Here is a 922,746-nt window from a genome sequence, read left to right as displayed (position 1 = left end):
GGATGAGTTTTTCACACCCACTTTATAATTACCCTGTGCAGAGACAAACACACGATTAGCTGTTACATCGCTGTCGCCTGTTTCATCGTTTTCATCGCGCTTATAAAGGGAGTCTATTTTGAATTGATTACGCCACTTCTCAAAGTCTTGATATAAATTACCTTTGAGCTTAAAACTGGTCGAATTAGCGTTGCCTTTGCTAAGAATAAAGCCAAACTCAGTATCCCCATAAAGCATTTCACCTTTGTGTAACTCATGGATCTCTTCATCCGAAAGCTGTCCATATTCATGAAAATCTTCAAAAGGATCAACAGCCCAGCTTGGGCTACTAATCAATAAGAGAATTAAAAATAAATACTTACGCACAAATACGCTCTCTTGCACACAATTATAAACAAACAAGCAATATGGGCTTATTCACTTTCTTTCCATAAAATATGACAAAACGGCGCGTCTTTATCACGACTAATTAAAATTTTTGCAAATAAGGCATCTTCATTTTCAAATTCTAAACCGACTAACACTTGAATAAAGTGCTCTGGCTCAATTTCAAGTGCCACAAAATCTTGCCATTGGTCATCTGGCTCATCTTCTTCAATAAAGCCAAGATCTTCTCGGTATTGATTAAAGTCTTCAACATCTTTATCGCTCAAGTTATTTGGCGCTAGCTCTAAAAAAATATCATAGGCTTGATGAGTTGCTTCTTCTATCGTGTGTAAACGTGGGCCAGACATGAGTGATTAACCTCTAAGCTTTTAAGTGACATCATAATAACAAAACTAGCATCTATATAGATAAAAAAACGCTTAAATACCTTACTTTTTTATCATCGCTGCACTCATTTCGAAATATTTATATTGTTATTAGCAAGATCAACAATATAAGACTTTGAATTACTCAATTAATTCATTTTTTGTGTAAAAACTTTCTCTCTTTACTTAGTTAACTTAACAACATAAGCTCAAGTAACAGGTCAGAGGAGTGTGTAATGATAAAACTAGAAAAACAACATGGCATTGCTACCGTCACGCTTAGTAGAGCAAAAAAGCAAAACGCATTAAGCTTTCAAATGTTTGTAGATCTAAACAAAGCCATTAAAAACATAAAAAGAGATCGCAGTATTCGTGCTGTAGTAATAAAAGGCGATGGCGAGCATTTTTGTGCAGGCCTTGATATATCAGCTGTCATGGCGGCATCATTGAATATTATAAAATTATTGCTCAAATGGTTACCTGGCAATCAAAACTTAGCGCAAAAAGTAGTATTAGGCTGGCAGTCACTAAGCGTTCCTGTTATTGCACAAATTGATGGCAACTGTTTAGGAGGGGGCTTACAAATAGCACTAGGTGCCGATTACAGGATTGTTCATGTTGATGCCAAGCTTGCCATTATGGAAGCACGCTGGGGGTTGTGCCCCGATATGGGCGCAAATGTAATGATGAGCGGTTTAGTTAAGCGTGACCAAGCACTTTGGCTTGCAAGCCACGCAAACCCAATCACAGCACACCAAGCAAATGAGCTAGGTTTGGTTACTCAGCTTACCGATGATACTCAACAAGCCACGCAAAACATGCTCAATACATTACTCGAGCGCTCACCCGATACGCTTGCTGCTATTAAACGTGTTACACAACTTAGCTATAAACCAAACCAACGAAAAATACTCGCTAAAGAAACCTTCAGCCAAATTCGCTTATTGCTAAACCCAAACACTAAAAAAGCAATTGCTAAAGCAAAAGGAAAAGCGGACATAACCTACGCAAATACAAAGCGCTGGTAGACAATGCATAAAAGAGTTTGATTTGTTAAAGTTAAGCTCTTATCTTTTCTGTGAGCCACTTTGATGAAATATCTGCTCAGTAGCGCTATTATTTTACTATGTTTAGCCTGCGCTAAACTCATTATGCACTTTATTGGTGGAAGCTTTCCTGCACCGTTACTCGCTATGGTTATTTTATTAGTTTTACTCTTATCGGGTATTGTAAAAGAGCAACATGTAAAACCATGCGCCTCCCCTATTTTAAATATTATGCCTATATTTTTCATTCCTGCGGGTGTGGGATTTATTGAACATCTCGGCCTTATAAAATCGCACTGGGCATTTTTAGCATCAGTTGTGTTGCTAGTTCCTATAACTACCTTATTGCTTGTTAGCAGTGTAATTGCGTACTTTAAGGGAAGAGAAAATAATGACTGATTTTACTTTTTCCGCTATTTCAGAGCTACAGCCTACTTTATGGTGGCTAAGTATTCCTTTTATAATTGCATTGTTTTTAGCACTAAGGGCCGTAAACCAAAGTATAAAAAACAGCGTATTAAAATCGCTCACCAACCCCGTATTTTTAAGTATTAGTGTTATCGCTTTATTCCTCGTTAATCTAAATTTGCCTTATACGCAATTTGCCACGCACAGCAAATTGCTAAGCTGGTTATTAGAGCCCGCAATTGTCGCTTTAGCGCTTCCTTTATATCAGCAGTTTACACACGTACGAAAAAATCTATTACTTATAGTCGCAACATGTAGCTTAGGTATTGTTAACGCAACCGTTGTGGCATTTTTGCTAAGCATATTATTTAATGCGCCAGCGCAGCTAAGTGCATCTGTTGCCGCACTCAGTGTCACTACACCTATATCTTTAATCGTCACTGATTCATTGGGTGGAATCAGTTCACTTGCTGCAGCTTTAGTTATTTTTATTGGTTTACTAGGGGCTTTATTTGGTTTTATGCTTTTTAAACTCGTTAATATTTTTAATCACGAATCTCAAGGCGTTGCCATGGGCACAGCTTGTCATGCAATTGGGACTGCCGCTGCTATTGCCGAGCATCCAAAAGTTGGCGCTTACTCATCGGTTGCAATGGCGCTAAGCGCTTTACTAACAGCGATTATAGTACCGCTGTTATATCCATTTTTAGTCAACATTTTGCTATAGTTGGAAAAATACAACATAGCCCTAACATAGAGCGCTTTATGATCAGTTCTGAAATCGAACAGTTTGAAAAATATTACACCATGCTTACTGAGTATATGGTTACCTACAGTATGCAAATTGTCGGTGCTATTTTTATCGTCCTCATTGGTTTGTGGATAGCGCAAAAGCTTGCCAAATTTGTAGCTGCGTTAATGACCCGCCATAATGTTGACATTACGCTCACTAACTTTGTCAGTAGCGTGGTAAAAGTACTGCTAATTGTAATGGTTATAATTATTGCACTTGGCAAAATAGGTATAAGTGTTACTCCCTTTGTAGCAGCTATTGGTGCTGCATCTTTAGGGGCTGGTTTGGCGCTGCAAGGGATGTTATCTAACTATGGTGCTGGGCTTGCAATTATTGCCACACGCCCCTTTGTAGTAGGCGACACAATTGAAGTTAAAAATGTAAGTGGCCAAGTTAAAACCATTGAACTGGGTTACACCATTTTAATCAATGAAGAAAAAGTAGAAATTACTATTCCAAATAAACATATTGTGGGCGAAATACTTCACAACTCGTTTAGTTACTCATTGGTCAAAGGTGAGATAGACATAGCTTATAGTGCATGTTCTGATAGCGCCATTAGTCTAATTGAAGAGGTACTTAAAGCGCACAAACTGGTCGCACAAAACCCATTATCGCAGGTCGGTATTGAACGTTTTGCCGATAGCGGTGTTACAATCAGCTACAGATATTGGGTGCCTACTACTAAAATTATCGAAACCAAACTGGCTATTAACGGCGGTGTTTATAAAGCAATTAACAACGCTAAGATTGAAATTCCATTTCCTCAACGCGTTATTACAATTAATAAAAACGGTTTAGAGAGTTAATTTAGTTTTAAGTGTGAGCCTGCTTAGCCGCAAGCTCACACATTTTAGAACAAACTAAATATCAATTAGTAAACCATCGTCTTGTTTAATTTTTTCAATCACCATATAAGTGTGGTGCGTACCGACTCCCGGTATATCAACTAAATCCCCCAATACTTGTCTATACTCTTCCATGTTAGACACGCGTATTTTTAATAAATAATCATAGCCACCAGCAACCATGTCGCATTCAACCACTTGTTTAATTTTTAAAATATGCTCTCTAAACACTTTAAATACGGCTGTATTTGAGGTAACAAGCGAAACTTGCACATGAGCAACTAAGCTTTGATTTAGCTTAGCTTCACTAAGTTTTGCATAATAGCCTTCTATGTAGCCCTCTTGCTCTAAACGTTTAACACGATCAAGGCATGGGCTAGGGCTCAAGTTAACCTGTTTTGCCAGGTTAACATTAGAAATTCTGCCGTTCTTTTGTAGAACGTCTAGTATGGCTAAATCGATACGATCTAGCATGCGTAATCTATTTGGAATTGTCATAACAGAATTTTATGCGGATAAGTTAAATTTATGCCCTGTAAATTATCGTAAATCGCGAAATTTAACCAGCATATTCTGCGGAATTTTAATTAGAATGCACTCACAATATCACTGATAATTTATTGGTAATTAATTTTACTTTAAATCCTAAACACTCCTGAGGGTTGCTTATGTTATTCAACGGCGATTTAACTACTAACTGTCCTATTAGACAGAAAATTCGTGACTTTTACCGCATAGACGAAAATGCGGTTATCGATCATATTTTACCGCTTGCAGAAGTGGGTGTAAAAGCACGAAGCCGTGCATGGGAAAGAGCCCGCCAGATTGTTTTAAACATTCGTAAAGAGCAAGATGGACAAGGCGGTGTTGACGCACTTTTAAATGAATTCTCACTCTCTAGTGAAGAAGGTGTTGTATTAATGTGTTTGGCCGAAGCGCTGCTTCGCGTACCAGACAAAGCAACTCAAGATGTACTTATTCGCGACAAATTGGCCAAAGGTGATTGGAGCTCTCATTTAGGAAGCAGCGATTCTTTATTTGTAAACGCGTCCTCTTGGGGATTGTTAGTTACCGGTAAAATGGTTAACTACACAGACAAAACGAAAGAACAGCAGTTTGGTATGCTTAAAAAGACCATTGGTCGTTTAGGTGAGCCAGTTATTCGTAAATCTGTAAACTTTGCTATGAAAATTATGGGCAAGCAATTCGTTATGGGCCGTACCATTGACGAGGCAATTGAACGTGCTGCCGATACAGAGCAAAAAGGTTATGTGTATTCTTACGATATGCTAGGCGAAGGCGCGCGCACAATGAAAGATGCGAAGCGTTACTTTGACAGCTACATGAATGCTATACACTCAATTGGTAAAGCGGCTAATGGTCGTGGTCCAATTAAGAGCCCTGGCATTTCAGTTAAGCTTTCTGCTATTCATCCACGCTATGAGTTCACTCATAAAGACCGTGTGATGGAAGAAATAGTCCCTAAGTTAAAAGAACTTGCTCTTGCCGCTAAAAAATACGATATCGGCTTTACCGTTGATGCCGAAGAAGCTGACCGTTTAGATATTTCATTAGATGTAATTGAAGCGGTATTTAGCGATGAAGATCTTGGTGATTGGCAAGGGTTTGGTTTAGCGGTTCAAGCGTACCAGAAACGTGCTATTTTTGTAATTGAATGGCTAACCGAGCTTGCGACCCGCGTTGGTCGTAAAATGATGGTCCGTTTAGTTAAGGGTGCTTATTGGGATACAGAGATTAAAACCACACAACAAGATGGTTTGGATCACTACCCCGTATTTACACGTAAAGCCACAACCGATGTTTCTTACAAAGCATGTGCAATTAAAATGCTTGAAGCGCGCGATGTGCTTTATCCGCAATTTGCTACACATAACGCTTACACTGCCGCGACTATTTTAGAAGTAGCCAAAGGCGACAATACAGGTTTTGAATTTCAACGTTTGCACGGTATGGGTGAGTCACTATTCGACCAAATCGTTAACGAAGAAAAAATTCAGTGCCGCGTATATGCCCCTGTTGGTCAACACGAAGATTTACTTGCTTACCTTGTTCGTCGTTTATTAGAAAATGGCGCTAACTCATCATTTGTAAATGCCATTGTAGATACATCTAAACCTGTTGAATCGCTATTACCAGATCCTGTAGAAACACTACAAGGCTTACGTAACAAGTACAATACGCAAATTAAAATGCCAATTAATTTATACGGTGAAGAACGTGCTAACTCTAAAGGCATGGATTTAACCGACATTAACGTTATTACCCCTTTCAAAGAGAATCTTGAAAGCTGGTTTAATGAGCATTTAATTGAGCAAAGCCAAGTACCTGAAGGCTCATTGGCCGTTAAAAACCCAGCGAATCATAAAGAAATCATCGGCCACGTTAAATTACAAACTGGCGAAGAGATGAAAGTATTACTGGCTAACGCTGAAGCAGCTTTTGAATCATGGTCGCAAACACCAGTAAAAGAACGTGCAAATTTACTGCGTCGCGTTGCTGATATTTTAGAGCGTCATCACGACGAACTTGTTGCTATCTGTATTAAAGAAGCGGGTAAAGTAGCACAAGACGGTATTGATGAAGTGCGTGAAGCGGTTGATTTTTGCCGTTACTACGCGGCGCGCGCTGAGGAGCTATCGCAAGATGAACGCTTTGAAGCCCGTGGCGTTATTTTATGTATCAGCCCGTGGAACTTCCCGCTTGCAATATTCTTAGGCCAAGTTGCTGCTGCCATTGTTACAGGTAACACAGTAATAGCAAAACCTGCTGAGCAAACAAGCTTAATTGCCCTTCGTGCAATTGAACTAATGCTGTCTGTTGGCTTACCTGAACATGTTGTTCAACCGGTTATTGCTCGTGGTTCTGAAGTAGGCAAAACAATTGTTCCTGATGAACGCATTCAAGCAATTATGTTTACCGGCTCTACAGAAACAGGCACATTAATTTCTCAAACACTTGCAGCACGTAACGATATTCAAGTACCGTTAATTGCAGAAACTGGCGGCCAAAACTGTATGATTGTTGACTCAACGGCGCTTCCTGAGCAAGTAGTTGACGATGTGATCAGTTCTGGTTTTCAAAGTGCTGGGCAACGTTGTTCGGCTCTTCGTGTTCTATTTATTCAAGAAGACGTAGCTGATGGCATCATCGATATGCTTAAAGGGGCTCTAGCTGAGTTACACATTGGCGACCCATCGTTACTATCAACTGATGTAGGCCCTGTAATTGATGAAAAAGCACTTAAAAACTTAAACGACCATGTTGAGTACTTAAAAGGTAATGCAACACTGCATTACGAGTGCAAAATTCCTGATAATACATTAAATGGTGCATTCTTTTTTGCGCCTCGTTTATATGAAATTAAGGACTTATCAGTACTTAAACGTGAAGTATTTGGCCCATGTGTTCATATTGTGCGTTTTAAATCGAGCGAACTTGATGATGTGATGGATCAAATTAACAACACAGGTTATGGCTTAACAATGGGTGTACATTCACGTATTGAAGAGCGCTGTGAATACCTTGCTAAAATGTCACGTGCGGGTAATGTTTACATTAACCGCAACATGATTGGTGCTATTGTTGGTGTGCAACCATTTGGTGGCCGTGGTTTATCAGGTACTGGCCCTAAAGCCGGTGGCCCTAACTACCTACAACGTTTAGTAAAAGAAAAGGCATCACCAGATAACGTGCAAATGACAAACCTGACGCCAGATGAGCTTGATTTACACCACTACAGTGGTGCAAATGAACAAGTTAAAAAGCTAATGGCTAACTCAATGCGCGATGAAAAGATTTGGCGTGCAACACCGCTAAATGACCGTGTTTCGGCTGTACGTCAGTTGCTTGCTAAAATCGCGACGGTAGAAATTATCGACGATTTAGCAGACGATTTGGCATTAACACTATCAGAAGCTCGTGCACAGCTTAACCGCCTAGAAAAGCACATGCGTAAATTTACTACCCTGCCTGGGCCAACGGGTGAGTCTAATACACTTCATCTAGAAGCGCGTGGTTGTGTCGTGTGTTATGCAGATAAGAGCACATCATTTAACTTCTGGGCATTGTCTATCATTACCGCTATTGCCGCAGGTAATACGGTAATTACTGTAGCGTCTGAGCTGTTTTATGATGAAGCTGTTGCCTTTAAAGATAAATTTATCTCTACAGGTGTTGCTGAAGGTGTTTTCCAAGTTGCTAAACCTAATCAGTTACAAGCTATCTTGGCTCACCCTCATTTAGCAGGTGCAGTAGTTGCTGCTCGCTCGTCTCGCTTAGGCTACTTTAGCCAGCAGCTAGCACAGCGTAAAGGTGCTATTTTACCAGTAATTAGCTCTGAGTATTACGATACGTTAATCAAACGTCTTATTACTGAAAAAACAATCAGTATTGATACAACAGCATCAGGTGGTAACACATCACTAATGACGCTTGTTGAAGATGATGAGTAATTAGAAAACTAATTTCTTAATAGACACGAGAGGCACCTAATGGTGCCTTTTTACTATGTAAATAGCGTAAAGTTTGTTACTTTATAGTTAATCAAACTATATAAGTTAATAAATTGAAAACCATTCTTATTTCACAATTACTTCCAGGTATGTTTGTACAACATGTTACTAAGCAAACAGGTCGCATTAAAGTTAAAAGCCAAGGCTGGGTTAAAACTCAAGCGGATATTGATAAGCTAAAAAAAGCAGGGATCTTAGAAGTAGAAATAGATCCTGATAAAACCCTTGTCAATACAGTTCCTGAAAAAGAGCTAGAAAGCACTTCTGCAGTAAAAATCAAACGAGACCCTTGGCAAAAAGCACACAGTGCAGAACAAGAAATGGGCAAAGCTAAAAAGCTTTATGACGAAGCTAAAACACTTCAACTCAAAGCATTTAAAGAAATAAAAGCTGGCCGAAAAATAGATATAGCCCCTTTTAGAGAGCTTGCAAGTGGCTTTATGGATTCAGTGTTTAGAAATCAAGATGCGTTAGCGTGCCTTACACAAATGCGTCAAAAAGATGCTTATTTACTTGAGCACTCTATTAATGTTTCTATTTTAATGAGTATTTTTGCTAAGCACTTAGAAATAGATAAAGAGATTATCGAACAATTAACAACAGGTGCTTTGTTACATGATATTGGTAAAATAAAAATACCTGACGAAATTCTCAATAAACCGGGTCGTTTTAGCGACGCTGAATTCGAAATAATGAAAAAACACTCCCTTTTTAGTAAAGAAATTTTAGAAGGGTCTGGCTTAAAAGGAATCGCTGTTGATATTGCTGGTATGCATCATGAGCGTTTGGATGGCAAAGGTTATCCGTTTGGTAAAAAAGGCAATGAAATAAGCCAATATGTGCGCATGGCGTCAATTGTTGATGTTTATGATGCATTAACCGCTGAACGCGTTTATAAAGCTGGCATGGAACCTATTAAAGCATTTAAAATATTAAAAGAAGGCTGCCCCGATAGTTTTGACCCTGTGCTGCTTACTAAATTCATTCAATGCATTGGTATTCACCCGGTTGGGACTTTAGTAAAGTTATCAAGCCAAAAGTCGGACTAGTGACTGAAAGCAACCCTGCATCGCCACTAAAACCGATAGTAAAAACATTTTACAGCGCTAAACACAGCCGTTATACGGAAGTACAAGATATCGATTTAGCCAATAAAAAGACTTTAGATACCCTTGAATCAACTGTTAAACCAAAAGAATATAATATTGATTTAGAACGTTTTTATAAAAATTCAATACTGCCATAGAGTGGTCGCTTATTGCGGCCAATCTTGCAATGCTTTTAAACTAAACTCGTAACCATCAAAATCAAGGACGCTCTGCTCTGGTGTTATTTCTCTAACCGTTAGCGCACCAATACTCTCTCCTTCATGTAGCTCTCGTCCATTTAACTTTATCCAACGTTTATCAGCACTGGATGAATAAATATGCGCTTGGTATTTAATACTAGGCAACATTGATTGCAAACCATCAGGCAGTAGCTCCACAGGCTCAACACGTGATGACGTTTTTGATGCTTGAGTAACTTCATAATCTTGGTTTTTTTCGACATCTTGTATCGCTTGCGCAAATGCATTTTTAAGCGTTGTTGGCACGGCATCAAGTTCAGGATCACTCACTTGTTGAGATTGGTTGCTACCATTAATTGGCTTACCCAGTACTTTATATTTACTCATATCTAGTTGAGCCGATGCGGTATCTTGATTTTGCCCGAATACCGAAGTGTTTTGTGCATTATTTGGATTGTAATTACTTTGTGGGTTAAACGCTGGCTGATTATAATTTTGAACCGGCATTACTTGTTGCATATTTTGCTGATTATAACCTGCTGCGCTCGTGACCTGACTCGATGGCATAGGGATATATTGCCCACTAGGGGTTAATAACATTTGCTGTACACCATTAGGTGTTTGCACATGCACAAGTTGCCCTTCAATCGTTGCAGTATTTGTTGAAGCTACTTTTACAGGATCTACTTTAGCTATTTGCTGCTTTTCAACTTCAGTATCTTCCTCTTTAACGTCTTTGTTAGGCGATGATTTTTTGCTTTCCACCACCTTAATTACAGCGGGTCCCGCTGCGTTTAATAAGGTAGAACTTTGAAACCACTTTCCGGCGGTAAAGCCACCAGCGACAGCAATAAAAGCACCTAAGCTTGTACCAAAAACTAATGCTAATCGTCTATAACGCTTGAGTGCTTGTTGTTGTTTTAACTGCTCTGATTGCAAGTCGTACTGCTCAGCACTCATATCTGATTGCTGCGACTGCTTTAGCGCATCTAATAAATAAGACATAACTTACCTAACTATAAAATAAATGAAAGCCCAATACCTACGGCAAATAAAGTAGCGAAAGCAAAGCTGTATGATACAAATGATGTTCCCTTGTTCGCTTCATTAACTGGCGCTACAAAATCCATTGGTAATGATTCATGTGCTGATTTTTTTATTATATCGCCATCAACTATCAACTGCTGCTTTGCAAATGTGCCCACTAAAGCACGTTCACACACCAAGTTCATTAGGCGCGGCACACCACCCGTTAATTGATGAACTGCTTGCATAGCATCCATCGAAAAAATCCCTTTATCGCACCCTGCAACGTGCAAACGATGCTTTATATAAGCCACGGTTTGGCCTTGCGTAAGCGGCAACAAATGGTAACGAGCTGTTATTCGCTGAGCAAGTTGTCTTAATTCATTGCGCTTTAAAAGCTCTTGGAGTTCAGGTTGGCCCACAAGTACTATTTGTAATAGCTTTTTATGATCGGTTTCTATATTTGTCAGCAAGCGCAATTGCTCAAGCACATTAGGAGCAAGTAACTGTGCCTCATCAATGATAAGTATGGTGTGACCACCCGATTTATTATTAGTCTCTAAATGCTTTTTTATAATATCGGTAAGGCTTTTAAGCGTCGAATTATTAGTATCGTAACTAATATTAAGCTCATCACAAATACTGGCTAATAACTCTAGCTCCGAAAGTGCTGGATTATGGATCATTGCGACTTGGGTATTTTCAGGCAATTGCTCAAGCATACTGCGAGTGATCGTGGTTTTTCCGGTGCCCACTTCGCCCGTTAATAATACAAAGCCGCCATCTTCACCCAATCCATAGGTAAGGTGCGCTAAGGCTTCTTTGTGCCGTTCACTTAAAAACAAGTAATGGGGGTTAGGCGAGATAGAAAAAGGTTTTTCGTTCAGGCCAAAATAGCTTAAATACACCGTGATGTTCCTTCATAATTAAATCACGGCCTATAATGGCAAAAAAAGCCCCTAAGTGACAACACTGTGAGTGCTTTATTATTGAAATAACGTAAATTTATGAAAAACAAAAAAGCGCAGCTGTTTTAAAGTTGCGCTTCATACCTTTAAATTTACACTTTTTTATTTTTCATAGCGCACTAATCGTAAATACACATTACTTGTTTTAGCATGCAAACTATTTAGGCCACTATCAAACTGATAGACCCATGCAGAGCTCATTGTGCTCACACCCGATGTATTTGACCAATAATTTTGAAGCTTAGTGCCAAAAAATACAGTTTCATTAATACTCGGCTCTGTGCAACTGTGCTCTAAAATACTCGCCAATTCTTTAATGTTAGGCATTTGCCAATCATCGTAATCTGCGGTTGTATCATTTTTAGCTCCGCGTAGTGCCTCTTGCCAAGTGAGAGAAGGTGTTGAGCCTTCACAAAGTTGTGTCTCTGTATTGTAAGTCTGCCCATAACTACAGCGTTGCCACATAAGGCCAGTTTCGCTATCAGACACTGTGCCATCTGCATTTATAGTAAATCTATCTGTCGGTGTTGTGGTATCTGCACCGTCGTAGCACGTTTGCGCCGCTGCAATATTAAAGCTCAAACTTATAGTTGTTATTGCATAGAGTAATTTTAATTTCATTATTTTCTCCTAACGACTTCTAACTAAACGTACATAAGCAGTATTTTCTTTTGGATAAGCAAGATCGTTACCATCACTCATATCAATAATATACGCTTGCGATAAACTTGTACCATCAGCTGCTGTTTGTGAGGTCCAGTAACGTAAATGGCTTAATGCACTTTCACTTGGCATATTAGGGAAAAATGCCTCGTCAATTAATACACTTTGACCTTGTTTTCCGTAATCAATTAAGCCTAAAAGCTCTGTGTAACTAGGTAATCGCCAGTTCGTACCGCCACAAAAATCTAAGTCATTTACTTCGTTTATATAGCTTTGTACACCACAACTTGTATTATCAGGGCACGTACTATTAGCTGAACTTGTATCTGTAAAGGTCGTGTTGCCTACATCCCAAAAATAATGATTTTGACCATCACGTAACGAAGTATTTGGTACCGTGCCAGATGCCACACTTTTCACCTCCCAAACCAACCCTGTTACGTTATCGCGAATACAACTAAAACTATTGCTGGTGTCAGACACTTCATCGGCAAATTCATTTAACTTCGTATAATCAAACGCTAAATTACCTTTACCTACTTTATCCAAACGATTTGCAAAGCTGTCGCGGCCAAGTTCTGCATCTTGCGCGGGAAAGTCATCGCTTTCACAATTAATACGCTGGGTATTGTTATAACACTCACCCACACCACTATCATTTATAAGCCCGAGAGCTTTTGGCGATACATCTACAAATAAAGAATCTGTGTCTGTACGTCCTTTTGAGTCAGTTACCGTTACTTCAAAGCTCAATGTGGTCTCGGTGTCTACATCTGAGGCAAAAAATGTCGTTGTACACTGATTACTATTACTTAATGTTTCGGTATTACCGGTAAGTTGTTGCCATATACATTGGTATGTATCTGTTACGGTTTCACTGCTAGTTGCATCAAGTGTTACCTGCTCAAACTCTTCAATATTTTGATCAGCACCCGCATTTGCATCCACTAATTCATTTGTTTTGTTGAGGGTCATTGAATATTGAGTGCTTGCCTCACCGCCTTCATCATCTATAACAGTTAACTGCCAAGATAAATTTACGTTACTTTCAAGCAATGGATGAGAAAAGCTGAGTGTTGACTCATTAAAGCTCGCAATATTTAACTCAGGCCCCGATAGCAATTGCCAAAAATAGCTATCAATTTGGCCATTTTCATCCGGATCGCTTGACTCAAGACCGCTTAAAGTGACCGTGTCTTTGTATACAGAAGGAAGTGTTTCAGGCGATGTTTGTGTAACAGTAACAAGGGGAAGCTGGTTATTAGAACTAACTGAGATGGAAATGTCGTCACTAACGGCGCTAGTGCCGGAGCTTTGATAGCTCACTCTTAAAACTATTTCACTGTCAGTTTTTACATCTGGTGCGGTGAGCGTTTGTTCTGCTCCCTCTAACGGAAAGCCTTCTAAGCTTGGACCGCTTACTTGTTGCCAAGTAAAAGTTCCATCAGCAGGAGAACCCTGTGCTGTAATGGAAAAATCGGTTTTTTCAATAATTTGTAAGTCGTTTCCAGCATTAACAGATGATTCTACATCGGCATCATCGCTGCCACCACCGCCTCCACATGCGCAAAGCAAAGCAATAAGAGGAATTAAAGCAAACGCTTTCATACAAAGCACCTTTTATGTCAAATAGTTACTATAGTGTAATCATAAGCAATAAAGATGCCATTAAAGTGCTACATATAAGTATCTTGATGAATACGTACAAACAACTTAGTACCGATTTTACTGTAATCTACTTTGTATTCACGCCCATCTAAGGCTTGAATGAACAATAGCTGTTTTTCTTCACCAAACACGTCTGGGCTTCCAACATACACTATTTCTAAATAACGATCTTTTGCATCACGTCGATTTTTTGGCAACTCTTCTTTAAAAGGCTCTAGGCCATTTTGTGTTACTTTAATTCGCGGATGAATTTCAGAGTTAACAATCACTAAATCGTGTTTTTTATCTTTATGTATTATGGTATTTCGCCCACTTTTTAAAAAGGATCTGTCTTGACTCATTACTATTCCTACTACCGCACTTGAGTATTTACGTTATTTACTCTGCGTCGCTATAAACTGACTGGGGTTTTGCTTCCACTTATTTAAGTTAGCACTAAACGCCCAAATATCTCTATCTAATACACTGGCAGGTAACAATAAATCATAACCTGTTAACAGCTGAAGGTGCTTTGTTCTATTTGCAAACATAGCTATAAGCCCATTATAGCTTATTCCCCTTTGAGAGATATACTGTGTATCTTCTATTAACCATTCTGATGGGCAATGACCATTTTTGCAATGTTTTTGAACAGCTTGCATAAATAAATGTCGTTGTTCTATTAGCAGTTTCCCTGCAATTCTAGGTGATAAACTTGCTAAAAATTCATCAATATCATTTACTTTGATACCCACAGTATTTAACTCAATGTATTCAACCCCGTCCTCAACCTTAGGTATACCGCTATACCTAAAATTACTTTGAAAAAGGTGCCATGCTCCATACTTATGCTGATATATAAGTTTAGATTCACTTAATATTAAACTATAGAAGGGTTCTTGAGTTTTTAAAAACCCAATAAAAATAGCACCGATACAAGCACTCACTAAAAAAACTTCAACAATACTTATTTTATCTGGACGTAATAAATTAAAACCCATAATAAGCACCAACCCAATGGCACCCACTATTAATATTTCGATGCCATTACGTGCGCCTTGTGCCCTGTATTTTACATGGTTTCTATCGTTTTTATCCATGCTGATAGAACACCATATAAAATATCAACATAATAATAGCCCATAAAATAACTTTGCGGGCAGTTATACAAGCCTTACAGGATGTTTTAAAATTCATATATTTACCACTTTATATGTAACAAAAGGGGGACACTGCATCAGGATCATTAACTTTTACGCTTAACGCACAAATTTATGAGACACATAACCGCCTTTCTCCGGTCTTATTTCGTACAATACTTACAATTAATTTTCAGGTATGAAAACGATGTACTCAAGACAATCAGGCAAAGCTCTTTTTCCATTTATTATTACGCTACTTTTGATATTTAGCGTTTACTTATATTTACCGTCAAGCCATGGTGAACAAGCCGACTTATCTAAAATGTCTACTCAGGTATCTGCGCATACTGTGACATCACAAGAAAACGCGGTAATGATAGAAGCTATTGGTAGTGCACGTGCTAACCAAGCTGTTTATATTAAAAGTGCCCAAAACGATTATGTCACAGATATTTACTTTAAAGACGGTGACTTAGTTAGTAAAGGCCAAAAATTAGTGCAACTACAAAGTAAGCAAGAACAACTTGCAGTTAAAGAGCTTGGCATTAACTTACAAGAAGAGAAACGTCAACTCAACCGCTTAACCGAACTTTCACGATCTCAATCAACTGCAAAGTCATTATTAGAAGAGCAGCTATCTCGCGTTGATGCAACAGAGGCGCAACTAGAAAGCGCTAAAACAAAGTTAAATGAAATGACTATTACCGCGCCATTTTCAGGCCTGTTAGGTAAACGTGAAATATCAGTTGGCGCCTACGTAAACAACGCTACAATAATCACCACACTTGATGATATTAGTATTATTAAAGTTGATTTTAAAGTGCCTGAAAAATATTTAGCACAATTAAATATGGGCATGAAAGTATTAACTCAAAACGACGCGTACCCAGGGCAGACATTTAATGGCAAGGTAACGCATATTAGCTCGCGTATTGATTCGGTGACACGCAGTGTTGAAGTAACAGCAAGCTTTGCGAATAAATCAGGGTTACTTCGCCCTGGCATGTTATTAAATACAGCACTTGAGCTAAGCAGCAACCAAGCTTTAATGGTGCCAGAAAAAGCGGTTATCCCTTTACAAGACAAACACTTTGTTTTTCAAATTCAAGACGGAGTAGCCAATAAAGTTGAAGTACATGTTGCAAGCAGAAATAATGGCTGGGTTGCTATCGACGAAGGTTTAAATGATGGCGAGCAAATTGTTACTGAAGGGCTAATAAAAATTCGCTCTGGAAGTAAAGTAAGCGTAAAGGGGTAATACGTGAAAATTACTGATACTAGCGTTAAACGCCCCGTTTTTGCCATAGTAATTAATTTACTGCTTCTTACTTTTGGGATAGTTGCGTTTACGATGTTACCGCTTCGTGAGTACCCTGATATTGAAACGCCAATAGTAAATATCAGCACTGAATACACAGGTGCTTCTGCCGAAATTATAGAAACCAAAATAACGCAAATAATAGAAAACCGTATTTCGGGTATTGAAGGTATTAAAAGTATTAACTCATCAAGTCGTAATGGGCGTTCAAACATTACCATTGAGTTTGATATTAACCGCGATATAGATGCTGCATCTAACGATGTACGTGAACGTGTAGCACGTGCACTTGATAGCTTGCCCGATCAGGTACGCCCACCAGAAGTGTCTAAATCAAATAGTGATGAAAGCCCAATCGCCTGGTTTGTATTAAACAGCGAAACAATGGACTCGTTACAGCTCTCTGATTACGCGCAGCGTTTCATTGTTGACCGTTTAGCCGTTGTAGATGGTGTATCTAACGTGCGTATTGGTGGTGAGCGCCAATACGCCATGAAAATTTGGTTAAACCGCCAAGCAATGGCTGCACGCGGTATTACCTCAAGCGATATTGAAAATACACTGCGTACAGAAAACGTTGAATTACCCGCCGGCGAAATAGAATCAATAGATCGCGACTTTACCGTGCGTACCGCACGTAGTTATAAAGATCAGCGCGATTTTAAAAACCTTGTTATTAAACGAGGTGAAGAAGGTTATTTAGTGCGTTTAGGTGAAGTTGCCGACGTACAATTAGAAGCTGCCGATGACGAAAGCTTATTTCGTGGTAACGGGCGCAACATGATTGGCCTAGGTATTGTAAAACAAGCTAAAGCAAACACACTTACCGTAGTCGATAACGCGCGCAGTGAGCTTGAAAAAATCAAACGTAACCTACCTGAAGGCACCACAATTCAAGACAGCTACGATTCGTCTGTATTTATTAAAGAATCAATTAGTGAAGTTTACAGCACACTTGCCATCTCTATGGGTTTAGTCGTACTCGTTATATTTTTGTTTTTAGGCAATATACGAGCAACGCTTATCCCTGCGGTCACCGTACCGGTCGCACTTGTTGGTAGCTTTATGTTTTTGTTGGCAATGGGCTACTCAATTAACTTACTCACTTTACTTGCCTTAGTACTGGCCATTGGTTTAGTAGTAGATGATGCCATTGTAATGCTTGAAAACATTCACCGTCGTATTGAACTGGGTGAGCCGCCATTACTAGCTGCATATAGAGGTGCGCGTGAAGTTGGTTTTGCCATTGTCGCAACCACGCTTGTACTAATATCGGTGTTTGTGCCATTGGTGTTTATGGATGGCCGTATAGGGGCATTATTTACTGAGTTTGCAATGGCGGTAAGTGCTGCCGTATTTTTCTCAAGTGTTACAGCGCTGACTCTCGCTCCAGCCTTGTGTTCTAAAGTACTTAAAGTATCAGACAAACCAAATAAATTTAGTCAATGGATGGACCGCCAGTTTACTAAAATTGAAGTAAGTTACCGTAATTCACTCTCCACCAACATAACCCGTAAATGGGGTTTAATGGTGAGCCTATTATTAGCTGGCTTTGTTAGTTACTCGTTGTTTTTACAAGTTCCTTCTGAGCTAACGCCAAAAGAAGATCGTGGCACATTCTTTATCATGATGAGCGGCCCAGAAGGCGCAAGTTACGAAAATAACGCCGCTAATATGGCTAAAATTGAAGAGCGTTTAATGCCTTACTCGCAAGCGGGTGAGCTAAGTCGCGTACTTGTTCGAGTGCCTGGCTGGGGTGGCAGCGGCGGTGTTGCGATTGTTGGTATGGCCGATTGGGATAAGCGCAAACGCTCAACGTGGGAAGTAATGGATGAAATAAGCGGTAAAATGCAAGAAGTTACCGATGTTCGTGCATTTGCCATTATGCGCCGTGGTATTGGTGGTGGTGGTTCATCTCGCCCAATTGAGTTTGTACTGCAAGGTAATGATTACGCTCAGCTTGCCGATTGGCGTGACCGTATAATTAAGCGTGCTGAACAAAACCCAGGTTTAGTAAGAATCGATCATGATTATAAAGAAACCTTCCCGCAGTTTTTAGTCAGCATAGATAAAAACAAGGCCGCTGATTTAGGCGTTTCTGTATCTGATGTAGGCCGTACACTTGAAACAATGCTTGGCCAGCGCCGTGTTACAACCTTTATTGACCGCGGTGAAGAATACGATGTAATTTTAAAAGGGACTAAAGAAGACTTTACTAACCCTACTGACATTTCAAATATATACCTTAAATCACGAAGCGGTGAACTAGTCCCACTTGATAGCCTTATCAGCTTAAAAGAAGAAGCAACCGCATCGCGCTTAAACCGATATAACCGTATGCGCGCAATTACATTAAGTGCCAACTTAGCCGACGGTTATACGCTTGAGCAAGCGCTTAACTTTTTAAACGAAGTAGCCGCGCAAGAAAACGATATAGATGGCGCCGTAGATTACAAAGGCGAGTCGCAGCTTTATTACGAAGGCGCATCAGCGATGACCTACGTATTTATACTTGCACTCACCGTTACCTTTTTAGTACTGGCAGCGCAGTTTGAAAGCTTTATGCATCCGTTCGTCATTATGCTTACCGTACCACTTGGTTTAATGGGCGCTATGTTCGGACTTTGGGCTACAGGACTTACTTTAAATATTTACAGTCAAATAGGTATTGTCATGCTCATAGGGCTAAGTGCTAAAAACGGTATTTTGATTGTAGAATTTACTAACCAACTGCGCGATAAAGGCGTTGAATTTAGTGAAGCTATTTTGCAAGCAGCAACTCAGCGTTTGCGCCCTATTATTATGACCTCGCTGACTACGGTTATGAGTTCGGTACCTTTAGTACTTGCTTCAGGTCCGGGCGCTGAAAGCCGTATGGTGATAGGTGTAGTCGTGTTTACTGGGGTTATTGTATCGACCCTACTAACTCTTTTTGTTGTACCTGCTGCATATTATGCACTTGCACGTAACACTCAATCACCTGAGTTTTTACAGCAAAAATTAGACAAACAAGCTGCTGAAAAACCTTTCGAAGAGATCTAGCCTCTTAATTGCGCCGTAACCTTGTTGTTGCGGCGCATACAATTTATGCTCGCTTTTAAAACCCCATATACATTTTAGGAATACTTATGAGCTCAACAAAGCAAGTAGCAACATTTGGTGGCGGCTGTTTTTGGTGTATAGATGCTGCATTTAGACGTGTAAATGGCGTACTAACCGTAAGCTCTGGCTACACCGGCGGTGAAACAAATAACCCAACATATGATTCTGTATGCTCAGGCACAACCGGTCACGCTGAGGTTGTTAAAATTGAATTTGACGCGACTGTAGTTAGCTTTGAAACACTCTTAGCAATGTTTTTCATACTGCATGATGCAACACAATTGAATCGCCAAGGTAACGATATAGGCACACAATATAGAAGTGTGGTTTACTATCACGATGAAGCTCAACTTAAGCAAACCAACGAAATGATAGCTCAACTGCAAAGCCATGTTGCTGAGCCAATTGTGACAGAAGTCAGCCCTGCCACTACGTATTACCCAGCAGAGCATTATCACCAAGATTACTATAACGAAAATCCACAGCAGGGTTACTGTAGTATTTTAATAGCACCTAAGTTACACAAGTTTGAAACCGTATTTGAAGAGTTCTTAGCTGACTAGCTAATTTTAGTAGTTAAACTTAGCTAAACATTAAAAAGCCCGACATATGTAGGGCTTTTTAATATTAATAAATACCGTTAAAACTGGTAGCTTGCGCCTGCAAAAAAGCGACGCTCTGGCGTGTTGTAGTAATACACTTCACCCGTTGTAAAATCAGCGTTTGAATCAACAGCGTTATACTCTTTATCAAATAAGTTTTCTACACGAAGCGAAACTTCAATATGTTCATTTACTTGATAATTACCCGCCAAGTTCCAAAGTGTATAAGAGCCTAAGCGAGTCACAGCACCTTGTCGGTCGCTACGGTATTGCATGTCTAAGCTTGCATCAAAAGCACCAAACTGTTTTGCAAGTTCCCAGTTAAAAGTACGTTTAGCAACATTACGCAACTCTGCGCCCGTTTCTTCGTCTTCAGCGCTTAAGTAAGCAAAGTTAAGGTTGCTATCAAAACCAAAAAACTGCTGAGATAAGCTAAATTCAACCCCTTCGTAGCGTGCTTCATTTAAGTTGATAGGAAAAAGTTAGAATCTAAAGATATCTTATCTTCAATATCATTTCTAAAAATAGCAACGTCAATACTTGCTATATCAAAATCTACATTTAACCCAATCTCTTGATTTAATGATTTCTCAGGCTCTAAATCAGGATTAGATGAAGGTGGAAAACCAGGGAAAGCCGGAAAGTATAAATCGTTAAATGTAGGTGCTTTAAAACCAGTGCTTTGGCTTATGCGGAACGTGGCGTCTTCAGATAAATGATAACCCGCAGCAGCTGTATATGTTGTTTCGTCGCCAAATTGTTCATCATCGTCTTGGCGAATTGTTAAATTAGCTAACACTTTTTCAGCATTGTAATAAGCCCCAACAAATACTGCTAATACATCACGCTCTTGCATATCATACTGCGTTGAACTGTGCGATACATCATCGTTGTACCAGTTAACACCACCGCTAATATTAAGCTTTTCAGATAATATATATAGACCGTTATAATCAAATTGCACACGTTTCGTTATAAAATCATTTACACCAAATGCTGAGGTATCGTGAGAATCATCTGTTGAAAGCGCTAAATCAATACTATGCGTTTGGTTAGTGTAGTTTTTACTCCAACCTGCAGAAAGCTGATAGTTTTTAAAATCACCTGTTTCTATAGTACTTGTGGCTGGACTAAAGCGACTGTCGTAATCTGCATAGCCTTCACTGTATTGGCCTAATAACTTAAAGTCGCCGTAATGTGCATCGGTGTAGTTTACTTTAAAACCAAGGTTTTTATTTTCATAACCATCTTCATCTGGTGCTACGCCTTGCAGTACATCAAAGTTATCTGTTTTTTCAAAGCCTGCGTTAAATGCTGTTGTTATATCATCTGATTTTACAGAGCCCGCAACTTGATAATTTTGATAAGAGTCAGAACCAAATGTAGCGCTTAGGGATAAGTTATCTGACTCACGCGTAATAATATTAATAACACCAGCGAGTGCATCAGAGCCATAAACAGCCGCGCGAGAGCCTTTAATAATTTCTATGCGTTCAATACTATTTAGAGGGACATTATTTAGTGCTTTTTGACCTAGTGTTGCTGAGCCTGTACGTACACCGTCAATTAAAATCAACGTATCGCCAGAGCCCGTACCACGAAGTGACACACCTGTATTTTGACCAAAACCACCGTTTGGATTAACCTGAAAACCCACTCGCGTGCTTAAAAGTGTAGGTAAATCGCGTACGTTACTTGCTTCTATTTCAGCACGTTCAATAACATTTACACTCGCTAAAACGTCGTTAATTGATTGCTCAAACTTATTAGCTGTAACAGTTATTTTTTCAATTGATTGCTCTGCGCCAGACACAGAAAATGAAAGCGCAGCAGAAATTGCAACGCCTAGAGTTGTTTTGTTTAACATGATGTCCCCTACCTTTGCCCACCGCAAAGATTTAAGTAAGTAAGATTGCATCAAGGCCGGTCTCCGGACTCAGTAAGCATATAAAACATGCAATACTTTACCGTTGCGGGGGCAGTGTTGGGCTTGTAGTCATCATGAAAACGCACCAACTTCCCGATTATCCTGCTAAAAAAATCATTACATGAAGTGGCTAGCAAGCACCTTGAAAATATGCCGCTATTGTGGGTATTTTGTTTATAAATGTCAATGGACGTCTATACAGCTAAAGATATGTTCATCTATGATAAATACGAAAAATAACCTCACAAAAAAAGCCAAACATTGCTGCTTAGCTTTTATTAATACATTTTACACGCTCGTTAGCTAGGTTCTAGCTGGTGTAATTTAGTCGCGAAAGTTTTTAAACTGAAAAGGCTGACCTAGCTCAGCGCTACGCACTACTTGCATAGCCTCTTGAAGATCGTCACGCTTTTTACCAGTAACGCGTACTTCTTCGCCTTGAATAGCGGCTTGAACTTTAACTTTAGAGTCTTTAATGGCCTTAACTACTTTTTTAGCCATGTCTTTTTCGATACCTTGCTTTAAGCCAACGTTACGAAATACATTTTTACCTGCACGAGTAATATCTTGAAGCTCTAAGCTTGATACATCCATACCACGCTTAGAGATTTTGTTTGCCAAAATATCAAACAATTGCATAACTTGAGAATCAGCTTCAGCTTTTAATTTAATTGTTTTGTCATTTAATTCAATAGATGCATCAACACCTCTAAAATCAAAACGGGTCTCTAGCTCACGGTTGGCGTTATCAACCGCATTTTTAGCTTCGTTCATTTCTACTTCAGATACAATATCAAATGAAGGCATTGGTTTCTCCTAACTATTTAATCTTAATTTTATGTGGCAATTATAACGCTAAAATTATAATTCTTTACATTTTTCTGCATCTTGTTCAGGTGCGATACTAAATTAGTTTGATATACTGCGGTCTCTTTTTTAAGCGATTTTAGGATTTGTCGTGACAAGGCGTGTTTACCAAGCAATTTTTTTAATTAGCATTGTGGCTTTTACCCTTTTATTTGCTAAAGAAATAAAAGGTGGCGTTGTAAATTTATTCCCTCATGTTGATAAAGTCGCCCATTTTGGGATTTTTTTTATACTAGCTATAATAATGGATAAAGCGTTTAAACTTCCTTTATATACGCAAATACTTTTATTGGCAGGCTATGGCGCATCTATAGAAATAATGCAAGACGCACTCCCGTATAGGCAGGCATCACTCGGTGATTTTTTTGCTGATTTTGCAGGTGCTGCAAGCTACTTTTTACTTAGAGTAATTTTTACATCTCGAAAAAAGAACCCATATGGCTAATATTTTAATCGTTGGCGATGGTGCTATTGGCTTATTACTTAGCCACTTTTTAAGCGCATCGCATAATGTCAGTGTTTTAACTCGTAAAAGCTCAACAAATACCCGCTTTTATAGTCGAGGTAAGGGTGCATCTAAAAAAATTGACGCTCAATTTATTTCATTAAATCAGCTAAATAAAGCTACTGAATTTGATGTTGTTTTATTTACTGTTAAAGCTTTTCAAGTACTTGATGCGTTTTCACAAATAAAGCCATTTTTACCAATTCATTGCTCTGTTATACTTTCGCATAACGGAATGGGTAATGTTGATGAGGTAAATAGCCAACTAAACACCCATCAAGCACTCTACTTTTTAACGACAAGCATAGCGGGCTTTAAATCAAACCAATATATTGTGCAACACACTGGTGAAGGACAAAGCGTTATTGGTGGCTGTAATGAGCTAGCACTTCAAAATAGTGCGCCAATAACTGATATTTTTAAAGTAATACCCAACCTAACATTTACTAATAACATTCAGCAGCTTCGTTTTGAAAAACTACTCGTAAATATTGCCATTAACCCATTAAGCGCTTTAAGTAATGTAAGAAATGGCGAATTACGTGCACCTATGTACAACACAATAATTTTTAATGCACTCACTGAAGCATGTAATATTGCAAAGGCTCAAGGGCTTAATATTCCATTAATTAAAGCACTCAATACCGCTTATAAAATAATGGAGTTAACCGCAAATAATTACTCCTCAATGCAGCAAGATCTAGCGTATAACAGAGAAACTGAAATCTCAGCTATATGCGGCTATATTAGCCAGCAAGGTAAACTCCACAACATTAAAACACCTTACAACGATGAGTTGTTTGTCAAAATTCAGGCAAAAAAAGCGTGGTATAAACCACGCTTACATAAACTTTTAACTTTACGGGCGATAAACTTTTACAGTTTCGAAGCCCTGTTCGTGCAGCATAAGTGCCTGTAGTTGGCTCATTACGCCTCTGTCACAATATAAATAGTAGTCGGTGTCTTTTGGTAAATCACCAAACTTAGTCGCCAGACGAAAGAACGGTAAATGCACCACTTCAACACCGTCGATTTCTAGCGGTGCAGCTTCTTCTTCTTCTGGTGAGCGAATATCAACTACCACAGAGCCTACAGGTAAATCAGCAACCGATTCCGCTTCTTTAAGTTCTTGTTTGGCTTCAACGTCAATATCACGCACATCCATTATACGTGCGTTGTTTACAACGGTATCAAGTACATCAAAGTCGAACTTTTCTTCTTCACCAAGAATAACGTCTATTTTGGCTTTAACCGTTGGCTTTTTAGAAATAACACCACAGTATTCAGGCATTGTTTCTGCCATTTCAGCCGTACCAATTTGGCGAGCAATATTAATAATTTCTTGCTTATCGTGTTGAATGAGCGGACGTAAAATAAGCGTTTCAGTAACACGGTCAATCACGCTTAAATTCGCTAATGTTTGACTAGATACTTGGCCAATACTTTCACCAGTGACAAGTGCCTGAATGTTTAACTTGTCGGCAACTACACTCCCTGCGCGCATCATCATACGTTTAAGTACAACACCCATTTGGCTGTTTTCAACGTTTTCTAAAATTTCAGCAACAACAGGTTCAAAATCAACCGTTACAAATTTAACTTTATGTGTAGAGCTGTATTTTTTCCATAAGTAGTAACTTGCTTGCTTAACACCAATTTCGTGCGCTGCGCCACCTAGATTAAAGAATAAAAAGTGTGTACGTGCACCTTTACGAATCATTTGATAACTTGCTACGCCAGAGTCAAAACCACCTGACATAAGCGACAACACATCTTCTTGAGTTGGCAGCGGAAAACCAGCCATACCAAAATGCGTTTGCGAAACAATGTAAGCTTTGTCGTCTTTTACTTCTAAACGTATTGTTACTTCTGGACGGCTAAGTTTAACGCTTGCGCCTTCAATATGTTGATTCAATCCACCACCAACATAACGCTCTAAATCAGTTGAGGTAAAGTCATGTTGACCTATACGCTTAGCACGAACACAAAAGGTTTTACCTATAATTGTATGCCCAACTAACGCTATTGTTTTTTGGTAAATATCATCAAGAGTTTCGAATTGAGTTTCGGTTACTTCAATAAATTGAACGATGCCAGGTATGCGTTTAAGGCTTTCGATAAAATCTAAACGAACTTGCGCATCTTCAAGCTTTGTAACAACTGAAATATTATCCCAGTTATTTCTAACTTGTACTTTTTCGTCAACACGGCGCAATACAATTTTAATGTTATTTTCTAACACTTTAGTAAAGCGTTTACGGACTGAACGGCTTTTAATGGCTATTTCAGGATGTAGTTTGACGATAAATTTAAGCATAGTTCACTCTTAGACTGCGGGAATTCGCGCTCCCAGGCATTTGGCGCGCGATTATAGCAAAAAATTCAGCGTCTAGGAAACAGCCAATGATTAGCAATTAGGCAACAGTTTGCGCGTGTTGTGCTAATTCGGTGTATTTTTCGCGTAGCAAGTTCATTTTATCGATACTTTTATCAGTACTATACGCTCTAAACAATGTGAGTACTTTTAAAATACCGTGATATATATCTTGCTCAGCAAGGGTACCGCTTGGCCTACGGGCTTTTATATAAGGCGTCCAAAAGCTAACCGTTAACTTAAGCGTATGGGCTAAATCAATGACATCTTGCTCATCAATTGCAATCATTTCACTGTCGCGAAGCCCCAGTATAATTTTTCGCACTTGTTCTAATAATTCGAGTTGGAAATCAATGTAAGCTTGCTTCAAATCAGCGTCTCTGGCGAGTATATCGCCGAGGTTGTCGTAAAAAATGATAGCGCCACATCAATTCAAACAACGAATCTAAATAAGCTGTTAAGTGGTTAAATGCATCGTCATTTTTGTTGATAGGTTTAAATTGCGTACTTAAATGATCGCGATATAACGCAAAAATATGACGAATAATGTCTTCTTTATTTTTAAAATGGTAGTAAAGATTACCGGGGCTCATTCCTAAATGCGACGCTATATGATTGGTTGATATTGCACGCTCACCTTGCTCGTTAAATAACGAAATACTGGTGTGTATTATTTTATCCTTGGTATTCATACGCTAATACTCTAATTATCTTATGCACTACATTACACTAAAAATAGGCCACGCAGTATAAACAAATATTATCGATTAAAACACACTTACTCCTTAACCATCATTAGGAACTGAGTAAATAATCTATTTGGGCAAAGCTGATTTGTGCCCTAAACACTGTTAAACTAACGCTAAAATAATAAATAGTGAATATTATGAACGTTACTGCAATTTACCCAGGCACTTTTGATCCGCTTACCAATGGGCACACAGACTTGATTCACCGTGCTGCAAAAATGTTTGATACCGTATTAGTTGCTGTTGCCCACAACCCAAGTAAAAAACCCTGCTTTACCCTAGAAGAACGTGTTGAACTTGCTAATACCATTTTGAGTCATTTGGGTAATGTTAAAGTTATCGGATTTTCAGGCTTGCTGGCTGACCTTGCGCGCGATCATAATGCTAATGTGCTTATTCGTGGTATTAGGGCTGTATCTGATTTCGATTATGAATTTCAGCTCGCAAATATGAACCGTCGCCTAAACCCCGATTTAGAAAGTGTATTTTTAACACCCGCAGAGCGAAATTCATTTATTTCATCAACACTCGTTAAAGAAGTAGCACGTCACAATGGTGATGTAAGCGAGTTTGTGGACCCTGTAATTGTCAAAGCGCTAAAAACTAAATTGGGCTGTGGTGCCCAGTAGTAATTTACTGCGTTAGCGCATAACTTGTATGCGCTAATTTAGCTTTGATACATAGGTTGGATCTTAAGAAAACTTGAAGTTGAACTCTGTTAATGATCAAATAGTTACGCCAATAAAAACATGACTAAAAACAGAGTTCACATGCAGATTAACCAAGTTTCAAACCAATTAAAAGCCCTTATCTCAGAAAAACACCTCATTGAGCTTGCAAAAACCTCTGGATTTCAAGTTCGACACCGTTGCCTGTCGATCGTTTCTCTGCTCAAAGCCGTATTTAAAAGCTTATCTTGCCTGCAAGACGCTAACTTGTCAGATATCCATCAAAACTTGCGAACGCAGGCTGATTGCACGATAAGTTATAAACCCTTTCATAATCAAATTCGAAAACCAGCCTTGACTGAGCTTGTCCGTGAGCTCGTTATTCAAGCGATGTCTAAATTGACTGTAAACACGCTGGATAAAACCTTTTTACCCAGCGAGGAATACAGCGAGTGTTATTGCAAGATGGTTCTTCATTTGCTCTACATGATGAATTAGCGCAGGTTTTTGCTGGTCGTTTTACTGCTGTAAGTCCTGCCGCAATTGAGTTGCACGTTACCTATGACCTATTTAATGAACAACCCTGCGAAATAGATATTCGTCCTGATGTTGAAACTGAGCGCGCCTTTTTACCAGGTAGCCACACACTTGAAGATACGTTATTACTTGCTGATGCTGGGTATTTTGACTTAGATTACTTTGAGCAAGTAGCTCAAGATGGCGGATATTTTTTGATCAGAGCAAATAAAAACATTAACCCAATCGTTACATCAGCTTATTGCGCGGGTATAGAACTTAAAGAAAAGAACATTAAAATCAAAACGTTACTCGATAAATTCGCAAGCCAACCACTTGAATTAACAGTACGTTGGAAGAAAAATGGGCCCGAGTACAGGCTTATCTATTTACCGAATGAAAAGCGCCCCGTTTTCCTTGTTACTAATTTAAAAGAGGCACAGTTTAGCTTTGACGAACTACTCGATATATATGCAACTCGTTGGCAAATTGAGTTGTTTTTCAAAGAACTAAAGTCATGGAATAACCTTAAAGGGTTCATCACACGAGATCCTCATATTGCCGAATCATTGGTTTGGCTGAGCATACTGCAAACACTTATCAAGCGTTTTATCTGCCATAGTGCAGCGGGTATGTTTAAGTGTGCGATCTCGACATTTAGAGCGAGTAAGTGCAGTTATCTTTGGTTGGATGATATTCTGGATTGCATAGAACAAACACGGTGCAGCCATAAGATACATCGTGTATTTGAGCTACTAGCGGTAAATTGTAAGCGGCAAAGCATTGAGAAAAACAATGATATTTGCCGTTTTAAGATAGGAAGTCACACGGTCTGTGTTCCTTAAGAACTAAGCTATGAGCTTTGATATAGATGATGTCTTTAATTTTTTAATTAACCAAACCAGCTTCAGTAAGTCTTTATTGATAATTAATATTAGTGCCATCGTAATATCAATAATAGGCATAAGGAAACCATACAGCATCCACAGCCACCAAAAGTCCCAATTGCCATAAAGAGTATTATCAATATACATACCCATAAACAGTGAGGCATTGATACAAAGCCCTACAATAAGATAATAAAATCCGTACGGTATTTTACGTCCTAAAAAAATACGCCACATAAGAATAGCGGCAATTGTTAGTGCATCAAATATAAACAACTTTAAATGTGGAGCTGCAGTAGTTATGTCCATAAATAAACTAGATGTGTACGAAGCCATCATAATAAAGCAAAGGTGAACTCGGCTTTTATCTTGCTTATTAATAGCAATTGATAGAGTGAACAAAAAAGCAAAAACAAAAAGCCATGTAATAAGTATTCCAAAATATTCATTAATTGAATTTAATTGCCAAAATAGACCCTCCATTCTATTCAACCTTTTTATGAATGCTTTTTGTACTGCCAAATAAATAACGTTTTAATGCAACCAAACCTAAAAAGTCTTTATTAATTAGGAGAGCTAAAAGCATTGTTAAATCAGAAATTATTTGCCCGATTACATACAAGGCCCAAAACCACCAGTAGTCTAAATTTCCTAAAACAATACTGTCGTAGTGCATTCCAAAAAAACAAATGCGTTAAAGCTAAGTCCAACTAAAAGATAATAAAAGGCTATAGGGAGGCTTTTACTAAAATAGCTCCGCCATATAATCAGAAAAAATATAGTTACGATATCAAATATGAAAAGGGTCAAATGAGGTGTGTTGCTAAAGGGATCCATAAAAATACTTGAGGTGTAAGATACCACCATAATGAATGCAAGCTGTGTGCAGCTTTTGTCATACTTGTTAATGCTAATAGACAAATTATATAAAAAAGCAATAACAAAAGACCATGTAATAAAAATAATTATATAGTCGTATAAACCAGCCAGCCTCCATAGAAAGTCAGGCATGGCGTGACCTGTTAAATTTTTCAGTTAAAAATTTAGTAAACTTAACTAAACCTAAAAAATCTTTGTTAAAAAAGAGAATAGTTACCATTGTGAGATCGACTAAATTGATAACTATTAAATAGAAATTCCAAAGCCACCAATAATCAACATTATCTAGTACATAAATATCATAGTGCATAAAAAGGTGCAGGATTGAATTTATAGTCAAACCAGTTAGAAGATATATATAGGCAACATCCTTTTTTAGAAATCGCCTTAGAAGTGTAAGAGCTATAATAGTTAAAATATCAAAACATAAAAAATCAAGATGAGTTACCGTACTCATATTTGTAAATATACTAAATGAATATGAAACACTCATAATCAAAGACAAATACACTTTTTCTTTATTAGGCTTATTAATCGAATGAGCAAGGGAGTACAAAAAGGCCATAAGGAATCCCCATTGTACAAATGCACCTATGTAAAAAGAAACTGTTGGGCTAATTAAAAGTTCATTCAATATTTTTCAACTTTTTAAAGTTCAATGCAGCCTCTCTTTTAAAAATGGTATTTTTATTGAATACTAGTGAAAGAATCATTAAAACATCGAACATATTTCCGCCAATAGAATAAACACTCCAATACCACCAAGGCTCATAGTTATATAAAACGTATAGGTCATAATATATTACGAGGGTGAGTACAGCATTTATTGTTAACGAAATTATGATGAAGTGAAAAGCTACAGAACGTTGGAGTACTTTGAAGCACTGTAAAGTTAACAGAGCTAAAATTGTAATGAAATCGTAGAGTGCCCAGCTTAAATATAAATTTTCTAATAAATCTATGTAGCCACTAAAAATATATGAGCAGAGCATAAGCGTAGATAAATAAACGGGAGACTTACTTTCCTTATTTATATTAGTAGCTAAACAGCATAAGAAAGCCATTAAAAAACCCCATTGGGAGAAAGCTCCTACATAACCCATTAAGGCTTCAGTAACGTACATTTTAAACTAGATTAATTTATGGGTATCGTGTGATTTGAAGTAGCTGAGGGTTTTGTTCTTTAACTTATGAAGACCTAGAAAATCTCGATCTACTATTAATGCAACAATCATAATAAAATCAACGATATTAACTGTGAATGTATAAACATCCCAGAAAAACCAGGGTTCATTAGTTTCATTTATAAATATATCACCGTACATCAGCAAACTAAAAATTGAATTTATTATTAGTCCTGAAGTTATATACATCATAGACGGTGACGTTCTCTTTAATAGTTTGTATGCTAAAAACAAAGCAGTAACAGTGGCATAATCATAAAGAGCCCAGTCAAGATAAACGGTGCTTTTAAGTGACAACCAATTAAAAAAATAGTCTGATACAGTATAAGAAACCATCATAATAAAAGAACTGAGTAATAATGTTGTTTCTCTTTTTAGGCCTATCGAGTAAATAAATACGTTAAAAAAGAAGGCCATCAAAAACCCCCACATAGTAAAGGCCGATAGAGAGAAAAAGCCAAAGAACTCAGTTAAAAACATTCATAACCTTTTATTATTTAGGTCTTATAGGAACTATAATTCCACCACGCTGTAAATCAGTACTCGCAGCAGTCATCGCCTCTTGAGAGAAGCTTACTGTATCAGATTGAAGGGTTTTAGGGCTAGCAGTTTGTTCCATTGCAGGCTTTAATTGTTGTGTTTTATTATATGCTTGCATTTGTACTTGGTTATTCGCTGAAATTTGCATGTTATTAATCCTTATAAAATTATAGTTTGCGCAACTTTTATCACGCTATTATATAGGTAAACATGTTACCTGTTTTAATCTAGGTAGCCATTTTTGCCACCCACCTATAATAAAGCAACCTGTATGCCAACTTTATTTGACACTTTAAAAATGCAACAGATCAAACCAGTTTGTTTTAGATATAAAAAAACGCACAGGGATAACCGTACGTTTTTTGTATCCAGGGAGTTTAAGCCACGTATTTACACGGGATCTCCACACTTTTACTTGGCTTTAAAATAAATTCCATAGCAACTTCATCGCAATTTTCTTTACGAAGACAAAGCTCACAATCTTTCATTACTTTTTCTGGCAAACTGTCTTTAGTGCAAAAGGTAAAGCGCTGCTTTTCGAAAAAGTCAGGCACACGCGTTAGTACAATAACTCTATTCAACGCCAGTTTTTTAGCTTTAATTAACAAATGCTCAACGAGTTGCCGCCCCTGCCCAGTAACAACGCTTTGAGGATCAATACCTAAAGAGCGAATTTCAGCAAGACCTGTATCATATATATACAGCGAGGCACAGCCCGATACCTTACCGTTAATTTCAGTGACCGCAAATTCATTTATAGAATGCACCATGTCACTTTTAGCTCTAGGTAGATTTTCGCCAACTGTAGCCCAATGCTGAATGAGCTTAGCTATAGATTCAACGTCATCTAGATTTGCATCACGAACCGTTATTTGCTGTTTTTTTGGCTTCTTTAATTGCACCAGTTACTTGCTCAATCGATGTGCCGCCAAGAGCTTGGCGCGCTTTTATACACGCATCAATTTCTAATACCGGGTATACATCGTCTTCAAAAACATCATTAACTGATTTGTATTGCTCAAGCGAAAGCTCTTCTAGCGTTTTATTTTCGCTAATAGCAAGCTGAACAAGGACGCCTACAATGTGGTGCCCCTCTCTAAAAGGTACGCCTCTTGCGACGAGATAATCAGCAAGCTCTGTTGCATTAGCATGACCGCCTTTAGCAGCAGCAAGTGTACGATCTCCTCTTACCTTAACGCCCTTAATACAAGCTTGTGCCATATGAATACACGCAAGCCATGTTGGCATAGCGTCAAATATACCTTCTTTATCTTCTTGCATGTCTTTGTTGTAAGCAAGAGGGAGTGCTTTTAAGGTCATCATCATCGCACTAAACGCGCCAAATACACGACCCGTTTTACCACGGATAAGTTCTAATGCATCAGGGTTCTTTTTCTGTGGCATAAGCGATGAGCCCGATGTCACGTTATCTGCAAGCTCTATAAAACCAGCTTCACCCGAGTTATAAAATATTAAATCTTCTGACATACGCGATAAATGAATCATCGAAATCGATGCACAGCTTAATAACTCTACAACAAAATCGCGATCAGAGACGCCATCAAGACTATTTTTAGTCGCACCAGTAAAACCCAAACCTTGCGCAAGTGCTTGACGATCAATTGGGTAAGCAGTACCGGCTAATGCACCACTTCCTAGTGGGCAAAAATTCATGCGCGCTTTCGCGTCTTGCAAGCGACTTTCATCACGCTCTAGCATTTCTACGTAAGCCATACACCAGTGGCTAAATAATACTGGCTGTGCTCGCTGTAAATGAGTATAACCGGGCAATATAGTACCAAGTTCACGCTCAGCTAAAGATACAAACTCGCCTTTAAGTTGCTCAATTGCTTTTAAAATATGCTCAGCGGTATCACGGCACCATAATCTAAAGTCTGTTGCGACTTGATCATTACGGCTTCGGCCTGTATGTAATTTTTTAGCTAAATCACCTACTTTTTCGATTAATGCAGCTTCAACATGCGAGTGAATATCCTCTGCGCCCGATGTAGCTACAGCGAGTGGATCAGCTTTTACTTCTTCAAGTAACTCATACAATGCTGCAACGAGTTCTTTGTGCTCATCACTCGATAACACATTAACTTGCTCAAGTGCGCCAGCCCATGCCACAGAGCCGATAATATCTTGCTCTGCTAACTGATAATCGAAGGGAAGAGAGTCGTTAAATTGCTTAAACGCCTCATCTGGACCCGTAGAAAAACGTCCGCCCCATAATGCCATGAAATATCTCCAAACCCTGTATTGCCCCTTTTACAGGGGCGTAATAATTTACTTTTTAGCGAGTGCTGAAATTCTGCTTGAAAGCGAGAATAAACGAATAAAGCCTTCAGCGTGTGATTGGTCATACACATCATCTTCACCAAATGTGGCAAATGCTTCGCTATATAAACTATTTGGCGACTGCTTTTGAACCGCAGTTACTTGACCTTTATATAATTTAAGTACGACTTCACCTGTTGCCACTTTAGAAAGCGCTTCTGCACCGGCTAAAATAGAATCTTTAAGTGGTGTAAACCAGCGGCCGTCATATACTAAATGCGAAAATTCACCACCCAGCACTTCTTTCCATTTACGGCTTGCTTTATCAAGCACTAGCTCGTCAATTGCTTGAAGTGCTGCCATGATAACTGTACCGCCGGGCGTTTCGTAGCAACCGCGTGACTTCATGCCTACCAAACGGTTTTCTACAATATCAACACGACCAACACCATGAGGTGATGCAATATCGTTTAATTTAACTAAACAGTCATATGGTTTAAGTTCTTCGCCATTTACAGCAACCACTTCGCCTTCAACAACTTTTAAAGTTACGAGTTCTGATTTATCTGGTGCTTGCTCTGGAGAATTAGTCCATGTCCATACTTGCTCAGTTGGTTGACACCATGGGTCTTCAAGCTCGCCACCTTCGTGTGAAATATGCCATGCGTTAGCATCACGGCTGTAAATTTTTGTCGCTGATGCTGAGCACGGAATGTCACGCTCCGCCAAGTAATCAAGTAATGACTCACGGCTCGATAAGTCCCACTCACGCCATGGCGCAATTACTTTTAAATCAGGTGCGAGTGCTGCAAAGCATGATTCAAAACGAACTTGGTCATTACCTTTACCAGTACAACCATGAGAAAGTGCATCGGCACCTACTTTACGCGCTATTTCAACTTGCGCTTTAGCTATAATTGGGCGCGCCATAGAGGTACCTAATAAATAAGTGCCTTCATAAATTGAGCCCGTTTTAAGTGTTGGGTAAATGTAATCACTTACCATTTCATCTTTTAAGTCAACTACATAACATTCAGATGCACCAGAGGCAATTGCTTTAGCTTCTACGCCTTCAAGTTCTTCTGCGCCTTGACCTACATCTGCAACAAACGCGATTACTTCACAGCCGTAGTTTTCTTTTAACCATGGCACGATAGCCGACGTATCAAGACCACCTGAATAGGCTAAAACGACTTTTTTAATTGAACTCATAGGTGTTCCTTAACAAAATTTGGATTTAATAATGTAACTAGCAGAGCATTTTGCGCGTGCATACGATTCTCTGCTTGTTGAATAATTTTAGATGCTGGACCATCCATTACCTCTGAGGTAATTTCAAATTCACGGTGCGCCGGTTGGCAGTGTAATACCGTCGTAGCACCGGTTTGATCTAGCAATGCCTGATTTAGCTGATATGGCATATACTTGGCTTTAACTTGCTCAATTGGTGTTGTATTACCCATTGATACCCAAGTATCTGCGTAAACAACATTTGCGCCAACAGCAGCTTCAACGCGATCACTCACCATAACTGATGCACCGTTCATTGCTGCAATCTGCTCTGCTTTTTTAAGTATTTGTGAATCTGGTGAGCACCCTTTTGGTGTTACAGCTACAAAATCTGTACCTAGTGTAGCTGCTAACAACATCAATGAATGAGTTACGTTATTACCTTCACCTAAGTAAGCAACTTTAAGCTCACTTACATCGCCATGTACTTCTTGAAGCGTTAAAAAATCAGCGAGTGCTTGGCACGGGTGGTACAAATCACACAAACTATTAACCACCGGTACCGATGAATATTCACCTAATGTAGTTAACGTACTGTGTTGATTAACACGCGCTACAATCCCGTCAGCCCATGTTGAAATATTAAGAGCGAAATCTTTAATTGATTCGCGTGCACCCATAGCGCCATTTTGCTGATCTAAATAAACCGCGTGACCGCCCAGGCGATTAATACCTATATCAAATGATAAACGCGTACGTAAACTTTGTTTTTCAAATAACGTTACAACCGATTTACCAGCTAATACTTGGCTGTATTTCTCTGGTTTTACTTTAATGTCTTGCGCTAACTTTAATAAATTAAGTGCGCCTTCTTGGTCTAATTCTAAACCGGTTAAAAAATTCTTAAACATAATAAACCTATGGTGTAATTTTAGTTCCGACATGCTTGCCTTCAAGCAAGTCAGTTAAATTTTCTGGCTTTTGCCAGCTGGAAATATACACACCGCGTCGTAAATGTTGGGCAGCGTGAAGGCTGGTCTTAACTTTGACCTCCATCCCGCCCACAATTACTCCTTCATCTATTAAAGTATCAATGTGTTTTGTGTCAAGTTGATGTAAGGGCTGCTTATTTACGTCAAGCACCGCTTCTACATCAGTCATAAAAATAAGTTCTGCGTTTAAATTACTAGCAATAGCCGCTGCAGCTTCATCAGCATTTACGTTATACCAAAGGCCTTGCTCATCAAAACCGATAGAGCTAACGATCGGTAGCCTGCCAATTTTAAGTAAATCGTTAATAATAGAATCATCGTTGCTTGTGCATTTACCTACTAAACAAAGTGCTTTTAACTTTTGAGTAGCAGTAACACCCGCTTCATACAAACTTAACCCAATCGGTTTATGCCCTGCACTAATAGCCTGAGTCATTAATTGTTTATTGGCACAACCTGCTAGTGCACCTACGATGTAAGGCATTTGCTCTGCAGGGCTGATACGCAAACCTTGGTGCTTAGCACTGGCAAAACCAGCTTCTTTTAGCCAAGTATCAACAAGTGCACCGCCACCGTGTACAATTACAAACTGAGCATTTTGTTGCTCATTAAGTACATCAAACAATGCTTTAGCCGCGTTTTCTGTATTAAGTACAGCACCACCTAGTTTAATAACCCACGTTTTTTTACTCATTTAAAACGCTCCTTTTAAGCCCGTGGTATGCTCTAAATTCATTGATAGATTAATACACTGTAAAGCTTGCCCTGCAGCGCCTTTTAATAAATTATCTATTGCTGCAATAACAATTAATTGCGATCCTTGTTGCTGCCAACCAATATCAACATAAGGTTGCTTAGCTACACCTTTTATTGATGGGATTTTATCGCCTAATAAACGAATAAGTGGCTCATCGGCAAGTACCTGATACGCTTGTGTTACTTGCTCACTTGTTACCTCAGGCTTTAACTGCACATAAATAGTTTCTAAAATACCACGAGGAAAATTGCCTAAGTGCGGCGTAAATAAGACTTGGTGACCAAGATGTTGCTCAATTTCAGGACCGTGACGATGATTAAATAAACCATAGGGAGTAAGCGAAACCTCGCAAAAATGCGTGCCAACACTTGCTTTACGTCCAGCACCGGTAACTCCCGATACCGCATTAATAATAATACTCTGTTCGCTTAATAAACCGGCTTGTTGCAAAGGCTTTAATGCATTTAGTGCAGCCGTTGGGTAGCATCCAGCAACAGCGACTAACTGTGCATTGGCAATAGCTTCACCATTCCACTCAGCTAAACCATAAGCAGCTTTATTTAATAGCTCAGGATGTTGGTGCTCAAAACCATAATATGTAACGTAATCATCATTGCTTGCAAGGCGATAGCCACCAGATAAATCAAATACCTTTTTACCCATTGCTAAAAAACGCGGTGCTAAATCAACACTCACTTTATGGTCTGTACATAAGCACACATAGTCAGCACTAGTTTGAATGTCATCAAAAGCTGATTCACCAAGAGGGAGTAATGGTAAGTCGAGCAAGCCTAGATGTTCAGGATATAAATCACTTAGCAATTTATTTTTATCTAAGCTACCTTCTGATACATAACAACCCGCTAAAGTTAAGTTTGGGTGTTTAGCAACTAAACTTGCTAACTCTGCGCCGCTGTAACCGCTTGCGCCAATAATCACTACATTCATTTGTTACTCGTTATCTTAAAATTAGTTGTTACTTGTCTATCTTGTTCGCTTAAACTAGCCTTGGCGCTAATTTAGCCTTTTATTAATGAATTTTGATTATCGTCGCATTGTTTTCATAACGTTACTTTAATATATTTATGCTTAAAAAGTGAATTGATATTCATCATAAATACTTTTATATTGTTATGCAATTAAATTGAATACTTATTTTGGATTTTTTTATGCCTTTGCCATCGTTTATTTCTATGTATCAACAATTGATTGCAGCTCCGTCTATCAGTGCAATTGAAGATAGTCAGTGTATGAGTAATAAAAGCGTAATTGAACTACTTGCGAGGTGGTGCGAAACACTTGGCTTTACATGTGAAATCATTGAATTAGAAGGAGGTAAAGGTCGCTATAATTTATTAGCTAAACGTGGCAAAGGAGATGGTGGATTAATGCTCGCGGGCCACACCGATACTGTCCCGTTTGATGATAGTCGCTGGAATCATAATCCGTTTAAGCTTACCGAACTCGACAATAAATTATATGGGCTCGGTAGCATTGATATGAAAGGTTTTTTTGCGTTTGTATTACAAGCAATTAGTGAACTTGATGAAAAGCAGCAAACCCAGCCTATCTTAATACTCGCCACTGCCGACGAAGAAACCACAATGGCAGGTGCACAGCAAATATGTAAGCACCCAAATTTAAAACCTGCGCGATGTATAATTGGTGAACCTACTGATATGACACCGGTATTTACACATAAAGGACATATGAGTACAGCGATTAGAGTAATTGGACGCTCAGGTCATAGCTCTGATCCCGAACGTGGTCTCAACGCCATAGAAATCATGCATAAAGTGACTTCAAAATTATTGATCTTAAAAGAGCAGTTAAAGCATAAATATTCATTAAGCCACTTTGAAATACCTTACCCAACATTAAATTTTGGTAATATTCATGGCGGCGACAACGCTAACCGAATTTGTGCTTGCTGCAGAAATGCATATAGATATGCGCCCATTACCAGGTTTGAGTGTAAAAGAGTTACAAGCATTAGTACTTGATGCAACGAAAGAGATAAATCAACAATACCCTAATGCGGTCAGCGTAATTGATTTACACGAGCCAATACCGGCCTTTACTGGCAACACCAACAGTGCTTTAGTGATATTAGCTGAAAAAATAGCAGGGCAAAAAGCAATAGCTGTTAATTACTGTACTGAAGCACCTTTTATTCAGCAATTAGGGTGTGAAACAATCGTTATGGGGCCGGGCTCAATAAATCAAGCCCATCAGCCTGATGAGTTTTTAGCAATGGAAAAAATAAAACCGTCACAAAAAATTATCAGTAACATTATTAAAGCCAGCTGTTTTAATATCAATTAACTTAATTAAGTGCCCTATTTTGAGATAAAAAAATCTTATCGATTACAACAGAAAATAATTATTTAGAGCAACTAGATACAAAATTTTTTGCCTAGTTCTAGCGTAATTTCCTTAACGTTAAATAGACCCTATATTTAAGCAGATTGGTATTACTCCTGTGTTCATACAGTTGTAAATAAGAAATTAGCGTTAGGTTTAATCCCTCAAGTTTATTAAGTAACCAAGTAAAAAAAGACGCAATTAAGCGTCTTCTTGTTTTAAATTACACCCTATTAGCTACATATACTTACTGAGGTACTTTTTAAATACAGGATCTGTTTTAGCTAGTTCTTTTTGCTCGGCTAAAATATCTTTTAAAATAGCGCCTGATGTAAGTGGGTTTGCAAGGACCACTCTAAATACAACAGTAGGTTGATTATCGTATTTAGATGGCGTTAGGCGTGTACGTGATACAAACGAGCGACCAGACTCCCGCTGACGCTTTTGCATACTCGCAGTAAAACGATTAAGTGATGCAAAAATGTCTAAACGTGTTGTTACATCAGCATCTTTTATTGCCTGCTTAATCTGTTTAGGTACATAACGATACGTTAGTAAACACAGCTCAGGCTCTGAAATAAGTTCGAAATCTTCATCTGCTTTAATTAAACCAGCAAAATAATGTGCTTTTTTTATACTACGATCGATTAACATCTCGTAGCCTTTGCGACCAATAACACGTAAGCAAGCATGTACTAACATCGCCATACCTGGGCGACTACCTTCAAGCGTGTGGCTACCTAAGTCTTTTGAACCTTTACGTAATATATACTCAGCATGGTGCTCTATTGCATCAGTTGCAGCAGGATCTTTAAATAAAACTAAACCAGCGCCCATGGGTACATACATTTGTTTGTGTGCATCAATGGTAATTGAATCTGCTCGCTCAATTCCTTTTAATAAAGGACGATGCGTGTTTGATAAAAGCGTCGCTCCTCCCCATGCAGCATCTACATGAAAATGGCAGTTAATATCTTGTGCCAAATCGGCCATTTCGTCCAGTGGGTCAATATTACCGGTCTCGGTTGTCCCCGCGACCCCAATAATGGCCATTACTTTAATGCCTTGCGCTTCAAGCTCACGTGCTTTTTCGCGCATCGCTATTACATCGACTTTATTATTTTCGCAGGTTTTAATACCAATTAAGTTATCGCGACCAATGCCGAGTAAATCAACCGATTTACCTAATGAATAATGTCCACGTTCTGATATTAATACCGCTAAACCTTTATAGCCATAATGCAGCATACCGGCAATTAAGCCTTGTGCGCCTATACCTCTAAAATCGCCATCCGGTTTTAATAAACGGTTTCGCGCAATCCAAAGCGCAGTAATATTAGCAACCGTACCACCAGAGCAAAATGCACCTAATGAGGTTTTAGCACTGTGCATCCATTTAGAATAAAATGAGTCTTCTTGCCCATAAGCTAGATGATGCATCATCCCAAGTACTTGACGTTCAAGAGGCGTAAACGCTTTAGATGTTTCTATTTTTACTAGATTTTGATTTAGCCCTACCATCAGTTTTGACAGTGGTAATAAAAAATGCGGCAAAGCAGAGGTCATGTGACCAATAAAGCTAGGCGCAGCTGTATGCACAGAATGCGCAACAAGTTGCTCCATAATGTCTTGGGCATAAGCAGATACAAACGTTGGATCTTCTGGGATCACTGCCGATTGAAAGTCTTTTTCTATTTCATGTAATGGTTTTTCAATTGCCGCAATATTTTCGTTTAAGAAACCTGCTAAATTACTCGAAATTTCAAGCTCGATTTTGCTTAAAGTTGAGTCTGGCGCTTCAGGTACAGTAAATATACGCTTAAGGCTTTCTTTAGAGGCGACGGCACAACGCTTTTGATCCATCTCAATACCTAGTGTGTGTGTAGCTAAAACACGTGTTTGTCTATGAAACACGCCAAACTAAGACGTTATTTTAAGTAACAGTGTTTTTAATTAATTGCGCTAACTTTACTGCAATATAACTAAAATGTCTCGCTTAAAGCCATAAAAGCAGACAAAGACATGACAAAAAAGTGATAATTTAATTAATATTTAAGCCTTGCCAATAAATAAGAATTAATTATTGGGCATTTATATATTTTGCGTATAATAAAAAAATAACAAAAAAGGGACGCACATGCTAAAAGGAAGAGTAAGGGTAAGTTGGTTAATGGCGGGTTTTAGCCTATTTTTAATCAGTTTACTTACCTACGTTTATTATACTTACCAAACAACACGCGCAGATATAATGCACTCTGTTGATACGCGCTTACTTAACGCAGCCACCAGTGTTAAGCATATACTCGGCGATACATACCTAAATAAAGTTAATCAGGGAAAAACGATTAGTTTTTCTGATTATCAAAAAAGAGTAAGCAACTTTCTGACTTTGCCCAAGCACTCAACATTGCTTATGTATACGCGATGGTACTTCAAGATAACAAAGTCTACTTTAGTGCATCGAGTTATACAAAAGAAGACCAAAGCAATGGCAAAGTAACCCAGTTTTTAGATCTTTACCCTGAAGCCACTAAGGCGAACATTAGTACTTTTTATTCGACAGAGCCTGTATTTGAAATATCAGCAGATCAATGGGGACATTTTAAAACTATTTTTATCCCTTATGTTGATAACACTAATGGTAAAACCTACATAACAGGTGCTGATATCACCATTTATGATTTAAACCAAAAACTTAAAGAAAGTGTATCAAAGGCGGCCGCTATGGCGAGCTTCTTTTTTCATCGCTATACTTGTTGCAACTATTTATATTTACTTACTCAAACGATCTTTAGCAACAGACTCCAGTACGGGCTTTGCAAATCATATAGCGCTTGAATACTTCCTAAAGCAAAGTAATGCGCACCATATGCAATTAGCTGTTATTTGGATTAACGAAATTGAAGACATAAATAGCTTTTATGGCACTGAAGTGGGCGATAAAGTAATGAAGAACTTGCTCATGCATTTTAAAAGTCGCTGCTCTGCTCGTTGTCATATTTATCGCTTAGCGACCAATAAACTGGTATTACTTGCACCAAAAGAAATTCCGTACGATGAGTTTAACGACTTAATCGAAACCTACAACTTTAATACCCCACTATTAACCGACCCGTTTATTTATATTACGTTGTGTGCCGGTATAGCCAGCGGTAACAAATCTTTGTTATTAGAAAATGCCCATATTGCGGCACTGCAAGCCAAACAAGGTCGCCATACCGTTGTTAATTACTCAAAAGCACTTCACGATGTAAAAGTGCAATATCAATACAATGTAGAAATGGCTAAAGAGGTTCGTGAAGCATTTGATAACAACCGTATTGTCCCTTACTTTCAACCTATTATTGATATAAACACTAAACGCGTAGTGCAGTATGAATGTTTAGCGCGCATGGTTACAGCAAGTGGTGAAATACTCAAGCCAGAGGCTTTTTTAAATGTAGTTACCCGTTCAAGAATGGATGGCTTGTTAACTCGTACTATATTCTCACAATGTATTAGCCGCTTTAGAAAAACAGATATTTGCTGGAGCTTAAATATAACCGCGCAAGATATGCTTGATCCTAGTTTGAGCGAATTTATAGCCGACGAATTAAAACGTTATCCACACCCGAGTAACATCACCTTAGAATTATTAGAAACACAAGCTATAGCTAATTTTTCAGAGGTAAAAGCATTCATAGGAATGGTTAAAACAAAGGGTGTAAAAGTAATCATTGATGATTTTGGCAGTGGTTATTCAAATATTTCTAACGTACTAAAACTTGAAGTCGATGGTATTAAGCTAGATGGGGCCTTAATAAAACAAATTGTTAACGATAAAGATATCTATTTGTTTATTGAACACATAGCAAGCTTTGCAAACCAACTTGGCTTACAACTCACAGCCGGTTCAGTAGAAAATGCAACCATAGTGACCGCACTGAAAAAAGCGAATGTGACGCTGATGCAAGGTATTTATTTTGCTCCCCCAGCGCCACATGTTAATTCTCAAAGTGATGAAGAACTAATGAGTTAAATTGGTCATTAAATTAATAATGAGTCGGTGGCTTTGCTGGCCACTGGCCCAGTATTTACGCTCAAAAGGCGTAATTGCATCGTCTGACTCATAAAGCGTTACATCGCAAGGGTTGCCTGTTAATTCAAGTGCCCTAGCAAACTCCTTAACGTAAATATCCCAATTGCTGCGCACTTCTAATTGGCCACCTAACTTAACAATAAATGGAAAAATAGCCGCGCCATGCCAGCGTCTACGAATATGCTTAGACTTAGGCCATGGATTTGGATACAACAAGTAATGGTGCGTAGGTTGCCAATTAGCAGCAACCGCTAAACGCCAAAAATCATTTAAATCAGCTTGAACTAAAATATATTGCCCGCTGTCTGTTTGCTTGTACTCAACATCGTGCTTATCTAATCTGTGTGATGACTTATCAATACCAATGACAAGTGCATCAGGATGGCGCTTAGCTAAGTTAGCTGAGCTTTCACCCACGCCACAGCACGAGTCTAAAATAAGCGGGCCATTAAAGGCCTGTACTTTAGCGTTTACTTCATCAAATGCGGCCTGAGTATGCGCTGCAATCGGTTTTTTAAACTCTGCCTCTAAGTGCTTATTTACTATTTCATCAAGCTTTTCGTGAATACCCGCTTGATTAGATACAATACTACGTGAATTTGCATCACTCATTAGTGTCTTAGCCCCACACCTTTTTTAATTAATGTAAGCGCTAATGTAAATAACGCTGTTATAAATACTAAAATAACCCCAAGCGCCACGCTTAAATCGACATCCGACACGCCTAAAAAGCCATAACGAAATGCGTTAACCATGTAAATTATAGGATTGATTTGTGATACATTTTGCCAAAATTCAGGCAATAACGATATAGAATAAAACACCCCTCCTAAGTAGGTTAATGGCGTTAGTATGAAGGTGGGGATAATGCTTATATCGTCAAAGCTATTTGCATAAATTGCATTAATTAAACCACCTAAAGCAAATACAGCCGAGGTTAAAATAACGGTCGCCATAATTACAAAAATATTATGAATTTGAATATCAACAAATAACAACGACACACAGGTAACTATAAAGCCCACCATAATACCGCGCGTCATACCACCGCCCATATAACCAAGCACGATAATGTAGTTAGGCACAGGTGCAACTAAAAGCTCTTCAATGCTTTTTTGAAACTTTGTTGAATAAAAACTAGAGGCTACATTGGAATAGGAATTAGTAATAACCGACATCATTATAAGACCAGGTACAATAAACTCCATATAACTAAAGCCGCCCATATCACCAATACGTGAACCAATTAAGTTACCAAAAATAACAAAATATAAGCTCATCGTAATTGCTGGCGGCACTAAGGTTTGTACCCAGATACGTAAAAAACGAATACACTCTTTAATCCATAAACTCTTTAAGGCTACGCCATATTTAAACATTTATTCGCCCCGCCCTTGCTCTAGTAATCCTACAAATAACTCTTCTAGTCTGTTTGCTTTATTTCGCATACTCAATACTGTATTTCCTTGGGTTGTTAATGCGCTAAATACCGCATTTAAGCCCTGTGATTTAGCGACTTCTACTTCAACAGTATGATCGTCCGTCATCGTAAACTTATAACCTTCAAGCGTGACAGGGTTTGCTGGCATTTTTAAATCTAAAATAAAGGTTTCTTTATCAAGCTTTGCAAGCAGTGCTTTAATGGTGGTGTTTTCAACAATTCGACCAGAATCAATAATCGCTATGTTTTTACACAGTAACTCAGCTTCTTCAAGGTAGTGTGTGGTTAAAATAATAGTAACGCCTTGCTCATTTATTTGGCGTAAAAAATCCCACATTGAACGACGAAGTTCTATGTCTACACCCGCTGTTGGCTCATCAAGTATAAGTAATTTTGGCTCGTGCATAAGGGCGCGTGCAATCATTAATCGACGTTTCATTCCGCCTGAAAGCGTACGAGCTTGCTTGTCTTTTTCTCTAACAACCCCAGCTGCGCTAGGTATTTATCAGCACGTTTATGGGCTTCGCCACGTGGCACACCATAATAACCGGCTTGGTTAACCAGTATTTGGCTAAGCGTTTCAAACTGGCTAAAGTTAAACTCTTGCGGCACTAAGCCTAAATGCGCTTTTGCAGCTTCTAAATCAGTATCAATATCACAGCCAAATACTTCTACTTTGCCTTTTGTTTTATTAACAAGTGACGAAATAACACCAATAGTAGTTGATTTACCAGCTCCATTTGGACCAAGCAAAGCGAAAAAATCGCCCTCTTCAACTTGTAAATCAACGCCTTTAATAGCCTCAACACCATTTTTATAAACCTTGGTAAGGCCTTCTATATTTAAAGCAATATTTTGCTTATTCATTACTTACCCTCACCATAACCCCAACGTTTTGTTAGGTTATGCTCAATATTTAAATGATCTAAAATTCTCGCCACCATAAAATCAACTAAGTCTTCAATACTTTGTGGCTTATGATAAAAACCAGGTGCGGCTGGCATAATTGTTACCCCTAAACGAGATAACTTAAGCATGTTTTCTAAATGAATTTCGTTAAATGGTGTTTCGCGAGGCACTAAAATGAGCTGTCCGCGTTCTTTAATTACCACATCAGCGGCGCGCTCTAATAAATTATCAGACGCCCCCACTGCAATTGCAGAAACCGACCCGGCACTACATGGGCATACTACCATTTTTTTAGGAGCAGCAGAGCCCGAAGCCACAGGGCTAAACCAGTTATCTTTACCGTATACTTTTAGCTGTTCAGGTTTGGCATTAAACAGCGTACTTAACTGCTCAGTGGCTTTATCTTCATTACCAGAGAGCTTGATGTTTGATTCTGTATCAAGCACCACTCGCGCAGCACTTGAGATAAGTACGTAAACTTGAAATTGCTGCTCAAGCAATACTTCAAGTAACCTAAGCCCATAAGGCGCACCTGATGCACCACTAAAAGCGAGCGTAATTTTATCTTTAAATTGCACGTTATTCTCCGCTGTATTTAGCAGCTAAACCATTAACAAGGTGTTGATGAAGGCCATTAAAACCGCCATTGCTCATAATTAAAATGTGTTGATTAGGCTCAATATTTTCAAGCACTGTATCAATAATTGTTTGTGTACTGTTAAAGCACTGCATACCCGCTTTATCTGCTTGTTCTTTTAGCGACCAATTTAGATTCTCTGGTTCAAAAAGTAGTACCTCGTCAGCATCACGCAGTGAATCTAATAATGTATGTTGGTGTACGCCCATTTTCATGGTGTTTGAGCGCGGCTCTAAAATAGCGATAATTTTTTCATAGCCTACTTTTGCGCGCAAGCCCGCAAGCGTTGTTTTAATTGCCGTTGGGTGATGCGCAAAGTCGTCATACACTTTAATATTATTTATATCAGCCTTAAGCTCCATACGCCTTTTAGGGCTAATAAATTCTCCTAACGCATCAATACTATGATCAATGGCTATACCCACATGGCGCGCAGCAGCTATAGCCATTATCGCATTTTTAACATTATGCTCGCCTATTGCTTGCCAGCGAACAACTCCCTGCTTTTCGCCATTAAGTAATACATTAAACTCACTACCATCGGCTTTTATTAGCTCATAATTCCAATCAACACCGAGCGTTTCGCTTTCGCTCCAAAGCCCTTGTGCTATTACGTCATTAAGCGCTACGTCTTGCTTTGGCCAAATTACCTTGCCGCTTTGGGGTAATGTACGCATTAAGTGATGAAATTGTTTTTTTATTGCGTTTAAATCTTCAAAAATATCAGCATGATCAAATTCAAGGTTATTTAAAATAAGCGTACGCGGGAGGTAATGCACAAACTTACTGCGCTTATCAAAAAAAGCTGTGTCGTATTCATCGGCTTCAATAACAAAAAATGGCGTTTCGCCCACTTTCGCTGATATACCAAAGTTTTGTACTATGCCGCCAATTAAAAACCCAGGCTTTAAGCCAGCGTATTCTAATACCCATGCCAACATACTCGCTGTGGTTGTTTTTCCATGGGTCCCTGCTACAGCAAGCACCCATGAGTTTTGCAATAAATTATGTTTAAGCCATTCAGGACCTGAAGTATAAGGCAGACCTTTATCAAGGACATATTCAACACACGGGTTACCACGGCTCATTGCATTACCAATAACCACCATATCAGGCTTTGGATCTAATTGAGATACGTCATAGCCTTGGGTTAATTCAATACCAAGATCTTCAAGTTGCGTACTCATTGGCGGGTAAACGTTTTGATCAGAGCCGGTTACTTTATGACCCAACGATTTAGCTATGGCTGCAATACCACCCATAAACGTGCCACAAATGCCCAAAATATGTATATGCATATACTTTCCTTAAATCGCGTGACCACTTTACAGTAATGTAAAGTTTAATGGCGCTATAATGCCAAAATTAGTGCTGAGTTACCATTGCGAGTAAGCATTTCACTCATGCCAAAAAACAACACTTTAATAACAAAAAAGCCTTCTTAAGTTAGAAGGCTTTTTTGTTCGTCAGTGGTTAACTACATTGTCAAAAATACAATCAAGCCAACACCTAGTAATAAGCGGTATATTACAAACGGCAGCATACCCATTCGCTCTATCACTTTCAAAAACATAAATATACATGCATAAGCTGATAGGAACGATAACCCCACACCTAGTAATAACGTGTTCCAATCTACAACATGATCGCCTAGCGCAAGCTCTACTGTGTAATATAGCCCCATCATAGAAATAATAGGAATTGCCAGTAAAAACGAAAAACGCGCTGCGCTTTGCTTATTCATTCCAAGCATTAAACCAGCAGTCATGGTAATACCTGAGCGAGAAGTTCCCGGGATCATTGCAACAGCTTGTGCAAAACCGATGAGAAGCGCTGTTTTCCAATTAAGTTGGTAAATAGTTTTAATTTGCTTACCTTTTGCATCGGCGTACCAAAGGAGTAAACCAAATACAATGGTCGTTGTGGCAATAACCCATGCACTGCGTAAATACAATTCAACTAAGTCTTTTAGCAGTAAGCCTAAAATAGCCGCTGGAACAGTGCCTAAAATAATCCACCAGCCTAACTTACTATCATCTGTAGTACCTTGTGCGCCAAATGATTTAAACCACCCAGTAAGTATATCGGCCACCTCTTTACGAAAATAAATAACGACCGCAATTAAAGTCCCAACGTGAACAGCGACATCAAATGCAAGTCCCTGATCTTCCCAGCCTAAAACTTGCGATGGTAAAATTAAATGCGCTGAACTCGATATAGGTAGAAACTCAGTAAACCCCTGAATGAGGGCTAAAATAATTATTTCAATAATACTCATGGGTTAGAAAACTCCACCTTCCATAATTTTTGTTGAGGGTTATTATACGCACTCCATAACTGAGCAATTGTTTGTTTAGCTACAGGGTGATAAAAATCAGGAGCAACCTCGCTCAGAGGCTGTAATACAAATGCATTTTTAGTTATTTCGTCACGAGGCAGTTGTGCAGGGCTTTGGCAAATTACATCGTCGTAAAACAGTAAATCTAAATCCAGTGTCCGAGGGCTAAATTTTTTGTCACTGGCAGTACGGCCATTATCACGTTCTATTTGCTTAAGTAGAGCGCATACATCAGCCAATGCCATGCTTGTTGTCGCTGCAACCACTGAGTTATAAAAATTATTACCAGCAAACCCCACCGCTTCACTCTCAAAAACAGACGAGTGAATAATTTTTTTAAAGTGGCTCTCAAGTGCGATTAATGCAGACTGCATGTGATGTACTTTATTTATATTTGACCCAAGGCTGATATAAATCTGCGCCATTTAGTTACTTACCTTAGCGCGTGTAATTTCAACACCTACAGTTTGCGCTTGCGCCACTGCTGCGGGTTTACTTACTTTAATTGTTACTTGTGGAGTATTAAATTCAGTCAAAATAATTTGCGCTAATTGTTCTACTAATGTTTCGAGTAATTCAACTGGTTTTGCAGTGCAGTGCTCAATAACTCGCTCACTTACTTTTGAGTAATCAAGTGCTAAATTAATATCGTCATTCGCAGCTGCGGGTTTAATATCACTCAGCATTTCAATATCAAAATAAAGGCTCTGTTTACTTTCTTTTTCAAAGTCGTACACTCCAATAATAGTGTCGACGTGCAATTGAGATATAAATACCTTGTCCATTGATACTCCAAATAACCAAAACGACTGAACTTGTTATATAAAGCATCAAAAAAATTAATGCTGTATATGCTTTAATCAGTGTTTAAATATGTAAAAAATCCTTCTACAATAACAAAATAGCTAGGTTAGCTAGTAATGAAAGAAGCATAATAATTTTTACGATAAATTTTGCCGCCAATAATAGCCCAAAAGCAATACCAATTGCATTAAATGTGGTTGGTATAACAATAAAAAAGTAAGGAAGCGTGTGTTAGCCATTTTGATATTTGTTTTAGCTTATTTACTCGGGTCAATTTCATCGGCCATATTGGTGTCACGACTATTCACCCTTCCAGATCCTCGAAGCCATGGTTCTAACAACCCAGGCGCAACTAATGTTTATAGATTGGGAGGTGCATTACCTGCTTGCTTAGTGTTAATTTTTGATATTTTAAAAGGGACGATTCCGGTCTGGGGCGCTTATTTTTTAAAGTTTGAGCCATTTGAGTTAGGTTTGATTGCAGTTGCTGCGTGTTTAGGGCATATGTATCCACTGTTTTTTAGTTTCAGAGGCGGTAAAGCAGTCGCTACAGCATTTGGGTCATTATTACCTATTGGTTTATCGCTGGCAGGTTTACTTATTTTTACGTGGTTAGTTATTATTGCAGTTACACGTTATTCATCACTTGCAGCATTAGTTACTGTCTCTTTAGCACCTTTGTATACTTGGCTAATAAAACCACTTTATACATTACCAGTCGCTTTTATTACGATCTTAATTATTTTTCGTCATCGCACTAATATTATTAGATTATTTAGTGGCGATGAACCAAAAGTGGGCACTAAAAAAACACCCACAGATGAAAATTAAAACATTTAATATATCGAGTATCAAATAGCTTCCAAGCTATCTATTGGCCAACGCGGTTTTGTTTTCATATCAAGCGTGGCAAATTGCCCTGCTTTTAAACGCTGCATACCCGCATAAGCAATCATTGCTCCATTGTCGGTACAAAACTCAGTACGAGGATAAAAAACCTCGCCTTTCATGCCCTTCATAACGCGCTCAAGCTGTAAACGAAGCTGTGTATTTGCACTTACTCCGCCTGCAATGACTAAACGTTTAATACCGGTTTGTTTAAGTGCTCGCTTACATTTAATAACAAGCGTATCAATAACTGCAGTTTGAAATGCATGCGCTATATCGGCTTTAGTTTGTTCGTCATCATCATTTTCACGAATAGTGATTGATGCAGCTGTTTTTAAACCACTAAAACTAAAATCAAGGCCTGGCTTATCAGTCATCGGACGAGGAAATACAAAGCGTTTAGCAACACCTTGTTCAGCCATTTTAGCTAAGCGCGGACCACCGGGGTAATCAAGACCAAGCAACTTAGCCGTTTTATCAAAAGCCTCACCTGCAGCATCATCAACCGACTCACCTAGTACTTCGTATTGTCCAATACCTGCTACTTTAACCATCATGGTATGACCGCCAGATACTAATAAAGCAATAAACGGAAACTCAGGGATATTTTCCTCAAGCATAGGGGCAAGTAAATGCCCTTCCATGTGATGAACCGCTACCGCAGGAATATCCCACCCGTATGCTAGAGAGCGGCCAATGGAGGTACCTACAAGTAGTGCGCCAACCAAGCCAGGTCCTGCAGTATAAGCAATACCATCTAAATCTTCGGGGCCACAACCAGCTTGCGCAAAAGCAGCATCTATAAGCGGTAGCGTTTTACGAACATGATCGCGTGATGCAAGCTCCGGCACTACACCGCCATAATCAGCGTGTACTTTTACTTGGCTATATAATTGATGAGCTAACAAGCCTTTTTTATCATCGTATATTGCTATACCCGTTTCATCACACGACGATTCAATGCCTAAAATTCGCACAGTATTTCTCCAGCCTTTTTAAATTATTACTAAACTATTTTTATAACGAAAGACCAATATTTGTTTGGCCATCTTCAAGGGCAAACTTTTTAAGTGCCTTTACGCTATCGGAGGTAATACGCCCCATATTCTCTACAAAATCAATTAGCTCACCCAATACTTCAATCTCGTATTGCATTAATGGATGCTCTCTAACGGCGGTATTATCTGCGATTTCACCTTCAACTGTCATTTGGTATTCAATAAAACGCGCAACGGTCGCTTGCGATATTTTGCTTACACTAATGAACTCTTGCTCGTCTTGCGCCATTAAACCGTGCATTAAGCTAAGTAACGACGTTGCTGCATCAATAGCTGGATACGTACCAAACATATCAAAATCAGCAAGTTCAGGAACATTTGGCTCTATTTTTTCAACTTGTTTCTCGAGATCTATTTTACTTTTAGGTAGTAATATTTTTTCCCAACAAACATTAAGCGAATTTCGTAATAAGGTTTCGTCACCAAACCCTGTTGCTTCGCTAAATAAACCGTAATTTGGCAGCATTCGCTCAATTAAAGCACTCGCTAAAACGGCTTTTTGTAAATAGTTTAGCTCTCTAATACGCTGAAAATTATTTGCTTTAGTCATTCTTTAATGTCTCACATGACCAACAAAAATCAAATGTTGATCCATTATGCTCATTACAGTTAGGGCATACCCAATCTGGAGCGGATTGTTTTACTTGTTGATAGTTTACCAATATTTGTCGCGCATGGCGCTCTTTTATCGCATAAACCTGCACGCTAGCTTGGGTTTGATCAAATGGGATTTCTCCCATTGCGCCTTGCAACATCTCTCCTTTAATTTGGCATTCAATACCACTTGTTTGTATTAAACCTTTAAGAATATTAGCTTCAAGGGTATTTTCGGCATTATAAATTGTTACCCATTGAAAAGAGCCTACTGTTTCGTTTGTATTATTAGTATTTTGCAATTTCCACCTCGTTTATTTTATGTATACAATATCTTGCGTTACGCTGTACAAATTAAAGCTAGTAATACCACTTAAGGATACATTATGACACTCACCACTCCAGGTTTACTTTTTCCTGCAATATCATTGTTATTACTTGCCTACACAAACCGATTTTTAGTATTAGCACAATTAATTCGGGAACTAAATGCACGAGAAGGAGAGTCAATTCGTCCCGTTGTCGTCGCGCAAATAACAAACTTGAGAAAGCGTATTAAGCTAATTAGAACTATGCAAGTATATGGTGTGGCATCATTTTTATTATGCACTTTATCCATGTTTGCACTATTTATTGAATTTAATACAGCGGGCATTATTTTATTTGGTGTTAGCTTAACTTGCTTAAGTTTATCGTTATTAACCTCTTTATTTGAAATCCACATATCATGTGATGCTATTGAAATAGAACTCCAAAGCATAGAAAACAAACCATTAAGCAACCGTGTTAATCGTAACTTTGTTAAATAAAAAGCTGATATGTGTCAATGTTCATTCAACTATTCGTAAATTGTGCTTAATCAATACCCTATTATGTGGCATACTTTTTTCTTAATTTAGAATGTTCGTCTTTACTAGAATATATAAAAAATTGATTACAAAGTCTTTTTTATGATTTACTTATCCCTAAAAAGGATACTAGGTAAGTAATAAATCATGAGTTTTAAGGCTAAAGGATAATACTTTTTAACAATTTACCTCTTTGATAAATATTAAAAGGGGGATATCCTGACCAAAATTTGTCATAAATTTGCAAACGCATTTAGATATTAAATTTTACTATTTTGTTTAGCTAAAAATTAATATAATTGATGTTCGCGGCATCCGCGACTTACTTATAAAAAGGGACTATAAAGTGAGATTTGAACAATTAGAACAATTTGTAGCACTCGGCATACTACGCCATTTCAGACAAGCAGCAGAACAAACCCAAATCAGCACCTCCGCACTTACGCGAAGTATTCAAACACTTGAGGATGAAATGGGATACGAACTAGTTAAACGTTCAACTCGTTCTGTAAAGCTAACTCAGCAAGGTGAGCTATTCCTTGATTACGCAAAAAACACTTTATCTGAGCTAGAGCTTACTAAAAAGCTTATTTTTCAATCCGTAAGTGGAAAAACAGGTGAGAGATTAATTATTGGTTACACCAATAAAGCAAGTAATGTTGTACCTATTTCTTGCGGGCAATTTTTAGCACAGTACCCACATGTAAAAATAGAAATGCAACTGCAAGAAGAACACGAACTGAGCCGAAAGCTTCAACTAGGTGAAATTGATATTAGCGTATATTCACAAGCGATTAATAGTATTGGCAGTGATATACATTTACCAGATCAACTCATTTTATTCGTATCTAAAAATCACCCATTAGCTCAAAAAAATGACATTAGTAAGCACGACCTTGATAGCTACCCGATGTATGGTTGCTTTTCGCAATCAAAACAAGTTCAAACAATGCTAAATGAAGCAATTGACTCTTTAAATAAGTCATCAAGCATTAAAGTGGGTAGTATTGAACAGGTCATAGCTGGTTTAGAAAAGTCAGACCACTTTGCTATTGCTAGCATAGAGCATACGAATGCTGTAGCTGAGCACTCTGAGTTAATTCAGCTAAAAACAAATAAGAGTTTAAGCCACGAACAGTTAGTCGTACAAACAAACAAACAGACAGCTGTTAATGAACATATAGATCAACTGTTATCTCTCATTAAAAAAGCCGCAACGACAATCAACTAACCTCGTTTTGTCTTGAGATAAGTGCGACACAAAGTGATAGCTTTTAACTTCTTTTGAGCTACACTGTCGCACCTTCAAAAAATGACCCACTTGAATGATTAACTTTTCAGCCGACGATACTTATTTAAATGATATCGAAGAGCTTGGCTACACTGTTATACCTAATGCTATAAATGAAGAGCTTATTATTGATTTAATGGCTGACTGTTATCGTATAAATCCTCAATTTAGCCTCGCTGGTATTGGCCGTTTAAATAATTTGCAAATTGACGATACTATCCGCAAAGATAAGACCTTTTGGTTTGATGGTACCTCACAAGCGCAATTAACTTATCAAGCGACTATGGAAAGTATTCGTACAACGCTTAACCGTACTTTTTTCATGGGCTTATTTGACTATGAATGTCACTATGCAAAATATACTGAAGGTGATTTTTATAAAAAACACGTTGATGCTTTTAAAGGCCGCTCAAACAGAGTTTTTACCAGTGTGCTTTACCTAAATACTCCTGCACAAGGTGGTGAACTCGTTGTCTACAAAACCAAAAGCAAAGAAATTGAAATAATAATAAAACCTCAAGCCGGTACATTGGTTTTATTTGAAAGTGAGCGTTTTGTACATGAGGTATTGCCAGCCATAGATAATCGTTATTCAATTGCTGGGTGGTTTAGAAAAAACGCATCTATCAGCGGCATTATTGATCCGCCTCGCTAAAGATGACTCAAACTAAATAGCCATTGGATACGAAAACAATAAACCTATAAAAATAGCTAATCCAACATAGTGATTATTTAAAAATGCTTTAAAACATGCCCCGCGCTCACGTTTGTGGATAAGTGTTTGCTGATAAAACAACAAACCAGCAGCGACACTTAATCCAACTCCAAATGCAGTTGATAGTTCATTAATAAAACCTATAAAAGCTACTATAACTACAAAGGTCATATTAAGGAAAAAAATGATGTGACGATCGTATTCACCAAACAAAATAGCCGTCGATTTAACGCCTATTTTTAAATCATCATCTCTGTCTACCATTGCATACATTGTGTCGTAGGCTACCGTCCAGCAAATATTAGCAATAAATAATAACCAAGCCTGTAAAGGAAGTGCATTTATCGAAGCCATATAAGCCATCGGTATTGCCCAGCCAAATGCTGCCCCGAGTACAACTTGAGGTAACTGTGTGTAGCGCTTCATAAACGGATAACAAAAGGCTAATGCCAACGCACCAAAAGAAAGTAAAATAGTATTAAAACTGAGTATCAACACTAAAATAAATGCTATGACTATTAATAGTAAAAACAAACTAAGTGCTTCACCACTGCTAACCAGCCCCGAAGCCAATGGACGCTGGGCGGTCCGCTTTACTGAGCCATCTATCTCTCTATCAGCAAAATCATTTATTACGCAACCTGCACTTCGCATAACGATAACGCCAAGCGTAAATACAACAAAGTTGACTAAGCTAGGCATTCCATCATTAGCAAGCCATAAAGCCCAATAGGTTGGCCAAAGTAACAATAGTGTTCCAATTGGTTTATCTACACGCATAAGTTGTATGTAATAAGGGAGATGCTGTGACTTTAAGGTTGCTAGCTTCATGAGTAAAGGTACGCTCCAGGTAAAAACACTTCACAGACCAAAAAATTGTAATCTTTAAGCGAAAATACGCTACGTCGGCCTAACAACTTTTGTATTGGTAAGTTTAGTTGTAATGCTAATTGCTGTATCGGGTGCTCTGTATCAAAACGAGCGACTTCTATCTCTTTGCGCACGAGCTCTGGATTTTGAAAAATAACATCGCCTAATGGGCGATCCCCCATATTATGCAGAGGGTTTTTTGGTTGATTTGATAATTGATTATCTGGCAGCCAGCTTTGTGCATATACCATGGGAATATTATCGCACAATAAAAGTACTTCTCGGTTTAATGCCGTTGAGGCTTCGCAGCCAAGCAATGCTTTTTGCTCAAGTGTTAAATCAAAAATTTTTTCACTGAGCACTTTTACGCTAAATACTTGCGCCCTGCTTTTTAATTTAACTGTTAAGGAATGTGGCTCAAAAAGCCACTCACGTTCAGAGGATGATAAATCACTTACTTGTGATGTGCATTGCCAATTGACTAATAACGAAATAGGGAAAGTAATCACGATAACTCTATTAAATAAAATCCAACGCGATAATAACATTGCCAAAGCATTTGAAAAAGTGATCATTCATTATCGTAAATAACGAGGGCGTGTTGACCTTGCAAGATGGAAAATGGTTCGACTTAGGGAGGATTTAATCGCAGCGCGAGATAATAAGCGAAACAATTCGTTCAAAATATCTTTTTTAGTCCATAAGTTAAACCGCCTCCATATGGCACTCCATGCACCAAAGTAAGAAGTCAGATCTCGCCATGGAATATCTGTGCACAGATTATAATGCTTTCAAGCGTTTTTCTATGATCAAACTGATTATAAATTAGACCACTTAAGCACATTACTTTTGATAAGATATCCATGACGCCTGTGAACATTAATCTTGGTATTAAGATTAGGTGTATCGTTTTCTAGCGAGTTCAATTATGCCTTTCTTTCATGCTATTTATTTTCATACCTCAAAGTTCAGCGCGCTCTAGTATAAATAGCTCGACTCAATAGGGTGTATTAACCGAATTTACTGCCAACTCACACGTAAATCTAGTGCTTCCCCTATACTCGAAGAACAAGGACCAAAAACGGCATAGTCGCCAATAATTCTCATAAATTTAGCCTGACGGCTCCTTGGCAGCGTTGATAAATCGAGTATAGTATTAAGGCCATAAGGTTGCCCCTCTTCGACAAATTCATCTACGACAAGCTCATTAACCTCATCGCCATAAATTCCATTATCGTTGAGGTCAATCCAGACTTTCCATGAGGTAGATCGCTCTGTTACTTCAGTATCTCCTTGAATATTAATGATAGTATTGCTGGGATCTATTAGCTCTATAGGCATTTGGGTATAGTCCCATGCTGTTGAACTATAATTAATGTTGTTACCACCAATTAAAACATGAGTGATGTGCTTATCGACGCTAGCTGAGTTTATTGAACAATACTCATCTGTTACCTGAATAAGCCGCTCAAAGGTATCCTGATCATCGGATTGATCAGTTACTGTCAACTTAACTGGGTAGCTTCCAGATTCTGCGAAGATATGCTCGGGGCTTGCTTCTGTTGAAGTTTGGCCGTCTCCAAAATCCCATAACCATTGAACTACTTGACTCGTTGAGCGGCTATCATCGGTAAACTGAGTGCGTAATTTAATTTTCTCTGCATTAAAATAGCTAAGCACGCCTTGGTCAAAAAGTTTTATTTTTACCACCTTAAAAGCTTCAACAACATCTTCTTCAGATAAGCCAGCTATACCTGCTTGCTGTTTAATACATTCAGCAGCTTCAGTTAGTGTGGTCAACGCACTCCAACAGACCTTCGCTGAATTTAAATACACTTTATAGGTAGGCTCTATTCCCCATTGATTTGATAGTAAATAAAATGGGTAGGTGATCATACCAATGCGTAAATAGAAATTATCACCAGCCTCTTCATAATCAAGAAAGCTATCAATTGCACCATTTTCAGTTTTTATCTGATCGAGATGACGAATAAAGCCGCCATTCTCTTGGCCGTGAATCCAATTATCTGAATGTCCCGTAAACTCGTATTTTGCCATTACACCTGAGATATCGCCAAAGGCTTCATGCAAGGTACGAGCATCAGTACTAATTTCATGATCGAATCGATTTAAATCAGATATTCTATTTAAAACTCCATGGCCTACTTCGTGCGCAATGATGTCAAGTGAAGCCATTGAGTAAAATAATGGATACGCATCACCAAAGTTGGCATATGCGCCATCCCAAAAGGCGCTTTGTTCATATTGTTGACCATAGTGGACACGGATTCTAATTTTGTCCTCCAGTGGCGGCTCCCCTAGGTATTTAACAAAGCTATTGTAAACTAGTGTGCCGTAAAACATGGCGTCATTTAGCGTTGAATACGTCCAAACCCCAGTCTCATCAGAAATCATATCTTCGGAATGTGTTGGCTGCGTACCACATAAAAAGGAATAAGGAGGGAAGGCATTCTCATTAATATCGTTAGGGAGTTCGTTACGATTATAACTCTCCCCAACTTCATCCTTAGTATTATTCATATGCGTAATACTAACTAAACCATTATCAAAAATACATAATCCACCTTGATCTTCTGTGCGTTGAATTGAAATTTTCTTGCGACCAACGCCATAATCCCAAGTGTGAACTTTATTTCCACCAGGCCCCGATAATTCAGCATTACCGATGAAATCATGAAAGGGAATAAGGGTACCTTTCGTGGCCTGTCCAATGGTGTTTACCGGCAAAAGAAGTAACGCATTGGTATTTTCAGGTATACTTGTATCCTCTGGAATATTAAGATCGTAAACCGATTTTTTCATAGTTTTTAACCAAGCATCACCCTGTTTATTTCCTTGCTCATCTACCCAATAAGCCCATACAGACTCAACTCTAGCGGGGTCACTATCAATAACTTCAGGCGCGACAATAGTTACGCTGCCAGATAGTTTGCCAATAGAACTATCTTGATCACGAAAAAACGCATGTAATATTTGATTTGTTGGTACTTCAGTAACAGAGTTTAGCGGTTCTTCAATTGGCGGTAGTTTTATCTCAGGAGAGCCAGAGCTGCCGCCCCCACACGAAACGAGGAATAAAGTAATAAATATAGAGGTGAATTGTTTAAATCGAATAAGATTTAATTGGATGAGATTTGTCGGCAATAAAAGTGATTTAAAAAAAGTCATTGGCTATCCTTAGTCGATGGGCATATAAAAAGACATTATAAATCAATGAAATATGAGTTAACTTTAGCTTTTTATCATTAAGTTTACACTCTAGAACAAATACGCTATTTTTTCAATTTATTAGGCTAAATTATAGACTGTAGTGTGTAAGTAACTTGAGGTTTCAATTAGCCTGTTTTTCATCCAAAGTTCAGGTTAAATAACCCCATTAGTTAAAGAGCAATCTAACTAATGTGGCTAGACAACGGGTTAAGACCGTGCAGTATCGCAGATATTCTTCCAAATATTTGTTCAACTAGTCAACGTTCGCTATCGCAGACTCAATACGGCTTTCGCAAAGAGTTGTTCCGGGCAAAATTGCACAATACTCGCCAGCTTGCTCAAGTCCGATACGTTGAGTATTACGTGCAGTAATACGCGCTGCTAGTTGCTCGATTTCAAGCGGCTCTTCAGATACCGCTTTAAACGCACTCAACCTCTCTATCTCGTCATAAACTAAATCTTGATAGCTTCTGAGCCTTGCGGACAGCGCAATATAGCGCTCAGATATTGCAGCTTGACCAGCATAGGCTAAGTCATAATGGCCAGAATCCTCGTAACTTTCGACTTCATACTTTAAAATATTTAAATGTTCGTCTTTAAGATCATCAACATAGTCACCACCATCAAATAAATAGCTAAACAAATTATCGGCATACGTTATACAAGGAGTTAGATTATCGGTTTTACAATGCATAGTGCCATTTTTACTTAGCCCTGCTAGTTCTGGCGTCATACCACCATCGGTGTTCACCTGAATAGTATATACAGCATCTTTGGTAGCTTCTTGAAATACTTTAGTTTTAGTAAAAGTCTTACTAAAAAAAGAAACTTCACTTTGATTTTAGTCTGAAACCATTCGTATTTAGCGCGATCTTTAAAATGGAGTTTGGCTGTTACATAGATACGCGAGCCGAGTTTGATATTGTGGATAAAGCTGTCACCACAGCGGCTTCTTACTTGATTTGGATCTGTATTTAGTAGCCCTTGAATAGCCATTTTAGTCGTTCTATTTTCAAAGTTATAACTTCCTTTTTCATAGGTTAATTCTACTGCCGAGGCGGCAGAATTTCTATTTTTTGTTACTTTCCTGCGCATGGAAAATTTGGCTGAACCTCCAAAAATAACCAAGTTGATACCAGCCTTTACGCTGCCTGTGATGGTATTGATCATGGTATCTGAGTCAAAGTCGCCACGATAAGCCAAATCGCCCATACTACCGCCTTGAAATTGCCACTGACCATCGAGGCATGGTTCAAGCGGTATGCCTAATTTCTGCTCAAACCCGTGTCCAAGCTGTTCTTGTTCGGTATTTAAAGAGTAATAGGTATGTCCATTTGCGTAAAAGCTTAACAGGCCACAGAGCACTATTAATATGGTTATTAAGTGCATACATAAATTCCTGTAAATGGTTTGCAGAGGCAAAGGGCGAGGAAGCAATAACTCAATATTCGATTGTTTATTACTTACCACGTCCCAATTTTACTAATTGAATCTTAGCATTTTTTATTACTCGCTAATTTTCAAAAGCAGCTCCATAGGTTGGAAGGGCTGATTTACATGGTAGCCATGCCATCACACCCGCAGCGGGGTCATTAGCATCAACAAATGATGGTGCCCAACCTAATTGTCTAAACCCAAGCGATACATGGTTTTCTTCAATACCAAAGTTCGCGGTTGCCTCTCGAGCATTTTCGCATTTGAAATATTGGCTCATGTTATCCGCTGGTATATTCAGATCAGCAAGCGTGTAGCTTTGTATGCAGCCGACACCGCTACCACCACAGGTGTTGAGGTAATCATTCCATGCATCTGAACATGCTGCCCCATAAGGGTTATCGCGACAAACCCGGGCATATTGCTCATAAATCCAAGCGTTATTGTAAGCGGCTTCCTGCACGCTTTCTGCTTTTTGACGTTGTACATCAGTCATCCAGCTAGCGTATTGTGCAAGCACACCACGAGCACGGTGCTCATGATTAACCGACTTTTTGAATTGATCTTCAAGCCATAAAGTACGGTAGGTAGTTTCAAAGCGAATATCTTTATTACCGGAGTCTAAGCGACGTAAATCCTGTGAACTGATCTCGTAAGGAGTCGCTTTGTAACGCACAACATTATAATCAGAGAGTGCATTAAACTGATTGCCAAAGTCGTTCTTCGCATAGTTCACCGCTTGCTCAAATAAGGTAAAGCAAGGCTCATAGTTATCAAGTGAACAAGTGATAATATTGTTAGGAATTATACTTAGCAGCTGCTTAGGATCCCCCCTTTTTGCAATGCTCTGACGGTGATACGCACACTTTTCTTAAGATCTTCGTCAATATAATTAAGCTTACCATCGACGCTAATACCAATATTTCCTGCGCCATAGCTAACGCCTAAATAACCGCCAATTTCACTTTTGTGCTGCTCACTTAAGTACTCAATTTTCATGTTAATAAGTAACTGAGCACCGTATTCAATCTCACTAATAAAGGCATCACCAGCCATGCTCATTAGTTTACTTTGATACTCATTTGCTAGCGTATTACCTGAAGGTGTCAATGTATAACCAATATTGGCATCTGTTGGCATAAGAACACGTTTTTTGGGTGTCAACGATGCTTGGAAGGTATAAGTATTCGAAAACTCAGTAGAGGACATTTCCTTGGCTAAATGACCACCCGCTTTAATACGAATAACAGGAAAGCCAACATCTACATCAACATTACCATTTAGCTGACGAAGAACTGCGTCGTAGCTGCCATTATTTATTAATTCAAATTGCACACGAGTATTACCAAGGGTTTCAATGGTTTCACCTGCGACAGTTTGAACATTCAAAAAGCGTTTTTGATCGCTGTTATAGGCTGTACCCAACACAATGTGATCGTTCACCAATCCAGGTATTTCACTTTGGAAGGTATTCACATTGAGTGCTTTTTGCATTAGCTGTGCTTCATTCACAAAATTTGAATCTGCGAATGCGAAAGGTGTAGTGCAGGCAATAAGTGCCGCGATAGTCTGTTTGTATAAGTTCATGTTGCCACCTATTACTTCACGTAAAGGAGGTAATCTTCTACCTCTCCGGAGTCTACTTCTTTACATGCATCATTGCTGCCACCCAAGTAATCCATGGTAACGCGCATTTTCGTCATGCCCTTTTTTGCACCTGTTGGTGGGGTAATTTCGACCTGAGTTGCTTGCTCAGAAACACCAGCAAACAAGGTTTCTTTTGTATCATTGAAATCACCGTCTTGGTTCCAATCAATAAACACATGCCAAGTTTCAGGGTATGCTTCTGCACTACTAAATCCCGGGGTTAATGTTAACTGGTAGCTTTTATCTGCATATATTTTCGCGGTATCGCCAACATAGTTACTGTAAAAGGTGTTGCTGCTGGTGTTATCAATATTGGAAAATTTCACCGATTGGATGAATTCGTAGGTTCGCTCACGAGACTTTGTCGTACAGTAGTTTGGCATTGTAGGGGTGACCATAACAGCACTGATCCGATAGTCAGACGGGATCTGAAAACAAGAGGTAGTTGGTAATTTACCCGCAAACCAGTTCTTAGGATTCGCATTATCTTCGTCACCAAAGGTGAGGTATTTAGCATCTCCCCTAAGGGTATTATTTTCGTATAGCATCACTTTTTTAAGATCCGCTATTTTCTCATCGTTTGGAATGGGGGTTGTGGGGTCGAAAATATTATCAGAGACCTCAACCAATAATCCTGAATAGCACTTTTCCAACCATTGAAAGCGACCTAACGCTTGCTGTGGTGTGAGTACATCTCGAGATTCAAATAAAGTCGTATTCGCTTGTACTGATGGCACTATTATGGCAGCAAACGAGGTAATTAATGTGCTGGTTAGCATGACTTTTAACATAGTCTTATTCCTTATAATTCTAGCCATTTACGGTCATATTGATGAACGCGGCCACGAGTCTGTAGCTCTCTATCACGGCAATAATTGCCTATTGGATTACGCTTACAAAAATCAACGGCGTCCGCCAAAATAAAAGAGTTAAAGAGTGAATTATCGCGAATGGTTTCTAATGCAGTTCGATGTGAGTTATTCAACTCACTGGCGTAGTAATTGAGTACGTTATCCGCACGACGATTATCGAGAATTGCCTGCACCCAATCATCACTCATGTTTTTGAGCGCCAATTTAGTCAAGATGCTTTTAGCTGGGTACACATCATCAGGTACTAATGGAGATAGACTTGGCCCTGAATCGGTGTAACTTTGTGTCAATACTCTACCGACGTTATATTTATCCAAGGTATCAAACTGAGCAACGTAGTTGGTTTTGATGTAATCGATGCTGTTTTTAAAAACATCAAAGCATGGTGTCGGGTTTTCCATCGTACAGTTGACGAGTTGATTTGGGATCACCTTCAAAAGCTCTATCGGGTCGCCACCAAACTGTAATGCTGAAACCGTAATTTTGATATTACGTTTCACGTCTTCGTCTACTTTTTGCAATTTACCACTGACATTGACTTTACCAGCCCAATCTACACCAAGCTGTCCCCCCATTTTACTTTGTCTTCGTCATTTTTATATTGGAACTTGAGGTTGATCATCACTTGAGATCCATATTCAATCGCTGACACGAACTCATTACCAATATTATTGAATTTGTCTCCTGGATTAGCATTGGCCAAATCAAGCGCGGCTTGTGTAGGTTTAAACCCTGTTTGAGGATCTGCAACTAACAGCCGTTTTTTTGGCTTTAAGGAGAGAAATAGTGTGTAAGTACCGGTGTAGTTATCTGCAGTATTTTGTTTTGCGTAGCTTGCGCCAACCCCCACTTTTATTACGGGGACATCAAGGGCCGCTCCTAAGTTACCATCAAGCATACTCGATAGTTGGCTATAACTCATGTCAACACCGACAACAAAATCCATTTCAGTATTACCATAGGTTTCATCTACTTGACCAAGTACACTTTGCAGTGCATAAAAACCTTCTTTTTCACTGTGGTAAGCGGTACCTAGCGTGACTGAATCTAAGTCAGAGTTACTTGCTTGAGTAGCAAAGTTAAAATTGCCTATTTGCTCAGCTGCGGTTGAAAAACTACAGGCAAAAAAACCGCTACCCCCATGGCACGTGCCAATGGAGAATATGTAAATTTCATATTTAATTCCTTACAGAGAAGTATGGCCTTTCGAATAGAAAGGCCTAGTGGCCTGATTAATCCAAACTATTGATATAGTCAGTTTTCCACTTTTCAGGAAGGCGTTGAAGAATCTCTTCTTCTGACATGCGAATATTCTGATCTTTGTAGTTCAATTCGTCTTGAGTAGCCAAATCCCCTACCGCCATGCCGTTTGCAAACATTGCAAAATTACGAGACTCAGCGAATTTCGAATTTTCTGTAGGCGCCAGTTTCAAATTGTAGATTTTGTCTTTGTACTTCTCTTTTGTTACATTAGTAACAAGCACAGAACCTGTTTCCGTAAGAATACGATCACCTATTTGCAGTTCTTTCGCCCAAATAAGACCTTTATTAGAGGTAGAAATTGGGTGGGTTTCAGTTGTTAAGATATCAGAGCCATCAGCGCCTTTTATGCGATACATCTTAATCGCTTCAATTCCTACTGACACATCAATAACTTGCATAGGTTCTTTAACTTGAGTATTCGAAGCTAGTGCACCTAACACCAAATCGCCTTTCGCAATATCTTCAATAGCGCGTTGCTTGCCATCGGCCATAGTGATCATTGTGCCGGTTGCTAAACAACTGTAACCAAGCTTCATCATAGGCAACACTTCACTATAAAAGTTACCAAAACGCGCTGATGTCTCTGACGTTAACGATACTTGGAATGCATTCGCGCCACCACGTCCCTTTTTAAAGTACGGATAACCTTTAACAGCAAATGTCATATACCAGTTTGCTTGGGCGATATTCGAGAAAAGTTTGGCATTGCCAAAACGACCTTCTGAACGCGGGATGTTCCAGCGGATGATCGACTCTTGGTTTGCACTATCAACTTCAAATTCTAAATAGTCAGAAAATTGTTTAACTGCATTTTCGAGTCCTTTGTAGCTTTGCTTTGTCGCGCCACCATAGATACCTTCTTGTAAATAGATATTTGTTGGCTCATCTATACCGTTTGGTAAATCACCTATAGTTGGATAAATATCAGTGATCTCGTGAGGAATGCGTAATTCACCGTTGAATGGGATGTTTACATCCGTAATTTCGTTAGGATCTCCAATTTGATCTGCTGCGTAGTCACAGTCTGCATGACTACGGTTTAGACAGATTTTAATAACAGCATCATTGTTTTTATCGATAGGTGCAGTTGCATTATATTTTGGACGTGTGTCCAATGATGAACTGATCCCAACGTTAAGTGCAGATACTGGAGCGTCGCCCTTTGCAGCTGGTGAAGCTGAGCCATAAAGTGCTTCAAAATGCTCCCATGAGAAGGGGTATTCAGTATACTTCATCGTTGTACTGATGGTGCCATCTTCTTGCTCAAGTTCCACATATGAACTGGCATAAATGGTATCTAAATTTGGGAAGTTTGCCTTCAATGATTTCAGTGAAATAGTCGAAGTTGCAAGCGTGTCTTTGCCATACAACACATTAAATGTAGAGCCCAAAGGAGCAAGCTGATTGCCGTTTGCATCTTCTAATAATAAGTCGATGTAAGTCGCTTTTGTACCGCCAAAACGTGAGCTTTTTGCACGTACAATAATATATGGCTCGTTTGTATCTGATGAAATGGCTAAGTTCATATCCAAGAAGAAATGCGCTTCTTTGATGATATCGACTTCAGCTTCACTAACCGGTGGCACTTCAGACGTTGTCATGTTCATTTTTGCTGATAAATGCTGTCCTTTAGCTACATCTAGCGTTTTATGTAGTTGCGGATAATCACTCTCAATACGATTTGCTTTTATCAATCGTGACTTTGCCAATTGATAGTGCTGTGGATTTGACATATCTAGCTTGCGGATCCCAAATTGATCCGGCTGTGTTACCGCTGTGCCCTTCGTTGCTGCAGGCCCAGACTTCTGTTTTGACGCGGTGGTAACTTGTTGTTCATTAATATAGTTGCTAGCAGCTACCGCGTTACTGATTGCTAAAGCGATTGCAAGCGGCATGAGCACCTTTTTATTTAGTTTTTTCATGTTATTTTCCTTAATTTTTATAGATTTCGACAAGGTAGTCTTCAATTTCTCCGCTCCCCGAGGTTGCGGCACTGCTATAGTCAGAGCAAGGATTAATACTATTTACTCTGCTAAATCCGTAATACTGCAAAATTCTCATACGAGTCGTCGTGATAGGCTGTGACAACTTATTGCTTAAAATGCTAAATTCCCCTTCAACATAACCTTTACCGTAGTCTTGGTTAGTCTGGTCGAAGTCCATTATTAAAAGCTCTGATTTGTCGTTTCTCCAGTCACCATTACCAAATTGGCCATCACTATTTAAATCAATCCAGACATGGTAATTCTCAGCGAATGTTTCACTGCCTGCATAACCGGCTTCAATACGATAGGTATTACTCTGTGTGGCATATAGTTTGATTGGATTATTCGGGTTAACGACGCCAGATTGCTGCGCATTGCTAAACGGACCATCTTGATTGAAAGTCACTTTACTAATGTGTTCATAGTCTGTGAGATCCACCGCCGTGCAATATTCAACAGATTGTGCTGATTTAAGCTCTAGCAGCATATTTTTGGTGCCAGTAGCTCGGCTTCCCCAATCATCCCACAAAGGTTTGTCGTAACTAATAGTTAAGCTAGCGGTATAGGTTCCAGCGACTTGATATGTATGCTCTGTGTCTTGGCCAAAATTACTGTTTTGTGTAAGTGTTGTGCCGTCTCCAAAATCCCAAACTAGAGTAACATCGGGATCCCAAGCTGCATTTTCAGGTTTTTTGGTAGTGTTATTAAAGCTTACCTTAAACGTACCATCTGCTTGTTCGTTTACCGTATAGCTCACTTCAGGAGTAAAATTGCTCTCGCCAATTTTTACCGTTTCACTGGCCGATTGCGTACCATCGACATGTTCAATTGTGAGTGTAATAGTGTACTCACCATCGGCTTGGTAGGTGTGCTGAGTATCTCTAACCGAAGAGTTATCGCCATCACCAAATTGCCACTGTATCGTACTGTTTTGGGGCATAATACTTTGATCTGTATTTACAGAAATAGTGTTACCAGATCTTTGTGGTGTAAATTTTGCTGTGATTGTCGTATCAAACTGAACTTGTTTGTTCCAACTTCCTATCTCTTTGCTGAATCTATCATACGCTTTTAGTTCTACCTCATAGTTTCCAGACTGCGCATATCTATAAACAGGAGATTTTTCGCTACTAGTGGTGCCGTCGCCAAATTTCCACTGCCAACGCTTAACACGCGCATCTACCGTGCTGTTATCAAAACTCATTTGATTAACGCCTTGATTAGCGGTAACTCTCAAATCAGCAGGGTCATTGTTTTCGATTAGTTTAACGGTGTAATCTTCAACTTCACCCCAAGACATATCCCCACACGCTGATTTTACTAAACCAAATGACACCATAGTACGAATGCGGTAAGTTTGGTTTAACTCGCCACTCAATGATATCTCGCCAGTAAATTGCGTCTTAGTGCTTCCATAGAGCACGAGCTCTTCAGTCTTGTGGAATAAACCATCATTGTCTTTGTCTAACCAGACATAAAAGTTCTTTGTTTTGTCTTGAGTATCTGGATGTGGTGCTGCGGTTAGCGTTACATTGAGTGCTTTACCGTCCTCCACGTCGACGATATTATATGAGTAGTCACTGTAATTGCTTGAAGTAGAGTCATTTTTGTAGTTATTTAACGAAACTGACGATAAGTAATACTTACTATGATTAATGCCTTGCGCTAGACAATAGTCGTCAAAAACGTCAATAGGCAACATGAAAGTATCTGATTGACCAGAAGGGTCGATAGCCGTAAGTTCAATGTTGTATTCGCCTGCAATAGCAAAGTTATGTTTAGGCTCAAAGACGCTACTTTGCAAACTGCCATCACCAAAATTCCACTGCCATTGCCAGCCCTCGCTGTTGGCAGCCGTAACTTGCTGACCATCTTTACGGGTCAAATTTTTAAAATCAAAGGCCAAAAATTGGCGGTCATAACCAAGTTCGCTTTCGAGCCCATGGTCAACTTTCAGGCCAATACCTACTTGCGCAAACGCCTTACGTACATGGTTTTGTAATTCAATGATTAGCCATTGGCTACCATCTTGCTTTTTAATCCCATCTTGAGTCAACTGATCACGTACCGTGTGGGTTTGTCGCATTACACAATCTGCGCCAGTAAGATAATTACTATTGCTGGTCCAGCAGTTTTTATTTGCGTTAGCAAACAGGATAAAGGAATATTTTGTATTCCAAGGTGAGGATTCATTATCTAAATCAGTTGTAGTGAGGTAGTAAAAAGCTTTGTTAAATACCCCTGCGCCATGATGAGAAGTTACTGAGTCATCATAGTCATCAACATGATCAATTGAATTTCCATCGAGTGTAGGTGTTTTGAAATAACGCAGTGCATCATCGAGGCGAAATGTTTCGTGATTGCTTTTCCAATCATTGGTTCCCAAGTAAAAGTATTTAGCTGCTTCACCCGCCATATCAGAAAAAGCTTCATTAATAGCACGAGCCTGTCCTGTCAGCATTGACTTTGGCGTATTTGAGCCAAATTCCTCAGTAAAACCATGAGCGATTTCATGCGCAACTACATCTAAGGAAACCATAGGATAGAAGAGGTAGTCACCATCACCAAAATATACCTCGCCGTTTTCGTAAAATGCCTGATCCATGTTAAGACCATAATGGACATTTTGAGTTATCTTTTCATTAAAGTAAGGCTTATGCCCAAGGTAAGCTTCAAACATTAAATTCGCTGTTTGTCCATGATGATGGGCATCATTCAAGGCAGAGCGAGCACCGTGATATTCTTTATAATTGTTACGAGTTGAATCTGAGCAGTTGTAGCTATAAGGATTATTAACTTGCGCTGTGCCGTGATTATAGTTTCTAGTCTCAACGTTTTTTGCATCGAATAAACAGGTGGTTTGCTGATTGTCAGTTTCCATTGCAACAACAAAAGTCTTTGGTGGATAAGAAACATAATCTACTTGCTTATAATCTGGACGTGAAACCTTGTCATTGCCTGATGGGCCGCTTCCTCCCTCATAAACGATCCGCTGTAATACATCGGATTGGCTGATGAGTTCGTTTGTCGTTAAGTCTATAAAAGAGATAATTCTCTGTGGTTTAAAGGGCCCTGACTCGAAATCGGTGAAAAAGGCAATTTTAGCAGCGTGCCGTGCTTTTCCTTGAGTATCTATATAAATGACTTCCTCTGCTGATTTACGTCTATACACTCTGGGGCGTTCATTATTAAACTGAGAAATTATTGAATCTAGAGCTACGCTTAGCTGTTCTTCTGACGCGGGAGTTAGAGTTGATATATCTTTAGCAACATTAACAATGAGATCGCCATAAACTTGTTCAACTACACCACTCTCGTCAGTCAGTACAACAAGGTCTTGATTCCAAATAGGAATATTTTGGTACTTTTGGGTAATTGTATGGCTTTGCTTGGTTTGACTAATTTGGCTTTGGTGAAATGTAAGCGTGTGACCTGAGTATTGCGCTGCAAATACTTTTAGCGCGAGTAGATAGTTTTGATCTGAAGCATTACTAAATATGGATTGTTTTTTTGTAAAGAAGGCGCAATTTTTTGCGTGTCGTTGAATAAAGATACACGTTCTGTTGCATGGCAATGCGTACTTATCGCTAATGCTAAAACGCAAAGAGACTTTAATCCTTTCATATTAACTCCATAAGTATTTGAAGATACCTTTCCACTTAAACGCAATGACTCAATAATTAAAACAGTTGAGCGAATAAGTGCTGTTAAGAGTAAAACCCTAGCCCAGTAACTAATTTAAAACAAGTAAATAACATAAAATAAATAAAAACTTAACATTAAGTTCACAAATAAAATTAGAGATTAATTTCACTTTTTTTGTTCTGTTTATTTAACCTGTTATTATTGTTGAATAAATCTAAATTTTTTTGAGAACTAATAAAGATGTGAAAAGGTCTGTACGATGCGAAGCACAGTCATCATTTTGTAATTTACAGTGAATTTGAAAACGGAAGCGTTAGCTAGCCATTTTTGTATTGGGATCATTGACGCAATATTGAGGAAGTAAAATGAGTAATAAACGTCGTTCTAGATTGGATGATTGTAAAATAATTACTCTGGTAAAAAGACTAGAGCCATTTAATCTTTCAGGATTAAGGTTTACTTAACCCAGACGAAACCCTTCAGGCGGCATATATTTGGCATTTATACTATTTTATCGCCTATTTATGGGGAATAACCACATGCAGCTTTACCTAAAAACCAACATACGGGTTATCTTTGTAATACATAACAACCCATATAAGTAAGCACAGCAAAGGCATACCTTCGTAGCTATTTCTCTATATTGCTTAATTCGATCAAATGCATTGCCAACCAAGTGCCTATATTTTTACGTACACCAGTCAATCTTTTCATTACCGACCAAGCTGTTACACTTACGTGGAATAAAAGGTGTAGCGCTGTTATTACAAACGAACGCTCTCAGTTTTTCACTATCGTAGCCTTTATACCAACCTGCATAAATCTTTGATCAATTTAACGAATTAAATTGCACTATAACGTCGTTAAAAATTTTTTATTTAGAACAACTAGATACAAAAATTTTTGCCTAGTTCTAGCGTAATTTTCTTAACGTTAAATAGACCCCATATATAAGCAGATTGGTATTGCACTGTTTACTGGGAAGTTAGCTTCGAGTGACTCTGCATGGAAGGTATCTGCATATTTACACAGGATAATTCATAGTAAACAGGTAACTCTCTGCTATCTACTGCAAGGTGAATTTTTTGTAGACCCACCTCGACTTTTCCGATTGATTCATTCTCTGCGATTCTTACACCGCAATTATACTGCTGAGCCATAACAATACTGCCATAAATAAAGACCTGATCCATACAAGTATCGCGAAATAATATGCGAAACAATTCGTTCAAAATATCTTTTTTAGACCATAAGCTAAACCGACTCCATATGGCACTCCATGCACTAAAATAAGAAGTCAGATCTCGCCATAGAATACCTGTGCACATATTATATAATTTGCTTTCAAGCGTTTTTCTATGATCAAGCTGATTATAAATTCGACCGCTTAAGCACATTACTTTTGATAAGATATTCCATGACGCCTATAAACATTAATCTTGGTATGAGGATTCGGTGTATCGTTTTTTAGCGAGTTCAATTATGCCTTTCCTTCATGCTATTTATTTTTCATACCGCAAAAATCAACATACCCTAATATAAATAATTGTTTGGCGCTGTTTATTACCTATTATTAAGTATAAACTATTTACAACAGGTTTTAGGAAACGCTTAAAATATGAAAAAAATAGTATACGCAGGTCTTTTTACATTCTTGGTAAGCGTAATAAGCTTTACGGCACGTGCGGAATCAACCGTCGGTTATTTTGGCTTTGAGCCAGATATAATCACTAATTATATAGGTGCATCAAGTAAAAAAATGGGCTATGTGCGTGTCACTGTCGATTTAATGCTTAATGATACTTCAGATATTGCCGTAGTCGAACACCACACACCATTACTGCGTGACGCTTTAGTAGAGATTTTATCTAAAGAGCCAGAAGAAAAAGTAAAATCCCTCACTGGTCGTGAAGAAATACGCGCAAAGTGTGTAGAAAAACTTAAGAGCCTGTTAAAAGAAGAAACAGGACAAGAGATCATCCGTGAAGTCTTGTTCACTAAATATTTATATCATTAGTGTTTAACGTTTTGCGTTAAATATTTTGGCGGTGTAGGCAAAAGCCATACCGCTAACTAACCCACCTAAATGCGCCCAATTAGCCATACCTACAAACAAAACATCTGCAAAGCCAAGTACTAACCAAATCAACATAAAACCAACAATTGCCGTACTGACTAGCGCTGGCTTGTTAGGGTTTAAAAAGCTGTGTATCCAACAAAAACCGAGCAATCCATACACCACGCCGCTTAGCCCACCAAAATTAGGACCAACCATTAAATATTGTGCCCAATTACTAATCAGTGCAGTCACTAAAAACAAACCTATTAAGCTTAGTTTTCCGCATTGCTTTTCGATATTATCACCAAGCGACATCCACCAAATTAAGTTAAACACTATATGCATCGCACTAAAGTGAACAAGTGCGGGAGTTAACCAACTTAAAGGCTGCGTAGGTTTAAACTGCATCATGGTGTAAATGGTCTCAAAACCACCTAGTAAAAAAGCAAAATAAATTATAACGCTTACAATACTTACGGTTTGATTTAACCAGCTGAGCGCTTTAAAACGGGCTATTAGATTAAGTGATTGCCCTTGATATTTAAGCGGCGATTGTGTGCTACCTACATCCCATGAAGCTTGTTGATAGCGTTCATGATTAGGGTTTTGCGTAAATTCAGCCCATAAAGGTTGTATTTGATGAAAATGCTCAGGCGCAACACTAATAATGACATTGCTACCATCTGAGGAGCTTAATTGTCCTTGTAAACCTTGGCTTTTTAAATAATCTATAAAGCCCTGTGCGGCGCGCGGGTTATTTAAACTGCCAAGCTCTATCATCGCTCTACTTTCTCGCTGTAAGCAGCTTCCCAAGCTGTAAAGCCGCCATCCATACTGTAAACGTCCTCAAAACCTTGCTCAACTAAGTAACTCGCAGCGCCTTGTGAGCTCATACCGTGGTAGCAGACAATAATAATTGGCTGATCGAATTCTTTTTCCATCATAAATTGTGCGATATTACCGTTAGAAAGTGCTTCTGAGCCTGGAATGCGACCGGCTTGATACGAATTAGGATCGCGAATATCTGCAATTACTACTTCTTCTTTATCTAAAAGCTCTAACGTTTGCGCTATAGAAATATGTTTAAATGCCATTGAAGTCTCTTTAATTAATAGTATAAAAAAGGCGGCTAGGGCCTGTTTATCTTTCGAGGTTGAATTTGCAGCAGTATGTTTGGTATTTAGGCAAGACAGAGCCTATGTAGTGTGGTTATTCCCCATAAATAGGCGATAACGTAGCACAAATGCCAAACATACGCTGCCCGAAGGGTTCTGCCTAGGGGCAATTTACTCTTTGTTGCTCGGTTTTTACTTAGCCCACTAGGTCACAAACCTCGCGCTGCGATTAAATAGCCCCTAGATTGAACAAATTTTAATCCTGAAAGGTCAACAGGCCCTAGAGCCGCCCTTCTCGTAAAATAAGTTTAAACTAGTCCCAGTTTAAAATCACTTTACCTGACTGACCTGAAATCATCATATCAAAGCCAGCTTGGAAGTCATCCACAGAATATTGATGTGTAATGATTGGGTTTAAATCAAGACCAGATTGAATCAAACTTGCCATTTTATACCACGTTTCGAACATTTCGCGACCGTAAATACCTTTAATCACTAAACCTTTAAAAATAACTTGGTTCCAGTCAACAGCCATATCAGATGCTGGAATACCTAGCATGGCAATTTTACCGCCGTGGTTCATATTATTAAGCATTGAATTAAACGCGCTTGGCACACCTGACATTTCAAGGCCAATATCAAAACCCTCTGTCATACCTAGCTCTTTCATTACATCTTCAAGCTTTTCATTGGCAACGTTTACAGCCCGTGAAGCCCCCATTTTACGAGCTAAATCTAGGCGATATTCGTTTACGTCGGTAATTACAACGTGGCGAGCTCCAACATGTTTTGCAACAGCTGCTGCCATAATACCAATTGGGCCTGCACCAGTGATAAGTACATCTTCGCCAACTAAGTCAAACGATAGTGCGGTATGAACTGCGTTACCAAATGGGTCGAAAATAGAAGCGAGTTCGTCAGAAATATTATCTGGAATTTTAAATGCGTTAAATGCAGGAATAACTAAATATTCGGCAAACGCACCTTCACGGTTTACACCTACACCCGTTGTATTACGGCATAAATGTACACGCCCTGCACGACAATTTCGACAGTGACCACACGTAATATGCCCTTCGCCAGATACGCGGTCGCCAACCTGAAAGCCACGAACTTCTTGACCCATATCAACAACTTCACCAACATATTCATGGCCAACAACCATAGGCGTTGGAATGGTTTTACTTGCCCATTCGTCCCACTTGTAAATATGTACGTCGGTACCACAAATAGCTGTTTTGCGAATTTTAATCAGTAAGTCGTTATGACCTACTTCTGGCTTTGGTGCATCTGTCATCCAAATGCCCGGTTCTGCTTTTAATTTAGATAATGCTTTCATAATCCACACTCAACTATAAAACCGAAGCGAGGCTTCGGTTTAAAATAAAATTAAATAACGCCCATTTCTTTACCAATACGGGTAAATGCATCGATAGCTGTATCGAGTTGCTCAATACTATGTGCCGCTGAAATTTGTGTACGAATACGCGCTTGCCCTTTTGGTACTACAGGGAATGAAAAACCGGTTACGTAAATGCCTTCAGCAAGTAATTTATCAGCCATTAACGAGGCTACTTTGGCATCTCCTAGCATTACAGGGATAATTGCATGATCTTTACCTGCACACGTAAAACCAGCAGCTTCCATTTGCTCACGGAAATATTTAGCATTTGACCAAAGTTTAGCGCGAAGCTCGCCGCCATTTTCAAGCATTTCAAGTACTTTAATTGATGCAGTAACAATTGAAGGCGCTAATGAGTTTGAGAACAAGTATGGGCGTGAACGCTGACGTAACCATTCAACAATTTCTTTTTTACCTGATGTATAACCACCTGATGCACCGCCCAGCGCTTTACCTAATGTACCGGTGATAATATCTACACGGTCTAATACATTACAGTACTCAGGTGTACCCTTACCGTTTTCGCCAACAAAGCCAACTGCGTGAGAGTCATCAACCATCACAAGCGCATCATATTTATCAGCTAAGTCGCACACAGCTTCTAAATTACAAATAACGCCGTCCATAGAAAACACGCCATCGGTAGCAATTAGTTTAGTTTTAGCGCCTGCTTCATCTGCTGCAATAAGTTGTTTCTCAAGATCAGCCATGTCGTTATTTGCATAACGAAAACGCTTAGCTTTACATAAACGTACACCGTCGATAATTGATGCATGATTTAATGAATCAGAAATAATAGCGTCTTCTGCGCCTAAAATAGTTTCAAACAAACCTGTATTTGCGTCAAAACATGAAGAATATAAAATAGTATCCTCTGTTTCTAAAAACGCACTGATTTTTTGCTCTAGTGTTTTATGGATATCTTGAGTGCCACAAATAAAACGTACTGAAGCCACACCAAAACCATGATTATTTAAACCATTTTGCGCCGCTTCAATTAACTCTGGGCTATTAGCTAAACCTAAGTAGTTATTAGCACAAAAGTTGATTACTTTACCTGATGCAACTTCAATTTGAGCTTGCTGCTGGGACTTAATAATACGTTCGCTTTTATACAAACCTTCGGTTTTTACGTCTTCAATTTGCTGTTGTAACTGGCTAAAAAAAGCAGATGCTCTCATCTAGGTTCTCCATCTATTTGAACGGGTAAACAACCGCACTTTCGCGGCTGTTTATTATGCGGGGTATTGTAAAAGTTTAATGGGTAAAATGCACGGTTTGCAGTTCGTCGCAAACGCCCTAAACTGGAAGGAATTCCTGCCAGTTTACAGCTAAGTCTATTTAGTTTATTTATGTGTTTAAAAGTGCAGGTAAACTGCTTATAGAATCGATAATTAAATCAGCTTCTTGCTTAGCGCTTTCGTCAAAGCTTTGCCCTGAACGCACTAAAACGCGTTTAGTGATGCCCGCTTTTTTCGCAGCCTGCATATCACTGAGTTTATCGCCCACCATAATACTGCAAGCAGGGTCGATGTTATGCTCTTGTATGCCTTGTAATAACATACCTGGCGCAGGCTTTCTGCAACTGCACTCTTTCAAATATTCAGAGTGCGCTTTTTTAGGGTGATGCGGGCAAAAATACACATCGGTAACTGCAATGCTGTGGGCACTAAATTGGTCTTTCATCCACTCGGTCAGTGCTAAAAAATCAGCTTCGCTGTAATAACCTCGACCAATTCCAGATTGATTAGTGACGATTATGATTTTATAGCCTGCATCGTAAAATGTTTTACAGGTGCTAAAAACACCGTCAATAAATTCAAATTTATCGCTTTGATACACATAACCATGATCAACATTTACCACGCCATCTCGGTCTAAAAAAAGCGCTTTATTTTTTTGTTGTGCATTCATTACAAAGACTCTTTTTGTACAACATGGTCAAACATCGCTTTTACATCATCAACTGTAATTTGGCTCATTAAATCATCGCCTTTTACGCGTGTACCCCACGGTACTTGCTCAGCCGTTTTACCTGTTTGCTTAAACAAGTTCTGATGATAAACCTCTACCACGTAGTCTTGATATAAATAAGGACCTGTGCGTGCTGGATTTGAATGTGCATATAAACCAATAACCGGCGTACCAACAGTTACTGCCATATGCGCAGGACCCGTATCGGGCGCGAGCACTAAGCTGCCACGCTTTAACACGCACAACAACTCTTTGAGTTTTGTTTTACCGACTAAATTTAAAATAGGCGTGTTACTGTGCTCAATAATGCTATTTGCTAGGTTAATTTCAAGCTCTGTTGGGCCACCCGTCAATACCACCTTAAAGCCTTGCTCGCTTGCATAATCAGCCAATGTGGCATAACGATCAGCGAGCCAATTACGCTGCGCTTTACTAGCTGCAGGCGATATTACTAATAGTTTATTAGTTAGGTATTCTGATGTTAATAACTCATCTGCAACCGCTTGGTCTTGCTCGGTATATGGCATGTCCCAACTCGGTTTATAATCAGCTACACCAATGGCTTTTGCAAAACCTTTAAAGCCTTCAAGCACATGCGCCTGGGCTTGTGGGTCTATTCGTTTATTAATAAATAAGCTGTGCAATTCTTTTGAACGTGCCCAATCGAACCCTATTTTTACTTTTGCAGGAATACAGCGCGCTACAAACCCAGCCCTTAATGCAACTTGCATGTTAAGTAACACATCAAATTTTTGGTTTTTGAAGCGTTGCTTTAAGCTTTTCAGCGCTGCTTTGCCTTGCTTTTTATCAAATACCACCAGCTCAACACCCGGTAAGTCGGCAAGTAGCATGGCTTCTACTTTGCCAATAACCCACGTAATTTTTGCATTAGGGTGTGCTTTTTGAATAGCTTGTACAGCACTCACACCATGACATACGTCACCAATGGCTGAGAGTCTTAATATACAAATAGATGAATAATTAGGAGCTTGAGTCACACATTCCCTTAGGTATTAAATACAAAAGCCGATCTTAAATTATAATCACGCTATTGCAAGCACTTATCCTGCGCTTTAAAACGCGCTAATATAGGCCCATTATTTAGCAATTACACAGAGCTATGTTTAAACAACACGTGCAAGGCAACCACACTGTATTAAGCCACCCTAAATACACAAGCCAAATTACCCTCGATTGGTTTGATGCAAATTATTGGCAACAACAAAATAAAATTGTGGGCGCTAAAAAAGGCAGAGCAACAGCATGGTTTTTTAAACAAGACGAATTAACAGCCGTACTTAGGCATTATTGGCGCGGTGGTTTAGTGGGTAAATTGCTAAGCGATCAATATTTATACCCAGGGCTTGAACAAACCCGTGTGTATAAAGAGTTTAGTTTAATGAGTAAACTTATAGAGCTTGGTTTAAACGTACCCACCCCTGTTGCAGCTAAAGTAACCCACAGCGGATTAATTTACCGTGGTGATATTATTACCGAGGCTGTTAAAGGCGCTAAAAGTGTACTCGATATATTAATTGAACGCCCATTGACCGAAGATGAGTTGGAGCGCATTGCTAAAACAATCGCGCTATTTCATTCAAAAGGCGTTTATCACGCCGATTTAAACATTAATAACATTTTATTTAATGATACTGGTGATGTGTATATTATCGACTTTGATAGAGGTGAAATAAGAGCGCCTAACCCACAGTGGCAACAAAGTAATATGGCACGCCTTGAGCGCTCATTTTTAAAGGAACAAGGTCGAAACAAGCCATTCAATTGGCAAGCGAGTGACTGGCAAACTCTGCACAGCAACTACCTCAAAGCGCTCGCCAATATCAGTTAACCTAATATAAGTTAATTAGCCAATGCTAAATACTGCAGAGCAACCTGCTCTGCCTGTACTTGTTTTAGAATATCTGCGTTTTCTACATTTGGCTTATCTGCTAGCACCTGCTTAACGGCATTGGCTAATGCCTCACTTTGTTGAACGGGTACTAAATATTTACTCAGCTCGCCTGTTAATATCTCGCTTGGTCCAAATGTACAATTAGTGCTAACTACCGGAGTACCCACCGCTAAAGCCTCAATTAATACCGTTGGCAGCCCTTCAAAATCAGAGCTCAAAACCAAAGCTTTGGCATGCTGAATCCAGTTGTACGGGTTTTGTTGAAATCCAGGCACTACTAACTGTTTATCTATGCCATATTCCTGTGCAAGCTTTAACGCTTTTGTAGGTTTATTACTTAAAAGAACTAACTTGTATTTTTTATCAAGCTTTGCAAATGCTGCAAACAATATATCGTGGCGTTTTTGTTTGGCGAGCCTTCCTACATGAATTAAGTAAGGCTCATTTGGGATATTGTTATTTTGCTCATTTGCTTGCTGCCTTATTTTTTCAAAATCGAACGGGTTATAAATAGTCGCGATTGCACTTGGATTAATTAAATCCCCTTGTGTTATTTCTTTTTCAACACCCTTTGATACGCAAATAAGTGATTTACCATTTAAATTTTGTTTACTTTTTTTAAGGTATAAATATGAAAATGGACCTAACTTTTTTTGACGAGCAAGTTCTGCATTAACTGAGTTATGAATAACAAAATGAACATTTTTGATATTACTACGTGCAAGTAAATTATTGCTTCTATCAAGGTTAGAAAGCACTAGATCAATATTGCCAATCTCGCTTTGTTTTTTTCAAACCACGCTTCTAATTGCAAAATACTATTTTTTCGCTGCCAGAATCTATCTACTTTAGATGCTCTATCAGGAAAAAGGCTATCAACTTTAACTATATCAGGAATGTCATACTCAGCGTTGCTCGCAAGAGATAATATAGTGACGTTGTGCTGTAGTTTCGCCATTTTTTCAGCCAAAGTAAGCATTACTTTTTCAGCACCACCACCTACTAGTGAATCAATTACAATAATGATATTCATAAAGAGGATCCATCAAGCATATTTTTCACACCATTAGTAATAACATCATAACTGTGTATATTTTCAAGCTGAGCATATTTACTAGTTGTCTCATTATAAAAAGCCACCCCTATAACTTTCTCTACTTTGGTCACTATTTCATCAATATTAAGATTTGCTTTTAATACAACCCCCGTATTAATGCAGTGGTCTAAACGTGCATTTTGATCCTTAGATATTGCACATGCAACAGCAGGTGTGTGCACGGCAATTGCTTGTAATAAGGTGTCACCACCACTTAGCAATGCAACTTTGGCTTGGCTCATTAATGCTAAAAACTCAGTATTTTGCAAACTTTTGATACAAAGAATGCTATCAGAACTTGGGATCGTTTTACTATAATTTTGGCCAAATACAACAACGCCCCTCAAACCCGTTTGTTTAGCAATTTTAAGCGCAGCTTCAAAGTAAATATCGGCGCAATTTTGACCATTTAGTGTGTGACCGCCAGATCCTGCATTAACTATAAAATAATTTTTTAGTTCTAAACTGTATCGGCTCAACATCTGTTGCTTTTGCTCATTGGATGCAAAAGCAACAAATGGGCCCACATTACGTGGACGCACTAAAGGAAATATATCTAACTTAGCATTTTCAGCCCAAGTTAATGGCTCTATACAATAGTCTGGCTGGACAACCCAATGTACATCAATCAAATTGATTCTATTAAGCTTTAAGCCTTTTGCTCGTTTTTTAGTATGTTGAGAAATAAAGACTACTTTTGCGCCTACCTTTTTAGCCGCTTTCATATGCCCTGCTCGTCCGGCACAATCAAAAATAACAACGTTAGGCTTAAATTTTTCAATGACATCGCACACATAATCCAGCTCTTTGGTCGCTGAATGATCAAGTAGTGTCGTTTCGAATGGGCAGCTTTTTGCATAAGCAGCATGCTTATTTAATATAAAATGAATATCGATAGAAGCGTGAAGTTCATCCTGTAAACTTTGAGCTAACAGCAACGAGCGCATATACTCACCAATGCCTTCTGGTGATGATACTGGAATAAATAAAAGTCGTTTGTTGCTCATTGCATTCTCAATTTCCTATTTAACCCGCAGTATATCAACCACATCGTTATTACGATAGACAGGTTACATTTTTATACATTAAATACCCCCTATTTTGTCTATTATTTGCTGCAATAGACGCCTGAGGTTGATAAACTTAGCCGCAATCTAAATCACAAGGATCTGAACTTTGCGAAACAGAATTTTTCTTCTTTCTTCTCTTTTTTGCGCAATGAGCGTATCGATTAACGCTGAACCATGGGTAAAACCAGATGACTACGGATTAAGAGCTGACATTCAACAATTAGCCGATGCCGGCGTTATTTTAGCTCCTGTAACCACTTACCCACTTATGTGGAAAAGTTTTATAAGCGATGTTGATAGTATGCCGCTTGAGCAATTAACACCAAGCCTACAAGATGCATTGTTACGTGTTAAACATCGATATAAATCCGAAAATAGTAGCTCGCATAGTCTTCAATTATCAGCTTTTGCAGCTACAGATCCAATTGTAGCAACAAGCTTTGGTGCAACAAATACACAAGAAACAGAGCTTTCAGCAGCTTACGCTTATTTAGGCGATAACTTTGCTGCTAAAGTCGCTGTAAATTATAGAAAAGACGGTAAAAAATGTTTAGCCGATGGAAAAACGGCTGACGATATAGTTACTGATCAGCAAGCTTTAACAGATTGTAACGACACTTCACTTGACGATAGTTACTTAGCTTATCGTTTAGGCAATTGGATTTTTAGAGCCGGTGCTGTTGAACAATTTTGGGGACCTGGTGTTGATAACAGCTTAATTATGTCTGGTAATGCGAAACCTTTACCTGCACTAAGTGTAACCAGAGAAAAAAGTACTGCTTTTGAAACACCGTGGCTAAGCTGGATTGGCCAATGGGGCTTTACCGCACAAATGGCTAAACTTGAGTCTACACGTGTAATTCCTGATGCTTTACTTTGGAGCAGTAGATTAAATATACGCCCAATACAACAATTAGAAATTGCCGTTAGCTGGTCTGCGCAATGGGCAGGAGACGGACAACCAGGATCTGCTGGTGACTTTATTGATGTAGTTACAGGACAAACAAGCTGTATTGATGGAAGCGATAGCTGTGATAGTCAGTTAGAATCAAAAATAGGTAATCAATTAGCAGGCATAGATATTCGCTGGTCAGATACACTTTTCAACCAACCTTATGCTGTATATGCCAGTACGATTGGAGAAGATGCCAGTTCACAGTTTAAGCCAGCCGATAGAGCCTACTTATTTGGTGTACAAACAACACAACGAATATACGATCAAAACTTATTAATAAATGTAGAGTACGTAGATACAGGTGTTTCATGTTCAGCTGAATCAATAGTTGAAAATTGCTACTATGAGCATTCAGATTATAAATCGGGTTACCGTTACCACGGTCGCACTATTGGCTCTACTTATGATAACGATGCACAGTCAGTTGTTTTAACCCTATTAGGTCAGTTATCTAATGGAGACGATTGGCAGGTAAAATTGCGCAGTGTTGATTACAATAGCGATAACCGAGATAGTTACCCAAATAATCCTGACTTAGGTAACACCATTACTAAAATAGGGTTTAACTCTAAGCAGCTAGAAATGCGTTACAGAATGCTTTCTATGGGCGGCCGCGTCACTTTAGGTGCTTTTGCATCTAACAACGACGGTGCTGAAAACGATACTTCTGCATTTGCCAAGTACGAATATAACTTTTAATACGTTACTATTAATAAAGTAACGTATTAAATGTAAAAAAGGGATGAAAACAGTGTTTTCATCCCTTTTTTGTATTTGTTAATTAAACTTAAATCAGTAATTATACCAATTGCATTAAATTATTGTTCTATTATAGCGATAAGAAAATAGCTCAATAACAAGGCTAAAATTATGATACATAGTTGTTCTATATAAATAATTTTTAACGTAGTTAGTGAGTTATTTAATACGCTAGAATGCTCATGTTTTTAATAAAATTGGTATTACTGTTTAATTTTACTAATTACTTTTGATGTTGAGCACCCATCTAAAAATTCAAGCACTTCAACTTTTCCGCCATGGCGAAGTACATGTTCAGCACCTGCTATTTGCTCTACGGTGTAGTCGCCACCCTTAACTAAAATATCAGGGCTTATTTGCTCAATTAAGTTAGCGGGAGTGTCGTTTTCATCTAAGCTACCAAACGGAATAACCCAATCAACTGATGAAAGTGCGCTAAGTACCATCGCACGCTCATCTAGTGGGTTAATAGGACGTTCTGCCCCTTTTAAACGCGTAATTGATTCATCATTATTTAATCCAACAACGAGTCTATCGCCTCGTGCTTTAGCTTGCGCTAAATAACGTACATGCCCCGCATGTAAAATATCAAAACAGCCATTAGTGAATACAATGGTTTCGCCGTTTTGTTTTGCAAATTCAATATGCTGAAGTACATCATCAAATGGTGTTTGGTAATGCTCACCCGTAGTATGTAAATACTGACCAAGCTTGCGGCTTAGCTCTTCTGGCGAGACAGTTGCAGCCCCAAACTTACTCACAACGATACCTGCGGCTAAATTAGCAATTTCGACAGCATCTTTAGGTTCCATGCCTGCGCCAAGCATAACCGCGAGTGTAGCTATAACCGTATCACCAGCCCCGGTTACATCGCTTACTTCAAGCTCTTGCGCTGCAAAATCAAACTTTTCATCTGCACTAATAAGCGACATACCTTGCTCAGAACGCGTAAGTAACATAGCTTTAATGCCATTTTTGCTTATTAAATCACGCGCACTTGCTGCTAAAGCCTCTTCTGAATCGGTTTGACCACCCGCTAACTTAAACTCATGTAAGTTAGGTGTAATGTAATCAGCACCTTCATATAAATGTAAATCTGGCGATTTAGGGTCAATTAAAACGGTTTTTCCGGCGCCCTTAGCAAGGCTTACCATCTCTTTAATTAAGCTTAAAGATCCTTTGCTGTAATCAGAGAACACAATAAAGTCGTATTCATCAAGTACAAGCTCTAAGCGATTTAATAAAAGCTGGCTATGCTGCTCGGTAAACGTTTCTTCTAAATCAAGTCGGACTAGTTGTTGATGGCGGCTAATAACACGCATTTTTGAAATAGTTGGTAAATCACATACACTGACTAATTGTGAGCTTATTTTTTCACCTTTTAGGATGGTCTCTAAAATTTGCCCGCTTTCGTCCTCACCAATTAAACCCAATAAACCAACTTTTGCATCTAACCGCGCTATATTTTTTGCAACGTTAGCTGCGCCGCCCGCTTTGTCTTCAAATTTACTTACTTTAACAACCGGTACTGGCGCTTCTGGCGAAATGCGACCAGTATCGCCATACCAATAACGGTCTAGCATTACATCGCCAACAACTAATATTCGTGCCGCTGATAAGTTTTTTAATAACGATAAATCCATTACTGCTGCTCCGCAACAACCATATCCATGGCTTCACATAACCAGTGACCTATAAACATGTGAGCTTCTTGGATACGTGCTGTTTCGTCATTTTTTATAATAATAGGTAACTTAGCAATATCTTTTACTTTACCGCCATCACGCCCAGTTAATGCCACTGTAAAAGCGCCTAGTTTATTTGCAGCTTCTAATGCTAAATTAATATTATTACTAGTACCTGATGTGGTTAAACCAATAACTAAATCTTCTGGCTTACATAGCGCTTGAACTTGGCGCTCAAACACCGTATCAAAGTGATAATCGTTGCTGTGCGCTGTTAAAATAGAGGTGTCAGTCGTCAATGCCATAGAGGCAAGCGGACCACGTTCCAATTTATAACGCACTACAAATTCTGCTGCTAAATGCTGCGCATCGGCTGCACTACCACCGTTACCAAACCAAACAATCTTGCCACCAGCTTGTAATGCACTATGGCATGCCTCTAACAATTGCATAGATTCTTGATGATAAGCTTCCATCGTTTCAAATAATGCCTGATGACGGTTTAATGTTTCAACGTAGCTAGTTGCCACTGAATCGATAATTGACATGAAAAAATTCCTCTTGGAACTGAAATGGCAGGAAAAATTAAATTCATTATTCCATAATTTTATTTAATTGTGTGTATTTTATCGGGTTATAACTGAACCCAGACCATATTTTATAACGAGTATGTTTAGAAAACGGCTATTTCACGGTAAACTAACGCCACTTCCCTTTAAGAAAGATCAGTATGGCACGCATTTTTTACTCATTCGCATTAATTATTATTAGCCCACTGATTGTATTTTATCTCTATATTTTACGAGGTAAAAAAACCAAGGCTATCGTACACACTTTAAAGAGCGCTTTGGGTTTGTCAGTAAGTCTTTATTTACGGTTAAAACTAAACCTTTAGTTTTTCATTGTGCTTCTGTTGGTGAGGTACTTGCCGCAACGCCACTTATTAAAGCTTTGCAAAAAGCGCATCCAAACTTAAATATACTTATAACCTGTAATACTCCAACAGGCAGAGAGCAAATACTTAGCCAGTTTAAAAATACTGTAGCGTGTAGCTATTTACCAATCGATTTTCCGTTTGCGACGGCTCGATTTTTGAAGCGTATAAAGCCACAAGCATTATGTATCTTAGAAACCGAGCTATGGCCAAATTTAATGGCGATAAGCCACAAAAAAACATACCAGTACTTGTCATCAATGCAAGACTCTCTGAAAAGTCGCAGCAGGGCTATCAAAAGGTCGCTAAATTAACGCATATTATTATGCGCTCAATTACGGTACTTGCGAGTCACAATAAAACAGATGCTAAACGCTTTATTGAACTTGGTCTTGAAGCTTCAAAAAGCCATGTAACAGGCTCAATAAAATTTGATATAACACCAAGTGAAGAGCAACTAGCTAAAGTACTCAACCTTAAACAGCTTTATAGTAGTAATGAACGCTTTGTGTGGGTGGCAGGCTCAACACATCCTGTTGAGCATGAGCTGGTACTTTCAGCCCATCAAGAGTTACTAAAAAAACAACCGAACGCATTACTTATAATTGCCCCGCGCCATCCAGAGCAATTTGACAAAGTGGCAGAGCTTTTAACGCAAAGCCCACTTAGCTTTAGCCGTCGTAGCCAAAATAACTATAATAATGAGCAAGTACTTCTTGCTGATACGCTTGGTGAATTACAGTGTTTATATGGCGCTGCAAATGTTAGCTTTATTGGTGGCAGCTTAATTCGCAGAGGTGGGCATAACCCACTGGAATCAGCAGCGTTTTCGGTAGGTGTAATAACAGGTCCACACACATACAATTTTGACCATGTTTATCCCGAGCTAACAAAGCTCAAAGGTGCTGTAGTGGTTGATAGTAACGACAAACTCGCAAAGCAGCTTATAACGTTTAGCCAAAACACAAAAGCGTGCCAAACCTTAGGTATTAAAGCTGCGCAATGCGTAACTAAAAACCAAGGTGCTATACAAAAAACACTTACCATTATTAATCAATATTTAGAGCCAAAACCGTGACCAACATAGCTATAAGCCAAACCCGCGAATGGGTATCATCTGTTATTGTTAAATATAACTTTTGCCCGTTTGCTCGAAAAGAAGTAGAAAATAACTGTATTCATTACATCGTAAGTCCAGCAACGAGTATGGATGATGCTGTAATGGATATGCTTGAGCAATGTGTTGAGCTTGACCGTGAACCAGAGCGCGAAACAACCCTTATCATGTTTGACAACGGCTTTAGTGACTTTGAAGACTTTTTAGACTTGGTCGATTTAGCTAATGCACTTTTAGTCGCGCAAGGCTTTGAAGGTAAGTATCAAATCGCTAGTTTTCATCCTGATTACGTATTTGCTGACAGTGATGAAACCGATGCCGCAAACTACACAAATAGAGCGCCCTTTCCTACATTGCATTTAATCCGCGAAGCAAGTATGAGCGAAGCACTTGATAGTTATAACGAGCCTGAATCTATTCCTGAGCATAATATAAATCTAGCAAGGCGTAAGGGGATTGATTTTTGGCAGCAGTTACTTGAAGGCTGTAAAAAACCGAGCGCTTAAATGCTCGGTTTTATTTTGGTTTGTACAAAACTTTGTGCAAAATAAAGCAATAACAAACGCTTATTTTTTAACCCAGTTACCATTTACTTCAACGTAATGACCACTTTGGGTTTTTTCAATTGTTTTAGCGGCAGCAAGCGCTTCTACTTGTGAAAGTGACAAGTTATTCTTTTTAGCCAACTTTAAGTACTGCGCTTTACGCTTTGCATTTATATCATCAACAACGGCTTTTGCTTCTGCGTTTTGTACAACAAGCCCTAAATAACCAGAGCTATCTTCACCTACTAAACCTTGGTTTTTAGCGTCATCAAGGCTAATAGCCCACGCAGAGAACGACATACATACTGCACTAACTAACGTAATAATGTTTAATTTTTCTTCGTATTCATGTTCTAGCTCCTTAAAATAACTCACTGTCGTCACTAAATAAATTGTCGAGTTCTTTATCTACTTTTACGCGAATTTCGTGATCGACCTTCACATTTAAATTAATAGTAATGGGCTCTTTAGCAGACACCTCAACACGATGCGTGCAGGCACTGAGTGCACTAATAGCACTCAGCGCGAGTAGTACTTTTGTCAATAACGACTGTCTCATTATTAGTTTCCTTTTTGTGAGTATTGTTGCTCAACTTTTTGTGTAATTTCGTCACTTAAACGCAGTGCGCGTAAAAGTGTAAACACGTTTTCTTCGTGGTTATAGTTAAAGTTAACTTGCTGCTGCTCTGCTTTATTATAGCCTTGTAAATTAACCCCTAGTTTTAACCAGCCATCGTTTTTTAGTTCAACACTACTATTTAGCTTTTGAATATCTAGATTTGTTAATAACCCTAACACAGGTTGCAACTCTTGCTGTTGCTGCATCACCGAATCAAACGCGGCATTATTAGTAATTTTTAAATTACCGGTGCCTTGGCTAAATAAGCTACCGTCAATTATTTCAATTTTTCCACTATCAAAATGGACAGGTAAAGACCCCGCCAAGCGCCCCGTTAATACAATGCCCGACTTATCGTCGAGTGTAACGAGTTTACTGGCATCAATGTTTTCAAACTTAACATTAGCAACTTGATTTGGCTTCCCTACTGTGTAGGTATCTAATGAAAACTCGCCACCAAACACACTTCCTTTTACATCATTTATAAGCGCGGTATTGCCACTCACTTGCCATAGCCCTTTAATCTTTTTAACTACGGCACCGGCTCTAAACTCATTTAAATTAAAGGTAGTTGGTTTTACATTAAGCTTGCCTGAATTATATTCCCCACTAAATACACTATTTAAATCATTTGCAAGGTAGTCGTTATACAGTGCACTTGCGTGACTTACATCCATATTGAACGATGCATTTTGCAAGTGTACATCGCCACTAATATAGCCATTAAATTCACCCTCAGTTAGCTGTGCAAGTGGCTCAAATTGATTAATAACAGTATTTAATGGCAGTACATTTTGCTCAGGAATAATCACTTCAAACGGATGAGCTTGCGACGATACATGATGATTTACCACTAACTCAACATCGTTTATAAATGCGTGATGCGTGGCTTTTAGTGCACGGCTTTGCAAGCCCGTAGACTCTACTTTTATATTATTAAGTTTTATGTCGGGGCTATTAACAGCCTTTATATTCGTTTTTGCTGTTAGATCAGCAAATAACTCACCTACGCCTAAATTAGCATTTGCTGTTAATGTGTTACTTATATCTGTGACTTTAAATTCTTTATATTCTGCGCTTTTTAATTGCTGAGTTAACGCTACCTCTGCGTTTAACTGTTTATCCATTTTTGCTATTAAATCACCTTGGTATTGCACTGCACTTATATTAAACGCATCTACACTATTAAGCGTTAATTTAGCATTTATAAGCCCAATTGGTTTTGAGTCTATAAACTCACTTATATTAAAGTGACCACTAAGGCTAAGCCCATCCGCTGTTGCGGGTACAAACTCAGGTAAATTTTCAAGCATAACGGCGTAATCGCCTTTAATCGCAGCGCCAGATAACTGAGCATTAACGTTAATATTATTTATATTTGGTGTATTTATTTGAGCTGATAAAGTTGACTGTAAGTCTTTAAATGGAGATGTAATATTTAGTGTTGTATCTGTTATTAAAATATCAAATTGCTTATCGCCCACGCTTACCAAATTAATTGCAGGTACCCTCAACTCACTAGCCTCTAAGCGAATTGATTGAGGGAGTTTAAGTTGCCAATTTAAAGGAACTTGTTTGCTAATAAAGCCTGCATATTCACTTGGTGGAATTAACTCAGTACAGCTTGGTGTTAAATTAATTTTGTTATTAAGCAAATCGGTATTAAACATTAACGCTTGGCTATTTAAATTAAAACGCGTCGCCAATTTACCAGTGGTTAATACGTTAACTTTGCACTGCTCATACGTGTGAGCAAACTGGGAGCTAATATCGCCATTTAACTCAAGTTCTATACCATCAAAGCTAAATGCTTGCTGAGTATTAAAGTTAAAATCTGCTATTAATGTATTTTTAGTGTTTATAACGTGCTTTAAAAAAGTGTCATTAATTTCAAACTGACCCCTTACTTTATTAGCAGTCAAAATTGCACTTGCGTTTATATCACCTGAGACATTAAATTTATTTAGGTCAGGCTCTAATATGCTTATTTTAAGTGGCTTATTGAGCTCATCACTTTTTACTACAAGCTGTTTAATATTGATTAATGGGCGATTTAAGGGAAGTGCTAAATCGAGATTTTTAGCAAGCTGATTAGCATTATCACTTTTAGGGAGTGGATTAACTGTTAGCACTGCATTTTCAATATCTACACGCTTTGTATTTGCAGTAATACCAGTAAGTTGTAATTGTTGATTTTGATAATTTACACACACTTTATCAGCATGAATATTTAGTTCAGACGTGATTGAAAAATCAAGGCAGTTTAATGTGACACCCGCTTTTTCGAGCTCAGGCGCTATAGCCCACTGTAATAACGGCAAGCGAAATACATAACTAAGCAGCAAGGTACTTAGCAATAAAACGCCAACAATTAAACCAATTCGCTTAAACATACTATCCTTAAATGCTTTGTGCTTTTAGTTATACTAATACTAACCTGCATAAATCTTTGATCAATTTAACGAATTAAATTGCACTATAACGTCGTTAAAAGTTTTTTATTTAGAACAACTAGATATAAAAACTTTTGCCTAGTTCTAGCGTAATTTTCTTAACGTTAAATAGACCCCATATATAAGCAGATTGGTATAATCAAAAAAGGCTGCACAATGCAGCCTTTTTAATTTTACAGTAAGATTATGAATCTAACTTGTATAAACGTAAATATAATTAACCTACGTTTTTACGTGCGTTACGGAACATACGCATCCACGGGCTATCCTCGAGCCACTCATCTGGGTGCCAAGAGTTGGCAACGCTTCTGAATACACGTTCTGGATGCGGCATCATTACAGTGGCGCGACCATCTGTTGACGTAATACCGGTAATACCTTCTGGAGAACCATTAGGGTTAGCTGGGTACTGCGTTGTAGGGTTACCGTAGTTATCTACAAACTTAACCGCTACAGTGCCGCTATCAAGCGCCGCTTTGGTGGCTGCATCGTTTGCAAACTCAGCATGACCTTCACCATGAGAAACCGCTATAGGCATACGCGAGCCAGCCATTCCGTTAAAGAACACAGACGGATTCTCTTGTATTTCTACTAAACTAAAGCGTGCTTCAAAACGCTCTGATTTATTAGTTACAAAGCGCGGCCAATGTTCAGTACCAGGGATCAACTCTTTTAACGTTGATAACATTTGGCAACCGTTACATACACCTAAGCTGAAAGTATCTTCACGGTAGAAAAAGTTTTGGAACTGATCGCGTGCCATGTCGTTAAACAAAATAGACTTAGCCCAACCTTCACCCGCACCAAGTACGTCACCGTATGAGAAACCACCACAGGCCACTAAACCTTTAAATTGCTCTAGTGTTAAACGACCTTCTAAAATGTCGCTCATGTGTACATCAACGGCTGCAAAACCTGCGCGATTAAACGCTGCCGCCATTTCTAAATGAGAGTTAACACCCTGCTCACGTAAAATAGCCATTTGCGGTTTAGCACCGGTTGCAATGTATGGTGCAGCTATATCTTCGTTTAAATCAAAGTTAAGTTTTACGTTTAAGCCTGGATCTTTTGCATCAAACTTAGCATCAAACTCCTGCTTAGCACACTCAGGGTTGTCACGGCGTGCTTGCATTTGATACGTTGTTTCAGCCCAAATAGTACGAAGCTCAGTACGCGTATGATTAAGTACCGTATTTTCGCCACGGTTAAATATAATCGCATCATCACTGTTAAGCGTGCCAATATTGTGACTAATGGCTGCAATACCATGTTGTTCAAACACCGCATTTACTGTATCTAAATCAGCATTCGCAACTTGAATTACGGCACCTAGCTCTTCGTTATAAAGCGCTTCAATGTCAGAACCTGTTAAAGCTGCTAAATCAACCGTTACACCGGTATGACCCGTAAACGCCATTTCAGCTACTGTGGTAAATAAACCACCATCTGAGCGGTCATGATAAGCAAGTAACTTACTATCAGCCACAAGTGCTTGCATTGCGTTATAAAAGCCTTTTAATAACTCAGGGCTATCAACATCAGGGGTTACGTCACCTAATTGCTTATAAACTTGTGCAAGGCTTGATGCGCCCATGCGGTTTTTACCCGCACCTAAATCAACTAATATAAGCGATGTATCGCCTTTATCTGTGCGCAGTTGTGGAGTTACTGTTTTACGTACGTCGTCAACACGACCAAATGCAGTTATAACCAATGAAAGCGGCGACGTTACTGATTTCTCTTGTGAGTCACCTTCATCTTTCCATGTCGTTTTCATCGACATAGAATCTTTACCTACAGGAATAGTTAAACCAAGCGCAGGACAAAGCTCTTCGCCTACGGCTTTAACAGCTTCATATAAACCAGCATCTTCACCTGGGTGACCCGCTGCTGCCATCCAGTTTGCCGATAACTTAATGTTTTCAAGGCTACCAATATTTGCACAAGCAATATTAGTTAACGACTCTGCCACAGCTAAACGAGCAGATGCACCGTAATTAAGTAATGCAGCCGGAGTACGCTCACCGAGTGACATAGCTTCACCGTGGTAAGTATCATACGTTGCCGCAGTTACAGCACAGTTAGCAACAGGTACTTGCCAAGGACCAACCATTTGGTCGCGCGCTACTAAACCCGTAACTGAGCGATCGCCGATTGTTATTAAGAATGTTTTTTCTGCAATGGTTGGTAAACGCATTAAGCGCTGCGCTGCATCTGCTGCATTTATTGATGTGATATCAAGCGCTTTGCCAACAACTTGCTTTGACGTTACATCGCGGTGCATTTTAGGTGCTTTACCTAATAATACGTCCAGCGGCAAATCAACAGGGTTATTTTCAAAGTGGCTGTCTGACACAGTTAAGTGAGGTTCAGCTGTTGCTTCACCAATAACAGCGTACTGGGCACGTTCGCGCTTACAAATTGCTTCAAAGCGGTCAAAGTCCTCTACGCCAACAGCGAGTACATAACGCTCTTGTGATTCATTACACCAAATTTCGTGTGGTGCCATGCCTGGCTCATCGTTAGGGATGCTACGTAATTGGAATTTACCACCACGTCCGCCATCATTAACAAGCTCAGGAAACGCATTAGATAAACCACCGGCACCTACATCATGGATGAATGCAATTGGGTTTTCATCGCCTAGTTGCCAACATTTATCGATAACTTCTTGGCAACGACGTTCCATTTCTGGGTTTTCGCGCTGTACTGAAGCAAAGTCTAAATCTTCGTTTGACTGGCCTGAGGCCATACTTGATGCAGCACCACCGCCTAAACCAATGTTCATTGCAGGCCCGCCTAGCGCAATTAATTTAGCGCCTACAGGAATATCACCTTTTTGAACATGATCAGAGCGAATATTACCTAAACCACCGGCAAGCATAATTGGTTTATGGTAACCACGTACTTCTTCACCGTTATGGCTTGTTACTTTTTCTTCGTAAGTACGGAAGTAGCCTAATAAGTTAGGACGACCAAACTCATTATTAAATGCAGCGCCACCTAGTGGACCTTCTGTCATTATATCAAGTGCGTTTACAATACGACCCGGCTTACCAAAATCGCTTTCCCACGGTTGCTCGTAACCTGGAATACGTAAATTTGATACAGTAAAGCCAACTAACCCTGCTTTTGGCTTAGAGCCACGGCCTGTTGCGCCTTCATCGCGAATCTCACCACCAGAACCTGTAGCAGCACCTGAGAATGGCGCAATAGCTGTTGGGTGGTTATGAGTTTCAACTTTCATTAGTATTTCAATGTCTTCTTGATGATACGCATATTCACCTTGCGCATTTGGGAAGAAGCGACCCGCTTTTGAGCCTTTCATTACTGCCGCGTTATCTTTATACGCCGACAATACATTTTCAGGATTTAGCTCAAACGTATTTTTAATCATTTTAAACAGCGATTTTGGCTGCTCTTTACCATCGATTGTCCAGTCAGCATTAAATATTTTATGGCGACAATGCTCTGAGTTCGCTTGTGCAAACATAAACAATTCGATGTCATTAGGGTTACGGCCTAACTTTGTAAAATTTTCTACTAAGTAGTCTATTTCATCATCAGCAAGCGCAAAGCCTTGCTCAACATTGGCTGTTGCTAGTGCTTCACGTCCACCACCTAAAATATCGACAGACGACATTTGGCGTGGGGCATCACTGCGAAACAGCTGAGCCGCATCTTCAAGTTCATTGTGTGTGGCTTCAGTCATGCGGTCGTGCAATAACGCAGTTACTTGTGCAAGTTGTTCTGCGTTTAAATCACCTTCAACATAATAAGCAATACCGCGTTCAACACGGTGAACCTGCTTTAAACCACAGTTGTGGGCGATGTCGGTAGCTTTAGATGCCCAAGGTGAAATGGTACCTGGGCGAGGTGTAACAAGTACAAGTTTGCCAGCTGGGGTATGCTCCGCAATAGTTGGACCGTAAGTTAATAGTTTTTCAAGCTTGGTTTGCTCAGAGCTACTCAACGGCGATGTTAAATCGGCAAAGTGAGCATACTCGGCGTATACGTTAGTGACTGGAAGTTGCGATTGTTGGCAACGCGCTAAAATTTTATTAACTCTGAACTCTGAAAGTGCTGGTGCACCACGAAGGATCAACATAGGTAATTTCATCCGGGGTTAGGGATTGAACGATATTTTAGGCACGCATTATAGTCCAATTAGCATTCAGATTTAACTCAAAATTACGCTTTTCATAAAATTAACTTTTTAGCTTTATTTATAGCCTCTTTTGGTTAATAAAATAAAAGGTAAAGTGACGTGATGGCTTAGTTTTGCTATAACGGTGGCTGGCGAGTTTAAGGGGCACTCAATGTTCAAAGAAAAACTAATAATAATCATTACTTTAGTTATGCTGTTATGCGCATGTGATATGCAAGAACAGCCAACTCAACTCGCCCAAATAAAAGAGCAAAACAAAATACGTGTGGGTACGCTTGCGAGTGCCAGTAATTATTATCAAGCAGTACAAGGAGAGCAAGGTTTTGAATATGAGTTATCTCAAGCCTTTGCTGATTATTTAGGTGTAGAGCTTGAAATAGTCCCTTTCTTTAACTTATCTGACATGTTTGAACGCCTTGAAAAGGGGATTTAGACTTAATTGCCTCAGGACTTACCTACAATAAAACCCGTGCAGAGCAATATCGCTATGGCCCAACTTATCGCACAATTAGCCAAAAGCTAGTTTATAAACAAGGGCGCGTTCGCCCACGTGATTTTGATGATTTAGATGGTAACTTTACCGTTATAGCTAAAAGTAGCCATTCGCTTACTTTACAAAAAATGAAAAAAAACAATCCTGAACTCACTTGGACCGAAAGCGAAGAGTTTGACGAAGAAGAGTTACTTCAAGCAGTTATTGACGGTGAGATAGATTACACCCTTGCCGATACACATACCTTGTCGCTGTTTCGTCGGTATCACCCTAATTTAAGTATTGGCTTTTCAGTTACCCATAACGACCCAATCGCATGGATACTCAACAAATCTAAAGACGACTCTTTATATGCTCTACTTGTACCTTTTTTTGGTGATATAAAACAAAGTAATCAACTTTACGTACTTGAAGAAAAATACTTTGGGCATGTACGCCAATTTAACTATGTAAATACCCTAGCTTATATAGAAGCGATAAAAGAAACTCTACCAACATACCAACCGTGGTTTGAACAATATGCAGGTAGTCTTGATTGGCGTTTACTAGCAGCGCTTAGTTATCAAGAATCTATGTGGAATCCTCGCGCTAAATCGCCAACAGGCGTTCGCGGTATTATGATGTTAACCCGCAGTACAGCAAAACAAGTGGGTGTTACTAACCGATTAGAGCCAGAGCAAAACATTCGCGGTGGCGGTAAGTATCTAAGTAAGCTTATTAAGCGTATTCCCGACAGAATCCCGCAACCCGATAGAACATGGCTTGCATTAGCGGCCTACAATGTAGGTTGGGGACACGTTAATGACGCACGTATAATTACCGAACAGCAAGGCGCAAGCCCTGATAAATGGGCTGATGTAAAAAAACGCTTACCACTGTTAATTAAAAAGCGCTATTACCGTAAAACCCGCTATGGTTATGCGCGTGGCGATGTAGCGGTTAAATATGTTGATAATATTCGTCGCTATTACGATGCACTTGTTTGGCTAGATGAAAATAATGCTATTACAGAAAAACCTGAATCAATCGTAGAGCTAAGCACTGTAATCGAGCCAAAGCTAAACGTAACAAGTGAGATAAAAATTGAGGCAAGTGAAGCTCAAATACAAAAGCAACTACCTATAATTGAGCCCGAGCTGTCAAGTAAAAAAATAACTAAGATTAATTTAGGTGTTTATTTTTGACCATATCTATAAGCGAAATTTAAGTAAATTAAATATCTGTTTACTTGTCATCAAATGATCACTAATGTGTGTTAATTGTATATCATTAATTTATAAGATATACCTCGTGCCTTTCTCACTCTTGCATTAGGAGAAAACATGCTAAAACGTAGACGCACACAAAGATTAAAACGTAATGTAATTTATTCAACGGCCACACGTCGTCGTGTTATGTTGCGCAAACTGCACAAAAAGATTATCTGGCGTCGCCGAATGTTTGCTATGCAGCAAATGGTAGAGTCAGAAATATCCCCTGCGACTAATTAAAGATTAGTCGCATCACGAGCAGCTTTTTTAGCTGCTTTAATTTGTGCTCTTCTACGTTTAAAAAAATCTGAAATAGTATTGCCACACTGCTGTGCTAAAACACCACCACACACTTCAACTTGATGGTTTAACCTCGGTTCTTGTAATAAGTTCATAATTGAACCAGCAGACCCTGTTTTTTCGTCGGCTGCACCAAATACTAAACGCTTTATTCTGCTATGCACCAACATTCCTGCACACATAGAACAAGGCTCTAATGTTACGTACAGTGTACAATCTATTAAACGATAGTTGTTAAGCACTTTTCCTGCTTCTCGTACTGCGATCATTTCGGCATGGGCAGATGGGTCGTTATCGGTTATTGAACGGTTGTACCCTACTGAAATTAGCTGGTTATCTTTTACTACAATCGCTCCTACAGGGATTTCATCAAGCAACTCTGCCTGCTTTGCATACAAAAGCGCTTGCTCCATCCAGTAGGAATCATCAAATGGCTCGTTCATTCTTTCTACTTAAATAACTTTTTATGCTGTGATTATACCTAGTTAGCACTCTAAAGTGCGTCATTCATTACTTTATTGTAAAAATAAAACAATATTTACCCGTTTGTAATGGCTCACTCGTGCTGATTTACGCTATAATCTCACGCTTTTTTTATTTAGCTCACAACACGGGTAGCAAATGAAATTTCCTGGACGCCGCAGGCATAAACATTATTTTCCAGTGGAAGCCAAAGATCCACTTACCAATCAACTTAACGCAACAGAGCGATTACAACGTAGTTATATTACGGGTATCGATCAGATCGTTGTTGATATAGAGGCAAAAGTTGATCAAGCTTTCCTTGACGAATTTCAACTACGTAGAGGTATGTCGCAAGTTATTGATAGCGACATAACAAACGCCTTATACGATCGTTTAAAATTAAACGATATGGTTGATTTTGAGTTTGCCGGTGGGACCATTGGTAACACTATGCACAACTACTCTGTACTTGCAGATGATCGCTCAGTTTTATTAGGCGTAATGAGCGAAAATATAAAAATAGGTAGCTATGCTTACCGCTTTTTATGTAATACCTCAAGCCGTGTAGATTTAAACTATCTTCAACCAGTAGATGGGCCTATAGGTCGTTGTTTTACATTAATTGATGAAACCGGTGAGCGTACTTTTGCAATAAGTGCGGGCCTAATGAATCACTTACGTCCTGAATCTATCGATAAAAACCTTATTGAAAATTCATCAGCATTAGTGATCAGTGCCTACCTCATGCGTACGCAAGGTAGTGAAACAATGACTGAAGCGACTATGCAAGCGGTAAAATACGCTAATGATGCAGGTGTGCCAGTTGTTCTTACACTCGGAACTAAATTCTTAATTGAACAAGACCCGACCTGGTGGGCAAACTTTGTTGAAAAGCATGTTGATATTCTTGCCATGAACGAAGAAGAAGGGTTAGCTATTACGGGCTTTGAAGACCCACTACTAGCTGCTGATAAAGCACTTGATTGGGTTGACTTAGTCATTTGTACTGCTGGCGAAAAAGGCTTATTTATGGCCGGCTACGTTGACGAAAATTTAAAGCGCGAAACCGAATACCCGTTATTACCAGGTGCAATACCTGATTTTAACCGATATGAATTTTCACGTGCTATGCGCAAAACAGAATGCGATGAGCCTATCAGAGCATATAGCCATACAGCCCCATTTATGGGTGGACCTGACTCAATCAAAAACACCAATGGTGCAGGCGATTGTGCGTTAGCCGCTGTGCTACATGATTTATCAGCGAATGTTTACCATAAACTTAACGTGGCAAACTCTGCTAAGCATCAGCAACAAGCGATTACTTACTCATCATTATCGCAAATTAGTAAATATGCTAACCGAGCTAGCTATGAAGTATTAGTTCAGCACTCTCCACGTTTATCTCGTGGTTTACCAGAACGCGAAGACTGCTTAGAACAAGTTTATTGGGAACAATAGATAACGGTGGGAGCAATTATTGCTCCCTTTCGTTTAGCTAAAAAATAGAAATATCGAGCTTTTTAGATAGTAGTTCCAGCGCCGCAACTCCTGCAACCGAATTACCAAACGAATTAAGCCCCGGAGAATAAACAGCCACAGTAAACTTATTTGGTAACACGGCTAAAATAGTTCCCGATACCCCTGACTTACCAGGCATACCAACTCTGTAACCAAAATCCCCCGCAGCATCATATAAACCACTCGTAAATAAAAGCGAATTTAGCTGCTTGTTTTGACGGCTACTTAAAACACGATGACCTGAACTATTATCAACACCTTTATTTGCTAAAAAATTATAAGCTTTAGCCAATTCAATACAGTTAAGCTCAATAGAACAAAAATTAAAGTAAGCCCACAAAACATCATCAACTTCATTTTCAAAATTACCAAACGACTTCATTAAATGTGCCATAGCAGCATTACGATGCCTAAATTCATACTCAGAATTAGCAACTTTTTTATCAATCACTATCCCTCTATTACCAGCTAACAACCTAAAGGTCTCGAGCATAGAGTGCATTGGTGCAGATAAGCGGCTGTACAACGCATCACACGTTACAATTGCGCCTGCATTTATGAAAGGGTTACGAGGAATCCCTTTTTCAAACTCAAGCTGTGTAAGCGAGTTAAAGGCAGTCCCTGAAGGTTCCTTTCCAACTCGATGCCAAAGCTCATCACCATAACGTTGCAGTGCCATAGTAAGTGTCATAACTTTAGAAACTGATTGAATAGTAAAACGTTGGGAGCAATCCCCCGCACACACAGTCTCACCATCAGCTGTATAAATAGCAATAGAAAATTGCTCAGGATCGACCTCTGCTAGGGCCGGTATATAATCAGCTACTTTTCCTTGTGATAATAAAGGGCGTACTTCATGTGCTATTTCATCAAGCACCTTTTGATAATCAGCTGTAGGCAAACTAGACCTCTATATCATCATTCATAAAAATTGGATTTTAGCACGCGCGAATAGACGCAACTAGTTTTGTTGTTGAATTTAAAGGGGATGTTTTTCTTAATTTTAAAAAGCAAAAAACCCGTCACATTGCTGTAACGGGTTTCTCTTAATTAAATCCTGGTAATGTCCTACTTTCACATAGCAAATGCTACACTATCATCGGCGCTGTTTCGTTTCACTACTGAGTTCGGCATGGAATCAGGTGGGTCCAAAACGCTATTGTCACCAAGAAAATTCTTTTCAATTTTCTTATTTTAATTATTAAGGTTAAAGTCCTTCGACTGAATTTGAAGCCTGGTAATGTCCTACTTTCACATAGCAAATGCTACACTATCATCGGCGCTGTTTCGTTTCACTACTGAGTTCGGCATGGAGTCAGGTGGGTCCAAAACGCTATTGTCACCAAGCAAATTTGGGCGTTAATACGTATTTCTGCGCACTAACTGAATTTGGAAAATATCTGATAATATTTTTTAAGTCTTTCTAAGTAATGTCTACTTTAGCCATATTAACTTCTTCGCTTGCTTCACTATCACATAAAACGCGTTTGGCGTTGTATGGTTAAGCCTCACGGGTAATTAGTACAAGTTAGCTTAATGGCTCACACCACTTCCACATCTTGCCTATCAACGTTGTAGTCTTCAACGGCCCTTCAGAGACTTTAAAAGTCTAGTGAGAACTCATCTCGAGGCCTGCTTCGCGCTTAGATGCTTTCAGCGCTTATCAGTTCCGAACGTAGCTACCGGGCAATGCCATTGGCATGACAACCCGAACACCAGCGGTTCGTTCACTCCGGTCCTCTCGTACTAGGAGCAACCCCTCTCAATTCTCAAACGCCCACGGCAGATAGGGACCGAACTGTCTCACGACGTTCTAAACCCAGCTCGCGTACCACTTTAAATGGCGAACAGCCATACCCTTGGGACCGACTTCAGCCCCAGGATGTGATGAGCCGACATCGAGGTGCCAAACACCGCCGTCGATATGAACTCTTGGGCGGTATCAGCCTGTTATCCCCGGAGTACCTTTTATCCGTTGAGCGATGGCCCTTCCATTCAGAACCACCGGATCACTATGACCTACTTTCGTACCTGCTCGACGTGTCTGTCTCGCAGTTAAGCTGGCTTCTACCATTACACTAACCGTACGATGTCCGACCGTACTTAGCCAACCTTCGTGCTCCTCCGTTACTCTTTAGGAGGAGACCGCCCCAGTCAAACTACCCACCAGGCACTGTCCGTAACCCCGATTCAGGGGCCAACGTTAGAACATCAAAACTACAAGGGTGGTATTTCAAGGTTGACTCCAACAAAACTAGCGTCTCATCTTCAAAGTCTCCCACCTATCCTACACATGTAGGTTCAATGTTCAGTGCCAAGCTGTAGTAAAGGTTCACGGGGTCTTTCCGTCTAGCCGCGGGTACACAGCATCTTCACTGCGATTTCAATTTCACTGAGTCTCGGGTGGAGACAGCGTGGCCATGGTTACACCATTCGTGCAGGTCGGAACTTACCCGACAAGGAATTTCGCTACCTTAGGACCGTTATAGTTACGGCCGCCGTTTACCGGGGCTTCGATCAAGAGCTTCTCCCTAAGGATAACCCCATCAATTAACCTTCCGGCACCGGGCAGGTGTCACACCGTATACGTCATCTTGCGATTTTGCACAGTGCTGTGTTTTTAATAAACAGTCCCAGCCACCTGGTCACTGCGGCTCCCGTCCGCTTAGAGAGCAAGTCTCATCACAGATAGGAGCGTACCTTCTCCCGAAGTTACGGTACGATTTTGCCTAGTTCCTTCACCCGAGTTCTCTCAAGCGCCTTAGTATTCTCTACCTGACCACCTGTGTCGGTTTGGGGTACGATTCCATATAATCTGAAGCTTAGAGGCTTTTCCTGGAAGTATGGCATCAGCAACTTCATCACCGTAGTGACTCGTCTCGTGTCTCAGGTTTAATGTTCGTCCGGATTTACCTAAACAAACGCCCTACTCACTTTCACATAGACTACCAACGCTATGCTTGCTTAGCCTGCTCCGTCCCCCCATCGCAATTATATCGAGTACAGAAATATTAATCTGTTTCCCATCGACTACGCCTTTCGGCCTCGCCTTAGGGGTCGACTTACCCTACCCTGATTAACATGGGATAGGAACCCTTGGTCTTCCGGCGTGGGAGTTTTTCACTCCCATTATCGTTACTCATGTCAGCATTCGCACTTCTGATACGTCCAGCATACCTCCCGGTACACCTTCAACCGCTTACAGAACGCTCCCCTACCACTCAGAATAAATTCTGAATCCGCAGCTTCGGTGCATAGTTTAGCCCCGTTACATCTTCCGCGCAGACCGACTCGACCAGTGAGCTATTACGCTTTCTTTAAAGGATGGCTGCTTCTAAGCCAACCTCCTGGCTGTCTGGGCCTTTCCACATCGTTTCCCACTTAACTATGACTTTGGGACCTTAGCTGGCGGTCTGGGTTGTTTCCCTCTTCACGACGGACGTTAGCACCCGCCGTGTGTCTCCCGGATATTACTTTACGGTATTCGGAGTTTGCAAAGGGTTGGTAAGTCGGGATGACCCCCTAGCCTTAACAGTGCTCTACCCCCGTAAGTATTCGTCCGAGGCTCTACCTAAATAGATTTCGGGGAGAACCAGCTATCTCCCGGTTTGATTAGCCTTTCACTCCTAGCCACAGGTCATCCCCTAACTTTTCAACGTTAGTGGGTTCGGTCCTCCAGTTGATGTTACTCAACCTTCAACCTGCCCATGGCTAGATCACCGGGTTTCGGGTCTATACCTTGCAACTATTCGCCCAGTTAAGACTCGGTTTCCCTACGGCTACCCTATTCGGTTAACCTCGCTACAAAATATAAGTCGCTGACCCATTATACAAAAGGTACGCAGTCACCCAACAAGTGGGCTCCTACTGCTTGTACGTACACGGTTTCAGGTTCTATTTCACTCCCCTCACAGGGGTTCTTTTCGCCTTTCCCTCACGGTACTGGTTCACTATCGGTCAGTTGGGAGTATTTAGCCTTAGATGATGGTCCACCTATATTCAGTCAAAGTTTCACGTGCTCCGACCTACTCGATTTCACTTAAAATGTCTTTTCATGTACGGGACTATCACCCTGTATCGTGGCACTTTCCAGCAGCCTTCCATTAACACATAATAAGCTTAAGGGCTGTTCCGATTTCGCTCGCCGCTACTTTCGGAATCTCGGTTGATTTCTTTTCCTACGGGTACTTAGATGTTTCAGTTCTCCGCGTTCGCCTCGTTAACCTATGTATTCAGTTAACGATACCTGCAAGCAGGTGGGTTTCCCCATTCGGAAATCCTAGTCTCAAGCGCTTTTTACTAGCTTGACTAGGCTTATCGCAAGTTAATACGTCCTTCATCGCCTCCAACTGCCAAGGCATCCACCGTGTACGCTTAGTCACTTAACCATACAACCCAAACGGGTCTTTGTTTTGTGACAGTTTAACTTCGCCAGAAGTCAATATTGAATACTAAAGTAGATACCAATCAATCAACTCATAAGAGTTAACTAAATGGCACTCAATGGTACTGCTACCATTGTTTTTTTACTTTTGAAAACTCTTGATAAATACAATGTATTCATCAGAATTTTATTATCAGCTTTTCCAAATTTTTAAAGAGCATATTAATTAGTTATCCCGAAGGACAAGCACTAATTAACAATCATCTGTGTGGACACTACGAACAAATAAGTTCTAAATCGTATAAGGAGGTGATCCAGCCCCAGGTTCCCCTAGGGCTACCTTGTTACGACTTCACCCCAGTCATGAATCACTCCGTGGTAAACGTCCTCCCGAGGGTTAGACTATCTACTTCTGGAGCAACCCACTCCCATGGTGTGACGGGCGGTGTGTACAAGGCCCGGGAACGTATTCACCGCGTCATTCTGATACGCGATTACTAGCGATTCCGACTTCATGGAGTCGAGTTGCAGACTCCAATCCGGACTACGACGCACTTTAAGTGATTCGCTTACCTTCGCAGGTTCGCAGCACTCTGTATGCGCCATTGTAGCACGTGTGTAGCCCTACACGTAAGGGCCATGATGACTTGACGTCGTCCCCACCTTCCTCCGGTTTATCACCGGCAGTCTCCTTAGAGTTCTCAGCATTACCTGCTAGCAACTAAGGATAGGGGTTGCGCTCGTTGCGGGACTTAACCCAACATCTCACAACACGAGCTGACGACAGCCATGCAGCACCTGTATCAGAGTTCCCGAAGGCACCAAACTATCTCTAGTAAGTTCTCTGTATGTCAAGTGTAGGTAAGGTTCTTCGCGTTGCATCGAATTAAACCACATGCTCCACCGCTTGTGCGGGCCCCCGTCAATTCATTTGAGTTTTAACCTTGCGGCCGTACTCCCCAGGCGGTCTACTTAATGCGTTAGCTTTGAAAAACAGAACCGAGGCTCCGAGCTTCTAGTAGACATCGTTTACGGCGTGGACTACCGGGGTATCTAATCCCGTTTGCTCCCCACGCTTTCGTACATGAGCGTCAGTGTTGACCCAGGTGGCTGCCTTCGCCATCGGTATTCCTTCAGATCTCTACGCATTTCACCGCTACACCTGAAATTCTACCACCCTCTATCACACTCTAGTTTGCCAGTTCGAAATGCAGTTCCCAGGTTGAGCCCGGGGCTTTCACATCTCGCTTAACAAACCGCCTGCGTACGCTTTACGCCCAGTAATTCCGATTAACGCTCGCACCCTCCGTATTACCGCGGCTGCTGGCACGGAGTTAGCCGGTGCTTCTTCTGTCAGTAACGTCACAGCTAGCAGGTATTAACTACTAACCTTTCCTCCTGACTGAAAGTGCTTTACAACCCGAAGGCCTTCTTCACACACGCGGCATGGCTGCATCAGGCTTGCGCCCATTGTGCAATATTCCCCACTGCTGCCTCCCGTAGGAGTCTGGGCCGTGTCTCAGTCCCAGTGTGGCTGATCATCCTCTCAAACCAGCTAGGGATCGTCGCCTTGGTGAGCCATTACCTCACCAACTAGCTAATCCCACTTGGGCCAATCTAAAGGCGAGAGCCGAAGCCCCCTTTGGTCCGTAGACATTATGCGGTATTAGCAGTCGTTTCCAACTGTTGTCCCCCACCTCAAGGCATGTTCCCAAGCATTACTCACCCGTCCGCCGCTCGTCAGCAAAGTAGCAAGCTACTCTCTGTTACCGCTCGACTTGCATGTGTTAGGCCTGCCGCCAGCGTTCAATCTGAGCCATGATCAAACTCTTCAATTAAAAAGTTTTATGTCTTTCGACAGCTCAATGAATTCTGAATTTTTGTTTTTGTTGCCAAAAACGAATTGACTGTGCGTTATTATTTTCACTTTTAAAAAAGTGAAATCAAAACAGCTCAAGGCTGAATCTTTTAATAACATATGGTCACTCAGTTTTCAATTGAGACTCTAATTTGTTTGCCTCGCTAATTACCCATAAAGAATAAGTAGTTTGGCTGTTAGAACTCAATCTGTACGAGTGCCCACACAGATGATTGCTTTATATTGTTAAAGAACGTTTTGAGTCGCTTTAGCGTCTCAAGGGATGCGAATAATACACCCTTTATTTTTCGAGTCAATACTTTGTTTTAAACTTTCTTTTTAGAAGATTTAAAACCGAAGTTTTATTTAACTCTCTAAGTAGTTCCTGCCTCGCTATGCGTTGGCCTTTCCCGTCTCAATGGGGTCGCATTATAGGGAGCGGCGGATTTTACGCAAGCGTTATTTGCATAAAATAGTAATTAAAATTAAGCCCCAAGCAAGCGCACACGATAAACACAAGTTACCCACAAAACCCTGTTGATAACTCTTGTTTTTACATAGCTAAACCATACTAAAGCTATTAATTAAAACCTTAAAAATGCAAAAAGCACCTTATGTAGGTGCTTCTTAAAAGTAATAGTTATTAGAATCTAGTATAAAATACTATATAACTTGCGGCGATACTTAGCTGCGAGTGCGTCGCCATCAGGTAAAGAGGCAATAATGGCTAAAAAGCTTGGTTTTGCTTCGTTGAAGTTCAGATCTTTTTGTAGAACTGTAAACAGTACATCCAATGCTTCTTCTTTTCTGCCTGCTTCATTAAGTAAAATACTGAGCTCTTCTTTTAATTCTAAGTCATTTGGATACTTTTCTACTTGTTGTTGCTTTTCTTTAATCTCTGGTGAATCTTTTGCTTCAAGCGCGGCTTCGCATTTTGCTTTTATATTATTAAAGTAAGCATCTTGCTCTTGTGCATCTATTGTATTTATAAGCGCTTGCGCTTCATCTACCTTGTGAATTTGAATACATATGTCTGCTAGCACTAACTTGATACGTGCATTACCGCTGTCTATTTCATAAGCTTGCTTTGCATAATTAAATGCAGCATTTAAATCTGACTTTAATAACGCTTGCTTTGCTTGTTCTAACAGTAAGTCTTGTTGCGCAGGTAAATGCTTTGCTAGGGCTTCGCGTATTTGTACTTCGCTTTGAACACCTGCAAGTAAATCTACTGGTGCAGAGTCTTTTAATAATACAAGCGTAGGCAGTGTTTGAAGACCAACTTGTTGCGCAAGTTGAGAAGCGAGTGCTTGCTCTGCATCGCAATCTAGGTTTGCTACTACTATATGGCTTGCATATTCAGCCGCTACTTTATCTAAAATCGCAGCTTGTCCAATGCAGTCAGGACTTTGAGGAGAGAAAAAGTTAAGCAACACTAATTTTTGCTGTGATGTTTCACCGAGTACTTGTTGAAGGTTTTGCGCATTAATACTAACTATGTTGCTCATTGAATTGATTGCCATATTCATCTATTTAGGTTTTTATATGGTGGTGAACATAATAATTACAAGTCTTATACCTAAATCACTCGGTATACATATTCAACAATGAGGGAAAACATGAAATTAACTTACCTAAGTGCAGCACTTTTATTAGCAAGTCCATTTGTACAGGCAAATGGACTCGATTTGAATTTAAGCAAAGCCATGCCAGCTATAGAAAAGTTTTACCTCGATTTACACCAATCGCCAGAGCTTTCTTATCACGAACAAAAAACGGGTAATAAAATAGCGGATAAATTAACTCAGCTGGGTTTTAAAGTAACAAGTAATGTAGGTGGCTTTGGTGTTGTCGGCATTTACAAAAACGGAAACGGTCCAACCGTGATGATCCGCACTGACACCGATGGCTTACCTATTATAGAGCAGACAGGAAAGTCCTATGCCTCAAAAGTTAAAGTAATAGACGAGCATGGTGCGAAAGTAGGTGTAATGCACGGTTGTGGCCACGATATTCACATGAGCTCTTTTATTGGTACTGCTGAGCAATTAATAGTACACAAAGATCAATGGAAAGGCACTTTGATGATGGTTGCACAGCCTGCCGAAGAAGTTGGTGGGGGTGCTAAAGCCATGTTAAGCGAAGGACTATTTAGTAAATATGCAAAACCTGATCATATAATTGCTTTACATGTAAGCGCTAGCGTCCCCGCTGGTAAGGTATCAATGAAAAATGAATACACTATGGCAAGTGTAGATTCTGTCGATATTACAATAAAAGGTAAAGGTGGTCATGGTGCTTATCCGCATACAACTATTGACCCAGTGGTTATAGCTGCACGCACTGTACTTGCTCTACAAACAATCACAAGCCGAGAGCTTTCACCGCTTGAGCCTTCTGTTATTACAGTGGGGTCTATTCATGGCGGTTCAAAACATAATGTGATTTCGGATGAAGTAAAACTACAACTCACCCTCAGAAGCTATAACCCAAATGTAAGAAGCGCTCAAATAGCTGCTATCAAACGTATTACAGCTGGGATAGCACAAAGTGCTGGATTGGATGAATCAAACTACCCTGTAGTATATGTACATGAAGATGAATCTATTCCATCTACTTATAATAACCCTGCACAAACAGATATTGTTAGAAACTCTATTGCCAGCGCAATTGGCGATACTAATGTACTTGAAACACAAGCTGTAATGGCGGGTGAAGATTTTGGCCTATACGGACGCACCGATGAAAATATCCCTATTACCCTTTTTTGGCTAGGAGGCGTAAACCAAGCACAATATGCAGATTCGATAAAAACAGGTGAGGTACTCCTTCCCTACACTCTAGTAAATTTGCACCAGATTATAAAATTGCTATTCCTACTGGAATAAAAGCAATGAGTAACGCTGCTGTTGCCTTATTTAATAAGTAACCTGAGTTTAGGTTAAGTAATACCAATTCAACATTAAGCAATATGGTTTAATAAAATGGCTCTGTTGCTAACTAGCAACAGAGCTTTTTTTATAACTCGACTTTTTAAAGGTCGCTTTTCCACCTCGTTTAGCAAAACGTTTTTTAGGTGAGGTTTTTGGTAACTTCGCAAATGCATTGCTATCGCAGCTTGCTGCTAATTGAACAAACCCATTTAGGTCAGCAAGTAAAGGCTGTAAAAATTGCTGATAACTCATTGCCTGCTGTGCAATATCACCTAAGCTCGACTCCCACTTTTGCGGTTAAATCAGGACTCGCTAAACCTTGTGGTAATACGCTAATTAGAGCAAGTCCCGTTTCGGTCGCTCTAATTGACTTACCTTCACGTTTTAAAAGCGCCGCTTGAATAGCAACTCGATTATTCCCGCACGTGTTGCCTCCGTACCTAAACCATCGGTGTCTTTTAATACTTTTTTAATTTGTGGATCTTTAACATAACGACTAATACCGGTCATCGCAGCCAATAATGTAGCATCGGTAAAATAAGTAGGGGGTGATGTATGCTTTTCGACTACTTCGCCTTTATCGCAAAAAAGAGGCATACCTTTTGTTAAAGGAGGTAGCGAGGCTTCATCTTTTAATTCAGATTTACCCATTAACACCTTAAAACCCAAGCTTACATCTTGCTTTGCATTTGCCTTAAAAAGCCCACCAGCAATAATTACCTCAGCTTTAGTTTCGTTATATATATAGTCGGGATAAAACTGAATTAAGTAATGACGGCTTATTAATTGATATACCTTTGCTTCGTCACCGCTCAAACTCGCTGACTTTAACTGCTTAGCCGTAGGCACAATGGCATGATGGGCTGCTACTTTTGAATCGTTAAAACATTTACTACGCTTTTTTACATCAGCCCCGTTTACTAATTCACTGCTTTGCCCCCCATTAGCACTTATTGCCTTAAAAATAGCAGATGCTTCTTGATGGTGATCTTTGGGTAAATAACGATTATCTGAGCGTGGGTAAGTTATTAATTTATGACGTTCGTAAAGTATTTGGCAAATATCCAATACTTTTTGAGCTGGCATTCCAAATGCTTTAGCTGCATCTATTTGCAGAGCAGATAAATTATAAGGCAATGGAGCACTTTGCTTTTTTTGTTTTTGGTCGAGTGAAGTAAGCTCAGCACTTTGCTTTGTAATGCGTGAAGCAACATTTCCTGCAAGAGCTTTGTTAAGTATTCGCCCTTCTTCATCTTGATGTGGCTCACATGCTTTGCTTGGAACCCACTTAGCTATGAATGGTTGATTATCTGGAGTAAACAAATGCGCCAATACATCGTAAAAAGGCTTAGATACAAAATTAGCTATTTCGTTATCTCTATTAACAACAAGACCTAAAATAGGGGTTTGAACCCGCCCTACCGAAAGCACATTACCAAATCCTGCTTTTTGCCCAGCTAATGTATATGCACGCGTTAAATTCATACCAAATAACCAATCCGCACGAGAGCGCGCTAAAGCAGATACACTTAACGGAATAAAATCTCGATTAGAACGCATTGCGCCCAATGATTTCTTTACCGCCGACAAGTTTAAATCACTAATGAGTAAACGTTGCGTACTTTGCTTTTTAGCCTGACTTATTTTAGCTTCTTCTATTACTTGGTCGACCAGAAGCTGGCCTTCGCGGTCTGGATCGCCAGCGTGAATAAGTTGCGAAGCTTGTTTAATTAATTTTTTTAAAACAGTGAGCTGTTTGCGAGTTTTGGTTTTGGCTTTTAACTTCCACTGCTCAGGTATTATAGGTAAGTGATCAAACTGCCACTTTTTAAAGCGCTCATCATAATCATCAGGCTCTGCTTGTTCTAGTAAATGCCCAATACACCACGAGACACAATCACCGTTAGCAACTTCTATATAGCCATCGTGTTTTTTATGTGGTTTTGGTAACGCATCAGCAATAGCGCGTCCAAGTGAAGGTTTTTCTGCAATGTAGAGTTTCATAGCTTGCTCACCACTGTTTATATGAACAGTAGTTTAGCACAGCTATTTTAAAGGAGGGGCTTTTTTATAACCATTACTGGTTATAACTTTATTATTTTTATCACTAAATAAATCAGCGGAAGATAGCACACCACTATGGTGCCCGTATTAATTAAAGGTAAAAGCGTTTTATACATTAGCGTGCTATAAGATAAATCCCAAAGGTGGCGATCAACAACGCGAAAAAGTTGTAAAATTGGCGCTGTGATAACAACCAACTGACCTAACACACATTGCCATAAGTAAACCTTGTCTTTTATCCCAAGATAAGCAATTAAAGCCATCCAAGCAACGTCATTAAATGCCCAGACAAGATATCTATATACATAAATATCTTTATCAAACTCTCTTAAAGAATCGTATATAAGTGCACCAAATAAGAAAAATACACCTGTAACACATACAAATCGTAATGCTAAAAAATCTTTACGCAAATAGAAAATAAAAATAGCTGGGATTAAAAATAAAACCCAGCTAAGTTCAAGAAGTGCAATTACCTTATCAACCCATAAAGGCATTGTTATTCTTTCGTCTTATCATCATCTCCGCCACTACCATTTCCTGGCATATCGCTATACTTATATTTTTTATTCATGGGTACTCCATTACATTTGTTAAGATTTATTATCTTAAGTTAAAAAACTGCTTTGCCAAGCGGTACTACCTAACATCAATAGGTGCTGACTCTTTTGCTTTACCTTGCAAAATAGAAATCTCGACACGACGATTTCTTCGGCGGTCTTCATCTGTATCATTTGGTACAAGTGGTCTTGTTTCAGCTCGCCCAACAACCATCATCCGAGTTTTGTCAAAGCCTTGTACTTTTTGTAATTCACTTGCAACAGCCACAGCACGTTTAGATGATAAATCCCAATTATTAACATACAGTTCATTCGATACCTGAAAATCATCGGTATGCCCTGAAACTGTAATCTCTCCTGGCACATCTTTTAAAAGAACACCGATATCTTGAATTATAGGTTTAAACTTAGGTTGTAAAAATGCACTACCTGAAGGAAAGGAACCGTTTTCTCTAATACGAATAATTATTTGCTGCCCTAAAGACTCAAGCTCTATTGCACCATCAATAATCTGCTTTTCAAGCTGCTGCGCGATTTTTTTAACAAGCTCGTTTGTTTGTTCTTGATCCGCTGCTGAAATAGCCTGCTCTGATGATTTTTCTTGCGAAGTGCTCCGAGACTCACCACCACGTTTATCACCTCGTTGTTCTTGCCTGCCGCCAGCTGAACTTTCATCACCGGCTTGAAATTCAAGCATTTGCTGAGTCATTTCTACTGTTTGTTGTTGAATAGTTTCTATTGGAGTGGGTTCTGGTTTGCCTGGGGTAAACTCCATAGCAATAACAGAGGTACCTTTAGGGATATCTTTTACTTCAATTTTATTCTGCACACCAAAAGCAAACTTCATAGAGCCCGCAATTTGTTTAAACTTAAGTACATCCATTTCTGAAAACGCAAGCAAGAGTACAAAAAAGCACATCAGTAAAGACATTAAGTCGGCAAAGGTTCCCATCCAAGCAGGTAAACCAGGAGGTGGACATTTACACTCTTGCTCAGACATGGTTACTCCTCAGTATCAACTTTACGTTTTGATTCAGCTAAGTAGTTCTTCAAAATACCTTCAATCACTTTTGGATTTTGACCATCTTGGATACCTAAAACTGCATCTAAAATCAAACGTTGATTCATCGCCTCTTCGTCTTTACGAAGTTCCAATTTAACTTGAATAGGGATAGCCACTACGTTTGCTAAAAAGGCACCGTATAAGGTAGTTAATAGTGCAACAGCCATTGAAGGACCAATTGATTTTGGATCGTCCATATTCGATAACATAGCAACTAAACCAATAAGCGTACCAATCATACCCATTGCAGGAGCAATATCGGCCATCGCTTTAAATAAGCCTGCGCCCATTTCATGTCGTGTTGAAGTTAAAGTGATATCTTTTTGTAAGGTCGCTCTAACAACGTCAGCATCGTGACCATCAACTAGCATATCTACACCTTTACGCATAAATTGATTTGGTATTTCAGCTTCCTCAAGCGCCAGAAAACCGCCCTTTCGAGCTGAATCTGCAAGTTCAACCGCTTTTTCAATTAACTCTTCCGGCGATTCAATTTTAAACATAAAAGCTTTAGCGGCAACTTTACCTATCCCAAAAAATTGTCCCATGGTGTAATTAGATAAAACTATAAATATAGAGCCACCAAATACAATTACCACTGAAGGGGTATTGTAAAACATGGCCATTTCACCACTACTACTCATAAACATGGACATGACAATTAAGCCAATTGCGCCAAGGATCCCTATTATGGTTGCTAAATCCACATTACCTCCAGAGGTTTCATGCACTAAGGCCTTATTGTAAAACTTTTATTATTAACTGCTTATCGGCAACATGCTAAATTGCTTGAGTCATATATGAAAATAAACATAAAAAACAATTTCAGGATTATTTTTAAACAAAGTTACAATGTTAATATAACGATTAATCATTTAAATGATATCAGTATGACCGTAATTAAGGCTTTATTAATCCACATAAAGTAACATTTAGCCGTAATAGAAGAAAAAACATATCATTCTTTGACCTAGTTTAGCATTCCCCCTAAAATTGGCTCCTAAATTTATCAAGTAAGCTGAAATAAGATGGCGACTAAAAAACCTGAAAACTTAAGTTTCGAACAAGCACTAGAAGAATTATCAATAATTGTTAGTGATATGGAACAAGGTGATTTATCGCTTGAGCAGTCATTGAAGCAGTTTGAACGCGGTATTGCTCTAGCTAACGCTTCATCTGGTAAACTCAAGCAAGCAGAACAAAAGGTATCTATTTTAATGGGTAATGGCGATAAATCAGTACTTACAAACTTTGATAATGATATGGAATAGCGGTGAGCATTAAAGAACATATTGAGCGTGCTCAAATAGACGTTGCATCAGCACTAAACCTTTATTTTGAACAAGCACTTGATAGTGATAGAGCAATAAAAGAAGCAACTCATTACAGTTTGTTTAATGGTGGAAAAAGGCTGCGCCCATTTTTAGTCTACGCAACAGGCAAAATATTAGGGGCAGACAAAAAAGATTTAGATATATTAGCAGCAGCTATTGAATGCATACACAGTTACTCGCTAATACATGATGACTTACCTGCTATGGATGACGACGATCTGCGTCGTGGTCGACCAACTTGTCATATAGTTTATGGTGAAGCCCAAGCAATTTTAGCCGGCGATGCTCTTCAAACTTTAGCTTTTGAACTAATTGCTAAACATAGTTTTAACTGCTCAGCTCAAACACAGGTAAAAATGATAGCGACACTCGCCCACGCATCAGGCCTTGAAGGAATGGTTTCAGGTCAAGGTTTAGATATTGCAGCCACTGATAAAATAATTACAGTACAAGAACTTGAGCGAATACATAAGCTAAAAACTGGCGCACTTATTAATTGCGCAATTACACTTGGTGCACTGTGCAGCGAAAATGTTGATGAACAAACCTTAGAAAACTTAAGCGTTTTTGGGTATGCTATAGGGCTTGCATTTCAAGTACACGACGACATTTTAGATGTTGAAGGCGATACGGTTACTTTAGGTAAACCACAAGGCTCCGATATTGCCGCGAATAAAGCGACATACCCTGCGTTATTAGGTATGCTAGGCGCTAAAGAAAAGGCACAAAACTTAATACAACAAGCCCATGAAGCGTTGGCAAATATAGATGCAGACACCACACTTCTTGCATCGCTGGCAAATTACCTAATTGAGCGTGACCACTAATTATTACTCATACGTATTGCAATTAACACTGACATTATTACTCAACATTAATTATTCGTAAAAGCTTTGGATTAATTAATGTTAGCGAAGGATATATATAAAACCATGACACTTGATAGTAGCAAGTATCCATTACTTAATTTGGTTGACGAGCCAGCCCAATTGCGTGATTTAGCGCAAGATAAACTCCCTGCATTTAGCAATGAGCTGCGCGATTATTTACTCAACTCAGTATCGCAAAGTAGCGGTCATCTAGCGTCTGGTTTAGGGACGGTTGAACTAACCGTTGCGCTGCATTATGTTTATAACACTCCAGACGATCGCCTAGTTTGGGATGTGGGTCATCAAGCTTATCCACATAAAATCCTTACAGGTCGCCGCGACCAAATGCACACTATTCGCCAAAAAGACGGTTTACACCCTTTTCCTTTTCGCGATGAAAGCCAATACGATACGTTTAGCGTAGGTCATTCAAGCACCTCTATTTCAGCTGCCTTAGGTATGTCTATTGCCGCCCAAAAAGAAGGCAAAGGTCGAAAATCTGTAGCAATTATTGGTGACGGAGCAATAACCGCAGGCATGGCATTTGAAGCGATGAATCATTTAGGTGATGTAAAATCAGACATGCTTATTATTTTAAATGATAACGAAATGTCGATTTCTGAAAATGTTGGCGCCTTAACAAATCACTTTGCCCGAATTTTATCAGGTAGCTTTTACACTAACATTCGTGAAGGTAGCAAAAAGTTACTCTCAGGCGTGCCTCCGGTAAAGCAACTTGCCAGTAAAATGGAAGAGCATATTAAAGGCATGATGATCCCAGGTACCTTCTTTGAAGAATTAGGCCTAAATTACATCGGCCCAATTGATGGTCACGATGTAAACATGCTTGTAGATACATTACGTAATATGCGTAATTTAAAAGGTCCGCAACTTTTACATATAAAAACGCAAAAAGGTAAGGGTTATAAACCAGCTGAAGCCGATCCGATTGGCTATCATGGCGTACCAAAATTTGACCCAAGCACAACTAGCTTACCTAAATCTAAACCTAGTGCAGCTACTTTTTCAAAAGTATTTGGCGATTGGTTATGCGATATGGCAGAGCAAGACAGCAATTTAATGGCGATTACGCCAGCAATGCGCGAAGGCTCAGGTATGGTGCGTTTTTCTAAAGAATTCCCTGACCAGTATTTTGATGTGGCCATTGCAGAGCAGCATGCTGTTACTTTAGCTGCTGGTTTTGCCTGTGAAGGTTTAAAGCCTGTTGTGGCTATTTACTCAAGCTTTTTACAACGTGCATATGACCAATTAATACATGATGTTGCACTGCAAAATTTACCTGTATTATTTGCCATTGACCGGGCAGGCATTGTTGGAGCCGATGGTGAAACTCACCAAGGTGCGTACGATTTAAGCTTTATGCGCTGTATTCCAAATATGGTCATTATGGCACCAAGCGATACTAACGAGTGTCGCCAAATGCTATACACCGGTTATAAAGCAAACTGCCCTGTTGCAGTTCGTTACCCTCGAGGTAGCGCAGGTACTGCAGACATTGAAAGCACTATGCAATTGCTTGAAATAGGCAAAGCAAATACGGTTAAAGAAGGCAGAAAGATTGCCATTTTATCATTCGGTACATTACTTGAAAACGCACAGCTTGCAGCTAACGAATTAGATGCAACGCTTGTTAATATGCGTTTTATTAAACCACTTGATACTGCACTTTTAAATGAGCTTGCTACTAGCCACGATGTAATTGTTACGCTTGAAGATAACGCGATTGCTGGCGGTGCCGGCTCTGCAGTTAACGAATACCTCGCAACGCAAAAAGCTGATATTAATATCCTTAACTTAGGTATTCCTGATGAGTTTATTAAACACGGCACGCAAGATGAAATGCACGATGAAATGGGATTAGGCGAGCAAGGAATACTAACCGCGATTAAAACGTTTATTAATTAACTTCTATACATTTAAATGTAGAGCACATTAAAAAAGGAGCCTAGGCTCCTTTTTTAATGTCAAATATTACCCATCAGCTGATCAGCGCATCCACACTTTAATATCAGCTAGGCCATTACTTTGTAAAATACCTAATTGTTGGTCAACGTTAGAATTTTGCTCAAACTCAAATGCATCAAGCTGATCATCAAACGTAATGTTTGCAACACCATCGCCACCACGCTTTTTAACTTGGTGCAGTGCAATATCAGCTAAGTTAATAGATGTCTCCCAACTGATTACTTGCCCACCTAAAAGTGGTAACGGGTAGAAAGACCAACCAATTGACGCCATAATATTAGTACTTTTTCCATTCGGAAGCTGGAATGAATACTCTGCAACAGCTTGGCACAGCTCCGAAGCATAGCTATCTATTTTATTACATTTAAAATCACGCAGTAGGAGTAAAAATTCATCGCCACTCCAACGCGCTACGTAGTCGGATCCTTGTGTGCGAGAGTTAAGTAATGCTGCCATTTGCTGCAAACAGCTATCACCCGCTATTGGGCCATATGCATCGTTAATTCGACTAAAGTTATCAAAGTTGATTATTAGTAAAACAAGTGACTTACCCTGAGCTTGCAGCGATTGAGAATTACGTTGAAAGTGTTCAATATCTTTAGGCAATTGATCGAACAAAAATCGACGACTACGAAGCCCCGTAAGCTCGTCTGAATGACTTACTAGCTTGAGCTGTGAATTCACTTGATTAAGCTTATCATTAGCTTGACGTAACTCTAATGTACGTTCGGTGATCAATCCCTCGAGTGCTTCTTGCTTTCTGCGCTCTTGTGCTCTAAATACCCAAAAACCAAGTAAAAAAACAAAATGAAGCCACTGGTGATCAACAATCTAAAATAAATAGTTTCATCAAAGCGCTCTGGCACAATAAAGCCGTATTCAGCTTCTTGTGCTTTACTCCAATCTTCACCTTGTCGCTTTGCTTCAAGCTGAAATAAAAACGACCCTGCCGGTAAGTTAGTATAAATAGCTTCTCTACGTGTATTTGCATAACGCCAATCGCTATCTAAGCCACTTAGCTTATACCTAAATTCAATGCTGTTTGGTGCATAATAATCTATAGCCGTGTAGGCAAGCGTTATATCTCGCTCATCAGTTTCTAATGATGGTTTTTGACCTAAGGCTGCAGTTGTTAAATTACGCAATGGTGTGGTAATTGTTTCTACTTTTGGCTTCAATGACAACACGCCAAATAGCTCTACGTTTTTAGGGATCTCTACAATCCCTTGCAAACTAGGATACCAAATTGAACTGCCAATATTAGCAACTGCGTCATGGCCTAACCCACTACAACACTGATTAGCTTTACCATCGAGTTGACGATCAAATGAAGAAATAACTTCCTCTACTTTTAAGCTTTTAATATCTGCTTTGAATTGATCTACAGGCATCCTATAAACGCCTTTCATGGTGCTAACCCAAACATGTTTTAGCTTTTCATCGTATTCGAGGCTAAAAATTGATCCATATGGTAGACCATTAGCCGCATCAAGTTGACGCCATTGCCCTTGGGTACTTCTATAAAAAAGCCCGTCGTTAAGAGAGCCAATTAAAATACCTACACCATCAATATGCAGTACACTTGTTACATAAGCACTTTCTAAAGATGTTTGATCACCAATTTTTTCAATGCCACGCTCGGTAAAGTAATAGGCGCCTTTACTTGTACCTATCACTCCAAAATTAGCTTTATCCAATACGTAAGTAATAAACTTACTACCTAAAAATGCATTATACGCAAACGGCGTTAGTCCCGCATAACCAAGACGATATAACCCCCGTCCAGTGCCAATCCAAAAACCACCTTTGCTTGAACGGCTTATAGCAAATACAGGGTTATCACGTAGCGCGCGCCCTGGAACGGTATAAAGTGTATTATTCTCATAAACAAATAAACCTCTTCCTGTGGCTATATAGAGTCGCTCACCATCAAACTGTAAGTCATGGACTGACGATCGGCTGTATTTACTACTAGGATCAGATTTATAAAGCTTTTACTTAAATCAAAGTAACCAATACCACTTTTGTTAGCGACCCATAATTTACCATCAGGTGCTTGGCTTATTGCCATAACGGCCTCAGTCATCTCAGATACAGCTGAATGTCGTTCAACCCGCCCTTCATGCGCAAGCCATAAGCCTTCACTAAAGCTTGCTAGCCATACATTATTTTTATCATCACGAAAAATATCTGCAAACCAAATACTTTGATCTAGCTGGCTTGGCTCAACCCATTGCCATTCGCCTGACTTATCTCTAAATAATAAACGCCCGTAAGTTGAAACCCATAATCCACCATTGGTATCACTCATAAACTTATAAACAGCTGAATTATTAGCATTGGGTAAAGGAAATGGCCTTAGCTCATCATCTAAATCTAGAAAATATGCACCTAGTTCTGAAGCCAAGTATAAATTGCCGTTCAAAAATGATAAATCATGCACAATAGTTTGCGCTAAACGCTCTGGTAGCGATATTTTTGCAGTGAGCTCTAAACGTAATTTAGAAAAATCGGAGGCGTTTTTAGTAAGGCGTAACAAATGACGGTCATTAACCAGCCAAATACCTTCCGGAGAAAGTGCCATTTGACTAACTGAGCCGACAATTTGGGTGATTACTGTCGCATTGACAATAGGTAGTTGACCGCTAGCGTGAGTTTGCAAGTCAACTTGCCCTCTATCAACATAATACAAACCATTTGCTGCAATCCAGATACTGCCTTTAGAATCTTCTAAAATATCCCTTACAGGGCCTTTAATATTAAATTCTTGTGCTGCAAATGTTGCCGGGTTAATTACAACTAATCCGCTTTTAGTACCTATCCACAACAACCCGTTCGAATCGATTAAAAGTTTATTAATACCATTACTTGGTAAAAAATAACTATTTTGGGTACTATAGTTAGTAAATGTTGTTCCATCAAAACGGCTTAACCCAAACTGAGTACCCAGCCACATATAACCTTGCTGATCTTGCACTACACTTTTGAGTGATTGTGACGGCAAACCGTCTTTTATATTCCATTGCTTAACGACATAATCAGTAATTGAGGCCCAGCTTGGCGTCGCGCACAACATCAGTACACAAACCAGTAAAAATCGCATCATATTGCTGCCACCTAGTTAAACAATTCAAATATAAAAATTAAAAGGGTAGTAAACCCACTTTTATTAACGCTTGCAAACAAATAAGCGAAAAAATACCAGCCAATATATCATCAGCCATAATACCTAAACCGCCATGTACTCGTTTATCTAGCATACGGATTGGGCCGGGTTTTGCTATATCAAAAAAGCGAAATAACAAAAAGCCAACTAATAAACTCTGCCAGCTAAGCGCTGCGCCAATCATGGTAATGTAATAGCCAGCCACTTCATCCCATACAATTGCAGGATGGTCGTGCACGCCTAAATCATCAGCCGTTTTACCACATGCCCATATACCAAATATACTGATCACTACAGCAAACACAATTTGTAACCATAATGGATAGTACATTGTCATAAAAATAAATGGCAGTGCAGCAAAAGTACCAAATGTACCAGGCGCTTTAGGTGCAAGGCCTGTGCCAAACCCTAAACCAAAAAATTGGTGCGGACGCTTTAAATTAAACTTGCGGTTATTATTCAAACCTGCTCCTTTGCAAAATGCTCAAAGCCATGCTGCTCAAAATTAAACTCTTCACCATTGTATAAAAGCTCAATTTGGCCATCACCACTTTTAACTTGGCCAATGCATGTTGCATCTACACCATACTGACGTAGCTTAATTTCTAACATACTTTTATTACTATCAGGAACAGTAAATAACAATTCGTAGTCATCGCCGTAGCTAAGAATAAACGGTAATTGCTGATCAAAATCAAGGCTCGATTTCATCGCATCTGATGTAGGAATACTTTCAACATTAATAACAGCACTTACTTGCGACATATCTAGAATATGGCCTAAATCAGCAATAAGACCGTCAGATACATCAATAGCCGATGATGCAAGTCCGCGTAAAACTTGGCCAGCTGCTACGCGAGGTGTTGGATAATCGAAACGTTTATTAACATATTTTAAATGTTCAGGCTCTATTTTAAAACCTTGCTTGCGCGATTCAATAGCTAAACCTGCATCCCCTAAAGGACCTGTAACATAAATCCAATCCCCCACTTTAGCACCACTTCTGCGCAGAGCTTTCCCCTCAGGTACCGTTCCTTTTGCACAAATAGTAATAGTTAATGGCCCTTGAGTCGTATCGCCACCAATAATTTGTACATTAAAGTATTCTGCAATTTCATGCATGCCTTCAGTAAATTCTTCAATCCACTGCGGATCTATACTTGGCAATGTGAGTGCAACCGAAACCCATGTTGGTTCAGCGCCCATTGCAGCTAAATCACTTAAATTCACAGCGAGTGCTCTATGACCTAATGCACGAGGGGAAATATCATCAAAAAAGTGCACGCCAGCAACAAGAGTGTCTGTTGTAACGGCAAGTTGGCAGTTTTGTGGAACGGTTACTAAAGCGCAATCATCCCCTATACCTAGGTTTACATCACGACGGGTGATACCGCGACCTTTAAAGTAGCGGTTAATTAATTCAAATTCCTTCATACACAAAAAAGCCGACCTATGCCGGCTCTCCTTTTAACGGTTGTTTAACCAATCAATCTGAAATTTAAAATTCAGAGTGAATTGTTATTACTTGCGTAAATGCTTAACAGCTTTATCAAGTACACCGTTTACAAATTTATGGCTATCTTCAGCGCCAAAAATTTTGGCAAGCTCAATACCTTCGTTAATAGCAACTTTATAAGGTACGTCTTCACGGAACTTAAGCTCATAGCTGCTTAAACGTAAAATTGCACGCTCAACCATATCTAAGTCATCAAACGGACGTGTTAAATGTGGTGATACAGCTTCGTCTAGTTGCTTGTAATTTACAGCAACACCCGTCGCTAAATCTTTAAAGTATTCAACATCAATTTTAGTAACGTCTGTTTCGATCAACATTTGTTGTTCGATATCGGCAATTAAATTGCCACTTATTTGCCAAGAATAAACGGCTTGGAGTGCTAAGATACGTGCTTTACGTCTTGCTGCTGGTTTCACAAAAATTCCTTAAACTTAAATTTTATCTAACACATTAACCATTTCAAGCGCGCCTAAAGCAGCTTCGCCGCCTTTATTGCCCATTTTGGTGCCAGCACGCTCAATTGCTTGTTCAATGCTTTCTGTGGTTAATACGCCAAATGCAACCGGGATATCATACTCAAGTGATACTTGCGCAAGACCTTTGTTTGATTCGCCAGCAACTAGGTCAAAGTGTGGTGTACCACCTCTGATCACTACGCCTAATGCGATGATTGCATCATACTCTTTTTTTGCTGCAACGCGTTTAGCCGCTAAAGGTAATTCTACCGCGCCTGGTACATAAATAACGGTAATGTCGTCATCAGATACGCCACCAGTGCGTTTTAACTCATCAACAGCACCTGCAAGGAGGCTGCTACCAATAAAGTCATTAAAACGAGAAATGACAATGGCAAACTTTTTGCCTGGAGCGTACTTATTACCTTCAATAATTTTCATTTGATAACCCTAAAAATAAGTTCAAGCGGTTGCGATTGCGCAAAAATTGCTGCGCATCATACCATAAAAATAAAATAATAGCCTAGTTTAAGCGTGATGCTTATTGTGGCTCAATGTAATCAACAACTTCTAAATGAAAGCCCGAAAGTGCATGGTACTTTTTAGGACGACTCATTAATCGCATTTGTTTAATTCCAAGATCGGCAAGTATTTGCGAGCCTACGCCAACAGTACGAGATGTACCTTTGAATTTACGTGGCGTAACGCTTTCGCCAGCATCAGCTGCCGCGAATGCTTTTACTGTTGCTTCTAATTCTTCAGTGCTTTCTTGCTTACCTAAAATAACTAAAGCACCTTCATTTTTAGCGATATAAGCCATTGCTTCAGAAAGGCCCCAACTACGCTCAGCACTTCTGTCCGAAAGTAGGATATCGTTAAAGGTACTTTGCAAATGTACACGTACATTTGTCGGTTCTTGCTCTTTTATATCGCCTTTAAGCAATACGTAGTGTAATTGGCCGTCAATTGTGTCTTTGTAAGTCACCAAATCAAACTCACCATGCTCTGTTGGTAACTTACATTTTGCAACTTGCTCAATTGTTGTTTCGTTTAAGTTGCGGTATTCGATTAAATCAGCAATGGTGCCAATTTTAATATCGTGCTCTTTCGCAAAGACTTCTAAATCAGGGCGACGCGCCATGGTGCCATCAGCATTAAGTATTTCAACAATAACAGATGATGCTTCAAGCCCAGCCAAACGCGCTAAATCACAGCCAGCTTCAGTGTGTCCTGCGCGAGTTAATACGCCACCAGGTTGTGCCATAATAGGAAAAATATGCCCCGGCTGCACAATATCACTTGGTATTGCACCTTTAGCTATAGCCGCTTGCACTGTGCGCGCTCTATCTGCCGCTGAAATACCAGTTGTAACACCTTTAGATGCTTCTATCGACATTGTAAAGTTAGTCGAAAATGCTGCACCATTGTTTTTAACCATTAACGGTAAATCAAGTTGCTCGCAGCGCTCTTGCGTCATGGTTAAACAAATTAAACCACGGCCATGGGTAGCCATGAAATTAATCGCTTCTGCGCTAATATGCTCAGCAGCTATTATTAAATCGCCTTCATTTTCTCTATCTTCATCATCCATTAAAATAACCATTTTACCGGCTTTAATATCGTCGATGATTTCTTGTGCGCTGTGTAAATTCATAAATTTGCTCGTGTAAGTTATCAGTTTCGTTATTTAATAAAACCCGCTTTAGCGAGTAAGCTCATCGAAATATCAGAGCCCGTTGGTTGCTCTGCACCTTTTATAAGGCGCTCTAAATAACGTGCAATTTGATCGACTTCTAAATTAACTTGAGTGCCTACTTTAAAATGAGCAATTGTGGTTTGCTCACTCGTATGTGGGACAATTGTTAATTTGAATTTATTACCTTCTACAGCGTTTACTGTCAGGCTTATACCATCAATACATACCGAACCTTTGTAAGGAATGTATTTCATTAAATTTTCTTCGGTTGTAAGCCAATACTCTGTTGCTCGAGCGTTTGCTGTAATGCTTGTAATCGTTGCTATGCCATCAACATGGCCAGATACTAAATGACCGCCTAAACGCGAAACAGGTTGCATGGCTTTTTCAAGATTCACCGTTTGCCCTAAAGCATAGTGAGCAAAACCGGTTAAACCAATCGTCTCGTTAGATAAATCAGCACTAAAACCGTCAATATGTTTATCAACTACGGTTAAGCAAACGCCATTGGTTGCAATGCTGTCGCCTAGCTTTACGTCTGTCATATCAAGGTCAGCACTTTGGATACGAATGGCTAAGTCGCCTTGTTTTTTTTGTAATAAAGCAATTTTGCCTGTGGCTTCTATTATCCCAGTAAACATAGCGCTACTCTTTTTATTAAGTGATTTTAATGAGTTTTTAACGCGGTGATACGTAAGTCGTCACCAATGCGCGCACATTCATTAAATGTTAAATCAACGGTGTTTTGCATACTCGTCAATTCAGGAAAATTAACTAAACTTTTTGCATCATGGCCCATTAGTTTAGGCGCTAAATAAAAAACAAACTCGTCAACTAAATTAAGCTCTGTCATTTTACCAGCAAGTGTTGCGCCAGCTTCAAGCCAAACATTATTAAACTGCAGTTGCCCAAGTTTTTCTAAAACGGCTTGTAAATCAACTTTACCGTTACTTTCACTGACTTCAATATGCTTTACAAAATGCGGCCATTGCAATGATTTATCAACCTTAGTCGTAAATATTATTACATCACTTTGGATTTTAAATAAAGCAAGGTTAGGTGTTAAACGGTTTTGTGAGTCAATTATAACACGCACAGGCTGGCGAAGCGGTAAATCAGTAGGCAGTGTGCACGGTAACTCACTTAACCGCACATTAAGTTTAGCATCGTCTACTAGCACAGTATCGGCGCCGGTTAAAATAGCGCAGCTTTGCGCTCGGTATAGCTGTACGTCTTGGCGAGCAGCGGGACTTGTGATCCACTTACTTTGCCCATTTTTAAGCGCTGTTTTACCATCAATACTTGCTGCCATTTTACAGGTCACATAAGGTAAGCCTTGTTCCATACGCTTAAAAAAGCCAACGTTAAGTGCCCGCGCTTGCGATTCGAGTAACCCATAAGCAACGTCAATACCAGCGTCGCTCAATATTTTAAGGCCTTTGCCTGCGACTTGTGGGTTTGTATCAACCATAGCGGCAATTACTTTTACTACGCCCGCCTTTTTTAAGCCTTCAGCGCACGGTGGCGTACGCCCATAATGACTACACGGTTCAAGCGTTACATAAGCCGTTGCACCTTGTGCATTATTACCCGCTATTGCCAGCGCATTTACTTCAGCATGGCCTTGACCTGCTAATTGATGAAAACCCTCACCAATTATTTGATTATTTTTAACTAATACACAGCCAACATTAGGGTTAGGCGTGGTAGTAAACCGGCCTTTTTTGGCAAGCTCTATGGCACGTGCCATATACATTTCGTCATGTTCAGTAAAAGTAGTTTGGCTTTGCATTGTTATACCAATTGCGTTAAATAAGTGTTCTATTATAGCGCTAAGAAAATAGCGTAATAACAAGGCGAAAATTATGACATATAGTTATTCTATATAAATAATTTTTAACGCAGTGAGTGCGCTATTTAATGCGATAGAATGATCATGTTTTTAATAAAATTGGTATTACTCCCTAAACGGGCAATTTCTTCGCCAAATTCGCGTATGTCTTCAAACGAACGATAAACAGAGGCAAATCTTACGTAAGCTACTTTATCGAGCTTTTTGAGGGCTTCCATAATGCATTCACCCACCAAATGGCTTGAAATTTCTCGCTCGCCTGTAGCACGCAACTGCGATTTTATTATATTCACTACTTCGTCTACTTGCTCTGTGCTCACTGGGCGTTTTTCGAGTGCGCGATTTAAGCCATTTAATAATTTATCTTCGTTAAATGGTTCGCGGCTGCCGTCTTGTTTAATAACACGAGGCATAACCAGTTCAGCGCCTTCAAATGTAGTAAAGCGCTCGTGGCAGTCGTTACACTCACGACGCCTGCGAACTTGATGGCCGCCGCCAACAAGGCGTGAGTCAATAACTTTAGTATCTTTTGCGGTACAAAATGGACAATGCATAGCTCAGTACTTCCGTTTTAAAACAAAAAAGACCGCTAAATAGCGGTCTTTTATCTTAGCAAAAAAATAGGGCCTGTTGACCTTTCAGGATTAAATTTGTTCTATCTAGGGGCGATTTAATCGCGGCGCGAGGTTTGTAACCTAGTGGGCTAAGTAAAAACCGAGCAACAAAGAGTAAATCGCCCCTAGGACGAACCCGAGGGCAGTGCATGTTTGGCATTTATGCTGCGTTATCGCCTATTTGTATGGAGTAACCACACTACATAGACTCTGCCTTGCCTAAAAACCAAACATACTACTGCAAATTAAACCTCGAAAGATAAACAGGCCCCTAGGGCGTGTTGACCTTTGTAGATTGAAATTTGTTCAATCTAGGGGCGATTTAATCGCGGCGCGAGGTTTGTAACCTAACGGGTTAAGTAAAAACCGAGTAACAAAGAGTTAATCGCCCCTAGAAAGAACCCAAAGGGCAGCGCATGTTTGGCATTTATGCTGCGTTATCGCCTATTTATGGGGAATACCACACCTCATAGGCTCTGCCTTGCTCAAATACCAAACATACTGCTGCAAATTCAACCACGAAAGGTCAACACGCCCTAGCTGTTGTGCTCTAAATTACTGCTGCTTATGCAATTAAGCGTAAACAGGTAATTTTGCACAAATTGCTTTAACTTTTTCTTTAACTTGCACCTGTACAGATTCATCAGTGATGTTATCTAGTACGTCACAAATCCATCCAGCAAGCTCTTTTGATTCTTCTTCTTTGAAACCACGACGAGTGATTGCAGGAGAACCAATACGCAAACCAGATGTTACAAACGGAGAACGTGGATCGTTTGGCACTGAGTTTTTATTAACTGTGATGTTAGCGTTACCAAGAGCTGCGTCTGCATCTTTACCAGTAATATCTTTATCGATTAAATCGAGTAGGAATAAGTGGTTTTCAGTTTTGTCAGATACGATTTTGTAGCCGCGCTCTTGCATTACAGCAACCATTGCTTTTGCGTTTTTAACAACTTGTGTTTGGTATACTTTAAATTCTGGTTGAAGCGCTTCTTTAAATGCCACTGCTTTTGCTGCAATAACGTGACATAAAGGGCCACCTTGGCCACCAGGGAAAACTGCGCTGTTAAGCTTTTTATAGATTGCTTCGTCGCCACATGCAGAAATAATTAAACCACCACGAGGACCAGCAAGTGTTTTATGCGTAGTTGTAGTTACAACATGTGCATGAGGAACTGGGCTTGGGTAAACCCCTGCCGCAATTAAACCTGCAACGTGAGCCATATCAACAAACAGGTAAGCACCTACTTTGTCAGCAATTTCACGGAATTTAGCCCAATCAACAATACCTGAGTACGCTGAGAAACCACCAATAATCATTTTTGGTTTGTGCTCAAGTGCTAGTGCTTCAACTTGTGCGTAATCAATTTCGCCCGTTGCTTCATCTAGTCCGTATTGGATTGCATTGTAAAGCTTACCAGAGAAGCTTACGTGAGAACCGTGAGTTAAGTGACCACCATGAGCTAAGCTCATACCAAGTACAGTGTCGCCTGCTTCTAATAGCGCTAGAAAAACAGCAGCGTTTGCTTGCGAACCAGCATGTGGCTGTACGTTTGCGTAGTCAGAACCAAATAATTCGTTAGCACGGTCAATTGCTAATTGCTCAACAACATCTACATGCTCACAACCGCCATAATAACGTTTGCCTGGGTAACCTTCTGCGTATTTGTTAGTAAGCTGTGAACCCTGTGCTTCTAGTACACGTGGGCTACAGTAGTTTTCAGATGCAATTAGTTCAATGTGCTCTTCTTGGCGAGCAGTTTCTTTAGTGATTGCGTCAAATAACTCTGGATCAAAATCCGAAATATTCATGCTACGTTCTAACATTGGGGTCTCCTAGGGCAACGTGTATGGTGTTTTTTAGAGGCTTTATTGTACGCTTTAAACGACTCTTTGCCTACGCTCTTAAGTTGAGGATATTTAAACAGGGATTGAAACTATTTCACAGACTTTTTAAGATGATATTTTTTAATAAGTACATAACTATTTTAAATGCATTTCATTTTTCACATTTAATTAGCTAATGAAAGCCTCTCTTTTTTGAATTATAATTTATAAAAAAAGCGGCCATAGCCGCTTCAATTGTTATTTTTTATTATCCTAGTTTTGCAAGAATTTCAGTACGCAAAGCATCGTAATCGGCGTTTATATCGCTTGCTAGACATGGTTTTGCTAATGCATCACTAAGTGGTTTTGGCATATCCAATTCAATATTTAAAATATCCTCTACGCTTTCTTTAAACTTAGCAGGGTGAGCGGTCGCTAAAAAGATACCCGCTGCACCTGGCGTTCGATTTTCAACAAGACCTTGGTAAGCAATCGCAGTGTGAGGCTCTGCAACATAACCCGTTTGTTGAATTTTTTCATCACCGATTGCGTGTCTTGCTCGTTTACGCTAGTTGAATAAAAGTTATCGTAGCTAAACCAGTTATTATCTAACATTGTTTGCACACGCGGCCAGTTGTTTGGCTTACTTACATCCATTGCATTTGAAAGCGACTCAAGTGTTGCGTTTGGCGTCCACGTTTTATCAAGCATAAAGCGCGGCACAGTATCATTTTGGTTGGTTGTTGCACTTAATTTACCTACAGGTAAGCCAATAACCGCACCAATCATTGCAGCACATACATTACCAAAGTTGCCACTTGGCACTGATATATGCGCTTTTGCGCGTTTTTCTTTTGGTAGTTGTGCAATGGCCTCAAAGTAATAACAAACCTGAGCAACTAAACGGCTAATATTAATTGAATTAGCAGAATTAAGCCCAAGTGTTGATTTAACTTCTTCATCTAAAAAGGCATTTTTAACTAACTCTTGGCAATCATCAAAGCTGCCCTCAACTGCATAACAATGAATATTGTTACCTAGCGTAGTAAATAGCTTTTGCTGAGCAAGTGAAATTTTGCCTTTAGGATATAAAATTACTACGTCGATATTTGGTTTATTGTAAAAAGCATGCGCTACAGCTGCACCAGTATCGCCCGATGTTGCGGTTAAAATAGTTACTTTTTCATCTTTATTAAATTGCGCCAAACACTCTGCCATAAAGCGACCACCAAAGTCTTTAAACGCAAGCGTAGGACCATGAAACAACTCTAAGCAGTATGTATTCTCTTCAACTTCCACCAGCTTAACTGGAAAGTTAAATGCATTTTTAACCATTTGTGCCACAGTGTCGCTTGGTAGCTCATCACCAATTAGGTGAGATAATATTTTGCCACTGCGTGTAACAAAGTCCATATCAAGCAATGCATCAACATCGGACAGTGGGGCAAGGGTTTCAGGAAAAAACACACCTTGATTACGACCCAAACCTGTTTTTACGGCTTCAACGAACGACACTTTTTGTGAGCTATCTTTTAAATTATGTAATTGCATGACTACCTATCCTATAAAACTGTTAATTGACGCGTGCCGTCGTTATCTAATTTACAAATGTGACAAAAGCCTTGCTCGTTAATGTAATTTGCCTCTAACCACTGCGCGCATTGCTGTGCAGCTTCAAGTGTTTTACATACACTAAACAAGGTGGGTCCTGCGCCCGAAATACTCACTATTTCAGCGCCCAGCGCTGGCAAGCTTGCTTTGGCTTCACTAAAACCTTTAATAAGCGGTGCGCGGTAAGGTTCTGCTATTTCATCTTTCATTATGCTCAGCGCATCGTCAAAACGGTTAGTTAACAGTAAGCTACTAAATGCCGATAAACGCTGTGCAAACTCAACACTTGCATGCATGCTCAACTCTTTTGGTAAAACCGAGCGCGCTTTTGCAGTGTTGAGTGAAAAACCAGGGAACGCAGCAACGTAGTACCAATTATCATCAACAGGCAGTGCAATCGATTTATCAGGGATTAAATCACCTGTTAATTGCAAACCACCTAAATAACATGGCGTGATGTTGTCGTAATGACGACCGCCGCTTACCACAGCTTCAAAGTCAGCCATAAGCTCAATAAGCTCAACCTGACTCAAGTTAGTTTGTGCAAACTTATCAAGAGCTGCAAAGGTAGCCACTACCGAACATGCACTGGATCCAAGTCCAGATCCAATTGGTAAATTCTTTTTAAGCTCGAGCTTTACGCTTGGCATATTAGGCGCAACATGCGCTCTAAAATGCACTAAACACTGGTACGCTAAGTTTTCATTCGCATCACTTGGTAACTTGTGAGCGTAGTCGCCAGTACAAATAAATTCGTCACTTGGTGCTGCACTTACAACAGCTACATCGCCTAATAAACTACCATCAATTGGCGCAAGCGCTGCGCCAAGTGCATCAAAACCCACTGCAAAATTACCAATAGACGCCGGAGCATATACTTCAATCATAACGAGCTCCTAGCGCGATAGTGTTTTTAAAATATCAGCAAATACACCCGCAGCTGTTACTTCAGAGCCGGCACCATAACCACGAATTACAAACGGACGCGGCTGGTAGTATTGGCTTAAAATAGCAAGTGCATTTTCGCCATCGCGAATTACATTAAGCGCATGTTTTTCATCTACCGCTTCAATACCTACTTTACAGTGACCTTCTTTAATTTTTCCTACATAACGAAGTACCTTACCTTCGCTCGCAGCGCTTTGAATGCGGTCATTAAAATCAGCATCTAGGCTTGGTAGTTTTGCCATAAACTCATCAACGCTATCGCCTTGTGCAAAACCAACTGGTAATACCGATTCAACTTCGATATCGCTCAGCTCTAATTTCATACCTGCTTCGCGTGCAATGATCAGTAACTTACGTGCTACATCGGTACCCGATAAATCATCACGAGGGTCTGGCTCTGTAAAGCCGCTTTCTTTGGCTTTAATGGTTGCCTCAGAAAGTGATAAACCATCTTGAAGTGCGCCAAACATATACGAAAGTGAACCTGATAAAATACCGCTAAACTCTAACAATTCATCACCAGCACCAAATAACGATTGTAAGTTATCGATTACTGGTAAGCCTGCACCAACGTTTGTTTCGTATAAGAATTTCCGATTATTCTTTTGCGTAGCAGCTATTAAGTCTTGGTAATACGTGTATGAGCTTGTTGTCGCTTTTTTATTAGCAGCAACTACATGAAAGCCTGCATTTAAAAAGTCTACATACTGCGCAGCAAGTGCATCTGAAGATGTACAATCTACTAATACCGGATTCACTAAGTGGTTTTGCTTAACAAATTGCTCTACTACCTTTAAATCAAATGCTTGCTCAGATGAGGCCAATTTTTGCTGCCAATCACTAAAAGCAATGCCTTCGTTATCAAGGTGTAATTGACGAGAGTTAGCAACACCGTACAAGTTGAGTTTAATATTACGCTTTTCAAGCCAAGCTTGTTGACGTTCAAGCTGATTAATAAGCTCTAGCCCTACTAAGCCACAACCTAGTAAAAACACATCAATTGACGGCACATGCGTGAAAAAGTTTTCATGGCATATTTTTACGGCGTCATTACATAACTCACCATCAATTACCGCAGAAATAGCACTTTCTGTAGAATCCTGTGCAATTGCCACAATATTTACTTGCGCTTGTGCAAGCGATGCAAAAAACTTAGCTGCTAAACCACGGTGTGCGCGCATGTTATCGCCCACTAAAGTAACAATGGCTAAATTGCGCTGCACTTGTACAGGCTCAATAAGCCCTGCTTGTAATTCAAGCTCAAATGCAGTTTGTAGCGCATCGAGTGCAAGTGCTAGGTCTGTTTCGTGCACACAAAAACTAATGCTAAATTCACATGATGATTGCGTGATCAATACAATTGATACATTATCGTGAGCAAGCGCGTTAAATACCTTAGACGCCATCCCTACTTTACCTTTCATGCCTGGGCCTGAAACAGTTAACATTGCAAGGTCTTGTAAGCTCGAAAGCGCTTTTACGGGCTCATCAGATGAATAATCATTACCAATTAATGAGCCTTGTGCGTCTGGGTTATGCGTATTTTTAATTTCACATGGCACGCCTGCTTTAGCACACGGTAAAATTGTTTTAGGGTGAAGTACTTTTGCACCAAAGTAAGAAAGCTCCATCGCTTCTTTATAAGATAAAAAATCTACTTTAGTGGCTTTTTTAATATAACGAGGATCAGCGCTATATACGCCATCAACGTCAGTCCAAATTTGGCAAATCTCAGCTTCTAAACATGCCGCAGCAATAGCTGCTGAGTAATCTGAACCATTACGGCCAAGCGTTGTAAGCTCACCTTTATCATTACTCGCCGTAAAACCAGGCATGATATAAATAGTGGCAGGGTTTTCTTTAAGCACAGCTTGAAAGCGAGCTTTACTTGCCACTAAATCCGCTTCTGCATCAATGTAGCCACCCGTTGAAGCTATACAGCTTGTTGCTTCTAAGTATCTTGCATCTTGCGAGTCCAATAAAGCCTGCATTAAAGAAACACTAACGCGCTCTCCAAAGCTAATTACAAATGCGCGAACTTGATCGGGGCAACATTGTATAAGCGACACGCCATCTAATTTATTTTTAAGTTCCCTTAGGTCTGGCCAGCTTGTAACTACTACGCCACTCTTTTCAACGTCAGCTTTTAAGCCTTCACAACGACTCGCTAATGTTTGCCATTGCTGCGAAAAATCTAAGCCTTGCTCTGCCTCATTTGCTAACGCAACTAATGAATCGGTCATTCCACCTGGAGCAGAAAGCACCAATAACATTTCATCTTTTAGCTGTGCTTTAACTAATTGAGCTACCTGCTGAAGGCAAGTAAAGTCGGCAAGCGACGAGCCTCCAAATTTTAAAACGCGCATTGTTTATGTTCCTCATCCCATAAAACGAAAAAAGGCCTGTGTTCTAAGTGAACACAGGCCTTTAAATTTGTTGCACCGACCTATGCCACTATCCAGTAAGAATGGTGGTTGTAATAATAATGGTCAGTACGCGATTAATTATTTTCATAAGTTAAGACTGCCTTAACAAAGGCTATGCTGTCAACCCCAAATTAAAAGATAAAACAGCCTTTTTGAACATAAAAAAACCTAATGAATGCCAAATTTATGCAAAATATTATTCATGCGGGTTTTATCTATTGGTTTATTTATAAAGTCGATAGCGCCTAATTGAGTAACTCGTAACTTCATTTTGTCTTGAATATCTGCCGATATGACGAGCACAAAACACTCTATTTTATTAGCTTTGATATACTCAAGCACTTGAACTCCATCAACTTCAGGCATAGTTAAATCCAAACATAACAAATCAAAATTATGAGTATTTAATAGCTCAATAGCTTGTGCGCCATTTATTGCTTGCTGAATATCTGCATCAAGACATTGCTGCAAACATCGAATAACTTGCTTACGAGCCACGGTTGAGTCATCACATACTAAAATAGAAAAATTCATAATATTTACTACTGTATTAAGCATAATTAAATTTGTTAAAAAACAGCTATCCATAGCAACTTTATTTTATCTTATCACGGTCTCTTTATAAGCAAACAAAGTAATGGTAATTATTTACTCTTAAATTTTCACCCTACGATAAACTATAGTACTAGGCGTATTGATCTTACATAACTAAACGTGCTCATTTTTGTAGCTAATCAGGTACAAAGTTTGTAACCTAACCGCTTAGTAAAAATGTCGGGCTCTGGTTATGCATTCCTTGCTTAAAATCAAACATGCCGAAGTAAAATAAAGCTAAAGACTCAATGTAATCAGAAAATAAATTTTGATTACATTAACAGAAATCATTATTTAACTAAGGGGGAAAGTTAAATATCTGAGATACACTTCCGACTTTTAACACTTTTTAATAAGTAAAAATTAATTTTTATTTATTTTTACGCCTTTATTGACTAGCTTTTATATAAACCGCAGTTATTTAACTCAACCCAAGGAACCATAAATCACTTATGTTACAACAAAGCCTTTCTAAAAAGTTGCTGACCAGTGTGCTATCGGTCTATTTTTTGCTTACCTTTGTGGTCACTTGCGGACAAGTTATTGCCGAATATGTAAACACTAAGGACTATATAAGAGACGAGCTAACTACTTTACAAAAAACCTTTAGCCGAAGCCTAACCCGCGCTATTTGGGAGCTGAATATAAAGCAAACCATAACAACTGCAGAAGGTCTGTTAGCTATTCCTATGATTGAAGGTATTATTGTCCGTGATGATAGTGGTGAAGTAATTTCGCAACTCGGCCGTTCTCTCGATATACATAAACTTTACAGCCAACAGCTAGTACAAGAAGAAGTCATGTTAGAGGACTCTAAGTCTGGTTTGTTTGGTTATACTTTTCCGCTTATTTTTGAGTTTTCAGGCAGAGCAACGCAAGTTGGCGATGTGACGTTATTTTCTAGTCGTGAAGTCGTTTTTAGTCGAATCATGGTTTCAATCTACTTTTTGATTGGTAACGCAATGATTAAAACTACTTTTTTAATCATTCTATTTCTAATGGCATTTAGAAAGTTACTCACAGACCCTTTATCTCAGCTAACAGATCAATTAGAAAACCTCGAACTAGACGAACTTGAAGGGCAACATATCGAAATCGAAACGGAGGAACATAATGAACTCAACGTTATGGAACAATCGTTTAATAAATTAATAGATAAAGTAGTCCAATACCGTCTAGAGCTCGAGCAAGCACAAAAAGAACTCATTATTAGTAATGAGAAGCTAGATCAACATAACATTCAATTAGAACAAGATGTAGCACGTAAAACATCAAATTTAAGCCAAGCAATGATGGATCTACAGCAGCAAAAATATGAATTAGAAAAACAAAAAATTGTACTTACTGAGGAAGTTGATCTTCGTAGAAGTACAGAGCAAGAGCTGCTAACAAAACAAACTGAACTAGAACGCTATGTTGAAGAATTAAGTCTTGCACAAGAGCGCTTACTTGGCACTGAAAAAATGGCTGCATTAGGGGGACTCGTTGCTGGGATAACTCATGATATAAATACCCCTATAGGAATTGGGGTGACTGCAATTTCGTTTTTACAAGAACGCTTAAATCAGCTTGAAGCCGCCTATAAAGAAAAAACGCTTTCGCCGAAAGCCCTTGAAGAGTTCATTAATGACGCAAAGCAAAGTACGAGTTTGCTTACAACTAACCTTGATAGAGCCTCAGAACTAATTGCAAGTTTTAAACAAATAGCCGTAGATCAGGCAAGTGATGCAGTAAGAACGATCAATTTTAAAGACTACGTGAACGAGGTGATCCGTTCACTTCATCCCAAGCTCAAAAAAACATCTCATAAACTTCAGCTAGAATGTCCTGATGACTTAGTTTTAAATTTACCTGCGGGGGCAATAAGCCAAATTTTCACTAACCTAATAATGAACTCGCTAATTCATGGTTTTGAAAATATAAACAACGGCATTATAGATATAAAAATAGCCAGCGACGAAACATTTTTAACTATTGATTATAAAGATAATGGGAGCGGTGTTACAGAGCAACAACTTAAAAAGCTGTTTGACCCTTTTTTCACAACAAAACGAGATCAAGGCGGTAGTGGGCTTGGTACACATATAATGTTCAATTTAGTAAAACAAACTTTAAGTGGTTCAATTGAAGCGATTAGCGAACCAGGTGAGGGTTTGCACTACCATATACAATTCCCTAAAAACATGCCTAAACCCCTGCCTATTTTTAATCAGAATTAAATTGGCAGGAATAAAATCAAGCATTTCGAGATAGTGATTTTATTGTTATGATTGTGCAAATTTTTCAAATGGATCAGTACCCCTATGTGGTTTAGTAACCTTATATGTTATCGCTTTAAACAAGACGTTTCATACACGCAAGAAGATTTCGACAAAGCATTAGAGCAAGATTTATTTCGTCCATGTACAGGCCAGGAGCTTTCTACATTTGGTTGGACAAAAGCATTTGGAAAGCACGGTGAAACACTATCGCATTTTTCTCAAAAAAGTATTTTAGTCTGCGCTAAACGTGAAGAAAAGGTACTACCAGCATCAGTTATTAATGAACTTGTCGCTGAAAAAATTGACTTAATTGAAGCTGAAGAAAACCGTCCAGTTAAGAAAAAAGAAAAAGACGAATTAAAAGAAAACATTCTTCATGCTCTTCTACCTCAAGCATTTAAAAAATCGAGCTTACAATTTGCGTTTATTGACCAAGAAAATGGCTGGGTAGTTGTTAATAGTGGCAGCTTTAATAAAGCCGAAGAGCTACTTGCATTGCTTCGTAAGTCACTTGGTACGTTACCAGTAGTACCTGCATTTGCAAACTACGACTTGGATGTATTTTTAACTGATTGGTTAACTAACTTTAGTACACCAGAAGGCTTTGCTATAGGCTCAGACGCTGAGCTTGAAGAAGCAGATGACAGCGGAGCACAGGTAAAGCTTAAAGGTCATGACTTGTCGTGTGACGAAGTTAAATCACATCTTGAAAGTGGCAAACGCGTAACCAAACTTGCTCTAGATTGGCAAGAACGCGTTAAGTTCATGCTACAAAATGATGGCTCTATTAAGCGCTTAAGTTACTCCGAAACATTAAAAGAAGAAAATGCGGATATCCCAAAAGAAGATATGGCTGTAAAACTAGATGCTGACTTTATTTTGTCATCAGAAGAGATTAAGCAACTTCTTGAAGAACTTACTCTTGGCTTAGGTGATTCTGACGATTTAGCTAAACCTGAACTCTAACTTAGAACTCTTTAATATTCTAAGAGCAAAGGCAAACTTTCGTATTAATAGCTAATTGCCAGAAATAAATACGCCGTTCATTTAAAATGAACGGCGTATTTATTTTATCTTTTTATACCAATCTGCTTATATATGGGGTCTATTTAACGTTAAGTAAATTACGCTAGAACTAGGCAAAAATTTTTGTATCTAGTTGTTCTAAATAAAAAATTTTCACGACGTTATAGTGCAATTTAATTCGTTAAATTGATCAAAGATTTATGCAGGTTGGTATTACTTATGAATCTTACTTTTCTAGCAAAATATCATGTATTTTTGCAAGGTCAGATTTACCTGCAATAATTTCATCTGGTGTTAAACCCGATAGTTCATGCGGAAACACCAACCACTCTTCAGACTCATGAATATAGTAATCTGGCACTGTATCTACTTTTGAGTTTTTTGGTTTGTAATATGGGCATGCGATACGAATATCACGTGGCAAGTTTAAACGCATAAGCTCTGAAAGTTTTTCTTTTAATGCAACAATACTACGACCAGAATCAAATACATCATCAACAATTAATAATGAATCGCCTGCATTCGCGTTTTCAACTATGTAATGTAAACCATGTACTTTAATTTCTTTCGATTGTTTACCAATACCGTAATAAGACGAAGTACGTACTGCAATGTGGTCAGTCTCAATGCCTTTGTAATCGTAATATTCTTGAACAGCAATACCGATCGGTGCACCACCTCGCCAAATACCAATAATAAAATCAGGACGAAAGCCATCTTGGTATACTTGTGCCGCTACGCGGAACGAATCTTCAAGCAGTTGTTGAGCTGTGATGTAGCACTTATCTGACATAATTAGAAACCCCAGTGGTGGATATAACGCTTGAGCGCAGCTTAGAGTTAAGCATAAATTAAACTCAAACAGGTATTGGCGACGGATTTTACCGCAAATGAAATAAAATTGCTTGCTTCACGTACAAAAAAATAGGCACCAAGTGGTGCCTATTCATTCAAAGTATAAAAAGCATAAATTTAGTAAATACTATGCTTTTGCTAGTAAAGTTCGCGCAACTGTACGCATACCTTGAGTAGTTGCACCCGCTGCCCACTGGCTTGTGCTGCCCATGTTAAACGCAGCGGCTAAATCTATGTGTACCCAACCTTTGCCGTCGTTTGGCACAAAGCGTGATAAGAAGCCAGCCGCATTTGATGCACCGCCGTAACCGCCACCCTTTTGTGCACGGCTATTTGCCGTATCAGCATAAGGAGACGGGCAGTTTTGTTGATGCCATTTTTCAAGAGGCAGTGGCCAAGCAGCTTCCATTTCTTGAGATGCAAAACTTTCAACTTCGCGTGCAAGTTCTTTATCAAGTGCAAATAAAGCATTGTACTCTTGGCCAACAGCAACAAGCGCTGCACCGGTTAATGTTGCTGCATCAATGATAAGTGGAGCGCCAGTCTCTCCTGCTGCCATTAAGCCATCAGCAAGTACTAAGCGACCTTCAGCATCAGTGTTTACAATTTCAACTGTCGTGCCATTTTTATAAGTAAGAATGTCACCTAATTTGTATGCATGGCCCGAAATTAAGTTCTCAGCACAACATAAAAACAGTTTAATGCGCTTTTCAATACCACGGTTAATAGCCAATGCTAAACCTGCGGTTACAGTTGCAGCGCCGCCCATGTCGCACTTCATACCAAGCATACCTTCGCTTGATTTAATTGAGTAACCACCTGAGTCAAACGTAATACCTTTACCTACAAGCGCAGCACTTACTGGTGCATTTTCATCGCCTGTTGGGTTGTAATCAAGCTCAAGCAATACTGGTGGGCGTTCACTGCCACGACCAACAGCATGGATACCAATCCATTGTTGCTCTAGTAAGGCATCACCTTTAATAATTTGGTAACTTACATGCTCAGGCGCTAATGATTGAATAAACTCAGCCGCTTTTTCTGCAAGGCTTTCAGGATAAATGTCATCGGCAGTGCCGTTAACCATTTCACGAGCCCAAATTGCTGACGTTTTTAAGTGAGCAAGTTCTTTAATATCTGATTGTGCGTTATCAACAAACTCAACACCGTTTAACGATTTTGGTGTTACAAAACCTTGATAAAAAGCCCACTGACTTTCTGTACACCAGGTATCGCCTGCTAGTTCAACGTTTTTAACGCCTTGGCTTGCAATAGTACGGCCTGCTTTTTGAACATTTTTTAATGTGTCTTGCTCAGATAAATGAACAGTTGCACCGCGCTCGTTAAAAGACAATGACGCATTATCGCCCCAATGACTCGCTGCTGCTTGTTCGCTTAGTTGAACAACAAATTTTTCACTCATGTTAGAATACCCTTGCACTTAAATGTGCCACCGAGTTTACTATAGAGCGCTTAAGTTCCCAACAGCTTGAGATAAATAACATAAACCACACTGCTGTGCAGTATTTACGCTTTGGAATTTATCATGAAGTACACGCCAACTCTGCAACCTGCCACCTTATTAAAGCGCTACAAACGTTTTTTAGCCGACCTACAATTAAGTGATGGCAGCGAATTTACCGCTCATTGTGCTAATACAGGTAAAATGACCGGATGCGCAGAGCCGGGTTTTACTGCTTTTTATTCAACGAGCGATAACGCAAAACGAAAATACCCACATTCATTAGAGCTGATGCAAAATAATTTATCGCAGCTTATTTGTGTAAATACAGCGGTGGCCAATAAAGTAGTAGAAGAAGCAATAAACAATAATGTGATAAGCGAGCTACTCGACTACAGTCAATTGCAAAGCGAAGTAAAGTACGGCAGTGAAAATAGCCGCATAGACTTTTTACTCACAGACGAAAATAAACCTGATTGCTACGTAGAAGTTAAATCAGTCACATTACTAAGCCAAGATGCACCACAAAGTGGGCAAGGCTACTTCCCAGATGCGCAAACACTGCGCGGACAAAAACATATTCGCGAACTAATAGAAATGATCGAACAAGGTCACCGAGCAGTATTACTGTTTGCTGTTTTGCATGAAGGAATAAATACAGTAAGTGCAGCTGCGCATATTGATGAAAAGTACGCCATGCTATTAAGCCAAGCAATTGTGGCGGGGGTTGAAGTATTAGCATACAAAGCAAAGATTTCAGCAAATGAGGTTTTGCTTCATAAAAAAATAGCATTTGTAAAATAATGTATAAATACAAACAATTAAACTAGTCTTACTGTTGAAATGACAAAGACTCGAAAATAGTCCTTGTTAAATTGTACAAATCAGCTTGTTTTTAAAACTTTTGCCCACATAACTAGGCAAGTTTTAAAGAGCGAATACATGAATTAATAAAAGTGTAAATAGACTATTAATACACTTTTTGATCAGTGAACATGGTTGAAGCTAATTCGATTAATTAAAAATAAATTTACCTAGGGTATAAGATTCTGTTATTTATACCGCCGGCTAATGCTGAGGCATTAAATTAAGGATTTAGGAGAGAGTTATGCCAGACCAAAAGAAACATGGTTTATTGGCTCAAGCCGGTTTAGAACCATACCAAGAAAAACCAGGTGAAGAGTACATGAATGATGCACAACGTGCACATTTTAGAGCGATTTTAGAAGCTTGGCGTAATGATTTACGCAATGAAGTCGACCGTACTAAATCGCACATGCAAGACGAAGCTGCTAACTTTCCTGACCCAGTTGACCGCGCTGCACAAGAAGAAGAGTTCTCTTTAGAACTTCGTACTCGTGACCGCGAACGTAAATTAATCAAAAAAATTGAAAAAACAATTAACCTGATTAAAGAAGATGATTTTGGCTTTTGTGAGTCTTGTGGCATCGAAATTGGCATACGCCGCTTAGAAGCGCGTCCTACTGCCGATTTATGCGTAGACTGTAAAACACTTGCAGAAATCAAAGAAAAACAATCTGGACGCGGCTAATTAACCTCTATTAATTAGTTATGTCTCCTACAGCCGTTACTGCGCCAGTGCGTAAATATCGCGGTCGTTTTGCACCGTCTCCTTCTGGGCCATTACATTTTGGCTCACTTGTGGCGGCTGTGGGTAGTTACCTTGATGCAAAAGCAAACAAAGGTAAATGGTTAGTCCGTATCGAAGATATAGACACTACGCGCGTTGTAAAAAATGCCGACTCCGATATTCTAAATACCTTACACGCTTACGCCCTTTACTGGGACGAACCGGTTGTTTATCAAACACAGCGCTTGCCTTTATATCAAGATATTACCCACTCACTTTTAAAACAAAAGCTTATTTATGGTTGCACCTGTACTCGCAAACAAATAAAAACCATTGGTGGTATTTATCAGGGGCATTGCAAAGTACTTGATCACAGCACTGAATCCGGTGCACTTCGCTTAGTTCAACAACATCCAACGACTCAATTTAGTGACTTAATCCAAGGTGATATAACGGTAAATAGTCACCTTGCCCATGAAGATTACTTAATTAAACGTAGCGATGGTTTATTTGCTTATCAGCTTGTAGTGGTTGTTGATGATATTGATCAAGGGATTAATCGAATTGTAAGAGGTGCAGATTTAATTGAACCTACTGCTCGGCAAATTAGTTTGTTTAAACAACTCAACAGCCCTGTACCTGAATTTGCTCATTTACCTTTAGCGGTTGCCAAACCTGGCTTTAAACTGTCTAAACAAAATTATGCACCCGCAATTAGTAAAAACAATCCAAAACCTGCATTAATCAGTGCATTTGAGTTTTTAGGACTACCTGTAATTGCTGATCTAATCGATTTAAATATTGAACAATTAGTCGCTTGGGGAGTTAAAAACTTTAGCTTAAAACAGGTGCCACACGTTCCCGAAATACAGATTTCTCAGCATCCGACGAGTCAAGCCATCCAATTTACTCAACTAAGTAAATAAAAATCGCTAAAAACGGCTTAATTTCAACACATCAACTTAATTTTTAAACCCTGCTGGTATATGATAGCCGCCTAAATATATGCTATTTACGTTAAACAGCTTGTACTGGGTTATAACTTCCCTATTTGCTGTAATTTTTGATTGCGATGACAAGTCAATCAACACCTTCTAGGAGACAGACTATTATTTCCAAGCTTTTTCAATTTTGCCGACAAATAATCGGCCCGAATACCAGTGCAAAAAGCGCTTCGGTAAGCAGTGAACCTATTGTTGTCACTCGTGGTGAGCATGGTATTTCGCGCAAACAATTTAGCCCAAATGCAATCAAAGTACTGTACCGTTTAAAAGATGGTGGTTACGACGCCTACCTAGTTGGTGGTTGCATTCGCGATATATTGTTGGGCCAACAACCAAAAGATTTTGATGTAGTAACCAATGCAACGCCAGATCAAGTAAAGAAACTTTTAGAAACTGTCGCTTAATTGGTCGTCGCTTTCGCTTAGCACATATCGTATTTGGTCGTGAAATTATAGAAGTCGCAACGATGCGCGGACATCACGAAGCGCCAGAAGATAAAAACCAAATAAGCCAATCGAGCGATCAAGGTCAATTACTACGTGATAACGTATTTGGCAGTATTGAAGAAGATGCAGAGCGCCGCGACTTTTCAATCAATGCACTTTATTACTCAATCAATGATTTTAGTATTCATGATTACGCAAACGGCTTAGCTGCAATTAAAGCTAAACAAATTGAGCTCATTGGTGACCCAGAAACTCGCTACCGTGAAGACCCTGTTCGTATGTTACGTGCAGTGCGTTTTGCCACTAAACTTGATATGAGCATCGCACCGAAAAGCGAAAAACCAATTACAGAACTAGCAAGTTTGCTTGATAACATTCCGCCAGCTCGCTTGTTTGAAGAAGTACTTAAACTGTTTTTAAACGGTAAAGCTGAAGCTAACTTTTTAATGCTGCGTAAATACGGTTTATTTAAATCGCTATTTCCAGACCTTGATAGCATTTTAAATAAAAAGCCTGGTGGGCTAGAGCACACACTTGTTCAGCAAATGTTTCAAAATACCGATGAACGTATAAATGCCGATAAAAAAGTAACACCTGCATTTATTTTTGCAGCGCTACTTTGGTTTCCATTATTAGCACGAACTAAAGAAATTCAAGAACAAGAGCAACTCGTTGAATACGATGCATTTGCTCAAGCAATGAATAAAGTATTGAGCGATAGCGCTCAGCACATTGCAGTTCCAAAACGCTTTACACTAGGTGCTCGCGACATTTGGCATATTCAGCACCGTTTAGATAAACGAGCAGGGCAACGCGCTTACAGACTAACGCAGCAACCTCGCTTTAAAGCCGCTTATGACTTTTTGTTATTACGTGTTGATGCAGGTGAAACACAGCACACAGAATTAGCACAATGGTGGACACAGTATCTAGGCCAAGACATTAACGGCCAAAAAGAGATGGTTAAGAACCTAGGTCATCCTGGTGGTCCTAAACCACGAAAGCGCACACGCCGTCGTGCACCTAAAAAGCCTGCTGAGTAATACACATGCATTGTGTTTATTTGGGTTTAGGTGCAAATCTAAACTCACCAAAAGAGCAGCTTGATAACGCCGTTATTGCGCTTAAAAAGCTGCCTCACTGTGAATTTATGAGCGTATCGCATTATTACGCCAGCAAACCTATGGGCCCACAAGATCAACCCGACTACATAAATGCCGTTGCATGTATTAAAACAAGCCTTGAGCCAGAGCAATTACTTGATTTAACACAAAGTATAGAGCTTGAGCACGGTCGAGTTAGAAAAGCAGAGCGTTGGGGGCCACGCACTCTTGATATAGACACCCTATTATTTGATGATCAAATCATAAATACACAGCGCTTAACAGTGCCTCATTATGGTTTGAATAATCGCGAGTTTGTAGTGTATCCACTATTAGAGCTTGCACCTGAACTTATTTTACCTAGCGGCGTTGCATTAAAAACCATTGCAAAAAATTTACCGCTCAACGACTTACAACAATTACCTCTGTAATTAACCTAGGCTCAGCCTGCGAGGAATATTATGTCTAAAATAACTGTTTCTACTTTAAATAAAATGAAAGCAGAGAATAACAAAATTACTGCGTTAACGGCATACGACGCCAGTTTTGCAAAGTTATTTCATGATAACGGCGTTGAAGTTATTTTAGTGGGCGACTCTTTGGGCATGGTACTTCAAGGTGGCGATGACACGCTTGGCGTAACCAATCAAGATATCGCATACCATACACGTTGTGTACGCGCTGGTAGTCGTGAATTATTTGTAATTGCCGACCTGCCTTTCATGACCTATTCAAGCGTAAGTGATACCTGTAAAAATGCAGCTGAGCTTATGCGCGCTGGCGCAAACATGATTAAGCTTGAAGGCGGAGAATGGCTTTACGAGAGTATTAAAACGCTTACTCAACAAGGTATTCCAGTTTGCGGGCATTTAGGCCTTACACCGCAGTCAGTGCATGTATTTGGTGGTTTTAAAATACAAGGTCGCGAAGAAGACAAAGCACAAAAAATGATTGATGACGCAAAAGCACTAGAAGCTGCTGGCGCACAATTATTAGTACTTGAATGTATTCCTAGTGCATTGGCAAAACGCATTACAGACGCTCTAAGTATCCCAACTATTGGTATTGGTGCTGGTAGCCTAACTGACGGCCAAATACTGGTAATGCACGATCTAGTCGGTATTTCAGCTGGGTATATTCCTAAATTTTCTAAAACTTTTTGCTCGAAACAGGCAATATGCCTGCAGCCGTTCAAAAATATTGTACAGACGTTAAAAGCGGTGCATTTCCTTGCGCTGAACACGAGTTTAAATAATGCAGTCAATCACTGAAATAAAATCATTACGCAGCCAAATTAAAGCATGGCGACAAGCAGGTCTTAGCGTGGCATTAGTACCAACCATGGGAAACTTACACCGAGGGCATTTTTCGCTAGTCGAAAAAGCAAAAACACTGGCCGACAAAGTGGTTGTGAGCATTTTCGTAAACCCTATGCAGTTTGGTGCTAACGAAGATTTAGATAACTACCCTCGTACACTTAACGAAGACAAACAAGGTCTTGCTGAGCTTGAAACCGATATTGTATTTACTCCAAGCGTAGAAACAATCTATCCTAACGGACTTGGTGCACAAAGCTTTGTCGATGTGCCTGACATTTCATTAGGCTATTGCGGTGGTTCACGCCCAGGGCATTTTAGAGGCGTTGCAACAATCGTTACTAAGTTATTTAATCTAGTACAACCTGATTATGCCTGCTTTGGTGAAAAAGATTTTCAACAGCTGCAAGTCATTAAAACCATGGCACGCGACTTATCAATTCCGGTTGAAGTGATTGGTGTCCCTACAATGCGAGAAGTTTCTGGCCTTGCTATGAGTTCACGTAATGGTTATTTATCTGAAGAGCAAAAAACGACTGCAACCGTATTATTTAAAACGCTTAATACATGCGCAGAACAGCTAAAAAGTGGCGAGAAAGACTTCGTAAAACTTGAAAGCTTAGCTAAACAGAGCTTAGAGCAAGCTGGTCTAAAGCCAGACTATTTTGAGATAGCTCAACGAGATACATTAAAAACTGCTACACTCAAAGACACCAAGTTTGTTATTTTAGCTGCTGCCTATTTTGGTAATGTTAGATTAATCGACAATATTCAGGTCGAAATTTAATATTATTGCGACTCCATTTTTAAGGATTAAACATGCACAATTTAATAAAAACAAGCGTAGTTGCCCTTACTTTTGCATTTTTAGCTGGTTGTCAAAACCAAATACAAAGCCCTGAACTTAACCAGTGTGCTCAACAAAACTATCAATGTGAAACTACCTGTGAACAGCAGTCAAGTGGCGAAGGCTTAAAGCAACAAGTATGCTCTGGCAAATGTGTTGAAAGCTACAATCAGTGTAAAGTACAAGCCGAAAAATTAGGTGGTATATAAGCGTTTAAAATACTTGGAGCTGTTTATCTTTCAGGCCCTTAATTTTAGGCACAAAAAAACCGCTCAATGAGCGGTTTTTTTATTGCTTATAGTTTATTAATTTAAACCTAGCTTTTTAAGCTCTACTTCTACGAGCTTTGCCGAAAGTGGTACATAACCATCTTTTTCTACAATTTGTTGACCATCTTGCGAAAGCACCATTTTTAAAAATTGTGCTTCGATAGGCGCTAATGGTTTATTTGGGTGTTTATTCACGTAAACGTATAAGAAACGAGATAGCGGGTATTTACCTTGAGCAACGTTATCAAGAGTCGCATCAACAAAATTACTGCCTTTTTTAGCCAATGGAACAGTACGTACACCCGACGTTTTGTAACCAATGCCTGAGTAACCAATTGCATTCAATGATGATGAAATTGACTGTACTACCGATGCAGAGCCTGGTTGTTCATTTACGTTGTTACGAAAGTCACCTTTACACAATGCTTTCTTTTTAAAGTAACCGTAAGTACCTGATACCGAGTTACGTCCGTAAAGTTGAATATCTCTTGCTGCCCAGCTACCAGTTAGGCCAACTTCACTCCAGCGGTTAACTTGCTCTGGTGCACCACATTTACGAGTCGATGAAAAAATAGCATCTACTTGGTCAATGCGAAGACCTTCAATTGGGTTATCTTTATGAACATAAACCGCTAGCGCATCAATAGCAACGCGCACTTCTGTTGGTTTATAACCGTAACGTTTTTCGAACGCTTCGATTTCTTTTGATTTCATTTTTCGGCTCATTGGGCCTAAGTTAGCTGTACCTTCAGTCAATGCAGGTGGTGCAGTAGAAGAACCTGCGGCCTGAATTTGGATATTTACATTTGGGTAAATACGTTTGTACTCTTCAGCCCAAAACGTCATCATGTTGGCTAAAGTATCAGAACCTACCGATGAAAAGTTGCCTGAAACACCACTAATTTTTTGATATTCAGGAATGTTTTTATCTAGTGCAACTGCTTGCGCAGATACGAAAGTTGTAACAGCCACACCCATTGCGGCAACTAAATTTTTAAATTTCATGTCGGGTTCCCCGGTTTGTTCGTCTCATTTACTAACTGTTGCCCACTCTAAAGTGAGTAGATGACAGTTAGATTGCTATTAAGTGACACTTTTATGACTTTGCTTTTTATACCAATTCGCTTAATTCGTTGTTCTACTTTGAGATAAGAAAGTTGTGTTGATAACAAGGCAAAAAATTCATTATTTAGTTGTTATATATAAGAAATTTTTAACGCAGCTAGCACCAGGTTTAATCCCTCAAATTGATTAAGTATTATTGCGAATTAGTATTAGGGCATGTTGTTCTTTATGGATTGAAATTTGTTCAATCTAGGGGCGATTAAATCGCGGCGCGAGGTTTGTAACCTAGTGAGCTAAGTAAAAACCGAGCAACTAAGCGTTAATCCTCCCTAGAAAGAACCCTTTGGGCAGCGCATGTTTGGTATTTATGCTGCGTTATCGCCTATTTATGGGGAATAACCACACTACATAGGCTCTGGCTTGCCTAAAAACCAAACATACTACTGCAAACTCAACCACTAAATATCAGCACGCCCTAGTATAATTACTTAGCCAACGGAACTATCTTATCGATCGAAAAATCAAAAGAAAAACATGAACCTTTGCCTATTTCACTGCGAATATTTAATTTGCTATCGTGGCGCGTTAGTACATGTTTTGTGATCGCAAGGCCTAAACCCGATCCCCCTGTTGTTCTGCTTCGTGCTTTATCTACCCGATAGAAGCGCTCCGTCAAACGATTAATATGCTCTGGCGCAATACCATCACCGTTATCGGTAACACTAAAACAAGCACGATCACCTTTATGCTGCCAGCATACCTGTACTTTGCCGCCAGCTTTGGTGTAATGAATAGCGTTAAAAACGAGATTAGAAAACGCGCTACGTAGTTCATCCTCAGAGCCTTTAATATCTAAAGTCGCATCAATATCAAAAACAAGTTCATGACCTTTATCCTGATTAATTGATTGTGCTTCGGTTTGAATGTAACCAAGCAACTTCGGAACATTAATTGCTTTATCGTTATCTTGACGCCTAGCACCTTCTATTCGCGAAAGTGATAATAACTGGCTAACCAAGCTATCCATGCGCTTACATTGCTCAAGCATCGTTTTTTGTGCCTTGCCCCACATTGCTGGCGGCGGCATCATATCGCCATCCATCATTTCAAGATAGCCAGATACCACTGTAAGCGGCGTACGTAGTTCATGTGATACATTGGCTACAAAGTCTTTTCGCATTTGTTCAAGCTGCTTTAAACGTGTTACATCACGCACAACGACCATTAGCTGTGTACTTGCATATGGCATAACCCTAAATTCAAGTACTTGCTCAACCGCATGCCCATTATCAAGCTCAAGGGCATCATCAAATTCACCTTTGTGCATGTATTTAGCAAACTTAGGTTCGCGAATTAAGTTATCAAGGCGCTGACCGTGATCAGTTGGCCACTGCAGGCCAAGCACCTTAAGTGCTAGTTGATTACACCACACAATACTTAAATCATTTTGCAGTACCACAACAGCATCAGGTACAGCTTCTGCCCCATCGCGAAAGCGACGAATTAAATCAGCAAGCTCATTACGCTTTTTACGATTGCGGTGCTGTAGATGATAAATGCCTTCGAATACTTGTTCCCACGCACCTTCGCCCTCGGGTGGATTAAAGCTGCGTTGATTAAGTAGCCAATCGCTCAAGCGATAAAGCTGATGATAGTGCCAAATAAGGAGGGAAAAAGATCCTAAAAATAAAAGCAAAAATGGCGCGCCAACCAGCACACCAATTAATAGTAAAGGTAAAAAATAGATAAACAGACGTTTTACTAACGCCTGCTTATTAACAACTCGATACATACACTCACTTTACCTTAGAGTAGTAATACACACGCACGTTATACCAACTGGCTTATAAATGGGGTCTATTTAACGATAAGGAAATTGCGCTATAACTAAGCAAGAATTTTATTTCTAGTTGTGTTCTAAATAAAATTTTTAACAACGTTATAGAGTTATTTAACTCGTTAAATTGTTCAAATATTTATGCAATTTGGTACTACAGCTTACTTGAAAAACGATACCCAGCACCACGTACAGTTTGCACTAAACGGTCATGTCCAAGTGGGCCAATTGCTTTACGCAGGCGACGAATATGCACATCAACCGTGCGATCTTCGACGTAAACGTTAGTTCCCCATACATGATCAAGCAGTTGTTCACGGCTATAAACACGCTCTGGGTGGGTCATAAAAAAGTGTAGCAATCTAAATTCGGTTGGCCCCATATCAAGCTCGTTACCTTCAGAGGTAACACGGTGAGAAATTGGATCTAAGCGCAGGCCATGTACTTCAATAGCTTCCTCTAATGAGGTTGGCGATACACGGCGAATAACTGCTTTAATACGCGCCATAAGCTCTTTAGGGGAAAACGGCTTAGTGACGTAATCGTCAGCCCCTACTTCAAGACCGCGTACTTTGTCTTCTTCTTCGCCACGGGCTGTAAGCATAATAATTGGGATTTGGCGGGTATGTTCATTTTGCTTAAACTTTTTCGCAATTTGAATACCACTGCCACCTGGCAACATCCAATCAAGTAAAACCATGTCTGGATAAGGTTCAACCATAGCTGCAATTGCAGAGTCATAATCTTCTGCTTCAATTGCTTGAAATCCATTTTGCTCTAAAACAAAAACCAGCATCTCCCTGATAGGAGCTTCGTCATCTACGACTAGTACTTTACGTGACATTCCAATTTATCTCTTACGCTATCGAATTAGTTTTCATTATTATGACTAAGTATGACATTTTTATGAAAGTGTAACGTGTAAATTAAAATGGTGGTAAAAAAATACAAATTAGTGACAAATAACCTCATTAACGTCATATTTTTAAAACCTTTTTAATATTTAACGCAATAAAAAGAGGTTTACGATAAATTTATGTAATAGCTAACTTTTTGAAATTATCTTTTTTGTATCGCTATTTAAACCACTAAACAATATTAAACTAGCTGGGATCATTGTTTTACTAACCAAGACATTTTTACAGATCGATCGTTTAAAAGTAGCTTTAAAGCCATTTTAAAATCAGCAAACCCGCCTGTGCAACCATCAATACGTTTAAAAATAGATCTAAATTTTACTAAGCCTTAAATAAAGGATCAGATTTTTACCAAGCCGATCTACCCTCAGATCAGAGTTGTACTTAGTCAAAGCTATAAGTTGTTGATTGTTTATACAAATAAATAACGATCAGATTATTTCAAAGCCTAAAATAGCGTCAAAGTGTACTTTTCTTAGTAAAATAATGATCCAAAAATAGCTGTGTTAGTAAATGCGTGATCCCAAAGTACGGTGTTGGTAATACAGTGATCTGATCAATAAACCGTAATCTGCAATATAAAAAGGGCTAATACCAACCTGCATAAATCTTTGATCAATTTAACGAATTAAATTGCACTATAACGTCGTTAAAAATTTTTTATTTAGAACAACTAGATACAAAAATTTTTGCCTAGTTCTAGCGTAATTTTCTTAACGTTAAATAGACCCCATATATAAGCAGATTGGTATAACATTAAAAAAGCCAGTAACAAAGTTACTGGCTTAGTAATAAAGCTAATCTATTATCTAATTTTAGGGTCTAGCTCACCGCTTAAATATTTAAGGTGCATTTCATCAAGTGAAATTGGCTTAATTTTACTCGCCTGACCAGAGGTGCCAAACGAGTTATAGCGTGCAACACAAATCTCTGTCATTGCTTTAGTTGCTTCAGCTAAGTATTTACGAGGATCAAAGTTAGATGGGTTTAACGCCATATGACGGCGAATTGCACCGGTAGAAGCTAAACGTAAATCAGTATCAATATTTACCTTACGAACACCAAACTTAATACCTTCGACAATTTGCTCAACAGGCACACCATAAGTTTCTGGAATTTCGCCACCATACTGATTAATAATTTCTAACCACTCTTGTGGAACCGAAGATGAACCATGCATCACTAAGTGCGTGTTAGGAATACGTGCATGAATCGCTTTAATGCGGTCAATCGCTAAAATGTCATCTGTTGGTGGGCGCGTAAATTTATAGGCACCGTGCGAAGTACCACATGCAATTGCAAGTGCGTCAACGTGTGTTTTATTTACAAAGTCAGCCGCTTCTTCAGGATCTGTTAGCATTTGCTCAGTGGTTAATATGCCTTCTGCGCCAACGCCATCTTCTTCGCCAGCTTCACCTGTTTCAAGTGAACCAAGTACACCTAGCTCGCCTTCAACCGATACGCCACAGGCATGCGCCATAGCAACAGTTTCGCGCGTTACTTCTACATTGTATTCGTAGCTTGAAGGGGTTTTACCGTCGCTCATTAGCGAGCCATCCATCATTACTGATGAAAAACCAAGCTGAATTGAACGCTGACATACACCTGGCGATGTGCCGTGATCTTGGTGCATAACAACGGGGATATGTGGCCATTCTTCAACGGCTGCTAAAATCATATGACGAATAAATGGAGCACCAGCATAAGCACGTGCGCCCGCTGATCCTTGCACGATTACTGGGCTGTTTGTTTTGTCAGCCGCTTCCATTATTGCGCGCATTTGCTCTTGGTTATTAACGTTAAAAGCAGGTACGCCGTAACCATGCTCTGCTGCATGATCTAAAAGTTGTCGCATACTGATTAAAGCCATTGGGTATTCTCCAATTTATCGACAGTAGTTCCCTACCATCTAGTTTGAACGGATTTGTTAGTTTGGCGTTATAACAACGCCACGAAAAACCACTGCTTTGCAGTAAAATTCCGTCTAAATTAACTATTAAATTAGGGTGAGAGGTATTTAATAATTAATTGTCGGTGAGGGCTATTACCCCTCACCTTACGCGACTAAAATTATTTAGCGCGCGACTCTAGCATTTCAACTGCTGGCAGTTTTTTGCCCTCTAAAAACTCTAAGAACGCACCACCACCAGTAGAAATATAAGAAACTTTATCGGCAATGCCGTATTTATCAATGGCGGCTAAGGTATCACCGCCACCCGCAATTGAAAACGCATTTGAGTTAGCAATTGCTTGTGCAATAGCACGAGTGCCATTACCAAACTGGTCAAACTCAAACACGCCTACTGGACCATTCCATACAACAGTGCCTGCATTTGCAATAATTTTTGCAAGCTTGCTCGCTGTATCAGGGCCAATATCAAAAATCATATCGTCGCTTGTTACTTCGCTTACATCTTTAAGCGTAGCTACAGCAGATTCAGAAAACTCATTACCAACAACTACGTCAGTCGGTACCGGAATTTCACCATTATTAGCAATCGCTGCTGCACATAAACGGTTCGCTTCATCCATTAAATCAGGTTCGCAAAGCGATTTACCAACTGGGCTACCTGATGCCGCAATGAAGGTATTTGCAATACCACCACCGGTAACTAACTGATCAACAATTTTAGAAAGTGAATCTAAAACGGTTAATTTAGTTGAAACTTTAGAACCACCAACAATCGCCACTAATGGACGAGCTGGGTTATCAAGTGCCTTGCCTAATGCTTCAAGTTCAGCCGATAACAGCGGACCTGCACATGCAACATCGGCAAATAAGCCAACGCCATGGGTAGATGCTTGTGCACGGTGAGCCGTACCAAATGCATCCATTACATATACATCACACAGTGCTGCTAGTTGCTTAGATAGCGCTTCGTCGTTTTTCTTCTCGCCTTTGTTAAAGCGCACGTTTTCAAAAACAACCACTTCGTTATCAGCAATATCAACACCATTTAGGTAATCTTTTTCTAAACGCACAGTTTGCTCAAGGGCATCGTTTAAGTAATCAGCTACAGGTGCAAGCGAAAACGCTTCATCGTATTCCCCTTCCGTAGGACGGCCAAGGTGTGACATAACCATTACTTTAGCGCCTTTCTCAAGGGCTAGTTTAATAGTAGGTAGTGCTGCACGAATACGCGCATCTGACGTCACTTTACCTGCTTTAACTGGTACATTTAAATCTTCACGAATTAATACGCGTTTGCCGTTTAAATCTAAATCTACCATTTTTATGACCGACATGAACATCTCCTTAGTTAACGATACTGAACCTGAAAAATACGTTTAAAATTATTATATTAATAAATTACTTATTCACTGCCATCATAGCACGCGCTGTGTCGAGCATACGATTAGCAAAACCCCATTCATTATCACACCATACTAATAACTTTATCAGTCGTTTGTGACTAACACGTGTTTGTGTGCCATCAATAATACAAGAATGTGGGTCGTGATTAAAATCAATCGATACAAGCGGCTCTTCGGTATAACTTAAAATACCTTCTAAGCGATCTTTTGCTTGTGCTTTAAGTGCATTATTTACTGCGTTCAAATCTACATCGGTATTAACCGTTACACTTAAATCCATTGCCGTTACATTTATAGTCGGAACTCGTACGGCAATGGCCTCAAAACGACCTTTAAACTTAGGTAAAATACGGTCTATACCACGGGCAAGCTTTGTATCAACTGGAATAATTGATTGGCTTGCAGCGCGAGTACGGCGTAAATCATGATGATAACCATCAATCACTTGTTGATCGTTCATCGACGCATGAATCGTTGTAATAGCGCCCGACTCAATACCAAATGCATCATCTAATACTTTAATAACCGGCACAACACAGTTAGTTGTACACGAGCCGTTAGACACAATTGTATGTTCGCTTTTAAGCTCATCGTCGTTAATACCATACACAATAGTGGCATCAACATCGTTGTCGGCCGGATGTGAAAACAACACCTTTTTAGCACCTGCTGTAATATGTAACTGCGCATGTTCGCGCGAGTGATAAACACCTGTACATTCAAGTACAACGTCTACATCGAGCGTTTGCCAAGGTAATTCAATTGGGTTTTCTTCACAAAAAAGTGCAATGGTATCGCCTGCAACACTAATGGTGTCTTCACCAAGTTTTACAGGAAAAGAAAAACGACCGTGGGATGTGTCGTATTTTAATAAATGAGCAATAGCTTCAGGATCAGCAAGTTCGTTAATCGCAACAATTTTTATATCGTCGCTCAAACCAGACTCATATAACGCGCGGACAATATTTCGACCAATACGACCAAAACCATTAATTGCAAGTTTGATTGCCATGAAATATAAAATCCACTCTTTTAGCGTGCAGATAAAGGCAATATGCCTTTTAGATGGCTGTATTGTAATCGACCTTGCATCTGATTATAAGAGGGAAGCATTAGAAACTTTAAATTAAGGTTAAAGAGCTTAAACATTGCAAGCTCTTCAAGGGTTCTGACTTTTTAAATTAAGTTTTTTAAAGCGTTAATTATATCTTCTGGCTCAGAACGAGTACGATAATCAACATCAACATAACGCCAAGTCACTTTACCTTGTTTATCTAAAACAAAGGTGGCAGGATCGGTAAAACACTACTATTGCCATTGTTAACCGACTCTAAATCTAGGCCTCGGTCTACTCGCATATGCTCTAGTAAAAATGTGGGTACTTGCCATGCTACGCCGTAGCTTGCTGCTACATCTGCACTTTGATCGCTCAGCACTAAAAAATCCATGTTGCTTATATCGCTTTCGCTCATTGAGCCATCGGGTACTTGCGGGCTAATAGCCACCAATTGTGCGCCTAATGCGTGAATTTCAGGTAAACGTGCTTGAAGCGCTTTGAGCTGTAAATTGCAGTACGGACACCAACTTCCACGATAAAAAGTAACAACCACAGGCCCTTTAGCAAGTAACTCGGTTAACTGCACCGATTGACCATACTGATTTGGTAACTCAAAACTTGGTGCGCTTTGGTTTAAATCAAGTGCATTAGCACCTTGTTGAAACGCTTTTGCTTGTGCAATCGTTTCATCTACACCTTTCATAAAATCAGGATTACCTTTACGCCCTGCTGCTATTTTTGCCTCAGTTTGTGCTTTTAACGTGTTATTTTTATCGCTCATAATATAGCTACTTTTAAATTAATCAAAAACTTAAAGCCAGCTTACATTATGAAAATGTATTTGAAATGAAAATATTAATCAATCAGTTATTTCTAAATCAAATACCACGTTTATTGATGATTTAAATGTAATAGTTTCTTGCAGGTATCTACCTTGCTCAAATGGATTTCTAGTAACTTTAGAACCGCTCACAACTATTCGCTCAAAATCATCTACGCCATAACCATAACTTGAACGGTTAGAATTTGAATTAATACTGTAAATTTTTCCAAGCTCTGCGCCAAATGCTTTGGCAAGCTTACCCCTTTAACTATAGCGTTATCTATTGCGCCTTGTATTGCTTCAGCTTCTAACTGCGCGGCTTTTGAAGACATAAGCTCAATATTCGTCAGTTCATTAATTTTTACACTTAGTGCAAAATCGATAAAATCATTCAACTTTTCAATATTTCTTAATGTTACTTTAAGTGTTCTTGTTGCCACAAATCCTGCATTAATCATTGTGCCACTCTCAACATTAAACTTGTCGTCATCATTGTAAGTTAACAGGCTTGTAGCAGAAACATCCGTCTCCTTAACACCGTACTTGCTTAATCCTTTGAGTAACAAATTTACTCGATCATCAACATCACGTTTAGCATCAAGTGATTTGTCTTTAAAGCTTATGACTTCAAAAGAAATCTTAGCCATATCGGGCTTTGCTAATACCTCAGCAGTACCCTGCACTGCAATATGGCGATTAGCAGGTAAGCTTGAATTAGCAAAAGTGATGAGTGGGAATAATGTTAGAAAAATAGTGAGAATGAGTTTCATATTCGTTCCTTGAAGTAGTTAGTTAGATAATGATTACGCAACTGTACCTATAGTCATACGTATAACAATAAAAGTAAACTGTCCTTTATTGTAGGCGGGAGTTTATCTCGCGCGGCATAAAGCCCCACCTACAGCCAACCTACGCCAACTCGCCTACTTTTAACTCTTTGCCACGGCTTATTTGATGGCACTGGGCTAGCAGTAACTCGGCGGTCGCTTGTGCATCGGTTAACGCATGATGGCAATGATAGCTTGGTAACTCATAACGTGTGCGGCATGCATTAAGAGTTAAATCATCTTGTTTTATTTCAGTTGACTGGTTGAGTAAGCGCTTTTTCTCGATGTAAAGGGTGTCGAGTATCAGTTTAGGCCGCGTTGTTATATTGGCATTTTTTAAGGCTATTTTTAAAAAGCCCCAATCGAGCATGGCATTATGAAACACTAAAATACAATCACCAAAGTGGCTGCTTAGTTGCGTTAATATACTGCACAAGCTCTGTCCTTTTGTTATAGCATCGTCATTTATACCGTGATAAACAGGGCTTTGTTCGAGGCTTATAACGTCTTTATTGATAATATGCTGCGACTCACTCATTTTTATACATTGATTATCTATTACCACCCACGCTACCGATACAATTTCGTGCTGTTTTGCATCAAGGCCAGTGAGCTCTAAATCAATCACTAAGTAACGCTGTTGCAAGGCATTTTTGCCTAGTAATTTACGGCGCTTTAAGTACCGAGTGAGCAGCTTTTTTACCATGTTAGTAATCCATCATTATAAACTGCCGCGAGCAAACTTAAACGCAGCAGCTTGCTGCGCTTGTTTAACAAGGTAAAACGCTTCTTTTAGTTGATGGCGCTCTAGTGAGTTTAATTTATTAGGATTAATACAATTACTTGGTAAACCTTCTTCGTTTATCTGCGTACTAAGTCGAAGTTGCGTTAAAAACCGCCAGCAATCTTTTAGGTTGTATATATCTTCTTTGCTAAGCAATTTATGTTTGAGCAGTGCCTCTAGTCGCTCTTGGGTATTAGCTCGCTTAATACCCGCTTTTAAAGCGTATAACCGCACTATGTCATTTATAATTACGACACCGCGTTTTTTTAAATCTATGTATTTATTATTTTCATCGGTTTTTTCGGTTTTAAATTTATTAAATAAACCAATTGGCACGCTGTTACTACTTATGTCGGTTGCCATTGCAGCATAGAATAAGTCGTTACGCGATATACGAATTAGCTGCTCGCAAAAAGCGGTGTATAAAGCGTTTGAACCTTCAATAAAGCGCAGGTCAAAAAATATTTTACAATTAAGCATCGCATCTGGTGTGGGGCTTTTTATCCATTTAAAAAAGCGCTCGCTCCAGTCGTTTACGCTCATTCGGCACTCATCGCTGCTTGCCATAATATTACCTGGGCAACGCCTAATGCCGCATTCAACTAAGTTCTCACATACAAATTTCCCCATGCTTTTAAAGTAAGCTTGCTGATCAGTGCTTAAGTCGTTAGGGAGTAATAAGCCGTTATCTTGATCTGAGTGCAGAGTTTGCTCTTCGCGTGCTTGCGAGCCAAAGCAAATAAAACTAAAGCTGGTTGGCGCTGCGCCATGCTCTTCTTGAAATAAGTGAATAAGTCGCGATGTAAGCGCATCGGTTAATCCACTTAGTAATTTACCAATTAGCGATATGTCGTCAATGTTGTACGAAAAACCACGCAATAACTCGGGGATTTCTTTTGCATAGCGTTTTAAGTCAGTAATAGTGTGCGCTTTATAAATGCGCCCAATAAGCTGCACGGGGTCACTTTTTTGTTGGCGTAATAAGTCGGTGCTGGTTATCATTCCTATCGGTTTATGGTTTTCATCAAGAACCGGTAAGTGATGAATATTATGCTTAAGCATTAAATGCAGCGCTGAAAACACTCGATTATTTTCAAATATAAACTTGGGCTTAGCGGTCATAATGCTACTTACTGCATCTTGGGGGTTTACCTCGTCGGCGAGTACGCGGTTACGTAAATCACGATCGGTAACCACGCCAACTAAATGTGCATGCTGCGTTATCATTATTGACGATACACCATGCTGTTTCATTTTTTTAGCGCTTTGCCTAATGCTTGCATCAGGCGCAAGCGTAATCGCTGTGCGTGCCATCAACTCTGATATTTTACGCTCAGACCAGCTATCGTTTTTACTTTTATAATGCGATGACAACAACCGGTTAGCGTGAGCGCGTACAAAGTATTGCTCAAACGATTTATATTCTCTGCGTAAAAAATCAAAATGCGTTTGAGAGAGCATATACACTATGCCCTCTTTTTGTACCGCTAAACGGTTTTGAATCGCTTCCCCGTTAGTAACGACGGGAAGCCAAAGTAATCACCTTGTGCTAAACGCGTAACAACGTCGCCTTTAGCATCAACTAAATCATACAAACCAGAGCGAATTAAAAATAGTTTAGGGTTTTCACTTTGCAACCACTGAGTTTGATTTTCGCGGGTGAGGTAAATAATGTCGAGGTGATTTACAAAATACTCGTATGCACTGCTATCAAGTAGGCTAAATGGTGCTTGCATGCAAACATATTGGGCTATTTCTTGTTGTTCTACGCTCATCGTTGTGCTCATTAAAAAGTATACACAACACCAATGTACTCATTTTTTATACAAATAAAAAGCCCGACTTAAGTCGGGCTTTTTACGCTTTATTTTAAGTAACCTTAGTGATCGTGCGCTTCTGCCGATCCTTTAGGATTACGAATACCTTCTACCATTTCTTGAATTTCAACAGGTGTTGGTTGAGTAAATTTAAGAACAATTGCAGCAACTGCAAAGTTAATAATCATACCAATTAAGCCAATACCTTCAGGCGAAATACCTAAGAACCAATTTTCAGGGCTGTTTAGCTCTGGACTAACAAACTTGAAGAAGATGATATACGCAGCGGTAAAGCCTATACCCGTTACCATACCGGCAACAGCCCCTTCGCGGTTCATTGTTTTAGAGAATATACCCATAATAATTGCAGGGAAGAAACTCGCAGCCGCTAAGCCAAAGGCAAATGCCACAACCGATGCCACAAATCCAGGCGGGTTAATACCAAAGTACGCGGAGATAACAATAGCAACCATGGCTGCCAACCTCGCTGCAAGTAGCTCTTGCTTGTCGGTAATATCGGGCTTGAGGGTTCGCTTGAGTAAATCGTGCGAAACGGAGGTCGAAATAACCAGTAGTAAACCTGCTGTTGTAGATAATGCGGCGGCAATACCACCTGCTGCTACAAGTGCAATAACCCATGCTGGTAAGTTAGCAATTTCTGGATTTGCTAATACCATAATGTCGCGATCTACATTAACTTCGTTAGCACTGTTCGGATCGGTAATTTTACCCGCCGTGTAGAACATTTTGCCATCGCCATTTTTATCATCAAACGTAATTAATCCCGTACGTTCCCAATTTTTAATCCATGCAGGTGCTTCTGCGTAAGCTGTACCGCTACCGTCTTTACCATTAATGGTATCAACCATGTTTACTCGAGCAAAAGCTGCAACCGCAGGTGCTGTAGTATAAACAATCGCGATGAACACAAGAGTCCATGCGGCAGAAATACGCGTGTCTTTTACGCGAGGTACAGTGAAAAAGCGTACAATTACATGTGGTAAACCAGCAGTACCTACCATTAACGCACCAGTAATAGCGAACACGTCAATCATGCTCTTAGAGCCTTCGGTATATTGCGCAAAACCAAGTTCAGCGCTTAAGCCGTCTAGTTTATCAAGTACGTACACGCCGTCGCTGCCAATTAATGTGGCACCAAAACCGGTTTGTGGGAAAAAGTGACCCGTCATCATCATTGAGATGAAAATGGCTGGTACAAGGTAGGCAAATACAAGTACACAATATTGCGCTACCTGTGTATAGGTAATGCCTTTCATGCCGCCAAGTACCGCATAAAAGAATACAATCACCATACCGATGTAAACACCAGTTTCAATTTCTACTTCTAAAAAGCGTGAAAATACGACGCCTACGCCGCGCATTTGCCCTGCAATATAAGTAAAGCAAATGAATATGGCACATACAATTGCCACTAAACGTGCGGTGCGTGAATAGTAACGGTCGCCAATAAAGTCAGGTACAGTAAACTTGCCGAATTTACGTAAGTAAGGCGCTAAACACATAGCTAATAGTACATAACCACCTGTCCACCCCATTAAGTAAACGCTGCCATCGTAACCTGCAAACGAAATAATACCCGCCATTGAAATAAACGACGCGGCGCTCATCCAATCAGCTGCTGTTGCCATACCATTAGCAAGAGGAGGTACGCCGCCGCCCGCGACATAAAATTCTTTAGTTGAACCCGCTCGGGCCCAAATTGCTATGCCGATATAAAGCGCAAAGCTTAAACCAACAATTAAAAACGTGAGTGTTTGAACATCCATTGCTTAGCTCCTATTCGTCTACGCCATATTTTTTATCTAACGTATTCATTTTGAAAACGTACACAAAAATCAAAGCAACAAAGGTATAAATCGCGCCTTGCTGGGCGAACCAGAAGCCAAGTTTAAACCCAAAAAACGTACTTCATTAAGTACATCTACCAATAATATGCCAAAGCCAAAAGACACAATAAACCACACTGCTAATAGTTTAAATAACAGTGAAATATTTTCTGCCCAATAAGCTTTTGCTTGTTCTTCATCTTTAAAAGCCATTTTTATTTTCCCCTTTAAGCACCGCAATATCGCGATGAGTGGTTTTTTATCTTCACTTACCAATTTAGCAATGCTGTCTCAAGATTGAATTGCGACCATAGTCGTAACAGCTTGTTAACGTTTACGTAAACTGTATAAAAACAACTAAACCTAAATGGCTCTTTTTGTTACTTTTCAGCCTGTTAAGGTTTTTAAGTTGAGTTTTAGGGTTATAAAGAAGCTAAGTACTAAATTAATGCGACATTAGTCTAATGCTATAAGTTATTTTATTTTTATCTTTAATATTCAAAAAGATAAAAACAAAACTAAAATTATGATTTAAATTCAACCCTCACACTTAACCTGAGTTCTGGTATTGTGTTAATCCCTCATAGGGTTGGGGGGCTATTTTAAATAATAAGGTTTAATAACAACATGACTGCCGTACTCATTATTGTTGCTTTAGGATATATAGGTGTGCTGTTTTGGCTGGCTAACTGGGGTGATAAAACGACGCCTTTAGCAAAACGCATTAGCCACCACCCTTTTGTTTACTCATTTTCATTAGGTATTTATTGTACTTCATGGACCTACTATGGGTCAGTAGGAACTGCGGCGACTAGTAGCTGGAGCTACTTACCTATTTTGCTTGGTCCTGCATTGTTGTTTTTTTCGGACAAGGCTTTTTACGTAAATTAGTATTGGTGAGTAAAAAACAAAACATAACCACTATTGCCGATTTCATCTCTGCTCGTTACGGTAAGCGCCAAACTACTGCAATTATGGTAACAGTTATCGCGTTACTGGCGACTATTCCTTATATCGCACTACAACTAAAAGCACTCAGTACCAGCTTTTTACTTTTGCAAAACAGTAATAAAATATCCGGCGATATGCTCGCGCTTTCTGCCACATTAATTATGGCTTTATTTGCTATATTTTTTGGTACGCGCAAAGTCGATGTAACCGAATATCGCTCAGGCTTAATGCTTGCTGTTGCCTTTGAATCAATGATTAAACTTATTGCACTTATGGCTGTGGCAGGACTTGCCATATTCACACTATTTAATTTGCCCGAATCAACCTCAAGTAAAATCACCGAATCAATTTGGGATCACTGGAGCGATTTTAACTTTTTCAGTTTTAACTTTATTGGTCAGTCGTTAATGGCTGCAGCTGCCATTATATGCTTACCACGCCAATTTCATGTCACCGTTGTAGACAACCAAAATAAACGTCATTTATTTACTGCTCGCTGGGCTTTTCCTCTGTATTTGTTATTGACTGCTGCGATGATTTTACCCATTGCAACTGCCGCTATCCATCCTGAAATTGGCAGTGGTTATTCCCCCGACAGCTTTGTACTTGCCCTACCGTTAATTAACGACAATGCATTTTTAACCACTTTTGTATTTATAGGCGGGTTGTCTGCCGCCACCGCAATGATAGTGGTCGCAACACTTACATTAAGTACTATGATCTCAAATGATGTTGTATTGCCATTAATATTACGCCGTAAATTTAAACGTAACTTAATTACCACCAGCTACAAATCGCAAATTTTATTGGTAAGACGTTTTACCATTGCCGGTATTCTAATCTTGGCTTATTTTTATCAACAATGGTTTGGCCACAGCAGTGCATTGGCGAGTATGGGGCTAGTGGCATTTTCACTCGTTACGCAATTATTGCCCGCTATTGTTGGCGGTTTATACTGGCGAAAAGGTCATGCTTACGGTGTTTATGCTGGTTTAATAGCTGGCATTATTTGTTGGGTGCTATTTTTAATGCTACCTATTTTAGATGCAGGCAACACCTTAAATAGTGAATTACAGCAAACACTCATAACACGCGGGACGCTCATTGCCTTATTTGCCAATATTGGTTGTTATATTAGCTTTTCATTAGGCGCAGAAGAGCGTCTAATCGATAAAATTCAAGCAGCTGCATTTGTTAACCCAAAAGATCAGTCTATTTTATCAAGACGACTAAACAAAGATGTAAAAGCGACCGTTTACGATTTTAAAATATTACTACAAACCTTTTTAGGTATTCAGCGCAGCCAACAAGTATTAGCGCATTATGCACTTGCTCATCATTTAAGCGACAACAACGCACATCCTGATTCTGACTTTATAGCCTATTGCGAACGCGCGTTAACCGGTGTACTTGGTGCATCATCTGCGCAAGCATTAATACACACTGTTTCATCAGGCAAACGTATGGCGTTTGAGGAAGTTGTAAACTTTTTTGACGAAACTACGCAAGCGCTGCAATTTAATCAAAACCTATTGTTTACTTCGCTTGAAAATTTAAGTCACGGTATTTCGGTTGTTGATAAAGATTTAAAACTCGTTGCATGGAATAAACGTTACGGCGAAATGTTTGGCTACCCAGAAGGTTTTTTAGAAGTAGGTCAACCCATAGAGGACATTATAAGGTACAACGCTAACCGTGGTGAATGTGGCCCTGGCGAAATACAACGCCAAGTAGAAAAACGTGTGCAGCATTTAAAATACGGCAGCTCGCATCACTTTATTCGTCATCGTCGTAATGGACAAGTGTACGAGATGATTGGTAATCCACTGCCCGATGGCGGATTTGTTACCAGCTTCTCGGATATTACTAAACACATAAGTACACAAAATGCGCTTGAAGAAGTAAACATGGATCTTGAAAACCGCATAGAAGCGCGAACTCAAGAAGTGCAAACTATTAATAAAGACTTACAAGCTCAAATAGATAGCCGCGTACAAACCGAGCAAGCACTTACTTTAGCCAAACGAGAAGCAGAGCAAGCCAACGACAGTAAAACGCGCTTTTTAGCACTGGCGAGCCACGACATTTTACAACCGTTAAACGCAGCACGTTTATACCTTGCTGCCATTGACGAAAAACAGCTCGATAGCACTAACCAAAACAGCTTTGAAAAACTAGGCGACAGTCTTGATTCAACCGTGCATTTAATGTCGGCATTGCTTGAAATAGCTAAGCTAGAACAAGGCGCTATGACCCCTACCCCTCGCCACTTTTATATTGAAGATATTTTAGCGCCCCTACAAAGTGAATACGCTATTTTATCGAGTGATAAAGGCCTTAAGCTTAGTGTGCGTTCAAACCAGCAAGTTGTGCACAGTGATATAACCTATCTGCGCCGAATTATTCAAAATTTGGTCTCTAATGCAGTTAAATACACCGATAATGGCCGTGTATTAATTGCCTGTAGAAACCGTAAACACAATTTACGAATAGAAGTATGGGATACAGGCCCAGGTATTAGCGAAGTAGAGCAAGCTAAAATATTTAACGACTTTTACCGTGTTGAGTCGGGCGATAACAAAGGCGTAGGCTTAGGCCTAGGTGTGGTAAAACGTATGGCTGACTTACTAAGTTTGCCGCTTGATGTGCATTCAGAGCCAAATAAAGGTAGCCGTTTTAGTATTGAAGTGCCCTACGGCGATGTGCAATTTGTACAGCAAAAACCGACAGCAAGTAACTTAATAGAAAACCGTGCAGCAATTAATATTGTTGCCGTGGACGACGATCCAGAAAACCTAGCTGCAATGGCAAGCTTACTTAAAAAGTGGCAAGCTAATTACACGCTATTTGATAACGTAGATAAAGTACTCGCGCACGCAAAACAAAATAGCGCCCCCGATGTTATTTTAATGGATTATCAATTAGGTAGTGACTGCGATGGCATAACGCTAATTAAAACCCTGCGTGAAATATGGCAAAGCCAAGTACCTGCTATTTTAATTACCGCAGTGCGCGACACCGAGCTTAAGCAAGAAACAAAAGCCGCTAATATTCATTATTTAAGTAAACCAATTAAACCGGGCAAACTAAAGGCACTGCTTAATCACAGTACATAGTGATCTAGTTAAAAGTATTCTAGTAAAAAGTGTTCTAGTTAAAAGCTATAAAGTAATAGCGTAAAACAAAAAGCCCATTATCTTCACTGGGCTTTGCTTTATAAAGTGCTCATAAAGTTAAATCGGATTTGCACGGCTTCTAAGCTTTTGAAACAACCAACTTAACCCCACTAACGAAAGCCCTAATCCAATAAACGAAAGCGCTTTAAGCAACCCCTCCAAATTAGCCATATCAATTAAAAATACTTTAACAATAACGGCACCTAGTAAGCCTAGGCCTATTTTTTGTATTAATAATTGATTATTAAGATGACCAAAAATAACAGTACCCGCACCCAATACTAACCAAATAACAGAGTAGCTATAAAGCTCGGCATTGCTTGCGCCTTTTGATAAGTATATGTAAGGACCTTGCCAGTATTGGCGAATAAAGCTATTTATTGCCAATAATATAAACCCACCCGCAACGGCCAATATAAATGGCGTCGCTTTAGCATTTATTGGTTTTACAAGCTTGGCCAGCCAAAGCGTTAATCCTGCAGGTACTAACCACAATAGTAATAACCAGTTAAATATTGGCAGCTCACCTATGTAAAGTGATTCAAATAATGGGTTATCGTCAAGTAGTGTTTTAATAGCAAAAAGCCCTGCCAACCCTGCAAGTGCAAAGCCCGCCACTTGGTATAACTTAGCTAACGTACCGGCAAGTTTTGCTCTGTGTAAATACACGCACCCTAATGCCAGCCAATTACAGGTAAGGAGTATTTGTTCGTAAAAGTTAAGGGAATCAAATTGCGGATAATGCCCTACTAGCTGATAACTTGTTTCGGTGGTAATAAAAAGCGCTAAACAATGAAGCGCCGCACCTTCCAGCCATATTTTAAGTTTTGAGGAATCAAAGCACTTAGCTGCGGCAAAAAATAACGCGATACATAACGGATAAACCACAATACTCCAATGCAAACCAAATACCGTTAGCGTATCGTAGCTTGGCGTCCAAGGCGCAAGCGTTAAGCGCAGTAATAACGCAGCAACTAATGCTTTAATAGGCCAATGCGGCATAGGCACGCTATAGCGCTTAATAAGTACACTTATAAGTAATACTTGTACAGCAAGTGCAATGGTTAGGCCGCTGTCACTTAGTAGCATGGTAATTGCTAACGTAATATTGGCATTAGCGCCTACCCAATAAGTAAAACTCTGAAATAGCGTTGTATTATGCTGCGCGAGCTTTATTAAAATAGCGGCCACTATAAACAATACAACGGCCCAAAGTGGATATGCTGTACTTAACGCAGAGTTAGGAATAAGCGTATATAAAGCCGCTATCATTACAAATACACTAAATGCCCCCGTTATATGAAACGCTAAACGCTTAGATTGCTTTTTACCGTAATAAAGCCCGTAAACTGTAAGTAACAACCCGAGTAATAAACCCAAACCGTATTCATTTTTGAATATAAAGAGTGCGTCATCAAATAGGTTTGGCGACAAATGCGTGCGCTCAGCACTTATAACTAATAGCGTTGAAATAACTAACACTACGCCCTGCCAAATATCCCAGCGGCTATTTTTAAGGACTAAAAATAGCACCAAACCAATACTTAACACGCCGACTGTTTGCCACTGCATATCAAAGTGACTTATCAACATGGTAAATATTAAGGGCGCTATAAAAGCGAGTAATAAGAGATGATCTGGGAGCACTTTAATTAAGCGCTTTAAACTGTGCGGGCGATGTTCAATAACATTCAGTTTTAGACCTAAGCGTGGTATAGCAATTAGCCCTATAATACTAAGTAAAGCAAACGTCCCCATTAACCAAACGGTATTAATTTTAAGTAATGTAAAACCAACTAAATACCAGCCAATGTGCCCTGCCCATAATAAATACCACAACCAAGCTCGCTGTACTTTATGTGCAACTAACGCAGCCGACAAACTTACAAAACCAACATACATAAATAATGCAAACAAGTTACCACTGCCTGTACTAACCCATATTGGTACACTATAGGCGCCAATAATACCTAATACAGCCAATAATGGGCCTAGCCTAAGCGCCATTGCACTTGCACTAATTGCAATAACTGCCAGTGCAAAAAATGCCACGGTAGGGCTAAGCATAGCGTAGCTACTGTAAGCTAAAAGCGTTAAAGCAAAACAGGTAATAAACCCGCCGCTGGCAAGCGCTGCGGGAATGTAATTATTAAAGCCTTCAAATACAATGCGTTTATGGTGTAAATAAGCCGCAGCTGCAATTAAGCTAAGCCCAAATAAGCCACCTAAACTCAGCCTCATTACAGGCGATAGTAATCCCGCTTCTAGGCTGTATTTAGCTAAAAATATGCCACCAAACGCAAGCGCTATTGCGCCAATCCAGGTCATCCAATTCTCTTCAAACCCTGTACGTAGTTTATTAAGTAATAATTCGATAGGAGATGGTGTTTTGCGTTTTGTTTTAGCTGTGCTGTTAATACTGGATTTAACCGCTATTTGGGGTTCAGTGGCTAGATTTGTGCATATGGGTTCTGGTTTATATACTTTGGCTGAAGCAATCACAGGCTGGTTATGTGCAATATTTGCATCGACACATTGAGTTTGTTTTTGCACTACGGCATTTGATTGTAACTCATTCACTTTTGCTTTTAAAAAAGCAATATCTTGCTTCAAACTCTTTAATTGTATAAGCGCAATTAATCCACAAATAGCGCCCCCACAACTACCAATATAAGTATTACTGCTAAACCGATTAAATCATCCATGGCACACTCTGTAGTTATTCATTTACAGCGGCTATAGTACCTATTTTTTATATTATCTACATTAATAATGTGTTTTACACTATTAATTAACCAGAACTCGGGTTAAGAGATTTATTAACGTATTGAATCATGGTGATATTTAAATTTATTTCTCTAGGCAGAGGTTTTCAGTGAGAACAAGGCGAATTTACGCGTCAATAGCGGCCCATTGCAAGTAAATTCAACGCAGTTAGCGCTAAAAATAGCTGCTCATGATAGATTTATTATCCAGAGTTCAGCTTAATTAGCATCAATAAATAATACAAAAGCCAAGCACAGCTTGGCTTTTGTTGTATTAAGCTTTTATATTATTGTGTGCGTTTTTTAAACCTAAATTGCCCCTCATCTATCAACCCACCACTTAAGTTTCGCGGCGTTGTATAAAAACTAACTTTAAGTTGATCTTGTTGATTATCAATATTTATGTGACTAAAGCCCCAAACAAAGCTCTTTGACCACACTAAATCATACTCCGGATATTTTTGGGCTTGAAACTGTGCAAATGGGGAATGTTTGCCACGCATTTTTGAAGCTGCACCAGATATTATAAGCGGTAATTTGCCATGACTACTGCCGCTATCAAACTCAGAGCAATCATCAGTTAACAGTTCTAAATCATGTTCATGACCCGCAATATAGCCATCAGCATATTTACATAGTGTTGGCATTAGTAAACGCCGTAACACATGTCCTTCTGTGTATTTTGTACCACCAATTGACCATAAAATATGATGCCCATACACTAACTTCCACTTAGCCGTTGAGTTAGCAATTTCTTTTTTAACCATGCTAGTTGCTTAATATCTTCGCCATTTTTCGGTCCTTCGTGCTTATCATGAACTTCAAGCTTGGCTGCACCACTTTTAATTGCTTGTTGTTCATTACCTTCACTGCCATCAGGGTTAAGCGGCACTTTATAGTATGTTTGCCCCGCCAACAGCATATTTGTATCTAAAACGAAAAATTCTACGTCGTTACCTGGCGTCCCTTTTTTATAACTGTAGTACCCTTGTTCACCCATAAAAAAATTAGGCTGTTGCGCCATCCACTCAGTTTGTAATGCCACCCCTTTTCGAGAGCTGCGCCAGTCATGGTTACCTAAAGCAGAATATACAATCAAAGATGGATCAGCATCGAACAATGGTTTCAAAGGGGCATAAATTAAATCATGTAAACGTTTTTGATCATCTTTACCATCATTAGCATCTGCGCCATCGGGGTAAACATTATCGCCTAATTGAATAGCAAACTGACACTCTTTGCTTTCACATAATGTAGCCATAGCTAGGCCAACCGCTTGTGCACCACCTTGTTCGGTTGCTATATCTGTCCCCGGATACACATAAATAGGAGCATGATCAAACTCTTTACGTGGTCGATAATCTTCAAGCCAATCTTGTAATTCTTTGGCTATAAATTCAGTTTTGTTTTTGGGGTTTTTAATCTGTTTCTTTTTGGGGTAGTCAACGTGATAGCCGCCATCCCCAAAAGCGATAAAATTTATATTTTTACTAGGTGTTTTTTCAGCCTGCGCACTGCACGCACTAAGTAACATACAACAAGCAAATGCAAGTGGTGAAAGAAGTAATTTGTTCATCATTTTATATTCCACAAAAAGGCCTACTTATATCAAGTAGGCCTTTTTCGTTGTGTAAATTAAAGAGAGTTAATAGTAAACCCTAGCTCATAAGTACGACCGTATGATTCATATTGGTAGTTGTATTTACGCTCACCATGATAAAGATACAAAGGCTCATCGGTTAAGTTTTTCGCATTAAAGTAAACATTAACAGAATCATTTATAAAGTACTTACCGCTGAAATCTAATTGCGTGTGACTATCTTCATATACATTCATGTCAGCATCTTCAAATTGGAAGCTTTCACTCTTATAAGATGCGCTCAAACGAGTGCTAATTACATTGTTTTCATAACCAACAATAAAGTTACCTATTTTATCTGCTTGATTTGGTAAGTCATCGTCAGCATTAATAAATGTGCCATTTGCACTAATTAAAAAACCAGAATCAAACGTTTTACTCCAGTTAAGTTCAAGCCCTGTTAGTGATGCAGAGCCACCATTAACCATTTGCACAACTTCTTGGTAACCATTCCATTGGCCGTTATCTTGTACTTCTTGCTGAACAATATAGTTGTCGATATCTTTGTAGAACAGCCCCGCTGAAAGTACCCCAATACTACCTGGGTAGTATTCAATAGAGGCATCGAGATTCATTGATTCATAAGGGTCTAAATCGGGGTTCCCCACTTCAGCTTTACGCTCAACGGAAATTACGCCGTCATCTTCACTGCTTTCAGATTCAATTAACTGAAACGCCGCAGAATCTTTAAATGAAGGACGTGCAATTGTATTTGTATAGGCAAAACGAGAGACTAATTTATCACTGTGCTCATAGCGCATATTTAAACTAGGTAAAAAATGATCATAATCTTTTGTGGCTTTCCAAGGTGTACTTGTAACTACTTCCGTATCGTTTACATCGTCAGTTAATAGCGCGACCTGATTACCTTCAGTATCAAATTGAGTTCCTTCATAACGAAGGCCTGCGACAATTTGTAACTTATCAATATCTAACGTTACCATTGCATAAGCTGCAACAATATCTTCATTACTGGTATAACTTGCACCATCGGACTCAACTTGTGAGTCGTTTTCGTTCAGTTCAAATGCACCACGATTATTATTCACAAATTGACGGATAGCTGAACGATTTAGACCAGGACCAAATTCTCCTAAATCATAGTCGGGGGCAGACGCAGCGAAGTCACTCGCGAGTGCTCCTTGTAAGTCATCCTTATAAATCCAAACATTTACATCGTTACGTTTTTCACGGCTTTGATATTTAGCGCCAAACTTGAATTCACCATTGTTATTATTCCAAACAAAATCACGACTGAAATCAACCTTAAAGGTCATTGCTTCATCTTCACTAAGATTGTCGTTAGCCTCGACTTTATCTAAAACAAAATTGCTCATGTCGTTAGCATTAGATGATTGAGATAAGCTTGGTATTTCACTTTGTGCAATATAACCCAAATCAAGCCCTTCACCCGCAAAGCTTACATCTAAGCGATCTGGCTCTTTTTCGTCTGACTTTGAGTAACCGACGCTGTATTCAACAAACCAATTGTTTAATTGATGCTCGCCACCTGCGACCAATGACAAAATGCTTTGTTCTTCATAACGATCTTTCGTATCTCGGTCCATTTCAGCGTCAGAAAAAGAAGCGCTGTTATTATCATGTGTATTAACTTGGCCATCGCTAAACTTAAACTCTTTACGCTGGCGGTATTCATCATCCGAGAAATCACTGTAAAGTGTGCGTAAATAGTATCGATTTGCTACACCACTGTGTAAATCAAAGTTAAGCGCAGCACCTAAACGCTCACGTGTAATTTGATATTGGCGTTGCTCAATCTCTTCTGCTCCAAAAATTTTTATATCTTCACCCGTAGCGTCATCTTCAACTTTAAATTCGCTCCAGCCACCATCAGTTTCAACATTACGAGAACCAAAGTCACGTTTAAACCATGAAATAGCAGTCGCTACCCCTAAATCCAAACCGTTACTGAGTTCATAAACATCTGTAAAACTTGCCGAAAATTTAGGGCTAGTGTCCGACTCAAGTTCATTATATGAACCTTGTGCGGTGAAGCTATAACTCTGCCCAGATTTATCAAAAGCACTTAAACTTTTAACTTCAATTGAGCCACCAATCGCACTTGCATCCATGTCGGGTGTGACCGTTTTACTTACTTCTAAACTTTGAATTAATTCACTTGGAATAACATCCATTGCCACACTGCGAACCCCTGCCTCGGGAGAAGGTACATTAAGGCCATTCACGGTCACATTATTTAAATTAGGATCGATACCACGAATACCAACAAAACGTCCTTCACCTTGGTCTCGCGCTATAAAAACCCCGGCAGGCGCTGTAAAGCTTCCGCTGCATTTTGATCTGGGAGCTGACCAATTGAATCAGCACTTACCACTGACTTTAGGTTACTGGCATTTTTTTGTCTGTTAATCGCGCCAGCTTGCCCTGCACTTTGACCATAAACAATAATATTATCAATCGCATCCTCTTGCTCACCTATTATTATTTGTTGCGTGAACACGTTTTCATCAACAATTTTTATTTTTTCTCTACCGAGGATGCACCAATATAATCAACCATTAAGGTGTAATCCCCTGCTGGTAGATTATTAAATGAGAAAGTACCATCACGCCCGCTGACTGTTTTTAGGTTTAGTTCTTTTACAGTAATTTTTGCACCACCAAAGTAAACACTTTGACTTGAATCGGTAATGCGTCCTTTAACGGCGCCATCAGCTAAAACTGGGGTTGTATATAAAATGCCACAACATGCTAATGCGAGACTCGACTTAATAAAAGGTGATGATTTAAAAGGGTTCATAATGTTTCTCTTAATTGCTGCTTATGATTAATAGGCCATACTGGCTCGGCACGGACATCCTAATTACAGAAGATGAATTAAATATGTCAGTGTTTTTTATCTCCTATTTAAACCATGTGTTTATGTTGTTTTTTTACAAAAAAACGACAACGTGAGCTAATTTGACTCCCCTTAATTTACCTATAATTACGGTTTGATAATAAAAACTACAAACAAAATAGAGCTAAAATAATAAACGATTAAATATGTTGAGCTGTTCAGACTCTAACTTAACTAAGACATCTGTTTACGACCAAAATACAACCTGTCTCAATCAACAAACAAACCTGTTATTTTTAATCAAAAAAAGCCCCAAGTAAAAAATACTCAGGGCATGTAATACCAATCTGCTTATATATGGGGTCTATTTAACGTTAAGAAAATTACGCTAGAACTAGGAAAAAATTTTTGTATCTAATTGTTCTAAATAAAAAATTTTTAACGACGTTATAGTGCAATTTAATTCGTTAAATTGATCAAAGATTTATGCAAGTTGGTATAACTATTTTTAAAACTAACTATTCAACACTATCGGTGATCGTACGTTCTAAGGTCATTTTATAACCTGAACTCGTTGTTGTATCGTGCTCTAAGATAAGTATGTAGTTTCCTTCTTGCGTAAAGTCCATATCGCTTTGTTGGATAAGCACGATTTGCTGCCCGTTATCCTCAAATACTGCATAAACAGTATAAATCTCGTTGTCTACGACTTGCTCTTCTTGATCGTATTTATCAAGCCCATCAACAACATTACTTGTGTCTTCTACTGTTTCACCGTTAAGTGTAAAGTACACGTCAACTTCAGAGACTGATTGACCTGCATAATTTTCAATTAAATTTACAACTGATACCGTATGACTATAACTGCTAGGCGTAAGGTTTTCTTCTACGCTCATCATACGAGGACCATTTTCTTCGTCGTTATAAAAAATCCCCACTGCACTTTGTTCACGCTCTAACGTCATTAAAAAGTTATCAGCAAGCTTGGTGCCTTCTTCGTCATACATAGCAACACTGTAGCTGTTAGGCGATAATTCAACATAGTTAGTATAAGTATCGTTGGCTACTGTATCTGTTGTTAACTCTGTAGTACCACGAGTAATTGAGAAGCTAACAGGTGAATAGCTATCCATTGTATTAATGAATCGTAATTGGCCTTGTGCATCTTGATGATTTAGCTCCGTGACATAGTTATTATCAGTCACTATATCAAGCGTAATACCGTTTTTTTCGGTTGCATAGCTTGGACGGATCATAGCAACGTAGCTTGCTTCGTCGTAGTAATAAACTGAAGGTGATTCAAAAATAACATCCGAACTACCTGCCGCTGTCACATAAATTGTATAATACCCTTCTTCAAGTGTTTGTAGATCGGGCTCAGTCAAATACTGCGCAGAGGCAAATAATGTTGCGCTTTCAAATACACCATCATCCGTAGCTATATAAATATCATAGTTATTATTTTCATTCGTGGTATTAAAAAAACCTAAGTTAAATTCATCAGTGTCACTAGAGATAGGCACGCTAAGCTCTGTGAATATAGGCTCAGCAAAATCGCCACTCATCACAATTAATTGCGTTTTATCACCTTTAATCGACACTTCTTGTTCACTAATGGTTATGTAACTGTCGTTGGCATCAAGGTACTCAAAACTTACATCATAAGTGTCAGTACTGTAGTTGTGACGAGTAGTTACATCAGCAAAGTCAGTACCTGAACGCTCTGTTTCATCAATAAATAGTCGAGTGTATGGGCTGTTATAAGAGCCATTATATAATTGAATATAACCGGTATCACTTGAGCTATCATCGGAGCCACAACCGGCTAAGATAGAGATTAAACTAAGTGATAAAGCAGCTTTAAACAGGGAGTTGGTCATTAGAGTTATTCCTTATTATTAAAATCCCTTTTATGACTCGAATACCCTATTTTAATTTCATAATTTACAAAGCATTACTCGCACTGACACTTCCTGACGTAAACGTTAAAAAGTGTATGAAAGTGTCTTTAATATTGATAATAGATTACAAAAGGAAAAGTTTGAGGGACAACCACAGCAAATTCTTAGCGTTTTAACGTCTGAGTTTACAGGTTGAAAAGATCAGCTCACTACATACCTATTACGGCCAGTTTCTTTTGCTTTATACAAAGCAAGATCAGCTCGCTTCATTACCTCATCAAACAACTCTCGTTCAATGCGTTGTGCAATACCTATGCTTACAGTTATAAAGCGGTCGTTTTTCACATTAATTGTATGGGCGAGTTCTAAAATAGTTTGGGAAAAATCAGTCACATCATTAATATTACTTGGGGGAAATAACCGGCAAACTCTTCACCACCAATTCGAGCAAAAACACTCGTGTCATCAAATAAAGCATTCACTTTATAGGCAAACTCTTTAAGTATTTTGTCTCCCATATCGTGACCGAAGTCATCATTTATAGATTTAAAATGATCTATATCAATTATTAAAAGAGTGTATGCGGGTGTCGTCACATTTTTCACATATCGATAAAAACAACGCCGGTTATGCACATTAGTCAAATCATCCATAATGAGCTCTTTAGCTAGCCGATTATGCATTTTTTGCATAAATAACATAGTTTTAAACAAGCCAAAAGCGGTTATTGTCATGCCTATAGTTCGGCATAAATCTTCAACATACAAACTTACCCAGTAAGGTGGTATAACTACCTCATCAAGCACATCCGCCGTAATACCGACAATCCATAATAACAATCCAGTGCTTACGTAAAAATATGCTTTTTTAGCTAACTTTGAGCACTGTACAACCCAAAAAATAGCAACAATGACTATTAAATTAATAACATCCGTCGTAAAACCATAAATATTATTTTTAAAATCTAAAAAAGGGAAATTCATTAAAGAATAAGCAGAAAACACCAGAATATAGGAAAGAAGTATAAACATTAAAAAGCTTATTCAGCTTAGTGAGATGGACAAAGCGACTTAACTTTATACTGACTATTTCGGGATTCATTATCGTCCAATTTTACGTTAGGCTATATGAGCAACACGTAAAATTATAACACACGTTCAAAATTCAGATACAAAACCACTGCGTTAAATGAGTGTACTTACCCCCCATGTCCCTAGTATTAAAACACTTAAACCAATCATAGCCTTAGTTTTATGTTTACTAATTATCCATTCAGCTTGATTACCCGCGTAATACACAATAATAGCCAAACTAAAATAACGAATAGAACGTGCAATAGCACTGGCTAACAAAAATAACCAAATTGAATATTTAGTTGCACCAGCAGCAAGCATCGCTATTTGAAAAGGGATTGGTACAATACCAAGCGTTATAACAAACCAAAAACCTTGTTCTTGCATTTGTTGCTGAACATTTTTAAATTGCTCAGGTGTTGAAAACGTATTAATGATCCAATCACCAACGGCGTCAAATAGGTAATAACCCAAAGCATAGCCAAACAGAGCTCCCACAACACATCCCAAAGTAGCCATAAATGCAATAAGCCAAAGTTTTTCACGTCGAGCTTGCATTAATGGCACTAAAACAGCCTCAAGTGGAATAGGGACTATAGTCGACTCTAAAAAAGACGCAACGGTAATACCACTTAACATATGCTTAGAATCTATAAATTGACGTGTTTTTTGTTTAAGCTTTTTTTGAATAGCCATTATAATTCCCTTCTATAATTTAAACTCTCGACAATATAAAGCAGAGGACTTTATTTCTATTTATCAGACACTTAAAAAACAAATATAAAGTCTATTTCACCTAAAAAATCACTACTGTAAATTTAACCTACAGAGATAAACCCACCAAAATCGAATGCTAATAAAGTTAAATTAACCTGAGATCTGGTTAAGATATTTACCAACGTATTGAATTATAGTGATATGTAAATTTATATTCTCTAGCCAGAGATTTTCAGTGAAAACAAGACGAACTTACGCGTCAATAGCTGCTTGAGATAGATTTATTATCCACAGTTCAGGTTAAATTAACCTCCCTACAATCCAAGTAACAATATAACTAACTTGCGAAGTATCATCGCATATTCAGCTTAATACAGGATGAAAATACATATTTATGAGCAAGTCGCTATTTACTACATATGTTTCGCCTTATAAGCAATAAACGTTACAAGCTAAGTCCAAGGTTTTTACTGAAAACATATTCATGTAAAAAACACACCAATTAAATGAAAATGATATTGCGAATTATTCGTATTTATATATAATATGGCGAAATTATTCCCGCTCAACTGTATTATTTGTTTACTTAATTAGGAATTTATTATGCGTTTAAAAAAACTATTAACAGGTGTGATGCTACTCACAGTCTGTGCAACAAGTTATGCCCACACTCCTTATTTAGCGCCCTACTCTTTTGATGAATCAAGTCAAGATAACGTTACTTTAGACGCTGCTTTTGCAGAGAATTTTTTTGTTCCTGAGCTTGCGTTTAATAACAGTATTTTTACTGTAATTACTCCTAATGGTGAAACCATAAATCCTGATAATGTTGTTAAATTGCATTTACGTATGGTTGTAGAGCATCAGCTAAAAGAAGAAGGTACTTATCGCTTTAGCACAGGTAAACGCTTAGGCCGTGTGTTTAAAATGTATGAAATAAACGGTGAAAGAAAATCGCTAGAAAACCCAATGGATGCAATCCCTGAGGGAGGAAAGTTACTCGCCTTTTTCCAATCACTCACCTTAGCTGAAAGTTATGTAACCAAAGGTGCCCCAAGTGAAACAGCCCTAAAACCTTACGGTCAAGGCTTAGAGTTTGTTGCTAAAAGCCACCCTAATGAACTTTTTGTTGGTGAACGTTTATCAATGGTTAGCGTGTTTAATGGAAAACCACTGGCTGACTTAACTGTTGATGTTTTTCAGGCGAACGATCAATTTAGCAATGATAAACCTTCCATCTCATTAAAAAGTAACGATAAAGGCGAGTTTAGCTTTATGCCACAAAAACAAGGCGTATACCTTTTACGTGCACGTTATAAAAGTGATGCACCTAAAGGCTCTCTGGCTCCTCAAATCAGTAATACCTACACCCTTGTTGTTGAAGCGACAGAATAAACGAGAAATAAAATGAACAAAATAATAACGATTACTTTTACTACTGTTTTAGCACTACTAAGTACAGTCACAAATGCAGCATCGCATAGCAAGTCGATTTACATAAACCAATACGATACCAACAATGACGGCAATGTGCACTTAGCTGAATTTGACAATGCCCGACAGAATAACTTTAACAGTACTGACGAAAATAAGGATGGCGCAGTAAGCGAAAACGAATATGTTTTTGAATACCAAGACCGTATGGATAAACAACTTACCCTTGATAGGTTAGTGCAAGTTAAACAAACCACAGTACGCTTCAAAGCACTCGATAAAAATGAAAATGCTAAAATGGAATGGCAAGAATACCAAGCATCTGGTGTACGGAGTTTTACAAAATATGATGTAAATAAAGACGGCACAATTAACGACCTAGATCCTGAGCCAAAAGAAAAACAGAAAAGAAAACGGTTGAAAAAACTGAGCAGCAATTAGCACAAGAAAAACAAAACAAATTAAACAGAGCAAAACGCCTACTTCGTATGCCAACAACGCACGATCGAAAAGGTTTTTTATTAAATACGACCTAAATCAAGATAACATTATTACCCAAAAAGAATTTAACCAACGCCGCCGACAAGACTTTGATCGTGCCGACGAAGATGCTAATAATTGGCTAACAGAGCAAGAGTATATTTTTGAATATGAAAACCGTTTAGATAAAAAGATAGCCAGTACACGCAAAGCTGCATTAAAACAAACACACATTCGTTTTAATGTTTTAGATAAAGATGAAGATGGTGCAATGACCTTTGCTGAATACCAGCTGTCAGGGCATCGTAGTTTTACACGTTGGGATACTGACAAAGACGGTATCGTCAACAACCTAGATCCAGCGCCTAAAAAAAATGAATATGTGAGCAACAATAAAACGGCAAAATCATCAAACACTAATTACTGAATATTAAACGCCTCCCTGCCAATAAATTTACAGGCAGGGAGAACAATATTGAATTAAGGAATGTTGATAAATCATGTTAAAAAAATATTCGGTGCTGCTTTATTACTTATTTTTAACACACAGCCAGCTCTTGCTATGGTAAATGCCCATTACGATAATGTATTAGGTACATCAATGGATATAAGCATTGCAGGTGTACCTCAACTGCAAGCCGAAAAAGCGATAGGTAGTACATTAAATGAAATAACACGCTTAGAAGGGATTCTTTCAACGTGGCAAAAAGAGAGTCAGATTAGCTTGCTCAACAAGTTAGGAAGTAAACAAAACCTTCCTAGTGAATTAATTGAAATTGTTGAATTATGTGAAAAATGGCATGCCGCTTCGCATAAAAAATTCAGTTGCAAAATGGGCAAATTAAAAGAGCTTTGGTTAGCCGCTGAACGCACTGATAGCGTACCAGATAGGATTGCCGTACGTTATAAAGCTCGCGACATCCAACGCTCAACCATTAACATTGATGCTGTAAAAAGCAGTGTAATATTAGATGAAAAAATAGCACTTGATCCTGCGGGGTTAGCAAAAGGGTTTATTATTGACTTAGCTTATGCGCATTTGCATTCGTTATTGCCTGATGCAACGGGATTAAAATTAGATATTGGCGGTGATGCATATTATTGGGGAAAACCAAATAATAATGCTAAATGGCATGTTGCAATAGCCGATCCGACAAATCTAAACGATGCTCAATCAGCAGCGCCATATTATGTGAATTTATCAAATATGGCCATTGCATCAAGTAGTCACCATAATCGCTTTAGACAGATTCAAAGAAGAAAATTTAGTCATATTTTAGATCCACAAGATGGCTGGCCAATGGACTATGCGCCATCTGCAACGGTTATAGCTAAAGACGCCGTCACTGCAGATGCCATCGCAACGGCATTAAGCACTCAATCAATATCACAAGGAATAGATTGGGTTAATCAACTAGAAAATGTTGAAGCATTAATAGTATCGCCTCAAGGTTTAAAAGTGGCATCAGCTGGATGGCATACTTTTGTAGGCTCTGAAACTGAAGCCATTGATGAGCTTTCTGCTAACTCACTGCAAATAGAATATCAAATACCTAATTTACAAGTAGCTAAATATGAAAAACCTTATGTTGCTATTTGGATAAGCGATCGCCAAAACCGTAGTGTTTATAATTTACTATTACTGGGTGAAAGTAATCGATGGGCTAAAGAAAACAGTCGTTGGTGGCGACGTGTCGGTCGTAAAAATCCAGATTTATTAGATGGTATAGCTCGTCCAACTCGCCGACCAGGAGAATATAAAGTTCTTTGGAGTGGCCTAAATAACAATGGTGAATTTGATAGAAAAGCTAAATACTATCTAAATATAGAAGCGGCAAGAGAAGGTGGAGGCCACAACTATAAACGGATTGAATTTGAGTTTAGCCCTCATACTGAATCAGCCTCACTACCTAAAAAATTAGTCATTCCTGCTAAAGGTGAACTGGGAATTGTAAGCATAACTTATAAAACAACAAATAATAATCGCCTCTAACGCTTACTCATTTAAAGGTATTATTAAAAAATAAATGTGTAAATCGCAATCATTTGCCTTTGCATTTAAATTAACATTAAATTAGGGATCATCATGAAATATAAAAAATCCATTTTAACCAGTGCAATAACCATTGCACTTAGTGGGCAAGCTTTCGGACAGACCATACAAACACTAGAAAAAACGGTTGTTAAATCTCAAAGCATTGAGCGTGATGCGGTAGTAGAAGTACTTAGTAGTGAAGAATTAGCACTTCGCCAAGTTGATAACTTTGAAGATTTAGTAAAATTAGTACCTGGTGTATCTGTATCAAAAGGTGATGATCGCTGGGGTGCAAGTGGCTTTAATATTAGAGGATTAGATGAAGACCGAGTTGCTATTAATGTTGATGGCGTGCCACAGGGCGAAACACTAAAGTACGAAAGCGGACAAGCTTACGGATATTTTAAAGGTTCACGTAATGGTGTCGATATTGAAGCACTAAAAACAGTTGAAATTGTTAAAGGTGCTGATGCTATTTTATCGGGTAACGGTTCGCTTGCTGGTGCCGTTAATATGACAACGAAAGATCCAGACGATTTTCTTTCTTATCAAGGCGATGACTCAGGTTTTGCCATAAAAGCAGGCTACAGTGGTGAAAATAGCGAAACAATGACCTCACTCACTGCGGCTAATAGAACTGGTGCTCTAGAATCACTCATTATTTATACCTATCGCGATGGTAATGAATTTGAAAACTATGATATGAATGGCGCTGATATAGAAGGCTCTGCCAGAGAAATTCCTGACCCTCAAGATACTAAGTTAAATAGTGTACTAGCTAAGCTTATTTATGAAATTAGTCCTGACAATGAAATTGGATTTGTTGGTACTTATTATAAAACAAAAGTAATTACTGATACGCAATCATTTAATGGGGGTTGGTATTCAAACCGAGTAGGCAACGATATAAGTAAGACAACCCGAGTTGGTGTTTTTCATAAATACGAGGGTGAAACAGCTCTTTTTGATAAAGTAACCACTGCATTAAATAAACAAAGTATCGACTTTGCGGCTAATACGAGCCAACACGCTAGATTTGGTTTTGGTGGTGGAATAACTACCGATGAAGACCGTGTTGATACACGTGCTTTTAATCAAGACCTATTCCAAGTAACAGTTGATCTAGAGAAGTCATTTAAGTTTGCGCAACAAAAACATAAATTAGTTTATGGTGCTGAAATATTAAATAAAGACTATGAAAACTCACAAGTACGAAAGTCTAACAGCATTTTAAACGACAAGGGTTGGGTAGAATCAAGCAGCCAAGCTTTGATCCCAAAATCAGAAGCCGACATTTATACTTTATACGCCTTAGATACGTTTAATCTTGGAAAAACGACTCAGGCGCGTCTTGGCGCACGATATGACCACTATACATATAATGCTAAAGCAGATGAAAACTATTCAGATGAATCAGGAACATTAGGAGAAATTTCGTTCTCTATGGCAACATGGACAGCTGGCATTGAACAAGCACTCAATGATTCATTTAGTATTGAAATGGGTGTATCAACTGGCTTCAGAGCACCTACCATTGAAGATATGTACACAACAAGTGGCACTCTCGATGATTGGAATGAAGTTCCCAATGCCGATCTAAAAGCGGAATACAGCACTAACTATGACGTTGCATTAGTTGGTGAGTTTTCTAAAGGTAGTTTTCGTTTAGGTACTTTTTTCAGTAAGTATAAAGACTTTATTGATAGCGAAAAACGCCAAGGCATAAATACTAATACGGGTGAAACAGACCCTGATGGATTTTTTGTCAACTTTAATTCAGATACCGTTGAAATTAAAGGTATTGAGTTCTCGGCCGACCTTAACCTAAGCCGCACATTTGATTTAACACCCGGTTTAAAAACGCGTGTACAAGCGGCTTATACAAGTGGTGAAAATAGCGAAGATACGCCTATCTACTCTATTCAGCCGTTTAATTTAACGTGGGGAATAAGCTACGACCAGCCTGAAGGTAATTGGGGCGTTCACACATATGCTTCTTACACTGCAGGTAAAGAAGATAAAGACTCCTTTACAATCGATGAAAATGGCGAAAAAACATACCCTCTTTATTCTAGTAATGCAGCAACAATTATTGACCTAACTGGGTATTACAATATTACTGAGTCTTTACGCTTGGTTGCAGGCGTATACAACGTAACAGATAAAGAATATTACCGTTGGGATAGTGTCCGCTTTGTTGACCAAGGTGATATGAGACCTGGGATCGGAGTGACTGATAACGGCATTAAACGCTACAGCGAAGCAGGCCGTAATTTAGGTGTAAATGTAAGTTATAAATTTTAAAGGTACACAAAATAATTAATATTTAGGCCGAGTTATGACTATAACTCGGCTTTTTTCCTTCTAGCCAAGATAAATAGTGCTTAAACAAAAAGCACGTTAGAAATAGCAGACAAATTAACTTACAATTAAAAGTAGTGAGTATTTTAATTGTAAGTAGTTATTAAATTTATGCAAAGTGCGCGTTTTATTCCCTTTAGAAAGCAAGATATTGTTGATATGTGTAGCGAAGAGCTTAGAAGCAGTACACAAAAAACATCGTTTAAACAATTTTGCGATTTACTAGCCAACCTTATTCATTACGATTACCACGCAACACTTGAATCACTTAAAAATAACTACGCCCCGTTTGATCCTAATAGTGACACGCGATCATTAGCGCCAGTATCGGCGGATCAAAAAGCGCAGTGCCAACGAGATTTTGCTAAAGATTTTGCTAAGGTGCTTAATGCCGCTAATTTTGAAGTGATAACCAATGAAGACTTACAAGATGCATTAAATGAAGAGTCATTATTTAAGGTGCGCCTTGAAGTTGAATTTGACGACTTTGAAGAAGTGGTATTTTATCGCCGTGGCGAGTCGCAACTCACTGAAACCATTACCAGCTTTTGGGGCCTTCGTAAAAAACAGCTGCACTTTACTAATTACGATCGAGTTGCGGTGTTTATTCGCTTTAAAGACAGCGCTTATTTTGCAGCTAAAAATAAAACGCCAATGGGATTTGAGCCAAGTTCAACCATAGTAAAGTTGTTTCAAAATGTGCCAAAGGCCGATCTCGAAATGCTATTTCCTAATAGCGAAGTACGCATGCGCCCTATTGATAAAGCAATTATTGGCTCATCGGCTTTAGTTGGCGGTGCAGTGGTACTTATAACTAAACTTGGCGCATCAATCGTATTATTGCTTGCTCTTTTTGCTTTTTGGGGTGGTTTTAGAAGTGAAGCTGTAGAAATGACCCAACAACACTTTATTACCTTTGCTATTGGCATGGGAGTATTTGGCAGCTTTATTTTTAAAGAATGGAGTAAGTTTAAAAACCGTAAAATTAAATTTATGAAAGCGCTTAGCGATAACCTCTACTTTAAAAACCTCGATAACAACGCGGGTGTTTTTCACACGCTTATTGACGCCGCCGAAGAAGAAGACATAAAAGAAGCCCTGCTTGCGTATACCTTTTTACTCAAATCAGAAAGCGGCTTAACCGCCCAAACGCTTGATGAACAAATAGAGCATTGGTTTAAAAGCAAATACCAGTGCGATCTTGATTTTGAAATTAGCGACGCACTTGAAAAGCTGGTACGTATGCGTTTGGTAACGTGCACTAGTGATGTGTATAGCGCAATCAATTTAGAACACGCAAAAGCGATATTAGATGAGCGTTGGGATAATCTGTTTCAATATAATTAATGTAGTATTTTTGCTAAATAATACCCAAATAAAAAAGCAGCTGTAAGTACAGCTGCTTTTTTTATTACATTATCAATAGCTAGTATTTAAGCTAATTCAGCTTCTGCTTTTTTAGTAAATTTAGAATGTACTAACTTATAAAGCGCGGGCAAAATTAACAGTGTTAGTAACGTTGATGAAATAATCCCGCCAACCACTACCGTTGCAAGTGGCCTTTGCACCTCAGAACCCGTTCCCGTGTTAAGTGCCATAGGTATAAAGCCTAAACTTGCCACCAGCGCCGTCATCAGTACTGGGCGCAGGCGTTGTAATGCACCGCTGTGAATTGCTTCAAACAAACTTAAGCCGTCGCTTCGTAACTGCTTAATAAACGACAGCATAACTACACCGTTTAATACCGCGACACCACTTAGGGCAATAAACCCCACACCCGCTGATATTGAAAGCGGCATATCGCGCAGCAATAACGCAAGCACACCCCCCGTTAATGCCAGTGGCACACCACTAAATATAATCAATGAGTCGCGAAGCGATCCAAAGGCGCTATACAGTAAACCAAATATAAGCAGTAAAGTAACAGGCACAACCAACGATAATCGCTTACTTGCCGATTGTAACTGCTCAAACGTGCCGCCGTACTCAAGCCAATAGCCGCTTGGTAAGTTAAGTGATGCGTTCATGCTTGCTTGCGCATCACTTACAAAGCTGGCTAAATCGCGCCCTGTCACATTAGCTGTTACTACCACATTGCGCTTGCCGCTTTCGCGGTTTATTTGGTTAGGCCCTTTTTCGATGCTGATTGTCGCGACTTCGCCAAGCGGTACAAATGCAAGTTCTGGGTTACTATCTTTAGGTAAAGCAACTGGCAAACGAGCAAGTGCTGATACATCGTTCGACCAACGTTTATCAAGGCGCACTAATAACGAAAAGCGTTTATCACCCTCGTAAATTAGCCCAGTTTGCACGCCACCAACAGCGGCGGCAAGTGTTTGCTGAATATCGTTTACGCTTAAACCTAATAACGCCATGTGGTCACGCATTGGTGTTACCGAAAGTGTTGGCAATCCTTCCATTTGATCCAAACGTACATCGCTAGCGCCTGCAATATTGCGCATTAGCTCTGTGGCTTTTTCGCCAAACTCTTTAAGTACGCTTAAGTCGTCACCATAAATACGCAGTGCCACATCGGCGCGCACACCAGCAATTAACTCGTTAAAGCGCATTTCTATTGGTTGTGTAAATTCGTAATTGTTACCAGGTACATCGTTAACACGGCTACGAATTTGTTGCACCAATTCTGCTTTGGTGAGTGCTGGATTAGGCCACTCTTCTTGCGGTTTCAGTATTAAAAAAGTATCGGCAACATTGGGCGGCATAGGATCGCTTGCTACATCAGCAGTACCAATTTTTGAAAATACGTTGGCAACCTCAGGCTGATCTAATATGGCTTGCTCAAGCTCTTTTTGCATTTGCACAGATTGCTCAATACCAGTGCCAGTAATGCGCAGAGCGTGCATAGCAATATCGCCCTCATCAAGTTGCGGTAAAAATTCTGCGCCCATGTTTTTAACTTTAAAACCAAGCACCAATACTAATACAGTAGCAATACCCACCATAAGCCACGGTAATTTAAGCGATATACCAAGTAATGGTTTATACACTTTTTTAACGCCGCGCATGACTGCGTTTTCGGTTTCATCAACCTTACCGCGAACAAATACAGCAATAGCAGCGGGCACAAAGGTAACGCCAAATATAAGCGCGCCAATTAACGCCGCAACGACAGTAAACGCCATTGGTTGAAACATTTTGCCTTCAACGCCGCTTAGTGCAAATAAAGGTAAGTAAACCAGCATAATAATAACAATGCCAAATACAGCCGGTGTAAATACTTCTTTGGTGGCTGCGGTCACTACATTTAAACGCTCGTTTAAAGTAAGTAACCTGCCATGTTTGTGCTGAGCTACGCCGAGTTGGCGCAGGCAGTTTTCTACTACAATTACAGCGCCATCAACAATTAAGCCAAAGTCGATTGCACCTAGGCTCATTAGATTACCCGATACGCGATTACCCACCATACCTGTAACGGCAAACAACATACTCAACGGAATAACCATTGCCGTAATAAGCGCGCCCGTTACATTACCCAGCAGTAATAGCAAAATTACTATCACTAAAACGGCACCTTCAAATAAGTTGGTTTGCACGGTTGCTATGGTTTTATCAACAAGAGTTGTACGGTCGTAAACCGCTTCAACAATAACGCCAGCGGGTAAGCTTTTTTGCACATCAACTAACTTATCAGCCATCGCTTTTGCCACTACGCGGCTGTTTTCGCCAATTAGCATCATGGCGGTGCCGAGCACGGTTTCCTCGCCGTTATAAGTGGCCGCGCCAGTTCTAAGCTCTTTGCCTAAAAGCACGTTAGCCACATCTTTAATGCGTACAGGTGCATCGTCGCGCTTAGCTATAACGGTATTGGCTATGTCATCAATGGTTTTTAACTGCCCTGGTGAGCGTACTAAATATTGCCCATCAAAACGCTCAATATAGCCTGCGCCTCGGTTACTGTTATTAACCTCAAGTGCACTAATTACATCGCTAATAGTAAGCTTATAGGCAATGAGTTTTTCGGGCACTGGCGCTACTTGATATTGACGCTCAAAACCACCTTGGCTGTTTATTTCGGTTACGCCTTTTACTTTTAAAAGCTGCGGACGAATAACCCAATCTTGCAAAGTACGTAAGTCTTCGGCGTTGTAGGCAGTGCCATCTTCTTTTAACGCATTAGGCGCGGCGTGCACACTATAAGTAAATATTTCGCCTAAACCACTGGCAATAGGACCCAAGTTTGGCTCTACGTTATTAGGTAAGTCGGATCGAATACTTTGAATGCGCTCACCAATTTGCTGACGCGCCCAATAAATATCGGTGCCTTCATCAAAAATAACCGTTACTTGCGAAAGCCCATAACGCGAAAGCGAACGGGTGTAATCAAGCTTAGGTATGCCCGCCATGGCGGTTTCTACCAAATAAGTAATGCGTTGCTCTACCTCTAATGGCGTAAAACCCTGTGCTTTGGTATTAATTTGCACTTGTACGTTAGTTATATCGGGTACTGCGTCTACCGCTAAATTTTGAATGTTGTATACACCAAATCCAGCAAATAAAAATGTAAGCGCAAGCACCAGCATGCGGCGTTTAACCGCAAAAGAAACTATCCAATTAATCATGGTGCCTCCTAGTGAGCGTGGCTTGCGCCGCTTTTTAAAATATCAGCTTTAATGACATAACTATTGTCTGTTACGTATTCGCTACCTGCGTTTAAGCCTGTAAGTACTTCTACCCACTCGCTATTTTTTGCACCTAAGGTAACGGGGCGCACTTCAAATACATTATTTTTACGAACAAACACACTGGGTTGACCGTTAAATTCTTGAATTGCTTGTGGCTTTACACGCACGCTGGCATTTATTTTAGCCACACTTACATCGCTATTTATATGCATGCCTGGGCGCCAATGCCCGTCTGGGTTATTAAGCTCTATACGGGCACGCGCTATGTGCCCGCCTGTCATCATTGGGGCTATAAAAAACACTTTGCCTTGCGTATTTAAATGGTGATGCAAGTCGTACACTTTAGCGCTTTGACCAATGGCGAGTTTTTCAATGTTTTCAGGAAAAGCCGATAACTCAACCCATACTATATCGAGGTTAACTACCTGCATAAGCGCGCTGGTACTTGCAAGCTCACCACGCTTTAAATATTGCTCGGTTACAACGCCGCTAATTGGGCTTTTAATGGCGTAATTTTGCAGTGTTTCGCGGTTAGTTACGTTGGCAAGTACGTCGCCTTTTTTAACGCTTTGACCAATGCTTACAAAAATATCACTGATCAATCCGATATACGGCGCCATTACTTCTACCGTGCCGTGCTGCGTTGGCGCAATAACACCAAAAAGCGTATCGGTAATATCAACGTCACCACTTTGCGCCACCTCAGTTTTAATACCTGCGCGCTCAATAGCTCGCTCTGTTAGCGTGGTACGGCCTTCGTGTTGGTCGTATTCATAGCTAACACTCTCGCCTTTATAATTAGCAGTAACGGCAAGTGCAAACGAATGTGGTTCGTTAATTGATTGCGTGCTTACAAGGTAGTCGCCTTCAGCTGTAAACTGTATGTTTTGCGGCGCTTCAACTAAGCGTTTTAAACTCATTGTTATATTTAAGTCGCTCATATTAATCGGCTTGTTTTTCTTATAGCCGTATATGCGCAGCTCAACATTACCTGCAAATTCTTGCAGTTTAAGTTCAAGAGTTAGCTTAGGGTCAGTTAATAAAAAACCGCCGTGCGGGCCTTGCTTTTGCTCGTGTTGCTCTGTTTCTTTATGACCTGACTCGCCATGCTCAGCAGAGGCAAATACATCTGTGCTTACAAAGCTGCTGGCAAACGAAAGTGATACTAGTAATGCGATTATATTTTTATTCATGATTGATGAGTCTCAATTAAAGATTGGCCTGTTAAACGCTCAAGAGTAAGTAGCACTTGGTACAGCTCTGCGTGAGTGGTAATAAGTGTGCGTTTAGAATCAAAAAGTGCTTGTTGAGCATCAAGTAATTGCAACACCGAAATTTGTCCGCGTTGATAACTTTTTAAGCTTTGCTCAATCAATGTTTGTGCCTGAGGAATAATTTGATCAGATAATAGCTTTGCCTGATTAGCTCGACCTTGATAATAAGCGTACAAGGTACGCACTTGCTGGCGTAGCTGGATGCGCAATTGCCCTTGCTGCTCATTTAAAAGCATGAGCTGACTATTTGCAGCTGCAATATTTCCGCTATTTGAATTACTTAATTGCAGTGGCATAGAAAACGAAAACACGAATGAGCTGGAGTCGCTTTGCTGGTTATAGCGCACGCCTCCCCTATATTAATATCGGTTTGTCCGTTTGCTTTTTGCAGTGCTAAGTTAGCTGTTTGCTGTAGATATTGCTGCTGTAATAATGCAAATTCAGGAGCTTGGTTAACCGCATCTAAAAGTGCTTGTGCTGATTTAAGCGCAGTAATTGCATTAATATTACCAGCAAAAGTATCGTAGGATTGCTCCTCACTCCATAGCTCGTTAAGCGATAAACTTGCTCGCTCAAATTCACTGTTAAGCACCGCTTTATCAAGCTCTACTTGGCTAAGTGCATAGCGCATACGCGTTACATCAGCTTGCGACGCTGCCCCCGCATTAGCTCTTTGCTCAATCGCTTTAAGTGCTTGGGTTACTACCTGTTTACGCTCGTTATTTAAACTTAATAATGTTTGAAATTTAAGCCCTTGGTAGTATCGCTCAGCAGTGGTTGCTAATAAGGCTAAACGGGTATTTTGATACTGTATTGCTTGGGCTTTAATATTGGCGGTTGCATTATTAATACGGCTTTGGCGTTTATCGCCTAGCTCTATTAGTTGGCTAAGCCCGAGCGTTATTTCAGCGCCTTGAATACCACGCGCATCGTTAGTGCCCAGTAAATTTTCGGCTTCAACATTTAATACAGGATTAGGCGAAAGTGCAGCTTGAGATTTAAGCGCACTCAATATTTTTTGATGATAAGGGTAGCGTTTTAATACCGGATTTTGTTGTTCGGTATTACTCAGCGCCTGCTTAAGGGTTAATGTTTTAACATTCGCCAAAGTACTAAAAGCAGGTAGCGCGCACATTAGCGCCACCAGCATAATTGGTTTTTTATTCATATAGCGTGTCCGTTTTTTAACAAATAGAGTTAACTTGAGCACGGTATTGGTATTAAAAAATCAAACCAAACGTGTATCAAGTAACCTAAATATGCATATAACAGAACCTAAACAACGCATAAGCGCAGGCCGTATATACAAAGTATTTAAAATTAAAAACTAGCTATAAAAATTAGGTGGCGGTACGTCTGGCGGGTAATTTAACCCGTTATAGCACGCAGGCGAAGTTGCTTTACTTTGCTCTGGGCTTATTGAATGGCTAGAGGTGCTGTTGTAGCCACAATGGCAATGTTGGTGGGCATGAATTTCGGTAGTTGATGTTTTATCGCTTTGGTTATCATCGGCTGTAGAGCCGTCTTGCGATAATGAACTGGTTACATGATCAACGTCTTCTTGCAAATGATACGCAGCGCCATCACAGCTAATAAAGCTGTGTACAAGCACTAATAATATCACTATTAAAAAACGGTTTGAGCGCATTACCTACCTAAAACTCTAAAATGCAATTTAAGAAATCGCACAATACCTTAAATTTATTCAAATGTAGAGAGCCGCTAACGTTATTTTCTAAATTCGCTTGGCGACACACCTACCGACTTCTTAAAACGTTTGGAAAAATTAAAAATATTAGAATACCCCACATAACTTGCCACATGCGAAATTGGCCAAGCCGTGTTTAACAATAAGTTTTTAGCCCGTTCAATTCGTAAATAAATAAGTTGTTGTATTGGGCTTTTACCAAATTGCGCTTGGCATAAACGATGCAAATGCGGCGGTGAGTAATGCACATGTTCGCACATTGCCTCTATTGTCCAATCAAACTGCAAGCGCTTGTCTACCTCTTCAAACAAACTAATTAAACGGTTATGCGCCGCACCCTGAGAGTTATTTTGCAGCGTAGCATTTAAGTAATGACTTAAAATAGGCGTTACGCTTTCGCGTAAATTAGCATTGGGCTCGCTGTATAAAAGCTCCATAGCAAGGTGTAACGGTTCAAGTTTTTGCTCGGTTAATACCAATGCTTGCGCTAAGTTTAAATGCTGCCAACGTTTAGTATTTGCAAGGTTTAACCAAATAACATCCCAATGTTCAGCATCAATTTTCACTTCAAAGCTTTGCTTTGCTGGTAGCACAATAAGTGTATTAGCATTAAGTGTGTACTGCTCATTTTGTGTTGTTAATTTACCCTGCCCTGCAAGCGTATAAAAAAGTGTATGTTCTAGCGGTGCTGAGCGTGCTACGCAATAACGACCCGATAGGTTTGAGCAACCCGCAAGTACTATTTCAAGGTTTGGCATTTGCGCGAGCGTTTGTGAATCAATAAAGCGTTCTATACAGCGCGGACCAATATCGAGTATGTCTTTAATGTTATAGCGCATAATTACAATGATAGTTTTGGATAAATAAAGGAGAGCTTTAAGCATAACCCCTGCGATTATTTTTAGCTATATTTAGCGCATTATAATTGCCCGCTTATGCAATAGGATAAACATGACCTCTTTACAGCACATAATTAATCGCCGCGATTGGGAAAACCCAATTTCAGTACAAGTTAATCAAGTAAAAGCGCACAGCCCACTCAATGGATTTAAAAGCGTTGACCATGCCCGTACTAACACGCAATCGCAAAAACAAAGTTTAAACGGTCAGTGGGACTTTAAATTATTTGATAAACCCGAAGCAGTTGATGAATCGTTGCTAAGTGAAACACTAAATAGCAACTGGCAAAGTATTACAGTGCCTTCTAACTGGCAATTACACGGCTTTGATAAACCTATTTACTGTAATGTTAAGTACCCATTTGCAGTTAACCCGCCTTTTGTACCAAGCGACAACCCTACAGGCTGTTACCGCATTGAATTTAATATAAGCGAAAGTAAGCTAACTCAGCGTAATCATATTATTTTTGAAGGCGTTAACTCGGCGTTTCACCTATGGTGTAACGGACAATGGGTGGGTTATTCACAAGATAGCCGTTTACCGAGCGAGTTTGATTTAAGCGAACTATTAGTTGCAGGCACTAACCGTATTGCCGTTATGGTTATTCGTTGGAGCGATGGCAGTTATTTAGAAGATCAGGACATGTGGTGGCTAAGCGGTATTTTTCGCGATGTTAACTTACTTACAAAACCACAAAACCAAATACGTGATGTGTTTATAACCCCCGATTTAGACGCTTGCTATCGCGATGCAACGCTACATATAAAAACGGCGATTAATGCGCCAAATAACTATCAAATAGCAGTGCAAGTTTTTGATGGCGAACAGGCGCTATGTGAGCCGCAAATTCAAAGTACTAACAATAAACGTGTTGATGAAAAAGGTGGCTGGAGCGATGTAGTATTTCAAACAATTGATATACAAAGCCCTAAAAAATGGACCGCCGAAACCCCATACTTATACCGCTGCGTTGTGAGTCTGCTTGATGATCAAGGCAATACCGTCGACATTGAAGCTTATAACATTGGCTTTAGAAAAGTAGAAATGCTTAACGGGCAGCTTTGCTTAAACGGCAAACCGCTGCTTATTCGCGGTGTTAACCGCCACGAACACCACCCAGAAAACGGCCATACAGTTACTACCGCCGATATGATTGAAGATATTAAGCTGATGAAGCAAAATAACTTTAACGCCGTGCGTACTGCTCACTACCCTAATCATCCCCATTTTTATGAGCTATGTGACGAGCTAGGTTTATACGCAGTTGATGAAGCAAACATAGAAACCCATGGCATGTTTCCTATGGGCAGGCTTGCAAGCGACCCGCAGTGGGCTGGTGCATTTATGTCGCGTTATACACAAATGGTTGAACGCGATAAAAACCACGCCTCAATTATTATTTGGTCATTGGGTAACGAATGCGGACACGGCGCAAATCATGATGCGATGTACGGCTGGTCAAAAAGCTTTGACCCTTCTCGCCCAGTGCAATACGAAGGCGGCGGCGCAAACACAACGGCTACCGACATTATTTGCCCAATGTACGCCCGTGTAGATACCGATATTAAAGACGATGCGGTACCTAAATACTCTATTAAAAAGTGGCTAAGCCTACCAGGTGAGACTCGCCCGCTTATTTTATGTGAATACGCCCATGCAATGGGTAACAGCCTAGGTAGCTTTGACGATTACTGGCAAGCATTTAGAGAATACCCACGCCTACAAGGCGGCTTTATTTGGGATTGGGTAGACCAAGGTTTATCTAAAACAGACGAAAACGGCAAGCATTATTGGGCTTACGGCGGCGACTTTGGTGATGAGCTAAATGACCGTCAATTTTGTATTAACGGCTTATTATTTCCAGACCGCACGCCGCACCCTAGCCTGTTTGAGGCTAAATACAGCCAGCAACATTTACAATTTACGCTGCGTGAGCAAAATCAAAACCAATACATTATTGATGTATTTAGCGATTATGTATTTAGACACACCGATAACGAAAAGCTCGTTTGGCAATTAATGCAAAATGGCGAATGTGTTGAACAAGGCGAGCAAATTATTAATATTGCTCCGCAAAGTTCGCACTCTCTAACGATTAAAACTAAAACAAAGTTTGAGCAAGGTGCGCAATATCACCTTAATTTAGATGTAGCACTTATTAACGATTGTAGCTTTGCAAGTGCAGAACATATATTAAACACCGAGCAGTTTAAGCTTATAAATAGTAATAATTTAAACAGTAAATCATTTGCATCAACTACAGAGCAAAGCGCTATAAGTGTTAGCGAAACCGACTCTCAACTAAGTATTGAAAACGATAAATTTAAACTTATTTTTAGCAAGCAATCAGGGCTTATAGAGCAGTGGTTACAAAACGATACTCAGGTTATTAGTAGCCCACTGGTTGATAACTTTTATCGTGCCCCACTTGATAACGACATTGGTGTAAGCGAAGTAGACAACCTAGACCCCAATGCATGGGAGGCTCGTTGGTTACGTGCAGGTATAGGGCAATGGCAGCGCACATGTAGCTCAATTCACGCAGTGCAATCAAGCGTTGATGTACGTATTACTTGTGTATTTAATTACGAGTTTAATGGCGTGCTACAGGCTCAAACACAGTGGCTATATACACTAAATGATACCGGCAATATTAGCTTAAATATTGACGTGCACTTAAACGATACTCTGCCACCAATGCCGCGTATAGGGCTAAGTACAACGCTTAACAAGCAAAGCGATACAAAAATAAACTGGCTAGGTTTAGGGCCTTTTGAAAACTACCCAGATCGCAAAGCCGCAGTACGTTTAGGTTATTACAGCTTGAGCTTAAATGAGCTACATACACCGTATATATTCCCAACTGATAATGGCCTGCGTAGCGATTGCCAATTGCTGAGTATTAATAACTTAACCGTGATTGGCGCGTTTTTGTTTGCAGCCAGCGAGTATTCGCAAAGTACGCTAACGCAGGCAAAACACACTAACGAACTAATTGCTGATGATTGCGTACATGTACACATTGATCATCAACATATGGGTGTAGGTGGCGATGATTCATGGAGCCCAAGTACTCATAAAGAGTATTTACTTGAGCAAAAGCAGTACAGTTATTCTTTAACTTTTTCAGCTAAATAATTTAAACAAAAATAGCGGCCAAATTGGCCGCTATTTTTTAATTTAAAAACTCTATTTATTAGCTAGTTTTTTAACTAATACGTTATCAAGCGAAAAACTTCCCGCTCCCTGAATTGCTAAAACCACAGTTACAACAAGTAACGTTAATGCATATTCATAACCATTGTTTGCCATAAATAAGCCATTACTAATATGTACGCTAAAAATAGCAATCAGCATAGTAAGGCCAGCAACTACAGCAGCAGGGCGCGTTAACAAACCAATTGCTAATGCAATGCCACCAAAAAACTCAGCGCTACCTGCCATCATTGCTAACCAATAGCCAGGCTCTAAACCAATACTCGCCATCCACTGCCCAGTGCCTTCAAGCCCGTAACCGCCAAACCAAGCAAATAGCTTTTGTGCACCATGCGCCGCTAAAATAAGGCCAACTGGCACTCGTAAAATTAATGCTGCTACGCCTGCTTTTGAGCTAAGTAATGTGTTTAGTAATTTCATGAGTTTTAGTCCTGTTTGAATTTATTTAATCGTTAGGTTTCTCCTAACCGTTGAACACAGCTTACTATCATCATTAAAAAACATTAATATGGAATTTATTGGTTAATTAGCAACTCAGTGTTTATAATAATCCATAAAAAAACCGCCAACCTAAAGGTGACGGTTTTTTATTAACATATTACTTAGTATATTTAAGTAAGCGCTTAGCTTTGAAAATTAAGCGACTGCTTGCTCTAAAATTTCGCGGCTTTCTTTAAGCGTAATAGCTTGGTTTTCACCAAGTGCTAGCATGCCGTGCGCTTCAAGTTTGCCAATAATATTGTCAATAGCTGCAGCTTTATCATCGCCATGCTCAGTAAGCTGGGTCGCTACGTCGAGGCTGTGGTAAAACGCTTCAATCGCTAGAATTGTTTTCTCAGCCAGGTCGTCAGATTGCTCAAGACCAAACACATTTTTACCCATTTGCTCAAGCTTTGCTTTTTTAACTGCAAATTGGTTGCGCAGTAAAGAAGGCTGAACAATAGCAAGTGAACGTGCATGATCAACGCCGTAAGCGGCTGTAAGCTCGTGACCAATCATGTGCGTAGCCCAATCTTGCGATACGCCAGAACCAATTAGACCGTTAAGTGCTTGGTTAGCAGACCACATAAGGTTTGCGCGCCATGCGTCGTCTTGGTTTTCAAAGTTATCGCCCAGTGTTTTAAGCGCTTTTAATAGTGCTTCTGCGTAGCCATCTTGTACAAGTGCGCCTGCTGGGAATGTTAAGTATTGCTCACAGGTATGAACCCATGCGTCTACTAAACCATTTACAAGTTGGCGCTGTGGTAATGTTTTCATTACATCAGGGTCCATAATTGCAAACTTAGGTTGTACCGCAGGAGACATAAACGGAAGTTTTTGTTTAGTCGCAGCTTTGCTCACAACAGAACCTTGGTTAGACTCAGAACCTGTAGCAGGAAGAGTAAGTACTGCCCCAATAGGTAATGCGCTAGTTACTTTATGTTTACCAGTAGGAATATCCCAACCTTCGCCATCATAAACTGCAGATGCTGCGATGTATTTAACGCCGTCGATTACTGAGCCGCCGCCTACACCTAGTACAAAGTCGATACCTTGTTCTTTACAAATCTTTACTGCCTGGTCTAGTACTTCAATTGTTGGGTTAGCGCCAACGCCCGAAAACTCTACCCAATCAAAGCCTTCAAGTGCTGCAGCAACTTGGTCGTACACGCCGTTCTTTTTAATTGAACCGCCGCCGTACACTACAAGTACTTTTTGATCCTTTGCGATCAAATCAGTTAGTGAGGCAATTTGTTCTTGACCGAACTGGATAAGTGTTGGATTTACGTAGCTAAATTTCATTATTTTGCTCCTAGGTGACGGTTAATTGCTGAGTACTTTACTTAGTTACCTAATAAAGTATCGATGCGTGCATATTAATGGCAAAACAAACATAAAAAAAGCCCAATAACTCGCAAAAGCTTGCCTAAAACTATCAACGTTGTTATTTTACGCAAAATACACTCAATTAAAGATGCCTTTTATGCCCACCATAGCCAATATGTTGCAACAATACGCCGAGCATAATCAATTACTCAGCTTTGAAGGCACCATGGAAACTATTATTCCAGGCGTGTATTTTCATCGAGCAACTAAAAGCTCGCCGCGTCAGCCGCTTATATATAACTCAGGTATTATTATTGTTGGACAGGGTCATAAAATAATTCACTTTCCTGAACATCAAATAAGATACGGTGCAGGGGACTACTTAGTCCTTGGCGTACCGGTGCCATTAGAATGTGAAGCATTTACCGATAACGATTTACCCGTTATGGGCATTGCCATAGATATAAACCCTGCAATGCTACACAAACTCGTTAATCAAATAATGCAGCATAAGCCTCTTTCAGCGTCATCGTCGTCAGCACAAATTGGCGCAGTGCAGTCGGCAACTCTAGATACAGCAATGGAGCTCATTACCCATCGGCTATTGACTGTTTTAAATAACCCACTTGAGGCAGAAATATTTGGCGAAGATATAGTAAAAGAATTGGTATATCGCGTACTCTGCGGCCCTCAAGGCAACACTTTAATAGGCCTTGCGATGCATGATGGGCATTATGCTCGCATAGCACGTACGCTCTCCACTATGCACAGTAGTTATGCAAACCAAATAACTGTTGAAGGTTTGGCGGAAGATGTAAACATGAGTGTATCGTCGTTTCATCGCGCCTTTAAGCAAATTACCTTTGAATCCCCTCTACAGTACTTAAAAAAAGTACGCTTGGCTAAAGCAAAAGAACTCATTACTGCCAGCGGCAGTAAAGCCAATGAAGCCGCGTTAAGAGTAGGTTATACCAGTCCATCGCAGTTTAGCCGTGAGTTTAAACGCCTCTTTAATAAAACACCTAGCGAAGTATTAACTCAGCTACATAGCTAGCCCACAAAAAAGCCACTATAAAAAGTGGCTTTAAATAGCACGAGTGAAAAACTATACTTTTTTAAATAAAACCTCTGGGTTAACCATGGTTTTCATTTCAAGTACATTGCCATTTGGATCTTCAATAAAAAATGTTTCTTGCTCAAACTCATCACCAATAAAGCGACGGTAAGGTTTATCAAGATACTCTATACCCGCACTTTGTATTCGTACTTTTAACGCGTTAAAGTCGGTTTCTGATAAATGAATACCAAAATGCGGTACAGCTACAGCGCCCATATCTACGTCGTGGCGCACTGTAGGAAGACGCTCAACACTTTGATGCAATGTTAACTCGTTACCCCAAAAGTCGATATCAACCCAGCGACCCTCTTCACTATTACCGGTTTTACAGCCAAGTACGTCACAATAAAATGCTTTAGTGACTTTTAAATCGCCAGCTGGAATAGCTAAATGCAAACAGTTAGACATAAATTACCCTTGGTTAACTCTTTTAATATACTAAATTACCCGCATTATACATAAATCTTAATTTATAGAACATTAACAGCCATATAATTAAGCATATTTAATACTTTTAAAATGATTAATAAACAACCTTATTAAAGTTAGTGAATACTTATGCAATTATATTTGCAGGCAGTGCTTTAAAACCAAAAAGGGTTACTTTAAAATGCGTGGACTATGATTAAATTCTTATCTTTAAAATTCATCACTTTTTTTATGGGTTTTATATCCTGCTTTGTGATGCATACAACATTTAATGTTCCATTAGTGATTTCGGCCGCATTAACTGGGCTCATTGGCTCGTTTATACCGTTTCCTAAAAACGTTAAAAATCACCCTTATGCTGCTATTTATGCCGGTAGTTTTGCTGGCATGTGCTCGACTAATTTAATTACTAGTTATTGGGAGATTGTAATTATCTCGCTTATAGGTGCTAGTTTGTATGTGCTTACTATGAACTTATTTACTGGTTTTGGCGGCAAGTTAGGTGGTGTTGCTTTTGCAAGTGTTGCAATATTTGTATTAGCTAAAGGGATTGTATTATGAGCCTTGAATATCCGTTAATTGCGCTGCTAGGGGCATTTTTAACGTTTTTTTTAGCAAAACATAATCGCTTTGATGCCATAAGAGCATCAGCTGCGCTTTCAATTGTTGCCTATCTACTTCTTAGCGTGCTTAACTTAAACCCTGAGCTTTACAGCATTGTGTTTTTTGGCGGCACATTTATAGGCATGAGCGCCCCACATCGCTTTGGTATATATACTGTAACTAACTCAGCCATTATTTTTTCAATACTCTTTGAGTATTTAGTTCCAAGGCTCGATGGCTATGGCGGCGCACTTGGCATTAGCGCGTTTTTGTCTGTATGTATTTGCCATACTTTTATTCTACTAGGCGCACCAAGAAGTAAAAAATAGTTAGGGTTTACGAGAGCATGTGGGGTAACCAAATAAAACGTTTAGCTTTGCTTTAATACCTTTTACTCTATAGATGCTTTTTATCAAATAGTTCCATTGGTGAAATGTTATTTTAAATGGGTTGTTAGTCTTTAACTGTCCTACGATGCCATATTTACAGGTTTTATTTGGGTCTTCCTCAACAAAGGTGCCAAATAATTTATCCCAAATAATTAATACACCCGCAAAATTTTTATCCAGGTAGCCTGCATTAATTGCATGATGCACTCTGTGATGAGAAGGTGTATTAAACACCTTTTCAAACCAACCAAGCTTATTCACTATTTGTGTATGCACAAAAAACTGATACGCCAAGTTGAGCGCCACAACAGTTAGGACTGTCATTGGGTCAAACCCGATCAACATCATAGGTAACCAAAATATCCACATGCCCACCAAGGGATACATTAAGCTTTGCCTAAACGCGGTAGTAAAATTCATTTTAGTGGAACTATGGTGTACGACATGCGCCGCCCATAACCAATGAATATGATGTGATGCTTTATGAAACCAATAGTACAAAAAGTCTTGCAGTAAAAAAGCACATAAAATAGAAAATACAGAAAGCTCTATATCAAACAAGCGGTATCCGTAAAGCCAATAAAAAAACGGCATGAGTATAATTAATGAAAGCGCATCTGCTCCTTGATGCATTAAAGCCAAAACCGTATTAGCTAGGCTGTATTTTATACTGTAATAACGCCTAAACGCTATAAATTCAAATACTACAAAGGTTAAAAATACAGGGCTTAAGGCAAGTAAAATAATTTCAACACTCATGTTGTGCACTCCTTAAAATAGCGCTCTAATTTTGTAAGTGCGTTTTTAATATCTTTTTTAATGAAAAATTTAAGTATAAAACTGGGCATCCACCAAGGTGAAATACACTGTATAGAATAAGTAAGCTCAGTAGAGATAAATGCCTGCTTTTCGATAACAGTTAAATAAATATCACCTTGATGAGCAGCCACAGGCTTATTGCCCACAATTTGATAGCAAATGTGATTATCGCTAGCACTTATAACTTGCTCAGTAAAAGTATACCCTGATGTTCTAACTTGCCTCACGGCTCCTTTTCCGCCGCTTATCTGCCCGCAATTTTGCGGTTTCAATAATAAAAATTGAGCGTTAAAAAACCTATTTAAACGTTCATGATCAAGCAACACATTAATTATTTCAGTGGGAGGAGCCGCAAGGTTTTGTTTTAAATTTATTAATATCACTGCTATAACCTTAAAAATTATTCACCTAGGGCCCGTTTATCTTTCTAAGTTAAATTTGCAGCCGTATGCTTGGTTTTTAGGCAAGGCTGCGCCCATGTTGTGTGGTTACTTCCCATAAATAGACGATAACGCAGTATAAATACCAAACATGATCTCCCTTTGAGTTCGTCCTAGGGGCGGTAGCAGGATACGGAACTTTGCTCAGCTTTTAGGATGTAAGCCAGATCGGTAACACATGAGTAGGTACTTAGCCTTTTAGGTTACAAACCTCGCGCTGCGATTAAATTGCCCCTAAATAGAACAAACTTTAATCCCCAAAGGTCAATAGGTCCTAGCATAATAAAATTTTACATGGCAGACTTGCTCATACACGACCATTTTTTAGCTTTAGACGACAAATGTACTCACTTGCTGATCATTACTTTTCAAGTACTCTTGATTACTTACAAAGCCAAGGTATAGCCAATGAAGTGGCTTTGAAGGCCATCAAATTTACTGAGTACAGTGATAATAAAGCACGACAATTCGCACCTCGTATTACCTTAACAAGTTACAACGCATTACTTGAATATTCACAAAAAACACTTAACGATCCCCTGTTCGGCTTTAAGCTTGGGCAGCATATTCGCACAGCAAATTTTGGAATTTTAGGTTACTTAATAGAATCAAGCGATAGTTTAGCCAGTGCTATACAGGTACTTTTAAATTATGACAGTTTGGTCGCTGACATAGGTAAATCACAATTTGAGCAGCTCGGCGATATTGCAATTATTCGCTGGCTACCGCATCCAAGTTGTAACGAACAGGTTATTTTGCGTAATATGACTGCTTGGGTATGTGTAATACGTCAATTACTTAACTCCAAACTATCTCCTAGTTCAATATGTTTTACGCATCACTACTCAAAAGAACATTTAAATACATTGGCTACGTGGTTTAATTGCCCTGTAAGCATAAACGCTAAGTACAATGAAATTTCATTCCCGAGTAGTTATTTAACCCTGCCATTTAAAACCGATAACGCAGCAGTTCACTTAGCACTTAGGCAAATATCAGAGCAGCAGCTTTCTAACTTTAAAAGCCAGCAACATGTAAGCGAAAAAATTAACCATATGCTTATGGCAAAAACCGACTTGCAAGAGTGCGACTTAATACGTACTGCAAATGCGCTAAATATCACGCCAAGGACTCTTCAACGGCATTTAAAGCTAGAGCAAACATCCTTTGCAATATTACTCGAACAAGAGCGTAAAAGACGTATTCCCTTATTAATAGGAACACAATCCTTAGCCAATTTAGCTTTATCACTCGGCTTTAAAGATCAGAGTTCGTTTAATCGGGCATTTAAACGCTGGTACTCATATAGCCCTATTAAATATTTTAAAATGCAAATAGGTAAATAAACCTCCAATATAAAATTTACTTATTTCATATATTTGAGTATATATTTCAGACAAGAGTCTTTAAACTCAAGACATTGTAGTTAAAAAGATTATTGCTATGTATTTGCGTATTGTAGTTAATGCCCTTGTATTTATGTTTTGTAGTACGGTAAACGCAACTAGTCCACTTACCTTTATTGCCGAAGATTTACACCCTTATCATTTTCAAAACGAAAACGGTGAAGCAGACGGAGCCTCGGTAGATATAGCTAAAGCAGTATTAAGAGAAGCTAAGCTAAACGCGAAGTTTGAAATAATGCCTATGGCGCGTGCTTCCCATGAATTAAAAACCAACCCTAATACTATTATGCTCTCTTTTTAAAAACCCCTGTTAGGCAAAATCAATTTAAATGGTTAGGTGCGATATACTTTACAGATGCGTACTTAGTTAGTTTAAAAGATCATAAAGATAATATTAGCCATTTAAATCACGCCAAATTTTACAAAGTAGCAACCATTCGCGGTTATACGAGCGCCAAATATTTAAAAGATATGGGTTTCGAAGAAGACAAAAATTTAATCTTAGTTAGTTATTATCAGCAGCTATGGCAAATGCTCTACAAAAAACGTATCGATTTTGTTGTAGTGAATACACTTACTTTAAATAATGAATTAAAAATGTCCGGGCTTGATCCTAGCTTAATAGCTAAACGAGTTCATTTAACTGATTTTCCTTCAACCCTCTATCTTGCTACTAATAACCAGTTTGATGAACAAACAGCCATCGCAATATCAAAAGGGCTAAAAACGCTAAAGGTAAATGGCAAGTACCAAGCTATTTTAAAAAAATGGCAACTCCCCTCCCACCTACCATAAATTAAATGTAATAAAGCTGCCCTATACTCCTCACAAAGCTTGCTAACTCTCACTTTGCCATGGCTATTATTAAGACTAAAAAAGGTATTAAACTCAGCTACCAAGATGAAGGCGATAAAACAGCACCAGCTATTATTTTAATTATGGGGCTTGGGGCGCAAATGATAGTTTGGCCAGACTCGCTCTATTATGGTTTAGTAAAAAAAGGCTTTAGAGCGATTAGATTTGATAACCGTGATGTCGGGTTATCTAGCCATTTAGATGATTACAAAAATCCTAGTTTATTTAAAACATGGTTAAGTAAGTACTTACCTATACGCTCGAATATTCCTTACCTGCTTGATGATATGGCTGATGATGTACTCGCCTTAATGGCTGCACTTAAAATAAAAAAACGCATTTAGTTGGCGCATCAATGGGTGGGATGATTGCCCAAATTATTGCAGCAAAACATAAAAAGAAAGTACTTAGCTTAACCACAATAATGTCGAGTAGCTCTACTTTTAAGCCAACAATAAAAAGTTTAAAGGTATTTTTAAAAGTATCTAAACTGCAACCAAAAACACTAACGCGCAGTGCCGCTATAAACTACAACATTCAGTTAAACCAACTTATTGGTAGCCCAGCTTACCCACAAAGTGAAGAATTATTAAAAGAGCATGCAATTAAAATAATTGACCGCTCATATAATCAAAATGGCTATAAACGCCAACTAATAGCCATAGCAGCCAGTAAAAACAGAGCCCAGTTAATAAAAAAATAAAAGCGCCTACGTTAATTATTCATGGTAATGCCGATATAGTTTTTCCATCTATTGAAGGTGAAAAAACGGCTAAACTCATTAAAAAATCGAAGTTAAAAATTATAGATGGTATGGGTCATAACTTTGTACCAGAGCTTACGCCTAAAATGACAAAGTGGATTGCTAAGCATATAAAAAAGTCTCAACGAAAGTATTTAGAAAAATTACGCAATAAAAAACACCAACTGGTTAACCAAAATGAATTTTCAAAATAAGATTTAATTATAAAAAACACAAAATTGGTAAGTTTTAATTTTTAAATTGATATGTTAGATTGAAGTTAAGCGATGTCTTTACCGCACAATTTTTACTTCATCACACAGAGACAATAATGATAAAAAATACATCCACATTTAAACTTACGGCTTTAGCCGTTATCACACCTCTACTTTTTACGGCTTGTTCAAGTACCCAAAGCACTAATCAGCAAAGCGATGCGCCGGTACCTGCAACAAAGTTTGATTTATCACACTGGAAAATAAATGTACCAGTTGATTTAAACAACGACGGTAAAATTGATGAAATAGATGTAGAAGAAATTCAGACTTACGCACACCCTGATTTTTTCTATCTTGATGATAAAGGCTACATGGTATTTACCTCGCCTAATAAAGCGCTTACAAGTGCTAACTCTACTAATACTCGTAGTGAACTTAGACAAATGATCCGTGGATCAAATACTAAAATTAAAACTAAACACTCTAAAAACAACTTTGCTTTAGCTGTACATCCGTTATCTGACCGATTTGGTTCTGTTGGTGGAAAAATGGAAGCAACGTTAAAGGTAGATCATGTTGCGCTACGTGCAACTGATCCTGATAAAAAAGCAGCTTACTCGGTTGTTGTAGGACAAATTCACGCAGGTAAAGATCAGGCACTTATTGATACCAAGCTTGGTTATGGCTGGGGCAATGAGCCACTTAAAATATATTACAAAAAATGGCCAGGGCACAAAACAGGCTCAGTTTTTTGGAACTACGAACGTAACTTAGCTAAAACAAATCCTGACCGTACAGACATTACTTACCCAGTTTGGGGTAATACATGGGAAAACCCTAACGAGCCTGGCAGTGCCGGTATTGCGCTAGGTGAAGAATTTAGCTACACAGTAAATGTGTATAAAAATGTTATGCACCTTACATTTAGCGCACAAGGCAAAGAAGACGTTAACTACTCTATTAACTTAGGTAATAACGTAGATGCTTATGGCAAAGTGGACGAAAAAGATCACCCACATGGCTACGCCGCAGATTGGCATTACTTTAAAGCCGGTGCTTATAACCAATGTAGTACTAAAAGCGCGAAAGGTATTTGGTACCCAGGTTGTTTAGGTACTGGCGATTGGACTACAGATAAACAAAATGGTGATTACGCTCAAGTAAGCTTTAGTAAACTAGCGTTAAGCCCAGCGACACCGCCAACAAAATAACTTATTAGCTTAGGCAGTCTCAGATAAGTAATTTTTTAGTGATGTAAACAGTGGCGTTGGTAGATTATTAATATCGCACCAGCGCCACTTTAAACATTTATTAGGCTCTTTAAGCTCAGGCTCTCCGCCTTCAAAATCAGCTTTTACATACAGCGTAATATAGTGTTTGTTCTCTGCTGTAAAAATATCATTGGTAAAATCAAGCTTAGTAATTTTACTTACCTTTAAACCTGTTTCTTCAAACACTTCTCGTATTGCACATTGCTCAACACTTTCACCAAACTCTAAATGCCCACCAGGTGTTGCCCATGTATTAGCACCATGCGCGCCAATGCGTTCACCTAGTAAAATTGTGTTTTGATGCTTTATGATAACCGCAACCCCTACTCTTACTACGTTACTCATATCGTGTTTTCTCTTATTTTTACTGCCTGCCATGCTGAACCACACGCTTTGTATTGTCAATTTTGTATTTTTAAAACCAGTGTGTTGATTAACTTTCAACCGACCAAGGTCGAATAGCTTGCTTGCTAAAAAAAGCCTACATTTTGTAAGGTCTCTCACACACAAATTTAGCTTTAGGAGCCTTACATGTCAGGCGAATATAAACAGCAATATAATGGCTTTAAACAAAACCCAGCCCAATTTTGGCTCGAACAAAGTAAAAATATTCCATGGTATAAAACCCCCACAACAGCATACACACAAGACGACGACGGGCTTTATCATTGGTTTAGCGACGGGCAATTAAACACCAGTTTTTTAGCGCTAGACCAACATGTTATTGCCGGATTTGGTAAGCAAACTGCACTGATTTACGACTCTCCAGTCACTAACACAAAGCAAACTTATAACTACTCACAACTACAACAAGAAGTTGCTAAATTTGCAGGCGTAATGCAATCGTTAGGTGTTACAAAAGGCGATCGCGTTGTTATTTATATGCCCATGATCCCACAAGCTGTTATTGGTATGTTGGCGTGCGCTCGCCTTGGTGCTATTCATTCTGTGGTATTTGGTGGGTTTGCTGCACATGAATTAGCTGTACGCATTGACGATGCCAAGCCCAAACTTATACTTAGCGCCTCATGCGGTGTTGAAATAAACAGCATTATTGAATACAAACCACTTATTGATAACGCAATAGACTTAGCTACGCACAAAGTAGAACACTGCGTTATTTATCAGCGCCCACAAGTAACCGCCACTCTTAAGCCTGAACGAGACATAGATTGGACTCAGGCAATGCAAACTGCTGCAAGCGCAGATCCGGTGCCTGTAAATGGAGATGATCCACTTTATATTTTATATACCTCAGGCACGACAGGCACACCCAAAGGCGTAGTGCGCGAAAATGGCGGTCACGCAGTGGCAATGCAATACAGCATGGCAACCGTTTATGGTATGAAGCCCGGCGACGTATTTTGGGCAGCGTCTGACATTGGCTGGGTAGTTGGGCACTCTTATATAGTTTACGCGCCGCTAATGTATCGCTGCGCAACTGTATTATATGAAGGTAAACCCGTTAAAACACCCGACGCCAGTGCATTTTGGCGCGTGGTTGAAGAATATAAAGTAAATGCATTATTTAGTGCCCCCACCGCATTTAGAGCAATCAAAAAAGAAGATCCAAATGCTGATGGTTTTAATCAATACGATACCTCTAGCTTAAAACGTTTGTTTTTAGCAGGCGAGCGATTAGACCCTCCCACTTACGAGTGGCTTAAAGAAAAAACCAAACTGCCAGTGCTCGATCATTGGTGGCAAACAGAAACCGGCTGGGCTATTGCTTGTAACCCTGTAGGGCTTGAGTACTTAACAACAAAACCGGGCAGCTCTACCGTGCCTACTCCAGGTTTTGACGTGCGAATATTAGATATGGATGGCAATGAATGCGCAGCTAACGAGCAAGGCGCCGTGGTAATCAAACTGCCACTACCACCGGGTTGCCTACCAACAATTTGGCAAGATACCCCGCGTTTTAAAGCAAGCTACCTAAATGAATACGAAGGTTATTATTTATCTGGCGATGGCGGCTATATTGATGAAGACGGCTACCTATTTATTATGGGCAGAACCGACGACGTTATAAATGTAGCAGGGCATAGGCTTTCTACCGGCGAAATGGAAGAGATAGTAGCCGCGCACCCTGCTGTTGCTGAATGCGCTGTTTTTGGTGTAAACGATCCTCTAAAAGGGCAGCTTCCTATGGGAATGATCGTGCTTAAAAATGATTTTATGGGCTCAAGTACCGATGTAGAGCAAGAACTTATACAAACCGTAAGAAACCAAATAGGCGCCATAGCGTGCCTTAAAACCATTATTAGCGTAGAGCGATTACCCAAAACACGCTCAGGTAAAATACTGCGTAAAAATTTACGCCAACTAATTGATGGCGACAAACTGCAAATTCCTTCAACCATAGACGATGCAGGTATTTTTGAAGAAATAAACCAACAAATTTCACTACGTTGATCCAACAAGCTTTCATAAAGCCATTTTTAAAAATGGCTTTTTTTTGTATAAAAATAAGATAATTACAAATATTTAAAGTAAAGTATTAATAGCAACTATAATAAAAATATACCCATAACATTTTAGGAACTATGAATGTTTGTTTTAAGTAAAAAGTATCTATCTGCTAAAAATGATAATGAAACACTTTCCAAAAAAATTGAAGAGTTAATCACTCAGAACGAACAGCTAACACAAAAGAATAACTCTTTAGAGCAACAAATAAGCCTCACAAAAGGCGAACCTGAAAGTCAATTTACCGAAAGCTTACTCGCAAGCTCAATAGACTGTATTAATCAAATTGAAGGTGTACGCCAAACAGTACTCGAGTCTTACTCAACCATCGAACAAGAAAGCCAAGTTAGCTACAAAATAAACGATCTTTTAAACAACTCAAACAACTCGTTAAATCATATTGTTAGTGAAATGAGTTTAATGACCCAGAGAATGGGCAGCATGAGCGAAAATATTTCGGGCCTTTCAAACTTAGCAGGTAATATTAATACGTTTGTTTCTACTATTACTAAAATATCTGATCAAACAAATTTATTAGCATTAAATGCAGCTATTGAAGCAGCCCGAGCAGGCGAAGCTGGTAGAGGCTTTAGCGTTGTAGCTGATGAAGTACGAGTGCTGGCAACTAACACCAATAAATCAGCTCAAGAAGTTGCAGATCTTGTTAAAGAAATAATAGAAAAAACAGACGAAACCGTTAATTCAGCCGACGATATACAAAAAAACAATGCACAGCTTTCAACTAATTTTGAATCACTAAATAGCGACTACGCATCCATTATTAATTTTTGCACAAACATGAAAAACACCATATCGCAGGCTTCTATTCGCTCATTTATTCAAACCGTTAAGTTAGATCATATTGTATGGAAAGGTGAAGTTTATGCGGTTGCCAATGGCAAAAGTAATAAATCGATAGACGATTTTACCAATCACACTATGTGCCGTTTAGGTAAGTGGTATAAGTCTGATGACTCTAGTGAATATAAATCGTTAAATGCATTCAAACAAATAGATAAGCCTCACAGCGAAGTACACAAAAACGGCGTACAAGCTTTGCAATTAATTGAGCAAGGGAAAAAAGCAGAAGCTATTAAACACATACACTTAATGGAATCTGCCAGTGAGCAAGTAATACAATTACTCGATCAGCTAGTTAGTTAAAACCGTTAGTGGGATAAGTTAGCCTTAGCCCACAACCTTTCCTATAAAAAATTGAAATATTTTACTTATTTGCACTTTCTTACTTAACTAACCTATATAAATGTTAAACAGGAATGTGTATGCCTCGCTTGCTACAAAAACTATTAACCACAACCTTATTATTTATAGGCTTTGCCACACAAGCCTATGAAATAGAAGACTTGGGGGACGGCTTACACCGCTTTATAGACGACAGACACCGCTCAGTATTTTTAATCACTTCTGAGGGCGCGATTGTTACCGACCCACTTAATAAAAAAGCCGCCACCTGGTTAAACGAGCAAATTAAAACTCGCTATAACGTGCCTGTAAAATATGTAATTTATAGCCATAATCACAGCGATCATATTTACGGCGCCGAGGTATTCAAAAGCCCGCACACCACGTTTATAGCGCATAAACTCGCTGCGCAAGATATTAAAAATACACAAATGAAAACGGTAGCGCCCAGCCTTATTTTTGATGACGAGCTACTACTTACCCTTGGTGAGTCAACAGTAAAACTTAACTATCATGGTCCAAACGATGGTCGCGGTTCGGTTAGTATATTATTCGAAAAGCAAAAAACGTTGTTTGTAGTTGATTGGATTGTTATTGGCAGAATGCCGTGGCAAAAGCTGTGGAGTTACGATATCCAAGGCATGATTAACTCAACTCAAGCAGTACTCAAATACGACTTTGATACTTTTGTAGGCGGACATGCCGACATTGGCAACAAAGCTGACGTAACACGTTACTTAAGTTATATAGAGCAACTTTACAGCCAAGTAACCGCAGGCGCACTTGCAGGGCAAAGCCTTGATGAAATAAAGAAAAATATAAAGTTAGATCAATTTAGTGACTTTAAACAGTTTGATGCATGGTTACCACTTAACATAGAAGGCGTGTACGAGCGTTTAATGGAAGAGTCAGGCATGGGCTGGCGCAGCGATCTATAAGCTTTAGTCTAATAATCATTGGTATTGCCGTATTTAACGCAATACCAATGTATTCATTAATTAAATAAGGTTATTACTGATCAAACCTTTTTAATCTATCCCAATCACTTTAATCAGTAACCTACATATAAACCGAGTAAGTAGTACTCCAAAAGCTCGCTAACGTTGCCAACATTTACTGCGCCTAGTTCATTTACACAAACCCACGCTTTAGGGATAACCATGCTTTATAGGCTGGGTATATTTAGGTATTTAAAATTGATCAGGCTACCAAGCATTCATAGGGATTTTTAAAGGTACTTGGCTACCATCTTCATTCTCTAAAAGTAATTGTAAAATCTCTCCAGACTCCTTGCGCATTAATTCTTTTGCTTCACTGGCAGGGCAGCCTGGAATTTTACAATTTTCTATAGAAATTATTTTTTGCCCTGCAACAATCCCTGCTTTTTCAGCGGGTGAATTAGGTTCTACTTTTTGAATAATAAATGACGTTACCGTCGGGCTAAAAAAACCATCAGTTCCAACGTTCCCTAAAACTCCAAGTTTAACCTTCTCTGCAGCCAAGGCATTGAAAGAAGTAATTGAGATTAAAATAATTATGAATTTGAACATATGAATTAACACTCCATGTAAGTCTAACGTTAATATTTTTTACTATTTATAGTTTTAACAAATTACTTAACACATTGCTACCACTAAGTTTTTTATATTCTCAGCGTTACATTAAATATTTTAGATATAAAAAAACTCAAGGATTAAAAAAGCGTATTAACTAAAATCGACCACCACTTCATAACGCCCAGGCATATCGTTTACTTCGTATACCCAACCGTGTCGTTTTATTATTTTTTCGCTTAACTCCAGCCCTAAACCGTAGCCAATATTGGCAGGCTTGTTTTTATTATTAGTAGCGTGCCGTATTAGTTTGTACGCTGTATTTACTATAGAGATCTCGCTGCGCAATATACCATTACCTTGATAGCTTGACTGGCTGCTTCATGCAGCAAGCGTACAACTAAGCGCAAGTAACAAACTGGTTGAGTGCTTTTTAAAATAAACCATTAATTATGCTTAATTCATACCATTACGAGCAGTTTATTAGGGCGAGAGTTAAAGATGGGTTAAATGGGCACACTTTATGAGAGTAAATACAAAAATTATTGTTACGCCATATTTAGCTATTTCTAGATTTTCCCTAAATACCATCTCAACAGGTGTTTTTAAGATTGTAACTACGTTACTGCGTTTTTATGACTCCTTACTACATCACTTCTACTTTATACCTCCCATATTTATGTTTGAGTACGTCCTCAGCCTCAGAAAAACATACAACACAGGTATTTTCTACTCTTAAGCGTAGCTTCTCTGCCCCCTTTGTGAGCACCTCTTTTTAATTTCAAAAAATATAAACTATAGCCATTATTTATCGTCGGATATAAAAACGCCCATGTTAGTTAAACTATGGGCATTGCTTGAAATACATTTTAAGCGTGGGGTTACAAACCAAACACAACCTTTTCACTTTTCAGCATTCGGCTGCTTAAAAAACTAAACACGCTAAATAATATTAATGTAATCAAGGTAGAAAGTACTAATTGTGGTACTGGCAATGGGTTACCTTTGATAAACTCAATAAGTGCATATTGCTGAGCTGCAATAGGAACCCACTGTATAATATCGGTGGCAATGTCATAGGTAGTTATCATACTTAGCGACATAGGAATAAATAACACCATAGTTACATATGACTGTGCCTCTTTGAACGACTTTGCCATAAACGAAACAAATACCTGCAAGCTTGCCGACATTAATGCAATAGGTAAGCATACTGCAAAACAAAATAGCATAAATGCTGGGGTAATAGTGATACTAAAGCCGAGCTGTTGCCAAGGTACTAAGCCGTATGTAATTTTAGATACAATTAAAATGATTACGAGTCCTAGCATCGAAAAGCTGGCAATAGCGGCCGATTTAGCAAGTACAATTTGTAAGCTACTCAACGGATGGCTTAATAATAACGACAGCGAATTACGTTCGCGTTCACCGGCGCTAGTATCTATAGCTAGGTTCATCGCAGCGTAAAATACCGTTAAAATTATAGACAACGTAGCAATGCCTAAAAACATACCGCCTTTAGAGTCAGGAGTCGCCTCATCATGCGTCTCTACCGCTAAGGTACGCATAATGCTTGGATCAATGCCACGCGATATTAAACGTAAACTAGCCACTTCAGCGTTATAACTTGCAAGAGCTTTTTCAATACGATTTATATGCTTACCAAGTTTATCATTTGATTTATCAGCAATTAATGTAACTGTTGCAGGGCGACCTTCACGCATATTTTTTTGATAGTCATCACTAATATTTAATGTAATAGACTTGAGTAGTTCGTCATTTTTATCGTTTGTACTCTGTATTTCATTGGCATTTAAATGCGCAACTAAACTAGGGGCTTGCTCCGCATTTACTATGGTGATTTTGAGCCCTTCGGGCGATGTAAGCTGTTGCAGTAATACACTTAATAGTAAACACATTGCAATGGGAGTACCTATTGCGTAATACAAGCCCGCCATCACTGAACGTTTATCTCGGCTGGCATCAATGATTTCTTTTTTATAGAGTACTTTTAATAAATTAATCATGCTGCTATTCCTTCATCGCTACCAATTAGCTCAATAAATGCTTCTTCTAGCGTGGCTTTTCCTGCTTTTTCACACAGTTCATCTACCGAACCTTGCGCTATTACTTGGCCGTTAGCCATGATCACTACGTGGTCACATAATGCGGCAACTTCTTGCATCACATGCGATGAAAAAAGCACGCAATGTCCTTGTTCCTTTAGCTGTATAAGTAGATCTCTTAAAATACGTGTGCTCATTACATCTAAGCCGCGTGTAGGTTCATCTAAAATAACGTTAGACGGATTATGTACCACAGCCTGTGCTAAAGCGGTTTTCATGCGTTGGCCTTGTGAAAAACCTTGGCAGCGGCGATCCGCAATATCGTCCATATTTAATTTTTTTATTACCTCACTGGTTGCTGCTTTCGCTTTTACAGACGAAAGCCCGCTTAATTGTGCAAAAAAGGTAATATATTCTCTGGGTGTTAATCGCTCATACAGGCCACACGGATCAGGAAATAATCCTAAATTTTTCTTAGCTTCCATAGGATTTTTTGCTACATCTATGCCGTCTATTTCGGTTTCACCGCTGTCGGCTTTTAATAACCCGAACACGGTACGTAAACAGGTTGTTTTGCCTGCACCATTAGGTCCAAGCAAACCTGTAATTTGGCCATTTTTCGCATCAAAGCTTAGGCCGTTAAGGGCGTTAACATCGCCAATTTTTTTAGTTAGATTAGTTACCTTAATCATACCTTTACTCCATACTTTGAATTGTTGAACTGGCTGCGCCATTTATATTCATAAAAAACTTTTTATCGTTATTGTTATTGATACATTTTGTATCTATATCTTGCATATTTTGTTGATTAATAAACTGAGCAATTATTTTGGGCGCGCATGTTTGTGAGCCAATACCATGAGTTGCCGAAGGTGACACCAAATGAGTGGCATTTTTCATATTTACCATTGCCAACTCAGCCCAACTTGCAGGGGTTGCAGGGTCTCGCCCACCAGAAAGTAATAGAGTAGGCACTTCAGTGTTCACGGGCTTATAAAAGCTCTTATTTACTGGGGTTACATCCCAAATTGGGCACATTACATCAAACCCTTCAATCATCATTTTTCCCATGTAGCTTTTATTATATTTTGAACGCTTTTGCTCATTAAGCTGCGGCCAATCTTCACCACATACAATGGCATTGTGCATGCCCATTGCGAGCTGTTCAGTTATATCAACGCCCGACATCAATCCAACCCATGGCGAAAAATTACCATTAGCGGCTTGGCTAATTGCCAAAGGCAAAATTGCTCGCATTGAGTGGCTATAAAGTGCCATACGTATTGCGCCAAAAAACTTAGTTTTAGTCACCACTAGCGTTATGTTTTTGTATGTACGCGGGTGTTTCACTGTTGTTTCAATTGGCTGGCTATCTAACTGCGTCATTAAGGTATTAAATTGATTTTTTAACTGTGGATACTGTGAATTACAAAGCGTATTACTTTCACAACGTGCAAATAAAGCCGCTAACGAATCATCAATAGCTGCGCCTATTGCAGCCAAGCTTTGCTGCATAGGTACAACCCCATCCAATGTACTCGTTAATACTGAATTTGGAAATTGGCGGGTATATTCTTGCGCAATACGTGTACCATACGATACCCCGTACAAATGCAGCCCTTTATAACCTAAAGCTTTACGCACAGCTTCAAAGTCTTTTGCAGCAACAGGTGTTGAAAAGTGACTTAAATCAATATTCAGCTGCGCTTTACATTTTTGTGTTTCTTGAGCGCCCAGTAATGCGAGATCAGTCATTGAATCGTTAAATGCAAACTGTGTTTGCAGGTCATTACTTTCACATTGCAACTTATTTGAGTAGCCAGTGCCGCGTTGATCAACCAATAAAATATCACGCGTTTCGCGGACAAATCGTAAATTACGATTAAAAATAGCAGCTAGCTCTATTGCGCCCTGCCCTGGGCCACCAGCAAAAGCAAGCGCTGCTTCATCAGGGTGGCTAGGTTTAATAGCAGGAATAATCGCAAAGTTAATGTCGATTTCGCCATCAGCGCTGCTATCTGAGAGAGGGCGCTTAATACTGCCACACATTAATCTATCGGCTAACCCTTCCATATAACATGGGGTTAAAGCTGTATGTATTTGATCATTACTTTGAGCAAATACACTACTGCCACTTCCCGCTAATATTGATAAAAGCGTTAGCTTAGTTAGTTTTTTACGTAAATTAAACATGGTTTCCATTACTTTTCCCTTGTTGCTTTTTACACTCAATATGATAACTTTAACTACAGTGTATCGGTGTATTAATGTATTAATACAGTAGAGAAAGAATAATGTTAGAATTTATTAATGTCAACCCTAATAGTGGCGATCCAATTTATAAACAATTGCATGAACAAATTGTGCGGTTGATTGTGGGCGGGCAATTATCGATAGGCGAGCAATTACCTTCAGTAAGAAAAATAGCTGAGCACTTTTCGGTTAACCCTATGACTGTGTCGCGTGCGATCAGTCAATTGGTTGAACAAGGTTGGTTAGAACGAAGGCGTGGGCAACCAACCTGTGTTGCGCAAAAATCACAGCAGCAAACACAACAACAAGATACGCTATTATTTAATGGTGCCGATCAACTTATTCAGCAAGCCAAACAACTCGATGTATCGCAAGCTGTTTTAATAGAATTAATTAAAAAGCGATGGAAATAACCCCTATGGAACAACCACTCCTTAGCTACAAAAATGTATATAAAACAATTAACTCAAAAAATATTCTTAAAAATATTAATTTAGATGTGTATTCAGGTATGGTAATTGGCTTACTCGGTAAAAATGGCGCAGGTAAAACGACTTTACTACGCTGTGCACTTGGATTAGTAACTCCCGATATGGGTGATATTAGTGTTTTTTCAGAGCCAAGTTTACAAATTAATGCTGAAAACAAAGCTAAAATTGGCTATGTTGCTCAACAGTCATTTGGTTATGAGGGGTTTAAAATAGCCGATGCATTGGCACTACATCGTAGTTTTTACCCTAACTGGGATACCGAGCTTGAAACCAAATGGCTAGGTCGGTTTGAACTTTCAAGCACCGCTGCAATTAGCAACTTATCAATAGGTCAAAGACAAACACTTGCGTTAATTATGGCAATGGCATATCGCCCTAAATTACTTATTTTAGATGAACCAGTTGCAAGCCTAGACCCTATTGCCAGACGCGAGTTTATGAGCGATTTGTTCGATCTCGCACTCGATTCCGGTTCGGGGATTTTGTTTTCATCACATATCACTTCCGACATAGAGCGCGTTGCAAGCCATATTGCCCTTATAAAAGAAGGTGAACTGCTGTTATTTGATGAACAAGATGAGATTCGCGAAACTATCCGAAAAGTTAATTTTACCGATAACACCATTAACTTAACTGCTTACACTGTATTAGCTCAAAACAAAAATTCGGCCATTATTTATGGTTATAACAACGAAACAATTGATGGCGCATTGAGTATTAATCCGCTTTCTTTAGAGCAACTGTTTGTGGAGCTACATGCATGAGTTCGCCACAAAGCCGTAAGTGGTACCAAGGTTGGAGCGGTTTATGGTTAAAAGAAGCCGGTCCCGCTAGTTATTTTGTGCCATCAATATTCGCGACTATTTTTTCCCCTCTATTTATTGGTAGTGAACCTGTTATTCTTAATCTGCTCGCAATGTTTGCGATTATTTGCATGTACGCATCACTTGCTTTACAAAGTATTCGCTTACAAGCCACAGAGTGGCAGGCGCTAGTTGTTGATTATTGCCAACATGTAACGCAACAAGGCAAAGTGTTTATTGCAATAATAAATGGTTTCATGCTGATTAATGCAGCTATTGAGCAGAGTATTCATCTTTTATCTACTATCTTTGTAGCGAATACACTTGGTTTAGGGCTATGGCTTTTATGTAGAGTGAGCAGTCATTTATTTACCCTTGGATGTTACATAATATTCACCACAGGCATTATAAGTTGTGTGTTATTAGAAAAAACACCTATTTTTTTAATCCCTATAGCTATTGTTACTTACTTAGTCCTATTAGTATTTAGAGATAAATTTGGCCAACCATATCACTTTAGCAGTCATGCCTTTGCTAATTATCGTCATGGTGTGCAATCGGGGTGGTCGCCTGTTCCTGTTGGTTTTTTATCAAGTTACTCTAAGTATTTAAATAAACAGCTCTTTCCTTTGAGTTATTTTGTAGGGCCTTCACTATCTCAATTTACTATTTTGCTAGTAGGATTGAGTGCCAGCGCAATAATCATTAACTTTTTTTACGATATATCTAAGCACTCAATGTTTAGTTTAACAAATGTCTTGCTTGCGCTATTCACGCTTTGCCAATGGAGTCGATCACAAAGGACGCAGTCATGGGAATTGCTTTACACTCTCCCTATTTACAATAGCACTGCACAAGCAAAAAGCGCTTTTATCCAAAGTGCATTAAAATTTACAATTTACGTAGGAATATTTTGTTTTATTGTTACTTTGCCATTAATTGGACAACAACAATGGCAGTTTGTATATGCAGCTAATTTTTCACTTACAGCATGCGCAGCTTTTTTAGCTAGTTTTATAATTGGTAACATTGTTAAAAACACCAGTATTATGGGTATACTTTTATGTTTTTCATATGGCGGCCACATGGCTTTAAGTACTTACATCATTCAAAGCGATAACGGCTTTACAGACCTTGTTTTGGTAAGCTTATATGTATGTTCATTAGCATTATTAAATCGTTTCTCTGCAAAATATTTATAGCTTGAATTAAATAGGAATAAACCAAGTAATGATAAAATTAGTGCTTATTTACATATCGTTATTATGCTGTAGCTTTTCAACAAGCGCGCTGGTGCTCGTTAAAAAAACACCCTGTATTACAGTGGCCAAATTACTGAGGTTCAAAATAATAAAGCTTCTGAACTTTTAAAAAGCAATTCCTCGATAAACGCATTAACGATTACCAGCGGTGGCGGTAACATCGATTTTGGTATGGATTTAGCTGACTTGATCGCCGCTCATAAACTTAGCGTGAGCATAAAAGACTTTTGCTTTTCATCTTGTGCTAACTACATACTACTCGTAGGGCAACCGACAACCATTGAGAAAAATGCAATAGTTGGCTGGCATGGCGATGCCGCCTCTGCAAAATGGCTCGACAGTGATATAGACACTATGGTCAAAAATTTAGATGAACCAAAAAAAGTAAAAAATGGCAAGTACTCCGTGCGCATTATGATCAGGTTATAGCCAAAGCAAGTAAGCGAGAACGAGCAATGTATAAACGCTTTAATGTAAATCATGACCTACTTACTGTTGGTCTTGAGCCAAGTTTACGCAAAGCAGCAATAAAAAAACATGCGCGAGGCTGGACATACTCACCCAAGGCACTTGCGTCTTTAGGTGTTAAAAATATAATTTTTAATCAGTGGCAACCTCGTTCCGTTAAGCACTTCCCTTTATTAATAATAAAAGACGTTAATTAAAGCTTAATCTATTGTTTGCTAAGGAATAACCATTCAGCCTTAGCAAACTACCATTCTATTTTTTAGTTTATTTAAACCCCTTAAACTTTATTTCATCCAAAAAATCACCTTAATTTATCATATAAATTACTTTTTCCGTATAAAATACAATTGATATGCGTTATCATTTGCAACATCATTAACCTTTACTGTTCAATAATCATGAATAAGCTAATTCAACTCACACCTATATTATGCACTTTAATTTTAACTGGTTGCGGTGGTGGCTCTAGTAATAAAGCACCTTTATTTAATGAGCCAAACCTAAGCTTCACTTTAAACGAAGACACCTCTTTTACTGCTCAAGTAACAGCCACCGACGATGACGTCCTAAGCTATACACTTGCTAACGCGCCAAGTAATGGCATCATAGCAGTAGAGGCTAACGGTGAGTTTACTTACACACCATTTAGTAATTATTTTGGTGAAGATACGGCAACCATAAGTGCAAACGATGGCAGTTTAACGGCAAATGTAGTAATACGCTTTGCTATTGAAAATGTTAATGATGCTCCTCAACTTCTCGCCACTAACGTGTTTGTTACTTCTTCAACCACCACCGAAGGGGTTATAACCACACAGGACTTAGATGGCGACACCGTAACTATTAGCCTAATTACCCCACCAAGCAATGGCGTAATGAGCATAAATAGCACCACAGGTGAATTTACCTATAAGGCACAAACTCTAAGCAGCATTGATGAACAATTTGAAATTAGCTACACAGATGGCTTAATTAGCGAGCCATTAACGGCTATTATTTCGCTAAGCCCTTCTTATGTAACTAACGAAGATAAACTTAATTATTACTACAGCTCTAGCTTATCTCACTTAAAACAAGCAGATGAGTTAAGCGTAAATATTGCTGATGAACTTTCTCGATATGACGTATACGCAACACAAGCTGCTGCCTATGCGCGTGCAGGTTTTTTAGATACTGCTAGCGACTATTTAGCGCTTATAAACGAGCAAACCGCACGTTCTTCAGCATTAAAAGAGGTAGCGCAAGCACTTGATGAAATAGGCCAAACAGAAAAAGCAAACGATTACCGCGACCAAGCAGTAGCAGCCTACAACCAATACTTAGCTGATAAAGGCTTTGATAACATTGCCTCATCAGACGCATCAGCGCTTTATTCTTTAGTAAAAAGCTATTTAGCTGCGGATCAAGTTTCGCAAGCAAGTAATTTGTTAAATACTATTTCGTTATACGCTGAACAAGTACGTGAAGAAGAATACACATCGAGCTATGGCTTTTTTAAATGGTGTACGCTTATCAATAGATGACGCTCTAGAAAGCTATGCGCAAAGCCTAGATGAAAGCGATTTAACTCAAGCTAAATTACTTGCAAACAACTACGCGCAACTTGCGGTAAAAGCGGGTTACAGACTAGTACGTAGCGGCGAATACAAAGGCCAACCATACGAGCAATACAAAACGTTGCACGGGGCATGGGCTGCGCAATACCTTTATAGAGCTGGCGAGTTTGAGGCCGCAAAAGATTACACTAACCAAGTACTTGCTATGTATGGCTCAACGGGTTTTGATAGTAACTATAACTATAGTACGTCGGCTTATAGCGCCGCTACATTAGATAACTACACCTACCCTATTCAATTTTTAGCAGGCTTAATTGAAGGCTTATACCAAAGCGACGAAAACCCAGCAATAATGCTATCAGACAGCGAAACCGATATAAACAACGCGCAAGAACAAGTGTACGGCTTTAATATAGCTAACCGCCTACTTGCCGGTGAAGATATAAACAGTGCCGCAGCACAAGCTCGCAGCTTTTTTACTGAAAACGGCGATTACAGCGAATTTTTAGAGCGCTAACCTCACTTGATAACGTCCCTGGCACAGGCCTAATTTTAAGTGAAGCCGGCAGAAACGACTTAGCACAGCAAGTATTTACCTATGCTGGCGACTTTTTAGTCTCTGATGAATACATTAGCAAAGAGTTATCAACCACAGTTTTAACGGGTTACAAGGGCTGTAAATCGTTAGTTGATTTAACAGCGCGAGTTGGTGGCGATGCAGCAAGTGCAGCGAATAAATGTTTAACTATGCTTAATACGCTCAATGCAGGCGATGTACGTACGCTAAGTAATAGCTCATCAATTACAGCTCATAATCAAGTAATGGTATCGCTTATTAAAGGCGGCTTATCGGAGCAAGTAGCTGGTGTACACAATCAACTACTTAGCTACATTGCACTAGGAGATACCGAAGACAGGTTTGAAGCCCGCCTAGAAACATTAGGTTATTTAGTTAATGCCAACCAAACATCACTGGCAAGCACCACCTTAAATGATGCCATTGCCGAAATAACGCCTGCGTTAAATGAGTTAACAAGCGATCAGCTAGAAACTATATTAGCCGCTGTTAAAGCTGAAGTCATTGGTTTAGAAGCGGCTACAGGCGGGGAATTTGAACGTTACTCTATGCTTTCAAGCATGGGCACAAACGCGGCCAATATAAGTGATTTTTCAGCAAATTATAGTAATGCAAAAAATCAAGCAAGCACGCTTTTAAATACGCTTGAGCCTCTTATTTTGGGTTTTGCCAATACAATTATTGCCGACAACATGGAAGATTTAGTTAACAGCTTTACGTTAATTAACGATATTACCAAAGCACAAAGCCTAATAACTAATGGCGTTAATGGCGAGGCTGATCAGCTTGAGCTTTACATAGGCATGACCAACTTAGTTGCTTCACGCGATGACTTTAGAGGCATAGCTATTGCGAGCGTAGACACCGACCACGACGGCTTACCTAACTTCTTTTTACCTAATAGCAGTGATGAAGACATAGCCTTAGCTGGATTAATAGCCGACCAAGACGCTGATAATGATGGCGTAATTGATAGCGAAGACACAACCCCACTAGGTATTTAACAAAGAGCCGAAATATATGCAGACACCGACTACCCTCGCGTGTCTGCTTTTGCTTTCTCAGGGTGTATACGCCGCAGAACAGCAACAGCAGACAGAGTCAAAACCACAGCCATGTAACGAACTTAAAAATGAGCAAAAAGAGCGCTGTGAAGCACTTGAGCACATTGAAGTAAAAGGCCAGTACATAGGCATAGAAGTACCCGAAGTTATTGGACGTTCTTACTTAAATCGTGACTTTATAAACGCCACACCTAAAGGCAACGGCGATATAAATGAACTAATTGCCCTGCTCCCTGGCGTACAGCTAAGCAACGAGGCCTACTCTATTGGTAGCCTCGCAGAAATTAGCGCACCAGAAATTTCTATATCAGGTGCGCAACCTTGGCAAACGGGGTTTTCGTTAGATGGATTGAACTACAATAACCGCATAGACCCTGGCAGTTCATCTCGGTTGAGCTCATCGTCAAACGATGTGTCGGGCGGCGTACAAAGCATGAATGTAAACTCAGATGTAGTTGAATCAATCACAGTGTACGACCATAACATTCCGGCAGAGTTTGGTGGTTTTTCGGGTGGTATTGTTGATAGTAAAACTAAAAGTGTATTTACGAACGACAGCTATAGTTTTGGCGTACGTGGCAATCAAAGCAGCTGGGGGAGTTATCACTTTATAGAAGCCGAGCAAGACAGCTCTCAGCAAAGTGTTGACCAAAGCACACTTGAAGAACCTAAATACGAAAAAATAAGCTACAACTTACGTGCTAATAAACAAATTAATGAGCGCCATGGCTTAATGATGAGCGTTAATTACTTAACTAGCGATATTAGTGATTTGTCGTTAGGAGAAGTCAAAACGCAAAGCCGTAAAAACATTAATGCCATTGTAAAATATGGTTACCGTAATGGCTGGATAGACGCATTAGATTTAATTTTAATGTATTCACCTTACGAAGTAGATGACTTTATAACCGACGCCAAAGACAGTGACTTTCATTTAGAAGGTGGTGCAATTGGCGCCGTGGCGGCACTAACTGAACACTTTGATTTAGCAACGTGGCACAGTAATCTTAATTTTAGTATGAGCGACAGCAGCCGAGAAGGCCCTGCTCACTTTTATAACTGGCTACAAGCAAAAGGAAAAGATTGGGGGCAATACGCCGACCAAGGCGATGCGCAAACACGTTACTCTCGCCAAGGGGGTTATGGCGCGCTCGATAACACCCAATATACCACCAGCTGGAAAAATACCCTCGACTTTAAGACGTTTGAATTTGCTGGCACAGAGCACCGTATTAAAGCCGGTATTGAGCTTATTCGCCAAGAAGTAGAACGCGAACGTATACAAAATAGCTACGGCTATGACTCGCCAATTATATGGTCTAGCGCTAGCACGCCACTTAATTGCAGTGGCTATACACTTGACTGCCAAGCACTTGAAACAACTATATCGATTGACGAACTTGCAGCGCAGTTAGGCGGAGAAATTGATTTTAATAATAAAGATCACAATAAAGCGTACAGTAATAATGTAACAGCCACCGCGCAGTATTTTAATGGCCGTTTAGTAACTCCTGCAGAGTATATAAATGCAACCTTAAATCGAGCCTCATTTTATGCAACAGATAGCATTACATTAGGGCAATTAAATCTAAACTTAGGTATGCGCTACGAATATGATGACTTTTTAGCTAATCATAATATCGCACCGCGTATATCGCTTGGTTACGATGTATTTAACGACAACCGCACTATTATTAGCGCAGGCGTTAACCGCTATTACGACTCAGCTATTATTGGTTATAAAGTTAAAGAACAGCAGCGTTTTTCATACCGAGAGTACCGTCCTATCGAAAATGGCTACCTTCAAGGTTGGCTGCCATCTAACTACACGGGCGCATTTAAATACCGCTTTGATGATGTAAATACCCCCTACGATGACGAGCTAGCATTAGGCATAGCCCACTCCTTTGAGAAAGCAGGAAATATATCGCTTAAGTATGTAAAGCGTAAAAAGCATCAGCAGTTTTCTCAAGTTACCGACGAGGAAGCAGGCAGCGATGGTTATAAATATATTTATATGACTAACGAAGGTGATGGCAGCTCAGAGCGCTACTCAATATCGTGGAGCGCGCAGTTTGGTAGCCACTCATTATGGGCTAACGCCTCATACGCTGAAAACAAAATTTCAAACGACGAATACAGTGCTAGCGCTGAAAATACCCCGCTTGACGAACTTGTTTATTATGTAAATGCAAGTGGCAGCGGCAAACTTGTAACGCTTGGGCAGCTTGCTCAAATACGTACCAACTTTGGTACCCCTGTTACAGGCGCACTTGGCTGGAATGTTGATTGGAGCGACTCATTTAGTACAGGCTTAAACGTTACCTATAGTGGCAGCTACACCAGCGCTGTAAGCACCGGCGCAAGTCAAAGCATTGGGCTTGAAAAAAGCTGTGCAAGTTGCCCCGTAGAATCAAGTTTAGTTGATGAATACGAAGAGCGAGAAATGCGCGCCAGAACCATGCTAGGGCTAAGTTTACGCTATAGCCATAACCTAACAAAAACTCAATCTATTGACATTAGAGCGGATATTTCTAACTTATTAAATGCCCGTACTTACACAGTAAACGAAGGTGCATCAGGCATTGAGCCTGGGCGTATGTTTTGGCTTGGAGTAACTTATAAATATGATTAAGCAACTTTGTGTAATTACATTATTACTCTCCTTTAGTATGCACGCTCAACAATACAGCAACAAAGAGTTACGTGGTTTTTATAGTAAGAGCCAAGTAAACTGGCCTGCCATTCAAACCAGTGATGAGCGTATAGTTGAGCCTCTTTCGTTATTGCCAATAGCTACTCCATTGCCAGAGCACGTTGCACTTGGTAATAAGCTTTTTCATGATCCACAGCTTTCGCGCGATAAAACCGTAAGCTGCGCGAGTTGTCATGAACGAGATAAGGGGTTTCATGATGGTCGTGCCACTGCTATAGGCATAAATGATCAAGTAGGCACTCGCAATACCCCTGCTATTTTTGGTATAGATCAGTGGCAAAGCTTTTTTGGGATGGTCGCGCTAAAACAGCTGAGCAACAAGCACTTATGCCTATTAGCAATCCAATTGAAATGGACTTAGATCCACAAGAAGCCTTAATACGGGTCAATAAAGATAAAAGCTATACGGCATTTAATAAAAGTGCCTTTAATTCAGACACGCTTTCTATGGCACAAATGGCAGAAGCCCTCGTTGCATTTGAGCGAACACTCATTGCACCTAATACTCGCTTTAAATCATTTATTAATGAGGTTCAGAGTAATCCAAAAAAAGCGCTTAGACGTTTATCAGATAATGAATTAAACGGATTACATTTATTTAGAACTAAAGCGAAGTGTATGACTTGCCATAATGGCGCGCTATTAAGTGACAACCAATTTCATGGCACTGGCCTTCATTACTACGGCCGTAGTTTTGAAGATAAAGGCCGGTTTAATTTTACAAATAATCCAAGTGATATAGGGTTATTTAGAACCCCTTCTCTACTTGGTTTAACTGAAACATTTCCATGGATGCACAATGGACTTTTTGATGATCTACTAGGCATAGTAAATATGTATAACCATGGTGGAGTAAGACCTAAGCCTAGGAAAAACCAATTAAACGATCCACACTTTCCTAAGACGACGAAACTGTTAAAACCATTAAAACTCACCAAGCAAGAGCGTTTAGATCTTGTTGCATTTTTACGGATTTTATAAGTTTTGTAATTGCTCTATCAACCATTTATGAATTGGGCTGTTATTAGTACGTGGATGCCATGCTGCTATCACTTTAAAAGTAGGTGGAAGTGCCTCAACTTCTAGCAGTCTAACTTTACTATTTGGTAATAATCTTGAAGGGTAAAACGCGAGCATATCAGTAGTATGTAAAATGTCGGGCACCGCTGAAAAACTCGGTACCGACATAACAATATTACGTTTTAGCCCTTGGCTTTCAAACCATTGATCGTGCGATCCGCGTAAATTAGCGCGTGAAGGCGACACCACCAGCTGCGGGTGCGCTGCAATTTCCGGCAGTGTTAAGGGCTCATCTTCAAACTCATTTTTACAGCCTGTAATACACAAGTGCTGCTCTTCTAGTAAAGTGACATACGCTAAGTTGTCAGGTATGAACTCTGGAAAGCTTATCAGTAAATCAAGCTCGCCTGCCGTTATAAGTTGATTAACGTTGTCAGACGCAAAGTCGCGCACTATCAGCTTTAAACCTGGCGCTTCACGGCGGGTAATATTAAATAATTGCGGCAATAAAGCCTGCGTGGCGTAGTCGGTTGCGCTTATGGTAAACACACCTTTATAAGTTTGCGGGCTAAACTGCTCAGGCTCTAGTAACGACTCTAATTGCTTTAAAATATGGTTAACAGGCGCCTTTAGCCCTTGCGCTTTAGGAGTAGCAACCATGTTATTGCCTTGGCGAATAAACAAACGATCGTCAAATAAATCTCGTAGCTTTCGTAGTTGCTCACTAATGGCTTGTTGCGTTAACCCCATTTTTTTGGCTACTTGTGAAAGATTTTGCAGTTCTAATAAGCTACTGAGTACTCTTAACTGCTTTATATCAAGCCGACTAATACCATTCATAATTGTATGCTGTACAAAAAAGTGTTGTTTCAAATTGTATCTTTAAATCTCTATGCTGCCAATGTCGCTTAACCACTATTTAAGCCTTTGTTTGCTTTATAAGAGAATTTAAAATGAAATCAGAATTAATTAACACCGCCCCTTTATTCTCATCAATTGAGCTTGGCCCTTTTACACTTAAAAACCGTATTGTGATGCCTCCTCTTACTCGCTCTCGCAGCACTCAGCCTGGCAATATCCCTAATGAATTAATGGCTGAGTATTACTCGCAGCGCGCATCGGCTGGTTTTATGGTTGCTGAAGGCACACAAATAGAACCTCGTGGACAAGGTTACGCTTGGACCCCAGGTATTCACTCGCAAGCACAAATTGAAGGCTGGAAAAAAGTAACACATGCAGTACACGCTAAAGGCGGCGTTATTTTTGCTCAGCTTTGGCATGTAGGGCGCGTATCGCACACCACACTACAACCAAATTCAGGTAAACCGGTTGGCCCTTCAGATATTATTGCTGACAATGTAAAAGTATTTATTGAAACCGCACCTGGTGAAGGAGTGTTGGCTGACCCAAGTGAGCCCCGCGCACTAACTACAACTGAAGTTGGTGAACTGGTAAACATGTACGCTCAAGCTGCACGCAATGCTTTAGAAGCAGGCTTTGATGGTGTGGAGCTTCATTGTGCTAACGGGTATTTAGTTAATCAGTTTATTTCTGAGCATACAAATAACCGTGATGATCAATACGGTGGGACACTTACTAATCGCCTGCGATTTTTAAAAGAAATAGTTGAAGCGGTAAGTGACGTTGTAGGCGCAAACCGTTTAGGTGTACGCTTTGCTCCTTTATTTGAAAGCACAGACGAAACACGAGTGTATTTAGGACTTGTTGAATCAAACCCTCACCATACTTATATACAAGCCGTTAAAGTGCTTGAGCAAGCTGGTATTGCTTACTTATCGATTGCAGAGGCTGATTGGGATAACGCTCCCGATTTACCACTAGAGTTTTATAAAGCAGTACGAGCTGAATTTTCAGGTCGCATTATTTATGCTGGTAAATACACAGTAGAAAAAGCGGTGCGTATTTTAGGTGAAGGTTACGGTGACTTATTTGCATTTGGTCGCCCATTTATAGCTAACCCTGATTTACCAGAGCGTATAGCGAATAATTGGACGTTTAACGAAGCCGATGCAGCCACTATGTATGGCGGTACTGAAGTGGGTTATAGCGATTATCCTTTTTATCAAAAGTAATTAAGCTGTACTCTGGACAATAAATCTATCTCTAGCAGCTATTTTCAGCGCTAGAGAAAGTAAATTTAAATATCACCATGATTCAATAAGTTAGTAAATATCTAAACCAAAGTTCAGGTTAGTTAATAAACAAAGCCAAGGAAGGCTTAATTACTAATTTTATATCCATTTTTTATGACACGACTAATCGTTTGGGGTGCATTAAAACGTTCCTAAAATCGTCAAAAACTAGGTATTATGTCAAGAACCGTCAGTAAAATGTAAAAAGCTGTAAGCATAGCTCTGTTTACTGTTGTATGTCAGTTAACATTCAGTTTGAGACGCTAGTATTGAACCCAGTTATGTAAAAACATAAACGAGGCAACACTATGAAACTTACTTTTTTACTACCTGCCCTGCTCGCCATTGGCGCAGTATCAGGCTCTGCGCTTGGAGCACAAAACGAGCGAGAGAATGATAAAAGCTTTAAACGTGATCACGACAAACGTGTTGAATATAAACGCGTTGAACGCCGCCATGAAAAAAAGCAGCGTATTGAGCATAAAAAAGAAAAACGAGAAGACCGTAAGCAAGAAAAACGTAGACTCGCTAAGTACAAGCAGGAAAAGCGTGAACAACACCGCTACAACCAGAGAAAATATAACTACTTAACAAACCATCATAATTCAGTCGCTTACAGACAAAACCGATTTATAAACCATTTACCACGCAATAGCGCATCAATCAGATTTAATGGTATTTCGTTTACGTTTAACGACGGCCTTTATTACCGTAAAGCTAAAAGAGGCTACCATGTTGTTAAACCACCTAGAGGCCTGCGTATAAATACGCTACCAAGAAATTACAGGCATTTTAAACACCATAATACGACTTACTACACTTATCAAAATGTATACTACATGGCGGATAATGATGGTTATACGGTTGTTGATGAGCCATCAACTCGCCTTAATCAGGCAATAAAAGTGGGTAATGTAAAGGACTATCGCTTGGGTCAAACATACGACTCACTGCCTATGGCTGCACAGGCCGTAATAATTAACTCACAGCAGTATTTTAAATACGGCGATATTTATTTTTTACCGCAAATAAGTGACGATGAAATAAAATACCTCGCTATAAAGCTGGGATGAATTAATTTATGTATATTGCTATTTAAACATTAAACCTACCACTCTCTCATTGAGCTCAATGAGAGAGTGGTAATAGCCCGTATACGCTAAATGGCTCTGATCAATAAAAGCAACAACGTCATTTTCGCCATTATTTTATAGTGTTAAAAAATACATTTTTATTGTTCTAACTTTAAACGTTGATGCCATTGAGCAATACTTTCGCTTGGGTATTGATCAAACTGCAGATCACCGTTTTTTATAGGCGCATCAACCCAATGGGCTTTACTGCCTAACATTAAATGAGTGCGCTCTGGCGGTATGGGTAACTCACTATCAATTGCACCAGCAAATGGGTGAACTTGATCTGGCCAACGCGCGTCGTACAGCCATAAATTAGCACTACAATGTTTGCAAAAATGACGCTCAGCGGGGCTGATTTTATTGTCTATTTTAGCGTGATAAATCGTTATATGCTCCGCACCTGTCACTTTTAATGTTTTATATTCTGCACTTAAATTAATAACAAAGCCCCCGCTTCCTGCAGTTTTTCTGCATATAGAGCAATAACATAAATTGTAAGGATAAGGGTGTTTTGAGTTGACCGTAAATACCACTTTGCCACAGTGGCAAGCGCCATTTAACTTCATAATAAATCCAATTTTATTGTTGGCTTGAACTAATACTTTAACGAGGTAAGCATAAAAAACCACAACAATTACACGCTGTGGTTTTTAAATTAATGAGCTTACTAACGTTTCCAAAATCTTAAATTACGCAATGTACTTATAAATTTATCGGCAGAGTCTACCTTTAAATCTATCCAACCATCATCTACTTTTCCATCAAGGCCTGCCGCTTTAAATAAAGGCTTGGCCTCATTTGTAAAGCCTATAAATTTCATATGTGCGTACGCATCACTTACAAAGTCTTTAGCTTCTGCTATAGCAGCTAGTTTTTCAGCTCCTTCTTCAGTGGTGAGTACAAGTACCGCATCGTATAAAACCGATGGACCACCATTAATAACCTGATCAGCTTTAAAGTACTTACCTTTACTGCATTTAGCACCGCCAACTTGTGGGGCAATAATTTCAAAGTTTGCACCTTCACTTTTAAGTTTATTGGTAACCGATTCAAAAATTTCTGCATTAAAGCCATCACTTACTAAAATACCTAATTTACGGCCTTTGAAGGTGCTGGGCGCATTTTTCAAAATACTTAACGCATCAGATACAGGTAAGTCTTTACGTGTTGGCATAGCAGCTTCAGCTGGGGCTGGCATTTCTTGCAAACCAAGTCCTTCGGCAACTTTGTTCGCGAGGGTTTCGTCAATATTCAATAAATGCGATACCAAACGCTCTCGTATTGGTAAATGCTCAACTTTAGAAAGCTCAAACACAAATGCTGATTGAATATGTGCTTGCTCTACCTCTGTTTGACTTAAATAAAATTGACGAGCTTGACTGTAATGATCGCTGAATGTTTCTGAGCGATAACGCAGTTTATCACCGTCGCTTACTTCAGGTTCCTTTGAGCTTTTAAAGCCGTGTACTGGGCATTCACGAGGGTTATTTTCGCCTGCGCTCCATGAGTTTGGCTCGTAGTTAACACGTCCTTTTGGATTTTGCATCGCCATGTGCCCATCTTGCTGAAAATGCCTCATTGGGCACTTAGGCGCATTAACCGGAATATGCGTAAAGTTAGGACCACCTAAACGCTTAGTTTGAGTATCTAAGTATGAAAAGTTACGACCTTGCAGTAGCGGGTCGGGTGTAAAATCGAGCCCTGGTACAATGTTTTGTGTACAAAATGCAACTTGCTCTGTTTCTGCAAAAAAGTTATCGACTACGCGATTAAGCACCATCCGCCCAACTATTCTAACGGGCACTTGTTCCTCTGGTATTAGTTTAGTGGCATCGAATACGTCAAATTCAAACTCATCAGCAAATTGCTGATCAAACACCTGCACCCCTAACTCCCATTCAGGAAAGTCACCGTTACCAATTGATTCCCACATGTCGCGACGGTGAAAATCAGGGTCTGCGCCATTTAGTTTAAGCGCCTCGTTCCACACAACTGACTGCATACCGCCTTTTGGTTTCCAATGAAACTTAACGTATTTTTCATCTCCTTTGGCATTAATAAACTTAAATGTATGAACGCCAAAACCTTCCATAAATCGCAATGAACGCGGAATAGCCCTATCAGACATCGCCCACATAACCATGTGCATTGACTCAGGCGACAAGCTTACAAAATCCCAAAAGTTATCGTGTGCGGTTTGCGCTTGAGGAAAACCTCGGTCGGGCTCTGCTTTAGCTGAATGAACTAAGTCTGGGAATTTCATCGCATCTTGAATAAAAAACACCGGTATATTGTTACCGACTAAATCCCAATTACCTTCTTGAGTATAAAATTTAACGGCAAAACCACGTACATCGCGTGCTAAATCCGGAGAGCCCTTGTTACCTGCAACCGTAGAAAAGCGCGTAAACACAGGGGTTTTTTCACCTTTGCGTTTAAAAATATCAGCACAGGTTAAATCTTCAAGCGTGTCGTAAGTTTCAAAGTACCCATGTGCCCCGTAACCACGAGCATGTACTACTCGCTCAGGAATACGCTCGTGGTCAAAATGAAAAAGCTTTTCGCGCAGTACCTGATCTTCCATTAAGCCAGGACCGCGTTTGCCTGCTTTTAACGAGTTTTGATCGTCGCTCACAGGGCAGCCTTGCGCTGTGGTCATTGTTGGGTAGCCATCAGATGCACTTTGGCGCAGCTCGCCGCCATTTCCTTTCTTACCTGCGTATTTAAATGATTCAGCCATGTCTAATCCTTCATTACAATTTAAGTGATTGGGGTCGTTTTTTAAAGTTTGCTTAACAGCAAAAACAACTGAGCTAAATGCAAAATAAAGACCAAACAGTAAGAGCAATAAAAGCGCGGGATACAGAGTGAAAATGATGCTTTAAGTGGTATTAAAAATAGAAAAACTTACAGAGCCCTGTAAGTTTTTCAAGATCAAAAAAAGGGCACTTTAAAGTGCCCTTGCGTTTAAATCGTTATAAATTTAGTTAATCTTTACTTTCGTTAACTAAAATTACTTTACGATGAGGGAAAGGTATTTCGATGTTGTTTTCATCTAGTGCTTTTTTAATTAACTCTGGCACAGTGTAAAGAATATCGAAGTAATGCTCACCCTTACAAAAAGGTCTTACTAAAAAGTCTACTGAACTGTTGTTAAGTGTTTCTACTTCAACAAAAGGCGCTGGATCTTTTAGTATGTGTGGGTGCGCTGCAAGTACGGCATCTATAACTTTACGTACAGCCGTTGTATCTTCACCGTATGCAACACCAAAATGCATATCAACACCACGAATTGGATGATGTGAATGGTTAATAATTTGCGCGCCCCAAATTTGACTATTTGGAATAATAACCTGTTGGTTATCGAACGTTTGTAAAATAGTAGTAAACATATCTACTTCTGTTACTTTACCAAAACGCCCTGCCGCCTCAATAAAATCATTCACTTTATAAGGTCTAAAAACAAGTAACATAACGCCTGCTGCAAGGTTCGACATTGCACCTTGTAACGCCAAGCCTATAGCAAGTCCTGCAGCACCGAGTAAAGCAATAATAGAGGCTGTTTGTACACCAAAGCGATTTAACACAGCAATAATAACGAACGCTAATATGATGTAGCGAGCCATGCTGCCTAAAAAGCGAAAAAGCGTATCATCAAGATGAGTATATTTATGGCATAAGCCAATAATTAAATTGCGTACCTTGCCTGCTAACCATAAGCCTACAAGTAAAATTGCAATTGCCAGTAATATGTTGGTTGCCCACGTAACTGCAGCGGGTAAATATTGATTAACATCTATTTGATTTATTATATCTTCCATTTCATTTCCTGTTTATAAAATCATTAAATTACTGTATCCCATACCAAGCACAGCACTTTAACAAAAAATTAACGAACATACGAATATAGGAGTAAGTTAAAGCAGATTGAAAAATATAGATTCAATAGATATACACAACCAAAGTAAGCCTTTAATGCATAATCTCACTAGCTTTCCCCTCACCGTTATTTTAAGTAAGTAACATAATATTCTTAACTGATTAAATTCTCGACCAATCTATAACTCTGGTTAGGGTTCGATCAAGTGCCTTTATTTTAAATTATTACTGGCACTCACCTATAAATTTACCGATAATCTCACCTAAGCGCATATATTGGCGACACAACGCAATTGGATGAAATTAAAACAAAGGATTATTATGAAAAAGTACTCAATTTTACTTACAGCGGCAGCTCTTACTGTACTTGCTGGTTGTTCAACATCTGTCGCAGTAAGAGACTTCGAACAAAACCCTATTCCGCAAACATCAACAATTACCAACAGTGAAGCTGACGTAGCAAAAGGTATTCTAAAAGCATGTATTCAGCTTGGTTGGAAGTGCACACCTATGAGTGAAGGTAAAATAAAAGGTGTGCTGGATATTCGCACACACCAATTAACAGTCGATATTACATATGATAAAACGGCATACTCAATCAACTATAAAAACTCTATTAACTTAAACTACAATGGCAAAAAAATTCACCGCCAGTATGTTAATTGGGTATCAAACCTTATACGCCATATAGATGCTGAAATGATTTAGTAACGTGTAACCTGCTTAACAAATTATAAAAAGCACTAACTATGAATAATAAAAGTGGAGAAGCTACCTATAGCTTCTCCATTTTTTAGTTAAGATTTAAAAAGTAATTATTACGTCAAAAACATTACTAATTTTCAACCAACTACAAGTTCAAATAATCACCAAACCTAATGCTATTAATAAAGGTTCTCCCCCGCATTTTCACTCTTTAATGAATGAGTAATTTTTTACTCATTTTCCTTCGTAAAAACATATTTTATATCTTGCTATAACGCAGTTTCGCTCATATAGTCAGCAAATTATTACACCTTATTTTGAACACCTTTGTTTATGAAATCTTCTGCTCCTGCTAGCGTTTTTGGTACCTTATTAGGTTATGCACCAGGTAATGTTGCTGTTTACTCATCTGATTATGATACGGCTGATGAAAGCATTTATCCTAATCGTAGCGCCTATCGTAGTTACCTAGACGGTATTTACATGGGCTATAAATGGCAATGCGTTGAGTTTGCCCGTAGATGGATGTACCTCAACCATGGTTATATTTTTGATGACATAGCCATGGCTTACAATATTTTTGAGCTGCGTTCAGTGCGCGATGTAAATAGCCAAAATAGACTGCCACTAAACGCGTTTAAAAATGGTGCTAAACATCACCCTCAAGTAGGTAGTTTACTTATATGGGAAGAAGGCGGCGAGTTTGAAGAAACAGGCCATGTCGCTGTCATTGTTGAAGTGCATGAAGATAAAATACGTCTTGCTGAGCAAAATGTAGGGTATCAAATATGGCCAACAAATCAAAACTGGTGCCGAGAACTAAAAGCAAAAGTAACTAAAGATGGCGACTATTGGATTGAGTGCTCTTACAGCGACGCCACTATTTTAGGCTGGATGACACAAACTGATGAAACAGAATATGCTGAGCCAACGTCTGAGCTAAACACTGATTTATTTATTATAGAAGCCTATAAAGCAGTAGATACAGGCCAAGCAAACAAGTCATGGTTAAATATTGCGAATGACGATGAAGCTGCCTACGTAGAAATGATGCAAGGTCATAAACTTACATCCGTAGATGAGGATCAGCATAATTACTTTGCAATATCTCAAACGGCGCAGCAAAGCATTGAGCATGCAACAAATGAGCTGCATGGCTTATTTATGCATGCAACCGATTATGTACTGCAGCACCCTGAGTTATTAAAAAAGTTTAATTTACCCGATGTTGTGCTTAATAAAATTCGCCAATCGTGGGATAACCGCTTAAACCAATTAATTACCAGCCGGTTTGACTTTGCCTTAACAGCAGCAGGTTTAAAAGTTTACGAATACAATTGCGATTCGGCATCGTGTTATATGGAAAGCGGCAAAGTTCAGGGCAAGTGGGCAAAACACTTTGGTGTTAAAGCAGGTGTAGATGCAGGTCAAAACTTATTTAAAGACCTCGTAAAAGCATGGCGTAAAAGTGAAGTGAAAGGTCTTGTTCATATTTTACAAGACGATGAACCAGAAGAACATTACCACGCATTATTTATGAAAGAAGCTATTGAAGCCGCGGGCTTTGAGTGTAAGTTAGTAATTGGCTTAAGCACACTTCGCTGGAATGAGTCAGGCAACATAGTAGATGCTGATGGCGCACAACTTAGTTACGTATGGAAAACCTGGTCGTGGGAAACCGCACTTGATCAAATTCGTGAAGAATGCGAAGCCGACCAATCACTAACTGATAACTTTGAACCACAATTTCAAGCTGGTGAAACGCCACGCTTAGTCGATGTACTACTGCGTAAAAACGTGATGGTATTTGAACCACTGTGGACATTAATCCCAAGTAATAAGGCCATTTTACCAATACTTTGGAGCTTGTTCCCTAATCATAAGTATTTACTTAATACCGCGTTTGGGCTTAACGACGAGTTATTACAAACCGGTTATGTAGTTAAACCAATAGTAGGACGCTGTGGCGCTAATATTCAACTTGTTGATGAACAGCAGCAAGTTATAGAAAAAACAATGGGGCACTTTGCCGAGCAAGACCAAATATACCAACAACTATTTGCACTGCCCAAAGTAGATGACTACTTTGTACAAATATGTAGTTTTACAGCCGCCGGAAAATACTCTGGTGGTGGCGTACGTGTTGATAAAAGCATGATCATAAACGGCCATAGCGATTGTATGGCGCTGCGTATTAAATAATAAACAATACTAAGCCCGCAATTTGCTGCGGGCTTAAGTTTGTGTAGCCCTTCCCTCTTTTAAGTTTTATAGCTATCTCAAGCGAGTTACTCCTGATAGAGTAAATTTATTAAACACCACAAATTAAGGTATTTCATGGCGAATCAATTTAATGTACTCGGCACACGCTTAAAACTATGTTGCGGTAATGGTGGCTACACACGTGAAGGGTTTTGTTATGTACCAGAATCAGATCTTGGCAATCACAGTGTGTGTGCAATTATGACTGATGAGTTTTTACAATTTTCAAAATCACAAGGTAACGATTTAATAACCCCGAACCCTCTTTACGATTTCGAAGGTTTAAAAGCCGGTGATAAATGGTGCTTGTGTGCAGTAAGATGGCTTCATGCTATTTCAGCAAACGCTGCGCCACCGGTGGCACTTGAAGCCACAAATAAAAAATCATTAGAAATAGTGCCGCTCGATGTTTTGAAAGCGCACGAATATATAGCCAACGTTTAAATACACCTAAGAGTAACTAAATCGAAGTCTGCATATTTTACAAATATATGCAGGCTTTTCAAAAATCCAATCTCCTCTTCAGCCTTAAAAACCTTAAATTAAAATATAACCATTTGTTTTTAAATTACTTTTCAAACAAATCAACTTACGGCATAGCAGTTGCTTTATTAAGCTTAAGTCACGCTCATCACGCAACATATATATGAGCAACACATTAGTTAAGTAGGAGAAATTATGAGTAACAATAACGAATCAAACAAAACAACTAAATTTACCGCGCCAGGTATGAGTGACGAATCAGCTCAAAAAACAATAGCTACCCTCGATAACCGCATGGTTGCATTGATAGACTTACAACTAACTTTAAAACATATTCATTGGAATGTAGTCGGACCTAACTTTATTGGCGTACACGAAATGATAGACCCACAGGTAGACATTGTGCGCGAAATGACAGACACCATCGCTGAGCGAATTGCGACTCTTGGTGGAGTACCAGTGGGCACTCCAAAATCAATTGTAGATCGCCGAACATGGAGCGAATACTCAATTGGTAAAGGGCTAGTGACCGAGCATTTAGCTGCACTTGATAAAGTATATAACGGCGTTAATGCCGATCACCGCAAAGCAATTGAGACTCTTTCTGAATTAGATCCTGTGTCTGAAGATATGGTAACCAGCCAACTGGCTGATCTAGAACAATTTCAGTGGTTTATTCGAGCCCACTTAGAATCATCTACAGGCGAACTAAAAAGCTAATATATTTAAGCTAAGAAAGCCCAGCATTTATATGCTGGGCTTTTTTTGCGTAAAAATCACTCTATTTATAATTACATATAGACGTGTATCAGTAAGCTCTAATACAAAATCCATATAAAAACAATAGAAAATTGGTATTACCAAAAAAATAACCAAAATAAAATTGAATGATTTTATACTCCTCATTATTTCGCAAGTTTATAAGCCGTACTCAACCTTTAATGAACACCTAATTATTTTAACATCACTTAAAAAACAAACTAAATACATATAAAAGTGCCGCTAAAAGTTCAAAAAAACGCTAAAAATGATATTAAATAGTACAAAAAATATAAAAAATGCCCCTGGTAAACATACTTTAATAAAACTCACTCAAAATATAAAAAACAAAAGTAAACCATAAGCCGTTAAATTTATTAAATATAAAAAAATAAATGAACACTTTGTAATACATTTTGTGAATTTTTGGTAAACAAAGGTTGTAATAAAAGCTGAATTGGACTAATTTCAACCATACCACCTGTATGACACGGTGCAGGGAAAAGTAGTTAAATTGGTTAACCAAACCAAGTAACAACACACACAATGACGTTAAGTCGTACCCAAACGGGAGAGATACATGAAACTCAATCAAATTACTTCAACATTAACTAATAAACATAAAAGAAGTAGCTCTACAACAATCAGTGCCGCAGCCCTTTTATTAATGGCTTCTTCTAATATTGCAGCGCAAGAGGCTCCAACTGCTTCAGAAACCGCATCTGATGATATTGAAGTTATTGAAGTAAAAGGCATGCTAGGTAGCATGAAAGCTGCGGCAATGCTTAAACGTACTGATGGGCGTATTGTTGATGCTATTGTTGCTGAAGATATAGGTAAATTACCAGACAATAACATTGCAGAAGCACTGCAACGTATTACTGGCGTATCTATTAATACCGACTTTGGTGTGGGTGACAGTGTTTCTATTCGTGGCTTACCTCAAAACCGTGTTGAATTAAATGGCCGCTCTACGATTGGTGACTCTCGTGACGGTATTAGCTTGCAAGATTACCCATCAAGCTTCTTAAAAACAGTAGAAGTAGTTAAATCGCCTACTGCCGATATGATTGAAGGTGCATTAGGCGGAACAGTGAGTTTAAAGACAGTTCGCCCACTAGAGCTGGATAAGCTAACCGGCGCAATCTCTCTTGATGGCGAATACGCTGATAAAACAGAGAATATTGCACCTATTTTTAGCGGCTCAATTGGTAACAATTGGGACTTTGACGAAATGGGTACTTTTGGTGCCATTGCTATGTTTTCATATCAAGATCGTGAAATTCGTCAAGATGAAACATCTAGCCGAGTTAAACCTCAAGATATCGAAATTAATGGTCAAGAAGGTAATACACCTAGTGGTAATGCCATTGTTAGAGATGAGCACAGTGTTGAACAATACGTAGAAAAACGTGAACGTACTGCTGTAAATTTATCTCTTCAGTGGGCACCAACATCTGGTAACGGCATGGTGTACCTTGATTTAAGCGGTACTAAGCGCTCTGGCGAGCAAGCTGGTAATTCTATTTTAGGTGTCGTTGGCTCATTATCAACAGATGCAAACACAACTCAAGGTGCTAACGGCGTAAACAACTACACGCTAACAAACGAATTTGGTATCCCAAAAACATACAGTGACTTTCGTGAAACCGACTCGTTTTCAAATGCACTTGGTGCAGAGTGGAACCTTACTGACAGCATAAAAATCTCTGGTGAAATTGCGGTAGCATCATCAGAAAGCGTAAGGCCTGATTCTGAATTTACACTTCGTCCAATCGAAAAGTCGACCTTTGAAGCTAGCGGTGGGGTTGATTTAGTAAATCATTTATATGATGGTGCATTTTCGCAAAACGGTAATAAATTACCAAGCATCATTCATTCAGATCCAAATGCATTTACCGACCCACAAAACTTAGCATTACGTACTTTTAAAAGTGAAGATAAAAGAACAAACAATGATGAAACAGCGGTTCGTTTTGATATTGAAATGTTCGAACCTCTCAGCAGCTTAAGTTGGGTATCTAAAGTAAAAGCAGGTGTACGTGTTACTAACCGTGATTACGAATACGAACAATACAAAGTAGAAATTAAAGACATTTATAAAAATGCATTTAATGACTCAGATGGTTCATTAGCTACTTTATGGGTTGATGATTTCAATTCTGCATTTCCTGATAGCTTTACTACCGTTAGCCACGACAACTCTTTTGACCAACTAGGACACTCGGGGCAAAATGACCTACTAACTTTTTTAAGCTATAACGGTTTATCCAACCCAGCAAATACTTATGCTCAACTTCAACAATTGCTTGTAGGCACTAACCTAGCTTCAACGGGCAGCCTTTCAGACAACCAAAAGTTTCAAGATAGCGCATACCGCAATGTGGTTGAAGATACAGCCGCAGTGTATGTATCTGCATATTTAGATTTTGATGATATCACCGCTATTGTAGGTGGTCGTTATGTAACTACAGATCTTGAATCAAGCGTGTTCCTCAATGGCGAAAAAGTAACTGGCGAAAACGACTACAGCGATTTTTTACCAAGCTTAAACGTTACTTATAACTACTCAGATGAAACACTATTTCGTTTTGCTGCAGCAAAAGTTATGCGCCGCGCTGACTTTAGCGAGCTAAGCCCTGCGTTTGACGTTAACAACGACATTACGGGTGCAACGCAAGGCTCTATTGATTTAGAACCATACCGTGCAACACAATACGACTTATCTGTAGAGCATTACTTTGATGAAGGAAACGTACTATCTTTCGCAGTATTTTATAAAGATGTTGAATCTTTCTTAAGCAACGAAAGTAGTTGTGTCGCTTCATCAAGCACTACTGCTGGTCAAAACGTGACTCAGTGGAACCAAGTATGTCAACTTGATGCAGCGGGTGTATCTCAAGACAATTTAGTTTACTCTGATGCAACTGACTTTCCAGTAGATGCTGACGGCTTTAACCATGTTGCAGGCTTACGCGACGCAGGACTAACGGGTATCGATACTGTTAAAAATGTAAATGGTGAAAACGGTTCAGTTCAAGGTTTTGAAGTGGGCTACCAGCAGTTCTTTACAAGCCTACCAGGTGCATTTTCTGGCTTAGGCATCAATGCAAACTACACATATGCAGATAGTGAGCAACCAAATGGCAATCCGTTATTAGATATCTCTAAAAACACTTACAACTTACAAGTATTTTGGGAGTACGAAGGGTTCTCTACTCGTATCGCTTATAACTATCGTGACAGTTTCTTAGATACTGAAAACGAAAAACGTGTAGAAAATATTAACTCCAATGGCAGCATTTCTGAAGATGGCACTGTTTATGGTAATAACTACCGTGACGATAGAGGTCAGTTAGACTTCTCTGCAAGTTGGGACATTAACGAAAACATTACGCTTGTTGGTAATGCAACGAACTTAACAGGTGAACCTTCAATCTATCTATCTGAACTAGGTGGTGCTTGGAAGTACACTGAAGCGGATCGTCGTTACAGCTTTGGTATTCGCGCAAAATTTTAATATCCCCCTAAAGTTTAGCCTGCTCCTTATTTTTATGAGCAGGCACTTTTTAAAACTATAAAATGGCGCGCGTGTTATCACAACGCAAGCGTCATTTTTTATATCTGTAATTTAACTGTTTTTCAGCATAACAATCCCACATTAATTATCAGCTCGTGTTTTAAAGTAATTTAAAATCATTATTAATTTAAATCATCCCCATTTATTAAAATAACCCCGTGCCCGCTATACTTATTTGAATATTAAATTTACTATCAAAACGTTGTAACTATTAGCAGGAAAACTAAAGTGCTGTCGCGTTTATATAATTTTATGCCCGGTTTAAATACATTGCTGCACTATGAGCGACAATGGTTTGCTGATGATGTAAGGGCGGCGCTATCGGTAGCTGCAGTGGCTTTACCTGTTGCCATTGCTTACGCACAACTAACCGGTGTTAACGCCGCCGTCGGGTTATATTCTTGCATACTGCCAATGATGCTATATGCACTTTTTGGTACTTCAAAACAATTAATAGTCGGCCCTGATGCCGCAACCTGCGCTGTTATTGCCGCTGTAGTAACACCTCTTGCTGCAGGTGACAGCTTTAAGCATTGGCAACTTGTTGTCACCATGACCGCTATGACCGGCTTTTGGTGCTTTATAGCTAGTAAGTTTAAGTTAGGTGTATTAGCTGACTTTTTATCTAAACCTATTTTAATGGGCTTACTAAACGGCGTAGCCATCACTATTATTGTTGGTCAATTTTCTAAAGTATTTGGTTTTACTTTTGATGAGCGCTACTTACTTGAACGCCTCGGTGGTGTGCCCACATACCTAGCGCAAACACACGTTCCAACCTTATTAATGGCTTTGTTTACACTGGCGGTCTATTTTGCCATGAAACGGATAAAGCCCACGTGGCCTGCATCTATGTTTGCTATTGCTTTCGGTGCGCTTTTGGTATGGATTTTTGATTTAAAACAGCTTGATATAAAAACTATTGGCACAGTAACTGGCGGGCTTCCCGTTTTTAATACCCCTGTTTTTGATTTAGGGATTATTCGTGAGCTGGTGGTACCCGCACTTAACTTAGCCATAGTGAGCTTTGTTAGTATGATGCTAACTGCCCGCAGCTTTGCAGCTAAAAATGGCTACGACATAGACGCCGATAAAGAATTTAGAGCACTAGGTATTGCCAATATAGCGTCAGCTCTTTCGCAAGGTTTTGCAGTCAGTGGCGCCGACTCACGCACCGCTGTTAACGATGCAACGGGTGGTAAAACGCAGTTAGTATCAATAATAGCAGCGGCCATTATTGCGCTCATAGCTGTATTTTTAACAGCCCCACTTGAATTTATTCCAAGCGCAGCGCTAGGTATTGTACTTATTATTGCCTCTGTTCATTTACTCGATTTAAAAGCGGTTTGGCAATTAAAGCGAAAAGATAAACAGGCATTTTATCTAGCCTCGACCACCTTACTTGCGGTGTTATTTATTGGTGTTATCCCTGGCATCACGCTTGCTGTATTACTGGGACTATTTCAGTTTATCCGCACAGTAATGCGTCCAACTGACAATATACTAGGCGTAGATATAAACGGAGTTGTAAGAAGTTTAGATGCAACAGATAAAGCAAAAGCAGTCCAAGGCGTGTTTATTTATCGTTTTAATTCCCCTCTAACTTACTTTAATGCCAGCTACTTTAAACGCAGATTACTAGAGCAATACGCAAGACAAAAAGACGACACTCAATGCGTAATAATTGATGCTGTCCCCTGCTTTACTCACTTAGATTTAAGTGTAATGGCCATGCTTGCCGACTTAGACATTATATTTAAAAAGCGTGATATAAGGCTTGAATTAGCAGGTAGAAAACGCCAACTGCTTTCATGGTTTGAAATTGCAGGAATGACATCAGGTAAAGAAGGTATATACATTCACTCCGACTTATATATCGCCTTAAGAAGGAACAGCGTAAGCCAGCACTCTTTAGAAGTTAGTTTATTCGAATCAGCTCAAAACTAACGTACTACATAAATTTATTAGGAAAAAATACTGTCACCAACCGCTCCTAGACATATAAAATGAAGGGCATGAGGGAAATACATAACTATTATAATTAGTCTGTTTTTTTGCTTTAAAATATAGGGCTATGTTCAGCCCTATATTTTAAAGCCATCCTTTTTGTTTCGCTATACGTGCTGCATCTATTCGGTTTGTGGCATTTAATTTAGCTATAGCATCCGAGAGATAATTACGTGTAGTTCCCTCGCTTATAAACAACTGCTTGGCTATTTCACTCGTTTTAAGACCGTCACTTGCAAGTTTAAGTGCTTTGCGCTCTTTATCTGTAAGTGGATCGGAGTCATCCAGTGCATTAATAGCAAGTTCTGGGTCTATCACTTTTTGCCCCAACATTACTTTTTTAAGTGCATTTACCAAATCTTCACTTGGTGCTTCTTTTAAAATAAAGCCTTTAACACCAGCCGAAAGTGAACGTCTGATGTAACCCGCGCGGGAAAACGTAGTCATTATTACTACTTTAATTGATGGGTGTTTTGCAGCTATTTGTTCACTTAGTTCAATGCCATTTATATTTGGCATTTCAATATCGCTAAGTACAATATCTGGTAGTAATACGTTTGATAAACTAGATAGGTGATCAAGTGCAGCTTGTCCGTCGCACGCCTGGCCTATTACTTCTATATTAAAGTCGAGACTTAGTAATGCTGATATAGCATCGCGAACTAACCCTTGGTCTTCTACTAAAAATACTTTGATCATACTTTTTCCTTTACTTGGTATTTTTAACTTTGCTTATGGCAAAGGAATGTGTGCTGTCAGTTTAAATCCATTTTGAATTTCAAATTTCACTTGGCCATTTAACTTTTCTACGCGCTGTTTAATACCCGTTAAACCATTGCCAGGAGTGATATTTTCACAATCACCGTTATTAAATAAATTTAGCGTTATGCTTTGTTTAGTTGATGTGAGATTAATATCGCATTGATTGGCTTTACTATGACGTAAAATATTCGTCACGCTTTCTTTAATAATTAAACACAGCTCGCTTTCTATTACTGCAGGTAACACCGGTAAATTAAGCGTTACATTAGTGATAATGTTTTGCTCCTCTAAGCGCTGTTTTAGTTGCTCAACTTGCCCTGTCAGTTGCTGCTGTTTTAAATCGGTTACAGCGTGACGAACATCTGATAAAAGCGCACGGGCTAAATCGGCTACTTGGGTAATTTCATTTCCAGCTTGTTCAAACCGCTCAGCGTTATATAATTTGTTGGCAAGCTCGGCTTTTAGAGCTATTGATGAAAGTGAATGGCCTAAAATATCATGTAAATCACGAGCTATTCGCTCTCGCTCTGCAATTGCTGCTAATTGCTCTAGTTGGTTTGCATTTTCTTGTTCACGCTTTTTATATTGACGCTCCCTTCTTGCTGCAATGCCGTAGCTAAATAACGCAGCGCATAAAATTAAAGCAATCGCTAAAAAGTACTGAACCTTTCCTATATCACCAATATATGCGCTTAATAAAACCGAGAATATAATCGCTAGTGCAGCATAAACTCTTTGACGCTTGCTGTATGCATAGCCTGCTATATAGGCTGCAAAGCCAAACAAGGTAGGAGTGCCAGTGCTGTAAAAAGTAGCACTGAAGCAAATTAATAGCATTGCTAAAAATAACTTAGTTACACCAGTACCTTTACAATTTATTGCTTTTACATATAAAAGAATAAATGCAATATAAAAAGCTAAGGAAATAACGATTTGCTCACTCGTGAAATGAGCAAAATCGATTATCATCGGAAGTAAGTAAAAGCCAGTAAAAATTAGATGTCCATATTTCCAAAAACCTTTATCGCTTTGCTTAGAAAAGACACTAAGTGAACTCATGCTAATACCTCTGGTATATTATTTTTATTTATAATTTTGTTTTTATTACTAAATATAAATAACACGAAAATACATATCAGCATAAAGCAATATGCGTCACTAATAGTAAAATTTAATGTTTCTAGCGCTTCACTAAGAGTCAAACTAAATAAAATTAAGGAATTCATAACTACCTCCAATTAAGTAGAGTAATTATGCCAGTGTGCAAAAATAATGTGAGTGTGGAATGTCATTAACTTTACTGACATTTGTCATGTATTAAAAAAATCATCTCAAGAATTTTTAACCGATGCTCATAGCTTAGTTCTTAAGGAACACAGACCGTGTGACTTCCTATCTTAAAACGGCAAATATCATTGTTTTTCTCAATGCTTTGCCGCTTACAATTTACCGCTAGTAGCTCAAATACACGATGTATCTTATGGCTGCACCGTGTTTGTTCTATGCAATCCAGAATATCATCCAACCAAAGATAACTGCACTTACTCGCTCTAAATGTCGAGATCGCACACTTAAACATACCCGCTGCACTATGGCAGATAAAACGCTTGATAAGTGTTTGCAGTATGCTCAGCCAAACCAATGATTCGGCAATATGAGGATCTCGTGTGATGAACCCTTTAAGGTTATTCCATGACTTTAGTTCTTTGAAAAACAACTCAATTTGCCAACGAGTTGCATATATATCGAGTAGTTCGTCAAAGCTAAACTGTGCCTCTTTTAAATTAGTAACAAGGAAAACGGGGCGCTTTTCATTCGGTAAATAGATAAGCCTGTACTCGGGCCCATTTTTCTTCCAACGTACTGTTAATTCAAGTGGTTGGCTTGCGAATTTATCGAGTAACGTTTTGATTTTAATGTTCTTTTCTTTAAGTTCTATACCCGCGCAATAAGCTGATGTAACGATTGGGTTAATGTTTTTATTTGCTCTGATCAAAAAATATCCGCCATCTTGAGCTACTTGCTCAAAGTAATCTAAGTCAAAATACCCAGCATCAGCAAGTAATAACGTATCTTCAAGTGTGTGGCTACCTGGTAAAAAGGCGCGCTCAGTTTCAACATCAGGACGAATATCTATTTCGCAGGGTTGTTCATTAAATAGGTCATAGGTAACGTGCAACTCAATTGCGGCAGGACTTACAGCAGTAAAACGACCAGCAAAAACCTGCGCTAATTCATCATGTAGAGCAAATGAAGAACCATCTTGCAATAACACTCGCTGTATTCCTCGCTGGGTAAAAAGGTTTTATCCAGCGTGTTTACAGTCAATTTAGACATCGCTTGAATAACGAGCTCACGGACAAGCTCAGTCAAGGCTGGTTTTCGAATTTGATTATGAAAGGGTTTATAACTTATCGTGCAATCAGCCTGCGTTCGCAAGTTTTGATGGATATCTGACAAGTTAGCGTCTTGCAGGCAAGATAAGCTTTTAAATACGGCTTTGAGCAGAGAAACGATCGACAGGCAACGGTGTCGAACTTGAAATCCAGAGGTTTTTGCAAGCTCAATGAGGTGTTTTTCTGAGATAAGGGCTTTTAATTGGTTTGAAACTTGGTTAATCTGCATGTGAACTCTGTTTTTAGTCATGTTTTTATTGGCGTAACTATTTGATCATTAACAGAGTTCAACTTCAAGTTTTCTTAAGATCCAACCTATGAACCGATGCTAATATGCTAAAAAGCATAACAAGGAAACTCAATGCAACCCCAACAGCAAAGCCTGCTTTATTTACATATTGCCGTATTACTTTTTGGCGGAACCGCTCTATTTGCAAAGCTCATTGGCTTAAATGCACTTGATATAACCGTCTATAGAACCACAGTTGCTGGCATTGCGATTTGGTTTTTGCTAAGTATGCAAAAAAACCTATTAAGCTTAATAAACCTAAAGATTATTTAATGGCTATATTGCTCGGTGTGGCGGTAGGTATACATTGGGTTACCTACTTTGCTGGTATGCAAATGGCGGGTATAACAATTGGGATGCTCGCATTTTTTAGTTATCCAGTAATTACTGTATTTTTAGAGCCTTTATTTAATAAGAGTAAACCCAAAGCTAAAGATATACTTAGTGCAGCGGTGGTTATATTAGGTATTTACCTTCTTGTCCCTACTGCCAGTTTAGGTGACGACGTAACTCTTGGAGTGATAACAGGCGTAGTGTCAGCATTCTTTTTTTCAATAAGAAACATCACTCACAAACGTTACTTTAGCCAATACGGTGGCCCACAAACTATGTTTTATCAAACCTTGGTTGCAAGCCTTATGCTATGTGCATTTATAAAAGTACCTGTGTATGAAATAAGTAACCATGATTTGTTATTAATTTTGATTGCAGGGGTAATATTTACAGCTACGCCTCATTCACTATTTGCAGCCAGTTTAAAACATTTATCTGCTGCTACTGCTGGGCTCATTTCTTGCCTTCAACCTCTTTATGGCACACTATTAGCGATTATTATAATACATGAACGCCCATCAGCAATGACACTAATAGGTGGCACATTAATTGTTAGTGCCGCCTGCTTTGAAACTTGGTCAATCACAAAAAAGGCACGTAAATGAAAGTATTTGCACACAGAGGCGCAAGCGGACATTTCCCAGAAAACACTAAAAGTGCTATTTTAGAAGCGCTAAAAATAGGTGTAGATGGCATTGAAGTAGATATACAAAGTGCTATTGATGATTACATGTTAATCCACGATTCATGGCTTGATAGAACGACTAATGGCACAGGTAAGGTCAATGAATTTGACGCTGTAACAATAGCCAAGCTTGACGCGGGAAATGGTGAGTCTGTACCTAACTTACAGCAGTTATTAGATTGGAATAACGATAAAACATTACTCAACCTAGAGCTTAAGCATACTTTTGAACTTGAAAAACTTGCGACTCAACTTGAATACAATATAAGTATGGGAAAAATATCACGTACCAATGTTTTAGTATCATCGTTTGATCACCATCAATTACTGTGGCTTAAAAACCGTTTACCATGGTTGAAAATAGGCGTACTAACGTCTTCTATACCTATAAGCTATGCAAAATTTGCTGAAGATTTAAATGCCTATAGTGTGCATGTAGATAAAAATTTTGTTAATAAAGCATTTGCTAATGATGCAAAGCAACGCGGACTAAAAATTTATGCCTACACGGTAGACAAAGAGCAAGATATAGCACTAATGCTCGAATATGGTTTAGATGGGATTTTTACCAACTACCCAGCACAAACTAAAGCATACTTACTATCGTTAGATCATAGTTAAACACATCTATACTCCTTACATAGAACGTAAGAGCACTAATACCATAAAGGTTTCAGTAAAATGAGTAGCTACATGAAAATTTATAATTACATCGAGCAGACCTTCTTTTTCACATTAACACGTAAAATTGTAGGCAATCTAAGTTTTGTATTCCTATTTCAAGCCATCACTCTGTTTTGGTTGTACCAAAGCCTTAGCGAACAACAAAGTACAGAGCTATTTTGGCTTTTAACACTAGTAATTGTTATGGGATTTGGTTTTACACTTTCGTATATGCGTTTTTTAATCGTGCGCCCTATTACCGCGATGCGCGATACACTAATAAAAATAAACCAACAAGATGCTAATTTAGCCGCAAAACTTCCGCATTTTTCGTATGATGAATTTAGAGATTTAAGTACCCAATACAACACTTTCACCACTCACTTAGGCGAACTACTAAATACAACTTACAGTAGCGCTGAAGCCAGTGCCAATAGTAATAAAGCCGTTACCGAATCAATGAAAAATACGGACAACTCAAGCGAGCAACAAATACATTTAAGCCACAGTATAATTAATGCGAGTATGCAAATAACGCAAAGCTTACAAAACATAGTCATTAATACCGACAGTGTCCATAACGTTAATAATGAACATCTAAACTTTGTAAAACTCTCAGCTAAAGAGCTTTCAGCGCTTGTCGAACAAGTTAAATTAATCACTAATATGCTAGGTAGTTTTTCAAATACGGTCGCAGGTTTAAAAGAAAACAGTGAAAATATACGTAGTATTTTAAAAATGGTTGAAGAGTTTTCAGATCAAACCAACTTATTAGCACTCAACGCTGCAATAGAAGCAGCCCGAGCAGGTGAAGCTGGACGAGGCTTTGCTGTAGTTGCCGATGAAGTCCGTACGCTTTCTATAAAGGTAAGTGGCGCAACAAGACAAATTAGTGATTTTATTACCCAAATGAATGAGCTAGTAAACGAAACAAATAAAGAGTCAGAGCAACTGATCACCCACTCTAATAGTGCACAAAGTGCAATTAGTGCAACGTCTGACGGGTTTAGCAAGATGCTTAATGAATTTGAGCAAAATCAGCAACAATTGAAGCAAATAGCCAGTGCCGTGCATCTGCTTGAGCAAACACAAACTCAAACTCATCAATCTGTTGAGCAAATTGTAGAGCTAGGTGAGCAAGCTAAGCAATTAATCGACACTGCTGTGGCCGATAGCGAAAACTCTCAGCAGCTAAGCTTACAAACTCAACAACAGTTAAAACGTTTTGTACTTTAACAAAACGTTTTAACTTATTAGAGCCTGTTGGCCTTTTAGGATTAAAATTTTTCTACCTAGAGACAGCGCATGGCAGGCATCTATGCTGCGTTATCGACTATTTATGGGGAACAACCATACAACATAGCTTTGCCTTACTTAAAAACCAAACTCACTGCTTTAAATTCAACCCGAAAGATAAACAAGCCCTAGTAAATATGGTAAATTACGCAGCTATTAATTTAAGTGTGTAAAGTGTGTGAGCAACCCAACCCCAGACTATGAAAAATTAGCCCTGCAAATAAAAACCTGGGGACAAGAGCTTGGCTTTAGCGAAGTGGGTATTACCGATATTGACCTAAGTAAGCACGAGGCTCAACTGCAACGTTGGCTTGATGCTGGCTTTCATGGTTCAATGGACTACATGGCTTCACACGGCATGAAACGCGCTCGCCCAGCTGAATTAGTACCTGGCACACAGCGTGTAATATCAGTAAAAATGAATTACCTCCCACCCGATGCTGGCTTTGCAAAAACCTTAAAAAATAAAGAAAAAGCATATATAAGCCGATACGCACTGGGCCGTGATTATCATAAATTAATGCGTAATCGATTAAAAAAACTCGGCCAAAAAATAGAACAAGAAATTGGTGAATATGGCTTTAGACCCTTTGTAGATTCAGCCCCAGTACTTGAACGTCAACTCGCCGAGAAAGCGGGTTTAGGTTGGCGTGGTAAGCATTCTTTGTTAATTAATCAAGAAGCAGGATCGTGGTTTTTTTAGGCGAGCTATTTATTGATTTACCACTGCCAATAGACGCCGAAAACACCTTTGAAGGCTGCGGTAAATGCGTTGCCTGCATCACTCTTTGCCCAACAGGCGCAATTGTAGAGCCTTATGTCGTTGACGCACGTAAATGCATATCGTACTTAACAATAGAGCACCAAGGGCCCATTCCAGAGCAATACAGGACTTTATTGGGTAATAGAATTTATGGCTGCGATGATTGTCAGTTAGTATGCCCTTGGAATCGTTATGGCCAAATTACTGACGAAAACGATTTTCACCCGCGCACTCAATTAAAAGACAAAGATTTACTTGAGTTGTTTGCTTGGGATGAAGCTACTTTTTTAAAAAATACCGAAGGCAGTCCTATTCGCCGTATTGGTCACGAACGTTGGTTACGTAACTTAGCAATAGGGTTAGGTAATGCACAATTTAGTCCCGCTATTATTTATGCCTTAGAAGACAAAAGCCAAATATGCAGTGAACTTGTTTTAGAGCATATTGAATGGGCACTTTCCCAACAAAATGATAAACAACGAGTAGCGCTTCGTAAAACAGCTAGGTTAATCAGAATTGTAGAAAAAGGCTTACCCAGAGATGCATAATGCAGTTGGTGTAAGCCTTTAAAGTAACATTATTTAGTTAAGTATATTTAACCTGAACTCTGGTTAAGAGATTTACTAACATTTTGAATAATAAATATATTTAAACTTATTTTCTCTAGCCAGAGATTTTAGTAAATTCAACCCAGTCAGTGCTGAACAAACTGCTTAAGATAGATTTATTATCCAGTCCTCAGGTTACTTAGCTCTTTAAAAGTAATGACAGGTCTTGTTCAATCTCAGCAAAAGATCCTTTAACTTCTTGAACTGACTCCTCTCTTGCAATTGAATTTTGAATTGTTTCATCTACTTTTTTGTAAATAAAAACCTCTTGGTCCTCATCTAATCCCATTGTTGGTATTCGCACTTCAAGATCTTCTTGTAGTTGCTTAAAAACTCTTTCGTTATTTTTACGATTATCGTTAAGTAAGCCAATTAAACTATGAAATTTACTATGTACGGAATTTGCGACCGTATTTAGTCGTTCTTGTTGGGATACAAGTATTCTTTTGGTCATTATTGCTCGTAATTGCTGCTCTGTAACACTGACAATAAAACATACGTGGTCACGAATTCGTCCATGCTTATCTGGATCATGATCCGGCATATTTAAAACCAGTAAGCTTATGTATTCGTAGTTAACCAAAATTCGATGTGAAAATTCGTGCAACCGACCTTTACTTTTAAGCATTTCAAATAGTTCAATAACAATCGGTGAACAAACCCCATGTAACGCAAAATGCTCTATAACATTCGCATATCGAAACTCTACGTTACTTTGCAAATTAAAAGACTGTAGACAATCTATGAGCGCTTTTCCTAAACTTTGGGGATCATTTATAAAACCAATATTTTCAACATAATTAACTATTTGCCCCATTTCACTACTATTAGCCATCGCATTAAATGCTGTAGAAGTTGCATCTTCAACTTGTTTTTCAAGACTCTCTTTCTCTACCAACACTTGATTCAAATTATTTAATTTAGACTTGAGTTCGTCATGCCCAAACGGTTTAACAATATAATCTTCTGCACCAACAGAGTAACCTTCCATACGTTCCTCAACCGTCCCCCTTGCTGATACAAACATCACAATTATATGCGCGGTATTTGGGTTGGATTTAAGGCTCTTACAGACTTCGTAACCATTCATTTGTGGCATACTCACATCCAGTAATATAACCTGAGGCATATAGTCCTCTACCATACTCAAGCACTCTGGACCGCTAACGGCTACCTTTAATTCAAAATCGAGGTCCTCCAGAATCTCTTCTATAATTTCAAGATTAAAGGGTTCGTCATCCACTGCGAGTATTTTTGTTAAAGCCATCGTTTCATCATCCATTTAAATTCTAAATATGCTACTTCAAACACTTGTTTAAAAAATTAACTGCTTTGCAGTGCTAAGTGTTCGTCTAGGTTTATTTTAAGTGGTATTTGTATACAAATAGTAGCGCCGCCATTAGTGTTATTTAAGGCTGTAATATTACCTTGATGCAAAGAAACAAACTCCCTACATAATGCAAGGCCTAACCCTGTTCCACCAGCTCCGCTATTGGTTTTACTGCTTTGTACAAATTTAGTGAAAATGTCTTCAAGTTCATCCTCAGGTATACCAATACCATTATCGATAACGGCTATTACTGCAAACTCGTTCTCAGATGCCAATTCCACTTTAATTTTACTTTTTGGCTCACTAAACTTTAATGCGTTACCTAATAAATTACACATTAATTGATTAATTTGTTCCTCATCACACAGAGCGACTACCGGGTTAGACTGCACTGAAAAAATGATTTCAATCTCTTTTTCCATTGCAGTTCCAGCGACATCATCAATACTCGTTCTAATGATATTAGCTAAATTATGTGTTCTAGGATTGAAAGGAAATTTACCCACATCAAGCTTGGATAGATCCAGTAAATTATTAAGTAATGAAAGTAACCGTTCTCCACTGGATTCAATTCGAGACAAGTACTTAAATAATTTTTCTTCCGCAAAATCACCAACCTCTAATTTATTTAAGCCAAAACGAGAAAAGCTTAAAATTGAATGCATTGGTGTACGAAGTTCGTGAGACATGTTTGCTAAAAATTCTGATTTACTTAAATTGGCGGCTTCAGCCACATTTTTAGCGTGCTCTAACTGTGAGGTACGCGCTCTAACTTGTTCTTCTAAAATATCTTTTGCTTCAAGTAGCAACTCTTCTTTTTGTTTTAAGTGCGTTACATTTTTAAAAATAACTGCCAGCGCAATTTCACCATGGTGATCTATTTCATTAAAAGATCCCACAAGAGGTATATAACCCCCTAGTGTTTTTGTTAAACGTAAATCGCAACTAAACTGTCGATTACTATTTAAAGTCAAAATTTTATCTTTAATTCCTGCGCTTGAATCAACATCTAAAAAATCAAAAAGAGACTTACTTTCTAATTCATTAAACGGTAAATCAAATAGCTTTAAGCAAGCATCATTCGCTTCGATAACTTTACCACCGCGCTCAAATAACATAATTGCATCGGGTGTATGCTTATAAATAACTTGTAATAAGCTATCCTTTTCAATAAGCGCATCTACGGTGTCTTGAAGCCTTTCTACTAACTCTGCATTATGTCGTTTCAATAATTCGGTTTGCCATAGCTTATGGACCGACTGCAAAAGAATACTATCGTTAAGGGGTTTAATAAGTACATCTTCAACTCCCTCACGAATAGCCTCAATCATGGACACTTGATCAGGGCGTGACGTAAAAAGTAAACACCTACAATGTGGCTGCTTTAATTTTAGGCTAGAAAATATACCTAACCCAGTTACATCACCAAAACTAAAATCACTAATTAATATATCAATTTTAGTATCAACGGATATTGCCAATACTTCATCTAAATTTGTCGCGGTGTAGGTGTTTATATGAGCGCCTACTAAGCTGCTTTTCATTTTTTCAAGACGCTCAGGTATATGATCAACCAGTAAAATAGTGGGTAATTGAAGAATATGGTTAGAGCCAAGCTCTAATAAACTCTCAAGTAGAGAAGTTATCTCCTTATTAGAAAAAAATGGGTAAACTACAGTTGCATTAGCAACAGCATGATTAAGCTCACTAAATGCGTTTAGTTGTTCACCATTTTCAGCTTTTGGAGCAAGCAACATAAACCGTGATTGTGAGACCTTAGCAATCAACGGTTCAATAGAAATAACAGGTACTCCATGTGCCACTATAATTAAATCATACGCATCAGCATTTATATGCATATCGAGCATAGAAAAATGAATTAATTCAACCTCACATCCAATTAACTCTAAAAGTACTTTTACTCGCATTGCGATAATAGTGCTGCTGTCTACTATTAATATTTTCCGAATCATCAAGCTACACTTTAAAAATAATTAACTTAATATATTAATAGCGTAGCCTATTATTGTTTAGTTAGCATAGGTTCTTAGCGTTATTTCATAAGATTTTTTACCTAAAAGAGATACGAACTTTATTCTACATGTTTTCCGAAAATAGTAAGGCTATAAAGCTTACTATCCATCATAGCGACATTGGGTAACTCTCCCCAAACATCGAAGCCAAAATGTTTAAATAGATTTACACTTGGTAAGTTGTGGCTAAAAATAAATCCTAGCAATACGCGTATATTGAGTTGTTTAGCTTGGGTTTGTGCAAATTTCATCAACTTTTTGCCAAGCCCTTTACCTTGTGCTTTTGCGGTAATATATATGCTCATTTCAACAGTGCCATCGTAAGCTGGGCGACCATAAAATGATTTATAACTAAGCCATGCGAGTATTTTGTTATTCTCACAGTAAACATAAATAGGTCTTTTTTGTGTATGGCTATTAAACCACTCACGCTTTTCTTCAACGGTGACTTCTTCAGTGTCAGCAGTCACCATTCGACCAGCTATAGTCTCGTTGTAAATTGCTACGATTTCGCTAAGATCATTTATAGTTGCTAAACGGGTTGTCATAATAGATTGCATGGTTGATCAATTTTCTCCATATTAGCGTATGATCATCCACTCAAACAATCGTAAAGTTTAGGTCGTTAGCTATGCTAAAAAAATATTACTCGGTTTAGGGGTTTTATTAATAAATACACCACTTCATGCTCAAACAGAATCAATTGATAAGCACGTGGCCACAACATGCCAAGATTTTACTAACGTCAATATACGTAAGTTACGTTCTGAAGAGTCAATCAACTTATGTCAGTTTAAAAATAAGCCTTTATTGATCGTTAATACAGCCAGTAACTGCGGTTTCACACCTCAATTTAAAGGCTTAGAAGCACTTTATAAACAATATAAAAGTCAGGGGTTAGTTGTCTTAGGGTTTCCTTCTGACGATTTCTTTCAAGAAGAAAATGATGAAAAAGCGACAGCTAAAGTCTGCTTTATTAATTATGGGGTTACTTTTCCTATGTTTGCTACCAGTGAAGTACGAGGCAGTGATGCCAATCCTATTTTTAAACACCTAAATGAGCAAACTAGTTCCCCTAATTGGAATTTTTATAAATACCTAGTATCTGCAGATCGCAAAACAATTTTACGGTTTAACAGCAAAGTGTCACCTGACTCAGAAAAGATGATTACGGCAATTGAAAATACACTTTCTAATAATTAAGTTTATACTGGTACAATTAGTTGAAACTAACTAGAATGACATTTCATTAGGTTAAAAAAACACCACATAAATAAGCGGGAGATTTTATGACAGTGGCAAGCGCACGACACATATTAGTAGATAGCGAAGCACAATGCTTAGACTTAAAAACAAAAATTGAACAAGGTGAAGATTTTGCTGAATTAGCAAAAAACCACTCTAACTGTCCTTCAGGTCAAGATGGCGGCGCCCTTGGCGAGTTTGGACCGGGCATGATGGTACCAGAATTTGATAAAGTGGTGTTTTCTGCGCCTATTAACCAAGTACAAGGCCCAGTACAAACACAATTTGGTTATCATTTACTTGAAGTTACTAGCCGTTCAGAATAAATTTTTGCATTGTAAGTAAAACTTCTAAAAGCCGCTTTTGCGGCTTTTTTAATGAGCAATTAATACCAACTTTCTTATACCAACCCGCAATAATACTTAATCAATCTGAGATATTAAATCTGACGCTAACTACGTTAAAAACTTCTGACATAGAACAAATAACGAAATTTTTTCCTTGTTATCGACACGATTTTCTTACTTCAAAATAGATTATTTAATTAAGCGAATTGGTATTATATATTGAGTCTATTTAACGATAAGGAAACTGCGCTAGAACTAGGCAAAAATTTTTACTAATATATTGAACCATAATGGTATTTAAATTTATTGTTCTCTAAGAGCTATTTAATCGCAGCGTGAGTTTTATAACCTAGTGGGCTAAGTAAAAAAACCGAGCAACAAAGAGTAAATAGCTCTAGACAGAACCTTACGGGCAGCTCATGTTTAACCTCGAAAGATAAACAGGCCATAGCCAGAGGTTTTCAGTGAAAACCAGGCAAGTTTACGCGTTAATAGCGGGCCTATTACAAGTAAGTTCAACGCAGTTAGCGTTAAAAAATAACTGCTTGGGGTAGATTTATTATCCAGAACTCAGGTTACTTACGCTTTAATTTCATAAAACGAACATATTGTTGAAACATTAAACTATTTAACTGCCCATTTAACTGATGGTGAATTTAAAGGCTGTGAATGCTTCAACATCAGTTTATACTGCCCGCTTGATTGGATTTGCTTTCGTTTGTTGACTCATTTTTGCCAACATTCGTAATTTATTGCTTTTCATAAGTAATATAACCAACGCCAAGCAGCTATAGATACTAATCCTAGTCACTAATTAAAAAGGTAAACACATGAGCGATATCGAAATTGAATCACAACTAGTTAACTTTGTAGAAAAAGTACGTGTTAGCGAAGTAATTTGGGCGCTAGGTGCAGAAGATAATGGCTTTGTAGTATGTGATTCAAATCAATTTGACGAAACTGACGTATTACTACTTTGGGAAAGCGAAGAAGCTGCTAAGGCACAATGTAAAGAAGAATGGAAAGACTACAGCCCTGTAGAAATTAATCTTGACGAGTTTTTAGATGCTTGGGTTGAAGATTTAAGCGAAGATAACGCACTAGTTGGTATTAATTGGAATGATGACCAAGTATGTGTGGAAATTGAACCTGTTGGTCTAGCTCGCGCATTAAGCGAATAAACAGATAGCGTAGCTTATTATAAAGTTACTGAAACCCAACGAGTCCCGCTGATCGTTGGGTTTAATTGATTTTAACCTCAACGACACTCGCATCTTACTGTGGTTTGAGTATAAAATATAACACGTCATTATTTTCAAGGTATTGCGTTGAAAACCCATCTTGGCCGTCGCCCTTTTTCAGCTATGGAGCTGCATACACTTTATAATGGATATATATACGGTGATGTTAAAGTTATCCGCGAGCAACCAAAACATTGGCACTTTTGGCTGCCCTTAATTTCATATTATAGTGGTGCTTACAGTGACGAAATTGGTTACTTAACACTTGATGATCTAATCTTTAAACAAAATATTTTATGTTTTAGTTTTCATACTCACGGAAAAATAAAGCCCCGCTTAGTCCCTGTACACAAAGCGCTTATAAATTATGGTCTTAATGAATATATAGCGTTTATTAAATCGCAAAATCAACACCGATTGATGTTCGACTTGCCCGCAAAAACTGGCAGGTACAGTGAAAAAGTGCGTATTTGGTTTTCAGGTGAAGGTGAGCGAGCTGGCTATTTACAAAAGTGTGATATACCAAATGTTGATCAACTCGGCATGAAAACAGCAATAAGCAGCTTACGCCTCAACTTTGAGCAACAAGTTCGTATACATGCTCTGCAGGCTAACTCGAAAGACGCCTTTAATTATTTAATGGGCTTTAACGAATATTCATGTGATGAATTTAACGACGTGCTTTTATTAAATAACGTGATCCAAAAAATACGTACTATTAACTCACACCTGCACTGGCAACGTTTTATAACACGTGAAAGTCACTGACAAACTTTGTTACTATTTCCCCTTAAAGTCACTGTTATAATCAATTACTCTATTTAAAAAAGCTGTTAGGATATCCACATCCCTAATTATATACGCATAAAAAAGCCTATTTAGGGTAATTTCTAACAACAACAATCTAGGGATCATTATGTTTCTCAAAAGCCTCTTAACTGTGAGCGTTGCGCTGGCAATGAATGCTGCAAACGCTAACGAATTTGTTATCGAAAAACTCGCAAAACCAAGCTCGCAAAAAGTATCGCTAATACTCGACCCAAGCCAAGATACATTCACAGGGATGACAGAGATTTCCCTAGAAGTACTAAAACTAACAAAATACATTGAGCTAAATGGCGTTGCTTACGCTGTTAAAATGGCGCAACTGCTTGGCGACGAAAACTGTGATTTAAACAACGAAATGCTTAAAACAGGCAAAGTTAAATTTAGTTGTGATGAGCAAATTCAACCAGGTAAATACACGCTTAAAGTTGATTTTTCAGCGCCATATAATCGCCAAAGCGTAGGCTTGTACAAAACGCTAGACCAAGGTACGCCTTATTTATTTACTCAGTTTGAAATGAGCGACGCGCGTCGTGCGTTTCCTGTTTTTGATGAACCTAGCTATAAAATTCCATTTCAGTTAACGATTACTGCGCCTACATCACAAAAAGTATATTCAAATACGCCTGAGCTTAAAGCAATCGTTAATGGCGATATGACCACACACTACTTTGATAAAACGCCGCCAATTCCTTCATACTTAGTCGCTATGACTGTTGGCCCGTTTGAAGAATTAGAAATAAAAGGTATGCCAATTCCTGGTCGTTTAATTACCCCACAAGGTAAGATTCACTTAGCCCAATACGCAAAAGAAAACATGCCAAAAGTACTGGGCGCACTTGAAGCGTATTTTGGTATTCCTTACGTTTACAAAAAATTAGACTCAGTAGCGGTACCAGAGTTTCCATTTGGCGCAATGGAAAACTCCGGCTTAGTAACCTACCGAGAAGATATTTTATTAGTTGATTTAGCTGCAGCAACACGCAGTAAAAAACAGCGTAATGTATCAATTATAGCTCACGAACTTGCTCACCAATGGTACGGTAACTTAGTAACCATGAAGTGGTGGAACGACTTATGGTTAAACGAAGCATTTGCTAGCTGGATGGCTGCAAAAATTACTAAGCAGCTTAACCCTGAGTTTGAATCGCACTTAGACCTGCCACAAAACAACGTAATGGCACTTGATGCACGACTAAGTACCAAGCCTATTCGTAAGCCAATTAAAACCGAAGCCGACATTATGGACGGTTTAGGTCTTGCTTACAGTAAAGGCAGCTCAGTACTTGCCATGGTTGAAAACTGGATTGGCGAAGACGCATTTCAAAAAGGTATTCAAAGCTACTTAAAAGAGTTTTCATATAAAAATGCTGAAGCAGCCGATTTGTGGGAAGCACTTGGTAAAGCATCAAATAAAGACGTAGCGAGTGTTTTAAAGTCGTTTATTGAGCAATCTTCTTTTCCGCTGGTTAAAGTAGATCAGCAAGGTAGTAAAGTAACTATTTCACAAAGCCGTTTTGTAAATGCAGGCGTTGATGCACCAGAGCAATTATGGAATGTACCTGTTGCAATTAAATATGGCGCTGGCGATAAAGTAAAAACAGCAAACGTATTACTTAATAAGCAAAGCCAAACGCTAGATTTAGACTTTGAACCAGAGTGGATTTATCCAGACCAAGGTGCTCTAGGCTACTACCGTTGGGTAATGGATGATGCACAATTTAGCGCACTTATTAAAAAAGCGCCAAGCGTACTGAGTGACCGTGAACGCTTAGCGTTACTATCAGCTACTGATGCGCTACTTGATGCTGGTGTTATATCTGCTGCTAAGTTAATGCAAACCCTCGAAGTGTTCGTAAGCGATAGCCACCCTCGCGTAGCAAATACCGCACTAGGTTACTTAGTATCGCAACAGCGCACTTTTAAAGACGACAGCAATAAAGACCTATGGCCTGAATTTATTCGCGGTGCAGTAACGCCTGCTGCTAAAAAATATGGTTTAGAAGCAAAAGCGGGTGAAGACGGTGCTATCGCACAGCTTCGTGCGGCCGTTGTATCACGCTTAGGTTTTGATGGTGAAGATCAAAACGTAATCAGTAAAGCGAAAGAACAAACACAAGTTTATTTAAATGATCCACAAAAAGTAGACCCTTACTTAGCCGGTACGTACTTAACTCTTGCTGCTTTTCATGGTGACAAAGCGCTGCTTGATCAATTCATGACAACGTTTAAAACAACGAAAGATCCACAAGTACGCACAAACATGCTTGCAGCTATGGGCTTTTTTGGCAAACCTGAATTACAAAAAGCGGTATTAGCTTATAGCTTAACGGATGAAGTAACTGCATCTGACATGCGTACTATTTTGTCAGGTCAAAGTTATACAGATGAGCGCCAAGCGTTATTTATTGACTGGGTTTACAGTAACTACGATAAAGTAACAGCAAGTTTACCGCCGTTCTTTATTCCTAACTTGCCGTACTTTACAACTGCAAGCTGTGATGCAGAAAGCTTAGCGACAACAAAAACCTTCTTTAACGAAAAAGTAGCTGATGTAGCAGGCTACGCGCGCACATTAAGTAAGCTTGAAGAAAGCACAAACGATTGTATCGCGCTTAAAACACGTGAACTTGAATCGGTTAATAGCTTCTTAAAAAGTAAGTAATTATTAGGTTTATTGAGCTATAAAAATACAAAAGCCGCTGAATATAAATTCAGCGGCTTTTTACGTTTATGTTTACGTTTATATTTTTGCTTTATTAATTACCAATAATCATCGTAAGTTTAGCTATAAAATCTTTGGCTGCTTGCTCAGAGTTTATTTTAAACGCAACACCATAATGAATAGGTTGAGCGCTTTTAAAAATGCGCGTAGGAAAGCGTGTCATCTCACTGCTATGAAAATACCCTTGCGCACGTGTTACGCCATCAATATCATTAAAGTCATCGCTAAATACTTCAAATGCGGGCCGAATTACTATTTTACCCTTGCCGCTTTCGCTGTGGGTATAAAATGCTTCTTTAGAGTTTACTAACATGTACTCTGCAATATTTTTAATCTTAAAATTACTTCTGCACTGTAATTTAATAAGCTGTTCTGTCAGCTCGTCTGCACTATAAGCCACGTGTAATCCCTATTAGTTAATTTGCGTATTAGATTAACGCATACACACAATAAAATCTGAATTTATTTGTCTATTTTACTTTGTTATATCACATACAAAAGCGAGTTTTTCATTGTTGTAACTCATTCTTGTGATATTTTTTTCGCAGTAGGTGCTTAAATTAAGCCATTGCGATACTTCATCACTTCCATCAAGTTTACGCTGATAAACGCGGTTTTTAATAGCATAAGCAATGGTCGTATTATCTTTTAAAATAAAATCTTGAACTTGAGCCGGTAACCTTAATAGGTCTTCAACTTGTTTATCTTGTGGATTGAAACTCGCTAAAATGTGTTGCTCGTTTTTAGTGTAACTAAATAAAAATGCAGCCATTGAGTTGTTATAAATAAGCGTTCGCCCAATATTACTGGCTGCTATTTCCCCTTCGCTTGTGCAACTGAAGTATATTGAAGAGTATGAGGCTTTCCTAAAATGAACATCACTAAATCATTTTGAACACCCCATGCATGGTACCCAACAGGTTCAATCCAATCAAAAATACGACTTGGCGCATCTTCATTTTTGAGTAGGTATTGCCACAATTTTTGCTTACCGTCAGCTTCTACAACAATCGCTGATATCGCATCACCACTTGGCATAACCGTTGGTGAATATTCGCTTACTGGAGAATTAGTTATATTGCTGATTTGTTTTGATGTTAAGTCATAATAAGCAATATCGGTTTGGCTTTGCTCATCAGTAATTACTTCATGAGTAAAGTATAAACCTGTATTTGTTAAATGTGGCTGGTTGTTATAACTGTTTTTATCACTCACAATACTAACTTGTAAGCCATAAGGCGTATTTAAATCAGCAAGTAATACTTGGCTTTTTGGCATGCTAGCCTGCACCACAATTGTGCTAAGCGCTGCTATAGAAAATAATCCAAGTAATGGTTTAATAAGTTTCATGCTTTCTCTCGTTTTAATTTTAAGCACCTCATGATAACGTTATTTGCTGATGGCGTCACTTGAGCTAAGTCAGTCAACTCTTAAGATACCCAAACGACTTAAAATAATGTTAAGTTTAGTCTGGTTATAAAATCGGCTCCTAAAAAAGAGAATTAACATGTCAGCTAAAAATCCTATTATTGCGATTACGGGTTCGTCTGGTGCAGGCACAACCACCACAACCAATGCAATTAAACATATTTTTCGTAGCCTTAATATTGAAGCGGCTTTTATCGAAGGGGATAGCTTTCATCGTTACACTCGCCCTGAAATGGATAAAAAAGTACGCGAAGCACAGCAAGAAGGTAAGCACATAAGTTACTTTGGCCGAGAAGCCAATGATTTTGGTGCCCTCGAAACTTTATTTAATCATTATGGTGAAACTGGGCAAGGTAAATTACGCCGCTATTTACATACATTTGATGAAGCAGTTCCGTACAATCAGTTACCGGGCACCTTTACTCCTTGGCAAGAGCTTGAGCATAATACTGATATTTTATTTTATGAAGGTTTACACGGTGGTGTAGTCGATCAAGATGTAGACGTTGCTAAGCATGTTGATTTATTAATAGGCATGGTGCCTATTATTAACCTTGAGTGGATTCAAAAACTGATACGCGATACCTCTGAGAGAGGTCATTCACGTGAGGCTGTTATGGACTCAATTGTCCGTAGTATGGATGATTACATTAATCACATCACGCCACAGTTTTCTCGAACTCATATAAATTTCCAACGAGTGCCGACCGTTGATACTTCAAATCCATTTAGCGCTAAAGATATTCCATCGCTTGATGAAAGCTTTGTAGTTATTCGCTTTAGAGGTATTGATGATGTTGATTTTCCTTATTATTTACGCATGATCGAAGGCAGTTTTATGTCTCGTATAAATACGCTTGTAGTACCTGGTGGCAAAATGGGCTTAGCAATGGAGCTGGTGCTTACTCCACTAATTAAAGATATTATTTTGAAAAAGCGTGCACTGGAAAACTTAGCACCTCTGGATATACCTATTTAACTCCTCTTCTAAGGTTGAGCTCTCTCACGTACACTGTTGATTTTTAGTAACAATAAGGGACATTGTGTTGTACTCATTAAAAATTATTGTGGGTTCTAAAAACCCTGTAAAAATTAACGCGGCTAAATATATTTTTGCAATGTATTTCCCTGACCATGAAATTGATTGCCAAGGTGTTGATGCACCATCCAATGTGCCCGATCAACCTATTGGCGAAGACGAAACACGCATTGGCGCGCAAAACCGCGTTGATTACTGCAAAGAACATCACCAAGCTCACTATTACGTGGCAATGGAAGGCGGTGCAGAGCAGTTTAGCTATGGCCCAGCAACCTTTGCCTATGTAATTATTGATAATGCCTTAAATCAAGTTGTAGGGCGCAGCAGTAACCTACCCTTGCCTCAAGTACTTTATAATGCATTACTTAAAGGTGAAGAGCTTGGCGATGTAATGGACAAGGCATTCAATACCACCAATATTAAGCAAAAAGGGGGCGCTATTGGACTACTTACAAACAATCATGCCACGCGTGAAAGTACATATACACAAGCACTCACTTTAGCTATGGCGCCATTTTTACACTCTGAGCTATACAGCCAAACAAATTAATTTAGGAAGTTTAATGAAATACAGCTATGTATTGTTTGACGCAGACGAAACCTTATTTAGGTTTGATATTTTAGCGGGCATGACTCGCATGTTTAAAGCTTACAACGTAGATTTTAGCCAAGACGATTATATTCATTATCAAAAAACCAATAAGCAGCTGTGGGTTGATTATCAAAACGGTTCTATAACTGCTGATTACTTACAAGTAACTCGCTTTAATGAATGGGCTGCAAAGCTAAATGTGCCAGCAAAAGAGCTGAACGATGCTTTTTTAGATGCTATGGCGCAAATTTGCGAGCCATTACCTGGCGCTATAGAACTTTTAAATAAGCTTAAGCCAAATGCTCGATTAGGTATTATTACTAACGGATTTGCCCGCCTACAAACAGTACGTTTAGAACACACTGGTTTAAAAGATATGTTTGAATGGTTGGTTATATCTGAGCTTGTTGGCATAGCAAAACCGAATAAAGCGATTTTTGAACACACATTTGAGCTAATGGGTAACCCAAATAAAAGCGAGATACTTATGGTCGGTGACACCGCAGCAAGTGACATACTTGGCGGCAACAATGCAGGTATTGATACTTGCTGGTTACAACACCCTGGTGAGCAATTACCCGACGGAATAAAACCAACCTATACCGTAACTCATTTAAATCAGTTACAAGCTATTTTAGAATTGCAATAAAGTAAATTTTACGCAAAAAAATGACGCTAATTAGCGTCATTTTTTATAACTGTTTGCGAACTGTACTTTTATTGCTTTTAGGCTGGAGCTAACTCAAGACCGGGTGCAGGCATCGTCACGGGCGTTTCAAATGTTGCCCATTCCCATGCTGACTCTGTAGCCATAATTTTACGAAGTAATTTATTATTTAAATCATGACCCGATTTAAATGCGGTTACTTTACCTAAAAGGTTATGACCTGTCATAAACATGTCACCAACACAGTCTAATATCTTGTGCTTAACAAACTCGTCGCTATAACGTAAACCATTAGGATTTAAAACTTTGAATTCATCAAGTACCACAGCACTATCCATACTACCACCTAGTGCTAGGTTGTTTGCATGCATGTATTCAATATCTTTCATAAATCCAAAAGTACGCGCACGGCTAATTTCTTCAATAAAGCTTTGCGTTGTTATATCTAACCCTATACGTTGGCGACTTTCGTTGATAGCAGGGTGGTTAAACGCAATCTCAAAGTCGATATGAAAACCATCATAAGGTTCAACTTCAGCCCATTTATCACCTTCTTCAATACGTACTTTTTCTTTAATACGAATAAAGCGTTTAGCAACATTTTGCTCTTCAATTCCGCCTTTTTGTAACAGATATATGAATGGTAATGCACTACCATCCATAATCGGCACTTCTGAGCTGTCTAATTCTACAATTAGATTATCAATGCCCATTGCAGCAACGGCTGCAATAAGGTGCTCAGTAGTCGATAAGCGAACGCCATCTTTGTTAATTAAACAAGTACACAATTGCGTATCACCAACGGCTTCAGGTGTTGTTTCAAAATCAACAACCGGATCAAGGTCGACACGACGAAATACAATCCCAGTATTTGCGCTCGCAGGTCGGAGAGTTATTGTGACCTTCTCACCTTTATGAAGTCCAATTCCTATGGCTTTGACTATTTCTGCAATCGTACGCTGTTTAATCATAGGTTCGCTCACTTTTAAATCAGTTACAGTTAGACGGCGGAGTTTAACATAAATCCTTTTGCCTTTCAATATTTGTACATATTTCAAACAAAAGTATTATTAAATGTTAATCTGCCTGCTTACGTAAAAAAGCTGGAATATCAAAATAATCACCGCCTTCTGATTTATCCGCTTTTTTACCGCTTTGCGCTGAAGAGCTCGAACTACTTGAACTCGTTGAAGGCGCTTTTTCTTTGCTTTGCGTTTGTGCTTTAGCAGCATTTTCTTCAGTGTTTGTGTCTTGGCTTGCAAAGCTTGGTACGTACATACTACTTGCTTGGTTTGATGTGCTTGCAACATCAGATCCTGATGCCTTTTTAAAGCCATTATCAACAATACCAAACTGTGGACGACGATCACCGCCTAAACCTGTTGCAACAACCGTTACACGTAGCTCATCAGTCATTTCTGGGTCGATTACCGCACCAACAACAACCGTTGCGTTTTCTGACGCAAGTGCTTTAACGTGATTGCCAACAATTTCAAATTCTTCAATCGCAATGTCCATACCGGCGGTAATATTAACCAAGATGCCTTTAGCACCTGTTAAATCAACGTCTTCTAGTAGTGGGCTTGAGATAGCCGCTTCTGCAGCCTCCTGTGCACGATCAGGACCTGACGCAGACGCCGTTCCCATCATTGCAGTACCCATTGCAGACATTACTGTACGTACATCGGCGAAATCCACGTTAATTAAACCAGAACGTGTAATTAGCTCTGCTATACCCTGTACCGCACCAAATAATACGTCATTAGCTTTAGCGAAGGCATCTAGAAGAGTAGTCCCTTTTCCTAAAACCTTAAGTAATTTATTGTTCGGAATTGTAATAAGCGAATCTACAATTTCTGACAATTCATTAATGCCTTGATCGGCGGCGGCTGCACGTTTTTTACCTTCAAAATCAAAAGGACGTGTTACAACTGCAACTGTTAAAATACCGAGCTCTTTAGCAATTTTAGCAACAACCGGTGCTGCACCTGTACCTGTACCACCGCCCATACCTGCAGCTATGAATACCATGTCGGCGCCTTCAAGGCTGGCACGAATTGTATCGGCGTCTTCTTCAGCCGATTTACGGCCTACTTCAGGATTTGCGCCCGCACCTAACCCTGAGGTTATTTGCGTGCCTAATTGAACTGTAATATCGGCAGCAGAGTTACGTAATGCCTGTGCATCCGTATTAGCAGCAATAAAGCGTACACCTTCAATCTGTTGTTTTACCATGTGCTCAACAGCGTTACCGCCGCCGCCGCCCACGCCTATCACTTTTATGACAGCTTCTTCGCTGTGTTGTTCCATTATATCAAACATATTTACTCTCCGACTTGAGCATTAAAACTCGCCTTGAAACCATTTTGTAACACGGTTCCATAAATTATTGTTCCCTTCTGCTTTCGACTTTTGTGCATTCATCGATTGCATTGTACGTCCGTATTGTAACAAACCAACAGCAGTTGCGTACGAGGGATCATCTACATAGTCTGTCAAACCAACTATCCCAATTGGTTTTCCTATTCTAACTGGCATTTGGAAAATGTCTTCTGCCACTTCCATTGCACCAGTCATCTTAGCAGTACCACCAGTAACAACGAGGCCTGCAGCAATTTGATCTTCTAAACCAGAACGACGAATCTCTTCCATCGCAAGCTCAAATAATTCTCTAAAACGAGGTTCTACTACCTCTGACAATGTATGGCGTGACATCAATCTTGCTGGTCGTCCGCCAACACTTGGTACTTCAATTGTGTCTTCGCTACTTGCCATTTGGCTACTAGCACATGCGTATTGTACTTTGAGTGACTCTGCATGTGATATAGGTGTACGAAATATTTTTGCAATATCACCTGTAACCTGATTACCAGCAACAGGAATAACGGCAGAATGGCGAAGTGCACCATTAATATAAATAGTGATATCCATAGTACCGCCACCAATATCAAGTACTGCAACACCTAGCTCTTTTTCGTCATCCGTTAATACAGAATAACATGATGCTAGTGCGGTAAAGATAAGTTGATCGACTTCAAGACCACAACGTTCTACACATTTTTCAATGTTTTTTGCCATATCGTTTGAGCAAGTAATGATATGTGCTCGCGCTTCCATACGAACACCACTCATACCAAGTGGGTTTTTAATGCCCTCTTGCATATCAATACTGTATTCTTGCGGCAATGCATGCAGCATTTTACGCTCTGCCGAGATAGGCACAGAACGTGCAATATGGATGACATTTTCAATATCTTCATCGGTCACTTCAGTGTTGTTAATAGCAACCACACCACTCTCGTTCTGGCACTGAATATGCTTACCAGAGATACCAAGGTACACAGAACTAATACGACAATCAGCCATTAACTCAGCTTCGTCTATAGCTCGTCGAATAGACTCAGATACCAAGTTTAAATCGTTAACGCCGCCTTTATCCATACCACGAGACACTTGGCTGCCCACACCAACAATACTGAGTTTGTTATCTGCGGTGATTTCACCTACCGTGGCAACCACTTTCGAGGTACCAACATCTAATCCAATCACGAGGTTTCTTTCTGCTGACTTAGTCATGCCTTACTCTTATTTTGTAATTGTTCTTCTTGCATCGGCTTAAAGCTTACTGCAAGGCCGGTATCATACCGTAAATCGATTGTATCTATCTGTGCATTTTCAGGATGTTCCATTCTAGGGTAAACATCTATAAAGCGCTGAACTCGCTTAGCTTTATCTTTACGCCCTAAATTTAAACGTACACCATTATCTAACCACAGTTGCCATGAAAAACGCTCAGACAACGCTAAACTATTTAATGTTAACGCATTTACTTTAAGCATTTCATCAAACTGTTTAAAAGCTAACCATGCTTCTTGTTCACTGCCTTCTGGCCCGAATAATTGCGGTAAATCTGCATTTAGTTTATCGCTACTAGCCTGAAAAGCTTCACCTTTTTGATTTAGTAATAAATCACTATTCCAATGTGCCACAGCATCATGCTCAACAACATATACTTGCAAAGTATCTGGCCATTGTTTACGTACTGATACTGTCGCAACCCAAGGTAAATCTTGCACCAGTTGTTGCACATGTTTTACATCAAGTTCAAAAACTACTTAAATCGGCTCTTTTTATTGCTTTTATTATTGCCGTTTCATCAGTGTACTTAGGATGCCCTTGCACTGTTAAATGCTTAATTTGAGCATCTTTATTTTCAACTAACCAATGCGAAATCCCCGCCGTGATCTGTATTAAGCCAATCACAACAATTAGAAAAAGCTCACACCAAAAATGAGCGACCAATTTAGTTGCTGTTTGATTTTCTGAGCTTTTTCTAAAAGGGGTGCATATTAAAGTGTTTGCTCCAAAATGCGAACAACTAATTGCTCAAAACTTGCCCCATTCGCTTTTGCAGCCATTGGTACTAGTGATTTTTCAGTCATGCCAGGCACTGTATTTACCTCTAGTAGGTAAAAGTGTCCTTGCTCATCTTGCATTGCATCCACACGTCCCCAGCCACTTGCACCTACAAGGTCAAATGCATCAAGTGAAATTTCTTGTAAGTGCTCTGTATCGTGCTTTGATAAATTTGCAGGGCAATGATATTGCGTCGTGCTTGATTGATACTTAGCTTGGTAATCGTAAAAACCATTAGGCGTGGTCATCTCAATTACAGGCTGTACTTCATCACCCAATACAGTAACCGTGAACTCTCGTCCTGTAATCCACTGTTCGACAAGTACTTGGCTATCAAACTTAAATGCATTAGCGAGTGCTTCTTCTAACTCTTGCGCATTACTTGCTTGTGCCATACCTATGCTTGAGCCTTCGTGCGATGGCTTAACCATTACCTTTTTAAACTCATCCATAATGGCAACTGCATCAAAGCCTTTTTTAGCATCGACAACCGCATAAGGGGCCGTACTTAGACCCGCAGATTTAAACAAGTGTTTACAGCGAATTTTATCCATAGCGAGGGCTGAGCCCAATACATTACTACCTGTGTAAGGCAGGTTCATAAATTCAAGCGCACCTTGTACGGTGCCATCTTCACCACCACGACCATGTAACGCAATAAAAACGCGCTCTACATTTAATTCTTTTAATTCCCACAAAGAACGACTTTGTGGGTCAAATGCAATTGCATCAATGCCACTACTTTGCAGTGCATTTAAAACAGCTTGACCAGATTTTAATGACACTTCACGCTCTGCTGAATTGCCACCTAACAGCACCGCTACTTTACCAAATTGTGTGTTTACCTGGGTCATACTTCACCTTGCTTAAGTTTTTCTATCGACATACCCGTTGCAGCTAAGGTTTTTACTAATTGGCCTATATTACCTGCGCCTTGGGTTAATACTAAATCGTTATTTTTTAGGCATTCACCGAGGACACCTGCAAGCTCTGAACTTGAAGCAACATGAAGTGGCTCTTTGCCACGTTGGCGTAAACTTCTACAGAGGCTTTTACTATCAGCACCGACTATAGGGTCTTCACCTGCGCTATACACATCAAGTAATAGTAACTGATCTACATCAGCAAGTACTTTTACAAAATCTTCGTACAAGTCGCGTGTACGAGAAAATCTATGTGGTTGATAAACCATTACTAAACGCTTATCAGGCCAACCTTCACGCACTGCAGCAATTGTTGCTGCAACTTCTGAAGGGTGATGCCCATAATCATCAACTAACATCACATTGCCACGCTCGTTTTCAAATTCACCATAGTGTTGAAAACGACGACCAATGCCTTCAAACTTCTGCAGCGCTTCTAAAATTGCATGGTTAGCAATGTTTTGATCTTTTGCAACAGCAATCGCAGCGGTTGCATTAAGTGCGTTGTGTCTACCAGGCATATTCAACGTGGCAGTTAAACACTCACCTTGTTTGTTAGTTACTGTAAATGTGCACGTATTAGCTGATTGGCTAAAGTCGCTCATGCGGTAATCAGCATCCTTCGATTCGCCATACGTTATAACTGGGCGACCAAATCGCGGGATAAGCTCAGCAGCAACTTCAGAATCAATACATACAACAGCTAAACCATAAAACGGCAAGTTATGAATGAAATCTACATATGTGTCTTTCATTTTTTCAAGACTGCCGCCGTAAGTATCCATGTGATCTTCTTCAATATTTGTGATCACCGAAACCATTGGCTGCAAGTGTAAAAACGACGCGTCGCTTTCATCAGCTTCTGCTATTAAAAAATCACTTTTTCCTACTTTTGCGTTACTACCTGCGCTATTTAACAAGCCACCAATAATAAAAGTTGGATCAAGCCCCGCCTGTCCATAAATACTCGCAATTAGGCTTGTTGTCGTTGTTTTACCATGCGTCCCCGCAATCGCTATACCATGGCGAAAACGCATTAGCTCTGCGAGCATTTCTGCGCGGCGCACAACCGGAACTCTTGCTGCTTTTGCTGCAACAATCTCAGGGTTTGTTTCATCAATAGCACTTGAAACAACGACTACGTTAGCATCTTTTACGTTATTTTCGTGATGACCAATAAATACCTCAGCACCGGCTTTAATTAAGCGATCTGTCATAGCGCTATGAGCAATGTCAGAACCTGTAATACGGTAGCCTTCAAAAGCGAGTACTTCAGCAATACCGCCCATACCGGCTCCACCAATACCAATAAAGTGGATGGTTTCTATTCGGCGCATTGCAGGGCGTGTGTGTTTTTCTTGTACTGACGTTTCTTTCACTTATTTTCTCTTATTTGTTACTTGCTCACAGTGTGCTGCAACGCTTACTGTGGCATCCAAAATGGCTTGCTTTTGAGCATTTGCTGCCATTTGTTTAATTAATATAGGCTTAGCTAAATAAGGATTTAAAAGCTCAACAATTGAATGTTGATTAAACTGTGCTTGAGGCATTAACAAAGCCCCATTTGCCATTACTAAATACTGTGCATTCGCTGTTTGATGGTCGTCCACTGCATGAGGAAATGGAACAAATATAGCCATTTTTCCTGCCGCAGCAATTTCACTAACCGTTAACGCACCCGCGCGGCAAATGACAATATCAGCCCAAGCATAAGCCGTATCCATATCATCAATAAATTCAGCAACGTTTAAGTTATTACTATCAAAACTGTGTGCTTTATAAGCCTCTTTAACGCTGTGTAAATGGCCTTTACCTGTTTGATGCCACACACTAATTGCGGTGGTATTACTCAATACTTTAAATGCTTCAGGTAATGTTTGGTTAAGTACTTGTGCCCCAAGTGAACCACCAACTACCAACATATTTATTGGGCTTGATACATCACGCTTTGGTATATCAATAACACTTTGACGTACCGGATTGCCAACAAGTTCAGCTTGGCCATGCGCAAATGCACTTGGAAATGCCGCTAATACACGATTAGCACACTTAGCTAGCAATTTGTTACTCATGCCCGCTACCGCATTTTGCTCATGAATAACCAGCGGAATACCTAAACTTTTGGCAGCAATACCTGTTGGTCCAGTTACATACCCGCCCATAGCAAGTACGACATCTGGACGCTGTTTTTTTAAAACTTTACGTGCTTGCAATATGGCGTTAAGCACCATAAATGGCGCTTTAACAAGACGTTTTATACCGTTACCACGCACACCCTTAACATCAATAAAATCAATGTCTATGTTATGCTTTGGAACAACGTCAGCTTCCATTCTATCAGGTGTTCCTATCCAGCTAACTTGCCAGCCTTGTTGTTTTAAATAGTCAGCTACAGCGATACCAGGGAAAATATGCCCGCCAGTTCCACCAGCTACAACGACTAATTTTTTACTCATCGCTTACCTCCGCGTGAAGTGGCTTGTTTTGTTGCCATCTTAGTCTCAAAATCTACGCGTAATAAAATGCCCGTGGCTATCGTCATAATCATTAAGCTTGATCCACCGTAAGAAATAAACGGCAGTGTTAATCCTTTTGTCGGTAAAATACCCGCACTCGCACCTACATTAACCATGGTTTGAAATGCAAACCAAATACCAATAGCAAACGAAAAATAGCCTTCATATTCTTTGCCACACTTTAATGCTTGCTGACCAATTAATAGCGCTCTAAATACCAAGGTAGCTAATACCATTAAAATACTTACAACGCCGATTAAACCAAGTTCTTCACCTATAACAGCAAAAATAAAATCGTTATGCGCTTCAGGTAAATATTGTAGCTTTTGTACACTGTTGCCAAGGCCTTGGCCAAACCAACCACCTTGGCTATATGCCATTAGCGATTGCACCAACTGATAACCTTTACCAAAAGGATCATCCCAGGGATCTAAAAAGCCAACAACACGTGCCATACGATATGGCTCAACAATTATAAGTAAAACAACGAGGCCAACCCCCGTTAAAATAAGTACAAAAAACTGCCATAACTTAGCACCGGCTAAAAATAGCAGACCAACCGTAGTTACAAACATAACAACTACGGTGCCCAAATCGGGTTGCAGCAAAATAAGCAGAGCATATACCGCAAATACAGCAATAGGCTTTGCAAAGCCTTTAATATTTTCTTGTACCTCTTCGCGTTTTCTTACTAAATAGCCCGCAATATAACTAAAAAAATACAGCTTTGCAGCCTCAGCCACCTGAAAACCAACCGGGCCAATAGGGATCCATCGCCTAGCTCCATTCACTTCACGACCAATAATTAATACGGCTATTAACAGCACCATGCCTAGTATTAATAAATAAGGGTTTGATCTTTTCCACCAATCCATTGGTACACAAACCGTTATCCAAAAAAGAACAAAAGCCATAGCTAAAAACATACTGTGACGAATAGTAATATGATACGAGTTATCAAATAATCGTTCAGCGGTCGGCATTGATGCGCTGGTTACCATGATAAAACCAACACCTATTAGCATTATTACGCAGTACAATAGCGGAACATCGTATAACTGCGCCGAAGGCTTAGGTGTTAATGCGTCTTTTATATCGGCAAAGGCAATCATACTTTCTCCGTCATAACGCACTCAACAAAGTCATCACCGCGTTGCATATAGTTGTTATACATATCAATACTGGCGCATGCTGGGGCCAATAAAACAATATTACCAGCACGACTGAGTACATTGGCCAAAGCAACGGCTTCTTCCATATTATTAGTTAAATAGCTCTTATTGGTAATCGCAGCTAAGTCACTTGCATCTTTGCCGAAACAAATTAATGCTTTAACATGCCGTTGAATATAAGGTTTAAGGGCATTTAAATCAGCGCCTTTAGCATCACCACCTGCAATAACAATCAGGTTTTCACCATCACTAGCTAAGCTATCTATTGCTGCAATAGTTGCCCCAACATTAGTCGCCTTTGAATCGTTAAAATATTTTACACCATTAAATTCAGCTACAAATTGGCAGCGATGAGCCAATCCATTAAATTGACCTAACGCGTTCTTATATTGCGCTTTACTTACTTCAAACGGACTTAAAAGCGCCATTACTGCAAGCGTATTTAAATAATTGTGCTTACCCACTACCGCAAGCGTATCAACAGGTAAAAAGGCATCGCCTTTAAGCATAAAATGAGTTTCGCCATTATGCTGCGCTAAATGGTAATCACCTTGTTGAGCACCAAAGCTGATTAGGGGTTGTACCGCGCTCAACTGGATGCGTTTGACTATCGTCAGTATTAACTACAATAAGCTCTGCACCGTCATAAATACTTAGCTTTGAGTCTATATAAGCTTGGTAACTGTCGTAGCGGTCAAGGTGATCTTCTGACACATTTAATACCGTTGCACTTATTGGCTTTAAGCTCTTTGTGGTGTCTAGCTGAAAACTAGATAGCTCAAGTACATACACATCAAAATCATCATTGAGTAAATCCAGCACCGCGGTGCCAATATTCCCACCCAAAGCAACTTTATAGCCGGCTTCTTTTAATACTTCATAAGCGAGCGTAACCACGGTTGATTTACCGTTCGAGCCAGTTACTGCAACAACCGGTTTTGTATTAATACGTGCAAATAACTCAACGTCGCCAATCACTTCAACACCTGCGTTAATTGCATCTGCAACAGCTGGTATTTTTAAGCTGAGCCCTGGACTTATAATAATTATATCGCTTGTACGAAGCTCTGCGTCATCCAAATTACCAAAGTGTGTATCTAGATTTGGTGCATGCTCTTTAAGCCAATCAATCCCTGGAGGGCTTGTACGGCTATCAACAACTTTTGACATAAGGCTATGAGATAATAAAAAACGCACAATGCCCAGACCGGTAACACCGAGTCCGAGCACTGTTATTTGTTTATTTTTTATCTCGTTTAAATACTGCATTTATCGAATCTTTAATGTCGCTAGACCAGCGAGGACTAGCACAATAGAAATAATCCAAAAGCGTACGATAACACGTGGCTCCGGCCAACCTTTTAATTCGTAATGATGATGAATTGGCGCCATTCTAAAAATGCGTTGCCCACGTAATTTATACGATCCCACTTGTAATATGACCGAGAGTGCTTCCATAACAAATACGCCGCCCATAATAATAAGCAGTAACTCTTGGCGTACTAAAACAGCAATAATACCTAATGCACCACCAAGTGCTAATGAGCCTACATCACCCATAAATACTTGTGCTGGGTAAGTGTTAAACCACAAAAAGCCAAGCCCTGCACCGACAATGGCAGTACACACAACCACAAGCTCACTTGCTAGCGGTAAATGCGGAATATGTAAGTAAGCCGAAAAGTTAATATTACCTGTTAAGTAAGCAATAATTGCCAATGCTGCGGCGACTAAAATAGTGGGTACGATGGCTAAGCCATCAAGCCCATCAGTCAGGTTTACTGCATTTGATGTCCCTACTATTGCAAAATACGTAAGCACAATATAAAACAAGCCAAGTTGCGGTAATACGTCTTTAAAAAATGGAACAACAAGAGATGTCTCAGATGCTTGTGCACTGGTAAAGTACAAAGCAGTAGCTACAACTAACGCAATTACTGACTGCCAAAAATATTTCCATTTAGCAATTAAACCTTTTGGATCTTTACGGATAACTTTACGGTAGTCATCAACAAAGCCAACAATACCTAATGAGCCAATTACAAACAGCGTTGCCCATACATACTTATTCGATAATTCAGCCCATAGTAGCGTACTGGTAAAAATAGCCGCTAAAATAAGTAAGCCACCCATAGTCGGCGTACCCGACTTAGATAGATGCGATTGCGGACCATCGTCTCGAACCGTTTGACCTATTTGCATACGTTGCAAACCACGAATTAACTTAGGTCCTAAATAAAGAGACATAATTAGCGCAGTTAAAATACCTAAAATGGCACGTAGCGTTAAATACGAAAAAACATGAAAACCACTAAAATACTGGGTTAAATACTCTGCCAGCCAAACTAACATTATGATACTCCATTGATGGCTTGTTGCTGGCCATTAACTAAATCGGTTACTAATAATTCCATGCGAGAACTGCGCGATCCTTTCACTACTATTGTTGTTTTTGTATTCACTTTATTAATACTTTCTTGAATTTTTTGCTGCATTTGTTCACGGCTCGAGAAGTGGCGATTAGGGAGTTCAAACACATCACTTGCGCATTTACTTAATACACCTAATGTAAATAACTCATCAATCCCTTGCTCAAGTGCATACTCACCAACTTCTTGGTGATATTTACGTGCATCTTCACCTAGCTCCCCCATGTCTCCCAGCGCTAAAATGCGGTGACCTTGCATATCACTTAACAAGTCAATCGCAGCCTTTACCGACTTAACATTGGCATTATAGGTATCATCAACCACGGTGAGTAAATCAGACACTTCAATTAGATTAACGCGCCCTTTTACATCACCCATAGTGGCAAGTGCATTGGCTATTTCTTCAAGAGTTACATCAAATTCACTAGTAAGTGCAGCCGCAATAAGTGCGTTACTAATATTGTGCTTGCCAGGTAGCGCCAAAGTAACAGGGACTTGCTTGTCTTTAGTACAAAGCGTAAAGCTTGCACGCGCATTGGCATCAAGCGTGATATTCTCTGCCCAAATGTCGAGTTTTTCGGTTGTAGAAAAACGTTTAACATTACGCCCTTCAAGTTTATCTAACCAATACTGGCTAAATTCACTATCGCAATTAACAATGGCAACGCCGTCATCTTTTAGGCCATCAAAAATCTCACCTTTAGCTTTTGCAACCCCCATTAAGCTACCAAAACCTTCTAAGTGAGCGGCTGCAACATTACATACAACGGCCACATCTGGTTTGGTCATTGCAGTTGTGTAGGCAATTTCACCTAAGTGATTTGCACCTAGTTCAATTACTGCAAAACGATGTTGAGGCTCTAAGCGCAATAACGTAAGTGGGACGCCAATATCGTTATTAAAATTACCTTTAGTAGCTAATACATCACCGTGAACCGACAAAATTGCTGCACACATTTCTTTTACGGTGGTTTTACCTACACTCCCTGTAATTGCAATTGTTTTAGGCGCCACTTGCGCCATAACAGCAGTGCCAATTGCACCTAGTGCAATACGTGTATCGCTTACTATAAATTGTGGAATATCTACATCTACTTTGTGCTGAACAATAACGCCAATAGCGCCTTTTTGTTTAGCTTCTGCTATAAATTTATGGCCATCAAAATTGGGCCCTTTAAGTGCTAAAAACACTTCGCCATCGCACACTGTACGAGTATCAGTATTTATATTAAGCACTTGTTGATTATCACCTTGATAATCGGTTGTTAGTACATTGGCTAACCAATCAAAATCCATTGGGATCATTGTGTTATCCCTCTTACTGCTTTTTTTAGTTGTTCTTGTACATAACGGCGATCGCAAAAGTCGATGCGCTTATCGCCTATAATTTGATAATCTTCGTGGCCTTTACCTGCAATCAAAATAACATCATCAGCTGTAGCATTTTCTATAGCAAAACGAATTGCAGTTGCTCTATCAGCCTCTAAATGTGCGTCTTGAGGGTTCACTAAACCGCCAGCCACATCAGCAATAATGTCATCAGGATTTTCAGATCGCGGGTTATCGCTGGTAATAATAACTTTATTAGCATTTTGCTCAGCTGCTTGCGCCATTAATACTCGCTTACCTTTATCTCTGTCACCACCGCAACCAAATACACAACTCACACCACCTGGTACATGCTGTTGCAATGCTTGCAATGCAAGTGCAAGTGCATCGGGCGTATGTGCATAATCAACAACACACGTTGGCATGCCTGCTTGACTAAATGCTTGCATTCGCCCAGCGACTGGCTGTAACTGCGCACAACCTGTAATTAATTGCTCAAGCGGATAACCAAGCCCTAGCAATGTAGCGAGCGCTGCCGTTAAGTTATATAAATTAAATTCGCCAAACAGAGGCGATTTAATTGATATATCACCCCAACTCGTCGATAACTGCGCCGAAATACCTACACTTGAATATTCAACATCAGAAAAATAGACGTATCGAGTATTCTTAGGAGCTAAGTTTTTGCGGCCATAACAAATTAGATTATTAAAATCATACTTTTCAAGCCATTGCTCCGCTTGAAAATCATCTTGATTAAGCACCACAACTTGCGGTTCAAAATCACGAAAAAGCATTAATTTTGCATCACCGTAACTTGCCATATCACCATGATAATCTAAGTGATCACGCGAAAGATTAGTAAACACAGCTGCTTTAAATTCACATTTAGCAACACGCTGTTGCACTAACCCATGCGATGACACTTCCATGGCGACTAGCTTTTTATGCTGTAAATTTAGATCACTCAAAATATGCTGTAAATCAACCGTTGAAGGCGTAGTATTCATCAGTGGAGTTAAGTTATTAGGATGTCCATAACCTAGCGTGCCAATAATCGCTGACTCAGTACTACAAAATTGCGCTAAGTGAGCAATCATTGCTGTGGTGGTTGATTTACCATTTGTGCCAGTCACACCAATTAAATCCAAAGCCTGACTTGGTTGGTTATAAAAGCGACTTGCTAATTCTGGAAGCTTTTTATCAAGCTCTGAAACTAAATATAGTGGTTCGAAACTTGTTTCAAATTCGCATAATCTGTCAGCAATAATCGCTGTTGCGCCATTTTCAATTGCTTTAGCAATAAATTGTCCGCCATCAAGTGAATGGCCTTTAATAGCAACAAATACATCACCTGGTGTTACCTCACGACTATCAATGCGTAAATGTTTTACCAGTTGCGAGGGCGCATCAATTTCGATGTATTTTAAAGTATCTCTTAAATCACGCATCGTTCTTTTTACCTTCCACGTAGGCAACATCTTCCTTGTCCGGTGCTACATTTAATATTCTTAATGAATTCGAAATTATTTCAGCAAATGCAGGCCCAGCGGTGGCCCCTCCGTAGTACACATCCCCGCCGGGTTCATTAATCATAACAACAACGGCTAATCGAGGATTACTTGCAGGTGCGACACCTGCAAAATAGCCAACATATTCGTCACCATAACCACCAACAGCTGCTTTTTTAGATGTACCTGTTTTACCTGCTGCCCGATAGCCATCAACTTTAACGCGACTGGCTGTGCCGCCCTCTTCAAATATACTTTCCATCATATGGACCACGGCTTCTACGTCTTTTTGTTTAAAAATACGTTCGCCTTCTGGTACATTATCTTGTTTTAAAATCGTTAATGGACGGTTGACTCCCCCAGCGCCTAACATGGCATAAAATCGTGCCATTTGGGCTGTACTTACTGCAATATTGTAACCAAATGAAAGCGCAGCAATTTCATGATCCGACCAACGGCGATTAGGGTAAAACAAACCACTGCTTTCCCCCACCATACCGGTGCCTGAATCTGAGCCAAACCCTACCTTTTGAAACAATCCCACTAAATAATCTTTAGGTACTAACTGCGTTACTTTCGTAACTCCCATATTTGAAGAGTATTTTAAAATTTCGCGCAGTGTCATCTCACCATGATTGCGAGTATCTTGAACTAAGCTACCGCCTAAACGCATCCAACCAGGGTAAGTATCAATTTTGTCATCGGCTTTAATTGCGCCGTAGTCTAGCCCAGCTAAAATGGCTAGGGGCTTAACAGTTGAGCCTGGTTCAAACAAATCGGTAATTGCGCGGTTACGGCGCTTATGCGGGGCAGCATCGCTTAAGTTGTTTGGATTAAACGAAGGGCTATTAACCATCGCTAATACTTCGCCTGTTTTTATATCAACAACCATCGCTGAACCCGATGTCGCTTTATAAGTAAGTACAGCAGATTTAATCGCTTTATAAGCGATGCCTTGAATACGTTGATCAATACTTAACTGAATACTTTCAGGTTCTACGCGTTCGCGCTCATCAAGCACTTCTACTTCGCGTCCTTGTGCATCTTTGCGTATAGTACGACGGCCTTCTTCGCCCGTTAATGCATTCTCATACAGCTTTTCAATACCTTCAATACCTTTGCCATCTATATTGGTGAAACCAATAATATGTGCAGTTACTTCACCGGCAGGGTAATAACGCTTAGATTCATCTAATAAATGAATGCCAGGCAAACGTAAGTCGCCAATATAATTTGCAACGGCAGGAGTTACTTGGCGTTTTAAGTAAACAAAGCGACGAGAAGGATCGTTAAGAAGGCGTGAATTAATTTTTTCGGATCGGTACGCAGAACGTCAGCGAGTTCACGCCAGCGCATATCATTTTTGTAATACTGCACTGTACGTTTATCAAGTTCGACCGCATTGTCTGCAAGTGATTGTTGATCCTCGCCATTTTTACGCGCTTGCTTAATCACTTTAGAAACAAGTGATTTGTGAAGTGCTTTAGGATCTGCATACACACTCACTACCGGTACACTCACCGCGAGCTCTTTGCCATTACGATCAAAAATCATCCCACGCTGGACGTGAAGTTTTTCGACACGTACGGTACGTTTATCACTTTCAGAACGGGCTTTGTCAGGTTCAATTACTTGTAAATAAGCAGCACGAGATACCAGTGTTACAAACACCATAAACACAACGCCACACACCAGCATAAAGCGCCATGTAATTAAGTTATTTACTGGTTTTTTGCCTCGATTTCTCATTGCAGTATTATTACCTGTTCATCTTGACTCGTTGGTCGTTTCATTTTCAGCTGTGATTTCGCAATTTCTTCGATACGTGCATGCTGTGAATAAAATTCCTCTTCAACTAATAAATAACGCCATTCTAAATCAAGTTCATCACGCTCTTGGAGTAACGAATCTTGTTCAATAAGTTGCCCTCGAGCAAGATGTGTTACTTGTACCACAGTTAAACTTGACGCGAATATCACAACCAACAAGGCCGAGGTAAGCTTATTAGCTCCTAGGCCTTTAACAATTTCAAAAAATAAATTAGGTGGTTGACGATGATTCGCTTTTATATTCATTCCAGCCTCTGAGCAATCCTAAGTACAGAGCTACGAGAACGCGGATTACGCTCAACTTCAGCGGCACTTGGCTTAATCGCTTTACCCACTGCCTTTAACGTCAGATTTTTATTTATTTGTGCGTCAGTTAAAGGCAGACCTCTGGGTAATACTTCTCCCCGACTCTGTTTTCTAATAAACTGTTTTACAATACGATCTTCTAATGAATGAAACGAAATAACAACCAAACGACCACCGGGTTTAAGGACCTTAATTGCAGACTGCAATGCCGTTTGAATCTCTTCAAGTTCGCTATTAATATAAATACGGATCGCCTGAAAAGTACGAGTAGCAGGGTGTTTAAACTTATCTTTTACAGGTACTGCTTCATCGACTAAATCAGCTAACTGCTTAGTCGTAGTAATTGGCGTGTGCTCTCTAATCTCAAGTATTTTATGCGCAATACGCTTACCAAATTTCTCTTCACCCAGCTTTTTAATTACATGGGTAATATCATCCAATTCAGCTTCAGCTAACCATTGGGCTGCACTGCGACCACTTGTTGGATCCATACGCATATCTAGTGGGCCGTCTTTCATGAAACTAAAACCACGCCCAGCATCATCTAACTGTGGCGACGACACACCTATATCTAATAAAATCCCGTCGACTTTACCAATGAGATCGTTTTGCTCTGCTACTTCGTAAAGTTTTGAAAAGCGAGTATGTGCAATTGCAAATCGCGGATCATCAGCAAACTTTTCAGCTGATTGTATTGCCTGCGGATCTTGGTCAATCGCTTGCAAACGACCTTCATTACCAAGGCGTGCTAATATTTGCCCTGAATGACCGCCACGTCCAAAAGTGCCGTCCATGTATATGCCGTCTGGCTTAATTGAAAGGGCATCTATGGTTTCGTCCATTAAAACGGATACGTGTTCAAATTGCGCTGTCATTAGCTATTATTTGCCTTTTATTGTGCTGTTAGAGAGTGAAATTATCTAAATCAGGGTGAGGTTCAAAATCACCAAGCCTCTCAAGCTCAGTATCTTGGCGCATTTGTTCGTTCCAACGCGCCTCATCCCAAATTTCAAACTTATTCATCAAACCAACCAACATTATTTTTTTGCCTAGATCTGCATGTGCACGCAATGAAGGCGCTAACAAAATCCGACCATTTTTATCAAGTTGATATTCTGTGGCATTCCCTAGCAACATACGCTGCATACGTCGAGCTCGTGGATTCATATTTGAAATTTTAGCTAAACGATTTTCTATTTCTTGCCACTCAGCAAGCGGATATAACCATAAGCACGGCTCATTTAGCGCAACAGTACAAATAACAGTTCCTTGGTCTTCAGATAGCAGAGATTCTCGGTACTTGGTTGGTACCGCAAAGCGTCCTTTATCATCCAAACTCAGTGAACTTGCGCCACGAAACATAAACAGCCTGCTTTAAATTATTTTAATCGCCTAGCGATTACTTTGATCCAGTTTGATCCACTAAAAACCACTTTTTACCACAGTCCTCCAGTTTAGGGCTTGACAAGCCTTTTTGTCAAGTAAGCTGACCAGCTTTAACGAGTCTCAAAGCTAGAAAAAATAAGGGTTCAAGCAAAGCGATTGAATTACGTGGGAAAAAGTGGAATAACAACGAAAAAAAATTTACTTAGTTTTAATATGCTTATTTCTACATGTTCTGCTTACTGAATAAACAATGAATATTTACAGTTTTTTAAGCATTTTCACCTTCTTTGTAAAATTTACCTAACCGTGTAGTAATAGTTACTGTTTTTTTAAATTACCAACCTTGACAAAACCAGGGGAAACAAAAAAATCTAAAATTCAACAGGTTAAAATAAAAGTTAAATTTGGTTTAATCATTGCATCATCTAAATCACTACTTAAATTTTTAACTTATTAAGGATTGATTATGGCTACTGCAACAAATACGAAACCAAACACAACTTCAGATGTTAAGCCTGACGTTAAACTAAAAAATACTGACTCGCCACTTACAGAGAAAGCCACATCAGCGGCGCACGATGCTGTAGATGCACTTTCTAGCAAAGCAGCAACAGCTGAAAGCAGTGTTCGTAAAGGCGCTTCTAGTTCAGCAGAAGCACTAAGCGAAAAACAACTTATTGCACGCGAAAAGCTGAGCGAATGCACTGCAAAAACGCGTGCTTTCGCTTCTGAAAACCCATTAGCAACTGCGGGCATTGCTTTTGCTGCTGGTATGTTAATTACATCATTATTTCGTCGTAAGTAATCAGTGATGAATAACCCACAAACAACCGCGACCAAGGATGGTAACGCGCAAAACCAAGCTACTGAGCAGCCAAGCCAAAAGGACGATTGGCAAGATCATATTGCAAAGCTTTTAGAGTACTCTAAGCAACTCAAGGATGATTACCAGACCCAAGGAGAGATCACCCATCAGCTTGCTAAAGCTGAATGGCGGTTGTCGCTTAGATCGCTTGCATTGATCACTATATTTTTAGGCTGTTTTGCCAGTGGCTTGGTTTTGTTGTGGGCAGGATTTCTAGGTGCTGTTGGATACGGTGTATATGATCTCTTTGGGTCGGTATGGCTGAGTATTGCAACAGCTACTTCACTGCAAGTTGCTTGTTTAGTATGGCTTTGGAAAAACACAGTTTACCTAAGCAATAAAATTGGTTTTAGTAAAACACTTAAAAGCTTAAAGCAGCTATTAAATTTACATGGGAATTAGTATGTTAGTAGATAATTTGATTAAGGCCCCAAACAAAAACGTTCAAGCTCTTAGTAAGCAAATGGATATGCGCAGTGAATTAAAACGCCAACACCATGCGGCGTTTCAATATCGGTTAAAACGTTTTGCAGCAACTAAAGTAGGACTAACAAGTGCTTTTTTAGCCGGTGCTGCTGTACAGGCAGGGAAAAGCGAAACCAGCTTGGTTAGAAAATATGGCTGGCTTGTTAGGCTACTCGCTTAAAGATAAATACCTCTACCGTGATCAGATAAGTAATCAATACTTGGACCACTTGGCACAACTTGTGTCGGGTTGATCATTGTATGGCTAAAATAGTAATGACGTTTAATATGATAAAAATCAACTGTTTCGGCCACTCCTCTAACTTGATATAGATCTCTAAGATATCCGCTCAGTGCAGGGTAGCTTTCAATTGTGCGTAAATTACATTTAAAGTGACCAACGTACACACTATCAAACCGAATCAGCGTAGTGAATAATCGCCAATCAGCCTCGGTGAGTTTGTTTGTGGCTAAATAACGCTGCTTACTCAGAATCCCCTCTACTGTATCGAGTGCTTTAAATAAATCGTTAAACGCCTCTTCATACGCATCCTGAGTTGTTGCGAAACCCGTACGATAAACACCATTATTTATATTTGGATAAATCAACGCGTTTAATTCGTCAATTTTTGGTTGCAATTCTTCAGGATAAAAGTCATCGGTATTGCCAGTCAATTCATTAAATGCACTATTAAACATACGTATAATATCGGCAGACTCATTGCTGACAATTTTATTTAGCTTTTTATCCCACAATACGGGAACGGTTACCCGCCCGGAGTACTTTGGGTTATTTTTTGTATACACTTGATGTAAGTAGTTACTATTAAATAAAGCATCACCAGTACTGTTTTTTTGCGTATCAAAAGCCCAACCACTATCAAGCATATCAGGGCTAACAACCGACACAGTAATTAAATTTTCCAACCCTTTTAACGCTCTAAATATAAGCGTTCGATGCGCCCAAGGGCACGCAAGTGATACATATAAATGATACCGATTAGATTGGGCTTTAAAACCTGCGTCGCCCGTTATTCCAGCGCTACCATCAGCAGTTATCCAATGACGTAACTGCGCAGCTTCACGCTCAAACTTTCCGTTACTTGAATCAGTGTCGTACCACTTATCTTGCCATTGACCATCAACTAATAATCCCATGAAATTCTCCTAAAAATAGGGTTAAATTTTGCCGAACTCGCCGTTTTGATAATCACGCACTGCTTGCTGTACTTCAGCTTGCGTCGTCATTACAAACGGCCCCATGTGAGCAATCGGTTGATTAAGTGGATCGCCAGCTAAAACCAAAACACCAGCGCCTTGCTCTGAGGTAATATTAATATCACTGTCTGGCTCTAAAATAAGTAACTTACCGGCTGGGATTGTTTGATCGTCGCTTGTTATTATTGAGCCGCTATGAATATAGATCATTACTTTTTGTTGGCTAAGAGGCTCCAAATGAACGCTTTTACCAGCGGGTAATGTAATGTCAGCAAGTAAAGCATTAGCAGCTAAACCCTGCAAACTACTTGTAAGCGTTTCACTTTCGAACTGCCACGACCCCGCAAGTGCTTTTAACGTCACACCGTGCGTATTTGTAAAACTCGGAGCTGAATTTTGCGTAGTATCTTGATAACGTGGGTCGCGCATCTTATCCAAACTTGGCATGTTGATCCAAATTTGAAAGCCATGCAATCCATCAACGGTATCAGCGAGTGGCATTTCACTGTGCATGACGCCGCGCCCTGTACTCATCCATTGCACATCACCTGCTTTAATTGCTTTTTTGTTACCCATTTGGTCACGATGTTCAAAGCCTCCTTTTAAAATATAAGTAAACGTTTCAATTCCTCGATGGGGATGCTCTGGAAAACCTCCCATATAATCTTTTTTGTCGTCTGACTTAAGTTCGTCAATCATTAAAAATGGATCTAAATATTTACCATCAAATCCTGGGATACGACTAATACTTACGCCATCGCCATCTTGAGTTGCATAAGCTGTAAGCACTTTTGATATTTTCATTTTTTAATTCGCTTTAAAAAAGAAGTTGATGAAGGTATTAAATCATTCATTAAATAAAACAACTATGTCTTTAAATTGGCCATAACATTCTAAAAAATAGAAAACTATGCTTTATTGTTCATATTTTAAACCTTGTATTACCGTGGTTATTTTTACTTATTTTTTAAATATCCGCTTTATCAATTACTTAAATTACTTAAATTGCTGAGTAATTGATTGTTAATCCTGAAGTACTAATGCAAAGTTGTTTAATAATGATTAGTAAAATTAGAATGCAGCTTGCTTTCGACGGCTTTGGTACAGGCTCCTCATCACTTACTTACAATAAATGGATACGACTACTTAAAAATAGAAATGATTTTATGGCGTTTCGAAAAATAAAAAATCATTCTATCTAAATAATCCAACAAAAAATTTAACTGTTACGCAATAAATAATGAGTCTATGCGGTCAAGTTATGCAATCAGATAAAAGTGGTAGTAGGATAAAATATGGCGAAAGCAACACTAGAGCAGTGGAAAATGTTTAAGGCTGTTGTTGACCATGGTGGATTTGCTGGTGCAAGTGCAGCTGTTCATAAAAGCCAGTCAACGGTACATCACGCAGTGCAAAAACTAGAAGTCGCTTTGCAAATTAAATTACTTGAAGTAAAGGGTCGCAAAGCCTTTTTAACAGACAGCGGGAAACTTATTTTACGCCGCGCAGAGTTTTTAATTGAAGAAGCGAGTAAAATAGAATCTGTCGCCAATACGCTCAGCGAAGGTGTGGAGAGCACATTAAAAATTGCAGTTGATGAAGTATTCCCCCACCCCATTTTGTATCAAGCACTGGCCAGAACCAGTGAACTTTATCCGCTTTTAAAAATCGATTTAATAGAAAGCGTGTTAACGGGCGCTAACGAGTTATTAAATAATGCCGTTGTTGATTTAGCTATTTCTTCAATTCCTATTTACGGTATTAGTTGTAACCAGCTTTGTAATATAGAATTTGTCGCTGTAGCACACCCAAATCATCCGCTGCATCAGCGCACAGAGACTTTGTCATTTCGTGATTTAAAATTGTATAGGCAAATTGTAGTTCGTGATTCTGGCACGCAAACTAGCCATGATGAAGGTTGGCTAGGCGCAGATATGCGCTGGACGGTTAGTCATTTACGAAACTCTATTGATATGGTTAGCCAAAATTTAGGTTATGCATGGCTTCCTCGTACACAAGTATCTCACCTAATTGAAGAGGAAAAATTAAAGGTACTAAATCTAGAGCAAGGGACAACCCGTGCCCTTAAGTTATATTTAATGTGTAATGACACAGACAGACTAGGGCCTGCTGCACAAGAGTTTAAAGAGCAATTAATTAACCTGAGTTTAGATTAACAATCTTCAACTAATCGCCCTAAGTTATAGCAAATTAAATCACTTGTTTTTCACATCGAGGTGGTCGGCTACATATGCGCCTCGATTGCCTCTTTTTTTGCGGGGCCAATTGTGCTGTCTATCGCCGTTTGTTGTTCCGTTGCGGCGTTAGTCGAAGCGCCTAAAATAACAATATAGGCACTTATATAAAGCCACATTAACATAATAACTACCCCACCTAACGAGCCATAGGTTTCGTTATAGCTCGAAAAACGCGACACATAAAATGAAAAACCAATAGATGCCAAAATCCAAAGCACGGTAGCAATGGAGGATCCTATTGTGATCCAACGCCATTTAGCTGGCTTTCGGTGCGGGGCGTAGCGATATAAGAGCACTAATGTAAAATTAAATATTAAAGCCAATAATGGCCAAGAAATAAGCTTGATCAGTAAATCTATGCCTTCTTTAAGTCCAACTAAGTTAAGTACAATTGGCAAGATACCAATAATTATAAGTGAAAAAATAGCAACGATAATCGCACCCATAGAAAATAAAAAGCGCACTAGTAACGCTTTAAAAAATGAGCGTTTTTCGTATTCTCGATAACTAATATTACACGCAGTAATAAGCGCCTGACTCCCTTTAGAACTACTCCAAATAGTAAGTACTAAAGTTCCCAATGCACTGATACTTAAACTAGCGTTTGAACTTTGAGCAAGACTTGAAACTTGAGACAAAATGAGTTCTCGTGAGCTGTCAGGTAATAACGTAACAAACAAACTCAAATGTTCACTAATATCAGTAGGAGAGGAAAAATAAGCATAAATAGAAACAACGGCGGCAATAGCCGGAAAAATAGCAAGCAGTGCATAAAACGCAACTCCTGCAGCAACAAGCGATAAATTGTCCTCGTTCATTTGCTTAAAAATACGCTTAACAATATCCCACCAACCTACTACAGGAATATGCACAGGTTGCGCTGCTTGCTGCCCTCGTTTAGTCTCTTTCATTCTAAATCCCAAAATTTGTGTTACGTTATCTCAGCAAAATGTTTGCCAAGTTATATTGAACATTTGGTACTAAACTTGCTGCTAACAATTATAAAAACTAAACACGGATGACAGCCATGCCCAGTAGCCATGCAAACAACATAGTACAAAATAATGCCCCTCTCATAACACATAGTTTTGAAGGTGATATGCTTTCATGGCATTTTTTCCACGAACAAAGTCTGCAATTACTGCACGCAACAGCGCAAATATTACCCACTCTATTACTTGGCACAGTCCTTTTAGTACTAAGCTATTTAATCGCAGGGCCGCTTTCGCGACTACTTATAAAACCCATCGATTATATGACCGACAGTAAACTCGTTCACTTGGTCGCAAGGCGCAGTATTAGCACCTTAATTATTTTATTAGGCGTGTACTTATTTTTACGTTTAGCTGGCTTACTGAGTTTGCAGTCGCTATTATGAGTGGAACAGGATTAATAGGCTTAATATTAGGTTTCGCTTTTAGAGACATAGCAGAAAATTTCATCGCCAGTTTATTACTAAGCATACAAAGACCTTTTAAAATTGATGATGTAATAGAGGTAGATAATCGCTTAGGGATCGTTAAAAAAGTAACCGCACGGGCAACAACACTAGTGGATTACGATGGTAATCATATTCAAATACCAAATGCGACTGTGTACAAAAACACCATTAAAAATCTCACCGCCAATCCCAAAATGCGCGGTAAAGTAGAAATAGGTATTGGCTATGATAACGATATACGCAATGCACAAACTCTCGCACTCGACATTGCCAATCAGCAAAGTGCCGTACTAAGCGACCCACCAGCGCAAGTATTAATAAAAAACCTTGGCTCATCCACTATTAACTTTACCTTGTTCTTTTGGGTTAATAGCGAGCAGCACAGCCCATTAAAAGTAGGCTCACAACTTATGCGAGAACTTGTAAACGAATTTACAAAGCACAATATCAGCATGCCTGACGACGCAAGAGAGCGTATTTTACTTACCCCTGCTAACGAAACTATTTTTGGTTCAGAGCAAAAACAATCACCAAAAGTAAAAAACATAGTTAACGAAACAGACGATAAAACTAAAACACTCGATGATGTGAGCAGTGATACTGACGAAATACGTGAACAAGCAGATAAATCAAGAGATCCTGAACAAGGAAAAAATATTATTTAACCTGAGCTCTGATTAAGAGATTTTCAGTGAAAACAAGGCTAATTTACGCGTTAATAGCTGGCCTACTGCAAATAAATTTATTGCAGTTCGCGCTGACAATAACTGCTTGAGATAGATTTATTATCTAGAGTTCAGGTTCTTTATTATAAACACTGCGCATTTGCAGCTTAGCTTGCTAAAATAGGAAAAAATATGTTTTAAGTAAAACAATATGGCATTAACTACTACCTATACACTTGATAGACCTTACTTTTATGAATGCTTCGATGAGTCGCTTCCTTATAGTAAACGTGCGCAACCTAAATATTTTCTACTCATGCTATTAACAGCACTGGGTTTGTTTGGTATTTATGGTTTAAATGATCATTACTTAGGTTCTTTTTTAATCATGCTGGCAATTCTTGAATGCGTTGCCTTTTACTATCGTCGTCCTTGGTGGGTAACCAGACAAATGCTCAGCAGAGCATCTGGCTCAGAAGTCACCCTTACTTTTGATGACGAAGGCATTAAATCGGTTAATCATTACAAAAACTATCAATTAGTATGGCAAGATATAAACGAAGTTATAGATACAGAGCGCGGATTATTATTAAAAAATAAACGTGGTATGCAATATATTTCAAAACAAATTTTAAGCCCCGAAATTATTAATTATATAAACAAAAAAGCCACTCGATGAGTGGCTTTTTTGTTTAGCTAAGTAAATTACTCAGCTATTTTATACCAATCTGCTTATATATGAGGTCTATTTAACGTTGAGAAAATCACGCTAGAACTAGGCAAAAATTTTTGTATCTAGTTGTTCTAAATAAAAAATTTTTAACGACGTTATAGTGCAATTTAATTCGTTAAATTGATCAAGGATTTATGCAGTTTGGTATTACATGTTGATTAAGCATTGCCCGGCTCAGGGTTAGACTTTTCAGCTTGTATACGCATGTAAATTTCTTCACGATGCACTGATACGTCTTTTGGTGCGTTAACACCGATTCGAACTTGATTTCCTTTAACACCTAGAACGGTAACTGTTACTTCGTCACCAATCATTAGGGTTTCACCTACTCTACGAGTTAGTATTAGCATTCTATTGCTCCCATGTTCCAATAAAAATTATAAGATTCCGCTTAAACATACTAATAAAAATTAGACTGAAAAGTAAGTAAAAACTCCCAATCTATTCATTTTCTGTTAAAAATACTTTGTGTAATGCACGAACAGCCAACTCTAAGTACTTTTCATCTATTAAAACTGAAATTTTAATCTCGGATGTTGAAACTAAAACTACATTAATGTTTTCTTGCGCTAATGCTTCAAAAAATAGACTCGCGACACCAGAATGCGATTTCATACCCATACCAACAGCAGACACTTTTGCCACTGTGGTTAATCCGCATATACTTTGAACACTTAATTGAACTTGCTGCTCAGTGAGCAATTCAAGTGTTTGCAGATAATCATTCGAGTGCACAGTAAAAGCATAGTCTATTTTTTCAAAGTTATGATTAACTTGATTAATCATATCTATTTCGATGCCATTTTCGGCAAAAAGTTTCAATATTTTTGAAAGATATTGCGTACCCGTTGGCACACCTTGTACCTTAATTAAACATTCGTCACGATTAAACGCAATCCCCGATACAACCTTGCTTGGCATATCGTTCTCCTCAAAACTTATTAATGTACCTTCATCGGGATTAAAGCTCGAAAGCACCCTAAGTGGCACATTATGTTTGCCTGCGGCTTCTACTGAGCGAATATGCAAAACTTTCGCCCCTAAACTTGCCAGTTCTAGCATTTCGGCAAAGGTAACTTGGCTCATTCTGCGCGCGTTAGGTTCAACACGAGGATCTGTAGTATATACGCCGTCAACGTCTGTATAGATCTGGCATTCGTCAGCTTTTATAGCCGCAGCTATTTCCACAGCCGATGTATCGGTGCCACCGCGCCCAAGCGTTGTAATGTTGCCCTCAACATCACGCCCCTGAAACCCAGCAATAATAGCAATACGATTATGCTCAAGCTCATGCTTCAAACGCGTAGCAGCAACCTCTGCAATACGAGCTTTACCAAACATGTTATCGGTTTGAATATTGACTTGATCGGCTAATAAGCTCACAGCAGAGTGGCCACGTTTTATAATAGCCATAGCAAGTAGTGATACAGAAACCTGCTCTCCGGTGCTAATAAGTACATCTAGTTCACGGCTACTCGGGCGAGTATCAATTTGTTTGGCGAGATTAATTAAGCGGTTGGTTTCTCCCGACATAGCAGAGAGCACCACAACCACTTGATGTCCTTGTTGTCTGGTTTTAACAACAAGGTCGGCGACTGCTTCAATTCGCTCTATTGAGCCGACCGAAGTGCCACCGAATTTTTGAACAATAAGCGCCACTTAGGCTTAAGTACGCTCAGTTAACCAAGCTGTAACGCTATCTAGTGCAGCAGCAAGGTTTTGTGGCTCACTACCACCGGCTTGTGCCATATCTGGACGACCGCCACCTTTACCACCTACTTGGCCTGCCATGTGATTAACTAATTCACCGGCTTTTACTTTGCCTGTTAAATCTTTAGTTACACCGGCAATTAGGCTTACTTTGTCGCCACTGGCAACACCGAGGGCAATAACACCTGAGCCAATTTTGTTTTTAAGGTCATCAACCATACCACGCAGTGCTTTAGATTCAGTACCTTCAACGTTTGCTACAAGTAGCTTAACACCGTTAATTTCAACAATCGAATCAAGTAAAGACGCACCCGCTGCACTTGCTAACTTATCGTTAAGTTGCGCAATTTGCTTTTCAAGACCTTTAGACTTTTCAAGTAACGCGGTTACTTTTTCAAGTACCGATGCGCTATCGCCTTTAACTAAAGCTGCAACATCGCTAAGTTGTTGCTCTTGCTCGCTAACGTACGCTACAGCCTCTGCACCAGTTACCGCTTCAATTCGGCGAACACCTGCGGCAATACCGCTTTCAGATACAATTTTGAATAAACCAATATCGCCAGCGCGCTCAACGTGAGTACCACCACAAAGCTCAATAGAGTAGTCGCCAATAGTAACTACACGTACTTCGTCATCGTACTTTTCGCCAAATAATGCCATAGCGCCTTTCGCTTTAGCATCATCAATAGCCATAAGCTCAGTATTAAGTGCAAAGTTACGACGAATTTCGTCATTAACTACACGCTCAATTTCACGTAGCTCATCTTTAGTAACTGCTTCAAAATGCGAAAAGTCAAAACGTAAACGATCTGGCTGAACAAGTGAGCCTTTTTGGCCTACATGGTCACCTAATAGTTGGCGTAGTGCTTCGTGTAAAATATGCGTAGCTGTGTGGTTTTTCTTAATGCTGTCGCGGCGCGTATCATCAATAGTTGCATCCACTTTATCGTTAACACCAATGCGGCCTTGCACAGTACCGTGGTGAGCAAAAGCATTACCAAGCTTAGTGGTATTAGTAACATTAAATTCGCCACCAGCAACTGTAATAGTACCCGTGTCACCCGTTTGACCGCCTGATTCAGCGTAAAACGGTGTGCGGTCTAGTACTACAATACCTTGTTGACCATCTTCTAATAACTGAACAGCTTCGCCACCGGCAAAAATTTCAATAACGGTCGCGCTGTAATGTGTGCTGTCGTAACCTTTAAAGTCAGTGTGTTTATCTGATTTTAATTGGTCATTGTAATCAGCGCCAAACTTACCCGCTTGTTGCGCTGTTTTACGTTGTACAGCCATGCATTCTTCAAAGCCTTGATGATCAATTGTCATCTGGCGCTCACGCGCAACATCGGCCGTTAAATCAGCTGGAAAACCGTACGTATCGTAAAGTTTAAATACTAAGTCGCCCGGTATTATATCGCCTTTAAGGTCGCTTAAGCTTTCTTCTAAAATAGCTAAGCCACGCTCAAGTGTTTTACCAAACTGTTCTTCTTCAATGCGTAATACTTTTTCAATAATTTCTTGTTGCTTAGCAAGCTCAGGGTACGCTTGACCCATTTGCTCAATTAGCGCAGCAACTAATTTATAGAAAAACGAACCTTGTGCACCTAACTTGTTACCGTGGCGCACAGCACGACGAATAATACGACGCAGTACATAACCACGGCCTTCGTTAGATGGCATAACACCGTCTGAGATTAAAAACGCACACGAACGAATATGATCCGCCACTACGCGTAATGATTTATCGTCCATATCTTGTGCATTAGTAACACTTGCAGCTGCAGCAATTAAGCCTTGGAATAAATCGATTTCGTAGTTTGAATGCACACCCTGCAAAATAGCAGAAATACGCTCAAGGCCCATTCCCGTATCAACAGATTGCTTAGGTAGAGGCAACATTGTACCGTCGCTTTGACGGTTGTATTGCATAAATACAAGGTTCCAAATTTCGATGAAACGGTCGCCGTCTTCCTCAGGAGAGCCCGGAGGACCGCCCCAAATATGCTCGCCGTGATCATAAAATATTTCAGAACACGGACCACACGGACCCGTATCGCCCATAGACCAAAAGTTGTCTGAGGTCGCAATACGAATAATACGATCCTCTGGCAAACCAATTTCGTTAGCCCAGTAACCAAACGCTTCTTCATCATCGTGATAAATAGTTACTAAAAGTTTTTCTTTAGGTAGGCTTACTACCTCAGTTAAAAACTCCCATGCAAACTTAATCGCGTCTTGCTTAAAGTAATCACCAAAGCTGAAGTTACCTAACATTTCAAAAAATGTATGGTGGCGAGCAGTGTAGCCTACATTTTCTAAATCGTTATGCTTACCGCCAGCACGTACACAGCGCTGCGAGCTTGTCGCACGTGTATAAGGGCGGCTTTCTGCGCCTAAAAATACATCTTTAAATTGCACCATGCCGGCATTGTTAAATAACAACGTGGCATCGTTACCCGGTATAAGCGAGCTAGAAGGTACTATTTGATGTTGCTTGCTGGCAAAAAGTCTAAAAACTGTTGCCTAATTTGTGCGGTAGTCATGTGCTGCATTTGAAAGTCTCACCTGTATTTACTGTGCTTGCATTGCAAAATTAATTTCATCGTAGCTAAAACCCCGATACATTAAGTAGCGCACGCGCTTAGCTTTATCTTTGTAATCGAGGTTTGGCGGTGTATTCGAATATTTTTTATTGTACGCATCCTGCGCAAGCTCAAACCAATCTATTTCAAGCTCTTCAACTACCATTTCAAGTAGCGAACGATCAATCCCTTTGCCCATAGCTTCGCTTTTTATTCGCTTAAGCCCGTGGCATTTAAATATGTGTTTTCTTACAAAGCCTTCACAGTATCGCTGCTCGTTAATAAAATTGTGCTTTTCGCACCAATCAAGCAGCGTTTCAATAAACTCTTCTGTCGCTTCTTTTTGCTGTAATTTGAGCGTTAACTCACGACGCGAATATTCTTGGCGCCCTAGTAACCAAAGTACATAGTTTTTTAGTTTTTGCTTTAATTTATCATCCATTAAGCGTCAAAACGCCCGCTTGTTTCACTACTAAGTGGCTTAACATTAATGTCGTCACTCGGTGGTACAACAGGCATAAAAATGGCTTGATAAGATACAAAAAAGCTAATGTAGCAAATCGGCATTAAAATCAACAGTGGTAAGAACGATAAGAACATCGAAAGCGCCATAAATAATGCGCAAATAAGACCAAAAGCGCCAAGTGGCAAAATATTATGATAAAACACCATTAACGACTTTTTCAGCGCCGTTAAAATGCGTGTTTCTTTACTAAAATAAACAAGCGGTACAGCGTAAGCAAACGCCGTTAAATAAATTAGCATTGCCATAAAAAATAAAATTACATTCGCGCCCGAAATACTCTCAAGCATTTGTTCAAGTGCTACGTTTGGATCAAGTCCTGGTTGGCTCATAACAGCCACTGCATCGGCAAATAAGGCATTAGCAAGTAACGCCATTAAAATACCCGCACCCATTTGATAAAGTGCTAAACGTAATAACCCTAAACGATTTCCCTTAGCCGTAAATGGCTTGAGAATATCGGCTAGCATAATTTTTCCGCCCTGCTGCTTACTAAGCACCGCTTGGTAAAACCCTGCGGTTAAAAATGGCGTAGCTAGTGCTGCAACTACTTGCAGTAAAGGTAAAAATAAAGACAGCAGCCCTACAATGCCAATAAATAAATGCATAAAAATAAAGGTTGCTGGCTGGGTTTTAAAAATAAGCCATCCGGCTTTTAACCACTTTAGCCCTGCATCGGCTTTAAAAATTCGTAATTGTGTAGACATACTTGCTCTTAATTTAAAACGAAACACGCCAAGTATAACTTGGCGTGAGGGGGATTAATAGACGAAACGTAATTAAATGATTAAGGTTTTTTAATTTTCTTAATATCTAACATATGCGCGCCATGCTTAATTTTTGTTTCTAGGTACGATTTATTACCCGCAACACCCGCTTTAATGTGTGCATGCGTGCCCACAACCGAGTCAACATTAATACCGGCATCTTTTAATGCGTTAAGCTTTTTAGGATTATTGGTCATTAATTTAACGTGGCTTAAATTAAGCGCATTAAGCATTAATACCGCATCCGAAAAGTCACGTAAATCATCAGCAAAGCCTAAGTGATTATTAGCTTCGTAGGTGTTCATCCCTTGCGATTGCAGTACATAAGCGTCAATTTTGTTGTATAAACCAATGCCACGGCCTTCTTGGCGTAAATACAATAAAATACCGCCTTGCTCGTGCATCATTTCAATACATTCATTTAGCTGCTCGCCACAATCACAACGCGATGAGTAAAACACATCACCCGTTAAACACTCAGAATGCATACGAATAAGCGGTACATCTTGCTCTTTATCAGCGTTGTTAAACACCATAGCAATATGTTCTTTACCATCTTTTAAATCAGTAAATGAGATTATTTCTGCAGGGATATCACTATTTCTGCCAACATTAAGCTGGACTCTTGCTCTTACTTGCGCCACGACAAATCCAAATATTTAAATAACTACGACACGACAATAAAGTGATAATATCACAAAATAGGATAAATACACCGTAGTACAAGACTTTTTATGGCAAATATATGGCGACGATAAGCGTTATTTTCAATGACAGTTAGCAATAAATTGATGCAAATAACAGCCAATGTTATTTACGTTGATTTACCTTAATCAGTGACACTTACGGGCGCGTTTGGTATTTTGTATTTTAAACAACGATAGGGATTATTATGAAACGTCAGCAACTCGCTTTATTTATAGGCTTAAGTTTATCTGCTTTAAGCGCAACAACTTTAAGTACTACAGCACTTGCCAGCCAAGCAAGCGATCCTCAAACGGTATTTAGCCAAGCATACCAAAGCTATTTAGCAGCAGTTAAAGCAGACGAAAACGTACAACAAACTGCCAAACTTGCTTACACATCAGGTAAAGCCGTTTACGGTAAAAGCGACGACAATACTGCCAACTTAGCTATTAATTACGCTAAAGCAATTAAAGGCTACGGCGATGAGCTAAACGAACAGCGTTTTGCACTCTATAATGAAGCACATACTATTTTAGCTGCAAACCACGGTAAACAATCAATAGAAACAATTGATGCACTGCTCGGCCAAGCTAACTACACAACATCAGCTTACAAAGCAGCTAACTTTTTAGAACAAGTAATAGATATAGCTAAAACACAAAATAAGCCTAAATTTGTAGCCGACATGAAACTAGAAGCGGCATCACTACTTGCTAAAAAGTTTAGCTCTAAAAAATATCGCGAAGCGAAAAACTACCTAGAAGAAGCCGACGAGTACTACCAAGAAAACTTACCAGAAAACTCACTAGAGCGCATAAAAGCCGATTTTTTAATGGCCTCATTCGCAGAAGGTCGTAAAAAATACAATCAAGCAATTGAAAGGCTAAACCGTATAGTGAATGTATTCGATAGTAACTTAAACTTTGATCACAGCGCAGAGCTAAGCGCTCACTCTAAGCTTATTGGCCTGTACGAAAAACAAGGTAAAAGCGAAGAAGCAACCAAACACTGTCTAGCAATTGCTAAAATGGTGCCATGGAAAGAATCGCAAGAGCAAACGCCACTCTATCGTGTTAACCCTAAATACCCAGTTAACAAAGCCAGATTTAGTACCGATGGTAGCGTTGTTATGGAGTTTGAGGTAGACGCAGCTGGCTTTGTAAAAAACCCAAAAGTACTTAGCTCTGAAGGGGGCAGCGCATTTGAAAAATCAGCCAAAGCAGCGCTTGAGCAATGGCGTTACGCGCCAAAGTTTGAAAATGGCAAACCCGTTAGCGCTATTTCTCAGGTACAACTCGACTTTAAAATTAATCGCCATTAAAAGCGGCTCATTAAAAAAGGCGCTTTAAGCGCCTTTTTTAATACTAACTAATACAAATCCTACGTAGTTAAAATTCGTAACTTACGCTAATACCGCCATCGGCTCTTTTTTCATTGCTGTCACTTGTTTTACCGTAGCCTACATCTAATTCCAGTCTAAAACCGGCATTGTTTAATCCATTAAAGTTATAGCTGTAAGTAAGCCCTATGCCGTTAGTTGTTTCCTCATCAAAAATACTGCCAATTGCGCAGCCTAGCGTATTAGCAAAGTCAGTTGCTATATCATTTGTTGAACTTTCACATTCTTGGTCTGTATCTCTTGCGCCAATAGCGCCCACAAGCGCGCCAAATGCATGCTTTTTATTATCGCTTACTGCTTGTTCAAAACCTGCTGAAAATCCATCATCAAGGCCTATTTTATAGTTTGCATACCAGCGTTGTTGATTCTCATTAGCCGATAAAGATACCTCTGGAATAACTAAGTAAGGATAGCCACCCCCAATCGAAAAACTAACATCGTTAGCAAAAGTAGAACAAGAAGCGATAGATAAAGTGAGTAGTAATATTTTTGTTTTCATAAAATTCCCTTTGAGTAAGCACCAAATGTACCTAGTTTAGTTCCTTTTCACAATGTAACAAAAGTCCTAACCGTGCTTTTTGTGATTTTAAAACTTCCTGTTGCGATTAAAGCTGGCTTCTCTTCCTAGCTAGAAGTTTCAGTAGTACGCTGATTTTAATATGGTTATTCTCCATACATAGGCGATAACGCAAGAGCAGTTGCCGAACCGACTAGGTTACACACCTCTCGCCGCGATTAAATACTCCTTAGATAGAACAAATTTTAATCCTGAAAGACCAATAAACTCTAAACCACATTAACTGTATTTAATTTAAAAAAGACTTTAGTAGAGCAATAATAAATACAGATAATGCATGTAAATAATCATAATTTATGGTGAAATTAGCTTAATTGATAAAAGGTACCCACGGAGCTTTCATGACTATTTTAGTAACCGGTGGCGCAGGCTATATTGGCTCGCACACTGTTTTAGAACTTTTACAGCAAGGTAATGATGTTGTTGTTATTGATAATTTGAGCAATTCATCGCAAGAATCTCTTGCTCGTGTTAAAAAAATCACAGGTAAAGATACTACCTTTTACCAAGGTGATATTCTCGATAAAGCTTTTTTAGATTCAGTGTTTGCTAAACACTCTATTGATAGCGTTATACATTTTGCAGGCTTGAAATCGGTTGGTGAATCAGTGGCTAAACCAATTGAATACTACCAAAATAATGTACAAGGTACGTTAACGCTTGTTGATGCAATGCGCGAAGCTGGTGTATTTAAATTAGTATTTAGTTCATCAGCTACCGTTTATGGTGACCCAGCTAGTTTACCAATTAAAGAAGACTTCCCTGTGGGCGGTACTACAAACCCTTACGGCACATCTAAGCTGATGGTTGAAATGATGCTGCAAGATATCGCTAAATCAGACGAGCGTTTTGCGTTTGCTATTTTGCGTTACTTTAACCCTGTTGGCGCACATGAATCGGGCCTAATTGGTGAAGATCCTAACGGTATCCCAAATAATCTTTTACCGTTTATTGCACAGGTTGCTGTGGGTAAATTAAAGCAACTTGCTGTATTTGGCGATGACTACGACACAGTTGACGGTACAGGTGTGCGCGACTATATACACGTTGTAGATTTAGCAATTGGCCATTTAAAAGCGCTTGATAAAATTGCCAGCAGCACGGGGGCATTAGTTTATAATCTGGGCACTGGTAACGGGTATTCTGTACTGCAAATGGTTAATGCATTTATTAAAGCCAGCGATCAGGCTGTGCCATATCAGGTTTCACCTCGCCGCTCAGGCGATATAGCCGCCTGTTATGCAGCACCAGAAAAAGCACTTAATGAACTTGGTTGGGAAGCGGTGCGTGGCATTGATGAAATGATGCAAGATACATGGCGTTGGCAGTCAAATAACCCCAACGGTTATAAAGGTTAAGTAAAAAGTATTTTATAAGCTTTGCCTGTTACACCAGCAGGTAAAGCGCCCTTTACACTCTATGTAAATAAATTATCTAAAACGTTATTGCACAAAAAGAAGAGAATAAAGGTAAGTGAGAAGACACCAAAGCATGAGATTACGAGCGTTGCTCGTCACGCCAGCAAGCTGCGCGTCTACACGTAAATCAAACCACACTGTAAAACTTTGCCGGTAGGCGTAGAGCTTGCTCACGCGAAAAGCGCAGCTTTTAATATCTACAACTGATAGCTAAGCTACTCTTTATGAATAAATCATTTAAATAAATTACGAGCGTTGCTCGTCACGCCAGCAAGCTGTGCGTCTACACGTAAATCAAACCACACTGTAAAACTTTGCCTGTAGGCGTAGAGCTTGCTCACGCGAAAAGCGCAGCTTTTAATATCTACAACTGATTGCTAAGCTACTCTTTATGAATAAATCATTTAAATAAATTACGAGCGTTGCTCGTCACGCCAGCAAGCTGTGCGTCTACACGTAAATCAAACCACACTGTAAAACTTTGGCTGTAGGCGTAGAGCTTGCTCACGCGAAAAGCGCGGCTTTTAATACCTACAACTGATCGCTAAGTTAGCTCGTCACGCCAGCAAGCTGCGCGTCTACACGTAAATCAAACCACACTGTAAAACTTTGCCGGTAGGCGTAGAGCTTGCTCACGCGAAAAGCGCGGCTTTTAATTACTTATATCTAAATCTAACACTTAATAACGAGTATCTTCGTTATGTCTGTGCCCACTGCCTAAGCAAATTATGATAAACCCCCGTTAACTGAATAATCTCAGGGCTATCTTCTACTTTGCTGCGCAAACTTTGAATCGACATATCTAAATCAAAGAGTAAACCACGTTTTTCGTCGCTATTAACCATGCTTTGCAACCAAAAAAATGAGGCTAACCTTCGCCCACTTGTAACTGGCATTACACGGTGCAGGCTGGTTGATGGGTACAACACCATACTCCCAGCTGGTAATTTTACGCTGTGCGATCCATACGTATCTTCAATAACTAATTCTCCACCCTCATAATCTTCAGGCTCATTAATAAAAAGCGTCATTGATACATCTGTTCGTACTTTTACAGGCGTACCAGGAACCTGCCTAATGGCATTATCTACATGCACACCAAACGATTGTCCGCCTTGATAACAGTTAAATAATGGAGGAAATATTTTTGCAGGAAGTGCTGCCGACATAAACAAATTGCTACGAGCGAGAGCTGCCATAATAATGTCGCCAAGCTCTTGGCATTCAGGACTATTTTCAGGTAACTGTAAGTTATTTTTAGCTTTCGTTGATTGATGCCCAGCCGTAATACTACCATCTGCCCACTGTGCTTTTAGTAAAACCTCATGACAATAAGCAACTTCTTCTTTAGTTAACAACTCTGGTATTTTAACTAACATGTGCGCCCTCTCACATAATAAAAAGAAAGGGCAGAAATTTCTGCCCTTAATGATTATGTACTCTTAAAGTAAAGTTTAAAAAGAGTAACTTGCCGTTAAGCTAAACTTACGACCTTCACCAGGAACAAAGTGTCCGCCACCTAACTGGTTAACGTAATCTTTATCACCTAAGTTTTCAGCATTAAGCTGCAAGCTCAAATCTTTTGATACATCATACGCAACCATTAAATCAAAAATAGTATAGCTTGGAGCACGAGCGCGAGTAGACGATGAGCTACTGTAACGCTCACCTAAATACTGCATACCTGCACCAAATGATAATTGCTCAGATATTTCGTATGTTGTCCATATGCTCGCACTATTTTTAGGCGTACGTGGTAACTCATTACCTATTTGAATAATATCGTCACCTGATGCTTTAGTTACTTCGCTATCTTGATAAGTATACGATGCAATAACGGTCCACTCTTTGGTGATTAAACCTGTAGCTGATAACTCTAAACCCTGAACTCGTTGTTCGCCATTTAATAAATCAGCTCGTGTATCTTCTGCAAATGGATCATCGGTACGAGCATTTGTTTTTTCAGTACGAAAAAGAGCTGCATTAGTTTGTAAGCGACCATCCATTAAGTTCCATTTCGTACCTAATTCATAGCTATTACTTTCTTCTGGATCAAGATCTGCTGTATTTCCGCGAGTAGATACCGTAATACCTTCGGCTGAAGGATTAAACGAATTACCCGCCCCAAAATAAATACTGCCGTTTTCTGTAGGTTTATAAACTACAGCTGCATTCCAGCTAAATAAGTCGTCACTTGTAGAAATTAAAGCACTTGGGTTCGCGTAATCGTAATGGTAATCCGTAGTAAAGCTATCAAAACGAATTCCGCCTGTAACTTCCCATTGCTTATTAAGGGTTACTGTATCAAATGCATAAATAGCTTGGTTTTTAGCTTTAGCTTCAATGCTTGTACCGTTACGACCGTACACACCCGTAAATGCAATTGTTGCATCAGGATTGTATAAGTTGTTACGGATTCCATCTTCAATTAGATTATCAGCCGTAGTTGCAACAAAGTTATGGCGTGTAAACGTTTCGTTTGCAAGTTCAATACCCACTACAACATCGTGAGTAAAACCAGCAAACTCGTAGTTACCAATTAAATCAACTTGTAATGCAGCCAATGAATTTTCTGTATCACGTGTTTTTTCATCTGCAAAGGTAATATCTGTATCGGTTGTAACTGAAAAGAAACGTGGTGCAGTTGTTACCGATTCACGCTTAACTTTACCTAAACGGACTTGTGTACGTAACGTAGTATTTTTAGAAAAATCATACTCATGACGAGCAGTTGTTGAATAAGCTTCTATGTCTTCATAATCACGGTAAACGTTACCATAAAAGTTATCAAAATCGACTGGTGGTGGAGCGTATTCATTGCCAACTAGTTCAGTAACTGGGGTATCACTTCTAACCCATGCAATACCGTAATCTGGTAAATTATCTTGTCGTTGGTATTCAAAATTAAGATCAAATCGACTGTTGGTTCCAAGCCCTGTAGCCAAAGCGACAGCAATTGCATTTTTTTCATTTTCAACATAATCACGGCCAGCAACATCACCTGAATCAGACAATAAATTAACACGTAATGCGCTTGTTTCGTTTACTTGAATATTAGTATCAAGACGACCACGGTAATCGTTTTCTGTGCCTAAACGTAACGAAACATCATTAAAGTTGTCTAATTTCGCCTTTTTAGTTTCTAGATTAACGCTGCCGCCTGTTGCACCACGACCAGAGACTGCAGAACCAGGGCCTTTAGCTACTTCAACGGCTTCAATGTTATAAACATCGCGAGTGTATCCTGCAACATCACGAATACCATCAACAAAAATATCACTTGCGGCACTAAAACCACGAATAGACATGCTATCGCCAGTAGGAGAACCACCTTCGCCTGCAGCTAAAGAAATACCTGATACATTGCGTAATGCATCTTGTAAGCTATCTACGTTTCTATCTTTCATTACCGCTTGGTTAATTACAGTAACTGTTTTAGCCGTATCGAGTAGCGGTTGAGTATATTTATGCGATGTTGATTTTTCTACAACATAGCTAGACTCGGTTTTAGTTTGCGCTTTCGTTACCGATAACTCTTGAACATCCTGTGCACTCGCCCAAGTTGAAAGAGTGGCTGTAACAACCGCCGCAATTGGTTTTGCGTAGGTATTCCCTTTATTCGATGGCTTACTCATGGTTACTCCGAGGTTTAAACTAATTAGGTACATGTTGAATTTCGGCAAAATCCTACCACCACCACAAATAAATGTAAACGCTAATTATTATCAGTTGCGTTGTTATACCTGTTGTTATATTGTATGCGCACTTAAAAATTAACAGTAATTGCTCCATGTAATTACTCGTCGTAACTTTCAGGGTCTTTGTTGAACAATGCGAAGTTTAATTAAACCAATCAGTATGATTATCGCGCTTTGTTGCGCTATGACAGTGCAAGCCGATACCGTTAGCGAATTAGAACAACTCATCAACAAATGGCTGAAAATAGAAAATCAAAACAATAAATTAAATACTCATTGGCTTGAACAAAAAAGCAGTATGGAGCAAACATTAACGCTTTTAGATGCTGAGCAGCAGCAACTTAGCGAGCTTAATCAGCGTAGAAAAAAAGCACCAGCGAGCTTACTCAAAAACGCGAACAGCTTGTTACTAAACAATCGGAACTTGAAAACGATCAACAACAATTAAACGAACAACTTACACGCATTTCCCAGCAATTACTTTCATTACAAGTTCAATTACCTCCGCCACTTTTAAGTAGTTGGAAAAACACAGGTGATTTAACTAACTCACAACTAAATACCACAGATAAATTGCAAACAGCACTCAAGATGCTGGGGTTATTACGTGATTTTCAGCAACGGATTTCTATACACGAAATGGCAATTCTGCACCCTGACGGCCAAGAAGTATGGGTAAAACAGCTTTACTTAGGTGCAGCCCAAGCTTGGTTTGTAAGTGAAGATTTAAGTTATGTAGGCATTGGCTTTCCAAGTGATTTAGGTTGGCAGTGGGAGTTCGATCCGAGCATTAACGCTGAGCAAGTTGCATTAGGAATAGCTGTTCAACAAAAAAAGCGCGCTGCTGACTGGGTAACACTACCTATCTTAAGTTATGCAAAAAACACACAAAAAGGGGCTAAATAATGATTTTCGCCCGCATCCTTAAAATAGCTAATATTTTAGCTTTACTCTTTAGTGCAAACATCGTTTTTGCAGCAAGCAGTGATGACGCGCAACAAAGTATTTTAAGTGACATTAAAACAGCTCAACGCGCGTTGAATAAAACTCAAAATAACATTGCCAAAGAGCAAGCCGCTCTTGCTAAAAATATATTTAACAAGCAGCAATCACTGAGTAAATTACGTGAGCAGGCTGCCGTTAACCGCCGCCTTGCTGATGAAGATACTTTGAGCTTAAATCAGCTGCAAACACGCCTAGATACATGGCAACAGCAGCAACAATATCAGCTAAATTTGTTAAATCGATTTGTACGCCAAAATAGTAAAAACCAACACATTTCTAATGATCAAAACGAATTGTTGAAACAAGTAGTATCACTTATTAATGACCAAAAACAGGCACTTTATCCACAATTTAAAAAGCAATCGGTTGTGCTAAGTAATGGCGAATTAAGCCAAGCGAATACCCTTCAAATAGGCCCAGTTGCTTGGTTTAGTACACAAACCCCAAAACTAGCTGGATTACTCGATTTAGACGACAAATCTAACGCGTTAAAGTTAGCGCTAGTGCAATCTACAAGTGACGATAACCCACTCGATAATACCTTAAAACAAAATGGCGTAGGATCTACACTCCTCACTTTTGATCCGAGTTTAACGCATTTAGTAACGAGTCAGTCTCAACAAGAAAGTCCGCTAGAGCATTTAGAAAAAGGCGGTTTATGGGCTATTCCTATTATTTTATTTGCCTGCTTTGCACTAACTATCGCATTACTGAAAGCAGCTCAGTTAATGCGTTTAAATAAAATAAAAATGCACTCGCAATTGCAATTACAGAAATTGTTTATAAGTAAAAATAGCAGCGAATTTAATGGCATGCAGCAACAGCTATTTAACCTAACCTTGCAAAGCGAAAAAGGCCAAATACGAGATGATCAGTTATTTAACCAACTTATCCACGATAAACACAAGCTCGATAACTTTATTGGTGCAATAGCCGTTACCGCAGCGGTAGCACCACTACTTGGCTTACTGGGTACTGTAAGCGGTATGATCGAAACATTCAAAATGATGACCTTGTTCGGATCAGGCGATCCTGAGGTTGTATCGGGTGGCATTGCACAAGCACTCATAACCACAGAACTTGGTTTAGTCGTTGCTATACCAGCTCTGGTACTAAACGCTTTGTTATCGCGTAAAGCTAAAGCCTATTACAGCCAATTAGAAGGCTTTGCATTACAGTTAAGTCAGCTAGATGAAGGAAAAAACAATGTTTGATCAAATCATTAGTAATCCTATTTGTTGGTGCATTATTTTACTGGCTTTATTTGTGTATCAATTGATTTTTCATGACTTACTACATCTGAAACATTATCAAACACAGCGCAAAGGTTATTGGCAAGAAGTAAGCTCTATTTTAACTGCGGCTTTGCCACTACTTGGTTTGCTAGGCACAATTGTTGGCTTACTCGATACCTTTAAAGTTATGGCGCTGGGTCATAATGAGTTAATGAGTGATGCAATTGGCCATGCATTACTAACCACTCAACTTGGTCTGGTGTGCGCTATTCCTGCTTGGTTAATGCAAGCCTATTTAGCATATTCGCAGCGCAACCCTAAATTACATGCACTAAGTAAACAATTAGGGTAATAACCATGCAATCACGTTTAAAACATCGTTTAGAACAAGAATCTGGCCAACATATTGATATGTCGCCGCTACTTGATGTGGTATTTATACTGTTAATATTTTTTATTGTGACTACGGTATTCGTACGCGAGAGTGGCGTTGAAGTTGATAAACCACAAGCCGTATCGGCCAGCCGTCTAGAACAACAAGTTATATTTTTAGCCATAACAGACACCCAACAAGTATTTTTTGATGGCAGCCAAATTGGTGTTGCTGGCGTGCGCAGCAGCGTTGAACAAATGCTAAAGCAGCAACAGCGCCCTGTGGTTATTCAAGCCGATAAAACAGTACCTACCGAGTTGCTTGTTCAAGTGATTGACGAGGCAAAGCTTGCCGGTGCTGCACAAGTTAATTTAGCGACCAAACAATAATATGTACGCGATTACGCCGGCCCAAAAATCACGAAATATTCGTCATCCATTATTTGCATTTACGCTAAGCCTAATAGTACTTACTGCTGCATTGTTACTTTTATGGCTCGCTCAACTAGCTGAACATATAGTGCAAGATAAAGTTATTGTACGCGAGGTAGCTATGGTGGCATTACCGCCACCACCTCCGCCTTCAATACAACAGCAACAAGCAAATGAGCCTGCGCAAAGCTTAATGGTGGAAGGCGCTGGCGCTTCTATTCAAGCAGTTAAAATTAAAATAAAGAGTAAACTAAAAATTGTAAGACCCGATACGCCAAGTGTAAAAGTAAGTACGCCACAATGGCAATCGGTCAATGTAAATTGGGATGCACTTAGCCTAAACCAGCTCGACGGCCTACCCACTTTACTCACACCAGTAAAAGCATTACTCCCAAAAAGTTTAACTCGCCAAGGTATTGATACATTTACCGTAAAGCTCGATGTACTAATTGATGAGGGTGGCAATGTAAGTTTGATTGAAGTGGTGCAAAATCCGTATCCGTCGCTTAAACCTGCAATCGATAAAATAATTAAACAGAGTCGCTTTAGCGCACCTAAAAAAGAAGGCGAAGTCGTACGCGCTCGCTTTATTTGGCCCATCGAATTTAAACCTTAAGCCTTATTAAAATGAAAAATATGAACGTAATTAAAACGCTAAAACCTTTCACTCACGCATTACTAACAACTTTAATGTGCTCATTACCTTTATTAGCTGTTGGTAATGTGAATGCAAACACAGTTAGTCCTCCACTGAAAGTAATTTTATCTCCTAGCGATCCAACATGGCAATTGGCCATAAATAATAAATTACTTAGTCCTACTGAAATGCTTATTGAACCGACTGAACGTGGCTTTGCACGCCAAGTGCAACCATTACTACAAGCAGGTAATTATAACGAAGTAGCCGCGCTATTTAAAAACCGCGACCTTACGCAAGATAGCACCGCACTCAATTTATTGCGTGCTCAGGTTTTACTCACCTTAAAAGAGTTCGATAACGCCGAAAATGCATATTTAGCATGTTTAAAAGCCGCACCTAACTTAGCAAAAGCACACCAAGGCTTGAGTCTTTTATACATGCAACAAGCAAATTACAACAAGGCACAAACACACCTAGTACACAGTATTGAACAGGGCCAAGCTGATGCACAAAGTTATGCGCAACTTGCTTATATTCATGTACAACACAGCCAGCCTTGGAGCGCAGTAGCCGCTTATCGTCAAGCACTGATGCTTGCCCCTGAAACGCCTCAGTACCAACAAGGGCTATTGTTTGCCTTAATTGAATCGGGCGATTTAAATCAAGCAAATGCATTATTAAAAGAGTTACTTAATAAAACACCTGATAATGCTCAATTGTGGTTGCAACGTGCACAAATAGCACTGCAATTAGAGCAAAATAAAAAAGCACTTGCCGCCATTGAAGTGGCCTTAAAACTCAACCCTAAAGATACCAGTAACCAGCTTTTAGCAGCCCAGCTGCATTTAAGTGAAGGCAGCACTGAACGCGCTGTTAGTTTATTAAAGCAAGGTTTAAAACACGCCACTAAACAGCAGCAAGTTGAGGTTATTAATACCACGATGCAAACGCTAGCTTGGCTTGTATCTCAACAAAAATGGGATTTAGCTAAAGAGCTAATAGGCAGCGCAAAAAGATTAACTAAGCAGCTACCCCGTGATGAACAAGCGCAGTTTTCTGTATACAGCGCACAAATTGCTATGCAACAAGGTAATGCTAAGCGCGCACTTAAAAGTTTAAACAACGCACTAAAAATAAACCCGAATTTAGGTGATGCTTTACTTAGTTTAGCAAGTATATATCGCAGTAAAGGCCAACTCACCCAAGCTAAACTTATGTATGTTCGTGCACAGGCACTTCCTGATTACCAACTATCGGCATGGCTTGGATTATCGCAAATAGCAATTGATTCTAAAGACTACTCTAGTGCGCTGAAGCATCTTAGAAAAGCATTGCAAGCTAACCCGCAACGCCAGGATTTAATTACCAATATTCGTGCACTTGAAAATATTGTGCGCCAAGAAGGGTAAGTTTATAGCTTTAACGTGAGCAAGCCAGGCGTCTACATTTCCAGCCATTGAGTTTCCCTGTAGACGCACAGCTTGCTGGCGTGTAAAAACGCAGTTTTTAAAATGGCTTAATAACTAGAAGCTACGCTTCTCACGTGAGCAAGCTCTACGTCTACAGATAAAATTTAGCGCTGTGGTTAAACTCACTTGTAGACGCACAGCTTGCTGGCGTGTAAAAACGCAGTTTTTAAAATGACTTAATAACTAGAAGCTGCGCTTTTCACGTGAGCAAGCTCTACGTCTACTGGTAAAGTTTAATGCAGTGGTTAAACTCACTTGTAGACGCACAGCTTGCTGGCGTGTAAAAACGCCGTTTTTAAAATAGCTTTATAACTAGAAGCTCACGCTTCTCACGTGAGCAAGCTCTACGTCTACAGATAAAATTTAACGCTGTGGTTAAACTCACTTGTAGCCACACAGCTTGCTGGCGTGTAAAAACGTAGTTTTTAAAATAGCTTAATAATTAGAAGCTCACGCTTCTCACGTGAGCAAGCTCTACGTCTACAGATAAAATTTAACGCTGTGGTTAAACTCACTTGTAGACGCACAGCTTGCTGGCGTGTAAAAACGCAGTTTTTAAAATGGCTTAATAACTAGAAGCTACGCTTCTCACGTGAGCAAGCTCTACGTCTACAGATAAAATTTAGCGCTGTGGTTAAACTCACTTGTAGACGCACAGCTTGCTGGCGTGTAAAAACGCAGTTTTTAAAATAGCTTAATAACTAGAAGCTCACGCTTCTCACGTGAGCAAGCTCTACGCCTACTATATATCAAACCAAAGCGTTACCAATTTTGCATTTCGACTATGCGTGATTGTGTGCGTGCATATTCAAAGCGCAATTTTTTACCTTTATACAAATGTTCAATGTCGGTTTGCGCATTTATTACCAGCAATTTATGGCAATCGTAAAATTCATCTACTAAGGCAATAAAGCGACGCGCTTCGTCGTCAAAGGTGTGCTCATCAAGCGTTTGTTTTTCGCGCTGATAACTATCTTCTATACCGTGAACTATAACTTTACCCGTCGCCTTAACACCCATTTGTGGCACATTCGATACATATAACACATCAAATTGCGTTGCTAAATACATATAATCGTTAGCACTACGCGGGCCGGAGCATAGCGCCATAAAATCAATCATTAAGGCATTATCGGCTTTTAATAAATAAGGTAAATCACGGCCATGCACGCTAATTGTATTGCTGTATGTTGCAGCAGGATAAGAAACTAAAAACTCATTTTGAAAATCATGTTTAGGTAAATTAATAAAATAGTGCCGGCTGTTTTTAGCATATCTAAAGCGGTGATCGTCCTCCCCTGCCACGTTAATTATATGGCAATGGTTATTAATTAAATCGATAGTAGGTAAAAATCGCACTCGTTGTAGGCCGTTGTAATAAAGCTGCTCTGGCTTTGCGTTCGATGTGGCCACCAGCACAACACCTTGTTCAAACAACGCATTGAACAATCTGGCCATAATCATGGCATCGCCGATGTCGCTCACAAAAAACTCGTCAAAACACAGTAAACGGATGTTTTTAGCCCACTGTTTTGCAATTAAGATTAATGGATTTTTTTGACCTTGTAGCTTCGAAAGTTGGGCATGCACTTGTGCTATAAAATGATGAAAATGCAGTCGCTGCTTTTGCTCAATCGGTAGGTTTTTATAAAATAAATCCATCAGCATAGATTTACCGCGCCCTACTGGTCCATATAAATAAACACCTTTTGTTAAGGGCGCTTTTTGCCACCATAATGTGTGAACTTGAAGTTGCTCGCTTAGTGTATTTAAAGCTTCCACCGCATTTTGCTGCGCAGCATCAAAACACAATTCACCCGTGTCTATTTTTGCTTGGTAAAGGCTTAATATTTGTGTGCTGTGCACTGTCATGGTATTTCACTATCGGCTATAATCGCGCCCATTGTAGCCGACTAAAAATGTGAACCAAAATGAAATTCCCTTGCCGCTTAGATAAATTTATTAGCCACTTAGCTGAAATGCCACGCACGCAAGCCCGCGCTAGTATTAAGCGAAAAGAAGTAAGCGTTAATGGCGAAATAATTACCTCACATAACTTTCAGCTATCTCAGCAAGACGAAGTACTGCACCAAGGTACGCCTTTGGTATTTTTAGGTAAACGCTATTACATGCTAAACAAACCTGTTGGTTATGTATGTGCTAACAGTGACGAGCTACACAAAACCGTTTTTGACTTACTTGATGAGCCAAATATGAGCGACTTTCACGTGGCAGGCCGCCTTGATATAGATACCACAGGATTAGTTATAATTACCAATGATGGCGATTGGTCACATAAAATCACGTCACCTAAAAGTAATAAATTTAAAACCTACTTAGTAGAAACTCAAGAACCTATAACCGACGAAGCGCTTGAGCAATTACGAACAGGTGTCATGCTCCATAACGAAAAAGATTTAACCCGCCCAGCGATTGCCGAACGACTTGCTAATTACGGACTGCGTTTATCAATAAGTGAAGGTAAGTATCATCAAGTTAAGCGTATGCTTTACGCAGTAGATAACAAAGTGGTTGAATTGCACCGTGAAAAAATTGCAGGTATTAAATTAGATGAAAACTTAGCAAGTGGTGAATATAGATTACTAACAGCTGATGAGATTAAATTATAAAACCTCACCTACAATATGTGCAACCTGTAGGTGCGAATTTACTTCGCGCTCATGTAACGTAGCTTTGGTGTTTAAAAAGCGAGGTGTAAAACCTCACCTACAACATACACAGCCCTGTAGGTGCGAATTTACTTCGCGCTCATGTAACGTGGCTTTGGTGTTTAAAAAGCGAGGTATAAAACCTCACCTACAATATGTGCAACCCTGTAGGTGCGAATTTACTTCGCGCTCATGTAACGTGGCTTGGGTGTTTAAAAAGCGAGGTATAAACCTCACCTACAATATGCGCAGCTCTGTAGGTGCGAATTTACTTCGCGCTCATGTAACGTGGCTTGGGTGTTTAAAAAGCGAGGTATAAACCTCACCTACAATATGTGCAGCTCTGTAGGTGCGAATTTACTTCGCGCTCATGTAACGTGGCTTGGGTGTTTAAAAAGCGAGGTATAAACCTCACCTACAATATGCGCAGCTCTGTAGGTGCGAATTTACTTCGCGCTTTTATAGTTAATATTTAAATTACGATTTTATCTGTACTAAATCAAAGTCAGCCATGCCTGGTACAATTGCCTGCAGGCGAGACTCGGTAACATCGAGCGCGTTCAAGCATTCGCAATATTCTGAAGCTTTTAGCTCAAGTTGATGTGCTTTTTTTGCAATGATTTATCAATTTCTTTTGAAATGATATCCATCCGCTGTCCCATATCGTTAATACGATCTTCTATATTACCTTCTCGGGACTTAAACGCATCACCTAGTGACACTAAAATGGCACCGAGGGACCCATGAACTGCGGAATGAATTTTTTGGCTGATCTCTTTAGTAAAAAAATCATCTATTTGAGAAAGTGATTGTGGGGCTATAAAAAAGAAATCATCGCCGCGCTTAAATTTATCCATTAGCGCACGCTCTACATATTGCAGTTGGGTTTTAAGCACCTCAGGCTCTTTATCTGACATACCTTCAACCACGTGCTCAATAGCACTTAAACCTAAATTAACACCATCGGTGGCTAAATTAACTAGTTCAGGGACTGTATGGCGAATACCATTACTAAACTGCTCGAGCACTTTACTTTCGTCATCACTTAAATCAACCCAATAACCGCGAATAAACAGTTGGTTATTGTTGTTAATTTGCACACGTGTTTGGCCTTTATCAACAATTCGAATTACATCATCGGTGATGATTAACCCATGCCTGAGTTCTACATCACATTGCTTTTGAGCAAATACACTGGTGCTTGAAAGTGCTATGGACAACGCCAATATCGAACGAGATAGAAACGCCATAAACACCTCAAAAAGACTAAAATGGAAGGCGAGTAGGTTAACAAAAAACCAACTTTATGCAAGTAAAAGAACATGCACAATACACAGCTAATTAAGCGAGGTGTAAAACCTCACCTACGATATATTCAACCCTGTAGGTACGAATTTACTTCGCGCTCATGTAACGTGGCTTTGGTGTTTAAAAGCGAGGTGTAAAACCTCACCTACAATATGTGTAACCCTGTAGGTGCGAATTTACGTCCGCTCATGTAACGTGGCTTGGGTGTTTAAAAAGCGAGGTGTAAAACCTCACCTACAATATGTGCAACCCTGTAGGTGCGAATTTACTCCGCGCTCATGTAACGTGGCTTGGGTGTTTAAAAAGCAAGGTGTAAAACCTCACCTACAATATATACAACCCTGTAGGTGCGGATTTACGTCCGCTCATGTAACGTGGCTTTGGTGCTAAAAAGCGAGGTGTAAAACCTCACCTACAATATGTAAAACCCTGTAGGTGCGAATTTACGTCCGCCCATGTAACGTGGCTTTGGTGTTTAAAAAGCGAGGTGTAAAACCTCACCTACAATATGTAAAACCCTGTAGGTACGAATTTACGTCCGCTCATGTAACGTGGCTTGGGTGCTAAAAAGCGAGGTGTAAACCTCACCTACAATATGTAAAACCCTGTAGGTGCGAATTTACTTCGCGCTCATGTAACGTGGCTTTGGTGCTAAAAAGCGAGGTATAAAACCTCACCTACAATATGTTCAACCCTGTAGGTGCGAATTTACTTCGCGCTCTTAAACGTGTCATTGGCGCTCAAGAGCGAGGTGTAAAACCTCACCTACAATATGTAAAACCCTGTAGGTGCGAATTTACTTCGCGCTCTTAAACATGCTATTGGCGCTCAAGAGCGAGGTTTATAATTAAATTGGCGATCCAGGTGGTATTGGTAACACTTTAAAATTATTTGGCCATTGCCCTTTAATTAAAAACTGATTTACTTGTTCGGCTAAATATTGCTTAAACGCACTCTCGCCAGTACTGGTATGGCTCAATATTGAGTTTTGGTTAAAGTCTTCACTCAACTTAACTAAGTAGTAACGTAACTGCGCCTGCACTTCAGGGCTTGCACTATCGCTTGCTACTAAGTCAGCCATGGTTTTTGCTGTTAAAAATTGTACGCGCTGAGTTATTTTACCTGTCATTGTATTAGGCGACGATACGTTAAACACGTGGCTATAAAGCGTTTTTAATAGTTCATCTAAACTATAAAAGTCGTTACTACGCGCTTGCTGCTGGGCTAGACGATTTAAACGTTGTGCGTTTAATAAAAGCGACAAGCTGTGCTGCACTGCAACCTCGGGTAATGCCATTGCATCGAGCGTTAACCCTGTGCGTCCAACTATGCTCTCGCGCGACTTAGACTCGCCATACGCTTTTGGCGGAATTAGCGATAATACAGATTCAGGAAGTAATAAGTTACTTGGCTTAAGCGTTGCAAAAAGAGCGTTTACCGCTTCTTGTTGCATTTTTTTATCAACCACTTGTGCACCTTTTACGGGTGAATCACCACGTGTTTCGTATTCGTAATCAACACCGGCTATGAGTTTCACTGCAGCCTCAACCTGAAAACGGTGAAACAGATAAAGCGGAACTAGTTTTTCCTCTAATTGCGATAATGCATCGCCCGTTTTAATATTATTAATACCAAACTGCGAAAGCGCTTTTTTGCGTACGTCGAGTACTCTTAAAAGTTCCTGCGAAGGATTAGTGCCGTTATCCCATAAATGAGCGGTTGGATGCGCGCCACCTTTAGCACGAGCGTCGCTATCTGATATAAACTCAAGGCCTTTAGTTTTATTCTCCTTTAAAATAGCAGCGAGTTCTGCGCTTTCATCTTGGTTAGTAAAATCGCTATAACCATATTTAATTACTTGGGTATCCCACACGCCCATGCCTGTTGCATACCCGCGCGTTACATCAAGCTTACCTTGTTCATTAAAACTAAGTAGCGGATGTGGGTAATCCATTACAGAAGCTCTATCCCCTACCGATGCCGCAAAGTTATGAGCAATACCTAATGTGTGACCAATTTCATGCGCGCTTAATTGGCGAATACGATCAAGCGCCATTGCTTGCAAGTTTTTAGCAACTTCATTGCCTTTTAAATAAGGAGCAGCGAGTGCTTCAGCTATTAAAATATCTTGGCGAACACGCAATGAGCCAAGTGTTACGTGCCCTTTAAGTATTTCACCTGTACGTGGGTCGATCACCGAACTACCGTATGACCAGCCTCGCGTTGCGCGATGTACCCACTGAATAACGTTGTAACGAATATCCATAGGGTCGGCATTACTTGGCAGTACTTTTACTATAAATGCATTTTTATATCCTGCAGCAGTAAATGCATCGTTCCACCACTTTCCACCTTCAAGCAAAGCGCTTTTTACAGGCTCTGGAACGCCAGGATCAAGGTAATAAACAATTGGTTTAACAGGTTCACTAATAGGTAAGCTTGAGTCCTTTTTAGTTAGACGATGACGCGGTATAAAACGCACGTACATAGACTCACCAAGCGGCGCTGCGTAATCTTTATGTTCTATACTCCAAAAACCTGATTGCGGATTAAACTTACGAGGCGTGTAGTTATCATCTGGTAATTGAATAAGTGAATGATGCATATGAACAGTAAGCGCATAAGGGTCGGCACTTACTTGGCGAACAAATTCACCTGGTTTTGTGCCTTTAAATGTAAGTACGGCTTCAAGCTCGGTGTTTTTTACAAATGCTTTTGAGCGATTAATATAAACGGCGCTACGTGATTCATCAAGGCTAAAGTTGCCTTGCTTACGTGCAGCAAGCGTCCGGCTTACGCCATGTACATCACTTAATAAATAAGGCGTATAATCAATAAGTGCTGTGGCTTTATCTTCTGCGACTACTTTAAAACCAGCAAGTATACTTGATGCAAACGCTTCTTTAATGCTTTGCTGTTCAGCCTTATTACTTGTATTAGCACGATAGTAAGTATTTACAGCCCGCAGCATTACTTTGTCGCCAAAACGCTCAAACTGCACAAGGTGAGTATTACCCAGCTGACCTCTATCAAGGCCTATATCGTTAGAGCCTATACCGTAAGGCAAGCTTTGCTGCAGTAAAAATTGTTGTTCAAACTTATCAACTTTTAAATATACTTTTGCGTTTTGGGTATCGTAAAAAACGAATAATAGCCCGGAAAATGATTCATTTGCGTAGTAAATTCATCAATTGACTTAATTGCTGCGTGCGCTTGAGTTATGATAGAGCACAGCACAGTAAAGAATATGTAACTTAGTAGTGGTATTTTTTCATAATCTTATCTTTGTTATTTGTGTTTTAAGTACGATTAGGTGGTCCCATTATAGGGTGCTATTTAAACAATACAGTTATTTAAGACGAATTTCAGCGCTCTAAGCTAATCTCTCTCACATTATGATTGGTTTTAACACGTTATCAGGAAAATAGAATGCGTAGACTCCCTCCAGTATTACTTGAAGATGGTTGTTCAAGAGAACTTTTATCATTAATTCGAACAATTTTAGCAGCATGTAAAGAAATTTCGTTTCGCGTTGGTCAAGGCGCGCTTTCTGGCGTATTAGGCTCAACCCTTGATGAAAACATTCAAGGTGAAACTCAAAAAAAGCTCGATGTATTATCTAATCAGCTGTTAAAAGATATTTTACTGGAATCAGGTACGGTTAAAGCAATCGCCTCTGAAGAAGAAGACTACACAGTAGCAGGTAACCCAGATGCTAAATTTATAGTGGCATTTGACCCACTCGATGGCTCGTCAAATACCGATATTAACTCACTTGTGGGTACTATATTTTCTATTATGGAAGCGCCTGAAGGTTCTGATGCCGCTGATGAAAGCATTTTTATGCAGCCAGGCCACAAGCAAGTTGCAGCAGGTTACGTACTTTACGGGCCATCAACAATGCTTGCGCTGACTACAGGTAAAGGCACGCGCATGTTTACTCTTGATAAAACACAAGGCAGCTTTTACTTACACAAGATTTTGCTGATATTCCTGCTGATACAAACGAATTTGCCATTAATACGTCTAACCAACGCCATTGGCAACCAGCTATGCAAAACTACATCAATGATTTGCTAGCAGGTGATACAGGCCCGCGCGCTAAAAACTTTAATATGCGCTGGATTGCAGCAATGGTGGGCGATGTGCATCGCGTGCTTAGCCGTGGCGGTTTATTTACTTACCCTACCGACACCAAAGATCCTAAAAAGCCAAATAAATTACGCCTACTTTACGAAGCAAATCCAATGGCTATGTTAGTAGAGCAAGCTGGCGGTATCGCTTCCACCGGTACCGAGCGTATTATGGATATTCAGCCTGATGCAATCCACCAGCGAGTAGCTGTTATTTTAGGTTCTAAAAACGAAGTAGAAACGTGCTTGGGATATCATAAATAATCGCTTAAAACGATTGTTCTCAATTTAAAAACCGCATTCAATTGAAGTGCGGTTTTTTTGTAGGTGAGGTTTTACACCTCGCTTTTAAACTCCAAAACAACATTACATGAGCGCGAAGTAAATTCGCACCTACGGGGTTGGTGTATGTTGTAGGTGAGGTTTTATACCTCGCTTTTTGGCACCCAAGCCACGTTACATGAGCGCGAAATAAATTCGCACCTACAGGGTTGGTGTATGTTGTAGGTGAGGTTTTATACCTCGCTTTTTGGCACCCAAGCCACGTTACATGAGCGCGAAATAAATTCGCACCTACAGGTCTATGCCCCATGTTGTAGGTGAGGTTTACACCTCGCTTTTTAAACACCAAAGCCACATTACATGAGCGCGAAATAAATTCGCACCTACGGGGTTGGCGTTTGTTGTAGGTGAGGTTTTACACCTCGCTTTTTAAACACCCAAGCCACATTACATGAGCGCGAAATAAATTCGCACCTACGGGGTTGGCGTTTGTTGTAGGTGAGGTTTTACACCTCGCTTTTTGGCACCCAAGCCACGTTACATGAGCGCGAAATAAATTCGCACCTACGGGGTTGGCGTTTGTTGTAGGTGAGGTTTTACACCTCGCTTTTTAAACAAATCAAACTTTTACTAACGCAGCTATTTGAGCAAGCTTTTGATGATTAAGCTCTCCCATTTGCTCGCTATTACTGAGCGCATAAATAAAACCTTCATGCTCAGTACAATCAATATCATCTCGCGATTCAATTACGTTTGCCCAAAGCTCTAAATCATCTAAGTCTATTTCGTTACTTAAACAGCGTTTAAGCACATCAATTAAAACCTCGGTTGAGAGAGTATAGTGAGTTTTATTGCTATCAGCAGGGCTTGAAACGATAACCGATATAGCTTCATCTCTTTGCTCACCAAACGTAATAAATTCAGCTAATGCTTTTTGTGTATTCATAATATTTGTTATTCTTGGCTCACTGTTACTAAAAAGAATTATAATGACTGAACTTAACTGCACTCAATGCCACAGTACTTTAACGTGTAATGTAGACGATATATCAGCGTGTTGGTGCAATGAGCTGCCAGCTATTTTACCGCTTGATACCACAGCAACAAGTTGTTTATGCCGCAAGTGCACGCTTAATAAAATAAATATTTTTTTAGAGGGGATTTATACACAGCCTATTAAAACCCAAATAAACTTTGCAAAGCAATTTAGAGGTAACGACAATTTAATTGAAGGGCTCGATTACACCATGCAAAGTGGTTACATGATATTTAGTAAGTGGTTTTTTTAAAGCGCGGTTCGTGTTGTAAAAACGGTTGTAAAAATTGCCCGTACGGTTATAAAAAATAAAGCGAAAAGCTGCGCTTTTAACGTGAGCAAGCTCTACGTCTACAGCTAATCTTTACTCGGTGTTAAATTTATCTGTAGATGAGCAGGTTGCAGGCGGGACTAACGAAGCTTGTAAATTAAACCGCAAAGCTGCGCTTTTAACGTGAGCAAGCTCTACGTCTACAGCTAATCTTTACTCGGTGTTAAATTTATCTGTAGATGAGTAGATTGCAGGCGGGGCTAGCAAAACTTGTAAATTAAACCGCAAAGCTGCGCTTTTAACGTGAGCAAGCTCTACGTCTACAGCTGGTTTATGTCTCGTTCGTAGCAATTGGAAACGAATCACTTGCGCCCCATTCACTCCACGAGCCATCGTAAACACTTAAATTACTGTAACCACATTCAGCAGCAAATAGCGCTAAAGCACAGGCTGTAATACCTGAGCCACAGCTAAATTGTAACTGCTGCGCATCACCAATTACGTCACTAAATATCGCTTTAATTTCAGAAAGTGGTTTGGCTTCACCGTCATCTAGTAAATTCATTAAAGGCAACGAGCGACTATTAGGAATGTGCCCGCTATGTATACCTTTACGAGGTTCACTTTCTTCACCAGTAAAACGTTTATAAGCACGTGCATCAAGCAATAAAGTATTAGGATCATCTATTGCGTTAAGCACTTGTTGGCTATTAATAAAATACTCAGAATTATAGTTTGCCGTAAAATCACCTTTACCTGACGCCTCGCTATAACTTTGTTGTACGTCGTAGCCGTACTCCAACCACTTTTTAAGACCACCGCTGAGTATTTTAACATTGTGATGCCCCATAACTTTAAACATCCACCATGCTCTTGCTGCGCTAAATAAACCGCCATCTTCGTATACAACTATAAACGCATCTTTATTTACGCCTGCATTTTGCATAACGCTGGTAAATTGCTGTGCGCTGCACATTGTACTTGGTAGCGGGTTTGACCTATCAGCCAACTCGTTTTTTATGTCAAAACGTTTAGCGTTAGGCAGCACTACTTGCGGCGAATAAGTACCCAAAACACCTGGGCGCAGCATACCTGCATCAAATATCACTAATGCAGGATTATTAAGTTGCTCGTGTAATTGCAGGCAGGAGATAAGGTTTTTCATGATTTATTTCGTGTTATTTATTTTATCTAATACGTTTCTTAACATTGTACTCGACGTATGAGATGTATACGAAAAGTAACATATCTCTACATTAAACTTTGCAAAGTCAGCTTCAATCTTTTGCCACTTTTCAGTGCCCTTCCAGTCATCACCAACAAACATTTTATCAAACTTTAAATTGTTCCACGCTTCTTCTTTATCATAATTAACCTGCGGCACAACTTCGTCAACAAACTTAATTGCTTCAACTATTTCCATGCGTTCTTGAAAGGGAATTACTGGCTTTTTATTTTTAGCTGACTGGCTTAACTCATCCGTTGTTATACCTACAATTAGGTAATCACACTCTAATTTTGCTCTTTTAAGAATATTTAAATGACCAATATGAAATAAGTCAAAAACACCCGTTGTATATCCAATTTTTTTCATTTAACAAACCTAGTTTATTATTTTTAAGTTTAAAAAATCCTTTTATAAAATATAGTAACGTCCAGTTAGCCTAGTTATTTTCAATTACGTACTCAACAATTCTTTGGCTCGCTTTGCCGTCTAACTTGCCCGCGAGTTTTTCCGATAAAGCCAACCTAGTATTAGCTCATAGCTTAGTTCTTAAGGAACACAGACCGTGTGACTTCCTATCTTAAAACGGCAAATATCATTGTTTTTCTCAATGCTTTGCCGCTTACAATTTACCGCTAGTAGCTCAAATACACGATGTATCTTATGGCTGCACCGTGTTTGTTCTATGCAATCCAGAATATCATCCAACCAAAGATAACTGCACTTACTCGCTCTAAATGTCGAGATCGCACACTTAAACATACCCGCTGCACTATGGCAGATAAAACGCTTGATAAGTGTTTGCAGTATGCTCAGCCAAACCAATGATTCGGCAATATGAGGATCTCGTGTGATGAACCCTTTAAGGTTATTCCATGACTTTAGTTCTTTGAAAAACAACTCAATTTGCCAACGAGTTGCATATATATCGAGTAGTTCGTCAAAGCTAAACTGTGCCTCTTTTAAATTAGTAACAAGGAAAACGGGGCGCTTTTCATTCGGTAAATAGATAAGCCTGTACTCGGGCCCATTTTTCTTCCAACGTACTGTTAATTCAAGTGGTTGGCTTGCGAATTTATCGAGTAACGTTTTGATTTTAATGTTCTTTTCTTTAAGTTCTATACCCGCGCAATAAGCTGATGTAACGATTGGGTTAATGTTTTTATTTGCTCTGATCAAAAAATATCCGCCATCTTGAGCTACTTGCTCAAAGTAATCTAAGTCAAAATACCCAGCATCAGCAAGTAATAACGTATCTTCAAGTGTGTGGCTACCTGGTAAAAAGGCGCGCTCAGTTTCAACATCAGGACGAATATCTATTTCGCAGGGTTGTTCATTAAATAGGTCATAGGTAACGTGCAACTCAATTGCGGCAGGACTTACAGCAGTAAAACGACCAGCAAAAACCTGCGCTAATTCATCATGTAGAGCAAATGAAGAACCATCTTGCAATAACACTCGCTGTATTCCTCGCTGGGTAAAAAGGTTTTATCCAGCGTGTTTACAGTCAATTTAGACATCGCTTGAATAACGAGCTCACGGACAAGCTCAGTCAAGGCTGGTTTTCGAATTTGATTATGAAAGGGTTTATAACTTATCGTGCAATCAGCCTGCGTTCGCAAGTTTTGATGGATATCTGACAAGTTAGCGTCTTGCAGGCAAGATAAGCTTTTAAATACGGCTTTGAGCAGAGAAACGATCGACAGGCAACGGTGTCGAACTTGAAATCCAGAGGTTTTTGCAAGCTCAATGAGGTGTTTTTCTGAGATAAGGGCTTTTAATTGGTTTGAAACTTGGTTAATCTGCATGTGAACTCTGTTTTTAGTCATGTTTTTATTGGCGTAACTATTTGATCATTAACAGAGTTCAACTTCAAGTTTTCTTAAGATCCAACCTATGAGTATTAGCTAACTTTTCTGGTTTAGCTAATTGTTCTACAACTAATTTTTTTAGATTTTTATATTTGCTAGCATGCACCGCAATATTTGCGTATTCCCCGTAATCTCGGTCCATACGTTTTTTAAAACGAAAAGAAAAAATTCCTTTATAGCTCCATCTCAACTTTAAAAAATCACACCAAATAACCGGCTTATTTAATAGTGCAAATTCAAATAAAGCTGACGATGCATCACTAATCAACAAGTCGGCTTTGTCTAAAAAAGGCACCAGAGAATAATCCTCAACCTTAGCCAAATAAACATTTGGGAAAGTAGACCAGTGATTTAGCAGCGCTAAATGGCATTTATACTTTTCTTTACTAATCGAAAAATAATGAGGCTTTATTAAAATATTGTAATCACTAAAATGTTCAGGCCAGTTTTCAGGAAACAGTTCTAAGCTACTTGGATAAAATGTTGGCGCATACAAAATGGTCTGCTTTTTGTCACTAAAGCCTTCTAATGAGAGTGCTCCATCAATTTCTTCATTATTAAAAATAGGATCTAATTTACAAAAACCTACATCAATAAACGTATCATCAGGGTACATACTCTGTAAGCGGCTTAATCTGTATTCACCTTCCACAAAACGTACAGTCATAGCTTGGCTAGATTTAGTGTAATAACTTGATTTAGGGCCGATCCCATGTCCAAGTTGAGCACTTTTAGATACCTTATGTAAACGTTCTAGATGGCAAAATGAGTTAGCAAAAAATACCCAATCAGATTTTTCTTGCTCGTAGTAATCAATAGCTTGTAGCTGATTTTCAACCCATATATGTTCTAAATTGTAGTTATCTATAACACCTTGAATCAAATCCTGATGACTATTTTTATAAAAAACAAACTGACTTTTAATGCCTTTTTCGCATAACTTTTTAAATACTGGAATGTACTGAGGAAGGTAATAAAGGCTTTGAGTGTCAAAAATTATATTCATAGTATCGCCACAGTTGTTTTCTTTATATTCTACATTGAAAGCCACATAACAAAAACCAAGGTACCTATATTTTTATTATTCCACCACGTAGTGGTGCCATTTTTGAAAGTATTTTATTTTGCACGTTATAACTAATATTTTGCTCATTCATTGCGTTAACGAGTAAATCGACCACATGATTAAAGTCTTTTTCCGATATATTCATACCCGTATGAATAGCAATCATAGAATCGCCCCTGTACTCACATGGGCCTTCAAATAACATACACATATGGGAAATAAAACCATCACGAAAATGCGTAATATTAGCGTGTTCAAAGTAATGAAATACTTGCTCGTCGTTACCTATTTGATAGATAAAACTATCAACAAGCTTAGCTATACCTACTTTTCCATCTAACTGCTGATAAAGCGACAGTGCAGGTTTATTTGCACAACCTACTAATAACCCTGCGCATAATAAAAATACGGCTATATTTTGCATCACCAATACCCTGTTACCGAAAAATACCAACCAGTTTGAGCATTAGCACCGGCAATGCGTCCTAAGTCTAAATAAGCCGCTGTTATACTCACGTACTTATTTGGTATCCAAGCCACAAATACATCTTTCCAATCTTGTTCGCCTAAATTAAGGTTATTCGCTTTTTGACGATACTCAACACCTACGGCCAATTCACGGCTTAAAAAAAGTGCAGTACTGCCTTCAAACAACACCCTAGTACTGTCGCTTTCACCACCATAGCCTAGCAAGCCTAATTCGTTTGCTTCGCTGTAGCGTGCCGTTAAGTTCCAAAACCAGTTGTAACCTGCAATCGCGCCTAAATGTAATTTACTGGCCGCTAAATAAAAATCGGTTCCACTGGTACTTTTCGCGCCAACTAACTGTGCAATAGAACCATCATCCAGTGATTTATGTAAAATGCCTGCACTTAATTGTGGCCACTCACTGTAAACAATATCCCCATATAAACGAACTTTAACGCCGCTAATATTTTGCTCTATCTGCGCATTGAATGCTGGTACATCAAATTGCTGTATTGCGTAACTAAATTCAACACGATTAAACAAGTTTAACTGGGCACCGCATACATCAAGAGTGTAATCGGTTACATCTGCCCGGCTACAAAAGCCATTTATCGAAAACTCATCATCACTGGCATAACCAGCTAGTTGCGCCCAAGGTACAATGCCTCCACCCGCATTGCCTTCAATTTGAGACACACCAGGAGTAGCAAGCAGTTTTCCACTGCTGGCTACACACGGTAAACTCATTAAACAAAGGGCAACTACGCTCCAATATTTAATGTGATACATAATGATCTAAAAGCCATTCTTCAAGTAATTCAGCTTTTAACGGTCTACTTAAATAATAGCCTTGTGCATGATCGCATTGCATATTTTTAAGCAACTCTAAAGACCCCAATGTTTCGACCCCTTCAGCAACAACAGAAAATCCTAATTGATGACCTAACGTAATCGAAGACTGCACAATAAACTGATCTTTTTGTGACTCATCAAGTTTTAAAATAAAACACTTATCTAATTTTAACTCATCAATAGGTAGCATTTTTAAGCGCCCAAGTGACGTTTGCCCTACGCCGTAATCGTCTAGTGATATTTTAACGCCAATTGCCTTTAAGTTTTCGAGTGCTTTAATACCTTTCTCTTCATTTTCGATCATATCGCGCTCGGTAAGTTCAATCGTAATCAACTTAGGGTCTACTTTATGTTTTTCAAGCGTACTGACCAAAGCTGAATGAAATCCCGAAAAGGCAATATCTTGCGCCGATACATTAATAGCGGCTTGTAACTCAATGCCTTTTGATTGCCAGTTAGCTACCTGTGCAACAACGGTATTAACCACCCACGCGGTTAGCTCAACAATAAGCCCCGACTGCTCAGCTAAATCAATAAATAGCTCTGGATTAACCCAGCTACCATCCTTTCGTTGCCAGCGTATAAGCGACTCAACTTTATCGATTTTTTGCGTTTTCATATGCAACTTAGGCTGATAGGTCATAAATAACTGGCCATCATCGTCAATAATTGCTTGTTTTAACTCATCAAGCATTATCAAGCGCTCTAAATGCGCCTCATCTTCGCCACTTTGATAATAATGAATACTTTCATGATCGCTTGCAGCACTGTCGACAGCAATCAATACACGGCGCATTAAATCATCGCTAGTAATACCTTGCGCTGGGTATTGCACAATACCGGCACTAAATCGTAAATTAATTTTTAACTTTTGAATGGTATAGCAAGCCTGTAACTGCATCATTAAGCCATCAATGCCACTTTTTAGCTCTTGTGCTGCAGTTGCTGGGAATACCGTTAAAAATTCATCGCCGCCAATTCGCGCATGAAAACCACCTAGCTCATCAGAAAACTCACTTATACGACTTGCTACCGCTTTTAAACAGTCATCCCCAACACGAGGGCCTAACTTATCGTTTATGTGTCGCAAACCCTTAATATCAATAGCAACAAGTGTGTATTCATTCGTTGCATCTAATTCATCCCCCAACACATCTAGCATTGCTGAACGATTATAAAACCCTGTAAGGGAGTCATGGCGAGCCTGAAAACTAATTTGTTTCTCACGTTCATTAATATCGTTACCCATGCTATTAAATGCATCAACTAGGGTCGTTATTTCTGTACTTTGTTTTTTTCCTTTAAATTCGAAACTATAGTTACCTTGTGCAAATTGCCTAGCAATAACAGCGAGTTGAGATAAAGGAGTAGTAAGGTTGTTTGCTAATAAGCTACTTGTTATAACACCTACAAACATGGTTAAAATAGCCAATATCATTAATGTAAAAAATAGCTTTTCAAAATCACTGTAACTTTGCGTTAAATCAGCACTGAGTAAAATAACAATTGGGTGAGAAAGTAGCGACGGTAAATCAATATCACGATTGCGATACACTAAATATTCACCAAAAAAGCGTGATGTGGTTAACGTATTAAAATAGTTCACAGGTTCAAAAGGGGTTGGACGTTTAACTAAAGAGCTAATAACTAAATTATCCGCACTGCCTATAAAGCTTACATCCATACCTGTTAAGCTTTTAAGCTCGGCGGCCACTTCGTTATTTATTTTAAATCCAACTAAACTATAAGCAACTGTACGTGGCGCCTTAACGGGAAGTAAAATCACTTGGTAAAGTTCGTTATTTAAAACAACAAAACTAGATTGCTCCGAAGTACTTAATAATTCTTTCATTAGCGGCTGTAAATCGTGCCCGTAAATATCTTCGCTGGTATTAGCCGAAATTAATTTACCCGACAAATCAATTAACAACATTAGCTCGGCGTTTATACGCTGACTATGGTTAAATAATACGCTGCTTATTGTACCGGCGTCTCGTGTAGCAACAGCTTGTTTAAAGCCAAAGTCAGAGGTAAGTACTTTAGCGGCGGTTAATAATAGGCTCTCTTTTGACTTTAAGTATTGCTTGTATACACTTTGGGCAACGCTTATATCTTGGTTAACTTTTTCTTCTTGGAATTTACTCGTAGACCACCAAAAACTAAATAAGCTAACCACAGTGGTTAATAACACTAAGCCAACGCAGAGTATGGTTATACGGTTTTTTAAACTATTAGTCATTTTGGGCCTTAAATTTACTGCCAAATGTATTTCGAAGCTCTGGGACCGAAGTATTTATGGTTACTAAAAGCTGAGTTTGAGAATTAATAGTAATTATTTTTTTATTCTCCAATGCGGCACGCTGAAGAGGATGCCATACAGTCACCTCAGAAGAAGTGGCTGGCAAAGTAACACGCCCTCTTTCATCTGTTTTATAAACAAGATGATTATCTGCCACATAAATATAGCCAATCATAGAGTCATGAATATTGCATCCTAAAACAACCACACCGGGCTTATCAAATACAATAGGGTCTTTTGGTTGCCCTGAATATAATTTTAGCTGAAAAGGCTTGGCTTGTGAAAAAGAATACACATGATGGCGAATATTATCGCTATTAGGAAAATTTACTTGCTGCCCCTTTTGAACAATTAATAATTCAGGTGAAAATTGCTTATTAACTTGATCCATTGTCGCAACCGTCTTTGATGTAAAAGCAGACTTTATATTATTTTGATTTAGCTCAACCACCGCATCAGGTAATGCTTGCCCATGTTGGTCTTGTATAACTAAATCAATATTTGCGCTCAAAGCAAAATGGCTAAAAAACAAACCTATCGCTAAAAAACAACGATTTTTTGCAATTTTTTGCAATGCTCGCTCTAACATAACAACACCAAACTATTAACGTTAAGCTAAGTTAATTAGAGACGAGCACTAATTGCAAGAATTATAGCCCAGTAACCACAAATAAAGACCGAGTAACTAGGTTAAGCCATCCTTTAGTCGTGTTATTTTACAATCAATCCGTATTCAGCATCTAAAATAGCAATTACTTCTTGGCGAGGATCGCTAGGTATAACAATATCTTTGCCAACAATTTTACTCGCAATACCTACATAGGTATTTGACACTTCAAGCATGACTGATTCTGGTAAAATATAATCTTTAGCAAGTTGTTCACGTTCACTCATACGGTCTTTATTTAATAATACATCGCTTTCTGGCACATTATTAATTAGTAACTGGCGAAAGCCTTCTTTAGAGTTTTCAACAATTTTGCCATCGCGATAAGCGGCTTCATCCCAAATACGTGACGAATCAGGTGTACCTACTTCATCAATATAAATAAGTTGCTGCGCGCCATTTAAATCTTCCACATAACCAAACTCAAATTTTGTATCCACAAAAATTTGATCAAGCTTTGCAAGCTCATCGCTAATTAACCTAAAGCCTTCAACTAGCAGTTTTTCGTACTTAGTTACATCATCTGCCGACTTAAAGTTAAATACATCTAAGTTATTAGTAATGTTAGCACGCGTGATATTTACATCATCAACAGGTGGGATGTCGGCAACGCCTTCAATAATACCTTTTGTTGAGGGCGTAATTAAAACGTTATCAAGCTTTTGGTTTGCTTTTAAGCCTTCTGGTAAATCAATACCACAAAAATTACGCACGCCTTTTGCGTAATCGCGCCACATGCTGCCTGTAATGTATTGGCGTGCAATCGCTTCTACTTTTACTGTACTGGCTTTGCGCACAATCCATACGTAAGGATGCGGAATATCAACAATATGGTTACCTGCAAGGCCTGCTTGATCAAATAATTTAAACCAATGCGATGCAACCGAGTTAAGGGCGATCCCTTTACCTGGCACGCCATTTAACCCGTTTTCGCCTTGCCAAATACAATCAAACGCCGAAATTCGGTCTGAAATAACCATAATTGCAAGCTCAGTGCCTGCAGGTACTTTATAGCCTTTGTCGCTAATTAATCGCGCGCTGTCTTCATCTGTTAGCCAATAAACTGAACGAACCTTACCGCTATGTACTTCACCTTTGGTACGAATGGGTAAATCATCGTTTACATCTAAAACTTTATAGCTAGTCATGCTATCTCCGGGGTTAGGGATGCTCTTTGAGCAAAGTATGGTATGGGGTTATGTGAGCTGTATAATAATCTAGCCAACCCTAAAGCTCAATCGGATGCTTAAAACAAATAAAGGCACATATTTATATGCTCGTTGGGATAAGGTAAACTTTACGGGTAGGCTAAATAACCTGAACTCTGGATAGTAAATCAATCTTAAGCAGTTATTTTCAACACTAACTGCGTTGAATTCACTTGCAATAGGCCCACTATTGACGCGTAAATTCGCCTTGTTTGCATTTAAAAATTTTGACTAACAAAAAGCAACTTTAATTATATTTACAGGTCAACCTCTTAGTTAGTTTCTTAACCCGAGTTTTATCTTCGTCAGATTTATACAGGTATACATTTAATGATCAGCCTAAAAAACGTTACTTTTAAATGGCATAAAAACGATAAAAAACCGACTCTAAGGATTGCAGAGCTGGCTGTAAAAAAAGGCGAACGTATTTTTTTATATGGCCCAAGCGGTTCAGGAAAATCTACTTTATTAGCCTTACTTACGGGAATTAATACAGCCACCAGCGGTGATGTGTATATTTTAAATCAATGCCTAAACACACAAAGTAATACCAAGCGCGATGCATTTAGAGCCGACCATATTGGCACCATTTTTCAAAACTTTAATTTATTACCTTATTTAACACCTATCGAAAATGTCATTTTAGGGTGTCAATTTTCTAAAGTACGGCAAAGCCAAGCACTTAAACACGCCACAACATTACACAAAGAAGCTGAGCGCTTATTAAACGCACTTGGCTTAATTGAGCAATACCATCATAAAAACGTAGCACAGCTCAGTATTGGCCAACAACAACGTGTTGCAGCAGCCCGTGCTTTTATTGGTAACCCTGAGCTAATAATAGCTGACGAGCCAACATCAGCACTTGATGCAAATAACCGCGAAAGCTTTATAACGTTATTATTTGAACAGGCATTGCATTTAAACAGCACCTTAATATTTGTAAGTCATGACGAAAGCTTAAAACCGTTATTCGATCGCTCAATAGATTTAACCCATTTGCAGGAGCAAATATGATCCTTGCTAAACTGGCTTATAAAAGCTTATTAAATCGTCGTGCCAGCGTATTTTTAACACTGTTTACTATTGCAATTAGCGTTATGTTATTGCTAAGTATTGAGCGTGTAAGAGTTGATGCAAAAAGTAGCTTTAGTAATACTATTTCGAGCACTGATTTAATTGTGGGCGCACGCACTGGTGATATTCAATTATTACTTGCGTCGGTATTTAGAATTGGCCATACCAACAACGGCGTAAGCTGGCAAAGTTATGAATATATAACCAATCAGCGAGGCGTAAAATGGAGCATACCTATAAGCCTAGGCGATAGCCATAAAGGCCAAGCTGTACTTGGCACTACTCTTGACTACTTTGAACATTACCGCTTTGCTAAAAAACAAAACTTAAGCTTTAACCAAGGCCATCCATTTTTAAATATTAACGAGGTTGTACTGGGGAGCAGCGTAGCTAACAAATTAGGTTATAAACTTGGCGATCATATCGTTATATCCCACGGTATGGGCAATACTAGCTTTCATCATCATGACGACAACCCATTTAAAGTTGTCGGTATTTTAAACCCCACCGGCACACCTGTTGATAAAACGTTACACATACCGCTTGCCTCTATCGATTTAATACATGCCAGAGCTAGCACTAAACATGACGAACATGACGAACATGACGAACATGACGAACATGACGAACATGACGAACATGACGAACATGACGAACATGACGAACATGACGAACATGACGAACATGACGAACATGACGAACATGACGAACATGACGAACATGACGATCTTATAGGACATCCAAAACAAATCACTGCATTTTTAATGGGTTTTAAATCACCGCTATACACATTGCAAATTAGGCGCAATATAAATCAATATAAGCAAGAAGCATTGCTTGGTATTATGCCCACCGTAACACTGAAAGAATTATGGCAAATGCTCGCCATAGTAGAAAAAACACTGCAACTATTTTCCGCAATCGTCGTACTTGTTAGCTTACTAGGCATGCTAACCACACTGCTTGCAAACCTAAGTCAACGTCGCCGTGAGCTTGCTATATTACGTTCGGTAGGTGCCCGCCCTTGGCAATTATTCACACTTATAAGCATAGAGTCACTGTTAACTACTTTATTAGGTTGCTTAGTTGGCTGTGCATTATTTTATTTAGTTATGTATTTAGGTGCCGGCTACCTACAAAGCCATGCAGGTATTAGCGTAAATATAGCGATGCTCTCTTACTATGAACTCACATTAATAGGCGTTATTATGGTAGCTGGTTTTATTATTGGTTTAGTGCCTGCCACACGCGCTTACTTTTATTCTCTCAGCGATGGCATGAGTATAAAAACATAATTTTTAGGTATCCCATGACGTTTTTTAAAACAGCTTTTCAATATATTACTATTATTAATTTACTACTCGTAAGTTTTGCAAGTAATGCAAATCCACCAAAAGAGATTTTTTGGGAAGACTTAATCCCTAAAAATCACGTGCAAATAGACACACAAGCACAAGCCAATCACGAAGGCAGCGATCAAAATTGGGTGCAACCCGATCTAGACGCACCTGTAGTTAAAGCGTTAAACGGTCAGTCTGTAAGCTTACCTGGCTTTGTAGTACCACTTGAAGGTGACAGTGAAATTATTACTGAGTTTTTACTCGTCCCATATTTTGGTGCATGTATACACGTACCGCCACCGCCGCCAAATCAAATTGTGCATGTAACTATTAAAGGTGGCGTACCTATAGACAGCCTGTATGACGCAATCGTTGTAACCGGTGTTATAAGTACAGAAACGTGGTCAGGCGAAATAGCCCAAGTAGGCTATAAAATGAAGGCAGTTGGCGTTGCGCCATTTGAACTTTAATTAACTAATCTGAACGGCTGATAAATTTAAACGCAATATGTTATTAGGGCGTGTTGTTCTTTGGTGGTTTAATTTGCAGTAGTATATTTGGTTATTAGGCAAGGCAGAACCTACGTTGTGTGGTGTTCTTGTGTGGTACTCCCCATAAATAGGCGATACGCAGCATAAATGCCAAACATGCGCTACCCTTGGGTTCGTCCTAGGGGCGATTGACTCTTTGTTGTTCGGCTTTGACTTATTCTTACATGGATGTAAGCCAATAAACGCAGGATCCGTTATCAGGTTACAAATCTCGAGCCGAGATTAAATTGCCCCTAGATTGAACAAATTTCAACATGCCCTAAACCGCTTAGTCAAAGTTTAGGTTAAATACTTTTACTTTTTCAGTTAAAAAAGGAACCACCAGTGCTAAATAAAGATCTGCCTTCTCTAAACAAAACAAGCGAATTTAAATATTTGTTTTTTGTAAATTTATCGTACTCGTTTAACGTTTTAAGACCCATAGAGCACGAAATAAAAAAGCGAGGAGGCAGCGTTGCTTGGTTTATTCCTAATGGAAGTGAGGCAGAGGGCTTTTTACAGCCTGATGATTACCAGCTTCTCAACATAAAAGAAGTTAAAGAATATAACGCCAATGCCACACTTGCGCCTGGTAACGTGATCCCTCATTTTTTTCCTGGGATTAAAGTGCAGGTTTTTCATGGCTTTGATTCGGGCAAAAAGAACAAATTTAATATTAGAGGATTTTTTGACTTATATTGCACACAAGGTCCAAATATTACTCAAGGGTTTAATGATATTAACGATGGCACTTGCGACGTAGTCGAAACCGGCTGGTCAAAGTTAGATCCTTTATTTACTGAACATAAAGACATAGCGCTATATCAATCTGATAAGCCTACCATATTATATGCCCCCACTTTTTCGCCAAAGCTAACAAGTACCTACAAGCTTTACCCTTATATTAAAGCGCTATTAAAAACACAAAACTGGCAGTGGATAGTAAAGCTTCATCCAAAAGCGACAAGCGAAGAAATTGAAATGTATAAATCACTCGCCTGCGAAAACCTCACCTTTATTACCACCGGTGATGTGATTCCAATTCTACAGGCTACCGACATTATACTGTCTGACACATCATCAATTATTACCGAATTTGCATTACAAGAAAAAGTAGCCGTTGCGTTTAACAACCGCAAACCTAAAGACTGGATGATTAACTTTAGTAACGAAGCCGACCTAGAAAGTACTTTAATAAGCGCTTTTCAAAAAGATGAGCACACATTAGAAAAAGTAAAACAACACTGCGACAGCGTTCATCCATACAGAGATGGCAAGTCAAGTGTGAGGGTATTAGGCGCTATTAATAATTTAATTTGTTCTGGTACATCTCACCTAAAAAGAAAACCTTTAAACTTACTTCGTAAATTTAAAATTAGAAAAAGCCTAAATTACTATTGGTGGTCATAACTTTAAAGCCAAACAATCACATACAAAACAAAGGATTATTGGATTTTTAGGGTTAAAACTTGTTTTAGCTGGGCTTTTATACCAATTAGCATAATTAATACCAATTCACTTAATTAAGTGAGCTATTTTGAGGTAAGAAAATCGTGTCGATAACAAGGCAAAAATTTCGTTATTTAGTTATTCTATATCAGAAATTTTTAACGCAGTTAACGTCAGATTTGATCCCTCAAATTGATTAAGTATTATTGCGGATTGGTATAAGTAACCTGAACTTTGGATAATAAATCTATCTCAAGCAAAGTTCAGGTTAAGTATTATTACGGATTGGTATTTATGCGCCGTTATAACCTATGTATGGGAAATAAAAACACTCTAAACTAGATACGATTTTAATCAGGTTTTATATTTTACTAAGTACTTCACGTAAAATAGTGCTCGAAGTATGCGTAGTGTAAGGGAAATACATTATTTCAACTCCCCGCTTAGCAAAGTCTTCTTCTATTGCGTTCCACTTATCAGTGCCTTTCCAATCGTCTCCGACAAACATTTTGTCAAATTTTAAATTATTCCACGCTTCTAGTTTGTCATAATTAACTTGAGGAACAACCTCATCCACAAACTTAATAGCTTCGACAATTTCTAGCCTTTCTTGAAAAGGGATTACCGGCTTTTTGTTTTTAACCGATATAGATAACTCATCGCTTGTTACCCCAACAATAAGGTAATCACACTCTAGCTTTGCGCGTTTAAGTACATTGAGATGACCAATATGAAACAGATCAAAAACCCCAGTGGTATAGCCTATTTTTTTCATTTCAAAACCTACGACTAAAAGTAATACCCTAATAATTTAGTACGTAGGATAACATAAGCATAAACATGAATAAAAATCAGGAACAGACCAATACAAACCTGCACTAAAGCTAACATAGTATAATTAACCTAAACTCTGGATAATAAATCCATGCTTGAAATTTAGTTTATTGAAATTATTACAGTTATTTTAATTTATTTAAATACTGGATTACCTTGTCGGCTAATTTTTCTGCATTAAAAACAGTATCACTTTCAGTATAACAACGTAACTCAGGAGCATTGCCGGAAGCTCTTAAATGCACTACGTCATCATTTTGAAGGACAATACGCAAACCATCGACTGTATTAACTGAGTAATTTAGACCGCAGCCTAATTCTGTGAGAAATGCATCGGCACTACACTTAAGCGTTGCAATTAATTCAAGGCTCTTGGCTTTTGCAAAATTTTGCAGCCTATCGCTCGCGGTGAAGCGCTCTGGTAATAACTTCAATTGCATAGATATTGGTTGCTTTTGTATTAACAACATAAGTGCAGGTAACACTGCATCACGTGTTGGTAAAGCTGTAAGCTGCTTTGCATTTATGTCTATGTTTGAGCCTAATAAAAACCCACCATTGGCTTCGAAACCAGCAACACGGGTAAAGTTTTCATTTAATTGGCTAAACTCTGCGATTACAAAAGGTGATCCAATTTTTGTACGTATGATGTGTTTAAAGCTATTTGATTTTTCTATCGCCGTGTTACAACTTACAGGGACAGCCAATGCTTCAATACCAAGGAGTTGACTGCACAATAAACCTAATAAATCACCGCGTAACCAGCCACCATTTTCGTCAGCAACGAGCGGGCGGTCACCATCGCCATCTGTTGAAAATATAGCGTCAAACCCATACTTTTTTGACCATATAATTGCTTGTTTTTTATCTTCCTCAGAAACGGCTTCTGTATCAATTGGTATAAAATTTTCGCTGTGCCCTAAGCTTATTACCTTCGCCCCCAATTGTTCGAACAAACTTTTATATAAGTCTCGTCCTGCACTGGAGTGCTCATAAATGCCTACTTTTTTACCAACCAGTGCATCGGCACTAAATAACTTGGTATAACGCTTTATATAAGCTTCACTTGCTGCAGTATTTAGATCAAGTTCACTTACTTGTGTTACCGCTGAGAACGGCATTTTATTATTTAAGATAGCTTGTTCATCAGCTTTGGTGATTTCACCGTCTGGTCGATAAAACTTAAGGCCATTTCGGTCAAATGGTATATGGCTACCTGTAACCATTATGCTTGGGATAGAGTCTTGCATCGCTTTATAAGCAAGCGCTGGAGTGGGTATAACACCATAGTAAATTACATTAATATTGAGTTGCTTTAAGCTTTGCGCGCAGGCTTGCGCCATAAAATAACTACTGGGGCGATTATCAATAGCTAATGCTACGGTATTAAAGCTAAATTCTGTTTTTATCGACTTAACAAACCCGATAGAAAAAGCAGCACATACATCTGCGGTAAAATCTGTAACTAAACCACGTGTACCACTGGTGCCAAAAACAACACCACTTTTGGCTATCACTTCTGAGCAAATTAATGTGTTATCCATATACAACCTTATCACTTTTTATACAAAGAAAAGTGAAAACGAAAATTACTAATAACTATCACTTATCTAAATAACCTGAACTCTGGTTAAGAGATTTACTAACGTATTGAATCATGATGATATTAAATTTATTTTCTCTAGCCAGAGATTTTCAGTGAAAACAAGGCGAATTTACGCGTTAATAGCTGCTTGAAATAGATTTATTATCCCGAATTCAGGTTAAATACAGCGCCCTTACAAGCATTGAATACCGAGTAATTAATCACTTCACTCGGCCGTAGCAATCTTCAAAACGCACAATGTCATCTTCACCAAGGTATGAACCAGACTGAACTTCAATAAGCTCTAAATCAACTTTACCTGGGTTTTCCAGCGCATGTACTGCAGTAATGGGAATGTACACCGACTCATTTTCAGTTACGAGCTGCTCAGCACCATCTATTCGCACCTTTGCAGCGCCTGATACAACAATCCAATGTTCTGAACGGTGATGATGCATTTGCACACTGAGTTTTGCGCCAGGCTTTACTGTAATACGCTTAACTTGGAAGCGTTCGCCGCTATCAACTGAGTCATATTTACCCCAAGGTCGGTAAACTTCGCGGTGCGTGACTGCTTCTGAACGATTTTCAGCTTTTAATTGCTGTACGATTGCTTTTACATGCTGTGATTGATCTTTGTGCGCAACAAGCACTGCATCTTTAGTATTTATTATAACGAGGTCTTCAATACCGATTGTAGCAACGAGTTTATCTTCACCAAAAACCAGGGTGTTTTTAGTGTTAATCGCTTTTACATCACCTGTAAATACATTGCCATTTTTATCTTTAGTTGATACGTCCCACAATGCAGAAAAACCACCAACATCGCTCCAACCAGCATCCATCGGCACAACCACTGCATCTTTGGTATGTTCCATCACAGCATAGTCTATCGACTCGCTCGCGCATTTTTCAAATGCTGCTTTATCTATACGAACAAAATCCATATCGTCGTTTTGTACTTGCATAGCTTTTTCGCATGCTTCATAAATATCAGGGCGAAAAGTGTTTAGCTCCTCTAAATAGCGACTTGCTTTAAATAAAAACATGCCACTATTCCAATAATAATCGCCACTATCTATGTATTTTTTTGCCATTTCTAGGCTTGGCTTTTCTACAAAACTATCAACCACAAAACCGTTATTAAATTGCTCACCGCGCTTTATATAGCCATACCCTGTTTCAGGTTTGTTTCCTACAATACCAAAGGTAACTAACTTGTCTTGCTTGGCCAGTTCTACAGCTTGGTTAATACTATGTTGAAATGCAATAGTGTCGTCAATCACATGATCTGCGGCAAGTATAAGCAGCAAAGGGTTTTCACCTTTCTCTACAGCTTTAAATGCAGCTAAGGCAATCGCTGGCGCCGTATTACGCCCTACAGGCTCTAAAAACAGTCCACTATGCTGCACACCTAATTGTCGAACTTGTTCTGCCGCTATAAAACGATGCTCTTCATTACAAATAAGCATTGCAGGACTATGAACTAAACCATTTAAACGACTTATCGTATTTTGTAGCATAGTTTGTTCGCCACTTAATGGTAAAAATTGTTTTGGGTAATTCCCGCGAGAAAGCGGCCATAAACGCGTACCCGATCCACCAGCCATTATTACAGGTAAAATCATTATTAAATTCCTTTGCTAAAATGGCTTCAAAGTACCACTTTGAATGTGTGAAGAATGTTCATAATTGAGTGTCAGATTAAAAAATCTGACATGCTACCTAATTGACCTTCGAAACGGGAAATTAATTGCGACAATATTTAGCTTCATTTAAAAGCGAGGTGTAAAACCTCACCTACAACATATGCCAACCCGTAGGTGCGAATTTACATCCGCTCATGTAACGTGGCTTTAATGTTTAAAAAGCGAGGTGTAAAACCTCACCTACAACATACGCCAACCCGTAGGTGCGAATTTACTTCGCGCTCATATCACATGGCTTTAATATTTAAAAAGCGAGGTGTAAAACCTCACCTACAACATACACCAAACCGTAGGTGAAAATTTATTTCGCGCTCATGTAACATGGCTTTAATATTTAAAAAGCGAGGTGTAAAACCTCACCTACAACATATGCCAAACCGTAGGTGCGAATTTACATCCGCCCATGTAACGTAGCTTTGGTGTTTAAAAGCGAGGTGTAAAACCTCACCTACAACATATGCCAAACCGTAGGTGCGAATTTACTTCGCGCTCATATCACGTGGCTTTAATGTTTAAAAGCGAGGTGTGAAACCTCACCTACACATACACCAAACCGTAGGTGCGAATTTATTTCGCGCTCACTCATCTTAAAAATTTCTATATTTCTGCTACCTTTAAATAAAAAGGATCAATAAAAATGCATCGTTCCGATTTATTAAGAAAAGGCAGAGTATCGTTAATAAATCGATTTTACTCTATTACATTGGTAGCACATAAAAGAGAAGATAAGTTTATCTCTATAGATATTAATCGTTTAATTATTAAAGAAATGAAAAATATAGAAGATCAAAAAGCAGCTAAAACAATAGCGTTTGTAATTATGCCAAATCATGTTCATTGGTTAATTCAATTGGGAAATGAAAAATCCCTATCGGATGTAATTAAATCTTTTAAAGGTCGCTGCTCCAAAACTATACGCGATCGTTTAGGGGTACAAAAACTATGGCAACGTAACTACTACGACCATATGATTAGAAATGAGGATGATTTACTTAATAACGCTAGGTATATAATTGCAAACCCTTTAAGGGCTAAAATCGTCGATAAAGTTGCTTTGTATCCCTACTGGGACTGTATTTACATAAAGTAAAAAGCGAGGTGTAAAACCTCACCTACAACATACGCCAAACCATAGGTGCGAATTTATTTCGCGCTTTGTAACGTGGCTTGGGTGTTTAAAAAGCGAGGTATAAAACCTCACCTACAACATACACCAAACCGTAGGTGCGAATTTACTTCGCGCTTCATGACGTGGCTTTAATGTCAAAAAGCGAGGTATAAAACCTCACCTACAACATATACCAAACCGTAGGTGCGAATTTACTTCGCGCTTCATGACGTGGCTTTAATGTTTAAAAGCGAGGTATAAAACCTCACCTACAACATACACCAACCCGTAGGTGCGAATTTATTCCGCGCTTTGTAACGTGGCTTTGGTGCCAAAAAGCGAGGTGTAAAACCTCACCTACCACATACACCAACCCAGAGGTGCGAATTTACTTCGCGCTTAAAGCTTTTCTAAAACGTATTCTGCGCGGCTTACTGCAAATTCTTTATCTTGTTCTACAAACAAACCGGTTACTACCGAGTTATCAACAATCATTGCGTAACGTGAAGAACGTACACCGCCAAAGCCAGCGGTGTCTTTATCAAGGCCTAATGCCTTAGTAAAGCTTGCATCACCATCGGCAAGCATGGCAATCTCTTGTGCGTTTTGTGAATCGCCCCATGCTTTCATAACAAATGCATCATTAACTGACACACAGTAAATAGCGTCAATACCTTTTGCTTTAATTTTATCAGCGAGGGTAATGAATTCTGGTAAATGAGCATTTGAACAGGTTGGTGTAAACGCACCTGGCACAGCAAACAGCACAACTTTCTTACCTTCAAATAACTCACTGTTCGTCAATGTTTGCATGCCGTCGTTAGTTAATTGCGTAAGTGTTACAGCCGGTAACGTTTGGCCTTGTTCAATCATAATAAATCCTTAAAAAATATTGAAACGTAATGAATTTTTAGCTTATCGCTTAATGCGACTAACATACAGCTTTGTTTATTTTTTAAGGCCCAAGCTACCTTTTATTGTTTGCATTTGCTGCTGTAGCTGATTACGAATATCATCAACAAGTAAACTTGATTCACTCACTTGCCCTTTCATGCTTTGCATTGATTTACTAAAATTGTCGAGTAAGCTACTTTGTTGCTTTGCCAGTTCCATTGCCTCAAAAGCAACGCTGTTTGCACTTTGAGCATTACTAGCTACCCCTTCGGAGTTTAGTTTTAGCTCTTGAGCATTTTGTGTTTGCGACTGTGCACCGTTGGCCAATGCTGATATTTGCGTAGACACCACTCGCGAGTTTTCAGTTAGCAAGCTTAGTTGATCGTTTATATCGCTAAGCGATCCTTGTGTTTGCCGCGCTAACTGCCTTACTTCATCAGCCACCACAGCAAAGCCACGTCCGTGCTCTCCTGCACGCGCTGATTCAATCGCTGCATTTAGGGCTAAAAGGTTAGTTTGATCGGCAATATTACGAATAACCTCAATAATTTTACCCACTCCATCAACACCTGTTAGTAACTCTTGTATGCTTTGCATTCCTTGCTCTACACGCACTTGCGTATCAGAACTGGCATCTAACATATTTGCTGAAAAGCCCAAACTTTGCTCCATTGCAGTAAATGTACTTTGTGCGTTATCGGCCACCTGTGCATTAATATCATTTACCTGCTCGCCAATACGTTGAATGTCGCTTAATAAGTTTTGATTTTGTTCTACTTGCCCATGGCTAAGCGATGCTTGTTGACTGATAGTGTATAAATTTTCGCTCATTTGCTGCATAAAACTGTTAACCACCTTTAGCATTTGTGCCCGCTCTTGCGCTTCAGTTCGCTGCCTATCGATGAGTTGATTAAAAAACTGCGCAATCTCACCAATCTCAGTTTTCGAATTTTTACTTTCAATACTCTTAAGCTCATTACTTTCAATTAAAAAAGCAAAGCCATCTCGTAATTGCCTAAGCGGGTTTAGTACTTGATTACGTTGTACAAAATAAACGCTCGCAGCCAATATAACCAACGTACCTATTGCAGCACAAAATACCCAAAGTACTTGCTGCTTTAAATTATCTTGCTCCGCCTTAAGCGCCTGCTCTGCATTAATAACCGTATTTGAAAGTGCACTAATTTGTGAGCGTAACGCATTAGAGCCATTTTCTCGTAACTGAGTTTGCTCAAGAGTACTTGCTAAATCACGCGGATAACGATTAGGCCAACTGACAAGCTCTGACTTTATTTCGTCGCCAAGGTCCTCAGCTTCTTCATCAATAAATAGAGCGTCTTCGTCAACGGCACTCATAACACCTAAATTAGGAAGCAGCTCAATAGCTTGTGCTAATTTATTTAAATTTACGATGCTTTGTTGCAAGCTTTGTTCTGTGTTTTTATCGTACTGAACAATAAGTTGATAGGTAAATAAAGATAAATTAATTACTTCAGTGTAATAATCACTCGCCAGAGAGTAATACATTAGCGCATGGTTATTTTGCTCCGGTGCTTTTTTAGCATAGCTAATTAATGTTGATGCTGAGCCTGCCATTTGCCTAAGCGCGTTATCAAGTAGTGCGGTTTCGTTACCCGAAAGCTTACCAAGTGCACGGTATTTGCCATTTATGTCATTGTTGAGGGTCGTTAATTGCTGTTCAAGCGTTGTGCTTAACTCACTTGGCAATATAGATAATTGATTAACTTTAACGTTGTTAATTAAAGTAGAGGCTTGATTTAAATATTGGCTGTCACCTTGGTCTAAGTAACGCCCTAAATAACCGGCTAAATCAACTAAAATAGTATTTTTAAGTTGGCTGTATGCGGTATTTTGCTGCTCTAGTTTAAGTAAGGTTTGGCTTGCCCAAAATAAGGTAGACCCTAATAAAATACTCGCCAAAGCCAATAATATAGCCAGTAACCGGGTAATAGATGACACGCGCATAAATCTTAGCTCCAATAGTGAGTGCGCGCTTAGAGTATTAACTATTTATGACACTTTTATGTAAACCATCTTTAAAGGTCGAGTTATACAACAATTTTTAATGTAACCCATACAAAAGAACTAATTTAAAGGGCGAGATAAAAATCGCTCCTAAAAATGATGAATTAAAAATTCACCTAAAATCGGGGTTAAAATCAGATTCCAGATTATTTATTTTAAATATAGAGGTCTGTTGAACTTTCAAGATTAAAATTTATTCTACCTAGAGGTGATTAAATCGCGACGCTAGGCTTGTAACTTAGTGGTCTCGGTAACTGCTCCTGCGTTACACTACTGGTTTACATCTATATAAGAATAAGTAAAAACCGAGCAACAAAGAGTAAACCACCTTTAGGACAAACCCAAAAGGCAGTAAATTCAGCCTCAAAAAATAAACAGGTCTAGCTTAATCACTACCAAACAAATCTCGTGTATACACTTTGTCAGTAATATCACTAAGCTCTTTAACCATGCGGTTAGATACAACAACATCAGATATGCGTTTAAATTCATTTAAATCTTTGATTACGCGAGAATGAAAAAATTACTTTCTTGTAATACTGGTTCGTAAACTACAACCTCAATACCTTTAGCTTTAATGCGCTTCATAATTCCTTGAATCGATGAAGCCCTAAAATTATCAGACCCTGCTTTCATAACTAAGCGGTAAACACCAACCACTTTAGGGTTGCGTTTAATGATTGAATCAGCAATAAAGTCTTTTCGCGTTGTGTTGGCATCAACAATTGCACCTATTATATTATTAGGAACCGATGCATAATTTGCTCTAAGTTGCTTGGTGTCTTTTGGTAAACAGTAACCGCCATATCCAAACGATGGGTTATTATAATGGTTACCTATACGTGGGTCTAAACTAACACCTTGTATAATTTGCTTACTATTCAAACCATGTGTTTCTGCATAGCTATCTAACTCATTAAAGTAAGCTACGCGCATTGCTAAGTAAGTGTTTGAAAATAATTTAATTGCTTCAGCTTCTGTAGAGTCAGTAAACAACACTTCAATATCTTTTTTTATAGCGCCTTGCTTAAGTAAGTTAGCAAACACACTTGCACGCTCACTTTGCTCACCCACTACAATGCGCGATGGATATAAATTATCGTGTAGTGCTCTACCTTCACGTAAGAATTCAGGCGAAAATATTAAATTATCAACACCTAACTTATCTTTAATACTATGAGTAAACCCTACAGGAACTGTAGACTTAATTATCATTACTGCAGTTTTATTGTGCGCTATTGCATCTTTAATCACAGCTTCTACTGAGCTTGTATTAAAGTAATTATTTTCGACATCGTAATCGGTAGGTGTTGCAATAATTATAAAATCTGCATTTTTGTAAGCAGCTACTTTATCGGTAGTCACTGTAAAATTTAAGTCATTACGTGTTAAAAAATCACTAATTTCGATATCAACAATAGGCGACTGCTTCTTCTTTAAAAGCGCTATTTTTTGCTCATCAATATCGAGCGCAACCACTTCATTATGTTGCGCTAATAACATAGCGTTAGAAAGGCCAACATAGCCCGTACCTACTACTGTAATTTTCATATAAACCCTTCGCGCAAATAAATAAACGAATGTTTCAAAATACGCTAAAAAACTAACGCAAGTTAAAAATCATCAAAATTATTTTTAGAGTTTAGTATAAAATTAAACAATAAGCTTAACGCAAAAAGCTAGTGCCTCGAAATAGAATCATTAATTACATGATTATTTTTACCATCCATAAAAAGCACTAAGCCTAAAAAGTTATCATCGAACACTGTTTTACCTGTATATAACTCTAAACCCCAATAGCCATCTTGCAACTGCTGGGTATAACGTGTTTCTAGCTCAAAACCTATTGAATATGGCGCATCAGCAGAGCCTATCTTACCATTTGAATCCATTTCTGTTTCGATACGTCTAAATGTAGTATCTATGTTTTGCGTCGCGCTATATTGCCATACCCAGTTAACTGATTGGCTTTCAGCGCTTGGGTAATGCTGAAAATAACGCTGTTCAGCCCCCCAATGCCCTAATGCCTGTTTATCAATAGTATTACCTTGAGAATAAAGCTTTGACCAATACCACTCCGTTTGCCAGCGGCTGTTTTCAAGCCTTAAGCTGTTGTTTTCAATTAAATAAGGTAAATATAAACCAAAGTTATAACTGTTATTACGAGTACCACCAAGAGTGTCTTCCAGCCCCATATCGCCATAAAGGCTAAACGGCATATCAAACCATGTCGCTTTATAATCAAAACTTAGTGAAGCTAATTGGTCGCCTACCTCATAGTTAGGGCCATATTTTTGGATTTCTTCTGCATTTACATTATCGTTACCACCCGGTAAAAAAGGCTTCGGCAAAACCTTTCAAGCTTACTGAGCGGTCACCACCACCAAACTGTAATAACCTATTTGCCCCTAACGTTAATCCATCAAAAGGTGCAAAGCTTAAATGCACACCAGCTAAATGAGGTTTACCTGGTACTTTTTTACCAATTTCCTTACCTGAGTTAATAGCAGAATCTGTTTTCATTTTCATGTAAAACAAGTCGTAGCGTATATCAAAATCGGTAATGGGTTTTACATTGCTAATACTTATTGAAGGAAGTGTTTTAGCATTGGTACTTAAAATCATTGCACTATCGTTAAACGGTGAGTACCAATGCTCACGGTAACCTATGTCAACTTGCGCGTATTCGTTACCAAAATAAACAAAACTTTGAGTAGGTAGTAGGTTATCTTCGTTAGCAATACCAGCAACACTTACACCAAAGTGATTACCAAAATTAGCAAAGCCACCGGCCTCTAGCTTTAAATACGTATCAACCTTTTGGCCGCGCTGGTTAGGGATTGATTTAGATTCATTACCATAAGCAAGCGTTGCTTTAGCATAAGTTACTGCATCTGATTGCTTGTAAAGAGCCAGTTCATTAAATAACTTTTGATATAAGCTTGGGTAGCTATGCTCAATAGATTTTAATACCCTTAATACTTCAGACGTTTTATAAGGTTTACTCATCATATGGGCGTTATCGCCAACTACTAGCAACTTTTCAACTAGGTGCTCTAATTGAGGATTCTGTTTTAAAGGTAAATAAGCTGATACACCATTTGCTAGAACCTGAGAACTAAATATCAATCCTATTAATACGGGTAATTTTTTTAGCATTTTTATTCCATTTATTGTTATGTTCTAGGTAATACGTACATAATAAAAAATCGCTGCTGAGTTAACAACAACGATTTGATTAATTTAACATTTTAGTAGGTATTAGTTGATTTGACACTGATACAACTTAAATTTTTCAAAAGCGAGGTGTAAAACCTCACCTACAACATACACCAACCCGTAGGTGCGAATTTACATCCGCTCATACACCATAGCTTTAATGTTAAAAAGTGAGGTGTAAAACCCCACCTACAATATGCACCAAACCGTAGGTGCGAATTTACTTCGCGCTCATGTAAGGTGGCTTGCGTGTTTAAAAGCGAGGTGTAAAACCTCACCTACAACATATACCAACCCGTAGGTGCGAATTTACTTCGCGCTTTGTATGTGGCTTGACTGTTTTAAAAGCGAGGTGTAAAACCTCACCTACAACATACATCAAACCGTAGGTGCGAATTTACTTCGCGCTCATAACTCATATCATTTAAGCTTTAATGTTTAGAAGCGAGGTGCAAAACCCTACTTTCTATCAGATTTAAGCTCAAACAGATCGAAGTCGGCGGTTCGTTGTTAGCGTTTAAAAATTCACCACATTATCAACTTTTGATGCATCTACTGCGTTCATAAGCATATTTAAATGCTGGGTAAACTCTTTCCCTAACTTTTCGTCACGTATTGAGTATTCTACAACCGCTTTTAAATAACCTAACTTATCGCCACAGTCGTGTGAACGGCCACTCATATGAAATGCTTCAACCGTTTCTTGCATAATTAACGCATCAATCGCATCGGTAAGTTGTATTTCGCCACCAACACCTGCATGCGTTTTAGCAAGTAAAGGCCAAATATTTTTACTTAATACATAACGCCCAACTACCGCAAGGTTTGAAGGGGCTGCATCCGTTGCTGGCTTTTCAACCATGGCTTTAATTTTTTCGCTTTCACCTGAGGCTAATTGAACACCATTAATATCAGCAATACCATACTTGCTTACATCTTCCTGTGCCACAGGTTCTAGCATAATCTGGCTTGCTTGAGTTTCGTTAAAGCGCTTAATCATCGCGGCTAAGTTTTCAGTTTTTTGATTCGCCGTGTAGGCATCAAGTATTACATCAGGGAGTAGCACAACAAAATCGTTATTACCTACAATTGGCTTTGCACATAAAATTGCATGCCCTAGCCCTTTAGCCTCACCTTGGCGTACACTCATAACCGTTACGTCGGTTGGGCAAATTGAGCGGATTTCGTCAAGCAGTGCGCGTTTAACGCGCTTTTCGAGGGTGGCTTCTAGCTCGTAGCTGGTATCAAAGTGATTTTCAATCGCATTTTTTGAGCTGTGTGTAACTAACACTATATCTTTAATACCTGCGGCTACACATTCACTAACAATATATTGAATCAGAGGTTTATCAACAATTGGTAGCATTTCTTTAGGAATTGCTTTAGTCATGGGCAACATGCGAGTGCCTAGGCCGGCAACAGGAATTACAGCTTTCATAGGTAGTCCTTTATTGTAATTAAATCTATATTTGACAATAACGTACCAAACGCTAGTTATATATAAACTGAATAGATGTAATAAACTCGGATAAGTAAGAATTAGTTATTAGGGGCTAGGGTGCTAGCTCCTAATAATTATCAGTAGGCATTTTTATTTATAAAACCTTTAAAGATAGTCAAAAACACTATTTTTAAGTCTAAGACAAGCGACCAATTTTGAATGTATTCAAGATCGAATTCAATTCGTTTTTCCATTTTATCCAGCGTATCGGTTTCACCGCGCCAGCCATTTATTTGCGCCCACCCTGTAATACCTGGTTTTACTTTATGACGAAGCATATAACCGTCGACCAAGCTGCGATATTCTTCATTATGAGCTACGGCATGAGGTCGAGGGCCGACTATCGACATCTGCCCTTGCAATACATTCAAAAATTGTGGGAGCTCATCAAGGCTTGTTTTACGAATAAACTGCCCTATTGGAGTAAAACGACTATCATTTTTAGTGGCTTGGGTTACTTTAGCCCCATCTTCCATTACATTCATCGAACGAAACTTCCAAACTTTTATTGGTTTACCATCAATACCATAACGATTTTGTTTAAAAAACACAGGCCCTTTAGAGGTAACTTTAACAGCAATCGCAAGCCCAATTAATACAGGTGAAATTATAGCAAGTATTAATACTGACAATATTACATCTTCTATACGCTTAATTATGGCATTACTGCCATCTATAGGAGAATCATAAATACTTATAGTGGGTATGCCCATAATAGTATCACTGCGTGAGTGCAATAGTTGGTAAGTAAATACATCAGGTACTATATATACACTTGCAGTGCTATCAGCAAGTTCTTTAACTAACCATTTACGGCGCTCATATGCTTGTGGGGAGTACTATATAAACTCGGTCAATTCCACCATTTTTACAATCAGCAACCAACTGCTCAAGATCGCCCAAGGTTTGTGCAGCCACAACTTTTTGATTAGGCGTTTCATCGTCATAATAACCACTAAAAACCAACCCAAAACTAGTATGTTCAATAATATTATTTGCAAGTTTTTGACCTAATACACCAGCCCCTACAACTACCACATTACGAGTATTGTAACCCTGTGCACGCAACAACCTTAATAAAAAACGTAAAAATATCCTGTAAGTACCTAACAATACTGTCGCTAATGTAAACCACGCTAGCTGTAATCCTGTAGGGTTTAAGTATTCAGGGGCTATAAAGTTAACACTTAGAAATAATACGGCAGCACTTATAAACCAATGAGATATTGTTTTTTTAAGCTCTTTATAAAGTGATAAACCACGCCACGATATATAAAGCTTATCGAGTTCGCTTGTAAAGTGAAACAAAAAAACAGCAAGTAAAGCCGCAGTTGTATGCTGTAACAACCAAGGTATGTTATGCAGATATGTGCTAACCCATAAGGTAGCTACAATTATTACAATGTCGAGTACCCGCTGAATAAAAGCAACTATGGTTGCATTACTTTGCAAAATTCCTTTATGCATTTGCATATAATCTCAATTATTATTGTTAAAAATGCAATTCAAGAATAACCTAATACACTTAAATTACTACTAATTCTTCGCTTAAGGCCAAATAAAAAGCTAACTATGACTTAAAAACTTTAATGCATCCACTACAAGTTTATCCGCTAATTGTTCGCTGCTACTTTCAGCATAACAGCGCAGCTCTGGCGCATTACCAGAAGGCCTAAGGTGTACAACATCGTCACAATCCAGAGTAATACGCAGACCATCTGTTGTATTTAATGAGTAACCCTCTTCATAGCCTAAACAGCTTAAGAAATGGCTAGCATCATTTTTTAACTTGTTGATCAACTCTAAACTTTTCTCTCGAGCAAAGTTTTGCAATCTATCACTCGCAGTAAAACGCATAGGTAATGCAGTTAAAAGTTCTGTTATTTTTTGTTTTTGCATAAGCAAAACAAACACAGGTAATAAGGCATCACGTGTGGGTAGTGCTTTTAAAAGCATATTGTTTATTTGTATATCTGTACCAAGTAAATAACCACCATTTGCTTCAAAACCAGCAATACTCTTATATTCACGGCTTAACTTAGCAAATTCAGCAATAACATAAGGTGAGCCTATTTTTGTACGTATAACTTTTTTAAACTTGCCTGATTCTTCAATTGCAGTATTACAACTTACAGGTATAGCTAAAGCTTCAATATTTAATAGTTGACTGCATAACAAGCCTAAAATATCACCGCGTAACCATTGGCCGTTTTCATCAGAAATTAATGGGCGGTCGCCATCACCATCGGTAGAAAATATAGCATCAAACTTATGCTTTTTTGACCAGCTAATCGCTTTTTGTTTATCTTCATCAGATACAGCTTCAGTATCTATAGGGACAAACTCATCACTACGGCCAATACTTACTACTTCAGCACCTAATCGCTCAAATAGATTTTTATAAATATCGCGCCCTGCACTCGAATGTTCGTAAATACCTATTTTTTTGCCAGCTAATGCATTTTGATCAAACAATGTTGCGTAACGTTCAATATATACAGTTTCAGCAGCTTTATTTAATGTGAGATCTGCTAAATCCTCAATAGCATTTAGCTCTGCGGTATTGGTAATAATTGCTTGCTCATCGGCTTTAGTAATTTCACCATCCGGGCGGTAAAACTTAAGCCCATTACGGTCAAACGGTATATGGCTGCCTGTGATCATAATGCTTGGCATACCGTCTTGCATTGCTTTATATGCAAGTGCAGGAGTAGGTATTACACCGTAATAAACAACACTTAAACCAAGTTGTTTTAAACCTGCAGTACACGCTTGTGCTATTGCATAACTACTAGGGCGATTATCGATAGCCAGTGCAACAGTGTTAAAACTAAATTCTTTATCGATTGATTTTATAAATGCAACTGCGAACGCAGCACATACATTAGGAGTAAAGTCGGTTACTAATCCACGCGCACCACTTGTACCAAATGCAATGCCACTTTGAACTATTACCTTGGAGCTAATCAATTTATTCATTGTTTTTCCGAATTATTCTATTTTTTATGCTTTTAGCAGGGAGGTCACATAGGCAATATGCTCTAGGCTACACAGAATAAATTTAACTATTTAATCTGTGTAGCCTAGAGCATATTGGTATAGTTGAATGAGACTTTATTTAACACGCCCATAGCGGTCTTCAAAACGTACTATGTCGTCTTCTCCTAAGTACGAGCCTGACTGAACTTCAATAAGTTCTAAATCAACTTTACCAGGATTTTCAAGCGCATGAACTGCTGTAATAGGAATATAAACAGACTCATTTTCAGTAACAAATTGCTCTGTGTCGTCAATTTGAACTTTAGCAGTACCCGAAACTACAATCCAATGCTCTGCGCGATGATGATGCATTTGTACACTTAACTTAGCGCCAGGCTTTACCGTTATACGTTTAACCTGAAAACGTTTACCACTGTCTACTGAGTCGTATTTGCCCCAAGGACGGTAAACTTCTCTATGCATTATGGCTTCTGGACGCTGCTCATTTTTTAACTGTTGTACAATTGACTTTACATGTTGTGATTTATCTTTATGAGCAACTAATAAGGCATCTTTAGTGTTTACTATAACTAAATTTTCAACACCTACTGTAGCTACTAATTTATCTTCACCCATAACTAAAGTGTTTTTTGTATCAACGGCTTTCACATCACCAGTAAATGCATTGCCATTATCGTCTTTAGTTGATACTTCCCACAACGCAGCAAAACCACCTACATCACTCCAACCTGCATCCATAGGCACAACAACCGCATCTTGGGTGTGTTCCATTACGGCGTAATCTACAGACTCATCAGGGCATACTTCAAATGCCTCTTTATCTACACGAATAAAGTCCATATCACTGTTTTGAATAGCAATAGCTTTTTGGCAAGCATCATAAATGTCAGGGCGATGTAATTTAAGCTCATGCAAATAACGACTGGCTTTAAATAAAAACATACCGCTATTCCAGTAATAACCCCCATCGGCAATATATTTTTGTGCAGTTTCTAAATCTGGTTTTTCTACAAAACGCTCTACTACAAAGCCACTTTGATATTGCTCGCCACACTTAATATAGCCGTAGCCTGTTTCGGGTTTATTACCTATTATACCAAACGTTACAAGCTTACCTTGTTTTGCCAAATCAGTTGCTTGAGTTACACTTTTCTGAAATGCCAATGTGTTTTCTATTACGTGGTCAGCAGCTAATACTAACAACAACGGGTCTTCACCCTGTTCAATTGCTTTAAGCGCAGCAAGTGCAATTGCAGGAGCTGTATTACGTCCTACTGGTTCTAAAAATATACCACTATGCTCTATACCTAACTGGCGTACTTGTTCTGCAGCTATAAAACGATGCTCTTCATTACAAATAAGCATAGCTGGACTATGCTCTAAACCGTTTAAACGGTTTAGAGTATTTTGAAGCATCGTTTTGTCACCACTCAGTGTTAAAAACTGTTTTGGGTAATTGCTACGTGAAAGAGGCCATAAACGCGTACCAGAACCACCAGCCATAACTACAGGTAAAATCATTTTATTTCCTTATTACAACATACTTTTTAAGGTTTCAGAGATGCTTATCGTTTCATAGTTACCGATAATTTTATCTAACTTACCTCTATCGCCCAATAAAAATTTAATATCGTTCTCTCTAACAAACTTTTCGTTTACAGTGACTTTTAATGTATGGTGAGTTTGAATCGAGAGATCTTTAATTATATCCAATAAGCTGTATGCATTATTGGAACATAAATTAACCACTTCGCCTTCAATATCACTTTCCAAAAGAGCAACATAATACCGAGCAATATCATTAACATCGCTAAAATCTCTTGCAATTTCAATATTCCCAAGTTCTATACTTGGTTTTTTTCCTTGAAATGACTAACTATTTTAGGAACTAAAAAATTTTCATCTTGGCCTTTACCAATGTAATTAAACGGCCTGGTAATAATAATAGGAAGCTCGTTAAAAAGGTTTTGCACACCCCTTCCATTGCAAGTTTACTAATAGCGTAATGATTTCGCGGCTCTGGCATTGCATCTTCGCGTATCGCTGCAGAACCTTGTTCACCATATACATTTGCACTACTGGCAACAATTAGCTTATTTAAGTTATTGAGCTCTTTACATGCTAAAAGCAAGTTTTCAGTGCCAAATAGATTAACATCATAAAAAGCTTTGGAATCGCTGTGTCCAACAAATGATATTGCAGCTAAATGAATTACAAACTCTGGATTCAACTCACACACTATATATTTAAGTGACGCTAAATCAGTTATATCACAAGCGTATTCATTTTTTTCAGTTGCCTCTTTTACCAAAAGGGATACCTTGTATCCCTTTTTTCAAGCTCAGAAACAACATATTTTCCAGTAAAACCTTTACCACCGGTAACTAAAACATGTTTCATAAAACAACCTAAAAAGAAAAACCAATTTCGTTTCTTTTAATATCTGCATCAACCATCATTTTACATAGCTGCTCTAAGGTTGTATGTGGTTCCCAACCAAGCTCTTTATGCGCCTTCTCTGGATTACCGATTAAAAGCTCAACCTCGGCTGGTCTATAAAATTTAGGATTAATTTTAACAAGAACCTGTCCAGTTTTAGCATCAGTTGCTACTTCATCTTCCGCTTTACCACTCCAACATAATTCGATATCAACAGCTTTAAATGCCATAGTAACAAAATCTCTTACAGTTTCTGTTCTGTTTGTCGCTAAAACGTAAGTCTCAGGCTTATCTGCCTGCAGCATTCTCCACATACCTTCAACATAATCTTTTGCAAAACCCCAATCGCGTTTTGCATCAATATTACCCAACTCTAAAACGTCTAACTTGCCAAGCTTTATTTTTGCAACAGTATCCGTTATTTTCCGAGTAACAAACTCTTGCCCGCGCAAAGGTGATTCATGGTTAAATAAAATACCACTTGTAGCAAAAATATCGTACGATTCACGGTAATTTATAACCATCCAATGTGCGTAAAGCTTAGCCACACCATAAGGGCTACGTGGATAAAATGGCGTGCTTTCTTTTTGCGGAATTTCTTGTACTTTTCCGAACATTTCAGAAGTAGAAGCCTGATAAAATTTAATTTTAGAATCTACAATTCGAATTGCCTCTAGTAAATTCACGGGACCTAACCCCGTAATATCGGCAGTTGCTAAAGGCTGATCAAATGATACACCTACAAAACTTTGGGCAGCTAAATTATAAACTTCGTCTGGCTTTGAGTTTTGAATTAAGCGTATGCTAGAAGAGAGATCAGTTAAATCGTATTCAACTAATTCAAGATTAGGACTGTTTTGAATACCCAACTCTTCAATACGCCAAAAATTAACGGAAGCAGTTCTTCTATATGTACCAATAACTCTGTAGCCTTTGTCTAATAGTAGCTCAGCAAGGTATGCACCATCTTGTCCAGTAATACCTGTAATAACTGCCGTCTTCATATTATTTCCTTTTTATTTCTTTAATTGATAACCATAAAAATGGCCAACTCTCTATAAAATATCTTCTAAAAAGCCGACTTGGCTCTTGTAAAAAACGATATAACCACTCACACCCAAAAGATGTCCATACTTGGGGGCCCTTTTTTTAATACCCAAATAAAATTCAAATGCAGCGCCAAAAAGCAAATATTTTGAATTAACAAAACCTCGTTCAACAAGCGCTTTAGTTAATAGCTCTCTATTAGGTAAACCAATTCCTACGACAATAAAATCAAAGGAGTCCAATTCAAACTGTAACTTGAGACCATCAATTATCTCACCCACAACAGCGTCATTACTATAATCAACAAAAGGAGCAACCCAACATTCCACTGCATTGTTATCTTTTTTTAATTGTGCAGCGACCTGCTCATTAGGTACAACACAAAGAATTGTTGCGTTTACCTCTTTGGCTTTTTTCCAAAATAAAGGGAATAAATCACTTCCCGTAATTCTCGCAGGAAGTTTAGTTGCTGTAAAATTGCTTACCCAAACTAAGGGCTGCCCATCAGCAAAAGTAAGTTGTGACTTTTTAATGAACGTTTTTAAAACATCATTTTTTTCAAATTTAACAATCTGGTCTACATTTAATGTAGAAATTACAGGGTACTTGTTAGCCTCTGTAGAGAAATCAAATATATACTCAATACCAGCTTCAGGACTGGCTGCATGTATAAAGTCATAACCAAATAATTTACTCTGCTTAATATTTTTCATAATCTCTCTATAACTCGTAAAGCTTTTTCAGCAACTCTCGACCACGAAAGCTCCTCAACCCGTCTAGCGCCATATTTAACAATTTCCTGCCGCTCATTGGTACTTAAATTAGTGCAGCGCTTCATTTCTATTAACCAGCTTTCAGGCGATAAGTAGTCATTAACGAGAATAGCGGCGCCACCTGCAGCCTCAGGAATAGCACTATTATTAGACGCAATTACAGGGCAACCTGCTGACATAGCCTCTACCACCGGCATACCAAAACCTTCATAAATTGAAGGGAATAAAAACCCAGTTGCATTAAAATATAACTCTTGCATATATTTATCATCAACATAGCCTAGTAACTTAACATTATTATGAATCGCTAACTCTTCTATTTTACTGTTTAACTCTTGGCTACCCCAAGCCGCTCTTCCAGCAATATAAAGCTTAAACTCTAGGCCTTCTTTTTTAGCTAATGCGATTGCATTCAGCACTACGTTTATATTTTTTCGTTTATCAACAGTACCAACAAACAAAAAATATGGTGTAGTACTTCCTGTATCACTGCTAACACAAACCTGCTTACGCTCAACAAACGCAGTACCTATGTTAGTTATTTTACTACTCGATTTATAAAAAAACTGCTTATATCACGTTTAGAAAAATCACTTATAGTCAATATTTCGTCGTAGAACCGCATTCCTAATGTTTCAAATGGCTTGTAGTAACATTTGTTTTTTAAAGAAAGTGTTTCAGGATAACGCCATAAAACAGCATCATATACTATTCTTATATACTTAGTTTTCCTAAATAATTTAAATAGCGGAAAGTATATAAAAGGAGGAAAAACACTAAAAAAAGCAATATTGGGTTTTAACTTTAAAATATAATAAGGGACGATAAATAAATTTGCCAAAAGCTTATTACTTGTCGTTTTTAAAACCTTAACACCGCGCTTTTTTTGTAATTGCTTATTACACTTTGGTCACTAGCAAGCAATATCACCTCAAAATTTTCGGTTAGGTCGTCAATTAAGGCATCCAATAAAGACAATGAATAAAATTCAATGCCTGTTTTATTATTACCTATGGCACTTAAGTCAAAAAAACATTCTTTTTTTCAGGCATTTCCATCCTTAACAAAAACATAAATTAATCAATAACGGTATAAAAATTCAAATACTGCAATCATATAGTCATCTGAACAAATTGCGCTTATTTGATAGAAAAACAAAAAACAAAAGAAAAAGCTGAAAGTTATTTACATAAAAAAAGGCTGATTCAAAAAAACCATATGTTATGAATATAACTAGAAAAGTGATATAAAATTTATTATAAAAATTATCACTCTCAAACTTTGTGATTAATATAATTAGTAGTGCTATCAAGCCAAAAACACCATAAGAAAGGGCTACTTCTAGGAAAAAATTATGGGCGTTTCCAAACTCAATAATCCAATCCAAAGATGTGTAATTATGAATATCACCTCCATTCCAAAACCACATATACCCGTGACCAAGTAATAACTTTTCATTTACAGCATCAATTACCAATGGCCAAATAACTATACGTCCAGTAAAAGTTAAATCCCGCCCAAAAATATCAATATAGTAACTAAATGAACTAGATAAAACAAAAACAATGAAAGGTAAAACTAAACACAAGGTAAAAACAACCTTTCGATTAAAAACCTTTAATGGTAAAGGTATTATAGCGATAAAAAGTAACAAACAAATAAGTACAGTTATCGATTCTGAAAGAAAAACAAAAAATAGAAGCAATATAGTTGACACTATAAACTCAACTTTTAAAATTTTATTTCTTTGTGTTTCCTTAACCAGGTAAAAATGCAAAGTGTACAAAAAAAACTGACACATTAGGATTGATGCCAATGCATTTTTGTGAGAAAAACTTCCCTTAAACCGACCTAAGTGTTCATCATCTAAATGAAATGCAACATCTCGAAAAAAAATAAGAAACAATAATTGGACAAATAAGTTTATAAAATATGAATATTTAAAAACTATAAATCGTTCATCCATACTTTTTTTAAGATTAGAAAAGCAAAAGACAAATAGAGAGCAGCACTAATATAGTTTTTTAAGAGATAAAGCTTATCCTCTATTATATAAAAATCCCTAAAAACGAAAAAAAGTGCAACAATAAAAAAACAACATATTTATATTTTATTATATGAAAATAATGATTTTTTTAATTACACAAAAACTAATACTGAAAAAAGTTAAAAACAAAAAAAGCTGAACGGTCCAGCCACCTTTCTGTACATGTTCATCAAACCCTAACAAGCTAAGAAAACCAAAGTATGAGGAAGATATAAGTAATAGTATTATTACATATAATAAGTTATATACTCTCAAAAAAGCTCCTTAAAGAGGATCATAGTAATCAATACTAAACTTATTTAGTAATGATGTATGGATTTTGCTTATGTGCGCGTCACTAGCGTAATTTGAGGCTAAAGCCATCAAACTTTTTGCCTTAACACCAAAAAGAAATGAACTATATAAAACGGGTATACTCCACAACCCAACAACTTCATTAAATTTATAATTCACGAGCAATTGCTCAACCATATCATTTGTCTCTATATAAAGAAATTTCCCTTTATCCGAAAGAATTATTTTTTCTAGCAATAGTTTTTTCTTATCTTTTGAAGTTCTAGGGTGAGGTTTAAATACCACATTATTACCTGATAAGAGCTTCTGGTTTATATAAGATCCATAAATTTCACATTCATCCTCAATAGACAGAGACTTATCTTCACACAAACTCTGACCTATAAATAACAACGTTTTCTCGTTCTTGTTTAATCCATCTAAATATTTCGAGGCTTCAACTGTTAGACCCATCCCCATTAGGACCCCAACTAAAGCACGACTATATCGTTGAAGTGAGTTTATTTTAATAAAATCTTCGGAAAGCAGTTCAGGAAAAAAGAACAGAGCATTATCATTCAAAAAATACTTACTGGAATCAGGCTCATAAAAAGAGCTAAGCCCTAACAGCGTCTTAACACTGCGATTGAGCAAACTTTTATCATGTAAATCGAAAGGGATATCGAGATAATCTCTTATACCGTCTTCAACTCTAATTATTGTTGCATTTTTAGAAAAATGGCAAAAGACTCGTTGATACGGACTCCAAGGACAAAAATAATATAGTTGCTCTATTTCAAGTGGATTTATTGGAGGATTAAGCTTAAGCTTCAAAACCTCAATACCAGATTTTAAACCTGACTTTTTCTCACCTAAATAAAATAAATTTTGCTCACCAACAATTAATGAAACCCTTTCGTAAACGCTTTGACTGGCAGGTTCTAAAATATATATAGCATTTTTGTAACCCTCAGCCTCAGAAATAGATTTTGCTACAAGCGCATGCCACACTGATGCCACACTAAAAACAATCATGAATGTACTCTTTTAAAGAAATAATAACTGTATGATATAACAACAAATTCAGCGATTAATGTTGAATAAGCAGCGGCAACGATACCTAGCTTATCTAAGTATAAAAAATTAAAGGTAATATTAAAAAAAGCAGCTAAACCAGTAATAAACATGAAAGATTTTGTTTTGCCTTGTATATGCAATGTATTGGGTAGTAAAAAACCAATCGTTAACAGAGAAGCTATAATTAAGTAAACATTAAAAACAGTAATAGTGTCTTTAGTTATATATTCAGATCCGAAAACAATTTCAATGATAGCTTCCGAAAAAAATAAAATGCAAACAAAACAGGTAATATAGCGAATGAAAAACAGGCGGTATATTTATAAACTAACGCTCTGTAATCACCTTTTTTATAAGCAACGCATAATCTTGGATAAATTGTATTAATAGCGACCCCTCTAAACGTAATAAATATAACGTAAAAAGTTGCTATAGCAGAATACAAACCAACATCGGCCATTGTTAAAACAGACTGAATAATTAGCACGTCTGAATTAAAATATAACCTAGCTAAAAAAGCACCGATTAAAACATGTATATAAGGCTTTAAATCAAAGTTAGCATAGTCAAACTTATAACTAATCTTATTTTTATTAAAAAAAACAAACCAAAAAAATAAAAACAAAAAAACAACTTATTGCCCTTAGGTAAATAATATCGACTGTTGAGTTACTTTCACTGTAAAAAAATAAAAAATAAACAACGGTATCATGGCAGCAATAAAATTTTGTAACGCTGCAAAAGTGATTTTAAATTTTGAGCGGTAATAAAACTCAAAGTTTAAAAAATATATCAAAGAGCTGAAAAACAACCCTACAGACAAACTTATATCAATAACTTGAAATAAATAAAGAGCTAGTATTAAGCTAAAACAAGCAAAAACACCTATACTTTTTAAAAATATAATCTCAGAAAAAACTGAGGATGTATTTCCGGCGTCAATCGTTTTTTTAATTCCTACTTGCAAAGATGAAAAATCTATAAATAAAAAACAATATACTAGTACCGCACTAGCTATAGACCATAATCCGAATTCGTCAGCACCTAAATTTCTAGCTAATAGAATACCAAATAAAAAAACAACCCCTTTTGCAGCTAAATCTAATACCCCTGGTAATACATTATTTTTCATTGCTATTCATATAAAAAATAACTTTTTCCAAGTCCGCAGGCGTGTCCACAGCAATTCCTACATTATCTACTTCTATCATTTTTACTGAAATATCATTTTCTAAAAACCTCAATATTTCAATATCTTCCACATCTTCTATTTTTGTTTTAGCTGGATTTAAGCTAAAAAACTCAAGATGTTCTTTTGAAAAGGCATAAATACATACTTGCTTAAAATTATTTTTACCTTCCCCATATTTACTCATTGGTATGGCAGCACGGCTCATATAAAGTAAGTTACCACTTTTACTAGTAACAACCTTAGGCAAAGTTGTGGAGTATGGATCTTCATTATCAGATATTTTTGTATAAGCATTAACTATTTGAGCCGGATTTTTTATAAAAGCATCCCTCACTTTTATAATATCGGTTGGCTCTAACATGGGCTCATCGCCTTGAACATTTATTATAAAATCTAATTGTAATGACTCATTTGCCTCAGCAAGGCGGTCGGTTCCCGTTAAGCAATTAGATGAAGTCATAATATATTGTCCTCCAAAGTCCTTTACAACTTTGGCTATTCTATCATCGTCGGTAGCTACATATACTAGCTCGCTGCCCACAGCTGCAACACATTTATCCCAAACATGTTGGATCATTGGTTTGCCATTAATATCAGCAAGTGGCTTTCCTGGAAATCGGCTAGACTCATATCTAGCAGGTATTAGTACCGCATACTTAAAAGACATAATGCTCACTCGTAGTTATCAATTACTTGAAAATCATTTTGCTTACTTAGCTCAAGCATAACCTGTTTTACATTGGAAAGAGGGGAGTAAAACACAAAATCAATATCATTTTCTATAGCCGATTCATAATCTGCAACAGCATCACCGACCATAACGGCTTTGTTGTATTTAACATCATTTAGTATTGTTTTAATATTATCGGCTTTGCTTACAGGGCTACCTAAAATATCTTTAAAGAATTCAGAAAAACCTCTTTGTTTTAAAGTGGCTCTTAACTGCTCTTGTTCTGAACCCGAGGCTACGTACATTACTTTTGAAGTACACTCTTTTAAGAGCGATTTAATACCAGCAGCTTCAGGTACTGCTAAATACAGAGAGCCAACTTGTTCAGTATAACAATTGAGTAAAAAATTTTTTAAATCTGTTTTTTTCTATATCTAGTAGCAATGGGGCTACAAAGCTATCAACATGATAATATCGACTTTTACCAAAGTTGTTTTTAAACTGAGTGGTTAAGGTTTCAACTTGTTGACTGGAAAAATTTTTGAAAGTGTAAGCGCATTACTCATAGCCTCCACTTTCATATTATTAGAATCTAATAGCACGCCATCACAGTCAAAAATAATAAGATCATACTGATCAAATATACGCATACACGCTTCCCTTATTTACTGGGTACGTTGTAGGTGTAATAGAGAAAATATTTAACCGTTCAATAACTTGCTCTTTAAGCAGTTCGAAAAACTCTATCATTTCAAGTTGTCTAGAATCATTTGAATCATATCCATCTACACCTGCAAGAGTAATATCCGTTGCACCGCCTGCCAGCGCAAATGACAAAGCATACGCTATTGTTAATTCATTAGGGATTACACATGAACTTTCTTTAACATTAAAAACACCTTTCGCTACATCTAAGCCATAACGTATATTATTATTTGCAGGTATTAGTTTAAAGTCTTCTGGCGAAAAACGATGCGCTGGATAAACTATCGGCTTAGTCAAACTAGGATAATCAGATTTTTCTGATAGAAACTTAAAATTATGAGTAATAGCAATATAATCGATCACTTTATCATTTATGATTTTATTTACATTTAAAGAAATAACGATTGGTTTTTTCTTGTCTATGTAAAGCTCAATTGCTTTTTTGTGTTTTTTAACTGATTCTGCGTTAGTAAGTATTAGTACTTCCTTATTTTTGAAAATATTGCTTACGTTATCCCCAGAAATCACTTCAGTACTCGTATTTAAATTTAAGGCGGCTTCTAATACCGCCCCATCATACTTACTTGTTCCATTTTGCTCTAATAAATACTGTAGAGCTCCAACAACTTCATCTTTGCCTAGATGACTATTAGACAATAAGTTTTGGATATAAGTTGGATGAACATTTTTTTGAGCACCCAAGAAGTATAATAAATTACTCCCCCACCCGTAATCTTTTTGCATTGATTCAAAGTAACGAATAACGAGTTCATAAATAGCTGTTGGATTGAGGTAAGTATACTTATCAGCTAAAATTGCCATTAAATTCTCAGTTTGCGTATTACCTGCTCCTCTACCCATACCGGTAATAGTTGCATCTAACCAAGTAACGCCCAAATTTAATGCGGTAAGGCTATTATCAAGCCCTCTGCCCATATTATCATGTGTGTGTATTCCCATTTCACCATGCCAATATTTACGAAGCGCATTAACTATACGTGTAACCTCTTCAGAGTCCATATTCCCAAGCGAGTCAGCAAAATAAAGCGAATCAACACAATCCCATGAATTGATCTCTTTGGCCTTCTGCTCTAATTCTAAATCGGGCTTGCCTCCAGCTTGCATTAGGTTATAGCCAACAATATAGCCTTTAGCTTTTAAACATTGCGCAATTTTTTTCGAGTCTTCAACTTCATAAAAGTGTGCTGCAATTCTTACTAAACTTACACAGCTTTCACTCTCTTCACAAAACAGTGCATCAACAGCATGTTCAATACTAAGCGAACTTGTAAGAATTGTTTTTGCATCTACCATTACACCGTATGTTACACCGCTCGGTAGGTTAAGTGATTGTAAATAGCTTTCAGAACTATATGCAAATGGCCCCAGAAAACCACTCTTTGGAAAATTTCTTAAACCAAGTTCTACATATTTGATTCCACTTCCAGATACAGCATTTAAATAGCTTTGCACCAGTTCTGCATCAAAATCCCAATTATTGTAATATCCGCCATCTCGCAATGTGCAATCAAGAATTTTCATCGGTGTCCTTTTATTTATCTGATTTATATTCGTAGTTGTAATAGCCATAGTAACCGTAGGCATTACTGGCTTTTTTAACCACACCATTAAACACTAACCCTTTTACATCTATACCGTTTTGCTCAAAGCGATTTCGAGTAAGCTCTATTTCACGCAAATGGTTTTGCCCAAAACGCGCGACAAGCAGAGTCGTACCGGTATGAGCACTTACAATTGCAGGATCAGTTACGGCTAAAATTGGAGGGGTATCAATAATAACAATATCGTAGCTAGCACTTATCTCTTCAACTAATTTACTGAAGTTTGAATGCATTAATAATTCAGATGGGTTTGGTGGTATTTGCCCACGGGTAATAACACTTAAGCCTTTAACTTTAGTTGCTTTAGTTACTTGTTCTAAATTTAAACGGCCCGACAGATAGTCACTTAAGCCATCGTCCCACTTTAAACCGAACTGCGTTTGCAAGTAACCTTTACGCATATCGGCATCAATAATAAGTACTTTTTTACCACTTTGAGCCAACACCGCGGCTAAATTAACTGATATAAATGACTTACCTACACCCGGGCTTGGGCCCGATATTGCAATAATGTTATTTTTAGATTCCATCATCGCAAAGTGTAAGCTCGTACGCAGGCTTCGTAGTGCCTCAATTGCTAAATCGGCAGGGTTGTCGAGCGCAAGTATTGATTTAGGTTTGCCCACTTTATTTTTTTGGTTCTTACTGTAAAGCCTGCTAGTTTATCTTGAAAATCTGAGTGCGGCACACTTGCGTAAACAGGTATTCCAAGCGCTTCTATCTCTGTTGGATCTTCTACGCCTTTATGCACCGCTTTTTGAATCAATACAATTGCTACAGCTAAAAACCCACCAAGTAGTGTTGCCACTACAGCTATAAGCGCCTTTTTAGGTTTCACTGGTTCAGTCGTATCAACCGCGGCTATATCTACAACTCGCACATTACCTACAGTACCAGCACGCACAATATCAAGCTCTTGCGTTTTACTTAGTAGTAACATGTAAATTTCGTTACCCACTTCAACATCGCGCGTTAAACGAAGTAACTCTTGCTGTGTTTCGGGTAGATTGCTTATTTTAGAAGTAAGTAATTTTTTTTCGGTTTCAATAGATTCAATTTGCTTAATAACACCTTGATATGCTGGATGTTCACGCTTAAATTTGCGACTTAACTCTAAGCGTTTCAAATCAAGTTCTTGCAGTGTTGTGTCTAGCTCTACAATCTGTTCAAGCACCGCTTGAGTTTCTAGAGTTATATTTACAGACTTGCGTTGTTTTTGGTAATCATTAAAACGCTGTTCTGAACCTTCAAGTTGTTTTTTTACTTCAGGCAACTGTACTTCTAAAAAATCGAGAGATTTTTTAGCCTCGGCGCTGTTACGCTCTACATTACGGCGCACATAAATATCAGCAACTTTATCGAGTACTTTTGCTGAATGAGTAGAACTTTTATGTTCGTACGCCAAAGTAATAATACCTGAGTCTTTACCTTTTTCACTGGCAGATATTTCTTGCTGCAAATCGATTACTGTTCGATAACGGTTATTCTTAATTAAAGTAAATGTTGTACCAGGGCGTGCATTTAAACTACGTACTGTAAGTTCATAATATCCACTGCTTTCATCCTGACCCACTTTGCCCGTAAGTACAGTGTCTCCATCAGGGTTAATTAATTCATACTGCTCATTTTCATTTACAACTAATTCAAATTCTTCATTTTCAAATGCTGTTGGTACTACAAATCTAAATACATTAATTGCTTCGCCGCCCCAAGCATAGCTACTGGCGCCTAGCATTGGTTCCGCTATGTCATTTTCTTTTTCGGCTACAAACCCCCTAAAAAACCGCCCTCCAATAACAGGAAATAACTTTGGTTCGGCTACTATATTAAGCTTTAACGAATCAACGGCTTCACCAATAACACTGCGCGACTTTAATAGTTCAATTTCGGTTACAGCTTCGCTTGAACCCTCAAACATGCTAGCCATGTCATCTAAACCAGGAACTGAAGGGCTACTTTCTTCAACTTGTATTAGGGCTGTTGCCTTGTAAATAGGCGTACTAAATAAGGCTACTGCGACCCCAATTATTGCAAATACAGCCGTAAATAAAACAATAAAATATTTACGGTCGAGTAGTGTTCCAAATAGAGCCAGTAAGTCGACTTCTTGTTCATTTGATTTATTTTGATTGCTGGTTGGAGCTGTCGGCTTAGGATTCATTAACTTTGCCATTCCTTATAAATACTTTTGCCAAGCGCTACATGCGCTGTCGATTAATGTGTAAACGTGTTCAAAAGCCTCTTGGCTTTGGCGGTATGGGTCGGGGATTTCGGCGTTATTAATCCATTTACCTAGTAAAAATATTTTACCACGCGCCTCAGGATAACGCGCATGTACATCGTTTAAATGGCGTTCTTCCATAACCAGTATTACGCTATTTTGCGCGACTAAGCTTGATGTAAGCTGCTGCCCTTGGTGAGCATCCATATTAACACCATGAGCGAGTGCTATTTGTTTGGCTTTTGCATCTGCGGGTTTGCCTTCAAGCGCTGTTAAACCCGCTGATGATACTTTAATATTTTTACCTTCGAGCTTTGCTTTTAATACATACTCACCGGTTGGGCTGCGGCAAATATTACCCGCACACACTATTAAGATAGAATCAAACATATCCATTAACCCTTAATTGGCGCTTATATCATCTAAACTATCAACGGTAGCTACCGATGGTAGTAATAAACTAATTACACGGTTCCAACGAGCTAGTGGCGCTGATGTTACATAAACTATATCGTGCGGCTGTAGTTCAAATTGCTCGGCCAATACCATTGCTGCTATATTTTTAGCATGTAGTTGATATACATCGGCAATAATCCCGCTTTTCTCAGTATTGCTTTTACGCATTACAAATATGCCATTGGCGTCGGCTGTATTTTCGTTCAAACCACCCGAGGTACTTAACGCCTCAGCCAAGTTTAAACCATAACGATTAAGTGTTACTGAACCGGCTCTTTTTACATCGCCTAATACAAACACTTTTTGCGTGTCGTTACGATTTATATGCACTATATCGCCATTTTGTAATAATCTGTTTTGCGAAATGTCGCCATGAGCATAAAAATCATCGAGTTTAATAACTTCTGTTTTATTGCCTCGGGTAAATGTTACTGTTCGCCAATCAGCTGCACTAGTTAAACCACCGGCTTGGTTTAAGGCATCGATTAAAGTTAGCGGCACTTCTGTTACAGGGTATATACCTGGCTGTTTTACTTCACCAGTCACATACGCTTTTTGACTTCTAAACCCTACTATTTTCATATCTACCTGAGGGTCTTCAATTACTCGGCTTAAACGCTCGACAAGTTCGTTACGAACTTCACTTACAGTGCGCCCCACCGCTGGTATGTTGGGTGCATATGCGTAAGTTATAGTGCCATTTTCTTGCACTCTAAAGCCGTCAAACTCTGCTGTTCGTTGTACCGCTGCAGGTATTGTTAGCTCAGGGTGGTCCCATACGCCAATGGTTAGTACGTCACCAACACCTAGTTTATATTCGTAGTTGCTTGTGTTTATGTTATTTAAACTAGATATAGGCCTAGCAGCTACTCGCGCTTGTTTTTGTTTATTTATTAGTAGCGAGTCAATTATTTGAATGTTTACTTTTTCGAGATCTTGCTCGAGGTTTTGTGTTTGCTCGCCAGGGGTAACCCCTCAAAATGGCTACCAGGTACTATTGTACAGCCGGTCATGCTTAGTATTGCGAGTATTGATGCGAGTGATTTACAGCTTAACGCCATTGTAGAATCCCAATTTTTTTAATATTGCACTTACTCACCGACCTTGGTGAGTACTTGTATTTTAACTGGCTAATTAAAGCATGGCTATAGGAGCGGCGCAAGATACGACTGTTCAGTAAACACGCAACCAGTTAAATAAATGTGAAAAGCATACCCGCAAAAAGCCTCACTAGTATATTATTCTTAGGTTTTCACTTTCGCCCTATCCTCTACCCCTAGTTAAAAGTTTGCATACTGATTTATTTTCAACCTAAAATCTCAGTGCTGCGTTTACTTTTTAGCGAATATATTTACTGGTAGTATTAAATGAGCTGGAATAAATAACTTAAAAATAAAATAGCTTGTTTAGCGCCACAAGCTTTAACCAGTACTTTAGTGAAAAACTTAAAAACACTTTACCTATTGATTAAAAAGCCGATTATTATTCTCTTTTATTAATCAAGGCTATTGCTAGCTTTCTATAGTAAGGATGTAAATTGAGTGAGGGCAGATTGTACTTGGTTAAGAAGGGGTGTGCAAATAACGCTGTAGGGAATATAGGTGCAAAGTAAATTTGCACCTATATTCATTTAGTTACTAGTTGCCGTTGGTAAAACCGTAATGTTAGATTGTGTATTATATTTTTGCTTCCAGTTTAAGTCGCAAATACCATCTGTTGGTGAAAATGCAGTTGGTGCTGTTAACAATAATTTACGTATTTCAGGATGATCAGACTCATCACATGCAATTTTAAGTTTATCTAAAAACGGATCAAGCTCTGCCCATGGCATTTTTATTTCTTGCGCGCTTAAAATTCTAGGGTGCTCAGTACCAATAACATTATCGCCAATAAGTAGCTCTTCAAAAAGCTTTTCGCCAGGTCGTAAACCGGTGCATTTTATTTCTATGTCGCCATTCGGGCGTTTTTCATGTTTTACCTCAAGCCCAGATAAATGAACCATTTTGGTTGCTAAATCTTTAATTTTTACAGGCTCACCCATATCGAGCACAAATACATCACCTCCTACCCCCATTGCACCAGCCTGAATAACTAGTTGAGCAGCTTCAGGAATGGTCATAAAATAGCGGGTTATGTCTTGATGGGTGAGTGTTATTGGGCCACCCGCTTTAATTTGTTTTCTAAAAAGTGGCACAACAGAACCCGATGAACCTAAAACATTACCAAATCTAACCATGGTGAAACGTGTTGTACTTTGAATTTCAGATAAACCTTGCAAGACAAGCTCAGCCATACGTTTTGTTGTTCCCATTATGTTGGTTGGGCGTACTGCTTTATCTGTAGATATAAGTACAAAAGTTTCTACGTTAGTGAATATTGCAGCCGTTGCTACATTGTATGTGCCATAAACATTATTACGTACACCTTCTACTACATTGTGCTCAACTAAAGGAACGTGCTTATATGCAGCCGCATGATAAACAGTTTGTACATCAAAAGTTGAGAATGTTGACTCTACTAGCTTTTTATTTTGGATTGATCCAAGTATTGGCAAAACTTCTATATTTAAGCCATTGCTAATGCAATATTCAGATAACTCTTTTTCTATTGCGTATAACGCAAATTCAGAAAGTTCAAATAACACTATTTTAGTAGGGCTACTTTTTACTATTTGCCTACAAAGCTCAGAACCAATTGAACCACCGGCTCCTGTCACCATAACAACTTTATTAGCTATATTTGCCGCCATCAAATCATCTCTAGGTTCAACGGAGTCACGCCCAAGTAGATCTTCTATTTCAACGTCTTTTACTTCATCTAAATTGTTAGTACCAGACACAATATCAGCCATGCCTGGGATGGTCATTACCTGTAGTTTAAATTTTTCAATCGCATTTAGTATTTCTTTTCTGCGGCTACGCGATGTACTAGGTAACGCTAGTAAAATTTTGTTGGCGCACTTTTGCTTTGCAATTGCAGCTATTTGCGAGGGGGCATGTACACAAATACCTTGTATTAGCGATAAGTGTTTTTTCGGATCGTCATCTATAAAAGCAACAGGAGAATATTCAGGACCATTAGCAAGTGCTGTAGCAAGTTGACGTCCAGCTGAGCCTGCACCGTATATTATTACGCCTTCTTTGCGCCGCATAGTAATCTGCCCAACTACTGCACGTACTGTTAACCTTGCGCCACCTACAAATAAAATACAAAAACTAGCATAAATAAAAGGAACGGTGCGCGGTACTGGCGCACTTAGAAAAAAGATAAAACAGTCAAATAAACTGTTGAAAGTATAACTCCTGCAATAATAGCCCACATAGCCTGAGAGTTCATATAACGCAGTACTGCTCTGTATAAACCAAGTTTTACAAAACTTAATAAACTTAATGGAAGTAAAACGCAAAGCAATGTCCATGTATGTGCGCTTTTCAGGACAGCTGTACTATCTAGCCTTAACAAAAATGCAAGCCAAAAAGCGACTACTATAAATACACTATCAATGAGGAGAGAAACAACTCTTTTTTGGGGACGAGGTAAATTAACTAAGAATTTTAAAAACACAATACATTTCCCTGAAGTTAGCAGCGCTACTACTATTCTATTGATTACAATTTTACTACAAGACGAACCGCTATTGCACTTAATAGTTAAAGACTATATGTAAATATTTATATAGTCTTTATGTATTTGGTTATAATTTGTTAAATATTGTAATACTTAAGTAGTTACTTTACTCGATCTCCACTTCCTTTACCTGTTACTGTTTGGAGTATGTAAGCAAAGTATAATTTTAAGTTTAGAGTATTAATCATTTTACTATCTGTTTCAGCGAGTAATTCTGGCGTAGACATATCTATTTCATTTACTTGTGCAAGACCCGTTATTCCTGGGCGTACATCATAGATATTTTTAGCATCACGAGCTTTTGTTAGTTCGCCTTGATTAAACAGTCCTGGGCGAGGTCCAACCAAACTCATTTCACCTTTTAGTACATTCCACAGCTGTGGTAATTCATCTAATTTAGTTTTACGTAAAAAACCACCAAATGGCGTAATAGATGATGTACTTGCTAGGTGACTTGCTACAGACGCGGTATCTATACTCATAGTTCTAAATTTAACTAAGGTAAATGGTTTTTTATTGCGCCCCACTCGCTCTTGTTTGAATATAGGCGACCCTGTATCGAAAAGGCCAATAATGTATAAAATTATTAAAAATGGCAGAGCAAACACTAAACCTGCTAATGAAAACAAAATGTCGAGTATACGAATCATTAATTAACCTATTAATTTTTTGCTGAGAACTTAAAACCATCTTCAACTGAATATGGTGGTGCCCAATTAAGTGTATTTTTTGTGTAAGTTATATCCACTTGTAGAGACCCTATTAAACGATCTACTACTTGTTTTTTACCTAGTAATGAACCAGCCAGTGAAAATAACGTCGGCGGTACTGGTAGCGCTAAGTTTGACCTACCCTGAACTTTAGCCATTAATTGTATCATTTCAGCAGTGGACAGGTCATGATCATCACTTACTAAAAACACTTGATTTACGGCATTAGGGTGTATTATGCAGAGCTTAATAAGATCAACTAAATTATAAACAGACACCAAGCTACGTTTATTTTTATTTATCGCCCTAAAGGGTAAAGGAAATCCTTTATTCACTAAACTCATTAGAGATGCAAAGTTAGCTTTTACCCCTTTCCCATATATTAAAGGAGGCCTTATAATTACTATTTCCATACCTGTTTGTTTCCCTAAAACTAGCAATTGTTGCTCTGCCTCTGCTTTAGAAATACCGTATGGATCTTCTGGGGCGCTTTCTTGTTCGTTAAAAGGAGCTCGGCCTGTTGTACTTTCCCCGTTTACTTTGATTGTACTTACGAATATAAAACGTTTAACACCAGCACGAGCCGCCTGAGTAGCCAAATTTAATGTCCCCTGAGTATTTACTGCCCTGAACTCATCTAGAGGACTTTCAGATTTTTCTGCCATTATATGAACGCGTGCGGCGCAGTGAATAACTACATTAATTTCTTTTAGCGCTCTAGTGTAATCAGAATCAGCGTCAATATTAGCAATATGCTGATTAGGATACCCATTATCTGAGCGATTAATATAGCTCAGCACGTAATCATCTTTTAACTCAGGGATTAAGTGCTGACCAACAAAACCTGTGCTACCGGTTAATAATACATTATACACTAGCGATACTTACCTTTTCGTAAACAAAAAACGGGTTAAACTATTCAGGTACCATAAAAAATGCTTTGAAAATATACTTCTATTTTTGTATTCGCCTTTATGTACAGCACTTACATTCTTAAAAAACCTAAGCAAAATACCTGCTTTATTTAGCCGATAGCAAAGATCTACATCTTCGTAATACATAAAGTATTTTTCATTAAACCCATTTACTAATTCAAATGCGGAACATTTTATACATAAAAAAGCACCTGATGCCCACTCAACAATATCACCCTCATTTAACGTATCTTTATTATAAGGTAAATTTATAGGCTTCATTAAAAATGGATTAAACAAGTTAATTAGTTTTGGAAAATAACGTACTGAGTTTTCACTTTCAACCAGCTCATCATTTTTAAAAAGGTTTGGGGCAAAAAAGTTCCATCCTGAGTAGTTAAGCTAACTATGAGCTTTTTAAATTCATCTAGTGTAATAAATACATCTGGATTAAATATAATAAACCAATCTTCATTATTTGCATTTAATTTTTGTTTTGCATAATTAAAGATAAAGTTATTATTTTCACCAAAACCTAACATTTTATTAGTGGTCACATATTCAAGATTATGATTTTTAACATAGCTTTCAAGCTTACTTTCTTTGATATTGTCTTTTATAACAACATATACACTATTGAGTTCTGCTATTTTTAACAGCTCTTCATTTTTTGAAATATAGTCGTAATGGTCATGAGAGACTATTCCGATAATTATTTTAGACATTTTCCTTCCATAAAATAGTTTAAATAAAAATACAAAACCTAACTACTCAAAAAACATCACCCCTGATTAAAAGAACATATAATTAAGACTAAATTAAAAGTAATTTTATTTTTCCAGAGCGATGAATTTAAGTAATTAAATTCATAGATGAATATAAAAAGGCGCAACTTAAAAAAAGTAAAAAAAACCGAAAATAAACCTTAGATTCTTTAGAAAATACTTTTGATAAGAAAGCAAAAAAGCAGAATCGAACACAGAAAAAAACTCTGATAGCCTAAGAGCTATTGAATCGTTTAATCGGAAAAATATAAAGAAAAAAGTTCCTAAGCAGGAAAAACAAAAGAAAAGCTGTAAATAATATCGATTCATGCTTTTTACTTTTTCATCTCTCCAAATATAAAACCATAAAACATATAAAGTATATAATGTTATTTTAATTAGTAAATAAGAGTTAAGTAGACTCAAGGCAACGACTTTATATGAAGCATCGAAATATGGCACCAATCGTTCACCAATAACAGGTAGGAAAACGAAAAAACTCAAGTCCATAGGAAACATAATACCTAAGAGCATGAGAAAAACAAAAAGTAAAACGATAGTTTTTTCGTATTTATCTTTTTTAACCAAAAATAAGATTGGTATAGTAAGTACAATTAGGAAAGCTGACAGATGAAAACACAATGAAATTAACAGTATAAAAAAACTACTGAAAAATTTCCTGTCCATATAAAAAGATAAAGAAACTAAGGAAAGTCCAATTGCAGCCGCTGCTCTAAATTGAGTTAACTCTAAAGTAAAAAAAAACTTACAGAAATATAATAGTGAGAATGTGGCTATTATAGCTGTATCGAACTTTGCTATTAAAAAAACTTTAGAAAATATTGAAATACTAACAAATATAATAATTACAAAATATACACCACCATCAAATAAAGCAGAAAAGTTAGAAAAAAATAAAATGCGGGATCTTTAATTGAAAGTACGCTACCTGTACTCGATTCCTTTATAGAGCTAAAGTACCAACTTAAATAGTTATCATAATCTTGTGAATTTTCAACGTCTCTTACAAAAAAATAATAAGAAAGACAGTGAAATATATAATAAGAGTACAAAACACTTTTTCAACGAAAAGGTGTTTTTTTATTATATTCCAACCCAGAATTAACCATTAAACTTACCAAAACGACCTAACACACCATGATAAATACCTTTTAACATATGTTTAATGTGTGCTGGTTTATCTGTAGTAGAAACAGCATAAACAAAAAATCGTGGGGCTATTTTAAGTAATTCAGAAATTTTCCACTGAAATGGGATGTGTGACATCCTTAGTAGCATAAAAATATTTCTGAAGTAATAGTAATGTCTTATAGGTGAGTGATTCACATATTTTTTCCCTAAAAAGATCACTGGCTTTTCGCCTATTTCATGTTCCATTTTTAGCCAAGGCAGGCCAAGTACTTTATAACCTTTTTGGTGGGCACGCAAACACCACTCAATATCAACAAAGTCGATAAACAAATCTTCATTCATTGAGCCAATTTCACTGTAACAGGCTAAATTAATTAAAGTTCCTGAACTTATTACGTACGAAACATCAATTGGGCTGTCACCATTTGCAGGCACTCTTCCCATCAGGAACTTTCGTTTCTGTATAAATGCTGCGTCAAGGCCTAATGCCTTATCATGATAGCAAGGCGCTACCAAAGCAATTTCATTAGGTGCTTCATGCTCTTCATAAAATGTAACCAAGCCATTAACCAAATCTAATTTAGGTACGCTATCTTGATCCAATAATAAACAATACTTATTTCCTTGTTGCTGAGCACTCTCAATTCCAATATTAAGAGCTTTAGCAATCCCTACATTGTCATTTAATGTAATTAAAGTGATTGAATTACAAAAATTGTACTCCGTAGGTTCAGGAGTGTTATCAACTACAATAACATTGTAATCCTTTGATAATTTAACAACATTATTTATGTGGTCTTGCTCTGGTTTGTAAAATATAACAACCAAACTTAAAAGATTTGTGGCCATCTTGATATATACACCTTAGGTATCAGATAAAAACTGCATGTAAACTATAAATTTTATAGCGTACACTACAATCTGCTTCTATTTATTTTTCGAAATTATTTTTTGATCATGGAAAAATTTAATTAATATAAATATAAAGCGAGGAGTGAATAACAACCCCCATATAACAAATTTATTAATGTGTGATGCTAATTTTATATTATCCTTATTTTTCAAATAACTACTTAACGTCAAAACACCTAAAAACCTGAGTTTTATCATGTTTTTTAGGCCAAATATTCCTGTATACTTAGAATGACTTTTTATAACTTTAATACGCTCAAAAGCAGTAGGATTTACTTTATAAACACTATCAATCAGACTAATCCAATCATTACCAAAGACATTGAATATTTCTGCTTCCCAGTAACTTTTAGCTTTATTAATATTTGTAGCTACTTTTACTTCATCGATAAAAGTTAAATTACAAGACTCTACAACTCTATTAAATATAATTTGTGATTGTGGGAAGTTTTTAGCAAGACCAACTGTATCAATCTGCTCTATAACTTGTCGCCTATATATACAGCAGCCAGTTAAAGTTAAATGCCATGCTAACTCAGAAAACAATCGTCTAGTATCTGTATATATTTGACTTGGGTGTGTGAAATTTCGTTCTCGAACATTTGTTACATAAAAATCTGATTTAACAGCGTTAATTTTTTGTAAAAGCTGAGCTATACCACCATTTTCAATATACATACTATCACCTAGATACCAAATATATTCTTGCGTTGGCATAGACAGGGTTCTTATGCAGTTTCTATCATGGCCTAAAGAGGGTACATTTCTACAATATACAATATTATTATATGTATTTTTCAGTAACTCAACCATGTTTAATGTATCATCGTTTGAGCTATCATCAGAAATATAGATACATATATTGTATGCTCGTAATTCTGGCAACATTTTTAGTATATTTTCTTTTAAAATATCAGCTCTATTATAAGTAGGTATTGCTATAGATAATTGTTCAGAAATTAAATTTGCTTGCAATATAATAACTCCTCTATTCCTTGCTTCAGGCTCTTAGGAGTATAATTAACATATCCATTTAACTTATCAATATTCAGCACTATCTTTTTTGTATCAACCAATCGCTTCTCTTCAGATAATATGATTAATTTATTCTTAGTTATATTTTCGATTATTTCTATTATTTGATTAAGAGACATTCCAGTCCCAGAACCAATATTAATTACTTCTCTAGAAGTACCTTGGTCTAATAGCTGTACAGTGATATTAATAAGATCAATAACATTTATATAATCTCTAATTATTTCCCCTTTTCCATAAAGTGTTAAAGGGGAGCTAGTAGATAGTTTATTGATTGCAACAGCAATAAATCCTTGATTTCTATCTTTTGGTTGGTATCTTCCATAAACATTAGATGGTCGTAATATTAAATAGTTTAGATCACTATTTCTCGCGACAAAACGTATGAAATTTTCAATCAGTAGTTTGCTATACCCATAGTAATTTATTGGATTTAAGGCGTTGGTCTCACATACTCTATCTGAGTCAGTATTTCCATAGATAGTGCCCCCAGACGAAAAATAAACAAACTTAATATTTTTAGACGCTAGTAAGTGAATTAGTTTATACGTAGGCTCTATAACCTCTTTTAATTCTTGATTAAAATCACTAAAATCACTTGAAGGTATTAATCCACTTGCTAGGTGAATTACAGTATCAATTTCGTAGCTATTAATAATATTCTTAATATTTTCAATATCTTGTAGATCGCATTTTAAAATAGTAACATTATTCATATTTCTAACTTTTTGCTGTGCATTAGTTAGATTTCTAGTCAACAAAACTAAATTAACATTTTTAGACTGAAGCTCTTCGATAAGGTTTTTCCCGATAAACCCCAAAGCACCTATTATTAAGATATTTTTCACTATAATCCCTTACTCTTTTTAAAATAGTACTTATTCATCTCTTCTTTACCAAAATAAAAAAACAAAGGAAGCATTATTAACCACTGAAATAGGTTCACGTAAATATACATATGATAAATAGATTTCTCTTGCATCGAGATAAAAACAATAGCACCGGTTGACAGTGCTGTAATTATTGAAGGGATATTGAATGGTTCTAATTTATGAGCTCTTACATAAATAGCATAAATACTCATCAATACCACACTTAGCTCAGAGAAACAGAGCAATAATATATTACTGAAACTTAAGATACGGCTATTATAAAATTCAAAATAAGAAGCGAGATAAACAAGCAGCATAATCGTAAAAACCCCCACAATATAAGTTCCTAAGGTAAACAATGAACGCTCTTTGAATAATTTATAAAGAGCTACACGCTCACCTTTAGCAGCTAACATATTAATTTTTGGGAGTTTTGAAAATAGCCACACATAACAAAATGTGGAAATAGCTTTAACAATTGTTATGGATAGCCCTAGTTGACCTGCTACCACATCACCTTGGTACTTATATGCTATTGGCACATATAAATTAAAAATAAAATATCCACATAGAAAGCTAACAGCATACTTAGACTGTAAGGTTATTATTTCCTCTTTCCATGAATGGATATTTATAATGTTATGCTTATATATTTGTACACATAGCTTTCCCGCATATCTTTTTAATAGTATTACTGATGTAAGTACGTAAAAAGCGATTGAAAGAGGTAAAGTAAAAACCCCGCCACCTAAAAGCAAACCAACAACAATTACGGTTAGAGAAACTAAATTACTGTACGCTATTGTTAAATGAATCTCATAAATGTTATCAAAACCTTTATAAATTGCCTGTAATAGACTAACGAATAAGTTCACACCATTGAAAATACAGTAGATTATCCAAGCCAATTTTATCGAGTCACTTTCGTTTTCAAAAAAGTAAATACCAACAAATACCAAAAGTACGACAGCTAAAGGCACAATGTACAAATAAAACTTCAAAGCATAACGGACTAAACCAAACGCGCGGTCGATCGAATTACGCTTTCCAATTAAAAACCCATTTTTTTCTTTAAATAAGCATATTCATGGCTCACAAATTGGGTAATGATACTAGTAAACCCCAACTCAACAATGCCGCTTAAAGCTGATAAACTAATAAATGTATACCAGATACCTTGCTCTCGCACATTTAAACTAAATAATACAGCCATAATCACTAATGGCCCTTTCAGAGCCATTATGAAGCGATCTAAAAATAGAACTAAAGTATCTCTGTCTTTAAATGCGTCTACAAAAGTTTTCATTGGATATTATTTATCACTCTTTTAAAGACAAGTACTTTTGAGGAATGTCATTGCATTTTTATCTTTGTCCGAAAGTAAAACATTATCTATTTTAACAGGCCATTGTATATTTAAAGTTTCATCGTTCCATAATATTGATTGCTCGGATTGAGGATTATAATAATCTGTACATTTATATACAAACTCAGCCTCTTCACTAGTTACATAAAATCCGTGTGCAAAGCCTTCTGGTACCCATAGCTGTCGTTTATTCTCAGCAGATAGATAAACCCCTACCCATTGCCCAAATGTAGCAGAGCTTTTACGTATATCAACAGCAACATCAAATACCTCACCTGAAGTTACGCGTACTAACTTACCTTGTGTATTTTCAGTTTGGTAATGTAAGCCGCGTAAAATACCTTGCTTAGATTTAGAGTGGTTGTCTTGCACAAAAGAGGTGGGCTTTTTAGTAACTAGCTCTTCAAATTTTTGCTGGCTCCATGTTTCCATAAAAAAGCCGCGTTCATCACCAAATACCGCAGGCTCTATAATTTTAACATCAGGGATGTTGGTATCGATTACTTTCATGTTTTCAACCTACTTATTTATACTGTTGAATATTATTTAATGCGGCTTTCCAGTTACTCGGCTGAATAGAAAAATTAGTTTTAATTTTATTACAATCTAATTTTGAATTAGCCGGGCGCTTCGCGGGAGTCTGGTACTCTGAGGTTGCAATTGCATTGACTGTAACAGGTGTATCAACCTCTTGCTGTGATAGCGCTTTAGCAAAGATTTCTTTTGCAAACTCTTGCCAACTAACATGTGGATAACCTGAATAGTTATAAACACCAAATTTAGTACTACCCTGCTGTAGTTGTTGCGCTATGCTAACTATGGTTTTAGCTATATCACCTGCGTATGTAGGGCCACCAAATTGGTCACCCACTACACCGAGAGTCTTGCGTGTTTGCGCTAAACGTAGCATCGTTTTAACAAAGTTATTCCCAAATTCGCTAAATACCCATGCTGTGCGCAAAATAATATGGTCATCGCACTCTTGTGCAACGCTTTGCTCGCCTGCTAGCTTTGTTTGCCCGTAAACGCCTTGTGGATTTACTTCATCAGTCTCAGTATACAAACCCTCTTTATTGCCGGCAAAAACATAGTCAGTTGAAATATGAATAATCGCTGCGTTTACTTTTTCCGCTGCTTTGGCTAAGTTTTTAGGCCCAAGGTTATTGATAGCATTTGCTAACTCAACCTCAGATTCAGCTTTATCAACCGCAGTGTATGCCCCAGCATTGATAATAACGCTCGGCTTATATTCATTCACTATTTTACTAACTTGTTCAGCATTAGTAATATCAAGTTCTTCACGGCTTAATGCCAAAAAGTTAATTTCCGTCATATTGCTTAACTGTGAGACTAAACAGCTACCAACTTGACCGTTTTTACCGGTAATAAGTACTTTCATTATTTTGCCTCTGTCGCTAAGCGAGTCAGATATTGGCCGTATTCGTTTTTCATCATTGGCTTGGCTATTTCAAGCAATTGCTCTGTACTTAACCACCCGTTACGCCATGCGATTTCTTCAAGACACGCCACCTTTAAACCTTGAACGTTTTCAATGGTTTGGACAAATGATGAAGCCTCATGAAGACTTTCATGGGTGCCTGTATCGAGCCATGCAAAACCACGCCCTAATAATTCAACATTGAGCGTCCCATCATTTAAATACATTTCGTTTAGTGTTGTTATTTCAAGCTCACCACGGTGAGAAGGTTTCACTTGTTTTGCTAGTTCAACTACGCGGTTATCGTAAAAGTATAAGCCTGTAACGGCATAGTTAGACTTTGGCTTTTCAGGCTTTTCTTCTATAGAAATAGCCTTCATATTTTCGTCAAATTCAACTACACCAAATCGCTCTGGGTCTTTAACTTGGTAGCCAAATACAGTAGCACCAGTTTCGCGGCTTGCTGCACTTTTTAGAGTTTTACTAAACGATTGACCGTAGTAAATATTATCCCCAAGTACTAGGCATACATTATCGTTGCCAATAAACTCTTCACCTATTATAAATGCCTGTGCCAATCCATCCGGTGAAGGTTGTATTGCATAACTCAGATTTATGCCGTAATCACTACCATCGCCTAACAAACGTTTAAAGCTGTCGTTATCTTCCGGGGTGGTGATTATTAATATATCGCGAATCCCCGCCAACATTAGTGTAGATATTGGGTAATACACCATTGGCTTATCATAAACTGGGAGTAGTTGCTTTGATACACCACGTGTAAGTGGATAAAGGCGAGTGCCTGATCCACCTGCTAATATAATTCCTTTCATAAATGTTCCTTTAGTTATGAGTTAATTTCGCCAAGGCGTTCACGTTGGTATGATCCATCTTGCACGTTTTTACACCATGACTGATTTGCTAAATACCATTCAATTGTTTTGCGTAGACCTGTTTCAAATGTTTCGACAGGGGTCCAGTTTAGCTCTGCACTCATTTTAGATGAGTCAATAGCATAACGTCTATCATGCCCTGGTCGGTCTGTTACATACGTGATTTGCTCAGCATATCTTGTGTCTTTAGGTACTAGAGCATCTAAAATATTACAAATAGTTTGTACTACTTCAATATTTTGCTTTTCATTATGACCACCGATATTATAAGTTTCACCAATAGCGCCTTCGGTAACTACTTTATAAAGTGCGCGAGCGTGATCTTCAACATAAAGCCAGTCGCGAATTTGGTCACCCTCACCATAAATAGGTAAATCTTTACCTTCAAGGGCATTTAAAATCACTAATGGGATAAGCTTTTCAGGGAAATGATAAGGCCCATAGTTATTTGAGCAATTGGTTACAACTGTAGGAAAGCCATACGTACGTAGCCATGCACGAACTAAGTGGTCACTCGATGCCTTGCTTGCAGAATAAGGGCTACTTGGAGCATAGGATGTTTGCTCAGTAAACAGGGGCAGGCTACCTTCTTGCTCATCTGGATGTGGAAGGTCGCCGTATACTTCATCAGTTGAAATATGATGGAACCTAAATGCTTTTTTCGCACTAATTTCTAAATTATTCCAGTAATTACGCGCAGCTTCTAATAAGTTATAAGTGCCAACAATATTAGTTTGGATAAAGTCACTTGGCCCTGTAATTGAGCGGTCTACATGGCTCTCTGCAGCTAAGTGCATTACAGCATCAGGTTTATGGGTGTTAAACACACGATCAAGTTCCGCACGGTCACAAATATCAACCTGTTCAAAGAAGTAACGTTCGCTATTTTCAACAGATTTAAGCGACTCTAAATTACCTGCATAGGTAAGTTTATCTAAATTAATTATTGTGTCTTTTGTATTTTCTATTATGTGACGTACAACAGCTGAACCTATAAATCCAGCACCACCTGTTACTAAAATTTTCACTTTAATATCCCTTAAATTTTACTCTGTTAAATATTTTTACTACTGAGCGTTTTCTTTTGTAAAGTATCTTATTGTTACAAATAGAATGCCTAATATTCCCCCAAAAAAAGTACCTAATATACATATCAGTGCACGTTTAGGGCCTGATTTTTCTTCTGGTACTAAAGCTGGATCAATTGTTTTAAATACATATTCGTCTCGCACGTTTGCAAACATAATAGTTTTAGCTTGCTCTTCAACTAACTTATAAAGCACTGAGCGTATATCAGCTACTTTAGTTTCCTTTAATTGCTTTGTTAAGAAAGCCGTACTTTTATTTGCTTCAGAAACATCCCTATATTTCATTTCTTGGTTAATGTCTTCAATCAACCAACTTACCCACTGTTGAGCTACGTAAGGTGAAATAGATTCTATTGATAAAATTATCATCCCAGTTTCTTTATCTGTAGATATTGAAGTAACTTTACGGAACTCTTTATAAGCTTCCTGTAGCGAAGGTTTTGATTTATATGGAGAAGATACTTCTCTAACCCACTGGTGAGCAGCTACATCATAAAGTTCAGGGTCATATCTAATTTTATTCTCTTGTGCATTCCAATACTCTGCGGCCATTAAATTTGGTAATAACTTATGCTTTTGAATGAAGTTACTAATAAATTGGCGTGATTTTAAAACCTCGATGGCTAATTGGGTTTTATTATTCGAGTCCGAGCCTAAATTGACTCCAGCTAGACTTGCTAAACCACCAAATTGACCAGCTAACGCGCCCAGGCCACCACTTTTCTGCTCTTCTGCAGGTGACAATAGAGCCTCAGATTTATATATGTTAGGTTGATTAACTGCATATATCACAGAAAAAGTACATAAAACTACTGTAGAAAAAATAACAGCCCACTTCCCTTTCCAAATTACAGAAAGTAACGTTGTTAAATCTATTTCATCATCAGGAATATTTGAAGTTTCATTTTTTTTCATATTTTTACTTACTTTTAATTATTTACTAACCCACTAGAGCATATTAAGGCTGTTAGCTATTTGATACCTGGTATGAATTATTAATTTAAGATAGTGCTACGAATAAATTCCCACTAGTTAACTTAAAATAATTTAATCATCATTTAATTCTTACAAATAAAATGCCCAAACAAATTGTGAGGACACTTTATTTTAGATATTACAAGCTACCAATAGCAGCGACTGCCACACCTAGTTGATAAAGAATCTGCGTTGCAGTGCTCCAAAGCGTTAGCTTATCCATATGACCGGGGTCCATAGGTACTACAATTGTATCTCCGGGTTCTAACTGTTCTGAATTACTTGCTGCAAACCAGCCACCTGTATTAGGAATTTTTACTGATCCGTTCGCTTTAATAATGTAAATTCTATCTTCAGCTGCACGTTCTTTTAAACCCCCACTAAGATTTAGATAATCATCGACACTTACACCAGCTTGATAAAGGTGAGACGTAGAGTAATTAACTTCACCTATGATGCTTATAGAATCACGCTTACTTGGTACATAAAGCGTGTCACCATCTTGTAATACTAAATTTTGCTGATTACTCACTATACGAGGAAGATCGATAACTAAACGGCCTACGGCTTCAACACTAGCGAGGTCGTTTAACAGCTTGTTCATTTCTTCATACGAAAGTGTGCTACTGCTTACGGAGTTCTGAAAGCTTTTTGAAGCTATATCACGACGAAGCTCTGTAGATAAACGCGCTAGTTGCTTTTGCTCTTGCTCTTTTATCGACGTACGGGTAAATACAGCTGCTTTTTGCTCTGCAAAATTTGAAAAACCACCCGCGCGTTCAAGTAATTCAGTTAGCGTTTCACCACGGCGTATAGTGTATGTACCTGGAAATTTAAGCTCGCCTTTTAATTCTACTTTTACGTTTTCTTGCCAGTTTGGAATAGCGAATACGTTTATGCTGTCTTTGCTTTGTAGCGTAATATTACTTTGAAGATCGCCCTTCATAGCGCTTTCAAGGTCAAATCGTAAATGTTCTATTTTTGAACCATCGCTGGCTACAATACGTGTAATTTCAGCTTGTTTTACGTAGGCAGACTCCAATAAGCCACCGGCTGCTATTATTAAGTCACTTACCTCACCACCAATCATTAGTGGATAAATACCAGGAAAAGTAACATTCCCGCTGATTTCAATTAATTGCATAGCTTGCTGCACTGATGCTTGCTGCTTAAATTTAGCAATAATAGGCGCTAATAAGTTATGGCGGCTAAATAATGCATAATCTTCAGCTTTGAGTTCTTGGTCTTCTTCTTCTTTTGCTTTGCGCTTAGAAATTTCAGCAATAGTGAGTATTTTATTGTCTTCAAGAACAAGCCCTTCGTCTTCTTGATTAACTCCAATATATTTTTCGAATTCTTTTTTCTCAAACTTATGCCATTGCTCTGCTTTTTGCTGCTGCTCTTGTTGCTCTTGGCTAAGGGCCATATTTGCTAGAGCTGCTTGTTCTACTTCTTTTTCTTCAAAACGACTAAATACAACTATCTTGTCATTAGCTTGAAGTTGTAAGTTATTCTCAGGGTTTTTAATAATCGCTTGAGCAACGTCGAATTGGTGTGCTTCTATATCGCCGTTTACATTTATTTCGCGAATTACGAGGCCATAGCTTAAATCAGCTTGCGGTAGTAAATCACCACGTATAGATTTAAGTACATCTGAAATACGCTTACCTTGGTGCCACTGATAATTGCCTGGGCGCGCTACTGCGCCAATCAAGCTAATAGTGTTTTGGTATTGAGAGCTAACAGTGTTAAAACGAATGCGGTCGCCATCTTGTGGAATATAGTTAATTTGCGGTTTTGAAAAATCGACCGATAGCACTTCTTTACGATCGAAGTTAAAGCGCTCTACAATTGCGCTTTTGGCATATGCATTTGGTTTAAGGCCTCCAGCCATTGCTAATAACTGCTTAGCAGATTCATCTTTTTTTAGTTCAAATATAGCTGGGCGTTTAACCGCGCCTTCAACTCTGACTTGAGCACCAACCGATGGTATAAATACTGCATCACCCGGCTTTAGTACTATGTCGTTGCTGCTATCGCCATTAATAAGTAAGTCGTAAAGGTCAAAATTTGCAACTACGTTACCAGCTCGTTTAACTTGTATATTACGAAGAGAAGCAATATCAGACAAGCCACCGCTTACAAATAATGCGTGCGAAACGGTTGTTAATGAAGAAACACTATAGCTACCTGGCTTGTAAGCCTCACCTAGCACTAAAATACGCATGCTACGAAGCTGACCAAGCGACACAAAAGCTTTTACACCTATTACCTCTTGCTCTACTTTTACTTTTACTAATTCTTTAATTTCAGCAAAAGTTAAACCGGCCACTTCTACAGGGCTTAAATCTGGAATACTAATACGTCCTTCACGGTCAACTATAACTTCAAAACTGTCACTTTCTTTGCCATAAAAGTTTATTTTTAATTGATCGCCAGGGCCCACTATATATGTATCTGGTACTGCGGCATTTTCGCTTGGCATAAATGTAGTTGGCTCACCTGCAAACAATTCGTAACCGTATGGTTTTAATTCGTCTGTTTTTGGTTTAAAGCGCTCTTCATCTGTAAGCTTTTCTTTTTCGGGTTCTGCACGCTCACCAATACTATTTTGCTGCTGTGCATTATTTTGATTATTAGATTGGTTTGTACCAGTGATCGTTGCTATATCAACACCGTACTGTTTTGCGAGGGCTTCTTGTTGAGCTTTAGGTAACTTTTTAAATTGCTCAATTTGAGACGCTGTTGGCGTAAAAGCCAAAGTACTAAAACTACAAAGTAGAATAAAAGCACTAATAAATTGTGTAAAAACTTTCACGAGTAGGTATATCCCTAGGTCTACAACCAAAATTGGTCGCCATAATACATTATTTAGTAGCAAATAAAAAAGGGACTTTCGTCCCTTTTTGTCACTTAAATGTCATTTCTTTAGTTACATTGGTTAAAAACTGTAAACTAACGTGAATGACGTTTCAGTATCAGTGCTTTCTTTATCATCAGCAACATCTGAGTTGTTGGTTACATTAAAAGCAACTTTCATTTGTAATGAGCCATTAATTTTTGCAAGTAGTGCAGTTTCTGAACGCGTTTTAGTGTTTGTATCACCATACTCCACTGCAATTAACTGAGTAAAGCGCGCATTATCAGAAATCTTCCAGTTATAATCTAACTTACCTAGAGCAATCACCTCACCTTCAAACTCACCAGCAAGTAAATCGCCGTTGTCGTCAATTTCAGTGCTGTCATCTGGGTATTCGAAATATTTATAACCTGGACCAATTTCAGCACTTAGCCACATGGTTTTTTCGTTTAATAAACGTAAACCATAACCAGCAGAAATTACTGATTCACTTCGGTATGCGCCAAAGTAATCTGACACGTGTGAACCATAAATGAATAAGTGAGCATGCTTTTCATTTAATTTGTAATTACCTTGCGCAGAAATAGAGTATTTTTCGTTGGTACGCTGCTTATCTTTATTACCGTCAGCATCTTCAACTTCATCTTCTTTGAAGATTCCATCGATTTTATACTCATTGTTCCAGTTTTCTAGATTGTGCTGTACTTTAATACCACCTTTAAGCGTGGTTGTTTCTGTATTACCACTTGTGATAATAGCACCAAGCTCACTGGTAACTTCCCACGTTTTTTGCTCTGCATCTTCGGCAAATGCGTTAGTTGCAGCAGAGGCTGCAACTAACATTGATAAAAGCTTTAATTTCATTAAAAAATAACCTATCTAAAATTAGTCTTGCTTGTGTAAATGAACATCCATTTGTGGAAATGGAATTGAAATGTTTGCGTCGTCTAATGCAATTTTAATATTTTCCATTAGCGAGAAATATGTTGGCCAGTAATCCGCACTGTTAACCCAAGGACGCACTACAAAATTAACACTCGAATCACCTAGCTCAGATACAGCAACTGTATAAGCTGGGTCTTTAAGTAGACGTTCTTCTGCATCTAACACTGATTTTAATACTTCTTTTGCTTGACGTAAATCAGCATCGTAACCAACACCGATAACTAAATCGATACGACGAGTAGACTCACGTGAGAAATTAGTAATAGCACCCGACATAATTTGTGAATTTGGCACAATTATTACTTTATTATCTGGAGTGCGTAGTTCAGTTGAGAATATTTCGATTTTTTTAACAGTACCCATTTTACTACCAGCTTCAACAAAATCACCTGATTTGAATGGACGAAGTAAAATAATTAGTACGCCAGATGCAAAGTTAGACAATGAACCTTGAAGCGCTAAGCCAACAGCTAAACCTGCGGCACCTAAAATAGCGATGAATGACGTAGTTTCAATACCAATTTGCGAAAGTGCCATTAAAATAGTGACAGCAAATACAAGTGTATACACAATGCTTGAAACAAATGAGCCAACCGCTTTATCTACGTTCTTTTTAGCAAAACCTTTTTCAGTTAAGTTAGAACAAAACTTAGCAATACGACTACCAAGTAAAAAGATAACAAGCGCAACAACCGCCTGTATACCGTAATGTAAAATTAGGCCTGAGTTTTCGTTCAGCCAGTTTAATATTGAATCCATAATCACTCCAAATAGTTTTCATTAAGCGTTTTTCCAGCCAATATTATACATTCATTTACAATTTATTCTCAAAAAACAATGAATTTTCACTATAAAAAACGCTATGTTTATATAAATTAATATATAAAAGCGACAGTATGTTTCATATTTATTGAGTATTTATCGTTTTTTTAGAAGGTATGCGCTGTTTCTTAATCATTCGCACTTACTAATAAAGAAAGTAAGACTTAAATATTTCTTCTCCCTTTACTAATCTCGTTCGTTACACGTTTTGCCCCCAGTTAAATGGCCTAAAGTAGCCATATTTAAGCACTAATCAATCACCATCTTACATACTGTATTTTACGCATTAGTTATTTTTTTTGATTTTTTCACTTTTAGACTTCACAAGATTTATTATTTTATGTATTATGCGCGCCACACCAAACAAGGTGTGTTGTGGCGGTTGTAGCTCAGTTGGTAGAGCCCCGGATTGTGATTCCGGTTGTCGCGGGTTCAAGCCCCGTCAATCGCCCCAATTTTTCTCCTTTTTTATTTTTTGTATAATCATTTTCATATTATTTCCCCAGTAATTTTAAATAACTAAAAATACAATCTATTTCCCCCTGCACTTACTTGTCTGAACAGCTAGACCAGTTCTAAACCAATTTTATTAAAACATGACTAATTTACCGAATTAAATTACTCTAAAATGTTGTTAAATTTTATTTAGAATAACGAAATTTATGCTTTGTTATCAAGCTGTTTTATTATCGCTATAATAGGTCACTAATTTTATGCTATTGATTTAAAAAGCTGGAAGATATTAATATTTACATTTTTGAAATAATGTTTTCATTTGCTTTACATGCCTATAAAAAGTGCTAAATTATTACCTACTACCATCATTTTATTAGGGCTTGTTTATCTTTCGAGGTTAGATTTGCAGCGGCGTGTTTGGTTTTTAAATAAGGCCCGTGAGCATGATTGGGCAGTTTTGATTTATTCTTATAGGGATGTAAGCCATTAGAGTAACGCAGGAGCAGTTACCGAGCCCACTAAGCTACAAACCTTGCGCCGCGATTAAGTCGCCCCTAGATAGAACAAATTTCAATCCGCAAAGGTCAACTGACCCTAATGGCAATAAAGCAAAAAATTTTTATAGGTTATTCGATAAAACATGATTAAACAGGCTCTAGCACATTTACTGTGTGGTTTTTTAACTGTAGTTAGTGTTAGTGCTCTGGCTAAAAATGACGAAAGCTACGCTAAATTGTTAACTGAACTACAACAATTAATTTCTGATCATAAGTTTCAACAAGCCTACAAAATAAGTCATATTGAAAATCAATATTTAGGCGAGCCTGCTTTTGACTTTTTATTAGGGATTTCCGCACTTAAAACAAACCAACCAGCTACAGCAGTCTTTGCTTTTGAACGTGTAGTTGAGGCAAGCCCGCAATGGTACGAAGCTCGCCTACATTTAGTTCGAGCTTATTTAATGGTTAAAAACTTACCCGCTGCAGATACTCAAGCGCTAATACTGATTAACGCGGCTAATACACCAAAAAATATAAAAACGAGCGCGCAATCACTACTTGATGCTGCCATTGTTGAACAACAACGTGCTGGGCGCTCTTATACGCAAAATATTCAACTGGCTTTTGGTGTGGATGACAATGTAAACGCAGGGACAGCCGAAGATACTATTATCATACCTAATTTAGGCGAATTCTTACTGTCGCCAGACAGCAAAAGTACTGATGATAACTATATGCAGCTTAACTATAGAGGAAGCTACTCTCATCCTCTGGACCAACAAAGCTTATTAACGTTAAGTGTTAATACTGCATGGTATAAGTTTGAAACGTTAGAACAATATGACCGCGTTAACACACACATAAATGCAGCTTATAAACACAAACAAGATAAGCTAAGTTGGTATGTACAAGCTGGTGTAACACCATTAATACTTGATGGCGAACTTTATAGAACAGAATCGTCGCTCGTAACAGGGGCTGATTTTAAATTATCTAAAAAGTCTCGCTTATTTGGGGCTGTTTCTTTTGGTGTAATGAATAATAAACTTGATGAAAAACTCGATAACACATTTATTGCACTAAACGCAGGAACTAGTTATGTATCTCAACGCTGGTTTCAGAGTGTGAGTATTAATATCAAAACTGAAAATGCGGATGTACCTGCGGGTAAATCAAATAGTCGTAATATACTTGGCATGTATTATCAGGCTAATTCTCAGCTTGCTGAACATTGGCAACTACTAACACTTGCAGGATATCAATGGATTGATTACCAAGATGAACATCCTTTATTTTTAAAAGACCGTGAAGACAATTTACTGATGCTTACAAGCACCATACGTTATTTAATAAACGACGATTTAGCTATACAACTGGCGGCCAATTATCAAGATAAAACCAGTAATATATCTTTATTTGAATATGATCGCTTAGATATTAATTTAAGCGTTTCTTACTCATTCTAATTTAAGGTACTTATGAAACTTTTACTCCCTGTGATAACAACCTTACTTTGTGTGAGTTTTAATGCACAAGCCGCCAATCCTGCTGGTAAAACGATTCTTGCCCGAGGTACTGTTTTAGCTCTAGATGCTAACTCCGAACAGCAAAGACAATTAAAACGCAGAGACACTGTATTTGGTGTAGATCGCATAACTACTGGTGAAAGAAGTAAAGCTCAGTTTTCAATGTCTGACGGTGGCTTGATTGCGCTAAAAGAGAATTCGGTGCTCAATATTGCTAATTATGAATTTGATAGTAATACCCAACAAGGTTCTGCGTCAATTGAGTTACTTAAAGGTGGTTTGCGTTCGATTTCGGGAGTGATTAAAAAAAATGGTGGCTCTTATAGCGTAAAAACCCCTGTTGGATCTATTGGTATTCGCGGTACACATTTTGAAGTTCAGTTGGTTGAAGGCGATGTGTTTTTAGCTGTTTGGGACGGCGCAATAGATTTAACACTCGAAAACCAGCAAGTTGTTTCTTTAGGCAGCGATGAAGCGTTTTCCTTTGCGCAAGTAACGTCTTCTGGTGAAGTATTCACAAGTATTAGTGCGTCGCGCGTTTTTGATCAAAATATAACAAGTATCGATAGCCCAAGTGAAAGTGAGGATAAAGAAAGTGAGCAACAAACGGCTACTGCCTCGCTCGATCCTGTTACTGAGATTGTAGTAGAAAGTAACTTTGATTCAGAGACAGTTATTATTGCTGATGTTTATTCTGAGCAACAATATCAAACGGTTAGTGATGCATCTTTGGTTGATCAAATAGCACAACGCCAAGGCGTTTTTAACTATCAAGCGACAAGCTTTGGAGTGAATTCTAGTTTAGGTGCAGTGACTGACTTTGCAATGACCATGGCGGTTGATTTTGATAATGGTACGGTGCCCGAGGGTGAAATTAGCTTTAGCGATACTGGTGGTAATTGGTATGCAGCTTACAGCGGTCTAATAGATATAAGTAAACTTGATTTAGCTGTTACCTTTGCATCTCATGGTAATAACAAAGCGGCTGGCGATATTGAGGCGATTTTTTTGAATGGTTTAGATACGATTACCGGCAATTTTAATCTCAATGAAATAAATAATCCTAATGTAAATGCTAATGGCTCCTTTAGGTTAGAACCATAAACACATTGGACACAGCGCTTTTTATTATGGAGTATTTAAAATGATAGCAAAAAATATATTTTTGCTTGGTGCCATGGCGTTTATATTAAGCGCCTGTGGTGGCTCAGAAGGCACCACTGTACCAGAAGCTTCGCCAAGTTCGAGTAACGAAGCAACACCTCAGCCTATTTCAAGTAACCTCAACTTAACGGGAGTTACTGCTAGTAATCAATCGACCAAATTTAAAGTTTCAGGTGTTTCGACGTCAAGTAGAGCATTTGTTAGCGATGTAGTTGCTAATTCACAGGCTGATATTATATTTGCGCAAAAAAATGAAGTTGTGCAAGGTAATGTAACGTTTTCACTTGCGGTTTCAGATCCCGATGGTATTGCTACAGTAAGCTTGGTATTACCAAGTGTAGATAAAAGCATCGCACTTTGTTCTGAACTATGTGGCTTAAGCTTTGAACAATCAATTATTGGCTTTAACCCTTATTTTTATGGTGAAAAAGCGGGCGATCTTCGTTTAGAAATATGGATAACCGATAATTTAAATAACCAAGTACTTGCTGACGCGACTACATTTAGCTGGCAACCCCATCAAATTGAAGGCATTACGGCGCAGCGTAATGATCAAAGTATTGATCTTTCATGGCAAGCCAATTCAGACCTCAATCGCTATAACGTTTATTTAGCAACTCAAGCTGGTGTGACTCCTGAAAATATTAATACGCTCGAAAATGGGCAACAATTTCTAAGCTTATCCAATTCAGCTTTTAGCTTTGATGGATCGCTTGTTGATAAAAGCTATCAAATACTGATCACTGGCATTGATGGCAGTGGCGAAAGTGGTTTTGCTGAAGCAATAAATATAGCCCCTATTGGTGGAGAACTAAATTTTGCCCCGAATGCGCAACCCGATCAATTTCAAATTAATGAAGATGAAAGCTTACAAGGCAATGTAGTTGCTAATGATACAGATCAATATATGGGTGAATTGCGCATAAATTTAGATGCGCTAGTGCAACCACAGCACGGTACGTTAAATATAAATGAGTCTGGTGAGTTTAATTACACACCAACGGCCAACTTTAATGGTGAAGATGCTTTTAGCTATCAAGTGGTTAATGAGCTTGATATGACAGACATCGCTGTTGTTGAAATTGTTGTTAATCCGATAAATGATGCACCTATTGCACTTGATAACAGCTATAGCATTCCACTTGATGGTAATTTGAATATTGCATCACCAGGCTTACTTGCCAATGATAGTGATATTGATTTAGATAGCTTAACGGTTGATACCTCACCTATCACTGAACCAAAAAGAGGACGTTTGACTTTACGCGCAGATGGTAGCTTTGAATACCTTGGTGAAGTAGATATGCGCGGGGAGGATAGCTTTCAATATCGTATTGTTGATAGTCAAGGTGAGCAAGCTATTGCCAATGTAGTTATCATCGGCGTAGCTGAAAATATGCCACCGATTGCGACTAACGATAGTTATAGTTTAAGTGAAGACAGTACATTAGTTGTTGAAGCTATTGCTGGTTTACTTAAAAATGATACAGATCCTAATAATGACAACTTTTTTGTTGATGAAAACTTTATTGTTGCGCCTGTTCATGGCCAATTATTACTTGCAACTGATGGTAGCTTTACTTATATACCCGATGCTAATTTTTTTGGTGTAGATCAGTTTCAATATCAAATAATTGACTCTCAAGGTGCTACAGCTCAAGCCAGCGTAACGTTAACAATTAATAGTGAAGCTGATAATCCGATTGCCCAAAATGATGAGTATTTATTCAGACCGAATAAGTTGCTTGAAGTTAACGTTGAAAGCGGCCTGCTAGTTAATGACATTAATATTGAAAGCGGTGATCTTTATGTTAATACCGTACCGGTTGTGGCTGTAAAAAATGGCGAGCTTAATCTTAATACTGATGGCTCTTTTACTTATCAACCGAATCAAAATTTTGTAGGTGTTGATAGCTTTACTTATTTAGTTTCAAATGAACAAGGCCTTGCGGCGAGTGCTCAAGTAATATTAAGTAAAAGTGGTGTGAATACTTTGCCAAGTGCAAATAATGATACCTTTACACTAAATGAAGATAGTCCAGCGACGTTACTTGATGTACTGGCTAACGATAACGACTTAGATGGCGATGTAATTAGTATATCTCGTATTGAAAACACGATTGGCCAAGCTGTTATTGTCGATAAAAAAATAGAATTTACACCACCAGTCAATTTTAATGGTGATATAACGCTAACTTATAGTATTACTGATGGAAACACCTTAGAAAGCACCAATGCTAATGATACAACCGCAACAGTAACTATCACGGTTATCCCAGTAAACGATACGCCTATTGCGAACGCAGATACAGCAACAATGGCCGAAGATGCTGCCCCACTACTAATTAATGTGCTCGCCAATGACACCGATATTGACGGAGATACCTTAACAATAACCTCTGCAGCTACTGACTTAGGGTCGGTATTAATTATTGGTAATCAACTTCAATATACACCTGCTATAAATAGTTATGGCGCAGCAACCGTTTTATATTCTGTAAGTGATGAAAACCAAGGCACTGCCTCGGCAAGTTTGTCGATTACAATCACACCTGTAAACGATGCGCCCATTGCAAATGCTGATACAGCAACAATGGCCGAAGATGCCGCCCCGCTATTAATTAATGTGCTCGCCAATGACACCGATATTGACGGAGATACCTTAACAATCATCTCAGCGACCGCCGACTTAGGGTCGGTATTAATTATTGGCAATCAACTGCAATATACACCCGCTGTAAATAGTAATGGCGTGGCAGCCGTTTTATATTCTGTAAGTGATGGAAACCAAGGCACTGCCTCGGCAAATTTGTCGATTACAATCACAGCTGTAAACGATGCACCTACTGCATCAAATCAAACATTTAGTGTTAGTGAAAATTCGACAGACGGTGACGTTGTCGGCACCATTGTTGCCAGCGACATTGAAAACGAAAATTTAAGCTACACACTGGTCAGTGGCGACATAGGTTTGTTTAACATTAACAGCAGCTCTGGCCTATTAACAGCAAGCGGCCCGAGCCCTTTTAATTATGAAAATGCGACTCAGCATTTGATAACAGTAGCCATTGCCGACGATGGTACTCCTAATGAAACAACTTCTATTAATATTACTGTTAATGTAATTAATGCTGACGACTACCTCATACCTGTCGAAAATGAAACTTTTGGACGCCCTGTGACTGGTGAGTTAGAGCTGTCTAATGTTTTTTCAAACGGTGAATTTAACGACAGTATTGAGTTAAATAATAATCTTTATTTTGTTGGGTTTAGTCAAAACACAGACCAAGATATTGTCATTGCTTCATATACTAATAATGGTGCGGCCAATAATGCGTTCGATGAAGATGGCATAAAAATACTGGATTTAGGGCACGATGAAAAAGCAACGGCCATAATTTCAGGTGGCGGTGACTTGTTTATCGCCTTTTCTAGTTTTGATGGTACCAACACCGAAGCATGTTTATTAAAAATGAGCGTTACAGGCGTGATAAGCAACACCTCAGGTGACAATAATTCAGGTATTCACTGTACTAAAATGGCAAGTACGCTGGTTATTAATGATCTTGAATTTAGCGACAATAAAATTCAAGCTGTTGGCAAACAGTTTAATGGTAATGACGATGATAGTTTATGGATAAAATATGACATTTCGACATTAGCTTACGAAGCGTCTAGCCCTAAAATTAAAGATGTAAGTGGTCAACAACGCGATGATGAAGCATTTGCCATTAAAAACTTTAATGGTTCTGATCTTATGGTTGTGGGGAGTGTTACCAGTGCAAACGGTGATAAAGATGCATTAATCCGTTACCTTATTTCAGATGGTGAAAATAACGGTAATTTTAATGATTATAATGCACTTAGCATCGATTTATCTGGGAATAACACCGACGATGAACTCTTTGCACTTGGCGGTTTAAATACAGCTGATTTTACCGCCTTTGTTGGCGGATATACCACTCGGCATTCAGGTGAAAAAGAAGCTGTTGTTCTCGCTATTGATAAAAAAGGCGATTTGGTAACGAGTATAGGTAATCATGGTATTGCCATTTACGACATCGATGGTAATACAGGTGCTGGCAATGGCGATGCTGAAATTACTGGCGTAAAATATGAACCTATAAATAATCAAATTACTTTATCGGGCACAACGGGAAAAGGTAAGACTGAAAAGCTGTTTTCTACGCGTATTTTAGCAACCGATGGGGCACTTGATGACACCTACGGCATTAATATTATTTCGGATATTAACGGTAAACAAATAGCTAATGCTGCAACAATAGATTTAAACGATACGCTTTGGGTATCAGGCATCAGCGATGATTCAAGTAGTCAGCCATTTATTGTAGCAATAGACAATCACGCGGCATTGTTTACTGGCTTAGCAGGATCTGGTTACCTTACATTGAGCAACTTAGGGACTGACTCTAATGATCAATCAAAGCAGGTGATACAGCTTAGCCATGGCACCCATGCTGGTAAATATATTATCGCATCAACAGCTCAGCAAGGCTCCGTAATTAAACTAGTATTAACACGCCTGACCGTTGCCGGGCTGTTAGACACTAGCTTTAGTGAAAGTGGGCACAAGCAAATTGCAATCGACTTAAGTACATCTAATTTTGCGTTAATTGAGCAAAATGATGGCAAACTTATTATCGCGGGTTCGCGTAAAACTGAAAATAATGAAGAAGGTTTTGTAGCAAGAGTAGATCAAAATGGTTATTTTGATACAGACTTTGCAACAGAAGGGATTTACGCCACTACAGCCGTAACGACGCAGAAGCTCAATCTAACTGACGCTGCACTGGATAACGATAACGATATTATTGCCGTAGGCTCGTTAACAGTGGCAGATACACCGAGCTCATTTGTTATGAAGTTAACGCCAGAAGGCTCACTGGAGAGCGACTTTGGTAACAATGGTAAAATTATTGGAACCGCTTTCGAATCCTATAAAACTGTTTACATTGATAATAGCGATAAAATTTTTATTGGCGGAAAAGTTGTTTCGGGTTCTGATTCTCAGATACTAGCAGTAAAGCTAAGTGTTGATGGTGAACGCGAATTTAGCTATATAGACTCTGTAATGAGTTTAGATAACGACGATAGAATAGTTAAAATATTTGCTGATACCTTAAATAATCTGTATTTAATTGGTAATGAAACGAATACGCCAAACCAAGCTGTCATTGTTAAATTATCATCAGCAGGAATAAAAGAGACTAGTTTTGCTGAAGGTGGAGCTGGGCAGTACATACTGACGCAAACCGGTGACACTAAGGTAAAAGATGCCGCGCTTGATAGCATGGGTAACATTGTACTAAGTGGTATGGGTAATAATAAAGGTGTGTTAGCGCGCATTTTAAGTAATGGTGTATTAGATGGCACATTTGGCCACAACGGTGTTGGTTTTTACAAGGCCGAGCAATGTGCAAATGAACAAGTATTTACATCAATGATTTTACAAAGTGATACCCAAGTTATTGTTAGCAGCACCTGTAATAACGGTACTTCTAATAATATAAGTGCATCTAAGTTCAATTTTTATGTTGATGGAGTTACACCTTAATTTATGAGAGTTGAACTTTTTGGTGTTAGGGGCTCAATGCCCTCAACAGGAAAACATACGCACATTTTTGGTGGTAACACATCTTGCGTATATATAGAGCAGAAAAATGGCAAATCCCTTATTTTAGACTCAGGTACAGGTATTGTTGAACTAGGTAAACGTTTAGTGGTAAAAGCGGAACCTATCGCTATATTACTGACACATAATCATTGGGATCATATTCAGGGTTTCCCCTTTTTCACCCCTATTTATCAATCTAACCAAAATATAACAATAGTGGCTGGAAATGTAGATGACGAAGAAAGCAAAGATGCCATACTAAAACAAATGAGTGGCTCTCAATTTCCGGTTAAATACCAAGAGTTACCTGCAAATATTACGCTAAATACGACATTGTCGGCTAAAAAAACATTTAGCCTTAATAGTTTTTCAATTTCGACTGCGCCGCTTAATCACCCCGATGGCGGTACTGCGTATTGTGTTAACGCTGACGGCAAGAAAGTAGCGTATGTTACTGATAATGAATTAAACCCCCCAGAAGATCTAAGAACCGATATCAACGAGTGGATTCACTTTATTAAAGGCGCTGATTTACTGATCCATGACGCACAATTTATAGATATCGACTTACCACTTAAGCATGGTTGGGGACACAGCACGATTAATCAAGTTGCCGATCTCGCCGTAAAGGCGAACATCAAAAACATTGTTATTATCAGCCACGACCCTGCAAGAAGCGATGATGAACTTCTAGCAATAGAAAACTCATTGCAAGCTAAATACGGTGACAAGTTACTGATAGAATGCGGCCGAGAAGGACGAGTTTTTGATTTTTAATCTATCAAGGATAAACGCCCATTAGATCTTTAAAGCCTATAATTTCCAGGCATTTTTTATTGGTGCCGTTATAACTTTATTTATTGCATCAATAGAGTTATTTGCTACAGGAACATTAGCCAAATTAGTTAATCGTGTGGAAGGCATCATTTATGATTCTCGGCTCTTATTAACAACACCTGCAACACCTAGACATATCGACGAATCAGTAGTTATTATCGATATCGATGAAAAAAGTATGCGAGAGCAAGGTCGATTTCCTTGGAGTAGATCGAAAATAGCTGATCTTGTAACAAAACTCACCGATGCAGGTGTTATTGTTATCGCTTTTGATATATTTTTTGCCGAGCCTGAAGTAAATCCAGTTACACAAATCATTTCTGAAATACCTAACTTATCAAAGCAATATAGCTTACCACTTGCCAAAATTAAACAGCAAGTAGACGCCGATACCAAGTTTGCTAACGCACTTGCTAAAAATGATATCGCTCTTGGGTTTTTACTAACCGATGACCAACTTGCAGCCCACAGTCCACCAAAAAAAGCAGCGTTTTATGGCAAAATGCTGAACATGCAAACTCACAAATAAGTGAGTTTTCGGGAGCTATTGTAAATATCCCACAATTACAAAATGCCGCTGCTGGTATTGGTTTTATAAATGCGCATAGCGACAACGATGGCTTTATCCGCAGAGCCGCTCTTATTAATAGAGTCGGTGATAAACTTTACCCTCTTTAGCACTTGAAGTGGCTCGACTGTATGTCCTTGCTAATAAAATTGAAACGCGCTCAAATATTTTAGATGGTATTACTTTGTTTGAAGGAATTAAGTTTCAAGATAAATGGATTCAGACAGATGAGCACGGCCAAATACTCATTCCCTATAAAGGCCGAGCACATAGCTTCCCTTATTATTCAGCAACCGATGTGCTGATGCAAAGAGTTGGCTCTGATGAACTAGAAGGAACAGTTGCCTTTATTGGTACTTCAGCTGTGGGCTTAGCTGACCTAAGGTCAACCCCAGTTGGTATGCAATATCCTGGTGTTGAAGTGCATGCCAATATATTTGAAGGACTGATGCACCCAGAGATACTGCCAGCTAAGCCCAACTGGTCTTTAGGTGCGAGCCTATTTATTATTGCGCTAACGGGTGTCGTTTTATCACTTTTTAGCCTCGGCAGAAGTGCCCGATTTATTATTTTTCTTTCGTTAACTATTACGGTAGCTGTTATATCATTTAACGTGTATTTATGGTCAGTACAAAAAATTAGTTTGCCATTATTAATGCCACTCTTACTCATAATATTATTAGCTGGTTATTACATTATTGTTGGCTCTATCGCCGAGATGCACCACAGCCGAAAAATTAAATCTATGTTCAATCAATATGTCCCCCCTGCGCGTATTGAACAACTTATAAAACAAGGCAATGAGCTATCTCAAAGCAGTGAAAAAAGAAACATGACAGTATTATTTGCTGATATTCGCAGTTTCACCTCATTATCTGAAAACATGACTGCGCATCAATTAAGCGAATACTTAAACCAATACCTTACTTCAATAACGCAAATAATATTTGATCATAACGGGACTATCGATAAATACGTTGGTGATATGGTGATGGCATTTTGGAATGCTCCATTAAAAGATGAAAACCATGCACAAAACGGCGTTGAAGCAGCAATGGCTATGATTAACGGTCTGACTCTCATTAATAAATTATTTGCCGAACAAAAACTACCGGCGGTCAAAATTGGTATAGGCTTAAGTACCGGTGATATGAATGTTGGCGATATGGGATCCGTTTATCGTAAAGCTTATACCGTACTAGGTGATACAGTTAATTTAGGTGCAAGAATTGAAAACTTGACCAAGTTTTACGGCGTAGCTATTCTAGTAGCTGAAGAAACAATGAATGCATGTCCACATATAACGTTTCGCTTGATAGATAAAGTGCAGGTCGTTGGAAAAACGACCGCAACGCAGCTATTTGAGCCCATTGGCTTCACAAATAAATTAGATACAAAACAATTCGCTGAAATAAAAAAATCATTTATCGCCATGACCCATTTTTATAATAAAGATTGGCCGCAAGCACTAAGTTTATTTACTGAATTACAAAGTACTACACTGTTTAGTTCGCATGTGTACGGTGTTTTTATCAAACGAATTCAAAATACTGATTTACAAGCACTCGCAAAGGATTGGAATGGTGCCTTTATTCATACCAAAAAGTAGTGGAAATATGCCGCAGCACATCAAAGATAAAATAAACCTGCATCACTTTATTGATATCAGCGTTAGGTTAACAACCGAAAAAGATTCGAGTAAATTACTCGATGATATACTGCAAGTAATTATGTCTATAGCTAATTCAGATGCTGGGACTATTTATTCGATTACAGATAACAAACAACTTAAGTTTGAAACGGTTATTAATGAATCATTGGATCTGTATTTAGGCGGTCGTTTAGGTAAGCCTGTTGATTTTCCTAATATAGATCTTTTTATCGACGGAAAAGAAAATAAAACAGCGATTGTTGCTCATGCGGTTAATTCTGGGGAAGTTATTAATATTCCTGATGTTTATGCTGCACTGCCTTTTGATATGAGCGCAGCTCGCGCTATGGATGCTCGTACAGGTTATCGTACCCAGTCAATGTTAACTATTCCCTTAAAAGATCATGCTGATGATATTATTGGCGTTATCCAACTTATCAATGTAAAAGACGACGAAAATAATAATATTCCTTTTAGTGAGGAGCTTGTTACGCTAGTTCGTTCTTTCGCCTCTTTAGGTGCTATTTCGTTAACAAACTCTGCACTAATTAAAGATATGGAAGAGTTGTTTGCAACTTTTGCTGAGGCTATTGCCATGGCGATAGATGAAAAGTCACCTCATACAGGAGGTCATTGCAAACGAGTACCCGCATTAACATTGATGCTTGCCGATGCTGTTCATCTAATAGATAAAGGCCCACTTGCTACATTTAAAATGAGTGATGCAGAGCGCCATGAGTTAGATATTGCAGGATGGCTACATGATTGTGGAAAAATTGCGACTCCCGACCACGTCATGGAAAAATCAACAAAGTTAGAAACTATTTTTGATCGAATCAAATTTATTGATGCAAAATTTGAAATAATTAGCAGAGATTTAAAAATAGCGTATCAGCAGAAAATAATCTCTGCGATGAAAAAAATAAGCCAATTGAAGTACTCCAATTTGAACGATTGCTTGATACCGAACTGAAACAACTCGCATTAGATCGTGCATTATTACAACGCGTGAACGTTGGCGGAGAGTTTTTAGGTGAGGAAGAACAGGCGCATATCCAAAGAATATCAACCCAATATCAATTAAAAATTAATGGCGAAAAAATCCCATTACTTTCTGATAATGAAGTTGAAAACTTAATGATTCGGCGTGGTACGCTTACTCAAGGTGAACGTGACATTATGAAGCGCCACATGGATATAACTAAGAATATTTTAGATATCTTACCGTTTCCAAAGCATTTAAGTAATGTATCTGAGTATGCTCTAGGGCATCATGAAAAACTTGACGGTACAGGCTATCCTCGCGGATTAACGAAAGAACAAATGTCAGTACCTGCTAGATTAATGGCTATCGCTGATATTTTTGAAGCTCTTTCGGCTGTAGACCGACCATACAAAAAAGCAAAACCAGTAAGTGAATGTTTGCATATTTTAGGCTCTATGGTTAGTCAGAACCATCTTGATGCAGACATTTTTGCAGTATTTATTGAATCCGAAGTGTATAAACATTACATCAATGAATATGCAAAACCTGAGCAGCTAGATGAAGTCGACCTCGATAACCTTCCCGGTTACTCACCTATCCGTTGATCTATTTATTACAAAAGCTGGTTTGTGTGATTTAAATAACACAGACCAGTTTGTAATAAAATTAAAAATCCTCACACGTTATACCAATTCGCTTATATAGGGTCTATTTAACGTTAAGAAAATCACGCTATAACTAGGCAAAAATTTATTATCCAAAGATCTGATTATTGAATGCTTAATTTAAAATTCTCTACCAGTTATTTTGCTAAAATTAACCTTTTTAAATTTTGAAAAAAAATGCCACCTTACGGTGGCATTTACACACGGGGTTATTTCTACTTATAGAAATCCTTTTACTTTTTATTAGTTTTTGTCTTATTTTTTTAACAAAAAATATACTGCCAAAGGTAGCATTTAGTGCCTTGTGTGGCAACAGTAAAGGATAAAGATCATATATCTGCCACATTACTGTAATAAAAAATTGATTATAAAGATTTACGTTTACAATCACTTGTACCCATATTGACAATATAGCTGTTAGTTTGTTTTTTGCCCATAAATTAAGCGTTATAAGCAAATAAACCGCGTAAATAAGACGTTATTAAATTTTAATGCACACGTACTTTTCTTCTAAGTACTCATCAAGTCCTTGATGGCCGCCTTCACGCCCTAAACCTGACTGTTTAACGCCACCAAATGGCGCTACTGGGTTTGATATAACACCTTCATTTACGCCGATCATACCAAATTCAAGCCCTTCACTAATTCGGTAGACTTGCTTAATGTTTTGGCTGTAAAAATAAGCTGCTAGACCAAATGGTACATCGTTGGCAAGTGCAAGCACTTCACTTTCTTCATCAAAAGGAATAACCGTTAATACTGGCCCAAATACCTCTTCGTGGTAAATATCCATGTCAGTGGTTACATTATTCACTATTAATGGGTTTTGAAAGCTGCCATCTAAGTCACTATTATCGCCAATCAGCGTCGCGCCTTTATCGAGTGCGTCTTGTACTAACTGCTGCACTTTCTCTTTGGCTTTAGGGTAAATGAGTGGGCCAATATCAACATCGTCCTCAAAACCATTTGCCACTTTTAACGCTGCAACCTTAGGCGTGATTTTTGACAGTACCTTGTCGAGAATATTACGTTGTATAAAAATACGGTTTGCAGCAACACACGCCTGCCCACTATTTCTAAATTTAGCCGCCATTAGCCCTTCAACAGCTTCATCTAAATCTGCATTATCAAAAATGATAAAAGGCGCATTGCCGCCAAGCTCCATTGAAGTACGCTTTATTGTGCTTGCACACTGCGATAGTAATTGCTTACCTACACCGGTAGAGCCGGTAAATGTAAACTTACGCACAACGTCTGAGTCGGTTAACATTTTGCCTACTGTTTTGGCATCTTGTGAAACCAGTACATTAAATGCACCTTTAACAAAACCAGCTTGATCGGCCAGATAAGCAAGTGCAATAGCGCATAGTGGCGTATGTTCAGAAGGTTTAAGTATAAAGCTACAGCCCGCAGCGTAAGCTGGCGCTACTTTACGAGTAACCATAGCAACAGGGAAGTTCCATGGCGTAATACCAGCTACAACACCTACAGGCTGCTTAAAGCTAGTTAAACGATGCGAGTCATCTGTTGGCGGAATTACATCTCCGTAACTACGTTTGGCTTCTTCTGCAAACCATTTGATAAACCCTGCACCGTAGTTAATTTCGCCAAGGGATTCTTTGAGCGGCTTGCCTTGCTCTTTAGTCATCAGCTCTGCGAGTGTTTGCTTGTGCTTTATAACTAGCTCATACCAGCGCATCAAGGTTTCACTTCGCTCAGTCGCATTCGTCTCTTTTAACTTAACAAAAGCCCATTGAGCTGCGGTTATTGCGCTATTTACACCCTGCTCGTCAATATCGCTTACTTCAACAATACTTTTTTCGGTAGCGGGATCGTTAACACTAAAGCGCGTGTCAGTTTTATAAAATTCGCCGTTAATAAATGAGTCTGAAAAAATAAGATTACTCAAAATAGATCTCCTAAAGGCTACGTATAAAAATTACAGGTACGTGTTAATTTAGTAACAAGCGAGGTATAAAACCTCACCTACATCAATACATACACCAAACTTGTAGGTGTGAATTTATTTCGCGCTTATGCAACATAGCGAGGTATAAAACCTCACCTACATCAATACATACGCCAAACCTGTAGGTGCGAATTTATTTCGCGCTTATGCAACATAGCGAGGTGTAAAACCTCACCTACATCAACACATACACCAAACTTGTAGGTGCGAATTTATTTCGCGCTTATGCAACATAGCGAGGTATAAAACCTCACCTACATCAACACATACGCCAAACTTGTAGGTGCGAATTTATTTCGCGCTTATGCAACATAGCGAGGTGTAAAACCTCACCTACATCAATACATACGCCAAACTTGTAGGTGCGAATTTATTTCGCGCTTATGCAACATAGCGAGGTATAAAACCTCACCTACATCAATACATACACCAAACTTGTAGGTGCGAATTTATTTCGCGCTTATGCAACATAGCGAGGTATAAAACCTCACCTACATCAACACATACACCAAACTTGTGGGTGCGAATTTATTTCGCGCTTATGTAATTTGGTTTTAATGCAGCTTTAATGCAAAACAAAGCGAGATATAAAGCCTCACTTACAAAAATGAACGTATACAAACAAAAAAGCCGCTGTATCAAACAGCGGCTTTTAATAAATTTATCGTTAAAAACTAGTGCTCTTCATTAACGATATTGAGATTGTACTTAGGTATTTCAACCACTAGGTCTTCATCTCTTATAATTGCTTGGCAACCAAGGCGCGATTCAGGCTCTAAACCCCATGCTTTATCTAGCATGTCATCTTCTAGCTCATCACTTTCGTCAAGTGAATCAAATCCTTCACGAATCACTAAGTGACACGTAGTACATGCACACGACTTTTCACAGGCATGCGCAATGCTAATACCATTTTTAAGCGCAGCGTCGAGTACCGTTTGGCCTGTTGGTGCTTCAATTGCAGCGCCGTCAGGACATAATTCAGGATGTGGAAGAAAAACAATTTGTGGCATTCTAATCTCTCTTAAATGTTGTCTACTGACTGCCCTGTAAGGGCCTTTTTAATTGATGCATCCATTCTACGCGATGCAAAATCGCTACTCGCATTATCGACTTTTTCGATAGCTGCTTTAATCTCGCCAGGCTCTTGTGCATTTTCGCGCACTTTTACCAGTTCTGCAATTTCAGCGCGTAAGTTAGCTAGTTGCGTATCGTCAAGCAATGCTCCATCGCTTGCAAGTGATGCATTAAGCGCCTCAATTACGCGCAACGCTTCTACTTGTTGCTCTTTAAGCATACGTGCTTGCATGTCGCCTTTGGCGTTGCTCATTGACTCTTTTAGCATGTTAGCTACTTGGTCATCAGATAAACCAAACGACGGTTTAACCTGAATCTCAGCTTGTACACCTGTTGATTTTTCCATAGCTGAAACACTTAATAAGCCATCTGCATCAACTTTAAAGGTTACACGAATATGCGCAGCGCCTGCCGCCATTGGTGGAATACCTTTTAAGCTAAACTTAGCAAGCGATCGACAATCATCAACAAGCTCACGCTCACCTTGCAGCACATGTAATGACATGGCTGTTTGGCCATCTTTAAACGTTGTAAATTCTTGTGCGCGTGCTACCGGAATCGTCGTATTGCGTGGGATGATTTTTTCAACCAAACCACCCATCGTTTCAAGGCCCAGTGATAACGGTAATACATCAAGCAATAACATGTCAGAATCTGGCTTATTGCCAATTAACACGTCGGCTTGAAGCGCGGCACCTAAGGCTACAACACGATCAGGATCGATTGAAGTTAGCGGCTCTTTATCAAAAAAACTTTGTACTTGGCTACGTACTAATGGCATACGGGTTGAGCCGCCTACCATAATAACTTGCAGTATTTCTTCGTTTTCTATGCCAGCGTCTTTTACAGCACGACGACACGAACGCAGCGTTTTTTTAACCAGTGGCATAGCCAGCTCATCAAATGTTTCACGGGTAACTTCTACCGTGTATTTTTGGTCGTCAAACTCAAGACCTACGTTCACTTTTGCATATTGGCTAAGTGCTTCTTTACACGCTTTTGCTTTATTGATGAATAAACGTAAAACTGAAGACGATAACGCCGACACACCAGTTTGCTGTTTAAAGTAATCAACAAGGAGCGAGTCAAAGTCATCGCCACCGAGGCTAGAGTCGCCACCGGTTGCCATTACTTCAAACACACCTTGGTGTAATCTAAGTACTGATATATCAAATGTACCACCGCCTAAATCGTAAACAGCAATAATACCTTCTTGACCTGAATCTAAACCATAAGCAACCGCTGCTGCTGTTGGCTCATTTAATAAACGTAGTACGTTAATACCAGCAAGCTCTGCGGCATCTTTAGTACTTTGGCGCTGTGCGTCATCAAAGTACGCTGGTACTGTGATTACAGCCCCTAAAATTTCTTGGTTGCCAAAACTTTGCTCAGCTCGTGCTTTTAATGCAGCTAAAATATGGCTTGATGCCTTAATTGGACTAATTTTACCTGCCGCAGTTTCTATTGCTAGCGCACCATTGTGCTCACAGAATTCATACGGTAGTTGCCCATAACTTTGCTCTATTTCAGCCTGAGTTTTACCTAAAAAACGCTTAACCGAAATAAGTGTATTCGCAGGGTCTTGCGTTGCAGCTTGCGCAGCTTCTGCGCCAACAGTAATACCGCCTGCTTGATAACGAACAACCGACGGTAACATAGCCGCGCCAAGATCATCAGTTAACGTGCGGGCTTCGCCACTTTGCACTGTTGCAACTAATGAATTGGTTGTACCAAGGTCAATACCAATCGCTAGTTTATGTTCGTGTGGTGCCGCGCTCTGCCCCGGCTCAGCAATTTGCAATAATGCCATAATGCTCTTTAAACTCGTGTTGCTCGCTTTGCAGCAAGTAATTAATCGTCAAATAAACTATCTTCAATACGTTCAAGTTCGTCGCGTAACTTATAAACAAACTTCAGTTTACGAATATTATCAGCGGCAAGTTGATATTGCTGCTCATCGTTACTTGCGAGTTGCTCGGCAAGTTGTGCACTGTACTGCGTGTTTAGTTGCTTAATTTGTTTTTCAAAATTTGCAATGGCGGTATCAGGATCGCTTGCTGATGTTAGCTCTTCAAGTTCTTCGCGAAGTTCCATTTGTTGCATTAAAAACATTGGATCTTGCAAGGTTTGCTGCTCTGCACGAATATCAACGCCTAGCTCGCTCAGCATATACTCGGCACGCTTTACTGGGTGCTTTAATATTTGCAACGCATCGTTAATTTCGGCGGCGCTTTGCACGGCCATTAACTTATCACGGCTACTCGCATTCGCGTGGCGATCTGGATGTACAGTACGCTGTAATTCCAAGTAGTGCTTGTTAACTGTTGCTAAATCAATATTGTAGTCAACGGGTATTGCAAATAACTCAAAATAGCGCATAACTTCAACCAATAAAATTCAGAAATTAATTTCAAAAATAACAAAGCCCTACATTAACTGGCAGGGCTTATTTATACTACAAAGATATTTTAAGCTTAAACGGTAAAGCTTTCGCCACAACCACACTCATCTGCTTGATTAGGGTTTCTAAATTTAAACCCTTCATTTAAGCCTTCTTTAGTGTAATCGAGCTCTGTGCCGTCAATGTAAACTAAGCTTTTAGCGTCAACAATTAATGTGACACCTTTAGCAGCAAAAGTTTCATCGTCTTCGTTTAAATCGTCAACAAACTCAAGTACATAAGCAAGACCTGAACAGCCCGTCGTTTTAATGCCAACGCGCAGGCCTAAACCTTTGCCGCGGTTTGCTAAAAATGATTGTACGCGGTTTGCTGCCGCATCTGTCAATGTCACTGCCATGAGTTTCTCTTCTTACTTCGCTTGTTTGCTTTTGTAGTCTGCAATTGCTGCTTGAATTGCGTCTTCGGCTAAAATTGAACAGTGAATTTTCACTGGTGGTAATTCAAGCTCTGCACTGATATCAGTGTTTTTAATTGTCGCTGCTTCGTCTAGCGTTTTGCCTTTAACCCACTCTGTTACAAGTGAAGAAGAAGCAATTGCGCTACCACAACCGTAGGTTTTGAATTTTGCATCTTCAATAACGCCTTCGGCAGATACTTTGATTTGCAATTTCATTACGTCACCACATGCTGGTGCGCCTACCATACCCGTTGCCACTGACGGATCGTTCTTATCTAGAGTACCTACGTTACGTGGGTTTTCTACGTGGTCGATTACTTTATCACTATAAGCCATTATTCTATCCTCATTACCTGCTAGGGTATGTGCTCACACTATTAGTGGTGAGCCCATTCAACTGAATCTAAATCAATACCTTCTTGATGCATCTCCCAAAGTGGAGACATCTCACGTAGGCGACCGATAGAGTTTTTCATTAATTCGACGGTGTAATCAATCTCTTCTTCGGTAGTAAAGCGACCAATACTAAAACGAATTGAGCTATGTGCTAATTCGTCGTTACGGCCAAGTGCACGCAGTACATAAGAAGGCTCTAAGCTTGCAGATGTACAGGCTGAACCTGACGATACTGCAATGTCTTTTACTGCCATAAGTAACGACTCACCTTCAACAAAGTTAAAGCTGATGTTTACAATGCCAGGTACTGATTGGTCTTGTGTGCCGTTAAAGTATACTTCGTCCATATCAGCCATAATGCCGTCGATTAAACGATTACGTAAGGCGCTGATGTGTGCGTGATCTTTTTCGAAATCTTGCTTAGCAATTTTAAACGCAGTACCCATACCCACTAATTGGTGAGTTGCTAGTGTACCAGAGCGCATACCACGTTCATGTCCGCCACCGTGCATTTGCGCTTCAAGGCGAGCACGTGGTTTACGACGAACGTAAAGTGCACCAACACCTTTAGGGCCATACACTTTATGTGCAGAGAACGACATAAAATCAACTTTAAGCTGTTGCACGTCGATTAATACTTTGCCCGCGCTTTGCGCTGCATCTACGTGGAACATAATTTTACGTTCGCGACACATTTCGCCTATAGTCGCGATATCTTGAATCACACCTAGCTCGTTATTAACGTGCATAATGCTTACAAGTACTGTGTCGTCACGCATTGTGTCGGCAAGTTTTTGTAAATCAAGTAGGCCATTTTCTTCAACGTCCATGTAAGTTACTTCAAAACCCTGGCGCTCAAGTTCACGACATGTGTCGATTACAGCTTTATGCTCAGTTTTAGCGGTAATAACGTGCTTACCTTTTTTCTTATAAAACTGTGCTGCACCTTTAATAGCTAGGTTATTTGATTCTGTTGCACCCGATGTGAAAACAATTTCACGTGGGTCTGCATTAATTAAATCAGCAATATCTGTACGCGCTTGGTCAACAGCTTCTTCTGCTTGCCAACCAAAACGGTGTGAGCGTGACGCAGGATTACCAAACTTACCGTCCATTGTAAGGCACTGCATCATTTCTTTAGCAACACGTTCATCAACAGGCGTGGTCGCTGCGTAATCTAAATAAATCGGTAACTTCATTTCTCTCTCCGCTGCAGGTCAACCTTAAAGTTGACAGCTTACTTGAATGTTTTCCAACTGCTTAATTGCATTATTGATACTGTTATCTTGGCGCGATGCTATTTCTTTCACATCTGATTTTTCCACCAATTCAGCAAGGGTAATATTATTCAAAAATTCTTCTATGCGTGCGCTTAAGTCTGACCACAAATTATGTGTTAAACAGCGCATACCACTTTGACAGCCGGTATCGGCACCTTGGCAACGTGTAGCATCGACCGATTCGTCTACGGCGCTAATAATATCGCCAACAGAGATAACGCCCGCTTCACGCCCTAGTAAATAACCACCACCAGGCCCACGAACAGAACTTACTAAGCCATTTTTACGTAAACGAGCAAATAATTGTTCAAGGTATGACAAAGAAATTTCTTGTCGCTGTGAAATATCAGCAAGGGCTACAGGACCTACACCTGTGTGCAGTGCAACATCCAGCATCGCTGTAACGGCATATCTGCCTTTTGATGTTAACTTCATAACGCCCCCTGCACAAAGAGTGCAAATTTTAATTACCAGAGTAAATTAGTCAAGTATTATCACTTGATAAAAATTTGATTTAAAACTCTTACTTATTAAATTGTAGAGTTAACAAATTTTTTAATACCTGACCTCTTTGGTCAAGTATTACAGCCATTGTAATTACCTGAGTATTTTAGTCAAGTATTAGCTAGTTATTTAACCACTGGTTTTTATAACTAATCGCTATACCTAAGTTACTTAACCTGAACTCTGGTTACTTAGGGATAGACTTATTAATTGAAGTGAGAATACCGCGTAGAATGTTCATCTCTGCATCTTCTGGACGAGCACGGTTAAATAAACGACGTAGTTTTGTCATTACAATACCTGGGTGCTGTTTTATGATGAAACCGGTGTTAAATAGTGTCTCTTCAAGGTGGTCATAAAACAACTCAGTTTGTTTTGAGCTTGGGTAAACAGTGTCATCTTCTTCAACCTTTTTAGGTTGTTGATTTAAAAACGCCATACGCGTTTCGTAACACAGAGTTTGCACAGCCATCGCTAAATTAAGCGAGCTGTATTCAGGATTCGCAGGGATGCATACATGGTAATTACAAAGCTGTAATTCGTCGTTGCTTAAACCACTGTTTTCGCGACCAAATACTAATGCCACAGGGCCATTTATAGCTTCCGCAACGAGCTTTTCACCACATTCACGAGGTTCAACCATAGGCCAAGAAAGCGTACGTGAACGTGCACTTGTACCAATTGTTAATGCACAATCGGCAATGGCTTCTTCAACTGTACCAACAATAACAGCATTACCTAAAACATCACTAGCACCTGCAGACAAAGCACTCGCGTGGCTGTCTATTTCACATGCAGGGTCAACTAAATACAGTTTTGATAAACCCATGGTTTTCATGGCGCGAGCCGCCGAACCAATATTGCCTGAGTGTGATGTGTTAACTAAAACAACGCGAATATCATCTAAGATCATTGCTATGCTACTTACCTATACCAAAAAATTGCGCGAATTCTAACACGAAAGTGTAATAAGATCCTAGATTCAAAAGGCGAGATCCTAAGATCTGGCCTAATATAAGGCATCTTACGTGAGTCGACTTTAATGTCGCTGCAAGCAAACTATAAACTATGGTTTCAGCGACAATTTAATTGTATAAAAACACCAATCTATTCTTAGTGTTTAAACCATTGCCGCTTTTACATACACATCAAAACGGTTCTTTTTGGTTTTAATTTGCATACTTGGGGTTTTGTCATTTAAAAATGGGGCGTAATCGGGACGTTTTACTACTACGCGCTTACTGGCAAGTGGGTAGGCGAATTCGAGTAAATCGTCAGCGTCGGTATCTGCACCAACAAGCTCTTGAAATACACGCATTTCTTTTTTTACTAATGCTGATTTTTCGCGGTGGGGAAACATAGGGTCTAAATACACAACATCAGGCATGCTCTCGCATTGCGCTAATAATGTATGGCTTGAGCCAAAGACAAGGCTCATGTTTTCTTTCATCCACAAACCAATTTCAATGTCGTTATAAGCACGTTGCAAACCATCATACAATAACGCGGCGACTACGGGGTGGCGCTCATGTAATATAACGTTGCATCCAAGTGACGCAAGTACAAAACCATCACGCCCTAAGCCGGCAGTTGCATCAAGCACTACGGGCGTTGCGCCTTTATTTAAGCCAACCGCTTTGGCAATTGCTTGGCCTTTACCTCCACCAAACTTGCGCCTATGCGCCGCTGCGCCGGTTACAAAATCAACGTTGATCGCGCCTAATTTGGGTTCATCTGTTTTATATAAACTCAGGCCGCTATCGTCGTAATTCAGCCGAAAACCATTGTTTTTCTCTGCCCATTGAGCCAAACCAAAACGCGTTTCTAACTCATTTAAATAAGGGCGACACTCTTTAAAAGCACACTGAATAACCACTCTACACTCCGACGATAAAATACCTATTTAGTATATCAATCAGTACAGGTTAAAGCACTAAAATAGCTCTATATCGTTATTTTCAGTGGTATTTTGTAAGACAACTTCACTATCGTTACTACGCAAGCTAGCGAGTAGCCCATTACGAGTTTCACTAATTTGCTTAAGCTGACATTTAATAAATGCTAAATCGCTATTAGCAGAAGTAAACAACTGCATAGTTTTATCTAGCTTGGTAAAGTAAGACGTTAAGTCACAAATATTATCACTCTCTTTTTGCACTTTAATTGCACTATCAAGCTCACTTAATTGCTCTATAAGCTGTTTAGCAATACTGTTTTTTGCCTGGCTCTGAGAATCTAATTGCTTCACTATGTCTTCAAGCACGATGCCTATTTGCGTGGCCTGTTCGTAGCTATTTTCATTATTTTGTATAGTGATCACTTTTTCATTGGTGATCTCCAATATGTGCGGAAACAAATCTTTGTAATGCCCAAATTTAGCGCTATCGTCAACGGGCATGTTTTTTATCAGTAATGATATTTTAGGGTAATTAATAATTGTGCTGGAGCTAATATCGACAAAACGCTGTGCATGCCTATGTTGTTCTAATAACTCTTGTTCTAATGGGCACACTGCACTTTGCTGAGAATAAAATATGCCTCTACTTTCATACCAAAAAACAACAACAACATCTAAATATAAATGTGTAAAAAAGGCTAAAAAATATTCGCTTAATGATGAGAAATTATTAGCATGATAACTTTGTCCAACGTAGCGTATTATTCGGCCCATATCACCTGATTCAGTCATCGCCATTTCGGCTGTTTTATTTGCGTGCGCTACATCATATTTTAACTTTATGCCTTGCTGTCGATATTCGTAAAGCACTTTTATGCGCGCCATTAATTCTTCTGCGTTAAAAGGCTTAGCTATATAGTCAGATGCACCAGCACTGTAACCTTTAACACGATCAGCCAACTCAATATTGGATGATAAAAACATAACGGGAATATCTTTGGTTAGCTCATTTTTTTAATCGTTTGGCAAACTTCAAAGCCTGATTTACCCGGCATTTCTATATCGAGCAAAATAATGTCGGGGTTATATTTATTAGCGAGCCTTAAACCTTCATCCCCATCTTTTGCATGAATAATTTTACAAAACCCTGCTAAAGACTCCTCTATTATATGGTGAACCAACTTATCGTCATCAATTGCCAATATTAGCTTTGCCATGCCCTAGTCCATTTTATTAGGTATGTTAAGAGCATAGCTCGGTAGACTGAATTTACTAAAAATTTTAGTGAATAAGTTAAGGCGTATTGATCTTTGTGGATTGAAATTTGTCCCTAGAAAGAAGCCAAAGGGCAGCGCATGTTTGGCATTTATGCTGCGTTATCGCCTATTTATGGGGAATAACCACACTACATAGGCTCTGCCTTGCCTAAATACCAAACAGTCTGCTGCAAATTCACCACCAAAGATCAACACGCCCTAAAATTTAGATAATAAAAAAGCGCCATTAGGCGCTTTAATTTGGTTTGTGCTAAATATTAGCTTTTTTAAGCTGCAATACCGCTGTGGCGTAGTAACGCGTCAACATTAGGCTCACGACCACGGAACTTTTTAAATAATTCCATTGGCTCTTCACTGCCGCCTTTTTCTAAAATATTTTGCATGAAAGCTTGCCCGGTTTGCGGGTTAAAAATACCTTCTTCTTCAAATTTAGAATAAGCATCAGCAGATAGAACTTCAGCCCATTTATATGAGTAATAACCAGCGCTGTAACCGCCTGCAAAAATGTGGCTAAAGCCATGCTGAAAACGGTTAAACTCAGGTGGATTAACGACCGAGGTACGGCTACGCACATCGTTTAGTACGGCTTGAATTTGACACTCTTCACCCGCTTTATAATCATTGTGGATTTTAAAGTCGAATAACGAGAACTCAATTTGACGTAGCATTTGCATGCCTGAGTTGTAGTTTTTAGCCGCTAGTAGCTTATCAAGTAGCTCTTTAGGTAACGGCTCGCCCGTTTCATAATGACCTGAAATAAAGCTCAATGCTTCTTCTTCATAACACCAGTTTTCTAAAAACTGACTAGGAAGCTCTACCGCATCCCACGCTACACCATTAATACCCGCAACAGGAGCAGCATCAACTTGTGTAAGCATGTGGTGAATACCATGACCAAACTCGTGGAATAAGGTTGTCACCTCGTCATGAGTAAACAATGCAGGTTTATCGCCAACCGCTTTATTAAAGTTACACACTAAATAAGCCACTGGAGTTTGTAGTTCGCCGTTAGCACGTACTTTACGACCCATACAGTCATCCATCCACGCCCCACCGCGTTTACGGTCGCGTGCATATAAATCGAGGTAAAAACGTCCACGTAAGGTATTGCTGCTATCTACAATTTCAAAAAAACGTACATCTTTGTGATAAGTATCAAAGTCAGTAACTTCTTTTACGCTAATACCAAATAAGCGGTTAACGGTTTCGAATAAGCCACTTAATACTTTATTTGCAGGGAAGTAAGGACGTAGTACTTCATCTGAAATAGCGTATTTTTCTTGCTTAAGTTTTTCGCTGTAGTAACCAAAATCCCATGCTTCTAATTCAGAAATACCATGCTTTTGCTCAGCATAGGCTTTTAACTCTGCCACTTCTTGCTCTGCTTGTGGTTTTGATTTAGCCGCTAGGTCTTCTAAAAACGAGAATACTTGCGCCGGTGTTTCGGCCATTTTAGTTGCCAGTGACTTTTCAGCGTAGCTGTTAAATCCTAGTAACTGTGCAAGTTCATGGCGAAGCGCAAGCTCCTCACTCATAATCTCTGAGTTATCAAATTCACCGGCATTAGGGCCTTGATCTGATGCGCGCGTAGAAAACGCGGTGTAAGTTTCTCTGCGGAGTTCGCGGTTATCTGCATAAGTCATAATTGGTAAATACGACGGGAAATCAAGGGTAAATACCCAACCGTCTAACTCTTTACTTTTTGCTGTGTCAGCTGCAAGCGCTAAAGCAGATTCTGGCAAGCCAGCTAAGTCGCTTTCATCAGTAATATGTTTGTGCCAAGCAAGTGTGGCATCCATTACGTTGTTGCCAAATTTTGAGGCTAGTTCTGATAAACGCGCGCTAATTTCGCCGTAGCGTTTTTGCTGCTTCGGTGCTAATGCAATACCCGATAATTTAAAATCACGAAGCGCATTAGTAATTGTTTTTTGTTGTGCTGTAGTCAGCGTTTTAAATTCGTCGCTGTTATAAAGCGTATTATACGCGTTGTATAAACCTTGGTGCTGACCTACAAATGTTGAATATTCAGATATTAACGGTAAGCATTGCTCGTAAGCTTCACGTAATTCGTCGTTATTCATTACTGAATTTAAATGCGATACAGGGGAGAACATGCGCGATAATTTGTCGTCAGCTTCTTCAAGGGGTAATACTAAGTCATCCCACGTGTACGAACCTTTCGCTAGCACGTCATCAATGGCTTTACGACAAAGCTCAATACCGTCTTTTAGTGCTGGTACTACGTACTCAGGCTTTATTTTTGAAAATGGTGGTAAGCCTTCAAGGCCAATTAGTGGGTTGCTCATAAATACTCTCTTTGCGTTAATGCATTACGTTTTAAATTGGGTCTAAAAGTAAAAAAACAACTCAACTGCTTTTAAGTTGTGTAATTTTAATAAGGTTGCTCTAAAGCAAAGCACAAATAACCCATTAATGAGTCGGCCACTTTATAACGTTCTAGTACCGTATCAACTAGGTTATTGCTGCATATTTGCTTTTGAGTAAGTGGGCTAATGGCTATAAAGTCTTTTCGTTTGAGCTCATCTATTAAGGGATGCTCTTTTTCAAAACCTCTTGGTGGGCGTTTTAGCGACTCTCCTGACATTTCAAATATAGATTTAAATTGCTCATCATAAATTGCTTTTTTATAGCTATTTGGGTTTTCATCTATGCAGGTTCTAATTGCGTTAAGCGCCTTTGATTCTGGTCGCCAAATACCAGCACCTATAAAACATTCGTCATTTGCTAAGTGAAAATAAAAACCAGGGGCGTGTACGTCTTTTCCCATAAAATGGCGAAATTGAATTCCTACATTAATTTTATATGGGGTTTTATCTTTACTAAAACGCGCGTCTTTATGGATTCTCATTAAACTACCGCCGACTTTTTTATCTGATGCGACAAAATGGCTAGAAACCTCAGCAAGTGGTGCTTGCATTTGCCTAATGAAATCTAAAGCGGGCTCTCTTACGTATTCCTCATACTGTGATTTATGGTCGTTAAACCAGTCTCTATTATTGCTTTGATCAAGCTGAGCAAGAAATTCGAATGTTTTTTTACTAAACATAGGTCACCTAAACACTCTTTATTTTTAAAACTTAATGTTATGCTAATGCGCATAAAACTCAACGCCTAAGGACATAAAATGACACAACACTTTGATTATATTGCAATCGGTGGTGGCAGTGGTGGTATTGCCTCTGCAAATAGAGCGGCAATGCGTGGCGCTAAAGTAGCACTTATAGAAGCAAAACACATGGGCGGCACATGCGTAAACGTGGGTTGCGTACCTAAAAAAGTAATGTGGCACGGTGCTCAGGTTGCTGAAGCAATTAATTTATATGCCCCAGATTACGGCTTTAATGTTGAAGTTAAAGGCTTTGATTGGAGCAAGTTAGTAGAAAGCCGTGAAGCCTACATAGGCCGAATTCATAAAGGTTATGACAGTGGCCTTGCAAGCAATGGCGTTACTGTAATTAAAGGTTTTGCTAAATTTGTAGATAATAAAACAGTTGAAGTAAACGGCGAGCACTACACAGCCGACCATATATTAATTGCAGTAGGTGGTCGCCCAAGCATTCCGCATATTGAAGGTGCTGAACACGGTATCGATTCAAATGGCTTTTTTGAGCTAAAAGAGCAACCTAAGCGCGTTGCCGTTATTGGCGCAGGCTACATAGCCGTCGAGCTTGCTGGTGTATTACATGGTTTAGGTACTGAAACACATTTATTTGTTCGTAAGCATTCTCCACTTCGTAACTTTGACCCATACATAGTTGAAACACTTGTTGATGTTATGGCTGCTGAAGGCACTACTCTTCATACAGAATCTGTACCTCATAAATTAGTTAAAGAAGATGATGGCTCTGTAACGCTACATTTAGATAATGGCAAAACTCATAACGTTGACCAAGTAATTTGGGCCATTGGCCGCCAGCCAACAACAGATGCAATTAATGTAGCCGCTGCCGGCGTAGAAGTTAACAGCGATGGTTTTGTTAAAGTTGATGAGTTTCAAAATACCACAGCTAAAAATGTATACGCGGTTGGCGATATTATCGAAAACGGTATTGAACTTACGCCTGTAGCAGTGAAAGCAGGGCGTACCTTATCAGAGCGTTTATTTAATAAAGAACTACCTGATGATTTAAAAATGGATTACAGCCTAGTTCCTACTGTTGTATTTAGTCACCCACCAATTGGTACTATTGGCCTTACTGAGCAAGAAGCTATCTCTCAGTATGGCGAAGAAAACGTTAAGATTTACCAATCTGGCTTTACGGCTATGTACACAGCGGTAACTAAACATCGCCAGCCTTGTAAAATGAAGCTTGTATGTGCCGGCCCAGACGAAAAAGTAGTTGGCCTACATGGTATTGGTTTTGCGGTGGATGAAATGATTCAAGGTTTTGCCGTTGCCATGAAAATGGGTGCAACTAAAGCTGATTTTGATGCTGTTGTGGCTATTCACCCGACTGGCTCAGAAGAGTTTGTAACCATGAGAGGTTAGTGTAAAAAAGATACACATAAACGTTTTCAATATCTGAAAACGTTAAACTCCCCGCATTAATCACTTTATCAATGAGGGGAGTGATCAACTAACTTTAGACAGTAAATTAATTTTTCCATCCGTAGCAGTAAGGCGAGCCGCCTATTGTGACTATGTAGCCCTCCAAGCTTTAATCTATACAGTAACAACCTATATCTTTCTCTATTTCTGAGTTATTTCGATAAACGGCTGTAGGTAACCATTCTACTTTTAAACTTCTTGATAAACGCCCTACCCTTATTATCGCCTTACGGTCTTATGTTTTGTTGAATTGGATAACAGTATGGGAACTTACTGCCAGCTTTGTTACTTCTTTCGGTTACGCTTGTTTCTACCTCCTATCAAAGCTTCTTTTATGACCATAATTAGTGCCATCACTACCGGCGATATCATTCCTACCACGGCAGTAAACGCTTGAAGCTCAAGAAAATATCCAGCAAGGCAAGTTACTAAGACTAACACTACCGTAGTGGGCATCGCCCATCGTCCTATTAACATAATGACAATATCTTGAGGCATAGTACGATTGGTAGATTGATCTATATTTGTTTGCTCAAGCTCGGGGTTAGATTTGTTTTTTGCATCGCAGTCCGATGAACTCTCAAAATTTTTTTCATCAAAATTACTCCTCTGATTAATAAATTTTTTGGGGAAGGAGGGGAGGCAAAAGCCTCCTTAGTCAGTCGCTGCAATAGTCGTTATTAACAGGAGAAGGAAGGAGAGTATGGAAGAGGGTTATGTCTTTAAATAGGGCTACTTAATGAAGCCAAACTTGAGGACTAAAAAAGTGTTGTTCCGGTGAATATTCGAGTTGAGAATATAGGTGTGTTTGATTGGCATAAATATCAAAATAAAGAGTATATAAACGAAGCCATATAGTGAGCCTAGGCTGATCAGTTTGATTAATTTGTTGCAGCGTGTACGAACACATTACGCCACTAATAGGGAGTGAAAAACACTGCTGAAATTGCACTAATAATTCGTCAACATAGCCTTTAACTGATGCTTTAAATAATAAATTAGCAATACTTTGTTGCTGGATATTTTCTCCTGCAACTGCAGCCATATTTCTTCACAGTAATGATGTTTAAATAGTTGGTATAGCTCAGATGAGGAGAAGCCAATGTCCTTCATGGTTTGCCAGCAGGTGAGATCCTCAATATTGACACTATAAATGTTTGCTGCTTCACGCTTTAAAGCAAAGACTTTTTCAAATGCCTGCACATAATTTGCCATTATCACTTCCTTTGTTAGAACTTCTAGGAATAACGTGCGGGCATTAGAAATGTGAATTAAATTCGACTCAAACTAGTCCTTTTTTCAATAAAAATAAGTGAAATAAAATCATCAAGGATTGATGCTAGCTCTGAATGATTCCTTAAATGCCCGTGCCACAAAGTCTTAGACTCGCCATTCGCTAGAAAGTGGCTGTATCCTTCATCGTCAAAATATAAGTGTTGTATCTGACTATTTAACTGTGCTGTTTTATAACGACAAGCAATATGATTGCTGCCTGGTTGTGTGAAAAATACCATTTGACTATCACCGGAGGTTATTGTGTTGTCACTTTGTAAATTACCATTAAATTTAAATGTGACTTCATAAATAAAATCAACAACAGTGTTGCCACTCTCTAACTGAGCTGTTTTCGTCATAACTTCACTCGCGTAACCATGACTGGCCAACTCTATTTTTATATCACTTAACTGCGCTAACACTGTGTGTGAAAACAGCTCGTCAAAGTAACGTTTGCGATCGTATTCGCTAAGTAGGCGAGTGCTATCGGCTTTCGCTTTAGCAGCGTCATAAAGTGTTGATTTATGCTGATGTGTAAGAATCAACTCATGCGTGTTGGTTTCGCTATAGGTATGCATAAAAATCCTCTGTAACTTGTTTGTTAAAAACCATACTTCCATTCAATATGAAGTAACACTTGACCTAACCAAGGTAATGTCACCATGCCAAGCCCCCAAGGCAACTTTGACATTAGAACGTCTTGCGGCATAGTCACTACGCGAATGTGACAACCTGATTCTGTTTGCTCAACCGTCCCCTCTCGTGTAATAAACATCTTAGAAAACTCAATAGTTGGCATTCTTTTTAACACTTCCCAACGATTCACAAGCGCATGTAACATATGATCAATTGCCATAATTGTCTGTTCATTCAACTCAATGGGTTCCTCTATTTGGGTATCTAATGGCAGTCCCAGCAACGCATTAACGGTTAAACTAACTTCAATAAGTGGATCAATATTAGCGATATAACAAAGCACGGCATGCGCCTGCATTTGCGTGTCATCGTTTTTAAACTCCCCTTCATCCATCAGCTCAAGCCTGGTAAACAAAGTAGGTAAAAAAGGCCATAGAATAACCAAACCCACATCAAATGTGACAGGCTCACTTTGCTGTTCATTCACTTGTTGTAATTGCGCTAGCTGCGTTTTAACTTGTGAAATAGCACTTTGAACAACCCCTTTTTCGCCCTCTGAAGACGTGGTTCTGGCAAGCTTTGTTAAAAGTCTTTTACTTTGTTTAATTGCCTGTTTGAGATCAGAATTTTGCAGTGTTGATTGAACATCAGCTCGTTTTTCTATATGAGCTAATAAGTTTTGCGTTTCATCAACGCGTTCAACCGCCATTAATGCGTTAAGTAGCGTTTCTGAGCGGGTTACTACTAGGTTTTTCTCTCCTTGAGGCGAAGTTACGAGCGTCTGTGCTATCAATGCTTCTTTTGCGTCATGTTTAACTAATATTGATGAATGAGTACCTATGGTTTCCTCTGTATATGAACTCACTTTATTAAGCTTATTATTCTGTGCTGATAACGCTGAACCATGGTGTACTTCATCGTCTTTAATTGTCTCTATATCCAGCTCGACATGTGAGCTTTGAGTTTGTTTTATACCCCCTTACTTTGGCGTGTATTATTATTTTCAAACGCTATTTTTTGCATATTGAGCTTAGACACTTGCGCTGAATTATTATCGAGTGTCACTTGTTTTTTATCGACATTAACTTGATGTTCATCGCTATACTCAAACGTTTCTGAAGGTTTATGACTTATGTTCATATCGCTACTCATGTTTAACAATACGCTGTCATTGTTATCTTCATGCGTAAGTACATCTGGTAGAAAATTATTACGTAGTTTGTCATCGTCTTTAGTGGCATTTAAGGTAGCTTTAGTGAAAGACACTTGCTCGTCCTCAACCAAGGTTGATACCGCTCCATGTGTAATATGCGTATCAACTTTATGCTTTTGCAAATTACATTGCACCGCTAGAGGTTTTTCATCCACCTCATATTCTTGGGTTATGTTATGAGTAACGCTGTCAGCTCGTCGCTCATTTTTTTGTGGCTGAAAAACCGTAACTTGTTCATCATTGAAATTTGCTATGCGTGATGTATAAAGTTCCTCAATATTAAAAGGCTGCAGCCATACACTATTCATTTCTGTTAGATGTTTTGTTGCATGACTAATCAAAGGTGTGAACCAAGCATCCAAACCAACCTCGGCACGCGCTATGAGCGGTAACTTTTGAAGTAGCTCTTTTTCAATCAAACCTAAAGACTGAACGTGCTGTGTAATTATTTTTTGCAGCTGCTTGCACTGCTCATCTTGCTTTATTTCACCAAAAAGTAATGAACTTAGTTCATTAGCAAGCCATACTTGCTGATTTAAAACAAAACGATAAACACGTTGTAATGATGGCTGATAGCAAAACTGTAATTTATACCCAAATTTAGCCATGTGGGTGACTCTAGCGTAACATTGCCAAGTAATAGAGCCACGGTTATTCATTGCAGTTTGCCCAGATGTTAAAGCATGTTGTTGCTCAAAACTTTGAACCATGTTTACTAAATTGCGGTTAAGTTTTTGATAAAGTTTATCTAAACACTCATGCATAGCTTTTTCACTCTGCGCACCATCAAATAACAATCCAGTTAAGTTAGCTTGAGTAGTTGATTCATCTGAAAGAGCGCGTTGACACTCTACCTGTAACTTTTCAACGATCCGATTAAGTGCATGACCACTTTCTGTACTGTGTAATTGCAACCATAAGTTCGAGTTTTTTTGAATAGGTAAGCTTTTCAATAGTTCAATAACACAAGGTAGTACTATGTGATCATAGGCATCTAGGGACATCGTTTGTTGATACTGCACCAACCAAATTTTAATCTGTTTGAGCACAGTCGATAGTTCATTATGGTTAACTTGTATAGCGAACTCATCTAATTGCTTCTTCGTCGCTATTTGCTGATATTGCTTACTCCATCTATTTACGTCATCAAACCAGCATTGTATTTCTTGTTCAGGTATACGCTTTTTTACTTGCCATTTAATCGGTCTCTCTAAGAGTAGAGCTGGCACATCAGGCAACCGACTCAACAAGCTATAGAGCCTCAACACTCCCAATTTTTGGTTATTTACGTGGCAACTAAATAGTCCTTCAGAACCTAGCTTGTCTGTTAGTTTTACTATTTTATCTACTGTATGCTGCGGTGTTTCTCTCTTTCGAAAAGTATCGCCGACCGCTTGAGTTATTTGGGTTAATTTGGAAGCTAAAGTTACGCTTAGTCGTGTTTGATTGGCGCGAATAACCTGCAGTGCGAACCAAGCTTTTAGCCTTTGCTTTGGTAAAGCATGTGAATCAGCAAGGATCTGTAATAATGTTAATACCTGTTTTAAAGTTTGTTGTTGCTTTACCCCTAAAACATTGACTTTTTTGGCTATATTTAGTTTCCTACTGTCATTGTTAACCAACTCTGACTGCTCAACCAGCTCAATTGCTAGATCACTTTGCTTCGCAGCACTAGTCACAATACGCTGTAAATCACTCAGTAATTTTTTATTACACTGCGCTTTATTTAATACACACCACATGCTGAGCATTTGCCTATATTTAGGTGTATTAAGTACAGCAGTAGTTTGTAGTAATAATCGCTCGCTAAAAGCGCTATGGGCAACAAATAATTCATGTAGTGAGAGCAACAAAATGCACTGTTGTTCGCGCTCAGTATGCTCAGTGATACTCGTCGTAAATTCTAATAAGCGAATAAAACGATCACATTGCGCCATACTTAAGCAAGCCAACAATTTGCTAACTCTTTGCTGTTCTTGCGCATTATAAAGTGGCGCCACCAGCAACAGGAGTACCGTTTTATCTTGTTTGAATAACTGTACTAACCTTTGCCTAAGTTGCGGCCAATTTGGCTCTGCTTGGAGTTGCTGAAGCGGGTTAGAGATGGTTTTAATTGCTTCACTAATTTGCCTTTTTAACTCAAGTCTAAGCGTCGTCTTGGCCATTATTCCCTGTGGATTTTGTTTACTTAATTTTGTAAGTAAACTAAGTAAAACTCTATTAAGACGAGTTGCACCTTGGCTATTTATCACAGCGAACTGAGCAGAGTTCTGTTTACGGTATTGTTTTAATGGCCTTGCTATGCTGTCGCTCAGCAGCGGATAAACATAATGTTTAAACGCTGCAAATGGGTCTAGCATTACAAATTGCCAATCAATTTCAGCCAAATCAATAACCAAATCAGGTAACTTAATCGTATCAAGCTGTAAGTCTGATTCATCTAATTCAGGCCAGTCCATTTGTGATAGACCTTGCATGATCCACTCTGAAAATTGACTTTGAACATCATCCAAGGTTATGTCTGATGCACGCAAAGCTGATTGAGGGGCCTGTATATCAGCCCTAAACTGTTTGATGGTTAGTTTCATAATTAAAAGTGATCATTGCGCCAAGGTTGAGTACCACACATCACTGGGCCATCTAAATATAATGCATGCCACCAGTAATCTTGATGTGTATGGTCATCGTGACTAATGTCTCCTCCTGCACTATAAATATGATGCCCAACACTCGCCTCCGCACGGTTACTTCGCCAATAACCCTGTGCCATCAGGTTTTGACATTTATATGCGCCACCACCGTATAGCACCGCGGTGTTAGCACGTGCAACTACTTGACAATCATCGCAATACGCAACACCTGCGCCATATTCAGAGTGACATGACGACACATCTAAAGTTGACTCTCGCACACCATACACACCGCCACCTTGGCGTGTTGCTGAACAGTGTTTAATATTGCTAGCTTCGACACCACTGACGTCAGCTTCACCGTAAATAGCCCCACCATCACCATTAACATGATGATTTTCGATGACACAATTAAGTTTTGTGCTTCGCACATAGCGTAAATGAAATGCGCCTCCATTACCTTCATACAAGCCACCATTAAGTAATGAACCATCGAAGGTAAAACCACGCATTTCAACACTTTTGATCAGCGCGTCACTTTGACCATGAATTAAAAAGCGACACCCTGCATGTTCTTTTACAATGCGCGTTTCTCGTTCATTAAAACCTATAATACTAACGTTTGAACCTATGCGTACTTGTTGTTTCAATTTGTAAACTCGGTTCATTTGTGGATGACTGGTGTGTGGCAGTAGTAAAATAGTCACATTGCAGAGCAACTCTCGGCTCATCACTTCATCAAACTCTTGCTGATTTTGTATCAACAGTACTTTGTTACTTTTAGCCCACGACCAACAATGCGCATCTATATACGCTTTTACGGCAGCCTGTGTTGCCAGTGCTTCATCTGAAGCCATATCACCACCAAGATCAACATCAGCTGATATACAGTCAATCATTTGGGTTTCACCCAATTGGAGTGTTGATGAATTAAGTGACCCATTTACAGTGCAATCACTTTGTATGATGGCACCATCAGCAAAGCTTAAGCTATTATCCACCAGCAATGCATTGCGAACACGTACATCCCCTTCAATATCTAATTTATAGCTTGGTGCTTGCGTGCCGATACCAACATTACCTTCTGATGTTATGTGTAGGGCATCGTGGCCATTAGCTTGAATCATTAATGGAGCAGCATCTTTGCCCGACTCAACATTGATAAGATGATCACCCTCAGTGCCAAATACCGACATAGAGGGCCCCGTTATACGGCTTCCCATTTGCAAAGTACTAAGTAAATTAACTTGACCATGCACTGTTACTGCATTATTGAACGTGGCTGCTGGTGTAACAGACACCTGTGAACCAACCTCTAATCCTTCAATGTTTATGCCGCCTTGGAACGTTGCTTGCTTAGCAACTGTAAGGGTATCTCGCAATGACGTGTGATTTTGGACCGAAAGCTCATCATTGAGCCTTACCGAACCTTGGAATGTACTTTCACTTTTCACTTCAACATGGCGATTAAATGTTGAGATGCCATCCACTAACAACGTATCTTTGAGATGAACATCATCACTAACAGTTAAGTCCGATCGCAGCTCAACATCGCCAAATATTTTTGCTCCATCTAAGCACTCTAATCGACCAGAGCCGTGCAACGTTCCTTTAAGCTCAACATCACCTCTAAATACTGCATTGCCGTTAACATCCAATGCTTGTGTTGGTGAGTCGGTTTGTACACCAAGCTTACCATCTTCAATCACAACGGGTTTTGCACCTTGATGGTAAACAGCAAAAGCTTTTGCAAAATGATTTTGGTCAATAGCCACTTGTGCTATACCCGCAGGCATACCTGCTGATTCGTCATCAATAACGCTACTAAAAGGTAAACCAAAGCGCGCTTCTCCTGCGAGTTCGCTATTACCGTACACATTAATGTTACTTCTAAAGCTGGCATACTCATCAACATGTAAACTTTCATCGACCTCTAAGCGCCCTTTGATCCCAACGTCTTTTCTAAACTGACTATCTTCAGCAACATCGAGCGCATAATCGGGTCGCTCAACACCCACACCTAATCGACCGTCGTTAAATACTAAACCCGCCTGGCCTCCTTGTCTTTCAATATAAAGCCCTTGCTTTCCTTGCTCTTGAATATGTAATCGTGCGTTTGCCGGTTTATCTGATAGATTTAAGTCACCCTCTATCTCTACATCAGTATCAAATTGCGCTCCGCCTTCAACAAGTAACGCATTACCGCTTTCAGTGGGCGATATTTTCATACCATCCATAACACTCACATGGCCATTCACTGTGAGTGTATTATCGACGGTCGTTGGACCATTAGCATTGAAGTTATCAGAAAAGGTCACAGCACCATCTGTTACCGTTAAGCCATTATGAAAATCAACGGCATCTGTCACAGATAAAGTGCCAGCTAGGTGGCTAGAACCTTGCACAGCTAAGGCATCTTTTTGTTGCTGCGCGCTATTATTCGTTACGCTAAGTGATAAACCATCATCAACTTGAGCCGTGCCATTAACACACAGCTTGTTTTTTAGTTTAGTGTCGCCTTGAACTTCAAGCGCAACCTCTTCACCTGAGTTCGCCTCACCCATGATCTGCACTTGACCAGTCACACAAGCTTGGCCAGTTAGTGCAAAATTCACATCAGATACTGGTAATGGCTGGTTAATAGCAAGTTGACCGGCAGCCATATAAGTTGCAAAACCTTCAGTGGCATGTTCGACTTTTATTGCCGCTTGTTCACTCAATTGGGTGATATGCACTTGCGAGTTGGCAGTTCTTAATAATGGATTACCAGCAACACCCACCGTTAATTGACCATGAACCTCTGTATTACCAAAAATACCAGCACCGCCATGCACACTAAGTTGTGTGGAATAATTACTGTTCCCCACAACCACATTCATATCGTTGACGCTAAAAATGGCTTCGTCATTATTGTTCAATACATTAATATCACTGGCAAAATCTACAGAGTGCGCAAACAGCGCATCAGCTCCTACGTGCAAGGACTTCATTGGGTTAGATTCAAAAAGACCTAATTTATCCATCTTACTGGTGATAATAGGCGTCACTGCTTGGCCGTTAAAATGACTGATCTCAACGCCTGAAGGGTTACTTGGACTACTCAATACAGCAAGCTTTGCGTCGCACTCCCAGTTTAGTTGATCATTGTTTGAAGCAATATTAAGCTGATTATAAATCTGCGCTTGTTCAATATCAGCGTGAGTGTTCACCGTTAAACTATCAGTCGTTGTACTGCCAGCAATTAACTGGCCATTTATTGTTGCTGTATCACTATCAAGGTGCTGATTTACTGTTACGCTTTCGCCAGTGACATGTCCCTCAACGCTTAAAGCATCTTTGATTTTAGTTGCTTGGTACACCGTAATTTTTGATTCATCTAGCAATGGGGCATCTGTGACTTTGACAAACTGTGCTGCGTTCGTCGCTATATTTAATAATGACTCTCCGGTGTTACCATTCACATCTAACTTAGCCGTAGCGTTAACTTTGCCCAATGCAAGCTTACCTGATACCGCTAAGCTTCCAGCGTCAATCGGTAATTCATTCACACCCACTGACATTGATTCAGAGACACTAACATTACCTTCAAAGTGACTTTTATCTAGCCCGTTAAGCTTCACATAATGCGCATTTCGTATATCACCAAAAAGCGCATCACTGGCCACATGAAAATCGGCAGCAACATCCGTTGTGCCCACACCAACCTTACCTTCAGAATTAATAAAAAATGGCGTGGTATCGTTGTTATAGTCATCTACTCGCAGCAAGGCATCCATATCACTACTGCGTTTTGATATGTGCAGTTTAGCTTGTGTACTTTGCGCATCAATCCCCACACCTAATGTGTCACTTACTTCTAGATGCCTGGTAAATATCGCATTTTCACCTTCAAGCTTGTCGCTAAGTATTGTTTTACCTGTAACCACTAATGTATTGGCACTGGCATTTGCAAGTGTCGATGATACTGACACCACCAAATCTGACGCATCAATTGTATCCGTCACATTAAGTGATTTAGCTGTAACAGATTTTGTGATGTTTGCATCACCAGATATCGTGACTTTAGGTGCTGTATTTTCATCAAGCTCGGCACGTAAGATTTCTGTACTGGCATTGTTAACCAGCAATGCATCAGTATTAAGTTGAACCGTATTCACCTGAGCAGTCGCATTGAGCATACTTGCTTGTACAGTGCCCGAAACTTGCAGCTTTTTATCGTCTTTTGAAAGCGACAATACACCGTCAAACATTTCCATGCTGTCACTATCGAGATTTAGCGTTTGCGTCTCACCTTGTGTCATGCTCAATTCGTTAGCACTTAATTTCAACTTTTCATTGGTTTGTGTATCAGATGTGATAGTCAGAGGTGCAGACACTTCTAATTCACTTTTATCATCTACTTTAACCACTTGAATAGGATCATCTACTTGATTGAAACTAGAGCGGATCAACGCCTCAAAATCATTGCCTGAGGGCGTTTTTAGATCATCAAACTTCTCAATAAGTGAATCGCGGTTTTCCTTTTCAATTACTGTTGTTGCATGCGCAGGTAACGTCGCATTTTGATCATTAAGTGTAGTCATTATGTGTTCCTTAATTAAATTCGATTTGGCGTGCTGTTAGCAACGATAAATTGGTACTTCTCTGGCGAAATTGGATTAATAGCAGAAATAGACACAGGAAAAAGTGGCTTTAAATAAGCCAAAGGCGTATAGCTAATGGCGAGCCGCTGCTGACGGGATGCATGCTCTTGTAGACTAGGGCGACAGATTTCATCAATGTGATGCTGTGCTGTTAGATAAAAAATAGTATCGGCATCAAATCCATCGGGAAAGTTCGCATCGTGGCTTAGGATATTCTCATTAACCGAATCATGTATTTGATCAGCGTTTTGCCCTGTGATAATAAAATCAGTATTTGAATGTTCACTATCGTAGGTATTGAGTAGCTCCACTATGGTGGCTTTTATTGCATTCCAATTACCATGCTGCAGTGCTTGATACGTGAGTATTAAATCTGCAAGCAGCCAATGAGTGTGGCCTTTGTCATCAGTACTTTTGGGTTCAATTAAAAAAGAACTTAGTAGCTGGCTAAGTTGCTCTGTAATATTTAGCAGAGTGTCATTTTGCTCACTAAAACGAGTACGTTGAGTTTGCGCAAAATAATTCAACCAACCATAATATAAGCGTTCAAATAAACTCATCGTTTCTCTGTCTAGCCATAGACATTGCACAGGCATATGCAACGGCGTGTATTCACGGATCGTACGTTGTACAAAATCCTGAAATTCTGCTGTGGCAAAACGAGTTGTCCAATCAGGTAAAATGACATGTAAAGTATCGCTCAGTGCTGGCGTTGTAAGTAAACTCCCTTCAACCAAGTAAAAGCTTTCTCGGTTATGGGTGGCCAATGGCATTTGACCAGGGTGCGACATGCCAAGGCGGCGCATAATACCCTTAGCCATAGAACTGCAATGCTGATACTGTAAAGTTTTAGAAAGATAATCAAAACCACGACAACGATTCTGCCCTAAATCACCAATCTCACTTAGCAAGCGGCATTTATCTATGTACTGACGCAACAATACCAAACGCTCAAGCAATGATTCATCAGGGTTAGGATCTCGTTCATCTTTTAAGCTTGGTGCATAAAGCGCAAATACCGCTTTGTATTTTAATAAATTACTATCAACAGGACGTTCAGCAAATCGTGCTAGTAAATGGTCTACGCTTTGATTTAATCGTGTCAATTGTGCAATAGAAAAGTCACTCTCAAGGCTGTGTTGCATGCCCCGCTGCCTGTAATTAAGCGATTGAGTATCTAACAAATGCTCAATTCCACTTATTTCTTCTAGCGCCTGACTTAATTGCGAATGCGGTAAAGTGCAAGCATGCTGCCAAAATACGTCGACCTGTTGAGCATTTAACGATTCACTAGCCAACATACAATCGAGTAACTTACCCAAACTTTCAAATGATTGCGGCTTTGGAAGCGAGAGAATATCGGGCAAAACATCAAGTTGTTTATGCTGATCTGCCAGTATTTGATCAAACAGATGTAAATACCCTTTAAACTGTAGTAATCGAGCCTTTTCAGTACTATCAATAGCTTCATTTAAGGTGTGCTCTGCAACAGCATACACTTGTGGAAGTTCATTCTGTAATGAACGATAGTCACTTAATCCTAAATGCCCTGCTTGCTCAAATTCAGGTAACATGACTGACTGAGTAACTTGAGGAGCTTGATTAAGCACCTGCAAACCTTGGCGTATCAGGGTTTTTTCTTGTTCGGTTAGCTGATATGACTGACCATCAATCAGTAAATTTAAGTCATTAAAAAAATTATCTTCATCAAAGCCTAATTGCGCAATGTTAACGATTTGCTCGTTATCATCGCTACCAAATTGAATTTGCCAAAACTCATAACCATCTTGAGCATTGTAGTTCCCATCCGCATTATTCTGATCGGCTAAAAACCGAAACGCGTTAACGCGCTCTATGTTTTCATACCCATGTAATACACTTAAAATGTCTGAGCTAAACAAGCGCACGCTATAAGATGACTTATGTAAGTCTTCATCTAGTACAAAGCCATGATGTAATTTGGGTCCTTGATAGATTTGCCCAGTACTCATGCCAAGTTGTAATAACTGCTGCGCAGAATACTTAGGGATATCAGGGGAGATCTCCCGACCGATTAACGTATACAAATCCGTTAATAAAGCCACTAAATTATCAACATGTTGTAATGACAAGGTCATGCCTATTGTCACTTTACTGACGTCATAAAATGTAATATCACCTAGTCTATGGTTCACGCATCGAGCTTGGCTAAATACACGGCTAATCAGCTGTGTTACATTTGTTTTTTTGTCGTCATTAGTTGAGTACAACAGCACATTAAAATCTAAAACAGTGGCATTTGAGCCTTCGGTTTGACGCGATATAACATGTACATTTTTAACTTCTAGTAAATCTAAAATAAGGCGTCGATAGTCATCTTCTGTCACACAGTGACTAAATAACACTTGCTCGGGCTCGTAAAATTTAACACTCCCCCACTATGTGGTTGCGCTAATAGCTCCGGAATTGGATAGTCCAACTTATAACTGAGATCAGACAGCACATACACCAACACTTCTAGTACCGTTACACCAGGATCAAAACGGTTGTGATCGGTCCAGGTATTGGGCGCGAATTGTTGTATTCTAGCTATGCCTTGCTGACGCAGTGCCTCTAAATCTTGCCCCGTATTTCTGGGCGCAATATTTAAGATCTGCAGAACTTGATTGTCCATAACATTCCTGAATTAGTCATATGAATAACTACAAGACGCACGCATCCAAAAACTGTGAAAATTAATTTCAATTATTTTGTAAGCGGCCGTTTAATAATTAATTTAGTGGGGGAATACGGGCTTATTGAACAACAAAATCCAGTTCAATTTCCCATTTGCCAATACCTTCAAATACATCGCCTAAGGTATTAGCGAGGGCTATTTTGTGATTGCGAGCAGGCACTAAAATATCATGTGCATTATCGGCGCTAATTACGCTGTATTGTTTCTCAGTTTGACCTTTTTTAGTGGCACGGATCACTTGAATCATATCCACTGCAGGGTGGGTTTCTAGCACTTGTGCTATTGATGCTAAATAAATAGTACGCTCAAGCGGTTTATCTAATTTATTCCATGGTGTTAGTGAATCTACTACCATCTCGTTCAGGTCAATAACAGTGCTTTGAATATCGTATAATGGATCAATTTTTACGATCAATTCCAGCTGTACTTCAACATAATTTGGATCATCTATTTCAATTGTTAAGTTTGGTACAGACAACGCATTTACCTGCTCCCTAACTTGTCGCTTAAGATAACGCGGCACCTTGGGCTGCAACACCGTAACATCATAATTAAGCGGTACAACTACAAGCGATAAACCAGATGCATTAACCACAGGACGTACCGAATGCAACTGCGGGAAAGTTTGTAAAACGAAGTGCTCATAATCCCACCCGCTTAATAAGCGCTGTCGATGATGTAATCGTTCACTCACCCGACGGTCAAATTGCACTGTTTTTTCTGCTACTTTGGCATCAAAAGAAGCAAAAGGCTGCAATACTTTATCAACGTTAGGGTTGGGTAATAGCAACTTACTAATAGACTCACTGGGTAATGGTTGATCAAAATGAGAGGCGTCATTACCTTGGCTGGTTAGAGTCACCTTCATACCTTGCGCAAACACCCCTTTGAGTTTGGAGTAAATAGGAAAAGCATTAACGAAGCTACTCGGCACTTCAGTTTGACTATGATCTACCGTGGCGCGTAGCCAAAGCTTACCATCGTGATTAAATGAACCGTCTTGTGTCAGCTCAGGTAAATAAAATACCACTAACCCCGAATCGAGTAGATCATAAGTGCTGTCTCTGAGGATGCGCCCCTCACCCGCTTGACCTTGTGATTCTTCACGCTTGAAACGATGCCAAGTACCTGCGTTAAAGTACTCCCATACAAATAACGGGTTATCACCCATGTTATAACCATCAACGGGGTCAACCTGATAGTACATACGCACTTGCCCTGGCGTATTGACTTGGCTAAGCGCTATATACAAATAACCTAATTTTTCTATTCTGGGCAGTAAAGACAATAGGCTTTGCTTGTTTAATTGCTCAATTGGTCGCCCTACAGGAGTTATATGCTCTAAAAAAATAGGATTACCCACTGTCAGCGCTGATGAAGTAATACTTTCACTCTCATAGTGTAAAGTTAAGCTATCAAGAGTTGGGGTGTAAGGTGCATTCACTAATACAGGGTTATTTGAATTAGCATTCTTATAAGCAAATAGCTCAATCACTTTGGTATAATCTTTGTGGGCAAAATCTTGCTCTGATAACTCTAAGGTATAATACTTAGGCCATTTACTAGCTGTTGGCTCATCAAGGGGTAATAACTGATAGTCACGCAATGCATTATTATCGTTATACACAAAGGTTAGTGTGTTAATAGCGATATTATTTTTTACTTCAGGCAACGCGCCCGAATCTTCATTATAAAACAACTCAAGATGCGTTTGCGCATCACTTCTCACATCTGAGCGAGAAATATTCACCACAGTGTGTGGCCAAGTTAAGCAGTGGCAATCACTTGAAAACAGTGTTTCCACCAACAATTCAATGCCTTCACAAGGTTGATCAACACCACATGAGGCGCTGCTATCAAAATAGCGTTCATCTAGACTATGCTGTGCACTGTAATAATAACTGTAGGCACGATAATAATTATCAAAATTATCGGGTCTATCTAACCATGCAAACTCGACATTAGCATGAGTGATATTTTTGATAACCAGTTCGGGGTGAGTAAAATGAACTTTAGACGCCAACCTTGGCGTCAGACCAAACGGCTCAAATGGCTTTGAAGTATCTAAATCTATCTCGCCATTATTCGCAACCACGCCACCTAGACCGCTCACTTGTGTAGTTAAACTCATTTGTGAGATTGTGAAACTATTAAAGCGCGTAAATACACTCGAATCATCACTATAGAGCAGATAGTAATAATCATTTTTAAGTACCAAAGCAATAAAAGGCAGGGCTTTATCTTCGCCAATAGGCGTATCTTCTAATGGTGTTATGGCAGGAAACAAACTATCGAATGTTAATTGCAGATGCTGTTCAACAACGCTCAATTGAGCTGCATCGATTTCTTTTATCCCTTCACTGGTGGAAATATAGAAGTCAAACCAAGTTAACCAATTTTGTAACAGTGCTTGTTCTCCAAAACCTAAGCTGACGATACGTTCACCGCCACTTAAAAATAAATCTTGTGAGGCAATTTTAAAGCCAACCTCAACACTTGATGACACTTGTTCAGCTAGCTTTTGCCCAAAAGTAGGCTCGCTTTGCTCAAGTAATATACTCTGCTCATTATCAAGTAATACTTGCTGATTTAAACTGATTCGGTCTGAAGACTTGATTTTATTAACAGTAGCAACATAATCTACTTGCGCTTTGCTAATAGTCACTACTTCATCAGTACTGTAAATAAGAGGGCTCCCTCTGCATCTTTACCACCATCAAATTGTGTTCCCGCAGGTAAAGTCAGCATATCAACATTATTCAACGACATTACTAAATGCGCACTGTCTGCGCTTTCTGATAACGGCTCAAAGCGCAACACTTCACCATAAAAATGATCTAAATGCCGCGCTACAAATTGATTAAACTGAGCATTACTGTGTTGTAATAAATCTATAAAGGTGAGTAATAACGCCATATCAGGACGACTGGCTAACTGTTTAATATGTTCATCCGCGTTACCATGTTCAAGTAACTGCGCAAGACCCGCAAGCTTTTCTGGCTCGGGTAGTAGGTTTTCCCATGTGCCATTAGCTGATAATACACGCTCATCGATATAGTTTACTTGTTTGGCTAGCACAGATAAGTACTTCAACCAAGCGTCTACAGTACGCGGCTCTATATAAAAAAAGAACGAGATAACGCTTTAATATGCCGCCCTAGTTGACTTCGTCCCACTTCACTTGGGTTAACTGTATTAAGCGTCGCAACGGTGAGGTTGTTGTTAGACTTCAAAGTCATGATAGTACCTTGATAAGTAATAGATTTAATTAAAATGCAATAAAATAAAGCGTGCTCACAAAGATGACAGAACGTACTTTGATAGTGGCTAAACTGACTGCTCAGTCAAGTAGAATGGAAACACCATGTTGCTACGGCTGTTGGTTTGCCGTATCACGTAGTTAAGCTGAATTAACAGCACGCCGTCGTACAATTCGCTGCTATCAAATTCGATGGTTTGCAGAGTAATACGAGGTTCATGATTAAGTAACACGGTGGCAATTTCTTGTCTTAGTTGCGATAAACTCTGTTCATTCGCATCAGCAAATGAATAACTCGAAAGACCAGAACCCATATTGGGCGACAAAGGCCGCTCTCCGACTAAGGTATTTAAAGTCAAATGAATCGCTTGTTTAAGTAAGGTTTCACCGCTATCCATACCAGGCCCTGTGGCGGGGTTGCTAAACTGCACGGGAAAGCCCCAGCCAGTTCCTAGAAAAGCTTGATTTAACATTGCTGCTCCTTTTAGCCTTAATTTGAGGTTATTTTACATCCACACCTTTGCCTTCTAGTGTGATGCTATCTGAAGTTTTAAAATTAATAGCTTTTGCCACCTCTAAGGTAGACTTATCTTTGCTTTCAATCATTAATGACTCCCCTGCAACCAAAGACGTCATATCTTTTTGGGTTAGTTTTAAGCCTTCTTTAGCGTCAAAAGTGATGGTGTGATCGGCGCTACTTTGTAGTGTAAGTAGCGGCTCTTTTAAGGTGAATTGCAACGCTAATGCTTGCTCTTTAAAAAACAATCCGCGCTGCTCATTTTTATCATCATATTCAAATGGTGGCTTTGCTTTGGGGTTATGACATGCACCTAAAATCACAGGGTAACGACTATCGCCCCCAATAAATCCAACCATTACTTCTGTATCTATGTCTGGGGGCAGAAACAACCCCTCTTCAGCTCCTGAGAAAGGACTGGCTAACCGTGCCCAAAGTGGTTTTTCACCACTGGCACTGGGTAATAAAACTGGGATACGGTGTAATGCTTGTGCATCGGCTTTAAATGCAGCTACTTTCCCTATCAACATTGGGGTATAACTTGGTTTAGCATAGTCTGACCAAATACTTAGCGTTAAAGGAACACCCAGTATGAATTCACTAAACCAGCCATCACTCGACAAATGGTGATGAATTTCACCCACCACATAATCACCACTATATTCCTTTCCCACTCCAGAGAGTGTCAGTGCATCTAAATGCTTGACTTTAGTAAGCGCTTTTTGCGCAGACATATCTATACGTACATGCCCTTGGTACATATCGAGTAATCGATAATATTGCTCAGCACCGGCTTTAGCCGCCAACTCTAATTTTTCAATAGGTGCTTGTGATAGGCGTAAAGTATCAGGTAAAGCCATCGCCGTATCTGCATCACTGTGAGTTTTAAACTTAGCAGCCGGCATGACTGGATCAGCATTGTCGTAGAGTTTTTGTTCTTTTATATCCCAACTACTGTATTGCAGTTTTTTAAGATGCGAACTCACATCACAGTGCAAAGCGAAATCAACACAGCCATCCATTGCCACGTTAAATTCATGCGCAGTGGGAGTGTGTTTTGCCAAATCAACAACATGATTTTTACCATCGTTAAAAAATGCAAAACCATTGCACAGCACTCGGCGCATAAACACCGCCCATGGCTGTTCATCCACCACTAAAAATTGGTGATGTTCAATTTTACTGGCCGCTATAGTGCCAGGCGTTGCACCGTATGTAGTGAGTAAATCACTGAGAATATCGCCGTCTTTGGCTTTTTCATCATAGAGTTTACTCATGGCACTTTGACACAGCTTAATTGTATCGGCTCGAGCTTCAATATGCATAAATGGTTGCCGTTCAAAGCCTATACCTTGAGCAGTAATAACACCGCTAAATAGCACACTTTGTTCGCCATCACCAAAGCCGGCTTTTAGCTCTATCGCTTTACCCATAGTGAATAGCCCTTCATCAGTTTTAGCAAAGGTTTCTTTGGCCATATCACCGTCGTCAATTACTAAACTCAGATGCGCAATTTGATTAACGCCGTTTTTTACAGTTGCTTCTCGCAAGGCAAATTTATCACTGATTTTGTTGCCCTCTACGGCAATGGTATATCGCAAATCCATACTAACGCTCCAACGGAGGATAAATGATTTGCGTACCCACCTCAGCGCTACGAATAGAAGGTAGACGATTAACCATCGCCACCTGATGTACAAACTGTTGGTTGCCGTATATTTTTGCACTTTGTACAAGTACCGAACTGCCCGCCTTATGTTGAATAACATGAGTTAAGTCGGGAGAACTTTTACCTGATTTAAGTTTCATTTCTTTTTCAGATAAACACTCCACCACGCAACAATGAACTTTGGCTTTTAAACGGCGTCCTTTGTTATCTACCAGTTCAGTTTCTACTTTAGTGGTGCATAACATGCCATCAAATGTCCCACTTGGGCCATGATTAAGTACCATATTCAATGGTTGGACTGTCACATAAGTGGGTTCGTGTGTTTCACTCTGAACTGCGGTGCCATACTTCAACAAAGTTTGGATGTTTTTTTCTGTTTCTATGTTCCCTTGCAACTTTGCTAGTAATTCGGTGGGTAAATCAATAATGGTATCATCTAGCAAAAAGGTCACCGATAGCTTTGAAGGCGAAGACTTTTGATATTGGCTTGCGCCGCTTTCGGCGCCTATCGTTTGTGATTTTTGAATACTGTTGGAATAGCTGGTTTGCAACGATTTTGCATCATACGCAAGTGTCATCTCAGCCAGCTGGTTACCAGAGCCACGCTCTATTTTACTATAAAAGGTCACTTTACATAGCGGTGACCCAGCCGCATTTGCACCAATACCTATCATTTTTATGGCCTTTTTTGTTTAGTAAATTGCTGAAATTGCTTGTCTATGTAGCGTTTTAAAGATTTTTCGATTTGTTCAACTTGGTTATTAATAGTCCCAGTATTTTCGCCTGTACTAGTACTTTGTGATTGCGGCCTATCGCCATCAGGTTCACTTTGTCCAGATAAACGAGCTTTAACATGAATCGCATCACATTGAATTTCCATTAGCATCACCTTGTCTTTAATGTGTTAAGTAAAAGGAATTGGCACTGTCACCAAGTTTTGATAGCTAAACGTAATAGACTCAATGAGTACATCGTTACGCGTTGCATCTAGACTGTCCCACTCCCAACTTTCCATAAATGCGCGAGTGACTAGCCATGCTTTTGTGGGTAGGTTGTTATCGCTAAGTAAAGTGATCAAAATATCGTTGCGAACCGCAAACTGATTCCACTGCGGCAAACTAATAAAGTTTGTTAATTCCAAGGTGCTACCAGTGCGCAGTACACCACGTTTCAAAGTTAAGGTGCGCGATTGTTTATTACTGCCTACCGTTGCTCGATTACCGTCATACTCAATGTTGCGATTAACTTTTAGGCCACTGATTTCCTTAAAAAAATATCTATCGGATTCGGTATAGCCGCTGATGTAATTAGCGCAGCAAAGCGGTATCCCACCATAGGTGTTGTTAGTTCTTGAATCATAGTAATGTCCAAAAGGGCACTAACGTGCCCAAGACAAGGAGAATAAAATTAGTGGAATTCGATCTTAATATCATCGGCCATCATTTCTAACGACTCCACACTGGCTTCGTTTGAGCCACCATTAATACTTGGCGCTGTAAGCTTTTTAGGAAAAGCATTAATCACCTTCCAAGTAACCAATGGCTGTGAACGGTCTTCGTTAGTGAGTGAAATAGTAATGTCTTTTTTATCAACCAAATTTAAGCTAATTGATGAAATCCAATCATAAAACTGACTCTTTTGACGCACTAAACCTCGTTTAAGTGTGATATTCACATCGGTTGATTGCCCAGGCATGTGCTTTTTGCCGTAACCATCTTTGTAAGTAATGGTTTCAACACCAATGTCTAAGCCCGACACTTCAGAAAACGGAATACTCTCCTCACCAAAACTAACGACAAATCGATATACCGGGATCGGGTATTCTGCTGCAATATCTGCTGCTGTAGTAGCCATAAAAAACTCCAAAAAATAATAATTTTAGTGCCCAAGTTACAATAAAACTTAGGTAAATAAGTAAATTAAAAAGGCTGATTGAGAAAACATAAAACGTATAAATATGACCCCCAACCAACCTTGGTCGGGTTCGTTAGCCTTCTAAGCTCTTATGTGAGAAGGTTAATACAATAAACTCAGCAGGGCGTACCGCAGCTAAACCAATTTCTATATTCATTACACCATTATTGATGTCGTCTTCGGTCATGGTTTGGCCAAGGCCTACGTTTACAAAGAAGGCTTGATCTGGGGTCTCACCAAAGAAAGCACCTTGACGCCATAAATTCTCAAGGTAACTTTCAATCATGGTTTTGAGCTTTAACCAAGTGAAAGGCGTGTTTGGCTCAAACACCGCAAACTGTGTGGCTTTTTGAATTGACTCTTCCACTAAGTTAAATAAACGGCGAACCGATACATAGCGCCACTCATTGTCATTACCAGCAAGAGTACGTGCACCCCAAACCAAAGTCCCTTTACCAACAAAGGTACGAATCGCGTTGATTGATTTACCAGAAATGGCATCAACGTTAAGGCTCTCTTGCTCAGTGCTATCAATAGCAAGCGTTGGCGCAAGCACTTGCGATAAAGCTACGTTAGCAGGTGCTTTCCATACTCCGCGTTCTTTGTCGGTTTTAGCGATAATACCCGCAACGGCAGGTGACGGAGGCAATACGAGATAACTTTTTGCTAACGCCGCCTTAGCTTGATTATAAATTTGCGCGTTATAATCTGTATTTGTACTGTCATCATTACCTAGTACAGATAGCATCACATCTTTGTAAGTTATAGGGTCTGCTGTTTCATCTTCTACCACCTTAACAGTCACGTTTGCTTCATCGTAACTGCGTGCGATAGTCGTCTTTAAATATGGGTAGTAAGATGCACCATATTTTAAACCCTGCGTTACTTTGGCGCGCAAACGTTCAGAGTCATGAACAATTGCAGTAGTCCCAGCAGGCGTTTCTTGCATTTGCACATCAACTAATGCAAAACGGTCCATGCGTTTTTCTGCATGTTTAAGCGCCTTATTTTGCACCTCGTAGTGGCCAACTTCGTCTAAACCAATTGCTTCTGGAGATGAAATAAGTGTTACTTCATCAACCTTATTTAAAAGGTCAATGCCAGCGCTATAAGACTCTTTTGACGCAAGTGTACCTGCCATACCAATAGAAACGACATAACACGCCCCACCACCATTAGCAAAAAAGTGACTAACTGCTTGATGAAGAAAGAACTTAGCACCTTCTAGTTTTGCAAGATCATCAGCAACAGCCGCTACATTGGTAATATCATAACCTTTAGAGCTAGGCATTAGCGTAAAGCTCTCTTTGTATGGGCCACCAAAGTTTGCTTCAAACTGCACCATGCTAGTAATACGCACTGGCATGTTTAAAAAGTTGGCAGCATCACCGGCTTCATTAAGTTGAGTGGTATGACCAATAAATGCTGGAATAGCCGTTGCCACCTCTGCGACTGACGGCGGTAGAATTGATTTTTCTCTAACGTAGACGTCAGGGGTTTTATATTGAGACATAGTATTTCCTTTAGTTAATAGAACGCATTCTTAAACGCCGAAATGGCAAGAATTAGGGATTGAGCACCAAGCAAGCCTTTTATCAATGCCTACCCACCAAATAAAATGGATAAACGCCTGGCGGATCCTACTTAGTACTCAAAAGACTTTATGGGTTAACCCACGGCTCCGCCTCATCAGTCACAACTGATGGCAAAATAATTGAAACTTACTTAGAAGAAAATTTGAGTTACCTCACAACCAGCTTCATCTGTCACGTTAAGGCCTGTTAACCTTTTAAGATTACAGCTTGTTCTATCTAGGGACGATTAATCGCGTTGCGAGGTTTATAACCTAGTGGGCTCGGTAACTGATCTTGCGTTACCCTATTGGCTTACATCCATGTAACAATAAATTGAAACCAAGCAACAAAGAGTAAATCGCCCCTAGGGCGAACCCAAAGGGCTACACATGTTTGGTTTTTTATACTGCGTTATCGCCTATTTATAGGGGTTAACGCAGCATAGGCGCTGCGCTGCGTTGCCTACAAACCAAACATACCGCTGTAAATTCAACCTCGAAAGGTAAACAGCCCTAATAACAAGTTTATTTATATTGTGTTCAGAAGACGTTGTTCGATAAGAAATGTGAAAACTAATTGAAATATAATTTTGTAATGCATTATTTTATAGCTAGCGAGAAACACCTTTGAGTTTTTCAACGGTTCGTAAGCCAGCTAACCCCAACATGGCCAAAGTAAGCTCCATCATGACGTCGAGTGGTAATTGTGGAGTACCAATCTCTGGCAACAACCACTGCAATATAGGATTAATAACAAAGGCAAATAAAAAGCCAAGGCCGCACACCCACATTAAAAAAGGCCGGGCACCCGCCACAAATAAACTACGGTGAGATGCTTGCACTTGATTAATTTTTGCTTGAACTAAATTAGGTTGCTGCGCTACACGTTGTTTGAGAATATCTAAATTTAGCGTTTCTTCATCACTAGTAAATAACTCATCTAGTATTGAGCCGATTGCGTTAATAGGCTCTTGTGCTTTGGAAGAAAATAAAACCGATAACAGTCCCATCATTTATTCTCCTGCTTTAAATTAAATATGCTTTTTTACTGATGAAGAGTAATAACACTCCACGAACTAAACAACTGTAAGCTTTGTCTGCCCTGCATCAGTAAACTCAATAGTAATATTGATCATAGGTACGGGATCGGGTACACCTTGTGGACTTTGCGCTGGTTTTGAAATTTGTAGTAGCGCCATTATTTGCGTGTCTTTGGTGACTAGCGCTGTTTTAGACTTACCTTTAACCGTTAAATTTGGCTTACCAGAAATGACTTTACCCATCGCAATACCGCCCTTAAAAGCAGCGTTATCGTAGTTTGACTGAAATTTTTGCAACCACTGTTTTACATCATCCTCAGTGAGCACTGCTTTTTTACCTTGTGAGAATTTGTTTTTAGTCGCAGTTGGAATTTTATCACTGGTTTTTACTAGCTGCTGGGCGCCATTAACTGTAATTTTAATCGCAGCACCATCCACACATACAAGCGGCATAACCATCCCTTACTCAAATAAAATAAATTGCATACCTGAACAGACGCGTGAAAAGTAAAAATGTGAAATCCAACATTATCACAATAAATGAAAGTACAATCATGTAGGAAGTTTAAGGGGTCAGGAAAGAAGTCAAGGAAGCCAACGGGTCTTATAAGGAGCCAGGGTCTTAAGAGGTCAGGGTCTTAAGGGGTCAAAGGGTCTTAAGGGGTCAAATCGCTTGCTTCATAATACTGTCAAAAAAAGGGTCTTAAGGGGTCAAATCGCTTGCTTCATAATACTGTCAAAAATAGCATCTAATTGTTTTGAAAATTGCTTATCCTCTCTGCGCTTTTTTCTTATTTGATGAGAAAGGGTCTTAAGGGGTCAAATCGCTTGCTTCATAATACTGTCAAAAATAGCATCTAATTGTTTTGAAAATTGCTTATCCTCTCTGCGCTTTTTTCTTATTTGATGAGTAATAAAACTCACAGAGCCACTATGACCAAGGTTAAAATACTCTGCAATATTACTTAACTTTTCAGCCAAAACCTCTTGGCAAAAATACATGGCAACTTTACGTCCTTCAAATCCTTTGCTTGGCCCTTTAAGCACACTGGTAATTTTAGATAGCGGGCAAGCATAATAATCAGCAACCGCCATAACCACCTCATTCATTGTGATATTCGGTTTTAGTTGCTGTAAAACCTCAGGTTCGGGGCTATTTATAAGCTGAGTGTTTTTCAACCAACGTTTAAAACCATCACTGCCCAAAACCGATGCAATATTACCTTTGTCGTAAAAGTCAGTGAGTTCATCACTGCTACCTCGTAATACATAAGCTTTGTACTGCTTAAACTTGTGACGATGACCCAGTATTTGATAAGTAAAGTCGCGCGTAAGCCATTCTGGTGGTTTTACTTTCCCGATATAAGCTGGGTAGCTCGACCAAGAATAGTGCGCTAAGTCATCCACCAGCGGCATAGTCATATCAATAGGATTACGATGGATATAGCGGCTTAATTGCAGCAGATACTCATCTTTTTCGACCAATATCGCCTTATACCTCCCGCGAAATAATGGCCCATCGGTATGCTTCAACTTATTATATCGCTGAGTATAAACCCCATTAATATGGCGCATAACACGGCCTAAATTCGCTTTGGGTGTTTCAATCAACAAATGATAGTGGTTCGTCATAAGGCAATACGCATGAATAACGCAATCAAAGCGCGCTTGTGCCTCACCCAATGTGGTTAAAAAGGCTTGAAAGTATAATTCGTCGTGAAAGGTATTTTGCCGTCCGCGCCCACGGTTCATAACATGATAAAAAGCATGTTCGTACTCAATTCGTTGTGGCCTTGGCATTGTGAACTACCTGTTTTAATAATACTCCTTTGAAGGTAGTCGACCTATATCATGAAGCAAGTGATTTGACCCCTTTTTTCAGACCCCTTTTTTCGGACCCCTTTTTTCGTATTCTTTTGGTTTTTCTACTTGTTCATACATAACTCAAACCTTTTTGAATTAGCTTTATTCGTTGTTATAGGCTTTCTTCAATTGCCTATAACAATTGGGCTAAAAGACGTTTTAATGGGTTTTAGGTTTTGTTATAGGCGTTTTATACATAAACTACATCGTTTTTAAGTCCTGCAACCACCATGAATTATATGTCTTTTCTAGCTCAGTAACATTTGCACCATATGCTTTAGCGGTAGTTGTATTCTTATACACATGGTCATTTGCTGGATTATATACTTTCACATCGCCCTTGAAAGGCCCCCAAGGATATGAATCACTTTTGCTAGAATTTTTCGAGTATGAAATTATTTGAGCATTAGCTGGGTGATTTCCACCACCACCCGCTTTTGGCACTATATGATCAACCGCAGCTAGGTCAGTTGATAAATCACCAGGACTAAGCAGTCTTGAGCCATCATTATCGTCACTTAAAAGATCAAAAGATCCGATTAATGTTTCTTTTTTAACAGTTTTGGTTTTATTATTACCTAAAAGACTATGTCTTTCACCACTCGAAAATAGTTCCCCCGGACCAGATCCTGCCCACCCAGAACCAGTATATTGCGACCCTTCTATCGGTACTAAAAAGGCCTCGCTCTTAACCCGCTGTTTTACTTGTGATTGTAATCTCCGCTGCGCAACAGAATTAACAATAGCTATACTTTTATTCTCTTTGGACTTTTCTACTTGTGCATACATATTTACAAACCTTTTTAAATTGGACTTTAGCGATTGTTATAGGCTTTTCTTTATTGCCTATAACAATTGAGCTAAAAAGCGTTTTAATGATTTTTAGGTTTTGTTATGGGATTATTTTGGCATTTGAAAACGCTTAGTAGGTCCCCAAATAGCAGGGAACTGATCATGTAAATACTTTATTTGTGCCGCAGCTGCTCCACCATAATTCATTGCGTTAGTTGCGGTTTCATATGCCTTGTTATTATCAGCTACTATGACTATATCATCTGTAGCAAATTTCGGATTGAATTTGGTGAAATTATCCCCTCTGCTCATATTTGATTTTGCATCGATTAACCTTCCGTTACTGTCCAATGCTCCGCCTCCCAAATTCGCTGGAACGATATGATCTACCTGCCCCACAAGATGAGTCACATCAGAAGTGGGTACCAAACCGCTACCATCCAGTTCATTTACTCCTATACGAGTTGAGTTAAAGTTTACAGCCACAACCCCATCTTTATAATACGTATCCTGATTAGTAAACCCCGATTTAGGCGCAGTATCTCCATCATGCGTTCCGTTTCCTTTCACGGAATAACATACTCTCTGAAGAGTATCCCCCGGTCTCGAATTGTCCTTTTTCTTGATAGACTTATCGACCAATTCACTATTTATACTCTTTAATTGTCTACGGCTTTGGCTGACCATTGTATTTTTTTGCAATATTGACAAGGAGCGATTATCCACAAATCCAAAACCCTGGCTAGAATTCCTTTTTTCTGTCCAACATTATTAGCAATTGTCGTACTTTTGTTCTCTTTCATCTTTTCTACTTGTGCATACATATCTCAAACCTTTTAATTTTTATTCAGTGGTTGTTATAGGCTTTCTTTATTGCCTATAACAATCAGGCTAAAAGACGTTTTCAATGGCTTTTAGGTTTTGTTATGGGCTTCTGTGGTAAAGGCTAAATTCAGTGCCTGTTTTTTTGATTGGGTGTATATTAACTTTCATAAAACCTTCTCAACGAGACGAACTTGTGGCTTCAGTTCTTTTATTAAGTCCTTACTTTTATGTAAGTGGACACTAAAAACATCTTTATCTACTTTCATAATGTCGTTCTGCTCTGATTTACCAGTCAATTTATTACCCTGTGGGGCACCGCCCTCACCTCCTCCGTTAACTTTTGAATAGTCCAATAGCTTCGAAGCATCACCTGAAAATTTAAATTCAACAAGCACATCATCTTTACTACTCTTTTTAGATTTATCAAAATAGTGCATTGCCTGACCAAGAGAGCCTCCATGACCAAACAGAATATCTTTCAAATCACCACTGCCTTTGTAATTACTCCAATCGGCTTTAGGCATGGTTCGATAAATAACAAGTTTCTTCTTACGGCCACTGGCAGAACCACCAAAGCCATCGTCAGTTCTTTTAAATTGCCCGTCATGATGGGCAATACCGGCTATATTGTGGAAACCCAATAGAGAGAGTTTGATGTCTTGTGTCACTTGTCTGTATAAATCACTTCTGTCAGCGAAGCTTGTACGGTTATTGTGCTTTCTAAGGGATGCTCGAATGTCAGCTTCGAATGGAGACACGCCTATACTGAGGTCAACAGTGTAATAGGCGTTGACTGCCTTATTAGTATCTCCATTGGTTCCTTTTTTAAATATATTATCTTTAAGCTCTGACCAGGAGTTCAACCGAGGCTTTACGTCTTTCTCAATATCACTTACCAGAACATCATCTGCATGACCTTCCCACTTGTCCCCAATTAATATTTGGCGTTGCAATACTGTAGTACTCAGCCGGCCATAACTAATACTTGGAATATTCGTTTTCCCAAGACTACCTGTAACCTCACCTACTTTTAACTGTATCGATTTAAGACTATCATTAACGGTCTCTTTCATTTTTCTTTTAGAAGTTGCGTCAGACCTATTATCCACAAACCCAAAACCTTGCTTCACATCACTTTTCTTTTGAGTAACAGAATTAGCCACAGCCCTACTTTTGTTCTCTTTCGGTTTATCTACTTGTTCATACATATTTCAAACCTTTTTTAATTGGGTTTTTTCGATGTTATAGGCTTTTTTTATTGCCTATAACAATCCCAGATACACCACACAGTGGTGGATGTGGCGTTTATTCTGACTATCTCATTATCATTTCTGGACTTTTAACACCTATTTTGGCTGTTAAAAGTCCACTTTTTTAAACTTCATCTACTTCCCATTAGCGGTAGCTCTTTAATACCCGCATGGGCTGTTAAAGCGCCACTCTTTTGGTCATCTATTCACAACCCGTCAATCTCATCCAGCGGTGAACTTATCCCCTCAAAACCTTTCGTGGTTATGTGCGTATAAATCTCGGTCGTTTTAGAGCTAGAATGCCCTAGCAATGCTTGGATATATCTCATATAGGATAAGGGGTCATATAGGATAAGGGGTCAAGTCACTTGCTTCATAACACTTAACTTAAAACAAAGCTTGTCAATTCGACATGACGCTCTAACTTAGTCACATACTCTCTGCTCTTGCCCCTATCACATCGGCTTCATGTTCTAATTTTGGATCATCATTCACCGCTTGCCCTGCAAACTGGGTAGTGGCTTGTACGCGACCTTGCATTTGCTGGCCAATGTGAGCAAGCTCATGCCCTAAATGGCGGTCTTGCCCCGGGCTGATGTGTACTTCGCTGCCTTGGGCATAGGCGTGGGCATTAAGTTGCGCGGGCTTGGATGAGTTGGTATGCACAGCAACGTGGCTTAAATCGACGCCCATCATGCTGCCTACGTTGTCTTTTAAACGCGTTTCTCGGCTTATTGCTTGGCGTTGTACGGGGAGCGTGTCGTGTTCTTGCTGCTTTTGATTAAGTGACTGGTACATAAAAATTCCAAGGTATAATAATAGGTTAAATGAAGCTGCCGTATATAAGATGTCAATGAATAAAAAGCAGCATTAATGCATTTTAATAATGTAACGAATCGGTTGAATGGGGTTATCCACCAACGGTGCCAAACTAGGAGTACCGTTTAGGCCGTCGCAGGCTAAAAAGCCGTCGGGGATTTGTGCGCCGCAGTAGAGTAAAATACAGCCAATTGGCACGCTAACTTGTTGGGTATGTGCGTTAGCCGCACTGTAGTTTGATGTTTCATAAACTTGGCTGGTTGGTGTTGTGGTACTTGATGAAGGGGCACCGAGTAGCTGCCCCTCTACAATTAAATCGCCTTGAATACACACACTTTGTTGAAAAACTGCATTGTTATGATGGTGTTCTTGCAGTAAAAAGGTCAGTACTTGCCCCGCTGCAGATGACTGCTTCGTAATGCCATCATCACTTTGAATAAACGCTGCATCTAAAAACTCGGCAAACTGCGCCTGGGTTGGTTTTGCACCTGTAATGAAGTAGCGTTTTAGCTTTTCTCGAAAGGTCGTAAACATGGCTTAGTTGTACCGTATAATTACGTGATTACGCAATTACACGCTCTTGCCATATATCGTTGGAGAGGTTGAATATACTGTGTTTTTGTACTAAATCATTTTCAACTAATTTAAGTACAACAACGGCAACATCGCCTAAATATCGTTTTAAAGCAGGGTCTAGGTCGTACGTTTTAAAACCAGCTCCATCATCAAAAATGGTGATTGGATAAATACCGCGTTCAGGACCATTTTTAACCAAAAAGTAATCCCCCGTGTAAAACTCTGTTGCGCCAAACATGGCAGGCTCAATCGGGGTCATTGGTAAGTCATCACTAGCGGCGACTACACGACCAGCATAGCCAAGCACATCTGCTATATCTTCTACCCTGTGTAAGTCAGTTGTTTGCATACCTAAATATTGGTTCATATCAGCACGAACCTGATAAATAACACTATTTAATAAGTTTAGGCTTCTAGCTTTATTACTATCACGAGCACTCAGTTCTTCAAGTTTTTGGATCACGTTTACAAAATTATTCATAGGGTTTTCCTTTTAGAGGGAGGGGTGTTTGAATTGATGACTAAATTAATAACTGGTTGCCTTAGAGAAAGAATTTGCCAGTTGAGTCATAGGAATAAAAAATGTCATTTACTTTGTATAAATCATAATAAGCATGTGAGCTGTTGAGCAATATTGTAAGGCTGGAGTTATCTGCAAATTTAAGAATAACTTGGCTGTTTGTCCCCCAAGTTCCACTAAAGTCTTGCACCCTAAAATAGGTGACTTTTTCATCAATTATAGCTGTCAATGTAGTGTCATCTGTAAGATCTAAAAAATGAATGGAATTTGCGTCAATAGTAAAGTCATTAGTGTGTACTTGAGGGTTAATATTAAGCATTTGGTTTTGAAGCTGTTGCCCAAGCGAAGTTAAGTTTTGCTTTAATAAAGCACTATCAATAACCTTATCAACTCTGCCATTAGCGAGATCATTAGCTGAAGCGAAATTTACACTGAAGCGGTTTTTACTCTGTATAAGCCCATCACCAACAGTCACTAAACTGGCTGTCATTTTCCATTGATACTCAAAATCAGCATCATTATCGTAAATAGCCCTAAGCATAAATGCTTGATCTTTATAAATGTCACCTTGAGTTATGATCACCGCATCGCCGTGAACCATGTCAACAGGTTCATAGCTGACCACAGACTGTAAAGAAAATGAGCTTGATAGTTCATTTACTTGCCATATGCGGTTTTCACTCTTATTCGTTTGGGCGTTCAATAACACCAAATCACCATCAACAAGCATATAACCATCAATTTCACTAGGAACGTTATCAATATCGATGTTTTGTGTTGTCTCAACACATGCAATCAGCAGCGGCAACAAATTGGGGCATGTAAGCGCTTCTACTTTTTGATTTAACCAGCCACCGTGTTGTGCGGTAGTCAGCTTGCTTGTATCACCCATTTGAATATCTGCAAACGTTGCAATGGGTAAACTAGTAGTTTGAATATTAGATAACCTAGCCCCATCACCAATAAATTCACCTGCTTCAATGCGCGAATCCGTCACTGTTCCCGCTTGGGTTAAGTCAACTTGCGAAGGGAGATCAATCTGAGGTAAGTTTATAAGGCCAGATCCATCACCAATAAATTCACCTGCTTTTATGCTTGAATCCGTCACCGTTCCCGCTTGGGTTAAGTCAATTTGCGAAGGGAGATCAATCTGAGGTAAGTTTATAAGGCCTGACCCATCACCAATAAATTCACCTGCTTTTACACTTGAATCAGTGACTAAGCCACTCTGTGTTAAATCTATTTGAGGCGGTAAATGATTGTTGGCTATATTGCTTATTTTTGCCCCATCACCAATAAATTCACCCGCTTTTACACTTGAATCGATGACCAATCCACTCTGCGTTAAATCTATTTGAGGTGGTAAATGATTGTTGGCAATATTGCTTATTTTTGCCCCATCACCAATAAATTCACCTGCTTTTACACTTGAATCGGTGACCAATCCACTCTGCGTTAAATCTATTTGAGGCGGTAAATGATTGTTGGCTATATTGCTTATTTTTGCCCCATCACCAATTAATTCATCCGCTTTTACACTTGAATCGGTGACCAATCCACTCTGCGTTAAATCTATTTGAGGCGGTAAATGATTGTTGGCAATATTCGTGATTTGTGCGCCATCACCAATTAATTCACCCGCTTTTACACTTGAATCGGTGACCAACCCACTCTGCGTTAAATCTATTTTCGACGGTAAATGATTGTTGGCAATATTCGTGATTTGTGCGCCATTAGCTATAACCTCTTTCACTTTAAGCGATGAATTTTCTCCAATTTGAGTTAAATCTATCTGCTCTGGTAAACGATCATTATTGATACTGCTTGTTGCCGTATCAATTAGATCCCCAAATTCTTGTTGAGTAGGGATATCACCACGCTGAAAGTAGCTTTTTAATCGTTCATTGAGTTCTGAAGTACTCATAATATTCCTCTGTAATCTAATAAATAAATGATGATTTCAGCCGCTGAGCTGAATGCTCAACAACTGCCGATTAAATTATGGGATCTGTTAGGTAAAATAATTGAGGTTAAATTAAGCTTTGTTATCTAAGAGTTTATTAATTTCTTTTACTATTGGCAGTTGTACTGGCTCAAATACTGGCATAGGCAAAGAGAGCGTATAGAGAATGGTTGCTTTAGGCGTACTCCCGAGTGCCTGCCATACTTGCCCTGTTACTTTTTCACTGTACTCATTACCGAATATTTGGCTGCGGATACCATAAGGTGATATATCAATTTGTTGTGCGAGTAGTAACTCTTCAGGTAGAAAATCGTACCGTCCTATACCTGCAATTAAATAGCCCATGATCAAATGCTCTATCGCAGCGCTTTGCTGTGGGTTTTTACTCCAAACGGTTAGCATATAAGTCAATGACACAAATTTAGGCTCAATGAATCGTGTACGGTGAGTTTGCGTAAAATTTATTTGCGTACGAGGTGGCTCACTTTGACGACGCTGAATATCTTCAGTTATACCAACTAAATAACAATTTATTGCGGGGTCGCTGCCTAAACCAGTAGTAAATTCATTATCTGGCGCTTGAAAGCTCAATACAATAGAAGTATCTACTACATCATCGTTATTATTGAGCGATAAAACTTTGTCTTTAATAAACGAATCAAGTGCCTGTTGTACTTTATAAATTAAGGTTGCGTCCATTGTGCCCTCCCGTTAACCACGTTGATAAAGATTGCTGGGTCATAAAGCCGGCATGTTGTTTTGAGAGTTCTCTATGTAATGCATTGGCAATCTCGGCTCGACTAATCAACTTTTTGTCAGCGATCAAACTTTGCAACAATGCCATTTCGCAGATATTGATTATTTGCGCAGCACTGAGCTCAAACAATGCTGCAAGTTGGCTAATGCCTTGGCATAAATCACTATCTGCATTGGTGCTTAAATTACGCTGCCAAATATCAACGCGCTGCTGTTTATCAGGTAAAGTAAACTCAATTACCCCTTGAAAGCGACGTAAAAATGCCTCATCAAGGTTACTTTTAAAGTTAGTACTTAGTAACAACAAGCCCGTGTAGTGTTCCATACGTTGAAGTAGGTAACTTACGCCCATATTGGCGTTTTTATCATGGCTTGACTCTACCTCGCTGCGTTTTGCAAAAATCGCATCTGCTTCGTCAAACATGAGTACCGCATTATATTTCTGAGCTGAATCAAATAGCTTAGCTAAGTGCTTTTCAGTTTCACCTATCCATTTACTGGCAATATTGGCCAAATTAACTATGTACAGTGGTAGTTGCAATTCACCTGCAATGGCTTCTGCGGCCATAGATTTACCAGTGCCTGGTTTACCCCAAAATAGCGCTTTACATCCTTGATTAAAACTAGGTAGACGCTGTTGTAATGAAGCTTTAAAATTAATTCTGGCGATTAACTCCTGCAATTGCACCGTAATTTTGTCATTCAATATCATGTCGTCGAGGGTAAAGCGCGCTTGACACAATTTAGCTAGTTCATCGCAGTGTTGACTTTGCGCTGAAAAACACAGCGCTTGCAATGTTTCCCAGTAATCTTGTTCATCACTTTTATCTGCCTTAGCATTGTTTGCTAGCTGCTTCATATGAGGTAACGCTACGGGATATTTAGCCACCAACTGCTGAGCTTGGGCTTTATCTAAATGCGTATGTTGCTCGCTATTACATAACGACAACCAAGCCTCTTTTAATTGTGACAAATTTGGTACTTGTACTTTAATTTTTAATGATTGCGTAAATACCTCGTCAAACCAGGGGCTAGCTGTTGTTGTTATTAACGCCAATTTTGTACATTGCTCAACTAGAGTATTTAATTGAATTAAGTTGTGTTGTAACAAGCTACCAATTTCGGGCCAATACAATAATACTGGTTGCGTTTGAGCTATGAGCTGTAAGCAGGCAAATTCATGCGCTAAATGAGATATGTTGAAACCATTGTTTGGCTCTGCTACATAGTGTGCCAACGTGGTATCGCACCGTAATGCCAACTGCTGAGTATACCAGGCGGTTATTTCATCATTTTCACTGTCGATAATAAGTAATGATTGAGCTGCAACCTCTTCTGGTAAACTAAAACAACTATCAAATACTGGGTCCTGCGCCGTGTCTACTAAAGTAAAGAAACTAAGGTAATCACAGCTTGTAGTACCACATTGCAAAAATTCATGTAAATAAGGGGCAATATTCACTGCGCTTTGTAAACCTATACTCTCATTTGTTAGGTATATTAACCCCCATTTAAACAATGCTGATTTAGGGCCAAATTCTGCTATGGTGTTGTATTTATTTAAAGATTCGTCCACTAATGTTACTAACTTATCTAAACTCAATGTTGGCCCTTGCTCAAACCAACTTAATCCTAAAAATGGGGCTATTACGTCTGGATCTTGAACTTGAATATAAACAAGTGCTAGCAACTTAGTTTCAGAATGAGACAACGAAAATAAATCAGTAAGATGGTTAAACCGTGGCATAAAAATTAGTTTATTTAACTGCTCATGTAGCTCTTTAACAGTATCACTTAGATGTTCATCTTGTGCTTTTAGCGCACTACCAAACTGATAGAGATGATAAGCAACTCGCCGCTCTTGCTCTGAATGAGGCACTTGTAATTGAGGTATAATGGCACTCATATCACTCTCCTAGAGCCATTTTTTGTGCCAGCTCATCAGCTCTCACTCCAACCTGCTTAGCCCATCTAGAGTCAAGCATTTCAGCCGCTGCTAAAGGGTAATTTTTATCTTCCAGTGCCCTGAGCATATTTTTAAACTTACATAGCCCTGCAACCCCAAGATTAAACGCCATATCTAGCAAAATAATCTTTTTAGTTTCATTCAATAATTTGAAAACGCGAATATGCACTGCAACCTGTGCTATAACATTATTAATGTCATTGTTTAATAGGTAATCTACCTCATCCAATGACAAACCTTTATCTTCTAAGTTACGGCCAATACCGATCGTTAATTTTCCTTCGGTACATCTATATGGTTTTAATGATAACCCCTCATAACGCAATAATTGGGCTTTCAGCGTTTGTATATTTGTTTCACTTAGATACGCCATAATTAAACCTCAACAATCGGTTTCAATAGCATTTCAGGTAAAGTTAGCATCATACTTTGCGCTAATCCCTCGACTTCAATTGCGACTAATTGTTGATTACGTCGCTCAACCAGAATACCGCAATACCCTTGTAAACTACCGCTAACAATTTCCACTTTAGTTCCTACTAGCAAACGATTAGACAGCACTTCAACCACTTTACCTGTAGATATAAAACGTTGAATTTTTTTCATTTCTTGCTGAGAAATCACAGCTGGTAGATTATTAAATTTAATATATGAAACGAAACCTGGTAGGCGTTTTAACTGTTGAAATTCATTACCGTCAATATAAACAAATACGTATGATTTAAATAACGGTACGCTTACCACTTTGGTTCGGTCACTCCATTGGCGGGCCTGATCTATTAAAGGCAAAAATGCTTCACAATCACTTTGCAAAAGATTGACCTGTACAGCAAATTTTTTCTCACTATTGGCTTTGGTATAAACCACAAACCACTGCCTTTCATTTTTCATATTAATGCTCCAGCCAAGCTCCGCCACATCAATCCCAGCTAAGGTGATGCGAATGTTCGATTTAAATTTGGGTATCTTGGTCAGATACCCCGTTATTTGAATAACGGGGTATTCATCTGTTTGTGAAAAAGATTTTTTAAATTATTTTGTGGTTACAAGCCAAGAAAAACCGATGACCTGAACATGAGGGCTTATACATACTGTAATGCACTTAGTTTCTTACGAGCCAATTGCACACGCTTTCTTGCATTTTCTTGGCTAATTTGTAATTGGTTTGCTATTTCTGAGTACTCCATTTCATAAATAAATTTATACTGGATCACTTGCTTTAAATCATTAGGCAAATCATTAATGGCATCCATCAACTTCTGATATAGGTGAATACGTTCATACTCACTTTCCAATGTTTGTGACCGGCTCTCCGTAAAATAAAACTGTGTTGAGGAGCTGTTGGCTTGTTTCACTAAATCGCTTTCTTTACTATTTAAGCGATGTATATCCATACAGATGTTATGGGCTATCCGACAAAGCCAAGCAAACATGTTTTCTATTTGAGAGCTGTCTTGTATATAAACTTTAAGCGCTTTTTCACACGCTTGTGCCATGGCGTCTTCAACTCGATCTTGGTCGCTATATAACCATTTATAGCAACAAGCCCGCACTCGTTTTTCATAATCTGACCAAATAACCCAAAACTTTAGGTGGGGATTAGTTTCAAGCTGAACGCTTGAATGGGAACTCCTTGATAAAAACATCATCTCTCCGCTTTAAATTGAATTTACGAAGCGATGACGTAGAACCAAGAGTTATGTGAACAAAAATAAAACAAAAGAAAAACAAAAAAATAACAATATGTAGTTATTTATCATTATCCGGTGTTTTTCTTACTTGTCTGTATTTAAGGAAATAATAGTATTACTTTTTTGATTCGTGTCTATTACAAAGCATTACAACAAAAAAGCGCCAATATATTGCAAGGTAGAGGAGTGATAAAAACTAATAATCGCTTTTATTACTGTATGTAGTTTTAATTATTAGAATAGCGTTATAAATTAAAGTCTGTGAACTTAAACCTCATCAAATAAAACTGCACTGACAAAAAATTAGCAGTTCTAGTCTCAATAGGACGGTTCAATACCTTCTAACTTATAAGTAGTTGTTTTGTTATTTCCGACTTATAAAATATGGGTTAAATGGAACTTATGAAGTAAAGGGAAAGTACTTAGTGAAATAAATTTAATGCTTGATAAGTATTCTAATTCTATATTGCGCGTACTTAAATAAAAGCCGGAAATACGTATCTAGCAGCTTGTCTTATCGATTAAAACCACAATACCCATCTTCACTTGAAATGCGTGCTTCACACTAAATTATCTATAGGATCTGGACTATTCCACCACGGTACATCTAATTTACTCTCGATAAAATACAAGCAAAGGCATTATTGATGTTAAATAGCCTTTAATACCAACTGACATAAGTACCCAGGGCGGGATCACACTTTGTAAATAAACAAATTTTATGATCTAATACCATAAATTTAATCACCTTAAACTTATTATGTCACTCTTCTCACATTTAGAACTCGTCAAAGATAATCGTTCACATATAAATCAACACCATAACTTAGTTGATGTGCTTTTTCTTATTATTACTGCCGTTACATCAGGGTGTGAAAACTGGCAAGATATTGAAGTCTATGGCGAAAGTAAGCTTAATTGGTTAAGAGGATTTCGTTCTTTCAAAAATGGCATACCCACTCGACATAGTATTGCTCGGATTTTTAGAACCGTTGATACTGACTCATTACTACTCGCGATGTATAGCTGGGTCAATCAAAACCGCGTTAAATCAGCGCATCCTGTCATTGCCTTCGATGGCAAAACTATTCGCGGAGCAAGTAAACACATTGCTGATAAATTACACCTCGTCTCAGCATTTGATTGTGAGGCAGGTCTCACATTATTCCACCAAACAGTTGGCAGTAAGACGAATGAAATACCGGCAGTTCGGGATTTATTGAAAATACTCGATATCAATAACACCGTCATTACACTTGATGCTTTGCACTGCCAAAAAGAAACGCTAAAACAGCTAATTAGCAGACATGCAGATTATCTAGTGCAAGCAAAGGGTAATCAAAAGAAACTTTATAGCGCGATTCAAGATGCATTTACACACCAGTATGAATCTGAAAACTCAGAGATACTTAGTCATGTAACACAAGATGCAGGGCATGGGCGAAAAGAAGTACGCACGATAGATTGTCTTGATGCGCGTTTATTACCGAGTGAAATTAAAGAGAGCTGGCCATCAGTTAGGACAATCGTTGCGGTGCAGCGAGAGCGAACGAAGGGTAATAGAACGAGTATTGACACACATTACTACCTAACATCGTTGACAGACAATATATTGATAAGTAAAGCAATAAGACAACATTGGCTGATAGAAAATCAGCAACACTGGATACTGGATGTCGTATTTAAAGAAGATGCCTGTCAAATAAATGAGCCATTAAGTGCGCAACATATGGCACTATTTAGACGCGTCGTTAGGAACATGATAAAGCAGCATACGAAAAGCAAGGGGTCAATAAGAAGTAAGTGTGTAAGAGCTTGTTATGATGATGCTTTTAGAGAAGAACTTCTTTTTGGTTAACATTTTTAACAAAGTATGCTCGCGCCCTGCATAAGTACCGGTACAATTTAACGAATTACCCCTCTCCTAGCGTTGTTATAATTTTTATTTAAAACAACTAGATATAAAAAATATTACCTAGTCTTTAAGTATTAAAATTTATTTAACCTAGGGCTGCACATGTTTGGTATTTATACTGCTTTATCGCCTATTGATGGGGGTAACCGCACAACATAGGCTAACCCTTACCTAAAAGATAAACAGACTCTAGTTATAGTGCAATTTACCTATCGTTAAATAGACCTCATATCTAAATAACCTGAACTCTGGATAATAAATTTATCTCAAGCAGTTGTTTTCAGCGCTAACTGCGTTTAATTTACTGAAATCTCTAGCTAGAGAGAAATAAACTTAAATATCACTATAGTTCAATATGTTAGTAAATCTCTTAACCAGAGTTCAAGTAGAGTAGGTTGGTTTAACCATTGAAAATTACTGATAAAAACGAATACTCCTTAGCATTAATTTGCTAAAGGGTTTTTATTTGCGTTAAATTAGCCCATTGGCAAAATAAATCAATAAACTGGTCGTGTTTATCAACTTTAAACCATTAGGAATTTATGACTAAAGATATATTACTGCATCCGTTTCTTCTCTCACTAATAATGTTAACAATTGCATTTGTGCTTAAGATACTTGTCGATAAGTTAGCAAAAAGTCGCGCTGAGAAAAAAGAAAAAGATATTCGCTACATCGCGCATAATATTAAGCACTTTATTAACTTTGTAATGGTGATATCACTTCTCTTTGTGTGGTCTACAGAGATTCAAAACTTTGCACTTTCTATTGCCGCCTTTGCTGTGGCGATTGTACTTGCAACGCGTGAATTTATTCAGTGTGTAATAGGCTTTTTTACCTAGTAACAACACGCCCGTTTAGAGTGGGTGATTGGATACAAGTTGGTGATTACTTTGGTGAAGTTGCTGAAACCGATTGGATTAAAACGACCATGCATGAAATTGATATACATACTTATCAATTTTCGAGAAAAACCATATACATACCAAACAATAAGCTAATTACCAGCTCGATTAAAAACTTAAACTTTGTAAAACGCTTTGTTACACACCATTTTATTATTGTCCGAAGAGAGAGCTTTAACCCGTACCCTATTCACGACACATTGACCGAACAGGCTAAGCTGTACTGCGAAGAGTTTCAAGAAGTAGCAAGCCGCTATAATTCGATGATTGAGCGTAAACTTGATGCAAAAATATCTGGCCCAGAGCCTGTAATTCACTTTGGTACAACCGATTTAGGTGAGTTTAAAGCAAGCTTTACCTTGTTTTGTCCTACAGAAAAAGCGCTTGAGATAGAGCACAAATTAACAGAGTGCTTTTTTGCGTTATGGTATAAAGAGGCTGAAAAAACTAAAGGGGATGAGGGAGAAGTATAAACCTCACCTACACAGAGTAAAAATACAAATTGTAGGTGCGAATTTATTTCGTGCTCTATTTCTGAGCTTATATTTAAAAAGCGAGGTGTAAAACCTCACCTACACAGAGTAAGCATGCAAATTGTAGGTGCGAATTTATTTCGCGCTCTATTTCTGAGCCTATATTTAAAAAGCGAGGTGTAAAACCTCACCTACCCAGAGTAAGCAGGCAAATTGTAGGTGCGAATTTATTTCGCGCTCTATTGCGTGAGCGTATATTTAAAAAGCGAGGTGTAAAACCTCACCTACACAGAGTAAAAATACAAATCGTAGGTGCGAATTTATTTCGCGCTCTATTACGTGAGCGTATATTTAAAAAGCGAGTGTAAAACCTCACCTACACAGAGTAAGAATGCAAATTGTAGGTGCGAATTTATTTCACGCTCTATTACGTGAGCGTATATTTAAAAAGCGAGGTGTAAAACCTCACCTACACAGAGTAAGAATGCAAATTGTAGGTGCGAATTTATTTCGCGCTCTATTACGTGAGCGTATATTTAAAAAGCGAGGTGTAAAACTTCACCTACACTGAGTAAGAATGCAAATTGTAGGTGCGAATTTATTTCGCGCTCTATTTCTGAGCCTATATTTAAAAAGCGAGGTGTAAAACCTCACCTACAATAAACATCAGCACGTAGGTGCGAATTCACTTCGCGCTTGAGTAATATTTAAGCTGTACCACCGACCGTTAACTGATCAATTTTAAGGCTTGGTTGGCCCACGCCTACCGGTACGCTTTGACCATCTTTACCACACACACCCACACCTTTATCAAGTGCTAAGTCGTTACCAACCATAGATATTTGCTGCATTACTTCTGGGCCATTACCAATAAGCGTTGCGCCTTTAATTGGCTGAGTAATTTTACCGTTTTCGATTAAATACGCTTCTGATGCGCTAAATACAAACTTACCTGAGGTTATATCAACTTGTCCGCCGCCAAAGTTAGGCGCGAATACCCCTTTTTTAACACTACTGATAATATCGGCTTGGCTGTGCTCACCACCTAACATGTAGGTATTAGTCATGCGAGGCATTGGTAAATGTGCATACGACTCACGACGTGCGTTTCCGGTAGGATTTACACCCATTAAACGCGCGTTTAGCTTATCTTGCATATAGCCTTTTAAAATACCGTTTTCGATTAGCACGTTGTAAGCCGCTGGTGTACCTTCGTCATCTACGTTAAGTGAACCTCGACGGTCAGCCATTGTGCCATCATCAACAACAGTACACAGCTCAGATGCTACTTTTTGGCCCACTTTACCACTAAACGCAGACGCGCCTTTACGGTTAAAGTCGCCTTCAAGGCCGTGCCCTACCGCTTCGTGTAAAAGCACGCCAGGCCAACCATTACCAAGTACAACTTCCATCGTGCCTGCAGGTGCATCAATAGCTTCAAGATTTACTTTAGCTTGGCGTACCGCTTCTTCTGCAAACTCCATCCAACGCGGTTTACCATCAACAAGCTCTTTAAAATAGCCATAATCTAAACGTGCACCACCGCCTGCGCCGCCGCGTTCACGGCGACCATTTTTTTCAAGCAGTACTGAACAGTTTAAGCGAATAAGTGGGCGAATATCGGTAGCAAACGTGCCATCACTTGCCGCGATTAATACTTCTTCGTATACCGCAGACATTGAGCTAATTACTTGCTCTGCATCGGGTGCTAATTCACGAATGTAGTTTTCAAGTTCGCGTAATAAATTAACCTTGTCGGTATCGCTCATACTCGAAATTGGTTGATGCGGTGCAAACTGCTCTTTAGCTTTAACATCGCTAAATACTTTAATTGCTCTATCTTCGCCAGCATCGGCAATGCTACGCGCTGCTGTTGCCGCTTTATTTAGCGCTTCAAGGTTTATTGCATCAGAGTAAGAAAAACCTGTTTTTTCGCCGCTTACAGCACGTACACCAACACCACGTTCAACGTTATAAGAACCTTCTTTAACTAAGCCGTCTTCAAGCACCCACGATTCGTGGTGGCTTGATTGAAAATATAAGTCAGCGTAATCCACTTTATGCTGATGTATGTAAGCGAGCGTTTTTTCGAGCTCTTCTCTATTTAGCAGGCTGTCGTGTAGTAAATGCTGTTCAACCGAATTCATAATAAATGCTCTCTAAATCGTTGATGAGACTGCACGGGCATATCTCGTCTAATTTTTTGTAACTGGTCTAAATCTGCGTGGCAGCTTATAAAACCGGTGCCTGTTGGCAATTCGCTCAGGGTATTACCCCAAGGTGAAATAATAATACTGTGACCATATGTTTGTCGGCCATTTTCATGTGTACCGTGTTGAGCCGCTGCAACTACATAGCATTGTGTTTCTATTGCGCGAGCTGCTAATAGCGGTTGCCAGTGTGCTTGCCCTGTAACGACTGTAAATGCACTCGGGACTAAAATAATCTCCGCGCCTTGGCGAGCTAGATCATTGAACAAGCCACTAAAGCGCAGATCATAACATACTGTTAAACCTATTTTACCAAAGGGAGAATCAACCACCACCACATCGCTACCTGCTTGGGTAAAATCTGATTCTCGATAGCTACCTGTTTTATCATCTACGTTTACATCAAATAAATGTATTTTGTTGTACGTTGCAACAAGCTCGCCTTGATTATTGAGCAAGTGCGACGCTGCATGATATTTATGTTCATTAAATGGCTCTGGCATTGTGCCTGCATTTAACCAAATATTATGGTGTTGGCACAGTTCACTAAGTTGTAGTTTGTATCTCTCAACCTGCTTAGCAACAAGTAAAGTATCGCTGCCACTTTTACTAAACACTAAAAAAGCCTCAGGCAAACAAACAAGTAATGGCCTTGTTGCTGGAAGTGTTTTAAGTGCGCGTTTTAAGTTTGCTATGTTGTCATCAGGGTTTAGCCCTGAGCACATTTGTAGAGCAACTATTGTGGGTGTGCTTATGCTTGCTGTTTTGTTCATTGCGTTGCTGTTACTTGTGCATCTTTAAGTTTTAAATCGACTGATGCTTGTGGCTGATTTTGCGCAGCTTGAGGTAGCGTAACTTCACGACTTTTTCTGTCGAGTTCTTGCACAACAGGATCGTTCATTTTACCCGTTACTTTAAAGTTGATCTCTGAGATGACGCGCGCTGAATGAATAACCTTATCAAGGGCTAACGCAGCAAGCCCCGTGACAGGGTTGACCATCCATGCAACTATAACCGGAATACTTGAGGTTACCTGTGGCGCTACAGCAAGGTCATAATCTATATCAAGCGTGTTTAAATTTGCATAACCTTTAATAGTTAAATCGGCGGGCACGCCGTCCATTTTGGTATCTTTAGTGTAAGCAATACCGTTTTCTAACTGCATAGAGCCTTGCATACTGTTATAAAAAAGCCCTTTGAAAAGACATCTCTAAAATCAAGTTTTAGCTTACGTACTAATGAATCAAGACTCAGTAACGAAAATACGCGTGCACCACCATCGCTGATTTCAGTTAAATGACCTTCGCCTAAATCCCACTCAATTTCACCACTTAGACTCGCAACATCAAAGTCATAAGGGGCCGCTTGCCATGCTAGGCTATAGTTAATATTTGCTTTAGAATCTTTAATAGCCGTAGTGATATCAAACTCATTGAATAAAGAACCGATGTCATCACTTTTTAACTCTCCTGAAAACTCCGTTAAGCCGTTTTCCCACTGTCCTTTAGTGCGCAGTACATGATCGCCTTTATCAACCACCAGTTCTGAAATTAAGAGTCGCTTTCCATCACCTAATAACGAAGCGCTTACCTTATCGAGTTGATAGCGTGCAATTTTACAATCACCACATTCAAACTCTATGGCCGGTAGTTTTGTTAACCAACTTAAATCAGCTATGGGTAATACGTCGGCCACTTCAAACTCTGGCTTAATTTTTTCAGCAAAATTAAGCCTTAAGTAATCGGTATTAATTCGTATGGGCTGGCTCGGTTGAGAGGTTGGAATAAATACATCAGCACGCAACTCTTTAGCATTTAACTTCAAATATAAATCATTTTTAGAAGGTGCTAAACGCATTTCAAAATCATTAAATACAATGTTACTCACATTGATTTTTCCAATGCTTGCTACCACTTCATTTAACGGTGGCATAATGCCAGATGATTGATTTTCAGGGTTTGATCTGGCTGCATTGGTTATTTGCTCAATAAGATCAAGCCAAGGCGTTAGCTCTGTTTGCTCAAGATTGATATTTACACTTAAATCTTTTTGATTCAGCCCTAAATCCTGCCCACCTAATATAAAGTGTGCATTACTAAATTGCGGCTTACCGTTTTCTAATATGGCATTGAAATAAAATTGTTGATTGGCATTGGCTGTAATTAAATTTGAAATTTTATCGCCTTGCACAACAGCATCAAGTGCCCATATTTTATCACTCGTTTTACCATACGGTGCAGGTAAATCACTGATTAAACCAATCAGATCTGAACTAACTTGTGCACGATAATTAAAGCCTTGTTCAGTAAAATCAAGTACTACACCAATATCTACATCACTTTTCCCTTTCAGGTAATCTTTTAAAATACCTTGAGCGCTGTCGATAAGTGTTTCAGCATCTAGCTGAGCGCTTATATCTATATTTACACGATAATCTTCGTTATTACTTTTACTGTCGTAATTAATACTTAACGGCATCCCCAGCCACGTTGCAGTAGCATCTTTGAGGGTTATATCATCGTTTTTAAAGTGTAATTCACCATTTAAATCTTTAAGGTCAATTCCTGGAGTGGCGATATAAAGTGGCAAGCCGTTTAAGCCGACCGTTCCACTCACGCTTGCACCATCTTTAAACTTAGAGCCAACTAATAACTCAATGCTTGCATTAGCTTCTCCTTTGCCTTGAACAATACTAAATATTTCAGCAAGTGGGTTGGCAATCGGAGTGGCTGTAAAAAAGTCATGCAATTTTTCCATCGCTACTTTTTTATCTATTTGCACAATGAGTTCATCGGCGTCCATTAAATCAGCAATACTAACTTGTACGCTGTTACCCAAGTCTAAATTGACTAACTTACCTTGCTGGCTATAAATATCCATACGTTCATTGGCAAAATGTAATTGTACATTCGCATTTGTCACTGAAGGCCACTGTGGATCAAACTGGTACGTTGCGTTATCTATTTGCGCAAGTACATCAAATTGCCCTAACCCATCTGTAAATGGAAAGCTTGTAAGCGGGCCTGCAAACAGCACTTGGGCCTTCTTTATTTCTCCAGCTTTAATTGCGCCATTTAAGTAACTTACAAGCTCAGGGCTCATTGCTTTTAGCGGGAAGTAATGCCCTGCAATATTGGCATCTGGTGCAAATGCTTCTGCATATAAATCTAAACGAGGCGTATCCCCGAGGCTCAGCTGCATTTCAGCAGCAAGTGTTATTTCATTATTATCAAACCAAATTTCATCACTACTGATGTGCCAACCTTCTTTTCGATTTACTAAATCTAAATCGATATTAATTTGATTATATTGGATATCATTACTAAAGTTTTCGCCAGTAACAAGCGTGCCATTTTCGCCAAATAAGCTAATACGTCCGCTTGCTTGATTTACAAGACCACTTACTCTTAACCCTTGAGCAGCCGGTACTGAATCGAGCTCTTGCCAACCAATATTGTCAGCCTCAAACCATAGCTGCCACTGCTCAACGCTTTCAAAATTTAAATATGCTTGTTTAATCAAACCACTTGGTTCACGCTCTAAAAAAGGGGCTAAACCATTAAAATTAGTTAATCCAGCTAAATTATTTAGTAGCTCTAAATCAACTTGCTGTAACCATACTTTGTTTTGCGCATCTAGCTTTGCTTCAAACTCTAAACTTGGCCAAGCCTTGCTGTTACTAGCAAATGTTAAACCTGTACTTTTTAAGCGCCAACCATTTTGCTCTGGGTATAAATGAAATCCCCCTTCGCTTAAACTAACTTGTTGATTTTTTTCTTCATACTGCCAACGCACAAAGCTTGGTAACCATTGCACTTTTATATCGCTAAATAGCCCTTTTTCGAGCTTAAGCCAAGCTTGTAAATTTATATCACTGTGTAATTGCTGCTTTTCACTTGTTATGTATTGCGCTAACCAGTTAGATACATCTACTTTATTTGCTTGCACATACATATCACCAATTACCTTTTCCAAGGTCTTACCCGATAAAGCAATGCGCGCATCAAAATTACCAACTGAGATACCAGGCAATGCGAAGCTACCACTGCCTAGGTGTTTTTTATCTTCATTTTGCCAAGTAATATTTTTAAGCATTACTTTACGCTCTTTACCATCTTCAAGTATGAAGTTGACGCTTGAATTCTCAATAGCAAAATGCCCAGTTTCACCTAAAAAAAGACCTTCAATGAGTTCTTTTTGTTCAAAAGAAACTTCACCTTGCTCATTGCCATTAAATAAGTTGCCCACATTAACGCTGGTGTGAAAGCCACTAATAACAAAATAATTAGATTTTAACTGTAGCGTTTTTAAGCTTTCCCACAAATTAAGCTCTAAACTGGTTTTTGCGATGGTAAGAGAAATAGGAGCCGTTTCATTATCTTTAAAGGATAAATCTTCAAGAACCAAAGCGGGGCCACTACCCTGCCAACTTGCTGAAATAGAACCAATTGAAAGGCTGACATCAAATTTACTGTGTAAGTAAGTTTCAATATCGCCTTTATAGTCATTAGCATAAGGAAGTGTATATTTTAAAATAGAAACAATAACGGCCAGTAATACCAAAATTATGGCGCAGGTTTGCCATAACTTTCTAAAACAAAAAAACAGACCGCTTTTGCTTTCATTACATCATTACCACATCAAACTGTTCTTGGCTGTATAAACTCTCGGTTTGAATATGTACTTGCTTACCAATAAAAAGCTCAAGTTCCGCTAGGTTATGATATTCGTCATTAAGTAAAGATTCACTCACTGCTGGGGCAGCGTACACCATAAATTTATCGGCTGCGTAAGCACGATTAACGCGCACTATCTCGCGTAATATTTCATAGCACACTGTTTCAACTGTTTTTTGCGAACCACGACCTGAACATGCAGGACATACATCACATAAAATATGTTCTAGACTTTCGCGCGTACGCTTACGGGTCATTTCCACTAAACCGAGTGCAGAAAGACCATTTATATTCGTTTTGGTGCAATCTTTCGATAACGCAGATTCAAGCGAATGTAATACGCGGCGTTTGTGGTCTTCGCTTACCATATCAATAAAATCGATAATAATAATGCCGCCTAAATTACGTAGTCTGAGTTGACGGGCGATAGCCGAAGTAGCTTCTACATTGGTATTAAAAATAGTTTCTTCTAAATTACGATGGCCAACAAAAGCTCCAGTGTTTACATCAACCGTGGTCATCGCTTCGGTTTGATCAATAATGATATAACCGCCCGATTTTAAAGTTACTTTACGATGTAATGCTTTTTGAATTTCATTTTCGACATCAAACAAATCAAATATTGGGCGCTCACCTGGATAATACTCAAGTACTTTAGAAAGCTGTGGTACAAACTCATCAGTAAATAACTTAAGCTCTTGATAAGTCAATTTTGAATCGACACGAATACGCTCCATGTCTTCACCTACATAATCACGAAGCGTTCTGAACGCAAGTGTTAAGTCTTCATGTAAGATGCTCGCTTTACTTGTTTTTTTCTGCGAGATACTATTTTTTCCCATAACTTTCTTAAAAATTCAGCGTCGTGCCTTAGCTCAGCTTCGATTGCCCCTTCGGCTGCTGTACGCACAATAAAACTGCCATTTTCATCGCCATATTCCGCAACTATTTTTTTAAGGCGTGCACGCTCTTCTTCGGTTTCGATGCGTTGGCTAACTCCTACATGAGTAGCATCGGGCATAAATACTAAATAACGAGAAGGAATTGTTATATCTGTGGTGAGTCTTGCACCTTTAGTACCAAGCGGATCTTTAACCACTTGCACCATAATGTATTGACCTTGGCGAACTAACTCACGAATATCTTGTACTTTTTTTATCGGAGTGTCGTCAACGCCTTCTACAATTGATGCGCTGTTTACGATATCTGACGCATGCAAAAAGGCCGCTTTTTCAAGGCCTATATCAACAAAAGCAGCTTGCATTCCTGGTAATACACGACTTATTTTCCCTAAGTAAATATTACCAACAATACCGAGGTTGCCAATACGCTCAAGTTGAATTTCTTGTAATACACCGTTTTCTATTAAGGCAACACGGCTTTCGCTTGGTGTGACATTGATCAGTAATTCTGTACTCATGTTACCTTCTTAAGAATGCTTGTAATAATTGTTCGGTCTCATATAAAGGTAAGCCTACAACACAAAAATAGCTACCCGAAATATGAGTAACAAAGCGACCCCCTAAACCTTGTATTCCATAGCCACCGGCTTTATCTTGTGGTTCACCACTTAGCCAATATGCTTTTATTTCTTCATCGGTGAGGGTTTTAAACGTAACGTCAGTACTTACTACGCAACTAAGTATTTTATCTTTACTAGCAAATGCGATAGCCGTTAACACTTGATGTGTGTTACCTGATAAGCGCTTTAATGTTTGCGTAAAGTCAGCTTCATCACGAGGCTTACATAAAGACTCGTTATCAATAACAACCACTGTATCACTACCAAGCACCGGTCGGTCGGTATAGCCAAGCTCAACACCTAAGCTTGCCTTTAAACGCGCTAAACGCTCTACATAATTATGCGGCTGCTCATTAGGCAACTGGCTTTCGTCTGCATCAACACTAAATTGCGAAAACTCGATGCCTAACTGATTTAGTAATTCTTTACGGCGGGGAGAGGCTGATGCCAAATACACTGAGGTAGTCATTTACCTGATCCTAAAATGTCTGCGGTACTTACGAAGTAATGAAAATACCCAAAACCAACTCACCATACCGGTAAGCACTGGCCATAAATATTGTGGATTAAAATAAACACCGAGTAAAAAGTGATTTAACCAAAACTGCATTAAATGATAAAGCGTTAAAAACAAACCAATTAATAAGCTTTGCTGCCAAAGCGAAAAATTACGAATTTTTTGGAAATTGCTTGCAGTTACAAAAATACAAATCGAATAAGTCAGTGAATTCACACCAAGTGGCGAACCAGAAGCTAAATCAATTAATAAGCCAACCACCCATGCTGTAGCAATATTTAAACGATGCGGTAATGCAAGTGACCAATACATCAAAACAAGTAATACCCAATCAGGGCGAAATGGTTCAAACGAAAAAGGTAATGGCATTAACGCCATAACTAAGGCAAAAAATATGCTCAACCCTATTAACAATGAATAACGGCTAATCATTATTTAGACGCTCCTGCTTATTGCGCCACAAAATAACTAATAAACGAATACGATCTAGCTGAGCAATTGGCTCGGCATATACTTGAGCAAATGGCTGACCTTCATCTCGGTTAATTTCAGTTACAACAGCCACGGGGTAGCCTTCTGGGAATGTGCCGCCTAAACCTGACGTAACGAGTACATCGCCAATACGCACATCTAAGCTATGTGGCACATGCGAGAGTTTAACGACATTAATTTTACCAATGCCTTCGACCACGGTGCGCACATCATTACGTAAAATACGTACCGGCGTAGCATGCGTGGTGTCTGTCATTAGCAATACCCGTGATGTCGTCGATCCTACTTTAGTAAGTTGCCCTACCACTCCCATTTCATCAATAACGGCTTGCCCCTCACTGAGTTCATCGGTTGTACCACGATTAATTACCACTTGGTGACTATATGGATTTGAATGAACTGAAAGCACTTGCGCAATAATTTTACGATTAGACTGCTTTGCCGATGAGCCAAGTAAGGCACGAAGTTTTTGATTTTCTCTGGCTAAGAATTGATATTGCTGAAGTTGCTCACTTTGTAACATTTGCTTTTTTTAAGCGCTTCGTTTTCAGTAAGAAGTTGATCCCGTGTATGCAGGCTTTTGGCACTAAAACTAAAAAGTTCGTATGGTAAATTAGCAACATAAATTAACGGGCTAACGAGGGTATTGAGGCTAGTACGAACAACCGTACCACCTTGTGTGTATCTATCACCAATTATGAGTACGATACTCAAAAACACTGCGACAAAAAGTCGCAGTTGTAAGGAGACGGCTCGTCCAAACATTAATTTCATTAATCGTAACTAAAAACATCACCACCATGAACATCGATCATTTCCAGCGCTTTACCACCGCCACGTGCAACACATGTAAGTGGATCATCGGCAACAACAACCGGAATACCCGTCTCTTCCATCAATAAACGGTCCAAATCTTTTAGCAATGCACCGCCGCCAGTCAATACCATTCCGTGCGCAGAAATATCTGACGCAAGCTCTGGTGGAGACTGTTCTAGTGCAACCATAACTGCACTTACAATACCCATTAATGGCTCTTGTAGCGCTTCTAAGATTTCGTGTGAGTTAAGTGTAAATGAACGTGGTACACCTTCAGCTAAATTACGGCCACGTACTTCAATTTCGATTGGCTCGTCAGTTTTAAACGCAGAGCCAATTTGATGCTTAATGTTCTCAGCTGTTGCTTCACCAATTAAGCTACCAAAGTTACGGCGCACATAGTTAATAATCGCTTCGTCGAACTTATCGCCACCAATACGTACAGATGATGAGTAAACAACACCGTTAAGTGAAATAATAGCAACTTCAGTTGTACCGCCACCAATATCAACAACCATAGAACCGGTTGCTTCTGATACTGGTAAGCCTGCGCCAATAGCGGCTGCCATTGGTTCTTCAATTAAGTAAACTTCACGAGCACCGGCACCCATTGCAGATTCACGTATTGCTCGTTTTTCTACTTGAGTAGCACCACATGGAACACAAATTAGCACACGTGGACTTGGGCGCATAAAGTTATTGTTGTGCACTTGCTTGATAAAGTGCTGTAACATTTTTTCTGTTACATAAAAGTCAGCAATTACACCATCTTTCATTGGACGAATTGCTTTAATATTACCTGGCGTACGACCTAACATTTGCTTTGCTTCAGTTCCTACTGAGGCTACACTTTTAGGTCCACCAGCACGCTCTTGGCGAATAGCAACAACTGAAGGTTCGTTTAATACAATACCCTCTTCTTTTACATAAATTAGGGTATTGGCTGTACCCAAATCGATCGATAGATCGTTAGAAAAAATACCACGGAGTTTTTTAAACATGAGGCTGGATGACCTTTGAAATACGTTCTTATGTTAGCTGCCTTACTTTAACATGCTTAGTTATGTGAGCAATATAAAGCGCAGCTGCCTTTGTAAATTTGTGAAAAAAGGAAGCTAAGCTTCCTTCTTAAATTTTATCGTTCACGTACTAGACGAAAACCAATGTAATTAGATCTAAAATCAGGTGCTAAAATTAAGCGCGTTGAAGCACGAGCAAGACTTGGTGCAAAATTCCACGCCCCACCTCTTACTGCAATATCAGATTCACCTGATTCTTTATTGGTCCATTCCCATACATTACCTACGGTATCGTATAGTCCAAATGCATTCGGTGAAAAAGAACCAACTGGTGCAGCGCGCTTATTTGACCATTCACTACCACACCAACCACAGTTAGCTAAACCTTTACCAATTTCGTTACCCCAAGGGTATTCGGTTTCAGTACCGGCTCGTGCAGCATATTCCCATTCAACTTCATTAGGTAAACGAAATTGCTGCCCGGTTTGACCTGATAACCATTCTGCATACGCTTTAGCATCGTTATAGGTTAAGCATACAGCAGGAAAGTTACTATTTTGATCAAATCCTGGATTGCGCCAATTTAAGTTTGCTTCCCATACTGGTTCGCCATTTAAATAATATGCGCACCCTTTATTTTGCTCTGCTTGTGTTTTGTAACCGGTATTTGCTACAAATTTTTCGTAGGCTCCAACGGTCACTTCTCGACTTTGCATCGTAAATGAATTGGCGATCACTTTTTCAACAACCGGACGCTCATTCGCTAAACCATTGCCGTTAATATCGCCCATTTTAAACTTGCCTGCTGGAATAACAACAACAGCGGTCTGAACATTTTCATTTAATACATTTATATTTTCATTAACCTGACGGGTAGTCACTTCTGTTTGCTCACGAGTGTATGTCGGTGCAGCAATCGACTCAGGCTTTTTTACTAAATTTACATGAATAGTCTGTGCTTTATTTAAATCTACACGCGCTTGGTAGGGCTTGTAACCCAGCTTACGCACTTCTACATTATGAACTCCACGCGGTAAACTAGTTACTAAACGAGTAGAACCAAAACTAACACCATCAATAAAAACTTCGTCGTCGTACACATTAGAGCGAAGCGTTAACTCTACCTGTTTATTGTTATCATTTGTGGTAATTACACGATTATTGCTAGCAACAGGTTTCATTGTGTAATTACTTACTGACGGCTCATCTAAACGAGATACCTGAACTGTTGCGCTATTATCCGCGCTATTACTGAATGTTAACTGACTATCTGAAAAAGTAGTGCCATAAGCTGGCTGATACACAGCGGTAAGTGGTGTCCCATACTCAGAACAATAATGGTTATCAACACTTAGTAAGTTACATAAACGACTGCTGTTGACTTCACCACGCATTGTGACGCTTAAATTAACGTTGTAATTACCTTGCCCACTAAATGCGCTGCTCACTACATGACTACTTAAAATTTGTACTTGAGCGCCCGCCATATTACGTTTTGGCTCTACTAAGCGCTCTTCCGTTAAGTTGGCAAAAATTTGGTCTACAAAACGTTTTGTTGCTTTTTGTAAGCCCATTTGTTGGCCGCGTTGTTCACAAGCTGCAAGTGTTTCGGTGCGTTTACAGTTAATTGTATGATTAACTTCTAGCGTACCCTCGCGCGTAAACTCATTACGTAAACGTTCAACTCGCGCTGTTGTTAGTTGCTCTTTTAAACTCTCTAAGGTGTTTAGTAACGTATGCTTAGCAACACGGATCTGTTCAATGTCTTTACGGTGGGATGCAATTGCCGCCAACTGCATAGAAATATCGTCTTTATTTTGCTTGTGATCAACCACCGCTTTTTGATAACGCGACTGAGTTGTACTGATATCTAACGTAGGATCGTCAATTAAGCGACGATACATTTCGTTCATTGCGTCAAGTGCTTGGTTTTTTTCTTTATCTAATTCAGTTGAACGAGAACGAAGTAACTCCAGTTGAGTTTGTAACTGATTTTCTTCTTTAAGATGTTTATCAAGTATTCTTGTCGAGTTATCGTATTCTGTTTGTTTAATACTAATTTCTGACTCAATTCCAGTTACAGTTGCTGTATCTTGTGCAAATGCACTACTAGCTAACAAACTAGCTGAAATTAACAGAGATAAAGGAGTAATTCGCATATATTCCAGTCCCAAAAAGCGGCAATTATTTGGTCGTTATTATTTTTTATAATTAAAGCCTTATGCTATGTACTTGCAGCACAAAATACAAGCTTTGTTCAATTATTATCTGAGTTTACAACTATTCACGTGTACCACGCCAGTAAATAACCCGATCATTTCCCTTTAAGCGGCAAAATTATAAAATAGCTACAAGTTCACTTCCCGTCTTTTCAGTATTAACAAGACTTTTGTATTGCATTTAAAAATATGACTTTATAAATAACGCGACCTAACCTGAACTCTAGGTAAGGGACTTACCAGAGCCTGTTGATCTTTTAAGAATAAAACTTGTTCTATCTAGGGGCTATTTAATCGCGGCGCGAAATTTGTAACCTAGTAGGCTTAGTAACGGCTTCTGCGTTACTCTACTGATTTACATCCATGTAAGAATAAATAAAAATAAATTGCCCCAAGGACGATCCCAAAGGACAACGCAGTTGGCATTTATGCTGCTTATCGAATAATTTTATGCGCTATTTTATTATCGTTAAATAAACCCTATATACGCAGGTTGGTATAACCACACACATAGACTCTGCCTTGCCTAAAAACCAAACCTGCTGCTGAAAATTCAACCCCCGTAAGGAAAACATACCTTAAAACATAGAGCTATGATGATATTTAAATCTATTATCCAACGTTCATATACCTTTATAAAAATCACGATAAGGCTTTTAATGCTTAGTTGCCCAAGCATAAACTAAGATATTTCTACATCCATGTATTGATACGCTACATGTGTAGATAACTTGCCTATGGTGCACCTTTAAAAATACAATGTAGCACTCTAAAATAATAGATTAACCCTAAGTAGGCTGCGGATTAATCATATATTTATTATCAATGCACTAAACAAAAACAGAAGATAAAATGTCTAAGCAATTAAAAATAAAAGAAAATAATTATATTCAAAAAATAGACTCTCAGCTTCTAAAAAACAAAAATATCTCTGTGAGTATTCAACGAGATGACTTAATACACCCATTAATAAGTGGTAATAAATGGCGTAAATTAAAATATAATCTAGCCAATATGCAGAAACTTGGAAAAACTGAATTACTGACTTTCGGAGGCGCCTTTTCAAATCATATTCATGCTTGTGCTGCTGCCGGAAAAGAATTTGGTTTAACTACGCACGCAATTATACGAGGCCCTGAGCTCGACAGTAATAACCCCACACTTGAATTTGCAAAGCAATGCGGAATGAAGCTGCACGTTGTTAATCGTATTGAATACCGACGACGAAACGATGATGATTACTTAAAGTCACTTCAAGCTCGCTTTCCTAATGCCTATATACTTCCTGAAGGTGGTACTAACTCTTTTGCTCTATTGGGCTGTGCTGAGTTAGCAAAAGCCTTCCTAAGCATGACTACCTAATTTGTCCTACAGGTAGTGGCGGTACATTAGCGGGTCTAATTGAAGGCAGTGAAGAAACCACCCAAATAATAGGGGTTGCTGTATTAAAACAAGCAGATTACTTAAAAAAAGAGGTATGTAAATTAAGTAATAAAGCCGATAAGCAAAATAATTGGCAACTACTCACTGATTTTCACGATGGAGGGTATAGTAAGTTCACACCCGAACTATGGCAGTTCTGTCAAAAAATGAGTGATGAACATCAACTTCCTTTGGAGCCAATTTATAGTGGTAAAATGATGTATGCACTTTGGCAATTAATTGAAAAAGATTTTTTCCCTACAGGTAGTAAGATTATGGCGATACATACAGGAGGAATGCAAGGTTTAAACGGGTTAAGGTATAGAGGTCTGATTTAATGAAATACCGCCTGAGTGAGTTCCTCTAACGGCTCTGAAAAATAAAACCCTTGAGCCCCTGCTACCCCTAATTTTGTTAGCATTAATAGCTCTTTTTGAGTTTCAACACCCACCGCAAACACAGGTAAGTTTAATGTATTACTTATACTTATAATTGTTTTTATTTGATTTTGGTTTTGTGTTTTTTCATCCACTAGATGTACTAACTCATACGATAACTTTAACCCACACACCTCTTGGTGGTCAGCTAACTTCATTAAATTTTCACTACACTTTACATTATCGATCATAATTCGAGAGCCTCCTTTTTTCATTATTATAAATACGTCCTTTAAAGCCTCATGATGATTAAAAAACTCGACTTCACTTATTTCAAATTGTAACTTACTACTTAGTTTAAAATCATTAATTTGAACGCTAAACCAGCTCCAAAACTTTTTGTTTATCCAGCTGTCAGAACATAAATTAACACTTACGGTTAATTGCGAAGGCTCTGCTAATAGTAATTTTTTAACTTGAATTAAAACACCTTTATCTAATATTAAAGTATCTTGGCGGCTATACGTTTGATCGATAAAATAGCGAGCAGCAATCAAACCATGCTTACTGTGCCTAACTCTAAGCAATACTTCATGTTGTAAAATATCGCCACTTGAGAGTTCAAATAGAGGCTGAAAAAAAGTATAAATTTATTCTTTTTAATATTATCGATAACTTGTTTACTAGAAAGTACTCGTGTTTGGCTTTGATTTAGGGGTAATCGATGACAATGCTTTAACAAGCTACGTTGAGATAAAGCTAACGCAGCTTTTGCAAGCTGATAAACAGTTGCTTGATCGGCTCTAAGCCGATAATCACATGCACCGACTTTAATGTCTTTTCTGGTGATATTTTTTTGATAGTTTCTGCATGCTAAAAAAATACTTTTATGTAAGTGTTGTACATATCGTTCAAGTTCTGAAAAAGGAACTTCTGATAATGTAATCGCTAAGTTACCACAATTTAATAACCTTACTGAAACACCACTCAATTCAGAAAAGTTTTTCACCATTAACACTTCAAAACTGGCTTCTTTATCAATATTGTTATCAAAATGGCAATTACATTGAACCAGTACAAACAAGCTGTGACATACAGGTGCTGTTGTGTACAGCGAGCTTAATTCGAAATTTTTTAATACTTTAACAACCTGTGTATTGTGCTCTTTAACTGATGGAGTTGTGCTGGCGAGTAAGTTTTTCGAACGTGAAATATTGTTGATATGTAACGTGTTCCACCAACGATAAAACCAGCTAGCAGCTCCAAAAATAACCAAGTTAAGCAATATAAATAAATAGCTTTCTATTATCCATACAGGAGGGTGGTATAGATTTAAGCTCAGCGTTTTATAGTTAAAGACCTCTCGCTCTAACTTTATAATATGACCAAAGTGCGTAGGAGATGAATTTGGCTTAAGCATAAACCCTTCATTTTTTACGAGGGCAGCAAGTATCTTATTATTTGAAGAAGGGGCTATTTCAAGTTCAAAAACTTGTTTAACTAATAGCTGGCCTGAGTGATGTATTTTTTCATGTAATGCATCATTCAAAATAAAATTAAAACCCAAAATTATTAATGCAAGTAGGGAAAAATAGATGACTTTAAATTGATTAAAAATCCAGAACCTTTCCTTTTGCATAGCTTGCCCACTCGTTAAATTAATAACTAAAGTGTTGTTCAAGATCCCCATTAGCACAAGTCAATAAAGCAAGTTTAAATGTTCATTACTAATTTTAAAAAAGCTCTATATAAACGAGGAATTATGAATTTAAGCGATCTAAAGCAATGATTATCATTCCACTGACTCTCTATAGATCTCCTAAATAGAGCATTGATCAATAATCCCGACAGGCAAACAGTATATTTAACCTGAATCGTGACTAAATAATTTACTAACACATTGAACCATAATGTACTTAAATTTATTTTCGTTAGCCAGCTACGGCTATCATATGCTCAGCATTTATGGGCCTAATTTGATCTATTTTAATATCACAAAATAAGACATAAACACTTAATTTATATTAAATTGAAGTCAACAAAATTAAACGACTATATATATTTTTAGATTCCTTAAATCTCTTTAATTACTGTGTTTTATCGAAATAATCTGAGTTGCTTTTTAAACACTGCTCAATAATACGATACAGCTCAGATGCTTTGGTCGGCTTGGCCACATGTGCATTCATGCCAACGGATAAATAGTATGCAATATCATTTTCCATAACATTAGCTGTTAAAGCGATGATTGGAATATTGGCAATCGTTTTATCGCTGTCATTTCGTATCATTTTACTCGCTTCAATACCATCCATAATTGGCATATGGATATCCATTAATATCAAGTCGAATTGTTGAGATTTATGGGCTTGAATACATTCAAACCCATTATCGACTAAATGAATTACCACACCTTTTTTCTCCAACATTGCGGTAATAACTAATTTGTTAATCTCGTTATCTTCGGCTACTAACACCTTTAAACCAATTAAAGATGGATGATTAGCTGAATTTTTTGAATCTAAAATACTGGTTTGAATTGAATTGAAAGAATCTGCAATAACAATTTTCTTATTAACTTTTACTTTCACTGATGCAGTAAATTCACTGCCTAAATGTTGCGTACTTACGACAGAAATATCGCCTTCCATTAACTTACACAAACGTCTACTTATTGTTAAACCTAATCCTGTGCCGCCAAAGTTTCGGGTCGTAGAGCTATCTTCTTGCGTAAATGCATCAAATAAGTGAGATACGTTTTGAGGTGCGATACCAATGCCTGAATCTTTAACAATAAAGTGTATTAATATTGATTCATCATCGTTCAGTATTTGCTCTGCATGAATGCAAACAGACACCTTCCCGTGTGAAGTAAACTTTATTGCATTAGAGCATAAATTTAATAGCACTTGATTAATGCGAACAACATCTCCGACTAAATCAGGTGGAACATTTGACGCTACATTAACTATAAATTTAATGCCCTTGTCCTGAGCTTGGTTTTCAAACGTTGTTTTTATGTAATCTACAACAGCGTTAACCGAAAAAGGAAATTCTTCGAGGTTAGTATTTCCTGATTCAATTTTAGAAAAGTCTAAGATATCGTTTATCACGATTAACAATTGATCCGAAGAGTATTTAATTTTATCTAGGTACTGCCTTTGTTTTAGTGGCAATTCACTTTCAAGTAAAATATTGGTGAGGCCTATAACTCCATTCATTGGGGTTCTTATCTCATGACTCATATTAGCCAAAAACTCTGATTTAACCAAAGCTAAATGCTCCGCTTCATCTTTTGCTGTTAATAACTCTTTGGTTCGTTGCTCAACACGAAATTCTAGTTTTAATTTTTCGCTATCTAACTCTTTTAACAGCTGTACGCGTTTGCTATTCAAAATTAAAAAAACATTAAAAAACTACTTAGCGTTAATATAATAATAATTGCGCTATAAATAAGCATTTTGTTTTCTTCAAAATAGGTAGGTTCGTAATAGGAAAGCATCGACCCTTGGGGTAAACGTTGAGGATCTATTTTAAACTTTTTTAATTGTCTCCAATCATAATAGTGCGCACTGAGTTTTTCATCATCAATCGGTTTTAAGCTTTTATTTTCCTTAAAAAAATGATTGATTCTGCGATGCGATTACCAATGGTTTCGCCCGATAATAAGTACCCGCCAACAATACCAGAACCTAATAACGCATGCCAATAACTAAAAATAGGAGCTTGGTTATCACTTGTTAGTAATTTTACAAACTGAAAAGGACTTAACTGCTTCCCCTTATACTTTCGAAAAATAGGAGTAAACAATACAATGGCATCAGATGGGGCATTATTTATTTTATTTATTTATTAAGGTCTCGGTTGGCACATCAAACCATTTTTCTATCCTCAAATGAGGAAAATCATTACCAATAACCGGAAGAAGATTTTGATAAAAATTACGCCCCATGTCATTCGTCGTATCTAAAATAACAATGAGCTCTTTTGGGTTTATTAAATTAACTGCATCTTGAGTTGCCTGCTTGTAGTCTAATTTAGCATTTATTGTAACCGTATTGATACTCTCAGGTACTGTAAAATTAGCGCCTGGCTCTAGATATATTTTTGGTACATCTGGGAAAAAACCATAAAATTCAGTCAATAACGCTGCAGCTGATACCGATTGAGTAACAATGATATCAATTTTTCTGTTCTGATACTTTTGCTGTAAATACAGTTTCATCACTTTTTTGCTGTACTTCATCAAAGCGACCAACATCCATATTTTCAACAAAGAGATCAAAGTCAAAAGCTTGTCTAGTTAATTCTGCACGTAATCCAACCTCAACACTTTTCTGCCATGGCATATCTTGATTTATAGAATTAATTAATAGAACTTGCGTAGTCTCGGATGATACTTGAGCATGCAAATTAGCACTAAAAAGCTGAAAAAATAGAAATACTGTTACGATATGAGTTTTCATATTTCCCATAGCTTCATTTAAAAAAGTCTGTAGAGGATAGATTGCAATCATTTATATATCAACTAATACAAATTACATAAAATAAAATGAGCAACTGATACGATTGGCAAATACTTCTACAACAGAGAAGAAACAAAGTAGATAAGTTATTTAGCTCGCAAGAATGAGTCATATTTTAATAATATTGATATAAACATTAGCTTCAGTTACATGGCTAATTGTTTAGATAATAGTGACATAGTGTTTTATAGATACACCATGTCATTTTTACATCTTTTAAAAAAACCCAGTTTTTACACTGGGTTTCGTTTAACACTTTAATTAAAAGCGATTTATATTTACACTTTTAGATTATACGTAAGCTAGAACGGAATATCGTCATCAAAGTCAATGGTTGGTTCCATTGGGTTTGATGCGCCACCTTGCGGAGCACTTTGTGGTTTAGGAGCGAAACCACCTTGTTGCTGCGGTGCACTATTTTGTTGTGGTGCAAAGCCGCCTTGCGGTTGTTGGTATTGATTATTTTGTTGTGGTGCTGGCGCTGACTGAGGTTGCGCTGCAGGTGCTGCTTGCTGTTGTGGAGCATAACCACCTTGTTGCTGGTTATTTTGGCCTTGATTATTTTGGCCGTAACCACCACTTTGTTGAGCACTTTGCGCTTGATTACCTTGGTAACCACCACCTTGTTGTCCACCTTGCGGCTGATTACCTTGGTAACCACCACTTTGTTGATCGCCACCACGTGCGCCTAACATTTGCATTTGACCAGTAAAGCCATCTACAACTATTTCTGTAGTGTATTTTTCTTGGCCTTGTTGATCGGTCCACTTACGTGTTTGAAGTTTACCTTCAACATAAATTTGTGAACCTTTACGACAATATTCACCAACAATTTCAGCTAACTTGCCAAAAAATACAACACGGTGCCACTCAGTTTTATCAACCATTTGGCCAGTGTTTTTATCTTTATAGCTATCTGAAGTTGCTAAGGTAATATTTGCTACACCGTTGCCGTTAGGCATATAACGAACTTCAGGATCTTGCCCTAAATTACCAACCAAAATTACTTTGTTCACACCGCGTGCCATGGAACCATCTCCTATAAATGTTAGATTAAACCAGCTACTTTACGCGCTTGGTCTAGGTCAAATTCTTTATCATTAATCTTTAAATAGCTGCGACTTTCATCGCGAACCACAGTTGCTTCTATTACGCCTGGTAAAGCAACTAACTGAGAAGCAAGCGTTTGAGCATGCTCTTCAGAATCTAATTTGGTCATTAAACTAATAACTTTACTTTTGGGTGGGACTTGCATTTTCCACGCAATAATAAGCCATATTAACCCAACAAGTGCCGCTGCCGCAAACACAGCTTGCGTCGTTGTAGTTTGTGCTACATAGCCACCTAACATACCGCCTAAAAAGGCGCCTAAAAACTGACTAGATGAGTAGCCACCCATTGCTGAACCTTTTTGGCTTGCAGGTGCTATTCGCGATACAAGCGCAGGCATAGTGGCTTCTAAAAAGTTAAACGCCACAAAATAAAGCAGCATACACACAGCAATGCCTACTACACTATTAACCCATACCGACATTGCTAACATACTAATAGTTAACAAGGCTACTGAGCCAATAAACGCTTGTTTTTCTTTTTCTTTTTTAATGGCCACAATCATTATTGGTACCATTAATAAAAATGCTAAAAATAGCACTGGAATATACAAATACCAATGCTGGTCGGCAACCAAGCCATCTTTAATTAATTGACTCGGCAGTACCACAAAAATTGTGGTTAGCGTTAAATGCAATAACAATACACCTGCATTTAATCGTGCTAACTGGGGGTGCTTAATTAATTTTTTAATGTCACTAAAGCTTGCTAATGTATCGCCTTTGGGCGCTTTATTTACCGCCTTTGGCACTAGCATGGTCACTATAAATATACCAAAGACAGCTAAAATAGCAGTCAACCAAAATACACCCGCAATACCCCACGAAGCTGCAACAATTGGTCCAAGTAACATAGCAAAGGCAAAGCTCATTCCTATGCTCATACCAATAACGGCCATTACCTTTGGTCGTTGCTCATCGCGGCTTAAATCTGAAGCAAACGCGAGTAGCGCACTGGCTATTGCGCCCATACCTTGTAGAGCGCGGCCTACGGTAACCATTTGTATAGAGTCAGCTAATGCAGCAACTACAGAGCCAATGGCAAATACAACTAAGCCACCAACAATAACCTTTTTACGGCCAATCTTATCGGATAATCGACCCATAGGTATTTGTAATACAGCTTGCGTTAAACCATACGCACCAATGGCAAAACCAATCCAAATAGGCGAAAAACCTTCAAGCGATTGTCCATAAATAGCCAATACAGGCATCAGCATAAACAAGCCGAGCATTCTAAATGCAAACACACTCGCCAGTGATACAGCGGCGCGTTTTTCTCGTGAATTAAGTGAAGATGCGGTCATTATCTGCGTGATCTTACTCTATGAAAAATTGAGGTTGGGATTCTACCATAAGCTTGGCAATAATTAATCGCCTATAAGTAAGGATTTTTCATTGATCAAGGATTAATATTGCTTCGTATTATGCGATACTGAGTAAATAATTTTGGTAATAAACGAGATAGCATGGAAAACATTGAAGTCCGAGGCGCCCGCACGCACAATTTAAAAGACATCAGCCTAACCATCCCACGTGATAAATTAATAGTTATTACTGGCCTATCTGGTTCGGGGAAGTCATCACTTGCATTTGATACACTTTATGCAGAAGGGCAGCGCCGGTATGTTGAATCACTCTCTGCGTATGCAAGACAATTTTTATCGCTTATGGAAAAGCCTGATGTAGATCACATTGAAGGCCTCTCTCCTGCCATTTCTATTGAGCAAAAGTCAACGTCTCATAACCCGCGTTCAACCGTAGGTACTATTACCGAAATTTACGATTACTTACGACTCATGTTTGCCCGCGTTGGCGAACCACGATGTCCTACACATGATTTACCACTTGCTGCGCAAACAGTGAGCCAAATGGTAGATACTGTTTTGGCTCTACCTGAGGGCAGTAAATTAATGCTGCTTGCGCCAATAGTAAAAGAGCGTAAAGGTGAGCATGTTAAGTTATTAGAACAGCTATCTAGCCAAGGTTATATTCGCGCCCGTATAGACGGTGAAGTATGTGACTTGTCTGATCCTCCAACGCTTGAGCTTCATAAAAAACATACAATAGAAGTTGTTGTAGACAGATTTAAAGTAAAAGATGGCTTACAACAACGCTTAGCAGAATCGTTCGAAACTGCACTTGAAATGTCTAATGGCGTTGCACATGTAGCATATATGGATGATAGCAGCGCTGAAGAGATTCTATTTTCAGCAAATTTTGCCTGCCCTACTTGTGGTTATGCAATGACTGAACTTGAGCCGCGTTTGTTTTCGTTTAATAACCCAGCTGGTGCGTGTCAAACCTGTGATGGTTTAGGTATACGTCAATATTTTGATCCTAATCGCGTAGTGCATAACCCGGAATTAAGCCTTGCTGGCGGTGCAATTAAAGGATGGGATAAACGCAGCTTTTATTACTATCAAATGCTGCAAGCGGTTGCGGATCATTACAATTTTGATTTAGACGTGCCTTATCAAGATTTAGACAGCGACTCGAAAAAAATTATTTTAGATGGCTCTGGTAGCACTAAAATTGCGTTTAATTACCGTAACGACCGTGGCGATTTAATTACGCGTAACCATGAGTTTGAAGGCGTTTTAAATAACATGAATCGCCGCTACCGCGAGACCGAGTCAAACTCTGTACGCGAAGAACTTGCTAAATACCAAACAAGCCAAGCGTGTCCTAGCTGTCATGGCTCGCGCTTACGCGAAGAGTCTCGAAATGTATTTATTGGACAAACCAACTTACCTGCAATCACATGCATGAGTATTGGTGAAGCCATGGAATTTTTTGAAGGTTTAGAGTTAACCGGACAAAAAGGCCAAATAGCTGAAAAAATATTAAAAGAAATTCGCGACCGTTTATCGTTTTTAATTAACGTTGGCCTAAATTACTTATCACTTGAGCGCAGCGCCGATACATTATCAGGTGGTGAGGCTCAACGTATCCGCTTAGCCAGTCAAATTGGTGCCGGTCTTGTAGGTGTAATGTACGTACTAGATGAGCCATCAATTGGGCTACATCAACGCGATAACGACCGCTTACTACAAACACTAATCCATTTACGCGACTTAGGTAACACCGTTATTGTGGTAGAGCACGATGAAGATGCTATTCGTGCTGCTGATCATATTATTGATATTGGTCCAGGTGCGGGTGTTCATGGTGGGCATATTATTGCACAAGGTACACGCGATGATATTTTAGCAAGCAAAGAGTCTGTTACGGGCCAATTTTTATCAGGCGTACGTAAAATAGAAATACCAAAAGAACGTCACCCAACGAACGACAAATGGCTAGAGCTATTTGGCGCAACGGGTAATAACCTTAAAAATGTGGATTTAAAAATCCCATTTGGTTTAATGACCTGTGTGACAGGTGTATCGGGCTCAGGGAAATCAACGCTAATAAACGACACTTTATTTAAACTTGCTCATACAGAGCTAAATGGCGCAACCACTGCCGAAGCGGCACCGTATAAATCAATTAGCGGTTTAGATCATTTTGATAAAGTGATTGATATTGATCAAAGTCCGATTGGTCGTACTCCTCGTTCAAATCCGGCAACCTACACAGGTATATTTACCGGCATTCGTGAGTTATTTGCAGGTACACAAGAAGCGCGCTCACGTGGCTACAAAGTAGGTCGCTTTAGCTTTAACGTTAAAGGCGGACGCTGTGAAGCGTGCCAAGGTGACGGCTTAATTAAAGTTGAAATGCACTTTTTACCTGATGTGTATGTACCGTGTGATGTGTGTAAGAGCAAACGCTATAACCGTGAAACGCTCGAAGTACAATACAAAGGTAAAAACATACACCAAGTACTTGAGATGACTGTTGAAGACGCGCATGAGTATTTCGACAAAATACCGGCTATTGCCCGCAAGCTTAAAACCCTAATGGACGTTGGTTTATCGTATGTCCGCTTAGGTCAAGCCGCTACCACGCTTTCAGGTGGTGAAGCGCAACGTGTAAAACTAGCACGCGAGCTATCAAAGCGTGATACCGGTAAAACACTCTACATATTAGATGAGCCAACAACAGGCTTACACTTTGCTGATATTGAGCAGCTGCTTGTTGTACTTCATCGCTTGCGCGACCACGGAAATACAATTGTGGTTATTGAGCACAACCTCGATGTAATTAAAACAGCAGATTGGGTTATCGATTTAGGACCTGAAGGCGGAGCTGGCGGCGGTGAAATACTCATTGCAGGCACGCCTGAAGAAGTAGCCGAATGTGAGCGTTCACATACTGGGCATTACTTAAAGCCATTGCTTTAATACCAATAAAAAACACCAAGTAGTTTAACTACTTGGTGTTTTTTATATTTAGCTCCCGACTGTTAGTCCTTGATAAACTTTTTATTCATCCCAACTAATTTGTATAATTTGCATATCTTTGTATTTAGCACCCGTGAATAAAATTTCGTTATCTGAACTCACTTCAAAACCAATAGGTCGAAAGTCCACGTGTATATCTTGTATAGTTTGATCGTGTAAATTTAGTCTAGCGACTCTAGAAATAGAATCTGAATAATAGAAATAGTCTTTGCTAACTCCATATGCAACTGACTTTTTGGCGTTTTTAGGTAATTCCCAGCTTTGCCTATCTGAAAGGCGAATTAACTGATTATCATTGGTTACGTACCCGTTACCTTTACTATCTGAAATGAGTTTATTAGCTTTTATACCTTCAATTACACGTGTATCACGTGTTACTAAATTAAATTCTGCCAATATATTTTTTGAACCAAGTCGCTTAACATAAATAATGCTGTCGTTATTTTTTGACCAAATATAGCTTACTATTTTATGCTTATTAAATTCTTCAAATGGATAAAATTTTTGAGCGTTTACGTCATAAAGTGAAAAGCCTTTATTTTTCATGAATATCATGCGTTGCTTATTAGGAGAGGATCTTAGTCCTCCTAATACAAAAGTTGATGAGCCATCATCGTAATTAAAAAAGCTAAGTTGCTTTGTAAGACCATTTTGAGAGAGCCACAATTGACTGCTGCCAGAACGCTCTGATACAAAAACATGTGCTGTCCCTTCCTTATTAATTATTTCAGCAATGTTGTACTCGTCTTTATCACTTTTATAAAGTGCTTCATACTCAGGATTATCACCAAAAGGGTCTGTAGCTTTAATCAGCGAGTATGCCTGTGTCATATTTTCCGAGTAAAATAGGCTGTTATCAGAGTGAACTGCAATATAATAAGGTGAAATTGCTGGGGTAACCGTTAGTGTGCGTTTAATAATATTATTTTCATCAAACACAATGGTTGAAAGCTCAGAGTCTTCAAAAACAATCACGCCTTTATCGTCTGCAAGCCAGTCAAACGCGAAGCTAATTATGCTTTTCTTTGCTTTAAATAACCGCTTGGTTTCATGAGTCTCAAAGTTGTAGCTAAATACAGAAAAAGGCTTACCCTTTTGACTAAGTACATATGCTATTTTACTACCAGAATGAGATAAACGAGGCATGATTACGCCATACATGACGCCTGGTGGTGGGATCACTATGAATTCTTTTTTAAGTTCTAAATCATATTTATATAAACCTGAACCCTCATGCTCATTTTTATATTCGGTGTAATAAATATGCTCACCACTTTCGTCTACTTGCGCATAACCTGTGTATCTAAGGTCGCACTTTTTAATTAAAGTAGCCTCTCCTATAACAGGAAACTGGCTTAAATCAACGAGAACCATTTCACACTTTTGCTGCTTTAAGTTGGTCGCTTGTAACAACACAGAGTGCTGATTTAACTGCCACGATAAAATAGATACTTGAAAGCCAGGATAGGTAATTTCAACTTCCCTTTGATCAGATAGTCGCTTTACAAATGCATGCATTATGTCATTTTCAGGTTCAACATTTGTATAAGCTAAATATTGTTTATCTGAGGACATCTCAGGGTGAACCTCACTGCCTATATTCCACGTGCTTGCTACCTTATTAACCGTGATCTGTTTAATCTTTTCGCTAGAAGGTGCATTAATAAAAAACAACCCAAACCATACTAAAAAGCACAGGCAAATAATGACGAGTAAAGAATAAATCAAAAACTTTTTACTATTCTTTCTTTGAACTGGTTGAGAAGTAGTTGCAGTAGCTATCTCTTCATTTTTGGCAGAAATACCCGGTGAGTCAGGCAAAATGTTTGCAGACTCTTTGGAAACGTTTGCTTGCGTTAAACGCTCAGGTATTACTGTTAGGCTATATCCTTTACGGTAATGCGTTTTTAAAAGCGGCGCTTTTTCAATTGGGTGGGCAAGCTGCTTTCTTAACTCTGAGATTGCACGGTTAATCGCATTATCATCAACAAAGCTCTGTTGCCACACACTCTCAATAAGCTCTTGGCGGGAAACAATTTGTTGAGGCTTGTCTATAAAGTGAAGTAATAGCTTTACTAAGAGTGGCTCTAATTCCCTTTCTAAATGGTTTGAAGTAATCACACAGCGATTACTAATAAATTGCCAAGGTCCGATTTGATAATTCATAGTCTTTACGTATTTTTATTTTTATAAACCGTATCACATCTACACTTTCTTTTATAGAAAAAGCATTTTAAACCTTATATTAGCATTATAAGGTTTAAGGCTAACCCTCTAAATTAAAACAATTATTTAATTTAAAAACCTTATCTATTAATTGCTCATAACTAGATAAGCGACTCTCAATAAATTCAGCGATATTCTTTAAACCGTCATCAACAAGCAGCTTAGTAAAAAATCATTTGTGATTCTAAATTGGCTGCAATTAAAAATATAAAAGGTTTAATTATGAATAACACAATGAAAAAAGTACTACCGGCTTTACTACTAGCAACTGCTTTTAATACAACTTCAGTTATTGCAGCTGACACTAAACAACACACCGTTCAAAGTAATTTTAATCAATGCATAATTGGTGAAAGCGTAGAGGCGATTAACCCAGTTAATAAAAAGCAGCAAGAAACAAACAACATAGACGCCACTGAGTTTTTAAAAAGTAATATTGATACGCAAACGTTACTTTCTTTAATGGATGAAAAAATATCAGCTGAGCTTGACTCTTCAATGAGCAAAATAAACACGCAAATTGATAAAGGCCTTTCAAAGGTAACATCGTCAATCACTGCATATTTCAGTAATGTGTTATCGAACTAAAAACAATAAAATTAAAGGTTATATTAAGGAATTATCATGAAAAAATTCACAAAAAAATTAGTATCTGCCAGCGTATTACTTAGTTGTAGCTTTTTAGCAAATACAGCACAGGCTCAAAGCTCTGTATGGCAAGTAAGTAATGGCAATGACTCACTATTTATTGGCGGTACAGTTCACATACTACCTAAAGCTGAAATGCCACTGCCCGCTGAGTTTAACCATGCTTATGAACAAGCAGATACAATTATTTTAGAAGCACCGTTACCTGACCCAGCCGACACCAATGCACAAATGCAAATGTTAGGCGCGCTATCGTATAAAAATAACGAAACGTTAAGTCAAAAGCTAGAACCCCAGATTAAAGCTTCACTTGAAAATAAGCTTAGCGAGTTTGGCGCTAACCTAGCTAAGTTAGATGGTTATCGCCCTGCTATGGTTAGTATTGTTTTAATGTCGATGGAGCTTCAAAAACAAAATATAATGGGTGAAGGGGTTGATGCTTACTTTACTAAAAAAGCGACTGAAGATAACAAAACAAAAAATTACTTAGAAACAATGGAATTTCAGTTAGAGCTTTTTAAAGCAATGGGTCAAGGCAACGAAAACGATTTCATTAAACGTAACTTAGCCGAGCTTCACAACTATAGCGATATGTTTAAAGGGCTTTTAGCTGCATGGCGCAAAGGTGATACAGACACCCTAAATAAAGTGGCACTTGAAGATATGCAGAAAAATGATCCGAATAGCTATAAACAGCTTATTACAGATAGAAATAATGATTGGTTACCAAAAGTAGAAGCCATGTTTAATAACGATAAAAATGAGTTTGTACTCGTTGGAGTTGCCCATCTTGCAGGACAAGATAGTTTACTTACCTTACTTGAAAACAAAGGCTATAGCGTTTCTTTAGTCAGTGTTGATAGCACAGCAGATATAACAGTAAGAAGAGCTGAGTAATGGATAAAACAGACAAACTAGCGATATCGCTGCTGTTTCTATTTGGCTCTATCATGTTGATATGTGCTATATAAAAAATGCCGCTAACAAGCGGCATTTTTTATTTTAATAAACTTACCCGCGCGGAATAAAACCAAGTGCATCGTAAACTGATTTAAGTGTTTTCTCAGCACGTACGCTGGCTTTTTCAGCACCTGATTTCATTATGCCATCAAGTAGATTTTGATCATCTCTGATCTCTTTAAAGCGTGCTTGAATAGGCTCAATCATATTTACAACTGCATCTGCTGTATCTTTTTTCAAGTGGCCATACATTTTATCTTCATATTCAGGAACTAGGTCTTCAATTGAGCGCTTAGTTGCAACACTCAATAAAGTAAGCAAGTTTGATACGCCAGGCTTTTCTGTGCGATCAAAATAAATACGTGCTTGTTCATCTGAATCAGTTACTGCTTTTTTAAGCTTTTTCACAATTTGCTTAGGCTCATCTAATAACATGATGTAACCATTTGGGTTTTCGTCAGACTTAGACATTTTTTTAAGTGGGTCTTGCAAGCTCATTACGCGTGCACCAAACTCAGGAATGTACGGCTCTGGTAATTTAAATACGTCGCCGTATAAATTATTAAAGCGTGTGGCTATATCGCGAGTCAGCTCTAAGTGTTGCTTTTGATCATCCCCTACTGGTACTTGATCAGCTTGGTATAATAAAATATCCGCAGCTTGCAATACTGGATATGAAAATAAGCCCACGTTTACGTTATTTGCGTGCTTAGATGACTTGTCTTTAAACTGAGTCATTCGATTAAGCTCACCCATTTGCGCGTAACAATTTAATACCCACGCTAATTGTGCGTGCTCAGGTACTTGCGATTGTACAAATAACGCAGACTTTTCAGGATCAATGCCACATGCCGCGTAAAGAGCAATACCATCTAACACTCGAGAGCGCAGTAATTCAGGCTCTTGGCGAACCGTAATAGCGTGTAAGTCTACTAACATAAAGAAACTTTCGTGGTCTTCCTGTAACTTTAGCCACTGGTTAATAGCGCCAACATAGTTGCCTATTGTCATACCACCGGTTGGCTGAATGCCGCTTAAAACTACTGGTTTACTCATGATTTTCCTTTATTTTGCTTAATGAATAATATTTAACGCTGCGTTAGAACAGGTATTATATCTAAGAAGTTATCGCATAGGTACTGCGGATTATAATCCTCAAGACTTTCACCTTGGTTATAGCCATAACTAAGTGCAATTACGTCTATATTAGCGGCTTTAGCTGCAAGTATATCGCTTTTAGAATCACCTATCATTATTGCTTTATTAGGCTCCGCATTTAGTTTTTTGCAGGCAAATAGCAATGGTTCTGGCGACGGTTTTTTTGCCATGTCGTCACCGCATACAATCACATCAAAATGACTCGTCAGTGCCAGTTTATCGAGTAGTTTTTCTGTAAATATTCGAGACTTATTAGTGATTAGTGCTTTTGGCATACCACGAAGTGCTGCAAGCCCAGTTTCCACGTGTTGGTACAGCACACTATACTCACCAACTTGTTGTTCATAGTGCTTATAAAACCGTGATATTGCTTTATCACTAAGTGACTCGTCTAAATGTTCACTCACTTGCATATCGCCACTCAAAGCACGCTTAACGAGTACTTCTATGCCATTACCTACCCAGCTTTCAACTAAGCGTTGGCTAACGATAGGAAAAGCGAGGTCACTCAAGGTTAGGTTAATTGCAATATACAAGTCGTAAACGCTATCAACCAAAGTACCATCTAAATCAAATAAGGCGACGTCGTACTTCATTATTTTACACTTCCAAGCTGCTCACGCATTTGATCAATCACCACTTTGTAATCAGGTTGGTTGAAAATAGCGGAGCCTGCCACAAACATATCTGCACCCGCTCGAGCCGCTGCTGCAATATTATCGACTTTAATACCGCCATCTACCTCTAAGCGAATATCACGACCCGATGCAACTATACGTTGCTTAGCTTGTCGTAGCTTTTCAAGCGTATGAGGGATAAAACTTTGTCCGCCAAACCCAGGGTTTACCGACATTAGTAAAATGGTATCTAGCTTATCAATAACATGATCTAAGTAACTTAGACTCGTTGCAGGGTTAAACACTAAGCCTGCTTTACAGCCATGATCTTTAATTAACTGTATTGTACGATCAACGTGTTCACTGGCTTCTGGATGAAAAGTAATAATTGATGCGCCAGCCTCTGCAAACAGTGGAATAAGACTATCTACAGGTTTAACCATTAAATGCACATCGATAGGTGCTGTTATACCGTAATCTCTGAGTGCTTTACACACCATTGGGCCAATTGTGAGATTAGGTACATAGTGATTATCCATCACATCAAAATGAACCACGTCAGCACCCGCATCGAGTACTTTATCAACATCTTCGCCTAGTTTTGCAAAATCAGCAGACAAAATAGAAGGGGCAATTAAATATTTTTGCTCTGGGTTAAACATGATTAACTCCATCAATAAATAGTATATTTCGTTAATGTAACTTAATTAATGAAGTTACCCAAGAACGGATAAAAGATAATGATGGATCCCTAAAATTAAAAAGAATAGTTAAGTTATTATTTTTAATAATTATTCACTATTATCTTAAATATTTAAGTTTGTTATTTAACCAACCTTTGGTATGATTAAAAAAGTAACAAATAATTAGGCCTACATATGCGAGCTTTTAAAACAGGGATATTAATTGCATCGGCATTATTGTTTATTGGGGCGTTTAGTTTCTCTCCAAATTCTGAGCCGGAAGTTAGCTCAGTAAATAATTGCCATTATCAAAATCTATCTGTGGTTTCTAAAAATACTGCAGAAGTGTGTATTAAGATAGAAGAGGATTCGTCTTGGGTTTCGTGGATTACTGGTGATAGTAGAAGTGCGCAATTTCATTATTTAGATTTATTAGAACTACTTACCAGCTCAGATGATTCGAAAAAAGCGCCATCTTTAAAACCTCTATTTTAATATAATGCTGCAACTTTTTAGCGCGTTACAAAGTGTGCTAGCAGCATTTTTTGGCGTTCAATCAGAAAGTAAACGCAATTCAGACTTCAAAAAACACTCTCCATATTCAATAATTATAATTGCGATTGTGCTTTTTATAGTTTTTGTATTTTCGATTTACGCGATTGTTACTTTAGTGGTAAATACATAGCCATTAACTCATCTACTTTATTACGAGAACCGCCTTTAGGGCTAATAGTCCGCTTTACTTGAATTTGATCCAATGATGCCTGGCTATAAATCTTTCGTGTCCATACTGTATCGTGGTTAGATATAAGTACTGGTGTATTATTTTCAAATGCTGCCCGCTCTGCCAAATTAGCTAAGTTAGCCTGATCATCTAAATTAAAGCCACCCTTTGCATAAGAGGTGAATGATGCAGTTTTACTTAAGGGTACATATGGCGGGTCGCAATAGATAACTGCATTCTCAGGTACCAATTTAAATACATCATCGTAATCTAAACAGGTGAAAGTTGCTTGCTGAGCTTTCGCGGCAAAAAAATACATTTCTTTTTCAGGAAAATAAGGCTTTTTATATTTACCGAAAGGCACATTAAAAATACCTTTTAAGTTGTATCTACACAACCCGTTATAACCATAGCGGTTCATGTACAAAAATAACATTGATCGCTCATATACATCGCGGCTTTGATTAAACTGTACACGATACTCATAGTAAGCGTCAGGATGGTTATTCAAATCAACAAATAGCTTTTTTGCATCACTAATAAACTCATCTGGTGAATTTCTTAGTTCTTTGTATAAGTTTATTAAATCTGCATTTATATCATTAAGAATATAATGTTTAAAATTACTATTTAAAAACACCGATCCAGCACCAACAAAAGGTTCAACCAAAGTGTCTGCTTGCTTGCTTGCTTGGTTTAGTCGCGCGTTAATATCATCAACGAGGCTGTATTTTCCGCCAGCCCATTTAAGGAAGGCTCTACTCTTTTGCTGCATTGGCTCTTTACTTCAATCTGGTGTTACGCGATTTTACACTAAAGCGATTTAATTTACTGATCAACTAGTGCTATTTCTTGTTTTATTTTGCTAATTTTTTTATAAAAAGGTTTATTTTTTAAAATGTCAGAAGGCAATGTTTTCATTGCCAATTTTGCATCCTCTAAACTCGCAAAATTACCAAACGTAACTACCCACCAAATTTTGTTGTTTCTTTTAGTTTGATAAGTATAGGCCTCACCTTCCAGTTCATATTTAGTCATAAACTCAATACTAATTTGCTGCTGTGTTACGGCTAATAACTGAATTACAATGTGGTGAGTAGGCTGTTGTAAGTACCAATTCTTTTCAACATCTGATTGTTCATTCTTCACTTGCGGTTTAGGTGGCTCTTCAGCTATTTTTATATTTGTAGCTAACCGTTCCGTTTCTACGCTCGCTTTTTTTAAGCTTTGCATAATTGCGGGCACATCATTCTGGTGCTCTTTAAGCTTCGTCTCGTTTATTACATCTGGAAGTATTTGGGGGATAGGCGCTTCATTAGGAGACATGAGTTGATTACTTACTTCACTCACTGGAATGGCTAACGTTAGCAACTCAGGTTGCTCCTGCTGATGATATTGCTGCCACCATTGCGTCATATTTGATTTATACAATAAACCTATAATTAAGAACATTATTATCAACAGTAAAGTTAATAAGTGTAATCGCCACGATACTTTATCTTTGACTGTAAAATCTGCCACATGTTCAGTGGGTTGCCATGCCAACAATAAGCTAGGATTCCCTCGAGCTTCAGACAAAAAAGTCTGGAAAACAGGATCCTCGTCATAAGGAAGAGCAGTGAAGTACCAACTCATAAGCTGCTTACTTTCTCGTAGACTTAAAGGCTCTAAATAAATTTCAACAACATCATTAAAAAACAGTTTTGATTGTGAAGCGACCATAATATACAAGGTACTTGGACTCATTTTAGCCAATGACTCAAGCTCAATGAGTATTTCTTCTGAGAGATGTCTACCACCGTCAAGCACCCACAAACAAGGCCCACATGTTTGCTGTTGAAGCAATTGATAATAGTTTTCAGATAAGCTTAAGTTATGATCCACCAAAGGAGCATTAAAGCTTTGTTCTAATAACTGACTCATAAGCTGAGTATCAGTCATTTTTCCTGTTACTTGTACAAAAGCTTTATTGAAGTCATTATATTTATCGGTAATGAAGGTTTCGAGCATATAACTTTTACCTAGCCCTGATGTGCCAAGTAAAACGATAAGGTTTTGCCCGTATTCAAATTGCAACGCGATTCTATCCACCAAAGCCGCACGGCTTGGTAAAATTTGTGACTGCATTTATTGCTCGATTAAGGCTCGAACTTGGTCGTCAGATACATCATCAACTAATGCGCATTGACCAAATTGGGTTGGTAAAACAAACCGAATTGTACCTTTTTTATTCTTTTTGTCTTTACGCATATGCGTTAAAAACTGCTCGCTTGTCATTTCTGTAGGTATTTTAGTTGGTAAGTTATATTGCGTAATAACATCAATAATACGTGCCACTTCATCAGCACTCAAGTCTTTGCGTGTATGAGCAAGTTGTGCGGCAAGCACCATTCCTGTTGCAACAGCTTCACCATGTAGCCAAATACCGTAACCCATCTGCGCTTCAATCGCATGGGCAAATGTATGACCCAGATTCAAAAGTGCCCTAAGGCCTTGCTCTTTTTCATCTTGAGCAACAATTAAAGCTTTAATTTCACAACATCTAAAAATAATATGCTGTAAACACGCTTCATTTAATTGCTGTAAGTCTTTTACGTTTTTTTCTAAATAACTAAATAATTCAGTATCATAAATCAATCCATATTTTATAACCTCAGCCATACCGGCAGCAAACTCTCTTGCTGGTAGCGTATGCAAAGATTTGGTATCAATAAAAACCGCTTGTGGCTGATAAAATGCCCCAATCATATTTTTACCTAAAGGATGATTTACAGCTGTTTTACCACCAACTGATGAGTCTACTTGCGATAACAATGTGGTTGGTATTTGAATAAATGGCACACCGCGTTGGTAACATGCAGCTACAAACCCAGTTAAGTCACCTATAACACCACCACCTAATGCAATTAAGCACGTATCACGACCGCAGTTATTTTGGAGTAAAAAAGCAGATATTTTTTCAAACCATTCTAGTGATTTGTATTGCTCACCGTCAGGTATGACAAAAGAGAGTGGTTTTAGCTCAGCTAACGAATCAAGTAGTCCTTGTAGATATAAAGGTGCAACTGTGTCATTAGTAATGATGATAGGCCGACAATCACCAATGTAGTGAATTAGGCGGCCATTATCTTGAAGTGCAGATTGACCAATATATATAGGATAACTTCGCTCGTCCAAATTAACAGTTAATTCAAGCATGCTCAGTCTTCCTTTATTATTGGTTTTTAAAAATCTAATTTCTCGATGATTTGGTTAGCAACAACTTTAGCGCTTTGCTCATCAGTGCGTACAACAAAATCAGCCACTTCTTTATATAACGGTTCGCGTTCTTCTGCTAAGCGCTCTAGTACATCACGAGGTGCTTCTTCAGTTTGCAGCAATGGGCGACGCTTGTCGCGTTGTGTGCGTGCAACTTGCTTTTCTATAGGTGTCTCTAGGTATACTACTATACCGCGAGCAGAAAGCTTGTTTCGGACTTCTTTACTCATTACTGAACCACCACCAGTTGCAAGTACAATACCTTGCATCTCAGTTAAGTCGCCAATAACAGATTCTTCACGAAGTCTAAAGCCTTCTTCACCTTCAAGATCAAACACCCAGGCAATATCTGCACCGGTACGGCGTTCGATTTCTTGATCAGAATCAACAAATTCAAGGTGTAATTGATCGGCAATGTGACGACCAATTGTGCTTTTTCCAGCCCCCATGGGGCCAATTAGAAATATATTACGTTTCTCAGCCATATCTTTTAGTACAAACGAACTCTAAAATTTGAAATAAAACCCCGCCTAACGACCTGGCCCCAAAATTAAGGAGGGGATTATCTCAGTAATTGCTGGGGTATTTCAAGTCAATTAGAATAAAAAGCCATATAACGAGCAATTAATCTGAATAATCGCCCATTGGTTAACAAAAATACGCCTAATTTTAGTCTATTTGTATTTTTGGTGTTACAAAAATAAGTAATTCTCTCTTTTCGTTAAACTCACTTGTACTCTTAAACAGCCTTCCTAAGTACGGAATATCACCAAGTAGAGGTACTTTTTTAGTCGAATTTATGATTTGCTGCTGAAAAATACCGCCGAGCACGATTGTTTGCCCATTTTCCACTAGCACTTGTGTCTGAATTTGCTGAGTATCAATTGCAACAGCTGGCCCAGTTCCTGTTTGAACTGTATCTCCTCGCGTATCTTGAGTAATAATTAAATCCAAAATAACTTTATTATCAGGAGTTATATGAGGTGTTACTTGTAAACTCAGTACTGCTTTTTTAAAGCTAACCGTTGTCGCACCACTAGAAGCTGACTCAACATAAGGTATTTCAGTACCTTGCTCTATTCGTGCTTGTTGTTGGTTTGCAGTAGTAATACGAGGGCTCGCAATAATCTCACCTTTGTTTTCTTCCTCAAGAGCTGTTAACTCTAAATCAATCAAAGTACCGTTAGCTAACTTGGCGATATGCATGCCGATACTTGCTGATGGGTTTGTCACGGGTAAATTCACGTTTAAACGATCAGAGATATCAGGAATGATACCATTTGATATTGTATTAGCGCCTTCAAGTGTACCTGATATGCCATCACTGCCCTGCTGGTCGCTAAACCCCCAACGCACACCTAAATCTTCGGTTACATTATCACGCACGGTTACCATACGTGATTCGATTACAACCTGTCTAACCGCTATATCAAGTGTTTCGACCATGCGTCGCACGCTCTCAATACTTTTGGCCGTATCTTTGAGTAATAATGTATTAGTACGCTTATCAACAGATACGCTACCACGTTGAGTGATAATACTATTTGTATCTGTTTTTAATAAATCAGCAAACTCTTCTGCTTTTGCGTAGTTTAAACGAATGTATTCACTGTAAAGCGGCTCTAAGTTTTCTACGTTCTGCTTTGCTTGTAAATCTTTAGCTTCACGTGCTGCAAGCTCTTCTGATGGGGCAACCATCAAAATAGAACCATCCATACGCTTGTCTAAGCCTTTAATTTTAAGTACAACATCAAGCGCCTGATCCCAAGGCACGCCATCTAAGCGTAATGTAATATTGCCTGTCACCGAGTCACTAGTGACTAAATTAAAGTCATTATAGCCCGCTATGATTTGTAACACTGCACGAACAGAAATATCTTGAAAATTTAATGTCATTAGGCGGCCTTGGTAATCTTTACCACCATCTAAATATGCATTTTGCGTTTCGTCTTTTTCCACCGTTAAAGTAAGAATATTATCTATTTGTTGGTAGGTAAAAGTAAAAGCGGCATTTGGTTCAATAACAACGCGGCTTAATCCATCTTCTTTAAAAGTTTCAATGCTGCTTACTACGGTGCCAAAATCGAGCACATCTAACTCATACAGTAAGTCATCTAAAATATCTGTATGATGAAAATCAGCAATAATTTTACCACCACTTTCATGCACTTCTATTGCGGCTTGCGTATCTTGTAAGAACACCAGTATTTTTGCCTCGCCCTTCTCCCCCGACGAAAGTCAATAGACTGAATCCGATTGATATAATTTCCAGACACTGCATCAGAGTTAGTTGCTTCATCATCAACGTCTTGCTCTGTTAATGGGTTATCAGAAACACGTAAAGACACTAAATTATTATTAACTTCCGTCTCATAGATTTTCAAACGAGTAAGATTTATTGTTACTTTTAATCCCTTATCAGTAAGTACATTAGTAACATTATTAATACCAGCTTGGTTTACCTGTACATTTTCAAGACCTTGCTCTAATTGTGCCGAATCAAACATCATTTCAATTCGTGCCGGGCTATTAAATACTTGTATTTTTGGTTCTTGCGTTAACTTTTCATCAAATACCAGCTGCAACTCGGTTTCACCCTTGAGTAATGGGTTATAACGAATATCATAGAGCAACGGCGCTGCAATAGCTGAATTGGCTATAACCAGAGCTAAAGTTGCAAATAGAGCTCGTTGAATACGGTTGTGCCAAAGTACACCCTTATGCATTTTGTTCTTACCTTTTTTGTTATTAACCTGCGCCATTGGTTGCCGCCTCTAACATTTCTAATTTAGTCAGGCGCTCTTTCCAACAACCAGACCCATCTGGGATTAATTCTATTAACTCAATATAATCATTATTTACTGATTGTACTTTGCCATCATAGCTACCTAAATAATTACCGACTGTAATACGATGTAAAGTATCGTCTGTAGCTGTAATGAGCGCCCAAGCTTGTCCACTTGATCCGATTGTTCCTTTCATAGATAAATTATCCAGTGGGTATTTTTCTAAGGTTTCACGTTGGCGTTCAGGATCCGGATGTAAACAATTTTTAACTTGAGTTAATTTGTTTTGGATTATTTCAGGCTGCGGGGCCACAAAAGGACTCCTTAGCTGCCCAGCGTTATATTCAAAATGCTCGAACTTTGTTAATTCAGGAATTGCTTCAACTCTAGCAGTCGTACTCGCTTTAACTTGATCTATAAACTCTTTTTGTTCTGAGGTATCGTCGTTACAACCACTTAGCAGGAGAGCAACTATAGGAATAAAGGAAAAATGCTTCACTTTACCTCCCCTTCTTCATAGCGATAAGTTTTTGCCACCACACTAAATGTTAACTGCTTTTCGCCTGAGGATGAAATAGAAAAGTCGTGTAAGCTCACAATACGCGGCAATTGAGCCACTTTTCCCACAAATTCACCAAACTCATGATAAGTACCTACAACCTCTATTTTAATAGGTAGCTCAGTATAAAATTCTTTTTCAACTTCTGGCAGCCAGCCAATCTTTAAAAAAGTTAAACCACTTGTAGTTCCCACATAAGATAAATCATCTAATAAACCAGGGGTTTCATTTGAGGTTGGTAAACGCTTTAATAATTGAGAAAATTTCTCCTCCATTTTAAGCATTTGTTCACGATAAATATCAAGCCTGCTGGCTACAGCATATTTGGTACGATAAGTTGTCCGTAATTCAACTTCTTTTGTAACCGCATTATGGTAACTATCAATTTCATCAGATACCAATAAGCTATAACTAAAAAACAGCACTAAAGCAGCAACAAATGTAGCGCAAATAACCTTAACAGCAATTGGCCATTCGCCAATATTATCAAGTTCAATTTCATTCCAATCAATATCACTAAACGCTTTTAAATCAAGGTTCATTTGGAACCTCACCAATTTTATCAAATGGTTTAACGTAAAACTCCATATTGAAATCACTAAGTAAACGAGAAGATTGATTGCCAGCAACAATGCCTTGCATTGTTGGGCGCTCTAATAAATATGAGTTTTGTACTTCTCTAAGCATGTTGGAGAGGCGGTTATTTGATTCACTGCGCCCTAATACATGAATTCTATTGCCTCGACGTTCTAACTTAGTTAAATAAACACCAGCGGGGACTATTTTAGCAACTTCATCCATTATTTGAGTGCCTAAGTTACGACTGCTCTGTAATTCTTCAATTAGATGCATACGTTGTTGTAAGTTTTCTTTCCTATAATCTAAATCTCTAATATCACTAATTTTCTTATCTAATAGACTAATTTCTGAACTGAGGTAGTTATTTTTTAAATTCTGTCCATCCTTTAAAGCAGTATAGAACGAGTTCAATACATACATACTTGCAAAACAAACAATAACAACAGCAATTAAAATAGTAACAAATTTCTTTTTTGACTCTTCGCGTTGCAATTCACGCCAAGGTAATAAATTTATATGTGGCATGATGAAAAATTCCTTAATGCCAGTCCTGTCGCAATAGCAAACTGTGTTCTATGGCGTTGCATTACATTACGGTCTACCTTGGGAGAAATTTCCATATTCGTAAACGGTTCTACAACAATGGAGTGGATACCAAGTTCTTCTATTAATAAACGATCTAGCCCATTTATCATGGCAGTTCCACCGGTTAGAACAATATAATCAATTTGGTCTTTACCGCTGGTAGTCAAAAACATCTGTACCGCTCGACGTACTTGTTGAAGTAATGATGTTTGAAAAGGAGCAAGTACTTCAAAAGTGTAATTTGGCGGAAGATCACCCGATGTTTTTCCAATTTCAGCTTCATCGAACCCTTTATTATAGTAAGCAACAATACTATTGGTATATTGATCGCCGCCAAAAACTTGATCGCGGGTATATATTGTTTCACCGGCTTGTACAACACTCACCAACATCAACACAGCACCAATATCAACTACAGCAACACACTTATTAAAGGCATCGCTTGGTAACTGCTTGTAATAAACATCCATCGAGCGGCTCAATGCATAGCTTTCTACATCAACAACTTTCGCTTCTAAATTGGCAACTTCTAAAGCACCAACTCGCGCTTCGACACTTTCTGTGCGGGCTGCAGAAAGTAACACATTCATTTTACTTGGATCGGCTTCATTTGTTGATAATTTTTCAAAATCTAAGCTAACTTCATCAAGGGGGTATGGAATAAGGCTATCAGCCTCAATTTCAATTTGTGATTCAAGTTCAGCGTCAGTTAATGACACATCCATAAAAATAACTTTAGTAATAACTGTTTGGCCAGAGACGGCTACAGCAGCAGATTTTAGTGATTTTGGTAACTTTCTTTTTAATTTTGATATTACATTACCAATTGCTTCAATATCTTGAATAATACGTTCGCTCATTGCGCCCTTAGGCATTGGTTCAATCGCTAATGCTTCAAGACGAAATCCAGTTTCAATTTCACTTAAAAGTACCGCCTTGATAGAGTGCGATCCAATATCAATTCCTACCATCATTTTTGACGGCTTTTGAAATAGTTGACTTAGCATGTTTGAAACTTGGCCTTTGTTTTAATAATAAACAAGTTATAATTTTTATCTTAAAAAATATTATTCATTTTTTAATCAATATATACTAGCAGTCTCCATACATAATTGGGAGTCCATTTAGGGAAATATAAGTGATTTTATTAAAACGAACTTTACAATTTTTTATCATTTGCACATTACTTGGGCTGATTACTTTAATCAGTCTTTATTACTACGTTAAACCTGATATTCCAAGTGTGCAAGTTTTAAAAGATGTGCAATTACAAACTCCTATGCAAGTATTCACTAAAGATGGCCTTCTGATCAATCAATTTGGTGAAAAAAGACGGATCCCCGTAACGATTGACGAAATACCAAAACCTTTAATAAATGCATTTTTAGCAACTGAAGATAATCGTTTTTATGACCATGTGGGAATAGACCCTATTGGTATTGTTCGTTCTGCATTGGTTTTGATTTCAACAGGCGAAAAAAAGCAAGGTGCAAGTACAATAACAATGCAGCTAGCTCGAAACTTCTTCTTAACTCGTGAAAAAGCTTATATTCGTAAAGTTAAAGAAATTTTTATAGCGCTTCATATAGAAAATTTACTAACGAAAGACGAAATTCTTGAACTCTATTTAAACAAAATAGAACTAGGTAACCGTGCTTTTGGTATTGGCGCTGCTGCACAGGTATATTACGGAAAAGAATTAAAAGATCTTACACTTGCCCAAATGGCGATGATTGCCGGCTTACCCAAAGCGCCATCAGCCTTAAACCCGATCCGTAACCCAACTCGCGCAAAATCTCGTCGCAATGTTGTTCTTGGCCGCATGTTAACAGAAAACTACATAACACAAACACAATACAACGATGCCATCAGGCAACCTATTACAGCTTATTTTCACGGTGCAGAAATTGATCTGTATGCTCCTTATATTTCTGAAATGGTGCGTGCAGAAATGGTGGCACGTTACGGAATCGATAAAGCCTATAACTCAGGTTATAAAATATTTACTACTGTTGAGTCACAAGTTCAAAAAGCGGCACAAACAGCACTCATCAATAATTTACACAATTATGATATGCGCCATGGTTATAGAGGCTCTGTTAAAACGTTGTGGGATCCAGAAACACAGCCTGTATTTAGCAAGTCTCAAATACTCAGTGAGCTAAAATCTGTAAATGAGTTTGGCCAATTAAAAGCGGCCGTTGTAATCGCAGTGAATGACAAAACAGCTGATGTATTACTTAAAAGTGGCGAGCAAACCACACTAACTTGGGATAACCTAAAGTGGGCTCGTAAATACATTACGCGTTATCGCCAAGGCTTTGCACCTAAAGCAGCCAATGAAATACTCGCACCCGGCGAACAAATTTGGTTACGTAAAAATACCGACGGTAGCTATTTACTTAGCCAAATTCCTGAAGCATCTAGTGCCATCGTTTCTCTTGACCCACAAAATGGGCGCATTAAAGCGATTGTGGGTGGTTATAGTTTCGAACAAAGTCAATATAACCGAGCAGTACAAGCTAAGCGCCAAGTAGGCTCTAATATAAAACCTTTTATTTACTCTGCTGCACTGGAAAAAGGCTACACCTTAGCCTCAATATTAAACGATGCACCAATTAACCAATGGGATAAAAGCCAAGGTGTTGCATGGCGACCAAAAAACAGCCCCGCTGTTTATAATGGACCTATTCGTATTCGTCGTGCTTTAGCACAATCTAAAAACGTTATTTCGGTGCGCTTGTTACGCGGAGTTGGCCTACAGCGTACGGCAGAGCACCTACTAAAATTTGGCTTCAAAAATTCAGATATTAATCGCAGTGAATCACTTGCGCTTGGTAGCGCTTCTATTACGCCGCTTGAACTTGCACGCGGTATGAGTGCTTTTGCAAATGGCGGGCATTTAATAGAACCCTACTTCATTTCTGAAATTCAAGATGCTTATGGTGACGTGTTATTTAAAACAAACCCAACAGAAGCTTGTGACGATAGCGATAGTACGTTAAGCGTATTGAACAACGATGTAACAATGCAGAATTTCGAAACTGAAAAGCAACAAGAAAAAAATGCGCACCACGGATTATCTCTAAACAGAATGCATTTTTAATTGCTGATGCAATGCATAGTGGTATTTGGGGCGGTGGTAGTTGGGCACATAAAACAGGCTGGAGCGGAACAGGCTGGCGTGCTCAAGCATTAAAGAGACGTGATCTCTCAGGTAAAACAGGCACGACTAATGACTCAGTAGATACTTGGTTTAGTGGCTTTAATCGTAATGTACTAACGTCTGTATGGGTTGGGTTTGATAACCCCGGTAACTCGTTAGGCCGCTCAACATATAATAACAACCTTGATAGCAGTCAAATCTCAGGGGCAGAGTCAGGGGCTAAAACGGCGCAACCAGCATGGATTGAGTTTATGAAAGTAGCACTTGAAGATGCACCAGAAGCGCCTATAGAACCACCCGAAGACTTAGTATCTATTCGTATTGATTTAGCAACAGGTTTACTGAGCCACAAAAACGATTACACAAGCCGCTTTGAATATTTTGACAAAGGTACAGCCCCAACTAAGTATGTACTTTCCCAACCTACCGATATATTTGAGGAAGATACAAAAACAGAAGAAGAGCTATTTTAAATAGCGTTAAATAAAAACGGCAGCCACTTTAGGCTGCCGTAATGCTACCTTAAATTTTGGACCAGCCAATACAAATCAGAATGTACACCCGCTGCAGTGACCTCTTTACCAGCACCAGGGCCTTGGATAACGAGCGCGTTATCGCTATACCACTTACTATTTATAACAAAAATATTATCTCCTGGCGTTAAACTAGCCAAAACATCACTTTGTAATACATACGCGATACCGACTTTCGCTATTACTTCATTTTCTGCGATTTCGAGCAAGCCTGTATAACGAAGCACCGAATTTTGTGCCTTAGCTCTCTTTGCATGCTCTTGAATAAAGCTATCTAACTGGGATTTTTTACTTAAAAAATCATCCCAACTCCCTTGCGCAAGCTCATCAGGCATCAATGCCGAAAGACTAATATCCTCAAGATTTAATTCAACCCCCAACTCTCTGGCTAAAATAAGCAATTTTCGCTGCATATCACGCCCAGATAAATCCTCGCGAGGATCGGGCTCCGTAAAACCCATTTTTTGCGCTTCGAGCACTAAATCTGAAAATATAATCGAACCATCATACTTACTACACAACCACGATAACGTCCCAGAAAACACGCCCTCAATACGTGTTATTTTATCGCCACTATTTTGTAAATCAGCAAGCGCAAAATTAATGGGTAAACCAGCCCCCACACTGGTGTTATAACGCCAATGTAAGTTGCGTTCAGAGATACTTGTACGTAGTGCTTTATACCAATTAGTAGGAGCTGTACCTGCATACTTATTAGCACTTATTAAATGACAATCCATTTCTACAAAATCAGGATATAACCGGCTAAACTTTTCACTCGCTGTTATATCTACAATCACTTTATGTTCGTAATCAAGTTCATCAATTGCATTTAATAATGTTTGGTTTTGATAATCAGACGCTTCAAGTTGAAACTGGGTTTTCCATTGCGATACACCAATCCCATTAGGATTAAAAAGCATTTTTTGAGAGCGCACTAAGCCAACAAGCTTAATACTAAAGTCATCTGACAAGCGCTCAACTTGAGTAGATAACTGTTCAATAAACACCTCACCTACATTACCAAGTCCAGCGACTATTAAAGCAATTTCCTGGCCTTTGTTAATCAGCTTATCGTGTAATATGCTAAGTATATCGCTATCAATCACTTGATCAGTAAGTAATAAAATATAGCCGCTATCTTGGTGTGCAAATCGTGGTTCAATCGCATGTGAATTTAATAAATTAATCGCCAATAAGTGCAATTTACTAATATCTTGCTCTGGCGCTATCACAGCACACCCGTGTAAGCTCGATTCGTTAATATTAGCTCGACCTTCAAAATAGCTAATAACCTGATGCGTCGAAATAGCTGGCACAACTAAGTACGTCTCACCATTTTGACTAAAGTGATGCAAGCTATGCTGAATAAGCTGACTCACATGCGCAATATCTCCTTCACTTAAGTTTTCAACTATCAATAAATCAATATTTTGTAACGTTGTTATAAAGCGCTTTTGTTTGGCACTACCTTCTTTAACGATGTCAGTAGAGCTAGCTTGTACATCAAAACTACTTCGTACTGATAATTTTATATCCGTATTTTTAAGAGGAGATAATGTTTTAGCATGCAATACGGGGTTACCTAGCCGTGCTAATAAATTGGCCTGTCCACGACACACCTTCGCGTATTTAATCGCTTTACTAACTTTACGAGGGTCGGTACTAAATACACCTTGTGTATCAGTCCAAATACAGACTTGTTTTGCATGACAATAATTAGCGAGTAAGGTCGCACTATAATCACTTCCATTACGACCAAGCGTTACAGTATCCCCTGCTGTATTAGCTGCAATAAATCCAGTCACAACGTTAATTTTATTATGCGCAATTAAATTTGCGCACTGTTGAGTATTTTGTTCATGTAATAACTGCCCATCATTTAATGTAAATAAAGCACGCGCATCGTGAACACACGCATCAACATTAAGCTCCTGCAGGTAAGCAGCGAGTACGCGTGCTGACCATAACTCTCCATGAGCAAGCAATTGGGCTTCTTGTAGCTGCCCTGTTTGCGCTAACAGCGTTATTGTTGATAGCTCTTCATTCAATATTTTTAGAGCGTTACGCTTTGTATTAGCTTGTAATAACTGCTCTATTAAATCTATTTGATGATTATTTAACTGTAATAAAATATCAGCAATTACATGTGTATCTTGCTGCTGGTAACTTTGCCATAACTTAACTAGTGTATCGGTTGTTTTCCCAGCTGCTGATACCACAACGCAATCACCAGGTTGTGTGTGCTCTAATATAATACCCGCAACACTTTTGTAACGCTGCGCTGAACTTAAACTCGAACCGCCAAATTTATGTATATTTTTAGTCATGTTAGTTACCAAAGCGCGGGGTAAGCGGCACTTAACTTAGCATCACCGCTCGATGTTCCCGCACCTTTAGTTAATCGATTTGTATTGTTTTTTCTGCCAGGTTTTACAAGTGTAAATACACGTTCAAGATCTGCTAATAAATCTTCAATGTCTTCTATTCCGACAGAAACACGAATAAGCGTATCACCAACGCCGGCTTCTAAGCGCGCTGTTGCATCCATCCCTGCATGCGTCATGGTAGCAGGGTGGCATATTAAGCTCTCAACGCCGCCTAGCGACTCAGCTAAACTAAAGTTATGTAGACTAGTTAAAAAAGCCGCAGCATCGTTTATATCGCCTTTAATATCAAAGCTAACCATGCCACCAAAACCAAGCTGCTGTGCTTTCGCTAATTCATGTTGGGGGTGCGACTCAAGCCCAGGGTAATAAACTTGGCTAACGAACTCAGATTCTTCGAGATACTTAGCTATTGCTAATGCATTTTCTTGATGCTGCCTTAATCGCACATTTAAAGTACGTAAACCACGAAGCGTTAAATAGCTATCAAAAGGTGCCCCTGTGATACCAATGTTATTAGCCCACCAAGCAAGCTCGTCACCGATCTCTTGTGTTGCAGCAATAACAGCACCGCCCACTACATCTGAGTGTCCGTTAATATATTTAGTGGTTGAATGCACCACAATATCTACACCAAACTTAATCGGATTTTGTAAAGCAGGCGATAAAAATGTATTGTCAGCGGCCACCAGTGCGCCACACTGCTTAGCAATATCAGTAACCGCTTTAATATCAGTTAAACGTAGTACAGGGTTACTTGGTGTTTCAATCCAAATGAGTTTTGGTTTAATTACTAATATTTTTTGAAGACTTTCTGGTTTTGTTAAATCTAAAACCTCAAGCTTTAGCAAGCCACGCTTTTGCAGGGACGTAAATAAACGGTAGCTTCCACCGTAGCAGTCGTGTGGGATCACTAACGTGTCGTCGTGATTAAGCAGCTGAGTTGCTAAGTGTACAGCCGCCATGCCTGTGGCTGTAATTATGCCGCGTACTCCACCTTCGAGCTCAGCAAGGGTCTCGGCTAAGATATCGCGGTTAGGATTACCGCTGCGGCCATAATCATATTGGCGTTTAGTATCAAAATCGGCAAACGAATAAGTAGTCGATAAATAGATTGGCGCGACCACTGCACCGTGGTGTTTATCGGCTTCAACACCACTACGGACCGCAATGGTTGCTTTGTTTTTTTCGCTCATATTCGTCACCTGATTAATTTGGATGTTTAGACGTCTAAAAGAGTAGTTTATTCAATTTGAGAAGTCAAAACATTTAAACAGCTAGATGGCCAAACAACTAGTATTTGACTATCTTTTTTAAATCGATAGAATTTCACGCATATTCACACGCATTTTAGCGCATGTGAGCAATTAATAATCTGAGGCAACGATACATCTTATGGCTAAATGGAATGGTGAGTATATTCACCCATACGCAGAACACGGGAAAAAATCAGAACAAGTTAAGAAGATCACCGTTTCGATCCCACTGAATGTATTAAAGGTATTAACTGACGAACGTACTCGTCGTCAAATTAATAACCTGCGTCACGCAACAAACAGTGAGCTACTATGTGAAGCGTTTTTACATGCATTTACAGGTCAACCTTTACCTAATGACGATGACTTACGTAAAGACAACGCTGAAAAAGTACCAGAAGAAGTGAAAAAAATAATGCAAGAAATGGGGTTAGAAGTCCCTGTTTTAGATGACGAATAAATAGATAAAGTAAAATAAAAAAACCTCAGTAATTACTGAGGTTTTTTTATGATTAAATTTTACGGTATAGATTTACTGCATATAGCTTTCTGGCAAATCAATTTGTGCTACACCCGACTCAACAGCAGCAAGAGCAACCGCTCTTGCTATACGTGGTAATAAACGTGGATCCATCGGTTTTGGAATAATATATTGAGCACCAAATTCCAGCTTATCAACACCGGCGGCTTTTAAGACCTCTGCTGGTACAGGCTCTTTTGCAATGCTACGAATCGCTTCTACTGCTGCTATTTTCATTTCATCGTTAATTGCACTTGCGCGCACATCTAGTGCACCACGAAAAATAAACGGGAAACACAAAACATTATTCACTTGGTTTGGATAATCAGAACGCCCTGTCGCCATAATTAAATCGTTGCGTGCGCTGTGTGCAAGTGCGGGATCAATTTCAGGGTCGGGGTTTGAGCACGCAAACACAACCGGCTTATCAGCCATCAGTTTTAAATCATCGGCTGCTAACAAATTAGGCCCAGATACACCAACAAATACATCAGCATCAGCAATAACATCTTGCAACGTACGCTTATCCGTATTGTTAGCGAATAGTTGTTTGTACTCGTTTAAATCATCACGACGAGTATGAATAACGCCTTTACGGTCAAGCATGTAAATGTGTTCACGCAGTGCACCACACTTAATTAACAGTTCCATACAGGCAACTGCAGCCGCACCAGCACCTAAACATACTATAATAGCCTCTTCTATCGATTTCTCTTGCACTTCAAGTGCATTCAACATACCAGCGGCTGTTACAATTGCAGTGCCGTGTTGATCGTCATGAAAAACCGGAATACTACAGCGCTCAATCAATGCCTTTTCAATTTCAAAACACTCTGGGGCTTTAATATCTTCAAGATTAATACCACCAAATGTATCGGCAATATTAGCAACCGTGTTAATAAAGTCTTCTGTTGTTTTATGCTTCACTTCGATATCAATAGAATCAAGGCCTGCAAAGCGCTTAAATAACAGCGCCTTGCCTTCCATTACAGGCTTTGATGCCAAAGGGCCTAAATTACCCAAGCCCAAAATTGCAGTACCATTAGTGATAACTGCAACCATATTACCTTTACCGGTATATTTATAAGCATTTGCAGGATCAGCAGCAATTTCACGCACAGGTTCAGCAACACCTGGGCTATATGCTAAAGCTAAATCTTGAACCGTTTCGGCAGGCTTGGTTAGCTCAATGCTGATTTTTCCTGGAACGGGATGAGAATGGTAATGTAGTGCTTGTTCACGAAAGTCTGACATAACGCGATTGTATCCTGCAATTTAAGTTAAAGTGAGAGGTGTTGTCTGGGTTACGATACCCTTATTATTTTTAAATTCCAAGCAATATCAGGTCTATCCTGTTATATGCTAGATTCATTAATTTTAAGAGGTTTTTCAGTAACTTTGCGAAGATATAGCGACATTTCATAAATAGAAATTCATATAAAAAGCATTTTTAGAGGTACTTTTAGCCGCGAGCCGCTTTCTCTAAAAACGACTATCAAATTTTTAGTATAAATAACTATAAACAGCTTAATAGTCTACTTTAAAAACATTTATCTTCACGTTAGCTACATTTAACAACTTAGTTAAAAAATGAACACTTCAAAATATAGAGACTATTACGTACTTTGTCTGCAAAGGTTTATGCATACTCAGAATAAGAACAAGAAATAGTTATGCAAAGGAGATAACGTATAAATAGGCAGGAAAAGCACGTAAAGATAAATTTCAGGCACAAAAAAAGCACCCTAAGGTGCTTCTTTTAACTAAATAGCAAAAATTACTTCTTGCTACCAAGTGCACCGAAACGCTTGTTGAAACGATCAACACGTCCGCCAGTGTCTAAAACTTTTTGCTTACCAGTGTAAAACGGGTGACACGCAGAACATACGTCTAAGTGAATGTTTTTACAAAGAGTAGAGCTTGTTTCGAATTCATTTCCGCATGAACATGTTGCTGAAATTACTTCGTACTTAGGGTGAATACCTTCTTTCATAGAAACCTCTAGTTAAGGCCGCATCGCTCTCCAAACCCGTAGTTTGGTACCATACGTCGTTAAAACAAATTTGTTGGTGGCGGATTTTATCCAACAACTACCGAGCACACAAGGTTTAATTATAATTTTTTGCTAAAAAAGTAACCAAATAATAAAATGACTATAATTTGCTAGTAGGTTTTTAACTGTATATTTAGTACATTACACCATTAATTTTATTGGTTGAGTTGTTATGCGTTTTGTTGAAGTTGCTATTAAAGTCCCATTACCGCGCACCTTTGATTATAAAGTAGATGAACAGCTCTCAGGCTTGGTTTCTGATCTGAAGCCCGGAATGCGCGTTTTGGTACCCTTTGGTAATCAGCGTAAAGTGGCTGTTATATTAGCAGTAAAAAAGAGTACTGAAGTACCCGAGAGTAAAATTAAAAGCATTTTTGAAGTTATCGACGATACCCCAATATTATCTAGCGAACATTTAGATCTCCTTAGTTTTACAGCGCGTTATTATTGTTACCCACTCGGCGAAACGATTCATATAGCTCTGCCTAGTGCACTACGCCAAGGTGAATCACCAGACAAAACAAGCATTAACATGGTAATGCTTACCGAAAAAGGCGCTAAAGTACCATCATTAAAAGCTAAAACTCAACTCAACTTATTAAAACAGTTATCACAATCAGGTAAGTCATCGTTAACCGAACTAAAAGCACTTGGCTTTAGTAAAAAAACAATAGATAGCCTCATTGCTAAAGAACTCATCACACAAACTATCGAACACGATAACCAATGGCAAAGCGTTGCGCCAACCGTCGGTAGTAAACCGGTACTTAATAAAGAACAAGCAGTGGCCTGTACAGCAATCAATCAAAGTACCGGCTTTAGCAGCTTTTTATTAGAGGGCGTAACGGGCAGTGGTAAAACTGAAGTGTATTTACAGTGCTTAGAAGAAATATTAAAACGTGGCGAGCAAGCCCTCGTACTCGTGCCCGAAATCGGCCTAACACCGCAAACGGTAAACCGTTTTCGTCGCCGCTTCCCAGATACACCTGTTATGCTTTGGCACTCAGCACTTACCGACAATGAACGCCTACAAACATGGCGATTTTGTGAAAAAGGCAGTTGTGCGATAGTTATTGGCACACGTTCGAGTATTTTTCTGCCATTTTTAAAACTCGGTATGATTGTTGTTGATGAAGAACACGACTCGTCATTTAAACAACAAGATACCCTTCGTTACCATGCTCGTGATTTAGCCGCTTATAGAGCTTTTCAGCATAAAATTCCGCTTATATTAGGCAGCGCCACACCCGCGCTTGAAACGCTCCACAAAGCACTTAATAACAAATATCAGTTATTAAGCTTAACCGAGCGCGCGCAAACAGCCACCGACAACCAGTTTAAGTTACTCGATATGAAAGGTCAGCCCGACCAAGCAGGTATTGCACATGCTAGCCTTGCCACTATGCGACAGCATTTAAACCGCGGTAAACAGGTTATGGTGTTTTTAAATCGTCGAGGTTTCTCACCCACTCTTATTTGCCATGAGTGTGGCTGGCTAAGTGAATGTAAACGCTGCAGTACCAGCGCCACTTTTCACAAAGCGATTGGGCAAATGATCTGCCATCACTGTGGCGACCAGTACCCTGTTCCTCACCAATGCCCTGATTGTGGCAGCACGCAAATATTTCCTAACGGCAAAGGCACAGAGCAAATTGAAGAATTTTTATCAACCGAATTCCCTGATACACCCGTTACTCGCATAGACCGCGATTCAACTCGCCGTAAAGGTAGCCTTGAAAAGGCACTCGATGAAATTAACTTAGGGGGCGCGTATTTTAGTAGGCACACAAATGCTTGCTAAAGGTCATCACTTTGCAGATGTAAGCCTCGTTATAATTTTAGACGTTGATAGCGGGTTATATTCATGCGATTTTAGAGCGACAGAGCATTTAGCACAGTTAGTTACTCAGGTAGCTGGTCGTGCAGGACGTTCAGGGGAGCCTGGCCAAGTATTATTACAAACACACTTTCCAGAGCACCCACTTTTACAAGACTTAGTTAATAACGGTTATCAGGATTTTGCCCGTTTTGCCCTTAGTGAGCGCGATGATGCGGACTTACCACCCATTACAAATATGGCCATTGTCCGTGCACAAGGACATAGTATTAAACTAGTCGTCGATTTTTTGACGGATTTGGTTCCTGTGAATGGGGTATCTGGTATACAATTGCTCGGTCCGATCCCTGCACCTCTTGAAAAAGTCGCAGGTATGTATCGCTTTCAATTACATATTCAAGCGCAAGATCGTCGCATATTACATCAGTACCTTGCGCAAATGGTTGATTATTTAAGCTCAAGCAAACTTGCACAAAAAGTGCGCTGGAGCTTAGACGTAGACCCTATAGACATGATTTAGGTTAAGGCCAAAATAACGCTATGGCACAGCACGATTACATTAACAAAAAACCAGCAAATAGAAAAAACACTAAAAAAGCACCCACTAAAAAACCATTTCCAATTTTTTTAGTGAGCATTGCTATTTTACTTGTAGGTGGTTTCGTTTACGGATTATGGTTTATTAAAAGTAATGCCGATCCAAAACTTGTCGAAAAGCAAGCTCACCCAACTGCGCCTGAAAAAGTAGAAGTTGTTATTCCACGCACGCCGGAATTTATTAAAGAAATTAGAAACCACGAAATTCAAGTTGAAGTAAAAGAGCTTGAACAAAAAGGTCCTTATGTTATGCAATGCGGTTCGTTCAGAACTCATGCACAAGCTGAATCGTTAAAAGCTAAAATCGCATTTGCAGGGCTCATTTCTGAGATAAAACAGGCTGAAGGCAGCAATGGTACTTGGTATAAAGTGCGCCTAGGTCCTTATAAAACCAAACGCCAAGCCGAAAGCGATAAAAACAAACTTAAACGTGTAAAAATAGTCGGCTGCGGAATTTGGGGCTGGACTTGAAAATAAACCATTCACCCATATAACCTCATCATAATCGTTTTTTACGAGTTGCCTCTGCAGCTCGATGATGAGGAATAACATGACTACTATCGTAAGTGTTCGCCGCGGCGACAAAGTTGTAATTGGCGGCGATGGCCAAGTGTCCCTTGGTAACACCGTAATGAAGGGCAACGCCCGTAAAGTTCGACGTCTTTATAATGGCAAAGTAATCGCTGGGTTTGCCGGCGGTACTGCTGATGCCTTCACTCTTTTCGAACGCTTTGAAAGCAAATTAGAAATGCACCAAGGAAACCTAACTAAAGCCGCAGTAGAAATGGCTAAAGATTGGCGAAGTGACCGTGCACTTCGAAAACTCGAAGCACTGCTCGCTGTAGCAGACGAAACAGCCTCTTTAATTATTACCGGTAACGGTGATGTGGTTCAGCCAGAAAATGACCTAATTGCAATTGGCAGTGGTGGTAACTTTGCCCAATCAGCAGCAACAGCCTTATTAGAAAATACCGACTTAAGCGCTCGTGAAATAGTAGAAAAAAGTTTAACTATTGCAGGCAACATCTGCGTATTTACTAATAACTTCCAAACAATCGAAGAATTATAATAGGAACTATTATGTCTGATATGACCCCAAGAGAAATTGTTCACGAGCTAGATCAGCATATTATAGGTCAGGCTAAAGCTAAAAAAGCAGTGGCTATCGCGCTTCGTAATCGCTGGCGTCGTATGCAATTAAATGAAGATTTACGCAGCGAAGTAACACCAAAAAATATTTTAATGATTGGTCCAACCGGCGTAGGTAAAACAGAAATTGCACGCCGTTTAGCAAAATTAGCGAATGCGCCATTCATTAAAGTAGAAGCGACTAAGTTCACTGAAGTTGGCTATGTTGGTAAAGAAGTTGAGACAATCATCCGCGATTTAGTCGATGTATCAATTAAAATGACTCGCGAACAGCAGACTAAAAAGTTTAAACATCGCGCCGAAGAAGCAGCAGAAGAGCGCATTTTAGATGCCCTTTTACCTCCTGCAAAAGACCAATTTGGCGAAAGCCAACGCGACGATAATTCATCAACACGCCAAACATTCCGTAAAAAGCTACGTGAAGGTCAGTTAGATGATAAAGAAATTGAAATCGATTTAGCACAAGCACAACCAAACGTAGAAATTATGGCGCCTCCTGGTATGGAAGATATGACCAACCAGCTACAAAGCATGTTTCAAAACATGGGCGGCGATAAGCGTACTAAACGTAAACTAAAAATCAAAGAAGCCTTCAAACTATTAACGGAAGAAGAAGCCGCTAAATTAGTAAATCCTGAAGAGCTAAAAGAACAAGCTATTTTTGCAGTAGAGCAAAACGGTATTGTGTTTATTGATGAAATAGACAAAATTTGTAAGCGCGGCGATTCTTCAGGCCCTGATGTGAGCCGAGAAGGTGTTCAGCGCGACTTGCTACCGCTAATTGAAGGCTCAACAGTAAACACTAAACACGGCATGGTTAAAACTGACCATATGTTGTTTATTGCCTCTGGTGCGTTTCAGATGGCAAAGCCATCAGATATGATCCCAGAGCTACAAGGTCGCTTACCGATTCGAGTAGAACTTGAAGCACTCACTGCAGATGACTTTAAACGCATCCTTACAGAGCCTCATGCATCGCTTACTGAGCAACAACGCGAGCTACTTAAAACTGAACAGGTATCAATTGAGTTTAGTGATGATGCAATTGAGCGTATTGCTAAAGCCGCTTGGCAAGTTAACGAAAAAACCGAAAACATCGGTGCTCGTCGTCTTCATACTGTAATGGAAAGATTGATGGAAGAGATTTCATACGATGCTTCTGAAAAAGCAGGTTCGTCTTTAGTAATCGATGCCGCTTATGTTGAAAAACACTTAGGTGCACTTGTTGAAGATGAAGACTTAAGCCGCTTTATTCTATAAAACGAATATAAACGTTATACTAAAAGCCTCCATATTGGAGGCTTTTTAATGGGATATATTAAATGAAACACGTAACAAAAGTGCATTACCACAGTGTGAGTAAAAATCTAGATGTTTACTTTGATGATGACAGCCAAGCCGTCTTTAGCTGTGAATTTTTACGTGTTCACTCCCCTTCTGCTGAAGTACAAGGCCATGGCTCTGGTCCAATGAAGCTAGTACTTAATAAGCAAGATGTAGGAATAAAAAGTATTGCACCTGTTGGACACTATGCCTTGCGCTTAGATTTTGATGATGGCCATAATAGCGGGTTATTTAGCTGGCACTATTTTGTAAAACTGCAAGAGCAGCACGATACATTGTGGGCTGAATATTTAGAGCGTGTAATTGAGCTCAAGCAAAGTAAAGACAGTGTACCAATAAAGTTTATTCCTTAAACTTTATTGGTTATTTTTTACAAGCTTTATTTATACCTTAAACTTATCAATCGCGCTAAATAACACACGAGCCTGCTCAGATACTTCTTCACTTGTTTGTGCATTGTTCGCGGCATGCCCTGATGCATCTTGAGCAATATCACGAATACGCACTACATTTTTATTAACCTCTGACGCCACTTGGCTTTGCTCGTCAATTGCGACGGCTATTTGAGTACTCATTTCCATTATAGTTTGTACATCTTCCGTAATTGCACCTAATAATTCTCCGGCCTTAATCGCTTGCGAGGCACTTTCATCGCCTTGTGAACGACACTGATGCATAATACTCACAACTTCTTGAGTGCGCTGTTGTAATGTATTAATAATCCCTTCAATCTCGCTAGTAGACTCTTGTGTACGTTGTGCAAGTGAACGGACTTCATCTGCTACTACGGCAAAACCACGACCATACTCACCAGCTCGAGCAGCTTCAATTGCAGCATTAAGTGCGAGTAAATTTGTTTGCTCAGCAATACCACGGATCACATCAAGCACAGAACCAATTGTCTCCCCATCTTTTTCGAGCTGTGATACCACACTCGATGCATTCCCAAGGGATTCAGATAGGTCTCTAATATGCTTAACCGTTGAATCCACTTCATTACGCCCTTGCTGTGCACTTAAGTTGGTCGATTCCGCTTTTTTGGCTGCTGCTTCGGTATTATGAGAAATATCTTGAATAGTCGCCTGCATTTCAGTTGCCGCGGTTGCTACCATATCTGCTTCATGAAGTTGCTCTTGCATACCTGAACTTGTTGCTGCAGTGCTTTCTGATAAATGCTCAGTGGCTACATTAAGCGTATTTAAAGCCGTGTTGACTTCATTTATTAAGTTTCTAAAGTCACCAATGAGGCTATTAAAATCGATTGTCATGGTGGTAATTTCATCTTTACCTGTTTGCTCTATCATCACACTTAAATCATTATTACGACGAATGTCGTTAATGGTGTGATAAACACGCTCTATAGGTACAATGATTGAGTGACTGGTAAAGTAAACAAGCGCTAGAACAATCACACCTGCAATTACAAAAACCAAAATGGCTAAAAATTGTGCTTGCTCTACACTCTTTTCAACTTGTAGTTTTGTTTCTTTAACAATTTGAGTAACAATTACATCGCTTTTATTGACGCTTTCTCGCATCACACCTAACGCACCAGAATTAAGGTCTAAGCCTAATGTTGTTTGCGCTTGTACAAGTGTTTCAAACTCATTTTGATACATATCAATCAAAGGGGTTATTTTTGCTTTGTAGCTGCTTAGCAGATCAGTCGATGCTATCTGTTGCTTAAACGTATTTATGCCTCCATTAAATCGCTCTAAGTATTTAATATCAAATCTCAGCATAAAATCTTTTTCTGAGCGCCTAAGTTGCAACATAGATGATAAAAGCTTGTAGTTTTGCTGCTCTTTCAGCAGTACTTCGACTTCATGTACAGCAGCTCTGAGCTTACCATATAAGCCATCTTTAGGATTCAGCCCAATCTCTTTTTGTAATTTAACAACAGTATTAAAATCATTGTTATAGCTATTAATTAGTTGCTCAAAATGCTCAACCTGAGCAGCAGAAATATCTTGTTGGCTCATTGATTGCTTTAATTTTGTAATTTTACTACTTAACTGCTTAAAATCAGTTTCAAATTCAGTTAACGCTTCTTCGTTCTTATAAAATAGAAAATTTTTCTCATGTTTACGCAGTGCGAGTGCATGTACATTAAGCTCTTCTGCTAATTGAATAGTCTTATTTAAGTTTAAGGTTGTACGTGATTCAAAAATGATCACACATAAAAGAATCACCATAGCTAAACCAACAACGACTGCATTTAATTGCAAACGTCGTTTAATAGTTAAGTTTTGTAAAAAAATCATCGCAAGCGCCTTTATTAAATATGCTTTAATATTATAGCTTATTGAGTCAAAACAACTAATTAAATTAATAAATTTTATTTTATATAGTTATTTAGCGCTGTTAATTTTAGTTTTCATCATTATAAATTCACACTTCCCCATAAACCTTTATGTAATGAGTGTGTATTATTCCATTGTTTTTTAAGCAGCCAAAAAATCAAAGGAGCGGGATCACTGGGGTAATTAATCTGCTTATTTTGTGGCGCAGTATTCCAATCATCAAGCGCTTGGGGATTTAAATAACTCATTACATGTGCCATACCCATTGCAAGTAGCGTTTGTGCATTAGCACCTTGCTCAAACTGTCCGTCTAAAGGTTTTAATAATAATTTTTTTCCTAATTTTAATGCTTCACTAGCAAGCTCAAACCCTGCGTTTCCTATTACGCCACTTGTATTTGCTAAATCATTTAAAAAGCCAGTGCGTGAAGGGGAACGCAAATGTATATGTCCAATAGATTGATTACAGGCGTGCGGGTGATAACAATAAAACTCTTTTTCGGGGAAGTCTTTTAAATAATCTATAATACTGTCTAAATTTTCGAAAGGTAAATACACCAATACTTTATTCATAACCGCCACTGGATTGCCATGTTGATGATTAGCGATAAAAGGGGAATAATATTATGCGCGAAAGGCTGCCAATGAACACCTAAATACGTATTGGCTGGTGCGTAGTATTTAATAAGTGACTTACGTAAAATCCCGCGACTAAACATAGGCACACTACTGGACAAAAATGCGGCCTGATGGCTAATTCCAACAACCGGAATTCCAGCCCTTTTTGCAGCCCATGCAGAAACTGGCTCAAAGTCATTGAGTACAAAATCATACTGTTTTACATCGAGCGACTTTATATCTGCAAGCAATTTACAAGGGCGCGCATTGCTAACTGTTCGATAGCTTTTTACTTGACCATTTTCTGTATCAAAAGATAACCCCCGAAAACTTTTATACTGCCCAAACTCTTGCATATCAAAGTAGTCTTTTTTAGCACGTCCCGAAAAAATATAATCAACATCAATTCCTAATTCCTTAAAACCACTAGCCATGACCCGAGCGCGAGTAATATGACCATTCCCAGTACCTTGAATACCATATAATATTTTCATTCAGGCACCACTAATGCTAAAGAAAATATCGCACATGAACTACCAACCACAGCACCTAGAATAATATCCGCGGGAAAATGAACCCCGAGTACAACTCGAGAAATTGCCACTCCCGAGGCCCAGCCAAATAGTAGCCAAGTATATTCAGGAAAAAATGGCTTAAGATCATCGCAACTAAAAACGCAGCTGCACTGTGTCCTGAAGGTAAACTAAATTTATCACTAGGTACTATGTAAGCGTTTGTAACTAAACAATCGCACGGCCGAACCCGAGCAAAACGATTTTTAGCTAAAAAGTAGATAGGTCTTTCTATCGCAAATCCGAGTAGCAAAGTTACTGGTAATAACTGATATGGTTCATTGTTACTTAACCACCATACAGCCCCACATATGAGTAGATAAAGGCCACCATCACCACTTTTTGATAGTCCAAATGCGATTACTTTCAGCCATGAAGGCGATTTACAATTAAACAGAGTTAAAAATAATTGCTCATCTATTTGAGCTACTTTTTTAAGCATATTATTACCATCCATCACTTACTCCTAGCTGCATAATATATGAACACTGTTTTAGCTTAGGTGTTGTAAATAACAATTGCGTGACGCTTTTAAGACACTATTGTTGCTTTTATTGATTCCCTTCTTATTTTGCCTAAATTTACTGCGATTAAGTCGTTGTTATTGCTTATGAGGAGGGTATACTGAGGTATAAATTAATGTACCTTTTGAGGATAAAATAATGGATTACAGCACTTCTGATTTATGCGACCACTTTGCTGATGTGGTTGACGTGCTAGAACCAATGTTCATCAACTTTGGTGGTCGCCACAGTTTTGGTGGTCGCATTAAAACGGTTAAATGTTTTGAAAATAATGAACTGATCCGCGAATTACTTTCTCAAGATGGTACTGGCTTAGTGCTTCTTATTGATGGCGGTGGTTCAACTCGTCGTGCGCTTATCGACATCGAAATAGCCGAACTTGCACTCGAAAATAACTGGAATGGCATTGTTGTATACGGCGCAGTACGTCATGTCGATGAGCTTGAAGAACTTGATTTAGGTATTCAAGCAATTGCCTCAATACCGGTTGCTGCCGACAGCGAAGGTGCTGGCGAAGACGCAATAGGTGTTAACTTTGCTGGTGTATCATTTTTTGATGACGACTTTATTTATGCTGACAGTACTGGCATTGTTTTATCTGCTGAAGAACTAGAATTGGAAATCGTAGAAGCATAACGTGACCAAGCATTTAAAGGTATATGATGAAAGCGCGGTTAAAGCGATTTGCTCTATCCGCGCAAACGAAAAAAAGCTTGGCAAGCAATGGCCTTGCTCGATACTCAAGTTAATGTGCAACAAGCACTTATTGATGCCGGACAGTTTGGTATTCGCTATGTATTACTCGGTATTTGCGAAGATATTGGCCCCAAAGCAAACCTAGGAAATGGCGGTGCAGACGGAGCGTGGCCGGCTTTTTTAAAGCGTTTTTTAAACCAACCTCATAATCAATTTATTGCTACACAAAAAGTACTTTTATTAGGTGAAGTCAATGTTGATGATCTAATGGCAAAAAGTAAGCAGCTTGATAATCAACAGCCTAAACAGTTAAATCAATTACGAGATTTATGTCAGCAACTCGATGAACGAGTAGAAAATGTATTATCCCTTGTATTTAAAGCAGGTCTTGAGCCAATTATTATTGGCGGGGGGCATAATAACTGCTTAGGTATTATTCGTGCTTTAAGCAAATATAAAAATACACCGGTTAATGCCATAAATTTTGATCCCCATGCCGACTTTAGAGACTGTGAAGGCCGTCACAGTGGCAACGGTTTCCGGTATGCGTACAACGAACAACTCTTAAATAATTATCACGTGATTGGTTTGCACGAACTGAAAAACAATCAAGCTATTCTTGAAGCTATGGCTAACGCTAATTTTAAATTTAATAGCTACCAATCGATAAAAGTGAGACGGGATATTACACTCACTCAAGCCGTTAATAATGCACTAAATAGCTTTGATAACTTACCACTTGGAGTTGAAGTAGATTTAGACAGCATTTCTTACATGCCAGTAAGTGCCTATACGTGCAGTGGATTTAACGTGGACGACAGTGAGCACTTTGTGCATTTAGCCGCTAAAAACCGTCAGTCTCAGTATTTACATTTATGTGAAGCTGCACCAAATCAGCATCCAAATGACGTTGAGAATGGCATGCAACACTGTGGGCAAGTAATTAGCGCGCTAGTGAATACCTATTTACAAGCTAAAGAAGGTCTTTAGTAAACGCCTTACTTTTATTGAAATAAAATTAATATTGCTATTTACCGTGAAGTAGGAGGAATATATTCCCCTTGTGTTAACTGCCACTGCTTTAGCCAGCTCATTAAACCAATACTACTCAATGGATGACCAAAGTAATAACCTTGTGCAGCATAAGCATTTAAACTTTTAACAAATCTCAGTTGCTCAAACGTTTCTACGCCCTCAAAAATAACTTTAGTCTTTTGCTGGTTATGCATTTCAACCATGCCACTAATTAAACTGCGTATATTATTTTGATTGCTAAAATCAGCAGTTAACGACGGTGCAACTTTAATATACTCAACAGCTAAATTGGGTAATTTAGACAGTAGTACTGGATTATCGCCGAGCCCATCAACACAGACTTTTAATCCAATGTTATTGAGCCTAGCAATCATCGCCCTACCTTTATTATCTAAATTGGTAAAAATGTGTAACGGGCATTCAACAATTAAATCCCCAGCCTCTAGTTGATGTTCACTTGTGATGCGGTCAACAAACTCAACAAACTCTTCGTTAAGCATTTCAGGACCAAATACATTAATACTAAGCGGTATTGCTATCCCTTCTATACGCAATGCCATTGCGAGTTCTGCCGCACGCTCTATCACAAAAGTAGCTAATGGATAAGCCAATCCTGCAATTCTAATATCATCAATAAATCTATTTGCAGATAAAATACCTTGCTTTGGATGCTGCCAACGTAACAACAGTTCTAAAAATTCTATTTTTCCATCATCATTACGAATAATTGGTTGAAAATAGAGCTCTAGTTCACTTGAAAAGTCGATATTAGCTAACTCTTTTAAGCGTGCTTGTTGCTCAAGTTGCTCTACCATCATTTGCTGATGATACGGGACCACCTTTCGTTGAGGGTGACTATCAAGCGCTAAATATGCGTAGGATATTAAATCATCAAAATTATTTTCTTGTGCCCCGCAATCCACATAACTTGCTCGTGCGTTAACCTCTACGGTACAGTTTGCAACGTTAAAAGGTTTTAATGTTGCACCAAGAATGTGCTCTATAACGTGCTCATGAAGATGATTTTGAGTCGCCAAACTACAAATAAAGGCAAAGTTAAGTCCACCTAAATGCGCCAGTTTTTCTTGCGACCCTAAATCAACAATCTCATCGTTTTCTAATAGTTTTTTTATTCTATTTGCTGATTGAGTCAGTAATAAGTCACCGAAATCTCGCCCTATTTGCTGGTTAACTTGTTCAAAGCCCTCTAGGCGAATAATGACTAGTGCTGCCTTTATGGGTGTATCATCACACCAGGCATAATAGCCTTCTCGTAACTTTTTTCTGTCTGCAAAGCTAGAAAGTGGTGAATTTTCAATAAATATTTCTTGCGCTTTATCTTCGACAATCACTTCCTCAGCCAATTCATCTTCACTGATAAAACCGGCAACAGCTAAGAATAAAATAGCGATAACAATCCAAAATAAAGGGATTGCTAATAATAAATGTGCAGAAAAAAGTACAACAAATAACAAACTAGCAAACGAGCTGATGATGATCAGAGTCCAATTACTACGCTCAAACGCCTGCCACAAATGAAAACAAAACCCAAAGGCAAGTAAAATAGCTAACCAAGCATTACCCAGACTTAAAATTGCTAAACCAACAGCAGCAATGCATAGGTAGCTAAACTTCATACCGCTATTTTTTATAGTAAATAAGGACGCGATCATCGCCATTAACAAGGCACCACTAAAAAATATCGGGAAGTTACTGTCGGTTAAAAAACTCAAATTAGCACCACTTGTACTCGCTAAAAAATTCAATAAAAGCATGTTTATTATGGACGAAATTAATACTAACTAAGTTTACCCAAAATCCATAAGTTTAACAGTCTATTTACGCCAAATTGGTAACTTAATTGTGACGGATGATTTATTTGCCAATGCGCAATGTCAGCTCTTGCGCCAACCTTTAAAACACCACGCTCATCTAACCCTAGAGCCTTAGCTGCATTTCGAGTAACACCAACTAATGCTTGCTCAGGTGTTAATCTAAATAATGTGCACGCCATGTTCATCATCAAGTGCACTGAACATAGGGGAGATGTACCTGGGTTAAAATCACTCGCAATAGCTATCGGTACTTTATATTGATTAAGTAATTCAATAGGTGGGAATTTAGTTTCTCTTAAAAAATAAAATGCGCCTGGCAATAACACCGCTACCGTCCCAGCGTCTGCCATAGCTTTTACACCCTCTTCGTCAAGATGCTCTATATGATCCGCCGAAAGGCCATTAAACTGCGCCACCAGCTCAGCACCATGTTGATTAGATAACTGTTCAGCATGGCATTTTACTGGGAGGTTATGCTTTTTAGCTGCCTGGAAAACGCGTTTGGTTTGCGAATAATTAAAGCCTACATTTTCACAAAATACATCGACTGCATCAGCAAGATTATTAGCCACTACCTGATCAAGCATGTCAGTACATACCAAATCAATATATTCATCAGCACGGCCTTTGTATTCAGGCGGTAGAGCATGCGCCCCTAAAAAAGTAGTTTTAATATCAATAGGGTGATGTTCACCTAATAAACGAGCGACTTCTAATATTTTTATCTCGTTTTCAGTATCTAGTCCATAACCCGACTTTATTTCAACGGTGGTTACACCTTCTTTTGACAACGTATTTAAGCGATCTTTTGCATCAACAAATAGCTGTTCACGATCGGCTGCTCTTGTGGCTTTAACCGTACTTGCTATGCCACCGCCTTGTGCTGCGATTTGCTCATAACTTACACCCTGCAAGCGCTGTTCAAACTCTTGCGATCTTGAACCTGCAAATACTAAGTGCGTATGACAGTCTATTAGGCCCGGCGTTAACCATTGTCCTTTTACACTCAATGTCGGCGTTGCAAACACATCAAAACTAGGCAATATTGATTGCTCTCCAATCCACGCAATTTTACCATTTTTAATGGCTATAGCAGCATTTCTAATTGCGCCATAAGGGGCATTTATATTGCTATCCATAGTGGCAATATTGGCATCAGTTAAAAGTAAGTCGATTTCTTCTAACTCATAATTTTGTGTTGTACTTTGCATATTGCAGCCCTTTTCACACCGTGAATAATGAAAATATAGTCTAACAACCCATCTTGTATATACAAGATAATTGTGTCATCTTATTATATAGTTTATTTTTAATGTAACCATAAATTTAATGACGACACCTAAATTTGCGCAAATAAAACAATTCATTGTTGATAAAATTCGCAGCGGTACGTGGCAAGAAAACCAACGTGTTCCCTCTGAAAACGAACTAAGTAGTCAATTTAGTGTAAGCAGGATGACAGCCCGCAGAGCACTAAGCGAATTAACCGAGGCAGGTATTTTAACCCGCAGCCAAGGGTTAGGTACATTTGTAGCTACATTTAAATCGCAGTCATCGTTACTTGAAATAAAAAATATTGCTGATGAAGTAAAAGAGCGTAACGGCAACTACACCTGTAGCGTACTCATACTCGAATCAATAAATGCAGTCGCACCTATTGCCATTGCACTTGGTGTTGAGGTTGACAGTGTTGTATATCGAAGTGTACTTGTGCATAACGAAAACGACAGCCCTTTGCAGCTAGAAGAGCGTTTTGTAAATCCTGCCCTTGCGACTGGCTACTTACAACAAGACTTTAGCATGCTTACACCTCATGAATATCTATCTAGTGTTGCCCCACTTACCCAAGCAAGGCATACCGTAGAGGCTATTATGCCAAACAGCGAAATGTGCCAATGGTTAAACTTATATAACGAAGAGCCATGCTTACAAGTTATTCGACGCACATGGTCTATTAACGGCATTGTAAGCTTTGCGCGCCTTGTATCACCAGGCAGTAAATATCGCTTAGGTGGTCACTTAACATTTAAAAAATAACAAACAATAGCGCTTACTGCGCTTTTTTTATAACAAATCACCTTGTATATACAACAGGAGAAAAACATGAACAACCGACTCGACACAAGTCGCGTAATACGTGCACCTCATGGCGATAAAATAAGTGCTAAAAGCTGGCAAACTGAAGCAGCTAAGCGCATGCTAATGAATAATTTAGACCCTGAAGTAGCAGAACATCCTCATGCACTTGTTGTATATGGTGGTATTGGCCGAGCGGCTCGTGATTGGCCAAGTTATGACAAAATTATAGAAACCCTCGATAGACTCGAAAGCGACGAAACCCTGCTTGTACAATCAGGAAAACCCGTTGGTGTATTTAAAACCCACAGTAATGCCCCTCGCGTGCTTATTGCTAACTCAAATCTTGTTCCACACTGGGCAAATTGGGAGCACTTTAATGAGCTCGATAAAAAAGGCTTGATGATGTACGGGCAAATGACGGCGGGTTCTTGGATTTATATTGGCTCGCAAGGCATAGTACAAGGAACTTACGAGACCTTTGTAGCTATGGCAAAGCAACACTTTGCAGGTAGCGCTAGTGGTAAGTGGGTATTAACAGGTGGTCTTGGTGGTATGGGCGGTGCGCAACCACTTGCAGCTACAATGGCTGGCTTTAGTGCACTGGTTGTTGAATGTGATGAAAGCCGTATCGATTTTCGTATAAAAACAGGCTACGTTGATGTAAAAGCAACAAGTCTTGAACACGCACTGCAATTAATAACCGATGCATGTGTTAAAGGTAAAGCCCTCTCAGTGGGTTTACTAGGTAACGCTGCCGATATTTTTAGTACACTGGTTAAAACAGGCATTACCCCTGATGTAGTCACAGATCAAACATCTGCTCACGACCCATTGAATGGTTACTTACCACAAAACTGGACAATGGAGCACGCTGCAAAAATGCGTGAGCAAGATCCAAAAGCCGTAGTAAAAGCTGCTAAACAATCAATGGCAGTCCAAGTTAAAGCTATGCTGGCACTACAAAAAGCCGGTGCCGCCACTACTGATTACGGTAATAATATTCGTCAAATGGCGTTTGATGAGGGTGTTACCAACGCATTTGATTTTCCTGGATTTGTACCTGCCTATATTCGCCCTTTATTTTGTGAAGGTATTGGACCATTTAGATGGGTAGCATTATCGGGCGACCCTGAAGATATATATAAAACCGACGCTAAAGTAAAAGAGCTTATTCCTAATGATGCACATTTGCATAACTGGCTTGATATGGCGCGGGAACGCATACAATTCCAAGGTCTACCTGCACGTATTTGCTGGGTTGGGCTAAAAGATAGAGCACGCCTTGCATTGGCCTTTAATGAAATGGTTAGAAATGGCGAACTTAAAGCCCCTATAGTTATTGGTCGCGATCACCTCGACTCTGGCTCAGTTGCCAGCCCTAACCGCGAAACAGAGAGCATGAAAGATGGCTCAGATGCAGTGTCGGATTGGCCATTACTCAACGCACTGCTTAATACCGCAAGTGGCGCTACTTGGGTGTCACTTCATCATGGTGGCGGTGTAGGCATGGGATTTAGTCAGCACTCTGGTGTAGTTATTGTTGCCGATGGTACTGATGAAGCTAAAGAGCGTATTGCTCGCGTACTGTGGAATGACCCTGCAACAGGTGTAATGCGCCATGCTGATGCCGGATACGACATAGCAAAAAACTGCGCTAAAGAACAAAATTTAGACCTACCTATGTTAAACGAGGAATGATCATGTTCGAACTTACTCTCACACCCGGATCACTTGATTTAAACACACTAAGAAAAATTAATAATTCAGCGGTAAAGTTAAGCCTTGCAAAACATGCCGAGTCGCAAATAGCAGCAAGCGCGCAAACCGTTCAAAACGTTATTAATGAACACCGCACTGTATACGGAATTAACACCGGCTTTGGATTATTAGCCAATACCAAAATTGCCGACGACGAACTTGAATTATTACAGCGTTCCATTGTACTTTCACACGCTGCAGGTATTGGCGAATACATGGATGACAGTACAGTAAGGTTAATGATCATCTTAAAAGTAAATTCGCTTTCGCGCGGCTACTCGGGTATTCGCCTGCAAGTAATCCAATTTTTATGCAGCTGCTTAGTAGCGAAGTATATCCATGCGTGCCTAAAAAAGGATCCGTGGGGGCATCGGGAGATTTAGCCCCTCTTGCGCATATGTGCCTACCTTTATTAGCTGAAGGTCAAATGCGACATAAAGGAGAAATAATTAGCGCAGCACAAGGGTTAAAAATAGCGGGACTTGAACCCCTTACACTTGCAGCCAAAGAAGGCTTAGCATTATTAAATGGCACACAGGCGTCGACTGCGTTTGCACTACAAGGCCTATTTAGAAGCGAGAATTTATATGCACAAAGCTGCGTTATCGGCTCGATAAGTATAGAAGCTGCAATGGGCAGTCGCGCGCCATTTGATGCACGTATTCATGAAATTCGCGGTCAGCGCGGACAAATAGACACCGCTCAAGTATTTAGAGAGCTACTCGATACGCACTCTCAAATTAGTGATTCCCACGTCAATTGTGAAAAAGTACAAGATCCATACTGCCTTCGCTGCCAACCTCAAGTGCTAGGTGCTTGCCTAACTCAGATACGCCAAGCTGCAGAAGTGTTGCTATGCGAGTCGAACGGTGTAACCGACAATCCGCTAGTTTTTGCCGATGTAGGCGACATAATATCGGGAGGTAACTTTCATGCAGAGCCCGTTGCAATGGCCGCCGATAACTTAGCTATCGCAATTGCCGAAATTGGCGCATTAGCAGAAAGGCGAATTGCATTACTTATCGATTCAAACCTATCCAAATTACCGCCATTTTTAGTTGAAAACGGCGGTGTAAATTCAGGATTTATGATTGCCCAAGTTACCGCAGCAGCGCTTGCATCAGAAAACAAATCATTAGCGCATCCGGCTTCGGTCGATAGCTTGCCTACATCTGCAAATCAAGAAGATCATGTTTCTATGGCAACCTTTGCAGCAAGGCGCTTAGATGAAATGGCCAATAATACCCAAGGTGTTTTGGCAATAGAATGGTTAGCATCGGTTCAAGGGCTAGAATTTAGAAAGCCGCTTGAACCATCAGATAAAGTGCAAAGCGCTAAAGCGTTGTTACGCGAACATGTGAGTTATTATGATAAAGACCGCTACTTTGCTCCCGATATCGAAGCTGCTAATACATTACTAAGTGAAGGTAAGCTATGCGACTTCATAGAGAGCAGTCCCCTGCCTTCAGCATATTAAATACCGTGCTGATAGCTAAACCCTAAGGCTTCAATGGCTGAGCCTAACACTTTGCGCTCAGCCGAATAAGTTCCTGTAAACGTTGGCATTTCACCACCATGTTGCTGACACTTCATCGCGTAATATTCAGCTTTTGTGGGGTGCGCAGGATTAACCACATTATAAATATTTTGCCCTACTTGCCAGTGCTCTATCACCGCAAAAATAGCATTAATGACATCTTGTTGATGCACCATATTTACTACTTGCTCACTTGATGTATTGAGCTCTTTGCCTGCCACAAAACGCCCCGGCTCTCTATTAGGCCCAAGTAATCCAGCTAAACGCAGCACTTTGCCATCTTGCTCAAGTACTTGCTCTTCTGCCTCATAGAGCTTTATTTGGCGCTCGTTTGTGCATGAAATATCGCTACTTTCGCTATACACACCAGGCTCTTGATCGTATACCCCGGTTGATGAGCACAATAAAAAGCCCTTTGCGTTTAACTCCTTTGAAAGCTTAAGCGCTGCGGTGAGTATTTCAGGATAATTACTTTTACTGTGCCTGCTACGTGGTGGAATAGCACATACCCAATAAGCATCTTGTAAATCAATTTGATGTGTTAGTTGTCCATCTTCAAGTGCAAACTGACGCTCAAAATCAAACTCGTGTATATCTGTTCTATGCGTTCCTTGTACTTGCCAATCAGCTTTTTGCGCACTTACGCATAAAGCATGTCCTAACCAACCTGCACCTAATACTACCAATTTATTGCTTTTATTTTTCATTTTCACCTAAGCCTTTATTTTATAAGGAAAACAAGTGTAAAAACCTAACTTTAATTCAAATTAAAACTAGATATGATTATAACCACTCTACTAAATCAAAAGCGTATGTGCACTGATGTAAAAAATTATTTTACAAAAAAATCAATCATTTTTGAAGTATTGTTGTTGGTTAATTAAATAGATTAGGTGCAAAAATAGCGCGTTTAGAATTCATATCCATGCGTTAAATTTAAGCATGAATGCCCCCTTGTTTTTAATTTATTTAGCACCATATCTTTACAGTTCGCTACTATTTTTACTGTAATTGGGTAATACAAAGTTATTTTTACGAACCAGATCAAATTTTTCGATTTTATATACAGATCTTTTTATTGAGATAGTTTGTTGTTTGGCAGAGTCTGGTATAGTAGCGCACGTAATAAACAGTGCTTTTTAGCGGTTTAATACAAAATTGCTAATTAATATGTTCTAAGTGTTACTTGAAAGCATATATTAATTACCAATTATTAAAAATGGGTTAGCCGATAATCGGCTGACAAAGAATACATTGTAACGGTTTTATCATGATATCTAATTTATTTACCAAGCTTTTTGGTAGTCGCAATGACCGCACTATTAAAAACTTTAGAAAGACGGTCGCGCTAATTAATGCGCTAGAAACGCAACTTGAAGCGCTTTCTGATGAAGATTTAAAAGCTAAAACAGCCGAGTTTAGAGAACGTTACGATAACGGGCAAAGTCTAGACGATATTTTACCTGAAGCCTTTGGCGTGGTGCGTGAAGCGTCAAAACGCGTTAATGGCATGCGCCATTTTGACGTACAGCTATTAGGCGGCATGGTTTTACATGAAGGCCGCATCGCAGAAATGCGTACTGGTGAAGGTAAAACACTTACAGCGACTTTACCTGCTTATTTAAATGGTTTAACCGGTAAAGGCGTTCACGTAATTACCGTGAATGACTATCTTGCTAAGCGTGATGCCGAAACAAACCGTGCGTTGTTTGAATTTTTAGGCCTTACTGTAGGCTGTAACGTACCTGGTATGATGCCACAGCAGAAAAAGTTAGCGTACACTGCTGATATTACTTACGGTACAAATAACGAATTTGGTTTTGACTATCTTCGTGACAACATGGCTTTTAGCATTGATGAACGAGTTCAACGTCCATTATTCTATGCTGTAGTCGATGAAGTGGATTCAATCTTAATTGATGAAGCACGTACCCCCTTATTATTTCAGGCCCAGCTGAGGATAGCTCTGAGCTATACACTGAAATAAATACCATCGTGCCTTTACTTGAACTTCAAGAAAAAGAAGACGAAGAAGGTATTGAAGGCGACGGCGATTACACGATTGATGAAAAGTCTAAGCAAGTTCATTTAACAGAACGCGGTCAAATTAAAGTAGAAGAGCTACTTACTGAGCGCGGCTTAATTGAAGAAGGCGATTCGCTTTATTCAGCAGCAAGCATTACGCTACTAAGCCATGTTTATGCCGCCCTTCGTGCTCATAAGCTATACCAAAAAGATGTTGATTACGTTGTAAAAGAAAACGAAGTAATCATTATCGATGAGCATACGGGTCGTTCAATGGAAGGTCGACGTTGGTCAGAAGGTTTACACCAAGCTGTTGAAGCTAAAGAAGGTGTGAAAATTCAAAATGAAAACCAAACGCTTGCCTCTATTACGTTCCAAAACTACTTCCGTTTATACGAAACATTAGCAGGTATGACAGGTACTGCCGATACTGAAGCATTTGAATTTCAGTCAATCTACGGCCTTGATACCGTTGTTATGCCAACGAATAAGCCGATGGTTCGTGACGATCGCGCCGATTTAGTTTACCTAACGCAAGAAGAAAAGTACGAAGCTATTTTAATTGATATTAAAGATTGTCAAGAGCGCGGACAACCTGTGCTAGTTGGTACTATTTCAATTGAAAGCTCTGAGTATCTATCGCAGTTTTTACGCAAAGAAAAAATTAAGCACAACGTACTTAATGCTAAATTTCATGCGCAAGAAGCAGATATCGTTTCAGACGCTGGCCTACCAGGTACAGTAACAATTGCAACAAACATGGCCGGTCGTGGTACCGATATCGTGTTAGGTGGTAACTGGAACAGTGAAGTTGAAAAACTTGAAAACCCGACTGATGAACAAATAGCTGAAATTAAAGCCGCTTGGAAAATTCGCCATGATGCAGTAATTGATGCTGGTGGTTTACATATCATTGGTACTGAACGTCACGAATCTCGTCGTATAGATAACCAATTACGTGGTCGTTCTGGTCGCCAAGGTGATGCTGGTTCAAGCCGTTTTTACTTATCGATGGACGATGCGCTAATGCGTATATTTGCCGGTGAGCGTATGACTAACATGATGCGTAAATTAGGCATGCAACGCGGTGAAGCAATTGAACATCCATGGGTTAACCGTGCGATTGAAAATGCACAGCGTAAAGTAGAAGCACGTAACTTTGATGTACGTAAGCAACTACTTGAGTACGATGATGTAGCAAACGATCAACGTCGTGTTGTTTACTCTCAGCGTAACGAACTACTTGAAGAAGGCGATATTTCAGAAACTATTACTGCAATTCGTGGTGACGTACTTAGCAATACAATTGATCAGTACATTGCACCGCAAAGCCTTGCTGAAATGTGGGATATTCCTGGCCTTGAAGAGCGTTTAAAACAAGACTTCTTAATTGAGTTACCTATTACTCAGTGGTTAGCAGATGACAATAAGCTATACGAAGAAAAGCTTCGTGAGCGTATTGAGCAGGCGGTTGAGCAGTCATACAAGCAAAAAGAAGAGCAAGTTGGCGATTCTGTTTTACGTCAATTCGAAAAAGCGATTATGCTACAGAGCCTTGATCAGCATTGGAAAGATCACCTGGCTGCTATGGATCATTTACGCCAAGGTATTCATTTACGTGGTTACGCGCAAAAGAATCCTAAGCAAGAGTACAAGCGTGAATCGTTTGAGCTGTTCTCCGAAATGCTTGAAAACTTGAAAGTAGATGTTGTAAGCATTCTAAGTAAAGTACAAGTACGCGCAGAAGAAGATGTTGAAAAAGTAGAAGAGCAACACCGTAAAAGTGAAAATGCTCCTCGCGAATACCAACATGAAGAAGCTGAGCACGTAGGTGGCGAAGCGCCAGAAACAGCGACAGTAATGGCTCGTACAGAACCAAAAGTAGGTCGTAATGACCCTTGTCCTTGTAAATCAGGTCAAAAATTCAAACAGTGTTGCGGTAAATTAAAATAACCCAATATTGTCAGTAGCTTATTAAAAAGCGGCGCTAGCGTCGCTTTTTTTATGGAGTTTTAAAGTAATGACTATAGAAATTGTACATGTAGCTGTTGGTGTTATTAAGAAAAATAACGCTATATTCATTTGTAAACGTGCAGATGAACAACATCAAGGCGGTTTATGGGAATTTCCTGGTGGTAAAGTCGAAGCTGGAGAAAGTGTGTTTGTTGCACTTAAACGCGAGCTTATTGAAGAAGTTGGACTAACCATTCACAGCTCTAGCCAATTGATGGTGATTGAACATGACTACGGCGATAAATGCGTTAAATTAGATGTGCACGTAGTAAGTAACTTTAGCGGTGAGGCACATGGCGCTGAAGGGCAACCTAGCGAATGGGTAGCAATTAGTGAATTAGAAAATTATGATTTCCCTGAAGCGAATGCTGAAATTATCGAAAAAATAGTTGCCCGATACGCATAAAAAAAGGGCATAGGTGAGCACAATGAATATCTCAATACAAAATAAGCTAAGCGAACTGTTAACACTGCCCCCTGAGCTAACTCAAGTTAGTGCGATTGGTAGCGGTCATATAAATAGTACATGGCTACTTACAAGTATTGATAAACAATTTATTGTGCAAAAACTTAATACCGAGGTATTTAAAAACCCTGCTCAGTTAGTGAATAATGCAAAACTGATTGAGCAGCATTTAAATGCTAAACAACTGCAAAATAATTACCCTCTTGAAATAATCAAACATATAACTACACAAAACGACGAACACTTAATAAAAATTGATAATGCGTATTATCGCGTCCTTAACTATATTAGCGGTAGCTACAGCGAAGACGTTGTTAAAAATACCCAGCAGAGCGAGCAAGCGGCTTACGCCTTTGGCGTATTTGCTCATGCATTACAAGATTTTAATGCGCAACAGCTACACACTGTAATCCCTGATTTTCATAACTTAGCGATGCGCTTTGAGCAATTAAATACCGCAATCACAAATAACTCTGTAAATAGAGTAAAGCACTGCGCTGACGAAATAGAATATTGCTTAACGCAGCCGCATTTAATTACTGAGCTTAGTCAGGTAGCTAAGCAAATACCGCTTAGAGTGTGTCATAACGATACAAAAATAAATAATATGCTGTTTTGTAATACAACTCACAATGCAAAAGCAGTTATTGATTTAGACACCTGCATGGCAGGATTTTGGCTTTATGACTTTGGTGACATGGTACGTACATTTTGCTCCCCCGAAGCCGAGGATTCAACAAACTTACACAACGTTGTTATTCGAAAAGGTATATTTTCAGCCATTGTTAAAGGCTATGTAACGCCATTAAAAAGCAGCATGAGTATACTAGAGCAAGAAAGCTTATTATTAGGCGCTAAAATAATGCCGCTTATGTTGAGTGTGCGCTTTTTAACTGATTACTTAAATAACGATGTGTACTTTAAAGTATCTCATGCAGAGCATAATTTAGAGCGAGCACAAAACCAACTCGCGCTTTATAAAAACATACTGAGTAACGAAGAATGGATGCACGCGTGCTTAGTCGATGAACAAATTCAAGATACAAAAAAACCAGTAAGCTAAAAACTTACTGGTTTTTTGTTATTTATAGCAATGCAATTACCAGATTTTTACGCGATCTTCTGGTTTGATATACATTTTATCACCTTCTTTTACGTCAAACGCTTCGTAAAACTCAGGCATGTTCGACAAGATACCGATTACACGGTAGTGGCTTGGTGAATGAGGGTCTGTTAATAAACGATTACGTAACTCTTCATCGCGGTAGTTACGACGCCAGATTTGTGACCAACCCATAAAGAAACGTTGATCGCCTGTGTAACCATCTATCACGGGTGCTTTTTTATCACCTAAAGAGAGCATATACGCTTTATGCGCAACGGTTAACCCACCTAAGTCACCAATGTTTTCGCCAAGCGTTAGCTCACCATTAACACTTGCATCTTCAAATGGTTTATATTCGTTATACTGTGCAACTAAAGCCGCTGTACGCTCTTCAAATTGCTTAAGGTCAGTCTCACTCCACCAGTTACGTAAGTTACCGTCACCGTCGTATTTAGCACCTTGGTCGTCAAAACCATGACCAAGCTCATGCCCAATTACCGCGCCAATTGCGCCGTAGTTTACAGCATCATCCGCTTCTAAATTAAAGAATGGCGGTTGTAAAATAGCGGCTGGAAATACAATTTCATTGTTTACTGGGTTGTAATACGCATTGACTGTTTGCGGAGTCATGTGCCACTCAGAGCGATCAACTGGTTTACCCAATTTAGCAATCATATCTGCGTATGCCCATTCGCTATAACGGATGTAATTGCCTACTAGCTCGTCTGAGTTAATCTCTAGCTCTGAGTAATCTTTCCACGTGTCTGGGTAACCAATCTTAGGCGTAAATTTGTCTAATTTTTCTTTCGCTGCAAGCTTTGTTTCAGGGCTCATCCACTCAAGATTTTCAATAGCAACGCCATAACCTTTAATTACGTTATCAACTAATTCTTCCATTCGTGCTTTAGCTTCTGGCGGGAAGTTATCTTTAACGTATACCTTACCTAAAATTTCACCAAGTACACTGTTAGATGCATCAACCGCTTGCTTCCAAAGAGGTGCTTGTTCTTTTACGCCACGAAGTGTTGTGCTGTAAAAGTCAAAGTTAAGGTTAACTAAATCTTCGCTAAGTAGCTCTGCATAACCACTTACAAAATGAAATTTTAAGTAGTTTTTCCACGTTGCTAAATCAGTGTCTTTGTAAATAGTAGCAAGTGCTTCTAAATAGCTTGGTTGACGTACAATAATATCACTTGTACTCACGCCCGCATCTTTAAAGAATGCAGCTAAATCTAGGTCACCCATCAACTTACTAGCATCTGCTACTGTCATCTTGTTATAAGATTTAGTTGCATCACGGCTTTGCACACGGCTCCACTGAGCATCAGCTAGTGTTTTTTCAAATGCAAGTACGCTCTTAGCAGCTTCTGCTGCATTTTTAACGCCTGACTTAGCTAAAACATCAGTGATGTATTGCTCGTAAGAAGCGCGAATTTTAGTGAATTTTTCGTCATCTTTTAAGTAATAGTCACGATCTGGTAAACCAAGACCCGACTGAGATAAATACAATGCATACTCGCTTGAGTTTTTAGCATCGTTATTTACAAACCAACCAAACGGTAAAGTACCGCCTTGTTTTTGAATTTTAGCCATTAAACCCACTAAATCAGCTTTAGATTTAACGCTATCAATTGTATCTAATGAAGGTTGTAATGGCGTAATACCTAGCTCATTACGCGCAGATTGATTCATGTAGCTTTTATAAAATGCGCCAATTTTATACTCATCGCTGCCTTTTTTAGCGGCCTTATTCGCGGCTGCGTTTTCAAGGGCAATTTTCATCGCTTTTTGTGACTCATCATATAGCTGCGAAAAAGAACCGTAGTTAGACTTATCACCTGGTATTTCAGTTTTTGCTAACCACTGTCCATTTACATGATAATAAAAATCGTCTTGTGCGCGTACTGAACTATCCATATTCGCTAGTTCAATACCAAGCTCTAGTGGCTTTTCAGCGGGTGCTGTTACTACAGGAGTATCGGTTACTTTAGTTTCTTGTTGTTTTTCACCACAACCTACTAGACCAAGTGCAAGCGCTATGCTCGCAGCGGCCATTGTTACTTTATTCATAATGATTCCGTTTGTTAGTTAGAATTAAATCATACCAATCTGCTTATGTATGGGGTCTATTTAACGTTAAGAAAATTACGCTAGAACTAGGCAAAAGTTTTTGTATCTAGTTGTTCTAAATAAAAAATTTTTAACGACGTTATAGTGCAATTTAATTCGTTAAATTGATCAAAGGTTTATGCAGGTTGGTATCACATACCAACTCCATTAAATTCTTGAATATAGCAGGAGTAAAAATAGCACTGCCTGTACGCTTTTACTTAATGGAATGGGTATCAAGGGAGCTTTAAATAATAAAGCACACCACGCAGTATCATAAACCTCATTAAGCCAACAATAAAATGGAATATGTAACAAAGTATTTTGAATGCGGTGAGCTGCAAAATTAGCCCCACCAATAACAAGATGGTGGGTAGTTAAGGCTTGCTTTTATTTTTTCCGTGAAGCGCTAAACGCTCTAGTTTTTCTTTTAAAGAAGGGGTGCAGAAGATGCTATCGCGTTTAAGTAATCCGCTGTTTGCTCACTCATTTTACGTGAGTTGGTAACTGCAGGACTGCCCGACTTATTCGCTGTACTTAATCTTTGAGTTGCTTGAGGATTTGCAGTTATTTTTATTTGCCCGAGTTCTGCCATTCCGGCAGCTCTAAAATGTGAAAGCATATCCATTTTTAAATAATTAAGCCTAAGCGCGATAGGTGCAGACACGGCTTCTATCATTAGCGTACCGTCTCGGTAATTACTGACTCGGCATTTATCACCCAATTTAGGACCTAAAAAATCTTTAAGTAGTGTTTGCTGTGTATCAAGTGCTTGGCTTTTGCCTGCATAAGCCGATAAACGATTATTTAACCCCGCCATAATATCGGTTAGCGGTTTTGGTGCATATCTATCTTTAGCCATTTTACACCTCGTAAAAACTCACTTAGACCCAGAGATAATACTCTGAGTCTAAGTATACACTGCGTATTAATACTACGCGCCGGCTATTTGCATTTGCTCTATTAGTACTGAGCCTGTTTGAATACCACCACGGCTTTCTATATCACCACCAATGGCGGAAATACCTTTAAACATGTCTTTTAAATTACCAGCAATGGTAATTTCGCTTACCGGATATTGAATTTCACCATTTTCAACCCAAAAACCAGCAGCACCACGAGAGTAGTCACCCGTTACGGTATTTACGCCCTGCCCCATTAGCTCTGTAACTAATAAGCCAGTACCCATGGTTTTTAATAGTGCTGTTAAATCGTTATGAGTTTGCTCAACGAGCCAGTTATGTATACCGCCAGCATGTCCTGTTGGCATCATGTTCATTTTACGCGCAGCATAACTTGCTAATAAATAAGTTTGTAACTCGCCGCCTTGAATTATTTCTCTATCGAATGTTTTAACACCTTCGCTATCAAACGGTGACGATGCCAACCCTTTTAAAATATGTGGGCGCTCAGCAATATTCACACAATTACTAAATACCTGAGTGCCTAAGCTATCAAGTAAAAAACTTGATTTACGATAAAGCGCGCCACCACCAATTGCCGACACCAAGTGACCAAACAATGAATTTGCAATATCTGCTCTAAAAATAACAGGCACTTTCATTGTGCCTAACTTTTGGCTGTTTAATTTAGCTAAGGTTTCAGCTGCCGCTTCAAGACCCACTGCCGCAGCATCATTTAAACCAGCCTGATCGCGAGCAACTGTATAAGCAGAGTCGCGCTGCATGTGTTCGCCATCTTTACCTATTACCATAGTACTAATACTATGACGAGTGCGCGGAAAACCTGCAATTAAACCGTGGCTGTTACCATAAACACGTAATCCCTGATGCGATGAAAAACTCGCACCATCAGAGTTAACAATGCGCTCGTCTGCATTTAATGCAGCTTGCTCAGCAGCATGACAAAGCTCAATGCCTTCCTCAGGACTTACATCCCAAGGATGATATAAATCTAAATCTTTAGGATTAAATTCAAGTAACTCTTTATCAGCAACGCCGTTAAATGGGTCATCAGATGTAAATTTGGCTATATCAATCGCTTTTTCGACTACCGTGCGCAATGTTTTTGGATTTAAATCAGCCGTTGACGCCGAGCCTTTATTATTACCAACATATACACTAATGCCTAAGCCGCCGTCTTGGTTGAACTCAATGGTTTCTACTTCACCCATTCGTGTACTAACCGATAAACCAGACGTGCTAGACATCGCAGCTTCTGCAGCTGTAGCGCCTAATTTTTTAGCATGTTCGAGTACTTCTGCTACCGCATCTTTAACTTGCGATATTTGAGAATAAATTGGATCGTTTTGTTGGCTTTTCATAAATTAAGTCCTGAGCCTTAGAGGCATAATGCACGCATTTCTTATATTTAAATGCTAACACACTCAATGCATCACATCAGCTAATATTCCTAAGTATCATATTCATGTATAATGGCAAAAGTTATTTTTATTTAAGAGCACCCCATGGCAAAGAAAAAAGGCAAGCCTGCTGAAATTGAAGAAGAAATTGAATATGTATCAAGAACGGAGCTTAAACGCGAAGCGCAAGAGTTTCATCAGTTAGGTACTGAAATTGCCAAAATGGGTAAAAAACAGCGCGAACGCCTGCCATTAAATGACGATTTAAAAGAAGCGATGGTTGTTGCTGATAAAATAAGTAACAAAAGCGACGCGTATCGCCGCCACTTAAATTACATCGCTAAAACACTGCGTACTGTAGAAAACATTGATGATATTAAAGCGATTATCGATGTGATGCTTAATAAAAATAACCAAGCTGAAGTATTGGTCAAAAAAATTGAGCAATTACGTTCAGATTTAATTGAGCAAGGTGATGACCTTATCAATGAGACTATTGAGCAGTTTCCATCTCTTGATCGTCAACAAATGCGCCAATTGGTTCGAAATGCGGCAAAAGAAGCGAAAGCTGAAAAGCCGGGTAAAGGTTATAAAGAATTATTTCAATACCTTAAAGATGCTCATACTATTACGTATTAATTAGGTCGTATTAAGTTATATTTTATTAAAAAAGGTGCTTCGGCACCTTTTTTGTTATAGATCAAATCGCCTTCCTGAGTACTTTTTTATAATCCCCAATAAATAAATACTTAGGTGTGCGTGATGATTAAACTTCCACAATGGGATGAAACCCTAATAAACAAATATAATGTGTCTGGTCCGCGTTATACCTCTTATCCCACGGCTTTATCACTGCGTGACGGATATCAGCAACAAGACCTACTAAGCGCTATAGAATCGTCAACAAGTCGCTCTCTTTCTTTATATATTCACATCCCGTTTTGTAGTCAGCTTTGCTACTACTGTGGCTGTAATAAAATAATTACCCGTCATCAATCTAAGGCAGATACGTATCTCGACTTTTTAGCAAAAGAAATTACTGCCCAAGCGCCTTTATTTAAAAGCTACACGGTTGAGCAATTGCATCTAGGTGGCGGTACTCCCACCTTTTTAACCGCAAAACAAATGACCCGTTTAATTAAACTTTTAGAACAACACTTTAATTTTACACGCACAACAGAGCGCGGTATTGAAATAGACCCACGCTCACTTGCCGATAATATGCTTGTTGATTTAAGAATGCTTGGCTTTAACCGTGTCTCATTTGGGATTCAAGACTTTAACGACGACGTGCAACTTGCTGTTAATCGCCCGCAAAATGCAGATACCGTTAAGCAATTAATTACACAAGCTCGCGAGCTAGGATTTCAATCTATTAATGCAGATATGATTTACGGGCTACCTCTGCAAACGCCAGAGAGCTTTAAGAAAACTATAGAGCAACTTATTGAGTTAAGCCCTGACAGAGTATCAGTGTTTAACTACGCGCATTTACCAGAGCGCTTTGCTGCACAGCGTAAGATTAAAGATGCAGATTTACCCAGTGCTCATAATAAGCTCACCATGTTTAAAAATACGCTGGAGCAGATGACGCAAGCAGGCTATCAATTTATTGGTATGGACCATTTTGCAAAAACTGATAATGAACTAGCTGTTGCGCAAAATGAAGGCAAGTTACATCGTAACTTTCAAGGTTATACAACCCATGGAAATTGTGATTTATTAGGTTTAGGCGTGTCATCAATTTCACAAATTGGCACCGCCATTTTACAAAATCAAAAAGAATTAAAACATTATTACCACAACGTAGAAACACAGAGCGGCTGTGCGCTTAATAAAGGAATGCACTTAACACATGATGATGTAATTCGTGCTGATGCAATTAAACAGCTCATTTGCCAATTTGAATTAGATATACAAGACTTTAGTAAAAAACACGCGCTTATATTTAATGACTACTTTGAGGATGCATTAGTAGCGCTGGCGCCACTTATAAAAGATGAACTAGTCACCATAATTGATAATAAAATTAGCGTAACACCACGCGGAAACTTATTCATTCGTATTATTTGTATGTGCTTCGATGCTCATTTACAAAAACAAATAAATGCGACGCGTTTTTCAAGGGTGATTTAGCCTGAACTCTGGATAATAAATACATCGGCACAAAAAAAGCAGACCTAGGTCTGCTTTTTGTATTTAAGTTGTAGCTTTAATTAAAAACGACTTTATCGCTACCTGGAGCGGCTTTAAACTCGATAATAATTTTAGCGCAATCCGCTTTAACTTCATCTTTAAGTGTTTTTTCAGCTTGCCAGCGAGCCTTATCTAGCTTAAAAATCTCTTTTTTAGAGTATTTTTTACGTGCATCGTGCGTCGGCATTTCTTTAACTACCTGATACATTTTATAAATACCAGGATACTGCGTCGTTAAATCACGCTCGCTTTCAAAGGCATACTGAGACATAAGTACCCAAATACGTAAACAGCCTTCAGAAAACTCACACTGCTCTTCATTCATTGCACGTGCGATTAAATGAATACTATCGGCTAGTTTTGCGTTTCGCTTTAAACGCGACTTTTCAAGCTTTTGCTTTTGTTCAGCCTGCGTTTTAGCAATTAACTTTTTTTGCGCATTTAACTTATACAATAACTGACCTGCATAAAATGCCAAGCCAGCTATAATAGCAGCGCCTAAAAGTAAGGCTAAAATTACCGCGGTACTCATTAATTACCCTTATTAATTACTTGTCTTCTTCATCATCTAGCCATTCATTTGCTAGATCATTTGATAAATACTGATCAAAGTCAGAATTTGACTTGTCTTCATCACTAAAGTCATCTTCAAGCTCTGGTTCATCTTCGTCTTCAAGACCTAACAATTCACATAAAACTTGATGACGAGCAATGCGGCTATTAAAATATTTAGCATCTTTGCCTGTTAGTAATTCACCACCTTCATGGCGCTCAACTAATTTAAGTAAACGCACATCGTTCTCAAGCGCTTCAAGCTCTTGCTCTGGTGTAAACTCTGGCTGTACAACTTTTTTAAGCTCAATAGTTGGCTTCAGGTTACGTTTCATTTCTACTTTTGGTTCAACAGCAGTTGCAACCAATGGCACTGGTTTTTTACTACCAATACGCTTATCTCTAGAACCTGATTGTGAATTTTGGCTATCACCATTTAATGCATCCGGTGCATTACGCGAACCAGGCTTAGCGCCTTTGGTTTTTTTAACTCGTTGCTCTTTTAACGCACGCATCTCTTTAAGCTTATCTTGGCTTAAACGTACAGGTCCATTTGCTGGGCTTTTGCGTGACTTTTTCGTTCTACTCATATCTTGATCGTCTCACTTAAGAGGTTTTGAGCGAGGCGCAAATTAATGGGCATCGCAATGCTGGCATAGCCAGAAGAATTCAGTTTGCGCTTCAGAGGTTGGGCTTCTCTGTGTTATAGCGCCTAAACTAGCTTACTGCTAGTTATTAAACGGTGGGTATTGTAACAGGACAAATAAAAAGGCGGTAGAGAAAACATCTCTACCGCCTGCTAATCTGAGCGCCATTATCTGGACACTTCTCCCTTCGACTTTTTTTAGTCTTTATTATTTTTATTATTATTAGTCCGTATTGTTATTATTTTTACGTTCCTTGTAGCATTCCATTTTGTTTTTATTATTAAACTTCCATGAGTTTTTATTATTATCGGTCTTCCTGACTCTTTTTTATTATTTCCTTTAGTAGCACCAATCTTGTGCTATGTAGTCGTGCCGCGCTACTTTCCTTATAGCTATTTCCGTTTTTTTATTGTTTTTTTGCGACAGGGGTTAATCTACTCGTTAATAATTTTGTTACAACTAATTTATATCTTTTTTCTTACACTACATACATTAACAAATTTAACTTATTTTAAATTACAATGAGTTAATGAAAAAAATATTTAAAATAAGACTTTTCTTACACCACTGCATGGTCAATGTCTTACAAAGCATAACGGTAATATCGCTAATTTCGGACACAAAAAAAGCAGCTTAAGCTGCTTTTTTATACATATTGTAGTCTATTCATTAATTAAAAATAAATAAATACGACTTTAGTGTAAACCACCTAAGTACTGAGAAAGTACTTCAATGTCTTTATCTGTTAATTTTTTTGCAATATCGCCCATCATGCCATTTAGGTCATTATGACGTGTACCATCACGGAATTTTTCAAGCTGAGCTTTGATGTATCCTGGATGCTGAAAAGAAATTTTTGGAAACTTAGCAAGTGACGAACCGTTACCACGTGGACCATGACATGCTGCACATGATGGAATTCCACGCTCTGCATCGCCTGCTTTAAAAAGCATTTCGCCAACATCAACGACATCTTTAGGTGTAGCACCTTCGGTCATGTTCATTGAAGAAAAATAAGCTGCTAGATCTTTCATGTCTTGCTCGCTAAGTGGCATAGCCATAGCGCTCATTACTGGATCCATACGCCCTTCTTTGCCGCCTGACGTCATACCTAATTTTAAATCCTGAAGTTGCTTAAGGATATAATCTGGATGTTGACCTGCAATTTTAGGGTAAATATTAACCGGCGCATTACCGTCTGGGCCGTGACAAGCCGCACACGTTGCTGATTTTTCTTTACCTGCGTTTACATCGCCATCAAATGCTGTTGCGTTGCTTGCTGACAACGCACCAAGCAATATTGTTAAAGATAGTGCTATTTTTTTCATGGTGAATTCTCTGTTTCCGACCCTGTATCATCTACAATCGTGATGCTGTAATACATATATTCTACACGATAATAAATTCTCTGGCACGTTTTCTACACATATTAAGCTTATAATTTACAGGGTTTTGACTTAGATTAAGCTTTAACATGTTTTAAATGTACCATAGGTACTGTTTTTAGGTGGTTAAATACGCTTTTTAATACATCCTTTATAGTATAAAATACGTGCCCTGAGTGAATTTGGTTTACTCAACGTTATTTTTTTAAGTTTTAGGAGAGCCTGTGCTCAAATCTCGTATCAAATATAATACTGCGTCTTTCGTAACAAGCGCTCCCGACATTACTAAATTACCTGCTGATACGGGAATTGAAGTTGCGTTTGCCGGTCGTTCCAATGCAGGTAAGTCGAGTGCATTAAATGCATTAACCGATCAAAAGCTAGCACGTACAAGTAAAACACCTGGGCGTACCCAGCTAATCAATACATTCGATTTAGCGGATGTTGACGATATGCGCCTTATCGATTTGCCAGGCTATGGCTTTGCTAAAGTACCAATCGAAATGAAAAAGAAATGGCAAAAGTCGTTAGGCGAATACCTACAAAAGCGTCAAAGCTTAAAAGGTATTGTTATTTTAATGGATATTCGTCATCCATTAAAAGACTTAGACCGTGATTTAATTAATTGGGCAATTGGTAGTGAAATTCCAGTATTAGCACTATTAACTAAAGCCGACAAACTAAAGCAAGGCCCTCGTAAATCACAAGTACTGCAAGTTCGCCGTGAATTAAGCACGCTTGATGGGGATATTACAGTTCATGCATTTTCATCATTAAAAGGCACGGGTTTACCAGAAGTAGCTAAAAAGCTAGATGAATGGTTTTTAGGACCTGTGATTGCTATACCACCTACTGATGAAGTAGTCACTGACGAAACTAACCCAGAAGCTTAAGATCTGGTGTTAGGATAAATAAAACTGCTCTTTGGCAGATTTAATAAAATAGCCGAGCTTATCAGACTCGGCTTTTTCAGCCCACTGATAAAATACACTGCGTGAAACTCGCGCACTACACCCATACGGTAGCTTTAAATAAGGCACCTTTGAACCTTTGTAGTCTTTTATATGCAAGGGCTGCTGAGCGCTCACCAGCCACTGCCTAGCTAGATTATCAATACAACACAACACCTGTCCTTGCGCTGTATTTTCAAAACGCCAATCAACAATAATAAACGGCGCATCATCAACCGTTATTGTTATTTTTTCGACAGGTGTTTTTAAATAAAATTGCTCACCTTCTTTACACAATACAGAAGCAAACAACTTCACCATGGCTGGGCGTGTTATTTCGCTGCCATCGTAAAACCATTTCCCCTCATGATTAATAACAATTGGCAGCTCCCCACAATGGTTAGGCTGCCAACTATCAAAAGGTTTGCTTGGCTCGCTTAATTGCTTGCTAAGTTCACTTAAAGAAATCACTGTTTTTAAGTGTAATTGCAAACGTAACAGGTACTGCTGTTGCAATTGAAGGTAAACCCGCTAATTTTTGCAGTTGTTTAACGCCTTCAGTTACACCAAAATCACTACTATTAATAATAATAGGTGTTAATGATGATACGGTTAAATCGCCACTTTGCGTGCTATTAACGAGTACATCAATAGCCAATGATTTTTTATTACCATGAAAATCAAGTTCCGCTTCAATACCTTTCAATACATATTGACCAGATTTTTTAAGATTACTCAGCTCTTTAGTTAAATTTGCAGTTAAAACAGCATTGGGGAATTTAGCTGCTTCAAATAATATTGCTGTTAAACGCTCATTACGAATAGGAATTAGAGTTTCGGCTGATGTTAAATCAACATTAACGCTAAACTCACCTTTATCAGAAAGCATACCTTCAAGGTTAGTAAAATGGTGAGCTTCAGCAATCGAATCTTTTTTAATTGAAACAAAGCTTAGTTGGCTTTTATCATTCACTAGCTGCCAATCGGCCTGAGCAACATTAGAAATAACTAAACTTGATAAAGAAAAACCTGCAATAGCTAATGCTTTAAACATAACGCACTCCTTAGTAATAAAATGAAAATAATAATATTACTTTGATGGTATCACCTGCGATGTACCCAAACCACCTCGAAATGACGAATGAATAATACAATTGGTATAGCGCAATAAATAATTTTTTAGATAGGATTTTCAGGTGTAAAACAAAAAACGGCCCACCAAACAAGTTGGTAGGCCGGTATAGCAAACTGGGGAGAAGCTATCAATTTGTTGCACCCTTTCAGATGCATCATCAACAGGATGTCCTACAGGATAGGACAGGCGGGACTTTAACAAAAGCATGCATTAAAATACAATCATATTCCTGTAAAACAGCTCGAATTGACGAACATATAACGATTTAATACAAATAGTTGCTTAAATTAACCTTATTTTAACTAAAGCTTGCACATAGCTAATTGAATCGCTGTTATTCGCCCTTTTACTTAAACATAAAAAAAGCGCCAAAAGGCGCTTTAATTAAAATGCTCAAATTGCATTAATGGGCTTGTTCCCAGTTGTCACCCTCGTCGGCTTCAACAATAAGTGGCACATCAAGCGCTGCAGCTTGCGACATCAGTTCACAAATATGTTTTGTATATTCTGGTGCGCAGTCTGTTTTAATTTCAAATACTAATTCATCGTGTACTTGCATTAGTAGCTTAATCGTATTTGGCGCCTGTTCGTGTACCCAACGGTTAACACTCAGCATTGCTTTTTTAATAATATCGGCGGCAGTACCTTGCATTGGTGCGTTTATAGCAGCACGTTCGGCTCCTTTCCTGCGCGCGCCATTACGTGCGTTTATTTCTGGTAAATGTAGGCGGCGACCAAATATTGTTTCAACATAGCCATTTTCAGCTGCTTTTTCGCGTGTTGTTTCCATGTACTCTAATACACCTGGAAAACGCTCAAAGTATTTATCTATGTAATGCTGCGCTTCATGGCGTGGCACATCTAGTTGACGTGCTAAACCAAATGCCGACATACCATAAATTAAGCCAAAGTTTACTGCTTTCGCCTTGCGGCGCATATCGGTAGTTACATCATCAAGCTCTACACCAAATACTTCAGCGGCAGTTGCACTGTGTACATCTAAGCCGTTAGCAAATGCATTTAATAAACCTTTGTCTTGTGAAAGGTGCGCCATAATGCGCAGCTCAATTTGACTATAATCGGCAGCGACAATTTTATAACCATCTGCAGCTATAAACGCTTCACGAATTCGACGCCCTTCTTCTGAACGAATAGGAATATTTTGTAAATTAGGATCGGTTGAACTCAAGCGCCCCGTTGCAGTAATTGCCTGATGATAAGACGTATGTACACGCTGGGTTTTCTCATTCACCATTAATGGTAATTTATCGGTGTAAGTTGATTTAAGCTTTGATAAACCACGATGCTCTATAATTACTTTAGGTAGTGGATAATCATGAGCAAGCTCTTGCAATACTTCTTCTGCGGTAGAAGGTGCACCTTTAGGTGTTTTTTTGATGATAGGCAGGCCAAGCTTTTCAAACAACAATACTTGTAGTTGCTTAGGAGAGCTTAAATTAAATGGTTCGCCTGCTATTTCAAATGCTTCTTTTTCAAGTTCAATTAAACGCTCGCCTAATCGTTGGCTGTGCGCTGCAAGCATATTGCTATCTATTGCTACACCGGTTCGTTCAATATCAGAAATCACACTAACAAGTGGCATTTCTATATCTTCGAATACGGATTTTAGCTTTTCATCAGCCGCTATTTTTGGCCAAAGCACTTCATGTAGGCGCAAAGTAATATCGGCATCTTCTGCAGCATAAGGCGCAGCTTTTTCAAGTTCAATTTGGTTGAAGGTAAGTTGCTTTTTACCTTTGCCAGCAATATCTTCAAAGCTAATATTTTTATGGCCTAGATATTTAAGTGCTAGCGAGTCCATATCATGGCGTGTACCCACACTATTAAATACGTATGACTCAAGCATGGTGTCAAACTTAATACCATTTAGCGCAAAACCTGCATTCGCTAATACACTTTTGTCGTATTTAAGGTTTTGCCCTACTTTAGCTTTGTTTTCATCGGCCAAAATTGGACCTAGCTTTTGCATTACAAATTCAAGGCTTAGTTGATCAGGCGCACCTGGGTAGTCATGCGCTAGAGGTAAATACACAGCTTCACCCGCTTTTACGGCAAAACTCATACCCACTAATTGCGCTTTCATGTAATCAAGGCTGGTAGTTTCTGTATCAAATGCAAATAACTCGGCACTATTTAATTGCTCTATTAACGTATCAAATTGCGCTTGCGTTAAAATAGTTTCGTAATGAGCATCTTCTACTTTTGGTAATTCAGTGGCTTCGGTAGGTACAGCTAGATGTGTTTCTGCATCTTTAGGGTTATCTAGCAACTCAGCTAACCAACGACGGAATTCGCACTCACCATATAGTGCAATTAATTCGTCTTTATTTGGCTCTTGTAGTTTGAACGTATCAAGATCTGATTCGACTTCAACATCGCACTTAATTGTTGCAAGCTCGTAGCTTAAAGGCAGATGATCGAGAGCTGCAGCTAACTTTTCACCTATTTTACCCTTGATCTCACTTGCGTGATCCATTACACCTTGCAACGAGCCATATTTTTCTAACCACTTAACCGCCGTTTTAGGCCCACAACCTTCAACACCAGGGATGTTATCGACCTTATCGCCCATTAATGCTAAGTAATCAATAATAAGTTCAGGACCTACACCAAACTTTTCAACCACAGTAAGGGGATCTGAAATACTGTCGGTCATCGTGTTTATGAGCGTAACGTGTTCATTTACAAGTTGCGCCATATCTTTATCACCAGTGGAGACGAGTACATGTCGTTTTTGCTCTGATGCTATACGTGCAAATGTGCCAATAACATCATCGGCTTCAACACCTTCGATGCTAATTAGCGGAAAACCCATCGCTTTGATAATACTGTGTATTGGTGCTATTTGTGTGCGTAAGTCATCCGGCATAGGCGGACGATTTGCCTTATACTCGCTATACATGTCGTTACGGAATGTTTTGCCTTTTGCATCAAATATAACCACCATGTGTGAGGGATCATATTGTCTGATCAAGCTTTTAAGCATGTTGATCACGCCGTAAATAGCGCCCGTAGCCTCACCTTTAGAATTAGTTAAATGCGGCGGAGAATGATAAGCACGAAATAAATATGACGAGCCATCAACTAAAATAAGTGGGTTTTCGGGGATCTGAGCCATGGTGAATTTGGATCCTAAATGCAAAAAATTAAGGTGATTGTAAGCATGCCATAAGGTAGGAAATAAAACGACTGTGAATTATCAATCATTGTCTCATTTCAACTTGAGCAAGCTGTGGATAAGTATGTAGATAACAGCCACAAAAAATTCTTCCAAAGCATAATACAATGCCTAGAAAATACTTTAACTACATGTTTTTATTTAAAAAAGATAATACGAGGTTCTTTTTTTATTCTTTTAGACCAATGTGGAAAAAGGTTTTTTAACGACTACATCCGCTGTTACTCACTTCGATTATAGTCATCCAACCCAATAACCGGACGAGTATTCTAGCATAATGGATCAAAGATCATAGCGATCCTTTATACTTTTTTTCATTAGCTATAATCACCAAAAGATATATACCGCATTACAACTTACCTAGCGTACAATTTTCACACTGAAATTAATTTAAATAGACAATTTAGTACATGTTAAACTTCAAACTATAAGCTTAATAAATTTAATTAAGGAATATAAAAGCATGAAAAAAGTAGCTGTAATATTAGCAGGAAGTGGCGTATACGATGGCAGTGAAATTAATGAAGTAGTTTTAACGCTATTACACATAGCCAAAAATGGCGGGGCTTATCAATGTTTTGCACCTGATATTGAGCAACTTCATACCATTAACCACTTAACAGGCGATGTTATGCCTGATAAACGCAATGTATTAACAGAAGCTGCTCGTATTGCACGGGGCGACATAAAATCCCTGATTGACCTAGATGTAGCTCAATTTGATGCGTTAATTGTACCTGGTGGTTTTGGTGCGGCTAAAAACTTATGCGACTTTGCAATTAAGGGCACAAAAGCAAATATCAATCAGGACGTACTTAATACTTGTAAAGCATTTGCTAAAGCAAAAAAACCTGCTGGGTATATGTGTATTGCACCCGCTTTGATCCCATTTATTTACGATAATGCCCAACTCACTATTGGTAACGATGTAGATACAGCACAAGCACTAAGCACATTAGGCGCCAAACATATTAACTGCGCAGTGGATGATGTAGTGTTCGATGAAGCAAATAAGCTAGTTACCACTCCTGCTTACATGTTGGCACAATCGATTCTTGATGCGGATGCGGGGATCGCAAAACTAGTTACTAGCGTATTAACAATGAATTAATTTTGATCTTAAGATCTAAGAAGTTAATTATATGACTGATTACGCTTATTAAATTGCTCAACAAAAAACAATAAATAATTAAATTTTATTGCGTTAACGCAAAAAGTAGTCAGTTTTACTAATAAAAACGTCTCTTAGCATTTTATAAATTGGCTCAGAGAGTTATAATCGGTTTAATTTCCGTCATCTATATCGTGATTGATCACGTTCAAATCGAAGTGAGCAAGGCAAAATGAAAAAATTAACAGCTGCTGCATTATTATTGCTAGCAACCACCGCATACGCACAGCCATATGATAACTCTATGACTGAAGATGCAATTAAAAAACGTCTCGCGCCGGTTGGTGCTGTGTATCTTGAAGGTGATAAAGCAGCTGTTGCTGCAGTACCTACAGGCCCACGTTCTGGTGAGCAAGTATATCAGGGGGCATGTTTTGCATGTCATGGCACTGGTGCACTAGGCGCGCCAAAGTCAGCTGACGATTGGGCTCCACGCATAGCTAAAGGTAAAGACACTTTACTTGGGCATGCAATTAATGGTTTTAATGCAATGCCGCCAAAAGGCACTTGTATGGATTGTTCTGATGATGAGATAAGCGCTGCAATCGATTTTATGACATCTAAATAAGTATTTGCAAAATAAAAAAGGTTTACCTATGGGTAAGCCTTTTTTAATACCTTTTTAACGCTTTTAGCGCCTTAATTAGGGTAATATCCACTTGACGATCGCCGCTAAAAATGAAATTATAAGTCTAATAACTATACAATAATAATAGTCGGTTAACGTCATTGGAAGATAAACTCTCAGCATCGAGTAAGTTAGCGTATCAAAACAAGCGCCTTAAAGTGCTACTCGAAAAGTACAAACAATCCCATCACCTACAAAATGCGCTGATCCAACTATCAGAGCAAGCTAGTACTGTTGCTGAGTTAACTCTGTTATATCCCGCTATCCATGACATTTTACAAAAATATGTGCCTAGTAAAAGTTTTTATGTCGTTTTATCGAATCAAGACACACAATCATTAGAGCTTTCTTACTTTTCAGATGAAAAAGATGGAATTGCAGTTGCACTCAACCAAACAAACAGCTTTGATGAAGGCGCGACTGGCTATGTATTTAAACAAGGCAAAACAACCTGTTTTACTAAGCAGCAAATGCAAGACGCAGCTGCAAAAGGTTTATTTAAAGCATTAGGCACCCCCGCCGAGCATTGGGTTGGCGTACCTGTTTATCAGGAAAGAAATATCATTGGTGTGCTCGCTGCGCAAAGTTACGATACTCGAAAAGGTTACAGTGACCAGCAAATACAATTGCTTGAGGTTATGTCACTTTACTTAGCAACAGCAATAGAGCGCGTTAAAAAACGAGAGCTATTAGAATCAGAAGTTAAAATTCGTACCCGTGCACTCACTCAGAGTAATGACGCATTAAACCTAGAAATAGAGCAACGAAAACGCGCACTTCAACGTCAACAAATTCTATTTAAAATTTCAGAATTAGCGACTCAAGCTAAAAACCTTAACGATGCTTACGTTAAAATACATGAAATAATAAAAACAATTACCTATGCAGAAAATTTATATATTGCACTTTATGATAAAGAATCTGGCTGGATCAGCTTTCCTTATTGTGTTGATGAATTTAAAGATAATACGCAACCAAGACGCTTTGCTAAAGGCTATAGTGAGCTAGTTATAAGCACCGAAGAAACACAACTTATACATCCGTGCAGAGCAAAAAAATTAATAGAGAAAGGCGTAGTACAACGAGCTAAACCAGTAAAAAAAGAGCAAATGGCCACCAGTTGGTTGGGTGCTCCACTAAAGACCTCGCAAGGAGTTATGGGTTTAATTGTTTGCCAAGCCTATTACAACAAACATATTTTTAACCAAGATGATTGCGAACTTATCACCTTTGTATCGCATCAAATTGCAGCTGTATTGCAAACCAAACTAGCTAACCAAGCAATAAAAAAAGTCACCAAGAGCTAGAGTTTCGGGTGAGCGAAAAAACGAAAGAGTTACGTCAAACTAATTTACATTTACAAATGCAAATGGAAGAGCGAAAAAAAATAGAACAGCAGCTTTATCATGATGCACATCATGACTCTCTCACTAGTTTGCCTAATCGTAGTTTATTTTTAACACAACTAGAAAAAACGCTACAACATTTTCAACGCTTTCCTGAACATCATTTTGCTGTGTTATTTATAGATTTAGACAAATTTAAAGATATAAACGACCAGTTAGGACATCATGCCGGTGATCAATTTTTAATTAGTGTCGCAGAGCTATTTTCTCAGTGCATACGCGAGCACGATTTACTTGCTCGCTTAGGCGGGGATGAATTTGTTATTTTATTAACGCATTTAACCGAGCCACAGCAAGCGGAAGACGTTGCAAATCGTATTATTGATTTAATGAAGAAACCATTTAGTTTAAAAGGTACCTCTCTTCAAAGCGGAGCGAGTATAGGAATAACCTACTCAAAGCACGACTATACACACACAGACGAAATTATTCGCGATGCTGATGCAGCTATGTATTATGCAAAAAATTCGGGCCGAAATCGCTACGAGTTATTTCATCCACTCTTGTCACAATCAGTATCACAGCAAGAATTACATATATTGCATCATTTAGATGCATTACCAATGAGCTTTAGAAGCTCAGAAATTATTACCTTAGATGAGCAACATCAATCTGAATCATTATTTGAAGCATTTGGTGAACACCCAATACTTGGTTTTACTAGCTTTGATATTTTGAAAAAGTTTGCATCCGACAAAGAACAGCATCTTGAGGTAGAATTACAGCTACTACAACGAGCTTATGCACAAGCGCTTGAAGCTAATGTAAGCATGGCACTTGTGCCCTGCTCTTGCTTGTTATTAGAGCCTCATGAATTTACTTTATTCACCGAAGTACTGAGCAAACAAATTGGCCAAAGCCAGCTTTGTCTATTATTTGATGAACAAGAAATTCGCCATGCATGTGCTACACAACTCGAAAATCTAAAAAAACTTCCCCAGCTTGGCTACTCTATTGGATTAAACAATTTTGCTAGAGATAGATGTGAACTTAATTTATTAACCGACGTTAACTTCGACTATTTATTACTAAGTTCAACATTTAGCAAGCGTATTCTACAGCAGGAAAGCTATGATTTTCAGTTACAAGGCGTATTAGCAATAACTAAACTTAAAACAATAAAGGTAATAGCCAAGGGCCCTTCAATACTCAACTTTAGAACATTATTAGATAAACACGGTTTAGCTTTTTTTGTCGGTAAACAACATTCTCTTGTTTGCGCTGAGCAATCACCAACAAGCACAACGCAATCACAGCTCAGCTAAGTAATTACCCTTTATAATAGTTAATTACTCAGGTTTTTTATTAAACATAGCCCGTAAATTAGCGACTCTTGCTTGGCCTTTTTCCATGCGCTCTGCTTGCGTATTTGGCGCCTTTTTGTTTTCGAACGCGAGATCGTCCTGCGGTAACTCTTGTACAAATCGGCTTAACTCAGTTTGTGAGGTTTCACCAAATTGACGACGAATTTTTGCATAAGTAAGTGTTAACTCCTGCTGTGCACGAGTAATACCAACATAAGCTAAGCGGCGCTCTTCATCTACGTTGTCCTCATCAATACTGACCTGATGCGGAAGTAAGCCCTCTTCCATACCCACCATAAATACGTATGGGTACTCTAAGCCCTTTGATGCATGTAGTGTTGATAAGTGCACTGCATCAGTTTCATCTTCTTCTTCGTTACGCTCAAGCATATCGCGAAGGGTTAGCTTACTAACAACCTCAGCCAATGTCATTGGTTCGTTATCGGCATCACCGGTCAACATATCGGTGATCCAGCGATATAGCTCGGATACATTTTTCATGCGCATTTCAGCGGCTTTTGCGCTAGGGGACGACTCGTACAAATACGCCTCGTAGTTAATATTACGGACTAAATCTTTAACTGCTTCGAGCGTGTCGCTTCGTACCGCGTTATCAGATAGCTCAACAACCCAACGAGCAAACCCAGCAAGCGCATTAAAGCCACGCCCTTTTAATCTGTAGCCTAAATCGTTATCAAAGCAAGTAGCAAACAAGCTTGCATGTTTTTCGTTAGCTAATGTACCAAGCTTTTCAAGGGTAACCGTACCTATTTCACGTCGCGGTGTATTTACGATACGTAAAAATGCATTGTCATCATCTTGATTAACTAGCAAACGTAAATACGCCATAATATCTTTAATTTCTGAGCGAGCAAAAAACGACATACCGCCACTAATTTTATAAGGGATACGGTTACTCATTAGTGATTTTTCAAAGCCACGTGCTTGATGATTACCACGATATAAAATCGCGTAATCTTTATAGCTGGTTCGCTTCATAAACTTATGCGAAATTATTTCAGCAACTACGCGCTCAGATTCATGCTCTTCATCGCGACACCCTATTACTTTTATCGGTTCACCGTAACCTAGCTCACTAAATAGCTTTTTCTCTATATCGTGAGGGTTATTGGCAATTAAAATGTTAGCCGCTTTTAGTATTCGCCCTGCACTTCGATAATTTTGCTCAAGCTTTATTAGCCTAAGCCCTGGGTAGTCTTTACCTAATAACACTAAGTTTTGCGGACGTGCACCACGCCAAGAATAAATTGATTGGTCGTCATCACCTACCACGGTAAAACGGGCACGCTCGCCTACTAGCAATTTAACGAGCTGATATTGGCTCGTGTTGGTATCTTGATACTCATCCACCAGCAAATATTTAAAGCGTTGCTGCCAACGCTCACGGGAAGTGGCATTATTAGTGAGTAACAAAGTAGGGATCATAATTAAATCATCAAAATCCAGTGCGTTATATGCACGTAGCTGATTTTGATAGCGAGCATAGAGCTGTGCAAACAAGGCTTTTTGCGCATCGCGCGCTTCACGCATTGCTTGCTCTGGCAGTACTAATTCATTTTTCCAACTACCAATTTCCATTTTAAGTAGTTTGAGTAGGTCTTTGTCTTTTTTTAGTTCGTCTTCGGTGAGCTCACTAAGAAGCTGATTAGTATCTTGATCATCAAATAACGAAAAGCCAGGTTTAAACCCCAATGTGCTTAACTCTTTTTTTATTATTTCTAAACCTAGTGTATGAAACGTTGATACCCATAAACCTTTAGCGTCTTGCTTACCGAGCGTTTGCAGTACTCGCTCACGCATTTCTTTAGCTGCTTTATTGGTAAAAGTAACGGCGGCTATATTTCGCGCTTTGTACTCACATTTTTTCACTAAATAAGCGATTTTATTCGTAATAACACGGGTTTTACCAGAGCCTGCGCCTGCGAGTACTAAGCATGGACCACTAATATATTTTACGGCTTCATCTTGTTTAGGATTGAGTTTCATAACGACCAAAGAAATTTAAAAGACGCACAATTTTAACGTAACCATTACTGCGAGCATAGCAATTGCCTTAATTAATTAAGGTAAAGATGATCATGTGTTAAATACCGTGGGTATAAGGTAATATTAGTTATTATCATTTAGGCAATGCCGAAGGGACAAATATGATCAACCCAGCAAAACTTGAAGAAATTGCTAAGCAAATTACTAGCAATATGCCACAAGGTGTAAAAAACCTAGCAGACACACTCGAAGGTAAAACAAAGCAAGTTTTACAAAACAAGCTTGCTGAGATGGACTTTGTGAGCCGTGAAGAATTTGATGTGCAAAGCCAAGTACTTATTCGTACTCGCGAAAAGTTAACCGAACTTGAAGCTAAAGTTGCATTGCTTGAGCAACAACTTAGCACTGAGACTGATACTGAATAATTACAAAGGCAGCTTAGGCTGCCTTTTGCGTTTTACTAAGTTTATTCAAATAGCTCATCAAGTACGTAATAAAATAACTTAGTCTGTTGCTCTAAACTCACACTCAGCATTTTTTGCGCAACTTGCTCGCCAGTTATTGGTTTGTAACGCTTTAAAAATGGAAGTCGTGTAATAACAGGAAAAATAATACTGCCTATTTTTTCTGCCACTCTAAATTGCTCACGATCACCTAACAATAAAGACGGTTGAAAAATGCTGACTTTATCAAAAGCGAGTGCTTTTATATGCTGCTCAAGCTCACCCTTCATTTTTAAATAAGGGCTATTGCTGTGCGTGTTCGCCCCGCTTGATGACACTAAACAATAATGCGTAACGCCATTACATGCCGCTAACTGCGCCGCTATAAACTGATAATCAAAATCAACTTTACGCTGAGCTTGTATCGATCCAGCTTGCTTACGGGTGGTGCCCAAACACGAAAACAATACGTCACCTTTAAACAGCTCAACGTATTGAGTTAATTTTTCAAAATCAATAACATGATTAACTAGCTTTGCGTGTAAAATAGGCAAAGCCCGACGGCTCAACGTAACCACTTTAGTATAATGCTCGCTATTAAGTAGCTTATGGAGCAACTCATTACCGACCAAACCTGTAGCACCAATTAATACCGCCGTTTTAGTCATGAATTTATTTACTCTCACCCACTTTATTAAGTACGTGTTGTACTGCTCTTTTATAGCTTTGCGTTTCTTCGCTCGCGCACGTCACTACAGATTCTAGATCATGAAGATGCCCGTTTTCTAAACCATACACCCAACCATGAACGCTTAGCTCTTGGCCACGCTCCCACGCATCTTGCACTATATTAGTACGGCATACATTACGTACTTGCTCTATTACATTTAGCTCAATAAGGCGGCTTAATCGTTCGCTTTCTGGCATTGCGTCAAGTTGTTCAAGGTGCTTTTCTTTTACATCCCCTACATGGCGTAGCCAGTTGTCAATAAAGCCAAATTTTGCATTGCTTAAAACGGCTTGTACGCCACCACAACCGTAATGCCCCACAACCATGATATGTTTTACTTTTAAAACCTCTACAGCGTACTGCATAACCGATAAACAGTTATGATCGGTATGTACAACCACGTTAGCAACGTTACGATGTACAAATAATTCGCCTGGTAGTAAATCAACTATTTGATTAGCAGGTACACGAGAGTCTGAGCAACCAATCCATAAATATTCAGGATTTTGTTGCATAGATAAAATTTTAAAAAACTCAGGGTCTGCTTCACTTGTACGAGCAGCCCAACGTTTATTGTTATCGAATAAATTTTTTAACTTTCTCATTGCATCTCTTATTAAGTCGAGGGCGGAAATTTAGTGGATATTAGCAAGAATCAAAATATTGCGAGGCGTTAACTGCTTTTCACAAAACGTTTTAACGCTTACTTGATAGCCTTGCTGTTGCAAATATAAAGCACGATCGAGCACAAGCCAAACCTCAATTGCCCTTCTGAACACATGTCGAACCAGTTCAACGCGATCTGTTATTTTTTTCGAGCCTGCCCAATAGATAAATATTTATTGTAATCAGTATCTTGAGGTATTTTTAGTGTCTTTTTTTCTGCTGCCCATCCGCAAAATGATTTAAACGAATCTGAGAATATAGCTTTATTAACCGAAGGAACACTTACGTAGTGTTGTTCGCCAGTAATCGACTTTCTTAGTGCATCAAAACCGAGTCGCCATTCTAGTTCTGTTTTGCGCACTTTTTCTAAACGAGAAGGCGCAGTAACAGTTTCTTGTAAAGCGAGCTTTAAATCGCGGTGTGTTAGGTTTAGTCCACTTTGTTTTGCAACCTCACTCATTGCAAGGTATTCATTAGCCGTAAATAAATGATAACAACAAGGTGAAAAACTAATTTGTTGTACTTTTGCTAAACTTGCTTGGCGCATAAATGTTTGGTGTAAACCTCCACATGCGTGAAGTGCTACAGCATGCATATCTGTATTAAAAAATTGAGTGATATCGTCTTTTAATACATTTGCTTGGCTAAAGTGCATTACCAAGCCTTGTTGCTGTACACTTTTTTGTCCTTGCTCGCATAAGCTTTGTTGCAGTTCAATACTATGCACATTACTTGCGCCATTAAACGCAAGCATTCGCCCTAAGTGCCCTTTACCGGCGCACCATTCTAAAACTGGTTGCTTAGTATTAGGTAGTGCAGATACAAAATCTTTTAACTGCTCAAATTTACGGCCTTTAATGCCGTTACTCAGCCAAAAAGGATAATCAACTTTCGCGTGTGCGGTGCTAGGTAATTCGCATAAATTAGCGAGCTCATCAAGTTGGTTTATATGATTGCTAAAAAATTGATATAGTTTATCTTGATCATTATCAAGTGCGATTACTTGATCATCCGTTAGATTATTGAGTGTGTCTTGTAGATCTCCCCAAGGAATCGCGTCAAAATCAAACGCAGTGCACTGCCAATAATGACGATTACGCATGAGTAATGAATCAAGTGCAAAAAATTGTTCCGCTAAAGTCATAACTGCTTAAAGTATAAAAAAGACAATTAATTATACCAGCTCGATAAACTCTCATTAAGTGGTTATTTTTTGCTGAATATTAAACGTAAATACAGAGGAATAGAAACAATACTAATAATCATCGCAGCAATTAACATCCACGATAACTGCACTTTTTCGGGTTCTTGATATTTATATATAAAATTCGCTTTCACCTCATCAAATTCATTTTGCTCAATTGCATATAGATCAGCAATTAAACGCCATTTTGCTATCGACATATGCCCTAAACTGGTCGTGGGTGGCGTTATATAATCCCTTAGTACTTCGGCCTCAAAAGCGAGCTGATGAAAACTTTTACTCGGTGCATATCTTTGCTGGGTTACCGCAATAGCTTCATCCATATTCATCATTGCATAGCGCCAGCCTTTTAGGCTTGCTTGATAAAACTTTTCCACCGTTTGCGGATTTTTTTAAGCATACTTTCGCTGGTAAATAAAATATCTCCATATACATCCATACCATAACGCTGTGGGCAAACAAGTCGATGAGCTACGCCTTGTTGAGTCATATAATAAGGCTCTGTAGTAACATACACTTGCATAGCATCTAGCTTGTTTTCAATCCAAGCCTGATCTGGATTTTCGCCATCGTAAAGTTTGAGTTTATCGACATCAACGCCACTGCGTTTAAGCATAATAAGTAGTTCGGTACCATCATTTTTGCTCACCGCAGTGATACGTTTATTAACAAAGTCACGTGGATGAAAAATATCAGACGTGTCTTTAACCATCCAGCAGTAAGGTGAAAACTGTAATAAGGCAGCCATAGCAACAAGAGGTTGTCCATTAATACGTTGCTGTAAAATGCCTGAATGTCCGACACCAAACTGTGCTTCTCCATTGGCAACAGGACCAAAAGTATCAGGCATCATTGGATTAGCTGGTTTTATAGTTACATCAAGGCCTGCTTCATTATAAAAGCCTTTTTGCTCTGCCATATAATAACCGGCAAACTGAAACTGATGCGTCCATTTTAGCTGTAATGTAACTGATTCTTGCGCCACTATGTGACTACAAAAAAAACACAATACAAAAATTAATCCTTTTAATAGCAACCAAGTGCCCTCAAAAAGTATGACGATTACCTGTAACTATATGTAAAATTTACGATAAAGCAAGCACCCTAGTTAGGTGCCTGCCTTTAAAGAAGGACTATACTGAGGCGAGTTTTTCGGCTTTTTCTGCTTGCGGCTTTGATGTTAAAAATTGGCTAAAGCACGGATTTTGTGTTTCATCTTGTACACTGTAACCTAAACGGTTTAAGTGCTCGTTAAACATCTCATACTGACTTGGCTCAATAGCAAAACCTGCCAGTACATTCCCCATAGAACCACCGTGATTACGATAATGAAATAAGGTAATGTTCCAATTACTACCTAAAGTATCTAAAAAGCGTGCAAGCGCACCTGGATATTCAGGAAATTCAAAGCGAAGTAAGCGCTCATGTAATTGCTCTGGTGCTTTTCCGCCAACCATATAGCGCACATGTAATTTAGCGAGTTCGTTATCCGACAGGTCGCAAAATTGGTAATCATTATTTGTTAAGTCTTGCTTTAGCTCATTAAGCTCTTGCTCGCCTTGGCGCAGGGCAATACCTACAAATATTTGTGCTTCACCAGGTCCTGCATAACGGTAGTTAAACTCAGTAATAGCACGGCCACCTAAAGAAGCACAAAACTGTTTAAAACTGCCTTTTTCTTCTTTAATAGTAACCGCTAATAACGCTTCGTTTTTTTCACCCAGCGCAGTGCGCTCTGCAACATAACGCAGGCGATCAAAGTTTAAATTAGCACCGGATAAAACAGCCGCTAAATGTAACCCTTTTAAACCCGACTGCTGGCTCCACTTTTTAAGCCCTGCCGTTGCAAGTGCACCTGAAGGCTCTGCTATTGCACGGGTAGATACAAAAATATCCTGCATGGCAGCACATATTTCGTCGCTGGTGACGGTTATAACTTCATCACAAAACTTTTGCGCTAAGCGAAATGTTTCAGTGCCAATAATTTTAACCGCTACGCCATCAGCAAAACTACCAACGCGTTCAAGCTCTACCGGTTTGCCTGCTTTAAGTGCCGCTTGTAAACATGCACTTTCGTCGGCTTCTACACCAATTACTTTTATATCTGGACGCAGCGATTTAATATAAACCGCCATCCCAGCAAGTAAACCGCCGCCGCCAACAGGAATAAACACCGCATCGAGCTCGTTTAATTGCTGCATAAGCTCACGTGCTACAGTACCTTGACCAACAATGACGTCTGGGTCATCAAATGGTGGAACAAATATACCGTTTCGTTGCTCTGTAAGCTCAAGCGCATGTGCTTTTGCGGCATCAAAATGATGTCCATGTAGCACAACTTCACCGCCAAGCGCACGTACCGCACTGACTTTTATTTCAGGCGTTGTTACTGGCATTACAATTGTAGCTTGATGCCCTAAGTGAGAAGCACTTAGTGCAACCCCTTGAGCGTGATTACCCGCTGAAGCAGTGATAACCACTGAGCCTTTAGGTAATTTATTTAATTTGTTATACGCACCGCGTAATTTAAATGAATACACGGGCTGTTGGTCTTCACGCTTTAACCAAACATGGTTACCTAATTTAGCACCGAGCTCAGCCATTTCGCTGACCTCGGTAACTTTAGCCAAAGGCTCCATGTTTGCTTGAATAATAGCGCGAAAATAATCGAGCTCTTGAGAGACCATAATTAACTAAGCGCCTCCAATTTAGCTAAGTCACGCACTGCGCCTTTATCAGCACTTGTTGCAAGTAATGCATAAGCCTTTAAAGCAGACGATACATAGCGCTCACGATCAACTGGTTTGTACGCCAGTTTTCCGCGTGCTAATTGTTTTTGTTTACGTGCTTCAAGCTCTTCATCACTTAACGCTAATGTGATTTCACGTGTTGCGATATCAATAATAATTTTGTCGCCATTTTCAACATAAGCAATTGCACCACCACTTGCCGCCTCTGGCGACACATGACCAATTGATAAACCCGAAGTACCACCCGAAAAGCGACCATCAGTAATAAGTGCACATTTTTCAGCTAGGCCTTTTGATTTTAAGTAGCTAGTTGGGTATAGCATTTCTTGCATACCAGGGCCTCCTCTAGGGCCTTCGTAACGAATAACCACGATATCACCGGCTTTTACTTCATCGTTTAAAATACCTTCTACAGAATCATCTTGTGACTCGTACACGACTGCAGTACCTTCAAAATGTAGCATTTCATCAACAACGCCAGCGCTTTTAACAATACAGCCATCAACTGCTAAATTACCCGAAAGTACAGCTAAGCCACCGTCTTGGCGAAAAGCGTGTTCGACACTTCGGATACACCCATTAACACGGTCATTATCGCCCTCGTCCCAACGACACTCTTGGCTCATTGCTTTAGTGGTACGAATGCCTGCAGGGCCAGCACGGTAAAATTTGCGCGCTGCTTCGTTAGTAGGATCTGTTGCATCCCATTTTTTAACGAGCTCAGCCATAGTTGACCCTGCAACATGATTAACTGACATATCAACTAAGCCTGCTTTGCCAAGTTCACGTACGATTGCCATCATGCCGCCTGCGCGGTGCACATCTTCAATGTGATATTCAGGTGTCGCTGGTGCAACTTTACATAAAAATGGTGTTTTACGAGAGAGCGCATCAATGTGCGACATATCAAAATCAACGCCCGCTTCTTGCGCTGCAGCGAGTAAATGCAATACCGTATTTGACGAGCCACCCATTGCAATATCAACAACCATTGCATTCATAAAGGCTGTTTTGTTAGCAATAGCACGTGGCAATACATCTTGATTATCTTTTTGATAATACTCACGACATAAATCAACAATACGAGCCCCCGCTTCAACATACAGTTGTTTACGGTCTTTATGAGTAGCAAGCGTCGTGCCGTTACCTGGCAATGCTAAACCTATTGCCTCTAACAAACAGTTCATTGAGTTTGCAGTAAACATGCCTGAACACGAACCACATGTTGGACATGCAGAGCGCTCAACTTGTTCTGAATCTGCATCACTTACCGATTCATCAGCGCCTTTAACCATGGCATCGACTAAATCAAGTTTAATGTCGATGTTAGCAAGTTTAGTTTTACCCGCTTCCATTGGGCCGCCCGATACAAATATTACCGGTATGTTTAAACGTAGCGCTGCAAGCATCATCCCAGGAGTGATTTTGTCGCAGTTTGAAATACAAATCATCGCATCGGCGCAGTGACCATTCACCATGTATTCAACCGAGTCAGCAATTAAATCGCGTGAAGGCAGCGAATAAAGCATACCGCCGTGTCCCATCGCAATGCCATCATCAATCGCAATAGTATTAAATTCTTTAGGGACGCCACCGGCCTGTGTAATGGTTTCAGCCATAAGTTCACTTAGCTGATTAAGGTGAACATGCCCTGGTACAAATTGTGTAAACGAGTTAACTACGGCAATAATCGGCTTACCAAAATCGGTGTCGGTCATACCTGTTGCGCGCCATAATGCACGAGCGCCTGCGCGTTTACGCCCTTCAGTTGTTGTTGCACTTCTTAATTTAGCCATAGTTACCTCAGTTTTTGCCGCAATATAAGCGGGCATTCCTCATTCTAAAATTGGTGAATAACCGAGAGACTCAGTTACTCGTAAATTATTTTTTAATTCGTAATTATACAGCCTGTTGTTGCTGTAAATTTTGTAAAGTGACTTCTTTGACATCCACCAGCTTATTTAACTGGCTGGTTAATAGGTAAATTGGTTTATCACTATCTACCGTCATGTCTACATTATAAAAACCATCATCCATATTGAGCTGAAAATGCGTAAGGTCAAAACCACGATGACGCACCACTCGTAAAAAGCGCTCTACCGCTATACTTTGGCTTTTTAATGCAATAGTTAGGCTATGTTTCATTTTGCTTTCTCCGTCATCATTTCGTCGTTAGCAGCCCCAGGTGGTACAAGTGGCCAAACATTTTCTTTATCATCAATACAGGCATGTACTATGTACGGCCCTTTACTATTAACTAATGCAGTTATCGCATCATCAACTTGATTAGCGTGAGTTATTGTTTGCCCAGGAATACCAAATACAGCAGCTAATTGAACAAAATCTGGGTTATCCGACAGGTTAGTTTCAGAATAACGCCCTTCAAAAAATAGTTCCTGCCATTGGCGAACCATCCCTAAACGTTGGTTATCTAAAATTAATATTTTTACAGGTAAATTATTACGGCGAATCGTGGCCAACTCTTGAATATTCATCATTATTGAGCCATCGCCCGATACAGTAATAACAAAGTCATCAGGGCGTGCTACTTGCGCGCCAATAGCCGCAGGTAAACCAAAGCCCATTGTGCCTGCACCACCACTACTTAAATGATTACTCGGGTGAGTAAACTTCATGTGTTGTGCTACCCACATTTGATGCTGACCCACATCGCAGCACACAACCCCTGTATTTGGCATGCGTTGGCTTAGTTGGTTTAATAAGTACGGTGCAAAAACCTTCTCACCTGGGTAGTCGTAACGCCACGCATGCTTAATATTCATTTCTTTATTTGTGTCACACCACGCTTTAGGGGTTACAAAGCACTCAAGTGCGGGTAGCGACGTTTTTAAATCAGCAATTAATGAGGCTTTAGCAGGTTTTCGCTTACCGACTTCAGCGGCATCTATATCTAAATGAATTACTTTAGCTTTAGCTGCAAATTTAGCTAAGTTACCTGTTACGCGGTCATCAAAGCGCGCCCCTATACATACAAGTACATCACATTCTTGTACTGCGATATTAGCAGCTTGACCACCATGCATACCCAACATACCTAAGTAATGTTCGTAATCTGGTAACACACTACCCAACGCTTTAAGTGTTGATACAGCTGGCATCTGCGTTTTATTTAAAAATTGCATTAGCTCGTCTTGCGCATCAGCGGCTTGTACACCACCACCTACATACGCTACAGGCTGTTTAGCCTCACTCAACAATTGATTAGCAATAGCAACTTGCTTTAAATCTAACTCTGGTAAGTATTCATCAGCTGCTAGCCAAGGTTTAAAAGGGACTTGCGCCATTTGAATATCTTTTGGGATATCGACAAGTACAGGGCCTGGTCGGCCGCTTTGCGCTAAATGAATCGCTTCTTGTAATATCTCTGCTAAGTCTTCAGCTCGTTCTACCATGTAGCTGTGCTTAGTACACGAAAGCGACATACCTAGTACATCTATTTCTTGAAACGCATCTGAACCAATAGCTGCAGTAGGCACTTGGCCAGTGATCGCCAATAATGGTACTGAGTCCATCATCGCATCAGCAAGAGCGGTTATTAAATTAGTTGCACCTGGGCCCGATGTTGCAAAACATACGCCTAATTTACGTGTGCTGCGAGCATAACCAACTGCTGCAAACCCTGCACCTTGCTCATGGCGAGTTAGGTAGTGTTTGACTGGCGCGCCATACAGCGCATCGTAAATTGGCATAATAGCTCCGCCTGGGTAGCCAAATACTTCATTTACGCCGTGTTTGGTCAATAAATCGATTGTTAGTTCTGCGCCTGTCATTAATAAACCCTCATTCCTCAGTGACAACCCAATTACATTTTTACGCTAAAAACTTTACCCTAAAAACTAAAAAGCCCTCCGAACGGTTAAGTGCGGAGGGCTTTTTTAATGCTTAAGTTTTTAAAGCACTACGAAGCCCTCGCGGGAATAATCACCACGATAATAATCAGGACTAGGTTAAGTGCATTTGTAAGCATGTAATTAATACCAAATTTTGTTCAATTATCGCGAAGGTTATTCCTTCGCTCTCTTTTTATATTAGTACCGCGCTAGGCCCTTTAAGTCAACACCAAAGTTAATCTAACAAAAAGACTAAAAGGCAATTTATCAGGTTTTAAAATTCATTATATAAACTGGTGGTGGTTTTTTTATGCTCTAATTTCATTCTCAGAAATTCACTATTCTTATATCCCTTATTTAAGGTTTGATTAATTTTTAAGAATATTTTTATAAATAAAATTATTTATCACCTTCAGGTAATGCGTAGCTTCTCTTAAGCTGCCCTTAAGTATTGTTGCATAGCATGGCGTTGTTATTTTAAACGAGCCTGTATATGAACGTAGTTAGCCAAACACCAGCACAAAAAAAGCCAAATCGTAGTAAACGGTTTTACATTCACTGCAGTGCAAATGCCTTTGTAGTGATGATTGCCTGTTATTACTGTTTAGTTATAAACATTCCTTTTATTCAAGGTTCGTTTAGCGCCATCACCTCCCTTACATCTTTTTCGTGGCTATTTTTACTTTCAGTGCCACTACTGTTGTTATGCCTTTTAATCATTTTCTTTTCGATAGTGTCGGTTAGGTGGTTACTAAAGCCAATTAACTACCTTTTACTGATAATTTCGAGCGCTGTGCTTTACGGCTCATTAAATTACGGCGTCGTGTTTGACTATTCAATGATTCAAAACACATTTGAAACTGATTTAAGCGAAGCGTTGAGCTATTTAAACCCGCAGCTCATAGGTTTTCTACTGCTGTTTTGTGCGCTACCTGTTTTTGTATTAAGCAAAGTAAAAATACACTTTACCCGCCCTCACCAAGAAGCGATTAGCCGCATAAAACTTATTATTGCCTGCTTAACGCTAATTGCTTTAGTGGTCGCTAACTTTTACGCCGACTACGCAGCCACAGGCCGCAATAACCGTATTTTAAAAAAAGAAATCATTCCATTTCAATACCTCTCTAGCGGTTATAAATATATGCGCGATCAGCTGCTGTATACCAATATGGAATTTAAAAATATAGACGCAACACCTACTCTTATTGCACCCAATACCACCAGCGTAACCGTTATAGTTGTTGGCGAAACCGCACGAGCAGAAAACTTTACTTATCAAGGTTATAAGCGCAACACAAATTCTTACACACAAAAGTACAATGTTACATATTTTAATAATGTGGCGTCTTGTGGCACCGCTACTGCAGTGTCTGTGCCGTGTATGTTTTCACTGCAAACACAAGATAACTTTGATCGATTAGCAGCCGACAACCAACAAAACCTGATTGATTTAGCACAACAAGCTGGCAGCGATGTACTGTGGGTTGATAATAACAGCGGCTGTAAAAACGTATGCACCCGTGTTGTTAACATTGACATCCCAACCACCCCATCAGCACTTTGCGATGGAAAATATTGTTTTGATGAAGCACTGCTTGTTCCACTTAAACGCAAACTCGCTAATTTAAGCCAAGCTAACACCGTTATCGTCCTACATATGATGGGCTCACACGGACCAACCTACTTTAAACGCTACCCAGAAAAATTTAAGCAATTTACGCCCACGTGCGACAGAAGCGACATTCAAAACTGCTCACTCGATGAATTAGTTAATACCTACGACAACACAATTGCGTACAGCGACTTTGTTAACGCCCAGGTAATTGAGCAATTAAAAGCACTGCCAAACAACATAGATAAGCAGTTTTTATATGTCTCTGATCATGGTGAATCACTTGGCGAAGCTGGTGCTTATTTACATGGTTTTCCGTATAGCTTTGCCCCAAGTACACAAACACATGTCCCCCTTTATATGTGGGCTGATGAGCATAACCAGCGCATTACCAATACCTGTTTAGTTAATTTAGACACCACTGCTGCACGCTCACACAACAATATTTTTCACACCCTTTTAAATTTAATTGGCATTAAAAGCAAAACGTATCAGGCATCGCTCGATTTACTTGCTAGCTGCCAAACAACACCAAGCGAAATAAAAATATGAGTAATAAAACCGTTATAAAACGCCAAGGCTTAATGCGCCTTATTTTTACCTTAAGCCATTCTTTTAACGGCTTAAAATGGATGAGTCGATTTGAAGCGGCGTTTCAACAAGAGCTAGCACTGTTTTCGTTACTCGGTGTGTTTGTGTGGCTACAAGAAATTGCACTAAGGGATAAATTACTGCTTGTCGCCAGCCTGCTTTTTGTATTATTTGCTGAGCTGGTAAATACGGCAGTTGAGGTTGTAGTTGATAGAATTGGCAGTGAATACCATGAGCTTTCAGGGCTCGCTAAAGATATTGCCTCTGCAAGCGTGTTTATAGCTATGCTAATTGCCGCACTTATTTGGTGGGCTGTGTTATGGGCATAAAGCTAACTTTTATACCTAAAATAACCAGTTTAATATTTAAAGTAATACCTAAGGTACAAAATGCACTTGGCCCTGTATGGATTTTTGTTGTATTTGCTGTTTTAGCACTTAGCTTTTTAACACTTGCTCGCTTTGGTTTAAGTGTATGGCAAGGGGAGCGTGTATTTGGATCGCATGCGTGGTTGTCTATATTTATAGGTGGTTTAAGAGTTGATATAGCCACTCTAAGCTACATTATTGTGCCCGCATTACTACTTACCTTAATGATGCAAAGCGTAGGTTGGCAAAATAAAGTACGCGGCCTCATTAAAATTTATTTAGTGACGATGTCTGCTTTACTTGTTTTTTTTGAAGTGATTACGCCTACGTTTATAAACGAGTACGATTTACGCCCTAACCGCTTATTTATAGAATATTTAATTTATCCTAAAGAAGTCTCAAAAATGATTTTTTCAGGCTATAAGTTAGAAGTATTTATTGCTGTTATAGCACTTATTCTAAGCTGTAAATTTGCAAGTAAAGTATTTCGCAATCAATGGCAAAGCAAGTCATCACTAACAGGCTTAAACCAATCAATTTTAGCGCTCGTTTTAGTATGCTTAACTATTTTGGGCGCCCGCAACTCATTAGGGCACAGACCACTTAACCCCGCCATGGTCTCGTTTTCTACTGATCACTTACTTAACGACTTAACCCTTAACTCACTTTATAGCGTCGCGTTTGCAGTTAAGCAACTTTCTAATGAGCAATCAAGCCAAGACTATTATGGCAAAATGCCCACCGATGAATTGCTTAGTATTGTGCGCAGTAACATGCAAGACACGCAAGCCGCATTTAGTGATGTAACCGCCCCTACAAAAACGTTTCATGGCGCAAGTAATACAGGTAAACCCAAAAATCTAGTCATTATTTTACAAGAAAGTTTAGGTGCTCGTTATGTAGGCACGCTTGGCGGTTTACCGCTTACACCTAATATAGACGCCCTTTATAAACAAGGCTGGGGGTTTGATAATTTATACGCCACGGGTACACGTTCAGTACGTGGAATTGAGGCAGTAATTACAGGGTTTACACCAACGCCTTCGCGTGCAGTTGTTAAGCTTGATAAATCACAACGTGACTTTTTTACCATTGCTGATTTTTTAGCGAAGCAAAATTACAACACGCAGTTTATTTATGGTGGCGAAAGCCATTTTGATAACATGCGCAGCTTCTTTTTAGGCAACGGTTTTAAAAGTATCGTAGATACAAATAACTTTAAAAAAATAGACTTTAATGGCTCGTGGGGCGCATCAGACGAAGACTTGTACGACCAAGCCGATATAGAACTTACTAAGCTTAAAAATCAAAACAAACCATTTTTTAGCCTTATATTTTCAAGCTCTAATCATAGCCCGTATGACTTTCCTGACGATAAAATAACGCTGTACGATAAACAAAAACAAACCCGTAATAATGCTGCCAAGTATGCCGATTACGCACTAGGCACCTTTATCGAAAAAGCTAAAAAATCGAGCTACTGGGATGATACTGTATTTATAGTTATTGCCGATCACGACTCGCGCGTATCGGGTTCAAATTTAGTACCGGTTGATCACTTTAAAATTCCGGCCGTTATTTTTGGAAAAGGTATTACCCATAAACGAGATAGCCAACTAGCCAGCCAGCTCGATATTCCTGTTACTCTACTGTCTTTAATTGGCGCAAGTGGTAAGCACCCTATGATAGGTCATGATTTATCAAAGCCAATTAGCGACAACAAACAACGCGCAATGATGCAATACGACAAAAACTTTGCCTACATGCACGATAATAAAGTGGTGGTGTTACAACCACAAAAACCAGCAACCACCTATACGTATAGCAATAACCAGCTTGTACCATGTGAAAATGATGAGCAACTAGTTAAAAAAGCCCTAGCCCACGCGAACTTAGGTAATCTAGCTTATACAAATGGTTGGTATCATTAACCAAGTGACTTGATAATAAAGCCTTGTTAAAGTAACAAGGCTATTTTTATAAACCGAGTAAACATGAAAATCCTCGTTATTGAAGACTCTGAAGCACTAAGACGCAGCTTGCAAGTTGGCCTTAGCAACCTTGGTTTTACCGTAGATGAAACTGGTGATGGCTCAGAAGGGTTGAGTATGGCACTGAGTGGAAACTACGACCTCCTCGTACTTGATTTAATGCTACCGAGCGTTGATGGCATGAGTATTTTACAAGCACTGCGCAGCAGTAATAGCCAAAGCCGTGTGCTAATTTTATCGGCACGAAGTGAGCCTCAAGATAAAATTAACGGCCTGATGAAAGGCGCTGACGATTATTTAACTAAGCCATTTTCGTTTGAAGAACTCCATGCTCGTGTCCTTGCATTACTTCGTCGTGGTTCACTGCAAAACCAACAAAATACCCTAACCGTAGGTGATTGCGTATTAGATCTTTCCCTTAAAACTCTTCACTACAAGCAACATGCTATTGAGCTCACGCGTAATGAATACAAAATAATAGAATGCTTATTTAACGCCCCAGAGCGAGTATTGGGGCTTGAACTTATAAGTGAAGCGGTGGTAGGTCAATTTGATATGCTCTCTAAAAATGCGCTTGAAGCACACATCTCAACCATACGTAAAAAAGTAAGACAATTTGATGGCGAGCTCCCGATAAAAAATAAACGTGGATTTGGTTATGTCGCAACAACAAAATAAAAATCACTCAATAAAACGTAAACTCGTTAATAATATTAGCGCCGTGATCTCGGTTATTTTATTCACCATATTTTTAACTGTTGATTTAAGCGTTGATACTTGGGTGGAAGATCAGTTTAATCAGTCTTTAACTAATAAAGCTAACTACTTAAAAACCTTAGTTGAAGATGACAACAACGTGGTTGAATTTGATTTTGCTGGTGAGTTTATGTCGGAGTATGAAGCAGCCGATGCCACGGAGTTTTACCAGTTATGGCATGGCCGTGATGTGTTTGAGCGCTCGGACTCATTAGCGCTTTATGAAAATGCTAACCTGCCTTTTTTAGAAATGCCGATAAACGAATCTAAAATTATAGATTACGAGCTTCCTAACGGGCGTGATGGCCGCGCACTTATAAGTCACTTTGTAGCCCAAAAAGACGATAGAAACCCCACCCACTCTGCTGTTTTTAATACCATGACGCTTGCGATTGCAGCGCCGACAGCCGAACTTAATAAAGTACTGATTATTATTGATGTGGTCTTTATTTTAACCTGTGTACTTGGTGTGTTTGGTGTGCGCTATTTAGTGACACGTATTGTAAATAAAGGCCTGCACCCGCTACACAATTTAAACGATCAAATTAAGTTACTCGATATTACCGGTGTTGCGCAAACAATAGAAAGCGACTTTAAAGTGGAAGAAATAGAACCTATACGTAACGAGCTAAATAAGTTTATTACCGTTAATCAGCAACTCTATAGTAATGAAAAACGCCTAACAAGCGACATTGCACACGAGCTTAAAACCCCTATAGCTGAACTCATAAGCCTCTCAGAGGTGGCTATTCGCTACCCTGACGATAAACGTATTAGCGATACCTATACCAGTGATGTACTTAATATTTCACAGCGCATGAAAACAATTGTTAGCAACCTATTACTGTTGCAGCGCTCAAGTAGCAGTACAATGCAATTGAATGCGCAAAATATCATTCTAAATAACTTAGTAAATCAAATTATTGATGAGCTGACCTTTAAGCATCCAAGTATCAAAACGCGTTTAAATAACGAAATAAGTGACGAGATTACACTTAATGTTGACGAATTTAGTTTAAATACCATTTTATGTAACTTAATCGATAACGCACTATTTTATGGACTCCCTGAGGCGCCAATTAAATTAACTGCCGTAAATAACAGCACAAACATAACTATCTCTGTTAGTAACAAAGTAAATAAACCACTAAGTGGTGAACAGCTAACTGCTATTTTTGACCCGCTCTATCAGCTAGATTCATCTAGAACTAATAACCAGCGCCATGGTTTAGGATTATCTATTGTGCAGAGCTTATGTAACTTAAATGGCTTTACTATTACTGCCAGTAATACCGAAAACAATACGCTAACGTTTATGTTAACGTTACCTCTGAAGTAAATTTAGGTTAGTATTTACACTACCAACCTTCGAGATTTTAAGGACAAACCATGAATGCTCTTACCCGTGTTAGCCACTTTTTTATTGTGGCGTTACTTATAACATTTAGCCTTAACAGCTATGCAGCTCCTGCCTTATATAAAATAGAAAAAAATGGCGTCAGCTCTTACTTATTTGGCACCGTACACGTTGGTGATGCCAGCATGAAAGGCTTACCTAAAAATGTAACCGATGCAATTAGTGCAAGCAAAAAAGTGATTGTTGAAGTTGATATAAGCAAACTTACTCCACTTGAAATGCAGCAGCGTTCAATGCCATTTATGATGCTAAGTGACGGTAAAACATTACAAACTGAGCTTTCAAAGCAAAATTATACCAAGCTAAAAGATTACTTTGCTAAAAAGTCGATTGATATTGCTATGTTTAATGGCTTAAAGCCTTGGGCTGTTATGGTGACTATGATGCAAATTGAATTTCAAAGTGCAGGTTATTCAGATAAAACCGGCATAGACAAGCAAGTGCTTAGTTATGCTAAAGAGCATAATATTAAAATTGGCGAGCTTGAAACCCTAGAACAACAACTACAAATGTTTGATGGTATGGTGCTATTAAGCAATGAAATGATTGAAGAAACCTTTGAGCAACTAGCCGATATTAATACTTACTTTATCAAGTTAGTTAATGCGTGGAAAAGCGGTGACATGGACACACTAACCGATTACTACAACATGAGTTTTGATGACAGTAATTACGGTGAAATTAGCGAGCAAGTAATGCTAACTAACCGCAATAATAATTGGGTTAAACAACTCACACCGCGTTTAGCAAACGAGCAGCTATTTATTGCTGTAGGCGCTCTGCATTTACCTGAAAAACACGGGTTACTTAAACAACTTCGAGATAAAGGCTTTAGCGTTACTCGTCTTTAAAATAAAAATGACCCCAATAGAGCTTACGTAAACAAACTCGCTAAGTAAGCTCATAATGTTTAGGTAAATTATGAAACGTTTTCAATTTGAGATTTTATTTTTTCTCACGATGCTTTTTATCAATGGAGTATATTACTACCAAGAGGGGTATTTTAAACCAAGTGGTGGGTTAATCCTTGCCTCTATTTTTATTGCGATTGAAATTGTTATTTACTTAATAGAAAGCATTAATAAAAAATATAAAAAACGAACTAACAACTAAAGTCTTCCATTTTTAAGTAATTCTCTATTCCTTTAATTTTGTCTGCCGCATGATGATTTACATAAATCACAGTACTTGTATTAGCAGCACAAACTTTCTCTATTAGTAGCAGTACACGTTGCCTGTTTGCTTCATCCAAGCCTAAGCAAGGCTCATCTAAAACAAGTAACGTTGGATGTTTTACCATAGCTCGCACAATTAAAAGCATACGTTGATCGCCGTACGAAAGCTGGGTGAATGAGGTATTTTGTTTATCACTTAAACCAATAAATGCCAGCCACTGTTGAGCAATATTAATTTGTGCGTCGCTCGGTTTTTGATATAAACCTATGCTGTCGTAAAATCCTGAAATAACAGTATTTAAAGCCGATATACTTACGCGGTAATCCATATGTAGCGCGTTAGATATAAAACCAATATGCTGTTTTATATCCCAAATACTCTCCCGGTTCCGCGTTTAAAACCGAACACTTCAATGTCATTGCTATAACACTGTGGGTTATCACCTGTTATTAAATTTAATAGGCATGTTTTGCCTGAACCGTTCGCTCCACTAAGCTGCCAATGCTGATGCTTTTTTATAGTCCAATTGAGATTTTTGAATATGCTTACATCACTGTAACTAACTTTAGCATTACTCAATTTAACTAAGGTATTACCGGTGAATGCCTTTTGCTCTTGTTCAGTATCCGGAGATGGCACATCCAATGAGGTATGTTCTAAATGAAGTAGTTTTAGTAAATCACTCAATTGCTCACTGTCTGGCTTTGCCAAAGTATGTAACAAGCAACCTTGGTTTACATAGCCATAGTGAGTAATGAATGAAGGGATTTCGTCTAGGCGGTTTAGTACAAAAACAAAAGTAATAATTTGGCTAAGTTCTATGAGTATTTTATTAAGCTGCTGGCAAGATTGTACGTCGAGTCCATGAAATGGCTCATCAAGCACGACTAACTCACTATGGGAGCTGAGTCCTTTTATAAGTAGGAGTTTACGAGTTTCACCCGTTGAAAGGTCTCTAAAATGCCTATTTAGTAATGAGCTAAATTTAAATAATTCTATTAGCTGCGCTAATAATTCATCATTATTACTATGCCCTGTAAAAATAAGGTCTTTAACGAGAGTGTGCTTTTCATGCTCTAATTCTTGAGCTAGTAACTGTTTATGTGAATCTGAAGACACGAGCATAAGCTTATTAATACTACTTATACGCTTACCACTTTCGCACTTAGCCTCACCGATTAACGCAGCTGTCAGAGCAGATTTACCAGCTCCATTAGCACCTAAAAGTAACCAATGTTCTCCTAGGTTTACTTGCCAATCTAAGTTGCATATATCGTAACGGCTTTTACCTTGCCCTTGTAAGTAACCATTAAATTGCTCAAGCGTAATTGACTGCACTAACTTTTCCTAATAAACCTTAAAACAGCAAGTTAACGTATATTAAAAGTGCTTAGCAAGCTTGTTATCCGCAAAATTAATTTATTTCACTAACAACGCTAATACTATTTAATGCGTCTTTAATTGCTTGCTGGCTTATTGGCTTATGAATATGGAGGTTAGCTCCGTATTCATAAACTCGCTCTATATCATTTTGTGAGGTATTTGCTGTTATAACAATAATTGGCATTACTTTATTAAGATCGGAACGTATTTTTTTAATAGCCTCAAACCCATCCATTACAGGCATATTTAGGTCCATAAAAACAATATCGTACTGATTTTCACTCACCATATCACACGCGACTTTACCATTTTCTGCGCAATCATAGCTTAAACCTAATAAACTAAGTATGCGGGTTAATAACATAGTGTTTAATGGGTTATCTTCAACGACTAAACACGTTAGCTTGTCGTTTACTTTAAGAGGTGTTGGGAGGGCTTTACTTATAGTCACTGGTAAATACAAAGACACCAAAGCACCATGAGTTTTATTATTTGTAAAAGTAATTTCACCATGCAGTGCTTTTACAACGTATTGAACCCGGGTTAGGCCAGTTCTTAACCCTTGAAAGTGATTGGTTTGTTTAAATGAGTCAAATTCAAGACTGGTAATCTTCTTCGAAAAGCCACTGCCAGTGTCACTCACCGTTAAATGAAATTCATCATTTAAAAGCTTAGCTGAAACAGTAATTTCACCTTTTTGTGTAAACTTAATAGCGTTACCAATTAATTCTGTAAGTGTGTGCTGCAAACGTTGATGATCCAGTTTACATACACAATTTAACGATTCATCTAAACGACTAACTAGTTTTAGGCCTTTTTGCTTACACGCATGCTTGTAAGCTATTACTACTTTATTACACGACTCTAAAAGGTTTTCATCATTTAAATGCGGTACCCATTTACCTGCACTTAAAGCCTGCAAGTCTTGTAATTCATCTAATATGGCTATTAACCTAAGCGCGCAATAGTTAGCTTGGGTTTTAACGCTTTGCTGTTTATCAGAAACCTCTAGCTCCTCAATAGACGTAATAAGTCCCTGCAAAGGTGTTCTAAATTCGTGACTAGCTCTGGCAATAAAATGTTCTTTATTTTGACTTGTTTGATAAACAAAATCTTTTTGTTTTTGTAGCTCTAAAAGCGTGTCTGAAACCTCTTTTTCCATTGGTATAAAAACAAATCTTAACTCAATAAGTAATAATGTCATTGCCAATAACCAGCATAGTATCTCTAGGTTGGCGACCCAATTTACTTTTTTAACAGCTTGAGATTCAAATAAGCTCACTGCCTTATCAAGCTTTGTTAATAACGTTTCAACATGCTTAATAGAAAATACTGAGTGGTTTATCTCTCCTTGCTGATACAAAAGCCGCTCTGTTTGTTCTATATAGTCAAATACCGCTTTATCTAACCCTATCGTTTCACCAAAATATAAGTCTACTAACGCTGGATTTAAGTAAATGTATTCGTCATCAGAGTTTTTAGTTAATAATGTTTGATGGGACTTTTTAAATGTATTGAGGGACTTCTCAAGTGACTCAGTATGAGCTGGCGAGTAATTACTGATGTTAAGCATAGCATTACTGTGCCAAGCAATTTTCTGTAGAGCATACGCTGGCTACCAGCGATGTTAATAATTTTTGCATCAAACTTTTGAACAGAAAAACTATGCTGCATTAATAAAGCAGAGCCACTTATTAATAGCGCTATTGCAATTAGTGCCCATCGGTAACGTGTTCTCACGCTTTTAATAATATTGAACATGTATAAACCAGTTTTTTTATATAAGTGTAGACTAATTTTTTAAAACGAAGAATCAGTCAAAATAATTAAGCGAATTATTAATACCCAATAAAAAAGCCCAGCATCAAGCTGGGCCATAGTAGTAAAATTATATTAGCGATTCTCTAATCGATTATAATCGAACATTCCATATTCTATCCCACGATACTTTTTAGCTGTATCGTGCAATATATCGCTGTATTGCCAAAACTGTGGATGAGTACGTCGAATACCAAACTTAGATTTCAAAGCACCATAATCGGCTTCTATTTGCATCATAGGCAATTGCTCGGCAAAAGCATTTACTTGCTGCTCGTTATTTAAATACCAAATAGCTGCAGGGTAATCACCGATAAAGCCAGGAACAATAGTCGCGGTATCTTCATCATAAGCACGTTGGCCATCTTCGTTTAATAAACTAGATATATTGTAGTGCGCATTATGATGAATAATAGTGTAGCCCTTATGGCTATCATCTTTTTGCTTTACAAGTACAAAAGAAAGCTGAGGTAACAAGTTTACCGCTTTTGCTGGCATATTACTTACTACATTTAACGGCTTTGGTACTTCAGTGTAGTTGTATCTTTCACTTAAAACTGGCGCTAAGGCTTCTTTCATCAAAGTATATAGTTCATGCTGTGGATCATCTGTTACATAGTTAATACCACTGGGCTGGCTAAATTCTCGGTTATTTTTAAAGAACTTAGATAAGTCAGGTGGTGAATTACGATACCACTGCTTTTTGATTTGATTACGTTTAGCCTCAGGTAACAATGCTAAAAAGTTTTGCTCTCCCTCTAAACGTAAAAAATCCATATATAGGCGTGTCACTAATTGATGGCCTATATTTCCGTACACATCAAAGCCTGCTACAAGCAAATAGTGAATACGCTCAAACAAAGCATAATCTAATATCCAGGTGGTTTTAGGCTCTTGACCAATAAAACCTTTAACTACAGTTGCACTATCAAAATGGCGGAAAATAGTTAGTGCCGCATTTTTATTATGCTCATCACCTTTCCAAAGTAAGTCTGTTGTAAGGTGCTCACCACCTTTGAACATTTTGTTAGCCAACTCTACTTTCGCCTGTAAATACTTTTTCTCGCGAACTGAATATTTAACCCAGCTAGAAATGGGTAAGGCATTACTCTCCTCAGCGGCAGGAAGTTCTAATGCCTCTTCATGTTGCATTAGCATTTCCCCTACAGCCGGAGTCGCTACTTTATTAGGATCAGCAAAAGCCACCCAAAAATGATCGTTTATAACATTTAAAGCAATCTGACCACGACAAACAGGCCCTTTTATAAAGCCCATAATAATTAACTCTGCCTCATCAAGCATAAATTGATACTTAGAATTAATTGGAATAACTTCGAAAGTTTTAAAAGGGTTAGATGCTGCCTTAGCCTCATAACTAGGCATTTTCGTAACAGTATAATCTGGCGCAATAAACTGCTCATATAAACGCAGTAATTTAGCTTCATTAAGCTCAAGTGGTAAATGTGTTTTAGAAAGTATGGTTGTACGTTCTTGCATAAAACGATAATAAACACGGCTAACTTTAGGGTCATCGTATGGGCGGCGCGTGTTAATTAACTTTATTTCCTCACCAGGAGGCGTACTTGAGCGAACTAATTTGAAAAAGCTTTGTGGGTTTTCTGAAGTAAAATAAATATGTGCTAAAAACCAATGCTCATAAATATACCGTGCTGATAACTGATACTTTAAGCTATCTTGATTTAAAAATGCTTCCCAGCCCGCTATTTTATTCTGATCATATTTACTTGGTGGCTGAATATGTGACATTTTACCACCACCTTTAAGCCAGTTCTGTAAGTGATTAAACTCTTCACGCGAAACACCAGGTAAACCATAAGGCATGCCGCCATGAGGTTGATCACTTGCCAATCGATCGAACTCACCCATTGTTGCGCAGGTTTGCGAACGCGCTAACGAAAAGTCAAACTCATCACCTAACACTTCATTTACTGGCAATTCATGGCTTTGCTTTAACACTAAGCTATTAAATAACACACTGCCCGCTAAGTTAGCTTCTTCACTTTGCACGCGCTCATTTAGCACTGGCGTAAAGTTTTTCTCTCGCCATTGCTGAGTATTAGTTGCATCAAATAATAAACGGCTTGGGGTTGTTGCCAATAAACGAGTTCCATCGTAAACGAGCTCTTTACTCAAACCTCGGTCAATACCTTCAGGGGATGAGAGCTTCAGTTGACATGGTGCATCGTAACAACCATGACAAACTACGCAGCGGGTATCGAGTACAGGTTTTACATTTTGTAAAAAATCAGCACCAGCACCTGTTGTATGAGGCACCATTCTCTCTTGTGTTTGTTCAGGTCCAAAAAGATCATCGTAGTGAGCATTTCCCAAATATGCACAACCACTTAAAATAATGAGTACTATCGTACTTATTAGTATTTTTCTCATTCGTCGTCCTCATCACCTAAATCAAAGGTGGGCATCATATCCATTTGAGGAGAAACGAATGTATTCTGACCTTCAGTATTCAAAACAATACTTAAAAGAGGGCCATGCGTTAATGTTATCTGCGCATCGTGCTCTTGATCTAATATAGCTAAGTACAGAGGATTAGTTATAAGCAACTCATAACCGCTAACAGTAATAGCGACACTGCTATCTTCACTTGGGTTCTGGCAAATTTGAGCAAGTAACTCATCATCAAGTCCAATTGATATTTCAAAATCAGGCTGCTCTAAGTCTCTATTACTTAATGATTCATCTAATAGAAATAAAGGGAGGGTTAAATTACTATCTTGTTCAAATTCCATTGCGTTCTCTGCACTTTCTGACGATTTAATTGACGAGTATTATATCAAACTAGCGAGCAAATTAACGCTAAAGCTAATTTAACTGTGTTTAAACGTCATCCATAACAGATTCGATCACCGAAAATACAGCACCTTGAGGGTCGCATATAACACTAAAACGACCAACATCGGGGATATCTGTTGCAGGAACACATACTTGTCCACCTAAGCTAGCGGCTTTACTAACAATTACATCGCAACTCTCTACTGCAAAATAAATCATCCAATGAGCAGGGGTATCATCAGGCCATTCACTTGTCATTTCAAGCATACCGGCAATTGGTTGTCCATCGACTAAAAATAAAATGTAGTCCATCCCTTCCATAGGCTTTATTTCGCTTTCCCAGCCTAGTAAAGCACAGTAAAAGTCTCGACTTACTTTACTATCTCTTGTTGCTAACTCATGCCAATAAGGCGTATTTAATTCACCTAAGTGCTTACAACCTTTATGCTCATTCCCCTGCCATAGTGCAACAGTTGCGCCTACTGGATCTTTTAGCATCAACATTCGTCCTGCATTCATAACATCATGAGGACCGGCAATAACCTCAGCACCTAGTTCTTTTGCTTTTAGCGCACAATCATCAATATTATCGACGGCAATGTAAGCCAACCAATGACTTGGGATACCTGCACTAATTTGCTCTTTAGGCATTTCGTACATTGCAGCGATATCATCACCTTGCTTTTGTAGCATGGTGTAGTATATGTTCTCTCCAATAGGTTGATCGTCATGCCCCCAATCAAATAATGATGTATAAAACGCCTTACCGTCTTTCCAATTGTGCGTACAAAGCTCTGACCAACAAAAAACACCATGCGGGTGGTTTTCAACTTTACTCATGATTAAGCCCTTATTATTCTAATTTTACCTAAACGAACTCTGTCACATTTTATAAACTACATAATTGAACAGATCATAAATTGAGATTAGAGCAATAACTAAGCGGAGTCGATAAAAGAAGGACAAAAATTCGTTATCCAGTTGTTTCATATTTGAGGTTTTTAACGCAGTTAGGGTCAGATTTAATCCCTCAAATTGATTAAATATTATTGCTGATTGATACAAATTATTCGCCAAGAAGCGCTTCGCTTAGAGGAATACCTAAATCACTTTTCTGCAGAAGTAAAAAAGCCCGAATCGTTAAATTCGGGCTCTCTACAATTTGAAGTCGGTGCGCTACGCAGTAGGATGTCGTAGTGCCCACAGCGGTAGAAAGTCACAGTGAAATGCTACACTATCTTTGTGTCAGGGCGGCCTTCAGTGGGTCTCGCCTTCGAGCTGTTTTGTTTCACTACTGAGTTCGGCATGGGCTCTTGGCTATTTATTAAATCCAAAACAGCAAAAAACCCGTCACATTGCTGTAACGGGTTTCTTTAATTTGAAGCCTGGTGATGTCGTAGTGCCCACAGCGGTGGAGAGCCACATAGCAAATGCTACACTATCTTTGTGTCGCGATATGAGTGTGTGTTAATTGCGCACATTTCACTTTTCTGCAGACGTAAAAAAGCCCGACTATTTCTAGTCGGGCTCTCTACAATTTGAAGCCTGGTAATGTCCTACTTTCACATAGCAAATGCTACACTATCATCGGCGCTGTTTCGTTTCACTACTGAGTTCGGCATGGAGTCAGGTGGGTCCAAAACGCTATTGTCACCAAGCAAATATGGTGCAAAGAATTAATGACAAGCACGTAGTGCTACCATTTTCTTTGCGCAAGGTGCCTAAACTGTTAACGCTACGCGCTAAGAGTCACCTCTTGAATTTGGAAAATATCTGATAATATTTTTTAAGTCTTTCTAAGTAATGTCTACTTTAGCCATATTAACCTCTTCGCTTGCTTCACTATCACATAAAACGCGTTTGGCGTTGTATGGTTAAGCCTCACGGGTAATTAGTACAAGTTAGCTTAATGGCTCACACCACTTCCACATCTTGCCTATCAACGTTGTAGTCTTCAACGGCCCTTCAGAGACTTTAAAAGTCTAGTGAGAACTCATCTCGAGGCCTGCTTCGCGCTTAGATGCTTTCAGCGCTTATCAGTTCCGAACGTAGCTACCGGGCAATGCCATTGGCATGACAACCCGAACACCAGCGGTTCGTTCACTCCGGTCCTCTCGTACTAGGAGCAACCCCTCTCAATTCTCAAACGCCCACGGCAGATAGGGACCGAACTGTCTCACGACGTTCTAAACCCAGCTCGCGTACCACTTTAAATGGCGAACAGCCATACCCTTGGGACCGACTTCAGCCCCAGGATGTGATGAGCCGACATCGAGGTGCCAAACACCGCCGTCGATATGAACTCTTGGGCGGTATCAGCCTGTTATCCCCGGAGTACCTTTTATCCGTTGAGCGATGGCCCTTCCATTCAGAACCACCGGATCACTATGACCTACTTTCGTACCTGCTCGACGTGTCTGTCTCGCAGTTAAGCTGGCTTCTACCATTACACTAACCGTACGATGTCCGACCGTACTTAGCCAACCTTCGTGCTCCTCCGTTACTCTTTAGGAGGAGACCGCCCCAGTCAAACTACCCACCAGGCACTGTCCGTAACCCCGATTCAGGGGCCAACGTTAGAACATCAAAACTACAAGGGTGGTATTTCAAGGTTGACTCCAACAAAACTAGCGTCTCATCTTCAAAGTCTCCCACCTATCCTACACATGTAGGTTCAATGTTCAGTGCCAAGCTGTAGTAAAGGTTCACGGGGTCTTTCCGTCTAGCCGCGGGTACACAGCATCTTCACTGCGATTTCAATTTCACTGAGTCTCGGGTGGAGACAGCGTGGCCATGGTTACACCATTCGTGCAGGTCGGAACTTACCCGACAAGGAATTTCGCTACCTTAGGACCGTTATAGTTACGGCCGCCGTTTACCGGGGCTTCGATCAAGAGCTTCTCCCTAAGGATAACCCCATCAATTAACCTTCCGGCACCGGGCAGGTGTCACACCGTATACGTCATCTTGCGATTTTGCACAGTGCTGTGTTTTTAATAAACAGTCCCAGCCACCTGGTCACTGCGGCTCCCGTCCGCTTAGAGAGCAAGTCTCATCACAGATAGGAGCGTACCTTCTCCCGAAGTTACGGTACGATTTTGCCTAGTTCCTTCACCCGAGTTCTCTCAAGCGCCTTAGTATTCTCTACCTGACCACCTGTGTCGGTTTGGGGTACGATTCCATATAATCTGAAGCTTAGAGGCTTTTCCTGGAAGTATGGCATCAGCAACTTCATCACCGTAGTGACTCGTCTCGTGTCTCAGGTTTAATGTTCGTCCGGATTTACCTAAACAAACGCCCTACTCACTTTCACATAGACTACCAACGCTATGCTTGCTTAGCCTGCTCCGTCCCCCCATCGCAATTATATCGAGTACAGAAATATTAATCTGTTTCCCATCGACTACGCCTTTCGGCCTCGCCTTAGGGGTCGACTTACCCTACCCTGATTAACATGGGATAGGAACCCTTGGTCTTCCGGCGTGGGAGTTTTTCACTCCCATTATCGTTACTCATGTCAGCATTCGCACTTCTGATACGTCCAGCATACCTCCCGGTACACCTTCAACCGCTTACAGAACGCTCCCCTACCACTCAGAATAAATTCTGAATCCGCAGCTTCGGTGCATAGTTTAGCCCCGTTACATCTTCCGCGCAGACCGACTCGACCAGTGAGCTATTACGCTTTCTTTAAAGGATGGCTGCTTCTAAGCCAACCTCCTGGCTGTCTGGGCCTTTCCACATCGTTTCCCACTTAACTATGACTTTGGGACCTTAGCTGGCGGTCTGGGTTGTTTCCCTCTTCACGACGGACGTTAGCACCCGCCGTGTGTCTCCCGGATATTACTTTACGGTATTCGGAGTTTGCAAAGGGTTGGTAAGTCGGGATGACCCCCTAGCCTTAACAGTGCTCTACCCCCGTAAGTATTCGTCCGAGGCTCTACCTAAATAGATTTCGGGGAGAACCAGCTATCTCCCGGTTTGATTAGCCTTTCACTCCTAGCCACAGGTCATCCCCTAACTTTTCAACGTTAGTGGGTTCGGTCCTCCAGTTGATGTTACTCAACCTTCAACCTGCCCATGGCTAGATCACCGGGTTTCGGGTCTATACCTTGCAACTATTCGCCCAGTTAAGACTCGGTTTCCCTACGGCTACCCTATTCGGTTAACCTCGCTACAAAATATAAGTCGCTGACCCATTATACAAAAGGTACGCAGTCACCCAACAAGTGGGCTCCTACTGCTTGTACGTACACGGTTTCAGGTTCTATTTCACTCCCCTCACAGGGGTTCTTTTCGCCTTTCCCTCACGGTACTGGTTCACTATCGGTCAGTTGGGAGTATTTAGCCTTAGATGATGGTCCACCTATATTCAGTCAAAGTTTCACGTGCTCCGACCTACTCGATTTCACTTAAAATGTCTTTTCATGTACGGGACTATCACCCTGTATCGTGGCGCTTTCCAGCAGCCTTCCATTAACACATAATAAGCTTAAGGGCTGTTCCGATTTCGCTCGCCGCTACTTTCGGAATCTCGGTTGATTTCTTTTCCTACGGGTACTTAGATGTTTCAGTTCTCCGCGTTCGCCTCGTTAACCTATGTATTCAGTTAACGATACCTGCAAGCAGGTGGGTTTCCCCATTCGGAAATCCTAGTCTCAAGCGCTTTTTACTAGCTTGACTAGGCTTATCGCAAGTTAATACGTCCTTCATCGCCTCCAACTGCCAAGGCATCCACCGTGTACGCTTAGTCACTTAACCATACAACCCAAACGGGTCTTTGTTTTGTGACAGTTTAACTTCGCCAGAAGTCAATATTGAATACTAAAGTAGATACCAATCAATCAACTCATAAGAGTTAACTAAATGGCACTCAATGGTACTGCTACCATTGTTTTTTTACTTTTGAAAACTCTTGATAAATACAATGTATTCATCAGAATTTTATTATCAGCTTTTCCAAATTTTTAAAGAGCATATTAATTAGTTATCCCGAAGAACAAGCACTAATTAACAATCATCTGTGTGGACACTACGAACAAATAAGTTCTAAATCGTATAAGGAGGTGATCCAGCCCCAGGTTCCCCTAGGGCTACCTTGTTACGACTTCACCCCAGTCATGAATCACTCCGTGGTAAACGTCCTCCCGAGGGTTAGACTATCTACTTCTGGAGCAACCCACTCCCATGGTGTGACGGGCGGTGTGTACAAGGCCCGGGAACGTATTCACCGCGTCATTCTGATACGCGATTACTAGCGATTCCGACTTCATGGAGTCGAGTTGCAGACTCCAATCCGGACTACGACGCACTTTAAGTGATTCGCTTACCTTCGCAGGTTCGCAGCACTCTGTATGCGCCATTGTAGCACGTGTGTAGCCCTACACGTAAGGGCCATGATGACTTGACGTCGTCCCCACCTTCCTCCGGTTTATCACCGGCAGTCTCCTTAGAGTTCTCAGCATTACCTGCTAGCAACTAAGGATAGGGGTTGCGCTCGTTGCGGGACTTAACCCAACATCTCACAACACGAGCTGACGACAGCCATGCAGCACCTGTATCAGAGTTCCCGAAGGCACCAAACTATCTCTAGTAAGTTCTCTGTATGTCAAGTGTAGGTAAGGTTCTTCGCGTTGCATCGAATTAAACCACATGCTCCACCGCTTGTGCGGGCCCCCGTCAATTCATTTGAGTTTTAACCTTGCGGCCGTACTCCCCAGGCGGTCTACTTAATGCGTTAGCTTTGAAAAACAGAACCGAGGCTCCGAGCTTCTAGTAGACATCGTTTACGGCGTGGACTACCGGGGTATCTAATCCCGTTTGCTCCCCACGCTTTCGTACATGAGCGTCAGTGTTGACCCAGGTGGCTGCCTTCGCCATCGGTATTCCTTCAGATCTCTACGCATTTCACCGCTACACCTGAAATTCTACCACCCTCTATCACACTCTAGTTTGCCAGTTCGAAATGCAGTTCCCAGGTTGAGCCCGGGGCTTTCACATCTCGCTTAACAAACCGCCTGCGTACGCTTTACGCCCAGTAATTCCGATTAACGCTCGCACCCTCCGTATTACCGCGGCTGCTGGCACGGAGTTAGCCGGTGCTTCTTCTGTCAGTAACGTCACAGCTAACGGGTATTAACTACTAACCTTTCCTCCTGACTGAAAGTGCTTTACAACCCGAAGGCCTTCTTCACACACGCGGCATGGCTGCATCAGGCTTGCGCCCATTGTGCAATATTCCCCACTGCTGCCTCCCGTAGGAGTCTGGGCCGTGTCTCAGTCCCAGTGTGGCTGATCATCCTCTCAAACCAGCTAGGGATCGTCGCCTTGGTGAGCCATTACCTCACCAACTAGCTAATCCCACTTGGGCCAATCTAAAGGCGAGAGCCGAAGCCCCCTTTGGTCCGTAGACGTTATGCGGTATTAGCAGTCGTTTCCAACTGTTGTCCCCCACCTCAAGGCATGTTCCCAAGCATTACTCACCCGTCCGCCGCTCGTCAGCAAAGTAGCAAGCTACTCTCTGTTACCGCTCGACTTGCATGTGTTAGGCCTGCCGCCAGCGTTCAATCTGAGCCATGATCAAACTCTTCAATTAAAAAGTTTTATGTCTTTCGACAGCTCAATGAATTCTGAATTTTTTAATATCTTTCGATATTGAATTGACTGTGCCGAATAATTACCTAAATAACTATTCTGTTGGTCACTCAGTTTTCAATTGAGACTCTAATTTGTTTGCCTCGCTAATTACCCATAAAGAATAAGTAGTTTGGCTGTTAGAACTCAATCTGTACGAGTGCCCACACAGATGATTGCTTTATATTGTTAAAGAACGTTGCGATTATAAAGTTGAACTTTATCTCGCTAGGGCTGCGCATATTACGCTTTCCTATCTTTTGTCAACACTTAAATTTAAACTTTCTAAAAAGATTCAGTTTAAGTTTCATTTAACTCTCTGAGTAGTTCGTGCCTCGCCATGCGTTGTCCGCTGCGCGTCGTCATATCCCATCTCAGTGGGGTCGCATTATAGGGAGATCCGAAAACAGATCAACCCTTTTTTGAAGAAAACTTGAAATAATATGCTGTTCGCTGAATATTCATGCCAAACACTACAAAACCTATGCTTAATTTACGTTTTAATTACTTTATTAAGTAATTTAATGTAAAAAGCCCAGTGAAAATCACTGGGCTTTTGCTAAATAATAATTGTTTCGTCCTGAAATGTGTTTACACATTTAGGATTTATTATGACCAAGTCAAATAATACACTGATCAAAGGAACACAACGAGATTATTCATTAGGCTTTAAATTACAAGTTGTTGTAGTGGTACAGTGATTTTGGCCACCCATTAAGAAAGAAATGTTATGCTAACTAAGCATACAAATTTGGGTGAAAAAATGACGAAATTAAAACGCGCAACATATTCAGCGGCAATTAAATTAGAAACGGCTCAGCTTGTAGTAGACCAAGGTTATACGCAAGAAGACGCAGCAAAAGCGATGGGGGTGGGTAAATCAACCGTAAGTAAGTGGGTTACTCAATTAAAGCTAGAACGCAATGGTCAGTCACCATCAGCTTCACCAATGACGCCCGAACAAATTGAAATCCGTGAACTTAAAAAGTAAATCCAACGCATTGAATTAGAAAAGGATATATTAAAAAAGGCTACCGCTCTCTTGATGTCCGACTCCCTGAACAATTCTCGTTAATCGAGAAGTTAAATCAACGAGAGCGTTATCCAATTAGTCTGCTGTGTAGCGTATTCAATGTGCATCGCAGCAGCTATAAGTACTGGGCCATACGGGATACAGCGCCGACACCTGAGCAAGCAAGGTTAGAGGCTGAAGTAAAAGCAATACATGCGATGAGTGGTGGTTCAGCAGGGGCACGGACAATCGCAGCGATAGCAACGAACAATGATTTTGAATTGAGCCGTTATCGTGCAGCTAAGCTAATGGTTAAATTAAAGCTCGAAAGCTGCCAAGTACCTCAACATTCATATAAACGTGGTGGTAATGAACACCTTGAAATCCCAAACCTGCTTGATAGACAGTTTGATGTTGTTGAGCCGGATACCGTGTGGTGCGGTGATGTGACGTATATTTGGACAGGCAATCGCTGGGCTTATTTAGCCGTGGTTATTGATTTATTTGCACGCAAAGTGGTTGGCTGGGCAATGTCGTTGTCACCAGATACTAATTTAACGCTAAAAGCGCTTGAACTCGCATATGAAAGCAGAGGGAAACCGACAGGACTCATGTTCCATTCAGACCAAGGTAGCCATTATACAAGTTTAAAATATCGCCAACGTTTATGGCGCTATAAAATCACACAAAGTATGAGTAGACGTGGAAATTGTTGGGATAATGCGCCAATGGAGCGATTTTTTAGAAGCTTTAAGACGGAATGGATGCCAAAGATTGGATATGGAAACTTTATAGACGCTAAATATAGCGTAAGTGATTACATAAATGGATATTACAACAATGTTAGGCCGCATCATTGTAATGCCGGTTTAGCGCCAAATGAATCTGAGGTTAGATATCAAGATTCTAAAACTGTGTCCAAAATTAGTTGACCACTACATGTCGACGCTGTAGAAAAAGGCGATATGACTTATAAACAAGCCCAATAAAATTATGGCATACAAGGTCGTTCAATTGTACTTACTTGGTTAAGAAAACACGGTAAGGTGGTTTGGACTCAATCACCTAAGATGACTATGCCAGCATCACCTAAAGCTAAAGAAAGCCCCGCTCCAAAAATCAAACGCCTCGAACGAGAGCTTGAAGATAAGCATTTACGTAACCTGTTACTCAATGAAGTGGTTAATATTCTTGACGCTGAGTATGGGACAAGCCTTCGAAAAAGTATATTGCCAAGGAGCAAGAAGCCTTCAAAAGCAAAAAATAGTTAGCTTAGAACGTGCTTGCAAGCAGCTTGGTATAACCAGACAAGAGATATATCAACGAGAGAGCAGAGCTAAATTGCGTGCTAGTGAATTAGCACCAGTTAAAGCGATGGTATTGGAAATACGACGCTTTATGCTGCGTTTAGGTGGAATAAAATTATACTTTCTACTTAAACCCAAATCCATAGAGCAAGGCATAAGTTTAGGTCGAGACGCTTTCTTTAGTTACTTGAGAAATTAACATTTATTGGTTAAACCTAAGCGTAGTTATACAAAAACTACTTTAACTACTTTTAGTAAACATTGGATGAAAAAGCATCCTAACTTGCTTAAAGATATGCAACCATCGAGGCCAGAAGAGGTTTTGTAAGTGATATAACCTACGTCCAATCAGCGCAAGGTGTTCACTATCTATCGCTAGTAACTGATGCGTATAGTCGCAAAATTATGGGTTATGAACTCAGTGATGAAATGAAGGCGACAGATGTTGTTAAAGCATTAGATATGACAATCAATAATCGTCAGTATCAATGTAGTACGATTCATCATTCAGATAGAGGATTGCAGTATTGCTCGCAGGTATATCAAGTAAAGCTTAATGAAAATGGCATTATTCCATCAATGACCGATGGCTATGATTGCTATCAGAATGCACTGGCGGAGTGTATTAACGGCATATTGAAGCAGGAATTCTTACTCTATAAATGTCAAAACCTAGAAGAGCTAAAGCAGCTCGTCGATGAATCAATATTGATATACAATGAAATGAGGCCGCATTTGAGTTTTGGAATGAAAACACCAAACCAAGTGCATAAAAAAGACCAGGAGCAAAAGCTACTGGCCTTCAATTAAAACCGTCAACGTATTTTAGGACGGGACAAGGATGTTTTGAGTCAAATATTAATGGTGGGCAATATGGTAGGCTTAGCAATCATCAAAAAGACTGACTGGTGGACAATTGGTTTATATGAAACACATTACAGCAAAACAAATTCAAGCATTCGTTAAAGATGAATCTAAACGTCATCCAATAGGAGGGGTTATATTTAGTAGTTCGCAAGGCGGCTACTCCTCATTGGATGTTACGTTACTCATCTAATGGAAAAAGAAAAGAGATTACGATAGGACAGTACCCTTTCGTTGGCAAATGCCAGATCAGATGCTGCAATTAAAAAGAAGAAAGTTAATAGTGTTGAATCGCCCCGAGTTCATTGGAGAACAGTTTGTTTAAGCCAAGCTACTTTACCTGACTCATTTAAATTGTCATAGTAATCAGTTTCATATTTAGCTGGTGAAACATATCCAATTGAAGAAAATAAGCATTGATTATGAAGCCAATTAATCCACTCTAAAGTTGCTTATTCAACAGCATCAACATTTTTATAAGGTGTATTAGTTCAGACAAGATCTGACAATTCAACTTGAAAAAGTGAGAGTTACCCGTTTTGATAAAGGTGTCGAATCTTTAAATCAAAACAAACAAAAAGGTAACTCTCATGTTGCATACTAACAATCCAATCATAAAACACAAAGCTGGTTTACTTAACCTTGCCGAAGAACTAGGCAATGTATCAAGAGCCTGTAAAGTCATGGGCGTATCACGAGATACATTTTATCGTTATCAAGAACTCGTTAATGAAGGTGGTATTGATGCATTAATCGAAAAGAACCGCCGTACACCAAATATAAAGAATCGCGTTGACGAAGAAACAGAGCAAGCCGTCATTAACTATGCAGTTGACTATCCTGCTCACGGTCAACATAGAACCAGCAATGAGCTTCGTAAGTTAGGCGTGTTTGTCTCAGGTAGTGGTGTTCGTTCAATCTGGTTGCGTCACGATTTAGAAAACTTCAAAAAACGATTGAAAGCATTGGAAAACAAAGTCGCTAATGAAGGCATTATTTTATCTGACGCTCAAGTTGCTGCGCTAGAAAAGAAAAAACATGACGATGAAGCCTGTGGTGAAATTGAAACAGCGCATCCCGGTTATCTTGGCTCACAAGACACATTTTATGTTGGTAACCTTAAAGGTGTTGGTCGTATCTATCAACAAACCTTTGTGGATACCTACAGTAAAGTCGCCTTTGCGAAGCTCTACACAACGAAAACGCCAATTACAGCGGCTGACATGCTCAATGATAAAGTATTGCCTTATTTCGAAGGTCACAAATTGCCTATGCTTAGAATATTAACTGACCGAGGAACTGAGTATTGCGGGCGAGTTGAGCATCATGATTATCAGCTATATTTGGCAATTAACGACATCGACCATACAAAAACGAAAGCAATGTCCCCGCAAACAAATGGTATCTGTGAGCGTTTCCATAAGACGATTTTGAACGAGTTCTATCAAATCACATTCCGCAAAAAGTTGTACGATTCAATGGAAAAACTACAAAAAGATCTGGACGAATGGATGGATTACTACAACAATGATCGGACTCATCAAGGAAAAGTATGTTGCGGTCGAACACCACTTGAAACATTACTGGATGGAAAAACGGTTTGGGCAGAAAAGAATTTAGCTCAAATCTAAACTAACAGTCACCATTAGAAAAATGGGTAACTGTCAGATCAAGTCTGAGCTAGTACATATAAGGTCCATTCCTGCGAATAATTTCTGTTTTAAATAAGCCATTTATTGTTGCAGCCAATGAATTATCATAAGTATCACTCACACTGCCTACAGATGTTTGAATACCTGCTTCAGCAAGTCGTTCTGTATATATTATGGACAAATATTGACTTCCTTTATCGCTATGGTGAATAAGTCTTTTTGGATCCTCATGATCCCAAATAGCTTGCTCTAACGCATCAAGAATGAGACCAGTGTGCATCGTCGTTGATACACGCCAACCTACAATGTATCGTGAGAATACGTCTATCACGAAGGCCATGTAAAAAAATCTGCTCACGTAGCGACATAGGCAATATCAGCCACTCACAGTTGATTAGGTTGCTCTGCCGTAAATTGACGATTAACTAAGTCCTTTGGCTTATCTTGTTGTTCATCTAATATCATTGTTTTACATACTTTACCGCGACGAGTACATTGGATACTCATACCTCACATTAGTCGCTCTACGGTGCAACGGGCAACTTGGTGACCGTCAAGTTGTCGTTGTTTCCATATTTTTCTTGCCCTATAAAACTGACATATTATCCTCCCACACTTGGCGAATGAGTATCATCAGCTCAGCACCACGCTTTTTGCGGTAAGATAGTCGCTCAGGCTGCCTCTATCGCTGTTTGCGAGCGTAATACGTTGAACATGCAATATGCGTATTCTCATTACTTTGATCACCGATTCTCATCAGCTTTGATCGCTTGATTTATCATTTTGTAGAGCCATTTTTAAATTAACTTAACTGATCATCATCAGTCAATTCATTTAACTGTTTTCGTATCGATTCTCCTTTTAAATTCAACTTAATTGCACCATGAATCAGCCTATCTAAAATAGCATCAGCATGCGTTGATTCACCGATCATTTGGTGCCAATTTTCCTGTGGTAACTGACTAATGATGATGTGTGATTTATAACCATATCTAGCATCGATTAATTCAAGTAAGTCACTTCGTTGCTGAGCACTGAGTGGCTCTAGCCCCCAATCGTCTAAAATAAGTAAGTCGTATTTAATGAGTTTACCCAATAATTTTCGATAACTGCCATCGGCCTGTGCTAGAAATAGACTTTCAAGTAATTCTTTTAATCGAATATAGAAGACACTTTTCCCTTGTAAACAGTGCTCGTGACCCAAGGCACACGCGAGGTAGGTTTTGCCACAGCCTGTGGCGCCTGTAATTAATATATTCTGATGTAAACTCAGCCAGGTGCTTTGGCTGAGGCTACGTATTTGTGCTTTATCTAGATTGCGCTTCGGCGAGTAAATGAGTTGATTTAACTGACCCGGTACGCGGAATTTTGCTTGTCGCACTAGTCGCTCTATTTTTCTTTGGTCACGCGTATCAATTTCATGCGTTAGCAATAAACTGACGCGCTCTATAAAGCTTTGTTCTTGATATAGGTTTGGCTGTTCAAGCTGCTGCTTGAGTGCTTGCTTTATACCCGATAACTTGAGCAGTTGAAGTTGCTGATTAATTGTTTCTATCATGTTTGCATTCCTTAATGGTAGTAATCTGTGCCACGTATGTTGCTATGTGTAATTGGCTTTTCTGGCTCTGTTTGGAGTGTGGGTAATGGTTGTTGGTCTAACCCTTTTTGCAGCATTTGCTTAATAGATCTGAGTGTGGTCGTATTCATGCAAATTGCTCGGTAGCATGCTCGCTCGAGGCGTTCCTTTGAATACGTTTTAGCTAAACTTAACACCCCTAAACAAGTGCGATAAGCTTGCTCTGGATGACGTTTGCTATTAAGCAATAATTCAACGACTTGATGAGTATAATCACCGATACTCAATGCCCATGAGCGTAAATTTATCGGTGACTGCTCATGCTGTTTTTGATGCGCCTTTGGCATATGATGTGTCTGTGTCGTATGTCCGCCTAAACGGTTTGAGCGTGGATGCTGTGCTATTAAAGTACCGTCATAATAAAGCTGCACGAGTTGATTGGATATGTGTGCGCGTAATTGTTTTTTAACCCACAGATAAGGCACGCTGTAGTAATGTTTTTCTATTTCAACATGGTAATCAATATGCACACGCACTGTTTTGATTTGTGTATATTGATAGGGCTTTTCAGGCAATGGCTTTAATGCGTTTTTATCCACCATATCAAATAGCTGTTTACGTGATTGTTGATATTGCTTCATCACCTTATTGTTCATCATATCCAGTAGCTTTGCTATTTCATGATTGAGTTGCGCTAAGCTGTGGAAGGTTTGGTTACGTAAGCGTGCCATGATCCAACGCTCAACAATTTGTACGCCCACTTCAGCCTTCGATTTATCTTTGGGTTTATAAGGTCTAGCCGGAATGACAGCAACGTTAAAGTACTCGGCTAACTGGTAGTACGTCGGATTTAAATCAGGCTCGTAGCGACAGGTTTTACTGACAGCACTTCTGAGATTGTCGGGAATAACAACGTCAGGAACGCCGCCTAAAAATTCAAAGCAACGCGCATGACTCATTACCCAATCTTCAAGTTGCTGACTATACGTTGCTTCAGCATAGGTATAATTTGATGCACCTAGCACAGCAACGAATATCTGAGCAGTGCGTTTTTCCTGTGTCGTCGGACAAGTAATGGTAATTGTGGGGCCACAATAATCCACAAACAGCTTTTCACCCCCTTTATGCTGCTGATGCATTGAGAGTCGTTGCGTACCTAACCATTGTTTATAAGCTCGGCAGAAGTGACTGTAGCTGTAATAAGGCTCACCCATTTTTTCAAGTAACTCATCAAACACGAGCTGTAATGTTAGGTGTTTATGTTGTTTTAAGTCTTTATTGATATTTAACCAGTCAGGCGTTGGGTGTCTTTTTTTACGCGTTGAGAAGCGCTTGAGTTTGGTGTTGAAAAATGTATTTTGCTGTTTATCCTCAGGTATTGGCCATTGATTTAAGCCTAACTCATTGGCCTTTTTAAGGTAATTAGCCACAGTACCAGGTGAAATATTTAAACTTCTGGCAATCTCTCGATGGGATAATTGTGCTGAGTACTTCAGCTGTAAAATGGAATGTAATTTACTCATAGATATAGGTCTTGTTGTCATTGTTGTTATCCTCATCAAACGATTCAGATAACGGTTTAACACACCTACAAAAATGATAAAACGTGAACTCGGTTACGAGTGGTATTAAGCTTTGAACGGCAAAATCATTAAGAGCATAAAAGTGATCATTTACAAGTGATTTTAGTGATCAAAGCTTAATGAGAATAAGCGATCAAAGTTAATGCAATTGGGTGATCAAAGCTGGAGAGAATATGCACAATAGACAATTCATTGCAAATTGACTCGATACTGTAATGCTCACGACAAGCATCTATAAAAGTCACGCTTATTTCTATTTGCGGTCGAGCTCCGCTTGGGCGAAAAAAGTCGCAGCTTGCCTTAAAATATCATTCTTTCGCTTTAACCCTTTATTTTCACGCTCTAAAACAAAAAGTCGTTCTTCAGCTGATTGAATGTTAGATGATGGTTTTGATGGTTTTGATGGTTTTGATGGTTTTGATGGTTTAGATGGTTTAGATGGTTTTGATGGTTTAGACGGTTGAGCTTGAGACTTCTTAACCCATGCTCCAAGTATTTCTGGAGTACACCCCAGTTTATCTGAAATCGATACGAGTGCAGCCTAAAAAGAGGGACATTCATGCTGCTGTGTAATAACAAGCCTAATTGCATGTTCAAGAAATTCTGATGTATAGCGATTTGATTTTTTCATAGTTCCAATTTCTCAAGTTATTGAGTCTCTAGCAAACACGGAGCGATCCAGTGTTGATAAACTTAATCATTGCACAAGAAAACGAGGGGGTATAAAACCCCTTATGAATTATTTATAGGACAGTCAACAAAACTGGTGAACTGTATAAACAATTGCACTTATTACTTGAATTCAAGATTCGATAACCCTCCTGTACTTGGCTTCAAATCGGGTGAGCTTAAAATCACTTGTAACGCAGCATCGTAATAACTCAAGATCTGCTCACGTGCAACTTGGTCAAAAACACGGTTCTCAAAGCTCAGCCTAAGCCCTAGCTCCCCTTGCTCCCGGCGGTGTATATAAACACATTCCCAGATATAGCTAGAAGTATTGTTTCCATTAGCAGCACCATCATCGCCTTTGCTGTGGTTTACTTGAAAGTCTACATAATTAAACAGGCAACCTGAAAAATCTAGCAATAACGTTTGTTGTAGTTGTGCCACCGGATATTGCCTATGCTCCCAACTGTCCTTTTGCAGGAGGTCGACTAAGTTAACAAGTTCACGCCAACTTTTTCTGTTTGTATCTACCGCCAAAGGCAGAGGGTTCAGAAACAGACCAATTGCTGTATCACCGCCATTAACCTCTAGCCGGCCATGGCGAACGATAGAGCTGGTAATTTTGTCGGTACCGTTAACCTTTGCCAGTACCCACATATGAGCAGCCAAAACAATACTTCGCGGCGACACCCCCATTGAGGCTGCCGTATTTTCAAGTTGGTCATGTAAAATAGACAGGTCATTGCTGATCCTGTAGATGTCCTTTGCAGTTTTTCCTGTCCAAGTAGGTAACTCAGCATTAGCAAGGTGGCTTTGCCAAAAGGTATAGGACTCGTTGCTTTGTAAAGCTTGCATTTCGGCTGCAATGTACGTATTAAACTTCAAAGTTTCAGGCTGACCCTGAGCCCCATTCCCTTCCACATAGTCCTCATAACGCTGAATAAACTCAGGCAACAACATGGACGCACTCCATCCATCTAAAATGGAATGGTGATTGGCAAAAGTGAAGGCGCATTCGTTATTACCATAGATATGTACCGTCATTCGCCACAAAGGAATACTGGTATCAAATCGACGTTGTGACTCAACTTTAAACCAGGCAGCATAATCATCTTCTATTGACTCGAATGTTCGACCTTGCCAATTAACAACTTGGATCGCCCCCTTGTAGTCGCGTAACACACACTGCACAGGCTCTTCATTTGAAAAGTCAAATACCGTTCGCAATATAGCGTATTGCTCAACCATATCCTGCCATGCAGCCAGGAATAACTTCTCATCCCACGGCGAATTCATTTTTTCTGACATTATATCGTGATAGCTTCCATGTAATTGACTGTGATCTATAAATACCCTTTGTAGATAAGAAAGTGGATAAGCATCTTCGTAGGCTTTTGTGTCTATAGCCTCTTTTGTTTTGTCATTGAGCAATGCAAATGGGGCAACTTGCGCAGTGATATTCTGACATTCAATGCTGTCGCTGCTTATCGCCATCGCAAGCTCCGCAACTGTTTGATTTGTAAATAAGTCCTTTACGCTAAAAAGTATTCCCTTTTCTTTGGCAAGTGCAACAAGGCGAACCGCCAAAATTGAGTCACCACCCACACTAAAGAAATTATCTGTAATACCAATAGCCGACTCTTTCAATACGATTTGCCATATCTGGCAAAGTTGCACCTCTAATTCATTGGTAGGTGGCATATAGTCTTGTTCAATACTATATTCCGGCTCAGGTAAAGCTTGCCTGTCAACTTTACCTGTTACTGTTATTGGGAAGTGCCTTAATACAACAAATGCCGATGGCAGCATATAATGCGGTAACCTAGTTTTTAAGTCGTTCCTTACAGCCTTGATAAACGATGCATCAGTGGGTTGCTGATGGCCTGACTTTTGTAGATAAGCCACCAGCCTTTTATCCCCTAGCGCTGCTTCCTTAACTAATATTAAGGCTAGTTTGACATTAGGGTGTTTGTTTAATTCAGCTTCAATCTCGGGTAACTCTATGCGAAAACCGCGTATCTTTACTTGGTGATCTACTCGGCCTAAAAACTCTAGTGTACCGTCACTTAACCAACGAGCCTGATCCCCTGTCTTATAAAGTCTTCCGCTCCTAGTAAATGGGTTGGCAATAAATTTTTCATCAGTCAGTTTAGGCTGATTCAAGTAACCGCGGGCAAGGCCTTCCCCACCTATGAGCAGTTCACCTGCAACCCCTGCTGGCTGCAGCTGGCTTTCGCTATTAAGAATATATAAGGACGTATGGGCAAGCGCACTACCTATAGGAATAACAGAGTCCTCGGCTATATCTTTTTCTGTTACATCAGCATAGCTCACATCAATAATTGATTCTGTTTGGCCATAGATATTCATGCAGCGGGCATCGCGAGTAACCACTTTTTTTAAATTTATAAGGTCTTTCCCGTACCAACTTTCAGAGCCAACCAGTATGTAACGTAGGACACTCAAAGTTTCCTTTTTACTCAGTAAGTACTCTGTCATCATTCTAAGAACAGCTGGCACAAAGTCGCCGAAACTAACCTGTTCTTCTTGCATTAAAGCTACTAGCTCCTCTGGTGTAAGCAGTGTTTCTTTGCTCGAGATAACAAGTTTGCCACCTGTCAATAATGATTTTACCATATCACCTAAGCAGATATCTACAGTGATCCCTGCCATTTGTATAACGCAAGGAGGTTGTTGATACAGTGAGAAAACTTGATCCCACCCATGCAAGCGTACCATCATGGACCGATGCTCAACCATTACCCCTTTGGGTTTACCAGTGGAACCAGATGTAAATACGATATAAGCGAGATTGTTAGGCGTTAGGCCGATGTTTTTTCGCCCGATGTTACCACAAGCCCTTGTGCAGGCCTTAGCTGTTAACGCGTCAACATCTATTACGTGGAGACCGCGCCTAATTGAATTAATGGTATCGACGAATGCTTTTTCGGTAACGAGGTTATTTATTTTTGTTTCATCTAATAAAGCGTTAAGGCGCTCTACTGGAAAGCTGATATCAAGTGGAACATACGCCGCACCTGACTTTAAGATACCTAAAATACCCACAACCATGAATTGAGAACGTTCCAGGTAAATGCCCACATGGGACTCCGGACCAACTCCCTGTTCACGTAAATGGTGGGCGAGTGCATTGGCTTGTTGGTTCAATTCATTGTAAGTAAGCGTGAGGCTGTCAAAGACCACTGCAATCTTGTCTGGGTGTTTAGCTACTTGTTGCTCAAAAGCTTCATGTATACAAAGTTCATCTGTAAAAGGGGCTTTAAGTTGCTCATTTGATAGCCCCAGTACTTGCTTAATCGATTGGTCGAGTTGTTCAAACGAAAGTAGCGGTAAGCGATTTACAGGGTATGAGGGCGAGGTTATCGCGTTTTGAAGCAAGGTTTCAAATCCATTCATCATTTTAGTAATGGTATCTGGCTGGAATAAGTCAGTTGAAAACTCCCACTCCATCACAAAGCCATCTGTAACAGGAAGTGCTGTTAAGGTTAATTCAAACTGGGAAAACTCAGACTGATGCTCCAGGTGACCTAACGTGACATCAGGGAAGTTAATTTCCATATCATCACGATTACCTCTTCCCCAATCCTGGAAAGACAGCATCACTTGGCATAAAGGCGCGTAACTCATACTACGCTCTATTTGTAATTCATCGATTATCTTATCAAATGACAGCTGCTGGTGAGCATGCGCATCTAAAATGGTTTGCTTGCTGGCTTCGATTAAATCGCCGAAACTTTGCTCTCCTGAAAATGTTAAGCGCAGCGGCAATGTGTTAACAAAAAAGCCGACTAACGGCGCTAACTGTGCTTTTTCCCTATTTGCGATTGGCGTACCAATAACAATATCATTTTCACCACTGTAACGTGATAAGAAGTAACTAAATGCTGCATGCACAACCATGAATAAAGTGGCATTGTGGGAATGTGCTAATGCCTCTAATCCATGCTTTATGTCAGCGCCAATATGCTGCCTAAGCGTAGCGCCTCGGCTTGAAATTTGCTGCGGACGGGTATGATCTAAAGGCAATGCATGAAGCTTTGGAGCAGCCTGTAGCTTGTTTTTCCAATAACTCAGGTGGTTTTCCAATACGTCATCTTTTAAGTAGTTGCGTTGCCATCGAGCATAGTCTGCATACTGAAGACCTAGCGCTGGAAGTGGATCATCCTGTTTGTCCAGGTAAGCGCAATAATAAGTCTCTAACTCTTGAACAATAATGTTCATCGACCAGCCATCAGTATTAATGTGATGCATACTGCCCAACAAAACAAACCGCTCAGCTTCTTCCTGAACTAAGAAAAGGCGCAACATAAGATCCTGACTTAGATTAAACGGCTTTTGCGATTCCTCGGAAATTAGCCTGTCCAACTCGCCTTTTTTGTTGGCTGCATCTTGAATATCAATCACAGGCAACTGAAACGGTTGGTGCTTGCGAACAACCTGATAAACCTGATCTGCATCTTTTATAAGTACAGTTCGCAAACTTTCATGGCGTTGCACAATTTTATTAAAAGCATACTGCATTGCAGCCACATTCAGTGAACCATTAAAAACCATGGTCATTGGAATATGGTATTGCAAGCTTTCCCCTGCCATTTGGTCAAGCACCCATAAACGCTGCTGTGCAAATGAAGGGGGAGCAATATCCTTATTGGTGCTGATTTTCAGGTTTTCATACAGTATCTTAATGTCAGCCTTGTTTTTCTGTAGCTTTTGTTTGATGTCATCGGTCAACGCTCCCTTAGCCGCATTTACTGATAACTTGTCATCTTGTAATGAGATAATTATATCCAGCTCTTGGGCTTCGACCAGAAACGGAAGTAAGCTCATAGTTCAAACTCCTCACGTTCACTAGCGGACACTTGTTGAGCGTTTGCTATTAACTCAGGGTTGCTGCCATCTTCCTTACTGAGTGTTGTTGCTAGGTCAACCTCAACTGCAAACTGGCGCAAGTTTTCGGTATTGAATAAAGTGGATACCGGCAGCTCAACATTAAACTCCTGACTGATCTGAGCAAGTAACTTGGTTGCTAATAAGGAGTGGCCACCCAGGTGGAAAAAGTTACCAATTACACTTACTGGAGCATCTAACTGCAACACGCTTTGCCAAAGCTGTGTTAGCTTCTCTTCCGTTGGCGTTTCCGGTGCGACATACTCAATTGATTCATTGGCATAAGTCGGAGCCGGTAAGGTGGAGCGGTCAATTTTACCATTGTTGTTAAGGGAGAACTTATCCACGATGACAAAGGCAGCCGGCAACATAAAATCAGGTAGCTTGCCCTTAACATGGGATTTTAACCGTATTTCTAGCTCGGTATCTGCTTGCTGGATCATTGCACCATTAGTCGTGACGTAAGCGACCAATCGTCTATCACCAGGCGCATCCTCTCTAATCATAACAAGTGCCTCAGCGACATCAGGGTGTGCAGACAGGCAAGCTTCAATTTCACCTAACTCAATGCGAAAGCCTCTTAGTTTTACTTGATTGTCGGCACGGGATACAAAGACAAAATTACCATCAGGTAACTTTCGAACGAGATCCCCAGAGCGATAAAGACGCGCACTTGGCTCATCATTATATGGGTGTTGGATAAACTTTTGCTGGTCAATGTTGACAGAATTGAGGTAGCCCTTAGCGAGCCCTGCACCACCAATGCATAACTCACCAATTGCGCCATCTGGCAAGATTTGCAAGTCGGAAGATAAAACCCATAACTCAACACCATTTATCGGCTTTCCAATAGGTAAAATATCGATGGGATCGAAATCACTACTCACTGTATGGCAAGTGGTGAATGTGGTATTTTCTGTTGGGCCGTAACAATGAATAACCTGTATTCCTGGCAAGGCTTTAACCATCTTTTGAATTGCATATGGTGAAGTCACTTCACCGCCAACAAGCACCTGTAAACCGATCCAGTCCGGCTCTGCGGGATCAGATGATACATCTAATACATTAGCCCATTGCTCAAATAGTGCAGTGGTAATAAACAGAGTATTGACCTTACGTTGTAAGATAAGCTTATTTAGTATTTGGATATCGATATAATCTGACGGGTAGAGGCTTAATTGCCCGCCATTTAACAGCGCCCCCCATACCTCAAATGTTGTCGCATCAAAGCTGATAGAGGAAATTTGTAGCATCTTGGTATGTTCATTGAGTGCAACGTAACCGGCGTCAAGCACTAGGCGCAATACCCCTAACTGGTTAACCATTACGCCCTTAGGCTGCCCCGTCGAACCAGAGGTATAGTTAATATAAGCCAAACTCTGCGTGTTAATGTCAGTGATGTTTAGATCAGTAACAGGTTTAGCAAGTAATGCCATCAACACCTGGATATCATCGACACAAATACATATCTGTTGGTTGCTGCCCAGTGGAAGCTTACTTGCAATCGCCTGTTGAGAAAGCACAACCTTTACCCCTGAGTCTTTTAACATATAGGTTAAGCGTGTTTCAGGATAGTTGGGGTCAAATGGTACATATGCACCACCTACCTTCAAAATCGCTAATATTGAAACAATGAGATCAGGGCAACGGGTAAAACTGACGCCAACCAACTCCCCTGGAACAACTCCCTGCTGAATGAGGTAGTGTGCAAGCTGATTAGCTTTAGCATTTAATTCAGCATAGCTTATAGTGCCCTGTTCAGAGATGACGGCAGGCGCATCCGGAGACTTACGGGCAAATGATTCAAATGTCCCGCTTATACTTAAGCTTGGATCAATTACCGTTTGACGATCTACGCTTGCTTCTTGCTGCATATGTTGCCGCTGCGAAACTGAAACAAGTGGTAGTGACAATACTGGGCTCTTTGGCGACGCCGTGATATGGCTTAGCAATACCTCAAAAGCACTGGCCAAAGCACTTATAGTCGAACTTGAAAACAACTTAGGGTTGTACTCCCAGTCACAATTTAACCGCCCGTCCTTATCTTCAATATTCAAGGTGATATCAAATTTGGCTATGCGCATGTTTTCAGCAAGCGGTGTAAATGTTAAGCCATCAAAATCAAAGTCAGGTATTTGGTTGTTTTGCAAAGAAAACATGACCTGAAAAAGAGGGGTGTAACTCTCGCTTCGCGCTGGATTCAGCGTTTCAACAAGGCTATCAAAAGGCACATCCTGGTTGGCATAAGCATCTAATGTATTTGCCTTAACTTGCTGAATATATTCTATAAAACTTGGGTTTCCTGTTAACCTTGTACGTAATGCAAGGGTATTGACAAAAAAGCCGATGAGGGGAAAAGCTCAGCTTGGGTGCGATTGGCAATGGGAGTCCCGATCACAATATCTTTTTCGTTACTCCAACGGTTTAGTAACAGTGCAAAGGCGCCTTGCAATAACATAAACAAGGTACATTGCTGAGACTGGCATAAGTCCTTTATCGCAGTTGTTAGCTCGCCATCCAGAGTATATTGGTACAAGGCGCCATCTTGGGATGGCCGAGAAGGTCGAGGGTAGTCTAACGGCAAGCTATGCACTTCGGGCGCATCGGCCAAGGTGTCCTTCCAGTATGCTTGCTGCTTCTCTAATGCTTCATCTTTAATGGCGTTACGTTGCCAATTGGCAAAGTCTACATATTGAAATGCAAGTTCAGGTAGAGGATTTATCTGATTATTGTTGTACGCACGGTAAAGCGAATTTAGCTCTTGCAGCATGACACTGACAGACCAACCATCTGTGGCAATATGATGAATTGTGAACAATAGTAAACTTTCGTTTTCAGATTGTTTTATGAGCAAGATCCGCAACATTAGGTCTTCTGTGAGATTAAATGGCTTAGTTGCCTCGTCCAGAAGCTCCCCATTAATCTCACTCTTAGAGGACGCCATCTCTTTAATGTTCAACGCAAAATTAAATGACTCCTTTACGACTTGTAAAGGCTCCCCATCACGCTCAATAAAAACGGTTCTTAGGCTTTCATGACGCTCGATAACCGTTTTAAAAGCACGAGTTAATGCTTCAACATTTAAAGGGCCAACCAGCTTAAAGCCGCCTTGAACGTGATAACTCGCATTAGAGCCTTTTAGCTTGTTAATGAACCATAACCTTTGTTGCGCAAATGAAAGTGGAACACCGCTGGCCTTCTCTTCTTTGGTGACACGTATCATCTGATTTTGCATCGTACTCGATTTAACGTGTTCCAATAATTGGGCTTTATGTTCTGTAATGGCATTTGCCACGTCTTGGGTAATGCACCCCTTTGCTGCATGTACCTTTAGCTGATCATCGGCTACTTCAAGTGCCACTTTTTTATCATTTAAAAAATTAACTAATGCTTGAAAATTCATACTACAAAATATCCGTTTTAAAAACTGTGATTAAATTAAGGTAATTAAGTGTGGTCATATTGCCAGACCTTCAGCGATCAATTGATAGTGCTTTAGTAAATCTTCAGCAGTTTCGGTAACAGTTAATAGCGTTAGCTCATCCAGCTCAAGCTCCTCAATAAGCTGGGTTAGCTTTTCACTCACTTGCGACTGGTTGCCAACAATCAAGGTGTCATTCATTTTCGACTCAATTTCAGGATCTTTTGATACCTCAATCAACTTTTCACTTTCTGCCATGGATGGGAATGGGATATTATGACCGCCTCTCTCGGCAAGCATACTCCAGGCGACAGAACTTAGACTCATGCGTTTCGCCTTGTCCTCTGTATCGGCGCAATATGCTGCAACGGCCAAGTTAACAGCTGGAGCCTTTAAAAATGCGGAAGGTTTAAAGTTTTCCCTGTAAGCCTGAATCGATTGTTTCGCCAATTTCGGGTTTGCAAAGGACGCATAAGCATAACTAATCCCCCTTTCTGCCGCATACAGTGCCGAACCAGGACCTGCACCTAGTACCCAACATTCAAGCTGAGGCGCTCCTTCAGGAGATGCGTAAACGGTTTTTTCATCGTTAAGGTAAGCATAAACTTCATCCTGCTTTGCATTAATAATGGAAGGACTAAACTCATGATCACCCAATGCTTGGAGTGCGCCATGTACCGCACCGGGAGATCGGCCAACCCCCAAGTCAAAGCGCCCCTCACAAAGGGTTGATAACATTTTAGCCGTTTCTGCAACTTTTAAAGGGGCATAATGGCCAACAAGGATGCCTGCTGTTCCAACCCGAATTGTAGAAGTCTCAGCGCCAATTTTAGCGGCCATAAGTTCAGGGCAAGCACTGGCAAACCCTTTCTGATTATGGTGCTCTGCTACCCAATATCGGTGAAAGCCCATTTCCTCCACTTGTTTTGCCAAGGCAATTGAACGGTTGATCGATGTAACAGCAGTTTGCCCCGTAAAAATAGGAGATTGGTCGAGTGCGTTTAGTTTTATTTTTTTCATTACGCCTCCTTTTGAATAAATGGTTCAAGTGTCTTTGGGTTTACAGGAGGGTTAGACAGTGTTTCTTGTATATGGCCTTGATCAAATTTAATGATTCGATCAGCGGCGTCGAAAAATAAGTCATCATGACTAATGGCAATGACGGTTTTTCCTTGTTGCTTTAATTCAGGTAGCAACTCTCGATAAAAGAACTCCCTATAATAGCTATCCTGATCGGCGGCCCACTCGTCAAACAGGTAAATATCAGGGTCTAATATCAAGGCTTGAATTAACGCAAGTCGCTTTCGTTGGCCAGAAGAGAGCTTGGTCGTTGAAATGCGTCCCTCTTTGTATGTCACTTTTGTATCTAGTGACAGGCGCTTTAAGTAGTTGTCAACGACACTTTTTTCCGCTGGATTGCCATACTGGTCAACAAACCAGTCAAACAAAAAGAAGTCAGAAAAAATCGCGGCAACACGTAACTGTTTTTGAGCGGTATCACTAACAGTGCTAGTTATAAGCTCAAGTTTACCGTGTTGTGGCTGATAGAGCTGGGTAACAAGCTTGGCAAAGGTCGACTTGCCACTACCATTACCACCAATCACAAATAATACTTCTCCTTGTTCTACACTTAAGTTTAAGGGGCCAACAACAAATTGGGAGTCGTCCAGGTTTTCGGTGTCATAGTGAAAGGTACATTCCTTCATAGCCAGCTTAGACCATTTTTGCTGTATTGCTTCGCATGTTTCAGAATTCAATTGGGGAGCATTATCTGACGACAAGTCAATACCAAGAGACAATATCTTCTTATAGGCCACGGCACCCCTAACGCACTCTTCAACAGAACTGATCATCATGCCTAACGGTCCAATAAGGTAGATGGTTACAAATACGTAAGCCACCATTATATCCAGCGGTAAATGATTAAAAATAGCTGATGAGAATACAACGGCCCCTAACGCAATAAAGATAATTACGTTTGTCCAGTTGTTGCTTATATTAAAGAGTGTCTGCCCTTTAATTTCGAGAGCACGAATATGATTAATGGTCGGGTTAATTTCGTTATCAAGAAAGTATTGCTTTCCTGAAGGGTTTAAATTGAGCTCTTTTGCACCCTCAGTCAGGCCACGATAGCTTTTATACAAGCCATCTTCTTGATCTCGTATTTGATTAAAAAAAGCTGTCGCACGGGACATGATTAAGTTTGTGATTAATAAGCCCAAGACTATCACGCTGAATAAAATCAAAAATGACTGCCAAGATAAATGAGCCAGATACCCAAAGCACAAAATAACCAAGATGCTATTGAAACATAATGCAGGAAAAATCAGCATCGCAGTGGACAATCGGTTGACGTCCGTAGACAATGTTGCCTGAAGCTTATGTGGACCTAATTTTTCCAACTCACTATACCGCATAGCTAAAAGGTGTGAAGAAAGTGTTTTTCGTAAACTTCTCACTGTATTTGTGCTAAAGATGGTGACACTTTGTTGGGCAATGAACCCGCCCACCATTACTGCTATGGCACCTAAGGCATAGAACGAAAGGCGTTGAAGGTAATCAACGCCTTCACCTGCAAGTTTTACCTCACTTTGTATTGCTGAAATAAGCCATAATGAACTTACGGCACTGGTTATGCTGCCAATTATAAATAAAGGCAATAGTTTCCAGTATCGCTTTAACCCTTTTATTATCATGTTGTTACCCTTGAATTTTGGAGCTTCACCGCATTGGATATGTCCAGTTAGCGGTGAAAGCGCCAATATATTTAATTTAAAAAACGAGAGATTCCATTGCTTCTGTAGTGTTACGGAAATTAACGTCTATATACTGCGCCAACTCTTTTATCGTTTGATGTTCAAAGACCTGGTTAAGAGCAAGGCTGATATTGAGTTCCTGGTTAATGACACTTACAAGCCTAGTGGCGCTGAGTGAATCACCTCCTAAATCAAAGAAGTTACACTCCACACCAATTGACTGATTCTTAATTTCATTAATCCAGATAGACAGTAACTTTTCTTCTGTTTCAGTTGAAGGTGAGGCTAATTCTGTTGCTGGTATCGCACTCAATGCTGAAGCAATTGAGTATTCTTTTAGCGCATTACGATCAACTTTGCCGTTTACAGTAAGGGGGATGTCTTCAATACCTATAACCAAAGAAGGGACTAAGTAATGGGGTAAGCGTGCTTTTAGAAACTTCTTCATAATGCCGTTGGTTTCAGCTATTTTTGAAGGCAAGCCACCAGAAACAAAGGCTATTAACTTTTTGCCCTGCTCGTCGCAATGCAAGATGGCAGCGGCATGGTTAACATCCGGGTGACATTCAAGTGCACGTTCTAATTCGCCTGGTTCAATCCTAAAGCCTCGCAGCTTTATTTGATTATCAACCCGGCCAAGCATGTTGAGCGTACCGGACTGGTTCCAGAAAACCTGATCGCCTGTTTTATATAGCTTGCGCTTATTCCCGCCTGGCCGAAGTTGACACTCAATAAACTTGTCATCTGTTTGAGCTTGGTTCTCATAATAGCCATTTGCCAACCCATCACCCGCCAAATACAACTCACCAGGCGCACCAACAGGTAATAACCGCTGCTCCTTATCCAATACGTAGGCATAAGTATTGTCCAGCGGTGATCCAAGTGAAATGGCATACCGGCTATCAACCGCCTCCGGAACATGGAAAAACGTGCTAAAAACCGTATTTTCTGATGGCCCGTAACCATTAAATAGCTTAATGGTGGGGTCTTTTTGGTAAAGTCGGCTTGCTGAAACCGGGTTTAACACATCCCCGCCAACAGTCAGGTAGCTTAACCCTGTTTTACCGTAAGGTAACTGCTCAACCCATCTTTCAAACAATGCGGCGGTTAGAAATGCGGTGTTTATATTATTTGCTTTTATTACCTGGCTAAGCTTGTTCAAGTCAATGTGCTGTTCAGGGTAGATAACGAGCTCTCCCCACTTAACAGAGGAAGCCAGATCTCCTCAGTTGCGGCATCAAATGCTAATGCAGATAAATGCAGCATCACCATATCATTCTTTGGTAGCTGACGGACAGACTGGTTCTTCAGTAGCCTGAGCAGCCCCTTTTGGGTAATCTCAACGCCTTTAGGCACACCTGTAGAGCCCGATGTAAAGATGATATTCAATAAGCTCGAAGTACTGTCTTTACTGGCATATTCACCTGACAGTAGGCCTGCTTTTGCAATCGCATTCCTTAACTCGCTACTGTTTGCGCTATCAATTGTTAAATCATCAGCAAAGCTAGCCTCGTAGAGCATATAGTTAGCGTCACTGGTTTGTAACATTTGCTTAATACGAGGTACTGGATACCTAACGTCAATGGGTACATAACAGGCCCCCGTTTTAAGAATGCCTAATATTGAAATAATCATATCCAAAGAGCGTGACGTAACTACAGCAACCCTATTGCCTGGCAGCACGCCTTGCTGGGTTAAATAGTTTGCAAGTTGATTACTTTTATCTTCAAGCTGCCTGTAAGTCAGCTGAGTTTTAGCAAAGCGAACTGCCAACTTGTCAGGCGCTTCAGCCGCGTGCTGCTTAAACACTTCACAAACTGAATAACTTCCAAGGTCTAGTGATGGCTTACTGTTAAATGCCAAGAGCTTGGTTTCATCTTCCTGACCGCAAGCGTATAAAGCGGTTTCTGGCGCCGAAGTCATTACACGTACTGTGGTTTCATAATACTGCAGCAGAAGTTCTATTTGCTCATCCGAAAACGCATTCTGATCCCATGTCATGCCAATTTGCAGTCGCTTGTCATCTGCTCGGTTGAAGTTAACTGAGAGTTTAAATTCGTTTGCCGTATGTGCTTTAACACCTTCAACCTTGTTTAAGTGTTGGCTGGAATCATGGGCAACCGTTGTAAAATCCAAAAATTAAAAGAATAATTAAATAACGCTGTTTGGTTTGTGGCTTCCAGGATACCGCTCAATGGGAAGTGCCTTTGCTGCCAAATTTTTTGCTCCCCTTGGCTCACCGCAATGATAAGCTGCTGCCAACTTTCCTGCTCCACTTTTAACCTAAAGGGCAAAACGCTTACAAATAAGCCTAGGCTTTGACTACTATTCTCTAGTTCAGGCCGTCCATGAAGACTCAGGCCTGTAATCAAGTCCTCTTCCCCTGTAAAGGTTTTCAGTACATGCATGTGGGCAGCGAGCGCCACTGACTTTAAGGACACTTTTAGTTGTTTTGCCAACTGCTCTAACGCATTTGTCAATGCCTCATCAAATGAATGGGTAATGCTGGTACGTTTATTTTTACTTACTTGGTCAGGTGCAGGCAAAGATGCAAACTCAGCGTCTTGCAAATAGTCACGCCAGAATTGGGTGTTAGCGCTGTTAGCAATTGCCTCTTGCTCTGCTGCGATAAAGTTAACATATTGGGGTGTATCAGCTAATTGTGCTTCACGCTGTTCCAGTTCGGCCTGATAAAGCTCAGAAAGCTCCTTAAATAAGATCTCCACGCTCCAGCCATCCAGCAATGCATGATGCTCCACCCAGGTCATTTCAGACTTTTGGCTAGACAAATTGTGTACATGCACGCTAAATAAAGGAAGCAATTCTACATTAAGTCGCTTGGTAAGTGCTTGGGTATAGGCTAGGTCTAAAAGCTCCTGTTGCTCTTTTGTATCAAACATACTCAAGTCGGTGTAACTCAGCGGTAATTCAATTTTCTGGTGCACAAGTTGCAATGGGATACTGAAGCCCTGCATATGAAAGCTGGTACGCAAAATGTCATGTCGTGATACCAAACGAGCAAGTGCAGTTTTAAACGCGGCAATATCAATTGAAATATCTAAACTGATCCGGGAGACGTTATGGTACAAGCCTTTCGTTTCAACGCTGCCTGAACTAACTTGGCTGTCATAATGGAAAATCATCCCTTCCTGGAGTTTAGAAATTGGGTAGGCATTGATAACATCCGGAGGTAGCTTTGTTTTATCGCTGTCGGGGCAGAGTGAAAAAAGATCCATTATTTTCGAAGAAGCTTGCGGCACTTGCTTTTGAATACAAGCGGCTAAGGATTCCAGCACAGGGTAAGCGAATAAGTCTGCTACATTGATCCCCAGTCCTGATTCACGCACTTTACTCACTACGGCTAACGACTTGATCGAGTCACCACCTAAGTCAAAAAAGTGGTCGTGAATACCAACCTGCTCAATATCAAGTACGCTTTGCCAAGCATCTGCGATCACTTTTTCAGCTTTGGAAGATGGTGCCTCGTATGCCTTTTGAGCAACTTGAATCTGCTCAGGTTTTGGTAAAGCACTTCGTTCAACTTTACCATTTTGGTTTAAAGGCAGTGCTTCCAAATATTGAAATGTGACCGGGATCATGTACTGAGGCAATGTTTTATTCAGGTGCTGAACAATCTCATCAATGTCATGCTGCTTATCACTCGTCTTGTTAGATGGCACTAAATATGCGGCAAGGTTTTTATCCCCGTCCGCGTTTTCAAATGGGTTAACCACTGCCGCTGAAATACCGCGCAATTGGGTAAGCGCTGACTCAATTTCCCCTAACTCAATTCGAAACCCCTAATTTTAACCTGTTGGTCTACCCGTCCTACATAATGGTACTCACTACCTGGCATGCGTTTTACCAGGTCACCTGTGCGATACAGCCTTAAGCCCGGCTGAGTGGGGTGCTCAACAAACCGCTCTGCTGTTAACTCGTTTCTGTGCAGGTAGCCTCGTGTCACCCCTGCGCCAGAAATATATAACTCACCAGCAACCAGGTCAGGCACTGCTTGTAAAGACTGGTTAAATACAAAGCCCTTAAGGTCATTTAACAGTTTGCCAATCGGGCTTGAGCGCTTATTACAATCATCAGGTGTAACGCGATAATAACTTGCATGAACCGTTGTTTCTGTGATGCCATACATGTTAATTATTTCAGGTGCTTTCAGTGCAGGGTTATCCGCAAAGCAATCAAACATTGGCGTTAGCTTGCTCGGTTCTAACGCTTCTCCACCAAAAATAATATAACGCAGTCTATTAGCCGCTATACCCTTGATAAAATAAGGCATCAGGTTATAAAAAGCTGTGGGGGTTTGATTTAATACCGTCACCTTATTTTGTATCAGTAAGTCTTGTATTTGCTCTGGTGAACGACATGCCTCTTGAGTGGCAATGACGAGCGTCCCCCCATATAACAGCGCACCAAAAATTTCCCACACCGAGAAATCAAAAGCGTATGAATGAAACAAAACCCACACATCTTGCTCACTAAACTGGTAATAGGCATTACAGGCATTAAATAAACGCACTACATTATTGTGCTCAACCATTACCCCTTTTGGCTGGCCGGTAGAACCGGATGTGTAAATAATATAAGCAAGGGAGGTTCCGGTATTGCGACTCTCGGAAGGGGAACACTTATGTTTTGCTCTGGTAGCGAAGCTAACTGCTCTTTGACCTGAGGCCGGTTCAGGCTAACAAGCTCATACTCTTTGTTATCATCGGCCAAAATGTCAGATACGCCTTCTTGCGTTAAAATTAGCTTTAATTGGCTATCTCGAGCAATATATAACAGACGACTTTTGGGGTTGTTAGGATCGAGTGGAACATAGGCAGCGCCAGCTTTTAGGATCGCTAAAATGGCGACTATCAGCTCGATGGAACGGTCACACATTAAGCCAATTAAGCTCTCTGGCGGTAGCGCCTGTTGCTTTATAAAATGTGCAAGCTGGTTGGCCCGTCTATTTAGCTCGTCAAAACTGACTTGTTCGTCACCCAAAACTAAAGCTGTCTTTTCTGGGTACGTCTCAGCAGCTTTCTCAAATAATTCGGTAATTGTTGACGCTTGCGAGAATAACGCTTGCGCATCCAACTCATCTTGTTGATTTTCCTTTTGACGCTTAATCTTGCTCAATAACGCCTGGCGCTGCGCAGGCGACAATTGATTTAACTTGTTTAGCATGTCTTTTTTGTTATTTTCCATATTCATACTTCTTATAATTTTTCTTCTGCCATTAACAGCTCAGCAAGTTCCGCTTCACTTAGGTCATTTAGTTCATCTATCAGCGCACTCATTGACGGTTTGTCATCAATTTCGTCTTGTTGCATTTCGAGTGAACCAACTAAAGCAGCAGAATCCGTTTGGCTTACAATGCTGTTGATAATTGCCTTGAAATGTTGAGATATTTGATTGATGAGCGTTGTGGAATATTCGCCACTTTTGTAGCTAAAGCGCACCCAAAACTCCTCGTCAGGCACGACTGCGACAGACAAACCAAAGTCGATATGCTCTTTGGCGCTTACCTGCTCAATTTTAGTTTTGGTTAACGCCTGAGAGGAGTTAAGTGCTTCACCAGTAGGGTAGTTCTCGGTTACAAGCAAGGTATCAAATAGACGCTCACCCGATTTAATGCCTGCATTTTTCGCTTGCATGCAAACGTCATTCAGAGGCAAATAATTATATTGGTTACATTCAAGCTGCTGCTTTTGTAGCGTTTGCAAATAGCTTTCAATGGTTTGTGTTACGTCGAGATGAGAAACCAATGGTAAGGTATTGATAAACAGCCCTACCATGGTTTGTATGCCGTCAACATCACAGTCACGACCAGAGACTATGGTGCCAAACACCACGTCATCGGATTGCGTATATTGACTTAACAGATACGACCAAGCCATTTGCATAACAGTATTAAGTGTCGTACTGCGCGCTCTGCAGAAGCGGTTTAACTTTTGGCTAAGGGCTACGTCAAAGGTAATGACTTTCTCACAATATTCCCGCAGACCGCTTTCATCTTCTGGTGGCATCAATAAGCAAGGCTGAGTCACGTTCTCAAGCTTTCCTTGCCAAAACTGTAACCCTTGTTGCTGGTTTTGCTTGAAATACCAATCAATATACTGCTTGTAGTCTGTAACAGGAGGAAGTTGATAGTTATTACCGTCAGACTTATTCTCTGCAAGACTAAACACTTCACCTAAAATAATGGGCAGGCTCCAACCGTCAGACAGGCAGTGGTGCTGACTGAAGAGCAGCCTCCAACGAGTAGATGAAAGTTGTGCCAAATAGATGCGGGTAAGCGGCTCAAGGGTAAAGTCGCAGCCCCTTTTATAGTTCTGCTCAATAGCTTCTTCCCACTTTGTATCTTGTATTTCTAAAGTTAATCCAGACCAGTCAAACTGATGCCACTCAAATTGCCCGGTTGGTAAAACAACTTGGTGTATATTGGCGCTTTCTATGCCCACAAAACGCGTACGCATTATGGAATGGCGTGCCATTACTTCTGACCATGCTTCTTGCATTGCGTTAAAACTGGTATTTGCACTAAACACAATATCCTGATGCAGCATATAGGCTTTTGGCTCTTTAAGCGTTTCAAAAATCATCCCTTGCTGCATAGGGGTAGCCGGGTATAGGTCTTGCGTATCTGAAAATTGATGCTGCCATTTTGCCAACTCTGTTTGCTTAACATTGGCTAATGGGTAATCCGATGGCGTGAAGCAAGGTTGAGCTTGTTGGCAATGGGCAATAACATCAAGCATCCCTTGTTTCAGCTCCTTTACTAGGCCTTGCATATTGTGTTTGCTATATTCAAGGGCGCTATAATCAAGCGTGAAGCTCAGCTGACCTTGCTTAACCCAGCCATTTAACCCCAATTTATGCCAACGAGGGTGCCGCCCACTTTGGTGTTCGCCTCGACCTTCTTTAGCTTCACTAAAGCTGTTGCTGCCAAGCGATGCCATTTGCTTGTCGGCATCAAACACACCTAAGTAGTTAAATGCTACAGACTGATAATCATGACTAAGTTGAGCATTCGCTTCATTATGGTTGTACTTCAATAAGCCGTAGCCTAAACCATTGTTAGGAATGGCCCGTAATGTTTCCTTAACCTTCAGAATGACCTGCTTAAGGTGCGCTTGTATGTCCTGCCCCTCATTTGCCTGTTCGATGTAAACAGGATAGAAGCTTGTAAACCAGCCCAGTGTTTGACTGATATCCTGGTCGCTAAATGGCACATCCCGGCCATGACTTTCAAATATAAACTTAACGCTATCTAAGCCCCCCAACGGCACAAGCCAAGGTGCATTCCTGATAGCAGCAGCTCATTGATATGTGTGCGATATGTTGAGTTAGATAGCTGCAGCAACAATTCGGTTTCGGCTTTATCCAGTGTAAAGCTTACCTTTTGTGTGGTAGCAATCGTTGGGTTGCCTGAAACGCTATGTTCGGATGGTAAATTAAATGTTCGATTTTGTGCTCGCCAATATTCGAGCTCATCTACAATTTCTTCCTTGTTTGAGGAATCGACAAGGTCACTTACAAAGGCCTGATAAGACGCGGTTTTTCCTGGTAATGCAACACTGGCATCATCACCTTTACTTAGCTGCTTATATGCAAGATGCAAGTCATCTAATATAATCCGCCAAGAAACCCCATCAATTACTAAGTGGTGGAACAATAAAAACAACCGTTTTTCGCTTCGAGGTTCCTCTCCTTCCTGTAACAAGACGGCTTTAAATAACGGGCCATTTTGAAGGTCGAAGCTCTGCTGCCACTGTCCACACTGAGCTTCAATCCACACTTCCCACGCTTGGCTTTCAGGCCTTACCTGGCAGGAAAGGCTATCATCTAAAAACGCTTTAGTAAGCGGGGTGTGCAGCGCTTGCCAGTGGCCATCCTCGCCTTGATTGAATACTAGCCGTAATGCATCATGGCGTTGGTATAGTGCATCAACAATCTTCGACAAATGTGCTTCAGTTAAGTCAGCTGGAACATGAAGCAGTAGTGAATGATTGAAGTGTTCAGGTTGCTCAGTGTTTTTATCAAAATAAAAGTGCTGGATAGGTAATAACGGCATATTGCCAGTCACCGCCTCTTGCAGCCCTATATTAACTGACTCAAAGCGCACGACTTTTGCAAGCTCAGTAACTGTTGGGTTATCAAAAAGTGACTTGACGCTTAACGAAATGCCTTGGTTATTTGCCCTTGATACAAGTTGTATAGATAATATTGAATCACCGCCAAGGTTAAAGAAATTATCGGTTAAGCCTACTTTTTCAATTCCAAGAACTTGTTGCCAAAGCTCACATAGTGCAATTTCAAGTGCACTAGTTGGCAATTCCTGTTCAGGTGCCGACTGGCTAAGCTCAGGTTCTGGCAGTGCTTTTTCATCCAACTTACCGTTATTTGTTAGTGGCATTTTGTCCAAAAAGACGTAATGGGATGGCAACATATGGCTTGGCAAATGCTTGCCTAAATAGCCTGTTAGATTGGCCACCATATTTTCTCTTGAATGTTTTGTATCTAAAGCCTTTCCTTTGAGTGTCACGTAGGCGACAAGCTGTTTAGCTTTTGCTTTACCCCTTGCCTTCACATAAGCTTCCGAGACATCTTCAATTGCTGATAAGTGATGCTCAATTTCTTGCACTTCAATGCGAAACCCACGTATTTTTACTTGGTGGTCTTTACGACCTGCAAATGCTAACTCTCCATTTTCAAGCCAACGCGCCCTGTCACCTGAGTGATATAAGCGGCTAAATGGAGCGCCTGGCAAAGAGGTTTCTATAAACTTTTCTTTGGTAAGTTCGGGCTTATTGTGATATCCCCTTGCCAATCCGACACCTGATATATATAACTCACCAGTAACCCCAATAGGCACTGGTTTTAATTGCTGATCAAGAATATACACTTGGGTATTCGCGACTGGGCCACCAATCACAGGGGTTTCATTGTGCTTAAGCTCTTTCATGGTAGTCACGATTGAGCATTCAGTTGGGCCGTAAAGATTATATAGCCGGCACTGCTGGGTCCATGTATTAACCAGGTCTTTTGTGCAGTTGTCCCCACCCACCATAATGACTTTTAACGATGGGATTTGGCGTACCACCTGAGCCCCTAATAACGCAGGGGTCATCGCACAATAGTTAATATCGTGCGATATCATAAACTGGGTTAGATCAATTTTAGCGTCAACAAAGTGAACCTGGGCCCCTGCACATAGGCCGTGGAATAAGCTTTGTCCGCCCGCATCAAACTGCATTGGAAGAACATGCATAATACGTTCGCCACAGCTGATATCAAAAGTTTTGATATCATGCTCGATCAGGTTAACGATCCCTTTGTGCTCTAACATTGCCCCCTTGGGCTGGCCAGTTGTACCAGAAGTATAAATAACATAGGCCAGTTGGCTTGGCTCCCCACATCTGGGTAAGTTGTCCTCGCTATGTGAGCCAAACACACTTGGCTCATCAACAACCAATAATTCCGGTTGAGATGAGTTCATCTCAGTGACCTGACTTAGCTGCTCAGTAAATTTTGATTGGGTTAGTAAGATAGGCGCTTGCGTATCTTGTAATATATATTGCACACGCTTTTGCGGGTCATTGGGTGAGATAGGCAAATATGCCCCACCAGCTTTCAATACTGCGAGAATACTTATAATCAGCTCAACATTTCGCTCTAGGTATAGAGCAACAAATGTATCTGGCTTTAAGCTCTCACCATAACGAACTTCATACTGATTACGAATGCCACGTGCTAATTGGTTAGCTCTTGTGTTTAATTCCTGATAAGTAAGTTCAGTTTCAGCAAACACTAGGGCGATATTGTCAGGTGTTTTTTCAACTTGCTGTTCAAACAACTCATGGATCAGTGCCTCTTTCGAGTATGGGCAAGCCGTATTGTTGAAAGCGCTTATTAATTGATGCTGTTCAGTGTCTGGTATTACTGACAAAGTGTTAGCAGCTTGTTCAGGCGCTTGTAATAGAGCAGTCATAAGCCTAGACGCAGCTGTTGTAACATAACTCATCACACGCTTACCATTAACGCTACTATCTACATTTAATGTCAGATGATACGTGTTATCTATATCATCAACTGATAACCCAAGTGGGTAGTTTGTGCGCTCGTGTGCTTCTAAAAAAGTAAACTCATTGTTGGCATCCCGTACTGGCTGATTTTCAAAACTAAAACGGCAATTAATGATTGAGCTAAATAATGGGGCATCGCCCTCAATATCGCAGCAGCTCTGGGCTTGTGTTAGCGGTGTATACTCATAAGCAATTAAATTCTGAATAGATTTACTGATGGTATTAACCAGCGACAGCACGCTTTGGTTGTTCAGTTGCGCTTTTATTGGCAGCGTGTTTATCAATAGGCCAACCATTTGCTCGGCCCATTGTGAGCCTTGCAGCCTGCCAGACATTACCGTTCCAAAAACCACCTGTTCTTTACTGCAACACGCAGATATAACAAGTGCCCAAACCGCATGGAAAAATGCACTTGGGCTACAATGATTTTCACTTGTCCATTGGCGTATTTGCGCTGATAAATCGAATGATAACGCGGCAGCGAGCTCTGTTGCTTGTACTTTTTGGTTAACACTAAGCAGGTCAAAAGGCGCTGTAGGCTCTGAAACATCACTTAGCATTGCCTCAAAAGAGCAAGTTGCATCGGTATGCTTCTGATGGTGCTGTATTTGCCCAACAGCTTCCCTATATGGGATAGGGCTGGGTAACGTTTCTGTATCCCCCTTAAACCAGGCTGACAACTCATCTACAATAATGTTTAGGCTGGTATTGTCATCAACTAAATGATGCCAAGTTAACTTAACATAATGCTCAGCTTGTGCTGTTTCTACAACAGCAAGGTGAAACAATGGTGCTATGGCTAAGTCCATGCTGGTGATGATGTTTTGCTTTAAAACAACTAATGCATCTTGCCCATTCACAGCCTGTAACCATTGCACTGGTATTGACGCACTACGCTGTACAACTTGAGCAGGCGTGTCTAATTCATTCCAGAAAAAGGCGGTTCTTAGTGCGTCATGCCGTTGTATAACAAAGTTCAGCCCTGCCACAAATTTTTCAAATGAAGCTCGACTATTTACGCGCAAGTAAGTCGTTATTACATAGGGATCATCTTCTGGGGCTAGCATGTGGTGATACAACATACCTTCTTGAAGCGGGGTTAGCGGGTAGATGTCTTTGATACATGGCATGCCACCAGGGATTTGGCTCGCAATATGGTCAATTTCCTGCTGCGTTAAATCGATAAGCGGCAACATGTCAGGACTAATATTTTCACAACTTTCTGGGATCGCACTCGCCGGGGTTTGATAGACGTCAAATTGGTTTGCAGGCTTAAGTTCTTCAGCCAGCTCAGCTAAGTTTGCAGCAGCAAATACAGACTGAACAGTAAGTTCCCACCCTTGCTTTTGAATAGCCGAAACCAGCTTTACGACAAGTAGTGAATGCCCGCCAAGCTCGAAAAAGTTTGCAAGCGTACTTATTTTATCTGAATCCAAGTTAAGTACTTCAGACCAGGCATTAACTAAAATCTGCTCTTTATCTGTTTGCGGTGCTTTGAATTCATGCTTCGAGGCTGTTTGCAGTATCGATTGCGCCGGCTCGGGAAGCATTTGTTTGTCAACTTTACCATTTGCCGTGAGTGGCCACTCATTCACAATCATGATTACTGGTGGCAGCATATAGTTAGGTAACACCAATGCAATTGCACTTTTTATTTGCTGGACAATAGCGCTGGACTCTTCCTCCACATGACATGGGGTGTTTAGCTTCACGTAGCCTACAAGTGACTTTTCACCAGCGTGGTTTTCCTTCACTAACACTAAACTGGAGTCTACTCCATCACATTCTGCCAGTTGGTGCTCTATTTCTCCAAGCTCAATTCGAAACCCCCGAATTTTTATCTGCTCATCTGCACGACCAATAAACTCAAGTTCACCATTATCAAGGTATCTGGCCAAGTCACCTGACTTGTACAGCCTCGCATCAACCTTGGCAGTAAATGGATCAGGTATAAACCTTTCTTGCGTGATCTCCGGTTTATTTAGGTACCCTCTAGCGAGCCCAGCTCCCCCTACATATATTTCACCAACAGTGCCTTTTGGCACTAGCTTTTTATGGTTATCTAACAAATATATGGTCTGGTCAGCCAATTTATTACCGACAGATGCGGGGTTACGTCAGCCTTGCTTAATGGCTTGTAAGTAACATGTACGGTTGTTTCGGTAATACCATACATATTAATTAACTTAGGTTGCTGATCACCAAAACGCTCCCACCATGGCATTAGGCTTTCTACTTGTAACGCTTCACCACCAAAAACAACACACCTTAAATAAGGCAGCTCAATATTCTGTTTTAGTATAACTTCAGAGAGTGAGCTAAAAGCGCTTGGTGTTTGGTTCAAAACGGTTACATTTTGGGCTTGGCACAAGGTGGCAAACTGTTTGGGATCTCTAGTGCATGCGTAATTAGGGATGACGAGCTTGCCGCCATAAAGTAATCCGCCCCATAACTCCCAAACACTAAAATCAAACGCAATGGAGTGAAATAATGTCCAGGTGTCAGAAGCACTGAAATTAAAATCACCTTCAGTTGTTAAAAACAACCGGCATACGTTTTCATGGGTTTGTAGGACCCCTTTCGGCTTTCCTGTTGAGCCTGATGTATATATGACGTAGGCCAAGTGATGAATTTGTAAATTTTTATTGGTTACCGATGGGTTATCTGTCGAAAAACGCGCTAGCTCACCTTGTAAGCATGCATCATCCAAACAAATTGCTTGTGACCTTTTAACTGATGTTTGATCAATTAGGCTACTGAGGGTAATAACAGTATCTAGCTTAGCATCGTCTAACATATACTTTAGACGCGCTTCCGGGTAGTCTGGATCTAACGGTACATAAGCGCCACCGGCCTTAAGAATAGCTAAAATAGCAATAACCATTTCAATAGAGCGTTCAAAACACAACCCGACTAATGTATCGGGTGAAATATTCTTATGCTCACTCAGGTAGTGGGCAAGTTGATTGGCACGACTATTTAATGCTTCATAAGTCAGCTGTTTTTCTTCAAAAACTAAGGCCACCGCTTGAGGGTGCTTTTCAGCCTGTTGCTCAAATACCTCATGTATGCACTTGTCGTTTATGTAGTCTGATTTAGTTTGGTTAACATGCTGGGTAAGATATTTATATTCATTTTGGGTAACAATGTCATAGCCACTTAATGGCTTATCTGCATCTAAAGTAAGCTGGCTCAAATAGTGAAAAAATTGTTCTGACCATTGCGCTATTTGCTTATCTGAAAATAAGTCCGTATTAAATTCCCACAAAAAGTCAGCACTTGAACCTGCTTGTGTAACCTCTAAACTCAACTCAAACTTAGCAGTTCCGGTATTAAGTTGTTTTACTGACGTTTCTAACCCACTTAATGTCAACGTTTTAGGATATGCTTCCTGAAAGCTAAATAACAATTGCGCTAGTGGAGAAAAGCTTAGGCTGCGCGTGAGGCCCAAGTACTCAACAATCAAGTCAAAAGGCACTTCATCGTGCTGAAAGTCCTTCATCACGGCTTGTTTTACGCCTCTTAAGGCTTCTTTAAAACTCAACCCAAAGTCTGCACTCATTCGAATAGGTAGTGTATTGACAAACATCCCTACCACTGCACCTAGCTCTTGCCTGTTGCGTCCTGCAACGGGTGTTGCAATCACAACGTCTTGCTGATTACTTAATTTCTGTAAGAAGCTCCCCCATGCCGTTAAAAGGAAAATATAGGGGGTTACTTGAGATGATTTAGCCAAGTTGGTCACATTGCGCCATAAGTCAGCATCAATAGTGTAAACTTGCTTGTCACCTCTGGTACCAAGCTTTGCAGGCCTGTTGTTTGTTGTGGGCAGAGCATGCATAACAGGGCTATTTGCCAACCGCTGCGCCCAGTACTCTAATGAGCTGTCAAATCCACCTGCCTGAAAGTATCCCTGCTGCCAAGCCGCATAGTCACCGTAATGTAGGCCAAGTGAAGGTTGCTCTGTGGCAACTAACACTTTTTCGTTTACACGGGCCTGATAGAAAGCAGCAAGCTGATCAAATAGTAACTCTATTGACCAACCATCAACAGCAATGTGATGAAAGGTTAGTTGTAGGGTTGAAACATCAGCAGCTTGTAGGTAAACCTGCGCCCTAAGCATCGGAGAGCTTGCAAGGTTAAAAGGGCGTTGGGCCTCTTCGGCTAACTGCTTGTTTATGAATTCCTCGTCTACGTTATCAGCTTGTATCGTTTGCAATTTTACTGCAATGTCTTGGCGAAAAACTTGACTGGCTTGCCCATTAATTTCATAAAATTGGGCAGCAAGCGAGGGATTTGCCTTAAGTAAATCATTTAAGGCACCTTCTAGTGCCTGTACCTGAATCATCCCCCTAAGTTGATAGGCGATTGACATATTGTACGTGGATGTTTGACCTTCCAACCTATCTAAAAACCACAAGCGCTGCTGACTAAAAGACAGTTCATACTCGTCTTTTTGGGTACGAGGAATCGCCTGTTCAGAGGCCAAAAAAGCAACTAACTCGTTTTTGCTTTCACGGATTTGACTGCCAATATCCTTAGTAATCGCACCAGCCGTTGCTTGGCTTTTTAACTTCCCATCACTTAGGAAAAGTGTTATCCCCTTGTCTTTTAAATACTTGATTAATACTGCAACCTTCATAATTACCACTCCAACTCTTCAGTATTTTTTTGTTCTTCATTAGCATTAACCATGAACTTTTGCTCTATAAATGCGGACAGCGATGCAATAGTATAATGTTGCATTAAATCTTTGAGCTGCAGCTCAAAGTGAGGATAAATAGTGTTGATCTGCATAACTATTTTTATCGCATTGAGTGACGCAATCCCTAATTCATAAATGCTTTGCTGAACTCCAATACGTTCAATACCTATTTCTTGGCGCCAGATTTTGGCCAGCAACATTTCAATCTCTGTACTTGGCTGCTGGAAGTTATCCTGTTCATTCTTCTTAGTTGGTAAAGCTTTCCTATCTACTTTTCCGTTAGCCGTTAAGGGGATGCTTTCTAACAGAAAATAATTAACCGGAAGCATGTAGCTAGGCACCTTTTGTAATAGGTAACTACGACATATAGGCTCAAGAATAGAGAGCTCAGCGTTGCAACTTGTCGAGACAAGATAAGCATTTAAAACCTTGGCACCCTGTTGGTTTGTCATCACCTGACAAATTACTTCTTTGACTTCTGTTAAGCTATTAAGGTGGCTTTCAATTTCACCTAACTCGATTCTAAAACCATTTATTTTCACTTGGTGATCAACGCGTCCAATAAACTCAATATTGCCATCCGTCATTAGGCGCCCTAAGTCGCCAGTGCGGTATAGTCGTTGATTTAACTGAGAGTGAGCAATATAGCTGTAGTTGGTTTTTTCAATATCGTTAAAATAGCACTGTGCAACTCCTACGCCCCCAATATACAATTCGCCTTCGGCGCCAATTGGCTGAAGTTTTTGCTCATGGTTTAGCACGTAAAACGACTGGTTAAGCATCGGCTTACCATAAGGAATGCTTTTCCATTCAGAACAATCCTCATGTATTGGATAGGTAATCGACCAAATAGACGCTTCCGTCGCTCCCCCAAAGCTATGGATCTGGGCTGGCTTGCCAGCACCTTGAAAGCACTGTTTTAATCTATTTGGCAACTTAGGAGGCAGCCAGTCACCGCTTAACATCATATGCCTAATTGGTGCCTGCGCGTCTTTGTTATTTAATTCGAAATAACTTACAAGGAGCTCTGCTGAAGCTGGAACCGTGTTCCATATTGATACGTTGTGTTGCTCTATCAATTGCGCCCAATGCGAAGGCTCACGCTCTTTCCCTGCTGTTGGGAAAATGATCGTTCCTCCCGCTGCCAGCATGCCAAAAAATCATACACATTCAGGTCGAAACTTAAGTCAGATACTGCGAGAATCTTATCTTTTTCGGTGACATTTAAGCGTTCATTAATGTCCCTTAGCGTATTCACAGCGCCTTTATGAGCTATCGCAACTCCTTTTGGCTCACCGGTAGAGCCTGATGTAAATATGACGTAGGCAAGTGCCTCAGCTGAATTGATTGCCTTAACTTGTTGCATCCAATCTTGTCCTGGCTTTTGTACTGGTGACCCCTCAGCGATTAGGCAACTTATGTTCTCAGGCAAGTTAATCGCTAAATCAACTGAGCTAATAACGGTTTCTATGTTGGCTTTTTCAATTACCTTTCGTACTCGCTCTTGTGGCCAATGGGTTTCAAGTGGTATATAAAAATGCCCCGAACACATAATAGACAGTGCTGCAATTAACTGCATGCGTCCTTTGGGTAAGTAGATTGCGATTGGCTTTCGTGTGTCTGGCGTTGCCAACGAAAGCTGAGAGCTCATTCCAGCAACATGATGCAATAATGATTCGTAAGTTAACGCTCCTAGCGAGTCGTTCAAGGCGACGAGTTCTGGAACTGCTTTTGCTTTCGTTAAAAAAAGATCATGGATGGAAGGGCTATCTGAATAGGCCTTAAGCGTATTATTGTAATCTTCAATATGCTTCCAATCTGCTTGACTTAATATGTTGATATCTTTAATCGATGTGTGCTGTTGCTCAGGCAACGACATTAACAAGTTTGACAAGCGATTTATCACTAGTTCGGCTTCATCATCGCTGTAATATGCTAAGTTGTGCTCGAGGGTTAATACGAGGTCTTGGTGTTCACCTAATTCAAGTAAAGAGATATTAAGTGGAAAGGGGTCATAACCTAAAGTGACATAATTTGTCTTTGTTTTCGCACCTTCTGGGTGATGGTTAAAGCTCATCTTGATGTAATTGAATACCACATCAAAAAGTAATGTTCTTCCTTGATTATAAATATCAATATCTTGGGCTATCTGTTCCAAAGGCATAGCGTAATGCAAATTGTCAATATGATTTACTTCTTTAATCTTTTGCAATAACTCACATAATGTCAGCGTTGTACCAAAATTATACCTTGCGGGCAGTATTTTAGAGTACATACCCACCGTTTTTTTAGAGCTCAGTTTCTTTCGATTATGAAATACCTGCCCAATAATAAGCTCATCTACATTGCAGCTGTTGAGCATATATACATAAATGGCCGCTTGCATCAATTGGTTGATACCTACGTTAAGCGATTTTCCTAGCATTTCTATTTTTTGAAATGCAGCACGATTAATAGTGATTTGCTTAATGCGGCTAGGCACAAAATCCTTGTCAGCATATTGATAACTATAACGAGGAACAACAGCTTGGGCTGGTAGGCTTTTTAAGCGTTCTACCCAATATTGTCTGTCTTCAGAAAATCTATCCGACACTAAGTATTCAGCTTCATGCTCTACTTCCTTTTTAAAGCTAGGTAGGCTGCTTTTGATTTTATCTAGTTTTTCTGAAACTGAATTTGATAAAAGGGCATCATAAATGTGGTAAAGGTTTTTAGTAAAAAGAGAAAGCCCCCAGCCATCACAGATAACATGACTAAAAACAAGAAAAAGCTCATATTCCTGGGCTGTCTTTTTGATCAATGCCCCTTTATAAAGGTTGCTATTTTCCTTGGTTATAGGCGCTGCTATAAAATCTTTTGACCACTCACTAACCTGTTGTTCAATGGTTGATTCCGACCAGCTTTGAACAAAAAGATCAATAAACACCAGCTCATCAACAGTGTGCTTTTCATAGCTGAAGTCTTGTTCGACGCTACCATCATCGTGTAATCGAATTAAAAATGTATCGTGATACTCGATAGCCAGCTCGTACGCTTTTTTGAAAACTGGTTCATTTATAAAACCGCTAATATCAATGCGTGCAACAAGGTTGGTGATTGGAAGTTCTGGATATTTTTTTGATTAATGTATACGTCTCTCTGAACACAGGTCAGAGTGCTATCTGTATTTGTACTCATGGCTAAGCCCCAAGGATAAATAAATTAACTTAAAGGTTATTTAATGATGTGTGCACTTTCAGAAGTGTATTCTCTTGCTTTCCAAGTGCTCTCCAAAAGTAAACACCTTAGTAGCCAGCGATCATTGCCATCGTACTTTGGTTGATAATTACTTCTTGCATGAACAACTCTTCGGTTATCAAAAATCAATAAGTCTCCCTTCTCCAACACGACGGTCTTCTTGTTGCGATTAATTGATTTTTGTAACTCTATATAAGCCTTTTGGGCGGACTCAGTTAGGCATGTCGTAAACGGTGGATCAAATACAATTTCTTTGTCCAAACTTCCGTTTAGTACAGAACACAGTTGGCTTTCTTCAACATCTTCAGAAGCGGAGGAAAACGTTGTATCTTTTTTTATTAAAAACTGCTTTTTCTGCAACTCTTCTTCTAAGGACTTATCTAAATCAATGTTCTTAGCTTCAAATATATAAGTTTCTGCTTGAGGGTCTTCCCTTAAGCAAAGTAATGCAACAAAGTCAGCCTTAGCATCGTGAAAGCCATCTTCCACATGCCACTCTAAGAAACATTTATTTGAGCCTATTTGCTGGTTTCTATCTTTAAAAAGAGGAAAAACATCATCAATATAGTCAAAGTGTTTTTTGCCTTCAAAATTATAGATATAGCCTAAACCTGAAACCAATATACTTAAGAGTTTGCGGGCAAAGAGCATACTTTCGCCGTGGCCGGTACCTTTACTGCTAGGCGTAGCCTGAATCTCACTAGGTAGTGGAAGCCCTTTTATTAAAAGGTGATGAGTTCTATTTCCTTTTTTTAGCTCGAATAGTTTAGCTAACAAGGTTTGTGGTAGGTTCGGAAATTGTTTCCAACAAGAAAAGTAAAATTCGTCAAAGTCTGCTATCGAATAGTTTAGTGTACATAGCTCGACAATGGCTAAAATCTGCTTTTTTCATCCTCATTAATTTTTAATACATTGATACTTTTACTTTGTAATGAGGGTGTTTCTGATTCGTGGGTGCTTATATTATCCTTCTCAGGAAAAGGCAACTCTGATGTGCTTATAATATTTAAATCCATTTAAATCCACTTTTTATTATTATAAAAATTAATTTATGGGCCAATGTATATTAAGTAAACAAAATATGTCAAGAAAAAATATAAGCACTTTCCCCTCACAAGGATGAATTAATCAAAATAAAATCAAGACAATATCAATAACCAGGCTTTATTGAGTAGACTTTAGGTCTGTGTTGTTACTCGTAATATTCTAGATGCTTTCAAACAAAAAATTAACACCTTATTAATATGCATTATCTGTAACAAGTGTTCCAACTAGGGTTCCATTTACAAAATAAACTCCAGAAAAAGGCTCCCTTCTTCAAGCTCATCTGTTAATTTGACTTTTAATCTTAGACGAAATGTTTCTGTACAAATAGAAATCATTTCCACGACATCAAAATAAAAGTTTACTCTTGGATATATTGCTTTAAACAAACTTTCTTTTGCTGAAAAGACAAGTGTCAATGCTATATTATTGTCCAAGTGTAGTGGTAAAGTAATTTTGGCCACCCATTAAGAAAGAAATGTTATGCTAATAAGCATACAAATTTGGGTGAAAAAATGACGAAATTAAATTAGAAACGGCTCAGCTTGTAGTAGATCAAGGTTATACGCAAGAAGACGCAGCAAAAGCGATGGGGGTGGGTAAATCAACCGTAAGTAAGTGGGTTACTCAATTAAAGCTAGAACGCAATGGTCAGTCACCATCAGCTTCACCAATGACGCCCGAACAAATTGAAATCCGTAAACTTAAAAAGTAAATCCAACGCATTGAATTAGAAAAGGATATATTAAAAAATGCTACGGTGAATTCAATAGGTCAATGCAACACCTTATAATTGATTACCTAGATTCAAATTGTAAGTGCATAACTTGTTTTGACTAGATTAAGTGGTCAGTTGCTCATAAGCTAACTACTTTTTCTCCGGCAAGAGATTTTACTATGAGACATTACAAACAACTGATCTATGCGCAAAGATGCCAGATCGCTGTTCTAAAGAAAAGCGGTTTTACGCAACAAAGTATTGCTGAGCTAACTAATTTATCGCAATCTACGATTTCAAGAGAGCTTTCTAGAAATACAGGCAAGCGAGGTTACAGATACAAACAAGCTCATGAGCGGGCTTTGTCTCGCCGAAGAAGTGCAAGAAAACCACTTAAGATGACACTTGAAATGATGGCTTTAATTACCCAGAAGCTTAATGAGAAGTGGAGTCCTGAACAAATAACGGGATGGTTGCGCAAGGAAAATAAAAAATCGCGTTAGCATTGAAGAACGTCCACAAATAGTTGATGAGAAAGGCCGTATCGGAGATTGGGAAATAGATACTTTCATAGGTAAAGGCCATCGAGGCGCCCTTGTTACCATTGTAGAGCGGGTCACCCAATTCACTGTATCAACTCAGGTGGCAGGCAAAACAGCACAAGCCGTTACTGCGGCGACGATAGAACTATTAAGGCCATATAGGTCAGCGCTTCATACCATCACGGCTGACAATGGAAAAGAGTTCGCTTATCATGAGAAAATCACAAAGGCATTAAGTGTTCCTGTTTATTTTGCTCACCCTTATCACTCATGGGAGCGCGGATTGAATGAAAACACGAATGGATTACTACGCCAGTATTGGCCGAAGAGCACAGATTTTAAGGCGGTAACACCAGCGCAAGTTATACCAGTACTTGAGCAACTTAATAATCGTCCGAGAAAGACACTTGGATTTGAAACGCCTGCAAAATTGATGCAGGATCACTTGGCGGCTAAAGCCGCCTAAACGTTATGCACTTCAGATTTGAATCCGCGTTATTAATTAGGTGGTTATGACTGACTTATCAAAACGTGGTTTAAGTGATATTGAAAAGCTGAAAGCATGGTTCTTATGGCGTGAAGGTAAAACGCTTAGCGAAATAGGCTTGACGCTTGATAGGCATGCTGGTTCTATATTCGGTGTACTTAAACTAAAAGGTGGAATATCGCCAGTGCAACGAAAGCGTCGATTATCGTTTCTTTCTTTAGAAGAGCGAGAAAATATATCAAGAGGTTTAGCTTCAGGCTTATCTATCAGGGTAATAGCTCGTAATGTAGAAAAGGCAGCGTCAACGGTAAGCCGTGAAATCAAACGCAATGGTGGTATTGCCAAATACCGTGCCGTTACGGCTGATAAAAATGCGCTAGAGCGAGCATTAAGGCCAAAGCAATGCAAATTACAAAAAGGTAATCCACTTAGCGATTTGGTTGAGTCTAAGCTACTAGACGACTGGTCACCAGAGCAAATTTCTGGCTGGTTAAAAATAAAACACCCAGCATCATCTGAAATGCATATTTCACATGAGACTATTTATAAAACGTTATTTATCCCATCACGCTATATTTTCGAAAAAGCAGTCCTTAGCCATCTTCGCTCAAAACGTAAGTTGAGGCATGGTAAACGCTCAACAAATAAGGGAATTTATAAAGGTATTATTGATGCTAAAACAATTCATGAAAGGCCCCATGAAATTGAAACACGAGCAACTCTAGGTCACTGGGAGGGCGATTTAATATCAGGAAGTAGCAACTCACATATAGCAACATTGGTTGATCGAAAAACACGGTATACAGCTTTGGTACAAGTTGATGATAAGGATACTAACAATGTAGTAAATGCACTTATTCTGAAATTTAATGGTTTACCAAAGGCACTTAAAAACACACTAACATGGGATCGGGGAATGGAATTAGCAGACCATAAAAGATTTACTAAAAATACGAATACAGATGTTTACTTTTGTGACCCGAGTAGTCCGTGGCAAAGGGGAACAAATGAAAATACAAATCGCCTATTAAGGCAGTACTTCCCCAAAAAGACAAGTCTACATGGCTTTGACCAACGTTATTTAAATAAAATCGCTAATAAACTAAATAATCAACCAAGAAGGATATTAAACTATTTAACTCCTAATGATATGATTAAAAACCATTTTGCACTGACCACTTGATATCACCACCGCTCTCTTGATGTCCGACTCCCTGAACAATTCTCGTTAATCGAGAAGTTAAATCAACGAGAGCGTTATCCAATTAGTCTGCTGTGTAGCGTATTCAATGTGCATCGCAGCAGCTATAAGTACTGGGCCATACGGGATACAGCGCCGACACCTGAGCAAGCAAGGTTAGAGGCTGAAGTAAAAGCAATACATGCGATGAGTGGTGGTTCAGCAGGGGCACGGACAATCGCAGCGATAGCAACGAACAATGATTTTGAATTGAGCCGTTATCGTGCAGCTAAGCTAATGGTTAAATTAAAGCTCGAAAGCTGCCAAGTACCTCAACATTCATATAAACGTGGTGGTAATGAACACCTTGAAATCCCAAACCTGCTTGATAGACAGTTTGATGTTGTTGAGCCGGATACCGTGTGGTGCGGTGATGTGACGTATATTTGGACAGGCAATCGCTGGGCTTATTTAGCCGTGGTTATTGATTTATTTGCACGCAAAGTGGTTGGCTGGGCAATGTCGTTGTCACCAGATACTAATTTAACGCTAAAAGCGCTTGAACTCGCATATGAAAGCAGAGGGAAACCGACAGGACTCATGTTCCATTCAGACCAAGGTAGCCATTATACAAGTTTAAAATATCGCCAACGTTTATGGCGCTATAAAATCACACAAAGTATGAGTAGACGTGGAAATTGTTGGGATAATGCGCCAATGGAGCGATTTTTTAGAAGCTTTAAGACGGAATGGATGCCAAAGATTGGATATGGAAACTTTATAGACGCTAAATATAGCGTAAGTGATTACATAAATGGATATTACAACAATGTTAGGCCGCATCATTATAATGCCGGTTTAGCACCAAATGAATCTGAGGTTAGATATCAAGATTCTAAAACTGTGGCCAAAATTAGTTGACCATTACAAAGCTGAGTTGATGGAGATAAATAAGCTCATTTTTAGTTACGATAATACTTTCAATGCTTTGTATAGTTTTTATATCTAGCCATTGTTCTATGTCTACTCCGACATACTCGCTATATACCTACCTGCAAAAAATTCAGCTTGACGCTTCACTACTGCGTTTTTTAGCTCATCAGGGAAAGTTACACCGTAGAGCTTAAATAAACCTATATCATAAGCGATATATCAAAATCACAGCTAATTACTTCGATATTGTTTAACTAAATTGAGGTAAAGAGGGGATCCACAGTAATGAGAATAAAATCACTATCTACTGACATTCTTCAGCAACTTCTATTGTTTAATAGGTCTTGTATTATTCTATTTACTTGTTTCAATACATGCCCACTATGGCTATCCACAAAAAAATGGTCTCCGGGTAATATATGGACATCACATGGGGCTTCAAAGTGTTTTCCCCAACTTTGAAGATCCGATAAAGTAATGTCAATATCTTGTTCACCACCTAATACTGAAATAGGGCAATTAAAAACATCGTCACCTTTATAAATATATTCATGCGCCATTTGAAAATCAGCCCTAAGCGTAGGTAAATAAAGCTCCATTATCTCTTTATTCTTTAATACTTGTTTAGGTGTACCATTTAGGTTACTAAGCTCATAAATAAACTCTTTAGCCGGTAAATGATGTATAGGTTCCTTCCTCGGGTGGCAATTTGGCCCTTTACTCCCAGAGGCAACAAAATGTATTGGCAATATTAGGTCTGCTTGCTTTATTTGATTCATTAACTCAAATGCAACTCTGCTTCCTAAGCTATGACCGAATAGTATATACGGTTTGTCCATAATGCTTTTAAAGTCAACAAGTAAAGACTGAATTAAGTCATCCATGTTTGAATAAGGATGCTCATTAAATCGATTCCCTCTACCAGGTAATTGAATTGCTACTAATTCAACGCAAATCGGAAGTTTAGAAGCCCAAGAAAAAAATTAGATGCGCTCCCCCGCGTAAGGAAAGCATATAAGTCTTAGTTGAGGAGCCAATTTAGGCTGAAATTTTGTAAACCAAGTGGATGTTAACATAGTTGATCAAATAACCATTTAAGATATTTACTATACATAAAGCTGAATACCTCAGTATTTAGCATTTTCTTACTTAAGAAGAGTTAACTTAAGACTAAAAAGCCCTTCTTTATAGCTTTTTAGTACGTAACCTATTGTACTAATAACCTAAAGTTGGCAAATTCCTAACACCTCAGCGTCTTTTTAATTGACTATTTGTTGCTGTTTATGGCTTTATTATCAAAGTGTTTGTCTCGTTTTAACAAACTAGAGCTTAAATTGCAAACGCGATTTTTAATCGTCACTAAAAATTTAGACTCCTAGGGTAATCCCCCAATCTTCATGATTTTCGGTAATGGCGACACGCATTGACCCCGAATGTAAAACATTGTCAGATAGTAACTGTAATTTACTATCTACATCATCATAAGCCACGACATTACCCAATATATTATCAGCATCATTTTGTTTGCTTAATTTACTAGGATTTTTAGGATATTGAATTGCAGAAATAAGCGCTCTTTTGCCATTACTTGCTATACCACCGCAGTTGAAATTAAAATTCGCAATAGTTTTTTCATCAGAAAAAATATACTCTCCATCCTCAGAACATACAGTTATAAAGTGTAGTGGAATATTACGAGCGAAAATTGACCACCTTACAAAAAACTAACCTCTATAAACTATGAGCGGCGCTCATAGCTTTTATTCCATCCTATAACGACGCTTTGATGATTTTTTGACTCAAAACTAAATTTCTAACACTCTGTAATAACGTTATTTCATTAAACCTTACTTTTGTAGTAGAAAAGATTAACTGTGTTTAAACTTGCTCATAATGGCAATGTACTACTCGATACGCGTAAGTCTGCACCCGCCAGTGCTACTTTTATCATTGAAGCAATTGAACAATCGCCTTACAGCGAGTGTGAAATCGATCATGACGCCATAAATAACTATTTTAACAGTCCGACACCTGAACGAATCTTAGTTGTTGCAACACGCCACGATGCAACCTTAAGCGTTGAGATCAGTGATGATAAAATGCTAGCCACCGGCACGCTCACTCGCCAAAGGTGGTGCAACACTCAGCTTTGATGAAGCTAAAAAAGAATTAGTTAAAGCGCATGTTGCTAGAGGTTATAAACAAGCATTTTTAGAGCAGCTCTTACAAAAGAAATTTGAACTTCTACCTGGATCTCTAGTTAGCGGGGCCACTTCACTTGCTAAGGGACGTTTACCTACTGACGGCCAAGATAGCAAATTTAAAGCCATGGTTAAAACCTTAAAAGACCGCCTTAAAGCACTCAAATTAAAAGAAGATGGTAGTGTTGATATGCGTGATTTTGGTAAATTAGCAAGTGTAAAACCGGGTGAATTACTAATCCAGCAGCAACCTGCTACTCCTGGTCAAGAAGGGTTTACCGTAATAGGTAATGTTTTACTAGCTAAACCCGGACAAGTTCATGCCTTAATTGCAGGAGAATGTACTGAAATATCCAAAAAATCCAATGGAATTACTTTCTACTATTGCTGGCGTGCCTGTAGAAATAAATAACGGCATGCGTGCTGATGATATTTTTACTATCAACTATGTCTCTGTAAAACAGGTCATATAGCCTTTGAAGGCAGTGTGATAGTCAGTAGTAGTGTAGAACCTGAGATGCGGATTAATGTAACTGGCGACATCACCGTTTTTGCCGCTGTCGAATCTGGCGAATTAACCACCGGTGGCGATATAGTTGTAAAACAAAAACTTATTAGTCACCAAAAACCTGAAGATAAATCGCTGTCTTGCAGAATAATTTGCGCAGGCTATGTGCATGCCTCACACTCTCAATATTGCTACACTGAAGCTGATAACATATTGCTTGACCGCCAAGCCAGCCATAGCTCAATGAAAGCAAAAAATATAATTCAAATTGGTCAATCAGAACTACCTAAAGGAAAGCTATTTGGGGGTGAAGTGTTAGATGCTACTAAATTAATTGCTGGAGAGATTGGTAATGAATCAGGAACTAAAATGGCAATCAATTTAGCCGCTTCAGCCACTCAAATGACCAAAGATATTGATAAGTCTTTTAGTGAATTAACAGCTGCAAATGAACAGGTTGATAGTTTACAAGCCGCATTAGAAAAGCAGACTTGATTAAAGATGCAGATAAAAAAGAGAACTCATGAACAAAATTGGTTCCACGCAGCTACATCATAGTCAACAAGCTGAACAACTAGAAAAGCAGGTGGCGAGTTTAGAACTAGAACTTAATACCTTGCTTGATGAAGCCATTCTAACCGTAAATACCGTTTTACATTCTGGGGTGGAAATCCATATCTTCAACAAACTGCTTAAAACAACCCGTAACTTTCCACCAAGCAGTGTCAAGTTAGAAAATAATAAAATAGAAATTGAATTTAAAACTTAATTATAAGGGGCTGTTAGTAACAGCCCCTTATTCTTTATTGTAAACCATATACATTTTCATAGGTTTGCGCTGGCCACACACCTACCTGCACTTGCCCTATGTGTTGTTTTTGTAATTAACATGTCATAGTGCCCACAGCGATGGAGAGCCACATAACAAAGTACTTTTAATGTTTTTAATCGGGTACATTGCGCTCTGAGGTAGTCGATGCGTTCTTTTGTCCGTGGGTTTCGAGATGCTCAACCCACGCTACGGTGTCTGGTTGTTCACTGTGCAACATAAACGTCCGGCGATCTCCACCTAGATATTGATGTTCCAAAGCAATAATCGTTCGATGTCTGGCTCAGGCTGACAAAGCTCATCGAGGCAATGCATGATTTAATCAAATGGCGTTAAGGCGTTGGATTTCGCAGTTTCTATGATGCTGTATAGGTGGGCGCTTGCTATCACGCCGCGTGAGGTTTGGCTAAACATCCAAAAAAACGGTTTGATAGCGCGCTCGGCGCGGTTATTGTCGATATTAAGCTGACCATTCTCAAGATAAACCATAAGTTTATGCCATTGATTGGCGAGATAGGTTGCTACCTCTGCTAATTTGGTTTTCCCGACTAAACGAGGCTGGTTTTGCGCTAACCATTTGCAGCTTGTCGATAATAGGTTTAGCTTGTTCTTGTCTTATTTCATGCTTTTGTTCTGGTGTTTTATCGTTGAGTTTTGATTCAATGCCGTACAGTTTTTGAATAAGACTCAAGACCACGTAGGTTTTGCCTGTCTTGTTTTACCCTGCACGTGCTTTACTTCAATAAATTTACGACGTGCATGGGCCCAGCAACCAACCAATGTTGATTGCGTTTATACATACGCTTGATAACCATAAACCTGTAAATACCCCGAATAGCCATCCAGATAATTAACCACGCAGGAAGCTGCTGCCCGACTGTTTTGATAGTCGTAAAGCACGATGTTTGGTACTGCGTTGTGTCTATTTATAGTCGATGGCGAATCCGAGCCGGTACAATATAGCCACATGTAACTTTTTACTTTGTCGGTGTTAACCACATTGACCGCCTTTTCATCGGTATGTATCGCGGGTTGTTTAAGTAACGCGTGTTTCAGACACTGTATCAGCGGTTCAAACAAGATAGCGGATTTGAGTACCCAGTCACTCATGCTTTTACAACTAAGCTCAATACCGTATTGCTTGAATATCGACTCTTGTCTGCGCACTGGCAGTGCATATTGATATTTGCTGGTGATGATTTGACCTATCAAACTGGACGTGACTATGCCTTTCTTGATGCGCATGTTTGGTATCTTAGCTTGTTTAATACTGTAATTCGACCCTGACTTATCATATTCACGACACGCGTACTTTGGGCGAATATACTCAATGACTTTTACCTTTGCGGGTACGAAGTCAAGCTTTTCGCTGACGTCTTCACTCATTTTATGCAACTCATTACCACAGCAGTTACACAATTTCCCTTCTTCGGCAATGTCATGAATAACTTGCTCACGGGGTAAGTCTTTTGGTAATGGTTTGCGAGTGCAGCTAATCTCTTGCGTAGCAAGCTCATCAAGTTGCTCAATGATGTCTTCGGCTTCATTGAACAATTCACCTTGTGCGTCAAAGCCTTCGGTACTTTTACCAAATTGTTTTTATTGCGCTAGCCGGAATTGTTCCTCTAGATACCTGTTTCTCGCAGTCGCTTGTGCTAATTTCTCAGCGTGCTCTGCCAGCAGCGCCGGATCGTCTGGTAGACGGTTAACATCAATATTCATCCTTCTATTTTATAATATTTTTTTCCGTAAACTAGCTTAATACGATGGTTGATATTGATCTCGCGACGATCTAAATAATGGTAGCGTTTTCGATGTTAATTTGTTGATGCCCTATGACATCATACCGAGATAATAACCAATGTAATTGTTGCTCGGTTAAACTCATTGTGTCGGCGCTGAGGTTTTTCGGCCATTTGAATTTGTGCTTATCGAGGCGTTTATACCATAAGGCAAAGCCTGTGTTATCCCAATACAATATCTTCAGCTTATCCGGCTTTTATTACAAAAAACAAACACGGCACTGGATAGTACTGACAGTTCGAGTTCACTTTCAACAATGGCCGCTAAGACATTAATGGATTTTCTGAAGTCGACAAACTGATTGCAAAGGTACACGTCAGGCACATCAATAAACATGTTCATGCTTGCAGCGCCTTTATTAAATTAGCTACCCATGTAGGCAAGATCACGAACTTTACCTTGACTTAAAAGTATGATCTTATACTCCTATTTTAAGGAGCATCCCCATGCCTAACATTAAGCTATTTAAATATTTCGAATCAATCGACGACCCTCACCAACAAGGTAAAGTTGTTCATAAACTATTTGATATCATATTCTTAGCTGTTAGCGCTGTTGTATCAGGCTGTCAGGGCAGGGAAGAGATTGAAGATTTTGGCCATGATAGACTAGATTGGCTCAGAAAATATGTTCTTCTTGAACAAGTGACGTGGTTTAATGGATTCGACTACCCCAGTTAAGAGATAATCAACTTAACTGGAGATCGATAATGACAAAACGTAAAAAGTATTCCAAAGAATTTAAACTTGATGCTATCGCATTAGTTGTTGAGCAAAACTACTCACAAGCAGAAGCCTCTAGAAATTTAGGGGTAAATCCCAACATGCTTGGTCGCTGGATAAAAGAAGCTGAAAATGATGATGGGCATGCTTTTAGAGGGAACGGTAATTTAACCCCTGAGCAAGAAGAGATCAGAGAGCTAAAAGCGCAAGTGAAACGCCTAGAAATGGAGCGTGAAATATTAAAAAAAGCGACGGTCTTCTTTGCCAAAGAAACGAAGTGAAATATTCGTTCATAACCCAATACAAGAAGACCTGGCCTGTGGCGACAATGTGCCGAATACTGGGTGTAAAAAGTAACAATTACTATAGTTATCAAAAGCGATTCTCAACTAAATCAGAGGATCCAACACATCAAGAAATGATTGATTGTGTCAAGGACATAGCGCACTTCAGTGATAATACTTACGGTGAAAGGCGTATTCAGAAAGTCTTAAATGCACTCGGTTTTCCGGTGAGTCGTCACAAAACAGCACAGCTAATGAAAGAGGCAAATGTCTGGGTGCGTTATAAAAAGAGATACAAAGTGACAACGAATAGTGAGCATAATAAGCCTATTTATCCCAATGTACTTGAGCAAAACTTCAACGTTGAAGCAGCTGATCAAGCCTGGGTACAAGATATCACTTATGTTTGGACTGCAGAAGGTTGGTTGTATCTGGCGGTAGTGATTGATTTATATTCGCGCAAAGTCGTTGGTTGGAGCATGGGCTCACGAATGAAAGCGCAGCTTGTCTGTGACGCACTGACTATGGCGATGTGGCAACGCCAGCCCAAAACAGGGTTAATTATCCATTCAGATCAAGGGGTTCAATATGCAAGCCACCAATATCGTAAATTGCTCAAGTCAAATGACTTCATTGGTAGCATGAGTAAGAAAGGCTGTTGCTGGGATAATGCTGTTGCAGAAAGCTTCTTCGGTAGTTTGAAGCAAGAGCGCGTGCATTGGAAAAACTACCCAACGCGTTATGAGGCTCAACAGGATGTAATGAATTACATCTGTATGTGGTACAACAGTCGTCGCTTACATTCGTACTTAAATTATCAAAGCCCAAATAACTTTGAAGAACGAATCGAAACATTAGATATGGTTTCTTAACTAGGGTGACTGAATTTAGTTGACCATGTCAAAGGGATCCCTCGCCATGACACAATTGCTCGTGTAATGAGCCGTATTGACATGACGCAATTCCAAGATTCCTTTTCTTCTTGGATGAAAGCCTGCTCCAAATTAACTCAAGGCGGTGTAGTTGCTATTGACGGTAAACGATTGAAAGGTTCATTAAATCAATCTGATAGACGCGATGCACTTTATATGATCAGTGCATTTGCATGCGAAAATGGTGTTGTTTTGGCACAATGCCCTGTTGATAAGAAGTCGAATGAAATAAAAGCGTTGCCAGAGCTGCTTGAATTATTAGAGATAAAAGGCTGCTTAGTAACGATTGACGCTATGGGATGTCAAAAATCAATTGCAAAAAAATAGTTGGTAAAGAAGCCGATTACTTACTTGCGGTAAAAGCAAACCATAAAAGGCTACTGTCACAAATAGAAGATGTGTTATTACCTGAGGTAGCACGACAAGCATCTGATGGGCTCTTGTTTAACGAAGCCGATTATCAAAAAATAGAGAAGAATTTAGGTGCTGTGCAGTGAGCCATAACGTGAGCGGTTTATCAGAAACGATACACTGGGAAGGTGTGTAAACAGTGGGTGTTATTGTTTCTTATAGAAAAGAAAAAGGTAAATTAAGCAATGAGTTATGCTATAGATACTATATTAGTTCAGCGGAAGAACTCGCGAGAGGAGCACGACAACATTGGCAAATAGAAAATGGATTACATTGGCGTTTAGATGTAGGATTTAAAGAAGATGAGTGTCGAATTAGGCGCAAAGGTGCAGCACCTGTATTTGCGGGGCTGAGACACATCGCATTTGATCAGCTAAAAGCAGAAAAAGCTATGCGCAGTACAGCCTACCTTGAAAAGGTATTGAACGCATAGACCTTTTTCATGCTCTTGCCCTGCCATGTAGGCTCAGATGAAGTTGGTATAGTTAAATGCGTTTCACCATGTGATAACGTGATTGAGGCGTTCACTTTATGAGGAATGGCTTTGCTTTGCACTTTAACCAATTTAGGTGCTTTTGCAGCGTCTTGTAACTTAGACCGATATTTATAAAAGTTTGAAATGGGTAACGTGTTTTCTTTACAAAATGCGACAATAGATAAGTCGCTGGTTTGTTGCTGATCAATCTGATGGGTGTTGGTATCAGTGTGTGTTAATTGCGCGTATTTCACTTTTCTGCAGACGTAAAAAAGCCCGACTATTTCTAGTCGGGCTCTCTACAATTTGAGGTCGGTGCGCTACGCAGTAGGATGTCGTAGTGCCCACAGCGGTAGAAAGTCACAGTGAAATGCTACACTATCTTTGTGTCAGGGCGGCCTTCAGTGGGTCTCGCCTTCGAGCTGTTTTGTTTCACTACTGAGTTCGGCATGGGCTCTTGGCTATTTATTAAATCCAAAACAGCAAAAAACCCGTCACATTGCTGTAACGGGTTTCTTTAATTTGAAGCCTGGTGATGTCGTAGTGCCCACAGCGGTGGAGAGCCACATAGCAAATGCTACACTATCTTTGTGTCGCGATATGAGTGTGTGTTAATTGCGCACATTTCACTTTTCTGCAGACGTAAAAAAGCCCGACTATTTCTAGTCGGGCTCTCTACAATTTGAAGCCTGGTAATGTCCTACTTTCACATAGCAAATGCTACACTATCATCGGCGCTGTTTCGTTTCACTACTGAGTTCGGCATGGAGTCAGGTGGGTCCAAAACGCTATTGTCACCAAGCAAATATGGTGCAAAGAATTAATGACAAGCACGTAGTGCTACCATTTTCTTTGCGCAAGGTGCCTCAATGTTAACGCTACGCGCTAAGAGTCACCTCTTGAATTTGGAAAATATCTGATAATATTTTTTAAGTCTTTCTAAGTAATGTCTACTTTAGTTATATTAACTTCTGTCTAAACTGTCGCATAAAACGCGTTTGGCGTTGTATGGTTAAGCCTCACGGGTAATTAGTACAAGTTAGCTTAATGGCTCACACCACTTCCACATCTTGCCTATCAACGTTGTAGTCTTCAACGGCCCTTCAGAGACTTTAAAAGTCTAGTGAGAACTCATCTCGAGGCCTGCTTCGCGCTTAGATGCTTTCAGCGCTTATCAGTTCCGAACGTAGCTACCGGGCAATGCCATTGGCATGACAACCCGAACACCAGCGGTTCGTTCACTCCGGTCCTCTCGTACTAGGAGCAACCCCTCTCAATTCTCAAACGCCCACGGCAGATAGGGACCGAACTGTCTCACGACGTTCTAAACCCAGCTCGCGTACCACTTTAAATGGCGAACAGCCATACCCTTGGGACCGACTTCAGCCCCAGGATGTGATGAGCCGACATCGAGGTGCCAAACACCGCCGTCGATATGAACTCTTGGGCGGTATCAGCCTGTTATCCCCGGAGTACCTTTTATCCGTTGAGCGATGGCCCTTCCATTCAGAACCACCGGATCACTATGACCTACTTTCGTACCTGCTCGACGTGTCTGTCTCGCAGTTAAGCTGGCTTCTACCATTACACTAACCGTACGATGTCCGACCGTACTTAGCCAACCTTCGTGCTCCTCCGTTACTCTTTAGGAGGAGACCGCCCCAGTCAAACTACCCACCAGGCACTGTCCGTAACCCCGATTCAGGGGCCAACGTTAGAACATCAAAACTACAAGGGTGGTATTTCAAGGTTGACTCCAACAAAACTAGCGTCTCATCTTCAAAGTCTCCCACCTATCCTACACATGTAGGTTCAATGTTCAGTGCCAAGCTGTAGTAAAGGTTCACGGGGTCTTTCCGTCTAGCCGCGGGTACACAGCATCTTCACTGCGATTTCAATTTCACTGAGTCTCGGGTGGAGACAGCGTGGCCATGGTTACACCATTCGTGCAGGTCGGAACTTACCCGACAAGGAATTTCGCTACCTTAGGACCGTTATAGTTACGGCCGCCGTTTACCGGGGCTTCGATCAAGAGCTTCTCCCTAAGGATAACCCCATCAATTAACCTTCCGGCACCGGGCAGGTGTCACACCGTATACGTCATCTTGCGATTTTGCACAGTGCTGTGTTTTTAATAAACAGTCCCAGCCACCTGGTCACTGCGGCTCCCGTCCGCTTAGAGAGCAAGTCTCATCACAGATAGGAGCGTACCTTCTCCCGAAGTTACGGTACGATTTTGCCTAGTTCCTTCACCCGAGTTCTCTCAAGCGCCTTAGTATTCTCTACCTGACCACCTGTGTCGGTTTGGGGTACGATTCCATATAATCTGAAGCTTAGAGGCTTTTCCTGGAAGTATGGCATCAGCAACTTCATCACCGTAGTGACTCGTCTCGTGTCTCAGGTTTAATGTTCGTCCGGATTTACCTAAACAAACGCCCTACTCACTTTCACATAGACTACCAACGCTATGCTTGCTTAGCCTGCTCCGTCCCCCCATCGCAATTATATCGAGTACAGAAATATTAATCTGTTTCCCATCGACTACGCCTTTCGGCCTCGCCTTAGGGGTCGACTTACCCTACCCTGATTAACATGGGATAGGAACCCTTGGTCTTCCGGCGTGGGAGTTTTTCACTCCCATTATCGTTACTCATGTCAGCATTCGCACTTCTGATACGTCCAGCATACCTCCCGGTACACCTTCAACCGCTTACAGAACGCTCCCCTACCACTCAGAATAAATTCTGAATCCGCAGCTTCGGTGCATAGTTTAGCCCCGTTACATCTTCCGCGCAGACCGACTCGACCAGTGAGCTATTACGCTTTCTTTAAAGGATGGCTGCTTCTAAGCCAACCTCCTGGCTGTCTGGGCCTTTCCACATCGTTTCCCACTTAACTATGACTTTGGGACCTTAGCTGGCGGTCTGGGTTGTTTCCCTCTTCACGACGGACGTTAGCACCCGCCGTGTGTCTCCCGGATATTACTTTACGGTATTCGGAGTTTGCAAAGGGTTGGTAAGTCGGGATGACCCCCTAGCCTTAACAGTGCTCTACCCCCGTAAGTATTCGTCCGAGGCTCTACCTAAATAGATTTCGGGGAGAACCAGCTATCTCCCGGTTTGATTAGCCTTTCACTCCTAGCCACAGGTCATCCCCTAACTTTTCAACGTTAGTGGGTTCGGTCCTCCAGTTGATGTTACTCAACCTTCAACCTGCCCATGGCTAGATCACCGGGTTTCGGGTCTATACCTTGCAACTATTCGCCCAGTTAAGACTCGGTTTCCCTACGGCTACCCTATTCGGTTAACCTCGCTACAAAATATAAGTCGCTGACCCATTATACAAAAGGTACGCAGTCACCCAACAAGTGGGCTCCTACTGCTTGTACGTACACGGTTTCAGGTTCTATTTCACTCCCCTCACAGGGGTTCTTTTCGCCTTTCCCTCACGGTACTGGTTCACTATCGGTCAGTTGGGAGTATTTAGCCTTAGATGATGGTCCACCTATATTCAGTCAAAGTTTCACGTGCTCCGACCTACTCGATTTCACTTAAAATGTCTTTTCATGTACGGGACTATCACCCTGTATCGTGGCACTTTCCAGAGCCTTCCATTAACACATAATAAGCTTAAGGGCTGTTCCGATTTCGCTCGCCGCTACTTTCGGAATCTCGGTTGATTTCTTTTCCTACGGGTACTTAGATGTTTCAGTTCTCCGCGTTCGCCTCGTTAACCTATGTATTCAGTTAACGATACCTGCAAGCAGGTGGGTTTCCCCATTCGGAAATCCTAGTCTCAAGCGCTTTTTACTAGCTTGACTAGGCTTATCGCAAGTTAATACGTCCTTCATCGCCTCCAACTGCCAAGGCATCCACCGTGTACGCTTAGTCACTTAACCATACAACCCAAACGGGTCTTTGTTTTGTGACAGTTTAACTTCGCCAGAAGTCAATATTGAATACTAAAGTAGATACCAATCAATCAACCGTAAAACGTTAATTAAATGGCACTGAATGGTACTGCTACCATTGTTTTTTTACTTTTGAAAACTCTTGATAAATACACTGTATCTATCAGAATTTTATTATCAGCTTTTCCAAATTTTTAAAGAGCATATTAATTAGTTATCCCAAAGGGACAAGCACTAATTAACAATCATCTGTGTGGACACTACGAACAAATAAGTTCTAAATCGTATAAGGAGGTGATCCAGCCCCAGGTTCCCCTAGGGCTACCTTGTTACGACTTCACCCCAGTCATGAATCACTCCGTGGTAAACGTCCTCCCGAGGGTTAGACTATCTACTTCTGGAGCAACCCACTCCCATGGTGTGACGGGCGGTGTGTACAAGGCCCGGGAACGTATTCACCGCGTCATTCTGATACGCGATTACTAGCGATTCCGACTTCATGGAGTCGAGTTGCAGACTCCAATCCGGACTACGACGCACTTTAAGTGATTCGCTTACCTTCGCAGGTTCGCAGCACTCTGTATGCGCCATTGTAGCACGTGTGTAGCCCTACACGTAAGGGCCATGATGACTTGACGTCGTCCCCACCTTCCTCCGGTTTATCACCGGCAGTCTCCTTAGAGTTCTCAGCATTACCTGCTAGCAACTAAGGATAGGGGTTGCGCTCGTTGCGGGACTTAACCCAACATCTCACAACACGAGCTGACGACAGCCATGCAGCACCTGTATCAGAGTTCCCGAAGGCACCAAACTATCTCTAGTAAGTTCTCTGTATGTCAAGTGTAGGTAAGGTTCTTCGCGTTGCATCGAATTAAACCACATGCTCCACCGCTTGTGCGGGCCCCCGTCAATTCATTTGAGTTTTAACCTTGCGGCCGTACTCCCCAGGCGGTCTACTTAATGCGTTAGCTTTGAAAAACAGAACCGAGGCTCCGAGCTTCTAGTAGACATCGTTTACGGCGTGGACTACCGGGGTATCTAATCCCGTTTGCTCCCCACGCTTTCGTACATGAGCGTCAGTGTTGACCCAGGTGGCTGCCTTCGCCATCGGTATTCCTTCAGATCTCTACGCATTTCACCGCTACACCTGAAATTCTACCACCCTCTATCACACTCTAGTTTGCCAGTTCGAAATGCAGTTCCCAGGTTGAGCCCGGGGCTTTCACATCTCGCTTAACAAACCGCCTGCGTACGCTTTACGCCCAGTAATTCCGATTAACGCTCGCACCCTCCGTATTACCGCGGCTGCTGGCACGGAGTTAGCCGGTGCTTCTTCTGTCAGTAACGTCACAGCTAGCAGGTATTAACTACTAACCTTTCCTCCTGACTGAAAGTGCTTTACAACCCGAAGGCCTTCTTCACACACGCGGCATGGCTGCATCAGGCTTGCGCCCATTGTGCAATATTCCCCACTGCTGCCTCCCGTAGGAGTCTGGGCCGTGTCTCAGTCCCAGTGTGGCTGATCATCCTCTCAAACCAGCTAGGGATCGTCGCCTTGGTGAGCCATTACCTCACCAACTAGCTAATCCCACTTGGGCCAATCTAAAGGCGAGAGCCGAAGCCCCCTTTGGTCCGTAGACATTATGCGGTATTAGCAGTCGTTTCCAACTGTTGTCCCCCACCTCAAGGCATGTTCCCAAGCATTACTCACCCGTCCGCCGCTCGTCAGCAAAGTAGCAAGCTACTTTCTGTTACCGCTCGACTTGCATGTGTTAGGCCTGCCGCCAGCGTTCAATCTGAGCCATGATCAAACTCTTCAATTAAAAAGTTTTATGTCTTTCGACAGCTCAATGAATTCTGAATTTTTGTTTTTGTTGCCAAAAACGAATTGACTGTGCAGTTATTATTTTCACTTTTAAAAAAGTGAAATCAAAACAGCTCAAGGCTGAATCTTTTAATAACATATGGTCACTCAGTTTTCAATTGAGACTCTAATTTGTTTGCCTCGCTAATTACCCATAAAGAATAAGTAGTTTGGCTGTTAGAACTCAATCTGTACGAGTGCCCACACAGATGATTGCTTTATATTGTTAAAGAACGTTGCGATTATAAAGTTGAACTTTATCTCGCTAGGGCTGCGCATATTACGCTTTCCTATTTTTTTGTCAACACTTAATTTTGGTAAACGTTAAATTTATCAACACTAAGTTTTACTTAACACCCTGAGTAGTTCGTGCCTAGCTATGCGTTGTCCGCTGCGCGTCGCCATATCCCGCCTCAGTGGGGTCGCATTATAGGGGGATCCGAAAACAGATCAACCCTTTTTTGAAGAAAACTTGAAATAATATGCTGTTCGCTGATAATTTGAGCTAAACAGGTTGAAAACACAACATAACTAGCAAAACATTAACAAAAAAAGGCACTTTCAGTTTTCTTATTGTCTAAAAGTGCGCTTAAGCGATCTTCATATAAAGGCTTACACCCCAAATGATCAACACGATCGTTAATGAAAGTGTTACAGCTGCAGATCCCATATCTTTGGCTCTGCCTGACAATACATGTAATTCTGTACTTACTCGATCAGTTAATGCTTCGATGGCAGAATTTAGTAATTCAACTATTAGTATAATAAGCAATGAGCTTACTAGGACTGCCCAATGTAATAATGATGAGGCAAGCCAAAATGAGATAGGGAATAATATAAGGCTTAGGAGTAGCTCTTGTCTAAATGCAGCTTCTTCTTTAAATGCAGCTTTAAAGCCAAGGTAGGAGCAATAACTTGCTTTAAAAACACGCTTAAGGCCTAAGCCATTTGGTTTTAATACATCTTTCATTAATAAACTCTATGAATGAAGGTCAAAATAAAGCCCCGCACTGCGAGGCTTTTTATTTACGCTACGCCGTATTGATCACGGTAAGCTTTAACTGAAGCTAAATGCTCATCCATCGTTCCTTGGTTTTCAAGGTAACTAATAAGATCAGCTAATTTTACAATAGAAATCACTTTGGTATTAAAGTCACGCTCAACTTCTTGAATAGCAGATAACTCGGCTTTACCTTTTTCTTGGCGATCTAATGCTATTAATACACCGCTAAGATCTGCGCCATTTTGTGCAATAATTTCCATTGACTCACGAATAGCAGTACCTGCGGTTATTACATCGTCCACCAGCATTATTTTGCCGTTGAGTTCTGAGCCTACTAATGTACCGCCTTCACCATGTGCTTTTTTCTCTTTACGATTAAAACAGTAAGGTACATCTTTATCATGGTGATCTGCTAATGCAACCGCTGTCGTTGTCGCTATTGGGATACCTTTATACGCGGGACCAAATAGTACATCATACTCTATCGCTGAATCTTCTAATGCTGATGCATAAAAACGACCTAAGCGTGCTAAGTCACGACCTGTATTAAACAAACCGGCATTAAAAAAGTACGGACTTGTACGGCCTGACTTTAAAGTAAACTCACCAAATTTTAATACCTGCTTCTCTAGAGCAAATTCTATAAACTCTTTTTGATAATCTTTCATATCGAGTGGCCTACCTATTTATGCTAATGCTTGCTTTTGTACGTCAATGATTTCACGAATAGAATGTTTAGCTAAAGTAAGTAACTCATCTAGCTCATCAAACGAGAAAGGTTCGCCTTCGGCTGTACCTTGAATTTCTATAATTTTACCTGTTTCGGTTAAAATTACATTCATATCAGTCTCAGCAGCTGAATCTTCAATGTATTCTAAATCGCTAATTGCTTGGCCTTTATATATACCAACTGAAATAGCTGCAATCATATGTTTAAGTGGGTTTGAATTAATCATACCTTTTGCACGCATATGCGTTAACGCATCAACAAGTGCAACACATGCACCACTTATAGAAGCAGTACGTGTACCGCCGTCAGCTTGAATAACGTCACAGTCAATGGTAATTGTGTTTTCGCCAAGCGCTTTTAAGTCAACAGCCGCACGAAGTGCACGTGCAATTAAGCGTTGAATTTCCATAGTACGGCCGCCCTGCTTACCACGTGCAGCTTCACGAGCATTACGCGTATGCGTTGCTCGCGGTAACATACCGTATTCAGCATTGATCCAACCTTTACCCTGACCTTTCATGAAACGAGGAACGCCCGATTCGACAGTAGCTGTACAAAGTACTTTGGTGTTACCAAACTCAACAAGTACTGAGCCTTCAGCATGCAAAGTATAATTACGTGTAAATGTAACAGGTCTAATTTGGTTAGGTGTTCTTTCGCTTGGACGCATTGACGATCCCCTTAATTCAGAATTTGCGACATTATAAGTGTATGTGGGTATAGATACCATGCTGATTTAAATAAATAGCTGTATGCAAAATATTCAGTGTATTAAATTTTCCCTAGAGCTTAAGCAGTGTTACGGTATAATCATCATAGTATTGTATTTATAAATTTAGGAAAATATCCATGATCCACAGTATGACAGCTTATGCGCGTCGCGAAATAAAAGGCGATTGGGGAACTGGCACTTGGGAAGTTCGTTCAGTGAACCAGCGTTACCTTGAAACATTTATTCGTGCACCAGAGCAATTTCGTGGCATGGAACCGGTTATTCGTGAGCGCTTACGTAAACACTTACAACGCGGTAAAGTTGAGGTTTTTTTAAAGTTTGTAGCAAACCCTGCTCATGTTGGGGAGCTATCAATTAACCAAGCTCTGGCTGAGCAACTTATAAATAGTGCTAAATGGGTTCAACAACAAAGTAATGGCGACATTAACCCTGTTGATATATTACGTTGGCCTGGCGTTATGGAAGCACAAGAACTTGATATGGATAGCGTTAATACAGCGCTAATTGTTGGCCTTGATCAAGTAATAGAAGATTTTAAATCAGCACGTGGCGATGAAGGTGCAAACCTTGAAGAAATGATAGCAACCCGTCTTGATGCGATTTTAGAACAAGTAGAAATTGTAGAAACGCACATGCCAGAAATTGCTAAATGGCAGCGTGAAAAACTGGCTCAAAAATTAGAAGACTTAACAGCAAACATTGACGAATCGCGCCTTGAACAAGAACTTATTTACCTTGCGCAAAAACAAGACGTGGCTGAAGAATTAGATCGCTTAAAGTCTCACGTTAAAGAAACTAAAAAAATCCTTAAAAAAGGAGGCGCATGTGGCCGCCGCTTAGATTTTATGATGCAAGAATTTAATCGTGAAGCTAACACGCTAGCGTCTAAGTCTATCAATAGTGACATCACTACTGCAGCCGTAGAGCTAAAAGTACTAATTGAACAAATGCGTGAGCAGATCCAAAATATTGAGTAATACTTCTGAGTATACGTTCTCAACGCCCTATAAAACCTAGCATTTGCTAGGTTTTTTGTTTTCTTTATTTATTAAATTACCGTATCCATTCAAACGGCTAACTAGTAAAAGGTAATAATCCCTGAAAAATAATAGAAGCTATCGTTTATTCATTATGACTGATGATTATAATCACGAAGGACTCACAAAAGGTGCTGAATTACCACTCCCAGCCGAGCGTGTTATTGGTCACTTAATCAAATTATAGAATGGCGCGGAAAGCCTACATTTATCAGGTGTGACAATTAACCCGAATATACTAATTATTCATTCAGGTACCTTATGTAGCATGGTTTAACACGACTGGCTAAGCTACTATATTTACGTAATATTAGTGAGTTACAAGATATACCTAAAGATTGGTTATGGACTTATAATAATGAACAACCTAACATCGAGTTAGACGATACAAAAACTAAAATAATAACCACGTAGATATTCTACTACCCGTCTATATTATGAATGGGGATACAGTGGAAACAGTAATAAATAATAATTAAGAACAGGCTTATAAATATTAAAACTAAGTTTTAGCAATCTTGTCTGTAACTTACTAAATATAAGGAAATAATTTAAATGATAGGGATTTTCAAATCCGCTTTACATGCTCTATTTGGCCGAAAAAAGCATTTATAGATTTTACTCCTAGTAGCTCAACTCAAACGACCCAACTTTCTAGCAGCTCAGCGAAGAAAATCAATAATTTCAAAGTGAGACATAAAGAACCAAAAGCTACCCCAGAAGTAGATAATGCAATTATCAACGAAAATAAAAATAAGGATCGCTGCCAACGTATCCTAAATTACTGGTTAGATGCTGAGTTGTTTGATTTACCGGAGTGTCCTGTTGATTATAAAAAGAATCTTATCAGTGAACCGGCTGATAAGTTTAAAACAAGTTGGATAGAACAAGCCGAAGACAAGTTCAAAGATGGCAAACTGGAAATAACTGAAAATAGCCGTTTAATGATTATGTTTCAATGTCATCGCGCAGGCTATATTGCTAAAGATGATGAAAAACACCCTAACTATAAAACGCCTCGTACATACCTTGTTGGACAAGCACTAATACCTCGTTGGGATGAAGATAGGGAGATTATTGTATGGTCACGTTCAGAAGAAGATGAAGACCTGATTATTAACTTGGCAACTATTCGTACATTATATCGTCGCTGCAATTCATCTATCCCTGATAGTATGAGCTTGTCTGAATGGGTAGAAGCTCGAATGGAAAATATAGAAACAGTTCTCCACTCAGGTTTTCTGTCTGAAGATGAAAATACGCCGCTGACATCAACAGAGTTGAGCAAAAGAATTCTACTATTAAACAGAGAGTTAGCTGGACAGTTCTGGCCTGATGAATTATCTCGACAGTTTATGATAGAACAATGCCAGCCAATTGATCCTAGCTATGATTCCAATTCAGATATACCTGAAGTTGGAAAAAATCAGGAGCCGTTACATTTCGTTGGCGTTTTTGTTATTACCCGGATGGGTTAGAGAGTAAACAACTAGGTCCATTTTTTGTTGATGATCTTGAAAGGTCCATTTCAGCTGTTAGTAAATGGGGTACAAAGGGCTTATCTTTACCTTTGAGATCTTATTTACTCGGACGTAAGGATAAAACCGAAGTCCCGGAAGCAGTTAACCAAGGCGACTTTTTCTGGCCTTTAACTAATGGCATTATATATGGACGTTGGCCTGAGAACCCCGAGTTTGGCCTTAGTTTGCTGCAGTCATTTGCTGTGAATACAGCAAAAAAGGCAGGCGATAACCCTGTTGTTGCTGTCAATGGTCCTCCTGGGACAGGTAAAACAACATTATTAAAAGATATTATTGCTGACAAACTTGTTTCGCGTACTCTGTTATTAAAGGAGCTTAGCGATAAAAATGACTGGTTCAGTGATGAAAAAGTCACTCGCTTAATTATGCAACACAGTATGGTTGTCGCTTCTAGCAATAATAAAGCTGTTGAGAATATATCTAAAGAATTACCTTCCTTATCAAAACTTCATAAAGCGTTCTCCTCCAAAACCAAGCATTTTAAAATCGTTGCCCCAGAAGGTGACTGGGGGTATTTTGTGCAGTGTTGGGGAATTCAAAAAACCGTAAAGCATTTAAACCACTTTTGAAGGCGCTCTCTGCGCATCTCAATAAAGTGAGTGATTTCTTTCACCTTGATTCTTTAATGAAAGATTTGAAGAAAAAAGGCAAAGAAAGTGCAAAAGAAATTATTGCTAACTTTGTTCAGTCATTACAAGAGCAAGAGAAGCTTATGTTGTTGGCCAGTGATATTAAGAAGTGTCATGCTAACAATAAGTATAATAAGTTTTTCTTACCTTTTACAGACGCGTTAATTAGCATAGAGCAGTCAGAATTATCAATAGATGCGTTTTCAACTAATTGGGCTAAATTTACTAATGAACAATGGCTAGCAGTGATAGAAGCTTTAGATTCTTTTAAAAAACAGTGGTTTGGTAAAAAACTTCATCAAGACCATAGTGAACGAAAATTTAAAACAGCTAAAAGTGATTTTGAAAATGCCTTTGCAAAGATAAAAAAGTTAGCTGATAGATCGTCTAAAGAATGGGTGTTTGATCATGATAGACACTTAATTGGTACAAAGGCTTATTCGAAAAGAAGTGACGAATCTTTCGAAGAAGCAGAAAAAAGATTGCAACAACAATCACCTTTAGGAAGTGAAGAGCTAAACCGTTGTAGAAGTGAATTATTTATTTATGCTATGGCATTGAATGAAGCGATTCTTGAGCAAGGAGCAAGTCAGTTTAAAAAGCACTGGGGAAATCTTGGTCAACTTATTGATGGTCGACTAGAAACTAAAGAAGCTATTGCTGAGCATCAACAATTATGGTCAATGTTGTTTTTGTTTTTTCCTGTGATTAGTACCTCACTTTCTTCAGTAGAGAATCAATTTAAGTTAATGCAAAAAACAGGTGGTTTTGGCTTATCAATGATCGATGAAGCAGGTCAGTCTGTTAATTATCATGTGGCTGGCCTTCTACAAAGAAGTAGGCAAACTATTTTTGTTGGAGATCCTATCCAGCTTGAGCCAGTAGTAACAATGCAACCTTCAATTGACTTAGCTATAGCAGCTGATTTCCTTCCAATTTCTAAAAAAGATACCGCTCGCCAGTGGGGAGATGATTACATAGTTAGTACTAGTTCTGCTCAGTCTCTTGGCGATAATGCAGGGCAATACATTGCAAAAATAGGTGAGCGAAAAGTAGGTATTCCTTTATTAGTACATAGACGGTGCACCGAGCCTATGTTTTCTGTGGCAAATAAAATTGCGTACGATAACCGCATGGTTCTAGCTAGCCAGCCTTTTAAGTGGAAGGCTATTCAGAGTGGCTGGATAAACGTTTCGGAAAAATCTGATGAAATAAATAAGCAGGGATATGCTAATCAAAAAGAGGCAAGAATTGCACTTGACGTAGTTCAGTTTTTGGTTAAAGAGCAACCCGAAATGGTTGCTGGAGGAGTGTACATAATTACACCGTTTTCTAATATGAGTGCTGTATTGAAGAAAGAGTGGGAAAGTAGATCAAACGATTCAGGTAATCATGACTGGATGCAGGAAGCGTTAGGTGAAAGTAAACAGAAACAAAACTTAGCTACTTTTGCTGAAGATAATATTGGTACAGTTCATACCTTCCAAGGGAAAGAAGCTTCAACAGTAATTATATGTACCGCAGCGTCTAAGGTGCGTAATAAAGCAGGAGGTATAACATGGGTTAATGGGAAACCTAATTTACTCAATGTGGCCGTTACTCGGGCAAAGCATCACTTATTTGTTATCGGAGATATCAACGACTGGTCTACTGATACTTTATCCTCTGAATTACAGCAAGGAGGTATGAATTGCTATGACAGCTTTGACCACTTTACCGAGAAAGAATCAGTGCTGTATGACGATTTCGAAGAAAATAAGGTAATGACAAAGCAAGCTTCTACAGAAGTAGAGTTTAACTTTGGTTAGTTTAATTCGAACCTTTAATATTGGGTAAGCAGAATCGCATTAAAAAGCCTAGATTTTTCTAGGCTTTTTTGTTTTCTACCGTTCTAGGGGCTGTTGATTTTTCAAGTATACTTTTTAAACAGCATCGTGAGCGGGTATAATTTACTTCGCCAAAAACAAAAAATAGCGACTCTCTATGCTAAGACTAATGTTAACAGATGAACGTTGGGAAATCCTTTACAAAGCAATGCTAAGTTCGGGGAGAATTTATGATAAGCCTGCGCATCAAATAACCACGGAAGGAATACTCTATCGAATGCGAACAGGTTTACCATAGCGTGATTTACCAAAAGAATTTGGATGCGCTGGAGTAAGGTTTCTCGCCGATTTAACCTATGGTCAAGTAAGGGGGTCTTATCTCATGCTTTCAATATATTGGTGGATTCTGAAGACGTCGAATGGCTCTTTATAGATGGGAGTATTATCAGTGCTCATCAACATGGAACGGGTGCAGCTTCTTCAGCGACCGAAGATATAGGGAAGAGCCGAGGAGGCAACTCAACCAAGATCCATTTAGCGTAGATAGCGGCGGCTTACCTGTTTACTTTGAGTTTTCACAAGGACAAGTAAACGATATCGTTCATGCAAAAAGTTTGATAAAAAACTCGCCGAAAGCTGAACATGTTGTCGCAGATAAGGGCTATGATAGCGACACTTTTCGTGAAAAAATAGAAAAATGGGAGCAGATTCAACAATCCCAAGAAGGAAGAGCCAGAAGAAAGGTAATAAGGATGTTGATTGGTGCTTATATAGATACAGACATTTGGTTGAGAATGCATTCGGTAGAATTAAAAATTATCGAGCAATAGCAACAAAATACGATAAATTATCGCGTAATTATTCAAGTATGATTACGCTTAGTTTTTTGATGATGTGGCTGCCAATGCATGCATGAACAATTTATATACAGCAAAGTTCAACAGATCCTAGGGCAAGGGTAATAGCATGAAAAAAGCGGACTACTTGTAAATTTTAGTGATAAGCACGCTGGAGTTAATCTAAACAGACTGAGAAACATTCAAAATCTAGATCGCTTTTGTTGATTCCATTTTGAGCTACCCTTACCATTAGTGTCCTTGCCCTGTCAAACCATCAAAGTGTATTATGTAGGTACTAAGCTATCCCCTAAATAGTTACCATAACTAAATAAAACTATAATTAACTATGCAACGATCAAATATGTAGGATACATAGAACTATGTCTAAATTTCCAAGTCTATCTACTGTTAGCCGAATAAGAGGTTTGTCTGCTTTATTGCTATTTTTTTATTGATCGTAATTTTATATTCTCTAAGTACTTTGCAAACCATTGAAAAGGAAATGCATGAGTTAACTAAAGTTGATATTCCATTAAATGAAAAGATTAATGAAATAGAAATATTGCAAATTAAGCATCATTTATTGATGGAGGTCTCTGAAAGTAAATACTTTAAAAACACTGAAATTCAAAAACATTTAGGGCTTAAAAACAATATAAAAGAAAGTATTGAACATCAGATTGTACGAATTAGATTAGCTTTAAAAATCATTGAACAGGGTATAGCAAACGAACACATTGCTGTTGTCCAAACAGCACACATTTCTGCTATTGATTCAATAAAAAGATTAGATCAACTATATTCTGATTATAAAAATTACCTAGCAATTTTGCCATTAAAAAACAAAAACTTAAGTATAGAACAATGGAATCATGCCAAACAGTTAGACACGCAACTTGATAATGAGGTTGAGGCCCTTTTATTAAAGTTAGAAGAAGTTACAAAGGAAGTCTCTATTTATACCAATAAACACCTTCAACAATTTGTTATTATTAATTTTATTTTAGGACTGTGTGCTCTAATAATTGGTTCTATTATGACTCAATACATTATTAGCTCTTTCAGAAAGACATTCTCTCGAATTCATGACCATTTAGAGACAATTCGTGGTTCACTAGCCGACTCTGATGTTGAAGATGTGCCTGTTCAAGATGAAGCTAAAAAAGATGAGCTTAGATACCTAGAAAAAAACTTACAAACACTTTCCGAAAATTTGTCTCAAGAGCTAATAAATAGAAAAGACGCTGAAAATAAATTACTAGAACTTGCAACAAAAGATAGATTAACAGGGGCTTATAATAGACATCGTTGGGAAGAGCAGCTTACTCATGAGTTAAAAATAGCGTCTAGAGGCGGATTACTCGGTGTACTTGTACTAGACGTAGACCATTTCAAAAAAGTTAATGATAGTTATGGACATGATGTTGGCGACAAAGTTCTTATAAAATTAGCCCGTGAAATTACTAATGAACTCAGAGAAACAGATCTACTTTATAGACTCGGTGGTGAAGAGTTTGCTGTATTAATTCGCGGGCAAAGCAAAGAACAGTTACTCCATTGTGCTGAGCAATTAAAAGCTTATATAAGCAATATTAATTTCCCTAAAATAGATCATATAACGCTAAGTATTGGAATTACGAGTTATAAGCCAAATGATACTGAGAACACTTTTTTTAAGCGTGCTGATATTGCTCTTTACGAAGCAAAAGCTGATGGACGAAATAAAGTAAAATTTGCTTAACCCAAACCCATTTTGACCTAGTTGAGTACCATTCACTAAATACAGTACAATGCGGGTATTAAAGGCTTAGTTTACTCGTAATCCAAGCCTGTTTATTTTTAAATAGAGAATGTAATGGTAAAATCGCGCGGAAACCTATTTATTTTATCAGCCCCTTCTGGTGCTGGTAAATCAAGCTTAATCAATGCGTTATTAAAAAAGCATACTGATATGAAAGTATCGGTCTCGCACACGACTCGCTCTCCTCGCCCCGGTGAAGAAAATGGCGTGCATTATCATTTTGTCTCTACAGATGAGTTTAAAGCGCTGATTGAAAAAAATGACTTTTTTGAATGGGCTCAAGTATTTGATAATTACTATGGCACATCAAAGCAAGCTATTGAGTCGCAACTTGATGCGGGTATTGATGTGTTTTTAGATATTGATTGGCAAGGCGCGCAGCAAGTGCGCAAAATTATGCCAAGCGTACAAACCATTTTTATTCTACCTCCTTCAAAAAAAGAGCTAGAGCAGCGTTTAAATAACCGTGGCCAAGATTCGGCTGACGTTATTGCCGGACGTATGGCACAAGCACAATCTGAAACGTCACATTATAACGAGTACGACTTTGTAATTGTAAATGATGACTTTGAGAGCGCACTTGCTGATATAGAAATGATTGTGATGGCTCAACGCTTAACCCTAAAAGCCCAAGAAGATCGTCATCAAGTTTTACTAAATAGTCTGCTTAAATAATTTAAGCCTATTTAAATTAGGCTTAGGCGAGTAAAACTGATAAAAATTGAACACTGGCTATTGGCGAATGTGGCTCCTTGGAGTAAACTACGCCTTTGCTTTTAAATTATTTTTGGAGTGCTGTGATGGCCCGCGTAACAGTTGAAGATGCAGTAGATGCAGTTGGTAATCGTTTTGACTTAATTTTAGTTGCGGCTCGTCGTGCCCGCCAAATTGCTGTTGGTGGTAAAACGCCACTAGTAGACCCTGAAAACGATAAACCAACGGTTGTTGCTTTACGTGAAATTGAATTAGGTTTAGTTGATAGCGCTTCAATGGACTTAATTGACCGTGAAGAACAACAACACCAAGAAGCAGCAGAACTAGCTGCTGTTGCTGCCATTGTTGGTGGCAATCAATAATCGACCTCCCGGTCTGATTTAGCCAACGGCGCAGTATTTCTACTATAGCCGTTGGCAATCCATTCTTTTCATCGTATATTCGTAACTTACCTAATTTACTTCACTAGGGCCTGTTTATCTTTCGAGGTTAAATTTGCAGCAGCATGCTTGGTATTTAGGCAAGGCAGAGCCTATGTAGTGTGGTTATTCCCCATGCATAAGCGATAACGCAACATAAGTGCCTAACATGCTCAGCCCGAAGGGTTCTGCCTAGGGGCAATTTACTCTTTGTTGCTCGGTTTTTATTTAGCCCGCTAGGCTAAAAACCTCGCGCCGCGATTAAATCGCCCCTAGATTGAACAAATTTTAATCCTGAAAGGTCAACGGGCCCTAGAACATTGGAGTGTAAATGTATCTTTTTGAAGGTCTAAAAAAGAAAATATCAGAATACTTACCTGCTGCTGATGTAGAGCTGGTACAGAAAGCCTATGTGGTAGCCCGAGAGGCCCATGAGGGTCAAACTCGCTCAAGTGGCGAACCTTATATTACTCACCCTGTTGAAGTAACTCAAATTCTTGCCGGCATGCACCTCGACCATGAAACGCTCATGGCCGCGTTAATGCACGATGTAATTGAAGATACTGATTTTAGCCAACAAGATTTAGCTGAAATTTTTGGTGAAACGGTTGCTGAATTGGTTGAAGGTGTAAGTAAGCTCGATAAGCTCAGCTTTAAAGATAAAAAAGAATTCCAAGCCGAAAACTACCGTAAAATGATTATGGCTATGACTCAAGACATACGAGTTATTTTAATCAAGCTTGCTGATAGAACGCATAATATGCGTACATTGGGTGCTCTTCGCCCCGATAAACGCCGCCGTATAGCACGCGAAACACTAGAAATATACGCGCCGATAGCAAACCGCTTAGGTATTCACGACATTAAAAATGAGCTTGAAGATTTAGGTTTTCAAGCTCTATATCCTATGCGCCATCGTGCACTTAAATCTGAAGTTGCAAAAGCACGTGGTAATCGAAAAGAAGTTATTTCAAATATTCAAAACGAAATTGAAGCGCGCCTTGAAGAGTCAGGCATAAAAGCGACGGTATCGGGCCGCGAAAAGCACCTTTATAGTATTTATAAAAAAATGCTTAATAAAGAACTGTTATTTAACGAAGTCATGGATATTTACGCGTTTAGAATTGCGGTTGACTCTATGGATACGTGTTATCGCGTATTAGGTGTTGCTCACAGCCTTTATAAGCCTATTGAAACGCGCTTTAAAGACTATATTGCAGTGCCTAAAACCAATGGCTATCAGTCACTTCATACTTCTTTAGTTGGCCCACACGGCATACCTGTTGAGATTCAAATTCGTACTCACGACATGGATCATATGGCAGACAAAGGCGTGGCCGCACACTGGATGTATAAAAAATCAGGTGATGGCGCGGGCAATACGTCACAACAACGTGCTCGCCAATGGATGCAAAGTTTATTAGAGCTTCAGCAAAGTGCTGGCTCATCATTTGAATTTATAGAAAATGTAAAAACTGAGCTATTCCCTGAAGAAATTTACGTATTTACGCCAGATGGCCGAATCGTTGAATTACCAATGGGCGCAACAGCTGTTGATTTTGCATACGCTGTACATACTGACGTTGGAAATACGTGCGTAGGGGCAAGAGTAAATCGCAAACCTTACCCTTTGAGTAAAGCGCTTGATACCGGCCAAACAGTAGAAGTAATTACTAGCTCTGGGGCTCACCCAAATGCAACTTGGCTAAACTTTATTGTTACCGGTAAAGCACGGTTAGGCATTCGTAACTACCTTAAGAGTCAGCATCACGAGGAAGCGCTGTTATTGGGCAGGCGTTTACTCGACTCCGCACTTGGTGAAAATAAGTTCGACAGTATTCCTGATGAGAATATAGCGCGAGTACTTGAAGAACATGAACTTTCTACACTACTTGAGTTACTAGTAGCAATAGGCTCTGGTAATCTGATGAGCATGTTAATTGCTAAACGCTTATTACAAAACGAAAACGATGATTTAACAGACATTACCAACCAAGCCAAAGCAACCATTATTGGCACCGAAGGTATGTTAGTTAATTACTCTAAGTGTTGCCGCCCTGTACCTGGGGATGCAATAACTGCACATATAAGCCAAGGCAAAGGATTAACTGTTCATCGCCAGGAATGTAAAAATATTCGCGGCTGGGAAAGTGAGCGCTCTAAATACTTAGTTGTAAAGTGGGACGATAATCCAGAGAAAGAATATATCGCAGCCCTTAGAGTCGAGATTATTAATCATCAAGGGGCGCTTGCAAAGTTAACCAATGTTGTTGCGACTACCCAAGCCAATATTGTGGAAATAGCCACTGATGAAAAAGAAAGTAATTTATACGTGATAGATTTAGGGGTTACCGTTAAAAACCGTATCCACGTTGCTAACATTATGCGACGCATTCGCGTTATGCCTGATGTACAAAAAGTCTATCGTAAAAAATAAAATAGGAAACACATGAATAAAGCATTTATTTCTACCGACAAAGCGCCTGCAGCAATAGGCACATATAGCCAAGCAGTTAAAGTAGGAACGGCTGTCTACTTATCGGGTCAAATACCATTAGTGCCTGAGACTATGGAAGTTATTTCGGAAGACTTTGGCGAACAAACACATCAAGTATTTAAAAACATTGCTGCTGTATGTGAAGAAGCTGGGGGTCAGATACACGACCTAGTTAAGGTGAATATTTACCTTACTGATTTATCTAACTTTGCTATTGTTAACGAAGTAATGAGCCAATACTTCAAACAACCATACCCTGCTCGTGCCGCAATTGGTGTGCGTGCATTGCCAAAAGGTGTGCAAGTTGAGATAGATGGAATAATGGAACTACCTTCAACTAATTAGTATTACCTACGAGCTATGGTCCCAGCTATAGCTCTATTTCTCCATAACCTCGTTTTGTTTTCTTGACTCAAAAGTAAATTTCTAGCAATCTGTTATTATGTAATATACTCAAACTTAACTTAAGTAGTAGAGAAGGATTAACTAGTGTTTAAGCTTGCTCATAATGGAAATATTTTACTTGATGTAAGTAAGCACGCTCCGCCGAGTGCTGCGTTCGTGATTGAAGCTCTCGAAATGTCGACTTTTTGTGACTGTAAAATCGATCATGAAGCCATAAACAACTTCTTCAAAAATAAAAATACTGAGTCAGTTTTAGTTGTTGCAACTAAGTACGATGCCGTAATCAAAATAGAAATTAGCGATGATAAAATGCTAGCTATAGGCGAGCTCACTCTCGCTCAGGGCGGTAAGCAGCTAAGCCTAGATGATGCGAAAAAACACCTTGTTAAAGCTGGAATAGTTCGTGGCTACAAGCAAGTATTTTTAGAACAATTACTAGAAAAACAAGCCGAGCTATCACCTGGGACAATCGTTAAAGGTACTCTCGCCAAAGGGCGGCTTCCAAGTGATGGATTAGCGACAAAATTAGTAACAGTGGTAGAAACCCTAAAAGATCGTTTAAACGCGCCAAAATTAAAAGAAGATGGCAGCGTTGATATGCGTGACTTTGGAAAACTCGCAAGTGTAGAACCTGGTACAGTACTTATTCGACAGCACCCCGCAACCCCTGGTAAAGAGGGCTTCACAGTAGTCGGTGATATACTTACCGCTAAACCTGGTGAAAATAAACAACTGGTCGCAGGTGAAGGCACTGAAATATCAAAATTAAACCCTATGGAATTAGTCTCTACTATTGCCGGCGTTCCTGTAGAAATTAATAACGGAATGCGTGTAGATGATATTTTTACAATATCTGATGTAAATGTGAAAAGTGGCCATATCGACTTTGAAGGCAGTGTGATTGTTACACGAAACATCGATCCTGGTATGAAAATAAACGCAAAAGGCGATATTACTATTTTAGGTACTGTCGAATCAGGAGAGCTTACTGCTGGCGGTAATATCACTGTGAAGCAAGGTGTAATTGGCCATCAAAAGCTTGAGGATAAATCGTTATCCTGCAAATTAGTTTGTGCTGGAGATGTCCATGTTTCTCATTCACAGTATTGTTATATAGAAGCAGCTAACATATTTATTGATCGCCAAACTAGCCACTGTGTTATGAAAGCGAAAAAATTACTACAAGTTGGTCAAACAGACTTACCTAAAGGTAAAATTTTTGGTGGTGAAATACTGGATGCTACAACGCTCATTGCTGGTGAAATCGGAAACGAATCAGGCGCAAAAATGGCAATAAATTTAGCAGCTTCAGGCGCTGAAATAACTGCTGACACAGACAATTGCTTTAAAGATTTAGCAAATACAGATCAACAATTAGATACTCTTCAAGCTGCTCTCGAAAAAGCTGATTTAGTTAAAGATATTGATAAAAAGAATCAGCTAATTGCCAAAATTGGCGCTACACAACTGCATTATTGCCAACAGGCTGAACAATTAGAAAAACGCCTTTCGAGCTTAGATCATGAGTTACATGATTTGCTTAGTGATGCAAACCTTGCTGTTAACACTGTTTTGCATTCTGGAGTAGAAATTCATATTTTTAATAAAGTACTCAAAACAATCCGTAATTACCCACCATGCAATGTAAAGTTTTTGAATAATAAAGTAGAAATCGAGTTTAAAACACACTAGAAATGAGTGCAAATACAGGCACTCAAATCAATAGCTCCTCATATACCCTAAAGTAAATCACTTACTGTATCGTAAGTTTTATTTGGCCACACACTAACCTGTACTTGTCCAATATGTTGCTTTTGCAGTAGTAACATAGCCAAGCGCGACTGCCCTATTCCACCGCCAATTGTTTGCGGAAATTTACTTTGTAGTAGCGCTTTATGCCAATCAAACTCTAAGCGGTCTTCATCTCCAGTTGTACTTAACTGCGCTTTTAAAACCTCAGGGCTTACACGTATACCCATTGATGAAATTTCAAATGCATCTTCAAGTACTGGATTCCATACTAAAATATCACCATTTAAACCCATGTATTGATCGCATGTTGGCGTAGACCAATCATCGTAATCTGGGGCTCTTACATCGTGAATTTTGCCATCTCCGAGTGCGCCACCAATACCAATTAAAAATACAGCACCATATTCTTGTGCAATGGCTTTTTCGCGTTGCTTAGCGCTAAAGTCAGGATACATTTTACGTAGCTCTTCACTGTGTACAAACTTAATATTGTCCGGTAAAAAAGGCGTCAAACCATAAGACTCACTTACAAAAGCTTCCGTCTCTTTTATACCTTTATAAATAGATTGAACAGTTTGCTTTAGTGTTGCCAGCGAACGCTCTGTCGTTTTGTTAATTACTTTTTCCCAATCCCATTGATCAACATATACAGAATGAATAGGACTTAATGAATCTTCATCTGGGCGCAAAGCTTTCATTTGAGTGTAAATACCCTCACCAACACCAAAGCCATAAGTTGCGAGTGTTTTACGTTTCCACTTAGCCAGTGAATGCACCACTTCGTAGCGGCTATCTGAAATCGCTTTCACATTTACAGCAACTGCGTTTTCATGGCCGCTTAAGTTATCTTGCGTGCCGTCGCCAACCTTAGCCAAAATTGGGGCTTGAACCTCAACCAGCCCAAGTTGGGTTTCTAGTTGCTGTGAAAAAAATTGCTTAACTTTACTTATTTGCTGCTGTTGCTGGACATAGTGTGAACTCATAATAATTGGCCTCATTCCCAGTTATTGTTACTTGCTTAATTGATAAAAACGCCCTAATGAGCGCCTTTAATGAAGTTAATGTAACGATTTAAAGGATTAATTCAATATCCCATAACAAAAATAGCTTTAATATATAAAAAGCATTAATTAAGTGGTATAAAAACCATATATTCGATAATTTTATGACAAATATATAATGGAAAATTATTTAATCGATAATCTCGATAAACAGATACTTCATGCGTTAATGGCAAATGCCCGTACTGCGTATGCCGAATTAGCAAAAAGATTTAATGTAAGCGCAGGGACAATTCACGTAAGAATTGAAAAAATGAAGCAAGCAGGGATCATTATAGGCACCCAATTAACGATTAATACTAAACAGCTGGGCTACGATGTGTGCTGCTTTATAGGCATTAATTTAAATAACGCACGTGATTACCCGCAAACGCTTATAAAGCTAGAAGCATTAGAGGAAGTGGTAGAGGCTTATTACACAACAGGTAACTACAGTATATTTATAAAGGTAATGACAAAGTCCATTGATCACTTACAAGATGTGCTGATTAATAAAATACAGGCAATAGAAGCCATTCAGTCAACAGAAACACTTATTTCTCTACAAAATCCAATTAGCCGTACGGTAATGCCTTAACTGCAAAAATCTCGTATAATTGCCGAAAAAAGAGGATAACCATGCAGCAAACTCGCTATCAAAGAATCGAAGACGTACTTTCGCGCCGTCAAACAGACCTAACCGTGTGTTTAGAAGACGTGCACAAACACCATAACTTATCTGCAATAGTACGAAGTGCTGATGCGGTTGGTTGCCATCACGTACATGCTGTATGGCCTGAAAAGCAAAAATGGCTAACAAATAATACCTCAGGTGGCAGTAAAAACTGGCTAGAGACGCACTTACATAGAAATATTGATGATGCCGTTACTGCAATGCGTGAACGCAATCCAGAAATACAAATACTCGCAACTCATCTATCAGAAGATGCCGTTGATTTTAGAGAAGTAGATTACACCAAGCCAACGGCTATTATTGTTGGACAAGAAAAAACAGGGATCTCAGAAAAAGCCCTAGAATATGCTGATCAAAATATTATTATTCCAATGCAAGGCATGGTGCAATCACTAAATGTTTCAGTTGCTGCTGCGCTAATATTGTTTGAAGCACAGCGCCAGCGTGAACTTGCAGGTTTATATAATAGAGATATGTTGAGCGCTGAAGTTAAACATCCACTTTACTTTGAAGGCTGCCACCCTATTATCGCAAGGCAGTGTAAACAAAAAAATTACCTTACCCTGCACTTGATGAAAACGGCGAAATAGTCGCTGATGAGCAATTTTGGCAAGCTTTAAAACATACTTGATGCACTTACACTCTGTAAGTACACTTAATCTACATTAAATAATAAAAGTTGAGCCTAATTTGTCTAAACCTAGCTTAAGCCAATACCCAATAACAGAACTTAAAGGGGTTGGTCCAAAAATGGCCGAGCGCTTGTTGAAGCTAGGTATTTTAACTGTACAAGATATGCTCTTTCATTTACCACTTCGCTACGAAGATCGCACTCGCTTATACGCAATTAATGAGCTGCTACTTCATAGTCATGTAAGTGTGGAAGCAACAATTGAAACAAGCCAAATCACGTTTGGTAAAAGGCGCATGCTTGTTTGCCAAATCAATGATGGTACTGGCAGGCTAACACTACGATTTTTTAATTTTACCGCCGCACAAAAAAACGCATTTAGTGCTGGTAAAATAATACGTTGCTTTGGTGAAGTGCGCCGTGGCCGTGTTGGCTTTGAAATGAGCCATCCTGAATACAGCATCAGCGATACCTCTAACGAGCAACCTGTAGCGACGACATTAACGCCCGTTTATTCAACAACCGAAGGTTTAAAGCAACTATCGATTAGAGCTTTAAGCGAACAGGCGATTGATTTACTAAATAAATATTCAGTAGAAGAACTACTGCCTTCACAGTGGCAGCCATCAAATATGCCACTAAGTGACGCTTTATTATTACTGCACCGCCCACCAAATGATGTTGATGTAACTGCATTAGAACAAGGTACTCACCCTGCTCAACAGCGCCTTGTATTTGAGGAGTTACTTGCTCAAAACCTCAGCTTATTAAAAGTACGAGAGCAAGGGCAACAAGTTAAAGCCGTGGCATTAAATCCGGTAAACACATTAGAAAGCCAATTTTTAGAGCAACTTCCTTTTGCACCCACAAATGCGCAAAGCCGCGTAGTTGCTGAAATTAAAGGTGACATGCAACACGCGTATCCAATGATGCGTTTAGTACAAGGCGATGTAGGCTCAGGTAAAACCCTAGTAGCAGCACTGAGTGCACTAACAGCCATTGCGCAGGGCTTTCAAGTCGCTTTAATGGCTCCTACTGAAATTTTATCAGAGCAACATGGCGTTAATTTTACAACGTGGTTTAATCAACTAGGTATAACCGTTGCTTGGCTTGGCGGTAAAACAAAAGGCAAAGAGCGCGTAGCAACACTTGAAAAAATAGCCTCTGGTGAGGCGCAAATGATTGTAGGTACTCACGCTTTATTTCAAGATGAAGTTAAGTTTAATAACTTAGTGCTTATCGTTATTGATGAACAACACCGCTTTGGTGTTCATCAGCGTTTATCACTGCGTGAAAAAGGTAAGTTTGGTGATTGCTATCCCCATCAACTTGTCATGACTGCAACACCCATCCCACGCACACTCGCTATGACAGCGTATGCCGACTTAGAAACCTCTGTAATTGATGAGTTACCACCAGGGCGTACGCCAATTACAACAGTGGCACTTCCAGACACTCGCAGAGACGATATTATTGCCCGCGTTAAATTGGCGTGTAACGAGCAAGGTCGACAGGTTTATTGGGTATGTACACTTATAGATGAATCTGAAGTACTGCAATGCCAAGCCGCCGAAGACAGTGCACTGCAATTAAAAGAAGCATTACCAGAGCTAAACGTAGGCTTAGTACATGGGCGAATGAAATCAGCTGAAAAACAAGCCATTATGAGCGAGTTTAAGGCAGGTAATATACATGTTTTAGTTGCCACTACCGTTATTGAAGTTGGTGTAGATGTTCCTAATGCGAGCTTAATCATTATAGAAAACCCTGAGCGCTTAGGCTTAGCGCAGTTACACCAATTACGTGGGCGAGTTGGCCGTGGCGCTACTGCATCGCATTGCGTGCTTTTATACCACGCACCACTGTCTCATACTGCTCAAAAGCGATTAGGTGTACTACGCGATAGTAACGATGGCTTTGTGATAGCAGAGCGCGATTTAGAAATTCGTGGCCCTGGTGAAGTTCTCGGCACAAAGCAAACTGGTTTAGCAGAATTCAAAATTGCAGACTTAACGCGCGACAAACAAACACTTAATCAAGTAAGAACTATCGCGCAGAAAATGCTAAAACAATACCCTCAACATGTAGATCCTCTGATTCATAGGTGGCTTGGCAATAAGTCAAACTACGCACAAGCATAACCCTCATTGAAATATATTTTCACTTTTCTGCAGACGTAAAAAAGCCCGACTATTTATAGTCGGGCTTTCTACAATGTGAAGTCGGTGCGCTACGCAGTAGAATGTCGTAGTACCCACAGCGGTAGAAAGTCACAGTGAAATGCTACACTATCTTTGTGTCGTGGCGGCCTTCCGTGGGGCTCGCCTTCGAGCTGTTTTGTTTCACTACTGAGTTCGGTATGGGCTCTGGCTACCGCTTTTATTTTCACTTTTCTGCAGACGTAAAAAAGCCCGACTATTTCTAGTCGGGCTCTCTACAATTTGAAGCCTGGTAATGTCCTACTTTCACATAGCAAATGCTACACTATCATCGGCGCTGTTTCGTTTCACTACTGAGTTCGGCATGGAGTCAGGTGGGTCCAAAACGCTATTGTCACCAAGCAAATTTGGGCGTTAATCCGTATCTCTACGCACTAACTGAATTTGGAAAATATCTGATAATATTTTTTAAGTCTTTCTAAGTAATATCTACTTTAGTTATATTAACTTCTGTCTAAACTGTCGCATAAAACGCGTTTGGCGTTGTATGGTTAAGCCTCACGGGTAATTAGTACAAGTTAGCTTAATGGCTCACACCACTTCCACATCTTGCCTATCAACGTTGTAGTCTTCAACGGCCCTTCAGAGACTTTAAAAGTCTAGTGAGAACTCATCTCGAGGCCTGCTTCGCGCTTAGATGCTTTCAGCGCTTATCAGTTCCGAACGTAGCTACCGGGCAATGCCATTGGCATGACAACCCGAACACCAGCGGTTCGTTCACTCCGGTCCTCTCGTACTAGGAGCAACCCCTCTCAATTCTCAAACGCCCACGGCAGATAGGGACCGAACTGTCTCACGACGTTCTAAACCCAGCTCGCGTACCACTTTAAATGGCGAACAGCCATACCCTTGGGACCGACTTCAGCCCCAGGATGTGATGAGCCGACATCGAGGTGCCAAACACCGCCGTCGATATGAACTCTTGGGCGGTATCAGCCTGTTATCCCCGGAGTACCTTTTATCCGTTGAGCGATGGCCCTTCCATTCAGAACCACCGGATCACTATGACCTACTTTCGTACCTGCTCGACGTGTCTGTCTCGCAGTTAAGCTGGCTTCTACCATTACACTAACCGTACGATGTCCGACCGTACTTAGCCAACCTTCGTGCTCCTCCGTTACTCTTTAGGAGGAGACCGCCCCAGTCAAACTACCCACCAGGCACTGTCCGTAACCCCGATTCAGGGGCCAACGTTAGAACATCAAAACTACAAGGGTGGTATTTCAAGGTTGACTCCAACAAAACTAGCGTCTCATCTTCAAAGTCTCCCACCTATCCTACACATGTAGGTTCAATGTTCAGTGCCAAGCTGTAGTAAAGGTTCACGGGGTCTTTCCGTCTAGCCGCGGGTACACAGCATCTTCACTGCGATTTCAATTTCACTGAGTCTCGGGTGGAGACAGCGTGGCCATGGTTACACCATTCGTGCAGGTCGGAACTTACCCGACAAGGAATTTCGCTACCTTAGGACCGTTATAGTTACGGCCGCCGTTTACCGGGGCTTCGATCAAGAGCTTCTCCCTAAGGATAACCCCATCAATTAACCTTCCGGCACCGGGCAGGTGTCACACCGTATACGTCATCTTGCGATTTTGCACAGTGCTGTGTTTTTAATAAACAGTCCCAGCCACCTGGTCACTGCGGCTCCCGTCCGCTTAGAGAGCAAGTCTCATCACAGATAGGAGCGTACCTTCTCCCGAAGTTACGGTACGATTTTGCCTAGTTCCTTCACCCGAGTTCTCTCAAGCGCCTTAGTATTCTCTACCTGACCACCTGTGTCGGTTTGGGGTACGATTCCATATAATCTGAAGCTTAGAGGCTTTTCCTGGAAGTATGGCATCAGCAACTTCATCACCGTAGTGACTCGTCTCGTGTCTCAGGTTTAGTGTTCGTCCGGATTTACCTAAACAAACGCCCTACTCACTTTCACATAGACTACCAACGCTATGCTTGCTTAGCCTGCTCCGTCCCCCCATCGCAATTATATCGAGTACAGAAATATTAATCTGTTTCCCATCGACTACGCCTTTCGGCCTCGCCTTAGGGGTCGACTTACCCTACCCTGATTAACATGGGATAGGAACCCTTGGTCTTCCGGCGTGGGAGTTTTTCACTCCCATTATCGTTACTCATGTCAGCATTCGCACTTCTGATACGTCCAGCATACCTCCCGGTACACCTTCAACCGCTTACAGAACGCTCCCCTACCACTCAGAATAAATTCTGAATCCGCAGCTTCGGTGCATAGTTTAGCCCCGTTACATCTTCCGCGCAGACCGACTCGACCAGTGAGCTATTACGCTTTCTTTAAAGGATGGCTGCTTCTAAGCCAACCTCCTGGCTGTCTGGGCCTTTCCACATCGTTTCCCACTTAACTATGACTTTGGGACCTTAGCTGGCGGTCTGGGTTGTTTCCCTCTTCACGACGGACGTTAGCACCCGCCGTGTGTCTCCCGGATATTACTTTACGGTATTCGGAGTTTGCAAAGGGTTGGTAAGTCGGGATGACCCCCTAGCCTTAACAGTGCTCTACCCCCGTAAGTATTCGTCCGAGGCTCTACCTAAATAGATTTCGGGGAGAACCAGCTATCTCCCGGTTTGATTAGCCTTTCACTCCTAGCCACAGGTCATCCCCTAACTTTTCAACGTTAGTGGGTTCGGTCCTCCAGTTGATGTTACTCAACCTTCAACCTGCCCATGGCTAGATCACCGGGTTTCGGGTCTATACCTTGCAACTATTCGCCCAGTTAAGACTCGGTTTCCCTACGGCTACCCTATTCGGTTAACCTCGCTACAAAATATAAGTCGCTGACCCATTATACAAAAGGTACGCAGTCACCCAACAAGTGGGCTCCTACTGCTTGTACGTACACGGTTTCAGGTTCTATTTCACTCCCCTCACAGGGGTTCTTTTCGCCTTTCCCTCACGGTACTGGTTCACTATCGGTCAGTTGGGAGTATTTAGCCTTAGATGATGGTCCACCTATATTCAGTCAAAGTTTCACGTGCTCCGACCTACTCGATTTCACTTAAAATGTCTTTTCATGTACGGGACTATCACCCTGTATCGTGGCGCTTTCCAGCAGCCTTCCATTAACACATAATAAGCTTAAGGGCTGTTCCGATTTCGCTCGCCGCTACTTTCGGAATCTCGGTTGATTTCTTTTCCTACGGGTACTTAGATGTTTCAGTTCTCCGCGTTCGCCTCGTTAACCTATGTATTCAGTTAACGATACCTGCAAGCAGGTGGGTTTCCCCATTCGGAAATCCTAGTCTCAAGCGCTTTTTACTAGCTTGACTAGGCTTATCGCAAGTTAATACGTCCTTCATCGCCTCCAACTGCCAAGGCATCCACCGTGTACGCTTAGTCACTTAACCATACAACCCAAACGGGTCTTTGTTTTGTGACAGTTTAACTTCGCCAGAAGTCAATATTGAATACTAAAGTAGATACCAATCAATCAACGTAAAACGTTAATTAAATGGCACTCAATGGTACTGCTACCATTGTTTTTTTACTTTTGAAAACTCTTGATAAATACAATGTATTCATCAGAATTTTATTATCAGCTTTTCCAAATTTTTAAAGAGCAAGAGATACAAAAACCTCTCAAAATTAAACACACTCTATTCTCAGGCGGTTAATGGCCCGATAAAGAATATTTATTTTTAAGAAGTAAAAGTGGTGGAGCTAAGCAGGATCGAACTGCTGACCTCCTGCGTGCAAGGCAGGCGCTCTCCCAGCTGAGCTATAGCCCCACATATGCTGGTACTTACTGTTTTAACCATCTTCTTGATTAGACAAGAAGTGGTGGGTCTGAGTAGATTTGAACTACCGACCTCACCCTTATCAGGGGTGCGCTCTAACCAGCTGAGCTACAGACCCAAAACAATAAGTGTTGTTCTCTTTACAATAACAATCATCTGTGTGGACACTACGAACAAATAAGTTCTAAATCGTATAAGGAGGTGATCCAGCCCCAGGTTCCCCTAGGGCTACCTTGTTACGACTTCACCCCAGTCATGAATCACTCCGTGGTAAACGTCCTCCCGAGGGTTAGACTATCTACTTCTGGAGCAACCCACTCCCATGGTGTGACGGGCGGTGTGTACAAGGCCCGGGAACGTATTCACCGCGTCATTCTGATACGCGATTACTAGCGATTCCGACTTCATGGAGTCGAGTTGCAGACTCCAATCCGGACTACGACGCACTTTAAGTGATTCGCTTACCTTCGCAGGTTCGCAGCACTCTGTATGCGCCATTGTAGCACGTGTGTAGCCCTACACGTAAGGGCCATGATGACTTGACGTCGTCCCCACCTTCCTCCGGTTTATCACCGGCAGTCTCCTTAGAGTTCTCAGCATTACCTGCTAGCAACTAAGGATAGGGGTTGCGCTCGTTGCGGGACTTAACCCAACATCTCACAACACGAGCTGACGACAGCCATGCAGCACCTGTATCAGAGTTCCCGAAGGCACCAAACTATCTCTAGTAAGTTCTCTGTATGTCAAGTGTAGGTAAGGTTCTTCGCGTTGCATCGAATTAAACCACATGCTCCACCGCTTGTGCGGGCCCCCGTCAATTCATTTGAGTTTTAACCTTGCGGCCGTACTCCCCAGGCGGTCTACTTAATGCGTTAGCTTTGAAAAACAGAACCGAGGCTCCGAGCTTCTAGTAGACATCGTTTACGGCGTGGACTACCGGGGTATCTAATCCCGTTTGCTCCCCACGCTTTCGTACATGAGCGTCAGTGTTGACCCAGGTGGCTGCCTTCGCCATCGGTATTCCTTCAGATCTCTACGCATTTCACCGCTACACCTGAAATTCTACCACCCTCTATCACACTCTAGTTTGCCAGTTCGAAATGCAGTTCCCAGGTTGAGCCCGGGGCTTTCACATCTCGCTTAACAAACCGCCTGCGTACGCTTTACGCCCAGTAATTCCGATTAACGCTCGCACCCTCCGTATTACCGCGGCTGCTGGCACGGAGTTAGCCGGTGCTTCTTCTGTCAGTAACGTCACAGCTAGCAGGTATTAACTACTAACCTTTCCTCCTGACTGAAAGTGCTTTACAACCCGAAGGCCTTCTTCACACACGCGGCATGGCTGCATCAGGCTTGCGCCCATTGTGCAATATTCCCCACTGCTGCCTCCCGTAGGAGTCTGGGCCGTGTCTCAGTCCCAGTGTGGCTGATCATCCTCTCAAACCAGCTAGGGATCGTCGCCTTGGTGAGCCATTACCTCACCAACTAGCTAATCCCACTTGGGCCAATCTAAAGGCGAGAGCCGAAGCCCCCTTTGGTCCGTAGACATTATGCGGTATTAGCAGTCGTTTCCAACTGTTGTCCCCCACCTCAAGGCATGTTCCCAAGCATTACTCACCCGTCCGCCGCTCGTCAGCAAAGTAGCAAGCTACTTTCTGTTACCGCTCGACTTGCATGTGTTAGGCCTGCCGCCAGCGTTCAATCTGAGCCATGATCAAACTCTTCAATTAAAAAGTTTTATGTCTTTCGACAGCTCAATGAATTCTGAATTTTTTAATATCTTTCGATATTGAATTGACTGTGCCGAATAATTACCTAAATAACTATTCTGTTGGTCACTCAGTTTTCAATTGAGACTCTAATTTGTTTGCCTCGCTAATTACCCATAAAGAATAAGTAGTTTGGCTGTTAGAACTCAATCTGTACGAGTGCCCACACAGATGATTGCTTTATATTGTTAAAGAACGTTTTGAGTCGCTTTAGCGTCTCAAGGGATGCGAATAATACACCCTTTATTTTTCGAGTCAACACTTTGTTTTAAACTTTCTTTTGGAAGATTTAAAACCGAAGTTTTATTTAACTCTCTGAGTAGTTGCTGCCTTGCTATGCTTCGGCGTTTCCCGTCTCAGTGGGGTCGCATTATAGGGAGATCCGAAAACAGATCAACCCTTTTTTTAGATCTTTTTACTGTTCGAACAAAAATAGAACAGAGCCGAGTGAAATCATATTAAAACCTTAGTAAAACGATGTTTTTTTGTGCTCTTCTTTATTATTTAATACAAATATCATTGCTATGTTCAATTAAGACGTTAAGATAGCAAGTTCACAATGTTAAATTAATGTTTATTTCCTGTTTATTGGTAGATCTAAAATGAAATTACCCGATCAAAAAGCTTTTATCTTCTCTGTTATTCTTGCTGTAGTTGGTTTTGTTGTTGTTAAGTTTGCTTTAGCAAGCCTGGCACTAGACCCTGCGCTTCTATTTGGTGTTGGTTTGTTAGTAGGCGCACTTGTTATTGCAGCAATGTCGTCTGATGTAACTGAAGAAGCCGAAGTAAAAACAAAGACTCTCTATGTTGGTAACCTTCCTTACCGCGCAAATGAAGGTGTTGTTCGTGCATTATTTGAAGAACAAGGCAAAGTATTCAATGTTCGTTTATTAAAGGATAAAAATACTGGCAAGCGTCGTGGTTTTGGTTTTGTTGAAATGGCACAAGCTGATGCAGACAATGCAATTGCTAACTTGAACGATAGCGAGTTCCAACAACGTACTTTAAAAGTACGTGAAGCAAAACAAAAACAAGAAGACGATTCTAATGCTCTACGTACTGAGACGGATCAGTCAGTGTAACTAGCTTTACCGCTAGCTTATTGCTAAACACATCAGCCGTTGCATAATATTGCAGCGGCTTTTTTATGTCTGTTCGCTTATTCACACATAGGTTAAGTTGGTTAAGTAGGTAGTTGACTCTGTTTGCTATCGCTACACCTGAATCAAGTAATTTTACATTCCCTTCAAAATACTGACTAATCGGCTCTACTAATATCGGAAAGTGCGTACACCCTAGTACAAGTACATCTATAGCTTTATCTATATTTAGGCCATCAAGCACTTGGTGCAACTTGTTTGTATCTAAATAGTCTGTAAAAAAGTGTTGCTCAGCTAGTGTCACTAACTCCACACTGCTATATAGATTAACGATTACATTACGTGCATGTTCAGCAATTAATGTTTTAGTGTATGAACTGGCGACCGTGGCTGGTGTGGCTAATAAGCCAATATGATTTGAGCGTGTTAATTCTGCGGCAGGCTTTATTGCTGGCACAACACCTACTATAGGAATATCTGTCACTTGGCGAACAGCACTAAGTGCAGATGTAGAAGCCGTATTACACGCTATTACTATTAAATCAACGTCAAGCGTGTTGGCTTTGATGAAATGAATAAGTGAGCACAATCGGTTGATTATTGTTTGTTGGGATTGAGCACCATAAGGTAGGAATGCATTATCCATAAAATAGCTGTACTGAGCATTGGGGATACTGTGCTTTATATGTTCAAGTACGGTAGTTCCACCAATACCTGAATCAAAGACCATTATATGCGCTGACAAACTACCGTTCCCACTTTACTTTAAGAACGGCAGTTTGCCATGAGGTATTTATAAAAGAAAGTAGTTTAGCTTTGTGTGGTTTCTAAATCGGCAAGATCATCGGCCGCTGAATTTAATTGATTAAGGTTTTTGAACATAGACTTTGTGTAATCTACTAACTTATCTATTTGTTCCTGATCTTGATTTAACCATTGTAGAATGCCAGCTAGTTGATTTTGTAATCCAAGTTCACCCGCTTTTTCAAAAGCACTTTTAAGGTCGTCATTAAAAGGGGCTAAACCCTCTGCTACTTGTTTTTCTGGTGCTGGTTTATATTCTTCATAGCTTTTAACTGTGGCTATTGTTTTTGTTTGGCGTAAATCCATAGAAAAAGCCACCAGCTGATCGCTGTCTAAACTCAGCTCTTGTGCTTGTTCAAATGCTTCATCTAAATCACCACCAAAAAAGGTTTTACTTAAATCTTGTAAGTCTTCCATCATCGCATTAATCGCTTCTTGCTCTTGCTCATTTAAGTCACCATTAACCGACATCGAAAATGATACCTGTCGAGATTGCGATGATGAGCTTGCAAACGATTCACTATCACTGTTTCTCTGATAGCCACTCGCCGATTGAGATTCAAATGCATCCGCAAAGCTAATACTTACCTCATCGCCTTCTGCGGTAGTGAATTTATACTCTGCATTGCTAGTCATACTGACATATTGAGCCTGACTTATATTTACGCTGGCAGGTTGTGGATTAAATAGCGACTCTTCAAATTTATCAAGCCCATTGTAAATTCCCTCTTTGGACTTATTGATGCCCTCTTCCATTTCGTCATTAAATACACCTGTACCTTTGAGTTCATCAACAGCGTCGTCAATCCCTATTTGGACTCCTTTGCGCGCATCGCCTAACATGTCTTTAAGCTTTTCATCATTAGCGCCATTAGCTTTTGCTTTATTTACAGCGCCGCTGACAAAATCGAGTACGTTTTTTACGATTTCATCAAAATCAAATAGTGGTTTGTCTGCTTTTTTCTGCGATAGGCAATCCAAGCTGCTCAGCCATTTTATCGCCAAGCACTTTTGCAGCTAATTCTTTACCACGTTGCTGGTAACTATCTTGGGGAGATTGAATAGTAGGTTGCTGTATATCTGCTTTATTATTGAATTTATTAATGTTGTTGTTTGGCGTGAAGCCATAGTTACCTATTTTCATGTTACATCTCCTAAGCGTGCGTAATTTATTATCGGCTATAACAATAAAAACTAAAGTACAATGTGCAATAAAACAGCATAAATGCTAGCCAAAACTAGACAAATACGCAGCGCTCCCTACAATAGCGCCGATAAACAGATCTTAGATAAGGTAGTAGCGTTAATGGCAGTTATTAAAATAGATACCACACAGTACCAAGCGCAGTTAAGTGAAAAAGAGCAGCGTATTAGTGCGCAGTTTCAACGTTTTGGTGTGGAGCAACTAGAAGTATTTAGCTCAGAGCCAACTAACTACCGCCAACGTGCTGAATTTAGAGTATGGCACGACGGTGACGATCTGTTTCACATTATGTTTGATCAACAAACAAAAGAAAAAATCCGTGTTGATACATTTGATCCAGCAGCGCCTTTAGTAGGTGAAATAATGCAGGTGATGATTGAAAGCCTCAAGCCTTGTGAAATATTGCGTCGTAAGTTATTTCAAATCGATTACCTATCAACGCTAAGCGGTGAAATTTTAGTAAGCTTGCTTTATCACAAACCACTGGATGATGAATGGTTAAGTGAAATTAAAGCACTTAAAGAAAAGCTTAGCAGTAAATACAAAATTGACTTTATAGGCCGTGCTCGCAAACAAAAAGAAGTACTAGGTGATGACTTTGTAACTGAACGTTTAACAGTTAATGGTCAAGAGCTTATATATCAACAAGTAGAAAATAGCTTTACTCAGCCTAATGCAAAAGTAAATATTAATATGCTGGAGTGGGCGCAAGATTTATGTAAACCACTTAAAAATGATTTATTAGAACTGTATTGCGGTAACGGTAACTTTTCAATTGCGTTAGCGGGCTGTTTTAATAAAGTATTAGCAACAGAAATATCAAAATCATCTGTTCATTCTGCTCAATACAACATTGCTAAAAATAACGTAGAGAACTTAGATATTATTCGTATGTCGAGTGAAGAGTTTACTCAAGCAATGAATGGCGAGCGTACTTTCTCTCGTTTAGATGGTATTGACCTTAAAAGCTATGACTGCCAAACCATATTAGTTGATCCACCGCGCGCGGGCATGGATGAATTAACGTGTGATTTAGTGGCTAACTACGAAAGCATAATTTATATATCGTGTAATCCTGAAACCCTTGAGCGTGACCTTGATCACTTAGCACGTACGCACAACGTTAAGCGCTTTGCTATATTTGATCAGTTCCCATATACACATCACATTGAGTCGGGCGTTTTCTTACAACGCAAATAGCCAGCCAAAATTAAAGTGCCAGTACTTTTATAAGTGCTGGTATTTGCTCTTCACTAAATACTTGAATACCATTTTTTATTAATAATGCTGCAGTTAAACCTAGTCCTTCGATTTTTACTCCGCGATGCTTTCCATCATATATTGTATTTCGTCCGCAAGAAGGGCTCGATTCTTTAAGTAGAGCAAAACGAACTTGATTCTTTTTACAGAGTTCTAGCGCTATATTAGCTCCAGTTTGAAACTGTTCTGTTACATCTTCTCCTAAATTTGTAACTACACTCCCCTGTATTATTTCAGCAGGAGCTCTAGGAGTAGGAAGCCCACCAGCGACCTCAGGACAAAACACAATTAATCTATTTTGTTTTTGCCACAAATTAAGCTGTGGATGCAAAATTGCGTGTCCTCTACCATCGTAGCGAACAGGTTGCCCTAGTAAACAACTCGATACTAATATTTTTTCCATCGCTATATCCTTATAAAATAAAAAAGCTCCTTAAGGAGCTTTTTTATTTTGGCTAAATTTATTTATTAGCTAGGTAATTAATTAATTTTCCAATATCTTCTGGTTCAGTAATACCCGACTCACGACCTAGGTTTAACTTGTACTTACCATTTACAATAAAGGTAGGTACGCCACGTAGTGCGCCTTTTTCTTTAAAGTAGTCTTGATCGCGTTTCATTTTAGAGCTCAGCGTACGTACCGAGAAGCTTTTAAACAGCTTATCAAACTTATCACCATCAACGCCCTGCGCTACAAATATATCTTTTACATCTGCAAGCTCATTAAATTTAGCGCGCTTTGTATGGATATGATTAAAGATTGCAGAAATAATCTGATCTTTCTGTGGGAGTACTTCAGCTGTCGCAAGTGCTTGGCTCATCATCTGTTGGTTTTCTGGGTCACGTACACCTACAAAATCAACATGACTCTTTTTAAATTTAACGTTTTTATCAAGCTTAGGCTTAAACTCACCAATTAGTGCCTCCATGTTATTACATGCAGGGCAGTAAAATGAGAAAAACTCTTTAACTTCTGGCTTTTTAGTTGCACGCTCAGAAACAACGTCGTAATGCACGCCTTCTTCATACGTTGCTGCAAAGCTTGCTGCCGCCATAGGAAGTAATACCGCAAGCAAACCTGCTTTAACTAATTTAATCATTATTATGCTCCGAAATTATAAGGCTAATAAAAACGCAACTAGTTCATCAAACTGTTGTTGGCTTTTAATTGTATTAATATTAATTTTATATTTATCGTTAACAATAAAAGTAGGTACACCTGTAAGTGCGCCTAATTTTGAATATTTGTTTTGATTATCTTGTAATGCACGCTCAGCTGAAATAATAGGCATGCTTGCCATATCTTTATCAAACGTTTCGCTATCAATGCCATTTACTTCTAAAAGTTTTTTCAAATCTTTCATCTCAGTCAATGGTGCACGTTGAACATGAATACTTTTAAATATTTGCTCTGTGATAGCATCTTCTTGCCCATGTTTTTTGGCAATCAGATAGGCAAAGCTCAGATTGGTTTGCGCCTGTGGTGAAACACCACCTAAAAAGTTAACATGATTTTTAATAAACGTTGCACCTGTTGGTAAGCTTTTTCTATTGCCTGAGCAACAGGTTCAAACTTAAAGCAATGCGGGCAATAATATGAAAAAATTCCGTCACTTGTGGTGTTTTACTTTTCTCTGCATTAATAATTGTATATTGATTATCAGCTTCAAATTGTGCAGCAAATGCCGCAAATGGTAAACAAAGAAGTAGTAGGCCTAGTTTTAATTTTTTAAGCATTTGTATCTCGTTGTACTTGTCTTTAAATAAAATATTACGGCAATAACTTTAACGGCGCTTCTTGCAGTGCTGCAAGTTGCTCCTTCAGTGCTAAAATTTGTTGCTCCCAGTATTTGTCATCAGCAAACCATGTAAAGTTCCGCACAAAGGCAGGATCGCTCCATCGTTTAGCTACCCATCCCATATAATGGATAATACGCATTGCTCGCAGCGGTTCAATTAATTTGAGTTGAGAGTGATCAAAATCACAAAACTCTTCATACGCATTTACAAGGGTGTCTAACTGTAACAGTTGCGTCGCTCTATCGCCACTGAGCATCATCCATAAATCTTGGATTGCAGGACCTTGACGGCTATCATCTAAATCAACAAACATTAGCGCATCACCCGCCCACAAAATATTACCAACGTGGCAGTCACCATGTAAGCGAATACTTTGCACATCTTTATACTGTTTTTGCGCCTGCTCTATCACTAAATCTAAAATAGTATAAAAGGCAGTATTTATTCCCATGGGCACTAAGTTACTTTTTTGAAGATGAACTTTGGCTGTATGCAAATACTCATCACAGGTAACTGTTGGCCTGTAAGTAAAAGGTTTTGTTTTAGCTACTTGGTGCATACGGCCAATTAATCGCCCCATTACATCAAGCTGATCTAAATTATCAACCTCAAATAAACGCCCGCCTACACTTGGAAACAACACAAACAAATACCCTTCGTGTTCAAACAAGCTTTGCCCATTATATAAAATAGGGGCAACAACGGGTACTTCCGCTTCTGCTAGTTCAAATGCAAAGTCATGCTCTTCTTGAATTTGCTCTTTACTCCATCGCTCTGGGCGATAAAACTTCACTACGTAACGCAGGCCATCATCGGCTTTAAATTGGTACACTCTGTTTTCATAGCTATTGAGCGCCAATAAACCAGATTCGGCGTACACACCTACGCTTTCTATTGCATCGAGTATTAGGTCGGGTGTTAAGTCAATAAAACTAAATTTACTCATACTCTTCTTATATAAAATAAAAAGCGGGTTATATACCCGCTTTTGTTAATTGCTATATCAACTTACCTATTTAAGGTAGGTTGTGATTATCGCGCTTTAAAAAAGTTACTCGACTGCGATATTGTCTCATCCGGCGCATCTACCGGTGAAAGCACAAAGTTAAACTCTGTCATCGGCGCCTTCAAATCATAAGGATCCATTACAAGCGACAATGGCACATTATGAGATTGCCCTGCCTGCACTGTAAATGACTGCTTACCAATATATTTAAAGTTATCTAACCCTTGTACTTTAATATTAAAGGTTTGCTCGTACTGCGCCTTGTTAATTACCTTTAATGTATAGGTGTTCTCTACTAAACCATCAAAATCGACACGATATAATTGGTTTCGGTCACGAATGATATCAAAGTCCATTGTTTTACGCAGTGCGATATTAGCTACAAGCGCCCCCGTAAGCACAACAAGTATAACTGTGTAACCAATGATTTTAGCGCGTAGTGGATTAGTTTTATTTTCAGGTGTTTCGAGGTTTCGCTCTGTCGTATATGAAATAAGCCCACGCGGATATTCCATTTTATCCATTACGCCATCACACGCATCAATACACGCGCCACAGTTTATACACTCAGCTTGTAGCCCATTTCTAATATCAATACCCGTTGGGCATACTTGAACACATAAATTACAGTCTATACAGTCGCCTAGTTCTAAATCTTTATGGTCTACTTTACGTGAACGAGGACCACGGCTTTCACCTCGGCTTTCATCGTACGTTACTGTGTATGTGTCTTTATCAAACATAGCTGATTGAAAACGTGAGTAAGGACAAATGTGTAAACACATAATTTCTCGCATCCAACCGGCATTGCCATAGGTACACACAGCAAAGAATATAATGCTTACTAATGCATAACCGCCTACGTTAAACGTTACAAAATCAGGAAGTAACTCTCTTATCGGCGTAAAGTAACCGACAAAGGAAATAGCGGTATATAACGAAAATAATACCCAACTAGTATGTTTTGCCGTTTTACGCCAAAACTTATCAAAATTCATGGGCCGTTGATCAAGTTTTTTACGTTGATTAGCCGTGCCTTCAAACTTCTCTTCGAACCAAATAAAAATAAAGGTCCAAACAGTTTGTGGACATGTGTAGCCACACCACACTCGCCCATAGAAGGTGGTCACTAAAAACAGCGCAAATGCTGCCAACATAAAAATGAACGCGAGTATGGTGAAATCTTGTGGCCACAACGTTAAACCAAAAATATTATATTTTTGCCCGATTAAATCAAACAGCACAGCTTGTTGGTCGTTAAAATTAATCCATGGTAGTGCCATAAATGCAAGCAAACCTAAAAAACCAATACGCTGCCTTAATAATTGATGAAGACCTTTCACTGCTCGCACATAAATACGATTTCGGGGATTAAACCTGTCATCTTGACGGCTTAAATCCGGTTTTTGGATTTTTACCTCCACAGGAATGTTTTTTACTTTAATTTGTTTGTCCATCGAAGTTCCTCAACGCCGCTTGGAAATAAAAGTTTAGCAATATTCAAATGCCCTATACAGTAAAGTGTAGCAAGTTACTTGCTAGGCATGATCAGTTTGATAAATCATCATTTGAATACTTTCAGATATTTCAGAAACATCTGATTGCTATTAAGCATTATACCAATATTGATTAAAATTACTGGCATAGATCGCTAATAATTTATTCATCTCAGTTACTTGCTTTTAAAATGCATTTTATTACACTGCATGGTAATTCAACCTCATTTAGATCAAGGTTTACGTGCTCATGAAAAAATTTATAATACTGGTGTTAATGATCCTTGCTTTTTTTACGATCGATCATCCACTTATAAAAGAACCTCGAGAGAAATTACTAGGTGAAGGTATTAGTTTTTTAAGCGAGACAACTAAAGTCAATCGCAGCCCCGCAGCTAATATGACTAAAAGCCGTATAAAATCACAATTAAGACTGTCTGACTCAGGGAAAGAGTACGTAGAGAAAACCTTTACAACAGACGAGTCAGTGCAGTTGTTTAATTTACGTTATTGTCGTGAGCGTGAGTTAAACCTATATTTTTACGATGAGCGTTTAAATACTGTATGTAAAATAATATCTGAAGCGTTAGAACAAAGGCGAGCAAAGTAATGGATTTTTCAAAATTAAATAAGAAAGCCAGTGACTCGTTTCATAAACAGCGCAACATGCTTAAAAACTAGCGCAGGGAAAAACACTAAAGTGCGAGAAGTGCAGTGGTGTTTTAACGCTAAACCTAGCGACCACCGAAGCTGGTAAAGGAGTAGTAAGGTGTAAGCAAGGTTGTACTGACATTATTCTGGAATTGGGTACTTAATCTGAATTTTGGATAATAAACCAATCCCAAGCCGCTATTTAACGTTGAATTTACTTGTAATAGGCCCACGTAATAAAAATAACCTGAGCACTAAAAGCACACCTAGTCGTCCCAGCCTTCGTCTGTATATAAGCCACTATTAAGCGCTACAATCTCAACAAGTTCAGCAAAACCTAAAGCAAAATCGCCCATTAGCTCATATTGCTGTAAACAGAGTAACTGCTCATTCATTAAATTTTGTGCTGCAATTTGGCTAATAATTTGCTCATCGAGTGCAAAAAAGCTCAGTGTTGCTTGAGCGCTCTCTAGTGCTTCTTTATATTGTACTTCTAATTGTGGGGCATCTAGCAGTTTTTGAGTGTACATTGTGGTTGCTTGTAAAAAACCTTCACTCCAGCTTTTACAAAAATAAATATCATAATTAGCAGGCAATTTATAACCAGCTTCAAACACCTGTTCGCTAATTTGATGATATAGCGCCATAAACAAAAACAATGTCTCTTCGTCTAAATCATTGGCTTTATTTGATAATATTGTATCGAGCCATTCATGCACATCAAGTGGTTCAGGAGAGCAAATTACGCCAAACAAATAACCTTGGCTTTGTAATAATGTCATTGCTTGGGGCTGGGTATCTAAAAATGTGCTGAGCTGCTTCGCGTGCAACTCAGTAAATTGAGGTAATTGCATTAAAACTCTTTATTAGTAAATATTAAAAATTGAGCGGGTAACGACCTTGATTATCTGGACGACCCAAAAACTTAACCGCATCATGTACATCTTTTGGAAGACTGGCATCAGGTTTAACATAGCCCGCGACTCTGAAGTCAAAATTAGCTTTAAGTGTAGCATCAGCCTCAAGGCCTAACGTATTATCTGGATCAATTAATATAGCAATATCGCCCGACTTACAGCTTAATTTACCAGCCAGAGGGCCAATATTAAACCACCCATTTAAGCCTTGTACGTCAATATTAGGACTCGCTATTTCACCCTTTAATGAATCACAATATGGTGCACCGGTGCTGTATTCATCAATTTCCAAAATTACACGCCCTTTAGCGGTTACAGGCAGAGGAAGTCGCACTCGTTGCATTGCACGCTCTACTGTCGAACGAACAAGTCCATCAGTCACTATAACTTCCTTATTAAAAAGCCCATAGCTTACATCCGCATAACCCGAAATATCACTGCGCTCACGTGCATTGCCAAATTTTACATTAGTATTTAGTTTACCTATAAATAACTGCCAGCCAGCAATATCCCAACGGACATTATTTAACTGCTCGTCATCAAAACGGACCTGCATCATTTGACCTTGCCAGACAGTACCTACAGTTTGCCCTATTTCTAATTGTTTTGGTAAATACGGCTTTGCGATATCAAGCGCAATAGCTGCCGGTAATTTCATAATACAAAACACGATAAAACTAAGTAAAAAGACAATCGATAACGTTATTATTTTTTTCATTAATTAATTCTCTAATACCAAACGACTTACACGAACGTAGCCCGATTTATCATCACGACTTAAATCTAAATTTTCGACACGTAAACCATGCTGATTCACCAATTCGTCAAGCCATTCTATTAACTGGTTAAACTCTACGGAATCAAGTGTTAAACGTAATGAACTATCACTTGGCTGCATTTTACTAATACTGATATTATAACGACTACGCGTTGAGTTAACTATCTGGCTTAAGTTTTGGTTGCTTTCTATTCGCGTATTACCTGCGGCTTTAAGCTTAACAATACTTTCATCGACCCAAACTAATAACTCTTGCTGCTTAATTTGTGATTTTTCAGCTCGCTCAATTGCATTATTTAATGGTCTAAAAATTCCCATTACTAATACAAAAATAATAAACACGCCACCAGCACCAACAACTAATTGTTGCTCTTGTTCTTTTAGCGAACGCCAATATTGTATTAACTGCTTTTTCATACTGCACCTCGCAGTTTTATTTCACCTACAACAAAGTCACCATCATTGTTTAGTGACCCCTGTTCTACGGTCAAGCCCTGCTTTTCAAGAATACTTTTAACTTTACCAAAAGTTTGAAAGTCTTTAGCTCGGGCACGAATGCGTAACTCATTACGACGTTTATCGTAGCGAAGCGTTTCGGGGGTAAATTCACTCACTTGCGAAAAAACATCTACTAACTGAGCTGTTAAATCTAAAAACCCAGCATCACTTGTACCTTGTACTTTTTTTAGTGCACCATTAATTTGGCTCTTAATTAACTGTGGGCGTACTTTAGTACCTGGAAATGCATTTTGATAGCGTTCTACAACTTGTGCTTTTGCTATATCAACTTTGGTATTTAATTGATGCAACTCTAACGCCTTTATTGCGATTGTTGACGCTAAAGCAACGCCGGCAATAATTGCCGCACTTTGCCAGTATCCCCACCACAATGTACTTTTCTTTTTAAGCTGATACATCCCTTGACGAAGATTAAATTTAACCTGTCCAAGCTGCTTTGCAAATAATGCCAACGGTAAATCGTAATCACTCGTTTGTGCTTGCAAATTTACACTCTCAGGAAAGTGATTAGCTGGGCTAAAATGTTTGATTTCAGGATTACCCATGGCAGATAAGTAACCGTTTAACCAACTGGTTTCTACAGCACTGATATGCCATTGACCTTGCTTAAATAACCACTGATTATTAAGCTCTATTGCAGTGACTATATCGTTATCAGCAAAAGGGAGTAATAGGGCATCAGGAATAATTGTATATACCGCTAAGTGATGTTCGTTAAATAGTGCTAACCATTGCTCAAACCATTCTCTGTCAGTCATTGCAATTCGAACTGCGTGCTGTTCGCCAACCATTGTTGACTCACCAACAGCAATAAATAACTCATCGACATCACACGCTATATCTTCTTCAAGCATATAGGGTAAAGCTTGTTCTAATTTGCGATTCCACTTTGTTGGCAAAATGACTGTTTTCAGTTGCACCTGATCGCAAGGAAGCAATACGATCACTTCCCGACTTTGTGCTTTTTCGCTCAGCTCACTTAAGTGACTCGCATTTAATAGTTCACCACTTGCTATTATTTCTTGTTCTTGCGGTGAATAAATTAACCAATTAAGGCTATCTTGTTCAGTTTGACCCGTGCGGATCAACAGTATCTCTGTCACTGTACGCCTCCAAATTTTCGCGCCAGTATCGTTACGTCGCCATTTTCGGCGTACAGTAAGGTGGTCATCGAAAAACGCAGGTCAACGAAATTTGCCTGCGTTTGTAATTTAAAATAACTACTCTTCATATCAAATAAGTTTTCAACAGCTTTGACGTTTTTTCCGCCTTGTTGCTGAACCACTTCAAAAAACTCATCTTTACTATCAAAGCCCGCCTGCGGACGCGCGGCAATAACCGCTTCAGCTCCTGATAAACTAAGCTCATCAATTAATGCGCTAAGTATAAGTGCTTGCTCTGGTGCTAATGTATTTACGTTAATAGAAAGCAGCTTGCTGCCAGGAATAACACATATATAAGGTAATACCTTTTCCATTACTAAAGGATTAAACCCTTTAACTAAACGCAACTCTGATGTAGAAGCGAATAAACTATTTGCAGTCATATATGGGAATTCACGTGATAAGTACTCGTCTTCTTCAGCGCCAGAGCGATAGGTTATGCTATCGCTATCAAGCCAATCAAATACACTATCGGCCATCGCCTCTTCTGATTCATTCGCTGGTAAATCATCTATATTTTCAAGAAGAGCAAACAAAGCTTTGTGCGCTGGGTTTGTTTTTTCTGCGCTGTTTGGATCGGGCTCTACGGCTAACGCATTCAAATTTAAGCATGCTTGTAAATCAGTGATTTTTCCACTCAACGTACCGTTATCTACAGGGTAAGGCACATCACCTTGTGTTGCCCATACTTGCTCTAACGTGGTTTTTTCTGCATCATCTTTTTTACTTTGAATAAGGGCTTTAATGGCAAGTTCTTCTGCGCCATAGGCATACCATTTAGCTTGCTGATGCCCTTGTAAATTGGTACTTTTTTGGACTTGCACCATTAAGTTTGCACTCATTTCTACAGCTAGAATTGCAGCCAAAGCAACAATAAATAATACAATGACTAAAGCGGCTCCACGCGAAGAGTGCTTATCCATTAAGGAGTCCCTCCGCTTGTTCTGTTTGAGGTTGTATTAGTAGAGTTCGTACTTGGTGGTACTACTATTTTCCCTTGCCCCGGCACTAAAAACACACGACGAATAGGTTCTGCGTCAACTTGCTGTAGAGTAACCGCAACGGCTTTAGGCAACGCTTTAATTTCCCATTTATCTTGCCATTCATTTTTATCATCTAAAAATTCAAACTTTAATTCTTCAATCCCTTCTAGAATAACTTGTACTCGCGGCTCCATGTTATCAAGCTGATCGACATAAACACGGTACACGCGCTCTAAGTTATCATCTATAACCCTATATCCAACGGCTTGAAGTTCAGAGCGTGGTAGTAAATTAATCGGGTTTATCCAACCATCGCGTACAAAAGCAATCCCATCATATTGACTATCAAGAACATATCGTCCGGCCAATAAATACAGCTCTTGCACATCACCAGATTCATTACGCACCGCTCGCTTTGTCATTTGGCTAAAATCTTGATCCATCAGTCTAAATGTAGTTTGTAGTCCATTAAGCTCGGCTATTTTTTCATCTGAGGCATCTTTCGCTCTCGTGGTGGTATCTAATATTTGGTGCGTAGCAATAATTACAAAAGCTAAGATCCCCAATGCCACCATAACTTCGAGTAATGTAAATCCACGTTGCTTCACTTACTTCTTACCTTTATTTAAATAGGTTGTAAGCTCATAAGTAGATTGCTCATACTTTTCATCGCTAAATACATTAATGGTCAGTTTTACAAAATTTTTATCTGCAGTAGGAATTACTTCTTGCTGCCAAAACCACTCTATCCCTGCCATTACTTCACTGCCTCGTGCGCCATTTTTACCTTGCCACTGCTCACCTTTAGTGCGCTGTTCTATTAAAACATTCTCAGCAACCCATGAAGCGTAAGTTTGCTCTTCAATCGTCGATAGATGGTGAATATGCTCGCCTGTTGCTTGCATAGCGGCAATACCTGCCATGGCACAAATACTCAATGCAACGAGCACTTCAAGTAAGGTGAAACCTTTATGGTTATGCATTTATTCTGGTTCTCGACGTAAATTAACTGGGGCTGTAAATTCACCTTCAATATAATAGACAGGCTCACTTTGCTCTTTTAATTCAAGTATTAGCTGAAATGCACTAACCTCTCCTGATGATAAAATAAGTACTTCTGGAATTTTAAGTTTTTTAAGTTCCAGCAAACTATCTTCGTCACCACCACTCATTAACTCACGCCAGTTAGCTTGCTCAAGCAAGTTATCTTGTGCCCAAGCTAAATCTTCAAGATTAAGTGTTACTTTAAAACGCTCATCAAACTCCGTTGGTTTAAACAAGTCTTCTCTATCGAAGGTTATCCATTTTTCGCCATCAAAAACTAAAAACTCAAACACATTGTCATCTAAGTGAAAACCAAGCTCTACCTGATTTAAAATAGCAAATTCTGACGCCATATTAATGGTGGTATGCAGCCTAAGTGCCTGAGTATCTAGCTCATCCTCAGCTCCGCCTTCTAAGCTGTATACCACCATTTTTGTGGCAAAAGCGATAATCACTAATACCACTAAAATTTCGATCAAACTAAAACCACGCGTTTTTGCGTTTATACGCGTAGAGCTTACTTGCATAGTAAGCTCTCGTTATTTACGTATAAAAACAATGTACTCTTAATTTGCATTATTGTTTTTCTTCATCCCAGTTCCCAATATCATCATCGGTTCCGGGTTCACCATCTGGGCCAAAAGAGAAAATATCAAACTTACCAACTTCTCCAGGGCTAATTAACTGATAAGTATTACCCCAAGGATCCTCTGGTAGTTCACTGATAAACCCACCATCTGGAAAGCGTTTAGGAACAGGCTCAATACTTGTTTTATTAACAAGGGCTTCTAAACCTTGCTCTGTGCTTGGATAACTTTTATTTTTAAGCTTGTATAGGCTCATTGCATCTTCAAGCTGCTGAATATCTAAATGCGCTTTATCAATAGCAGCCTCTTCTTGTTGACCCATAATATTTGGTGCCACAATTGACATGATCATTCCGATGATAACAAGTACCACCATTACTTCTAGTAAAGAAAAACCTGATTGTTTGTTCACGTAATTACCTCATTATTCTAAAAATACTAATATATTAAAAAGTTATTTTAGGTTAAAGCCCAACGGCTTTATTCATTGCCATAATTGGCTGTAAAATTGCCATAACGATAAAAAGTACAATAACGGCCATTGACGCTATCATCGCGGGTTCTAATAACTTAAGCGACACATTAACCATACTTTCAAATTCGCGATCTTGGTTATTTGCAGCACGTTCTAACATTTGCTCCAACTCTCCAGATTTTTCACCACTGGCTATCATATGCAGCATCATGGGTGGGAATAATTTTGTTTGTTGAAGCGCAGCCCTTAGACTCGCTCCCTCACTTACTCTATCAGAAGCGTCAGCAACTGCTTTCTTAATTTTTTCGTTAACTAACACACCTCCTGATATTCGCATCCCTTCAAGTAGAGGTACCGAACTTGATGATAAAATACTTAGCGTGCGTGCAAAACGAGCTGTATTAACACCACGTGCAACTTTGCCAATTCCCGGCATATGCAGCACCTATCGTCCCACCAAAAACGTATTTTTGGCTGTTTCAATGCATGCTTAATCCCAATAGCTATGCCTGTAATAGCAATTAAGCTAATAAACCAATAATTTTGCACAAAATGACTGCCGGCCATTACCCATTCTGTTGTCCAAGGTAATACTTGCTTGGTCTTTTCGAAGGTTTTTAATATTTTAGGTACAACTGTACCTAATAAAACCGACACAATACCAATTGCAAACACCACTAAAATAATAGGATAAACCATTGCTTGAGTAATTTGGCTTCGCATATGTTGACGCTGCTCGGTGTAATCAGCTAAGCGGTTAAGTACTTGGTCAAGGTGGCCCGACTTTTCACCTGCGGCAACCATTGCACGGTATAAATCGTCAAATACATGGGGGAACTCGCTCATACCATCAGCAAGCGTATAGCCTTCAACAACTTTTGAGCGTACTGACATAAGCATGCGCTTTAAACGCGGCCTTTCACACTGCTCAGCTACAGCCATTACCGCACCTTCAACTGGCAGTGCTGATTGAATCAGCGTTGCTAACTGACGAGTAATAAGTGCCAGATCAGATGTTGATATAGTGGGTTTAAAAAAGCTACCAAATAAAGGAGCTTTTTCACCTTTAACTTGTTTATCACTTTGCGCTGCTGGAACCACTTCGAGCGGCGTTAGCTTTTGTTCACGTAAAACTTGACGTATTTGTCTAGCCGTATCAGCTTCTAAAATACCTTTTTTTCTTTACCTCTACCATCGAGAGCACGATACTCAAACGCCGCCATAATTAACCTTCCTCACGGGTAACACGTAATACTTCTTCAAGTGTTGTTTTACCTGCGAGTACACGGCTACAGCCATCTTGGCGAATACTAGAGCTACGCTTACGAATGTATTTTTCTACGCTTTGCTCACCTTTACCGTTGTGAATCATTTCGCGTATTGTTTCATCAACTACAAGTAACTCATGAATACCCGTACGACCACGGTAACCGTTAAAGTTACACTCTTCACACCCGACCGCTCGGTAAATTGTCGGTTGGCTTTCAAAAGAGGCGCCTAACAGCTGACATTCATGCTCATCAGCCGTGTGACCTTCTTTACAGGTATTACATAACGTACGTACTAAGCGTTGCGACAACACACCGAGTAACGACGATGAAAGTAAGAATGGTTCAACACCCATATCTTCCATACGTGTAATTGCACCCGATGCGGTATTTGTATGCAGAGTAGACATAACAAGGTGACCGGTAAGTGACGCTTGAACACCAATTTGCGCCGTTTCAAGATCGCGTATTTCACCCACCATTACTACATCAGGATCTTGACGTAATATTGCACGTAAACCACGCGCAAAGGTCATATCAACTTTAGCGTTAACCTGTGTTTGACCAATACCCGGAATCTCATACTCGATTGGATCTTCAACTGTCAGAATGTTGCGATCGCGTGAATTGATTTGACTCATACCAGCATACAACGTAGTACTTTTACCAGAACCCGTTGGCCCTGTGACTAAGATAATGCCATGCGGTTTACTGATTAAATCAGAAAACAATGCACGATTTTCTGCGGTCATACCTAAATCTTCTAGATTTAAACGTGCGTTATTTTTGTCAAGTAAACGCAGTACTACACGCTCACCAAAGCTTGATGGCATTGTAGATACACGTACATCAACTGCACGCCCAGCAATACGCAAACTAATACGGCCATCTTGAGGAATACGTTTTTCGGCTATATCAAGCTTGGCCATTACTTTAATACGCGATACAAGTAACGATGCGAGTTTACGATTAGGCTTAAGGACTTCTTTAAGTACACCATCTACCCTAAAGCGAATAACAAGCTCTTGCTCGAAGGTTTCGATATGAATATCAGATGCCCCTTCCTTTATCGCTTCACTGAGCATGGCGTTAATAAGTTTGATGATTGGTGCATCATCATCACCGGCGAGCAAATCTTCTGTTTGTGGAAGTTCATCGGCGAGTGAGAACAAATCAACCTCATTCCCTATATCTTCCATCATTTGTTGCGTTTCAGAGCTATCACGTTGATAAGATGCTTCCAATAACAACTCAAACTTATCGTCAGCCAACTGCTCTAATGTAAAACCATTACCTGCAATACGGCGCACTTCTAAAAGTACTTCTACGTCAAGCTCACCACGATAATATACAATACGATTATCTTTATTTTTACTTAGCAATACACCTGCGCGCCTTGCATAAGAAAATGGTAAACGTTTAGCTGGTAACTCTATTAATACATCATCTGCTAATAGCGCATCCTGATGATGCGTATTAGGATGAACCACATCTTGGTTTATCTCTTGTATCGCATTAGTCATCTTTACGCTCTTGTGCATTTTGCTTACGTAAATGTTCTTCATACGTTGGTGGAAGTATTAATTCATCGTTCCATTCAGGCAATATTGGCGAATCAGTCGCTGGCATTAAATCAATCCCATCTTCGCGCTGTTTAAATTGCTCACCACGGATAAAGTTATACTTATTAAAACTTAGCTTATTCATGCTTACACCATCACGAATAATTGTTGGGCGAATAAATACAATAAGATTACGCTTACGACGTGTTGTATTGGTTGATCTAAACAAGTGACCTAAAATAGGAATGTCACCTAATAATGGTACCTTCGATACGCTTTCTTGCACGTCTTCATCAATTAAGCCGCCAAGCACAACCATACCGCCATCATCAGCCATAACAGTTGTTTTAATTGAACGCTTATTTACTGAAATATCAACTGCCGTTGCACCACTTACACTTGATACTTCTTGTTCAATAGTAAGTTGTACCGCAGAGCCATCATTAATCTGCGGGGTAACAATTAGTTTAATACCTACTTCTTGACGTTCAACCGTTTGAAATGGGTTAGCATTATTACTGCCGGTTTGTGATCCAGTAATAATAGGTACTTCTTGACCGACTAAAATAGATGCTTCTTCGTTATCCATTGTAGTAATAGACGGTGTAGCCAAAATATTCGAGTTTGTATCGGTAGCTACTGCTTGAATGATTGCACCCCAGTCATTTTTAACAACACCCAGCGCCAGACCATTAATGCCACTAAGTAAGGAAGCTAATGGACCATAATCACCTTCGGTTGTTTCTGTATAGGGCGTTACAGTACCAGATTCTGTTCCTATTATATTTTTGGTAACCGTTACATCTTGTGCTTGCTCCGCCGCAACAGCTAATGAGCCAACGGGAACCGTAGTGCCGTTGTTAAACTGTAACATACCGCCCTGCTCAGAAATCCACTGCAGGCCTAAGTTAACCCCGTCGCCTTCCATTACTTCAATAATAATTGCTTCAACTAATACTTGTGCACGACGAATATCAAGACGCTCAATTACCGACTCTAGTGAGCGCATGGTGTCTGGCTGCGCGGTAATAATTAATGAATTTGAATCTGGGTGAGCTTCTATACTGCTTTCATTGCTGTTTCTGCTACGAGTTTTAGTTGTGCCGCCTTGCGCGTCATCAACAAGTGACTTACTCACACCTTGCAATACTTTTACTAAATCTTCAGCTTTAGCATAATTGAGGTAAAACACCTTGGTGTTACCTTGGCTTTCTAATTCACCATCTAAGCGTTTAATAAGTTCTATAGCACGCGTACGTGCTTGGCCTTCGCCACTTACAATAACGCTATTAGTTCGGCCATCGGCAACCACTTTAGGAATTAAAAATTCAGGAACACTGCCTTTACCACTGTCTTTATAAATGTTATCGACGACCGATACTACATCATCAGCAGTTGCATACTTAAGCTTTACTATATCTACACGCTTGTCACCGGCTTGATCAACCGAACGAATAATTTCAACTAATCTATTAACCGACGCAGCATGGCCCGTTAACATCATTACGTTAGCCGCATTAAAATTAGCAACATGACCACCATCTTTTTGATCGCTAAACTGACGAACTAATGGACCTAGCTCTTGTACGCTTACGTTTTTAACGCGCACAACGCGTGTAATCATCATGTCGCCACTAGCTTCATTACCCTCTGTAATAAGTGGGACATTTGATTTTTTAGCGTCTGAACTTTTCTCAACCTTAATAATGCCATTGTCCATTTCAACAGCTGAGTAGCCATAAACTTCTAATACATTTAAAAAGAACTGATAATAAAGTGCTTCATCCATCAACTCATAACTGCGCACATTCACTTTGCCGCGTACATTTGGGTCAATAATCACTGTTTTATTAAGATTTTTACCAACAATGTTAATAAACTCGTTGATATCTGTGCCTTTAAAGTTAGCTGCATACTCAACAGCAGAAACAGACAAAGAAATACTTGCTGCTAAAAAGTGCTGCATACTTAGCTAACCCTTTTTTAATTTTTTTGAGGTGTAGCACCTGAACCATTATATTAAAACTCCAAAGCTAAGTTATTACAGGCTAAATTGCACATCTAGTTGCTCGCCATCACGTTCTATAGTGATATTAGCATCTGTGCTATTGCGCAGCTCATTAATAGCTGACATTGCCTGTTTTAAATCTGTTAATTGATAGCCATTAATCGCAATAGCTAAATCGTTATTTTGTAATCCCATTTGCTTAAATAGCTCAGGTTCTTTTCCTGGACTTAAGCGATAACCTATAAGTACTCCATCACTCATCGCTTGTGAGACACGTATATAGTCAAATAATTTACCTGGTTCTTCGAGTAACTCTTCACGTGTTTCTATTAAGGCTTCTCTTACTTGTGGATCTGCGGTTGCATTTATTTTTTGATCGTTTGATGCTATTAGCATCTGTGGTCCCATTTCTGAATCGTCTCGGGCAGCAAGAACAGGCATTGATACTTTTTTTGTGAAATCTAGACCATCAAGCATTAATGTTTCAAAGCCACCACTTACGCTTAAAATTACACGATCTGGTAATATTTGTGCAACTTTCGCACGTGTTCCTTGTATAACTTCTTCCGCTAAGTAACTTATTTGTTTTCCTTGTGATTCTATAATAGCCACACCTGCTTTATCATCATGGCTTACCGCCACTATGCCTGTTAAATTTATACTTAAGCGTGTTTCAGGTGCATTGTTAATAACTTGTGATTGCCGCGTAGTACTATTATTTGTTGCAACTTTTTTACCAAACAAAAATTGCTCCACTATATGCTGCGTAGAGCGATTACCAGCGACACCCTTGGTTTGATTAGCGTAGTGCATTGGAGTAAGTGGAGATACAACCGGATTTGGCCACATAAGCCAAACCAATTTTGATAATAAAAAAGCAAGATAAACAACAACTAATAGAGTCACTAATGCACTTAATTTTGCATGTGGTAAACGAATTAAAAATTGTTTAAGTTGCTGTATTTGCTGTTCCATAAATAATATTCTTATTTTAATTTACTGCGTAAGCGCGTACCCATAGTACCCTTTCATTTTTCATTCAACAAGCACGCTAATATTAAACTTTGTAAACAGAATGAGTTGACTCACTCTCTCAAGGTAAAACAGACTGCGATTATAATACCTTCAGCCTACAATGATTTCATGATAAATTTTAAGTTATAACACACTAGATTAAATGCCTTATGAGTAAAAAAAGTAACAGCCACGTAAGTTCAGACCATAAAGATGAGTTAAAAGTTCGATTAGATAAGTGGTTATGGGCCGCTCGCTTTTATAAGACTCGTGCGACTGCACGTGAAATGGTACAAGGCGGCAAAGTGCATTATAATGGACAGCGTACAAAAGCGAGTAAAATAGTAGAAGTTGGCGCAAACATAAAACTTGCACAAGGAGTAGATGAAAAGCTGATAACTATACTCTCAGTGCTTGAAAAACGCCAAAGCGCCCCCATTGCACAGACCATGTATCAAGAATCTGATGCCAGTATTGCTAAACGCGAAGAGAACAGCATCGCACGTAAAAATAACAGCTTTTTTGCCCCTCATCCGGATAAAAAACCGGATAAAAAGCAAAGACGCGAACTTTTAAAAATGAAATCAAGTTAGGTATAGCCGCTCATGCAACAAGATTTACTTCACCGTTATTTATTCAACGAACTAGATGTTCGTGGCGAACTCGTACAAATCGAGAATGCTTACAATGAAATGATTGCCGACCATAATTACCCAGACCCTGTTAAAGCATTACTTGGTGAGTTACTCGTTGCAACCTGTTTACTTACTGCTACCTTAAAGTTTGAAGGTGAAATTGCTGTACAGCTTCAAGGTGATGGCCCAGTTAAATATGCAGTTATAAATGGTGATGACAAACAAAACATGCGTGGTATTGCGCGCCTGCAAAGCGAAATTACGGGCACAACTGTAAAAGAGCTTATTGGCCAAGGCTATATGGTAATCACTATTACACCAGATAAAGGTGAACGCTATCAAGGGATAGTACCGCTAGAGCATGACACTCTTAGTGAATGTATCGAAAGTTACTTTGAGCAGTCAGAGCAGCTAAAAACACGCCTTTGGTTTGCAACCGACACAACAGCAGGTAGCGCAAAAGCATGTGGTCTATTTTTACAAGTACTCCCAGTTGATAAACAAAAATCAATTGAAGACTTTGCACACCTAGAAGCATTAAGTAACACGATTAAAAATGAAGAGTTGTTACACTTAGATGCGAACACTGTTCTTACACGTCTTTATCACGAAGATAATCCTCGCGTATTTGAACCTCAAGCGATTAAATTCAAATGTGGTTGCAGTCGTGATAAAACAATTACTGCACTTGTTAATATTGGACAAGAAGAACTACTCAAAGATGTAGCTGAGAAAGGGACTGTTAACATTAACTGCCATTACTGTTTAAAAGAGTATGTTTTTAACGAACAAGACATAAAAAGCATTTTCAACTAAATGTTCAGCTTCATCTATATATAGTAATTAAAGCCGCAAAATATGCGGTTTTATATTATAAAAAGATGATACCGGTGTCATATTTTCTGCTAATTTCATGACACCGGTATCATTGAAATTATTCATGTTTTTTCTTAAATATATGTGTTTTTAGGGGCTTTGCGGGCTCGAATATCTTAAAACCTTCTGTTACTATAATTTCAGTTTAAGGGCACTGATAACCCCAGAGCTATCCGTTCAAACTCTCACACATAGTTAGGTATAAACATGACTACAGGCGCTACACGTTTTGTCGATTTAACCGCAGCTGAACTTGTCGAGCATGCGATCCGCCGTGGCGAAGGTACTTTAGCCGCAAATGGTGCTTTTGTTGCAATTACAGGAAAACGAACTGGCCGTTCACCAAAAGATCGTTTTATTGTACAAGAAGCGACAACTCAAGATGACATTCAATGGGGCAACGTTAACCGCCCATTTAATGCAGAAAAATTTGACGCATTATGGGCTCGCGTAGAAGCACATGTTCAAAGTAATGACCACTTCACCTCTCACCTAGAAGTTGGCGCTGACCCTGAGCATTATTTACCTGTAGTCGTAACTACAGAAACAGCGTGGCACCATATTTTTGCCAAAAACATGTTTATCGAACCACAAAACTATAACGCCTCAAACTTACCACAATGGCAAGTAATGAACGTTCCTTCGTTTGTATGTGAGCCGGAACGTGATGGCACAAATAGCGATGGCACCGTTATTATTAACTTTGCACAGCGTAAAGTATTACTAGCAGGTATGCGCTACGCCGGTGAAATGAAAAAATCGATGTTTTCTGTACAAAACTTCCTACTACCAGCAAAAGGTGTATTACCAATGCACTGTTCTGCTAACGTTGGTGAAGCAGGCGATACAGCATTATTCTTCGGTTTATCTGGTACGGGCAAAACAACTCTTTCAGCAGATCCTACTCGCTTTTTAATTGGTGATGACGAACACGGTTGGGCACCTGGAAGCGTGTTTAATATTGAAGGCGGTTGCTATGCTAAATGTATCGACCTGTCACAAAAGAACGAACCTGTAATTTGGAATGCAATTCGCTTTGGTACTATTTTAGAGAATGTAGTGCTAGATGAGAAGGGCGTTCCTGATTTTCACGATACAAGCCTTACTCAAAACAGCCGTGCAGCATACCCACTTGAACACGTTGAAAAACGTAAAGTAGAAAACCGCGCAGGCGAACCAAAAGCAGTTGTATTTTTAACCTGTGATGTAAGCGGTGTATTACCACCGGTATCTGTTCTTAGCGAAGAAGCGGCTGCTTTTCACTTCTTAAGTGGATACACAGCTAAAGTTGGCTCAACTGAGATTGGCTCTACTAGCGATATTGAATCAACATTCTCAACCTGTTTTGGTGCACCATTTTTCCCACGCCCTGCTGGTGTTTACGCTGAGCTTCTTATGAAGCGTGTACGCGAGTTTGGCACTAAAGTGTACCTTGTGAATACAGGTTGGACTGGCGGCCCTTACGGTACAGGCAAGCGCTTTGATATTCCAACGACTCGCGCTTTAGTTGATGCTATTGTATCTGGTAAATTAACAGGCGTTGAGACTCAACATATTGATGTTTTAAACCTAGATGTGCCAGTTGCCGTTCCGGGTGTAGATACAAACTTACTTAACCCTATTAATACGTGGGAAGATAAAGCTAAATACAATGAATATGCAGCAAAACTTGCCGCAGACTTCACTGAGAACTTTGCTAAGTACGACGTATCAGATGATATAAAAAATGCAGGACCTAAAGCTTAAATAAACTTTAAGATTGTATTTTAACGCCAGCCTTGAGCTGGCGTTTTATTTTTTAAATATGCATTGTAAGAAGTGCGACAAAATGTCGCACTTTTCTTCTCTAAAACACTATAAAATACCTAATAATTATTGTTTAAGTACACTCACTTATTACGGCTACTTTATTCATGCTTCCAAAGCTTTCTTGGCAAAAGATATTTAGACGATTACACTTTTATTTAGGTTTATCAATAGGATTTTTACTCACTGTTATTGCATTATCTGGCTCAGTATTAATATATTACCCACAAATAGATTCACAACTGAACCTCACTAAAGTAAATATAAAGCATACAGACAAAGTCGACTGGGATTTGGCATACAAAAACTTAAAAACGGCTTTTCCAGATAAGTATGGGCCCTGGCGGCTTGAGGTAACAGATGACAATTCAATCATACCGGCTCGTTACTATAACCCTGTAGAAACACAAAATCGTGAATTTGCAACCTTAATGATTTGGCTCTCAAATGATAAATATAAAGTAATTCGAAAAGATTACTGGGGCGATTATTTTGTTACGTGGTTATATAACCTGCACTTTTCATTACTCACAGGAAGTACCGGCATTATAATTGTGGGGTATATAGGCATTGCCACATTAATCCTTCTCATATCTGGGTTATTAGCATGGTGGCCAAAAAAAGGTCAATGGATAAAATCGTTAAAATTTAAACGTCGCAGTTCTAAAATAGGCCTACTTTATGACTGGCATAAATTAATTGGTTTAAGCTTGTGCATCCCATTATTAGCTCTAACGATTACAGGGATTATGCTTGCTATTCCAAAGCAGACAGATCCTATATTAACCGCTTTAGTTAGCGATATAAACTCCCCTTCAAAAACACAAATACAACCGAGTAAACAATCTAATATTCCTTTATCGCAAGCGATACTAATAGCTAAAAAAGCATTACCCGGTGCGCGTTTAGCTTGGATTGAAACACCATCAAACTTAAATGCTATTTACATATTGCATATTCTCTCCTGCTTTGATCACCCAATTGCATTAACTTTGATCGCTTATTCTCATTAAGCTTTGATCACTAAAATCACTTGTAAATGATCACTTTTATGCTCTTAATGATTTTGCCGTTCAAAGCTTAATACCACTCGTAACCGAGTTCACGTTTTATCATTTTTGTAGGTGTGTTAAACCGTTATCTGAATCGTTTGATGAGGATAACAACAATGACAACAAGACCTATATCTATGAGTAAATTACATTCCATTTTACGGCTGAAGTACTCAGCACAATTATCCCATCGAGAGATTGCCAGAAGTTTAAATATTTCACCTGGTACTGTGGCTAATTACCTTAAAAAGGCCAATGAGTTAGGCTTAAATCAATGGCCAATACCTGAGGATAAACAGCAAAATACATTTTTCAACACCAAACTCAAGCGCTTCTCAACGCGTAAAAAAAGACACCCAACGCCTGACTGGTTAAATATCAATAAAGACTTAAAACAACATAAACACCTAACATTACAGCTCGTGTTTGATGAGTTACTTGAAAAAATGGGTGAGTCTTATTACAGCTACAGTCACTTCTGCCGAGCTTATAAACAATGGTTAGGTACGCAACGACTCTCAATGCGTCAGCAGCATAAAGGGGGTGAAAAGCTGTTTGTGGATTATTGTGGTCCCACAATTACCATTACTTGTCCGACGACACAGGAAAAACGCACTGCTCAGATATTCGTTGCTGTGCTAGGTGCATCAAATTATACCTATGCTGAAGCAACGTATAGTCAGCAACTTGAAGATTGGGTAATGAGTCATGCGCGTTGCTTTGAATTTTTAGGCGGCGTTCCTGACGTTGTTATTCCCGACAATCTCAGAAGTGCTGTCAGTAAAACCTGTCGCTACGAGCCTGATTTAAATCCGACGTACTACCAGTTAGCCGAGTACTTTAACGTTGCTGTCATTCCGGCTAGACCTTATAAACCCAAAGATAAATCGAAGGCTGAAGTGGGCGTACAAATTGTTGAGCGTTGGATCATGGCACGCTTACGTAACCAAACCTTCCACAGCTTAGCGCAACTCAATCATGAAATAGCAAAGCTACTGGATATGATGAACAATAAGGTGATGAAGCAATATCAACAATCACGTAAACAGCTATTTGATATGGTGGATAAAAACGCATTAAAGCCATTGCCTGAAAAGCCCTATCAATATACACAAATCAAAACAGTGCGTGTGCATATTGATTACCATGTTGAAATAGAAAAACATTACTACAGCGTGCCTTATCTGTGGGTTAAAAAACAATTACGCGCACACATATCCAATCAACTCGTGCAGCTTTATTATGACGGTACTTTAATAGCACAGCATCCACGCTCAAACCGTTTAGGCGGACATACGACACAGACACATCATATGCCAAAGGCGCATCAAAAACAGCATGAGCAGTCACCGATAAATTTACGCTCATGGGCATTGAGTATCGGTGATTATACTCATCAAGTCGTTGAATTATTGCTTAATAGCAAACGTCATCCAGAGCAAGCTTATCGCACTTGTTTAGGGGTGTTAAGTTTAGCTAAAACGTATTCAAAGGAACGCCTCGAGCGAGCATGCTACCGAGCAATTTGCATGAATACGACCACACTCAGATCTATTAAGCAAATGCTGCAAAAAGGGTTAGACCAACAACCATTACCCACACTCCAAACAGAGCCAGAAAAGCCAATTACACATAGCAACATACGTGGCACAGATTACTACCATTAAGGAATGCAAACATGATAGAAACAATTAATCAGCAACTTCAACTGCTCAAGTTATCGGGTATAAAGCAAGCACTCAAGCAGCAGCTTGAACAGCCAAACCTATATCAAGAACAAAGCTTTATAGAGCGCGTCAGTTTATTGCTAACGCATGAAATTGATACGCGTGACCAAAGAAAAATAGAGCGACTAGTGCGACAAGCAAAATTCCGCGTACCGGGTCAGTTAAATCAACTCATTTACTCGCCGAAGCGCAATCTAGATAAAGCACAAATACGTAGCCTCAGCCAAAGCACCTGGCTGAGTTTACATCAGAATATATTAATTACAGGCGCCACAGGCTGTGGCAAAACCTACCTCGCGTGTGCCTTGGGTCACGAGCACTGTTTACAAGGGAAAAGTGTCTTCTATATTCGATTAAAAGAATTACTTGAAAGTCTATTTCTAGCACAGGCCGATGGCAGTTATCGAAAATTATTGGGTAAACTCATTAAATACGACTTACTTATTTTAGACGATTGGGGGCTAGAGCCACTCAGTGCTCAGCAACGAAGTGACTTACTTGAATTAATCGATGCTAGATATGGTTATAAATCACACATCATCATTAGTCAGTTACCACAGGAAAATTGGCACCAAATGATCGGTGAATCAACGCATGCTGATGCTATTTTAGATAGGCTGATTCATGGTGCAATTAAGTTGAATTTAAAAGGAGAATCGATACGAAAACAGTTAAATGAATTGACTGATGATGATCAGTTAAGTTAATTTAAAAATGGCTCTACAAAATGATAAATCAAGCGATCAAAGCTGATGAGAATCGGTGATCAAAGTAATGAGAATACGCACATATTTAGATTTCAAACTGTAGACGATCCTTCGTATCGCTTCCCACATAGCTATATAGAGGTTAATGCACTTACAGGAAAGTTAGAGATCGTGTTTAATATAGATAAGCAAAGTACGGCTAGTAAAATAAAAAACTGGATACACCCTCTACATGACGGCAGCATTGGCGGTAACATTTTAAAAGTCATTTGGGTGTTGAGTGGCTTCGGATCTGTAGCATTGTTCTTTATTGGCATATATAGATGGTTAATTAGAACCAAGAGAATATAAAATAAACTTTAGTTTAAGGAGTACACAAAACACTTTTAGTAAGTCTTATCGATAGTTTTTAATATAAAGTATATGGCCTTAGTTAATCTTAGGATTAAAAATTAATAACGCTCAGTACATATGAAATTAAAGCAGCCCCTAACCGCCTATCTGGCTATAAAACAATTAATGAATGCTGGTAGATAACGTGGCTAGTTTACACAGGCACTCCATAAGTACTATTAAATATCATGCCCTTTAGATTTAAGTTCATGTGTAAAACCTCTGTATCAATCTCTACCTAACTATTTTCATTCTCTTCAGTTAACCTACACAAAGCGTATATAAAGGCTTAAAGGTCATGTTCAATACTTATAACAAGACCAGATAGTTAAAGCTTTTATATTAGGTAAGATGTTAAACCAATTGGTATTATTTACCCACAGTACAAATGCTACCACTCATTGTTGAGCGAAGGTTTTTTATGCTTTTTACGGGAGTCGCAACGCTCGCCCGACCTACGTGATGGTGTTGATGTAAGTGTGTGTTAATTATCCGCATTTCACTTTTCTGCAGACGTAAAAAAGCCCGACTATTTCTAGTCGGGCTCTCTAAAATTTGAAGCCTGGTAATGTCCTACTTTCACATAGCAAATGCTACACTATCATCGGCGCTGTTTCGTTTCACTACTGAGTTCGGCATGGAGTCAGGTGGGTCCAAAACGCTATTGTCACCAAGCAAATATGGTGCAAAGAATTAATGACAAGCACGTAGTGCTACCATTTTCTTTGCGCAAGGTGCCTCAATGTTAACGCTACGCGCTAAGAGTCACCTCTTGAATTTGGAAAATATCTGATAATATTTTTTAAGTCTTTCTAAGTAATGTCTACTTTAGTTATATTAACTTCTGTCTAAACTGTCGCATAAAACGCGTTTGGCGTTGTATGGTTAAGCCTCACGGGTAATTAGTACAAGTTAGCTTAATGGCTCACACCACTTCCACATCTTGCCTATCAACGTTGTAGTCTTCAACGGCCCTTCAGAGACTTTAAAAGTCTAGTGAGAACTCATCTCGAGGCCTGCTTCGCGCTTAGATGCTTTCAGCGCTTATCAGTTCCGAACGTAGCTACCGGGCAATGCCATTGGCATGACAACCCGAACACCAGCGGTTCGTTCACTCCGGTCCTCTCGTACTAGGAGCAACCCCTCTCAATTCTCAAACGCCCACGGCAGATAGGGACCGAACTGTCTCACGACGTTCTAAACCCAGCTCGCGTACCACTTTAAATGGCGAACAGCCATACCCTTGGGACCGACTTCAGCCCCAGGATGTGATGAGCCGACATCGAGGTGCCAAACACCGCCGTCGATATGAACTCTTGGGCGGTATCAGCCTGTTATCCCCGGAGTACCTTTTATCCGTTGAGCGATGGCCCTTCCATTCAGAACCACCGGATCACTATGACCTACTTTCGTACCTGCTCGACGTGTCTGTCTCGCAGTTAAGCTGGCTTCTACCATTACACTAACCGTACGATGTCCGACCGTACTTAGCCAACCTTCGTGCTCCTCCGTTACTCTTTAGGAGGAGACCGCCCCAGTCAAACTACCCACCAGGCACTGTCCGTAACCCCGATTCAGGGGCCAACGTTAGAACATCAAAACTACAAGGGTGGTATTTCAAGGTTGACTCCAACAAAACTAGCGTCTCATCTTCAAAGTCTCCCACCTATCCTACACATGTAGGTTCAATGTTCAGTGCCAAGCTGTAGTAAAGGTTCACGGGGTCTTTCCGTCTAGCCGCGGGTACACAGCATCTTCACTGCGATTTCAATTTCACTGAGTCTCGGGTGGAGACAGCGTGGCCATGGTTACACCATTCGTGCAGGTCGGAACTTACCCGACAAGGAATTTCGCTACCTTAGGACCGTTATAGTTACGGCCGCCGTTTACCGGGGCTTCGATCAAGAGCTTCTCCCTAAGGATAACCCCATCAATTAACCTTCCGGCACCGGGCAGGTGTCACACCGTATACGTCATCTTGCGATTTTGCACAGTGCTGTGTTTTTAATAAACAGTCCCAGCCACCTGGTCACTGCGGCTCCCGTCCGCTTAGAGAGCAAGTCTCATCACAGATAGGAGCGTACCTTCTCCCGAAGTTACGGTACGATTTTGCCTAGTTCCTTCACCCGAGTTCTCTCAAGCGCCTTAGTATTCTCTACCTGACCACCTGTGTCGGTTTGGGGTACGATTCCATATAATCTGAAGCTTAGAGGCTTTTCCTGGAAGTATGGCATCAGCAACTTCATCACCGTAGTGACTCGTCTCGTGTCTCAGGTTTAATGTTCGTCCGGATTTACCTAAACAAACGCCCTACTCACTTTCACATAGACTACCAACGCTATGCTTGCTTAGCCTGCTCCGTCCCCCCATCGCAATTATATCGAGTACAGAAATATTAATCTGTTTCCCATCGACTACGCCTTTCGGCCTCGCCTTAGGGGTCGACTTACCCTACCCTGATTAACATGGGATAGGAACCCTTGGTCTTCCGGCGTGGGAGTTTTTCACTCCCATTATCGTTACTCATGTCAGCATTCGCACTTCTGATACGTCCAGCATACCTCCCGGTACACCTTCAACCGCTTACAGAACGCTCCCCTACCACTCAGAATAAATTCTGAATCCGCAGCTTCGGTGCATAGTTTAGCCCCGTTACATCTTCCGCGCAGACCGACTCGACCAGTGAGCTATTACGCTTTCTTTAAAGGATGGCTGCTTCTAAGCCAACCTCCTGGCTGTCTGGGCCTTTCCACATCGTTTCCCACTTAACTATGACTTTGGGACCTTAGCTGGCGGTCTGGGTTGTTTCCCTCTTCACGACGGACGTTAGCACCCGCCGTGTGTCTCCCGGATATTACTTTACGGTATTCGGAGTTTGCAAAGGGTTGGTAAGTCGGGATGACCCCCTAGCCTTAACAGTGCTCTACCCCCGTAAGTATTCGTCCGAGGCTCTACCTAAATAGATTTCGGGGAGAACCAGCTATCTCCCGGTTTGATTAGCCTTTCACTCCTAGCCACAGGTCATCCCCTAACTTTTCAACGTTAGTGGGTTCGGTCCTCCAGTTGATGTTACTCAACCTTCAACCTGCCCATGGCTAGATCACCGGGTTTCGGGTCTATACCTTGCAACTATTCGCCCAGTTAAGACTCGGTTTCCCTACGGCTACCCTATTCGGTTAACCTCGCTACAAAATATAAGTCGCTGACCCATTATACAAAAGGTACGCAGTCACCCAACAAGTGGGCTCCTACTGCTTGTACGTACACGGTTTCAGGTTCTATTTCACTCCCCTCACAGGGGTTCTTTTCGCCTTTCCCTCACGGTACTGGTTCACTATCGGTCAGTTGGGAGTATTTAGCCTTAGATGATGGTCCACCTATATTCAGTCAAAGTTTCACGTGCTCCGACCTACTCGATTTCACTTAAAATGTCTTTTCATGTACGGGACTATCACCCTGTATCGTGGCGCTTTCCAGCAGCCTTCCATTAACACATAATAAGCTTAAGGGCTGTTCCGATTTCGCTCGCCGCTACTTTCGGAATCTCGGTTGATTTCTTTTCCTACGGGTACTTAGATGTTTCAGTTCTCCGCGTTCGCCTCGTTAACCTATGTATTCAGTTAACGATACCTGCAAGCAGGTGGGTTTCCCCATTCGGAAATCCTAGTCTCAAGCGCTTTTTACTAGCTTGACTAGGCTTATCGCAAGTTAATACGTCCTTCATCGCCTCCAACTGCCAAGGCATCCACCGTGTACGCTTAGTCACTTAACCATACAACCCAAACGGGTCTTTGTTTTGTGACAGTTTAACTTCGCCAGAAGTCAATATTGAATACTAAAGTAGATACCAATCAATCAACTCATAAGAGTTAACTAAATGGCACTCAATGGTACTGCTACCATTGTTTTTTTACTTTTGAAAACTCTTGATAAATACAATGTATTCATCAGAATTTTATTATCAGCTTTTCCAAATTTTTAAAGAGCATATTAATTAGTTATCCCGAAGAACAAGCACTAATTAACAATCATCTGTGTGGACACTACGAACAAATAAGTTCTAAATCGTATAAGGAGGTGATCCAGCCCCAGGTTCCCCTAGGGCTACCTTGTTACGACTTCACCCCAGTCATGAATCACTCCGTGGTAAACGTCCTCCCGAGGGTTAGACTATCTACTTCTGGAGCAACCCACTCCCATGGTGTGACGGGCGGTGTGTACAAGGCCCGGGAACGTATTCACCGCGTCATTCTGATACGCGATTACTAGCGATTCCGACTTCATGGAGTCGAGTTGCAGACTCCAATCCGGACTACGACGCACTTTAAGTGATTCGCTTACCTTCGCAGGTTCGCAGCACTCTGTATGCGCCATTGTAGCACGTGTGTAGCCCTACACGTAAGGGCCATGATGACTTGACGTCGTCCCCACCTTCCTCCGGTTTATCACCGGCAGTCTCCTTAGAGTTCTCAGCATTACCTGCTAGCAACTAAGGATAGGGGTTGCGCTCGTTGCGGGACTTAACCCAACATCTCACAACACGAGCTGACGACAGCCATGCAGCACCTGTATCAGAGTTCCCGAAGGCACCAAACCATCTCTGGTAAGTTCTCTGTATGTCAAGTGTAGGTAAGGTTCTTCGCGTTGCATCGAATTAAACCACATGCTCCACCGCTTGTGCGGGCCCCCGTCAATTCATTTGAGTTTTAACCTTGCGGCCGTACTCCCCAGGCGGTCTACTTAATGCGTTAGCTTTGAAAAACAGAACCGAGGCTCCGAGCTTCTAGTAGACATCGTTTACGGCGTGGACTACCGGGGTATCTAATCCCGTTTGCTCCCCACGCTTTCGTACATGAGCGTCAGTGTTGACCCAGGTGGCTGCCTTCGCCATCGGTATTCCTTCAGATCTCTACGCATTTCACCGCTACACCTGAAATTCTACCACCCTCTATCACACTCTAGTTTGCCAGTTCGAAATGCAGTTCCCAGGTTGAGCCCGGGGCTTTCACATCTCGCTTAACAAACCGCCTGCGTACGCTTTACGCCCAGTAATTCCGATTAACGCTCGCACCCTCCGTATTACCGCGGCTGCTGGCACGGAGTTAGCCGGTGCTTCTTCTGTCAGTAACGTCACAGCTAGCAGGTATTAACTGTTAACCTTTCCTCCTGACTGAAAGTGCTTTACAACCCGAAGGCCTTCTTCACACACGCGGCATGGCTGCATCAGGCTTGCGCCCATTGTGCAATATTCCCCACTGCTGCCTCCCGTAGGAGTCTGGGCCGTGTCTCAGTCCCAGTGTGGCTGATCATCCTCTCAAACCAGCTAGGGATCGTCGCCTTGGTGAGCCATTACCTCACCAACTAGCTAATCCCACTTGGGCCAATCTAAAGGCGAGAGCCGAAGCCCCCTTTGGTCCGTAGACGTTATGCGGTATTAGCAGTCGTTTCCAACTGTTGTCCCCCACCTCAAGGCATGTTCCCAAGCATTACTCACCCGTCCGCCGCTCGTCAGCAAAGTAGCAAGCTACTCTCTGTTACCGCTCGACTTGCATGTGTTAGGCCTGCCGCCAGCGTTCAATCTGAGCCATGATCAAACTCTTCAATTAAAAAGTTTTATGTCTTTCGACAGCTCAATGAATTCTGAATTTTTTAATATCTTTCGATATTGAATTGACTGTGCCGAATAATTACCGAAATAACTATTCTGTTGGTCACTCAGTTTTCAATTGAGACTCTAATTTGTTTGCCTTACTTAGCGAACTAAGCTTGGCTGTTAGAACTCAATCTGTACGAGTGCCCACACAGATGATTGCTTTATATTGTTAAAGAACGTTTTGAGTCGCTTTAGCGTCTCAAGGGGTGCGAATAATACACCCTTTATTTTTCGAGTCAATACTTTGTTTTAAACTTTCTTTTTAGAAGATTTAAAACCGAAGTTTTATTTAACTCTCTGAGTAGTTCGTCCCTCGCTATGCTTCGGCGTTTCCCGTCTCAGTGGGGTCGCATTATAGGGAGATCCGAAAACAGATCAACCCTTTTTTGAAGAAAACTTGAAATAATGTGCTGTTCGCTGAGTATTTGAGCTAAACGCTCAAAAACACAACTAAACCATCTCTACCCAGCGGTTTATAAAGCTATTTAAAATTAAAGTTATGGCAACCACCTATGGGTATAGATATATTTGCATCATCTATGCTAAAAAAGCTAGCCAATAGAGCAAGAGTCGTATAACTAAAATCACTTAAATTAGTCAAAAGCTGAAAATTGAATTGACTGGGCTATGTTTAACCATAGTTTTACATATTTAATAAGTAAGTTTACTTAACCTTACGATGAAGTTCATAGTATCGGTATAGATTAGAAAGAATACGTTATGTCTTATAATCACTCCTATAAATAGTGGAAATGATCTTTAGCTAGAATCTAATAGGCTATTTTGTATAAATGATAAGTGAAGAGTAACTAGGTAGAGCTATTAAAGCAGCTGTCAAAACAACTTATCGATTCAGAATCTATGAGTCGATACCCATAATAGAAGATAATTACTGATTCATATAGGTTGACAAATTTTAGGCAAGAAAAAGCCGAGCATAAGCTCGGCTTTTAGGTTTCTTTAAGACTTACTCTGCAGACTGTGCGTCTTCTTGAACTGCTTCGCTAGTCGCTGGGCGACCAACTAGTTCAATATAAGCCATTGGTGCATTATCACCAGTACGGAAGCCACACTTAAGAATACGAGTGTAACCACCTGGACGATCTGCATTACGCGGACCGATTTCACTGAATAATTTACCAACAACTTCATTATCACGCGTGCGAGCAAACGCTAAACGGCGATTTGCTACACTGTCAGTCTTAGCCAGTGTGATTAAAGGTTCAATTACACGACGTAACTCTTTCGCTTTAGGCAAAGTAGTTTTGATGATTTCATGTTTCACCAAAGAACCTGCCATATTGCTAAACATCGCTTTACGATGGCTACTGTTACGGTTTAATTGACGACCACTCTTACGATGGCGCATGACCCTATCCTTCTAACTAAACTAATATAGTGATTTAGATTATTCAGCTAAACTTGCAGGCGGCCAATTTTCTAGGCGCATGCCCAGAGAAAGACCACGTGAAGCTAGCACGTCTTTAATTTCAGTTAGAGACTTCTTACCTAGATTAGGCGTTTTAAGAAGCTCAACTTCAGTGCGCTGAACTAAATCACCAATATATTGAATTTGCTCGGCTTTCAAACAATTTGCTGAGCGTACTGTTAGTTCAAGATCATCAACTGGACGAAGTAGAATAGGATCGAACTCTGGCTTCTCTTCTTTCTCTTCTGGCTCAGTTACATCACGTAAATCTACGAATGCATCTAATTGCTCAGCTAAGATAGTAGACGCACGGCGGATCGCTTCTTCTGGATCTAAAGTGCCGTTTGTTTCCATATCAATGATTAATTTGTCTAAATCTGTACGTTGCTCAACTCGAGCTGATTCAACCGAGTACGCAATACGTTCAACTGGGCTAAATGATGCATCAAGCAACAATCTACCAATTGGACGCTCATCGTCATCAGAGGATAAACGACTAGATGCCGGCACATAACCACGACCACGTTCAACACGAATACGCATGCTGATCTCGCTGTTATTTGTAGTTAAATTACAAATAACGTGATCTGGATTAGCAATTGTTACATCGCCATCGTGCTGAATATCAGCCGCAGTAACAGGGCCTACACCAGATTTAGTCAGGGTCAGAAAAACTTCATCTTTGCCTTCTAACGTTACTGCTAAACCTTTAAGGTTTAATAGTATTTCAATGATGTCTTCTTGAACGCCTTCTTTCGCGCTGTACTCATGTAATACACCGTCGATTTCAACTTCAGTTACTGCACATCCAGGCATAGATGAAAGTAATATACGGCGTAAAGCATTACCCAGAGTATGGCCAAAGCCTCGCTCTAATGGTTCTAAAACTATTTTAGAACGCGTTGGGTTGATAGCGTCGATGTCGACTAACCTTGGTTTTAGAAATTCTGTAACAGAACCCTGCATTTTATCCTCTCTTAACTCTTAACTTTACTTAGAGTAAAGTTCGACGATTAGTTGTTCATTAATGTCCGCAGACAGGTCTGAACGCTCAGGTAGACGCTTAAAGCTGCCTTCCAATTTCTTACCGTCAACTTCAACCCAAGTCGGCTTTTCACGTTGCTCAGCCAACTCTAGAGCAGCGATGATACGTGCTTGTGTCTTAGACTTCTCACGGATTACAACAGTATCTTCTGGTGTAATTACGTATGAAGGAATGTTCACAACACGACCATTAACTAAAATCGCTTTATGGCTTACTAACTGACGTGCTTCTGCACGTGTGCTAGCAAAACCCATGCGATATACAACATTGTCTAAACGTTGCTCTAAAAGCTGTAACAAGTTTTCACCTGTGTTGCCTTTAAGGCGAGCAGCTTCTTTGTAGTAGTTACGGAATTGCTTTTCTAATACACCGTAGATACGACGTACTTTTTGCTTTTCACGTAATTGTAAACCGTAATCAGATAAGCGACCTTTACGAGCGCCGTGCTGACCAGGTGCAGTCTCAAGTTTACACTTAGAGTCGATAGCTCTTACGCCGCTCTTAAGGAACAGGTCAGTACCTTCACGACGACTCAGCTTGAGCTTAGGGCCCAAATATCTTGCCATGTTATTTCTCCTAACCTATTGTTAAACGCGACGTTTCTTCGGTGGACGACAACCATTATGTGGTATTGGCGTCACGTCAGTAATGTTGGTAATACGGTAACCAGCAGCATTCAAAGCACGTACAGCAGATTCACGACCTGGACCTGGACCTTTGATGAAAACTTCTAGATTCTTTAAACCGTATTCTTGAGCAGCAGTACCTGCACGCTCTGCAGCAACCTGAGCAGCAAATGGTGTAGATTTACGTGAACCACGGAAACCTGAACCACCGGCAGTAGCCCATGATAATGCATTACCTTGACGGTCGGTAATCGTTACAATAGTGTTGTTGAAAGACGCATGAACATGAGCCATACCATCAGCAACTTGTTTTTTAACCTTTTTACGACGAATTGGTGTCTTAGCCATAATACTATCCCCTTATCGCTTAATAGGCTTACGAGGACCCTTACGGGTGCGCGCGTTAGTCTTAGTTCTTTGACCACGTAGTGGTAAAGAGCGACGGTGACGTAGGCCACGATAACAACCAAGGTCCATTAGGCGCTTGATATTTAAAGTAACTTCACGACGAAGATCACCTTCAACAGTGTACTTGCCAACTGCATCACGCAGTACGTCAAGAATTTCGTCTGAAAGTTCACCGATTTTTGTGGTTTCGGCGATACCAGTCGCTTCTAAGATAGCCTTAGAGCGAGTCTTACCTATGCCATAAATAGCTGTTAAACCAATAACTGCATGTTTATGATCAGGGACGTTAATGCCAGCAATACGGGCCACTAACACATCTCCTATATTCGAATTTGGTAATCATAAGTTTGAAAAGCCCGTAAGGATACTCAAACGAAGACCAAATTACTACTAAAAACACAGGCCGAGAAAACTCAGCCTGCACGACTGTTTACTTAGCCTTGCCTTTGCTTATGCTTAGGCTCACTGCAAATTACGCGTACTACACCAGCACGTTTAATAACTTTACAGTTACGGCATATTTTCTTAACGGAAGCACGTACTTTCATTGCTCAACTCCGTAAACTGACCTTATCGACCGTAGCCTTTAAGGTTCGCTTTTTTCAGCACAGAATCATACTGATGAGACATCAGGTGAGTCTGTACTTGTGCCATAAAGTCCATGATTACAACAACGATAATCAAAATTGATGTACCGCCGAAATAGAATGGCGTTTGCCATGCCATAGTCATGAATTCAGGCACCAGACAGATAAAGGTTATATACAAAGCACCTGCCAATGTCAGGCGTGTCATCACTTTATCAATGTATTTAGATGTCTGCTCACCTGGTCGAATACCTGGGATAAATGCGCCAGATTTCTTAAGGTTGTCTGCAGTTTCACGCGGGTTAAACACCAACGCTGTATAGAAAAAGCAGAAGAAGATAATAGCCGCAGCTAAAACAAGTGAGTACAACGGTTGACCTGGAGTCAGCGTAGTAGCAACAGCTTGTAATACATCAGCGACCGGACCTTCACCTTGGCCGAACCAGCTTGCAATTGTACCAGGGAACAGAATTATACTGCTAGCGAAGATTGGTGGAATAACACCCGCCATATTTACTTTTAGTGGTAAATGCGTGCTTTGAGCAGCAAATACTTGACGACCTTGTTGGCGCTTTGCGTAGTTAACAACAATACGACGTTGTCCACGTTCAAAAAACACTACAAGATAAGTAACAGCGAATACGATTACCGCAACCATCAACAGTACAAAAACATTCAAATCACCTTGGCGCGCCATTTCGACTGTCGAACCAATAGCAGACGGCAAGTTAGCTACAATACCAACAAATATTAGAACAGAAATACCGTTGCCGATACCACGTTCTGTTATCTGTTCACCCAACCACATAAGGAACATAGTACCAGTTACTAAACTCACCACTGCGGTGAAATAGAAACCCATACCAGGGTTAACTACTAACCCCTCCATCATGCCCGGTAAGCTAGTAGCAATACCGATTGATTGAATAGTAGCTAGCACAAGCGTGCCATAGCGTGTGTACTGGCTAATTTTTTTACGCCCTTGTTCACCTTCTTTCTTAAGCTCTATAAACGGAGGATACATATGCGTTAATAGTTGCGTAATAATCGAAGCCGAAATATACGGCATAATACCCAGTGCTAACACTGAAGCTCGCTCAAGTGCACCACCACTGAACATGTTGAACATTTCAACAATGGTGCCCTTTTGTTGCTCGAAGAAATCGGCAAGTACAGCGGCGTCAATCCCAGGGATCGGCACAAATGAACCTAGACGGTAAATTATGATAGCACCCAATACGAAGAGTAATCGGCGCTTCAATTCCGAAAGTCCACTTTGTGCACTTTGTGTATCTTGACCTGGTTTAGCCATTAGTACTTCCTTAGTCTTCTACCTTGCCTCCGGCAGCTTCAATTGCTTCGCGAGCACCTTTAGAGGCTTTAAGGCCTTTAACGGTAACAGCGCGTGAAACTTCGCCAGATTTAACAACTTTAACGAAAAGAACGTTCTTTTTAACTAGACCAGCTGCTTGTAACGCGCTTAGGTCTACCACATCGCCTTCTACTTTAGCGATTTCAAAAAGGTTTATTTCTGCAGATACTAAAGATTTGCGAGAAGTGAAACCAAATTTTGGTAGACGACGTTGCATAGGCATTTGACCGCCTTCAAAACCAACGCGTACTTTACCGCCAGAACGTGACTTTTGACCTTTGTGACCACGACCACCAGTCTTACCTAGACCAGAACCGATACCACGACCAACACGTTTTGGAGCAGTTTTTGAACCTGCAGCAGGTGAAAGTGTATTCAAATGCATCGAATTAACCCTCTACCTTAACCATGTAAGAAACCTTGTTTATCATACCACGTACACATGCTGTGTCTTCTAACTCAACAGTGTGGTTGATACGACGTAAACCAAGACCGCGTAATGTAGCTTTATGTTTCGGTAAACGACCGATAGAGCTTTTTACTTGTGTTACTTTTACAGTTTGATTTGCCATGGTTACCCCAGAATTTCGTCTACGCGAAGGCCACGTTTTGCAGCGATAGACTGTGGAGAATTCATATTCTCAAGAGCCGAAATCGTTGCACGTACCACGTTGATCGGGTTAGTAGAACCGTAACATTTAGAAAGTACGTTCTGCACACCAGTAACTTCTAGTACTGCACGCATAGCACCACCTGCGATGATACCAGTACCTTCAGATGCTGGTTTCATGAACACTAGTGAGCCAGCATGACGTCCCTTAACAGGATGCTGTAATGTATTGCCATTTAGGTCTACGTTAATCATGTTGCGACGTGCCTTTTCCATTGCTTTTTGAATAGCAGCTGGAACTTCACGTGCTTTACCATAACCAAAACCTACTTTACCTGCGCCGTCACCAACTACAGTTAGTGCAGTAAAGCTAAAGATACGACCACCTTTAACTACTTTAGACACACGGTTTACCGCGATTAGCTTTTCAGCTAGATCAGGCTGTTGTTGCTTTGCTTCTACGTTAGCCATTGTCTACTCCTAGAATTGCAAACCGGCTTCACGCGCAGCATCAGCTAGCGCCTTCACACGGCCGTGATATTTAAAGCCACTGCGATCAAAAGCAATCTTTTCGATGCCTTTGTCAGCCGCACGTTCAGCAACCGCTTTGCCAACTGCTTGCGCAGCTTCAACGTTACCGGTGCCTTTAACTGTTTCGCTAATAGCCTTTTCAACAGTAGAAGCAGCAGCCAGTACATTACCCTCAGCATTTACTACTTGAGCATATATGTGACGTGGCGTGCGGTGGATAACAAGACGCGTTGTGCCTTGTTCAATATAATTTCTACGAGTGCGTTTAGCACGACGTAGACGAGCTGTTTTTTTATCCATCGTCTTACCTTACTTCTTCTTAGCCTCTTTACGGCGTACATTCTCATCTGAATAACGAACACCCTTACCTTTATAAGGCTCAGGTTTACGGTATGCACGAATGTTAGCAGCTGTTTGACCAACTAACTGCTTATCTACGCCCTTAACTAGAACTTCTGTTTGGCTTGGTGTTTCAATCGTAATTCCTTCAGGAACTGCGAAATTAACTGGGTGTGAGAAACCAAGTGTTAAGTCTAAAACTTTACCCTTAGCTGCTGCACGGTAACCAACGCCTACTAACTGAAGTTTCTTCTCGTAACCTTCATGCGTACCAACAACCATGTTGTTGATTAGAGCACGAGCAGTACCTGCTTGAGCCCATGCATTAGCTACGCCATCACGAGGTAAAGTTGTAATAACGTTGTCATTAACTTGTACTTCAACAGCGTTGTTGATAGTACGAGTTAGTTCACCGTTTTTGCCTTTAACTGTGATTTCCTGGCCTTTTAATGTAACTTCTACACCGGCAGGAACAGTAATTGGTGCCTTTGCTATGCGAGACATAGTTCCCCTCCGATTAAGCTACAAAACCAATGATTTCACCACCAACACCAGCACTACGTGCTGTGCGGTCTGTCATTAGGCCTTTAGAAGTTGATACGATAGCGATACCAAGACCACCCATTACCTTAGGTAATTGGTCACGTTTCTTATAGATACGTAAACCAGGGCGACTTACACGCTGGATATTTTCAATTACAGCTTTGCCTTCGAAGTACTTTAACTCGATAGAAAGCTCAGGTTTCGCTTCACTGTTAACAGCGAAATCTACGATGTAACCTTCGTCTTTTAGTACTTTAGCTAATGCTACTTTCAGCTTTGAAGTTGGCATCGTTACAGATACTTTCTTCGCTGATTGACCATTACGGATACGTGTAAACAAATCCGCGATAGGATCTTGCAAGCTCATAGTCTTACTCCCATGATTCTATTACCAGCTAGCCTTTTTAAGGCCAGGAATTTCACCGCGCATAGCTGCTTCGCGAACTTTAATACGGCTCATGCCGAATTTGCGAAGGTAACCATGTGGGCGGCCCGTAATGTTACAACGATTACGTTGACGTACAGGGCTAGAATCACGAGGTAAAGCTTGTAGCTTAAGAACCGCGTCCCAACGATCATCTTCAGATGTGTTAACATCTGTGATGATAGCTTTTAGTGCTGTACGCTTTTCAGCGAATTGAGCAACTAGTTTTGTGCGCTTAGCTTCGCGCGCTTTCATAGAATTCTTTGCCATAACCCTACCCTTATTTCTTAAATGGGAAGTTAAACGCTTCTAACAACGCACGGCCTTCCTCATCAGATTTCGCAGAAGTAGTGATAGTAATATCCATACCGCGTACACGGTCTACTTTATCGTAATCGATTTCTGGGAAGATGATTTGTTCACGTACGCCCATGCTGTAGTTACCACGTCCATCAAAAGACTTAGCACTTACGCCACGGAAGTCACGAATACGTGGGATAGCGATTGATACCAAACGCTCAAAAAAGTCCCACATACGCTCGCCGCGTAGGGTTACTTTACAACCAATTGGGTAACCTTCACGCACTTTGAAGCCAGCAACAGATTTGCGTGCTTTAGTGATTAGAGGTTTCTGACCAGAGATTGCTGCAAGATCAGCTACTGCGTGATCTAAAATCTTCTTGTCAGCTAGGGCTTCGCCCACGCCCATATTCAATGTGATCTTTTCGATCTGAGGGACTTGCATGACAGAGCTGAAACCAAACTTCTCTTGAAGTTCAGCTACTACTTTGTCTTTATATACTTCATGCAGTTTCGCCATCATTCTACTCCAACTATTAGATAGTTTTACCAGTAGATTTAAAGATACGTAATTTCTTACCATCTTCAATCTTGAAACCTACACGATCAGCTTTACTCGTTTCCGAGTTGAAGATCGCAACGTTTGATGCATCCATAGATGCTTCTTTCTCAACAATACCGCCAGCTTGGTTCAATTGTGGAACCGGCTTTTGGTGTTTCTTGATCAAGTTTATGCCTTCGACAAAGATTCGACCAGATTCAGTAACAACTGAAAGCACTTTTCCGCGCTTACCTTTGTCTTTACCTGCTAGTACGATTACTTCGTCATCACGACGTATTTTTGCTGCCATGATTGGCTCCTTACAGTACTTCTGGGGCTAGTGAAACGATTTTCATGAACTTATCATTACGAAGTTCGCGAGTCACAGGGCCGAAAATACGTGTACCAATTGGCTGTAAGTTATCATTTAAGATAACAGCAGCGTTGCTGTCAAAACGGATCAGAGAACCATCTGGACGGCGAACACCTTTTCTGGTACGCACAACTACCGCGTTTTTAACATCACCTTTCTTCACTTTACCGCGAGGAATAGCTTCTTTAACAGAAACTTTAATGATGTCGCCAATCGCTGCGTAGCGACGGTGTGAACCACCAAGGACTTTTATACACTGCACTTTGCGAGCGCCGCTGTTATCAGCAACTTCCAGCTGAGTTTGCATTTGGATCATGTTAATGACCTCCGGTGTAGTAATTACAACGTGTCTTAAATTTGTTTAAAATCAAGACATTTCGATTAAATCCCACTCAAAAACAAACGAGTTGTCTCTTAAGGGCGGGCAATTGTACCAGCATTGAGGGGGTAGCGATAGGTTATTTTTTAATTAATTTGGAGTGATGGGAAATTAAAGCTGAGCAATTCCGGCTATGTAGCTATTTTACAGGTGGTTACAAAACAAACAAGGCACCTGTAATGTGCCTTGTTTGTTTAGAGCGCAATAAATTAACCAAATAAACCTTTTAATTTATCTTTAATCTTATCTTTTGCTTTTTCTTTTGCCTTTTCTTTTGCCTCATCGACCTTTTGTTTAGCTTCATCTTTGAGCGCACTGCCAACGTCAAGCTTTATACCTACATCGTGGAAAGGGCCTTTTATGCGAAGTGGTATTTTAAAGCCTGTACTGTCATCAGTCGTTCCCTGTCCTTCAATCGATCCAACTATGCCTGTAACCAAACGGTAGTTAACCGTTGTTTGGGGTAAATCAACATCGCCTTCACCTGATATTCTAATAAGTGGGCTGATAAGTGATAGGTCGGTATTTTTGCCAACACCATTAGTAAAGTTGAAGCTTCCCGTTAGTGCAGAGAAATCTGTTTGCTCTGATTCTTCAAACCCAGTATCTAACCCTTCAGATGCTGCACCAAAGTTTCCTGAAATAAGCTCCTTACCTTTACGTACCATTTCAGCTATATTCGCGCCTTTTACAGCGCCATCAGCAAACTCAAACCCAAGTTTTCCGTTAAGCGCACCAATAAACGACTTTTGACTTTGGCCAGTTGTGCTTAGGTTCCAATTTAAAGAACCCTTACCCATTAGCTTGTCAAAACCTGCCGCATCCGCTAATAAAGGCTGTGCATCTATACCAGCTAAGTCAAAGTTAGTTGATATTTTATAAGGCACTTGTTGTGCGTTTACATTGATAACGCCTTTACCTGACCCTTCATAAGCAGAAAAGCTATCTAGGCTTAGTTTTGCAACGCTATCTTTTAAAACAACAGTAAATTGATTTGCGCCTAATTTAATATCATTGGCTTTTAATCCACTTGAACGAATCACTACATTTGCATCTAGTGAATTTAATGCACTTAAATCAATCTTAGTGTCATCCCATACTATTGGCTCTGCAGGTTTATCTTCTTGCTCTACTGGCTCTTCTTGTTTTGCCACTGCTTCAGGTAGGTACGGGTTTAAGTCAAGCATACCTAAATCAATATCTGCATTTACTGCTAAACGCTTACCTAGGTTAAGCTCGCTCTTACCTTTTATTTCTAATGCGTCTAACGTCGCAACTAAATCTTCTAAATTAAATTTCTCACCTAGTAGGTGCATTTTACCGTTTACACTAAATCCGTTAAATGCATTGTCTTTAGCGTCTAGCTCTACACCTTGCCATTTCGCAATACTTTTAACAGACTCACCGCTTAGTGCTAACTGACCTTTAATATCTTGGCCTTGCTTAGCTATGCTCCCTTCGAACGTTAAATCAACTAAACGAGAATCTAAGGTTTGTTTAACATTAAAAGTAGCACCTTCAATTGCTTTAGCTGGAGTATCTAATTTTATATCAAGCTCAAAACGCTCCTGCATATAAGTAATACCCCCTTTTACTTCTAATGTTTTACGAAGTGATGGAAGTAAAATAGCGAGTTCTAAATCACTAATTTGTTGCTTAGTACCTGTTTGACCATCTAGATAAGTAAATGTACCGCCATAAATAGCAACCTCACCTAGCTCAATATCAAAGTTATCTGGAAGCTTTATTGCTTCACCTGATTGGCTTTGCTCTTTAGGTTGCTCTGCAACTGCATCAAACAACTGCCAATTAGCTTTACCATTTTTGTCGGTTTCTAATAGGATATTTGGTTCGTTTATAACAAACTTATCTAATTTAAACTCACCACCAAATAATGAAAACCAAGGTATATGTACAGCAAGCTGTTTCAAACTCGCCATGTCGGCGCGCGAACCTGATCCCATATTTGCAAAATGCACGTCGTTAAGTTCTAACTTTAATGCAGGGAATACGCTAAGTGTTTTATCACCTTTAATAGTAAGAGTGCGCCCAGTTGTTTGTTCTACCTGCTGCGACACTTTATTAAAAATAGTATCAGTAGGAATTAAAAACGGTGCGGCAACAATTAGTGCTATACATAATAAAAGTATTACACCTACAATTTTAAGTAAGGTTTTCATGATCGTCCTTTCAAACGTGCAAATAATGCTCTTATCATAGCGAGTGTTAGCTTTAAAATCATTGCTGAAGTTGTAAAAATGCTATTTAGTTTAACTTATTTGGCATGATATGAATCCGTGCTGAAAATTTCAGCATAAAAAACATATAGTAGAGTACTAATGAAATGGTTAATGCTATAAAAAAGCATTAACTAAATAATTCAATTTAATGTTCTTGAAATTAAACATTGTAAATTTAATGACAATATCTCACAAAAACCTCAAATCAAAATAACTAATATTTACCTATAATTTAATCTTGATACATTGAAAAGTATACATATTTATCCCCTGTCACTATTAAGCATTGAGGACAGCGCTGTTGTTATTGATGTAATTGCGCTAAAATAGACCAGCAAAAAAATATATATCTAATCCGGAGATTCTACAAGGCATGAAAAAACTGCTAATTTCACCGTCAAAAATGACGCTAGGCGAACAAGAAAATCAAATCTATCAGAACATTCTGAAACAATCTTCAGAGTTAAGCCTTAACCTTATGGCCGTGAAAGTAGAAAACCACCCTGATGATTTTTTACCTTGGTGTTACGAACTATTAAATGCAAGTAGAGATCGTATGAACTACGATTTACTAGAGCCGCAACAATTACCTATACTTAAGAAGCTACACGATCAGCTTATTTCAGCTATCAGCTTTTTACAGGTTAAAACTTTACGTATTGCTCCGTGGCCTGTTGTAAGTGTATTTGTAGAACAACACAAAGACGTTATTGCTCTTGATGAACAGCTTCGCTTAGTAGACTACATTAAAAGCATTCGTGAACAATCTCTTAAAGATATGATTCCTGAAGATTTACTTGCGTTTAGCGGTAAGCATATGGCGTCACTTGATCCAAGCACATACAACTTTGATGTTGAATGGTTTGCCTCAACTAAGAGTGCAAAAAGCTTTCATCAAATGCTTAGCGATTTACCAGGTGATTTTGATGCAGCTCTAGCAAACATCCCACTTGAAGGTGATATCACTCAATATGAATACCAGCAATTTGTTGCTGCTTACTCAAAAGTGTTTACCGACAACAATGAAAAACCAACGCTAGCCCCTGCAACTCGCTTGCTAGCAATGCGTCGCCCTGATTTATTTACTCCGATTACAAATAATCGATTAGATGCATTATGTGGCGCTCTTGGAGTTCCAAAACTTAAAAATAGTGATTTTGAGCGTTACTGGCAAGATATCGTTAAAGGTATTCAAGCTATGTCGTGGTATAAAATGGCTAATGCAAGTAACGAACTAGAGGAACAGTTAGTTGCTATTAAAGCACTGATCCCATGTTTCTTTTATTATGCAGACACTAAAACACCTGACAGTTCAAACTACATCAAGTTACTTAGCAAGCCTAAGCGTAGTACAACAACGACAGGTAAAACTCAACGTAGAGGCAAAGAGTCTGCAGAAATTCTAGTAGACCGTGCTCTTGCTGCTGACGATATTCCTGAGCATATTCGCAGCAAACGTGACTCGATCATTAATGAAGTACAAAAAGGTCGAGGCGTTAACGAAACAATTAGTCTAATGCGTACTATTTTCGGCTAAATAAATCTAACCTAGCTGTACTTTAATGGTGCGGTTAGGTTAATTTATGCACCAGCAGCGTGCGAACACTTATTAAAATTACCTCAATAAAAAAACACTACTCCTTTGTAAGTCATTATTTTTAAATTATAAAAATACATTTTAAAGTAAATAAAACCAAGCTGGCACACACAGTGCACCACCTCCCCAGTTAAACAATAAAAATGCATCCAATTAAAAGGTTAAAGCAATACATAATAAAACCTTGGCATGCAAAAATCATATAACGGGAAATGGACATGCTCAAACTAAAAAAAACAATTGCGATTAGCACCATCGCATTAATGGCTGCAACATCGGTAGTCTCAACATCGGTTCAAGCTGAAGTAACAGCAAATGCGGCAGCAACATCAAATTACTTATGGCGCGGCCAAGAGCAAACGGGTGGTGATGCGGCAATATCCGGTGGTATTGACTACGCTAATGAGTCTGGTTTTTATGCCGGTACTTGGGCTTCAAATGCATCTTGGGCTGACGAAATGACCTACGAGCTTGACTTATACGCAGGCTTCGGTGGCGACATTAACGAAAGTGTTAGTTACGATGTTGGTTATATTTATTACGCTTACCCAGACGCAGCTTCTGAAGCTGACGCAGATTTCTCTGAAATTTACGGTAGTATTAGTGTTGAAGGCTTCACGTTTGGCGCTTCTGTACTTGCAACATCAGCTGCAAGTGGTGACGGTACAGACTTTGGCGACTCACTTTACCTAACTGCTGATTATGGCTTTGCTGTCGGTAGTAACGGTACTGAAATGGCACTACATTTAGGTCATTACTCTGGTGATTTTATTGGTGACGACAATATCTTAGATTACGGTATATCTATTTCAAAAGACGGTTTTACTTTTGGTTTGTCTGATACAGATATAGATGATTCAGATATTAAAGCCTACGTAGCTTACTCTGTAGACTTTAACTTATAAAAAAGAATGTGTTACTTGCTGCAACACGAAGGGCCTTTTGGCCCTTTTCTCGTTTATAATATTACTTGAATGGTACCTTAGTACAACTCACTTCAACTGTTTTAGGGTACCAAGCCGGAGCAATTTGATTAACAGCCACCTCTGCCAAACCATTAGTAAACGATTTATACGTATGGACACTTTGCCATTCACCTTGTGGGCAATGAGTACTTAAATCTAACGGCTTAGATCCTTCATATAATGCAAGAGCAAAATTATGATGCCATTGTGAACTCTCTTGAGTTTTATTGCTCACGTTGTCTTGTACACCATTATCAAAGTAAATGTTCGTACATCCCGTTAATATAATCAGCATACAACTTGTTATAAGTAACTTAATACTCATAATGCCTCTCCTACTATTTCATCTTGGCACCATACTTTAATAGTGTGAGGTGCATATATACCAAATGTAATTAAACTAAGTGCTCCATCACTAAACGTTTGTTGTGACTGCATTTGAGTTACTGATTTATCTACACATACTTTTTTCACATCAACGCGCTCTTCTCCAACCAATCCCCATAAAAAGAACGGTCGACTATCTTCATAACTCGCTTTGCTTGTTATTTTGGCTGCTTGCTGTGGCTGAATTGTCACCGCAGAGCAAGCGGTTAGACTTAGTATTAAAACGCTTATCATTAGCTGCTTCATTCTTATCCCTTGTTGTTTACTCTTAATGACAGCAGTGTACAAAAAACTAAAGTTAAGTTAGTAAGAAGGTGTGGGGAAAATGTAGCGGTTTATACAAAAATTTATACAATTTTCTACAAAGTTTAGGATGAGGGCTACTTACTAAATGAGTTTAGATATAGTAAAAATAACTTTACTGTTAGCTATCAATAACCTCTTTCAATAGCTATAAAAATGCCAGTCAGTAAAACAACTGGCATTTTTTATACTGCATTTAAAAGCTACAGTGCTTTAATATTATCGCCACTTTTCTTGTCAATTAACTTAATAAAAGGATCCACACCTGCAAATTTAGGTAATTCAGTTACCTTTAGTATAATGGTATTTACACCCGTTTTTATCTCGTGCTTTTGCATATAGATCACAGCACTTTCACTATGTACCTCATTCGGATCTGCGCTAAATAAAGCAACATCTATCATTTGCGCTAGCGGTACATCTTCTTCATTACCTTCGCCATCGGCATGCTTTTTCGCTGCAGCAATAGTCAATGTAATGATATGTTCCCCATCAGCAGATTCAGCCTCTTGCACATCAACATCACTGATTTTTAAATCATATAACGTAATGGCATTAAATTGATCTTCAATGAATGCTTGTTCTTGCTCACTCGCTCCTCGCTTTAGATAGGCAATAAAGTCTAACGTGGTTGGGTAAAACTCTTGCGCATATTGGTAATCTCGCAAAAACGCTCGCAAAGCGGCATTTACGCGCTGCTCACCTAACAAATCATGTATGGCCATCATTACCACGGCACCTTTGTTATAGTGGATATACTGCTGCCCTGCGGCGCGTGCAAGTGTACGTTCCTCATAAAGCTCTGTCGTGCGTCCTAATAAGTAACGATCAAGTTCATACTTTAAGAATTTACGAAGGTTGTTTTCACCATACTTTTCTTTCATCACCATGATAGCTGCATATTGCGATAGCATTTCAGATAAAATATTAGAGCCTTCGACATTCGCGCCAATCACTTGGTGCGCCCACCACTGGTGCGCCAATTCATGCGATGTTACATAGTAAGGAAAATTAATATTATCTGGGTCACGTGTATCTGTAATAAACCCCATATTTTCAGAGTACGGTACTGTATTAGCAAAACTCTGCGCAAAACTACGATAGCGAGGAAACTCAATAATACGCATTTGCTTATGCTGATAAGGACCAAACTCTTTAGAGAAGTAATCTAAAGAATCTTTAGTCGACTGAATCATTGCATCTACATTCCAAGCATGATCTTTGTGATGGTAAACCTCAATATGTACGCCATTATGCTGCTCTTTTTTCACCTCAAGCTCCATTGAGAGTAAAGTGTAAAAGTGCAACATAGGTGCATCCATTTCGTATACAAATGTGGTTCGGCCATTTTTAGTACTTTGTGATTGCAAGTAACCTGGAACCATCGCAATTTGCGACTCATCAGTGGAAATTGTGGCAGCAAAACTTACATAGTTATCTGCAAACAAAGGTTGATTATGATACTGCGTTTCTTCAATTTTATTACCGCGTTTTAACTCTGGTAAACCCCTTTGACGACGCTCACTTTTATCTTGTATTTGCTTACCAAAGGAATAACCAAAACTCGGGAACAGTGCCGTGTTGTCAATAAAAGTACCGTTATACACAAGTCGCTCATCGCTTCCTCTATCTTCAAACCCTTCGGTATAACGCTCTACACTCATTGTAATTTCGCGGCTCTCGTTTGGTTGCATGGGTTTAGTAAAATCTAACCAAGCATGACGATACTGCTCGTTTAACTCCCCAAGTTGCGCGCCATTCACCTCAACACTCCATTTATGAGTATGATCAGGCTTATTTACTAATATTCGTGTAATCGGTTGTTGCGATTTATTCTCTATCTGCATTACCACGGTAGCTGTAATACGACGTTCTTTAGGGTAGATATCAGCAGTAACAACAACATCTGTTGGAATAGGTAAAGCCGCATCTACAAACTGACCAAACTCACGCTCATACTGCTCTTGTAAGTCTTCATACTGTTCACTGGTTATAAATTGATTGAGAACCGTTGTGTTGTAGTAAATAAAACTTCCTACACCACCAAAAATAAGGGTACCACATACAATAACCGCTTTACCTGAATTGCCTAGCTGATAGCCTAACAACTGAACGCGTGCTTTTAAATTTTGCCCAGCCCCACGAGGCCAAAGCGCATAGCTAAGTGCAGCAATAATCATACTAAAACCTAACCAGTATAAATTATACCAATGCACCGCAGTTAAAAAGTGGCCATAACCATTAATATCTGAATAAGGCGCCTCTGGTGTCCGACCTATTACAAACATATTATGCTCAAAACCATAGTTACTCATCACCAAAGTAGCGATAAAATACAGCACATATAATCCCATACCAACGTATTTATTTGGGCTAATCACTTGTAATAAAAAGGCAAAACCACCTTGGAAGATAAGGCCGAGTACAAATAAGTAACCGAGTCTAATTACATATTGTGCAATATCAAAGTTCGCCATGCCCATAATCATTTGATAAAACAATGTCACCACGGAGCCAAATGCACATAACAATAATAAAACAGCACTCAGCGCTACATATTTAGAGCCCCAAAAAACCCAATTCGCAACAGGGTACGCATCGATAATATCGGCCATTCGTGATTCACGATCATGCCATACAAGTTCACCACAATAATAAACAAGTACTATCATCATCAATATACCAAAGCTACCTTGAATAAGCTCAACCATTCTAAATGTGACAGGCCAAACATCCGTACCGTATGAGCCCATAGAACCAACTAACGCAGGTATTAATGTCGCTAAAGATAAAATAAGTAAAATACCAAACGAATAGCTTTTTATAACTTGTTTGACTTCAAAAACAGTACGCGTTAAAAATTGCGACCACGCATTATTTCCCGTCGCTTTTGCCGTTATATTAAACTTAAGTGCAGCTGTATAATTAGTATTATTATTCTTACTGGCCTTGCCTTTCACTTTTTGCTTTTGAGCCAAGTGATGAGATGTATTGAGTGCTGCAATTGCCAATGCTAGTAAGGCAACACCAACCCAAATTAACCTATTATGTAATAACTGATCAGTTAACGTAATTTCCATTACATTACGCTCTGCTATTGTCCAGTATTCCATCTGCATTCTCATTGCCGACATACCAAACATATCAAGGTAAGCTGAAATTTCACGATATTGAATATCAGAGAAAATATTAGATCCAACCAGATAGCTAATAAGTAGAGCAACAGCAACTAAATAAAGCGTTACCATGCTACGAAAGCGTATTGCCACAGCATTAATGAGTGATGAGACAACAAACAAAGAAGGTGCTGCAATATAAAAGAAAGGCACTAAATAATAACTTAGTTGGTTTTCGCCTATCATTTCACTGTCTAACCAACCCATTAAGCTACCAAAACCACTACCAACCCACACACCCAACATAGTGCTTGAAAACACTAGTAGCGTAACTAAATAGGCCCCGATGAATCTTCCAGCTTTATACTGAACTATGTTCAGTGGCTTACTCAATACTAATTCGTTGAGCTTATTCACGTCATCACGAATGGCTGAGCTTCCAACAAAGTTGACCACTAAAAAAATAGCAAACACCGACATAATCGCAATAACTTGCAAAATTGCATAAGGAGAATTTATATTTACATTACTGCTTCCCCCTATTTGCACCGAGTCAGAAACCGATGCCATAAAAGTAAGAAAAAACAAAATAAGTGACGTGATATAGAAAGAGGGCTGACGCATAAAATAGCGCAGCTCAAATTGCATCATTTTAAACAACATAATCAGTATCCTTATGCTGCTTTATTGCGGTGTTGGTGCAATGTTGAAAAATAGACGTCTTCTAAATCAGCAGGCTTAGACTCAAACCCTTCTGGCGCATCGTCAGCAAACACACTGAGTAATGTTTTGCCTGCAAACAAACGCTTCGCTATTACCGGTAATGATTGCTCCAGCTCTGCAGCTTCTGCTTGGCTCATCGCTTTGTGCCATATTTTTCCCTGCAGCGTGTCAGTCAACTCAATTGGGTTGCCTTCAAGTAAAATTTGGCCACTTGCTAACACGGCCATATTTGGGCAAAGCTCAGATACATCTTCAACTATATGGGTTGATAAAATCACCACTTTACTTTCGCCTAAACCGACCAATAAGTTATGAAAGCGATTGCGCTCTTCAGGATCTAGCCCTGCTGTTGGCTCATCTACAATAAGTAAATCAGGGTCACCTAATAAAGCCTGTGCAATACCAAAACGTTGGCGCATACCGCCCGAGAAACCACTCACGGCATTTTTTCGATGATCATATAAATTAGTTTGTGCTAACAACCCTTCAACGGCCTCTTTACGTTCAGCCTTATTACTTAAACCTTTCAAAATCGCCATATGATCAAGTAAATCATAAGCACTAACACGCTGATAAACACCAAAGTCTTGTGGTAAATAACCTAAACGCTCACGTAAGCTTTTAGGTTGTGTTAGCACATCAATACCATCAAATACAACGCTGCCACTATCGGCTGATTGCAGTGTAGCGATCGTTCGCATTAATGAAGATTTCCCCGCACCATTAGGGCCCAGTAAACCAAACATCCCTTTAGGAATAGTTAAATTAACACCTTGTAATGCATGAACACCGTTATCGTAGGTTTTTGATAACCCTTTTATTGATAGCATTTTACTTCCTTTGATTTTAATAATTATTTTTTCTAGTCTGTTATATCACAAGAAAAATAGGAACATTAGTTACTTATCAGTGAAGTTTGTAACAAAAAATAAACACTAATAAGACTTGCATGAGCTATATTCACTCGGTATAAAAACTACACACTATTTATAAGAAGCGAAAAGCCATGCAAAAACATCAAAGCCAACCACTGAACGATTTTATAGAATACCCTCACGGTGAAATGCTAAAACGTGCTAACGAGTTTTTACAAACCAGCCAACGCCGCCATAGTATTCGTAGTTTTAGCGATCGCCCTGTCCCTAAAGATATTATTGAAACCTGCATTAAAGCTGCGGGCACGGCACCAAGTGGTGCAAATCATCAACCGTGGCATTTTGTGGCAATAAACAGCAGTGATATTAAAAAACAAATAAGAGAAGCGGCCGAAAAACTAGAGCGCTCTTTTTATGAAGGACGGGCAGGTGAAGAATGGTTAGAGGCATTAAAGCCACTGGGAACCGATGCCAATAAACCTTATTTAGAGCATGCGCCTTGGCTTATTGCGGTATTTAGTCAAAAAAAGGGGGCGTAAGCACCGATGATAAAAATACTAATTACTACGTACACGAATCGGTTGGTCTAGCTACCGGCTTTTTAATTCAGGCTTTGCATCGCAGTGGTTTGGCAACCCTTACTCATACTCCAAAGCCAATGAGTTTTTTAACCGACATATGTGGCCGCGATAGGGATAACGAACGCCCATACATGCTACTTATTGCAGGTTACCCAAGTGATGATGCAACAATACCTGCTCATGCACTGGATAAAAAATCTATTGATGAAATAGCTACTTTTATTTAGTGTTTTCTGCTCGGCAAAACCACTCATATAGCAAAGCAATGATCGACTCAACTTTTGGGTCGGTCAATGAGTAATAAATAGTGTGTCCATCTCGGCGGGTCATAACCATATCCGCCTTGCGTAAACTGGCTAAATGTTGAGATAGTGCAGATTGAGCCAAGGGCACATTTTTATTTAATTCACCAACACTTTGCTCACCTTGTAGCAAACTGCATAAAATCATTAAACGATTTTTATTAGCCATTAATTTTAAAAACTGTTCGGCTTGTTCTGCATTCACAGCGAGTTGTTCAATATTCATTTAATCACATCATTTATAAATATGCTTTTAAGTATAGACTTTTACATTAGATAACTCTAATATAAATTAACATTAGGTATTACTAATATAAAATTGAGATTATAATGAAAATAAGCGATGCGATACTTTTAATCGGCGGTAGTGCAGTAACAATATCAGTACTTTTAAGCTATTTTGTACATAGTAATTTCCAGTTTCTAACATTATTCATAGGTATTAACTTAGTGCAGTCAGCTTTCACAAAGTGGTGCCCATTAATGTCTTTTTTACGCAAAAGAGGATTCACAGACTAATGCTTACTTCAATTCCTGACTTACTAAAAGTTATCACACCTAACCAGCGGCGTATTGACGCAGCGCAAGCAAAAATAGAGCTCGAACAAAATAAAGGCCTACTTATTGATGTGCGAGAACCCGCAGAGCACGCTACAAAAGCCGCTATAGGAGCAATAAACATTCCGCGTGGGTTACTCGAAATGAAATTAATGGAAATAGAAAAAGATGCTGCACGGCCAATATACTTACACTGTGCAAGTGGTGCTCGCGCAACATTGGGAGCAGAAGCGTTAACGCGTGTTGGTTATGAAAACGTTAGCGTTATTACCTGTGATGCAAATCAAATTTGTAGCGTATTTTAAGCATCAACTAAGTACTTATAATTATGCGCCTAACAAAGGTAGGCGTTTAACTTTGTGATAAGTCAGTGCTAATTTAATACACTCTTTAACTGGGTGTTCTGGTAATGGCTTTTCACTATTTAATACAATTGCCCGGTTACCTTCAAAAGTGAGACTGTGGGAATACAACTCTCTAAATGTGCTGACTAGCTTTGATTGGCAATGAAAAAACAAATAACACGATGAGCCCTTAAAGCCTATGCGAATGGGGCTGCCATTTATTACGTTATAACTTGGCTCTCCCCACTTTAAAGACTCTTCAACAGCTCCTAAGTTTTGCTCTTGTGCTACGGTATAAATTAACTCACGTAATTTTATAAGCTTACTTTTTGCTATCTCAGGATAATTATTAAATATATTTTTTATATCCGTATTCATAAAAATATCCTTGTAAGCGCTCTACCTATACTTAAAGATAAATTACTTTTGTTGTTTTTCATCCAGTAAAACAAGTAGCATTTGTTCTATATTTTTTACACTATAAGTCAGCGCTCTTAGTAGCTCTTTCTCACTTTGCTCTGTCGACTGCTGCGACGTTTTACCTTGATTAGCCAATACATCTTTTTGTTCAAGTATCGCCTCTCTAAACTCACTCGCATTAACTACACCGAGCAAAGATACTAAAGCGCCGTGTCCTGATTGCCCTGCCGTTTCAAAACTTAAACGATATAACCCAAAGAGCCGCATTAACGGGCCTTGGCTCAACCCAACATCAGTTATTTTTTCAAGCGGTATCGACTTTTCCTCTTTAAATAATACCCCACGTTTAACTACTAGCTTTTGTGGTAATAGTTCAGCAGACATCGCAGCTAATATTCGCCCAGCCGCCAACCACACTATAAATAAAATCAAAGGGATGAGTGGAATAGTAACCAATGCTAAAAAACTAATGAGTGATGCAGTAACCATCCAGTATTGTTTTACTTTAAAATCGAATGATGCACTTTTTAAAATAATTTCAGCCATAATCATATTATTTCTAATCACCATAAAAATTTAAAGTACTCCATTACAAAATTGAATGCAATTTCATCAAATATAAAGTTATAAAGTTATTCTAAAAATATGTTACTTATATTTCGTAATACATATAAAAAATTGCAATCCAAAAAACCACTAAACACTTTACTTCAGCTACTTACATATATTTAAAATTTCACACACTAACTTACAACTCAAAATACTTATAACCGTTACACTCACTGCGTCAAACCAATAACGAATCTTATAACTACATTAATAGCGAAGGTAATCATGAATACCTATGTGAAAAAGAGTTTGCAACTGTTACTTAGCACATTAGCCTTATCAAGCCTAATGGCTCAAGCGCAAGATAAATCTCCGTGGTCGGTTGGTGCTGGGCTTATTTCAACTGAATCTCCCTATGCGGGCACAGATAATAGAACATTGCTCTTACCTATGATCAACTATGAAGGTGAAAAATTAACCTTTAGAGGCTTTGTACTCGATTACAAATTAGTTGAAAATAAGGGGTTTAATTGGTCAGTAATACTAGAACCCGGTCAATTTTTTGATTCGTCTGATTCTGATCTCGCCGAGATTAAAGCACTCGACGATCGCAAAATATCTCTCTATGCAGGTTCTAAAGTAAGTTATACCACAGGGTATGGTAGTTTAAGTGCCAGTGCGTCACACGATATATTGGGCCATGGCGATGGCGCAAAATTAAAAGCTCGCTATAGCTACCCATTCAAACTTTCTAAACAAATTATGTTAATACCTTCATTTGGAGTTGAGCTAAGCAGTAGCAAAGTATCAAATTATTATTACGGTGTTACAAAGGGCGAATCAAACACTTTTGATGCATACGAATTAGGCTCTACAGTGAATTATAATGCCGGTATGCTACTCAGCTACCAGCTTAATAAAAAATGGAATGTGAGTGCTATGATTAACTACACACAACTAGACTCTGATATTGAAGACTCGCCAATTATAGATACGTCGAGTATCTCAACTGCCATGATGTCGGTTAGCTATCAGTTCTAATTTAAAACATAGAAGCCGAGCATATATAATGCTCGGCCTCTAAATGCTATTGTTGATTAATTATTACCTTTATATTATTTCTATCAGGGCCAATAACGCTAAATGTATAATTACCCTGCTCAGCAACGCTCAAAGCTATATTAGTACCCACCGCTTCCAGTAAAGTCAGTTCACCTATATTTACAATTGGGGATTCACCTACACCACCGTAATCAACGGTACTCCAATCCTCAGAAGCCACTTTAAACTCATAATCACCCGCTTCTAAAGCTAATGACGTTGTATAAGTAGCATTACCCTGATAAATAAGTGGGTTATCCGTACTCCATTCATTTAAATTGCCTCGAATAAATACTTGCGTATCAGCAAACATTTCCGCATTTAAAATGATTAATGTAACGGCGCTTAAATCGCTCGCATCCAATACAAATTGATATTCGCCATCATTAGCAATATCTATAGTCATATTTGCGCCACCAAGTGCTAATAGTTTAGCTTTGCCTAAAGTTGCACTAATATCGCTATCAGCAGAGCCATAATCAACCGAACTCCAGTCTTCAGAGGCAACTTTAAATTCGTAACTCCCTGCAGCGAGAGTATTAGTAAAAGTATAAATACCCTTTCCTTTGTAAATCAGTTCGTCTGTGACTCCCCAATTATTTAATGTACCTCGCACAAAAATGGCATTACCAACAAATGGCTCCTCGTTATAAATTTTAAGTGTTGGGCTCTCCTTATCGCTAGCATCAAATACAAACACATAAGTGGCATCAATAGCGGCAGTAAAAGTCATGTTAGACCCACTAGCTGTTAGGGGCTCACTTTGACTTTCAATTACTTCTTTATCAGCATCTGATAGCGCACCAAAATCGACAGTAGACCAATCTTCTGAGGCTATTTTAAATTCATAGTCACCCGCACTAAGCGTAACAGCTAAGCGGTACTCTCCATTACCAACATATTCAAGTACATCACGAGTACCCCAATCATTTAACGAGCCGCGCACATAAACGGCAGTACTCGCAAAAGGTACTACATCGGGGGCGCCCACCGTTGCATTAGCACTTAACCCTACACCTTGGCCATCGTCTTGCGGCTTAACAAATACCGCCATTGTGTATGCTGGTACGTTAAAGCTACCTTCACCATCTCCTTGAGTAAAAGAAGCTGCAGCCATCATTGGATCAACACTATCTTTAAGTATACTGTGTAACTCAAAGCCATTCGCCGTTGGTATGCTATGAGTAAGCAACTGCTCGGTGCTATTAATAACCACAACGAGCGCATCGTTGTTTGCATCAATGTCGGTTAATCCTTCGCCATCATCAATACTCATAACAATTAAGCCATGTTGCTGGTTTTTGCCCACATTATGAAAACCAACACGTTCTATTACATCTTGCTCTGTGGTTAATCTAAATAGTGGGCTAGCACTGCGAATAGCTAAAAACTCTTGAAAAACCCCACCAGCATAAGCAATATTTTGCGGTTGTGCAGCAGCTTGAGGATTACCCGAAATAGGCATTATTTCAGACCATTTTTCTTGATTTTTTTCAGCGTTAGGTAAACCAATATTCCAATTATTATTTTGCTTAGTTAAATCAACTGCATTAAACCAATCTCCAGCATTGTAGCTATCACGATCCATTGATTTTGAACGCAGTAAATCAGCGCCCAGTTGCATAAATGGGATACCTTGGCTCACAAGTGGCACTGCGAGCGCTATATTATGGGCGCGTACACGCTGTTCAATACTCATGCTTGCAATATGCTTGTATTGCAGTTGATCCCACAAGGTTTCGTTGTCATGTTTAGAAACATAGTTAATGCTATCGGCAGGATCAAGTGCATACGCTGTTGGCTGAGTATTCCACGTAAAGCTATTGCCCTTCGCTGAATTGCCTTTAAAGTCTTTTAGAATATAGTTTTGTAAATTGCCAGCAAGCGATAACCGCAATGTATCTTGCTCAGCTAAATTACCATCGGTTGGGTTATTGCTAAACAATGCTCCACCTCGAATAGCCTCGCGGATACGGTCGTTAAAGGTACCCACCTCTGAACCCGCCATATCGGCTTGTTTTGCTTGCGTAAATAAACGGTTATTAGCTACTTCACCAAAGTCCCAACCTTCGCCATAAAAATAGTTATCTGCATCGATTGCTTGAACCGCTTCACGCGCTGCTAAAATAGATGACTTAGGCATATGCCCCATCACATCAAAGCGAAAACTATCATAACCAAAGTCACGGGCTAAAATCACTAATGAATCAGTGACAAACTTATCCATCATGACATGCTCAGTGGCGATGTTTTCACAACATGTTGATTGCTCAATGCCACCACTCACTTCGTTGTACCTGTGATAATAGCCGGGTACTAATTTATCAAATACCGACTTATCCCAAATACCTGATGCTGTTGTATGGTTATAAACAACATCCAGCACGACTCTTAAGCCAATTTCTTGTAGCGACTGCACCATAGCGCGCGTTTCAACTACGCGAGCAATACCCTCAGCCGTTGAGGCATAAGACCCTTCAGGGGCAATAAAATGATGCGGATCGTAACCCCAGTTAAAACCATCTAGATCACGCATAGCACTGGCAAGTGCTTGGGCATCGTCAGAGCCTGGTAAATAACTTTGTAGCAACTGGACAATAGTGCTGTTCTTGTCTTCTGTTTTACAAGCGTCTGCTTCATCATTTATACGTTCACATAAATTACCTAACGTATCGGTTATTTCAACTCGCTCTGCGGCATTTTCTTCAATAGTGCCAATGTCTGTCACTGGTAGTAAATGAAAGTGAGTTAAACCCTTATCAGCCAACTGCTTAAGATGCTGCATTGGCACGCTTTCGCGCTCTGTAAATGCAAGGTATTTACCGCGATTTGGTGCACTAACACTGGTATCGCGCACACTAAAGTCACGTACATGCCCTTCATAAATAATCGCATCTTCTGGATTGGTAACGGTCGGTATACTGCGTTCATCCCAGCCCTGTGGTTTGGTGTCATCGTCATTTAGGTTGATTAGCTGCGAATACAAGCCATTGCTTGATACATTGAGTGAATAGGGGTCTGTACTCCATAAACTTTCAATCGCTTTAGTGATTGGGTGATATACATCAAACGCAAAACGGTAGTAATGGCGATCGTATTTAGTATCTAAGCTGATAGACCAAATGCCAGTATTACTATCAAATAGCATTGCACTGCTATGCACTTGTGCTTTATCGGCATCAAACACATTAAGTATCATATTATTGGCCGTAGGTGCCCATACTGATACATCAATTGCATTGTTATTGTAATTAACGCCTAGTAGCGCCTCGTTAGCATCATTTTCATTTTGCGTATAAAGCGCATCTAGTGCTTTTGCTGTTTGAACGTAACTTGCTTCAAGAAGTTTGCCATCAACATCAAAACCCGCCACTAGCAGTTGTTGTTTAATTAATTGCTTAGCGGCCTCTGCATCCCAGTTACCTTGATAAGCGGTCCAATCACTCAAGTGCGGTACTTTTAGTGCTTGCTCATCGGTTAAGTTGGTTTGTATCAACTCAATGCTTTGACCATTTAATCCAGTCTCTTCATCAACCTTTAAATCTGCGCTTGCAGAGCTATATAATTTAATGATTTGACTCAGTTCATTACTCGGTTTGTATAATACTGTATTTAAATCTATCCAATGTGCAGAAGCCCCTGCAATAGCAACCGGACGCTCACCTAAATTTAAAATAGGAAACTCAAAAACAGACGGCTCACCATGTAAAGTAAAGTTCATACGCTGAAATTTTTCGTCGTCTTGCATTAATGGCATTGTTAAATCAACATCACCAAATGCCTTACCATCACCTTCTGTGCCTATATGAATAATAAAATTAGCGCACTCGTTGTAATCGGCTTTGAGCTTTATAATCCAATAAGCACCATAATTCGGATCTATCCCATCATGCACATGGCCGTTTTCCCAATCGCTCGTATCAAAAGGCGGTGCAAAAGCATCGCACACATCGTTATTCCACGAATGCAATCGGTAACCTTCATAGTTAGCGTCTGTTACGCGGTTATAAAATAAAATTGCCTCATTATCGCCAGGAAATACAACAGGATCAGGTAACGTTGGATCAGCGCCAACAATACAGCTTTCATTTTTTTCGTCGGGAACAGTTGGCGCTGCGCATTCAATCGGCTCAGGATCGACACACTGTGTGCCAGTTTCGTTTGGTACTTGAGGTACATTACAAGTGAGTAACACTTGCCCCGATTTCACATCATCACCACTGCCACATCCAACTAATAGCATTAAGTTTAAGGCGACTAAGAAGTAACTATATTTTTTAATTTTTTTCATTTTTAAACGCTCCAACTTGCTAAATTAATGACTATAAGTAAAACCAAGATAAAGCTGACGACCAAAGTACTGAGTCGTACCGGTGCGTTGCTTTGTGCCAAAGTAGCTTTGGGTCGGTTCGTCTGTCAGGTTATTAACTTGCAAAAGCATTGTGAGGGAATCAGTAAGTTTGTATGACGTTTGAAAATCTATCACCGTTTCAGAGTCAAAATTAACAACTTGTTCGTTGATAGCGACTTGCTCAGATACAAATTCATCACGATAACGTGCATTTAAACGTGTTTCGAAGTTGTTATTTGAATAAAACAAAGTCGCGTTAACTACATTATTTGAAAGCCCAGGTAAAGATTGCGATACGGTATCGCCTCCTAAACTGGTAATAGACGAGATTTCGCTCTCGGTGTAAGAGTAACTACCGTTGATCCCTAACCCATTAAATGGCTCGGGTAAAAACGTAAATACATGGGTATAAGCTAACTCTAACCCTCTAATATAACCGCCCTTGCCATTGTTAACGGCGGTGGTGTAAATCCCATTGGTTGTGGCAACTTGTTCACCACTTATTGGGTCTTCAATAAAATCAGGTACGTTAAAACCATTGCCTTTAAAGTCGAAGTTTTCGATTGATAAGGTTTCAACAAACGAGTCTATGTTTTTATAAAATAGGGCTGCGGCTACAGACCCGTTACTCTCTTCAAAATAATATTCGTAAGATAAGTCATATTGGTCGGCATAAAAAGGCTTTAAAAATGGGTTGTTATTGCTCGAACCATTAATGACCCCATCATCACTTACGTTAGCACTGGCATCACCGGCAAGGCGGTTTATTGGTGCTCGCGACATCACTTTAGCGGCAGCAAACCGCAATTGAGAATTGTCATTCAATTGCAGGTTTAAATTAAGTGATGGTAAATAATCGGTGTACTTTATCCCCAGTACATTGGGTGCATAAAGGTCGTTAATAATCCCGTTTTCGTCGACAATATTTTGTGCTCCCAAGCGGGCATCACCATTTACGTTTTCAAGTACGGTTGCCGACTGGTCTGTCTCAATTCGACGTACACCCACGTTACCTAACAACGCTAAACCAGCAACTTCAGTATTTATATTCACCATCACGTAAGCGGCCAATACATCTTCAAACACTGAACCACTTTGCAATAATGTCCAGGAGTAATTACTAGTATATCCTTGGGCGTCATCAACACCGTCTGCATTACCCCATGTTTGCACTGGTTGTGGTGTACCATCTGGAAACCATGCGTTTAGCGCTTTGTCTAAATCAATGGCTAAATAAGAGGGAAAATAACTAAACTCACCTTGCCAATCAACAATTGAGGTCATCTCGTCTGTTAAACGCATCGGAGGCTGTGTTGATGAAAATGCGCCATCATTTCCGTATTCAAATACCGAACGCTTACGGCTATATTCTCTATCAGAATAGCGTGCACCAAACTCAACGGAGCTAAATATATCGTTTTCTAATTCGTATTTAAAGTCGAGCCTAAATGCGGTTACTTCATCTTCGGTTTGATCCGGGTAAATACCGTATTTACTAACCATAACGCGGTTTATATCGCTAAATGCAGCGGCTTGATTAAAGCCAACATCGGGTAAACTTAGGCCATTTAATTGATAGTTAATCGCAACGTTCGTATCAAACACAGGGGCTTCTGCGTTGGCATCTTCAGCTACTAAGCTCCATAACAAACCATTTCTAAAGTTACTTTTAGCGCGTGATAATGACACGTCTGCATTAACGCTTAAACGATCATTCACTTGCCAATCAGCGTTAACACCAAAGCTATCTACTTCGTCAAAGTCTTGGTTATCATCATTTACTATTTCAACGCGAGTATAGCTTTGTGAAGTTCGATTTACAGCAGCGCCAATAACTGTATTTCCATCAAGCTGAGGATTTGCATATGCTGCAGAAGGGCCACCTAACTTCACCCTAAAACCACGAGCAAATGACTTTTTATCAAATCGAGATAAAAACGCATCCCCTTTAAGTCTAAAGTTATCAACAGGTGCCCACTCTATTGCGGCTAAATAACCATTTCGAGTTTCTTCTCCACCTGAGTGCTGTAGTTCAAAGCCTTCACTTATGTATTCGTTTGCTGGATTTTGCGTTGGCCCATTAGTGTCGTTAGCGAGCCCATCAACATCTTTAGTATCATTGTAAGCAAGGCCAATAAACTGAGTTGCGACGCTTGGCTGAAATAATCGCGCATAACCAAGTGCTACGCCAAGTGTGTCATCGAGGTATTTACCTTGATATGAAAAACTAATCCGGTCGCCAAACTCCGTTGCATCAAATACCTCTGACGCACGGTCGTTATACATGCCTCGCACATTGGCTACAAATTTATGCTGTTGTGAATTATTTAATGGGCTTGCTGTTTCAAGTTCAACAGTGCCCGCTACACCGCCTTCAATTAAGGATGCTTTGGGTGATTTATATACCGCAGCAGAACTAATAAGTTCAGAAGGGTATTGGTCAAACTCAATACTACGACTACCACTGGTCGATACTTGCTCGCGACCATTTAATGTCGAAAAAACAAAGCCGCCCGAAAGCCCACGGATGTTAATTTGTGCAGCTTGGCCGCCGGTTCTTACCGCCGATATACCAGGTAAACGCGTCAGTGCATCAGCCATTGATATATCAGGTAAAGCACCTAAGTCATCCGCTGATATTTGCTCCGATACCGTATCGCTAAAGCGCTTTTGATTCAAAGACTGTATTAAGCTGCGGCTAAAGCCGCTCACTTCAATTACTTCTAAGTCTGCTTGAACTTTTTCAGGTTTACTTTCGTCCTTAGTTTGGCTTTCATTCGCTATTGCGCTATTTGCAGCAAATAATGCCAGCATTAGCGCGCTTAATTTGAATTTTTTCATGTGTGCGTACCTTTTAGTTATTGTTATGCGTTATGTCAGTCAGTGCAGTTAAAACATAACCAACAAAGTGTAACTAAAAGGTAATCAAATTGTGATGAATACGTATGCATCATAGAGGGCTTTGGCTGTAGCTATTTTGTACAAATAATTCAGCAACAACCGATTATAAAACTACAAACCAATTACCACCCTTATGGCTAGGGCAATAAACACAACACCCAGTATTTTGTCTAACCACGGGTTTTGCTTAGTAAAACCAAAACGATTTTTAGACACCTCAGTTAGCACTGCAACTAATAAATACCAACCAGTATCAATTACAAACACGGTTAAGCACATAATAATACCAATGCTTAAAGTGAGGTTTTGCGGATCTATAAATTGTGAGAACAACGCTAAAAAGAAAATCGCGAGTTTAGGATTTAAAAAAGCAATCGCGAATCCATCTTGTAGCGCTTTACTCGCACTTACTTCACTCTTTTGTACTTGCAGCTCGTTATTACTTGGTTTTGCTAGCAGTATTTTTAAACCTAAATAGGCTAAATACGCAGCGCCTAAATACACCAATATTTGGTATAGTGTTGGAAATTGAGCCATTAATGCTCCTAAGCCAAGTAATGAGGCAGCAGCATAAAGCCCAACGCCAATACCATGACTGAGCGCAGCAAGCATACCGTTTTTCATGCCACCACTAAGCGTGTGCTTTAACACCACCGCAAGGCTTGGCCCTGGCGACATCGCGCCCATCATGCATACCAATGCCAAACTCAACCAAACAGATAAAGCCATTTATGTTCCTTATAACTTATGGTTTTCAATAGCTAATCCGCATACGTACTTACCTATGCTTTTTTATTTAACCTGAACTCTGGTTAAGAAAGTTACTAACGCATTGAATCATAATGATATTTAAATTTATTTTCTCTAGCCAGAGATTTTCAGTGAAAACAAGGCGAATTTACGCGTCAATAGCGGGCCTATTGCAAGTAAATTCAACGCAGTTAGCGCTGAAAATAGCTGCTCAAGATAGATTTATTATCCAGAATTGAGGTTATTTACTATCTAAAGTATATTCAAAGTCATAGTAATGAATACCTTGCTCTATACGAATTTTCATACTGCCGCTTAAGCCTTCAAGCTCATCAGTACCTGAATCGGGAATGACGTTTAAAATAAGGCTATCTTGACCTTTATTCATAGTGCCAAAGTGTTGCAGTACAAAGCTGCCTTTTTTGCCTTCAAGCTCCCCAACTACTTGCTCAATAGCAACATAACCTGCACTGCCTTGCGTTGGCGTCATAGCACTGAGCATTTCGCCTTGGCTGGTGGCATTTAAGCTACCTTTAAATGTTTTATCTATCGACATACGCCCTAAATTAATGCCTTGCTGCCCTTTGGCATAACCTTCAATGGGCGCTAAAGTGACTGTAAATTCACCGTTTATTATATTTGTAGTCATAACGAATCCTTATTGATGATATTTAATACTATTGATTTTTAATTCGATGATGCCATATCTATACCTTAACCTTCAAAAAGAATCCACTATGTCAAAAGAAACATCTATAGCCGAAAAAGCTGCGTTTAGCAGTTTATTACCTGTTTTTGCGTTTATTAAACCGTACAAATGGATGGTAGTCGCCGCCCTAGCTGCGTTATTAGTTACCGCAGGCGTTAACTTGTCATTAGGGCAAGGTGTTAAATTTGTTATTGATCATGGCTTTATTGCAGGATCAAAGGCCCAATTACAGCAGGCCGTATTAGTACTTATTGGTTTAATCAGCTTATTAGCAGTAGGCACTTTTAGCCGTTTTTATTTAATGTCGTGGATTGGCGAACGAGTAAGTAACGATATTCGAAAAGCCGTGTTTAATCGTATTGTAACGCTGCACCCTAGTTACTTTGAAGAAAACCGCAGTGGCGAATTAATGTCGCGCTTAACAACCGACACCACTTTATTGCAGTCAATCATTGGCTCGTCATTTTCCATGGCACTGCGCAGCGCACTGATGTTGGTAGGTGGTTTAGCCATGTTGTTATTCACTAATTTAAAGCTCACTTTAGTGGTAGTTGCCTGTGTGCCGCTGGTGTTAGTGCCAATGATGGTGTTTGGCCGTAAAGTACGCAAACTTGCCAGCTCCAGCCAAGATGCGATTGCCGATATCAGCACTTATGCAGGAGAGATCATTCAAAATATTAAAGTAGTGCAAAGTTATAGTCATGAACAACGTGAGCAAGCCGCATTTGCCGTTGAAACCGAAAAAGCCTTTAAGGTTGCGAAAAGCCGTATTAAACAACGTTCATTTTTAATTGCAGCGGTGATATTTTTAACCTTTAGCGCCATTAGTGTGATGCTGTGGGTCGGTGGTAGTGATGTACTGGCAGGGACTATGAGTGGTGGTGAGTTAGGTGCATTTGTGTTTTATGCCATTATGGTGGCAATGTCGGTAGCAACGGTGGCCGAGGTCTATGGCGAGCTGCAACGCGCGGCGGGTGCCGCAGCAAGACTACTTGAATTACTCGCGGTAAAAAGCGAAATAGTTAACCCAGTACAACATCTTGATGACCAGTTACACAACAATACTGATTTAGCCGCCATAGAGCTCAGTAGTGTTACCTTTAACTACCCGTCTCGCCCTGATGTTAGTGCACTTAAAAATGTATCACTCAGTATTCAACAAGGGCAAACCGTGGCGATTGTAGGCCCTTCTGGTGCTGGTAAAACCACGTTATTTGAATTACTACAACGTTTTTACGACCCTGCCACTGGCGCTATAAAATTCCATGGCATTGATATAAAAGATCTATCACTGAATATGCTACGAAACAGCATGGGCATGGTGGCACAAAACCCGATATTGTTTAGCTCTGATGTGATGCATAACATTCGTTATGGCAACCCAGATGCAACCGATGAACAAGTATATGCCGCAGCCAAACACGCTCATGCCGATGAGTTTATTGCGCAACTACCTAATGGTTATGAAAGCTTTTTAGGTGAGCAAGGAGTGCGTTTATCTGGCGGGCAAAAGCAACGCATTGTGCTTGCGCGAGCAATCTTAAAAGATCCTGAAATACTACTGCTTGATGAAGCAACCAGCGCCCTTGATGCACAAAGTGAGCATCATGTGCAAGCCGCGCTGGAGCACTTAATGCAAAACAGAACCACCTTGATCATTGCTCATCGCCTCGCCACAGTAAAACATGCAGATATGATTGTAGTGATGGAACAAGGAGAGATAATCGCAACAGGGACTCACCAACAATTGCTAGCGAGTAATCCGCTTTATCAAAAATTATGTGAATTGCAGTTTAATCGAGATTAACAGGCTACAGAAGGCGAGTTTTGAAAGATAAGCTGACAACTCATCACTAGGCGCTTGCAAAAAAAAGTGGCAACAAGTAAGGATGTAGTTGTAGTATCTGAAACTTTTCATTTATTTACTAACAAAAATGGGGAATACTATTATAACCTTACAAAATAAAATAAAGTTTTATGTTAAAATTTATATTTTCCTTATTATTAATATTATTTTTACCACAATCTAAAGCGTTTACTTTAATTGAAAATGTGACCATTTCGAACGAGCGGATAACAATCCCTATAAATGGTTATAATGATCCTTTAATATTTGCTTCTGTACCGACTTACAATGATATAGAGCCCGGTGTAATTTCAATATCAAATGTCACTACAAATAGCTTTGATGTTCAATTCAAAGAATGGCCATATTTGGATGGAATTCATGGCGAAGAATTTGTGTCTTTTCTTGTAATTGAAAAAGGGCGTCATCACCTTGAAGATGGAAGTATTTGGGAGGCAGGAAAATTTTCATTGAAAACAAATTCCTCCCACATCTTTTTTAATGAGAGTTTTTTCATATTCCTGGAGTGTTCCTAAGCGGCCAAACTCAAAATAATTCAGATGCATATTCCTTAAGAGCCTCAAGTGTATCTAGGCAAACTTTCGGGGTTAGTCTTAACAAGCAAGAGTCAAGTACTGCACATTTTGAAGAGGAAATAGCCTATCTTGCAATATACAAAGACTCAAATGCTGGAAACACTGATGAGGGACTAGGATATAATTTAGTACAAGAAGCTATTAATGAGTTTGGCTTTCAAACAAGAAATGGCAATTTATTTTTACAAGAAGAACAATCCAAAGACACAGAAACTAATCACCTTCTTGAAGTTGTTAGTCTTTTAACCCTTAAAAATAAGTTATTTGGGCAAGATAATACTAACTATGGTAAAGACACAATATCTTTACGAGTTGACTCATCGAGCACAATTAAATTTATTCCAGGTGAAACTACTGGCCAGTTTGGCAATATTGCTTTAATTGGTACTAATGATTTGACTGAAACTTCATATTCGGCTAGCCACAGCTATGCTCTAGATAGTCCATCAGGCGCATTTGATGGTTACAACTCCTCAATCAAAGTGAATACAGACACCATTTTACCAAAAATAAAACGCGGAATTTGGCTTTCAACTATAGTTCAGGAACATTGGTTACAAGTGGCATTTAAAAATCGCGCTTATATCACATCATTTAGAGTTATGTTGTATAGCGGCGCATCTGATCCAGGTATGGGAGTTAAAGATGTTACCCTTCAAGTTTCCGATGACAACATAAACTTTCTAGATCACGAATCTTTTAATATACCAAAAACCCTTGACAATATTATTGAACTTTCAACACCAGCTATTGGGAGATATATTAGGCTCAAAATAAATACTACTCACGGCCACAGCTACAGAGCAATAGGTGAATTAGAGTATTATGGTGGCTTTGTAGCTACAAGCACTACAGAACAGCCGGAACCAGAACCTCCATTAAGTAACGCTGTGACATGTGAAACTATAAAACAAGAAAACCCTCAAGCTCAATCTGGTATTTATGAAATCGATCCTGATGGTGATAATGGAATTACACCATTTTATGCTCAATGTGAAATGGACCACCTCGGCGGTGGTTGGACTTTAATAGCTCATCATAAAGACGGATTGGACGATATTGCAATAGCCTCGCCACTAACAGCTAATGAATTAGGTGTGATTTCAAATACTCATTGGCATGCAATAAAAAGCAGTATGACAACTGGTATGATGTTTATTGATGAATATGGGAATGTTTCTAAGCTAAGTAAGAGCAAGCTTGATAATGCTAATTGTGTATCACCAAACGAAGTTACAGATTTAAGTCATCCTCCTCTCGCTTTTGATACTGCTGTAATATGGCAAGATGAAACTTCTGGCTGTAGTTTATCTGGCCTTGATTACTCATTTGTCAGCTTAAGTATAGAATCAACTAGCCGAGGTGATAACTACACTAGCATCGGCGCAGCACTTTACCAAAACAGTATAAAGTTTGATATTTGGCCATATTTTAACAGTCAATATAGTGGTGCAGAACAAGATTCTTTATTTTACTATGTCAAATAAGCAAACAATGATCTGCAGAAGTAATCGTAATGCCTAAGGTACACTCCTTAATTTTGTGAAGTTCACATGCTTGCAGTGAAACTAAGTTCAGTTTCGTTGCAAACATGTGTATGCACCCCACAATAAAACTGCAGTTAACCTTCGGTATTTGGTACGATTTGAATTTCCACGCGGCGGTTTTGCGCGCGACCGTTGGCGCTGTCGTTACTGGCGATTGGGCGAGTTTCGCCGTAACCACGTGTACTAATACGCCCAGCTAGAATTTGCTGATTCACTAAGTAACCTTTCACACTCTGCGCACGCTGTTGCGATAACGTCATGTTGTAGCTATCTTTACCTGTGCTATCGGTATGGCCTTCAACACTAAGGTAAGTTTTTTCGTACTTGTTCATTACTTTTGCAATCGCGTTTAACGTGTCGTTAAAACCTGATGAAATATAAGATTGATCCGTCGCAAAGGTAATATTTGATGGCATAACCAAACGTAAGTTGTCGCCTTCACGCACAACTTCAACCCCAGAACCCGCTAGCTCATCACGAAATGCTTCTTCTTGTTTATCCATGTAGTCGCCAACAGCAGCGCCCGCAAGTGCCCCTATTGCTGCACCAATAAAAAAGCGTTTATCTTTATGGTTACTCGTAGCTTTACCTAATACGCCACCTGCAGCAGCGCCAATTGCTGCGCCTTTACCTGCGTTATTCATTTCACAACCTGAAAGCAATACAGCTAATACGGTTACGCTTAAAAGTGATTTAGTTAAAGTCATGATGTTACCTATTCAATAAGAATTTAGCAGGAGTATGCAAATACACGTATGAACAAACTATGAAGAGAGTGCTAAAAGCAGCGCATCTTGCTTGATTGTTAAACAGACCTCAAACTAATGTGCCGTTTTAATAAAAATGTCATACTACGCTGTGACAATTTAATGAATTTTACAAAGGATATTGGCGCAATGTTAATTGCTATTTTTAGACAATTTTTTTTACTAGGGTGCATGAGTTTTGGTGGCCCCGCTGCGCATTTGGGTTACTTTAAGCGCCACTTTGTAGATACATTAAATTGGCTAACTAGTGCCCGTTACGCACAGCTTATTAGTTTAAGTCAAGCACTGCCAGGGCCTGGCTCTAGCCAAGTTAGTTTTGCGATTGGTGTTGAGCGGGCTGGGGTACTTGGTGGTATAGCTGCTTTTTTAGGCTTTACTCTGCCTTCGTTTTTAATAATGGTGCTGCTTGCGGTTAGTGCCCATCAGTTTGATGCTGTTTACTTTGCTATTATTGCAGGCTTAAAGTTATTTGCCGTTGTTATAGTCGCTGATGCAACACTTAGTATGGCTAAAAGCTTTTGTACAAGTGCTGCGCTTAAGTTACTTGCGGTAATGAGTACACTTGCTTTGGTGTTATTTCCAATGATGGGAACTCAAATAGCAATTTTAATCACCGCTGCCACAATAGGTGCTATATGGCCTTTATTAAAACTTGGCACAGTAGCAAAAGGTGCTAGCAGTACAAAAAGTAATATTAATTGGATTGCACTGGGGTTGTTTGCGCTCTTACTTGGTGTTAGCTTTATTCCACTAGGGTATGAGTTTGCTTTGTTTACCCCTTTTTACCAAGCGGGTGCAATGGTGTTTGGCGGCGGACACGTAGTACTGCCGGTACTTCAAGCTGGCGTACCAGCATTGAGTGATGATCAGTTTTTAAGTGCTTACGCGAGCGCGCAGGCAGTGCCTGGGCCTATGTTTACTATTGCTACTTACTTAGGCGCACAACTTACTACTGAGCAACCTCTAGTGGGCGCCCTTATAGCTACACTGCTTATATTTATGCCTGGTTTTTTACTTATACTGGCGTTTCAGAAGAGTTGGATTAATTTGGCAAGTAAGCCACGTTTTGCAAGTTCAATAGCGGCGCTTAATGCAGCGGTAGTCGGTTTTTTAGCGGCTGCACTGTATTCGCCAATTTGGACATCGGCTGTGCATAACTTTTGGCAAGTTGCGTTAGTAATAATTACATTTGCATGGCTGCGATTTAAAAAGCCACCTATTTGGTGGCTCTTAGCTTTATTTATTGCTGTGGGTCTTTTACAACACTATTTGCCATCACTCTAAATGTTGGCTTATCTGTTTGTTGCTCGTTAGGTGGGCTTAATTGTCCACTTACACTTTGATACGCTCTAAGCCCAAACACGGGTAATACCGCAAGTAAATGATCCATTATTTCGGCTTGTAAATGCTCGTACGAAATCCAGCGTTTGTCTTCACTAAAGCAATAAAACTCAATAGGTAAACCATGGTTTAGTGGTTGTAGCTCTCGTACCATTAACGTAAGCGACGTATTAATTTTACTGTGCTGTTTTAAATAGCCTTCAGCATAGCGACGAAACAGCCCTAAATTAGAAACTTGCGCAGGTAGTGTCGTTACTCGGATATAGTCATGTAGCGGAATAGCCGCATCAATTTGCTTTCTAAACTCATCACTTACTAAACAAATACTGTGCATATCTATATTAAGTGAACGTTTAATACGCCTACCGCCCGACTCTTGCATCCCGCGCCAGTTTTTAAACGAGCCCGCCACCAACATATAAGTTGGAATAGTTGTGATGGTATTATCCCAGTTACGTACTTTTACTGTGTTTAAACCCAAATCAATCACTTCGCCATCGGCGCCGTAGTTTTCTACTTGGATCCAATCACCATACGTTACTAAACGATTTGCAGCTATTTGAATGCTCGCTACAAAGCCTAATATGGTGTCTTTAAATACTAATAATGTAACCGCAGCAATAGCACCAAAACCAGAGAGAATATAAGTGGGTGACTTCTCAAGAAAAATGCTCACAATTAAAATTGCACACACAATAAAGGTGATTAGCTTAACAACCTGAATTAAGCCCTGAATAGGGACTTCACGAGCAAATTCAAGTTGGTTATAAATAGCGCCAGCAATACTCACTATGCTGCTTATAATAAAGCCGACGTAGATAATTAATAAAGCCTGCCCCACCGTTTTTAATATTTCGGCGGCCAATTCGTTAACCGGATAAACACTGTCGAAGGTCGCTAAAAATAAAACACAACAAAGCAACCCTGCAATACGTTTGTTGAGCTTGGTTAACATTGGAGAAAGTGCACCAATCCGCTCGGGAGAAAGCTTAGTTACTATTTTTTGAATGCCTGGCAACATTAAACGACGCGTAAATAAATACAGTACTAATAGAGAACATACGCCAATCGCAGTAGCTGTAATTGAGCTCAGGAAATCTGCATCGGGCACTTTATCAAACCAAGGAGTAATTAACTCCTGTAGGTGGGTGTTGGTCATAGTGTTTCAATTTCCTTACTGATTTGTGGTTCAGGTAAATTTTGCTGAGCATAAATATCGGCAAGCTGCTGATCTTTAGCAACCCATAGCTCATTCACATAATGCTGAAAATTAACTTTAAATACGTCATCGCTTTGATAGCTGCCCTGCATTTTCTCATCAATAGGGATAACCTCAATCGACACATAAATAGAATCTAACTCACCTTTTAACAAGTTACGGCAAACATGATCTGTTTTGCCGCTATATACTAAACTTGTATTAAGCATGGCATCAAATTGATCGGCTAATACTTCAAGCGCAAAAGCAATGCCGCCCGCTTTAGGTTTTAATAAATGCTTAAAAGGACTTTGTTGCAGATTATGTTTGGCTGGTGTATAGCGTGTACCTTCAACAAAATTAATGATGGTAGTAGGATGATGACGGAAATTACGACAGCTATGTTTAGTTCGCTCTACATCAAGCCCTTTGAGTTTAGGATTTTTAGCAAGCTGCGCTTTGCTTACCCGTTTCATAAACGGCATACCCATAGCCCACGCACCAGTGCCAATAAAAGGAACGTATTTTAATTCATCTTTTAAAAAGAACTTAGGGGCAGGCAAAGCATGTAATGAGCTAAGTACGGTTATATCTAACCAACTCGCGTGATTACAAATAAGTAAATACCAACTTTTTGAGTTTAAGTCGCCACTTATATCAACCACAATATTAGGGCAACCTAACCAAAGCCCTAAACGATTGCCGTTACACCAACCACGATAAGCGCTGTGCAATATAGAATTAACAATAGGTAGAGGAAGCAATAACTTAATAAGACCCAGCATTAATACCAGCGACCCAAAAAGTATGACATTAGAAAACAACACGCAGCCTACAATTAAGCCGTTAAGCCAATTTGGTAACCACTTTTTTAGCATAACTGTAAGCTCATATTTTTTACCTTTTCTTTATGGTTTTTCGAGCGATTGCAATGTTTGCTCTTTATTTTCCCATAAACGATTTAACTCACTTTGAAAGCGAATTCTAAATTCAGAATCACCGGTGTAGTCACCAATAAGCTCTTCGCTTACCGGCCTTACTTCCACGTCTACGTTGATATTTTTTACCTTACCACCAGCAAAATCCATAAAAGTAGGGATGCCATCGGGGTAATGAATTGTGACGTTAACCACTTTAGTAATTTGCTCGCCCATTGCTTGCATTACAAAAGCAATACCGCCCGCTTTTGGTTTTAATAAATGTGGGAACGGGCTATTTTGGCGCGCATGCTTTTGCGTAGTAAAACGAGTGCCTTCAACAAAGTTAACCACACTTACTGGCATCTCTTTGAATTTTTCGCAGGCTTTACGCGTAGTTTCTAAATCTTTACCACGCAGCTTTGGATTCTTTTTTAATTGGCTTTTACTTGTGCGCGTCATAAACGGGAAATCAAGCGCCCACCAACACAAGCCTAAAATGGGCACATAAATAAGCTCCTTTTTTAAAAAGAAGTTTAAAAATGGAATTTTACGATTAAACACGCGCTGTAATACTAAAATATCGACCCAGCTTTGGTGGTTTGCTATTACTAGGTACCAATCTTTTAGTTTTAGGTCTTCAAGGCCAGTTACGTTAAGTTTTGTTGGCGTAAATAACATTTGATTTAAGCTATTAAAAGTGACCCAAATAGTTGCACATTGTTTAGCAACCCAGCTCATTAATTTTTGCAGTGGCTTAATAGGGATAAGCTTTATAAGCCCACAAATAAAAATAGGCACAAACCAAAAGAGTGTGTTTATTGCGTACAAAATAATACTAAGTACACCGCGAATAACTGACATTACTTCTACTTCCTTTAAACATGGCGCAGCAACTAATACTGCGCTTTCAGTTGCTTACAAATTAATCTTCAAAATAGGTATAACCTTCAAGGCCTGCATTAAGCTCAGCTAAATAACCTTGTTTACACTGCATCGATACATCAAGTTTATTAACTTGGTACGCAAAGTTGTCAGCTAAAATGGCGCTATCATAGTCAACAAACTTTAATACATCCTTAACGCTATCACCTTTTATGGCATTGGTTAACACATAACCTTCGTCGTTAAGCTCTACATGCACCGAATCGGTATCACCAAATAGGTTATGTAAATCACCTAAAATCTCTTGATATGCGCCCACCATAAACATCGCAATATGGTATTGCTCGCCGTGTTTATATTCTGGTATTGGTAGGCTAGTTTCGATACCAGCACCTTCAACGTATTCGCGGATTTGCCCGTCAGAGTCACAGGTAATATCTTGAATAATCGCGCGCTGAGTCAATGGCTGAGTTAAATTTTCGATTGGCATCACCGGAAACAACTGCTGAATACCCCATACATCAGGCAATGACTGAAATAATGAAAAGTTAACAAAGAGTTTATCGGCCAACTTTTCGTTTAAATCGTCGAGCACTTCACGGTGCGCGCGCGCGTTATTACTAAGCGATGCACGTACACGATGTAAAATAGTAAAATAAAGCTGCTCTATTTTTGCCCACTCTAGCATGCTTACTAAGCCATGCACGTACTGATCGTGCGCTTCGCTAAATAAGTGCATAGCGTCGTGATAAATCTCTAATGCCATACGCGGGTTTAAACGCTGTAAACACTGCCACATTTCATCAAGCACTAATGCGCTATTTTCAAGCGGTGGCTCTGGATTTAAATGATTTGGCGCTTTTTCTACGTCTATTACATCGGTAATTAATACCGCATGGTGAGCCGTTAAAGCACGCCCAGATTCGGTGATAATAGCCGGATGGGTAAGGTTATGTTGGTCGCACACGTCTGCAAATGCATTCACTACATTACGCGCGTACTCTTCTACTGTGTAGTTCATTGAACACGCACTGCGTGAGCCAGAGCCCTCGTAATCAACGCCTAAGCCGCCGCCCACATCAACGGTATTTAACGGTACATTTAATTGTGTAAGCTCAGCAAAGTGGCGTGCGCATTCACGTAAGGCACGGTGAATATCACGAATATTGGCAATTTGAGAACCAATATGAAAATGCACCATTTGCATTAAGTGCAGCTTATTATGCTTTTTAAGCACTTCAACAGCACTTAGTACTTGGCCTGCCGTTAAACCAAACTTGCCTTTTTCGCCGCCCGTGTTTTGCCACTTGCCTTTACCTACTGAGTTTAGGCGAATGCGAATACCAATAGCCGGTTCAATGCCTAGGTTGTCTATTTCTTCAAGTAGTGTGGTCAATTCTGAAAGCTTTTCTACCACAATTTTTACGCTGTGGCCCATTGCTTGACCAATACACGCTAAACGTAAAAACTCACTGTCTTTATAGCCGTTACACACAATAGTAATTGGCTCTTTTGCTACGCCCAAAATAGCCATAAGTTCTGGCTTTGAGCCTGCTTCTAGGCCAACAAGTCCGCTTGGATGCGCTAATAGTTTACTGACTACAGAACGTTGCTGATTTACTTTTATTGGGTAAACACAGGTGTATTTACCGTTATATTCACGATTTGCTCGCGCTTGCGTAAACGCGTTAGTAAGTGTGTCTACACGATTTTTTAAAATATCGGTAAAGCGCACTAAAACCGGCAACGTTAAACCTTGTTGTTTAAACTGCTCTGTTAATTGCGTTAAAGAAATGGCCGGTTTTGTTTGGTCGCCATCTGGGTAAGCTACCAGTTCGCCTTGTGCGTTAATATCAAAATAACCATCACTCCAATGAGCAACGTTATAAGTGGCGCGTGCTGTTTCTAAACCCCAGGTCATGGCAACTCTTCTTTAGTCAATTAGGTATAAAGCCGCATTTTAATACGTCACTATCCACTAGGCTAACAAAAATTGAACTTTCACTCACTCCTAACTAACTTTATTCGTTAAATCAGTTAAAATGTCGTTGAGCAAAACGCCAAGCACTGGCAGAATTGCCCCTTTTTCATACTCAACCTAAAAAGTGTAATAGCAACTATGGCAAATTTAGATCAAAGTAAGTGGTTTACTGAAATTAGCGACCGCGATGGCAGCGCATTTTCATTACGTATTAATAAAAAGTTAGATGAAAAACAGTCTCCTTTTCAAAAGGTAGAAATGTTTGAAACCACAGACTTTGGTAATTTAATGATCATCGACGGGTGTACTATGGTCACAACCCGCGAAAACTTCTTTTATCATGAGATGATCAGCCACCCTGCACTTTTAGCGCATCCAAACCCTAAAAACGTGGTTATTATTGGCGGCGGCGACTGCGGTACTTTACGCGAAGTATTAAAACACCCAGGCGTAGAAACTGTAACGCAAATAGATATCGACGAAGTAGTGACGCAAATGTCGTTAAAATACTTCCCAGAGCTTTGTGAATCTAACAACGACGCCCGTGCAACGGTTATGTTTGACGACGGTATTAAATACATGCGCGAAGCCGCTGGCGAATCTATCGACGTGGTTATTGTTGATGGCACCGATCCGGTGGGTCCAGGTGAGGGCTTATTTAACCATGCGTTTTACACAAGCTGTTTAGATGCACTGCGCTCAGGTGGTATTTTAGTACAACAAAGTGAATCGCCACTTATGCACATGCCATTATTAGTTGAAATGCGCGAAGCAATGCTAAGCGTAGGCTTTAACGATTTACAAACACTGCCATTCCCACAACCAATTTACCCAAGCGGTTTATGGTCAGTAACACTTGCACGTAAATCACAAGCATTTAACGGTTTCAGAGAAGACGGCGCAGCACAAATAGCCGAGCAAAGTGAATACTACAACAGCGGTATTCACCATGGTGCACTCGCTACACCTAACTACATGAAACGCGCATTCGATAAAAAATAGTCCCATTCACTTAGATATAAATTGCATTAAAAAGGGGCCCTAATAGGCCCCTGATTGTTTTAATAGCTCACTGTTTAAACTTTAAAACGATGCACTAAACGATTTAACTCATCGGTTAATTGTTCCATTTTTTTAGATACATCTTCAGTTGTTCGTGCAAGTGCAACACCTTCAACAGTTTGATCATTTAGTGATGATAAATTTTGACTTATTTCGTCGGCGACCGTAGTTTGCTCTTCTGTAGCCTGCGCTGTTTGCATTGCCATATCGTTCACTTTAGTTGACGAGCTTTGCATTGCATTAAGTACATCATTAGTTTGAGTAAATGACCCCACAGCATCATCAGCAAACTGCTTTCCTTCATCAATTGCTTTTATAGATTGCTCAACACTTGTCGCAAAGTGCTCAATCATTTGTTGAATATCGTTAGTGCTGACCTGTGTACGTGTTGCAAGCGTTCTGACTTCATCAGCAACAACAGCAAACCCTCGGCCATATTCGCCAGCACGTGCTGCTTCAATTGCTGCGTTTAATGCTAATAGATTGGTTTGCTCCGCAATAGCACGAATAACCTCTAATACTTTGGCTATGTTATCTGAACTTTGTTGTAGTTCAGTTGAGCGCGCCATCGCCTGATCCATATTTTGTGAAAGAGAAACAATACGAGCGCTCGAATTAGCAACGGCAGTTAAACCTTGTTGCGCCAAATTTAAAGAGTTATCAGCCTCACTCGAAGATTGTTGAGCAACTCCTGCAACTTCTCTACTTGCTACACTCATTTCATGTACAGCACTGACTATAGACTCAGAAGCCTGACCTAAAGCTTGGTTTACACTGTTATTTTGATTCGCAACCTTACTTAGCTCTGCACCTAACGTATTTAGTTCTTTTGATTGCTCTAAAATATCGCGAATGAGCTGCTGTAAATTATCTAAAAAGCCATTAAAACTAGTAGCAAGATCTGCAAACTCATCTTGAGATGTTACTTGTATACGCCCCGTTAAATCACCATCCCCCGATGCAATATCATTAATACGTTCTGTAACATAATTAATTTGTTGCGTTAACTGTTTAGGTATTATATAGCTAAACCAAACGGCTATTAATAAAATAATTATAACGAAAACTAACATCATCAACTTAGTCGACTCTATTTTTTCGGATAATTTATTAATTTCTTGTTCGGAAGTTTTTTCAGCTAACTCTCCAGCGCGGTCAAGCCTTACTCTTAAATCAGCAAATGTCTGTTCCGATTCAAACTGTTTTGCCTCACTCTTATCAGCCATATAATCGTTAGAAGCATTAAACCAAGCGTTAAAAGTAGCATCAAAACTTCTAAATTCATTTTTGATTTCAGGAAAATCAGTGAGAAGTTCCAGATATTGCTTTAATTTTTGTATTACTTGCGCTGCATTTTCTTTGTAGTCTGCCTTATATTTTTCAATATCATTAGTATGCGAAACAAAGTTTAACTCTGCGAGCTTAGCTTGATATAAGTCACGATCCGCATTTAATGCGAGTGAAGTTGCCTTAATAAATTTTTCAGATTGCACATCCAATGCATTTTTTTGTAGATTAATTAAATGGGTGTAGCCAATAATTAACGACAATACTGCAATTCCTAAAATCACTATAGGAAAAGAAACTTTAACGCGAATACTATGCAAATTCATTTATCACTCCTGACGGGATTACACACTATAACTAAGTTTTAAAAAGGCAACACATGCATTAAATTTATAATTTCCATTGCATGTTAAGCATTACTTGCTGTTGTGAAATAGACTGTTTAAAACCAATTGCAGCTCTATTTTCAACTACACTTTTAAGAGTAGCTCCTTCAACACCTATTTGTAACTTTTCACTCAACTGATAACGCCATGTTGCAGTTATACCTTCACCATGACTGCCATTAGGGTCAAATACAGTGGTATCGTTATCTGTAACTTTAAAATAATCATAACGCAACGATACTCTGTGCTTACCTTCTTTATGACTAATCATTAAATAATGACTATAGTATGTATTGTCTATTAACGCATTATATCCCATTTCAGTTTTACCACTTAATACTTGCGCAATGAGGCGTGTTTTTTTATTTAACTTATAGAGCCATGCGGCGCTGGTAAACCGAGTATCCCACGCATATTGTCCTGAGCTAATATTAAGCTTGGTCGGATCGCCATTGTTATCATAATAATAAATTCGAAATTGTGATTGTTTTAAGTAATCCCAGTGCATACCCACATAATAACCAAAGCGACCATCCACCTCTTCAAACGGTAATACTTGGTTAGCTTGCCAACGTAATTGGGATTCATTTAATGCTGCTATAGGTGCAAACCTGACGCCTTCGTTAAATGTTGTTTGCCTGTCATGTAATGCAAAACCACGCCATGCGAGCAATGTACCTGCGGGATCATTTCCTTTAAATGTAGCTCCTATAACGCTAAAGCCATGTGCACTATTAAAACGCTTTGCAGGTCGCTTTATAGTAACCTCAACTCCGACAGTACGTAGTTCTTCACCAATCCAACTATTAATTGCTGAATTTGTATAATTATATGGCGACGTCCAGCCAATATCTGGGTTTTCTAAAGACATTAATGGATAAAAGCCACCTACACGTACATGCCATTTATAGTTACTGTTAGATAACGGTTGGTACTTTATGTAAGCTTGCGTTAAACCTAAAGCCACATCAGGGTCTTGATTTATATTCAGTACACCATGAGCCGACCAACTAGATGCTAAATCAACATTAAAATCTAAAATACCTTGTGATAAAATAAGCTCATCGCTTTTAGCATCGTGCCGATACAATCCAATACCGCCCTCTTGAAAACTAAGCGTATCATCACCTTGCACTGCTCTAACTTGTATTAAGCCTTTTACCTGTGCACTTAACGCACCACTAAAAATACAATACAACACAGCAGTGTCAGCTTTAGTAAGTTATTAGTAATCATCGAATTCGTCCGTGGCAAAATCAATTTGTTCGGTTATAGTTTGCTTTATTTTATAAGTAAGTGGGGCTGAATTTACAGTTACACTCTCTGATTCAACATTACTAATATCACCAAATCCTGAATGCCATACATTGAGAGTGTATTCTCCTAAAGGTGCTGCTAAATCAACCTTTCCTGTTATATCGGTAATAGCAAAAATAGTGCTATCAACCACAACGATATAACCCAACATCCAATCATGAATATTACACCCAAGCTCTACAACACCGGTTTGCTCAAACACCAAGGGCGCTTTAGGTTGTTCTTTATATAGCTTTAATTCGAATGTTTTAGCCTTAGAAAACGAATACACATGATGCATAATAGAATCTGCATTTGGAAACTCCACTTTAGCGTTTTGCGGTACAACTAAAATGCGTGGTGTAAACTCTCTGTTTTTTGACTCATTGCATAAGGCGCATCCGGTGCAATGATTACTTCTGAAGTGTTTTTTGCAGTTAGCCACACGACGGCATTCGCCATTGGTTCATCTTTTGTATTTTTAATTGTTATTTGAATTGCCGCTGCTTGCCAACTTAAAACCATTGATATTATAAAAATTAAATACTTAATCATTCGCTTACCATTCTTATTTTCAACTTATTTATATTATAGACCGGTTAGATTACTTATTTCTTTCTATTTTTTATAACATTGAATACGTATGTAGAAGTTCGTATTCCTTAATAACTGCCTTTATGCTGGTTAATTCATACTGGCATACCAAGGATCTCATAATGAGAACATCAACACTTTTACTTTTAGCTTTTTCGAGCAGTTGTTTTGCTCAAACAGCGACGTTGCAATCTCCTAATGGCAATATAAAAATAACTATATCAGACGAACTAAATACTCCAACATATTCTATTGATTTTAAAAACAGACCAGTAATAACTAGCTCCGCTCTAGGGTTTGAATTTAAACAACAAGCACCTTTTAGCGAAGGCTTTAAAATAGCAAAAACCCAAAAACAAACCGTTAATACTCAATGGCAGCTGCCTTGGGGTGAGCGCCAAACAGTGACTGATAAGCATAATGAAGTTGCCGTAACATTTAATAAATCACAGCCTCAAGGTGGTACTTTCACCGTAAAATTTAGAGCCTTTAATAATGGTATTGGCTTTAGGTACGAAGTGCCTGAACAAATAGGTTTCGAAAAAACAGAAATAACCAAAGAGCTTACCGAGTTTGCAATAGCCGACAGTAACAATGCAACAGCATGGTGGATACCTGCTCGCGGTTGGAATCGTTATGAGTATGTTTATAACACCACCCCGCTTAATGACGCAGCTTTAGTGCACACTCCATTTACCTTTAAAAATAAAGATGGCATACATTTAAGTATTCACGAAGCTGCACTTGTTGATTACGCCGCCATGGTACTTAATCAGCGTCGCCCTGGTACATTTCAGGCAGATTTAACACCTTGGTCAGACGGTATTGCAGTTAAAAAACAAGGCGCATTCAATACCCCGTGGCGTACAATCCAAATGGGCGAACATGCTGTTGATTTAGTTAATTCGGATATTATTTTAAATTTAAACGAGCCAAATAAGCTCGACGATGTATCGTGGATTAAACCTGGTAAATACGTCGGTATTTGGTGGGGAATGCACATAGAAACACAAACGTGGGGGAGCGGCGAAAAACACGGAGCAACCACAAAAACAACTAAATACTATATGGATTTTGCAGCACAACACGGTTTTGATGGCGTATTAGTTGAAGGCTGGAATATTGGCTGGGATGGTGATTGGTATTTTAATGGCGATGTATTTAATTTTACAAAACCTTATGACGATTTTGATATTGCAACACTTGCACAATATGGCAAAGAGAAAGGCGTTCAGCTCATTGGTCATCACGAAACGTCAGGTAATGTGAGCAACTATCGTGATCAAATGGAAGACGCCTTTGCTCTTTACGAAAAATCAAACGTAAGCCAGGTAAAAACAGGTTACGTAGCTGATGGCGGGAATATTAAACGCATAGATGAAAACGGCATAGCTCGTCATGAATGGCACGACGGCCAGTTTATGGTTAACGAGTATCTTTACAACATAAAACTTGCCGCAAAGCATAAAATTAGTATAAATACCCACGAGCCGATTAAAGATACGGGTCTGCGCCGTACCTACCCCAATTGGATTGCGCGTGAAGGCGCACGTGGACAAGAGTTTAACGCATGGGGCTCCCCGCCTAATCCACCTGAACACATACCAATGCTTGCCTTTACCCGCATGCTTGCAGGCCCAATGGACTTTACACCTGGTATTTTTGATATGAGCTTTAATGGCTTAGGTGATGACACAAATCGCCCACAAACTACACTTGCCAAACAGCTGGCGCTTTATGTTGTTTTGTATAGCCCAATTCAAATGGCGGCCGACTTACCTAAAAATTACTTAGCGAAGCCCGACGCATTTCAATTTATCCAAGATGTTCCCACCGATTGGCAGCAAAGTATTGCCCTAGATGGCGAAGTAGGAGACTTTATTGTATTTGCCCGCAAAGAGCGTAAAAGTGGTAAATACTCAGGAAACGATTGGTACTTGGGTGCCGTTACCGATGAAAAAGCCCGTACGATTAAAGTAAAACTCGATTTTTTAGATCAAGGCAAAAAATTTGAAGCACAAATTTATAAAGACGGTGAAAATGCCGAGTGGAAAAATAACCCATACGATTTAGCTATCGAGAAACGTATTGTAACTGCAAACGATAAGCTTACTTTAAAACTAGCAACAAGTGGTGGTACAGCAATTCGCTTTAAAGCACTTTAAATAACACAAAAAATATACCAAGTAACCTGGGCTATTGGCTTTTCAAGATTGAAATTCAACCCAGGTGCTATTTAATCGCGGTGCGAAGCTTGTAACTTAAATGGCAGCGTGCACTTACTTGGTATTTATGAGGGATAACCATGTACATTAGGCGCAGCCTTGCCTACAAACCAAACACACACTTTTTAAATAACCCTTTGTCAGCCTCACCTATTCTTTTTTAGATATGCTATTTGCTGTAATACTCTGTAATAGATTTCTTTAGCGGCATCATCTACCTTTATCAATAATTCCACATAAAAAAATTAGTATTGGATAACAATAATCCTAAGTTGCAGCTAAAACGAAGAAGAACATAAAAAGTGGTTACTCATACAGCTTAGGCATTTAATACCTATTTCTTGCAATCTCGATTGCCAATCTCACAGCATTCCGACTGCAATATTGAAAACAAATAACAACGGTAGTTTTATTCTTTTTTTCGTAAAAATCACGCAGCTGAAATTAATAAAAATACAATATTTTCTCAAAACCAATTTATATCTCAATAGCTTAAAAGGAATACTTACAATGGCTAAAAAAGAAAATCCAACAAAACCATCAGCTAACAACATACCTTGTTGGTCAGATAATGAAAGTGTTGAACAAGCCTGTAGACGTTTAACTGAGATGTTTGTTGGCCTCGGCCAAGTACCACGTATTGATAAAGGTCAACAACCTGCGCAACGTGCCGTTTTTAGAAAGCAACATGGCATCGCATACGGTAAGTTTAAAATTAATCCAGACATAGACCCGCAATTCAAAATTGGTATTTTTTCTAAAAGTGAATATGAATGCGCCATACGTTTTTCGAGTGATACCACTCCCTCCTCCCCCGATTTACACAGCACACTTGGTTTAGCAATGAAGTTGTTTGCGGTCAATGGAGATAAATTAATTGGTGAAAGCAATACCGCTGATTTTATTTTTCAAAATATGGATCGTTTTTTCACTAAAAATGCGCAACAGATGTGCCAATTTACAACAGCAGGTGTGATTGATAAAGATTATGATGCTTACCTAAATGACCCTAAAAATAGTGACGTTGCTAACATCCTAAACGACATGCAAAAAGTTGAATCGAGCTGCTTAAGTGCCAAATATTGGGCTATTTTGCCATTCAAGCTAGGTGATCAAAAAATTGTTAAATATCGCTTAGTTCCTGAAGAGAGTGAAGTCGGCGCGCCATGCGTTGATAACAATTACCTTGCTTTAGATTTACAGCGACGATTACGAGAAGGGAGTGCTAAATTCCGGTTTGAGGTACAACTACGTACAAATCCAGAAACAATGCCACTCGATGACGCTCAAGCAGTATGGAGCACTCAACAAAGTCCTTATGTGTGTATTGCTCGTCTACATCTAGCACAACAAAATATTACAGCAATTGGCCAAGCCGAACTTGGTAGTAACTTGGCATTTAATATTTGGCGTACTTTAGCCGCCCATGAACCACTTGGCAGTATTGCACTTGCACGAAAGTCAGCCTATGTAGCCAGTGCAAAAGCACGTCACACAGCTAACGGACAACAGCTACAAGAGCCAACTAAATTAACTAACTTCAATCCAGAACAAGCACAAGAAGCGGATTCTGAATGTATTGTTTATGCCGGAATTTACCCTCCTATTGGCGTAATGCGCGTTGGCAACAGCAAGGACGATTATTTTATTGGTCCGCAGCAACCTCAACCAGTTCCCAATAGTGACGAATATGCGTATCGCGATAAAAGCGGTGCACTTAAACGCCAAGCTGCAGAGTTTAGAATTTATGGTTTTAACGCTGCAGGTAAGGCTATAAAAGAGATTACACTAGATAATGCAGATATCACATGGCACGCCCAACTCGCCAATCAAAAATCATCTTGGTACGAGTTTCAAATTGCTTTAGATATTCCTGAAGCCGCAGACGCTCCACCTTCGCTACTGCGTAATAATAATGTAGCAGACCGAGATAAACTTCATATTAATGGTGGTCAGCGCAAGCTAAGTGGTAAAAACGTAAATAGCAAAAACGAACATAACTTTATTGGTAAGTTTATGGACGAAGATGTCTACTTAGGCGAGATGCGCAGCGATAACCACGGTCGATTAATAATGTTAGGAGGACATGGTGTTGCCCGTAATTTAAAAGGCGATATTGCGGTAACTTTCGCCAACAACGAAGGTTGGTATGACGATATATCCGATGGCCCAATTACTGCCGAGGTTGTTCATAATGGTGTTGCATTAAGAGTTGAACCAGCTTGGGTCATTTGTGCGCCGCCTGATTATGCGCCTATGCAAAAATCAGTTCGTACTATGTGGGATTTAATGCGCGATGTTGCTGTTAATAGTAGCATGCTAGCACGACCACAACGCCCATCATTCACAGAGGATATTCAACCTATATTTTCTAGGATGACCAATTTACAGTGGGTTAATAGCGGCTTTGCTGGTGCATTCGGCTGGGGTGGTCAATTTGATTATACGACCCCAGAATGGTTGGCAAAACTTAGTGACCCATCACCTGCATATCAAGAGCTCCGCCGGACTTTATCTAATAACTTTCGTCGAACTGATGTATCAGGTGCACAAGCACCTCAACTATGGCCTTGGTTATATGGTGACGCTATTAGCATCCCTCCAACAGGCTCAGTACGCCAGCATGCGACTTTGTCTAATTTACAATTGTCGTTTTTAGACCAGTGGGTAAAAGGTGATTTCATTAATGATTACAAACCACAATCACGCTGCCCTGTGCCAACTCAGCCACCAACTATTGATGACTACCCTGTTGCCGAACAGCCTGAACAGCTAACGCGTGGTGCAATGGAGTTTTGCCTTGCTGATGCATTTCATCCAGGCTGTGAGATGACTTGGCCAATGCGAACGGCCGGAATGTATATGTCTCCATTTCGACTAAAACATGCATTACCTGATACACAAAGTGATCATTGTTATTATGGGCCTATTATGAATCATGATATTTATACTTTAGCAAAAGGCCCTTTGTTTGGTGGCCAAGTAGCAGGAGGGATCACACGTTGGATGGCTATTCCATGGCAAACTGACACGGCCAGTTGTCGCGATGGTTATAGCTCTGAGTATGACCCATTTTTACCCACATTTTGGCCAGCTCGTGTTCCCAATCAAATAATGAATCAACGACGCTATCAACAGGTTCTTGATACATCATTATCTGATAGTACCCGCCAGCAAGCGTTTGCATATAGAACAGATTGGCTTGATGACTTGCCCCTACATGGTAACCCTGCAACCTATACCAACCAAATAAATAGTATGGTTGAGCACTTTGCAGAACTTGCTATTGTACAAACACATACTGGTGCTATTAACGACGAACAATTCCCCAACACTATGCAGGTAGGCATGCTACCTCATAATAAAGCAGGCGAAGGTTTAGTTAACTTAGCCAGTAAAGCAATACAACATAGTAACGTTACTCTCTCTGTAGATTTGACTCATAATCGAAGCAAAGTAGATTTAGGCGTGACCGAAAAAGCCAACCGTTTTCATCGCATCAAAGGACGTTGAAATCGCTATGCCAATGATTAAAAATGAGGACGCAAAAAACAGTGTTGTGATCATTGGTGCTGGCGTGGCTGGATGTATTGCCGCGCTTGCTTTGTGCGATTCTTATAAGGTGACGCTTATCGATAAATCAGCATCTCCTGAAGAACGTATTGGAGAGTGCTTAGCACCCGCAGCAAGACGAATTTTAAAACAACTCAACTTACTAACTGAATTTGAAAGCCGATTAGAAACGGATATTGCACTTCCTCATCATTTGCCTAATGCCGGAATGCAAATAAGTTGGGGTCAAGAAGCCCTGCACATTGCAGATAACCTCAATAACCCTGATGGTTTCGGCTGGCGACTAGACCGAAAAAGGTTTGAGTTGTTTTTACGTGAAAAAGCCCAACAGCGAGGCGTAGAATGCATTTGGCCCGCTAAATTAATTAACAGTCAATACAAAGAAAACTCTTGGCATATTACACTTATAAATTCAGACTTAAATGAAGATCAGGAAGTAACCATAGTATGTCCATTCGTTATTGATGCAACTGGTCGCCAAGCACATTTTGCCAAAAAGTATACCGATCGCCAGCAAAGTGATCGCCTCATATCATGTTGGGCAACTTTAGATGACAATAGCGAAAATAAACTGGGCAATATTCACTCAACTAATAATGGTTGGTGGTACAGTGCTCCACTTCCAAACCAGCGGCGTGTTTTAGCCTTCCAAACTGATTCAGACCTAATGCCTAAGGGGCTGCATCGCGATCCAGCATACTTTATTAAGTATGCTCAACAACACTCATCACTCGCAAAATTACTAAATGACAATCAAAAAACGCTAAATTTACAGGGCATTGTAAGTGCTAACTCAACACGTTTGAACAACTTTTCAGGTCAACAATGGGCCGCATTAGGTGATGCAGCTATAAGCTTTGATCCCTTGTCATCACAAGGAATTTTTAACGCAATGGCAAATGCGATGCAACTCGCATTACTGCTTAAAAAATCAAATATACTAAAAATTATCGACAATGATATACAACAGCACTTTAATAAAACTTACCAACAGCAAATAGAGCAAATATGGCGTCATTATTTACACCATCAACATTTCTTTTATAACCAAGAACAGCGCTGGTCTAAAATGCCTTTTTGGCAACGCAGACATCAATATAAAGCATAACCATGATTATTTTTACGCTAGAGTGTTGATCTTTCATGACTAAAGCTACTTTAGCTAGGGGTGATTACCCTAAGATGGCCTCGACTACCGTACGCGTAATTTTTTGTTACGCCATTACCTGCAGTTTGATTTAACTGCCCAAGGCCATAAGTAGCGCCATCATAGATATACGTTAACGTATTTTCACCTGTTGCGATGCGTCGAGTAACGCGCCCAAGTACATCGGTTACATAACTGATGGTTTTATTATCCGCTCGGGATTCATGTTGTAATTCACCAACACCATTATATTGAAAATTAGTAATACCTTGATTTGGATCGTTTACCTGTACTTTTTGACCAAGTGCATTGTACATTGCCACAATGTTATTGCCGTTAGCATCTTGAATAACGATTGGTAACCCTTGCCCATTATAGCTATAACGCGTAATTCCATTGTTTGCATCAGTTGTTTGCATTAGTTGCTTAAGGCTATTGTAAGTACGCGACATATCTTGCGAAAAAACTTGTGCCTGTCCTTTCTTTTCTTTTCTTTTCTTTCATTATGATTTCAAACTATTTGAGTGTGTGCTGAAGTAAGTAACGGCAAATTCCTCATTCAACTCCTGCTTTAGCTCAGCGAAAAGCATTTCACCTTCCTCTTCAAACGCAACTAGAGCTTGCTCATTGCTGAATCCAGAAGTTGCAGGGGTTTCACGGTTCATTGTTTTATCATATTCGTCGCCCCAAGCATCAATTCTTGCAGCTAAACTCTCTGATATTGGCAGTGATGATGGTGCTATATTATCCACGCCGTCACTGAACTCTTCCCATAACGGATAGCAATCATAATCCGTCATCAATTTAATCTTTCTCATATTGTTCACCTATCTCGCAGGGTTAGCCCCAACAAAAAAACTTGTGCCTGTCCTTTCTTTTTTCTCACTGTGATATGAGATACGTGATAATAAAATAAAGGCATCAATTTTGATGTTTATACACCAGCTCGTCTTGACTTCAAGGGAGCGTCCATATATGTCTAGTTTATCAACAACTAAACTAGACAGCCACTTCAATTGAACAAACAAAACGTTGCTATTAAATTTGATTTTTTTGTTAAAAATTTATCTTTCACTGCTCGGTTATTTGCATTTCATCCGTAAAAAACAAATTAGAACGCTTAAAATTAAATTCGTCGCATGGAAATAGCTGCATGGTGCAGTTGTGATTTATTACTGAATAGTTTTACTGAGTAGCTTACGTTTTATGCCAGTAGCTTTTCGCAGTTACTGATATTCACCCGCCGCTTTCTGTTTAGATTTTCACAATAACTTACTTGTGAGCTTGGCTTGCCAACAGCACCATGAAATACGCGTGTAAATTGCGTAGTCAGTTTTAACCAGTTTTCTGGGGATATATTTAACCTTTCAAGCAAAGGAAGGTTCATATTATCAATATACCCGCGTTTATCCTCTCGTATTATTCGTCCTGTTAATTCAACAAGCTCAAGGTACGATTTAAGCTCAAACGGCAGCCCTTTTGGCATTGTTTGACGAGGCTTGCCTGCAAAGCGCAGTAGTGGTTTTGGTTGCTTACCTTCTTTTGCGTGTGTTATGCGTTGCTTGATGCTGGTATGGTTTGACTCTTCGGGCGTTTCTGCCATTTTTGCTCTAATGGGGTTTAAATCAACATAGGCCATACAGGCAGCAAGGGCTGCTTCATCTAATAATGCTTGAGACGTAAAGCGCCCCTCCCAAAAGCGGCCTGTGCAATTATCTTCTTTATTTGCTCTGCGGGCTATATCTTCATTTAGTAACCGCATAAACCAGCTAATATTGGATAGGCGCTCGCGGTATTGGTTTACTGTTTGGTTAAAAAAGATAAGTTCAGCTTTACTTAGCTTTTCGCCCTGTATGTATTTTTGTGTAAGAGCGGTGCCTTTACACAGCTTATGCCAGCGAATAACAATCGCTTTATCATTCAGCCTATTCGCTTTCTTATCATCAACATACAATACTAAATGGGTGTGATTACTCATTACGGCATAAGCACATACATCAATACAAAATATTTTTGCTAATTCCAGTAACTTATCTTCAACCCAGCCTCTGCGATGCTCGTAAGATTGACCAGTAAAGTGGTCTTCACCACACAAAAAAGCACGGCGCACGCAACGCGAAATACAGTGGTAGTATTTTGTATCAATCAAACTTATTTGTCGTTTTCTTGCGATGGCCATGTGACACCCTGATTATATTTTGCACTAATTAAAAGTTAGCGCAAAATATAAAAAATACAAACATTAGGATGGGTGTCTTCTTAAGTTTTTCTTGATGAATAATTTTAATGAAGCGATTGATAGGAAAAGGCAAGGTGATCTATCTCATTATTTTCCTTTAGCACTTGAAACCAATTACAAATGGTAATGTACCGTTAATTGCATTTAAAATATCAACACTTGGGTAGTTCCCCTTTATCGATGTTACCTTACCATTTTCATTAACAAAGCATGCTTTCGAAAAAGTAAATACTAAAATTTCAGTTCGAAATGAGTTCACGCACTTTTCAGGTATTGCTATAAACTTATCAAAAACGTGACTAATATCTTGACTTGCATCGAGATTAGAACGAAACCAAGCGATATCAGCGGAAATTATTATCCATCCATTCACCCTTTTTATTTGTACCTCATTAGCACCCAAGGTAAGGGCGTCATTTAATATACCCGATGCAATTTCATTTCCCGGAGAATCTATATTTGACAGATATTTTTCCGGTTGTTTCTTAATCAAATCTGTAGGTTTAGAGACTGGTTTTAAGTCTTTTAATGTATATTTTTTCATGGTGTAGCTACTATTTCTTGTGCTTTTCTATAAGAATTAAAGGTTCCAAACGCTTCAGGTGGAACTAAGAACTCGTAACCGTCGGCTTTAAATCCTCCGATTGGAATTTTATTAAAACTAGCTCCATTTGCATTTAAGCCTCCAAGAGCTTTATTTGATATCATGAATTTAATTACAGCGCCTTCCCCACGGCGTAATGCAAAAAATTCAGCATCATTATAGTCAGTCGCCATATAAAACCCCGGTAAACCATCTATTTTATTTCCTGATGCAATTACTGCATTTAGGGGTTCACCATTTAAAATTCGAAGAGCTGACTGAACATCAGTACCATGATACAAGACGATTCCGCCATCAGCACTCCTTACTCTAGCGATAGCAGCCGACTGCTCTTGTTCGTAAGATGATATATTTGCAGCTATTACTGGAGCTGCTAGATCTTCCATTTGCTCATCAGTAGCAGTAGAGGTAGGAGCTAAAGCCATACCAATTACACCGCCTTTTTTGAGGGATTTCAGCCCTGCCTGAGCAACACCTTTCACCGTTTCACCTACAGAGCTTCCACTTTGCTGGGTTTGCGGTGAAGTAGTACTGGTTTGCTTAGGAGAACCAATGTCCATCGTGGCTACCTTCCCACCACTGAATGTCGCTGAAAACGATTGTGTAGCCCCATTAGAGTAAGTTGCAGTTCCACTGGCACCTGTTACAACTTCTCGTTTTATCCTTGATCCAGTAACAGCGACCTTTTCAGTCTGTTCCGTGTACTCAACCTTTTCTAACTCAGGTTCTTCTGGTGAATAACCTGTTGGATCAATACCGGACAGCGGATTGTTCATGATGTAGGAATAAGGATTAATCCCCTGTGAACCCTCATGAACAAACGGGTCCACCGACATAAACCGACCAAGGTTATAATCGTACACCCGACCGTTCATATGAATAAACTCTACATTATCTAAATGTTCGTGGTCAGTAAAGCCTCTTCGTGTTTTGGCATCCGCCATATCACCGAGTTTTGAATCTCCAAATGCTTTTAAGCCGCCACTGGCTAGCCGTGGTTTACCAAATGGGTCAAAATTTCGCTCTGCTTCTACTTGTCCGTTATGGTCGGTAAATACGCGTGCACTGCCTAAGCGGTCTCGATGGGTATAACGAATACTTGCACTGGCCCCTGTCGTTTGGCTTATAACGGCTATGTCGTCTATGTAAGCTCGCCATGTGGTGTTGCTGCCGTCGATTTCTTCTTCATACAACTTATCGCTATAAAAAGTGGTTACGCTGCCATTCACTTGCTTAAAGCGCATGTGTTGTGGACCATAGGTAAAGGTGAGGGTTTTACCGTTTTTTATAATTTGTGTGGGTTTATCCATCGCGTTGTAGCTGGCACTGGTAAGGCCGTCGCCCTGAGTCATATTACCACGTGCATCATAACTAAATATTTTCCAACTGCCGCTGCGTAGCACACGCTTTACTGCATTTGGCCCACCTGTTGCACCGTTAGTGTAATCGTATTGTGAGGCGTAATCCGATTTTGATAACAGGTTGCCCACCGCATCATAGCTGTAGTCAATCGTGGTAATGCCATTAACAGCGTTACTTTCTAAACGGTGCAGTGCATCGTAGCTGTAACTTTCACTAAAATTGTGCTGGTTGCCAATATTCCCCGAGGTGATATCAACAGCTTTTAAATTACCAAACCCATCATACGCTGAGTAATTAATACTCATGATATTGCTATTATTTTTAGCAATGGTTTTAAGGGTCATCTGACCATTCTTAAGGCTGTAAGCGGTATTTTCACTTAACCCATTACCTAATGTCCCCTGTGATATATTACCAAACACATCATGTTCAATGATAGTTTTAAACACATAACCACTGGCGGCATTTTTTACCTGCGTTTGATAGCCTGCATCGTTATAAATGTACTCTAAGGTAAGGTTATTCGGGTAACGTAGCCCTTTTACACGGCCATAGTTACTGTCGTAAAATGTGGTTGTTGTGTAGCTTTTACCACTACCAATAATAGTTTGGCTACTAGGACGGCCTCGACTATCGTATGCGTAATTTTTTGTTACGCCATTACCTGCCGCTTGATTTAACTGCCCTAGGCCATAGGTAGCGCCATCATAGCTATACGTTAACGTATTTTCACCTGTCGCGGTGCGTCGTGTAACGCGCCCAAGTACATCGGTTACATAACTGATGGTTTTATTATCCGCTCGGGATTCATGTTGTAATTCACCAAAACCATTATATTGAAAATTAGTGATACCTTGATTTGGATCGTTTACCTCTACTTTTTGACCAAGTGCATTGTACATTGCCACAATGTTATTGCCGTTAGCATCTTGAATAACGATTGGTAACCCTTGCCCATTATAGCTATAACGTGTAATTCCATTGTTTGCATCAGTTGTTTGCATTAGTTGCTTAAGGCTATTGTAAGTACGCGACATATCTAGCGTGATGCCATAACAACTATCATAAACTGTTATGCCTGTGGCAAGTTCGCTGTATTCGTAGTTTGTAGTCATATCACCGCAATGTTGATTGGTTACTTTTTCAGTTACGCGACCGAGTGTATCGTGTGCGGTATAAAATGTACCAAATACTGAGGCATGCTCTTTATGTGGTACAGATTCAAATGTTTTATAACCTACACTGTTATAAACAACATCACTGAATATCCAATCGCTATCAAAACCTTGTACGGCAGTGCGTAGTGTACGACCTAACTTATCTATATAGATTTTTTGGGCTGGTTGCCCGGCTGCCACCTTTAAGACTTGTAAAGCTGCGTGTTCGGGAGCTTGTGTATCCGGTGTTTGTACTGCACTGTACTGAATGGGCATACCCGCAGTTTGAACGCTGTACGGACGGTTGTAATCATCATAGCCATAGTTGGTTACTTGATAATTACTGCCACTGAGTTGTTGGCGTGTTTGGGTTACCTGCCCCGTGGCGGGGTTCACATTGGTATAACTTATATGCCCTTTAGCATTGATTTGCTTGTGGGGGAAATAGCCGTCGCTTGCCTCGCTGATGCCATTTTTACTGTACGTAGTTGATGTCGTCCGCGTTTGGTCAACCCAACTGCCGCTACTGTTGCGTACTTTGGTTGTTTGACTTACAAGGTGCGGTAAGCCGTAATCATTAAAAGCAGTCGTAACTGTACTGCCATTACCCGAAATAGCTGAGCCTATTTTACCACTAATTTCGACTACACCAGCCTGACGACTGCTATGATATTGAGAATAAACAGTTGTATTAGATGTTTTTTGATCGAGTGTTACATTCGTTATTGGATCATTACTATTACGCTCTTTAATTGCGTTTTTTGTCACTGTTTTATTAGTGAGTTTATTTAACCACCAACTGCTTTTATCGTTCTGATAAGTACTAGTTTGGGATGTTGTATATACTCCCCAGTCGTCATTAATCTCTACCGAGTTGGCTGTTACATTTGCATATTCATCAATTCCAATTATGGTTTTATTGGTAGATGTAACAACACTTTTAGAATCAAGATCTCGCGTTAGCTGCGTTGTAGAACGAGGATATACATTATAAACACCTGATATAGTATGGTTCAGGTTATCCTGCCAGTCAGTACTTGAATAACTTAATGCATTAGCTTCCAGACTTGCTGATTGTAATAAATTATAACTTCGCACGTTATAGTCATTTACCGCAAAAGTAGCTTGGCGTTCTAACTTACCCTGATACGGAAAGACTTGTTTAAAGTCTGATTGTGTAACGAGCCCTCGACTTACATCTTTTTCTATAATGCTTTTAAAGCCCATAAAACCACGGCCGAACTGGTTATACACAGCGCCTGCATAGCTATACGCTGTTTCTGTCGTGTCGTTCAAACCATTACTTTGCAGGAATGAATTCACAACGTACATGCTAGATGCAAAATTAATATACCCTGGCTCTGATATAATGCTGTTTCTCAGTAAATCATATTCAACTTTGCTACTCGATAATGGTCGTTGCTGCCATTTGGCTTCTTTACCTAGGCCATCTTTAGCTGCTAACATAAGATCTACAGGGGCATAATCACGACCGCTCACTCCTGAACCAGTACCGTAATTACGATTTATAAATACACCGTATTGTTCAGTATATGCAGAAAAAGTCCCCTCAGCATTTCCTTGATTAGAAAACCCAGGCTCTGATGTATGATTAAATACTAAGCTTCTTAAGCCTGTTCCGTATGCATCAACAAATGCTGAATCATATGGGTTCCCCACCAGATTTGTTTCGCTTTTAGTTACACTCAACTCCCCGGCACTATTTTGACTAAAATGTAATGCATCAAATTGATAAATACTTTTATCGAGTGAACTACTATCAATTGGGATTAAAGAGCTTCGATCTCCTGGTCGTGTTTCCCATTCACCATATAACTGATCACCACAAAAACGATTTCTACCTAAAGAAGTGCAGCGGGTCAGTAACCGCTTACCTGGCATCAATAGTTCAGGTATTCCGTCATAGTTAATATCTTCAATAAGAAAGCCTCTTCCATATTTAGGTACTCTTCGCGTTATCCACTCCCCAGCGTTATAAAGTACCTTCTGCTCTACCGTTTCGATAAGATTGTTACTAAGGGTATGTTTTGCTGTAAATACTAATGCCCCTTTATTTAATCTATAAGTAAGAGAAATAATATTTTCGTTATATTCCCACCCAAGCCAATCAGTTAATCCATCACCATTTAAGTCAATAAACATACTTAACTGAGGTTTTAGCGTTCCTAAGGTAACGCTAAATGGCAAGGCATGATCGTTTTGATAATTATCATCACCCAAAAGTAATGTTTTTGGGCGGGCCTGTAATGGCGGAATAATATCTTTAGCACCCGTACTAACATGCATTATATCTATTGTGCCATCGCCGCTAATATCACCTAATACTGTATAGTCATCTAAAAGAACAGTGGTATATAAATCGCTAGCTGTACCTTTTGTAAGACTAAAGCTAAATTCAGGACGAACGTAAGGTCTGCTTACATTTTTTTGATGCAAGTAAAGTTCAATTTTAGGGGCATCACTTGCAATATAAAGTAATATGTCTGGCCAACCATCATTATTAAAATCTGCAATTTGCCGAATATGGCTTTCTCTTAATTCAGGTTTTAAAGAAGGAGGCATTTCGATATTTGTCGAAATTAATCCTTCACTAGACAAATCGAACATTAACTCTTGATTTTTAATTGACCATTCATCAGTTATTCCATCTAAGTCAATATCCCCTTGGCTGCATTCATGTCTAAGTGTAAATCGGTTAAACTGGCATGAATCTAACGCTATATTGTTGTTGCTAAAGTCCCCCTCAGCATTAACAAAATAACCTGACCAATCTCTTACGCCATCACCATTTACATCGCCTCTTGGTAAAACCTTGCTTATTGATTTTTCGTTAGGATAAAGTATGTTACTTTCCCCGCCTAAAGGCTCCAGCATTAATACTTCTTGAGTATTATTCCAAGTAAATAAAGTTGAAGGTAAGCAATAATTATTGCTAAAACATTGAGAAACCTCATCTAACAGTTCTTTACCCGATGCAGTACTCTTTTGGTAATTTAGCTCATAACTCCAAACATTTTGATTAACGTTAAAAATATCAACCTTGTGGAGTCGTTGTGTAACAACTGAGCGACCTCCAAACGAAAAGCGTTCGTGTATTTTATTTCTCGGCTCATAAATAAATTGTACTTTTTGCTCTCCTTTATTATTAACCGAGCTACCGGTATAAGAAATCTGATCTAGCAACAACTCTGCAGTTCCATATAAGGCATAGTCATAATGAATATAATTATTCTTGGTTGCATCATGTTGATATTCAACCAACCACGAATAAGTAGCGGTCCTACCTTCATGTATTACTTTTGAGTCAATTGTTTTACCAAAATATGACACTCGACCGTTTTTATACTCAGCTTTAAACCACGTAGATGTGCCATTTAGTGAGCCACTTTGCGTTACACGCACAAAACTATCAATTTCAGTGCGGTATTGTGTGCCTGAATTACCATAACTACCCGATGTAGCAATTAAACGCTGGCCGTCTAAACAAAGCCGATCGTTACTATTATATTGTGGACTTTGTGTAAACCCATCTTGTGCATAAGTTGCAGCGCAGCGTGTAATACTAGAACCAACTGAAAGAGCCCACCCAACACCCGCAATACCATTACCACTACGAGATGAATAATTTAATGATATTTCTGGCTGCATTCCAGAACGCCCAGGGGTAAGCTGAATCGGAAGTTGATATGTAGCCGCACCACCACTTACACTAGCCTGCCCCTTAATTGCACCAATTGCTGAAAAGTCTGGTGCTACAATATCAGTAGACTCTTTATCTAAAGGAATAATAACCGAGGTCTCTGTTGCTAATTCTATTGGTGATTGAATTAATACACTTATAGACTCAGTGGTAACGAGTTCATTCTCATCTGTTACCCTTAGAACTATATTAGTACTTCCACTTTGGCTTGAGGCTTCAACTACAAGGTGGGCTTTTCCATTTATAAAAGTAACTTTTAGCTCTTTAAATAATGATGGATTCATAGCATCAACATCCAATCTTAAAGAACCCAAAGGTGTTTCTTCATCACTAACACTAAAATCAATACCGATACTTTCATTAGTCAACAGCTTAATCGAATTAGCTCCAGTAATACGTGGCCGATCATTCACACTATTTACAGTGAGCCTAAATGTATCGTCTCTCGTCGCACCGTGACTGTCTTTAACACGGATACGAATGTCTGAATACCCATACCTATTCGCCACCGGAGACATGCTCATTGTCCGCGAAGCGCCACTCCCTCCAAAAACAATACTATTCGTCGGCAATAGTGAAGTGTTTGAGCTGCTTACAACAGAAAGACCAAGGCTTGAAGTGCTTGTTTCAACATCACCCACTGTAAAGCTTATCGCTTTTGTGATGTCTTCGTTTGTTGACTGATTCGCTATATTTGTGATCGTTGGTGCATCGTTCACACTATTTACAGTGAGCCTAAATGTATCGTCTCTCGTCGCACCGTTACTGTCTTTAACACGGATACGAATGTCTGAATACCCATACTTATTCGCCACCGGAGACATGCTCATTGTCCGCGAAGCGCCACTCCCTCCAAAAACAATGCGATTCGTCGGCAATAGTGAAGTGTTTGAGCTGCTTACAACAGAAAGACCAAGTCTTGAAGTGCTTGTTTCAACATCACCCACTGTAAAGCTTATCGCTTTTGTGGTGTCTTCGTTTGTTGACTGATTCGCTATATTTGTGATCGTTGGTGCATCGTTCACACTATTTACAGTGAGCCTAAATGTATCGTCTCTCGTCGCACCGTTACTGTCTTTAACACGGATACGAATGTCTGAATACCCATACTTATTCGCCACCGGAGACATGCTCATTGTCCGCGAAGCGCCACTCCCTCCAAAAACAATGCGATTCGTCGGCAATAGTGAAGTGTTTGAGCTGCTTACAACAGAAAGCCCAAGGCTTGAAGTGCTTGTTTCAACATCACCCACTGTAAAGCTTATCGCTTTTGTGGTGTCTTCGTTTGTTGACTGATTCGCTATATTTGTGATCGTTGGTGCATCGTTCACACTATTTACAGTGAGCCTAAATGTATCGTCTCTCGTCGCACCGTGACTGTCTTTAACACGGATACGAATGTCTGAATACCCATACTTATTCGCCACCGGAGACATGCTCATTGTCCGCGAAGCGCCACTCCCTCCAAAAACAATGCGATTCGTCGGCAATAGTGAAGTGTTTGAGCTGCTTACAACAGAAAGCCCAAGGCTTGAAGTGCTTGTTTCAACATCACCCACTGTAAAGCTTATCGCTTTTGTGGTGTCTTCGTTTGTTGACTGATTCGCTATATTTGTGATCGTTGGTGCATCGTTCACACTATTTACAGTGAGCCTAAATGTATCGTCTCTCGTCGCACCGTTACTGTCTTTAACACGGATACGAATGTCTGAATACCCATACCTATTCGCCACCGGAGACATGCTCATTGTCCGCGAAGCGCCACTCCCTCCAAAAACAATGCGATTCGTCGGCAATAGTAAAGTGTTTGAGCTGCTTACAACAGAAAGACCAAGGCTTGAAGTGCTTGTTTCAACATCACCCACTGTAAAGCTTATCGCTTTTGTGGTGTCTTCGTTTGTTGACTGATTCGTTATGTTTGTGATCGTTGGTGAATCGTTCACACATGCAACATTAAAAGTAAGCTTAACAGGATAACGAGTCACATTTTGGCTTACAGTTTGATAATTAGCTGAATAGGTTCTATAGGATGCGTATTGTATTCGAGGCTTTTCTACATCATCTTTTGTTGCAAAGGCAAAAAAGCTTTGGAGAATATTTAAAATAGGACTTGTTGAGTACTCAACAAGCTCATCGGATTCTAGAGATATAGACCTAATTGGGTTATTGCCAGAATCTATCAATGAGACATTTATCGTTGTTGTATCTACACCACAAAAATTAGCCTTTGGTTTATAAACAAATGAATCTGTATTAAAATTTAAAGTCCCGTTTTTTGGTTTTATAATGGCGGCTCCAAAAAAGGCTTCCCGTGCGCCTATAACACGCCAAACCTCCCAAATTCTAACTGTTTTACTTCCATCTTCAGTTAAATTAAATTTATCAGTAACAGCCGAAGCCATTGAAGATAAAACTAATAGAAAAAAGCACAATGTAAATTTCACAAAACAATCCTTGTTGGTTGTTATTATTTTATTTAAATATTTACATGTTTGTTACCTGGGAACAACATCAAATAATCGAACAAATAAAAACCTACCAAAGAAGAACAAAAAAAACAGTGACTTAAAAACTAAGCTTATTAAAAATATACAAAGTAAATTCAAATAGATTTATAACAAAACTAAAAGTGGGAGCTGAAATATTAATTTCAACCTTCTAGAACCTACTGGCCTTTCATGATTAAAACTTGTTCTATCTAATTATCGCAGGAAGTTTGCAGCTTAGTGGGCTAAGTAAAAGTAAACCGTCTCTAGGGCAAACCCAAAGGGCTGCGCATGTTTGGCATTTATGGGGAGTAAAAATATATATTAGCTATCCAATGCTAATAATTTTTCTAACTACTCGAATAATTACAAATCAAGTAGCTATAAAAAGTAAGGTCACTATTTAATCTTCGTAATACCAAATAGCTTAATTAAGTAAGCTATTTTGAGGTAAGAAAACAGTGTCGATAATAAGGCAAAAATTCGTTATTTAGTTGTTCTATATAAGAAATATTTAACACAGTTAGCGTCAAGTTTAAGCTCTCAAATTGCTCAAAGATTATTACGAATTGGTATTAATGTATTAATGATGTAACAGCTAAAAAGCATACTAAAAAGCTGTATACAATACCCTAATAAAAACGATTAATACCTGACCGTACAAGCACATGTATTTTGAAATATGTGGAGGTAATCATATGGCTTATACCTTGTAAGTCCATTTGGTATTAAACACTTAGTTTACAGTTAGTAACTACACAGCTATTCGCTTTAAACAGCTTGGTTAGTTACTTTTATAGGCAAGTATATTTGCGCACTTAGCCCGCCTTCTGGACGATTTTCAAGCATCACTTTTCCATCGTGCATATCTACTATACGCTTGATAATTGCCAGCCCTAAACCACTGCCTTCGCTCCCTCGAGCAGCATCACCTTGCTTAAATGGTTCGAACACAGACTCTAACTCACTTTCAGGAATGCCTGGGCCATTATCGTTTACTGCAATAACGACATATTTTTTATTTGGACTAAAATAACTAAGTACTTCTATATCATCTTGTGAATAACGCAGCGCATTACCAATCATATTTGTTATTACACGCTTAATAGCCACAGAGCTTAGCGGTATATTGCCAATACTTGGGTTCTCTTTAAACGTAATTACACGTTGATGCTTTAGCTCCGAATGAATAACTTCAGCCACCAGTGCATTTATATTTTCACAGGTTAGTTCTTCACGCTTATGATGGCGTAAGTACTCGATAAACTGGTCGATAATACCGTTCATGTCTTCAATATCGTAAATAATACCTTCGCGTAAGTACTCATCAGCTTCAGCCATCATTTCAGTCGCTAAACGAATGCGTGTAAGCGGCGTGCGTAAATCATGTGACACACCAGCCATTAATAAACGGCGGTCATTCTCAAGTGCAGCAATACCCCGCGACATCTGATTAAACGCGCGCGTTACTTCTATCACTTCTGTTGAACCTTCCTCTGCTAACTTGGTAGTAAAATCACCTTTACCAACTTTTATTGCGGCTTGTTGTAACGCTTTAAGCGGCCTATTGAGGTGCCTTGCAAACAACCACCCACCTAACACACTTAAAAATCCGATGCTTGATAAATAAAAAGTTAAAAACTCTAAATTATTCTCTTGGAAACCAGTTAACGGTACTTTAACCCAGTAACCGGGAGCTTGGGGGGCTTCTACCCAATATATGAGTGGACCAGTTTGGCTAATACGCACACGCGAGAAACCATTTAACTGTTTCGTCATACTGCGCGATAATCCTGAATACTCACGGCTTTGCCCTAGCCCATTACGCATTGCCTCACGTTGAGTCATTACTTCAATTCCAGTGATTTCAAAAAACTTTTCTGAAACCTCGTCGTTTATCTCAATGCCGTCTTCCCAATCTATAAATACGGTTTTTATTTGCTTTGCGAGCATTAAATTTACTTGCTCAATTGTAGGCTTTACAACATATAAGCTTACTGTAACGTAAGACACTATTTGGTTTATTAGTAATAATGCGGCTACCAAAAAAACCGTTTGTCCAAACGCACTACGCGGAAAAAATCCCATATAAATTACTTTTCACCATCAGGAACAAATACATACCCCAAACCCCATACGGTTTGAATATAACGCGGATTGGCAGCATCAATTTCAATCATGCGTCGAAGTCGCGACACTTGCACATCAATACTTCGCTCAAGCGCACTGTAATCACGCCCACGCGCTAAGTTCATTAGCTTATCGCGGCTAAGTGGCTCTCGTGGATGCGAAACAAGCGCTTTAAGCACTGCAAACTCACCACTGGTAAGCGATATTGTTTTGTCCCCTTCACTCATTTCGCGCGTTGCTAAATTAAGGGTGAATTTACCAAATGCGATCAAGTTTTCTTCAGCAGCAGGGGCGCCTGGAACTTCTTTTGCGCGGCGGCGTAAAATAGCTTTAATACGCGCAAGTAATTCCCGTGGATTAAATGGTTTTGGGATGTAATCGTCAGCGCCAAGTTCTAAACCTATAATTCGATCTACTTCATCGCCTTTAGCAGTGAGCATAACAATAGGGATTTCGTTTTCTTTTTGGCGTAACCTACGACAAATTGACAATCCATCTTCACCTGGAAGCATTAAATCGAGAACCATTAGATGAAAATTTTCACGTTCAAGGAGTCTGTCCATTTGCTCCGAATTTCCTGCGGTTCTCACAATAAAACCTTGCTCTACTAAGTAACGTTCAAGCAAACTGCGCAAGCGCATATCGTCATCAACAACCAATACTTTTGTGGTCTCGTGTCCCATAATCTCTTTCTTATTTTTATATCCAATTATTAGTTAATATAAATGAAAAACTGAATAATCAAAAACTAATTACTTGCTTAGATTGTTACTGAACATTTCAAAGCTTACTTGCTCGTACTTTATTACATTTTACGCTCGACAAGTTTTGGCAAATTTAATAACGTGCACACCATTAGAGTTAATAAAGAATTCACCATGAAAACAAATTTAGTTACCCGCGAAGGTTACTTACAATTACAACAAGAACACGACCAACTATGGAACGTTAAACGCCCAGAAGTAACAAAAATAGTCAGCTGGGCGGCCAGTCTCGGAGATCGCTCTGAGAACGCTGACTATCAATATAACAAGCGTTTGCTACGCCAAATTGACCGTCGCGTACGCTATTTACGCAAACGCATACCTGATTTAAAAATCATCGACTACTCTCCCGTTCAAGATGGAAAAGTGTTTTTTGGTGCATGGGTCGAAATTGAAAACGAAGAAGGTGAAACTAAAAAATTCAGAATTGTCGGACCTGATGAAATTTACGACCGAAAAGATTACATATCAATAGACTCACCTATGGCGCGTGCATTGATTAAAAAGCAAGTAGATGACGACTTTGAAGTACCTACTCCTCAGGGTAAAAAGCAATGGTATGTAAACAGTATTGATTACCAAAAAAGAAATAAAAAGTTTTGATTCAGATCATGTTAACTTTTGATTGTGTAAATTAGGTCAATAAGCTATAAATGAATTATTCAAGTTGATTTGTTTAATTTGAAAGCAGTTAATTAAGGTCGTGGGTATGTCAAACATAGTACAGCGCATATTAAATAATGCCGTATTGTTTGCACTTTTAATGAGTGTAAGTTTGACGCTGCATGCCAATAACACTGAAGTAAACCTTGATAACGCTAAACTATCTAATCACTTTATTGCTTGTGATATTCCTGACCAGGCAAACCTCGATTTTGACGTAGACTCTCACGTTAATACTATTACCTTTAGGTCGCCTCAACCACTTCCTAATGTCGTAGATTCTTTTTATAAGAGCACCAATCTAAACAGACCTTTTAGCACTGCGTACCAACGCGGACCACCTAGCTATTTAATTTAATTCATTATTTTACAACTTAATTAAATTTTATAACGACTAAGGTGACTACTATGTCTAACTTTAAAGAATTACGTACTCAAAGCATTTCTCACGGCGTTATTGCAAGCACATTTGCAGATGACCAACCATTAATTGATTTAGCCTCTCCGGCATTAAAAGTGGTAAATAATTTCACTCAAAAAACACCTGTCCGCGCCCAGTATGAAACAACAATTGAAGCAGCACTAAAACAGATTAGCGCTCAACAATCTGATTTTGTCTTAGTAACGGACGACAACCAAAAATTAATTGGAATAGTTTCAAGTGCTGATTTACAAAGCTCAAAAATCACGATTATTGCCCAGCGTTTAAATACACCGCGTAATGAAGTTAGCTTACGCCACATAATGACACCAATAAGTCAGTTAATGAGTGTAAGTATGCAAAGCTTAAGCTACGCATGTATTGGTGATGCGTTGCAAACAATGGAGCATCAAGGGGTGATGTTTTTATTAGTGACTACAACTGACAATGAAATTTGCGGTTTAATCTCAGCACGTCAAATTACTAAAGCGCTACATATCCCTCTGCATATTACCCCCATAGCTAATTCATTCAGTGAAGTATTAGAAAACATAGAGCACCCTCACTAGGGGCTCTTTTAACGCTATAATTACCCAATCAAGCCAACCATCTTAAAGCAAGGAAAATAGCTTGCTTTAAGAGCTTTTTATTACAACCTCGTGTGATATTATTCAAGCAATTAGTCGTATCAGTTAACTTACTAACTGGTCTTATTTTTGTTTAAAAAGGTTTTTGCATGAGCGATATCTCTGCACGTTTAGCCGGTGAGCTAAATGCACAACAACAGCAAGTTGTTGCTGCAACAAAGTTACTTGATGAAGGTGCAACTGTGCCTTTTATTGCTCGTTATAGAAAGGAAGTAACCGGTGGCTTAGATGACACCCAATTACGCCTTTTAGAACAGCGTTTATCATATTTACGTGAACTAGAAGAACGCCGCAGCTTTATTTTATCAACCATCGAATCTCAAAATAAATTAACAGCAGAGTTAAAGGCAGATATTAGTACTGCGCAAAGCAAAACTGAACTTGAAGATTTATATCTCCCGTATAAAGCGAAGCGCCGTACTAAAGGCCAAATAGCAATTGAGGCCGGATTAGAGCCACTTGCTGATGCACTGTTTAAAAATGCTAACCTTGATCCTGAACAACAAGCTGAACAATTTATAAATATCGAAAAAGGCTTTGCTGATATAAAGGCAGTGCTTGAAGGTGCTAAGTTTATTTTAATGGAGCGCTTTGCTGAAGACGCAAAACTACTTGCTAAATTTAGAAGCCACATTAGCCAAAATGGCGCAATTCAAAGTACCGTTATTAAAGGCCAAGAACAAGCTGGCACTAAATACCGTGATTACTTTGAACACCAAGAGCTTCTAAAAAAAGTACCTTCGCATCGCGCACTTGCAATGCTGAGAGCTCGAAATGAAGGTGTACTTCAGTTAAATGTTAACCCTGAGCCTAGTGCTGAAAATTCAGCGCAACTTTGTGCCAACATGATTGCTGAGCATTACCGTTTAGATATTAAATATAAAGCGGCAAGTCCTTGGTTATTAAACGTTGTGCAATGGGCGTGGAAAATTAAATTAGGGCTGCATTTAGAAAACGAATTTTTTGCAGCCATGCGCGAAAAAGCAGAAGCTGGTGCAATCGACGTATTTGCTAAAAACTTAAAAGATTTATTAATGGCTGCACCTGCAGGCCCTCGCACTACACTTGGCCTCGATCCTGGTTTACGTACAGGCTGTAAGATTGCCGTTGTTGATAGCACAGGTAAATTACTAGCTACACAAACTATTTTCCCTCATGCTCCACAAAATCATTGGGATAAATCGTTGCGTACGTTAGAGCAACTTTGTCGTCAGCATAAAGTTGAGCTAATTGCGATTGGTAACGGTACTGCATCACGCGAGTCAGATAAGTTAGTTGCTGAACTTATCAAAGCAAACAGCGAACTTAAACTTAGTAAAATTATGGTTAGCGAAGCGGGTGCATCGGTTTACTCAGCTTCTGAATTTGCAGCTAATGAATTTCCAGATTTAGATGTTTCTATACGAGGCGCTGTTTCTATTGCGCGCCGCCTACAAGATCCTCTTGCTGAACTTGTTAAAATTGAGCCAAAATCAATTGGTGTTGGCCAATACCAACACGATGTATCGCAAAGCCAATTAGGCCAAAGCCTTATCTCCGTTGTTGAAGACTGTGTAAACTCAGTAGGCGTAGATTTAAACATGGCATCGGTACCGCTACTTACACGCGTATCTGGTTTGAACAAAACATTAGCGCAAAATATCGTTAATTATCGCGATGCTAACGGCACATTTACTAAACGTAGTGAGCTTAAAAAAGTTGAGCGTTTAGGGCCAAAAGCATTTGAACAAGCGGCTGGTTTTTTACGTATTAACAATGGTAGCGATCCGCTAGATAACTCATCAGTTCACCCTGAAGCTTATCCTGTTGTTAAACGTATTTGTGAACGCAATAGCGTCGATGTCAGTAACCTAATCGGTAACAGCGACTTTTTAACTAAACTTGCTGCTAATGATTACACTGACGAAAAGTTTGGCTTACCAACCGTTACCGACATTATTACTGAGCTTGATAAACCAGGTCGAGATCCTCGTCCTGAATTTAAAACAGCTGAGTTTAAAGCCGGTGTTGAAAAAATTAGTGATTTAAAACCAGGTATGATTTTAGAAGGCGTGGTTTCAAACGTTGCTAATTTTGGTGCGTTTGTTGATGTAGGTGTTCACCAAGATGGTTTAGTACATATTTCCGCGATTACTAATAAATTCATATCAGATCCGCGCGAAGTTGTTAAAGCTGGTGATATTGTAAAAGTGAAAGTCGTAGAAGTCGATGCAGCGCGTAAACGTATAAGCTTTACTATGCGCTTAGATGACGACATTGACACAAGTAATAAGTCAGCAGCTCCAGCTACGCAAAAGCCACAAGCACGTGCTAATAATTCGCAACCTCGTGCTGCAAAGCCTAAACGTGACAACGGTAATGCGTTAATGGGTAATGCATTTGCCGATGCGTTCGCTAATGCTAAAGTGAAAAAATAATAGTTGTACAACTAGGGCGTGTTGACCTTTCGTGGTTGAATTTGCAGCAGTATGTTTGGTATTTGGGCAAGGCAGAGCCTATGTCGTGTGGTTACTCCCCATAAATAGGCGATAACGCAGCATAAATGCCAAACATGCGCTGCCCTTTGGGTTCTTTCTAGGGACGATTAACTCTTTGTTGCTCGGTTTTTACTTAGCCCGCTAGGTTACAAACCTCGCGCCGCGATTAAATAGCCCCTAGATCGAACAAATTTCAATCCACAAAGGTCAACACGCCCTAAACTAAAACGAAAAAACCGCGTAAGCGGTTTTTTTGTGGTTATGTTTTGCTAGATTATTAACTTAACGCTGAAAAACTACTTTGGTTCGCTGGCGATGTCGCCATTTGATAAAAGTTAGCAATACGCCCTGCACGTGCCTCAACATCGGCATCACGTGTTTGCTCGTCACTTTTAGCTGTTTTTGTATCGCTGCTTTCATCGCTAGAGAATGAAGCTTCAAGTTTACTTTTTGCGTCTTCGTCATCTTCTTTTTCAGGTTGTGCAAGCTCAGCCTGAGCCGCTGCTAGCTTTTGCGTAGCATCTGCAGCAATAGAGCGATCAGCTCCCGAAGGCTCAGCAGGAGCTAATGCAGCAGCGCGCACCGTTTGCATTTTATCAATCGTCGCTTGTGGGTCGCCGGGTATTTCTGATACATCAATTTGTACTTCTCCGCCAACTGCGTAATTAGTACCATCGGGCCCGCGTTGATATTCATAACTTGGCGAACCTGCATGTTGTCCACCTACAGAGGCATGCGCTTGTTCGTGTATTCTGACTTCGGTATCTCGAGCCTTTAGCTCTTTAATTTGTAGCTGTTCTTGCTCTAATTGCAGCTCTTCTTGCTCTAATTCTTGTTGCTCACTTGCTTCGTTTTCTTGTTCAGAGCCTTCAGGGTTTTCTGAGTTTTCATCGCGTTGTTGAACTGATTTTTCGTCTGTTGTTTTTCCCGTTGCATCATATGTTACGCTATCACTTCCACCTGGCAACTTCGCTTTTTCAGCGTCACTTTGGGCTTTAGTTTCGGTATTACTTGCGCTACTTGATGCTGGTGCAGGAATGACTTCGCGTAGTTGGTTGTCACGTCGTGCAGTTTCCGTATAAACATTTGCAGTGTTTATATTGATAGATGGAAATGGCGTGACAATATTCATAATACTAAACTTTAATATCGATTAACGTGCCAAGTACATCATCGGCCGTTTGAATTGATTGCGTATTTGCCTTGGCATTAAACTCTTCAACTTTTAAGTTAACAAGCGCTTCATCAACACGGGCAGGTTGTGCTACAGGTGCAGTAATAGCTTCTTCAGGGCGTGCTGCCGTAAGCTGACGTTGCTGCGCTAACTGCGCGTCGTCTTGCTGTTCAATATTGGCACGATTAATCTCAGCACTGGCCTTTTCGATACCTTGGCTAGCACGATTAAATCCTTCAACACCGTTATTAAATACAGATCCGATTGGCATATTAAAACCTCCACCAAATTAACATTGCTTAATTATCGCTCAGGTTATGCACAAAATAAAGCTTTAAACTGCGCTATTTTCAGCTCAATTTTAAAGCATTGATTTAACGACAGATAAAAACTCTCTCTTATGAGAAATAAATGGGGCGTGCGATGCTTTATCAAGCACTTCATATTCAAACTCAGTATTTAGTGCTGATATTTCCGCAATCACTTTATAAGGTACAAGTGCATCTAAACGCCCGAATATACCTTTAATAGAGACCGGGCAACGAGTAAATAACTCACGCAAGTCTTCGTTTTTTAAAATATCCAAACCTGCCATAAGCGCTTCAGTATTTGGTGCGCTGTACTGATTTAGTAATAGTTTAAGTTGCTTTATATCATCCCTTGCCGACTCACTTCCCATCGCTTGAATTGCTAAAAATCGCTCTATCGTTTTTTCTCTATGATTAACTAGTTGGTCTTTAAATTGTTCTAATACTTTGGAATTAATACCAGGCCAATCTATTTGCTCTGCAAAAAATGGCGTTGATGCAACCAATATTATTTTTGACACTTTTTCAGGCCAATGCTTAGCAATATACAGTGCAAATAAGCCTCCTAATGACCAGCCCATTAAAATTGATTGTGGTTGTAGTTGTTCACTCAAAAGTGCGGCTGCATCATGGAGTGTATAAGGGCTTGGGCAAGCAATACTATTACCAAACCCAGGTAAGTCAAGGCTGCGTACATTCCCTGAATATAAAAATTCAAGCTCTGGCTGAACCAACTGCCATACCCCCTGATTCATTCCCCAACCATGTAATAACACTAATTCGTTTTGCATATTTGCATAATCTTAACCAAACTTAAGCTCATAATAACGATTAAAGAGATGATTGCAATGTACGGTTCAAATCAATGAATAAAGCCATTTTTAACTGGTTATTTCCTGCTTACTGCGTTCAGTGCCAGTGTATTATTAACGCATCATTAGGACTGTGTGAACATTGTTTAGAAGACTTGCCATTGTTTAATTTAAACGAGCATACCAATTTACTTCATCGCCCCGATATTGTTGAAATGTTTCCCAATTGTGAGTTTGATATGTTATTTGCATGCGCATTTTATCAACCTCCATTTGAGCACTGGCTTAAGCAACTTAAATTTAATAACCAAATTCATTATAAAAAGGCATTGCAGCAAGTCATTAAAAAACAGCTTGTACAACTGTTTGCTCAGAGCCAAAACTTACCTGATGCTTTTGTTATTTTACCACTGCATAAAAATCGTTTTTTTGACCGTGGATTTAATCAAGTTAGCCAAGTATGGTATCCATGTTTAACTAATTACTTACCATTGAGTAACGTACTTATTCGCGACAAAAAAACACAGGCTCAGTCAAAACTATCAAAAGCAAAGCGTATGAAAAATTTAAAAAATGCCTTTATTTGTACACAGGATATGCGCGGTAAAGCCGTCGCTATTGTTGATGATGTAATGACAACGGGCGCTACATTAAATGCAGCGACTCATACATTAAAACAAGCTGGCGCTAAACAAGTATGGGCTTTTGTAACCTGTTTAACACCTATTTAAAGCAAGTGAGTATCACCCTTTATAGCGACTCACTTGCTTTAGTGATTTTAATGGTTAGTTATTAACGATTAAAAGCGAGCTCTTACACCCAAGCTAACTGAACGACCAGGTAAAGGTGCTTCATCTTTTAAATATGAAGAATGCACCCGCCCTTCTTTATCAGCTAAATTCTCGCCTTTAATATAAATAGTCATATCAACATCGCCTAAATCAAGATAATAATTAGCTGAAGCAGAAAGCATAGTATAACCATCTGTATTAGTTTCATTTTCGGCTATTTTATCTTGCTTACTGTTACGGATAACTTCTACTTCAGTATGCCAATTTCCATACTCGTAGTGCACAGATGATCCAAATCTCATTGGTGGTATTCTTGGTACATTACCGCCTGCATCTAATTTAGCGCGTGTATAATCGGTAAAAACTTCTAAGCGCCAGTCATCATTTAAATGCCAATCAACTTGTGCCTCGTAGCCGTATAAGCGTGCGTCTTGCTGTGCAAACAACACAACAGGTAAGCCATCGGTTTCTTCATCTGGCTCACCTGATATAGCAACTTGCTCCTCAAAGTCAGCTGATGTAATAAAGGCACCATCGCTAATAACTAAATCTGTAAAATCTTCAAAAATATAATTATTAACCTCATTATTAAACACACTAACGCTGGCATTCCATGTATCTGCATTGTAACGATAAGTAATGTCTAAATTATTTGAGACCTCTTTGTCCATGCTTTCACCAGTTTGCACAACATTATATTGGCCGTTGTCGTCGTTAAGCTCAAACCCACCGCCTATTTCATAAGTACCCGATCCAATATGAGGACCATATGCATATATTTCTGAAGCTGATGGTGCACGTTGTGAATAGGCATAATTAAAAGCAAGTGAGTGTTTATCGTCAATACTCCAAACCACTCCAGCAGAGCCTGATACGGCTGTGTAATCTTTATTTTCGAACGAAATATCATTTGATGCACTTAGCTCAGTAAAAAAGTCATTATTTACATTATGCGTTGATTGCTCAAAACGAGTACCAAGTTGCCATAAAAGTGGGCCTACTTTTTTTCTTCCATTAAAAAAGCAGCAATACTGTCTGTTTTAGTGGGAGGAGTAAATGCTTCCTCACCTATCGCTTCAAAATCACTTTTATTATAATGTAAACCAGCAACCCCCTTCCAGCCATATACAGGTGCATGTTCAGCCCATAATCTAGACTCTATACTTTCGTTTTTAAACGTAGTGCCAATTTCTTCACCTTCAATTTCTGAGTGTTCATAGTCTGTATACGCATTTTGCCAATGTACGGCTTGAATAAAGCCATCTAAATTATTCCAGTCAACTACGCCTTGATAGCGATCTTGGTCTAACTTTATAAACACGCCTTCTTCGCCCGGTAAACCGTACTCAGAGTCCATATGTCCATACGAAAACGCAACACGTGTATCATCGGTTATCCAACCCGCACCTAGATTATAACCACTGGCATCAATGTCTGAGTTTGCAAGAGTTGTGCTACCGCCCTCTTCATCTATATTTGCCGGCACTGGGATTTTATAATCATCGGTTTTTCGGGTATATCCATCAATATGGAAAGCGAAATCACCTGAACCTGCATTTAAATCTGTTGAAAGTGTTTTAGCATCAGCAACATTATCGTATTGTGCAAATACTTCACCACTTACGCCTTCCTGCCTTTGTATGGGTAAGCGGTTATCAACCACATTTACCACTCCGCCAATAGCACCGCTTCCGTATAAAAGCGTAGCTGGGCCTCTTAGTACCTCAATTTGAGTGGCGGTAGATGTTTCAGTTGATACTTGATGATCCGGCCCTACGCGCGATGCATCAGACGCACCTAAACCATTTTGCACAACCTTAATTCGCGGTCCATCTAGGCCACGAATAATGGGGCTACTTGCAACAGGACCAAAGTAAGAGCTATGTACTCCAGGTACATTCTTTAAAGTATCACCTAACGTTGCAGCTTGGTTTTGATCTAGCGCTTCACCACTCAAAATGGTTACAGGTGTACTTGATTCAAGCACGGTGCGCTTTAGCGGAGAAGCCGTAATTAGCACTCTTTCTATATCTGTTTCATCTTTTTGGATGTTTTTGTCAGCTGCATATGCCGTGCTACTCATTGCTGTTAATAAGGCAATCACTAAAGGCGAATAATTATTTTTCATGTCGTTATCTCTAAAAATACACAATAAAACTTACTCGTTATCATTAAATAACGAGCGTTTGAAATACATTTAACTGGTTAGCTTTAAAAAACGACGGGTGGGTCTTTGTTACCTGTGATTGCAACAAATACACTGTAAAAATGCTGACTATTTAATTTTACTGAAGAAAAAGAATGAACGTCTGACTCAAAAAGAGTTACTTTGCCGGGTATGGAATCGTCTAAATCAAGAGAGCTTGAGCATAGCTCACATTCTTGACCCGTTTTTAATACGTGAGAAGTGTCGTGCCAAGCAGAAAAAACACTGGATAGCACAACAAACACTAATATATATTTTAGTGGTGTTGTTTGGTTTCTAAGTGAATCTAATGTAAGCCTCGGCATAATAGATATAATATAACGTTACTTACATTTGTGTCGATATATTAATTTACTTTTTATCTACTTCGCATATAGACCCTGTTAAAAAACCTCTCAACAGGGTCAATCTTTTATACTTTAAAGCTATCCCACGGGCCTGTAATAGCAAGTGTTTTAGTGGGTGAATATACGTTTACAAATAGCGTGTTACCATCAGGTGAAAAGCACGCGCCAGCAAGCTCTGTTTGCGCGGTTAAGCGAGCAAAGGTATACACATCTCCGCTAGGTGTTACACCACGTAAATGGTTGTCTACTACGTCGGTATACTGATCTTCACATACGATTAAGTGCCCATTAGGTGCAACCGTTAAATTATCACCAAAATTAAACAACGATTTATCTTCACTTTCTACAAATAATTGCATTGTCCCTGGTGATGAGCTTTCATTCTCTTTGCCTTCAAACTCTGAGGGTTGGTATTTCATAACTTGCCCAAGTTGTTTTTTACCGCCATTAGTGCAGCAAAAATAAAGCTCTTTATTACCCCAATGCACACCTTCACCTCGAGCAAAAAGTGCAGCACCTTGCTTATGTCCACGTACTCTTAAATCATCTTTAGGACTTTGTGGCTCATCTAAATCAACCCACTCAACATCAAAACTGGTATGTAGAGGCATTATTGCTTCACTCCAATTTCGAGTATCAAACTGTGGAGTACTCTTTATAGCCATCGCTTGCAACTTGCCGCCGTTTTTAAGCTTGCCGTATTCATTAGGAATAAAACGATAAAATAAGCTATCCCCTCTGTCTTCAGTAAGATAAACAATGCCTGTACGTGGATCTATTGCAGCCGCTTCATGATTAAAGCGCCCCATTGCAACAAGTGGTTCTGGTTTTACCAGACCTTTTGCCGTTGCGGGCACTTCAAATATGTAACCGTGAGATTTACCTAATCCATCAGCTTGATCCGCAACGGTTTCTTCACACGTAAGCCAACTTCCCCAAGGAGTAATACCACCAGAGCAATTACGTATTGTTCCGCAGAGCGATAGAAATTCTTGTTCTTTTTTATGCTCTTTAATATTGTAAATAATGTGGCTTGTACCACCAGGGAGCGCTACACCATCATTAAATATATCGTAAGCTAAAGGCGTTTTATGCAACTTAATACTTGTTGCCGCCTGCTTAATATTTTTTGGTGAAAGCTCATGGTTACGTACCAATGCCACTCTTTCATTATCAAGCGCAATACACCCCATACCATCGGCTTTATCTGGCACAGATAAGCCATCGTCCATTTTATCGCCCAGTTGAGAAATAACGCGGTAACTAAAACCTGCAGGTAAATCGAGTAATTTATTAGAGTCAGGAATTAAAGAACCATATGCCAATACACTATCGGTCAAGTTAGCTAAAGTAACTTTACCAAATGCACTTCGGGAAAGACCAATAAATGCGAGTGTGCCAGCACTCAAAAGAAACTGTCTTCTGGAAATCATATTTAAGCCCTGTAAAGGTAATACTTTTAAATGAAGGTAGATAATAAATTAAAAATAATTATAAAAACTCACTCGGGCTATAAATTCATGAAAATGTCATATAGCAAGCAGGGAGGTAATATAATTAATAACTAAAAGTCATTAAACAAAAAACAGGCTATATAAAAGCCTGTTTTTAAATTCAAAAAGTAATTATTATTCGCCATTTGCCCTAAAGGTATGTCCAAAAAATAAAGCATTGCTTAGCAGTCGACTAGTACCATACCAGTAACCTCTAAATACAGGATCGTCGGTCATACCAATCACAGTGCCTCGCCCGTATGAGTGCGCAATTAAGCCAGCACCACCAGCAACTTGCTCAACATTAACGGCATCAGTAAAACCTGCCAATAATGGTTTTTTAGTGTAGGTAAGTACATTTACGAACGGCGCATCGGAAGCTTCAAGTAACCATGTGCTGTTTTTAAATACCGGTAATGTATTACGATTAAGTGAAAAACTAAGTGGGTGAGTTAAATCTACATTGGTATTAAAAATGGCACCTGCAATGCGCTGACGTCCAGCTAAATGATCTTTGTCGCCATAACTTAAACCTGTCGTATTAAATGCGCTCGCTACATCTTGTCGTGATAGATAACTTGCTTTAAGTATTTGCTGATCAACTAAAAATTTAGCGCCCCCTTTATGACCCCAAATAACACCACCTTTTCTTACCCAGCTTTTAATTGCCACTTTGTCGGCATCAGATAAGCTATTGTAATTGCCATGAGCAAGTACAATATGGCTGTAATCACTTAGCTCAAGTGAGCTAAAGCGGTTCATTTCAACAATTGTTGGCGCTGCGCCAACAAAGCGATCTAGGTAATACCACACTTCGCCTACTTCGTACTGGCTCGCGCCCTGCCCACCAATAAGCAGTACCTTTGGCGCACTAACAACGGCCATTGATCGTGAACCTAAATCAGCGCCTTTACTTGTTAAACCTGATGTAATTGGTTTAATTGCAATACCAAATTCACTTTGTGCTTTACTAAGCTGGGCAACCCAATCGATATTTGTTTGTAGGCCTGCTGGAATAATAATACTACCTGGTTCGAAGTTTACCTCCCCCGATGTTGATTTAGCAGTTAATGAGCTCAATGCAACGCGTGCTTTAATACCTTGTTTAAGTAAAGTATTGAGCATTTTAGGGGCTAAATAATCGTCCCATGCAAAACCAAAGGCATAACCATTTTTTAAATCGGAAAAAGATGTTTTTACCGCTTTATTCCAAGCAGTATCTGCAACATCTAAGCCCCAATTGCTTTTAACTTTTGCAAACGGTAAATTAAAAGCATGCGCTAGAGTCCAACCCGAAACATCATAGAATGTATTATCAGCAAAGTTTTTTTGCTCACTAAAAATAGCTTTTACTAAACGGTATTGCGGTTGCGCTAATGGCACAAAATAACTATGAGTACTAAAACTTTTTCCATTTGCTTTTAATGGTTTAGTAAGTGGGTAAGCGTTAATTTGATGCTGTTTTAGTAATTCTAAAAAGTGCTTAGTACGGGTGTTGTCGCTCGCGCCTTCAACAACATAACCTTCAAAGCTCTCGTCACTGGCTAAATCAGCTGCCTGATTATAAAACTTCGCTTGGTAATCTAGTAACGCCTGGCGATTATCAATGGCTGCTTTAAAGGTTGATAAGCTCGTTAATAGCTGATTTTTAATAGTAAATGCAAAGCTTAAAGGTCCGTTTATAGTTTCTTGAATATGCCCACGAGAACTCGCTTGCTCGAATAAAATGCCTACACCACCATTTACATCCGGGTAGGTCGAGCCTTTTCCGTAATAAAAATCGTCAAAACTTTCTTCTGTAAAATAAAGTGCGTTATTTTCATCTAAAGTTTTTGCATGATAGTTGGCAATCGCTTTCGTTAAAGTTACATTTTCATCTGGTGTTATTGGGTGTTTACGACTTGGGATACCTGGCTGAAAAAAGTAACTGCTATTTGGCCCCATTTCATGAAAGTCAGTTAAAATATTTGGTTTCCACTGATGAAATTTGGCAATTCGCGCGCGCGATTCAGGATGCTGTAGTAATAACCAGTCACGATTTAAATCAAACCAATAATGGTTAGTACGGCTACTTGGCCAATTTTCAACATGTTCACGGGTCTTAGGATCAGACGATAAGTTCATACCTCGGTTACTGTTGGCCCAATTAGCAAAACGAGCAAGCCCATCAGGATTAAGTGAAGGGTCGAGTAAAATAACTGTGTTATTTAATAGCTCATCTATTTCAGCACTTTGAGCAGCTGCTAAATAATAGGCTACCAATAATGAAGCGTTGCTGCCCGATGATTCATTGCCGTGTACACTATAACCCATCCAGACAACAGCAGGTTGGTCTTTAGTTTTGTCAGTGTTGTTACTTAAACGCGCCAAATGAGCTTGGCGAGTTTGCTCTATGTTTGGCAACTTGTTGGCGGCAGTAATTGTTAGCATCACAAGCGGGCGTTGCTCATGTGTACGGCCAATAATTTCAAAGTTTATGCGGTCACTTTTTTTCGCAAGTACTTCCATATAGCGCACTAACTGGTCGTGTCTTACATGCCACTCCCCCACTTGATAACCTAGCACTGCTTCAGGGGTGGGAATGGTAGGGTCAAATTGAACATCTTGCTCAAAATAATAAGATAGTGGCTTTGCCATACTTGAAAAACTCAGTAGTACCACCATTATTGTTAACATGAACCGCATATAAATCACTCTAAAAATGTTTGTTAATTGCACGCTACCATTGCTTAAAATAGATGCCAACTTTTTACGCTCAACACTAGCCGCAACACGATGAGCGGAGTATGATATGCAGTATCCGAGTAATTTAGTCAGGTATAAAGCCGTTTTTATGATTTCTATTTCCGAAACAGCGCAAGCGCATTTTGCTAAACTATTAGCAGATCAATCACAACAAACCAATATTCGTGTTTTTGTTGTAAACCCTGGTTCATCACAAGCGGAATGTGGTGTGTCTTATTGTCCAGAAGACGCTGTTGAAGCCAGCGATATTCGTCTAAATTTCAATGGTTTTGATGCTGTTGTAGATGCAGAAAGTGCGCCATTTTTAGAAGAAGCCGAGATCGATTTTGTTACTGACAAAATGGGCACTCAATTAACGCTAAAAGCGCCGAATGCTAAAGCTCGTAAAATTGGTGATGATGCATCATTAAATGAACGCGTGCAGCACATGCTTGAAACTGAAGTAAACCCGCAACTAGCAAACCATGGCGGCCAAGTAAGTCTAGTAGAAATAACAGCTGCAGGCATTGCTATACTTCAGTTTGGTGGTGGTTGTAATGGTTGCTCTATGATCGATGTAACGCTAAAAGAAGGCATCGAGAAAGAAATGATCGCTAAATTTGAAGAAATCACCGGTGTTGCTGATATTACAGAGCACGAAGCGGGCGATCACTCTTACTATTAATTATTATAAATGCTAAAGCCACTTATCTATCGTTTAGGGAGTAACCCTAAACTTAGCTTAAAGCGCTTTTTTCGCGGCTTAGCACTATTTGTGCTAGCCGTGGTATTCATCTCCCTTGGGTATTACACTCATTACAGTTTGCAAATAATTGGCGTTGCAATTTTAGTCCCTGCACTGTTTTTTGCAGCTTGGGGTTATTGCGGGATTTTTGCTAACCGCTTTTCACAAGTAATTAAAGGCATTGGCCCAAAAAATCACGATCCCGATTTATGGAAATAAATAATCATCGCACTTAATCTAATAGCTTGTTATTTTCTTTAAGCCTTTGGTATTTAATAATCAAAGTCACGCCCCGCATTAACATAAAACAGCTCATAGCTAACCATAGTCCATTATTTTGTAATTCGTTAAATATCCAAAACACCCCAAAAAATCCAACTGTAGCCGAAAAAAGCATACTATTACGCATATCTTTTGCACGTGTTAAACCCACAAAAACACCATCAAATAAAAAACAACTCATAGCAAGTAATGGAAGTGCAATAACCCAAGGCAAATAAAGCGTCGCCTCATTAATAACCTCTGGCACATTGGTTAAAAGCATAATAATCTGAGCACCAAAAACGGCAAAAAACAGGCTATACAACAATCCAAACATCATTCCCCAAAATACACTGATTTTTACCCATAACTCTATATTACTTACACTTTTTTGGCCTTTTGCTTGCCCTACTTTTGCCTCACTAGCATATGCAATACCATCTAAAGCAAAACTAACTAACATCAAAAAGTTAAGTAGCACGGCGTTAGCAGCGAGTGTCGTTTCGCCAATACGTGCACCATAAAATGTCATAAAGCTAAAACATAATTGCAGTATTAAAGAGCGAATAAAAATATCGCGATTCAAACTCAATAATTCAGCCATTTTGCTAATACTCAACCAATTCGGTACATTGAGCTCAATATCTTGTTTTTTAGCTAGTTTAACCACTAAAAAAAGTGCAAAAATTAGTGCGGTATAGTCAGCAATAAGTGACGCCCATGCAGCACCAGCAACCGCCCAATCAAGGTAAACAACAAAGTAAATATCGAGTATTATATTGACTATGTTTGTTACTAATAATAAATAAAATGGCCCTCGCCCGTAATGTACACCAAGCATCCAACCCAGTAACACTAAATTACACAATGCTGCTGGAGCACTAAAAATGCGGATACTAAAATACTGATATGCTTGTGTGAGTACATCGCTATTAGCAGCAGATAAAAATGCAATAGCATGTTTTATCAAAGGAGATAAAGCGATAAGTAGTACAGCAACAAGACTTGCAAGTAATAAGCTACGTTTAAGTAAGGCGGCTAATTGAGTTAAATCATTTTCTCCGTAAGCCTGAGCGACCATGCCAGTCGTACTCATTCTTAAAAATCCCGCTAGCCAAAATAAAATAGAAATAACAGCAGAACCAAGCGCAATACCCGCTAAATAGTGAGCGCTCCCTAAGTGCCCAATGACAGCAGTATCAACAATTCCTAACAGTGGTACTGTGATATTTGATAGAATCATCGGACCGGCTAACAACAACAAGCTTTTATGGTGTGCTTTATTATGTATAAGAAATTGTTTCATTTAGTATTATTTTCTCTCATTAGTGTATCTCTACGAGTTCAAGCTGCTGTTATTTTACAATACCATCATGTTAGTGAAAGCCTTCCTGCCGTAACGAGTGTTAGCGCGAATACATTCACTAAACATTTAAGCTATTTGAAAGAGCATAACTTTAACGTTATTCCTCTTAATGAACTAATAAATGCACTTCAGCAAGGTAAAACATTACCTGAGAAAACCATCGCAATCACTTTTGATGACGGTTACAACAACAATTACGACGAAGCAGCGCCAATTTTAGAGAAATTTAATTATCCATATACTATTTTTGTAAATCCAAAATTAATTGATGAAGGCCAAAGTTATGTAATGGGCTGGGATAAACTCAAAGAGCTTAGCAAAAAGGGCGCGCTTATAAGCAACCACAGTGCTCAACATGATTATTTGCATATTAAACTTGATAACGAAACGGATGCCCAGTGGAAAATACGTATCAAACAAGATATTTTGTATTCACAACAACGTATAAAAGAAGAGGTTGGCCAAGACTACAAATATTTAGCCTACCCGTATGGTGAATTTAATAACGAATTACAAGCTCTTGTGACTGATCTTGGCTTTATAGGTATTGGTCAACACTCTGGGGCGGTGAATAAAAACTCAAACTTCAGTCGCTTGCCGCGTTTCCCAGCTTCTGGGTTTTACAGTAAACTAGATACGTTAATCACAAAACTAAATTCTCATGCTTTTAATATTACAAAGTTAACGTATCAAGATAGCGTGACAACACAAAACCCACCAACACTAACCATAGAGTTTGAAATGGGAGATTTTCATAAAACACAGTTTGCCTGCTATGTCTCAAATATTGGCCAAGCAAGCTTAAATTGGATAAGTAAAAATACGGTTGAAGTCACTTCTCCAAAAGAGCTAAATAATGGCCGTTCTCGCTTTAATTGCACTGCGCCTTCGATTAAAAACCCGAGTGACTATTATTGGTTCTCACAGCCGTGGGTTATTGAAAATAATTAAACTTTAATAGCCTGATTCAATAGCCGCTCAGTTACCTTATCCAACGCAACAACTTCGTTTGCTGCGTTTAACTCCACAGCAGCTTTTGGCATTCCCCAAACCACAGACGAAAATTCGTCCTGAGCTAGTGTGTACGCGCCACCTTCCCTTAAAGCGAGCAATCCTTTTGCGCCATCACTCCCCATTCCGGTTAACAACGCTGCCACAACATTCTTAGCGTTAATTTCTACTAATGAATTAAACAATACATCCACTGCTGGTTTATGCCGATTTACAGGCTCATTATCATCAAGTTCACAATATAAGTGTCCCCCATATTTTTTAATGGTTAAATGCAAACCACCAGGAGCAATATAAGCGCAACCTGCGACTAGCTTATCACCCTGCTCTGCTTCTTTAACACTAATGATACATGTACGATCCATCCTTAAAGCGAACGAAGTACTAAATACAGGGGGAATATGTTGAGTAATAACAATCGGCGGGCAATTAATAGGCATTTTTATTAATACTTCTTTTATCGCTTCAGTACCCCCGGTTGATGCGCCTATAGCAATAACTTTATTTAATAAAAACTGAGCATTGATAGGTAAAGGATCACTCGATGGTAACGCTTTTTTATAACTTCTAACTCTTGCACCAGCGGCTACTCGTACCTTTTGCTGAACTAAATACGCATATTGGCTTATTTTATCTTTTATATTAGCCGTTGGTTTAGCTATAAAATCAATCGCACCGAGCTCTAGTGCCTCTAATGTAATTGGTGAACCTTTTTGTGTTAATGTAGAAATCATCACTACAGGCATTGGCCTTAGGCGCATTAGATTTTTTAAAAAGCTAATACCGTCCATTTTTGGCATCTCTACATCCAATGTAAGTACATCAGGGTTAAGTTGTTTAATCATTTCTCGTGCTTTATATGGATCCTCAGCACTACCTACAACTGTAATATCTTCAGCTTGCTGTAAAACGTCAGTGAGTAATCGCCTAATTAAAGGAGAGTCATCTATTATGAGTACTTTAATCATAAACACACCTAAAACAGTTCAATATCCGTAACTACATCTTGTTTTTTAAGGCTTTGTAAATAACGAACTTCACGCTTCTCAATAGTATTGTTATGTAGGTTTTTCAACTTTTTCATATGAACTTTACCAGTGTGGGGATGAAAAAATATTTTCCTTGGCCAAGGGCCTCCCATATCATGCGCCACTAAATTAAGGGCTTCCTCTTGAACATAAGCGGTAGCAAAACTAATATTACCCAAACCGATATCAGTCATCGCGCTAATAATTTTCCCCCCACCAAACAGCTTAATTTTTAAGTTTCGACGTGAAGCTCCATTTTTTAGCACTTCGTTTATTAAATATTCCATAGCCCAGTTACCGTAACGACAACTTAAGCTATGTGCATTATTAAGCTCCACTCCTTTTTGAATTGGCAGCATAAAATGGTTCATCCCGCCAATTCCTAGTACTTCGTCATAAACGCAAGCCGCAATACACGAACCGAGTACTGTTGAGATAAGTTCATTGTTTTTTGACACATAGAACTCACCAGGGAGCACTTTGGCAACAACGCTCTGCCGACCTGAATCCCAATACCGCTTAATATGCTCAAAGCTAGGTAATACTGTTCTAAATTCCGCGTGCATTACTGCCCTTTTGATACATCGTTTTACCTAAGTTTTTATATTGAGAATGCTCTTTACCCATACTTTCTGAGTGACCTAAGAACAAATGCCCTTGCTCACTCAATATATTAGCGTAGCGTTCAAAAAGCTGATCTTTCGTTTCTTTATCAAAGTAAATAACTACATTACGACATAAAATAAGATCAAAAGGACCATTCATTGGCCACTCTTGTAATAAGTTTAAACGTTTAAACGCTATACATTCCTGCAATTTTGGCTTTACTTTATATGCCTCACCATCCTTACTTTTTAAAAACCAACGCTTGAGCTGCTGCTCACTGAGTCCATTAACATTTGCAGCGGTATACATGCCACTTTGCGCTTTTGCTAACACGTTTGAATCTAAATCTGTGGCTAAGATCTTCACATCCCAATCACTCGGAAATGCAGCATTTAATGTCATTGCTAAACTGTAAGGCTCCTCCCCAGTTGAGCAACCAGCAGACCAAAATCTCACGCGTTTGCTGTGCTTATTTGTTTTTAAAAGGACAGGGATAAGTTCAGATTTAATAAATTCAAAATGATGAATTTCACGGAAAAAAGATGTTAAGTTCGTTGTTATAGCATTAATAAAGGCATCGAACTCTTGATCTTTATTCTTTTTCAAGAAAGCTAAATATGATTTAAAATCAACAAGGTTTCGCTCTCTAATACGTCTTGCTAAACGCGAATAAACCATTTCTCGTTTATGTTCACCTAATACAATTCCGCATGCGTTATAAACAAGATCGGCAATCTCTTTAAAATCTCGGTCGGTAAATAAAAACTCTTTCATTATTCACTCTCAATCAAGCCAACAAGCAATGCCTCAATGTAATTACATAACAACGAGGCCGAGAAGGTGAGTTGTTAAAACTCTTCCCATTCATCTGCCGAGTCAACAAAATTATCTCCTCGCGTTTTACTGCGAATATAATTATTCTGCGGCCTTTGAGATAGCGCTGGCGTTCGCATCGTAGGTGAAATCATCGCTGTATCTTGCTGACCTAAAGAGAAAAAGTTGAGTAACCGCCGCATTTCATTTGCCTGCTCAGCCATAGACTCGCCAGCGGCAGAGGCTTGCTCTACTAAAGCAGCATTTTGTTGAGTCATTTCATCCATTTGTGAAATAGCTTTATTTACCTGTTCAATACCGGCGCTTTGCTCTTCGGATGCTTCTGTAATATCAGAAATCATTTGTGTGACTCGTTGTACTGAAACAACAATTTCTTTCAGTGTAGCGCCTGATTCATTAACTAATTGAGAACCATCAGCGACCTTACCTACACTGTCTCTTATTAATTCTTTAATTTCTTTAGCTGCGCCCGCTGAGCGCTGAGCTAAGTTACGAACTTCCCCTGCAACAACCGCAAAGCCTCGCCCTTGTTCACCAGCTCTAGCAGCCTCTACAGCAGCATTAAGCGCCAATAAATTGGTCTGAAATGCTATTTCGTCAATGACCCCAATAATGTCAGCAATTTTTTTGCTTGATTCATTAATCGCCGACATACTCGTGACAGCTCTGTTAACGACTTCGCCACCCTGTATTGCTTTTTCACAGGTTTCTTCTGCCAAATCATTTGCTACTTTTGCGTTATCAGCATTTTGGCGAACGGTACTGGTCATCTCTTCCATGCTTGATGCTGTTTCTTCAAGTGATGAGGCTTGCTCTTCTGTTCGCTGACTCAAATCAGCATTGCCTTGAGATATCTCTTCAGCGCCACTTGCAACTAAAGTAGCCGATGAATTTATCCGATTTATAACTTCGGTGAGCTTATCTGCTGTCGTATTTGCATCACGTTTGAGTTTATCAAATGAGCCTTTATATTCTTTCTCGATTCGTTTTGACAAATCACCATTTGCCATAGCATCAAGCATATCTCCAGTATCGGCGACAGCATCATCAACAATTTTAACTAAACTATTTAGCCCTTGAGCTAAACGTAAGAAAAATCCTTCTTTTCCATTTTCAATAACTCTTGTATCTAAATCGCCTTTACCTGCTGCACTAATGAGCGTCGCAATTTCTTTTTCTATAGCAACTTCAGCAGTCCTATCTTCCCATTCTACAATTGTGCCTAACTTTTTACCTTCTTGACTAATCCAAGGTGAAGCTATTAAGGTAAAAGTAACACCTGCTAAAAGTAATTCAGCTTTATGTGGTTTATCCAAATTTTTTAGTAACTCACGTTGGTGCGCAGGGTGCTTATGAAAGTCATCAACGCAGGTACCTATAAGATTATCTACAGAAAAGTTTGGTAATACTGTTTGCAGTTCTTTTTCTCGTATTTTAAGCATTTTTTGAACGCAATCGTTCACAAAAATAATATTAAGCTCTTCATCGGCAATCATTACATTTGCCTGGCAAACTTTTAGGGCATTAGCTAAATCGGCTGCCTTTCTAGAAGCTTTTTCAAGCTCTTTTTGCGCTGTAATATTTGTAGCGTACTTAATAACCTTAAAAGGCTTACCATTCATATCATAGATTGGGTTATAAGAGGCTTGTATCCAAATTTCTTGGCCTTGCTTTCCTATTCGTAAATACTCACCTGAATCAAACTCACCTCGACCAAGTTTAGTCCAAAACTCTTTGTATTCATTGCTATTTGCATATTCCGGTGCGACAAATAATCTATGATGCTGACCTTTAATTTCATCAAGCTGATAACCAAGAGCATTTAAAAAATTATCATTAGCGCTAATAATACTGCCATCTAAACTAAATTCGATAACCGCTTGGGATTTACTAATTGCACTAATTTGTCCGGCAGCATTTGCCGATACCAACTTTTGATCTGTGATATCTGTAGCAAGTTTAACGACTTTGAGTACTTGGCCCTCAGAGTTAATAATTGGATTGTAAGTAGCCTGAATCCAGACCTCTTTACCACTTTTAGCAAAACGCTTAAATTCATCGGAAATAAACTCGCCATTGCGAAGACGCTGCCAAAAATTTTTGTAGTCATTACTTTTAGCATCATCATAATCTACAAATAAAGAATGGTGTTGTCCTTGTACGTCTTCTAATTGGTATTCCATTACGCTAAGAAAGTTAGCATTTGCGGTAATTATTATTCCGCTTGGCTCAAACTCAATCACAGCTAATGACTTATTTAATGCGCTTACAATTAAATCATTACTTGATTCTGACTGTTTTGGATTACTAAACCATCCCATGCCCATCACCACCTTTAAGTTTATTTTTTATTACTTTATTTAGTTATTTTATAAACTAAATATTCATTGTTTTTTGTAAGTCGATCAACGCCACCATTTTATCGCCCACATTGACCAACCCAGCAACGTACTCACAATTATTTGATTCAGATAAACTAGGAACAGCTTTAGCATCTTGCTCTACAATACTGTAAACATCAGAGACTGCATCTACTGCAATACCTATAATTTTACTGCCCTGTTCAAACTCTATTTTTATAACAATAACCACTGTCAATGGTCCATAATCAGTACTTGGTAAGCCAAACCGTAAACGTAAATCAATAATTGGCACAATTGTGCCCCGCAAGTTAATTACGCCTTTCACAAACTCAGGTGCGTTAGGTAGTACTGTAATTTCCTCCCAGCTACGAATTTCTTGTACTGTTAGAATATCAACGCCGTACTCTTCATCAGCCATAATAAAAGTTAAAAATTGCTTCACTCCTTGTTGCTGCTGAAGGTTTAATTGGTTACTGAGCTGGCTTTGCTCTGAGTTCATAACGCCTCCAAAGTGGCTTGCGTTTCAATGGTTAGTTCTTGACTGCCTGGTTTTTTTAAACCTGAGAGCTTTATTAAGCCACTAATATCCACAATCAGCGATACGCGCCCATCTCCTAAAATAGTAGCACCCGATACGCCATCAACTTTGTGATAGTTAGCTTCTAAACTTTTAATCACAACCTGTTGCTGAGACAATAAATCATCAACTAAAAGTCCTACTTTTTGGTTATCAGTTTCAACTACTACGAGTAATGTTTTATCTAAAGACTCAATCGCATTTTGATGATTAAAAATAGCGTATAGACGTAAAATAGGAATATATTCATCTCGAAGTCTGAGTACATCAAGGTCTTTACCCACTCGACTTACTTTTGTGATATCAATTTGTAATGACTCAACAATCGAAATGAGCGGTATAATATAGGTATGTTGAGCGACTTTAACGAGCTGACCATCTAAAATAGCTAACGTAAGCGGTAATCGAATTGTGAATGTTGAACCAATACCAGGGGCCGATGTTACTTCAACTGAACCATTTAAAGATTGAATGTTACGCTTAACAACATCCATGCCTACACCTCGACCCGATAGCTCACTCACTTCATCCATAGTAGAGAAGCCAGGCATAAAAATTAGTTCATTGATTTCATCGTCCGTTAAATTACTATCGGCTGTAATTAACTCATTTGCGATTGCTTTTTCTTTAATTTTTTTGGTATTAAGGCCTTGACCATCATCCATTATCTCAATAACAATATTACCGCCTTGATGAAATGCATTTAACGTGACAATTCCCACTGGATTTTTTCCTGCAAGCACTCTTTGATCTACGGTTTCTAACCCATGATCAAGTGAGTTTCTAAGCAAGTGCACCATAGGATCTGAAATTTTTTCCATCACGGTTTTATCAAGTTCGGTTTGCTCACCAATCAACTTAAGCTCGACTTGCTTATTTAGCTTTTGTGCTATGTCGCGTACCAATCGAGGAAAGCGACTAAATACAAAATTAATTGGTAACATACGAATACGCATTACGTTTTCTTGTAAGTCACGTGTATTGTGTGCAAGTTGCGCTAAACCCTCTTTCAACGAAGTAATCGTCGTTGATGTTATTTCCTGCTCACTTAGCTGATTCAGCATAGCTTGAGTAATTACCAGTTCACCAACCATGTTTATTAATGAGTCAACCTTATCAATGCCAACACGGATTGAGGTTGACTCTGGCGCACTAGCGACTTTTTTATCTTTATTGCTACTTGGTTTTGATTTGGCGGGTAAGGTTGTTATTTTTTCTAATTTTTCAGGTTGATCTGAGAGAGCTAAATCATGGTTATGATCTGAAATACTAGCTGGTTGTTCATCATCAAATGATCTTACACATAATTCAACTGTAATATCTGCATCATCTTCTACCCATTCAAAGACTTCTTTTATCGCCTTTTCGTCATGGCTTGTATTTAAAAAAGCGCCAGTGTAAAAAACATTCATCGTAACTTAACTCCGTAATATCAGGCACTGAATCATAAAAAACGGTTGTTTTTAATTCACCTAACTCAGCAAGTTCACTGATCATGTACAGCGGCTCATTTCCTGTTTTAAATAAGTGATGATGAGGCTTAAAGTTAATTTGATATGTGTTACTAGTCGATAGCACAGCTTCGTTTTGTGGCTTACTCTCCAATACGTTGTCTTTTTTCTCTAACACATGTTCAAATTGCATCCGCAAAGCATTAGCTTCAGTTAAATCAGACGCTTGATCTGCTTGAAGCGCGGCAAGTAAACCTCGCAAGCAATCAACTGCTTTGAGTAATAAATTAACGTGTTCAGTGCTAAGTTCTCGCTCTCCTTGGCGGATCTGGTCTAATAGTGTTTCAAGTACATGGGTAAAATCAGCAACAGAACTAAAACCAAAAGTACCACTTCCCCTTTAATTGAGTGAGCAGCTCTAAAAATAGTGTTGATAGTTTCTAAGTCTTCCTCACCTGGCACTAAGTTTAAAAGCTCAGCCTCCATAGTATCTAGGCCTTCAAAACTCTCTTCAAAGAAAACTTCAAAAAATTGACTCAAATCTATACTCACACAATACTCCTTCGCTAGCGAATAACCTTTTTAATAACGGCTAATAGCTGTTCTGGGTTAAACGGTTTAACTATCCAACCTGTTGCGCCAGCGGCTTTACCTTCTACTTTTTTTCTAAGCCCGACTCTGTAGTGAGCATAAGTAATGGTGTAAATTTATAATTAGGTAAGCCTCGCAGCTCTCTAATCAACGTAATACCATCCATTATTGGCATGTTTACATCCGAAATTACGACATCAAAATCTTGTTGTTTAGCGATAGCTAATGCTTCACTTCCATCTTTTGCTTCAATTACATCAAACCCTGCTGTTTTTAGAGTAAAACTTACCATTTGACGCATTGATGCTGAGTCATCAACCGCTAAAATTTTTTTCATATGAATTCCTAACCTTTACTTTCAAGTATTAAGTAATGACTTAAACCGAGTTGCTCAATTGAATGTGTTAATGCTTCACTCGCCCCTACCCAAATTATTTTATGCTTAATGATAAGCAGATGTTTTTGCAAAGCACATAAAAGTTGAATTGAAGCAGTATCGGCAGACATTACATCGCTAATATCAAGACAAATATCATTATTACTATTGAGTTCTTTTAGTAAATCTTGATGCAGTGTTTCAGCTTGCATAATGACAAGTTCACGTGGAAGTTTTAACATTTAGTAAGTACATTCCTTGTCAATTTATTTCATAATAAAAGCTTAGACCTAGTTATTAAAAATGCCATAAAAGGGCCTAAAAAAATTAAATTAATTTTTGTAACAGGAATGAAAAACAAAAAAAGGATCATAAAGCTCCTTTAAAATACATGAAAAGTTAAAAACTAGTTTTTATAGTAATCGGCTATTTTTTTAAACTCTTCGGTTAAAGTCGTCGCATTAATTAATGGCACACTACCTTGTTTAAATTCGGGTTTAAAAATAGCTCTTACGGCTCCATGTTGATCAACCATAGCGACCGAAGCACTATGATCAACTGCATATTCTGATTCACTACTATCGCTAATGGCGTAAATTAAGCCAAGCTCTCGAACAACAGGAAAAAGGTGTTTATGTTCCCCTGATACAGCTAAAAAATCAGGGTTAAAGTAATCTATATATTGCTTTCGTTTAGCTGGTGTATCGCGTTTTGGATCAACCGATAAAAACCAAACTTGTAGCGGATAATCTGCCTGTAAGTTTTTATAAACAGCATTTAACTTAGCTAGTGTTAATGGACAAATATCTGGGCAGCTTGTGTAGCCTAAAAATACTAAATTCCACTGTCCTAAAAATTGTTGCTTAGTCACTAATTCGCCGCGCTGATCGTTTAACGTAAAATCAGACAGTGGCTTTGCATTTTCGTAAACTAATGCATCTACATCTGGTGGACTATTTTCATTTGAACATGCTGATAAAAACAAAACTAAAACAACAATTAATCCAAGCCATAACTGCTTCATAAAGGGAGCCATTTATCTATAAATAAGATTACAAAGAGTACCATTAAATGAATAATCGAAAAACGAAATAAGCCCATTGCAGTCTCATCATTTCCAGCAATTTTTAATTTGACCGCCTTATATATAAACACTGCATTTAATACACATGCGCCTATTAAATAAATTACTCCAGACATACCGATTAAATAAGGCAATACGCAAACAACAGCGAGTAAAACAGAGTAGGCAACGACGCAGGTTTTACAAAAGTCGATTCCATGGGTTACCGGTAACATAGGGATTTTAGCGCGTTCGTAATCACTTTTTCGTGCTATAGCCAGCGCCCAAAAGTGTGGCGGAGTCCAGGTAAATATTATCATTACAAGTAACCAAGGGGCTGCTGCCATTTGGTTTGTTTCTGACACCCAACCTAATAATGGAGGCATTGCGCCAGCCAACCCACCTATAACAATATTTTGCGGTGTAGCACGCTTTAAAAATGATGTATAAACAAATGCATAACCTACCAATGCAAATAACGTTAATATAGCGGTTAAGGTATTAGCCCACACCATTAGCATAATAAAACCAGCAACCCCAATAATAGCTGCAAAGCTAAGCGCATGTGTTTTACTTAGACGCCCTTTAGCCACAGGACGATGACGAGTCCTTGCCATTTTTGAGTCTATCTCGCTATCAACCACGTGATTAATAACCGCTGCAGCAGCAGAAAGTAGCCCTATACCTAACAAGCTAATAAACTGTACAGCCATACCACGCCCTACATCGGGAGCCAGCGCTAAACCAACCCAAGCTGTTAGTACCAGCATGGCTACCACTTTAAATTTACTAATTCCTAAGTAGTCTTGCAGCAAACTATGAGTACGCGAAATTAGCGATTGAGTATTAACGGGTAGCAGTATTTTTTTATCAATTATAAGTGCCATTACATTTCCCCTTTATGTGCGTGATTTTAGGTAATAACACAACCTAACCATGCTTAATAACAGTATGGCAGCCATCAAATTATGCGCCAGTGCAACTCCCAACGGAATATGCAAATGTACTAAAATAAGCCCTAAGCTAATTTGGCAAAGCAGGACAAGTAATACGCTCACCACGCAATTTTTAATTTTTTTAGAGTACGCTTGGCTGTATATTTTCCACATAATTAGCGCCAGAACGATGCAAGTAACCAGTGCCCAAATGCGGTGTAATAAATGAATAGACATACGCGCTTGCTGCGATAACACACCAAACTCATAATTACTGTGCTCAAGTGGTAATTGAAATACGCTACTCAATGAAAACGGTTGTGCGTAATTACACAATGGCAAACCACTACAATGAGGAGCGGCGTAATTTGCAGCCAGCCAACCACCAAGTGCAATTTGGATAATTAATACACTGAGCGCTACTAAACTTAAACCAAAATAGCGTTTTGCGCCGCTATCGCCACCCATAATAGGTTTTGCGGTTAGCCGTAAATATAAAAGCGTTATAAGTGACAAAATACTAAAGCCACCTAATAAGTGGCCCATTACAATAAGCGGCTGAAGGTTCATGGTTACTGTCCACATACCAAGGGCAGCCTGAAACACCACGAGTAGAAGTAAAGCTAAAGGCAATTTAACTGGCGTAGTTGGATATTGGCGCTTTAAAAAAGCCAACACAAATAAACCTAAAATAAGTAAACCTAAAGCACCTGCAAAGTAGCGATGAATCATTTCTTTCCACGCTTTTGCTGTTTCGAACATCATATCGGGGTAGCTTTGAGTTGCTAAGGCTATGTCAGCCTCATGCTTAGGTACCGTTAAAAAGCCATAACAACCAGGCCAGTCGGGGCACCCTAAACCTGCATCGCTTAAGCGGGTGTACGCACCTAAAGCAACTACAATCAAAGCGAGTAACCCTGTTATTAATACTAAGTTTTTATAATTTTTATACATCAGATACTCCAACTTAAGCTCAGCTTAGTTAGCTAGAACGAGAATAGTTAAGTAATTTTTTTAGATCTTTTAATAACCCTTTTTGTACTAAACGGTTTTCTTGTGGCTCAGCCTTAAAGGGATATTCAAGTACCACTAACCCCATATGATCAATTAAATATAAACTTGCAGGATTTAAACTCTGTTGCTCTGTAATAATTTTCCATGGTAGATTTTTATTGTCGGGACTTCCCATTACAGCCATATCAACCTTGCCTTGGTTTTTACCAAGTGCCACATATAAGTTATTCAGTGCATTGAGCTGTTCGCTGCATGGGGTGTTACATTCGTTTGAATAATTAAGTGCAATAGTCCATTGTTTGGGATTATTTTGCGGCCAATTTTTAAGTTTTATTTCTTGGCTTAAAAACTCACCATTATTAGTAATTGCAGTAGGCAACCAATCAAACTTTAAAGCGCCATATGCCAAAGCTAATGGGATTGCGCAGCAGCCCACAAACAACAAAAGGGGATTATTTTTCATTATGTGTCCTTTTTTTACTCGCAAAAATAGCCACAACAGCACATGCAACAGCAATTAAAAACCATTGCACAGCGTAGGCATTATGCTTTTGAGGGCTCATAACAACGGCCTCATAATGAGGTGTTGCAATCTCATCACCAGTACCTTGTCTGTAAGCCATAAAATTAATTAATGATTGCTGGCTTTGAGTGCTCAACATATCCAAGTCGATAGATTGGATTCTTGTAGGTAAGTCGTTATTTGTAGTTTTATCTTCAAGCGTAAAGCTACTTAAATTATTTTCTTTTATTTGCGCTTTAAGAATAAAAATACCTGTAGGCAGAGTAACCTTTGGCAGTGCATCTCTAGATATAGGCGCTTTTACCCATCCTAAATTAACTAAAATCACTTTTTCTTCGGTGTCTGGCTTTAGTAAAGCAAGTAAGTCGTACCCTACTTGCCCGTTATAAACTTGATTATCTAAAAGCCAATATTGGTTTTGCACAAATCGCCCTTTTAACTCAACCAATACACCAGTTTTGTTCCAGCTATCAGGCAGGTTAAGTAATTGAGACCAGCTCATCACACCTCGAGTCTGTTGCTTAGCAATAGCGGTTAGTTGTTGCTGCTTTTGCTCACCTCGCTCCAACTGCCAAAACCCTAATCGCACACACACAAGTACAACAACCACAACCATACAAAGTGTGATTAGTGAGCTAAGCTTTTGTTTGTGCCATAAAACTAACTGCATAAAGGGTCAACTCAGTGATTATTAAAATTATTATCGTACTGTTGTTAATATTTATACTTTTTAACTTATTTAGAGCATTGTTTATTATGGTGTCAGGGAAAACTGAGGGACGACCTATGTCTCACTTTTTAGGTCGTCGCGTATTGTTTTCGGTCGTTGTTTTAGTTGTTGTTATTGCAGCGCTTAAACTTGGTTTTATTAAAGCAAATAATTCGCCAATAAACGCTACAGCACATATACAAATACAAACAAACACAGCCACACCACATCTACAAAGTGCCAATACCAAGCAGCTGCTTGAAAAGCAAAGTGCTTATCTTTAGTAAAGTGCCCTTTTAATATCCGTAAAAATATTACAAATAAAAGTACGGTTCCTAGCGTTACATGCATGCCATGAAAACCAGTCAATAGAAAGAACGTATTACCGTAAATGCCCGCATCTAGCGTTAGATTAAGGTCATTATATGCATGCATGTACTCCTCAACTTGCAGCCCTAAAAAGCAAACGCCCAATAAAATAGTAGCGCCTAAAAAAACCTTAAGTGGAGTGCGTTTATTGTTTTCCATCGCTACGTGGGCAAAATGTAAAGTAACTGAGGAAGTAAGCAGTATTAAGGTATTTATAAGCGGTAAGCCTTGCCAGCCCATAGCTTGAGTAGTTTCGCCAGCAGGTGTTGAAACTAGCGGCCAAACAGCTTCAAAAGTTGGCCATAAAACCTCGTTAGTCATTGCATTATTGCCTGCGCCTCCAAGCCAAGGTACCGACAATACCCGTGCATAAAAAAGCGCACCAAAAAAGGCCATAAAAAACATAACTTCAGAAAAAATAAACCAGCTCATACCTTGTCTAAAAGAGCGATCCATTTGTGCTGAGTACAAACCTTGGTCCGACTCACTAATTACATTTTTAAACCAGCTAAACAACATATACACAAGTACAGCAATACCGGCATAAAGCAGATAAACCCCGCTACCACCTTCTTTACCTACACTCATAACTGTTAAGCCTGCCCCTACTGCAATAAAAAACAATGCAACAGCACCTACAATAGGCCACGGGCTTTGTTCTGGTACATAATAATGCTCATATTCTTGATTCATTTTATTTACTCCTAGTTTCACACTAGTTTAAAAAGCTAGTTATTACTTGCCACCAGCTGTTCACTAATATCAAATACGGTATAAGATAAAGTTAATTCTTCAATATCGCTTGGCAGTGCGGTATCAACATAAAAAAGCAATTTAAATTCAAGTTCTTCCCCTGCTTTTAGAGGTTGCTGATCAAAGCAAAAACAGGCTATTTTATGTAAATACTTTGCCGCTTTACCTGGTGAGACTGATGGTACAGCCTGCATTACTTTATCTAGGTTGCTGCTATTTTTAGCACTAAACATTACCTCACGCATTGCACCTGGTTTTACCACTACACTGTATTCTTTTGATTTAACTTCAAACGGTGCACCACTTTGTGCGTGAGTAGTAAAGCTAACGCCGACTTCTCGGTTTTGTACTATTTGTGTACTTTGCTCTGCTTGCTCAAGCGAAGGCTTTCCATTAAGCCCTGTTACATCACAAAACACGTCATACAAAGGTACTAAAGCAAAGGCAAAGGCAAACATGCCTATGCAAATAAGTACCAAACGTTTGAGTAGCGGTGTGTGTGTCATTACTTAATAACCGGCGGCGTAGAAAAAGTATGATATGGCGCTGGAGAGTCAACTTCCCACTCAAGCCCTTCTGCCCCTTCCCATACTTTTGCAGGCACTTTATCACCGCCACGCGCGCATTTAATTACCACAGCTACAAACAACAATTGCGATAAACCAAAGGCAAACCCACCAATACTTATGATTGCATTAAAGTCGGCAAATTGAAGAGCGTAATCGGGAATCCGACGCGGCATACCGGCAAGCCCTACAAAATGCATAGGAAAAAACAGTACGTTCACGCTCACCAGCGATAGCCAAAAATGCCATTTAGCCAATGTGATATTAAACATATTGCCTGTCCACTTGGGCAGCCAGTAATAGGCCCCCGCCATTATCGAAAATACAGCCCCTGTTACTAATACGTAATGAAAGTGCGCCACTACAAAATAAGTATCGTGATATTGAAAGTCAGCAGGTGTAATTGCCAGCATCAATCCCGAAAAACCACCTAAGGTAAACAGCACAATAAACGCAATACTAAAAAGCATTGGCACTTCAAAAGTTATTGAGCCTTTCCACATTGTGGCAACCCAATTAAATACTTTTACTCCTGTAGGTACCGATATAAGCATGGTCGCGTACATAAAAAACAACTCGCCAGCGACCGGCATCCCAGTAGTAAACATATGATGAGCCCATACAATAAAGCTCAATAGTGCTATGGAGGATGTGGCGTATACCATTGAGGCATAACCAAAAAGTTTTTTACGAGAAAAGGTAGGTACTATTGTAGATATAATGCCAAAGGCAGGAAGAATCATTATGTATACTTCGGGGTGACCAAAAAACCAAAAAATGTGTTGGAACATCACCGGGTCGCCACCGCCTGCGGCATCAAAAAAGCTGGTCGCAAAGTACTTATCGGTAAGTACCATAGTGACAGCCCCTGCAAGTACTGGCATTACCGCTATTAATAAAAAGGCAGTAATTAACCACGTCCATACAAATAAGGGCAACTTCATCCATGTCATGCCTGGGGCACGTAAGTTCACTATGGTTACAATCACATTGATTGCGCCCATTATTGAGCTAATTCCCATAATATGTACGGCAAATACAAACAATGCAGTATTATCATTACTGTATGTTGTGGACAGTGGTGCATAAAAAGTCCAACCAAATGCAGGACCCCCACCAGGCATAAATAACGATGCCAATAGGATTAAGAACGCAAACGGTAAAATCCAAAAGCTCCAGTTATTCATTCTTGGCAATGCCATATCTGGCGCGCCAATCATGAGTGGTATCATCCAGTTAGCAAGGCCTGTAAAGGCTGGCATAACCGCACCAAACACCATAATTAAACCATGCACTGTGGTCATTTGATTAAAAAAGTGAGGGTCGACCAACTGTAAACCTGGTTGAAATAGTTCAGCTCTGATCACCATAGCCATTGCGCCACCAATTAAGAACATGGTCAGCGAAAAAATTAAATATAAACTACCTATATCTTTATGATTAGTTGTGTAAAGCCAGCGTTTAAAACCTTTAGCTGGGTGATGAGCATGATGAGCTTCATTGGCGTTAGGTTGTTCTACTATGCTACTCATTAGTTCGCCTCCACTTTGGCATCAAGTGCTGTCTGTATTTGACTCGGTTGAATAACATCACCCGTATCATTACCCCACGCATTACGTTTATAAGTAATAACCGCAGCTAATTGCTTTATAGATAACTGCTTGGCAAAAGCTTGCATTGCCGTACCGGGTCGTCCATGGATAACTACATCAATGTGATCTTTTATATCGCCAAGCACTATCGGACTGCCTTTAAGTGCAGGAAATACACCCGGTAACCCCATGCCCGTAGGCTGATGGCACGCTGCACAATTAGCCATATATACTTGTTCGCCTAAAGTCATTAACTCTTCTTTTGGGAGGGTTTTATCAAGTAATGCGGCATCTGCTAATGCTGCTTTTTGTTTAGCCTGCTTTGCATCTGCTAACCATGTTTTAAAATCAGCCTCAGATTTAGCAACCACCACAACAGGCATGAAGCCATGATCTTTACCACACAGCTCGGCACATTGGCCTCGGTAAGTACCTTCTTCGTTAATATTGGTCCATGTTTCGTTTATAAAGCCGGGGTTCGCATCTTTTTTAACTGCAAAATCAGGTACCCACCAAGAGTGAATAACATCATCAGAAGTCATTAAAAATCGTACTTTTTGATTTATTGGCAGTACAAGAGGCTTATCAACCTCAAGTAAGTAGTTAGGGTTTTTATCTGCAAGATTCGCTATTTCATCTTGCGGGGTAGACAAAATAGAGTAGAACTCTACATCTTCGCCCATATATTCATAATGCCATTTCCATTGCGAACCCGTAATTTTAATAGTGAGATCAGCTTTGCTGGCATCTTCCATTGCAATAAGGGTTTTAGTGGCTGGTACTGCCATAGCAATTAAAATAACAAACGGAATTGCAGTCCAAAGTATTTCTACTTTAGTGCTTTCGTGAAATTGGGCAGGTACAGCCCCTTTAGATTTACGGTGATGAATAAGTGCCCAAAACATAATTGCGAACACTATCACCCCAATCACACAACATATTATAAATATGGTCATGTGCAGCTGATATACATTATTGCTTATATCGGTTACGCCTTTGCGCATATTGTATTGGCTGTTCGCCAAAACTGAGTGCGAAAAAACACATAATATAAGCCACAAGGTAGAGGTCAGTTTACCCATGTGACGGCTCCTTTGATGCTATTGCGAATGCAAAGCGAAGAGGCATACGGCTTAAACGCCAATTCGTTATTTTTATTTTTTTAGCCAATCTTATTTAATATTGATTGGTTTTGCTGCGCCAACAACGAGTTTGTGTATATTGTGTGTTCTCAAAACTAAAAAGCTGTGAGTTATTATTAGCTCAGCACATTAATAATTAGCTAAAAAACGAACAACAAGCAAGTTTTAGTATAAAAAACAATCAGGTGATATTGAGTAATTAATAAAAAGTCAGTAATCAACTAGTCAACAGGAAGTTCAAAATATGAGCAAAACAAAGGGGTTTAACGTATTCGGAGGGGGAAATATAAGTGCAAAAAAATTTACAGCTAAAATAATTAGTTGGCTGTTTACGTCATATTTTTAGTGCTAATGTTAAAACAAAAATGCGTGCTAAAAAGCACGCATTTATAAAAATAAATTAAAAACTACATCCAATCAGCGTTTCTTATAACTCCAACGGCTAAACCTTCTATATTAAAAGATTCATTTTCTAGATCAACTTCAATTGGCGAAAAGTCGTCATTCTCAGCATGCAATAATACTTTTCGGCCTGCTTTTTCAAACCGCTTTACGGTAACATCATCATCAACACGAGCAACTACAACTTGTCCATTTTCTGCAACTTGAGTTTTATGCACAGCTAACAAATCACCATCCATAATACCTATATCTTTCATGCTCATACCGTTAACGCGCAATAAAAAATCAGCAGCTGGTTTAAACATTAATGGATCAATTTTACAATGACTCTCAACGTGCTCTTGCGCCAAAATAGGCTCTCCCGCTGCGACTCGCCCGATAAGAGGTAAACCTAACTGTTCAGGCTCTTCTTCCTCAACAAGTTGAATACCTCGGCTTGCACCTGGTTTCATCTTAATAGCACCTTTTTTAGCAAGCGCTTTTAAATGCTCTTCAGCAGCATTGGCACTTTTAAAGCCTAATGTTTGTGCAATTTCAGCACGTGTAGGAGGCATACCAGTGTCTTTAATAAAAACTTTAACTAATTCGAGAATTTGAGCTTGGCGCTTCGTTAATGGTCGCATACAACTGGTTTTCCATACAGTACATTTAACTGTGAGTATATACAGTTAAATAAAAATCGCAAATTTAAATTACATTGATTGCTTGCTGTTAATAAATCACTTTTACACTTATGTAGAAACAACGACTGCTTACATAAAATAAACATTTGTATCTTTATATTTACGATTAAGGGCTAATTTGATGACAGCCACATGTTAATAAATTGAAAACAACTTATTAACATGTACACTTTATGTGTACAAACACTTAAAAGGATTATCAAATGAAAAAATATTCACCATTGTTTATTGGCTTATTGTTTAGCGGCTATGCGTATGCCCAAGTCCCACTTTTCGAAGTGCAGCACTCTAACTTTACGCAAAACATTAATAAAGAAGGTAATGCTCAATCTCAATTTGGACAACCGCTTTTCGAACTAAGCGCAAAAACCAATGCATTCTTTTTACCTGTTCAGGGAAGTGACATTGAATTTATCAAAAGTACAGCAAGTACATCAGCAACTGGTAACTTAATTTGGGTAGGTAAAAGCTTAGATGGTGACGAAGTAACACTGATAAAATCTACAAAGGGATTTCTGGTACGATAAAGGTAAATGAACATGTTTATAAATTGCAACCGAATAAACATTCTGGTCATAATTTTATTGAATTAGATCCTGCCAAGCAACCTGCTGAGCATGCACCCGATTATCAGCAATCTAGCAACACTATTTCAATCAGTGAACAAATTTTAACAGAACAAAGCTTCCAAACAGCTATGGCAACTAACGCGCAAAGCAATATTAGCTTACTCGTTTTATACACCCCAGCCGCAGAACAAAAATCTAGTGATATTAATAGCTTGATTGATCTTGCAATAGTAGAGACTAATCAGGGTTACCAAAACTCAGGTGTCAACGCAGTTGTTAGTTTGGCCCATGTAAGCCGAGTTAATTATACTGAAGCTACAAATTCAGGTACGGATTTAAATCGTTTAGCTACCAAAAACGATGGTTATATGGATGAAGCGCACACACTACGAGATCAATACGGTGCTGATGTAGTCATATTAATAAACGACGTTAACGGCTACTGTGGCCAAGCCAAAGCAATTGGTGCAAATGCTAACAGCGCATTTGCGATGGTTGATTATGACTGTGCAACCGGCTATTACTCTTTCGGTCATGAAATTGGTCATTTACAAGGTGCTCGTCATAACCCTGAAAACGATCCATCAACATCTCCTTATTCGTTCGGCCATGGTTATCAGCAACCTCAATCACAATGGCGTTCAGTAATGGCTTATAACTGCACAAATAACTGCACAAGAATCAATTACTGGTCAAATCCAAACAAATCATACAGCGGAAGTGTTATGGGAACTCCATCAAAACACGATAACGCTAGAGTCTTAAATTTAACAAACCCCACAATTGCAAATTTTAGATCTGCATCTAGCCCACCGGTAAATAACAATACACTGCAAAATAACCAATCTATCGTTGTTAGTGGTGATCGAAACAGTGAGCAATTGTTTACTTTTACAGTGCCAAGTGAAGCTGAGCAAGTCACATTTTCGACCTCTAATGGCACTGGGGATGTTGACCTACATGTAAAATATAATGCAATTGCAACGAGCAGTAACTACGATTGCCGACCGTATAAAAACGGAAATAATGAAAGCTGTAGCGACACCCGCACTGGTAATTACTCTATTATGATTAAAGGCTACAGTGCTTTTAGTAATGTCGAGTTAATAGCTAGTTACCAATAAAAGATCTGGCTAAGTATAAGCAAGTAACATTATGCTGCTTGCTTATATTTAGCCTAGGGCGATTTCTTCTTTACTGCTCGATTATATCAATAAACTACGATATCCCTATTATTACTTCTTACTATCCGCCTCACGCTATCTGGCTATAAATTTAGATCCACTTTTTTATTTTCATTATCTTAACTTTATGAAAATATAAGCCATATTTTTACTACTATTTTAAAAGGTAAGCTTATGAGTATTTGGTATCAACCTGTTACTTTAGAGTTTTGCAAACAGCTAGATGAGGGTATAAACGGCCAAGGTACACTAATGAAAACCATGGGAATTGAAATTACCGAAATTGGTGATGATTACCTCGTAGCAACTATGCCTGCCATACCAGCGCATCATAATCCAATGGGCATGGTGCATGGAGGAGCCAACGTAGTGCTTGCCGAAACAGTGGCAAGTTATGCAGCTAACTTCGTAGTCGACTTCACTCAGTTTTATTGTGTCGGACAAGAAATTAGCGCCAGTCACTTAAAAGCATCTCGTAATGGTACTTTAACAGCCACCGCAAAAGCGTTTCATATTGGTAAGCGTAGTTCAGTCTGGGAAATAAAAATTACTAATAGTCGAAACGAGCTTTGCTGCGTATCAAGAATGACCGCAGCCGTAGTAGAGCGAAGATAATTACTTACTGTTACTTTTCGATTGGGTAAATTGTAATTTCCATACCCGCACCAATAGCAGATATACGTAATAATGTATCTGCATCTAAAGCTTGGTTAAAACACTTAGGCGATGTGCCTGATTCAAAACCAATATCAAATGTTCTACGTGAACAACTTAGCCATTGCTTTAACGCATTACGCGAACACGATTCAATAAGCTCACAGATATGGTTAATTGCTTTATCTGGTGTACCTACTTCACCTGTAGCTTCAATGCGGGCTAACTGACGGTATTCGTCTTTGTCATAATGTAAAACTGTAGCGACTTTTTTTAAGTCTGCCACTAGCACGCTAATATCCTGCTTTGATTCAAGCTCTAGATCTACATTTAAAAATTGAATTTCCGACATTGTTTAGTATTTATCCTCTAATGATTACACCGCAAACTTTAACGCAGTTTTACTTTTATACCAAATCAACTATGTAATATAAGCTGTTTTATATGGTAAATAGATAGTTTTACGCATTTATAATCCATTATTTAATATTTATCATTTTTAAGTACAAACAATACTTTTTTATAAACTCCATGGCCTGTTGACCTTTGAGGATTAAAATTAAGTGAATTATTGTTTAAAAAAGTATAAAAAATAACCTTGACTTTTATATGCCACCGGTGGCATTTTAAATATGCGGGTTAAATACACTGTTTAAAGAGGTGTATTTAAATAAAGCCAAACACACCTCACTCATATTTACGCTTACTTATAACACAAAAAATAAGTGCAAAATCTGAACTGAGTGGCATTACCTAAATTCAGCAGGAACACACAATGAAAACGTCAAAAAGATTCACTCTCAGGCCACTTAATTACATTATTAGTGCATTATTAATTAGCACGACAGCTCAAATCAGTGCTGAAGAAGCCGAACAAACAAATATAAAAAAGAAAAGTGAAATTGAGTTAATCGAAGTTACAGGCTTTAGATCATCACTTAATAAATCGCTGGCTACCAAAAGGTTTGAAGTAAATACCACGGAATCAATTGCAGCCGAAGACATTGGTAAATTTCCAGATTTAAATATCGCAGAGTCACTACAGCGAATCCCTGGTGTCGCAATTTCGCGAGAAGGAGGAGAAGGACGTCAAATTACTCTACGTGGTTTAGGCCCATCTTTTACCCGCTCAACCCTTAATGGTATGGAAGTTCCTGCTAGTACAGATGGGACTGATTCGGGTGGTGGTGTAAATGGCGGCAGAGCATTTGACTTCAACGTTTTTGCATCAGAGCTATTCAATCGCGTTGATATTCAAAAATCACCAACAGCTGCAACCGAAGAAGGAGGTATTGCAGGTACTGTCGATATGTATTCAGCAAAACCTTTTGATTCCCCCGGTCTTCATGTAGCTGCGTCGGCACAGGCAGGCTATAACGATTTAACAGAAGAGACAGACCCTAGAATGGTATTTATGATCAGTAATACATTTGCTGACGATACCTTTGGGGCTTTATTCTCTGTCGCTAAATCAGAGCGCACAGTTCGCCAAGAAGGTTTTGGTACCGTTCGCTGGACAACCCCCGTCAAAGACGGCGGCGGTGTCTATGCTGACACATCAAATACTGACGTTATTGGCACAGCTGATGTGGGAAATTGTGAATTTGAAGGTGAGCAAGTTGATGATGTAAATTGCCTATGGACTCCTCGACTTCCCCGCCCTGATTTTTTTGGTAATGAACAAGATAGATTAGGTTTTACAGGCTCATTACAGTATGCGCCTAACGATGACTTAGTAATTACCTTCGATACCTTGCATTCTACCCTCGACAACAGTCGTACGATGTATAATTTCTTCGAAATGTTCAGAAATACATTTAGCGAGATCACTCCAGACTCTATTACAGTTGCCGAAAATGGAAAACAAATTCAGGCAGGTACATTTAGTGGAGTAAAGTCCCGTGCAGAAAGCCGTCAACAGGTATCTAAAACAAAATTTAAACAGTATGTGTTATCTGGTAAATACCACCTATCTGACTACTTAAAATTAGATGCAATGATCGGCACCGCTGAGTCAAATGCTCGCTCTGAGCAATATCGTTATAATATGACCAGCAATACACCTCATACCGTCTCAATTGATTTTGGAAATAGCGCAAATACTGCAGTGATGGATTATGGCTATGATAATTTAGATGCAAGTTCATTTAATTTAACAGACGGTCGACTTCGTGCTACGGATGTACTCAGAAAAAATGATACTGCCAAATTAGATTTAACTTACGAAACAGACTTTATGAGCATTAAAGGTGGGATTGCTTATAACGATAGAACAGTAAACTATGATGAATCGCAAATTAATGGATTTCCGGATCAAGAGTCAGCCGTCGGCTTTTCACAATTAATGCCTTACGATGATTATGGTTCAGGCTATGATGGTACGTTGCCGCAATTTATTGTGGCCGATTTTGATGCAATTGAATCACAACTACTCAATAAAGAGTGGACGGCGCGAAGTGCACAAAGCTGGGAAGTTGAAGAGGAAACCATCGCTGCTTATATTCAATCAGATTTTGAATATGAAATATCTGATATGCTCCTACGAACAAATGTAGGCTTACGTTATGTAAAAACAGAAACAACATCAACGGGCTTTATTCAAAGCGATCCTGTTGAAATTGAAAATAGTTATGATAATGTTTTACCTGTTTTAAATTTAGCACTGGATGCAACGCAAGATGTTGTTGTACGTTTAGGGTTATCCAAAACCATGACTCGTCCAAGCCTTGGCTCACTAAACCCAGGTAACCCATCATTCTCCTATTTAAATGGAACAGTCAGTGCGGGTAATCCATTTTTAGACCCATTCACCTCAACAAATACTGATTTAGGTATCGAATGGTATTTTGATGAAGAGTCGCTACTTGCTTTAACTGGTTTTTATAAAGATATAGGTACTTTCATCACCAGCTCAACTGAAGAAAAATTAGTTGACCCTGCATACTTACCTTTCATTGATAACGATCCGCAATACGATCCATCAAGTGCACTTGACCCAAGAACAACACCCTACACCCATTACGTACCTGTAAATGGCAAGGGAACTGTTGTTAAAGGTATTGAGCTAATATATCAACAGCCATTTAGCTTTTTACCGGGGTTATTAAAAAATACCGGTATTGTTTCTAACTACACTCACGTATCCGCAGGAGAAATAACGGGGCTTTCTAAAAATTCATATAATTTCACACTTTATTACGAAGAAGAAAATTATGGCGCTCGCGTTTCAATGAATAAACGCGATAACTACATTACTGATTATACTGGCAGTAATGGTAATGCTGAAGAAGCAACAACAGGTCCAGCACATTATGACCTTTCTGCTTTTTATAACCTCAATGACAATGTAACCGTAACATTTGAAGCTATTAACTTAACCGATGAATACGAGCGTTTGTATACCACTGGTGACGGAACTCTTAATTTACCACGAGAGTATAATCATACTGGTAGGCAATTCTTTTTAGGTATTCGCTATAGTATGTAAGTATCTTAACCAAAGCTCAGGTTAAATAGCTTATACAAAGCTGATAGTTTCCCCGCACTATCAGCTTTTTTTACAAAAATAAAAAGAGCAAGTACCAGTAACCATTTCAAGCTAAATTCTAAGTCTTCTTTATCTTTTTTAATCAACAGCTTAAACTAGCCATTCCTGTAGTTCACATATGTGATGGATATGACTCGATTTATTCTGGCCTTATTGGCTTGTTTTTTGTGTGTTTCGGTATCAGCGGAGCAGTTCACCCGTTTTTCTACTGCAAAAAAACACCTTATTAAAACCCTACCTGACAACGCTAAAAGCATCTACTGCGGCTGCGACATTAAAAAAGAAGGTAAAAAACTCGTTCCAGATCCCGCAAACTGTGGTTACGTTCCGAGAAATACGCTTACACGCTCAGGTAAGATAAACGTGCGAGCACTACGCATTGAGTGGGAACACATTGTTCCGGCGTGGGAATTTGGTCATCAACTACAATGTTGGCAAGATGGCGGGCGAAAAAATTGTAGAAAAGTAAGTGCTAAATTTAGAAAAATGGAAGCCGATATAAACAACTTAGCGCCAGCTATTGGCGAAATTAATGCCGATCGCTCCAATTATCGATTTGGCATGCTTAACGAAAACGCCACACAGTATGGCCGCTGCGAAGTAAAAGTAAACTTTAAACAACGTGTAGTTGAACCGCCTGTTTATGCGCGAAAACGTATAGCCGACACCTATGCTTATATGCAAAAAACCTACGGTTTAAAGATATCAGATAAGCAACAAAAGCTCTTTAATGCATGGCAAAAACAAACGTTTGCAGCGCAAAGTGATACTAAAAAACTATAATTTAATTGGTTGCGCACTATTGAGTAAATTTTATAGTGCGAGATTAAGTTAGTAGCCTAAATAATTATCTAAAATATGCCCACTTTTAAACGGTATTATAAATCTTGATGCGGGCCAAATATTTCGTAATGAATGTGCTCACTTTTAACACCGAGCCCAAGTAATTGGTTTTTTATAAATGCCATGAACCCCGCAGGGCCACACAAGTAAAAGTCGCCATTACTCAATGGTAACTGTGCTTGTACTGCGTTTAAGTTCATCAACCCTGTAAAATCAGCGCCCTCTGTCGCTTGGTTAAACCAGGTTATTGTTTGCAAGCGGTTATTCTGCGCTGTTAGATCATATAAATATTTTGAAAACGAGTGCTGCTGAGTATTTTCGCAGGCATGTAAATACATAATCTCTTGATTAGAATTATCACTTAATAACGTTTCAAGCATAGCCAGCATTGGCGTTTGCCCAACACCTGCTGAAATGAGTACCGCTGGACTTGTGTTATTGCGTAAAAAGAAGTCTCCTGCCGGCGGGTATAACTCAACAATAGTGCCTTGCTCTAATGAGTGTAAATAATTAGACACCATGCCAGGCTTTGGCTGTAGCTCTTTTTTAACACTAATACGGTAGTTTTTAGCGTTACTTTTTTGTGAAATAGAATACTGGCGAATTTCTTCATATTCAGCGCCCTCTGGCTTAACTTTAATACCTAAATACTGCCCTGGTTTATGTGTAATAACAGCTTCGCCATCAACTGGCGTAAGTGTAAAGCTCGTTACTAGTTCTGATTCAGCCTGCTTGCTGGTTATTTCAAATTGGCGAGTTCCCGCCCAACCACCGTGTTTATTTTTACTGTGCTCATACAAAGCAGCTTCTTCGGTTATACAAATATCAGCAAGTACGCCGTAAGCTTCGCGCCAAGCGTATTCAACATCGGGAGTAAATTGCTCAGGAATAAGCTCTTTTAAAGTACCAATTAAATGTGCACCTACAATAGGGTAATGCTCAGGTAAAATATTCAAGCTTGTATGCTTATGATTAATACGTGTTAGCGCTTCTTTTAATACGGCTAAATTATCAATATTTTGTGCATACGCAGCCAATGCATTAAAAAGTGCAAATTGCTGACGACCTGTATCTTGATTCGCCATATTAAAAATATTTTTAAGCTCAGGATTATGGCTAAATAAACGCTTATAAAAATGATCTGTAACAACCGTACCTGCCTGCGCTAATAACGGAACTGTGCTTTTTACAATCTCAATAGTTTTATTAGATAACATATGTGTTTCCTATGGATGAACTAACCACGACGCCCATCAACACGACGCCGCGTTAATATAGGTGTGCAGTGAATTAAAAATAATGAAAAAGCCACTAGCCACAGCAAAGCACTTATTTGCCAAGCAAGGTGAGGCCCAATAATAAAAGGGAGTAATGAACGAATAATAGCGGCCACAAGCAAAAGCGCAAAAGCAACAGCCATGTAATGAGGAATAGCGAGTGTACGCCCTGTATGACCATGCGATACACGCGTCATCATTGCTAAAATCATCATACCTATTGTGCCAATAGTGATTAGGTGCAGCGCATCTTTAAATTGTATTGCACTGCTATAAAAGCTAAATACAACCATCATTAACCCTACGCCTAACGTAAGGTACGAAACATGCAAAGACCATAACAACGGCACTCTCAATACCTTGCTATCCCAACAACAACCAGTCCTAAGCAGGTGAAGCACAGCAACCGTTGCAACAACCAACGCAGGATTAATCGTGTTCAAAAACAACTTGTTGATAAAAAATAAAGTGATAGCCACAATAGATAAATACATCACCGCTTTATCTATTTTAGGAGTGCGAACTTGCTCGGTTAAACCCAGACCTTTAGCGGTAAAAAATGGTAGAACGCGACCCGCAACAATGCCAACTAGTAAAGTAATTACCAGTACTGCGGTATCAACCACACCAAGTGCAAGCTGCATGTTTTGTTTTAAAACAAGTATTAAATACAATACATTGAGCCCACAAAGCACAGCTAAAATAGCTAAAAACGGATAGTTACTTTTGCTATTGGCTTTTAATAACATATTAGCCAACGCGGCTATGGCGCCTAGCCACCAAATAACTTGTAATGTAAGTGCAGCATATAAATTAAAATGAGCAATATCAGGCAGTACTACAAAAAATGCTAAGCGCGCTGCAAGCCATATAAACGTAAGCCACATAAGGGCTTTCCCACTTATGCTCGGTACGCCTGTCCATGTTTGTGCAGCGGTAAGTAAAAAGCCAACAGCTACAACTCCTGCAAAGCCAAACAGCATTTCGTGCGCGTGCCATAATGTCGCAGGTATCGATGAGTGCCAACTTGCATGGCCTGTTAAAATAAGTAGCCAATACCCCACCGACAAAAATGCCAATAAGCCACCGCCTAAAAAGAAAGGTCTAAAAGCGAGCATCCATAACGGCCATTGAGATACTTGATGAATAGCAACGCGTGCTGGCATTGGCTCAGTTAAGTTTATAGGGCGCATTATCGTACCTCCTGCCCTAAACCATACTGATCAAAAAAGTTCTCAGCGCACGCTAGTGCCTCATACAGTGAACTAAACTGTGTTTGATTATTTAAATTATTCAGCATTAGAGTGTTCATGGCGATCTCTGTAACCAACTACGTTACTTAGCTATTACACATACTGTGCCAACAACTTTATTCATTTAAATTCAATAAGTTAAATTAAACCACTTTACACTATGAGTCTTTATGACCTACTATAAATTAACTCATAAAAACACAAACAGGTCATTTTGACATGAACCAGCAATTCAACCTTACCCAAGTTGCTCTAGAGCTTGCTCAAAGTACACTGCACGAGCATAGTTTTGATCAATTACTAGCAACGGTTGAGCGGGTGATTCCTAGTGATGCAAGTGCGTTATTAGCGCTTCAGGGCGAGCAATTAAAACCACTGGCAATTAAAGGATTAATGCCCGACAGTTTAGGCAGACGATTTAAAATAGCAGAGCACCCTCGCCTAGAAGCTATTTGCAAAAGCACACTTGCGCTGCAATTTGCGCACGACTGCCCACTACCCGATCCATACGACGGATTACTATTAGCTAAAACCGGCGACATACCGGTACATGCATGTTTAGGTTTACCTCTTTATGATAAAAACGCGCTACTTGGCGTACTTACGTTTGATAGCCTTAACGCCAATGCATTTAACAGCATAAGCGCTGATACACTCAATACTTTACAAACGCTGTGTAGTGCGCACTTTAAAACGGCCTTAGAACTTGCCCATTACAAACAGCATGCACAGCACTCAAGTGCATTAGTACAAGAACTAAATCGTGAAGCATTAACACGGGACGGCGGTGAAATTATTGGTCAAAGCCCGCTAATGCAAACACTTAAAAACGACATTAAACTCGTTGCAGCATCTAACTTTAGCGTGCTGATATTAGGTGAAACAGGGGTAGGGAAAGAACTTGTTGCGCGTAACATTCACTTAAATTCAGCTCGAAAAGATCAACCGCTTATTCACTTAAATTGTGCCTCACTTCCCGAAAACCTCGCCGAAAGTGAATTTTTTGGTCATTCTAAAGGGGCTTTTACAGGCGCACTAAATTCGCGCCAAGGTAAATTTCAATTAGCTGATGGCGGCACGTTATTTTTAGATGAAATAGGCGAACTACCCCTTGCCATGCAAAGTAAACTATTACGAGTGCTACAAAGTGGCGAAATACAAACGGTAGGAGAAGACACGCCAAAATACGTAAATGTACGCGTTGTTGCTGCAACCAACAGAAATTTAAAAGAAGAAGTAGCTCAAGGTCGCTTTAGAGCCGATTTATACCATCGCCTCAGTGTCTACCCTATTACTGTGCCACCACTTAGTAAACGCGAGCACGACATAACACTCTTAGCTGGTTATTTTATTGAGCAAACAGCCCGTAAATTAGGGATAAAACAATTAAAACTAAGCCCCGAAGCGCAAGCATTACTTAATCAGTACAGCTGGCCAGGTAACGTGCGCGAGCTTGAACATGTCATTAGCCGCAGCGCCCTAAAAGCAAAACAAAGCCAATGGCAAAATCCAATAATAACCATTACAAGCGAGCACTGTGATTTAACCCCGAGTGCGCTGCAACCCCCTATAGCAGCGAGCCAAAGTACAACCAACACCTTAATCAACCAACCTTTAAAGCAAGCTGTAGAATCGTTGCAATACAACGTAATTACTGAGCAATTAAAGAAGCATAACTACAACTGGTCAGCAGCAGCAAGAGTACTTGAATTAGATAGAGCTAACTTAGTACGCTTGGCTAAACGCCTAGGGATAGAAGTAAAAAAAACACTATAATCATTTAAAACGCTGCTAAAACTATTGATTAGCAGCTAACTCACTAAAGTGTGTTTTTAACAACCCTGCAAAAGCTTGTACTTTAGCAGTACGATGCACTAAGTGATGCGTGACTAACCATACATCGGTAGGCCAGCTTAACTCACTGTGTAATATAGGCACTAAATCAGGATATTGCGCCGCTACGTCATGCTGCAATCCGCCAATGCCTAGCCCTTTAATTATTGCACGAGTCGCTTCTGCGGTTTCAGATACTCGCAGCTTTATTTGCGATGCGGGAATATGTTCATCAGCCCACGCAAAATAAGGCACGCGGGCATTAAAACCTGCCACACCCGATACAAAATTATGCTGTTGTAAATCACTTAATAATTTAGGCATGCCGTATTTATTAATATAACGTTTATTAGCGTATAAGCCCGATGAAAGCTGGGCCAAATGTTGAGCAATATAATCGCCTTCATCAGGCCTTGGGCCTGCACGCACAGCAATATGTGCTTGCCCGTGATCGAGCCTTAGCCTTTTTTGTTCTAAAATAACTTCTAACTGCACCTGCGGGTGTAACGCTTGAAACTGCTCACACACATCCCCAAGTATATCCATAAAACCGCTTACCGTCGTTAGCAACAAACTCCCTCTAAGTGTACTGTCTGCCGAAGCAATATCGTTATGAAGCTGCTCTAACGAACTATGAATAGTCTGCGCCGTTGCAAATAACTTAGTGCCAATTTCAGTTACTTTGTAACCACGAGCATGGCGATGAAAAAGCCGTGCGTTTAAGTTTTTTTCAAGATTATTAATTCGTCTAAGTACTGTGCTGTGGTGCACATTAAGCTCTTCTGCTGCCGCTGTCAGCGTGCCTAACCGTGCTACTTCAAACGCTACTTTAACGTCTTGCCAATCTTCAAATTTTATCGCCATGCTGCTTACCTTATACTTATGTGCATTTACGCACATAAGTGTTGCGTTTATTGGGGTTTTCTACAAGCAAAATTTTGCTACATTAGCCATGAAACTTTAAACACTAAAAGGTCACTAGCATGTCAGCACCAAAAATTATCGCCCTAGCAGGAAGTCTTCGCCAAGAAAGCTTTAATCAAAAAATTATTAATGAAGCAGCACGTTTTGCTCTACAAACAGGTGCTGAAGTAGAAGTAATAAAACTAAACGAATTAAACATCCCACTATTTAACGAAGATATAGAAGCGCAAGGCACACCAAGCGATGTACAGCTGTTGAAAGACAAGCTACGTACAGCCGACGGTATTTTACTAGCAAGCCCAGAGTACAACGGCTCTATTACCGCAGCACTAAAAAACGCCATTGATTGGGCATCGCGCACAGAACAAGGTGCTGTTCCTGCTTTTCGTAATAAAGTGGTCGCTTTGTTTGCAGCATCGCCAGGTGGGCTTGGCGGATTACGAGGTTTAAATCATGTGCGTGATATATTAAGCGGCATTGGTTCGTTAGTGCTTGCCGATCAGCTTGCTGTGCCCGCTGTACACACTTTGTTTGATGAAAATGGGCAAATAAATGAACCTGTAACGGCTGAAAAAGTATCAGCCCTTGCTCATCAATTAGTAAGCGTTGCAAGTAAGTTAAAATAACTTGCACGCCCGCCTACTTACTTTGTCGCCGCTATTTTTGCGGCGATAAAATCGGTATGCGTTACATATAAAAGCCCTGCTACTTTACGTATAACGTAGTCTTCTTGGGGATCTATTTCTCCATCGGCATACGCTAAGCGCCATAATAACTCTATTATTTCTATTCGCTGCTCCGCGCTACAATGCTCATTAATCTGTTTTGAAAACTGAAAGTAATCTATCGAATCATCTAAGCTACTTGCCGCATTATTAGTAAGCTCATTAACCTCAGTGTCTGTTAAATTAAAGTACTTTTTTAAGGTTACAGTCAGGGTTTGTTGTTCATCATGTTCAAGCTTGGCATCAGCGCGCATAACTTCAATTAACAATGCAGCAACGGCTGTTTTTAAATCGTGCTTTTGCATACTTGGCTGCTGGTCATCGAATACAGCAAAAAGTTGTTTTATCTGTTTGAACATCACACTTTCCCTTTTGGGTGTTAGACTAAACGAAAATTAATCGGCCTTATAACTCATATTAATGGGTATAAAGTTCGCAAATTAAAGGATACATTTTTATGAAAGGATTAAACTCTCCACGCTTCACTATAGGCGCGATACTGGTCGCCCTTTCGAGCGCAAATACAGCCTTTGCTGAAAAAGCCGAAACAGAAAAACTCTACGACTTTGACAACAAAGTACATTACTACCAAACAAAAATTGGCGAAGACAATTATAAAATAAAAATTAAGTCTGACGATTACAAACACTTTTCCAACCAAAGCGTATTTTTATTACGCCATGCTGAGCGCTTATGTCGTGGCAACACCTTTATGTTGAAAGTGCTTGAAGGCGTGCAAGAATATGAACGTTTTCCAACTAAGCCACGCGCCTATCAACCAGATTTAAGTGTTTTACTACAATGCGAAACTAAAGAAGATACAAGCAAGGGCAAGTAACCTTAGTCTTTATAACCCCAAGGTGCTGATGGTGGATTAATCGGCTGAGTTAAATCAAAATCCACCTTAAACTCACGTCCTTGGCGAATTAATCGATAAGTAAATACTTCCGGGTAAATATACATTTGCCATGTATTACCTACAGACTGTGCAATGCCTTGTTTTACAAATAACTCTTTAGAGTACTGGTCTGCTGGAAACGACTGCATTTGTGCAAACCCTGCATCAAGCGTATGGCCACCATACATAGTTGATGCGTCGTCGCTGCCATCTTTATGACGATGATCGTGCTTTAAACTCAAGCCACTTCCCGTTTTTGTTATGATCCATGTACGTGATGCATCATCACCCACGTGAAACGGTACTTGTAGCTCAGTGTCGGTACATTTACGAACATGCATAACCAGTTTTTTATTCTCAAATGAACTTGGTCCTTTTGCATTATCTACACTTACTTTACCCTCAAACGCTTTACCACAATGCGCGGCAATACTATTAAAAAAGGCATCGTGAGTAGGAATAGACACCAAAGGTGCAGGGCGTGCAAAGGCTGTTGATGTGGCAAGTATTAGAGTTGCTGCCGTTAATAATTTCATAGCAAGTTCCAAAAAATATTTAATGAAGTAGATTAACGGTTTCTCATTGATAAAGGAAATTTAATAGATTAAAGGTGTATAACACAGCTAACGTTGAATGCCTTCATACGAGTTAAACCTGAACTTATGATTTAACAAATAGCTATAGTCGTGTCAAAACACCTCTCAATAGTGCTAAAGCGATTGCACCCAAAATTGACACATGGGGGAAAAAATCTTATGATTAAAATTCGAGCAAAAAGGATATCACTATTAATTTAATGGATAAAAACAATGATTAAATTTTTTTACTATAGTTATCATGTTGGCACTACTCCCTCATAAGCTAATGGCGAATGATGCGAGGGTATTTTATTTCAACTCAGCTAATGGCGATGAAATTAAAGCAATTGCAAAAAGGGATGCCTCAGGGCTTATGCAATATACTTTCACTGTTCCTGAAAATACTAACCCTTATAACGCTTTTTACGATTTTGTATTCTCAACTATGAATCAGGAAAATTACGAATACTTTGAGCTTAGGCCATGTTTTGATTGTCACGAAAACTACTCATTTGAAGAAAATGCTAATACAGAAAATAGCAAATTACTTTCACGTAATGAGCCTGTTGTAGAACGTAGAACAATAAAAAGCAAGCGAGACTTGGCCAATACCCTTTTGGAAAGTATTGCAAATAATTTAGGCACTAGAAGTGTTAATGCTGTTTTTGATGCTGCCACACAGAATCAAACAAGTGAATCAAGTCAATTTCAAGTGATCACTGTAGGTAGCGACAGAAAGCCCGTTGGTCTATGTCTAATAACTCAATCATCATGTGACACCATGAACGACGTATCCGCAATGTCTCTAGGAGGCAGTCAATTTGGTTTTGAAATTAGTAAAGTTTCTGAAATGGATCGCTGGGAAAGAGTCAGAGAAATTGAAGCTGCAATCGAACGATATGCCAGAAGTAAGCGATACCAATGCAAAGTTGTTGTTACCAATAGCGGTAACGGTGATGTAAGACAAATAGTTTGTTTTCCATCATACTAGCGTAATGAAACGCGGCCTTAACCGCGTTTCGGTGACACCAATAAAATCTAAGCAACTTAATAAACGCTCTTTTACGTCTTTACGAATACCAACACTAATTGGCCAGACTTATCGCTTGTTAGTGTTTGGTTTTTAGGCAAGGCAGAGCCTATGTAGTGTGGTTATTCCCCATAAATAGGCGATAACGCAGCATAAATACCAATTGATTTAGGGGAGTTTAGTTGCATCTCTATTCTTTATTGTTTTTATTAACAATCCGAAAGTAACAGAAGTATTATTTCTCCACAAATAAAACGAAATTAACGGCTGCTATCAATAAGCTTTTCAAACAAAGCGGCTTTTACAACCACTAAGACTAAAGGATAACAACCTGCCATTAACACTATTTCCCGCTATAAACAGTGATAAAACTCCTTGAAATAAAAACCAAGCCATTGATTTGTAATAACTTTAAATCATTTTGTGTAGTTTTATAATTTTTAACGTAAAGCTGATTGTCAGATTAACTGTATTAAAAACAACCATGCACGACCTTTTGCCTATACATAGCAGCCCAAAAGCTGATCTACCCTGCATGTTCAATATTCATTTGCTTTAACAAAAGCCGTATTTATTTGATTAAGCAACAATGTTGCAGGAGAACGCATGCAAACTAAACCACCCGGTGATGCACCATCAAACACGCACAAGAATGCTCAAAGCTACGAGCAGCTTCACAAACCGAGTTCAGAGTTTAATACTCGCGACGAGTATCTCGAACATGAATTACAGATTATGCAGCCTAAACGCTGGCGTCCTAATTTACCGTTTAGAGATTACCGATTTGAATTTGAAGACACCATTCCAGCAATGGCGGGCACTATTGGTAAAGTCGTTATGGTGGGGGCTATTGCGGCAACATTTGCAGCACCTCTTGGTTTAAGCGATGCCTTTGTTTTAGAAAACGTGCGCTACGAATTACTCATTGTTTCTATTTTTATCATCTTATTCTCAGGCTTTATTTTACCAACAGCTAACTTGGCTGGTACTCATGGCCCTCTTATACCGTTAATTCCTATTGTAGTTGCAGCTGGCGGCCACCCTATGGCGTTTGGCTTACTCATTGGTGCCTTTGGTTTTATTTTGGCCATAACCAAAGGAGGAAGTATGCTCGCACGCCTAACCAGTAAAGGTGTATGTGGCGGGCTACTCATTTATTTAGGCTTTATTGGTACTATTTCGCAGGTTAAAAAGCTGTTTGCCTGGGCTGAGGCCATTGATATGGCGCATATTGCGTTTATTGTTATTTTAGCCACCATTTTATTGTATGCGCTATTAGAGCACTTTAAAAAGCGTTGGTTAGCCGTGCCGTTAAGCTGCCTTATTGGTGGTGTGGTTGCCTTTGCTTTAGGCGCACCGTTTGAGTTTCATACTGCACCGGGTTTACCAAATATGAACCCAGCTTATTGGTGGGGTGAAAACACGGGCTGGATGCTTGGCCTGCCAACACTTGAAAGCTTTGTGGTTGTACTCCCATTTGCAGTGCTCGCCGTTGCTATGTGGTCACCAGATTTTTTAGGTCATCAAGTATTTCAAAAAATAAGCTATCCGCAACGTACTGAAAAAGTACAAATGAATATCGACGACACCATGCTGAGCGCATCGGTTAGACAAACATTTGGCTCACTTGCCGGTGGTGCTAACTTTACCTCATCGTGGGGAACCTACATTGTACCTGCTGCTATTGCTAAACGCCCTATTCCGGCAGGCGCCATTTTAACAGCCGTATTTTGTATTATTGCTGGTTTATGGGGTTACCCTATGGATTTAGCCATTTGGCAACCTGTGCTTTGTGTTGCGCTTATTGTAGGAGTGTTTATTCCGCTACTTGAAGCTGGCATGGAAATGACGCGCGAAGGCAAAACAACGCAATCAGCCGCTATTGTGGTATTTGCCTCAACCTTAGTTAATCCGGCTTTTGGTTGGTCGCTTACTATGCTACTTGATAACTTAGGGCTTATTGGCTGTAAAGAACGTAGCGCTGAGCTAACTAAAATGAGCCGCTGGGTGATTCCACTTATTATGTTTGTGCTACTTACTACTGTAATGGCAATTGTAGGCATGTTACCTGGTATACCTGCGTTAATGGCTGACTTTAGACATTAAGCCTTAGGTACTGAACATAATATTTACCCACAAAAAAACACGGCAATTGCCGTGCTTTTTTACGTGTAATGAGTGTTCTAAAAGAACTTTTCTCAAACTCCTTTTTACTGATCATTACTTAGGCTACTAGGTTGCTCGTAATTATTAATAGTGTAATGTATATCTAAAATTTTTAAGGATGAAAATAGGTCGCATGAATAAACTAAACAATCAAAATAACTACCTTAATAGCACAGAGGTTGAGAGCAATAAGCGTCTAGTTAAAATAAGTGTAAGTAGAAAGAATATTGTTATAAAGAATAATATGGGGCGCTTTAAAAGAGGTCCCTATAAAGGGGCTTCCTTATCATTGAGCCCGGAAGACATAACTACGCTTTATGAGACAGGTAAAGCCGTTGGTGAGTATGCTTTAGCACTATCCACCACATACGTAGTGACCAGGCTATTTACCAACAGAGGAGCTCAGGCATCTAGAGGAACAGATAAAATATGCAACTTTATGAAGCCAATTCGTAAAATTGTCTGCGGCAAGCCTCTTTATTATAGAGATAGAATCCAAGATTCTGATGGAAGAACAATTGAAGTATATACATGTGATGATGGCCACGAGTTTACACAACCAACTATATCAACATCTAAACTGAATCATAAAAAAGCGCGGCTTATTAAGTAAGCCGCGCTTTGCTTTCATATGTAATTAATTGCTTTTTCGTTACTGCCAAGGACGCTCAGCAGCAAGCTGTTTTTCAAACGCATCTATTTGTGGGTTTAGTGTTTCGGTTACACCAATAAAATCTAAGCCACTTAATAGGCGCTCTTTTACGTCTTTACGAATATCAAAACTAATTGGCGCAAACTTACTGCTTGTTAGTGTTTGATTTTCAAGGTCGATTTCAATGTTTATATCGTCGTGCTGCTCGCTAAGTACAAACAATTGCTCAAGCGTATCGGCAGGTAATGCAATGGCTAACATTTGGTTGTTACCACAGTTATTAAAGAAAATATCTGCAAAGCTTTCAGCTAAAATAACTTCAAAGCCATATTGCTTAAGTGCCCATGGCGCGTGCTCGCGAGATGAGCCACAACCAAAGTTGTCGCGCGTTAATAATATTTGCGCACCCTGGTAGCATGGGCGATTTAAAATAAAATCAGGGTTTGGCTCGTCGTTATCTAGGTAGCGCCAATCATAAAACAATGCCGCATCAAAGCCTTCGCGGCTCGTTGATGTTAAAAACTGCTTAGGAATAATTTGGTCAGTATCTACATTGTTTTTATCAAGTGGAGCCATTAAACCACTAAAAAATACGCTCATTAGGCTTCTCCTCTAATATCAACAAAGTGACCATGTATTGCAGCGGCTGCCGCCATTGCAGGGCTAACTAAGTGGGTACGCCCGCCACGACCTTGACGACCTTCAAAGTTACGATTAGAAGTAGATGCACAACGCTTGCCTGCTTCTAGGCGGTCATCGTTCATAGCTAAACACATAGAGCAACCTGGTTCCCGCCACTCAAAGCCTGCGGCTTTAAAAATATCGGCTAAGCCTTCGTCTTCAGCTTGTTTTTTAACTAAGCCAGAGCCCGGTACAATTAACGCCTCTATGCCGGCTACAACGTGCTTGCCTTCAACAATTTTTGCCGCAGCACGTAAATCTTCAATACGGCTATTAGTACATGAGCCAATAAATACCGTGTCTACTTTTGCGCTTGATAATTTATCGCCCGCTTTTAAGTCCATGTATTTAAGTGCGCTGCGAATAGCATCGGCTTTAATTAAATCAGGCTCTTTATCTGGATCGGGTATGCACTCATCAACACCAATTACTTGCTCTGGGCTTGTGCCCCAAGTAATTTGCGGTTGAATGTCGTCGGCATTTAGCTCAACAACTAAATCAAAGTGTGCGCCTTCATCTGTTTTTAAGGTTTCCCAATATTTAACGGCTGCATCAAAATCTGTGCCTTTAGGTGCAAACGGACGACCTTTTAAGTAATCATAAGTAATTCGGTCAGATGCAATTAAACCCGCTTTTGCACCCATTTCTATGCTCATATTACATAGCGTCATACGGGCTTCCATTGAAAGCGCTTCAATGCCTGCACCACAAAATTCTGCTACATAGCCTGTGCCACCAGCAGTACCTAACTTGCCAATTACCGCCATAATTAAATCTTTAGCCGTAACTGTTGGACGCAATACACCGTTAATTTGAATTTTTAACGATTTCGCCTTTTTTTGCTGTAGCGTTTGCGTTGCTAATACGTGCTCAACCTCAGACGTACCAATACCATGCGCTAATGCGCCAAACGCACCATGCGTAGAAGTATGGCTATCGCCACATACAATGGTTGTGCCTGGCAAAGTAATACCTTGCTCTGGGCCCATTACGTGCACAATACCTTGGTTAATTGAGTTTAAATCGTAAAGTACAATACCAAACTCTTTACAGTTTTTATCAAGCGCCATTAATTGGTTTTTAGATACTTCGCTTGCGGCATCAAGTGATCGGCTCTTAGTCGATACGTTATGATCCATCGTTGCAAAGGTTTTTTCTGGGCAACGTACAGTACGGTTTTTTTCACGTAGACCTGCAAAAGCCTGCGGAGAAGTAACTTCATGCACTAAATGGCGGTCAATATAAAGTAAGTCGGTTTGCTCGTTTATGCTGGCAACGGTATGTGCTTGCCAAATTTTGTCGTATAACGTTTGGGCCACTTGCTAATTCCCTAATCTGTTTGAGTTGCAGCATAACGGTGCTGCAACTTTAATATGTTATTAAATGCGTGAAACGATAGCTGCTGCCACATCGCTTGTACTGTAACCGGCATTTGGATATATATCTGGCGTGCCTACACCTGCTTCTACAGCTTCTGCTACTGCTTTTTCAATGGTCCGCGCAGCTTCGTCTTGCCCTAGCGAGTAACGTAACATTAATGCGGCACTTAAAATTTGTGCTATTGGGTTTGCAACGCCTTTACCTGCAATATCTGGTGCTGAACCGCCTGCTGGCTCGTACAACCCAAAACCCGACTGATTCAAGCTTGCCGAAGGTAATAAGCCCATTGAGCCTGTGATCATGGCGCACTCATCTGACAAAATATCGCCAAATAAGTTATCGCAAAGTAGTACGTCAAACTGGCTCGGCTGTTTAACTAGCTGCATCGCTGCGTTATCTACGTAAATGTAATCTAGGCTTACTTCTGGGTAGTCTTTGCTTACTTCGGTTACTACTTCGCGCCATAATACGCTTGATGCAAGTACGTTGGCTTTATCAACAGAAGTAACATGGTTACTACGTAATTTTGCAGCTTCAAAAGCAAAACGTGCAATACGTTCAATTTCTTTACGCGAGTATGTTTGCGTATCAAATGCAAACTCTTCTTCGCCTTCGCCGCTACGGCCTTTTTCGCCAAAATAAATGCCGCCGGTTAGCTCGCGCACACATAAAATATCAAACCCTTTTTCGCTAATATCAGCGCGAAGTGGTGACGCTGCACTTAATGCAGGTAATAACTGTGCAGGGCGCAAATTACAAAACAAACCAAAGTGCTTACGAAGCGGCAATAATGATGCGCGCTCAGGCTGCTCATTTGGTGGTAAGTTTTCCCATTTAGGACCGCCTACCGAACCAAATAAAATAGCGTCAGCGTTTTCACATGCAGTAAGTGTACTTTCTGGTAATGCTTTACCAAATTCGTCAATGGCTGCGCCACCAATTGCATAATGTTCACGGTTAAGGGTAAAACCAAACTTATTGCTCACAGCATCCAATACTTGCTCTGCTGCTGCCATTACTTCTGGACCAATACCGTCGCCAGCTAATACTGCAACGCTGTAGTTTGTTTTACTCATCCTGCTTTCCTTTGTTGTTTTAAATCAGACACTTTTTGTGCACGATAAATTAAGTTATAAACACGGATCATGGCGCGTACCGACGCTTCAACCACATCCGCTGCAATGCCCGCACCGTGGTAAGGTCGGCCATCGTATTTAGCTATAATATTTACTTGCCCTAATGAGCTTGCACCTTGGCCTGTCGCTTCTAAGTTATATTCAATCATTTCAACGCTCATACCGGTTAAGCGCTCAATCGCTGCAAACGAAGCTTCAACTGGGCCATTACCTGTCGCGGCTTCTTGTTTTGCTTCGCCATCAATTCGCATGCCAATGGTAGAGCTTGCTACCGATTGCGAGTTAGAGGCTGAGTTAACAAATTCTAATTGGTATTTTTCGTCTTTGTCGTTAATTTGATTAAAGTAAATCATCGCCTCAAGGTCGTAATCGTATACTGTGCCTTTTTGGTCAGCCAATTCGATAAAGCTTTTATATAAGCCATCCATATCGTAATCAGATTTTTGATAGCCTAACTCTTCTAAGCGATGCTCAATAACATGACGACCCGAACGCGAAGTCATATTTAATTGGTTGCTTGGCACACCAACGCTTTCTGGCGACATAATCTCATAAGTATTTTGCGCTTTTAATACACCGTCTTGGTGAATGCCTGAGCTATGTGCAAAGGCGTTTTCGCCAACAATCGCTTTATTTGGTTGTACTGGCATATTACAAATTTTAGCCACTTGGCGAGATGCGCGGTAAATTTCTTCACTTTTAATATCTGTGTATACTTTTAAGTGGTCTTTGCGCATTTTCATGATCATCGCCACTTCTTCAAGCGAGCAGTTACCAGCCCGCTCACCAATGCCATTAATAGTACACTCAATTTGGCGCGCACCGGCTTGCACTGCAGCCACAGAGTTTGCTACTGCTAAACCTAGATCGTTGTGGCAATGCACACTTAAACGCGCTTTATCAATATTTGGCACGTTATTCATTAAGTGGCGGATCATTGCAGCGTATTCGTCTGGCGTTACAAAACCAACGGTGTCTGGCAAATTAATAGTTGAAGCTCCGGCGTTAATTGCCTGCTCAACAATTTTACATAAATCCCAGTGCGGCGTACGACCGGCATCTTCACACGAAAATTCAACATCATCAGTATAGTTACGTGCCAATTTAATTGATTTAACGGCCATTGCCGTTGCATCATCTAGGCTCATACGTAATTTATGTTCAAGGTGCAAAGGGCTTGTTGCAATAAAAGTATGAATACGGCTTTGTTGTGCAGTGCGAAGTGCTTCGCCACAGGCTTCAATGTCTTTAGCAACAGAGCGTGCTAAACCACAAATAATCGGGCCTTTTACCTCAGTTGCAATACGTTGCACCGAGCGAAAATCAGCAGGGCTCGAAACCGGAAAACCCACTTCCATCACATCCACATTCAAGCGGCTAATTGTATGTGCTAATTGAATTTTATCATCTTCAGTAAGGCTTGCTTTAAGTGCCTGCTCACCATCACGTAAGGTGGTATCAAAAATCCATACTTTATCTTGCTCTTGCATAACTGCCCCTCATTCCTATGTTACCCAAATTTCAATTAATCCCAGCCGCGAGATAAAAAAAACCCCGCAATTGCGGGGTTTTTAGTGTTCAACTCGATGCAAACACACTAATCCCCGCTCACTTGCCATAGCAGTAAGAGGTTCAGTTTTAGTGTAATTAAACGAATAATATGCATCTTGTTTTCTTGTGTGTGTGTTCAGTGAAGCCTATTTTTAACATTACAAAGCGATGGAAGCAAGCATAAAAATTCCACAAAACAGATTTAAAAACGATTCAATTGGGTTTTTTAATTCAAGCTAGGTGCTTATTGAGAATTAAAATAACAAATACGCGACTAGTGACGCTTAAATTAATAAGCACTGCAATATACCGTGCTTATATTAACTTTTTGCAATTTTTTTAAGCTATGCTTCTTTACTCGTTTCTCTTACGTAATGCCCGGCCCCACGAGTAATATAACGTAATTGCCAAATAACGCGCTCAATCAATTCGTCGCGTTGCAATCCTTCTATATCGAGCGCTTCTGCACCCGCATTAAATACGAGCGTTACCATAGATTCCGCCTGAATATAGGCATGCATAGCATTACATTTAGTTTCACTTTCTAAATAATGAGCCAGCTCTAAAATAAAATGTTTTACCTCGCGGGCTACAGCGGCTCTAAATGCTTTAGAAGTCCCAGAGCGTTCTCGCAGCAACAATCTAAATTGGTTACTTGAGTTATCAATAAACTCCATAAAAGTAACCACAGAGGTATTTATAACACTGCCGCCATCGTTTGCTATTCGTCTGCGTGCTTGACGCATTAGTTGACGAAGGGTTAAACCGGCTTCGTCTACCATGGTTAAACCTAGCTCATCCATGTCTTTAAAATGACGATAAAAAGACGTTGGGGCAATACCAGCTTCTCGTGCTACTTCGCGTAAACTTAAATTCGAAAAACTATGATCAGCACTCAGCTGATTAAATGCCGCTTGAATTAACGCCTGTCGTGTTTTTTGTTTCTGTTGCGCTCTAACACCCGACATCAACAGCTCCCTGAATTATTTTATATGAATATTTAGTGATATTAGGTCAATTGTACAGTCTAATACTTGACGACGAGAGTTTGAAATACTATTTTAGCTTACAGTTGTACGCTGAGATTGAGAATTATGAATAAACCACCGATTATTTGGACAAACGTCCTATTTTTTAGCCTAACCTTTTTGGCGGCTGCCACACTTGTACCTTGGTACGCCATTAGCTACGGATTTACCAGCGCGCATTGGATTGCTTTTGTTGGCTGCATGTTTTATGCAGGCTTATCAATTACTGCCGGCTACCATCGATTATGGGCACATAAAACCTATAACGCACACCCTGCTGTTGAATTTATTTTTGCGCTTGGCGGTGCTTTTGCACTACAAAACAGTGCTTTGCATTGGAGTAGCGATCACCGTATACATCACGGTCAAGTTGACGACCCAATAAAAGACCCTTACGCGGCGACCAATGGTTTTTGGTATAGCCATATCGGCTGGATGTTACGTGACTACCAAGGCGATAGCTACAACGACTATAGTAATTGTCGTGATTTACAACGAAATAAAGTCGTTATGTGGCAACATAAGCACTACTTAAAACTAGCTGTTGCTATGAACGTAGGTTTGCCTCTTGCACTTGGTTTATTAGTTGGTGATGTGTGGGGTATGCTAATTCTTGCAGGTTTACTACGCTTAGTACTAAGCCAACACTTTACCTTTTTATAAATTCGGTTGCACATATTTGGGGCTCTCGCCCATATACCGAAAAAAATACGGCACGCGATAACGGCTTTTTAGCGTTATTTACATACGGTGAGGGGTATCACAACTTCCACCATATTTTTGCAAGCGACTACCGTAACGGTATTAAATGGTTTCATTACGATCCAACAAAATGGATGATCCGCTCTTTAGCAGCTGTTGGTTTAGCTAATAAATTGAAGCGTACACCTGTTGAACGTATCGAAAAAGCAAAGGCCGAAACGCTAATGAGCAAAACGCAAACGCGTCTTGCAAAATTGCCTTTAGCACAAGATAAGATTACATTATTACAACAAGAGTACGATTTACTGCTGAAAAAACTGCAAAATTATTGTTCACTACAAAAACAAGTGTTAGAAGTTAAAAAAATAACATGGCAAAGCAGTGTGAACGCTCAGCATTAATGGCACAATACCATGAGTTGGAAGCCGCCTGGGAAAATCAAAAACAGGCATGGCTAGCACTTAATGCGAGGTTATTAAAAGCCTCTTTTAATTAATTTAGGAGTGGCTGTGGCCAAACAACCAGAACAAAAAAAAGTACCCGTGACATACCAATATGACGCAATTATTATTGGCACGGGTCCTGGCGGTGAAGGTACCGCCATGAACCTTTCAAAAAACGACAAAAAAGTAGCGGTTATTGAACGCCAAGAATCTGTTGGTGGCGGTTGTGTACATTGGGGCACAATTCCTTCAAAAGCGCTTCGCCACTCTGTTAGTCGTTATATTGAATATAAAGCAAATCCGTTATTTAATGTTGGCGAGCGCCCTAGCCGCTTAACATTTCCTGATATTTTACGTCACGCCAGTTCGGTTATTTCTAAGCAATCTAATTTACGCAGTAGCTTTTACGATCGTAACCGCATTCATATGTTTCAAGGCGATGCGAGCTTTGTAGATAAGCACACTATTGAAATAAAACGAAATGACGGCTCAACCGAACGACTGACTGCTAAAACGATTGTTATAGCAACGGGTTCGCGCCCTTATCGCCCGCCAGAGGTGGATTTTACGCATTCTCGTATTTACGAAAGTGACACAATACTTGGCCTTGAGCATGACCCTCATCGCGTACTGATTTATGGTGCAGGTGTTATTGGTTGTGAGTACGCGTCAATATTTAAAGGTTTAGGCGCTAAAGTTGATTTAGTTAATACACGCGACCGACTACTTGCCTTTATGGATGCAGAAATATCTGACGCGCTTAGCTATCACTTTTGGAATAGCGGTATTGTTATACGTCACAACGAAGAGTTTGACCGAATTGAAACGCGTGATGATTGCGTTATTATGCATTTAAAATCAGGTAAACGTGTAAAAGCTGACTGTATTTTATTTGCTAATGGCCGTACTGGTAACACTGATACACTAAATCTTGAAGCCATTGGCTTAAAAGCCGATAGCCGTGGCCAATTAAAAGTTAACGAAACATACCAAACAGAAATTGATAACGTCTACGCTGTAGGTGATGTAATTGGCTATCCAAGCCTTGCAAGTGCTGCGTTTGACCAAGGTCGTATAGCTGCTGATGCAATTGCATGTGGTAACTGCGATGACAGACTGATTGTTGATATTCCGGCTGGTATTTATACCATCCCAGAAATGAGCTCAGTCGGTAAAACCGAGCAAGAGCTTACAGCCGCTAAAGTACCGTATGAAGTTGGCCGTGCTCAGTTTAAGCATTTGGCACGTGCTCAAATTGCTGGTACTGAAGTAGGTAGTTTAAAAATATTATTCCACACCGAAACCAAAGAAGTACTTGGCGTACATTGTTTTGGCGAGCGTGCCTCTGAAATTGTTCACATTGGCCAAGCCATTATGGAACAAAAAAATGGTGGCAATAATATCGACTACTTTGTGAATACCACATTTAACTACCCGACCATGGCTGAAGCCTACCGTGTTGCAGCATTAAATGGTTTAAATCGCTTATTTAAATAAGTAGTTTTAAATGCCTTTATAAATAGGTAACAAAAAACCCGCAACTTAGCGGGTTTTTTACTTTTAAACAGTTTTAAAGCTTGTTTAAGTGACTATTACTTATGGTACTTAGCACTTAGCTCATGTACTGCATTAATGAATACGCCAGCATTTTCAGGGTCTACATCTGGTGTAATACCGTGGCCTAGGTTAAACACGTGGCCATTACCTGTACCGAAGTCTTCTAAAATAGTGCCTACTTCTTGGCGAATACGCTCTGGTGTACCATGTAACATAGATGGGTCCATATTACCTTGTAGAGCTACTTTATCACCCACACGGCGTTTAGCGTCGCTAATATTAATAGTCCAATCAAGGCCGATTGCATCACAACCTGTTGCTGCAATAGCTTCAATCCATTGACCACCATTTTTAGTGAACAAAGTAACCGGTACTTTACGACCATCGTATTCACGAATTAAGCCATCTACAATTTTATGCATATATTGCAGTGAAAACTCGTTGTAATCGCGCGGGCTTAATACACCACCCCATGAGTCAAATACCATTAGCGATTGCGCGCCAGCTTTAATTTGAGCATTTAAATAATCAATAACTGAGTCAGCTAACTTATCGAGTAATAAATGAAGTGTTTGCGGTTCTGCAAACGCCATTTTTTTGATTTTAGCAAATACTTTGCTGCTACCGCCTTCAACCATATAAGTTGCTAGCGTCCAAGGTGAACCAGAAAAACCAATAAGCGGTACTTCACCTTTAAGTTCACGACGAATAGTGCTTACCGCGTTCATTACGTAGCCAAGCTCGTCAGTTGGATCAAGTTTTGGAATTTTTTTAACATCAGCAAGTGATGAAATAGGACGTTCGAACTTAGGACCTTCGCCAGTTTCAAAGTACAGACCTAAACCCATTGCATCTGGAATCGTTAAAATATCACTAAATAAAATAGCAGCATCTAACGGGTAGCGACGTAGTGGCTGCAGTGTAACTTCACATGCAAGCTCAGCATTACGGCACAGGCTCATAAAATCGCCCGCTTGTGCACGTGTAGCGCGATACTCTGGTAAATAGCGTCCTGCTTGGCGCATCATCCATACCGGAGTTACATCAACAGGTTGTTTTGCAAGTGCACGTAAATAACGGTCGTTTTTTAATTCGCTCATGGCGTAAATGATCCTAAGACTTGTATAAATTGTGCAAGATTGTACCACCATATTCTCCGACCCTCTATTGCTTAGGGACGAAAACAGCCTTACCTAGAGGCAGATCAATATAATCTACGGTTTCAACCTATTTTGACTATAAAACAAGCAAACAAACCATAACATTTAAAACTTTTTATTAATATGTTTGCAACATCGAAAAAAGCTTGTTATTGTTTGTCCCGCGTTAACAAAAACAATAATAAAAATCTTAAAATAATAAAAATAAAAGTTTTAAAATAACAACAATAAAAATTATCTCATAAAAATAAGAAAGCTTGTTATAACAAGCCAATGAAAGAAATTAGACCACCTTAACCGGTGGTTTTTTCTTGCCTGCAATAAATCTCACCATTTACCATTCAATAAATTACATCGCTTTTAGAACATCTATTTTACTTGTTGATATACACGCAAATTAAATATATCTTGATGTATATAAACTTATTATACTTAATTTAAAGACCAACCCAGCTAGGAGAACAGTTATGCTGACGCGTGTAGAAAAAGCTCAACAGAAATGGGGTGGTAGCCACACAGTAATCGATAAATGGTTAAATGAACGCCAAGAGCTTATTGTGCTCTTTTGTAAAATGGCTGGTTTTTCTCCATATGATAAAAAAGATCATGCTTTACCAGAGCCTGCTCAAATTGAATCTTTTTGCCAAATTCTGATGGATTACTTGTCTGCTGGTCATTTTGAAATTTATGATGACATTGCTAAAGCTTGTGAAAATAAAGGCCCAAAAAGCCAAGAACTTGCCAATGCAATTTACCCGCGTATTTCTAGTACAACTGATATTGCACTGGATTTTAACGATAAATACGCAGAAGTAGATAAAGAAGACTTATTAAAAGATTTTGATAACGATTTATCTGTTATCGGTGAAGCGCTAGAAGCACGATTTGCGTTAGAGGATGAGCTTATTGACAACTTATTTTCTAATCACACAAATTAATACGTTACTTACACGTATTAAAAAAGGGACCTAAGGTCCCTTTTTGCATTTACACAATAAGCTTATTATTGTGCTGGTGCTTCTTCATTTTGAATTTCAAGTAATTCAACTTCAAATACAAGTGTTGAATTAGCTGGAATCTTACCTAAGTCACGGTCGCCGTAAGCAAGTTCTGAAGGAATAGTGAACTTGTACTTAGAACCCACTGACATAAGTTGTAAACCTTCAGTCCAACCCGCAATTACGCGGTTAAGAGGGAAAGTTGTCGGTTCGTTACGTGCATATGAGCTATCAAACTCAGTACCGTCTAATAAAGTACCTTTGTAGTGTACTTTAACTACATCAGTTGCTACTGGCTTTTCGCCATCGCCTTCGCTAAGTACTTCGTACTGTAGGCCAGACTCAGTTACTGTAACGCCTTCTTTTTTAGCGTTGTCAGCTAGGTATTTAACACCCGCTTCTTTGCTTTTTTCAGACTCTACTTTTGCTTTTTCTTCTTGCTTAGTACGTACTGATGTATCTAATTCAGTTAATACTTCACGAATTTTTTCTTCGTCAAGCTTTGCATTGCCAGCAAGTGCATCTTCAAAACCACGGATTAAAAGTGCTTGGTCTAGTTCAATACCAATTTCTGTTTTGTCTGCTAGGTCTTTGTTTAAAAAGTTACCCACAGATGCACCAATACCGTATGCTTGTTGCTGTTCAACAGTGTCTAATTTAACTTCAGCTTGTTCTTTTTTTGCTTCTTGATTACAAGCTGTAAGCGCTAAAACTGACGCTGCAATCAATGACAATCTAATCGTCTTTTTCATTTTAAATCTCCGACACACTTTGCAGTTGTCATTTTAATGTATTATTACTAGTTAAAGATTAACGGCCCACATGATAGGCTGCTTGTTTAATGACTAAATTCCACATTGTTAGCTAAACTAAAAACATATCCAGTGATTAGACAAACAACCTAGGCATTTAACGCGTCCTAGTCTAACCTCTCAATCACTAAGAGTTAAGGGAAATACCTGTAATATGTCGATATTTCGTACTTTTTTAATCGTATTTAGCTGTTTTTTAGCCATCGCCTGTACCGATAAAAAACAACAGGCTGTAGCAAGTTACGAACATGCTGCACAAGGTGCGTTTTCATCTACACTGTCAAACGATGGTAAATACAGTTTGATCTCCTCTATCAACCATGGGGTCGCCCTATGGGATAATCAACAGCAGGTACTAAAATACCAATGGTTTCAGCAGCAAGATCAAGACAGTTTGGTATACGCCGTTGCTATTGCTTTTGATAACAGCGTGGCTGTTACCGCCGAAAAAACCACGTTTGCTGTGTGGGATATAGCCACAGGCAAAAATAAAGGTTATTACAAAATACAAAAAGCCAGTATTCGCGATATTGCTATTAGCAATCAAGGCCGTAGTGTTTTATACGGCCGTAGCGACGGCGTTGTCGTATTTGTAAACCTAGAAACCGGACGTCGCATTGAGTTTTTAGGCCATCAAGATAAAGTTAACACCGTTGACCTATCACCTAACGGACGCTTTGCTTTGAGTGGCTCTAACGATTATGTTGCTTACTTTTGGGATACACGTACTGGGCAAGTAATTCATCGTTTTAATCACCCAACGCGTGTTACCCAAGTAACGCTCGATCCACAAGGTCGCTATGCGTTTACGGCCGATAGTATGGCACAAGCAAATGTATGGAAGCTGACTACAGGTGATCTTGTGAGTAAACTGAAGTATATTGCGCGTCAGAAAATTTTTACTGCTGTGCGTTTTAACGAACAAGGCACTTTGCTTGCAACTGGCTCGCCAAATAAGCGCGTAGATTTATGGCAAATACCAAGCGGTGAAAAAATTCAAACTTGGCAGGTTACCCCGCGCGAAGGCAGTAAGCCTAAATCGGCGGTGGTGCTAGATGTGACATTTACAGATAACGGTAAGTCGTTGTTAACCGAAAGCTCCAGCGGTATCGCAGAGCGATTTATTATACGAGAGAATAATGAACACAATTGAACATCGCTTAATGGAACTTGAAGCCAAAGTGGCTTTTCAAGACGAAACAATTGAAGTCTTAAATGATGAAATAAAAGTGCACCAGCAACTGTTAGCAAAAATGAAACGCCAAACTGAGCTGCTAGCAGAAAAAATTAAAGAGTCGCAGTCATCATCGTCTATGATGTCTGAAGCACCTGAGCCGCCTCCACCGCACTACTAAAGCCGGTAAAAATTAGGCAATAAAAAACCGGGTTAGTCGCCCGGTTTAAATACCCCAATTACTTGTTCAAATTGGCGAGTAGACGCCTGAACAGCGTTATCGGGTTGCGCCATTTTATGGCCACACTCAACACACTCTACTTTTTCAACATCATGTTCTCTGTATAGCATCATAGTATCCATGGCTTTGCAGTCAGGGCACGATGCACCAGCAATAAATCGCTTCTTTTGTCTCACAACATTTTTCCTGTGGTTTGAACTGCTGTCATTTTATCGTATAACTTCACTTGTTGATACGCTTGATAAGCGCATTAAGTTCTATGGTATGATAACGCCAACTTAACAAGGGCACAGCAAAGTAACGCATTCATGATCCAAATCTCAGAAATAGAACTACTTCGTGGCGGAAAAGCCTTATTAAAAAACGCATCAGCTACGTTATTCCCAGAGCACAAAGTAGGCCTTGTTGGCGCTAACGGCTGTGGAAAATCAACGTTATTTGGTTTACTAAAATCAGAACTACAACTAGATGCCGGTAACTGTAGTATTCCAAAAGATTGGTCTATTGCCTCTGTTAAGCAAGAGACACCTGCACTTGAAATAAGCGCGATTGATTATGTACTGCAAGGTCACCCAGAATACTACGCAATGCGTATAGCACTGCGTGAGGCCGAGAAAATCAACGATGGCGACACACAAGCCAAAGTACATATTCAGCTTGAAAACATAAAAGGCTATAGCATTGAATCAACCGCAGGTGAGCTATTACATGGTCTAGGCTTTGCCAATAACCTTATAGAAAACCCTGTAAGCTCGTTTTCGGGTGGTTGGCGTATGCGTTTAAACCTTGCCCAAGCATTAATACGCGACGCCGATTTACTACTTCTTGATGAGCCAACAAACCACCTTGATTTAGATGCCGTTTATTGGCTTGAACGCTTTTTACGCGCTTACACCGGCACCCTTGTACTTATATCGCATGACCGTGAGTTTTTAGATGCGGTGGTTGATCAAATTTGGCATGTAGATAAGCAACTTATCAACGTTTACAAAGGTAACTACTCGCAGTTTGAACGCCAAAAAGCAGAACGTTTACTACAACAACAAGCAATGTTTGATAAGCAACAAGATCAAATTGCGCACCTTGAGCAGTTTATAACGCGCTTTAAAGCAAAAGCCAGTAAAGCTAAACAAGCACAAAGCCGTGTGAAAGCACTTGAACGCATGGAAAAACTAGCGCCGGCACATGCCGACTCGCCATTTAACTTTGAGTTTGCAGAGCCAAAAGCATTACCAAACCCACTAATGACAATAGATAAAGCCAAAGCGGGTTATGGTGACGTCACTATTTTAAATAATATCGAGCTAAACCTTGTACCAGGCAGCCGAATTGCTTTACTTGGTCGAAATGGCGCAGGTAAATCAACATTAATTAAACTGCTTTCTGGTGATTTAGAGCCGCAAGCTGGCGAAGTTATTCAGCATCACGGATTAAATATTGGTTACTTTGCGCAGCATCAGCTTGAATCTCTTGATTTAAAAGCCAGTGCAATAATGCACTTGCAACGCCTCGACCCAAAAGCCACTGAGCAATCACTACGTGACTTTTTAGGTGGTTTTGCCTTTATTGGCGATAAAGCCCTTGAGCCCGTAGCCCCATTTTCGGGCGGCGAAAAAGCACGTTTAGTACTTGCCATGTTGGTATACCAAAAGCCAAACTTATTATTACTGGATGAGCCTACAAACCACCTTGATTTAGAAATGCGCCATGCACTTGTTATGGCACTACAAGGCTTTGAAGGCGCCATGGTTACCGTATCGCACGACCGCCATATGCTTAAAAATACCGCCGATGAGTTTTACCTAGTAGATGACGGCAAAGTAACCCAGTTTGGTTACGATTTAGATGCGTATTACCAGTGGTTACTCAATGCCAATAAAGAAGCGGTTAAAGCGCAGCAAAGCGACGAGCCTAAAGCAAACCCAGGTGTTAATCGTAAGGAACAAAAACGCTTAGAGGCTGAGTTTAGAAAGGCCACTCAGCCACTTAAAAAGCAAATTGAAAAGCTTGAAAAGCAACTCGATAAATTCACCGCAGAACTAGCTGAAGTTGAAGAAGCACTCGGCGATAACGAACTCTACAACGACGATAACAAAGCCAAGCTTAAAGAGTTATTAGCTAAGCAAGCAACCCTTACACCTAAACTTAACGACGTTGAAGAAGAGTTACTTATGGCACTTGAAGAAATGGAAGAAAAAGAGCAGGCATTCGCCGATGAACTTGCTCAATAGCGATGACTTTTGGCAATTTGCGTGCACTTTGTACGCAAAGCCTGAGCAACAAACTACCTTGCTGGCACTACAAAACCAGCAAGGAAAAAATGTTAATTTATGCTTATTACTGCTTTATTTAGATTCATTAAATTTAAGTATTAATACCCAACAGCTAAATGAGTTAACGCAAGTAGTGAGTGAGTTTGATACTCACGTATTACAACCCCTGCGCGCCGCACGCAGCTATTTAAAAACTAATCAGAATACGATAAGTGATTACGCTACAATACGCGCAGAGTTACTAAGCACTGAGCTAAAGCTTGAAAAACAACAGCAATGCATGCTCATAAGCACCGCTAACGGTCTTAAATTAAAAACTTCTGATACACCCAACAATATAAATCTATACGTGTAAGTAAATACATTTCATACATTGTTGAAGTACGCACCGAATCTATAGAACCCCCTCTTAAAGCATGATCTAAATCAACTTAGCTTCACTCCTACACCTGCTTAGAAAAATTACTTGATCTCGATCACGTTGCGACCTGCAAACACCGCCTATGATTAACCCATCAACAACGAGGGGAACAACTTATGAACGTATTCTTTAGAGACTTTTTTACAGATCCAGTTTTATTTATGTCTTTTGGGTTTTTAACCATTGTTGTTTCTTTGTGTATCTTTTTTGCTTTTTTCTTTTTGAAAAAAATACATGACGCAGAAATTCCCGAACAAAATTAAGCACGACGCACAAAGCGCCCTATCAGTTACTGATTAGGCGCTTTTTATTCTTTTTGATACACTAGCGATTCTTTTTTGCAAAGTGTGTAGTACAAATATGATCCCACAGTTTAAACCCGCATGGTGGATGACAAACCGTCACGTTCAAACCATAATGCCGCGTTTTTTCCGCCCATTTCATAACACTAGCTACGAACTTGAGCAACTTGATACACCCGATGGCGATTTTATCGAACTTGCTTGGTCACTTCCGCATAACGAAACTGCACCTCTTGCTATAGTCCTTCATGGCCTTGAAGGTAATATAAATAGCTTTTACGCTAAAGGCATGATGAAGGCGTTAAAAAAGCAAGGTTATGCAGTTGTGCTTATGCACTTTAGAAATTGCTCAACCGAAGTAAATCGCTTGCCTCGCGCATATCATAGTGGTGATACCGCCGACTTAGCTTTTTTTATTAATCATCTAAAGCAACAATATCCAAATAGACCTATGGTTGCCGTTGGCTTTTCTCTTGGCGGTAACGTACTTGCCAAATACTTAGGTGAACAAGCACAAGCATGTCCTTTAAGCGCGGCTGCGGTTGTTTCTGCACCTTATGACTTATCGTCATCAAGCGATGTAATTCGTAAAAGCCTAGGTAAAATTTATCAAAAGTATTTGCTCGATCGCATGAAAAAGTCGATGCAACGTAAGTTGCCACAAATTAAGCAGCAAATATCTATCACTACCGATCAATTAATGAACATTGACGACCTATTAGAGTTTGATAACCAGCTAACGGCTCCTTTGCACGGCTTTGAAAACGCTCACGATTACTATCGTCAAGCCAGTGCGATGCCATATTTAAAGCATATTGCTGTGCCTACATTAATTATTCATGCAAAAGACGACCCCATGCTCTCAATTAAAGCCGTACCGAGTAGGCAAGACGTAAGTGAGCATGTTACGCTGCGCATCTCTGAAAAAGGAGGGCATGTTGGCTTTATTGCCGGTAAAAATCCGTTTAAGCCTATATTTTGGTTAGAAAAAACCGTACCCAATTACTTTGGGCAATATGTTTTAAATAAAGTGAATAATGAGCAACTATGATCATCCCTTTTGAGCAACTCGATAAAGATACGCTATACAATTTAATAGAAAGCTATGTTTTGCGCGAAGGCACCGACTATGGAGAAATAGAGGCTAGTATTGAATCTAAAGTAAACCAGGTTAAGCTTCAGCTTAAAAATGGCGAAGCCATGGTGTTTTTTTCAGAGCTTCATGAGTCTGTAACCATTATTTCGAAAGGCGAATTTAAAGCGCTGCAAAGTGAAGAGCATCAAGCAGAGTCGTTTGATTAGCACTTGTAACTTTTGAATTGAACGTACACAATGGCTTTTTACCCTAAGAGCCAAAACATGATAAAACTCAGCACTCTAGTGGTAGCCATATCACTAGCTTTAACTAGCCAAGCCCAAGCAGAACAAACAATAACAGCATCTGACAAGGCAATTAAACTCGCTAAAGACACCATTTTAATTGATACCCATATCGACGTACCTTATCGAATTCACGAAAATTGGGTTGATGTAACTAAAGCAACAACTGATGGCGATTTTGACTACCCTCGCGCTGTAAAAGGCGGTTTAAACGCACCGTTTATGTCAATTTATATTCCTGCGCATTTGGAATTTGAAGGTAAAGAAAAAAGCTACCAGCTAGCCAATCAAATGATTGATAGTATGGAAGCCATAGCCCAGCGCGCACCCGATAAGTTTGCTATTGCTAGCTCAAGCACTGATATAGAAGAGCAATTTAAACAAGGCAAGCTTTCTATAGCGATGGGTATGGAAAACGGCTCTCCAATCGAAGGGGACATGAAAAACCTTCAGCACTTTTACGACCGTGGTATTCGCTACATCACGCTAGCGCACTCGCAAAGCAACCATATTTCGGATTCATCTTACGATATACGCCGTAAATGGAAAGGCTTAAGCCCATTTGGTAAAAAGCTTGTCACTGAAATGAATAATATTGGTATGCTAATCGATGTATCGCATATTTCTGATGATGCGTTTTATCAGGTTATGGAGCTTTCTAAAACACCAGTAATTGCCTCTCATTCATCACTTCGTAAATACACGCCCGGCTTTGAGCGTAATATGAATGACGATATGTTATTAGCGCTGAAAAAAAATGGCGGCGTTATTCAAATCAACTTTGGCTCAAGCTTTGTTACCGCTAAAGCAGGTAGTTGGGGCAAGCAATTAAAAAACACAAAAGAGTCAGCTAAAAAAGAAGGCACTAAGTTAAGTAAAGATTTTGATGCTGCGTACCGCGCTAAAAACCCATACCCATTTGCAAGCCTTGAGCAAGTACTTGACCATATTGATCACGTAGTTGAGCTAATTGGTATTGATTATGTAGGTATTGGCTCTGATTATGATGGAGTTGGCGATTCATTACCTATCGGTTTAAAAGATGTATCTAGCTATCCTAATCTTGTTCAAGGTTTAATGGACAGAGATTACAGCGACAAAGATATTAAAAAGATTCTTAGCGGTAATTTATTAAGAGTTTTAAAACAAGCTGAAGAGTATACGAAAAAGCACTAAAATTTTAGCTGTAAGCAAAATGACCTAATACACCTAATATTATAAACGCGGTCTTGGCCGTGTTTATATGACTAATGCTATGGCAGCTTTAGCTTTATTAAAGTGTTATTTATAATATCGTATATAATATTATGTGCATGTTCTGCTTCTTCATCATTAGGTTCCTCTTTCTTTCTCTCTTCTTTATATTCTCTTAAGATATCTTTAGGATTTAGCTTTCCCTCTCCTAGCTCTATTTTTTTATTTGGCTTATCTATAAAAAATTCATATATATTAACTAAATCGTTTGATTGCTTTTCACTCAATACATTATTGGCTCTGGCATTATCTTTAATTATATAAAGCAAATTTTCATACTCTTTGGATATTCTTCCATTAGATAAAAAATCAGTCCAAAGTCTCGATCCATTTTCTTTATCTATAAGATCCTTCAACTCATAAAGTTTTAATGAAAGCCTTTCTGTTAATTGAAATTTGGCAAAGTTATTGGATTCTTTAGCTACTTTTAGCGAGTTTTTGGCAATTTGCCAAGTAAGGATAGCAATAAACAAAGTGACAATTGCTGTAGAGCAAGTCACTATTTCTGCAATACTTAATTCCATATAAACCCTCTGTAATATTGGTAAATAAATTAATATAACAAACATTAATAAGTCCCAAGTGGGACATTTTCTATCTATTTTTATAAGGTAGTTAAAAAAAGGGTCCAAATTAATTCCTTTTTATTTTATTGCTACAGCTTTACTCTAAAAGCTGTTTTAGGATGCCCAAAGCCGCCTTATTTGGCAAATAATACCACAAAGAATTCCCTCGGGTTTCGTAAAACTCAACCCAAGCTACGGCAATAAAGCGATATAGGAGCTAATCACTTTTCTTCAGGCATTAAAAAAGGCCACCTAAGTGACCTTTTTATAACAATTAACTTAAAAGCTAATTATTACGCTACGATAGTTGCTACAACACCAGCACCTACAGTACGGCCACCTTCACGGATAGCAAAACGAAGACCTTCATCCATCGCGATTGGTGCGATTAGAGTTACTGTCATCTTGATGTTATCACCAGGCATTACCATTTCTACGCCTTCTGGTAACTGTACGTCACCCGTTACGTCAGTTGTACGGAAGTAGAACTGTGGACGGTAACCTTTGAAGAATGGAGTATGACGACCACCTTCATCTTTAGAAAGTACGTATACTTCTGAAGTGAATGTAGTATGTGGGTTGATTGAACCAGGCTTAGCTAGTACTTGACCACGTTCAACGTCTTCACGTTTAGTACCACGTAGAAGTGCACCGATGTTTTCGCCAGCACGACCTTCGTCAAGAAGCTTACGGAACATTTCAACACCAGTACAAGTAGAACGAGTTGTATCATTGATACCAACAATTTCTACTTCGTCATTGATGCGGATGATACCAGCTTCAACACGACCAGTTACAACAGTACCACGGCCTTGGATTGAGAAAACGTCTTCGATAGGCATGATGAAAGGCTTATCGATGTCACGCTCTGGCTCTGGGATGTAAGAATCAAGTGCGTTTGCAAGCTCAACAATCTTATCTTCCCACTCTTTCTCGCCTTCTAACGCTTTAAGCGCAGAACCAGCGATTAGAGGTAAGTCATCACCTGGGAAATCGTATTCTGAAAGAAGTTCACGAACTTCCATTTCTACTAGTTCAAGTAGCTCTTCGTCATCTACCATGTCACATTTGTTCATGAACACGATGATGTAAGGAACGCCAACTTGACGAGAAAGAAGAATGTGCTCACGTGTTTGTGGCATAGGGCCATCTGTCGCAGCAACTACTAAGATCGCGCCATCCATTTGAGCAGCACCAGTGATCATGTTTTTAACATAATCGGCGTGACCAGGACAATCTACGTGTGCGTAGTGACGTGTAGGAGTATCGTATTCAACGTGAGACGTTGAAATAGTGATACCACGTTCGCGCTCTTCAGGAGCGTTGTCGATTGATGCGAAATCTTTAGCAACACCGCCGTATACTTTTGCAAGTACGTTAGTGATTGCTGCAGTTAGTGTAGTTTTACCGTGGTCAACGTGGCCGATTGTACCAACGTTTACGTGCGGTTTTACGCGTTCAAACTTTTCTTTTGCCATGACGGAACCTATCAGTTTTGTGTATCTAAATTACATATGAAAATAATCCACCAGAGGTAGATTAAGTTAATTTTTTCAAATAGTATTTTCTGACAGATAAAGGAAGTAATCAAGGAGATTCTTAGGACTGGTGCTGATAGGCAGAGTCGAACTGCCGACCTCACCCTTACCAAGGGTGCGCTCTACCAACTGAGCTATATCAGCAACACAAGAACTGGAGCGGGCAGCGGGAATCGAACCCGCATCATCAGCTTGGAAGGCTGAGGTAATAGCCATTATACGATGCCCGCATAAAAATCTGTTCTTAAACTACCTCTAACCGTCAAGAATAAAGTGGTGGAGGGAGCTGGATTCGAACCAGCGAAGGCTGAGCCGTCAGATTTACAGTCTGATCCCTTTGGCCGCTCGGGAACCCCTCCACGATAATTCTCTACTAATTCACTTCCGGTAAAAGGAAAGTGGTGCCGACTAACCGAGTCGAACGGTTGACCTACTGATTACAAGTCAGTTGCTCTACCAGCTGAGCTAAGTCGGCACTGCTTTAGTACGGGGCGAGATATTAGAGTAAGGTTTATTGGGATGCAACAATAAAATTAAAAAAAGTGTAAATTTTTAGTTTAAATGCTCAATATTCACGCGAAAACACGTTTTTTGCACTTTTTTATACTGTTTCGGTTAATTCGTACCAATAATTCAATCCCTTCATTACGAGTAATGAATCAAAAATACTTCCCTCAAATTGCTGTTGTAAAAGTAAGCCATAGCCACCAGCAAAAATTATTTGTACTTTTTGCCCTGTTTTTTTATCCGTTAAGTGCAACTTAGCTTGCTCAATTGCTCCAATGGTTGCCACTAATGCACCATTTTTTAAACCATTAGGCGTATTTTTACCCAGTTCATTGGTAAACGGTGTTTTACCGTCATCAAAAACACGTTGAGTATTTTGTGTAAGTGATGAAGTCATTAAATCAAGCCCAGGTAAAATCCAGCCACCTAAATGTAATCCTTCACTATTGAGCACATCAATTGTTGTCGCAGTACCCGCATCAACAACAATGCATGCTGTGTTTGGATATAACGTAAAGCCTGCAATAAGCGCAAGCCATCTGTCTATGCCTAAGTTACCCACATGCTCGTAAGCGCATACAAGATCTCCAAGCGTTTTGGTTACCTTGGCCTCAAAGCAAGTAATATTATTGCTAGCCGCTTGCGCGAGAATATCGCTTAGTAAATCACTGCGCCCTACACATGCATAAATCACTTCGGTTATTTGTAACCAAGGCAGGTTATTTATATCTGCCGGTTGTGCTTGCTCGTTATGCCACAACACAGCTTTTAATGATGTATTTCCTACGTCGATCAGTAATCTCATACTTGCGCCTTTCTAAGGGAGACTTCCCCACCGTAATAACTTTTTACTTCCCCGTCTTGGCGAATTCGTATTCCACCTTGTGGGTCAATACCTTCGCATATTCCACGCCAGCTTCGGTGCCCTGTATTTAGCTCAACATAATCGCCAGCAAACGCATTAAGCGAATTCCATTGCTCATACATATCTTGTAAGCCAGTTTGACGATACTGCACTAAACGCTGCTCTAAATGATAAGTAAGTGACGCCACCAGCTGGTTTTTATCAAGCTTTTGAGTATGTTGATTTAAGTCGGTCCACGCTTGGTCTATATGTTGGCTAAAACTCTCAGGCATTTGTAAATTAATACCGATACCCATCACTAACTGACAAGGTCCTTGCGGTTGTCCATCTAATTCAACCAATACACCTGCAAGCTTTTGCTTATTTATATAAATATCGTTAGGCCATTTAAGCTCTACATCAATTTGGTATAACGCTTTAATTGCATCATAAACTGCAAGACCTACTGCAATTGATACGCCCATTGCAGCTTGTAAGCCGTCATCTAAACGCCAAAAGTAACTGTAATACAGATTAGCGCCGAATGGGGATTGCCAAACACGGCCGCGTCTACCACGTCCTGCTTGCTGCATTTCAGCAACAATAACAGTGCCAGACTCAAGCGCTGTTTTGGCCTGTATACGGCGCATAAGCTCGCTGTTTGTTGAATCAATAATAGGGTGTACTTCTACATCGGCAGTATTTGCACCTAGCGCTTTGTAGTGCTGATCAATTTGCGTTTTATTTAAAAGGCCCACCTGACTATTCAAACAATAGCCTTTGCCAGTCACTTTAAAAATATCCAAGCCCATTTCTTGTAACGCTTTAATATGTTTACTTACTGCAGCTCGGCTAATGCCAAGCTGTTCACCCAGCGCTTGGCCAGATACAAAAACACCTTGCTTTAAAGCATTTAAAATAGCGAGTTTGTTTCCATCAGGTGCTTTCATTGCTTAGGCTCCGCGTTAATATGGCATTCGCTGCGTGCATCCATTAAACGTACTTCGTGCTCTAACATAATGTTGTAACGCGTATAAACCACTCGCTGAATGTGTTTAATTATTTTTATTAGGTCGCTGCCTTCACTATTTCCGTGATTAACAAGTACTAGTGCTTGTTGTTGATGCACTTCAATACCTGCCTCGCGGTGCCCTTTTAAACCACTTTGATCGATTAACCAACCTGCCGCGACCTTATGATGACTTTGCCCATATTCGTAATGAGGTAAATCAGCAAATTGCTTTAATAGCTCAGCTAACTGCTGGTTGGTTATTATAGGGTTTTTAAAAAAGCTACCCGCATTGGCAAGTGTATATGGGTTAGGTAATTTGCTATTGCGAGTTTGTATTATTTGATCGAACACAGCCTGCGGCGTAACAACCTTAAGTTGCTGCAAAGGGCCATAACTCAATACTGGTTGCCATTTTTTTGGGAGCGCTAAATGTACCTGCGTGATCACCGCTTTATTTTTAAGGGCATGTTTAAATATTGAGTCTCTGTAAGCAAATTCACATTGTTCGTTATTTAATAAATGCATAGTGTTAGTGGTTAGATCAAAGTATTCTACCAACTCAATAAATTTAGCTATCTCAATGCCATAAGCACCAATATTTTGTACCGGCGATGCGCCAACAGTCCCTGGTATAAGTGCTAGATTTTCAAGCCCCGGTATATTTTTCTCTAATAAATAACTGACTAGTTGATGCCAGTTTTCGCCTGCGGCAATACTTATTAGTTTGTCGCTCTCACGCTCGGTAATTTTAATACCTTTTAAGGCTATCTTTATAACCGTACCCATGTAGTCATTTAAAAATACGGTATTACTGCCCTCGCCTAGCAAACAAAACGGCGCGCTAAAACTTTGCGTTTTAAGTTGCTCAAGCTGAGTAATTTCAACAAAATTTTGGCATTGGCTGTTTAATGCGAATGTATGTAAGGAGTGTAATGAATGCGCCACAAAGCTCTCTAAAAATACCGGTAACTAATCGCAATAGTTTACCTCATCATCGCAAATGTGGCACTAGATTGTAAAAATCACTCAACCCGCCGTGTCAATCGTGATATAAAACCTGCACTTTTTATTTGTGTTCAGAGTAATGATGAAAATTAAACCTCTTTTTTTAAGCCTCGCTATGGCGGGTATGTGTTCGCAAGCAATGGCTAATGCGATTGACCAAAACTCGTATGCTAACCTTGATGATGTTGTTACTACTCACTTAAACCTTGATTTAGATATCGACTTTGCCGACAAGCAGTTAGAAGGTTTTGTAGAGCATACTCTTCAGTGGAACAACAGCAAAAGTAGAACTCTGGTACTTGATACCCGCGACTTAGACATTGATAAAGTAATGTACAAAGATCAAAGCGGTAACTGGAAAAAAGCGACTTTTGATTTAGCTAAGCGAGATGACGTTAAAGGCTCAAAGCTTACTATTGTGTTTAAAAACCAAGCTGAAGTAGTTCGTATTTACTACAACAGTCGCCCAGAAGCTTCAGGCCTGCAATGGTTAACACCAGAGCAAACGGCAAGTAAAACGCATCCATTTATGTACAGCCAATCGCAAGCAATTCATGCACGTAGTTGGATCCCAGTGCAAGATACACCCGCAATGCGTGTAACTTACTCTGCACGAATTCATACACCAAAAGATATACGTGCTGTAATGAGTGCCGATAACAAAGATGCGCTTTATAAAGATGGCGACTACATTTTTGATATGCCACAAGCAATTTCACCTTACCTAATTGCTATTGGCGCAGGTAACTTAGAATTTAAAGCAATGTCGCATCAAACAGGCATATTTGCTGAGCCGACAATTTTAGATGCCTCAGTTGCTGAATTTGACGACACCCAAGCCATGATCGATAAAACAAACGCGATGTACGGCGAATATGCATGGGGTCGCTACGACTTATTAATGCTACCACCAAGTTTTCCGTTTGGTGGCATGGAAAACCCACGCTTATCATTTATTACTCCAACTGTTGTTGCTGGTGATAAAAGCTTAGTTAACCTTATTGCTCACGAGCTTGCTCATTCTTGGTCAGGTAACTTAGTAACTAATGCAACGTGGGAAGATTTATGGTTAAACGAAGGTTTTACCTCGTACGTTGAAAACCGCATTATGGAAGAAGTATTTGGCCGTGACCGTGCGGTTATGGAACAAGCACTTGATTCAGCGTCTTTACGCGCACAACTTAAAACAATTGATGCACCAGATACACGCCTTAATTTAAAACTTAACGGCCGCGACCCAGACGATGCATTCAGCTCAGTGCCTTACACTAAAGGTCAATTATTTTTAATTTACCTAGAAAACAAATATGGTCGCGATAAGTTTGACCCGTTTGTAAAAGCGTACTTTAAAGAGTTTTCGTTTAAATCACTTACTACCGCGCAATTTGTTACTTACTTAAAAGCTAACTTAATTGAAAAGTATCCTGGTGTTGTAAGCATGGATAAAGTAAACGAATGGATTTTTGAACCTGGATTACCAAGTGATGCGCCAAACCCTACTTCTGATGCATTTGATAAAGTAGATACAGCAACAGCAGCATGGCTAAAAGGCGACACAACAGCAGCTCAACTGCCAACGGCTGATTGGTCTGTGCATGAGTGGCTACACTTTTTAAATAACTTACCACGCGATTTAAGCATAGAGAAAATGAGCGAGCTTGATAGTGAATTTAACCTAACGCAATCAACTAACGCTGAACGTGCGTTTGCTTGGTTTATGCTAGCAGTAGGTAATGGTTATCAACCAATTTATCCTGCGCTTAATAAGCACTTATCAGGTATTGGCCGTCGTAAGTTAATTGTGCCGTTATATAAATCACTTATCACTAACGGTAAAAAAGAGTGGGCACAAAGCGTGTACTTAAAAGCACGCCCTGGGTATCACCCTCTTGCACAAGGTACTATTGACGCATTATTTGAATAAATAGCGTTAACTAGACACTAAAAAGGGCCAAATTTGGCCCTTTTGTTTTTCTGTTATTTTGTCACTTTTTCTAAAAAAGCTTTACGCTCTGACGTTGTGGCTTGTTGCCACCAAAAATCAAGCATATTCGCTGCGCTTGGCATCCCCTGACTATTAACAGGCCCTAGTGGCTTATTTGATTTTTGAGAAACAACAGCCGAACTTACCATTGGTTTCATCGGCTTTACTTTTTCCATTTGATTATTGGAAACAACAGTTAAGGGTTCAGGCAGTGAGCTGCCTTTGGCTTGTAAACTCACCTCAGGTACTTCTGCAAATAGTTTCGCCGACACGGCGTTATCTGCCCGATTAAACACCAAAGTGTAATTTTTCCCAGCTTCAACGGTAACATCTACCCAAAACGGTTCTGACTCAATCACTTCATGATCGTCAAAGCCTTGTTCATATAAGTCGGTATATTTTAATTTTAGCTGATAAGTACCCGGCGCAAGCTCTAAATCATCAACCCGACTAAATAGAGAGCTTTCTATAACACGCTCTCCAACTTGTAATGGCACAAACTCTTCAGGGAAGTGAATATTTTCTGCCATACTCGATACACTAAATAACAGCACTGCCGCACTGCCCATTAATACTGATTTACGCATATTTACTCCTTTAGTTATTTTCAGTTTGACACTGCTATGAAATTTTGTCATTAGTGAGCCTAAATTTCATAATATTTAATTAGGGACATACCATGAGTCAAAATACAATTTTTACAAAAATAATTAATCGTGAAATTCCAGCAGACATTATTTATGAAGATGATGATACCCTTGCATTTAAAGATATAAATCCTCAAGCCCCATTCCATGTATTGATTATCCCAAAAAAAGCAATTGCCACTATCAATGATATAAATGATGAAAATTCATACTTAATTGGCAATTTATATACCGTAGCAGCAAAGTTAGCTAAACAACATAATTTTGCAGACAACGGCTATCGAGTAGTAATGAACTGTAACGAGCATGGTGGGCAAACTGTATACCATATACACTTGCATATGCTTGCAGGGAAAGAGATGGGCTGGCCTCCGTATCAAGATGTTAAAAAGAGTTTTATTTAAATAATGACTTTTATTGTACTCTTTTAATATACGTTAAGTGCTAAATGTTAATATTTCTCATGTTTAACAAACGAAAAACAATTACTTATTTGCAACATTTTATGTTTAAATAATCGTAAAATCGTACTTGTTTTCAAGTAAAATAGCGACTTTCTAATACAAAAGGTGTGGAAGTCGTGATAAACTTAATCAGTCAGCTTTATAAAAGAGTATAAAAATATGAGCAGTTCTGCCTTTTTGTTATTAGATCAAGAGCCAATTAATACTATTGGCATTAACGTTTTAGAACCTTTGTTAAAAACGCAAGGCCTTGACGTAACCACAGGTACAAACATTTTAGATATACCTGAAGGGACTCGATTACTGTTTATTGAAACATCAAGTAAAGATGCATGGGGAAAGCTAAAAGAACAATTAGTAAACCTACGCGTTAAATGCGATATCATATTATTTAACCTAGACGAAAATCCAGAACTAGCTAACCGTGCATTATTAAGCGGTATTCGTGGTGTGTTTTATACGACTGATAACGCCGATGTATTAATGAAAGGTATTCGTTTATTAATGGAAGATCAGCTTTGGTATCGCCGTGATATAATGTGTAACGCATTAAACCGTATGCTGCAGTTTAATAAAGATGCACTTCATAAGCTAACCGAAGGTGATATAGAACCAGTTAAATTAACTAAACGAGAAAAAGCAATTATCTCGTTAATGAGTAATGGTTCTAAAAATAAAGAAATTGCTGAAGAATTAAGTATTAGTCCGCACACTGTAAAAACTCATCTATACAGTGCATTTAGAAAAACTAAATGTCGTAATCGCATTGAGCTATTGTCTTGGGCGCAGCAAAATATACCAGACGAAATTCGTTAAATACGCATTTCGTTTAAATATAAAAACAGACACTTAGGTGTCTGTTTTTATATTTACTACCCACTTGTTAAAACATCACTTCGCTGGAAACTAAATGCTCGACTCTTTCACTCTTTACTTTGCCAGCATAGCCATAGTGGTTGTAATGACCTTGCTTAATTTTTTAACATGGCGAACAAACAAGCAAACTCCAGGTACGCTGCTTTATATTTTTTACCCTATTTTATTACTGGGTTCTGTTATTGGTTTTACCCTTGTTGGTAATACACATAATTTAGTTATTATTAGCATTGCCAGTAGCATGATGTTTGCAGCTTCTATTGTGCATTGCCTATCACTCAGCCAATTTTTAAATTATCACGGTATTGGCTTCAAATTAATCTGCTCATTTACTGCTTTTAGCGCTGTAATGCTCGGTTATTACACCTTTTATGATCCCTCTTTACACGAACGAGTTATTGCATCTGATATACAACATATAGCTGAAGCTATATTTTTATTATTTATATTTATCAAACATGCCCGTGCGCCCTATCCTAATGGCAGTATTGTATACATTATTATATTGACTCTCGTTGCTTTTAGTTTTATTGGCCGCTCGTTATTTATGGACGATATTGAACAAAGTAATCTATTAATTAATGGCTGGTTTAGCTCACTATTATTTTTAAATGGCGTCATTGCACCTATGTTCTATGCTGCAGGCATGGCCTTATTGTGTAATGAACGCAGAGAACAACACCTTAATAAATTAGCGGATAAAGCACAAAAAGACTTAGAAATACGCGGACTATTTCTCTCAACTATTAGCCACGAAATACGCACCCCACTGAATGGTATTTTAGGCAGCGCTCAGCTTGTCATGAACCAAACAAGTGATACCCGTAATAAAGCTTATTGCGAGGCAATTATAAACTCCGCCGAATCACTCAATTTACTCGTAGATAAAGTACTTGATTACGCAAGCCTAGATCAAAGTGATGAAGCACTTTATGAAGAAGATATAGAATTTAAAACATGGCTCAATAATTTATGTCTATTACTGAGCCCACTTGCCGAACAAAAACATCTTAAATTTGAGCTTGTGTGCAATATTCCAGAGCAAGCTTGTTATTACTGCGACCAACAAAAACTTAGGCAAATTATTATTAACTTAGTGGGTAATGCCATTAAATTTACCGACCACGGTGTTGTGAAAATTCAAGTTGATTTAATTTTAGAGAAACAACTTGAACACACCATAAAAATAAGTGTGAAGGACTCTGGCCCAGGCATAGAAAACGACGAGATAGCTTACTTAACAGAACCTTATGTACAAAGTAGCGCAGGTAAAGAAAAAGGTGGAACCGGCCTAGGTTTAGCCATTACCAGCCGTTTGCTTGAAAAGCTTAGTAGCCGACTCGAAATTGCAAGCCAACTCGGTACAGGCAGTGTATTTAGCTTTATCGTCACTTTTACTTTGGGCGAACTAAGTTTAGTAGAGCAGCGACACCAGACTAAAGATTACCTAACAGGCCTTGATGTATTATTGGTTGAAGATTTAGATTTGAACCAAAAAATTGCTATCGAATTTATGGCCGACGATGAGCACAAAATTAAGCTCGCAAAAGATGGGAAAAGCGCTATTGAGCTTATGCAAAAACATCACTTTGATGTAGTGTTACTTGATATGAACTTACCTGACTTAACAGGCCAAGAAGTACTTAAACGCCTAAAGCACATAGATCATAAGAATCAACGAACTCCCGTGCTCGCTTTTACTGCAAGCCTTAGCCCCGACGAAGTAAAAGAATATTTAGAATTAGGAATAAAAGATATTGTTGGCAAGCCTATTAAACACCAAAAGCTTCGCCAAGCACTTAGCGACTCTCAATCAAATCAAACGGCTAATATTACTGTAGAACTTATTGACACTTTGTACGACGAAACCGCAGCAGAGACACTAACCACTTCGTTTAGTGAAGATGAAGTATCGTCTATTTATAACGAATTTGTACTTTCAGCACGAAATAAACTCATTCGTTGCCAAGAGCTTACTGCTCAGCATCCAGAGCAATGTATTAAGCTTTTACATCGCCAGGCAAGCACAGCCTTACAGTTAGGTTTTAATCGTTATGGTATAGCGCTAAAAAAATAGAGCGCCGCTTACTCGATAAAAAACCACACAACGACATGCTTGATGAAGCGCTAGATCTGTGGCAACAAAGCTTAGAGCAATATTTAAAGTTTGTGCGCGGGCAGTTAGAGTGAAATTAAAAAAGCGTTAAGGTTTTTTAAATTTCACTTTAAGTTAATCAAATCTTGCTACCTCTTCAAAGTTAAGACCTGTGAAACCATGTGCTTGCAAGGCACAAAAGAGGTTTAAAGAAACATCTTTATCATTTTTACGAGAATCAAAAATATATGTACCTTCAAATCGATCTTCTGGCATTTTAAATATACAGCTATGCTTAGGTAATTTTTCTTTTTGAATATCGCTTTTTGTAATCCAATATTTAAGCTTGGCAGCATAAAAGTACTCATTTCAACATCTAAGATGCCCTCTATTTTTCGAGTGACATTATAAAAGTACCAGTTGTCATCACCTACATAGAAAGGCAATAACTCTCCCGAATCTTCAAAAATCTCCGCCAATTCATTTGCTACATGATCCCTTATAGCAAGACCCTGTAAATTTATTGCTGCCATATCACCTATAGGAGTCTTTTTTCTTGATTATAATGCGCACTAAAATTTATTAATGTCGACTCTTTTGATGAACCATCAGGCTTCCATAGGTCAGGTTCACATAAAGCTTCGCTATCAGGAAATATGACTCTGTAATGATTAACATCCGGCGTTATTTTATAAATTACTTTACTCATTAATACTGAGACATCCTTTTTGATATAAATTTAATTTTTTAATCTCTTCCATATTTATCATCAAATCGCTCTATATCGTTTTCATCTAGTACAGCACCGGTTTGCACTTCAATGACGATTAACGGCTCTTTTTGATTATTAGCCAAGCTATGAACTTGTTTTGCGGCGATATAACACGATTGGTCATGCGTTAGCGTATACGCTTGCTCATCAATACACACATCTGCAATACCCGAAACCACAACCCAATGTTCAGCGCGATGCTGATGGCGCTGCGTCGAAAGCTTAGCACCGCTGTTAACAGTAATTTTTTTAACTTTAAAGCCAGTGCCCTCAACTAAAGTACGGTAATTTCCCCACGGGCGAAAAACCACTTGATGATGGTTAAGTTTATCAGCCTGTGTTGTCGCAATTTACTTGAGCAACAAAGGCAGAGAATCCAGCTCATTTTGATTTGCGATTAACGTGGCATAATGAGTATGAATAATCGCTAAATGACTCACTCCAAGCGTGGCTATTGTGTGCTCAGCCTCGTTAATAACTAAGTTATTAGTGCTTTTTTGAGCCATATAATTAGTATTTAAACTATTACCGTTTTCATCTTTTTTTGTAAGCGCATCAAGGGATGAAAAACTGCCTACATCACTCCATTTTAAATCAACAGGCATAACAACTACGTTATCGCTTCGCTCTAAAATAGCGTAATCTATTGAATCGCTTGGGCAGTGTTCAAGCGCACTGCTGCTTGGGCGGGTAAACCCTAAATCTTTAGTAAATAGTGCTACAGCGACACTCATTGCTATTTTTGGCGCAAACCGTTCCAGCAATAGCCGCGCCTTGTTTTATATAGCCATAGCCATAGCCAGTATATGCCTCTATAGGCATAAGAGAAAACGTCACTAACTTACCTTGCTCGGCAAGCTTTACAGCTTCAGGGAGCTTAGTCGTTGATATATCAAGTTTTTAATACATAGTGGGCGGCTAATGCGATGGCTGGAGCGGTATTTTTACCTTTGGGTTCGAGTAATAATGCAGTAGGAATTGAGCTTTCAGCCTGCTCGGCGGCAATAAATCGGTGCTGCTTATTACACACTAAAATAGCATTATCAAACAACTCATTAGAAACACGCGCCAATGTACTTTGCAGCAATGACGTGTTTTCATTTAGTAGTGGTAAAAATTGTTTAGGCATTGCTTGGCGAGAAAGCGGCCACAAGCGAGAGCCTATGCCACCAGCTAAAATTACAGGAGTGATTAAAGTGTTCATGATGTATATTAGCCGCCAACAAAAATATCAGCGACTATTTTAACACTTTATTGGCTCTGCGCTAAATTAACGTGTCTATATTAATGTAAAAGGGTCTGCATCTAAATAGGCAGGAAACGCTGCTTTAAACTCATCCAGTGGTGCTTTTTCAAGTGTTATAGTAACTAGTTGCTCGGTGTCATCTTGCGCTTTAGTTAATGCATCGCCTTTAAAGTCGTATACTGCAGTACCGCCATTGTGCGCCACGCCATTACCGTCGTCACCCACTCGATTAACGCCTACTACGTAACACAGGTTTTCCATTGCGCGCGCCATAAGTAACGTATCCCAAATATGGCGGCGCACAGCTGGCCAATTTGCTACGTTTATCATTACATCGTAGTCGTTATTATTACGTTGAAATACCGGAAAGCGCAGGTCGTAACATACTTGCGGTAATAGTTTAAAACCGTTGATTTCAAAAACTTTACGCGCTTGCCCTGCTACAACGTAATCGCCCTCGCTGCCTAAGCGAAATAAATGGCGTTTATCGTAATAACTCACCTCACCATCGGGTTTTACCCAATAAAACCGATTCGCTTTTTTATCGCCTTGTGCAACAAGTGCCGAACCTGCAATAACCGCATTATGTTTATGAGCCTGCGCCTTTAACCACGTCAGTACTTTACCGTTTTCGGGCTCTGCACAATCTAAATTGATAGCAAAGCCAGTCGAGAATGTTTCGGGCAGTAAAATAAGATCGGGCTGATGCATAATTGCTTCAAGCTGCTTATTAAACATGGCTAAATTAGCATCTTTATCAAGCCAATAAAGCGAGCTTTGCAATGCTGTAATGGTTAAAGTTGACATAATATTTGCGAAGCCTCTATGAGAGTGTTGTCGTTTTTAGCAAAGCATAAACGAATTACTTTGTCGGTTGGTGCCTTTTGATAAAACACACTTAACGGAATAGCCGCAACACCTGCTTGCTCAACTAACCAATGGCAAAAATCAATATCGTTTAAATCCGATACATCACTGTAATCTAACAATAAAAAGTAAGTGCCTTGGCTAGGTAAAATTTTAAAACGGCTGTTACTTAAATGGCTCGCTAATAAGTCGCGTTTTTGCTGATAAAACCCGCTTAGCTCATCTATATGCTCACCTTGCTGCTCGAGCATATCGGCAAGCGCATGCTGTGCGGGGGTAAAACTAGAAAACGTAACGTACTGATGAATTTTTCTAAATTCGACAGCTAAATCGGCAGGTGCAATACAGTAACCCATTTTCCAGCCCGTGCTATGAAATGTTTTACCAAAACTCGATATAACAAAGCTTTTGGTAAATAATTCATCATCGCGTAATACACTTAAATGCGGTTGTTCATCAAATGTAATGTGCTCATATACCTCATCGCTTATTACATATAAATTGTGAGTACCAACTAACTCTTTAAGCACTTTTATATCTTGTGGCTGTAATATTTTACCGCTTGGGTTATGAGGCGTATTTATAATAATTGCACGGGTATTTTTAGTAATTGCTTGGCTTACTACTTGCCAATCAATAGTGTAATTTGGCGCACTTAAAGCAATGTGTACCGACTTTCCACCAGCGAGTTCAATTGCCGGTTGGTAAGAGTCATATGCAGGGTCAAATACAATCACTTCATCACTGGGGCGCACAATTGTTTGAATAGCCACAAACAATGCCTCTGTTGCACCCGAGGTAACAGTCACTTGCTCAGCTGCGTTTATATCAGCTGTATATTTGCGCTTTGCTAAATCAGCAATTTGTTGCTGTAATCTTGGTACACCACTTGAAGGTGAATATTGATTAACGCCCTGCTGCACATAATAATTTAACTGCGTTTTTAAAAGATCAGGAGCATCAAACTCAGGAAAGCCTTGAGAGAGATTAATTGCCGAAAACTCATTAGCCAATCCGCTCATTTGGCTAAATATACTAACGCCTAAATTTGGTAATTTACTTTCAAACACGAGATGCCCTTAATGATGGTTTTGCGCTTAAAGCGATGCTATCATTGCTTAAAACAGAAGTATAGCCGTCTAAAAACAATTAACTTTACGCTCATTAGTGAGGAATGTATGCAAAACAATACCGCTATTTCACAACTTATTGAAGCCGGAAAATGGGTTAGCCAAAAAGGCTGGGTACCCGCAACAGGCGGAAACTTTTCAGCTCGTACTAGCACTGGCTTTGTTGTTACAGCAAGTGGGCACGATAAAGGCTCACTGACGCAAGCGCATTTTTTGCAATTAGATCACCAAGGCGAGCGCCTAGCAGGAGCTGTAAAACCATCGGCAGAAACACAATTACACCTAAGTTTGTATCAGCTTATACCTGATGCACAGTGTGTTTTACATACTCACTCTGTAGCCGCTACCGTACTGTCGCAAATTACCCAAGAGCATCAGCTTGATTTAACAGGCTATGAAATGCAAAAAGCACTGAGCGGCTTTACTTCGCACTTAGAAACACTGAGCATTCCTATTTTCGATAACGATCAAGATATTGACCGATTAAGCCTGCTGGTCAGTGACCATCATTTACATACGCCTATAGAGCACGGCGTACTGATACGTGGTCATGGTTTATATGCAGTAGGACGTAATATTGATGAAGTTCGTCGCCACTTAGAAGCCTTAGAGTTTTTATTTAGCTGCGAACTAGAGCGCCTAAAAATAATAGGCATTCAAGCGGGAGTAACTAAATGATTAAAGCCATTTTAACCGATATCGAAGGCACAATAACCCGTATTTCGTTCGTTAAAGAGGTGTTATTTCCTTACGCGGCAAAACAGTTACCTACCTTCATACGTGCTAATGCTAATAAACCGGATGTAGCCGAGCAAATTAATGCCGTAAAAGCCCTTATCGAAAAGCCAAACGCCGATATAGAAGAAGTCATTAGCGCCTTACTTACCTGGATTGATGAAGATAAAAAAATCACTCCACTTAAGCAGTTACAAGGCTTAATTTGGCAAACAGGGTATGAACACGGCGATTTTAAGGGTCATTTATACCCAGATGCATTTGATTTTTTACAAGCTCAACACAACAACGATATTACTTTGTATGTGTACTCATCTGGTTCGGTAAAAGCGCAGCTGTTGCTTTTTAAATACAGTGATTATGGCGACATTCGCAGCTTTTTTCTGACTTTTTTGACACCAAAGTTGGCGCAAAGCAAGAACGAACTGCCTATAACACCATTGTTGAACTGTTACCGTTTCAGGCAGAAGAAATACTCTTTTTAAGTGATGTAACCGGTGAGCTTGACGCCGCGCAGGCTGTGGGTTTAAAAACACTACATTTAATTCGTGATGGGCAAGCAAGCACTAAAGCACACCCTTATATTAATGACTTTAGCCAATTTAAATTGGAGCAATTAGTATGAGCCAATTAACGGTGTATGCCGACAACAATGCAAACAAGACACTTGTGAGCACATCAAATACTGATGATATTGCAAAGCAGCTAGCTAAAGTAAACGTACGTTTTGAACAGTGGCAAGCAAATGCAGATATTAATCAGCACACCACCCATGAGCAAATTATTAGTGCGTACAAAAGCGATATACATCGGTTAAAAACTGAAAATGGCTATCAAACAGTAGATGTTATATCTCTAGCTAAAGGTAACCCTGGCGCATCAGAGCTGCGCAAAAAGTTTTTATTTGAACATACTCATAGTGAAGACGAAGTACGTTTTTTTGTAAAAGGCCAAGGGCTATTTTGCCTGCATTTAGGCAATAAGGTTTATCAGGTACTTTGCCAACAAGGCGATTTAATTTCAGTGCCTGAACTTACCCCGCATTGGTTTGATATGGGAAGCGACCCTGAGTTTACTGCCATTCGCTTATTTAACAATACAGAAGGCTGGGTAGCAAAAAGCACTGACTCGTCTATTGCAGAGCAATTTCCACTATTATCGTAAGTTGGTCATTCAAAACCTTGGTCCACACTAATACATAACGTGGACCAAAAATACCGCGAAGTTACTTAAGCTTTATGAGATCGCCATTTTCTACCTGACTTTGGTTATAAACCCCCGTGTCTAACACCCACCCTGTGACCAGCTTTGCCGGCGTTATATCAAATGCTGGGTTATATACATTAGCATTGGTGGGTGCCCATAAAGCCTCACCAAAGCTACCGCTCACTCCGCGCACTTCTTGAGGATTACGTTGCTCTATTTCTATATCATCACCACACGCGGTGTTGGTATCAAGCGTGGTAATAGGCGCAACTACATAAAATGGAATGTTATGAAAATACGCAAGTACGGCTAAATTATAGGTGCCCACTTTATTAGCAAAATCACCATTGGCGGCAATACGATCAGCCCCTACCACTATTTTATCTACCTTACCTGCAGCCATTAAGCTTGCCGCCATATTATCGCAAATTAATGTGTAAGGTATTTTCCAGCGCTCAAGCTCAAAGGCAGTTAAGCGACCGCCTTGTAATAATGGTCGTGTTTCATCAACCCACACATGTACGTTGCCATATTTTTGCTGCGCTTTGTAGACAACACCCAGTGCAGTACCAATACCAGCGGTTGCAAGCGCCCCTGTATTACAATGAGTTAATATGTTGTCGCCACTATTTATAAGCTCGGCACCACGATTTGCCATTCGTTCACACAGCTCAATATCTTCAATAAACAACCGCTCAGCAGTACTAACAATACCGGCAACATAATCGCTTTGCGTTAAAGCTTTTCGCAATGCCGCCATACAATGCATTAAATTAACCGCCGTTGGACGAGTGGCTTCTAGTTCATTGATTGCTTTTTCAAGCTCACTTTTCACTACCCCTTGCTCAGCTAAATACGCCACTAACAAGCTCGCGCTTAAACCAATAAGTGGAGCTCCACGCACTTTTAAGTTAATGATCAGCTCTTTCATGGTTTCTACATCATGGCACTGATGCCATACCTGCTGGTGAGGTAGTAAATATTGGTCGAGCACACTAAGCGACCCGTTTTCATATTTTAAACTGCTTGCGATTAAATTTTGCATAATGCTTAAGGTATTAAAAATGCGTAACGTTATTTTACACCACTTTGAATAACTCTCAAGTTAGACTTGTAGACATCTAAACATTTAAAGGTATAGAATGCTTAAAAGCTGATTTTTGAGATTAAAACCATGACTAACTATGTTGCTTTTAACGCACAGCGCGCTATCGATTACGTATCGACATTAATTGAATCTAAACAATGTAATTTTTTTGATTCCGGACAAACCTTATCTGCGTATGAGTTTGGTGATGGCAATCTTAATTTAGTGTTTAGAATTACTGATGAGCAAAACAATAGTGTTATTTTAAAGCAAGCTCTGCCTTACGCGCGTTGCGTGGGTGAGTCGTGGCCATTAACACTTGATAGAGCCCGTATAGAAGCACAAGTTTTACTTAACCATGGTGCTATTTGCCCTACTTATACTGCTAATGTTTTACATTATAGTGAAATACAAGCCCTTACTATTTTAGAAGATTTAGGTAATTTACAAATATTGCGTACTGCACAAAATAATGCAGAGCAATTTCCTAAATTGGCACAGCATGTAGCTACCTACTTAAGCCACACCGGCTTTTATAATTCAGATTTTTACTTAACCGCGCAAACTAAAAAAGCGCTCGTTAGCCAATTTACTAATCCTGAGCTTTGCCAAATCACTGAAGACTTATTTTTTAGCGACCCGTACATTGGGCACGAACGCAATAACTACCCAGATCAACTACAAAGCGAAGTTGATGCAATACAAAAAAACAGCGCATTAAAGTTAGAAATAGCAAAATTAAAAGCTAATTTTTTATCTAACCCGCAAACATTACTTCATGGTGATATGCATAGCGGCAGTATTTTTGTTGATTGTAATAATACAAAGATGATCGATCCTGAGTTTGGTTTTTTTGGTCCTGTTGGGTTCGATATTGGCTCTTTTATTGGTAATTTACTTTTAAATTACTGCGCACAATACGGGCATATTGAAGATTTTGTGGCTCGTCGTAATTACCAAACACATTTACTTAGCTGTATCGTAGACACCTATAGTTTATTTGAGCAGCAATGGCTTGAATTAATACGCACTAAAACAACAGATGAATCACTAGCGCCAGTAGGCTATGCGCAATACTTTATGAAAAACGTATTGCAAGATGCTGTTGGTTACTGTGGTGCTGAGCTAATTAGGCGTACTATAGGGCTTGCGCACGTAAGCGATATAGATAGTATTAGTGATGAGAATGCGCGCCTTACAGTGCAAAAACAAACATTAGCACTAGGCGAGCAACTTATTTTAAATGCACAAACATGCAACAACAAAGAAGCATTCTTTAGTTTATTAATAAGCCAATTAAACTAACAAACATTAAAAAGGCGCTATTAGCGCCTTCTAGTTAGTTAAAACTTACTTGTAGTTTTCGTAAATTTTATCAAGCGGTTCCGAAAGCCCACTTTCTTGCACTATACGTACATGCTCACGTTTTAATTCGCGTGCACTAGTCACACCACAAGAATGAGCTATTAGCCCAGCGCCATAATGAATGTATTTATTATAGTTAGCTACTCGCTGCGCTTTATCAGCTACATCTAAGCCGCGTTGCAAACGCTCGTTATGCGTAGTGATCCCGGTTGGACAAGTATCTTTATTACATTGCATTGCTTGAATACAGCCCAGTGCAAACATATGACCACGAGCCGATACAACAAAATCAGCACCGAGCGCCAATGCCCAAGCAACCTTTGAAGGAACAATTAATTTACCAGAAGCGATTATTTTAATACGATCTCGAAGCCCATGTTTTTCAAGCATATTAACTACAAGCGGTAAACTTTCGCGCAGTGGTAAACCCACCGAATCCATAAGCGGTTGCGGTGCTGCGCCCGTACCACCATCAGCACTATCTATGGTAATAAAGTCAGGTGCAGACTCGATACCACGATGATTTATTTCAGCGAACAACGTTTCTAACCATCCGTATGCACCAATAACAGCTTTAAACCCTGTAGGCTTACCTGTCGCGTTACGTACAGTGGCAATCATATCAAGAATATCGGCTGGATTTTTAATTTCAGGGTGACCATTGGGGCTAATCGAATCTTGCCCTTCTGGTATCCCCCTAATTTTAGCTATTTCGGCATTAACTTTGCGCCCTGGAAGCATTCCACCCTTGCCAGGTTTAGCGCCTTGGCTCATTTTTAGTTCGAACATTTTGACTTGTTCGTGAGCCGCTATTTCTTTAAGTTTTTCAGTACTTAAATTACCGTGCTCGTCTCGTGCACCATATTTAGCGGTACCAATTTGAAAAACAATATCAGCCCCACCTTCTAAGTGATAAGGGCTTAATCCCCCTTCACCGGTGTTCATCCAACAACCTGCTAACTTAGCTCCTTTTGATAAAGCACGTACAGCGGGTTTTGATAACGCACCAAAGCTCATACCTGATACATTAAATAGCGAGTTGGTGGTGTAAGGTGTTTTACAGTATGGACCCAAAGTAACATTACTCGGGTCGAGCGCTTCTTCATCTAAAGTAGGAAACGCACAGTTCATAAACATAACTGTACCCGTTACTTCTAAGCTTTGCGTAGAGCCAAATGCCGCAGTACGGTCAACATCTTTTGCAGCACGATAAACCCAGCTTCGTTCAGCTCGATTAAATGGCATTTCTTCTCTATCTTGCGCAAAGAAGTACTGCCTGAAAAACTCCCCTTGGCGCTCAAAAAAATACCGAAAACGCCCTATCACGGGGTAATTTCGCCTTATAGCGTGCTTAGTTTGTGTAATATCGCGAAAATAAAAAACAATTACAGTAAGCACAACGCACCCGAGTAAAACTATAAACATACTTGCAAATATATCGATACTAAACATTATAAAATTGCTCATTTATGACCCTTGGTGATTTTTAAAATAAAACCTAATAAGTACTGACCGCTTTAATGAACTAAATGGCTCATCATAATTACTAACCTGCTTACTTAAAATAAATACAACTACTTACCAACAGAGTACTAACTTACATAGCTATAAAAACAACTCAGTACCCATTTTTAAAAATTATACTTATTTACTTTCCAGCTTAACTGATTCATTTTTTATATACATACGTACTTGTGTTTCTAGCACTGATAAAGGTACTGAACCATGGCGTAATATTTGATGATGGAATTCACGAATATCAAAATTTTTCCCAAGCGCTTGCTCTGCCTCAGCGCGTAAACGTTTAATAGTTAACTCACCAATTTTGTATGACAGTGCCTGTGCTGGCCACGATATATAACGATCGGTTTCCGTTTTAACATTATGCAGCGAAAGCGCGGTGTTTTCGCTCATAAAGTTCATAGCCCGATCTCTACTCCAGCCATACATGTGCATTCCCGTATCAACAACTAAACGTGCTGCTCGCCACATTTCATAAGTTAAGCGACCAAAACGGCTATATGGGTCTTGATAAAAGCCAGCTTCTAAGCCCAAGTATTCAGAGTAAAGCCCCCAACCTTCGCCAAATGCCGAAAGGTAAGCATCACGACGGTAGCTCGGTAGATTTTCAAGCTCGGCATTAAGTGATATTTGTAAATGATGTCCTGGTACTGCTTCGTGCAGAGTCAACGCTTCTAAAACATAGAGAGGGCGCTTATCTAATGCGTAAGTATTCACCCAATAATAACCTGCTTCATCATCTCGATTAGAGCCAGAATAACGGCCTGTTGTGTATTTAGGAGCAATATTGGCTGGTACGGGGGCTACGCCATAAGGTTTACGTGGCAAGGTATGAAATAGCTTAGGCAGCTGTGCATCCATTTTTTTAGCAATATAAGATGCTTCTTTTAAAAGCTGCTCTGGTGTTGTGGCATAAAATTGTGGATCCGTACGTAAAAAGTGAATAAATTCGGCGAATGTGCCTTTAAAACCTACTTCAGCTATTACGTCCTCCATTTCACTGCGAATTCGAGCGACCTCTTTTAATCCAAGTTCATGAATCTCTTTAGGCGTCATGTCGGTAGTAGTGTAATACTTAGCTCTGTTTTTATAAAATGCCTCGCCATTAGGTGTATCTGATATGCCAACGCTTGTGCGTGCACTAGGTCGATACTGCTGCGTAAAAAACACTAAATAATTTTTATAAGACTGTATAACATCTTCTTTTATAATGTTTTTAGCTTTTTGTTGTAGTGCCTTAAATTCACTATCGCTCAAACCAGCAGTATTAGTTAAAAAAGGTTTATAAAACTCAGATGTAGTTATATCGTCAACAATGTAAGCATTAATTGAATCTTCGTAACCCTCTAGCACAGCTTTAGGTTGAGTAAGGCCCGTTTCTATCCCTTTTTTCATCCAATATATGTTTTGTTCAAAAAACCGCGGAACTTGCGCCAAACGTGCAAGGTATGTATCGAAATCTTGCTGATTTTTATATTGAGAGCTATTGATGATGTATGATAATCCAGAGTGAAAACCATACTCTGATGTAAGCGGCATATAATGCGCATTGAATATATACTCATCAACGCTGTTTTGTACTTGTGCTCGAATAATGCTGAAGTTTATTTGATTTTCATCACTTAATTTATCAATGCTGACGGTATCTAAATCGGCAAGTAACTGTGTTTTATTCTTATATTCTTGCGCTAAAAATTCGGGCGATAGATTTGGTAACAAGTAACCTTTAACCCCTTTTGTATTGCTATAAGGATTAATGCTTTGTCTGTAATCAACAATGCTTTTGGCTATCTGCGTAAACTGTTGATCTGCATTTTGCGTTGTTATTTGACATGCACTTAATGAGCATAAAAACATGAAACCAAGTAAATAATGGCGCATTGGCCGCTGTAAAAAATGATTCATTGTAATTTAACTTGACGATGTAATAGATATCACAAAGCTATCGTAGGCTAAATAAATAGCAAGTAAATGAGACCAATCAACGGTTATAAACCTTACTAAAACTAAGTGTATTTCGAGAGTAAAGTATATCAACAGAAGTAAAAACAAGCTTAATTGATGAGAAAAGCAGCTATTGAGTTGTTAAAATGAAAATTTAAGTTCCGTAACTCTTTTTTTACTTTTAAATAACCGCCATAACGATTACTGTAGTAAAAAATAATAAAAGCTCGGATGCATAACCGCCTCACGGAATGAGATATTTAAATTAACTCTTATGCGTACTCAGTTGGTATTTAAAAATGATGTTCCATGATTCCATGGCAATTGCACAAGAAAAAATGACTAAAGTGTGTGTGTTTTTAGAGCGTTATGCGCTGCCGCCAACCCCGCTTAATTTTCAAGTGATTTATACCTATATTAGCCAATCCAATATAAACCTTAAAAATGCACTAGAACGTGCGATTGCAACAGAAGAAAATATAGACAGTGTTTTAATTGAACAATTATATTTTCAATTTTTAAATGAAGGGCACACAACTCAAGTCTCGATGATTCAAAATGTTGACGGTATTATCGGGTCACTTTCTCGAAATGCTCAAGCAACAGAAAAACAAATTATCCGCTTTGCTGATCAAGTAAATGAATGTGTGCATACGCTTGATGAAAACAGTATAGAACAAAGCCGTAAAGCCCTTAAAATCCTCAATACACAAACCGTAGAGTTACTAGAGCAGCATAAACAATTTAAGAAAGAACTTAGCAAAGCTAAAAAGTTACACGAAAAAACGCAAAAGCAATTAACTCAGCTCCGAAAGCAGCATATAGTAGATAGCCAAACGGGCCTTTATAAACGTCATTATTTAACTCAACAAACCCAAGTTTGGACAAATCAAGAAAAATCCATTTGTGCCATTGCTGTTCAAATAGATAACCTTGATCACTTTGTTGATAATTATGGTGATATTCTTGGTGAAGTTATTTTGAATAAAGTCGCTAAGCAAGTACAAAAGTATGTATTCCAAAGCGGTTTACCTGGACGGACTGCTAAAGACCAATTTACTATATTACTCGCCGACATTGATCCTGAAACGGCAACTTTAATAGCCGAAAAAGTACGTAATGGGGTAGAAAAGTTGCGATTTGTTAGCTCAAAAAGTGGCACAAAACTACCCGCTATAAACTTATCATTAGGGATTGCACAGCATCAGCAACAAGATGATTTTAATCAACTTGCTAAAAAAGCCTCAAATGCAGCTTTTAAAGCTCGATCTCTTGGGCAAAGTTGTTTTATTGCTGGGCATTAAATCACCTGATAAATCATATTCAAATTGCACCTGCAGTACACAATAAAGTACACTAGTGCTTATTGCCACGATAGAGATTAATCATGAACGAAACACCGCAAAAGACCACGCATTTTGGCTATAAAACGGTAGCTGAAAACGACAAAGCCTCAATGGTTGCAGACGTATTTCACTCAGTTGCAGCAAAATACGATGTAATGAATGATTTAATGTCTTTTGGTGTGCACCGCTTATGGAAACGTCAAACTATTGCCAGTTCTGGTGTTCGCAAAGGCCATCATGTACTTGATTTAGCTGGCGGCACTGGTGATTTAACGGCTAAATTTAGTCAATTAGTCGGTGAAACAGGTCAAGTTGTTTTAGGCGATATTAACTCCTCAATGCTCAAAGTGGGCCGTGAGAAGCTGCATAACTTGGGTCTTGTTGGTAATATTGACTACGTACAAATGAACGCCGAAATGCTGCCATTTCCAGATAATAGCTTTGATGTGATCACTATTGCTTTTGGTTTACGTAATGTAACCGATAAAGACAAAGCACTTCGTTCTATGTACCGTATTTTAAAGCCAGGTGGTCGCTTACTAGTGCTAGAATTTTCCAAGCCTGAGCATGAAGTACTAAGTAAAGCTTACGATTTTTATTCATTTAATTTATTACCAACAATGGGCAAACTAGTTGCTAACGACAGCGAGTCGTACAAATATTTAGCCGAATCGATTCGTATGCATCCAGATCAAGATACCCTTAAAGCAATGATGGATGACGCTGGCTTTGAACAAACAACTTATCAAAACCTAACAGGTGGTATTGTTGCACTTCACCGTGGTTTTAAATACTAAGGCAGAGTGATATGGCGCTTGAACAAGTAACTGAAAAAAATAATGATAGGTCAACCACATCTACTTTTTTCATGTTGCCTAACTTTGTACTTTCGCTTATCGAGCATGTACTTAATCAAGCACTTAAACTCGACCCAAAGCTTTCAAAAAAACTAAATGAAGTTAAAGAGCTGCGTTTAGTTGTTGAAGTAAGAGATTGGCAACAAACAATCCAACTCGTTTTTGCTGATAAAAAACTACATTTATATACCGCACAAAGCAGTGATAACGCTGATTGCATGATAAGCGCCGATATAGATACGCTTATTGCGCTAAAAAATCCAGCGATGCTTACCCAGCTAATACGCCAAGATAAACTCGACCTGCAAGGTGATTTAAATATTGCCCAAACTTACAGTAACGCATTTTCGAGTTTAGATATTGATTGGCCAGAACAACTATCAAAGCATATTGGCGATGGCCCGGCCCAGCAACTTTATTTACACTTAACCTCGCTCAAGCAGCAAAACAGTAAAGTAAAAAAGCAGTTAGCCACTACACTTACTAGTTTATGTCAGGATGAGCTTGCTATAACTATTCATCCCTTAGAGCTTGAGCAATTCAAACAACAAAACCGAGTAATTAAAAGCCAAGTTGCTGCTATTGAACAGCGTATAAACGCCTTATTAAACATCGTAACCCGCTAAGGATTTTTTGTGTCGACTGCACGATTGTATTACATCACTAAAACACTACTTAGCTACGGGTTAGATGAGTTAGTCCCTAAGCATAAAACGCCCTGGTTTGCCAAAATAGTGCGTGGAAGCTTTTTTGGCTACGCAATCAGCATAAAGATAAATCCGTAGGGTTGCGTTTACGTCTTGCATTACAAGAACTTGGTCCTGTATGGATTAAGTTTGGCCAAATGCTCTCCACCCGTCGCGATTTACTACCACACGATATAGCCCTAGAGCTCGCGTTTTTACAAGATCAGGTACAACCTTTTGAAGGTGAACTTGCACAAGAAATCATTGAAAAAGCACTCGAAATTAATGATATAAGTGAATTATTTAGTGAGTTTTCACAAACACCGCTGGCCTCGGCATCTATAGCGCAAGTACACACAGCAAAACTTATTGATGAGCACAACATTGAGCAAGATGTTGTAATAAAAGTTATTCGTCCAAATATTCATGAACAGATTAATGCTGACTTAGCGTTAATGGAAAAGCTCGCTAAAGTACTTGCCAAAGTACATAACGAGTCAAAACGCCTGCGCCCTGTAGAAGTTGTTAAAGAGTATAAAAAAACACTCCTTGATGAACTCGACTTAATGCGAGAAGGCGCTAATGGCATTCAGCTTAAGCGTAACTTTGAAGATTCTGATTCTCTTTATATCCCTGCAGTTTATAGCGATTATAGCCGCCATAATATATTAGTGATGGAGCGTATTTACGGCATACCTGTCTCTGATACTGATGCACTATTAGCACAAAATACAAATATGAAATTACTTGCTGAACGCGGTGTAGAGGTGTTTTTTACACAAGTATTTAGAGACAGTTTTTTTCATGCTGATATGCATCCTGGCAATATATTTGTCTCTCGCGAACATCCTGAAAACCCAAAATACATTGGTATAGATTGTGGTATTGTTGGTACGCTTAATAAAGAAGATAAACGCTATTTAGCTGAAAATTTCATTGCCTTTTTTAATCGTGATTATCGCCAAGTTGCCCAGCTACATGTTGATTCAGGTTGGGTACCACCCGATACCAGCATTGAAGAATTTGAATTTGCGATTCGTACAGTGTGTGAGCCTATATTTAACAAACCACTTGCTGAAATTTCATTTGGTCATGTGCTTGTTAATTTATTTAATACCGCACGCCGCTTTAATATGCAGGTACAACCTCAACTCGTACTACTACAAAAAACTTTATTGTATGTTGAAGGGTTAGGCAGACAGCTTTACCCGCAACTGGATTTATGGAAAACAGCTAAACCCTTTTTAGAAGACTGGGTAAAACAACAAGTCGGCCCATTATCTGTATTGAAACAAATGTATGCTAATTTACCTTTTTGGGCAGAAAAAATGCCCGAGCTACCGGATTTAATTTATCAAAATTTAAAGCGAACTCCTCGCACTCAAGTACAAATACAAAAGGTATCTCAAAAACCTTTAATCTTGGGCTTGTTTGGTAGTGCGACAATAATCATGTCAGCTCTTTGTTATTTACAGCACGATTTAATTGCTGCCAGCATCGCTATTAGCTGCTCTGCTGTTAGCTTTATAACTGCATGGCGCAGCGCATAAACTAAGTGCTATTTGCGTTATTGAGCGTATAATTAGTATTTAAAATATACATTTAATCATTTTATAGACTGGAGATAACCATGGGTTTTGGTGGTATTAGTATTTGGCAATTATTGATTGTACTAGCAATCATCGTTCTTCTTTTTGGTACTAAAAAGTTACGTGGAATGGGTGGGGACTTAGGCGGTGCTGTTAAAGGCTTTAAAAAAGCCATGTCTGATGAAAAAAGTACAGAACAAGACACTACCGAGCAAATCCAAAAATCAGAAAATGCAGCTCCAAACGATCCAGCTAACGCTGAAAAAACCAAAGATAGTAATAAGGTTTAATTAGCATGGGAATGTGGGAGCTTGTTATTGTTCTTATTGTTGGTTTAGTGGTTTTAGGCCCTGAACGCTTGCCTGTGGCTATAAGAACAGTGAGCCGCTGGATTAAAACAGCCAAGTCGCTAGCTAATTCAGTTAAAGCCGAAGTCAGTGAAGAGCTGCGTGTGCACGAACTACATGAAAACCTTAAAAAAGCAGAACAAAAAAATCTAAAAGATTTGAGTCCAGAACTACAAAACTCATTGAGCGAGCTACAACAAGCAGCTCAATCAGTTACCCACAGCTATAAAAAACAACCGCCAAAGACAGAAAACAACCAACATATTGATGAAAAAAAGTGAAATTAATTTCCTTTTCAATGGTCAACTTACTAAATGGTATAAATAATAATGGTTGAGCAAGTAAAATCGGGGTTTGTGGCTCACTTAATTGAGTTACGAGATCGACTTATAAAAGCACTATTGAGCATTTTCGTTATTTTTATTGCCATAGTGTATTTTGCAAATGACATTTACGCTTTTGTTGCACAGCCGCTAGTCTCACATTTGCCAAGCACTGCAACTATGATTGCAACTGATGTGACAGCACCTTTTTTCGCCCCTTTTAAACTGACTTTATTTGTCGCTTTATTTGCATCTATTCCATGGATATTACATCAAATTTGGGGGTTTATCGCACCAGGGTTATATCAGCACGAAAAGAAAATGCTCATGCCTATTCTCGCCTCTAGCATAATACTGTTTTATGGTGGTATAGCCTTTTGTTACTTTGTAGTACTGCCAATTATTTTAGGCTTTTTTACAAGCGCAGGTCCTGAGATGATGACTCTTGCGCCCGACATAAGTAGTTATTTAGGATTTGTATTAAAATTATTTTTTGCTTTTGGTGTCGCGTTTGAAATTCCAGTTGCCATTATGCTGCTATGCTGGAGTGGCGCAACAACGACAACAAGCTTAAAAGAAAAACGCCCTTATATCGTGGTAGGTGTTTTTGTAGTCGCGATGTTTTTAACACCGCCCGACGTATTATCACAAACATTACTAGCGTTTCCGATGCTGCTTTTGTTTGAACTAGGCTTAATTTTAGCGAAATTTTATACCGCTAAACCACAACAAGAATCTGAGGAATAAAATGAAAAAACAACTACTCTCACTATTGGTTTTATTAAGCGCACCCACATTTGCTGCGCAAACAGAAATTAACACTCAAGCATTACAAGCATGTAGCTTTATTGAAAACGACTTTAACCGTTTGCTATGTTACGACAATACTATTGCGGGTAAATCGCTAACCAAGCCATCAGTTTCAAAAGTTTTAGCACCACCAACAACAAATACTAACGTGCCAATACCTGCTCCAACACAGAAAGCGTCATCAGTTGCAAATGCCGATGATTTTGGTTTAGAGCATAAAGAGATATACAAAGAAAAAGATACTGAAATTAAAGCTACAATTACTTCAATAGAGAAAGCAGCTTATGGTGAGCTCATTATTAATTTAGATAATGATCAACAATGGCGTCAAATTGGCTCTGATAGTATGCGCTTAAAAGAAAGTGATACGGTTGTTATAACTCGTGGTGTTTTTAACTCATTTTTATTAAAAAAAGCGAATCAAAATCGCTCTATTCGCGTTAAGCGCACTAAGTAATGTCGTATACCTTAATTGATGCTGGTGTTAATTTAACTAACCATCAGTTTGATGAACAGCATCAAAGTTTTCATTCCTTTAGCACCAATATGATTTTGGTCCTTTTATTGATGATGAACATTTTGGCGGGTGAACTGATCATCCATTTGAAACATTAAATTATAACGACCTTCTTGTTGTTTCTTGGAGCAAAGATGTTTCTTCGACGATGAATCAGATGGGCATTGAGCTTTGATGAGACGTGAATCGGCTGTTCGATGGATGCACTAAATGAGAATGCCGACTTTGATATGAACTTCGCTTTGTAAGTTGGAGTTCTGTTTTCTTTGTTGTTGTTGAGATGCTGAAAATGTGCTACTTTATTGATTGTGTGCATTTTACCATATGGTATGCAACTGGTTAAAGTTTTCAGCTGGATTTGGGCTACTTGTTTGCTACACGAGCATTTGGCAACATTGGTTGTTGGATAGTTCATTCTTTGGACATTTCATTTGATTCTGCATGATTGCGTGTTCATTTCATTGAATACATTGTTGTGGCTTTACTGGGCTTAGATGACACGAGTTGAAGCAAATGACAATGAAGCAATAGCACTTCTGGTTATGATGACAAAAGCTTGTAGGTGATTATGATTTTGCTGATTATGATTTTGCAGTCTGTAGATGGTCTTTAATGGTCTTTAATTGATGGTCTTTAGATGGGAGTGTCATTTTGGTAGTTATTCTGCTTTGTGCCTTCGTTGGCAAGGTTGTTCTGCATTGTTGGTACCCAAGCTTTGCCTTTGTTGTGCCATGTTCTGGTTTTTCATAGTATGTTCAGTGTGTCTCTGATGGGTTTGTTTGTTGACCTTTAGCTTGTTGATGGGCTTTTTGTTAATATTTAAGCTTGATCACGTATGATGATGTACCCTTTGTGCCCTTTATCACACTGTGTCTTCGTTGGTAGTTTAACTTTGCTGGCAAGATGTGTTGATTAGCGTGAAGGGTATGTATTTCAATTTCCTTCATTAGGCTTGCTCTGATTTTAGTTATTTCTGCTAGCTTTTAACTTCTGCTTTTATCTTCTGCTCTTGCACTATAATGTATTTATGCATTAATTTTATTATACTGTTTTATGATTTATTTTTTTCCGAAAATACGACTACAACGGGTATACAGCAACTAATGAGCTCTATGTTACTGATGCTTATTACCTTGTTGTTTTTACCTTTACAGCAACTCATTTGCCAACCTAAACGCTCTACGCTGTTAAAGGTACAAACGATAATAACCAGCCTATTTGCCATTTCATTACTATGTGTTTGGCTGCTACCTAACTTAATCGTTACTTTATTTAGCCTTGTAACTATTCCTATTATTTTGTGCTTTTATATTATCACTACACTTATATGTACTCGTAGTGACCCATCCAAACAAAATAAAGGCCTTTTACTGACTTTAATCTTCTTCCTTATAGTTATGGCCTACTTTATTGCTACAGCAATGGGCTGGTATTCACTTGGTCAGAATAGTTTAGTTATTGTCTTTATTTGCTTTTTTAGCTGTATTTTTTGTTTGTGCTATACCGTAATGGAAAAGTTTATTTTGCAACGCGACCAACAAATAGTTACGCAGCAAACCTTGATTGCTAAAAATACGGCGCAAGATACACTCTTAAACGAACGTCTAGCGTTACAAGAGAAAGCTCGCCGAGAGTTAGAAGCGCTTGTCGACGAACGAACCTTTGAACTGCAAGTAACCTTAAGAGAGCTTGAAGAGAAAAATAGAGAACTTGAGCAGCTTAATACTGAAGATGCTTTAACCGGTATAAAAAACCGTCGCTTTTTTGATAAGAAATTAATAATGGAGCTTCGCCGTTCTCGCCGAGAGCAAACGCCATTAAGTATTATTATGCTTGATATAGACCGCTTCAAAACAATTAATGATACGTATGGTCATTTAACTGGCGATCAGGTTATTAGAGCGGTGTCAGACATTATAAAAAATAATCTAAAGCGTCCACTTGATGAAGTTGCACGCTACGGTGGCGAAGAATTTGTAGTGCTGCTTCCAAATACACCCAATGAAGGCGCGTTAGATATTGCAGAACAAATACGCGAAACAATTGCGCAAAGTACTGTAATTGTTGCTGGCACTGACATTAAATTTACAATTAGTGCTGGTGTTTACACTAGCGTCGCAGATGATCTTAACACCCCCGAAATATTTACCGAGCACGCTGATAAAGCCCTCTATTACGCTAAACAGCACGGTCGTAACCAAGTAATTAATTTTCCAATTCCACAGTAGGAGTATTCTAATATGGCCCAATCAGGACTAGACCTTTTTCCGTATACTCGTATGCGCAGAATGCGTAGAAGCGATTTTTCTCGTCGTCTAATGGCTGAAAACCAACTTAGCGTAAACGATTTAATCTACCCTGTTTTCGTACTTGAAGGTAAAAATCGTCGTGAAGCGATTGAATCAATGCCCGGCATTGAACGTTTATCAATAGATTTATTGCTTATTGAGGCAAAAGAGCTCGTTGAGCTCTGCGTGCCAGCCATTGCAATCTTTCCGGTAACGCCTACAGATAAAAAGTCATTATTCGCCGAAGAAGCTTACAATGAAGATGGTTTAGTGCAGCGAACTGTTCGCGCTTTAAAAGAAGCTTACCCTGAACTCGGTGTAATTACTGATGGTGCACTTGACCCATTCACTACACATGGGCAAGACGGCATCATTGATGACTCAGGTTACGTCATCAATGATGTAACAACTGAAATATTGGTTAAACAAGCACTTTCTCATGCACAAGCTGGAGCCGATGTTATCGCTCCTTCAGATATGATGGATGGCCGTATTGGCGCAATTCGTGAAGCACTTGAAGCGGATGGCTTTATCCATACTCGCATTATGGCTTATTCAGCTAAGTATGCCTCTAGCTATTATGGTCCTTTCAGAGATGCAATAGGTTCTGCAGGGAATTTAAAAGGTGCTGACAAAAAGACCTACCAGATGGATCCTGCAAACTCTGACGAAGCAATACGTGAAGTTGCATTAGACTTACAAGAAGGCGCTGATATGGTTATGGTTAAACCTGGCATGCCTTATTTAGATATTGTACGTCGCGTAAAAGATGAATTTGGCGTGCCAACTTTCGCCTATCAAGTTAGCGGCGAATACGCTATGCACAAAGCCGCAATCGATAATGGCTGGCTGAACGAGGAAGCAACAATAATGGAATCTCTCTTGGCATTTAAGCGAGCTGGTGCTGATGGTATTCTGACTTATTTCGCTAAACAAGCTGCACAATACTTAAAAAGTAAATAATGTAATACAATAGTCACAATTTCGCTATTTTTGCTTTCATTTTATTTACTTATTGTATTTTATTTGTAATAAATTTTCCTTAAACTAAGTGTCCCATTTGGGACACAATACACGGGAAAAAAATAATAATGTTTAAAACAAAAATAACGCCACTAGCGCTTGTTATAGCAAGCCTTAGTGCACCAGCCTCCGCTAATCTTATCATTTCGGAATATGTAGAAGGAAGTAGCAACAATAAAGCAATTGAGCTTTATAATAACTCGACTGATTCGTTATCACTTGCTGGCTATAAATTAAATTTATATGTGAACGGTAAAACAACGATACAATCTACGCTCGACTTATCAGCTACTTTACCTGCCAACGGAACCTATGTAATCGTAAACCCAAGTTCAAATGATGAGCTAAAAGGTAAAGCTGATTTAGAGCATAGTGTTACAAGCTTTAACGGTGATGATGCATTAGTTCTAATTCAAGGCGACACTGTCATTGATAGTTTTGGTCAATTTGGTACGGATCCGGGCTCTTATTGGTCTGAAGGTGGCGTACAAACACAAAATAAAACACTTCGTCGCAACGATAGCGTCCTCGTTGGCCGTACCTCGCCAAGCGCTCCTTTTGACCCAAGCGAAGAATGGGTGCAATTTGACCAAGATGATTTTTCTGGTTTAGGCGTATTTGGTAGTGACTCCGCTCCAGTACCAGAACCTGAGCCACTAGATCCATTAGTATGTGGTGCAGATAAAACATTGATTAGCGCTATTCAAGGCGATGGTGCAGCAAGCCCTCTTGTGGGTAGTGTTGTTGAACTTGAAGGCGTTGTAACAGCAGACTTCCAAGGCGACGATGAGTTAAAAGGCTTTTTTATAAGCTCACTTGCTGCAGATATAGACGCTAACCCACTGACTTCTGAAGGCCTGTTTGTTTACTTTGCAGATACTGACGTAAGTGTAGGCGACCATGTACGTGTGCAAGGTACTGTTGAAGAATATTTTGATGCAACACAAATCGGCAGCGTAAGCCAAGTAGCTGTTTGTGATACTGGCTTAGCTTCAACCGCTACAAAAATAACTTTGCCTTTAGCTGATGCAACTTATTTAGAATCGTTTGAAGGTATGCTAGTAACGCTAGAACAGCCATTAGTTGTTACCAATAACTTTGGCCTTGGTCGATATGGTGAAGTTGAAGTCGCGACTGAGCGCTTGTATCAAGGTACGCAAGTTGCGTTACCTGGTGATACTGCTAACGCAGTTGAAGCCGAAAACTTAACTAAGAAAATATTAATCGATGATGGCTCAACTGTTCAAAATCTAGATCCTACAGCCTATCCAACTCCTGGTTTATCAGCAGAAAATACATTACGTACTGGTGATACAGTAAATACAGTGACTGGTGCACTTGCTTATAGCTTTAGCCTTTACCGAATTCACCCAACTGTAGCACCTCAATTTATTGCAACAAATGCACGTAAAGACGCACCTGAACTTAATGCTGAGGCAGATTTACGTGTAGCAAGCTTTAACGTACTTAATTACTTTAATGGTGATGGCCAAGGTGAAGGGTTCCCTACGAGTCGCGGTGCAGATTCTGAAGCTGAATTTATTCGTCAAGAAGCCAAAATTGTAAGTGCCATTAGCGCAATGCAAGCTGATGTTGTTGGTTTGATGGAAATCGAAAATGATGGTTTTGGTGAATTTAGCGCTATTGCTAGCTTAGTTAATGCATTAAACGAAGCTGATGCAGCTAACCAGTATGCATTTGTTGACTTTGGTCTTGATCAAATCGGTACAGATGCAATCACGACTGCGTTGATTTATCGTGCTAATAAGGTAGAAGAAGTCGGTACTGCCGCTATTACTACTGATGCACCATTTGATTTTAGTAATCGTACTCCTATCGCACAAAGCTTTAAATCTTTAGCAACTGATGAAGTATTTACTGTAGCCGTAGCGCACTTAAAGTCTAAAGGTGGTTGTGGTAGTGCAAGCGGTGCGAACGAAGATCAAAATGATGGCCAAGCTTGTTGGAATGAAATACGTACACAAGGTGCGAATGCATTCGCAGATTGGCTTGATAGCAAACCAACGGGTGTTGACGACGAAGATACTATTCTAGTTGGCGACATGAATGCTTACGCAATGGAAGATCCAATACGTGCGTTTGCTGATAAAGGATATAAAAATGTAGTCGCAGAGCTTGATGGCAATACTCTTGCTTACTCTTATAGCTTCTCTGGCCGTGCTGGTAGCCTTGACCATGCAGTAGCTAGTGCATCATTACTTAGCAAGGTAGTATCAGCTAAAGATTGGCATATTAATGCTGATGAACCAATTTCGCTTGATTACAATGTTGAATTTAAAAGTGATGCTCAACAATCAAGTTTATATTCTCAAAGCGCATACCGCGCCTCAGATCATGATCCTGTAATTGTTGATATAAAATCTGAAATTACGCTAACACCAGAAGAGCAAACACCCGTTATTACAGCGAATCAAACGTTTGCTATTGATGAAAATAGCGCGATTGGGACAGTAATTGGTACGCTTGATTTTAGTGACCCTAATGCAGATGAGTCACCAGTTGTTAAATTTATTGTATCAGGAAACAGCAGTGTTTCTATTAACAACCAGGGACAACTCATTGTAGCCGGTGAGTTAGATTACGAGTTTGAAAACCGCATTACCTTATCTGTTCAAGCACAAGATAGTGCAGGTAACGTATCTAAAGCTGAAAATGTAGCTATTAAAGTTAATAACCTACGTTCAGATGACGATAACGATGCAGGTTCATTATTTTGGTTAACACTTCTTTTAGCACCGCTATCAATCGTGCGTAGATTTAAAAAGAAATAACTAATTTAGATACCCTTAAAAAGCCGCAATCGCGGCTTTTTTTATTTTTATACAAATGTAATTCAGACAAGCTTCAGTAAACACCTCGTAATATCGCCTTATTATATAAATCATCGTCAACTAACTAACCAAGTAAGAAGCAACTACATAGCCGTGGGTGTTTTTTACACGAAGAGTGGTCGAGATCTTTTATGCCTCTTACTTAGCTTTTTGATTTTTAATGTATTTATTTAGGTTTAAAAATTGCTTAAGTAAATAACTTAGTCTCAACCCTAAAAATAAGTCGTGTTTTTATAAAGGAATGAAAATGAAACAATTTACCCATCGATTATCAACATGGCAAAAGAGCTCAAAGCCACTCTTGGGTCTACTTATTATATTTTCGGCTTGGGGTAACAGCAATCAAGCATTTGCAGCTACAACAGAAGCAGCCATTCCACAAAGTAGTTTATTTGACGTTGTAAGCGCGCGTGCTAAAAAACTAGCAAGTGAAGAATATATAGCTCCAAAAAACATTGAACTCGATGCTCTCAATAATATTGATTATCAAGATTATCGCTCTATCCGCTTCAAACAAGACAAGTCAGTGTGGAAAGACGAAGGTCTTTACGAGCTACAGCTATTCCACCCCGGTTTTTTATATAAAACACCCGTTACAATTAATACTGTTAATAGTGACTCAAAACGCACCCGCCTCCCATTTAGTACTGACTTTTATCAGTACGATGGCACTGCTGCTCCTCTAAAAGAAGAAATTACTAAAAGCATTGCCAATACTCAGCTTGGTCACGCTGGCTTTCGATTACATTACCCACTAAATACCAATGAGTACAAAGATGAAGTAATGGTATTTCAAGGTGCATCTTATTTTCGTATTGTTGGCCCAAAGCAAGTTTACGGATTGTCTGCTCGCGGTTTAGCGATTGATACTGCAGAAGCTTCAGGCGAAGAATTCCCAATGTTTAAAGAGTTTTGGTTAGTTAAGCCAAAACTAGATCAAACTAATATTGTTATGTTTGCACTACTTGATAGCCCATCAGTGTCGGGGGCATATAGGTTCGATGTAGACCCAACCACAAATACGGCTGTAAAAGTAAATATGCAAATATTTGCACGTAAAGACGTTAAAAAACTAGGTATTGCCCCCTTAACGAGTATGTTTTATCACGGTGAAAACAGTACTAAATTTTTTGATGACTACCGCCCTGAAGTACACGATTCAGACGGTTTATTAACACAATCGCAAGATAATAAATGGGTGTGGCGCCCACTTAACAATCCCGCGCAACTAAGCGTCACTTCTTTTACATACGAGAACCCAAAAGGTTTTGGTTTAGCGCAACGCGATCGTGATTTTAATAACTACTTTGATACAGAAGCTCATTACCACGACCGCCCTAGCCTTTGGATTGAACCAGAAGGTGAATGGGGTAATGGTCGAGTTGAGCTAGTAGAGATACCAACTGACACAGAAACTAATGACAATATAGTAAGTTATTGGGTACCTGAAAAACCCTTCAAAGCGGGAGATTCATTAAAACTAAGCTATAAAATGACGACTTTTAATGCCCATTTAAACCAACATGAAAAAGCACGCGTGGTGCGTACTAGAATTGGCAGTGCAGCACTACCAGGTGAAGACAATCCTCCACCAAAAAGTCACCGTCAATTTACTGTCGACTTTTCAGGACCAGAGCTTAACCAGCTCTCTAAAAAGCTAGATTTAAAGGCTGATATACAGCTAACAACAGGTGAAGTGAGTGATGTAACAATACAAAAGCTACCTGATACATATGGATGGCGTGTGGCCTTTAAAATCGCCCCACAAGACGGAAAACCAGTAGATATGCGTTTATCGCTAAAACTACGTGAAAAAGAAATTAGTGAGGTATGGAGCTATGTTTGGTATCCAAATGACATCAAGTAAGCAAAACAAGGGAACGTCAATGCCTTTCAAAACAGTTCGTGTATGGCTGTTTGCTATTGCAGCTCTTGGCATATCAGGTTACGGCATATCTATTATGTTTGAAATTTTAAATTCAAACGGTATGACCTTACTTGAATATGCATTACTCGCCCTATTTTCAATTACGTTTGCGTGGATTGTTACTGCATTTTGTAGCGGTACAATTGGTTTCTTACTGCAACTACTGCGCATCGATCCACTAACTTTAAAGCGTATTAAGTCAATCTCTTTCGACAGCCAAGCACTTGCTAAGCAAAGAACAGCGGTTGTTATGCCAATCTATAACGAAGATACTCATCGTGTTATCGCAGGCTTTGAAGTAAGCCTAGAATCACTAAAAGAAACAGGGCAACTAGATCACTTTGACTTTTATTTACTTAGCGATACCCAAGACCCACAAATAGCCAAAAACGAGTTAAGTGCATGGCATGCATTGTGTGAGCGATTAGGCAGTACAGCTAAACACGTTTTTTACCGTCGCCGCGAAGATAATAAACACCGCAAGGTAGGCAACCTAACTGATTTTTGTGAACGTTGGGGCAGCCAGTACGACCATATGATTGTACTTGATGCTGATAGCGTAATGACCGGAAAGTGCATGCTAGAGCTTACTACAAGCATGCTAAACAACCCGCAAGCAGGCCTTATTCAAACAATTCCTATCCCCGTTCGTCAAGATACTTTTTTTGGCCGCTTTTTACAGTTTGCATCCGTACTTTACAGCCCAATGCTAGCGACTGGTTCTGCTTTTTGGCAAACCGATAAAGCAAACTATTGGGGCCACAACGCAATCATTAGAGTTGAGGCGTTTATTACCTGTTGCGGTTTACCAACGCTTAAAGGTAATGCCCCATTTGGTGGTGAAATACTAAGTCATGACTTTGTAGAAGCCTCTTTGTTACACAGTGCTAATTGGGACGTATTGCTACTATCAGACATTGAAGGGAGTTATGAAGAAGTTCCAAGTAACATTTTAGATTATGCTGTACGCGACAGACGTTGGGTACAAGGGAATATCCAACACCTTGGTTTACTGTCCTCATCAAAATTAAAGTTAATGAGTAAATTTCATTTTTTACTGGGAGCAACGGCCTATATTTCATCGCTAATTTGGCTATCAATGCTCGCACTAAGTACGATTGATGCCGTAACACGTGCGCTTAATAGCGATGTTTACTTTAATCGCGCGTACCAATTATTTCCGACGTGGCAAATTGCCAAAACCGAACTGATTGATTCACTACTTTACTTAACAATCATAATTTTACTACTACCTAAATTAATGGGTGTTATTGTTACATTAGTGCACAGAAACAAACGCTTTGGTGGTTCAATTAAGCTGATACTAGGCTCAATCATTGAAACCGTATTTGCTATTATTGTTGCACCATTAATGATGGTATTTCATGCTTACTTTGTTATATGCGTATTTTTAGGTAAAAAAGTAAAGTGGGATGCACAGCCTCGTGAAGGTCGAATGGTTCCTTGGAGGGAAGCGTTTGGTTATACGCTATTTTCAACTATCGTCGCGATTGCATGGGGCAGCACAGCGTATTACTTTACCCCTGTATTTTTTGGTGGTTGTCGCCAATACTATTAGGCTTAATACTCGCAGCACCTATAGTCCGTTACTCAAGTAGCATTAAGCTAGGCGTATTCCTTAGAGATCTAGGTATATTTATTTGCCCTAGTGAAGTAGATAACGATGCTACTTTAGAAGCGCTTAAGGTTCATCTCAAAAAGATTTCTGTACCTCAAGAAGGTCAATATCCAACAACTATTCCAACACTGCCAAAAGAGCATGTGGTTACAATGCCCATTCAAAGCTTTAATAAGCCACACAAGCTAAAGATGAAAGCGCTAAAAGCTAAAGCGATAAAAAAGTTTAATTAGCGCTAAATAAAAGAGCCGTTAAAAACCAAAAAAGGAGCAATAAGTTGCTCCTTTTTTATTGTCTAATAAATATTTTTCCGCATTAAAATAGTTAACCTGAGCTCTGGTTAAGAGATTTACCAACGTCTTGAATTATAGTGATATTTAAATTTATTTTCTCTAGCCAGAGATTTTCAGTGAAAACAAGGCGAATTTACGCGTCAATCGCTGGCCTATTACAAGTAAATTCAACGCAGTGAGCGCTGAAAATAGCTGCTTGAGATAGATTTATTATCCAGAGTTCAGATTATACCAATCTGCTTATATATGGGGCCTATTTGACGTTAAGAAAATTACGCTAGAACTAGGCAAAATTTTTGTATCTAGTTGTTCTAAATAGAAAATTTTTAACGACGTTATAGTGCAATTTAATTCGTTAAATTGATCAAAGATTTATGCAGGTTGGTATTAGTTAAGATCTCCCATCAAAAATTAACCTAATAAAAAATAGCAGACCACATAAATGAACATGCTTTTATTAAAAATATAGAGCTACTCCTCCTTGGCATATTCTTATCCAAAAATTATAGGCAATAAAAAACCCGCAACATGTGCGGGTTTTTTTAAAGAGTTAAAGAGCTAATTACTTAGCTGCTTTTTTCTCTTTTTCTGCAGCGATTACAGTTTCAGCTACGTTAGCTGGACATGCAGCGTAGTGTGAGAACTCCATAGAGAACTGACCACGACCCGATGTCATTGTACGTAGTGTACCGATGTAACCGAACATTTCTGATAACGGTACATCTGCCTTAATACGGATGCCTGTTAAACCAGCTTCTTGGTCTTTCATCATGCCACGACGACGGTTAAGGTCACCGATAACATCACCAACGTGATCTTCTGGAGTGAACACGTCAACTTTCATGATTGGCTCAAGAAGTTGTGCGCCCGCTTTAGGGATCGATTGACGGAAAGCGCCTTTAGCAGCGATTTCGAACGCGATTGCAGATGAATCCACGGCATGGAAGCCACCGTCGAAAAGTTCAACTTCAACGTCAAGTACTGGGAAGCCAGCTAGAACACCTTCGCCCATCATTGACTTAAAGCCTTTCTCAACTGCAGGCCAGAATTCTTTAGGTACGTTACCACCAACAACTGATGATTTAAACGTGAAGCCTGAAGCAACTTCGCCTGGCTTGATACGGTAGTCGATTTTACCAAACTGACCAGAACCACCAGATTGTTTCTTATGCGTGTAGCTATCTTCGATTTCACGAGTGATAGTTTCACGGTAAGCAACTTGTGGTTGACCAACAATAAGGTCTACGCCGTAAGTACGCTTAAGGATATCTACTTTGATATCTAAGTGAAGCTCACCCATGCCTTTAAGAATAGTCTCGCCTGAATCTTCATCAGTCTCAACTTGGAAAGATGGATCTTCTGCAACCATTTTACCGATAGCAACACCCATCTTCTCATTACCGCCTTTATCTTTAGGCTGTACAGCAATCGAAATTACTGGAGTTGGGAATACCATTGGTTCAAGTGTTACAGGGTGCTTAGGATCACATAAAGTGTGACCAGTTTGCACGTTTTTCATGCCTACGATAGCAATGATGTCACCAGCTTGTGCGCTAGTTAATTCGTTACGGTCATCTGCTTGCATCTCAACCATACGGCCAACACGCTCAGTTTTACCAGTAAACGAGTTAAGGATAGTGTCACCCTTATTTAGTTTACCTGAGTAAATACGTACGAATGTTAATGCACCAAAACGGTCATCCATTATTTTGAATGCTAACGCTTTGAAAGGTTCATCTGCAGAAACGATTGCAAATTCGCCATTTTCGTTACCTTCTTCATCCATAAGAGGTTGAGGATCAACTTCTGTAGGAGATGGTAGGTAATCAACAACAGCATCAAGAATAAGCTGCATACCTTTGTTCTTAAACGCAGAACCACAGTATGTAGGGAAGAAAGCAAGCTCACGAGTACCTTTACGGATACAACGCTTGATGTCTTCTACAGAAGGTGCTTCACCTTCCATGTAAGCTTCAAGTAGTTCATCGTCTTGCTCAAGGGCAGTTTCAACAAGCATTTCATAATACTCGTCAGTTTTTTCTACCATGTCTGCAGGAACGTCTGTAATTTCGTAGTTTTCAGGAAGACCAGTGTCATCCCAAACGTATGCTTTTTTAGTTAAAACATCTACAACACCAACAAATTCATCTTCAATACCAATTGGTAAAGTCATGATTAGTGGTACAGCACCAAGTACTTTACGTACTTGCTCAGTTACACGGTAAAAATCAGCACCCATACGGTCTAATTTATTTACGAAGATAATACGTGCAACTTCTGAATCATTAGCATAACGCCAGTTAGTTTCTGATTGTGGTTCAACACCACCAGAACCACAGAACACACCAACACCGCCATCTAATACTTTAAGTGAACGGTAAACTTCTACTGTGAAGTCAACGTGTCCAGGAGTATCGATAACGTTAAAACGGTGATCTTTCCAGAAACAGCTTACAGCCGCAGACTGAATAGTAATACCGCGCTCAGCTTCTTGTTCCATGAAGTCAGTAGTAGATTCACCATCATGAACCTCACCTGTTTTATGGATTTGACCAGTAAGCTTTAGGATACGCTCAGTAGTCGTGGTTTTACCCGCATCAACGTGCGCGAAAATACCAATGTTTCTGTACTTCGATAAATCTGCCATTAATTTTACTCTTAATAAAGTCGATAAATTATTCGGCAGGAGTATAACATCACTTAAAGCGAACATCACCATGCAAGCCGCTTAAAATGCAATCAATTCAATATATTTTTTTATCGTCGTCATCTATTAAATATCAAACATAACAAAAAAAACGTAAGACATTGAAACAAATGAAATTTAATATTTAAGCCTTAGGTACAAAAAGTTACTTCGCTATTTTATAGCAACGTTCAGGGCGGCCAATACTGCCATAACTTTGATCCGCTGTTAACTTACCTGATTCAAGCAAATACTCCAAGTAACGGCGTGCTGTAGAGCGACTAACACCAACCAAATCGCCCATTTGCTGAGCGGTAAATGCAGTGGTTGCGTGCTCTACAAAAGCATCATGTATTTTTTGCAGGGTAAGTTGATCGACCCCTTTTGGTAAACGAACAGACGTGTTGGTTTGCTGCTTTGAACCAAATAACATATCAACCATTGACTGCGTTACTTCACTTGCATCAGAAAAACATTGCTGACGTGATTCAAAACGTGCGAGTGCTTGATCAAGTCGGTTTAACATTAATGGTTTTACTAAAAAGTCGCATGCACCTAACTGCATTGCTTTTTCAAGGGTTTCGACCTCTTTTGCAGCAGTGAGCAGCATAACCTCACTTTTAATCGTTCGACGTCGTAAGTCGGTCAATAAATCAAGTCCGTTACCATCAGGTAAATGTATATCGAGTAAAATCAAATCGGGTTCAATTGCATGCAGTAAGGCTGTTGCCGTGCTTAAATTACCTGCAATGCCCACTACCTGATACTGTGCTTGCCTTAAACTTTGCTTTGGCGTTTGACTACCTGCGACACCATTTGGTAATAACAAGTACTGCGCTAATAGCTGTGCTACCTCTACTTCGTCTTCAATTATTACTACTGAATACGTCATGTTTAATGCTCTTATTATTTTGGAATGTAAACACTTAGTCTTGCACCAAGTAGGTCTGACTCACCAATTTCTAACGTGCCACCGCATGAGTCTAAATTTGTTTTTACTAAATATAAACCAATACCATGCTCTGCTCCTGATTTAGAGCTGTACTGAGGGGTAAAAATAACATCATGGTCAGAACCTAACCCAAAGCCTGTATCTTCTACATCAAATAAGAGAGTTTGGCTGGTTTCATCAACGGTTACCCGTACTTTTGCAGAGCGAGAGTTCGATGACCTAATAGCAGCCTCAATCGCATTATCTATAAGGTTACCTAAAATAGACACAACTCGCTCGAGCATATCTTTACGTGCAATAACACCAAGTAGGCTGTCGGGGTTAAGCTCAAGCGCAACATTTAATTCTCTTGCTTTATGATATTTACCCACCAACAAACCAGCAAGCACAGGGTCTTGTATGCGCTCTAACAAGTTATGAATTTGTGCCTGAGAGCCCTGGCTTTCTTGCCCTATTATTTCTATAGCTTGTTCGTTTTTGCCCATTTGCACTAACGCACCAATTAAGTTGAGCTTATTAGAATAGTCATGAGTTTGTACCCTTAAAAGCTCTGCAAAAGCCTGAACTTTAGTAAGTTGTTGGCTTAAATACTCAAGTTCATCAGAGGGGCGCATACTCAGTAAAATACCATCCGCCTGCCCTTGCACTTGCAAAGAAAATCTCGATAATATAAGGCGTTTATCGGCGGCAAATAATTCAAAACCCACTATTTTACGTCGCTGATTACGCAATAAAAATTCTGCATGTTCAGGTAATAAATCGTTTAAGCTGAGGTTCTGATTAAGAATTGAAGTTGGTTTATCTAATATTTCGCAGGCGCGTTGATTGAGTTTTCGTACTTTTCCGTCCGGGTCGAGTGCAATAATACCGCTGCGTACCGTATTTAAAATTGCATCTTGTTCTGAAAACAAACGTGCAATTTCATCTGGCTGCAGGCCAAAAATAGCATTTCTGACACGCTGTCCAATATAAATAGCCGCCAGTATACTTAAACCTACAAGTATTAAGCCCCATATTAAAATTTCACTACTGCGAGAGAGAATAAGCGGATCGATTGATTGTACTAAAAAACCAACCGATACAACGCCTACTATTTCATTATTACCTGCGTACACCGGCACTTTGCCACGAATTGATTCACCTAAGCTACCATGGGCCACCGAAATATAGCGTTCACCTTTTAATGCAGCTTTGCTATCGCCTCCGACCATTTTTTTGCCAATTTTATCTTCATCTGGATGCACAATACGAAGCGCATTTTCATCGCCAACAACAATAAAATCAGCACCTACAAGCTGTCGTAAATCTTCAATTTTCATGTTAATAGCGGTTAAGTCACTAGGTATTTTCAGTGCATTAATTACATCAGCACGTGTGGCAATACTGCTTGCCACAGCTAATGCTTTATCACCAATATGGTTATGTAAGCTTTGCGCTGTAAGTTGATACACCAACGCGCCAAATAATAAAGCCTGCAATACACACAATCCTGTTACCCAAATAATTAATCGTGTTTCTAATCGCTTAGGTTTTGTGACCATGTTTTGCAATGGATTTAGCTTGTTGGTGTTTTTCATTTCATTCTCAATTATGCATTTACTTTGTCTGCACGGCGTTGCATTAAATAATCTTTTAACGGAAACAACAGCACTAAAATTGAAATTACAAATATGCTCAATGTTAGCGGACGATCCCATAAAAAGCTTAATGAGCCATCAGAAATCATCATTGAACGACGGAAGTTTCGCTCAATCATATCTCCTAATATAAAACCTAATAATAGTGGTGCCATAGGAAATGACAGTAATCGCAATACTAGCGCAACCACCGCAAATCCTACCATCATAAATAAGTCGAAGGTATTGAAGGACACTAAGTAAACACCAATTAAGCTAAAGAACAATATCATCACGGTGAGTACCGACTTAGGCATTGCTAATACTTTTGCAAAGTAAGGAATAAGCGGCAAATTTAAAATAAGCAGTACAATATTACCAAAGTACATACTTACAATAACCGCCCAAAATACACTTGGGTTTTCTTGCATAAGCATTGGACCTGGTTGAATGCCGTAAGCAATCAAAGCACCTAGCATAATTGCCGTAGTACCTGAGCCCGGAATACCAAGCGTTAACAGTGGAACAAACGATCCTGTACACGCCGCATTATTTGCCGACTCTGGCGCAGCTAAACCACGTAATGAGCCTTTACCAAACTTTTCTTTCAAACCTTTTGGCGCTAAATTTCGCTCTGTTGCATAAGCCATAAAGCTTGCAATAGTTGCACCAGCACCCGGTAACACCCCCACTATAAAACCTAAAATAGACGAGCGACCAATCACTGGTGCTATCTCTTTAATCTCGGCTTTACTTAACTTGGTTGAACCTATTTGCGGTGTGTCTGAGTCATTAATGTTTTTAGCATCTTTTTTCTCTGGTTTTACAACATTTACAAGCGCCTCGGCTAATGCAAACGTTGCCATAGCAACCAGTAAAAAGCTTATTCCGTCGAGTAAATCAGGTTGCCCAAAGGTAAATCGGTCAGTCCCTGATGATGGATCAATACCAACCGTTGCTAGCATCAAGCCAAACACAGTCATCATCATTGCTTTTAAAAATTGCCCTTTATTTGAAAATGCTGCAATAGCTGTTAAGCCTAAAAACATCAACACAACATAATCAGGGGATTGAAAACTCAATGACACTTTTGCTAATAAAGGTGCAGCTACCATTAATAATATGGCGCCAATCGTTCCGCCTATAAAGGAGGAATAAGCAGCAATTGCCAATGCTTTACCTGCATGCCCTTGTTTAGCAAGCGGGTAGCCATCAAAGGAGGAAGCTACCGTACCCGCCACGCCAGGCGCATTAATTAAAATAGATGACGTAGAGCCACCAAAAATAGCGCCGTAATAAACACCCGCCATTAAAATCATGCCCGAATCGGCGCCAATGCTGTAAGTAATTGGGATCATCAAGGCAATTGCGGTAATTGGCCCCAATCCTGGTAACATACCTATAAAAGTACCTACCAAGCAGCCAGCTATAACGTACATTAAATTATTAAAGTCGAGCACGGTCGACAAACCAAGCATAATTCCATCAAACATAACTTAACTCCACAAATCGCCCGGAACCAAGTAAATACCCAATACTTGAGTCATCAAAAACCAAAAAACCACCGCAACCGGTATCGATGCAAATAGCAAAATTCCCTTACGTCTTTCGCCCATCACAAAAAAGCCCGCAAGCAAAAACGCACTAGTAGAAATTAAAAAACCAATTGGCTCCAGTGCCGCGCTATAAATTACCATTAATATTAATAAACCAAAGGTGCGCAGTACGTGTGACTTTTCAAGAACATCATCAGTATTAGTTTTCTCTCTTGGTTTAAGCAATGTTGAACCAATAGAAAGTAAGCACACCACAATACCAAACCCGGCATATACTTTAGGAAGTGTCGCTGAGGTAACCGTTTCGTATTCTTCAAACGGTAGTAGCGGAATTTGCCATGCAACCACAGCGTATAAAGTAAATAGCGCCAAGAATAAACTTGGCCCTATTAATTCTCGATTCGTCATTTTAAAACCTCGATTACGGCAATGTGCGGATAAAGCCAAGCTCTTCCATTACAGCTCTAAGCTGCACTTCTTGTGCTTCTAGTGACTTAATAAACTCATCTTTTTCTTGAAAAAGATTTAGCCAACCGTTACGAGCTCGTACAGCTTCCCACTCAGGTGTACTTTGCAACTCACGTAGTTTTTTTGTGTACTGTGCTAACTTTTCAGCGGGTAAATTAGGTGCAGCAAAAAGACCACGCCAATTAACAAATTCCATATCGTAACCTAGTGACTTAAGTGTGGGTATTTTTGGGTAATCAGGTAAGGGCTCACCCGATGTAACCGCTAAAATACGTGCTTGACCACCGTTAGCTACTTCAAGCGCTTCACTTAAGCCAGTAGAAAGTAAATTCACTTCGCCTGAAAGCAACCCAGCCTTAGCTTTACCGCCTGCATCGTAAGGAATATAACGTAGGCGTCGACCATCTATACCCGCAGCTTTAACAGCTTGAGCCGCCACTAAGTGATCCATACTGCCGCGAGCAGAACCGCCCGCTACTTTTACCGAACTTGGATCTTCTTTTATTGATTTAATAACATCCTCCCAAGTTTTAAATGGAGAATCGTTACGCACTACAAACGCGCCATAATCTGCAATCATACTGGCTACAGGTGTTAAATCGCGATAGCTATAAGGAATTCGGCCACTTAACGCGCGCAATACGATAGGCGTTGAGTTAACCATTAAAATATCGCCCTTTTTAGTGCCCGACTCAATTAAATACGCAATAGCACGACCGCCTCCACCACCAGACATATTTTGAAAAGATGCATTATTTTCAATGCCTGACTTAACTAAACCTTCGCCTATACCACGGGCTGTTGTATCCCAACCACCACCAGGTCCGCCAGGGATTAAAAAGTGAGTGTCGGCCATTGCCATTGGGCTGCTAAGTACTAACGATGCTGCAAGTATGGTCGTTTGTAATGATTTAAATAATTTCATTGTGTGTCCCTTTAAAATAAATACTGCATACGTGCACTAAAGCCCATACCAGAGTCTTCGTCGCCAACCAGCGCAGTAGTACCGGCACCTTCTACATCGCTGTAAATTAGATTACCCATAAACTTAATATCACTACTTACGTAATAAGATGTACCTAATGTATAAGTTGTCGCTTTTGTGCCTTGTAAGCTACTTGTAGCATCTACTTCTGAAACACGTGCCACCAACTCCCATGCATCTTTAATATTTTTAGGTTGTACAAATAATGCAGAGCTCGCTTTGTATTGGCGCTGTTCTCCACCTAAAAAGTAACTTGCCGATACATGAAAACCATCAAAGCGCTCGCCATCTAAAAAATCAGCACTATTAGCGGCATCAAGTGAGCGGCTTGCATATTCAGCCTCAAGTGTTAAAGAATCCGCCTGATAAGCAAACTCAAGACCGGTTTGCGATAAACTATCAAGTGGGCTTGTTACACCACCAGCAGCATAATCAACAAGGCGAGTATTAGTCTCGCGCACTTCACCACGCGCAAAACGTGCGCCTAATTCATTGCCACCCATATCGCGATATGAATGCCACACGCCTAAATGAATTACATCGCCAGGTGATGTACTCGACCATGTAGCACGCCCAGTAATAGCAAGAGTAAGCTTATCGTTTTCATCGCTACCTGTTGCACCAAATGCATCATTTTTATAAACGCCTATCGCGTAACGAAAGCCAGAGTCTTTAAAATATTGATAGGCAGAAGCGCCCCAACGAAAAAATGGGAGAAAGTATTGGCAAGCGAACTACGCTCAATTGTATTAATGTGCTTTGAACTGGTTAATGCATTTAGCGATATATCTTCGCGAATTTTACCTGCTTTAACTTTAAGTCCGTTATCAAACGCATAGCGAACACGCGCCATCACTATTTCAGCAGTGCCTTCGGCAAACTCGAGTAACAACTTGTGATCCCAATTTCCGTGCTCACTTTCAACGTAAGTACGAATACGACGAGGGAAAAAATTGCTCCCGCCAGAGCCCTCGTTATCAGCATTGTAAGCACCATCAAAATAGTTGTAGTCGAGCTGAACCCGTCCACCAAACTCTAAATTAAAACCACTGGTTGTTTTTAGTGCACTTACTTCTTTTTGTAACGCATCTAATTCCTCTTGTAGTTTTTGCGTATCGTTATCGGCTAAAACGGATGTACTTGCTAATGCTGCAGCAACTGCCAAAGCGAGTTGTGTGTTACTTGCTTTCATTATTTTCTCCACGCTTGTGTATGTATTTATTGTCAGGTAGATAAGCGACGACAAACTGCTATCTAACTCGCAGCTTATTGTTAACGTGAAATTAACTAAATATTTAGAAGGTAAGGTGCATTGATGATCGTTATATGCTTTTTGCTCATAAAGTTCATGAACAAAAAGAGCAAAAACAGTTACTGTTATATTTTGATTTATAAACACTTTTAAAGGTTTGAATGATTACCGTACGAATAAATAGATAGGATTTTTGCAGCTCTAATAAAGCCCACAATAAAGTAGGCTTAGCTAATTATGATTTAGCAATACAACTAGAAAATCATTTTAGGAACATTTGAGGGGGTTAAGCGTTTCGCACTTACCATAGCAGTTTATTTATATACTATTAATTAACTGCTCAACAATGAATTTGTTAACATCACATTGTCAAAAAAGCCTGAATTTGGTACATTATTCCTTCAATAGTATTTATAAAAACAACTATAAGACCCTACAATGAAATGGAACTTCCTTCGACTCAGCTCTTGGCTAATTGCACTTACCTTATTAATTTTCTCTCATAATATTTTTGCGCAGCAATATAAAATAGATAAACCAGCTAATTGGGTTAATACACATATTATTGAGCAACCCAAACATTCCGACATAACCAAGGTACGTGACGGCACACTTTATTTGTTACTCGATAACCAATCCTATATACCGAGCAGACAAAAACAGCAACGCTATACGCGTTTGGTTATGAAAGCTTTAAATCAAAGTGGTGTTGATTATATAAGCCAGCTTAATCTTGATTTTGATCCAAGTTACGAGTCGCTAACACTAAATAGCTTAACGATTATCAGAAATAATGAGCGCATTGATAAGCTTGGTAGCGCGAGAATGACGATTATACAGGGTGAATCTGAGTTAGCTGAGCGTATTTATAATGGTAGCTTATCACTCAATATTATTATTGATGATATGCGCAGTGGCGACATACTCGATTACAGCTACACAGTGGCAGGTAGCAACCCTATATATGCTAATAAGTTTAGTACAAGACGCACGCTGAACTGGTCGGTACCCGTAGTGCAACAAAATATGCGTGTACTTTGGGGTAAACAAACGCCTTTACATATTAATACAATAAACGGCGCAGCTGATATTCAAGAAACGCTTAACAAATATGGCAAAGATTATTCTATAACTCTTTTGAAGAACCTTTACTGGAGCAAAACTCTCAAACCCCAACGTGGTACGACCCGTATACACAAGTTTACTTTTCTGAGTTTGACGATTGGGGTCAGGTAGTTAACTGGGCATATCCGCTTTATCAATCAGCCATAGAAACCCCAAGCAGCATTTTAGATATAGCTGAAGAAATAAAAGCAAAACACACAAAAACATCAGATAAAATTGCCGCAGCACTGCGCTTTAGCCAAGACGAAGTTCGATATTTAGGGCTTGAAATGGGCACTAACTCGCATCAACCAACGTCAGCTTCAGAAACGCTTTCGCTACGATACGGCGATTGTAAAGATAAAACAGTACTGCTTATTTCGTTATTAAAAGCGATGGATATAGAGGCCTTCCCTGCGCTAGTTGATACAGAGGAAACCAAACGTTTAAAAGAACTTCCACCTTCAGCAAGTGTATTTAATCACGTAATTGTTACGCTAAAGCAAAACGGAGAGCGCTACTGGCTCGATCCTACGGTCAGCTACCAACGAGGTACTCTCGAATATTTAGAGCAGCCTGATTATGGCTATGCCCTAATTATTGATAAAGGTGAAAGCGCTTTAACGTCAATGGCGCAAAAGCCTGTACATACAAATGTATCTGTAGAAGATAACTTTTTTATTGCTGAAAAAGTATCTGAGCCATCACGTTTTGAAACCCAGTACACTTATGCTGAATTTGAAGCAATTAACCGCAGAAGCAATATAGCCAGCAGTGGTCTAAATAGCGTTGCTAAATCTTACTTCGAGTATTACCAAGGCTTTTTAACTGGTTTATCAATCAATGAAGCAATGACTATTAGTGAGCAAGAGCAAACGGGTAAACTAATAACCAAAGAGTCGTATTTAATTAGTCAATTTTGGGAAAAAACAGACGAAGGCTACGAAGCTAGTTTTTACGCGAATGAAATACAAAATAGCGTTTACGAACCAAAGCAGGTAAATCGCACCGGCCCACTTTACTTTGACTATCCCAATATAATTAACACCACAATAAAACTACATTTTGCAGAAAAAGGTTGGGGATTTGATAGCGATCAAGAAGAAATTGATAACGACTACTTCAACCTAAAAACAACTACTGAATTTAATGATAATGTTTTAACACTGAGTTATGACTATTACGCAAAACAAGATCATATTAAAGCGGATCAAATAGATGATTATTTAGCACAGCGTAAAAAGTTAATATCAGCAACCCATTACTCTATTCTAAAATATGCAAAGGCGAGCGAAACTACTCAAACATCAGCTGATGTGCTAGACAGCCTTGGTTATAGCTGGCTTAAATATGTATTGGCTGGCTATATTTTAGTGCTCATATTCTTTTTCGCCGATTGGCGATTAGAGTCAGCAAAAAAAGTGAAATTTGAAGATAGTCCATTTTATGCAGTATCTGTAAGTAAGTTTATTATTTACAGTATTTTAAGTTTAGGCATATTTGTTAACTATTGGAGTTATCGTAATTTTAAAGCCATTAAAGAGCGCGACAACTCAAGTATCATGCCTATTGCTCGAGGTATATTTGCGTTTGTATGGTATTACCCTTTGTATCTCGCACTTGCAGAGCACAGCCAACAACAGTTAAACAAAAATAGAGTAATGCCAAACTGGACTGCCTTGACTCTTTGGCTAATGGTACTTGCCAGCGCCTTTGCTTATCGAATGGACGAATACGCAACCATAGTGATTTGTATAATGCCATTTTTATGGTTGCCTCTAGTTAGTTACATTGAGCAAACCGATACAAGTAAAGAAGCCCTACATCACAACTCGCACTGGCGAATTAGACAGTATTTAATCTCGCTTACGTTTGCACCTCTATTATTTTTAGGCGTACTTCAAGAAGTAAATATTTTACCCAATGCTGCAATTATAAAAGGCGATAGTTTATGGTCTTACCAAGTACACTTTTTAAAACGTAATCGCCTAACACCTGAAAACGAAGAAATACTTTATTTTTATAGCGATGCAGTATTTGATTACCGAGAAGACGGTAACGGAATAACCGAGAACTATATTTTTAGTTACTACAAAAACGATGACGGTAAGCTTGAATCAGATCTTAGTCACTTTAAAGACATAGAAAAAATAGAAACCACATACGGTAAAACCAAACTTGATAACACAAGCATTAAAGTAATAAAAACTGACGGTAGTGATTTCTTGCTCATTGTAGGGCGTCTAAACAAGCAGGATAAAGTACTAGTGGAGCAGATTAATTTACGTATAACAGCAAATAAAGTGCGTTAGTGGCTTAAAATATCCAGTTAAGTACGAATATTTTTAGCCATAAATTAAAGGCTGTTGATCTTTAGGGGCTAAGGTTTTACAAGCAATGCTTTTATAATAAAAATTCATATCAAATTATTTAATAAGTATTAAGCATCTATTTTTTATTCTTAATTGTTCAACCAAAGTAAGTATTTTTATTAAATGTCAGTGCTAACTAGCCGATTTATATATGAATAAAAAACAAACTCTTCAATAATAAGAATTATTTGCATTTGGGTGTTGACAGACACTTGAATCTAACTGATAATCACTATCAACAAGGCGGCAAACATACTGACTTGTAACGGAATGAATTGATTTGTTTCTCGACCCTGAAACAACGTGTGGCGCACGTAAACAGCTATGGTTACTTGTTATGAACCGCAACGCCCCTTGATGTTGATGATGAGTAACCGCCCTACTATTTTACTTGCTACATTGCTCATATCGGTGACGGTAGATATGAAACTAAAAAAGCCCTTACGGGCTTTTTTTATGTCTGTAATTTAGTTGGTTAAATTAAACTAAATCAATTAACGACGGTTTTTACGTGCTCGCGCTCGACGCTGAAGCTTTTCTTCTTCTTTAGCTTGTTTTTTAGCCTCTGCTGCCGCACGTAAACCTGCAACCATTACTTCTTCTTCCTCACGCATTTGCGGAGTTTCCATCGTAATACGGCCAATAATACCGTCGCGCAGTTCGTTAATTAGGATTTCAGACATTTTGTACGTGTCGATTTGGTTTCCACCACGAATACAACCACGCTTTTTACCTGCCATTTCGACAAACTCCCAGTCACTTTCAGGCAGTTCAGCGATTTTATAGCGCGCTTTTAAAAGCTCAGGATAAGCACGTAATAAATATTCAGCGGTATAACTTGCTACTTCTTCATACTCAAGTGCGGTATCACGAATGGCACCTGTAGCGCCTAAGCGATAACCTGAGTTTTCGTTTTCTACTTTTGGCCAAAGCATACCTGGCGTATCGTAAAGCATAATACCGTCTTCAAGCTTAATGCGTTGTTGTGCTTTCGTTACAGCAGGTTCATTACCTGTTTTTGCAACTATGCGTCCAGCCAATACATTGATCAACGTAGATTTACCCACGTTAGGAATACCCATTATCATGGCTTTTATTTGCTTATCGGCGCCTACTTTATGCGGCACTAACTTTTTACACAGTTCATTGATACGATGTACTTCAACTGCCTTATCGTGACCAAAAGAAATCGCTTTAACGCCATTTTCTTGTTCAAAGTAATCCTTCCAAATTTGCGTCATTTTAGGATCAGCTAAATCAGCTTTGTTCAAAATTTTGATGACCGGCTTACCTTCACGCAAGGTTGCCACCATCGGGTTTTCGCTACTGTAGGGAATGCGCGCATCTAGCACTTCAATGATCACATCCATTTGTGGCATTATTTCTTTAATTTCATTACGGGCTTTATTCATATGCCCAGGGAACCACTGGATAGCCATTTTTAACTCCTAACGTATAATTAACCGCTATTTTAACTGGCAATTCATTTAATTGCGCTATACTGGCGCAAATTTTTTTAGATTAGTTGTTATGGCTCTTAAATCCACCATTATGAAGGTGCAATTATCGCTTAGCGATATGGACCGCCACGTTTACCAAGATTTTAGTTTAACCTTGGCACAACATCCGTCAGAAACCGACCAACGGTTAATGATTCGCTTACTCGCTTTTGCACTCAATAGCTGTGATGGTTTAGAATTCACTAAAGGATTAAGTGCTGATGATGAGCCTGAACTTTGGCATGTAAGCTATAGTGAAGAGATAGAGCTGTGGGTTGAGCTTGGCTTACCAGATGAAAAACGCCTTAAAAAAGCCTGTAATAAATCTAAAAAAGTGGTGCTATATACTTATGGCGAAAACAATCAAGCAATTTGGTGGCAAAAACATCAACCTAAATTGTATGAATTTAAAAACCTGAGTATTTTTAGCCTTGATTACGCAGCCACACAAGCACTTGCTGCTTTGGTTGATCGTGGCATTAAGCTCGCCATTACCATTCAAGATGGTGAAGCATGGGTAAATACCGATACAACTAATATTGAAATAAAACCACAGCAGTTAATGTAACTAATCACTTTTTTGAGGGCGTATGAAAGTTAAACACGTTATTGTTTTACATGGCTTGTATATGTCTGGCTTTGTTATGCGCCCACTGTGCTCTCGCTTGGAAGAATCTGGTGTTAAGGTATTAAACCTTACTTATAATACGCTTGATCCAAACCGCGATGCTATTTTTGCTCAAATTGATGAATTTATTGCAGGTGAACCTTCTGCACTCGTATGTCACTCAATGGGCGGATTAGTCGCTCGCGCATACCTAGAAGCTAATTCAGTTGCAAGCCAACACATTACAAAAGTAGTTACTTTAGGCACGCCTCATCAAGGTAGCCATATTGCACAAAAAATGAAGCAAAAGGGTTTGAGTCTTTTTTAAAAAATAGCGTTGAATTTTTGCTTACACAAAATGGTAACTGGCCGTTTAAAGCGAAGCTTTTTAGTATTGCAGGTGACTTACCCATTGGTTTAATGCCCCTTATAGTTAAAGGCAGTAAATCAGATGGCACTGTATTACTTGATGAAACTAAGCTCAAAGGTATGGCTGAACATAAAGTGTTCCATTTAAGCCATACCAGTATGATTTACTCACGCGAAGTGGTCGACTACATTTTAAAATGCTTAAGCGAGAAAGATTAATCCTCAGCATTGGCTGCTATTTTATAACTAATTAAAAATACCACTGCCAGTATCAGCGGAATGGGCGCTGCTATGTAACCAAAAAAGTCTGAATTAGCAAAGCTTGCACCTGCTAAGTGCGCTACTAGCCCAAGCACAAATGCGATGACTGCAATTCCTACCACGATTAACTCTGCTTTATTTTGTTTCGCTGTTTTTGCATGCATGTTATCTCTCCTAATTATTTCGACAACATTATTATGCGCCGTTAGGATGGATGATTTTTGACCTACATCAATAAAAAAATAGCTAAGTTATTACCTTGAATAAAGTTTGTTTCAGATCATGATTTATATACTTTTAAGTTTTATTTATTTTTGAGGGGTAGTATTTTTATTAATCAGACCCACTTCTATTAATAGTCTAAAGTGAATACAGATACCAAGAACAGTTGATAGGTTAAAGCGATTAACCAGATAAATTTAAACGATTTTACTAATTTATCGAAATTAGTAATACTTATCACAAGTTCACAAATCAACGGTTATTCAAGGAGCAAGTTATGTCACAGGTAAACGCAATAGGTCTAAACAGTGCAAAAAGTGATGACATCGTAAAATCACTCAATACGCTATTAAGCAGCTACCAAATTCAATACATGAATGCGCGTGGTTTTCACTGGAATATTAAAGGCCGTAACTTTTTTGAGCTACACGTTAAATTTGAAGAAATTTATAACTTATTACTTTTAAAAGTAGATGAAGTTGCCGAACGTATTTTGACGTTAGATGGCGCTCCATTACATGCATTTTCTGATTACCTCGAAGTAAGTAAAATTAAAGAAGCTAAAGGTATTAGTGATGGTGTTACAGCCGTAGAGAACCTACTTGCTGGTTACAGTACGTTAATTCACATGCAGCGCGATATTTTAAACCAAGCAGGTGATGCAGACGATGAAGGCACAGCCTCACTAATGAGTGATTACATCTCAGAGCAAGAAAAACTGGTTTGGATGTTAAAAGCTTACTTAGATTAATTTTAATCTAAAAAGATAAAAGCCCTCATAGAGGGCTTAATTAGGGATAAATCGTCGAATAATCAAACGTTTCGATTATTATATTAACCCCTTATTCAATCTAAACAACGCACCTGTTACCAGTGGCGTTTTTTTGACTTAAGTGGGTGTAATGCTCATATATTGGGATAAACAATGTATAAGCATTACTACTACATTATTTTCCCCCATGAAAAAGCCCCAGCAATACTGAGGCTTTGTGAACGTTACTAATTAAGTAACTATATTAGTGTCGTTATTGTTGGTTAGAATTTACTTCTAAAACCTATGTAGAATGATTGACCAATTGGGTCATACGTACCTGCATCTGTTTCAGTACCAGTACTTGAACCGCTCACACCCGATAAAATGCGTGGTGGCTCTTTATCAAATAAGTTACTCGCACCAGCGTAAAGCTCTGTTGAATCGCTGATATGGTAACTTGCTTGAACATCATGATATGTCACTGAACCAATCCCTACTCCACCTGGAGCAATACCAAAACCACTTAAGAATTGATCATCAAAGTCTGCAGCGCCAATGTAAGTTAAGCTCCAGTTAAAATCAAAGTCGTTAAGTTTATAACCAAAGTTCCAGTTAGCTTTATGCTCTGATGCACCAATTTCTCCAGCAAACTCATCTTTATCAGCGCCAGGAAGTGGGATGCTATAACCATCAATTAGGTAAGTATAAGCAAGGCGAGTTCTAAACGCACCTGGGCCAATATCAGTAGAGTACGTTAGTGTTAAATCAACACCTTCTGTACCTAAACCACCACTGTTAGATACACCACTGTCAATAAACTCTAGTGAACCAGCACTATTATTACCTGATGGCGCACTACGACGAGTTACAAAGTCACAAAAGCTTGTATCGCCACCACCATAACATTGGTCAAGAATAAACTGACGAGGTGTTGATACGATTGCATCTGTAATTTCGATATCAAAGTAATCAAGCGTAATGTCTAGGCCTGATATTAGATTTTCTGGTGTAAATACTAAACCTACTGTTACAGAGTCACCAACTTCTTCTTTTAAATCTTGGTTGCCACGGTTAAAACCACTAATACCTTGTAAGTCAGACTGGTTAAGCGTGAACTCGCCATTTGAGGCGATATTAGTTGTAACACCAACATCTGTACGACAAGCATCACCTGCAGCACCACCGCCACTATTAGTAACACCTAAACATGGATCGTTTAAACCACTTGGGAAAGTTTGTGAAGGTGGAGAAAATAGTTCATCGATATTTGGAGCACGTGTTGAACGTGCACGGGTAGCACGTAAACGTAAGCTATCCATTACTTCCCAGTCTATACCCACGTTCCAACTTTCAGTATTGCCTACTGTAGAGTAATCAGATAAACGCACTGCTGCATTCATCGTGACTGAATCAAGCACGGGGATGTTTGCTTCTACATAATATTCAGTTACATCAAACGAGCCTTCTGTTGCTGGAATTGCATTACCCGCATTAAGGCCAGCTTGCTGTAGAGCATCAAATTCACTACGTGAGAACTCTTCACGGTATTCAAAACCAGCAGCGATACCTACCGTACCTGCCGGTAAATCAAATAAATCACCTGAAATATTACCACCAATGATTTCTTGCTCAACCGACGTTGAAAGTGAGCTAGGTGCACTTACAAAATCAATAGCACCTTGCGATAGCGAATTGAAACCGTAAATGTCTACCGGCGCACAGTTAAAGCCACGTGCTGTCGCATCGATACAAATAGCCTCATCAGTAATACCATCACCATCTAAATCTTGGCTATCGATAACAGCCTCTAAACCTTGACGAAAGCTTTGTACGTTAACCAAACCACCTGATACTTGTGACTCTTTTGTTTTACCGTATACATAGTAAGTATCGTAGAACCAACCATCTGCTATTTCACCTTGAAAGCCTAGTGCTAAACGGAATGTATCACGCTCAGCTCGTGCTCCACGGTTACCGATATCACTTAAGCGCTTTGCAAAAAGATATCACGCATACCATCACCGTCGGTGTCGGTTGCTGCGTTATATATATCATCAGGTACAAATGCGTTACGCAATATTTCACCGTTTACATTAAATTCAATTGGTACTTGGCCATTTGCATAGATGTCGTCAGAGGCAAAAGGAAATGGCTCTAATTCAGAAACGGTTGTTGTTGCAGCGTAAGTACCTTCATAAAAAAGCTATGCTTGTCGCTTAGCTCGTAGCTACCATTTGAGGCAAATAAGTAACGTTCTGTAGGTATCGCTATCGTACGTACGCCACTTCGGTTAAAACCATTTGCAGCTACGCCATCGCCACCGTTAGTACTAAACGAGTTTTGTAGGGTGTTTGCATCATTAAACGTAAATGTTTCATCCCCAGCGCTAAAGCGACCCTGTGGCGGAAATGAAGATAAAAATGGACTTACAGCATCAAATATAGAGCCTGGGTTTGCTACTGGATCATCTTCAAAGTAAATACCTGAAAATTGGTCTACTGCTGAGCGATCACGATCACGTGAGAAAACAGCTCCTTGATCAGAGTAACCAAGGTGAAACATTGCACGCCCTTTACCATCTGAACTTGATAAGCCTGAAGTGAAGTTAAACTGACGCGACTCGTCATCACCTTCACTTGACTCACCATATTGACCATCAAACTCAACGCCTTCAAAGTCATCTTTTAAAACAAAGTTAACAACACCAGCAACAGCATCAGAGCCATAAACAGATGAAGCACCACCAGTCATAATTTCAACTCGCTCAATAAACTGGCTAGGGATAGTATTCAAATCGACAGCAGAACTACCTGGTACACCTGATACATAACGACGACCGTTAACTAATACCAATGTACGGTTAGAACCTAAATTACGTAAATCTACAGTCGCAACACCCGCACTAGCTGTACTAAAGTTTGAGTTAGTACGGCTAATAGCTGGTGTACCAAATGCTGGATTATCTAGTAGTAAATCTTGAATATTTAATGAACCAGATGCGTCGATTGCTGTGCTATCTACAACTTGAATAGGCGCTGATGACATCGCCTCAGCTGAACGAATACGAGAACCTGTTACCTGAACTCGTTCTATTTTTTTATTTCATCCTCTTCGGCTGCAATACCTTGAAATGAAAATCCCGCAAGTAATACGCTGCTTAGCGCTACTGTTAGCGACGATTTTTTAAATAATCGCTCACTACCATTGTTAGTTAATACCATGTAATTCCCCTGAATTATTTTTTCTTGAATTGTTATTTTTGTAACTAAATAGTTACTTCGCGGACAACACTAAGAGGATTAGCATTGAGACTCTATACGCGTTCCTTACAAGGCATCTATATTGGTACAAGCTGCAAGTTTGGCGGGATAAGTGAGCAAATCACGATGACTTTATAAAAATATTATGTTTTCGTAACATTTTTTTCCATTAAGTACGGTCTTTATTAATCTGTACAACGAGGATATAAAATAATGGCAGCTTCTTTTCATGCATTAACATTTGTTAGCAACACTAAGTTTGCAACATTTTTAACAAGTAGAGTGCAAAAACATAGACACTTTGAATCTCAATCCCTAACACAACAAAAGAGGTTAGATCAGATAGATACAAGTCAATACAACGTACTTTTTTATGAGTTAACAAGCATGTCTGACCCTATGCAAATAGTGCATTTAACTGAACTTGCTAAAAAACTGAAATTAGTCATTATTGCCCAGTCGGACCGTTTTGCGAGTTTTGCTTTTGAAGTGGGCGCGGTTGATTTTTTAATATTAGATTCAACTGCACCACGTATTGATAAATGCTTTGAGAAGCTTATACATCTTTGCCCGATTGCAAATGAAACAGAGCGTCAATACCGAGAAAAGAACCAACAAAAAAATCATCATCACATATAGTAGTTAAAGATGTAGGTAAGGTAAGATTAATTGATATCAATGATATTATTTGGATTAATGGTGCGGGCAATTATGTAGAGCTGCATTTTACCCAAGGTAGTACACCGGTATTACACCGCGAAACCATGAAAAATATTGAGCAGCAGCTAGAGCCTGAAGGGTTTATTCGTATTCATCGCTCAACGCTGGTAAGAAAACAAGCTATTTGTGAACTGATGCCTACTGACAGTGGCGATTATAAAGTAAGGCTAAAAAACGATATGTGCTTAAACCTTTCAAGGCGCTATAAAGGCTGTTTAGAGAGTATTATAAGCCCTCTTCAGTAGCGGTTTATAATACTCATATTAATTACCAGTTCTGTTTTATATAACTGTCATTTGGACGCTCTAATAAATAGCTTTCAGTATCTTTATAAAAATTAACTTCTACATCGCTATTTTTCCATACTTTTTCAAACATGTTTTTAGCTATGATATTAATGTTTATATAGTCAACTCGTTGATAGCCAAGTTCTTTTACACCCGCAAAATAGGCCTCTAGCGAATCAAGACTATCCAGAGTTAACAGCTCAGACTCTTTTAAGTTAACAATCACAAACTTAATCGTATTTTCAGGGTGAGTGCTCAATTCTTGAATAACACCATTAGTTAATGATGTTATACCTTCATTATTAAAGCTCCCCTTCAATTTTAAATACATCTGAGGGGGCTTTGAACAAATCTGGAATTCGCCATGTGCTCCAAACATAAATTGCCTTACAGATATCAACTTATATATAGAATAATACAATTTTCCAATTTTGCAGTTAATTTAACAGAGCAATAAAAAAGGCCATTTCGAGGGCTTTTTCTTCTAAGCTTTTAAAACGACCTGATGCACCACCGTGCCCTGCATCCATATCTGTTTTAAAGACTAAAATATTACTATCCGTTTTGAGCTCACGCATTTTTGCAACCCACTTCATAGGCTCCCAATACTGCACTTGCGAGTCATGAAGACCGGTAGTAACGAGTATGTTCGGATAGTTTTGGGCGCGAATATTGTCATAAGGAGAGTAAGCTTCAATTACATCATAAAACTGAGGCTCATTTGGATTACCCCATTCATCATATTCATTTGTTGTGAGCGGAATACTCTCATCAAGCATCGTGGTTAATACGTCTAAAAATGGCACGTGACAGCCAACACCGCAATATAACTCTGGTGCTTGGTTTACAACCGCCCCCATTAATAAACCACCTGCACTGCCGCCTGAGGCAAACACCTTGCTGCTATCACAATAGCCTTGTGCAACAAGCGCTTTTGTCACATCAATAAAGTCACTAAAGCTATTTTGTTTATGCTCTTTTTTACCTTGTTCGTACCACTCGCGACCTAGCATTTCAGAGCCTCGAACATGTGCTATTACATAAACAAAACCACGATCGAGCAAGCTCAGCGATGAACTTGAAAAACTTGGATCAATCGTATAGCCATACGCACCATAGCCGTATTGAAATAACGGATTTGAGCCATCTTTTTTAAAGCTGTCTTTTCGATAAACAACAGATGCGGGGACTTTGATTCCGTCGCGAGCAGTTACCATTAATCGCTCCGACTGATAGTCATCGGCATTAAAACTACCCAGTACTTTTTGCTGTTTAAGTAGTGTTTTTTCGCCTGTTGCTAAATCAACGTCATATAAAGAACCTGGTGTTGTTAAGCTTGAGTAATAAATACGTGCAGTGCGAGTGTCTGGCTCTGGGTTCATTGCTATTGCAGCATAATAACAAGGATCGGCAAACTCAAGTGCCATACAATTTCCTTGCCTATTAACAACTACAAATCGAGCTTGCCCTTGCTCGCGTTCACTCAATACTAAAAAGTCATTAAATAACTCAACACCTTCAAGCAGTACATTTTCTCTATGAGCTGTATGCTCAAACCATTGTGTTTTATCAGCAATCGTTTCGTTTGTTGCCGTCATTAATCTAAAGTTTTTAGCTTGCCAGTTAGTCACAATATAAAATGTGTCACCTAGCTTATCTACGTCAAACTCGTGGCCATCTTCACGCGGCATTAATGCTTCAAATTCGCCAGTGGGCTTATTAGCATCAAGCACCCATGTATCGTTGGTCTCTGTCGATGCTAAATCAATAATAATTAAGCTTTCGTCGCGGCTTTTACCAAGCCCCATAAAAAAGCTACTATCTTGCTCTTCGTAAACCATTACGTCTTGGCTTTGCTCGCTACCAAGCTCATGCCGAAACACTTGATAGCCTAATAATGTTTTTAAATCTTTTTTAACATAAAAAACGGTTTTATTGTCATTAGCCCAAACAACTTGCCCTTCTGTGTTTTCAAGTACATCAGGTAGCATCTCACCTGTTTCAAGGTTTTTAAAGCGCACTAAATATATACGTCGGCCTTCAGTATCTTCAGAATAAGCCATAAGTTGTTCACACGGGCTAAGAGCGACTTCACCTAATTCAAAAAATTCGAACCCTGCCGCTAGCACATTTATATCTAGTAAAAGCTCTTTATTATCAGCCTCTATGCTGGTACTGCGGTAATGGCGTGAATATTCATCATCGCCACGCACTTCTGAGTGATACCAATACTTTCCGTCTTTCACAGGTACCGAGTTATCGTCTTTTACAATACGCGCTTTAAGCTCTTCAAATAGTGTATTTTGTAATGGTTTTATAGGTGCTAACTGTTTATCACAATAGGTATTCTCAGCATGCAAATGCGCTAGTACGTGTTCATTTTGACGTTCATCATCACGCATCCAATAATAGTTATCGACACGTGTTTTATTATGCGCATTGAGTATATAAGCTTGCTTTTTAGCGATAGGGACGTTAGACAATAAATTTAGAGAGTGATCAGGATGAGGCACAGAAAAGACCAATTTGAAAAATAACAATAATTGCAGTTTACCATAAAAATAAAAAAGCCCACTCAATAGTTGAGAGGGCTTAGAAGGTAATACGTTTCATTACTAAAATCGTTCTACCTATGGGAAGAAGGTTATTTATATTTATTAATCTGATACTTGTATCCATGCCATAGCCCAGCTTTGTCCAATGCCGGGTTCAAACATAACTTTATTCTCATCATTAACACGGCAAAATTCATTGAATGGCCAAGGCCTACATTGATAAATTTTTCCCGTTTTAGGTTGTAGTACTTTTGTACCTGCATTGTAAGAATCGCTACTTTGTGGATAAATAAATTCATATGCGTCACATTCTTTAACTACATAATCATCACATTTCGCGATGCAATGAAAATCAACTTGGGCTTTACAAATACCACTACTTTGCAATGCAAAAATTTCGTTTTGTCGATAAGCAACAACGAGCCCTTGTTCAGTCATTCGCCCTGCGCTTATTAATGGTATATGCACATTAATGTGCTCGGCAACTAAACGCGGCCATGCATGGGGTTCACCTTGCTCTAACGAGGTGATTTTATAATCAAACGATAAACTGACTAGCTCTCCTTGCAAGTCATAAAAGGTTACACTCACCACATCACCAATAAATAATTGGGTATGATGATTTAAACAACCTATAGTTGACCACTTTCCACAGGCCAACGACGTATGCATAAACACAGCAACACCTTAAGAGTCACAAACTATTACCCATACCTATATGGATACACAAAAAATACATCTAGGGCAAGTTATACGCACTAATAAATCGTGCAAAAATTTATCCTCACCTTAATAAGCTAATAACTTGATGATTATAATTTGCAACCACACAACAATCAAACAAAAGAATGTAATCAAAATAAAAAACCAACCCTTTAAGGTTGATTTAATGTGTTTTTAACTAAATAAATAAGTTAAAGGCTCTTTCGCCCACGTAAATATCAGCAACACCAATAAAGATATAAATATTAACCACGCAGGCCAAGACGCTTTTGTTACTTTAGCCTCAGAGTCATCCGCTTTTAACTCTTTTGAGCCTGTGATCATCGCCTTAACTAGCGGTTTTCCTTTTATTCTGTAAACAATAATAGCCAATACATGCAAGCCAATAGCATAAAGTAAAATGTCAAAATTCAGCTCATGTAGCCAATTGGCAAAATCAATCGTATCGCTAGACACATATTGAGCAAGCGGCCCGTCAGTTAAAATACCATCACTGCTCATTAAGCCACTTACAAGTTGCGTTATGATCAATATAAAAAACACTATCACCATACAGCTACCGAGTGCAGAATGGCCTAACGATTCGCTTGGTATTTTTAGCGCCTTTAAAATAGCACCAGGAGAGTGCAGTAACCCACTTAATCTCGCGGTTTTACTACCAATAACACCCCATATTAAACGTGTTACTATAAGTGCTAAAGTAAAAAAACCTGCAACAAAGTGAAGCTCAATCATGCCCTCTTCAATACTAAAATAAAGCACTGCAATACTTACAACCAAAAACCAATGGAAGCATCTAATAAACCCATCCCACACTTTTAACGTCGTCATTGTGCCTATCCTTAAAAAAACAGTATTATTTAATTTGTTAACTACTTTAACATCATAATATTAAGGTATCCTTATGAGCCATTCTACAAGCCGTGAGAGTAAATATCATGCAACCAGTTAAAAAAGCTATTTTAAAAGGCTTTTTAGATATGCTACCACTGTGTTTAGCCGTTGTTCCTTGGGGTATTTTATGCGGCTCTTTAGCGATTCAAAATGGTTTTAGCGCCTTTGAAACCCAAGCAATGTCGTTATTAGTATTTGCAGGCTCTGCACAGCTTGTTGCGATTGAACTTATGGCGGGCAACACACCATTGCTCACAATTTTATTCACAACGTTTATTATTAGCTCTCGGCACTTTTTATACGGCTTAGCTGTGCGTCATAAGGTCATTGATCAACCTATGCGTTGGCGCTTACCGGTGAGCTTTGTTTTAACCGACGAGCTATTTGCATTTTCTCATCATCGAAAAGCGTATAGAACAAAAACACGTTTAATATACGCATTGAGCGCTGGTTTTAGTTTTTATATTGCATGGAATATTTGGACATTAATTGGCATTGTAGCGGGCACAATGCTGCCCGACTTAACTAATTTAGGGCTCGACTTTGCGATTGCTGCCACGTTTATCGCGTTGGTTATTCCGGGAATCAAAAATTTGGCCTCACTTGTTACGGTAATTGTAGCAGGCGTTAGCGCAACGCTTTTAAAAAGTACCGGATTTGAGTTATGGCTTGTTTGCTCAGCGCTGCTGGCAATGAGCGCAGGTTACGCTACAGCAAGACTAACCGCTAAAAAGGAAGCAACGCTATGATGACAACTATTTTACTCATGGCGTGCATTACATTTTTTACGCGTTATTTATTTTTACACCGCGCTTTACCGTTTAAAGTAGGTCCTAAAATGCAGCAATTTTTAAGCTTTAGCGCACCTGCGGTGCTTACAGCAATTTGGGTGCCTATCGTATTTTTAAATGAAGATGGCATTAACTTAAACTGGCAAAACCCTTATTTAAGCGCAGCGATAGTCGCCATTATTGTTGCCTATAAAACACATAATATTTATTACACAACGCTTGCCGGTATGGGGCTATTTCTAATTTTAAATTAGAGTGCTCTTTATACTTTATGAAATACTGTGCTCAGGTTAAAATACCGGTAACAACAATAAAAAGACGCCAAAATGCACGAATTTCATCAATTAAGCGCAACAAGCTTGCAGGGTCAACCAATTAACTTTAATGATTTTGAAGGTAAAGTTGTGCTTATTGTTAATACAGCAAGTAAATGTGGATTTACCTACCAATACGAGTCGCTGCAAGCTTTACATAATAAGTATGCCAGCCAAGGTTTAGTAATTTTGGGGTTTCCGTGCAACCAGTTTGGTCAACAAGAACCCGGCGGCGCAACACAAATAGAGCAAGGATGTTTAATCAATTTTGGCGTGAGTTTTTTAATGGCGGCCAAAGTAGATGTAAACGGTGAGCATGCACATCCCGTCTTTCGTTATTTAAAATCAGCCTTGCCTGGTTTTTTAACACGCAAAATAAAGTGGAATTTTACTAAGTTTTTAATTGCCGCAGATGGCATGCCAATTAAACGCTATGCACCTTTTACTAAACCCGAAAAGTTAGAACTTACAATCCAAAAAGCATTAGCGCAGGCTAAAAGCACGCTTTAAAAGTAATAAAGAGGCGCGAGGCCTCTTTATTGCCAATACTATTAAAACTTAAACATATCGACTAACTGCACATTTAAACTCTCAATATTAATTGGTATTGTATTTATACTAGCGTGATTTAGTCGGTGTAATCGCTTAAATCGTCTTCGCCTAGATTTTTACGCAAGCGTTTTTGCTCAAGGTAGTCTTCCAACTTTTTCTTAACCTTTTGCTTGTTCTTATCGTGTTGATTACGTCCGAGCATTTCGTACTCGTCTTCAACAAAATCGTCATCTAGCGCATCGTAACTAAATGTCTTACCCACAACCCACTCCATAAAGTGTTTGAGACCAGCCAAGGATTTTATTATCGCAATAGCCGGTAAATTAAAAATGTTTAACACCAAAATGCGCTGCAAATTAGCATCAAAATAAAGCCACGTGACTATCGTAAATAGTCTTCATGTCAGTAATGTGAATAAATAGCGTTAAATTTCAATTGTGGAAAGTGAGAGTTTTTTATCGTATCGATAAATATTACTTATAGATTTGTAGAACTTAGTTAATTTGACTAAAAAATAGTTTGTTTTTAACTTAACCCAACCTATTAAAAAGGCCTCGAACAAATTAACTTACTGTTTATTATAATAAAAAAATAATGGCATTAAACTTGTTATTAGTTAATAGTCATCAACAAAAAAGCAGAGAATACACATGAAAAAATTACTATTAGTTAGCGCATTAATTTGTACACCAGCAGCTATGGCTCATAACGACAACGATTCTGCAATTTCATTTAGCAGCGATGAATGTAACGTCGAATTTAAAAACGACGTACGTATTAAACCAAACGAATTAGAAATTTTTACTGCCAATAATAAAACCATGCTATTTAATACCCATGGTGACTTAACCGTAAATGGCGAATTTGTAGCACTTAATAACTCACAACGCGAAGCGCTAACCAGGTACTCTGATAGCTTACGCACTCAATTGCCTGAAGTAGCTAATATAGCGCTTGAGGGTGTTAAAATTGCCGGAGTAGCATTAGAAGAAGTAGGCAATGCATTTAATATTGACGGCCTTGATAATATGTCAGAGCTTATGGACGACATTAAAATCGAAGTAGAAAACACATTTTACCAGCAAGGTACATTTGTGATGGGCCAACAAAGTTTTAATCAATTTGGCTCAAACTTTGAACAACAATTTGAGCAGCAGATAGAAACAGCGGTTGAATCAGCAGTGATGCAATCAATGGGCAGTATTTTAGTTGCTTTAGGTTCTGAGTTACTTGGTTCAGGCGGTGATATGGATGCCTTTGAACAACGTATGGAAAATATGGGCGCACAAATAGAAGAAAAAGTAGAGCTACATGCAAGCGCACTAGAAGAACGTGCTAACTCTTTATGTGGAAACTTTGCTGATATTGCAAAACAAGAAGAGCAATTAGTAATGCAAGTGCCAGAGCTTGAAGGTTACCAGTTATTTAGCTTTAAACAAATTAGTACAGCAAACGTTATTTAACATCCCTTTGGCAGCACTTAAGTTTACTTAAATGCTGCTTTTTTGTGTTTCGCAAACTTATACCAACCTGCATAAATCTTTGATCAATTTAACGAATTAAATTGCACTATAACTTCGTTAAAAATTTTTTATTTAGAACAACTAGATACAAAAACTTTTGCCTAGTTCTAGCGTAATTTTCTTAACGTTAAATAGACCCCATATATAAGCAGATTGGTATTACTTTTTAGCTAATAAAGTAAGCTTACCCAATGTAACTATTGCTTGCTCAGTTTGCGCGCTCCATTGCACACCATAACTTAACCTTACACAGCTTTTATATTTATTAGAGGCTGAAAAAACAAGCCCAGGGGTAATACTAATACCAACCTCAAGCGCAAGTAAAAACAATGTTTGGCTATCGTACTCGCCTCCTAAGTCTAGCCACATTACGCAACCTCCTTTTGGATCGCTTATACGTGTGTTTTTTGGCATTGCTTGTTGTAAGCACCATCGCATACGCTCTTTATTATCGCGCAAGCGCTGCCTAAGTAATTTTAAATTTCGGTCGTACTCGCCGCTGGCAATAAATTCAGATAACGTCCATTGGTTTATTAAAGAAGCAGAGCAACTTAGCGCTCTTTTATATCGCCTTGCTTGCGTTGCAAATTTACCCGCAACTAACCAGCCTACACGATAGCTCGGCGCTGCCGTTTTAGAAAAAGATGAGCAACTAATCACTAATCCTTTTTTAGAGTACGCTAAAGCAGGTGTGCCTCGTTTTGCCGTAAAATATAAATCGCCGTATACGTCATCTTCGATAAGCACTACGTCATGACTTTCAAGTAGCTCCACCAGCTGCTGTCTATTTGTATCAGGCATAAAGCTGCCCACAGGGTTACTAATTGCAGTCGAGAATAAACACGCTTTTATGTCATGCTCATTTAAAGCGCGTTCCAAATCACTTAACCAAATACCATTATCTGGGCACAATGGTATTTCGAGCGCTTTAAGCCCTAGGCTTTCTATTAACTCGATAATTCCGTGATAACAAGGCGTCTCAATAGCAACTACATCGCCAGGCTTTGTTACACATTTAAGCGCAATAGCCATGGCTTCTTGCGCACCATTGGTGATCACAAGCTCGTCCATATCAATGCCAATACCAAAATCTAAATAGCGATGCACCAATTGCTTTTTCAGCGGTACAAACCCATCTGTTGGCCCATAGTTAATAGCTTTACTGCCCGCAATTGTCATTACACGGCGCATGTTTCTGGCGAGTGCTTTATCGGTGGGTGCAGCAGCAATTGGATTAGCAATACCAAAAGGGACTACGTTAGCTTGATGAATCGCACTGTACACCTGCTCTATTAAGGCTTGTTTATTTACCACAACAGGCTCGCGACTTAATTTAACGCGCTTAGGCAAATTGCGCGCCATGCTAACGACTTTTAAAAAATATCCCGATTTTTCACGTGCTTCTACTAACCCCTGATCTTCAAGTACTTGATACGCTTGTTTTACGGTAGGGATACTTATGTTTAAGTTATCTGCCATTTTGCGCAGTGATGGAAGTTTTTCGCCAGGCAGTAAAACCTGCTGGGCGCTCATATCTCTGATCAACTGAATAACTTGCTGATATAGAAACTCATGCCCCTGGCTATTTTTTTCTTATCATCACGCATCCAAATCTGTATAGGTTACATTTTTACTTTTCTGTATATGGTAAGTATACAGATAGGTCTTAAAATAGCCATTCAATCGGGCTTTGGAGAGTAACCATGAAAAGTGCAGCGCTATACATTACAACCGTTTTAATTTGGGGTTCTACTTGGTTAGCCATCGAATTTCAACTGGGCGATATTGCGGTAGAGTTATCGTTATTTTATCGCTTTACTATTGCAGCGCTTTTGATGTGGTTATATGTAGCGTACAAAAAACCCGACATGCGATTTAAATTACTAGATCATGGCTTTTTTGTTTTATTAGCCATTTGTAATTTTGGATTAAACTATTTAATGCTTTACTGGGCGCAAAATTACTTAACCTCCGCAATGACCTCAATTGCCTTTTCAATGCTGCTGGTTATGAACATAGTCAACACCCGACTATTTTTTGGTAAGCCAATCTCAAAACGAATTTATACAGGTGCTGTACTCGCTGTGTTAGGTATTACGTGTCTGTTTTGGCCACAGTTACAGCAGTTCGACTTGAGTAATGGTGTGTTGGTCGGGTTACTACTTGCCCTTGGTGGCACCTTTGTGGCTTCATTAGGAAACATGGTAAGCGTTCGTAATTCTCGTAAGCAAATTGGTGTATTGCAAGGCAATGCATGGGGTATGTTATACAGCGCCATAGGTTTGGCTTTATATGTATTAATGAACGATGTGCAATTTAGTTTAAATGCTCCACCAAGTTACTGGTTATCACTGCTTTACCTATCAATATTTGGCACCGTAATCGCTTTTGGGTGCTACTTTGCACTGCTAAGAAATATAGGCCCTGAAAAAGCCAGCTACGTTATTGTTTTATTTCCATTAGTGGCAGTAACACTGAGTAGCTTTTTTGAAGGCTTTGAATGGCATGCAAATACCTTTGCAGGATTTAGCCTAGTGCTATTAGGTAACGCCATTGTGCTTACCCCAACAAAACAAATTAATGCCTTTATAGCAAATAGAGCAATAGCTAAAAGTGGCTCCGTCCCCAGTTAGACGCGTTATTTAACGCAACTAACGCAAAGCGCCTACAGTATGTAGGCGCTTTTTTATTACCAATATAGTGAAAAACAAATAAACTCATCATTGCAGTGCCATTGACTCGTTACAATAAACGCCATCATCAATGAACAATTTCAAATAATTTAAGCTGTTTTTTGATTATATATTTACCCACATTAGTAATTATCAATAACAGCAACTTTACTGATATAAAACATAGCCGCAAAGCATGAAGAAAAACACTTTAATCAAAATAATTTAATCTGAATAATTAGTCAAATAAAACAAAGTAAAATGCATAAACAAGCACACAAGTCTTGCAATTATAGAGTAGTAGGTGTTTTGTTTTTTAAATAACTATTCAAAACGCTTATTTAAAAAGTAAAATTGAACGTATTTGAAAACTTTTCACATCAAAATAACTAATGCTTCACACTCAATTTTTATCGTTGTATTTTTAATCAGTTAACGTGCAAAATGCACGCGATTTCAACAGACAAACTCGGAGCAAGGTAATGAATCCAATTAATACATTAAACCAAACGGCATCTGCGCACATTGCAGTTAAACCAACTAACCGTAAAGCAAAAATGTTAGCTAGACTTAACACTATTGGTAAAAGGTTAGCACTTAGCGGCGCAGCTCAATATAAATAATCACCCAACCATGATTATTTTTGCGGTGCAGCAAACACTCAACCACTAAATGAAGCCTCTTCTTTAGCTCCCACAGTTTGCTGCAACCTATTTATTATTCAAAAACTACCTTAATTTCCATTTATTTACAAAAAAAACCTCATTTACGTACAAATATTAGGCAAACAGTCATTTTGCTATTTACACAGCGGTATCACCTAAGTATTATTCTGCGTCACGGAGAGATGGCAGAGTGGTCGAATGCACCGGTCTTGAAAACCGGCATGGGTTTATAGCCCATCTAGGGTTCAAATCCCTATCTCTCCACCATATTTTAATTGGTGGCTTTTTTACTTCCATCAATACAAACGGTTATGCGTTGGAGAGGTGTCCGAGTGGCCGAAGGAGCTCCCCTGCTAAGGGAGTATAGAGTTTGTAGCTCTATCGAGGGTTCGAATCCCTCCCTCTCCACCATACTTAATTTAAACCACTTAATTGTGGTTTTTTTGTGCCTAAAATTTATAAAAACTAAACAAATTGTGCCTTGTAATAACTTCGGGCATTATTAACACAACTTTAGCCACTTTAGGTTTAGCTATGATCCGATTCATATTGCTATCAGTTTGCGCGGCAGTTCCATTTTTTACCTTGGCACAAAGTACAACAGTGTATAAGTGTGTAATTAAGGGCGTTACTACCTTTAGCCAAACGCCTTGCGCTAAAGATGCACAAGTTATTACTCTTAAAGATATAAACGTAATTGAAGCATATAAAAGCTCTACGCCCGATAAAGGTATTAGCGACACCTCTGTCGATGACTACTTAGAGGTTCAACAAATAGAGCGTGAAATAAAGCGTCTTGAGCTATCTATTGCACAAAACCAAAAAGAATACGCAGCTAAAAAACAGCAGATAGATTACATGACTCAAGATAAAGCCAATCGTTTAGGCGCTTCGTCTATTGCTGATGCTATCGCAACTAAAACAAATTCGTTAAAGCAAGCTTACGACGCATCAATTAATCAAATGCAGCAAAAAATAGAGTCATTAAAACAAAGACAGCAGCAGCTTAGTCAAAACCCTTAAGTGCTCGTTTTACTATCGAAATAAACTGCTCAACGTCTTCTTGAGTATTATAAATATGCGGTGATACTCGTATCCCAAATTTACGGGCATCTACACTGACTTTCGCTTTATTAAGCGCTGTAAGTACATGGTCTTGCTGCCTGTTAAAAAACAAAATAACAGTCCCGCTGCATTTATCACTACTCATAGGTGATGCAACATATTTGCCTAGTTGCTCATGAATAAGCATAAGCATAGCTAAATTATGATCCCTTACCTTGTGAGCAGTTAGCTCTGCAAAGTAAGCAATGCTATTTTCGGCAATAATATAAGGCGCTACAGAGGGAGTGCCCCCCAAAATTTGAGCGCACTGGCGTTATATTCAAAGTGGTTAATATCGAACTCAAATGGATTTTGATGCGAAAACCAACCCACATCTTTAGGCTCACAGAACTTTATTTGGTTTTTGTTAACCCATAAATAAGCTGCACCTGGGCCACCACATAACCATTTGACGCTCGAGCCAATCATAAAGTCAGCATCGAGTATGCTTAAATCAAGCGGTATAACACCCGCTGACTGAGCAACATCAACTATTGACAGACTATTAGTTAATTTACTTATAGCTACAATATCGTATACCGGCGCCTGCACACCTGTATTTGAATATACATGGCTTATAAAAACTAAGTCGATATCACAAGTTATATAACGTTGCCAAACACTAATATCAGTTAGATTTTCGTGCTCTGGTATAAACATAATTTGCGCACACTCTGGCAACGCTTTTTGCATTGCAAAACCCATGCTCGGAAAATCACTTTGCGCCATAAGCACTTTACAATTTTTTTGCTGTAATCGAGGGTGCGACATAAGCAACTTTGTTAAGCCACTTGATAAATTAACCTGAGGACAAAACTGCGAACTAGGCGCATTAAATAACTTACCAAGCGCGGTAGTAAATTGCTCAACTGCGGGCAGCCATTGTTGCCAAGGTTCTTTATTTGAGCTCTCCCACGGTAAAAAGTAGTGCTGTGCTAAATATTGCTGTGTATTTTTAAGAGGACGACCAACCGAGTGGTTTAACAAATAACAACCATCAGCCATACAAAAATCATTTTCAAGCATGCTATTTAACCCATTCTTTAAGTGTATTTAGATCGTCAAAACGTGTTTTTATATCATCGCGTTTGGCACTGGCTCGCCTATCTCTTAATTTTTCGAGCGAATCAAGTAATACATGAAGCGGCGGACCACTTGCTGTTACCTTGCTCATATGCTGCTGTTGCATATTTTTTGAAGGCTGAGCAATAAATTTTTCAACCAATTGATTATGATGACCGACTGCGGTGTCGCCATGTAATTTACACACTTGAATAAATAACTTTGCGTGGCTTTTAAACCAACCTGTATTTTTATATTGCTCAGCTTGTAAAAAGTCATCCATAAAGCTTTGCATACGCATGGCTTCTCGTAGGATTTGTTGATCCTCCGGCATCATATATAAAAACTTATCCACCAGCATTTGCGAGTAACTAGGTTCATTTGCGCTACAAAGCCCTAGTAACATATCAATCACGTTAATACCTGCAAAGTCACCAGCATTTGCACCTCTGTAAACCTCTTTACCTACACGGTACGGTTTATAATAAGGGCGAACGCAGTTAAAAAAGCGATCTGTATCGAGCTCAGAATAAAGTGCATTATTTGACTCAGTTACATCTATAAGCGCTTGTTTAGCTACTTTTAATAACTCACCACACAAGGGGTGTGAAATACCTAACGGCAATATTTTTAATAAAGCATCACTTGCACGTTTATAGGCCAAAATACCTTGGGTGTTGTAATCAATAAATAGCTTTTCATCAGGTAAATTAGTAAATCGTTTATAAATACCGTTAAGTGCTTTGTTATGAGTAGTTAAGTGGGCGGTAGCAAAACGAGGAGTTACGCCAATGGATGCGCCTATATGCATAGCAAGCGCTGAGGCTTCAATTAGTGGAGAGGTCGTTTCTCTGCTTGGCTCAGTAATTTCATGGCGCCTACACGCTGCCATAAACAATCCTACGTTACCGAGTAAGTCAAAAGCGCTATCAAAGCCTTGATCTGTGTTTCCCTCGGCTAATAAATTGCTAATTAATGCGTTGCCTTCTTTTTCTAATTGTTGCTTTAAGGCCTCACCTATTCCTTCTACATTTGCTTTATCGGTTTGTTGCCAATAGAGCTGCTCAAGTTCACTATTTAAAGTGACAAATCCTGTTCGTATCCATTGATCGAAAGTAGCGGTATGTGTGTTCATTGTTGTGCTCTATTATTTTTATAATTAAATGCTAACAGAGTTTAATGAGAGTAAAACGCCAAAAAAAATAGTAAAAACTGCAATACTTAGCAATAATCACTACAAATATAAAAATAATTAATAAAAGCCGACAACTATGTTAGATAAAAAAGATCAGCAATTACTCATTGCACTGCAAAGCCAAGCTCGTATGTCGGTTTCAGACTTAGCCAGCAGTATCAACCTATCGGATACACCTTGCCTAAGGCGTATAAAAAAGTTAGAGCAAGAAAACATTATTACCGGCTACCACGCCGCCATAAATCCTAAATCACTTAACCTTAATGTGTTGGTATATGCGTTTGTGCGATTAAACCAAAACTCGGTAAGTGCTGCAGAGCAATTTGAGCAACATGTAGAAAAATTACCACATGTATTAGAGTGTTGTGTAATATCAGGAAGCTATGATTATTTATTAAAAATCATTGCACACGATCTTGAGAGCTACGAAACATTTGTAAAACATCAACTAGGTAGTTTAAGTTGTATTGCAAATATAGAATCAACAGTCGTGTTAAAGCAGTCATTTAGCAAAAAACAGTTACCATTATAAAAATAACCAAAATAACTTACTGTTAGCTATACTGATATTTCAAAACGATAATAATAATTGCTTGGACCTTATGTGAAAAATTTTAACTCTAAAAATCATTCCATTATTTTTTACATTATGTTTGCTTTAGCATATTTTTTAGTCGGCATTGCACTCACTAAACTTGCTTTCAACTCACAAATAATTCCTATTTGGTTACCCGCCGGTATTGCTTTAGTGGGGTGTTATATATGGTGGTGGCGATTTATTCTGCCATTATTTATAGCTTCTATAGCTTTTAATCTTAATGTTTTTAATAACTCAGTTCATGAAATGGTACTCATTGGCAACTCATTTAATGAGGCGATGTACATCTCTTTTGGTGTTGTAATACAGGCAATGGTAGGTGCGGCGCTTTTAAAATTTTGGTTGGGCCATCCGTTACGCTTTAAAAAACGCAAAAATATCATTTATTTTATTGTTGTAGTAGCCATTTTAGTGAGCTTAATTTCGGCTAATTGTGGTGTATTTGCACTGAGTGAATTCAACCCTGTTTACAGTATTAATAATCACTGGAAAAATGTTACTTACTGGTGGCTTGGCGATACTTTAGGCGTTTTAATTGCCACTCCATTGTTACTGTCTCTGCTACCACAAAAGTCGAATCAATATAATATATCTGTATTACCGACTCTTGCAGTATGTTCAGTTTTATTTTTCTCGGTTGCCGTTACAACTCAATTGTATGACCGAGAAAATCGTATCAATACGATTAAAATTGCTGAGCGTGAAGTTCACGTTATAGAAAATAGCTTATATAGGTACACAAATCGCAGTATTATTGCCGTGCAAAGTTTAGCTAGCCAAGTCCAATCATCATCGAAATTAAATCAGCAAGACTTTTATTCTTATGCAAGCCAGCTACTCAAACAACATTCATTTATTAAAGCTTTATCGTGGAATGTAAAAATAGACCAAGATCAGCGCAATGCTTTTACTGAAGAAATCTCAAATATTTATCATTTAGATATTGATATCGTAGGTAAACCACTTGAGGATAATGACCCTCTCGTTATTGTTAAATATATTGCACCTTTTAACGGTAATCAAAAAGCGATTGGATTTAATGTCTTTTCAAATTCAGATAGAAAAGCATCATTACTCAACCCTGCCATTAAATATTTACCTATTAGCACTAAAATAATCCAACTGGTGCAAACCAAAGAGCCAAGCCCAGCTTATTTATTATTTGCACCTGTGCACTCTCAAAGTATGAGTGGAGAAAAAATTAAAGGCTATGCCACTGGTGTGTTTTTAGTGCGCAGTATGATTGAACAAGCTATTTCTGAGCAACAATCAGACATGTTCTCGATTGGTATTTATGAAGATATAAACGAGCCTCCATTTTATACTAATTACTCAAAGAACCTCGACCAAGCACAAGGCAGTCGCCCAATGTCGTTCAATGTCGACTTTGGTGGGCAACAATGGGTTGTAAAACTATCACTAAAAGAAAAGTTTTTATCACAGCACAATAGCCAACTCACTTTATTATTACTTATACTCCAAGTGGCCGTATGCTCATTAATTTTGATGGTATTACTACTATTTAATCAGCAGCAAATTGCGCTAACTCGCCAAGTAGCTGAGCGCACTTACTCTCTAGTACAAGCTAAAAAGCAATCTGATTTAGCTAACCAAGCTAAAAGTCAGTTTTTAGCGAATATGAGTCATGAAATACGTACGCCGTTAAATGCTGTAATTGGCTTTTCGTCTCTGGCGCGTAAAGAAGATAACGCAAATACACTCATTGGCTATTTGGATAAAATAAACTCATCTTCAAAAAGCTTGTTAAATCTAATAAACGATATTCTCGATATATCAAAAATAGAATCACAACGCTTAGTTCTTGAATATATCCCATTTGATTTAAATGCACTTGTACAACGTATTAATACCATGTTTGAACAAAGCGCTATAAATAAAGGCCTTGATTGGAAAATTAACTGTAAATTACCAGCCGACACATGGTTTATTGGCGATTCTATGCGGATAGAGCAAATACTGCTTAACTTATGCAGTAATGCTATTAAATTTACAAAAAAAGGCAGCGTTACACTAAATATCGATACCGAGTTTGTATCTACCAATGAAGTAAAAATAACAATTAACGTTGTTGATACTGGTATAGGCATTAAATCAAACCAACATAACAAACTGTTTAATGCGTTTACTCAGGCCGATAGCTCTACTTCACGGCAGTTTGGAGGGACTGGCCTTGGTTTAACCATCGCTAGAGAGCTGAGCCAATTAATGAACGCCCAAATAACGTTGCAAAGTGAATTAGAGCAGGGATCTACTTTCACATTTGAGATACAGCTAGAAACAACAGAGCCAGAAGAACTCCCAACCATAACGACTGCAAATACCAATGCTGCATCTTTAAGTATTCTTGTTGCAGAGGATAATCCTGTAAATCAAATGGTCATTAAAGCAATGCTTGGGTCGCTAGGTATTGTGCCGCACATTGTTGAAAATGGTGAGCTGGCGGTCAACATTGTAAAAGAACAACATTTTGACTTAGTGCTTATGGATTGCCAAATGCCCATAATGGATGGTTATAGAGCCACGGCACTGATCAGGCAATTTAAAACAGACGAAGAGCTCCCTATCATTGCTTTAACCGCCGACGTTATGCCAGAGGATAAAGCACATGCACAAGCTGTTGGATTTAACCAGCATCTTGCAAAACCGCTTGAACTCAGTAAGCTAACCGAGTGTCTTGTCCAATATGCAGAAGTTAATGAACAATAGTGGTTTAATTTCAAACATATTTTTTGGTTTTATTTTAAGTGTTTTTTCGCATATTGTTGTCGCTCAAAATTGTATATCGCAGGCGAGCGACTTCAAATTTATAACAAAAAGTAAGCAACAAGGCTTATTACGCTTTGAAAATGAGCACAATCACCAGCGTTTTAATTACCACGCCCTTTTACCATTCAATCATTACTTAGATTATGCGTATAAACATATAAATAAAGCCAATCCCCGTGCAAATATGCCATGCCCCGTTATTACACAAACGTATCAGCAATTAGTGACACAAGGTACGCGAAAATCAGACCCTACTATTGTAGATATTATTGCCCCTTTTGAGCTTACGCATCCAAGCAGTAATAAAGTTGCACTATTAATCCACGGGTTAACTGACTCACCCTTTACGTATCACGATTTAGCACAAGTGTATTATCAGCAAGGCTATACCGTGCGTACTATATTATTACCAGGGCATGGAAGTGCCGCAAGTGCTTTACTCAATGTAGAGGTTAGCCAGTGGCAACAGGCAATAAAGTACGGAGTTGAGCGATCGATGCAAGACTTTGATGAGGTGATACTTGCAGGTTACTCTACCGGTGCAGCGTTACTTATTGATTACGCAACCAAACACACTGTTTCGCCTAAAATTAAAGCGCTTATGCTTTATTCGCCCGGCTCTGAGCCGCATAATAAGTACGGCTGGATAGCAAAGTGGATTGATGCCATACCCTTTGTTAATTGGATAGATAAAGACGCCGATGTAGACTTTGCTAAGTATGAATCATTTCCTTTAAATGCAGCTGCCGCTTCATACGATGCAATGTCACTTGCAAGCGTAAGTAGTTTAAACAAACGCCCTGCACTTAAATTGCCTATTTTTAGTGTACTTTCCGACATTGATACCACGATAGATACGCGTGCCACGCTAAAATTATTAAGTGCGTTGCACAAAGGTAATTCAGTAAAATATAAGCCGCTCGATACTTTAGTACTTTATGGAAGCACTGATATTTTACCGCCAGACTTTGCTAGAGACTACACAGTAAATAATCCGCAGTGCACAACGCCTCAGTGTAAAAAAGTTCATGGTATGTCGCATATTGCTGTTGTTAACTCACCGCAAAATCCACATTATGGAATTAACGCAACCTATCGTAATTGTGGCAGCTTTATTAATGACGAGCCCCTGTACAAAACATGTAAAACAACAACAAATCCACAACTAGGAGAGCGTACAAGCGCCAACTTAAAACACTATCCGGCTTTACAACGCTTAACTTATAATCCTCATTTTACCGAGCTTAAAATGCAAATTAGTACGTTTATTAAAAATGTAGAACAGCTTAGAACAACTACAAGGTAAGTAGTCATGGGAACGTTTTCGCACCAATGGTTTAGCAGTATTAATGAGATTGATCAGGCGCAGTGGCAACGTTTATTTGGTGATGAACCATTTACTCAACATGCTTTTTTATATGCCCTTGAACAAAGCCAATGCGTAACACAAAAAAGCGGTTGGCAGCCCCATCACCTCGCTATTTTTGAAGATGATACGCTCGTTGCACTTGCACCCGGGTATTTAAAAAGTCATTCATATGGCGAGTACGTATTTGACTGGGCATGGGCTGAGGCATACGAAAAACACGGTTTAGAATATTATCCCAAGTGGCTATCTGGAATTCCCTTTAGCCCTATTGAAGGCAAGCGTATTGCTATCGATCACGCTAACCCAAATGCGGTGTATCAGTACATTACAGAGCAACTTAGCATACACAGTGCTGAGCAAAAGTGGTCGGGTTGGCATGTTAATTTTTGCGACCAAGCCCAAGCGACTTCATTAACTGAGCAACATGCCATGTTAAGAGTGGGTGTGCAATTTCAGTGGTTTAATAAAGGTTTTGAAACCTTTGACGACTTTTTGCAAATACTTAGCTCACGAAAACGTAAGTCACTTAAAAAAGAGCGAGCTAAAATAGCGCAACAAAATATTGATATTGAATGGCTGCAAGGAACGCAAATTACGCCCGAGATAATGCAATTGTTTTGTGAGTTTTATCAGCGTACCTACTTAAAGCGTTCTGGTCATTTGGGCTATTTAAATATGGAGTTTTTTACGCTTTTACATGCCTTAATGGCTAATAATCTCGTTATTATGCTGGCCAAAAGAGACGATAACGTGATTGCTGCAACACTCAGTTTAGTAGGTGCAAATACGCTGTATGGGCGCTACTGGGGAGCAAGTGAGGAAGTAGATTCGCTTCACTTTGAGTTGTGTTATTACCAAGGTATTGAGTTTGCAATAAAACATAAACTCAACTGTTTTCATTCGGGTGCACAAGGTGAGCACAAAATAGCACGCGGATTTGAACCCGTACTTACCTACTCTGCTCACCATATTGTTGATGGCGATTTCAGTAATGCAATAAGCGACTACTTAAAGCGTGAACGCGGCCATATTGATATATATAAAGAGCAATGTAGCTCATTACTGCCGTTTAAAAACGAGTAACTGATTATTTGCAGGCATGGCAGTATCGCTAATAAGCGTAAGCCCTGCTTGCTTAGCTAGTTGTTCAACTGCTTCAAAATCTCTTATTCCACTTAACGGATCGCGCTCTGTTAAAAAGGCACTAAAGTCATCATTACTTGGGCTGGTAAATTCATCTTGGTATTTGAATGGCCCATAAATACACAACATACCGTCGCTATTTAAGTGACGTTTAACACCGTCAAAAAAACGTTCAACTAATTGCCAACTTACAATATGAAATGTGTTTGCAGTATAAATAGCGTCAACCTTATCTATTGGCCACTCATTATTTAAATCAAGCTCAAGTGGTGCATGTAAATTAGTTAAATTAGCTTCGTGGTGCCATAAATTAATCCCTTCGTGGTTTATAGCGCGATCACTTGTATGCCATTGTAAATGTGGTAATTGTTCTGCAAAAAACACACTATGTTGGCCGGTTCCTGAGCCTATTTCAAGCAATACTTTCGTTTTATTAAGTACCTGAGTAAGCACTTTTAAAATAGGCTTTTTGTTATTTTCGCAAGCTTGTGAGAAAGGTTTAGCCATTACTTTGCACCAAATGAGAAGCATATTGCACAACAATATCGCAAATTGCTAATTTTGGGTAACTAAAATTGTATCGAGTATTTATAAAGACTATTAAATTCATAACTCTACAACTAATTTAAGGCAGTGGTATGTATTATGCTTTAGTTATATTAACCCTTACTTGGGTTAATTTATGATTTAATTAATAGGAAAATATTATGCATACTCCCTCTTATACAGCTGTAGATGCAGCTGTTGCTATAATTGAAAAAACCACCGACGATCATAGTTATGCCGTTGATATGAGAGCTACAGTAATCGATTTACTTTCGCATCCTAAACATAATCAAAAGGCGATAACAAAACATGAAACAGATCAGATATTTATTCTTGGCTACAATTAAAACTCAAATTAATATCGCAAATAATTTTAATAATAACTGTTTACACTGAAACCGATTAAGTGTAATGATAACTATTATCGTTAACTTAAGTCGGTTTTTTTATGTCTTCAAATCATGCACAGCATCGTTACCATCAAGAACTCTCTTGCCATTGCTTAAGACCCGGCCTGCATGCACCCATGCTCATTGCCGATTACATAGAAACCGCCCTAAACGTCGCCAAAAACTTTGAACAACAGCGAAATCCTTTGCTTCAAGAGTTTTATCTTAGGCGCACACACCATGAAATTATGAACAAAATGTGCGACCCTCTTATCCATAATGCTATTCGTAAGCAATGTTTAGAGCAGTTATACAAGCCATTATTAGCATTGAAACGGTTTTATAAAGTGCATAACAATACTGCACAATTTTTAATACTGGAGCGTGAAGCTCGTATTCTTAGCCACGAATTCAACCCTTTTTAAGGAGCACACTATATGAGCAACTTTAGAACAGAATCAGACAGCATGGGCGAGCTACAAGTACCTACTGATGCGCTCTATCAGGCGCAAACACAACGAGCAGTTAATAACTTTGCGATTAGTGGCCTTTCTATGCCAAAGCAATTTATCACTGCACTGGCTTATATAAAGCAAGCCGCTGCACAAAGTAACTGCGAGCTTGGCCATCTAAGTAAAGACAAAGCAAATGCTATTGAGCAAGCTTGTCAAAGTATTATTGATGGCGAACACATTGAGCATTTCCCCGTTGATATTTTTCAAACAGGCTCTGGCACAAGCTCAAATATGAATGCCAACGAAGTTATTGCAACGCTTGCTAGCCGTATAGGTAATGAGAGTATTCATCCTAATGATGATGTAAACATGGGACAAAGTTCTAACGATGTAGTCCCTACCGCTATCGCACTCAGTAGTGCAATAAATGTAGTGTATGAATTACTTCCTTCGCTTGAAAACTTATCGCAAAGCCTAGAAAATAAAAAAGCTGAGGTAGGCCATATAGTTAAAACGGGCCGTACGCATTTAATGGATGCAATGCCAGTTACATTTGATCAAACACTAAGTGCATGGCAGTCACAAGTTAATCATGCTGCAGCAGGAATTAGACATAGTTTAGAGCGTGTATGCGAACTTGCACAAGGTGGTACAGCGGTTGGAACAGGAATAAATGCAGACCCTAAATTTGCAGTAAAATTTACAGAAAACCTAAGTGCCAATGTAGGCATTAGATTTACGCCTAGCAGTAACTTTTTATAACATAGGTTCACAAGACGCCATAGTTGCGCTTTCGGGGCAATTAAAAGTACTCGCTGTCGCACAAATGAAAATAGCGAACGACCTACGCTGGATGAACTCAGGACCACTTGCAGGCTTAGGTGAAATAGAGCTTGAAGCGCTTCAACCAGGCTCATCTATTATGCCTGGCAAAGTAAACCCTGTTATACCAGAAGCCGCTGCAATGGTAAGTGCACAAGTAATAGGTAACGATGCCACTATTACGGTAGCCGGCCAAGCGGGTAATTTTGAGCTGAATGTGATGCTGCCAGTCATTGCGTATAATATATTGCAAAGCATAGAGTTACTTGCAAATAGCGCACAAGCACTGGGCGATAAAGCCATTGCCAGTTTTAAGGTGAATCAGCCAAATATAGATAAAGCACTCGCTAAAAATCCAATTTTAGTGACGGCGCTCAATCCTGTGATCGGTTATGAAAAAGCAGCAAAAATAGCAAAGCAGGCTTATAAAGAAGCCCGCCCTATTATTGATGTAGCTGAACAGGAAACTGATTTACCACGCAGTGAACTCGAAAAGCTACTTAATCCCACCAAACTAACGCAGGGCGGACTTTAATTACTTGATTATATAGTTTTTATTGCCGTAAAAAATGCACAGTGTATGATAGTGATGAATATTTCATCACTATCAAGGTTTATTATGCGTACCCCATTGTTAGCCATACTTTTACCTCTTTGTTTAACTGCATGCTTAGATAAAACACCAGCTGAAACAGATCAAGTAACAGTCACCTCTGAAACTGAAACATCAAAGCCAGTACTTCAAAAATTACAAGAGAATACTAAAACACAAAAAAATCAGTTGCTGAAAAAATCCCGAAAGCCGATTTAAAAGAAGTTTCAATAGAAGATATCAGAGCAGCTAAAACCGAGTTAAATACACTTATTGCAGACACGCAATGTGATACAAGCACGCAATGTAGGGTAAATGCAGTGGGTAGCCGCGCATGTGGTGGACCGAGTAGTTTTATTGTGTATTCAACAAAATCAGCGTCTGAAGAGCAAGTAACAGCCTTAAGTGATAAAGTTACTAAGCTTGAAAGTAACTATAATGCACAAAAAGGGATGATGAGTATTTGTCAGCATTTAACAACGCCAAGCACGCAGTGTGTTGAAAATAAATGTGTTAAACTTGAAGGCTCAGCGGTAAGTGCATTTTAAGGATAACGTTATGAGTTGTTTATCATCGGCAATTAAACTATCAATTTTAAGCGTTGCTAGCAGCATTTTATTACTAAGTGGTTGTGCTAGCACTATAACGTCAAGCAATGAACAAAGTAAAAACTTGTCTGACTTAAACTATGAGCTGAATTACATGGTGAGTGATAATAGCTGCACCGCTAGCTTTCAGTGCAAAGTGCTTGAAGTTGGCGCCCGCGCATGCGGTGGACCGAGTAAATATGTTGTTTACTCAACACTTAACACCCCGCAAGAAAAAGCTGAAAATATTGCGCAACTCATAACAAAGCAAGAAAAAATAAAAAATGCAGCACAAGGCTTAACCGATTGCTCCCCTGTACTTGAAGTACAATCGCTGTGTATTAATCAGCAATGTCTGTCGTTTGATATAAAGTAAATCAAACTTAATTTCAGCGTTAACTTAAATACGGAATTAACGCTGAAATTACTACCACCAGTATCACGCAAATACCCGCTTTTATAATGTACTTCATGGGCATTGTTTTAAGCACCCAATACGCATAAATAAAACGTACAAAATAACTCGCCGCTGTACCAAACAACGCAAAAATAATTAAGTAAGCAATTAAAATAATATTCATAATAATCTAGTGTAACTACTTAGTTTTTTTAGTGTGAGCAATTAGTAAGTCAGCTACTTGTTGTTTTACGGCTCGCTTATCATCACTTGAGACATCAAAGCGACTGGCTAGTTGCGCAATTTCATCATCATTTAAGTTAAACGATAAACGTTGACGCGTTTTTTTAGATTTTACATCTAAGCCAAGTATTTTACGGATCATATCTGACGGCGTTAACTCTTGGTCTATAGCTTGCTTTTTTATCAGCTTTTTGAACTTCACTGCTTAGATCAAATGCCATTTGTGTGGCACGCACAGCTTGCTCCTGACGTAGCCACTTGTCTTTAGCATCAATCACTTAGCATCTCCGGGAAACAAGTCTACAATGTCTGACATTGGACGCATGAGCGTTAGCGATACTTCGGTTTCGCCGCCATCCCAAATTTCGATATTTAAACCAAAACCTTCATTATCTGACGCTAAGCAAATCATTTCACATGGCTCACCACCTTCTTGCTCATAACGAGGCAAAGTTTGGTTGCGGTAATCTTTATTATGGAAATAACACACATAAGGCGACTCGCTTTGTTGATAGCTTTTAGCTAAAAACTGCATAAAGCGCTCTGGTGTATTTTGCACTGTAATGTGGGTTAACGACTCTTCATCAAAAATACGCGCAAACTCATCAAGGCCAAATATCTCCTCAACTTCGTTTCGCTGAATTTTAATAGAAAAGTTAGCCCACTCCTCGCCGTCATCTTGCTCAATTTGTAAAAATACAACTTGGTCGCTGTTTGTCTCAAGTACAAATTCAGTATCGCTACTATGCTGATATTGGTAAGTCTGAATACCAGTAACACGTAGCGTTTCACCTTTTAGCCATGCCGGATAAGCAAAGGAGTCGATAACGCTAAACATGTCGCCTTTTTTAAGCTCGCTCGGATGATTAAGCTGACGCTCTGGCTCTTTTTTAGATTTGAAAAAATTAAACATAGGAAGGCTGCCCTCTAAGCAAAAAAGTAACTGAGCAAAACTCGGTTACCTTTTTAAAGTATAAACGTAATGGTTAGCTATTTTGCTTCGCTTTGATGCGAGCTAAAATATCAGCGCTTTTTGGACTTGTGTCGCCAATGCCTGCTTCAGCCATTTTTGCTTTTAAGTCATCGCCATTTACGTCTGACTCAAGTTGTTTTGCAGCACCTAGCTGGTCGCTACGATCTTGTTGGCGCTGTTTAATGCGTTCAAGTGATTGACGAGCCGATGTCATAGACGAGCTGTTTGTATTAAGCGTGCTGTTAACAGCCATTGTTGCTTGCTGTACGCTTTCAGTGGTTTTAACCATTGTAAGCTGGCGCTGATTCTCTTTAATCGATTTTTCAGCATCTTTAACTTGCTGCTTAAGCGTAACAATGTGATTGCTAAAGCCAGATAATACTTGCTCGTTTTCAGCTTTTTCAGCTTCAAAGTCACCAATTTTTTCTGCAATTTCTAATGCTAACGCTTCGTTGCCCTTTTCAAGAGCTTGGCCTGCATACGCTTCATGTTCAGCGATTGATGCATCTACAGCGCTAATTTTACGCTTAGTTTGCATTTCTTTAGCCATTACTTCAGTAAGGCTTTTTTTAGCACGGTGAAGTGCATTTTGCGCGTCTGCAATTTCTTGCTCAAAAATACGGATACCATTTTTGTCTACAATTGCTTCGCCTGCTTCACGAGCGCCGCCACGTACTGCTGTAAATAATTTTTTTAAAATACTCATAATCTTAACTCCACTAACTAGCTATTAATCGTTTAAATACAAGGTCACGGCTTCTAGTGCATCGATAGCGTTATCGGCTAATGTCACTAGTTCGTGGGTAACGTCATCTAATGATGAATTTACCGACAGTGCACCAAAAATCGCGTATTTGTTATCGATTTTAGCAAATGCACTCAGTGGAATTGGCACGTTTAAACGTAGTAATGTTTCGTTCAACTCGTTGCGTAATTCACTCTTAACTTCATCTTCGTCAAACAAGTAGCTAATACATAATAACTGCTCTTGCGTTTGTGTAACAAAAATTGGAAGTTCATCATTTCCATCAACAATGACTTGTAAAACATCTTGCTCGCCTGGGTTGGCAATCAAGAAAGACTCAAAGTTAGCACCTTCAGTTTCAAAAGAAGCTAATTTTATTGAAAGTTCATTTAATTCCATGTCTCTGCCTTTTGTCGTTTGACATATTATGTCTGAGTTAAGATTTTCACGGCCGACATATTATGTCAACCATGTTTTTTAATTTTTATACAATTCGCTTTCTATTTGCCATGCAGTTCGGTAGTAATCATATAATTGACCAGAGCCTAACCTGTTGACCTCAACACTTTTAACTTGTTCAAAGTATTGATTGGGAAATACAAAGCTTGCCAATAAATATTCTTTACTAATCCACCTTGATGGCACAGGCATAGCCGTCGCATCATTAATACGGCCACTGGCCGACTGCCCCATTTTAGTAGCTATAGTCCAGCCCCACTGCCCAAACGAAGGTATGTTTTGCTGATACTGCTCAACATACTCAAACCCAGCCGCTTTAACTGTTTTAGCAATGCTTAAAAACGCTTTTTTAGCGTGGTAAGGTGAAGTTGATTGAACCGCCATTGCGCCATCGGGTGCTAATAACTGACGTACATGATTATAAAAGTAGTCACTGTACATTTTATTTAGATCAGGGTGATTTGGGTCCGGTAAGTCAATTAAGATGGTGTCGAACTGCTTAGATTGATCAAGCAGCTTTTCTACTTCTAAAAATGCATCACCCACAATTATGTTGGCTCGCGAGTCTTGCATCGATTTATTGTTTAGCTGTAGTAATCGCTTATTGATGTGCTCTGGCGGCGTAAAGTCACCGTCTTTATGACCAAATAAATTGAGAAGCTGCGCATCTAAATCTATTAGCGTTACTTCACTTACAGGCCACTTTAAAACATCTCTAAGTGCAAGCCCGTCACCACCACCAATTATTAATACACGGTCGTGTCTGTTAGAGGCAAGCATTGCAGGGTAAACCAGCATTGAATGATATATTTGCTCATCAATACTTGAGAACTGTAAACGCCCATTTAAATATAAATCGGTGATTGGCTGAGGTTGGTTTTTGCTTAATCTTTCGGTTAAAACTACGTGCTGGTATTTGGTTGCTTGCGAATAAATTACTTTATCTTTGTATAAAACATTACTTAGATTGTTCATCCAGCTACTGCCAAATACTAAAATAAAGCCAAACAATGCCAATAGTACTATATGGCAAACTAAAAGTGCCTTAGCAAAGCGCACATGGGTATGGTAACGCCATAAAAACGCGAGTCCTGCGATGATATTAAATAACGCCGTCCACGCCGCAGCTTGCATTATAGGCATTGAGAGCATGATGCTTACCCAAATGGCGGCACCAATACCAGCACCAATATAATCGGCACCATAAATAGTCCCTGCGTTGTTTTCTAAAAAACGGCCATAAACGTGCTGACGAATACGCGCTATAAGCGGTATTTCCATACCAATAAATAAGCCCAGTATTAAACCAAAAACATAAGGTAGAAAACGTGACCACTCTTGTAGCTTTTGAAATACGTAACCATTAAGTACAACATCAGGGGGTAAATTAAAAATGCTCGAAAATAAATGAGGAAGAGAATAACTTACAGCTATTACACCCGCTATCGCTAAAATGCAGCCCATGCCAACCAAAGCAATAATGCTTTCTAGCCAAGCAAAAGCGGTAAATGCATCTTTAAACCAGCGCGCTAAAAAAGCGCCTAAGCCCATTGCTACAATCATAGTACCAATCATGGCGTAAATAGCGCTTTCTACTGAGCCAAGTACACGGCCCGCATAATGAGACAGTAAGTATTCATAAATAAGGCCGCATCCAGCAAGCACGGCCATAACAGTAATTAGTAATATATCGTGCCCAAGTAAGCGAGACTTACTTGGGGAGTGTTGGTTGATGACACTGATTATGCGCCTAGTAAGGTTGCCATAGTGATACCTACAGCAAATGATACTGCTGCAGAAATAGTAGCTACACCTACATTTTTTTGACGATTAACTTCATCGGAAATATCGCAACCAGATAAAATTATTTTAATTGTCACTAAGTGCAAAATAATAAATGCGACAAGGCTCACAACAGCGCTAATAGCCCAGTATAGTAAACTCGCATTAATATTATCAGCAGCGTATGGCGCAACACCCGTTGCAGCTGTAATAGCTAATGCACTACCTATTAAAAATCCAGCATAACGAATACCCACAGCTAAGTTACTATCAACAATTGCTTGTTGTAGGCAGTCGCCGCTTTTGTTTGTACGCTTAAATAACTGCACTCGGTATTGGCTAACAAGTAGTAATACAACACTACCTATAATAAAGGCGGCAATTACAATTGGAAGACCATGCCAGCCATCAGTAGCCACCCATAAAAGTGCTGAGCGAATAACTATTGCAACGCTAACAACATGACCAAAATCAATTATTGAAGCTGTAACGTTACCTTTAACTATTTCGTTGTGCAGGCTTACTTTACGAAGCGCTACTTTATCTTGGAAAAAGTGGCCCAACTTAATAAGTACAATAGCTAATGCGCCGTAAGCTAACATTTGCAGTGCTTCTTGTTGCAGTGTTGCAGCAAAAGCACCACTACTTACACCTGTTAATACAATCGCCAGTGCCACTAAACCAGCGGCAAAGCTAATACCAAAAGCAAAGTTATCACGCTCTGTTATTTCATCATTTGCGTGTAAGTTTGAAACCCAGCCTTTTATATATTTAAGGCTTACAAATAATAAAACAATAATTGCAAAATCAATCGCCAACGCTTGTAGCGACCACATAGTTATTCCATTAAATTCATACATATTATTCTAACTCCAACTTATTCTTTTACTTACCACGGCTCACGCCACGAGAGGTTCTGCTACCGCTATCACGCACCGTTCCTGAGCTATTGCTATAACTGCTAGAACGAGAATAACTACTGCGGCTTTTTGGTGGCGTATAACTACTACGGCTTAAACCGGATGCACCTGTTTTTTTACTCGCATAAGGGCTTGTAAACTGCTTACCTTGGCGTTGGTATGTTTGGCGCGTGCGTGTTTCTAGCGCGCTTTGGGTTTTAATTTGTTTAGGGCTTGAATAACGCGAACGGCCATAGTCATTGTAATAACTATACTTTCGGCGCTTACTCCAGCTTCCATATTCAACACGATCAAATACATCACCTAAAATACGGTACATCCCGTACCATTGCCAAAAGCTAATACCGTTACTATTTGATTGCCAGTTACCATAGTTAGGGTTACCTACCATTTGGTTACCAACACCCTCACCTTCAGCTTGCTTACTAATTGCGCCTACACGCGCTAAAGTGCCTTTGGACATATCAGCTAGCATATTAATAGGATCGGTTAGCGCATCGGAAAATAGCGTAGGTTTAGACGCATCACGCAACAAATCAATGCTATGCAACGTATCTTCGTAAGGAGGAATTAAGTAAGTTCCTTTAATATCTTTAAGTCGCTGTGTTAAACCACTATAAAGTGCACCTTGGCGCGTTGCATCAAGGGTAATTACATCAACAACTTTTGTAAGCTCTGGTTGTTGTTTTTTAAGGAGCTCGCCATATTCTTTAAGTAATATAGCATTGCGCACATTCCCATTATCGAGTGCAGTACCAAGCTGAGACAGCTCCGTATCTGCCTTTTTAATAGACTCTTGAATTGTTTGTTGCAGCTGCTCTTCTTTAGATTGACAACCCATAAGCACTGCGAACAAACAAAACAGGCTTATAAGTTTCCAAGCTTTAATATTCGACATTCATGTCACCTGATTTACTAAATTAACGCAGCTAGTTTTACACAGGTCACTTATTAAACCAAGAATGAAATTGCAACAAAGTGAGAAGAAGTAGCTAGCTTTTAAATCCGACTGTGATTTAGTGAAGATATTGAGTTGTATCGCCAAGGTTAGAATTGAAGTAGAAGCTTTATAAGGGTACTTTCAGTGCTTTTACGTTGGGAGTCGCGCTCGCCCGACCTACGAGATGGATGTTGCTGTGAGCGTGTGTTAATTGCGCGTATTTCACTTTTCTGCAGACGTAAAAAAGCCCGACTATTTCTAGTCGGGCTCTCTACAATTTGAGGTCGGTGCGCTACGCAGTAGGATGTCGTAGTGCCCACAGCGGTAGAAAGTCACAGTGAAATGCTACACTATCTTTGTGTCAGGGCGGCCTTCAGTGGGTCTCGCCTTCGAGCTGTTTTGTTTCACTACCGAGTTCGGTATGCAAGTTCTATATAGCCTATAGGTTTTTTCTAAACCTCAGAAAGCAAAAAACCCGTCACATTGCTGTAACGGGTCTCTACAATTTGAAGCCTGGTAATGTCGTAGTGCCCACAGCGGTGGAGAGTCACATAGCAAATGCTACTTTATTGTGATCCAAGTTAAGAAAACTAGATAATAAAATTCGCGAAAAATATGGGATAAGCGGGGATGACTTGGGATTTAGTGGGATAACATTTTAAACAGTCTTTAAAATAGTGAAAGCCTAGTTCCTGCACTAATCAATCTTTTATAAAATGGTTCCCTTGTTCATATTTATCAAGATTCTCAACCATCAAATCAATCACACCATCTAAGCTGAACAGATCTATGTAAGGTACGAATAAAATAGGTTTGTTTCTTTTTAATACGCCTGGCGAATGCCTATCTTTAATCCTCATACCTGTAACGAATATTTCAACAAAGAATCCTTCAAACATAAAACAGACAGTGATAGAACCTTTTCTTACAGTATCTACTCTACAAAATGGGGCACTTATAATTTCCTTAATTGCTTCATCAGAAAAACCTTTCTCGTCGCTCATATCAGTAACTCTACTAAGTTGTATATGAAACTCACAACTAGGTAGCTTGCCCTCATCATTGAAGACTTCCTTTAAAAGTTTGTGGTGTGATTTAATTATCCTAATGCCAGAGTATGCTTTTTGAGAAGATAAGGCGGCTCTGTAATAAACAGATAGAAAGTATTTTATAAGTTTGCTTTGATCAATGTTGATGAAGGAGATACCACCTGAAGATTTTATAAAGCCTTTTTGTCCTCTTAAAACAGACAAAGAATATCTTTCAAACTCAATATTTAGAAAATGCTCGCATTCTTTACAAAGTTGAGGTTCTGCCCAGCTGTCACTTGAATATTGTATTGGTTTATCATCATTAGAGAGGGAAATTCCTTTACCAGACATTGTTTTGAATAGCTTTTTAAATACTGCATTACCTATGGCGTGTGATTTTTGAAGTTCCTTTTGCTGTTCGCACAACTTACATTTGCCTAAAGTTGTCATTATTATCCTTATTTATTGAAATAGATTACAGAAAAAACAAATATGAAAACTATAGCGATGCTAAAAAGTATGCGTAGATATTCACGCTCTTTTTCTTCAGTTTCATTTTCAATTCTTAAAGTATCAGCTTCTATTGCTTTAGCCTTTGCATTATACATATCGGCTTGTGCATTTAGTCGTGCTATATGATCATTTACGATTTCATCATGAATGGTCATAAACTCTGAGGCTTCTTTTGAAGGCATAGTTGCTTTGATTTTATCTAGAGTAGCTAAATGATCTTGTTCCAGCTGTGCTTGCAACTCATGTTCTGTTTTATTGAATAGCTCAATATAGTTTAGTGAAAATTGTTTAACTAGCTCTGCATTCATGATGTTCCCCTGTAAAATGCTGTTTATATAAATGTACCATCTGAATAAAAAAACAACAGGGAAAAGTTATCTTAATTTTTGCCATAAAAAAGCCCCTTTCGGGGCAATTGGTTGGTTAGAATAGCTCGGGTTGTATTCGCTTGGTTTCAGCGGCGTGTACAGCGCGAACAATCTGGTAGATGCGTTGCTCAGATAGGTTGTATTTCTTAGCAAGCTCTGTGTGGTTGTTACCTCGAAAATCTTGGTAAATTTGGTTGTGCTTAAGTATGGCGTCAAGCCCAACACCTTTAGGGATATAAACGCTCATGCCACCGCATTGGTGGCGAAAGTCATCAACAATTAACGTAGCCAATTTAGTGGCCTGTTCTTCGTCAATTTTATTCTCTAAAAGCATACGCTCAATTGAGTCTAGCAATATCAATAGAGTTTCAGCTGTTTGCGCTTTGCCACTCATAACTAGCTCCTATACTTGGCTAGGTTCTCTTGCCACTTCTTAGTTGACTCTTGCAGTGTTTCAGGGCGTTCGACTTTCATTTCGATGGCCTGATTAGCAGAGACAACCGTTTTAGATGTTTGGCTGTTTAAGAACTTTTGTTCCTCGGTTTCTAGCACCTTTTGTAAGTAAGCGTGATCATCACCCATGCGACGATAACCGTTGCGCTCCCAGTGGTCACGAATGCTGGCAACGGTAATGGTTAGCGCTTGGGTAAATACTGCTAAATCGTGCTGTTTAGTTAGCTCTATTATGTCCTGGCTTAACTTTAATTGGCGCGCGTGTGATAGGTCTGATTTGTCAGGCGTGAACAATTGAACATAATCAGCTAGTGCCGCACTGGCGTGACCAGGCAGCGCAGTGTAAATGCACAGCAGTTCGTCAGAGGCTTTGTTGTGTGCAATCGCTGATATATCTAATAAACCTCGGCAATGAGGGCATTTAGCTAGTTTTTGCATTGCCTGCCTCCTTAGCTTGATCCACAGAAATACCAAAGCGCTTAATAAACTCGTTGCAGTCTTCAAAGGCTTGTAAAATTGTAAGGTACCGCGCACGTTGCATATTAACGGGAATATTTAAACGGCTTGCTTGCAACTTGGTTTGAACGGCAAACATTTCTGTTGAGTCGTCTAGTGATTCCATATCAAGGTCTTTGTAGTAGCGCAAAACAGCGGCAATTTTTACCGTCATCGCTTGTT

Annotated in this window: 688 protein-coding genes, 9 tRNA genes, 16 rRNA genes, 109 pseudogenes, 1 riboswitch and 1 other annotated feature (2 of these 824 cut by a window edge); of the genes and pseudogenes, 291 read left to right on the top strand and 531 right to left on the bottom strand. The window is 39.3% G+C overall.

Going from position 1 to position 922,746, the window contains the following annotated elements; genetic code table 11:
* Positions 1-366, bottom strand: the 5' end (the start) of a protein-coding gene (locus P4S71_RS13295; RefSeq protein WP_007377540.1) for a DUF481 domain-containing protein. 447 nt of this gene lie to the left of the window's left edge; only the first 366 of its 813 coding nucleotides appear in the window; it begins with the start codon at positions 364-366; its stop codon lies beyond the left edge, outside the window.
* Positions 367-413: 47 nt separating this feature from the next.
* The gene (locus P4S71_RS13290; protein WP_007377541.1) at positions 414-734 is read right to left on the bottom strand and encodes an HI1450 family dsDNA-mimic protein; all 321 of its coding nucleotides are present in this window, start codon (positions 732-734) and stop codon (positions 414-416) included.
* Positions 735-988: 254 nt separating this feature from the next.
* Here P4S71_RS13290 and P4S71_RS13285 point away from each other — a divergent pair, with 254 nt between their 5' ends.
* The 4 genes from P4S71_RS13285 (at position 989) to P4S71_RS13270 (ending at position 3,808) form a co-directional block, all read left to right on the top strand.
* Positions 989-1,780 carry a crotonase/enoyl-CoA hydratase family protein gene (locus tag P4S71_RS13285; RefSeq protein ID WP_337150832.1) on the top strand — a complete coding sequence of 264 codons (792 nt, stop codon included), beginning with the start codon at positions 989-991 and terminating at the stop codon, positions 1,778-1,780.
* Between the two features lie 63 nt (positions 1,781-1,843).
* Positions 1,844-2,197: a CidA/LrgA family protein gene (locus P4S71_RS13280; RefSeq protein WP_076923569.1), complete on the top strand. Its 354-nt coding sequence runs from the start codon at positions 1,844-1,846 to the stop codon at positions 2,195-2,197.
* Positions 2,190-2,933, top strand: a complete 744-nt coding sequence (locus P4S71_RS13275; protein ID WP_337150831.1) for an LrgB family protein — start codon at positions 2,190-2,192, stop codon at positions 2,931-2,933. Before P4S71_RS13280 ends, P4S71_RS13275 begins: the two co-directional genes overlap by 8 nt.
* Before the next feature lie 38 nt (positions 2,934-2,971).
* Entirely contained in the window at positions 2,972-3,808 is an 837-nt protein-coding gene (locus P4S71_RS13270) for a mechanosensitive ion channel family protein (protein ID WP_007377545.1), read from the top strand.
* A 54-nt stretch (positions 3,809-3,862) separates the two neighbouring features.
* Here the strand turns inward: P4S71_RS13270 and P4S71_RS13265 are convergent, their stop codons facing one another.
* Positions 3,863-4,345, bottom strand: a complete 483-nt coding sequence (locus tag P4S71_RS13265) for a winged helix-turn-helix transcriptional regulator (protein WP_033015324.1) — start codon at positions 4,343-4,345, stop codon at positions 3,863-3,865.
* Positions 4,346-4,515: 170 nt separating this feature from the next.
* On the opposite strand from P4S71_RS13265, the gene putA reads away from it, so the two are divergent.
* Both putA and P4S71_RS13255 read left to right on the top strand, forming a co-directional pair.
* Positions 4,516-8,319, top strand: a complete 3,804-nt coding sequence (putA, locus tag P4S71_RS13260) for a bifunctional proline dehydrogenase/L-glutamate gamma-semialdehyde dehydrogenase PutA (protein ID WP_337150830.1) — start codon at positions 4,516-4,518, stop codon at positions 8,317-8,319.
* Positions 8,320-8,432: 113 nt separating this feature from the next.
* Positions 8,433-9,625 (top strand): annotated as a pseudogene (locus P4S71_RS13255) (HD-GYP domain-containing protein).
* A gap of 9 nt (positions 9,626-9,634) precedes the next feature.
* On the opposite strand, the gene P4S71_RS13250 reads toward P4S71_RS13255, so the two are convergent.
* From P4S71_RS13250 to P4S71_RS13225, 6 genes are all read right to left on the bottom strand, one after another.
* Entirely contained in the window at positions 9,635-10,672 is a 1,038-nt protein-coding gene (locus tag P4S71_RS13250; protein WP_337150829.1) for a general secretion pathway protein GspB, read from the bottom strand.
* A gap of 11 nt (positions 10,673-10,683) precedes the next feature.
* Positions 10,684-11,601 carry an ExeA family protein gene (locus P4S71_RS13245; RefSeq protein WP_007377550.1) on the bottom strand — a complete coding sequence of 306 codons (918 nt, stop codon included), beginning with the start codon at positions 11,599-11,601 and terminating at the stop codon, positions 10,684-10,686.
* 162 nt (positions 11,602-11,763) lie between these two features.
* Entirely contained in the window at positions 11,764-12,282 is a 519-nt protein-coding gene (locus P4S71_RS13240) for an Lcl C-terminal domain-containing protein (protein WP_096792612.1), read from the bottom strand.
* Between the two features lie 9 nt (positions 12,283-12,291).
* Positions 12,292-13,932 (bottom strand): Lcl C-terminal domain-containing protein, encoded by a 1,641-nt coding sequence (locus tag P4S71_RS13235; RefSeq protein WP_337150828.1) that lies wholly within the window; start codon positions 13,930-13,932, stop codon positions 12,292-12,294.
* Positions 13,933-14,000: 68 nt separating this feature from the next.
* Complete coding sequence (locus P4S71_RS13230; protein ID WP_007377553.1) at positions 14,001-14,333, bottom strand: hypothetical protein; 333 nt, start codon at positions 14,331-14,333, stop codon at positions 14,001-14,003.
* Between the two features lie 33 nt (positions 14,334-14,366).
* Positions 14,367-15,071 (bottom strand): DUF2982 domain-containing protein, encoded by a 705-nt coding sequence (locus P4S71_RS13225; RefSeq protein ID WP_007377554.1) that lies wholly within the window; start codon positions 15,069-15,071, stop codon positions 14,367-14,369.
* A gap of 247 nt (positions 15,072-15,318) precedes the next feature.
* On the opposite strand from P4S71_RS13225, the gene P4S71_RS13220 reads away from it, so the two are divergent.
* The 3 genes from P4S71_RS13220 to msrA all read left to right on the top strand — a co-directional run bounded on the left by P4S71_RS13220 (position 15,319) and on the right by msrA (position 20,096).
* Positions 15,319-16,371, top strand: a complete 1,053-nt coding sequence (locus P4S71_RS13220) for an efflux RND transporter periplasmic adaptor subunit (protein ID WP_096792610.1) — start codon at positions 15,319-15,321, stop codon at positions 16,369-16,371.
* A gap of 3 nt (positions 16,372-16,374) precedes the next feature.
* Positions 16,375-19,473, top strand: coding sequence for an efflux RND transporter permease subunit (locus tag P4S71_RS13215; protein WP_337150827.1), 3,099 nt, complete (start codon positions 16,375-16,377; stop codon positions 19,471-19,473).
* An 86-nt stretch (positions 19,474-19,559) separates the two neighbouring features.
* Complete coding sequence (msrA, locus tag P4S71_RS13210; RefSeq protein ID WP_337150826.1) at positions 19,560-20,096, top strand: peptide-methionine (S)-S-oxide reductase MsrA; 537 nt, start codon at positions 19,560-19,562, stop codon at positions 20,094-20,096.
* A gap of 77 nt (positions 20,097-20,173) precedes the next feature.
* On the opposite strand, the gene P4S71_RS13205 is transcribed toward msrA, so the two are convergent.
* The 3 genes from P4S71_RS13205 to P4S71_RS13195 all read right to left on the bottom strand — a co-directional run bounded on the left by P4S71_RS13205 (position 20,174) and on the right by P4S71_RS13195 (position 22,869).
* Positions 20,174-20,608, bottom strand: coding sequence for a TonB-dependent receptor domain-containing protein (locus tag P4S71_RS13205; RefSeq protein WP_337151627.1), 435 nt, complete (start codon positions 20,606-20,608; stop codon positions 20,174-20,176).
* Entirely contained in the window at positions 20,599-22,002 is a 1,404-nt protein-coding gene (locus P4S71_RS13200; RefSeq protein WP_337150825.1) for a TonB-dependent receptor domain-containing protein, read from the bottom strand. Before P4S71_RS13200 ends, P4S71_RS13205 begins: the two co-directional genes overlap by 10 nt.
* Before the next feature lie 37 nt (positions 22,003-22,039).
* A riboswitch (cobalamin riboswitch) is annotated at positions 22,040-22,222 on the bottom strand.
* Positions 22,223-22,386: 164 nt separating this feature from the next.
* Positions 22,387-22,869: a YajQ family cyclic di-GMP-binding protein gene (locus tag P4S71_RS13195; protein ID WP_007377833.1), complete on the bottom strand. Its 483-nt coding sequence runs from the start codon at positions 22,867-22,869 to the stop codon at positions 22,387-22,389.
* Positions 22,870-23,020: 151 nt separating this feature from the next.
* Between P4S71_RS13195 and P4S71_RS13190 the strand changes: the two genes are divergently transcribed.
* Both P4S71_RS13190 and P4S71_RS13185 read left to right on the top strand, forming a co-directional pair.
* A complete protein-coding gene (locus P4S71_RS13190) occupies positions 23,021-23,374 on the top strand; it encodes a VanZ family protein (protein ID WP_096792606.1) in 354 nt (117 codons plus the stop codon).
* On the top strand, positions 23,367-24,353 hold the full coding sequence (locus tag P4S71_RS13185) for a ketopantoate reductase family protein (protein ID WP_337150824.1): 987 nt from the start codon (positions 23,367-23,369) through the stop codon (positions 24,351-24,353). Before P4S71_RS13190 ends, P4S71_RS13185 begins: the two co-directional genes overlap by 8 nt.
* Here P4S71_RS13185 and thiI read toward each other — a convergent pair.
* Positions 24,294-25,751, bottom strand: coding sequence for a tRNA uracil 4-sulfurtransferase ThiI (thiI, locus tag P4S71_RS13180; protein ID WP_337150823.1), 1,458 nt, complete (start codon positions 25,749-25,751; stop codon positions 24,294-24,296). The two genes, P4S71_RS13185 and thiI, sit on opposite strands and share 60 nt — an antisense overlap.
* 97 nt (positions 25,752-25,848) lie before the next feature.
* A pseudogene (locus P4S71_RS13175) lies at positions 25,849-26,500 on the bottom strand (TetR/AcrR family transcriptional regulator).
* 194 nt (positions 26,501-26,694) lie between these two features.
* Here P4S71_RS13175 and coaD point away from each other — a divergent pair.
* The 3 genes from coaD (at position 26,695) to P4S71_RS13160 (ending at position 28,586) form a co-directional block, all read left to right on the top strand.
* Positions 26,695-27,186 (top strand): pantetheine-phosphate adenylyltransferase, encoded by a 492-nt coding sequence (gene coaD / locus P4S71_RS13170; RefSeq protein ID WP_007377838.1) that lies wholly within the window; start codon positions 26,695-26,697, stop codon positions 27,184-27,186.
* 141 nt (positions 27,187-27,327) lie between these two features.
* A complete protein-coding gene (locus P4S71_RS13165) occupies positions 27,328-27,723 on the top strand; it encodes a hypothetical protein (protein ID WP_337150742.1) in 396 nt (131 codons plus the stop codon).
* Entirely contained in the window at positions 27,678-28,586 is a 909-nt protein-coding gene (locus P4S71_RS13160; RefSeq protein ID WP_337119403.1) for an IS4 family transposase, read from the top strand. The genes P4S71_RS13165 and P4S71_RS13160 overlap by 46 nt, the downstream gene beginning before the upstream one ends.
* A 3-nt stretch (positions 28,587-28,589) precedes the next feature.
* On the opposite strand, the gene P4S71_RS13155 is transcribed toward P4S71_RS13160, so the two are convergent.
* The 9 genes and pseudogenes from P4S71_RS13155 to argC all read right to left on the bottom strand — a co-directional run bounded on the left by P4S71_RS13155 (position 28,590) and on the right by argC (position 37,438).
* Entirely contained in the window at positions 28,590-29,111 is a 522-nt protein-coding gene (locus tag P4S71_RS13155) for a hypothetical protein (protein ID WP_337150822.1), read from the bottom strand.
* Between the two features lies 1 nt (position 29,112).
* Positions 29,113-29,639 (bottom strand): annotated as a pseudogene (locus P4S71_RS13150) (hypothetical protein).
* A 998-nt stretch (positions 29,640-30,637) separates the two neighbouring features.
* Positions 30,638-31,171, bottom strand: a complete 534-nt coding sequence (locus P4S71_RS13145; protein ID WP_337150821.1) for a hypothetical protein — start codon at positions 31,169-31,171, stop codon at positions 30,638-30,640.
* Between the two features lie 13 nt (positions 31,172-31,184).
* A complete protein-coding gene (locus P4S71_RS13140) occupies positions 31,185-31,379 on the bottom strand; it encodes a hypothetical protein (RefSeq protein WP_337150820.1) in 195 nt (64 codons plus the stop codon).
* Positions 31,380-31,608: 229 nt separating this feature from the next.
* Positions 31,609-33,472 (bottom strand): annotated as a pseudogene (argH, locus tag P4S71_RS13135) (argininosuccinate lyase).
* 48 nt (positions 33,473-33,520) lie between these two features.
* Positions 33,521-34,723 (bottom strand): argininosuccinate synthase, encoded by a 1,203-nt coding sequence (locus tag P4S71_RS13130; RefSeq protein WP_008166173.1) that lies wholly within the window; start codon positions 34,721-34,723, stop codon positions 33,521-33,523.
* The gene (locus P4S71_RS13125; protein WP_007377845.1) at positions 34,720-35,652 is read right to left on the bottom strand and encodes an ornithine carbamoyltransferase; all 933 of its coding nucleotides are present in this window, start codon (positions 35,650-35,652) and stop codon (positions 34,720-34,722) included. The genes P4S71_RS13130 and P4S71_RS13125 overlap by 4 nt, the downstream gene beginning before the upstream one ends.
* 7 nt (positions 35,653-35,659) lie before the next feature.
* The gene (gene argB, locus P4S71_RS13120) at positions 35,660-36,427 is read right to left on the bottom strand and encodes an acetylglutamate kinase (RefSeq protein WP_337150819.1); all 768 of its coding nucleotides are present in this window, start codon (positions 36,425-36,427) and stop codon (positions 35,660-35,662) included.
* Entirely contained in the window at positions 36,428-37,438 is a 1,011-nt protein-coding gene (gene argC, locus P4S71_RS13115; protein WP_008134869.1) for an N-acetyl-gamma-glutamyl-phosphate reductase, read from the bottom strand. It lies immediately after the preceding gene.
* Positions 37,439-37,659: 221 nt separating this feature from the next.
* Between argC and argE the strand changes: the two are divergent.
* A pseudogene (gene argE, locus P4S71_RS13110) lies at positions 37,660-38,815 on the top strand (acetylornithine deacetylase).
* Positions 38,816-39,091: 276 nt separating this feature from the next.
* Here argE and panP read toward each other — a convergent pair.
* The gene (gene panP / locus P4S71_RS13105) at positions 39,092-40,717 is read right to left on the bottom strand and encodes a pyridoxal-dependent aspartate 1-decarboxylase PanP (protein ID WP_337150818.1); all 1,626 of its coding nucleotides are present in this window, start codon (positions 40,715-40,717) and stop codon (positions 39,092-39,094) included.
* Between the two features lie 274 nt (positions 40,718-40,991).
* On the opposite strand from panP, the pseudogene P4S71_RS13100 reads away from it, so the two are divergent.
* A pseudogene (locus P4S71_RS13100) lies at positions 40,992-42,872 on the top strand (bifunctional diguanylate cyclase/phosphodiesterase).
* On the opposite strand, the gene trmB reads toward P4S71_RS13100, so the two are convergent.
* The 8 genes and pseudogenes from trmB to folB form a co-directional block, all read right to left on the bottom strand.
* Positions 42,861-43,544 carry a tRNA (guanine(46)-N(7))-methyltransferase TrmB gene (gene trmB / locus P4S71_RS13095; protein ID WP_096792594.1) on the bottom strand — a complete coding sequence of 228 codons (684 nt, stop codon included), beginning with the start codon at positions 43,542-43,544 and terminating at the stop codon, positions 42,861-42,863. The pseudogene P4S71_RS13100 and the gene trmB sit on opposite strands and share 12 nt — an antisense overlap.
* Positions 43,544-44,311, bottom strand: a complete 768-nt coding sequence (locus P4S71_RS13090; RefSeq protein ID WP_007377852.1) for an ABC transporter permease — start codon at positions 44,309-44,311, stop codon at positions 43,544-43,546. The genes trmB and P4S71_RS13090 overlap by 1 nt, the downstream gene beginning before the upstream one ends.
* Positions 44,312-45,240, bottom strand: a pseudogene (locus P4S71_RS13085) (ABC transporter ATP-binding protein). It abuts the gene before it with no gap.
* Complete coding sequence (locus tag P4S71_RS13080) at positions 45,240-45,860, bottom strand: flavin prenyltransferase UbiX (RefSeq protein ID WP_033030926.1); 621 nt, start codon at positions 45,858-45,860, stop codon at positions 45,240-45,242. The pseudogene P4S71_RS13085 and the gene P4S71_RS13080 overlap by 1 nt, the downstream one beginning before the upstream one ends.
* Before the next feature lies 1 nt (position 45,861).
* The gene (gene mpl, locus P4S71_RS13075; protein WP_096792591.1) at positions 45,862-47,217 is read right to left on the bottom strand and encodes a UDP-N-acetylmuramate:L-alanyl-gamma-D-glutamyl-meso-diaminopimelate ligase; all 1,356 of its coding nucleotides are present in this window, start codon (positions 47,215-47,217) and stop codon (positions 45,862-45,864) included.
* 179 nt (positions 47,218-47,396) lie between these two features.
* Positions 47,397-48,197, bottom strand: a complete 801-nt coding sequence (locus P4S71_RS13070; RefSeq protein ID WP_007377856.1) for an undecaprenyl-diphosphate phosphatase — start codon at positions 48,195-48,197, stop codon at positions 47,397-47,399.
* Positions 48,194-48,682: a 2-amino-4-hydroxy-6-hydroxymethyldihydropteridine diphosphokinase gene (gene folK / locus P4S71_RS13065; RefSeq protein WP_033040089.1), complete on the bottom strand. Its 489-nt coding sequence runs from the start codon at positions 48,680-48,682 to the stop codon at positions 48,194-48,196. The genes P4S71_RS13070 and folK (P4S71_RS13065) overlap by 4 nt, the downstream gene beginning before the upstream one ends.
* Positions 48,683-49,042, bottom strand: coding sequence for a dihydroneopterin aldolase (folB, locus tag P4S71_RS13060; protein WP_033030921.1), 360 nt, complete (start codon positions 49,040-49,042; stop codon positions 48,683-48,685).
* 247 nt (positions 49,043-49,289) lie between these two features.
* Here folB and plsY point away from each other — a divergent pair, with 247 nt between their 5' ends.
* Positions 49,290-49,892, top strand: coding sequence for a glycerol-3-phosphate 1-O-acyltransferase PlsY (gene plsY / locus P4S71_RS13055; RefSeq protein WP_337119937.1), 603 nt, complete (start codon positions 49,290-49,292; stop codon positions 49,890-49,892).
* A 20-nt stretch (positions 49,893-49,912) separates the two neighbouring features.
* Here plsY and tsaD read toward each other — a convergent pair whose 3' ends face one another.
* From tsaD to P4S71_RS13040, 3 genes are read right to left on the bottom strand one after another with little or no spacing between them, the layout of a single operon-like run.
* A complete protein-coding gene (gene tsaD / locus P4S71_RS13050) occupies positions 49,913-50,926 on the bottom strand; it encodes a tRNA (adenosine(37)-N6)-threonylcarbamoyltransferase complex transferase subunit TsaD (RefSeq protein WP_337119935.1) in 1,014 nt (337 codons plus the stop codon).
* Positions 50,927-50,966: 40 nt separating this feature from the next.
* On the bottom strand, positions 50,967-51,557 hold the full coding sequence (locus tag P4S71_RS13045; RefSeq protein WP_008134889.1) for a YjaG family protein: 591 nt from the start codon (positions 51,555-51,557) through the stop codon (positions 50,967-50,969).
* Positions 51,550-51,903: a putative signal transducing protein gene (locus P4S71_RS13040; protein WP_008134890.1), complete on the bottom strand. Its 354-nt coding sequence runs from the start codon at positions 51,901-51,903 to the stop codon at positions 51,550-51,552. The genes P4S71_RS13045 and P4S71_RS13040 overlap by 8 nt, the downstream gene beginning before the upstream one ends.
* Before the next feature lie 84 nt (positions 51,904-51,987).
* On the opposite strand from P4S71_RS13040, the gene P4S71_RS13035 reads away from it, so the two are divergent.
* The 3 genes from P4S71_RS13035 to P4S71_RS13025 all read left to right on the top strand — a co-directional run bounded on the left by P4S71_RS13035 (position 51,988) and on the right by P4S71_RS13025 (position 54,395).
* Positions 51,988-52,410 carry a DUF2721 domain-containing protein gene (locus P4S71_RS13035; RefSeq protein ID WP_007377863.1) on the top strand — a complete coding sequence of 141 codons (423 nt, stop codon included), beginning with the start codon at positions 51,988-51,990 and terminating at the stop codon, positions 52,408-52,410.
* A 385-nt stretch (positions 52,411-52,795) separates the two neighbouring features.
* Complete coding sequence (locus P4S71_RS13030; protein WP_096792588.1) at positions 52,796-53,680, top strand: LysR family transcriptional regulator; 885 nt, start codon at positions 52,796-52,798, stop codon at positions 53,678-53,680.
* Positions 53,681-53,774: 94 nt separating this feature from the next.
* Positions 53,775-54,395 carry a 2OG-Fe(II) oxygenase gene (locus P4S71_RS13025; RefSeq protein WP_007377865.1) on the top strand — a complete coding sequence of 207 codons (621 nt, stop codon included), beginning with the start codon at positions 53,775-53,777 and terminating at the stop codon, positions 54,393-54,395.
* Between the two features lie 12 nt (positions 54,396-54,407).
* On the opposite strand, the gene ubiA is transcribed toward P4S71_RS13025, so the two are convergent.
* From ubiA to P4S71_RS23145, 14 genes are all read right to left on the bottom strand, one after another.
* Complete coding sequence (gene ubiA, locus P4S71_RS13020) at positions 54,408-55,286, bottom strand: 4-hydroxybenzoate octaprenyltransferase (RefSeq protein WP_007377866.1); 879 nt, start codon at positions 55,284-55,286, stop codon at positions 54,408-54,410.
* A complete protein-coding gene (locus P4S71_RS13015) occupies positions 55,283-55,834 on the bottom strand; it encodes a chorismate--pyruvate lyase family protein (RefSeq protein ID WP_033030935.1) in 552 nt (183 codons plus the stop codon). Before P4S71_RS13015 ends, ubiA begins: the two co-directional genes overlap by 4 nt.
* Before the next feature lie 69 nt (positions 55,835-55,903).
* Positions 55,904-56,104 carry a transposase gene (locus tag P4S71_RS23150; RefSeq protein WP_083829645.1) on the bottom strand — a complete coding sequence of 67 codons (201 nt, stop codon included), beginning with the start codon at positions 56,102-56,104 and terminating at the stop codon, positions 55,904-55,906.
* A 241-nt stretch (positions 56,105-56,345) separates the two neighbouring features.
* On the bottom strand, positions 56,346-58,514 hold the full coding sequence (locus P4S71_RS13010; protein WP_337150817.1) for a PKD domain-containing protein: 2,169 nt from the start codon (positions 58,512-58,514) through the stop codon (positions 56,346-56,348).
* A gap of 295 nt (positions 58,515-58,809) precedes the next feature.
* Positions 58,810-59,289 (bottom strand): hypothetical protein, encoded by a 480-nt coding sequence (locus tag P4S71_RS13005; protein ID WP_337119930.1) that lies wholly within the window; start codon positions 59,287-59,289, stop codon positions 58,810-58,812.
* Positions 59,290-59,303: 14 nt separating this feature from the next.
* Positions 59,304-59,945 carry a hypothetical protein gene (locus P4S71_RS13000; protein ID WP_337150816.1) on the bottom strand — a complete coding sequence of 214 codons (642 nt, stop codon included), beginning with the start codon at positions 59,943-59,945 and terminating at the stop codon, positions 59,304-59,306.
* A 124-nt stretch (positions 59,946-60,069) separates the two neighbouring features.
* Positions 60,070-60,726: a hypothetical protein gene (locus P4S71_RS12995; protein WP_232525507.1), complete on the bottom strand. Its 657-nt coding sequence runs from the start codon at positions 60,724-60,726 to the stop codon at positions 60,070-60,072.
* 74 nt (positions 60,727-60,800) lie between these two features.
* Entirely contained in the window at positions 60,801-61,577 is a 777-nt protein-coding gene (locus P4S71_RS12990; protein WP_232525506.1) for a hypothetical protein, read from the bottom strand.
* Positions 61,578-61,588: 11 nt separating this feature from the next.
* Positions 61,589-62,416, bottom strand: coding sequence for a GEVED domain-containing protein (locus P4S71_RS12985; protein WP_337150815.1), 828 nt, complete (start codon positions 62,414-62,416; stop codon positions 61,589-61,591).
* Between the two features lie 23 nt (positions 62,417-62,439).
* Positions 62,440-63,084 carry a hypothetical protein gene (locus tag P4S71_RS12980; protein ID WP_232525505.1) on the bottom strand — a complete coding sequence of 215 codons (645 nt, stop codon included), beginning with the start codon at positions 63,082-63,084 and terminating at the stop codon, positions 62,440-62,442.
* On the bottom strand, positions 63,063-63,455 hold the full coding sequence (locus P4S71_RS12975; RefSeq protein WP_337150814.1) for a hypothetical protein: 393 nt from the start codon (positions 63,453-63,455) through the stop codon (positions 63,063-63,065). Before P4S71_RS12975 ends, P4S71_RS12980 begins: the two co-directional genes overlap by 22 nt.
* A gap of 286 nt (positions 63,456-63,741) precedes the next feature.
* Positions 63,742-65,667 carry a Hint domain-containing protein gene (locus tag P4S71_RS12970; RefSeq protein ID WP_232525503.1) on the bottom strand — a complete coding sequence of 642 codons (1,926 nt, stop codon included), beginning with the start codon at positions 65,665-65,667 and terminating at the stop codon, positions 63,742-63,744.
* A gap of 37 nt (positions 65,668-65,704) precedes the next feature.
* A complete protein-coding gene (locus P4S71_RS12965; protein ID WP_337150813.1) occupies positions 65,705-69,361 on the bottom strand; it encodes a PKD domain-containing protein in 3,657 nt (1,218 codons plus the stop codon).
* 1,015 nt (positions 69,362-70,376) lie between these two features.
* Entirely contained in the window at positions 70,377-70,814 is a 438-nt protein-coding gene (locus P4S71_RS23145) for a transposase (protein ID WP_442961716.1), read from the bottom strand.
* Positions 70,815-71,020: 206 nt separating this feature from the next.
* Here P4S71_RS23145 and P4S71_RS12960 point away from each other — a divergent pair, with 206 nt between their 5' ends.
* The gene (locus P4S71_RS12960; RefSeq protein WP_007378947.1) at positions 71,021-71,419 is read left to right on the top strand and encodes a flagellar basal body-associated protein FliL; all 399 of its coding nucleotides are present in this window, start codon (positions 71,021-71,023) and stop codon (positions 71,417-71,419) included.
* Positions 71,420-71,422: 3 nt separating this feature from the next.
* Here P4S71_RS12960 and glpG read toward each other — a convergent pair whose 3' ends face one another.
* The 6 genes from glpG to P4S71_RS12930 form a co-directional block, all read right to left on the bottom strand.
* Positions 71,423-72,241, bottom strand: a complete 819-nt coding sequence (gene glpG, locus P4S71_RS12955) for a rhomboid family intramembrane serine protease GlpG (RefSeq protein WP_337150812.1) — start codon at positions 72,239-72,241, stop codon at positions 71,423-71,425.
* Positions 72,238-72,555: a thiosulfate sulfurtransferase GlpE gene (gene glpE / locus P4S71_RS12950; protein ID WP_337150811.1), complete on the bottom strand. Its 318-nt coding sequence runs from the start codon at positions 72,553-72,555 to the stop codon at positions 72,238-72,240. Before glpE ends, glpG begins: the two co-directional genes overlap by 4 nt.
* 334 nt (positions 72,556-72,889) lie before the next feature.
* Positions 72,890-73,915 carry an L-threonine 3-dehydrogenase gene (gene tdh / locus P4S71_RS12945; protein ID WP_337150810.1) on the bottom strand — a complete coding sequence of 342 codons (1,026 nt, stop codon included), beginning with the start codon at positions 73,913-73,915 and terminating at the stop codon, positions 72,890-72,892.
* Positions 73,916-73,965: 50 nt separating this feature from the next.
* The gene (locus P4S71_RS12940; RefSeq protein WP_337119924.1) at positions 73,966-75,159 is read right to left on the bottom strand and encodes a glycine C-acetyltransferase; all 1,194 of its coding nucleotides are present in this window, start codon (positions 75,157-75,159) and stop codon (positions 73,966-73,968) included.
* A gap of 169 nt (positions 75,160-75,328) precedes the next feature.
* On the bottom strand, positions 75,329-75,892 hold the full coding sequence (gmhB, locus tag P4S71_RS12935) for a D-glycero-beta-D-manno-heptose 1,7-bisphosphate 7-phosphatase (RefSeq protein ID WP_337150809.1): 564 nt from the start codon (positions 75,890-75,892) through the stop codon (positions 75,329-75,331).
* Positions 75,892-76,950 carry a glycosyltransferase family 9 protein gene (locus P4S71_RS12930; RefSeq protein WP_096792579.1) on the bottom strand — a complete coding sequence of 353 codons (1,059 nt, stop codon included), beginning with the start codon at positions 76,948-76,950 and terminating at the stop codon, positions 75,892-75,894. Before P4S71_RS12930 ends, gmhB begins: the two co-directional genes overlap by 1 nt.
* Before the next feature lie 122 nt (positions 76,951-77,072).
* On the opposite strand from P4S71_RS12930, the gene P4S71_RS12925 reads away from it, so the two are divergent.
* A complete protein-coding gene (locus P4S71_RS12925) occupies positions 77,073-77,801 on the top strand; it encodes a 3-deoxy-D-manno-octulosonic acid kinase (RefSeq protein WP_149613459.1) in 729 nt (242 codons plus the stop codon).
* A gap of 11 nt (positions 77,802-77,812) precedes the next feature.
* On the opposite strand, the pseudogene P4S71_RS12920 reads toward P4S71_RS12925, so the two are convergent.
* Both P4S71_RS12920 and P4S71_RS12915 read right to left on the bottom strand, forming a co-directional pair.
* Positions 77,813-78,897 (bottom strand): annotated as a pseudogene (locus P4S71_RS12920) (glycosyltransferase).
* Positions 78,894-79,967, bottom strand: a complete 1,074-nt coding sequence (locus P4S71_RS12915) for a glycosyltransferase family 1 protein (RefSeq protein ID WP_337150808.1) — start codon at positions 79,965-79,967, stop codon at positions 78,894-78,896. Before P4S71_RS12915 ends, P4S71_RS12920 begins: the two are co-directional and overlap by 4 nt.
* 211 nt (positions 79,968-80,178) lie before the next feature.
* Here P4S71_RS12915 and P4S71_RS12910 point away from each other — a divergent pair, with 211 nt between their 5' ends.
* The gene (locus tag P4S71_RS12910; protein ID WP_337151626.1) at positions 80,179-81,684 is read left to right on the top strand and encodes a capsule assembly Wzi family protein; all 1,506 of its coding nucleotides are present in this window, start codon (positions 80,179-80,181) and stop codon (positions 81,682-81,684) included.
* 263 nt (positions 81,685-81,947) lie between these two features.
* Here P4S71_RS12910 and hldE read toward each other — a convergent pair whose 3' ends face one another.
* Both hldE and P4S71_RS12900 read right to left on the bottom strand, forming a co-directional pair.
* Positions 81,948-83,387: a bifunctional D-glycero-beta-D-manno-heptose-7-phosphate kinase/D-glycero-beta-D-manno-heptose 1-phosphate adenylyltransferase HldE gene (gene hldE / locus P4S71_RS12905; protein WP_337150807.1), complete on the bottom strand. Its 1,440-nt coding sequence runs from the start codon at positions 83,385-83,387 to the stop codon at positions 81,948-81,950.
* Positions 83,387-83,977: an SIS domain-containing protein gene (locus P4S71_RS12900; protein WP_002961065.1), complete on the bottom strand. Its 591-nt coding sequence runs from the start codon at positions 83,975-83,977 to the stop codon at positions 83,387-83,389. Before P4S71_RS12900 ends, hldE begins: the two co-directional genes overlap by 1 nt.
* Positions 83,978-84,159: 182 nt before the next feature.
* Here P4S71_RS12900 and waaA point away from each other — a divergent pair.
* Positions 84,160-85,441: pseudogene (gene waaA / locus P4S71_RS12895) on the top strand (lipid IV(A) 3-deoxy-D-manno-octulosonic acid transferase).
* Positions 85,438-85,986 (top strand): DUF1415 domain-containing protein, encoded by a 549-nt coding sequence (locus tag P4S71_RS12890; RefSeq protein WP_337150806.1) that lies wholly within the window; start codon positions 85,438-85,440, stop codon positions 85,984-85,986. The pseudogene waaA and the gene P4S71_RS12890 overlap by 4 nt, the downstream one beginning before the upstream one ends.
* Before the next feature lie 60 nt (positions 85,987-86,046).
* On the opposite strand, the gene P4S71_RS12885 is transcribed toward P4S71_RS12890, so the two are convergent.
* From P4S71_RS12885 to purL, 4 genes are all read right to left on the bottom strand, one after another.
* The gene (locus tag P4S71_RS12885; protein WP_337120746.1) at positions 86,047-86,325 is read right to left on the bottom strand and encodes a YdbL family protein; all 279 of its coding nucleotides are present in this window, start codon (positions 86,323-86,325) and stop codon (positions 86,047-86,049) included.
* A gap of 61 nt (positions 86,326-86,386) precedes the next feature.
* A complete protein-coding gene (locus P4S71_RS12880) occupies positions 86,387-86,584 on the bottom strand; it encodes a YnbE family lipoprotein (RefSeq protein ID WP_337150805.1) in 198 nt (65 codons plus the stop codon).
* Between the two features lie 2 nt (positions 86,585-86,586).
* Positions 86,587-89,037 carry a YdbH domain-containing protein gene (locus tag P4S71_RS12875; protein ID WP_337150804.1) on the bottom strand — a complete coding sequence of 817 codons (2,451 nt, stop codon included), beginning with the start codon at positions 89,035-89,037 and terminating at the stop codon, positions 86,587-86,589.
* 277 nt (positions 89,038-89,314) lie between these two features.
* Positions 89,315-93,205 carry a phosphoribosylformylglycinamidine synthase gene (gene purL, locus P4S71_RS12870; RefSeq protein ID WP_337150803.1) on the bottom strand — a complete coding sequence of 1,297 codons (3,891 nt, stop codon included), beginning with the start codon at positions 93,203-93,205 and terminating at the stop codon, positions 89,315-89,317.
* A gap of 211 nt (positions 93,206-93,416) precedes the next feature.
* Between purL and mltF the strand changes: the two are divergent.
* Together mltF and P4S71_RS12860 are read left to right on the top strand one after the other, a co-directional pair.
* Positions 93,417-94,942, top strand: a pseudogene (mltF, locus tag P4S71_RS12865) (membrane-bound lytic murein transglycosylase MltF).
* A gap of 138 nt (positions 94,943-95,080) precedes the next feature.
* Entirely contained in the window at positions 95,081-95,248 is a 168-nt protein-coding gene (locus P4S71_RS12860; protein ID WP_007378795.1) for a hypothetical protein, read from the top strand.
* On the opposite strand, the gene tadA is transcribed toward P4S71_RS12860, so the two are convergent.
* Positions 95,245-95,751: a tRNA adenosine(34) deaminase TadA gene (gene tadA / locus P4S71_RS12855; RefSeq protein WP_007378794.1), complete on the bottom strand. Its 507-nt coding sequence runs from the start codon at positions 95,749-95,751 to the stop codon at positions 95,245-95,247. The genes P4S71_RS12860 and tadA overlap by 4 nt on opposite strands.
* A 178-nt stretch (positions 95,752-95,929) precedes the next feature.
* On the opposite strand from tadA, the gene P4S71_RS12850 reads away from it, so the two are divergent.
* On the top strand, positions 95,930-97,234 hold the full coding sequence (locus tag P4S71_RS12850) for an inosine/guanosine kinase (RefSeq protein WP_337119918.1): 1,305 nt from the start codon (positions 95,930-95,932) through the stop codon (positions 97,232-97,234).
* A gap of 37 nt (positions 97,235-97,271) precedes the next feature.
* Here P4S71_RS12850 and glsB read toward each other — a convergent pair whose 3' ends face one another.
* From glsB to P4S71_RS12820, 6 genes are all read right to left on the bottom strand, one after another.
* On the bottom strand, positions 97,272-98,195 hold the full coding sequence (gene glsB, locus P4S71_RS12845) for a glutaminase B (RefSeq protein ID WP_096792570.1): 924 nt from the start codon (positions 98,193-98,195) through the stop codon (positions 97,272-97,274).
* 154 nt (positions 98,196-98,349) lie between these two features.
* A 5S ribosomal RNA gene (gene rrf, locus P4S71_RS12840) occupies positions 98,350-98,464 on the bottom strand.
* 62 nt (positions 98,465-98,526) lie between these two features.
* Positions 98,527-98,641, bottom strand: a 5S ribosomal RNA gene (rrf, locus tag P4S71_RS12835).
* Between the two features lie 150 nt (positions 98,642-98,791).
* Positions 98,792-101,682, bottom strand: a 23S ribosomal RNA gene (locus P4S71_RS12830).
* A 298-nt stretch (positions 101,683-101,980) separates the two neighbouring features.
* Positions 101,981-103,516, bottom strand: a 16S ribosomal RNA gene (locus P4S71_RS12825).
* The 16S, 23S and 5S rRNA genes sit together here, the layout of an rRNA operon.
* A 670-nt stretch (positions 103,517-104,186) precedes the next feature.
* The gene (locus tag P4S71_RS12820) at positions 104,187-105,044 is read right to left on the bottom strand and encodes a tetratricopeptide repeat protein (RefSeq protein WP_337119916.1); all 858 of its coding nucleotides are present in this window, start codon (positions 105,042-105,044) and stop codon (positions 104,187-104,189) included.
* Between the two features lie 111 nt (positions 105,045-105,155).
* On the opposite strand from P4S71_RS12820, the pseudogene P4S71_RS12815 reads away from it, so the two are divergent.
* A pseudogene (locus P4S71_RS12815) lies at positions 105,156-106,465 on the top strand (M20 metallopeptidase family protein).
* A 67-nt stretch (positions 106,466-106,532) separates the two neighbouring features.
* On the opposite strand, the pseudogene P4S71_RS12810 reads toward P4S71_RS12815, so the two are convergent.
* From P4S71_RS12810 to pomA, 4 genes and pseudogenes are all read right to left on the bottom strand, one after another.
* Positions 106,533-108,473: pseudogene (locus P4S71_RS12810) on the bottom strand (DNA topoisomerase III).
* 80 nt (positions 108,474-108,553) lie between these two features.
* The gene (locus tag P4S71_RS12805; RefSeq protein WP_337150802.1) at positions 108,554-109,030 is read right to left on the bottom strand and encodes a hypothetical protein; all 477 of its coding nucleotides are present in this window, start codon (positions 109,028-109,030) and stop codon (positions 108,554-108,556) included.
* A gap of 142 nt (positions 109,031-109,172) precedes the next feature.
* The gene (locus P4S71_RS12800; protein ID WP_007377460.1) at positions 109,173-110,093 is read right to left on the bottom strand and encodes a flagellar motor protein MotB; all 921 of its coding nucleotides are present in this window, start codon (positions 110,091-110,093) and stop codon (positions 109,173-109,175) included.
* Positions 110,094-110,095: 2 nt separating this feature from the next.
* Positions 110,096-110,863: a flagellar motor protein PomA gene (gene pomA / locus P4S71_RS12795; RefSeq protein WP_007377461.1), complete on the bottom strand. Its 768-nt coding sequence runs from the start codon at positions 110,861-110,863 to the stop codon at positions 110,096-110,098.
* Between the two features lie 321 nt (positions 110,864-111,184).
* Here pomA and P4S71_RS12790 point away from each other — a divergent pair, with 321 nt between their 5' ends.
* The 3 genes from P4S71_RS12790 to dxs all read left to right on the top strand — a co-directional run bounded on the left by P4S71_RS12790 (position 111,185) and on the right by dxs (position 114,285).
* On the top strand, positions 111,185-111,427 hold the full coding sequence (locus P4S71_RS12790) for an exodeoxyribonuclease VII small subunit (protein ID WP_008137959.1): 243 nt from the start codon (positions 111,185-111,187) through the stop codon (positions 111,425-111,427).
* A 2-nt stretch (positions 111,428-111,429) separates the two neighbouring features.
* Positions 111,430-112,317: a (2E,6E)-farnesyl diphosphate synthase gene (gene ispA, locus P4S71_RS12785; RefSeq protein WP_337150801.1), complete on the top strand. Its 888-nt coding sequence runs from the start codon at positions 111,430-111,432 to the stop codon at positions 112,315-112,317.
* Between the two features lie 105 nt (positions 112,318-112,422).
* A complete protein-coding gene (gene dxs / locus P4S71_RS12780) occupies positions 112,423-114,285 on the top strand; it encodes a 1-deoxy-D-xylulose-5-phosphate synthase (protein ID WP_337151625.1) in 1,863 nt (620 codons plus the stop codon).
* A gap of 81 nt (positions 114,286-114,366) precedes the next feature.
* Here dxs and P4S71_RS12775 read toward each other — a convergent pair.
* The 14 genes and pseudogenes from P4S71_RS12775 to P4S71_RS12710 form a co-directional block, all read right to left on the bottom strand.
* Positions 114,367-117,451, bottom strand: a pseudogene (locus tag P4S71_RS12775) (diguanylate cyclase domain-containing protein).
* A 37-nt stretch (positions 117,452-117,488) separates the two neighbouring features.
* Entirely contained in the window at positions 117,489-117,974 is a 486-nt protein-coding gene (locus tag P4S71_RS12770) for a phosphatidylglycerophosphatase A family protein (RefSeq protein ID WP_007377466.1), read from the bottom strand.
* Complete coding sequence (thiL, locus tag P4S71_RS12765) at positions 117,971-118,945, bottom strand: thiamine-phosphate kinase (RefSeq protein ID WP_337150800.1); 975 nt, start codon at positions 118,943-118,945, stop codon at positions 117,971-117,973. Before thiL ends, P4S71_RS12770 begins: the two co-directional genes overlap by 4 nt.
* 87 nt (positions 118,946-119,032) lie before the next feature.
* On the bottom strand, positions 119,033-119,443 hold the full coding sequence (nusB, locus tag P4S71_RS12760) for a transcription antitermination factor NusB (RefSeq protein WP_002961751.1): 411 nt from the start codon (positions 119,441-119,443) through the stop codon (positions 119,033-119,035).
* 15 nt (positions 119,444-119,458) lie between these two features.
* Complete coding sequence (ribH, locus tag P4S71_RS12755) at positions 119,459-119,923, bottom strand: 6,7-dimethyl-8-ribityllumazine synthase (RefSeq protein ID WP_002961753.1); 465 nt, start codon at positions 119,921-119,923, stop codon at positions 119,459-119,461.
* A gap of 100 nt (positions 119,924-120,023) precedes the next feature.
* Complete coding sequence (gene ribBA / locus P4S71_RS12750) at positions 120,024-121,136, bottom strand: bifunctional 3,4-dihydroxy-2-butanone-4-phosphate synthase/GTP cyclohydrolase II (protein WP_033040116.1); 1,113 nt, start codon at positions 121,134-121,136, stop codon at positions 120,024-120,026.
* Between the two features lie 29 nt (positions 121,137-121,165).
* Positions 121,166-121,819, bottom strand: coding sequence for a riboflavin synthase (locus P4S71_RS12745; protein ID WP_337150799.1), 654 nt, complete (start codon positions 121,817-121,819; stop codon positions 121,166-121,168).
* Positions 121,820-121,845: 26 nt separating this feature from the next.
* Positions 121,846-122,970: a bifunctional diaminohydroxyphosphoribosylaminopyrimidine deaminase/5-amino-6-(5-phosphoribosylamino)uracil reductase RibD gene (gene ribD / locus P4S71_RS12740; protein WP_337150798.1), complete on the bottom strand. Its 1,125-nt coding sequence runs from the start codon at positions 122,968-122,970 to the stop codon at positions 121,846-121,848.
* A 125-nt stretch (positions 122,971-123,095) separates the two neighbouring features.
* Positions 123,096-123,584, bottom strand: coding sequence for a transcriptional regulator NrdR (gene nrdR / locus P4S71_RS12735; RefSeq protein ID WP_337150797.1), 489 nt, complete (start codon positions 123,582-123,584; stop codon positions 123,096-123,098).
* Positions 123,585-124,217: 633 nt separating this feature from the next.
* Complete coding sequence (gene glyA / locus P4S71_RS12730; RefSeq protein ID WP_007377471.1) at positions 124,218-125,474, bottom strand: serine hydroxymethyltransferase; 1,257 nt, start codon at positions 125,472-125,474, stop codon at positions 124,218-124,220.
* 268 nt (positions 125,475-125,742) lie between these two features.
* A pseudogene (gene thrC / locus P4S71_RS12725) lies at positions 125,743-127,025 on the bottom strand (threonine synthase).
* Between the two features lie 11 nt (positions 127,026-127,036).
* Positions 127,037-127,972, bottom strand: a complete 936-nt coding sequence (thrB, locus tag P4S71_RS12720; RefSeq protein WP_337150795.1) for a homoserine kinase — start codon at positions 127,970-127,972, stop codon at positions 127,037-127,039.
* Between the two features lie 9 nt (positions 127,973-127,981).
* Positions 127,982-130,399 carry a bifunctional aspartate kinase/homoserine dehydrogenase I gene (thrA, locus tag P4S71_RS12715; RefSeq protein WP_337150793.1) on the bottom strand — a complete coding sequence of 806 codons (2,418 nt, stop codon included), beginning with the start codon at positions 130,397-130,399 and terminating at the stop codon, positions 127,982-127,984.
* Between the two features lie 228 nt (positions 130,400-130,627).
* Complete coding sequence (locus P4S71_RS12710) at positions 130,628-130,993, bottom strand: response regulator (protein ID WP_188085272.1); 366 nt, start codon at positions 130,991-130,993, stop codon at positions 130,628-130,630.
* Positions 130,994-131,505: 512 nt separating this feature from the next.
* Between P4S71_RS12710 and P4S71_RS12705 the strand changes: the two genes are divergently transcribed.
* Together P4S71_RS12705 and rdgC are read left to right on the top strand one after the other, a co-directional pair.
* Positions 131,506-133,272: a sensor histidine kinase gene (locus P4S71_RS12705; protein ID WP_096792556.1), complete on the top strand. Its 1,767-nt coding sequence runs from the start codon at positions 131,506-131,508 to the stop codon at positions 133,270-133,272.
* An 84-nt stretch (positions 133,273-133,356) separates the two neighbouring features.
* Positions 133,357-134,280: a recombination-associated protein RdgC gene (gene rdgC, locus P4S71_RS12700; RefSeq protein ID WP_007377477.1), complete on the top strand. Its 924-nt coding sequence runs from the start codon at positions 133,357-133,359 to the stop codon at positions 134,278-134,280.
* 286 nt (positions 134,281-134,566) lie between these two features.
* Here rdgC and P4S71_RS12695 read toward each other — a convergent pair whose 3' ends face one another.
* Together P4S71_RS12695 and pepB are read right to left on the bottom strand one after the other, a co-directional pair.
* Positions 134,567-135,133: a phosphoribosyltransferase gene (locus P4S71_RS12695; protein WP_007377478.1), complete on the bottom strand. Its 567-nt coding sequence runs from the start codon at positions 135,131-135,133 to the stop codon at positions 134,567-134,569.
* A 189-nt stretch (positions 135,134-135,322) separates the two neighbouring features.
* Positions 135,323-136,618 (bottom strand): aminopeptidase PepB, encoded by a 1,296-nt coding sequence (gene pepB, locus P4S71_RS12690; protein WP_337150792.1) that lies wholly within the window; start codon positions 136,616-136,618, stop codon positions 135,323-135,325.
* Positions 136,619-136,741: 123 nt separating this feature from the next.
* Between pepB and sfsA the strand changes: the two genes are divergently transcribed.
* The 8 genes and pseudogenes from sfsA to P4S71_RS12650 all read left to right on the top strand — a co-directional run bounded on the left by sfsA (position 136,742) and on the right by P4S71_RS12650 (position 143,173).
* Complete coding sequence (sfsA, locus tag P4S71_RS12685) at positions 136,742-137,461, top strand: DNA/RNA nuclease SfsA (RefSeq protein ID WP_337150791.1); 720 nt, start codon at positions 136,742-136,744, stop codon at positions 137,459-137,461.
* A 304-nt stretch (positions 137,462-137,765) separates the two neighbouring features.
* Positions 137,766-138,209 (top strand): RNA polymerase-binding protein DksA, encoded by a 444-nt coding sequence (gene dksA / locus P4S71_RS12680; protein WP_007377481.1) that lies wholly within the window; start codon positions 137,766-137,768, stop codon positions 138,207-138,209.
* A gap of 20 nt (positions 138,210-138,229) precedes the next feature.
* Positions 138,230-139,174: a tRNA glutamyl-Q(34) synthetase GluQRS gene (gluQRS, locus tag P4S71_RS12675; RefSeq protein WP_337150790.1), complete on the top strand. Its 945-nt coding sequence runs from the start codon at positions 138,230-138,232 to the stop codon at positions 139,172-139,174.
* A gap of 146 nt (positions 139,175-139,320) precedes the next feature.
* A pseudogene (pcnB, locus tag P4S71_RS12670) lies at positions 139,321-140,741 on the top strand (polynucleotide adenylyltransferase PcnB).
* A gap of 5 nt (positions 140,742-140,746) precedes the next feature.
* Positions 140,747-141,232: a 2-amino-4-hydroxy-6-hydroxymethyldihydropteridine diphosphokinase gene (gene folK / locus P4S71_RS12665; RefSeq protein ID WP_033040306.1), complete on the top strand. Its 486-nt coding sequence runs from the start codon at positions 140,747-140,749 to the stop codon at positions 141,230-141,232.
* Between the two features lie 30 nt (positions 141,233-141,262).
* Positions 141,263-142,072, top strand: a complete 810-nt coding sequence (gene panB / locus P4S71_RS12660) for a 3-methyl-2-oxobutanoate hydroxymethyltransferase (RefSeq protein ID WP_337150789.1) — start codon at positions 141,263-141,265, stop codon at positions 142,070-142,072.
* Positions 142,056-142,904 (top strand): pantoate--beta-alanine ligase, encoded by an 849-nt coding sequence (panC, locus tag P4S71_RS12655; protein WP_096792552.1) that lies wholly within the window; start codon positions 142,056-142,058, stop codon positions 142,902-142,904. Before panB ends, panC begins: the two co-directional genes overlap by 17 nt.
* Before the next feature lie 32 nt (positions 142,905-142,936).
* The gene (locus P4S71_RS12650; RefSeq protein ID WP_007377488.1) at positions 142,937-143,173 is read left to right on the top strand and encodes a hypothetical protein; all 237 of its coding nucleotides are present in this window, start codon (positions 142,937-142,939) and stop codon (positions 143,171-143,173) included.
* A 96-nt stretch (positions 143,174-143,269) separates the two neighbouring features.
* Here the strand turns inward: P4S71_RS12650 and P4S71_RS12645 are convergent, their stop codons facing one another.
* From P4S71_RS12645 to P4S71_RS12590, 12 genes and pseudogenes are all read right to left on the bottom strand, one after another.
* Positions 143,270-144,238: a PstS family phosphate ABC transporter substrate-binding protein gene (locus P4S71_RS12645; RefSeq protein ID WP_007377489.1), complete on the bottom strand. Its 969-nt coding sequence runs from the start codon at positions 144,236-144,238 to the stop codon at positions 143,270-143,272.
* A 544-nt stretch (positions 144,239-144,782) separates the two neighbouring features.
* Positions 144,783-146,090, bottom strand: a complete 1,308-nt coding sequence (gene phoR / locus P4S71_RS12640) for a phosphate regulon sensor histidine kinase PhoR (protein WP_033041152.1) — start codon at positions 146,088-146,090, stop codon at positions 144,783-144,785.
* 199 nt (positions 146,091-146,289) lie between these two features.
* Positions 146,290-146,979, bottom strand: a complete 690-nt coding sequence (gene phoB / locus P4S71_RS12635; RefSeq protein WP_006791869.1) for a phosphate regulon transcriptional regulator PhoB — start codon at positions 146,977-146,979, stop codon at positions 146,290-146,292.
* A gap of 878 nt (positions 146,980-147,857) precedes the next feature.
* Positions 147,858-148,922, bottom strand: coding sequence for a class II fructose-bisphosphate aldolase (gene fba, locus P4S71_RS12630; protein WP_007377491.1), 1,065 nt, complete (start codon positions 148,920-148,922; stop codon positions 147,858-147,860).
* A gap of 200 nt (positions 148,923-149,122) precedes the next feature.
* Positions 149,123-150,298 (bottom strand): phosphoglycerate kinase, encoded by a 1,176-nt coding sequence (locus P4S71_RS12625; protein ID WP_337150788.1) that lies wholly within the window; start codon positions 150,296-150,298, stop codon positions 149,123-149,125.
* A gap of 64 nt (positions 150,299-150,362) precedes the next feature.
* Positions 150,363-151,379 (bottom strand): erythrose-4-phosphate dehydrogenase, encoded by a 1,017-nt coding sequence (epd, locus tag P4S71_RS12620; protein ID WP_096792549.1) that lies wholly within the window; start codon positions 151,377-151,379, stop codon positions 150,363-150,365.
* 164 nt (positions 151,380-151,543) lie between these two features.
* Positions 151,544-152,205, bottom strand: a pseudogene (locus P4S71_RS12615) (peroxiredoxin-like family protein).
* Positions 152,206-152,283: 78 nt separating this feature from the next.
* Positions 152,284-153,017 (bottom strand): annotated as a pseudogene (locus P4S71_RS12610) (SIMPL domain-containing protein).
* A 139-nt stretch (positions 153,018-153,156) separates the two neighbouring features.
* Positions 153,157-153,780, bottom strand: a complete 624-nt coding sequence (locus P4S71_RS12605) for a 3'-5' exonuclease (RefSeq protein WP_337150787.1) — start codon at positions 153,778-153,780, stop codon at positions 153,157-153,159.
* A gap of 15 nt (positions 153,781-153,795) precedes the next feature.
* Positions 153,796-155,633: pseudogene (locus P4S71_RS12600) on the bottom strand (DUF294 nucleotidyltransferase-like domain-containing protein).
* Between the two features lie 104 nt (positions 155,634-155,737).
* Entirely contained in the window at positions 155,738-157,462 is a 1,725-nt protein-coding gene (locus P4S71_RS12595; RefSeq protein ID WP_007377497.1) for a sodium:solute symporter family protein, read from the bottom strand.
* Positions 157,463-157,472: 10 nt separating this feature from the next.
* A pseudogene (locus tag P4S71_RS12590) lies at positions 157,473-157,735 on the bottom strand (DUF4212 domain-containing protein).
* Between the two features lie 414 nt (positions 157,736-158,149).
* Here P4S71_RS12590 and P4S71_RS12585 point away from each other — a divergent pair.
* Positions 158,150-161,589: pseudogene (locus P4S71_RS12585) on the top strand (PAS domain-containing hybrid sensor histidine kinase/response regulator).
* Between the two features lie 117 nt (positions 161,590-161,706).
* Here P4S71_RS12585 and P4S71_RS12580 read toward each other — a convergent pair.
* The 7 genes and pseudogenes from P4S71_RS12580 to P4S71_RS12550 all read right to left on the bottom strand — a co-directional run bounded on the left by P4S71_RS12580 (position 161,707) and on the right by P4S71_RS12550 (position 172,543).
* The gene (locus tag P4S71_RS12580; RefSeq protein WP_442961674.1) at positions 161,707-164,262 is read right to left on the bottom strand and encodes a DUF2339 domain-containing protein; all 2,556 of its coding nucleotides are present in this window, start codon (positions 164,260-164,262) and stop codon (positions 161,707-161,709) included.
* 439 nt (positions 164,263-164,701) lie between these two features.
* Positions 164,702-165,993 (bottom strand): annotated as a pseudogene (locus tag P4S71_RS12575) (metallophosphoesterase).
* A gap of 56 nt (positions 165,994-166,049) precedes the next feature.
* Positions 166,050-168,834 (bottom strand): annotated as a pseudogene (locus P4S71_RS12570) (TonB-dependent receptor).
* Positions 168,835-169,391: 557 nt separating this feature from the next.
* Positions 169,392-170,753: a hypothetical protein gene (locus tag P4S71_RS12565; RefSeq protein WP_337150786.1), complete on the bottom strand. Its 1,362-nt coding sequence runs from the start codon at positions 170,751-170,753 to the stop codon at positions 169,392-169,394.
* A 222-nt stretch (positions 170,754-170,975) separates the two neighbouring features.
* On the bottom strand, positions 170,976-171,167 hold the full coding sequence (locus P4S71_RS12560) for a diguanylate cyclase domain-containing protein (RefSeq protein ID WP_337150785.1): 192 nt from the start codon (positions 171,165-171,167) through the stop codon (positions 170,976-170,978).
* The gene (locus tag P4S71_RS12555) at positions 171,164-171,805 is read right to left on the bottom strand and encodes a GGDEF domain-containing protein (protein ID WP_337150784.1); all 642 of its coding nucleotides are present in this window, start codon (positions 171,803-171,805) and stop codon (positions 171,164-171,166) included. The genes P4S71_RS12560 and P4S71_RS12555 overlap by 4 nt, the downstream gene beginning before the upstream one ends.
* Positions 171,806-171,958: 153 nt before the next feature.
* Positions 171,959-172,543 (bottom strand): YqaA family protein, encoded by a 585-nt coding sequence (locus P4S71_RS12550; protein WP_096792538.1) that lies wholly within the window; start codon positions 172,541-172,543, stop codon positions 171,959-171,961.
* 624 nt (positions 172,544-173,167) lie between these two features.
* Here P4S71_RS12550 and P4S71_RS12545 point away from each other — a divergent pair.
* The 6 genes from P4S71_RS12545 to P4S71_RS12520 all read left to right on the top strand — a co-directional run bounded on the left by P4S71_RS12545 (position 173,168) and on the right by P4S71_RS12520 (position 180,221).
* Positions 173,168-173,959: a DUF4198 domain-containing protein gene (locus tag P4S71_RS12545; RefSeq protein WP_337150783.1), complete on the top strand. Its 792-nt coding sequence runs from the start codon at positions 173,168-173,170 to the stop codon at positions 173,957-173,959.
* Between the two features lie 12 nt (positions 173,960-173,971).
* Positions 173,972-174,439, top strand: a complete 468-nt coding sequence (locus P4S71_RS12540; protein ID WP_337150782.1) for a hypothetical protein — start codon at positions 173,972-173,974, stop codon at positions 174,437-174,439.
* Positions 174,440-174,749: 310 nt separating this feature from the next.
* Positions 174,750-174,905: a hypothetical protein gene (locus tag P4S71_RS12535; protein WP_337150781.1), complete on the top strand. Its 156-nt coding sequence runs from the start codon at positions 174,750-174,752 to the stop codon at positions 174,903-174,905.
* 60 nt (positions 174,906-174,965) lie between these two features.
* Positions 174,966-176,471, top strand: coding sequence for a DUF2271 domain-containing protein (locus tag P4S71_RS12530; protein ID WP_337150780.1), 1,506 nt, complete (start codon positions 174,966-174,968; stop codon positions 176,469-176,471).
* A gap of 93 nt (positions 176,472-176,564) precedes the next feature.
* Positions 176,565-178,817: a TonB-dependent hemoglobin/transferrin/lactoferrin family receptor gene (locus tag P4S71_RS12525; RefSeq protein WP_337150779.1), complete on the top strand. Its 2,253-nt coding sequence runs from the start codon at positions 176,565-176,567 to the stop codon at positions 178,815-178,817.
* A gap of 168 nt (positions 178,818-178,985) precedes the next feature.
* Entirely contained in the window at positions 178,986-180,221 is a 1,236-nt protein-coding gene (locus P4S71_RS12520) for a TMEM143 family protein (RefSeq protein ID WP_337150778.1), read from the top strand.
* 86 nt (positions 180,222-180,307) lie between these two features.
* Here the strand turns inward: P4S71_RS12520 and P4S71_RS12515 are convergent, their stop codons facing one another.
* The 5 genes and pseudogenes from P4S71_RS12515 to P4S71_RS12495 form a co-directional block, all read right to left on the bottom strand.
* Positions 180,308-183,454 (bottom strand): efflux RND transporter permease subunit, encoded by a 3,147-nt coding sequence (locus P4S71_RS12515; RefSeq protein WP_337150777.1) that lies wholly within the window; start codon positions 183,452-183,454, stop codon positions 180,308-180,310.
* A gap of 8 nt (positions 183,455-183,462) precedes the next feature.
* On the bottom strand, positions 183,463-184,710 hold the full coding sequence (locus tag P4S71_RS12510; RefSeq protein ID WP_337150776.1) for an efflux RND transporter periplasmic adaptor subunit: 1,248 nt from the start codon (positions 184,708-184,710) through the stop codon (positions 183,463-183,465).
* Positions 184,707-185,959: pseudogene (locus P4S71_RS12505) on the bottom strand (TolC family protein). The gene P4S71_RS12510 and the pseudogene P4S71_RS12505 overlap by 4 nt, the downstream one beginning before the upstream one ends.
* A 159-nt stretch (positions 185,960-186,118) precedes the next feature.
* Positions 186,119-186,439: a hypothetical protein gene (locus tag P4S71_RS12500; RefSeq protein ID WP_193155133.1), complete on the bottom strand. Its 321-nt coding sequence runs from the start codon at positions 186,437-186,439 to the stop codon at positions 186,119-186,121.
* Positions 186,440-186,519: 80 nt separating this feature from the next.
* The gene (locus P4S71_RS12495) at positions 186,520-187,338 is read right to left on the bottom strand and encodes an AraC family transcriptional regulator (protein WP_337151624.1); all 819 of its coding nucleotides are present in this window, start codon (positions 187,336-187,338) and stop codon (positions 186,520-186,522) included.
* 112 nt (positions 187,339-187,450) lie between these two features.
* Between P4S71_RS12495 and P4S71_RS12490 the strand changes: the two genes are divergently transcribed.
* Positions 187,451-190,537 carry a beta-galactosidase gene (locus tag P4S71_RS12490; RefSeq protein ID WP_337150775.1) on the top strand — a complete coding sequence of 1,029 codons (3,087 nt, stop codon included), beginning with the start codon at positions 187,451-187,453 and terminating at the stop codon, positions 190,535-190,537.
* 51 nt (positions 190,538-190,588) lie between these two features.
* On the opposite strand, the gene P4S71_RS12485 is transcribed toward P4S71_RS12490, so the two are convergent.
* Together P4S71_RS12485 and P4S71_RS12480 are read right to left on the bottom strand one after the other, a co-directional pair.
* The gene (locus tag P4S71_RS12485; protein WP_337150774.1) at positions 190,589-191,035 is read right to left on the bottom strand and encodes a DoxX family protein; all 447 of its coding nucleotides are present in this window, start codon (positions 191,033-191,035) and stop codon (positions 190,589-190,591) included.
* Between the two features lie 216 nt (positions 191,036-191,251).
* Positions 191,252-192,397, bottom strand: a complete 1,146-nt coding sequence (locus P4S71_RS12480; RefSeq protein ID WP_007378228.1) for an iron-containing alcohol dehydrogenase — start codon at positions 192,395-192,397, stop codon at positions 191,252-191,254.
* Between the two features lie 181 nt (positions 192,398-192,578).
* Here P4S71_RS12480 and P4S71_RS12475 point away from each other — a divergent pair, with 181 nt between their 5' ends.
* Complete coding sequence (locus tag P4S71_RS12475) at positions 192,579-193,475, top strand: AraC family transcriptional regulator (protein ID WP_149606459.1); 897 nt, start codon at positions 192,579-192,581, stop codon at positions 193,473-193,475.
* A 51-nt stretch (positions 193,476-193,526) separates the two neighbouring features.
* On the opposite strand, the gene P4S71_RS12470 is transcribed toward P4S71_RS12475, so the two are convergent.
* The gene (locus tag P4S71_RS12470) at positions 193,527-193,946 is read right to left on the bottom strand and encodes a VOC family protein (RefSeq protein WP_007378226.1); all 420 of its coding nucleotides are present in this window, start codon (positions 193,944-193,946) and stop codon (positions 193,527-193,529) included.
* A gap of 276 nt (positions 193,947-194,222) precedes the next feature.
* Between P4S71_RS12470 and P4S71_RS12465 the strand changes: the two genes are divergently transcribed.
* The gene (locus P4S71_RS12465) at positions 194,223-194,528 is read left to right on the top strand and encodes a hypothetical protein (protein ID WP_007378225.1); all 306 of its coding nucleotides are present in this window, start codon (positions 194,223-194,225) and stop codon (positions 194,526-194,528) included.
* Positions 194,525-194,899 (top strand): hypothetical protein, encoded by a 375-nt coding sequence (locus P4S71_RS12460; protein ID WP_007378224.1) that lies wholly within the window; start codon positions 194,525-194,527, stop codon positions 194,897-194,899. Before P4S71_RS12465 ends, P4S71_RS12460 begins: the two co-directional genes overlap by 4 nt.
* On the opposite strand, the gene P4S71_RS12455 is transcribed toward P4S71_RS12460, so the two are convergent.
* Both P4S71_RS12455 and P4S71_RS12450 read right to left on the bottom strand, forming a co-directional pair.
* The gene (locus tag P4S71_RS12455; RefSeq protein ID WP_337150773.1) at positions 194,900-195,718 is read right to left on the bottom strand and encodes a sterol desaturase family protein; all 819 of its coding nucleotides are present in this window, start codon (positions 195,716-195,718) and stop codon (positions 194,900-194,902) included.
* Positions 195,715-196,161, bottom strand: coding sequence for an SRPBCC family protein (locus tag P4S71_RS12450; RefSeq protein ID WP_337150772.1), 447 nt, complete (start codon positions 196,159-196,161; stop codon positions 195,715-195,717). Before P4S71_RS12450 ends, P4S71_RS12455 begins: the two co-directional genes overlap by 4 nt.
* A gap of 398 nt (positions 196,162-196,559) precedes the next feature.
* On the opposite strand from P4S71_RS12450, the gene P4S71_RS12445 reads away from it, so the two are divergent.
* The 4 genes and pseudogenes from P4S71_RS12445 to P4S71_RS12425 all read left to right on the top strand — a co-directional run bounded on the left by P4S71_RS12445 (position 196,560) and on the right by P4S71_RS12425 (position 200,650).
* Complete coding sequence (locus P4S71_RS12445; protein WP_033040214.1) at positions 196,560-197,564, top strand: AraC family transcriptional regulator; 1,005 nt, start codon at positions 196,560-196,562, stop codon at positions 197,562-197,564.
* Between the two features lie 97 nt (positions 197,565-197,661).
* A pseudogene (locus P4S71_RS23140) lies at positions 197,662-198,419 on the top strand (substrate-binding periplasmic protein).
* A gap of 59 nt (positions 198,420-198,478) precedes the next feature.
* Positions 198,479-199,436 (top strand): annotated as a pseudogene (locus tag P4S71_RS12430) (alpha/beta fold hydrolase).
* 116 nt (positions 199,437-199,552) lie between these two features.
* Complete coding sequence (locus P4S71_RS12425) at positions 199,553-200,650, top strand: polysaccharide lyase family 7 protein (RefSeq protein ID WP_008135105.1); 1,098 nt, start codon at positions 199,553-199,555, stop codon at positions 200,648-200,650.
* Positions 200,651-200,659: 9 nt separating this feature from the next.
* On the opposite strand, the gene P4S71_RS12420 is transcribed toward P4S71_RS12425, so the two are convergent.
* Positions 200,660-201,055 (bottom strand): nucleotide triphosphate diphosphatase NUDT15, encoded by a 396-nt coding sequence (locus P4S71_RS12420; protein WP_198403019.1) that lies wholly within the window; start codon positions 201,053-201,055, stop codon positions 200,660-200,662.
* A gap of 186 nt (positions 201,056-201,241) precedes the next feature.
* Here P4S71_RS12420 and P4S71_RS12415 point away from each other — a divergent pair, with 186 nt between their 5' ends.
* From P4S71_RS12415 to P4S71_RS12405, 3 genes are all read left to right on the top strand, one after another.
* Positions 201,242-203,125, top strand: coding sequence for a propionyl-CoA synthetase (locus tag P4S71_RS12415; protein ID WP_337150771.1), 1,884 nt, complete (start codon positions 201,242-201,244; stop codon positions 203,123-203,125).
* A gap of 135 nt (positions 203,126-203,260) precedes the next feature.
* Positions 203,261-204,343 (top strand): methyl-accepting chemotaxis protein, encoded by a 1,083-nt coding sequence (locus P4S71_RS12410; RefSeq protein ID WP_337119882.1) that lies wholly within the window; start codon positions 203,261-203,263, stop codon positions 204,341-204,343.
* A 119-nt stretch (positions 204,344-204,462) separates the two neighbouring features.
* Positions 204,463-205,320, top strand: coding sequence for an MBL fold metallo-hydrolase (locus P4S71_RS12405; RefSeq protein WP_337150770.1), 858 nt, complete (start codon positions 204,463-204,465; stop codon positions 205,318-205,320).
* A 267-nt stretch (positions 205,321-205,587) separates the two neighbouring features.
* Here the strand turns inward: P4S71_RS12405 and P4S71_RS12400 are convergent, their stop codons facing one another.
* The 5 genes from P4S71_RS12400 to P4S71_RS12380 form a co-directional block, all read right to left on the bottom strand.
* The gene (locus P4S71_RS12400; protein ID WP_033029951.1) at positions 205,588-205,932 is read right to left on the bottom strand and encodes a PDZ domain-containing protein; all 345 of its coding nucleotides are present in this window, start codon (positions 205,930-205,932) and stop codon (positions 205,588-205,590) included.
* A gap of 156 nt (positions 205,933-206,088) precedes the next feature.
* Complete coding sequence (locus P4S71_RS12395) at positions 206,089-206,283, bottom strand: hypothetical protein (RefSeq protein ID WP_262501057.1); 195 nt, start codon at positions 206,281-206,283, stop codon at positions 206,089-206,091.
* Between the two features lie 533 nt (positions 206,284-206,816).
* Complete coding sequence (locus P4S71_RS12390) at positions 206,817-207,962, bottom strand: ABC transporter permease (RefSeq protein WP_096792519.1); 1,146 nt, start codon at positions 207,960-207,962, stop codon at positions 206,817-206,819.
* The gene (locus P4S71_RS12385; RefSeq protein WP_008135099.1) at positions 207,959-208,693 is read right to left on the bottom strand and encodes an ABC transporter ATP-binding protein; all 735 of its coding nucleotides are present in this window, start codon (positions 208,691-208,693) and stop codon (positions 207,959-207,961) included. Before P4S71_RS12385 ends, P4S71_RS12390 begins: the two co-directional genes overlap by 4 nt.
* 4 nt (positions 208,694-208,697) lie before the next feature.
* Complete coding sequence (locus P4S71_RS12380; protein WP_337150769.1) at positions 208,698-210,203, bottom strand: alpha/beta fold hydrolase; 1,506 nt, start codon at positions 210,201-210,203, stop codon at positions 208,698-208,700.
* A 92-nt stretch (positions 210,204-210,295) separates the two neighbouring features.
* On the opposite strand from P4S71_RS12380, the gene P4S71_RS12375 reads away from it, so the two are divergent.
* The 10 genes and pseudogenes from P4S71_RS12375 (at position 210,296) to P4S71_RS12325 (ending at position 220,172) form a co-directional block, all read left to right on the top strand.
* Positions 210,296-210,667 (top strand): GntR family transcriptional regulator, encoded by a 372-nt coding sequence (locus tag P4S71_RS12375; RefSeq protein ID WP_007376926.1) that lies wholly within the window; start codon positions 210,296-210,298, stop codon positions 210,665-210,667.
* A 5-nt stretch (positions 210,668-210,672) separates the two neighbouring features.
* A complete protein-coding gene (locus tag P4S71_RS12370) occupies positions 210,673-211,509 on the top strand; it encodes an ABC transporter ATP-binding protein (RefSeq protein WP_033040229.1) in 837 nt (278 codons plus the stop codon).
* Positions 211,506-212,750: an ABC transporter permease gene (locus P4S71_RS12365; RefSeq protein WP_096792517.1), complete on the top strand. Its 1,245-nt coding sequence runs from the start codon at positions 211,506-211,508 to the stop codon at positions 212,748-212,750. Before P4S71_RS12370 ends, P4S71_RS12365 begins: the two co-directional genes overlap by 4 nt.
* Before the next feature lie 231 nt (positions 212,751-212,981).
* A complete protein-coding gene (locus tag P4S71_RS12360; protein ID WP_337119875.1) occupies positions 212,982-213,239 on the top strand; it encodes a hypothetical protein in 258 nt (85 codons plus the stop codon).
* 26 nt (positions 213,240-213,265) lie between these two features.
* On the top strand, positions 213,266-213,475 hold the full coding sequence (locus P4S71_RS12355; RefSeq protein ID WP_033029946.1) for a hypothetical protein: 210 nt from the start codon (positions 213,266-213,268) through the stop codon (positions 213,473-213,475).
* Between the two features lie 201 nt (positions 213,476-213,676).
* Positions 213,677-214,801, top strand: a complete 1,125-nt coding sequence (locus tag P4S71_RS12350; RefSeq protein ID WP_337150768.1) for an Ig-like domain-containing protein — start codon at positions 213,677-213,679, stop codon at positions 214,799-214,801.
* The gene (locus tag P4S71_RS12345; RefSeq protein ID WP_337150767.1) at positions 214,764-215,351 is read left to right on the top strand and encodes a hypothetical protein; all 588 of its coding nucleotides are present in this window, start codon (positions 214,764-214,766) and stop codon (positions 215,349-215,351) included. The genes P4S71_RS12350 and P4S71_RS12345 overlap by 38 nt, the downstream gene beginning before the upstream one ends.
* 230 nt (positions 215,352-215,581) lie before the next feature.
* Positions 215,582-216,415, top strand: coding sequence for a hypothetical protein (locus tag P4S71_RS12340; protein ID WP_337150766.1), 834 nt, complete (start codon positions 215,582-215,584; stop codon positions 216,413-216,415).
* 16 nt (positions 216,416-216,431) lie between these two features.
* Complete coding sequence (locus P4S71_RS12335) at positions 216,432-219,110, top strand: TonB-dependent receptor (RefSeq protein WP_096792516.1); 2,679 nt, start codon at positions 216,432-216,434, stop codon at positions 219,108-219,110.
* Positions 219,103-220,172: pseudogene (locus P4S71_RS12325) on the top strand (cytochrome-c peroxidase). The gene P4S71_RS12335 and the pseudogene P4S71_RS12325 overlap by 8 nt, the downstream one beginning before the upstream one ends.
* Here the strand turns inward: P4S71_RS12325 and P4S71_RS12320 are convergent.
* Entirely contained in the window at positions 220,167-221,084 is a 918-nt protein-coding gene (locus P4S71_RS12320) for a LysR family transcriptional regulator (protein ID WP_008135084.1), read from the bottom strand. The pseudogene P4S71_RS12325 and the gene P4S71_RS12320 sit on opposite strands and share 6 nt — an antisense overlap.
* 80 nt (positions 221,085-221,164) lie before the next feature.
* On the opposite strand from P4S71_RS12320, the gene P4S71_RS12315 reads away from it, so the two are divergent.
* Entirely contained in the window at positions 221,165-222,304 is a 1,140-nt protein-coding gene (locus P4S71_RS12315; RefSeq protein WP_096792514.1) for an alkene reductase, read from the top strand.
* A gap of 368 nt (positions 222,305-222,672) precedes the next feature.
* Positions 222,673-223,437: a DUF6515 family protein gene (locus tag P4S71_RS12310; protein WP_096792513.1), complete on the top strand. Its 765-nt coding sequence runs from the start codon at positions 222,673-222,675 to the stop codon at positions 223,435-223,437.
* A gap of 158 nt (positions 223,438-223,595) precedes the next feature.
* Here the strand turns inward: P4S71_RS12310 and P4S71_RS12305 are convergent, their stop codons facing one another.
* From P4S71_RS12305 to P4S71_RS12295, 3 genes are all read right to left on the bottom strand, one after another.
* Positions 223,596-224,066: a GFA family protein gene (locus P4S71_RS12305; protein ID WP_007376937.1), complete on the bottom strand. Its 471-nt coding sequence runs from the start codon at positions 224,064-224,066 to the stop codon at positions 223,596-223,598.
* A gap of 101 nt (positions 224,067-224,167) precedes the next feature.
* The gene (locus P4S71_RS12300) at positions 224,168-226,240 is read right to left on the bottom strand and encodes a catalase (protein ID WP_337150762.1); all 2,073 of its coding nucleotides are present in this window, start codon (positions 226,238-226,240) and stop codon (positions 224,168-224,170) included.
* A gap of 247 nt (positions 226,241-226,487) precedes the next feature.
* Positions 226,488-227,321 carry a mechanosensitive ion channel family protein gene (locus tag P4S71_RS12295; RefSeq protein ID WP_007376939.1) on the bottom strand — a complete coding sequence of 278 codons (834 nt, stop codon included), beginning with the start codon at positions 227,319-227,321 and terminating at the stop codon, positions 226,488-226,490.
* A gap of 379 nt (positions 227,322-227,700) precedes the next feature.
* Between P4S71_RS12295 and P4S71_RS12290 the strand changes: the two genes are divergently transcribed.
* The 6 genes from P4S71_RS12290 (at position 227,701) to P4S71_RS12265 (ending at position 237,115) form a co-directional block, all read left to right on the top strand.
* Positions 227,701-228,087: a hypothetical protein gene (locus P4S71_RS12290; RefSeq protein ID WP_007376940.1), complete on the top strand. Its 387-nt coding sequence runs from the start codon at positions 227,701-227,703 to the stop codon at positions 228,085-228,087.
* 330 nt (positions 228,088-228,417) lie between these two features.
* A complete protein-coding gene (gene gss, locus P4S71_RS12285; RefSeq protein WP_096792512.1) occupies positions 228,418-230,286 on the top strand; it encodes a bifunctional glutathionylspermidine amidase/synthase in 1,869 nt (622 codons plus the stop codon).
* Between the two features lie 135 nt (positions 230,287-230,421).
* A complete protein-coding gene (locus P4S71_RS12280) occupies positions 230,422-230,790 on the top strand; it encodes a DUF2237 family protein (RefSeq protein ID WP_337150761.1) in 369 nt (122 codons plus the stop codon).
* Between the two features lie 234 nt (positions 230,791-231,024).
* On the top strand, positions 231,025-231,549 hold the full coding sequence (gene dps, locus P4S71_RS12275) for a DNA starvation/stationary phase protection protein Dps (protein WP_096792511.1): 525 nt from the start codon (positions 231,025-231,027) through the stop codon (positions 231,547-231,549).
* A 619-nt stretch (positions 231,550-232,168) separates the two neighbouring features.
* Positions 232,169-235,108 carry a TonB-dependent receptor gene (locus P4S71_RS12270; RefSeq protein WP_337150760.1) on the top strand — a complete coding sequence of 980 codons (2,940 nt, stop codon included), beginning with the start codon at positions 232,169-232,171 and terminating at the stop codon, positions 235,106-235,108.
* 288 nt (positions 235,109-235,396) lie between these two features.
* Positions 235,397-237,115 carry a SulP family inorganic anion transporter gene (locus tag P4S71_RS12265; RefSeq protein ID WP_096792509.1) on the top strand — a complete coding sequence of 573 codons (1,719 nt, stop codon included), beginning with the start codon at positions 235,397-235,399 and terminating at the stop codon, positions 237,113-237,115.
* 144 nt (positions 237,116-237,259) lie between these two features.
* Here P4S71_RS12265 and P4S71_RS12260 read toward each other — a convergent pair whose 3' ends face one another.
* The 4 genes from P4S71_RS12260 to P4S71_RS12245 all read right to left on the bottom strand — a co-directional run bounded on the left by P4S71_RS12260 (position 237,260) and on the right by P4S71_RS12245 (position 240,562).
* On the bottom strand, positions 237,260-237,874 hold the full coding sequence (locus P4S71_RS12260) for a response regulator transcription factor (protein WP_007376950.1): 615 nt from the start codon (positions 237,872-237,874) through the stop codon (positions 237,260-237,262).
* A gap of 33 nt (positions 237,875-237,907) precedes the next feature.
* Positions 237,908-238,996: a sensor histidine kinase gene (locus tag P4S71_RS12255; RefSeq protein WP_096792508.1), complete on the bottom strand. Its 1,089-nt coding sequence runs from the start codon at positions 238,994-238,996 to the stop codon at positions 237,908-237,910.
* 307 nt (positions 238,997-239,303) lie between these two features.
* Positions 239,304-240,212: an IS4 family transposase gene (locus P4S71_RS12250; protein ID WP_337119403.1), complete on the bottom strand. Its 909-nt coding sequence runs from the start codon at positions 240,210-240,212 to the stop codon at positions 239,304-239,306.
* Positions 240,167-240,562 carry a hypothetical protein gene (locus P4S71_RS12245; protein WP_337150742.1) on the bottom strand — a complete coding sequence of 132 codons (396 nt, stop codon included), beginning with the start codon at positions 240,560-240,562 and terminating at the stop codon, positions 240,167-240,169. Before P4S71_RS12245 ends, P4S71_RS12250 begins: the two co-directional genes overlap by 46 nt.
* Before the next feature lie 132 nt (positions 240,563-240,694).
* Between P4S71_RS12245 and P4S71_RS12240 the strand changes: the two are divergent.
* The 4 genes and pseudogenes from P4S71_RS12240 (at position 240,695) to queG (ending at position 244,910) form a co-directional block, all read left to right on the top strand.
* Positions 240,695-241,560 (top strand): annotated as a pseudogene (locus P4S71_RS12240) (DMT family transporter).
* Complete coding sequence (locus P4S71_RS12235) at positions 241,557-242,261, top strand: glycerophosphodiester phosphodiesterase (protein WP_096792506.1); 705 nt, start codon at positions 241,557-241,559, stop codon at positions 242,259-242,261. Before P4S71_RS12240 ends, P4S71_RS12235 begins: the two are co-directional and overlap by 4 nt.
* Before the next feature lie 60 nt (positions 242,262-242,321).
* Positions 242,322-243,539 (top strand): methyl-accepting chemotaxis protein, encoded by a 1,218-nt coding sequence (locus P4S71_RS12230; RefSeq protein WP_007376955.1) that lies wholly within the window; start codon positions 242,322-242,324, stop codon positions 243,537-243,539.
* 238 nt (positions 243,540-243,777) lie between these two features.
* Positions 243,778-244,910: pseudogene (gene queG, locus P4S71_RS12225) on the top strand (tRNA epoxyqueuosine(34) reductase QueG).
* Between the two features lie 199 nt (positions 244,911-245,109).
* On the opposite strand, the gene P4S71_RS12220 reads toward queG, so the two are convergent.
* The 3 genes from P4S71_RS12220 to P4S71_RS12210 all read right to left on the bottom strand — a co-directional run bounded on the left by P4S71_RS12220 (position 245,110) and on the right by P4S71_RS12210 (position 248,881).
* Complete coding sequence (locus tag P4S71_RS12220; RefSeq protein ID WP_096794073.1) at positions 245,110-246,237, bottom strand: response regulator; 1,128 nt, start codon at positions 246,235-246,237, stop codon at positions 245,110-245,112.
* Positions 246,238-246,293: 56 nt separating this feature from the next.
* Positions 246,294-248,273 carry an ATP-binding protein gene (locus P4S71_RS12215; RefSeq protein ID WP_096792505.1) on the bottom strand — a complete coding sequence of 660 codons (1,980 nt, stop codon included), beginning with the start codon at positions 248,271-248,273 and terminating at the stop codon, positions 246,294-246,296.
* A 119-nt stretch (positions 248,274-248,392) separates the two neighbouring features.
* Complete coding sequence (locus P4S71_RS12210) at positions 248,393-248,881, bottom strand: GNAT family N-acetyltransferase (protein ID WP_096794072.1); 489 nt, start codon at positions 248,879-248,881, stop codon at positions 248,393-248,395.
* A gap of 121 nt (positions 248,882-249,002) precedes the next feature.
* Between P4S71_RS12210 and P4S71_RS12205 the strand changes: the two genes are divergently transcribed.
* The 5 genes from P4S71_RS12205 to P4S71_RS12185 all read left to right on the top strand — a co-directional run bounded on the left by P4S71_RS12205 (position 249,003) and on the right by P4S71_RS12185 (position 254,656).
* Complete coding sequence (locus P4S71_RS12205) at positions 249,003-249,536, top strand: glutathione peroxidase (protein ID WP_337151623.1); 534 nt, start codon at positions 249,003-249,005, stop codon at positions 249,534-249,536.
* Positions 249,537-249,622: 86 nt separating this feature from the next.
* The gene (locus P4S71_RS12200; protein WP_007376961.1) at positions 249,623-249,904 is read left to right on the top strand and encodes a peptidylprolyl isomerase; all 282 of its coding nucleotides are present in this window, start codon (positions 249,623-249,625) and stop codon (positions 249,902-249,904) included.
* An 851-nt stretch (positions 249,905-250,755) separates the two neighbouring features.
* Positions 250,756-251,106 carry a DUF2750 domain-containing protein gene (locus P4S71_RS12195; protein WP_007376962.1) on the top strand — a complete coding sequence of 117 codons (351 nt, stop codon included), beginning with the start codon at positions 250,756-250,758 and terminating at the stop codon, positions 251,104-251,106.
* Between the two features lie 147 nt (positions 251,107-251,253).
* The gene (locus tag P4S71_RS12190) at positions 251,254-251,934 is read left to right on the top strand and encodes a hypothetical protein (RefSeq protein ID WP_033029922.1); all 681 of its coding nucleotides are present in this window, start codon (positions 251,254-251,256) and stop codon (positions 251,932-251,934) included.
* 148 nt (positions 251,935-252,082) lie between these two features.
* Positions 252,083-254,656: a M1 family metallopeptidase gene (locus P4S71_RS12185; protein WP_337150759.1), complete on the top strand. Its 2,574-nt coding sequence runs from the start codon at positions 252,083-252,085 to the stop codon at positions 254,654-254,656.
* Between the two features lie 94 nt (positions 254,657-254,750).
* Here P4S71_RS12185 and P4S71_RS12180 read toward each other — a convergent pair whose 3' ends face one another.
* A complete protein-coding gene (locus P4S71_RS12180) occupies positions 254,751-255,116 on the bottom strand; it encodes a hypothetical protein (protein WP_007376965.1) in 366 nt (121 codons plus the stop codon).
* Positions 255,117-255,191: 75 nt separating this feature from the next.
* Positions 255,192-256,066: pseudogene (locus P4S71_RS12175) on the bottom strand (hypothetical protein).
* A gap of 157 nt (positions 256,067-256,223) precedes the next feature.
* Between P4S71_RS12175 and P4S71_RS12170 the strand changes: the two are divergent.
* The 3 genes from P4S71_RS12170 (at position 256,224) to yjjG (ending at position 258,424) form a co-directional block, all read left to right on the top strand.
* A complete protein-coding gene (locus P4S71_RS12170) occupies positions 256,224-257,123 on the top strand; it encodes a phosphoribulokinase (protein WP_007376967.1) in 900 nt (299 codons plus the stop codon).
* Between the two features lie 64 nt (positions 257,124-257,187).
* Entirely contained in the window at positions 257,188-257,733 is a 546-nt protein-coding gene (gene yjjX / locus P4S71_RS12165; protein ID WP_096792501.1) for an inosine/xanthosine triphosphatase, read from the top strand.
* A gap of 13 nt (positions 257,734-257,746) precedes the next feature.
* Positions 257,747-258,424: a pyrimidine 5'-nucleotidase gene (gene yjjG / locus P4S71_RS12160; protein ID WP_337119854.1), complete on the top strand. Its 678-nt coding sequence runs from the start codon at positions 257,747-257,749 to the stop codon at positions 258,422-258,424.
* Between the two features lie 77 nt (positions 258,425-258,501).
* On the opposite strand, the gene lpxC is transcribed toward yjjG, so the two are convergent.
* The 16 genes and pseudogenes from lpxC to mraZ form a co-directional block, all read right to left on the bottom strand.
* Positions 258,502-259,413 carry a UDP-3-O-acyl-N-acetylglucosamine deacetylase gene (gene lpxC, locus P4S71_RS12155; RefSeq protein ID WP_007376970.1) on the bottom strand — a complete coding sequence of 304 codons (912 nt, stop codon included), beginning with the start codon at positions 259,411-259,413 and terminating at the stop codon, positions 258,502-258,504.
* A gap of 106 nt (positions 259,414-259,519) precedes the next feature.
* Positions 259,520-260,764: a cell division protein FtsZ gene (gene ftsZ, locus P4S71_RS12150; RefSeq protein ID WP_007376971.1), complete on the bottom strand. Its 1,245-nt coding sequence runs from the start codon at positions 260,762-260,764 to the stop codon at positions 259,520-259,522.
* A 21-nt stretch (positions 260,765-260,785) separates the two neighbouring features.
* Positions 260,786-262,018 (bottom strand): cell division protein FtsA, encoded by a 1,233-nt coding sequence (gene ftsA / locus P4S71_RS12145; RefSeq protein WP_033023600.1) that lies wholly within the window; start codon positions 262,016-262,018, stop codon positions 260,786-260,788.
* A pseudogene (locus P4S71_RS12140) lies at positions 262,015-262,761 on the bottom strand (cell division protein FtsQ/DivIB). Before P4S71_RS12140 ends, ftsA begins: the two are co-directional and overlap by 4 nt.
* Positions 262,762-262,791: 30 nt before the next feature.
* Positions 262,792-263,712 (bottom strand): D-alanine--D-alanine ligase, encoded by a 921-nt coding sequence (locus P4S71_RS12135; RefSeq protein WP_007376974.1) that lies wholly within the window; start codon positions 263,710-263,712, stop codon positions 262,792-262,794.
* On the bottom strand, positions 263,709-265,160 hold the full coding sequence (murC, locus tag P4S71_RS12130; RefSeq protein WP_337150757.1) for a UDP-N-acetylmuramate--L-alanine ligase: 1,452 nt from the start codon (positions 265,158-265,160) through the stop codon (positions 263,709-263,711). Before murC ends, P4S71_RS12135 begins: the two co-directional genes overlap by 4 nt.
* On the bottom strand, positions 265,161-266,237 hold the full coding sequence (gene murG / locus P4S71_RS12125; protein WP_337150756.1) for an undecaprenyldiphospho-muramoylpentapeptide beta-N-acetylglucosaminyltransferase: 1,077 nt from the start codon (positions 266,235-266,237) through the stop codon (positions 265,161-265,163).
* Positions 266,234-267,409, bottom strand: coding sequence for a cell division protein FtsW (ftsW, locus tag P4S71_RS12120; protein WP_007376977.1), 1,176 nt, complete (start codon positions 267,407-267,409; stop codon positions 266,234-266,236). Before ftsW ends, murG begins: the two co-directional genes overlap by 4 nt.
* A pseudogene (gene murD / locus P4S71_RS12115) lies at positions 267,406-268,738 on the bottom strand (UDP-N-acetylmuramoyl-L-alanine--D-glutamate ligase). Before murD ends, ftsW begins: the two are co-directional and overlap by 4 nt.
* A complete protein-coding gene (gene mraY / locus P4S71_RS12110) occupies positions 268,739-269,821 on the bottom strand; it encodes a phospho-N-acetylmuramoyl-pentapeptide-transferase (RefSeq protein ID WP_096792492.1) in 1,083 nt (360 codons plus the stop codon).
* Positions 269,821-271,203, bottom strand: a complete 1,383-nt coding sequence (locus P4S71_RS12105; RefSeq protein ID WP_096792491.1) for a UDP-N-acetylmuramoyl-tripeptide--D-alanyl-D-alanine ligase — start codon at positions 271,201-271,203, stop codon at positions 269,821-269,823. The genes mraY and P4S71_RS12105 overlap by 1 nt, the downstream gene beginning before the upstream one ends.
* The gene (murE, locus tag P4S71_RS12100; protein ID WP_149606495.1) at positions 271,200-272,678 is read right to left on the bottom strand and encodes a UDP-N-acetylmuramoyl-L-alanyl-D-glutamate--2,6-diaminopimelate ligase; all 1,479 of its coding nucleotides are present in this window, start codon (positions 272,676-272,678) and stop codon (positions 271,200-271,202) included. The genes P4S71_RS12105 and murE overlap by 4 nt, the downstream gene beginning before the upstream one ends.
* A pseudogene (locus P4S71_RS12095) lies at positions 272,671-274,487 on the bottom strand (penicillin-binding transpeptidase domain-containing protein). The gene murE and the pseudogene P4S71_RS12095 overlap by 8 nt, the downstream one beginning before the upstream one ends.
* Complete coding sequence (gene ftsL, locus P4S71_RS12090) at positions 274,484-274,813, bottom strand: cell division protein FtsL (RefSeq protein ID WP_007376983.1); 330 nt, start codon at positions 274,811-274,813, stop codon at positions 274,484-274,486. The pseudogene P4S71_RS12095 and the gene ftsL overlap by 4 nt, the downstream one beginning before the upstream one ends.
* On the bottom strand, positions 274,810-275,748 hold the full coding sequence (rsmH, locus tag P4S71_RS12085; RefSeq protein WP_337150755.1) for a 16S rRNA (cytosine(1402)-N(4))-methyltransferase RsmH: 939 nt from the start codon (positions 275,746-275,748) through the stop codon (positions 274,810-274,812). Before rsmH ends, ftsL begins: the two co-directional genes overlap by 4 nt.
* A gap of 28 nt (positions 275,749-275,776) precedes the next feature.
* Complete coding sequence (gene mraZ / locus P4S71_RS12080) at positions 275,777-276,235, bottom strand: division/cell wall cluster transcriptional repressor MraZ (RefSeq protein WP_007376985.1); 459 nt, start codon at positions 276,233-276,235, stop codon at positions 275,777-275,779.
* Between the two features lie 490 nt (positions 276,236-276,725).
* Here mraZ and P4S71_RS12075 point away from each other — a divergent pair, with 490 nt between their 5' ends.
* The 3 genes from P4S71_RS12075 to P4S71_RS12065 are packed head-to-tail and all read left to right on the top strand — an operon-like array spanning position 276,726 to position 277,770.
* Positions 276,726-277,064 carry a hypothetical protein gene (locus P4S71_RS12075; protein WP_007376986.1) on the top strand — a complete coding sequence of 113 codons (339 nt, stop codon included), beginning with the start codon at positions 276,726-276,728 and terminating at the stop codon, positions 277,062-277,064.
* 6 nt (positions 277,065-277,070) lie between these two features.
* On the top strand, positions 277,071-277,526 hold the full coding sequence (locus tag P4S71_RS12070) for a threonine/serine exporter (protein WP_149614404.1): 456 nt from the start codon (positions 277,071-277,073) through the stop codon (positions 277,524-277,526).
* A gap of 1 nt (position 277,527) precedes the next feature.
* Complete coding sequence (locus P4S71_RS12065; protein ID WP_007376988.1) at positions 277,528-277,770, top strand: hypothetical protein; 243 nt, start codon at positions 277,528-277,530, stop codon at positions 277,768-277,770.
* Here P4S71_RS12065 and P4S71_RS12060 read toward each other — a convergent pair.
* Both P4S71_RS12060 and P4S71_RS12055 read right to left on the bottom strand, forming a co-directional pair.
* On the bottom strand, positions 277,767-278,747 hold the full coding sequence (locus P4S71_RS12060; RefSeq protein WP_337150754.1) for a glutathione S-transferase family protein: 981 nt from the start codon (positions 278,745-278,747) through the stop codon (positions 277,767-277,769). The genes P4S71_RS12065 and P4S71_RS12060 overlap by 4 nt on opposite strands.
* Positions 278,748-278,768: 21 nt before the next feature.
* A complete protein-coding gene (locus tag P4S71_RS12055; RefSeq protein WP_337119848.1) occupies positions 278,769-279,611 on the bottom strand; it encodes a pirin family protein in 843 nt (280 codons plus the stop codon).
* Between the two features lie 491 nt (positions 279,612-280,102).
* Between P4S71_RS12055 and P4S71_RS12050 the strand changes: the two genes are divergently transcribed.
* Entirely contained in the window at positions 280,103-280,984 is an 882-nt protein-coding gene (locus tag P4S71_RS12050; RefSeq protein WP_337119847.1) for a LysR family transcriptional regulator, read from the top strand.
* Positions 280,985-281,023: 39 nt separating this feature from the next.
* On the opposite strand, the pseudogene P4S71_RS12045 reads toward P4S71_RS12050, so the two are convergent.
* A pseudogene (locus P4S71_RS12045) lies at positions 281,024-281,976 on the bottom strand (YihY/virulence factor BrkB family protein).
* A gap of 116 nt (positions 281,977-282,092) precedes the next feature.
* Here P4S71_RS12045 and P4S71_RS23135 point away from each other — a divergent pair.
* From P4S71_RS23135 to P4S71_RS12035, 3 genes are all read left to right on the top strand, one after another.
* Positions 282,093-282,443, top strand: coding sequence for a hypothetical protein (locus tag P4S71_RS23135; RefSeq protein ID WP_442961673.1), 351 nt, complete (start codon positions 282,093-282,095; stop codon positions 282,441-282,443).
* The gene (locus P4S71_RS12040; RefSeq protein ID WP_442961672.1) at positions 282,440-283,171 is read left to right on the top strand and encodes a mechanosensitive ion channel family protein; all 732 of its coding nucleotides are present in this window, start codon (positions 282,440-282,442) and stop codon (positions 283,169-283,171) included. Before P4S71_RS23135 ends, P4S71_RS12040 begins: the two co-directional genes overlap by 4 nt.
* 211 nt (positions 283,172-283,382) lie before the next feature.
* Positions 283,383-283,850 (top strand): YcxB family protein, encoded by a 468-nt coding sequence (locus P4S71_RS12035; protein ID WP_149606502.1) that lies wholly within the window; start codon positions 283,383-283,385, stop codon positions 283,848-283,850.
* 212 nt (positions 283,851-284,062) lie between these two features.
* Here the strand turns inward: P4S71_RS12035 and csrA are convergent, their stop codons facing one another.
* The 6 genes and pseudogenes from csrA to P4S71_RS12005 form a co-directional block, all read right to left on the bottom strand.
* Complete coding sequence (csrA, locus tag P4S71_RS12030; RefSeq protein WP_011327236.1) at positions 284,063-284,254, bottom strand: carbon storage regulator CsrA; 192 nt, start codon at positions 284,252-284,254, stop codon at positions 284,063-284,065.
* 91 nt (positions 284,255-284,345) lie between these two features.
* Positions 284,346-285,563 carry an aspartate kinase gene (locus P4S71_RS12025; RefSeq protein ID WP_337150753.1) on the bottom strand — a complete coding sequence of 406 codons (1,218 nt, stop codon included), beginning with the start codon at positions 285,561-285,563 and terminating at the stop codon, positions 284,346-284,348.
* 6 nt (positions 285,564-285,569) lie between these two features.
* Positions 285,570-288,169: pseudogene (gene alaS / locus P4S71_RS12020) on the bottom strand (alanine--tRNA ligase).
* Between the two features lie 19 nt (positions 288,170-288,188).
* The gene (locus P4S71_RS12015; protein WP_096792484.1) at positions 288,189-288,641 is read right to left on the bottom strand and encodes a regulatory protein RecX; all 453 of its coding nucleotides are present in this window, start codon (positions 288,639-288,641) and stop codon (positions 288,189-288,191) included.
* On the bottom strand, positions 288,641-289,429 hold the full coding sequence (locus P4S71_RS12010) for a BPSS1780 family membrane protein (protein WP_337150752.1): 789 nt from the start codon (positions 289,427-289,429) through the stop codon (positions 288,641-288,643). The genes P4S71_RS12015 and P4S71_RS12010 overlap by 1 nt, the downstream gene beginning before the upstream one ends.
* Before the next feature lie 80 nt (positions 289,430-289,509).
* Positions 289,510-290,133: a GTP cyclohydrolase II gene (locus P4S71_RS12005; RefSeq protein ID WP_096792482.1), complete on the bottom strand. Its 624-nt coding sequence runs from the start codon at positions 290,131-290,133 to the stop codon at positions 289,510-289,512.
* Positions 290,134-290,381: 248 nt separating this feature from the next.
* Between P4S71_RS12005 and P4S71_RS12000 the strand changes: the two genes are divergently transcribed.
* Entirely contained in the window at positions 290,382-291,497 is a 1,116-nt protein-coding gene (locus tag P4S71_RS12000) for an energy transducer TonB (RefSeq protein ID WP_096792481.1), read from the top strand.
* 67 nt (positions 291,498-291,564) lie between these two features.
* Here P4S71_RS12000 and P4S71_RS11995 read toward each other — a convergent pair whose 3' ends face one another.
* A complete protein-coding gene (locus tag P4S71_RS11995; RefSeq protein WP_096792480.1) occupies positions 291,565-292,074 on the bottom strand; it encodes a hypothetical protein in 510 nt (169 codons plus the stop codon).
* 419 nt (positions 292,075-292,493) lie between these two features.
* Between P4S71_RS11995 and galE the strand changes: the two genes are divergently transcribed.
* Positions 292,494-293,510 carry a UDP-glucose 4-epimerase GalE gene (galE, locus tag P4S71_RS11990; protein ID WP_337150751.1) on the top strand — a complete coding sequence of 339 codons (1,017 nt, stop codon included), beginning with the start codon at positions 292,494-292,496 and terminating at the stop codon, positions 293,508-293,510.
* Between the two features lie 758 nt (positions 293,511-294,268).
* Here galE and P4S71_RS11985 read toward each other — a convergent pair.
* Both P4S71_RS11985 and P4S71_RS11980 read right to left on the bottom strand, forming a co-directional pair.
* Positions 294,269-294,949: a Fe2+-dependent dioxygenase gene (locus P4S71_RS11985; protein WP_007378971.1), complete on the bottom strand. Its 681-nt coding sequence runs from the start codon at positions 294,947-294,949 to the stop codon at positions 294,269-294,271.
* Positions 294,950-295,024: 75 nt separating this feature from the next.
* Positions 295,025-297,205, bottom strand: coding sequence for a TonB-dependent receptor (locus P4S71_RS11980; protein WP_337150750.1), 2,181 nt, complete (start codon positions 297,203-297,205; stop codon positions 295,025-295,027).
* Positions 297,206-297,401: 196 nt separating this feature from the next.
* Between P4S71_RS11980 and P4S71_RS11975 the strand changes: the two genes are divergently transcribed.
* From P4S71_RS11975 to P4S71_RS11945, 7 genes and pseudogenes are all read left to right on the top strand, one after another.
* Positions 297,402-297,716, top strand: coding sequence for a hypothetical protein (locus P4S71_RS11975; protein ID WP_337150749.1), 315 nt, complete (start codon positions 297,402-297,404; stop codon positions 297,714-297,716).
* Positions 297,695-298,174: pseudogene (locus tag P4S71_RS11970) on the top strand (DUF3450 family protein); the annotation flags it as partial. The gene P4S71_RS11975 and the pseudogene P4S71_RS11970, both read left to right, overlap by 22 nt.
* The gene (locus P4S71_RS11965) at positions 298,174-299,487 is read left to right on the top strand and encodes a MotA/TolQ/ExbB proton channel family protein (protein ID WP_337150748.1); all 1,314 of its coding nucleotides are present in this window, start codon (positions 298,174-298,176) and stop codon (positions 299,485-299,487) included. The pseudogene P4S71_RS11970 and the gene P4S71_RS11965, both read left to right, overlap by 1 nt.
* Positions 299,480-299,860, top strand: coding sequence for a MotA/TolQ/ExbB proton channel family protein (locus P4S71_RS11960; protein ID WP_149606507.1), 381 nt, complete (start codon positions 299,480-299,482; stop codon positions 299,858-299,860). Before P4S71_RS11965 ends, P4S71_RS11960 begins: the two co-directional genes overlap by 8 nt.
* A gap of 5 nt (positions 299,861-299,865) precedes the next feature.
* The gene (locus P4S71_RS11955) at positions 299,866-300,270 is read left to right on the top strand and encodes an ExbD/TolR family protein (RefSeq protein ID WP_007378977.1); all 405 of its coding nucleotides are present in this window, start codon (positions 299,866-299,868) and stop codon (positions 300,268-300,270) included.
* Position 300,271: 1 nt separating this feature from the next.
* Positions 300,272-300,928, top strand: coding sequence for an energy transducer TonB (locus P4S71_RS11950; RefSeq protein WP_337150747.1), 657 nt, complete (start codon positions 300,272-300,274; stop codon positions 300,926-300,928).
* A 20-nt stretch (positions 300,929-300,948) separates the two neighbouring features.
* Positions 300,949-302,361: a tetratricopeptide repeat protein gene (locus P4S71_RS11945; RefSeq protein WP_337151622.1), complete on the top strand. Its 1,413-nt coding sequence runs from the start codon at positions 300,949-300,951 to the stop codon at positions 302,359-302,361.
* 822 nt (positions 302,362-303,183) lie between these two features.
* Here the strand turns inward: P4S71_RS11945 and zapE are convergent.
* Positions 303,184-304,293, bottom strand: coding sequence for a cell division protein ZapE (zapE, locus tag P4S71_RS11940; protein WP_337150746.1), 1,110 nt, complete (start codon positions 304,291-304,293; stop codon positions 303,184-303,186).
* A gap of 59 nt (positions 304,294-304,352) precedes the next feature.
* Between zapE and rsuA the strand changes: the two genes are divergently transcribed.
* On the top strand, positions 304,353-305,051 hold the full coding sequence (rsuA, locus tag P4S71_RS11935) for a 16S rRNA pseudouridine(516) synthase RsuA (RefSeq protein ID WP_337150745.1): 699 nt from the start codon (positions 304,353-304,355) through the stop codon (positions 305,049-305,051).
* A 516-nt stretch (positions 305,052-305,567) separates the two neighbouring features.
* On the opposite strand, the pseudogene P4S71_RS11930 reads toward rsuA, so the two are convergent.
* Positions 305,568-306,340 (bottom strand): annotated as a pseudogene (locus tag P4S71_RS11930) (YggN family protein).
* A 905-nt stretch (positions 306,341-307,245) separates the two neighbouring features.
* Positions 307,246-309,569: pseudogene (locus P4S71_RS11925) on the bottom strand (zinc-dependent metalloprotease).
* 258 nt (positions 309,570-309,827) lie between these two features.
* On the opposite strand from P4S71_RS11925, the pseudogene P4S71_RS11920 reads away from it, so the two are divergent.
* Positions 309,828-310,795: pseudogene (locus tag P4S71_RS11920) on the top strand (class 1 fructose-bisphosphatase).
* Positions 310,796-311,432: 637 nt separating this feature from the next.
* Here the strand turns inward: P4S71_RS11920 and P4S71_RS11915 are convergent.
* Positions 311,433-311,759 (bottom strand): hypothetical protein, encoded by a 327-nt coding sequence (locus tag P4S71_RS11915; protein WP_337150744.1) that lies wholly within the window; start codon positions 311,757-311,759, stop codon positions 311,433-311,435.
* Between the two features lie 43 nt (positions 311,760-311,802).
* Between P4S71_RS11915 and P4S71_RS11910 the strand changes: the two are divergent.
* Positions 311,803-312,161 (top strand): annotated as a pseudogene (locus P4S71_RS11910) (DUF5522 domain-containing protein).
* 290 nt (positions 312,162-312,451) lie between these two features.
* On the opposite strand, the gene P4S71_RS11905 reads toward P4S71_RS11910, so the two are convergent.
* The 10 genes from P4S71_RS11905 to P4S71_RS11860 form a co-directional block, all read right to left on the bottom strand.
* Positions 312,452-313,285 carry a sulfurtransferase gene (locus P4S71_RS11905; RefSeq protein WP_337150743.1) on the bottom strand — a complete coding sequence of 278 codons (834 nt, stop codon included), beginning with the start codon at positions 313,283-313,285 and terminating at the stop codon, positions 312,452-312,454.
* A gap of 3 nt (positions 313,286-313,288) precedes the next feature.
* Positions 313,289-313,714, bottom strand: coding sequence for an adenylyltransferase/cytidyltransferase family protein (locus tag P4S71_RS11900; RefSeq protein WP_007376780.1), 426 nt, complete (start codon positions 313,712-313,714; stop codon positions 313,289-313,291).
* Positions 313,715-313,894: 180 nt separating this feature from the next.
* Complete coding sequence (locus P4S71_RS11895) at positions 313,895-314,803, bottom strand: IS4 family transposase (RefSeq protein WP_337119403.1); 909 nt, start codon at positions 314,801-314,803, stop codon at positions 313,895-313,897.
* Entirely contained in the window at positions 314,758-315,153 is a 396-nt protein-coding gene (locus P4S71_RS11890) for a hypothetical protein (RefSeq protein ID WP_337150742.1), read from the bottom strand. Before P4S71_RS11890 ends, P4S71_RS11895 begins: the two co-directional genes overlap by 46 nt.
* Before the next feature lie 64 nt (positions 315,154-315,217).
* Positions 315,218-316,222 (bottom strand): CDP-glycerol glycerophosphotransferase family protein, encoded by a 1,005-nt coding sequence (locus tag P4S71_RS11885; RefSeq protein ID WP_337150741.1) that lies wholly within the window; start codon positions 316,220-316,222, stop codon positions 315,218-315,220.
* Between the two features lie 64 nt (positions 316,223-316,286).
* The gene (locus tag P4S71_RS11880) at positions 316,287-316,706 is read right to left on the bottom strand and encodes a group I truncated hemoglobin (RefSeq protein ID WP_149614386.1); all 420 of its coding nucleotides are present in this window, start codon (positions 316,704-316,706) and stop codon (positions 316,287-316,289) included.
* A complete protein-coding gene (locus tag P4S71_RS11875; RefSeq protein ID WP_337150740.1) occupies positions 316,706-317,539 on the bottom strand; it encodes a DUF3034 family protein in 834 nt (277 codons plus the stop codon). The genes P4S71_RS11880 and P4S71_RS11875 overlap by 1 nt, the downstream gene beginning before the upstream one ends.
* Positions 317,526-319,841 carry a bifunctional diguanylate cyclase/phosphodiesterase gene (locus P4S71_RS11870; RefSeq protein WP_008137361.1) on the bottom strand — a complete coding sequence of 772 codons (2,316 nt, stop codon included), beginning with the start codon at positions 319,839-319,841 and terminating at the stop codon, positions 317,526-317,528. Before P4S71_RS11870 ends, P4S71_RS11875 begins: the two co-directional genes overlap by 14 nt.
* Positions 319,834-320,490 (bottom strand): methylamine utilization protein, encoded by a 657-nt coding sequence (locus tag P4S71_RS11865; RefSeq protein ID WP_337150739.1) that lies wholly within the window; start codon positions 320,488-320,490, stop codon positions 319,834-319,836. Before P4S71_RS11865 ends, P4S71_RS11870 begins: the two co-directional genes overlap by 8 nt.
* Before the next feature lie 122 nt (positions 320,491-320,612).
* A complete protein-coding gene (locus P4S71_RS11860) occupies positions 320,613-321,716 on the bottom strand; it encodes a phosphoribosylaminoimidazolesuccinocarboxamide synthase (protein WP_337150738.1) in 1,104 nt (367 codons plus the stop codon).
* Positions 321,717-322,106: 390 nt separating this feature from the next.
* Here P4S71_RS11860 and P4S71_RS11855 point away from each other — a divergent pair, with 390 nt between their 5' ends.
* The 4 genes from P4S71_RS11855 (at position 322,107) to P4S71_RS11840 (ending at position 326,133) form a co-directional block, all read left to right on the top strand.
* Positions 322,107-322,793 carry an ABC transporter ATP-binding protein gene (locus P4S71_RS11855; RefSeq protein WP_149606516.1) on the top strand — a complete coding sequence of 229 codons (687 nt, stop codon included), beginning with the start codon at positions 322,107-322,109 and terminating at the stop codon, positions 322,791-322,793.
* Positions 322,790-324,148 carry an ABC transporter permease gene (locus tag P4S71_RS11850; protein WP_337150737.1) on the top strand — a complete coding sequence of 453 codons (1,359 nt, stop codon included), beginning with the start codon at positions 322,790-322,792 and terminating at the stop codon, positions 324,146-324,148. The genes P4S71_RS11855 and P4S71_RS11850 overlap by 4 nt, the downstream gene beginning before the upstream one ends.
* A 14-nt stretch (positions 324,149-324,162) precedes the next feature.
* Positions 324,163-324,663, top strand: a complete 501-nt coding sequence (locus tag P4S71_RS11845; RefSeq protein ID WP_337150736.1) for a DUF3299 domain-containing protein — start codon at positions 324,163-324,165, stop codon at positions 324,661-324,663.
* A gap of 405 nt (positions 324,664-325,068) precedes the next feature.
* The gene (locus tag P4S71_RS11840; RefSeq protein WP_337150735.1) at positions 325,069-326,133 is read left to right on the top strand and encodes a CDP-glycerol glycerophosphotransferase family protein; all 1,065 of its coding nucleotides are present in this window, start codon (positions 325,069-325,071) and stop codon (positions 326,131-326,133) included.
* Positions 326,134-326,533: 400 nt separating this feature from the next.
* Here the strand turns inward: P4S71_RS11840 and P4S71_RS11835 are convergent, their stop codons facing one another.
* The 3 genes from P4S71_RS11835 to P4S71_RS11825 all read right to left on the bottom strand — a co-directional run bounded on the left by P4S71_RS11835 (position 326,534) and on the right by P4S71_RS11825 (position 330,219).
* Positions 326,534-326,947 (bottom strand): adenylyltransferase/cytidyltransferase family protein, encoded by a 414-nt coding sequence (locus tag P4S71_RS11835; protein ID WP_007376768.1) that lies wholly within the window; start codon positions 326,945-326,947, stop codon positions 326,534-326,536.
* A 184-nt stretch (positions 326,948-327,131) separates the two neighbouring features.
* Positions 327,132-328,550, bottom strand: coding sequence for a phosphomannomutase (locus P4S71_RS11830; RefSeq protein ID WP_337150734.1), 1,419 nt, complete (start codon positions 328,548-328,550; stop codon positions 327,132-327,134).
* Positions 328,551-328,812: 262 nt separating this feature from the next.
* The gene (locus tag P4S71_RS11825) at positions 328,813-330,219 is read right to left on the bottom strand and encodes a mannose-1-phosphate guanylyltransferase/mannose-6-phosphate isomerase (protein ID WP_033031593.1); all 1,407 of its coding nucleotides are present in this window, start codon (positions 330,217-330,219) and stop codon (positions 328,813-328,815) included.
* Positions 330,220-330,937: 718 nt separating this feature from the next.
* Between P4S71_RS11825 and P4S71_RS11820 the strand changes: the two genes are divergently transcribed.
* Entirely contained in the window at positions 330,938-331,390 is a 453-nt protein-coding gene (locus P4S71_RS11820) for an REP-associated tyrosine transposase (protein ID WP_337150733.1), read from the top strand.
* Positions 331,391-331,807: 417 nt separating this feature from the next.
* Here the strand turns inward: P4S71_RS11820 and P4S71_RS11815 are convergent, their stop codons facing one another.
* The 29 genes and pseudogenes from P4S71_RS11815 to P4S71_RS23130 form a co-directional block, all read right to left on the bottom strand.
* The gene (locus tag P4S71_RS11815) at positions 331,808-332,281 is read right to left on the bottom strand and encodes a peroxiredoxin (RefSeq protein WP_008139383.1); all 474 of its coding nucleotides are present in this window, start codon (positions 332,279-332,281) and stop codon (positions 331,808-331,810) included.
* 75 nt (positions 332,282-332,356) lie between these two features.
* Positions 332,357-334,288, bottom strand: coding sequence for a methyl-accepting chemotaxis protein (locus tag P4S71_RS11810; RefSeq protein WP_337150732.1), 1,932 nt, complete (start codon positions 334,286-334,288; stop codon positions 332,357-332,359).
* 445 nt (positions 334,289-334,733) lie between these two features.
* Positions 334,734-335,899: pseudogene (locus tag P4S71_RS11805) on the bottom strand (nucleotide sugar dehydrogenase).
* A 128-nt stretch (positions 335,900-336,027) separates the two neighbouring features.
* On the bottom strand, positions 336,028-336,699 hold the full coding sequence (locus tag P4S71_RS11800) for a capsule assembly Wzi family protein (protein WP_337150731.1): 672 nt from the start codon (positions 336,697-336,699) through the stop codon (positions 336,028-336,030).
* A complete protein-coding gene (locus P4S71_RS11795; RefSeq protein WP_337150730.1) occupies positions 336,671-337,507 on the bottom strand; it encodes a capsule assembly Wzi family protein in 837 nt (278 codons plus the stop codon). The genes P4S71_RS11800 and P4S71_RS11795 overlap by 29 nt, the downstream gene beginning before the upstream one ends.
* 577 nt (positions 337,508-338,084) lie before the next feature.
* Positions 338,085-339,005 carry a UTP--glucose-1-phosphate uridylyltransferase GalU gene (galU, locus tag P4S71_RS11790; protein WP_337150729.1) on the bottom strand — a complete coding sequence of 307 codons (921 nt, stop codon included), beginning with the start codon at positions 339,003-339,005 and terminating at the stop codon, positions 338,085-338,087.
* Between the two features lie 140 nt (positions 339,006-339,145).
* Positions 339,146-339,838, bottom strand: a pseudogene (locus P4S71_RS11785) (undecaprenyl-phosphate glucose phosphotransferase); the annotation flags it as partial.
* Between the two features lie 49 nt (positions 339,839-339,887).
* Positions 339,888-340,541 (bottom strand): hypothetical protein, encoded by a 654-nt coding sequence (locus P4S71_RS11780; RefSeq protein WP_337150728.1) that lies wholly within the window; start codon positions 340,539-340,541, stop codon positions 339,888-339,890.
* Positions 340,542-340,634: 93 nt separating this feature from the next.
* Complete coding sequence (locus P4S71_RS11775) at positions 340,635-342,047, bottom strand: phosphomannomutase (RefSeq protein ID WP_337150727.1); 1,413 nt, start codon at positions 342,045-342,047, stop codon at positions 340,635-340,637.
* A 135-nt stretch (positions 342,048-342,182) separates the two neighbouring features.
* Positions 342,183-343,589, bottom strand: coding sequence for a mannose-1-phosphate guanylyltransferase/mannose-6-phosphate isomerase (locus P4S71_RS11770; protein WP_337150726.1), 1,407 nt, complete (start codon positions 343,587-343,589; stop codon positions 342,183-342,185).
* Positions 343,590-343,601: 12 nt separating this feature from the next.
* Positions 343,602-343,922, bottom strand: a pseudogene (locus P4S71_RS11765) (GDP-mannose 4,6-dehydratase); the annotation flags it as partial.
* A 34-nt stretch (positions 343,923-343,956) separates the two neighbouring features.
* Positions 343,957-344,388: pseudogene (locus tag P4S71_RS11760) on the bottom strand (NAD-dependent epimerase/dehydratase family protein); the annotation flags it as partial.
* An 88-nt stretch (positions 344,389-344,476) separates the two neighbouring features.
* Complete coding sequence (gene gmd, locus P4S71_RS11755; RefSeq protein WP_337150725.1) at positions 344,477-345,511, bottom strand: GDP-mannose 4,6-dehydratase; 1,035 nt, start codon at positions 345,509-345,511, stop codon at positions 344,477-344,479.
* A 1-nt stretch (position 345,512) separates the two neighbouring features.
* Positions 345,513-346,267, bottom strand: a pseudogene (locus P4S71_RS11750) (WecB/TagA/CpsF family glycosyltransferase).
* A complete protein-coding gene (locus tag P4S71_RS11745) occupies positions 346,264-346,860 on the bottom strand; it encodes a glycosyltransferase family 4 protein (RefSeq protein WP_337151621.1) in 597 nt (198 codons plus the stop codon). Before P4S71_RS11745 ends, P4S71_RS11750 begins: the two are co-directional and overlap by 4 nt.
* Before the next feature lie 587 nt (positions 346,861-347,447).
* Positions 347,448-348,293, bottom strand: coding sequence for an O-antigen ligase family protein (locus tag P4S71_RS11740; RefSeq protein ID WP_337150723.1), 846 nt, complete (start codon positions 348,291-348,293; stop codon positions 347,448-347,450).
* Between the two features lie 345 nt (positions 348,294-348,638).
* The gene (locus P4S71_RS11735) at positions 348,639-349,682 is read right to left on the bottom strand and encodes a polysialyltransferase family glycosyltransferase (RefSeq protein WP_337150722.1); all 1,044 of its coding nucleotides are present in this window, start codon (positions 349,680-349,682) and stop codon (positions 348,639-348,641) included.
* A gap of 685 nt (positions 349,683-350,367) precedes the next feature.
* Positions 350,368-350,856, bottom strand: coding sequence for a hypothetical protein (locus P4S71_RS11730; protein WP_337150721.1), 489 nt, complete (start codon positions 350,854-350,856; stop codon positions 350,368-350,370).
* Positions 350,846-351,583 (bottom strand): 3-deoxy-manno-octulosonate cytidylyltransferase, encoded by a 738-nt coding sequence (kdsB, locus tag P4S71_RS11725; RefSeq protein ID WP_337150720.1) that lies wholly within the window; start codon positions 351,581-351,583, stop codon positions 350,846-350,848. The genes P4S71_RS11730 and kdsB overlap by 11 nt, the downstream gene beginning before the upstream one ends.
* Before the next feature lie 5 nt (positions 351,584-351,588).
* Positions 351,589-351,957: an HAD family hydrolase gene (locus tag P4S71_RS11720; protein ID WP_337151620.1), complete on the bottom strand. Its 369-nt coding sequence runs from the start codon at positions 351,955-351,957 to the stop codon at positions 351,589-351,591.
* A gap of 265 nt (positions 351,958-352,222) precedes the next feature.
* On the bottom strand, positions 352,223-353,833 hold the full coding sequence (locus P4S71_RS11715; RefSeq protein WP_337150719.1) for an aldolase catalytic domain-containing protein: 1,611 nt from the start codon (positions 353,831-353,833) through the stop codon (positions 352,223-352,225).
* Between the two features lie 10 nt (positions 353,834-353,843).
* Positions 353,844-356,074, bottom strand: a pseudogene (locus tag P4S71_RS11710) (polysaccharide biosynthesis tyrosine autokinase).
* 15 nt (positions 356,075-356,089) lie between these two features.
* Positions 356,090-356,524, bottom strand: coding sequence for a low molecular weight protein-tyrosine-phosphatase (locus P4S71_RS11705; RefSeq protein WP_337150718.1), 435 nt, complete (start codon positions 356,522-356,524; stop codon positions 356,090-356,092).
* A gap of 12 nt (positions 356,525-356,536) precedes the next feature.
* Positions 356,537-357,651, bottom strand: a pseudogene (locus P4S71_RS11700) (polysaccharide export protein).
* Between the two features lie 569 nt (positions 357,652-358,220).
* Positions 358,221-360,154, bottom strand: a pseudogene (locus P4S71_RS11695) (polysaccharide biosynthesis protein).
* Between the two features lie 164 nt (positions 360,155-360,318).
* Entirely contained in the window at positions 360,319-360,867 is a 549-nt protein-coding gene (locus tag P4S71_RS11690; RefSeq protein WP_337150717.1) for a sugar transferase, read from the bottom strand.
* 11 nt (positions 360,868-360,878) lie between these two features.
* A complete protein-coding gene (locus tag P4S71_RS11685) occupies positions 360,879-361,802 on the bottom strand; it encodes a UDP-glucose 4-epimerase family protein (RefSeq protein WP_337150716.1) in 924 nt (307 codons plus the stop codon).
* Between the two features lie 344 nt (positions 361,803-362,146).
* A complete protein-coding gene (locus tag P4S71_RS11680) occupies positions 362,147-362,566 on the bottom strand; it encodes a hypothetical protein (protein WP_337150715.1) in 420 nt (139 codons plus the stop codon).
* Between the two features lie 168 nt (positions 362,567-362,734).
* Positions 362,735-363,466 carry an EpsG family protein gene (locus P4S71_RS23130; RefSeq protein ID WP_442961715.1) on the bottom strand — a complete coding sequence of 244 codons (732 nt, stop codon included), beginning with the start codon at positions 363,464-363,466 and terminating at the stop codon, positions 362,735-362,737.
* On the opposite strand from P4S71_RS23130, the gene P4S71_RS11675 reads away from it, so the two are divergent.
* A complete protein-coding gene (locus P4S71_RS11675) occupies positions 363,396-363,539 on the top strand; it encodes a hypothetical protein (protein WP_337150714.1) in 144 nt (47 codons plus the stop codon). The two genes, P4S71_RS23130 and P4S71_RS11675, sit on opposite strands and share 71 nt — an antisense overlap.
* A gap of 188 nt (positions 363,540-363,727) precedes the next feature.
* Here the strand turns inward: P4S71_RS11675 and P4S71_RS11670 are convergent, their stop codons facing one another.
* The 13 genes from P4S71_RS11670 to P4S71_RS11610 form a co-directional block, all read right to left on the bottom strand.
* Positions 363,728-364,606 (bottom strand): glycosyltransferase family 2 protein, encoded by an 879-nt coding sequence (locus P4S71_RS11670; protein WP_337150713.1) that lies wholly within the window; start codon positions 364,604-364,606, stop codon positions 363,728-363,730.
* Between the two features lie 78 nt (positions 364,607-364,684).
* Positions 364,685-365,644 (bottom strand): glycosyltransferase family 2 protein, encoded by a 960-nt coding sequence (locus P4S71_RS11665; protein ID WP_337150712.1) that lies wholly within the window; start codon positions 365,642-365,644, stop codon positions 364,685-364,687.
* The gene (locus P4S71_RS11660; RefSeq protein WP_337150711.1) at positions 365,629-366,552 is read right to left on the bottom strand and encodes an SDR family NAD(P)-dependent oxidoreductase; all 924 of its coding nucleotides are present in this window, start codon (positions 366,550-366,552) and stop codon (positions 365,629-365,631) included. Before P4S71_RS11660 ends, P4S71_RS11665 begins: the two co-directional genes overlap by 16 nt.
* Complete coding sequence (locus P4S71_RS11655; protein ID WP_337150710.1) at positions 366,552-367,556, bottom strand: hypothetical protein; 1,005 nt, start codon at positions 367,554-367,556, stop codon at positions 366,552-366,554. The genes P4S71_RS11660 and P4S71_RS11655 overlap by 1 nt, the downstream gene beginning before the upstream one ends.
* A 71-nt stretch (positions 367,557-367,627) precedes the next feature.
* Positions 367,628-367,882 (bottom strand): hypothetical protein, encoded by a 255-nt coding sequence (locus tag P4S71_RS11650; RefSeq protein ID WP_337150709.1) that lies wholly within the window; start codon positions 367,880-367,882, stop codon positions 367,628-367,630.
* Positions 367,883-367,903: 21 nt separating this feature from the next.
* Complete coding sequence (gene rfbC, locus P4S71_RS11645) at positions 367,904-368,452, bottom strand: dTDP-4-dehydrorhamnose 3,5-epimerase (RefSeq protein ID WP_182748079.1); 549 nt, start codon at positions 368,450-368,452, stop codon at positions 367,904-367,906.
* A 13-nt stretch (positions 368,453-368,465) separates the two neighbouring features.
* Positions 368,466-369,341, bottom strand: coding sequence for a dTDP-4-dehydrorhamnose reductase (rfbD, locus tag P4S71_RS11640; protein WP_337150708.1), 876 nt, complete (start codon positions 369,339-369,341; stop codon positions 368,466-368,468).
* Entirely contained in the window at positions 369,341-370,213 is an 873-nt protein-coding gene (gene rfbA, locus P4S71_RS11635) for a glucose-1-phosphate thymidylyltransferase RfbA (protein WP_337150707.1), read from the bottom strand. Before rfbA ends, rfbD begins: the two co-directional genes overlap by 1 nt.
* A gap of 14 nt (positions 370,214-370,227) precedes the next feature.
* Positions 370,228-371,301: a dTDP-glucose 4,6-dehydratase gene (rfbB, locus tag P4S71_RS11630; protein WP_337150706.1), complete on the bottom strand. Its 1,074-nt coding sequence runs from the start codon at positions 371,299-371,301 to the stop codon at positions 370,228-370,230.
* Between the two features lie 39 nt (positions 371,302-371,340).
* On the bottom strand, positions 371,341-372,276 hold the full coding sequence (locus P4S71_RS11625; RefSeq protein ID WP_337150705.1) for a Wzz/FepE/Etk N-terminal domain-containing protein: 936 nt from the start codon (positions 372,274-372,276) through the stop codon (positions 371,341-371,343).
* 199 nt (positions 372,277-372,475) lie between these two features.
* On the bottom strand, positions 372,476-375,154 hold the full coding sequence (locus tag P4S71_RS11620; RefSeq protein ID WP_337150704.1) for an SLBB domain-containing protein: 2,679 nt from the start codon (positions 375,152-375,154) through the stop codon (positions 372,476-372,478).
* Between the two features lie 123 nt (positions 375,155-375,277).
* Positions 375,278-376,060, bottom strand: a complete 783-nt coding sequence (locus P4S71_RS11615) for a DUF481 domain-containing protein (RefSeq protein WP_007376723.1) — start codon at positions 376,058-376,060, stop codon at positions 375,278-375,280.
* Positions 376,061-376,081: 21 nt separating this feature from the next.
* On the bottom strand, positions 376,082-376,900 hold the full coding sequence (locus tag P4S71_RS11610; protein ID WP_008133554.1) for a mechanosensitive ion channel family protein: 819 nt from the start codon (positions 376,898-376,900) through the stop codon (positions 376,082-376,084).
* Positions 376,901-377,341: 441 nt separating this feature from the next.
* Here P4S71_RS11610 and P4S71_RS11605 point away from each other — a divergent pair.
* From P4S71_RS11605 to P4S71_RS11570, 8 genes and pseudogenes are all read left to right on the top strand, one after another.
* Positions 377,342-377,417: transfer RNA gene (locus P4S71_RS11605), tRNA-His, on the top strand.
* Positions 377,418-378,059: 642 nt separating this feature from the next.
* Positions 378,060-379,385, top strand: coding sequence for a DUF2860 family protein (locus P4S71_RS11600; RefSeq protein WP_337150703.1), 1,326 nt, complete (start codon positions 378,060-378,062; stop codon positions 379,383-379,385).
* A gap of 12 nt (positions 379,386-379,397) precedes the next feature.
* On the top strand, positions 379,398-380,549 hold the full coding sequence (locus P4S71_RS11595; RefSeq protein ID WP_337150702.1) for a FecR family protein: 1,152 nt from the start codon (positions 379,398-379,400) through the stop codon (positions 380,547-380,549).
* Positions 380,550-380,589: 40 nt separating this feature from the next.
* Positions 380,590-386,184, top strand: a complete 5,595-nt coding sequence (locus P4S71_RS11590) for an Ig-like domain-containing protein (RefSeq protein ID WP_337150701.1) — start codon at positions 380,590-380,592, stop codon at positions 386,182-386,184.
* Positions 386,185-386,220: 36 nt separating this feature from the next.
* Positions 386,221-387,021, top strand: coding sequence for an MBL fold metallo-hydrolase (locus tag P4S71_RS11585; RefSeq protein WP_008136291.1), 801 nt, complete (start codon positions 386,221-386,223; stop codon positions 387,019-387,021).
* Positions 387,022-387,157: 136 nt separating this feature from the next.
* Positions 387,158-387,610: a CHASE2 domain-containing protein gene (locus tag P4S71_RS11580; protein WP_337150700.1), complete on the top strand. Its 453-nt coding sequence runs from the start codon at positions 387,158-387,160 to the stop codon at positions 387,608-387,610.
* 157 nt (positions 387,611-387,767) lie between these two features.
* Positions 387,768-389,258: an adenylate/guanylate cyclase domain-containing protein gene (locus P4S71_RS11575; RefSeq protein WP_337150699.1), complete on the top strand. Its 1,491-nt coding sequence runs from the start codon at positions 387,768-387,770 to the stop codon at positions 389,256-389,258.
* Positions 389,230-390,890 (top strand): annotated as a pseudogene (locus P4S71_RS11570) (HD-GYP domain-containing protein). The gene P4S71_RS11575 and the pseudogene P4S71_RS11570 overlap by 29 nt, the downstream one beginning before the upstream one ends.
* A 541-nt stretch (positions 390,891-391,431) precedes the next feature.
* On the opposite strand, the gene P4S71_RS11565 reads toward P4S71_RS11570, so the two are convergent.
* The 13 genes and pseudogenes from P4S71_RS11565 to P4S71_RS11505 all read right to left on the bottom strand — a co-directional run bounded on the left by P4S71_RS11565 (position 391,432) and on the right by P4S71_RS11505 (position 405,275).
* A complete protein-coding gene (locus P4S71_RS11565) occupies positions 391,432-392,859 on the bottom strand; it encodes an NAD-dependent succinate-semialdehyde dehydrogenase (RefSeq protein WP_337150698.1) in 1,428 nt (475 codons plus the stop codon).
* A 734-nt stretch (positions 392,860-393,593) separates the two neighbouring features.
* A complete protein-coding gene (gene fdx / locus P4S71_RS11560; RefSeq protein ID WP_007377671.1) occupies positions 393,594-393,932 on the bottom strand; it encodes an ISC system 2Fe-2S type ferredoxin in 339 nt (112 codons plus the stop codon).
* A gap of 11 nt (positions 393,933-393,943) precedes the next feature.
* The gene (gene hscA, locus P4S71_RS11555) at positions 393,944-395,806 is read right to left on the bottom strand and encodes a Fe-S protein assembly chaperone HscA (RefSeq protein ID WP_337150697.1); all 1,863 of its coding nucleotides are present in this window, start codon (positions 395,804-395,806) and stop codon (positions 393,944-393,946) included.
* 41 nt (positions 395,807-395,847) lie between these two features.
* Positions 395,848-396,375 carry a co-chaperone HscB gene (gene hscB / locus P4S71_RS11550; protein ID WP_337150696.1) on the bottom strand — a complete coding sequence of 176 codons (528 nt, stop codon included), beginning with the start codon at positions 396,373-396,375 and terminating at the stop codon, positions 395,848-395,850.
* 95 nt (positions 396,376-396,470) lie between these two features.
* Positions 396,471-396,794 carry an iron-sulfur cluster assembly protein IscA gene (iscA, locus tag P4S71_RS11545; protein WP_007377674.1) on the bottom strand — a complete coding sequence of 108 codons (324 nt, stop codon included), beginning with the start codon at positions 396,792-396,794 and terminating at the stop codon, positions 396,471-396,473.
* 12 nt (positions 396,795-396,806) lie between these two features.
* On the bottom strand, positions 396,807-397,190 hold the full coding sequence (iscU, locus tag P4S71_RS11540) for a Fe-S cluster assembly scaffold IscU (RefSeq protein ID WP_007377675.1): 384 nt from the start codon (positions 397,188-397,190) through the stop codon (positions 396,807-396,809).
* Between the two features lie 41 nt (positions 397,191-397,231).
* Positions 397,232-398,449, bottom strand: a complete 1,218-nt coding sequence (locus P4S71_RS11535; RefSeq protein WP_002958425.1) for an IscS subfamily cysteine desulfurase — start codon at positions 398,447-398,449, stop codon at positions 397,232-397,234.
* A gap of 24 nt (positions 398,450-398,473) precedes the next feature.
* On the bottom strand, positions 398,474-398,965 hold the full coding sequence (iscR, locus tag P4S71_RS11530) for a Fe-S cluster assembly transcriptional regulator IscR (protein WP_002958424.1): 492 nt from the start codon (positions 398,963-398,965) through the stop codon (positions 398,474-398,476).
* A gap of 256 nt (positions 398,966-399,221) precedes the next feature.
* Entirely contained in the window at positions 399,222-399,947 is a 726-nt protein-coding gene (trmJ, locus tag P4S71_RS11525) for a tRNA (cytosine(32)/uridine(32)-2'-O)-methyltransferase TrmJ (protein ID WP_096792402.1), read from the bottom strand.
* A 207-nt stretch (positions 399,948-400,154) separates the two neighbouring features.
* Positions 400,155-400,910 (bottom strand): class I SAM-dependent methyltransferase, encoded by a 756-nt coding sequence (locus P4S71_RS11520; protein ID WP_337150695.1) that lies wholly within the window; start codon positions 400,908-400,910, stop codon positions 400,155-400,157.
* A gap of 57 nt (positions 400,911-400,967) precedes the next feature.
* Positions 400,968-402,148: pseudogene (locus P4S71_RS11515) on the bottom strand (response regulator transcription factor).
* A 326-nt stretch (positions 402,149-402,474) separates the two neighbouring features.
* Complete coding sequence (prlC, locus tag P4S71_RS11510) at positions 402,475-404,514, bottom strand: oligopeptidase A (protein WP_306725130.1); 2,040 nt, start codon at positions 404,512-404,514, stop codon at positions 402,475-402,477.
* A gap of 86 nt (positions 404,515-404,600) precedes the next feature.
* Positions 404,601-405,275: a DUF2461 domain-containing protein gene (locus P4S71_RS11505; RefSeq protein ID WP_337150694.1), complete on the bottom strand. Its 675-nt coding sequence runs from the start codon at positions 405,273-405,275 to the stop codon at positions 404,601-404,603.
* 78 nt (positions 405,276-405,353) lie between these two features.
* Between P4S71_RS11505 and gorA the strand changes: the two genes are divergently transcribed.
* A complete protein-coding gene (gorA, locus tag P4S71_RS11500; RefSeq protein ID WP_337150693.1) occupies positions 405,354-406,718 on the top strand; it encodes a glutathione-disulfide reductase in 1,365 nt (454 codons plus the stop codon).
* A 796-nt stretch (positions 406,719-407,514) separates the two neighbouring features.
* Here the strand turns inward: gorA and P4S71_RS11495 are convergent.
* From P4S71_RS11495 to P4S71_RS11345, 31 genes are all read right to left on the bottom strand, one after another.
* The gene (locus P4S71_RS11495; protein WP_337150692.1) at positions 407,515-407,823 is read right to left on the bottom strand and encodes a hypothetical protein; all 309 of its coding nucleotides are present in this window, start codon (positions 407,821-407,823) and stop codon (positions 407,515-407,517) included.
* Between the two features lie 226 nt (positions 407,824-408,049).
* Complete coding sequence (locus tag P4S71_RS11490) at positions 408,050-408,631, bottom strand: hypothetical protein (protein ID WP_096794066.1); 582 nt, start codon at positions 408,629-408,631, stop codon at positions 408,050-408,052.
* Positions 408,632-408,654: 23 nt separating this feature from the next.
* Positions 408,655-409,554: a contractile injection system tape measure protein gene (locus P4S71_RS11485; protein ID WP_337150691.1), complete on the bottom strand. Its 900-nt coding sequence runs from the start codon at positions 409,552-409,554 to the stop codon at positions 408,655-408,657.
* Positions 409,555-409,658: 104 nt separating this feature from the next.
* Positions 409,659-412,490, bottom strand: coding sequence for a hypothetical protein (locus P4S71_RS11480; protein WP_337150690.1), 2,832 nt, complete (start codon positions 412,488-412,490; stop codon positions 409,659-409,661).
* Between the two features lie 2 nt (positions 412,491-412,492).
* Positions 412,493-417,115 (bottom strand): hypothetical protein, encoded by a 4,623-nt coding sequence (locus tag P4S71_RS11475; protein WP_337150689.1) that lies wholly within the window; start codon positions 417,113-417,115, stop codon positions 412,493-412,495.
* A gap of 14 nt (positions 417,116-417,129) precedes the next feature.
* Positions 417,130-419,541, bottom strand: a complete 2,412-nt coding sequence (locus P4S71_RS11470; RefSeq protein WP_337119787.1) for a hypothetical protein — start codon at positions 419,539-419,541, stop codon at positions 417,130-417,132.
* 408 nt (positions 419,542-419,949) lie between these two features.
* Positions 419,950-422,556, bottom strand: a complete 2,607-nt coding sequence (locus P4S71_RS11465; RefSeq protein ID WP_337150688.1) for a hypothetical protein — start codon at positions 422,554-422,556, stop codon at positions 419,950-419,952.
* Positions 422,556-422,969 (bottom strand): hypothetical protein, encoded by a 414-nt coding sequence (locus P4S71_RS11460; RefSeq protein ID WP_337150687.1) that lies wholly within the window; start codon positions 422,967-422,969, stop codon positions 422,556-422,558. The genes P4S71_RS11465 and P4S71_RS11460 overlap by 1 nt, the downstream gene beginning before the upstream one ends.
* Positions 422,970-423,007: 38 nt before the next feature.
* Positions 423,008-423,130 (bottom strand): hypothetical protein, encoded by a 123-nt coding sequence (locus tag P4S71_RS11455; RefSeq protein ID WP_337150686.1) that lies wholly within the window; start codon positions 423,128-423,130, stop codon positions 423,008-423,010.
* A gap of 88 nt (positions 423,131-423,218) precedes the next feature.
* Positions 423,219-423,581 (bottom strand): GPW/gp25 family protein, encoded by a 363-nt coding sequence (locus P4S71_RS11450; protein WP_237113683.1) that lies wholly within the window; start codon positions 423,579-423,581, stop codon positions 423,219-423,221.
* 70 nt (positions 423,582-423,651) lie between these two features.
* Positions 423,652-425,274, bottom strand: coding sequence for a phage baseplate assembly protein V (locus P4S71_RS11445; protein ID WP_007377695.1), 1,623 nt, complete (start codon positions 425,272-425,274; stop codon positions 423,652-423,654).
* 1 nt (position 425,275) lies between these two features.
* On the bottom strand, positions 425,276-426,010 hold the full coding sequence (locus P4S71_RS11440) for a CIS tube protein (protein ID WP_007377696.1): 735 nt from the start codon (positions 426,008-426,010) through the stop codon (positions 425,276-425,278).
* A 2-nt stretch (positions 426,011-426,012) separates the two neighbouring features.
* A complete protein-coding gene (locus P4S71_RS11435; RefSeq protein ID WP_007377697.1) occupies positions 426,013-426,216 on the bottom strand; it encodes a hypothetical protein in 204 nt (67 codons plus the stop codon).
* Between the two features lie 24 nt (positions 426,217-426,240).
* Entirely contained in the window at positions 426,241-426,570 is a 330-nt protein-coding gene (locus P4S71_RS11430) for a phage tail protein (protein ID WP_337120735.1), read from the bottom strand.
* Between the two features lie 173 nt (positions 426,571-426,743).
* The gene (locus P4S71_RS11425) at positions 426,744-427,190 is read right to left on the bottom strand and encodes a phage tail protein (RefSeq protein WP_007377699.1); all 447 of its coding nucleotides are present in this window, start codon (positions 427,188-427,190) and stop codon (positions 426,744-426,746) included.
* Between the two features lie 133 nt (positions 427,191-427,323).
* The gene (locus P4S71_RS11420) at positions 427,324-428,763 is read right to left on the bottom strand and encodes a phage tail sheath family protein (RefSeq protein ID WP_007377700.1); all 1,440 of its coding nucleotides are present in this window, start codon (positions 428,761-428,763) and stop codon (positions 427,324-427,326) included.
* Between the two features lie 671 nt (positions 428,764-429,434).
* Positions 429,435-429,836 carry a 3TM-type holin gene (locus P4S71_RS11415; protein ID WP_007377701.1) on the bottom strand — a complete coding sequence of 134 codons (402 nt, stop codon included), beginning with the start codon at positions 429,834-429,836 and terminating at the stop codon, positions 429,435-429,437.
* Positions 429,837-429,899: 63 nt separating this feature from the next.
* Positions 429,900-430,316 (bottom strand): hypothetical protein, encoded by a 417-nt coding sequence (locus P4S71_RS11410; protein ID WP_007377702.1) that lies wholly within the window; start codon positions 430,314-430,316, stop codon positions 429,900-429,902.
* 366 nt (positions 430,317-430,682) lie between these two features.
* Positions 430,683-431,663 (bottom strand): transposase, encoded by a 981-nt coding sequence (locus P4S71_RS11405; protein WP_033023753.1) that lies wholly within the window; start codon positions 431,661-431,663, stop codon positions 430,683-430,685.
* Positions 431,664-431,927: 264 nt separating this feature from the next.
* Positions 431,928-432,515 (bottom strand): hypothetical protein, encoded by a 588-nt coding sequence (locus P4S71_RS11400; RefSeq protein WP_096792392.1) that lies wholly within the window; start codon positions 432,513-432,515, stop codon positions 431,928-431,930.
* A 111-nt stretch (positions 432,516-432,626) separates the two neighbouring features.
* Positions 432,627-433,244: a hypothetical protein gene (locus P4S71_RS11395; protein ID WP_337119782.1), complete on the bottom strand. Its 618-nt coding sequence runs from the start codon at positions 433,242-433,244 to the stop codon at positions 432,627-432,629.
* Positions 433,245-433,507: 263 nt separating this feature from the next.
* Positions 433,508-434,551: a hypothetical protein gene (locus tag P4S71_RS11390; protein ID WP_096792390.1), complete on the bottom strand. Its 1,044-nt coding sequence runs from the start codon at positions 434,549-434,551 to the stop codon at positions 433,508-433,510.
* Positions 434,552-435,022: 471 nt separating this feature from the next.
* On the bottom strand, positions 435,023-435,391 hold the full coding sequence (locus P4S71_RS11385) for an eCIS core domain-containing protein (RefSeq protein ID WP_337150685.1): 369 nt from the start codon (positions 435,389-435,391) through the stop codon (positions 435,023-435,025).
* Between the two features lie 72 nt (positions 435,392-435,463).
* Positions 435,464-435,946, bottom strand: coding sequence for a hypothetical protein (locus P4S71_RS11380; RefSeq protein WP_337150684.1), 483 nt, complete (start codon positions 435,944-435,946; stop codon positions 435,464-435,466).
* A gap of 28 nt (positions 435,947-435,974) precedes the next feature.
* Complete coding sequence (locus P4S71_RS11375) at positions 435,975-436,469, bottom strand: hypothetical protein (RefSeq protein WP_337150683.1); 495 nt, start codon at positions 436,467-436,469, stop codon at positions 435,975-435,977.
* 61 nt (positions 436,470-436,530) lie between these two features.
* Positions 436,531-438,432 (bottom strand): hypothetical protein, encoded by a 1,902-nt coding sequence (locus tag P4S71_RS11370; RefSeq protein ID WP_337150682.1) that lies wholly within the window; start codon positions 438,430-438,432, stop codon positions 436,531-436,533.
* Between the two features lie 111 nt (positions 438,433-438,543).
* Complete coding sequence (locus P4S71_RS11365; RefSeq protein ID WP_007378999.1) at positions 438,544-439,170, bottom strand: Pvc16 family protein; 627 nt, start codon at positions 439,168-439,170, stop codon at positions 438,544-438,546.
* Positions 439,148-441,133: an ATP-binding protein gene (locus P4S71_RS11360; protein WP_337150681.1), complete on the bottom strand. Its 1,986-nt coding sequence runs from the start codon at positions 441,131-441,133 to the stop codon at positions 439,148-439,150. Before P4S71_RS11360 ends, P4S71_RS11365 begins: the two co-directional genes overlap by 23 nt.
* A gap of 1 nt (position 441,134) precedes the next feature.
* The gene (locus P4S71_RS11355; protein ID WP_007378997.1) at positions 441,135-441,566 is read right to left on the bottom strand and encodes a glycoside hydrolase family protein; all 432 of its coding nucleotides are present in this window, start codon (positions 441,564-441,566) and stop codon (positions 441,135-441,137) included.
* A gap of 2 nt (positions 441,567-441,568) precedes the next feature.
* Positions 441,569-442,111 (bottom strand): UpxY family transcription antiterminator, encoded by a 543-nt coding sequence (locus P4S71_RS11350; protein ID WP_008137321.1) that lies wholly within the window; start codon positions 442,109-442,111, stop codon positions 441,569-441,571.
* 164 nt (positions 442,112-442,275) lie between these two features.
* Positions 442,276-442,839: an RNA polymerase sigma factor gene (locus P4S71_RS11345; RefSeq protein ID WP_337151619.1), complete on the bottom strand. Its 564-nt coding sequence runs from the start codon at positions 442,837-442,839 to the stop codon at positions 442,276-442,278.
* An 805-nt stretch (positions 442,840-443,644) separates the two neighbouring features.
* Here P4S71_RS11345 and P4S71_RS11340 point away from each other — a divergent pair.
* Both P4S71_RS11340 and P4S71_RS11335 read left to right on the top strand, forming a co-directional pair.
* Positions 443,645-444,742: an ISAs1-like element ISPsesp1 family transposase gene (locus P4S71_RS11340; RefSeq protein ID WP_096792602.1), complete on the top strand. Its 1,098-nt coding sequence runs from the start codon at positions 443,645-443,647 to the stop codon at positions 444,740-444,742.
* A gap of 599 nt (positions 444,743-445,341) precedes the next feature.
* Positions 445,342-446,177 (top strand): annotated as a pseudogene (locus tag P4S71_RS11335) (mechanosensitive ion channel family protein).
* Positions 446,178-446,884: 707 nt separating this feature from the next.
* Here the strand turns inward: P4S71_RS11335 and tldD are convergent.
* The 9 genes and pseudogenes from tldD to P4S71_RS11290 form a co-directional block, all read right to left on the bottom strand.
* The gene (tldD, locus tag P4S71_RS11330) at positions 446,885-448,324 is read right to left on the bottom strand and encodes a metalloprotease TldD (protein ID WP_007378598.1); all 1,440 of its coding nucleotides are present in this window, start codon (positions 448,322-448,324) and stop codon (positions 446,885-446,887) included.
* Positions 448,321-449,160 (bottom strand): carbon-nitrogen hydrolase family protein, encoded by an 840-nt coding sequence (locus P4S71_RS11325; protein WP_337150680.1) that lies wholly within the window; start codon positions 449,158-449,160, stop codon positions 448,321-448,323. Before P4S71_RS11325 ends, tldD begins: the two co-directional genes overlap by 4 nt.
* A pseudogene (locus P4S71_RS11320) lies at positions 449,157-453,012 on the bottom strand (YhdP family protein). The gene P4S71_RS11325 and the pseudogene P4S71_RS11320 overlap by 4 nt, the downstream one beginning before the upstream one ends.
* Positions 453,012-454,483: pseudogene (rng, locus tag P4S71_RS11315) on the bottom strand (ribonuclease G). The pseudogenes P4S71_RS11320 and rng overlap by 1 nt, the downstream one beginning before the upstream one ends.
* Before the next feature lies 1 nt (position 454,484).
* Entirely contained in the window at positions 454,485-455,054 is a 570-nt protein-coding gene (locus tag P4S71_RS11310) for a Maf family protein (RefSeq protein ID WP_008137331.1), read from the bottom strand.
* On the bottom strand, positions 455,055-455,534 hold the full coding sequence (gene mreD, locus P4S71_RS11305; RefSeq protein WP_007378603.1) for a rod shape-determining protein MreD: 480 nt from the start codon (positions 455,532-455,534) through the stop codon (positions 455,055-455,057).
* Positions 455,527-456,368, bottom strand: a pseudogene (gene mreC, locus P4S71_RS11300) (rod shape-determining protein MreC). The gene mreD and the pseudogene mreC overlap by 8 nt, the downstream one beginning before the upstream one ends.
* Complete coding sequence (locus P4S71_RS11295) at positions 456,368-457,411, bottom strand: rod shape-determining protein (protein ID WP_002958401.1); 1,044 nt, start codon at positions 457,409-457,411, stop codon at positions 456,368-456,370. The pseudogene mreC and the gene P4S71_RS11295 overlap by 1 nt, the downstream one beginning before the upstream one ends.
* Positions 457,412-457,545: 134 nt before the next feature.
* Positions 457,546-459,588 (bottom strand): SUMF1/EgtB/PvdO family nonheme iron enzyme, encoded by a 2,043-nt coding sequence (locus P4S71_RS11290; RefSeq protein WP_337150679.1) that lies wholly within the window; start codon positions 459,586-459,588, stop codon positions 457,546-457,548.
* Positions 459,589-460,500: 912 nt separating this feature from the next.
* Between P4S71_RS11290 and P4S71_RS11285 the strand changes: the two are divergent.
* Positions 460,501-461,408 (top strand): annotated as a pseudogene (locus P4S71_RS11285) (1-aminocyclopropane-1-carboxylate deaminase/D-cysteine desulfhydrase).
* Here P4S71_RS11285 and P4S71_RS11280 read toward each other — a convergent pair.
* From P4S71_RS11280 to P4S71_RS11250, 7 genes are all read right to left on the bottom strand, one after another.
* The gene (locus P4S71_RS11280; protein ID WP_337150678.1) at positions 461,405-462,034 is read right to left on the bottom strand and encodes an EAL domain-containing protein; all 630 of its coding nucleotides are present in this window, start codon (positions 462,032-462,034) and stop codon (positions 461,405-461,407) included. The pseudogene P4S71_RS11285 and the gene P4S71_RS11280 sit on opposite strands and share 4 nt — an antisense overlap.
* The gene (locus P4S71_RS11275; protein ID WP_337150677.1) at positions 462,001-462,996 is read right to left on the bottom strand and encodes a hypothetical protein; all 996 of its coding nucleotides are present in this window, start codon (positions 462,994-462,996) and stop codon (positions 462,001-462,003) included. The genes P4S71_RS11280 and P4S71_RS11275 overlap by 34 nt, the downstream gene beginning before the upstream one ends.
* A 538-nt stretch (positions 462,997-463,534) precedes the next feature.
* On the bottom strand, positions 463,535-464,842 hold the full coding sequence (locus P4S71_RS11270) for an ATP-binding protein (protein WP_337150676.1): 1,308 nt from the start codon (positions 464,840-464,842) through the stop codon (positions 463,535-463,537).
* A gap of 446 nt (positions 464,843-465,288) precedes the next feature.
* Positions 465,289-465,693: a hypothetical protein gene (locus P4S71_RS11265; protein WP_337150675.1), complete on the bottom strand. Its 405-nt coding sequence runs from the start codon at positions 465,691-465,693 to the stop codon at positions 465,289-465,291.
* Positions 465,629-465,964: a hypothetical protein gene (locus P4S71_RS11260; RefSeq protein ID WP_337150674.1), complete on the bottom strand. Its 336-nt coding sequence runs from the start codon at positions 465,962-465,964 to the stop codon at positions 465,629-465,631. The genes P4S71_RS11265 and P4S71_RS11260 overlap by 65 nt, the downstream gene beginning before the upstream one ends.
* 311 nt (positions 465,965-466,275) lie before the next feature.
* Positions 466,276-467,001 (bottom strand): single-stranded DNA-binding protein, encoded by a 726-nt coding sequence (gene ssb, locus P4S71_RS11255; protein ID WP_007378609.1) that lies wholly within the window; start codon positions 466,999-467,001, stop codon positions 466,276-466,278.
* A gap of 20 nt (positions 467,002-467,021) precedes the next feature.
* On the bottom strand, positions 467,022-468,389 hold the full coding sequence (locus P4S71_RS11250) for an MFS transporter (protein ID WP_007378610.1): 1,368 nt from the start codon (positions 468,387-468,389) through the stop codon (positions 467,022-467,024).
* A gap of 162 nt (positions 468,390-468,551) precedes the next feature.
* Between P4S71_RS11250 and uvrA the strand changes: the two genes are divergently transcribed.
* Positions 468,552-471,371: an excinuclease ABC subunit UvrA gene (gene uvrA / locus P4S71_RS11245; protein ID WP_149602040.1), complete on the top strand. Its 2,820-nt coding sequence runs from the start codon at positions 468,552-468,554 to the stop codon at positions 471,369-471,371.
* An 81-nt stretch (positions 471,372-471,452) separates the two neighbouring features.
* On the opposite strand, the gene P4S71_RS11240 is transcribed toward uvrA, so the two are convergent.
* Positions 471,453-473,597 carry a transcriptional regulator gene (locus tag P4S71_RS11240; protein WP_337150673.1) on the bottom strand — a complete coding sequence of 715 codons (2,145 nt, stop codon included), beginning with the start codon at positions 473,595-473,597 and terminating at the stop codon, positions 471,453-471,455.
* Between the two features lie 282 nt (positions 473,598-473,879).
* Here P4S71_RS11240 and P4S71_RS11235 point away from each other — a divergent pair, with 282 nt between their 5' ends.
* Together P4S71_RS11235 and P4S71_RS11230 are read left to right on the top strand one after the other, a co-directional pair.
* On the top strand, positions 473,880-474,245 hold the full coding sequence (locus tag P4S71_RS11235; RefSeq protein WP_337150672.1) for a hypothetical protein: 366 nt from the start codon (positions 473,880-473,882) through the stop codon (positions 474,243-474,245).
* A 36-nt stretch (positions 474,246-474,281) separates the two neighbouring features.
* Positions 474,282-475,202 carry a TraB/GumN family protein gene (locus tag P4S71_RS11230; protein ID WP_337150671.1) on the top strand — a complete coding sequence of 307 codons (921 nt, stop codon included), beginning with the start codon at positions 474,282-474,284 and terminating at the stop codon, positions 475,200-475,202.
* Positions 475,203-475,316: 114 nt separating this feature from the next.
* Here P4S71_RS11230 and trpS read toward each other — a convergent pair whose 3' ends face one another.
* The 3 genes from trpS to rpe are packed head-to-tail and all read right to left on the bottom strand — an operon-like array spanning position 475,317 to position 477,702.
* A complete protein-coding gene (gene trpS, locus P4S71_RS11225) occupies positions 475,317-476,321 on the bottom strand; it encodes a tryptophan--tRNA ligase (RefSeq protein WP_337150670.1) in 1,005 nt (334 codons plus the stop codon).
* Between the two features lie 32 nt (positions 476,322-476,353).
* A complete protein-coding gene (locus tag P4S71_RS11220; protein WP_337150669.1) occupies positions 476,354-477,019 on the bottom strand; it encodes a phosphoglycolate phosphatase in 666 nt (221 codons plus the stop codon).
* Entirely contained in the window at positions 477,019-477,702 is a 684-nt protein-coding gene (gene rpe, locus P4S71_RS11215) for a ribulose-phosphate 3-epimerase (RefSeq protein ID WP_007378666.1), read from the bottom strand. The genes P4S71_RS11220 and rpe overlap by 1 nt, the downstream gene beginning before the upstream one ends.
* Positions 477,703-477,918: 216 nt before the next feature.
* Between rpe and P4S71_RS11210 the strand changes: the two genes are divergently transcribed.
* Together P4S71_RS11210 and P4S71_RS11205 are read left to right on the top strand one after the other, a co-directional pair.
* On the top strand, positions 477,919-478,218 hold the full coding sequence (locus P4S71_RS11210) for a hypothetical protein (protein ID WP_337150668.1): 300 nt from the start codon (positions 477,919-477,921) through the stop codon (positions 478,216-478,218).
* A gap of 4 nt (positions 478,219-478,222) precedes the next feature.
* Positions 478,223-478,408 (top strand): DUF2970 domain-containing protein, encoded by a 186-nt coding sequence (locus P4S71_RS11205; protein ID WP_337150667.1) that lies wholly within the window; start codon positions 478,223-478,225, stop codon positions 478,406-478,408.
* On the opposite strand, the gene P4S71_RS11200 is transcribed toward P4S71_RS11205, so the two are convergent.
* The 9 genes and pseudogenes from P4S71_RS11200 to P4S71_RS11160 form a co-directional block, all read right to left on the bottom strand.
* Positions 478,386-479,222, bottom strand: a complete 837-nt coding sequence (locus P4S71_RS11200; RefSeq protein WP_337150666.1) for a Dam family site-specific DNA-(adenine-N6)-methyltransferase — start codon at positions 479,220-479,222, stop codon at positions 478,386-478,388. The two genes, P4S71_RS11205 and P4S71_RS11200, sit on opposite strands and share 23 nt — an antisense overlap.
* Before the next feature lie 53 nt (positions 479,223-479,275).
* Positions 479,276-480,574, bottom strand: a complete 1,299-nt coding sequence (locus P4S71_RS11195) for an AAA family ATPase (RefSeq protein WP_337150665.1) — start codon at positions 480,572-480,574, stop codon at positions 479,276-479,278.
* Positions 480,575-481,645, bottom strand: coding sequence for a 3-dehydroquinate synthase (gene aroB, locus P4S71_RS11190; RefSeq protein WP_337150664.1), 1,071 nt, complete (start codon positions 481,643-481,645; stop codon positions 480,575-480,577).
* Between the two features lie 26 nt (positions 481,646-481,671).
* A complete protein-coding gene (gene aroK, locus P4S71_RS11185; RefSeq protein ID WP_006793103.1) occupies positions 481,672-482,190 on the bottom strand; it encodes a shikimate kinase AroK in 519 nt (172 codons plus the stop codon).
* Positions 482,191-482,374: 184 nt separating this feature from the next.
* Positions 482,375-484,467 (bottom strand): annotated as a pseudogene (locus tag P4S71_RS11180) (type IV pilus secretin PilQ).
* Positions 484,454-484,990, bottom strand: coding sequence for a pilus assembly protein PilP (locus P4S71_RS11175; RefSeq protein ID WP_007378658.1), 537 nt, complete (start codon positions 484,988-484,990; stop codon positions 484,454-484,456). The pseudogene P4S71_RS11180 and the gene P4S71_RS11175 overlap by 14 nt, the downstream one beginning before the upstream one ends.
* Positions 484,987-485,592, bottom strand: coding sequence for a type 4a pilus biogenesis protein PilO (locus P4S71_RS11170; protein WP_007378657.1), 606 nt, complete (start codon positions 485,590-485,592; stop codon positions 484,987-484,989). The genes P4S71_RS11175 and P4S71_RS11170 overlap by 4 nt, the downstream gene beginning before the upstream one ends.
* Positions 485,582-486,154: a PilN domain-containing protein gene (locus P4S71_RS11165; RefSeq protein ID WP_007378656.1), complete on the bottom strand. Its 573-nt coding sequence runs from the start codon at positions 486,152-486,154 to the stop codon at positions 485,582-485,584. The genes P4S71_RS11170 and P4S71_RS11165 overlap by 11 nt, the downstream gene beginning before the upstream one ends.
* The gene (locus P4S71_RS11160) at positions 486,142-487,221 is read right to left on the bottom strand and encodes a pilus assembly protein PilM (RefSeq protein WP_007378655.1); all 1,080 of its coding nucleotides are present in this window, start codon (positions 487,219-487,221) and stop codon (positions 486,142-486,144) included. Before P4S71_RS11160 ends, P4S71_RS11165 begins: the two co-directional genes overlap by 13 nt.
* A 131-nt stretch (positions 487,222-487,352) precedes the next feature.
* Between P4S71_RS11160 and P4S71_RS11155 the strand changes: the two are divergent.
* Positions 487,353-489,853, top strand: a pseudogene (locus P4S71_RS11155) (penicillin-binding protein 1A).
* Between the two features lie 44 nt (positions 489,854-489,897).
* Here the strand turns inward: P4S71_RS11155 and metL are convergent.
* Both metL and metB read right to left on the bottom strand, forming a co-directional pair.
* Positions 489,898-492,243: a bifunctional aspartate kinase/homoserine dehydrogenase II gene (gene metL / locus P4S71_RS11150; RefSeq protein WP_337119766.1), complete on the bottom strand. Its 2,346-nt coding sequence runs from the start codon at positions 492,241-492,243 to the stop codon at positions 489,898-489,900.
* Positions 492,244-492,248: 5 nt separating this feature from the next.
* A complete protein-coding gene (gene metB, locus P4S71_RS11145; RefSeq protein ID WP_096792367.1) occupies positions 492,249-493,496 on the bottom strand; it encodes a cystathionine gamma-synthase in 1,248 nt (415 codons plus the stop codon).
* A gap of 199 nt (positions 493,497-493,695) precedes the next feature.
* Here metB and metJ point away from each other — a divergent pair, with 199 nt between their 5' ends.
* Complete coding sequence (metJ, locus tag P4S71_RS11140) at positions 493,696-494,016, top strand: met regulon transcriptional regulator MetJ (protein WP_007378651.1); 321 nt, start codon at positions 493,696-493,698, stop codon at positions 494,014-494,016.
* A gap of 72 nt (positions 494,017-494,088) precedes the next feature.
* On the opposite strand, the gene P4S71_RS11135 is transcribed toward metJ, so the two are convergent.
* Together P4S71_RS11135 and rpmE are read right to left on the bottom strand one after the other, a co-directional pair.
* Positions 494,089-495,330, bottom strand: coding sequence for a malic enzyme-like NAD(P)-binding protein (locus tag P4S71_RS11135; protein ID WP_008137651.1), 1,242 nt, complete (start codon positions 495,328-495,330; stop codon positions 494,089-494,091).
* A gap of 523 nt (positions 495,331-495,853) precedes the next feature.
* Positions 495,854-496,069: a 50S ribosomal protein L31 gene (gene rpmE / locus P4S71_RS11130; RefSeq protein ID WP_007377245.1), complete on the bottom strand. Its 216-nt coding sequence runs from the start codon at positions 496,067-496,069 to the stop codon at positions 495,854-495,856.
* A gap of 232 nt (positions 496,070-496,301) precedes the next feature.
* Between rpmE and priA the strand changes: the two are divergent.
* The 5 genes and pseudogenes from priA (at position 496,302) to P4S71_RS11105 (ending at position 501,409) form a co-directional block, all read left to right on the top strand.
* Positions 496,302-498,486, top strand: a pseudogene (gene priA, locus P4S71_RS11125) (primosomal protein N').
* A 20-nt stretch (positions 498,487-498,506) separates the two neighbouring features.
* Entirely contained in the window at positions 498,507-499,034 is a 528-nt protein-coding gene (locus P4S71_RS11120; protein ID WP_007377247.1) for an SPOR domain-containing protein, read from the top strand.
* 79 nt (positions 499,035-499,113) lie between these two features.
* Positions 499,114-499,632 (top strand): ATP-dependent protease subunit HslV, encoded by a 519-nt coding sequence (gene hslV / locus P4S71_RS11115; protein ID WP_002958366.1) that lies wholly within the window; start codon positions 499,114-499,116, stop codon positions 499,630-499,632.
* An 11-nt stretch (positions 499,633-499,643) separates the two neighbouring features.
* A complete protein-coding gene (gene hslU / locus P4S71_RS11110; protein WP_007377248.1) occupies positions 499,644-500,972 on the top strand; it encodes an HslU--HslV peptidase ATPase subunit in 1,329 nt (442 codons plus the stop codon).
* Between the two features lie 62 nt (positions 500,973-501,034).
* Complete coding sequence (locus tag P4S71_RS11105; protein ID WP_007377249.1) at positions 501,035-501,409, top strand: gamma-butyrobetaine hydroxylase-like domain-containing protein; 375 nt, start codon at positions 501,035-501,037, stop codon at positions 501,407-501,409.
* A gap of 30 nt (positions 501,410-501,439) precedes the next feature.
* On the opposite strand, the gene P4S71_RS11100 is transcribed toward P4S71_RS11105, so the two are convergent.
* From P4S71_RS11100 to P4S71_RS11090, 3 genes and pseudogenes are all read right to left on the bottom strand, one after another.
* A complete protein-coding gene (locus tag P4S71_RS11100) occupies positions 501,440-503,320 on the bottom strand; it encodes a methyl-accepting chemotaxis protein (RefSeq protein ID WP_337150663.1) in 1,881 nt (626 codons plus the stop codon).
* A gap of 119 nt (positions 503,321-503,439) precedes the next feature.
* Positions 503,440-504,470 (bottom strand): annotated as a pseudogene (locus tag P4S71_RS11095) (MJ1255/VC2487 family glycosyltransferase).
* Positions 504,467-505,005 (bottom strand): annotated as a pseudogene (locus tag P4S71_RS11090) (phosphatase PAP2 family protein). Before P4S71_RS11090 ends, P4S71_RS11095 begins: the two co-directional pseudogenes overlap by 4 nt.
* A 205-nt stretch (positions 505,006-505,210) precedes the next feature.
* Here P4S71_RS11090 and rraA point away from each other — a divergent pair.
* Positions 505,211-505,708, top strand: coding sequence for a ribonuclease E activity regulator RraA (rraA, locus tag P4S71_RS11085; protein WP_007377253.1), 498 nt, complete (start codon positions 505,211-505,213; stop codon positions 505,706-505,708).
* 1 nt (position 505,709) lies between these two features.
* A pseudogene (locus P4S71_RS11080) lies at positions 505,710-506,758 on the top strand (formimidoylglutamase).
* 41 nt (positions 506,759-506,799) lie between these two features.
* Here the strand turns inward: P4S71_RS11080 and P4S71_RS11075 are convergent.
* Together P4S71_RS11075 and hutI are read right to left on the bottom strand one after the other, a co-directional pair.
* Positions 506,800-508,482, bottom strand: a complete 1,683-nt coding sequence (locus P4S71_RS11075; RefSeq protein ID WP_337151618.1) for a bifunctional diguanylate cyclase/phosphodiesterase — start codon at positions 508,480-508,482, stop codon at positions 506,800-506,802.
* A gap of 119 nt (positions 508,483-508,601) precedes the next feature.
* Entirely contained in the window at positions 508,602-509,849 is a 1,248-nt protein-coding gene (gene hutI, locus P4S71_RS11070; RefSeq protein WP_096792357.1) for an imidazolonepropionase, read from the bottom strand.
* 118 nt (positions 509,850-509,967) lie between these two features.
* Here hutI and hutC point away from each other — a divergent pair, with 118 nt between their 5' ends.
* The 3 genes and pseudogenes from hutC to hutH all read left to right on the top strand — a co-directional run bounded on the left by hutC (position 509,968) and on the right by hutH (position 513,952).
* Positions 509,968-510,675: a histidine utilization repressor gene (gene hutC / locus P4S71_RS11065; RefSeq protein ID WP_007377257.1), complete on the top strand. Its 708-nt coding sequence runs from the start codon at positions 509,968-509,970 to the stop codon at positions 510,673-510,675.
* A gap of 66 nt (positions 510,676-510,741) precedes the next feature.
* Positions 510,742-512,415, top strand: a complete 1,674-nt coding sequence (gene hutU, locus P4S71_RS11060) for a urocanate hydratase (protein WP_096792355.1) — start codon at positions 510,742-510,744, stop codon at positions 512,413-512,415.
* 2 nt (positions 512,416-512,417) lie between these two features.
* Positions 512,418-513,952: pseudogene (gene hutH, locus P4S71_RS11055) on the top strand (histidine ammonia-lyase).
* On the opposite strand, the gene P4S71_RS11050 reads toward hutH, so the two are convergent.
* Positions 513,949-514,719, bottom strand: a complete 771-nt coding sequence (locus tag P4S71_RS11050) for an NADP-binding protein (protein ID WP_337150662.1) — start codon at positions 514,717-514,719, stop codon at positions 513,949-513,951. The pseudogene hutH and the gene P4S71_RS11050 sit on opposite strands and share 4 nt — an antisense overlap.
* Positions 514,720-515,282: 563 nt before the next feature.
* Between P4S71_RS11050 and secA the strand changes: the two are divergent.
* The 3 genes and pseudogenes from secA to P4S71_RS11035 all read left to right on the top strand — a co-directional run bounded on the left by secA (position 515,283) and on the right by P4S71_RS11035 (position 519,579).
* Positions 515,283-517,990 (top strand): annotated as a pseudogene (secA, locus tag P4S71_RS11045) (preprotein translocase subunit SecA).
* 67 nt (positions 517,991-518,057) lie between these two features.
* Positions 518,058-518,456, top strand: a complete 399-nt coding sequence (mutT, locus tag P4S71_RS11040) for an 8-oxo-dGTP diphosphatase MutT (RefSeq protein WP_007582062.1) — start codon at positions 518,058-518,060, stop codon at positions 518,454-518,456.
* A 22-nt stretch (positions 518,457-518,478) separates the two neighbouring features.
* Positions 518,479-519,579 carry a phosphotransferase enzyme family protein gene (locus P4S71_RS11035; RefSeq protein WP_337150661.1) on the top strand — a complete coding sequence of 367 codons (1,101 nt, stop codon included), beginning with the start codon at positions 518,479-518,481 and terminating at the stop codon, positions 519,577-519,579.
* A gap of 36 nt (positions 519,580-519,615) precedes the next feature.
* Here the strand turns inward: P4S71_RS11035 and P4S71_RS11030 are convergent, their stop codons facing one another.
* The 3 genes and pseudogenes from P4S71_RS11030 to pmbA all read right to left on the bottom strand — a co-directional run bounded on the left by P4S71_RS11030 (position 519,616) and on the right by pmbA (position 524,014).
* Positions 519,616-521,691 carry a M13 family metallopeptidase gene (locus P4S71_RS11030; protein WP_337150660.1) on the bottom strand — a complete coding sequence of 692 codons (2,076 nt, stop codon included), beginning with the start codon at positions 521,689-521,691 and terminating at the stop codon, positions 519,616-519,618.
* 416 nt (positions 521,692-522,107) lie between these two features.
* Positions 522,108-522,592 (bottom strand): annotated as a pseudogene (locus P4S71_RS11025) (DciA family protein).
* A gap of 72 nt (positions 522,593-522,664) precedes the next feature.
* Positions 522,665-524,014 (bottom strand): metalloprotease PmbA, encoded by a 1,350-nt coding sequence (pmbA, locus tag P4S71_RS11020; RefSeq protein WP_337150659.1) that lies wholly within the window; start codon positions 524,012-524,014, stop codon positions 522,665-522,667.
* A 144-nt stretch (positions 524,015-524,158) separates the two neighbouring features.
* Here pmbA and yjgA point away from each other — a divergent pair, with 144 nt between their 5' ends.
* Positions 524,159-524,692 (top strand): ribosome biogenesis factor YjgA, encoded by a 534-nt coding sequence (yjgA, locus tag P4S71_RS11015; RefSeq protein WP_002959930.1) that lies wholly within the window; start codon positions 524,159-524,161, stop codon positions 524,690-524,692.
* A gap of 123 nt (positions 524,693-524,815) precedes the next feature.
* Positions 524,816-526,189, top strand: coding sequence for an oxygen-independent coproporphyrinogen III oxidase (gene hemN, locus P4S71_RS11010; protein WP_337150658.1), 1,374 nt, complete (start codon positions 524,816-524,818; stop codon positions 526,187-526,189).
* Positions 526,190-526,265: 76 nt separating this feature from the next.
* Here the strand turns inward: hemN and P4S71_RS11005 are convergent, their stop codons facing one another.
* From P4S71_RS11005 to P4S71_RS10995, 3 genes are all read right to left on the bottom strand, one after another.
* On the bottom strand, positions 526,266-526,781 hold the full coding sequence (locus P4S71_RS11005; RefSeq protein ID WP_337119758.1) for a DUF2489 domain-containing protein: 516 nt from the start codon (positions 526,779-526,781) through the stop codon (positions 526,266-526,268).
* A 16-nt stretch (positions 526,782-526,797) separates the two neighbouring features.
* Entirely contained in the window at positions 526,798-527,391 is a 594-nt protein-coding gene (gene yihI / locus P4S71_RS11000; protein ID WP_007377270.1) for a Der GTPase-activating protein YihI, read from the bottom strand.
* A gap of 752 nt (positions 527,392-528,143) precedes the next feature.
* Positions 528,144-528,776 carry a c-type cytochrome gene (locus P4S71_RS10995; RefSeq protein ID WP_337150657.1) on the bottom strand — a complete coding sequence of 211 codons (633 nt, stop codon included), beginning with the start codon at positions 528,774-528,776 and terminating at the stop codon, positions 528,144-528,146.
* 281 nt (positions 528,777-529,057) lie between these two features.
* On the opposite strand from P4S71_RS10995, the gene yihA reads away from it, so the two are divergent.
* Positions 529,058-529,726, top strand: coding sequence for a ribosome biogenesis GTP-binding protein YihA/YsxC (gene yihA / locus P4S71_RS10990; protein WP_008137691.1), 669 nt, complete (start codon positions 529,058-529,060; stop codon positions 529,724-529,726).
* Positions 529,727-529,735: 9 nt separating this feature from the next.
* Here yihA and P4S71_RS10985 read toward each other — a convergent pair whose 3' ends face one another.
* The 3 genes from P4S71_RS10985 to polA form a co-directional block, all read right to left on the bottom strand.
* Complete coding sequence (locus tag P4S71_RS10985; RefSeq protein ID WP_096792346.1) at positions 529,736-530,254, bottom strand: DUF1285 domain-containing protein; 519 nt, start codon at positions 530,252-530,254, stop codon at positions 529,736-529,738.
* Positions 530,238-530,837, bottom strand: coding sequence for a YceI family protein (locus tag P4S71_RS10980; RefSeq protein ID WP_337150656.1), 600 nt, complete (start codon positions 530,835-530,837; stop codon positions 530,238-530,240). Before P4S71_RS10980 ends, P4S71_RS10985 begins: the two co-directional genes overlap by 17 nt.
* Positions 530,838-531,321: 484 nt before the next feature.
* Complete coding sequence (gene polA, locus P4S71_RS10975) at positions 531,322-534,057, bottom strand: DNA polymerase I (protein ID WP_096792345.1); 2,736 nt, start codon at positions 534,055-534,057, stop codon at positions 531,322-531,324.
* A 523-nt stretch (positions 534,058-534,580) separates the two neighbouring features.
* On the opposite strand from polA, the gene elbB reads away from it, so the two are divergent.
* The 3 genes and pseudogenes from elbB (at position 534,581) to P4S71_RS10960 (ending at position 538,587) form a co-directional block, all read left to right on the top strand.
* Positions 534,581-535,228 carry an isoprenoid biosynthesis glyoxalase ElbB gene (elbB, locus tag P4S71_RS10970; RefSeq protein ID WP_337119754.1) on the top strand — a complete coding sequence of 216 codons (648 nt, stop codon included), beginning with the start codon at positions 534,581-534,583 and terminating at the stop codon, positions 535,226-535,228.
* Positions 535,229-535,460: 232 nt separating this feature from the next.
* Positions 535,461-535,856, top strand: a complete 396-nt coding sequence (locus P4S71_RS10965) for a c-type cytochrome (RefSeq protein WP_007377277.1) — start codon at positions 535,461-535,463, stop codon at positions 535,854-535,856.
* A 161-nt stretch (positions 535,857-536,017) separates the two neighbouring features.
* Positions 536,018-538,587 (top strand): annotated as a pseudogene (locus P4S71_RS10960) (diguanylate cyclase domain-containing protein).
* 24 nt (positions 538,588-538,611) lie between these two features.
* On the opposite strand, the gene rep reads toward P4S71_RS10960, so the two are convergent.
* Entirely contained in the window at positions 538,612-540,633 is a 2,022-nt protein-coding gene (gene rep, locus P4S71_RS10955; RefSeq protein WP_337150655.1) for a DNA helicase Rep, read from the bottom strand.
* A 161-nt stretch (positions 540,634-540,794) separates the two neighbouring features.
* On the opposite strand from rep, the gene ubiK reads away from it, so the two are divergent.
* Complete coding sequence (ubiK, locus tag P4S71_RS10950; RefSeq protein WP_007377280.1) at positions 540,795-541,058, top strand: ubiquinone biosynthesis accessory factor UbiK; 264 nt, start codon at positions 540,795-540,797, stop codon at positions 541,056-541,058.
* Between the two features lie 41 nt (positions 541,059-541,099).
* On the opposite strand, the gene P4S71_RS10945 is transcribed toward ubiK, so the two are convergent.
* The 8 genes and pseudogenes from P4S71_RS10945 to ilvG form a co-directional block, all read right to left on the bottom strand.
* Complete coding sequence (locus P4S71_RS10945) at positions 541,100-541,744, bottom strand: NAD(P)H-binding protein (protein WP_008137703.1); 645 nt, start codon at positions 541,742-541,744, stop codon at positions 541,100-541,102.
* Between the two features lie 4 nt (positions 541,745-541,748).
* Entirely contained in the window at positions 541,749-542,411 is a 663-nt protein-coding gene (gene can / locus P4S71_RS10940; protein ID WP_007377282.1) for a carbonate dehydratase, read from the bottom strand.
* 30 nt (positions 542,412-542,441) lie between these two features.
* Positions 542,442-543,616 (bottom strand): annotated as a pseudogene (locus tag P4S71_RS10935) (methyltransferase).
* Positions 543,617-543,678: 62 nt separating this feature from the next.
* Positions 543,679-544,712 (bottom strand): annotated as a pseudogene (locus tag P4S71_RS10930) (ABC transporter substrate-binding protein).
* A 97-nt stretch (positions 544,713-544,809) separates the two neighbouring features.
* The gene (gene ilvA / locus P4S71_RS10925) at positions 544,810-546,363 is read right to left on the bottom strand and encodes a threonine ammonia-lyase, biosynthetic (RefSeq protein WP_039485942.1); all 1,554 of its coding nucleotides are present in this window, start codon (positions 546,361-546,363) and stop codon (positions 544,810-544,812) included.
* Between the two features lie 2 nt (positions 546,364-546,365).
* A complete protein-coding gene (ilvD, locus tag P4S71_RS10920) occupies positions 546,366-548,222 on the bottom strand; it encodes a dihydroxy-acid dehydratase (RefSeq protein ID WP_024596945.1) in 1,857 nt (618 codons plus the stop codon).
* A 103-nt stretch (positions 548,223-548,325) separates the two neighbouring features.
* The gene (ilvM, locus tag P4S71_RS10915; RefSeq protein WP_008137711.1) at positions 548,326-548,571 is read right to left on the bottom strand and encodes an acetolactate synthase 2 small subunit; all 246 of its coding nucleotides are present in this window, start codon (positions 548,569-548,571) and stop codon (positions 548,326-548,328) included.
* Positions 548,568-550,217: an acetolactate synthase 2 catalytic subunit gene (gene ilvG / locus P4S71_RS10910; RefSeq protein WP_337150654.1), complete on the bottom strand. Its 1,650-nt coding sequence runs from the start codon at positions 550,215-550,217 to the stop codon at positions 548,568-548,570. Before ilvG ends, ilvM begins: the two co-directional genes overlap by 4 nt.
* 553 nt (positions 550,218-550,770) lie before the next feature.
* Between ilvG and P4S71_RS10905 the strand changes: the two genes are divergently transcribed.
* The 7 genes from P4S71_RS10905 to P4S71_RS10875 all read left to right on the top strand — a co-directional run bounded on the left by P4S71_RS10905 (position 550,771) and on the right by P4S71_RS10875 (position 558,125).
* On the top strand, positions 550,771-552,441 hold the full coding sequence (locus P4S71_RS10905) for a phosphoethanolamine transferase (RefSeq protein ID WP_337150653.1): 1,671 nt from the start codon (positions 550,771-550,773) through the stop codon (positions 552,439-552,441).
* Positions 552,438-552,809 (top strand): diacylglycerol kinase, encoded by a 372-nt coding sequence (locus P4S71_RS10900; RefSeq protein ID WP_008137717.1) that lies wholly within the window; start codon positions 552,438-552,440, stop codon positions 552,807-552,809. The genes P4S71_RS10905 and P4S71_RS10900 overlap by 4 nt, the downstream gene beginning before the upstream one ends.
* Positions 552,800-554,779: an LTA synthase family protein gene (locus tag P4S71_RS10895; RefSeq protein ID WP_337150652.1), complete on the top strand. Its 1,980-nt coding sequence runs from the start codon at positions 552,800-552,802 to the stop codon at positions 554,777-554,779. The genes P4S71_RS10900 and P4S71_RS10895 overlap by 10 nt, the downstream gene beginning before the upstream one ends.
* Positions 554,780-554,842: 63 nt before the next feature.
* Complete coding sequence (locus P4S71_RS10890) at positions 554,843-555,517, top strand: response regulator transcription factor (protein WP_007377292.1); 675 nt, start codon at positions 554,843-554,845, stop codon at positions 555,515-555,517.
* A complete protein-coding gene (locus P4S71_RS10885) occupies positions 555,498-556,934 on the top strand; it encodes a sensor histidine kinase (protein ID WP_337150651.1) in 1,437 nt (478 codons plus the stop codon). Before P4S71_RS10890 ends, P4S71_RS10885 begins: the two co-directional genes overlap by 20 nt.
* A 50-nt stretch (positions 556,935-556,984) precedes the next feature.
* Positions 556,985-557,863: a TraB/GumN family protein gene (locus tag P4S71_RS10880; protein WP_337150650.1), complete on the top strand. Its 879-nt coding sequence runs from the start codon at positions 556,985-556,987 to the stop codon at positions 557,861-557,863.
* 70 nt (positions 557,864-557,933) lie between these two features.
* Complete coding sequence (locus P4S71_RS10875; protein WP_008166123.1) at positions 557,934-558,125, top strand: hypothetical protein; 192 nt, start codon at positions 557,934-557,936, stop codon at positions 558,123-558,125.
* Here P4S71_RS10875 and P4S71_RS10870 read toward each other — a convergent pair.
* The 8 genes and pseudogenes from P4S71_RS10870 to P4S71_RS10835 all read right to left on the bottom strand — a co-directional run bounded on the left by P4S71_RS10870 (position 558,115) and on the right by P4S71_RS10835 (position 570,798).
* Positions 558,115-559,526 (bottom strand): annotated as a pseudogene (locus P4S71_RS10870) (ATP-binding cassette domain-containing protein). The gene P4S71_RS10875 and the pseudogene P4S71_RS10870 sit on opposite strands and share 11 nt — an antisense overlap.
* 76 nt (positions 559,527-559,602) lie before the next feature.
* Positions 559,603-561,332: pseudogene (locus tag P4S71_RS10865) on the bottom strand (response regulator).
* A gap of 132 nt (positions 561,333-561,464) precedes the next feature.
* On the bottom strand, positions 561,465-563,798 hold the full coding sequence (locus tag P4S71_RS10860; RefSeq protein ID WP_096792330.1) for a fatty acid cis/trans isomerase: 2,334 nt from the start codon (positions 563,796-563,798) through the stop codon (positions 561,465-561,467).
* A complete protein-coding gene (locus P4S71_RS10855; protein WP_002959878.1) occupies positions 563,795-564,160 on the bottom strand; it encodes a hypothetical protein in 366 nt (121 codons plus the stop codon). Before P4S71_RS10855 ends, P4S71_RS10860 begins: the two co-directional genes overlap by 4 nt.
* An 88-nt stretch (positions 564,161-564,248) precedes the next feature.
* Entirely contained in the window at positions 564,249-565,043 is a 795-nt protein-coding gene (locus P4S71_RS10850) for a VOC family protein (protein ID WP_096792329.1), read from the bottom strand.
* A 703-nt stretch (positions 565,044-565,746) separates the two neighbouring features.
* Positions 565,747-565,861, bottom strand: a 5S ribosomal RNA gene (gene rrf / locus P4S71_RS10845).
* Between the two features lie 212 nt (positions 565,862-566,073).
* Positions 566,074-568,964 (bottom strand): 23S ribosomal RNA (locus tag P4S71_RS10840).
* A gap of 298 nt (positions 568,965-569,262) precedes the next feature.
* Positions 569,263-570,798, bottom strand: a 16S ribosomal RNA gene (locus P4S71_RS10835).
* An 801-nt stretch (positions 570,799-571,599) separates the two neighbouring features.
* Here P4S71_RS10835 and P4S71_RS10830 point away from each other — a divergent pair.
* The 4 genes and pseudogenes from P4S71_RS10830 to P4S71_RS10820 all read left to right on the top strand — a co-directional run bounded on the left by P4S71_RS10830 (position 571,600) and on the right by P4S71_RS10820 (position 575,650).
* Positions 571,600-572,780 (top strand): annotated as a pseudogene (locus P4S71_RS10830) (IS3 family transposase).
* 9 nt (positions 572,781-572,789) lie between these two features.
* Positions 572,790-573,965, top strand: a pseudogene (locus tag P4S71_RS10825) (IS3 family transposase); the annotation flags it as partial.
* 227 nt (positions 573,966-574,192) lie between these two features.
* Positions 574,193-574,285 (top strand): hypothetical protein, encoded by a 93-nt coding sequence (locus P4S71_RS23125; RefSeq protein WP_442961671.1) that lies wholly within the window; start codon positions 574,193-574,195, stop codon positions 574,283-574,285.
* Positions 574,286-574,609: 324 nt separating this feature from the next.
* A complete protein-coding gene (locus P4S71_RS10820; RefSeq protein WP_337149778.1) occupies positions 574,610-575,650 on the top strand; it encodes an IS481 family transposase in 1,041 nt (346 codons plus the stop codon).
* A 49-nt stretch (positions 575,651-575,699) separates the two neighbouring features.
* Here the strand turns inward: P4S71_RS10820 and P4S71_RS10815 are convergent, their stop codons facing one another.
* The 22 genes and pseudogenes from P4S71_RS10815 to P4S71_RS23105 all read right to left on the bottom strand — a co-directional run bounded on the left by P4S71_RS10815 (position 575,700) and on the right by P4S71_RS23105 (position 610,119).
* On the bottom strand, positions 575,700-576,011 hold the full coding sequence (locus P4S71_RS10815; RefSeq protein WP_337150649.1) for a DDE-type integrase/transposase/recombinase: 312 nt from the start codon (positions 576,009-576,011) through the stop codon (positions 575,700-575,702).
* Positions 576,012-576,055: 44 nt separating this feature from the next.
* The gene (locus tag P4S71_RS10810) at positions 576,056-576,178 is read right to left on the bottom strand and encodes a hypothetical protein (protein WP_337150648.1); all 123 of its coding nucleotides are present in this window, start codon (positions 576,176-576,178) and stop codon (positions 576,056-576,058) included.
* A gap of 295 nt (positions 576,179-576,473) precedes the next feature.
* Positions 576,474-577,229, bottom strand: coding sequence for an IS21-like element helper ATPase IstB (gene istB / locus P4S71_RS10805; protein ID WP_076923272.1), 756 nt, complete (start codon positions 577,227-577,229; stop codon positions 576,474-576,476).
* Positions 577,230-577,240: 11 nt separating this feature from the next.
* Positions 577,241-578,791, bottom strand: coding sequence for an IS21 family transposase (gene istA / locus P4S71_RS10800; protein ID WP_337150647.1), 1,551 nt, complete (start codon positions 578,789-578,791; stop codon positions 577,241-577,243).
* 212 nt (positions 578,792-579,003) lie between these two features.
* Positions 579,004-579,120: a sequence feature (AL1L pseudoknot), on the bottom strand.
* A gap of 502 nt (positions 579,121-579,622) precedes the next feature.
* A complete protein-coding gene (locus P4S71_RS10795) occupies positions 579,623-584,347 on the bottom strand; it encodes an amino acid adenylation domain-containing protein (protein WP_337150646.1) in 4,725 nt (1,574 codons plus the stop codon).
* Positions 584,344-584,631 (bottom strand): annotated as a pseudogene (locus tag P4S71_RS23120) (phosphopantetheine-binding protein); the annotation flags it as partial. The pseudogene P4S71_RS23120 and the gene P4S71_RS10795, both read right to left, overlap by 4 nt.
* Before the next feature lie 102 nt (positions 584,632-584,733).
* Positions 584,734-586,695, bottom strand: a pseudogene (locus tag P4S71_RS10790) (non-ribosomal peptide synthetase); the annotation flags it as partial.
* A gap of 17 nt (positions 586,696-586,712) precedes the next feature.
* Entirely contained in the window at positions 586,713-587,810 is a 1,098-nt protein-coding gene (locus P4S71_RS10785; RefSeq protein WP_337150645.1) for a condensation domain-containing protein, read from the bottom strand.
* A gap of 54 nt (positions 587,811-587,864) precedes the next feature.
* Positions 587,865-588,848 carry an MsnO8 family LLM class oxidoreductase gene (locus P4S71_RS10780; RefSeq protein WP_337150644.1) on the bottom strand — a complete coding sequence of 328 codons (984 nt, stop codon included), beginning with the start codon at positions 588,846-588,848 and terminating at the stop codon, positions 587,865-587,867.
* Positions 588,848-590,524 (bottom strand): cyclic peptide export ABC transporter, encoded by a 1,677-nt coding sequence (locus tag P4S71_RS10775; RefSeq protein WP_337150643.1) that lies wholly within the window; start codon positions 590,522-590,524, stop codon positions 588,848-588,850. The genes P4S71_RS10780 and P4S71_RS10775 overlap by 1 nt, the downstream gene beginning before the upstream one ends.
* A 76-nt stretch (positions 590,525-590,600) precedes the next feature.
* Positions 590,601-591,746 carry a non-ribosomal peptide synthetase gene (locus P4S71_RS10770; protein WP_337150642.1) on the bottom strand — a complete coding sequence of 382 codons (1,146 nt, stop codon included), beginning with the start codon at positions 591,744-591,746 and terminating at the stop codon, positions 590,601-590,603.
* Entirely contained in the window at positions 591,743-592,720 is a 978-nt protein-coding gene (locus P4S71_RS10765) for an AMP-binding protein (protein WP_337150641.1), read from the bottom strand. Before P4S71_RS10765 ends, P4S71_RS10770 begins: the two co-directional genes overlap by 4 nt.
* Positions 592,678-594,360 carry a condensation domain-containing protein gene (locus tag P4S71_RS10760; protein WP_337151616.1) on the bottom strand — a complete coding sequence of 561 codons (1,683 nt, stop codon included), beginning with the start codon at positions 594,358-594,360 and terminating at the stop codon, positions 592,678-592,680. Before P4S71_RS10760 ends, P4S71_RS10765 begins: the two co-directional genes overlap by 43 nt.
* Before the next feature lie 5 nt (positions 594,361-594,365).
* Positions 594,366-595,175, bottom strand: coding sequence for an AMP-binding protein (locus P4S71_RS23115; RefSeq protein ID WP_442961714.1), 810 nt, complete (start codon positions 595,173-595,175; stop codon positions 594,366-594,368).
* On the bottom strand, positions 595,136-595,789 hold the full coding sequence (locus tag P4S71_RS23110; RefSeq protein ID WP_442961670.1) for an AMP-binding protein: 654 nt from the start codon (positions 595,787-595,789) through the stop codon (positions 595,136-595,138). The genes P4S71_RS23115 and P4S71_RS23110 overlap by 40 nt, the downstream gene beginning before the upstream one ends.
* A gap of 11 nt (positions 595,790-595,800) precedes the next feature.
* Positions 595,801-597,867 carry a condensation domain-containing protein gene (locus tag P4S71_RS10750; protein ID WP_337150640.1) on the bottom strand — a complete coding sequence of 689 codons (2,067 nt, stop codon included), beginning with the start codon at positions 597,865-597,867 and terminating at the stop codon, positions 595,801-595,803.
* Positions 597,855-602,759, bottom strand: coding sequence for an amino acid adenylation domain-containing protein (locus P4S71_RS10745; RefSeq protein WP_337150639.1), 4,905 nt, complete (start codon positions 602,757-602,759; stop codon positions 597,855-597,857). Before P4S71_RS10745 ends, P4S71_RS10750 begins: the two co-directional genes overlap by 13 nt.
* A complete protein-coding gene (locus P4S71_RS10740; RefSeq protein ID WP_337150638.1) occupies positions 602,732-605,311 on the bottom strand; it encodes a non-ribosomal peptide synthetase in 2,580 nt (859 codons plus the stop codon). The genes P4S71_RS10745 and P4S71_RS10740 overlap by 28 nt, the downstream gene beginning before the upstream one ends.
* Positions 605,312-605,313: 2 nt before the next feature.
* The gene (locus P4S71_RS10735) at positions 605,314-605,574 is read right to left on the bottom strand and encodes a phosphopantetheine-binding protein (RefSeq protein WP_337151615.1); all 261 of its coding nucleotides are present in this window, start codon (positions 605,572-605,574) and stop codon (positions 605,314-605,316) included.
* 534 nt (positions 605,575-606,108) lie between these two features.
* Positions 606,109-608,444: pseudogene (locus tag P4S71_RS10730) on the bottom strand (AMP-binding protein); the annotation flags it as partial.
* A gap of 143 nt (positions 608,445-608,587) precedes the next feature.
* Positions 608,588-609,388, bottom strand: a complete 801-nt coding sequence (locus tag P4S71_RS10725) for a TauD/TfdA family dioxygenase (RefSeq protein WP_337150637.1) — start codon at positions 609,386-609,388, stop codon at positions 608,588-608,590.
* A 506-nt stretch (positions 609,389-609,894) separates the two neighbouring features.
* Entirely contained in the window at positions 609,895-610,119 is a 225-nt protein-coding gene (locus P4S71_RS23105) for a 4'-phosphopantetheinyl transferase superfamily protein (protein ID WP_442961669.1), read from the bottom strand.
* 59 nt (positions 610,120-610,178) lie between these two features.
* On the opposite strand from P4S71_RS23105, the pseudogene P4S71_RS10720 reads away from it, so the two are divergent.
* The 4 genes and pseudogenes from P4S71_RS10720 to P4S71_RS10700 form a co-directional block, all read left to right on the top strand.
* Positions 610,179-610,367: pseudogene (locus P4S71_RS10720) on the top strand (transposase); the annotation flags it as partial.
* 185 nt (positions 610,368-610,552) lie between these two features.
* A pseudogene (locus P4S71_RS23100) lies at positions 610,553-611,381 on the top strand (IS30 family transposase).
* Between the two features lie 46 nt (positions 611,382-611,427).
* A complete protein-coding gene (locus P4S71_RS10705) occupies positions 611,428-612,585 on the top strand; it encodes an IS30 family transposase (RefSeq protein ID WP_337150635.1) in 1,158 nt (385 codons plus the stop codon).
* Positions 612,586-612,591: 6 nt separating this feature from the next.
* Positions 612,592-613,503, top strand: a pseudogene (locus tag P4S71_RS10700) (IS3 family transposase); the annotation flags it as partial.
* A 329-nt stretch (positions 613,504-613,832) separates the two neighbouring features.
* Here P4S71_RS10700 and P4S71_RS10695 read toward each other — a convergent pair.
* Positions 613,833-614,486 (bottom strand): annotated as a pseudogene (locus P4S71_RS10695) (thioesterase II family protein); the annotation flags it as partial.
* A 903-nt stretch (positions 614,487-615,389) separates the two neighbouring features.
* Here P4S71_RS10695 and P4S71_RS10690 point away from each other — a divergent pair.
* A pseudogene (locus P4S71_RS10690) lies at positions 615,390-616,993 on the top strand (DUF342 domain-containing protein).
* Between the two features lie 378 nt (positions 616,994-617,371).
* On the opposite strand, the pseudogene P4S71_RS10685 reads toward P4S71_RS10690, so the two are convergent.
* The 3 pseudogenes from P4S71_RS10685 to tnpB form a co-directional block, all read right to left on the bottom strand.
* A pseudogene (locus P4S71_RS10685) lies at positions 617,372-617,750 on the bottom strand (IS66 family transposase).
* Positions 617,741-618,640, bottom strand: a pseudogene (gene tnpC, locus P4S71_RS10680) (IS66 family transposase); the annotation flags it as partial. The pseudogenes P4S71_RS10685 and tnpC, both read right to left, overlap by 10 nt.
* Before the next feature lie 205 nt (positions 618,641-618,845).
* Positions 618,846-619,192: pseudogene (gene tnpB, locus P4S71_RS23095) on the bottom strand (IS66 family insertion sequence element accessory protein TnpB).
* Positions 619,193-619,302: 110 nt separating this feature from the next.
* On the opposite strand from tnpB, the gene P4S71_RS10675 reads away from it, so the two are divergent.
* The 5 genes from P4S71_RS10675 (at position 619,303) to P4S71_RS10660 (ending at position 621,638) form a co-directional block, all read left to right on the top strand.
* Complete coding sequence (locus P4S71_RS10675) at positions 619,303-619,536, top strand: transposase family protein (protein ID WP_442961668.1); 234 nt, start codon at positions 619,303-619,305, stop codon at positions 619,534-619,536.
* Between the two features lie 29 nt (positions 619,537-619,565).
* A protein-coding gene (locus P4S71_RS10670; protein WP_442961661.1) for an IS3 family transposase occupies positions 619,566-620,734 on the top strand; the annotation gives its coding sequence in 2 pieces (ribosomal slippage) (positions 619,566-619,812 and positions 619,812-620,734; 1,170 coding nt in all).
* 9 nt (positions 620,735-620,743) lie between these two features.
* Entirely contained in the window at positions 620,744-621,121 is a 378-nt protein-coding gene (locus P4S71_RS10665) for an ISAs1 family transposase (protein ID WP_442961713.1), read from the top strand.
* Complete coding sequence (locus tag P4S71_RS23090) at positions 621,094-621,291, top strand: hypothetical protein (protein ID WP_442961667.1); 198 nt, start codon at positions 621,094-621,096, stop codon at positions 621,289-621,291. The genes P4S71_RS10665 and P4S71_RS23090 overlap by 28 nt, the downstream gene beginning before the upstream one ends.
* Positions 621,292-621,344: 53 nt before the next feature.
* Positions 621,345-621,638, top strand: coding sequence for an ISAs1 family transposase (locus tag P4S71_RS10660; protein WP_337150634.1), 294 nt, complete (start codon positions 621,345-621,347; stop codon positions 621,636-621,638).
* On the opposite strand, the gene tnpA is transcribed toward P4S71_RS10660, so the two are convergent.
* The 7 genes from tnpA to rph form a co-directional block, all read right to left on the bottom strand.
* Positions 621,611-621,934, bottom strand: a complete 324-nt coding sequence (gene tnpA / locus P4S71_RS10655) for an IS66 family insertion sequence element accessory protein TnpA (protein WP_337150633.1) — start codon at positions 621,932-621,934, stop codon at positions 621,611-621,613. The genes P4S71_RS10660 and tnpA overlap by 28 nt on opposite strands.
* A 433-nt stretch (positions 621,935-622,367) precedes the next feature.
* Positions 622,368-622,482 (bottom strand): 5S ribosomal RNA (gene rrf, locus P4S71_RS10650).
* A gap of 206 nt (positions 622,483-622,688) precedes the next feature.
* Positions 622,689-625,578, bottom strand: a 23S ribosomal RNA gene (locus tag P4S71_RS10645).
* A 299-nt stretch (positions 625,579-625,877) separates the two neighbouring features.
* Positions 625,878-627,413, bottom strand: a 16S ribosomal RNA gene (locus tag P4S71_RS10640).
* Positions 627,414-628,043: 630 nt separating this feature from the next.
* Positions 628,044-628,424 (bottom strand): diacylglycerol kinase, encoded by a 381-nt coding sequence (locus tag P4S71_RS10635; protein ID WP_008139662.1) that lies wholly within the window; start codon positions 628,422-628,424, stop codon positions 628,044-628,046.
* A 56-nt stretch (positions 628,425-628,480) separates the two neighbouring features.
* Complete coding sequence (gene pyrE, locus P4S71_RS10630; protein ID WP_337150632.1) at positions 628,481-629,125, bottom strand: orotate phosphoribosyltransferase; 645 nt, start codon at positions 629,123-629,125, stop codon at positions 628,481-628,483.
* An 18-nt stretch (positions 629,126-629,143) separates the two neighbouring features.
* A complete protein-coding gene (rph, locus tag P4S71_RS10625) occupies positions 629,144-629,857 on the bottom strand; it encodes a ribonuclease PH (RefSeq protein WP_002958890.1) in 714 nt (237 codons plus the stop codon).
* A 179-nt stretch (positions 629,858-630,036) separates the two neighbouring features.
* Here rph and P4S71_RS10620 point away from each other — a divergent pair, with 179 nt between their 5' ends.
* From P4S71_RS10620 to P4S71_RS10565, 12 genes and pseudogenes are all read left to right on the top strand, one after another.
* The gene (locus P4S71_RS10620; RefSeq protein ID WP_337150631.1) at positions 630,037-630,897 is read left to right on the top strand and encodes a YicC/YloC family endoribonuclease; all 861 of its coding nucleotides are present in this window, start codon (positions 630,037-630,039) and stop codon (positions 630,895-630,897) included.
* A 148-nt stretch (positions 630,898-631,045) separates the two neighbouring features.
* Positions 631,046-631,182: pseudogene (locus P4S71_RS10615) on the top strand (IS3 family transposase); the annotation flags it as partial.
* Positions 631,183-631,646: 464 nt separating this feature from the next.
* A complete protein-coding gene (locus tag P4S71_RS10610; protein WP_337150630.1) occupies positions 631,647-632,435 on the top strand; it encodes a hypothetical protein in 789 nt (262 codons plus the stop codon).
* Positions 632,436-632,527: 92 nt separating this feature from the next.
* Entirely contained in the window at positions 632,528-633,067 is a 540-nt protein-coding gene (locus P4S71_RS10605) for an AAA domain-containing protein (RefSeq protein WP_337150629.1), read from the top strand.
* Complete coding sequence (locus P4S71_RS10600; RefSeq protein ID WP_337150628.1) at positions 633,022-634,935, top strand: DEAD/DEAH box helicase; 1,914 nt, start codon at positions 633,022-633,024, stop codon at positions 634,933-634,935. Before P4S71_RS10605 ends, P4S71_RS10600 begins: the two co-directional genes overlap by 46 nt.
* Positions 634,936-635,110: 175 nt before the next feature.
* Positions 635,111-635,869, top strand: a pseudogene (locus tag P4S71_RS10595) (IS5 family transposase).
* Between the two features lie 404 nt (positions 635,870-636,273).
* Entirely contained in the window at positions 636,274-637,533 is a 1,260-nt protein-coding gene (locus P4S71_RS10590; protein ID WP_337150627.1) for a GGDEF domain-containing protein, read from the top strand.
* A gap of 114 nt (positions 637,534-637,647) precedes the next feature.
* On the top strand, positions 637,648-638,268 hold the full coding sequence (gene gmk / locus P4S71_RS10585; RefSeq protein WP_337119743.1) for a guanylate kinase: 621 nt from the start codon (positions 637,648-637,650) through the stop codon (positions 638,266-638,268).
* Positions 638,269-638,393: 125 nt separating this feature from the next.
* A complete protein-coding gene (gene rpoZ / locus P4S71_RS10580) occupies positions 638,394-638,669 on the top strand; it encodes a DNA-directed RNA polymerase subunit omega (RefSeq protein ID WP_007378835.1) in 276 nt (91 codons plus the stop codon).
* A 388-nt stretch (positions 638,670-639,057) separates the two neighbouring features.
* The gene (gene spoT, locus P4S71_RS10575) at positions 639,058-641,163 is read left to right on the top strand and encodes a bifunctional GTP diphosphokinase/guanosine-3',5'-bis pyrophosphate 3'-pyrophosphohydrolase (RefSeq protein ID WP_337150626.1); all 2,106 of its coding nucleotides are present in this window, start codon (positions 639,058-639,060) and stop codon (positions 641,161-641,163) included.
* 12 nt (positions 641,164-641,175) lie between these two features.
* Entirely contained in the window at positions 641,176-641,568 is a 393-nt protein-coding gene (locus P4S71_RS10570) for a RidA family protein (protein ID WP_007378833.1), read from the top strand.
* A gap of 144 nt (positions 641,569-641,712) precedes the next feature.
* A complete protein-coding gene (locus P4S71_RS10565) occupies positions 641,713-643,320 on the top strand; it encodes a DUF342 domain-containing protein (protein ID WP_337150625.1) in 1,608 nt (535 codons plus the stop codon).
* Between the two features lie 47 nt (positions 643,321-643,367).
* Here the strand turns inward: P4S71_RS10565 and asnA are convergent, their stop codons facing one another.
* Positions 643,368-644,363, bottom strand: coding sequence for an aspartate--ammonia ligase (gene asnA / locus P4S71_RS10560; RefSeq protein ID WP_337150624.1), 996 nt, complete (start codon positions 644,361-644,363; stop codon positions 643,368-643,370).
* 196 nt (positions 644,364-644,559) lie between these two features.
* On the opposite strand from asnA, the gene asnC reads away from it, so the two are divergent.
* The 3 genes and pseudogenes from asnC (at position 644,560) to recG (ending at position 647,886) form a co-directional block, all read left to right on the top strand.
* Complete coding sequence (gene asnC, locus P4S71_RS10555; RefSeq protein WP_007378830.1) at positions 644,560-645,018, top strand: transcriptional regulator AsnC; 459 nt, start codon at positions 644,560-644,562, stop codon at positions 645,016-645,018.
* A 41-nt stretch (positions 645,019-645,059) separates the two neighbouring features.
* Positions 645,060-645,745, top strand: a pseudogene (gene trmH / locus P4S71_RS10550) (tRNA (guanosine(18)-2'-O)-methyltransferase TrmH).
* A gap of 59 nt (positions 645,746-645,804) precedes the next feature.
* The gene (gene recG / locus P4S71_RS10545; RefSeq protein WP_337150623.1) at positions 645,805-647,886 is read left to right on the top strand and encodes an ATP-dependent DNA helicase RecG; all 2,082 of its coding nucleotides are present in this window, start codon (positions 645,805-645,807) and stop codon (positions 647,884-647,886) included.
* Positions 647,887-648,191: 305 nt separating this feature from the next.
* On the opposite strand, the gene rrf (P4S71_RS10540) is transcribed toward recG, so the two are convergent.
* The 5 genes from rrf (P4S71_RS10540) to P4S71_RS10520 all read right to left on the bottom strand — a co-directional run bounded on the left by rrf (P4S71_RS10540) (position 648,192) and on the right by P4S71_RS10520 (position 653,462).
* A 5S ribosomal RNA gene (gene rrf / locus P4S71_RS10540) occupies positions 648,192-648,306 on the bottom strand.
* A gap of 145 nt (positions 648,307-648,451) precedes the next feature.
* Positions 648,452-651,342 (bottom strand): 23S ribosomal RNA (locus tag P4S71_RS10535).
* 305 nt (positions 651,343-651,647) lie between these two features.
* A tRNA-Ala gene (locus tag P4S71_RS10530) sits at positions 651,648-651,723 on the bottom strand.
* A 50-nt stretch (positions 651,724-651,773) separates the two neighbouring features.
* Positions 651,774-651,850: transfer RNA gene (locus tag P4S71_RS10525), tRNA-Ile, on the bottom strand.
* A gap of 76 nt (positions 651,851-651,926) precedes the next feature.
* Positions 651,927-653,462, bottom strand: a 16S ribosomal RNA gene (locus P4S71_RS10520).
* 641 nt (positions 653,463-654,103) lie between these two features.
* Here P4S71_RS10520 and P4S71_RS10515 point away from each other — a divergent pair.
* A complete protein-coding gene (locus P4S71_RS10515; protein WP_007378558.1) occupies positions 654,104-654,583 on the top strand; it encodes an RNA recognition motif domain-containing protein in 480 nt (159 codons plus the stop codon).
* On the opposite strand, the gene murI is transcribed toward P4S71_RS10515, so the two are convergent.
* Positions 654,546-655,346 (bottom strand): glutamate racemase, encoded by an 801-nt coding sequence (gene murI, locus P4S71_RS10510; RefSeq protein ID WP_337150622.1) that lies wholly within the window; start codon positions 655,344-655,346, stop codon positions 654,546-654,548. The two genes, P4S71_RS10515 and murI, sit on opposite strands and share 38 nt — an antisense overlap.
* Positions 655,347-655,411: 65 nt before the next feature.
* Positions 655,412-656,549, bottom strand: a pseudogene (locus P4S71_RS10505) (DUF5610 domain-containing protein).
* A gap of 162 nt (positions 656,550-656,711) precedes the next feature.
* On the opposite strand from P4S71_RS10505, the gene trmA reads away from it, so the two are divergent.
* Entirely contained in the window at positions 656,712-657,809 is a 1,098-nt protein-coding gene (gene trmA, locus P4S71_RS10500; protein ID WP_337151613.1) for a tRNA (uridine(54)-C5)-methyltransferase TrmA, read from the top strand.
* Between the two features lie 10 nt (positions 657,810-657,819).
* Here trmA and P4S71_RS10495 read toward each other — a convergent pair whose 3' ends face one another.
* The 5 genes and pseudogenes from P4S71_RS10495 to ccoG form a co-directional block, all read right to left on the bottom strand.
* Complete coding sequence (locus tag P4S71_RS10495) at positions 657,820-658,272, bottom strand: DUF523 domain-containing protein (protein WP_337150621.1); 453 nt, start codon at positions 658,270-658,272, stop codon at positions 657,820-657,822.
* Between the two features lie 58 nt (positions 658,273-658,330).
* On the bottom strand, positions 658,331-658,969 hold the full coding sequence (locus P4S71_RS10490; RefSeq protein ID WP_033031090.1) for a thiol:disulfide interchange protein DsbA/DsbL: 639 nt from the start codon (positions 658,967-658,969) through the stop codon (positions 658,331-658,333).
* A gap of 15 nt (positions 658,970-658,984) precedes the next feature.
* Positions 658,985-659,606 (bottom strand): annotated as a pseudogene (locus P4S71_RS10485) (thiol:disulfide interchange protein DsbA/DsbL).
* A gap of 34 nt (positions 659,607-659,640) precedes the next feature.
* Positions 659,641-660,615, bottom strand: coding sequence for a serine/threonine protein kinase (locus P4S71_RS10480; protein WP_008137601.1), 975 nt, complete (start codon positions 660,613-660,615; stop codon positions 659,641-659,643).
* Between the two features lie 86 nt (positions 660,616-660,701).
* On the bottom strand, positions 660,702-662,132 hold the full coding sequence (ccoG, locus tag P4S71_RS10475; RefSeq protein ID WP_007378565.1) for a cytochrome c oxidase accessory protein CcoG: 1,431 nt from the start codon (positions 662,130-662,132) through the stop codon (positions 660,702-660,704).
* 289 nt (positions 662,133-662,421) lie between these two features.
* Here ccoG and P4S71_RS10470 point away from each other — a divergent pair, with 289 nt between their 5' ends.
* Together P4S71_RS10470 and P4S71_RS10465 are read left to right on the top strand one after the other, a co-directional pair.
* Positions 662,422-662,781, top strand: a complete 360-nt coding sequence (locus P4S71_RS10470) for a hypothetical protein (RefSeq protein ID WP_033031096.1) — start codon at positions 662,422-662,424, stop codon at positions 662,779-662,781.
* Positions 662,781-662,986, top strand: a pseudogene (locus tag P4S71_RS10465) (hypothetical protein). Before P4S71_RS10470 ends, P4S71_RS10465 begins: the two are co-directional and overlap by 1 nt.
* Positions 662,987-663,088: 102 nt before the next feature.
* On the opposite strand, the gene P4S71_RS10460 reads toward P4S71_RS10465, so the two are convergent.
* The 13 genes and pseudogenes from P4S71_RS10460 to gspC form a co-directional block, all read right to left on the bottom strand.
* Positions 663,089-663,676: a UPF0149 family protein gene (locus tag P4S71_RS10460; protein WP_337150620.1), complete on the bottom strand. Its 588-nt coding sequence runs from the start codon at positions 663,674-663,676 to the stop codon at positions 663,089-663,091.
* Positions 663,677-663,698: 22 nt separating this feature from the next.
* Complete coding sequence (locus tag P4S71_RS10455; RefSeq protein WP_007378569.1) at positions 663,699-664,457, bottom strand: type II secretion system protein N; 759 nt, start codon at positions 664,455-664,457, stop codon at positions 663,699-663,701.
* Positions 664,458-664,460: 3 nt separating this feature from the next.
* Positions 664,461-664,934, bottom strand: a complete 474-nt coding sequence (gene gspM / locus P4S71_RS10450) for a type II secretion system protein GspM (RefSeq protein ID WP_007378570.1) — start codon at positions 664,932-664,934, stop codon at positions 664,461-664,463.
* Positions 664,931-666,139 (bottom strand): type II secretion system protein GspL, encoded by a 1,209-nt coding sequence (gspL, locus tag P4S71_RS10445; RefSeq protein ID WP_337150619.1) that lies wholly within the window; start codon positions 666,137-666,139, stop codon positions 664,931-664,933. The genes gspM and gspL overlap by 4 nt, the downstream gene beginning before the upstream one ends.
* Positions 666,136-667,122, bottom strand: coding sequence for a type II secretion system minor pseudopilin GspK (gene gspK, locus P4S71_RS10440; protein WP_007378572.1), 987 nt, complete (start codon positions 667,120-667,122; stop codon positions 666,136-666,138). Before gspK ends, gspL begins: the two co-directional genes overlap by 4 nt.
* Positions 667,122-667,790 carry a type II secretion system minor pseudopilin GspJ gene (gene gspJ / locus P4S71_RS10435; RefSeq protein WP_007378573.1) on the bottom strand — a complete coding sequence of 223 codons (669 nt, stop codon included), beginning with the start codon at positions 667,788-667,790 and terminating at the stop codon, positions 667,122-667,124. The genes gspK and gspJ overlap by 1 nt, the downstream gene beginning before the upstream one ends.
* Positions 667,791-668,165, bottom strand: coding sequence for a type II secretion system minor pseudopilin GspI (gene gspI, locus P4S71_RS10430; protein WP_007378574.1), 375 nt, complete (start codon positions 668,163-668,165; stop codon positions 667,791-667,793). It lies immediately after the preceding gene.
* A complete protein-coding gene (locus P4S71_RS10425) occupies positions 668,166-668,753 on the bottom strand; it encodes a prepilin-type N-terminal cleavage/methylation domain-containing protein (RefSeq protein WP_007378575.1) in 588 nt (195 codons plus the stop codon).
* Positions 668,754-668,802: 49 nt separating this feature from the next.
* Complete coding sequence (gene gspG, locus P4S71_RS10420; RefSeq protein WP_007378576.1) at positions 668,803-669,225, bottom strand: type II secretion system major pseudopilin GspG; 423 nt, start codon at positions 669,223-669,225, stop codon at positions 668,803-668,805.
* 52 nt (positions 669,226-669,277) lie between these two features.
* Positions 669,278-670,511 (bottom strand): annotated as a pseudogene (gene gspF, locus P4S71_RS10415) (type II secretion system inner membrane protein GspF).
* Between the two features lie 2 nt (positions 670,512-670,513).
* The gene (gene gspE / locus P4S71_RS10410) at positions 670,514-672,079 is read right to left on the bottom strand and encodes a type II secretion system ATPase GspE (protein WP_337150618.1); all 1,566 of its coding nucleotides are present in this window, start codon (positions 672,077-672,079) and stop codon (positions 670,514-670,516) included.
* A pseudogene (gene gspD, locus P4S71_RS10405) lies at positions 672,072-674,133 on the bottom strand (type II secretion system secretin GspD). Before gspD ends, gspE begins: the two are co-directional and overlap by 8 nt.
* A gap of 26 nt (positions 674,134-674,159) precedes the next feature.
* Complete coding sequence (gene gspC, locus P4S71_RS10400; protein ID WP_096792297.1) at positions 674,160-675,101, bottom strand: type II secretion system protein GspC; 942 nt, start codon at positions 675,099-675,101, stop codon at positions 674,160-674,162.
* A 209-nt stretch (positions 675,102-675,310) separates the two neighbouring features.
* Here gspC and hslR point away from each other — a divergent pair, with 209 nt between their 5' ends.
* The 7 genes from hslR to P4S71_RS10365 all read left to right on the top strand — a co-directional run bounded on the left by hslR (position 675,311) and on the right by P4S71_RS10365 (position 682,294).
* The gene (gene hslR, locus P4S71_RS10395) at positions 675,311-675,733 is read left to right on the top strand and encodes a ribosome-associated heat shock protein Hsp15 (RefSeq protein ID WP_007378582.1); all 423 of its coding nucleotides are present in this window, start codon (positions 675,311-675,313) and stop codon (positions 675,731-675,733) included.
* 12 nt (positions 675,734-675,745) lie between these two features.
* Positions 675,746-676,591, top strand: a complete 846-nt coding sequence (gene hslO, locus P4S71_RS10390; protein WP_337150617.1) for an Hsp33 family molecular chaperone HslO — start codon at positions 675,746-675,748, stop codon at positions 676,589-676,591.
* A 267-nt stretch (positions 676,592-676,858) separates the two neighbouring features.
* Complete coding sequence (locus tag P4S71_RS10385) at positions 676,859-678,397, top strand: phosphoenolpyruvate carboxykinase (protein ID WP_337150616.1); 1,539 nt, start codon at positions 676,859-676,861, stop codon at positions 678,395-678,397.
* A 167-nt stretch (positions 678,398-678,564) separates the two neighbouring features.
* Positions 678,565-679,470: a PepSY-associated TM helix domain-containing protein gene (locus tag P4S71_RS10380; protein WP_337150615.1), complete on the top strand. Its 906-nt coding sequence runs from the start codon at positions 678,565-678,567 to the stop codon at positions 679,468-679,470.
* Positions 679,471-679,625: 155 nt separating this feature from the next.
* A complete protein-coding gene (gene istA, locus P4S71_RS10375) occupies positions 679,626-681,176 on the top strand; it encodes an IS21 family transposase (protein ID WP_337149780.1) in 1,551 nt (516 codons plus the stop codon).
* A gap of 11 nt (positions 681,177-681,187) precedes the next feature.
* Positions 681,188-681,943, top strand: a complete 756-nt coding sequence (istB, locus tag P4S71_RS10370) for an IS21-like element helper ATPase IstB (RefSeq protein ID WP_076923272.1) — start codon at positions 681,188-681,190, stop codon at positions 681,941-681,943.
* A 45-nt stretch (positions 681,944-681,988) separates the two neighbouring features.
* Positions 681,989-682,294: a PepSY domain-containing protein gene (locus P4S71_RS10365; protein WP_337150614.1), complete on the top strand. Its 306-nt coding sequence runs from the start codon at positions 681,989-681,991 to the stop codon at positions 682,292-682,294.
* Between the two features lie 602 nt (positions 682,295-682,896).
* On the opposite strand, the gene rrf (P4S71_RS10360) is transcribed toward P4S71_RS10365, so the two are convergent.
* From rrf (P4S71_RS10360) to P4S71_RS10260, 21 genes are all read right to left on the bottom strand, one after another.
* Positions 682,897-683,011 (bottom strand): 5S ribosomal RNA (gene rrf / locus P4S71_RS10360).
* Between the two features lie 206 nt (positions 683,012-683,217).
* A 23S ribosomal RNA gene (locus tag P4S71_RS10355) occupies positions 683,218-686,108 on the bottom strand.
* A 298-nt stretch (positions 686,109-686,406) separates the two neighbouring features.
* Positions 686,407-687,942 (bottom strand): 16S ribosomal RNA (locus P4S71_RS10350).
* Positions 687,943-688,956: 1,014 nt separating this feature from the next.
* The gene (gene rplQ / locus P4S71_RS10345) at positions 688,957-689,358 is read right to left on the bottom strand and encodes a 50S ribosomal protein L17 (protein WP_002959450.1); all 402 of its coding nucleotides are present in this window, start codon (positions 689,356-689,358) and stop codon (positions 688,957-688,959) included.
* 39 nt (positions 689,359-689,397) lie between these two features.
* Positions 689,398-690,384, bottom strand: a complete 987-nt coding sequence (locus P4S71_RS10340; RefSeq protein ID WP_002959452.1) for a DNA-directed RNA polymerase subunit alpha — start codon at positions 690,382-690,384, stop codon at positions 689,398-689,400.
* Positions 690,385-690,408: 24 nt separating this feature from the next.
* Positions 690,409-691,029, bottom strand: a complete 621-nt coding sequence (gene rpsD, locus P4S71_RS10335) for a 30S ribosomal protein S4 (RefSeq protein ID WP_002959461.1) — start codon at positions 691,027-691,029, stop codon at positions 690,409-690,411.
* 21 nt (positions 691,030-691,050) lie between these two features.
* Entirely contained in the window at positions 691,051-691,437 is a 387-nt protein-coding gene (gene rpsK / locus P4S71_RS10330; RefSeq protein ID WP_002959471.1) for a 30S ribosomal protein S11, read from the bottom strand.
* A 12-nt stretch (positions 691,438-691,449) separates the two neighbouring features.
* On the bottom strand, positions 691,450-691,806 hold the full coding sequence (gene rpsM, locus P4S71_RS10325; RefSeq protein WP_002959473.1) for a 30S ribosomal protein S13: 357 nt from the start codon (positions 691,804-691,806) through the stop codon (positions 691,450-691,452).
* 125 nt (positions 691,807-691,931) lie between these two features.
* A complete protein-coding gene (gene rpmJ / locus P4S71_RS10320; RefSeq protein WP_002959476.1) occupies positions 691,932-692,045 on the bottom strand; it encodes a 50S ribosomal protein L36 in 114 nt (37 codons plus the stop codon).
* A 22-nt stretch (positions 692,046-692,067) separates the two neighbouring features.
* Positions 692,068-693,396: a preprotein translocase subunit SecY gene (gene secY / locus P4S71_RS10315; protein ID WP_007376464.1), complete on the bottom strand. Its 1,329-nt coding sequence runs from the start codon at positions 693,394-693,396 to the stop codon at positions 692,068-692,070.
* A gap of 10 nt (positions 693,397-693,406) precedes the next feature.
* Positions 693,407-693,841, bottom strand: coding sequence for a 50S ribosomal protein L15 (gene rplO, locus P4S71_RS10310; RefSeq protein WP_002959480.1), 435 nt, complete (start codon positions 693,839-693,841; stop codon positions 693,407-693,409).
* Between the two features lie 4 nt (positions 693,842-693,845).
* Entirely contained in the window at positions 693,846-694,028 is a 183-nt protein-coding gene (rpmD, locus tag P4S71_RS10305; RefSeq protein ID WP_002959482.1) for a 50S ribosomal protein L30, read from the bottom strand.
* Positions 694,029-694,030: 2 nt separating this feature from the next.
* Positions 694,031-694,537, bottom strand: a complete 507-nt coding sequence (gene rpsE, locus P4S71_RS10300) for a 30S ribosomal protein S5 (protein ID WP_002959485.1) — start codon at positions 694,535-694,537, stop codon at positions 694,031-694,033.
* A 9-nt stretch (positions 694,538-694,546) separates the two neighbouring features.
* On the bottom strand, positions 694,547-694,897 hold the full coding sequence (rplR, locus tag P4S71_RS10295) for a 50S ribosomal protein L18 (protein WP_002959486.1): 351 nt from the start codon (positions 694,895-694,897) through the stop codon (positions 694,547-694,549).
* Between the two features lie 9 nt (positions 694,898-694,906).
* The gene (gene rplF, locus P4S71_RS10290) at positions 694,907-695,440 is read right to left on the bottom strand and encodes a 50S ribosomal protein L6 (protein ID WP_007376463.1); all 534 of its coding nucleotides are present in this window, start codon (positions 695,438-695,440) and stop codon (positions 694,907-694,909) included.
* Positions 695,441-695,453: 13 nt separating this feature from the next.
* Positions 695,454-695,846 (bottom strand): 30S ribosomal protein S8, encoded by a 393-nt coding sequence (rpsH, locus tag P4S71_RS10285; protein WP_007376462.1) that lies wholly within the window; start codon positions 695,844-695,846, stop codon positions 695,454-695,456.
* A gap of 21 nt (positions 695,847-695,867) precedes the next feature.
* Positions 695,868-696,173 carry a 30S ribosomal protein S14 gene (gene rpsN / locus P4S71_RS10280; protein ID WP_033016334.1) on the bottom strand — a complete coding sequence of 102 codons (306 nt, stop codon included), beginning with the start codon at positions 696,171-696,173 and terminating at the stop codon, positions 695,868-695,870.
* 10 nt (positions 696,174-696,183) lie between these two features.
* A complete protein-coding gene (gene rplE / locus P4S71_RS10275; protein ID WP_024610257.1) occupies positions 696,184-696,723 on the bottom strand; it encodes a 50S ribosomal protein L5 in 540 nt (179 codons plus the stop codon).
* 16 nt (positions 696,724-696,739) lie between these two features.
* The gene (gene rplX, locus P4S71_RS10270; protein ID WP_002959496.1) at positions 696,740-697,054 is read right to left on the bottom strand and encodes a 50S ribosomal protein L24; all 315 of its coding nucleotides are present in this window, start codon (positions 697,052-697,054) and stop codon (positions 696,740-696,742) included.
* 10 nt (positions 697,055-697,064) lie between these two features.
* Entirely contained in the window at positions 697,065-697,433 is a 369-nt protein-coding gene (gene rplN, locus P4S71_RS10265; RefSeq protein ID WP_002959498.1) for a 50S ribosomal protein L14, read from the bottom strand.
* Positions 697,434-697,705: 272 nt separating this feature from the next.
* Entirely contained in the window at positions 697,706-699,676 is a 1,971-nt protein-coding gene (locus P4S71_RS10260; protein WP_096792294.1) for an AsmA family protein, read from the bottom strand.
* A gap of 433 nt (positions 699,677-700,109) precedes the next feature.
* Here P4S71_RS10260 and P4S71_RS10255 point away from each other — a divergent pair, with 433 nt between their 5' ends.
* A complete protein-coding gene (locus P4S71_RS10255; protein WP_033023362.1) occupies positions 700,110-701,273 on the top strand; it encodes a hypothetical protein in 1,164 nt (387 codons plus the stop codon).
* Positions 701,274-701,551: 278 nt separating this feature from the next.
* A complete protein-coding gene (locus tag P4S71_RS10250; RefSeq protein WP_096792293.1) occupies positions 701,552-702,238 on the top strand; it encodes a TorF family putative porin in 687 nt (228 codons plus the stop codon).
* Positions 702,239-702,299: 61 nt separating this feature from the next.
* Here the strand turns inward: P4S71_RS10250 and P4S71_RS10245 are convergent, their stop codons facing one another.
* The 4 genes from P4S71_RS10245 to P4S71_RS10230 all read right to left on the bottom strand — a co-directional run bounded on the left by P4S71_RS10245 (position 702,300) and on the right by P4S71_RS10230 (position 707,657).
* Positions 702,300-702,623, bottom strand: coding sequence for a Bor/Iss family lipoprotein (locus tag P4S71_RS10245; RefSeq protein ID WP_008138787.1), 324 nt, complete (start codon positions 702,621-702,623; stop codon positions 702,300-702,302).
* A complete protein-coding gene (locus tag P4S71_RS10240) occupies positions 702,620-702,931 on the bottom strand; it encodes a Bor family protein (protein WP_096792292.1) in 312 nt (103 codons plus the stop codon). The genes P4S71_RS10245 and P4S71_RS10240 overlap by 4 nt, the downstream gene beginning before the upstream one ends.
* A gap of 260 nt (positions 702,932-703,191) precedes the next feature.
* Positions 703,192-706,767 (bottom strand): ABC transporter permease/M1 family aminopeptidase, encoded by a 3,576-nt coding sequence (locus P4S71_RS10235; protein ID WP_337150613.1) that lies wholly within the window; start codon positions 706,765-706,767, stop codon positions 703,192-703,194.
* 11 nt (positions 706,768-706,778) lie between these two features.
* Complete coding sequence (locus P4S71_RS10230; RefSeq protein ID WP_193156503.1) at positions 706,779-707,657, bottom strand: ABC transporter ATP-binding protein; 879 nt, start codon at positions 707,655-707,657, stop codon at positions 706,779-706,781.
* A gap of 176 nt (positions 707,658-707,833) precedes the next feature.
* Between P4S71_RS10230 and P4S71_RS10225 the strand changes: the two are divergent.
* Positions 707,834-708,510, top strand: a pseudogene (locus P4S71_RS10225) (nitroreductase family protein).
* Here P4S71_RS10225 and P4S71_RS10220 read toward each other — a convergent pair.
* Entirely contained in the window at positions 708,503-708,811 is a 309-nt protein-coding gene (locus tag P4S71_RS10220; protein WP_096792289.1) for an ArsR/SmtB family transcription factor, read from the bottom strand. The pseudogene P4S71_RS10225 and the gene P4S71_RS10220 sit on opposite strands and share 8 nt — an antisense overlap.
* Positions 708,812-708,915: 104 nt before the next feature.
* Between P4S71_RS10220 and P4S71_RS10215 the strand changes: the two genes are divergently transcribed.
* The gene (locus P4S71_RS10215; RefSeq protein ID WP_033023357.1) at positions 708,916-709,104 is read left to right on the top strand and encodes a YgaP family membrane protein; all 189 of its coding nucleotides are present in this window, start codon (positions 708,916-708,918) and stop codon (positions 709,102-709,104) included.
* Positions 709,104-709,448 (top strand): rhodanese-like domain-containing protein, encoded by a 345-nt coding sequence (locus P4S71_RS10210; protein ID WP_007376450.1) that lies wholly within the window; start codon positions 709,104-709,106, stop codon positions 709,446-709,448. Before P4S71_RS10215 ends, P4S71_RS10210 begins: the two co-directional genes overlap by 1 nt.
* A 21-nt stretch (positions 709,449-709,469) precedes the next feature.
* Here P4S71_RS10210 and P4S71_RS10205 read toward each other — a convergent pair whose 3' ends face one another.
* Together P4S71_RS10205 and P4S71_RS10200 are read right to left on the bottom strand one after the other, a co-directional pair.
* Positions 709,470-709,865: a DUF1801 domain-containing protein gene (locus P4S71_RS10205; protein WP_008138776.1), complete on the bottom strand. Its 396-nt coding sequence runs from the start codon at positions 709,863-709,865 to the stop codon at positions 709,470-709,472.
* Between the two features lie 42 nt (positions 709,866-709,907).
* Entirely contained in the window at positions 709,908-710,453 is a 546-nt protein-coding gene (locus P4S71_RS10200) for a PH domain-containing protein (RefSeq protein ID WP_033016345.1), read from the bottom strand.
* Between the two features lie 288 nt (positions 710,454-710,741).
* On the opposite strand from P4S71_RS10200, the gene P4S71_RS10195 reads away from it, so the two are divergent.
* Positions 710,742-711,497, top strand: a complete 756-nt coding sequence (locus P4S71_RS10195) for a MipA/OmpV family protein (RefSeq protein ID WP_096792288.1) — start codon at positions 710,742-710,744, stop codon at positions 711,495-711,497.
* Between the two features lie 46 nt (positions 711,498-711,543).
* Here the strand turns inward: P4S71_RS10195 and P4S71_RS10190 are convergent, their stop codons facing one another.
* The 4 genes from P4S71_RS10190 to P4S71_RS10175 form a co-directional block, all read right to left on the bottom strand.
* On the bottom strand, positions 711,544-715,848 hold the full coding sequence (locus P4S71_RS10190) for an alpha-1,6-glucosidase domain-containing protein (RefSeq protein ID WP_337150612.1): 4,305 nt from the start codon (positions 715,846-715,848) through the stop codon (positions 711,544-711,546).
* Positions 715,849-715,872: 24 nt separating this feature from the next.
* The gene (locus P4S71_RS10185) at positions 715,873-718,749 is read right to left on the bottom strand and encodes a TonB-dependent receptor (protein ID WP_337150611.1); all 2,877 of its coding nucleotides are present in this window, start codon (positions 718,747-718,749) and stop codon (positions 715,873-715,875) included.
* A 171-nt stretch (positions 718,750-718,920) separates the two neighbouring features.
* A complete protein-coding gene (locus P4S71_RS10180) occupies positions 718,921-719,538 on the bottom strand; it encodes a LysE family translocator (RefSeq protein WP_096792286.1) in 618 nt (205 codons plus the stop codon).
* 262 nt (positions 719,539-719,800) lie between these two features.
* The gene (locus tag P4S71_RS10175; protein WP_096792285.1) at positions 719,801-720,208 is read right to left on the bottom strand and encodes a DUF3224 domain-containing protein; all 408 of its coding nucleotides are present in this window, start codon (positions 720,206-720,208) and stop codon (positions 719,801-719,803) included.
* Positions 720,209-720,296: 88 nt separating this feature from the next.
* Between P4S71_RS10175 and P4S71_RS10170 the strand changes: the two genes are divergently transcribed.
* The 3 genes from P4S71_RS10170 (at position 720,297) to P4S71_RS10160 (ending at position 724,197) form a co-directional block, all read left to right on the top strand.
* Positions 720,297-722,075, top strand: a complete 1,779-nt coding sequence (locus tag P4S71_RS10170) for an ABC transporter transmembrane domain-containing protein (protein ID WP_033038283.1) — start codon at positions 720,297-720,299, stop codon at positions 722,073-722,075.
* 170 nt (positions 722,076-722,245) lie between these two features.
* Positions 722,246-722,650, top strand: coding sequence for a hypothetical protein (locus tag P4S71_RS10165; protein ID WP_337150610.1), 405 nt, complete (start codon positions 722,246-722,248; stop codon positions 722,648-722,650).
* Complete coding sequence (locus tag P4S71_RS10160) at positions 722,641-724,197, top strand: fibrinogen-like YCDxxxxGGGW domain-containing protein (RefSeq protein WP_337150609.1); 1,557 nt, start codon at positions 722,641-722,643, stop codon at positions 724,195-724,197. Before P4S71_RS10165 ends, P4S71_RS10160 begins: the two co-directional genes overlap by 10 nt.
* Before the next feature lie 134 nt (positions 724,198-724,331).
* Here the strand turns inward: P4S71_RS10160 and P4S71_RS10155 are convergent, their stop codons facing one another.
* Positions 724,332-724,964, bottom strand: coding sequence for an OmpA family protein (locus P4S71_RS10155; RefSeq protein ID WP_337150608.1), 633 nt, complete (start codon positions 724,962-724,964; stop codon positions 724,332-724,334).
* A gap of 189 nt (positions 724,965-725,153) precedes the next feature.
* Between P4S71_RS10155 and chrA the strand changes: the two genes are divergently transcribed.
* On the top strand, positions 725,154-726,308 hold the full coding sequence (chrA, locus tag P4S71_RS10150; RefSeq protein ID WP_337151612.1) for a chromate efflux transporter: 1,155 nt from the start codon (positions 725,154-725,156) through the stop codon (positions 726,306-726,308).
* Here chrA and P4S71_RS10145 read toward each other — a convergent pair.
* From P4S71_RS10145 to speA, 4 genes are all read right to left on the bottom strand, one after another.
* Entirely contained in the window at positions 726,265-727,524 is a 1,260-nt protein-coding gene (locus P4S71_RS10145; protein ID WP_007376437.1) for a mechanosensitive ion channel family protein, read from the bottom strand. The genes chrA and P4S71_RS10145 overlap by 44 nt on opposite strands.
* A complete protein-coding gene (locus P4S71_RS10140) occupies positions 727,521-728,441 on the bottom strand; it encodes an acetyltransferase (protein WP_096792280.1) in 921 nt (306 codons plus the stop codon). Before P4S71_RS10140 ends, P4S71_RS10145 begins: the two co-directional genes overlap by 4 nt.
* Before the next feature lie 30 nt (positions 728,442-728,471).
* Positions 728,472-729,344 carry an acyltransferase gene (locus P4S71_RS10135; protein ID WP_337150607.1) on the bottom strand — a complete coding sequence of 291 codons (873 nt, stop codon included), beginning with the start codon at positions 729,342-729,344 and terminating at the stop codon, positions 728,472-728,474.
* A gap of 61 nt (positions 729,345-729,405) precedes the next feature.
* Entirely contained in the window at positions 729,406-731,286 is a 1,881-nt protein-coding gene (gene speA, locus P4S71_RS10130) for a biosynthetic arginine decarboxylase (protein WP_337150606.1), read from the bottom strand.
* A gap of 198 nt (positions 731,287-731,484) precedes the next feature.
* Here speA and speE point away from each other — a divergent pair, with 198 nt between their 5' ends.
* Positions 731,485-732,348, top strand: coding sequence for a polyamine aminopropyltransferase (speE, locus tag P4S71_RS10125; protein ID WP_337150605.1), 864 nt, complete (start codon positions 731,485-731,487; stop codon positions 732,346-732,348).
* Positions 732,349-732,422: 74 nt separating this feature from the next.
* On the opposite strand, the gene P4S71_RS10120 is transcribed toward speE, so the two are convergent.
* From P4S71_RS10120 to P4S71_RS10110, 3 genes and pseudogenes are all read right to left on the bottom strand, one after another.
* Entirely contained in the window at positions 732,423-734,021 is a 1,599-nt protein-coding gene (locus tag P4S71_RS10120; protein WP_337150604.1) for a methyl-accepting chemotaxis protein, read from the bottom strand.
* A 64-nt stretch (positions 734,022-734,085) separates the two neighbouring features.
* Positions 734,086-735,317 (bottom strand): annotated as a pseudogene (locus P4S71_RS10115) (hypothetical protein).
* Positions 735,307-735,932, bottom strand: a pseudogene (locus P4S71_RS10110) (methylamine utilization protein). The pseudogenes P4S71_RS10115 and P4S71_RS10110 overlap by 11 nt, the downstream one beginning before the upstream one ends.
* A 161-nt stretch (positions 735,933-736,093) precedes the next feature.
* Here P4S71_RS10110 and P4S71_RS10105 point away from each other — a divergent pair.
* From P4S71_RS10105 to P4S71_RS10095, 3 genes are all read left to right on the top strand, one after another.
* Entirely contained in the window at positions 736,094-738,136 is a 2,043-nt protein-coding gene (locus tag P4S71_RS10105; protein ID WP_337150603.1) for a glycoside hydrolase family 97 protein, read from the top strand.
* Positions 738,137-738,706: 570 nt separating this feature from the next.
* Positions 738,707-741,709: a LodA/GoxA family CTQ-dependent oxidase gene (locus P4S71_RS10100; protein ID WP_337150602.1), complete on the top strand. Its 3,003-nt coding sequence runs from the start codon at positions 738,707-738,709 to the stop codon at positions 741,707-741,709.
* Between the two features lie 13 nt (positions 741,710-741,722).
* Positions 741,723-742,877: a tryptophan 7-halogenase gene (locus P4S71_RS10095; protein ID WP_337150601.1), complete on the top strand. Its 1,155-nt coding sequence runs from the start codon at positions 741,723-741,725 to the stop codon at positions 742,875-742,877.
* A gap of 50 nt (positions 742,878-742,927) precedes the next feature.
* Here P4S71_RS10095 and P4S71_RS10090 read toward each other — a convergent pair whose 3' ends face one another.
* The 7 genes from P4S71_RS10090 to ompR form a co-directional block, all read right to left on the bottom strand.
* A complete protein-coding gene (locus tag P4S71_RS10090; protein ID WP_442961666.1) occupies positions 742,928-743,335 on the bottom strand; it encodes a hypothetical protein in 408 nt (135 codons plus the stop codon).
* 84 nt (positions 743,336-743,419) lie between these two features.
* Positions 743,420-743,734 carry a hypothetical protein gene (locus P4S71_RS10085; protein ID WP_096792269.1) on the bottom strand — a complete coding sequence of 105 codons (315 nt, stop codon included), beginning with the start codon at positions 743,732-743,734 and terminating at the stop codon, positions 743,420-743,422.
* Between the two features lie 386 nt (positions 743,735-744,120).
* On the bottom strand, positions 744,121-745,095 hold the full coding sequence (locus P4S71_RS10080; RefSeq protein WP_337150599.1) for a transposase: 975 nt from the start codon (positions 745,093-745,095) through the stop codon (positions 744,121-744,123).
* A gap of 157 nt (positions 745,096-745,252) precedes the next feature.
* Positions 745,253-745,699, bottom strand: coding sequence for a hypothetical protein (locus P4S71_RS10075; RefSeq protein ID WP_337150598.1), 447 nt, complete (start codon positions 745,697-745,699; stop codon positions 745,253-745,255).
* Positions 745,696-754,443, bottom strand: coding sequence for a SpvB/TcaC N-terminal domain-containing protein (locus tag P4S71_RS10070; protein ID WP_337150597.1), 8,748 nt, complete (start codon positions 754,441-754,443; stop codon positions 745,696-745,698). Before P4S71_RS10070 ends, P4S71_RS10075 begins: the two co-directional genes overlap by 4 nt.
* 813 nt (positions 754,444-755,256) lie before the next feature.
* Entirely contained in the window at positions 755,257-756,573 is a 1,317-nt protein-coding gene (gene envZ / locus P4S71_RS10065) for a two-component system sensor histidine kinase EnvZ (protein WP_033030230.1), read from the bottom strand.
* 5 nt (positions 756,574-756,578) lie between these two features.
* Positions 756,579-757,298 (bottom strand): osmolarity response regulator transcription factor OmpR, encoded by a 720-nt coding sequence (ompR, locus tag P4S71_RS10060; RefSeq protein WP_007376425.1) that lies wholly within the window; start codon positions 757,296-757,298, stop codon positions 756,579-756,581.
* Between the two features lie 195 nt (positions 757,299-757,493).
* Here ompR and greB point away from each other — a divergent pair, with 195 nt between their 5' ends.
* The 4 genes from greB to P4S71_RS10040 all read left to right on the top strand — a co-directional run bounded on the left by greB (position 757,494) and on the right by P4S71_RS10040 (position 761,527).
* Positions 757,494-757,982: a transcription elongation factor GreB gene (greB, locus tag P4S71_RS10055; protein WP_337150596.1), complete on the top strand. Its 489-nt coding sequence runs from the start codon at positions 757,494-757,496 to the stop codon at positions 757,980-757,982.
* 106 nt (positions 757,983-758,088) lie between these two features.
* A complete protein-coding gene (locus P4S71_RS10050; RefSeq protein WP_007376423.1) occupies positions 758,089-758,400 on the top strand; it encodes a hypothetical protein in 312 nt (103 codons plus the stop codon).
* Positions 758,401-758,450: 50 nt separating this feature from the next.
* Positions 758,451-759,032: a CBS domain-containing protein gene (locus tag P4S71_RS10045; RefSeq protein WP_007376422.1), complete on the top strand. Its 582-nt coding sequence runs from the start codon at positions 758,451-758,453 to the stop codon at positions 759,030-759,032.
* A gap of 167 nt (positions 759,033-759,199) precedes the next feature.
* Complete coding sequence (locus tag P4S71_RS10040; protein ID WP_096792266.1) at positions 759,200-761,527, top strand: Tex family protein; 2,328 nt, start codon at positions 759,200-759,202, stop codon at positions 761,525-761,527.
* A 337-nt stretch (positions 761,528-761,864) separates the two neighbouring features.
* Here P4S71_RS10040 and P4S71_RS10035 read toward each other — a convergent pair whose 3' ends face one another.
* From P4S71_RS10035 to bioH, 3 genes are all read right to left on the bottom strand, one after another.
* Entirely contained in the window at positions 761,865-762,719 is an 855-nt protein-coding gene (locus P4S71_RS10035; protein WP_337150595.1) for a putative metalloprotease CJM1_0395 family protein, read from the bottom strand.
* 4 nt (positions 762,720-762,723) lie between these two features.
* Positions 762,724-763,032 carry a hypothetical protein gene (locus P4S71_RS10030; RefSeq protein ID WP_007376419.1) on the bottom strand — a complete coding sequence of 103 codons (309 nt, stop codon included), beginning with the start codon at positions 763,030-763,032 and terminating at the stop codon, positions 762,724-762,726.
* A gap of 90 nt (positions 763,033-763,122) precedes the next feature.
* The gene (gene bioH / locus P4S71_RS10025) at positions 763,123-763,860 is read right to left on the bottom strand and encodes a pimeloyl-ACP methyl ester esterase BioH (protein ID WP_096792264.1); all 738 of its coding nucleotides are present in this window, start codon (positions 763,858-763,860) and stop codon (positions 763,123-763,125) included.
* Between the two features lie 74 nt (positions 763,861-763,934).
* On the opposite strand from bioH, the gene P4S71_RS10020 reads away from it, so the two are divergent.
* Positions 763,935-764,612, top strand: coding sequence for a ComF family protein (locus P4S71_RS10020; protein WP_337150594.1), 678 nt, complete (start codon positions 763,935-763,937; stop codon positions 764,610-764,612).
* Positions 764,613-764,680: 68 nt separating this feature from the next.
* Here P4S71_RS10020 and P4S71_RS10015 read toward each other — a convergent pair.
* From P4S71_RS10015 to P4S71_RS10000, 4 genes and pseudogenes are all read right to left on the bottom strand, one after another.
* Positions 764,681-766,800, bottom strand: a pseudogene (locus P4S71_RS10015) (TonB-dependent receptor).
* An 83-nt stretch (positions 766,801-766,883) separates the two neighbouring features.
* A complete protein-coding gene (locus P4S71_RS10010; protein ID WP_157770528.1) occupies positions 766,884-767,114 on the bottom strand; it encodes a hypothetical protein in 231 nt (76 codons plus the stop codon).
* 176 nt (positions 767,115-767,290) lie between these two features.
* Positions 767,291-768,658: an alkaline phosphatase PhoX gene (locus P4S71_RS10005; protein ID WP_337150593.1), complete on the bottom strand. Its 1,368-nt coding sequence runs from the start codon at positions 768,656-768,658 to the stop codon at positions 767,291-767,293.
* Positions 768,659-768,853: 195 nt separating this feature from the next.
* Positions 768,854-771,403, bottom strand: coding sequence for a M14 metallopeptidase family protein (locus P4S71_RS10000; RefSeq protein WP_337151611.1), 2,550 nt, complete (start codon positions 771,401-771,403; stop codon positions 768,854-768,856).
* Between the two features lie 148 nt (positions 771,404-771,551).
* On the opposite strand from P4S71_RS10000, the gene nfuA reads away from it, so the two are divergent.
* Positions 771,552-772,127 carry a Fe-S biogenesis protein NfuA gene (nfuA, locus tag P4S71_RS09995; protein WP_002959571.1) on the top strand — a complete coding sequence of 192 codons (576 nt, stop codon included), beginning with the start codon at positions 771,552-771,554 and terminating at the stop codon, positions 772,125-772,127.
* Between the two features lie 9 nt (positions 772,128-772,136).
* Positions 772,137-772,406, top strand: a complete 270-nt coding sequence (locus P4S71_RS09990) for a hypothetical protein (RefSeq protein ID WP_007376414.1) — start codon at positions 772,137-772,139, stop codon at positions 772,404-772,406.
* A gap of 13 nt (positions 772,407-772,419) precedes the next feature.
* On the opposite strand, the gene dinF is transcribed toward P4S71_RS09990, so the two are convergent.
* Positions 772,420-773,754 (bottom strand): MATE family efflux transporter DinF, encoded by a 1,335-nt coding sequence (gene dinF / locus P4S71_RS09985; RefSeq protein ID WP_337150592.1) that lies wholly within the window; start codon positions 773,752-773,754, stop codon positions 772,420-772,422.
* On the opposite strand from dinF, the gene P4S71_RS09980 reads away from it, so the two are divergent.
* On the top strand, positions 773,734-774,765 hold the full coding sequence (locus P4S71_RS09980) for a polysaccharide deacetylase family protein (RefSeq protein WP_337119714.1): 1,032 nt from the start codon (positions 773,734-773,736) through the stop codon (positions 774,763-774,765). The two genes, dinF and P4S71_RS09980, sit on opposite strands and share 21 nt — an antisense overlap.
* Here the strand turns inward: P4S71_RS09980 and P4S71_RS09975 are convergent.
* The 13 genes and pseudogenes from P4S71_RS09975 to P4S71_RS09915 all read right to left on the bottom strand — a co-directional run bounded on the left by P4S71_RS09975 (position 774,762) and on the right by P4S71_RS09915 (position 786,856).
* Positions 774,762-775,793 (bottom strand): protein-glutamate methylesterase/protein-glutamine glutaminase, encoded by a 1,032-nt coding sequence (locus P4S71_RS09975; RefSeq protein WP_033030244.1) that lies wholly within the window; start codon positions 775,791-775,793, stop codon positions 774,762-774,764. The two genes, P4S71_RS09980 and P4S71_RS09975, sit on opposite strands and share 4 nt — an antisense overlap.
* 8 nt (positions 775,794-775,801) lie before the next feature.
* Positions 775,802-776,419 (bottom strand): chemoreceptor glutamine deamidase CheD, encoded by a 618-nt coding sequence (gene cheD / locus P4S71_RS09970; RefSeq protein ID WP_007376410.1) that lies wholly within the window; start codon positions 776,417-776,419, stop codon positions 775,802-775,804.
* Positions 776,403-777,233 (bottom strand): CheR family methyltransferase, encoded by an 831-nt coding sequence (locus tag P4S71_RS09965; protein ID WP_007376409.1) that lies wholly within the window; start codon positions 777,231-777,233, stop codon positions 776,403-776,405. The genes cheD and P4S71_RS09965 overlap by 17 nt, the downstream gene beginning before the upstream one ends.
* A 74-nt stretch (positions 777,234-777,307) precedes the next feature.
* Positions 777,308-779,614: a methyl-accepting chemotaxis protein gene (locus P4S71_RS09960; protein ID WP_033016339.1), complete on the bottom strand. Its 2,307-nt coding sequence runs from the start codon at positions 779,612-779,614 to the stop codon at positions 777,308-777,310.
* Positions 779,615-779,669: 55 nt separating this feature from the next.
* Positions 779,670-780,155, bottom strand: a complete 486-nt coding sequence (locus P4S71_RS09955) for a chemotaxis protein CheW (RefSeq protein ID WP_007376407.1) — start codon at positions 780,153-780,155, stop codon at positions 779,670-779,672.
* Positions 780,152-782,236 (bottom strand): annotated as a pseudogene (locus tag P4S71_RS09950) (chemotaxis protein CheA). The gene P4S71_RS09955 and the pseudogene P4S71_RS09950 overlap by 4 nt, the downstream one beginning before the upstream one ends.
* Before the next feature lie 14 nt (positions 782,237-782,250).
* A pseudogene (locus P4S71_RS09945) lies at positions 782,251-782,612 on the bottom strand (response regulator).
* Between the two features lie 8 nt (positions 782,613-782,620).
* Positions 782,621-782,893: an STAS domain-containing protein gene (locus P4S71_RS09940; RefSeq protein ID WP_007376404.1), complete on the bottom strand. Its 273-nt coding sequence runs from the start codon at positions 782,891-782,893 to the stop codon at positions 782,621-782,623.
* Positions 782,894-783,057: 164 nt separating this feature from the next.
* A complete protein-coding gene (locus tag P4S71_RS09935; protein ID WP_337119713.1) occupies positions 783,058-783,675 on the bottom strand; it encodes an SCO family protein in 618 nt (205 codons plus the stop codon).
* Positions 783,672-784,601 carry a heme o synthase gene (cyoE, locus tag P4S71_RS09930; RefSeq protein ID WP_337150591.1) on the bottom strand — a complete coding sequence of 310 codons (930 nt, stop codon included), beginning with the start codon at positions 784,599-784,601 and terminating at the stop codon, positions 783,672-783,674. Before cyoE ends, P4S71_RS09935 begins: the two co-directional genes overlap by 4 nt.
* Before the next feature lie 12 nt (positions 784,602-784,613).
* The gene (locus tag P4S71_RS09925) at positions 784,614-785,603 is read right to left on the bottom strand and encodes a COX15/CtaA family protein (RefSeq protein WP_096792251.1); all 990 of its coding nucleotides are present in this window, start codon (positions 785,601-785,603) and stop codon (positions 784,614-784,616) included.
* Positions 785,604-785,631: 28 nt separating this feature from the next.
* Positions 785,632-786,126 carry a transmembrane cytochrome oxidase associated protein gene (locus P4S71_RS09920; protein ID WP_337150590.1) on the bottom strand — a complete coding sequence of 165 codons (495 nt, stop codon included), beginning with the start codon at positions 786,124-786,126 and terminating at the stop codon, positions 785,632-785,634.
* Positions 786,116-786,856, bottom strand: coding sequence for an SURF1 family protein (locus P4S71_RS09915; RefSeq protein WP_096792249.1), 741 nt, complete (start codon positions 786,854-786,856; stop codon positions 786,116-786,118). The genes P4S71_RS09920 and P4S71_RS09915 overlap by 11 nt, the downstream gene beginning before the upstream one ends.
* Positions 786,857-786,870: 14 nt before the next feature.
* On the opposite strand from P4S71_RS09915, the gene P4S71_RS09910 reads away from it, so the two are divergent.
* Positions 786,871-787,179 (top strand): DUF2909 family protein, encoded by a 309-nt coding sequence (locus P4S71_RS09910; RefSeq protein ID WP_081824568.1) that lies wholly within the window; start codon positions 786,871-786,873, stop codon positions 787,177-787,179.
* Here P4S71_RS09910 and P4S71_RS09905 read toward each other — a convergent pair.
* The 5 genes from P4S71_RS09905 to lexA form a co-directional block, all read right to left on the bottom strand.
* Entirely contained in the window at positions 787,082-787,957 is an 876-nt protein-coding gene (locus P4S71_RS09905; RefSeq protein ID WP_002959610.1) for a cytochrome c oxidase subunit 3, read from the bottom strand. The genes P4S71_RS09910 and P4S71_RS09905 overlap by 98 nt on opposite strands.
* Positions 787,958-787,992: 35 nt before the next feature.
* Positions 787,993-788,523, bottom strand: coding sequence for a cytochrome c oxidase assembly protein (locus P4S71_RS09900; protein ID WP_337119710.1), 531 nt, complete (start codon positions 788,521-788,523; stop codon positions 787,993-787,995).
* The gene (gene ctaD, locus P4S71_RS09895; protein ID WP_002959615.1) at positions 788,523-790,115 is read right to left on the bottom strand and encodes a cytochrome c oxidase subunit I; all 1,593 of its coding nucleotides are present in this window, start codon (positions 790,113-790,115) and stop codon (positions 788,523-788,525) included. The genes P4S71_RS09900 and ctaD overlap by 1 nt, the downstream gene beginning before the upstream one ends.
* Positions 790,115-791,257, bottom strand: a complete 1,143-nt coding sequence (gene coxB, locus P4S71_RS09890; RefSeq protein WP_033039608.1) for a cytochrome c oxidase subunit II — start codon at positions 791,255-791,257, stop codon at positions 790,115-790,117. The genes ctaD and coxB overlap by 1 nt, the downstream gene beginning before the upstream one ends.
* A 467-nt stretch (positions 791,258-791,724) precedes the next feature.
* Positions 791,725-792,342, bottom strand: coding sequence for a transcriptional repressor LexA (gene lexA / locus P4S71_RS09885; RefSeq protein ID WP_007376396.1), 618 nt, complete (start codon positions 792,340-792,342; stop codon positions 791,725-791,727).
* Between the two features lie 263 nt (positions 792,343-792,605).
* On the opposite strand from lexA, the gene P4S71_RS09880 reads away from it, so the two are divergent.
* The 3 genes from P4S71_RS09880 to P4S71_RS09870 all read left to right on the top strand — a co-directional run bounded on the left by P4S71_RS09880 (position 792,606) and on the right by P4S71_RS09870 (position 794,770).
* Positions 792,606-792,929, top strand: coding sequence for a hypothetical protein (locus P4S71_RS09880; protein ID WP_337150589.1), 324 nt, complete (start codon positions 792,606-792,608; stop codon positions 792,927-792,929).
* Positions 792,930-792,952: 23 nt separating this feature from the next.
* Positions 792,953-794,095 (top strand): M12 family metallo-peptidase, encoded by a 1,143-nt coding sequence (locus P4S71_RS09875; RefSeq protein WP_337150588.1) that lies wholly within the window; start codon positions 792,953-792,955, stop codon positions 794,093-794,095.
* A 234-nt stretch (positions 794,096-794,329) separates the two neighbouring features.
* Positions 794,330-794,770, top strand: coding sequence for a PaaI family thioesterase (locus P4S71_RS09870; RefSeq protein WP_033030264.1), 441 nt, complete (start codon positions 794,330-794,332; stop codon positions 794,768-794,770).
* A 10-nt stretch (positions 794,771-794,780) separates the two neighbouring features.
* Here the strand turns inward: P4S71_RS09870 and P4S71_RS09865 are convergent, their stop codons facing one another.
* Positions 794,781-795,161 (bottom strand): hypothetical protein, encoded by a 381-nt coding sequence (locus P4S71_RS09865; RefSeq protein WP_007376393.1) that lies wholly within the window; start codon positions 795,159-795,161, stop codon positions 794,781-794,783.
* Between the two features lie 423 nt (positions 795,162-795,584).
* On the opposite strand from P4S71_RS09865, the gene P4S71_RS09860 reads away from it, so the two are divergent.
* Together P4S71_RS09860 and P4S71_RS09855 are read left to right on the top strand one after the other, a co-directional pair.
* A complete protein-coding gene (locus P4S71_RS09860) occupies positions 795,585-798,296 on the top strand; it encodes a TonB-dependent receptor (RefSeq protein ID WP_096792244.1) in 2,712 nt (903 codons plus the stop codon).
* A 189-nt stretch (positions 798,297-798,485) separates the two neighbouring features.
* The gene (locus tag P4S71_RS09855; RefSeq protein ID WP_096794058.1) at positions 798,486-799,139 is read left to right on the top strand and encodes an endonuclease; all 654 of its coding nucleotides are present in this window, start codon (positions 798,486-798,488) and stop codon (positions 799,137-799,139) included.
* Between the two features lie 95 nt (positions 799,140-799,234).
* Here the strand turns inward: P4S71_RS09855 and hmpA are convergent, their stop codons facing one another.
* Together hmpA and P4S71_RS09845 are read right to left on the bottom strand one after the other, a co-directional pair.
* Positions 799,235-800,416: an NO-inducible flavohemoprotein gene (hmpA, locus tag P4S71_RS09850; protein ID WP_337150587.1), complete on the bottom strand. Its 1,182-nt coding sequence runs from the start codon at positions 800,414-800,416 to the stop codon at positions 799,235-799,237.
* Positions 800,417-800,436: 20 nt separating this feature from the next.
* Complete coding sequence (locus P4S71_RS09845; protein ID WP_337150586.1) at positions 800,437-801,669, bottom strand: NnrS family protein; 1,233 nt, start codon at positions 801,667-801,669, stop codon at positions 800,437-800,439.
* 279 nt (positions 801,670-801,948) lie between these two features.
* On the opposite strand from P4S71_RS09845, the gene norR reads away from it, so the two are divergent.
* Positions 801,949-803,505 (top strand): nitric oxide reductase transcriptional regulator NorR, encoded by a 1,557-nt coding sequence (gene norR, locus P4S71_RS09840; RefSeq protein WP_337150585.1) that lies wholly within the window; start codon positions 801,949-801,951, stop codon positions 803,503-803,505.
* Between the two features lie 21 nt (positions 803,506-803,526).
* On the opposite strand, the gene P4S71_RS09835 is transcribed toward norR, so the two are convergent.
* Positions 803,527-804,426, bottom strand: coding sequence for a LysR family transcriptional regulator (locus tag P4S71_RS09835; protein WP_337150584.1), 900 nt, complete (start codon positions 804,424-804,426; stop codon positions 803,527-803,529).
* Between the two features lie 119 nt (positions 804,427-804,545).
* Between P4S71_RS09835 and P4S71_RS09830 the strand changes: the two genes are divergently transcribed.
* Complete coding sequence (locus P4S71_RS09830) at positions 804,546-805,112, top strand: NADPH-dependent FMN reductase (protein ID WP_337150583.1); 567 nt, start codon at positions 804,546-804,548, stop codon at positions 805,110-805,112.
* A 17-nt stretch (positions 805,113-805,129) separates the two neighbouring features.
* Here the strand turns inward: P4S71_RS09830 and P4S71_RS09825 are convergent, their stop codons facing one another.
* Positions 805,130-805,570, bottom strand: a complete 441-nt coding sequence (locus P4S71_RS09825) for a tellurite resistance TerB family protein (protein ID WP_337150582.1) — start codon at positions 805,568-805,570, stop codon at positions 805,130-805,132.
* A 98-nt stretch (positions 805,571-805,668) separates the two neighbouring features.
* Here P4S71_RS09825 and P4S71_RS09820 point away from each other — a divergent pair, with 98 nt between their 5' ends.
* Entirely contained in the window at positions 805,669-806,049 is a 381-nt protein-coding gene (locus P4S71_RS09820; RefSeq protein WP_008138679.1) for a hypothetical protein, read from the top strand.
* A gap of 2 nt (positions 806,050-806,051) precedes the next feature.
* On the opposite strand, the gene P4S71_RS09815 is transcribed toward P4S71_RS09820, so the two are convergent.
* On the bottom strand, positions 806,052-806,645 hold the full coding sequence (locus tag P4S71_RS09815) for a hypothetical protein (RefSeq protein WP_337150581.1): 594 nt from the start codon (positions 806,643-806,645) through the stop codon (positions 806,052-806,054).
* A 301-nt stretch (positions 806,646-806,946) separates the two neighbouring features.
* On the opposite strand from P4S71_RS09815, the gene P4S71_RS09810 reads away from it, so the two are divergent.
* From P4S71_RS09810 to P4S71_RS09800, 3 genes are all read left to right on the top strand, one after another.
* On the top strand, positions 806,947-807,678 hold the full coding sequence (locus P4S71_RS09810) for a hypothetical protein (RefSeq protein ID WP_337150580.1): 732 nt from the start codon (positions 806,947-806,949) through the stop codon (positions 807,676-807,678).
* Between the two features lie 645 nt (positions 807,679-808,323).
* Positions 808,324-809,823 carry a DUF3360 family protein gene (locus P4S71_RS09805; RefSeq protein WP_337150579.1) on the top strand — a complete coding sequence of 500 codons (1,500 nt, stop codon included), beginning with the start codon at positions 808,324-808,326 and terminating at the stop codon, positions 809,821-809,823.
* 193 nt (positions 809,824-810,016) lie between these two features.
* Positions 810,017-810,496: a hypothetical protein gene (locus tag P4S71_RS09800; protein WP_337150578.1), complete on the top strand. Its 480-nt coding sequence runs from the start codon at positions 810,017-810,019 to the stop codon at positions 810,494-810,496.
* Positions 810,497-810,535: 39 nt separating this feature from the next.
* On the opposite strand, the gene leuD is transcribed toward P4S71_RS09800, so the two are convergent.
* The 5 genes from leuD to fabR all read right to left on the bottom strand — a co-directional run bounded on the left by leuD (position 810,536) and on the right by fabR (position 816,251).
* Positions 810,536-811,135, bottom strand: coding sequence for a 3-isopropylmalate dehydratase small subunit (leuD, locus tag P4S71_RS09795; protein WP_337150577.1), 600 nt, complete (start codon positions 811,133-811,135; stop codon positions 810,536-810,538).
* Positions 811,135-812,535, bottom strand: coding sequence for a 3-isopropylmalate dehydratase large subunit (gene leuC / locus P4S71_RS09790; protein WP_337150576.1), 1,401 nt, complete (start codon positions 812,533-812,535; stop codon positions 811,135-811,137). The genes leuD and leuC overlap by 1 nt, the downstream gene beginning before the upstream one ends.
* 60 nt (positions 812,536-812,595) lie before the next feature.
* Positions 812,596-813,672, bottom strand: a complete 1,077-nt coding sequence (leuB, locus tag P4S71_RS09785; RefSeq protein ID WP_182701689.1) for a 3-isopropylmalate dehydrogenase — start codon at positions 813,670-813,672, stop codon at positions 812,596-812,598.
* Complete coding sequence (gene leuA / locus P4S71_RS09780) at positions 813,669-815,222, bottom strand: 2-isopropylmalate synthase (RefSeq protein ID WP_002961090.1); 1,554 nt, start codon at positions 815,220-815,222, stop codon at positions 813,669-813,671. The genes leuB and leuA overlap by 4 nt, the downstream gene beginning before the upstream one ends.
* A 405-nt stretch (positions 815,223-815,627) precedes the next feature.
* Positions 815,628-816,251, bottom strand: a complete 624-nt coding sequence (gene fabR, locus P4S71_RS09775; RefSeq protein WP_002961087.1) for an HTH-type transcriptional repressor FabR — start codon at positions 816,249-816,251, stop codon at positions 815,628-815,630.
* 126 nt (positions 816,252-816,377) lie between these two features.
* Between fabR and P4S71_RS09770 the strand changes: the two are divergent.
* A pseudogene (locus P4S71_RS09770) lies at positions 816,378-817,509 on the top strand (acyl-CoA desaturase).
* 13 nt (positions 817,510-817,522) lie between these two features.
* Positions 817,523-818,953, top strand: a complete 1,431-nt coding sequence (gene sthA / locus P4S71_RS09765; RefSeq protein WP_198403004.1) for a Si-specific NAD(P)(+) transhydrogenase — start codon at positions 817,523-817,525, stop codon at positions 818,951-818,953.
* A gap of 95 nt (positions 818,954-819,048) precedes the next feature.
* On the opposite strand, the gene hemE is transcribed toward sthA, so the two are convergent.
* Complete coding sequence (hemE, locus tag P4S71_RS09760; RefSeq protein WP_337150575.1) at positions 819,049-820,113, bottom strand: uroporphyrinogen decarboxylase; 1,065 nt, start codon at positions 820,111-820,113, stop codon at positions 819,049-819,051.
* 527 nt (positions 820,114-820,640) lie between these two features.
* Between hemE and P4S71_RS09755 the strand changes: the two genes are divergently transcribed.
* Positions 820,641-821,111 carry an Rsd/AlgQ family anti-sigma factor gene (locus P4S71_RS09755; RefSeq protein WP_008138658.1) on the top strand — a complete coding sequence of 157 codons (471 nt, stop codon included), beginning with the start codon at positions 820,641-820,643 and terminating at the stop codon, positions 821,109-821,111.
* A 65-nt stretch (positions 821,112-821,176) separates the two neighbouring features.
* Here P4S71_RS09755 and fkpA read toward each other — a convergent pair whose 3' ends face one another.
* Positions 821,177-821,923: an FKBP-type peptidyl-prolyl cis-trans isomerase gene (gene fkpA / locus P4S71_RS09750; RefSeq protein WP_024595253.1), complete on the bottom strand. Its 747-nt coding sequence runs from the start codon at positions 821,921-821,923 to the stop codon at positions 821,177-821,179.
* 214 nt (positions 821,924-822,137) lie between these two features.
* Here fkpA and P4S71_RS09745 point away from each other — a divergent pair, with 214 nt between their 5' ends.
* Positions 822,138-823,136, top strand: coding sequence for a WD40 repeat domain-containing protein (locus P4S71_RS09745; protein ID WP_337150574.1), 999 nt, complete (start codon positions 822,138-822,140; stop codon positions 823,134-823,136).
* Positions 823,123-823,338 (top strand): SlyX family protein, encoded by a 216-nt coding sequence (locus tag P4S71_RS09740; protein ID WP_007378900.1) that lies wholly within the window; start codon positions 823,123-823,125, stop codon positions 823,336-823,338. Before P4S71_RS09745 ends, P4S71_RS09740 begins: the two co-directional genes overlap by 14 nt.
* Positions 823,339-823,370: 32 nt before the next feature.
* Here the strand turns inward: P4S71_RS09740 and P4S71_RS09735 are convergent, their stop codons facing one another.
* Positions 823,371-823,574, bottom strand: a complete 204-nt coding sequence (locus tag P4S71_RS09735) for a YheV family putative zinc ribbon protein (RefSeq protein ID WP_007378899.1) — start codon at positions 823,572-823,574, stop codon at positions 823,371-823,373.
* A 132-nt stretch (positions 823,575-823,706) separates the two neighbouring features.
* Here P4S71_RS09735 and P4S71_RS09730 point away from each other — a divergent pair, with 132 nt between their 5' ends.
* The 5 genes from P4S71_RS09730 to P4S71_RS09710 all read left to right on the top strand — a co-directional run bounded on the left by P4S71_RS09730 (position 823,707) and on the right by P4S71_RS09710 (position 828,950).
* Positions 823,707-825,629, top strand: coding sequence for an ATP-binding cassette domain-containing protein (locus P4S71_RS09730; RefSeq protein ID WP_337150573.1), 1,923 nt, complete (start codon positions 823,707-823,709; stop codon positions 825,627-825,629).
* The gene (locus P4S71_RS09725) at positions 825,613-826,026 is read left to right on the top strand and encodes a TIGR02444 family protein (protein WP_337150572.1); all 414 of its coding nucleotides are present in this window, start codon (positions 825,613-825,615) and stop codon (positions 826,024-826,026) included. Before P4S71_RS09730 ends, P4S71_RS09725 begins: the two co-directional genes overlap by 17 nt.
* 426 nt (positions 826,027-826,452) lie before the next feature.
* The gene (locus P4S71_RS09720; RefSeq protein WP_337150571.1) at positions 826,453-827,445 is read left to right on the top strand and encodes a hydrolase; all 993 of its coding nucleotides are present in this window, start codon (positions 826,453-826,455) and stop codon (positions 827,443-827,445) included.
* Positions 827,442-827,696: a YheU family protein gene (locus tag P4S71_RS09715; protein ID WP_008138653.1), complete on the top strand. Its 255-nt coding sequence runs from the start codon at positions 827,442-827,444 to the stop codon at positions 827,694-827,696. The genes P4S71_RS09720 and P4S71_RS09715 overlap by 4 nt, the downstream gene beginning before the upstream one ends.
* A 57-nt stretch (positions 827,697-827,753) precedes the next feature.
* Complete coding sequence (locus P4S71_RS09710) at positions 827,754-828,950, top strand: dipeptidase (RefSeq protein ID WP_337150570.1); 1,197 nt, start codon at positions 827,754-827,756, stop codon at positions 828,948-828,950.
* Between the two features lie 77 nt (positions 828,951-829,027).
* Here P4S71_RS09710 and P4S71_RS09705 read toward each other — a convergent pair whose 3' ends face one another.
* The 9 genes from P4S71_RS09705 to murB form a co-directional block, all read right to left on the bottom strand.
* Complete coding sequence (locus P4S71_RS09705) at positions 829,028-829,552, bottom strand: hypothetical protein (RefSeq protein ID WP_337119697.1); 525 nt, start codon at positions 829,550-829,552, stop codon at positions 829,028-829,030.
* A 335-nt stretch (positions 829,553-829,887) separates the two neighbouring features.
* The gene (gene tuf / locus P4S71_RS09700) at positions 829,888-831,072 is read right to left on the bottom strand and encodes an elongation factor Tu (RefSeq protein WP_024596766.1); all 1,185 of its coding nucleotides are present in this window, start codon (positions 831,070-831,072) and stop codon (positions 829,888-829,890) included.
* Positions 831,073-831,200: 128 nt separating this feature from the next.
* Positions 831,201-831,276, bottom strand: a tRNA-Thr gene (locus P4S71_RS09695).
* Positions 831,277-831,287: 11 nt separating this feature from the next.
* Positions 831,288-831,362 (bottom strand) — tRNA-Gly (locus tag P4S71_RS09690).
* Positions 831,363-831,406: 44 nt separating this feature from the next.
* A tRNA-Tyr gene (locus tag P4S71_RS09685) sits at positions 831,407-831,491 on the bottom strand.
* Between the two features lie 40 nt (positions 831,492-831,531).
* Positions 831,532-831,607 (bottom strand) — tRNA-Thr (locus P4S71_RS09680).
* 126 nt (positions 831,608-831,733) lie between these two features.
* Complete coding sequence (locus P4S71_RS09675) at positions 831,734-832,444, bottom strand: type III pantothenate kinase (protein WP_337150569.1); 711 nt, start codon at positions 832,442-832,444, stop codon at positions 831,734-831,736.
* Positions 832,441-833,433, bottom strand: a complete 993-nt coding sequence (gene birA / locus P4S71_RS09670; protein ID WP_337119695.1) for a bifunctional biotin--[acetyl-CoA-carboxylase] ligase/biotin operon repressor BirA — start codon at positions 833,431-833,433, stop codon at positions 832,441-832,443. Before birA ends, P4S71_RS09675 begins: the two co-directional genes overlap by 4 nt.
* Positions 833,430-834,440 (bottom strand): UDP-N-acetylmuramate dehydrogenase, encoded by a 1,011-nt coding sequence (gene murB / locus P4S71_RS09665; RefSeq protein ID WP_337150568.1) that lies wholly within the window; start codon positions 834,438-834,440, stop codon positions 833,430-833,432. Before murB ends, birA begins: the two co-directional genes overlap by 4 nt.
* A 142-nt stretch (positions 834,441-834,582) precedes the next feature.
* Here murB and P4S71_RS09660 point away from each other — a divergent pair, with 142 nt between their 5' ends.
* A complete protein-coding gene (locus P4S71_RS09660; RefSeq protein ID WP_337151610.1) occupies positions 834,583-836,424 on the top strand; it encodes a M1 family metallopeptidase in 1,842 nt (613 codons plus the stop codon).
* Between the two features lie 53 nt (positions 836,425-836,477).
* Here the strand turns inward: P4S71_RS09660 and P4S71_RS09655 are convergent, their stop codons facing one another.
* Complete coding sequence (locus tag P4S71_RS09655) at positions 836,478-837,071, bottom strand: DUF2057 domain-containing protein (protein WP_033031161.1); 594 nt, start codon at positions 837,069-837,071, stop codon at positions 836,478-836,480.
* Positions 837,072-837,163: 92 nt separating this feature from the next.
* On the opposite strand from P4S71_RS09655, the gene P4S71_RS09650 reads away from it, so the two are divergent.
* The 3 genes and pseudogenes from P4S71_RS09650 (at position 837,164) to P4S71_RS09640 (ending at position 840,661) form a co-directional block, all read left to right on the top strand.
* Complete coding sequence (locus P4S71_RS09650; RefSeq protein WP_007378045.1) at positions 837,164-837,535, top strand: histidine triad nucleotide-binding protein; 372 nt, start codon at positions 837,164-837,166, stop codon at positions 837,533-837,535.
* A gap of 219 nt (positions 837,536-837,754) precedes the next feature.
* Positions 837,755-838,411, top strand: coding sequence for a helix-turn-helix transcriptional regulator (locus P4S71_RS09645; protein ID WP_007378044.1), 657 nt, complete (start codon positions 837,755-837,757; stop codon positions 838,409-838,411).
* A 94-nt stretch (positions 838,412-838,505) separates the two neighbouring features.
* A pseudogene (locus tag P4S71_RS09640) lies at positions 838,506-840,661 on the top strand (response regulator).
* 111 nt (positions 840,662-840,772) lie between these two features.
* On the opposite strand, the gene P4S71_RS09635 reads toward P4S71_RS09640, so the two are convergent.
* The 4 genes and pseudogenes from P4S71_RS09635 to P4S71_RS09620 all read right to left on the bottom strand — a co-directional run bounded on the left by P4S71_RS09635 (position 840,773) and on the right by P4S71_RS09620 (position 844,521).
* Positions 840,773-841,099 carry a hypothetical protein gene (locus P4S71_RS09635; RefSeq protein ID WP_337150567.1) on the bottom strand — a complete coding sequence of 109 codons (327 nt, stop codon included), beginning with the start codon at positions 841,097-841,099 and terminating at the stop codon, positions 840,773-840,775.
* Between the two features lie 214 nt (positions 841,100-841,313).
* Positions 841,314-842,542 (bottom strand): annotated as a pseudogene (locus P4S71_RS09630) (sugar phosphate nucleotidyltransferase).
* A gap of 75 nt (positions 842,543-842,617) precedes the next feature.
* Positions 842,618-843,391: an amidohydrolase gene (locus P4S71_RS09625; RefSeq protein ID WP_337150566.1), complete on the bottom strand. Its 774-nt coding sequence runs from the start codon at positions 843,389-843,391 to the stop codon at positions 842,618-842,620.
* The gene (locus P4S71_RS09620; protein ID WP_337150565.1) at positions 843,379-844,521 is read right to left on the bottom strand and encodes a methionine aminotransferase; all 1,143 of its coding nucleotides are present in this window, start codon (positions 844,519-844,521) and stop codon (positions 843,379-843,381) included. The genes P4S71_RS09625 and P4S71_RS09620 overlap by 13 nt, the downstream gene beginning before the upstream one ends.
* Before the next feature lie 108 nt (positions 844,522-844,629).
* On the opposite strand from P4S71_RS09620, the gene P4S71_RS09615 reads away from it, so the two are divergent.
* From P4S71_RS09615 to P4S71_RS09605, 3 genes and pseudogenes are all read left to right on the top strand, one after another.
* Positions 844,630-845,259 carry a methylthioribulose 1-phosphate dehydratase gene (locus P4S71_RS09615; protein ID WP_008136552.1) on the top strand — a complete coding sequence of 210 codons (630 nt, stop codon included), beginning with the start codon at positions 844,630-844,632 and terminating at the stop codon, positions 845,257-845,259.
* A pseudogene (gene mtnC, locus P4S71_RS09610) lies at positions 845,256-845,941 on the top strand (acireductone synthase). Before P4S71_RS09615 ends, mtnC begins: the two are co-directional and overlap by 4 nt.
* Positions 845,938-846,480 (top strand): 1,2-dihydroxy-3-keto-5-methylthiopentene dioxygenase, encoded by a 543-nt coding sequence (locus tag P4S71_RS09605; protein ID WP_337119693.1) that lies wholly within the window; start codon positions 845,938-845,940, stop codon positions 846,478-846,480. Before mtnC ends, P4S71_RS09605 begins: the two are co-directional and overlap by 4 nt.
* 61 nt (positions 846,481-846,541) lie before the next feature.
* On the opposite strand, the gene mtnA is transcribed toward P4S71_RS09605, so the two are convergent.
* Entirely contained in the window at positions 846,542-847,567 is a 1,026-nt protein-coding gene (gene mtnA, locus P4S71_RS09600; RefSeq protein ID WP_337150564.1) for an S-methyl-5-thioribose-1-phosphate isomerase, read from the bottom strand.
* Between the two features lie 129 nt (positions 847,568-847,696).
* Here mtnA and mtnK point away from each other — a divergent pair, with 129 nt between their 5' ends.
* Positions 847,697-848,914: an S-methyl-5-thioribose kinase gene (mtnK, locus tag P4S71_RS09595; protein ID WP_096792214.1), complete on the top strand. Its 1,218-nt coding sequence runs from the start codon at positions 847,697-847,699 to the stop codon at positions 848,912-848,914.
* Positions 848,915-848,959: 45 nt separating this feature from the next.
* Here mtnK and P4S71_RS09590 read toward each other — a convergent pair whose 3' ends face one another.
* Positions 848,960-850,441, bottom strand: a complete 1,482-nt coding sequence (locus P4S71_RS09590) for an FMN-binding glutamate synthase family protein (RefSeq protein ID WP_033023783.1) — start codon at positions 850,439-850,441, stop codon at positions 848,960-848,962.
* A gap of 177 nt (positions 850,442-850,618) precedes the next feature.
* On the bottom strand, positions 850,619-852,400 hold the full coding sequence (locus P4S71_RS09585; RefSeq protein ID WP_337150563.1) for a DUF885 domain-containing protein: 1,782 nt from the start codon (positions 852,398-852,400) through the stop codon (positions 850,619-850,621).
* A 356-nt stretch (positions 852,401-852,756) separates the two neighbouring features.
* On the opposite strand from P4S71_RS09585, the gene P4S71_RS09580 reads away from it, so the two are divergent.
* The 13 genes and pseudogenes from P4S71_RS09580 to mdoH all read left to right on the top strand — a co-directional run bounded on the left by P4S71_RS09580 (position 852,757) and on the right by mdoH (position 868,876).
* On the top strand, positions 852,757-853,743 hold the full coding sequence (locus P4S71_RS09580; protein ID WP_033038588.1) for a GGDEF domain-containing protein: 987 nt from the start codon (positions 852,757-852,759) through the stop codon (positions 853,741-853,743).
* An 83-nt stretch (positions 853,744-853,826) separates the two neighbouring features.
* Positions 853,827-854,582, top strand: coding sequence for a bifunctional demethylmenaquinone methyltransferase/2-methoxy-6-polyprenyl-1,4-benzoquinol methylase UbiE (ubiE, locus tag P4S71_RS09575; RefSeq protein ID WP_007378026.1), 756 nt, complete (start codon positions 853,827-853,829; stop codon positions 854,580-854,582).
* A gap of 11 nt (positions 854,583-854,593) precedes the next feature.
* A complete protein-coding gene (locus P4S71_RS09570) occupies positions 854,594-855,268 on the top strand; it encodes a ubiquinone biosynthesis accessory factor UbiJ (protein ID WP_033031179.1) in 675 nt (224 codons plus the stop codon).
* Between the two features lie 9 nt (positions 855,269-855,277).
* A pseudogene (gene ubiB, locus P4S71_RS09565) lies at positions 855,278-856,878 on the top strand (ubiquinone biosynthesis regulatory protein kinase UbiB).
* 80 nt (positions 856,879-856,958) lie between these two features.
* On the top strand, positions 856,959-857,207 hold the full coding sequence (tatA, locus tag P4S71_RS09560) for a Sec-independent protein translocase subunit TatA (RefSeq protein ID WP_007378023.1): 249 nt from the start codon (positions 856,959-856,961) through the stop codon (positions 857,205-857,207).
* Positions 857,208-857,212: 5 nt separating this feature from the next.
* Entirely contained in the window at positions 857,213-857,545 is a 333-nt protein-coding gene (gene tatB, locus P4S71_RS09555; protein ID WP_337119689.1) for a Sec-independent protein translocase protein TatB, read from the top strand.
* Between the two features lie 48 nt (positions 857,546-857,593).
* Complete coding sequence (gene tatC, locus P4S71_RS09550; protein ID WP_007378021.1) at positions 857,594-858,334, top strand: twin-arginine translocase subunit TatC; 741 nt, start codon at positions 857,594-857,596, stop codon at positions 858,332-858,334.
* A gap of 1 nt (position 858,335) precedes the next feature.
* Positions 858,336-858,854, top strand: coding sequence for a hypothetical protein (locus P4S71_RS09545; protein WP_096792210.1), 519 nt, complete (start codon positions 858,336-858,338; stop codon positions 858,852-858,854).
* Positions 858,855-859,996: 1,142 nt separating this feature from the next.
* Positions 859,997-861,142 (top strand): annotated as a pseudogene (locus tag P4S71_RS09540) (GGDEF domain-containing protein); the annotation flags it as partial.
* A 12-nt stretch (positions 861,143-861,154) separates the two neighbouring features.
* Positions 861,155-862,165 (top strand): porphobilinogen synthase, encoded by a 1,011-nt coding sequence (gene hemB / locus P4S71_RS09535; RefSeq protein WP_337150562.1) that lies wholly within the window; start codon positions 861,155-861,157, stop codon positions 862,163-862,165.
* A 128-nt stretch (positions 862,166-862,293) separates the two neighbouring features.
* On the top strand, positions 862,294-865,017 hold the full coding sequence (locus P4S71_RS09530; RefSeq protein ID WP_096792208.1) for an ExeM/NucH family extracellular endonuclease: 2,724 nt from the start codon (positions 862,294-862,296) through the stop codon (positions 865,015-865,017).
* A gap of 307 nt (positions 865,018-865,324) precedes the next feature.
* A complete protein-coding gene (locus tag P4S71_RS09525; RefSeq protein WP_337150561.1) occupies positions 865,325-866,944 on the top strand; it encodes a glucan biosynthesis protein G in 1,620 nt (539 codons plus the stop codon).
* Positions 866,916-868,876, top strand: a pseudogene (mdoH, locus tag P4S71_RS09520) (glucans biosynthesis glucosyltransferase MdoH). Before P4S71_RS09525 ends, mdoH begins: the two are co-directional and overlap by 29 nt.
* 622 nt (positions 868,877-869,498) lie before the next feature.
* Here the strand turns inward: mdoH and fusA are convergent.
* The 7 genes and pseudogenes from fusA to P4S71_RS23085 all read right to left on the bottom strand — a co-directional run bounded on the left by fusA (position 869,499) and on the right by P4S71_RS23085 (position 878,391).
* Positions 869,499-871,583, bottom strand: coding sequence for an elongation factor G (gene fusA, locus P4S71_RS09515; protein ID WP_007378013.1), 2,085 nt, complete (start codon positions 871,581-871,583; stop codon positions 869,499-869,501).
* A gap of 205 nt (positions 871,584-871,788) precedes the next feature.
* Positions 871,789-872,514 (bottom strand): response regulator, encoded by a 726-nt coding sequence (locus P4S71_RS09510; protein ID WP_008136531.1) that lies wholly within the window; start codon positions 872,512-872,514, stop codon positions 871,789-871,791.
* A 14-nt stretch (positions 872,515-872,528) separates the two neighbouring features.
* Positions 872,529-874,151, bottom strand: coding sequence for an ATP-binding protein (locus P4S71_RS09505; RefSeq protein WP_024597083.1), 1,623 nt, complete (start codon positions 874,149-874,151; stop codon positions 872,529-872,531).
* Between the two features lie 11 nt (positions 874,152-874,162).
* Complete coding sequence (locus tag P4S71_RS09500) at positions 874,163-875,683, bottom strand: tripartite tricarboxylate transporter permease (protein ID WP_008136529.1); 1,521 nt, start codon at positions 875,681-875,683, stop codon at positions 874,163-874,165.
* 3 nt (positions 875,684-875,686) lie between these two features.
* Complete coding sequence (locus tag P4S71_RS09495; RefSeq protein ID WP_008136528.1) at positions 875,687-876,154, bottom strand: tripartite tricarboxylate transporter TctB family protein; 468 nt, start codon at positions 876,152-876,154, stop codon at positions 875,687-875,689.
* Positions 876,155-876,167: 13 nt separating this feature from the next.
* Positions 876,168-877,139: a Bug family tripartite tricarboxylate transporter substrate binding protein gene (locus P4S71_RS09490; protein ID WP_008136527.1), complete on the bottom strand. Its 972-nt coding sequence runs from the start codon at positions 877,137-877,139 to the stop codon at positions 876,168-876,170.
* Between the two features lie 11 nt (positions 877,140-877,150).
* Positions 877,151-878,391, bottom strand: a pseudogene (locus P4S71_RS23085) (OprO/OprP family phosphate-selective porin).
* 498 nt (positions 878,392-878,889) lie between these two features.
* On the opposite strand from P4S71_RS23085, the gene P4S71_RS09475 reads away from it, so the two are divergent.
* Together P4S71_RS09475 and P4S71_RS09470 are read left to right on the top strand one after the other, a co-directional pair.
* Positions 878,890-879,687 (top strand): DUF3857 domain-containing protein, encoded by a 798-nt coding sequence (locus P4S71_RS09475; RefSeq protein WP_337150559.1) that lies wholly within the window; start codon positions 878,890-878,892, stop codon positions 879,685-879,687.
* The gene (locus P4S71_RS09470; protein ID WP_337151608.1) at positions 879,603-881,867 is read left to right on the top strand and encodes a transglutaminase-like domain-containing protein; all 2,265 of its coding nucleotides are present in this window, start codon (positions 879,603-879,605) and stop codon (positions 881,865-881,867) included. The genes P4S71_RS09475 and P4S71_RS09470 overlap by 85 nt, the downstream gene beginning before the upstream one ends.
* A gap of 554 nt (positions 881,868-882,421) precedes the next feature.
* On the opposite strand, the gene ylqF is transcribed toward P4S71_RS09470, so the two are convergent.
* Positions 882,422-883,366, bottom strand: a complete 945-nt coding sequence (gene ylqF / locus P4S71_RS09465; protein WP_337150558.1) for a ribosome biogenesis GTPase YlqF — start codon at positions 883,364-883,366, stop codon at positions 882,422-882,424.
* 91 nt (positions 883,367-883,457) lie between these two features.
* Here ylqF and P4S71_RS09460 point away from each other — a divergent pair, with 91 nt between their 5' ends.
* Both P4S71_RS09460 and P4S71_RS09455 read left to right on the top strand, forming a co-directional pair.
* A complete protein-coding gene (locus P4S71_RS09460) occupies positions 883,458-883,994 on the top strand; it encodes a YaeQ family protein (RefSeq protein WP_096794055.1) in 537 nt (178 codons plus the stop codon).
* A 22-nt stretch (positions 883,995-884,016) separates the two neighbouring features.
* Positions 884,017-884,621: pseudogene (locus P4S71_RS09455) on the top strand (PGAP1-like alpha/beta domain-containing protein).
* Here the strand turns inward: P4S71_RS09455 and P4S71_RS09450 are convergent.
* Positions 884,618-884,827: a hypothetical protein gene (locus P4S71_RS09450; protein WP_007579816.1), complete on the bottom strand. Its 210-nt coding sequence runs from the start codon at positions 884,825-884,827 to the stop codon at positions 884,618-884,620. The pseudogene P4S71_RS09455 and the gene P4S71_RS09450 sit on opposite strands and share 4 nt — an antisense overlap.
* 335 nt (positions 884,828-885,162) lie before the next feature.
* On the opposite strand from P4S71_RS09450, the gene P4S71_RS09445 reads away from it, so the two are divergent.
* Entirely contained in the window at positions 885,163-885,636 is a 474-nt protein-coding gene (locus P4S71_RS09445) for a Dps family protein (RefSeq protein WP_007377885.1), read from the top strand.
* A 284-nt stretch (positions 885,637-885,920) separates the two neighbouring features.
* On the opposite strand, the gene P4S71_RS09440 is transcribed toward P4S71_RS09445, so the two are convergent.
* From P4S71_RS09440 to P4S71_RS09430, 3 genes are all read right to left on the bottom strand, one after another.
* On the bottom strand, positions 885,921-887,618 hold the full coding sequence (locus P4S71_RS09440) for a TonB-dependent receptor domain-containing protein (RefSeq protein ID WP_337151607.1): 1,698 nt from the start codon (positions 887,616-887,618) through the stop codon (positions 885,921-885,923).
* A 175-nt stretch (positions 887,619-887,793) separates the two neighbouring features.
* A complete protein-coding gene (locus tag P4S71_RS09435) occupies positions 887,794-888,684 on the bottom strand; it encodes a TonB-dependent receptor plug domain-containing protein (protein WP_337150557.1) in 891 nt (296 codons plus the stop codon).
* 44 nt (positions 888,685-888,728) lie between these two features.
* Positions 888,729-888,860: a hypothetical protein gene (locus tag P4S71_RS09430; RefSeq protein ID WP_337150556.1), complete on the bottom strand. Its 132-nt coding sequence runs from the start codon at positions 888,858-888,860 to the stop codon at positions 888,729-888,731.
* 252 nt (positions 888,861-889,112) lie between these two features.
* On the opposite strand from P4S71_RS09430, the gene P4S71_RS09425 reads away from it, so the two are divergent.
* Both P4S71_RS09425 and P4S71_RS09420 read left to right on the top strand, forming a co-directional pair.
* Positions 889,113-889,538, top strand: a complete 426-nt coding sequence (locus P4S71_RS09425; protein WP_337150555.1) for a hypothetical protein — start codon at positions 889,113-889,115, stop codon at positions 889,536-889,538.
* Complete coding sequence (locus P4S71_RS09420) at positions 889,496-889,864, top strand: LytTR family DNA-binding domain-containing protein (protein WP_337151606.1); 369 nt, start codon at positions 889,496-889,498, stop codon at positions 889,862-889,864. Before P4S71_RS09425 ends, P4S71_RS09420 begins: the two co-directional genes overlap by 43 nt.
* A gap of 22 nt (positions 889,865-889,886) precedes the next feature.
* On the opposite strand, the gene P4S71_RS09415 is transcribed toward P4S71_RS09420, so the two are convergent.
* The 4 genes from P4S71_RS09415 to P4S71_RS09400 all read right to left on the bottom strand — a co-directional run bounded on the left by P4S71_RS09415 (position 889,887) and on the right by P4S71_RS09400 (position 894,015).
* Positions 889,887-890,285, bottom strand: a complete 399-nt coding sequence (locus P4S71_RS09415; protein ID WP_337150554.1) for a hypothetical protein — start codon at positions 890,283-890,285, stop codon at positions 889,887-889,889.
* 58 nt (positions 890,286-890,343) lie between these two features.
* Positions 890,344-892,419, bottom strand: a complete 2,076-nt coding sequence (locus P4S71_RS09410) for a S9 family peptidase (RefSeq protein ID WP_033030966.1) — start codon at positions 892,417-892,419, stop codon at positions 890,344-890,346.
* A gap of 144 nt (positions 892,420-892,563) precedes the next feature.
* Positions 892,564-893,133: a hypothetical protein gene (locus P4S71_RS09405; RefSeq protein ID WP_033038633.1), complete on the bottom strand. Its 570-nt coding sequence runs from the start codon at positions 893,131-893,133 to the stop codon at positions 892,564-892,566.
* 225 nt (positions 893,134-893,358) lie between these two features.
* Positions 893,359-894,015, bottom strand: a complete 657-nt coding sequence (locus tag P4S71_RS09400) for a cytochrome b/b6 domain-containing protein (RefSeq protein ID WP_337150553.1) — start codon at positions 894,013-894,015, stop codon at positions 893,359-893,361.
* A gap of 107 nt (positions 894,016-894,122) precedes the next feature.
* Between P4S71_RS09400 and P4S71_RS09395 the strand changes: the two genes are divergently transcribed.
* The 3 genes from P4S71_RS09395 (at position 894,123) to P4S71_RS09385 (ending at position 895,693) form a co-directional block, all read left to right on the top strand.
* Positions 894,123-894,827: an AzlC family ABC transporter permease gene (locus P4S71_RS09395; RefSeq protein ID WP_149605352.1), complete on the top strand. Its 705-nt coding sequence runs from the start codon at positions 894,123-894,125 to the stop codon at positions 894,825-894,827.
* Entirely contained in the window at positions 894,824-895,123 is a 300-nt protein-coding gene (locus tag P4S71_RS09390; RefSeq protein WP_004335020.1) for an AzlD domain-containing protein, read from the top strand. The genes P4S71_RS09395 and P4S71_RS09390 overlap by 4 nt, the downstream gene beginning before the upstream one ends.
* A 72-nt stretch (positions 895,124-895,195) precedes the next feature.
* A complete protein-coding gene (locus tag P4S71_RS09385; RefSeq protein ID WP_008136488.1) occupies positions 895,196-895,693 on the top strand; it encodes a glutathione peroxidase in 498 nt (165 codons plus the stop codon).
* A gap of 118 nt (positions 895,694-895,811) precedes the next feature.
* Here P4S71_RS09385 and P4S71_RS09380 read toward each other — a convergent pair whose 3' ends face one another.
* On the bottom strand, positions 895,812-895,997 hold the full coding sequence (locus P4S71_RS09380; protein WP_007579801.1) for a PA3496 family putative envelope integrity protein: 186 nt from the start codon (positions 895,995-895,997) through the stop codon (positions 895,812-895,814).
* A 388-nt stretch (positions 895,998-896,385) separates the two neighbouring features.
* Here P4S71_RS09380 and P4S71_RS09375 point away from each other — a divergent pair, with 388 nt between their 5' ends.
* Positions 896,386-897,198: a YggN family protein gene (locus tag P4S71_RS09375; protein ID WP_337150552.1), complete on the top strand. Its 813-nt coding sequence runs from the start codon at positions 896,386-896,388 to the stop codon at positions 897,196-897,198.
* Positions 897,199-897,417: 219 nt separating this feature from the next.
* On the opposite strand, the pseudogene P4S71_RS09370 reads toward P4S71_RS09375, so the two are convergent.
* Positions 897,418-898,851 (bottom strand): annotated as a pseudogene (locus P4S71_RS09370) (aminotransferase-like domain-containing protein); the annotation flags it as partial.
* 110 nt (positions 898,852-898,961) lie between these two features.
* Here P4S71_RS09370 and P4S71_RS09365 point away from each other — a divergent pair.
* The 5 genes from P4S71_RS09365 to P4S71_RS09345 all read left to right on the top strand — a co-directional run bounded on the left by P4S71_RS09365 (position 898,962) and on the right by P4S71_RS09345 (position 901,618).
* Positions 898,962-899,891, top strand: a complete 930-nt coding sequence (locus P4S71_RS09365; RefSeq protein WP_337150551.1) for a DMT family transporter — start codon at positions 898,962-898,964, stop codon at positions 899,889-899,891.
* 521 nt (positions 899,892-900,412) lie between these two features.
* Positions 900,413-900,553 (top strand): hypothetical protein, encoded by a 141-nt coding sequence (locus P4S71_RS09360; RefSeq protein ID WP_007377900.1) that lies wholly within the window; start codon positions 900,413-900,415, stop codon positions 900,551-900,553.
* A 218-nt stretch (positions 900,554-900,771) separates the two neighbouring features.
* A tRNA-Ser gene (locus P4S71_RS09355) sits at positions 900,772-900,862 on the top strand.
* A gap of 51 nt (positions 900,863-900,913) precedes the next feature.
* Positions 900,914-901,006: transfer RNA gene (locus tag P4S71_RS09350), tRNA-Ser, on the top strand.
* Between the two features lie 123 nt (positions 901,007-901,129).
* A complete protein-coding gene (locus P4S71_RS09345) occupies positions 901,130-901,618 on the top strand; it encodes a DUF4124 domain-containing protein (protein ID WP_033032141.1) in 489 nt (162 codons plus the stop codon).
* Here P4S71_RS09345 and P4S71_RS09340 read toward each other — a convergent pair.
* A pseudogene (locus P4S71_RS09340) lies at positions 901,602-902,725 on the bottom strand (aminotransferase class V-fold PLP-dependent enzyme). The gene P4S71_RS09345 and the pseudogene P4S71_RS09340 overlap by 17 nt on opposite strands.
* Before the next feature lies 1 nt (position 902,726).
* Positions 902,727-903,896, bottom strand: coding sequence for a PrnB family protein (locus P4S71_RS09335; RefSeq protein ID WP_337150550.1), 1,170 nt, complete (start codon positions 903,894-903,896; stop codon positions 902,727-902,729).
* 136 nt (positions 903,897-904,032) lie between these two features.
* Here P4S71_RS09335 and P4S71_RS09330 point away from each other — a divergent pair, with 136 nt between their 5' ends.
* The 4 genes from P4S71_RS09330 (at position 904,033) to P4S71_RS09315 (ending at position 909,793) form a co-directional block, all read left to right on the top strand.
* Positions 904,033-904,488 carry an Lrp/AsnC family transcriptional regulator gene (locus P4S71_RS09330; RefSeq protein WP_337150549.1) on the top strand — a complete coding sequence of 152 codons (456 nt, stop codon included), beginning with the start codon at positions 904,033-904,035 and terminating at the stop codon, positions 904,486-904,488.
* Positions 904,489-904,560: 72 nt separating this feature from the next.
* Positions 904,561-907,281 carry an ATP-binding protein gene (locus P4S71_RS09325; RefSeq protein WP_337150548.1) on the top strand — a complete coding sequence of 907 codons (2,721 nt, stop codon included), beginning with the start codon at positions 904,561-904,563 and terminating at the stop codon, positions 907,279-907,281.
* Entirely contained in the window at positions 907,271-908,647 is a 1,377-nt protein-coding gene (locus P4S71_RS09320; protein WP_337119675.1) for an alpha/beta hydrolase, read from the top strand. Before P4S71_RS09325 ends, P4S71_RS09320 begins: the two co-directional genes overlap by 11 nt.
* A gap of 6 nt (positions 908,648-908,653) precedes the next feature.
* On the top strand, positions 908,654-909,793 hold the full coding sequence (locus P4S71_RS09315) for a GNAT family N-acetyltransferase (RefSeq protein ID WP_033032145.1): 1,140 nt from the start codon (positions 908,654-908,656) through the stop codon (positions 909,791-909,793).
* Here the strand turns inward: P4S71_RS09315 and P4S71_RS09310 are convergent.
* Entirely contained in the window at positions 909,770-910,360 is a 591-nt protein-coding gene (locus P4S71_RS09310) for a DUF938 domain-containing protein (RefSeq protein ID WP_007377908.1), read from the bottom strand. The genes P4S71_RS09315 and P4S71_RS09310 overlap by 24 nt on opposite strands.
* 200 nt (positions 910,361-910,560) lie before the next feature.
* Between P4S71_RS09310 and P4S71_RS09305 the strand changes: the two genes are divergently transcribed.
* From P4S71_RS09305 to P4S71_RS09285, 5 genes and pseudogenes are all read left to right on the top strand, one after another.
* Positions 910,561-910,746, top strand: coding sequence for a hypothetical protein (locus P4S71_RS09305; RefSeq protein WP_007377909.1), 186 nt, complete (start codon positions 910,561-910,563; stop codon positions 910,744-910,746).
* 101 nt (positions 910,747-910,847) lie between these two features.
* Complete coding sequence (locus P4S71_RS09300) at positions 910,848-911,213, top strand: hypothetical protein (protein WP_337150547.1); 366 nt, start codon at positions 910,848-910,850, stop codon at positions 911,211-911,213.
* A 12-nt stretch (positions 911,214-911,225) separates the two neighbouring features.
* A pseudogene (locus P4S71_RS09295) lies at positions 911,226-912,600 on the top strand (class II fumarate hydratase).
* A gap of 84 nt (positions 912,601-912,684) precedes the next feature.
* Positions 912,685-913,205 (top strand): annotated as a pseudogene (locus P4S71_RS09290) (hypothetical protein).
* A gap of 10 nt (positions 913,206-913,215) precedes the next feature.
* Positions 913,216-913,620: a hypothetical protein gene (locus tag P4S71_RS09285; RefSeq protein WP_337150546.1), complete on the top strand. Its 405-nt coding sequence runs from the start codon at positions 913,216-913,218 to the stop codon at positions 913,618-913,620.
* Positions 913,621-913,639: 19 nt separating this feature from the next.
* On the opposite strand, the gene P4S71_RS09280 is transcribed toward P4S71_RS09285, so the two are convergent.
* The 13 genes and pseudogenes from P4S71_RS09280 to P4S71_RS09220 all read right to left on the bottom strand — a co-directional run.
* Positions 913,640-913,825 carry a hypothetical protein gene (locus P4S71_RS09280; protein WP_007377914.1) on the bottom strand — a complete coding sequence of 62 codons (186 nt, stop codon included), beginning with the start codon at positions 913,823-913,825 and terminating at the stop codon, positions 913,640-913,642.
* 15 nt (positions 913,826-913,840) lie between these two features.
* Positions 913,841-914,162 (bottom strand): annotated as a pseudogene (locus P4S71_RS09275) (hypothetical protein).
* On the bottom strand, positions 914,159-914,797 hold the full coding sequence (locus P4S71_RS09270) for a DUF4178 domain-containing protein (protein WP_337150545.1): 639 nt from the start codon (positions 914,795-914,797) through the stop codon (positions 914,159-914,161). The pseudogene P4S71_RS09275 and the gene P4S71_RS09270 overlap by 4 nt, the downstream one beginning before the upstream one ends.
* Positions 914,798-914,870: 73 nt before the next feature.
* Entirely contained in the window at positions 914,871-915,563 is a 693-nt protein-coding gene (locus P4S71_RS09265) for a PspA/IM30 family protein (RefSeq protein ID WP_007377917.1), read from the bottom strand.
* A gap of 24 nt (positions 915,564-915,587) precedes the next feature.
* Entirely contained in the window at positions 915,588-916,001 is a 414-nt protein-coding gene (locus tag P4S71_RS09260) for a YjfI family protein (RefSeq protein WP_004335098.1), read from the bottom strand.
* A gap of 78 nt (positions 916,002-916,079) precedes the next feature.
* Positions 916,080-917,732 carry a polyamine aminopropyltransferase gene (locus P4S71_RS09255; RefSeq protein ID WP_442961665.1) on the bottom strand — a complete coding sequence of 551 codons (1,653 nt, stop codon included), beginning with the start codon at positions 917,730-917,732 and terminating at the stop codon, positions 916,080-916,082.
* Positions 917,733-917,803: 71 nt separating this feature from the next.
* A complete protein-coding gene (locus P4S71_RS09250) occupies positions 917,804-918,703 on the bottom strand; it encodes a DUF350 domain-containing protein (RefSeq protein WP_337150544.1) in 900 nt (299 codons plus the stop codon).
* Between the two features lie 25 nt (positions 918,704-918,728).
* A complete protein-coding gene (locus tag P4S71_RS09245; RefSeq protein ID WP_096792183.1) occupies positions 918,729-919,661 on the bottom strand; it encodes a hypothetical protein in 933 nt (310 codons plus the stop codon).
* 743 nt (positions 919,662-920,404) lie between these two features.
* Positions 920,405-921,184, bottom strand: coding sequence for a hypothetical protein (locus P4S71_RS09240; protein ID WP_337150543.1), 780 nt, complete (start codon positions 921,182-921,184; stop codon positions 920,405-920,407).
* Between the two features lie 8 nt (positions 921,185-921,192).
* The gene (locus tag P4S71_RS09235; RefSeq protein ID WP_337150542.1) at positions 921,193-921,555 is read right to left on the bottom strand and encodes a hypothetical protein; all 363 of its coding nucleotides are present in this window, start codon (positions 921,553-921,555) and stop codon (positions 921,193-921,195) included.
* Between the two features lie 115 nt (positions 921,556-921,670).
* Positions 921,671-922,009 carry a Mor transcription activator family protein gene (locus tag P4S71_RS09230; protein ID WP_182761594.1) on the bottom strand — a complete coding sequence of 113 codons (339 nt, stop codon included), beginning with the start codon at positions 922,007-922,009 and terminating at the stop codon, positions 921,671-921,673.
* Positions 922,010-922,011: 2 nt separating this feature from the next.
* Complete coding sequence (locus P4S71_RS09225; RefSeq protein WP_337150541.1) at positions 922,012-922,506, bottom strand: hypothetical protein; 495 nt, start codon at positions 922,504-922,506, stop codon at positions 922,012-922,014.
* Positions 922,490-922,746: the 3' portion of a phage protein GemA/Gp16 family protein gene (locus P4S71_RS09220; RefSeq protein ID WP_337150540.1), read on the bottom strand. Its footprint extends 427 nt past the window's final position; the window shows 257 of its 684 coding nt (coding positions 428-684); its start codon lies beyond the right edge, outside the window; its stop codon occupies positions 922,490-922,492. Before P4S71_RS09220 ends, P4S71_RS09225 begins: the two co-directional genes overlap by 17 nt.

The organism is Pseudoalteromonas sp. B62, assembly GCF_037162565.1.
In the GTDB taxonomy this organism is placed as follows: Bacteria; Pseudomonadota; Gammaproteobacteria; order Enterobacterales; family Alteromonadaceae; genus Pseudoalteromonas; species Pseudoalteromonas fuliginea.
This window is presented reverse-complemented; position numbering and strand designations above follow the sequence as displayed.

Bases quoted from the DNA above. Each gene is read 5' to 3' on its own strand.
- rpsH (WP_007376462.1), bottom strand. From the start codon at position 695,846: ATGAGCTTGCAAGATCCTATCGCGGATTTGTTTACACGTATCCGTAAT.
- P4S71_RS11535 (WP_002958425.1), bottom strand. From the start codon at position 398,449: ATGAAGTTACCGATTTATTTAGATTACGCAGCGACCACGCCTGTTGAT.
- P4S71_RS11375 (WP_337150683.1), bottom strand. From the start codon at position 436,469: ATGAATAATTTTGTAAACGTGATCCAAAAACTTGAAGAACTGAGTGCT.
- tatB (WP_337119689.1), top strand. From the start codon at position 857,213: ATGGGAATGTGGGAGCTTGTTATTGTTCTTATTGTTGGTTTAGTGGTT.
- thiI (WP_337150823.1), bottom strand. From the start codon at position 25,751: ATGCTTAAATTTATCGTCAAACTACATCCTGAAATAGCCATTAAAAGC.
- P4S71_RS09245 (WP_096792183.1), bottom strand. From the start codon at position 919,661: ATGTCGAATATTAAAGCTTGGAAACTTATAAGCCTGTTTTGTTTGTTC.
- P4S71_RS12335 (WP_096792516.1), top strand. From the start codon at position 216,432: ATGCAGACACCGACTACCCTCGCGTGTCTGCTTTTGCTTTCTCAGGGT.
- P4S71_RS12940 (WP_337119924.1), bottom strand. From the start codon at position 75,159: ATGAGAGCATCTGCTTTTTTTAGCCAGTTACAACAGCAAATTGAAGAC.
- mutT (WP_007582062.1), top strand. From the start codon at position 518,058: ATGACTATAGAAATTGTACATGTAGCTGTTGGTGTTATTAAGAAAAAT.
- P4S71_RS11415 (WP_007377701.1), bottom strand. From the start codon at position 429,836: ATGATGGGACTGTTATCGGTTTTATTTTCTTCCAAAGCACAAGAGCCT.
- P4S71_RS11950 (WP_337150747.1), top strand. From the start codon at position 300,272: ATGTACGCGATTACGCCGGCCCAAAAATCACGAAATATTCGTCATCCA.
- P4S71_RS12475 (WP_149606459.1), top strand. From the start codon at position 192,579: ATGCCCACCATAGCCAATATGTTGCAACAATACGCCGAGCATAATCAA.
- P4S71_RS11775 (WP_337150727.1), bottom strand. From the start codon at position 342,047: ATGAATAAATTGATTAGCTCCAAGGTAATAGTTCAAAGTGGCATTGCA.
- P4S71_RS13250 (WP_337150829.1), bottom strand. From the start codon at position 10,672: ATGTCTTATTTATTAGATGCGCTAAAGCAGTCGCAGCAATCAGATATG.
- asnA (WP_337150624.1), bottom strand. From the start codon at position 644,363: ATGAGTTCACACTATGTCCAGCAACAGCAGCAAATAAGTAAAGTTAAG.
- P4S71_RS09545 (WP_096792210.1), top strand. From the start codon at position 858,336: ATGAAAAAACAACTACTCTCACTATTGGTTTTATTAAGCGCACCCACA.
- P4S71_RS12210 (WP_096794072.1), bottom strand. From the start codon at position 248,881: ATGACAACCCGTTTAGCAACTATAAATGATCTTAGCGAAATCGTAGCA.
- can (WP_007377282.1), bottom strand. From the start codon at position 542,411: ATGAGAAAGTTAAAAAATTTATTCGATAACAATAAACGTTGGGCTGCT.
- tatA (WP_007378023.1), top strand. From the start codon at position 856,959: ATGGGTTTTGGTGGTATTAGTATTTGGCAATTATTGATTGTACTAGCA.
- P4S71_RS10380 (WP_337150615.1), top strand. From the start codon at position 678,565: ATGCTTCCAAAGCTTTCTTGGCAAAAGATATTTAGACGATTACACTTT.
- P4S71_RS13145 (WP_337150821.1), bottom strand. From the start codon at position 31,171: ATGTTTTTAACTGAGTTCTTTGGCTTTTTCTCTCTATCGGCCTTTACT.
- hslV (WP_002958366.1), top strand. From the start codon at position 499,114: ATGACTACTATCGTAAGTGTTCGCCGCGGCGACAAAGTTGTAATTGGC.
- P4S71_RS10810 (WP_337150648.1), bottom strand. From the start codon at position 576,178: ATGAGTATCCAATGTACTCGTCGCGGTAAAGTATGTAAAACAATGATA.
- P4S71_RS09990 (WP_007376414.1), top strand. From the start codon at position 772,137: ATGCTAAAGCCACTTATCTATCGTTTAGGGAGTAACCCTAAACTTAGC.
- yjjG (WP_337119854.1), top strand. From the start codon at position 257,747: ATGAAATACAGCTATGTATTGTTTGACGCAGACGAAACCTTATTTAGG.
- rplR (WP_002959486.1), bottom strand. From the start codon at position 694,897: ATGGATAAAAAAACAGCTCGTCTACGTCGTGCTAAACGCACTCGTAGA.
- P4S71_RS09705 (WP_337119697.1), bottom strand. From the start codon at position 829,552: ATGGAATTAAGTATTGCAGAAATAGTGACTTGCTCTACAGCAATTGTC.
- fkpA (WP_024595253.1), bottom strand. From the start codon at position 821,923: ATGAAAAAGACGATTAGATTGTCATTGATTGCAGCGTCAGTTTTAGCG.
- P4S71_RS09310 (WP_007377908.1), bottom strand. From the start codon at position 910,360: ATGGCTAAACCTTTCTCACAAGCTTGCGAAAATAACAAAAAGCCTATT.
- P4S71_RS09460 (WP_096794055.1), top strand. From the start codon at position 883,458: ATGGCTCTTAAATCCACCATTATGAAGGTGCAATTATCGCTTAGCGAT.
- P4S71_RS09660 (WP_337151610.1), top strand. From the start codon at position 834,583: ATGAAAATTAAACCTCTTTTTTTAAGCCTCGCTATGGCGGGTATGTGT.
- P4S71_RS10945 (WP_008137703.1), bottom strand. From the start codon at position 541,744: ATGACTAAAACGGCGGTATTAATTGGTGCTACAGGTTTGGTCGGTAAT.
- P4S71_RS12195 (WP_007376962.1), top strand. From the start codon at position 250,756: ATGAGCGATATCGAAATTGAATCACAACTAGTTAACTTTGTAGAAAAA.
- P4S71_RS12060 (WP_337150754.1), bottom strand. From the start codon at position 278,747: ATGGGATTATTAGTTGATGGTCAATGGCAAGATAAGTGGTACGACACT.
- P4S71_RS09320 (WP_337119675.1), top strand. From the start codon at position 907,271: ATGAACAATAGTGGTTTAATTTCAAACATATTTTTTGGTTTTATTTTA.
- mtnA (WP_337150564.1), bottom strand. From the start codon at position 847,567: ATGCAAAATTTAATCGCAAGCAGTTTAAAATATGAAAACGGGTCGCTT.
- P4S71_RS12170 (WP_007376967.1), top strand. From the start codon at position 256,224: ATGTCAGCTAAAAATCCTATTATTGCGATTACGGGTTCGTCTGGTGCA.
- P4S71_RS13220 (WP_096792610.1), top strand. From the start codon at position 15,319: ATGTACTCAAGACAATCAGGCAAAGCTCTTTTTCCATTTATTATTACG.
- P4S71_RS09935 (WP_337119713.1), bottom strand. From the start codon at position 783,675: ATGAAGCAGTTATGGCTTGGATTAATTGTTGTTTTAGTTTTGTTTTTA.
- P4S71_RS11220 (WP_337150669.1), bottom strand. From the start codon at position 477,019: ATGAAGTACGACGTCGCCTTATTTGATTTAGATGGTACTTTGGTTGAT.
- P4S71_RS12900 (WP_002961065.1), bottom strand. From the start codon at position 83,977: ATGTCAATTATCGATTCAGTGGCAACTAGCTACGTTGAAACATTAAAC.
- tldD (WP_007378598.1), bottom strand. From the start codon at position 448,324: ATGAATTCGGTTGAACAGCATTTACTACACGACAGCCTGCTAAATAGA.
- P4S71_RS12455 (WP_337150773.1), bottom strand. From the start codon at position 195,718: ATGAGTGTTGAAATTATTTTACTTGCCTTAAGCCCTGTATTTTTAACC.
- P4S71_RS10675 (WP_442961668.1), top strand. From the start codon at position 619,303: ATGCCTAACATTAAGCTATTTAAATATTTCGAATCAATCGACGACCCT.
- P4S71_RS10180 (WP_096792286.1), bottom strand. From the start codon at position 719,538: ATGGCTTTATCTGTTTGGTTGAGTTTGGCATTGGTATGCATGATGGGC.
- P4S71_RS12625 (WP_337150788.1), bottom strand. From the start codon at position 150,298: ATGTCGGTCATAAAAATGGTAGATTTAGATTTAAACGGCAAACGCGTA.
- rsmH (WP_337150755.1), bottom strand. From the start codon at position 275,748: ATGACAGCGCAATTTGAACACGTATCCGTTTTAATGGACGAAACCATA.
- P4S71_RS12370 (WP_033040229.1), top strand. From the start codon at position 210,673: ATGGAACAACCACTCCTTAGCTACAAAAATGTATATAAAACAATTAAC.
- P4S71_RS10120 (WP_337150604.1), bottom strand. From the start codon at position 734,021: ATGAATTTGCATAGTATTCGCGTTAAAGTTTCTTTTCCTATAGTGATT.
- P4S71_RS11385 (WP_337150685.1), bottom strand. From the start codon at position 435,391: ATGTACCAGTCACTTAATCAAAAGCAGCAAGAACACGACACGCTCCCC.
- P4S71_RS23135 (WP_442961673.1), top strand. From the start codon at position 282,093: ATGCCCAGTAGCCATGCAAACAACATAGTACAAAATAATGCCCCTCTC.
- P4S71_RS10620 (WP_337150631.1), top strand. From the start codon at position 630,037: ATGATCCACAGTATGACAGCTTATGCGCGTCGCGAAATAAAAGGCGAT.
- P4S71_RS13070 (WP_007377856.1), bottom strand. From the start codon at position 48,197: ATGAGTATTATTGAAATAATTATTTTAGCCCTCATTCAGGGGTTTACT.
- P4S71_RS09815 (WP_337150581.1), bottom strand. From the start codon at position 806,645: ATGAAATTATTAACGGCAGCAACTCTAATACTTGCCACATCAACAGCC.
- nrdR (WP_337150797.1), bottom strand. From the start codon at position 123,584: ATGCATTGTCCATTTTGTACCGCAAAAGATACTAAAGTTATTGACTCA.
- P4S71_RS10480 (WP_008137601.1), bottom strand. From the start codon at position 660,615: ATGAGTAAATTTAGTTTTATTGACTTAACACCCGACCTAATACTCGAT.
- P4S71_RS11960 (WP_149606507.1), top strand. From the start codon at position 299,480: ATGTTTGATCAAATCATTAGTAATCCTATTTGTTGGTGCATTATTTTA.
- hmpA (WP_337150587.1), bottom strand. From the start codon at position 800,416: ATGTTATCTAATAAAACTATTGAGATTGTAAAAAGCACAGTTCCGTTA.
- P4S71_RS13140 (WP_337150820.1), bottom strand. From the start codon at position 31,379: ATGCAAATTTCAGCGAATAACCAAGTACAAATGCAAGCATATAATAAA.
- P4S71_RS13155 (WP_337150822.1), bottom strand. From the start codon at position 29,111: ATGGAGGGTCTATTTTGGCAATTAAATTCAATTAATGAATATTTTGGA.
- P4S71_RS10205 (WP_008138776.1), bottom strand. From the start codon at position 709,865: ATGAATACGGATATAAAAAATATATTTAATAATTATCCTGAGATAGCA.
- P4S71_RS11870 (WP_008137361.1), bottom strand. From the start codon at position 319,841: ATGACTAATAGTTTAAAAAACCGTATAACCATACTCTGCGTTGGCTTA.
- P4S71_RS12805 (WP_337150802.1), bottom strand. From the start codon at position 109,030: ATGCCTTTATGGGTTGATAAGGTAATTGCACTTCTTGAACTTAGCTGG.
- P4S71_RS11505 (WP_337150694.1), bottom strand. From the start codon at position 405,275: ATGTTTAGTAAAAAAACATTCGAATTTCTTGCTCAGCTTGATCAAAGC.
- P4S71_RS09900 (WP_337119710.1), bottom strand. From the start codon at position 788,523: ATGACACACACACCGCTACTCAAACGTTTGGTACTTATTTGCATAGGC.
- P4S71_RS09925 (WP_096792251.1), bottom strand. From the start codon at position 785,603: ATGTATAAAAATTATAAAAACTTAGTATTAATAACAGGGTTACTCGCT.
- P4S71_RS11995 (WP_096792480.1), bottom strand. From the start codon at position 292,074: ATGAAAACAAAAATATTACTACTCACTTTATCTATCGCTTCTTGTTCT.
- P4S71_RS10215 (WP_033023357.1), top strand. From the start codon at position 708,916: ATGAAAATAAGCGATGCGATACTTTTAATCGGCGGTAGTGCAGTAACA.
- P4S71_RS09590 (WP_033023783.1), bottom strand. From the start codon at position 850,441: ATGAGCAATTTTATAATGTTTAGTATCGATATATTTGCAAGTATGTTT.
- P4S71_RS09505 (WP_024597083.1), bottom strand. From the start codon at position 874,151: ATGAAAAACACCAACAAGCTAAATCCATTGCAAAACATGGTCACAAAA.
- P4S71_RS11495 (WP_337150692.1), bottom strand. From the start codon at position 407,823: ATGGCTGCAGTTGCAGGAGAAAATATCCAGCAACAAAGTATTGCTAAT.
- P4S71_RS09435 (WP_337150557.1), bottom strand. From the start codon at position 888,684: ATGTCATCAGCGCCTATTCAAGTTGTAGATAGCACAGCAATCGACGCA.
- yihI (WP_007377270.1), bottom strand. From the start codon at position 527,391: ATGAGTAGAACGAAAAAGTCACGCAAAAGCCCAGCAAATGGACCTGTA.
- P4S71_RS10210 (WP_007376450.1), top strand. From the start codon at position 709,104: ATGCTTACTTCAATTCCTGACTTACTAAAAGTTATCACACCTAACCAG.
- P4S71_RS12460 (WP_007378224.1), top strand. From the start codon at position 194,525: ATGAGCCTTGAATATCCGTTAATTGCGCTGCTAGGGGCATTTTTAACG.
- rplQ (WP_002959450.1), bottom strand. From the start codon at position 689,358: ATGCGCCATCGTAAGAGTGGTCGTCAATTAAACCGTAACAGTAGCCAT.
- polA (WP_096792345.1), bottom strand. From the start codon at position 534,057: ATGGCTCAGATCCCCGAAAACCCACTTATTTTAGTTGATGGCTCGTCA.
- P4S71_RS11195 (WP_337150665.1), bottom strand. From the start codon at position 480,574: ATGCAGTCACAAATTTTACCAAGCCGTGCGGCTTTGGTGGATAGAATC.
- ylqF (WP_337150558.1), bottom strand. From the start codon at position 883,366: ATGGCTATCCAGTGGTTCCCTGGGCATATGAATAAAGCCCGTAATGAA.
- P4S71_RS09345 (WP_033032141.1), top strand. From the start codon at position 901,130: ATGATCCGATTCATATTGCTATCAGTTTGCGCGGCAGTTCCATTTTTT.
- elbB (WP_337119754.1), top strand. From the start codon at position 534,581: ATGAAAAAAGTAGCTGTAATATTAGCAGGAAGTGGCGTATACGATGGC.
- rpsD (WP_002959461.1), bottom strand. From the start codon at position 691,029: ATGGCAAGATATTTGGGCCCTAAGCTCAAGCTGAGTCGTCGTGAAGGT.
- P4S71_RS10220 (WP_096792289.1), bottom strand. From the start codon at position 708,811: ATGAATATTGAACAACTCGCTGTGAATGCAGAACAAGCCGAACAGTTT.
- prlC (WP_306725130.1), bottom strand. From the start codon at position 404,514: ATGAGCAACCCACTAATTGGCCTTGAAGGCTTACCACCATTTTCAAAA.
- lpxC (WP_007376970.1), bottom strand. From the start codon at position 259,413: ATGATTAAACAGCGTACGATTGCAGAAATAGTCAAAGCCATAGGAATT.
- P4S71_RS12315 (WP_096792514.1), top strand. From the start codon at position 221,165: ATGAAATCAGAATTAATTAACACCGCCCCTTTATTCTCATCAATTGAG.
- P4S71_RS13280 (WP_076923569.1), top strand. From the start codon at position 1,844: ATGAAATATCTGCTCAGTAGCGCTATTATTTTACTATGTTTAGCCTGC.
- P4S71_RS11955 (WP_007378977.1), top strand. From the start codon at position 299,866: ATGCAATCACGTTTAAAACATCGTTTAGAACAAGAATCTGGCCAACAT.
- murE (WP_149606495.1), bottom strand. From the start codon at position 272,678: ATGCGTGATTTAAGAGATACTTTAAAATACATCGAAATTGATGCGCCC.
- P4S71_RS11965 (WP_337150748.1), top strand. From the start codon at position 298,174: ATGATTTTCGCCCGCATCCTTAAAATAGCTAATATTTTAGCTTTACTC.
- gspK (WP_007378572.1), bottom strand. From the start codon at position 667,122: ATGGATAAGCACTCTTCGCGTGGAGCCGCTTTAGTCATTGTATTATTT.
- P4S71_RS09430 (WP_337150556.1), bottom strand. From the start codon at position 888,860: ATGGTATTAACTAACAATGGTAGTGAGCGATTATTTAAAAAATCGTCG.
- P4S71_RS10175 (WP_096792285.1), bottom strand. From the start codon at position 720,208: ATGACTACAAATATAATAAACGGTGAATTTACAGTCACTTTAGCGCCC.
- P4S71_RS10260 (WP_096792294.1), bottom strand. From the start codon at position 699,676: ATGAAAACCTTACTTAAAATTGTAGGTGTAATACTTTTATTATGTATA.
- P4S71_RS09390 (WP_004335020.1), top strand. From the start codon at position 894,824: ATGATGACAACTATTTTACTCATGGCGTGCATTACATTTTTTACGCGT.
- P4S71_RS12355 (WP_033029946.1), top strand. From the start codon at position 213,266: ATGTATAAACGCTTTAATGTAAATCATGACCTACTTACTGTTGGTCTT.
- P4S71_RS10090 (WP_442961666.1), bottom strand. From the start codon at position 743,335: ATGCAAACAACTGATGCAAACAATGGAATTACGCGTTATAGCTATAAT.
- fdx (WP_007377671.1), bottom strand. From the start codon at position 393,932: ATGCCACAAATTGTTTTTCTTCCACATCCTGAATTATGTCCTGACGGC.
- P4S71_RS11615 (WP_007376723.1), bottom strand. From the start codon at position 376,060: ATGAAATTAAAGCTTTTATCAATGTTAGTTGCAGCCTCTGCTGCAACT.
- P4S71_RS10570 (WP_007378833.1), top strand. From the start codon at position 641,176: ATGAATAAAGCATTTATTTCTACCGACAAAGCGCCTGCAGCAATAGGC.
- P4S71_RS12245 (WP_337150742.1), bottom strand. From the start codon at position 240,562: ATGCAGATTAACCAAGTTTCAAACCAATTAAAAGCCCTTATCTCAGAA.
- chrA (WP_337151612.1), top strand. From the start codon at position 725,154: ATGTTAATTGCTATTTTTAGACAATTTTTTTTACTAGGGTGCATGAGT.
- aroK (WP_006793103.1), bottom strand. From the start codon at position 482,190: ATGGCTGAGAAACGTAATATATTTCTAATTGGCCCCATGGGGGCTGGA.
- P4S71_RS10740 (WP_337150638.1), bottom strand. From the start codon at position 605,311: ATGAAGGTTGCAGTATTAATCAAGTATTTAAAAGACAAGGGGATAACA.
- P4S71_RS09865 (WP_007376393.1), bottom strand. From the start codon at position 795,161: ATGTCGGAAATTCAATTTTTAAATGTAGATCTAGAGCTTGAATCAAAG.
- P4S71_RS11200 (WP_337150666.1), bottom strand. From the start codon at position 479,222: ATGCAGCAAAAGAGTAGAGCCTTCCTTAAATGGGCTGGCGGAAAATAC.
- P4S71_RS09710 (WP_337150570.1), top strand. From the start codon at position 827,754: ATGATAAAACTCAGCACTCTAGTGGTAGCCATATCACTAGCTTTAACT.
- putA (WP_337150830.1), top strand. From the start codon at position 4,516: ATGTTATTCAACGGCGATTTAACTACTAACTGTCCTATTAGACAGAAA.
- kdsB (WP_337150720.1), bottom strand. From the start codon at position 351,583: ATGTCTTTTAAGTATGCGGTACTAATACCTGCTAGATATGAGTCTAGC.
- coaD (WP_007377838.1), top strand. From the start codon at position 26,695: ATGAACGTTACTGCAATTTACCCAGGCACTTTTGATCCGCTTACCAAT.
- P4S71_RS11420 (WP_007377700.1), bottom strand. From the start codon at position 428,763: ATGTCTCAATATAAAACCCCTGACGTCTACGTTAGAGAAAAATCAATT.
- P4S71_RS10085 (WP_096792269.1), bottom strand. From the start codon at position 743,734: ATGAGAAAGATTAAATTGATGACGGATTATGATTGCTATCCGTTATGG.
- P4S71_RS11380 (WP_337150684.1), bottom strand. From the start codon at position 435,946: ATGTTTACGACCTTTCGAGAAAAGCTAAAACGCTACTTCATTACAGGT.
- P4S71_RS11875 (WP_337150740.1), bottom strand. From the start codon at position 317,539: ATGTATCACATTAAATATTGGAGCGTAGTTGCCCTTTGTTTAATGAGT.
- P4S71_RS09805 (WP_337150579.1), top strand. From the start codon at position 808,324: ATGCAAACTAAACCACCCGGTGATGCACCATCAAACACGCACAAGAAT.
- P4S71_RS09445 (WP_007377885.1), top strand. From the start codon at position 885,163: ATGTCACAGGTAAACGCAATAGGTCTAAACAGTGCAAAAAGTGATGAC.
- hslU (WP_007377248.1), top strand. From the start codon at position 499,644: ATGTCTGATATGACCCCAAGAGAAATTGTTCACGAGCTAGATCAGCAT.
- P4S71_RS10470 (WP_033031096.1), top strand. From the start codon at position 662,422: ATGAAAAAATTTATAATACTGGTGTTAATGATCCTTGCTTTTTTTACG.
- dxs (WP_337151625.1), top strand. From the start codon at position 112,423: ATGACACTTGATAGTAGCAAGTATCCATTACTTAATTTGGTTGACGAG.
- P4S71_RS11340 (WP_096792602.1), top strand. From the start codon at position 443,645: ATGTCACTCTTCTCACATTTAGAACTCGTCAAAGATAATCGTTCACAT.
- rdgC (WP_007377477.1), top strand. From the start codon at position 133,357: ATGTGGTTTAGTAACCTTATATGTTATCGCTTTAAACAAGACGTTTCA.
- P4S71_RS11170 (WP_007378657.1), bottom strand. From the start codon at position 485,592: ATGAACCTTGATTTAAAAGCGTTTAGTGATATTGATTGGAATGAAATT.
- murG (WP_337150756.1), bottom strand. From the start codon at position 266,237: ATGAGTAAAAAATTAGTCGTTGTAGCTGGTGGAACTGGCGGGCATATT.
- P4S71_RS10250 (WP_096792293.1), top strand. From the start codon at position 701,552: ATGCTCAAACTAAAAAAAACAATTGCGATTAGCACCATCGCATTAATG.
- P4S71_RS10880 (WP_337150650.1), top strand. From the start codon at position 556,985: ATGAATGCTCTTACCCGTGTTAGCCACTTTTTTATTGTGGCGTTACTT.
- P4S71_RS13185 (WP_337150824.1), top strand. From the start codon at position 23,367: ATGGCTAATATTTTAATCGTTGGCGATGGTGCTATTGGCTTATTACTT.
- cyoE (WP_337150591.1), bottom strand. From the start codon at position 784,601: ATGGCACTTATAATTGATAAAAAAATACTGCTACCCGTTAATACTCAA.
- gspI (WP_007378574.1), bottom strand. From the start codon at position 668,165: ATGCATAACCATAAAGGTTTCACCTTACTTGAAGTGCTCGTTGCATTG.
- P4S71_RS12445 (WP_033040214.1), top strand. From the start codon at position 196,560: ATGTACTCACTTGCTGATCATTACTTTTCAAGTACTCTTGATTACTTA.
- gmd (WP_337150725.1), bottom strand. From the start codon at position 345,511: ATGAAGACGGCAGTTATTACAGGTATTACTGGACAAGATGGTGCATAC.
- P4S71_RS10245 (WP_008138787.1), bottom strand. From the start codon at position 702,623: ATGAGTATTAAGTTACTTATAACAAGTTGTATGCTGATTATATTAACG.
- P4S71_RS11435 (WP_007377697.1), bottom strand. From the start codon at position 426,216: ATGGAAATTCAATGTGATGCGATTCATGTTAAAGCTCGTTTATCTGGA.
- ccoG (WP_007378565.1), bottom strand. From the start codon at position 662,132: ATGGACAAACAAATTAAAGTAAAAAACATTCCTGTGGAGGTAAAAATC.
- P4S71_RS09810 (WP_337150580.1), top strand. From the start codon at position 806,947: ATGTTGGCACTACTCCCTCATAAGCTAATGGCGAATGATGCGAGGGTA.
- P4S71_RS10235 (WP_337150613.1), bottom strand. From the start codon at position 706,767: ATGTTGTTTAAAATGATGCAATTTGAGCTGCGCTATTTTATGCGTCAG.
- P4S71_RS12350 (WP_337150768.1), top strand. From the start codon at position 213,677: ATGAATAAGCTAATTCAACTCACACCTATATTATGCACTTTAATTTTA.
- metB (WP_096792367.1), bottom strand. From the start codon at position 493,496: ATGAGCGAAAAAAACAAAGCAACCATTGCGGTCCGTAGTGGTGTTGAA.
- P4S71_RS10005 (WP_337150593.1), bottom strand. From the start codon at position 768,658: ATGATTTCCAGAAGACAGTTTCTTTTGAGTGCTGGCACACTCGCATTT.
- P4S71_RS11945 (WP_337151622.1), top strand. From the start codon at position 300,949: ATGAACGTAATTAAAACGCTAAAACCTTTCACTCACGCATTACTAACA.
- P4S71_RS11820 (WP_337150733.1), top strand. From the start codon at position 330,938: ATGCATCGTTCCGATTTATTAAGAAAAGGCAGAGTATCGTTAATAAAT.
- P4S71_RS12405 (WP_337150770.1), top strand. From the start codon at position 204,463: ATGCCTCGCTTGCTACAAAAACTATTAACCACAACCTTATTATTTATA.
- P4S71_RS12555 (WP_337150784.1), bottom strand. From the start codon at position 171,805: ATGTTTATACTTCTTTCCTATATTCTGGTGTTTTCTGCTTATTCTTTA.
- P4S71_RS11610 (WP_008133554.1), bottom strand. From the start codon at position 376,900: ATGGATTCAATATTAAACTGGCTGAACGAAAACTCAGGCCTAATTTTA.
- P4S71_RS11985 (WP_007378971.1), bottom strand. From the start codon at position 294,949: ATGTTAGTTAAAATACCAGAGTTGTTAACTAAAGAAGAAGTTGCTTAT.
- P4S71_RS12850 (WP_337119918.1), top strand. From the start codon at position 95,930: ATGAAATTTCCTGGACGCCGCAGGCATAAACATTATTTTCCAGTGGAA.
- P4S71_RS09285 (WP_337150546.1), top strand. From the start codon at position 913,216: ATGAGTTGTTTATCATCGGCAATTAAACTATCAATTTTAAGCGTTGCT.
- rplX (WP_002959496.1), bottom strand. From the start codon at position 697,054: ATGGCAGCAAAAATACGTCGTGATGACGAAGTAATCGTACTAGCAGGT.
- ribBA (WP_033040116.1), bottom strand. From the start codon at position 121,136: ATGAATTTACACAGCGCACAAGAAATCATCGACGATATTAAAGCCGGT.
- P4S71_RS12925 (WP_149613459.1), top strand. From the start codon at position 77,073: ATGTTTAAACAACACGTGCAAGGCAACCACACTGTATTAAGCCACCCT.
- P4S71_RS11210 (WP_337150668.1), top strand. From the start codon at position 477,919: ATGCGAGCTTTTAAAACAGGGATATTAATTGCATCGGCATTATTGTTT.
- P4S71_RS11900 (WP_007376780.1), bottom strand. From the start codon at position 313,714: ATGAAAAAAATTGGATATACAACGGGTGTTTTTGACTTATTTCATATT.
- dps (WP_096792511.1), top strand. From the start codon at position 231,025: ATGAGTAACAATAACGAATCAAACAAAACAACTAAATTTACCGCGCCA.
- P4S71_RS11585 (WP_008136291.1), top strand. From the start codon at position 386,221: ATGCCCTCAACAGGAAAACATACGCACATTTTTGGTGGTAACACATCT.
- P4S71_RS12695 (WP_007377478.1), bottom strand. From the start codon at position 135,133: ATGTCAGATAAGTGCTACATCACAGCTCAACAACTGCTTGAAGATTCG.
- P4S71_RS10425 (WP_007378575.1), bottom strand. From the start codon at position 668,753: ATGCAAGTAAGCTCTACGCGTATAAACGCAAAAACGCGTGGTTTTAGT.
- P4S71_RS10905 (WP_337150653.1), top strand. From the start codon at position 550,771: ATGAACGTAGTTAGCCAAACACCAGCACAAAAAAAGCCAAATCGTAGT.
- P4S71_RS09800 (WP_337150578.1), top strand. From the start codon at position 810,017: ATGAATAAACTAAACAATCAAAATAACTACCTTAATAGCACAGAGGTT.
- P4S71_RS13200 (WP_337150825.1), bottom strand. From the start codon at position 22,002: ATGTTAAACAAAACAACTCTAGGCGTTGCAATTTCTGCTGCGCTTTCA.
- P4S71_RS11005 (WP_337119758.1), bottom strand. From the start codon at position 526,781: ATGAGTACCGCGGTAATTTTAGCCTTACTTTTAGGCGCTGCTATTATA.
- P4S71_RS13025 (WP_007377865.1), top strand. From the start codon at position 53,775: ATGATTAACTTTTCAGCCGACGATACTTATTTAAATGATATCGAAGAG.
- hscA (WP_337150697.1), bottom strand. From the start codon at position 395,806: ATGGCATTATTGCAAATTGCTGAGCCGGGGCAGAGCGCGGCACCACAC.
- hemB (WP_337150562.1), top strand. From the start codon at position 861,155: ATGGCCCAATCAGGACTAGACCTTTTTCCGTATACTCGTATGCGCAGA.
- P4S71_RS10075 (WP_337150598.1), bottom strand. From the start codon at position 745,699: ATGAAAAAATATACATTAAAAGACTTAAAACCAGTCTCTAAACCTACA.
- folK (WP_033040089.1), bottom strand. From the start codon at position 48,682: ATGGCGCAGATTTATATCAGCCTTGGGTCAAATATAAATAAAGTACAT.
- P4S71_RS12185 (WP_337150759.1), top strand. From the start codon at position 252,083: ATGTTTCTCAAAAGCCTCTTAACTGTGAGCGTTGCGCTGGCAATGAAT.
- pyrE (WP_337150632.1), bottom strand. From the start codon at position 629,125: ATGAAAGATTATCAAAAAGAGTTTATAGAATTTGCTCTAGAGAAGCAG.
- P4S71_RS11705 (WP_337150718.1), bottom strand. From the start codon at position 356,524: ATGTTTGATTCTATCTTAATAGTGTGTGCGGGTAATATTTGCCGCAGC.
- P4S71_RS10820 (WP_337149778.1), top strand. From the start codon at position 574,610: ATGTTGCATACTAACAATCCAATCATAAAACACAAAGCTGGTTTACTT.
- norR (WP_337150585.1), top strand. From the start codon at position 801,949: ATGAACCAGCAATTCAACCTTACCCAAGTTGCTCTAGAGCTTGCTCAA.
- glpG (WP_337150812.1), bottom strand. From the start codon at position 72,241: ATGATAGAGCTTGGCAGTTTAAATAACCCGCGCGCCGCACAGGGCTTT.
- P4S71_RS12235 (WP_096792506.1), top strand. From the start codon at position 241,557: ATGAAAGTATTTGCACACAGAGGCGCAAGCGGACATTTCCCAGAAAAC.
- P4S71_RS09980 (WP_337119714.1), top strand. From the start codon at position 773,734: ATGTATAAGAAATTGTTTCATTTAGTATTATTTTCTCTCATTAGTGTA.
- P4S71_RS12860 (WP_007378795.1), top strand. From the start codon at position 95,081: ATGCTAAAACGTAGACGCACACAAAGATTAAAACGTAATGTAATTTAT.
- P4S71_RS11885 (WP_337150741.1), bottom strand. From the start codon at position 316,222: ATGAATATAATTTTTGACACTCAAAGCCTTTATTACCTTCCTCAGTAC.
- P4S71_RS11595 (WP_337150702.1), top strand. From the start codon at position 379,398: ATGAAACTTTTACTCCCTGTGATAACAACCTTACTTTGTGTGAGTTTT.
- P4S71_RS12415 (WP_337150771.1), top strand. From the start codon at position 201,242: ATGTCAGGCGAATATAAACAGCAATATAATGGCTTTAAACAAAACCCA.
- leuB (WP_182701689.1), bottom strand. From the start codon at position 813,672: ATGAGTAAAACAAACTACAGCGTTGCAGTATTAGCTGGCGACGGTATT.
- gmk (WP_337119743.1), top strand. From the start codon at position 637,648: ATGGTAAAATCGCGCGGAAACCTATTTATTTTATCAGCCCCTTCTGGT.
- rplN (WP_002959498.1), bottom strand. From the start codon at position 697,433: ATGATCCAAATGCAAACTCAGCTGGAAGTTGCTGATAACAGCGGCGCT.
- P4S71_RS09645 (WP_007378044.1), top strand. From the start codon at position 837,755: ATGAGCAGTTCTGCCTTTTTGTTATTAGATCAAGAGCCAATTAATACT.
- P4S71_RS09385 (WP_008136488.1), top strand. From the start codon at position 895,196: ATGCACGAATTTCATCAATTAAGCGCAACAAGCTTGCAGGGTCAACCA.
- P4S71_RS10165 (WP_337150610.1), top strand. From the start codon at position 722,246: ATGTTAAAATTTATATTTTCCTTATTATTAATATTATTTTTACCACAA.
- P4S71_RS09425 (WP_337150555.1), top strand. From the start codon at position 889,113: ATGGCAGCTTCTTTTCATGCATTAACATTTGTTAGCAACACTAAGTTT.
- P4S71_RS11295 (WP_002958401.1), bottom strand. From the start codon at position 457,411: ATGTTTAAAAAACTCCGTGGTATTTTTTCTAACGATCTATCGATCGAT.
- P4S71_RS11690 (WP_337150717.1), bottom strand. From the start codon at position 360,867: ATGATTCGTATACTCGACATTTTGTTTTCATTAGCAGGTTTAGTGTTT.
- P4S71_RS11625 (WP_337150705.1), bottom strand. From the start codon at position 372,276: ATGAAAAAAAATGAAACTTCAAATATTCCTGATGATGAAATAGATTTA.
- P4S71_RS12820 (WP_337119916.1), bottom strand. From the start codon at position 105,044: ATGAGCAACATAGTTAGTATTAATGCGCAAAACCTTCAACAAGTACTC.
- P4S71_RS11355 (WP_007378997.1), bottom strand. From the start codon at position 441,566: ATGGCGTATCTAAGTGAAACAAATATACAAACGCTGAAAGCCCAATTA.
- P4S71_RS10135 (WP_337150607.1), bottom strand. From the start codon at position 729,344: ATGTCAGTTATTCGCGGTGTACTTAGTATTATTTTGTACGCAATAAAC.
- iscU (WP_007377675.1), bottom strand. From the start codon at position 397,190: ATGGCTTATAGTGATAAAGTAATCGACCACGTAGAAAACCCACGTAAC.
- ilvG (WP_337150654.1), bottom strand. From the start codon at position 550,217: ATGACAGGCGCAGAACTAACAATCGATTTATTGACCAAACACGGCGTA.
- P4S71_RS11915 (WP_337150744.1), bottom strand. From the start codon at position 311,759: ATGAATACACAAAAAGCATTAGCTGAATTTATTACGTTTGGTGAGCAA.
- P4S71_RS12310 (WP_096792513.1), top strand. From the start codon at position 222,673: ATGAAACTTACTTTTTTACTACCTGCCCTGCTCGCCATTGGCGCAGTA.
- P4S71_RS09570 (WP_033031179.1), top strand. From the start codon at position 854,594: ATGGCGCTTGAACAAGTAACTGAAAAAAATAATGATAGGTCAACCACA.
- P4S71_RS12135 (WP_007376974.1), bottom strand. From the start codon at position 263,712: ATGACCCAGGTAAACACACAATTTGGTAAAGTAGCGGTGCTGTTAGGT.
- P4S71_RS10190 (WP_337150612.1), bottom strand. From the start codon at position 715,848: ATGAAAAAAATTAAAAAATATAGTTACTTCTTAGTCGCCTTAAACTTA.
- P4S71_RS12070 (WP_149614404.1), top strand. From the start codon at position 277,071: ATGAATAACCCACAAACAACCGCGACCAAGGATGGTAACGCGCAAAAC.
- P4S71_RS11830 (WP_337150734.1), bottom strand. From the start codon at position 328,550: ATGGATAACACATTAATTTGCTCAGAAGTGATAGCCAAAAGTGGTGTT.
- P4S71_RS11650 (WP_337150709.1), bottom strand. From the start codon at position 367,882: ATGAAAACTTTTGTAGACGCATTTAAAGACAGAGATACTTTAGTTCTA.
- P4S71_RS12300 (WP_337150762.1), bottom strand. From the start codon at position 226,240: ATGGCTGAATCATTTAAATACGCAGGTAAGAAAGGAAATGGCGGCGAG.
- P4S71_RS09305 (WP_007377909.1), top strand. From the start codon at position 910,561: ATGCATACTCCCTCTTATACAGCTGTAGATGCAGCTGTTGCTATAATT.
- P4S71_RS23110 (WP_442961670.1), bottom strand. From the start codon at position 595,789: ATGGAAAATAACAAAAAAGACATGCTAAACAAGTTAAATCAATTGTCG.
- P4S71_RS11780 (WP_337150728.1), bottom strand. From the start codon at position 340,541: ATGCAAATGCATAAAGGAATTTTGCAAAGTAATGCAACCATAGTTGCT.
- ubiK (WP_007377280.1), top strand. From the start codon at position 540,795: ATGATCAACCCAGCAAAACTTGAAGAAATTGCTAAGCAAATTACTAGC.
- P4S71_RS09725 (WP_337150572.1), top strand. From the start codon at position 825,613: ATGAACTTGCTCAATAGCGATGACTTTTGGCAATTTGCGTGCACTTTG.
- P4S71_RS12345 (WP_337150767.1), top strand. From the start codon at position 214,764: ATGGCTTTTTTAAATGGTGTACGCTTATCAATAGATGACGCTCTAGAA.
- hscB (WP_337150696.1), bottom strand. From the start codon at position 396,375: ATGCGCTATTTTGAGTTATTTGCAATACCCGTTGACTACAATATTGAT.
- P4S71_RS09315 (WP_033032145.1), top strand. From the start codon at position 908,654: ATGGGAACGTTTTCGCACCAATGGTTTAGCAGTATTAATGAGATTGAT.
- P4S71_RS09835 (WP_337150584.1), bottom strand. From the start codon at position 804,426: ATGGCGATAAAATTTGAAGATTGGCAAGACGTTAAAGTAGCGTTTGAA.
- P4S71_RS12550 (WP_096792538.1), bottom strand. From the start codon at position 172,543: ATGGCTATTCAAAAAAAGCTTAAACAAAAAACACGTCAATTTATAGAT.
- rpsN (WP_033016334.1), bottom strand. From the start codon at position 696,173: ATGGCAAAGAATTCTATGAAAGCGCGCGAAGCTAAGCGCACAAAACTA.
- tuf (WP_024596766.1), bottom strand. From the start codon at position 831,072: ATGGCAAAAGAAAAGTTTGAACGCGTAAAACCGCACGTAAACGTTGGT.
- P4S71_RS11455 (WP_337150686.1), bottom strand. From the start codon at position 423,130: ATGACTTTGAAGTCTAACAACAACCTCACCGTTGCGACGCTTAATACA.
- P4S71_RS10365 (WP_337150614.1), top strand. From the start codon at position 681,989: ATGAGAATCGGTGATCAAAGTAATGAGAATACGCACATATTTAGATTT.
- rraA (WP_007377253.1), top strand. From the start codon at position 505,211: ATGGATTACAGCACTTCTGATTTATGCGACCACTTTGCTGATGTGGTT.
- P4S71_RS12915 (WP_337150808.1), bottom strand. From the start codon at position 79,967: ATGAGCAACAAACGACTTTTATTTATTCCAGTATCATCACCAGAAGGC.
- ftsW (WP_007376977.1), bottom strand. From the start codon at position 267,409: ATGATTGCCTTTGCCGATATAAAAGACGCATTAACACCTAAGCCTTCG.
- P4S71_RS11265 (WP_337150675.1), bottom strand. From the start codon at position 465,693: ATGAAGTACAGCAAAAAAGTGATGAAACTGTATTTACAGCAAAAGTAT.
- nfuA (WP_002959571.1), top strand. From the start codon at position 771,552: ATGATTTCTATTTCCGAAACAGCGCAAGCGCATTTTGCTAAACTATTA.
- tatC (WP_007378021.1), top strand. From the start codon at position 857,594: ATGGTTGAGCAAGTAAAATCGGGGTTTGTGGCTCACTTAATTGAGTTA.
- P4S71_RS11425 (WP_007377699.1), bottom strand. From the start codon at position 427,190: ATGGCTACTACAGCAGCAGATATTGCAGCAGAATACCCGATCCCGGTA.
- P4S71_RS09530 (WP_096792208.1), top strand. From the start codon at position 862,294: ATGTTTAAAACAAAAATAACGCCACTAGCGCTTGTTATAGCAAGCCTT.
- P4S71_RS13005 (WP_337119930.1), bottom strand. From the start codon at position 59,289: ATGACGCCAGAACTAGCAGGGCTAAGTAAAAATGGCACTATGCATTGT.
- P4S71_RS10490 (WP_033031090.1), bottom strand. From the start codon at position 658,969: ATGATTAAATTAGTTAAAGCAGGTTTGCTTGCGGTATTACTTCCTATG.
- csrA (WP_011327236.1), bottom strand. From the start codon at position 284,254: ATGCTAATACTAACTCGTAGAGTAGGTGAAACCCTAATGATTGGTGAC.
- P4S71_RS12515 (WP_337150777.1), bottom strand. From the start codon at position 183,454: ATGATTAATTGGATAGTTTCTTTTGCGGTTAAACGCCGCATGCTGGTG.
- P4S71_RS11410 (WP_007377702.1), bottom strand. From the start codon at position 430,316: ATGCCGCTTGTATGTGTGGATGGTGCTGCGATTAAAATTACAGTTAAT.
- ribD (WP_337150798.1), bottom strand. From the start codon at position 122,970: ATGCAAAGCCAAACTACTTTTACTGAACATGACGAAATGTATATGGCA.
- P4S71_RS10735 (WP_337151615.1), bottom strand. From the start codon at position 605,574: ATGTTGCTGGCCAAAATCTGGCGCCAAGAAATAGGTATTGAACGTATT.
- P4S71_RS12960 (WP_007378947.1), top strand. From the start codon at position 71,021: ATGAAAAAAATAGTATACGCAGGTCTTTTTACATTCTTGGTAAGCGTA.
- P4S71_RS11815 (WP_008139383.1), bottom strand. From the start codon at position 332,281: ATGATTGAACAAGGCCAAACGTTACCGGCTGTAACACTTACGCAATTA.
- P4S71_RS11810 (WP_337150732.1), bottom strand. From the start codon at position 334,288: ATGCGCGTGTCATCTATTACCCGGTTACTGGCTATATTATTGGCTTTG.
- leuA (WP_002961090.1), bottom strand. From the start codon at position 815,222: ATGCAAGAGCAAGATAAAGTATGGATTTTTGATACCACCTTACGTGAT.
- P4S71_RS11795 (WP_337150730.1), bottom strand. From the start codon at position 337,507: ATGCTAAAAAAATTACCCGTATTAATAGGATTGATATTTAGTTCTCAG.
- P4S71_RS23125 (WP_442961671.1), top strand. From the start codon at position 574,193: ATGTTACGTTACTCATCTAATGGAAAAAGAAAAGAGATTACGATAGGA.
- P4S71_RS10145 (WP_007376437.1), bottom strand. From the start codon at position 727,524: ATGACCAACACCCACCTACAGGAGTTAATTACTCCTTGGTTTGATAAA.
- P4S71_RS12525 (WP_337150779.1), top strand. From the start codon at position 176,565: ATGAAATATAAAAAATCCATTTTAACCAGTGCAATAACCATTGCACTT.
- P4S71_RS11235 (WP_337150672.1), top strand. From the start codon at position 473,880: ATGAATAACACAATGAAAAAAGTACTACCGGCTTTACTACTAGCAACT.
- P4S71_RS12035 (WP_149606502.1), top strand. From the start codon at position 283,383: ATGGCATTAACTACTACCTATACACTTGATAGACCTTACTTTTATGAA.
- P4S71_RS12495 (WP_337151624.1), bottom strand. From the start codon at position 187,338: ATGCGCTATAACATTAAAGACATACTCGATATTGGTCCGCGCTGTATA.
- ilvA (WP_039485942.1), bottom strand. From the start codon at position 546,363: ATGGTCTCTCAAGAGCTCGATTATTTTCGCGCTATTATTCAAGCAAAC.
- P4S71_RS13290 (WP_007377541.1), bottom strand. From the start codon at position 734: ATGTCTGGCCCACGTTTACACACGATAGAAGAAGCAACTCATCAAGCC.
- P4S71_RS10095 (WP_337150601.1), top strand. From the start codon at position 741,723: ATGATTAAAAATGAGGACGCAAAAAACAGTGTTGTGATCATTGGTGCT.
- mraY (WP_096792492.1), bottom strand. From the start codon at position 269,821: ATGTTAGTTTGGCTGGCAGAGTATTTAACCCAGTATTTTAGTGGTTTT.
- P4S71_RS10200 (WP_033016345.1), bottom strand. From the start codon at position 710,453: ATGGCTGAAATTATTTTAAAAAGTGCATCATTCGATTTTAAAGTAAAA.
- rpoZ (WP_007378835.1), top strand. From the start codon at position 638,394: ATGGCCCGCGTAACAGTTGAAGATGCAGTAGATGCAGTTGGTAATCGT.
- P4S71_RS10775 (WP_337150643.1), bottom strand. From the start codon at position 590,524: ATGATAATAAAAGGGTTAAAGCGATACTGGAAACTATTGCCTTTATTT.
- P4S71_RS09905 (WP_002959610.1), bottom strand. From the start codon at position 787,957: ATGAATCAAGAATATGAGCATTATTATGTACCAGAACAAAGCCCGTGG.
- argC (WP_008134869.1), bottom strand. From the start codon at position 37,438: ATGAATGTAGTGATTATTGGCGCAAGCGGTTACAGCGGCGCAGAGTTA.
- mreD (WP_007378603.1), bottom strand. From the start codon at position 455,534: ATGATTAGCCGTTATTCATTGTTAATAGGGTTGAGCATATTTTTTGCC.
- P4S71_RS09745 (WP_337150574.1), top strand. From the start codon at position 822,138: ATGTCGATATTTCGTACTTTTTTAATCGTATTTAGCTGTTTTTTAGCC.
- P4S71_RS09270 (WP_337150545.1), bottom strand. From the start codon at position 914,797: ATGTTTAATTTTTTCAAATCTAAAAAAGAGCCAGAGCGTCAGCTTAAT.
- P4S71_RS10895 (WP_337150652.1), top strand. From the start codon at position 552,800: ATGGGCATAAAGCTAACTTTTATACCTAAAATAACCAGTTTAATATTT.
- P4S71_RS09820 (WP_008138679.1), top strand. From the start codon at position 805,669: ATGAAAGGATTAAACTCTCCACGCTTCACTATAGGCGCGATACTGGTC.
- P4S71_RS12650 (WP_007377488.1), top strand. From the start codon at position 142,937: ATGCACAATTTAATAAAAACAAGCGTAGTTGCCCTTACTTTTGCATTT.
- P4S71_RS10140 (WP_096792280.1), bottom strand. From the start codon at position 728,441: ATGCTAAAAAAGTGGTTACCAAATTGGCTTAACGGCTTAATTGTAGGC.
- P4S71_RS10815 (WP_337150649.1), bottom strand. From the start codon at position 576,011: ATGGCCTTCGTGATAGACGTATTCTCACGATACATTGTAGGTTGGCGT.
- P4S71_RS12980 (WP_232525505.1), bottom strand. From the start codon at position 63,084: ATGGGGGGACAGCTTGGTGTAGATTGGGCTGGTAAAGTCAATGTCAGT.
- P4S71_RS10340 (WP_002959452.1), bottom strand. From the start codon at position 690,384: ATGCAGGGTTCTGTTACAGAATTTCTAAAACCAAGGTTAGTCGACATC.
- P4S71_RS09845 (WP_337150586.1), bottom strand. From the start codon at position 801,669: ATGCGCCCTATAAACTTAACTGAGCCAATGCCAGCACGCGTTGCTATT.
- P4S71_RS12645 (WP_007377489.1), bottom strand. From the start codon at position 144,238: ATGAAATTTAAAAATTTAGTTGCCGCAATGGGTGTGGCTGTTACAACT.
- P4S71_RS09730 (WP_337150573.1), top strand. From the start codon at position 823,707: ATGATCCAAATCTCAGAAATAGAACTACTTCGTGGCGGAAAAGCCTTA.
- P4S71_RS12885 (WP_337120746.1), bottom strand. From the start codon at position 86,325: ATGTCGTTCTCTGCGTGGGCTATTAGCCTTGATGACGCTAAAAACCAA.
- P4S71_RS12075 (WP_007376986.1), top strand. From the start codon at position 276,726: ATGGCTACTGCAACAAATACGAAACCAAACACAACTTCAGATGTTAAG.
- P4S71_RS12490 (WP_337150775.1), top strand. From the start codon at position 187,451: ATGACCTCTTTACAGCACATAATTAATCGCCGCGATTGGGAAAACCCA.
- P4S71_RS12390 (WP_096792519.1), bottom strand. From the start codon at position 207,962: ATGATTAATTTATTAAAAGTACTCTATAAAAAAGAAATCATTGATGCC.
- hemE (WP_337150575.1), bottom strand. From the start codon at position 820,113: ATGAGCGAATTAAAAAACGACCGTTATTTACGTGCACTTGCAAAACAA.
- greB (WP_337150596.1), top strand. From the start codon at position 757,494: ATGAAAACAAATTTAGTTACCCGCGAAGGTTACTTACAATTACAACAA.
- dksA (WP_007377481.1), top strand. From the start codon at position 137,766: ATGCCAGACCAAAAGAAACATGGTTTATTGGCTCAAGCCGGTTTAGAA.
- mraZ (WP_007376985.1), bottom strand. From the start codon at position 276,235: ATGTTTCGTGGCGCAAGTTCACTGAGTTTGGATGATAAAGGACGCTTT.
- gspM (WP_007378570.1), bottom strand. From the start codon at position 664,934: ATGAAAAAGCAGTTAATACAATATTGGCGTTCGCTAAAAGAACAAGAG.
- P4S71_RS12425 (WP_008135105.1), top strand. From the start codon at position 199,553: ATGATAAAAAATACATCCACATTTAAACTTACGGCTTTAGCCGTTATC.
- uvrA (WP_149602040.1), top strand. From the start codon at position 468,552: ATGGAAAACATTGAAGTCCGAGGCGCCCGCACGCACAATTTAAAAGAC.
- rpmE (WP_007377245.1), bottom strand. From the start codon at position 496,069: ATGAAAGAAGGTATTCACCCTAAGTACGAAGTAATTTCAGCAACATGT.
- P4S71_RS13265 (WP_033015324.1), bottom strand. From the start codon at position 4,345: ATGACAATTCCAAATAGATTACGCATGCTAGATCGTATCGATTTAGCC.
- rplO (WP_002959480.1), bottom strand. From the start codon at position 693,841: ATGCATTTGAATACACTTTCACCTGCTGCAGGTTCAAAAACTGCTCCA.
- P4S71_RS12565 (WP_337150786.1), bottom strand. From the start codon at position 170,753: ATGACCAACTCCCTGTTTAAAGCTGCTTTATCACTTAGTTTAATCTCT.
- P4S71_RS10965 (WP_007377277.1), top strand. From the start codon at position 535,461: ATGAAAAAATTAACAGCTGCTGCATTATTATTGCTAGCAACCACCGCA.
- P4S71_RS12705 (WP_096792556.1), top strand. From the start codon at position 131,506: ATGTTACAACAAAGCCTTTCTAAAAAGTTGCTGACCAGTGTGCTATCG.
- fba (WP_007377491.1), bottom strand. From the start codon at position 148,922: ATGGCTTTAATCAGTATGCGACAACTTTTAGATCATGCAGCAGAGCAT.
- P4S71_RS12375 (WP_007376926.1), top strand. From the start codon at position 210,296: ATGTTAGAATTTATTAATGTCAACCCTAATAGTGGCGATCCAATTTAT.
- panB (WP_337150789.1), top strand. From the start codon at position 141,263: ATGTCTAAAATAACTGTTTCTACTTTAAATAAAATGAAAGCAGAGAAT.
- P4S71_RS10460 (WP_337150620.1), bottom strand. From the start codon at position 663,676: ATGCAATTACCTCAATTTACTGAGTTGCACGCGAAGCAGCTCAGCACA.
- P4S71_RS11890 (WP_337150742.1), bottom strand. From the start codon at position 315,153: ATGCAGATTAACCAAGTTTCAAACCAATTAAAAGCCCTTATCTCAGAA.
- P4S71_RS09525 (WP_337150561.1), top strand. From the start codon at position 865,325: ATGAAACAATTTACCCATCGATTATCAACATGGCAAAAGAGCTCAAAG.
- ribH (WP_002961753.1), bottom strand. From the start codon at position 119,923: ATGAAAATTATTGAAGGTAATAAGTACGCTCCAGGCAAAAAGTTTGCC.
- P4S71_RS10035 (WP_337150595.1), bottom strand. From the start codon at position 762,719: ATGAATATTGTCACGCCATTTCCATCTATCAATATAAACACTGCAAAT.
- istB (WP_076923272.1), top strand. From the start codon at position 681,188: ATGATAGAAACAATTAATCAGCAACTTCAACTGCTCAAGTTATCGGGT.
- P4S71_RS10050 (WP_007376423.1), top strand. From the start codon at position 758,089: ATGTCAAACATAGTACAGCGCATATTAAATAATGCCGTATTGTTTGCA.
- ilvM (WP_008137711.1), bottom strand. From the start codon at position 548,571: ATGAAACATAGCCTAACTATTGCATTAAAAAGCCAAAGTATAGCGGTA.
- P4S71_RS10240 (WP_096792292.1), bottom strand. From the start codon at position 702,931: ATGAAGCAGCTAATGATAAGCGTTTTAATACTAAGTCTAACCGCTTGC.
- tadA (WP_007378794.1), bottom strand. From the start codon at position 95,751: ATGAACGAGCCATTTGATGATTCCTACTGGATGGAGCAAGCGCTTTTG.
- P4S71_RS10040 (WP_096792266.1), top strand. From the start codon at position 759,200: ATGAGCGATATCTCTGCACGTTTAGCCGGTGAGCTAAATGCACAACAA.
- P4S71_RS12975 (WP_337150814.1), bottom strand. From the start codon at position 63,455: ATGGATTTTGTTGTCGGTGTTGACATGAGTTATAGCCAACTATCGAGT.
- rpe (WP_007378666.1), bottom strand. From the start codon at position 477,702: ATGTTTAACCCAGAGCAAAAATATTTAATTGCCCCTTCTATTTTGTCT.
- P4S71_RS09940 (WP_007376404.1), bottom strand. From the start codon at position 782,893: ATGTTAAAACTTCCACGTGAACTTGTCATTATGCAAGCTGAAACACTG.
- P4S71_RS09240 (WP_337150543.1), bottom strand. From the start codon at position 921,184: ATGACAACTTTAGGCAAATGTAAGTTGTGCGAACAGCAAAAGGAACTT.
- P4S71_RS12985 (WP_337150815.1), bottom strand. From the start codon at position 62,416: ATGCTAACCAGCACATTAATTACCTCGTTTGCTGCCATAATAGTGCCA.
- P4S71_RS09580 (WP_033038588.1), top strand. From the start codon at position 852,757: ATGGCAATTGCACAAGAAAAAATGACTAAAGTGTGTGTGTTTTTAGAG.
- P4S71_RS11860 (WP_337150738.1), bottom strand. From the start codon at position 321,716: ATGACTAGCTATAAAGTTTTAGATGTAAACGATGATTTACCCATTCGT.
- P4S71_RS11075 (WP_337151618.1), bottom strand. From the start codon at position 508,482: ATGGCGATGATCGCGTCCTTATTTACTATAAAAAATAGCGGTATGAAG.
- P4S71_RS10855 (WP_002959878.1), bottom strand. From the start codon at position 564,160: ATGGAATTTGAACAAGATAGTAATTTAACCCTCCCTTTATTTCTATTA.
- ftsL (WP_007376983.1), bottom strand. From the start codon at position 274,813: ATGAATATAAAAGCGAATCATCGTCAACCACCTAATTTATTTTTTGAA.
- P4S71_RS11290 (WP_337150679.1), bottom strand. From the start codon at position 459,588: ATGCGAATTACTCCTTTATCTCTGTTAATTTCAGCTAGTTTGTTAGCT.
- P4S71_RS10980 (WP_337150656.1), bottom strand. From the start codon at position 530,837: ATGTTTAAAGCATTAGCTATTGCAGGTTTTTCTTTATCAAGTTTAGTT.
- P4S71_RS11440 (WP_007377696.1), bottom strand. From the start codon at position 426,010: ATGATAGGTATTGGTGCAAATGCGGCTGGGTCACCGCTATGTAAAGTG.
- P4S71_RS09415 (WP_337150554.1), bottom strand. From the start codon at position 890,285: ATGTTTGGAGCACATGGCGAATTCCAGATTTGTTCAAAGCCCCCTCAG.
- panC (WP_096792552.1), top strand. From the start codon at position 142,056: ATGCAGTCAATCACTGAAATAAAATCATTACGCAGCCAAATTAAAGCA.
- tdh (WP_337150810.1), bottom strand. From the start codon at position 73,915: ATGAAAGCATTATCTAAATTAAAAGCAGAACCGGGCATTTGGATGACA.
- P4S71_RS12420 (WP_198403019.1), bottom strand. From the start codon at position 201,055: ATGAGTAACGTAGTAAGAGTAGGGGTTGCGGTTATCATAAAGCATCAA.
- thiL (WP_337150800.1), bottom strand. From the start codon at position 118,945: ATGAAGGAATTTGAATTAATTAACCGCTACTTTAAAGGTCGCGGTATC.
- asnC (WP_007378830.1), top strand. From the start codon at position 644,560: ATGGAAAATTATTTAATCGATAATCTCGATAAACAGATACTTCATGCG.
- P4S71_RS09235 (WP_337150542.1), bottom strand. From the start codon at position 921,555: ATGAATGCAGAGCTAGTTAAACAATTTTCACTAAACTATATTGAGCTA.
- P4S71_RS11035 (WP_337150661.1), top strand. From the start codon at position 518,479: ATGAATATCTCAATACAAAATAAGCTAAGCGAACTGTTAACACTGCCC.
- P4S71_RS12280 (WP_337150761.1), top strand. From the start codon at position 230,422: ATGGCGAATCAATTTAATGTACTCGGCACACGCTTAAAACTATGTTGC.
- P4S71_RS11250 (WP_007378610.1), bottom strand. From the start codon at position 468,389: ATGACCGCATCTTCACTTAATTCACGAGAAAAACGCGCCGCTGTATCA.
- speE (WP_337150605.1), top strand. From the start codon at position 731,485: ATGGCAAATTTAGATCAAAGTAAGTGGTTTACTGAAATTAGCGACCGC.
- P4S71_RS12465 (WP_007378225.1), top strand. From the start codon at position 194,223: ATGCATACAACATTTAATGTTCCATTAGTGATTTCGGCCGCATTAACT.
- P4S71_RS12305 (WP_007376937.1), bottom strand. From the start codon at position 224,066: ATGAAGTTAAATGGCGCTTGCCACTGTGGCAAAGTGGTATTTACGGTC.
- P4S71_RS09225 (WP_337150541.1), bottom strand. From the start codon at position 922,506: ATGCAAAAACTAGCTAAATGCCCTCATTGCCGAGGTTTATTAGATATA.
- P4S71_RS09715 (WP_008138653.1), top strand. From the start codon at position 827,442: ATGATCATCCCTTTTGAGCAACTCGATAAAGATACGCTATACAATTTA.
- P4S71_RS12410 (WP_337119882.1), top strand. From the start codon at position 203,261: ATGTTTGTTTTAAGTAAAAAGTATCTATCTGCTAAAAATGATAATGAA.
- P4S71_RS13270 (WP_007377545.1), top strand. From the start codon at position 2,972: ATGATCAGTTCTGAAATCGAACAGTTTGAAAAATATTACACCATGCTT.
- rpmJ (WP_002959476.1), bottom strand. From the start codon at position 692,045: ATGAAAGTACGTGCTTCCGTTAAGAAAATATGCCGTAACTGTAAAGTT.
- P4S71_RS12380 (WP_337150769.1), bottom strand. From the start codon at position 210,203: ATGGAAACCATGTTTAATTTACGTAAAAAACTAACTAAGCTAACGCTT.
- argB (WP_337150819.1), bottom strand. From the start codon at position 36,427: ATGAGTAAAAAAACGTGGGTTATTAAACTAGGTGGTGCTGTACTTAAT.
- P4S71_RS10705 (WP_337150635.1), top strand. From the start codon at position 611,428: ATGACTGACTTATCAAAACGTGGTTTAAGTGATATTGAAAAGCTGAAA.
- P4S71_RS09250 (WP_337150544.1), bottom strand. From the start codon at position 918,703: ATGTATGAATTTAATGGAATAACTATGTGGTCGCTACAAGCGTTGGCG.
- rpsE (WP_002959485.1), bottom strand. From the start codon at position 694,537: ATGGCTAACGTAGAAGCAAAGCAACAACAGCCTGATCTAGCTGAAAAG.
- P4S71_RS10230 (WP_193156503.1), bottom strand. From the start codon at position 707,657: ATGCTATCAATAAAAGGGTTATCAAAAACCTACGATAACGGTGTTCAT.
- P4S71_RS12220 (WP_096794073.1), bottom strand. From the start codon at position 246,237: ATGGCTTTAACAAAAATACTCGCAGTGGATGACGAACCCTTTAATCTT.
- P4S71_RS09920 (WP_337150590.1), bottom strand. From the start codon at position 786,126: ATGAAAAATAATCCCCTTTTGTTGTTTGTGGGCTGCTGCGCAATCCCA.
- gss (WP_096792512.1), top strand. From the start codon at position 228,418: ATGAAATCTTCTGCTCCTGCTAGCGTTTTTGGTACCTTATTAGGTTAT.
- P4S71_RS11600 (WP_337150703.1), top strand. From the start codon at position 378,060: ATGATTAAACAGGCTCTAGCACATTTACTGTGTGGTTTTTTAACTGTA.
- P4S71_RS11310 (WP_008137331.1), bottom strand. From the start codon at position 455,054: ATGACTACCTCAGTGTATTTGGCATCAGCCTCTCCCCGCCGTAAAGAA.
- P4S71_RS12880 (WP_337150805.1), bottom strand. From the start codon at position 86,584: ATGAGACAGTCGTTATTGACAAAAGTACTACTCGCGCTGAGTGCTATT.
- rpmD (WP_002959482.1), bottom strand. From the start codon at position 694,028: ATGGCAAATCAAACTGTAAAAGTAACACAAGTAAAAAGCTCTATCGGT.
- P4S71_RS12480 (WP_007378228.1), bottom strand. From the start codon at position 192,397: ATGAAATTTAGCTACGTAAATCCAACACTTATCCAGTTCGGTCAAGAA.
- P4S71_RS13010 (WP_337150817.1), bottom strand. From the start codon at position 58,514: ATGACTTTTTTTAAATCACTTTTATTGCCGACAAATCTCATCCAATTA.
- P4S71_RS12385 (WP_008135099.1), bottom strand. From the start codon at position 208,693: ATGATTAAGGTAACTAATCTAACTAAAAAAATTGGCGATGTTAACGCC.
- P4S71_RS09405 (WP_033038633.1), bottom strand. From the start codon at position 893,133: ATGCATACGTCGTTGGCCTGTGGAAAGTGGTCAACTATAGGTTGTTTA.
- P4S71_RS13275 (WP_337150831.1), top strand. From the start codon at position 2,190: ATGACTGATTTTACTTTTTCCGCTATTTCAGAGCTACAGCCTACTTTA.
- P4S71_RS12605 (WP_337150787.1), bottom strand. From the start codon at position 153,780: ATGGTAAAAAAGCTGCTCACTCGGTACTTAAAGCGCCGTAAATTACTA.
- P4S71_RS09260 (WP_004335098.1), bottom strand. From the start codon at position 916,001: ATGGAATTAAATGAACTTTCAATAAAATTAGCTTCTTTTGAAACTGAA.
- P4S71_RS11160 (WP_007378655.1), bottom strand. From the start codon at position 487,221: ATGCTAAGTCAACTATTTCAAAAGCCGTCAAAAATGATGGTAGGAATT.
- hslO (WP_337150617.1), top strand. From the start codon at position 675,746: ATGCAACAAGATTTACTTCACCGTTATTTATTCAACGAACTAGATGTT.
- P4S71_RS09495 (WP_008136528.1), bottom strand. From the start codon at position 876,154: ATGACGAATCGAGAATTAATAGGGCCAAGTTTATTCTTGGCGCTATTT.
- gmhB (WP_337150809.1), bottom strand. From the start codon at position 75,892: ATGAATGCACAACAAAAAAATAAAGCGCTTTTTTTAGACCGAGATGGC.
- thrB (WP_337150795.1), bottom strand. From the start codon at position 127,972: ATGATTGAAGTATATGCTCCGGCGTCTATTGGTAATTTTGCAGTGGGT.
- P4S71_RS12040 (WP_442961672.1), top strand. From the start codon at position 282,440: ATGAGTGGAACAGGATTAATAGGCTTAATATTAGGTTTCGCTTTTAGA.
- rfbA (WP_337150707.1), bottom strand. From the start codon at position 370,213: ATGAAAGGAATTATATTAGCAGGTGGATCAGGCACTCGCCTTTATCCA.
- P4S71_RS12400 (WP_033029951.1), bottom strand. From the start codon at position 205,932: ATGTTCAAATTCATAATTATTTTAATCTCAATTACTTCTTTCAATGCC.
- cheD (WP_007376410.1), bottom strand. From the start codon at position 776,419: ATGCACGCGGAATTTAGAACAGTATTACCTAGCTTTGAGCATATTAAG.
- hslR (WP_007378582.1), top strand. From the start codon at position 675,311: ATGAGTAAAAAAAGTAACAGCCACGTAAGTTCAGACCATAAAGATGAG.
- P4S71_RS10255 (WP_033023362.1), top strand. From the start codon at position 700,110: ATGAAAAAACTGCTAATTTCACCGTCAAAAATGACGCTAGGCGAACAA.
- mpl (WP_096792591.1), bottom strand. From the start codon at position 47,217: ATGCATATACATATTTTGGGCATTTGTGGCACGTTTATGGGTGGTATT.
- glyA (WP_007377471.1), bottom strand. From the start codon at position 125,474: ATGTTAGAACGTAGCATGAATATTTCGGATTTTGATCCAGAGTTATTT.
- P4S71_RS12500 (WP_193155133.1), bottom strand. From the start codon at position 186,439: ATGCGCTCAAACCGTTTTTTAATAGTGATATTATTAGTGCTTGTACAC.
- P4S71_RS09975 (WP_033030244.1), bottom strand. From the start codon at position 775,793: ATGATTAAAGTACTCATAATAGATGACTCTCCTTTAATTAGGCGATTA.
- P4S71_RS13225 (WP_007377554.1), bottom strand. From the start codon at position 15,071: ATGGATAAAAACGATAGAAACCATGTAAAATACAGGGCACAAGGCGCA.
- P4S71_RS11370 (WP_337150682.1), bottom strand. From the start codon at position 438,432: ATGAGTACTTCAGAACTCAATGAACGATTAAAAAGCTACTTTCAGCGT.
- P4S71_RS11735 (WP_337150722.1), bottom strand. From the start codon at position 349,682: ATGATTGTTTTTAGTGTGGCATCAGTGTGGCATGCGCTTGTAGCAAAA.
- spoT (WP_337150626.1), top strand. From the start codon at position 639,058: ATGTATCTTTTTGAAGGTCTAAAAAAGAAAATATCAGAATACTTACCT.
- P4S71_RS09655 (WP_033031161.1), bottom strand. From the start codon at position 837,071: ATGCGTAAATCAGTATTAATGGGCAGTGCGGCAGTGCTGTTATTTAGT.
- folK (WP_033040306.1), top strand. From the start codon at position 140,747: ATGCATTGTGTTTATTTGGGTTTAGGTGCAAATCTAAACTCACCAAAA.
- P4S71_RS10780 (WP_337150644.1), bottom strand. From the start codon at position 588,848: ATGAAAAAAATAAAACTAAACGCACTCGACCAATCTCCTATTTTTACG.
- P4S71_RS13195 (WP_007377833.1), bottom strand. From the start codon at position 22,869: ATGCCTTCATTTGATATTGTATCTGAAGTAGAAATGAACGAAGCTAAA.
- P4S71_RS11100 (WP_337150663.1), bottom strand. From the start codon at position 503,320: ATGATTTTTTTACAAAACTTAACTATTAAACGACGTTTGCAATTAAAT.
- hemN (WP_337150658.1), top strand. From the start codon at position 524,816: ATGATTAAACTTCCACAATGGGATGAAACCCTAATAAACAAATATAAT.
- ctaD (WP_002959615.1), bottom strand. From the start codon at position 790,115: ATGAGTAGCATAGTAGAACAACCTAACGCCAATGAAGCTCATCATGCT.
- P4S71_RS12000 (WP_096792481.1), top strand. From the start codon at position 290,382: ATGAAACGTCAGCAACTCGCTTTATTTATAGGCTTAAGTTTATCTGCT.
- phoR (WP_033041152.1), bottom strand. From the start codon at position 146,090: ATGTATCGAGTTGTTAATAAGCAGGCGTTAGTAAAACGTCTGTTTATC.
- msrA (WP_337150826.1), top strand. From the start codon at position 19,560: ATGAGCTCAACAAAGCAAGTAGCAACATTTGGTGGCGGCTGTTTTTGG.
- purL (WP_337150803.1), bottom strand. From the start codon at position 93,205: ATGTTGATCCTTCGTGGTGCACCAGCACTTTCAGAGTTCAGAGTTAAT.
- P4S71_RS09450 (WP_007579816.1), bottom strand. From the start codon at position 884,827: ATGCATGCAAAAACAGCGAAACAAAATAAAGCAGAGTTAATCGTGGTA.
- secY (WP_007376464.1), bottom strand. From the start codon at position 693,396: ATGGCTAAACCAGGTCAAGATACACAAAGTGCACAAAGTGGACTTTCG.
- P4S71_RS11670 (WP_337150713.1), bottom strand. From the start codon at position 364,606: ATGGCCACAAATCTTTTAAGTTTGGTTGTTATATTTTACAAACCAGAG.
- P4S71_RS12340 (WP_337150766.1), top strand. From the start codon at position 215,582: ATGCTTAATACGCTCAATGCAGGCGATGTACGTACGCTAAGTAATAGC.
- bioH (WP_096792264.1), bottom strand. From the start codon at position 763,860: ATGCAAAACGAATTAGTGTTATTACATGGTTGGGGAATGAATCAGGGG.
- P4S71_RS09365 (WP_337150551.1), top strand. From the start codon at position 898,962: ATGAAAAGTGCAGCGCTATACATTACAACCGTTTTAATTTGGGGTTCT.
- metJ (WP_007378651.1), top strand. From the start codon at position 493,696: ATGGCTAAATGGAATGGTGAGTATATTCACCCATACGCAGAACACGGG.
- P4S71_RS09675 (WP_337150569.1), bottom strand. From the start codon at position 832,444: ATGAGATTACTGATCGACGTAGGAAATACATCATTAAAAGCTGTGTTG.
- P4S71_RS11850 (WP_337150737.1), top strand. From the start codon at position 322,790: ATGATCCTTGCTAAACTGGCTTATAAAAGCTTATTAAATCGTCGTGCC.
- P4S71_RS11475 (WP_337150689.1), bottom strand. From the start codon at position 417,115: ATGACTACACTTAATGATCAAAATGCGACGTTACCTGCGCATGCAACA.
- P4S71_RS12510 (WP_337150776.1), bottom strand. From the start codon at position 184,710: ATGAATAAAAATATAATCGCATTACTAGTATCACTTTCGTTTGCCAGC.
- P4S71_RS09880 (WP_337150589.1), top strand. From the start codon at position 792,606: ATGAAAAAATATTCACCATTGTTTATTGGCTTATTGTTTAGCGGCTAT.
- P4S71_RS11905 (WP_337150743.1), bottom strand. From the start codon at position 313,285: ATGAAAAACCTTATCTCCTGCCTGCAATTACACGAGCAACTTAATAAT.
- P4S71_RS09585 (WP_337150563.1), bottom strand. From the start codon at position 852,400: ATGAATCATTTTTTACAGCGGCCAATGCGCCATTATTTACTTGGTTTC.
- ssb (WP_007378609.1), bottom strand. From the start codon at position 467,001: ATGGCACGCGGTGTGAACAAAGTAATTTTGGTTGGTAATTTAGGGCAA.
- P4S71_RS09255 (WP_442961665.1), bottom strand. From the start codon at position 917,732: ATGGCCGTGCTTGCTGGATGCGGCCTTATTTATGAATACTTACTGTCT.
- epd (WP_096792549.1), bottom strand. From the start codon at position 151,379: ATGGCAATCAAACTTGCAATTAATGGTTTTGGTCGTATTGGTCGAAAT.
- trmB (WP_096792594.1), bottom strand. From the start codon at position 43,544: ATGAGTGATGCAAATTCACGTAGTATTGTATCTAATCAAGCGGGTATT.
- P4S71_RS10795 (WP_337150646.1), bottom strand. From the start codon at position 584,347: ATGAGCTTACTTCCGTTTCTGGTCGAAGCCCAAGAGCTGGATATAATT.
- P4S71_RS10995 (WP_337150657.1), bottom strand. From the start codon at position 528,776: ATGAAAAAAATAGCACTATCTTTAACAATATTGCTTGGTGCGTTGTCA.
- rep (WP_337150655.1), bottom strand. From the start codon at position 540,633: ATGAAACTCAATCCTAAACAAGATGAAGCCGTAAAATATATTAGTGGT.
- hutI (WP_096792357.1), bottom strand. From the start codon at position 509,849: ATGCAAAGTACAACACAAAATTATGAGTTAGAAGAAATCGACTTACTT.
- P4S71_RS11400 (WP_096792392.1), bottom strand. From the start codon at position 432,515: ATGTATGCACAAGTAGAAAAGTCCAAAGAGAATAAAAGTATAGCTATT.
- trmA (WP_337151613.1), top strand. From the start codon at position 656,712: ATGGCAGTTATTAAAATAGATACCACACAGTACCAAGCGCAGTTAAGT.
- P4S71_RS12535 (WP_337150781.1), top strand. From the start codon at position 174,750: ATGACCTTTGCTGAATACCAGCTGTCAGGGCATCGTAGTTTTACACGT.
- P4S71_RS11135 (WP_008137651.1), bottom strand. From the start codon at position 495,330: ATGTCAGACTTTCGTGAACAAGCACTACATTACCATTCTCATCCCGTT.
- P4S71_RS13090 (WP_007377852.1), bottom strand. From the start codon at position 44,311: ATGTTTAAATATGGCGTAGCCTTAAAGAGTTTATGGATTAAAGAGTGT.
- P4S71_RS10000 (WP_337151611.1), bottom strand. From the start codon at position 771,403: ATGCGGTTCATGTTAACAATAATGGTGGTACTACTGAGTTTTTCAAGT.
- P4S71_RS13130 (WP_008166173.1), bottom strand. From the start codon at position 34,723: ATGAGTTCAATTAAAAAAGTCGTTTTAGCCTATTCAGGTGGTCTTGAT.
- gorA (WP_337150693.1), top strand. From the start codon at position 405,354: ATGACACAACACTTTGATTATATTGCAATCGGTGGTGGCAGTGGTGGT.
- P4S71_RS12540 (WP_337150782.1), top strand. From the start codon at position 173,972: ATGAACAAAATAATAACGATTACTTTTACTACTGTTTTAGCACTACTA.
- P4S71_RS09400 (WP_337150553.1), bottom strand. From the start codon at position 894,015: ATGACGACGTTAAAAGTGTGGGATGGGTTTATTAGATGCTTCCATTGG.
- P4S71_RS09635 (WP_337150567.1), bottom strand. From the start codon at position 841,099: ATGGCAGCAATAAATTTACAGGGTCTTGCTATAAGGGATCATGTAGCA.
- hutU (WP_096792355.1), top strand. From the start codon at position 510,742: ATGAACAACCGACTCGACACAAGTCGCGTAATACGTGCACCTCATGGC.
- P4S71_RS11845 (WP_337150736.1), top strand. From the start codon at position 324,163: ATGACGTTTTTTAAAACAGCTTTTCAATATATTACTATTATTAATTTA.
- P4S71_RS11105 (WP_007377249.1), top strand. From the start codon at position 501,035: ATGAAACACGTAACAAAAGTGCATTACCACAGTGTGAGTAAAAATCTA.
- ubiA (WP_007377866.1), bottom strand. From the start codon at position 55,286: ATGAAGCTAGCAACCTTAAAGTCACAGCATCTCCCTTATTACATACAA.
- P4S71_RS11590 (WP_337150701.1), top strand. From the start codon at position 380,590: ATGATAGCAAAAAATATATTTTTGCTTGGTGCCATGGCGTTTATATTA.
- P4S71_RS12215 (WP_096792505.1), bottom strand. From the start codon at position 248,273: ATGATTCGGAAAATATTAATAGTAGACAGCAGCACTATTATCGCAATG.
- P4S71_RS12200 (WP_007376961.1), top strand. From the start codon at position 249,623: ATGACAGTGGCAAGCGCACGACACATATTAGTAGATAGCGAAGCACAA.
- hldE (WP_337150807.1), bottom strand. From the start codon at position 83,387: ATGGATTTATCGTTATTAAAAAACTTATCAGCGGCACGAATATTAGTT.
- P4S71_RS10890 (WP_007377292.1), top strand. From the start codon at position 554,843: ATGAAAATCCTCGTTATTGAAGACTCTGAAGCACTAAGACGCAGCTTG.
- P4S71_RS10875 (WP_008166123.1), top strand. From the start codon at position 557,934: ATGAAACGTTTTCAATTTGAGATTTTATTTTTTCTCACGATGCTTTTT.
- rplE (WP_024610257.1), bottom strand. From the start codon at position 696,723: ATGGCGAAACTGCATGAAGTATATAAAGACAAAGTAGTAGCTGAACTT.
- P4S71_RS10080 (WP_337150599.1), bottom strand. From the start codon at position 745,095: ATGGCCATCGCAAGAAAACGACAAATAAGTTTGATTGATACAAAATAC.
- leuD (WP_337150577.1), bottom strand. From the start codon at position 811,135: ATGAGCGTATTTTTTAGTGGTTTAATGGCTCCACTTGATAAAAACAAT.
- glpE (WP_337150811.1), bottom strand. From the start codon at position 72,555: ATGGCATTTAAACATATTTCTATAGCGCAAACGTTAGAGCTTTTAGAT.
- P4S71_RS10385 (WP_337150616.1), top strand. From the start codon at position 676,859: ATGACTACAGGCGCTACACGTTTTGTCGATTTAACCGCAGCTGAACTT.
- trmJ (WP_096792402.1), bottom strand. From the start codon at position 399,947: ATGATCTTAGATGATATTCGCGTTGTTTTAGTTAACACATCACACTCA.
- P4S71_RS12290 (WP_007376940.1), top strand. From the start codon at position 227,701: ATGAAAAAGTACTCAATTTTACTTACAGCGGCAGCTCTTACTGTACTT.
- P4S71_RS09825 (WP_337150582.1), bottom strand. From the start codon at position 805,570: ATGTTCAAACAGATAAAACAACTTTTTGCTGTATTCGATGACCAGCAG.
- dinF (WP_337150592.1), bottom strand. From the start codon at position 773,754: ATGAAACAATTTCTTATACATAATAAAGCACACCATAAAAGCTTGTTG.
- P4S71_RS10020 (WP_337150594.1), top strand. From the start codon at position 763,935: ATGAATAAAGCCATTTTTAACTGGTTATTTCCTGCTTACTGCGTTCAG.
- P4S71_RS10860 (WP_096792330.1), bottom strand. From the start codon at position 563,798: ATGAGAAAAATACTAATAAGTACGATAGTACTCATTATTTTAAGTGGT.
- zapE (WP_337150746.1), bottom strand. From the start codon at position 304,293: ATGACAGTGCACAGCACACAAATATTAAGCCTTTACCAAGCAAAAATA.
- P4S71_RS10170 (WP_033038283.1), top strand. From the start codon at position 720,297: ATGTCAAAAGAAACATCTATAGCCGAAAAAGCTGCGTTTAGCAGTTTA.
- P4S71_RS09265 (WP_007377917.1), bottom strand. From the start codon at position 915,563: ATGAGTATTTTAAAAAAATTATTTACAGCAGTACGTGGCGGCGCTCGT.
- P4S71_RS12485 (WP_337150774.1), bottom strand. From the start codon at position 191,035: ATGAAATTACTAAACACATTACTTAGCTCAAAAGCAGGCGTAGCAGCA.
- P4S71_RS09300 (WP_337150547.1), top strand. From the start codon at position 910,848: ATGTCTTCAAATCATGCACAGCATCGTTACCATCAAGAACTCTCTTGC.
- P4S71_RS12255 (WP_096792508.1), bottom strand. From the start codon at position 238,996: ATGAGTTCACTTAGTGTCTTTTCTAAGCAAAGCGATAAAGGTTTTTGG.
- galE (WP_337150751.1), top strand. From the start codon at position 292,494: ATGACTATTTTAGTAACCGGTGGCGCAGGCTATATTGGCTCGCACACT.
- P4S71_RS09615 (WP_008136552.1), top strand. From the start codon at position 844,630: ATGCAAAACAATACCGCTATTTCACAACTTATTGAAGCCGGAAAATGG.
- P4S71_RS09510 (WP_008136531.1), bottom strand. From the start codon at position 872,514: ATGACGTATTCAGTAGTAATAATTGAAGACGAAGTAGAGGTAGCACAG.
- P4S71_RS11345 (WP_337151619.1), bottom strand. From the start codon at position 442,839: ATGTTTTTATCAAGGAGTTCCCATTCAAGCGTTCAGCTTGAAACTAAT.
- ilvD (WP_024596945.1), bottom strand. From the start codon at position 548,222: ATGGCTAAATTAAGAAGTGCAACAACAACTGAAGGGCGTAAACGCGCA.
- P4S71_RS10900 (WP_008137717.1), top strand. From the start codon at position 552,438: ATGAGTAATAAAACCGTTATAAAACGCCAAGGCTTAATGCGCCTTATT.
- P4S71_RS11205 (WP_337150667.1), top strand. From the start codon at position 478,223: ATGCTGCAACTTTTTAGCGCGTTACAAAGTGTGCTAGCAGCATTTTTT.
- P4S71_RS11680 (WP_337150715.1), bottom strand. From the start codon at position 362,566: ATGTCTAAAATAATTATCGGAATAGTCTCTCATGACCATTACGACTAT.
- metL (WP_337119766.1), bottom strand. From the start codon at position 492,243: ATGACTAAAAATATACATAAATTTGGCGGTTCGAGTTTAAGTTCAGCG.
- P4S71_RS13045 (WP_008134889.1), bottom strand. From the start codon at position 51,557: ATGACTAAAGCAAATAATTTTCAGCGTATTAGAGAGCTAAACTATTTA.
- P4S71_RS10155 (WP_337150608.1), bottom strand. From the start codon at position 724,964: ATGACTTTAACTAAATCACTTTTAAGCGTAACCGTATTAGCTGTATTG.
- P4S71_RS09490 (WP_008136527.1), bottom strand. From the start codon at position 877,139: ATGAAATTATTTAAATCATTACAAACGACCATACTTGCAGCATCGTTA.
- istA (WP_337149780.1), top strand. From the start codon at position 679,626: ATGACAACAAGACCTATATCTATGAGTAAATTACATTCCATTTTACGG.
- P4S71_RS12790 (WP_008137959.1), top strand. From the start codon at position 111,185: ATGGCGACTAAAAAACCTGAAAACTTAAGTTTCGAACAAGCACTAGAA.
- P4S71_RS11050 (WP_337150662.1), bottom strand. From the start codon at position 514,719: ATGAAAAATAAAAGCAATAAATTGGTAGTATTAGGTGCAGGTTGGTTA.
- P4S71_RS10045 (WP_007376422.1), top strand. From the start codon at position 758,451: ATGTCTAACTTTAAAGAATTACGTACTCAAAGCATTTCTCACGGCGTT.
- P4S71_RS12260 (WP_007376950.1), bottom strand. From the start codon at position 237,874: ATGATCAAAGTATTTTTAGTAGAAGACCAAGGGTTAGTTCGCGATGCT.
- P4S71_RS12990 (WP_232525506.1), bottom strand. From the start codon at position 61,577: ATGAACTTATACAAACAGACTATCGCGGCACTTATTGCCTGCACTACA.
- P4S71_RS10185 (WP_337150611.1), bottom strand. From the start codon at position 718,749: ATGAAAAAATTCAAATTAAGCGCGCTAATGCTGGCATTATTTGCTGCA.
- P4S71_RS11120 (WP_007377247.1), top strand. From the start codon at position 498,507: ATGGCACAGCACGATTACATTAACAAAAAACCAGCAAATAGAAAAAAC.
- P4S71_RS09475 (WP_337150559.1), top strand. From the start codon at position 878,890: ATGAAATGGAACTTCCTTCGACTCAGCTCTTGGCTAATTGCACTTACC.
- gspE (WP_337150618.1), bottom strand. From the start codon at position 672,079: ATGACTAATGCGATACAAGAGATAAACCAAGATGTGGTTCATCCTAAT.
- P4S71_RS09960 (WP_033016339.1), bottom strand. From the start codon at position 779,614: ATGGGATGGTTTAGTAATCCAAAACAGTCAGAATCAAGTAATGATTTA.
- P4S71_RS12530 (WP_337150780.1), top strand. From the start codon at position 174,966: ATGTTGATAAATCATGTTAAAAAAATATTCGGTGCTGCTTTATTACTT.
- envZ (WP_033030230.1), bottom strand. From the start codon at position 756,573: ATGGGATTTTTTCCGCGTAGTGCGTTTGGACAAACGGTTTTTTTGGTA.
- ftsA (WP_033023600.1), bottom strand. From the start codon at position 262,018: ATGACTAAGTCAGCAGAAAGAAACCTCGTGATTGGATTAGATGTTGGT.
- P4S71_RS12105 (WP_096792491.1), bottom strand. From the start codon at position 271,203: ATGATCCCAATGGATTTTGATTGGTTAGCCAATGTACTAACAACCGAT.
- P4S71_RS13125 (WP_007377845.1), bottom strand. From the start codon at position 35,652: ATGTTTAAGAATTTTTTAACCGGTTTAGAATTAGACCAAGAAGGCGCA.
- P4S71_RS11480 (WP_337150690.1), bottom strand. From the start codon at position 412,490: ATGAAACTAACCATCAAACAGTTTAGGGCTGATATACAGGCCCCTCAA.
- pmbA (WP_337150659.1), bottom strand. From the start codon at position 524,014: ATGAAAAGCCAACAAAACGATCCAATTTATTCTCAAATATCGCAAGTT.
- P4S71_RS12055 (WP_337119848.1), bottom strand. From the start codon at position 279,611: ATGAAAATATCAAAAGTGCTTACAGCTTATGCAACTCAAGATGGCGAT.
- P4S71_RS09650 (WP_007378045.1), top strand. From the start codon at position 837,164: ATGAGTCAAAATACAATTTTTACAAAAATAATTAATCGTGAAATTCCA.
- P4S71_RS09500 (WP_008136529.1), bottom strand. From the start codon at position 875,683: ATGTTTGATGGAATTATGCTTGGTTTGTCGACCGTGCTCGACTTTAAT.
- P4S71_RS12050 (WP_337119847.1), top strand. From the start codon at position 280,103: ATGGCGAAAGCAACACTAGAGCAGTGGAAAATGTTTAAGGCTGTTGTT.
- ompR (WP_007376425.1), bottom strand. From the start codon at position 757,298: ATGGGACACGAGACCACAAAAGTATTGGTTGTTGATGACGATATGCGC.
- phoB (WP_006791869.1), bottom strand. From the start codon at position 146,979: ATGTCACGTAAAGTACTAGTCGTAGATGACGAAGCTCCTATCAGGGAG.
- P4S71_RS12910 (WP_337151626.1), top strand. From the start codon at position 80,179: ATGAGCGTATCGATTAACGCTGAACCATGGGTAAAACCAGATGACTAC.
- P4S71_RS12270 (WP_337150760.1), top strand. From the start codon at position 232,169: ATGAAACTCAATCAAATTACTTCAACATTAACTAATAAACATAAAAGA.
- panP (WP_337150818.1), bottom strand. From the start codon at position 40,717: ATGGATCAAAAGCGTTGTGCCGTCGCCTCTAAAGAAAGCCTTAAGCGT.
- P4S71_RS11825 (WP_033031593.1), bottom strand. From the start codon at position 330,219: ATGATTTTACCTGTAATAATGGCTGGTGGATCGGGTACGCGTTTATGG.
- P4S71_RS12595 (WP_007377497.1), bottom strand. From the start codon at position 157,462: ATGGATGTTCAAACACTCACGTTTTTAATTGTTGGTTTAAGCTTTGCG.
- aroB (WP_337150664.1), bottom strand. From the start codon at position 481,645: ATGCTTGAATTAACTGTTAATTTGGACGAGCGAAGTTATCCTATATAT.
- P4S71_RS11030 (WP_337150660.1), bottom strand. From the start codon at position 521,691: ATGAATAAAGTAACAATGGCCGCTGCGAGCATAGCGCTTGCACTTGGT.
- folB (WP_033030921.1), bottom strand. From the start codon at position 49,042: ATGGACAAGGTATTTATATCTCAATTGCACGTCGACACTATTATTGGA.
- sfsA (WP_337150791.1), top strand. From the start codon at position 136,742: ATGAAGTACACGCCAACTCTGCAACCTGCCACCTTATTAAAGCGCTAC.
- P4S71_RS11980 (WP_337150750.1), bottom strand. From the start codon at position 297,205: ATGAGTAAGCCATCGAATAAAGGGAATACCTACGCAAAACCAATTGCG.
- ftsZ (WP_007376971.1), bottom strand. From the start codon at position 260,764: ATGTTTGATATAATGGAACAACACAGCGAAGAAGCTGTCATAAAAGTG.
- P4S71_RS12545 (WP_337150783.1), top strand. From the start codon at position 173,168: ATGCGTTTAAAAAAACTATTAACAGGTGTGATGCTACTCACAGTCTGT.
- P4S71_RS11715 (WP_337150719.1), bottom strand. From the start codon at position 353,833: ATGAAAATTCTTGATTGCACATTGCGAGATGGCGGATATTACAATAAT.
- rph (WP_002958890.1), bottom strand. From the start codon at position 629,857: ATGCGTCCAAGCGAAAGAACACCTAACCAAATTAGACCTGTTACATTT.
- P4S71_RS11975 (WP_337150749.1), top strand. From the start codon at position 297,402: ATGCGAAGTTTAATTAAACCAATCAGTATGATTATCGCGCTTTGTTGC.
- P4S71_RS09860 (WP_096792244.1), top strand. From the start codon at position 795,585: ATGAAAACGTCAAAAAGATTCACTCTCAGGCCACTTAATTACATTATT.
- P4S71_RS11445 (WP_007377695.1), bottom strand. From the start codon at position 425,274: ATGGATTTGCGATATACCATTGCCGTAGAGGGCAACAAAATCAGTGAT.
- P4S71_RS12010 (WP_337150752.1), bottom strand. From the start codon at position 289,429: ATGTCTACACAATTACGAATTTTTAAAGCCGATGCAGGGCTAAAGTGG.
- P4S71_RS10515 (WP_007378558.1), top strand. From the start codon at position 654,104: ATGAAATTACCCGATCAAAAAGCTTTTATCTTCTCTGTTATTCTTGCT.
- ubiE (WP_007378026.1), top strand. From the start codon at position 853,827: ATGAACGAAACACCGCAAAAGACCACGCATTTTGGCTATAAAACGGTA.
- P4S71_RS11240 (WP_337150673.1), bottom strand. From the start codon at position 473,597: ATGAATTATCAAATCGGACCTTGGCAATTTATTAGTAATCGCTGTGTG.
- P4S71_RS09625 (WP_337150566.1), bottom strand. From the start codon at position 843,391: ATGTCAACTTTAACCATTACAGCATTGCAAAGCTCGCTTTATTGGCTT.
- P4S71_RS12470 (WP_007378226.1), bottom strand. From the start codon at position 193,946: ATGTCTAACTGTTTGCATTTAGCTATTCCAGCTGGCGATTTAAAAGTC.
- iscR (WP_002958424.1), bottom strand. From the start codon at position 398,965: ATGAAGTTAACATCAAAAGGCAGATATGCCGTTACAGCGATGCTGGAT.
- galU (WP_337150729.1), bottom strand. From the start codon at position 339,005: ATGAAAGCTGTAATTCCTGTTGCCGGCCTAGGCACTCGCATGTTGCCC.
- P4S71_RS13165 (WP_337150742.1), top strand. From the start codon at position 27,328: ATGCAGATTAACCAAGTTTCAAACCAATTAAAAGCCCTTATCTCAGAA.
- hutC (WP_007377257.1), top strand. From the start codon at position 509,968: ATGACGACACCTAAATTTGCGCAAATAAAACAATTCATTGTTGATAAA.
- P4S71_RS09395 (WP_149605352.1), top strand. From the start codon at position 894,123: ATGCAACCAGTTAAAAAAGCTATTTTAAAAGGCTTTTTAGATATGCTA.
- P4S71_RS11770 (WP_337150726.1), bottom strand. From the start codon at position 343,589: ATGATTTTACCTGTAGTTATGGCTGGTGGTTCTGGTACGCGTTTATGG.
- P4S71_RS11740 (WP_337150723.1), bottom strand. From the start codon at position 348,293: ATGGATGAACGATTTATAGTTTTTAAATATTCATATTTTATAAACTTA.
- P4S71_RS12745 (WP_337150799.1), bottom strand. From the start codon at position 121,819: ATGTTTACTGGGATAATAGAAGCCACAGGCAAAATTGCTTTATTACAA.
- P4S71_RS13240 (WP_096792612.1), bottom strand. From the start codon at position 12,282: ATGAAATTAAAATTACTCTATGCAATAACAACTATAAGTTTGAGCTTT.
- P4S71_RS12295 (WP_007376939.1), bottom strand. From the start codon at position 227,321: ATGGAAGATATAATAAATCAAATAGATGTTAATCAATATTTACCCGCT.
- P4S71_RS11855 (WP_149606516.1), top strand. From the start codon at position 322,107: ATGATCAGCCTAAAAAACGTTACTTTTAAATGGCATAAAAACGATAAA.
- speA (WP_337150606.1), bottom strand. From the start codon at position 731,286: ATGACCTGGGGTTTAGAAACAGCACGCGCCACTTATAACGTTGCTCAT.
- mtnK (WP_096792214.1), top strand. From the start codon at position 847,697: ATGACTAACTATGTTGCTTTTAACGCACAGCGCGCTATCGATTACGTA.
- P4S71_RS11165 (WP_007378656.1), bottom strand. From the start codon at position 486,154: ATGCCACATATAAATTTATTACCTTGGCGTGAATTGCAACGCGAAGAG.
- P4S71_RS12710 (WP_188085272.1), bottom strand. From the start codon at position 130,993: ATGAATTTTTCTATTTTAGTATGTGATGACTCAACCGTGGCTCGTAAG.
- P4S71_RS11835 (WP_007376768.1), bottom strand. From the start codon at position 326,947: ATGAAAAAAATAGGCTATACCACTGGGGTTTTTGATCTGTTTCATATT.
- P4S71_RS10195 (WP_096792288.1), top strand. From the start codon at position 710,742: ATGAATACCTATGTGAAAAAGAGTTTGCAACTGTTACTTAGCACATTA.
- P4S71_RS12360 (WP_337119875.1), top strand. From the start codon at position 212,982: ATGGATTTAGCTGACTTGATCGCCGCTCATAAACTTAGCGTGAGCATA.
- P4S71_RS09335 (WP_337150550.1), bottom strand. From the start codon at position 903,896: ATGAACACACATACCGCTACTTTCGATCAATGGATACGAACAGGATTT.
- P4S71_RS09330 (WP_337150549.1), top strand. From the start codon at position 904,033: ATGTTAGATAAAAAAGATCAGCAATTACTCATTGCACTGCAAAGCCAA.
- istB (WP_076923272.1), bottom strand. From the start codon at position 577,229: ATGATAGAAACAATTAATCAGCAACTTCAACTGCTCAAGTTATCGGGT.
- P4S71_RS10100 (WP_337150602.1), top strand. From the start codon at position 738,707: ATGGCTAAAAAAGAAAATCCAACAAAACCATCAGCTAACAACATACCT.
- yjgA (WP_002959930.1), top strand. From the start codon at position 524,159: ATGGCAAAGAAAAAAGGCAAGCCTGCTGAAATTGAAGAAGAAATTGAA.
- P4S71_RS12065 (WP_007376988.1), top strand. From the start codon at position 277,528: ATGTTAGTAGATAATTTGATTAAGGCCCCAAACAAAAACGTTCAAGCT.
- P4S71_RS12230 (WP_007376955.1), top strand. From the start codon at position 242,322: ATGAGTAGCTACATGAAAATTTATAATTACATCGAGCAGACCTTCTTT.
- birA (WP_337119695.1), bottom strand. From the start codon at position 833,433: ATGAAAGCACCTGATGGAAACAAACTCGCTATTTTAAATGCTTTAAAG.
- rfbC (WP_182748079.1), bottom strand. From the start codon at position 368,452: ATGAAAGTAATCGATACCAACATCCCTGATGTTAAAATTATAGAGCCT.
- istA (WP_337150647.1), bottom strand. From the start codon at position 578,791: ATGACAACAAGACCTATATCTATGAGTAAATTACATTCCATTTTACAG.
- P4S71_RS11405 (WP_033023753.1), bottom strand. From the start codon at position 431,663: ATGCCAAGGCCACAACGAATTGAGTACGAACATGCTTTTTATCATGTT.
- P4S71_RS12800 (WP_007377460.1), bottom strand. From the start codon at position 110,093: ATGTCTGAGCAAGAGTGTAAATGTCCACCTCCTGGTTTACCTGCTTGG.
- P4S71_RS09720 (WP_337150571.1), top strand. From the start codon at position 826,453: ATGATCCCACAGTTTAAACCCGCATGGTGGATGACAAACCGTCACGTT.
- P4S71_RS13000 (WP_337150816.1), bottom strand. From the start codon at position 59,945: ATGCACTTAATAACCATATTAATAGTGCTCTGTGGCCTGTTAAGCTTT.
- gspC (WP_096792297.1), bottom strand. From the start codon at position 675,101: ATGGAACAGCAAATACAGCAACTTAAACAATTTTTAATTCGTTTACCA.
- P4S71_RS11490 (WP_096794066.1), bottom strand. From the start codon at position 408,631: ATGCATACCTATAGCGAAACCAACACGCATGAGTTGATTCTTACACAT.
- P4S71_RS12875 (WP_337150804.1), bottom strand. From the start codon at position 89,037: ATGTTTAAGCGAATTGGTTTAATTGTTGGCGTTTTATTGCTAAGTACC.
- P4S71_RS13235 (WP_337150828.1), bottom strand. From the start codon at position 13,932: ATGAAAGCGTTTGCTTTAATTCCTCTTATTGCTTTGCTTTGCGCATGT.
- P4S71_RS11730 (WP_337150721.1), bottom strand. From the start codon at position 350,856: ATGAAAAATAATGTATTACCAGGGGTATTAGATTTAGCTGCAAAAGGG.
- P4S71_RS09755 (WP_008138658.1), top strand. From the start codon at position 820,641: ATGCTGACGCGTGTAGAAAAAGCTCAACAGAAATGGGGTGGTAGCCAC.
- P4S71_RS10785 (WP_337150645.1), bottom strand. From the start codon at position 587,810: ATGAATTTTCAAGCATTAGTTAATTTTTTAAATGATAAAAAAGTGGCA.
- P4S71_RS13230 (WP_007377553.1), bottom strand. From the start codon at position 14,333: ATGAGTCAAGACAGATCCTTTTTAAAAAGTGGGCGAAATACCATAATA.
- P4S71_RS12970 (WP_232525503.1), bottom strand. From the start codon at position 65,667: ATGCCGCTTGCAATCGCTTTAGCAATCAGTAACGCGGTAGCTGCTAGC.
- P4S71_RS10455 (WP_007378569.1), bottom strand. From the start codon at position 664,457: ATGAAAAAAATAATAACGTTATCGATTGTCTTTTTACTTAGTTTTATC.
- P4S71_RS10635 (WP_008139662.1), bottom strand. From the start codon at position 628,424: ATGAAAGATGTATTAAAACCAAATGGCTTAGGCCTTAAGCGTGTTTTT.
- P4S71_RS11360 (WP_337150681.1), bottom strand. From the start codon at position 441,133: ATGAGTGCCATTATACCTCAATTACAAGTGCCTCATTCAGAGCAAGAG.
- P4S71_RS11865 (WP_337150739.1), bottom strand. From the start codon at position 320,490: ATGTTAGAGCGAGCATTGCAAAAAATTGCAAAAAATCGTTGTTTTTTA.
- P4S71_RS11880 (WP_149614386.1), bottom strand. From the start codon at position 316,706: ATGCAAAATATAGCCGTATTTTTATTATGCGCAGGGTTATTAGTAGGT.
- P4S71_RS11260 (WP_337150674.1), bottom strand. From the start codon at position 465,964: ATGATTGCAATCTATCCTCTACAGACTTTTTTAAATGAAGCTATGGGA.
- P4S71_RS11230 (WP_337150671.1), top strand. From the start codon at position 474,282: ATGAAAAAATTCACAAAAAAATTAGTATCTGCCAGCGTATTACTTAGT.
- P4S71_RS23090 (WP_442961667.1), top strand. From the start codon at position 621,094: ATGTCAAAAATCAATTGCAAAAAAATAGTTGGTAAAGAAGCCGATTAC.
- pepB (WP_337150792.1), bottom strand. From the start codon at position 136,618: ATGAGTGAAAAATTTGTTGTTCAACTAAGCGAACAAGCAGCAGCGAGT.
- P4S71_RS09740 (WP_007378900.1), top strand. From the start codon at position 823,123: ATGAACACAATTGAACATCGCTTAATGGAACTTGAAGCCAAAGTGGCT.
- P4S71_RS09965 (WP_007376409.1), bottom strand. From the start codon at position 777,233: ATGAAAGAGTTTTTATTTACCGACCGAGATTTTAAAGAGATTGCCGAT.
- P4S71_RS09280 (WP_007377914.1), bottom strand. From the start codon at position 913,825: ATGAATATTATTTTAATTGCTTACTTAATTATTTTTGCGTTGTTTGGT.
- P4S71_RS12015 (WP_096792484.1), bottom strand. From the start codon at position 288,641: ATGGATGATAAATTAAAGCAAAAACTAAAAAACTATGTACTTTGGTTA.
- P4S71_RS11325 (WP_337150680.1), bottom strand. From the start codon at position 449,160: ATGAACAAAACAGCAAGCATAAGCACACCCACAATAGTTGCTCTACAA.
- P4S71_RS09830 (WP_337150583.1), top strand. From the start codon at position 804,546: ATGTCAGCACCAAAAATTATCGCCCTAGCAGGAAGTCTTCGCCAAGAA.
- P4S71_RS09870 (WP_033030264.1), top strand. From the start codon at position 794,330: ATGAGTATTTGGTATCAACCTGTTACTTTAGAGTTTTGCAAACAGCTA.
- P4S71_RS11390 (WP_096792390.1), bottom strand. From the start codon at position 434,551: ATGTATGAACAAGTAGATAAACCGAAAGAGAACAAAAGTAGGGCTGTG.
- P4S71_RS11365 (WP_007378999.1), bottom strand. From the start codon at position 439,170: ATGGACGCAACCTTAATTTATAAAGTACAACAGGCACTTGATTCGTTT.
- P4S71_RS12520 (WP_337150778.1), top strand. From the start codon at position 178,986: ATGCAAAGTGCGCGTTTTATTCCCTTTAGAAAGCAAGATATTGTTGAT.
- P4S71_RS09375 (WP_337150552.1), top strand. From the start codon at position 896,386: ATGAAAAAATTACTATTAGTTAGCGCATTAATTTGTACACCAGCAGCT.
- rpsK (WP_002959471.1), bottom strand. From the start codon at position 691,437: ATGGCTAAGACACCAATTCGTCGTAAAAAGGTTAAAAAACAAGTTGCT.
- iscA (WP_007377674.1), bottom strand. From the start codon at position 396,794: ATGGCAGTGACATTGACAGATGCGGCAGCAAACCGCGTACAATCATTT.
- lexA (WP_007376396.1), bottom strand. From the start codon at position 792,342: ATGCGACCATTAACGAAGCGCCAAGCTCAAATTCTCGAATTAGTTAAA.
- P4S71_RS12365 (WP_096792517.1), top strand. From the start codon at position 211,506: ATGAGTTCGCCACAAAGCCGTAAGTGGTACCAAGGTTGGAGCGGTTTA.
- P4S71_RS09360 (WP_007377900.1), top strand. From the start codon at position 900,413: ATGAATCCAATTAATACATTAAACCAAACGGCATCTGCGCACATTGCA.
- P4S71_RS09605 (WP_337119693.1), top strand. From the start codon at position 845,938: ATGAGCCAATTAACGGTGTATGCCGACAACAATGCAAACAAGACACTT.
- rsuA (WP_337150745.1), top strand. From the start codon at position 304,353: ATGAAATTCCCTTGCCGCTTAGATAAATTTATTAGCCACTTAGCTGAA.
- P4S71_RS09915 (WP_096792249.1), bottom strand. From the start codon at position 786,856: ATGCAGTTAGTTTTATGGCACAAACAAAAGCTTAGCTCACTAATCACA.
- P4S71_RS10495 (WP_337150621.1), bottom strand. From the start codon at position 658,272: ATGGAAAAAATATTAGTATCGAGTTGTTTACTAGGGCAACCTGTTCGC.
- rplF (WP_007376463.1), bottom strand. From the start codon at position 695,440: ATGTCTCGCATAGCAAAGGCACCAATTACTGTTCCTGCCGGTGTAGAA.
- gluQRS (WP_337150790.1), top strand. From the start codon at position 138,230: ATGTCTCCTACAGCCGTTACTGCGCCAGTGCGTAAATATCGCGGTCGT.
- fusA (WP_007378013.1), bottom strand. From the start codon at position 871,583: ATGGCAGATTTATCGAAGTACAGAAACATTGGTATTTTCGCGCACGTT.
- coxB (WP_033039608.1), bottom strand. From the start codon at position 791,257: ATGGGTAAACTGACCTCTACCTTGTGGCTTATATTATGTGTTTTTTCG.
- P4S71_RS13035 (WP_007377863.1), top strand. From the start codon at position 51,988: ATGACACTCACCACTCCAGGTTTACTTTTTCCTGCAATATCATTGTTA.
- P4S71_RS13285 (WP_337150832.1), top strand. From the start codon at position 989: ATGATAAAACTAGAAAAACAACATGGCATTGCTACCGTCACGCTTAGT.
- thrA (WP_337150793.1), bottom strand. From the start codon at position 130,399: ATGCGCGTTTTAAAATTTGGAGGCTCGTCGCTTGCCGACTTTACTTGC.
- P4S71_RS10885 (WP_337150651.1), top strand. From the start codon at position 555,498: ATGTCGCAACAACAAAATAAAAATCACTCAATAAAACGTAAACTCGTT.
- P4S71_RS09955 (WP_007376407.1), bottom strand. From the start codon at position 780,155: ATGAACTCAGAGCAAAGCCAGCTCAGTAACCAATTAAACCTTCAGCAG.
- P4S71_RS10105 (WP_337150603.1), top strand. From the start codon at position 736,094: ATGAGAACATCAACACTTTTACTTTTAGCTTTTTCGAGCAGTTGTTTT.
- rfbD (WP_337150708.1), bottom strand. From the start codon at position 369,341: ATGAAAGTACTTATTACCGGTAAAAACGGTCAAGTTGGTAGCTGTTTA.
- P4S71_RS10850 (WP_096792329.1), bottom strand. From the start codon at position 565,043: ATGAGTAAAGTTGAAAACCACCCGCATGGTGTTTTTTGTTGGTCAGAG.
- fabR (WP_002961087.1), bottom strand. From the start codon at position 816,251: ATGTCGGGTGTTAGAGCGCAACAGAAACAAAAAACACGACAGGCGTTA.
- trpS (WP_337150670.1), bottom strand. From the start codon at position 476,321: ATGAGTAAACCAGTAGTTTTAAGCGGCATTCAGCCAACCGGTGGTATG.
- P4S71_RS10030 (WP_007376419.1), bottom strand. From the start codon at position 763,032: ATGCCAATCGGATCTGTATTTAATAACGGTGTTGAAGGATTTAATCGT.
- P4S71_RS09855 (WP_096794058.1), top strand. From the start codon at position 798,486: ATGACTCGATTTATTCTGGCCTTATTGGCTTGTTTTTTGTGTGTTTCG.
- P4S71_RS09230 (WP_182761594.1), bottom strand. From the start codon at position 922,009: ATGAGTGGCAAAGCGCAAACAGCTGAAACTCTATTGATATTGCTAGAC.